Source organism: Butyricimonas sp. Marseille-P2440, assembly GCF_900091675.1.
Classification (GTDB): Bacteria; Bacteroidota; Bacteroidia; order Bacteroidales; family Marinifilaceae; genus Butyricimonas; species Butyricimonas synergistica.
The window spans coordinates 230687-1153432 of record NZ_LT594609.1 but is presented as its reverse complement, the minus strand read 5'-3'; the positions used below and the strand labels follow the sequence as shown (position 1 = coordinate 1153432).

At 44.6% G+C, this 922746-nt stretch carries 679 protein-coding genes, 10 tRNA genes, 5 pseudogenes and 1 riboswitch (1 of these 695 running past the window's edge); of the genes and pseudogenes, 343 read left to right on the top strand and 351 right to left on the bottom strand.

All coding sequences use genetic code 11. The features are described from left to right. Positions 1-181 precede the first annotated feature (181 nt). The 12 genes from clpB to BN8899_RS10365 form a co-directional block, all read right to left on the bottom strand. Complete coding sequence (gene clpB / locus BN8899_RS10420) at positions 182-2773, bottom strand: ATP-dependent chaperone ClpB (protein WP_018337579.1); 2592 nt, start codon at positions 2771-2773, stop codon at positions 182-184. A gap of 210 nt (positions 2774-2983) precedes the next feature. Continuing rightward, positions 2984-4057 carry an S-methyl-5-thioribose-1-phosphate isomerase gene (mtnA, locus tag BN8899_RS10415; RefSeq protein ID WP_065219330.1) on the bottom strand — a complete coding sequence of 358 codons (1074 nt, stop codon included), beginning with the start codon at positions 4055-4057 and terminating at the stop codon, positions 2984-2986. A gap of 75 nt (positions 4058-4132) precedes the next feature. Then, entirely contained in the window at positions 4133-4804 is a 672-nt protein-coding gene (locus BN8899_RS10410) for a hypothetical protein (RefSeq protein ID WP_065219329.1), read from the bottom strand. Positions 4805-4861: 57 nt separating this feature from the next. Continuing rightward, positions 4862-8056, bottom strand: coding sequence for a prolyl oligopeptidase family serine peptidase (locus tag BN8899_RS10405; protein WP_065219328.1), 3195 nt, complete (start codon positions 8054-8056; stop codon positions 4862-4864). Between the two features lies 1 nt (position 8057). Beyond that, a complete protein-coding gene (locus BN8899_RS10400) occupies positions 8058-10391 on the bottom strand; it encodes a DUF5117 and DUF5118 domain-containing protein (protein ID WP_065219327.1) in 2334 nt (777 codons plus the stop codon). A gap of 13 nt (positions 10392-10404) precedes the next feature. After that, positions 10405-12804 (bottom strand): zinc-dependent metalloprotease, encoded by a 2400-nt coding sequence (locus BN8899_RS10395; protein WP_187376844.1) that lies wholly within the window; start codon positions 12802-12804, stop codon positions 10405-10407. A gap of 1 nt (position 12805) precedes the next feature. Continuing rightward, positions 12806-13771: a hypothetical protein gene (locus BN8899_RS10390; protein ID WP_065219325.1), complete on the bottom strand. Its 966-nt coding sequence runs from the start codon at positions 13769-13771 to the stop codon at positions 12806-12808. Position 13772: 1 nt separating this feature from the next. After that, positions 13773-15236 carry a RagB/SusD family nutrient uptake outer membrane protein gene (locus tag BN8899_RS10385; protein WP_065219324.1) on the bottom strand — a complete coding sequence of 488 codons (1464 nt, stop codon included), beginning with the start codon at positions 15234-15236 and terminating at the stop codon, positions 13773-13775. Positions 15237-15246: 10 nt separating this feature from the next. Next, a complete protein-coding gene (locus tag BN8899_RS10380) occupies positions 15247-18828 on the bottom strand; it encodes a SusC/RagA family TonB-linked outer membrane protein (RefSeq protein ID WP_065219470.1) in 3582 nt (1193 codons plus the stop codon). A 62-nt stretch (positions 18829-18890) separates the two neighbouring features. Then, positions 18891-20060 carry a FecR family protein gene (locus BN8899_RS10375; RefSeq protein ID WP_065219323.1) on the bottom strand — a complete coding sequence of 390 codons (1170 nt, stop codon included), beginning with the start codon at positions 20058-20060 and terminating at the stop codon, positions 18891-18893. A 77-nt stretch (positions 20061-20137) separates the two neighbouring features. Further along, on the bottom strand, positions 20138-20713 hold the full coding sequence (locus BN8899_RS10370; protein WP_231932323.1) for an RNA polymerase sigma factor: 576 nt from the start codon (positions 20711-20713) through the stop codon (positions 20138-20140). A gap of 354 nt (positions 20714-21067) precedes the next feature. Further along, positions 21068-21152 (bottom strand) — tRNA-Leu (locus BN8899_RS10365). Between the two features lie 186 nt (positions 21153-21338). Here BN8899_RS10365 and BN8899_RS10360 point away from each other — a divergent pair. After that, complete coding sequence (locus BN8899_RS10360) at positions 21339-23747, top strand: TonB-dependent receptor (protein WP_065219321.1); 2409 nt, start codon at positions 21339-21341, stop codon at positions 23745-23747. Between the two features lie 25 nt (positions 23748-23772). Continuing rightward, positions 23773-24387, top strand: coding sequence for an HAD family hydrolase (locus BN8899_RS10355; RefSeq protein WP_018337602.1), 615 nt, complete (start codon positions 23773-23775; stop codon positions 24385-24387). Here BN8899_RS10355 and BN8899_RS10350 read toward each other — a convergent pair. Beyond that, complete coding sequence (locus tag BN8899_RS10350) at positions 24384-25739, bottom strand: MATE family efflux transporter (protein WP_065219320.1); 1356 nt, start codon at positions 25737-25739, stop codon at positions 24384-24386. The two genes, BN8899_RS10355 and BN8899_RS10350, sit on opposite strands and share 4 nt — an antisense overlap. Positions 25740-25938: 199 nt before the next feature. Here BN8899_RS10350 and BN8899_RS10345 point away from each other — a divergent pair, with 199 nt between their 5' ends. The 8 genes from BN8899_RS10345 to BN8899_RS10310 all read left to right on the top strand — a co-directional run bounded on the left by BN8899_RS10345 (position 25939) and on the right by BN8899_RS10310 (position 40270). Continuing rightward, positions 25939-26496 (top strand): RNA polymerase sigma factor, encoded by a 558-nt coding sequence (locus tag BN8899_RS10345; protein WP_018337604.1) that lies wholly within the window; start codon positions 25939-25941, stop codon positions 26494-26496. A 73-nt stretch (positions 26497-26569) separates the two neighbouring features. Next, positions 26570-27739, top strand: coding sequence for a FecR family protein (locus BN8899_RS10340; RefSeq protein ID WP_065219319.1), 1170 nt, complete (start codon positions 26570-26572; stop codon positions 27737-27739). 67 nt (positions 27740-27806) lie between these two features. Beyond that, positions 27807-30413, top strand: coding sequence for a zinc-dependent metalloprotease (locus tag BN8899_RS10335; protein ID WP_231932322.1), 2607 nt, complete (start codon positions 27807-27809; stop codon positions 30411-30413). A 31-nt stretch (positions 30414-30444) separates the two neighbouring features. Beyond that, positions 30445-33042 (top strand): zinc-dependent metalloprotease, encoded by a 2598-nt coding sequence (locus BN8899_RS10330; RefSeq protein ID WP_065219469.1) that lies wholly within the window; start codon positions 30445-30447, stop codon positions 33040-33042. A 73-nt stretch (positions 33043-33115) separates the two neighbouring features. After that, positions 33116-36481 (top strand): SusC/RagA family TonB-linked outer membrane protein, encoded by a 3366-nt coding sequence (locus tag BN8899_RS10325; protein WP_065219317.1) that lies wholly within the window; start codon positions 33116-33118, stop codon positions 36479-36481. A gap of 11 nt (positions 36482-36492) precedes the next feature. Then, a complete protein-coding gene (locus tag BN8899_RS10320; protein ID WP_065219316.1) occupies positions 36493-37962 on the top strand; it encodes a RagB/SusD family nutrient uptake outer membrane protein in 1470 nt (489 codons plus the stop codon). Between the two features lie 11 nt (positions 37963-37973). Beyond that, positions 37974-38666 carry a DUF4843 domain-containing protein gene (locus BN8899_RS10315; RefSeq protein WP_169503608.1) on the top strand — a complete coding sequence of 231 codons (693 nt, stop codon included), beginning with the start codon at positions 37974-37976 and terminating at the stop codon, positions 38664-38666. 20 nt (positions 38667-38686) lie between these two features. Next, positions 38687-40270 carry a PKD-like family lipoprotein gene (locus BN8899_RS10310; protein WP_187376843.1) on the top strand — a complete coding sequence of 528 codons (1584 nt, stop codon included), beginning with the start codon at positions 38687-38689 and terminating at the stop codon, positions 40268-40270. A gap of 141 nt (positions 40271-40411) precedes the next feature. Here the strand turns inward: BN8899_RS10310 and BN8899_RS10305 are convergent, their stop codons facing one another. Beyond that, positions 40412-40876, bottom strand: a complete 465-nt coding sequence (locus tag BN8899_RS10305) for a DUF2059 domain-containing protein (RefSeq protein ID WP_065219314.1) — start codon at positions 40874-40876, stop codon at positions 40412-40414. A gap of 87 nt (positions 40877-40963) precedes the next feature. Between BN8899_RS10305 and BN8899_RS10300 the strand changes: the two genes are divergently transcribed. Continuing rightward, positions 40964-42331: a S28 family serine protease gene (locus BN8899_RS10300; RefSeq protein WP_065219313.1), complete on the top strand. Its 1368-nt coding sequence runs from the start codon at positions 40964-40966 to the stop codon at positions 42329-42331. Here the strand turns inward: BN8899_RS10300 and BN8899_RS10295 are convergent. Further along, positions 42320-43543: a 3-deoxy-D-manno-octulosonic acid transferase gene (locus BN8899_RS10295; RefSeq protein WP_065219312.1), complete on the bottom strand. Its 1224-nt coding sequence runs from the start codon at positions 43541-43543 to the stop codon at positions 42320-42322. The two genes, BN8899_RS10300 and BN8899_RS10295, sit on opposite strands and share 12 nt — an antisense overlap. 243 nt (positions 43544-43786) lie before the next feature. Between BN8899_RS10295 and BN8899_RS10290 the strand changes: the two genes are divergently transcribed. The 4 genes from BN8899_RS10290 (at position 43787) to BN8899_RS10275 (ending at position 50765) form a co-directional block, all read left to right on the top strand. Beyond that, positions 43787-45004: a DUF4252 domain-containing protein gene (locus BN8899_RS10290; RefSeq protein ID WP_018337615.1), complete on the top strand. Its 1218-nt coding sequence runs from the start codon at positions 43787-43789 to the stop codon at positions 45002-45004. Between the two features lie 61 nt (positions 45005-45065). Next, positions 45066-46472, top strand: coding sequence for an efflux transporter outer membrane subunit (locus BN8899_RS10285; protein ID WP_018337616.1), 1407 nt, complete (start codon positions 45066-45068; stop codon positions 46470-46472). Positions 46473-46514: 42 nt separating this feature from the next. Continuing rightward, positions 46515-47609: an efflux RND transporter periplasmic adaptor subunit gene (locus tag BN8899_RS10280; protein WP_018337617.1), complete on the top strand. Its 1095-nt coding sequence runs from the start codon at positions 46515-46517 to the stop codon at positions 47607-47609. Positions 47610-47636: 27 nt separating this feature from the next. Further along, positions 47637-50765: an efflux RND transporter permease subunit gene (locus BN8899_RS10275; RefSeq protein ID WP_082986988.1), complete on the top strand. Its 3129-nt coding sequence runs from the start codon at positions 47637-47639 to the stop codon at positions 50763-50765. A 70-nt stretch (positions 50766-50835) separates the two neighbouring features. Here the strand turns inward: BN8899_RS10275 and BN8899_RS10270 are convergent, their stop codons facing one another. Then, positions 50836-52998 carry a S46 family peptidase gene (locus tag BN8899_RS10270; RefSeq protein WP_065219310.1) on the bottom strand — a complete coding sequence of 721 codons (2163 nt, stop codon included), beginning with the start codon at positions 52996-52998 and terminating at the stop codon, positions 50836-50838. A gap of 317 nt (positions 52999-53315) precedes the next feature. Between BN8899_RS10270 and BN8899_RS10265 the strand changes: the two genes are divergently transcribed. Next, complete coding sequence (locus tag BN8899_RS10265) at positions 53316-54638, top strand: ATP-binding protein (protein ID WP_065219309.1); 1323 nt, start codon at positions 53316-53318, stop codon at positions 54636-54638. Positions 54639-54747: 109 nt separating this feature from the next. On the opposite strand, the gene BN8899_RS10260 is transcribed toward BN8899_RS10265, so the two are convergent. From BN8899_RS10260 to BN8899_RS10195, 14 genes are all read right to left on the bottom strand, one after another. After that, positions 54748-55374 (bottom strand): DUF6266 family protein, encoded by a 627-nt coding sequence (locus tag BN8899_RS10260; protein ID WP_065219308.1) that lies wholly within the window; start codon positions 55372-55374, stop codon positions 54748-54750. Positions 55375-55438: 64 nt separating this feature from the next. Beyond that, positions 55439-56047, bottom strand: a complete 609-nt coding sequence (locus tag BN8899_RS10255) for an N-acetylmuramoyl-L-alanine amidase (RefSeq protein ID WP_065219307.1) — start codon at positions 56045-56047, stop codon at positions 55439-55441. Positions 56048-56057: 10 nt separating this feature from the next. After that, the gene (locus tag BN8899_RS10250; RefSeq protein ID WP_065219306.1) at positions 56058-56435 is read right to left on the bottom strand and encodes a 3TM-type holin; all 378 of its coding nucleotides are present in this window, start codon (positions 56433-56435) and stop codon (positions 56058-56060) included. Further along, a complete protein-coding gene (locus tag BN8899_RS10245; protein ID WP_065219305.1) occupies positions 56420-56704 on the bottom strand; it encodes a MerR family transcriptional regulator in 285 nt (94 codons plus the stop codon). The genes BN8899_RS10250 and BN8899_RS10245 overlap by 16 nt, the downstream gene beginning before the upstream one ends. A 182-nt stretch (positions 56705-56886) precedes the next feature. Then, the gene (locus BN8899_RS10240) at positions 56887-57402 is read right to left on the bottom strand and encodes a DUF6266 family protein (protein WP_065219304.1); all 516 of its coding nucleotides are present in this window, start codon (positions 57400-57402) and stop codon (positions 56887-56889) included. A 528-nt stretch (positions 57403-57930) separates the two neighbouring features. Continuing rightward, entirely contained in the window at positions 57931-59394 is a 1464-nt protein-coding gene (locus BN8899_RS10235) for an ATP-binding protein (RefSeq protein WP_065219468.1), read from the bottom strand. Between the two features lie 111 nt (positions 59395-59505). Further along, entirely contained in the window at positions 59506-59913 is a 408-nt protein-coding gene (locus BN8899_RS10230) for a LytR/AlgR family response regulator transcription factor (RefSeq protein ID WP_065219303.1), read from the bottom strand. Between the two features lie 113 nt (positions 59914-60026). Then, a complete protein-coding gene (locus tag BN8899_RS10225; RefSeq protein WP_065219302.1) occupies positions 60027-61169 on the bottom strand; it encodes a TlpA disulfide reductase family protein in 1143 nt (380 codons plus the stop codon). Between the two features lie 82 nt (positions 61170-61251). Then, positions 61252-62790 carry a DUF4998 domain-containing protein gene (locus BN8899_RS10220; protein ID WP_187376842.1) on the bottom strand — a complete coding sequence of 513 codons (1539 nt, stop codon included), beginning with the start codon at positions 62788-62790 and terminating at the stop codon, positions 61252-61254. Positions 62791-62799: 9 nt separating this feature from the next. Next, entirely contained in the window at positions 62800-64110 is a 1311-nt protein-coding gene (locus tag BN8899_RS10215) for a DUF4959 domain-containing protein (RefSeq protein ID WP_065219300.1), read from the bottom strand. 45 nt (positions 64111-64155) lie between these two features. Further along, positions 64156-66069 (bottom strand): RagB/SusD family nutrient uptake outer membrane protein, encoded by a 1914-nt coding sequence (locus BN8899_RS10210; protein ID WP_231932321.1) that lies wholly within the window; start codon positions 66067-66069, stop codon positions 64156-64158. Between the two features lie 14 nt (positions 66070-66083). Then, positions 66084-69527: a SusC/RagA family TonB-linked outer membrane protein gene (locus BN8899_RS10205; protein ID WP_065219299.1), complete on the bottom strand. Its 3444-nt coding sequence runs from the start codon at positions 69525-69527 to the stop codon at positions 66084-66086. Between the two features lie 92 nt (positions 69528-69619). After that, complete coding sequence (locus tag BN8899_RS10200; protein WP_065219298.1) at positions 69620-70849, bottom strand: FecR family protein; 1230 nt, start codon at positions 70847-70849, stop codon at positions 69620-69622. Positions 70850-71007: 158 nt separating this feature from the next. Next, positions 71008-71952 (bottom strand): Rpn family recombination-promoting nuclease/putative transposase, encoded by a 945-nt coding sequence (locus tag BN8899_RS10195; protein ID WP_065219297.1) that lies wholly within the window; start codon positions 71950-71952, stop codon positions 71008-71010. Positions 71953-72073: 121 nt separating this feature from the next. On the opposite strand from BN8899_RS10195, the gene BN8899_RS10190 reads away from it, so the two are divergent. From BN8899_RS10190 to BN8899_RS10160, 7 genes are all read left to right on the top strand, one after another. Beyond that, positions 72074-72607, top strand: coding sequence for an RNA polymerase sigma-70 factor (locus BN8899_RS10190; RefSeq protein ID WP_018337634.1), 534 nt, complete (start codon positions 72074-72076; stop codon positions 72605-72607). A gap of 79 nt (positions 72608-72686) precedes the next feature. Next, positions 72687-73142 carry a DUF1016 N-terminal domain-containing protein gene (locus tag BN8899_RS10185; protein ID WP_082986987.1) on the top strand — a complete coding sequence of 152 codons (456 nt, stop codon included), beginning with the start codon at positions 72687-72689 and terminating at the stop codon, positions 73140-73142. A 105-nt stretch (positions 73143-73247) separates the two neighbouring features. Continuing rightward, positions 73248-74282 (top strand): dual-specificity RNA methyltransferase RlmN, encoded by a 1035-nt coding sequence (gene rlmN, locus BN8899_RS10180; RefSeq protein WP_065219296.1) that lies wholly within the window; start codon positions 73248-73250, stop codon positions 74280-74282. 119 nt (positions 74283-74401) lie between these two features. Then, positions 74402-74965, top strand: a complete 564-nt coding sequence (locus BN8899_RS10175; RefSeq protein ID WP_065219295.1) for a lipocalin family protein — start codon at positions 74402-74404, stop codon at positions 74963-74965. 40 nt (positions 74966-75005) lie between these two features. Then, on the top strand, positions 75006-76355 hold the full coding sequence (gene rmuC / locus BN8899_RS10170) for a DNA recombination protein RmuC (RefSeq protein WP_082986986.1): 1350 nt from the start codon (positions 75006-75008) through the stop codon (positions 76353-76355). Between the two features lie 109 nt (positions 76356-76464). After that, positions 76465-77367 carry a sugar phosphate nucleotidyltransferase gene (locus BN8899_RS10165; RefSeq protein WP_065219294.1) on the top strand — a complete coding sequence of 301 codons (903 nt, stop codon included), beginning with the start codon at positions 76465-76467 and terminating at the stop codon, positions 77365-77367. Positions 77368-77407: 40 nt separating this feature from the next. Beyond that, entirely contained in the window at positions 77408-78490 is a 1083-nt protein-coding gene (locus tag BN8899_RS10160) for a phosphotransferase enzyme family protein (protein WP_065219293.1), read from the top strand. Between the two features lie 39 nt (positions 78491-78529). On the opposite strand, the gene BN8899_RS10155 is transcribed toward BN8899_RS10160, so the two are convergent. From BN8899_RS10155 to BN8899_RS10145, 3 genes are all read right to left on the bottom strand, one after another. Then, positions 78530-79015: a heavy-metal-associated domain-containing protein gene (locus tag BN8899_RS10155; RefSeq protein ID WP_051082714.1), complete on the bottom strand. Its 486-nt coding sequence runs from the start codon at positions 79013-79015 to the stop codon at positions 78530-78532. A 46-nt stretch (positions 79016-79061) separates the two neighbouring features. Further along, positions 79062-81347 (bottom strand): TonB-dependent receptor, encoded by a 2286-nt coding sequence (locus BN8899_RS10150; RefSeq protein WP_065219292.1) that lies wholly within the window; start codon positions 81345-81347, stop codon positions 79062-79064. A 119-nt stretch (positions 81348-81466) separates the two neighbouring features. Next, positions 81467-81892: a hypothetical protein gene (locus BN8899_RS10145; RefSeq protein WP_018337643.1), complete on the bottom strand. Its 426-nt coding sequence runs from the start codon at positions 81890-81892 to the stop codon at positions 81467-81469. Positions 81893-82063: 171 nt separating this feature from the next. Here BN8899_RS10145 and BN8899_RS10140 point away from each other — a divergent pair, with 171 nt between their 5' ends. The 3 genes from BN8899_RS10140 (at position 82064) to BN8899_RS10130 (ending at position 85616) form a co-directional block, all read left to right on the top strand. Next, positions 82064-83224 (top strand): TlpA disulfide reductase family protein, encoded by a 1161-nt coding sequence (locus tag BN8899_RS10140; RefSeq protein ID WP_018337644.1) that lies wholly within the window; start codon positions 82064-82066, stop codon positions 83222-83224. A gap of 23 nt (positions 83225-83247) precedes the next feature. Further along, complete coding sequence (locus BN8899_RS10135) at positions 83248-84009, top strand: UDP-2,3-diacylglucosamine diphosphatase (protein WP_018337645.1); 762 nt, start codon at positions 83248-83250, stop codon at positions 84007-84009. A 71-nt stretch (positions 84010-84080) separates the two neighbouring features. Next, entirely contained in the window at positions 84081-85616 is a 1536-nt protein-coding gene (locus BN8899_RS10130; RefSeq protein WP_065219291.1) for a YifB family Mg chelatase-like AAA ATPase, read from the top strand. Positions 85617-85699: 83 nt separating this feature from the next. Here BN8899_RS10130 and BN8899_RS10125 read toward each other — a convergent pair whose 3' ends face one another. The 10 genes from BN8899_RS10125 to BN8899_RS10080 form a co-directional block, all read right to left on the bottom strand. Then, positions 85700-86371 carry an inorganic pyrophosphatase gene (locus BN8899_RS10125; RefSeq protein ID WP_018337647.1) on the bottom strand — a complete coding sequence of 224 codons (672 nt, stop codon included), beginning with the start codon at positions 86369-86371 and terminating at the stop codon, positions 85700-85702. Positions 86372-86416: 45 nt separating this feature from the next. Then, positions 86417-86992 carry a D-sedoheptulose 7-phosphate isomerase gene (lpcA, locus tag BN8899_RS10120; protein ID WP_018337648.1) on the bottom strand — a complete coding sequence of 192 codons (576 nt, stop codon included), beginning with the start codon at positions 86990-86992 and terminating at the stop codon, positions 86417-86419. 23 nt (positions 86993-87015) lie between these two features. Next, on the bottom strand, positions 87016-87960 hold the full coding sequence (locus BN8899_RS10115) for a LysR substrate-binding domain-containing protein (RefSeq protein WP_065219290.1): 945 nt from the start codon (positions 87958-87960) through the stop codon (positions 87016-87018). A gap of 9 nt (positions 87961-87969) precedes the next feature. Further along, the gene (gene dnaJ, locus BN8899_RS10110; protein WP_065219289.1) at positions 87970-89112 is read right to left on the bottom strand and encodes a molecular chaperone DnaJ; all 1143 of its coding nucleotides are present in this window, start codon (positions 89110-89112) and stop codon (positions 87970-87972) included. Positions 89113-89129: 17 nt separating this feature from the next. Next, a complete protein-coding gene (locus BN8899_RS10105) occupies positions 89130-89690 on the bottom strand; it encodes a nucleotide exchange factor GrpE (RefSeq protein ID WP_065219288.1) in 561 nt (186 codons plus the stop codon). A gap of 172 nt (positions 89691-89862) precedes the next feature. Next, positions 89863-90558: a RadC family protein gene (gene radC / locus BN8899_RS10100; protein WP_018337652.1), complete on the bottom strand. Its 696-nt coding sequence runs from the start codon at positions 90556-90558 to the stop codon at positions 89863-89865. Between the two features lie 142 nt (positions 90559-90700). Continuing rightward, positions 90701-90952 (bottom strand): 30S ribosomal protein S20, encoded by a 252-nt coding sequence (gene rpsT / locus BN8899_RS10095; protein WP_018337653.1) that lies wholly within the window; start codon positions 90950-90952, stop codon positions 90701-90703. Between the two features lie 28 nt (positions 90953-90980). Further along, positions 90981-91052 (bottom strand) — tRNA-Glu (locus BN8899_RS10090). 24 nt (positions 91053-91076) lie between these two features. Continuing rightward, positions 91077-91148: transfer RNA gene (locus tag BN8899_RS10085), tRNA-Glu, on the bottom strand. A gap of 25 nt (positions 91149-91173) precedes the next feature. Continuing rightward, positions 91174-91248 (bottom strand) — tRNA-Glu (locus BN8899_RS10080). 271 nt (positions 91249-91519) lie between these two features. Here BN8899_RS10080 and rsmI point away from each other — a divergent pair. Beyond that, positions 91520-92215 (top strand): 16S rRNA (cytidine(1402)-2'-O)-methyltransferase, encoded by a 696-nt coding sequence (gene rsmI, locus BN8899_RS10075; protein ID WP_026207490.1) that lies wholly within the window; start codon positions 91520-91522, stop codon positions 92213-92215. Positions 92216-92284: 69 nt separating this feature from the next. Here the strand turns inward: rsmI and BN8899_RS20730 are convergent, their stop codons facing one another. From BN8899_RS20730 to eno, 3 genes are all read right to left on the bottom strand, one after another. Beyond that, positions 92285-92482: a hypothetical protein gene (locus BN8899_RS20730; protein ID WP_148375365.1), complete on the bottom strand. Its 198-nt coding sequence runs from the start codon at positions 92480-92482 to the stop codon at positions 92285-92287. A 363-nt stretch (positions 92483-92845) separates the two neighbouring features. Then, a complete protein-coding gene (locus tag BN8899_RS10070) occupies positions 92846-93499 on the bottom strand; it encodes an aquaporin (protein ID WP_065219287.1) in 654 nt (217 codons plus the stop codon). Between the two features lie 172 nt (positions 93500-93671). After that, complete coding sequence (eno, locus tag BN8899_RS10065; RefSeq protein ID WP_065219286.1) at positions 93672-94955, bottom strand: phosphopyruvate hydratase; 1284 nt, start codon at positions 94953-94955, stop codon at positions 93672-93674. Between the two features lie 384 nt (positions 94956-95339). Between eno and BN8899_RS10060 the strand changes: the two genes are divergently transcribed. Next, on the top strand, positions 95340-97814 hold the full coding sequence (locus BN8899_RS10060; RefSeq protein ID WP_065219285.1) for a TonB-dependent receptor: 2475 nt from the start codon (positions 95340-95342) through the stop codon (positions 97812-97814). A 66-nt stretch (positions 97815-97880) separates the two neighbouring features. Here BN8899_RS10060 and rplQ read toward each other — a convergent pair whose 3' ends face one another. The 55 genes from rplQ to BN8899_RS09795 form a co-directional block, all read right to left on the bottom strand. Continuing rightward, on the bottom strand, positions 97881-98411 hold the full coding sequence (gene rplQ / locus BN8899_RS10055) for a 50S ribosomal protein L17 (protein ID WP_026207493.1): 531 nt from the start codon (positions 98409-98411) through the stop codon (positions 97881-97883). Positions 98412-98416: 5 nt separating this feature from the next. Continuing rightward, positions 98417-99409, bottom strand: a complete 993-nt coding sequence (locus BN8899_RS10050) for a DNA-directed RNA polymerase subunit alpha (protein ID WP_018337659.1) — start codon at positions 99407-99409, stop codon at positions 98417-98419. Between the two features lie 16 nt (positions 99410-99425). Beyond that, positions 99426-100034: a 30S ribosomal protein S4 gene (rpsD, locus tag BN8899_RS10045; protein WP_065219284.1), complete on the bottom strand. Its 609-nt coding sequence runs from the start codon at positions 100032-100034 to the stop codon at positions 99426-99428. A gap of 36 nt (positions 100035-100070) precedes the next feature. Then, positions 100071-100460: a 30S ribosomal protein S11 gene (gene rpsK, locus BN8899_RS10040; protein ID WP_018337661.1), complete on the bottom strand. Its 390-nt coding sequence runs from the start codon at positions 100458-100460 to the stop codon at positions 100071-100073. An 18-nt stretch (positions 100461-100478) separates the two neighbouring features. Further along, a complete protein-coding gene (gene rpsM / locus BN8899_RS10035; RefSeq protein WP_018337662.1) occupies positions 100479-100856 on the bottom strand; it encodes a 30S ribosomal protein S13 in 378 nt (125 codons plus the stop codon). A 32-nt stretch (positions 100857-100888) separates the two neighbouring features. Next, positions 100889-101005: a 50S ribosomal protein L36 gene (gene rpmJ, locus BN8899_RS20400; RefSeq protein ID WP_018337663.1), complete on the bottom strand. Its 117-nt coding sequence runs from the start codon at positions 101003-101005 to the stop codon at positions 100889-100891. Between the two features lie 11 nt (positions 101006-101016). Further along, entirely contained in the window at positions 101017-101238 is a 222-nt protein-coding gene (gene infA / locus BN8899_RS10030) for a translation initiation factor IF-1 (protein ID WP_018337664.1), read from the bottom strand. A gap of 73 nt (positions 101239-101311) precedes the next feature. Continuing rightward, positions 101312-102088, bottom strand: coding sequence for a type I methionyl aminopeptidase (map, locus tag BN8899_RS10025; RefSeq protein ID WP_065219283.1), 777 nt, complete (start codon positions 102086-102088; stop codon positions 101312-101314). 24 nt (positions 102089-102112) lie between these two features. Next, a complete protein-coding gene (gene secY, locus BN8899_RS10020; protein WP_018337666.1) occupies positions 102113-103456 on the bottom strand; it encodes a preprotein translocase subunit SecY in 1344 nt (447 codons plus the stop codon). A gap of 101 nt (positions 103457-103557) precedes the next feature. Beyond that, positions 103558-104004: a 50S ribosomal protein L15 gene (gene rplO / locus BN8899_RS10015; protein ID WP_018337667.1), complete on the bottom strand. Its 447-nt coding sequence runs from the start codon at positions 104002-104004 to the stop codon at positions 103558-103560. A gap of 30 nt (positions 104005-104034) precedes the next feature. Continuing rightward, entirely contained in the window at positions 104035-104217 is a 183-nt protein-coding gene (gene rpmD / locus BN8899_RS10010) for a 50S ribosomal protein L30 (RefSeq protein WP_018337668.1), read from the bottom strand. A gap of 13 nt (positions 104218-104230) precedes the next feature. After that, positions 104231-104737 (bottom strand): 30S ribosomal protein S5, encoded by a 507-nt coding sequence (gene rpsE / locus BN8899_RS10005; RefSeq protein WP_018337669.1) that lies wholly within the window; start codon positions 104735-104737, stop codon positions 104231-104233. A gap of 12 nt (positions 104738-104749) precedes the next feature. Beyond that, positions 104750-105106: a 50S ribosomal protein L18 gene (gene rplR, locus BN8899_RS10000; RefSeq protein ID WP_018337670.1), complete on the bottom strand. Its 357-nt coding sequence runs from the start codon at positions 105104-105106 to the stop codon at positions 104750-104752. 22 nt (positions 105107-105128) lie between these two features. After that, positions 105129-105683, bottom strand: a complete 555-nt coding sequence (gene rplF / locus BN8899_RS09995; RefSeq protein ID WP_018337671.1) for a 50S ribosomal protein L6 — start codon at positions 105681-105683, stop codon at positions 105129-105131. A gap of 15 nt (positions 105684-105698) precedes the next feature. Continuing rightward, positions 105699-106094 (bottom strand): 30S ribosomal protein S8, encoded by a 396-nt coding sequence (gene rpsH / locus BN8899_RS09990; RefSeq protein ID WP_018337672.1) that lies wholly within the window; start codon positions 106092-106094, stop codon positions 105699-105701. Between the two features lie 20 nt (positions 106095-106114). Continuing rightward, a complete protein-coding gene (gene rpsN / locus BN8899_RS09985) occupies positions 106115-106384 on the bottom strand; it encodes a 30S ribosomal protein S14 (RefSeq protein ID WP_065219282.1) in 270 nt (89 codons plus the stop codon). An 11-nt stretch (positions 106385-106395) separates the two neighbouring features. Beyond that, the gene (gene rplE, locus BN8899_RS09980; RefSeq protein ID WP_018337674.1) at positions 106396-106944 is read right to left on the bottom strand and encodes a 50S ribosomal protein L5; all 549 of its coding nucleotides are present in this window, start codon (positions 106942-106944) and stop codon (positions 106396-106398) included. A gap of 117 nt (positions 106945-107061) precedes the next feature. Next, entirely contained in the window at positions 107062-107385 is a 324-nt protein-coding gene (gene rplX / locus BN8899_RS09975) for a 50S ribosomal protein L24 (protein WP_018337675.1), read from the bottom strand. Positions 107386-107480: 95 nt separating this feature from the next. Then, complete coding sequence (rplN, locus tag BN8899_RS09970) at positions 107481-107846, bottom strand: 50S ribosomal protein L14 (RefSeq protein ID WP_018337676.1); 366 nt, start codon at positions 107844-107846, stop codon at positions 107481-107483. A gap of 2 nt (positions 107847-107848) precedes the next feature. Then, positions 107849-108103: a 30S ribosomal protein S17 gene (gene rpsQ, locus BN8899_RS09965; RefSeq protein ID WP_018337677.1), complete on the bottom strand. Its 255-nt coding sequence runs from the start codon at positions 108101-108103 to the stop codon at positions 107849-107851. Positions 108104-108109: 6 nt separating this feature from the next. Continuing rightward, positions 108110-108304, bottom strand: a complete 195-nt coding sequence (gene rpmC, locus BN8899_RS09960) for a 50S ribosomal protein L29 (RefSeq protein ID WP_018337678.1) — start codon at positions 108302-108304, stop codon at positions 108110-108112. 43 nt (positions 108305-108347) lie between these two features. After that, positions 108348-108767, bottom strand: a complete 420-nt coding sequence (rplP, locus tag BN8899_RS09955) for a 50S ribosomal protein L16 (protein WP_018337679.1) — start codon at positions 108765-108767, stop codon at positions 108348-108350. A gap of 29 nt (positions 108768-108796) precedes the next feature. Beyond that, a complete protein-coding gene (gene rpsC / locus BN8899_RS09950; protein WP_018337680.1) occupies positions 108797-109522 on the bottom strand; it encodes a 30S ribosomal protein S3 in 726 nt (241 codons plus the stop codon). 4 nt (positions 109523-109526) lie between these two features. Further along, on the bottom strand, positions 109527-109946 hold the full coding sequence (gene rplV, locus BN8899_RS09945) for a 50S ribosomal protein L22 (protein ID WP_018337681.1): 420 nt from the start codon (positions 109944-109946) through the stop codon (positions 109527-109529). Between the two features lie 36 nt (positions 109947-109982). Further along, a complete protein-coding gene (gene rpsS, locus BN8899_RS09940) occupies positions 109983-110252 on the bottom strand; it encodes a 30S ribosomal protein S19 (protein ID WP_018337682.1) in 270 nt (89 codons plus the stop codon). A gap of 19 nt (positions 110253-110271) precedes the next feature. Further along, positions 110272-111096 (bottom strand): 50S ribosomal protein L2, encoded by an 825-nt coding sequence (rplB, locus tag BN8899_RS09935; protein ID WP_018337683.1) that lies wholly within the window; start codon positions 111094-111096, stop codon positions 110272-110274. Between the two features lie 5 nt (positions 111097-111101). After that, entirely contained in the window at positions 111102-111392 is a 291-nt protein-coding gene (rplW, locus tag BN8899_RS09930; protein ID WP_018337684.1) for a 50S ribosomal protein L23, read from the bottom strand. A 3-nt stretch (positions 111393-111395) separates the two neighbouring features. Beyond that, positions 111396-112037 carry a 50S ribosomal protein L4 gene (gene rplD / locus BN8899_RS09925; RefSeq protein ID WP_018337685.1) on the bottom strand — a complete coding sequence of 214 codons (642 nt, stop codon included), beginning with the start codon at positions 112035-112037 and terminating at the stop codon, positions 111396-111398. Continuing rightward, a complete protein-coding gene (gene rplC, locus BN8899_RS09920) occupies positions 112037-112654 on the bottom strand; it encodes a 50S ribosomal protein L3 (RefSeq protein WP_026207494.1) in 618 nt (205 codons plus the stop codon). The genes rplD and rplC overlap by 1 nt, the downstream gene beginning before the upstream one ends. A 66-nt stretch (positions 112655-112720) precedes the next feature. Beyond that, positions 112721-113026 (bottom strand): 30S ribosomal protein S10, encoded by a 306-nt coding sequence (gene rpsJ, locus BN8899_RS09915; RefSeq protein ID WP_009137840.1) that lies wholly within the window; start codon positions 113024-113026, stop codon positions 112721-112723. Between the two features lie 76 nt (positions 113027-113102). Next, the gene (fusA, locus tag BN8899_RS09910; RefSeq protein WP_026207495.1) at positions 113103-115205 is read right to left on the bottom strand and encodes an elongation factor G; all 2103 of its coding nucleotides are present in this window, start codon (positions 115203-115205) and stop codon (positions 113103-113105) included. A 19-nt stretch (positions 115206-115224) separates the two neighbouring features. Then, the gene (gene rpsG, locus BN8899_RS09905; protein ID WP_018337688.1) at positions 115225-115704 is read right to left on the bottom strand and encodes a 30S ribosomal protein S7; all 480 of its coding nucleotides are present in this window, start codon (positions 115702-115704) and stop codon (positions 115225-115227) included. 117 nt (positions 115705-115821) lie between these two features. Further along, on the bottom strand, positions 115822-116229 hold the full coding sequence (gene rpsL / locus BN8899_RS09900; RefSeq protein WP_018337689.1) for a 30S ribosomal protein S12: 408 nt from the start codon (positions 116227-116229) through the stop codon (positions 115822-115824). Positions 116230-116872: 643 nt separating this feature from the next. Further along, the gene (locus tag BN8899_RS09895; protein WP_187376841.1) at positions 116873-118426 is read right to left on the bottom strand and encodes a DUF4998 domain-containing protein; all 1554 of its coding nucleotides are present in this window, start codon (positions 118424-118426) and stop codon (positions 116873-116875) included. A gap of 10 nt (positions 118427-118436) precedes the next feature. Next, the gene (locus BN8899_RS09890) at positions 118437-119828 is read right to left on the bottom strand and encodes a DUF4959 domain-containing protein (RefSeq protein ID WP_065219280.1); all 1392 of its coding nucleotides are present in this window, start codon (positions 119826-119828) and stop codon (positions 118437-118439) included. Beyond that, entirely contained in the window at positions 119822-121762 is a 1941-nt protein-coding gene (locus tag BN8899_RS09885) for a RagB/SusD family nutrient uptake outer membrane protein (protein ID WP_065219279.1), read from the bottom strand. The genes BN8899_RS09890 and BN8899_RS09885 overlap by 7 nt, the downstream gene beginning before the upstream one ends. A gap of 11 nt (positions 121763-121773) precedes the next feature. Then, positions 121774-125277: a TonB-dependent receptor gene (locus tag BN8899_RS09880; protein WP_065219278.1), complete on the bottom strand. Its 3504-nt coding sequence runs from the start codon at positions 125275-125277 to the stop codon at positions 121774-121776. A 12-nt stretch (positions 125278-125289) separates the two neighbouring features. Further along, positions 125290-126429, bottom strand: coding sequence for a FecR family protein (locus tag BN8899_RS09875; protein WP_065219277.1), 1140 nt, complete (start codon positions 126427-126429; stop codon positions 125290-125292). 126 nt (positions 126430-126555) lie between these two features. Further along, positions 126556-127119, bottom strand: coding sequence for an RNA polymerase sigma factor (locus BN8899_RS09870; RefSeq protein WP_231932320.1), 564 nt, complete (start codon positions 127117-127119; stop codon positions 126556-126558). 220 nt (positions 127120-127339) lie between these two features. Continuing rightward, the gene (locus BN8899_RS09865; RefSeq protein WP_231932319.1) at positions 127340-129115 is read right to left on the bottom strand and encodes a PAS domain-containing sensor histidine kinase; all 1776 of its coding nucleotides are present in this window, start codon (positions 129113-129115) and stop codon (positions 127340-127342) included. Beyond that, positions 129096-130040 (bottom strand): hypothetical protein, encoded by a 945-nt coding sequence (locus BN8899_RS21130; RefSeq protein ID WP_231932318.1) that lies wholly within the window; start codon positions 130038-130040, stop codon positions 129096-129098. The genes BN8899_RS09865 and BN8899_RS21130 overlap by 20 nt, the downstream gene beginning before the upstream one ends. Before the next feature lie 175 nt (positions 130041-130215). Further along, complete coding sequence (locus tag BN8899_RS09860; protein ID WP_065219276.1) at positions 130216-130737, bottom strand: TlpA family protein disulfide reductase; 522 nt, start codon at positions 130735-130737, stop codon at positions 130216-130218. Positions 130738-130843: 106 nt separating this feature from the next. After that, positions 130844-132181 carry a TlpA family protein disulfide reductase gene (locus BN8899_RS20725; protein ID WP_065219275.1) on the bottom strand — a complete coding sequence of 446 codons (1338 nt, stop codon included), beginning with the start codon at positions 132179-132181 and terminating at the stop codon, positions 130844-130846. A 28-nt stretch (positions 132182-132209) separates the two neighbouring features. Beyond that, positions 132210-133298 (bottom strand): thioredoxin family protein, encoded by a 1089-nt coding sequence (locus BN8899_RS09850; RefSeq protein ID WP_065219274.1) that lies wholly within the window; start codon positions 133296-133298, stop codon positions 132210-132212. 85 nt (positions 133299-133383) lie between these two features. Next, positions 133384-133950, bottom strand: coding sequence for a DUF4843 domain-containing protein (locus BN8899_RS09845; RefSeq protein ID WP_065219273.1), 567 nt, complete (start codon positions 133948-133950; stop codon positions 133384-133386). 25 nt (positions 133951-133975) lie between these two features. Further along, complete coding sequence (locus tag BN8899_RS09840) at positions 133976-135394, bottom strand: RagB/SusD family nutrient uptake outer membrane protein (RefSeq protein ID WP_040371550.1); 1419 nt, start codon at positions 135392-135394, stop codon at positions 133976-133978. Positions 135395-135406: 12 nt separating this feature from the next. Continuing rightward, positions 135407-138694, bottom strand: a complete 3288-nt coding sequence (locus BN8899_RS09835; RefSeq protein ID WP_065219272.1) for a SusC/RagA family TonB-linked outer membrane protein — start codon at positions 138692-138694, stop codon at positions 135407-135409. A 152-nt stretch (positions 138695-138846) separates the two neighbouring features. After that, positions 138847-140025, bottom strand: coding sequence for a FecR domain-containing protein (locus tag BN8899_RS09830; RefSeq protein WP_018337704.1), 1179 nt, complete (start codon positions 140023-140025; stop codon positions 138847-138849). A gap of 80 nt (positions 140026-140105) precedes the next feature. Beyond that, on the bottom strand, positions 140106-140666 hold the full coding sequence (locus BN8899_RS09825) for an RNA polymerase sigma-70 factor (protein ID WP_018337705.1): 561 nt from the start codon (positions 140664-140666) through the stop codon (positions 140106-140108). Between the two features lie 169 nt (positions 140667-140835). Then, positions 140836-141942 carry a thioredoxin family protein gene (locus BN8899_RS09820; protein WP_148375361.1) on the bottom strand — a complete coding sequence of 369 codons (1107 nt, stop codon included), beginning with the start codon at positions 141940-141942 and terminating at the stop codon, positions 140836-140838. A 106-nt stretch (positions 141943-142048) separates the two neighbouring features. Then, entirely contained in the window at positions 142049-142594 is a 546-nt protein-coding gene (locus BN8899_RS09815) for a DUF4843 domain-containing protein (RefSeq protein ID WP_018337707.1), read from the bottom strand. 22 nt (positions 142595-142616) lie between these two features. Further along, the gene (locus BN8899_RS09810; protein WP_065219271.1) at positions 142617-144071 is read right to left on the bottom strand and encodes a RagB/SusD family nutrient uptake outer membrane protein; all 1455 of its coding nucleotides are present in this window, start codon (positions 144069-144071) and stop codon (positions 142617-142619) included. Positions 144072-144088: 17 nt separating this feature from the next. Next, positions 144089-147382 carry a SusC/RagA family TonB-linked outer membrane protein gene (locus BN8899_RS09805; protein ID WP_148375359.1) on the bottom strand — a complete coding sequence of 1098 codons (3294 nt, stop codon included), beginning with the start codon at positions 147380-147382 and terminating at the stop codon, positions 144089-144091. 228 nt (positions 147383-147610) lie between these two features. Further along, positions 147611-148774, bottom strand: coding sequence for a FecR family protein (locus tag BN8899_RS09800; RefSeq protein ID WP_065219270.1), 1164 nt, complete (start codon positions 148772-148774; stop codon positions 147611-147613). A 279-nt stretch (positions 148775-149053) separates the two neighbouring features. Next, positions 149054-149605, bottom strand: coding sequence for an RNA polymerase sigma factor (locus tag BN8899_RS09795; RefSeq protein ID WP_065219269.1), 552 nt, complete (start codon positions 149603-149605; stop codon positions 149054-149056). A 318-nt stretch (positions 149606-149923) separates the two neighbouring features. On the opposite strand from BN8899_RS09795, the gene BN8899_RS09790 reads away from it, so the two are divergent. The 10 genes from BN8899_RS09790 to BN8899_RS09745 all read left to right on the top strand — a co-directional run bounded on the left by BN8899_RS09790 (position 149924) and on the right by BN8899_RS09745 (position 160810). Further along, the gene (locus tag BN8899_RS09790) at positions 149924-151153 is read left to right on the top strand and encodes a sigma-54 interaction domain-containing protein (RefSeq protein ID WP_065219268.1); all 1230 of its coding nucleotides are present in this window, start codon (positions 149924-149926) and stop codon (positions 151151-151153) included. A 94-nt stretch (positions 151154-151247) separates the two neighbouring features. Continuing rightward, the gene (locus BN8899_RS09785; RefSeq protein WP_018337713.1) at positions 151248-151766 is read left to right on the top strand and encodes an LptE family protein; all 519 of its coding nucleotides are present in this window, start codon (positions 151248-151250) and stop codon (positions 151764-151766) included. Between the two features lie 3 nt (positions 151767-151769). Then, positions 151770-152480 carry a hypothetical protein gene (locus BN8899_RS09780; RefSeq protein ID WP_018337714.1) on the top strand — a complete coding sequence of 237 codons (711 nt, stop codon included), beginning with the start codon at positions 151770-151772 and terminating at the stop codon, positions 152478-152480. Position 152481: 1 nt separating this feature from the next. Further along, on the top strand, positions 152482-152838 hold the full coding sequence (gene secG, locus BN8899_RS09775) for a preprotein translocase subunit SecG (protein WP_018337715.1): 357 nt from the start codon (positions 152482-152484) through the stop codon (positions 152836-152838). Between the two features lie 149 nt (positions 152839-152987). Then, a complete protein-coding gene (gene groES / locus BN8899_RS09770; RefSeq protein ID WP_018337716.1) occupies positions 152988-153257 on the top strand; it encodes a co-chaperone GroES in 270 nt (89 codons plus the stop codon). Between the two features lie 22 nt (positions 153258-153279). Continuing rightward, positions 153280-154914 carry a chaperonin GroEL gene (groL, locus tag BN8899_RS09765; RefSeq protein ID WP_018337717.1) on the top strand — a complete coding sequence of 545 codons (1635 nt, stop codon included), beginning with the start codon at positions 153280-153282 and terminating at the stop codon, positions 154912-154914. A gap of 105 nt (positions 154915-155019) precedes the next feature. Continuing rightward, on the top strand, positions 155020-156714 hold the full coding sequence (locus tag BN8899_RS09760) for a Na/Pi cotransporter family protein (RefSeq protein ID WP_018337718.1): 1695 nt from the start codon (positions 155020-155022) through the stop codon (positions 156712-156714). 83 nt (positions 156715-156797) lie between these two features. After that, complete coding sequence (locus BN8899_RS09755) at positions 156798-158354, top strand: glycine--tRNA ligase (protein WP_018337719.1); 1557 nt, start codon at positions 156798-156800, stop codon at positions 158352-158354. Between the two features lie 133 nt (positions 158355-158487). Then, entirely contained in the window at positions 158488-159726 is a 1239-nt protein-coding gene (locus tag BN8899_RS09750) for a DcaP family trimeric outer membrane transporter (RefSeq protein ID WP_026207500.1), read from the top strand. A 154-nt stretch (positions 159727-159880) separates the two neighbouring features. After that, positions 159881-160810 (top strand): bifunctional riboflavin kinase/FAD synthetase, encoded by a 930-nt coding sequence (locus BN8899_RS09745; protein ID WP_018337721.1) that lies wholly within the window; start codon positions 159881-159883, stop codon positions 160808-160810. 17 nt (positions 160811-160827) lie between these two features. Here the strand turns inward: BN8899_RS09745 and BN8899_RS09740 are convergent, their stop codons facing one another. Both BN8899_RS09740 and BN8899_RS09735 read right to left on the bottom strand, forming a co-directional pair. Beyond that, entirely contained in the window at positions 160828-161427 is a 600-nt protein-coding gene (locus BN8899_RS09740) for a DJ-1/PfpI family protein (RefSeq protein ID WP_026207501.1), read from the bottom strand. 87 nt (positions 161428-161514) lie between these two features. Beyond that, on the bottom strand, positions 161515-161787 hold the full coding sequence (locus BN8899_RS09735) for a zinc ribbon domain-containing protein (protein ID WP_065219267.1): 273 nt from the start codon (positions 161785-161787) through the stop codon (positions 161515-161517). Between the two features lie 148 nt (positions 161788-161935). On the opposite strand from BN8899_RS09735, the gene BN8899_RS09730 reads away from it, so the two are divergent. Further along, positions 161936-162976, top strand: coding sequence for a linear amide C-N hydrolase (locus tag BN8899_RS09730; protein WP_065219266.1), 1041 nt, complete (start codon positions 161936-161938; stop codon positions 162974-162976). 38 nt (positions 162977-163014) lie between these two features. Here BN8899_RS09730 and BN8899_RS09725 read toward each other — a convergent pair whose 3' ends face one another. Then, entirely contained in the window at positions 163015-163734 is a 720-nt protein-coding gene (locus tag BN8899_RS09725; RefSeq protein ID WP_187376839.1) for an MBL fold metallo-hydrolase, read from the bottom strand. A gap of 87 nt (positions 163735-163821) precedes the next feature. After that, positions 163822-164784, bottom strand: a complete 963-nt coding sequence (locus BN8899_RS09720) for a hypothetical protein (RefSeq protein ID WP_065219264.1) — start codon at positions 164782-164784, stop codon at positions 163822-163824. A 640-nt stretch (positions 164785-165424) separates the two neighbouring features. Here BN8899_RS09720 and BN8899_RS09715 point away from each other — a divergent pair. Next, a complete protein-coding gene (locus BN8899_RS09715) occupies positions 165425-166873 on the top strand; it encodes a carbon starvation CstA family protein (RefSeq protein ID WP_065219263.1) in 1449 nt (482 codons plus the stop codon). 123 nt (positions 166874-166996) lie between these two features. On the opposite strand, the gene BN8899_RS09710 is transcribed toward BN8899_RS09715, so the two are convergent. From BN8899_RS09710 to BN8899_RS09685, 6 genes are all read right to left on the bottom strand, one after another. Beyond that, on the bottom strand, positions 166997-169291 hold the full coding sequence (locus BN8899_RS09710) for a thioredoxin domain-containing protein (protein WP_065219262.1): 2295 nt from the start codon (positions 169289-169291) through the stop codon (positions 166997-166999). A 24-nt stretch (positions 169292-169315) separates the two neighbouring features. Beyond that, on the bottom strand, positions 169316-170869 hold the full coding sequence (locus tag BN8899_RS09705; RefSeq protein ID WP_065219465.1) for a PKD-like family lipoprotein: 1554 nt from the start codon (positions 170867-170869) through the stop codon (positions 169316-169318). 11 nt (positions 170870-170880) lie between these two features. Further along, complete coding sequence (locus BN8899_RS09700; protein ID WP_026207502.1) at positions 170881-171648, bottom strand: DUF4843 domain-containing protein; 768 nt, start codon at positions 171646-171648, stop codon at positions 170881-170883. A gap of 9 nt (positions 171649-171657) precedes the next feature. Next, on the bottom strand, positions 171658-173103 hold the full coding sequence (locus tag BN8899_RS09695) for a RagB/SusD family nutrient uptake outer membrane protein (protein WP_231932317.1): 1446 nt from the start codon (positions 173101-173103) through the stop codon (positions 171658-171660). Positions 173104-173121: 18 nt separating this feature from the next. Then, positions 173122-176466: a SusC/RagA family TonB-linked outer membrane protein gene (locus BN8899_RS09690; RefSeq protein WP_231932316.1), complete on the bottom strand. Its 3345-nt coding sequence runs from the start codon at positions 176464-176466 to the stop codon at positions 173122-173124. Positions 176467-176555: 89 nt separating this feature from the next. Beyond that, positions 176556-177728: a FecR family protein gene (locus BN8899_RS09685; RefSeq protein ID WP_065219259.1), complete on the bottom strand. Its 1173-nt coding sequence runs from the start codon at positions 177726-177728 to the stop codon at positions 176556-176558. 109 nt (positions 177729-177837) lie between these two features. Between BN8899_RS09685 and BN8899_RS09680 the strand changes: the two genes are divergently transcribed. Continuing rightward, positions 177838-178389 (top strand): RNA polymerase sigma factor, encoded by a 552-nt coding sequence (locus tag BN8899_RS09680; RefSeq protein WP_065219258.1) that lies wholly within the window; start codon positions 177838-177840, stop codon positions 178387-178389. A gap of 86 nt (positions 178390-178475) precedes the next feature. Here the strand turns inward: BN8899_RS09680 and BN8899_RS09675 are convergent, their stop codons facing one another. The 11 genes from BN8899_RS09675 to BN8899_RS09625 all read right to left on the bottom strand — a co-directional run bounded on the left by BN8899_RS09675 (position 178476) and on the right by BN8899_RS09625 (position 194467). Then, positions 178476-178916, bottom strand: coding sequence for a sigma-70 family RNA polymerase sigma factor (locus tag BN8899_RS09675; RefSeq protein WP_065219257.1), 441 nt, complete (start codon positions 178914-178916; stop codon positions 178476-178478). Between the two features lie 126 nt (positions 178917-179042). Beyond that, entirely contained in the window at positions 179043-180707 is a 1665-nt protein-coding gene (locus BN8899_RS09670) for a PKD-like family lipoprotein (protein WP_148375357.1), read from the bottom strand. 50 nt (positions 180708-180757) lie between these two features. After that, on the bottom strand, positions 180758-181456 hold the full coding sequence (locus BN8899_RS09665) for a DUF4843 domain-containing protein (RefSeq protein ID WP_065219255.1): 699 nt from the start codon (positions 181454-181456) through the stop codon (positions 180758-180760). Positions 181457-181484: 28 nt separating this feature from the next. Next, positions 181485-182978 (bottom strand): RagB/SusD family nutrient uptake outer membrane protein, encoded by a 1494-nt coding sequence (locus BN8899_RS09660; RefSeq protein ID WP_065219254.1) that lies wholly within the window; start codon positions 182976-182978, stop codon positions 181485-181487. 11 nt (positions 182979-182989) lie between these two features. Continuing rightward, positions 182990-186337, bottom strand: coding sequence for a SusC/RagA family TonB-linked outer membrane protein (locus BN8899_RS09655; RefSeq protein ID WP_082986983.1), 3348 nt, complete (start codon positions 186335-186337; stop codon positions 182990-182992). A gap of 106 nt (positions 186338-186443) precedes the next feature. Continuing rightward, entirely contained in the window at positions 186444-187589 is a 1146-nt protein-coding gene (locus BN8899_RS09650; RefSeq protein ID WP_065219253.1) for a FecR family protein, read from the bottom strand. A gap of 114 nt (positions 187590-187703) precedes the next feature. Continuing rightward, the gene (locus tag BN8899_RS09645; RefSeq protein WP_065219252.1) at positions 187704-188261 is read right to left on the bottom strand and encodes an RNA polymerase sigma-70 factor; all 558 of its coding nucleotides are present in this window, start codon (positions 188259-188261) and stop codon (positions 187704-187706) included. 179 nt (positions 188262-188440) lie between these two features. Continuing rightward, positions 188441-189775, bottom strand: coding sequence for a MutS-related protein (locus BN8899_RS09640; RefSeq protein ID WP_065219251.1), 1335 nt, complete (start codon positions 189773-189775; stop codon positions 188441-188443). Next, positions 189772-191106, bottom strand: a complete 1335-nt coding sequence (locus BN8899_RS09635; protein WP_065219250.1) for a MutS-related protein — start codon at positions 191104-191106, stop codon at positions 189772-189774. The genes BN8899_RS09640 and BN8899_RS09635 overlap by 4 nt, the downstream gene beginning before the upstream one ends. 116 nt (positions 191107-191222) lie before the next feature. Continuing rightward, positions 191223-193529 (bottom strand): Gldg family protein, encoded by a 2307-nt coding sequence (locus tag BN8899_RS09630; RefSeq protein ID WP_065219249.1) that lies wholly within the window; start codon positions 193527-193529, stop codon positions 191223-191225. 11 nt (positions 193530-193540) lie between these two features. Then, on the bottom strand, positions 193541-194467 hold the full coding sequence (locus BN8899_RS09625) for an ABC transporter ATP-binding protein (RefSeq protein WP_065219463.1): 927 nt from the start codon (positions 194465-194467) through the stop codon (positions 193541-193543). A 349-nt stretch (positions 194468-194816) separates the two neighbouring features. On the opposite strand from BN8899_RS09625, the gene BN8899_RS09620 reads away from it, so the two are divergent. Beyond that, a complete protein-coding gene (locus BN8899_RS09620; RefSeq protein ID WP_065219462.1) occupies positions 194817-196073 on the top strand; it encodes a M23 family metallopeptidase in 1257 nt (418 codons plus the stop codon). A 5-nt stretch (positions 196074-196078) separates the two neighbouring features. Here BN8899_RS09620 and BN8899_RS09615 read toward each other — a convergent pair whose 3' ends face one another. After that, entirely contained in the window at positions 196079-197125 is a 1047-nt protein-coding gene (locus BN8899_RS09615) for a zinc finger-like domain-containing protein (protein WP_065219248.1), read from the bottom strand. A 125-nt stretch (positions 197126-197250) separates the two neighbouring features. Here BN8899_RS09615 and BN8899_RS09610 point away from each other — a divergent pair, with 125 nt between their 5' ends. Together BN8899_RS09610 and BN8899_RS09605 are read left to right on the top strand one after the other, a co-directional pair. After that, on the top strand, positions 197251-197805 hold the full coding sequence (locus BN8899_RS09610) for a chromate transporter (protein ID WP_065219247.1): 555 nt from the start codon (positions 197251-197253) through the stop codon (positions 197803-197805). A 12-nt stretch (positions 197806-197817) separates the two neighbouring features. Then, positions 197818-198354 (top strand): chromate transporter, encoded by a 537-nt coding sequence (locus BN8899_RS09605; protein ID WP_065219246.1) that lies wholly within the window; start codon positions 197818-197820, stop codon positions 198352-198354. A 63-nt stretch (positions 198355-198417) separates the two neighbouring features. Here BN8899_RS09605 and trxA read toward each other — a convergent pair whose 3' ends face one another. The 6 genes from trxA to purN all read right to left on the bottom strand — a co-directional run bounded on the left by trxA (position 198418) and on the right by purN (position 209628). Continuing rightward, complete coding sequence (trxA, locus tag BN8899_RS09600; protein ID WP_065219461.1) at positions 198418-198732, bottom strand: thioredoxin; 315 nt, start codon at positions 198730-198732, stop codon at positions 198418-198420. A gap of 87 nt (positions 198733-198819) precedes the next feature. Next, positions 198820-202482, bottom strand: a complete 3663-nt coding sequence (gene dnaE / locus BN8899_RS09595; protein WP_065219245.1) for a DNA polymerase III subunit alpha — start codon at positions 202480-202482, stop codon at positions 198820-198822. Positions 202483-202901: 419 nt separating this feature from the next. Then, positions 202902-204137, bottom strand: a complete 1236-nt coding sequence (locus BN8899_RS09590; protein ID WP_065219244.1) for an acyloxyacyl hydrolase — start codon at positions 204135-204137, stop codon at positions 202902-202904. A gap of 74 nt (positions 204138-204211) precedes the next feature. Beyond that, the gene (locus BN8899_RS09585; RefSeq protein WP_065219460.1) at positions 204212-205618 is read right to left on the bottom strand and encodes an MFS transporter; all 1407 of its coding nucleotides are present in this window, start codon (positions 205616-205618) and stop codon (positions 204212-204214) included. 169 nt (positions 205619-205787) lie between these two features. Then, a complete protein-coding gene (locus BN8899_RS09580) occupies positions 205788-209012 on the bottom strand; it encodes a S41 family peptidase (RefSeq protein ID WP_148375355.1) in 3225 nt (1074 codons plus the stop codon). Between the two features lie 46 nt (positions 209013-209058). Then, positions 209059-209628 carry a phosphoribosylglycinamide formyltransferase gene (gene purN / locus BN8899_RS09575; protein WP_065219243.1) on the bottom strand — a complete coding sequence of 190 codons (570 nt, stop codon included), beginning with the start codon at positions 209626-209628 and terminating at the stop codon, positions 209059-209061. A 171-nt stretch (positions 209629-209799) separates the two neighbouring features. On the opposite strand from purN, the gene BN8899_RS09570 reads away from it, so the two are divergent. Genes BN8899_RS09570 through rnc form a run of 3 tightly spaced genes read left to right on the top strand, consistent with a single transcriptional unit; the run spans position 209800 to position 212060 of the window. After that, the gene (locus tag BN8899_RS09570) at positions 209800-210036 is read left to right on the top strand and encodes an acyl carrier protein (RefSeq protein WP_018337766.1); all 237 of its coding nucleotides are present in this window, start codon (positions 209800-209802) and stop codon (positions 210034-210036) included. Between the two features lie 15 nt (positions 210037-210051). Further along, positions 210052-211296 carry a beta-ketoacyl-ACP synthase II gene (fabF, locus tag BN8899_RS09565; RefSeq protein WP_065219242.1) on the top strand — a complete coding sequence of 415 codons (1245 nt, stop codon included), beginning with the start codon at positions 210052-210054 and terminating at the stop codon, positions 211294-211296. Positions 211297-211319: 23 nt separating this feature from the next. After that, positions 211320-212060, top strand: a complete 741-nt coding sequence (gene rnc / locus BN8899_RS09560) for a ribonuclease III (RefSeq protein WP_065219241.1) — start codon at positions 211320-211322, stop codon at positions 212058-212060. On the opposite strand, the gene efp is transcribed toward rnc, so the two are convergent. The 6 genes and pseudogenes from efp to BN8899_RS09535 all read right to left on the bottom strand — a co-directional run bounded on the left by efp (position 212061) and on the right by BN8899_RS09535 (position 216652). Beyond that, on the bottom strand, positions 212061-212630 hold the full coding sequence (gene efp, locus BN8899_RS09555; protein WP_018337769.1) for an elongation factor P: 570 nt from the start codon (positions 212628-212630) through the stop codon (positions 212061-212063). Between the two features lie 107 nt (positions 212631-212737). Beyond that, the gene (locus BN8899_RS09550; RefSeq protein ID WP_065219240.1) at positions 212738-213622 is read right to left on the bottom strand and encodes a class I SAM-dependent methyltransferase; all 885 of its coding nucleotides are present in this window, start codon (positions 213620-213622) and stop codon (positions 212738-212740) included. Between the two features lie 13 nt (positions 213623-213635). Continuing rightward, a complete protein-coding gene (tsaB, locus tag BN8899_RS09545; RefSeq protein WP_065219239.1) occupies positions 213636-214322 on the bottom strand; it encodes a tRNA (adenosine(37)-N6)-threonylcarbamoyltransferase complex dimerization subunit type 1 TsaB in 687 nt (228 codons plus the stop codon). Between the two features lie 23 nt (positions 214323-214345). After that, positions 214346-214921 (bottom strand): L-threonylcarbamoyladenylate synthase, encoded by a 576-nt coding sequence (locus BN8899_RS09540; protein ID WP_065219238.1) that lies wholly within the window; start codon positions 214919-214921, stop codon positions 214346-214348. Between the two features lie 332 nt (positions 214922-215253). Further along, positions 215254-215522 (bottom strand): annotated as a pseudogene (locus BN8899_RS20390) (transposase); the annotation flags it as partial. A 233-nt stretch (positions 215523-215755) separates the two neighbouring features. After that, positions 215756-216652, bottom strand: a complete 897-nt coding sequence (locus BN8899_RS09535) for a diaminopimelate dehydrogenase (protein ID WP_065219237.1) — start codon at positions 216650-216652, stop codon at positions 215756-215758. A 368-nt stretch (positions 216653-217020) separates the two neighbouring features. Between BN8899_RS09535 and BN8899_RS09530 the strand changes: the two genes are divergently transcribed. The 13 genes from BN8899_RS09530 (at position 217021) to BN8899_RS09470 (ending at position 237025) form a co-directional block, all read left to right on the top strand. After that, complete coding sequence (locus tag BN8899_RS09530; RefSeq protein WP_065219236.1) at positions 217021-218502, top strand: S8 family peptidase; 1482 nt, start codon at positions 217021-217023, stop codon at positions 218500-218502. 462 nt (positions 218503-218964) lie between these two features. After that, positions 218965-220845 (top strand): methylmalonyl-CoA mutase small subunit, encoded by a 1881-nt coding sequence (gene mutA, locus BN8899_RS09525; RefSeq protein WP_065219235.1) that lies wholly within the window; start codon positions 218965-218967, stop codon positions 220843-220845. A 31-nt stretch (positions 220846-220876) separates the two neighbouring features. Beyond that, positions 220877-223033 (top strand): methylmalonyl-CoA mutase, encoded by a 2157-nt coding sequence (scpA, locus tag BN8899_RS09520; protein ID WP_018337785.1) that lies wholly within the window; start codon positions 220877-220879, stop codon positions 223031-223033. Between the two features lie 223 nt (positions 223034-223256). After that, complete coding sequence (locus BN8899_RS09515; RefSeq protein WP_065219234.1) at positions 223257-223826, top strand: RNA polymerase sigma-70 factor; 570 nt, start codon at positions 223257-223259, stop codon at positions 223824-223826. Positions 223827-223883: 57 nt separating this feature from the next. Next, positions 223884-225044, top strand: coding sequence for a FecR family protein (locus BN8899_RS09510; protein ID WP_065219233.1), 1161 nt, complete (start codon positions 223884-223886; stop codon positions 225042-225044). 113 nt (positions 225045-225157) lie between these two features. Beyond that, on the top strand, positions 225158-228649 hold the full coding sequence (locus BN8899_RS09505; RefSeq protein ID WP_065219232.1) for a TonB-dependent receptor: 3492 nt from the start codon (positions 225158-225160) through the stop codon (positions 228647-228649). A gap of 224 nt (positions 228650-228873) precedes the next feature. After that, a complete protein-coding gene (locus BN8899_RS09500) occupies positions 228874-230613 on the top strand; it encodes a RagB/SusD family nutrient uptake outer membrane protein (protein ID WP_231932313.1) in 1740 nt (579 codons plus the stop codon). Positions 230614-230644: 31 nt separating this feature from the next. Continuing rightward, entirely contained in the window at positions 230645-232012 is a 1368-nt protein-coding gene (locus BN8899_RS09495; RefSeq protein WP_065219231.1) for a DUF4959 domain-containing protein, read from the top strand. A gap of 16 nt (positions 232013-232028) precedes the next feature. Beyond that, positions 232029-233558, top strand: coding sequence for a DUF4998 domain-containing protein (locus BN8899_RS09490; protein ID WP_065219230.1), 1530 nt, complete (start codon positions 232029-232031; stop codon positions 233556-233558). 82 nt (positions 233559-233640) lie between these two features. After that, on the top strand, positions 233641-234159 hold the full coding sequence (locus tag BN8899_RS09485) for a hypothetical protein (protein WP_065219229.1): 519 nt from the start codon (positions 233641-233643) through the stop codon (positions 234157-234159). 47 nt (positions 234160-234206) lie between these two features. Further along, positions 234207-235370: a MalY/PatB family protein gene (locus BN8899_RS09480; protein WP_065219228.1), complete on the top strand. Its 1164-nt coding sequence runs from the start codon at positions 234207-234209 to the stop codon at positions 235368-235370. Positions 235371-235472: 102 nt separating this feature from the next. Then, positions 235473-236309, top strand: coding sequence for an ATP-binding protein (locus tag BN8899_RS09475; RefSeq protein ID WP_065219227.1), 837 nt, complete (start codon positions 235473-235475; stop codon positions 236307-236309). Positions 236310-236404: 95 nt separating this feature from the next. Continuing rightward, positions 236405-237025, top strand: a complete 621-nt coding sequence (locus BN8899_RS09470) for a trimeric intracellular cation channel family protein (RefSeq protein ID WP_018337796.1) — start codon at positions 236405-236407, stop codon at positions 237023-237025. A 77-nt stretch (positions 237026-237102) separates the two neighbouring features. Here the strand turns inward: BN8899_RS09470 and BN8899_RS09465 are convergent, their stop codons facing one another. The 7 genes from BN8899_RS09465 to BN8899_RS09435 all read right to left on the bottom strand — a co-directional run bounded on the left by BN8899_RS09465 (position 237103) and on the right by BN8899_RS09435 (position 247133). After that, positions 237103-237645 (bottom strand): hypothetical protein, encoded by a 543-nt coding sequence (locus BN8899_RS09465; RefSeq protein ID WP_065219226.1) that lies wholly within the window; start codon positions 237643-237645, stop codon positions 237103-237105. A 12-nt stretch (positions 237646-237657) separates the two neighbouring features. Further along, on the bottom strand, positions 237658-238314 hold the full coding sequence (locus tag BN8899_RS09460; RefSeq protein ID WP_065219225.1) for a hypothetical protein: 657 nt from the start codon (positions 238312-238314) through the stop codon (positions 237658-237660). A 26-nt stretch (positions 238315-238340) separates the two neighbouring features. After that, entirely contained in the window at positions 238341-239882 is a 1542-nt protein-coding gene (locus BN8899_RS09455; RefSeq protein ID WP_065219224.1) for a RagB/SusD family nutrient uptake outer membrane protein, read from the bottom strand. 6 nt (positions 239883-239888) lie between these two features. Next, positions 239889-243395 (bottom strand): SusC/RagA family TonB-linked outer membrane protein, encoded by a 3507-nt coding sequence (locus BN8899_RS09450; RefSeq protein ID WP_082986982.1) that lies wholly within the window; start codon positions 243393-243395, stop codon positions 239889-239891. Between the two features lie 165 nt (positions 243396-243560). Further along, entirely contained in the window at positions 243561-244727 is a 1167-nt protein-coding gene (locus BN8899_RS09445; RefSeq protein WP_065219222.1) for a FecR family protein, read from the bottom strand. Positions 244728-244798: 71 nt separating this feature from the next. Beyond that, positions 244799-245350, bottom strand: coding sequence for an RNA polymerase sigma-70 factor (locus BN8899_RS09440; RefSeq protein WP_169503616.1), 552 nt, complete (start codon positions 245348-245350; stop codon positions 244799-244801). A 418-nt stretch (positions 245351-245768) separates the two neighbouring features. After that, positions 245769-247133, bottom strand: a complete 1365-nt coding sequence (locus tag BN8899_RS09435; protein ID WP_082986981.1) for an MFS transporter — start codon at positions 247131-247133, stop codon at positions 245769-245771. Positions 247134-247284: 151 nt separating this feature from the next. On the opposite strand from BN8899_RS09435, the gene BN8899_RS09430 reads away from it, so the two are divergent. The 16 genes and pseudogenes from BN8899_RS09430 (at position 247285) to BN8899_RS09360 (ending at position 262767) form a co-directional block, all read left to right on the top strand. Beyond that, positions 247285-248427: an isochorismate synthase gene (locus BN8899_RS09430; RefSeq protein WP_026207527.1), complete on the top strand. Its 1143-nt coding sequence runs from the start codon at positions 247285-247287 to the stop codon at positions 248425-248427. Continuing rightward, the gene (gene menD, locus BN8899_RS09425) at positions 248408-250102 is read left to right on the top strand and encodes a 2-succinyl-5-enolpyruvyl-6-hydroxy-3-cyclohexene-1-carboxylic-acid synthase (protein WP_065219221.1); all 1695 of its coding nucleotides are present in this window, start codon (positions 248408-248410) and stop codon (positions 250100-250102) included. The genes BN8899_RS09430 and menD overlap by 20 nt, the downstream gene beginning before the upstream one ends. A gap of 31 nt (positions 250103-250133) precedes the next feature. Next, the gene (locus tag BN8899_RS09420) at positions 250134-250712 is read left to right on the top strand and encodes a DUF4840 domain-containing protein (protein ID WP_231932312.1); all 579 of its coding nucleotides are present in this window, start codon (positions 250134-250136) and stop codon (positions 250710-250712) included. Positions 250713-250725: 13 nt separating this feature from the next. Further along, a pseudogene (gene rhuM, locus BN8899_RS20385) lies at positions 250726-251111 on the top strand (RhuM family protein); the annotation flags it as partial. A gap of 123 nt (positions 251112-251234) precedes the next feature. After that, positions 251235-251510 (top strand): hypothetical protein, encoded by a 276-nt coding sequence (locus tag BN8899_RS09410; protein WP_065219219.1) that lies wholly within the window; start codon positions 251235-251237, stop codon positions 251508-251510. Positions 251511-251694: 184 nt separating this feature from the next. After that, positions 251695-252162: a CD225/dispanin family protein gene (locus tag BN8899_RS09405; RefSeq protein ID WP_065219218.1), complete on the top strand. Its 468-nt coding sequence runs from the start codon at positions 251695-251697 to the stop codon at positions 252160-252162. Continuing rightward, positions 252149-252526 (top strand): DUF2752 domain-containing protein, encoded by a 378-nt coding sequence (locus BN8899_RS21355; RefSeq protein ID WP_082986980.1) that lies wholly within the window; start codon positions 252149-252151, stop codon positions 252524-252526. The genes BN8899_RS09405 and BN8899_RS21355 overlap by 14 nt, the downstream gene beginning before the upstream one ends. Before the next feature lie 67 nt (positions 252527-252593). Further along, positions 252594-253415, top strand: coding sequence for a 1,4-dihydroxy-2-naphthoyl-CoA synthase (gene menB, locus BN8899_RS09400; protein ID WP_065219217.1), 822 nt, complete (start codon positions 252594-252596; stop codon positions 253413-253415). Positions 253416-253442: 27 nt separating this feature from the next. Further along, the gene (locus tag BN8899_RS09395) at positions 253443-254489 is read left to right on the top strand and encodes an o-succinylbenzoate synthase (protein ID WP_065219216.1); all 1047 of its coding nucleotides are present in this window, start codon (positions 253443-253445) and stop codon (positions 254487-254489) included. A gap of 3 nt (positions 254490-254492) precedes the next feature. Then, complete coding sequence (locus BN8899_RS09390; protein ID WP_065219215.1) at positions 254493-255524, top strand: AMP-binding protein; 1032 nt, start codon at positions 254493-254495, stop codon at positions 255522-255524. An 82-nt stretch (positions 255525-255606) separates the two neighbouring features. Then, positions 255607-256521 (top strand): glutaminase, encoded by a 915-nt coding sequence (locus BN8899_RS09385; protein WP_018337811.1) that lies wholly within the window; start codon positions 255607-255609, stop codon positions 256519-256521. A gap of 9 nt (positions 256522-256530) precedes the next feature. Beyond that, a complete protein-coding gene (locus BN8899_RS09380; RefSeq protein WP_065219214.1) occupies positions 256531-257769 on the top strand; it encodes a FimB/Mfa2 family fimbrial subunit in 1239 nt (412 codons plus the stop codon). A 101-nt stretch (positions 257770-257870) separates the two neighbouring features. Further along, entirely contained in the window at positions 257871-258587 is a 717-nt protein-coding gene (locus BN8899_RS09375; protein ID WP_018337813.1) for a YebC/PmpR family DNA-binding transcriptional regulator, read from the top strand. Positions 258588-258660: 73 nt separating this feature from the next. Continuing rightward, a tRNA-Lys gene (locus tag BN8899_RS09370) sits at positions 258661-258733 on the top strand. A 98-nt stretch (positions 258734-258831) separates the two neighbouring features. Beyond that, a complete protein-coding gene (locus BN8899_RS09365) occupies positions 258832-259410 on the top strand; it encodes a DUF4251 domain-containing protein (RefSeq protein WP_065219213.1) in 579 nt (192 codons plus the stop codon). A gap of 126 nt (positions 259411-259536) precedes the next feature. Continuing rightward, positions 259537-262767, top strand: a complete 3231-nt coding sequence (locus tag BN8899_RS09360) for a glycoside hydrolase family 2 TIM barrel-domain containing protein (protein WP_082986979.1) — start codon at positions 259537-259539, stop codon at positions 262765-262767. A gap of 68 nt (positions 262768-262835) precedes the next feature. Here BN8899_RS09360 and BN8899_RS09355 read toward each other — a convergent pair whose 3' ends face one another. The 7 genes from BN8899_RS09355 to BN8899_RS09325 all read right to left on the bottom strand — a co-directional run bounded on the left by BN8899_RS09355 (position 262836) and on the right by BN8899_RS09325 (position 274356). Next, positions 262836-264119 (bottom strand): thioredoxin domain-containing protein, encoded by a 1284-nt coding sequence (locus tag BN8899_RS09355; RefSeq protein ID WP_065219212.1) that lies wholly within the window; start codon positions 264117-264119, stop codon positions 262836-262838. A 4-nt stretch (positions 264120-264123) separates the two neighbouring features. Continuing rightward, positions 264124-265254, bottom strand: coding sequence for an aspartyl protease family protein (locus tag BN8899_RS09350; RefSeq protein WP_065219211.1), 1131 nt, complete (start codon positions 265252-265254; stop codon positions 264124-264126). A gap of 28 nt (positions 265255-265282) precedes the next feature. Then, positions 265283-266983 carry a S8 family serine peptidase gene (locus BN8899_RS09345; RefSeq protein ID WP_369800414.1) on the bottom strand — a complete coding sequence of 567 codons (1701 nt, stop codon included), beginning with the start codon at positions 266981-266983 and terminating at the stop codon, positions 265283-265285. A 25-nt stretch (positions 266984-267008) separates the two neighbouring features. After that, the gene (locus BN8899_RS09340) at positions 267009-267944 is read right to left on the bottom strand and encodes a hypothetical protein (RefSeq protein WP_065219209.1); all 936 of its coding nucleotides are present in this window, start codon (positions 267942-267944) and stop codon (positions 267009-267011) included. Positions 267945-267965: 21 nt separating this feature from the next. Further along, positions 267966-269468 carry a RagB/SusD family nutrient uptake outer membrane protein gene (locus BN8899_RS09335; RefSeq protein WP_065219208.1) on the bottom strand — a complete coding sequence of 501 codons (1503 nt, stop codon included), beginning with the start codon at positions 269466-269468 and terminating at the stop codon, positions 267966-267968. A 10-nt stretch (positions 269469-269478) separates the two neighbouring features. After that, positions 269479-273036 (bottom strand): SusC/RagA family TonB-linked outer membrane protein, encoded by a 3558-nt coding sequence (locus BN8899_RS09330; protein ID WP_231932311.1) that lies wholly within the window; start codon positions 273034-273036, stop codon positions 269479-269481. Positions 273037-273201: 165 nt separating this feature from the next. Further along, a complete protein-coding gene (locus BN8899_RS09325; RefSeq protein ID WP_065219207.1) occupies positions 273202-274356 on the bottom strand; it encodes a FecR family protein in 1155 nt (384 codons plus the stop codon). A gap of 109 nt (positions 274357-274465) precedes the next feature. Here BN8899_RS09325 and BN8899_RS09320 point away from each other — a divergent pair, with 109 nt between their 5' ends. After that, a complete protein-coding gene (locus BN8899_RS09320; RefSeq protein ID WP_065219206.1) occupies positions 274466-275008 on the top strand; it encodes an RNA polymerase sigma factor in 543 nt (180 codons plus the stop codon). 106 nt (positions 275009-275114) lie between these two features. Here the strand turns inward: BN8899_RS09320 and BN8899_RS09315 are convergent, their stop codons facing one another. The 38 genes from BN8899_RS09315 to BN8899_RS09130 all read right to left on the bottom strand — a co-directional run bounded on the left by BN8899_RS09315 (position 275115) and on the right by BN8899_RS09130 (position 337139). Further along, positions 275115-277427 (bottom strand): Gldg family protein, encoded by a 2313-nt coding sequence (locus BN8899_RS09315; protein WP_065219205.1) that lies wholly within the window; start codon positions 277425-277427, stop codon positions 275115-275117. Positions 277428-277433: 6 nt separating this feature from the next. Then, positions 277434-279758 carry an ABC transporter permease subunit gene (locus BN8899_RS09310; protein ID WP_065219204.1) on the bottom strand — a complete coding sequence of 775 codons (2325 nt, stop codon included), beginning with the start codon at positions 279756-279758 and terminating at the stop codon, positions 277434-277436. Positions 279759-279763: 5 nt separating this feature from the next. Further along, a complete protein-coding gene (locus tag BN8899_RS09305) occupies positions 279764-280702 on the bottom strand; it encodes an ABC transporter ATP-binding protein (protein ID WP_065219203.1) in 939 nt (312 codons plus the stop codon). A 110-nt stretch (positions 280703-280812) separates the two neighbouring features. Then, positions 280813-281940 carry a hypothetical protein gene (locus tag BN8899_RS09300; RefSeq protein ID WP_065219202.1) on the bottom strand — a complete coding sequence of 376 codons (1128 nt, stop codon included), beginning with the start codon at positions 281938-281940 and terminating at the stop codon, positions 280813-280815. 15 nt (positions 281941-281955) lie between these two features. Next, on the bottom strand, positions 281956-283554 hold the full coding sequence (locus BN8899_RS09295) for a RagB/SusD family nutrient uptake outer membrane protein (RefSeq protein ID WP_065219201.1): 1599 nt from the start codon (positions 283552-283554) through the stop codon (positions 281956-281958). An 11-nt stretch (positions 283555-283565) separates the two neighbouring features. After that, on the bottom strand, positions 283566-287201 hold the full coding sequence (locus BN8899_RS09290; protein ID WP_222860556.1) for a SusC/RagA family TonB-linked outer membrane protein: 3636 nt from the start codon (positions 287199-287201) through the stop codon (positions 283566-283568). Positions 287202-287324: 123 nt separating this feature from the next. Beyond that, positions 287325-288485: a FecR domain-containing protein gene (locus tag BN8899_RS09285; protein ID WP_222860555.1), complete on the bottom strand. Its 1161-nt coding sequence runs from the start codon at positions 288483-288485 to the stop codon at positions 287325-287327. 72 nt (positions 288486-288557) lie between these two features. Beyond that, positions 288558-289121: an RNA polymerase sigma factor gene (locus BN8899_RS09280; protein ID WP_065219198.1), complete on the bottom strand. Its 564-nt coding sequence runs from the start codon at positions 289119-289121 to the stop codon at positions 288558-288560. A gap of 140 nt (positions 289122-289261) precedes the next feature. Further along, on the bottom strand, positions 289262-291595 hold the full coding sequence (locus BN8899_RS09275) for a Gldg family protein (protein WP_065219197.1): 2334 nt from the start codon (positions 291593-291595) through the stop codon (positions 289262-289264). A gap of 13 nt (positions 291596-291608) precedes the next feature. Next, positions 291609-292535 (bottom strand): ABC transporter ATP-binding protein, encoded by a 927-nt coding sequence (locus BN8899_RS09270; RefSeq protein WP_065219196.1) that lies wholly within the window; start codon positions 292533-292535, stop codon positions 291609-291611. Positions 292536-292643: 108 nt separating this feature from the next. Next, positions 292644-293558, bottom strand: a complete 915-nt coding sequence (locus BN8899_RS09265; RefSeq protein WP_148375352.1) for a hypothetical protein — start codon at positions 293556-293558, stop codon at positions 292644-292646. Positions 293559-293586: 28 nt separating this feature from the next. Then, positions 293587-295074 carry a RagB/SusD family nutrient uptake outer membrane protein gene (locus BN8899_RS09260; protein ID WP_065219194.1) on the bottom strand — a complete coding sequence of 496 codons (1488 nt, stop codon included), beginning with the start codon at positions 295072-295074 and terminating at the stop codon, positions 293587-293589. A gap of 12 nt (positions 295075-295086) precedes the next feature. Then, entirely contained in the window at positions 295087-298626 is a 3540-nt protein-coding gene (locus BN8899_RS09255; protein ID WP_065219193.1) for a SusC/RagA family TonB-linked outer membrane protein, read from the bottom strand. 101 nt (positions 298627-298727) lie between these two features. Further along, entirely contained in the window at positions 298728-299903 is a 1176-nt protein-coding gene (locus BN8899_RS09250) for a FecR family protein (protein WP_065219192.1), read from the bottom strand. A gap of 87 nt (positions 299904-299990) precedes the next feature. After that, positions 299991-300566, bottom strand: a complete 576-nt coding sequence (locus BN8899_RS09245; protein ID WP_018337821.1) for an RNA polymerase sigma factor — start codon at positions 300564-300566, stop codon at positions 299991-299993. Positions 300567-300674: 108 nt separating this feature from the next. Then, the gene (locus BN8899_RS09240; RefSeq protein ID WP_231932310.1) at positions 300675-300956 is read right to left on the bottom strand and encodes an RNA polymerase sigma factor; all 282 of its coding nucleotides are present in this window, start codon (positions 300954-300956) and stop codon (positions 300675-300677) included. Positions 300957-301054: 98 nt separating this feature from the next. Then, entirely contained in the window at positions 301055-303691 is a 2637-nt protein-coding gene (locus BN8899_RS09235) for a zinc-dependent metalloprotease (protein ID WP_065219191.1), read from the bottom strand. Positions 303692-303801: 110 nt separating this feature from the next. Continuing rightward, positions 303802-304710, bottom strand: coding sequence for a hypothetical protein (locus BN8899_RS09230; protein WP_148375350.1), 909 nt, complete (start codon positions 304708-304710; stop codon positions 303802-303804). 24 nt (positions 304711-304734) lie between these two features. Then, positions 304735-306240 carry a RagB/SusD family nutrient uptake outer membrane protein gene (locus BN8899_RS09225; protein ID WP_065219453.1) on the bottom strand — a complete coding sequence of 502 codons (1506 nt, stop codon included), beginning with the start codon at positions 306238-306240 and terminating at the stop codon, positions 304735-304737. A 12-nt stretch (positions 306241-306252) separates the two neighbouring features. Then, positions 306253-309816, bottom strand: coding sequence for a SusC/RagA family TonB-linked outer membrane protein (locus BN8899_RS09220; RefSeq protein WP_231932309.1), 3564 nt, complete (start codon positions 309814-309816; stop codon positions 306253-306255). A gap of 165 nt (positions 309817-309981) precedes the next feature. Then, a complete protein-coding gene (locus BN8899_RS09215; RefSeq protein WP_065219189.1) occupies positions 309982-311151 on the bottom strand; it encodes a FecR domain-containing protein in 1170 nt (389 codons plus the stop codon). 138 nt (positions 311152-311289) lie between these two features. Then, positions 311290-311871 (bottom strand): sigma-70 family RNA polymerase sigma factor, encoded by a 582-nt coding sequence (locus BN8899_RS09210; RefSeq protein ID WP_018337828.1) that lies wholly within the window; start codon positions 311869-311871, stop codon positions 311290-311292. A 177-nt stretch (positions 311872-312048) separates the two neighbouring features. Beyond that, complete coding sequence (locus BN8899_RS09205) at positions 312049-313317, bottom strand: thioredoxin domain-containing protein (protein ID WP_065219188.1); 1269 nt, start codon at positions 313315-313317, stop codon at positions 312049-312051. A 14-nt stretch (positions 313318-313331) separates the two neighbouring features. Further along, positions 313332-314459: a retropepsin-like aspartic protease gene (locus BN8899_RS09200; RefSeq protein ID WP_065219187.1), complete on the bottom strand. Its 1128-nt coding sequence runs from the start codon at positions 314457-314459 to the stop codon at positions 313332-313334. Positions 314460-314462: 3 nt separating this feature from the next. Continuing rightward, positions 314463-316184 carry a S8 family serine peptidase gene (locus tag BN8899_RS09195; protein ID WP_065219451.1) on the bottom strand — a complete coding sequence of 574 codons (1722 nt, stop codon included), beginning with the start codon at positions 316182-316184 and terminating at the stop codon, positions 314463-314465. An 89-nt stretch (positions 316185-316273) separates the two neighbouring features. Continuing rightward, a complete protein-coding gene (locus BN8899_RS09190; protein WP_065219186.1) occupies positions 316274-317296 on the bottom strand; it encodes a redoxin domain-containing protein in 1023 nt (340 codons plus the stop codon). 1 nt (position 317297) lies between these two features. Next, on the bottom strand, positions 317298-318266 hold the full coding sequence (locus BN8899_RS09185) for a hypothetical protein (RefSeq protein WP_065219185.1): 969 nt from the start codon (positions 318264-318266) through the stop codon (positions 317298-317300). A gap of 11 nt (positions 318267-318277) precedes the next feature. Beyond that, complete coding sequence (locus BN8899_RS09180) at positions 318278-319816, bottom strand: RagB/SusD family nutrient uptake outer membrane protein (RefSeq protein WP_065219184.1); 1539 nt, start codon at positions 319814-319816, stop codon at positions 318278-318280. A gap of 12 nt (positions 319817-319828) precedes the next feature. Continuing rightward, positions 319829-323452 (bottom strand): SusC/RagA family TonB-linked outer membrane protein, encoded by a 3624-nt coding sequence (locus BN8899_RS09175; protein WP_082986978.1) that lies wholly within the window; start codon positions 323450-323452, stop codon positions 319829-319831. Positions 323453-323529: 77 nt separating this feature from the next. Further along, positions 323530-324696, bottom strand: coding sequence for a FecR family protein (locus BN8899_RS09170; RefSeq protein WP_082986977.1), 1167 nt, complete (start codon positions 324694-324696; stop codon positions 323530-323532). Between the two features lie 93 nt (positions 324697-324789). After that, positions 324790-325344, bottom strand: coding sequence for an RNA polymerase sigma factor (locus tag BN8899_RS09165; RefSeq protein WP_231932307.1), 555 nt, complete (start codon positions 325342-325344; stop codon positions 324790-324792). A 386-nt stretch (positions 325345-325730) separates the two neighbouring features. Beyond that, on the bottom strand, positions 325731-326228 hold the full coding sequence (locus BN8899_RS09160; protein ID WP_065219182.1) for a TlpA family protein disulfide reductase: 498 nt from the start codon (positions 326226-326228) through the stop codon (positions 325731-325733). 6 nt (positions 326229-326234) lie between these two features. After that, entirely contained in the window at positions 326235-328502 is a 2268-nt protein-coding gene (locus tag BN8899_RS09155) for a S9 family peptidase (RefSeq protein ID WP_082987008.1), read from the bottom strand. Between the two features lie 9 nt (positions 328503-328511). Further along, positions 328512-329627 carry a TlpA disulfide reductase family protein gene (locus BN8899_RS09150; protein ID WP_231932306.1) on the bottom strand — a complete coding sequence of 372 codons (1116 nt, stop codon included), beginning with the start codon at positions 329625-329627 and terminating at the stop codon, positions 328512-328514. Between the two features lie 15 nt (positions 329628-329642). Continuing rightward, positions 329643-330752, bottom strand: coding sequence for a putative zinc-binding metallopeptidase (locus BN8899_RS09145; RefSeq protein ID WP_231932305.1), 1110 nt, complete (start codon positions 330750-330752; stop codon positions 329643-329645). Between the two features lie 23 nt (positions 330753-330775). Beyond that, complete coding sequence (locus BN8899_RS09140; RefSeq protein ID WP_065219178.1) at positions 330776-332302, bottom strand: RagB/SusD family nutrient uptake outer membrane protein; 1527 nt, start codon at positions 332300-332302, stop codon at positions 330776-330778. A gap of 26 nt (positions 332303-332328) precedes the next feature. Beyond that, positions 332329-335820: a SusC/RagA family TonB-linked outer membrane protein gene (locus BN8899_RS09135; RefSeq protein WP_231932304.1), complete on the bottom strand. Its 3492-nt coding sequence runs from the start codon at positions 335818-335820 to the stop codon at positions 332329-332331. A gap of 293 nt (positions 335821-336113) precedes the next feature. Further along, on the bottom strand, positions 336114-337139 hold the full coding sequence (locus BN8899_RS09130; RefSeq protein WP_065219177.1) for a FecR family protein: 1026 nt from the start codon (positions 337137-337139) through the stop codon (positions 336114-336116). Between the two features lie 100 nt (positions 337140-337239). Between BN8899_RS09130 and BN8899_RS09125 the strand changes: the two genes are divergently transcribed. After that, complete coding sequence (locus BN8899_RS09125) at positions 337240-337779, top strand: RNA polymerase sigma factor (protein ID WP_148375348.1); 540 nt, start codon at positions 337240-337242, stop codon at positions 337777-337779. On the opposite strand, the gene BN8899_RS09120 is transcribed toward BN8899_RS09125, so the two are convergent. The 11 genes from BN8899_RS09120 to BN8899_RS09070 all read right to left on the bottom strand — a co-directional run bounded on the left by BN8899_RS09120 (position 337776) and on the right by BN8899_RS09070 (position 356544). Further along, positions 337776-340211 carry a hypothetical protein gene (locus BN8899_RS09120; protein ID WP_065219175.1) on the bottom strand — a complete coding sequence of 812 codons (2436 nt, stop codon included), beginning with the start codon at positions 340209-340211 and terminating at the stop codon, positions 337776-337778. The two genes, BN8899_RS09125 and BN8899_RS09120, sit on opposite strands and share 4 nt — an antisense overlap. 13 nt (positions 340212-340224) lie before the next feature. Then, positions 340225-341592 (bottom strand): DNA repair protein RadA, encoded by a 1368-nt coding sequence (gene radA, locus BN8899_RS09115; RefSeq protein WP_065219174.1) that lies wholly within the window; start codon positions 341590-341592, stop codon positions 340225-340227. Positions 341593-341628: 36 nt separating this feature from the next. Further along, entirely contained in the window at positions 341629-341991 is a 363-nt protein-coding gene (locus BN8899_RS09110) for a four helix bundle protein (protein ID WP_065219173.1), read from the bottom strand. Positions 341992-342018: 27 nt separating this feature from the next. Further along, on the bottom strand, positions 342019-344358 hold the full coding sequence (locus BN8899_RS09105; protein ID WP_065219172.1) for a transglycosylase domain-containing protein: 2340 nt from the start codon (positions 344356-344358) through the stop codon (positions 342019-342021). Positions 344359-344383: 25 nt separating this feature from the next. Next, positions 344384-345931, bottom strand: a complete 1548-nt coding sequence (locus BN8899_RS09100) for an ATP-binding protein (RefSeq protein ID WP_065219447.1) — start codon at positions 345929-345931, stop codon at positions 344384-344386. Positions 345932-346225: 294 nt separating this feature from the next. Beyond that, positions 346226-346633: a LytR/AlgR family response regulator transcription factor gene (locus BN8899_RS09095; protein WP_065219171.1), complete on the bottom strand. Its 408-nt coding sequence runs from the start codon at positions 346631-346633 to the stop codon at positions 346226-346228. A gap of 362 nt (positions 346634-346995) precedes the next feature. Next, positions 346996-348495, bottom strand: coding sequence for a DUF4998 domain-containing protein (locus BN8899_RS09090; protein WP_065219170.1), 1500 nt, complete (start codon positions 348493-348495; stop codon positions 346996-346998). Positions 348496-348498: 3 nt separating this feature from the next. After that, positions 348499-349809, bottom strand: a complete 1311-nt coding sequence (locus tag BN8899_RS09085) for a DUF4959 domain-containing protein (protein ID WP_065219169.1) — start codon at positions 349807-349809, stop codon at positions 348499-348501. Between the two features lie 30 nt (positions 349810-349839). Beyond that, positions 349840-351795 carry a RagB/SusD family nutrient uptake outer membrane protein gene (locus BN8899_RS09080; protein ID WP_082987006.1) on the bottom strand — a complete coding sequence of 652 codons (1956 nt, stop codon included), beginning with the start codon at positions 351793-351795 and terminating at the stop codon, positions 349840-349842. A 17-nt stretch (positions 351796-351812) separates the two neighbouring features. Then, complete coding sequence (locus BN8899_RS09075) at positions 351813-355316, bottom strand: TonB-dependent receptor (protein WP_082986976.1); 3504 nt, start codon at positions 355314-355316, stop codon at positions 351813-351815. Between the two features lie 67 nt (positions 355317-355383). Next, positions 355384-356544: a FecR family protein gene (locus BN8899_RS09070; protein WP_065219166.1), complete on the bottom strand. Its 1161-nt coding sequence runs from the start codon at positions 356542-356544 to the stop codon at positions 355384-355386. A 181-nt stretch (positions 356545-356725) separates the two neighbouring features. Here BN8899_RS09070 and BN8899_RS09065 point away from each other — a divergent pair, with 181 nt between their 5' ends. Beyond that, positions 356726-357268 carry a sigma-70 family RNA polymerase sigma factor gene (locus BN8899_RS09065; RefSeq protein WP_065219165.1) on the top strand — a complete coding sequence of 181 codons (543 nt, stop codon included), beginning with the start codon at positions 356726-356728 and terminating at the stop codon, positions 357266-357268. Positions 357269-357272: 4 nt separating this feature from the next. Here the strand turns inward: BN8899_RS09065 and BN8899_RS09060 are convergent, their stop codons facing one another. The 6 genes from BN8899_RS09060 to carA all read right to left on the bottom strand — a co-directional run bounded on the left by BN8899_RS09060 (position 357273) and on the right by carA (position 364436). Beyond that, on the bottom strand, positions 357273-357677 hold the full coding sequence (locus BN8899_RS09060) for a hypothetical protein (protein WP_065219164.1): 405 nt from the start codon (positions 357675-357677) through the stop codon (positions 357273-357275). 102 nt (positions 357678-357779) lie between these two features. Continuing rightward, the gene (locus BN8899_RS09055) at positions 357780-359090 is read right to left on the bottom strand and encodes an ATP-binding protein (RefSeq protein WP_065219446.1); all 1311 of its coding nucleotides are present in this window, start codon (positions 359088-359090) and stop codon (positions 357780-357782) included. A 249-nt stretch (positions 359091-359339) separates the two neighbouring features. Next, on the bottom strand, positions 359340-359585 hold the full coding sequence (locus BN8899_RS09050) for a hypothetical protein (RefSeq protein WP_065219163.1): 246 nt from the start codon (positions 359583-359585) through the stop codon (positions 359340-359342). Next, positions 359585-359992, bottom strand: coding sequence for a hypothetical protein (locus tag BN8899_RS09045; protein WP_148375345.1), 408 nt, complete (start codon positions 359990-359992; stop codon positions 359585-359587). The genes BN8899_RS09050 and BN8899_RS09045 overlap by 1 nt, the downstream gene beginning before the upstream one ends. 83 nt (positions 359993-360075) lie before the next feature. Further along, positions 360076-363285: a carbamoyl-phosphate synthase (glutamine-hydrolyzing) large subunit gene (gene carB / locus BN8899_RS09040; RefSeq protein ID WP_065219161.1), complete on the bottom strand. Its 3210-nt coding sequence runs from the start codon at positions 363283-363285 to the stop codon at positions 360076-360078. Between the two features lie 62 nt (positions 363286-363347). After that, a complete protein-coding gene (carA, locus tag BN8899_RS09035; protein ID WP_018337869.1) occupies positions 363348-364436 on the bottom strand; it encodes a glutamine-hydrolyzing carbamoyl-phosphate synthase small subunit in 1089 nt (362 codons plus the stop codon). A gap of 172 nt (positions 364437-364608) precedes the next feature. Between carA and BN8899_RS09030 the strand changes: the two genes are divergently transcribed. The 31 genes and pseudogenes from BN8899_RS09030 (at position 364609) to BN8899_RS08875 (ending at position 406128) form a co-directional block, all read left to right on the top strand. Continuing rightward, on the top strand, positions 364609-365088 hold the full coding sequence (locus BN8899_RS09030) for an arginine repressor (RefSeq protein ID WP_018337870.1): 480 nt from the start codon (positions 364609-364611) through the stop codon (positions 365086-365088). An 84-nt stretch (positions 365089-365172) separates the two neighbouring features. Next, positions 365173-366012 (top strand): pantoate--beta-alanine ligase, encoded by an 840-nt coding sequence (gene panC, locus BN8899_RS09025; protein WP_065219160.1) that lies wholly within the window; start codon positions 365173-365175, stop codon positions 366010-366012. Between the two features lie 24 nt (positions 366013-366036). Beyond that, positions 366037-366387, top strand: a complete 351-nt coding sequence (gene panD, locus BN8899_RS09020) for an aspartate 1-decarboxylase (protein WP_018337872.1) — start codon at positions 366037-366039, stop codon at positions 366385-366387. A gap of 6 nt (positions 366388-366393) precedes the next feature. Then, positions 366394-366882, top strand: a complete 489-nt coding sequence (gene rfaE2, locus BN8899_RS09015; protein ID WP_018337873.1) for a D-glycero-beta-D-manno-heptose 1-phosphate adenylyltransferase — start codon at positions 366394-366396, stop codon at positions 366880-366882. Between the two features lie 539 nt (positions 366883-367421). Beyond that, positions 367422-368903 carry a lipopolysaccharide biosynthesis protein gene (locus BN8899_RS09010; protein WP_065219159.1) on the top strand — a complete coding sequence of 494 codons (1482 nt, stop codon included), beginning with the start codon at positions 367422-367424 and terminating at the stop codon, positions 368901-368903. 64 nt (positions 368904-368967) lie between these two features. Continuing rightward, a complete protein-coding gene (gene dut / locus BN8899_RS09005) occupies positions 368968-369402 on the top strand; it encodes a dUTP diphosphatase (protein WP_018337875.1) in 435 nt (144 codons plus the stop codon). A 10-nt stretch (positions 369403-369412) separates the two neighbouring features. Beyond that, entirely contained in the window at positions 369413-371149 is a 1737-nt protein-coding gene (locus BN8899_RS09000) for a tetratricopeptide repeat protein (RefSeq protein ID WP_231932303.1), read from the top strand. Then, positions 371139-371993 carry a lipoprotein insertase outer membrane protein LolB1 gene (locus BN8899_RS08995; RefSeq protein ID WP_065219157.1) on the top strand — a complete coding sequence of 285 codons (855 nt, stop codon included), beginning with the start codon at positions 371139-371141 and terminating at the stop codon, positions 371991-371993. The genes BN8899_RS09000 and BN8899_RS08995 overlap by 11 nt, the downstream gene beginning before the upstream one ends. A gap of 2 nt (positions 371994-371995) precedes the next feature. Then, on the top strand, positions 371996-373183 hold the full coding sequence (locus BN8899_RS08990) for a murein hydrolase activator EnvC family protein (protein WP_018337878.1): 1188 nt from the start codon (positions 371996-371998) through the stop codon (positions 373181-373183). A gap of 165 nt (positions 373184-373348) precedes the next feature. Beyond that, positions 373349-373747 carry an ATP-binding protein gene (locus BN8899_RS08985; protein WP_065219156.1) on the top strand — a complete coding sequence of 133 codons (399 nt, stop codon included), beginning with the start codon at positions 373349-373351 and terminating at the stop codon, positions 373745-373747. Positions 373748-373756: 9 nt separating this feature from the next. After that, complete coding sequence (gene ybeY / locus BN8899_RS08980; protein WP_065219155.1) at positions 373757-374185, top strand: rRNA maturation RNase YbeY; 429 nt, start codon at positions 373757-373759, stop codon at positions 374183-374185. Between the two features lies 1 nt (position 374186). Further along, positions 374187-376070, top strand: coding sequence for a tRNA uridine-5-carboxymethylaminomethyl(34) synthesis enzyme MnmG (gene mnmG / locus BN8899_RS08975; RefSeq protein ID WP_065219154.1), 1884 nt, complete (start codon positions 374187-374189; stop codon positions 376068-376070). 119 nt (positions 376071-376189) lie between these two features. Next, positions 376190-377803: an adenine deaminase gene (ade, locus tag BN8899_RS08970; RefSeq protein WP_065219153.1), complete on the top strand. Its 1614-nt coding sequence runs from the start codon at positions 376190-376192 to the stop codon at positions 377801-377803. Between the two features lie 12 nt (positions 377804-377815). After that, complete coding sequence (gene uvrC, locus BN8899_RS08965; protein WP_018337883.1) at positions 377816-379615, top strand: excinuclease ABC subunit UvrC; 1800 nt, start codon at positions 377816-377818, stop codon at positions 379613-379615. A gap of 259 nt (positions 379616-379874) precedes the next feature. Continuing rightward, positions 379875-380432 carry an RNA polymerase sigma factor gene (locus BN8899_RS08960; protein WP_065219152.1) on the top strand — a complete coding sequence of 186 codons (558 nt, stop codon included), beginning with the start codon at positions 379875-379877 and terminating at the stop codon, positions 380430-380432. Positions 380433-380547: 115 nt separating this feature from the next. Beyond that, positions 380548-381705: a FecR family protein gene (locus BN8899_RS08955; protein ID WP_065219151.1), complete on the top strand. Its 1158-nt coding sequence runs from the start codon at positions 380548-380550 to the stop codon at positions 381703-381705. 129 nt (positions 381706-381834) lie between these two features. Further along, the gene (locus BN8899_RS20375) at positions 381835-382791 is read left to right on the top strand and encodes a TlpA family protein disulfide reductase (protein ID WP_082986974.1); all 957 of its coding nucleotides are present in this window, start codon (positions 381835-381837) and stop codon (positions 382789-382791) included. Between the two features lie 28 nt (positions 382792-382819). After that, complete coding sequence (locus tag BN8899_RS08945) at positions 382820-383959, top strand: TlpA family protein disulfide reductase (RefSeq protein ID WP_065219150.1); 1140 nt, start codon at positions 382820-382822, stop codon at positions 383957-383959. Between the two features lie 18 nt (positions 383960-383977). Further along, entirely contained in the window at positions 383978-384949 is a 972-nt protein-coding gene (locus tag BN8899_RS08940; protein WP_065219149.1) for a TlpA family protein disulfide reductase, read from the top strand. Next, positions 384949-387336 carry a S9 family peptidase gene (locus BN8899_RS08935; RefSeq protein WP_065219148.1) on the top strand — a complete coding sequence of 796 codons (2388 nt, stop codon included), beginning with the start codon at positions 384949-384951 and terminating at the stop codon, positions 387334-387336. The genes BN8899_RS08940 and BN8899_RS08935 overlap by 1 nt, the downstream gene beginning before the upstream one ends. Positions 387337-387432: 96 nt before the next feature. Then, a complete protein-coding gene (locus BN8899_RS08930; protein WP_065219147.1) occupies positions 387433-388971 on the top strand; it encodes a hypothetical protein in 1539 nt (512 codons plus the stop codon). A 318-nt stretch (positions 388972-389289) separates the two neighbouring features. Next, positions 389290-392997 (top strand): SusC/RagA family TonB-linked outer membrane protein, encoded by a 3708-nt coding sequence (locus tag BN8899_RS08925; protein WP_065219146.1) that lies wholly within the window; start codon positions 389290-389292, stop codon positions 392995-392997. 12 nt (positions 392998-393009) lie between these two features. Next, positions 393010-394626: a RagB/SusD family nutrient uptake outer membrane protein gene (locus tag BN8899_RS08920; RefSeq protein WP_187376831.1), complete on the top strand. Its 1617-nt coding sequence runs from the start codon at positions 393010-393012 to the stop codon at positions 394624-394626. Between the two features lies 1 nt (position 394627). Then, entirely contained in the window at positions 394628-395647 is a 1020-nt protein-coding gene (locus BN8899_RS08915; RefSeq protein WP_065219144.1) for a hypothetical protein, read from the top strand. A gap of 154 nt (positions 395648-395801) precedes the next feature. After that, on the top strand, positions 395802-397187 hold the full coding sequence (locus BN8899_RS08910) for a TolC family protein (protein ID WP_231932302.1): 1386 nt from the start codon (positions 395802-395804) through the stop codon (positions 397185-397187). A 31-nt stretch (positions 397188-397218) separates the two neighbouring features. Further along, on the top strand, positions 397219-398121 hold the full coding sequence (locus tag BN8899_RS08905) for an HlyD family secretion protein (protein ID WP_065219142.1): 903 nt from the start codon (positions 397219-397221) through the stop codon (positions 398119-398121). After that, a pseudogene (locus BN8899_RS21350) lies at positions 398118-399789 on the top strand (ATP-binding cassette domain-containing protein). Before BN8899_RS08905 ends, BN8899_RS21350 begins: the two are co-directional and overlap by 4 nt. Position 399790: 1 nt before the next feature. After that, positions 399791-400915 (top strand): ABC transporter permease, encoded by a 1125-nt coding sequence (locus tag BN8899_RS08890; RefSeq protein WP_082986972.1) that lies wholly within the window; start codon positions 399791-399793, stop codon positions 400913-400915. Beyond that, positions 400912-402336, top strand: a complete 1425-nt coding sequence (locus BN8899_RS08885) for an ABC transporter permease (protein ID WP_065219141.1) — start codon at positions 400912-400914, stop codon at positions 402334-402336. The genes BN8899_RS08890 and BN8899_RS08885 overlap by 4 nt, the downstream gene beginning before the upstream one ends. A 28-nt stretch (positions 402337-402364) precedes the next feature. Continuing rightward, on the top strand, positions 402365-405025 hold the full coding sequence (locus tag BN8899_RS08880; RefSeq protein ID WP_065219140.1) for a zinc-dependent metalloprotease: 2661 nt from the start codon (positions 402365-402367) through the stop codon (positions 405023-405025). A gap of 5 nt (positions 405026-405030) precedes the next feature. After that, positions 405031-406128, top strand: a complete 1098-nt coding sequence (locus tag BN8899_RS08875) for a thioredoxin family protein (RefSeq protein ID WP_187376829.1) — start codon at positions 405031-405033, stop codon at positions 406126-406128. A gap of 138 nt (positions 406129-406266) precedes the next feature. On the opposite strand, the gene BN8899_RS08870 is transcribed toward BN8899_RS08875, so the two are convergent. After that, on the bottom strand, positions 406267-407367 hold the full coding sequence (locus BN8899_RS08870; protein WP_065219138.1) for a bifunctional 3-deoxy-7-phosphoheptulonate synthase/chorismate mutase type II: 1101 nt from the start codon (positions 407365-407367) through the stop codon (positions 406267-406269). Positions 407368-407523: 156 nt separating this feature from the next. Between BN8899_RS08870 and BN8899_RS08865 the strand changes: the two genes are divergently transcribed. The 8 genes from BN8899_RS08865 (at position 407524) to BN8899_RS08835 (ending at position 415506) form a co-directional block, all read left to right on the top strand. Next, positions 407524-408645, top strand: a complete 1122-nt coding sequence (locus BN8899_RS08865) for an AAA family ATPase (protein ID WP_065219137.1) — start codon at positions 407524-407526, stop codon at positions 408643-408645. 45 nt (positions 408646-408690) lie between these two features. Further along, a complete protein-coding gene (gene polA / locus BN8899_RS08860) occupies positions 408691-411390 on the top strand; it encodes a DNA polymerase I (RefSeq protein ID WP_065219136.1) in 2700 nt (899 codons plus the stop codon). A gap of 26 nt (positions 411391-411416) precedes the next feature. After that, positions 411417-412196, top strand: a complete 780-nt coding sequence (locus BN8899_RS08855) for a DUF4271 domain-containing protein (protein ID WP_082986970.1) — start codon at positions 411417-411419, stop codon at positions 412194-412196. A 35-nt stretch (positions 412197-412231) separates the two neighbouring features. Further along, a complete protein-coding gene (locus tag BN8899_RS08850) occupies positions 412232-412996 on the top strand; it encodes a uroporphyrinogen-III synthase (protein WP_018337908.1) in 765 nt (254 codons plus the stop codon). Positions 412997-413049: 53 nt separating this feature from the next. Then, on the top strand, positions 413050-413475 hold the full coding sequence (gene rnpA / locus BN8899_RS08845; RefSeq protein ID WP_040371660.1) for a ribonuclease P protein component: 426 nt from the start codon (positions 413050-413052) through the stop codon (positions 413473-413475). Further along, a complete protein-coding gene (yidD, locus tag BN8899_RS20370; protein ID WP_071595984.1) occupies positions 413435-413656 on the top strand; it encodes a membrane protein insertion efficiency factor YidD in 222 nt (73 codons plus the stop codon). Before rnpA ends, yidD begins: the two co-directional genes overlap by 41 nt. Positions 413657-413716: 60 nt before the next feature. Further along, positions 413717-415366, top strand: a complete 1650-nt coding sequence (locus BN8899_RS08840) for a S41 family peptidase (RefSeq protein WP_065219135.1) — start codon at positions 413717-413719, stop codon at positions 415364-415366. A 69-nt stretch (positions 415367-415435) separates the two neighbouring features. Next, positions 415436-415506: transfer RNA gene (locus BN8899_RS08835), tRNA-Gln, on the top strand. 176 nt (positions 415507-415682) lie between these two features. On the opposite strand, the gene BN8899_RS08830 is transcribed toward BN8899_RS08835, so the two are convergent. The 13 genes from BN8899_RS08830 to BN8899_RS08770 form a co-directional block, all read right to left on the bottom strand. After that, entirely contained in the window at positions 415683-416318 is a 636-nt protein-coding gene (locus tag BN8899_RS08830; protein WP_148375339.1) for a formylglycine-generating enzyme family protein, read from the bottom strand. Between the two features lie 243 nt (positions 416319-416561). Further along, a complete protein-coding gene (locus tag BN8899_RS08825) occupies positions 416562-418502 on the bottom strand; it encodes an FG-GAP-like repeat-containing protein (protein WP_148375337.1) in 1941 nt (646 codons plus the stop codon). Positions 418503-418537: 35 nt separating this feature from the next. Then, entirely contained in the window at positions 418538-419647 is a 1110-nt protein-coding gene (locus BN8899_RS08820) for a TlpA family protein disulfide reductase (protein WP_065219132.1), read from the bottom strand. Positions 419648-419652: 5 nt separating this feature from the next. Then, entirely contained in the window at positions 419653-421236 is a 1584-nt protein-coding gene (locus BN8899_RS08815; RefSeq protein WP_065219131.1) for a PKD-like family lipoprotein, read from the bottom strand. 12 nt (positions 421237-421248) lie between these two features. After that, positions 421249-421944 (bottom strand): DUF4843 domain-containing protein, encoded by a 696-nt coding sequence (locus BN8899_RS08810; protein WP_187376827.1) that lies wholly within the window; start codon positions 421942-421944, stop codon positions 421249-421251. Positions 421945-421967: 23 nt separating this feature from the next. Next, complete coding sequence (locus BN8899_RS08805) at positions 421968-423446, bottom strand: RagB/SusD family nutrient uptake outer membrane protein (RefSeq protein WP_065219129.1); 1479 nt, start codon at positions 423444-423446, stop codon at positions 421968-421970. A gap of 19 nt (positions 423447-423465) precedes the next feature. After that, a complete protein-coding gene (locus BN8899_RS08800; protein WP_187376825.1) occupies positions 423466-426681 on the bottom strand; it encodes a SusC/RagA family TonB-linked outer membrane protein in 3216 nt (1071 codons plus the stop codon). Positions 426682-427033: 352 nt separating this feature from the next. Next, on the bottom strand, positions 427034-428161 hold the full coding sequence (locus BN8899_RS08795) for a FecR family protein (protein ID WP_065219128.1): 1128 nt from the start codon (positions 428159-428161) through the stop codon (positions 427034-427036). Between the two features lie 72 nt (positions 428162-428233). Next, a complete protein-coding gene (locus BN8899_RS08790; RefSeq protein WP_065219127.1) occupies positions 428234-428803 on the bottom strand; it encodes an RNA polymerase sigma factor in 570 nt (189 codons plus the stop codon). A 303-nt stretch (positions 428804-429106) separates the two neighbouring features. Beyond that, positions 429107-430291 (bottom strand): dicarboxylate/amino acid:cation symporter, encoded by a 1185-nt coding sequence (locus tag BN8899_RS08785; protein WP_065219126.1) that lies wholly within the window; start codon positions 430289-430291, stop codon positions 429107-429109. Positions 430292-430392: 101 nt separating this feature from the next. Continuing rightward, positions 430393-432027 (bottom strand): dipeptidyl-peptidase 3 family protein, encoded by a 1635-nt coding sequence (locus BN8899_RS08780; protein ID WP_065219125.1) that lies wholly within the window; start codon positions 432025-432027, stop codon positions 430393-430395. A 188-nt stretch (positions 432028-432215) separates the two neighbouring features. Then, complete coding sequence (locus tag BN8899_RS08775; RefSeq protein ID WP_065219124.1) at positions 432216-433040, bottom strand: outer membrane beta-barrel protein; 825 nt, start codon at positions 433038-433040, stop codon at positions 432216-432218. Positions 433041-433070: 30 nt separating this feature from the next. Then, the gene (locus tag BN8899_RS08770) at positions 433071-433595 is read right to left on the bottom strand and encodes a hypothetical protein (RefSeq protein WP_026207553.1); all 525 of its coding nucleotides are present in this window, start codon (positions 433593-433595) and stop codon (positions 433071-433073) included. Positions 433596-433666: 71 nt separating this feature from the next. Between BN8899_RS08770 and dusB the strand changes: the two genes are divergently transcribed. After that, positions 433667-434650 carry a tRNA dihydrouridine synthase DusB gene (dusB, locus tag BN8899_RS08765; protein WP_026207554.1) on the top strand — a complete coding sequence of 328 codons (984 nt, stop codon included), beginning with the start codon at positions 433667-433669 and terminating at the stop codon, positions 434648-434650. Here dusB and BN8899_RS08760 read toward each other — a convergent pair. Together BN8899_RS08760 and glpK are read right to left on the bottom strand one after the other, a co-directional pair. Beyond that, on the bottom strand, positions 434635-435369 hold the full coding sequence (locus BN8899_RS08760) for an MIP/aquaporin family protein (protein ID WP_018337916.1): 735 nt from the start codon (positions 435367-435369) through the stop codon (positions 434635-434637). The two genes, dusB and BN8899_RS08760, sit on opposite strands and share 16 nt — an antisense overlap. 111 nt (positions 435370-435480) lie before the next feature. Next, entirely contained in the window at positions 435481-436983 is a 1503-nt protein-coding gene (gene glpK, locus BN8899_RS08755; protein WP_065219123.1) for a glycerol kinase GlpK, read from the bottom strand. A 226-nt stretch (positions 436984-437209) separates the two neighbouring features. Here glpK and BN8899_RS08750 point away from each other — a divergent pair, with 226 nt between their 5' ends. Continuing rightward, a complete protein-coding gene (locus BN8899_RS08750) occupies positions 437210-437824 on the top strand; it encodes a nitroreductase family protein (protein WP_065219122.1) in 615 nt (204 codons plus the stop codon). A gap of 101 nt (positions 437825-437925) precedes the next feature. Here the strand turns inward: BN8899_RS08750 and gltX are convergent, their stop codons facing one another. The 8 genes from gltX to pyrH all read right to left on the bottom strand — a co-directional run bounded on the left by gltX (position 437926) and on the right by pyrH (position 445879). Next, positions 437926-439455, bottom strand: a complete 1530-nt coding sequence (gltX, locus tag BN8899_RS08745) for a glutamate--tRNA ligase (protein WP_065219121.1) — start codon at positions 439453-439455, stop codon at positions 437926-437928. A gap of 33 nt (positions 439456-439488) precedes the next feature. Beyond that, positions 439489-439785, bottom strand: coding sequence for a hypothetical protein (locus BN8899_RS08740; protein WP_018337922.1), 297 nt, complete (start codon positions 439783-439785; stop codon positions 439489-439491). Continuing rightward, positions 439785-439964, bottom strand: coding sequence for a hypothetical protein (locus BN8899_RS08735; protein WP_018337923.1), 180 nt, complete (start codon positions 439962-439964; stop codon positions 439785-439787). The genes BN8899_RS08740 and BN8899_RS08735 overlap by 1 nt, the downstream gene beginning before the upstream one ends. Beyond that, positions 439955-441097: a 1-acyl-sn-glycerol-3-phosphate acyltransferase gene (locus tag BN8899_RS08730; RefSeq protein WP_065219120.1), complete on the bottom strand. Its 1143-nt coding sequence runs from the start codon at positions 441095-441097 to the stop codon at positions 439955-439957. The genes BN8899_RS08735 and BN8899_RS08730 overlap by 10 nt, the downstream gene beginning before the upstream one ends. Before the next feature lie 198 nt (positions 441098-441295). Then, positions 441296-442492 carry a pyridoxal phosphate-dependent aminotransferase gene (locus BN8899_RS08725; protein WP_026207555.1) on the bottom strand — a complete coding sequence of 399 codons (1197 nt, stop codon included), beginning with the start codon at positions 442490-442492 and terminating at the stop codon, positions 441296-441298. Positions 442493-442550: 58 nt separating this feature from the next. Next, positions 442551-443249: a Crp/Fnr family transcriptional regulator gene (locus tag BN8899_RS08720; RefSeq protein WP_018337926.1), complete on the bottom strand. Its 699-nt coding sequence runs from the start codon at positions 443247-443249 to the stop codon at positions 442551-442553. 9 nt (positions 443250-443258) lie between these two features. Beyond that, positions 443259-445142, bottom strand: coding sequence for a 1-deoxy-D-xylulose-5-phosphate synthase (gene dxs, locus BN8899_RS08715; RefSeq protein WP_065219119.1), 1884 nt, complete (start codon positions 445140-445142; stop codon positions 443259-443261). A gap of 32 nt (positions 445143-445174) precedes the next feature. Next, positions 445175-445879, bottom strand: coding sequence for a UMP kinase (gene pyrH / locus BN8899_RS08710; protein WP_018337928.1), 705 nt, complete (start codon positions 445877-445879; stop codon positions 445175-445177). Positions 445880-446036: 157 nt separating this feature from the next. Here pyrH and BN8899_RS08705 point away from each other — a divergent pair, with 157 nt between their 5' ends. Then, positions 446037-446765, top strand: coding sequence for a glycosyltransferase (locus tag BN8899_RS08705; protein WP_026207557.1), 729 nt, complete (start codon positions 446037-446039; stop codon positions 446763-446765). Further along, complete coding sequence (locus tag BN8899_RS08700) at positions 446762-447373, top strand: lipid-A-disaccharide synthase N-terminal domain-containing protein (protein WP_018337930.1); 612 nt, start codon at positions 446762-446764, stop codon at positions 447371-447373. The genes BN8899_RS08705 and BN8899_RS08700 overlap by 4 nt, the downstream gene beginning before the upstream one ends. Here the strand turns inward: BN8899_RS08700 and BN8899_RS08695 are convergent. From BN8899_RS08695 to BN8899_RS08670, 5 genes are all read right to left on the bottom strand, one after another. After that, complete coding sequence (locus BN8899_RS08695; RefSeq protein WP_082986967.1) at positions 447323-448930, bottom strand: ArnT family glycosyltransferase; 1608 nt, start codon at positions 448928-448930, stop codon at positions 447323-447325. The two genes, BN8899_RS08700 and BN8899_RS08695, sit on opposite strands and share 51 nt — an antisense overlap. A 79-nt stretch (positions 448931-449009) precedes the next feature. Further along, the gene (locus BN8899_RS08685; protein WP_018337933.1) at positions 449010-450131 is read right to left on the bottom strand and encodes a nucleoside recognition domain-containing protein; all 1122 of its coding nucleotides are present in this window, start codon (positions 450129-450131) and stop codon (positions 449010-449012) included. Positions 450132-450169: 38 nt separating this feature from the next. Continuing rightward, positions 450170-451183: a porin gene (locus BN8899_RS08680; protein ID WP_065219116.1), complete on the bottom strand. Its 1014-nt coding sequence runs from the start codon at positions 451181-451183 to the stop codon at positions 450170-450172. Between the two features lie 100 nt (positions 451184-451283). Next, the gene (locus BN8899_RS08675; protein ID WP_065219115.1) at positions 451284-452003 is read right to left on the bottom strand and encodes a hypothetical protein; all 720 of its coding nucleotides are present in this window, start codon (positions 452001-452003) and stop codon (positions 451284-451286) included. Positions 452004-452007: 4 nt separating this feature from the next. Next, positions 452008-453489 (bottom strand): hypothetical protein, encoded by a 1482-nt coding sequence (locus tag BN8899_RS08670; RefSeq protein WP_065219114.1) that lies wholly within the window; start codon positions 453487-453489, stop codon positions 452008-452010. 175 nt (positions 453490-453664) lie between these two features. Here BN8899_RS08670 and BN8899_RS08665 point away from each other — a divergent pair, with 175 nt between their 5' ends. Beyond that, positions 453665-455314: an ArnT family glycosyltransferase gene (locus BN8899_RS08665; protein ID WP_065219113.1), complete on the top strand. Its 1650-nt coding sequence runs from the start codon at positions 453665-453667 to the stop codon at positions 455312-455314. A 5-nt stretch (positions 455315-455319) separates the two neighbouring features. On the opposite strand, the gene BN8899_RS08660 is transcribed toward BN8899_RS08665, so the two are convergent. The 6 genes from BN8899_RS08660 to BN8899_RS08635 form a co-directional block, all read right to left on the bottom strand. Continuing rightward, entirely contained in the window at positions 455320-455976 is a 657-nt protein-coding gene (locus BN8899_RS08660; RefSeq protein ID WP_065219112.1) for an HAD family hydrolase, read from the bottom strand. A 77-nt stretch (positions 455977-456053) separates the two neighbouring features. Next, the gene (gene tsf / locus BN8899_RS08655) at positions 456054-456872 is read right to left on the bottom strand and encodes a translation elongation factor Ts (RefSeq protein ID WP_065219111.1); all 819 of its coding nucleotides are present in this window, start codon (positions 456870-456872) and stop codon (positions 456054-456056) included. Positions 456873-456893: 21 nt separating this feature from the next. After that, positions 456894-457679, bottom strand: a complete 786-nt coding sequence (gene rpsB / locus BN8899_RS08650) for a 30S ribosomal protein S2 (protein WP_018337940.1) — start codon at positions 457677-457679, stop codon at positions 456894-456896. Positions 457680-457771: 92 nt separating this feature from the next. Then, the gene (gene rpsI, locus BN8899_RS08645) at positions 457772-458158 is read right to left on the bottom strand and encodes a 30S ribosomal protein S9 (RefSeq protein WP_018337941.1); all 387 of its coding nucleotides are present in this window, start codon (positions 458156-458158) and stop codon (positions 457772-457774) included. 6 nt (positions 458159-458164) lie between these two features. After that, positions 458165-458620: a 50S ribosomal protein L13 gene (gene rplM / locus BN8899_RS08640; protein WP_018337942.1), complete on the bottom strand. Its 456-nt coding sequence runs from the start codon at positions 458618-458620 to the stop codon at positions 458165-458167. 813 nt (positions 458621-459433) lie between these two features. Next, positions 459434-459883: a hypothetical protein gene (locus BN8899_RS08635; RefSeq protein ID WP_018337943.1), complete on the bottom strand. Its 450-nt coding sequence runs from the start codon at positions 459881-459883 to the stop codon at positions 459434-459436. 864 nt (positions 459884-460747) lie between these two features. Here BN8899_RS08635 and BN8899_RS08630 point away from each other — a divergent pair. After that, positions 460748-463459: a M1 aminopeptidase family protein gene (locus BN8899_RS08630; RefSeq protein WP_148375335.1), complete on the top strand. Its 2712-nt coding sequence runs from the start codon at positions 460748-460750 to the stop codon at positions 463457-463459. Positions 463460-463461: 2 nt separating this feature from the next. On the opposite strand, the gene BN8899_RS08625 is transcribed toward BN8899_RS08630, so the two are convergent. Then, complete coding sequence (locus tag BN8899_RS08625) at positions 463462-464268, bottom strand: DUF4249 family protein (RefSeq protein WP_082986966.1); 807 nt, start codon at positions 464266-464268, stop codon at positions 463462-463464. 6 nt (positions 464269-464274) lie between these two features. Continuing rightward, positions 464275-466515 (bottom strand): TonB-dependent receptor, encoded by a 2241-nt coding sequence (locus BN8899_RS08620; RefSeq protein ID WP_065219440.1) that lies wholly within the window; start codon positions 466513-466515, stop codon positions 464275-464277. 116 nt (positions 466516-466631) lie between these two features. Between BN8899_RS08620 and hemW the strand changes: the two genes are divergently transcribed. From hemW to BN8899_RS08585, 7 genes are all read left to right on the top strand, one after another. Further along, positions 466632-467753, top strand: a complete 1122-nt coding sequence (gene hemW, locus BN8899_RS08615) for a radical SAM family heme chaperone HemW (RefSeq protein WP_065219108.1) — start codon at positions 466632-466634, stop codon at positions 467751-467753. Positions 467754-467934: 181 nt separating this feature from the next. Next, positions 467935-468741, top strand: coding sequence for a KilA-N domain-containing protein (locus tag BN8899_RS08610; protein WP_065219439.1), 807 nt, complete (start codon positions 467935-467937; stop codon positions 468739-468741). Between the two features lie 28 nt (positions 468742-468769). Continuing rightward, a complete protein-coding gene (locus tag BN8899_RS08605) occupies positions 468770-469333 on the top strand; it encodes a hypothetical protein (protein WP_065219107.1) in 564 nt (187 codons plus the stop codon). Positions 469334-469427: 94 nt separating this feature from the next. Then, on the top strand, positions 469428-470165 hold the full coding sequence (locus tag BN8899_RS08600; RefSeq protein ID WP_065219106.1) for a MafI2 family immunity protein: 738 nt from the start codon (positions 469428-469430) through the stop codon (positions 470163-470165). Between the two features lie 239 nt (positions 470166-470404). Next, positions 470405-471850, top strand: a complete 1446-nt coding sequence (asnS, locus tag BN8899_RS08595; RefSeq protein ID WP_026207561.1) for an asparagine--tRNA ligase — start codon at positions 470405-470407, stop codon at positions 471848-471850. Between the two features lie 18 nt (positions 471851-471868). Then, positions 471869-473359: an RNA polymerase factor sigma-54 gene (gene rpoN, locus BN8899_RS08590; RefSeq protein WP_065219105.1), complete on the top strand. Its 1491-nt coding sequence runs from the start codon at positions 471869-471871 to the stop codon at positions 473357-473359. 14 nt (positions 473360-473373) lie between these two features. Further along, positions 473374-473979, top strand: coding sequence for a phosphatase PAP2 family protein (locus BN8899_RS08585; protein WP_026207562.1), 606 nt, complete (start codon positions 473374-473376; stop codon positions 473977-473979). Here the strand turns inward: BN8899_RS08585 and BN8899_RS08580 are convergent. Further along, complete coding sequence (locus BN8899_RS08580) at positions 473966-474415, bottom strand: SPOR domain-containing protein (RefSeq protein WP_065219104.1); 450 nt, start codon at positions 474413-474415, stop codon at positions 473966-473968. The two genes, BN8899_RS08585 and BN8899_RS08580, sit on opposite strands and share 14 nt — an antisense overlap. Before the next feature lie 10 nt (positions 474416-474425). Continuing rightward, a complete protein-coding gene (locus tag BN8899_RS08575; protein WP_065219103.1) occupies positions 474426-474830 on the bottom strand; it encodes an SPOR domain-containing protein in 405 nt (134 codons plus the stop codon). Between the two features lie 114 nt (positions 474831-474944). Between BN8899_RS08575 and BN8899_RS08570 the strand changes: the two genes are divergently transcribed. Continuing rightward, positions 474945-475748: a peptidylprolyl isomerase gene (locus tag BN8899_RS08570; protein WP_018337953.1), complete on the top strand. Its 804-nt coding sequence runs from the start codon at positions 474945-474947 to the stop codon at positions 475746-475748. A gap of 284 nt (positions 475749-476032) precedes the next feature. Beyond that, positions 476033-479257: a hypothetical protein gene (locus BN8899_RS08565; RefSeq protein ID WP_065219102.1), complete on the top strand. Its 3225-nt coding sequence runs from the start codon at positions 476033-476035 to the stop codon at positions 479255-479257. Between the two features lie 64 nt (positions 479258-479321). Here BN8899_RS08565 and BN8899_RS08560 read toward each other — a convergent pair whose 3' ends face one another. Continuing rightward, the gene (locus BN8899_RS08560; RefSeq protein ID WP_231932301.1) at positions 479322-480458 is read right to left on the bottom strand and encodes a hypothetical protein; all 1137 of its coding nucleotides are present in this window, start codon (positions 480456-480458) and stop codon (positions 479322-479324) included. Between the two features lie 104 nt (positions 480459-480562). On the opposite strand from BN8899_RS08560, the gene BN8899_RS08555 reads away from it, so the two are divergent. The 3 genes from BN8899_RS08555 (at position 480563) to BN8899_RS08545 (ending at position 487860) form a co-directional block, all read left to right on the top strand. Then, positions 480563-480961 (top strand): fibronectin type III domain-containing protein, encoded by a 399-nt coding sequence (locus BN8899_RS08555; protein ID WP_065219101.1) that lies wholly within the window; start codon positions 480563-480565, stop codon positions 480959-480961. Between the two features lie 238 nt (positions 480962-481199). After that, positions 481200-484430 carry a golvesin C-terminal-like domain-containing protein gene (locus tag BN8899_RS08550; protein WP_065219100.1) on the top strand — a complete coding sequence of 1077 codons (3231 nt, stop codon included), beginning with the start codon at positions 481200-481202 and terminating at the stop codon, positions 484428-484430. Positions 484431-484614: 184 nt separating this feature from the next. Further along, positions 484615-487860, top strand: a complete 3246-nt coding sequence (locus BN8899_RS08545) for a hypothetical protein (RefSeq protein WP_065219099.1) — start codon at positions 484615-484617, stop codon at positions 487858-487860. A gap of 53 nt (positions 487861-487913) precedes the next feature. Here BN8899_RS08545 and mutS read toward each other — a convergent pair whose 3' ends face one another. Further along, a complete protein-coding gene (gene mutS / locus BN8899_RS08540; protein WP_065219098.1) occupies positions 487914-490532 on the bottom strand; it encodes a DNA mismatch repair protein MutS in 2619 nt (872 codons plus the stop codon). Positions 490533-490750: 218 nt separating this feature from the next. On the opposite strand from mutS, the gene deoC reads away from it, so the two are divergent. After that, positions 490751-491644: a deoxyribose-phosphate aldolase gene (gene deoC / locus BN8899_RS08535; protein ID WP_065219097.1), complete on the top strand. Its 894-nt coding sequence runs from the start codon at positions 490751-490753 to the stop codon at positions 491642-491644. On the opposite strand, the gene BN8899_RS08530 is transcribed toward deoC, so the two are convergent. Then, on the bottom strand, positions 491641-492354 hold the full coding sequence (locus tag BN8899_RS08530) for an RDD family protein (protein ID WP_065219096.1): 714 nt from the start codon (positions 492352-492354) through the stop codon (positions 491641-491643). The two genes, deoC and BN8899_RS08530, sit on opposite strands and share 4 nt — an antisense overlap. 87 nt (positions 492355-492441) lie before the next feature. On the opposite strand from BN8899_RS08530, the gene BN8899_RS08525 reads away from it, so the two are divergent. The 6 genes from BN8899_RS08525 (at position 492442) to BN8899_RS08500 (ending at position 498442) form a co-directional block, all read left to right on the top strand. Continuing rightward, positions 492442-493401, top strand: coding sequence for a stage II sporulation protein M (locus BN8899_RS08525; RefSeq protein WP_018337958.1), 960 nt, complete (start codon positions 492442-492444; stop codon positions 493399-493401). Continuing rightward, positions 493388-494263 (top strand): hypothetical protein, encoded by an 876-nt coding sequence (locus BN8899_RS08520; protein ID WP_065219095.1) that lies wholly within the window; start codon positions 493388-493390, stop codon positions 494261-494263. Before BN8899_RS08525 ends, BN8899_RS08520 begins: the two co-directional genes overlap by 14 nt. After that, positions 494247-494972 carry a DUF4129 domain-containing protein gene (locus BN8899_RS08515; RefSeq protein WP_065219094.1) on the top strand — a complete coding sequence of 242 codons (726 nt, stop codon included), beginning with the start codon at positions 494247-494249 and terminating at the stop codon, positions 494970-494972. Before BN8899_RS08520 ends, BN8899_RS08515 begins: the two co-directional genes overlap by 17 nt. Further along, positions 494969-496129: a DUF4350 domain-containing protein gene (locus BN8899_RS08510; protein WP_065219093.1), complete on the top strand. Its 1161-nt coding sequence runs from the start codon at positions 494969-494971 to the stop codon at positions 496127-496129. Before BN8899_RS08515 ends, BN8899_RS08510 begins: the two co-directional genes overlap by 4 nt. Positions 496130-496133: 4 nt before the next feature. Further along, positions 496134-497111, top strand: coding sequence for an AAA family ATPase (locus tag BN8899_RS08505; protein ID WP_065219092.1), 978 nt, complete (start codon positions 496134-496136; stop codon positions 497109-497111). A 74-nt stretch (positions 497112-497185) separates the two neighbouring features. Beyond that, complete coding sequence (locus BN8899_RS08500) at positions 497186-498442, top strand: DUF58 domain-containing protein (RefSeq protein WP_231932300.1); 1257 nt, start codon at positions 497186-497188, stop codon at positions 498440-498442. Between the two features lie 13 nt (positions 498443-498455). Here BN8899_RS08500 and BN8899_RS08495 read toward each other — a convergent pair whose 3' ends face one another. The 4 genes from BN8899_RS08495 to BN8899_RS08480 form a co-directional block, all read right to left on the bottom strand. Next, positions 498456-500816, bottom strand: a complete 2361-nt coding sequence (locus BN8899_RS08495; RefSeq protein ID WP_065219090.1) for an efflux RND transporter permease subunit — start codon at positions 500814-500816, stop codon at positions 498456-498458. 49 nt (positions 500817-500865) lie between these two features. After that, a complete protein-coding gene (locus tag BN8899_RS08490; RefSeq protein WP_026207565.1) occupies positions 500866-501195 on the bottom strand; it encodes a nucleotide pyrophosphohydrolase in 330 nt (109 codons plus the stop codon). A 17-nt stretch (positions 501196-501212) separates the two neighbouring features. Continuing rightward, positions 501213-501665: a D-aminoacyl-tRNA deacylase gene (gene dtd, locus BN8899_RS08485; RefSeq protein WP_026207566.1), complete on the bottom strand. Its 453-nt coding sequence runs from the start codon at positions 501663-501665 to the stop codon at positions 501213-501215. Positions 501666-501753: 88 nt separating this feature from the next. Further along, the gene (locus tag BN8899_RS08480; protein ID WP_065219089.1) at positions 501754-502977 is read right to left on the bottom strand and encodes an aminotransferase-like domain-containing protein; all 1224 of its coding nucleotides are present in this window, start codon (positions 502975-502977) and stop codon (positions 501754-501756) included. 861 nt (positions 502978-503838) lie between these two features. Here BN8899_RS08480 and BN8899_RS08475 point away from each other — a divergent pair. From BN8899_RS08475 to BN8899_RS08455, 5 genes are all read left to right on the top strand, one after another. Beyond that, positions 503839-503910 (top strand) — tRNA-Arg (locus BN8899_RS08475). A 340-nt stretch (positions 503911-504250) separates the two neighbouring features. Continuing rightward, complete coding sequence (locus BN8899_RS08470) at positions 504251-505225, top strand: polyprenyl synthetase family protein (protein WP_065219088.1); 975 nt, start codon at positions 504251-504253, stop codon at positions 505223-505225. Positions 505226-505239: 14 nt separating this feature from the next. Continuing rightward, positions 505240-505686 (top strand): dCMP deaminase family protein, encoded by a 447-nt coding sequence (locus BN8899_RS08465; RefSeq protein ID WP_065219087.1) that lies wholly within the window; start codon positions 505240-505242, stop codon positions 505684-505686. Between the two features lie 11 nt (positions 505687-505697). Beyond that, entirely contained in the window at positions 505698-507293 is a 1596-nt protein-coding gene (locus tag BN8899_RS08460) for a S41 family peptidase (protein ID WP_065219086.1), read from the top strand. Positions 507294-507298: 5 nt separating this feature from the next. Then, positions 507299-508186 carry a DNA/RNA non-specific endonuclease gene (locus BN8899_RS08455; RefSeq protein WP_187376823.1) on the top strand — a complete coding sequence of 296 codons (888 nt, stop codon included), beginning with the start codon at positions 507299-507301 and terminating at the stop codon, positions 508184-508186. 11 nt (positions 508187-508197) lie between these two features. On the opposite strand, the pseudogene BN8899_RS08450 reads toward BN8899_RS08455, so the two are convergent. Next, a pseudogene (locus tag BN8899_RS08450) lies at positions 508198-508724 on the bottom strand (TlpA family protein disulfide reductase). Between the two features lie 16 nt (positions 508725-508740). Further along, a complete protein-coding gene (locus tag BN8899_RS20365) occupies positions 508741-508947 on the bottom strand; it encodes a hypothetical protein (protein ID WP_082986964.1) in 207 nt (68 codons plus the stop codon). Positions 508948-509087: 140 nt separating this feature from the next. Between BN8899_RS20365 and BN8899_RS08445 the strand changes: the two genes are divergently transcribed. After that, positions 509088-510062 (top strand): tRNA-dihydrouridine synthase family protein, encoded by a 975-nt coding sequence (locus tag BN8899_RS08445; protein ID WP_065219084.1) that lies wholly within the window; start codon positions 509088-509090, stop codon positions 510060-510062. A 6-nt stretch (positions 510063-510068) separates the two neighbouring features. Beyond that, positions 510069-510443: a YbaN family protein gene (locus tag BN8899_RS08440; RefSeq protein ID WP_065219083.1), complete on the top strand. Its 375-nt coding sequence runs from the start codon at positions 510069-510071 to the stop codon at positions 510441-510443. A gap of 131 nt (positions 510444-510574) precedes the next feature. Here the strand turns inward: BN8899_RS08440 and BN8899_RS08435 are convergent, their stop codons facing one another. Next, a complete protein-coding gene (locus BN8899_RS08435; RefSeq protein WP_231932299.1) occupies positions 510575-513352 on the bottom strand; it encodes an AAA domain-containing protein in 2778 nt (925 codons plus the stop codon). Between the two features lie 76 nt (positions 513353-513428). Then, positions 513429-516200, bottom strand: a complete 2772-nt coding sequence (leuS, locus tag BN8899_RS08430; protein ID WP_065219081.1) for a leucine--tRNA ligase — start codon at positions 516198-516200, stop codon at positions 513429-513431. A gap of 452 nt (positions 516201-516652) precedes the next feature. On the opposite strand from leuS, the gene BN8899_RS08425 reads away from it, so the two are divergent. The 7 genes from BN8899_RS08425 (at position 516653) to BN8899_RS08395 (ending at position 527456) form a co-directional block, all read left to right on the top strand. Beyond that, positions 516653-517660 (top strand): HmuY family protein, encoded by a 1008-nt coding sequence (locus BN8899_RS08425; RefSeq protein WP_018337986.1) that lies wholly within the window; start codon positions 516653-516655, stop codon positions 517658-517660. 75 nt (positions 517661-517735) lie between these two features. Next, the gene (locus BN8899_RS08420; protein ID WP_065219080.1) at positions 517736-519970 is read left to right on the top strand and encodes a TonB-dependent receptor; all 2235 of its coding nucleotides are present in this window, start codon (positions 517736-517738) and stop codon (positions 519968-519970) included. 17 nt (positions 519971-519987) lie between these two features. Next, positions 519988-524307 carry a cobaltochelatase subunit CobN gene (locus BN8899_RS08415; protein ID WP_065219079.1) on the top strand — a complete coding sequence of 1440 codons (4320 nt, stop codon included), beginning with the start codon at positions 519988-519990 and terminating at the stop codon, positions 524305-524307. 2 nt (positions 524308-524309) lie between these two features. Beyond that, positions 524310-525008, top strand: coding sequence for a hypothetical protein (locus tag BN8899_RS08410; RefSeq protein ID WP_065219078.1), 699 nt, complete (start codon positions 524310-524312; stop codon positions 525006-525008). Then, the gene (locus BN8899_RS08405; protein WP_065219077.1) at positions 525008-525610 is read left to right on the top strand and encodes a MotA/TolQ/ExbB proton channel family protein; all 603 of its coding nucleotides are present in this window, start codon (positions 525008-525010) and stop codon (positions 525608-525610) included. Before BN8899_RS08410 ends, BN8899_RS08405 begins: the two co-directional genes overlap by 1 nt. Further along, positions 525607-525930, top strand: coding sequence for a DUF2149 domain-containing protein (locus tag BN8899_RS08400; protein ID WP_065219076.1), 324 nt, complete (start codon positions 525607-525609; stop codon positions 525928-525930). Before BN8899_RS08405 ends, BN8899_RS08400 begins: the two co-directional genes overlap by 4 nt. A 53-nt stretch (positions 525931-525983) precedes the next feature. After that, the gene (locus BN8899_RS08395) at positions 525984-527456 is read left to right on the top strand and encodes a sodium:solute symporter (RefSeq protein WP_065219075.1); all 1473 of its coding nucleotides are present in this window, start codon (positions 525984-525986) and stop codon (positions 527454-527456) included. Here BN8899_RS08395 and BN8899_RS08390 read toward each other — a convergent pair. Together BN8899_RS08390 and BN8899_RS08385 are read right to left on the bottom strand one after the other, a co-directional pair. Beyond that, entirely contained in the window at positions 527453-528172 is a 720-nt protein-coding gene (locus BN8899_RS08390; protein WP_018338001.1) for a pirin family protein, read from the bottom strand. The two genes, BN8899_RS08395 and BN8899_RS08390, sit on opposite strands and share 4 nt — an antisense overlap. Before the next feature lie 113 nt (positions 528173-528285). Further along, positions 528286-529224 carry a ribose-phosphate pyrophosphokinase gene (locus BN8899_RS08385; protein WP_018338002.1) on the bottom strand — a complete coding sequence of 313 codons (939 nt, stop codon included), beginning with the start codon at positions 529222-529224 and terminating at the stop codon, positions 528286-528288. Positions 529225-529424: 200 nt separating this feature from the next. On the opposite strand from BN8899_RS08385, the gene BN8899_RS08380 reads away from it, so the two are divergent. After that, on the top strand, positions 529425-530798 hold the full coding sequence (locus tag BN8899_RS08380) for a dipeptidase (RefSeq protein WP_018338003.1): 1374 nt from the start codon (positions 529425-529427) through the stop codon (positions 530796-530798). Positions 530799-530931: 133 nt separating this feature from the next. Continuing rightward, positions 530932-531585, top strand: coding sequence for a porin family protein (locus tag BN8899_RS08375; RefSeq protein WP_018338004.1), 654 nt, complete (start codon positions 530932-530934; stop codon positions 531583-531585). Between the two features lie 20 nt (positions 531586-531605). Here the strand turns inward: BN8899_RS08375 and BN8899_RS08370 are convergent, their stop codons facing one another. Next, positions 531606-532520, bottom strand: coding sequence for a helix-turn-helix transcriptional regulator (locus BN8899_RS08370; RefSeq protein ID WP_065219074.1), 915 nt, complete (start codon positions 532518-532520; stop codon positions 531606-531608). Positions 532521-532964: 444 nt separating this feature from the next. Between BN8899_RS08370 and BN8899_RS08365 the strand changes: the two genes are divergently transcribed. The 8 genes from BN8899_RS08365 (at position 532965) to BN8899_RS08325 (ending at position 537419) form a co-directional block, all read left to right on the top strand. After that, on the top strand, positions 532965-533174 hold the full coding sequence (locus BN8899_RS08365) for a winged helix-turn-helix domain-containing protein (protein ID WP_065219073.1): 210 nt from the start codon (positions 532965-532967) through the stop codon (positions 533172-533174). 53 nt (positions 533175-533227) lie between these two features. Then, positions 533228-533575: a hypothetical protein gene (locus tag BN8899_RS08360; RefSeq protein WP_065219072.1), complete on the top strand. Its 348-nt coding sequence runs from the start codon at positions 533228-533230 to the stop codon at positions 533573-533575. Continuing rightward, positions 533572-533766 carry a hypothetical protein gene (locus tag BN8899_RS08355; RefSeq protein WP_065219071.1) on the top strand — a complete coding sequence of 65 codons (195 nt, stop codon included), beginning with the start codon at positions 533572-533574 and terminating at the stop codon, positions 533764-533766. Before BN8899_RS08360 ends, BN8899_RS08355 begins: the two co-directional genes overlap by 4 nt. 57 nt (positions 533767-533823) lie before the next feature. Beyond that, entirely contained in the window at positions 533824-534465 is a 642-nt protein-coding gene (locus BN8899_RS08350; protein WP_065219070.1) for a hypothetical protein, read from the top strand. A 413-nt stretch (positions 534466-534878) separates the two neighbouring features. Then, positions 534879-535169 (top strand): hypothetical protein, encoded by a 291-nt coding sequence (locus tag BN8899_RS20720; protein ID WP_148375331.1) that lies wholly within the window; start codon positions 534879-534881, stop codon positions 535167-535169. 122 nt (positions 535170-535291) lie between these two features. Then, positions 535292-536038, top strand: coding sequence for a hypothetical protein (locus BN8899_RS08335; RefSeq protein WP_065219067.1), 747 nt, complete (start codon positions 535292-535294; stop codon positions 536036-536038). A gap of 191 nt (positions 536039-536229) precedes the next feature. Next, positions 536230-536724 carry a hypothetical protein gene (locus BN8899_RS08330; protein WP_065219066.1) on the top strand — a complete coding sequence of 165 codons (495 nt, stop codon included), beginning with the start codon at positions 536230-536232 and terminating at the stop codon, positions 536722-536724. Continuing rightward, positions 536724-537419, top strand: a complete 696-nt coding sequence (locus BN8899_RS08325; protein ID WP_065219065.1) for a restriction endonuclease — start codon at positions 536724-536726, stop codon at positions 537417-537419. Before BN8899_RS08330 ends, BN8899_RS08325 begins: the two co-directional genes overlap by 1 nt. Positions 537420-537674: 255 nt before the next feature. Here the strand turns inward: BN8899_RS08325 and BN8899_RS08320 are convergent, their stop codons facing one another. The 8 genes from BN8899_RS08320 to rbfA form a co-directional block, all read right to left on the bottom strand. Beyond that, the gene (locus tag BN8899_RS08320) at positions 537675-539132 is read right to left on the bottom strand and encodes a COG3014 family protein (protein ID WP_082986963.1); all 1458 of its coding nucleotides are present in this window, start codon (positions 539130-539132) and stop codon (positions 537675-537677) included. Between the two features lie 54 nt (positions 539133-539186). Continuing rightward, the gene (locus tag BN8899_RS08315) at positions 539187-539783 is read right to left on the bottom strand and encodes a penicillin-binding protein activator LpoB (RefSeq protein WP_018338013.1); all 597 of its coding nucleotides are present in this window, start codon (positions 539781-539783) and stop codon (positions 539187-539189) included. A gap of 105 nt (positions 539784-539888) precedes the next feature. Continuing rightward, positions 539889-540749 (bottom strand): N-acetylmuramoyl-L-alanine amidase-like domain-containing protein, encoded by an 861-nt coding sequence (locus BN8899_RS08310; RefSeq protein ID WP_065219064.1) that lies wholly within the window; start codon positions 540747-540749, stop codon positions 539889-539891. A 78-nt stretch (positions 540750-540827) separates the two neighbouring features. Continuing rightward, positions 540828-541850, bottom strand: a complete 1023-nt coding sequence (pheS, locus tag BN8899_RS08305) for a phenylalanine--tRNA ligase subunit alpha (RefSeq protein ID WP_018338015.1) — start codon at positions 541848-541850, stop codon at positions 540828-540830. Between the two features lie 70 nt (positions 541851-541920). Continuing rightward, positions 541921-542328 (bottom strand): VanZ family protein, encoded by a 408-nt coding sequence (locus tag BN8899_RS08300; protein WP_065219063.1) that lies wholly within the window; start codon positions 542326-542328, stop codon positions 541921-541923. Beyond that, positions 542328-543143: a peptidylprolyl isomerase gene (locus BN8899_RS08295; protein ID WP_065219062.1), complete on the bottom strand. Its 816-nt coding sequence runs from the start codon at positions 543141-543143 to the stop codon at positions 542328-542330. The genes BN8899_RS08300 and BN8899_RS08295 overlap by 1 nt, the downstream gene beginning before the upstream one ends. A 10-nt stretch (positions 543144-543153) precedes the next feature. Further along, positions 543154-544362 carry an ABC transporter permease gene (locus BN8899_RS08290; RefSeq protein ID WP_065219061.1) on the bottom strand — a complete coding sequence of 403 codons (1209 nt, stop codon included), beginning with the start codon at positions 544360-544362 and terminating at the stop codon, positions 543154-543156. A gap of 11 nt (positions 544363-544373) precedes the next feature. Then, a complete protein-coding gene (gene rbfA / locus BN8899_RS08285; RefSeq protein WP_065219060.1) occupies positions 544374-544712 on the bottom strand; it encodes a 30S ribosome-binding factor RbfA in 339 nt (112 codons plus the stop codon). 91 nt (positions 544713-544803) lie between these two features. Here rbfA and BN8899_RS08280 point away from each other — a divergent pair. After that, positions 544804-544879 (top strand) — tRNA-Pro (locus BN8899_RS08280). Between the two features lie 104 nt (positions 544880-544983). Here BN8899_RS08280 and BN8899_RS08275 read toward each other — a convergent pair. Continuing rightward, positions 544984-546297: a hypothetical protein gene (locus BN8899_RS08275; RefSeq protein WP_065219059.1), complete on the bottom strand. Its 1314-nt coding sequence runs from the start codon at positions 546295-546297 to the stop codon at positions 544984-544986. Positions 546298-546457: 160 nt separating this feature from the next. Between BN8899_RS08275 and BN8899_RS08270 the strand changes: the two genes are divergently transcribed. Both BN8899_RS08270 and speA read left to right on the top strand, forming a co-directional pair. Continuing rightward, on the top strand, positions 546458-547921 hold the full coding sequence (locus BN8899_RS08270; protein WP_065219058.1) for a hypothetical protein: 1464 nt from the start codon (positions 546458-546460) through the stop codon (positions 547919-547921). Positions 547922-548048: 127 nt separating this feature from the next. Beyond that, positions 548049-549941, top strand: coding sequence for a biosynthetic arginine decarboxylase (speA, locus tag BN8899_RS08265; protein ID WP_018338021.1), 1893 nt, complete (start codon positions 548049-548051; stop codon positions 549939-549941). Between the two features lie 658 nt (positions 549942-550599). Here the strand turns inward: speA and dinB are convergent. From dinB to BN8899_RS08240, 5 genes are all read right to left on the bottom strand, one after another. Beyond that, complete coding sequence (dinB, locus tag BN8899_RS08260) at positions 550600-551676, bottom strand: DNA polymerase IV (protein WP_065219057.1); 1077 nt, start codon at positions 551674-551676, stop codon at positions 550600-550602. Between the two features lie 157 nt (positions 551677-551833). Beyond that, positions 551834-552856 carry a 1,9-bis(guanidino)-5-aza-nonane synthase gene (locus tag BN8899_RS08255; RefSeq protein ID WP_018338024.1) on the bottom strand — a complete coding sequence of 341 codons (1023 nt, stop codon included), beginning with the start codon at positions 552854-552856 and terminating at the stop codon, positions 551834-551836. Between the two features lie 74 nt (positions 552857-552930). After that, the gene (gene speB / locus BN8899_RS08250; protein ID WP_018338025.1) at positions 552931-553794 is read right to left on the bottom strand and encodes an agmatinase; all 864 of its coding nucleotides are present in this window, start codon (positions 553792-553794) and stop codon (positions 552931-552933) included. Positions 553795-553926: 132 nt separating this feature from the next. Next, a complete protein-coding gene (locus tag BN8899_RS08245; RefSeq protein ID WP_065219056.1) occupies positions 553927-555222 on the bottom strand; it encodes an amidohydrolase in 1296 nt (431 codons plus the stop codon). Between the two features lie 97 nt (positions 555223-555319). Further along, a complete protein-coding gene (locus tag BN8899_RS08240; RefSeq protein ID WP_018338027.1) occupies positions 555320-556447 on the bottom strand; it encodes a Fic family protein in 1128 nt (375 codons plus the stop codon). A 316-nt stretch (positions 556448-556763) separates the two neighbouring features. On the opposite strand from BN8899_RS08240, the gene BN8899_RS08235 reads away from it, so the two are divergent. From BN8899_RS08235 to BN8899_RS08185, 12 genes and pseudogenes are all read left to right on the top strand, one after another. Then, a complete protein-coding gene (locus tag BN8899_RS08235; RefSeq protein ID WP_065219055.1) occupies positions 556764-557930 on the top strand; it encodes a FecR family protein in 1167 nt (388 codons plus the stop codon). Positions 557931-558098: 168 nt separating this feature from the next. Further along, positions 558099-561578: a TonB-dependent receptor gene (locus tag BN8899_RS08230; RefSeq protein ID WP_065219054.1), complete on the top strand. Its 3480-nt coding sequence runs from the start codon at positions 558099-558101 to the stop codon at positions 561576-561578. An 18-nt stretch (positions 561579-561596) separates the two neighbouring features. Then, positions 561597-563540: a RagB/SusD family nutrient uptake outer membrane protein gene (locus tag BN8899_RS08225; protein ID WP_065219053.1), complete on the top strand. Its 1944-nt coding sequence runs from the start codon at positions 561597-561599 to the stop codon at positions 563538-563540. Between the two features lie 32 nt (positions 563541-563572). Beyond that, the gene (locus BN8899_RS08220; RefSeq protein WP_065219052.1) at positions 563573-564961 is read left to right on the top strand and encodes a DUF4959 domain-containing protein; all 1389 of its coding nucleotides are present in this window, start codon (positions 563573-563575) and stop codon (positions 564959-564961) included. Positions 564962-564977: 16 nt separating this feature from the next. Beyond that, positions 564978-566636, top strand: coding sequence for a DUF4998 domain-containing protein (locus BN8899_RS08215; RefSeq protein ID WP_065219051.1), 1659 nt, complete (start codon positions 564978-564980; stop codon positions 566634-566636). A 130-nt stretch (positions 566637-566766) separates the two neighbouring features. Then, positions 566767-567855, top strand: coding sequence for an AhpC/TSA family protein (locus tag BN8899_RS08210; protein ID WP_065219050.1), 1089 nt, complete (start codon positions 566767-566769; stop codon positions 567853-567855). A gap of 24 nt (positions 567856-567879) precedes the next feature. Continuing rightward, entirely contained in the window at positions 567880-568965 is a 1086-nt protein-coding gene (locus BN8899_RS08205) for a TlpA disulfide reductase family protein (RefSeq protein ID WP_065219049.1), read from the top strand. Positions 568966-569023: 58 nt separating this feature from the next. Beyond that, a complete protein-coding gene (locus BN8899_RS08200) occupies positions 569024-570724 on the top strand; it encodes a TldD/PmbA family protein (protein ID WP_082986961.1) in 1701 nt (566 codons plus the stop codon). Positions 570725-570754: 30 nt separating this feature from the next. Next, a complete protein-coding gene (locus BN8899_RS08195) occupies positions 570755-572425 on the top strand; it encodes a metallopeptidase TldD-related protein (protein ID WP_231932298.1) in 1671 nt (556 codons plus the stop codon). 142 nt (positions 572426-572567) lie between these two features. Then, positions 572568-572975, top strand: a complete 408-nt coding sequence (locus tag BN8899_RS08190) for a LytR/AlgR family response regulator transcription factor (RefSeq protein WP_065219046.1) — start codon at positions 572568-572570, stop codon at positions 572973-572975. 273 nt (positions 572976-573248) lie between these two features. After that, positions 573249-573372 (top strand): annotated as a pseudogene (locus tag BN8899_RS21125) (AAA family ATPase); the annotation flags it as partial. An 89-nt stretch (positions 573373-573461) separates the two neighbouring features. Beyond that, a complete protein-coding gene (locus BN8899_RS08185) occupies positions 573462-574001 on the top strand; it encodes an RNA polymerase sigma factor (protein ID WP_065219045.1) in 540 nt (179 codons plus the stop codon). A 31-nt stretch (positions 574002-574032) separates the two neighbouring features. On the opposite strand, the gene lepA is transcribed toward BN8899_RS08185, so the two are convergent. From lepA to BN8899_RS08170, 3 genes are all read right to left on the bottom strand, one after another. After that, positions 574033-575820 carry a translation elongation factor 4 gene (lepA, locus tag BN8899_RS08180; protein ID WP_018338038.1) on the bottom strand — a complete coding sequence of 596 codons (1788 nt, stop codon included), beginning with the start codon at positions 575818-575820 and terminating at the stop codon, positions 574033-574035. 204 nt (positions 575821-576024) lie between these two features. After that, on the bottom strand, positions 576025-577086 hold the full coding sequence (gene pstS, locus BN8899_RS08175) for a phosphate ABC transporter substrate-binding protein PstS (protein WP_026207574.1): 1062 nt from the start codon (positions 577084-577086) through the stop codon (positions 576025-576027). A gap of 140 nt (positions 577087-577226) precedes the next feature. Beyond that, the gene (locus tag BN8899_RS08170) at positions 577227-578417 is read right to left on the bottom strand and encodes a uracil-xanthine permease family protein (RefSeq protein WP_065219436.1); all 1191 of its coding nucleotides are present in this window, start codon (positions 578415-578417) and stop codon (positions 577227-577229) included. A gap of 99 nt (positions 578418-578516) precedes the next feature. On the opposite strand from BN8899_RS08170, the gene BN8899_RS08165 reads away from it, so the two are divergent. From BN8899_RS08165 to BN8899_RS08145, 5 genes are all read left to right on the top strand, one after another. Beyond that, positions 578517-579395: a YicC/YloC family endoribonuclease gene (locus BN8899_RS08165; RefSeq protein WP_018338041.1), complete on the top strand. Its 879-nt coding sequence runs from the start codon at positions 578517-578519 to the stop codon at positions 579393-579395. A gap of 75 nt (positions 579396-579470) precedes the next feature. Further along, positions 579471-579836 carry a four helix bundle protein gene (locus tag BN8899_RS08160; protein WP_065219044.1) on the top strand — a complete coding sequence of 122 codons (366 nt, stop codon included), beginning with the start codon at positions 579471-579473 and terminating at the stop codon, positions 579834-579836. A 41-nt stretch (positions 579837-579877) separates the two neighbouring features. Then, positions 579878-580438, top strand: coding sequence for a guanylate kinase (gene gmk, locus BN8899_RS08155; RefSeq protein WP_065219043.1), 561 nt, complete (start codon positions 579878-579880; stop codon positions 580436-580438). Further along, complete coding sequence (gene nadD / locus BN8899_RS08150) at positions 580435-581013, top strand: nicotinate (nicotinamide) nucleotide adenylyltransferase (RefSeq protein ID WP_065219042.1); 579 nt, start codon at positions 580435-580437, stop codon at positions 581011-581013. Before gmk ends, nadD begins: the two co-directional genes overlap by 4 nt. A gap of 159 nt (positions 581014-581172) precedes the next feature. After that, positions 581173-581361: riboswitch (cobalamin riboswitch) on the bottom strand. Between the two features lie 246 nt (positions 581362-581607). Next, a complete protein-coding gene (locus tag BN8899_RS08145; RefSeq protein ID WP_018338045.1) occupies positions 581608-582522 on the top strand; it encodes a YitT family protein in 915 nt (304 codons plus the stop codon). 54 nt (positions 582523-582576) lie between these two features. Here the strand turns inward: BN8899_RS08145 and BN8899_RS08140 are convergent, their stop codons facing one another. The 5 genes from BN8899_RS08140 to BN8899_RS08120 form a co-directional block, all read right to left on the bottom strand. Then, positions 582577-582873: a PG0541 family transporter-associated protein gene (locus BN8899_RS08140; RefSeq protein WP_018338046.1), complete on the bottom strand. Its 297-nt coding sequence runs from the start codon at positions 582871-582873 to the stop codon at positions 582577-582579. 76 nt (positions 582874-582949) lie between these two features. Continuing rightward, complete coding sequence (locus tag BN8899_RS08135) at positions 582950-586105, bottom strand: efflux RND transporter permease subunit (protein ID WP_018338047.1); 3156 nt, start codon at positions 586103-586105, stop codon at positions 582950-582952. A gap of 67 nt (positions 586106-586172) precedes the next feature. Further along, complete coding sequence (locus BN8899_RS08130) at positions 586173-587210, bottom strand: efflux RND transporter periplasmic adaptor subunit (RefSeq protein ID WP_026207576.1); 1038 nt, start codon at positions 587208-587210, stop codon at positions 586173-586175. Positions 587211-587246: 36 nt separating this feature from the next. Beyond that, the gene (locus tag BN8899_RS08125; protein WP_040371565.1) at positions 587247-588533 is read right to left on the bottom strand and encodes a TolC family protein; all 1287 of its coding nucleotides are present in this window, start codon (positions 588531-588533) and stop codon (positions 587247-587249) included. Positions 588534-588631: 98 nt separating this feature from the next. After that, positions 588632-589267 carry a TetR/AcrR family transcriptional regulator gene (locus BN8899_RS08120; protein ID WP_018338050.1) on the bottom strand — a complete coding sequence of 212 codons (636 nt, stop codon included), beginning with the start codon at positions 589265-589267 and terminating at the stop codon, positions 588632-588634. A 218-nt stretch (positions 589268-589485) separates the two neighbouring features. On the opposite strand from BN8899_RS08120, the gene dnaG reads away from it, so the two are divergent. Then, entirely contained in the window at positions 589486-591414 is a 1929-nt protein-coding gene (gene dnaG / locus BN8899_RS08115; RefSeq protein ID WP_018338051.1) for a DNA primase, read from the top strand. 411 nt (positions 591415-591825) lie between these two features. Here the strand turns inward: dnaG and BN8899_RS08110 are convergent, their stop codons facing one another. Then, a complete protein-coding gene (locus tag BN8899_RS08110; protein ID WP_065219041.1) occupies positions 591826-592530 on the bottom strand; it encodes a response regulator transcription factor in 705 nt (234 codons plus the stop codon). Between the two features lie 4 nt (positions 592531-592534). Beyond that, complete coding sequence (locus tag BN8899_RS08105; RefSeq protein WP_065219040.1) at positions 592535-593884, bottom strand: sensor histidine kinase; 1350 nt, start codon at positions 593882-593884, stop codon at positions 592535-592537. 234 nt (positions 593885-594118) lie between these two features. On the opposite strand from BN8899_RS08105, the gene BN8899_RS08100 reads away from it, so the two are divergent. From BN8899_RS08100 to BN8899_RS08085, 4 genes are read left to right on the top strand one after another with little or no spacing between them, the layout of a single operon-like run. Beyond that, the gene (locus tag BN8899_RS08100; RefSeq protein WP_065219039.1) at positions 594119-594502 is read left to right on the top strand and encodes a DUF1573 domain-containing protein; all 384 of its coding nucleotides are present in this window, start codon (positions 594119-594121) and stop codon (positions 594500-594502) included. Positions 594503-594513: 11 nt separating this feature from the next. After that, positions 594514-595176, top strand: coding sequence for a bacteriocin fulvocin C-related protein (locus BN8899_RS08095; protein WP_065219038.1), 663 nt, complete (start codon positions 594514-594516; stop codon positions 595174-595176). 57 nt (positions 595177-595233) lie between these two features. Then, on the top strand, positions 595234-596091 hold the full coding sequence (locus BN8899_RS08090; RefSeq protein WP_065219037.1) for a TlpA family protein disulfide reductase: 858 nt from the start codon (positions 595234-595236) through the stop codon (positions 596089-596091). Continuing rightward, a complete protein-coding gene (locus BN8899_RS08085) occupies positions 596078-597802 on the top strand; it encodes an O-antigen ligase family protein (RefSeq protein ID WP_065219036.1) in 1725 nt (574 codons plus the stop codon). Before BN8899_RS08090 ends, BN8899_RS08085 begins: the two co-directional genes overlap by 14 nt. A gap of 16 nt (positions 597803-597818) precedes the next feature. On the opposite strand, the gene BN8899_RS08080 is transcribed toward BN8899_RS08085, so the two are convergent. Next, positions 597819-599660, bottom strand: a complete 1842-nt coding sequence (locus tag BN8899_RS08080) for a hypothetical protein (protein WP_065219035.1) — start codon at positions 599658-599660, stop codon at positions 597819-597821. A gap of 207 nt (positions 599661-599867) precedes the next feature. Between BN8899_RS08080 and BN8899_RS08075 the strand changes: the two genes are divergently transcribed. From BN8899_RS08075 to BN8899_RS08060, 4 genes are all read left to right on the top strand, one after another. After that, a complete protein-coding gene (locus BN8899_RS08075) occupies positions 599868-600329 on the top strand; it encodes a hypothetical protein (RefSeq protein WP_018338061.1) in 462 nt (153 codons plus the stop codon). After that, positions 600326-600784, top strand: a complete 459-nt coding sequence (locus BN8899_RS08070) for a hypothetical protein (RefSeq protein WP_065219033.1) — start codon at positions 600326-600328, stop codon at positions 600782-600784. The genes BN8899_RS08075 and BN8899_RS08070 overlap by 4 nt, the downstream gene beginning before the upstream one ends. Positions 600785-600837: 53 nt before the next feature. Further along, positions 600838-601272: a YdbT family protein gene (locus BN8899_RS08065; protein WP_065219032.1), complete on the top strand. Its 435-nt coding sequence runs from the start codon at positions 600838-600840 to the stop codon at positions 601270-601272. 109 nt (positions 601273-601381) lie between these two features. Then, on the top strand, positions 601382-601771 hold the full coding sequence (locus BN8899_RS08060; RefSeq protein ID WP_065219031.1) for a hypothetical protein: 390 nt from the start codon (positions 601382-601384) through the stop codon (positions 601769-601771). Positions 601772-602078: 307 nt separating this feature from the next. Here the strand turns inward: BN8899_RS08060 and BN8899_RS08055 are convergent, their stop codons facing one another. From BN8899_RS08055 to BN8899_RS08015, 9 genes are all read right to left on the bottom strand, one after another. After that, positions 602079-602780, bottom strand: coding sequence for a hypothetical protein (locus tag BN8899_RS08055; protein WP_065219030.1), 702 nt, complete (start codon positions 602778-602780; stop codon positions 602079-602081). 13 nt (positions 602781-602793) lie between these two features. After that, the gene (locus BN8899_RS08050) at positions 602794-607533 is read right to left on the bottom strand and encodes an efflux RND transporter permease subunit (RefSeq protein WP_065219029.1); all 4740 of its coding nucleotides are present in this window, start codon (positions 607531-607533) and stop codon (positions 602794-602796) included. Next, positions 607530-610622, bottom strand: a complete 3093-nt coding sequence (locus tag BN8899_RS08045) for an efflux RND transporter permease subunit (protein WP_065219028.1) — start codon at positions 610620-610622, stop codon at positions 607530-607532. The genes BN8899_RS08050 and BN8899_RS08045 overlap by 4 nt, the downstream gene beginning before the upstream one ends. Positions 610623-610628: 6 nt before the next feature. After that, on the bottom strand, positions 610629-611693 hold the full coding sequence (locus tag BN8899_RS08040) for an efflux RND transporter periplasmic adaptor subunit (RefSeq protein ID WP_018338070.1): 1065 nt from the start codon (positions 611691-611693) through the stop codon (positions 610629-610631). A gap of 22 nt (positions 611694-611715) precedes the next feature. Next, positions 611716-613188: a TolC family protein gene (locus tag BN8899_RS08035; protein ID WP_065219027.1), complete on the bottom strand. Its 1473-nt coding sequence runs from the start codon at positions 613186-613188 to the stop codon at positions 611716-611718. Positions 613189-613203: 15 nt separating this feature from the next. After that, a complete protein-coding gene (locus BN8899_RS08030; RefSeq protein WP_148375327.1) occupies positions 613204-616596 on the bottom strand; it encodes a golvesin C-terminal-like domain-containing protein in 3393 nt (1130 codons plus the stop codon). Between the two features lie 20 nt (positions 616597-616616). After that, positions 616617-617546 (bottom strand): ABC transporter ATP-binding protein, encoded by a 930-nt coding sequence (locus BN8899_RS08025; protein ID WP_018338074.1) that lies wholly within the window; start codon positions 617544-617546, stop codon positions 616617-616619. A gap of 321 nt (positions 617547-617867) precedes the next feature. Continuing rightward, entirely contained in the window at positions 617868-618584 is a 717-nt protein-coding gene (recO, locus tag BN8899_RS08020) for a DNA repair protein RecO (protein WP_065219025.1), read from the bottom strand. Positions 618585-618594: 10 nt separating this feature from the next. Continuing rightward, positions 618595-619170, bottom strand: a complete 576-nt coding sequence (locus BN8899_RS08015; protein WP_065219024.1) for a non-canonical purine NTP diphosphatase — start codon at positions 619168-619170, stop codon at positions 618595-618597. Between the two features lie 179 nt (positions 619171-619349). Between BN8899_RS08015 and rsgA the strand changes: the two genes are divergently transcribed. Together rsgA and BN8899_RS08005 are read left to right on the top strand one after the other, a co-directional pair. Beyond that, positions 619350-620270, top strand: coding sequence for a ribosome small subunit-dependent GTPase A (gene rsgA / locus BN8899_RS08010; protein ID WP_018338077.1), 921 nt, complete (start codon positions 619350-619352; stop codon positions 620268-620270). Between the two features lie 114 nt (positions 620271-620384). Next, the gene (locus BN8899_RS08005; RefSeq protein WP_065219023.1) at positions 620385-620933 is read left to right on the top strand and encodes an RNA polymerase sigma factor; all 549 of its coding nucleotides are present in this window, start codon (positions 620385-620387) and stop codon (positions 620931-620933) included. A gap of 30 nt (positions 620934-620963) precedes the next feature. On the opposite strand, the gene BN8899_RS08000 is transcribed toward BN8899_RS08005, so the two are convergent. Next, on the bottom strand, positions 620964-621356 hold the full coding sequence (locus tag BN8899_RS08000) for an antitoxin HicB (protein ID WP_065219022.1): 393 nt from the start codon (positions 621354-621356) through the stop codon (positions 620964-620966). A 217-nt stretch (positions 621357-621573) separates the two neighbouring features. Between BN8899_RS08000 and BN8899_RS07995 the strand changes: the two genes are divergently transcribed. From BN8899_RS07995 to BN8899_RS07960, 8 genes are all read left to right on the top strand, one after another. Next, entirely contained in the window at positions 621574-622749 is a 1176-nt protein-coding gene (locus BN8899_RS07995) for a FecR family protein (protein ID WP_065219021.1), read from the top strand. 89 nt (positions 622750-622838) lie between these two features. After that, entirely contained in the window at positions 622839-626312 is a 3474-nt protein-coding gene (locus tag BN8899_RS07990; RefSeq protein ID WP_065219020.1) for a SusC/RagA family TonB-linked outer membrane protein, read from the top strand. 19 nt (positions 626313-626331) lie between these two features. Beyond that, positions 626332-628293: a RagB/SusD family nutrient uptake outer membrane protein gene (locus BN8899_RS07985; RefSeq protein WP_065219019.1), complete on the top strand. Its 1962-nt coding sequence runs from the start codon at positions 626332-626334 to the stop codon at positions 628291-628293. 28 nt (positions 628294-628321) lie between these two features. Then, entirely contained in the window at positions 628322-628876 is a 555-nt protein-coding gene (locus tag BN8899_RS07980; RefSeq protein ID WP_065219018.1) for a DUF4959 domain-containing protein, read from the top strand. Then, the gene (locus BN8899_RS07975; RefSeq protein ID WP_065219017.1) at positions 628873-629724 is read left to right on the top strand and encodes a hypothetical protein; all 852 of its coding nucleotides are present in this window, start codon (positions 628873-628875) and stop codon (positions 629722-629724) included. The genes BN8899_RS07980 and BN8899_RS07975 overlap by 4 nt, the downstream gene beginning before the upstream one ends. A 41-nt stretch (positions 629725-629765) precedes the next feature. Continuing rightward, positions 629766-631445 carry a DUF4998 domain-containing protein gene (locus BN8899_RS07970; protein WP_187376819.1) on the top strand — a complete coding sequence of 560 codons (1680 nt, stop codon included), beginning with the start codon at positions 629766-629768 and terminating at the stop codon, positions 631443-631445. A 318-nt stretch (positions 631446-631763) separates the two neighbouring features. Beyond that, positions 631764-632849, top strand: coding sequence for a TlpA disulfide reductase family protein (locus BN8899_RS07965; protein WP_231932297.1), 1086 nt, complete (start codon positions 631764-631766; stop codon positions 632847-632849). Positions 632850-632972: 123 nt separating this feature from the next. Then, complete coding sequence (locus BN8899_RS07960; protein WP_065219014.1) at positions 632973-633380, top strand: LytR/AlgR family response regulator transcription factor; 408 nt, start codon at positions 632973-632975, stop codon at positions 633378-633380. A gap of 36 nt (positions 633381-633416) precedes the next feature. Here the strand turns inward: BN8899_RS07960 and BN8899_RS21345 are convergent, their stop codons facing one another. Further along, on the bottom strand, positions 633417-633731 hold the full coding sequence (locus BN8899_RS21345; protein WP_369800413.1) for a KilA-N domain-containing protein: 315 nt from the start codon (positions 633729-633731) through the stop codon (positions 633417-633419). Between the two features lie 400 nt (positions 633732-634131). Here BN8899_RS21345 and BN8899_RS07950 point away from each other — a divergent pair, with 400 nt between their 5' ends. The 8 genes from BN8899_RS07950 (at position 634132) to kdsB (ending at position 641408) form a co-directional block, all read left to right on the top strand. Next, entirely contained in the window at positions 634132-635358 is a 1227-nt protein-coding gene (locus BN8899_RS07950) for an ATP-binding protein (protein WP_065219013.1), read from the top strand. Between the two features lie 79 nt (positions 635359-635437). Further along, positions 635438-635950, top strand: a complete 513-nt coding sequence (locus BN8899_RS07945; protein WP_065219012.1) for a YceD family protein — start codon at positions 635438-635440, stop codon at positions 635948-635950. A 16-nt stretch (positions 635951-635966) separates the two neighbouring features. Further along, positions 635967-636152, top strand: a complete 186-nt coding sequence (gene rpmF / locus BN8899_RS20360) for a 50S ribosomal protein L32 (protein WP_027201828.1) — start codon at positions 635967-635969, stop codon at positions 636150-636152. Between the two features lie 110 nt (positions 636153-636262). Next, the gene (locus BN8899_RS07940; RefSeq protein ID WP_065219011.1) at positions 636263-637258 is read left to right on the top strand and encodes a beta-ketoacyl-ACP synthase III; all 996 of its coding nucleotides are present in this window, start codon (positions 636263-636265) and stop codon (positions 637256-637258) included. Between the two features lie 148 nt (positions 637259-637406). After that, a complete protein-coding gene (locus BN8899_RS07935; protein WP_148375325.1) occupies positions 637407-637754 on the top strand; it encodes a bactofilin family protein in 348 nt (115 codons plus the stop codon). Positions 637755-637769: 15 nt separating this feature from the next. Further along, positions 637770-638123, top strand: a complete 354-nt coding sequence (locus BN8899_RS07930; RefSeq protein ID WP_065219009.1) for a bactofilin family protein — start codon at positions 637770-637772, stop codon at positions 638121-638123. An 8-nt stretch (positions 638124-638131) separates the two neighbouring features. Further along, complete coding sequence (locus tag BN8899_RS07925; RefSeq protein WP_187376818.1) at positions 638132-640651, top strand: M1 family metallopeptidase; 2520 nt, start codon at positions 638132-638134, stop codon at positions 640649-640651. 13 nt (positions 640652-640664) lie between these two features. After that, positions 640665-641408, top strand: coding sequence for a 3-deoxy-manno-octulosonate cytidylyltransferase (gene kdsB, locus BN8899_RS07920; protein WP_065219007.1), 744 nt, complete (start codon positions 640665-640667; stop codon positions 641406-641408). A 35-nt stretch (positions 641409-641443) separates the two neighbouring features. On the opposite strand, the gene frr is transcribed toward kdsB, so the two are convergent. Both frr and BN8899_RS07910 read right to left on the bottom strand, forming a co-directional pair. Further along, positions 641444-642007 (bottom strand): ribosome recycling factor, encoded by a 564-nt coding sequence (gene frr / locus BN8899_RS07915; protein WP_018338101.1) that lies wholly within the window; start codon positions 642005-642007, stop codon positions 641444-641446. Between the two features lie 66 nt (positions 642008-642073). Then, positions 642074-643330 carry an energy transducer TonB gene (locus BN8899_RS07910; protein ID WP_065219006.1) on the bottom strand — a complete coding sequence of 419 codons (1257 nt, stop codon included), beginning with the start codon at positions 643328-643330 and terminating at the stop codon, positions 642074-642076. A gap of 161 nt (positions 643331-643491) precedes the next feature. Here BN8899_RS07910 and BN8899_RS07905 point away from each other — a divergent pair, with 161 nt between their 5' ends. Continuing rightward, positions 643492-644733, top strand: coding sequence for a peptidase U32 family protein (locus BN8899_RS07905; protein WP_065219005.1), 1242 nt, complete (start codon positions 643492-643494; stop codon positions 644731-644733). Between the two features lie 37 nt (positions 644734-644770). On the opposite strand, the gene BN8899_RS07900 is transcribed toward BN8899_RS07905, so the two are convergent. The 3 genes from BN8899_RS07900 to BN8899_RS07890 form a co-directional block, all read right to left on the bottom strand. After that, on the bottom strand, positions 644771-645595 hold the full coding sequence (locus BN8899_RS07900; RefSeq protein WP_018338104.1) for an outer membrane beta-barrel protein: 825 nt from the start codon (positions 645593-645595) through the stop codon (positions 644771-644773). A gap of 12 nt (positions 645596-645607) precedes the next feature. Then, positions 645608-646972 (bottom strand): PCMD domain-containing protein, encoded by a 1365-nt coding sequence (locus BN8899_RS07895; RefSeq protein WP_065219004.1) that lies wholly within the window; start codon positions 646970-646972, stop codon positions 645608-645610. A gap of 97 nt (positions 646973-647069) precedes the next feature. Continuing rightward, positions 647070-649559, bottom strand: a complete 2490-nt coding sequence (locus tag BN8899_RS07890) for a YfhO family protein (RefSeq protein ID WP_065219003.1) — start codon at positions 649557-649559, stop codon at positions 647070-647072. A gap of 200 nt (positions 649560-649759) precedes the next feature. Between BN8899_RS07890 and BN8899_RS07885 the strand changes: the two genes are divergently transcribed. From BN8899_RS07885 to BN8899_RS07875, 3 genes are read left to right on the top strand one after another with little or no spacing between them, the layout of a single operon-like run. After that, a complete protein-coding gene (locus tag BN8899_RS07885; protein ID WP_187376816.1) occupies positions 649760-650575 on the top strand; it encodes a glycosyltransferase in 816 nt (271 codons plus the stop codon). Between the two features lie 3 nt (positions 650576-650578). After that, on the top strand, positions 650579-652732 hold the full coding sequence (locus BN8899_RS07880) for an oligosaccharide flippase family protein (protein ID WP_018338108.1): 2154 nt from the start codon (positions 650579-650581) through the stop codon (positions 652730-652732). Then, positions 652717-653499: a polysaccharide deacetylase family protein gene (locus BN8899_RS07875; RefSeq protein WP_222860554.1), complete on the top strand. Its 783-nt coding sequence runs from the start codon at positions 652717-652719 to the stop codon at positions 653497-653499. The genes BN8899_RS07880 and BN8899_RS07875 overlap by 16 nt, the downstream gene beginning before the upstream one ends. 10 nt (positions 653500-653509) lie before the next feature. On the opposite strand, the gene BN8899_RS07870 is transcribed toward BN8899_RS07875, so the two are convergent. The 25 genes from BN8899_RS07870 to ileS form a co-directional block, all read right to left on the bottom strand. After that, positions 653510-654691 carry a glycosyltransferase family 4 protein gene (locus tag BN8899_RS07870; protein WP_065219000.1) on the bottom strand — a complete coding sequence of 394 codons (1182 nt, stop codon included), beginning with the start codon at positions 654689-654691 and terminating at the stop codon, positions 653510-653512. Between the two features lie 28 nt (positions 654692-654719). Continuing rightward, positions 654720-655763 carry a hypothetical protein gene (locus tag BN8899_RS07865; protein WP_065218999.1) on the bottom strand — a complete coding sequence of 348 codons (1044 nt, stop codon included), beginning with the start codon at positions 655761-655763 and terminating at the stop codon, positions 654720-654722. 6 nt (positions 655764-655769) lie between these two features. Next, on the bottom strand, positions 655770-657038 hold the full coding sequence (locus BN8899_RS07860; protein ID WP_065218998.1) for a DNA cytosine methyltransferase: 1269 nt from the start codon (positions 657036-657038) through the stop codon (positions 655770-655772). Positions 657039-657098: 60 nt separating this feature from the next. Continuing rightward, a complete protein-coding gene (locus tag BN8899_RS07855; RefSeq protein WP_065218997.1) occupies positions 657099-658136 on the bottom strand; it encodes a glycosyltransferase family 2 protein in 1038 nt (345 codons plus the stop codon). A 10-nt stretch (positions 658137-658146) separates the two neighbouring features. After that, on the bottom strand, positions 658147-660075 hold the full coding sequence (gene asnB / locus BN8899_RS07850; RefSeq protein WP_065218996.1) for an asparagine synthase (glutamine-hydrolyzing): 1929 nt from the start codon (positions 660073-660075) through the stop codon (positions 658147-658149). Positions 660076-660310: 235 nt separating this feature from the next. Next, a complete protein-coding gene (locus BN8899_RS07845) occupies positions 660311-661324 on the bottom strand; it encodes a D-glucuronyl C5-epimerase family protein (RefSeq protein ID WP_082986958.1) in 1014 nt (337 codons plus the stop codon). Beyond that, positions 661321-662628 (bottom strand): glycosyltransferase family 4 protein, encoded by a 1308-nt coding sequence (locus BN8899_RS07840; RefSeq protein ID WP_065218995.1) that lies wholly within the window; start codon positions 662626-662628, stop codon positions 661321-661323. The genes BN8899_RS07845 and BN8899_RS07840 overlap by 4 nt, the downstream gene beginning before the upstream one ends. A 1-nt stretch (position 662629) precedes the next feature. Then, entirely contained in the window at positions 662630-663691 is a 1062-nt protein-coding gene (gene wecB / locus BN8899_RS07835; RefSeq protein WP_065218994.1) for a non-hydrolyzing UDP-N-acetylglucosamine 2-epimerase, read from the bottom strand. A gap of 10 nt (positions 663692-663701) precedes the next feature. Further along, positions 663702-664829 carry a DegT/DnrJ/EryC1/StrS family aminotransferase gene (locus BN8899_RS07830; RefSeq protein ID WP_065218993.1) on the bottom strand — a complete coding sequence of 376 codons (1128 nt, stop codon included), beginning with the start codon at positions 664827-664829 and terminating at the stop codon, positions 663702-663704. 19 nt (positions 664830-664848) lie between these two features. Further along, entirely contained in the window at positions 664849-665427 is a 579-nt protein-coding gene (locus tag BN8899_RS07825) for an acyltransferase (protein ID WP_065218992.1), read from the bottom strand. Between the two features lie 96 nt (positions 665428-665523). Continuing rightward, positions 665524-667665, bottom strand: coding sequence for a peptidylprolyl isomerase (locus tag BN8899_RS07820; protein ID WP_065218991.1), 2142 nt, complete (start codon positions 667663-667665; stop codon positions 665524-665526). Positions 667666-667776: 111 nt separating this feature from the next. Next, entirely contained in the window at positions 667777-670161 is a 2385-nt protein-coding gene (gene topA, locus BN8899_RS07815) for a type I DNA topoisomerase (RefSeq protein ID WP_065218990.1), read from the bottom strand. A gap of 194 nt (positions 670162-670355) precedes the next feature. Further along, positions 670356-672389, bottom strand: coding sequence for a thioredoxin family protein (locus BN8899_RS07810; RefSeq protein WP_231932296.1), 2034 nt, complete (start codon positions 672387-672389; stop codon positions 670356-670358). Positions 672390-672587: 198 nt separating this feature from the next. Further along, positions 672588-673934: a TlpA family protein disulfide reductase gene (locus tag BN8899_RS07805; RefSeq protein ID WP_065218989.1), complete on the bottom strand. Its 1347-nt coding sequence runs from the start codon at positions 673932-673934 to the stop codon at positions 672588-672590. Continuing rightward, the gene (locus BN8899_RS07800) at positions 673931-675154 is read right to left on the bottom strand and encodes a thioredoxin family protein (RefSeq protein WP_065218988.1); all 1224 of its coding nucleotides are present in this window, start codon (positions 675152-675154) and stop codon (positions 673931-673933) included. The genes BN8899_RS07805 and BN8899_RS07800 overlap by 4 nt, the downstream gene beginning before the upstream one ends. A 13-nt stretch (positions 675155-675167) precedes the next feature. Then, the gene (locus BN8899_RS07795) at positions 675168-676325 is read right to left on the bottom strand and encodes a thioredoxin family protein (RefSeq protein WP_065218987.1); all 1158 of its coding nucleotides are present in this window, start codon (positions 676323-676325) and stop codon (positions 675168-675170) included. 10 nt (positions 676326-676335) lie between these two features. Beyond that, the gene (locus tag BN8899_RS07790) at positions 676336-676989 is read right to left on the bottom strand and encodes an FISUMP domain-containing protein (protein WP_065218986.1); all 654 of its coding nucleotides are present in this window, start codon (positions 676987-676989) and stop codon (positions 676336-676338) included. Between the two features lie 17 nt (positions 676990-677006). Continuing rightward, on the bottom strand, positions 677007-677894 hold the full coding sequence (locus tag BN8899_RS07785) for a hypothetical protein (RefSeq protein ID WP_065218985.1): 888 nt from the start codon (positions 677892-677894) through the stop codon (positions 677007-677009). 6 nt (positions 677895-677900) lie between these two features. Next, positions 677901-679436 (bottom strand): RagB/SusD family nutrient uptake outer membrane protein, encoded by a 1536-nt coding sequence (locus BN8899_RS07780; protein ID WP_065218984.1) that lies wholly within the window; start codon positions 679434-679436, stop codon positions 677901-677903. Positions 679437-679448: 12 nt separating this feature from the next. Then, on the bottom strand, positions 679449-682853 hold the full coding sequence (locus BN8899_RS07775; RefSeq protein ID WP_187376814.1) for a SusC/RagA family TonB-linked outer membrane protein: 3405 nt from the start codon (positions 682851-682853) through the stop codon (positions 679449-679451). Between the two features lie 232 nt (positions 682854-683085). Beyond that, entirely contained in the window at positions 683086-684186 is a 1101-nt protein-coding gene (locus tag BN8899_RS07770) for a FecR family protein (protein ID WP_065218982.1), read from the bottom strand. 67 nt (positions 684187-684253) lie between these two features. Then, the gene (locus BN8899_RS07765; RefSeq protein ID WP_065218981.1) at positions 684254-684832 is read right to left on the bottom strand and encodes an RNA polymerase sigma factor; all 579 of its coding nucleotides are present in this window, start codon (positions 684830-684832) and stop codon (positions 684254-684256) included. 24 nt (positions 684833-684856) lie between these two features. After that, entirely contained in the window at positions 684857-685468 is a 612-nt protein-coding gene (locus BN8899_RS07760; protein ID WP_018338121.1) for a lipoprotein signal peptidase, read from the bottom strand. A gap of 44 nt (positions 685469-685512) precedes the next feature. Next, a complete protein-coding gene (locus BN8899_RS07755) occupies positions 685513-685893 on the bottom strand; it encodes a TraR/DksA family transcriptional regulator (protein WP_018338122.1) in 381 nt (126 codons plus the stop codon). Positions 685894-685988: 95 nt separating this feature from the next. Continuing rightward, positions 685989-689417, bottom strand: a complete 3429-nt coding sequence (ileS, locus tag BN8899_RS07750; protein WP_065218980.1) for an isoleucine--tRNA ligase — start codon at positions 689415-689417, stop codon at positions 685989-685991. Between the two features lie 571 nt (positions 689418-689988). Here ileS and BN8899_RS07745 point away from each other — a divergent pair. Then, complete coding sequence (locus BN8899_RS07745) at positions 689989-693420, top strand: golvesin C-terminal-like domain-containing protein (RefSeq protein ID WP_065218979.1); 3432 nt, start codon at positions 689989-689991, stop codon at positions 693418-693420. Between the two features lie 56 nt (positions 693421-693476). Continuing rightward, the gene (locus BN8899_RS07740; protein ID WP_065218978.1) at positions 693477-693950 is read left to right on the top strand and encodes a hypothetical protein; all 474 of its coding nucleotides are present in this window, start codon (positions 693477-693479) and stop codon (positions 693948-693950) included. Between the two features lie 108 nt (positions 693951-694058). On the opposite strand, the gene BN8899_RS07735 is transcribed toward BN8899_RS07740, so the two are convergent. The 5 genes from BN8899_RS07735 to BN8899_RS07715 form a co-directional block, all read right to left on the bottom strand. Continuing rightward, positions 694059-695441, bottom strand: a complete 1383-nt coding sequence (locus BN8899_RS07735) for a BACON domain-containing protein (RefSeq protein WP_065218977.1) — start codon at positions 695439-695441, stop codon at positions 694059-694061. 337 nt (positions 695442-695778) lie between these two features. After that, positions 695779-697491: a hypothetical protein gene (locus tag BN8899_RS07730; RefSeq protein ID WP_065218976.1), complete on the bottom strand. Its 1713-nt coding sequence runs from the start codon at positions 697489-697491 to the stop codon at positions 695779-695781. A gap of 11 nt (positions 697492-697502) precedes the next feature. Then, positions 697503-698231, bottom strand: coding sequence for a glycosyltransferase family 2 protein (locus tag BN8899_RS07725; RefSeq protein WP_065218975.1), 729 nt, complete (start codon positions 698229-698231; stop codon positions 697503-697505). 13 nt (positions 698232-698244) lie between these two features. Further along, positions 698245-699510, bottom strand: a complete 1266-nt coding sequence (locus tag BN8899_RS07720) for an aspartate kinase (RefSeq protein WP_065218974.1) — start codon at positions 699508-699510, stop codon at positions 698245-698247. Between the two features lie 135 nt (positions 699511-699645). After that, on the bottom strand, positions 699646-700527 hold the full coding sequence (locus tag BN8899_RS07715; protein ID WP_026207594.1) for an Rpn family recombination-promoting nuclease/putative transposase: 882 nt from the start codon (positions 700525-700527) through the stop codon (positions 699646-699648). 368 nt (positions 700528-700895) lie between these two features. Here BN8899_RS07715 and BN8899_RS07710 point away from each other — a divergent pair, with 368 nt between their 5' ends. From BN8899_RS07710 to BN8899_RS07675, 8 genes are all read left to right on the top strand, one after another. Continuing rightward, a complete protein-coding gene (locus tag BN8899_RS07710; protein WP_065218973.1) occupies positions 700896-702614 on the top strand; it encodes a fimbrillin family protein in 1719 nt (572 codons plus the stop codon). 135 nt (positions 702615-702749) lie between these two features. Continuing rightward, complete coding sequence (gene fbp / locus BN8899_RS07705) at positions 702750-703769, top strand: class 1 fructose-bisphosphatase (RefSeq protein WP_018338134.1); 1020 nt, start codon at positions 702750-702752, stop codon at positions 703767-703769. 78 nt (positions 703770-703847) lie between these two features. After that, positions 703848-705905 (top strand): acetate--CoA ligase family protein, encoded by a 2058-nt coding sequence (locus BN8899_RS07700; RefSeq protein WP_018338135.1) that lies wholly within the window; start codon positions 703848-703850, stop codon positions 705903-705905. Positions 705906-706009: 104 nt separating this feature from the next. After that, a complete protein-coding gene (locus BN8899_RS07695; protein WP_065218972.1) occupies positions 706010-706696 on the top strand; it encodes a hypothetical protein in 687 nt (228 codons plus the stop codon). A gap of 78 nt (positions 706697-706774) precedes the next feature. Then, the gene (locus tag BN8899_RS07690) at positions 706775-707410 is read left to right on the top strand and encodes a flavodoxin (RefSeq protein ID WP_018338137.1); all 636 of its coding nucleotides are present in this window, start codon (positions 706775-706777) and stop codon (positions 707408-707410) included. A gap of 128 nt (positions 707411-707538) precedes the next feature. Next, positions 707539-708120: a 30S ribosomal protein S16 gene (locus tag BN8899_RS07685; protein WP_065218971.1), complete on the top strand. Its 582-nt coding sequence runs from the start codon at positions 707539-707541 to the stop codon at positions 708118-708120. A 3-nt stretch (positions 708121-708123) separates the two neighbouring features. Then, positions 708124-708648, top strand: a complete 525-nt coding sequence (rimM, locus tag BN8899_RS07680) for a ribosome maturation factor RimM (RefSeq protein ID WP_018338139.1) — start codon at positions 708124-708126, stop codon at positions 708646-708648. A gap of 334 nt (positions 708649-708982) precedes the next feature. Then, entirely contained in the window at positions 708983-711544 is a 2562-nt protein-coding gene (locus tag BN8899_RS07675) for an adenosylcobalamin-dependent ribonucleoside-diphosphate reductase (protein WP_065218970.1), read from the top strand. A gap of 55 nt (positions 711545-711599) precedes the next feature. On the opposite strand, the gene rnr is transcribed toward BN8899_RS07675, so the two are convergent. The 3 genes from rnr to rnhA all read right to left on the bottom strand — a co-directional run bounded on the left by rnr (position 711600) and on the right by rnhA (position 715574). Beyond that, positions 711600-713882 carry a ribonuclease R gene (gene rnr / locus BN8899_RS07670; protein WP_065218969.1) on the bottom strand — a complete coding sequence of 761 codons (2283 nt, stop codon included), beginning with the start codon at positions 713880-713882 and terminating at the stop codon, positions 711600-711602. Between the two features lie 128 nt (positions 713883-714010). Next, on the bottom strand, positions 714011-714979 hold the full coding sequence (locus BN8899_RS07665) for an NAD-dependent epimerase/dehydratase family protein (protein WP_065218968.1): 969 nt from the start codon (positions 714977-714979) through the stop codon (positions 714011-714013). 109 nt (positions 714980-715088) lie between these two features. Next, complete coding sequence (gene rnhA / locus BN8899_RS07660; RefSeq protein ID WP_065218967.1) at positions 715089-715574, bottom strand: ribonuclease HI; 486 nt, start codon at positions 715572-715574, stop codon at positions 715089-715091. 186 nt (positions 715575-715760) lie between these two features. Here rnhA and BN8899_RS07655 point away from each other — a divergent pair, with 186 nt between their 5' ends. Beyond that, positions 715761-717659, top strand: a complete 1899-nt coding sequence (locus BN8899_RS07655) for a TlpA family protein disulfide reductase (RefSeq protein WP_169503634.1) — start codon at positions 715761-715763, stop codon at positions 717657-717659. Here BN8899_RS07655 and BN8899_RS07650 read toward each other — a convergent pair. Continuing rightward, complete coding sequence (locus BN8899_RS07650) at positions 717651-718094, bottom strand: N-acetyltransferase (RefSeq protein ID WP_065218966.1); 444 nt, start codon at positions 718092-718094, stop codon at positions 717651-717653. The genes BN8899_RS07655 and BN8899_RS07650 overlap by 9 nt on opposite strands. A 203-nt stretch (positions 718095-718297) precedes the next feature. Here BN8899_RS07650 and BN8899_RS07645 point away from each other — a divergent pair, with 203 nt between their 5' ends. Next, positions 718298-721048 (top strand): AlbA family DNA-binding domain-containing protein, encoded by a 2751-nt coding sequence (locus BN8899_RS07645; RefSeq protein ID WP_187376812.1) that lies wholly within the window; start codon positions 718298-718300, stop codon positions 721046-721048. Between the two features lie 72 nt (positions 721049-721120). Here BN8899_RS07645 and BN8899_RS07640 read toward each other — a convergent pair whose 3' ends face one another. Then, on the bottom strand, positions 721121-721630 hold the full coding sequence (locus BN8899_RS07640) for a sigma-70 family RNA polymerase sigma factor (protein ID WP_040371572.1): 510 nt from the start codon (positions 721628-721630) through the stop codon (positions 721121-721123). Between the two features lie 234 nt (positions 721631-721864). On the opposite strand from BN8899_RS07640, the gene BN8899_RS07635 reads away from it, so the two are divergent. The 11 genes from BN8899_RS07635 to BN8899_RS07585 all read left to right on the top strand — a co-directional run bounded on the left by BN8899_RS07635 (position 721865) and on the right by BN8899_RS07585 (position 740593). Further along, entirely contained in the window at positions 721865-723088 is a 1224-nt protein-coding gene (locus tag BN8899_RS07635; RefSeq protein ID WP_065218964.1) for a FecR family protein, read from the top strand. 87 nt (positions 723089-723175) lie between these two features. Next, positions 723176-726745, top strand: a complete 3570-nt coding sequence (locus BN8899_RS07630) for a SusC/RagA family TonB-linked outer membrane protein (RefSeq protein WP_231932295.1) — start codon at positions 723176-723178, stop codon at positions 726743-726745. A 5-nt stretch (positions 726746-726750) separates the two neighbouring features. After that, the gene (locus tag BN8899_RS07625) at positions 726751-728268 is read left to right on the top strand and encodes a RagB/SusD family nutrient uptake outer membrane protein (RefSeq protein WP_231932294.1); all 1518 of its coding nucleotides are present in this window, start codon (positions 726751-726753) and stop codon (positions 728266-728268) included. Between the two features lie 12 nt (positions 728269-728280). Then, positions 728281-728904, top strand: a complete 624-nt coding sequence (locus BN8899_RS07620; RefSeq protein WP_026207600.1) for a fasciclin domain-containing protein — start codon at positions 728281-728283, stop codon at positions 728902-728904. 11 nt (positions 728905-728915) lie between these two features. Continuing rightward, complete coding sequence (locus BN8899_RS07615; RefSeq protein ID WP_051082722.1) at positions 728916-729341, top strand: hypothetical protein; 426 nt, start codon at positions 728916-728918, stop codon at positions 729339-729341. A 489-nt stretch (positions 729342-729830) separates the two neighbouring features. After that, on the top strand, positions 729831-730409 hold the full coding sequence (locus BN8899_RS07610; protein ID WP_187376810.1) for an RNA polymerase sigma factor: 579 nt from the start codon (positions 729831-729833) through the stop codon (positions 730407-730409). A gap of 101 nt (positions 730410-730510) precedes the next feature. Continuing rightward, on the top strand, positions 730511-731689 hold the full coding sequence (locus BN8899_RS07605; RefSeq protein ID WP_065218962.1) for a FecR family protein: 1179 nt from the start codon (positions 730511-730513) through the stop codon (positions 731687-731689). 134 nt (positions 731690-731823) lie between these two features. Then, a complete protein-coding gene (locus BN8899_RS07600; protein WP_065218961.1) occupies positions 731824-735420 on the top strand; it encodes a SusC/RagA family TonB-linked outer membrane protein in 3597 nt (1198 codons plus the stop codon). 10 nt (positions 735421-735430) lie between these two features. Continuing rightward, positions 735431-737011 carry a RagB/SusD family nutrient uptake outer membrane protein gene (locus BN8899_RS07595; RefSeq protein WP_065218960.1) on the top strand — a complete coding sequence of 527 codons (1581 nt, stop codon included), beginning with the start codon at positions 735431-735433 and terminating at the stop codon, positions 737009-737011. Positions 737012-737028: 17 nt separating this feature from the next. Beyond that, positions 737029-737898 (top strand): hypothetical protein, encoded by an 870-nt coding sequence (locus tag BN8899_RS07590; protein ID WP_148375323.1) that lies wholly within the window; start codon positions 737029-737031, stop codon positions 737896-737898. Positions 737899-737962: 64 nt separating this feature from the next. Beyond that, a complete protein-coding gene (locus BN8899_RS07585; protein WP_065218958.1) occupies positions 737963-740593 on the top strand; it encodes a zinc-dependent metalloprotease in 2631 nt (876 codons plus the stop codon). A 101-nt stretch (positions 740594-740694) separates the two neighbouring features. On the opposite strand, the gene BN8899_RS07580 is transcribed toward BN8899_RS07585, so the two are convergent. Then, on the bottom strand, positions 740695-743805 hold the full coding sequence (locus BN8899_RS07580; protein ID WP_065218957.1) for a response regulator: 3111 nt from the start codon (positions 743803-743805) through the stop codon (positions 740695-740697). Positions 743806-744077: 272 nt separating this feature from the next. Here BN8899_RS07580 and BN8899_RS07575 point away from each other — a divergent pair, with 272 nt between their 5' ends. Both BN8899_RS07575 and BN8899_RS07570 read left to right on the top strand, forming a co-directional pair. Next, entirely contained in the window at positions 744078-746714 is a 2637-nt protein-coding gene (locus BN8899_RS07575) for a zinc-dependent metalloprotease (protein WP_065218956.1), read from the top strand. A gap of 303 nt (positions 746715-747017) precedes the next feature. Beyond that, entirely contained in the window at positions 747018-747266 is a 249-nt protein-coding gene (locus tag BN8899_RS07570; protein WP_065218955.1) for a hypothetical protein, read from the top strand. A 36-nt stretch (positions 747267-747302) separates the two neighbouring features. Here the strand turns inward: BN8899_RS07570 and BN8899_RS07565 are convergent. Beyond that, positions 747303-747377: transfer RNA gene (locus BN8899_RS07565), tRNA-Val, on the bottom strand. A 155-nt stretch (positions 747378-747532) separates the two neighbouring features. On the opposite strand from BN8899_RS07565, the gene BN8899_RS20715 reads away from it, so the two are divergent. The 3 genes from BN8899_RS20715 (at position 747533) to BN8899_RS07555 (ending at position 750448) form a co-directional block, all read left to right on the top strand. Next, the gene (locus BN8899_RS20715) at positions 747533-747706 is read left to right on the top strand and encodes an energy transducer TonB (protein ID WP_148375322.1); all 174 of its coding nucleotides are present in this window, start codon (positions 747533-747535) and stop codon (positions 747704-747706) included. A gap of 179 nt (positions 747707-747885) precedes the next feature. Beyond that, a complete protein-coding gene (locus BN8899_RS07560; protein WP_018338866.1) occupies positions 747886-748362 on the top strand; it encodes a Dps family protein in 477 nt (158 codons plus the stop codon). 154 nt (positions 748363-748516) lie between these two features. Then, entirely contained in the window at positions 748517-750448 is a 1932-nt protein-coding gene (locus tag BN8899_RS07555; protein ID WP_082986955.1) for a PAS domain-containing sensor histidine kinase, read from the top strand. Between the two features lie 298 nt (positions 750449-750746). Here the strand turns inward: BN8899_RS07555 and BN8899_RS07550 are convergent, their stop codons facing one another. Beyond that, on the bottom strand, positions 750747-751664 hold the full coding sequence (locus tag BN8899_RS07550; protein ID WP_065218954.1) for a DMT family transporter: 918 nt from the start codon (positions 751662-751664) through the stop codon (positions 750747-750749). Between the two features lie 120 nt (positions 751665-751784). Between BN8899_RS07550 and BN8899_RS07545 the strand changes: the two genes are divergently transcribed. The 28 genes from BN8899_RS07545 to BN8899_RS07410 all read left to right on the top strand — a co-directional run bounded on the left by BN8899_RS07545 (position 751785) and on the right by BN8899_RS07410 (position 796844). Next, positions 751785-752414, top strand: a complete 630-nt coding sequence (locus BN8899_RS07545; protein WP_065219431.1) for a class II aldolase/adducin family protein — start codon at positions 751785-751787, stop codon at positions 752412-752414. 33 nt (positions 752415-752447) lie between these two features. Further along, entirely contained in the window at positions 752448-753581 is a 1134-nt protein-coding gene (locus tag BN8899_RS07540) for a PDDEXK nuclease domain-containing protein (protein WP_065218953.1), read from the top strand. 49 nt (positions 753582-753630) lie between these two features. Beyond that, complete coding sequence (locus BN8899_RS07535) at positions 753631-754194, top strand: RNA polymerase sigma factor (RefSeq protein WP_065218952.1); 564 nt, start codon at positions 753631-753633, stop codon at positions 754192-754194. Between the two features lie 98 nt (positions 754195-754292). Beyond that, positions 754293-755447 carry a FecR family protein gene (locus BN8899_RS07530; protein WP_187376808.1) on the top strand — a complete coding sequence of 385 codons (1155 nt, stop codon included), beginning with the start codon at positions 754293-754295 and terminating at the stop codon, positions 755445-755447. 144 nt (positions 755448-755591) lie between these two features. Beyond that, the gene (locus tag BN8899_RS07525) at positions 755592-759089 is read left to right on the top strand and encodes a SusC/RagA family TonB-linked outer membrane protein (protein ID WP_065218950.1); all 3498 of its coding nucleotides are present in this window, start codon (positions 755592-755594) and stop codon (positions 759087-759089) included. 23 nt (positions 759090-759112) lie between these two features. Next, positions 759113-760564 carry a RagB/SusD family nutrient uptake outer membrane protein gene (locus BN8899_RS07520; protein WP_187376804.1) on the top strand — a complete coding sequence of 484 codons (1452 nt, stop codon included), beginning with the start codon at positions 759113-759115 and terminating at the stop codon, positions 760562-760564. 18 nt (positions 760565-760582) lie between these two features. Further along, on the top strand, positions 760583-761497 hold the full coding sequence (locus BN8899_RS07515; RefSeq protein ID WP_065218949.1) for a hypothetical protein: 915 nt from the start codon (positions 760583-760585) through the stop codon (positions 761495-761497). Between the two features lie 129 nt (positions 761498-761626). Then, a complete protein-coding gene (locus BN8899_RS07510; RefSeq protein ID WP_065218948.1) occupies positions 761627-762565 on the top strand; it encodes an ABC transporter ATP-binding protein in 939 nt (312 codons plus the stop codon). Positions 762566-762591: 26 nt separating this feature from the next. After that, positions 762592-764898: a Gldg family protein gene (locus BN8899_RS07505; RefSeq protein ID WP_065218947.1), complete on the top strand. Its 2307-nt coding sequence runs from the start codon at positions 762592-762594 to the stop codon at positions 764896-764898. A 49-nt stretch (positions 764899-764947) separates the two neighbouring features. Next, the gene (locus BN8899_RS07500) at positions 764948-766276 is read left to right on the top strand and encodes a MutS-related protein (RefSeq protein ID WP_065218946.1); all 1329 of its coding nucleotides are present in this window, start codon (positions 764948-764950) and stop codon (positions 766274-766276) included. Further along, a complete protein-coding gene (locus BN8899_RS07495) occupies positions 766273-767601 on the top strand; it encodes a MutS-related protein (protein ID WP_065218945.1) in 1329 nt (442 codons plus the stop codon). The genes BN8899_RS07500 and BN8899_RS07495 overlap by 4 nt, the downstream gene beginning before the upstream one ends. 138 nt (positions 767602-767739) lie before the next feature. Continuing rightward, entirely contained in the window at positions 767740-768303 is a 564-nt protein-coding gene (locus tag BN8899_RS07490) for an RNA polymerase sigma-70 factor (RefSeq protein ID WP_040371952.1), read from the top strand. Positions 768304-768400: 97 nt separating this feature from the next. Beyond that, complete coding sequence (locus tag BN8899_RS07485; RefSeq protein ID WP_231932292.1) at positions 768401-769561, top strand: FecR family protein; 1161 nt, start codon at positions 768401-768403, stop codon at positions 769559-769561. Positions 769562-769648: 87 nt separating this feature from the next. Next, positions 769649-773296, top strand: a complete 3648-nt coding sequence (locus BN8899_RS07480; RefSeq protein ID WP_065218943.1) for a SusC/RagA family TonB-linked outer membrane protein — start codon at positions 769649-769651, stop codon at positions 773294-773296. A gap of 10 nt (positions 773297-773306) precedes the next feature. Continuing rightward, positions 773307-774902 carry a RagB/SusD family nutrient uptake outer membrane protein gene (locus BN8899_RS07475; RefSeq protein ID WP_065218942.1) on the top strand — a complete coding sequence of 532 codons (1596 nt, stop codon included), beginning with the start codon at positions 773307-773309 and terminating at the stop codon, positions 774900-774902. Positions 774903-774904: 2 nt separating this feature from the next. Continuing rightward, entirely contained in the window at positions 774905-775801 is an 897-nt protein-coding gene (locus BN8899_RS07470) for a hypothetical protein (protein WP_065218941.1), read from the top strand. A gap of 124 nt (positions 775802-775925) precedes the next feature. After that, the gene (locus BN8899_RS07465; protein WP_018338895.1) at positions 775926-777023 is read left to right on the top strand and encodes a thioredoxin family protein; all 1098 of its coding nucleotides are present in this window, start codon (positions 775926-775928) and stop codon (positions 777021-777023) included. Positions 777024-777053: 30 nt separating this feature from the next. Then, on the top strand, positions 777054-779138 hold the full coding sequence (locus tag BN8899_RS07460; protein ID WP_065218940.1) for a thioredoxin family protein: 2085 nt from the start codon (positions 777054-777056) through the stop codon (positions 779136-779138). A 557-nt stretch (positions 779139-779695) separates the two neighbouring features. Further along, on the top strand, positions 779696-780928 hold the full coding sequence (locus BN8899_RS07455; RefSeq protein ID WP_231932291.1) for an alpha/beta hydrolase family protein: 1233 nt from the start codon (positions 779696-779698) through the stop codon (positions 780926-780928). Positions 780929-781407: 479 nt separating this feature from the next. Then, entirely contained in the window at positions 781408-783108 is a 1701-nt protein-coding gene (locus BN8899_RS07450) for a TldD/PmbA family protein (protein ID WP_065218938.1), read from the top strand. 85 nt (positions 783109-783193) lie between these two features. Next, positions 783194-784846, top strand: a complete 1653-nt coding sequence (locus BN8899_RS07445) for a metallopeptidase TldD-related protein (RefSeq protein WP_065218937.1) — start codon at positions 783194-783196, stop codon at positions 784844-784846. 157 nt (positions 784847-785003) lie between these two features. Then, positions 785004-786158 (top strand): AAA family ATPase, encoded by a 1155-nt coding sequence (locus tag BN8899_RS07440; RefSeq protein WP_065218936.1) that lies wholly within the window; start codon positions 785004-785006, stop codon positions 786156-786158. 210 nt (positions 786159-786368) lie between these two features. Beyond that, complete coding sequence (locus BN8899_RS07435; protein WP_065218935.1) at positions 786369-786914, top strand: RNA polymerase sigma-70 factor; 546 nt, start codon at positions 786369-786371, stop codon at positions 786912-786914. Positions 786915-787009: 95 nt separating this feature from the next. Next, a complete protein-coding gene (locus BN8899_RS07430) occupies positions 787010-788188 on the top strand; it encodes a FecR family protein (RefSeq protein WP_065218934.1) in 1179 nt (392 codons plus the stop codon). A gap of 107 nt (positions 788189-788295) precedes the next feature. Then, positions 788296-791823 (top strand): SusC/RagA family TonB-linked outer membrane protein, encoded by a 3528-nt coding sequence (locus BN8899_RS07425; protein ID WP_231932290.1) that lies wholly within the window; start codon positions 788296-788298, stop codon positions 791821-791823. 28 nt (positions 791824-791851) lie between these two features. Further along, on the top strand, positions 791852-793276 hold the full coding sequence (locus BN8899_RS07420) for a RagB/SusD family nutrient uptake outer membrane protein (protein ID WP_082986953.1): 1425 nt from the start codon (positions 791852-791854) through the stop codon (positions 793274-793276). 28 nt (positions 793277-793304) lie between these two features. Continuing rightward, positions 793305-794198, top strand: coding sequence for a zinc-binding metallopeptidase (locus BN8899_RS07415; protein WP_148375318.1), 894 nt, complete (start codon positions 793305-793307; stop codon positions 794196-794198). 24 nt (positions 794199-794222) lie between these two features. Further along, positions 794223-796844 (top strand): zinc-dependent metalloprotease, encoded by a 2622-nt coding sequence (locus tag BN8899_RS07410; RefSeq protein ID WP_065218930.1) that lies wholly within the window; start codon positions 794223-794225, stop codon positions 796842-796844. Positions 796845-796909: 65 nt separating this feature from the next. On the opposite strand, the gene BN8899_RS07405 is transcribed toward BN8899_RS07410, so the two are convergent. Next, positions 796910-797338, bottom strand: a complete 429-nt coding sequence (locus tag BN8899_RS07405; protein WP_148375316.1) for an Hsp20/alpha crystallin family protein — start codon at positions 797336-797338, stop codon at positions 796910-796912. 260 nt (positions 797339-797598) lie between these two features. Between BN8899_RS07405 and BN8899_RS07400 the strand changes: the two genes are divergently transcribed. From BN8899_RS07400 to BN8899_RS07345, 12 genes are all read left to right on the top strand, one after another. Next, a complete protein-coding gene (locus BN8899_RS07400) occupies positions 797599-798477 on the top strand; it encodes an energy transducer TonB (RefSeq protein ID WP_065218929.1) in 879 nt (292 codons plus the stop codon). A 126-nt stretch (positions 798478-798603) separates the two neighbouring features. Continuing rightward, on the top strand, positions 798604-799182 hold the full coding sequence (locus BN8899_RS07395) for a sigma-70 family RNA polymerase sigma factor (RefSeq protein WP_065218928.1): 579 nt from the start codon (positions 798604-798606) through the stop codon (positions 799180-799182). 151 nt (positions 799183-799333) lie between these two features. Then, positions 799334-800470 carry a FecR family protein gene (locus tag BN8899_RS07390; RefSeq protein WP_065218927.1) on the top strand — a complete coding sequence of 379 codons (1137 nt, stop codon included), beginning with the start codon at positions 799334-799336 and terminating at the stop codon, positions 800468-800470. A 157-nt stretch (positions 800471-800627) separates the two neighbouring features. Beyond that, complete coding sequence (locus BN8899_RS07385) at positions 800628-803987, top strand: SusC/RagA family TonB-linked outer membrane protein (protein ID WP_065218926.1); 3360 nt, start codon at positions 800628-800630, stop codon at positions 803985-803987. 11 nt (positions 803988-803998) lie between these two features. Further along, on the top strand, positions 803999-805474 hold the full coding sequence (locus tag BN8899_RS07380; RefSeq protein WP_065218925.1) for a RagB/SusD family nutrient uptake outer membrane protein: 1476 nt from the start codon (positions 803999-804001) through the stop codon (positions 805472-805474). Positions 805475-805489: 15 nt separating this feature from the next. Then, positions 805490-806179, top strand: a complete 690-nt coding sequence (locus BN8899_RS07375; protein WP_065218924.1) for a DUF4843 domain-containing protein — start codon at positions 805490-805492, stop codon at positions 806177-806179. Between the two features lie 43 nt (positions 806180-806222). After that, the gene (locus tag BN8899_RS07370; RefSeq protein WP_065218923.1) at positions 806223-807710 is read left to right on the top strand and encodes a PKD-like family lipoprotein; all 1488 of its coding nucleotides are present in this window, start codon (positions 806223-806225) and stop codon (positions 807708-807710) included. A 137-nt stretch (positions 807711-807847) separates the two neighbouring features. Beyond that, on the top strand, positions 807848-810469 hold the full coding sequence (locus BN8899_RS07365; RefSeq protein WP_065218922.1) for a zinc-dependent metalloprotease: 2622 nt from the start codon (positions 807848-807850) through the stop codon (positions 810467-810469). A gap of 11 nt (positions 810470-810480) precedes the next feature. Continuing rightward, on the top strand, positions 810481-813093 hold the full coding sequence (locus BN8899_RS07360) for a zinc-dependent metalloprotease (protein WP_082986952.1): 2613 nt from the start codon (positions 810481-810483) through the stop codon (positions 813091-813093). Between the two features lie 333 nt (positions 813094-813426). Beyond that, positions 813427-814338: a DnaJ C-terminal domain-containing protein gene (locus BN8899_RS07355; RefSeq protein ID WP_065218920.1), complete on the top strand. Its 912-nt coding sequence runs from the start codon at positions 813427-813429 to the stop codon at positions 814336-814338. Positions 814339-814350: 12 nt separating this feature from the next. Then, positions 814351-814662, top strand: coding sequence for a chaperone modulator CbpM (locus BN8899_RS07350; RefSeq protein ID WP_065218919.1), 312 nt, complete (start codon positions 814351-814353; stop codon positions 814660-814662). 122 nt (positions 814663-814784) lie between these two features. Then, positions 814785-815726, top strand: a complete 942-nt coding sequence (locus BN8899_RS07345) for an energy transducer TonB (RefSeq protein WP_065218918.1) — start codon at positions 814785-814787, stop codon at positions 815724-815726. Positions 815727-815776: 50 nt separating this feature from the next. On the opposite strand, the gene BN8899_RS07340 is transcribed toward BN8899_RS07345, so the two are convergent. Next, positions 815777-816676, bottom strand: a complete 900-nt coding sequence (locus tag BN8899_RS07340) for a tetratricopeptide repeat protein (protein WP_065218917.1) — start codon at positions 816674-816676, stop codon at positions 815777-815779. A gap of 206 nt (positions 816677-816882) precedes the next feature. On the opposite strand from BN8899_RS07340, the gene BN8899_RS07335 reads away from it, so the two are divergent. From BN8899_RS07335 to BN8899_RS07225, 23 genes are all read left to right on the top strand, one after another. After that, positions 816883-818097: a dicarboxylate/amino acid:cation symporter gene (locus BN8899_RS07335; protein ID WP_065218916.1), complete on the top strand. Its 1215-nt coding sequence runs from the start codon at positions 816883-816885 to the stop codon at positions 818095-818097. Positions 818098-818441: 344 nt separating this feature from the next. Continuing rightward, a complete protein-coding gene (locus tag BN8899_RS07330) occupies positions 818442-818987 on the top strand; it encodes an RNA polymerase sigma-70 factor (RefSeq protein WP_018338924.1) in 546 nt (181 codons plus the stop codon). 131 nt (positions 818988-819118) lie between these two features. Continuing rightward, positions 819119-820288 carry a FecR family protein gene (locus tag BN8899_RS07325; RefSeq protein ID WP_065218915.1) on the top strand — a complete coding sequence of 390 codons (1170 nt, stop codon included), beginning with the start codon at positions 819119-819121 and terminating at the stop codon, positions 820286-820288. A gap of 97 nt (positions 820289-820385) precedes the next feature. Beyond that, on the top strand, positions 820386-823862 hold the full coding sequence (locus BN8899_RS07320; RefSeq protein ID WP_065218914.1) for a SusC/RagA family TonB-linked outer membrane protein: 3477 nt from the start codon (positions 820386-820388) through the stop codon (positions 823860-823862). Between the two features lie 6 nt (positions 823863-823868). Beyond that, positions 823869-825437, top strand: a complete 1569-nt coding sequence (locus BN8899_RS07315) for a RagB/SusD family nutrient uptake outer membrane protein (protein ID WP_065218913.1) — start codon at positions 823869-823871, stop codon at positions 825435-825437. A gap of 12 nt (positions 825438-825449) precedes the next feature. Further along, positions 825450-826082 (top strand): fasciclin domain-containing protein, encoded by a 633-nt coding sequence (locus BN8899_RS07310; RefSeq protein WP_065218912.1) that lies wholly within the window; start codon positions 825450-825452, stop codon positions 826080-826082. 13 nt (positions 826083-826095) lie between these two features. Next, the gene (locus tag BN8899_RS07305; RefSeq protein ID WP_065218911.1) at positions 826096-826524 is read left to right on the top strand and encodes a hypothetical protein; all 429 of its coding nucleotides are present in this window, start codon (positions 826096-826098) and stop codon (positions 826522-826524) included. A gap of 82 nt (positions 826525-826606) precedes the next feature. Continuing rightward, entirely contained in the window at positions 826607-827890 is a 1284-nt protein-coding gene (locus tag BN8899_RS07300) for a thioredoxin fold domain-containing protein (protein ID WP_065218910.1), read from the top strand. A gap of 11 nt (positions 827891-827901) precedes the next feature. Continuing rightward, positions 827902-830544 carry a zinc-dependent metalloprotease gene (locus BN8899_RS07295; RefSeq protein ID WP_065218909.1) on the top strand — a complete coding sequence of 881 codons (2643 nt, stop codon included), beginning with the start codon at positions 827902-827904 and terminating at the stop codon, positions 830542-830544. Positions 830545-830797: 253 nt separating this feature from the next. After that, positions 830798-831397, top strand: coding sequence for a TetR/AcrR family transcriptional regulator (locus BN8899_RS07290; RefSeq protein ID WP_065218908.1), 600 nt, complete (start codon positions 830798-830800; stop codon positions 831395-831397). Next, positions 831394-831996, top strand: a complete 603-nt coding sequence (locus BN8899_RS07285; RefSeq protein WP_065218907.1) for a TetR/AcrR family transcriptional regulator — start codon at positions 831394-831396, stop codon at positions 831994-831996. Before BN8899_RS07290 ends, BN8899_RS07285 begins: the two co-directional genes overlap by 4 nt. A 75-nt stretch (positions 831997-832071) precedes the next feature. Next, entirely contained in the window at positions 832072-833514 is a 1443-nt protein-coding gene (locus BN8899_RS07280) for a TolC family protein (RefSeq protein ID WP_369800408.1), read from the top strand. Positions 833515-833586: 72 nt separating this feature from the next. Continuing rightward, positions 833587-834576, top strand: coding sequence for an HlyD family secretion protein (locus tag BN8899_RS07275; protein WP_065218906.1), 990 nt, complete (start codon positions 833587-833589; stop codon positions 834574-834576). 9 nt (positions 834577-834585) lie between these two features. Then, positions 834586-835758 carry an ABC transporter permease gene (locus BN8899_RS07270; protein ID WP_018338936.1) on the top strand — a complete coding sequence of 391 codons (1173 nt, stop codon included), beginning with the start codon at positions 834586-834588 and terminating at the stop codon, positions 835756-835758. An 84-nt stretch (positions 835759-835842) separates the two neighbouring features. Continuing rightward, the gene (locus BN8899_RS07265; protein ID WP_065218905.1) at positions 835843-837033 is read left to right on the top strand and encodes an ABC transporter permease; all 1191 of its coding nucleotides are present in this window, start codon (positions 835843-835845) and stop codon (positions 837031-837033) included. 42 nt (positions 837034-837075) lie between these two features. Further along, a complete protein-coding gene (locus BN8899_RS07260) occupies positions 837076-838143 on the top strand; it encodes an efflux RND transporter periplasmic adaptor subunit (protein ID WP_082986950.1) in 1068 nt (355 codons plus the stop codon). After that, a complete protein-coding gene (locus tag BN8899_RS07255; protein ID WP_065218904.1) occupies positions 838140-841271 on the top strand; it encodes an efflux RND transporter permease subunit in 3132 nt (1043 codons plus the stop codon). Before BN8899_RS07260 ends, BN8899_RS07255 begins: the two co-directional genes overlap by 4 nt. After that, positions 841268-842677 carry a TolC family protein gene (locus BN8899_RS07250; RefSeq protein WP_065218903.1) on the top strand — a complete coding sequence of 470 codons (1410 nt, stop codon included), beginning with the start codon at positions 841268-841270 and terminating at the stop codon, positions 842675-842677. Before BN8899_RS07255 ends, BN8899_RS07250 begins: the two co-directional genes overlap by 4 nt. A 274-nt stretch (positions 842678-842951) precedes the next feature. Beyond that, complete coding sequence (locus tag BN8899_RS07245; RefSeq protein ID WP_065218902.1) at positions 842952-846455, top strand: ABC transporter permease/M1 family aminopeptidase; 3504 nt, start codon at positions 842952-842954, stop codon at positions 846453-846455. Between the two features lie 184 nt (positions 846456-846639). Beyond that, a complete protein-coding gene (locus tag BN8899_RS07240; RefSeq protein ID WP_065218901.1) occupies positions 846640-850146 on the top strand; it encodes an ABC transporter permease in 3507 nt (1168 codons plus the stop codon). Between the two features lie 60 nt (positions 850147-850206). Further along, complete coding sequence (locus BN8899_RS07235) at positions 850207-851286, top strand: efflux RND transporter periplasmic adaptor subunit (protein WP_018338943.1); 1080 nt, start codon at positions 850207-850209, stop codon at positions 851284-851286. 68 nt (positions 851287-851354) lie between these two features. Continuing rightward, on the top strand, positions 851355-854501 hold the full coding sequence (locus BN8899_RS07230; protein ID WP_065218900.1) for an efflux RND transporter permease subunit: 3147 nt from the start codon (positions 851355-851357) through the stop codon (positions 854499-854501). Positions 854502-854514: 13 nt separating this feature from the next. After that, entirely contained in the window at positions 854515-855930 is a 1416-nt protein-coding gene (locus tag BN8899_RS07225) for a TolC family protein (RefSeq protein WP_026207757.1), read from the top strand. On the opposite strand, the gene BN8899_RS07220 is transcribed toward BN8899_RS07225, so the two are convergent. Continuing rightward, positions 855919-856134 carry a hypothetical protein gene (locus BN8899_RS07220; protein WP_065218899.1) on the bottom strand — a complete coding sequence of 72 codons (216 nt, stop codon included), beginning with the start codon at positions 856132-856134 and terminating at the stop codon, positions 855919-855921. The genes BN8899_RS07225 and BN8899_RS07220 overlap by 12 nt on opposite strands. On the opposite strand from BN8899_RS07220, the gene BN8899_RS07215 reads away from it, so the two are divergent. Continuing rightward, positions 856133-856849 (top strand): head GIN domain-containing protein, encoded by a 717-nt coding sequence (locus tag BN8899_RS07215; RefSeq protein ID WP_026207759.1) that lies wholly within the window; start codon positions 856133-856135, stop codon positions 856847-856849. The two genes, BN8899_RS07220 and BN8899_RS07215, sit on opposite strands and share 2 nt — an antisense overlap. Before the next feature lie 5 nt (positions 856850-856854). Here the strand turns inward: BN8899_RS07215 and BN8899_RS07210 are convergent, their stop codons facing one another. Then, positions 856855-858210: a S41 family peptidase gene (locus BN8899_RS07210; protein WP_018338947.1), complete on the bottom strand. Its 1356-nt coding sequence runs from the start codon at positions 858208-858210 to the stop codon at positions 856855-856857. 411 nt (positions 858211-858621) lie between these two features. Between BN8899_RS07210 and BN8899_RS07205 the strand changes: the two genes are divergently transcribed. From BN8899_RS07205 to BN8899_RS07170, 8 genes are all read left to right on the top strand, one after another. Next, entirely contained in the window at positions 858622-859314 is a 693-nt protein-coding gene (locus BN8899_RS07205; RefSeq protein ID WP_065218898.1) for a GNAT family N-acetyltransferase, read from the top strand. Between the two features lie 11 nt (positions 859315-859325). Beyond that, on the top strand, positions 859326-860510 hold the full coding sequence (locus BN8899_RS07200; RefSeq protein ID WP_065218897.1) for an argininosuccinate synthase: 1185 nt from the start codon (positions 859326-859328) through the stop codon (positions 860508-860510). Positions 860511-860525: 15 nt separating this feature from the next. Then, the gene (argC, locus tag BN8899_RS07195) at positions 860526-861482 is read left to right on the top strand and encodes an N-acetyl-gamma-glutamyl-phosphate reductase (RefSeq protein ID WP_065218896.1); all 957 of its coding nucleotides are present in this window, start codon (positions 860526-860528) and stop codon (positions 861480-861482) included. Between the two features lie 12 nt (positions 861483-861494). Beyond that, positions 861495-862607 carry an aspartate aminotransferase family protein gene (locus BN8899_RS07190; protein WP_082986949.1) on the top strand — a complete coding sequence of 371 codons (1113 nt, stop codon included), beginning with the start codon at positions 861495-861497 and terminating at the stop codon, positions 862605-862607. Then, positions 862604-863386 (top strand): acetylglutamate kinase, encoded by a 783-nt coding sequence (gene argB, locus BN8899_RS07185; protein WP_369800407.1) that lies wholly within the window; start codon positions 862604-862606, stop codon positions 863384-863386. The genes BN8899_RS07190 and argB overlap by 4 nt, the downstream gene beginning before the upstream one ends. Then, positions 863386-864465 (top strand): M20 family metallo-hydrolase, encoded by a 1080-nt coding sequence (locus tag BN8899_RS07180; RefSeq protein ID WP_065218893.1) that lies wholly within the window; start codon positions 863386-863388, stop codon positions 864463-864465. The genes argB and BN8899_RS07180 overlap by 1 nt, the downstream gene beginning before the upstream one ends. Continuing rightward, the gene (gene argH / locus BN8899_RS07175; RefSeq protein ID WP_065218892.1) at positions 864449-865786 is read left to right on the top strand and encodes an argininosuccinate lyase; all 1338 of its coding nucleotides are present in this window, start codon (positions 864449-864451) and stop codon (positions 865784-865786) included. The genes BN8899_RS07180 and argH overlap by 17 nt, the downstream gene beginning before the upstream one ends. 510 nt (positions 865787-866296) lie before the next feature. Next, positions 866297-867631 (top strand): sigma-54-dependent transcriptional regulator, encoded by a 1335-nt coding sequence (locus BN8899_RS07170; RefSeq protein WP_018338954.1) that lies wholly within the window; start codon positions 866297-866299, stop codon positions 867629-867631. Here BN8899_RS07170 and BN8899_RS07165 read toward each other — a convergent pair. The 10 genes from BN8899_RS07165 to BN8899_RS07120 all read right to left on the bottom strand — a co-directional run bounded on the left by BN8899_RS07165 (position 867610) and on the right by BN8899_RS07120 (position 876083). Continuing rightward, positions 867610-870114 (bottom strand): ATP-binding protein, encoded by a 2505-nt coding sequence (locus BN8899_RS07165; RefSeq protein WP_065218891.1) that lies wholly within the window; start codon positions 870112-870114, stop codon positions 867610-867612. The two genes, BN8899_RS07170 and BN8899_RS07165, sit on opposite strands and share 22 nt — an antisense overlap. A gap of 90 nt (positions 870115-870204) precedes the next feature. Further along, on the bottom strand, positions 870205-870924 hold the full coding sequence (locus tag BN8899_RS07160; protein ID WP_065218890.1) for a hypothetical protein: 720 nt from the start codon (positions 870922-870924) through the stop codon (positions 870205-870207). Positions 870925-870942: 18 nt separating this feature from the next. Continuing rightward, on the bottom strand, positions 870943-871563 hold the full coding sequence (locus tag BN8899_RS07155) for a hypothetical protein (RefSeq protein WP_065218889.1): 621 nt from the start codon (positions 871561-871563) through the stop codon (positions 870943-870945). 93 nt (positions 871564-871656) lie between these two features. Beyond that, a tRNA-Arg gene (locus BN8899_RS07150) sits at positions 871657-871728 on the bottom strand. Between the two features lie 85 nt (positions 871729-871813). After that, a complete protein-coding gene (locus BN8899_RS07145) occupies positions 871814-872278 on the bottom strand; it encodes an ExbD/TolR family protein (protein WP_065218888.1) in 465 nt (154 codons plus the stop codon). After that, positions 872278-872865, bottom strand: coding sequence for an ExbD/TolR family protein (locus BN8899_RS07140; RefSeq protein WP_065218887.1), 588 nt, complete (start codon positions 872863-872865; stop codon positions 872278-872280). Before BN8899_RS07140 ends, BN8899_RS07145 begins: the two co-directional genes overlap by 1 nt. After that, positions 872865-873311 carry a hypothetical protein gene (locus BN8899_RS07135; RefSeq protein WP_018338958.1) on the bottom strand — a complete coding sequence of 149 codons (447 nt, stop codon included), beginning with the start codon at positions 873309-873311 and terminating at the stop codon, positions 872865-872867. Before BN8899_RS07135 ends, BN8899_RS07140 begins: the two co-directional genes overlap by 1 nt. Before the next feature lie 2 nt (positions 873312-873313). Continuing rightward, positions 873314-874123: a MotA/TolQ/ExbB proton channel family protein gene (locus tag BN8899_RS07130; protein WP_026207764.1), complete on the bottom strand. Its 810-nt coding sequence runs from the start codon at positions 874121-874123 to the stop codon at positions 873314-873316. Positions 874124-874250: 127 nt separating this feature from the next. Further along, complete coding sequence (locus BN8899_RS07125) at positions 874251-875291, bottom strand: asparaginase (protein ID WP_065218886.1); 1041 nt, start codon at positions 875289-875291, stop codon at positions 874251-874253. A 3-nt stretch (positions 875292-875294) separates the two neighbouring features. After that, complete coding sequence (locus tag BN8899_RS07120; protein ID WP_018338961.1) at positions 875295-876083, bottom strand: TatD family hydrolase; 789 nt, start codon at positions 876081-876083, stop codon at positions 875295-875297. Positions 876084-876528: 445 nt separating this feature from the next. On the opposite strand from BN8899_RS07120, the gene BN8899_RS07115 reads away from it, so the two are divergent. The 17 genes from BN8899_RS07115 to BN8899_RS07035 all read left to right on the top strand — a co-directional run bounded on the left by BN8899_RS07115 (position 876529) and on the right by BN8899_RS07035 (position 910216). Further along, a complete protein-coding gene (locus BN8899_RS07115; RefSeq protein ID WP_018338962.1) occupies positions 876529-877065 on the top strand; it encodes an RNA polymerase sigma factor in 537 nt (178 codons plus the stop codon). Positions 877066-877438: 373 nt separating this feature from the next. Beyond that, entirely contained in the window at positions 877439-880798 is a 3360-nt protein-coding gene (locus BN8899_RS07110) for a SusC/RagA family TonB-linked outer membrane protein (protein WP_065219426.1), read from the top strand. A 20-nt stretch (positions 880799-880818) separates the two neighbouring features. Continuing rightward, positions 880819-882468: a RagB/SusD family nutrient uptake outer membrane protein gene (locus tag BN8899_RS07105; protein ID WP_026207765.1), complete on the top strand. Its 1650-nt coding sequence runs from the start codon at positions 880819-880821 to the stop codon at positions 882466-882468. A 19-nt stretch (positions 882469-882487) separates the two neighbouring features. Next, entirely contained in the window at positions 882488-883234 is a 747-nt protein-coding gene (locus BN8899_RS07100; protein ID WP_018338965.1) for a DUF4843 domain-containing protein, read from the top strand. 17 nt (positions 883235-883251) lie between these two features. Further along, complete coding sequence (locus BN8899_RS07095; protein ID WP_018338966.1) at positions 883252-884943, top strand: PKD-like family lipoprotein; 1692 nt, start codon at positions 883252-883254, stop codon at positions 884941-884943. Between the two features lie 279 nt (positions 884944-885222). Beyond that, positions 885223-886464 carry a FecR family protein gene (locus BN8899_RS07090; protein ID WP_065218885.1) on the top strand — a complete coding sequence of 414 codons (1242 nt, stop codon included), beginning with the start codon at positions 885223-885225 and terminating at the stop codon, positions 886462-886464. 148 nt (positions 886465-886612) lie between these two features. Further along, a complete protein-coding gene (locus BN8899_RS07085) occupies positions 886613-889960 on the top strand; it encodes a SusC/RagA family TonB-linked outer membrane protein (RefSeq protein ID WP_231932289.1) in 3348 nt (1115 codons plus the stop codon). 16 nt (positions 889961-889976) lie between these two features. Beyond that, positions 889977-891530 (top strand): RagB/SusD family nutrient uptake outer membrane protein, encoded by a 1554-nt coding sequence (locus tag BN8899_RS07080; protein WP_018338969.1) that lies wholly within the window; start codon positions 889977-889979, stop codon positions 891528-891530. A gap of 27 nt (positions 891531-891557) precedes the next feature. Continuing rightward, positions 891558-892322, top strand: a complete 765-nt coding sequence (locus tag BN8899_RS07075; RefSeq protein ID WP_018338970.1) for a DUF4843 domain-containing protein — start codon at positions 891558-891560, stop codon at positions 892320-892322. A gap of 17 nt (positions 892323-892339) precedes the next feature. Continuing rightward, positions 892340-894010, top strand: a complete 1671-nt coding sequence (locus BN8899_RS07070; RefSeq protein WP_018338971.1) for a PKD-like family lipoprotein — start codon at positions 892340-892342, stop codon at positions 894008-894010. 22 nt (positions 894011-894032) lie between these two features. Next, a complete protein-coding gene (locus BN8899_RS07065) occupies positions 894033-894953 on the top strand; it encodes an ABC transporter ATP-binding protein (protein ID WP_026207768.1) in 921 nt (306 codons plus the stop codon). 25 nt (positions 894954-894978) lie between these two features. Beyond that, a complete protein-coding gene (locus BN8899_RS07060; protein WP_018338973.1) occupies positions 894979-897342 on the top strand; it encodes a Gldg family protein in 2364 nt (787 codons plus the stop codon). A gap of 23 nt (positions 897343-897365) precedes the next feature. Continuing rightward, a complete protein-coding gene (locus BN8899_RS07055; RefSeq protein ID WP_018338974.1) occupies positions 897366-898286 on the top strand; it encodes an ABC transporter ATP-binding protein in 921 nt (306 codons plus the stop codon). 25 nt (positions 898287-898311) lie between these two features. Further along, positions 898312-900684 carry a Gldg family protein gene (locus BN8899_RS07050; protein ID WP_018338975.1) on the top strand — a complete coding sequence of 791 codons (2373 nt, stop codon included), beginning with the start codon at positions 898312-898314 and terminating at the stop codon, positions 900682-900684. Between the two features lie 151 nt (positions 900685-900835). Beyond that, complete coding sequence (locus tag BN8899_RS07045) at positions 900836-904162, top strand: golvesin C-terminal-like domain-containing protein (RefSeq protein WP_018338976.1); 3327 nt, start codon at positions 900836-900838, stop codon at positions 904160-904162. 36 nt (positions 904163-904198) lie between these two features. Continuing rightward, positions 904199-907510, top strand: coding sequence for a golvesin C-terminal-like domain-containing protein (locus BN8899_RS07040; RefSeq protein WP_065218884.1), 3312 nt, complete (start codon positions 904199-904201; stop codon positions 907508-907510). 27 nt (positions 907511-907537) lie between these two features. Continuing rightward, complete coding sequence (locus BN8899_RS07035; RefSeq protein ID WP_065218883.1) at positions 907538-910216, top strand: MutS-related protein; 2679 nt, start codon at positions 907538-907540, stop codon at positions 910214-910216. Between the two features lie 54 nt (positions 910217-910270). Here BN8899_RS07035 and BN8899_RS07030 read toward each other — a convergent pair whose 3' ends face one another. Further along, positions 910271-911566 carry an MATE family efflux transporter gene (locus BN8899_RS07030; RefSeq protein ID WP_231932288.1) on the bottom strand — a complete coding sequence of 432 codons (1296 nt, stop codon included), beginning with the start codon at positions 911564-911566 and terminating at the stop codon, positions 910271-910273. A 188-nt stretch (positions 911567-911754) separates the two neighbouring features. On the opposite strand from BN8899_RS07030, the gene BN8899_RS07025 reads away from it, so the two are divergent. The 8 genes from BN8899_RS07025 to BN8899_RS06990 form a co-directional block, all read left to right on the top strand. Beyond that, the gene (locus BN8899_RS07025; protein ID WP_082986946.1) at positions 911755-912327 is read left to right on the top strand and encodes an RNA polymerase sigma-70 factor; all 573 of its coding nucleotides are present in this window, start codon (positions 911755-911757) and stop codon (positions 912325-912327) included. A 79-nt stretch (positions 912328-912406) separates the two neighbouring features. Further along, entirely contained in the window at positions 912407-913585 is a 1179-nt protein-coding gene (locus BN8899_RS07020) for a FecR family protein (protein WP_065218881.1), read from the top strand. Positions 913586-913744: 159 nt separating this feature from the next. Next, positions 913745-917143: a SusC/RagA family TonB-linked outer membrane protein gene (locus BN8899_RS07015; RefSeq protein ID WP_065219424.1), complete on the top strand. Its 3399-nt coding sequence runs from the start codon at positions 913745-913747 to the stop codon at positions 917141-917143. Positions 917144-917160: 17 nt separating this feature from the next. After that, positions 917161-918687 (top strand): RagB/SusD family nutrient uptake outer membrane protein, encoded by a 1527-nt coding sequence (locus BN8899_RS07010; RefSeq protein WP_065218880.1) that lies wholly within the window; start codon positions 917161-917163, stop codon positions 918685-918687. A 15-nt stretch (positions 918688-918702) separates the two neighbouring features. Then, positions 918703-919407, top strand: a complete 705-nt coding sequence (locus BN8899_RS07005) for a DUF4843 domain-containing protein (protein WP_018338983.1) — start codon at positions 918703-918705, stop codon at positions 919405-919407. A gap of 16 nt (positions 919408-919423) precedes the next feature. Further along, positions 919424-921067, top strand: coding sequence for a PKD-like family lipoprotein (locus BN8899_RS07000; protein ID WP_026207772.1), 1644 nt, complete (start codon positions 919424-919426; stop codon positions 921065-921067). Positions 921068-921117: 50 nt separating this feature from the next. After that, positions 921118-922044, top strand: a complete 927-nt coding sequence (locus BN8899_RS06995; protein WP_018338985.1) for an ABC transporter ATP-binding protein — start codon at positions 921118-921120, stop codon at positions 922042-922044. A 10-nt stretch (positions 922045-922054) separates the two neighbouring features. Next, positions 922055-922746, top strand: the beginning of a protein-coding gene (locus BN8899_RS06990) for a Gldg family protein (RefSeq protein ID WP_065219423.1). The gene runs 1630 nt beyond the window's last position; 692 of the gene's 2322 nt are visible here — the first part of the coding sequence; it begins with the start codon at positions 922055-922057; its stop codon lies beyond the right edge, outside the window.

The following is a 922746-nucleotide window of genomic DNA, read 5'->3' as shown; positions in this document are numbered from 1 at the left end:
TATTTCAGATATGATTAACTATTACGGTTATTACGCTCAATCTACATGAATAGATATTAGCAAAATTACCTAGAATATCAGCCCAAACAAATGATTAACACCATTTTATTCGCCAACGATTCGAGCAAACAAAAGCCTGCAACCATCAGGCTACAGGCTTCTACATTACATGTATAATAATTTACTTGTTCTCGAAAACAATCTTATCATCCTTCACGTCCACCACGATACGGCTATCCCGGGATACTTCCTCCGCCAATATCTGCTTAGACAAATCATTCAGTAAAGTACGCTGGATCACCCGTTTCACGGGACGTGCACCAAATTGCGGGTCATACCCGGCTTCGGCAAGCCATTCCACCGCTTTATCAGTAATCTCAATTGCGATACCGTTGTTCCCCAACATCTTCTTGACACCATTGAATTGCAAGCGCACGATGTCCACGATCTCGGACTTCTTCAACGGTGCAAACATGATGATCTCGTCGATACGGTTCAGAAACTCGGGACGAATCGTCTGTTTCAACATCTCGTAAACTTCCAGATTCGTCTTCTCCAACACCTCATCCCGGTTATTCTCGTCGATACCTTTCAGTTTATCCTGAATAATATGCGCACCGATATTCGAGGTCATAATGATAATCGTGTTTTTGAAATCGACCACCCGACCTTTATTATCAGTCAAACGCCCGTCATCCAAGACTTGCAACAAAATATTGAACACGTCCGGATGCGCCTTCTCGATCTCGTCCAACAACACCACGGAATACGGTTTCCGCCGGACGGCTTCCGTCAACTGACCGCCCTCGTCGTATCCCACGTATCCCGGAGGCGCCCCGATCAATCGGGACACGGAATGCCGCTCCTGGTATTCGGACATATCGATACGAGTCATCAGCGATTCGTCATCAAACAGAAATTCCGCCAACGCCTTCGCCAACTCGGTCTTACCGACTCCCGTCGTTCCCAAGAAGATAAATGAACCGATCGGTCGCTTGGCATCCTGCAACCCGGCACGATTCCGCCGCACGGCGTCAGCCAAAGCCGTGATCGCCATTTCCTGACCGACCACCCGCTTGTGCAACTCGTCCTCCAAATGCAACAACTTCTGCCGCTCGCTCTGCATCATCCGGCTAACAGGAATCCCCGTCCACCGGGAAACCACGGCGGCAATATCATCCTCCGTCACCTCTTCCCGGATCAACGACTCCCCGTGCTTCATATCGGCAAGTTTCGCCTTCACCTCTTCAATCCGTTGCTCCGCTTGCTTAATTTTACCGTATCGCAACTCGGCGACCTTACCGTAATCTCCCTCGCGTTCAGCCCGGTCTGCCTCGAACCGGTATTGCTCGATCGCATCTTTGTTCTTCTGAATCTCGTCTATCAAAGAACGCTCGGATTCCCATTGGGCACGCAACTTCGTGCGCTCCTGGTTCAAATCAGCCAATTCTTTTTGTATCTCATCCAGTTTCTTACTTTTCCCTTCCCGCTTGATTGCCTCTTTCTCGATCTCCAACTGCTTGATCTTACGATCCAACTCGTCAATCTCTTCCGGCACGGAATTCATTTCCAACCGCAGACGGGCAGCAGCCTCGTCCACCAGGTCAATCGCTTTATCCGGCAAGAAACGATCGGAAATATACCTGTGTGACAACTCCACGGAAGCAATAATCGCATCATCCGTGATCCGCACCTTATGGTGATTCTCGTAACGTTCCTTCAAACCACGCATGATACTGATCGCACTCATCACGTCCGGCTCGTTAATCATCACCTTCTGGAACCGGCGTTCCAATGCCTTGTCCTGCTCGAAATACTTTTGGTACTCGTTCAAGGTCGTCGCACCGATAGCACGCAAATCCCCTCTTGCCAAAGCAGGTTTCAAGATATTCGCCGCATCCATTGCCCCGTCAGACTTCCCGGCTCCAACCAACGTGTGGATCTCATCGATAAACAAAATGATCTCCCCTTCCGAAGACAACACCTCGTTCACCACGGCTTTCAAACGTTCCTCGAACTCGCCCTTGTATTTCGCTCCTGCGATCAAGGCTCCCATATCCAAAGAATAAATATTCTTGGATGCCAAATTCGAGGGCACGTCCCCGTTCACGATACGTTGAGCCAATCCCTCGGCAATCGCTGTCTTACCCACACCCGGTTCCCCGATCAGTATCGGGTTATTCTTCGTCCTCCGTGACAATATCTGCAACACCCTACGGATTTCATCATCCCGTCCGATCACCGGGTCGAGTTTCCCGTTACGGGCTCGTTCATTCAAATTGATCGCATACCTCCCCAAAGCGTCATAATTATCCTCCGCCGATGGGGAATTTACCTTCGACCCCTTCCGCAACTCATTAATTGCTTCACGGGTTTCTTTCTCGGTCATTCCCGCATCTTTCAACATCGCAGATACCGGATCTTTCACCGACAACAATCCCAAAAGAATATGTTCTAATGAAACATACTGGTCTCCCATCTCTCCCGCCAGTTTCGTGGCTTTCTCCAACACCTTGTTCGCCTCATCGGACAAATAGGGAGAACCTCCCGACACCTTCGGGTAAGCATCCACGATACGATCCAATGCCGCGACAACATTCCGGCTATTAATACCCAATTTATTAAAAATAAAAGTGGTGATATTCTCGCCTTTCTCCATTATTCCCTTCAACAAGTGACCCGTCTCGATCGCCTGCTGACCTTTCTCCTGCGCCAGCTGCACTGCTGCCTGCACCGCCTCTTGCGACTTAATTGTATAATTATTCATGTTCATAGTCTCAATCACTCCTTTCTGTCTTGGAAATTACAAAGTATATACCGAAAGTTCCGTCCAAAAGTTTCACGATTGAAAAACGAAATAAACAATCACACTATCTTCCTGTTAAACAAGCAGGAAAAGACCTGCCGAGAACCCATTTCTCAAAAAGAAAAAATTCTCGGTGCATCTAATCGTCTGTCATTTTGTCTTTAAATATATAAATTATTATGTCAAAATGTCTTTCACTTTCCATTCCCGCAACGTTTCCTCAAACGGAGGATAAGCTACCCCCCTTTCCGTGATAATAGCCGTGATCAAATCGGCAGAAGTCACGTCGAAAGCCGGGTTATAAACGTTCACTCCTTCCGGTGCCATTCGCCGGGTATACCATTTTTCCGTTACCTCCTCGTGAGCCCGTTCCTCTATCTCGATTTGCTCTCCCGCAGGACATTCCAAATCAATCGTGGAAGTCGGTCCCAACACGTAAAACGGAATCCCGTAATATTTCGCCAACACCGCGACACCTGACGTCCCGATCTTATTTGCCGTATCCCCGTTAGCCGCCACCCGGTCACACCCCACCAGCACAGCTTGCACCCGCCCCTGTTTCATTACCGCCGATGCCATATTATCACAAATCAAAGTAACATCCACCCCCGCCTTTTGCAGTTCGAAAGCTGTCAGACGCGCTCCCTGTAACAAAGGACGAGTCTCGTCGGCGAAAACCGAGAAACCATACCCCCTCTCCTGCCCGAGATAAATCGGCGCTAACGCCGTCCCGTACTCGGACACCGCCAAATGTCCCGCATTGCAATGCGTGAGCAATCCCATTCCCGGTTTCAATAACGACAGCCCCCACTCTCCAATACGACGGCACGCTCCGGCATCTTCCGCACGAATAGCCTCAGCTTCCTCCCGTAACGCCTGTTTCCAAGCCGCCAGCCCCTCCCCTCTATGTCGCAACAACCGGGCTTCCATCCGATCTAACGCCATAAACAAATTCACTGCAGTGGGACGAGAAGAAGCCAAATATACTTTTATCTTCACGAACTCCTGATAGAAACTTTCGAAATCCATCTTCTCCACTCCCTGCATCAACACGGAAATTCCATAAGCAGCCGCCACCCCGATTGCCGGAGCCCCTCGCACCTTTAAAGAATAAATCGCTTCCCAAATCTCCTCCGCCGTCTTTAACGCCAAATATACTTCCTGATTCGGCAATTGCGTCTGATCCAAAATCACCAACGCCCCTTGCTCATAATCGGCACGAACAGTCACCATCGTAAACAAATTTCCCATAGTCAATCATTTTCCGCAATATTAATAAAAAATTACTTTTTCCTAAAAAGCAGAAACTAAAGAACCATATAATAACTACTCAGGGCTTACTTCACAACCATCACTCATAGGAAATTTTCGAGTAGAGGAAGCTTTTCTTTGATTAATGTAATCAAGTGCAAGTCCACAAAATTGAGCCTCAGACCATTCCTGCAAACCCGTCACTACATAATAAATATTAGTCTCATTTCTTTTAAAGGTAATATAAATATTATTCCCCAACTCAAAAATTTTATAGTCATTTGCTCCGGTCTTCTTCAATTTTGCCGGGAGCCAACTTATAACCTTTCCCCAATCCAAGATAAAAGTGCGTGGTATCCAAACAGAATCTTGTTTTTCCGCAGTAAATAATACCGTATCTCTCCCCATCCCCACAAACCATTTCTTTTCATCCGGTTGATACAAATTATTCATTAATTGCTTGGGAGAAGGATTCTCGTAAAATTTTTCTTGATTCAGCACATAATAAGGTATCTTTAAAACTGTATATGCATCTATATTTTCAAAAAAAGCGAAAGAACTTAATTTCGTCCTTTGAGCCGCACACGATGTCGTTTTCAAAGATTCATAAAAGTTCTTTAATTCCTGAATAACAGCCTCATCTCCACTCTTTAATGTGCCATCTGGCAAATGTTGTTGCGATTTAACATCAACATTTCTTACACAAGCAAATAACAAACTAATAAACAACAAATAACAACACTTCATTACACTCTACTTCATGAATAAAACAACATCCATTTGACTTGTTTATACACAAACATTTCACTTAACATTCCCTTCTTCCAAAAGATAACGGGTAAAATAATCCCGCTTTTTCTTCTCGAAATAAGTTTTGTAGTGTCCCTCATAATGATGACCTTGATTCGGAAGAACCAGTAAATCAAAATCTTTATTATTCAAGATCAAAGCATTCACCATTCTCATCGTATGTGCCGGATGTACATTTTGATCAACTTCTCCAGTTACTAGCAAAAGATGTCCTTTCAAATTTTTGGCTAAATCCTGATTCAAATCCACTTGAAAATGATTGTTATCCCCTATGCCTTGATAAGTTTCTCCCCATGTACGGTTATAAATCCGATTATCATGATTCCCCGAGGAAGCTACCGCCACCTTGTAGAAATCCGGATACGAGCAAATAGCCGCCACCGCCATCATACCTCCCCCAGAGTGGCCGTAAATTCCCACTCGGGTTGTGTCAATATAAGAAAAACGCTGTCCCAATTGCCGGATTCCACATACATCATCAGCTAACGGATAATCCCGCAGATTACCATACCCATATGTGGCATAAGCCTTATCCCGATAAGGAGAACCTCCTCGATGCCCCATACAAACCACAATAAACCCTCGTTGAGCCAATGCCGTGTTATTATAACGGTCAAATACCGTAAACTCCGTCCATACCGTTTCCGTGAAAGGACCCGGATATACTTGTGAAATAATCGGATACACTCTCGTTGAATCAAAATCAAACGGTTTCCACATAATACCGTAAAGATCAGTCTTCCCGTCTGCTGCTTTCACGGTAAATTGTTCTGGGAAACGCCAGCCATAATTCAACAATTTCGAAACATCCGGTTTTTCCAACATTGTCATCAACTTGCCATTCCTGTCTCGCACAGATACCTGCGGCACAGTATCTATACGGGAAAAATTATCCACAATCAAATCTCCTGTAGGACTGATAAACACATGATGTGCAGCATTCTCCGGAGTCAAGCAAGCCAAACGGGAACCATCAAAACCAACTTTATACAAATATGCGTAATTGGGATTTCGCCCGTTTTCTTTGCCATAACCGTACAAGAACATCTCTCGTTTCAAGGTATCGATTTTCGCCACTCTGCCGGCAGTCCAGTTACCGACGGTGATTGCATTCACTAATTCACCCTTCTCGTTATAATGATAATAATGTCCCCAACCGCTACGATCAGACCAAAGAATTATATCTCGTCCTCTATTCACCACATGACAACTAAACAATTCTTCGCTAATATAGGGCTTGCTTACTTCATGCAAAATCACGTTCACCTCTCCCGTTTTCACGTCTGCCGAACATAATTCAAACTCATCACGAATCCTTTTCTTACGGATAAAGAACACCCGATCCTCCACGTCCGGAGTTTTTAAAATCTGCAACAATTGTCCCGACCATTTCTCCACCGCGACCTTAATCAACTTTCCATCCTTAACTTGCCCCACGTACAAACTTTGTTTTCTTACCAAAGAATCTCCGGGTAATTCATATTTATACGAATGTACGGAAGGTCCTCCAAACGTACAAGTATACAACACGGCAAACTCTTTGACATTTCGGGAATCCTCCCGAGTAATATAAAAATCACCATTCTGTCCCATCCATTGCATATCCGCCACCACGTAATCCCAATTCTTTTCCCCGTCAAAAGTTAACTGCGTATCCTCCCCCGTCTTTCGATTCTTTATCCACAAATTATAATCACGCATGTGTACTTCATAACACGTATCCGGGGAATACCCGAAAGGACGCATAGAAAACTTTTTAGCAGATGTATAAGGGGTCAGTGTCCGCTTTTTGGCATCGTACAAATAATCCTTCCCATTCATACTCAGCACCGGCACAATATCATCATTTGTAAATTTCGGATTATAAAATATCATCCCGTGATTTTCCGCCACCCCCATTTTCTGCAAGCAACGGTCAATAACCTCAAAATCATACAAAACCCGCTTCCCACGCTTCCGGTCATAAGCATAATACTGTTTTTGCCCCTCGGCATTTTCTAACACATACCAAAACATTTCTTTCGCTGGATGAAAAAAAGGAATAATAGAAGTTCCCCCAACTTTCGTTTGTAATGCCGGTACATCATATTTTTCCCCTCCGTAAATCTCTTCAACATCTACAATAGATTCCAAAAAATTCGTAAGATTGGATTTTTCCCCTTTCAACAAGATCTTTTTAGCCAACTCATAAAACTGCGTTCCCTTCTCTCTCTCTACATTAGGAAACAACCCCATTCCTGCAAACAAAATCTGTTGGTTTTCCACCGTGAAATCTGGAACATATTCCGCTAACAAATTTCTTGTTTGTTCTTTATCACCACTTGCATGCACTTGATTTATTTCCATCATTCTCAAATAATCCCGCTTATTCGGAATATTCATCTCTGCGAGATAATGTTTATAAAATTCAAAATCAGACTCGCTCTTTTCATATTTCCAATCACGCAATTCCCATTCACTCATCCAGCGGCACAAATAGGCAATCCGATCGAAGACAACCTTCTCTCCATTTTGTTTTACAAAATCACGCCAATGCTCAAACAAATAGTGCATATTCGGATTATTCACCTCACACAATGTTTTATCGTCAAAAACAAACCAATTCTCCTTGCTGGCTCGTTCCTTGAATGATAACGATTCCAAATACATCGCAGTCAACCGTACAGCCTCAGTTCGTTCCAACAATCTTAATTTCAGACGGATATAATCACGCATAAACTTATTGGAATACTTCCCTGAAGAATACACCATATTCATCTGCACAACCTCATTATCGGGATCCATACCCAATCGGATATGCCGCATAAATTTATCTGCCGACATGCCTCCCACGAACTTGTACAACAGCTCTCCTTTAGCATTCAACAACAAGAAAGAAGGAAATGCCCCAACAAAATATTTTTCCATGTAGAGTTTATTTTCCTTTTCACTCATATTCATTTTCACATTTTCAAAAGTCGCATTAAAGAAATCAGCGACACTGTCCGTCTTAAATACCGTGGCTGCCATCTCTCGACAAGGTGGACAATATGTCGTATAACAATCCACGAAAATCAACTTATTGGATTGGGAAGCTCTTTCCAGAGCCTCCTCCAATGTAGTTTGTCCAAAATTTATCTCACGATTCTGCGCAATGCCCTGTAAGAAACAACAGCATAGGAAAACTATAAAGCAAATTCTTTTCATCATACTATTTTTTATCAAAATACTCTCTATTCAATTTCATTAAAATCAACCGATAGTTCTCTCTCGTCACCGGATCTTGATGTGTTTCGCTCAAACGCTTCACTTCTTGCGCCATCTTGATAAAATAAACATGCAACACATCTACGCCATACCTCCCCAACCCAAAAGAAATATGATTTTTAGCCATCTCCACAGCAAAATTAAAGACAAATCCGGCCTGCAACGCACGCTTGTAATCTGAAACGGGTTTCTCTGTATCATAATTTTCGAAAATTACTCGATCAACATAAGCCAACAACTCTTTCACCGTATATGCTTTCTTTTCTCCCGAAATCCTTTCCGATTCGATCAAGGCGATCATAGCTTCTTGATTATAAAATCGTTTGGCTAAAATAATCGCCATACCTTTCATCATATCATCCAAATTATAATTAGCCTCTTTATACCATCCCGGTTTATAAATCCAAGGACTCACTTGTTGAAACACATTTTCCTCCATGTAAGCAAGCACCTTAATTTGTTCCTCCCTGGACACGTATGAAACCGGAGATTCATTCAGGCCCCGGATAATGGTATGCTTCATGCTACCACCGACCAACTCCATCATCTGTTCCAAATAAGCCTGATATAATGCCAACGAACGAATAGAATAATCCGACAATCTTTTCCAAGTATCCTGTTTCCCCTGCAAACCATTCAACAATTTACCCAACTTAGGATAAATTTCCTGAATATTTCGGATTCCTGCCAGACTAGCCTCATACAAATCACTTGATAAATCATATTTCTGCTCGAAAGAAGAACTAACTTTTTCCTCCGGCATATAGAAACTGCTTTTCACAGAAGGCAATCGGTTTGAATTTCCGTAAGCATACTGCAAAGCTTCATAATCATACACCGATACCCGGGGAAACAAATTCTTCACGCTGATTTTATCCTCGGGTCTAGCCACATAATTAAAACGAAGAGCAGAAGAAACGGAAGCCGATAAACCGTATTTATTCAACCATTTTTCGGAACGAAGATCTGCCGGTTTAAACGCTAGTTTCCCAACTCCATTAGGCTGCATGCCCAACACCCGTGCAAACAAAGAGGCGAGCTGAGCCGTTACGATATCCTGACGCACGGAAACATCATACAAATCTTTCCGAATACGAGAATCCAACAAAGCACACTGCAGGAAATAAGTATCTAACAAACTCTTTGCGTTTTCATCCATCATATTCACGCGAGCACATAAAATTTCTCCCGTAACCGGATTCACGATCTTAGAATAATTATTATCATTATAAGCAGCTCCCCAACGGAATAAAATCGATCCATACACCAACGAAGCATCTGTGACATCGCTACTCAACCTGAAAACATTTTTCCAACCGGCTTTTTCGAATGCGACAGACCATTGTGCTAAAGCATTTTTAATACTTTCCACGAAAGGCTGGGGTACCAAGGGATCCACATACACACAAATCTGACGTTCCGGCTGAATAAGTACCCCCCGCCTTTGCTGTTTCAATTGTTCCCGGGATGCAGTTAATCGCCAACGTTGAATATATTGTTGTTTAGAAGCTGTATATTTCTCCGAATCGTAAAACATTCGGGATACCGTTTCAAAACCATAAGCAGGGTGACTTTCCCGCAATTCCATCTCCTTTTGTGGCAACAACTGCAACACCATCTCCAGTCTAAACGTGGAAGCAATATCACTCCCTACTCCATTCCTCGGGTTATTCTGGTAATCTGTTTGGGAACGGGCAACCAAAAACGCTACCCCTTGCTCGATAGCCCGCACTCCCTCTACACCGGAACGACTAGGATCAGGGTGATTTAACCAGGCATAACCGCTTACATTAAACAAATTTCCCCCGGCACTATTCAATTCATTCGTCAAATCAATAATCACATTCCCTTCTTTCTCCCCCTGCGCCACGATAGGATAAGTATAATCTACCGGTATTAAACCTGATTTCCGAAGAGCTTCCGCCATGTACACATCCAAGGAATCCGTCACCTCTACCGGTCGTAGACGGTACACTTGCAATGTATTATGGCATCCCACTCTAAAACGAATAACCCCGGAAGCCGGTGATATAAAAGAAGCATTTCCTGCCACGACCTGCGTTGTCACCAGCACATCCCGTCCCATCACTTCCCCGGGAATCTCCAGGTAATACTTATCCTTCAAATTATAAACTGTATAGAATCCTTCTATCGTCTTCAAGTCTTTTTGTTCACAAAATTGATTGTACGACATAGGAGTGTTGACAACCTGTCCCTTTGCAATGCCGGTAATCAACCAGGCAAATAAAAACAATATATATTTATTGAGTATTTTCATACTTGAATCAATTTTAATGTAATAAGGCACTATTTTCCCCTGTTTCCCATAAAATAATAAAATCGTACAAGGTCTTGTAATGAGCCGATGTCAATACATCCAATTTCGGCTGATTCAACGCCTCTTTCAGTCTGTTTTTTATTTTCACCACAGCAGTATTTACCGACAAATTCTTACCGCAATACAAATTAGCCTGATTTTCCACACTAATCACCAAATTTTGCAATAAAACCGATTGTAACATCTTTTCGTAACGAGATAATTGTTTTTCAAGAGGTCTCGTCTCAAAAAATGCGACATATAATTTATCCATGTACTCCCGAACGGACAATCCCTTCTCGTTCATTTCCTCTCCCTTGGCAAGGGAATTGTATTTCATCAACGCCTTGGCAACCAATGCTGCTATCGGCTCCTGTATATGCCTATTAAAATCAACCCCGGTCTTCTGCATCAACTTTTCCCGGTAAAGCCAATTCTGATCCGAAAAAACATACTCCTTTAAAAAGTCGAAAGCAGCTTCCTGTTTTTCCCTATCCACAAATTCCAATACTGCCATATCCTCGTTACGGTCCGGATTATTGGAATAGATACCACCCACGTATTTCAACACGTGATTCACGTAATTGTAATACTGGTTCAATACAGACATATAACGTTCTCTCAATGTAGCATAGTTTTTCCCTTCCGGAGTCCACTCTTCCAAATGATCCATAATAACCTTCAGGTTAGCCATTCCCAAGCGATTGGCATAAATAACATCATCCCCGGAATCTTCCGATTGGACTCGAGGATCCTGCAACGTCGTTTCCTCCATATAGCGGCATGTATAATCTTTTCGTTTTTCAGTGACCCATGATCTTAACCATTCCGTTTCTGCCTCCAGGCTTTTACACTCCGGGTAAAGACGATATCCCCATTCAATGGCAAAATCATCATACACACCTGTTTTCGGCAATAAATCCCGCAACTCCATACCGTCTCCCGCCTGAGCAATATAATTAAACCGCTGGTAATCCATAATAGATGCCCCCAATCCATGCCGCCGAACAAAAGATAAACTTCGCAAACTATCCACGGGATATACCGTACTTCCCACAAAATGATGGCGTAAACCCAAAGAATGTCCCACTTCATGCGTCAAAACAGTTGCAGCCAGCTCTCCCATCACTTCTTTATTAACAGGATATTCTCGAGCCCGAGGATCCACTACCCCGCACATCACGAAATACCACCGTTGCAACAAGCTCTGCACTGAATGAAAAATGGCAATATGCGCTGTAATCACCTCTCCGGAACGAGGATCCACCACCATCGGGCCATAAGCATTCGGGATCGGCGATGCCTTGTAAGATACCAACGGGTAACGCACGTCACCTTCATTATACTCCGGATCCTCTTCCAGTGTCGGCGCTAACTTTGCATAAATCGCATGCTTGAAACCGGCCTTTTCAAAAACGGGTTGCCATGCGTTTATCGCTTGAATAAAATAGGGGACCAGATAATCCGGAGTTGACCTATCAATATAAAACACGATAGGCTTTTGAGGTTCCACCAGTTCTCCCTGCTTATACTTTTCCATATCTTCCGGCTTCGGCTCCAGCCTCCAGCGGTTAGCAACCAACACCTTTCCCATTTTATCATCCCGTTCCAACATTCCATCTAATATAGTCGTGAAATAACCGACCCGCTCATCAAATAATCTCACGTCCATCGGTTTTTCCGGCAAAAGAAACCACGATGCGACCACTTCCCACGTTGTCAACGCGAAATCCCCGTCCTTCACTTTATCTGCCACCGAATAAGCACAACGGGAAACAAAATTCAAATTCTCGGGAAAAACTTGCGCCTCCAGTGGATAAGAGTACTGGGAAAGAAAATTTCCTAATTTCATAATACCTTTGGCACCTTTCAACAGGAAGAAATCCATATCCTTCATCCACAATTCAGTGATATCCACTAAGTAAGAATTACCATCCGTCGCTACAACAGGAAGAGCTACATCGACACCATCAAAAGTACTTTTAAGATAAGCATCATAACTAGAGCTTGCATCCCTCAGGTAATACACCCGAGGAGACACAATTTCTATAGTATTCCCATTTTTTCTAAAACGCATCAAACGCTCGAACACAGAGTCTCCCCCGTACCCGAAACGCATTTCCGGATCCCGTTCCACCCGTGCGCTTCCTTTCAATATGGTTATCGTAACTAAAATATCCCGTTCCAATTTATCTTCCGGAATAGACAGATAATAACGACTATCCTGTTCATATACCGTACAAAAACCACTTTTTTTCACCGCATCTTTCCGAATAACGCTATCCAACGGCAAATTAATATGCTGCCCTTGTGCATCAATGACATTTATTCCCCAAATGCATAACAGTGATATACATACAAACAAATATCTCATATTACTCGTATAATCCATTACCCACGGACTGCAAATCCATGTTATAATTCTCTATAAAATAATTCCGCACCATATCATAACGTTTCTTTAGCAACCCGTTCACATCTTTTGCAGGGTTCAAAATACCGTCAAAATTCTTTTCAGTATCATTATAGTTATCCGTGTACTGAGGAACCCTAGTCAAGAATTCCTCGGAATGGCCAATCATCATCAGAATAAAACTCTTCCAATCATTCGCGACACTAATACCATAACTGACCTGACGGGGAATACCCAATTTCCATAACTCAGGGCGTGTTTTTGAAGTAAGCTTACTCTCGTTGTAGTTTACAACCTCATCAAATTCTTTCGTGGGAACAGACAAACCCCGCCCCAAAATACTTTCTACAAATATCCGGTTAATCTTATCCCGAAATTTCAACGAGTCGTCAGCCGTCATCCGCATGGACGACTCATTGCCGCGACCCACACAAATGTTATCATAATTATACCATGCATCTACTTTTTTCCCTATTCCCTTCTGAGAAAACGGAACTGTTGAAAAATCCCATTTCATATACACGGAATCAATCTCGGAACAAAGAAAGATGGTCACAGGCAAGAATTTGGATAAAAATTCTTCAGAATAATGGGCGAACCACAAATCTTCAATTACCCCCAACTGATTGCCGATATAATTCTCATTCGCAAACGAAATTATATATCCAGCTTTCCCTCCTTCTCCCAATACACCATTCATCCAAGCAGAAGGCGTCCAATAAGTATCTTTCTCGGTAAATTTATACAATAAACAAGAACCATACTTCTCGTAATAAGAAACAATCACATCATCATAATCATGATCCCCTTGCGGCACAGAATAACTGGTTATTTCTCCCGAGGGCTTCAAATCATCCTCTGTATAACAAGCTGTCACAAACACCATTTGTAACAACAAAATGATATAAAAATATTTTTTTAAATTCATACTATCTCGGATTTTGTTCTAATTGATAATTTCTATCTATAGCATCTTTGGGAATAGGCAAAGCGTATAAAGGAGAATTGCTTTCCAACACGTATTCATGCGCGATCCCTTCGGCATCGATATAGCTATGACTGACAGAAAGACCTAATCGTTTAATGTCATACCACCGGAACCCTTCCTCTAAACACAGTTCCCGTTGACGTTCTTCCAAACAAAAAGCCAACAACTTATTGCCATCAGTAATATCTTCATTCACGTATGTACCCTCTACAAATCTTGTTTCCCGTAAATCATTCAAACATTTCAAAGCCTCGACACGATCCGTCTCATTCCCGGATTTCACAAAACGCCGGGTTAGTGCCTCCGCCCGGTTCAAATATGCCTCCGCCATCCGAATACCCCGGTCCGAACCATTAAACGTGTTCCAACCGACCTTATTGCCATAAACTTCCCCTGTTGAAATCTGGAAATAGGTCTTATAACGCAGGTCATTCTCGGCATCATACAACGTCATGAACTTATTGGAAACCGTCCAAGGCATAGCACCTGAATACCGATTGCTCCCGAAATAAATAGCATGCTTAAAGGTCGAAGCCGCACCATACGTCCATACCACCTCCGAACTTGCATCCGTATCATAAATACTTTTACCATTGGGAATATTACGTAAAAAAGTCAATAAGGGTCCCTTCTCAATTGCCAACCCTGCATATTTAATCGACTCATTCAGTGAAGTATCATCCCCTTTGTATAAATAAAACCGAGACAATAACACATACGCTGCCACAGGATTTACTCTATATACATTGCCTGGAAGATACTCTTCATTCTCTTTCAACATCGCGGCAGCCGCTAACAAATCCTTTTCAATTTGATCATACAAAGCTTTCAAGGAAGAACGCTTGGGGAAATCATCCGTTATCTCCATCGTTAACATCAAAGGCAATCCTAAAGCGATTTCGGGATTTACCCCTTCCCCGTTATAAGGTTGGCAGTAAATCATAGCTAACTTCATATAATAAAAAGAACGCAATAATAAAGCTTGGGCCTTCAATGCCGCTTTTTCTTGCTCATTACCGCTGATCTCTTCCACTTGATCGAGAATCACATTACACCCCATGATTTGTTTGTAATAAGCTTTCCAGCCATTCGCCTCATCCGGGAAAACCTCCACGCCATCGAACATTTCCGGGTTAAACGTAAACACGGGAGTGCCGTTTTCATGCACCGCCACATAATTATTATGTTTCAATCCATTACACTGGATCTCGTCAGTCAACAATAACAGATACGTATCATACGTTCCCAAAGTATAAGGATAGGCTTCGCTATACAACACCGCCCGCAAATCCTCAACCGTTGAAGGTATAATCTCGTCCTGGCTAGATTCCTTGAAGAAATCATGGCAAGAAATGGAAAGCAAACACAAGAATCCAATCCAACAACAACTAATATACTTCTTCATAATCCTTTGATTAAAAAGTTACACTTAAATTAAATGAATACGAACTCATCACGGGTTGCTGCCCTGTTGCGACTTCCGGATCCCGTCCTTTGAAATCTTTGCTGACAATCCGGAACGGATTCGACATACTGGCACTCATGCTAATTCCCTTGCAATACAAATGTTTGGTAAATTTTCCCGGCAAGAAATAACTAATCGACAAATTATTACATTTCAATGATGAAGCATTGACCACCCGCACATTGCTCTTGTTATACATTTCATACTCGTTACTGGTTTTTCCATCAGGCAGTGAAAAATTGACCACATTCTTATCCGGCAATCCCGGGAAACAGGCATCCGTATCACCCGGCCGCCAACGACCATTTAACTCGGACGACAAATTCTCGTACTCGGAAGGCAACGTTGTTGACTGATAAGCATCCGCTAAAAATTTCTTGCCCCCTAATTGCAAATAAAAATTCGTGGAAAGCGTGAATTGTTTATAACGGAACGACATGGACAAACCTCCCGTGAAATCCGGATCCAATTTACCGGCATATACCATGTAAGTGGTCGGATCGACAGAAGGGTCTTCCTCGCCATGTGTTTCCAGATTAATAATAGGATAACCGGTTTCTTGATCTATTCCCTCGCAATCAAACGCCCAAAATGCAGATACCGGATAACCGGACTTGGTATAAGAACCGGACACGGCAGTTTTCCACGTCAAATTTTGAACACCGACTTTTGTAATTTTATTATTATTCTGGGATGTATTAATTCCCACATTCCATGTAAAGTTTTTCGTACGTACCGGAACAAAACTTACACTCAAATCATAACCGGTATTTTTCATACTTCCCCCGTTCACCGGCATATTTTCCACACCATATTCTCTCGGCAAAATCAACGAAGTGATTATATCCTTCCCCTTTTTCACGTAATACTCGAAACCGACTTGTATTTTATTATTAAACAATGCCAAATCGACCCCGTAATTATAGGACATCGTTTTTTCCCAACGCAAATCCTCGTATGGCAAAGAAGTTATATTCAACAAATTTTCTCCCGTGTGGACATCTGTCACGTTGGCTGACGCCCCCGTGGGAATTTTCACGATCAAACTTGGGCTATAATTCGTGGCCATATTACGCTGATATCCGAAACTAAAACGTAAATTTAAATCCGACACGATATTCTGGTGACTAAACCAATGTTCGCGGGTTACATTCCAACGCACTCCCCCGGCCCATACCGGATTGAAATTCTCGTTGGCATATCTCCCGAAACGATTGGACGCATCCGTACGCACGCTGGCATTCACCACGTAACGACCGTCATAAGCATAATTTAATGTCAGATAAGCCCCCATTTGATTCGTGAGGCGATCTGTAATTCTACGGGTAAATTTGTTCAACAACTCGTTGGCCATACCATTCCCATTCACAGGATTTATCCGCTGAATAGGTACTTGCGCAAATGATTTTCCTCTATCTTTTAAATAACCGTAAGCAGTGGAAGAAAAACCGGTATTTTTCGTGCTGGAAAATTCTATACCTAACATGGTCGTCAACGCATGTACCTCATTAAATACCTTGTCAAACGAGATAGCATTACGCCAATTCCAGGTCAAAGCCTTCGTTTCCACCGAATTATATTCTCCCCCGACAGGAAGTGGAGAATTCTTGTAATCGGCATCGGTTGGTTTCACTGTTCCATAATCATACCAACGCATGGCAGCAATATAAGCCGTACGTTCCGTTGCCCAAGATTCCCCGATTACAGAAGATACATTCACGCTTCCCAACATCTGATATTTCAAATTACTCGTGATATCCACATTCAAGTTCAAATTCGTGTTTAAAGACAAGGTTTTATTCACGTTCCCCGTTTGATCTCGTTCATTAACTATATTATATAGATATCCGTTAGCCTGCTGGTAAAAAGCCAACTCTCCGTTATCCTTGTAAGCAGCTATAGCCCGGTTGGTTTTCCTCGCGTAACCATACGGATCTACAATATAAAATCCATTTGTTGTAACATAAGAACCGGATAACGTGAAAGAAGTTCTTACTCGTTCTTTCCAATTCACATCCACCCCGACATTCGCCCCGAAATTTTCCGAATCATTCCCGACAGCAGTACCCTTGTTCGAGCCATAAGAAAGAGAAGTATAAAAACGTACATCCTCACTTCCCCCGGAAACAGATAAAGAATGAGAATGACTAAAAGGTGTTCGGAACAGAATATCAAACCAATCTGTATTCTCGGTTTCCAACTGGGCCACTTCCTCTTCAAACTCATTCTTGGTCAATTCCTTTTTCAAATAACGATTCAACGCACCCGCATAACCTATCGTGTTATTAGTCCAATTCGCATTTAACCCACGTTCAAATATTTCCTTGGATACGGACACCCGTTCCTTGGAATTCATTAATTCCAATTTATCATAAGTCACCTGTTCGGCAACATTCAAATTCACGGAATAAGAAATTGTCGGCTTACCTGCTTTTCCTCGTTTTGTTTTAATCACGATAACCCCGTTAGCGGCACGCACCCCATAAATAGCCGTGGAAGAAGCATCCTTCAACACGGTGATACTCTCTATATCATTAGGATTCAACCAAGAAATAGAACTTCCCACAAAATTTCGGATGTAATCGAAATTATCCGAATTAATCTCCCCTAAATTATTAAAAGTCTGTGTATTAAATGGAAGCGGATCTTCCTGGATAATACCATCTACCACCCAAACCGGTTCCTGGCTTCCCAACAAAGTGGAAGTTCCCCGTACCCGGACCTTCTGACGAACACCGACCAGACCACTTTGATTCGTGATAACCACTCCCGGCAAACGTCCTTGCAATGCCTGTTCCAACGTATTTGTCCCGCTGAAATACAAATCTTCCGCCTTAATCGAAGAAATAGAACCGGCCATCCGCGATTTGTCAAATTCTTGATAACCGGTAACGACCACCTCTCCTAATTGCTCTGCCTCCTCTTTCATCACGATCGTGTATTCATTCCGGTCCTTTACCAAAGCGACATACTGCGTTTTCATTCCTATAAAACTGACAATTAGAGTGTCTACCGTATAGGGGACATTCAAAAAAAACTCTCCCTTGTCATTAGACACCGTACCAACGTAAGTTCCTTTCAAGACAATTGTCACTCCCGGCAATGGCAACTTTTTCTCATCCGTGATCAAACCTTTGACCGGACGGGATTTATTCTCCTTCTTATCATTCTCTTTGACCGTCACAAGCACAAATTCTCCATCTAACTTATAAACAAAACCACTCGCCGACAATACTCGATCCAACAAATCTCGCAACTCAATTTCTCCGAAATTAGCCTTCACATTGGCATGCTTATTTAACACATCACTGTTATACATCACCACAAAACCCGTTTGCTTGCGAATTTCTTGAAACAAGTCCTCGTAAGTTACACTCTCAAAATTCACGTTCATCTTATGTTGGGCAATTCCCTCCGAATGTACCCCTAACACAAAAACGAAAAGCATCATCGTAACGATTTTCATTTTAAAAAATGTTCTCAAAGGTTCTTTTTTCAACAAAAGTAACCTCCATTGTCGCTTTTTTTTCATACTTTTGATCATTAAATTTTACAACACTTTGCCCGAAGGTGCCGCTAACACCCGAGGGCTTTTTATTTCACACTATATAAACGAACTGTTTTATTCCTGATTTCATATCTTACTCCTGAAGCAAACTCCAAAAAATCTAACATAAACTTCAAAGAATTACTCCGTTTAACCGCTCCCGTGAAACGGATCTTCTTGATATCTTGGCTTTCGAAAAAGAAATCCACATCATACCATCGACTCAACTGCACAATTAATTCCTCCAAAGGCATTTCCACGAAATCAAACATTCCCATTCTCCAAGAAATAATAGGATCGACATTCACTTGTTGCTTTCTCAACTCCCATTCATTCCAGATTGACTGCCATCCTGGCAATAATAACTCCTCACCCTGACCAGCCTTCACTTGTACCTTGCCAGAAACCAACGTTACGGTCTTTAATATTTCATCCGCATAAGCCCTCACGTTAAAAGAAGTCCCCAACACCCGCGATTCCATTCCCCCGGAACGCACGATAAAAGGGCAAGCCGTATCCTTGGCAACCTCAAAATATCCCTCCCCCACGATCTCCACCTCTCGGGTTTCTCCCGTGAACCGTACCGGGAAACGCAAATCCGTGGCAGAATTCAACCATACCTTTGTCCCGTCCGATAAGGTCAACACGTATTCTCCTCCCCGAGGAACCCGTATCGTATTATATTCAACAGGCATTTCTTTTAATCGAGAATCGTCCTTATCCACGAAATACACACCTTCCCCGGAATATTGCCGTACACGCACATTCCCCTCCTCCAATTCAAAAGAAGAATCCCGGGATAAAGGAACCTCCTGGCCGTTTCCCAGCACTAAAGTCACACCGCGCTGACCGCCAATCACCTGATCAGCATCCAAGGATACCACTCCTTTTTCTTCACCTTGCCAAATATAAAACAAAGTAAATATCACGAGAATTGAAGCCGCAACAGTCCCCCTCCATACATGCAATCTCCATTGCCTCCTTTTTCGTTTTTCCGACAATTGCCGCATCATCTGGGACTTTGCAACTTCCATGTCAATTTTATCATACTTACCAACCCGACTCACTCTACAATACAAGTGAAACAACTCCCGGTAATAACACTCATGTTCCGGCGACTCCTGTCGCCACCGTGTCACGCAAGACCGTTGTTCCCGAGTTGCCTTACCGGTCCAAGTCTCGAATATTGCTTGATACACACTATCGCTAATTTCCATTGTAGAATCATTTTTTCTATAGAAAAACAAAATTCCCTTGCAAAAAGGGTGATTCAAAAACAATTTTTTTCAAGAAATCAGCAAAATATTTTTTCCCCGTACAATAACAAGATAAGAAAATCCCTTTTTTCCTCCAGCATTTCCCGCAACTCTTTCATTCCCTTACGCAAAGAAGTCTTTACGGTATTAACGGAAACACCCATACGTTCAGCAGCTTCCGCGTAAGAACAACCTTCACACACTACGTACACCACGACTTCTTTCATTCGTTGTGGTAATCGCTCTAACGCAGATCTCACCGTATTCACCGTACGTTCATCCAAATCCTCCACCTCTTCTTCCACGATATCATAACAATAGGCAGAAATATCCTCAGTCGGTATCCCTTTACGTCCCAATACATTAATACAAGCATTCTTGATTAATACAAACAAAAAAGTGGACAACGCCTTTTCGTGAACATTCAAAAAAAGTTCTCTCTCCCAAAATTTCACAAATTGTTCCTGCACCACATCCTCCGCCCAAGCTAAATCACACAAAAAAGAATCTGCAAATAAAACCAACGGACGATAATAACGGTCAAACAAAAATGCCATTCCCTTAGTATCCCCGGCTTTCAAATACTTTAATATGATCACATCCTCATTTCGCACGAACACATATAATTATACTGATACAAATATACGACGATTCAACTTTAAAAACAATTCCTTCCCCAACAGTTTAAACCCTAAAATATATTTTTCACACCTTAAATCGCCCCACTCTTGTATTCCCTGCCCCTTACACTATACTTTCTCTACCACATTATCTTTTCATCATCAACTCACAAACACATCAAAATCGACCGTCAGCGTTCATGATACGTCCATAATTGGTTCATGATACGTCCATGGGGTAGCGTAACAGTAGAATTGGGGTAAAGAAATGATCCCATATTAGCTACCCTTTAGCTACTTTAAAAATAAAAATCCCCTCAAAATCAAATGATCAAGAGGGGATTTTTGTACCCAGGGCGGGAATCGAACCCGCACGTCTTTAAGGGACACTGGATTTTGAGTCCAGCGCGTCTACCAATTCCGCCACCTAGGCTTGAAGACGGGACAAAAGTAGTGCTTTTCTTGCAATCTGCAAATAATTATAGCATTTTTTTTCGGGGAAAAGTCTTTTTTTTTCAACCAAGCGAGGAAGAAGAAATTACTTTCCATTGAAAATAGGGTAAGATATAGCATAAGTAGATGTATTTTAACTACATTCGCGATACCGATATTTAAACAGATGAAAACAGTAACTCGATTTACCCTTGCCCTATTATTCTTTTTCCCTTTTGTGACACTCGCGCAACAAAAAGGAGTCGTGAAAGGGCGTGTATTCGACAGTAAAAACAATGAACCGGTACCGTTTGCCAATGTGGTGATCTGGAAAACCACGATAGGGACGGCAACTGACGAGAACGGGTACTTTCGAATAGAGAACGTGCCGTTGGGATTCAACCGTCTAGAAGTAAGCAGTGTCGGGTACAACACGAAGTTATCGGAAGAGTTTATGGTCAACACGGCATCCGAACGCACAGTGGACGTGGGGTTAGAGGAAAACACCGTTGCCCTGGAACAAGTGACCGTAAAAGCCGACCCGTTTCGTAAAACGGCAGTCAGTCCGATGTCCTTACAACGCATAGGCATTGCCGAGATCGAGAAAAACCCCGGAGGGAACCGCGATATATCGAAAGTGCTGCAATCCATGCCGGGCGTACTTTCTTCCCCGGCATTCCGGAACGATTTTATCGTGCGGGGCGGCGGTCCCAGCGAAAACCGCTTTTACCTAGACGACGTGGAATTGCCGAATCTCAATCATTTTGCCACGCAAGGGTCTTCTGGAGGCGTGGTGAGCATCGTGAATGTCGATTTCGTGAAAGAAGTAAACTTTTATTCCGGAGCCTTTCCCGCGAACCGGGGCAACCTGATGAGTTCCCTGCTCGACTTCCGGCAAATATCGGGAAACCCGGACAAAATAAAAGTAAGGGGAACTTTCGGGGCTACCGATTTCGGGCTCTCGCTGGACGGTCCGCTTGCCCCGAAAACGACGTTTATCATGTCCGCCCGAAGGAGTTATCTCAAGTTTCTGTTCGATATGATCGGATTGCCTTTTCTTCCGGTGTACAACGACTTGCAATTCAAGACGGTAACCAATTTTTCGTCCAAGAGCGAATTGACGATACTGGGTATCGGGGCATACGACGTGAATAACCTCAATAAAAACATGGAAGACCCCGACGATGACCAAAAATATATGCTGAATTACTTGCCCGAGAGCGTGCAATGGAGTTATACCCTAGGGGCAACATACAAGTATTACGGGAAACGATGGAACCATCTTTTCGTGATTAGCCGGAGTACCCTGCAAAACGAGATAGAAAAATACAGTCGGAACGATAAGAGCCAACCCAAGTTGGTGGACTACACCTCGGGGGAAACGGAAAACAAGTTCCGTTTCGAGCACAACCGCCTGACCCGGAAAAACATAAAGCTAAATCTCGGAGCGGGCATAGAGTATGCCACGTACAAGAACAAGACACAACGGGAACTGTACACGGGAGGAACGCTGAACGACATCCGCTATAACCGGCATTTTGATTTCTTTAAATGGTCAGTATTCGGACAGGTCAGTAAAAGTTTTTTCCTGGAACGCCTCTCCTTGTCATTCGGCGCCCGGGTAGACGGGAATAGCTACACGTCGGGGATGAACAATCCGCTGAAACAATTCTCACCCCGTCTTTCCCTATCCTACTCGCTCACGCCGGAATGGTTTATCAATGCCAGCACGGGGCGTTATTACCAGTTACCATCCTACACGACCATGGGATATGCTGATGCCAACGGCGCACTCGTCAACAAACGCAACGGAATAAAATACATCGCCACGAACCAGTATGCCGCCGGGATAGAATACCGCCCCGGCAGCCGGACCCAGATCACGCTGGAAGGGTTCTACAAGACCTACGATAAATACCCCGTATCGTTACAAGACAGCATCGTGCTTGCCAACAAGGGCACGGATTATGTCGCTGTCGGGGATGAACCCGTCAAGTCGCTTGGCGAGGGACGGGCATACGGGATGGAATTGATGGTTCGCACGCAAGAGTTCTTCGGCATCGTGGCATCCGCCGCCTACACGTATTTCTATTCCGAGTTCAAGCAAATGGATCATAATTTACGCCCGACATCCGAGTATATCCCTAGCAGCTGGGATAACCGACATATCTTTTCTCTCACGGCAACCCGCAAACTGGGACTTTGGGATATCGGCATGAAATGGCGGTACACGAACGGGGCTCCCTTTACCCCCTACGACCGGGAAACGAGTTCCCTGATTGTCGCTTGGGAAGCTAAAAAGCAACCTTATCTCGACTATTCCCGTTTCAACAGTGAACGGGCATCCTCGTTCCACCAACTGGATATTCGGGTTGACCGGAGTTTTTATTTCAAGAAATGGTCGCTGATCCTGTATGCCGACATACAAAATATATACAACCATAAAACGAAAAGCCCCGATCGCCTTGTCCCGGAAGAGGATGCGGACGGAAATTACCGGGTAGACCCCGATCGTCCGGGGCATTACCTAATGCGGTATATTAAAAACGACACGGGGACGCTACTTCCCTCTGTCGGTATAATAATTGATTTTTAAAGCAAAACATAAATAGACGCCGATTATGAAAAATATTATTTTTGACCTGGGAGGAGTTGTTGTCGAGTGGAACGGGGAACGAGTAATCAACTCATTTGAAGGAGATCCCACGCTAATCATGTATATCAAAAGCAATGGATTTTTCAAAGATTACTGGACGGCTTTCGACAAAGGGATGCTCGAGCGGGAAGAACTCGTGAACAAAGTGGCTCTCCTCACGGGAATACCCGCCGAAGAATGTGACGCATTCGTGGAACACGTGAAACTCTCCCTGAAGCCCATTCCCGAAACGGAAGCGTTGATTAAGGAACTGTCGGCCAAAGGGTATAAATTATACTGTTTATCCAATATGTCTCTCGATTTTTACGATTATCTTAAAACGCGGGAAGTTTTCAAGTATTTCGACGGACAGGTTATTTCGGCAATCGAGCATATGGTGAAACCGGATCGGGAAATTTACGATCTAATACTTCAACGCTATCAGCTGAAGCCGAAAGAATCGTTGTTTATTGACGATCTTGAGGCGAATATCAAGGCGGCACAAGCACTCGGGATTAATACGGTACACTTCTCGGATAAGCAAAAAGGGAATAAGGAGGTAAAGGAAAGATTGGGGATTAAAGTTTCATTCCAACTTTAAACCCCAAACTTTTTTTGTTTTCGCAGGAAGTAATAGAAACGCCAGCATAGCATGGCTCCGGTCAGGGTCAGCCCGAGAGGGTAACCTACCCAAACGCCTTCAATGCCCCAATTTAAGACAAAACCACAGATATAGGAAACGGGCAAGGCAATCACGAAATACCCGATAAAGGAAATGACCGCCATGGAAGTTACGTCCGACACGCCTCGCAGGGCATTGGCAAAAATGATCTGCAAACTATCGCCGAATTGGTAGAAGACAAGAATCACCATCAGCACGGCAACCAAGTCCACGACTTCCCCGGAAGAAGTATAAACCAAGCCAATACGTTCCCTTACCAGTAAAAAGAAAATGGAAACACTTATCGCCAGCAATGCCAACAGGTGAACGCCTGCCGTGGTCGCTTGCCTGACACCCACGATATCTCCCCGCCCGTAAAAATTGCTCACCCGTATAGAAACGGCAGCCCCCACGCCATAATACACCATATATCCCAACGTAGAAATAGAAGCCACTACTTGGTGTGCAGCAAGGGGAATGGTTCCCAACCACCCGATCATTACCCCGCTGATGCTGAACAAAGCGGTTTCCATACCCATTTGCAACCCTACCATGACGCCCATCCGGTTCAACACTTTCAAATCGACGGAATTATAAGCCGTCCGACGGTACCCGACCCGATAACGACGGTACGACAAGCGCCGAAAAAAAAGAAAGGCGAAAGCAACGAACATAAATATCCGGGAAACCAACGTGGAAATTCCCGCACCCGTCACCCCGAGTGCCGGAAGCCCGAAAGCCCCGTATATCAGAACCGCATTCCCGATAATATTCAACACGTTGGCGGAAAGCATTATCCACATGGAAGTTTTCGTGTCCGTGATACCGTCGGCAAATTGCTTGAAACTATTGAACATCATCACGAACACCAGCGAACTCAATTGCAACAGGAAATAGGGACGTATCAGCGGCAACAATTCTTCCGGTTGCCCCATTTTATGCACGTTCAAATATAGAATACCCATAGCCACGGACAACACGATACCGATCAACAGGTTCGCCAACAAACTATTCCTTAGCAAACCTCCCACCCGGAATTTGTCCCCCCGCCCGAAAAACTGCCCGATCAACGGGGTTAACCCGTAAGAAAACCCCAACCCGAAAAGAATCGGGATATTAAACACGCTGTTCACGAATGAAGAAGCCGCCAAATCGGACGTATTGAAATGCCCCACCATGATATTATCCACCAAACCGACAACCACCACACCCAATTGCCCCAACACGATGGGGACCCCGATCCTGATCGTACCGGTGTAATGCTGTTTATATCTCGAAATCCAATTATTCATACTGTCCGTTTGAGAGCACAAAAATAGAGATATATCCCAAAATATTCTAACTTTGCCTTGAATGATTGTTCACGGGCGCTATTTGAGGCTCTAGCAAGTAATTTTGAAAAAAAATCGTAACCTACGTCACCCGCGGTGTTATATTATTTGTCTTACATTTAGGGGTGATACGTTAATAATTTGACTAAAAGACAAAAATATGGAAGAAGAGATTAACATACACTTATTCTCAACGGATGAATACGGCAAACAATTGTTTACCACATTTTATCCTCCCTTATGTCTTTTTGCCAACCGCATTTTGAATAATATTGACGAAGCGGAGGACATCGTTCAGAATGTGTTTATCACGTTATTGCAAAAAAACGCAAAAATAAACCGGGTGACATCGCTCAAAGCCTATCTTTACAGTTCGGTACATAACGCCTGTATAAATCACCTGAAACACCAGGCATACATTACCGAAAAAATGAAAGACTTCGAACAAGAGGTCTATGAAGAAAATAGTTACCTACTCCAACGCATCGAAAGCGAGATTATGGATGAAATCTTCCGGGCAATCGACCAGCTCCCGGAGGAATGCCGGAAAGTATTCAAATTAAGTTATATTGACGGCATGGAGGTTTGCAAAGTTGCCGAAACCCTGCACATATCCGAGAACACGGTTAAAACTCAACGCCTGAGAGCGCGCAAGTTCCTGAAAGAAAATCTAAAGGATTTATTCCCCGTGGCAGCTTTCATTTTCCACATTATTTGAAATATAAAAAATAATCCCCTTTGTCACCCGCGGTATTGATTCTTTTGTCTTAAAGATAAAAGACAATATCACCATGAGAAAAGAATCCGACATACAGAAAATTTCTGACCTCATCTTAAAAGATATAAGGCAGGAAATCACAGAAGAAGAAAAACTCTTTCTCGACAATTGGTTGAAGCAATCGGATAAAAACCAAGAATTATACCATCGTATGTACGATGAAAAATACATTCTCGAGCAATATCGCCTGAAGCAAACCATCGACACGAACAAGGCATGGAAACAGGTCGTTACCTCTTCCCGAAGACACTTTATAATCCGTTATTTCAAATATGCCGCCGCCATCCTTCTTTTGCTCGGGGCATTCTTTATTTACAAGTATGAAATAACAGGAGAATCCGAAGAAAAGAATACAGTTGTCGCCATGAACACGATTCAACCGGGGGAAGGCAAAGCGACTCTCATCGTGTCCAACCGGCAGGAAATACAACTACACAAGAATTGCCAACTTGAATTAAAAGACAATTCCGGGACAAAATACCGGAACGACTCGTCCACTCTATATTACCAAGCCGCAACACAAGCGGACACGATCGCACAAGCAGAAAGTATCCACACGCTCGTTATCGGCAGAGGGGGAGAATATAGCGTGAAACTGGCAGACGGGACAAAAGTACACCTGAATTCCGAATCCAAACTCAGGTATCCCGTGACCTTCCGCCAATCCGAACGCCGGGTATACCTGGAAGGAGAGGCTTATTTTGAAGTAAGCCGTGACGAGAAACACCCGTTTATCGTGGAAGGAAAAGATTTCGCGGTGCAGGTGCTCGGTACAAGTTTCAACGTGTCCAACTACAAGGATGACGACGTTTCGCGGGTCGTGTTGCTGGAAGGCAGCGTGGAAGTGAAAAAAGCAAACAAGAATTACAAACTGGAACCGGACGAGTCGCTTGAAATAGATGGGGATAATATCCGTATCAAGAAGATAAACGCCAACAATGCCATTTCATGGAAAAATGATAATTTTTATTTTTCCAACGAACGACTGGAAGTCGTCATGACGAAACTCGCCCGATGGTATGACGTGAATCTATTTTACACGAACCAATCTATTAAAGATTACCACTTTACCGGTTTTATACCTAAATACACCGATATCACGAAAGCATTCGATATTTTGGAATTAACCGCTGATATTAAATTCAAGGTGCAAGACCGGACAGTGGTCATCATGAGGATGTAACAATATAAACAAATCAATAAAAGGTGTGCGTACCAGACGCATGTATGTAAAACAAATAACATTTACTATGAAACACAAATTGTATGTACTCATTTGTATTTTATCCGTTACTCTTTTCTCGGATATTACCGCAGCTGAAAGAAAAAAGAAAAAAGACGAAGAAAAAACTTCCGCTAAAAAGGAAAATGCCTATGACAAACTCTTCGACAAAAAAAGCCATATAAAAGCAGAAGGACTTATTACCCTTCACAAAGTAGACGGAAAATTATATTTTGAATTTCCCCTCAATCTACTAAACAAGGATATGCTTATCGCTTCCACAATCACGGAAACGAGTGACAATGGAGACGGTTTAGTTGGTCAAAAACCGATGGATCCCATTCACGTGCAATTTACCCAAATAGACAGCACTATCCAATTGCGTCTAATTGACGGGCTCTCCATCACGACAAAAGAAGGCAATGACAACATTGAACGTGCGTTAGCTAAATCAAACATCGGTTCGATACTAGGGAATTACAAGGTTTTGGCTTACAACGCGGACAGTAGCGCTGTTGTATTTGAAACAACTGAATTTTTTGCAGGAGACAATAAGCAATTAGACGTAATCGACCCTTACGGGGCTAATACCTACGGGGGATACTTGAACCGTCAAAGTACCTTCCAATCTGATAAATCTTTCTTGGAAGGTATCAAAGCTTTTAAAGATAATGTCGCCATACGGAGCGTACTTTCTTACAAATGTACCATCATATACGGCAGATCTTACATAGAATACGAAAAACCACTAACCATCTTGGCAACACGCAGTATTATCTTGTTGCCGGAAACTCCGGCACGTCCCCGTATCGCAGACCCGCGTATCGGTATTTTCCCGACAGGAAAAATCAAATACACGAACAAAGACAATCGGGCAAAAGTGGTTTATTTCTCTAACAGATGGAAACTGGAACCATCAGATGAAACGACCTTCAAGGCTGGTAAACTCGTGGAGCCTAAAAAACCTATCGTGTTCTATATTGACAACAATTTCCCCGAAATGTGGAAAAAATACATCAGTATGGGTATCGAGGATTGGAATTTAGCTTTCGAAAAAATCGGGTTCAAAAATGCAGTTCAAACCCGTCCTTTCCCAACAGACGACCCGGAATTTGATCCTGACAATATCAAATATTCCTGCGTCCGTTACGCTCCGACACCTATGGCAAATGCCATGGGACCCTCTTGGACAGATCCGCGTTCGGGAGAAATTATCAATGCTTCAGTATATATTTACCATAATTTGATCAACCTACTTTACAGCTGGAGATTCATTCACACGGCAGCCGCAGACCCGGATGTGCGCGTAAAAATTTTACCGGAAAGCATCATGGGCGACGCTATCCGTTATGTAGCCCGTCATGAAGTGGGACACTGTTTGGGATTCATGCACAACATGGCAGCCTCAGACGCCTATCCCGTTGAAAAATTGAGAGATCCTGAATTCACTCAAGCTAACGGGACCACACCTTCCATCATGGACTACGCTCGTTTTAACTATGTAGCACAACCCGGTGACAAAGAAAAAGGTGTAAAATTAACTCCTCCTATTTTAGGAGCATACGACTACTATCTGGTAAAATGGAACTATTCCTATTTACCGGAAACAAAAACGGCCGAAGAAGAGTCTGAAATTTTAACCCGCTGGATCAGTGAAAAGGCAGGAGATCCCATCTACCGTTACGGGAAACAACAACTTTCACTTATTCTGGATCCGACATCCCTATCCGAAGCCCTGGGTGACGACGCCGTAAAAGCATCTGAATACGGTATCAAAAACTTGAAATACATTCTTTCAAACCTGAACACATGGTTTGATGCCAACGACAAGGACTACACGCACCGCGGGATGCTATACAATGAAATTTTGCAGCAATACGGTCGTTATTTGAACCACGTGTTCTTCAATATCGGGGGTATTTACCTGAATGAAAAATACGTGGGAGACCCTCGCCCGAGTTACCAGTCTGTGCCGAAAGAAAAACAAAAACAAGCACTAAAATTCTTGATGACACAAGCCAAAGAAATAGAATGGGTCGAAAACAAAGAATTGCTCAAGAACTTCCCGCTTATCGGAAGCCCGGCATACGACATTCAATCCTCTCTCGTAAGCCGGATCATTAACACGGGAAGTGACAGGATTCCATTGTGCGTCACCAAATCTACCCCGGAAGAAGCTTACACGACCAAGGAATATTTGAATGACGTGTATAATTACGTTTGGGAGAACACGCTTAAGAATAAATCATTGGCGGTTTCTGACAGGAAATTACAAATCGCATTCGTGGACGCCGTTGTAAACAAAGGGACAAGTACCCAATCAAAAAATTCCATCATGATAGGTATTACTGACAACTCCATTCAAATGCCCGATTACGTGCAACAAAAAAGCATCGAGGACTTCGGATATAACACTCAATATGCTTTTGAACGCCTGCAATCACCGGAAGAAGTAAGCGGCTTCGGCTTCTTGTTTAACGTCAATTTCAACAATGCACCTGAGCAATATCATGTTTATTACGGGATATTGATGAAAACGAAAGATTTACTTCAAAAGAATTACAATCATCCAAATATCGAGACCCGCAACCATTACAGATTACTGCTCCGTCAAATAGAAAAGGCTCTGAAATAAACAGATGTGGAACATTAAATCAAAAATGAAAATGAATAAAATAACCATACTTTTCTTTCTTTGTTTTCTAATTCCTGCCATAGGTTTACAAGCAGGCACAAAGAAAAAGAAGGACCAAAAGGAAAAGACCGAAACAAAAGCAAAAACGGAATACGATAAACTATTCGCGACCCCGGATTGCCAGACCGAGAAAGGGATGATCACCCTGCACAAAAAAGATGGGAAAATATATTTTGAATTTCCCCTCGCCCTCTTTGAACGAGAAATGCTACTTGGTTCAACAATCAAGGAAACGGCGAGCAATGACGAAGGACTTGTCGGTCAAAAACCTCACGACCCGTTGCATATCTACTTTACCAAAGGGGATTCCACGGTACAATTACGCTACGTGTTCAACTACTCGATAACAAACGCGGAAGACCAAAACATTCAAAATGCGATAGACGAATCAAACGTGGGAGCTATCATCGAAAACTTCGACATCAAGTGTTGGAACAACGACAAAACAGCCGTTGTATTTGACGTGACGGACTTCTTCGTGAGCGACCGATACGAAATTGACCCCTTCGACCCGTATAGCGCAAGTACCTATTACGGTTGGATGTTGCGTATCACAAAATTCAAAAAGGAACGTTCCTTCGTGGGGGACATCAAAGCATTTGATGACAACATCTCCATCAACAGCCACCTTTCGTTTACCATCACCATGCGAGCTTTAGGCATGTTTGAATACCAAACAGACAAACCTTTCACCGCGGAAGTAACCCGTTCTCTAGTATTGCTACCGGAAAAACCCATGCGTCCCCGTTTCAGCGATCCCCGCATTGGAGTCTTCTACACGGGAAAAATGAAATACGCGAATGACGACCATGGAGTAAAAGTCATTTATTATGCCAACCGTTGGAGACTGGAGCCAAAAGACACGGCAGCATTCAAGAGCGGAAAACTCGTGGAACCAATCAAACCGATAGTTTACTACATTGATCCCGAATTTCCGGAAATGTGGAAACAGAGCATCACCCAAGGTATCGAGGACTGGAATTTAGCTTTCGAGAAAATCGGGTTCAAGAATGCCGTACAAGTACGTCCGTTCCCGACTGATGACCCAGAATTTGACCCGAATAACATCAAATACTCTTGCGTCATTTACGCACCTAATATGGTAGAGAATGCCATGGGTCCCTCTTGGGTTGACCCAAGAAGCGGGGAAATCCTGAACGCTTCCGTGTACATGAACCACAACCTCGTTAGCCTACTATACAATTGGCGGATGGTACAAACGGCAGCCGTTGACCCGCGAGTACGCACCCTGAACTTGCCGGAAGACATCTTAAGCGATGCTATCCGCTATGTAAGCCGCCATGAAGTGGGGCACACCTTAGGGTTAATGCACAACATGGCAGCCTCGAACGCCTTCCCCACGGACTCTTTGCGCTCCGCATCTTTCACTCAAAAATACGGAACGACTCCCTCCATCATGGACTATGCCCGCTTCAATTACGTGGCACAACCGGGAGACCTGGAAAAAGGAGTAAAACTCACTCCTCCTATCCTTGGGCAATATGACTACTACGCTATCAACTGGATTTACTCCCCTATCCTCGAGGCAAAAACGGCTGAAGAAGAAATACCCGTCTTAGACCGTTGGATCAGTGAAAAAGCAGGGGATCCTATCTACCGTTACGGGAAGCAACAAATTTACATGCATTATGACCCCAGCGCCATGGAGGAAGATTTAGGAGATGACCCCATCAAATCAGCCACTTATGGTATTAAAAACTTGAAATACGTCGTTGCGAACATCGACAATTGGCTGGACAAAGACGACAAAGACTACTCGTTCAGGGATTATTTCTACTACACGACATTAAATCAATTGCAACTTTACCTGCGCCATGTAGACGTGCTAATCGGGGGAATTTACCTGAACGAAAGATATGTAGGCGACCCACGCCCATCTTACCAATCGGTACCTAAAGCGAAACAGAAAGAAGCCGTACAATTCTTGTTAAAAGCCCAAGAAGACATGGCATGGTTAGACAATGAAGCCTATTTCAAAAACATCTCCATCGTAGGCTCAATTGCCAACCACATGCAAGTCAACACCATGGCGAACTTAATCAACGGGACCAAACGGCTGGCGCTTTGCGCGGACAAATCAGACGATCCTTACACGGAAAAAGAGTATCTGCAAGACATCTATGATTACGTTTGGAAATCAACAATCAAAAGACGCAATTTGACCGAGGCAGAAATCGTGGCACAACGGGAATTCGTGAACAGCATGATCGCGAAATCCAACGTAGAAACAGGGCAACAGGCTGACCGCGTATCAGGATGGGGAATTGCAAATCAACCGTCCGTCGAGGAATGGCTGGCTATACAGATGTACCAAAAGTTCGGTTATAGATCACCCTTCGGACAACCGGAAGGGCAACAACCCGTTGCCGGTGTCGGCTTCCAACGCATGGTAAACGGTCACTTTTCAAGTATGGCTCCCACATTCTACTTCTTCCTCGAGAAATGCCAAACACTGCTCGAGCAAGCCAAGAACACGGGAGACGAAAACACACGCTCACACTATGCTTTAATGTTACAGACGATAAAAAAAGCACTAACAATAAAATAACCAATTCACGGGCAGGTGAAAGAAGCGAAACTCTTTCACCCGCCCACATCAAATAACCTAAAGCAATTTAATTATGAGGAAAAAAAAGTCGGTCTGCAAACTATTGTATGGAGGAAGCCTATTCCTTTTCCTGCAATTTTTCTTAGCAATTTCCACGTTAGGAAGTACGCTATACGCACAACAGAACAGAATTATTTCCGTAAACTTAAAACAAACCACATTATCGAACGTCCTCGAACATCTGACCAACGTCATGGGATGCAAGATTTTGTACAATCACGAACAAGTCAAATCCCAGCGTCAATTTGATTTAAAGATGCAAGAGAAGCCCTTGGAAGAGGTCATTAAAAAATGTCTCGAAAACACAAACCTAGTCTACAAGATTGTTGACGATGTATTTGTTATTACACCGAAATCAACCACATCAAAGGAAGACGAGAAAAAAGCCAAAGAAATCACCGGTGTCGTTGTCGATGTCAAGGGAGACTCCATACCGGGAGTAACCGTGACCATCAAGGGGACCACCATCGGAACCAGTACCGACGCCAACGGGTTATTCAAAATGACTATCCCCGCCAACCTAAAAGAAGTTTCTTTAGTATTTTCTTTCATCGGAATGGAATCGCAAGAGATAAAAATCGGACAAGAAACAAAATTCCGGATTGTCATGAAAGAAAAACAAGAAGACCTGGAAGAAGTTGTGGTAACAGGTATCTCCAAAATCAACCAGAAAAGCTTCTCCGGAAGTAGCGTCACCGTAAAACGCGAAGAGCTGCTCAAAGCATCCAAGAGCAACGTACTGACCGCCTTGGAAGCATTTGCCCCTTCCTTTAGAATCGAACGCGACAACCGATTCGGATCCGACCCGAACCACATGCCGGAAATGTACATCTCCGGACGTACCGGTATCGGCGTGAGAGATTTGGACAAGAACAATTTGAATTCCAATCCAAACCTGCCGACCTTTATCCTGGACGGTATCGAAGTAAGTGCGGAAAAAATATATGACATGGACCCGAACCGTATCGAGAGCATCACCATGCTGAAAGACGCCGCCGCCACCGCTATGTACGGTTCCCGCGCTTCCAACGGCGTGATCGTCGTTACGACTGTGGCTCCCCGTCCCGGTAAAATCAACGTGACCTACAACTTGCTCGGAACGGTATCCATGCCTTCATTAAAAGATTACAACATGATGAACGGCTCCGAACTTCTAGAAGCGGAACGCCTTACCGGTCTTTACGATGGTATTGGAGCCCCAATGGGTGAAGATGATTATTACGAACGGTTAGGATGGATCAAAGAGGGAGTAGAAACCGATTGGCTGGCACAACCGCTACGCAATGCCGTAAACCACAAGCATAGTTTACACCTGGACGGAGGTGCCGAAAATTTCCGTTTCGGCTTGGACTTCGGATACAACCAGAACAACGGTGTCATGAAAGATTCCTACCGCAAGAATGTCACCCTCGGCTTGAAATTAGATTATCGCATAGGCAGCATATTGCAGGTAGTGAACAACACGACTTACGAATGCATGAATTCCCAAGAGTCACCTTACGGCACATTCTCGGACTACACCTCCCAACGTCCTTATAACAGGTTAAAGGATGAATACGGGAACTACCTTCAAACATTACCCAACTCCGGAGGCTCTAGCAGCAAGAATCCACTTTACGAAGCTAGCTTAAAGAGTTACAACCGCTCCAATTACGAGGAGTTGAGCAACACGACGAGAGTCATGTGGTACATTGTCGACGGATTGAAAGCAGACGTTGCCTTGACCGCTACCAAAAAATGGGACAACGGCAAGCGTTTTATTGACCCGAAATCCCAATCAAGTGAAAACCTAAACTCAAGTAATGATTTCAACCAATTGCGGGGTAAATTAATGATGAACTCCGGAACCGATATCGATTGGCAATTCTCTGCCTCGCTGCAATACGTCAAAAACATCAAGAAGCACAGCATCAACGCCACGTTGCGCTACGACCTGATGACGGGTGAAAGAACCACTAGAAACGAAGAATACCGAGGATTCCCGTCCAGCGATTTGGATTCCCCGCATTACGCTTCCGAAATATCCAATAAACCCTCGTTCTATAGCGCCAAAGACCGTTCCATCGGTATCACGGCGACGGGGAACTACATGTACAATAACATCTATTTTGCCGACCTTTCCATACGTTGCGATGCCTCTTCCAAATTCGGCGAGAACAACCGGATGGCGCCTTTTGCCTCCATCGGTGCCGGTATCAACATCCACAACTACAATGGTGTACAGGATGCTTTCCCTTGGTTGACGGAGTTGCGCGTGCGTAGCAGTTACGGGCAAACAGGACAAAGTTCCGGATTCCAGGCTTCCATGTCAACCTCCATCTACCAGAACAACACGGATTATTGGTACAGTAGCGGTTATGGCGCCGTATTGTCAGCCATGGGAAATCCCGATTTGAAATGGCAAAAGGCAAATACCTGGAGCATCGGAGTGGATTTAAACTTGTTCCAAGATAAATTTTACCTCAAAGCAGAGTATTTCACCAAGACGACCGTGGATATGATTACCGACGTGACCATCCCCTCCTCTTCCGGTTTTACGACTTACTACGACAACCAAGGCAAGAATGAAAACAAAGAGCTCACCTTGGATTTCCGTAGCGTGCTACTCCGGAACGATAACTGGTACGTGAGCATCGCCGCCAACCTCTCCTCCCAGAAAGGAAAAATGAAGAAAATATCCGAATCCTTAAAGGCTTACAATGACTTGGTAGATGAATATTTATCCGATGCCACGAACAAAGCCGAATGGTCAAAACCGCTTAGCAAATATGAAGAAGGACAATCCTTAACCGCCATCTGGGGTATGCGCTCGTTGGGTATCGACCCGGCAAACGGGAAAGAGCTTTTCCTGAACCGCGACGGCAATATCAGTTATGATTGGACTGCCTTGAATACCCAAGTGATCGGTGATAAAGAACCGAAAGCCCGTGGGACCATTTCCTTGAACTTAAGCTACAAGGGACTCTCCCTCTATGCCGGATTCCGCTATGAGTTCGGCGGTGACGAATACAACCAGACTCTGGTGGACAAAGTGGAAGATGCCAACCTAAAATTCACGAATGCCGACAAACGGGTATTTACCGACCGCTGGCGCGAGGTAGGTCAGGTTGCACGTTTCAAAGCCTTGAAAGACACTTTCGATGACCCGACCCGCTCCACTTCTCGCTTCGTGCAAAAAAACAATTTCATGGAGCTCGCCTCTTTAGACATTGAATACGACTTCAGCAACCACGCTTGGATGAAAAAGACGTTCCTGTCCACCTTCCAAATCGGGGTCAGCATGGCTGATATCTGGCGTGTTTCCTCCATCAAACAGGAACGAGGACTTAACTATCCGTTTGCCAATCAGGTGAACTTCACTTTACGTTTAGGATTCTAAAACAATTGATTATGAAAAAATACATACTATTATTCACGATACTCACCGCCGGCATCCTCTCTTCTTGCAAAGATTGGTTGACCGTCTACCCTGACGATGAAATCGCATCCGGCGACTTATTCAAAGATGGCGAAGGATTCCGGACTGCATTGAACGGAATATACCAGCAACTTTCCGGCAAGGAGCTATACGGGCAGAACCTAACCTATGGCGTGGTGGAAGCGATGGGACAAATGTACGACAAAGCGTACTTGAATTCAGGTACTAACAACCCTGTATTCTATGCTTCAGACTTGGACTACAAGCGTTTCTCAACCACGATCAATAATGTTTGGTCAAAAATGTATAACTCCATTGCCAATTGCAACAACTTGATTCAAGAAATCGAGAAAGTGGATTCCAATATTTTCGAATACAAGAACCAAGAAAAAGTCATGATCACGGGAGAGGCATACGCATTGCGCGGCTTCATGCACTTTGACCTGTTGCGACTTTTCGCCCCCTCCGTGGCAGAGGATAACGGACAAAAATACATCCCGTACTCTTCCACTTATCCCTCCATCATGAGCGAACGGAAAAGCGTGCAGGAAGTTTTAGAACTCGTTGTGAAAGATCTGCTCACCGCACGCAAATTGGCCGCACAAGATACACTACCCGAAAATGTACGAGCAATTAACACGGAATATAATAGAATCGACAACGGTGGTTGGGGGGATGGTAATAGAGGCACCTTCTGGAGAATGCGGGGGACCCACATGAATTACCATAATATCACTGCACTTTTGGCAAGAGTGTACCTCTATGCCGGAAATCTTGAAAAGGCGCATGAATACGCCAGCGAAGTACTGGCATTCCCTGGCTCTAACTCTTGGACTCCCGCTTACAAGTATCCTTCCTCTTGGGAGTTCTCGGGAAACCGCAAAAGTAAAGGAGATATTCTACTTGCCTTCTTCAACGGGCAAGTAACAGATTATCACAACGACTTCTTCAACGATATTTCATACGGATTTTTGGCGATTCGCCACCATGATTTACTCTTCTCGGATAAAACCGACTACCGTTATTCACAAATGTCATCATCACCCAAAACAGGAATGCGGATATCCATAAAATATCAAAAGGAAGAGACTGAAAGCAACGAACGAGTGAACGGACCGTTAATCCCAGTCATGCGTATGGGAGAAATGGTCTACATCGTGAGCGAATACATGGCAAGGAAGGGCGATATCGAAGGCGCAAGCGATTTCATTCACACGAATTTACGCCAAAAGCGAGGCTGTATCAACCCGCTTCCCCCGGTTTCCGAGCTTAACGACTTCCTCACGGAAATGGCTCTTGATGCCCGTCGCGAATTGGTAGAGGAAGGGCAAATGTTCTTCATGTACAAACGCTTGAACACTCCTATTTGGGATGGAGAGAGAAATAAAATTAACATGGCAGGCAAATGGGTATGGGACATCCCGAGCAGTGAAAACCTTTAATTAATATGATTATGAAAAGAATATACCTGTATTTATTCATCTTTACCGGTATCCTGTTCACGGCTTGTGACAAAGAGGATACCACGATCTACGGCGGGAACACGCACTTGACCTTTAGTACGGATATCAGCACGGACAGCTTGGAAATATCTTTCTATTTCTACCCGGGAGAAGAAACATTGGAAATCCCCGTACCGCTTTCTTTACAAGGAATGCCCTTCATGGAAGATACTCCGGTCAAGTTAATCGTGGACACCGTCTCCACGGCAAAGGAGACCAATTACGCCTTGCCTAAAAATCCCGTGTTCCATGCCAACGTGGTAGCAGACACGCTTTGGATGGAACTCAAGAAAACAGACGAATTGGAAAGCAAAAGTTATACATTGGTGTTGACGCTGGAAGCAACGAGAGACTACCAATTGGGACCGAAAGCACTCCGTTACAACAAAACTATCTTCAGTGCCATCCCGACCCGTCCCGAATGGTGGAACAACACGATAACAAATGTCTATTTAGGAAAATACTCACGAAAAAAATTCGAACTATTCATGCAAGAAACCGGAGTAGGAGACATCACGGGTCTCTCCGCCAGCGAGATCCGAGCCTTGGCTTTAAAATTCAAACGCTATTTGAAAGCCCAGAATCCACCTATCTATGATGAAGATAATGAAGAAGATATGACTGTAACAGTTATCGGCGAGTAAAACAATAAAATTCAATGAATATGAAAAAAATATGTATATGGTTACTCGGCATATTCCCTTTTTTGTGGGGATGCTTCGAGGACGAGGGAAACTACAATTATAAAAAACTGAATACCATCACGGAAGATGGTGGCATGGAATGGAAGTACACGATCCATGAAGGGGACGGGCTAAAAATTGAACCCAAACTCCATTTCAAATACGATAGTGTAAACGTGAATTTAAAATACGAATGGCTCATCGGGGACACCATCATTGAATCAGAAATTTTAGATGTTCCGGTTTATCCCGGTCCTCTTGGATATAAAATATGCAATTTGAAAGTGACAGACTTGGATATTGATCTACCCTATTTCTTTCCTTTCGCCGTTGAAGTCTACGCTAAATACCAAACTTGCTGGTTGCTTCTTTCCGAAAAGGACGGGAAATCCAATCTTTCCCTGGTAAGAGAAAAGCACGAGGAAGGTGCTGACGGAAAAATCACCACGACCTACTTCGAAGAATTTGACGTCTACAAAAACGTAAACGGAAGAGAATTGGGAAGCGAACCGGTAAAATTAATCGAGCATTTCACTGGAAAAACAATGGGAAGCGAATTGGCTGAAGTATGGGTACTACAAAATGGAGAGAAAGGTACGGTTCTATTAAACGGAGCCTCTTTAAAGCATGAAAGTTACCTTGCCGAAGAGTTTATCGGGGATCAATTGCCGGCAAATTTCCGTATCAAAGACGCCATGTTTTTCTGCAACACACATTGGGTATTAAGCGAAGACGGGAAAATGTACAGTCGTTTAAGTGACGACCAAGCGCTTTTCCATGCTGGGCGTTTTGACCCGGAACCCGTGGGAGGAAAGAGGTATCATGTTAGCTTACTGCTCCCCTCTTGTTTCTACACGCTTTATGGCGGTCTTTTCTTTGAAAAAAATTCAAAACAATATATGTTTATCTACGATGGTCCATGGTATCCCGAAGAATCCGGTGAGATACGTCTCATCAATTGGAATAAATATGGAGACAATTTCACCCCCCTAAATGAAATGGGTGATCGGGAACCGATTTTTAGTGCCATCAGGGATTGCGGATATTATGCACCTGCCTATTATTACTGTATCCTGTTCGATGAAAGCGAACAGAAATTCTATCGCCAATATTTTGAATTTGAAGCTAATTATGGTTTCGGGGTCTATCCTGTATATGAAGAAACCGTATTTCCGGGTAATGTGCTCACCAAAGAGTCAGAAGTTGCTATAGGACGAATGACCCCCTACTTGTTTTTCACAGGAGGCGCTAATCAGGAGAAATTATATTGGCTAAGCACCGAATCGTCTGATCCGAATGAATTACCCAGAGAGTTTGAGTTCGATTTCAAGGGTGAGCGCATCACGTCTATCACCATCACTTCAGACGAAGACTTGGGCGATCGGCTCGGAGTAGCCACAGAACAAGGCAAGTTCTATATCTTTAAATTCGATAACGTTATTCTAACCTCCGGGAAAACCCAAGAACCTTTATACCAAATGCAAGGTAACCCGGGAAGTATCAAAGATGTCATTTACAAAGTAGCTGATGCCCAATCTTTCTGGGACGGAAAAGAAGGACGCTAAAATTCTTTGTACACGAATATTTTAATGTATTTCGGGCTGTCTAAAAGTAATAGACAGCCCTTTTCTGTTTATTTTAGAAAGTAATTCAAAAGTGGTTCGGAAAAACAAAATGCAGATCTGTACAACTTAGCACGAAGATAATTACATATACCCCTTCTCCTTCAACATACCCTGAATCTTCATTGCTATTTGCATCCCCCATTGCTGACCGACTTTCATGCTCTCGGTCATAATATTCGGTTGTGCGGCAGCCATTTTTTTACCCACGGGAGTTTCATAGAATTTGATAATTCCTTCCAGATCAGCCTTAGTCAAATGTTTCCAATAAATCGGTGCTAACATCCCGACTACATCATCCACGATATTTTTCATAATTTCCTCTTCCGCCGTTTTCCAGAATTCCTCGGGAACATTCGGCAATTGTTGCTTCATCATGGCGAACATCTGCGGGATAACCAGCTTGAAAGTAGCATCACCGCCAGAAACAACAATCATCTTTTTCAACGTTTCGACATACTCTTTTGAGGGTTGATCTTGAGGGGTTTTAGCTTCCGCAAAACTCAATAGACACAAGGAGAGCGCGAGTAATAATAAAATTCTTTTCATAGTCTTACAATTTTTAAATAGTGTAACAAAGGTATCTTTTTCACATAAAATTCATACCTTGCAAACTGAAAAATAAAGAACTGACCTATGAAATATGTATTTACACTTGTCGTATCCCTATTATTAGCCTGCGGGACGTTGTTGGCAAACGGTCCGTTATTACAAAAATTGCAACAGATCAAGGAAATATCCGACATTCGGGAATTGAAAGTTCCCCCGTATAGCGAATATTACGAGTTTTTGTACGAACAACCGGTAGACCACGGCAATCCCTCGAAAGGAACATTCAAACAACGGGTATTGCTCGGGCATCGCGACTTCAAGGCTCCGATGGTTGCCATCCTAGAAGGATATGGCATATATTCACCCATGCCGAGCGAATTATCACAATTATTCAACACGAACCAACTTACCATAGAGCATCGCTTTTTCAATAACAGCAAACCTGCCGGTGAAACACCCTGGGAATATTTAACATTGAAACAAGCCGCCACAGACCAACACGAGATCATCCAAACCCTGCGTCAAAAAGTATATCCCGACACGAGATGGATTTCCACCGGAATCAGCAAGGGAGGGCAAACCACGGTTTACCATCGTTATTTTTACCCGGAAGACGTGGAAGTCAGCGTGCCTTACGTTGCCCCGATCAACCTCGAAAAAGTAGATCCTCGCCTGGAAAAATTCCTCTCTAAACTCGGGGATACTCCCGAGAACAAACATCTGCTGGAAGGCGGTGGCAAAGAGATCAAATGGCAAATCTTTGATTTCCAAAAGAGATGTTTTGAAAACTTGGATAAACTCATGCCGTTCATGGAGCAATTAACTCGTAGCAAAGCATATTCATTCCGTAAAGTCGGTGACGCGGAACGGGCTCTGAAACTCACAATCCTAGAATTCCCGTTTGCATTCTGGCAATGGGGAAACAACATCAACGATATGCCCCAACTGGAAGAAGAGGACTATAACGAAATATTCAACTATCTAGTAAAAGTATCCCCTCCCGATTTCTTTGATGACAAATCCATTGAAAATTTACAAGCCTTCTATTATGCCGCACTGACCGAAACAGGTATGTACACCTATAATATCAAGCCGTTCAAAAAATTCTTCAAGGAAGAAAAAGAGAACGTGATCACGTTTGATTTCGCTATGCCCAAGGGGTACGAGAATACGCCTTTCAACACGAAGCAAATGCAGGATATAAACCATTGGTTGCAGACCAAGGCTGAAAATATGCTTTTCATCTACGGAGGAATTGACCCGTGGAGCGCAACAGCCGTGGACTTGAAAAAAAATAGCAAGTGTGTCAAATACGTGAAAGCAGACATGGACCACAAATGCCGGATCAAAAGCTTCGAGAATCTCACGCGAGACGCTATCTTGAAGACTTTGAAAGCATGGATCAAGGGTGTCGAAGTAGAAGAGGATGTTGAAGAAGTCCTATTCTACTAATAACTGACGCATAATCGCATCCGTGGCTCCCAACTGTTTATTGACAAACTTCAAAGCACTTTGCCCGGCTGCCTCAGCGATAGCCGGGCTATTTATTAACGAGTCGAGCAAGGAGGAGAACTGCTCTTTATCAGAAATAGAGAAAGCTCCCCCGCGGGCAATCAAATCTACCGCCTCTTTGAATTTGTGGTACTTGGGACCAAAGATCACCGGGATACCATAGATAGCGGCTTCCAACGTGTTGTGAATACCCTTTCCGAATCCCCCGCCGATGTAGGAAATCGAACCATAGCGGTATATGGACGACAATACCCCGATGGTATCTACCACGAGCACCTGACATTTCGTCACGTCGGCACTCTCGTCCGTGTAACGAGCCACAGGTTTGCGGCATTTACTCAAAATATCACGGATATGCCCTTCCCCGATCTCGTGGGGCACGATAATCCATTTATAATTCCCTTCCTGCTTGTTGATATAATCCATGATAATCTCCTCGTCCCCGGGCCAGGTACTCCCGCACACCACGGCACGGCGATCGTTACAGAATGCCTCCACCTTCTCGATTCGTTTAGCCGCATCCGCGATTTGCTTTACGCGGTCAAAACGGGTATCTCCCGTCTGTTGCACGTGGGTGATCCCGATAGACGAAAGTAATTTCACGGACTCTTCATCCTGCACGAAAAGCCGGGTAAAGAAGTGCAACATCCGGCGGTGCAATCCTCCCCATTTCTTGAAAAAAGGCTGCTCCCGGCGAAATATCGCGGAAATCAGGTAAGTAGGCACCTCACGCTCGTTCAACTCGTGAAGGTAATTGTACCAGTATTCGTACTTCACGAACACCGCGGCATCGGGATGCCACATCTTCACGAAACGGCGGGCATTCGCCGGAGTATCTGTCGGCAAGTAAAAAATATAATCCGCACCGGAATAATTCTTTCGAATCTCGTAGCCGGAAGGCGAGAAAAAAGTCAACAATACTTTCGTGTACGGTTCTTTTTCCTTCAACTTCTCGATCACCGGACGCCCTTGCTCGAACTCCCCGAGCGAAGCCGCGTGAAACCATACCAGCCGTCCTTTTCCCCGACCGGCAGCTTCCATCCGTTTCCATATACCTTTTCTGCCTTTCACCCATAAAGCCGCTTTCTCGTTAAACAGAGAAGCGACCCCGATAGCACAACGATATGCAACAATCCCGAAATTATATAACATTATTCTGTGATTTAATGATTTTAGATTCTGTGATTACCTAGATTCAAGATCACATGATTACAATCACTGAATCGCAAATCTCCGAATCACTGAATCATTTTCGCCGTCAAAGGTATAAAATTTCTTGCCCAATGGTATAGCTTTTGTAAATAACGTTAAGCCGGGAAGAAGGAATGAATTATTCTATTAAATTTACTGTCTGGAAAAAGTATGTGCTAGTATAACAATAAAACTTATCAGGTTATGAAGATCAAAAGTCTATTAACGTGTATGGCAATAAGCCTTGTCACTCTCCTTCCGCTGCAAGCGCAGGTGGGCAAGGAGATGAAAGCATTTCGCAACAAAGAAGGCATAACTGTAACGATGTTGACCCCGTCGCTTTACAAACTCTATAAACAAAGCGAACCGACTCTCGCGGCAGAAGAGGCTTTGAAGAAGATGAAAGAAATCAACGTGATGCAAGTCGACATAGAACGGGCGACCCCCAAAGTAGTCGAGGAAATCAACCAAAGACTATCTCCCGTCGTGGAGAACGAATCCAAATACACTCTCGTGCGCAGCCACCGCGGAATGTACGGGCAGGAGCGTCTGTACGTCACGCAGAACAACGAACAAATCACCTCTCTGGTATTATGGAGTGAAGAAAACGGCACGCTTTCCGTGATCGAGTTGAAAGGGGATATTGATCTGGATAATGTAGACGAGATAGCCTCGGCATTGAACGTGAAAGGACTCGACAGGCTGGCATACATAAATACCCCGGCGGAAGGAAGTTCTATCGCGGAGAGAATAGGCAACCCGATGGACTTCATCAAACGTATGGAGGAACGTTTCGGGATAAAGAGGGATTCCCTTTTCGGCGAAGATCCTTTCGGCTCTTTCCGGGAGCGACTTGACAAGATGGGCAGCATGGAAGACATGATGAAACGAGCCGAAGAGATGTTCCGCAGCATGGGTCCCCTCTTCGACGGGACAAAAGAGGACGGCATATCCGAATCCATTTCAAACGGTCTGGAAGTGATACGGGAAAACGGAAAAACCCGTATCAAGGTAAACGCTACCAACACGGAAATCGCTTATTTGATTGATGGAGTTGAAATCCCCACCGATAGCCTGAAAAACGGCTTCCCCGAGGAAATCGCCAACGTGATCATGGTAACCGAACCGGGTAACGCGAAAAAATCTTACGTGATTATTAACACGTTGAAAAAAGCCGGACAATTCATCAGCTATTCAAATGGTACATTGAAATACAAACACAAAAACCAAGAATTCACGGTGAATCCCGAGAAATTATCCGAACCGTCATTACTTGTCAACAACCGGCTCAAGAGGGCATTCAACGTCGACCCAATGCAAATCATTCAGATTCGCCCGGCAACGGACATCGAACGAAAAATACTGAATGCACCCTCCGCCCAAGTAGTTATCATCACGGACGAAATGAATTTCGGGTTCTAACATTTTTCCCGCGTTCTCGTATAGCAGTTAGTAGAAAATAGACTAACACAATTTATACGCTATGAGACTGGCTGCTATGACGAGGACGGGATGTATCCTGTCGTTTATCATTTTTACACTTATCACTTTGGCGGGGAAAGCTGCCCCGCCACAAGTCAACAAACCTTACAAAAGGACGAGCAACGCCCCCAACCTCCAACAGACTCTCCCCTCGAACGACGAGTGGTGGAAATTATTCAAAGATCCCATTCTTGACACCTTGATTGACAAAGCCGTTGTCAAAAACTACGATGTCCGTAATGCTATCCGCAAAATAGAAATGGCAAAAGCCAAATTACGGGTAGACCGAAGCCCTTATTACCCGACGATCTATTTCGCGGGCAGCTATGCTCCCGAAAAGAGCAGCCTCAGTGCCGACAAGAAAAATATAATCGAACGGGTGGGAAGTGCCACGGTGAATTTAAACTGGGAACTTGACGTTTTCGGTCGCATCCGTAAAGAAAGTTCCTCGCAGAAAGAATTTTATCTCGCCGCACAGGAAGACTACCGGGGTGTTATGGTATCGCTTGCCGCCCAACTATCCACGGCATATGTCAATCTCCGTTGTGCCCAAAAACAACTGGAAGTCACGCGAAGAAACATCGAATCCCAGAAACAAGTGATGGAACTCACGGAAACCAAGTTAAACGTGGGATTGGCTTCCCGGCTCGATGTGGCTCAGGCAAAAAGCCTCTACTTGCAAACGAAAGCATCCCTGCCGGGTATAGAGTCGACGATCGCGCAACAAATCAACCTGATCGGGGTATTGATCGGGGAGCACGCCGAACCCATCCGGGATTCTTTATTCAAAGATCACCCGCTTCCGGAGAACCCGAGAGCGGCTGCCGTCGGGATTCCCGCCAACCTGATCCGCCAACGCCCGGACGTACGTTCTGCCGAACGAACGATTGACGGGCTTGCCGAAGCCGTCGGGGCAAGCCGTGCCGACTGGTGGCCGAAATTCCTCGTGACCGGATATATCGGTTATGCCTCCGAAAACTTCGAGCATCTCACGGACAAAGAAAATATGATTTGGCAAATTGCCCCTTCCATCAAATGGACAATATTCAGCGGGCGTAATCTCGTGGAGTCCAAGAAATCCGCCCAACTGCAATTGGACGAAGAGATCAACTCGTATAACCAAACCTTGCTCACCGCCTTGCAGGAAGTGGACAATGCCCTCGTGACTTACAACAAATCACTATCGCAGATTTCCGCCTTAAACGACGCCTACCAGCAATCAAAGCTGACGTTGGACTTGGCGATAGAACAATATAAAAACGGCTTAACCAGCTACCAGAACGTGCTCACGTCACAACTGAGTTTATTGAATTACGAGAATTCGCTCGTGGAAGCCCGTGCCGCATCGCTTCGCTACCTGATAGAACTCTACCAGGCTTTGGGAGGAGGATGGCCCGTGGAGAATTGAAAATTGAAAATGGACTTTACGGATTTAAAACTTTAAGAACTTATGAACTTTAAGAACTTTATAAACTATTCTTTTGTTTTGGCTATCTTATTAGCAGGATGCGGGAAAACCAAGCAAAAGCAGGAGGCTCCGGAAGCACCTTCCGTGGAGGTGGCGCATCCCGGACTACGTACCGTAGTCTACACGTTCGAGTATCCCGGGTACATGGAGGCAGAGCAGACGGTCAACCTGGTTGCCCGCGTATCGGGGTATCTCGATTCCTACCATTTCACACCCGGACAACGAGTGCGGGAAGGACAGACTCTTTTCGTGATTGAACCCCAACCGTACAAGGACAAAGTCGCCCAAGCCGAGGCAAACGTGGAAAGTTGCAAATCCAAACTGGCATACGCCAAGGCATCTTACGAACGCATGAAAGAAGCGGTAAAAAACAAGGCAATCAGCGAGATTGACTATTTGCAAGCACAATCAGACTACGGAGAAGCCGTTGCCGCTTACGAGGATGCCCGGGCACAACTGAGTTCCGCGAATATCGACCTCTCCTATTGCACGGTGAAAGCGCCCTTCACGGGACGCATCTCCCGCAACATGATTGATGCCGGCAACATGGTCGGAACCGCCGCCGACAATTCGGCACTGGCAACTATATACAAGGACAACCAGATGTACCTCTATTTCAACATGGCTTACGCCGACTTCATGCAACTGCCCCAAGACAGTCCCTCGGCTTTGCCCGTCACGATACAAGACGTGAATAATCCCGAGAAAACGTGGATTGCTTCCCTCGATTACCGCTCGCCCAATGTAGACCTCAGCACGGGAACTATCACGGTACGGGCTATCGCCAGAAACCCGAACGGGGAATTACTGAGCGGGATGTACGTGAAAGTCGTCGTGCCTTACAAGAGTGTCCCTAAAGCGGTCGTCATTCCCGAAGCCTCCATCGGCACCAACCAGGGAGGACGCTACGTCTATCTCGTGACACCCGACAATACCGTGGAATTCCGCCAGGTAAAAGTCGGAGTCCTCACCCCCGACGGTATGCGGGAAATCATCAACGGCGCCACCACGGAAGACCGTTACGTGACCAAAGCCCTCATCAACATCCGCCCGGGAATGAAAATCAATCCATTTTAGATTTAATATTACTAAATCACAGAATCGATTATGTCCAAGTTTTTCATCAATCGCCCTATATTCGCAACCGTCCTTTCCATCCTTATCGTGGTGGCAGGAGTAATCTCGTTGAGATCATTGCCCGTGGAGCAATACCCCACGATCACGCCTCCCACGGTTGTCGTGGAAGCACAATACCCGGGAGCGAACGCTACCACCATTGCCCAAATGGTGGCTACCCCCATCGAGCAACAAGTCAACGGGGTAGAAGGAATGCTTTATATGTCGTCCACCTCATCCAGCGCGGGAGTGTACAAACTCACGGTGACCTTCGAGGTCGGCACGGATCTAGATATGGCTACCGTTCTGGTCGAGAATCGGGTAAACATAGCCCAAAGCGCACTCCCGCAGGAAGTCACTAAATTGGGTATTACCACCACGAAAGAATCTACCGACGTGGTCATGTTCCTTACCTTGACCTCCGACAATCCGAACTACGACGCCCTGTACCTCTCCAATTATGCCGAACTGAACTTGGTCAACGAGTTGAGCCGTATCAAAGGAGTAGGCAACGTCGGCTCATTCGGGGCGGGCAATTACAGTATGCGCATCTGGTTAGACCCCAACCTGCTTGCCATCCGGGACGTCAGCCCGGAAGAAATCATTACCGCCATCGAAAGCCAAAACATACAAGTGGCACCTGGTTCCGTCGGGGCTCCGCCTTTAGCGTCCCCCGTGGCATTTCAGTACACGCTGGAAACACAAGGATTGCTTGTCGATGAAGAAGAGTTCGGCAACATCATCATCAAAGCGCTTCCCGGCGGAAAATACCTCCGGGTAAAGGATGTTGCTACCGTGGAACTCGGCAGCCAAACATACAGTTCCAGTGCCACCTTGAAAGGAGGAGCCGTCGCCGCCATCGCCATCTACCAGCTCCCCGGAGCCAATGCAATCGACGTTTCCCAGCGAATCAAGACACGGGTAAACACCCTCTCCTCCTACCTCCCGGAAGGGGTACATCTAAACATCACGCTTGACACCACGGAGTTTATCCATGCCTCGGTCAAAGAAATATATAAAACCCTCGGCACAGCTTTTATTCTCGTGCTAATTGTTATATTACTATTCCTGCAAAACTGGCGAGCCATGCTGATCCCGTTGATCGCGATTCCCGTGTCACTGGTCGGGACATTCGCGTTCATGAACCTGCTCGGGTTCTCCATCAACACGCTTACCCTTTTCGGACTGGTACTCGCCATCGGGCTTGTAGTCGACGATGCCATCATCATTGTCGAGAATAGTTACCGGCTGATCGAAACCGGGAAATACGCTAATATGCGGGAAGCTGTCACGCAAGCCATGAAAGAAGTGTCGGGCGCCATCGTCGGCATAATCCTCGTCCTGCTCGCCGTGTTCATTCCCACCGCCTTTATCGGGGGAATCACCGGATCGCTTTACAAGCAGTTCGCCTTGACCATTGCCGCCTCTACCATCATCAGCGGATTCAACGCCCTGACATTAAGCCCGGCATTGTGCGCCTTGTTCTTGAAACCCGCCAAACCGACCCGTTTTTTCCTCTTCCGGGGATTCAACAAGTTCTTCGAGAAGACGACGAACGGGTACATGTGGGTCGTGAGGGGCTTTATCCGGAAATCTGTACTCACCTTGTTTGTCTTCATCGTTCTGTCGGTACTTGCCTTCCTGGGTTTCATGTACCGACCGACCACCTTTGTACCCAACGAAGACCAAGGATATTTCATTGTTTCCATGCAACTCCCCGACGGGGCTTCGCTCTCCCGCACGGAAGAGGCATCCGCTAAAGCCGGGGCAATATTGAACAGCATTGACGGTGTACAAACCTATATTACCATCAACGGCTTCTCCATGATGGACAACGCCCAGAGTTCCAATGCAGCCTCCATTTTCGTGATGCTTGAAAACTGGGATCAACGGAAAGCAAAAACTCTCGGTGTAGACGCCATCACCACCCGTTTCAATGAACTCGCCTACGCGGAAATTCCGGAAGCCCAAAGCTATGCCGTGTCGCCCCCACCCATACCGGGGTTGGGAGAAAGCAGCGGTTTCCAGCTGATGTTGGAAGACATCAATAACTACGGTTCGGCATCCCTGCAACAGGCAACAAACCACCTCGTCGATGCCGGCAACCAATCGACCGGGCTCGCCATGCTCCGCTCCACGTTCAGCGCCAGCGTACCCCAGTATTACCTGGACATCGACCGGGACAAAGTGGAACTCATGCAAATCCCTATCGGCAACGTGTTCAGCGCCCTGTCGGCATACATCGGCTCGATCTATGTCAACAATTTCGTGAAATACGGGCGCACCTTCCAGGTCAACCTCCAGGGATTGCCTTCCAGCCGGGAAGTGATCGACAATGTATTATTCCTTAACGTGAAGAATGCACAAGGCAACATGGTACCGTTTTCGGCATTTACCACTGTGGAACAACGCCTAGGAACGGAATTACTACCTAAATACAATACCTACGCGGCAGCCTCCATATCCGGATCAGCAGCCCCGGGATACAGTTCCGGTCAAGCCCTCGAAGCCATGGAGCAACTCGTCAAACAAGAGTTAGGCAACACGTTCGGGTACGAATGGACGGGACTATCTTACCAAGAAGAAAGTGCCGGCTCGACCACCTCTGTCATTTTTATCCTGGCAATCCTCGTGGCATTCCTGATTCTTGCCGCCCAGTATGAAAGTTGGACTTCCCCCTTTGCCGTCGTCATGGGATTGCCGATCGCTCTTCTCGGTGTCGTCATCGGCTGCCTGGTCATGAACCTGCCGATCAGTGTTTACACGCAAATCGGCATCATCTTGCTGATCGCCCTCACGGCAAAGAATGCCATCCTGATCGTCGAATTTGCCCGAGACTACCGGGCAGCAGGAAAACCCATCAGCGAAGCGGCTCTCGAGGCAGGACGGGTACGTCTACGCCCTATCCTCATGACCTCTTTTGCCTTTATCCTTGGGGTATTTCCCCTGATCATCTCTACTGGAGCCGGAGCCGCAAGCCGTATTTCCCTCGGCACCGCCGTCTTCTACGGGATGCTCATGACCTCACTCGTCGGTACCCTCTTCATGCCTAACTTCTATTACATCATGGAGTCCGTGCAAGAATGGTTTACCCGGAAAAAGAAAAAAAGTTCCTAAAAACACAAAGTCCATAAGATCAAACCCTGACCTTATGGACTTTATAAACTTTATGAACCTTACAGACCCATTAATACACGATCGTCATCTCATCGATCAGATTTTGTGCATTTGCCAGTTTGTCCACGATGAACAACATATAGCGGGTATCCAAGTTGATACATCTTTGCAGGTTTTCCTCGAAATCGATATCCCCGGACATAGCCTCAGAGTTACCATCGAAAGCGGTTCCGATCAACTCGCCATAAGCGTTGATTACCGGAGAACCGGAGTTACCACCTGTAATATCATTATTCGTGATAAAGTTTACGGAGATATTATCCGCACCGTAACGACCGAAATTCTTAGCGTAATACAAGTCTTTCAATTTCTGCGGTACTTCAAATTCAGTTCCTTTCGGACCTTCTTTCTCCATAACACCCGTCAACGTCGTGTAATAATCATAGAACACGGCATCTCTCGGTTTGTAACTCTTCACGTTACCGTAAGTCAAACGGATCGTTGAATTGGCATTCGGAGCCCACACCTTCTCGGGTTGCATCTCCATCAAACCTCTCACGAACAAGCGATCGCCTTTGGCAACTTTCGTGCGCATTTCTTCGGTCGCCCCTCCCAATTTCTGGTAAGTTTCGAACAAAGAACTACCCATGATATACCCGGGATCTTTCTCCAATTTCTTCATGTCAGGCTTTGCCAGGAAGGCATCAAAACGAGCCTGGTCAGTAAAGATAGATTTATCGGATACTTCCTTGGCATATTTCTCGTAATTACCTTTATATTTTTTGTTGATCATCTTGATCACTTCCGGATGCCATTCTTCAGCCACGTTATCACTGTACATTTTAAACATCACGGCAATCAAGTTTTTCTCCACATCCTTGTTGTAATCCTTGAAGAACTCCTGTGCATTCCCCTTGATGGCTTCCATCATGCGTTCCTTGATCATCTCGGGGGTCTTCTCGTCGTAATACGCTTTCAACGTGTTGCTTACGCGAACGGCAAACAAGGGGCTTTCCGCACCTTGAAGACCGGCTTCCTGCATATAGTTCATTGCCTCGTTGTACGGATGCATAGCCTCGTATCCTTCTTTGATCATCGTCAAAGCGTTGCCATATTTAGCTTTACGAGCCGGATCTGCATTTACCCAAGCGGTAAATTCACGCTCGATCTTCTCTTTCTCACCCATCGTGTTCAAGTTCTTCAAAGCGATATTCTGCTCGTGAGAATATTTCCAGTAGTTAGCACATTGTGCATGCTTGGAAGCGTATTGGATACGGGTCTTCGGATCGGCATTCATTCCTTCTTTCATCACGCGCAATTTCTCGGTACGCACTTTATAACGAATATCGTTCGTCACGTCCATCGTCTCCTTCAACCCGAAAGAAGTCAGGAAACGGTCGGTTGTTCCGGGGAATCCCATGATCATGGCGAAATCACCATCCTGCACACCCTTTGCAGAAACAGGCAAATGATGTTTCGGCTTCAACGGAACATTGTTCGGTGAATAAGGAGCAGGTTCTCCGTTCGGTGCGGTATAGATACGCATCATACAGAAGTCGGCAGTGTGGCGGGGCCATACCCAGTTGTCCGTGTCACCACCGAATTTACCCATGCTCTGTGGCGGAGCTCCCACCAAACGGACATCCTGGTAAATCTTGTACACCAACAAGAAGAACTGGTTGCCTTCGAACATATCAATAACTTGTGCTTGCAAATTAGTTCCTTTTACAGCCTCCGTAGAGAGTTGTTTTGAAATAACTGCAATAGCCTGAGCACGTTTTTCTTCTGTCATGTTGTCGTTCAACACGGCATTCACCTTGTCGGAAACATCCTCCATGCGTTGCAGGATGGAAGCCGTGATACCGGGATTCAACAACTCGTCTTTCATGTCATAAGCCCAAAAACCGTCAGACAAGTAATCATGCTCCAAAGTAGAGTGCTTTTGAATCACGCCAAAACCACAGTGATGGTTTGTCAACACCAAACCTTTGTCAGAGATGATCTCCCCTGAACAAAAATGCCGAAACGGACGTCCGGCGTTACCCAATCCCACGATAGCATCCTTCAACGACGCCTTGTTCACGGAATAGATATCTTCCGCTGTCAATTTACACCCTTGCGCCTGCATCTGTTCGATGTTCTTCCCAAGCAGGGACAGCAGCCACATACCTTCATCCGCCCGCACGATTGACGTTGAAAGTAAAGCAAATACAATAAATAAAACTTTCTTCATCTGTTTAAATTTCACGTTATATATAATTGAATTTATTCATTCCTTCACCACAAAACCACTCATTCACCGCCTACTTCCCAACGGCAAACGATCGCGAATATACAATTTAATTCATAGAAATATCACGTAACTTCCCATGATTTAATATTATTATAACATTCTCTTTCATTGGAAAGACAAGCACTTGGAGGGCAGAAATGAATATTACACATTCCATCGCATTACCTTGGATTTAATGCAAAAATTAATGAGTATTGCCTTGGATTTAATGCAAACATGTTGTATTTTTACCTTGGATTTAATGCAATAAACACGAAATGAGATATATTAAAAGAACCATAGACACCACTCTTGAAGAATGGAAAAATTCCACTCAAAGGAAGCCATTGCTTTTAAGAGGAGCCAGACAAGTAGGTAAATCCTCCACGGTCAGAGAACTATCAAAGAAATTTACTCATTTTGTAGAAGTCAATTTCGAGAGTGAAAAAGAAGTCAGAACTTTCTTTCAGGGCAATCTAAACCCCCAACAAATCTGTGACCGCCTTTCTCTTTACTACGAAACACCTATCATCCCCAGGGAAACATTACTTTTTTTGGACGAAATACAAAGTTGTAAGCCGGCTATAGAATCCCTGCGTTTTTTTTACGAAAAATACCCAGAACTACACGTCATTGCCGCTGGTTCATTATTGGAATTTGCACTAACCGATCTTTCTTCATTTGGGGTCGGGCGTATACGTTCAGCGTTCATATATCCTTTATCCTTCAACGAATATTTATCCGCCATAGGAATGGATATGCTTCTCGATGCCAAAAAGAAAGCAGACATCCAACACCCTCTGGATACGATTTTCCACCAAAAACTGAATGAACACTTGAAACAATTCCTTATTTTAGGAGGGATGCCCGAGGTAATCGCCACGTACGTGGAAACGAACAGCATGCTACAATGTATGCAAGTCATCGATGATCTTAGGATCTCTTTCCAAGATGACTTTGCTAAATATAAAGAAAACGTGCCCACCCTTCGTATCCGTGAAGTTTTCGATTCTATTGCTGAACAAACCGGGGGAAAATTTGTCTATTCCAAAGCCAGCCTGGAAAGTAATTACCGGCAAATCAAAGAAGCCGTCGATTTACTAACGATGGCAGGATTAGCGATCCCGGTGTATCGAACCTCGGCAAACGGCATTCCTGTAGGTGCAGGAATCAACTCCTCTTTCTTCAAATTATTCTTACTTGATACAGGTATGTTCCAACGAATGGTACACTTGGATACCGCACAACTACTCACGGCTGAGGATTGGGAGAACGTAAACAAAGGAGCTATCGCCGAACAATTTGCAGCCCTGGAATTACTAAAAGCCGCACCCGCATACCAAAAAAGCCAACTTTATTATTGGCAACGGGAAAGCAAAAACAGCCATGCCGAAGTAGACTACATTCTACAACAAGAGCAACATATCCTCCCACTCGAAATAAAATCCGGAACGAAAGGCAGTATGCACAGCCTCCATTTATTCATGGAAGAAAAACATCCTCCCTACGGAGTCCGTTCATCACTGGAAAACTTCGGGCAATACAACAACATCCGCCTTTGCCCGTTATACGCCTTGGGCGATAAATTCCATGCCGTATAACTAAAAATAATTCATACAATTGAAAGTTGAAAATTGAAAATGAAAAGGGATTCCGCCGCACAAAAGCGAAGCCCCGTGCGGCTGGAATCACTGAATCGGAAATCGTAAATCACAAAATCAGCAAGCTATCCGACGCCCTTTTCCCGTTTTTCTGCAGGGCAAAGCAATACACCTTCACCTTCGTGTTATCCCACTCGTCCGGGAGCGCGTAAGTAGTACTGCCACTTTCACCCCGGGGTCTCAACGCCACCAACCTTGCCCGTTCCCGTTCCGTTTCGTACAGCACCCCGTACACCAGGTCGTCAGCCAACGCGAACCCGTCCTCTTCTTCCTGCTCCGCTTGCTCGAAAAGAAACTTCTGGTTATCCTCGCTGTACGTCACGGTCACCTTCGGCGGGTTGAGCATTCCTGCCGCCACCAGCAATCGTTCAAAATTGACGCTCGCCTCGTTCTTCTCGTTCACCTCTATCGCTCCCATGTTCTCCGCCACGAACGCGTTCGACGTGGAACCCTTCCCGATACCGACAAACCCTTTCTGTATCACTGGCAAAAGACTCCGGGACAACTGCACCAGCACTTTCATCCTCGCCCGCTGCGCCAGGATCTCTGGCGTCGGGTTATCCTTCCTCGCGAACACTTTCGCTTTCGCGATGTTCTTGCATCTCGTGTAACACAACGTGATGTTACCTACTGATTTTCTCGCTTTCCCTAACAAATAAGAATTAAATTCTGCCATAAAATAATTGAAAATTGAAAGTTAAAAATTGAAAATTAAAATCACTGAATCATTGAATCGTAAATCACCTAATCCCGAAATCCTTAAAAGCTTCCTCCAGCGCGGGCCCCGGATCGACTTTCCGGTTCGTGACCGCGGAATGCCCCACGACATCGCGGATCGGGTAACACTCCTCCAGCACGCTACAAATCTTCACCAGGGCTTGCACCTGCGCCCTCGTGTAGCGGTGCCAGTAAGTCAGTTTTCCCCCCGACTCGTGCGCGAAGACATCTTCCGCCGGGACAACCCGACCACACTCGGCAACGAACATTCCTCCCGACAAGCGGAGCAACCCCAGGTTATCCAGCTCGATCCCGATAGAATAACGGTTCAAACCCGACCGTCCCGCGTACCAGCTACGCCCGGCGTGCCACGCTTCCGTGTCAAACGGCACCAGCTGGATGACCTCCCCGTCACGCCCCACCACCAGATGGGCGGAAGCACCCACGTCAGGGCGAGTCAGGTAAATCGCCGCCGCCTCGGCTCCCCACGCGGCGGTATAGTGCAGGACGATCATGTCCGGTCCCACCAGTTTCCGGGTATTCTTCGCGCAAACCAGATGGCGCACCCGGTCGCCCATCAAACGGTGGTTGACAATTGAAAATTGAGAATTGAAAATTGAAAATGAATCCATCTTTTAGTTTTTATCTTTTAGTTTTTAACTTAAAAATCGCTCCTGCGATTTTTTCTCCGCCCCGACCCACGACGTAACCGCCCAGGCCGATTTCCAGCAAGTCCCAGAAACGGGACGTTTCGTCCAGGATCGGCAGGCTCGTGAACGTTCCGACCAACACGATCACCGCGAACACCAACATCACCAGCGGCCGCCACGATCGCTGCAACCAACTTCCCTTCGCCTCCTCCACCAGCACCGCCGATTGCGCCTCCACCCGTGCCCGCTCCCATTCCGCGAACACCTGTAACAAATCCGCTTCCAGTTGCCGTTTCTCCCTCGCCGGGAGTGTCAGCCGGTTGACCACCTCGCCAACCGCCCTGACCACACCCTTTACTCCTTCCACCACCGGAATCCCGCTAGAATACTGTTCTTAACCTCTGCCTCGAAGTAAAACTTCTTGCGTCCCATACGCCGCACGGGTATCGCGAACAACTTCTCGTAACGGAGCAACGTTTTGGCGGAAATACCCATCGCCTTGCAAACCTCCTTCGTGGTCATCAACCTGTGCGACACGTTCGCCGCCGTCTCTATCGCCAATTTTACCTCCAACCGGAGCTCCTTCAGCTCCCGCTGCAACAGGATCATCTCTTCCCCTTTTTCGTTTTTGTTTGCCATAAATTAATTGAAAATTAAAAGTTGAAAATTAAATCACTGAATCGAGAATCACTGAATCTCTAAATCCTTACACCCGTAAATACTGGCTCGAGGAATACGCCTTTCCCTCCTTCTCCCGGAAAAAGCAGTACAGGTGTGCCGCCGTGCCCCGCTTTCTTTCCAACCGGAACACCGCTCTCCCGTCACCCCTCGCTGCCCCGCCGGTCCCGGCAAACACGGGCGTAAACGAGCGTAAACGAGCGATCGCCATATAGCACGACGATCATCAACGTATCGTTCTTTCGTGCCGGAGCCAACCCGGCATTTTCCTCCCACGTCAAGGTGACAACATCCCGGTCGTCCACCTCCCCCCGGAGATTATTCACCTCTTGCATCATCCCCACCGCCAACTGCAACCGTGAAAAATCCGCGATCTTCCCGTCCGGTTTAAAAACTTTCATGTTCAACTTCATGAAAAAATTGTAACCACTCGCCGACATACCCCCTGCCGCCACTCGCCACACTTCCCGCAAGGGCGTCGTCACCATGTGTCGATAGAAACGAATCGCCACCATGAACTGAGAACGGCAATCCATCTGCCCCGGCGTCTTCGCGTCCGAGTATTCCGCCGGGGTACTCCGTACCCGGGTATCCGGCCCGACTTGATAAAAGACCGTGTTCCCGATTTTTCCCGATATCAACTTATCTGCTTTAGCCATACTGATTAAATTGAAAATAATAACAAATAAACTTACTCTCTCGTTTCTCTTTCCTATCACTCTCGTTTCAAACACCTCCCCGAAGGTCTTTGAAAGGACTTTGTAAGGAGTTTAAAAGGACTTTGTTCCCTGTCTTCACCGGAACCACTCCCCGTCCTCTCCGGGAATTCTTCAGGTATCCCCAACCTCTTGTACCGTGTTTTTTAAAATTCTCATCATCTTTTATTTTTAAATCAACGATACAAAGATATACCCCCCGTCGCCCGCCACCAACTAAATGACACAGAGGGTCAAATAACTGTATAAACACCCCGAAAACTGACACAGGCGCCTACTGACACCTCACAACTCTCGTGCTGAAAGAAAATCTTTCATTATACTGAAAGAAAATCGCAAATTATTCATCAGTATACAGACGAATAATTTATCAATCAAATACCATTCGAATGTTGAAAAACGAGGGGAAGCTGAAACATTCACCATTTTCGGGAAGAGTCACCAGTTCCTCCTCTGTAAACATGCCCCCCTCTAAAATCTTGTCAACAAGTCCCTTCCTTTGTCCGTCAAGCGGTATTTTTGTTTGGGATGTTTAGGACTTTCAGGATAAAGTAACTCTACAAAACCTTCTGTAATAGCGGATTTCAGATATTCCTTTGTAAAATATCTGCGATTATTTAATTGCAGTTTCTCCATCATTTCTGCAACTGAATATGTACCATTCCCCATTATTGTAATCAAATTCTCTACTTGGGTGGTACTTGGGTGGTACTTGGGTGGTACTTGGGCGGTACTTGGGCGGTACTTGTCTTGTCCTGCCACAGTCCTAATATAGCGGAACACGACCCACACGAATCCACCATCTGCATGGAATTCCGGTTCTGAAATACCTACCCGTCGGCACTCGTCAATCATCAGCTTAATGCCTCGCCCCCAACTCTCCAAGACAGTACTCTTGTACAAAACATTAGCAATAATTGGATTATGGGGTTGTGAATCGTGCGTACTTAAAAGACGCTCTATTGACATGTCCACCGGAAACGCCCCGCTGTTTGTAATTTCTATTCTGTCATCATATATTGCTATGCTGACGGAACTTCCAAGATGATGGTAAAAGCGATGCGCATAAGCATTTATACAACACTCCCTCAATGCTTTATACGGAACACTTAATTCTTCTTCACGATATAAACCCTCTATTTTTCCCGAAAGAGACAAATGCTTGAAGAAAAATGCCATTGCCGCATCCAATAGCTCAAAGATGTTTCCTTGAACACGTTGGTTGTCCAAAAATTCTTCTTTAGTCGTTCCTTTGAAACGTGCCATTCGCAACAAACATTGGGGATAACCGTAAAATTTACGACCGAACAAAACAACCGACGCATTGTTCAGTTTTCCATTGTGCAGCAAATCCAATTTTTCAAGAATAGCAGGAATACTTTCCGCAATGGTAGTTTCGGGCAAACGCCCACCTCTGATTCCAGCGCGAACGGCTCCCATAATGGCGTTTTCATCAAGATCTTCAATTTGAAGTTCGGGATTGACCATTGATTCCCAACCATAGCTCCCTCCACGCTGCATCAGCAGAAGATTATATTGGTCTTGCAGCATAACAGATGTTACACTCTCTACCCGTTGATAAGCCCGTCCTTTATAGGCAAATGGACGCATATAGTGTTGTTCATCCACTGACAAGACAACAATATACTTATTGGTATTCGGTATGTCTATATACGACACATCAATAGTCACGAACGGCTCAATACGCCGTATAGCTTCGGCAATATCACGTTTGGTTTTGTCACTTACTTCCTGCCCGATAATCTTACCTTTATCGGTCACACCGAACAGCACAGAACCACCCTCCCCGTTAAGAAAAGCACAAAGCGTTTCCATTCCACGCTCCAACTGCCCGGTAGTTTCCTTGAACTCCACGTGTCCGTTTTCCTTTTCGGCTATCTGTTGTTTTACTATATCAAGATTGTCTATACACATATACATTACAAATCAATAATATAAATGCAAAGATAATGCTTTTTAAATGATCTTTCACCGGAGCCCGTCGATAAACTTATCCACGAGACCGGTGAATATTAAATTATAGGATTACTTCTCTCGCCCCGTTTTCGGGTACTCCCGGGAAGTATCCAGTATATTGAAACAAGCCAACACGTTTTTCCGGTAATGATCCCCGATCGGGAACCATTTCCCGACGGCACGCAAGGAGTTGCCCGCCCACGTGTCGACATAACGAAGGTTCAGGATAAATCCACGGTGGACTCGGGCAAAATGCGCATCCGGCAACTGCCGCTCCACGACTCCCAAACGACACGCCACGGTGATCCGGGATTTATCTTTAAAATAGAAATCGCTATAATTAGCCGACGCCTCGATCCAAACGATGTCGGAGTAAAAATATTTCTTGTAATACTCGTCCTGGCGAATAAACAAGCCGTCTGCCACCAAAGGTGACACGCTCAGAGGTGCGTCCACACCCGATAAATCTGTTTTCATAGACAATTAAAGTTATGCCTCATGAAATATTCACCGACGGGCGGAAAGTATAAACAAAAAGGGGAAAGCCGCCAAGCGACTTCCCCCCAGCACGCACCAATTGTAAAAGACTATTACTTTTTCTTGCTCTTTTTCAGCAATTTCGCCACCGTATCACGAAGTGCATCCTCGCGGAGCCCTTTCGCCACGATGCGGTTCTCGCCATCGACGAGATACGTCATGGGCACGTCGTGCACCATGTAAAGACGGGCTACCGGAGAGGCAAAGCCTTGCAAGTCCGATCCGTTCGTCCACACCATTCCGTCCAGACCGACGGCGTTGCGCCACTCTCCACGGTTCTCGTCAAGCGAGATGCTGACAATTTCCAACCCCAGCGGGCGGTATTGCAGGTAAAGTTTCACCAGGTCGGTGTTGTCCTCCCGGCAAACGGGGTTCGTCGAGAGCCAAAAGTACACCAACTTCAACTTGGCGGGCAAGTCGTGCAACGAGAACGTATTCCCGTCGGGTTTCTCCAGCGTGAAGTTCGGGGCGACCTCGCCAACGGCAAGTTTCCCGTACTGCTCCAAAGCGGCGGCGATCCGCTTGCCGGGGATCGTGGCACGTGCCGCCTCGCCCAGCAACTCGTACTTCGAGCGCAAGCCCTCTTCCGTTTCACCACTGATACCGAGGGCGATCACGTGTGCCGTGGCGTACTCGTCGGGGTGCGCCTTGATTAACTCGATGGTGGCGTTCACCGATGCCTCGTAAGCCTGGTCCACCCGGGCTTGCAAGGCGGCTACATCCGCCCCGGGCTGTCGTGCCTCTGCCGCCACCTTGGCTTGCTCCGACATGAACGACTGGCTGATGCGGGTGAAGCGGGTCAGCAACTCCTGTTGCTTGCCCCCTTGAATCATCGCCCCGGCATTGCTAACGTTTACCATGAAAGTAGCGTTCTCCAGGATCAGAGGGATTATCCCGTTCCCGCCAATCGGGGTGATGTAGGCCGCCATGGGACGCTCCACCTTGCCCGAGAAAACGAAAACGCCGTTCTTGACCACGGTCGAACCTAACGTGTCGGGCTTCTCCCCCTCGCTAGCGATTAACAAGAGCGTGCTGTCCGCCATTCCACTTGCCTTACCACTGATCCGGTAGCCTTCCTGGGCTTTACAAACGACCGAAAAAAGCAACACTAAACCGATTATTAATGAAATTTTTCCCATTATCTTATGGAATACTATTCCTATCAAGAAAAATAATAAAACTAACTTCTTCATCATTAGAAATTAAAATACCCCCCTCCCTTCCCGACTTTAACGGGGTCGGGAGGGGTATTTTCATCGTGCAATCGAGAAACGCCTACTATTTGAAAACCATGATGTCACCTAACATGATTCTGGAATTCACGCCGGACACTTGGTCATTAACCGTAATTTTGACATAACGCGCTTTGCGAGAACCTTCACGTACAGGAACAAGCACGCTCTCGCCGGAACCTTTACCAATCGTGTTTTCCTCCACGTATGACGCATCTTCCCACATCACCAGATCTGTCGATGTTTTCACCTGGACGGATGAAGTCATATAACCCGGTACTTCCATATCCCACCAATCATACACGGGTTGCGCAATCTTCACGCCGCGTATATCCATTTCTTCCTTCAGGTAAATAATCAAATCGTAAGCCCTTAACGTACCCACGTTTGTCGTTTCCCAGCGAGTTTCGGGATCATCATCCAACAAACGTTCCAAAGTTAAATCCCCGCGCTCATCGACTATCGAACACGTGATACTGTCTATTTCCATCCTGTCAACGTAGTCCAGATCCGGAAGAACCGACAGTCCGAAATCTGTCATAAAAGGAATAGAAGTTTTTTTAAAATAGTGTTTCCCATAGCGTTCAATCGTCACACCCCGGTATTCGTTTGCCAGGTTGAGTATCGCCACACTCTTCTCGAGTTCCTCCAGAACACTCTTGTCTGCCTCTTCCGTCTGCGTGGTCAGGTAACGATTCTTGCCGATAACGACTTTCTCCAAGCGGGGACAATAAAGCACATCTTCCAAGGAAGTTATATCGTAATCGAATTCCAAAACCCGTACTGTATCCACGAAATGATTCAGTTTCGCCAGTTCTTCATCCGTCACGTCCGAAAATCCATAACGCTCTTTGATAGCCACCACAAAATCCGTCGTGAAGGCCCTGTTTTTATTCACCGTAACAGAAGGAAAATCAATCTCATCCGGACAATTTTCCAGTAATCCCCGACGCAGAATAACGATAGAATCCGTCGGTACGTCACTCACGTCATCCAACACGTAAAACTGTCCCAAATCAGGATTTTCCGGATCCATAAAATCTTCTTTTCTCAATTTCACCGGTTTCACCTCTCCCCGTGTGTTTTTGTACTTCAATTGCACCTCCAGGATATTTTCATTCCACTGGTCCATACGGCACACTAGTTTGTTTCCCACTTGCCAAGATTTCGTGACAACATTGGTAAAGGTACGTACCACCTCATGGCTTTCCGTGTAAGGGCGCCCGTAAACCGTTTCCACCAAAGAATTCTCGCCGCTATCATCAATTGCCGTGATGTCGAAACGATACGTTCCGTCTGCCAAGCGATCAATTTTAAACGACGACTCGCTCGGCTCCAGCAAGGCAGAGTCCTTTTGCTCATTCAACGACCATACCACCTTGATATTCTTAACAGTTTCATCCGTCGCTCTATCCCATTTCACCGTCAGGGATTGCCACCCCGGGACCACCTTCGCATCGTAACATCTACCCACGTACCGGATTCTTCCCCCATCCGTGTATTCATCATAGGTATCTTCCAAGCTTTCGCTGCATCCTGCCAATGCCAAGGTTGCAATTAAAAACTTTACAAAATATTTTTTCATTCTCATAATTTAATCCTTTTTCACGTAAACTTCTAATTCATGCATGGAAACATAGTTATAAGGATTCGTGTTTCCAATCCCGTAGTATGAATCATAATACCAAAACGTTTTATTCACTTCTATTTTCAAATAACGATAAGTATCTTCCGAAGCACGAACTTTCACATCCATAAAAAGCGAATCCGCTGCCTGCAATTCTTTTTTCTCTTTTATTAATTTTTCCGCGTAATACCAACGCTCCTTCTCCGCGAGATTTTCACTTTGAGAATACTTCCCTATTTTCTCCCAAGTATCCTTATCCTTACTACCATAGATGGTTACCTCGCAAGGCAATTTACTCCCGTAATAAGCTCCCCAAATTCTTCCATCTCCGGTTGACCCTGCATTTATAACCCGATCCAAATTCTGCATCCCGTAAATCCGAACATACGCCGGGACTTTTTCCGTTCCCAAATCAACAAAGAACGGTTTATTCCACGCATCGGGACCAGCTAAAAACGTGTAAAATTCACGATGAACATACCCATCATACTTCGAATCAAATCGTTGCTCACCTTTCAATTCCCCATCAAAAAGATAAGAGATCCCCACTTTCCAAGCCTCATTGGTCACCACCGGCATTTGAGAGAAATCCCAAGATTCCCTCGGGACGGAAAATTTTACAGCCTCGTATGATTCTACATTTTCGAAAACCTGTTGTCCCACACGATGTCCTTTAAAATCATCCACGCGTATCACGACTGTATTTTTCGTCCTATCTTTTTGTTTTAAATCATAAGTCAACGTATCTCCTCCCCGGGCTATCGCGAAACTCTGCATCAAAATCGTATCCGGCTCACGCGTGAGGGGATTCGTGCCCAGGTAAAAAACATGCGCCATCCCGGTAACCACTTCCGGAGCCTCATACAATACCTGGAAACCGTTCCAGGAAGGTTCCACTTTCGCATTCGTGATAAAAATGTAAGGAGCACTATCTTGTGTGTCAAAGGTCAATTCCAACGCCTCGGATTCGTTCCGGGAACGGTCGAGGTAAGAAACTTTCACGGGGACACCTTTCCTGGATTCGTTAAAACCATCGAGCAAAAGGGAATCCCCGTTATAACTCCCTTTTTTCGTTACATGTTCGCCCTGGGCATTCGTGTAACTGGCCTTAATGGCATAAACGTCCCGTTCTCTCGGGAGCGTGTAATACATCATCGCACCTCCCGCCGTGGGCTTGAAAGTGATTCCTTTTTCCGGCATGATGTCAAAATTAACGTCATCATCCGAACAAGCCCACAGTCCTAACAATAGGAACAAAATATACGATATATTTCTCATAAACAGATTTATTATTTACCAAATTTAAATTCAAGGTTCGCAACGTTACCAACCGGGATTTTGCACCATGCCGGAAATCAGTATTTCCTCGGCTTTAATCGGGAACAAATAATCGCGCGGGGCGGTGAACTTGCATTTTCCAACCGGCAACTCGATAGGTCCCCCGTAACGGTTATAGAATTCCGTAGCCGTTTTACCCAAGACATTCCACCCTAATTGTGAGTGATTTAACTCGTCAACAGCCGTAAGCCAACGGCGCACGTTCCAAAACCGGTGTCCCTCGAACGCAAACTCGATGTTGATCTCCTGCCGGATGATCTGACGCATCCCTTCTTTGGTGTCCACCATCGACGGGTTTTTCCCGTAAGATTTCCAGGCTTGCACCACCTTCGGGATTCCCGCCCGTTCACGGACTTTATCCAAAGGATCGTACACCCGGTAATCGGGTTTCTCCAAATACTCGTTCCACGCCTCTGCCTGCATCAAATACACCTCAGCCAGACGAATCAGCGGACAAGTAAGCTCTGAAACATTGTAATCTTTTGTGCTATATTCCGAGAAAATATGTTTTTTCACCCAATATCCACTGATATTCTGGTAATCAATCGAGGTAAGAATATCGTAATTAGTACCCCATTTCTCTCCCTTGTAAGGCTGGATTTGCAAGGTATAATCCACTTGGTACGCGGGATTATCTATTCCCCGTTGCCAATAGCAACGGTCGGCACCAATACAAGCATAAAAACGGGGTTCCCGGCGCAAGTGCAACTGCAACACATCTTCATTCTGCGGCACCACATCTTTGTAAAGACCACTCGCTTCCCGCGCCATCTTGTAACGGTTGGCATAAGCCCATGTATTATCCTGATCTATGGGCAACCCATGTTCCGTGTAGTACATCTCCACCATCATCATCGAGGGAGAAACATTTCCAAAAACCTGCGAATTGTAATTCATTTCGTCATTTACCAACCGCGGCAATATAAACCAATACAACTCATTTTCCCATTTCCATTCCAACAAGAACTCCGGATTATCAAATGAAGAAAACATACTATGCTCAATGTCATATATTTTGTTCAACATTTCCGAACCTTTCGAGGAAGTTCCACCATAAAGTTCCCTCGCGATACATACGTCAGCCGCTTCATCAGCAGCCTCCGCCGCAATCCTCCATTTTTCCCGGTCGTACGTGGCGTTAAAAAGCGGCTCGCCATCTTTCCCTTTGAAATCAGAGTAAAACGCATTCCCGTTAAACATCGGTGAGGCAGCATAAAGCAACGCACGGGCTTTAAGGGCGTACGCCGATTCCTTACAGAAAGCATACAATTCATTTGTTTCGCGCATACTTCCTGCCGGCAAGTATTCAATGGCTTCATCCAACAAATCAACAATCTCCCGGAAACAGGTATCCACGTGCACACGAGGCAATTGGAGTGTCTTAATATCCGCATCCGCTGGTAAATTCCGAGGCACTAGCACGATGGGACCGTAACGACGTACCAATTCAAAATAGAGAAAAGCTTTTAGAGCTTTCACGTCAGCCTCCCACATCTTTTTCTCCAGTTCTCTCATGTTGTACACGTTATTGATATTATCAAGAAACGTGTTACAATCGCGAAGCACTACATAAATTTCTCCCCACGCATCCCCGTAAGGAGTTTGTGCCATCTGCAAACCTTCCGAAATTTTAAAACCGCGAACGTTTTTCTGATTTCTCATGTATTCGTTGATCACGAACTCATCGGCGCCGAAAAAAGACATATTGTAGCACACGTCTGGGAACAAGTTACCCAATGCTCCATAAAGTCCCAATCTCCACTTCTCCGCCCCCTTACGCTGCTCAAAGATGGATTCCACCGTCTGGATATCATTCTCCGGCACGGCATCCAAATAATCGCACCCGGAAAAAACAAGCGTAAACGCCAATAATATTATACAAAATAAATATTTCATCATTTATGTCTTTTTAGTTAGAAACTAATATTTACACCCAACGAGTAAGTCCGCTGGATCGGGTAATTAAACCCATCATCCCCGAGTTCCACGTCCCACACCTTAAAATTAGATATCAGGAAAGGGTTGTTCGTGCGCAAATAGAACTTCACGTTTTGCATTTTCAATTTATCCAGCACTTTCCGGGGCATATTGTAAGCCAATTCGATAGATGTACAACGCAAGAAACTACACTCCCGCATAAAATAGGTACTCCGACGTTCCTCCTTATTTGCCCCCCAGTTTTCATACGGGTTATGCGCGATAATCGACTGCGTGGACAAACGCGGCCAGAAAGGACGTTCGCTCACGTTGTCCTCCGTCCAATGGTCGTCCGCAATTGCCTTCAACATAGCCTTATCATTGACAAAAGGACTGATTTTATCCGGATTGATAAAGAACGAGCGTTTGCCCGACCCCTGGAACGCGAAACTAAATTCCCAGTTTTTATAATTGAAAAATCCACTAAATCCATAGATCACGCGGGGAGTCGTGGGGTAACCGATATAAACGGCATCGTTAACATCAATTTGCCCATCGTTGTTAATATCGCGGTAGCGGATATCACCGGGCATCACCTCGCCCTCCTGCCGGGGTGCGCTCTTGATTTCTGCCTCGTCATAAAACAGCCCATCGGCGATGTAACCGATTTGCTGGGAGATCTCCTTACCTTTCTTGCGTTGCCAATCGGGTTTATCGGTAGCTTCCTCGATCTTCTGGTAAATCGCCTTGCTGTACGTGTACGTGCCGTTCAAGATCATCCAGCAATCCGGGGAGAAAGCATGCTGGATTTTACCGGACAAATCGATTCCTCGTGAACGGGCACGCCCCACGTTGGAAAGCTGCAAAGCAGCCAGACCTGTTGTTAACGGCACATTGTAACGATAATCAAGGATATTATGCCTGATTTCCTGATAAATATCCGCATTCAATTCTACCAACCCATCAAAAAATTTTGTTTCTATACCCAAGTTCATCTGCTCGGCAATTTCCCATTTGATTTTTGTATTCGGATAAGACTGCACCACGTATTTTTCCATCTGAGTTTCTCCCTTGCGGGGATCCGTCACCCTCCCGCTACCTATCACTGGAAGATGAGCGAAACGCGGATTGGAAACGACACCATCATTCCCCACCTGTCCCCAGGAGAAGCGAAATTTCAGGAAAGATAGCCAACCGGAAGTATTATCCGCGAGGAACCGTTCCTTGGAAGCAATCCACGCTCCCCCGACAGCCGGGAAAAATCCCCACTGGTGATTCTTGGCAAAACGTTCGGATCCGTTATACCCGAAACTGGCTTCGACGAAATATTTATCCTTAAACCCATAAGAGCCGCGCATGGAAAGCCCCATATTACGATTCGGGATTCCATCCAACACGGAAGCGGTTTCCGATATGGTCGTTTCCTGCATATTGAACACGGCGGTCAAGCTGGTTTGATGTTCACCCCAAGCTGCCGTATGCAAACCGCGCACCTCGTACATCAGTTGAGTTTTCTGCTCTCGAGAACTATTTCTATCATCCTTGCTTAACGTCCTTTCCGCTTCATCTTCGTTAAGAAAAGTCAGTTCATGTTCGTTAAGCTCAAAATCATAATTTTTCAACCCATACATAAAAGGTTTCGTGCTGTAAGCGTTATTATAATATCCTATTTTATTCAAAGAAACGCTCGCCCGCAATTCCAAACCTTTCACTAAAGAGGAGAGGTTGTGAATATACTCGGCACGCGTTGTTGCTGAATAACGGTTTCTCTCTTTATATCCCTTGTGAAGAAGCATATAAGGATTAATTGTTTCTCGGGTTACCCCTCCAAAACGAAGATGCGGCCAACTTGTATTCTCGTCACCCGGGTAAGTAGGAGCAAAATCCACCGGGGAAGCGTTAAATGCCAGATAATAAGCTTCGGTCACGTCTTGAAACGGTCCATGATATTTATCCAAGTTTGCCGAAGCGTTGATTAACAAACGAATTCCGGCAGCCAGATCAATATTCAAGTTTGTACGGAAAGAAAATGTATTACTCTTGATATTCGTGTCAAACTGGTTCAATCGGTCTGTTTTCAACATACCCTCATCCCGGTTGTAATTAACAGAAGCAAAATATTGCACAAGACGGGAACCTCCCCGGATGTTCAACCCCATGTGATGGTTAATCGAATGGTCGTGGAACATTAGCTTGTACCAATCGTTCGCGGGATACACGAAAGAAGGATACCTCGGGTCGCCCGTGCGCTGGATACGTTCCACGCTATATTGCGGCACGGACAAAGGGTTACGTGTCAATAATGCCTGATTATACATCTTCATATAAGTGACAGGATCCACCACTTCGATCTTTCGTGTCGCTTCCGACAGGATAGCCTCGTAGCGCAGGGATGTATAAACACTCCCTTCTTCTCCTTTTTTCGTGGTCACCAAGATCACCCCGTTAGCACCCCGAGCCCCGTACATCGCTGTTGCAGAAGCGTCTTTCAACACGCTGAAACTCTCGATATCCTCCGTCGAAAGACGGGACAAATCCACTTTGGAAGATTCCACTCCATCGATCAAAATCAAAGGATCGATATTCGCATTCGTCTGGAAAGAAGTGATTCCCCGGATATAGAATTTCGTGTTCAACTCTTCCTCGGTCATCGCTCCCGGGATACCTCCCGTCTGCCAAGCAATCATTCCGGGTATTTTCCCCGCAAATTGAGTTGTCAAGTCACTACTTGACGATTTTAGCGCTTTCACATCAACCGTCGTAATTGCCGACACCACGCTCTCCTTTTTCTGTTCCCCGAAAGCCACAACAGTCACCTCTTCCAAGTTTTCCTCCGTGGGATTCAAACGAATGTTTAATTTTTCCTTTCCTTTAATGTCAACGGTTTCTGCCTTGTAACCGATAAACGAAACCCGCAACACATCGTCCGGTTTAGCCGCTATCGTGTACCTTCCATCCGCATCAGAAGCAACCCCCTGCGTCGTTCCCACAATTACGATTGTCGCCCCAGGAATCGGATTTCCCTTCTCGTCCACGATGCGACCGCTGACTTTAATTAAATTACTTTCTTGTTTCGGTCCAACAAGAATTTTACCATTCGCCTGTTGTGAAGCAATTAATCCTGTTCCTTCCAAACAAGCCTTTACCGCCTCGAGCACGGCGATGTTTTCCCGTTTTAAAGTGATCTTTTTCGTTTCTTTCATGACCACTTCTTCCCGAAAAGTCACTAAATTACCACCCAATCGATTAATCTCATGCAACGCCCGCAACACGCTGAAATCTTTAAAGTCAATTGAAATGGTTTTCTGGTTTGCCTGCTGCGCTAACAGCGAAACAGAACAAAGAAGTTGCACTGCCAAGAATAGTGAAAAAACACTAAACATCCTTCCGCACGTGCATAAAAGTCCCGAAAAGACTTTTGGTTTCGTCTTTTTTTTCATAGATTTGTGATATTAAATTTAACATTAGCCTTGTCTCTAAACAAGGTCTTCAAAGTGGAGCACCCGCGAAGTTGCTCCATTTTGTTTTTTAATTATAATTTATCCCTTACATAAACAACATTTCCCTCAATCTTAAATTCAGGTCCTCCAGTGAAGGTAAACGCATCCAGAATAGACTTCAGCGTTTCGTCCTTGCTAAAATAACCATTGAAAGTGTAATCCCTCTTTCCTTCGGCTTCATATATAAATTTCACGCCATACCAACGCTCGATCTGACGGGTTACGACTTCTATATTTTCTTTGTTAAACACGAACATTCCTTCTTTCCACGCGATAACGTTATCCAGATTCGCCTCCGACACGCTTAATTTTCCGGTTTGCTGATTCCAATCCACCTGCCTCCCGGGAGAAAGTATCACCTTGTCCGTGGTATCCGCCAATGACGCCACATCGACCTTTCCAGTGAAGAGCGTGGTAGTCACGTCGGACTCGTTCGTGTAAGCCTTGATATTAAAAGAAGTTCCCAACACTCGCGTGCGCACCCCGCTCGTTTGCACGATAAAAGGACGTACGGCATCCGGTGTCACCTCGAAGAAAGCTTCGCCTTCCAGCTTTACCACCCTCTCGTCCCTGCCGAAAAGAACCGGGAATTCCAATTCACTCTCGGAATTAAGCCAAACCCGGGTTCCGTCGCTCAGGACCAAAGAGTAGAAGCCCCCGGTTGTCGTGATGACCTTATTTATCTCCTGCTTATCGGGGACGAGCGAATCTGCCCGTTCCCGGTCGGAAGCGTAAACGAGCTTGTCCTCCCGTCCCATGACCACTGCCGTCCCTACACGCAAACTATCCTGTTCTATTTTAGTCATACCCACTTTTTCCCCGTCAGCTAAGACCAAAACCACTTTATCCTGTACCGTCGCCGAGGCAGGCAAGGTCTTGGCAATCTCCAGTTTTTTGGGGTACATTTCTACAGGGGCATCCTTCATGTACTTGAAAAGGAGCATACTCGCCAAGATTAAAACAGCCGCGGCGCTACCGCACCACAAGAAATAATGTTTTACCCGTTTTTGCCTGTTCCGCTTCGTCAACGAGCGTAATATATCGGACTGCAATTTCCCGTAATCCGTTTGACGATCGTATCCCGATTTTAAATCCAAATGTTCTTTCAGACTCTCGTCGGCAATAATCCTGTCATAAAGCGCCTGCCGCCCTTTACCCCCCTTTATCCAGACTTCAAACAATCGCTTCTCCTCCCCGGTAGCGATGCCGTATCTTACGCGTAAGATAATTCGTGCGATTTGATGACTCTGAAATTCTTTCATTATTTTATTATTTTTCCTAAAGACACCACTAATTACCGTTTGGTATTACACGAGAAGATAATTTTCTTGAAAATTTTCGTATTTCCTTGCCTCCCACACGAAAAAATAGGCTGCCAATATACTAATTGACAGCCTCTTGAATAAATTGAATTTCTTTTTTATAATTGCTCGATTTCTTCAGGAGAAAGACCTGTTGCCTGAACTATAACATCTAATGACAAACCTAATGATTTCATGTTATAAACAATTTGTCTTTTTTCTTCCATACGCCCCTCTAGGCGACCTTCCTCGCGACCCTCTTCCAAACCTTCTAAACGACCTTCCTCACGCCCCTCGAGACGCCCCTCTAAACGCCCCTCTGTCAATCCTTCTAACTTGGCAGTGCTTAACACATCATTCTGAATCATTATTGCATCCACATGACGATCATAAGCCGCACGCTCCGTTGCATCCATACTATAATAGATCAACTTCTGGCGAGCTTCCTGTAACCCTGGAGCCTGGGTATCCGGACGAATATGACCATTTTTAAGGTAATCTATCCACTCTTCAAGCGGGGTTACCGCTACCTTATCAAACTCGTTCACACGTATAAGGAAATACTCCGGGAAAATCTCTGCAGGAAGCCGTGGAACCAATGCATCTTTCTCTTTCATCGTCACCTGGAGAAAATCTCCCGTGTGAACTCCCACGAAAGAATTCTGCCCGTGATACAAGTAGTCGCTTCCTTTGCCAATATCAAAATAAAGAATACTAATCGAGTATATTTTTTTCACTTCCGAATAAATATGCCCCAACTCGATATGTTCCGTTATTGCCTTTGCCACCCCGTAAAGAATACGTTCAAGGAAATACAATTCTCTTGTAATCTGCACCTCGACAATAATAATCTCATCCTCGTCATTACGAGCTTTGATATCCACTCGGTTGAACTTATCATTCTCGTTCTGCTGGTTTCCTTCACTCTCCAGAATATCCAAGATATGAATATTCTTCCCTAGCAGCACTGTAAGCAAACCTTCCAGTACTCCAAAGTTAGCTTTATTCCGCAACAATCGCTTGATAGCCCAATCAAAACGGATGTATTTATCCTTGTAATTCATAGCATTGATCTATTCTATATCCACAAAGATACGAATTTTTTCTAAAAAATCATGGAGAAATACCTATATTTGCCATCAACTTATTCTTCCAATATTGTCGAATAAGTGAAAAGATTCAGGTATGCGTAATAACAAAAAGGGCACGGGCTATCATTTTGATCTGGGAAATTTTATCCGGGAGCACTTCGCATCTTTATGCGCAATCGCTTTTAAATTGACCGGTGATTCGGAAGTTGCAGAAGACATAGCCCAAGAGGTTATTATCAAATTTTGGGAGAACAGGAAGCAATATGAAAAAATGGAGTCTGTCGAAAATTACCTGTTCATCATGGCACGCAATGAATCCCTAAATTACCTCCGGGGAATTTCCCGCGAAAAAAAACGTTACGAGAAGGTAGAGTTTATCAACGAACGGGAAGATTCCTTGTGGGACACGATTATCGAGCAGGAAGCGAACTTATTGTTACTCGAAGCTATCGACACGTTGCCCCCGCAATGCAAACGCATCGTAGACCTTTCCCTCGCCGGAAACAGCACGAAAGAAATCGCAGCAGAACTGGGTATTGCCGTGAATACCGTCAAAGTATTGAAAAGCCGGGCGATTCATAAATTAAGGGAATATTTCTCCGAGAATGACGTGTGGATTGAGTTTTAAAATAAAATTCGCTAGAAAATTCTTTTATTGCTATTATTTTACTAGTTTAGCATATACAAATGTGAAGAGATTGACTAAAATGAACAAAATATCAAACAAACATAGTCATTACGAAAATTCTTTAGAAGCACAATTTGTTGAAGATATAAAACAAATCGTACAACAAGGCAGATACAAGACTTACACGGCTATTAATTCCGCAATGTTGGAAACTTATTGGAATATAGGCAAACGCATTGTGGAACAAGAACAAGAAGGCAAGGAACGAGCCAATTATGGAATTTATCTTTTGAAATTGTTATCCAAGGAACTCACTCATGAATTTGGTAAAGGATTCTCAAAAAGCTTGTTGTATTACTGTCGGCAGTTCTATATAGAGTTCTCTCCGGAGATTTTCCACACAGTGTGTGGAAAATTGACATGGTCTCATTGTAGACGATTAGTTAGCGTAACTGACATCAATGCTAGAAATTGGTATATGAAAGAAGCCATCAACTTATCTGCCTTCAGAAGAAGAACTAAGAATCGAAATTGAACGACAAAAAGAAATTTTCCAATTGCAGCAACAAGCAGAGGAAATTGAAAATATGGGAAAGGATTAGTCATCATCCCAACAAAGAATATCATAAGGAAAATAAACATGGAAAAGACAAATATACGGGCATACACGCAAAAAGAACTAGCGGAAATTCTGGTACAAAACGGGGAGAAGGCATTCCGGGCAAAGCAAATATGGCAATGGCTTTGGCAAAAAGGAGTTACCTGTTTCGACGACATGACGAATTTATCGAAGGAAACCCGGGAACGGCTAGCTTCACTTTTTATCTTACAAACAGGGACGATTACCCACAAACAAGAAAGCAGCGACGGAACGACCAAGCTAGGGTTTACCTTGCCGGACGGCAACCTGATTGAGGCAGTTCTGATTCCCAGCCGGGATAAGGCTACCGCTTGCGTGTCCTCACAAGTAGGATGTAAATTAAAATGTAGTTTCTGCGCCACGGGGGGATTAGGTTTTACCCGCAATCTCCTGCCTGAAGAAATATTCGACCAAGTGGTTGCCGTCAAGCGTCTGGCGGAAGAACGAGGCACCCCGCTTTCCAATATCGTATTCATGGGTATGGGAGAACCGCTATTGAATTACAACAACGTGATACAGGCTATCGAACGTATCACCGGGAATGACGGTTTGGGGATGTCGCCCTCACGCCTCACGTTATCCACTTCCGGCATCACGGAAGGCATCCGACGCCTTGCTGACGACGGAGTCCGATTCAATCTCGCCATCTCGCTACACTCCGCGATAAACGCTACCCGTGATAAACTGATGCCCATCAACAGGGCATACCCGTTACCGGAACTGGCAGAAGCGATCAAATATTTCGTCGGCAAAACGGGGATCCGCCCGACTTTTGAATATTTACTACTCAAAGGTGTAAATGATAGCCTTGACGACGCCAAAGTTTTGGCTTTATTCTGTCGGCAATTCCCCGTAAAAATCAACATTATCGAGTACAACGAGGTTGACAACGCCCCCTATCGCCACAGCCCCGACGCGAACAGGGATCAATTTGTCCGGTTCCTCGAGAGCAAAAATATCGTGGTTAACGTGCGACGCAGTAAAGGAAAAGATATTGACGCCGCCTGCGGACAATTGGCGAACAAAAACAAATAAGCAGTAAAACCTAAAGAATACTTTGTAAACTTTATGAACTTTATAAAGCTTATAAACTAACTTCAAGCCCTAGCTTCACGTATTACGAGCTACTAAACACCTTACTGTCAACTCGTACTATGAAAGCATTACTAGTAACGATATTGCTCGTCGGATGCAATATCATATCAGCAACAGCGCAATCCGACAGTGTAGTAAACAACCGGGCGACCGACTCTCTCGACTTGAAAAAGTACGCCGGCCTGTGGTATGAAATCGCACGTTTCGACCATCCTTTCGAGCGGGGATTGGTCGGGGTTACCACCAATTACGTCATCAAACCCAATGGCAACATCAAAGTCATCGGGTGTGGCTACCGGGATAGCCTCTCGGGTGAGAAAAAAGAGATTATCGGAAAAGTACACATCCCGGATACCACCCAACCCGGAATTTTAAGAGTCACTTTCTTCATGATCTTTAACACGGACTACCACATTCTGGAGGTCGAGAAAGATTATAGTGCCGCCTTGATCGGCAGTTCCGAACGCGACCACCTCTGGATCGTGAGCCGTACCCCGGCATTGCCGCCTAAAAAATTACAAGACCTTATACACCGGGCAAAAAGACGGGGCTACGACACGACAGCCTTGATTTTCGTCCCGCACGGGCAAAAACAAATTCAGAAAGAGTACACCAAACTCTGAGTTATTTTCCATATTTTTGAACCACTAAAGGTTCAGAAATATGGAATTATTCATGTACATCACCGGGGGATTACTCGTAATCCTCAACATCATATTACTCGTGCTACTCCTCCGAGCCCGGAAAACCACGGACTCCCGGGAAGCATTCACTTCCCTTGAACAAAGTATCTCCCGACAGGAGAAAGCCTTCCGGGAAGAATTTCGCTATAACCGGGATGCCGACGAGAAGCGCTCCCGGCAAGACAGGGAAGAACTTGCCGCATCGCTAAATAATTTCCGCACGGAACACCGGGAAGCCTTGAAAAATATCACGACACAAACCCACGCAGCCATTGAAGCCTTTCAAAAGAATTTCTCCGAAAGCATGGACGCTTCCAACCGCCTGCAACGAGAGAAACTCGGGGAACTGAGTACCCGCCAACAGGAACTCCTGCAAAACACGGAGAAACGCCTGGAAGAGATGAGGGCTACCGTCGACGAGAAACTGCAAAAGACGCTCCACGAACGTATCGGGCAATCATTCGAACTCGTGAGCAAGCAACTCGAAAACGTGCAAAAGGGATTAGGCGAGATGCAAACCCTCGCCCAGGACGTGGGAGGACTGAAACGAGTGCTCAGCAACGTAAAAATCCGAGGTACGATCGGGGAAGTACAACTCTCGATGCTCCTGGAACAACTCCTTGCCCCGGAACAATATGACACGAACGTCAAGACAAAAAGAGGTTCGGACAAACTGGTTGAGTTCGCCATCAAGCTACCAGGAAAAGACGAAGGCGAAAATTCCGTGTACCTCCCCATAGACGCCAAATTCCCGAAAGATATCTACGAGCAATTGCTGGAAGCCCACGAGAGCGGTGATCCAAAGCGCATCGAAATCGCCTCCCGCAATATCGAACAAACCATCCGGGGCATGGCGAAAGACATCCGGGACAAATACCTCGACCCACCCCACACCACGGATTTTGGCATCATGTTCCTTCCCTTTGAAAGCATTTACGGGGAAGTCATCCGCCGTTCCTCCCTGCTGGAACAATTGCAACAGGATTACCATGTCATCGTCACGGGACCGACCACCCTTGCCGCTATCCTCAACAGCCTGCAAATGGGATTCCGCACGCTTGCCATTCAAAAGCGAAGCAGCGAAGTATGGCGTATCCTGGGTGCCGTAAAAACCGAATTTGATAAATTCGGCGGGATGCTCGAAAAAGCCCAACAGAACCTCCAGAAAGCCAACAACCAACTCGAGGAAGTCATGGGCAAACGCACCCGTGCCATACAACGCCACCTCCGGTCGGTGGAAGCCTTGCCTCAAAATGAGTCCCAACTTCTGACCCCTGCCACGGAAGAGGACGAGGAAGCAATCACTCCTCCATCTCCACCGCAGGTATAACTTCACGGGGTATTGTATGTAAAAACTTTACCATAAACCCGGATTCTATGGTAAAGTTTTATTAGTTTTGTACGAAAGACAGAAAACAAAAGGATAAGATATAAACACCATGGAAACAAAGAAAAACAAAACCACCCTGCTCATCATGGCAGCGGGAATGGGTTCCCGGTTCGGTAGCCTGAAACAACTTGCACTGCTAGGTCCACACAAAAAAACATTATTACACTATTCCATCTACGATGCCGTGCACGCCGGATTCGACAAAATCGTGTTCATCATCCGCCGCAGTTTCGAGCGAGAATTCAAGGAAGCCGTGGGAAAATACGCGGAGAGCCTGGTGGAAACGGTGTACTGTTTCCAGGAAATGGATCGTTTGCCCGGCAATATGCCTCCCATCGAGCGGGAAAAACCGTGGGGGACGGCTCACGCCATCTGGTCGGCAAAAGACAGTATCAACGAGCCATTCATCGCCATCAATGCTGACGACTTCTACGGTCGGGACGCTTTCGTGAAAATGCATGATTTCGTGGCAAACAACCCGGACGAGAGATGTTTCAGCCTTGCCGGTTACCGCCTGGCAGCAACCCTGTCGGAAAACGGTACGGTATCCCGTGGAATATGCACCGTGGACAAGGACAATTTCCTGACCAGCATCACGGAGCGTACCAAAATCGGACGGGAAGGTTCCGCAATCAAGGACATGAACTCCGGCGTCACCCTCCACGAGGACGATGTGGTTTCCATGAACTTCTGGGGATTCACGCCCATGCTTTTCGGAGAAATCGAGAAACAGTTCGTCGATTTCTATCGAGCCAATAGCAACAACCCGAAAGCAGAGATATATATCCCGTTCGTGGTAGACGAGCTGATTAAACAACAAGCCGTGAAAGTAAAGGTATTGAACACCTCCGCCCAATGGTTCGGGGTTACCTACAAGGAAGACGCGGAGCTCGTGAACAATGCCCTGCAAAAATTCGACGGGGAGGGGCTGTACACGGACATGGGACAATAAAGACGGAAACAAAACGGGAAAACAACAAAAAAACAACGCCATGGAGAAACTAAAGAAGATCTACGACACATTCGTGGCCAGCGGTCAGTTCGTGTCTGCCACGCCTTACGGCTCCGGGCATATCAACGACACTTACCTGGTCAAGGTAGACGAAGACGTCGAGTACATCCTCCAAAAGATTAACGGCAATATCTTCAAGGATATACCGAAGCTGGTGCAAAACAAGGAACTAGTGTGCGGACACATCCGCAATCGCCTCATCCGCCAAAAGGTAAGCGATATCACCCGCAAATACATCACGTATTTCTACTCGGACAAGGGAAAAGCATACCACAAGGATTATGACGGCAATTACTGGACGCTCTCCTTGTTTATCAAGGGATCGAAAAGCTATGACGTAATACCCGACTCTCAGATTGCTTATCAGGTAGGTATCGGGTTCGGTGAATTCGAGAACCGTATTTCAGACTTTGACGCCAGATTGCTGACTGAAACAATTCCTTTGTTCCATAACGTACCCCGGCGTCAACGGGAATTAAAGGAAGCCCTGGCAAAAGCCAACCCGGAAAGAATCGAGGCAGGCAAGGAACTTTTGGAGTACTTGAAGAAATTCGACAAGGAAATGCTCGAACTGCAGCAATTAAAGGATGACGGAGTTCTCCCGCTTCGGGTGACTCATAACGACACGAAAGCAAACAACTTGTTGTTCGACCATAACGATCATCCCTTGTGCGTGATCGACCTGGACACCGTGATGCCGGGCATCGTGCATTACGATTTCGGGGATGCCATCCGTTCCGCGTGCAACACGGCAGGAGAAGAAACCCGTAACCTGAACGAGGTATCGTTCAACATAGCATACTTCGAGGCATTCACTGCCGGCTTCATGGAAAAAGCGAAACATCTCTTTACCTTGAAAGAGAAAAGGACGCTGGCACGAGGCTGTACCTTGATGACCTACCTGCAAGCGGTACGATTCCTCACGGATTATCTTGACGGCGACCACTATTACCCGGTCACCTACCCGGAGCACAACTTGCAACGGGCAAAAGTACAAGTCCACCTATTGCAAGACATGGAAAAACAATTTGACAAGATGAATCAATTCATCCTAGAACAATAAAAAAGGGGAGTTTTGAAGACTCCCCTTTTTAATTGCTATCTATTTCTTTTTATTCTTGCAACACTCGTCTTTATTCCCGGTTTTGGAACAGCAACTATCCCCGCATTTCCCTTCGCACTTGTGATCCTTTTTGTCCCCCTCACATTGGCTGCAATCACTTTTACATTCTTCTTTCACCCCTTCCCCGCAGCACTTCTTTTGCCCCTTGTCACATTTAATCATCTTCCCGTTCTTGTCGCACATTCCCAAAACCTTCACGTCATGCTTCTCGATAGCTGCTTTCAATTCCGGTAAAGAATTTTTATCCATACGGTAAGTAATCAACACCGTGGAATCCTTCATGTTCAATTTATAATCCTTAATCCCCTTCTCGAAAGGCATATTTTTGTCCAACTTCGCTTTGCAAGAGGGACAATGGATACCCAACTTCATAATAACCGTCGTGTCTTTCTTTGCTTGCGCATTCACGGTTAAACCCATCATAACGAACACTACCAGCGTAAATAAAATCTTCATTGTTTTCATATCTTCAATTATTAATTTATTCTAAACTTTAAATTTCAAACTCTACCTATCCCTTCCTATCCAACGCAAAACGCAAACCGATATAGAATTTACGTCCGTGAAGGGGTCCCCATACTTTAGACGAATCAAACGTGTTGCTCCAAGGATCGTGAGCATTCACGATCGGATTCTTTTGCGTGAAATCCCCTATATTTTCACATCCCGCGTAAACACTCCACAAACGGAAATATTTCGTCACCTGTGCATTCATGATTTGGAAAGAATCGAAGCGAGGTGCAATCTTGTACTCCCGCGCAATACCTCCCTGCTCGGGCAAACGACCGGAACCGTTGAACTGCGTGGTGAAATCGAATTGCCATTTCTTCAGGTTCGTGAAATACGACAGGTTCACCATCCCCTTGTAACGGCTAGTAAACGGAGTACGTTTCAACTCCCCATTTATCGTCGTTTTCACGTCGTTATAGCGGTATGCCACCGTAGCTTCCAAACGAGGGATTAACTCGTACTTCACCTCTGCCTGGTAGCAATTGGAATACGACTTCCCTTCCAGGTTATAGAAATTCACCCGATCGAATGCCGTCTCGTTATCCACCACAACCTGATCGTTAAACTTTGTGTGATAATAATCGAGATTAATATTCAACGTACGCCCGAACAAAGTGAACTTCCGGTTCACGTTCGCCCCGAAATTCCATGAATCTTCCATCTTCAACTCGTCCAGCAAATCAGGATGAGCAGCCAGTAACTTGCCTTCCACGTAAAAATTAGCGGCGGAAGCCAACAAATAACTATTCTCCGCAAGAATATTCGCCGTGCGCAATCCCCGCCCGAAAGTGGCTTTTATATTCGTGAACTCATCCGGTTTATACATGATATGAGCCCGGGGAGTCCAGATACTACCGAAAATATTGTGGTAGTCATAACGCAAGCCTGCCATCACGATAAACCGTTGATCCAGGAACTCTCCCGTGTACTGGAAAAATGCACCCGGAACACGTTCTTCACGTTTGAAACTGACATCCACGCCCGTGAGCCCGTCATCCCCGACCAACTGATCCCGGAAGTCCTCGTCATACTTATCGTAATTGAAACTAATACCCGCCGAGTACATCTGTCCCGGATTATTCCCGAATATGGACTGGTATATATAGTTCGCAAAGAAACTCTTCTGTCCGGCATTATATATTTTCCGCCCGTAATAGGAGTCCTGCGTGTGGTCCGTGTAATTCAACAGCAAAGCCATACTGGTGTTCTCGTATTGTGGCATCAAATAACCCACCTTCAAGAAACCCTCGTAACGACGTGTATCAATACCGATCTTGTAAAGCCCGTAAGCCGGATCGGGTGTCGCGTGTCCCCCGTGAGCAGTCTGTCCCCCGGTACGTTCCTCGTCAATAAATTTACCACCGAATTGCAAGTACCAGGAATCATCCTTGTACGCCCAGCGGTTCATCACATTGTACTGTGTTTTCTCGGGCATATCCAGAAAGCCGTCTTTGTTCCCGTCGTGCGGTTCTTCCATCCAGTCGCCGTGCAAGAGAAACATCGTGCTCCACTTGTCATTGAACCGGATACTGAAATTCGAGTTAAACTCGTACATCCCCTCGCTACTGGTAAACACGTTTGCCGACAGCAACTCCTCATCCCGGGGCTTCTTATAGTCCACGCTGATCTGCCCTGCCATCGACTCGTAACCATTGATGACCGAACCGGTACCTTTCGACACGGAAATCGCCGACATCCACGGACCGGGAATATAAGTCAACCCGTACAACGAAGACAGCCCCCTGAAATTAGGCATATTCTCCGTCATCATCTGCACATACTTTCCCGTCAACCCGAGCAACTGTATCTGCTTAGCCCCAGTCACCGCATCCGCATAAGAAACATCCACGGAAGCATTGGTTTCAAAACTCTCGCCCAAGTTACAACAAGCAGCCTTACACAATTCCTCTCCCGTGATTAATTGCTCAATCAACGGTCGATTCGTAGACATCACCGTACTTTGTTTCCGGGCTTCCACGTTTACCTCCTCCAACTGCGCCCCAGACTTCAACGTACAGGTAACATACTTATCCGTCGGCTTCACCAGAATGGTATCTGCTCGATAACCGATAAAACTGACTACCAGCTTCCCCACCTTCTCCCACTTCAGTTTAAACTCTCCATTTTCGTCTGTTACCGCACCTTTGGTCGTCCCCACCCAATACACGTTCGCCCCGGCAAGCGGTTCCTCGCCGTCGGCGGTTTCTTCCAGCACCCGACCTTTAATCGTTTGTGCCTGCAACCCGATGGAGGCAAACAAACAGATCACAATAAAAAGATTTCTCATACAATTACTTTCGCTCTATTTAAATTTCTATTCACTCGTCACACACTCCGGTCAAGCAAACACGCATGACCCGCCGAAAAGAACCCGCAGGGATACCTTTTCATCAAACAGAAATTAAATCAACAACGAAATGTACACAGCACCTCCAAGGGTGGAGAATTATCCGTGCACGAAGAGAAAAGATAAAAAGATTTGACAATAGATTCGATATCACCGGCAAAAACAGGAGTTACATCCACCGCCAGTACCATATCGTTAAACTGTATCTCTGAATAAGACGCCGCCCAGTCCCCGTAAACTTTATAATAGGTATGCTGCTGCTTCGCGTTATCACAATTTTTCTTGTGCATATGGTGACACGCCTGACAACAAGAACACCCGTGCATACAAGGGCACAAGACGTCAGCAGGAATAAACATCACGTGCGAGTAAGTTTCCTGGCAACGATGGCAGTAAACCTTACTTACATTCACCCCTATGGTCCCGAACAGGAACGTGAACAATAACAAAAGGGCAGGAATATTTATTTTTCGCTGTTTCATCATTTGCAAAAATAAAACTTTATTTGAATTCGAACACTCTAAAACAGCACATTAACAATTAATTAACGGTTTTTTTATTCAAATTCTTCCTCTATTGATGTAAAAAATCGAAAAAAAGTATTACTTTCGAATCTAATATTTAGATGTAGATTATTTATATCATTCCAACAAACTATGAGAAAAATACTATTACTTGGACTATTTGTAGTTCTTATCGTTGCTTGTGGTAAAGACACCAATGTCGAGATTACCGGATCCATCAAAGATGCGGGCAAGACGAAAGTATATCTGGAACAAATCGACGTGAGTTCCCGGAAAGTTATTGACTCAACAAAAATTAACAAGAATGGAGAATTCTCATTCGGGATTAATGTTGATCTGCCGACTTTTTATACACTTAAATTCGCGAACAACGAGCAGGTTACCATCATCGCCAGCCCGGACGAAAAGATCGAAGTGAGTGGAACGTACAACGATATAAAAAATAATTACTGGGTAGACGGGTCAGAAAATTCATTATGGATCAAGTTATTAAATTTCCAACTCGACCGCACGCTCACGTTAACCGATTCTCTAAGAAAGTCCTACCAGGCTCTCCCGCAAGAACCCGCTTACGACAAGCAACGGGAAGAATATGCCAAGGCATGGGAAGAAGCCATCAACAAACAGATCAACTTCACCCGGGACTTTATCATCAAACACGCCACCTCTCCGGCATCATATTACGCCCTGTATCAGAAGATCGACGGGAATATCGGCATCATGGACGAGATCGAGGATTTGCATTACTACAAAGTAGTTGCATCTTCACTCACCGCCCTTTACCCGGAATCGCAATACACGAAAGCGATCATGAACCACCTGAAAAAAATATCACAAGCGATCCAAAACCAGCACCTGGTTAACATGATTAACAACACGGAAGGATCACTACCGGACATCAAGCTTCCGAACGTGGAAGGCAAAGAGGTATCGTTGCTTTCTCTGAAAAACAAACTGGTCGTGTTAGACTTCGGGTTAATCACCGCAAAGGAAAGCCAGGTATACATCAAAGAGATGAAAGCCATCTATGACAAGTTCAAAAAACAAGGCGTGGAAATCTATATGGTCTGCCTGGACAAGAACCGGCTATTGTGGGAAGAAGTGATAAAACAAAACAAGATCGACTGGATTTGCGTATGGGATGAAGGAGGTTTGCAGAGCAGGGCTGCCGCAACCTGGAACGTGAAAGACATTCCCGCAAACTTCATCATCAACCAAAAGAAAGAGATTGTCGGCAAAAACTTGTATGGCGATCGTTTGGAAGATCGATTGAACACTTTATTGAAGAAATAATAAAATAGAACGGACATATCATCATGCAGGGCAAGAACGTTTATTTCCTCTCTGACGCACATTTAGGGGCTAAACTATTAAAGAACAACCGGGAAAGGGAGTTGATGCTTGTAGACTTTCTGCAAAAGATCAAACCCGACTGCTCGGAACTCTACCTGCTCGGTGATATGTTCGATTTTTGGTTTGAATACAAGCATGTGGTACCCAAAGGACACGTGCGTTTTTTGGCAGAACTCGCCAACTTTACCGACCACGGGATAAAAGTGCATTTTTTCACCGGCAACCATGACATTTGGGCTTTCGATTACCTAGAAAAAGAATGTGGGGTAATTCTGCACACGAAGATGTATGAAACCGGTATAAACGGAAAATCCTTTCTCATCGGGCACGGCGACGGGCTTAACCCCAAAGACAAAGGCTACCTTTTCCTAAGCAGAGTATTCCACAACCGTTTTCTACAAAAATGCTTCCGGTTCATCCATCCCGATTGGGGAATTGCGCTGGCAAACAGATGGTCTTCCCATTCCCGGCTGAAAGGCAACGGGAAGATCGAAGCCTCCGAATACCTCGGGGATGACAGGGAAGAAATCGTACTGTATTGCAAAAAGGTATTACAAGAACGGCATTTTGACTATTTCATCTTCGGGCACCGGCATCTCCCGATCGACCTCCAACTAGAAGTATCCAGCCATTATATCAACACGGGGGACTGGATCACGCATTTCACCTACGCCAAATTCGACGGCAACAAAGTATCGCTGGAAAAACTCGAGGATAAAAAATAACCTTCTTCCTTTGTTTTCGTCTAAAAAAATCTTAACTTAACTGCCTGTATGTAAAACCAAGATCGGTAGTTATGTTAGTCAAAATATTCGGGGGTGCCGTACACGGTATCAATGCTATTACCATCACGATAGAAGTAAATATTCTATGGGGAGCCAAATTTGTTATCGTCGGATTACCCGACAATGCAGTGAAAGAAAGCCAACAGCGCATAGACTCCGCACTCCGGGAAATCGGGCTGAAGATTCCGGGCAAAAGAGTTATCATCAACATGGCTCCCGCAGACGTGAAGAAAGAAGGTTCGGCTTACGATCTGCCAATAGGCATCGGAATCCTTGCGGCAAACGAACAACTTCCCAACGCCGACTTGGAACGCTATGTCATCATGGGAGAACTATCCCTCGACGGTAGCCTGCAAGCCGTGAAAGGCGTACTGCCAATAGCCATTCATGCCAAAAAAGAAGGATTCAAGGGAATTATCCTTCCCTGCCAAAATGCCAATGAAGCAGCTGTCGTCCAAGATTTCGAGGTATACGGCTTTCGGCATATCAGCGAAGTCATCGCATTTCTGAAAAAAGAGAAAACCTTCTCTCCCACAAAGTTCGACCGAACAGTCATGGAACAACAACCCGACAACGAACTGCTGGATTTCAAGGATGTCAAGGGACAGGAGAACGTGAAAAGAGCCATGGAAATCGCTGCCGCCGGCGGACACAACATGATTATGATCGGCTCGCCCGGCTCGGGGAAAACCATGCTTGCCCGAAGGCTCCCGACCATCCTGCCTCCGATGACAATCGAAGAAGCACTCGAAACAACCAAGATTCATTCCGTGGCAGGAAAGATACAGAACAACAATTCGTTAATCACTACCCGTCCATTCCGTTCTCCCCACCACACCATCTCCAACGTGGCACTCGTCGGCGGGGGGTCCTCTCCTCAACCCGGGGAGATCTCCCTGGCGCATAACGGAATTTTATTCATGGACGAACTGCCTGAATTTCAGAGGTCTGTCCTCGAAGTCCTCCGTCAGCCGCTGGAAGATCGGATGATCTCTATCAGTCGTTCCAAATTCAGCGTGGAATACCCGGCAAACATCATGCTAATCGCTTCCATGAATCCCTGCCCCTGCGGTTATTACACCCATCCGACCAAAGAATGTAACTGTCCGCCGGGAGCGGTACAAAAATACCTTTCCAGAATATCGGGTCCCCTACTCGACCGTATTGACATCCATATCGAAGTCGTTCCCGTCGAACTCGACAAGATAACCAGTACCGCAGAAAGTGAACCCAGTGCTGCCATTCGCTCCCGGGTAATCGCCGCCCGGGAAATTCAGACTGCACGCTTCCGCCACCATCAAGGCATCTACTGCAACGCCCAAATGACCTCGCCTCTGTTGAAAAAATACTGTTCTTTAGATGATAAATGCACAGCCCTGTTAAAAATTGCCATGCAACGCTTCGGTTTATCGGCAAGGGCTTACGACCGTATTATAAAATTATCCCGCACCATAGCTGACCTCGACCACAGCAAAGAAATCAAACCCGAATACATCGCAGAAGCCATTCAATACCGCAGCCTCGACCGGGAAGAATGGGGAGGATAAAGTAATTCAGTGATTTAATGATTGATGATTAGGTGATTATAGAATCACGGAATCATACAATCGTCAATCACGGAATCATTCATTTACACTCTACTCAAAATATCTTCCAGTCCCTGGAAGTGGTTCTTGTAGTCCTCCGCACTTCTACGGATGACCTCGTAGGCTTCTTCCTTATTATACACGTGGGTAATTTCCGTACGGCGTTCTTCGCCGGGAAGATCCTTGTAAGTCAGGAAATAGTGCCTTAAGCGATCGATCACCACGTGAGGTAACTCGGATATATCGTTGTAGATACTGTACGTTGCATCGTGCTTCAACACGGCGATAATCTTATCGTCCGCCTCATTCTTGTCCAGCATACGGAATCCCCCGATCGGACGCACCTCCGCAATAATATCCCCGTGGGATATCGTTTTTTCCGTCAACACACAAATATCCAGCGGGTCACCATCCCCATGAATATCCGCCCGTTGGGTCTGCTCCATACAATAATCTGCCACTAGATCCCCGCAATACGTCTGCGGTAAAAAACCGTACAATGCCGGAACCACGTTTGAATACTTCTGCGGACGGTCGATCTTGATATAGCCGCTCACCTTATCCAATTCATACTTCACCGTGTCCGTCGGCACCATCTCGATAAATGCGGTCACAACAGCAGGAGCATCCTCGCCGATATCTATCCCATGCCACGGGTGTGACTTGTACCTCAACCCCATCAACCGCGCAATAGGGTCATTAATTTTGTTTCCCATAACTATTTCGTTTTAAAACCATGTTATTATACACCTCAATAATATCTACTCTGCAAACAAATGCAGCTCGATTTGTTCTATCAAAATATGAATCACTTTAATATGAATCTCCTGTATCCGGTCGGAATACCCGTTCCATGGGACACAAATATTCACATCGCACAAGTTCTTCATCTGTCCCCCGTCTTTTCCCGTCAGACCGATCACTACCATTCCCCGCTCATGTGCGGCATTCACGGCATTCACCACGTTAGCAGAATTGCCGGACGTGCTGATCGCCAGCAAAACATCCCCGGCTTTCCCGTGTGCCTCCACGTAACGGGAGAACACGTGGTCGAAACCGAAATCATTCGCCACACAAGTCAGATGAGTGGGGTCAGAAATAGCCACAGCAGGCAATGCCGGGCGGTCTCCCCTGAAACGTCCGGTAAGTTCTTCCGCGAAATGCATGGCGTCACTCATGGAACCACCATTCCCGCAGCTAATCACTTTACCTCCGCTTTTCAGAACCCGGGATAATATCTCGGCTGCCAACCCAACCTGTTTCAACTTCTCGTCATCTGCTACAAAATCTGCCAACACCTGCTGCGCCTCTAAAAAACTTTTCTTGATACTATCCATTTTCTTAGGGTATTACGTTTATCTTATTTTTTCCATTCGACGATTCTTCCCCTCTCTTTCTTTAACATTCCCGGGGGAACAACCTGTTTAATATCCTCGCAAAGCAGGTTTATCAGCTTCTGCTTCGTGAAATAACGGGAATAGATCACGCTGACCTCCCGCAGCGGCTTATAGGTCGTGAACGAACGGACTTGCTTTTTCTTTTCTTCCGTCATGTACAACAATGCCAGCTCCGGGATCAAGGTAAAACCACCTTCCCGGTCTACGATCTTCATCAAAGTTTCCAGCGAATTGCTCTCGAAATCAAAAGGCAGATTCTTGTGTTGCGTATCATGCATCTCGCACAGGTTCACCACCTGGTCGCGGAAACAATGCCCGTCCCCCAGCATCCATATTTCGGGAGTTGCAATATCTTGTATTTCTACGTCCTTTTTCCTCAAAAGTTCATGACCGGGGTGAGCGTATATCATCATCTCCTCGTAAAAAATCGGACGCTCCACGATCTTCTCGTCATGGAAAGGAGTTACAAAAATCCCCGCATCCAACATGTCCCGCTTCAACCGCTGAATGATCTCTTCCGACACCAACTCCTCCACCTCCACCTTCACAGCGGGATAACGACGGATATAATCCCCTATAAAAATAGGCAACAAATAGGGTGCTAACGTGGGAATAATTCCGATCTTCAAAGAACCCGCGACCTCTAGCTTCTCCTCGTTTATAATTTCCTTCATCCTTTGTGTTGAAGCCAACACCGTCCGAGCCTGAGCGATCAGTTTAGCCCCGATATCCGTGGGCACTACCGGTTGCCGGCTCCTATCGAAAATGATTACACCGAGATCGTCTTCAAGTTTTTTGATTTGCATACTTAATGTCGGCTGTGTCACGAAACACTTGTCTGCGGCAGTAGCGAAATGCCTGTACTCGTCAACGGCTACGATATATTCCAGTTGTGTCAGTGTAATCATAAATTTGCATTAATCAAAAAAATCCTTCATCTTGGAAAAAATACTTTTCTTGTCATTATTTCCGGGCTTGAACCCCTCCGTGTCCTTCATCTTCTCCACCAGCTTCTTCGCGTCTTTTGACAAGTTCTTAGGTATCCATACATTTACTTTTGCCAGCAAATCGCCTTTCCCGTACCCGTTCACGTCCGGCAATCCTTTTCCGCGCAAACGCAATATCTTGCCCGGCTGAGTCCCCGGCTCAATCTTCACTTTCACCTTGCCCTCGATCGTCGGTATCTCTACCGTATCGCCCAGCACCGCTTCCGGATAACCGATAAACACGTTATAGAGCAAGTCATTGCCGTCCCTCACCAAGTCTGGGTGTTCCTCTTCCTCCACCAGCACGATCAAATCACCGTTCACGCCACCCCGCCGGGCAGCGTTACCTTTACCGCTCAACGACAATTGCATCCCTTCCGCTACCCCGGCAGGAATATTGATCGTGATGACTTCCTCTGCCATCAGCACGCCTTCTCCGTTACAAAAAGTACACTTCTCGTTGATAATCTTCCCTTCGCCCTCGCAAGTCGGGCAAGTCGATGTCGTCTGCATAGCTCCCAGTATCGTGTTCTGCACACGGGTCACCTGTCCCGAACCGTGACAGGTCGAACACGTGGAGAAAGACTTCCCGTCCTTCGCACCCGTGCCGTTACAATGTTGGCAAGCCACGTATTTTTTTACTTTGATCTTCTTCTCAACCCCGGCTGCGACCTCTTGCAAGTCCAACTTTACCTTCACTCGCAAATTAGTACCCCGGTTCACCCGGCGGGCTGTACGTCCCCCTCCGCCGAAGCCACTAAAACCTCCGAAGCCGCCAAAGATATCTCCAAAGTGAGAGAAGATATCATCCATGCTCATACCTCCGCCGAAACCGCCTTGCCCCGCTCCGCCCATTCCGGCGTGCCCAAACTGGTCGTAACGGCGTCTTTTATCGTCATTGCTCAACACGTCATACGCCTCGGCTGCTTCTTTGAATTTCTCCTCCGCCTCTTTATCGCCCGGGTTCTTGTCCGGGTGATACTTCAATGCCAATTTACGGTACGCTTTCTTTATTTCAGTAGCATCGGCATTTTTAGACACGCCCAACACTTCATAATAATCTCTCTTTTCCATTACCACGCCATCTTAAATTATTCGCCAACAACCACTTTCGCAAAACGCATCACCTTATCGTTCAAGTAATATCCTTTCTCGATACAATCCAACACTTTTCCTTTCAACTCGGGAGCCGGAGCCGGAATCGTCGTCACCGCCTCGTGAATATCCGTGTCAAAGTCTGCATTCTCCGTCTCGATCTCCTTTACCCCGTTTTGTGTCAGGAATGTCTTGAAATTCGCGTATATCAAATCAACCCCTTCTTTCAGGGCAGCCACATCCTTCGTCATACTTATACTTTTCAAAGCTCTCTCGAAGTTATCCACCACGGGCAAAATATTAGTCAGTATCTGCTCCCCGGCACTCTTCGTCAATTCCATTTTCTCCTTCAAAGTACGCTTCCGATAATTGTCGAACTCGGCAGACAACCGCAGATACTTGTCATTCATCTCTACCAGCTTCTGACCCAATTCTTCCAGCTGATTCCCCTCCTTTTTAGAAGATTTATCCTTGTGAGATTTTTCTTCCGCCTCTTTCTCAACATTCTGTGACTCTTCCAGTTCTTCCTCGCGAGTCTCTTTCTTCTCTTCTGACATATCGTATATATTTTTTATGAATAAACATTTTAAGCTACTTTTTCTAAGCAAAATCCCTGCCAACAATCAATATGCCACATTGACAAACAAAACGAATGTCAATGTGGCACAATATGCTGCCACAAAGATACAACAATTAAGTGATTTACACCCTCAATCCAAAATCTAAAATTCACAACGTTCCATGATCCGCAAAACTATAATACCGGTCAGGACATACAATAATATGGTCCAACAGGACAATATCCAACAGCTTTCCAGCTTCCTGCACCTTTTTCGTCAAAGCGACATCCTGTGAACTCGGGCGATTATTGCCGCTAGGGTGGTTGTGGGCGATGACGATAGAGCAGGCTTTGGATTCCAGCACTTTTCGGAACACCATCCGGATATCGATAATCGTGTTTTCCATGCCTCCCGAGAACAACCGCTCGCATGACTTGATCCGGCAAGCACTCGATAGCGTAATCACCCAAAACTCCTCATGATCCAGATCGCCGATCAGCGGTTGCAGGTAATCGTACAAATCCCGGCTCGTCGTCAGCACAGGCTCTTCCCGGGCAGCAGCCAAAGCCCGGCGGCGCCCGATCTCCACGGCAGCAATAATCGATGCGGCTTTTGCCATCCCCACGCCCTTGTAACGGTTCATGAAATCCGTCACAGACAAGCGAGCCAGCACGTTCAGGTCATTATTACAATCGGCAAGGATACGCCGGGCAAGATCGAGGGCGGATTCCCCACCACTTCCCGACCGCAACAGGATTGCCAGCAACTCATTTGTAGAAAGCGTGGCGACACCGTTCGCCAGCATTTTTTCCCGGGGCTTGTCATCTTCCGCCCACGAGGACATCGGGATATATTCTCCAGCCATAATCTTATCTTTATAGCCGGAAAAGTAAACAATTTTCAAGAATAAAAAAAATCTCGAGAATAAATTCTCAAGATTACCCGACACATAAAAACGAAGGTAATGAACCTAGGCTCATTACCTGAATATCTTATGTCTATTACAATTACAGCTTATTCACGTGCAAAGCTAACTTCGACTTCAAGTTGGCAGCCTTATTTTTGTGGATAATGTTTTTCTTCGCAAGCTTATCTAACATAGATGAAACTTTCGGTAACAAATCCGTGGCGGCTTCCTTCTCCGTCAATGCACGTAGCTTTCTAACAGCATTTCTAGCAGTCTTCGCATAGTAGCGATTATGCAATTTTCTTTTTTCAGTCTGCCGTATTCTTTTTTCTGATGATTGATGATTTGCCATCTCTACAAATTAATTTAATTCAACTTTGTAGTCCGTACGGGAATCGAACCCGTGTTACAAGAATGAAAATCTTGCGTCCTAACCCCTAGACGAACGGACCATTAAAAAAACACTACCTTCTCGGTAGTCCGTACGGGAATCGAACCCGTGTTACAAGAATGAAAATCTTGCGTCCTAACCCCTAGACGAACGGACCATCGTTAAATCGATTACTATTAGCTTGGTAGTCCGTACGGGAATCGAACCCGTGTTACAAGAATGAGAATCTTGCGTCCTAGCCCCTAGACGAACGGACCATGCTTTGCTTTAGCGGTTGCAAATATACGGCAAATTTCATTCCCACCAAAGAAATCACTATTTTTTTTTCACTAACACACGCTTTTAGCGACAATTACGCCTCCAAAACGCTGAAAATCACACTCAACACGAAAGCAACGCCCTATTCCTAAAAGAGAAATATCGTCAAATCATGAATAAAATCATAGATATATTCCTACCTTTGCGGATATTAAATTGTTGAAAATTGAAACCTCTCTTTCAATTTTCAACTCTCAATTTTCAATTACTATGGCAAAACTATATCTTATACCCACCCCGGTCGGGAATCTCGAAGACATCACGTTAAGAGCACTCCGTATATTAAAGGAAGTACCTCTCATTCTTGCCGAAGACACCCGCACGTCAGCGAAACTGCTCAAGCACTACGAGATCAGCACGCCGCTACTCTCACACCACAAGTTCAACGAACACCAGCAAGTAAACCGCATTGCCGAACGTATCACTCGGGGAGAAGACGTTGCGCTGATTAGTGACGCGGGCACTCCCGGCATATCTGACCCCGGTTTCCTGCTCGTCCGCACATGCGTGGAACAAGGTATAGAAACTGAATGCCTCCCGGGAGCCACGGCATTCGTGCCCGCCCTCGTCAACTCGGGGCTTCCCTGCGACCGTTTCTGCTTCGAGGGATTCCTGCCCCAGAAAAAAGGGCGCCAGAAAAAACTCATCTCGCTCGCCGAAGAAGACCGCTCCATGATTTTCTACGAGTCCCCCTTCCGCTTGGTTAAAGCCCTGGAACAAATGGCTGAATTTTTCGGGGAAAACCGCCGTGCTTGTGTCGCCCGCGAGATCAGCAAACTATTCGAGGATTTTCAACGCGGCACTCTGAAAGAACTCATCACCCACTTCACCGAAACCGGAGTTAAAGGCGAAATCGTCATCGTCGTGGAAGGCAAACCCAAGAAAGAAATGGAGGAAGAAGAATAAAATAAATCGCACGCAACCGCACAAGTAGTTATAAAGAAGAAACCGCCATGAAAATGTGTAGTTTCCTGATTACACCGGGATCTCCCGATAACACCTCAGGATTCCATTATAGGATTCGTCCCACAGGTACATACCGTTTCCGCCGCAGGTATTATAAGATTTACAGCGGGCATATTTCCCGACACGAGTCCATTCATGGTTGTGGAAGAGTCGGTACCGCTCGTTCCATACTCTCGTGAAAACCTCCCGGTAGATATTACCCTGCACGAACGAACGGTTAATATTCGAACAAGCGGAAATTAACCGTTTCTTGCAACCGACAATGTGTATGCAATTCTGAGAGAAGAAACTAAAAACTGAACCAAGCTAGTGGCACTTCGTGAGCGGGGAGAAAGCGGCAGCATAAGCTATGTTCTCCCGGAAGACTGGGATACAGCAAAAGTCCACGCCTATTGCTCCGCAACCACGAAGAATGGCAAGAGCGCTTCTGACTGCAGCAACCTCGTTACCACGTAATGATTCATGGGATAAGGGAAGATGATTTAGGGTTATACCTCTAAAAGGCATCTTGATTTGAGAAGTTTCTAGGGTTATAGCCCTAAAAACTTTTCTCGTTATATCTTCTTGATCTTATTTACATTTTTGGCATTCGAAATACTTCCATACCCCGGCAGCGCAGACAGCACCCAGGAAAGGAGCCACTATGAACAACCACAATTGGCTTAAAGCCTTGCCACCCTCGAATAATGCCGGAGCGATACTTCTCGCGGGGTTGACGGAAGTTCCCGTCACGGGGATACAAACAATATGGATCAGCACTAGTGCAAGACCGATAGCCAGCCCGGCAAACCCGGCGGGAGCAGTGGCACTCGTGGAGCCCAGCACAACCAAAATAAAAATAAAGGTAAAGACAAATTCTGCCACGAAAGCAGGTATCACGTTACCCTCCCCGTACATATTCGCACCCGTTCCTTCCAGCCCCATTCCGGAAGCAATCACGTAAAGAATAGCCGAGCCGATAAGAGCACCGATCACTTGAAACAACATATACATTCCCGCATCCTTCCCGCTCATTCGTCCAGCCAAAAGCACACCTAGCGTGATCGCCGGATTGATATGGCAGCCGGAGATACCACCAATCGTGTAAACCATTGCCAACACGGACAAACCGAATGCGAATGCAATCCCGAGGAAACCTATTTCACTTCCAGCAATTACCGCACTTCCACATCCCATAAGTACCAGAACCATCGTTCCGATCATTTCTGCTAAATACTTTTTCATAATTCTTACTATTTAGATAAATTGTACATTTAGATGACAAGTTTAAGCAAAATATCTTTCCCTTATTCACATCCGCCATTATTTTTCACTATACCGAATGACAAGTCAAGCGACAAAACAAGAAAAGGTGCCCTTCACTAGGGCACCTTCACTTTTCTTTATAACTCACTATTTACTTCGAGAATTTTCGACCGTGGAATTGAGCGTTATCCCCTAATTCCTCTTCGATACGAAGCAATTGATTGTATTTTGCCATACGATCGGAACGGCTCAAAGAACCCGTTTTAATCTGACCGGAATTCGTGGCAACAGCGATGTCGGCAATCGTCGCATCTTCCGTTTCACCGGAACGATGTGAAGTCACAGACGTGTAGCCTGCACGATGAGCCATATCGATGGCATCCAACGTCTCGGTTAAAGTTCCGATCTGGTTCACTTTAATCAAAATCGAGTTGGCACAGCCCATCTCAATACCTTTCTTCAAATACTGCACGTTGGTCACGAACAAATCGTCACCCACCAACTGGCAACGATCACCGATACGCTGGGTCAGCAATTGCCAGCCTTCCCAATCGTTCTCGCTCATTCCGTCCTCAATAGAATCGATCGGGTAGCGGGCAATCAGTTCCTCAAGATAAGCCACCTGTTCAGCCGAAGAACGTTTGGCACCTGTCGCACCCTCGAACTTAGAATAGTCGTAAATACCATCCTTGTAGAACTCGGAAGAAGCGCAATCCAAACCGATCATCACGTCCTCTCCTGCCTTGTAACCAGCAGCCTCAATAGCTTTTATGATAGACTCCAACGCATCTTCAGTTCCATTCAAAGCAGGAGCGAAACCACCCTCGTCGCCAACAGCGGTACTCAATCCCCGGTCATGAAGCACTTTCTTCAGACTGTGGAATACTTCAGCTCCCATACGCAATGCCTCACGGAAAGACTCTGCCCCCACGGGACGAATCATGAATTCCTGAAAAGCGATTGGAGCATCAGAATGCGATCCCCCGTTAATGATATTCATCATCGGCACCGGCAAAACTTTAGCATTCACTCCGCCGATGTAACGATACAATGGCATTTCCAACGCATTAGCGGCAGCCTTGGCACAAGCCAAAGAAACACCTAACAAAGCGTTCGCCCCCAAGTTACTCTTGGTCGGGGTGCCGTCGAGTTCAAGCAATACCCGGTCGATGCCGACTTGGTCGGTAACTTCCATACCCAGCAAGGCGTCGGCAATCACCGTGTTTACATTGTTCACGGCTTTAGTCACTCCCTTGCCTCCATATCTTTTTTTGTCTCCGTCACGCAATTCCAATGCCTCATGCTCTCCGGTGGATGCACCCGACGGCACAGCTGCACGTCCCATCGCTCCACATTCCAAAAGAACATCTACTTCTACTGTCGGATTTCCCCTGGAATCCAACACTTCTCTTCCGATAACTTCAGTAATATACATTCTCTTTTTACTTTAAAAAGTTGGTAAATAAATTGTTGTGACTAAGGTACGTAAAACAAACGGAAAAGTCACATGAATTCGTTTATAAAGTTTTTTAAAGTTTATAAACAAAACGAGCGGAGGCGATTCATTTTAGATTTTACCGATTCTGTGATTAAAGAATCACCTAATCGGCAATCATTAAATCACAGAATCGATAAACCTTTTCTCATTATATTTGTCTTATTGTACGAAGATTCGACTTTAGCCCATAAAGTTTGACAAGGTCAATTAAATTGTGAAGGCAGATATTAAATTACCGTAAACAAAGCACCTGTAAGGTCTATGGCTTTATAGACGGCTATCGGCTCTTCGATGGAATGTTCAAAATTGTGTATGAAGTGTATGAGTAAAATGAAAGATGCTATTTTAGTCATCTTCCTGATCTTGTTGAGTACCGCCGGATTCTCCCAATCCGGGCAAACGGGAAACATCAAGGGGAAGATCATCGACGCTAAAACAAAAGAAGCCCTAGAGTTTGTAAACGTTAGTATCCGGACAAAGGATAAAAAGACATTGGTCACGGGAACAGTGACCGACTCCACCGGAGTGTTCCACCTGAGCAGGATTAAAAACGGGACTTATATTCTCGTGGCGTCGTATATCGGGTATCGTACCCTGGAGAAAGAAATCACGATCTCGCCGAAAGAAAGAAACATCAACCTGAGGAATATTCCCATGGAGGAAGACTCCCAAGCGATCAATGAAGTGCAGGTCATCGGGCAACGGGCACAAATGAGGTTCGAGATCGACAAAAAGGTATTCGACGTGGCTTCCAATATCTCACAGGCAGGCGGTTCGGCAAGTGACATTCTCGGCAACATCCCTTCCGTGGAGGTGGATAACGAGGGGGAAATATCCCTACGGGGCAATTCCAGCGTGACGATTTGGATAAACGGGAAAGCATCAGGGCTAACGGCAGACAACCAAGCGCAAATACTAGAACAAATCCCCGCGGAAAGCATCGAACGAATAGAATTAATCACGAACCCCTCCGCCAAATTCAGTCCGGAAGGGACATCCGGCATCATCAACATTATTCTAAAAAAAGACCGGAAAGCAGGATATTACGGGGGTATCCAAACGGGGGCAGACACGCAGGGAGGCTACAACGCCAGCGCCAGTATAAATTACAATACTGGAAAAGTAGAAAGCTATCTAAACGCCGGATACCGGAAAAGAAAATCGGAAAGCGAGGATAACACCAATCGGATAAACACGGACGAAGCGGGGAATGCCGTTTCCTACCTGAATCAAAAAGGAAAAAGCGACCGTAACGGCGGATCGGTCTTTGCCCGAGCGGGAGTCACGTATCATTTTACCCAAGCCGACCGCTTGAGCCTGGAAGCATTCGTACATCTCGGAAACCGGAAATCAGACAACACGATTCGCTACGAAAGTGACGTTCCGAAATCTTTCACCACGAGCGAACGGCTGACACATTCAAAAAACACCTCGAACGGCAGTAACATCAATTTGGACTACAAGCACGAATTCTGCAAAACGAGTAACTTCACCGCCCGTTTTTCATGGGATTTGTGGGAATCCGACGGCACGGACACGTACAAGCAACATTCGTCCTACACGGGAAACCGAGAAACTTCTTCCTGGCAAAAGCAAAAAAGTGACAACCGTACCCAATCCTGGGAACTTCAAGCCGATTACGTGAACGAATTCACCGAAGACAGTAAAATAGAAGCAGGTTACAAAGGTTCGCTCAGCAACCGGAAGAGTCCCGTGGAAACCTATTCGGGCACGACAGAAGAAACAGCCGTCCTGGATGAACTATTATTCAATAAATATATCTATAACCAGAATATCCACGCCCTTTATGCCACCTACTCGACCAAACTAAACCAGTTCGGGATACAAGCCGGACTGCGAGGTGAATACACGGCAACAGAAACCAAATCACTGGGCTACGGGCAACGCCAAAGCGACGTAAAACCTTATAAAGACGATTACTTCAGCCTGTTCCCCAGCTTGTTCCTCTCGTACAGTCTTCCGGAAAACAACGAAGTGCAAGTAAACTATACTCGCCGTATTTCCCGTCCCCGGGGATGGCAGCTGAACCCGTTCGTGAACATGACGGACTCCCTCAACATCTCGTACGGAAACCCGTACCTCGATCCGGAATTCTCCAATTCCTTCGAGGTGAATTATATCAAGAACTGGGAGAAACACACGCTGTCGCTATCGGCATACTACCGGAACACGGACGATGTTATCCAGCGCATCCGGTACCGCGAGGGCGATGTCATGAAAAGCACTTCTGCCAATATCACCCGGTCGTCGTCCACTGGAGCCGAAATTGTAGCAAAGAACAAGTTTTTCAACTTCTTGGATATTACCACCACGATGAACCTGTATTACAATAAACTGGACGGATTCTCGTACACGCCGGAGGGGAGCAACACCCCGGTAACTGGCGAAAAGGATGACAACTTCTCGTGGAATGCCAAAATGATCGCGAATGCCATGCTTCCTTACGCGATTTCCTTACAAGCGACCGGTAACTACAACTCCCGGCGAATCATCGCCCAAGGACATCGTAAATCCAATTACAGCATAGATCTGGGAGCCCGGAAATCGTTCTTCAACCGGAAAGTCACTTTCAGCGTGAACGTGCAAGATATACTCAATTCCCGTAATTGGCACAGCGTCACCTCGGGCAGCGGATTCCGGCAAGACAGCGATAGCATGAGAAAAGGACAGGTATTCCGCTTCGCCCTAAGCTACAACTTCGGGAATATGAAAGCCACCCCCAAAAAACAACAACGCCAACAAAACGAAATGAATGGAATGGAGGAAGAGTTTTAGTTTACCATTCAGATATAAAAATAACCCCGGATTCTCTCCGGGGTTATTTTTATATCTGAACCTAAATTATTCAGCTTTCGGAGCTTCCTCCTCAGTCTTCGGCGCTTCTTCAACCGGAATCTCAGCTACCGGAGTTTCTGCAACCTCAGCCTTAGGAGCTTCTTCCTTCTTGGCAGAAGTAGATCTTCTACGACGAGAAGTTTTCTTCACTTCTTCTTTCTTCACTTCCGTGTAAGTCGTATTGTAATCAACTAACTCAATCATACACATTTCCGCATTATCACCCAAACGGTTACCTAATTTCAAAATACGGGTATAACCTCCTGGACGGTTAGCGATCTTCTCCGCGATATCACCGAACATCTCAGCAACAACCTCCTTACGACGAAGATAAGAGAACACGGTTCTTCTAGAGTGAGTCGTGTCGTTTTTGGCTTTAGTCAAAAGCGGCTCAACATAGACCTTTAGGGCCTTAGCCTTAGCTAGTGTCGTTTGGATTCTCTTGTGAAGAATCAAAGAACAAGCCATGTTAGAAAGCAACGCATGTCTGTGCGAGCTAGTTCTACCTAAATGGTTAATTTTCTTATTATGTCTCATCTTACTTATTCTTTGTCTAATTTATACTTGGCAACATCCATACCGAATTCGAGGCTATTGTTTTCCAAAAGGGCTTCCAACTCAGTCAAAGACTTCTTACCGAAGTTTCTAAACTTCAACAAGTCGTTCTTATTAAATTGAACAAGCTCTCCTAAAGTTTCCACTTCAGCTGACTTCAAACAATTAAGCGCACGTACGGAAAGATCCATGTCCACTAATTTAGTCTTCAGCAACTGACGCATATGCAATACCTCTTCATCGAACTCTTCGTTTCCATATTTATCCTCTGTCTCAAGAGTAATCTTCTCGTCAGAGAACAACATGAAGTGATGGATCAAAATTTTAGCCGCCTCTTTCAACGCATCTGTCGGGTTGATAGAACCGTCGGTTTCGATCTCGAACACCAAACGCTCATAGTCGGTCTTACCCTCCACACGGTAGTTCTCAATTTCGTATTTCACGTTCTTGATAGGCGTGTAAATAGCATCAATAGGAATTACCCCAACTTCCGCATCTGCAGGCATATTCTCTGAAGCAGGAACATAACCTCGCCCTTTTTGGATAGTCAATTCTATCTCGAGGGTAGTGGCTGTATCCATGTTACAGATTACCAACTCCGGATTCAAAACTTCAAAGCTCTTCAAGAACTGGTTCATATCACCGGCAGTAAACGTTTCTTGTCCAGAAACGACAACAGTCAGCTTCTCAAACTCCACGTCCTCCACTTTTCTTTTCAACCGAACCTGTTTCAAGTTCAGAATAATCTCAGTCACATCTTCGATGACCCCCGAGATCGTAGCGAACTCATGATCTACACCTTGAATTTTAATACCGGTAATCGCAAAGCCTTCCAAAGAAGACAACAAGATTCTGCGTAGTGGATTACCAATAGTGATGCCGTAACCTGGCTCCAACGGGCGGAATTCGAATTTACCGAATCTGTCCGTTGATTCAAGCATGATTACTTTGTCCGGTTTCTGGAAAGCTAATATTGCCATATATATTTTTATTTTACTACTTAGAATATAACTCTACGATTAACTGCTCTTTAATGTTCTCCGGGATATCTGATCTTTCCGGTACATTAAGTAGTTTTCCACTCATAGCAGAAGCATCCCACTCTAACCAAGAGTATCTGCTACTTCTACTGCCTCTCAGTGATTCGTTAATCACTTCCAAAGCTTTAGATTTCTCTCTCACGGCAACAACATCTCCCGGACGAACATGACATGACGGGATGTTACATACGTGACCGTTAATAGTGATATGTCTGTGAGATACATACTGACGAGCAGCTGCACGCGTAGGAGCAATACCTAAACGATAAACTACGTTGTCCAAACGACATTCCAGCAATTGAAGTAATACTTCACCGGTAACGCCTTTGCTGCTTTCAGCTTTCTCAAACAAGATACGGAATTGTCTTTCCAACAAACCGTAAGTATATTTGGCTTTTTGTTTTTCTTTCAACTGAGTTCCGTACTCGGAAATCTTCTTTCTACGGTGAGCTATTCCGTGTTGTCCAGGAGGATAGTTACGACGTTCTAACGCTTTATCCGGTCCAAAAATGGGCTCACCAAACTTTCTTGCTATCCTAGACTTAGGTCCTGTATATCTAGCCATTTCTATTTGATTTTAAAAATTACACCCAATATTTAATTATACTCTTCTCCGTTTCGGAGGACGACATCCATTGTGCGGAAGTGGCGTAACGTCAACGATCTCGGCAACTTCGATACCGCAAGCGTGGATTGCACGGATTGCAGACTCTCTACCGTTACCCGGTCCTTTAACATATACCTTAACTTTTCTCATTCCCAAATCGAAAGCAACTTTACCACAATCGGTAGCTGCGGTCTGGGCTGCATAAGGGGTGTTTTTCTTTGATCCTCTAAATCCCATCTTACCTGCTGATGACCAAGAGATAACTTGTCCGTTAGCGTTAGTCATAGAGACAATGATGTTATTAAAAGATGAATGAACGTGTGCTTGTCCCACGGCTTCTACTTTAACTAGCCGTTTCTTGTTAGATGTAGACTTCTTTGCCATAATTCAATCTCTTATCAATTATTTAGTTGCTTTCTTCTTGTTAGCAACAGTTTTCTTCTTACCCTTTCTCGTACGGGCATTGTTCTTCGTACTTTGTCCTCTTACGGGAAGACCAAGACGATGTCTGATTCCTCTGTAACAACCGATATCCATCAGCCGTTTGATGTTCATTTGAACGGATGTTCTCAATTCTCCTTCTACTTTGTACCCATCATTGATGACCTTACGTACAGCAGCTAATTGATCGTCATTCCAGTCCTTTACCTTAGTGTCAAAATCGATGCCAGCCTTTTCTAAAATGGTCCTGGCACTACTTCTACCTATACCGAAGATATAGGTCAGAGCTATTTCCCCTCTTTTGTTGGAGGGCAAATCTACACCAACGATTCTTGCCATAAAACTCTTTTACGTTTTTACTTAATTAATAATCAACCCTGACGTTGTTTAAATTTCGGGTTCTTCTTGCAAATGACGAATAAAACGCCCTTTCTTCTTACAATCTTGCAATCAGCACTACGCTTCTTGACAGATGCTCTTACTTTCATTGCTCTACAATTTAATTTTTATATCTGAATGTTATCCTACCTTTCGTGAGATCGTAAGGGGACATATCCACTCTCACTTTGTCTCCCGGAAGTATCTTTATATAGTGCATCCGCATCTTTCCTGAAATATGAGCCGTTATAATATGCCCGTTTTCCAATTCGACACGAAACATAGCATTCGACAATGCTTCCGTTATCACTCCATCTTGCTCTATTGAAGGCTGTTTCGCCATAATTCAATTTTAGATTTTACGATTTTAGATTTTAAACCAGGTATTCAACACTCTACAATTTACAATCTAAAATTTACAATTTACAATTACTGTCTTCTATATATTCAAATGTTGACAAAATATCAGCTTCTCCCTTCCTGATAGCTATCGTGTGCTCGAAATGTGCTGCCGGCAAATGATCTCTTGTCTTAATCGTCCAACCGTCAGCCATCTGGAACACGTTACGCGCTCCCATGTTTATCATAGGTTCGATGGCTATCACCATCCCTACTTTCAACTTACAACCTTGTCCCCGGCGACCGTAATTCGGGACCTGAGGCTCTTCATGCAAATTCTTTCCTACCCCGTGTCCTACCAATTCCCTCACGACGGAAAAACCATTCGCTTCAGCATAGGATTGTACGGCATAACCGATATCTCCTGTCCTCATTCCCGCTACTGCCTGTTCTATCCCTTTATACAAGCTATCTTTCGTCACTTGCAAAAGTTTTTTCACTTCCTCACTGATCTCCCCGACAGCAAACGTATAGGCGCTATCCCCGTAAAACCCGTTCTTCACGACCCCACAATCAACGGATACGACATCACCTTCCTCTAAACGACGAGAGGACGGAATTCCATGAACCACTTCGTCATTCACTGAAATGCAAAGTGTGTTCGGGAAACCTCCATACCCGAGAAATCCGGGAATGCCACCGTTGGAACGGATAAAATCTTCCGCTATCTTGTCCAACTCTAAAGTCGAAATACCCGGGCGAATGTGTTTGGACACCTCACCCAGAGTCTTTCCTACTAATCGGTTGCTTTCCCGTAATAACTCAACTTCCTCCTGTGTCTTTAAAAAAATCATGCCGCAAAAGTACAATATTTTTCTTTAATACGCAGCAGGTCCTCCAGGATTTTTACCTTTGATCCGCCCGGACTTCATCAACCCGTCATAGTGACGCATCAACAAGTGGGACTCGATTTGCTGTAATGTATCTAATACTACACCCACCAAAATCAACAAAGATGTACCTCCATAGAATTGGGCAAACTGATGGTTCACGCCGGATAATTGGGCGAAAGCCGGAAGGATTGCCACAAATCCCAAGAAAATAGATCCCGGAAGTGTGATTCTCGACATAATCGTATCAAGGAACTCCATCGTTTTTCTTCCCGGTTTTACCCCCGGAATGAATCCACCGTTCTTCTTCATATCCTCTGACATCTGCATCGGATTGACCGTGATAGCCGTGTAGAAATAAGTAAACGCGACAATCAACACAAAGAAGGTAAAGTTATACCAGAACCCGGTAAAATCGGAGAATGCCGCAGCGAACCAAGACAACCCCTCTGCATTGGAGAAGTTAATCAAGGATACCGGCAACAACATAATAGCCTGAGCGAAGATGATAGGCATAACCCCGGCAGCGTTTATCTTCAACGGAATGTATTGACGAACACCACCGTATTGTTTGTTACCCACGATTCTCTTGGCGTACTGTACAGGCACTTTACGCGTACCTTGAACAAGCAGAATGGAACCGCAAAATACCAGGAACAATATAATCAACTCGATCAAGAAAGCCACTAATCCTCCTCCTTGTTGAGTTACTCTAGAAGTTACTTCGGCAACAAAAGCGAACGGTAAACGAGCGATGATACCAATCATGATGATGATGGAAACACCATTACCGATTCCCTTGTCTGTAATTCTCTCTCCCAACCACAGGACAAACATAGATCCCGCTGCCATAATGACAATGGAAGGAAGTTGGAATTGCCAAAAACCAGTAGACACGAAAGCCTCTACAGGCACCTGAGCTTTTAAGTTTGTAAGATACGCTGAACCTTGTAATACCAGGATCACCAAAGTAAGGTACCGCGTGATTTGGTTGATCTTACGTCTACCGCTCTCGCCTTCTTTTTGTAAGCGCTGGAAATAAGGAACTGCAATTCCCAATAACTGCACCACGATGGAGGCGGAGATGTAAGGCATAATACCCAAAGCAAATACCGACGCGTTCGAGAACGCTCCCCCCGAGAACATATCCAACAAGCCTAAAACGCCGGTGGAAGTCTGGTCTTTCAAGGCCTGCAAGCCGTGAGGGTCGATACCAGGCAGTACGATCTCTGTTCCTAACCTGTAAACGAGAATAAGCCCAAGCGTAGTAAGAATCCTAGTCTTGAGCTCCTCTATTTTCCAAATGTTCTTTAATGTATCAAATAACTTCATAAGTTCTTTCTTTTAAGGCATTGATTTGGGTTTTTGTTAAAGTTGCTTCAAAAATAGTAATTCTATTTTAAAAACAACTTTAAACTCCCAAATTTTTAATCTTACAATTTAACTACCGTTCCGCCCGCAGCCTCGATAGCAGCTACAGCCTTAGCAGAGAAAGCATTAGCTTTCACCTCTAGCTTAGTAGTTAACGCTCCATCACCTAATACCTTAAGAAGATCGTTCTTAGACATTAATCCGGCTTGAATCAAAACGTCTCTGTCAATTACTGTAAGATTTTCTCTTTCAGCCAAATCCTGAAGCATCCCTACATTAATAGCTTTATAATCTACTCTATTTACATTTTTAAAGCCAAATTTCGGTACACGTCTCTGCAAAGGCATCTGTCCTCCCTCAAAACCGATCTTAGATTTAAAACCTGATCTTGATTTCGCACCTTTATGTCCTCTTGTAGAAGTACCTCCTTTTCCGGAACCTTGACCGCGACCAATTCTTTTCTCACTGTGAGTTGATCCGGCAGCCGGTTTTAAGCTACTTAAATCCATTGTATACTATCTTTAAAATAGGTTCGACAATTACTTTACATCCTCCACGCGTACCAAGTGTTTAATCTTGGCTACCATACCCATGATCTGGGGTGAAGTTTCGTGTTCAACACTACTGCTCACTTTCCCGAGGCCTAATGCGTTCAAAGTAGCAATCTGACGTTTGTCGCTGCCACATCTACTCTTTACCAGTGTAATTTTAATCTTTGCCATCGTTCTTTCAGTTTTAACCGTTAAACACTTTGTCAAGACTAATGCCTCTCTGTTGAGCTACCATGCGAGGATCTCTCAATAACTTCAAAGCTGCAAAAGTAGCTTTTACCAAGTTATGAGGGTTAGATGATCCTTTAGATTTTGCCAACACGTCTTTTATTCCGGCACTCTCCAATACGGCACGCATAGCACCTCCGGCTACCAGCCCGGTACCTGAAGAAGCGGGACGCATAAACACGGTTGCACCGCTATATTTAGCCTCTTGCTCGTGAGGAAGGGTTCCTTTCAAAACAGGCACTTTAATCAAATTCTTCTTCGCGGCTTCAACACCTTTTGAAATAGCAGTTGTCACCTCGTTAGCTTTACCTAACCCGTAACCTACCGTACCATTTTCGTCGCCTACCACCACGATTGCAGAGAAACTGAAGGTTCTACCTCCCTTGGTAACCTTAGTTACGCGGTTGATAGCCACCAATCTGTCTTTCAATTCCAAGTCTGCACTATTAATCTTCTGTTCCATGCTTGCCTACTTTTAAAAATTAAGACCACCGTTACGAGCTGCATCTGCTAATGCTTTCACTCTTCCGTGATACAAATACCCGTTTCTGTCAAACACAACAGAGTCGATCCCGGCTGCCTTTGCTTTTTCAGCAATCATCGCACCCAACAATTGAGCCTGTTCTGTTTTGTTGCCTTTTTTCTCAGCGATCTCTTTGCAAAGAGAGGTTGCTGCTACTAATGTCTTTCCGGCATTATCATCAATCAACTGAGCAGAGATTTGTTTGTTTGAACGGAATACAGACAAACGAGGTCTCTCAGCTGTTCCGAAGACTACTTTACGTATTCTTCTTTTTATTCTTATTCTTCTTTCTACCTTAGTTAAAGCCATAACATTACTTTTTTACAGGTGATTAAACTTTAGCTGATTTACCAGCCTTACGACGAAGAACTTCACCCACAAACTTAATACCTTTACCCTTGTAAGGCTCCGGCTTACGGAATGAACGGATCTTAGCCGCTACCTGACCGATAAGTTGTTTATCGCAACTTTCCAGCGTGATAATCGGGTTAGCACGTTTTTCATTGAGTACACTCACCTTCACTTCATTCGGTAATACCAGGAAGATTCCGTGTGAATAACCTAATCCCAATTCAAGAACCTGACCTTCAGCGTTAGCGCGGTAACCGACTCCGACCAACTCTTGTTTGATCGTGTAACCTTCAGAAACACCTACAACCATGTTATGAATCAAAGCACGATATAATCCGTGCATGGCTTTATGAGCTTTATCTTCTGACGGACGCTCAACGATTACGTGAGCTCCTTCCACTTTCACGATCATTTCTCCGTGTACGTCCTGAGAAAGTTCTCCCTTCGGACCCTTTACGACGACCGTGTTATTAGGATTTACAGTTACTGTAACCCCTTGTGGTATATCTATTGGTAATTTTCCTATTCGTGACATTTTCCGCCCTTTTTATTAATAAACATAGCACAATACTTCACCGCCAACATTCTTCTGGCGAGCTTCTTTATCAGACATTACGCCCAATGACGTTGACAAAATCGCGATACCCAATCCGTTCAACACGCGAGGCATATCCTCTACGTTTGTGTAACGTCTCAGACCCGGTTTTGAAACACGTGTCAATGTCCTAATGGCGGGAGCCTTAGTCTCGGGATGATATTTCAAAGCGATTTTGATATTGCTTCTGACACCATCTTGCTCAAATTTGTAATTCAGGATATATCCTTTTTCCTTTAAGATCTTGGTCATTTCCCGTTTCATTTTTGACCCGGGGATATCCACAACTTTATGACCTGCTTTCACTGCATTTCTAATGCGAGTAAGGAAATCTGCTATTGGATCTGTCATTTCTCTAATTTTTTTAAATATTACCAACTAGCCTTTTTAACTCCAGGTATAAGTCCCGCTGAAGCCATCTCGCGGAATTGAATTCTGCTTATACCAAATTGTCTCATGTACCCTCTCGGTCTTCCGGTCAGCTTGCATCTGTTGTGCAAACGAATGCGACTGGAGTTCTTAGGTAGAAGGCTCAGACCCACGTAGTCACCTTCCTCTTTTAATTTAGCTCGTTTCGCAGCGTACTTTTCTACCAATTTTGCACGCTTCACCTCACGGGCTTTCATTGATTCTTTTGCCATTTCGCTTTTTTTTAGTTCTTTTTAAATGGTAATCCAAATTCTCTTAGAAGAGCAAAAGCCTCTTCGTCGGTATTAGCCGAAGTTACAAAAGTGATATTCATACCCATGATCTTGTGGACAGAATCCAACACGATTTCCGGGAATATGATTTGCTCTTCTACTCCTAATGTGTAATTTCCTCTTCCGTCAAGCTTATTGTTAATTCCCTTGAAGTCGCGGATACGCGGAAGGGCGGAAACAATAAGTCTTTCTAAAAATTCATACATACGTTCTTTACGTAAAGTTACTCGCACGCCGATCGGCATTCCTTTACGCAATTTAAAATTAGAAACGTCCTTAGTTGATTTACAGGTAACGGGTTTCTGACCGGTGATGGTAGCGATCTCGTTTACCGAAAATTCAAGGATTTTCTTATCCTGGATGGATGATCCCACGCCCTGATTGATTACTATCTTCTCCAATCTGGGTGCTTGCATAACTGACTTGTATCCGAACTCTTTCATCAAAGTCGGTACAATTTCTTCGCTATACTTCTTTTTGTAATTTGGTACGTATTTCATTTATAATATTTGTTACTATGCCTCACGGCATATCATTTTCATTTTGCGGCTGCAAAACTACAAATTAAAATTATAAATTGCAAGTTGCTCTAAAACAACCTGCAATTTTATTTATTCTTACTTCAATTCCTGACCGGATTTCTTAGCGTATCTCACTAATTTTCCTTCTGCATTCCGGCGGCGTCCGATCTTGGTCGGCTTACCGGTTTGCGGGTCAACCACGTTCAAGTTAGAAATGTGGATAGGAGCCTCTTTCTTAACGATTCCTCCTTGCGGGTTAGCTGCATTGGGTTTGGTATGTTTGCTTACCAGGTTGATCCCTTCAACAATGGCTCTTTGCTTGTCCGGAATCATTTCAAGTACCTTTCCCTGCTTCCCTCTGTCTTCTCCTGCATTTACCTGAACTAAGTCACCTTTCTTTATATGAAACTTTTTGCTCATCGTATAAATTATTTATGATTCATGATTTACGATTTATGACTTCAAGACTTCCGATCATTATTCAATCTAAAATCTAAAATCATAAATCTAAAATCTTAAAGTACTTCGGGGGCTAAAGATACAATCTTGGTATAACCCTCACGAACTTCTCTGGCTACAGGCCCGAAGATACGAGTTCCTCTCATTTCTCCCGCGTTGTTCAACAACACACAAGCATTGTCATCAAAGCGGATATAAGATCCGTCCGGACGTCTGTACTCTTTGCTTACACGAACTACCACTGCCTTGCTAACGGTTCCTTTTTTGATATCCCCGTTCGGGATGGCGTTCTTCACGGTAACAACGATTTTATCGCCTACGCGTGCGTATCTTTTCTTGGTTCCACCAAGAACACGGATACAAAGCACTTCTCTAGCGCCGCTGTTATCGGCTACGGTCAATCTACTCTCTTGTTGTATCATGATTACTTAGCTCTTTCAATGATTTCAACTAATCTCCATCTCTTGGTCTTGCTCAAGGGACGAGTTTCCATAATTCTTACTGTATCCCCGATGTTACATTCGTTCTTCTCATCGTGGGCAGTGAACTTTTTGGTCTTGCTGACGAACTTCCCGTAAATCGGGTGCTTCTCCTTAAAGTGAACTGCAACCGTGATAGACTTGTCCATCTTGTTGCTTACCACAAGACCGGTACGCTCTTTTCTAAGATTTCTTTCCATTTTCTACTACTTGTTTAATTCACGCTTGCGTAACTCCGTCATCAATCTAGCGATATTTCTTCTTGTAGTCCGAATTAACATCGGGTTCTCAAGAGGAGAAACAGCATGGTTCATCTTCAACTTCGTCAAGGCAGATTTTTCTGTCCCGATCTTCTCTTTTATCTCTTCAGTGGTTAAATCCTTAATTTCTGATGTTTTCATTTCTCTTACATTTTTTCGTTTCGAAATTCAAAATAGTCTACGACTACTCAGCATAATCACGTCTAACCACAAACTTCGTAGCGATGGGCAACTTTTGAGCTGCTAAACGCAATGCCTCTTTAGCGATTGCGTACGGTACTCCATCTGCTTCGAAAAGAATACGTCCCGGAGTAACCGGAGCAACGAATCCTTCTGGAGATCCCTTACCCTTACCCATACGAACCTCAGCGGGTTTTTTAGTAATAGGTTTATCTGGAAATATACGAATCCATATCTGGCCCTGTCTTTGCATGTAACGGGTTACCGCGACACGGGCTGCTTCAATCTGGCGTTGTTCGATCCACATGTTCTCCAACGCCTTGATCCCGAAAGACCCGAATGCAAGTTCATGTCCTCTCTGGGCATTCCCTCTCATTCTCCCTTTCTGCGATCTTCTGTATTTAGTCCTTTTTGGCTGTAACATAGCTCTTGATCTATTTAAAAGTTAAAAGACTATTTTTTTCTCTTTTTAAACCCGCCTTTTTTGCCGGCATTGTTCGGACGGTTGTTCTCCTTCGGAGCGCTTACCAGTGCATTCGGAACCAATTCACGTTTACCGTAAACCTCTCCTTTGCAAATCCAAACCTTAATACCCAGCTGACCGTAGGTAGTCAAAGCCTCGGCCTGAGCGTAGTCTATATCAGCACGGAACGTGTGCAACGGAATTCTACCTTCCTTGTAGATTTCGGCTCTCGCCATTTCCGCACCGTTCAAACGACCGGAGATCAAAATCTTGACACCTTCCGCTCCCATTCTCATGGTTGAAGCGATAGCCATCTTGATAGCCCGACGGTAAGCTACACGACCTTCCAACTGACGAGCTATATTATTGCCTACGATCACAGCATCCAATTCAGGACGCTTGATCTCGAAGATATTAATTTGAACTTCCTTATCAGTGATCTTCTTCAACTCCTCCTTCAACTTGTCAACTTCCTGTCCGCCTTTACCAATGATAATACCCGGACGAGCGGTGTTGATGGTGATGGTAATGAGCTTCAAAGTTCTCTCGATAACAATTTTAGCGATTCCGGCTTTAGCGAGACGGGCGTTCAGATACTTTCTGATCTTGTAATCTTCCACCAACTTATCGCCATAGTTCTTGCCGCCAAACCAGTTAGAATCCCATCCTCTGATGATTCCTAATCTATTGCTTATTGGATTAACTTTCTGTCCCATGTAACTATTCTTTTGTAATGTTTTCAACAGCTGTCTTGCTTCCCAGCACGATCGTCACGTGATTTGAACGTTTACGAATCCGGTGTGCCCTTCCTTGCGGGGCCGGTCTAAGTCTTTTCAACATACCTGCACCGTCAACGAAAATCTCTTGCACGAACAAAGCGGCTTCGTCAACACGCTTCCCTTCGTTCTTCTGTTCCCAGTTTGCAATCGCTGAAAGCAACAGCTTTTCAACTTTACGAGCAGCTTCTTTAGGACAAAACTTAAGCATATCCAAAGCTTTCTGTACATCTACTCCGCGAACCAAGTCTGCTACTAATCTCATTTTTTGAGGAGATGTAGGACAATCGCGAAGAATTGCAAAAGCCTTCTCTTTTTTGGCTTCTTTATTCTGATTTGCTCTTAATCTTTTTCTTGCACCCATTTTAATACATCTTCTTTAGTTCAACCTTACCATGCATTATTTTTTCTTCTTATCAGCATGGCCTCTGAATGTACGCGTCGGCGCAAATTCTCCCAGTTTATGACCTACCATATTTTCAGTCACGAATACGGGGATAAATTTATTACCGTTGTGCACAGCGATAGTGTGCCCTACGAAGTCCGGAGAAATCATGGAGTGACGAGCCCAGGTCTTAACAACCGATTTCTTATTGGACTCATTCATTACCAATACTTTTTTCTCTAGCTTGAAATCTATAAAAGGGCCTTTTTTTAACGAACGACTCATAACATCAATAATTAATCAGTTATTTTTTCCTTCTTTCTATGATATACTTGCTAGAGTGCTTCTTCGGAGCTCTAGTCTTGTATCCTTTAGCCAACAAGCCTTTTCTTGAACGAGGATGTCCTCCTGAAGCACGGCCTTCACCACCACCCATCGGGTGATCAACCGGGTTCATCACGACACCTCTCACGCGAGGTCTGCGACCTAACCAGCGCGTACGACCGGCTTTACCTGAACGTTCCAATGCATGGTCGGAGTTAGACACCGTACCAACAGTGGCGCGACAAGCAGCCAACACCATACGAACTTCACCGGAAGGTAATTTGATAGAAACGTATTTACCGTCTCTTGCTACTAACTGAGCGGAAGAACCGGCACTACGAGCCATCACGGCTCCTTGTTGCGGTCTTAACTCGATGTTATGAATGATTGTACCTAGTGGGATTTCAGATAAGAACAAAGAATTACCTACTTCAGGAGCAACACCTGCACCACTTATCACGGTTTGATCAACTTGCAAGCCGTCCGGTGCCACGATGTAACGTTTCTCTCCATCTGCATACACTAATAGAGCAATTCTCGCCGTACGATTGGGATCGTACTCGATTGTTGCAACACGAGCCGGAACATTGTCCTTGTCACGTTTAAAATCTATTATTCTGTATCTTTGTTTATGACCACCACCTATATATCTCATTGTCATTTTACCGGTGTTATTACGTCCACCAGTTTTACTCTTTGGTCCTAACAATGATTTCTCAGGTCTATCTGTAGTCACCTGATCAAAGGTAATCGCTACCTTATGTCTCTGACCAGGAGTTACAGGATTTAATTTTCTTACAGCCATCTTAATTAAATATTGCTAAAAAAATCAATACTATCACCTTCTGCTAAGGTCACAATTGCTTTCTTGAATGAAGCGGTTCTCCCGGAAATAACACCAGCTTTCGTGTAACGAGATTTAGCATCTCCTTGGTACACCATAGTGTTCACGTTCTTCACGGTCACGCTGTACATTGCTTCAACTGCTCTCTTAATCTCTAATTTATTCGCCGCTTTGCTCACAACGAATGCTACTCTGTTCTGCTTGTCAGTCAATGCTGTCATTTTCTCTGACAAAATGGGCTTAAAAATTACTTGCATGTCTTACTCTTCATTAAGATTGAACATTTCATTCAGGCCCTGCACTGAACTTTCAACGAACACGAGATTCTTAGCTCTCATGATATTGTAAGTTGCAAGATCGCAAACTCTCATCACATCCACGTATTGCAAGTTACGAGCGGATAACAAAACGTTCTCGTTTATCTCGCTATTCGTAACCAACAGGATGTTCCGATCTCCTAATTTCAGGTTATTCAACAGCTGAATCATCTGTTTTGTCTTCGGTGCCTCAAAGTTGAGATCCTCAACAATCGTTACCGCATTTTCGGCAACTTTTACAGATAATGCTGATTTACGGGCCAATCTTTTCAGCTTCTTGTTCAACTTGAAGCTATAATCTCTTGGTACGGGTCCAAACACTCTACCACCTCCTCTGAACAGAGGATTCTTGATACCACCAGCACGGGCTCCACCGGTTCCTTTTTGCTTTTTCAGCTTGCGGGTACTACCGGAAATCTCATTTCTTTGTTTTGACTTGTGGGTTCCTTGGCGGTTGTTCGCTAAAAACTGCTTTACATCAAGATAGATAGCGTGTTCGTTAGGCTGAATCCCGAAGATAGCGTCATTTAACTCTATCTTCCTGCCTGTTTCTTGTCCGGCAATGTTTAATACACTTAACTCCATTACTTCTCGATAATTACGTATGAACCTTTAGCTCCGGGGATAGAACCCTTCACCAATAACAAATTATTCTCAGGAATCACCTTCAACACCTCCAAGTTCTGAACCGTTATTCTATCACCACCTGTTTGTCCACCCATGCGCATTCCTTTGAATACACGTGACGGTGTAGAACAAGCACCGATAGATCCCGGCTTTCTCTGGCGGTTGTGCTGACCGTGAGTAGCCTCTCCAACTCCAGCAAACCCGTGACGTTTCACAACGCCCTGGAATCCTTTTCCTTTGCTGGTTCCGACAACATCAACGTATTCTGTTCCCTCGAACAGTTTCACGTCAATTACATCTCCTAACTTGTACTCGACATCATACCCAGAAAACTCGACAAGTTTTCTTTTTGGAGTTGTGCCTGCCTTTTTAAAGTGTCCACTTAGCGGCTTCGTTGTGTTTTTCTCTTTTTTGTCATCAAACCCCAACTGAAGTGCTGTGTAACCGTCCTTCTCTACAGTTTTTACCTGGGTTACAACACATGGACCGGCCTCAATCACAGTGCATGGAATACTTTTTCCCTCGGCACTGAATACGGAAGTCATTCCGACTTTTTTTCCAATTAAACCTGGCATCTCTTTTTTTTCTTTTTAAAAATAGGTTTTCAATCTCTCTAATAACGACATAGGTTTTCGCCGTTATCAAACTTTAATCTCTACTTCAACACCACTCGGCAACTCTAGTTTCATCAAAGCATCAATTGTACCTGCAGTTGAACTGTAGATATCAATCAATCTTTTGAACGTGCATACCAAGAATTGCTCGCGGCTCTTTTTGTTCACGAACGTAGAGCGGTTCACAGTAAAAATTCCCTTGTGAGTCGGAAGCGGAATCGGTCCGCTTACCACTGCACCGGTAGCCTTCACTGTCTTTACAATCTTCTCTGCAGACTTGTCAACCAAGTTGTGATCGTAAGATTTCAACTTAATTCTGATTTTTTGGCTCATGTTTTTAATTATGATTTATGATTTAAGATTTACGATTCAAGATAAACGAGAATCGTAAATCGACAATCTAAAATTCTTACAATAATTCTACTCTACCGTTATTTTTTTCGATAACTTCCTTGGCAATTCCCTTCGGAACCTCTGCATAATGAGAGAACTCCATTGAAGAACTTGCACGACCGGATGACAACGTTCTCAAAACGGTCACGTAACCGAACTGCTCTGCAAGCGGCACTTTAGCCTCTATCACGCGAGCTCCGGCTCTAGACTCCATTCCTTCAACTTGTCCCCGGCGACGGTTCAAGTCACCGATAATATCACCCATGTACTCTTCGGGAGTTACCACCTCGAGTTTCATGATCGGCTCCAACAACACCGGTTTTGCCTTTTGAGCAGCTTCCTTGTAACCGATCTTGGCAGCCATTTCGAAAGACAACGCATCAGAGTCAACCGGGTGGAACGAACCGTCAAGCAAAGTGATCTTCAAACTTACGAGTTCATAACCAGCCAACACACCATTCACCATGGCATCCTTGAATCCTTTCTCTACTGACGGGATAAATTCCTTCGGGATATTACCACCTTTCACCTCGTTCACGAAAGTCAAGCCATCTTTTCCGTCCTCGGCGGGTTCCATTCTGAAAATAATATCAGCGAACTTACCACGACCTCCGGTTTGTTTCTTGAACACGTGACGGTGTTCAACAGAACCGGTGATAGCCTCTTTGTAAGCCACTTGAGGTGCACCTTGGTTACATTCAACCTTGAACTCGCGTCTCAGACGGTCAAGGATAATATCCAAGTGAAGCTCACCCATACCGCTGATTACAGTCTGACCTGAATCCTCGTCAGTTTTCACGCGGAAGGTCGGGTCTTCTTCGGCCAATTTAGCCAAAGCCATACCTAACTTATCCGTATCCTTCTGGGTAAGCGGTTCAACAGCGATACCAATCACGGGTTCCGGGAAGGTCATACTTTCCAGTACGATCTGGTTTTCCTCTGAACACAAGGTATCTCCGGTACGAATATCTTTGAATCCAACGCAAGCGCAAATATCTCCGGCTTCGATTACATCTTTAGCCTGTTGCTTGTTCGAGTGCATTTGGAACAAACGAGAAATACGTTCTTTCTTTTCAGTTCGCGGGTTGTAAACGTATGAACCCGACTCAATTTTACCGGAGTAAACACGAGTGTAGCACAAACGTCCCACGAACGGGTCGGTCGCGATCTTGAATGCCAACGCGGAAAGCGGAGCTTCCGGGTCAATCTCGAAAGTCACAGCCTCCTCGGTACGCGGTCTTTTACCAGCAGCAGCCGGAATATCCAGCGGGTGAGGTAAATAAGCGACAACAGCGTCCAACAAATTCTGAACACCCTTGTTCTTGAATGAAGAACCGCACATCACCGGACAGAAGTCCATAGCGATAACTGCTTTACGAACCACGGCTTTCAACTCCTCAACAGTAATTGAATCCGGATCCTCGAAGAAACGTTCCATTAAAGCCTCGTCCTGGACAGCAGCAGCCTCAACCAACTTCTCTCTCCATTCTTGAGCCTCAGCCAACAAATTAGCCGGGATTTCTTTAATCGTAGCGGTTTTCTCACCATTCTCCCACACGTAAGCCTTCATCTCGATCAGATCGATCACTCCCTCGAAACTCTCTTCAGCGCCGATAGGCAACTGCAACGGAATCGGGTTAGCTTTCAATTTCTCGCGAATTTCACGCACTGCCTTGAAAAAGTCAGCACCTGAACGGTCCATTTTGTTCACGAAAGCGATTCTCGGAACCCCGTACTTGTTTGCCTGACGCCAAACGGTTTCCGATTGTGCTTCCACTCCACCCACGGCACAGAACAATGCCACAGCACCGTCCAATACACGCAAGGAACGCTCTACCTCAACCGTGAAGTCAACGTGTCCCGGGGTGTCGATAATATTAATTTTATATTGCTGATCCTGATAATTCCAGAAACACGTGGTAGCGGCAGAAGTAATGGTGATACCTCTCTCCTGCTCCTGCACCATCCAGTCCATGGTAGCCGTACCATCGTGAGTTTCACCAATCTTGTGGTTCACTCCAGTGAAATACAGGATACGCTCTGTCGTTGTGGTTTTTCCGGCATCGATGTGAGCCATGATACCGATATTTCTTGTAAAATGTAAATCTCTTTTTGCCATCTTCTTTCTATCCCTTCAATTAAAATCTGAAATGTGCAAAAGCTCTGTTGGCTTCAGCCATACGGTGAATATCCTCTTTCTTTTTGAAAGCCGCTCCTTCTTCCTTGTATGCAGCCATGATCTCAGCAGCTAGTTTCTCTGCCATGTTTCTACCGCTTCTTTTGCGAGAGAACAGAATCATATTTTTCACGGAGAGGGCTCTTTTTCTCGTCGGGTTGATTTCCGTCGGCACTTGGAATGTAGCCCCACCTACACGACGACTCTTTACCTCAACTTGCGGAGTGATATTCTCCAAAGCTTGTTTCCAGATTTCCAACGCTGGTTTTTCTTCTTTCTTAGCTAATTTTTCATCTACAATATCAATTGCATCGTAGAAGATTCTAAACGCGATAGACTTCTTTCCGTCTACCATCAAATCATTAACGAACCGAGTCACTAATACATCGCTAAACTTCGGGTCCGGTAACAGGATTCTTTTCTTTGGTTTACTCTTTCTCATCTCTTCTAGTTTACGAATTTGTTCGTTCGCTGCCCTTTCCGGTCTTCAACGGTCTCACGACCATTTACTCAACTTTTCGGGAACAACCCATAAACAACTCCTGTTAATCACTAACTTTTACTTTTTACCTTTTGCCGGAGCAGGTGCTGCGCCTTTTTTCGGTCTCTTGGCACCATACTTGGAACGACTCTGTAAACGACCGTTTACACCAGCTGCATCCAATGTACCACGAACCAAGTGGTAACGAACTCCCGGAAGGTCTTTCACACGACCACCTCTGATCAAAACGATAGAGTGCTCTTGCAAGTTGTGTCCTTCTCCCGGAATGTAGGCATTCACCTCTTTTCCGTTGGTTAATCTAACTCTGGCAACCTTTCTCATTGCTGAGTTCGGTTTCTTCGGGGTAGTCGTGTACACACGAACGCAAACCCCGCGTCTTTGTGGGCAAGCATCCAAAGCCGGAGCTTTACTCTTGTCCTGGATTTTTGTTCTTCCTTTTCTTACTAACTGTTGAATAGTTGGCATACAAGTACTTTTAAATTAGTTACTTTTATTCAATTTGGCTCGCGAATGTACTAACTTTATACATCACCACCAAACATTTCTATCTTTTTTTTCAAAAAAAGCACAAGACAGTGAGATGGTTAGGCGTACTTACAAACAAATAAACTTATATTTTCCTTTCCTCTTCTCATCACTCTCTTTTCAAAAACCTTCCCGAAGGTCTTTGAAAAGACTTTAAAAGGAGTTTAAAAGGACTTTGTACCCTAACTTCATCGGAATTACACCCTGTATTCACAAGAAATTCACCCTCGCCACCCTCCATCAACCCAATATCGCAGCAACTGCCTCTCTACTTGATCTCGAAAAATCTAAAATCAACAAGCCATCTGCCACCAGCTGTGACGCTCAAAAGTACGATCACTCCCGATAAACCTGTTTTCATTGAAAATTAATTTATACTTCATAAAATACTTATCTACAAACGCTTCAAATGCTTTTATCAAATCAGGAAATATCTTCAACTAGAAATTAATAAAGTAACTTTTGAATAACAACACACAAAAAGAAGCCCGATGTAACACCAGACTTCTTTTCAAAACTATCAATAATATACGATTCAGCTTTACGACACTTCACTTCTTCGAAACCTCATTTACACTGCAAATTAATAAAGTCCTATTTCAGCAAAGCTTGTATTATAAAAACCATAATAAGTAGCTGTATTTACTTGCAATCTTAGATAACGAGCATCTTTTCCACCTAATACAAATGGAATTAAAGTAATTTCTCCACTACTATTACCCACATTATTTTCTTCAATATACGTTGCATTCTCCCAATTTACCTGGTCTTTAGATACATTAATTTTGATGGTAGAAGGTGCAATCATAATTTGATTATCTCCACCAGGATAAATCCTTTGCACAAATCTCAAACCAGTTAAATGACGAATTTGACCAATATCTAGAATCATTTCATAAGTAGTATATGAATTCAACTGTAACGGCTGCCAAAATGTGTTGACATCTCCATCCGTCAAATGATTCACGTTTGAATTATAATCATCCTTATCCTCGGGATACACAGAAAACACATGATCTTTTAAATCAATATATAAAAGATCCGGTTCTACAGTTTCTCCTTTCTCTATGATGTAGGAGGCCTTTTTTAAAGCTTGATAATGTCTATTGTATCGTTCAACTACTAAACCATTGAGTTCGTTCAATGTTTGTAATACAAATTGAGAGAAAGTCAAGGCAGTCCAATTCATATTATCATACGAAGCCGTTTCATCATAAAGTTTACTTTGGCCGTAAACTTCATCATTTGCAGCATTCTCATCCAATAAATATCGATTTTTACCCAAAACCAGTTTCTTCAAATTCGGAAAATTTAAAAGATCTTCCAAGCTTCCGAAATTCCAATCCAATTCCAACTCTTCAACTTCATTGACCCAATCTTCCGGAATATCTTCATCAAATCCATATTGACGCTTCAATTCTTGCTTCATATCAGCTTCAAATAATATTTTATGCTCCAAGACATACGGCTCGAATTCGATTACATCGTTACATCCGGGCAGAGAACCTGTTCTATACAACACCACGGGTTTTGAAGTATCCACATCATCGGGAACAACAAATCTTGTGAAACCTGCCATAACCAACCAATCTCCAAATTCCACGGATCCTTCCTCCCCATCTGTTTTAGTGTATTTTAAAATGGCACTTTTAAGATTCACATCCCAACCTGAAAAAGCTAAAATCACTCTATTTTTCACGAAAAAATGCCGTGATATCAAACGTGTAAAAGCCATCACCTCTTCGTGATATTCTGTATAAGGACGAGCATAAACGGTATTAACGATTGACTTATTTCCATCTTTATCTAATCCAAATACGGATATTTCGTAATTACCGTCTTCTTCCAGATTGGTAATATCATATTCTGTCACGTTCCTCTCTAACAAACATTCATTCGTTTGATCATCTTTAGTCCAAACGACTTTTATATCCTGCACATTAGGGTCTACATTATTTGTCCATTTTACCGTTAAACGCTTCCACCCCGGAGTCACAGACAAATTTGTGCATTGACCAAGATAGCGAATTTCTCCATCTCCCGCATACTTTTTATAAGTATCTTCCAAGTCTTCGCTACAACCTAATATAGTCGTCAAAATAAGAAACAACACTATCGTATATTTATTTCTTTCCATAGCTTCTAATTTAGTCGGTATAAATTTCCAATTCTTGCATAGCAACATATTCTAACCCATTTCGTTGATTAATATTTGCCGGATTCCACGGTAAATCAAATACATCATCAATTACTATTTTCAAATACCGATATCCCACTCCCTGCTCTGCATCAAAATCTATTGATAAATAAGCCGGATCACACTCTTCCATAGCAGCTTTATTAGCAAGACGGACGTAATTGTACATACCACCAGCCGCATTTCTACTCCAACGCAAAGATTGTGCTAACTTCGGAGATTCTTCAAAATCACCAATTTTCTCCCATGCTTTATTTTCCATATTATCATTACCATCATCCCTACACCCGTAAACGGTCACTTTACATGGCAGCATATTCTCGTAATATCCATACCAAATACCTGCGGTTTCTGCATTAGAATACACGGGAGCGGAAAAATCAGGTCCTTTACCACTCATATATCCAAGCATACAATATATTCTTAATTGAGCGGTCAATCTATTCTTTTTCATGTCAACGTACATTGGATGAGCGTTTTCACCTGCGGCATTGGGACCTGCCAAAAACGAATAAAAATGGGTACGGTCAGGCTCATCTTCATCCCACCAAGTCGTTCCTTTCGTGTCTCCGTCAAATAAATATTGCAAACCGACTTTATCTTTTTCGCTGGTTATAATATTATCACAAATAAATTCAAACTCTGAAGCATCCAACTTGGACGTAGTGATTGCATCTATATTTTCCCAAATACGCTCTTTTACCATATGACCTCGAAAATCTTCTGCACGAATGACTATATCATATTGCCCAGACTCTTGTTTGGGTTGGTAAACGATAAAATCTTCACCTTCATCCAAATTAAAACTACTAATCAAAATAGTATCCGGTTCATTCGTACGAGGATTGATTCCTAAATAAAACACGTGAGCCATCCCCTTTGTATCTTCCGGATTACGATATGCAACAGTAAATCCATTCCAACCGGATTTTACCTCTACATTATTAATAAACGCTATGGGGCCAGAATCTTTTGTCCCAAACATAATATTAATAGGATTGGATTCCACGCCATCTCGCCTACATAAGGTCACAACCGCAGGAATATTACTTTGTGCTTCATTGAAACCAATTAACACAATAGAATCACATATACTGCTAGCCGTACGAAGTATGTCACTTCCGAAGGCATCCTTGTAACGTACACAAATTCCCATTACGTCCGGATTAGCAGGAAGATTATAATGCATAATTGCACCTCCCGCTATCGATTTAAATGAAAATGCATCTTCCGAAATATCCGTTAAAAACGTTGATTCTTCGGAATCAGAACAAGCAGCAACAAATATGGCTACTAATAGCGCATAAATAATCTTTTTCATTTTGATCTCAATAATTACCATCCTAAATTCTGTTTACATTCTGACATCAACACTTCTTCACTCTGAATCGGGAAAAAATAATCCCGAGGAACATTAAACTTGCGTTTTGACCAAACAACTATCGGTCCCTCAAAATTATGGTAAAATGTTTCAGCGGTTGAACCTAATACATTCCATCCATACTGCGGCGTATTCAATTCTTCCGGAGCCGTCATCCAACGACGCAAATTCCAAAAACGGCGCCCTTCAAAAGCAAACTCTATATTCCATTCTTGTCGAATAATTTCTCGCATTCCTGATTTCGTGTTTACTTTATCTGGATTACGCGCATAATTTTTCCATGCTTCTTGAACATCTAAAATTCCTGCACGTTCTCTTATTTTATTCAATGGATCATATACCCGGTTATCTGGAGCATCCAGATATTCATTCCAAGCTTCAGAAGAAGCCAGATAGAGATCAGGAAGACGGAAGATAACTCCTCCCTTTTCTGTATTATCCCGACTAGTATAATAATAGAATGTAATATTTGATCGGAGATATTTTTTTATCCAATAACCGCTTAAATTTTGTGGGGTATTATTATCAATACGGGTAATTTTCGTACCATACAATTCCCCCTGATAAGCACGCACTTCTTGAGCCATGTATTTTTGTTCCTGACCACTTTTTTGCATTCTGTACCAAAGCGTACGATCGGCAGCAATATTTGCATAGAAACGAGGTTCCCGACGACGATGTAGACCAAGTATTTCAGTATTCAGGTTCAAAACATTTGCATATTTTTCATCAGATTCTCTACCCATTGAATACTTCGACACAACCCACTGTTTATCTTCATTAATTGGAACTCCATGTTCGGTATAAAACATTTCAACCATCTTCATACTTGCCCCCAAACAACCGGCAGAAGAAGGATCATGGCAATCTGCCCCTTCTCCTTCACCCGCAAAGAATGGAAGAATATACCCGTTCGGAACTCCAGCCGTATTACGTACATAAAAAATGGCCTCTGAATTTTTATAATCTGGTGCAATAGCTGCATCCTCAATATCCTTCATGATGTTTAGCAATTTAGTCGGACGATCTGAATTCCCGGTAACTAAAATCTTACCCGCATCCTCGCAAATCTTGATCGCTTCATCGGCTGCCTCTGCGGCTTTTCTCCATTTTTCTTTGTCATAATCAGGGAACAAACGTTCTCCATTTTTATTCAAAAAATCCGAAAACATGTCATTACCATTAAACAAAGGTGATGCTGCGTAAAGAAGAGTCATAGCTTTCAACGTTGCAGCGGACTCCTTGCTGTGATAAGTAATACGTGTCGATGGTTTATCCTTTAAATAAGGCAAATCCTCTATTGCCTCGTCACAAAGTTCCACAATGGCATTTACGACCTCGTCAATAGGTCTACGAGGTTGCTTCATTTCATCGATACTTACATTCGGATCTATATTCTCCGGAACCAAAATAATCGGACCATAACGGCGCATCAGTTCAAAATAGAAATGCGCTTTTAGAGCTTTTAACTCTGCTGTCCACAATTTCTTTTCTGAATCCTCCATATTATAGACACCACCAATCTTTTCAAAAAAGATATTGATGTAACGAATCGCTCCATACGCTTCATTTTTATGCCACATGACTCCGTACGGAGATTGGGCCATCTGTAAACCATCCCCAATAAATAATCCTCCGGGACCAACTTTTTGTCTACAATATTCCCCCGCAACAATTTCGTCCGCTCCAAGAAAAGCCGGATTATTCAAAAATTCTGCGATATGCGGCGTAAGCATAATATAACATGAACGGAACCAATGATAAGCATCTTCCTTTTTTTCAAAAATTGTTTCGATCGTCGTTATATCATTCTCTGGCACAACATCCAAATAGTCTCCACACCCCGGAAGAGAAACGGATAGGCTCAGTAATAAAATATACACTAGATTTTTCATCACTATCTCTATTAGAAATTAACATTCAATGCAACCGAGTAAGTTTTTTGAATTGGATAATTAAATCCATTCTCACCTAACTCCACATCCCATAATTTGAAATTCGTAATACAAAACGGATTATTACAACTCAATGTAAATTTGACATTTTTCAATCTCATCGCTTGAACCCATTTTTTAGGCAAATTATAGGCTAATGATAACGAAGTACACCGCAAAAATGTACATTCACGCATAAAATAAGTGCTCTTACGCACTTCTGCTCCACTATACCAATTCTCTTGAGGATTATGCTGGGCAATACCATACGTGGATAAACGAGGCCAGAAAGGTTGCCGGGCTTGATTATCTTCCGACCAATGGTCCTTATAAATCTCGGTCAACATCGCATGGTCATTTACAAAAGGAGAAATGCTTACAGGATTTATGAAAAAAGTTCTCTTCCCCGAACCTTGAAAAGCGAAATTTAATTCAAAATTCTTGTAATTTATAAAACCATTAAATCCATAAACAAAACGCGGCGTCTCCGGATAACCGATATAAGTTGCATCTTCCACGCTAATGACTCCATCATTGTTGATATCTCTATATTTTATATCACCGGGCAAAACATCACCATCTTGTCTTGGAGAATTATCAATTTCAGCTTGGTCTCGGAATAGTCCTTCTGCAATATACCCGATAGCCTGACTTATCTCATGACCGACATTACGCTGCCACTCGGGTTTACCATCAGCTTCTTCTATTTGCTTATATACCACTTTATTGTATGTAAACGTACTATTCAAAATAAACCAAAAATCATTACTAAATGAATGCTGGAGTTTTAATGATAGATCAGTTCCCCGTGAACGTGTTTTACCTATATTATCCAACGGATTGGCCTCTATACCCATATTGGCTGGAATTACAATACGATTTGAAATAATATTATGCCGTATTTCTTGATACAAATCGGCTTGCAATTCTACAATTCCTTTAAATAATTTCATTTCCAAGCCCAAATTAACCTGCTCCGCAATTTCCCATTGGATATCATCATTCCCGTAATTTGACACATATATTCGATTTATTCTTTCGGCATAATAAGCTTCTGGGTCTTGCCGATACGTCGCGACAGAGCCAATTTCAGGAATATAAACATACCTTGGGGTACTAATAATACCATCATTTCCCACCTTACCATACGAAAGTCTCATCTTTAAGAAAGGAATATATTTCAATGCATTTTCCATCCAAGGTTCACTGGAAATAACCCAAGCTCCACCCACGGCAGGGAAAAATCCCATGCGATTATGTTTGGCAAAACGTTCAGAACCATTATAGCCGAAACTTCCTTCAAGAAAATAGCGATCTTTGAATCCGTAACTTCCACGCATAGAAAATGTTAAATTCCGTTGTGGCATTCCATTCAAAACACTTGAAACCGGAGTGAAAGTACGCTCATACATTTGAAAAACTCCCGTAAGTGATGTCTGATGCTCCCCCCAAGCAGCCGTGTGCAATAAACGTCCCTCGTAAGTAACTCGTGTATCGGAAGTGTGTGATTCTGATCCAGCTTGCAATGTTCTAGTTGCAAAAGTATTGTTAACTTCGGCCAATTGGTGCTCGCCGGTTTCATCGTCATAATTAAGCAAACGATATTTATAGGGCGTTGTAGTGAACGGCGTAGAATAATAATTCGTTGTCACCAAAGAAACACTGGCTCGCAATTCTAAACCCTTTATCAAAGATGATAAATTTTGTATGTATTCTGCCCTATTTATAGTTGAAAGACGAGTCGTTTCCGTATATCCCCTTTGTAAAAGCATATAAGGATTAGTTTGCTCTGAAGCAGTTGTTCCAAAACGAAGATGAGGCCACCCGTAAGTTGCATCGCCAGGATAAGTAGGAGCAAAATCCGCAGGAGAAGCATTGAAAGCATATTGATAAGCAGCAACTTGACTATCAATAGGTCCATGATATTTATCCAACGTTGCAGACGAATTAATTAATAATTTAATACCCGCATTCAAATTGATATTCAAATTGGTTCGATAAGAAACTTGATTATTCGTGATATTACAATCAAATTCATTTAATCTATCCGTCTTCAACATCCCTTCATCTCTATTATAACCGATAGAAGCGTAATATTGTATAACTTTAGAACCTCCACGAAGATTAATTCCCACCCGATGGTTTATTGTTCTATTTTTAAATAAAATATTATACCAATCATTAGCAGGGTAAACCCATGACGGATATTTACCGGAAGCCGTACGATTAATATGTTCCACGCTATATTTGGGAGTAACCGATTCTGAACGAGCCAATAATGCTTGGTTATACTGTTTCATATAAGTAACAGGATCCACTACATCAATCTCTTTGGTCGGTTGAGAAACTACCATCTCATAACGGGTAGTAGTATACACACTTCCCTCTTCTCCTTTTTTCGTCGTAACAAGGATGACACCATTGGCTCCTCTAGCCCCATACATCGCTGTAGCAGATGCATCCTTTAGCACACTAAAACTTTCAATATCTTCGGGTGCAATACGTGCAAGGTCTAATTTTGAACTTTCTACTCCATCCAACAAGATTAATGGATCTGAGTTTGCATTACTCTGGAATGAAGTAATACCACGTATGTAAAACTTAGTATTCATCTCTTCCTCTGTTAAAGCGATAGGCAATCCACTTTGCTTCCAACCGATAACTCCAGCGATTTTTCCCACGAAAGCAGACGTAAGATCGTTACTAGAGGATTTTAAGTCCATCGCTTTTACCGTAGTGATAGAACCAACCACACTCTCTTTCTTTTGCTCACCGAATGCAACAACGGTCACCTCCTCAAGATTCTCCTCGGTGGGATTCAATTTGATATTGATCTTTGTTTTTCCTTTAACCTCCACAACCTCAGGCTTATAACCAATAAAAGACACCCGCAAGATATCATCAGGTTTCGTGGCAATTGAATAGCGTCCCTCTGCATCAGAGGCAACCCCCTGCGTCGTTCCCACGATTACGATTGTCGCCCCAGGAATCGAATTTCCTTTCTCGTCCACGATACGACCGCTGACTTTAAGCAAATTCACTTCCGGCTCCGCCTTCTGTTTTTTTACAACAACTGTCTGCCCCGTAATACTATACGTCAAGCCTTTGCCTTGCAACAATGAATCCATAGCCGTACGTAACGAAACCTCTTTCAGTGAAAGCGATACATCCTTCATGTGTTCCACATCTTGTGCGTTAAACACGAACTCGTATCCCGTCTGCTGTCGCAAACTCTCGATCACTTTCGCGAATGTCACGTGCTTCAGGTCAATGCTGACTTTGGGCGCAGATTGCCCCCATACACGGGTATTAGCACTGAATAAAAACCCGCTGACTAGAAAAATCGTTTGCAAAAGCAAAATAAATTTCCTGTTTGGGCTTGTCCCAAACCATTTTCGTCGATTTTTTTGCATAACTTTGTACTTGAATTTATTTAATGAATAATTCAGCCTTAAAAGCGAGAGATGTGCGCGCATCTTTTGCTTTTTTTATTGCTGCTGTCCTAGAATCACTTTCTTTCCATATATCTTGTATTTTATTTTTCCGGTTAATGCCACCTTATCCAACACCTCTTCAAGAGTTTTACTCCGCTCCACGTAAATATAATAACGATCGGTCTTTAAATTTTCCGCTTCATACTCGATCTCCATATCATACCAACGGGAAAGTTCGTTCATCATTTCCTCCAGGGTTACATCCTTAAACACAAATTCCCCGTTTTTCCATGCAAGCACCGACACCAGATCCGCTTCCCGCACGGTCAAGGTATTATCCTTCATCTCACATAGCTGACCGGGATTCAATACCAGTGAATCCGTGCCCACCGCCACGCTCACACGTCCCGTAACCAATGTCGTCGAAACATCATTTCCCCGGTAAGCCTTCACGTTGAATTCCGTCCCAAGTACTTTTACTGTTACCACTTCCGCCTCTACCAGAAAAGGACAACTCTCGTCACGGGCAACTTGAAAATATGCCTCACCGTGCAAGTACACCCTACGTTCATTTGTTTGAAATTCATCGGGGAAACGGATACTGGACTCAGAATTTAATATTACCCGCGTTCCATCAGCCAGTGTCAATTGATATTCCGCACCCCGGGGAACGATAACCTCACTATAAGCCAACTCTTTCTGGTCGGACTCCGTTGCCTGCTTTTGTCCCAATTGCTTTAATCCTTTGTCCTTCACCTCGAAACCCGGCACATCAAGAACAACATTCTTCCCCGCTTCCACGACATGAGTTGTCCCATCGGACAATACCAACCGGACTCCTTCCGTTTTAGCGACCTTAGTCACCGGCGGCACATCAGAAGTCACATCATTCATCAACAAACGAACGCCAAAGACAACTCCGACAAAAACAGCCGCTCCAGCAATCCATCCCGCCACACGGCGAGGCAGATGACGATGCTTCCGTGTCCGTTGCCATACTTTATGCCAAGCCTGCTCCATTTCCTCCCGGGACGGATCATCCACACTCGCACCTTTCTGATAGAAAGTAGCGGCATCCTCATAAAATCGCTCCCGCCGCTCATCCTCCTCTTTCCATGCCGTCACCTCCAGCTTTTCTTGCTCGGAGGCTTCGTCAAGAGCCATTCGTTTTATTTTCTTCCACTCGATTTCCATGATTTATCATTTGCTTTACATGTATAAGACGACTCTCGTTGAAACCGGGGGACAAAATTTATCCACTTTTTTCATTATAACATCATTACAAAACACAGATCATTCTCATCAAGGAGGAAAGATTCGTCAGCAAAAGAGAAGAACCAACAGTTTATAAGGCACGGATTCACGCAAATATTTGTACGCCCGTTTAATATAAGTATGGACAGATTCCTCCGAGATATTCAACTCTTGTGCGATTTCCCTGTAATTCATCTTTTTGAACACCTTCAATTCCAACACGTTCCTCTGTTGTTCCGGCAATCCTTGCATACATTGTCTTACCTGTTCCAATAACTCCTGATTGTCCTCGTACTCCACTGTACCGGAAAAAATTAAAGCTTCAGTCAATTTTTCTTTGTTAGAATCAATCACTCGCAGATGTTTTATATAATCAAGACAACCATGCTTCACGGATGAATAGAGATAACTTTTCAAACGGGTATCCGTGGGCAATGAAGATGCGGCAGACCACAGGGACACGAAGGTATCCTGCACCATATCCTCGGCTAAATTTTTGCTCATCAAATAAGCATAAGCCAACCGGTAGAGGCTAGGATAATATGTTTTAAAGATTACCTCGAAAACCTCGTGCGATTGATTTCTCAACCCATTAACCAAGTATTCATTCATGTCACCTATTTCACGCACAATATGCTTACTAAAGATGGGTCAAATGTAAATAAAATATTGATTTTTCATCTATTCTTGGATTACTTTTAACAAATAAGCAAGTACACCCCTTCATCTTTAAATCTATAAATTTTCCGTTGAAATACGGATAATCATTTAGTATATAGATAAAGAAAACTCATTATAAACTCGCTTCCCATTGAATCTGAATCGAATTTATATCGAATCTATTTTGAATTTATAGGCTTATATCACCGGGAGCCTCTTTCGGCAACGTGAACCAAAAGGTGGAACCTTCGCCTTCCACCGAGACCACACCAATCTCTCCTCCCAATCTTGTCACGATACTTTCACAGATAGAAAGCCCAAGTCCCGTACCCTGTTGAAAAGGATTCAATTTAACGAAACGTCCGAATACCTCTCTCGTCTTATCGGCAGGAATGCCACATCCCGTGTCTGTGACAAAGAAATAGATTTTCCCATCTTCCCGTTCCCTGTAACCGAAATGGATATATCCCTCGCAAGTGAATTTTATAGCATTGGTAATCAAATTATTCATCACCTGCATCAACCTATTGGCATCCGAGTAGATCACGCACTCGGGCATACGCTCGACGAACCCGATAGATATATCATCATTTTTCAATCGCAATCGGGCGGTTTGCCCCACCTCAGTCAACAACAAATTAAGGTTCACCCTAGAATAGATGAACTCAAACACACCCGCCTCAATCTTTGACAAATCGAGTATATCCCCGATAAGCTGCAATAACAAGGTATTGTTATTCTCTATGATCTGGACATATTCTCTTTTTTCATCCTCGTCTACCGTATCCGCCAACACGCTGGAGAATCCCACGATGGCATTCAACGGGGTTCGGATCTCGTGGCTCATGTTTGCCAGGAAAGCAGACTTCAAATGATTGGATATTTCAGCCTGCTCTTTCGCTTTCACAAGATCTTCTTCCAATTTTTTCCGGTCATTGATAATCAAAGAACCACCCACGAACATCGCCGGTCGACCGGCTTCATCCCGCTCTCCCACGATGACAAAACTTTCGAACCAAAAATAAACCGGATCTTCGATGGAAAAACAAGCCCTGTATTCTTCTTTCACCACGGCAACACGTCCCTCCAACAAATCATCATACGATTTTCGGATTCGTTCCCGGTCATCCGGGTGAACCCGCAAATAACCATTTTCCTCCGATATGACCTTCTGGTCAAAATTTTCGCCCAACGCCTTATCTTGAACATAAGTAATACTATATTCTACCGCATGTTTCCGGAGATCCCATGTCCAGGGGATCAAGCCAGTTGCATTCAACACCAAATCATACTTCCGGTTCAATCTTTCCAGTAATAGTTGATGCTCTCGAGAATCCAGCGAAGCCAAATATTCTTCCGTCCGGTCGATGAAAAATACATCCCACACGTCTTCCTCCGTGCAGGGAAATGTCAGCTTGTCGAAATATCGTATTTTCTTATCCTCTCCCGGTAAGACAAAAGAAGTCAAACGCCCGGATTCTTTATCCAGCATATAATCCAATAACTGATTATCCATATCAGCTTCCGAGAAACGCTTACCCACCACTTGTTCCCGTCTCGTCTTGAACACTTCCTCGAAAGTAGCATTCACGTCACGGAACATAAAATCAACCATACGCCCCTTCTCATCCTGCAACAATTGTTTCCTCACGTAAATGACGGGCATATTATCCACAAGCCGACGATATTGCGAGAGCAACTGGTACTCGCGAGTCTTTTGTTGTTGCCGTTGCAGCAAAAGATGAAAACGCATCAAGATCAAAGCTCCTAATATAATAATCACCGCGATAATAATCACGAAATAAATCTTATAACGCTGGAAAAAATCCGGGGGCATCTGGTAATACACGGCATCTTTAGGGAACAGCGCCGCATCCACGCCATGATGCTCCAAATGATGATAATTCAAATAAACCCGGGGATACCCGCCATTCTGTTCCGGAATATCACGGGCTGCCCTTGCCATCGAGAATTTTCTGAATAGTAGCGATCAAAGATTTTCCAAAATCCGAAGAAGAAATAAAATATCCTCCCGCAAAATTACCCGTGTCCATATCCATCTCGGACAACGTGAAAACAGGCGATTTCGAAAAACCATATATTATTCTCTGGATATTATCCCCCAAATAACTATTCTCACCTTGCTTACGTCCCAAAAACCAAGAGTAGTAAATAACACCCGCACGATTGTCATAAAGCATCAAGGAATTCAACAAGCTTTCCGTCGTGAGGTCAAGCGAACAAAGCTGATCCAATTGCAAAGAAGGAAAGTTTTCTTGCATTACTTGTATTACTTCTTGGCGAATCATCGTGCTAATATATCTCCCGTCCGAAATGAACACCACCTTATTCAAGCCTGGCAATAACTTCTGCATCAACTCAATATTCTCTTTCACATAAGAAGGCTGTTTCAATATCGTCAAATTATACGGGCGAATCATTTCTTCCGTGGGCACAAACTCCACTCCTTTCCCCAAATTACCGGCAAGCAAATCCTCCAACCGGGCTGGCATCGAGTCCCTTGAATAACAAACAATCGTAGGTATATCCTTCCACTCCTCATCAAATAACGCACGACATAACAACCATCCGGGATCCCCGATAAATACAACGACCTTCGGGGGTGTCGGGTATTTCTGTAACAAGCCCTCTCTTTTTACAGCAGCTTCCTCCAACGTCTTTACCATCGGCACCAACAACTCTTCCGCCAGTACATCGACTTCCTTCGAAGAAAAATTAGACAAGATTTCCTGGTAAAGATTATTCGTCCACGCCTCATCGAAATTTACCGAATTCAAAATCAGGATATAATCTTTCTCTCGTGTATTTTCCGCGAATCCGACAATACACCATAACATAAAGACAAACCATACCGATACTTTCCTCTTCATAAACAAATAATCCTACACGAAACTTCAAAGCTACGAAATAATCATTTACTTGTACCCAAATCAAATAAACTTTTTGAGTTTTTTTATTCTTTTCCCACCACTTAAAAATAAAAAGGAAATCCCTCTTGACTTGATGTAGTAAAGAGAGATTTCCCTATCTCAAACATTCCCGCTCTTATATTCCCTTCAATCCCTCTAAAATCTTTTCAAATTCAGGATGAGAAGGTTTCGGTAATTTCAAATTTAACACACGACCTTTCTTGTCCAACAATATCAACCGAGGGATAGCACCTACCCGAAAAGCAATCATGGATGACTCATCACCCCCGATCCACCATTGATACCCGCTCATCTTTCCCCACGCCAACTCATTCCGCCACCGTTGTACCTCAGTATCACAGGAAAGGCTCACGAACTCGATTTTCTTATCCTTATACTTCTCGGCTAATCCCTTCAAAGTAGGATATTCCTGTTTGCAGGGATAACACCACGACGCCCACACATCAATCACCACGTATTTTCCCTTGAACTGCTTCAAGGTCACTTCCCGGTTCGCGGTATCCCGGAAAACAAACTCGGGGACACGATCGCCCGCCTTCAATTCTGCCGTATCTCGTAATAGCACGGGTGTCGCCCTCATTTGCGTCCAACCCGCGAACGGGCACACCATCAAGAAAAATAACAACCATTTCTTCATAATCAAAAAACATTTTACCATAAATACGCTATGAATCAAATACCTTCTCCACCCCTTACAAAGGAGCAGAAAAGGTATGAAGCACGCACTAATTCACCAAAATATATCACAAACCATCCAACCCTTCCAGCACCTCCAATGTTTCCGAAGCCGAGGGACGTGACATATTAGCATCAACAAATTGACCTTCCCGATCAATCAACAAGAAGCGAGGGACACCATTACAACTAATTTCCTGCATATAATGCTTATCCTCTCCCATATGTAACTGGATTCCGCCCAACTTTCGCTCCCTCACGAATCTTTCCCACGTAGCCCGGTCTTTATCACAGGAAATACTCACGAAATAAATATTCCGTCCCTCCAAACGCTTTTCCAACTTCTTCAATGCTGGAAGTTCAGCATTACAGGGTCCACACCACGTAGCCCACAAGTCAACATACACGTATTTTCCTTTCAAGTCCGACAGGCTCACCTCTTTGCCATCTATATCTTTAAATGTAAACGGTACGGCGAGCTGCCCTTTCATTAATTTTCTATTCCTGTTGTATAAATCATCATAAACAGCCACGTGATCAGATTGATGCACCCACTGCCGGAATATAGAATCCATCTCCGCGGAACTCACCGCTCCCATCGCTTTCACGTAATCCATGACATTTCTATTGACAAGGTACTCCACCAACCGTCCATCCTCGTAATTCTTCGTCGCACGTCCCAACACGTTCATTACCACATCATAAAAATCTCCTGCCAGTTCATCAATCTTAGCCAACGCTGTCAATACCCGGTTGATCGACTCCCGGTACTCCGGGATTTTCCACGAGGTAGAATCTTCCGCAGCCGCCTCTAACAACTCGGCGTAAGTATCTTCCGGCAAGTTCATTTTTCCGTCCTTCACCTCCCCGTAAACAACGGCAGAAGCCAAATGATTGTTCCTAAAATACCTGATACGTTTCTTTTCTCTCTCCTTAAATGCCCGAGGCAAAGCGACTTCCCGCAGAGAATCCTCCCGCTCGGCAATCGCCTCCTGCAACTTCGCTCTGAATTGCTCATTCGGGATACGGTAATAATCGATAAAAAAGATTTGATGAAGAAATCGTTTATTCAAATAACGATTAATATCCGCACCTTTTCCCTCGAAATGCCATTCGTTCCATTTGAATCTCGCAGTCCAAGGTTTCCCCTCTTCCAACCAAACCGTGTATGGCAAATCCCCCACCCACAGGCGAGCGTACTCCCCTCCTTTCAAGGGAAGCCGAAAAGCCCCCACGCGTAACGAATCCTTTTGTACAAAATCCAAAGACATTCGCCCGTCTACCGTTTCTAGTTCCACTTTTCTTGCATCATCCGACGGGAACAATAACTCGAAAGTAGTTTCAGCATTCCTGTTACAAGCCCCAAGCAAAAGCGTCAAAGCAAATACAACCAGAATATTTTTCATTCCACCTATCATAACTCTACAATTCAAGTTACATTCTCTCGAGCATTCCGGTTCTGAAATTCCGCAAGGAAGCCTTAAGTTTCGAGTATTCCACCTGCTCTTCCATCTGTTGAGTCAACACCAACAGTTCTTTTTTCTGAACCTCATTCCACTTTTCTTTCAAATCCAAAATTGGCATGAAATACAAGTAAGCTATTTTTTCATCCGACAATTTCGGGAATATCTTTTTATACAGATCTAAAGTCTGATTTGTATTTGCAGTCTTAACTGCCTTGATCAATTCTATATAGTTATACAAATAATCTTGCCCGACCAATTGGTAAGAATCCAACATCTGTTTGATTTTCTCAACATCTTCCAGGGTCGCTTTCCTATTGCGTCCGCGAAGAATATCCTCCAATTGAATCTCGAACAAAGAGGCTAATTTCCGGTCTACTTTTTCTACACCCATTTTCTGACGAAACTGATCGATATGTTTCAATAAATAATTCACGTTACCGGAACCTATCGGGGATAAATCTATATTTTCATAAATAAACCAATAAGGTTCCATACATTTCTCTTCATCAGACAATGAAGCAATTACTTCTTGAGCCACATTTTTCGCCTTATCCCAATCGCAGGAAACAAGTAAAGCTTTAATATATCTTACAAGGAAATTCATATCCCGGTTCCCTGCCGCATATTCCTTTTCCAAGTTAGAAGCAGAATTTTCGTCAAATCCGGCTTCAATCTTTTTGATAAACTCCTCTCCGGTTACAGAAGCCCCGACTACCCGATGCAATAAACTCCCATCCGCCGTCAATACCAAAAAAGTGGGATAAGCTGACACCTGATATTTGCGAGCCATATTCAAGCCCTCGCCTTTTTCCATATCAACCTTAATACAAACAAACTTTTTGTTCATGTACTCTCCGACCTCCTTCAACGGCAATACTTTCTCTGACATCATCCGGCAAGGTCCACACCACACCGTATAACAATCCACGAAAACATATTTATCCTCAGCCTTCGCCTTTTCTAACGCCTTTTCTAATGTCAACTCTTGAAAATTCGTTTGTGCGAACATAGACGCCATCGCAAACATACAAACAAACAACAACACGAACTTTTTCATACAATTAATTTTTTGAAATTACGAACATATAATTTTCATGACCGACAAAATTGCCGGTCATGAAGAATATAAACATCAATTAAAATTACCAACTGACTTGAGTGAATTGCACGTAAGCATGAGTTCGTGCAGAGTTGCCTGCCGTGAGGTCTGAATTTACACCTAAAAGCTTAAAATCTTCTGATTCCACAAGTTTAAATTTCACGGCAAACGACTTGTATTGTCCCGCTATAGCTTGGTCATAAGTGACAATAATGGGGATTTCGGACTCCAATGAGTTAGCGGGTATTACCAGGTGTTTCTCCATTTCGGGGTCATCAAAAGCCACGTAATTTACCCCCGCAACAGCATCCTCCTTATAACTGATATCACAAGAATATGGTTCAATCTTTATCTTGCGGTCTACGTTTTTGGCTAAACCGGCAACGAGCACCTTGAAATAAAAAGTATCTCTTTTTTGTGTAGAACTGACAGTAAGAGGACTGCTATTATAAAACATATATACAGTATCAGGAGTTGTCATCGTGCCATAAATACTTTGGTTATAAGGCATATAAATATAATCATTGCCCAACGAATACACGCCGACTTCTTCCTTTGTACAAGCACCCAAAATCAATCCTATCGTCAATATAATAAACAATTTTTTCATAATTACCTAGTTTAATGATTAATTTCTAATATTCACTCGGGGGCAATGGCAATACATACTGTTCTTCCTCACAATCCAAAGATTCCGCACTTTGCCAAAGCATCCGTTTCACTGCAAAACGTTTATAAGTAAAGAAATTTTGTCCTTCAGCAATAAATTCCCGAAGATATTCCCATTTCACTATTTCGGACCGGGTTTCTTCCGTCATGGGTGTATACGTGAGATTTCGAGCCGTACAGAATTCCTCGTAAGCCTGATTAGCCTCGTCCAATGTTGCCAATTCCATCATGATAAAATACATTTCAGGCAACCGTACAATGGGCATATTCTTTACAGCAGAAGAACTTGGATACATTTCACTATACTTGGTTGTGATACGAACACTTTGCCTCATCTGATTGTAAGTCCAACTCCACTGATTTTTGAAACGCAAGTCACTTGTATTTCCCCCAAATAAATCATTTACGAAGGTATAATAGTTCATATTATAACATGTGATAGTAGAGGTTCCCGGATTAAAACCTGACCGTTGATAATCGAAATTATTTTGGTTCACCCCGCACAAATGCTCCGTGTAAAAAAGTTTATTCCCAACATTACCTTCGCTCGCTAAAGTAAACTTAGATGTCCCATCTTCATTTTTCGCATCCTTTACCATCCTCGCATAACGTAATGCCCCTTCTTTATCATTCATCCACAAACGGGCACGGGCTTGTAAACCCAATACCCCGTAATAGTTAAAATGGCTCCTCCGGTCAGTCCAATCTCCGGTATATTCAGAACTGCCATCCATCGAATACTTTATAACGGGATCTGATTCTAATAGAAGCTGTTCAGCCTCGTCCAAATCAGCAAATAAAAGTTTCATGTACTGCTCGAAAGTATAATACTGGTATCTTTTTATCGAGTTTTCAATTACATAAGGCAAATACTCTTTGCCTGCATCAATTTTTGAAGGCATAGGTCCCCACACGCGTATTAAATCTAAATGTAAAGAAGCTCGCATAGCTAATGCCTCTCCTTTCAACATGTTATAATACTCTTTACTCAACTTGTCTTTATTTTTATCACAACCTTCAATTAAAGGATTCAAGGTATTGATAATTTTATAAATACCCATAAAAGTTCCATCCAGTAATTTTCCGAATGTTTCATTGTCGATATTATACACGTGGTCAGCCAAAGAGGCATTTATACCCGTGCTTGTCCAAGTACATGCCAAACTTTCAACAAATCCACCTCCACCCAAAATACCATCGGGTTTATAAACATTGGCGGCTGCTAATATATAAGCCCCGTCCAAAACTTGAAGACATCCTTTCTCTGATTCGAACAAATTATCTGCAACAAGCGCTGTTTCAGGCACAACCGTAAGCCAATCGTTACATGCACTGCATCCAAGTGCTAATGTTGTACATAACATATAAATTCCTTTTCTTATCATGATATTCCCGGATTAGAATGAAACTGAAAGTGAAAAATTCGGGTTACGAGAGAATGGATAACTCGTTCCTCTTTCCCGTTTAATGGTTGAAATATAGAATATATCCGACAAGTTAGCTGTCAACGATAATCCTTTTACTCGCAACTTCTTACAAACTTCATTTGAAAAAGTGTAGGAAGCATTAATATTAGTACACTGGAAGATATTATCTTTCTGTACGAAAGCATCACACACGTTCGTGGTGGCATCTTCTCCAGTGGCAATTAATTTCTTGTAAGGTACGATATCGCCAGGTTTTTGCCATGTATCCGACAATACGCGTCTATCCTGATTCAGAATTAAGAAAGCATTTTCTGTTTTATTAGCTAATGTACCATTAAATTGTTTTGCACCCCAACGCACGGCGAAACCGACGGTCAACATGAAACCTTTCCAAGAAAGATTCGTTGAAATATTACTGTTTACCTTAGGCAAACGATTTCCCAAGTAAACCATATCTTCGCCACGTTGTCTGAAAGTTACTTCTCCATCTTTCGTCAAGAACAATCGTTTACCCGTTGCAGGGTCTACACCTACGGTGCGCAATCCGTAAATGGCGTCCATTGAATATCCCTCACGATAACGGTAGTATGCTTCTGCCGAGTACATACTCGTATTTGATTGTTTTAAATATTCTTTGTAACCATCTGATATTTTTTTGATTATATTTTTCGTGTGACTGAAAGATGCGATTACATTCCATGTAAATCCTCTATTGCTATTACGGAACAAATTCATGGTCATCCGAAGATCCCATCCCTTATTTTGGATAGTTCCTGAATTTGCCTTGGCAGTGTTAAATCCATGTGAAATAGGAATAAACATTTCAGCAACCGTATTTTTCGTCTGCTTATCATAATAAGAGAACTCGAATTCTAACCGGTCATTCCATGTATGCAATTCCACACCCAGATTCATCTGGTAAGTGTTTTGCCATTTCAGGGTTGTGTTCCCAAATTTATCCAGATAAGCCCCAAAATGAGATAAATAAGTAGCAGACTGATCCAATTTATAAACGGCCATAGCATCCTCCGGGCTAAATCCCATATTTCCGGAAACTCCGTAAGATGCTTTTACTTTCAACCATTGGATGAAAGGAATATGTTCAATAAAGAATTTTTCGTTACTAACCGTCCATCCTGCACCCACGGACCAGAATGAAGCCCAACGGCTCTCGCTACCAAACGAAGATGAACCATTCATGCTAAAATTTACATCAAAAAAATAACGCATATCATAGTAATAGTTCAATCCGGAAATCAATGCTATACGACGACTTGTTGCTTCACTTCCCGTGGGACGAGTTTCCGCTCCGTAGCCCATAGCCATAGACGGGAAGTCAATATTGTCACCGGAAAAACCTGTTGCTGCCCACGAAATTCTCTCTTCTTTTTGTTCTTCCATTTCTCCGGATGCGTTCACCGTCAACATGTGCTTCTCGTTGAACGTTTTGGCGTAATTCACACCCAATCGTGCATTCCATTGATTGCTCTCTGTTTCCGTTCGATTAAAACGTCCTTTTTGGTCAAGGTCTTTTCCCGCAAATTGTTTGTGTGAAGGAGGAGTAAAGTTATCACTTATATTAAACTTCCGAGATAATCCCAACAATCCGGACAAATAAAAACTCTCTGTGATATTATAACGTACTTGAGTGGACGTGCGAATATTCGTGTATCTCGTTTTATTCCAATTTCCGATATACTTATTGTAGGCGGGATTTTCTTTCGGATAACCGGAAGTGGAGAGAGGATGCGTGTAAGTCTCGTTGAGTTTTCCCTCTTCATCATACGGAGTCCAATATGGATTCATGCCAGCATAGTCAGAAAATGTTCCATAAGGGCTGTTTGCATTGTTATTCGTACCGATACTCAAATTCTCGGAAACCATGAGTTTTTTTGCTTGATAAGTTATCCCTAACGAACCGTTAAAATTAGAACGATCAGAACCTTTCATAACTCCGACGGTTTTGTCATACGATAAGTTAGCACTGAAACGCCATGCTTCGCTTCCACCCATGATATTCAAATTATGGGTCTGTCCCACACCTGTTCTTACAGGAAGAGAGAGCCAATCGTAATCCAAACCGTTGTCAACTTTTTCTTTCAGTCTTTGGTATTCCTCTTGCCAAAGTTCGTCATCCCAAGTTCCTAAACGGTATTCCAAATCCAATTTTTCCCGGGCATTCAGCAAATCATAAGTTGTCAAATCAGGAATTTCCAATTTAACTTGCCCGCGATAAGTCAATTGCAAAGCTCCTGCTTTTGGTACAAGCGTAGTGATAACCACAACTCCATTCGCACCTCGAGCTCCATACAACGAAGTCGCACTGGCATCCTTCAAAATCGTAATATTTTCAATATCTTCATTATTCAAGTCTTGAACTCGTTCCAAAGAAACCTCAAAGCCATCCAAAATAAATAAAGGCAAATTCAATTCTGCACGTGTTGCTAATTGTAAATCCTGTACGTTTGCAAAAGTTGAAGCTCCCCGTAATTGGATTTCCGGCAAGGCATTCGGATTAGAACCCGCTTTATTATCCTGCACGATATGGAAACTGGGATCCAAATTAGATATTGTCTGTAATAGATTCCTAGAAAAGTTTTGTTTAATATCTTCCTTTGAAATACTCGTCACCGCTCCCGTGAAACTCTCCTTCGGTTTATTAAAAATACCCGTGATAACAACCTCATCCACTTTTTGCACATCCTCCTTCATCACGATAATCAACGGCTTCATATCACTTTTCACTTGTACCTTCTGCTGTTGGAAACCCACGAAAGAAAATATCAACTCTAGACTATCCCGCTTCGGCAAATCGAAATCAAATTCACCTTTGGCATTTGAAACAAATCCCAGCGTTGTACCTTTCACTCGAATCGTCACTCCCGGCAGGATTTCCCCTTTCTCGTCTTTCACGATACCTTTCACGGTAATCTTTTTTAAGGTATCGGCAGCCACAACAGAAGTCCGTTGAATAATAATCGTGTGATTCACTAACTTATAGGTCAGATTTGTCCCTTTCAAACAAGCATTCAACACCTCTTTAATATCCACATCCTCGTAATGCAGATTCAGATGTTGCACGCCCTCCACGTGTCGATCCTCGTACAGGAACGTGTAATCCGTACTCTTTTCCAATAACCGGATAACAGACTCGAACGAAGCGTTCTCCACTTGCAGAGTCACCTTCGCCTCCTGACTATACACTCCGGCAGTCACTTGCATCGCCGATACCAATAATAACAGCATCACAAACTTCATAACTAACCATGTTTTTAACCACCTTCTTTTCGAAAGAAGATCCAAAATCCTAATTTTTTTCATACATTTGTACATTAGAGTAAAACAAATACCGGTTCATCCGGTAACGAGAGACGGGATAGTGCCAATATTCCGTCTTTCATTTTTTCAATTCATTTTTTGGTTATATATATCACATTGTCCTCAATATTAAATTTCACACTTCCTGTCACTTCCAACATCTCCACCAGCTTATTGAACCCGTCATAACGCCGCACGTTCCCGGAAAAACTGATCTCACGACACCAATCATCCACAAACACCACTTTCACGTCATACCACCTCTCCACGATGTTCATAATATCTTCCAAACGTTGTTTCCGAAACACGAAATTTCCGTCTTTCCAGGCCGTGTAAGGATACACGTCCACTTTTCCCTTACTAATTCCTTCCCCACAAATCACACCTTGATCTCCCGGAGTAAGCTCCACACTCTTTCCCTGTTTGGTGGTCAATAACACTTTACCCGACACCAGTGTCGTCAATTGCTGTTTCTCCTCCTTGTACGAGCGAGCATTAAACTGTGTGCCCAACACCTTGATCTCTCCTTCTTCCATCTCTACCACGAAAGGCATTCCCTCGTTTTTCTCTACCTCGAAATAAGCCTCTCCCGAGAGATAAACCCGTCGTTCCTCTCCCATGAATTTCACGGGATAACGCAATTGGGAAGCGGAATTCACGTAAACAACCGTACCATCCTGCAATTTCACTTTAAACTCTCCTCCTCTCGGGACTTTCAACGTATTATACGCCAACACCTCATTCTCCATACTCTTTCCCTGATAAGAAATACCCTCTCCGTCTTTCAAAATATCCACGCCATTCTCGTTTGTCAACGAATCTTGTAAATTTCCTCCCAAAAACAATCTCTCTCCCCCGGCTAATTCCAATTCTGCTTTTATCTCTCCCGGTTTTATTTCCACCACGTTCTCCACTTTCGCGACAACCGTTTTCTCCTTTTTCCCCAAAAAATGGAACGCCAATCCCACGCATAACAGCGGCAACATAATCCCTGCCGCATATCTCACGACTTTCACCATCGGGAACAATCGCCTTCCACCTGTCGCCTTATTCACCCGTTCCCAAGCAGCACGTTTATTTAATTTCCTAACCAACCCTCTCCGGCTGGAACGATCCTCCCCCGCACGCAACCGCTCGTACGCCTTCCGATTCTCCTCGCTCTCCCTGATCCAATTCTCCAAGCGCACTTTCTCCTCCGGGGTAATCTTCCCTTGCAGGTCACTCGTTATTAACCGGGGAATATCTTCTATATAATCGTCCAATTCTTTCATCTATTTTTATTTTTACATACCTATTACAACTCACACCCTCTCCGGGGTGAAAAGAAAAATAAAAAAAGTATGATTTTTTTTTATTGATTCAAGAAAACGACCAGCATACTTATACCCGCGATATTCTGTTTCAAGCGTTTATAAGCAATCTTTTTTTGTGTCTTTACCGTATTTTCCGACACACCCAGCAATCGTGCGATCTCTTCATTATCCTTTCCCTGCATAGCCAACACGAAAATCTCCCTACATTTGGGAGGCAACTCTTGTTCCGTCTGAGCCAAGATACGTTCCGTTTCTTCCTCGATCACGTAATTAATAAAACAAACTTGCGAATCCAATTCATTCACCATTCCGGCGGCATATTCATTTTTAATCCGCTCGTGTTTCAAATAATTTAAAGCATTATTCCGGCAAACCTGGTAAAGGAAAGACTTTAAATGAACCGTCGACGCAATACTTTCCCGGTTATTCCACAATGAAATAAAAGCCTCCTGCACGCAATCTTCACACACGGCTATATCTTCCACGAAACGATGAGTAAATAAACACAAGCTATCATAGAAAACATCAAAGATCTTCTGGTACACCTTCCGGTCACCAGACACTAACCCTTGTATTTCTATTGAAGCTTCTGACTTCATTCACACACCATTTAATTCATAACTCGAATATGGCAAAGGTAATAAAAAAACAAAAAGGACGATCTAAAAGTAAATAGACCATCCCTTTTTCATATATCATAACCCAAAATTATTTTCTTTCTCACGTCTTATTATCCGTGAGAAAAAGGTATAAAGCACGCACCAATTTTTATTTCTTTTTCATTTGATCCAACATAGAAATTCCCACGTTGGCAAAACTAGTCAATGAATGTTTCAATTGCGACATCTGCACCTGATCCGCCAATTGCTTTGTCAAAACCACCAACTCCTTTTTTTGATTCTTATCCCACTTATCCCCAAGCGTCGTGATCGGGTTAAAATATAAATAAGAAATCTTCTCATCTGACAATTTAGGATATATCTCTTGGCATAAGCGCAAAGTTTCATCCGTATTCTCTGTCATCATCGCTTTTATCAAGGCTATATACCCGTTCAAATGCTCCTGTCCCGTCAAGTGGTAAGATGCCAACAACTTCTCGGCATCCTCCACGTCAGCAAGAGTCGCATTACGATTCCGCCCGCGGAGAATATCTTCCAATTGCATTTCAAACAATCCCGCCACAGCGGCATCCACTTTCTCAACTCCCACGCCTTGCCGAAATTTCTCCACGTGCTTCAACAAATACACCATATTACCGGATCCCACGGGCGACAACTCTCTATTCTCGTAAATAAACCAATAAGGTTCCGAGCATTTCTCCTCGTCATCCAGCGAAACCAACACCTCCTGGGCTATCGTTTTAGCCTTTTCCACGTCACGAGCCTGAAGCAAAGCCTCGATATACATCATCAGGAAATCCATATTCCGGTTTCCGGCTATATACTTTGCATCCAAATTACTAGCAGAATTTTCATTAAGTCCCTCTTCCACCTTTTTCACGAACTCCTCCCCGGTACGGGTCCCCCCGATCACCCGGTGCAACAGACTCCCGTCCGTCTTCAACACCAGAAATGTCGGGTAAGACGTCACCCGAAACTTCTTCGCGATATCCCGTCCCTCGCCCTTCTCCATGTCAAACTTCACGCTCACGAACCGTTCGTTCATAAACTCACCCACATCCTTCAACGGCAAAATCTTCTCCGCCATCATCTTGCACGGTCCGCACCATGAAGTATAACAATCCACGAAAACATATTTATTTTCTGCCTTCGCCTTCTCCAAAGCCTTTTCCAACGTCAAATCCTGAAAATTCGTCTGCGCGAACACGGACACCACCACGAACATACAGGTGAACACCAATACTAACTTTTTCATATTCTAATCCCTTATTATTTGTAAACGACATCCCGTCAAGATATGTTGAACTTAAATAATAATTTGAAATTCAACACACCCTGACAAGATTCCAATAATCCTTTAATTAATTATTTTGTTGGCTAATAGTCACACGACCACGATACGGTGTCGTGTAATGCGCTTTCGTTGCAAGGCGAAAATCTTCCGACTCAACAAGCCGGAAATTCAATACCCTACTAAAATATTGTCCCGCTGAATTTGGGTCAAAAAGAACAATAATCGGGATATTCACCTCAACGGAATCCGCGGGTAAAACCATTAAATCTTTCACCCTAGGATCATCAAAAGCCACATAATTCACACCCGGCTCGGCATCCACGGCAGCATTTCCCTCTATCGTGTACTGTTCAAATTTTATAGGACGGTCTTCCCTGGAAACATTCCCTATCACTTTCACCCTGATATACGTTGTATCTATCCGTTTCGCGGACCAGGTATAAGTTTCGTTGCCAACAGATTTATTAAGGGTTATAATAGTATCCTGTGCATACAAACGTGTCCCCGCTTTTGTAAAAGATATATAGTTATCACCCCTATAAAACCCGGGCTTTTCCTCGGTACAGGCTATCACGAACAGACCTGCAAATAATACGATCAACAATGTTTTCATATCTTACTAACTTAAAACGACGTTAATTTTTCAATTCTTTTTCAGGTAATGGTAATACATATTGAGCCTCACCGCACTCGCTAAGTCCGTTCCAGTACATATTCGTTACTCCCAAACGCTTATATGTATAAAAATTCTGACCTTCTCCCATGAACTCCCTGATATATTCCAATTCAATTTTAGCCAAGCGGTCGCTCTCTGTCAAAGGCACGTATGTCATACCCCGTGCCTCACAATACTCTTCATAAACCACATTAGCTTCAGACAAAGAACCGTGCTCCATAATATTCAAATATATCTCAGACAAACGCATAATTGGAAAATTCATCATGGAAGAAGTTGTTGACGGATAAAAACCACGCCACTTCCTTAAAACATTCGCATTCATCCCCATCAATGTCCTTTCCCACGTCCACAGGAATCGATATCGTAGATCCCGTGAATTACCGCCAAATACTTGTTGGATAAACATGGAATAATTCATCGTGTAGAAAAAAACACTCGCCCGACCGCTAATCCACCCACCCAGATTATAATCATAGTTTTCCACGTTCACACCACACAAATGTTCACTATAAAAACTTCCGTCCGTCCAAGAATTAAGACCGTTTTCTTGCATAGGGAAATCATCTTCTTCATTCGCCAACCTGAATTTAGGAGATCCGTCTTCGTTCTCGGCTTCCTTAACCATACGGGCGTATTTCAACGCATTCTCGGTATCCCCCATCCATAAACGGGCCCGAGCCTGCAAGCCAAGAACACCATAGTAATTCAAGTGGCTTTTGCGACGGGGCCAAGTAGAATACGTGTCCTCCGTTCCATCCGGAGTTATCGTAATAATCGGATCAGAATTCCTCAACAACCTCTCTGCCTCGTTCAAATCTGCCAAAAGCAACTCCATATATCTTTCAAAAGTGATATATGTATAATATGCCGTACCATTTACCGTTACATAAGGCAAATATTCTTTCGAAGCGTCTATTTTAGAGGGCATTGGTCCCCAAAGGCGTATTAAATCCAAATGAGCACACGCCCTAATAGCCAAAGCCTCACCTTTCACCATGTTGTAGACGGTTGAATCCAATTGAAACCGGTTCTTATCCATTCCTTCCAACAATGGATTCAAATTCGAAACCACCTTATAAAGGGACATAAAGCAAGAATTAAGTTTAGACTTCACGGTCTCGCTTTGGTCATAAACATGATCTGCCAAATCATAAGCATCCGATCCTGATGTCACAGTCCACGTACACGCCAAGGATTCGACCAAGTCCGCCCCTCCCATATATCCCCCGGGAGTGTATAATTCATCTCTCAATATCAAGTAGACCCCGTTCAAAGCCTGTTGCACCCCTTCATTCGTCGTGAACAAATTCTCGGCAACAATTGTAGATTCAGGCTGAACCGTCAACCAATCATTACAGGCACTACAGCCTAACAGTAAAGCTATCCCTAATGTATATATTTTCCTTTTCATTTTTCTCGATTTTAAATTTAGAACGTGCAAGAAATAGAGAAATTCGGATTTCTCGAGAACGGATATGACGTACCTCTCTCCCGCTCTATCGTCGACAAATAAAATACATCTGCCAATTGAGCCGATACAGATAAAGACTGCATACCTAAATAACGCTTCACAAGCTCCCGAGGGAAATTATATCCGATGTTAAGGTTCGTACAACTAAACACGTTATCTTTATGTACAAACACGTCACATGGAAAAGTATAAGCATTACTTCTCTCCGACTGATCAACAATATATCCCTTGTACATTGCCCTATCACCCGGTTTTTGCCAAGCTTGGGTTAATACCCGACGGTCTACATTATATAACAACTCAAGATTCTCGCCCTTGGACAACAACGTGAAATTCTCCTGCTTACCACCCCATTTCACGCCAAAACCGACATTCAGATAGATCCCGTTCCAACTAAAAGACATATTGACATTCCCGTTTATTTTCGGTTGACGGTCACCCAAATACACCATATCATCCGAGGACTGATTAAATGTTGCCTCTCCGTCCTTGTTTACATACACACGCTGTCCTGTCGCGGGATTCACTCCTAATGAACGCAGCCCATAAATAGCATCCATAGAATGTCCTTCAATATAACGATAATATTGACTTGCCCCACTCATCGTTTTCACTTGATATTTTATCGTTTCTTTTAACCCTTCCGAAAGTTCCACGATTGTATTAATCTGTCTCGCAAATCTCCCCGTAACGCTCCAATTTATCTTTCGCGCATTATCACGAAGCAAATAAAGCGATACATTCAATTCATATCCTTCATTACGTATTTTCCCGATATTCCCGGAAATAGTTTCAAAACCATGTGATATAGGTAATAAAACATCCGAAACGGTATTATCCGTCAACTTATTATAGTAATTAAACGTGAAGCTCAAACGTTCTGAAAATAAACCGAGATCAATTCCCACGTTATGTTGATATGTATTTTGCCATTTCAAATCCGGATTGCCAAAAGCCGACATTTTCACGCCCAGACCGGACAAATACGTTTGATTTACATCTACCGAATACACGGTCATCGACTTTTCCGGGGAAAATCCCATATTTCCAGACACTCCGTATGAATAACGGAATTTCAAATTATTCAACCACCCGGAAAGCCCCCTCATGAAATCCTCATTCGTAACCGTCCAACCTGCGCCAATTGAATAGAACGGAGCCCAACGACTCTCTTCCCCGAAAGAAGAAGAACCATCCATGCGGCAAGACAAATCAACAAAATAACGCATATTATAGTAATAATTCACGGAACCGATAAAACTCAATCGCCGGGCGACCTCTTTATTCCCCGAGGTCCCCCAGTTAGCAGGATAACCTAACGACGTTGATAAATGATCGATATCATCATTTATAAAACCGGTTGCAGCCCAATTCACCTCTTCTCTCACATTCTCACTCATCTCTCCATTCAAATTCACCGTCAACATATGCTTATCCAGAAATGTCTTCGTGTAATCCACCCCTCCTTGAACCTGCCATTTATTCTCGACTCCTTCCCTACGGTCATAGCGTCCTTTATGCTTCATGTCTTCACCGGCATACGACTCATGGGAAGGCACCTTAAATGTATCGGCATTCTTTATATTACGACTCAATCCTAAAGAAATCCTCGCCCTAAAAGATTCGGTAAATTGATACCGTATCATAAAATTGTTACTGACATTCGTGTATTTCGTTTTATTCCAACACCCCAAACTTTGGTCATACATCGGATTCCGAATCCCGTCCTGCCTTAACGGGTGATAATACATGTATACAGACTTCCCTTCATCATCATAAGGATTCCAATAAGGATTCATCTGCACATAATTTGAAAATGCCCCGTAAGGACTATTTTCAGAATTGTTTGTCCCGACAGATAACATTTCACTAACATACCATTTATCGTGCGTATAATCCACTTTTAACGAACCGTTAAAATTCTTTCTATCAGAACCTTTCATGACACCCGTCACTACATTATAAGCCAAATTCGCCATGATACGCCACTCGTCATTTCCTCCCATAAAATTCAACGTATGCTGTTGTCCCACTCCCGTGCGGGTCGGCACTTTCTTCCAATCAAAATTTTCACCGCCATCTACCGCTACCTTCAACGCCTGATAAGCATCTTGAAGATAATCTTCATCCCAAACACCACTTGCACGTTCCAACTCCAACTTTTCTCTCGCATTCGTCAAATTATAAGTGGTTAAATCTGGTATTTCGACTTTCACTTCGCCCCGATAAGTAACCGTCAATTTCCCCGCTTTCGGGCGTATCGTCGTGATGACAACCACCCCATTCGCCCCGCGAGAACCATAAAGAGATGTTGCACTGGCGTCTTTCAACACGGTTATATTCTCAACCTCCTCCACGTTCAAGTCCATCATCCGTTCCAAAGAAATCTCGAAACCATCCAAAATGAATAGAGGAGTATTCAACTCGGCCCTAGATGTAGATTGCAAATCGCTAATATCAGACAACGTCGAAGCTCCGCGTAATTGAATCTCCGGCAAGGCATTCGGGTTCGACCCCTCCGCATTGTTTTGTATAATTCGCAGGGCAGGATCCAGATTTGATAAAGTTTGTAACAAATTCCTGGAAAATTTCGCTCGCAACTCTTCTTTTGACACCGCTGTCACCGCACCCGTGAAACTCTCCTTCGGCTTATTGAAAATACCCGTCACAACCACTTCATCCACCGTCTGCATATCCTCTTCCAGCACCACGGTCAACGGTTTCATCCCGTCTTTCACGCGTATATTCAGCCGCTTAAATCCCACGAAGGAGAATATCAATTCCAGGCTATCTCGTTTCGGCAAATCAAAATCAAATTCACCCCTGACATTCGTCACGAACCCCAACGTTGTCCCTTTCACACGAATAGTCACACCCGGCAATATTTCCCCGTTTTTATCTTTCACGATACCTTTCACCGTAATCTTGGCTATCGAATCCGTGCTTGCCGCAAGTACTGGCTGAATCACGATCGTGTTATCCACCAAACGATAAGTCAACCCCGAACCCTTCAGGCAAGCATCCAGAATCACCTTGATATCGGTTTCCGTGTACTTCAAATTCAAATTTTTGATCTGAGCCACCTGATGGTCACGATACAAAAACGTAAAATTCGTGGAATTTTCCAGTACATTCACGACATCACTAAAAGAAGCATTCTTCAAGCTAACCGTCACTTTAACCTCTTGGCTATACACCTTTGCCGACAAATGCAGCGTCGACACGAACAACAATAAAACTAAAAATTTCATGATTAAGCATGTTTTTCGCAACCTTTCGCGCAAAGAAAGGTCATGCGTTTGATTTTTTTTCATACATTTGTAAACGTTTAATGAAACAAATTCCGGTTCGTCCGGTTTCAAAAGGCGGGATACGGTCAATATCCCGTCTTTTCTATTTTTCTCCAATATATCATTTTAGTGTTCTATACCCCTATGACACTTCAAAAAGAGAAAGGAGGTATATCCCGGTATTATTTTTTATTTCTCCCGGATAAAAATATTATTCCCTTTAATCTCAAACTCCGTGTTTCCCGTCATTTCCAACATCTCCACGATCTTCGAGAAATCATCATAACGTCGCATTTTTCCAGTGAAAACTACTTCTTTTTGAGAAGCATTTTCCCAAAAAATATTCACGTTATACCAACGGGAAACAATTTTCATGATCTCTTCCAATCGTTGCTGTTTGAAGGCAAAAACACCCTCTTTCCACGCCGTGTACAAATAAGTATCCACTTCCCGTGTTTCCAACTCGCCCGACTGATCCAGCACGGCTTGTTCCCCCGGCTTCAACACGACAGATTCCTTCCCCGCAGAAAATACCACGGACCCGCTCACCAGGGTTGTCAGTATTTCATTTTCATCCTTGTACGCCCGCACGTCAAAACCGGTTCCCAACACCTTCACGGCAGAAGTTTTCAAATCCACGATAAACGGGTGTTCCTTATCCACCGTCACGTCGAAATAAGCCTCGCCTGACAAATACACCCGGCGATCTTCTCCGGCAAATTTCACGGGATAGCGCAATTCGGATTCGGAATTCAAGTACACCACCGTACCATCACTCAACGTGATAGAATATTCACCACCCCGGGGTACCCGCAATGTATGGTATTGAACTTCGGCAGTGGAAGTATCGCCCACGTAACTTAATCCCTCGTTGCGGATCACGATATTCGCCCCTTGTTGCAAAAGCAAGGAATCTTTAACCTTCGCCTCCAGAAACTTTGTTGTACCATCAGAAAATATCAGTTCCGCTTTCACCTCGCCATGCCGAATCACTTCCGCCACTTGAACCGATGGAATTTCCTCTTTTTGCCCGAACCAGATCATGATTGCCAACAAAGGAATCAATATCCCTGCCGCCACGGCAGACACCCGTCTTACGCGTTGCACCCGGGCATGACGTTTCCGTTTCCGAAGCACGCCCATGTATCCTTCCACGATATTTACTCGTGTCGCTTCCCGGCATTTACGTTCTATGTATTCGGCTCTCACGACCTCCTCGTAAAGACGTTCGTTTACCTCGTTCTCTTCCCGCCACGCCCGCAACCTAGCGCTTTCTTCCTCGTCCAACGTCCCGGCTATCGCTTTTGCCAAAAGTTCGGGTATAGTTCTGTATATCTTGTTATTCTTCATCATACGATTCACTTATACCCCTATGACACTTCAAAAAGAAAAAGGAGGTATGCCATTGGGAAAAAAGATCGAAATACTAAACTAAAAAAGATGCGAGAGGTGACTATTGGGCGACTATTGGGCGGCTATTAGGCGGCTTCACCCACTTATCGCCTACTGTTAGCCCACTCTTAACCCACGTTTTCACAAACAAAATGCTTATTTAACACTTGCAGAAAAAAACTCTTGGTTACATTTTTCCTTATATTCGAAAAAAAGAAAGTATCATCAACATACACGAGATCATATAGCGGAGAAAAAGAGAGTAAAGAGATTACCCAACCGCTCTTTCAGTATCCGGCGGGCATTTTGTTTTTGCTTTTTCACCGTTTCCACGGTAATCCCCAATTCATCGGCAATCTCTTTAGCGGAATACCCCTGTATTGCCCGGGAGAAAACATTCCGGCTACCCGGGGGCAATTCGCCAATCACGTGCATCACGATTCTGAAGGTTTCTTCCTTGATATACTCGTTCATCTCCGTTATGTCCATCTCTTCCGTGAAAGAACGAGTCGCATCATGGCGTATTTTTTCCGCCCGCAGATGATTAAAGCACCTAAAGCGTACCATTTGATAGAGATAAGCTGAAAGATTACCCACTTCCCGCAACCTCGCCCGGGTTTCCCAAACCTTCACGAAAACATCTTGTACAATATCTTCCGCAGCCTCTTCCCGGTCAACATATTTTATTGCAAATGAAATCAATGATGGATAATAATCAATAAACAGAGCCTGGAAAACATTCTCATCTCCCTCTATTAAACGACTAATATTTATAGGAGGTCCCTCTATCATAAAACCAACGTTTGTTGATATTTGAAAAATTAAATATTACACATTCTTACATTCCGGGTAAAATCTAATAATCAGCGTTTTATAATTCAACAAAAATTCAGCATTATGAAGAATCGAATTATTATTAAACGTTCAATTATAGCTACAAATATACAGAAATAATTTACATAACAGAAATTCGGTTTTCAAATTTATTCCCGCTTCTATGCTATTTTGTCAGTTAAATCTGCTAATTTTGCAGATAACAATTCACGGATGGGGATTCACGCCTTGCTATTCAGCAACGTAAATCACAAGTATTTAATTATTTAATGGAATATGGAGGATATCAGGAATATCAAACAACGTTTCGAGATTATAGGCAATGACCCTAAATTAAACCGGGCGATAGAAAAAGCGGTGCAAGTGGCTCCCACGGACTTCACGGTGTTGATTTCGGGCGAAAGCGGGGTCGGGAAAGAGATATTTCCCCGAATAATTCATAGTTACAGCACCCGCAAGCACGAACAATACATCGCGGTCAATTGCGGGGGAATCCCGGAAGGCACGATCGATTCCGAATTGTTCGGTCACGAGAAAGGTTCATTCACGGGAGCCTTGTCCGACCGAAAAGGATATTTCGAGGTGAGCAACGGGGGCACGATCTTTCTGGACGAGATCGGAGAATTACCCCTTTCCACGCAGGCAAAATTATTGCGAGTACTGGAAACCGGAGAATTTATCCGCGTAGGCTCTTCCAAAGTACAAAAAACAAACGTACGAGTGATTGCCGCCACGAATGTAGACCTCCCGGTAGCCGTGAAAAACGGGAAATTTCGGGAAGACCTGTATTATCGAATTAACACCATACCTATTTCTATCCCGCCTTTACGGGAACGGAAAGAAGATATTTCATTGTTATTCCGGAAATTCGCTGCCGATTTTGCCGAAAAATACCGGATGCCCCCGGTAAGACTGACAGAAGATGCAGTCCAAGTATTGGAAACCTACCGTTGGCCGGGTAACGTGCGGGAATTAAAGAATATCACGGAACAAATTTCTATTCTCGAACAGGAACGATCCGTAGATGCCCTGACGCTAAAAGGATACCTGCCGGCGCAGAACAACAGCCTGCCGGCATTAACATCAACTTCGGAGAACGACCATAGTTTTGCCAATGAACGGGAGATCCTGTACAAGATTCTTTTTGACATGAAAAAAGACATGAATGACTTGAAACACTTGGTTTATGACATCATGCAAAAAGATCACGTCGCCCCGGAAGCAGCCCCCCCGACCTCCATCGTGTTGCGTAATCTTTACGAAACACCCCAGTCAGAGTTCCTTGCCCCACAAGCACCCAAATCTTTCTCGGCAGAAAAGGAGAATCACATCGAGGACACGGAAGCCGTCATCGAGGAATCGTTATCTCTCGAAGAAAAGGAAAAAGAAATGATTATCAAAGCTCTTGAGAAAAATCACGGGAAGCGGAAACTGGCAGCACAGGACTTGGGTATATCGGAAAGGACACTGTACCGGAAATTGAAAGAATACGACATTGATAATTGAAAATACAGAATTGAAAATGAAAAAGATAGATTCAGCTAATTTTATTATCTTTGCCTAACGAGAAGTTGTTATACGAAATCTTTATAAAAATCAGATGATTAAAAGGATCTTACCTATATTATTACTAGCAGTATCGTTCAGCGGTTGCAAATTGGCAAGCGTGAGATACGCTTTTTCGGGAGTATCTTTGACGAACGGGGAAAAGACATTCTCCGTCGATTATTTCTCGAACAAAACGGCTTTCGCCCCCAACTTGGGCTCAGATTTCACGGAAGCATTGAAAGAATACTTGAGAAACCGCACCAGCTTGACAGAAGTAACAGACAATAACGGGGACATCCGGTTCGAGGGACAGATCACCGGATTCACGCAACGTCCGGTGGATATCCAACGAGATGAGGTAGCCGCCCAAAACCGGTTGACAATCACGATTCAAGTGAAGTACACGAACACAAAAGACGAAACGGGTAAATCGGATTTCAACAGTAGTTTCTCGCATTACGCGGACTATGGTATCGACGTGAATTACGACTCAGCCGAACCCGAACTAATCAAAACGATTACCGAGAAAATTATCGAGGACGTCTTTAACAAAGCACTTGTAAACTGGTAAGATTTGAACACAGAAGAATTAATCGATATTATACGCTCGGGACGCAACGAGGGCGAAAAGATTCGGAAAGTTGAATTACTGATCGAACAATACCCTTATTTCTCGACGGCACGTGTCGTGTACCTGAAAATGTTGCATGACACGGGGCATTCGGCATATCCCGATAAATTAAGACATAACACGATTTTTATTCCGGATCACAAACAATTCTACCGTTATCTGAATAATTTGTTATCACTGGATGCTCCCGGAGAAAACCAAGTTTACCAGCCGGAACAAGTCGCCATAGAACTTCTCGAAGACCGGGAAGAAGAAAAGAAGAACCGTTTGGCAACCCCGTATTACCAATTGGAAAACGAATTCCCGGACGAGAAAGAACTATCGCTGGATGAACTTGCCAGCGAATGGCTCTCTAACAAAAAGAAAAAAGAGCAACGCAAGGATTCTTTGATTGACAAATTTATCGAGACGGCACCCTCGATCTCGAAATTCTCGGAAGAACTCCCGGTTCCCCCGGAAATCACGGCAACAGACACAAACACGTCCATGGAATTTCTTTCAGAAACATTGGCTAAAATATATGTCAGACAGCAATTATATGACAAGGCGATCGCAACTTATCTGAAATTAAGTTTGAAATATCCGGAAAAAAGTATTTACTTCGCGAGTCAGATTGAAAAAATAAACGAGAAATTAAATAATAATACGAACTAATATGTACATAGTTGTTTCTATTTTGATTTTTATTGTTTGCGCTTTATTGATATTAATCGTATTAGTGCAAAACTCAAAAGGCGGTGGTTTATCTTCAACCTTTGCTTCTTCAAATCAAATCATGGGTGTGAGAAAAACAACCGATTTCCTGGAAAAAGCAACGTGGACATTAGCTGGTGCTATGCTTGTTTTATGTATCGTGGCAGCTATGGTGATCCCGAGAGGTCAACAGGGAGGAAAACAATCCGCGATTCAAGAACAATTGAACCAATCAGCCCCGACCCAAACGGTGCCGGACTTCGGTTCGCCGGTCAACACAACTCCCGCAAATGACAATAGCGGAGATACCCAAGAATAAAAATAAGATTTATTCCGATATAAAAATGTCAGTATGTCAGTCATACTGACATTTTTTTGTTTGGCACGAAATGTGTACTTGTCAATGACGTATTTGAATTTAAAAATAAAGATCAATTCAATTAATAATAAACTTTTAAATTAAGAATTATGGCACTTAAGACAGTTCTTAACAAAATTATTGTAGAGCCGGTAGAGGCAGAAACTAAAACCGCATCAGGCATTATCATCCCTGATTCTGCAAAAGAAAAACCACAAAAAGGGATCGTGGTAGCAACCGGAAAAGGAAAACATGACGAGCCGATGGAAATCAAAGTAGGCGATACTGTTTTATTCGGTAAATATTCAGGAACCGAGGTCAACATTGACGACAAGAAGTACTTGATCATGAATCAATCCGATATTCTGGTAGTATTGTAATAAATCTAAAATTGAAAAGGTTATGGCAAAAGAGATAAAATTTAATGTTGAAGCCCGCGACTTATTGAAAAAGGGTGTTGACGAGTTGGCTAACGCCGTGAAAGTGACACTTGGCCCCAAGGGACGCAACGTGGTAATCGAGAAAAAATTCGGAGCCCCGCACATCACGAAAGACGGTGTTTCCGTGGCAAAAGAAATCGAGTTATCTGACCCGTACGCAAACATCGGTGCCCAGATGGTAAAAGAAGTAGCTTCCAAGACAGGGGATGATGCCGGGGATGGAACCACGACAGCCACTATTTTGGCACAATCCATCATCAACGTGGGATTAAAGAACGTGACTGCCGGAGCTAACCCGATGGACTTGAAGAGAGGTATCGACAAAGCCGTTGCCGAGGTGGTTAAAAACTTGGAAAGCCAGAAAGAAGAAGTTGGAGAAAATTACGATAAGATCCGCCAAGTAGCACGAATCTCTGCTAACGGGGATGACAACATTGGTGCTTTGATTGCCGAGGCAATGGAAAAAGTAACCAAAGAAGGGGTTATCACGGTAGAGGAAGCCAAAGGAACGGAAACGGAAGTGAAAGTGGTTGAAGGTATGCAGTTCGACCGTGGATACATTTCCCCGTATTTCGTGACCGACACGGAAAAGATGAACGCAGAATTCGAGAAACCGTACATTTTGCTTTATGACAAGAAAGTTTCCACGATGAAGGAATTGCTGCCTGTTCTTGAGCCGATCGCACAAGCAGGACGTGCTTTGGTTATCATCGCCGAGGACGTGGAGAGCGAAGCATTGGCAACTTTAGTTGTAAACCGTTTAAGAGGTTCTTTGAAGATTGCGGCAGTAAAAGCCCCGGGATTCGGTGACCGCAGAAAAGAAATGCTGGAAGATATTGCCATCTTGACAGGTGGTGTTGTTATCTCCGAGGAAAAAGGCTTGAAGCTGGAAACCGCTACCTTGGATATGTTAGGTTGCGCAGACAAAGTGACCATCGACAAAGAAAACACGACAATCGTGAACGGTTGTGGCGCTAAAGAAGCTATCGCTGAACGTGTAAACCAAATCAAGAAATTGATCGAACACTCTACTTCAGACTACGATAAAGAGAAACTGCAAGAAAGATTGGCTAAATTAGCCGGTGGTGTTGCCGTTCTTTACGTGGGAGCCGCTTCAGAGATCGAAATGAAAGAGAAGAAAGACCGTATCGACGATGCCTTAAGCGCTACGCGTGCCGCAATCGAGGAAGGTATTATCCCCGGAGGTGGTGTTGCATACATCCGCGCTATCTCAGCTCTTGAAAAATTGAAAGGCGAGAACGAGGACGAAACCACGGGTATCGAGATCGTGAAACGCGCTATCGAAGAGCCGCTTCGCCAGATCGCTGCAAACGCCGGAGTAGAAGGTGCTGTTGTAGTAAACAAAGTGAAAGAAGGCAAGAAAGACTTCGGTTACAACGCACGTACCGGGGTTTACGAGAACTTGATGAAGACCGGGGTAATCGACCCGAAGAAGGTTGCCCGCGTGGCTTTGGAAAATGCCGCATCTATCGCCGGAATGTTCTTGACTACCGAATGCGTATTGGTTGAGGAGAAACAGGAGAATCCCGCTCCTGCCATGCCGCCGATGGGTGGAGGAATGCCGGGCATGATGTAATACCCTCGAAATTAAAATAAAAAAAAGCTCCCGCATGGGAGCTTTTTTTATTTAGATTGTTATACCTTTACCGTCGCAAATTCTATTTATTACAAATAACTATTTATGAATTACACGATTCTCGATTTCTTGCAATTGATCGGATCATTGGGTGTGTTCCTCTTTGGAATGAAGATGATGAGTGAGGCCTTGCAAAAGGTAGCGGGTAACAAAATGAGAACCATCCTCGCCGCAATGACATCCAATCGCGTGAAAGGTGTTATCACCGGTCTGCTAATCACCACGATTATTCAAAGTTCTTCAGCTACCACGGTAATGGTTGTCAGTTTCGTAAACGCCGGGCTGCTCGACTTGGTCGGCTCCATCGGGGTCATCATGGGTGCCAACGTGGGAACCACGTTCACGGCATGGTTGATCTCCATCCTCGGGTTCAAGGTAAGCATGGTCAGCCTGTCACTTCCCTTGATCGGTTTGAGTTTGCCGCTCCTGTTCTCGGCAAAGCGGATGCGCAAGAGCTGGGGTGAATTAATCATCGGATTCGGTCTTTTGTTTATCGGGTTGAACTTCTTGCAGGAGAATATGCCGAATATACACGAGAATCCGGCTATCCTGAATTTCCTGCACAATTACACGGACTTAGGGTACGGTTCCTATATTCTATTCATGCTGATCGGAACCGCCTTAACCATATTGATACAATCTTCTTCCGCCACAATGGCATTGACCCTCGTCATGTGTGCCAACGGATGGATCGGTTTTGATATTGCCGCATCCATGGTACTGGGAGAAAACATCGGAACCACCATCACGGCAAACCTTGCCGCCATGGTTGCCAACACGACAGCGAAAAGGGCTGCTTTCGCGCATTTCCTTTTCAACGTGTTCGGGGTGGTATGGGTACTTGCCATTTTCCCGTTATTCCTCGGGTGGGTGGCACAACTCAGTATCAGCCTGGGAATTGGTAACCCATTCACGGACACGGGGTCTGTTCCGGTTGCCTTATCATTATTCCACACGTGTTTTAACGTTGCCAATGTTTTCATCCTGATTTGGTTCACGAAAGTGATTGCCCGACTGGTGACCCGCATGATAAAATCGAAAGAATCAGCAGACGATGCCTTCACGCTGAAACACATTAAAATCGGTTTGTTATCAACACCGGATGCCTCTTTATTCCAGGCGAAACAAGAGATTTCACATTATGCCAAAAATACACTGGATATGTACCGGCAAGTAGTAGAGTGCCTGCATACGCCAACCAAAGAATTTGAAAAGAAATTCAACCGCATTGATAAACTGGAAGATGAAAGTGACGTGGTAGAAGTCGAGATCGCAGACTATTTGACCAAAGTATCCGAGTCAAAACTCTCCACGGAGAACTCCCAACGCGTGCGTGCCATGTTCAGAATTGTATCTGAAATTGAAAGTATCGCAGATTCCTCGTTGAACGTGGCAAAGGCTATCGGGCGCCGGAACGAACAGAATATTGAATTTCCTCCATTCATCGACGAGAAGCTACAACACATGATGGCTATCGTGGACGAGGCTATCGTGGTCATGTGTGCCAACCTGGCAATAGAATACAAAGAAGTCAAAGCCAAGAAAGCCTACGAGGTGGAACAGACCATCAATGATTACCGCACTATCCTGCAACAGGAGCATTTGACGGCTATCGAAGAGAAAAAATATGATTACGCGACAGGTATCATCTATAGCGACATTTTCTTCGAGTGCGAGAAAATCGGGGATTACGTTATCAATGTGACCGAAGCGATCAAAGAAATTGGAGTAAACAATTAATTTACGATTTCAGATTACAGATTTACGATTATATAACGCACAAACTGAATCTAAAATCATAAATCATAAATCATAAATTTAAAATGGGACAAGAGGATATTTTTAAAAAGCTGGTAGCGCACTGTAAAGAATACGGGTACGTGTTCCAGTCATCAGAGATATACGACGGATTGGCAGCCGTATATGATTATGGTCAATACGGGGTGGAACTGAAAAACAATATCAAAAAATACTGGTGGGATTCCATGGTACTCTTACACGAGAATGTCGTGGGGCTGGATTCCGCTATTTTCATGCACCCGACGATCTGGAAAGCATCCGGACACGTGGATGCTTTCAACGACCCGTTGATTGACAACAAGGACTCCAAGAAAAGATACCGTGCCGACGTGCTGATCGAAGACCATATCGCCAAATACGAGGAGAAAGTCGAGAAAGACGTGGCAAAGGCAAGGAAAAGATTCGGGGAGAAATTCGACGAAACGTTGTATCGTCAAACCAACCCTCAAGTACTGGAAACAATCCGGAAAAAAGAAGAACTCACGGCTAGAATGGCAAAAGCGTTGAACGATAACGACCTGACAGAATTGCGCCAGATCATCATCGACAACAAGATCGTTTGCCCGATCTCCGGGACTTGTAACTGGACGGAAGTACGCCAGTTCAACCTGATGTTCTCGACCGAGATGGGTTCCACTGCAGAAGGGGCAAGCAAGATTTATCTCCGCCCGGAAACAGCACAAGGCATTTTCGTGAACTTCTTGAACGTGCAAAAGACAGGACGGATGAAAGTTCCTTTCGGTATCGCCCAAATCGGTAAAGCATTCCGTAACGAGATCGTGGCACGCCAATTTATCTTCCGTATGCGCGAGTTCGAGCAAATGGAAATGCAATTCTTCGTACGCCCCGGTTCAGAACTGGACTGGTTCAAGAAATGGAAAGAGACCCGTATGAGTTGGCACCAGGCTCTCGGCTTCGGAAACGATCACTATCGTTTCCACGACCACGAGAAACTGGCTCACTACGCGAATGCCGCCACGGATATAGAGTACAAATTCCCGTTCGGTTTCAAAGAAGTGGAGGGTATCCACTCTCGTACAGACTTTGACTTGAAACGCCATCAAGAATTCTCCGGTAAAAAAATCCAATATTTTGACCCGGAACTAAACGAATCATACGTGCCTTACGTGATCGAAACGTCTATCGGTGTCGACCGTATGTTCCTGCAAATCCTTTCTGCCGCTTATCAGGAAGAAGAAATTGTGAAGGAAGACGGTTCAAAAGATTCCCGTGTCGTACTGAAATTACCGGCAGCGCTGGCTCCGATCAAATTAGCTGTTATGCCGCTAGTAAAAAAAGACGGGTTACCGGAAAAAGCAGAAGAGATCATGAAATTGCTAAGACTTGATTTCAGATGCCAATACGACGAGAAAGACTCTATCGGTAAACGCTACCGTCGCCAAGATGCCATCGGTACCCCGTTCTGTATCACCATTGACCACCAAACTTTGGAAGACAATGCCGTCACAATCCGTTACCGGGATACGATGGAACAGGAGCGTGTGGCTATCGACCAATTGTATGACATTCTGAAAAAGAAAACCGACTTGCGGGAAATTCTGAAAGAAGTCAAAATATAATGATTCCGTGATTTCCGATTTAGTGATTGGGTGATTCTTTAATCACTAAATCGGAAATCACGGAATTACTTTAACCTTTACTATCCCTTCCCGTATATAGTGTTACTAAATTAACCAACTAATTTGTAGCACTATGAAAAAATTGACATTGCTATTGTTGATTGCTATCTCTTGTGGATTCTACACGGGAGCACGAGCGCAAGTCAACGTGACTTCCGTGTCGGCAAAAAATGATGCGGATAACTTTTACAAAATGATGAAAGAAGCTTTTCCGCTATCCTTTAATGATCCCGCGTCCCCAAGATTCGTGTTTTTCAACAAGGATAAAAACTTCGTATTCGGTGTGGGAGGGTTTGTACAAGTGCAGGGGATTTACGATTTTAACGGGGTTCCCAATGACAATTACTTCGAAACAAATTCTATCGCCCTGAAAGGGCATCAATCCGGCGGACGTTACGGCATTGACGTGGGGCAATCCCGCCTATTCTTCAAATTGGTAGGCGATACCGACGTGGGCAGGCTCGTGACCTACATGGAAATGGAGTTCGAGGGATCGCAGAACACGCCTATCCTAAGACAGGCTTTTATTAAATTCCGGGGTTTCACGATCGGTAAAACGTGGAGTACATTCTGTGACATTTCTGCAGGACCTGCCACAATCGACGAGGAAGGACCGAGTAGCGAGGTGGCATTGCGCCAACCGCAAATCCGGTACACACGAGATTTCAACGAACACTGGCAAGCCTCTTTGGCGCTCGAGTACGTCGAACCTTCCTACACGGAAGGGGAGTTCACGGATTACATCCACCAGAGGATTCCGGACATTCCGCTCAACGTGAGATACAGCTTCAAGAACGGCAGCCATTTACAAGCCGGTGCGGTATTAAGAAACATGTATTACAAAGATGAGATCAAAGACAAAGATCAAATCGTGACAGGTTGGGGAGCCTCCCTTAGCGGTATCTGGCAATTCACGGAAAACACCTCTTTCTGTTTTCAAGGAGTCTGTGGTAAAGGAGTTGCCAACTACATTCAAGACATATCCGGAATAGGTCTTGACCTCGTTCCCTGCGCCACGGCAGAAGGAAAATTGAAAGCCTCCCGTGCATGGGGAGCCTATGGCGGATTTTCCCACAAATGGAATGAATCACTTTCTTCCAACATCATGTACAGTTATGCCCGGGTAGAAGACCGGCTCGGGATGCCAATCACCTCATATAAATACGCGCAATACGCCGCGGCTAACCTTTTCTGGGATTTCAGCGAATACGGTTCATGCGGTATCGAATACGTCTTCGGACGCCGCAACGATTTCAACAAAGATTACGGTAACGCCAATCGTATCAACACGATGATACAATATCGTTTCTAGTCTGAAAGTTACAATATTCATAAAGTCCATAAAGTCATTTTCTATTCTCGACTTTATGGACTTTATAACTTTATAGACCTATACACTTCACTGACTTTTTCATTTTATCGGTTATTTATATTACTTTCGCGTCAAACTATTCAATCCATCTGAAATGAAGGTTCACTACGGAGTCGAAGGTATTAATATCAAGAACCCGGTTGTTACTATCGGCAGTTTTGACGGGGTGCATTTAGGGCACGCTTGTGTCATTCAACATCTCAAAGAAAAAGCAGCCAATATCGGGGGTGAATCCGCAATTATCAGTTTCGAGCCACACCCGCGGGAGGTATTATATCCCATGGAAAAAAAGCCCGGAATCCTGACAACTCTGGAAGAAAAGATTGTTATTCTGGAACAATACGGAGTAGACCATTTAATCATCTTGAAATTCACGGTAGAATTTTCCCAACAACCTTACCAAGACTTCGTGAAGAATATTTTAGTGGATAGAATTCACATCAAGGGACTTGTGGTGGGATACGACCACCGGTTCGGGAAGAACCGTGCCGGAAACTTCGAGAGCCTGCAAGAGTTATCTCAAAAGTATGGTTTCTTTCTGGAACGGGAAGTTGTATTCGAGGAAAACGATGTGAATGTCAGTTCCACGAAAATACGAAATGCCCTGGCTGTCGGGGATGTCAACACAGTAAACCGTTTCTTGGGATATCCTTATTCCATCACCGGACAGGTGGTAGACGGACGTAAATTAGGTCGGGAAATCGGTTTCCCAACGGCTAATGTACAGATCTCGGATGAAAGGAAATTACTCCCCGCAATAGGAGTCTACGCCGTGGAAGTCCTGATCGGAGATCAAATATTTCATGGTATGCTAAACATCGGCATACGCCCGACGGTAAGCAAGGAAGGCATTGTATCCTGCGAAGTCCATATCTTTGACTTCAACCAGAACATCTACAATCAAACGATCTCGATAAAATTGATTGCCAGACTCCGGGGAGAACGAAAATTTGAAGATATTAGAGAACTCCGGGAACAACTGGAAAAAGACAAGGCAGAAGTCATCAAGTTATTTCAAAGATAAACTGCTACCCCAATCTTTTACATACTCGGCATCGCAACATCGTAACATCCCTGTTTATAGAAATTATACCATTCGGTAATCTTGCTCTCGGGTACAGCCCCCAAGGCAAGTATAACCTCCCGGGCAAATTCCAAAGCTGCAGTGCCGTTGGCAGTAACGATATTCTTATCCCTCACCGCGTGTTGCATAATATATTTCTCTTCTCCCTTGTACGCGTCACCCGCCCATTGCTTCAAGTCATTCAAATCGTTACCCGTGTGGCGGACATCATTCAAGACTCCCATGGTTCCTAAAAATCCGGCAGCATCACAGATAGCACCCAAGACTTTCCCCTTGTCCAAGGCAGCCCGTACCAAAGGCATCACTTGTCGAGCCTCTTCTTTCCGCCAAGACATTCCGCCAACCAAAACCACTCCTTCAAAGTCCGTCGGAGCCGACTCGATCGTGTAATCCGGCAGGGCGGTAAAGCCCCCTATGGATCGGACTCCGTCCTTCGTCAAAGAAACTGTTTTCACGGTATATTCTCCCTGTCCTAAAGCAACAATAAACGGAGCCAAATAAGCACCTTCCCAATCCGAGTACTTATCCAAAATAACAAACAATACAACTTTTTTCATCACACACGACTTTTTATATTTATATTCCAACATACAATTGACGATCCAATAATCCATGAATCATTGAATCGTCAATCGCTAAATCATCTAATTTTTCCACCGTTTCAGCGTCGGGAAATATTCTTTCATCCCGGCTCTAGCCTCTTCTTTCGTGAACGGGCGATCCGCATCTTTATTGAATTCATCCAAAAATTCAAGGTTATGTTCTATCATCTCGTCCATGGTATAGTTCCCGGTAAAAGCACCGTCTTGATAACAATAAGTACAATACTCGGTATTCAAGCTACCATCCTCGTTACTCCCGAGCTGGTCGTCTGTCATCATGGGCATACCGCAACTCTGGCAAATTTTATTCTTCATAACATTTGATATTTAGATTCTAACATGACAAATATATCGATTTTCCTCCAAACAAGGATTCGATTTTCGAATGAATAATCTTTGATTTTCATATTATTTCAAGAAACTTTTCAAACATCATTTTCGTTTAACAGAAAAAATAAAAGATATGAAGAAAACATTATTTACCGCAACATTATTATTGGCAGAAATGCTGGTATCAAATATCGAGGCATGTACCCGTGTGGTATATATCGGACAAAACGGCATGGTCGTAACCGGTAGAACCATGGACTGGAAAGAAAACCTAAAATCAAATATCTACGTATTCCCGAGAGGGATCGAGAGATCGGGAGCTGACCAAGGAAACACCATCCACTGGAAATCGAAATACGGAAGTGTCATCACTGCCGGGTATGACATCGGGACTTCCGACGGGATGAACGAAAAAGGATTGGTCGCCAATCTTCTGTACCTAGCAGAATCCGATTATTACCGCCCGAACGATACCCGCCCCGTGCTGGGAATCAGCATCTGGACACAATACGTGCTCGATAATTTTGCCACGGTGGACGAAGCCGTAAAGGAACTGCGCAAAGAAACCTTCCGTATCGATGCCCCGGATATGCCGAACGGAGCCAAATCCACGTTACATCTCGCCATATCGGATGCCACAGGCAATAGTGCCATTTTCGAATACATCAACGGCAATCTGATTATTCATGAAGGAAAAGATTACCAGGTGATGACGAACTCTCCCTCTTACGAACAACAGATCACGTTGAATAACTATTGGAAACAAATCGGCGGTTTGGTGATGCTGCCGGGTACCAACCGAGCCGCAGACCGATTCGTCAGGGCATCTTTTTATATCAATGCCATCCCGCAGACGGACAAACAACAAGAAGCCGTGGCTGGAGTATTTAGCGTTATTCGTAACGTATCGGTTCCCCTCGGCATATCAACCCCAGACCAACCGAACATCTCATCCACCCGCTGGAGAACCGTTTCCGACCAAAAGAACAAAGTCTATTTCTTTGAATCCACCATAACCCCAAACGTATTCTGGATTGACTTGAAAGGTCTGGATTTCACCGAAGGGGCTCCGGTAAAGAAATTAAACATGGCAAACGGAGAGATTTACGCGGGAAATGCAGCCAAGGATTTAGTCAATAGTCCCTCATTCAAGTTTTTATTTGAATATAATTAACAGGGGCTCCCCTGTTAATTTTTTTCACAAAAACAAATTTACTGCAATTGCCGGATACGAACATCAATCTTCGTGTTTTTCAAAGTATTTTGCAAATCCTCCACGTAAGTATTCCCGTAATGATAAGGATAAAACACCTTCGGGTTCACCATCCGGACGGCTTTATCAGCTTGAGCCACGGTCATCGTGTAAGGTTGATTTACCGGTAGAAAAGCGATTTCGATATCCTTTAATTTTTTTAGCTCGGGAATATCTTCCGTATCTCCCGCAACATACACTCTCGTTCCTCCTAAAGTCAGCACGTAACCGTTATCCCGGTCTTTCGGATGATACATTTCCCTTCCGGGCGTCGTGTTATAGGCAGGTACAGCCTCCACCTTCAACCAAGAAGTCACTTGCCTCTCGTCCCCATTCTTCATGACCTCACCCTTTCCCAATTTCTCTTGTGCAGAAGCATTGATCACGATTTTGGTATCTTTCTTTTCCACGTCGGCAATCGCTTTCGGGTCCAAATGATCGGCGTGCTCGTGAGTAATCAATATAACATCCGCCTTGGGCAACTTGCTATAATCCGCGTAATCGGACACCGGATCAATATAAACGATCTTTCCGTCGAACTCAAACATCAAACTACTATGCTTAATAAAAGTAATCTTCAACGTTTTCCCGTCTTTCGTCACGAATGAATCGGACTCGAATTTCTGTGCCATACCTGTCATCCCTGCAACCATTAAAAGAATCGTGATTATTGTTTTCATATCATTCAAGTTAGTTGTAAAACACTAACCCGTTTGCCGGATTTACGGCAACGGGACACTCAAAGTTATATATTATTTCTCAACGAATCACAACGAGGCTACTAATTCTCGCTGTCTTTTAAAAAAATGAATCCGTTGCAAATCACCGCTCTCGGATATTAACGTTGAAAATCTTTTCAACGAAAGAATCCAATTCTTCACGCTTTCGAAAGTCTTGTCGTCCAAAGAAGCTATCCCATTCAACGTGAAAGCCTTTATCAGACTGAGACTGCATTTTTGCGTGTGGATATACGTGTACGTCGTATCGAAATTGATATTGGAAATATAAAAATGTATCCTATTCCCGTTCTCGAACTTTCCCTTCGCCGCCAAGCGTTCCAGGTAATTCAACAGATGGAATAATTCCTCCTTCAATTCCTGTACGTCATCCCGGGAGATTAAATTGACACTGGCGAAATACTTGATATCGTTAATCAGGTAAATAAAAAGCATATTATCCAGTATATAGCAAGTATCTTTCACCCGGCGGGCTTCCACTACCAACGATTGTTGTATGCGCACCAAACGTTCTTCCGGCACGATCTCGTGCAAGGCTTTCACTGAATCCAGACCATCCCGCTGGGCTTTCCACTTGAACAAATAAAACCGCGAAAGAAATTTATAATTCTGGTAAAGAGGTTGCGGAAGAATATTTGCGGACGAGGCACACTCGGAATAAGTATCCGCATCAATACTCCGGAACACGTCCACGTAATTTTCCATCATCAGAAAATCGATTTCCAACGGGTTAAAAAATTCCGTCAACTTCAACTGGAAAGGTCTGCTTTTTTGGGATACGGATTCTAAAAGACCATCCACCGAAAAATTCATCTCTTTCGAGATCATTGCAGTTTCCAACAACGTGAAAGGCACATCTCCCCGTAGCCGACGATATATCGCTTCCTTGCCAATACACAATATATTTCCTAAAACATTCGCCAAATTTTCCTCTTGAGGTACCTTCGCACGTATGGCATTCAATAAGTTATCATGTAAAACTTCTTGTTTCATATCTTCCCTTGCCGTTATTTAATACTCCTGTAAACAATACTTTTTTGCCGATAACATACCCCCTTCGATTACCCGACAAGATACGATATTTTCAAAATAAACCAAAAAACATTTTACATATCATTATCCGATTTTATCACATCGCATTTTCTCGGTCACAACCGGATGATCGCGAAAATCACCGATTTCCAGTAAACATCGACCTAAAAAACTTTCATTTCAAAAAAAGAGGATTCGACGAATCAAGTAAAGATATATTTTCAAAAATAAAAACACACCCTTGATAATCCTTTTCTTTTAGAACGGACACGGGCAAAAATCCTCGCTCATTTCTATCGAAATTAAGAAATTGCACTATAAATTTGTTTCATAACAAATAGGTCACAAGACGAAAGAATTTACATAAATGATTATTAAGCATCACATCACCAATGGCCACATCCAATTCCACATCCAGAAGTAATCCGTAGAGCGGATTATTCATTATCGTGTCCCAGGCCAGGCGACCAGCTCTAGCACACCTCTACTACCTTCAAAGCCAGACTGGTCGCCATTTCTTTTTCACTATTTTTTTCATCCAAATTGAAAACAATTAAAACACATTTTTATAACTTTGTGTTCGTGCAAAAATTCCAAGTAAATGCTAACATTCATTATTTCTATCGGATTACTGGTCGTCGCTTATTTCACCTACGGGAAATTCGTTGAACGATTCTTCGGGGCATCGTCTAATATTGCCACCCCCGTCAAACGCCTCGCCGACGGCGTGGATTATCATGAGTTGAAGCCTTGGCGCATCTTCGTGATACAGTTTCTAAACATCGCGGGCTTGGGTCCGATCTTCGGGGCAATCCTGGGTGCCGCCTATGGTCCCATGGCATACGTGTGGATTGTTGTCGGTTGCATATTTATGGGTGCTACCCACGACTATTTCTCCGGGATGCTCTCCACCCGCCACGACGGGATAAGCTTGCCCGACATCGTGGGAAAATACCTGGGTAACGGGGTGCGCAAATTCATGACCTTCTTCACGGGCTTTCTGTTGCTTGCCGTGGGAGTTTCTTTCGTGAACGGTCCGGCGGAACTATTAGGCAGCCTGACCAAAATGAGCATGACCCCATGGTTATATATCATTTTCGCTTATTACATTCTAGCCACGTTACTACCCATCAACAAGATCATTGGTAAAATCTATCCGTTCATGGGGATGGCTTTAATTTTTATGGCATTAAGCGTGGGTTGCTATCTGATTTACGGAGGATTAAGCGGAGAACTCGTCATAGAAAATTTGACTTTCGACACCATGCGCAATATGCACGCCGACCCACAATACAATATCCTCTTTCCGATGCTGTTTATCGTGATCTCTTGTGGTGCCATTTCCGGCTTCCATGCCACACAGTCACCCATGATGGCACGCTGCATGGCAGACGAGAAATACGGGCGACCAATCTTCTACGGGGCAATGATCTGCGAGGGCATCGTTGCCATGATCTGGGCTACGGCAGCCATGGCATTCTTCGGCGGGGCAGAAGGACTTAACACGGCAGCCGAAGGAGGAGCTACCCCTGCTATCATCGTGAACCAAATATGCAACTCTTGGCTGGGACGTTTCGGGGCTATCATTGCCATCATCGGGGTTGTCGTTTGTCCGATCACCTCCGGCGACACGGCATTCCGCAGTATGCGGCTGATTATAGCAGACGCTCTAAAATTCAACCAGAAGCCCATCCGGAACCGCCTGATGGTATCCGTCCCTATCTTCGTGGTGGCTTACTTGCTCTGCAACGTGGATTTCTCCACTATCTGGAAATACGTGGGCATCGGCAATCAGGTACTGGCAACCATCACCCTGTGGACTGCCGCCACCTATCTGGCCAAGAAAGGCAAACCGCATTGGATGATGTCGCTTCCGGCAACCTTCCTAAGTGTTGTATGCGCGACCTATTTCATGATTGCCCCCTACAAGGTAGGTGGATTATTCATCAATCCCGCCATCAGCTACCCGGCAGGGATCGTGGTCGGAATAGGACTATTCATATTGTTTATGACAAAAATTGCAAAACACAAACAAACCGTCATTCGATAAAACTCTCCCATTTTATTTCACGGGCACAACAGCACAAAACAAGAGCGGGAAGTTCACGATAAAGCTGTGTAATAAAAGAAGCATAAATATCTCTCGTTTCGTGAACATCCCGGCTCTATAATTTTACCGCACAATCATCATGGATGCTTTCGGTTTACTCCCATGAACCAATTCTTCCAATTTATCCATCAATGCCTTACCTCGCAAGTTCGTTCCCACGATGTGCCCCTCTTTATCCAGCACCAGGATATGAGGAATACCTGCAAACTGGTACAATTTCATCACATCCTTTCCAGCCTGCGGGGCACAAACCTGTTCCCAGGGCATATTCTCCTCGGTCAAAGCTTTCCGCCAAGCAGCATCGCTTTTATCTATCGATACGCTAAAAAAGGCAACTCCTTTATCCGCATATTTAGCGTAAGCCTCTTTCAAGTGTGGAATCTCACCCCGGCAGGGACCGCACCACGAAGCCCAAAAATCCAATACCAGATATTTCCCCTTGAAATCCTGAGGTCCTAAATTCCTTTTCCCGTCGGGAGTCGGGTAAGAAAACTCGGGTGCCATCCCTCCCTGTTTCACGAGTTTTTGCTGTGCCAACGAAGCTTTAACCTCTTTCAACAAGGCACTATTCGGATACTTCTCTTCCGCTATAGCCATCACTTTTTGAACCGTCCCAGCATACTTCTCTCCTCTCAATCTCTCAATAATCACCAAAACCGCTTCCCGGTCGGCATACACCTCCGCCCAATGTTGCAAACGATCAAACATGTCACTATTGGCAATTCCACACAATTCCAGAGAAAACTGCTCCTTCACGGCATCGGTAAGTCCTTCCTGACGGTATATCGGACGAGAAAACGCTCCCATCAACTGCACATTTTGGTAGGTTTCCCAATTCAACTGACTCATCACCTCGTTGTTCTTTCCCCCACTAACATGAATATACATCGGACGGAGAATCTTATATTTAGCATTTCCGAAGCCAGGAAAATCAACGTTCACGTCTTCATCGCCAGCCCAAAAGCTGACCCGTTGACCTCCTTGGCATTCCAGCATATATACCCCCGGCTGTTCCACTTTCATCTTTAACTCGTAAGTCCCGTCCGGCTTAATCTCGCAAGAATCTATCGTTTGTTTAAAAAAGCCATCTTTCTTGATAACCCGGATCATATCTTCCCCGTCACGCAATGCCGCTACTTTTCCCTGAATTGTAATGGTAGGACGATAATTTTTGTCATTTTTCTCCGGGTGTCGCAATTTATCAGCAACTTTCATGTAGGAATTTTTCAAACCCGTCATCTCTTTGGCATTCGGCTTCCGGTCACAGGCATCCGCAAACCGATCCATCCATTTCGCCACCTCCTCACGCAAAGCCATATCTTTACAAGCAAAATTCACTCGTAATCCCCAGTTATACACGACGAAGTCGTTATTTTCCCCGGCTTCCAGACGTTCATTTCCCAATTGCACATATTTCGCCCAATCTCCCGCCTTCATGGCATAATTCATGCGGGCATTGCTAATAATCTGCTCTTTCCGGTCAATATCCTTTTTCATCAAATCCCGGACATACTTCTCGAATCCTTTCTCGTCAAACACCCCCGTTCCGTCTTCCTCTTTCCAATAACGACAAGCACCTCCGTCATACAATTGGAACAATTTCCGGTTCACCTCCTGCTCCCCGAACAGACTAATAAACTCCTTCCGATTCTTGTACACATATTTCGATACCCCGGCATCCACATCTTTCACGTACTTGCAGAACAAATCCCAATACTCCCGTTCCTTCAATTTCGCTTTATCCAAAGTCTCGAAATAATCCAGACAAACCTGTGCCGCTTTCGCCCCTTCCCCGGCAATGTCCAATACCTCCATGTACTCCTGTATAAAGCCGGGTTGGCGATTTCCATCGGCATATGCCTTATTCATCGGGGAATACCCTTTCCCCTCGATCGTCCGGGCAGCCTCCTTCAATAACATCTTCCAATCCGGCGCACCCACGATGCGGTGAGTCATATTACCATCACCATCCAGGAAAAGCAACGTCGGATACCCCGTCACCTCGTACCGCTTATTCAATACCTTCCCCTGCTCCGTTTCCATATTCATCTTCACATTAACAAAACGGGCATTAAAATACTCCCCAATCTCCGGCAACGTGAAAACCTCCTTTGCCAACATCTTGCAGGGCACGCACCATGCGGTATAACAATCCATAAAAATCGGCTTCCCCGTTTTCTTCGATTCGGCTAATGCCTCTTCCCAAGAACCCTCGAAAAAACGAATACCCGCACCCTCATCCGCACTCGCACCTGCCTGCACGGGCAAATTAACTGTCATTTGAGCCGAAGAACTCTTCACGCCAGCCAACAACATTCCAACAACACTTACAATTGTAAGTAAATAACAAAACTTCATATCCTCTATTATTTATAAATTAATTTATTTAATCTTCCATCCCATATCTTTCACTTTCCCGAAACCATAAAACGGCTTCTCGCTACTCTTATCCACGACTCCGTTAGAAGGATTAACTTTCAATTGGTATACCGTACCCTTTCCCTCCTTCTCGTTATAAGTAGCGATATACAACACTTCGCAAGCATTGGGCGGAGTATTTGCCATCATCTGTGCTCCCTGGTAATATTTTTGCAACCGCACACAAGTCACCACTTCCCCCTCCGGAGCTTCCCACACCGGATCTCCTGTCGTATTTGAAGATTTATAGTCGTACAGGTACACCCCGTCCCCGGCTGCATAATAAAATATCTCACCCTTGTATCCGGCTGTTACGGAAGACACTCCATCAAACAATCCTTTGCAATTTGCCATATCGTATTTTCCCACTCCAATCATATTCTGGGTCATAAAACTACAGAAATCAGCAACCAACAAGTAATAGTGCTCCCCCTCGTCCTTCATGACCATGTATTCATAATGATTCCACCCGTAATCACTCATAACCAATTCCAACCCCACGTTATTACAATCGAAAGCAATTCCCGAACTTTGCACGGGCAAACCAACAACCACGGTCTGATTTGACTTTATGCATTTAAAGTTCTGTTCCACCTGGTCGTACACGACACCGCTATACGCCGAACTCATGTTGGCACTCCAGTCAGCCAGCTTCCCGTATTCTCCCGTGCAAGGCACCCCGAAAAACAAATTTGTCCGGTTTGAACCGCTCGTCGAAAAATTCACCGTGTGCACCTTTCCGTCATTAATTACAAGTTCCCGTTTATTAAAGAAAGCCGTATAATGATCCGGAGCTTTCACGCCAGGGGCAGCCCAAAACATATCGCTGAAAGGATACAGGCAACTAAAAGTAGACGGGTCTACAGTAACCATGTCTTCATTCGTCACGACCACCACGCCTTCCGGCTTCGTCGATACGGAATACAACACCCGTACAGGCTTGCCGTCCAGCGGGACACCGTTAAAAGCCGAGTATATATCCACCCACGTCCGTTCCTTCGTCACGTTCGGGGCGATCAACTTATTAACAATCAAACCGACATCCGTCTTGCCATCCCTCTCGTACACCACCATCCATCCTTCACTCAAGGCAGCATTCACCTTCAGGTCGAACTTCATAAACTCCCTGGAATCCGTTTTCTTGTCCAACACGGTGAACACCAATTCCCAATCCTTCTCTTCCAGCTCTATCGGCAGCTTCAAAGCGATCCCTTCGGCTATCGTATCCCGTTCGGCAATCGGGGTTCCCATCCCTTGCTGGTAAACCACCCAATTAAATTCCAAATCCGGGAATCGCTCCTCCACACCGTTCACCAACTCCCCGTTATAATACACTTTCAAAGGAATATCCAACACATCCAGCCGGGCTATCGAGTAACTTGACTGCACCGCTCCTCCCGTCGAATCTATCACAATTTTGTCCAATTCCCGGTAATCGTAATTTCCCTTATCGTCGTAACACGCCCATAACGCACTACAAGCAACAACAATCAATACAATATATTTCAATACATTCATAATCTGCATTTTTAAAAAGTAATAGGTCCATTCTCATCCGACAACGGTCTATCCGGGTTATCCGGATTACTGTTATACTCCTCGACAGCAAGCCTGCATTTGGCTTGTAAATACTGGGCTTCAAAATAAGAGATTTCATTCGGTGGTGTCGGCGTCCCCTGGTAAATCACCCGGAGAATCACCTTCCCCGTCACCTTGATAATAAACTGGTATTTTTTGTGGCTATAAGTACCAAAGAAATTCTTCAACGGCATATACGTCACCGGATCTTCATTCCAATACTGTGGAATCTCCTCCCGGTCTTTGATATTCAACTTCAACGTTGCGTATTCCTTCGCCCCGGCTTGGAAAAATTCATTTTCCTTCAAGGCAAAAGAAAGAGAAAACGCTTTGTTCTTAAAATCCGCCGTGTTCTTCAAATATATCGGATAACTTCCCCCGGTCGACCCGGCTTTCAGCACGTAAGACGGCAACACATAGTGTTTCCCCTCCACCACCGAACCGGAATCCCCACCCACGGCGTGCAATTCAAACGTGCGATCCTCATCCGACGGTACTCCCGCCAATTTCACGTAGAACATCACGGAATCCAAATCCGTATCCAACGGGCGAAAAGCATAATTATACACCGTACTATCCAGCCTGCCGTTTATCGCGTCAGTCCCGAACCACAGGTTCAACGCCCGCGAGCTCTCGTCGTACATCAATTTATCGTCTTCCTCACAGGCACACAGCATAAAAGCTATCATCACCCCCAAATATATCATTTGTTTTTTCATAATTCCTCCTTATTTGTTACTTACCCAACCCGGATTCTGCAATTCAGCTTTCGGTAACGGCAACTTGTACAGTCCCATACCCACCATATCGGCATCGGTTCGCTTCATGGACTCCGCGTTCACCCGTTTGTAATAAAAGAAAAGTTGACCTTCTCCCACGACCTCTTTCCGGAACTCCGACAACAACGTGGCTCCAAAATCCGCCACGTCAGACTCTCCCAAATCGGCAACACCCCGGTGGCGGCGCACCTCATTCAACGCCCCCAGCGCATCCCCGGAAGTATAATGACGACATTCGGCAAGGATATAATACATCTCCGACAAACGAATCAACGGCATTTTATTCCGGTACCTCACAGACCATGCCGTAGTTCCGTCACCTTCCAGCTGGTCGTACTTCCTGGGATAACGCAACGTACTATTCAATCCCGTCCCCGTTTTGAACTGGTACAGGTACCGATAATCCTGCGCCAACCCGTAATAATCCAACAAGGTAGCTTCATCCATCGCGAAAAAAGAACTACTCCCGGAGAAATACTTCTCCGCCCGATTCCCCAGCGTCACCACGTTCAAGGCAAACAAATGCTCCGAGGAAAAAGAAACATCCGCCATATTCTCGTTCGTCAGGTTGGCTTGCTCCACCCACTCGAACTTACCGGACTCCACCACCTCGGAAGCACAACGTGCCGCATTCGTGTAATCCTTCTTGTAAAGATACACCCGAGCCATCAACCCCTTCACGGCATAATAATTCAAATGCACCTGCCGATTCAGCAAATACCCGTTATCATCCGTTTCCGTCACCACCTTCCCCGTGTACATCGGGTCATTCTTCAAGTACTCCGATGCCGTCGTCAAATCTTCCAGCACCTTGCCGATAACCTCCGCCACCGTCTTCTGCGGAAACACATCCGAAGTATAAGCCGTCACGTAAGGGATTGCCATCTTGTCCGGCTTCTCCGCGTAACTGGCTCCGAACACCCGCAACAAGTCAAAATGCAGGTATGCCCGCAATGCCAGAGCCTCACCCTTAATCACCTCGTAATTCACCCCCGTGAACTTCGACTGTTTCGCATCGATCTCCTCCAACAACTTATTGGCATTAGCAATCGCATTATACAAACCGCACCATATCGAGTCAATCCGAATCTCCGGCTTCGTGCTCTCGTATTTATACAACTTATCGTCGGCATACTCCGAAGGTTCGTAATCCCACTCCTGCGCCAACACGCCCAACATCCCGAAAGTCAACTCTTTCCCGTAAAGATACTCCTGTGTCATAATACTATAAACACCCGCCAACGCTTCCTTGAACCCACTCTCGGAAGAATACAAATCCTTATCCTTCACCTGTGACTTCGGTTCAACATCCAACCAACTGTTGCACGACGCAAACATCAGCACGACCAAGCTAAAACACAGGTATTTCCTGTAAAAATTCATTCTATATCTCATAATTCTGTCCTGTTATCGTTAAAAAGTTGCCTGCAAACCCAGAGAATAAGTCCGGGCGAAAGGATACTCCAACCCCCGTTCCGCTTTTACCGAAGACACCCGGAACACGTCCGTCATGTAAAATGACAGCTTCATCCGCTCCACATACTTCGTTATATGCACGTGCCTCAAATCATACGACACGTTCAGCGACGCCAGCGACAATTCGTTTTGACGCTCCACGAAACGATCGGTCGGTCGGGTCGTCGTCGGCGTATCGGAAATCCGTTTGAAGAAAGTAACATCCCCCGCTTTCTTCCACGTACCCGTGAATACTCGCCTATCCACGTTATACTGCACGTCCACGTTCTCCACCCGGTCAACCAATGTTTGATTGTAATAATCAGCTCCCAGCTTATAACTGAAAGAACAATTCAGTGCAATCCCCTTGTATTCCGCATTGAAGCCGAAATTACCCTGCAACTTCGGGTTGGACTCGCCACACACCACCTGATCGTTGATATTCCACTCGTAAGTCTTCCGCCCGTTTCGATCCAAGAACATTTCATTACCCGTTGCCGGATCGATACCCAGGGAACGCACCGCCCAGATGGCACTCGTGGACTGCCCCTCCTCAAAACGGGTATAAGGCTTCGAGGGATTCACTCCCTCATCATCCTGTGCCTCATTCGACTTTGTCAGCGCATCCGAAATCTTCACGATCTTATTTTTATTGGAAGACACCGAACCGAAAACCGTGAAATAAGAATCCGACTCGACATTATTATACAGCCGCCAGCTCAACGTGGCATCAAAACCCCGGTTTTGCACTTCGCCCAAATTCTCCTTAAACGTGTTGAACCCCGTGGAACCTGACAAATCAAAATCCACCAACAGATTATCCGTATTACTGATATAGTAATCGAAACGCAACGTCAATCCCTTCAGCAAACGGGCATCAAAACCGATATTAATATCCCTCGTTTGCTGCCACTTCAACTTGTCATTCGCCATTCCCATCAAGTAAGCCCCCACGATATTGTCATATTCCGCGTTCGTGAAATATCTATAAGTCGCCATCGCCTGGTAGGGATTGAAATTCTGGCTTCCAGTATACCCGATAGAAGCCCGCACCTTCAACTGATCTAACCACTCCTGCCCGCTCAGGAAACTCTCGTAATGCATATTCCAACCGATGCCGACAGACCAGAAACTTCCCCAACGATTGTCCGCCCCGTACACCGACGAACCGCTCAATCGATAAGAAAGATCCGCCAAATACCTGTTATCGTAAGAATAGTTCACAGCCCCGACAACCCCGATCTCACGGGTCGTGGCATCATCACCCGTCGGGACGCCGTTCTCCGCATATTGCTTGGCAAAAGCCACGTGATCCACCTTATCGTTCAGGAACCCCCATGCCTCCATCCCGTGGTAATCGTAACTATCCTGTTGCAAATTCCAGTTCAGATTGGCAAACAACAAATGCTTGTCCCACTGCTTGGAATAATTGAACGTGGCGTCGATCTTCAACGTCTTATTTGTCCCGTCCTTGATATAATAAGATCCTCGCTTAAAATAATTATCTCCCGTCCAATCGGCAAACTTCGTGTGATTCCCGGGGTAAAAATCTTCCCGGCTATCCTGCTTCTGCGAGTACCCGAAACGACCGATAAACTTCAAATCTTTGTACATCTGCCATTCCACGTAAAAATTGTCGGTAACCTCCGTGTATTTCGAGAAATTCTTTGTTCCCAAAGTAGCGTTATACAAAGGATTGTAATACACCGTAGCATCCCGCCAGTCCGCCAGCCGGAACTCACCCAGCACCCGTTTCAGATTCCCGTTCTCGTCACGGGGACTCCAGTACGGGTTCAACCTCGTGTACTCCGCAAAACTGCCGTAAGGAGAATCATTCGCTTTATTAAACGTAACGCTCAACACGTTTCGGAACAACAAACTTTTATAGCGGTATGACAACGTGATCGCTCCCGCCACATTCTCCCGGTCGGAACCTTTCATAACCCCGGCAACCTTGTTGTAAGACACATCCACCCCGTAACGCAAGTAATCATCTCCCCCTTCCAGATACAAGGAATGCTTGTGTCCCACGCCCGTCCGTAACGGCTTTGCCAGCCAATACGTGTTCACCCCGCGGGCAATCTCCTTTTGCAACTGATTATATTCCTCCAAGCGGAATTGGTCATCCTTCGGGTAATAAGCATCATAACGCCCGGCATCCCACTCCACCTGCAACTTCTCCGCTGCGTTACACAAATCATAACTACTCAAATCCGGTCCGGTAATATTCAGATCGCCGGAATAAGTCACCTTCAACATTCCTTTCTCCGGCTGAACCGTTTCGATAACCACCACCCCGTTTGCCGCACGGGAACCGTAAATAGCCTTTGCCGCCGCATCCTTCAAAAGTGTCACCGAAGCCACCCGGTTCATATCCAGGTCGAACACCTTCTCCACCGTCGCCTCGAAACCATCCAGGATAAAAAGAGGCTGGTTCGGGTTGGAAGCATAATCGCCTTTCACGTTCGGCAAGCTCGAAGCCCCGCGTATCTGCATATCCGGCATACGATTCGGGTCGGAACCGAAATCCACGCTCTCCGTCACGATAAACGAAGGGTCCATATTCTTCAAACTTTGCAGGATATTCTGATTTCCCAACCGTTTCAAATCCTCTCGCTTGAACGTCGTCGCCGCCCCCGTGAAACTCTCTGCCTTGCGAGTAAAGATACCGGTAACCACCACTTGTTCTATCTCCGTCACATCCGGCTCCAGCGTGATATTCAACTCCGCCTCCCCCTTATAAGTCACCTCTTTCGTCTGCATCCCCACGAATGAAAATACCAGAACGACATCCCCCTCCAACGATATGGGCAACTTATATTTTCCATCCGCATCCGTGGCACATCCCAACGTGGTACCCTTCACGACAACCGTTACCCCCGGCAACGGTTCTCCCTGTGCGTCTTTCACCACCCCGGTAACCACACGAGGCTCTACCCGTGTAATCTTCTCCTTCGTCTTCTTCTTGATAATATACACGCCATCCACTTTGGAGAACTCGAATCCCGTACCCTCCAGTATCTTGCCGAGAGCCACGTCAACCGAAACCTTCACCAAGTTCAATTCCTTGCATACCTGATCGCCCAAAAGTTGCCGGTTAAAAAGAATTTCCACCCCGGTCTGGTCTTTGAATTTGATTAAAACATGATTCAGACTTTCAGCTTTCGTGCTAAAGGTTACCAAACGTGTTGAATCCTCCGTCGCCGCACGAACCAGCGAAAAAGGAAACAACAAGAGTACCACCAACAACATTTTCCGTGAAAATACAGACTGAATATGCCTGTCAGGTGTCTTTTTTTTCATACATTTGTCTTATTAATTCGTTAATATTAATGAATCTGTGGAGAATGCTATCTAAAGTTTGCCGACTACAGGATACATTCTCTACTTTTTTACTTTCTCATCACTTTCACCGTGTCTTTCTCCACCACAAATTTCACCTCTACCCCTTCCTCGAAAAGACGCAACAACGTTTCGATCTTCCCGTAACGGCTTAACGTCCCCGAAAAGACCAAATCTTTCAACACTGGGTCAGCAAAGACAATCTTCACGTTGTACCACCTTTCCAGTTCCCGGGCAATCTCCTCCAACGTTTCGTTCTCGAAACAGAACTGCTTGTTCCTCCACGCGATCTCGTTATAAATCTTCACTTGTTTTATCTCCGGCTTCCCGGCTCCCTCCGTCAGGCTCAACTGATACCCCGGCTTCAACTTCAATTCCCCTATCCGGTCACTGCTGAACCCGATCACACCCTCCACCAACGTTGCCTTCAACTGCTTCTCGTCCCGGTAACGCTTAACATTAAACTCTGTCCCGTAAACCTTCACGTTCCCCAGATCCGTTTCCACGATAAAAGGTTTCCGGTCATCCTTTGTAACCGCAAAATAAGCCTCTCCCAACAGGAAAACACGCCGCTCCTCCCCGACAAACGCCGTCGGCACCTTCAATTGGGTTTCTGAATTTAACCAGACCATCGTGCCATCGCTCAACTCCACCTGGTACTCGCCGCCCCTAGGAATCATGATTGTATTGTACGTCACCTCCGATTTCTGAAGCCCGCTATATTTAATAACTCCCGCATTCTTCTGCACTTCGATCCCTTCCGCCTTATAGAACATCGTGTCCGCCAACATCTCCACGTCCACCTTCTTCCCGTCCCCCAAAAGAATAATTGCCTTATTCCCACCGGGGACCGATTCTTTATTCACACTAGCCAGCCTCTCTGCCTGCTTCTCTCCCTTGTTCAAAAACAAAATCCCCCAGCCAACAACCAACAGGAAAAACAAACAGGCTGCATAACGATACGCATGGCGAACCATTCTCTTCCGCCTCAACTCCCGTTCCTTCCGCACGTAATCATCAAACCCGGCTATCACCCTGGCTATATCCGTATCCATCTCGCACGTCGTTTCCTCTGCCGACCATACCCGCCGCACCCGCTCGTAATACTCCCGGTGCCTTTCGTCCCCCGCCAACCATTCCTGAAACACCGCCTCTTCCTCCGGCGACAACGTCCGCCGGACTTTCCGCAGCAAAATATCCCAACTAATATGATTTCTCTCCATAACTTTCAATTCTCAATCATTCGGTTTTGTCTATATTAACACGAGATTCGAAAATGGAGGACACGATTTTGAAAAAAAAATTATCTTTGTCAAAAATACTCGACCTCGAATGGATGAATTCATGAAAAAAGATGAACTGGGCTCCCGAATAAAAAAGCGGGATGTAAAGGCTTTTCATGAATTGTATAAAACCTCATTCCTCCCGTTGCAGCACTACGCCATGCGTTATCTTTACGACTGGAAAGAAGCCGAAGATATGGTACAGGAAGCTTTTCTCTCCTTATGGTCAAACCCGGAAAGGTACGATGAAAGGCAGCCCGTTTCGTATTACCTGCTCGGGATAGTGAAAAATAAATGCATGAATTACCTGAGAAACCTCGATATTCAATATAAACATCAAGACAAAATCATTGAAGCGATATTATTCTCAAACATCGAAGACCCCGAAATCGACGAAGACATTCACGAACGGTTGAATCACATTTTGAACTTACTGCCCGACAAACAACGGGAAGTAGTATTATTACACATTGTAGAAAAAAAGAAGATTCGGGAAATAGCGGAACAAATGGATATTGCCGAAACAACCGTGAAAACCCATTTCAAACGTGCCATGACGATCCTGAGGAATAATCTCAAATTCATTTTATTCGGAATATAAAACCTTCACCGGGAACGATACGTCAAAATCAACGTCCCCCTACACGAGAAAAACAAAGCCCAAAAACAATATGAGAACCTATCAGATTACTTGTTGAATTTCGATATAATATTCAATTCCCCCGCAATTTCTTTGTGGCTTTTTCCTTCCAGGCTTTTCGCATACACGTTCCGGCAGGCTTCGGGCAATTCTTCAAAAATCTCATTAATCAAAGCATATATCTCGGCTTTAATCATTTGATACACGAAAGAGTCCTCCGTTTCCTCCACTTCAAAGCCTTCCATTCGTTTCTCCTGTCTTTGCTTGTCCCGCAAAAAAGTCAAACAATGGTTACGCACCATCCGGTACAAGTACGTTTTTAATTGCAGTTCATTCTCAAACTCATCCACTCTCTCCCACAATTTAATAAAAACATCTTGCAGGAGATCGCACGCCAATTCCTCATCTCCCACGTAACGCATAGCGGAATACTTTAAAGCGGCAAAATATTGCTCATATACCTCTTTAAACGTTCTCGAATCCGCCAAACCTATTTTCCGCTCCGGAATGTATTTGCCATATGTTCATATAATTTTATTTCTTCAAACAAAAAAGCGGTGTCGTGTACGACACCGCCTAACATCACGTAAACACACTACTATAATCCCTTTAAATCAATAGTAATATAACGCGACAGCTCCCCCATCAAAATTTTTATTTACCCAATAATGTTTCTGTATCTCCCCGGGTTTCTGCGGATCGTCATACAACTTTAGAACCCTAAAATCCCCATTGTCAAAAATAGCTCCAAATACACGCCCGTTAAAATATCGTTGGGCTGCATTTTCCCCGTCGCCCCTCCAGGTTGTCGTGATAACAAAATCTTTCATATTCCCCTCTTCCGTGAATTCATGTATTTTTGAAATAGCGGTACCTTGCATACTCATCGAATACAAGGCATTACCAGCCCCGACATACATAAAGTCATTATAACGCTTATCCATCGCAATTTTCACGAGCCCGTGCCCTTGTTCTATTAACCTTGCCGCATCGGCAGGCAATTTCAAATTAGAAACAGCCGTATAACTTACCGAATGCTCTGCCGTATACAAAATCGTATTTATTCCGAATGTTTGTATATAAAAATCTGAACCATCCTTATAGATAATATAAATATTTTCATTCAGAAAACTCTCATGAAAAAGAATCGCATAGATCTCTTTATCAAAATCAGCAAGAGGTATAAAACCAGCAGGCAGATTAGCTATATTACTCGGACGAGATAAATCGTGAACCGCATAATAATCCAAACTTTGGTAATATCCGTCTGAAGCCGTGAGTGCAAGAAAACGTTTTCTTTCCTTTTCATAAATAATTGCTAAATTTCCTTTTGCAGTCACATATTTAGCATTAATCTCTTCAGAGCCTTTATCTGGCACATCATAAGGATCATCAAAAACCAATGGTTCAAGAATAAAGCGCCCCGTGTTCGGATTTCCCGCATCATAATTCACTCGCGTATATATTTTCCCTAATTCATCCAATACCAAAGAGAGGGCTCCGACACTTTCAAAATTAACCGGGACCAAATTAACCGGTTCTCCCACGAACTCATCTTTCATGGACACGATTCTTTTCATATCCTCAGAATTCACGGAAACGGATTTCCGCCAGTCCCGGTCTAAGATTTGCAAAGCATTATATCGATCATCAGGATTCGGAGCCAGTCCCGAAACGCGAGATACCTTCACGGGATTTTGTCCCAACTCTTCCCCGTCATTATAAAGAGGGTACACGTTTTCATGCGGGATATATTCCGTGACCGAGAAATTGGAATAAAGCCTTCCATCAAGCACCACGTTTTTCTTCTCCCAATAACGTTCTACAAAATCCATTTGGATGACGCCGTTACTTTTGCCCAGCACAACGATCCCGGTACTAAAAGGTCGACGTATTTCTACCAGAAAACCATAAATAGTGGCATTACCCGCATTTTTCCGGTAAATAAATAACTGCCCGTTTCCTTCTTCCGTGAATACATGCCGCAAATTTTGCTCCGTGGAAATCACTTTACCATCCATCCGCCACTCGTAAGCCAATTCATCATCCCCATCGTATTTCACCTCAAGGTCTAATTGCAATTCATCACCCGCAGTCACCTTGAATCGGGCACCTATTGCATTTTCGTGAAGATAAAACCTTTCTTGATCCTCTATATTTGTTATTATCACAGAATCAGGCAATACAATATCTTTATAATCCAAATTTGTTTTGTCATCCATGCAACCGGTTAATAAAATATAGCCTAAGAAGCATATCATTAAAATCTTATTTCTCATAACCTATCTTTTTGGTTCATTACAATACATATTTCTTAGTTCTATAAAAATCATCCTGTAATCGTAACAGACATTACACGCCCATCCGTTTCGAATCTGGGTGTTTTTTCCAACGCTCTTTTAAACATGATAGCATAAAATCTCTTTTCCGAAGGATCCAAAGTCCCGAAATCACGAATGCCTGTTTCTTTTACGAATTCATCATATTTCTCTTTAGAATAATCGCCCAAATAAGCCTTTGCGATATCATCAGTCCACCATTCGGGTTGCGAGAAAATATCCGACACCGTAATCTCTACAAACAAAGAATCTGCCATATAAACTTGAAAATCCGAACTAGGCACTAATTGTAATCTCAAGATTTTACTCCTTTCTTTTAATATAGCCTTCCGCTGTAATTTCACACGCATCGTGTCAACAAAATCCCCATCCGGTTGAAACGCTTGTTCTGTTTCCAAAATAAAACAATCTTCCGGGAGTGTCGTTTTTTCTTTATCCACGTTGACAGCAAAATGCAACGTTTCGGTCAAATTGTAGCCTCGGAATTCAACTGGCACGGAAATAATTTTTTCCATGGTATTATCACTCTCGTACGCAAAATTACACTCGATTTTATAGTAATCCTCACCGGCTTCATTCCCGAACATAAACTTGATAAACCTTTCGGGAATGAACATTTCCGGTTTCTCCTCTTGGCACCCGTAAAACGCCAAGCAACCTAGTAAAATAAGTAAAAATATGATTCGCATAATTATCTGCATTTATATTACACATCATTTACTGTACCCCGGCTTCCGTGTCAGGTACCGGCATAACTAATTTCCCATTATGAGCGACGGTTGTTCCATTCTCTCTTAACGGCAGGTTCAATCTCTTGTAGACGTAAACCATTTGTCCCTCGCATAAAAATTCCCTACGATATTCCTTGACCAGCGCCTCCATAAAAGCATCTTTATCCACGTCTACCTTCAGATTATAAACCGAATTATTCCGGGCATTCACTACTTTATTAAATATCTCGACAGCCAAAGCCCGGTCTTTATCAAAAACAGCTTCTGCCGCAATATAATAACATTCCGGGAATCGAAGTACCGGTTCCAAAGATTTTGCCGCGATCATGTTACTTTCGTTCCTTCCTTCCAAAGAAAATTTAGTTACCATATTTTTGGGTATCGCTTTCAAACGCACATCATTCGCGTTCTCCGAGAAAATTCCACTTTTGTCGTTCAGTACTAAAAGCCAATCTTTAGCTGAAGAACTAAAATAGTTCTCCGTCCAAGTCGACAAGTCTGAATTATAGGGAGCAAAAAGTATTTCCGAATGTAACCGGGGTTCTATCGTACTTAACTCCATAGGATCTCCGATATACCCAGGGGCGACAAACCGTAAATTCGTTCCTTTATCCACCACGTTTACCACCTCGTTTGCGTGTTCGAAAGCCTTATCATTGTCCCCGGCATACAAACATACACGGGCAAGCAATTGAGATATAGCAAAATAATTCAAGCGATTGGCACGATAGTTGAAAAACTCATCAACATTTAAAATTATCCCCGATCCGTTATCCAGTTTAACACGGGATGCGCTCAAATCACGAAAAGCCATTCCCCCGGGATATTGCGCATCCGTGTCAAAAGGTTTAATCCAGTCTTTGGCTTTCTCCAGATCCGCAATCAAATACTTCAAAATACTCTTCGTCGCCACCGGAGGATTGACGATAGACGGGTATTCTGTCACATAAGGAATAAAAGCAGACTCTCCGCCATTGTCTGCAATCGGAGCCTTAGCAAAGATACGCAACAATTCAAAATGCATCAGAGCCCGAATCGCATATGCCTCGGCAAGAATCATATTTTTAGTAACATCTCCATACTTGAATTTCACATCCCCGTCTTTTTCCAGCCCTTGAATCAAATTGTTCGCCTCTGCAATAACTTTATAACTAGCCAACCAAATAGAGGCTGCTATCGATCTCGCTTCATTCCTGCCATATTCAAAATTAGCCACGTCCAAATAGGAGCGATGTGTCTTCTCGTTCAAGCTATAACTGCGTCCCCAGGCTTCTACAACTCCCCAGGTTAATTCCTGCCCGTACAATTTTTTGTCGGACATATCAATATACAATCCGTTCAACGCAATGTAATACCCTTGTGCTTTTTCGAATAATGTCTCTTCGTATATATCCAGCTCCGGCTTTACATCCAACCATTTATCACATGACGAAAATATAAATGCCAGCAAGACAATATTTATTATATATCTTTTTTTCATGATCTATATCTTTAAAAACCTACATTTACTGAAAAACTATAACTTCTGGCAAACGGGTAAGACAAGCCCCTTTCCTGCTTGATTGATGATACACGGAATACATCGTTCATGTTAAAAGCAAATTTCACCCGGCTAAAACGAATCTTCTTGAGTATGTCTGCAGGTAATTCATAACCGACAGATAAAGACTGTAGAGTCAACGTGTTGTCATCTTGCACAAATCGGCTGGTAGGATTCGTCGGAACATTATACTGCTTCAAGCTCTTGAAGCCGGCTATATCACCTTGCTTTTTCCACCGGTCTGTAAACACCCTTTTATCCACATTATTTTCAATATCTGCATTCTCAATCTTTGTTTGCAGTGTTTGGTTATATTGTTGTCCCCCGTACGTATAAGTAAAATACACGTCTAACGTAACACCATACAGAAACAAATTTGAAGACAACGTACCATTCATCTTCGGTTCCGAATTCCCAATAGCAACATTCTCCGAAGCGAGCCATTCCGTACCATAACTCCCGTCTTTATAACGAAACATCTCATCTCCCGTTTGCGGATTTATCCCCAATGACCGCATCGCATAAATTGATGTCGTCGAAGCACCCTCTACATATTTCAACAAAGGCTTTTTGGCTTCACGAACATTGGCTCTATCCTGATACTTTTCCTCTATCTTTTGATTATACGACTTCAGGGACTCTGATATTTTCTTTATTTCATTTTTATTGGCTGCCACATTAGCCGTGAAATAAAGCTGTGCGTTAGGCTTGGCTAATGCTCTCACCCGCAAACTCATCTCGTAACCATTATTGGTAATCTCTCCAATATTATCCTTATAAGATAGGAATCCCGAAGACGAAGGAATGTACATATCAGCAATTAAATCCACTGTCCTGCGGAAATAATATGTCCCGGTAAACACTAAAAAACCATCCAGAATATTTATCGTGGTACCTATATCCGTTATCTTCGTTTTCTCCCATTTCAAGTTTTTATTTCCCATGGCTGTAATATTTCCTCCTAACCCAGTAGGATAAACAGATTCGCTATTAATCGAATATAAGGTGCGAGCCGTGTTAGCGGGGAAATTAGCTTTACCTGTAACGCCGTACGATCCTCTGATTTTCAACTCCGAAAGCCAATCTACCCCCTTCATAAAAGCATAATTATGAATATTCACCCCCAATCCCATCGACCAGAAAGGCGCAAAACGGGTTTCACTTCCAAAAGATGAATTCCCATCCATTCTCCACGTGGCATCCAACAAATAAATATTACGATATGTGTAATTTAAAGATACGATCGTTCCGAACAATCTCGTTTTTTGTTGAAAAGTAGTCGGAGCATTCGGAAATTCTCTTGCGAATTGCGGGTTGGCAAACCCTCCCGCGGGAATATCTCTCACGTACACGCTACGGCTCTCGTCGGAACTCTCTTTCACGTTTATACCGGCAAACAAATTTATACTATGATACCCGATCATATCGTTATAATACCCGAATACACTACCGTCTATTATTGTAGCAGTAGTATTACCAACGGTCATTTCGCCTTTATAAGATTTGTTGTAATATTGCCCGGCTTCGGGTGAAGTATAGGCATTAGAAGATCCCGTCGTATAAGTCAACGCAATAGAACCTTTGAAATAAATTTTATTCGTGAGGTAATATTGGATCGCAAAATTATCTATAAATTCTTTGCTTTTCGTTTTATCGAAACTACCTAGATAAGCGTCGTATAACGGATTACTTATCGCACCTTTTGACGTTGCCGTATTAATCATTTCAGCGACAGTCCCGTCTTCATCCAAATAAGAATAATAGGGGTTCATCGTCGTGTATTTGCTAAACGAACCGAAGGGGGATTCCTCCGAATTAACACCCGTGTACGTGGCACTATTTTTAAACAACAATTTTCCGATATTATATTGTAGCTCCAAACCCAATCCGAAGGTTTTTCTTTCAGAACCTTTCATCACCCCGTTATTTCCCTGATAATTTATATCGATTCCATAACGAAAACCGTTTGTTCCCCCCTCCATTCTTAAATAATGTTTGCTACTCGCAGTATTCCGAAGCGGCAAAGCCAGCCAGTCCGTATTATTTCCCCGTTCCAGCAATCTTAGTTTCGCATGATAATAAGCCAGTTGATAATACTCCTCGTCAAACAATCCGGCTTCTTTCTCCGCCTCCACTTTCTCTCGGGCATTCATTAAATTATAATCCCGCAAGTCAGGAACCTGTACATTCAGATTATACCCGTAATTAATCAATATTTGCCCATCCTTGGGAGTAACGGTTGTTATCACCACAACCCCGTTTGCGGCACGGGAACCGTATATTGCCGTGGCTGCCGCATCTTTCAACAGGGTGATCGATTCGATACGGTTGATATCCATATCATACACTTTATTGACACTCACTTCGAAACCGTCCAATATAAATGTCGGCAGGTTCGGGTTATTCTGCAACGCCGTTTTAGACACATTCACCTCATCCAACTCCGTCAACCCGATACCGGAATCCCCGCGAATGCTTATTTTCGGCATCACGTTCGGGTTAGAACCCATCTCGTTATTTACGGCAATCCGAAAAGAAGGATCCAACACCTGTATGGATTTCAAAACATTTGTCGGAGAAACCTTTTTTAATTCAGCGGCAGTCATCGTCTTCACGTTTCCCGTGTAAGACTGTCGGGAAAGATTGGCATATCCCGTCACGACAACATCTTCCAATGCGACCTCACTCTCTTTCATTACGACATTAATCGTGTCTTGACCGGTATATTTCACTTCCACGGTTTCCATTCCGATAAAAGAATATTCCAGAACAATTTGTTTTCCAAGAACAAAGCGAAAAGCATACCGTCCGTCTTTATCCGTTGCCGTACCCAATTTCATGCTTTTTATTTGTATCGTGACCCCGGGCAACGGAAATCCTCGTTCATCTTTTACCACACCTACCACCTTACCCTCCTTTACACTATCCCGGACTGCCTCGGCACGCCGCTTGAAAATGACAATATTGCCCATAAATTCATAAACCAAATCCGTTCCCTCGATACATTTATCCAACACGGTAACAATATCCGCTTTCTTTAAATCCATCGTTTTCAAACCGATCTGGGAAATATCCCGGTCATTATAAACAAAGTTGAATGACGTCTGTTGCTTTATCTGGGCAAAAACCTGAAGCACAGATGCATTCTTTACCGAGATATTCAACTCGACCTTCTCAACAATCGTGTCTGCCTTTAAAGTATTTATCCCCATAAACACAAAAAGAAATAACACAGACAGCATACGCCTTATCTTCCATGTATAAAAACACAAGCGTTTCATGTAGTCCTTTTTTTTCATAAAATTGTTTTTAGTTCATATTTAAATTACCATCTAAAAAAGCGATACAAACCCCTTGAGCCTAAATATTTTTAGCCTCTCCTACATTTGCTTTAATTATTCTTATCTATCTTTTATAAACAAGAATTTGTTTACCACCTATTTCAAAATACACTTTATTAGTCTTCTCTATTGATTGCAACACAGGAGTTATTTCTCCGTACTTCTCTATATCCAAGGTGAAACATTCCTGTTTAATCTCATTAGAAAGAAAAACAGGCTCCAGATTATACCACCTTGCCAAAACTTTCATAATAGACTCGAGCGTCTGATTAATAAATACAATACGTTCATATTTCCATGCTATAAAGGGATACGCATCGACATCCGAAACCTTCATTCCGCCGTCCGTAGTGATTCTTACCTGCTGGTTCGGTTTCAACCTGCACTTCGACTCCAAATAGGAAATTTCCACACTCCCTTTCACCAATGTCGTTGTAATTTCCTGTCCCTCGTAAGCATTAAAATCGAACTCCGTGCCCAATACTTGAATTTTCAGATCTCCCGATTTCACGGTAAAAGGACGTGTGCTATCTTTGGTTACAATAAAATAAGCATGACCTCTCAATTCGACCTCTCTCGAATCTCTTTCAAATTTTTGAGGTATGACCAACTCTGATTCCGCATCCATATGCACGATAGTTCCATCTTCAAGGCGAGCCACATACTCCCCTCCGCGAGGAACTTCTATCCGGTACACTTTATCTGAAAAATCCTCTTCCACTTCTTTCGGAAGAAAACGAATGGTATCAAGACGGTTCTCTAGCAATACCGTTTTCATCTCCTGCTGAAAAACCGTATCTTGCAAAATAACGATCTCCCCTCCTTCCGCAAGATGAATCACGGCTTTAGAACTAGCAGGCAACTCACTTGCCGTGTAAATCCTTGGTTTAGCAACATCCTCTCGTTCTAACCAATAAAACATAACAAACACGACAGGGAACAAAATAGCAGCCGCCCACCGAACACGCTTCATCATTCGTTCCCGACGCCTCGTGAACATGATCTTTTTCTCCAACAATTTCCATTGTTCTTCCCGTATTTTCCGATGTTTCGGATCCATCGCATTTCCTAAGAACTCACGGGAACCGATCTTATCAAAAAGTCGTTCATTGCGATCGGACTCTTTCCGCCACTGGTTCAACAAACGGGATTCCTCGTCATTTGTTCCGAATGTAAAATATTTCAACAATATTCGAGATATTCTATACATATTTGCTCTATTACAAATTCCGGTACACTATGTTCCAGATTTTATATTAAAGACTCCACTTATCATGGGAAGTGTTATATACTTAGAACACTTTTTTTGAAATATTCCCTAGCATCAAATATCAAAAGAGAGTAATATCATTAATATCAACAACTTCTCTAATCGTTCCCGAATATAATGATTAGCATTATTTTTATGTCGTTTGATAGTATTTATAGCGATATGCAGTTCATCTGCAATCTCTTGATGAGATTTTCCCTCCAAACTTAAACGGTACACCTTCTTGCAAGATTCCGGCAATTCCTCGAAAACTTCATTTATCATCGAAAAAACTTCGGCTTCTATAACGCGACTGACAAAATCTTCTTCAATCTCCTCGGGGACATATCCTTTCATACGTTTCTCCGCCCTCTTTCTATCCCGTATATAAGTCAAACAATTATTACGTACCCCCCGGTAGAGATAAACCTTAAATGTTTCTTCATTTTTAAATGACTCTCTCTTTTCCCACAATTTCAGGAAAAAATCCTGTAATAGATCAAGAGCAACATCCTCATCTTCCAAATAATGCATAGCGAAATACTTTAGAGCGGTAAAATATCGCTCGTAGCCCTTCTTAAACTGTTTGGCGTCGGATAAATCCACAACCTCCACTAACTCATTACTAAACATCTCTTAACTACAAAATAATCAAAACTCGCCATTACATAATCCTATTGTTCAAAAATAATGAAATATACACACACAACAACAACCGTTTCGGATTTTAACATTCCGAGGTCAGGCATAAACAAAAATATCCCGAACTTATAGAGTCCGGGATATTTATATATTTACCGATTCACAGAATATTACACGACTTCGCCCTTGATCGTTTCAATAATCTTCTCGTTATTGATAATAATCATACCATGCTTGTCGCTTGTGATTCCCGGCTCCAACTTGTAGGTATAAGTCGGCATCTTGCCTTTCATCACGGTCGGCAGATAAGCGAAAGTCACGTTATCACAACGCTTACCTAACTCCTGACCTACCTCGATAATATGCGTAGAAATCATGAAAGCACTATTACGTCTTTCCGCCAAAGCCTCGGTTACCGCCAAAGTTGCATCGAAAGCGTCTTTCACGTTCGTACCCTTGAACAACTCGTCGAAAATCACAATCAAATGCTTGTTACGACTCACCTCGATAGCCACGTTCTTCACGCGCAACACTTCTGCATAAAAGTGACTGTATCCCAAGTTTATATTATCAGGCACATTGATCGAAGTATACATACCATCTTGTATACGGAATTGCATAGTCTTCGCTGCAATCGGGAAACCCATGTGTCCCATGTAAACGGCAATACCGAAAGATTTCATCAAAGTAGACTTTCCTGCCATATTAGCCCCCGTCAAGAAGAATATATTTTTGGATTTCGTCACTTCCAAATCATTAGAAATTGCCCCATCAATACGGGGATGATGCAAACCCGTTGCTGCAACCAACACTTCGCCTTCATCAGCAGCCGTAGCAAAGCAGAAATTCTTCTCCTTGGCAACGCCCCCAACAACCACGTTCACGTCAATCCCTTGCAATAACTCGATAACCTCCTTGAATTGTTTATTCAGCAAGCAACGAAATACCCGGTCAAAAGAAATCAAGTTCGCCAACCCCGGATTATCCTGACGAGGGTGTGCCAACAATTTACCAATACGGGCATCCTTCAACAGCAAACGACCTCTCTCCACAACACCCTGGAAAGGATTACCGGCCACATCAATCGCCAACTTATCAAAATACTCGCGGGCTTTCTGGAAAAACTTGATCGACATCAAAATCCGATCACGGAGAATATTAAATTCCGGATCATTACTGATATAGTGCATTGACTTTGCTTTCAGAATCTGGAATATATTCCGGAATCCATGTTTGCTACTTGCCCCGGTAACATACTGCTCCACCACGTCAAATTCGTCTTTCCCGAACGGAAATCCGAAATCGTGATCCCGGAAATAACGGAAAACGGAAGACCGTTCATTAATAGCTTTAGCATTTGTTAACGGGTGAAGGAACATATTTTCCATCATGCGTTCCCCGCCGCGGGTAATTGTTCCCACGAACATACTATAAACGGAATTATTCTTGTACTTGCCTAACAAGTTCAAGTCGTCTAGTGTCTGTTTATCTGTCTCGAAACTCATGCCTCACCGTTTTTAATAATTTCAATAATCCGTTCATTATTCACGATCATCATACCATGGCGGTCATCCGTGATCCCCTGTGCCAACGTGTACGTGTAAATCGGTTTACTACCCTCCATCTTCGTGGGCAAATAAACGAAGTTAATGTTATCACACCGCTCTCTCAAAACTTCCCCCGCTTCGATAATATGCGTCGATATCATAAATATACAATTCCGTATGCCAGCAAAAGCCTCTGCCACCGCCACCGTTCCATCGTAAGCATCTTTCACATTCGTGCCACGGAACAACTCATCAAACACCACTATCAAATGTTGGGTCTGACGTACTTGTTGGGCCACTTTCTTCACACGCAACACCTCTGCATAGAAATGGCTATACCCCATGCTCAAGTTATCCGGCAAATTAATTGTCGTGAACATTCCGTTCTGCACGGAAAACTCCATAGCTTTAGCAGGAACGGGGAAACCCACATGTGCCAAAAAAATCGAGATACAAAAAGTTTTCATGAACGTTGATTTTCCAGCCATATTTGCCCCCGTCAAGAAAATCACGTTACTATTCTCATCCACCTCGATATCATTACCCACCGGATTCGTCAAGAATGGGTGAAAAACACCTTTCAATTTCAAAATGTTATGATCGTTCGGATAAGCTTTGGCAAAAACGAAACCTCGCTCTTTCGCCACCTTTGCCACGGCCATATAAACATCAAGCAGATAAACGTAATACAAAATCTTCATCATCTTATCCCGCTCCTCGAAACGGAACACCCGATCATAGAGCACCGCTTGCTCGTAAACAAGTTTTTTCTTCCCCTTCTCGGAAGTATACCAAGCCCACTTTTCATTGTCAAGCAAAGAGCGCAAGTTAGCTGTCAAATCGACAATAGTCTTGTTACCCGTGTCCGACTTGGATGCTTTCAAAAAAGCATCCAAGGTATTCAACAACTCGATACAACACACGATACCGTTATGCAATTGGGTATACTCCGTATCCGTTCCCACCAGATTTTTAAACTTACGCCCTAACGTATTATCTTGCGTCATCAATTGAGTACGGCGATCGGTATTTCCCAAATAAAATTCCATCGTGTCAAAAATTTCACTTCTGAAAGGGAACACCGCCTCCATATCCCGATAATAACGGATTACATCACTCCGTTCATTAATCTGGTCTGCATCTGACAATGGATAAAGGAACATCTCTTCCAAAATCTTCGCACCCCCGCGCGTCTGCGTGCGATTGAAGATTTCATAGACAGATTTGGTCCTATTATTCCCAAAAATCACCAGATCGTCCAAAGTTTGTTTATCTATTTTAAAACTCATACTATATCAATATTCCACATTTTCAAATTCTCTTATCTCTTTGATCTTAAATCTCCAATTTTCATCCCGTTCATAACACGAAATCCGAAATCGTAAATCTAAAATCGCAAATTACACTATCTTCCTTTTCTACGAACCCAAATCAAGATTCCGGCAACAGCCAATAGCAAAGGAATAATCACCATAAACGACCACTTGATAACCGCAGCACCCGTTTTTGCCACGTACACCTTATCATCCGGTAGCGGCGGGCGTCTCACGTCGATCGGCACCTCGTTATCAGACAGCCAGAAGAAACTTCCGGTAATCAACGTGTAATTGGAAGTACGTACCGTCGGCACTCTTCTTCCAAACTCGCCGTTACTGATACAATCCGCATCACCTGTCAAGATAATTTTCTGCTCTCTATCCCCAACTTTCCTAGACAACGCCACAACCGTAGAATAAATCTTTTCCACTTCACCGACAGCAGGATTCAAATGAATCGTATCATCAACAAAATCTGTCGTTTCCAACTCATTCCAAACGCCAATCGTATCTGTTTTGAACATGATGGTTTCCTTGTATCCCTTGTCCGCAATTTTTTCCAAACCGGCAACACTCGGGGTAGACATAGCCATTTTATATCTACGCATCGTTCCGAAATCATAAGCTATACTGTCTGCAGCCTCCTTCGTCGGGTAAGAAATAATCACGTCTGCCAGCAAATTCGTGTCCTGTTTAACCAAAACTCCGGTCGTCATCTCGTAACCGAATTTAGCAAAAAGCTTGTTCATCACCTCCCTACGTTTCGGTTCGCCCAAAATAAACAAGTTACCGCCACGGTCAATGTATTGCTGCAAATTAGCCTCTTGTTCCGGACTCAACCAGTCACGCATATCGGCAATCATCATGATATTGATATGTGCCGGAACCTGTTTCTCCAAATTCACCTCTTCCACGTCAAAACCTTGATTCAACAAAGAATAACGGAAAGCCTTATCATTCGCAAAAGCACTGTAATCACGATCTTTATTACCATAAAAACTACGTTCTCCATGTCCTTGCACGATACCTACCTTCGGAAGCTCCATCACCATACGCTTGAAAGCAGCCGTAATCTCTCGTTCACTCGGGAAACGTTGCATATCGTTGTATATACGCAACCAAGCTTTTTGTCCATTATCGCGTACAATCTGCCGCACAAAAGTATTACCTTCTCCCGACAAATCAATCTTCTCTCGGATCTTCTCCGGGGTCATAAATCTATTGGAATCCATTCCATATATCTTACAAACCTCTATCATCTTCTCGCGAAGCGTCTTATCCGGGAAACGCCTATCCAATTGCGGATTAGCTGTCGTGTCATAATAATACACGTATTTCAATTTCATATCCGGCTTGAAACGCAAGTATTGTTCGAAACGCTCCATATCCGGTTTCAGAAAATAATATGCTGCATACCAAGACGCACCCGGATCAAGAGCATTGATATACGTGGTAATCGTCATGCCGCCATCCAATTTCGCCACGATCTCTTGACTATTCTGGGTCAACGTGTTACTCTTCGTCGCAGTCGCATCATAATAAACTTTCATTTGCGGCATAGAAGTAACATACCCCAGTACACAAACCAAAAGAATCACACCTAGATTTCTTCCCAACGTGATCACGAAACGAATCTTTTGACGTACTGCATTCAAACGAATAATCGTCAATGCCAAGAACAAGCAAACCACGATTATGAAATACAGCAAATCTTCACTACAAATCAACCCGGCAATAAACTTACCGCTACGGCCTGACATAGCCAACCAATAAGTAACGTCCCGCACCAAATCATACTCTTGCCACCAACCGCCAACCATACTCAACATCATCAACACGGCAAACGTACCGATAGCAGCCACGATCTGGTATGAAGTCAAACTGGACATAAAGATACCGATTGCCGCATAAGCACAAATCAACAAATACAACCCCAACAACCCGGTAAACACCATTGGCCAATCAAAATCTTTAATAACACACCAACTGCAAAGCACAATCAGGAAAAGAATTCCAATCATGAAAAGCCCGTAAAGCATCATGGACAAAAACTTACCCACGATAATCTGGAAGTTGGTGATCGGTGAAGAATACAACAAACGGATAGAACCACTACTCAACTCCTTGCTGACCAAACTCATGGTCAAAAGAGGAATATAGAAATACAAATAATTTTGTATACTGGGGAAAATACCTCCCCAAGGGTTGGTAAAGACTCTCATTGAAGCTCCCGAAACGCTATATCCCATTTCCTGAGAACTTACCAATCCGGCGATATTATCGGCAAAAAGTATTCCAGCCTGCACGCCGAAAACAACCAATATCAACCATGCAACAGGAGAATAGAATAACATTTGCAATTCTGTTCTCGCAATATTATATATCATTTTAAACATAACCTGATTTTTTAATGTGCTTTTTTAGATAATTCTGCGAATATACTGTCCAAAGAACTCTTTTCTACCCGGATCTCTGACAAACGCCAACCTTTGTCGGCACTCTCTTTCACGATACGATCGATAACCTCTTGTGCTTCCTCGAAACGGATACGGAATTTCATGTTACCCAATTCTTCCACTCCCAACACACCTTCAATCTTAGCAAGTTCATCCGGGGCTGGAGGATCTACCATAGAAAGGAACAATGTATTCGGCACAATATAATTATCAAATTCATCAACAGAACCCATGAACACGAGCTTTCCTTCCTCGATCATCATGATATGATCGCAAGCAGCTTGTACCTCCGTCAATATATGAGTAGAAAGGATCACAGTACGTTCCGTAGCGATCTCCTTGATCAAATGCCGGATCTCCATGATCTGGTTCGGATCCAAACCATTCGTCGGCTCATCAAACACTACTAGATCAGGCTTGTGAACAATCGCCTGCGCAATACCAACACGTTGTTGGTAACCACCTGACAAATTCTTTATTAAACGCTTGCGGAAATGCGTGATTCCACACCGGCCCAATACCTCTTCCACAGCATTCTTCAGCTCGTGGTCAGGCACCCAACGCAATCTTGCGCAATGCAGTAAATACTCTTCCACCGTCAAATCTCCGTATAAAGGCGGCTTCTGCGGCAAGAAACCGATATGACGTTTAGCATCCACCGGGTGTTTCCGGGCATCAATTCCCCGAATAAAAACATTACCTTCCGTTTGTTTGATAACACCACTGATAATGTTCATCGTGGTCGACTTACCGGCACCGTTTGATCCCAGTAAACCATAAATTCCCCGAACAGGAATCTCGAAGCTGATGTCGCGTACCGCCCATTGAATGCTGTAGCGATGTGACAGGTGTTCGACTTTTACAATTGGCTCTTCCATAAATCTGTTATTAAAATTAATATGTTCATACAACAACACTTTTGCAAACTTTATAAATAGACGTTTCAAAATTGATTTAGTGTTATTCGAAAATCAATTTTATGAAAACTTTAAGATTTACATTTTCTCAAACAACTAGTAAATAAAACATTATCGTTTTCACGTCTAAATTCTCTTCACTTTACTTCAAAAACACTTTTTAATCTTCCATCATGCCAAAAATAGTAAAATACAAATCGAAGCAACAATAAAAAAGTAACTTTAATGTTTTGTTAACAACAACATTAAGAAAGTTTTCACAAAAATCACCTAACTTGCGAACCAGATTCGACGTGAACAAATGAATAACATGAAAAAGACAAAATGGATATGGATTTGGGCTGCAATAGGTCTTATGTTAGGGATTATCATCTTTTGGCCCAGCAACAAAGGAAACAAAGAAGCTATACTTGAAGCTAATGCGGTAGATGAAGTCGTGGACACGACAGAAATCCGGCAGGCGCATTACAAATACGGAATCCCCTCTGACAACTTCGAAATAGAAGAAGGTACCGTGGAGAAAAACCAAAACCTTTCCCTAATTCTTGCGAAATACAAGGTTTCCTCAGCCAAAATACATGAAATCACCCAACGTTGCAAAAATGTTTTCGACGTGAGAAACATCAAAAGCGGTCAGAACTATACCCTTTTCTTGGCAAAAGACAGTCTTCGAACCCCGGAATTCTTTATCTACGAGAAAAACGCTCTAGAGTACGTGGTTATTGACTTCAAGGAAACTTCAGAAGTTTACATGGGACAAAAAGATGTCGTGAAAAAAGAACACATGGCAAAAGTCGGCATCACCTCTTCTCTTTGGAACGCCATGGTTGAAGCCGGTACAGACCCGACCCTAGCGATTACCCTATCGGAAATATACGCTTGGTCTATCGACTTTTACGGCATAGCAAAGGGAGACTCCATCCGTGTACTTTATGAACAATCATATGTCGAAGACAAGCCCTTGCGTGATTTCAATATCAAAGCGGCAATCTTCACGAACGCCGGCAAAGACTTTTACGCCATACCCTTCGAGCAAAATGAAAAGTTCGCCTATTTTGACGAAGACGGCAACAGCTTACAAAAAGCATTCCTGAAAGCCCCGTTAAGATATTCCCGCATATCTTCCGGCTTCTCCAACAACCGTTACCATCCCGTCCTGAAAAAATACAGGGCACACCACGGCGTGGATTATGCTGCCCCGACAGGAACTCCCGTTCAAACCATCGGTGATGGCGTTGTCGTGAAAAAAGCTTACCAAGCCAATGGGGGCGGAAATTACGTGACCATCAAGCACAACAGTGTCTATTCCACCACTTATATGCACCTCTCCAAATTTGCCAAAGGGATTCAACCCGGCAAACGTGTAAAACAAGGAGAAACCATCGGGTACGTCGGAGCCACCGGGCTCGCTACTGGTCCGCACTTGGATTTCCGGGTATATAAAAATGGCACCCCCATCAATCCCCTGAAAATGAGCTCTCCTCCAAAAGAACCCATTTCACCCGAAAATATGCCTCGTTTTACACAAATAAAAGATTCTCTGGTGAATATCTTAAAACAAATTTAAATCCCCTAAAACCAGTACCAACAAACACCCTTGCCATCCGTTATCAAATAATGGCCGGTAAAAGAAATTTTTACCACCTTGGGGATAATATTAATACTCTTCAAGACATCCGCCACGCTACTGGGTGCCCCACAGAGATATACGCCACGTTCGCAACACAAGGCAACTCTTCCAAATAGATCGATGGAAGCGCTGATGATTTTCCCGAATTTACCTCTCGCTTCATTCACTCGCTCTTGATAATATTGTGAAGAACAAAGTGTCGAACCGTCATTTCCCACGATAATGTAATGCCCGGAATCATTCAAAGCGACAGATGAAATACCGCTCTTATTAATCATGACATTCAATTGGTTATACACGCCCTCTGGAGCGTATGCCGCCCAACAGTTGCCGTATATTACGCACCAATACGTGCCATTATCCGTAATCGTCACGTCTTTAATGGTTTGCTGTTCCTTGTTGATTTGGAAAAGTCTATCCAACAACGCTTGAGGTACACCTTGGGTCTGAAAACCATACCCGTCAAAAACAATGACTCCCGCTCCATTAGCAGAAAAGGCCCCCGTGCTGCACCTATTCAACTCTTTGATTTTATCCGTCAACGTGTTTAATCCCACGTGAGAAGTCGGATTATATTGATAATACTTTCCATAACAATTATTTTGATTCAAGAAGCCCTCCTCTCCCCTTAATTGCCCATTCATTACGTTCAACATCTGCTGCTGAGTTTCAGCCGAAAGCCCGTATGTTTCCGAAGCATTATTATTACCGGACGTATTTCGGGTATTCGATTTATTCGAGCCAGAACTAGACACAACCCCATGCCCGTTACAATCGGGACACGGATCCGAATGGGATACCCCGGCAGGCACCCATTTATGACATATCGGGCATTGCTTTTTACTATTATTCTGCCCGTAAGTTCCCACGTTATGCTGGAAGTAAATAATTCCCTTGCCATGGCACCTATAGCACTTTCGATCTTGCGCTGACAAGCAAACAAACGAAAAAGAAAAAATGACAAGTAACAAAATTCGCACGATTTTCATAGTACTCTTACAATTAAATATAAACTCATTCCTTTAAACAAAATTATTTACAATTCACCAAAAACACAAACGAAACCAATCAAAAAATTTATCATATCTTTGCGACTAATATTATAATACAAATTATGGCTTCATACTGGCAAATATTCATATCCTTTTTTAAAATCGGCTCCTTCACGTTAGGAGGAGGCTATGCCATGATCCCTCTGATCCAAAAAGAAGTCGTCGACAAAAAAGGATGGCTGAAAGAAAGCGAATTTGTCGAAATGCTCGCCATCGCCCAATCCGCTCCCGGACCGATAGCCCTCAACACGGCTATTTTCGTCGGTTACAAGGCTCGGGGAGTAAAAGGCGTCATTTTCTCCAGCCTCGGCACAATACTCCCTTCCTTCATCGTGATCTTGCTTATCGCCATAATATTTACCGACTTCAAAGACAACCCGGGAGTAGAGAGAGTATTCAAAGGCATCCGCCCCGCCGTGGTCGCCCTCATCGCCGCACCCCTCTACAAAATGGGGAAATCCGCCGGGATCACCCGCAAAACAGTCATCATCCCCACCCTTGCCGCCTTGATTGTTTGGCAAACCGGACTATCGCCAATATATATTATTATCGCCGCCATCTTGGGAGGTCTTGCAGTAGGCAGGATAAAGGAAAAAAGAACAAAAAACAAAAAGTAAAAAAACTGGAAAATGGAAAGCGTGGAATTATATATCAGCCTATTCATCACCTTCTTCAAAATCGGCTTGTTCGGTTTCGGCGGGGGCTATGCCATGCTGTCCCTGATACAACACGACATGGTGGAAACCCACCAGTGGATCAGTGTTGCCGACTTCACCGACATCGTCGCCATTTCCCAAAGTACCCCGGGACCCATCGCCTTCAACACCGCCACCTACATCGGCTACACGGCAACGGGAAGCGTCTGGGGTTCGGCAATCTGCACCTTCGCCGTCAGCCTGCCGTCATTGTTCATCATGATCACCATTTCCAAATTCTTTTTCATGTTCCGGGACAACAAATACGTCGATTGGGCAATGAAAGGACTGAAAACCACCGTCCTCGGACTGATCGGCGCCGCTGCCCTATTGCTCATGAACAAACAAAACTTCGCTGACTACAAAAGCTACATCATCTTTGCCATAGCCTTCATCGCCACCTTCAAATTCAAAATGGACCCCATCCTCATGATCATCCTGGCTGGAATCGCGGGATACATCCTCTATTAAAAACACACGAAATAAAAAAAACCGCCTTTCAGCGGTTTCATATCTTATCAAAACAACAAACTATTAAAGCAATTTATTGATCTTGTCTACCAACGTAGCCTTAGGCACTGCACCTACTTGCTTGTCTGCAACCTGACCACCCTTGAAGAAAAGAATTGTTGGGATGTTACGAATTCCATATTTAGCGGAAGCAGAACTTTCGTCCACGTTCACCTTAGCAACAACCACCTTGCCTTCGAACTCTTTAGAGATTTCCTCGATAATAGGCAACATCATCTTACATGGTCCACACCATTCTGCCCAAAAATCTACCAACACGGGAACTTCTGCTTTCAGCACAACTTCCTCGAAATTTGAATCATTAACTGCAATAGCCATACTTTTATCTTTAAAGTTTATAATAATTTTCATGCTAAAAGCGTTGGAGAATACTCGCGTAAAATCCAACGCTCCGACACGGCGAAATTAATTAATTTTCATTTTAATAGCATCATTATTCTCGAAATATTCGTACAATTCTCTCGAACGTCCTATCTTACAAGTCCTTGAAAACATCTTCACCCGATGTCCCGAGTTATCATACAAGACAAAATTCAACGGGAGATCACCCTGCTCGTTCACGAACTGGTTATGTAACTCTGTCACAATCTCGTGCGTCAACATTTCCACGTTCACCTGCAAAGTGATCGAACGGATCAGATTCTCGCTGATTACGCTCAGCAAGTCCATGCTCACCACGTTGAAAGCAAGCTCCCCCGCTCCTCCCCACTTCTTCGCCTGAACCTTGCCCTTGATGTAAACTGCCGTTTCCAAAATAAAATAATTTCTGAACTTGATAAAATCCTCCCCGAAGAAAGCCATCTCGAACGTCCCGGTAAAATCCTCGATGGTCAGGATACCGAAATCATTCCCTTTCTTCGTTTTCCCGATTCGCATATTCACGATAATACCCGCGATAGTCACCTCCCTATCCTTGAAAGGCGACAAATCCGTCAAACTATCCAGTGGCGTACAAATCGCGTTTATCTCCAACTTGTAAGAATCCAAGGGATGAGAAGTCAAGTAAATACCAATCAATTCTTTCTCCTTACGCGCCTTCTCCACGTCCGTCCACGGCTCGCACAGCGGAATCGTGGGCTTCTTCACGTCGTACTCGTCCATGCCCCCGAACAACGTCGCCTGCATCAACATACTGTCCTGCTGCTTCTTTTGCCCGAAATTCACCAGGTTTTCCAGGAAAGTCGTGTGCCCGTCCGGCATATGGAAATATTGCGACCTGTCCAGCCCGAAACTATCCAGTCCTCCGGCAGTCACCAAACTTTCCAGCGTCTTCTTGTTCACCGTCCTGTAATCCACCCGCTCGAAGAAATCAAACACATCCTTGAACGGTCCACCCTTCTCGCGTTCCTGCACGATCGAGTCGACAGCCGCCACGCCCACGCCCTTGATTGCCGCCATACCGAAACGGATATCCCCCTTCTGGTTCACGGTAAAGTCATTGTCCGACTCGTTCACGTCCGGCGCCAACACTTTCAACCCCATGCGCTTACACTCGTCCATAAACACCGTCACCTTCGTGATATCCGACAAGTTACAGCTCAAGTTGGCTGCCATAAATTCCGACGGGTAATGCGCCTTCAAGAATCCCGTTTGGTAAGCGATATAAGCGTAACAAACCGAGTGCGACTTGTTGAACGCGTAAGAGGCGAAAGCCTCCCAGTCCCCCCAAATCTTTTCCACCAGCGGATTCACTTCCTTGCCCATCTCCTTGCAGCCCTTCACGAACTCGGGATTATTATTACATCCATCAAGGAACTGGGCTTTCAAGGCATTCATCGTATCGATCTGCTTCTTACCCATCGCCTTACGCAACGTGTCGGACATACCCCGGGTAAAATTACCGAGGGCACGCGATTGCAACATCACCTGCTCCTGGTACACCGTGATACCATAGGTATCCTTCAAGTAAGGCTCCATCATCGGGTGGTCGTACACGATAGGCTCTTCCCCGTGTTTACGCTTGATAAAATCGGGAATATACTCCATAGGTCCCGGGCGATACAAGGCATTCATCGCCACCAAATCCTCAAAACGGTTCGGCTTCAATGCACGCAAGTGTTTCTTCATTCCCGGCGACTCAAACTGGAACAATCCGGTCGTATCACCCCGTGAAAACAAAGCGAACGTCTCCGGGTCTTCCAGCGAGATAGCATCGACATTCAACTCCTCGTGCTTGGACTTTCTGATATTATCCAGACACGTCTTTATAATAGAAAGGGTACGCAACCCTAAAAAGTCCATCTTGATCAACCCGATCGGCTCCACGAAATGCCCGTCGTACTGCGTGGTCATCAAACTCTCCCCCTCGGTCGGCATAATCGGGATATGATCTGTCAAGGGATCACGGCTAATCAGGATACCGCAAGCGTGTACCCCCGTCTGCCGTACCGATCCTTCCAGAATCTCCGCCAGATGAAGCGTCTTCGCCACCAGCGGGTTCGGGGAATCTTTCTCTTTCTCCAAATCCGGATTCTCCTTGTACGCCTTCTTCAACGTGATCTTGGGCACCTCCGGCACCATCTTCGCCAAACGGTTCGCCTCCGACAAATCAAGCTTCAACACACGTGCCACGTCCTTGATCGCCATCTTTGCCGCCATACTACCGAACGTAACGATATGCGAAACCTTGTCCTCCCCGTATTTCCGGGTTACCCACTCCAGTACCCTCTGCCGACCATCATCATCGAAATCCACGTCGATATCAGGCAATGAAATACGGTCGGGATTCAAGAAACGCTCGAACAGTAAATCATACTTCACCGGGTCGATATTCGTGATACCCAAACTGTACGCCACGGCACTTCCCGCCGCCGAACCACGTCCCGGTCCCACGATCACGCCCATATCACGAGCCGCCTGTATAAAGTCCTGCACGATCAGGAAGTACCCCGGGAAACCCATCGTCTTCATGATATGCAACTCGAAAATCAACCGCTCCATGATATCCGGCGGAATATCCTCGCCATACCGTTTTTTGGCTCCTTTCATCGCCAACTCCTTCAGGTAATCCGCTTCCAGCTTGATACGGTACAAGCGGTCGACGCCTCCCAACTTCTTCACTTTCTTCTCGGCTTCCTCCTGTGTCAGCACGACTTCACCCTTCTCGTTACGGGTAAACTCGTTGAACAAATCCTCTGCCGTGAAACGCTTCCGGTACTCCTCCTCCGTACCCAACTCGGGTGGAATCGGGAACACCGGCATCAAGGGGTCGGAATCCAGCTTGTATTCTTCCACCTTATCCACGATCTCCTGCGTGTTCTCCAACACTTGCGGGATGTCGCTAAACAAGGCTTGCATCTCCGCCGTGGTCTTGAACCACTCCTGACGGGTATATCTCATCCGGTTCGGATCGTCCAAATCCTTCCGGGTATTCAAACAAATCAACAAATCGTGCGCCTCGGCATCCTCCTCGTTCAGGAAATGCACGTCGTTCGTGGCTATCACCTTAATTCCTAATCTTTCGCCCATGCGCAAGATCTCAGCATTGCACTTCACCTGGTTCTCATACACCTCGGCTCTCTCCTTCGCCGCTTCCGCCGGGTGGCGCATCACCTCCAAATAATAATCCTCTCCTAACAAATTCTTGTACCACAAGGCCGCCTGATCCGCCCCCTCGATATCTCCCGCCATAATTTTTTGGCAGATTTCCCCACCCAGACAAGCCGAAGAAATAATCAAACCCTCGTGATATTTTTCCAAAAGAGCCTTATCGATACGCGGGCGATAATAATACCCGTCCACGAAAGCCGCAGAACACAACTTCACCAGATTCTTGTACCCTTGCAAATTCTTTGCCAGAATAATCAAATGCTCCCCCGAACGATCCACCGGCTTCTCCTTGTTATACAGCGATACCCGTGCCACGTAAGCCTCCACGCCCAGCACCGGCTTGATCCCTTTCTTCCGGCATAAATCGTAAAACAATTTTATCCCGAACATATTCCCGTGGTCGGTCAACGCTATCGCCGGCATACCGTCCGCGATAGCTTTATCTATTAATCCCGGCACACTTGCCGCACCGTCCAGAATGGAATATTGCGAGTGCACGTGAAAATGAGTAAATGGCATAAAAAACTCCTCTCAAAAAATTACAAAATCAATTCTCAACTCCGTGGAAATAAACGACAAAATATTCCCCACATCTCAAACATCACAAAAACAAATATAGCCGTTTTTACCTTAAAAAACAAAAGCCACACACATACATTTTTCATCATCCTGATGAAATCCGTGAGAGATAACGAGTAAGTCCCAATATAATACAGTATTAATCACGTATCAATTCCGGAGGAATACCGTATATAAACTTTTAGTTAAGCTATTAATTTCCTATAAGAACGCTATTTTAAATAGCGTTCATATAGCGTTGCTATAGGGTTCCTATAGCGTTCATGACGGAAGTCAACCGGAATTCATACCCTATTCATCCTTGATTCAGGGATGAATAGGGTAGTTCCTCATCGAGAAAACAGCATTAAATCAAGACGTTAAAAAACAATAGATTTGCCATTGAACCGGAAACCGACACCCAGCATCAAGAAATTAGGTTCGTGAAACTCCCGGAGGTTATATCCCACGTGAAGGAAAGCCGCCCGGGAAACAGCTATTTTCAGCGTGAACAACTGGTAGAACATATTCAAATCGCCCTTCCCGATCACGTTGGCTCCCATCCCGATTCCCACGGTGAAAAAAGGCATCACATACTCCACCCGCCCGGAAAGCCCCAGGGCAAACTGGTCACCAAGCGCAGGACGGAGGATTTGCGACTTGTCGATCTGCCCGTACACGTCGTACTCCGTGTATAAATTCGCTCCCCCGTCAAACGTACCATCCAGCGACACCCCCAGCCGAAGCCTGTGGTTGACGTTATACATCGGGGCAAAATTAAACCCGAATACCGGGTAAGATTCGGGAGAAGCGGAAAGCCCGTCCGCCGTCTTGATGCCCTGGCTATGCCACGAGCCGAAGAATACAAAATCATAACTGACATAGGGACGGAAGGGTTGGTACGCGGAAACACCCATTGTTTTCAACGGCTTCAGATCCTCCTGCCGGTAAAAATTGCACTCCAACCCGAAATTTCCACCGATCGTGTTCAAACCGGCGTTAGGAATCGTGGTGTTGCCGTTAGAAAAATGCGACACGGTGAGTCCCGTGGTCAGGCTTAACGCCGGGGAAAGTTTCCAGCGCAAGTAGAACTCGGCATTAATGTAGGCATTTACCCTCGAACCCATCATCTTATTATACGGGTTGTCGTAGGAATCATACGTTTTCCACCCCGTGGACAATCCCAAATTCCACTCGTAATAGAAAGACAGCCAAGGGGACAAACGAGCGATACGAGCTCCCTGAAACAAGTAAAACGCCACCGGGTTACCCAATAAACGAGGCTCGCCAAAGGTATAATACCCGAAACCCACTCCCTGGTAGACGTCCCCGTAGGCACGTTCGGCAGCACTTCCCTGACGATAGCGGAAAAAGTATTTCAAGTGAAAAGAGGAAGCCCCCTTAATCAATTTCCCCTCCGGGTTATCGCCTTGCAAAAAAGAACTCGTCTGAAAAATATATTCCGGACGTCCTTCAAATTTCAATCCATGAGTAAATTTACGCGAAGGCGGCTCCGTCAGGCTATCCCGTTCCTGCCCATCCACTCGCGAAACAGCCCCAACAAGCATTATTCCCAAAAAAACAACCGTTATCCAAATCCATCCCGTGTTATTCATGCGACAACTCCATTTATACCAATGCATTTTACAGGGGACAAAAGTATATAAAAAAGAAGCTAAAAACTACCCGGCTATCTGTTTTTCTTGGCATTACCCCGCAGTAATTCCGGCTCGGGCAGAGACACGCGACTAAAACTGACCACCGCGGCGACAAAGGCGAATATCCCGGCAAGGTAGAGCGAGGCGTATGTTCCGTTGACGGGAAACATGACAAACATTAATGCCACGAGGGACGCTCCCGTGGTTTGCCCCGTCAGACGAGCCATACCGAGCATACCGCTGGCGCCACCGCTTCGGTTTTGCGGGGCGGAGGAGATCAGGATACTGTTATTAGGCGTCTGGAATAAACCGAAGCCAGCACCACACATCATCATGAAGAAAGCGATCCCGACACCGGAAACTTTATCCGCCAACGTGGCAAGCAAGAACAAGCCGCACGCGAAGATCGACAAACCGATGCCCCCCAACAGTCCGGCGTGTACACGCTCGATCAGCTTTCCCGCCAAGGGTGCCGCCACCATGGTCGCCAAGGGCCAAGGGGTAAGCAGGAGCCCGGTAACGACTTCACTCTTTCCCAGCGTGTGCTGCAAGAAGAAAGGCAAGGACACCATTGCCAGCATCTGGGCGACGAACGAGCAAATGGAGGTTCCCACGGAAAGAGAAAATATCGGGATGCGCAACAAATCGACAGGCAACAACGGGTAGGTTTGTGACAACTGCCGCCGCACGAAGAAATAACCGATCACGAATACCGCCGCTATCATGAGGAACAATACTTTCCAGTTCATATCGTGGGTGAATCCCTCGATAGAGAAGATCAGCAACCCGAAGGTCAGCGCGTTCATGATACCGCTTCGCCAATCGAACGTGCGCCCCGTGACTTTCATCGGATTGGAGGGCAAAAACTTGCAGGATAGGATCAAAGCGGCTATCACGATCGGGATATTTATGGCAAACAGCCACTGCCAGGAAGCGACGGAAAGAATCCCGGCGGCAATCGTCGGTCCCCCGGCAGCGGAAACAGCAACGACCAAGGCGTTGATTCCCAATCCCCGTCCCAGGAAACGACGGGGATAGATAATCCGAATCAAAGTCGTGTTGACACTCGCCAAAGCTGCCGCCCCGAATCCCTGGAACACGCGGGCAACGGTCAATTGTGCCAAAGAAACAGAAAGGGCACACGCCAAGGAGGCCACGGAGAAGATCAACAACCCGACAATATACACCCGCTTGTATCCCCAAATATCTCCCAGCGATGACAACGAGAGCAAGGAAACAACAATAGCCAACTGATAGGCGTTCACGATCCAGATAGACATCGAGGGCGTGGCATTCAAATCCCCCGCGATGGAGGGCAACGCCACGTTAGCAATCGTTCCGTCCAACACGGATACCGTGATTCCCATGGCAATCGCCAAGATTGCCCAATACCGCCTCGGGACAGGAATACCATCCCACTCAACCTCTTTTGTTTCCATTTTCAATTTAGTTTCAGTTGCAAAATTACGAAATAAATCTGGGTTTGCGACAAATGCAGGACGAAGAAGAAACGCCAACAAATGAAACAACAGACCCGATAAATTTTGTAACATATAAAGAACAAAGGGTTGCCAAAAGATTTTTCAGACAGCCCTTTGTTTTTAGTTCCTACTTTTTTCCCCCGGACTTATCCGGGAAGGCGGGGATAGCCGGGATTTCTTTCCTCTCGGTTTTCAGCTTTTCGAGAATGATTTGAATTGCACGGTTCAATTGCTCGTCATCACCCATATATTCAAGGTGGGGATCGTTCTCCACGTCCACGTCGGGAGATACACCTCGACCTTCGATGATAAATTCGCTGCCGTCAGCGGCATACGGGGCGTACGAGGGGGTGACAATGGAACCGCCGTCCACGACACGGATGGAACCACTGTAACCGACAACACCTCCCCACGTGCGGCGTCCCACGATAGTTCCCAATTTGTTATACTTGAAACGATAGGGGAACAAGTCTCCGTCCGAGGCGGAATACTCATTCACGAGCAATACTTTCGGACCGAGGAAGGTGCCCACGGGATTTACTGATCCCTGAGTTTGGTTGGTATGCATGGTATAGAATGTCGGGGTACGCATCAGTCGCTCGGCAATCATCGGGGAAACGTTGCCACCCCCGTTGCCGCGGTCGTCGATAATCAACGCCTTTTTATTCAACTGCGGGTAATAGTGTTTCACGAACTCGTTCAACCCGTCGACGCCCATGTCCGGGATATGGATATAGCCGACCTCACCATTGGTTGCCTCGTTCACTTTACGGATGTTGGTTTGTACCCAATTATAATAGTATAACTTCGATTCGTCGGCAAGCGGGGTAACCAATACTTCCCGGGCGTCTTTCTCGACGGGGGCAGAGTTCACCCTCAAAGAAACGGTCTTGCCTGCCATATCGATCAACTCGGAGAACATATTGTCCACGTCTTTCAATGATTTCCCGTTAATAGCCAGAATATAATCACCTTCCTTCACTTCCACGCCCGGCATCGTGAGCGGCGAACGGGTTTCCTTATCCCAGTTTGCCCCTTCGATAATCTTAGTCACCTGGAAATAGCCGGATTTGTCCTTTTTGAATTTAGCTCCCAGGAGTCCCATCTTGATTCTCTCCGGGGCGGGAACACGACCGTTGATGGAATAAGCATGCCCCACGTTCAACTCGGCGATCATTTCACCGATAATATAAGTCAAGTCCGTGCGGTGGTTCACGTGAGGAACCAATACTTTATATTTTTCATACACATGATCCCAATCCACGCCGTGCATATTCTTGGCATAAAAGAAATCCCGCATTTGCCGCCAGCTTTCGTTGTATATCTGCATCCATTCCTGGTGGTAGTCGATCACTTTTTTCACGTCTTTTGTCGGCACGGGAGTTCCCACGCTGGCAGAAAAAACGGGTAAATCCATGACTTGAAAGGACGAACCGGAGAAGGCAATCGCCTTTTTGTAACCCGGGGAGAACTCGACGTACCCGCCCAAGTCGGATTCCCGCCTGCTGTCCATATCGAAATACATGGTGCGACCGCCCCGGTTGTAATATACCCGATGACCCAACATATGCACGTCGTTGTAATGATTGGAGGCAAGCACGGGTAATTCTATCAACCGGTTGTCGAGATTCGAGAAATCGTACACCAATGCCTCGGGCTCGGTCTTTTTATCTTTGGATTTTGCTTTCGTTTCCGTTTCCACGGGAACAACATCATTCTTTGGCGCGAAAAGTACCGGGGCGTCTTTTGCCAAAGGCAACACGTACACTTTATTCATGTCGTTGTACACGTGGTTCCATTCCGTGCGGCTGTAGGTGGGCGAGAAGGCACGTGCCGACACGAACACGAGATATTTGCCATCGTCACTGAAGTTAGGCGACGCAGAGCCGAACCAGCCGTCCGTAATCTGATGCTTTTCACCGCTTTCCGTGTTGTACACGATAATATTATCCATCGCGGCTTCCGGACGAACGTAAGTGATGTACTTGCTGTCCGGCGACCAGTTGTAAGAAGTCATGGAACGGATGCCCGATTGTTCCACTATTTTCCGGCTGCCGCATTCCACATCGGAGATATTTAAGGTATTCCCTTTCTCGCTCCACACGATTTTCCGGGAGTCGGGCGACCATTTGTAATTGAAGATATAGCTTTTCAATCCTTTTATCAGTTTCCGTTCCTTTCCGGTTACGGCATCCCGAAGGTAAATATTGAATTCGCCGTCTTTGTCGGACACGTAGCTGATGTATTTCCCGTCAGGCGACCAGCCTGCCTGCATATCGTTGGCATCCGACGAGTTCGTCAAGTTGTAGGTAATACCCGTCTTAGCCGGCAATGAAAAAATATCGCCATGCGCGGCAACTACCACACGTTCTCCTCCGGGAGAAGTCGCCACGGTGGTGATCTGACCGCTGACATCCGTCAACTTCGAACGGGAATATACCTGGTCATTATCAATACGGATGGTGATCTTGTTGTCCTTCCCGGTCTGCAAATCATGGGCATAGATATATCCGCCCTGTTCGTAAACAATCCGCTTATCCCCGATAGCCGGGAATTTTATATCATATTCCTTGTAAAAAGTCAATTGTTTGTCCTCTTTCGTGTCCACGTCATAAGCGTAAAGGTTCATCACGTCGCCCCGGTCGGAGATATAATATATAGTATTTCCGTCGGACGACCACATGGGGATAATGTCCTGACGCACGTTATCGGTAATCCGTTCCGATTTCTTCGTGGCAAAGTCAAATACCCGTATATCATCAGCCATTCCGCCCTGGTAACGCTTCCAGGCACGGAATTCCCGCATAATATAGTTATATGCCAACTTTTTCCCGTCGGGAGAATAGGAGGCAAAACCGCCATTTTTCAAGGGCAGTTCTTCTGACATACCTCCCTCCACGGGAACCGTGAACAATTGTCCCGTGAAATCATTGAAAGTATATCTCCGGGAACGATAAAGAACGTGTTTACTGTCCGGCGTCCAGCCGATGACGATATTATTCGGTCCCATCCGGTCACCCAAGTCATCCCGACCTAACGTGGCAGTGTAGGTCAATCGACGAGGTTCACCCCCTTCCACGGGAATCACGAATACTTCAGTATTACCGTCATATTGCCCCGTGAAAGCGATATATTTCCCGTCCGGCGAGATCCGGGGAAACATCTCGTATCCCACGTGGGACGTCAACCGACGTGCCGTGCCTCCTTCGGTGGACACGATATACAGATCGCCCGCGTATGAAAATACCAACTTGTCCCCCACGCTATGCGGGAACCTTAACAATCTCGCTTCCTGAGCTTGCAACAAGAAACTGAACAACAATAATCCTAGTAATACAGTAAACCTCCTCATAATAATTGAAAATTGAGAATTAAATCTGAAATCAAGGAAAAAATCATCAGATTTTTTCAAGAACTTCTTTTATCACCCGCGGGAAATGCTCGTATTCGAGAGCGTGTACTTTCTCCGCTAAAGTATCGGGAGTATCCCCCGGGATGATCGGGCATTTTGCCTGAAAGATCGTTGCCCCCTCGTCATAATGACCATTCACGTAATGGATCGTGATGCCACTTTCCTTTTCCCCTGCCGCAATAACCGCCTCGTGCACGTGCATCCCGTACATTCCTTTTCCCCCGTAAGAAGGCAAGAGCGCGGGATGAATATTGACAATATGGTTCGGGTAAGCCTCAAGAATCGCATCCGGCACCTTCCACATGAAACCCGCCAAAACAATAAAATCGATCTCTAAACGTTTCAACTCATTCAGCACCAGATCAGAATGATAAAATTCATCCCGATTAAACACAAAAGAAGGAACCCCCAATCGTTTTGCCCGTTCTAATACATACGCGTTTGACTTGTTACAAAACACGATTTTCACGACATTTTCGGTGTCGTTTTGGAAAAAATTAATGATATTTTCGGCGTTAGAACCTGATCCAGAGGCAAATATTGCAACTTTTTTCATCTTGTAATCTATTAAAAATCAACCGCATAAAGATAGTAAAGAGTTTATTCATGCCAAAAAATTTTCTAGGAAAAATAAATTCTCTAACTTTGCGCCCGAACTTAGAGAGTTATGACGTCTGTTATAGACGTTAGTGTGAATTTAAAAAATGTCTAATTAAAATTTAAAGTTATGTCTGACATTCAAAACAGAGTTAAAGCTATCATCGTTGATAAATTAGGAGTTGACGAATCAGAAGTTACACCGGGTGCAACTTTTACAAATGATTTAGGCGCTGACTCTTTGGATACAGTAGAGTTGATCATGGAATTGGAAAAAGAATTCAACATCACTATTCCGGACGATCAAGCAGAGAAAATCGCTACCGTAGGTGACGCGATTGCATACGTTGAAGCTAACGCTCAATAATTTAATATTCAATTTATGAACCTCAAACGAGTAGTAATAACTGGTCTTGGTACTATCAATCCCTTGGGGCATAATGTGCCCGAATTTTGGGAAAATCTGAAAGCTGGCGTCAGTGGCGCCGGTCCTATTACTCGTTTTGATGCATCTAAATTTCGCACGCAATTCGCTTGCGAAGTTAAAAACTACGAGCCCACGGAATACTTCGACAGGAAGGAAGTCCGTAAAATGGATCTTTACACGCAATTCGGGCTCATAGCCGCAAGAGAAGCGATAAAAGATTCAGGTCTTGATTTCTCCTTGGAGAATAAAAAAAGAATTGGAGTAATCTGGGGTGCGGGTATCGGTGGATTGGAAACATTCTACGAAGAGTGCAAATCATTTGCCACTGGAGATGGAACACCCAGATTCAACCCATTCTTTATCCCAAAGATGATCGCAAACATGGCCGGAGGTATGATCGCCATAGAACACGGGCTGAAAGGTCCTAACTACACGACAGTTTCCGCTTGTGCTTCATCTGCCCATTCTTTAGTAGATGCATTAAATCTTATTCGATTAGGAAAAGCAGACGTGATTATTGCCGGCGGTTCTGAAGCCGCAATAACCGTTCCAGGTGTTGGAGGTTTCAACGCCATGAAAGCTATCTCCACGCGCAATGATGATCCCAAAACTGCTTCCCGTCCATTCGATGCGGACAGAGATGGATTCGTGCTGGGAGAAGGTGGGGCTTCCTTAATCGTGGAAGAATACGAGCACGCCGTAAAGAGAGGTGCTAAGATCTATGCCGAGTTTGCCGGTGCCGGGATGAATTGTGACGCTTATCACATGACTGCTCCAGATCCCAACGGGGAAGGTGCAGGAGACGTTATGGCATCTGCATTGGAAGATGCGAATCTCACCCCGAAAGACGTTGATTATATCAATGTACACGGGACATCCACAGGATTAGGAGATATCGCAGAACCTAAGGCTATTCTCAATGCATTTGGAGAACAAGCCTACAACTTGAATATTAGTTCTACCAAATCCATGACAGGACATTTATTAGGTGCCGCCGGTGCCTTGGAAGCGATCGCTTGTGTTCTGGCTGTGAAAAACGACATTGTACCCCCTACCATCAATTTCAGCAACCTTGATCCGGAATTGGATTCTAAGCTGAATTTCACGTTCAACAAGGCTCAAGAGAAAAAAATCAATGTAGCCTTGAGCAACACGTTCGGTTTCGGAGGTCACAATGCCTGCGTAGTATTCAAAAAATAATCACTAACTAAAACCTTTGGAAAGTGATTAGTAAAATAATTCAATCCATAAAACTTTATCTTCATCGGAAAGAAAAGTTTTATGGATTGTCTATTACAGAATGGGGTTTCGTACCCGGCAATAAAGGCTTGTATACCCTAGCATTATTGCATAAATCGGCATCAAGATACACGAAAAGCGGAACCGTCCTGAATTATGAACGATTGGAATTCTTGGGGGATGCGGTTCTAGGGGCTATTGTTGCCGAAATTTTATACAAATTCTTCCCCAATAAAGACGAGGGGTTCATGACCCGCTTGCGTTCCAAGATCGTGAGCCGGGAATCATTGAACGCTATCGCTATTAAAATGGGTTTGAGCGAGGAAGTGATTGCCAAGTCGGACATTTCCAAAAACAAACACATTTACGGGGACGTGTTCGAGGCTTTCACGGGGGCTATTTACCTGGATCAAGGGTACGACAAGACGAAAGCATTTATCGAGAATTATATTTTCCCTCACTATGTCAACCTGGAAGATCTTGTTTATGTAGACAAGAATTACAAGAGCCGCCTTATCGAATGGGCCCAAAAACAAAAAGTTGACCTTAAAATCGACACGCTGGAGGGAAATGCCCGCCGCTCAAAATTCATTTGCACGATTACCATTGGTGAAGAAATCATGGCTCGCGGCTTAGGAGCATCCAAAAAAGAAGCGGAGCAAAACTCCGCTGAAAAGGTCATCCAAAAACTCCAAGCCGAAGCGAATGGAGAAATTGAAATCTAATTATTCTTTCACTCGTTCCACGTAAGAACCGTCTTCTGTCTTGATACGGATTTTCTCCCCGGTATTAATGAACAAAGGAACCATTACTCTTGCCCCGGTTTCAACTTCAGCTGCTTTCAACGCGGTAGAAGAAGCGGTATCACCTTTTAATCCCGGCTCGGTGTAGGTTACTTCCAAAACAACCGTCGGCAATAATTCTACATACAAAGGAGTTTCCGTGTCGGCATGTACAACCATTTCAACAGCATCACCTTCTTTCAGGAATTGCGGGGCATTGATCAAATCTTTAGAGATTGGAATTTGCTCATAAGATTCCGTGTGCATCATAATATAATCCTCTCCTTCCATGTACAAGAATTGATACGGGCGTCTTTCAATACGCACAACATCAATCTTCACTCCGGAAGTAAACGTATTCTCGATTGTCCGACCGGTTTTGATGTTCTGTAACTTAGTTCGCACGAAAGCAGGACCTTTACCGGGTTTCACGTGTTGAAACTGTACAATTCTGTATAGATCGTCTTTGAAAACGATACATAATCCATTTCTAAAATCAGCGGTAGTTGCCATCTATTTTATAATTTTTAGATTTAATATTTTCATTGAGGATGCAAAGATAAGAAAATCAGCACAACTCTGAAAATTTTAAATTTACAATTTGTGTCATACACCTTCTTTTATTTACGCCATAACCTATAATACACACCCAACGGCAACGATTTTCCGAAGGAATCGGTAAAATAAAGCTCGCCGAATTGTTCGCCGCTACACTCCCCAACCAATTGGCGAACGACGCTCCGGGCCAATAATGCAGACAAACCCATGGAATATAGATTCAACACTAAAAAGCTGTTCGTGGGTTCCAATAACTGCCCACAGAGGGTGATTAGTTCATTGATATTTTCTTCCAGTACCCATTTCTCGCCATTGGCACCGCGTCCATAAGCAGGAGGGTCAAGGATAATCCCGTTATATTTCTTCCCTCGCCGTACTTCCCGTTGCACGAACTTCAAGGCATCCTCCACGATCCAGCGGACACCGTCCAAGCCGGACGCTTCCATATTCTCTCTTGCCCAAGTCACGACTGGTTTAACCGAATCGACATGAGTGACATCCGCCCCGGCACTCTTTGCTGCCAAAGTGGCTCCTCCCGTGTAGGCGAATAAATTCAACACTTTTGCCTCCATCCCTATGCGTTTCACCTGGTCATATATAAAATTCCAATTCTCCGCCTGTTCCGGAAATACTCCCACGTGCTTGAAAGAAGTCAGCCCCAACCGCATTCGGATGCCCATATCCCCGTACCGGTAATTCACGAACCATTGTTGTGCCATCTTGGGCTTACAAACCCATTCGCCCCGGTCTTCGCTCCGCTTATCCTTTCTAAAATAAGCATCCGCCCGTTGTTGCCACTCGTCGTCAGAAAGCGATTTATTCCATATTGCCTGTGGTTCCGGTCGTGCAATCACGTAACGTCCGAAACGTTCCAGCTTCTCGAAAGCGCCACTATCAATTAACTCGTAATCCGTCCAATGCGACGGGGTCAGTAATTCTATTTCCATCAAACAAATTATTTTACAAAACTTTCCGTTTCGGCACGGTAGCCACGAAATCTTTCAAGTAAAAAGGCTCGAAATAAGCCACATTTTCAAAATCCGCCGCCTTGAATTTCTTCTCGGCAAGCATTATCATATTTGTGGCAGAAGTCGCCACACCCGAAATAAATTCGGCATTCGGGTGGCGAATAATATCTTTTACCTTATCGCTCCCATTCCCGAAGAAGAACATTTTGTGTCCTTCCAGCAAATCGGCAAACGCCCCCTCCTCGATCACCTCGGCATGGATATCCCACACGACAAGCCCTTCCCGATCGAAAACTGCCATGTACACTTCCATGCGACGAGCGTCAATCATGGGGCAATACAATCCCTCTTCGCCCCGTCTTCGAGCAACGGCATTCGCCAAAGCCTCCAAAGTACTCACGGCAATCAACGGTTTGCCCGCTCCGAAACAAATTCCCTTTGCCAGAGAAACCCCGATGCGCAATCCCGTGTACGACCCCGGTCCCATGCTCACGGCTACCGCATCCAGATCATTTGCCGTCAAGCCGTTCTCTTTCAGCAAATCATCCGCATACACGCCCAATAAAGTAGAATGATTGAATCCCTCGTCGTTTTCTTTCAACGCAATCACGTTACCCTCCCGGGCTATTGCCACGGAACAAACATCCGTCGATGTATCGATATTTAAAATTAAAGCCATAAAACAATTGAAAATTGAAATAACTACTTCCTGATGATTTGAATCTCGCCTCCGGCACCCAGCTTGATAATACTCGAGGGGGCGGGATTAGCGGTTTCATTCCTGCGGAAATCCACGACGTAATCGACAGCCGATTTCACGGTATCGCTGATCTCGGCAAAACACTTCGGGGAAGGTTCCCCGCTGATGTTGGCAGAAGTCGACACGATAGGTTTACGGAAACGGTAAAGCAACGCTTTCGTGAAAACCTCCGAGGTAATCCGGATACCGATTGTCCCGTCCGCCGCAATCAGATTCTTCGCCATATTCTTCGCCCCCGGGTAAATAATCGTCATCGGTTTATCGTTTACTTCCAGCAAATCGTAAGCGACATCAGGCACCTCCACGTAAGAAGCCAGTTTCCCAACATCATCCAGCAGCACGAGCATCGCTTTCGAGTCCTCCCGGCGCTTCAACTCGTACACTTTTCTCACCGCCTCCTCGTTCGTGGCATCACACCCGATGCCCCATATCGTGTCCGTCGGGTAAAGAATTACCCCACCATTTCTTAAAATTTCGCAAGCCTCGCAAACTTCTTCTTTCAATTTCTCATCATTCATGAAACCTGATTCTAGTATAGATGGAACGAAAGTACGAAGTTTATGGCAGAATCACAAATACAGGAAGAAAATAGAGGTTTCTCGCGAGAATAATAGTGATAACCTGTAAAAATCCATACTGAAAATAGTATTACTTCCGTGTGAATTCCGTATAAATTCCGTCATGAACGCTATAGAAACCCTATAAGAACCCTATATAAATAGCGTTCTTATAGTATAGCTATAACTTATAAATAATACTTTTACCGGAATTAATACGGAATTCACACAGGTGTAATACTTAATTTATGTAGTACTTCTATACATATCTGGTAGTTACACATTAGAAAATCAAATCCAAAGAACCATTCCATCGAGCATTTCCCCCTCTCGGAAAGCCACTGAAATGTCTTATGAATCAATACTCATTGGTTACGGCACACACGCAAGGGAGTGAAATCTGCAAAGAGATACCCGTGCAGGTTCCTAAAAGCACCTCTTTGATGAAGATTGCCCATGGGAGTAACATCCGGTTGGATTTGTTACGATGCTTATGGGATGTATCCTTAAGCATATACTTTTCTTATTGGATTGCAAATTCCTCGCAAAAATCGTCAGCCATACAATAAATCTCTGTAATTTTAGCCTCCAAGAACCTAGTGGTAATAAAAAAGTCATACTTTGTTTTGCAATCTAGACAATATGAATAAATTATTGAAATATACTGCCAAACAGGAAATGTTTTAAATTGAAACCCTACAGAAATCCTATTGCAATAGGGTTTCTGTAGGGTTCATGAAATAAGGTTCTATGATCAACCTTACAAAGCGTGTATGCTATGTTCGCGAGGCAGGGCTACACCAAACGTTTGATTAACTCCGTACGATCGCCGTGCAACATATCGATCACCGGAATCTCGATCAAGGAGTAGCATCCCGGTTGTTGCTTCATGGAAGCGCGGGCAGTAGCCACTAGAATCTGCCCCGTCAGTGCCGGGTTATTGATTTTCATATCGAATTCGAACAATTGATTTTGCGTCTTGCCGGACACGCCTTTGCGGGTAAGGTTCACGCCATGCCCCATATCTTTCAGGTTATCCACGCACTCTACCTGCATCACGTGTGTTTCGTCGTGCACGAAATAGGGATCGGCTTTGATGGTTTCCGCCACGGTCTTGAAGTCGTACCCATCCTCCAACTCGATATATACCATGCGGCGATGGATGCCCGTACCCACGGGAATCGTCATGGAAAGGGCGGCTTTCACTCCTTTCACGGCTTTCACGGCAACGGTATGCCCCATGCTCATGCCTGGTCCGAAGTTTGTATAGGTAATTCCTTTCGGGGCACAAGCCTCCAGGAGGGCACGTACCACGGAATCGCTTCCCGGGTCCCAACCGGCAGAAATAACGGCAACTTTCCCGTGTTTCCGTGCCACTTCACCCAAACGCCGGTGCAAACCGGTAATTTCCGTGTGAATATCAAAACTATCCACCGTATTGATCCCCATGGCTAAGATTCGAGAGGCATAAGCCTCCACGCTACGAGTGGGGGTACATAAGATTGCCACATCGACATCCTTGATTTGAGCAATATCCGACACGACTATATAGTCTTTCAACTCCGCCGGAACATTCGTCGCATCCCGGCGTACCACTCCTGCTACTTCAAAGTCGGGGGCTGTCACCAGTGCATCCAGCACGTAGTGACCGATATTGCCATACCCGACGATGGCTGCTCTAATTTTCTTCATTTGTTTTTTGCTTTTAAAATTAACGTCGCAAATTACGAAATAATATTTTTCCGACAAAAGACAAGCACATGGAATTCACCCGGTTGTTAAATATTCTACACCTGTTTTCCCGGATAAAAAAAATTCAACACCCACGCAAGGCTTTATCTCCCCTATACATTCTCTTGTACCAGGGCATTATTCTAATGCAAGAGGAAACACAAGGCAATCGATAAGAAAGTAGGGACTATATAAAAAATAGTTAATTCATAAAGTCATGATAGACCTTTTCAAGATTTTCCGGTATTCTAAATAAAATAAAGATACAATCCTTGTTTCATCAATGGACGATGTGTCGAGTGTGTTATATATAATTTCAAATAAATGGTATGAAGATCACAGTATTTATTTTAGCCGTACTTTTCTGTATGGCAGGAAGGGGTTCCGCTCAGGTTAATGGAGGTGCCGGTTCGACAATTTTCAAGGAGATAAAGAAGCCACCTCTGGATTGGGCGTTACTCTCGTTTTCAACGGATTCCGTGTACGGGATGGAAGTCAACCGGGCTTACGAGTTTTTAAAGAATAAACCGAAAAAAAGGAAAGTAATCGTGGCAGTCATTGATTCGGGAACGGACATAGACCACGAGGATTTGAAGGCGAATTTGTGGGTAAATCCGAACGAGATTCCCGGGAATGGCATAGACGATGACGGGAATGGTTACGTGGATGATATTCATGGCTGGAATTTCCTGGGCAAAAGCGACGGCACGGTGATCGGTCGAGGGATGGATGAGAGGAACCGGTATTTCATGCTGAATCGTGAACGTTACGATGAGTTATTCTCGAAAGAACGGAATAAACGGGAAGAAAAGGAATTGAGCCGGTTGCGTGATCTTTTTCAAACATCTGCCGTGGGAAAGAGATATCTTGAAGTGGAAAAGGCAAAAGAAGAAGGCAACGAAGCAGAGATTGCGAAAGCGGAAAAAATGTTCACGGATTTGTTCGGCCCCATGCAGGATCACCGACCGCAGATCGGGGATAATCTGGAAAAAGTGAATGATCGTTATTACGGGAACAATACCCTTTGGTCGGCTTCGTTGCATATCCGGGTACGGGATCACGGCACGCACGTCGCCGGGATCATCGGTGCCGAACGGGGAAAGGGCATCGGGATGGACGGGGTTGCCGACCACGTGGAGCTGATGATTGTACGGGCAATCCCGGATGGAGACGAGTATGACAAGGACGTGGCGAATGCCATTCGTTACGCGGTGGACAACGGGGCAAATATTATAAACATGAGTTTCTCGAAGTGGATGTCACCACGGGAGAAATGGGTACAGAAGGCGTTGGCATATGCCGAGAAGAAAGGTGTTCTGCTCGTTCGCGGGGCAGGGAATAGCAGAATCAACGTGGATAGTGTAATTCTTTACCCCCATCCTTATATCGGAAAAAGACGAATCAGTTCGTTTCTGATCGTCGGGGCATCCGATGCGCAAGGTAATCCGGCAAGTTTTTCAAATTTCGGACAGCAGCGTGTTGACGTGTTCGCCCCGGGGGATGCGATTAATTCCACGATTTCGGGGAACAAATACTCCCAACAAGGCGGAACCAGTATGGCATCGCCAATGGTGGCAGGAGTTGCGGCGATATTGATGGCATATTACCCGGAATTGTCAGCCGTTCAAGTGAAAGACATTATCATGCGGACTGCTGTCACCCGGAGAGGCGATACCGTGTCCCGGAGGTTGGGATATTCCATATACAGCGAGAGAGAACAAATTCCTTTCTCGTCACTCTGCATCGCCGGCGGAATAGTGAACGCTTATGAAGCCGTGAAACTGGCGGATCAGATGGTGAATAAAAAATAAAGCGAAGCGGAGAACTAAACTATCCCCTCCAACTCCCCCTTAACACAGGGGGAGTTGGAGGGGATAGTTTACCAAGCATTCAATCTAAAATCGCTCAATTCAAAATTGATTGAGGTTATTTTGAATTCCTGCAAAAATTCTTTAAATAAAAGCACTTGTTACTGGCAATTCTACCCGCATGGAAGAAGTTTTCTGCCAAAAAATCGAACTCTCGGAAGAAAAAATACCTACCTGACATAACCGGAAATTGGCTCCCGTCCGAAATCTCTTACCGGACACGATCTAAAATCTGAAATCATTAAATCTAAAATTAACCCTCCCTTCCAACTCTTAAAAAGACTTATAATGCGATCAATGGGGAGAAATAAAGAAGAATTTCTTTTTTTATTATACAAAAACACCTAATTTTGCTTTTCGTTTTTAATAACAAACAGTTACAGAATAAATACATAAAAATCTATTATGGCAGAGAATGTAAACGAAAAGCTTTTCAATGAATTTGCTCCCAACACGACACAAGAGTGGAAGGACAAAGTCATTGCAGACCTTAAAGGGGCTGACTTCGATAAAAAGCTGGTTTGGAGAACAAACGAGGGTTTCAACGTACAACCGATGTACCGGTTGGAAGACTTGAAAGACCTCAAGAACCTAGAGTGCTTCCCGGGAGAATATCCTTTCGTGAGAGGTAACAAGAAAGACAACAACGAATGGTTTGTACGCCAGGACATCGTGGTAGAGGATGTTGCCGAGGCGAATAAAAAAGCGTTGGATGTTCTGAACAAGGGTGTTGATTCACTCGGATTCGTACTTTCAAATTGCAAGAACTTCACGAAAGCCGATATGGCTGCCTTGTTGAAAGATATTTGTTTGGAATGTATCGAGATCAACTTTGTCGTTTGCTGCAACAAAGTGGCTATCCTGAATATGTTCAAGGAATATGTAAAAGAAAAAGGATTTAACCCCGAGAAAATCAAGGGAGGTATCAATATCGACCCGATCAGCAAGTTAGTCCTGGAAGGCAAATTCTGTGACCCGCACCCGTTCGATGTGGTAAAGGCTACCACGGAAAGCACCGCTGAACTGAAAAACTTCAAAACCATCGAAATAGGCGGATACATTTTCAACAATTCCGGAGCTTCTATCGTTCAGGAATTGGGATTCAGCCTAGCTGCCGGAGTAGAATACTTGGATAAACTGACCGATGCGGGAATGGACGTGAAGGACATCGCTCCCCGTATGCGTTTCCACTTCGCTACCGGTTCAAAATATTTCATGGAGATTGCCAAACTGAGAGCAGCACGTTACTTGTGGGCTCACATCGTGAAGGCTTACAATCCTTGCTGCGACTGTGTTTGCAAGATGAACATCCATGCAGAAACATCTGAATGGAACAAGACCGTATACGACCCGAACGTGAATATGCTCCGCACGCAAACGGAAACTATGTCAGCAACCCTCGGCGGTGTCGATTCATTCACGGTTCACCCGTATGACTATATCTACGAGTGCCATCCTTCCGAACTGGGAGAACGCGTGGCTCGTAACCAACAATTGTTATTGAAAGAAGAATCACACTTCAGCAAGATCGTTGACCCTGCCGGTGGTTCATATTATATCGAGGAATTGACCCAGTTCATCGCCGAGGCTGCATGGAAATTATTCCTGCAAGTACAAGAACAAGGCGGAATGGTGAAAGCTCTTGAATCCGGATTCGTTCAGGCAGCCGTGAAAGCTACCGCGCAGAAAAGAGACCAAGACATCGCCAACCGGAAAGAAAACTTCCTGGGTACGAACCAATTCCCGAACTTCAACGAGAAGATGGACAAGGCTCTTTGCGCTTGCATCCTCGAACCGGAAGACAAAACGGCTCCCGATGCAGTGGTTGAAACGCTGAAACCCTACCGCGGAACTCAAGCGTTCGAGGCTATGCGTATCCGCACGGATATGTTCACCAAAGAGAACGGACACCGTCCGGTGGTTTACATGTTCCCGATGGGTAATTTGGCTATGCGTAAAGCAAGAGCACAATTCGCTTGCAACTTCTTCGCTTGTGCCGGATTCCAAGTAATGGACAACAACGGATTCAAAACCGTGGAAGAAGGCGCTAAAGCCTGCATGGACAACAAAGCCGACATCGTGGTTATCTGTAGTTCCGACGATGAATACGCTACAATCGCACCAGAGGTATATGCCGCACTGAAAGACAAGGCAATCATCGTTGTTGCCGGTAACCCGGAATGCAGACCCCAACTGGAAGAAATTGGTATCAAGAATTACGTTCACGTGAAATGCAACGTGTTGGAAGACTTGAAAGCATACCAACAAAAATTGGGAATTAAATAATTTTAGATTGTCATAAATCATAAATTAGAAGATGAAACCAAATTTTAAAGATATAAATATCAAGTCAACAGAAAAAGCTACCCTTGCTGCCGCAGAATGGGAAAAGGCTAATCATATCGAAAAGAACTGGTTGACACCCGAGCTGATACCGGTAAAACCCGTGTACACGGCTGAAGATTTAAAAGGGATGGAACATTTGGATTATGTTGCCGGTATTCCCCCGTATTTACGCGGTCCTTATTCAGGAATGTACCCCATGCGCCCGTGGACAATACGCCAATACGCCGGATTCTCTACCGCTGAAGAGTCTAACGCATTCTACCGTCGTAACTTGGCTGCAGGACAGAAAGGTTTGTCCGTGGCATTCGACTTGGCTACCCACCGCGGATATGACTCCGATCACCCGCGTGTAATCGGTGACGTGGGTAAAGCCGGTGTGGCAGTGGACTCTATCATGGATATGAAGATTCTGTTCGATCAGATTCCGTTGGATAAAATGTCCGTGTCTATGACCATGAACGGTGCCGTACTTCCTATCCTGGCATTCTATATTGTTGCCGGGTTGGAACAAGGAGCCACCCTGGATCAATTGTCTGGAACAATCCAAAACGATATCTTGAAAGAATTTATGGTGCGTAATACTTATATTTACCCGCCGAAATTCTCCATGAAGATTATCGCTGACATTTTCGAGTACACTTCCAAGAATATGCCGAAGTTCAACTCTATCTCTATCTCCGGGTACCATATGCAAGAAGCAGGTGCAACCGCCGATATCGAGTTGGCTTACACGTTGGCTGACGGTTTGGAATACCTGCGTGCCGGAGTAAACGCCGGAATGGACATCGACGCTTTCGCACCTCGTTTGTCATTCTTCTGGGCTATCGGTATGAACCATTTCATGGAAATCGCCAAGATGAGAGCCGGACGTTTGTTGTGGGCAAAGATCGTAAAACAATTCAACCCGAAGAACCCGAAATCTTTGGCATTGCGTACGCACAGCCAGACTTCAGGATGGTCACTGACCGAGCAAGATCCGTTCAACAACGTGGGACGTACTTGTATCGAGGCAATGGGTGCCGCTTTGGGACACACGCAATCTTTGCATACCAACGCGCTGGATGAGGCTATCGCCCTTCCGACGGACTTCTCCGCCCGTATCGCCCGTAACACGCAGATCTATATCCAAGATGAAACTACTGTTTGCAAATCTATCGACCCGTGGGGAGGTTCTTACTACGTGGAGAGCCTGACTCAGGAACTGGTAGAGAAAGCATGGGCTCACATTCAAGAAGTGGAGAAACTGGGAGGTATGGCTGCCGCTATCGAATCCGGTATCCCGAAACTCCGTATCGAAGAGGCTGCCGCCCGCACGCAAGCCCGTATCGACAGTGGCACACAAACTATCGTGGGTACCAACAAGTATCGCTTGGAGAAAGAAGACCCGATCGATATCCTTGAGGTGGACAACACGGCAGTACGCGAGGCTCAGATCCGTCGTTTGCACGAGTTAAGAGCTAACCGTAACCAAGCCGAGGTTGACGCTGCATTGGCTGCCATCACCAAATGTGCTGAAACAGGAGAAGGCAACTTGCTTGAATTAGCCGTTGACGCAGCCAAAAAGAGAGCATCACTGGGAGAAATCTCAGACGCGTGTGAAAAAGTTGCCGGACGTTATAAAGCAGTTATCAGAACCGTGAGTGGAGTATATTCAAGCGTTGCCAAGGAAGACGAAGACTTCCAGAAGGCAAAACAACTGGCAGACCAGTTCGCAGAAATGACCGGACGCCGTCCGCGTATCATGATCGCCAAAATGGGTCAGGACGGACACGACCGCGGGGCTAAGGTAGTGGCCACGGGTTACGCCGACCTCGGCTTCGACGTGGATATGGGACCGTTGTTCCAAACCCCGGAAGAAACCGCTAAACAAGCCGTCGAGAACGACGTGCACGTTGTCGGGGTATCTTCTCTTGCAGCCGGGCACAAAACCCTTGTACCTGCCGTTATCGCGGAATTGAAGAAATTGGGACGCGAAGACATCCTCGTTTACGTGGGTGGTGTAATTCCTCACCAAGATTATCAATTCTTGTTCGACGCCGGTGCTATCGCCGTGTTCGGTCCCGGTACCAAAGTATCAAAGAGTGCTATCCAAGTGCTCGAGATCTTGATCGACTTGGCTAAGAAGTAATTCAAAGCTAATAAATAAAGAAACAAGGGTGTTCAATAGTTTTTGAACATCCTTGTTTCTTTATTTAGTCACCTTTCGACTTCTCCTTACTGAAAGTAGTTTTATTGCTTTAATAAAACAGATGCAAATAATTATTTTAAATTCAACTATTATTACAAATTCCTAGCGCAAAAATTTGCATCAAACTTGGAGTTCATTACATTTGTAGACACAAAAACGTTATATGAATCCATCTGAAGCGATATTAAATGCCTTTCAAAAGGACGAAAGCGGTGCCTTCCGTCTTCTTTTCGACCGGTACTATGATAATCTATTATTGTATTGTTATCATATACTAAACGACTTGGAGACAGCAGAAGATATTGTACAAGATTGTTTTTTCTGCCTGTGGAACAGCAAACGCCTCAACTCGTTCACGGGCGATCTGGATCGATTCATTTTCAAAATGGTGAAAAACCGTTCGCTTCTTTTCTTGAAAGAAAATAAAAAAAGATATGACGTTCATTCCTCCCTTGCACAGGAAGAAGAGGAATTACTCTATGATGCCCCCACAAGGGATCAGGAAGAAATCGAATTGTTGTACAACACGATAGACCGACTCCCCGATAAATGCCGGAAAGTATTTCTCATGGCATGCCTGAACGACAAAACTTACCAGGAGATTGCTAACGAGCTGGGAACAAGTATCAATACCGTGAAAACTCAGATGAAAACGGCTCTCAAGTTCCTACGTGAAAATCTCCAGGAAGAACTCTTCTTTACTCTTTTATTTTTTTTAACAGAAAAAGTTTGATTTTATATCACCCTCTTTTCCTATATTTTTAATATATAGGAAAAGACTGATAAAATCATGAAAGAGGATATTGACGAAATTATAGCTAACTATTTGAATAAAGAACCATTAACCGAAGAAGGGAAGCAGATGTTTGAGAAATGGAAACAAGCATCCGGGCAGAATAAGAAATTCGGGGAAGTCATACAAAAATTAGAACACCAAAAAAAGATTTTAGACAAGCATCAAAAACAAGAAGTCGTTTTCGAGAAAATTCAATACCAAGTTCTTCAAACAAGGAAAAGACGGCGATTTATCACATGGTCATCCTGTGCCGCCAGTATCATTCTGCTAATCGGCATCTTCAGCATCTCCCGGTGGGGGAACTCGAGCAAACAAGAGAAGGCTCTCGATCAAATATATATATCCGGATTATCTGTCACCAGACCATCCGCAGAACTAATTCTTCCCAACGGGCAAAAACGTTTGTTAGATTCCAAGAATACAACCGTCATTCTATCCGACAGCACGGGAGAAATCAGAACCAAGGAAAAAACATTGATCGTTGAATCGAACAAAATCAAGATACGGGAACCCGAATATTACACGATGAACGTGCCATTAGGAGCGGAATACAATCTGGTACTCTCGGACGGAACGAAAATATACCTAAATGCAGGAAGTTCCTTACGTTACCCGGATCAATTTACCGGGGAGAAGCGAGAAATATACTTAAGCGGCGAAGCTTATTTTGAGGTGGCACACGATTCTCTTCATCCTTTTATCGTGCAGGCAGAGGATGTGGCAATACGTGTACTGGGAACAACCTTCAACGTGAACGCCTATCCCGAGGGCGCATGGATTAAAACTACTTTGGTAGAAGGATGGGTGGAAACACAATGTGGGAATAATCATTTTATCATGAAGCCCGGGATGCAAGTAGCTTACAATAAAGCAACCCGGAAAGCGGAATACTTTCCAGTGAACACGAAACAGTTTACCTCATGGAAAGAAGGGTATTATGATTTCGAGGATATGCCATTAGGAGAATTGATGCAAATATTCACCCGATGGTATAATATCAATATTGAATTCTCGACCCCAGATGTGAAAGACATCAAGTTTAGCGGGCGGCTGAAACGGTACGACGATCTCCGTCCCCTGTTTAAAATGCTAGAATACACTCAAGACATCCGGTTTATCATGGGAAATGGCAAGATTGTAATACAAAAGAAATGAAAATAAAATAGGCTGAAGACTTGATCAATCTTCAACCTATTCTAATAAAAATACATTCCGTACTCCTTGCAAGAAACGAATGTATCTATGTCTAATAATTAATACACAAATCTATGAAAAAAAAACGAGAGTATGCGTTACCAAGAAGTTGGAATTCATCGCAAAAGATGTTAATCTTTAAATTTTTTCTCGGAATTTTGTTTTTCGGGACATATCTCCCGCTTCAAGTAAACGCACAAAATCAACAAAAAACAAAAGTAACTCTTGATATGAAAGACGTTACCCTGAACGAGATTATTGCAGAACTGAAAAAACAAACAAATTATGACTTTTTTTATAATAGTGAATTGGCAAAATCTAAAGGAAAAATCTCAATAAACGTGAAAGACAAAGAGGTTACACAACTCTTGGACGAGATTCTTCCTAAATTAGAATTGGAATACGCCATCCAACAAAACCTCATCTCGATTCGCGAGAGAAAAACAATCCAATTAATCAATGTAACCGGTAAAGTTACAGATGAAAAAGGCGATCCCATCGCCGGTGCCACCGTCATCATCCACGGTACCACCCAAGGTGTTGCGACAGATGCAGATGGACGATATTCGCTACCCGTTAAAGCAGACGACATTCTTCAAGTTTCCTTTATCGGGTATAAAACGGAAACTGTGCCCGTTAAAGGAAAAACAAAAGTAAATATCACATTGAATCCCACGGCTGAAAACATTGAAGAAGTAACCGTTGTTGCTTTCGGTACACAAAAGAAAGAGAGTGTTGTCGGTTCCATCACGACAGTGCGTCCTATGGACTTGAAGACCTCCAGCAGTGACCTCACCGCCGGATTTGTCGGGAAAATAGCGGGTGTCATCGGTTGGAAACAAAGCGGATTGCCAGTAGCTTTAACAGAAGAAGAGATGAATACTAAATTCTATATCCGCGGTGTTACGTCATTCCAATCTAAAGCAAATTATGACCCATTGATTCTATTAGACGGGGTGGAAGCCTCCAAATTAGATTTGGCACGTATCGCTCCTGAAGACATCGAAAGTTTCAGTGTGATGAAAGATGCTTCGGCAACGGCAATGTACGGGGCTCGAGGGGCTAACGGGGTCATACTGGTAACGACCAAAAAAGGAGAAGAAGGTAGCGTATACACGACTGCCCGCTACGAAATGGTTACCAGCATGCCAACCAAAGAAATAGAGGTCGTAAACCCTATTGACTATATGAGATACTACAATCAAGCCCTCATTAGTCGTTCCAATTCCGCAACCCCTAAATATAGCGTGGAACATATTAACCGCACAGCCTCTGGCAAATACCCGTCTTGGGTTTATCCCGCAAATGACTGGTACAAAACCATGTTTAAAAAACAAAACGTCAACCACTATGCAGGAGTTTCCATCCGAGGAGGTTCTAAAGTAATACAATATTACGCTTCCGTCAATTATAATTACGATCAAGGGATGTTAAAAACCGATCGTTTGAATCAATTCGATTGCAACATCTCGAATCACCAAATTGGTTTCCGAACAAATTTGAACATCAATTTACACGCAGGAATCAAGTTAATAATCAATTCGTCAACTACTTTGGACAAATACCATGGTCCGCTGGTAAACACACAAACCGTGTACTCTTATGCATTCAATGCCTCCCCCGTGGACTTCGCACCTCTCTACCCGGGAGATGAAACTTACGGCTGGCCCCATCTCCGGTTCGGGACTACCTCTGCCGGGACCAATGGAAGCGTAAATCCCTATGCCTTAGTACAACTAGGATACAACGAACGGACCCGCTACTCCACGATCAACAAAGCCGAATACATCCAAAACCTTTCATTTCTCGTGAAAGGCTTGGAATTACGCTTGAGTGCATCACTCGTTCAAAGCGGATTATATAATCAAGCATTCAAGACAACTCCTTATTTTTATTACTTGGGAAGTTATGACCAAGAAACAGGCAAGCACACTCTCGTTGAAGATGCACATAACAATCAATCTTCAAGGACACTGACGGCAACCGAAAAAGGAGCTTCCAGCGATACCCGCATCACTTACGAAGGTCGCCTCTACCATACCGCGGCTTGGGGAGATCACTCAACATCATTAACAGGGGTATTCCAAATGTACGAGCGCACGTTTAGTCCCGTTTCGGATGTACTGAACGGGCAACCACAACGTAATCTTAACTATTCTGCCCGTGCCTCATACGGGTACAAAGACCGTTATTTCATTGAAGCAAGCGGCTCATACAATGGCTCCGAGCGTTTCGCAAAAAACAATCGAATGGGATTCTTCCCCTCTATCGGAGGAGCCTGGGTTGCTTCCAGTGAAAAATGGATGCAACCGATCGCCAAAATAATCTCCTACTTAAAGTTCCGACTCTCCTACGGTCGGGTTGGTAATGACGGCATCATCAGTACTCCCCGTTACGTGTACCTCCCGCAACTGGGAACGATCAACTCTTCCGAATTTCGGGGAACAGTTGCGGCAAGTCAAGGAACTAAAGATCCGGTACCTTACCCACAAGATTTCTTCTACCGCAAAGCCATGGTTTCTTACGCCAATGAACAGATTCAATGGGAAGTAGCTGAAACAACAAACTTGGGTATCGAAACCAAATTTTTTAACGGGCTATTCGAACTTCAAGCTGACATATATCAAGAAATTCGCCACAATATCATCTCCCAACGCGTTATTATCCCCGCCACTATAGGTATCGAAGCTCCTCCACTAGACAACATCGGTTCAACCCGTTCACGAGGCTTTGATATCTCCAGTAAAATCCAACATTCATTCAGCAATGACTTTTGGATAATCTTAAACGGAACTTTAACATACAATAAAGTCACTTACAAGAACATAGAAGAAGCTATCAACACTCCGGATTGGCAACGCAAAGCCGGCAAAGAAATCAGCCAATCCATAGGATATATAGCCGAAGGACTTTTCCGCGATCAAGCAGAGATCGATAACTCTCCCCGCCAAGATGGAGACGTAATGCCCGGAGATATTAAATACCGCGATGTAAATGGAGACGGGACAATTTCTGTCGAAGATGCCGTCTTCATCGGCTACCCGGAAAACCCACGTTTAGTTTACGGATTCAGTGGTTTTATTAACTACAAGAATTGGGAATTCAATTTTTCATTCCAAGGTTCCGGGAAACGCTCATTCTTCATGAACCCGGTTGCCCTCAGCCCATTCTATCGCGACCACGCAATGCTAAAAGTTATTGCAGATGATCATTGGAGCGAAGACAACATGGCAAAAAAGACTTTCTGGCCCCGCCTTTCCACGTACTCAATTGCGCAACATAATCCAGAAGAAAACTGGTATAACCAAGAAAATACAGAAGTCCGTAAAAGTACATATTTTATGCGAGAATGTAAATTCCTTCGTTGTACCGCTTTATCATTAGCGTACAATTTACCGAAGAAATGGTTGAATAAAATCAATTTACAAAATGCGAAACTCTCGTTCACCACGAATAATCCATTTTGTTTCACGAATTTCAAGATCTGGGATGTCGAATTAGGTAATGACGGTTTTAACTACCCGATCCAGAAAACTTATTCCGTAAGCCTAAGTGTTAACTTTTAACCCTCAAAGAATATGATAACAAAAAAATATTTATTACGCCACCTAATATTTATATCATTCGTCTTTCTCGCCGGATGTGTAAATTACCTTGATGTCGTTCCGGAAAACGACGTGGAAACAATAGATACCGATTTTGAAAAAAAGAGAATGCTGAAGCATGGCTCAAATCCTGTTACGTAGCCCTAATCATCAATGAAGGAGAATCTACCAATGGTCCCGCCCGTTTGGGTGCCGATGAATTCTGCGGCGGCGAATATGCAAGAAGCAACACATACGGCAATCTAGACGCTCTATTTATCGGGGACGGGTTACAATCGGCACAAAACCCTTATTTTAACGTGTGGCACAAACAACAATACTTTGCAGCGATCCGTTATTGTAACATTTTTCTCGAAAAAATAGATGGAGTCTACAACATGAAGGATGACGAGAAAAGAGTATGGGCAGCCGAAGTTAAAGCTGTAAAAGCTTTTTACTATTTTGACTTGATGCGTCGTTACGGTCCGATCGTTTTAATGGATAAAAACATAGACCCGAATTCAAATTCAAGCGCCATGCAATTATCTCGCCGCCCGATAGACGAATGCGTGAACGCCATCGTGAAATTATGCGACGAAGCCATCACCGAATTACCATATATGAAAAATAAAGAGGAAACACACAAACTCTATTTCAACAAAGAGGCTGTCGCCACGCTAAAAGCTTTGACACTACTCTATGCCGCCTCCCCTCTATTTAACGGTAATATCATGCTAAAAGACTTCGTGAATAGAAACGGAGAACAATTATTCCCTGATTACGACAAAGAAAAATGGAGAAAAGCTGCCGAGGCATGCGACTCGGCGATACTAATTTGCGAAGAAGCCGGCAAGACATTGGTTAGCGGTTCCACCAAACGTCCCACGAAAATGCTCAACACGATGCTGGATATCGAACGCACGTGGATTGGCGACCAATACGACAGTGAAGAAGCAATACTTACTGTCAATAACTTTCGCGATAGACTCTCGTTCTACACGTTACTCTACACGAACCCAAGAAATTCACTATACTATGACCTGAACAGCCAAGGATGCCTAGGAGCACCGATCAAGATGGTAGAAATGTTTTACACGGAACACGGACTTCCCATTGAAGAAGACAAACAATGGCTTACCTCGAAGTATCTCATGAGCAAAGAAGCGGACGAACGTTACAAACATGTAGTCCCGATGGATCAAAATATATTGAACTTGCATCGCCGCCGAGAACCCCGATTTTATGCCATGATTGCCGCCGACCGCACCATTTGGTACCGGAAACACAAAAAGAATAACTCGGAAGTAGATTACCAGGACTTAACCGTCATGGCACGCCAAAAAGAAGTCATGGGGACAGAAACAAAACGCTATGATGAATCTTTACCGCAAAATATCACGGGTTACTGGATCAAAAAAGGGCTATCCTCGGAAACCCCCTTTGCCCAATATCACAACAGCCTAGGTACGGCAAGAATCGGATACATTTTCCGTTTAGCAGAACTCTATTTAGCCGCAGCCGAAGCCTGGAACGAATACCTGAACACCCCGGATAGTCGAGTCTATGATCCCTTGGACAAAGTACGCGAACGAGCAGGTATCCTCAAAGTACGAGATGCTTGGGGAATCTATGCGAAAAATCCGAATACAGTGTCCACGCAAGCCGGTATGCGTAAAATCATCCAACAAGAATGGAACATCGAGTTTGCGTTCGAAGGGCGTCGTTACTGGAATCTTCGCCGCTGGATGACCGCCCCGGAAGAATTAAACACTCCTCAATACGGATGGAATGTATTATCTTCAACGGAAGAAGGATTTTACTGCAACTTCGAGAAACCCATAATTGTATGGAAAAAACGCAAATTTGAAGCCCCCAAGGATTATTTTTTTCCTATACGTTCTGAAGAGATTCTAATATCCGGAGTAAAACAAAACCCTGGTTGGTAACATATTACAACTAAACAAAACTATTTTGATTATGAGAAATATAATATTCATATTTTTTATTTTAGGATTCTTGGCTTGTAGCAACGAGAACAACGAAGGCATAATAGCCAAGTTACCGGATGAAGCTTTTTCCTTCAAACCCATTGCCGGAGGCGCCATCATGCATTACACGCTTCCCGACGACCCGAGTATCGTTGGTATCTATGTCCGTTACAAAGATGCCTACGGCAACGACATACTGCGATCCGGCAGTAATCTCTGTGATTCATTGAAACTTATTGGTTTCAATGAATCGCAACAAGACATTCCGGCACAAGTCTCGTTCTATTACAATAACGATCAAGAATCACAACCCTTTGACGTAGCATTCAGCACCCGTGATTCCGGTCCAGTTTCTTTCCTGAAAAACTTAGAAGTTACTTCCAACTGGGGAGGATTTAGTTTAACTTACGACACCCCGGAAGAAACATCGGGCATGGCACACGTGTTTTACTTGGGCACCAACCCACAAACAAATAAACCGGACACCATATTAATAAATAGTTTTTTACTTCAAGAAACAAACGGGCAAGAATCGACAAATTTCAAGGTACAGCAAGACATCGAAGACCTCACCGTAATTGTTCGCACGGAAGACTTCCGCGGTTATATCGTCAACGAGAAAACATGGCCTAGCGTAAGATGCCTCCACTCGACCAAAATGTCCAAAGAAAATTTCACATTCTATTGTGATAACGCAATAGAAGACCCGGATGACAAACTAGGCATCCAATACCTGTTTGACGGTGACACGAAAGGATTAATATGTTGGGAATACGGCAACAAAGGCACTTGTTGCTCCTTCCTCGCCGGTCCGGATGCTGCGGGAGAAAACGCCCATCCCATGTACTTTGATTTAAAAACAAATCGGATTCTGGCATCACTAAGAATTTATAACTTGTTAAAAAACAGTGCGGGTCCCACTTGGCTAAAAGGAGGTTCTAAGAGTTTACTCTGCTTCCAGTATAATGAAAATGAATTACCACGCGAAGTAACCCTTTACGCACGAAAAGACGACGGGACAACTCCCGCATCTTATGAAGAAATAAACTCGCTCGAAGGCTGGGAGGAAGTCGGAACATTCAAACAGGACAAATACCTCTATAGTGAAGACAGATGGTGTGCCACTTGTTGGGGTACTTTAGGCAAGAAAGAATACCGTTCAAAAGAAGAACTAGAAATAGCAAAAGAAGAGTTTCTAGAGATCTCGATTCCGTTAACAGGTCAAGAAGAAGGATACCGCTACTTAAAAATGGTCATCAACGATGTTTTCAACCTGTACATGGACCCGGGTTCCAGTATATATGAAAATTATAACAATTACGTGCAATTCCACGAATTAGAAATTTACACGGACTAAGAATAAATCATTCATTATGGAAATAAAGAAACATATCACACTATTACTCGGCATGCTGGTATTACTTTCCGCGTGCGTGAAAGAGAGTCTAGAAGACACCTACAAAAAATACTCTGGTGACAGAGAAATACGATACATTGGCAAATGCACGGATATATTAGTTCAACCGGGCTGGAAACGCATCATCGTCACATGGAAAAACAACGTAGACCCGACCATCAAAAAAGTCAAAGTAACCTGGAAACTGGATGGAGCCAAAGACTCCGTGCTACTAGAACGTAACACAACGGAGTACAACATCCGTACACTAAACGGGAATCCCCTAGAAGACGGTAATTACGAAATATCCGTGCAAGGAGTAGATGCAAACAATAAAACTTCCATCGTGGATCCCGTGTTCGCACGTCCTTACACAGCTACTCACGAGGATATCATGGCATTCAACAGACTAATATCCAAAACCTATTTCGTGAAAGACCGCCTAATTCTCTATTTTCTCGAATGGCAAAATAGCATAAAAAAAGCTGTACTAAACTACACCAAAGAAGACGGTTCTGCGGGTAAATTGGAATTAACGAAAGATCTTATCAAACAAAAATATTACTTGTTAGAGGATAAAATAGATCCCACGAAACCACTTATTCTAGAACGCACGGGAGAATTACAAGATTGTTCTGACATCATTGAATTCGATCCGTACGAATTTTACTCGGACAAAATATACGAGGCTGATTTCCGCCAAGAAATGAAACGGCAATATGGTTACTCGGAAGAATTACCCGAAAATTGGGTGAATAACGTGGAAACACTTTACTTGGATTGGTCTATCAATTCATTTAATGACCTTTTAAACTTCCCCAACCTGAAAAAATTGGTACTGGGTAGCAGGCGCTACCTCCTAGAGGAAGCGGTTGACGACTCTCAGTATGGACAAAGTAAGGTTAGCGAAGTAGAAGCTTCAAACTTTGTTCTACAAAAATTACATGAATTAAATGGATTGACCGTGGAACGCTACAACAAACACTTCAATCAAATTCGCCCTGCCGAATTCATTGAAGATAAAGGTAACACGAATACAATACCTGATGTCGAATTCATTGATCTATCACAACTGACATTTACCGTGTATCCCAAAGATCCAGAAAATTTCTCTTCCGGGTTAGAACGTTTGACAGACAACGACCACACGACAAACTGGGATCCCCGTTACTCGAACGAATTCATCACGTACGAATTAACTCTCGACCTGCAAAAACAAAAAAACTTAAACGGACTCTGCTTCGTGCAAAAACAATACACGCGTGTAGGAGAAATTGCCATTGCACCGGAGTACATCAAAATCAAAGTATCCAATGACCGTATACACTGGGAAGACGCAACCTACGTGGAGGAAAACATTCTGGGAAAGAGTAACGGTGAAATCAATTTTATTCCTTTCTCGGAAAACGTGAAAAACTCAACATTTAAATACATACAAGTACAAATCAATGCTGGTTTTTACGCCAACACTTATTATTCCGGAGCTGCAGAAATCAGTCTTTACTAAAACATGAAAATTCTACCAAGAGTAAAAAAACTCTTGGTAGAATACAAATAACCCAAATTCACCCTCAACCAAATTTAAATCCATGAAACAGATTATTTTACTATTCGGAATTTTACTCTACATATCTCAACTTCACGCTCAACGTTTCGAAACAATACCTCTCGATGATTCCGGAGAATCTTTTGAAGTGAGAATCAAACATTTTAACAAACTTTTTGGTGATGAACTTAGTGCAGAAAAATTGGCTCCACTCTCAAAAAAAAGTACTAAAACCCAGCAACGCCTAGAAAAGAGAAATCAATATGTTCAAAAGCTATTGAACAAACAATTAAAACAAATTCTCAAACAAATAGGAGAAACCGAAGGTGGTGGTTTTTGGATTACATTTTATATTGACAAAACAGGAAAAGTGGTAACTGTCAAATTCATGCTATCTGCCACTACTTACACGAAAATTCCTACTAAGACATTAAAAGAATTGTACAATATTGCCATAAACGAGCAGTTCGATCCCTCTTGCTATAATTTCGATGACACGCACCTCTACTCTATTGACGGGTGTGACTTGATGAAACGGGCTGTCGAAAAAGAAAAGAAATAAATCAAAAAAGTTTTATAACTTGCTACCCGATAAAATCAAATAAAAGTATGTACAATTTTGACCAGATAATAGATCGCCGAAACACGGCTTGCGTGAAATACGATAACTTGAAAAACGTGTTCGGCAGCACGGATATTCTTCCCATGTGGGTAGCGGATATGGATTTCCAGGCAGCCCCGGAAATTCTGGAAGCAGTACGCCAATGTGGCGAAAAAGGTATTTTCGGATATACTTTCCGAACCGACGAGGCAAAACAGGCTTTTATTGATTGGGTAGCTCGCCGCCACAATTGGCAAGTGAAAAAAGAATGGATGTTGAATAGCCCAGGTATCGTGACGGCATTATCTCTTTCCGTGCGAGTGTACACCCAGAAAGGGGATAAAGTACTCATCTTCACTCCCGTTTACCCGCCATTCCATGCCGTGGTGAAAGACAACCAACGGGAACTCGTGTGTAGCCCTCTGAAAATAGAAAACGGACATTACCGCATCGACTGGAAAGATTTCGAGCAAAAATTGAAAGAAGGAGTAAAGCTGCTTATCATTAGCAACTCGCATAACCCGGTAGGTCGGGTATGGACGAAAGAAGAACTGACCCGCGTGGGAAATCTCTGTTTACAATACGGGGTAACCGTTCTCTCCGACGAGATACACTCCGACCTCGCCCTGTTCGGACACAAGCACACTGTTATGGCTGCCCTATCTCCCGAAATCGCTAATATCACCATAACGATGATGGCCCCCAGCAAGACATTTAACATTGCCGGGATGATGAACTCCGTCATCGTGATTTCCTCCCCGGAATTACGCTGCCAGTTCGAGAAGGAACTCTTGTGCCTGCACTTGGATCTGGGAAATATATTCGGGCATATCACCTTGGAGGCTGCCTACAAGCACGGGGATGCATGGCTGGACGAAATGCTCCGGTATCTTGAAAAGAATATCACCTACACGGAACAATTCCTGCAACGGGAACTTCCCCGGGTAAAGATGATCCCCCCGGAAGGCTCTTTCTTGCTCTGGCTGGATTTCCGGGATACCGGGTTGACACACGAACAGGTACGGGAAAAACTGCTTCATGAAGCGAAATTAGGACTCAACAGCGGAACTGATTTCGGCGAAGAGGGTGAAGGCTTTTTCCGCATGAACATCGGATGCCCGCTCGCCACCGTGCAAGAGGGACTCGAACGAATCAAGAAAGCATTCTCGTAGATTCATAAACTTTACAAACATTTTATCCGAATGTAATAATCATTACAAAATATCGTTCCCTTGTGTCGTATCTTTGCATCAGAAACCATAAAAAACAACAAGATGAAACGAACGATAATCAAGATAGACGAAGAAAAGTGTAACGGTTGCGGCTTATGCGTGCAAGGTTGTCACGAGGGAGCGTTGCAATTAATTGATGGCAAAGCCGTCATGATTAGCGACTTGTACTGCGACGGGCTGGGCGCATGTATTGGAGAATGCCCCGTCGGCGCCATAGAACTGGAAAAGAGAGAAGCAGAACCTTATAGCGAGGAAGCCGTCATGGAGCGAATTGCGCCCAAAGGAGAGCAAGTGATTCTAGCTCATTTGCGCCACCTGAAAGAACACGGAGAAATAGAATTGGTAAAACAAGGCGTAGACTACCTGAAACGCCATAATATAACCGTCAACCTGCAATCACTCCACCAAGAGAAAAAACTCGGGTGTGGTTGCCCCGGTTCCATGGCAAGGGAATTAAAACCTGTCACGAAAGCCGTCCCGGTCGCTTGTGCCGGAAATTCCGAACTCCGCCAATGGCCTGTACAACTACACTTGCTTAACCCGCAAGCCGGATATTTCCAAGGAGCAAACGTATTACTAGCTTCCGACTGTTCGGCTTTTGCCGCCGGAAATTTTCACGAACGTTTTCTAAAAGGAAAAATCCTGGCTATCGCCTGCCCGAAATTAGACCACAATACCGATTCATACGTGGATAAAATCCGTTCCATGATCGACGATGCCAAAATAGATACGCTTACGGTACTTATCATGGAAGTCCCCTGCTGTGGAGGACTTTTACAGATGGCTCTAAAAGCCAGAGAAATGGCTACACGCGACATTCCCATCAAACGGATCGTACTCTCCGTGGAGGGAGAAGTTAAAAGTGAAGACTGGATATAGATTTATACTCCTTTAATATGCTGTAAAACATCGGGAAACGAGTAGAACGGATACCCTTTATTATTATTTTTGCAGGCTCAAAAATAACAGGATATATGCATATTGATTTTACAACCATCATCGATTATATCGGAACTTTCGCTTTCGCAATCAGTGGTATCCGTCTTGCTTCCGCCAAACGTTTTGACTGGTTCGGGGCTTACGTCGTGGGGGCAGCCACTGCCATCGGGGGAGGAACCACCCGGGATTTACTATTAGGCGTCACCCCCTTCTGGATGCATCAACCGTCCTACCTCATTGTCACGGGACTAGCTCTCCTATTCGTCATCATATTCGGCAAATATGTCATTCGGCTAAATAATACCTTTTTCATCTTCGACGCCATCGGTCTCGGGCTATTCACCGTGGTAGGTATCGAAAAAAGCCTGCTTGCCGGATTCCCCATGTGGGTCGCCATCATCATGGGTATGACCACCGGTGCCGTCGGGGGAGTCATTCGCGACATCTTCATCAACGAGGTACCCCTTATCTTTCGGAAAGACATCTACGCCATCGCCTGCATCCTCGGTGGATTCATCTATTTCACCTGTGATGCCTTGGGCGTCGGGCACGTTTCCACGCAAATCGTCACTGCCGGAAGCGTTATCCTCGCCCGGATCGTAGCTGTAAAATACCATATCAGCCTCCCGGTACTGAAAGGGCACGAAGATAAATAATAGCATCCCCGATACATAAACCCGGTATCGTATTCCGAAAAATACAACACCGGGTAAACTTCAACAACACACGAACATTATTTCACGATAATCGTGAAACAATCATCTACATCCTTTGATCGTCCTTCATTCCAAAATGTCAACGAAATGAGATATTTTCCAACAGGGATATCATTCTCCAGAGGGACCTCAATCACCCCATTGCCTCGCACCGATACGCATTCCATTAATTTCGAGGGATCCCCGTTCGTGCTTGTCACCGATTTCACCTTCACCCATATCGGGATCGACCCTTCTACCCCTTCAATAGCACTACCCGTCCAAGGTTGATTATTCAACACCCGATAATAATCTTCTCCCGCACCGACAAGAGTTATTGGCTTCACACCAGGAAAAAACATTTCTATCTGTTCCGGTAAGAATCCCCATTCCAAATACTGTTGGTATTCCGGATTAGGTCCCCAGTAAGGTTCCGTCGTATCCAACTCTCTCCGGATCACCATGGAATCCAACCCATAACTGGCATATTCCGTACTCAAGAAACCGACATCAATTCCCTGACAACCAATCATCAACAAACAAAAAAACATTCCCCATATTCCTAATTTCATTCCTTCCATAGCGACTTTTTTTTAGATTTTACCAAATTCAAAACCATATCCCAAGGCATGTACCACCCCATTCGTGGGTTGAATATCCGGCGATGCAACTTCTATAAGCGCGTTCCTCGTGATCGACCACAATTGCAATGCCACCGGCCCCACATCCGGAACACCTGCCCAATCCGATTTTTCGCGGCATGCCCGAAGCCGATTCCCATCCAAAGCCATAAACTCCATTCCACCATCCTGTTCATCGTCAGAAATTCGATACATCTCGTTCCTGAAACCGATACTATCCTTCACGAACTTCCCTTTTACCACGCATCTCAAAATATAACTCCTGCAAAGATCAACAGGAATATCCCCTACTGTACGGTAAGTAGCACCCGGGATAGCATCTTTTTGCGATTGCAACAAAAATCGCAATATAGAATAAGAAGGCGGTGCCCAAAACGTCATTTCCGGCACACTCTCGTCATTTCCCTCGAATAAATCGACCAAACCTGCTCGTTCTATCATCTCCACCGTCAACTCCCAATTACCTTTATTCGACCTCAAGTAATCCATTATCGTCCCGTCAAAATAGGGATTGGAAACTCCCGTGTATATCACATCCTGCTTCGTGTCACACCCCACGAGGAACAGCAACACCCAACTATTCAATAATATATATCGTAACATCTTCATATTAAATCCTGAATTTCAAATTATTTTTACATCCTTCTAAACCAATAAACATTCTGCCGCATCAACGGGTTATTCGAGAAAGCACTGCTGCCAATACACATAAACAACGCTCCGTCCTTTATATCTTGCTCGCTAAGAGTTCTGAACTTCCCCTTCAACTCCGTGTTCACGTAACCGTTACGAATCACGTCAAAATAACGATGCCCTTCCAACAAAAGCTCTTTTTGCCTTTCCAAAAATACCGTGTAACGCAAATCCCCGTTATCCTCGGAACTATCGTAACTTTTCGCCCCGGCACGCCTCCGGATCTCGTTCAAATCAGCAATTGCACCTTCCGTATCGCCTAACCTTGCCCGGCACTCCGCCCTTAAAAGATAGATATCAGCCAATCGCCACCAAACCCTGTTTTGGTTCAACCCGCACATATATCCCATATCTTTATCAAACACGGCTTCCCTGTATTTATACACGTGTGCGCTACCACCAGCCTTCTCTGCCAATTCATCTACCTTATAAAAGTACGCCTCCTTACGTGAATCTCCATTCGCAAACCACTTGTTCACGGTTGCCACCTTTATTTTATATGCCCCATGCTTAATGCTTTCTTCATTTGCAAAAGGATTAAAAGGATAATTCATGTAAACTTCATAAGCAAGCAATTTCACCAACGCCATCATATCACTGGAGAAACTCAATTCATACTCAAACCCCCTATTTATCGTTTCATATATAGATTCCGGACTATTTTCCACCAATCCCCGGGTACAGACGGCTTCCGGGTTCGGTTCCAAAGAATAAACGCCGGAACCGATAATGCCGCTACAAGCTTTTTCTGCCTCTTCCCACAACACCTTCTCATTATAATCCTGATCCGAAGCAAAATACTTGCAACCGGCACGCCAGGCACAAAGATAAGCATACAATGCATTAGCCGCACCCTTGCCAGGGGTTGCCTTGTTCGCATAATTTTCCCCTTTCCAATTGGTCATCTTGTCAAATTCAGGAAGTATATCGACCGCTTCCCGAGCCAATTCGATGGCATAAGCAGCAACTTCATCCCACGGGGACTTAGCCGTTGGCTTAAAAATCACGTCATCTTTTACCAGCATACAATCCCCCCAACGTTGCACGAGGCGCAAATAAAACATCGCTTTAAAAAACAATGCCTGACCTTTGTAAATATTCCTCCGTTCACGGGACAAAGAAGCATCATCCACCCTGTTCAATATGGCATTAGCCTTGGCTATCCCTAAATAATAACCTTGCCAATGATTTGTATTATAATTCACAATCTCTTCCGAAGTATAATCATTCGTGCATCCCCCCGTTACCCAATCGGCAATTTCATCCACGTAAAAACCTTTTTGCTCCTGTACCAACGGATCATTCATAATACACGTCTGCCTTAATTCTTGTTCGACTCCGGCAATAGCCGATTCAAAATCTTGCGGGGTCGTCAAAGCATTGTTTAACGTCAACGAATTCTCCGGCAAAACATCCAATTGATCATCGCAACCAACCACGCACCAACCCAAAATCAGCAACAATACCACTATTCTCATAACCATTCCTCCTTAAAATTTAACGGTTAAACCTAACGTGAATTTCCGGGCAAGCGGGTAATTCCACCCGGGATCTACCCCATTCTCGATACTTACTGTTTCCGGGTCTATTCCGGAATAATTCGTCCATGTCCACAGATTCTCTCCCGTGAGAAACACTCTCATTTGAGAAATTCCCCAACGTTCCGTGATTCGCTCCGGCAAATTATAACCGACAGTCACGGTCTTCAATTTCAAATAATTCACTTTCTCCACTTGGCGGTCCAAAGGATAAGTTCCATACTGATATTTCCCCGCCAATTGATACAAGGGATATTCCGCACTATTATCTCCCGCTTTTTCCCAGAAAGAAACCTTGTTAAAATCCAACAACAAAGGATGATCATAATACTTGTTCGATGGATCCGTTACGAATATCAAAGAATTAATTCCCAATTGATTCACCATATGTCGCCCAATAGAATAATGCATCACGAGGTTCAAATCAAAATTTTTCCACACGAATTCATTCACGATACCTCCATTAGCTATGGGCAATGCGCTTTCCAAAGCAACGGGATCGGCATAATCAATTCTCCCGTCTCCATTCACGTCCACAAACTTATAATCCCCAACCGTGTAAAAATTTGATTTACTATAATCCGGGTACAAATAACAATTTTCTCCCCCGCTTGAGAACATGGTAGGCACATCCTCCTGTTGATTAATAAATCCCTGCGTCAAATACCCCCAAATACGATTCAACGGTTTCCCCACGACAAGCTGCGTGTTCAAATCCTTGCCCGTTTCAGATTTTTCAATCCGGTTCCAATTCCTCGCCCCGTTCACCGATACTTTCCAATAAAAATCTGAATTGCGTAAAATCTCGAACTTCACCAAAAGCTCCAAGCCCTCGTTCGAAATCGCCCCGGCATTTCGCCATTGGTGATAATAACCATTATAATCACCCACAAGAGGAACCCGAAACAATAATTTATCCGTGTAACGATAATAATAATCTAAAGTAATCCCCAGCCGACAATTAAACAAATCCAGATCCAAACCGAAATCATATTGGTCAGTTTCTTCCCACGAAAGATCATTATTATATAATCCTCCTGCAAGATTAGGCTCCAATACGGGATTTCCATATTCCGGGTACTTTCCCAACGACATCAACCCTAAAGCTAAATAAGCATCCTCAAATTGCTTTCCGGATTTACCCCAACTTGCACGCAATTTCCCGAAAGAAAGCCAACCGAAATTATCCCTAACAAAATCTTCCTCCGAGAACGTCCATCCGGCAGCCACGGAAGGGAAAGCCCCCCAGCGGCAATCCTTGCCAAAAACAGAACTCCCATCCCGCCGGTAACTGGCAGAAAAAAGATATTTCTTCTTGTAATTATATTCCATACGCCCAAAAAAGGAAATCAACTTTTTCTCTTCCATATTTGAACGATAATGCTGGAAAGCCACGGGAACCTGTTGTCCCCATCGGTCTACATAACCGAGCTCCGGCATACCCGAAGGCGCATAATAGATTTTATCGCTCGGGGAATTTTCGGCGCTTCCCCCGTTGTACTCCATCTGGTCATACTCGTAAGAAAAACCCGCCATAAAACTCAAGGAATGATGCTCTTTAAAAACCTTTTGATAAGAAACAAGGTCCTCGTTCAACACCATCAAATTAATACTTGTTTCCCCGATAGATTTAGAAAAACCGTCATCATCCAAATAGGAAGGTTGGAAATAATTCCGCCGATGGATAGAATAATCAGCAGCCAAAGATGCCGATACATTCAACCCGGGAATCACATCATAACCGACCTTAAAATTACTCCGCAAACGCACGCCCCGGTTCTTTTCTTTGGTTCCCCGCAACGCATCCAACGTGGCTTGCCATGATTGGGACCCCTCTCCCGGGTAAAGGGAACTCAACCAAAAAGGATCACCCGGCACGGCTTCTATTGATGGCGCTGTCCAACCCAATTCTTCCGTCTTCTCTCCCCTGTCACGAGTTAAAAGCGAGGCATTCATCCGCAAATCCACGTTCAGGCGATTTACCGGCGTCACGTTCAACGTGGTATTCAAATCCACCCGCCTGAATCCGGTCCCCACGAACACGCCCGACTCGTCATAAAATCCCAAACCTATGCCATAATTCATGTTTTCACCTCCGCCATAGGTTTGCACGTTCGCGTTCAACACTTTGCCCGTGCGAAAATAAGTGGGGAAAAAATTTGTCTGATTATTATAAAAAGAATTCAAACTATCTTGATAAATCAACGCGGCAGGTCCCCCCGGCTGCGCCGAAAAAAAATAATCGTAAATAGTTTCTTTATTCTCAAACGCCTCTTCATTAGAAACCGGGTACTTGTACATTTGTGTCAACGGATCATAATAAGCCTTTTTCGTGTTCGCGATAGCTAACAAACGGGCATTGCGTTCCGCCTTACCCACCGTAATCGTGGGTAGCTCCGGTACCCAACTCCAGCTATATGACACGTTAGCCGAAAAATTCGCTTTCATATTCTTCCGCCCCTTTTTTGTGGTCACGATAATCACCCCGTTCGCCGCACGCGAACCGTAAAGCGAAGCGGCGGAAGCGTCTTTTAACACCTGTATAGACTCTATCATGTCCGGGTTAATATCCGATAAAAGATTTGTTCCCGTCACCGGGGAATCAAAAGCATTCAAAGGCACCCCGTCAACCACCCAAAGCGGATCGGAAAAACGATTTTGCTGGGAAACATTAAAAGAATTATATCCCCGGATAACAATCGCCGTACCTCCGCCACCGGGAGAACCGGACATTTGGGTTATATCCAATCCGGCAACACGCCCTTGCAACAATCCGGCAATACTCGTCGAAGGAATCCCCTTCAATTCCTCCGCTTTCACCACGGAAATAGACCCCGTGGCTTCCCGCCTTGTCGTTGTTCCGTAAGCCACCACTACCGTTTCATCCAAAACCTGCACATCCTCCGCCATTACCACTAGAAGAGTATCTCTTGTTTCCCGCGTGAAATCCACCCTTTGCGGTTTATAACCCACGAACGTGAATTCCAGCGTTCCCTTGTCCACGGGCAACAGCAACGAGAAAAATCCCTTCGTGTTTGTCGCGGTACCTACAGCCGTTCCTCCCAATTTTACCGTCACCCCAGGCATCGGCACTTTCTTCTCGTCAATTACTTTGCCGACAATCCGGAACTCCTTTTTCTCTTCGGTGACGTTTCTCGACTTGATAATAACAACGTTATTCACGAGCGTGTAGGTCAAATTCGTTCCCCGTAATATTTGTTCCAGCACATCTTCCAGGGAAACCTCCCGAACATCGACATCAATCTCTTTTACCTTACGAATTTCGGAATTATCAATGTTATAAAAGAAACCGACATCCGTCTGCAACTTCAACGCCTGGATCACCTCCTCCAGGTCCACCCCTTTCATTTGCAGGGTAACTACCTTATTTTGGGAATGCAATTTCGCCGACACGTGTAGCGAAACAACAAACACAAAAACAAATAAAAATCTCGCCATAAGCCATAATTTTCGTAAACTATTCCTTCTGATGGGAACAGACCTCTGATTTTTTTTCATACATTTGTAATTAAATGAAACATATTGGGAACAATTCTTGCTAAACACTTGTTCCCAGTGGATTATCTAAAGCAGGAGTTGCTGCTAACAACTCCTGTTTCCAATTTATTCACACACCACGACAGTCCGTCCCTTCACGTTGAAATGCACATCACCCGCTTCCGCTATCACATCAAGCACTTCCTGCAAACTCGTTTGTCGTTTCATGATTCCGAAAAAACGTTTTTGCTTCAAACCCGGGTTTTGGTAAAAAATTTCCACATCAAACCACCGGGCTACTTTTCGCAAAATGGTTTCCAGATTATCATTCCGGGAAACAAAAAGCCCCTCTCTCCATGCCGTGTAAGGATAAACATCCACCTTGACGATTTCCGGCTTGTCCGTTTCTCGATTCAACAGGAACTGTTCCCCGGGAACAATTTTCTGGAATTCAACAGATACGGTATTTTTCACTCGTACCCCGACAGAGCCTTTTATCAAGGTCGTTTTGGAAATATCTTCATCCTCGTAAGCCATCACGTTGAATTCCGTTCCGAACACTTTCACCTCCTCACGCGACGTTTCCACCACAAAAGGACTCTCCCCTTGGGTCACTTCAAAATAAGCTTCTCCGGTCAATTGCACCCGCCTCTCGCCCTCTGAAAAAACGGTAGGATAACGCAAGCGGGATGCCGAATTCAAATGTATTTTCGTCCCATCCCCCAAAACAACCATATACTCCCCGGAAGCGGGAACCGCCAGTTCGTTATAAACACTCCCGCTTGTTGCAACAGAATCCGCATCATACCTCAACACTCCGTCTTCCACCCGAATCGCCACATGGTCTTTATTGATGGTTCTCGTTGCTAAAGTAGAATCCAGCACGACTCGCTCCCCATGGCTCAACTGTAAAGTAACCGCGGCATGACCTGGCATCGGTTGTGCTATCACGGGCACAAACATCTTCTTTTTTTCACTTGTCGCCCGGATAATCCACCCCACTGTCAATAAAATCAAAACACCGGCAGCAACACCGCTCCACCGTACCCAACCAATAAATCGTCCTGCCCTCCCTTTGCGTTTCACCTCTGACAAACATTTTTCAACATCCACGCGGGAACACTCCCTCGCCATGGTCTTCTCCTGTTGGCGGCAGAAACGTTCATAATACAACCTATGTTCCCCGCTTTCGGCATACCAAGTGTCAAATGCCTGTTGTTCCTCACCGGAAAGCAGTTCTCCCGTCATTTTCCGGTACAAAAGAGATACATTTATAAACTCCGATTCATTCATCTGTTTTATAATTTTGCACCTAAGACGTAAAAAATTAAAAACAGGGTGAACGAAAAAATTAAAAATATACCCTAAACAATTTCAAATATTGATTTACGCTTTATTTTCAACAAGATAAAAGATAAGAAAAAATGCAAGCGATCCCCGGACAAAGCCTCCCTCAAATCTTGGTACGCCTTTTTCATATGTGTTTTCACCGTGTTAACCGACAACCCGGTCACTTCCGCTATCCGGGGATAGCTCATCCCCTGGTAAACATTCATTTTCAATACATCCCGTCGCTGCTCCGGCAATTTTTCGATTTCCTCCTCCACCCGGCGAATCAATTCCTCCTGCTCCAACACATCAAAATCACCCGTGTAATAAGCTGCATCAAACAACTTCACATCCAAAGGATCCGTGATCTTCAATTTGCGCAAATAATCCACGCACCCGTTTTTCACGCAACTAAAAAGATAAGAACGAGTATACGCCACTTCATTAAAATCCTTCCGGGAAAAAAGCGCCAAAAAGACATCTTGTACCATATCCTCCGCCGTTTGCAAATCCCCCACGTAACTCTCGGCAAACAAGACAAGACGCTCATAATACTGTTCAAATAATATATCGAACTTACTTTTCACCTCGCACTCCCTTTTTATTTTGTTACCACGAACTACTTCTCTACGCAAATTCATTTCACGATTATCTCATCCGTGAGCAAGCAAACAAATTCTTCATTAAAACACCTTAAAGCTACAAAAATAATATATAAAAATGAGAAAGCAAAGACATACTCCAGACAATAAGAATTCATATATAAATCAAGTAGTAATAGTGTATTAATTCCGTTTCAATTCCGTGTAAAAACTTTTAGATAAGCTTTTATAATTCTATACGAACGCTATTATAAATAGCGTTCGTATAGGGTTCATATAGGGTTCCTATAGCGTTCATGACGGAATTCATACGGAACTGATACACTATTGCAACTTGATTCCACTGTATTGTCAACAGTACTTCCCCGTGACTTCTCACGGAATAACATATAAAAAAAAGAAATTAGAATTTATATTCTTCAGCGGAACCGATACTCTCGGCTATTTCCTTGATGATTCCTTTCTCGACATAAACCGGACGGGCATATTTCCTCACCACCGGACGGTAGTGTTCAAAGACCAGCGAAGCCGTGAAACAACAGATACCGGACAAAAGGATGATACTCTGCAACCCCACGAACTTCTCGACAGCCCCCAACGCCATACTCCCAACGGGAGCCATGCCCGTGAATGCCATCGCCATATAGCCCATCACCCGTCCCCGCTTATCTTCCCGCGACAAGGTTTGCAACAAAGTATTGATAGAAGCCACCACCGCGATAATCATAAACCCGACGGGCACGCACAACACGGCTGCCACCCACGGCACCGTCACGAAAGACATCGCTGCCAAACCGATCCCTAACAGGGCTCCGGAGAGCATCACCACTTTTCCCAAACCCAATACGCTTTTCCGTGCTGCCAAATATAAAGCCGCCATGAACGACCCGACACCCACGCACGAGAGTAACAACCCCAGCATCTCGCTCTCCCCGCCAAGGATGGTCTTCACGTAAGCCGGGATAAAAGTCATCAACGGCAGACCGAAAAAACTAATCGCACTCATCAGCAGTAACAGCGAACGAATAGGCATATCATGTACCACGTACAAATACCCGTCCCGCATATCTTCCCACACCCGCTGCTTCACGACCTTTTCCCGGTTAGGTTGTATCCTCATCATCAACAAGGCAATAATCACCGCAACATAACTGACACCATTCAACAGAAAGCATATCCCCTCGCCCAATAGACCGATCAGTACGCCCCCGACGGCGGGACCGATCAAACGGGAACCGTTAATCACGGCTGAATTTAAAGCGATAGCGTTACCCAAATTCTCCTTGGGTACCAAACTCGGGTAGAAGGATTGCCGGGTAGGATTGTCCAAGGCGTTGATTAACCCGATCATTAAGCTCAACGCCATGATATGCCATACCTCGATCCATCCTGTCAAGGTCAGCAAAGCCATCAATAAGGCTTGGATCATGGACAACGATTGCGTCACTACCAGCAGGCTACGCCGGTTAAAACGGTCGACGAAAACACTCATGTAAGGAGTGACAACCAGTATGGGAATCTGAGCCATAAAGGTCACCGTCGCCAACAGGAACACGGAACCCGTCAAGCGAAATACCAGCCAACTCATGGCGATCTGTTGCATCCACGTCCCGATGAGCGACACGCATTGCCCCCCGAAATAAAGTCTGAAATTGCGATTCTTCAACGACGAGAATACCCGCGAGAATGCCTGGGGATTATCCGGCAATAGCTCCCGGAGTCCACGCCAACCGCCCAAGAATTTATATCTACCGTCACTTTTGTCCATGCTATTTTTTTTACCGTGCCAACTTGTAACTTGCAACGTGGCGCAGCCACAACAACTTACAAAAGTAGTTAGTTTTTAACGGAATCATGAAGCATAGCGGAAGAATTTTAGTTACTTTCGCGTAAAGATTAGGGTACACACGTTTAACGCCATGACACAACAAACAGAAAACAGATTATCCGTGGCAGAGGCACAAGCCATTTGCCTGAGAAACAATATTCCCTTTTACACTTACCGACTGCCCGGTTCGCGTGAAGTCGTGTTCGGGGCACAGTTATCCAACGACACCCGCCTTTTCAAGGGGTTCGAGAAACACCGGGGTGAGAAAGGGTTTGTCATTACCCCCTTCAATCATGCGTCATGGAGCTTCCCTTTCTTTATACAGGCAGACCTGACGTTCACGGATTACCTCACGGACCGGGAAGCGATCGTCAATCTCCGGAACACGGTGTTCAATACGCCCGGGCGGATTTTCACCAAGCAAGACTGCGAGCATTTCGAGTACCTGGATGAATTGCAAACCCTGATCGCCACGCTGAAAAGAGAGGGGATGAGGAAGGCAGTGCTATCCCGCACGATCACCCTCCCGTGCGACTCGCTGCGGATAGCCCCCGTGTTGTTCGAGCAGATGAAGCAATACCACCATGCTTTTCTCTTTCTCGCCGCCATACCCGGCAGATGCGCGTGGATGGGGGCTTCCCCGGAAACTTTCTTGAAATACGACCGTAACGGCTTTTTCACCATGTCGCTGGCAGGCACGCAACCCGTGGCTACCGCACAGGACCCGCCGCAATGGGGCGAGAAGGACATAGAGGAACAACAGATCGTGACCGACTATATACAAAACACGCTAAAACAGTTCTTTACCCGCCATCTCGAAACGGAAGGACCGATCACGCTGCAAGCCGGCAACGTGTTCCACCTCTGCACTTTTTTCAGAAGCGACGAGCAACTTCCCGCCGACAAGATTGACGAACTGGTAGCACAATTGCACCCGACCCCCGCCGTTTGCGGCATTCCCAAGAAACGGGCGATGCAGGTCATTTCCGAGATCGAGAAACAAGAACGGGGCTATTACGCCGGGTACCTCGGTCCGCTGCAAGAATCGGGGGCATTCGACCTTTTCGTCAACCTGCGCACGATGGAAGTGTTCGACGACGCTTTGAAATTGTACGTGGGAGGCGGTATCACGCCCTTGTCCGACCCGGAAACCGAGTGGCAGGAAACTTGCCAGAAAGCTGACACGTTACTCAACCTGATACGCCAAATCAACTATGGAAAAACTACATTCTGATATAGAGAGTGTCCGCATTCTCGTGAGCCTGCTGATCCAAAAAGGGATTCGCGACGTCGTTCTATCGCCCGGTTCGCGCAATGCCCCCCTGCTGGTTTCAATCTCACGGGCAAGGCGTTTGCATCACCGTGTGATCGTGGATGAACGTTCCGCCGCATTCTTCGCTTTGGGCATGGCACAACAAAGCGGGGAGCCCGTGGCTCTCGTCTGCACGTCGGGCACTGCCCTCTTGAATTACGCTCCCGCCGTGGCAGAGGCTTACTATCAAGGTGTGCCGCTGATCGTCATTTCCGCCGACCGACCGACGGAGTGGATCGACCAGGATGACAGCCAAACAATACACCAACAGAATGCCCTTGCCCCTTTCGTGAAGGCTAGCTACCAATTGCCAACCGTGGTCACGAACGAGGAAGACCACTGGCACGCTAACCGCTTGGTGAACGAAGCCATCAACCTGTCACGCACCCCGCGCAAAGGACCCGTACACGTCAACATACCCTTGCGGGAACCCCTGTACGAATTCCACCACAAGGCTCTTCAGACGGAACGGGAGATTGACCCCACCCCCGCGGGAAACGTCATCCCGGGAGAAGTCTTGAATCAATTGAGGCAAGAATACTCATCGGCGACCAATGTGATGATTATCGCCGGATTCCAGGCTCCCGACCCGGCGTTGCAACAACGTATCGAGCAACTCGCCGGATTCTCCAACACGGTGGTTTTCACGGAAAGCATCTCCAACCTGACCACGCCTTGTTCTTTCTCGACCATCGACCGCATTATCTCGACGGTACGCCCGGTGGAAAGCAAGGCTTACGCTCCCGACCTGCTTATCACGTTCGGGGGAGCCATCGTTTCCCGCATGATAAAGGCATTTATCCGCAACCACCCGCCACGCGTACACTGGCATATCGACGAACGCACGAGCCCGCCGGACACCTACAAATCGATGACCCGCCACGTGCAAATGAGCGCCGGGGAGTTCTTCAAACAATTTTTAACGACGCCCTTCCCGTTAGTATCGGCTTCCGGGTATGCCTGGAAATGGTTGCAAAAAGCGGAAACTGCGGCAAGCAAACACGAGGCTTACGTGAACCGCATCCCGTGGTGCGACCTAAAGGCTTTTTCAATACTGATGCCCGCGATTCCCGCCGACAGCCGCCTGCAACTCGGCAACAGCACTCCCATCCGTTACGCCCAGCTTTTCCGCTATTCGCAGGTGTCCCGCTCGGATGCCAACCGCGGCACTAGCGGCATCGACGGATGTACTTCCACAGCTATCGGTGCGGCTTGCGCCTTCAACGGGATGACCACCCTCATCGTGGGGGACAACAGTTTTCTGTACGACTCGAACGCCCTTTGGATGAAGGGCATTCCTCCCCGCCTGCGGATCATCGTGATGCAGAACGGTGGCGGCGGCATCTTTCGCTTCCTCCCGGGACCTTCTGCCCTGCAAGAGGTGGAAAAGTTTTTCCAAACGCCGCACAAGGTGGATCTGAAACAACTCGCGAGTGTTTACAATTTCGATGTTTACAAGGTATCGGATGAGATGTCCTTGCAACAGGCGCTGGTTCAGTTCTTCCTTCCCTCGCAACGCCCGGCAATCCTCATCATCGAAACACCGGGGGACACGAGCGGCGAGATTTTGAAAGGATATTTCGAGGCTCTGAAATAAACTTGGCACTAAATTTATTTACTTTTAAACCATGAAAATAAAAACAAAATTAATTAGGATTAAGATTTTAAGCATTCTTTCTCTTATTATCCTTTTAGCAGGGTGCAATGATGATGAAAAAAAGATTAGCGGCAAGCAAATCCAACAAGCCTTGTTTGATATGAAAGGGACATACCACGGTTCTATCAAAGTGGCATTTTATCATGGTGCTGAAATTGTAAAGATTGATGATGCAAAAGCCTCGTCCCACGATTCGCTTTCATTCATGTTACCGCTCGCGCCCATTGCCGATATCATCAACGATAAAGAAATTGCCGCCACATTGAGCGAGGTTGAAGAAGTGGAAATTAAAGCCGAATACCAATTCTTACAAATTGACAACGAGGGATACTCCGTACATTTTGGGCTCATTCCGGAGAACATTGTCATTCCAGCTAATGGAACTACACCGGACATTACAATAGTCCTCTCCAATTCATTTGGCGGTGATTTTGAAAAAAACTCTAATTTTATCATGTTCAATATTTCACCCGTGGAGATTCGGGCAGGAGGTGTCAAACTCGACTCTTTCACACAACTTGTCTATCACTTCCGCGGAGAATATGAATAATCTATCAGTAAATATGAAAGAAGCAAACAACATCATACTCTATCAAGACGATAATGAAATAACTCGTGTATCCGTACGCTTTGCCGATGAAGATTTGTGGCTGACACAAAATCAGTTGGCAGAAATATATTGCACGACACAACAGAATATCAGCCAACATATAGATAATATTTACAAGGATGCGAACTTAGCATAGAGGAACTAACAAGAAATTCTTGTTAGTTCGACAGGAAGGTAATCGCCAAGTAAAACGTAACATCGACCATTATAATCTTGATATTATTATCGCTTTGGGATATCATCCACGTGACGGGAATACAAAAATGTTCTTCGCTACCACAAAACAAGTTACATTATGCCGTTCACGAGAATACAGCCGCAGAAATAATCTATCACCGGGAATTGCGACGACTAGGAAAAAGAGAACAATTTTTACGCTCGCAAAGATGAGAAAAATCATTTTATTTCTTATTTTTGAAAATTATATTGTATTTATTCAACACAATAATTTCAATATGAATTATGGATTACTATATTGCCAAAAATCACCAACAATCTAGTCTTTTCCCGATGGGAAACAAAAAGAAAGGATATTACAAAGACCACGCTCGTATGGCGACAAGGCATAGTACAGAAAACACAGGCGAAGAATGTACCATTTTCGTTCAGCAAAACAATATAAACCGGGGAGGCATACAAACCGTAACAACGGTTGCTGAAACAATTCTTCTCACTTTTCTCGACAACTTCGGTTTTTCTTTTTTGCATTGCTTTTCAGCACGTACCCGTACATCCTAACATTTGGATTCTTGATCACAGAAATTATTGTTTCCATTTGAATAATCATCTCCTACAAATACAAAAATAACAATTATTACCTATAATTAGAATACATCAAAGTCTATGCGAATCACACATTCAACAACTATGACCTTGAAGGAAATTATTTAAGCAACAAACAAATAAAATAAACACAAATATTATGGGAAACTATTTTTACCTAAACGAAAAAAATGAACAAAAAGGACCAGTTGCTCCTGAAGAATTAATAAACAATGGGGTGACACCAAATACCTTGGTATGGAAAAAAGGAATGCCCCTATGGGTTCCCGCCAAGACAGTAGAGGAATTAAAATCTTTTTTTCAAGAAAACGTTCCTCCGCCGCCCCCTCAGTTCTCTCCTACTCCAAAAACAAAACCGGAGAATTGGTTAGTATTAGCAATTCTATCAACTCTCTTTTGCTTCTTTCCATTCGGCATCGTATCAATCGTCTACGCTACAAAAGTTGACAGACTATGGAACGCAGGATTATATGAGGAATCAAAGAAAGCCTCGAAGAAAGCCCGATTGTTTTTACTCCTGTCTGCAGGAGGCTGGGTGATAATAGGTATTATCATTGCTTTAATTGCATTAATAGTCACGTTTTTCGACAACAGTGAAATCTACTAATCATTGGAAAATAGTGGGTATTTTGGGGAGTATCCTAGTTGGGGGAATACTTTTTTTCGTAAATCCCGAGTATGCCACACTAGCCCCGAAATGCCCTTTCCGATGGCTAACGGGATGGGATTGTCCAGCATGCGGAATACAAAGAGCTATCCATCAGATATTACACTTAAACTTTAGAGCGGCATTCGGGTATAATCCATTTCTCGTGGTATCACTGCCTTATCTCACGCTAGTTACCATCACCCATTGGTTCGACCCACACCAGCGATTGAAACGCATAAAGGCAACTTGCAGTCATCCTGTAACGGTTCGTATCTATCTGATTCTCTTACTTTCTTGGTGGATTGTACGCAATGCTATGTAGACTAATTTCCCTACATAGAAAAACTTCGTCAAAAATTATCTATCTTCGCAATAAAATTTAAATAAATATGTCAAAACGAAACTGGACAACAATCAAGGAGTACGAAGATATTAAATTTGAATTCTTCGAGGGTATTGCCAAGATTACGATCGATCGTCAAGAGGTGTATAACGCATTCCGACCACAGACAAATTTCGAGATGCTGGACGCCATGAATATCTGCCGCGAACGCAACGACATCGGCGTGGTGGTTCTCACGGGAGCAGGCGACAAGGCTTTCTGCTCGGGAGGTGACCAAAAAGTGAAAGGCGTGGGCGGATATATCGACGAGAATGGGGTACCCCGATTGAACGTGCTCGACCTGCACAAGGCTATCCGTTCTCTCCCGAAACCCGTGATCGCCATGGTCAACGGCTACGCCATAGGCGGCGGACACGTGCTGCACGTGGTATGCGACCTCACGATTGCTTCGGAGAACGCACGCTTCGGACAAACGGGACCGAAGGTGGGAAGTTTCGACGGGGGATTCGGTTCCTCCTATCTCGCCCGCCACGTGGGACAAAAGAAGGCACGGGAAATCTGGTTCCTCTGCCGCCAATACACGGCGAAGGAAGCCGAAGAGATGGGAATGGTAAACAAAGTGGTACTCTTCGACCAGCTGGAAGACGAAACGGTAGATTGGTGCAAAACGATCATGCAACGTAGCCCAATGGCTATCCGCATGATAAAACGGGCTTTGAACGCGGAACTTGACGGACAACACGGGTTAATGGAACTTGCCGGGGATGCCACATTGATGTATTATCTCATGGAGGAAGCGCAAGAAGGTAAAAATGCCTTTCTGGAGAAACGCGATCCCGATTTCCAGCAATTCCCGAAATTCCCGTAATCGTATTCGCTTCATGATGTTACAGACATGTTACAAGCAAAATACTCTAAATATATCTTGAGATTCAAACAACCCTCGGGTACTTCCCGGGGGGTTCTCACGGAGAAAGAAACTTGGTTTATCAAGGTTTGGGACTCGAAACAACCGGAAATCTTCGGGCTAGGGGAGTGTGCCGTGTTCCGGGGATTGGGAGCGGACGACCGACCGGGATACGAGGATAAACTGAAAGAAGTTTGCCTCCGCATCAACGAGATAGACCCGCCTTCTTTAAGCGAGTGGAGTTCTATCCGGTTCGGGGTGGAAACCGCCCTCGCGGATTTAGAAAACGGGGGAAAACGTTTGATTTTTCCTTCCACCTTCACGGAGGGAGGGGAAACCATCGAGATTAACGGTTTGATATGGATGGGCGACCGGGAAACCATGCGCCAACGGATTGTAGAGAAGCTGGATGCCGGATTTCACTGTATCAAATTAAAAATAGGGGCTATCGATTTCGAATCGGAATTGAACCTGTTGCACGCGATACGGTCGCAATTCAGCAAGGAGATGGTAGAACTCCGGGTAGATGCCAACGGGGCATTCTCCCCGGAAGAGGCTCCCCGGAAGCTGGAACAATTGGCTCGATATGATATTCATTCCATCGAACAGCCTATCCGTCAAGGGCAATGGCAGGCGATGTCACGCCTATGCAGGAATACCCCGATCCCGATAGCGTTGGACGAAGAATTGATCGGGATCAACGAGAGCCATCAAAAAATCGAAATGCTTGATACGATATGCCCGCAATATATCATCCTGAAGCCTTCCCTTGCCGGAGGTTTCGCCGGTTCGCAAGAATGGATAAACCTCTCCCGGGAAAGGAATATCGGCTGGTGGGTGACCTCCGCGCTGGAATCCAACATCGGGCTGAATGCTATCGCACAATGGACTTTTACCTTACATGCGTCTATGCCCCAGGGACTGGGCACCGGGCAATTGTACACGAATAATATTCCTTCGCCCCTGGAACAAACAGGCTCTACTATCCGGTATTGCCCTACAAGCAAATGGGAAACGGACTTGATTCAATTTTAAACCATGAAGATCAATATCAGAATCAACGGCACACGATACACGACGCTCGAATCGTTGCACGAGATCGACGACTCGCAGGTTGTTGATTTCCTGCGGGAATGGTATAATGCCGAAGAATATGTCATCGGGCACACGTCTGGCTCCACGGGAGCACCGAAAGAGATCCGGTTATTGAAAAAAGATATGCTGGCGTCCGCACGGATCACGAATGATTTCTTTCATATCGGGGCGGATTCCCGGTTGCTGTTATGCCTGTCCCCACGGTATATTGCCGGAAAGATGATGATCGTCCGTACCCTCTTGTCCGGAGCTGATTTACGCACGGTAAAAGTAAGTTCATCCCCATTAAAAGACACGGACGGGGAATTTGATCTCATGGCCATGGTGCCCATGCAAGTGGAAACTTCCCTGAGCACGCCGGAAACGGCTCAACGGTTTACCCGCGTGAAACAAGTAATCATCGGGGGTGCCGCTATTTCCGTCCGCATGGAAAAACAACTGCAAACAGTACCGACCGCCTGTTACTGCACTTACGGGATGACGGAAACAGTGTCGCACGTCGCGTTGAGGGATATTAACGGAAAGAGTAAATCTCCTTTCTATTTTGCCCTAGGAGATGTCCACTTCGAAACAGACGAGAGGGGTTGCCTCGTGATTCGGGCTCCGCATCTGCAACAACAAAGGTTCGTCACGAATGATATCGCCAGATTGATTGACGATACTCGTTTTGAATGGTTGGGACGCCATGATAACGTGATTAATTCCGGGGGAATCAAACTGTTCCCCGAAAGAATAGAGGCAAAAATTGCCCTTTTCGTGGAACAACGTTTCTTTATTATGCCCGAGGAAGATGCCCGCTTGGGACAACGAGCCGTCCTCGTCATTGAAGGCAGAGCATGGGACGAGGAACAGAAAAAGCAGTTGCTGGAACAACTGCGCCAAGAGTTGCACCCGTACGAGATACCTAAAAAGATTTACTTCCGGGAACATTTCATGGAAACTTACTCGGGAAAAATCATCCGGAAACTAATATAACAAAAACTTTTCTATCTTTGCCCGTGAAAAACATACAAATTAGGGCTACAAGCCGTAACTCAAAAACAAAGTTTTTGAACTCATGGATTACAAGGAAGTTATCGAAAACATATACAACGAGGTGAAACCTCTTTTCGGCAAAGGACAAGTCGCCGATTATATCCCGGCACTGGCTAATGTCAACCCGCGACAATTCGGCATCGCTATTGCCACTCTCGACGGGCAAATTATCGGGACGGGGGATTACCAAACGAAATTCTCCATTCAAAGTATTTCCAAGGTGTACACGTTGGCAATGGTGGTACGCCACATGGGAGGCGACTTGTGGCAATATGTAGGCAGGGAACCTTCCGGGACTCCATTCAATTCACTGGTTCAGCTTGAACATGAACACGGTATCCCGCGTAATCCTTTTATCAATGCCGGGGCTCTCGTGGTAACAGACAAACTGATGAATCTTTATCATAGACCCAAAGAAGCGATTATCCAATTTGTTCGGGGAATAGCGGGATCAGAGGATATTTATTTCGATAAGATAGTTGCCCAATCGGAATTGGAACACGCCAGCCGTAACCAAGCTTTGGGGCATTTCATGAAAAGTTTCGGGAACATCGACAATGACGTGGATTCGCTGATCGATGTATATTGTAATCAATGTAGTATCGCCATGACTTGTGAAGACCTTGCCAAGTCGTTCTTGTTCCTGGCAAACCATGGAATCAACCCGCATAATAACGAGAACATTTTGACCGTAAGCCGTTCCAAACGACTCAGTGCCTTGATGCTTACCTGCGGGTTCTACGATGAATCGGGTGATTTCGCTTTCCGCGTAGGGATGCCCGGCAAGAGCGGGGTCGGCGGCGGTGTCGTTGCCATCATTCCCGGCAAACTGAGTATCGCTGTTTGGAGCCCGGAATTGAACCAACACGGCAATTCTTACATGGGGATAGAAACTCTGGAAAGGTTCACCACGAACATCGGGATTTCTATTTTCTAATACTTATATATGAAAAGAATCATCTTTTTCGGGCTACTGTTGCTCTTTTCCTGTAACCAAGATGAAAAGGTCACGGGTAAAGAAACAGAACTCGTGTTTCAGAGTGAATTTAACACGTTGGATTTATTCGCCATAGACCGGGATAACCGTATTGTCCGTCACGAGCATTTCACTCAAGAGGATTTACATGATAACACGCTTCAAGCGAATCTTCCCCTGGGACGCTATCGTGTTGCTTATGTTGCCAATTGTCCTGATATAGATTTTAACACGGGAGAAACACTGGAAAATATTCTACTCCGCCTGCCCAAAAAAGGGGATACTTTCCAAGAAGCGAATGATATACGGACAGCCCTCCAAAGTGTCAGCATCTCGGAAAATAAGGATGCAACTTTCGTGATACACCTTGCCCAGCGAGTGGCTCGGTTACAAGTTACCCTGAATGACATTCCCGAAGATGTCAATCATTTGAATTTTGAACTATCATTCGTACCGTCTGCCATAAACTTCACGGGAACGAACACGAACACGTTCGGCACGATCACGAAGCCTTTCAACCGGGAAGCAGACCAAGCCAGTGTTGAACTCCTGACTTTTCCCACTAAAAAGGGGGAGGCTACCCTGTCCGTAACTTATACGGGGGATAAAGAAAAACGTAAAATCATCCCATTCTCGGAAAGTGTGGACACGAATCAAATCATCCGGATAGAAAGGAATTTTCCGGAACTGGAAGAAGGTGGTTTGCAAGGGAATGGGATTAACTTATTGCAAAATGGGGATTTCGAGATTTGGAGTGATCTTTCCAAAGAACCTGATGGTTGGCGTTTCTTCAAGGACGGACGGGATAGTTCAGCCGTAAAAGTAAACGAGGATAAAGTACATTCAGGAAAACAAGCCGTTTTTCTACAAGGTAAGACCTATTTATATCAAGATGTTGAGGTTAAAGCTCTTCAACGTTATGAAATTAAAATGTTCGTGAATGCCGCATCTTCCAATTTTTCATGGAAATATTATTGTTACTGGCGAAAAAGCAAAAGTACGGCACTTCCGGCTAAAGACAACGAACCCATTCAAGCACATAGCTATCAAAAACAGACCGATGGATGGTTTAACGTATTCAACGGCAAAACATTCACTGCCCCAGAAGGCGCAAAACTTTTACGGGTAGAAATCCGTACCTACGGTAAAGAAATCCTCTCGGGGGAAGGAATTTATATAGACGATTTTAGTGTAGAACTCGTCGAATGAGATACTTTCATGTCAGAAAATCATGGAATTCCTTTTTAGTTTTCAGTATAAAAACTAAATTCGCGTTCCAAATTGTATTATAAAATTATATTCACAATCATATGGGAAGAGCGTTCGAATACCGTAAAGCACGGAAGCTAAAGAGATGGGGCAACATGGCCCGCACGTTTACGAGAATAGGAAAAGAGATTGATATTGCCGTAAAAGCAGGAGGACCTGACCCAGCAAATAATACCCGTCTGCGTATCCTTATCCAAAACGCAAAAGCGGAAAATATGCCGAAAGAAAACGTGGAACGTGCCATCAAGCGTGCCGTTTCGAAAGATACTTCGGACTACAAGGAAATCGTGTACGAGGGATATGCACCCTTCGGTATTGCTGTCGTTGTTGAAACGGCTACCGATAATAACACGCGTACTGTTGCTAATGTGCGCCACTGTTTCTCTAAATACGGCGGCTCGCTTGGAACAACCGGTAGTTTGGATTTCTTGTTCGACCGGAAATGCGTTTTCAAAATCACCCGTCCCGAAAACTTCGATCTCGAAGAGTTCGAGTTGGAAATGATTGATTACGGTGCCGACGAAATCTTTGAAGACGACGAGAACCATGTAATTATTTATGGGGCATTCGAAGCATTCGGCGCTATTCAAAAATATTTGGAGGATAACCACTACGAAATGGTAAGTGGAGAGTTTGAACGTATCCCTCTTGATACAAAAGAATTAACCGAAGAACAAAGAGAAACTGTCGACAAATTACTGGAAAAATTGGAAGAAGATGATGACGTAACCAACGTTTATCACAACATTAAAGAGTAATTTTCTTGCAGATTAAAAAATATTGTTGCATATTTGCACCCGCAAAACGGTTAAAACCGCTTGCAACAAGGAAGACTTCGTAGCTCAGCTGGTAGAGCAATTGACTCTTAATCAATGGGTCGAGGGTTCGAGCCCCTCCGAGGTCACAGAAAATAAGCCACTTACGAAAGTAGGTGGTTTTCTTTTTGGGAGACAATAAACTTTCTTCTCTTTTCCCCGTAAAAATCATAAAATACACTATATTATGAGACACATCACTACATTATTCATGACGCTGGCACTCGTGCTAGGCACATTCGCATCTCTGACCGCACAGAATAGCATGACGGCTAAAGAGCAACGCAAACTAACCAGACAAGAACGTAAAATCGCTCAACAAAAAGAAAATGAACGATTGCACAAGGAGGCTATTCAAGCACTGGAGAATAATAATTTCGTACTGGAAGCCGATCGTTTGATCTTCAAAAGAGGCAGGTCGATAAGCGTAACTTCCATAAAGAATTTTATTTCCATGGCAAACAAAAAGGCTACCGTGCAAGTAAGTTTCGATACCCCTCGCCCTCTCCAAAACGGATTAGGCGGTTTCACGGTGGAAGGTAATGTTTCAGATGTCAAGATGAAACAAGACAAGAAGGGAAGCGTGATTTACAGTTTTTTTGTCCAGGGTGTGAGTATTTCCGCTTACGTTAGTATTTCACTTTCCCCCGGTTCAAATAGCGTTTCCGCAAGGATTTCGCCTTCCTTCAATTCAAACACCCTCACGATGAACGGGAAGCTATTGCAACAAGGGAAAGCCCGTATTTTCGAGGGAATCAAACGCTGATATTAATCACGTAAGTATAAAAACGGCGATAGCAACAATCTATCGCCGTTTTTTATTGCACAATAATAGATTTATTTAACAAAAATGTACTATCTTTAGGCTCGATAACCTCAAACCACACGAAAGATGAAAAGACTATTCTTTACAATTTTCTGTTATTTCATCTGCCTGACCGCCTATATGCAGGATAAACCGGAATGGCTGGACGAAACGATCCCATTTGTCGGGAAAGAATACCCGCGGACTCCATTTATGACATACGGGGATATGGACAAAGCCCGGGATAACGACTTCAAGGCATCGGCAGACTACAAGTCTTTGAACGGGAAATGGAAATTCCATTGGGTTACCTCCTACAAGAAACGCCCGATAAATTTTTACCGCACGGATTTTAATGACTCACAGTGGGATGAAATTGATGTTCCGGCAAACTGGGAAACCTGTGGCCACGGGATTGCACTATACACGAATCACCCGTATGAATTCTGTCCCCGCAACCCACAACCTCCACTCCTGCCAGAAGAAAACCCGGTAGGTTCATACCGCAAACAGATTGAAATACCGGAACAATGGAACGGGAAAGAGATATTCCTGCACATCGGGGCGGTGAAATCCGGCTGTTATCTTTACGTGAACGGTACAAAAGTGGGATATAGCGAGGACTCGAAAGATCCCGTGGAATACAATATCACCCGTTATCTGAGACCGGGTCAGAATCTGATTGCCCTTGAGGTATATCGCTGGTCGACGGGCAGTTACCTTGAATGCCAGGATTTTTGGCGTATCAGCGGCATCGAACGGGATGTTTATCTTTTTGCCCAATCGCCTGTCCATCTCCGGGATTTCTCCATCCAACAGGATCTGGATAGCACGTATTCCAAAGGACTTTTCGGACTCGATCTTTTCCTTGAAAATAAGAATCCAAAGCAAACGGGACAAATCACCGTGCATTATCAACTGGAAAGTCCAGCCGGGACACGGGTAGCAGAAGGACACAAAGCAATCAGCATTGATTCCGTCGCTCACGTCCGGTTTGATGCCACGCTTCCGCAAGTTGAAGCATGGACGGCGGAAACTCCCAATCTATACCAACTTTTTATCCGCATCGAACAACCGGGGAAACAAACCGAAATTATCCCCTTCCGGGTCGGTTTCCGCAAACTGGAAATCAAAGGGAATCAATTCCTCGTGAACGGACGTCCCGTGCTAATCAAGGGTGTCAATTACCATGAGCATAACGAATACACGGGACACGTGCTTAGTGAAGCTGATATGCGGAAAGATTTCAAAAACATGAAACGCCACAATATCAATGCCATCCGCTGTTGCCATTACCCTCAACAACGCCGTTTTTACGAACTGTGTGACGAGTACGGTTTTTACGTGTGCAACGAGGCGAATATAGAATCTCACGGCATGGGTTATGATCTTCGCAGAGGGCGCACGCTTGGCAACAATCCCCGATGGCTGAATGCCCATATGGATCGTACCATGAATATGTATGAAACGAGTAAAAATTATCCTTGCGTCACGTTCTGGTCGCTTGGTAACGAAGCCGGTAACGGGTATAACTTTTACATGACTTATAACTGGTTAAAAGCACAAGATACGACACGCCCGATACAATACGAGCGAGCCGGGCTCGAGTGGAACACGGATATTTATTGCCCCCAATACCCGGGAGCCGATGCCCTCGAGAAATGGGGAAACACACGAACAGACCGACCATATATCATGTCTGAATACGCTCATGCCATGGGTAACAGTACCGGAAATTTCATGGACTTGTGGGATGTGATTTACCGTTATCCCAACCTTCAGGGCGGATTTATCTGGGATTGGATTGACCAGGGCATCCTCGTGAAGGATGAGAACGGAATACCTTTCTGGGCTTACGGCGGGGACTTCGGGGAAAACGCTCCTTCCGACGGTAATTTCCTGTGTAACGGTCTTGTTGGTCCCGACCGGGAACCGCACCCGGAACTTGCAGAAGTAAAAAAAGCATATCAATACGTTTGGTTCCAACCTGTCGATATTAGTAAAGGGATCGTGAAAATCGAGAATCGACACGATTTCACGAACCTCGATCAATTCACGATAGAATACACGCTTATCGGAAACACGGAAACATTAAGCAGCGGTACACTTCCTTCACTAAACATCGCACCTGGCAAGAGCCGCCAAGTAACGATTCCGCTCAAAAATCTAAAGGTAAAGCCAGGGGTAGAGTATTTCCTGAACTTACACGTAAAAACCAAGAAATCCAGTCAATTTGCCCCCACCGGATTTATCGTGGCTTCCGAACAATTCCCAATTCCGGCAACGACACCGAAACCTGTTTACCAAGCCGCCCCGGACAAAGTACTCTCCATGGAAGAAAACGGACCGGAAATACGCATCTTCAACTCTACCATGGAATTCGTTTTCCACAAACAGAAAGGATACGTTACTTCCTACAAAGTGAACAACATACAGTATATCGCAGATGACTTCGGATTCCGACCTAATTTCTGGCGAGCTCCAACTGACAATGATTACGGGAACGGTATGCCCAACCGGATGCAGGCATGGAAACAAGCCAGCAAGAATTTCAAAATCGCGGGAATCAGGACTTCCGCTTCTACTGTAAACACGAACCTAACCGTCACGTACCGGTTACAGGAATGCAACACCCGCTACCACGTGTCCTACACGATCTATCCCTCCGGATACCTGAACGTGGCATGTCACCTGGAAGCCAATCCCAACGCTCCGGAAATACCCAGAATAGGTGCTAGGTTCCGCATGCCATCTGATTTGAACCAAATGGAATATTTCGGACGAGGACCCGAAGAGAATTATTGTGACCGCAATCACAGTACCCGTGTCGGACATTACAAGAGTACTGCCGAACAACAGTACGTACCCTACGTGCGACCGCAAGAAAACGGGCACAAGACCGACGCCCGCTGGTTAGCCCTAACAGACAAAACAGGTAAAGGATTGTTGTTCATTGCCGACTCCAATTTCATGGAATTCAATGTTTCCCGCAGTCGTATTGAAGATTTCGACGGGGAAGAATCCACACGCCCCTACCAGTGGCAGAACTTCACGAAAGATGAATCCCACGACCCATTAATGGCACAAAACCGTAAACCCAAACAAACCCACATCAATGACATCTATCCCCGCAATTTCGTGGAGATTTGCCTCGACCACCGGATGATGGGTGTCGCCGGAGATGATAGCTGGGGCTCCCGTCCTTATCCGCAATACACGCTACCAGCAAACCGGGACTACCATTGGAGTGTTATGGTTATCCCAATCAACAATAATACAGAAATTAGTAACCACACGGATTACCAATATTTGCCATAATAAAATCTGGAGAGTGTCTGAAAAATATTTTCAGGCACTCTCCAGATTTTAACAATTATAAAAACAGCTTACCTTTTATCCGGTAACAATTTTTCAAGAATAATTTGTTCAAAATTTTCCGGTTTAGCTCCAATCTCAATAATCGGTTTACCTCCCTTCGGGATGAAAAAGAATGTCGGTAAAGCAACCACGTCATACACTCTGCATAACTCTTTTTCAACATCTGCATTTACTTTATAAAAGATGATCTGATCTTTATATTTTTCTGCCAATTTTTCCATAAACGGCAGCATGCTCATACAAGGTCCACACCAAGAAGCCCAAAAATCAATAATAACCGGTTTATCTCCCTTTAGAACAAAGTCCTCTTCTTTCCTATAATCAAAAATATACTCTAAGAAATATTCACCCGTAATCGGATTTAATTTACCGGGGATTATTTTCACATTAGACTCCTTTGCAATCACCTCATCTTCAATCTTTTCCAAATCATATGGCTGAAAATACATTTTTTGACGACGAACATCAACAGACAAAATTCCCTCTTTCAATATTCCATTCCCGAAAACGGAATGTTTCAGACTTTTATTTTCAACAACAAGGACATTCTCGAAACTATTTTTGACAAATAGGCATTTGTCCGCAACTTTCACTCGATCCGCAGCAATAGGAGCCTTGTACCCGAAATTAATCATTACTTGTTGAGTGGACTTCTTTCCTCCAAAACGAGCAAAATCATCCGGAGACATAGCAATAGCACCATTGTACCATGCATCAAATAAAAGAGAATATTCTTCCCCGTCAATTACAACCGGACAAAACATATTACCCTGTATATCCATTTTCAAATCCACACGATAGTCCAATTTCATATAAGGCGGACGATAGGGAATAGAAGTCGTGATTTTTTGACGCCGACCATCAATTGTTATTGTCGCACTACGAAATATAGAAGCATTAATAACGCCTGCTACTCCTAATTCCCGAAGGTAAGGTTCATCTTTCAAAACCAAAGCATTAAGATCTGTTGTGAAAATATTATTCCCCAAAGATATTTTTGCTATTTTCACTTGTCCGATGATTTCCACTTGCTTATTTCGAAATGGGGTAACTTGATTTCCTTTTTCTATTTCTGAGTCGATTTTCAATTTTTCCATGTATTCCGGTAAAATAGCGTTGCTTCCAGAAAGATCCAGTACAAAATCAGCTTTCACGTTATTTACCAGCATCTCTAAAATAATCTTCCCGTCAACCGTTCGATAATCAAGCACTTCGCTCGAGGTATTCTTTGCTTGAGCAAATGCACTAAAACACAATGACATCAAAAAAATAAATGTATATACAGTTTTCATATTACTATTTTTTATAGGATATTACTTTTTTACCCTCTTTAGTCTGTATGGTCATTTTTATGGGACCATCTACTTTTAATTCTGGAATTCCTTTTGTTATACTTTCACAGAAATCATACTTCCTGGCACGTTTCCCGTTAATTTTTAACACCTTATCCCCAACGTCAAGTATTCCTTTCATTTTCTCCCACACGACCGATACGACCAAATCTCCGTCTTTTACACGTATATCAAAATCAGGATATTCACGAGATAGACTATTTATCTCTTCATTTGCTTCAAAATAAAAAAGTTTACGTGAATAATCAATTGTCACTTTTCCGTATTCCAATAATTTCGTCCCCAACAAGGTATAAGGCGCTTTCGAGGTTACCGTGGCGATTCCAGTAAAACGAGTTTTCCCAAAAGAAACGTCCGGCAATCCCACCCGATGAACTTCACTTTGTGCCGCCATTCCCCCTACACTAAGCCCCCCTTCACCATAACCGTCCACGACATTTTTCAGTATGCCAGCTGACAATAACTTCTCATAATCATCTATTTTCAATCCAAGAAATCCACTACTTCCCGTGTCAAAAAGAACTTTAATCATGTTCCCAGTACCAATCTTTAATCCAATAAGAGGCATCCTCCCTGAATCTACAAAAGGTTGTGATCTTCGTAAAGAAGCCTTAGCTTGTTTTTCCGCTGTTGTAACAGTTATTAATTTATTCTTCCCATCAATCTCCACAATCATACTAGCGAATAAGTCACTTCCAATCAGTCCGACAACACCAAAACAATCAAAAGAGAAATGACCTATTTCCAAAACAGGAACTTTCGCAAAATTAATTCCTTTATCAGGAGTCGCTAAACTTTCCAACAGCACAAGTGGGTAAGTCACATCTTTACTATTCGCATCTTTCACTTGAATGGATTGAAAAGGTGTTAACCCCATTTCCTTACATAATTCCGGAGACAGGGAGGTTTGGCCTCCCGTGTCAAAGATAAAGTTTCGAGAAGTCCCGTTCACGAACATCTCTATAATCATTTTCCCTCCCACCAACCGGTAAGGAATAACAGCTTTTCCCTGTTGTGCCCAGGTTTCGAGTATTACAAAGCTAAAGAGAATCGCAAATATTAATTTCTTCTTCATCACATTATGCCTTTAAATATACCTCTTATTATTTTACCCGTTTATCTGCCTCTACAAGAGCTTGATATGCATTCACGATACCTCCGCTCAAGCATAACTGATCAAAAAGGAATAAATCTTCGGCAATCTGATTTTTTATATCTCGATAATTTTTCTGTATTTCAACTCCTCTTCGTGAAGTCACTGTCTTTAATAATATATCTCGAATCTGACTTCCCGTTAATTGTGGATAATAAGTTTTTATCAAAGCCGCGATCCCTACGACCGTTGCAGCTGCTAAAATCGGACTGGAACCGGATTGATAAGTATCACCTAAATAAGTACTAAAAATATTCATTCCAGGAGCAAAAAGATCGATCCCTTCCACGCCATAATTAGAACCAATTGCCGGATTGCCCGATTTATCCGATGAACCGACAACCATCAAGTTTGTCAATTCTTTTTCCTTATCCATTCGGCGGTTCGGGTAAAAAATAACTTTTGACAAATCAAACGATAAATCCATAGTAGGAATAACAACTAACACGCCTTTACTTTCCGCATAACGAATTGCCTCAATAATCCATTGTTTTTGCTCTTTAGGATAAACCGTGTTCTGCACTTCCAAAAGAATGATGTCCGCTTGATGCTCCACCGCATAACGAATTGACAATGCAATATCTTTTAAGTATGGTTCACCCATTTTAGTTGCCACAACTAAATTCATAATCTGTGCTTCCTCTGCAATCGGGTTATTGCGTCCTTCGATTCCTCGCTTACCGGCAATGATACCGGCAGCCATCGTATTACTTTCCGAATTCAACGTAAGTAAAACATTATTACCATACACCCGATCATTTATATTCTTATAATCATCTCCCACGATTTCCTTACGCAAATCCATCCCCATTTCTTTCAAAAGAGGTTCATACGCTTTTTTTACTCGATCAGAATATCCATTTCCCACAAAGTAATCATAGGTCTTTTCCCATGCCTTTTCATCCTCTTGCCGTGCATCCATATCCATACCAATGAAAAACATTGCAATATTTCCCAAACTATCCTGAGGTCCTTTTCTATCCCAACAACTACTTAAATCTTCTACCGTGAAAGAAGTTTTATCGGGAAACCGTTCTTTCATTTCTTTATCAAATTTCTTGGCATAATCTCGAAGAACATTCCCAAAAATGAAACCATTATAACGAACCCCTAATTTAGACGAAGGCAAAACCACTTTTTGATAATATTCATATTCTTCCATATCAGCAGGAGGAGCCACGTTCGTTTTTTCTCCATTAATATATTTGAAATAATTCTTCCCATCAAAAATATAATGAGCATATTTATCCTTTAATCGCAAGAATTCCCGATCTCCTTCTACGGTTAGATTTTCCAGAACTTGCCCATCTTTATTTCCCAAGAAATTCCAACCATGCAAATCGTCTACATAGCCATTACCATCATTATCAATAGAATCATCTTTCTCTTTAGGATTTGTCCACACGTTATTTTTCAAAGCCTCATGTTCCAAATCAATACCTCCGCCAATAAGGGCTATAATGGGTTTCGCTTTTGTCTTTTTACCTTTCAAAAATTGATAGGCTTGATTAATTTCAGCACCATAAACTTGCTCTTTTTCCAGTGAATAGTTATACCAATCCAGATTCTTCTGCCCCCCGGTCTGTTCATTCGATTGGGCGCAAACGACCCTTACCGTGAGTAATAAACTCACTGCAATTAATAATTTCATTTTCATACTTGTGATTTTATACGATTTATTCAAACTTTGGTAAAATTGCAACTTGTGCAATATCCCATTTATAATTATTCTTAAGGTAATTTACTGTAAAATCATAATAACGGATAATTTTTGGGTACGTTTCCCGAGGATACATAACCAGAACAGAATCCCGATCATACCTAATAGCCAAATGCATATAGTTTATCAAATTCTCTTTGGGAGAAGTACTTGCTATATTTCTTAAAGCCCCGATGGTTACATATCCATTCGTACCGCTCATTTGTCCTGGGAATCCTCTCTTTTTATAATGATTTTCATTATTTTCTGTACCTGCTATCCATTCTACCTGAGTTTCATAATCAAAATCATTTTCAAACTCCACGGGAATCGCGATATTCCCTTTCTCTACGATTCTTCTCATTATCTCTTTTAAAATAGTACCTCGTTTTACTTTAAAATCCCAAGGAGTTTTCGGGCGAATAATTTGAGGATAAAACATTCCCGGCACATCACCTTCCAAACAAAATGCCCAAAAATCCATACCATCATATTTTGCCTGATTGGGCGAAGCCCCCCAAGGAGTGTCTGTATACATATGATAAGCCATTAATATGTATATCGGTAACACCCGGTCTGTTACCTCCGGGGGTAAAAAAGTAAAAATATGATTCTTCATAAAATTCGTGTAAAAAGCAGCTTGTTCATCATTCAAAGGAGAGCCTTTTACACCACTAGAGGAACCTGCATCCACCCAAGAACGATCAAAATCATCCTCTTTCAAATTTTTATATATCAAATACGTTTTATATTCCTCCGCTATTTCCTCCAAATCTTTATCCCACTCGTTATCACCTTCTGGAAATTCGTAACGAAGAGCCATCTCTAATGGACGAGAAGTTAAATCTTCTTCATGGCAGGAACTTAACAACGAGAAAACAAGCCCTGCAACCAATACATTTATAAGTTTCATAATAACATCATTAAAAATAAACTACTTGGGATTACCTAAGCGATTTTGTTCCAATCCGGGATTACGATCCATTACTTCTTTAGAAAGAGGCAGCGTATAAGCAGCATCCTCTTCTTCCATCGTGAACCACTGAGTCGCTATACCTTTTTCTTTCCATTCTCGAGTAAAACTCGGCATACCATAACGCCGTAAGTCAAACCAACGATGTCCCTCAAAACATAATTCCCGGCGACGTTCTTCCTTTATAAATTCAAGCAAATCCTGCCCGGTCAACCCTGTTTTTTCCACGTATTTATCTTCCGAAATCCTTTTTCTCCTCAAATCATTCATTGCTTTCAATGCAACATCCGGTTCAGTTTCGGCAGTTGCTTCGGCAAGAATCAAATAAGCCTCGGACAATCGTAACGAAAGAGCAAATTTATCCTCGGAAGGGACATTCTCCCCAATTAAGACACATTTACTAACAGCTAAATAACGTACAGGAGTATACCCGTATTCCGGCACAAGATAAAATTTCACGCGTAAATCCCCCTCGTCTTTATACGTCCGAACCAATTCATCCGAAGCATTTATAAATTTTCTATTGTACTGGCTACTTATACCTCTATCACCCGTCAAATAGAACGTAAACACAACGACATCATTTGTTTTTCCAAATGCCCAAATGGTTTCAGGATTATCGTAAGTTACATAATAAGGATAAGAAGCAGCCGACATACTTACATCAGAAAGAGTGCACAAATCGTATAACTCAAAATTCCAACCATTTATCACTTTTTTTGCATATTCTGCGGCTTTATCCAAATTATTCATGTACAAATAAACTCTGGATTTCAATAATTGAACTGCAGGTAAACTTATCCGATAATCCGGGCTAAATTGTTTTGCCGCAGAAACCTCCGCAAAACATCTTTCAGCGTTATCCAAATCTTTGATAATTTGTTCATACACTTCTCCCACTTTTTTACGTTTGTCATAACCGGAACTCAATGCGCTCGTTAGCTTCAAGGGTACGCCCAAAGCATCTTTATTATAAGTGTACGGTTCTCCAAATAAGTTCACCAATTGAAAATAGTAAAATGCCCTTAAAGCCAAAGCCTGGGCTTTTACATATGCTTTTTCTTCTTCTGTCCCGGAAACTTCATTGATATAATCAAGAGCTGCATTGGTTCCGAGTATCAAATTGTAAAAAGACTCCCAAACCTTCTTGTAATTTCCAGCATTTTTCATCGTTATCTGCATATCCGGATGCCAAGAAAAGAGTTGCATAAATGCTGCTTTCTGTTCAATCTTTGATTCCGGCCAAGCTACATCCTCGTCTGTAATCATCACGTCATCATCCAGTATATTATGAAATGCGAACAAAGAACCACTTGACGCAGAAGGATAAGCTGATCCTAAAAGCATCTCGTTTAACGAAGAAATCTTTTCCGGAATATATTCGTTTGGAGATTTCGGTTCTAAAAATTCAGAACAAGATGAAAACATCACGAATATGGTGAATAGAAACGTATTTATTTTCATATTTTTAAATTTAAAATCCAATACTAACACTAAATGAATAATTTCGAGGCATTATACTCTCGTTCAATTCTGGATCAAAACCATTAAAACGTTTGGAAGCGATGACAAAAAGATTACTAACTGAAGCATTGAAGGATAAGTTTGATAATCCAATCTTTTGAGAAATTTCCGGTCTCATTCTCCACCCCAAACTTAAATTACGACACCGAAGGAAAGAAGAACGAATTACCATAGCATCAGACTTTTCCCACATTTCAATCATATTCTCTCGTCCAGAAGGAACATCCACCATATAATTACCCCTAATTAATGCCGGAATATTCGTGTGTTTTTCATCTCCCGGTTTCATCCAACGTTTTTTCAAATCTTTAGAAACATTTTCGACCTCATCCGGTAAAGAAACTTTATTGCTAAAATTGGCATAAGGGGAAGCCAATCGTTTACGTCCTCCCAATATTAACGAAAACATGGAAGACAGTGTAAATGATTTATACCTCACATTCAAATTCACACCTCCCGTAAAATAAGGTTCAGTTGTTCCGGAATACACCAAAAAACTTGTTGGATCTCCATTATACGGTTTTTCTTCGGATGTTTCCAATAAATTAAATTGAGGTGTTCCATCTTCGTGACTCAATCCTGCAAAGCTATACGACCAAAACGCTCCTAGCGGATAACCTTTTTTCATGACCTTCATCGAATTTCCCGATAAGAATTCTCTTAAACCAGGCATATCTACCGGTTCCGATTCCGTGGTATTCCAGTTTTTAGAAGAATTTACACTCACGTTCAACGCAAAATCTTTCGTTTTTACCGGAACAAAATTCACAGTAATCTCTGCCCCCTTGTTATGAATAATCCCCCCGTTAATATCCATTGATCCCAAACCATTCTCGTAAGGGATTTCTTGACTCGTGATAGCATTAGAACGCCGGGTATAATACTCAAATACAACTGATACTTTTTTGAATAATTCCAAATCGACTCCTAAATTCCATGTTTTGGTACGTTCCCAAGATAAATTAGGATTAGGTATTCTACCTATCGTAGATTGATATTCGTTAAAAACATCGGCAACACCTCCTTGGTACAATGTTAAATCAGATCCGATGTTCGTTAAAACATTACCTTGAATACCGTAAGTAGCTTTTATATTCAATTGTGACAACCAATTCAAACGACTTCGCATAAAAGGTTCCTCTGTCACTCGCCATGCGATACCAAAGGAATATTCCGGATCAAATCTTTTATTTACATTTTGCCCGAAACGATTGGATGCCTCGTGACGAAAATTGGCATTCAACACGTAACGATCTGAGAAAGAATAAGCAAGCGTCGCGAACAATGAAAAAAAGTTATCTGTTTTACCGTAAATTTGAGCACTATTAGAATATAACTTATTAAATAATTCTCCAACACCACTCTGGGGCTTTGCACCAATGGGTTTAAAATCACTCCATGCCGTGGGTGAGACCAATGTATTACCTCTACTTTTTACGTATCCCCACAAGGTATTTGAATGATCATTATTAATCGTTGAACGGACTTCCGTTGCCAACATCACATTCAAACGATGTCTATCTTCAAATGTTTTTGAAACAAGCAATTGATTTTGAATATTATAAGTTTGTTGTATAGCATCAGAAGTAAATATATCCCCGCCAAAAGGAAGAAGAGCTGCCTTGAACCAAGGATTATCCGGATTAATACTCTCAAAATCATATCCTCTATACTCGTCTGCCACGGCAAAAGTTTCCTCCTCTCGGTATGCCTGACGATTCTGGTTGGAATATGTATAGCCTCCTGTGAATTGATATTTCAACCAATCGCAAAGATCCCATGACAATATTAAACTCAAAGCTAATCGACTATCTTTAACCTCAGAACCACTATATTCCAACTCATTCAAAATATTATATTTTAAAATTTCGGACTCGTTATTGTAGGCATATGAACTTCTTTTTAAATAGAATAATCGATCCCCGTCCTCATCAAAAGCCGGTAAAGCCCGACTTGTAGTTAACGCATACCCCAAAGGATTCACCCCGGGAGCATATCCTTTGTTTTTTGATACAGAACCATTAATCCCAAAATCCACCTTTATACGCCTTGGGAATTTTATCCCAACAGAAATACGAGAAGTTAAACGTTCTCCGCTATTTCCGATTTCCTGACCATTATTTTTATTGTACCCGACAGATACCAAGTAATTTACTTTATCTGTTCCTCCAGATACACTAATATTATGGTTATGATTTACCGTTGCCCGGGTCAACAAATCCAACCAGTCCGTATTCACTAACTCCAATCCGTTTTTACGCTGTAAATATTCCTCTTGGTTAATATCCCCATTAATATACATCTTCATCAACCCCTCGTAAGTACAAGCCTGTTTTATCGGTTCTTTGCTATACCTTGCTCCATAATTATAAGCTTCCTCTGCAAATTGTATTCTTTCTTGAGAATTCATATAATTAAACCGATCATACGTGGGTGCTGCCGTGAAAGAAATGCTCCCCGAATAATTAACAGACATACGTCCCTCTTTCCCTTTTTTCGTGGTAACGACAATTACGCCATTAGATGCACGGGAACCATAAACGGCTGTTGCAGAAGCATCTTTCAAAACAGTAATCGTTTCTATATCATTGGGATTCAACCAAGATATTTGATTCCCCAAAATATTTTTCAAATCGTCGGCAAGGTTCGTCATTAGATTTATAGAAATCGGGTCTTCTTGAATAATACCATCTACAACCCACAGAGGATCTTGGTTACCCAGTAAAGTCGATGTCCCCCGAATTTTAATCTTAGGACTCGTTCCTACTCTCGAACTTGAAGTAGTGATCATCATTCCCGCAACTTGCCCTTGCAACATTTGATCGATAGTTGAATAAGCAGGTATCATCACTTCATCAGCCTTCACAACGGTGTAGGAACCGACCATATCTTTCCGATTTACAGTTTGATACCCAGTACTTACCACCATGATCTCATCCATTTCATTCACGTTTTCTTTCAACAACACGTTAATCGTATCTTGTCCTGTATATTTCACTTCTTTGGTTTCCATTCCAATAAAAGAAAACACGATATACATGTTATCCATACTAGGCAAAGTCAATTGATACTTTCCCTTGCCATCTGTTGCCGTACCAATCGTGAGTCCTTTCACCACTACAGTCACCCCGGGAAGAGGTTGTTTTGCCCCATCAACAACCTGCCCTACAATTTTCCTAGTTTTTTTAGAATCCTGGTTTACAGCCTTTTGTTCCTTGATGATCACCAAATGATTCTCGATCAGATAAGTAAATCGACTTCCATTCAAGCATTGTTCCAGAATTTCCTCTATGGTTGCATCTTTCAAATCTACTGAAATAGCATTTGCTCGTTTCACGGCATCACTATCATACACGAAGGTATATTCACTATTTTGACGAATATACCGGAACACATCCACCAAGGAAGCATTTTTCATGGAAATGTCCATTCTTTTTTGTTGCGAGTACAACGTTGACGCATTCAAATGCATCGTACAAACCAATAGCAAAACAATCCACATTTTCATAATAACAAGCATTCTAGGTAATTTCCTTCGACAGAAATTACTGTTTCTCCATTTTTTTTTCATACTTTTGTTGATAATGTTAAACAATATTCTCCACTACCATGGAGTTTGATATTTAGCTAATAGTAAAAGCGGGATGTATGCCAGTACATACTGCTTTTATTTTTACTCTTCTACAATTACAGTTCGACCATTAATTTTAAATTTCACACGTCCGGTTTTTTCTATTTTTGATAATACTGTTGAGATATTATCATAACGCTCGATTTCCAAAGAGAAATGGGCATCTTTCGCCGATACATTTGCAAAAAATACATCTATATCGTACCAACGAGCCAATTTATTCATAATATCTCCTAATGAAGTTTCCGAAAAATAACATATCCCTTGAACCCAACGGACAATTTCTGTTGCATCTACCTCATGCACCGTCAGTTTATCCCCTTCCACCACCACCTGTTGATTTGGCGACATGATACGACTTTGTTTTCCATCCGATACATTCACTCGTCCTTCTACTAAAGTCGTTGTCGCATTTTTCTCATCAGGATAAGCCTCTACATTAAAAAACGTCCCCAGCACAGTTACCGAGATCTCCTTTGTTCTCACGATAAAAGGTTGTTTCTCATTTTTCGCCACCTTGAAGCAAACCTCGCCTTCCATTTGCACCTCCCTACTAGCACCATTAAATTGCACGGGATAAACGATCTTCGATTCCGAATTCATCCATACCCGCGTGCCGTCCGCCAACACCAACTCGTACTCCCCACCCCGGGGAACAATCAAGGTATTATATTTTACCGAAGTAGAAGCATTACCCGCATTTTTTGTTTCATATATCAACCCATTACCAGAAGTAATTGCTTTTGCTCCTTCCGACACGGCTATCGTATAGCAAGTCGAATCTGTGATATTTACCGAACGCCCATCATCCAATATCAATTTTGCTTTATATTCTTTAACCCGATTTCCCATGGATTGAGATAACTGCATGGATGCAGGTTCCCTTTCCCGAAATTGCAAAACTCCCACGACAAGACATACCCCGACAATCATCGCTGCCGCAGAATACCACCAGCGAATGGTATTTCTACGAGGTAATCTCCGCTGAAACGCTTTCCATTCTTCTTCCTTATTCAACTCTCCCCCTCGCCGAAGATCTCCTTTAAGCCGTTCTTCCACACGAACCATTTCCTCTTGATGTTTCTTGGACTCTTCCATCCACGCTTCCAATATACCCGCATCCTCTTCAGAAAGCATTCCTAAAACCTTTCTCGCTATCAGCCGGGCTATTTTATAACGTTTCTTCAATCGATTCATAGATCATTTCTTAAAATTTCCTTTATAACGACTGACTTTTACAAGTGGGTGAATAAAAACAGAAAAAAATTATACATTTGTATTCAAGAAAACATGAGTTGTGGATAAGATGTTGATAAACAACAATAGTTTTAAGTCCTTTTTCCAAGAATATTTTGAACCGGTATTTCAATTCGCACGAAAATACACGGAAGATGAAGCTATTTCCCGAGACATAGCCCAAGACTCTTTCATCAAATTATACGAAAGACGTGCAGACTTCGATGCCATGGAAAAAGCTAAATCCTTTGTCTACACAACGGCTCGTAACCTTTGCCTGGATTATCTAAAACATAAAAAGATCGAGCATCAATATGCTCAATCCGTCAAGATAGAAGGAGAAGAAACAGAAGAACAATTTTTCCTCGAGGAAGTCACCTACCAGGAAACCCTACGTATCCTACGTGCCGCCATTGACCAACTCCCCCCGCAAACACGGGAAGTGATCCTCGTCAGTCTTGACGGCAAGAATAACAACGAGATAGCCAAAACCCTCGGCATTTCCGTCAATACGGTGAAAACTTTAAAGAAAAACGCCTATAAATCCCTGCGGGAAATCCTTGGGGCACACTACCTGTTTGTATTGTTACTACTTTTTGAAAACTGCTCTTAGTCCTCTTAATACATTCCCGGCAAAAGAGAAAGCGACAGGTCACGCTTCCGGGCAAAAGCCGGGCGGCGTTATGACCTATCGCATTCATGCAACTGATGTTTATATTTTAAAAACGATTCCTTCGGATGCAAACAAAACACCCGATAGCAACAAGCAGCAATGGACCTCCCCATACCAGACACCAGCGAACCCACACGGCTCCTGCCTGTGAAATGGAAATAGAAGTATCCGTTTCGGGCAATCGGCTGAGTTTTAAGGGAGCCACGCCATCGGTGATCCATCCGCTAAGCATATCGTTCAACATGGCAGGGGAATGACTTCTGAATCCTTGCCGTCCTCCCGGCTGAAGTTCCCGGTTGTCAAGCCAATCGGCGTCTCCCGAGATAAATATCCGCTGTTCTTTTCCCCCGACCATTCGGGTCAAAGCCAATGCCGTGACATGAGTTCCCACCCGTTCGCCTCGCTTAGGATCAGCCTCGATAGGACCCAGAATCCAATCTACTTTACCGATCTTGTTCCAAGCATCCGGAAAAGTTTCCATAAAAGGAGTCACGGTATATCCCATGTTCTCGTTCCATTGCAGGGCTGCCACTCCATTCATCGCCACAACGATTTTTCCCCAAGAGAACTGCCGGGTATCGAAAAAGCGGGATGCCTTATCCGTGATATAGGTTTCTACCACATTCGCCAACTCGATATTAGGCTTTTGAGCCAAACATCCCGGCATCAATTCAACACCGAAACGCCCTAACAGGGGATGAGTCACGCCGTGACTTTCCGGCTCGACCATAAGAATCAAATTCCCACCCCCGGCGATATACTTATCCAACCGTTCCAACTCCTCTTCCGGGTAATTCATTTTAGGATCGGCAATCAATAAAACCTGCACGTCGTCCGGGACATCACGATCCAAGGTTACCTCTCGGGTATCCATTCCCTGATTTATCCAAGAATAACGGTTAAACACACTGGAAGCCACCCGTTCATATCCCCGGTTACTACCGTCCCAAATGGAACGTTCCCCGTGTCCGGCAACAACCCCGATAACGGGCATTCCACCCAACAGCCGTTTAAAAGCGACCATGTATTCTTTCTCTTCAGGCAGAGGGGGAATATCATCGTAAATACGCAACACGCTTCTCGTGCCGTCCTCCAGTTCAAAGAAACGCACGAAACGATAGTGTTCCGGGGCGAGATCAACCACCCGGTCGATCTCCTCCTTCGTCATAAAGATATTGAAATTTACCCGGCTCAGACGGGCAATTTCCCGTGCCGTTTCCTCAAAAGTCAGATTCGGCTTCATCCGCTGTATATTGTGAGGCAAATCCGTCGGGGCGTAATAATACACGTACTTGAACTCTATATCCGGCTTAAAACGGACATACTTATCAAAATCGGCTTTATCCCTCGTGACAGAAGCGGGCAATCCCATATTGCGATAGCGATCCATCAGATTCACGTAAGTCGTGATCGTCAATTTTCCTTTATCTTTCAACGCTTTCAGGATTGCCTGACTCTCCGGTGCTATCGTATTCGCCTCACTAGGGGTCACATCCCAATAAAAACGCAGCGAAGGCAATGACGTCAACCACCCGATCCCCACGACCATCACCAAAATTCCGAGGTAATAAGAACTTTGCCTCCACACGCTATAATGGAAATGGGACAGCCACAATTTCAGCATGGTAAAACCCACGAAAAGGGCAGTTATCCCTAGAAAATAGATCACGTTCTGACTCACGAGGAAACCTTTCAAAAAAGCATCCGTCCGTCCGGATAAGGAGAGCCACGAAGTAATATCCCGCACGCCATCCCAACTTTGCCCGTAATTTCCGATACGTTCCAACACGAAGAACACCACGAAAGAACCGATAGCTGCCACCACCGGGTAGCGGGTCAGGGAAGACATGAACAGACCGATAGCGGAATAAGTCGCCATCGTCAGTATCATTCCCAACAACATCACCAGTATCACCGGACAACTGAAATTTTCAATCGAAAAAAATCCGAAAACCACGAAAACCATCAACACGGCAATCAAGACGAACGAGTACACGATCATGGACAAAAACTTACCCGTGACAACCTGTACCGCACTTACCGGTGACGAATCCAGTAATTTAATCGAACCGTTGGCAATTTCCCGACTAATCAATCCCATGGTCAACAGGGGGAAATAAATGTACAGGTAACGCATCCCCGTTCCAAAAACTCCTATCCCCTGCCAATCACGGTTGAAAAACCAACGGGTCAATCCGGGCATCTTCATTCCTTCCGCTATTGCCTTCGTCACTTGGTCAAGCGTATCACAAAAAGAAATCGCACACTGTATTGAAAAAATGACCAAAATCAACCACGCAATCGGAGAATAGAACAGGGACTGAAGTTCCGCCTTCATTATATAATAAACTTGTTTCATAAAAATCTATTGTTTGTTACGACGATAATACAACATGAAACCCAATAACACCATGAGCAAAGGCAACAACCACACGTACAGGTAATAAATCCACTCCAGGTGTATATCCCGGTAATTTATTTTCGTATCGGCGACAAACCCGCGCTTGGGCACAATCGGCGATTCCCCGTAAACCAACCAACTCATACCCGTCATCGCCAACCCGAAAGAATTTGTATTGATACCGGGGTATTGGGTGGATAAGCCGATATTCGATAACCACTCGGCATCCCCTGCGACCATTACCCGTTGTTCCTTATTACCAACCATCCGCCTCAAACCGGCTACCGTCACGCGAGAGCCTTGCATCTCCCCCTTGGACACATCGGGTTTCAATTCTCCATCCATCAGATTCACTTTTTCCCGCTTTATCCAGCTATTGGAAGCCGAGGCAAACATCGGTAAAAATTCGAATCCCGTGTCACCGGACGCATCAGCCTCAATAGTTGTCGCCATTTTCAACGGCAACAGAATATGATCTTCCCTCCACGTCTTGAAATCCGGACTAATTTTGAAAGCATCGTCCTGCACTTCACACACGGCCACGTGGGGAAGCGTTTCGCTATCATCACCATGAGGCTCTACTAGATACCCTTCCGTAAAAGTAATTCCTAAAGGAGCCGCAATCTTATTCATGACTCTTTCATTCCCGACATCACCCAACAACAGAAGATTTCCTCCACCTGCAATATACCCGTGTATCCTCTCCAATTCTTCGTCGCTATAAGATTCCAAGGGATTAACGATAACCAACACCGAAGTATTCTCCGGCAACCGCCCTTCCCCGACAGACACTTCCTCCACCCGGAACCCCTGATTAATCAAAGACCCCCTGATATAATGCGTCTTAAACACCGCATCATATCCCGTCCTCAAGCGAGAGGTTATATCTTGAGATCCCCGTCCGGTCAGAAACACGACCAAAGGCAACTCCGTGCTCATTCCCTTGAACGCAGCAGAAATCTCCGCTTCCGAGGGTAACACCTGCATATCCTCGAACAAGCGTAACGGTCGTATTCCTTTTCCTGCGACTTCAATAATTTTAATTACAGGATAATCTTCTTTGGCCAAATCTATCGGGCAACGCCGGCTCACCTCTTCCGGGGACAAAAGTTTTTCTTTCTTCAATCCGTTTATCCGGCAAATAAATTTTGCCAAAGAATCTATCGGCATATCCTTACTCCCGTATGCACTTACAGCCTGACTCGGGAATCTCGTGTTCCCGTAATAATAAACGTATTCCAACTCCATCTCCGGATGGAAACGCATATATTGTTCAAAACGGGCTTTATCCGCATTTATCGATATCGGCATCATAAAAACACTATTTTTATGCAACACGTTCACGTAAGTAGTGACTTTCACTTTACCCTCGATATTATTCATCACCTTTTGGCTGACTTCCGAAAGCGTGTTCCGCTTATCCTCGGTCCCATCGGCATAAAACCTCATCTTCGGGCGGGAAGAAATATATCCCAATGCTAATACCAGCACGATGAGCGCCAAGTAAACGCCCCCCTGTTTCCAGTATGACCAAGTCAACTTTCTGAATCGCAATTTCAACCAAGTCAATGCAAGGCAAAAACAGATAATCAACAAATAATAGATCACATCAGCACTAGCAATAATTCCGGTCAAAAAACTCACGATACGGCTGCCGATAGAGAGCCAATACGTAATATCCCGCATAAAATCATACTCCTGCCACACGCTTCCCACCAGATTCAGAGCCGCAAGTACTCCCAGTGTTCCCACTGCCGCCACGATCGGATAGGTTGACAGAGAAGACATATAAAGCCCTATTGCCGAGTAAGTACACATCAATAAATACATTCCCAGCAACCCGGTGAAGATAGCCTTCATTTCCAAGTGTTCCACGGTAAAAATACCCAACACCACGGGAATAAACAATATCAGCACCATAAGCAGTGAAAAAATACACATAGACAGGTATTTTCCCAGCACCACCTGGAAAGTACTTACCGGCGAAGAATCCAGCAACTTTATACTGCCACTCCCCAGTTCCCTACTAATCAACCCCATCGTCAACAGGGGGAAAAAGAAATACAAGATTTCCAACACGGATGCATAAATCCCATCCTGATCGATATACAACTGCCGTGTCACGTGTCCGATCCAATCCCCCAGTTCCTGCGTGCGGACTAAAATATCAAATTTGTCATTAAAAGCTCCGAACACCATGATACCGAACACCACCAGCATTAACCATGCCAACGGCGAGAAAAAAAGCGTTTGTAATTCCGCTTTCGCTATATTCCAAGTAACTTTCATACACCTTACAGTTTACTTACCCGGCTTTTCCCGGACAATTGGGCAAATACCTCATCCAAAGATCCCCGTTCCAAATTAATTTCCGTCAACTTCCAGTCCCCAGCGACGGCAGCATGCACCACGTGATCCGCTATATCCGTCGCATCCGTGAAAAACAAGCGGTAACGCTTTTCCGTCAACTTCTCGACATGACTGATGGCAGGTATTGCCAATAAGGCATCTACCGCCGGAGCGGCATCCAGGGAAACAACCAGTGAATTGGGTTCGATGTAATTGTCAAACTCTTCTATACTACCCGAGAAAACACATTTTCCTTGCGTAATCATGATAATATCATCACAACTGACCTGCACTTCCGGCAAAATATGTGTGGACAGGATGACAGCCCGATCCGTGGCAATTTCTTTAATCAAATTACGGATTTCCACGATTTGTATCGGGTCTAACCCGTTCGTGGGTTCGTCAAAAACCACGACCTTCGGGTTATGGATGATCGCTTGGGCTATCCCAACCCGTTGCTGGTATCCCCCCGAAAGATTTCTCAATAGCCGACGGCTAAAATGCGAGATAGCACATCGTTCCTTGACAGACTCCACTGCATACTGCACTTTCTTGCCATCCATTCGCCGCAAGTGGGCACAAAAGTGTAAATATTCATCCACCGTCATGTCCGGATTCAAGGGCGGCTTCTGGGGTAAAAAACCGATATACTTTTTCGCCTCTATCGGGTTCTCCCGCAAATTAATCCCATTTATAAAGATATTACCGGAAGTTTGATTCAACACCCCACACATGATATTCATCGTAGTGGACTTTCCTGCCCCGTTAGCTCCTAACAATCCCAATACTCCCTGTTTCCGGATTTCAAAACTTAAATCCTGTACCGCCCATTGTGTCGTGTAACGGTGATACAATTTCTCCACTTTTACAATAGAATCTGACATTTTCAAATTACTTTATATTACATACAATACTAATTTCAAGCACACGAACAGAACAAGAGGAGAGGTATATATCATATCTCTACGATATACCCCTCTCCTCTATTAACACACTATATAGATTCTCTCACGCCGTCCACGTCAAAACCGGCTTCTTCCAATATTTTCCTCAACAAAATGAAACGTTCTATGACCAAGGGAAATTTGGCGTAAAGTTCTCTAAATTCTTCCACGGTATAAGTAAACACTGCGGACATATACGAGGCTAAATCTCCCTCTTTGGACGGCACCATATAATAACCTGTCAACTCAATTATTCCATGAGCCTCGGGACAATTAAGGTCATAATTCATTCTAACCTCTTCTTCATTTGCTTTCGAATCTTCATACGTTTCAACCCACCACGTTGCGGTGGAGTAAGCAGCTTCCTCTTCTGCAGTCAACTCTTCACCAGCTTCAATCATGGCGTCGTACTTTTCTTTTTCTTCTTTCCAGACTGGATACTCCTCATCATAAGTTTCAAGACAGTACATCGGATCTATCCACTTCTGAAATTCCGGGCATAACGTCCTTGAATGACCCGTGTATTGTATATTCCACGGGGTCGGAGTCAAATGTTTGAACTCGGCTTCTGCGATGGCATAGTATTCATCGAGCGAGTTCTCGATCTTGCTTGCGGAAGTCTGACTGATAAAATCTGCCAAATAAGTTCTCTTATCATCCGGATCCTCGCTAAAATTAGCCATAGAAATTCCCAGGTAATTAAATCCCCGGTACACGTTTCTATCATTATTAGAGATACGGTAGGTTTCCGTAATCATAATGGCAGGGATACTAATATTAGACTCCTTCGCGAAAGGCAACAAGGTGGCATCCAAAAAATCCAATAACGGCAATAGCTGTTTCTTGTTTTCCGGAGAACTCACATCCACGGGAGTCCAAATAACAGAACCCATGGAACCCGTCATGTCAAAACTCAAATTCAGTACCTCGTAATAATAAATGACATTCCCCACGGAATCCCGGCGTCCGCGATCTTCCCTGCCCAAGGTATCGTTGTAGAATATGCCGACTCCGAACTTTTTGTAGATATCATAAATCTTCTGATCCACGACATCCATGTTTTCCTTCTCAACGATCTCGAACCAATTCTTAATTCCGGTAGGAGTCAAAGTATCCTCGTCGGAACACGCCCCGAACAAGAATAACATCATAGTATATAATAATATCAATTTTTTCATTGTACGTTCCTTTTATTAATTTTTGGTGACACCACTCAAACGATCGAAATTAGACAACACGGGGTAACAATAATTAATCACGTCCTCCGGCACCGGCAACATCCAGCTTCCCTTGGTTGTATTATCGTATCCTTTCAGGATATAGCTTCCGGCAACCGTTGCCTCTGTCTGTGTAGCGGTATGCCACACGTGTTCCACGGAAATCGCTTGCGGGTGAACCGTATTCACGGCATAGCGACGTAAATCGAACCAACGGTGTCCCTCGAAACAAAGTTCCTTGTAGCGTTCCTGACGGATGAACTCGATCAACTCCCCTTTGGAAGTGGGGATCGCAGGGATCGTGTAATAACGGGTTTGCAAGAATTGTCGGATAGTTTCCGTTGCCCCGGCATCCCCGGTACAAGCCTGTGCCTCCGCTTTATTCAAAATGACTTCAGCATAACGGATAGAACCAATTTCATTCAAGTCTTGCCCGGAAATGACCGGAGAAACTTTCTCCCCGGTTATCGGGTCGGTTTCCGCCACCGCCGTTTGCAACAAAGGATGATACTTACGACAAACCAAATGCTCCACACCATAAGACCGGGTAAAAAATGCACTATATCGCACATCATTATCATCAAATAATTTTTCTAATTCATCCGACACGACATACGAATAGCAAGAAACTGTTGGAGTACTTCCAAGTAACCCTCCTGTTCCGGTATGTATAATATTCATACCGTAATTACCCTGAGCATAAATCACTTCGGGTTGCGCATCCGTCAAGAATGTAGTTCCACTCCCGGGCGTATAAGCGTTCACCATATCGTACAAGGCATAACCTTTCACGGCATCGGCAGCCTTCACAGCCAGATCGTATTGCTCCATGTAAAGATACACCCGGCTCAGCAGGGCATTGGCGGCTGCCACTGTCACGTGCACCTTGGAATCCACCACGGAACCTTTCTCCAAAAGCCCGATTGCCGAGTTCAGATCCTCGACAATTTGCTCGTACACCCGTCCCGAATTTGCTCTCCCGAATTTCGTGTCCTCTACTGCCGGGTTTAATTTCAGCGTCACGCTTGCCCCGTCATTCGGGTTTTGCTTGTCGTAGGCAGCCCCGTATAGGTTTGCCAACATAAAATAGTTCCATGCTCTCAAATAATAGCACTCGCCCGTCACCCGCAAGCGTTGAGCCTCTATTTCCTCGTCATCACTCACGTAATCCGGAGCCGCGATGAGGATAGAGTTAATCACGGATATACGCCTGTAAAACAACGCCCAATCCCTGTCAGCACGAGCCGTCCCGATACTATTTACAAAAGGGTTTTCCGCATACGTGAAGAAGCCGAACATTTGTAACCACGCTTGTAACTCAATTCCGGAAGTAACTCGAGAAGGTATAGGCATCTCTCGCGATTCGTCCGCCATCACGTGCAAATACAATAACGCACCATCAGAAGTAAGTTGATTTACATTCCGTTTCATATAGACTTCGCCTAACAACAATTCTTCAAGGTCATCCACGGACTCGACATACGAGGAATTTTGGGAGTACTCTTCCAAAAAGTTCCCGCAAGAGGAACACAAGAAAAATAACAGGACTACTGAATAATATAGGATTTTGTTCATCTCTTTTCTATTTAAAAACTAACATTCAAACTAACAGAATAGGTCGGACGCACGGAAATATTCACCAGATCACTCGTGCCGGATTGTTCCGGATTCTGTCCTTTCAACTTTTTATCGCAAATCGTGAACAGATTCGTCGCCGATAAAGAGATATAAGCATTCGACATACCACACTTCTTAATCCAGTTCTCGTCAAACACGTAACGGAAACTCAACGATTGCAACCGCAGGTAATCACCCCGCACCACACGCAAATCGGAATAATCATACAATTCATACTTGGAAGTATTCCGTGTCGCAGCAGGCGACCACGCCGCGTAGTTACGCCACCAGCCATAATCGGCATCCACGTCCGCGGTATTTCCTTGGGCAACCAACCCCGTACGGATACTCGGAATATTCGTATTTTTCTCGTCCCCGGGGTATCTCCAGCGGTTCACGAACTCTTTCCGCAAGTTATTATGAGGTGCCGGATTAATTGCCCCGTATTGTCCGGAGCAGAGCTTAAACAAGCGCACCTTGTTCCCGATGCTATACGTCAGGTTGAACGATAAACTGAAATTGCGATAAGCGAAGTAGTTGCTGATACCTCCCTGCAATTCGGGGACACGGGTACCCGATTCGCCTAACACTGCCATCCACACGTCCTTCTTATCCGTCTTCGCCATATCCGTATACTTCTCTGCCAATTCTTCTCTTTGGCTATCTTCCAAGCCCTTGAAAGTAGGTCTTCCCGTGTTGTCCAAACCGTTAAAACGATAAGAATAGAACGTGTTCAACGGCGTTCCGGCAACCTGAGCAGTACCATTCAACAGGTCAGTTACCGTGATTTCATCCTGCAACACATCATTATTTCGGTTGATCTTGTTATTAATCAACGTGTTCAACGTTTGTCCCAATTGCGGATCGATACGCCACACGAAACCTCTTTTCCCGTTGCTGGACAGAGCGTTGTTGATCGGGGTAAAATTCAATGCCAGTTCGACACCTTTATTTTCCACGCTACCGGCATTCACCACGTAACTGGTCAAACCGTTCTGGCTTGCCACCCTCTTCTCGAGGAAAGCATCTTTGGTCTTTTTATAGAAATAGGCAAATGACCCCGAGATCTTTCCATTCAAGAAACTAAAATCCACGCCCACGTTATACGAATGAGTCTTTTCCCACTTCAAGTTGGGATTCGGGAACTTATCCACCGTGGAAACAAATCCGCCCAAGGCATCGTCATAATCCCCTTTATTGATTATTAAACGGGACGGTTGCGTGTTGAGGATATTTCCCTGTAACCCGTAAGACAAACGCACGGCTAAATTCTCGATCCAAGACACGTTCTTCAAAACATCATTCGACACGTTCCAACGTCCGGATACCGACCACACGGGGAAAAACTTATCGTTGCTCCGACTTCCGAAAGCATTCGACCAATCCGCACGGGCATTCACGTTTATGATATAACGGTCGTCATAACCGTAAGTCAATGTCACTAACCCGGACATCATGTTTGTCAACTGATCCGTGTAGGTGGGGTAATTATTGATCAACCACATATAATACGTCTGATATTTCCCGAAATCCGAGGCATCGCGGCTCGTGATAGAGAAGGACGGGAATGTTTTACCCCGGTCTTTATAATATCCCCGCAGCTCTTGCGATTCCTTGTAATACTTGGTTGAAGAAAGTTCATAACCAGCCATCGCGTTCACGAAATGCTTGCCGGTTTCATCCAAGTATTTGCTATAATCCACCTGTGCACGCAACGTGTACGCATTACTGCGGGTATCCGTTTCCGTTAAAATTCCCCCGAAAGGACAAGAGGACAACATATCTTGGTTTCCCCGCATCACCGTCACTTTATTGGAATTTTCCCCGAACCAGAGTTCCTCTCTCGTGTTGCTGAACGAGTAAGAACCCGTCGCAATCAACTTCAGGTCTTTCGTGAAATTGTAACGCACTTGCCCGGTCAAATTCACGGTATGCTGGTCGATATCCCTGCTGGAATTATCCATCTCGTTCACGATATTAAACTTAGAATATTGATTCCCGTCCTTTTTGTAATACCACAATTCACCATCCTCCGCACGAAGCGGGATAGCCCGGCTCATGCTGTGGGCATAGCTCATCACGTTCAACTCGTCCGGGTTGTACTTCTTGTTTGTCACGCTACCGGTTACCCCGATTTGAGCCGTGAACTTATCGTACATAGCCGTGAGTTTCACGCTGGAAGAATAGCGTTCATTCTCTTCTCCTCTCACGTTTCCCCGCTCATCGGCATACCCGAAAGAAGCGTAATAACGTATATTTTCCGTCCCCCCGCTTATACTCAAAGAATGATTGTGAGAAAAGACATCTTTCGTCAAAATCTTCAACCAATCAGTATTCATCGTTTCGTACCTTTGAGCTTGCCGGGCAAACTCATCAAAACCGATGACTCCATCCTTATAATAATCCAAGTATGCCTTTTCATAACCGATCCAGTTGTCCGTACCGTTATAAATTCCGGAATAACGCACGCCCATCTCCATCAATTCTCTTGAAACATCCACCCGTTCTTTGGAATTCATCATGTAGAAACCCCTGTCAGAATAACGGGGGCGCTGGGTAAATGTCCCATCCATAGAATAGGTTACCGTGGGAGCACCCACTTTACCCACTTTGGTGGTGATCACGATCACGCCGTTTGCGGCTTTTGCACCGTAGAGAGCCGTTGCCGAGGCATCTTTCAACACGTCGATCCGCTCTATATCATTCGGGTTCAAGCCGGAAATAGCGTTTCCCAACACGTTCACGAAATCCAGATCATTCAATTGCGACGGATCCACGTTCACCGGGTCTTGCTGGATGATGCCATCCACCACCCAAAGCGGTTCCTGGCTTCCCAAAATAGTAGAAGTCCCGCGAATACGTAATTTAGGAGCGGCACCCACCTGTCCCGTGTTCTGCATAACCATCAATCCCGGGATACGCCCTTCCAGCATCATATCGATCCGGTTGGCTCCCGGCACATCAATATCTTCCATTCTCACGGTATTGACCGCACTGGTCAAATGACGCTTGTCAATTTGCTGGTAACCCGTCACGACAACTTCCTCCATCTGACTCACGTCCTCCTGCATCACCACGTTGATCGTGTCCTGTCCCGAGTATTTTATCTCTTGTGTTTTCATCCCGACAAAAGAGAATATCAAGGACAACTTTTCCATTTCCGGAAGTTTCAATACATACTTTCCCTCGCTATCCGTCGCCGTACCCAGCGACAATCCTTTGACACTAATGGTCACGCCCGGAAGGGGTTCTTTTTTATTGTCCGTCACCCGTCCCGCAATGCGAATTTCTTTCTTCTCCGGTTCCTTCGAGTTTTGAATAACAATCACATCACCTTTAAACGTGTACGACAAACCGGTATTTTTCAGGCACATAACCAATATATCCCGTACCATAGTTTGTTGCACATCCACAGAAATCTTCTGTACAGATTGTACATCTTCCGACTTGTAAATAAACATATAACCCGTCAGTTGTTCTATATTCTTAAACACCTGACTTAATGTTACGTCGGACATTTTTAGATCGATACGCGCTTCTTGCCCACGAATAGTCGCGTGACAAGTGCAAAATCCCAAAAGCATAAATAATGCAAGTGTCCTCATTTTTCTTAGCGTTTGTTGAATTTTTCGTTTTTTTCCCATAACTTTGTTTAGCTTATTATTAAATTAATACAATTGTTAGCTGAGGGGCTAACAGATAGGGGGATGTGAGGGCATCTCCTTATTTTATTGACTCACGTAAATTGTTTTCTCCGCATAAGTGAAACGAATTCCTTTCGTCGTCTGAAGATATTCCAATATGGTTTTCACTTCCGCGTACCGGTTGGAATGAAGATAGAAGCGGACATCTTTCAGTGAGGGCTGAGTGTACACCACTTTAAAATCATACCAACGGGATAACTGACGGAAAATATCTTCCAGACGTTCGTCGTTCGCGACTATTTTGCCTTCTCTCCAAGCGAGGGTTTCCCGGACATCGGCTTGTTTAGTCTCTAACTTTCCTGAAACTCGGTCAAATATCGATTGGCGTGAGGGCGTCAACGTGATATCCTTACCTACTTCCGGGAACTCCTGCCTGATCTTTCCCGTGACAAGAGTAGTAATAACCATACTCTCGTCGTCATAAGCTTTTATATTAAAACTTGTTCCCAATACCTGCAAGTCCATGGACTCCGTGTTCACGATAAAAGGAACACGGGCATCGTGTTCTACCTCGAAATAAGCCTCCCCGTTCAGGTAAACTTTTCGCTCACCACCCGAGAAAGTTTCAGGGTATTTCAAGGAACTTCCCGCGTTCAACCACACCCGGCTACCATCCGCCAAGACGAGGTTGAACTCACATCCCCGGGGTACAACAAGGGTATTGTACTCCACCTGTCCGGCTATCGAATCCGACTTTGCCACGTATTCCAATCTCCCGGAATCTGCCAATTGAATATCTACCTTTCGGGTAGAACGAATGATCTCCATGTTTCGAGGGGAAATCGGGATCTCTTTTCCATCAGCTAATTTCAGGATCGGCACGTTTGCCGGAGAAGCAGAAACAACAGCCAAACCGGAAGGTTCCGTCGACCGGTGTTGCCAATTCCAGACCGTCAACCCGGAAACCAGGATCACGGCAATCACCGCAGCGTATCTTATAAACCCTATCCGCAAGCGACGGCGGTGTACTCTGCCCACAACCTGTTTCCGAGCCTCACCGTCATCTATCGCATCCCACCGCCGTGCCCAGCGGATCAAGTGATATTGTTTCGCTCGCTCCTTAAAAATCCGTTGGGCATCCATATCCCCGGCAAGCCATTCGTCGAACTCCCGTTCTTCCGTTTCGCTTAACTCCCCCGAAAGATATTCCCGAATTCGTATTTCTTTTTCGTTTTGACCTATCATATCATGTTTATCCATTCATTTTACAAGACAAACACAGGAATCGAAAAATGGGTGAATAGATTTTGAAAGTTTTTATAAACTATTTCTTTCCAAGATGAAAAACAGTAAAAGAGAATCAGGGAATTGCTGGCGCAATTGTTTCAAACCACCGCTTAATAGTGTTTTTACAGTATTCACGGATACGCCTAACTCTTCAGCCGTTTCCTTGTATTTTTTTCCTTCAACGACAATAGATATTACCACCATCCGAGTCTTTTGCGGCAATCTCTCTATCGCTTGGCGAATAGCCTCGATCAATTCCGAAGAAACCGTCGTCGCCTCCTCTTCTATGGCATCATACTTCAGTAATTCCGCTTGTGCGAACTCTTTCTGGTCCCGGATTTTATTCAAACAAGCGTTTTTCACACTGCGGAACAAATAAGTGCTCAAAGCCTCGGGCGTCAACCGCCGATAAGCGCTATTCTTGATAAATTGGTAAAATACCTCCTGCACAATATCCTCCGGGAAACTGCAATCATCAAGCATCGAGCCGGAGAAAAGCACCAACGGTTTATAATAGCGTTGGAATAGCAATTCTCCGCCCTTATTCATATCTCTACGAAAGGCTGTTAATATTTCCGCATCAGAGGCACCCATTACATCCAATTTTCCATTTGTGCATTACAAATATAACAATATCGCACGACCAACCATCTTATCACAACAAAATTATTTATCTAAAAACGAAAGAGGCACCCGAAAACATCAGGCACCTCTTTACTAGCACACTACAAATCTCATTTCCCTCTTCTTCTGATAAGAAATATTAAACCAACCAATAACAAAAGACCAGGAAATACCCAAACTAATATCGTATTCCATGCTTTCACACCTTCTGGGGTAATATCAACCTTTCGATCTAATCCTGTCGGACGAGTGATGTCCACGGGCAACTCCCCGTAAGAAAGCCAACCAAACATAGCCATAATCATATCACCATTATTTGTTCTCATTCCTCCACGGACAGAAGTCAACTCCCCTATACTGCAACAATCTGCATCGCCCAAAACAATCACCCTTTGTTGCAGCCCGTGAATCATTCGTTCCAATCCCCACATCACGACATGTTGCCCGATTTTCTCCCCCGCATTCACGTTAGGCAGAGGCTTCTCATTCACGAAATCAACCGTTTCCACTTCATTCCAAGCCGTCGTATCCTGGGAAACCAATAAAGGTATCGTTTCAAAACCTTTATCCTCAACCACCTCAATAGCAGCGCTTCCGGGCATCACAACCCGATACAAGTTTTTAAACAACAAAGATTTTTCTTCAGCCACTTCTGTATTTGTGGTTATCAAAAGGCTGGGAGGGAAATCGCCCGCATCTCTTACATCCGGAAGCAGCTGCCGCAAATGTTCAACGGGCTGCACGAGCGTCCCGGGAACAAAACGCAATCCCAAACGCTCCAGCAAAGGCGCCAAATACTCGTTCGTCTTAGGCTTCCCCATGATGATCAAATTCTTGCCACTATCAATATAGCGATTCAATATCTCCAATTCCTGACTGGAAAAAGGTTCTGTCGGTTCGGGAACCACCAAAGCGGTCAAATCATTCAACTCCTCTTGAGCGGACAAATACACCTCCTGCACTTCAAATCCTTGATTAATTAACGAATGACGATACTGTTTTTCTGCCACCATAATCGAGTAATCTCTATTACGCACACCGGAAATCGAACGTGTTCCCCGGGCTGCAACAAAACCCACTTTCGGCAATTTCATCGCCAAACGTTTCATCGCCGCCGATATTTCCTGCTCGGATGGATACGGGGGCGTTTCCGGGAAAAAACGAACATAAACACGCTGCCCGTTTTCCCGCTCAAGCAAACATACCGTCCGATAGCCCTCTTCCGACAAATCCACTCGTTTGTCAATCTCGCTGGGAGTCAAAAAATAACCTCGCCGGGGCTGATTCATGGCTTTCAATGCGGCTTTCAAAGCTTCTTCCTCGTCCCTTCCGTGATGAAACTGACGATATGCCTCAGTTGTGTCCTCGTGGTAATAAAAAACAGTACTCACCTTCATTTCCGGTTTAAAACGGATATACGGTGAAAACATCTCTTCCACAGATTTCGCGTGTTTAGGATGCACCCGAAAACCGGGAGTCAAAAAATTAGAGTAAATCGTCAAATTCAATCCGCCATCCAACTCTTTCATAATTTCCTGGCTAGCCGGAGTCAACGTGTTGTCTTTCGTGGAAGTCGCGTCACAATAAAACTTCAACCAAGGCCTGGAACTGAAATAACCGACCACGACGACAATGGCAAATACCCCCAAGTATCTCCCCGCCTTTCCCAAAAAAGAACGACGCTCCCGGTTCAGCTGCAAACGCAGAATGGTAAACCAAATAAACATCCCCGTCAACATAATGAAATAAACGACATCATCACTACATATCAAACCGACCACAAAAGTCCTCGCACGTCCACCCAACGAGAGCCAGTAAGTAACATCCCGGATAAAAGAAAATTCCTGTCCAAAACTCGACACTTGTTCCAAGAAGAAAAGTAAAACAAACATACCGATAGCGGCCACAATCTGGTAAGTGGTCAATGACGACATGAACAATCCTATCGCCGTGTAAAGGCAAAGCAAAAGAAAAATTCCCAGTAATCCTGTCAGCACGGCTCCCCACTCGAAATGCTCAACCCGAGGACCCACGACAAGCACCATAATAAACAAAATGGCTGTCATCATCAAGATGTAAAACCACATTCCCAAGTATTTGCCTAACACGATTTGCCTACTGGAAATCGGGGAAGAAAACAACAATTTGATTGTACCGCGGCTGAATTCCTGCCCAATGACTCCCATCATCAGCAAAGGCATGAAAAGATAAAGCGTATCCATGACCGAACGCCATGTCCCGGCATTCGGGTGATAAAACAGCCTTTGAGATACTTTTATAAATGTTGTACCGGGAGCAAATTCCAACTGGTGAGCAAAATGTTCCAAAACATTAAACAAGTAATTACCACTGGACATAGTAAAAACAATCAACAACAACCAAGCCACCGGAGAATAAAAAAGATTCATTAATTCTAACCGGGCAATTTTATATATTACTCTCATAACTTCCTTGTATTTATTTCTTTACATTTGACAACTTTGCGAATATCTCCTCCAGCGAACTCTTTTCCGGTCGTATCTCAACCACCCCCCATCCTTGTTTCACGCTCTCGGATACCAACAATTTTATCGTTTCTTTATCCCCATCGTACCAAACCCGCGTATTATGGCCACCCAGACTTTCTGCCCGGCTTATCCCCGACAAATTTTTCAGTTCTTCCGGTAAAGGAGGATTATCAAAACAGACATACAGAGAATTCGGTTCGATATAATTGTCAAAATCATCTATACCCCCGGAAAATATCACCCTTCCCTGCTCAATCATCATGATGGATTGGCAAGTAGCCTGCACTTCCGACAGAATATGCGTGGAAAGCAACACCGTGCACTCTTCCGCGATATCTTTAATCAACCGTCTCACTTCCATAATCTGATTCGGGTCCAAGCCGTTAGTCGGTTCGTCAAGAATAACAAACTTGGGTTGGTGAATAATAGCTTGGGCTATCCCCACTCTTTGCTGGTAGCCTCCGGAAAGATTACGAATCAAACGACTCTTGAAATGCGTTATCCCACACCGCTCTTCCGCACGCTCTACCGCTTTCGGGATCTCCCGGGGAGGTATTAACCGCATTTCGGCACAAAAACGCAAATACTCGTCGACCGTGATATCCGTGTACAAAGGCGGCTTTTGTGGCAAAAAACCGATATTCTTTCTTGCTTCCACGGGATTCTCCAACGAATTAATCCCGGCTATATACACGTCCCCGCGAGTCTGCCGGATCACGCCGCAAATAATATTCATCGTGGTAGACTTCCCCGCCCCGTTGGACCCGAGCAACCCGACCACTCCCGTGTGATTAATCTCGAAACAAATGTCCTCCACCGCCCACTGAGTCGAGTAGCGATGATACAAATGTTCAACCTTTACAATAGGATTTTCCATACAATCGAATTTTATGATTAAAAAATTAAACATGCAAAGGAGCGGGAAAGAAGGTTCCCACGCACCAGAATCCCTTCTTTCCAAGTCAAGACACAACTCCTCTTGCTTCTATTCTATACTAGATATGATTTCCCCGATACGATTCAAGTCCACTCCTATCGCCTTGAACCCGTTAAGCACCAAGTCATATTTCTGGCGAATCAGACCATTCACGTCTTTTTTAGGATGCAACACACCAAAATATTCTTCTTCCATCCAATTATACGAACTGCCGGCAGGCTCGCTCACTAATACATCGTAAGGAGTATTGACAATCATCTTCACGTATTCACTCCAATCCACAGGCAATTCCCAGCCTCTCGGACCAAGAAATCCTCGTTGATAACATGTGTTCGGATCCACATACGTGTTGTAGTAGTTTTTAGAAACAGCCGCAAACTCGTCCCGGGAAACAAGCCCCACCTCGTTCACACGCGTTAAAATATAATCCAACAACTCTTCCGCTAACTTCCGTTTCTCCGAAGCAGATAATTGCCCGACTTGATCATTCCCGTAATTCACCGCTAAACAATCAAATCCATTAAATATCAATTTTTCGCGTAAGGACTGGCTATTATCCAAAGTAATACGTGAACATAATAGCAATTTCAACGGCATCACGTTTTTCAATAATTCTTTCGGGTAAAGATTAAAAAAAATCTTCTTTAATAATGTCAATTGTTCGCCCACGTAATCCTCATCCGCTTGTTCTATTATATGTCCATCTCCCAAATTTGCATTATTTTTTCTATATCCATACCATCCGGAACAGTTCCAATAAACATCCTTAGGTTCAAACCTATACAAGATATAAAAACCACACTCTTCATACCATTTCACGATCTCTTCATCATAATCATGATTTCCCTGTGGAAGTGTATAACGGAACTCGGGTTCTTCCGTTGCGGTCAAAGTTTCATCATCATTGGCACATCCAGCCAACAAACTCATCACCAATATCAAATACCATATTTTATACATCATCTTCATTATTTTAATCAATAACACATTTTCATGGATTCTGTTTCAGTTTCGGGTTCACCCGAATAATCTCTTCCGGAATCGGCAACACGTAAAGAGATGACCCTTGCGACAACGAAAACTCTTCCTTTTCGCTTTGCGTCCGAAGATACACGTGCTTCAATTCCGGCATTCCAAAACGACGCAAATCAAACCAACGATGATTATCCTCCCCGCACAACTCCCGCCTGCGCTCTGATTTATAAAACTCGAATAACTTCCCTGCATCCGTGATCTCTTTCGGCGAGTAAGCCACTTTCCGGGTATCCCAACGATGCTCCCGCAACAGGTTCAAATCACTCAACGCCTTCACCCGGTATTCGTCATCACCCGAGTCCATGAATTTGTGAATGTTCACCTCTGCCCGGTTCAAGTACATTTCTGCCACACGAATTCCACCACACCTATTAGGAGAACTCTTTACCATAGACCCTTTGAAAAATCCACTCACGTACAATACCCCCCTCATATCACGCTGCCTATAAAAAGAAAATCTTCCTCTCAAATCCCCCATACACACGGGATCTTTAGGATAATACTCATATAAATCAATCAGCTCATCGGAAGGGACAAATGTCGTTTCTGTGTAAAAATTCACGGAAGGCGTATAATAAGGACGTCCGAAAATAATTTCCTCTGGAGTGTCTACCGCATAAACACCAGAACTATAAAACATTACTTCGAAAGAAATATCAGAGAACGAAGAAAATGAAAGCAAATCCGATTGCACATTCAAGACCTCCTCCGCATAACGCAAAGCATCATCCCAACGCTCCATGTAAAGATACATACGGGACAGGAAAGCTTTAGCGGCCAAATGATTGATCCGGTTAAAATTATACTCTTTGGTGCTTTCTTCCAACAAGCGGTTCCCTTCCAGCAAATCATGCTCGATCAACTCGTACACCTTAGCGACAGACTCCCGGACAAACAATTCCGCGGTAATATCCATGCTTAATTTAAGAGGAACACCCAAATTCTCTTTCGGATCCCCGTAATTATACGGGAGGCCGAATAAATTTACCAGCTGCAAATAATAGTAAGCCCGCAACACGAGTGCTTCTCCCCGAATATGCTCCCGCAAATCCTCATCACCGGAAACTTTATCCAAATAATCCAATACCACATTACACCCGGCAATTTTTTTATAGTGTAAAGACCAAAAATTATCATCAAACCCACCACCCGATTCGGCAAACATATCCGTACGCCAGGAATACTGATAATACTTTTGTGAAATAATAGGTTCCGTTATACTATTCAACGGGAGAACAGTTCCCATATCATCCGTGAAAATATCCGTTATATTATACAGACACTCTTGGGAACTCCAATAAGCCTCCCCGATCAACAACTGTTCTATATCCGTAACAAGAGTCGGGCGGACCTCATCCTGACTGGACTCTTCCAGAAAATCGCTACAAGCGGTCAACCATAGCGACATCAATACAATTATACCCAAATTCAATTTCATCATCATTCACTTTTCTGGTTAAAAACTGATACTCACGTTCAAACTGACATCCCGGGACAACGGTTGCATCCCCGAAGCCACTTCCGGGTCGCGTCCCTCGAAATCCTTGCTCACGATCTGGAAAGGATTCGACAGCACGCAAGAAATACTCATATTTTGAATAAACTTTCCACCCCAATTCTCGGGGAACGTGTACGACAAGGATATATTACTGCACCGCAAATAAGAGGCATTCACCACGCGTACCGTCGAATAAGCCCATGCTTCATAAGGATAAAGACGCGTGCTCAAATCCGGGAACGGGAAAAAGACATTGCTATTATCCGGCAAAGGAATGGAAGGAATGACGGTTTTATCCCCCGGCTTTCTCCAACGTTTCTTCAATTGGGAAGAAACATTCTCGTACTCGCTCGGCAATCGGGTAAAATCAGAATAAGGTGAAGACAAAAACTTTTTGTTTCCCACGCTCAAATAAAAATTACTTGACAAAGTGAGCCGACGATAACGGAACGACATATTTATACCTCCCGTGAAATCCGGTTCTGTCTTTCCCGCGTAATCCATATACCGCGTGATATCCAATTCCGAGTCACCCTCTCCCCGGGCCGTAAAATCAAACTCCGGTCCCCCGTTCTCCTCGTTCAATCCCGTGAAACGGAATGCCCAGAAACTGGACACGGCATACCCCTTTTTGTTCAAGCTTCCTGAAGTGGCCTCTTCCCATTGCCCCGTGGGTTCCATGTCACAATTCACCTGATTGCGCACTTTTCCGGTATTCAAACCAACACTCCATACAAAATCTTTTGTCCGCACGGGCACAAAACTTACCGACAAATCCCATCCCGAATTTTTCATATCTCCCCCGTTTATCGTCATGCTGGATCTTCCATTCTCGTAAGGGACTTCCCGGCTTGTAATCAAATCCGTCGTTTTCTTATAGTAATAGTTGAACGAACCATTTACTTTTCCTCCCAACACGCTAAAACCAAGCCCCAGGTTAATTGTCCGTGTCTTCTCCCATTTCAAATTTGGCGTGGGATATTTAGAAATCGTCATGGAAAACTCCCCGGTTGAAGAATTCAATCGCTCCAACTTGGTTATCAAATTCGGGCTCACGCTTTCCGCCACGTTCCCTTGAAAACCGTAAGAACAGGTCAAACTTACGTCATTAAATACACGTTGTTGCTGCATCCAAGGCTCGCGAGTCAGGTTCCAACGGAAGCCGGCAGACCACACGGGCTGGAAACGCTCTTTTTCTGCCTGCCCGAAACGATTGGAACCGTCCATGCGAATCGTACCGGACAAAGCATAACGTTCGTCATAAGTATAACTCAAAGCACCGTAAAACGAAAGCGTACGAGTCAATCTATCCGTCAACACGGGAGATTGCACGGCTTTATCATTTGCTATCTTTCTATCTACTCCATACATTGCCGGCGGAGCCACGAATGTTTCCCCTCGATTAGGCATATAACCGTAATCCGTGGCAGCGTACCCTTTATACTTATTGCTGGACAACTCTTGCCCGACCATCGCAGAAAATACATGCTTGCCCAAAGAACGGACAAATTCCAACTGGTTACGCCAATTATAAGTGCGATTTCTCATCTCGGTTGCATCCAACACGCCCCCGTAAGGTAATTTCGAATTTTGAAATTCTCTATCGGTAACGCTATATGCTCCATATTCATACTCACGAATAGCGGCAATATAATTTGATTGATCCGTGAACCAACTTTTCCCGAACGAAGAAGTACTGCCATATCCTAACGAAGTCGTATAAGTCAATCCTTCCACCAACATCCATCTTAAATTGAAATTAAGATGAAGGGACGTCATCGAGTTTTCATTACCGGAACTCTCCAACTCTTTCAAAATATTATACCTGTATCCCCCCTTCGTGTAATAAAAAAGTTCCCCGTCCTTGTAACAAGGAATTACCCGGCTCGTGTTAATCGCATAACCAAAAGGATCCACGCCGTTGGCAAACGCTTTCGTGTCACTTGCGCTTCCCGCTAAACCAAGATTAATAATCAATTTTTCCCAAAATGAAGAACTCATGGACAGATTGGCCGTGTAATTCGTCTGTTCATTCCCCTTCGCCGTATTCAACGTGTTCGATACACCCAAGGAGGCACGATAGGTTGAACGGTTGTCCCCTCCCGATATACTTAAATTATGATTGTGTGAAAATGGCGTACGGTAAAGTATATCAAACCAATCCGTGTTAACAGCCTCCAACTCTTTCACCCCCCGGTTGAAATCATCAAATGATATTTCTCTCCTTTTATAGGCTAACATCAACCCGTTATACCCGATACTTTCATCCGCGATCAATGCTCCGCGCAGATACCCCTCGCGGGATAAATCGACACGTTCTTTCGAATTCATGATCTCCATTTTATTATAATTCAACCTTTCCCCAATCTTAATTCCACCATTATACGACAAAGACAAACGCCCTCGTTCACCCTTTTTCGTGGTAATAACGATCACCCCGTTCGCCGCCTTTGTTCCGTAAATGGCTGTCGACGCTGCATCTTTCAACACGGTAACATCCGCGATATCATGAGGATTCAACCAAGACACCGCACCCCCGATAAAATTCTTGATCATATCCATGTTATCGTTACTAATATCCGTCAAAACAGAACTCTCGAACGGTAACGGATCCTCTTGAATAATCCCGTCTACCACCCATACCGGTTCCGCATTCCCCAACAAAGTGGAAGTTCCCCGCACCCGGACTTTTTGCCTCGTCCCGGTTAAACCACTCGTGTTTAGCACCATCACGCCCGACAACATCCCTTGCAACATCTGTTCCAAGGTCGTTCCTCCGGTCATCACCAAGTTTTCCGCTTTCACTTTTTGGTAAGCCCCCACCATACTTTTTTCTTTCACGTCTTGATAACCCGTCACGATCACCTCATCGATCATTTTCGTATCCTCCTCCAGAACCACGTGCAGCGTATCTTGCGCACTATTTTCCGTGAAATGAAGGACTTTCGTTTTATACCCCACGAAAGAAAATTCCAACGACCCTTTTTGAATAGGCAACACCAACAGAAAGATACCCTTGACATTAGTGGCAGTACCCCAAGTCGTGCCCCCAACCTTCACCGTTACCCCCGGCATAGGCTCCTTCTTCTCGTCCACCACCTTCCCAACAATCGTAAATCCCTTCTTGTCTTCATCCTCACGCTGAATCAGCATAACTACCTCGTTGTCAAACAAACACGTGAAAGGAGTTCCCGCGAGTACCTCGCTCAATACATCGGCAACCTTTTTCCGGTGAACCTGCACATCTATCAGCGACATCTTCTCCAACTGGTTCGTGTTGTAAATAAAACGCAACCCCGTCTGCTTGTGAATCTCACTGAACAACTCGTAATAACTCACGTTTTTCAAATTCAAGCTAACGACCTGATCTTGTGCCACTCCATTGGCAAAAGTCGCAAACTCCAGAAAAACCACAAAAATGACACATAATCTCATGATCATCCAAAATTTTTTATGTGCCTTATCAAAAAAATGGCACATGATTTCTCTTTTTTTCATACATTTGTAATTGAACTATTAATACTTGATAGGTATGGGTTAAGGATACCTATCTATTGGGTTAACGTAAGTGATGAAAAGGGCTCAATCTATTTCATCACTTATTTTTTACTCACGGTCACCGTCCTTCCGTTTATAGAAAAACAGGCATTTGACGTCTTCTCCATAAAGAAAAACAAATCCTTGATATCCGCGTAACGCTGCATATTACAATCGAAGCGCAAATCCTTCAACCCCTCGTTCTGGAAAAACACCACTACATCATACCAACGTGCCACCTTCTCCATGATCGACTCCAAACGCTCGTTCGCGAACACGATATCTTGATTTTTCCATGCGATATACGGGTAAATATCCACTTTGCGAATCTCGCTCACCCCCGTTTCCATATTCACGACAGCCAAGTGATTCGGTTGTAACATACGTTCCTCGGACGAAACATTCGCTTTGAAACCGATAGTCCCCTCCACCAACACCGTTTCAATCTGTCGGGGATTATACGCGTTCACGTTAAATTCCGTCCCGTAAACCCGCACGCCATACTCCCCGGACTGTACAAGGAAAGGCTTTCCCTTATCCTTAGTCACGCTAAAATAGGCTTCCCCTTTCAACTTTACCTCCCGGCAATCCACACTAAAATTAACAGGATACTCCAATTCCGACTCAGCATCCAGCCATACCTTCGTCCCGTCGCTCAACGTCACGAAATATTCCCCCCCTCGCGGAACAATGATTTTATTATAAATCAACTCTACTTTTTCAGTTACTTCCGTTGCTAATGAATCATAACGAATCCCAGAATTGCTATCCACTTTCACGATCAAGCCATCCCGTTCCCGAATTTCTAAATGCGAAGAAGCCAATTCCACTCGTTCTCCGGATGACAAGACCAAAACAGCCTGTGAACGAACCGGCTTTATCTCCGCGGCAACCGCTCCCTGCGGTAACACGTTCGTTTTCTCCCTCGTGAATAAAATCCCGGCAAAGACAAGCAACAGGACGACGGATGCCACCGCACTATAATATAACCACGGATGCCGCTTCTTTTTCAAGGATGAGAAAATTACTTTCTTTGCCCGGTCTTCCCGAATCCGGACATTTTCCTGTGACCAACGTACTCGCAAGTAATCTTCCAATAACACGTCATAAGCCTCCCGGTTTTCCGGACATTTCTTAAGCCACTCGCTCACGTTTTCTTCTTCCGCCTCTTCCAATTCTCCATTAAAAAAGGCAACCAACCAATCCTCTATCTCCTGATCTAACTTTAGTTTTTTCATAAATCACCTCATTTTTCATACTTAGTACAAAAAAGAGGAGAAAAAAGTCTAGTGATTTTTCAAAAAAAATGAACTGAATTCAAAAATTTAACAATACCGGCAATAGAAAAGTAAAAAATCGGCAAATCCATCCCGTCCCATCCGCTCCCGAAGTTTACGTACGGATGTTCCCAATAAAGTTTTTACGGTCGATTCAGATATGCCATATCGTTCCGCCACCTCCCGGTATTTCATTCCCTCGACAAAAACGCAATTCAATATTTCCCGGCTACGAGGGGGTAAAAGATCTATCTCTGCCATCACCTTCGCCACCACCTGATCCCGGGAATCATCATATTCTTCAAATATACATTCAATTCTTTCCAACCCCACGAAACGGCTGAAAACATCCCGTTTCACCATCCGGTTATAACACCGATTACGCACCAATACCCGTAAAAACGAAGCAAGCGTATCCGGCTTCAATTCCCGGTGTATTTCCTGGTTCCATAACGCGATAAAAAACTCCTGAACAATATCCTCCGCCAGATCCAGATCATTCAAAAAAGTGTTTGCCCATGAAACCAAAGATTTATAATAAGCCTCAAACAGAAGCTTCATCCCTTTCTGGTCATGCGCATTCAACAAATCGCAAATCTGCCTGTTCATCACGGATCTCCCCATTGTCCTTTATGCTTTAATTACATACCATGCCTTAAATTGCACCACCTTTCCCACTTATTCCTCTTGCAAAGTTAAAAATTTTTCCTTATTCAATAACAGGCAACAATTTTAAATTATATGCATGAAAATAAACCAACAGAACCTATTTCTTAAACGATTCTTCAAATAGGCGATAGCTTCCCTTTTGCTCATTTTCACCGTTTGCACAGGCAAATCAAGCGATTCGGCAATCTCTTCATTCTTTTTTCCCCGTAAGTGTAACTCGAAAACCTCTCGGCAACGATCCGGTAATTCTTGTATAGCCAAATACATCTCCCGGTAAATTTCTTCCCGCATCAAATTATACTCCTTTTCTTTCTCTTCATTGGATTCCCGACAAATATAAAACATTCTGCAGAACAAACAAAATAGCAGACAGGCATCACACCACCTAGAAATAAAAGGGGCTGTATTGAACAGCCCCTTTTCACAAAACATTAAAACAACATCTATTTATTATTTTTCAACGTCTTATTGATCTTAGCAGCCAAAGCCTGATAATGGAGTCTGTCTTCTCCCGTGGAAGTAGCTAACTTACTATTAACCAACTTTTGAGCCTTAAATGCTAGGTCTATCAAATAAACCGTGGAATTGTCTATCGCCTTCGTGTCCACTTTTTGCAAGAAACCATACCCAGGAGCTCCGAATTCGTCCAATCTCAACTGTGAAGCGATGAACCCCGCACCATGCTCTTGCTCGATAGCCCGAAGCTGATCCTCGAAACGACCAACCAACCCGCTAGGATCAAGGTCATAAGCCAATATCTCGTCAAGACTCGGGGCATAAGCCGAGTTCAAGCCAAACAACCCGCCCGATTCTTTCTTGTCAGCCAAAGGAGCGATCACGAGATCCACGAGTGTACTTTGTAATAACTTATCACCGTCCGTCAACTTCTTACCTTTGATTGCGCTCTCGAAGGCACCGTTATACAAATCGTTCAAGAACTCTTTTACCGTATAAGGATTGGAAGCGATGTATGCGGAAAGAACAACGTTATCTTTCAATTTCGTCAAGTTTCCTGCCAATCTTGTTCTCAATACCGTAGTCATATCCACTCCCATCGGGAATTTCTTCAACAAAGGAGATTTGCTTAACCAATCTGCATTTCTGTACTCGTTCAGTAACCAAGCTAAAGAAGCCTTTTGTACATCCTTCGGAACCGCTACATAACGCTCCCCGGGAGTACCTTCCTTGATCTCCGTCAAATAAATACCACCCACGTTATAAGAAACATTCGTGATATACCGGAAATACTGGTTCGCGATCGACTTATACAGGTCTGCCCGGTGGCTATAATCCGCATCATCCTCGATCCATTGTTCCAAATTAGGCAAAATATACTTCAAATTCTTGATACCATAGGTACTTGCCTTGATCGGATCATCACCCAGGTCTTCCTCGATAGCACTCGGGTCATAGCGAGACAATATCTGTTGTCTTCCGTAACGGAATCTCGGATCACCGGCTTTCTCGTCTACCCAACTTTCCAGCGTAGCCTGCTCTTCCCATATATCCTTTGCTTGCGGGATAGGTTGATAGTTCCATTTAACCAGGAAATAATCATAAACACCCAAATCCGGGGGAGTCAACTTCACACCTTTATCTCCGGGTTGAGCCACGTAATTGAAACGGGCGTAATCCATGATACACGGCGTTGTCCCGTATTTCTGGGTAAATGATGCCGAACGCAAAGAATCAACCGGGTAAGAAGCGGATGCTGCCATATTATGCATGAACCCAAGCGTGTGACCGATCTCGTGAGCCACGACATAAATCATCGCCTCTTCCATCACATCTTGCGGCAATTTTTTTGTCCTTACCTTGGGATCGATTTGTGCAGTCTGAACAAAACGCCAGTTGTTTAGCAATTTAATCACATCGTTATAAATCAACACGGTAGCGTTCACGATCTCACCTGTCGTCGGGTCTATCCAAGACGGTCCCATTGCGTTTTCCGTCGTTGAGGGCAAATAACGGATACACGTGTACTTAATATTATCCGGGTCAAACTCGGGATCGTCTTTCGGGAAATCCCGTACCTGCATCACGTTCTTGAAACCGATTGCCTCGAAAGCCTTGTTCCATCTCAAGATAGCTTTCTTCACGGGGCTTTTCCACTCCGCCGGGAAAGCATCATCCACGTACCACACGATCGGTTTGACCGGTTCCACCAATTCACCCCGTTGATATGCAGCCATATCCTTGGGTTCCAACCGCCAACGATGAGCTAGCGAATATACCTGAATTCCATCCTCTCTCGTGGAAACGTGTTGCTTGGTTGTATTGAAAATACCCACGCGTGAATCCGAAATACGGGGACGCATTTTATCTTCCGGCAACAACACCAAAGAACGGGTCACTTTACCGGTTACGGGGACATCACTCAATAACGTGATGATCCAAAAACCAACCGACACCCGATATGACATATAAGATTTCACGACCAGGTTATCGTCGAAGCTCTTGATTTCATCCAAACCCGAAGCATCACTACGGAAATCACCTTTCACGGTAAGCATTCCCATGTTAGGCAAGAATGAGAAGTCTTTCACGTCCGTGGTAAACAAACTCGTTATATCGATCACCACGGCAGTTCGGTCGTTATTATAAGTCTCGATCTTGTATTTTCCCACGATGGCATCACTGAAACTCCGGTCAACAGCATTCTGCAAAGCCTCGTTACCGGGATCAACGGTTGCCGATGTCGTAATTTTCTTTAAATAAAGACAACTATCACCCATCACGAAACGCACGTGCAAAGGATTTTGCTGCTTGTAACCCACGGTTCCGCCAATCAGATCACTTGAAGTTTCGGTCAACGTAGAAGCCAACAACATCTCCCGTCCTAAGTATTTCAACGGAATTTCAAAATAAAGTTTCCCGTTCAACTTGTGCAACGTGATAAAATTACTTGTAGCCGTCACTTTCCCCGGCTTCTTCAGTAATTTGTCATACTCCGTCTGGGCGGGAGCCGTTTCCTTCTTCTCCACGGTCGCCTTTTTCTTCTTCCGGGAAGATGCCAAAGCCTCTTGGCTAACGGGTAGCACGAGTACGGCTACCAACAATATTAACATCCATCTTTTCATAAAATTCATTTTAAAATAAAATTCATATATAATTGAAAAACATACAATTCTCTCCTAAATGCCGGTAGTTATCCTACCGACATTTATTGTGAAATGAAAAAAACACATAATTAAAGTTCCGGACCTCGTGCTATTGCCTCCAAATCTACATGATACTTCTCTTTCATGTAATTGATGACTTCCAGGCGTTTCTTCACGACCAACGGGTAAGTAGCCAAAGAATTAGCAAGAAACTCCTCTTCCGTGTAACGCATTCCCAAGAAAACGTAAGTCAGGAAATTCAAAGTCGGATTTGTACTAGTAATATTATAAATACTTCCGAAATTATATGCATCCACATTTAAAGAGCCTAAAAACCCGCGCTTCACATAATAATCAGGATCGCTAGTATTCCATGAATTTATTGCTTTCACGTAATCAAATCCCTCATTAAAACTAGCTGGAATAACTATTCGCTCGCGATTAATTGCAGCCTCCAATAATTGCCTCATAATTCTTGTCCGATGCTCTCTCAATTTCTCCCATGTAGAGGGAAATTCTGTCAAGTTTTCCGTATAGATCGAGCTCGCCCAATAATCTAATCCGTCAGCAGAGTTAGTAACATTCGTTTTATCTATACCCCCTGAATAATTGAGTTTTTCTGTCCGGTAATTATCAATCAAAAAATAATATAAAGGCAAAACTGTACGAGTCAATTCTACAGGTAAATAATCAAATATATGCTCCTTCATAAATTTCACGTGAACGCTGGCTTTCTCATCCGTCAAAGATTCCCCGAAATAATTGGTTCCAGAGGAAACCGTCCAAGCTCGACTAAAATCCAAGGAAGAATACCCTTTGTAAATCAAATACACATCATGTTTTTCCTTGATTTCTTTCGCGATCTCATCCCATTCATTCGTACCTTGTGGGAATTCATAACGAAGTACGACTTCTGCTTCTCTCGGAATTATCGTGTCTTCATCGTTACACGAAGCCAGTAATCCCCAAGTCAATAATATTAATACGATATATCTCATAAATTCCATTTTTTACATCAGACATTATCTCGGGCTTGCCAACTTATTTTGTATCAAAGCCCTGTTTTGATTCATCACTACTTCAGGTATAGGCAATGTATAACCGGGATCCTTTTCCTGTAACACGTACTCAACCGGTCCTTTTCCATCATTCCACACGTGCTTGATAGATGGCATTCCATAACGACGCAAATCAAACCAACGATGAAACTCGAAACACAATTCCAATCGGCGTTCCTGCCTGATTTTGTCAACCAGCGCACTTCCTGTTAAACCTGACACTTCTACATCCGGAGCACCGGGAGTAAAACGTTTCTCCCGCAAATCGTTCAACGCCTTCAATGCTGTTGTTTCATCTCCATCCATTGCTGCCGCTTCCGCCAAATTCAAATAAGCTTCTGCCAAACGAAACGCTTGCGTGAATGCATTATTTTCTAGTAGGATTCCTGTCGAAGAAGAGGTTTTAATTTTACCGTGAGCTAAAAACACGTCCGGGAATCTATACGATTCTCTAAAAATATACCATTCTTTTCTCAAATCACCCTCCTTGAAACCATCGGTCAACTCCGCCGAAGCGTTAAAAATCTTTCGATAAGTGTACCCCGCTCCAACTGTTTCTAATGAATAGTAATTCGTAATATCCCCACCTTGACCAAATAACCATATCACATCGGATGATTCCCTAGTTATAAACGGGTAATAAGTTCTAGTTCCGGTCGACAATTCCAAGGTATTAAGGTCAATTAAAGCAAAATCCCAATCATCAATTACCTTTTTGGCATATTGGGCGGCTTCCTTCCAATTTTCCATGTAAAGATACACTCTTGATTTCAGCAATTGTACCATCGGCAAACTCGTACGTAAATCTGCTTTATGCTGCATATCTTTCGGCAAAGAGAGATAAAGCTCTTCCGCATCTCCTAAATCTTCCAGCACCTGCTTATAAACCTCTTCGACCGTGTTGCGGGCAATATCTTCTTGTTCCACCCCACTGTTCAATTTCAAGGGGATTCCAAGTGCTTTTGGGTTATGATTATAAGGTTCACCAAAGATATTCACCAAATTGAAAAAATAGAACCCCCTCAATGCGTATGCTTGTGCCTTCACCAGCGTTTTCTCGTTGTACGTGCCATCGACACCATCCACGTAGTCCAATGCCCCATTTGCCCCCAAAATCAATTTATACTGGGACTCCCACATACCTCTATACATCATGCTAACCTTCGCCGCCTCTTCAAACATATTCGGTTGCCACGAATAAATATACCTCACGCTATTCACTTTTGGCTCATTATAACTCGAAACTTCACCAGATGCCGACGTACAAGTGACATCATCATCCAACAACTGAAGTCCAGCACTTATTACCACCGAAGTTGAGGTCGGGCGGGGATAAGCGCTTCCCAGTAACATCTCATCCAAAGAAGTAACATCTTTTGGAATATACAAGGTATCGGATTTGGGCTCCAAAAAGTTATCACAGCCCATCAATCCAAGAATAACAATTATTAATAATAAATTCTTTTTCATCTGTTCATACATTTAAAATCCTATATTGATACCCAAAGAATAGGTCTGTGGAATCACGCTTTGTGTCGACAATTCCGGATCAAAACCGTCAAAACGCTTACTGGCGATCACGAACACGTTATTCACCGTGGCACTCAAGGCAAGTGTTTTGATTCCCACCTGTTTGCACAAATCCAATGGCATATTCCAAGTCAGGTTAATTCCACGACACCGCAGGAAAGAAGCATCCACGACCAAAACATCCGAATTTGCCCAAAACCAATACCAGTTTGTCGAATAATTATCCGGAGCTGTTATTCTCGGATCTGAAATTCCGCGAGTCAATGCCGGAATATTAGTTTTCAATTCATCTCCCGGCTGCTTCCAACGTTTCAATAAATCCCGGCTAAGATTTTGGTAAGAGTCAGGTACTTTTCCGGACATAAAAGAACTATACGGGCTCGGAAGACGCTTTTTGCCTCCCAGCAAAAGAGCAAAATCCGTATTCAATGTAAACCCTTTATAACGTATTCCGAGATTCAAACCTCCCGTGAAGTAAGGATCTTTCTGTCCCGACCAAACCATAAATTTTGTCGGGTCCATATTAGCATCCCGTTCCTCCTCTGGTACATCAAAATAATTAAATAGCGGGCGACCATCCTCCGGGCTTAACCCCTTAAACGAGAACGACCAAAAACTTCCCACGGGATACCCTTCCTTTTGTAACCTATCGGTAAATGCGGTAACCAGCTCTGTTGATTTGGGATTTTTCACCGTTGACTTTGCCTTATTCCAATTTTTAGATGAATTCAAACTGACACTTATAGCAAAATCTTTTGTCCGGACAGGAGTAAAAGCAACAGTAAACTCCATCCCCTTATTATCAATCATTCCCCCATTGAGATCTAATGAAGTTTTCCCGTATTCATAAGCCACATCCTGACTCACGATAGCATTTGACGAACGAGTATAATACTCTGCGGTTACATTAAAAATCTTGAAAAGTTCCAGATCAACGCCAAGATTCCACGAGGTCGTACGTTCCCAGGACAGATGGGGATTAGGAATGTCGTTAATAGACGAATAATATTGGTTATAAACGGCATCGACACCCTCCATCTTTAAAATCAAATCCATGGATTTATTCGAAAGAGCGTTCCCTTGAATACCGTAAGTCACACGAAAAGCCAAATTATTGATCCAATTGCTCGTTGACTCCATAAAAGACTCCTCGGTAACCCGCCATAACAAACCGAATGAATAAGTTGGGTCCAAACGTTTCTTTACATCTTGACCAAATCGGTTTGATATGTCATTACGAATATTGGCATTCAACACGTAGCGGTTTTTGTAAGAATAAGCCAACGTCCCAAACCACGAAAAATAATTATCCGTTTGGTCACTCTTACCCCAAGAAGGACGAAGTGTATTATATATATCTTCCAATGGTCCCAATGGCTTCGGGGTAGAATAAGGAGCATTAATCGGCACCAATTTATCCGCATCCGTGGGACGAGCCAATTTATAGCCTCGTTCAGGCATATATCCCCATACCATATTCTCAATTGTCATATTACGGTTAGAACGCACTTCCATCCCCAACATCACATTTATGCGATGATCCGTATTAAACGTCTTCGTGTATAATAATTTATTCTGCACGTTATAAGAAGCTTGCGTGATCTCGTTCGTGTACAAAGAACCGCCATAAGGCAGCATGGCAGCTTTAAATTCCGGATCCCCCGTACTTTTACTTCCATAATCATATCCTCTATAATTTTTAGCGATATAATATGTACGCTCCAACGCCTCAACTTCATTACTCTTGGTATAGCGGCTATATCCACCGGTAAACTGGTAAGTCAGACCACTAATAATCTCCCACTTGAAATCAACAGACGAAGCTATCGTAAAATTACGTACTTCAGAGCCACTGTTATCTCGTTCGTTAATAATATTATATCCTAGCGATTCCACGTTTCCGTTATAAGTGTAAGTTGTCCGGTTTTGGTAAAACAAAAGATCCCCACGCCCGTCATAAGCCGGAATTGCACGGCTAGTGGAAAGAGCATAATCCATGGGATTTACGCCAGGACCAAAACCGTTCGTGATCATCGACGTTCCGTTTGCGGTAACATCCAAAGTAATATTTTTCCGTAATTTCGTATTGAAAGCAATTCTCCCGGTATACATTTCTTTGTCATTACCAATCTCCTGACCGTTCTCTTTCGAATACCCAATAGACGCATTATAAGTAAACTTTTCAGACCCTCCAGAAACACTGACACTATGTTTATGGCTGAAAGCATTCCGGGTAAGCAATTTCAACCAATTCGTATTCACGCTTTCCAGCTCCTTTTTACGCTTCAGAAAATCCGCTTCCGTAATATCTCTCTCGAGAAACATCCGGTATAGTCCCTCGTAAACATTCATCTGTTTTATAGGCCTATACGTATAATAAGAACCTTCCTCTATCGTTTCGTCAGTAAACGCCACCCGTTCCTGGGAATTCATCAAATTGAAACGATCATACGTGGGGCGTGTTGTAAACGAAAAATTTCCCGTGTAATTTACGGTCATCCGATCAACTTTTCCCCGTTTCGTGGTAATTACAATCACCCCATTGGAAGCCTTCGACCCATAAATCGCCGTGGCAGACGCATCTTTCAACACCGTGATCGTTTCAACATCCTGCGGATTCAACCAAGCAATCTGATTCCCGATAATCGTGGACAAATCCTGCGTCATCACAGCCGTCGCATTCAACGTGATCGGATCTGACTGAATAATACCATCTACCACCCACAAAGGATCGGTATTCCCCAACAGAGTAGAGGCGCCTCGAATCTGAATTTTGGGACTCGTTCCCACGCGGCTGCTCGTGTTCATCACGATCATTCCTGCCATACGTCCCTGCAACATTTGATCCAGAGAATTATAATTCGGCATCATAATATCATCTCCCTTCATGGTATTATAAGACCCCACCATATCCCGGCGATTGATATTTTGATAACCGGTAACCACAACTTCTTCCATCGTGTTCAACTCCTCCTTCATCACCACGTTGATGGTGTCTTTCCCCTGATACTTCACCTCTACGGTTTCCATCCCGACAAAAGAGAAGACCAAAGAGAATTGTTCCAGATTAGGGATCTGAAGACGATACTTCCCGTCCTTATCCGTGGCGGTGCCTACCGTCAAGCCCTTCACCATCACTGTAACTCCCGGTAGCGGGGCTTTCTTCTCGTCGGTCACCAAACCGAAGATCTTCACGCTTTTCTGTTGGGCTACCGCAGTTCTTTTCACTAGCATCACCACATCCTTGTCATACTTGAAAGTAAGAGAAGAACCAGCAAGTACATCCGCCAAGACCTCTTTCACTTTCTTATTCTCGACATCCACGTCGACCGTGGAAATCTCTTGCATCTGTTCCGCATTGTACAAGAAACGCAACCCCGTCTGCTTATGAATAGCATCGAACAACTCGTACAAGCTAACTTTTGTTAATTTTAACGTCACATTCTGTTCCTGCCCCAAGCCTTCCGCAACAGCAGAGAACACGAAAAACACGATCAAAAAGACAGTTAATTTCATAATTTTCCAAATTTTTTCGCGCACTCGACCCAAAAAGAGGCACGACATTCTCTTTTTTTTCATACTTTTGTATAAGAATTTTTGTGTTAAACATGATAACCGCATCCCCCAAGATGTTGTTATCGGATTACTACAATCCGGAGAGTCGCCACAACTCTCCGTTTTTTATTTACCACTAACTACTACAGTTCTATCTTTCACGCTGAAACGTACATCCGAGGTATTCTCCAGGAAGAACAACAACTCCTGAATATCGGCATACCGCTGCATATTCCCGAAGAAGCGCAAGTCCTTGAGCGATTCATTCTGGAAGAACACGTTCACGTCATACCAACGTGCCGCCTTTTCCATGATCGACTCCAACCGCTCGTTCACGAACACCACATCCTGGTTCTTCCAGGCGATATAAGGATACACGTCAACATTATTCACTTCCGTTTTCCCGGTCACCTCATTCGCCACTCCCAGTTGACTCGGTTTCAACCGCACTTCCTCCGCGGTACGATTCGCCTTAAAACCGACCGAACCTTTCACCAGTACCGCCTGAATCTCGTTGTTCTTGTAAGTATTCAAGTTAAACTCCGTGCCGTACACTTTCAGCTGATACTCCCCGGAACGTACCAGAAAAGGCTTTTCCGTGTCTTTCTTCACGCTAAAATAAGCCTCCCCCTTCAAGCGTACTTCCCGCTTGTCGGAAGTAAACTTCACCGGGTACTCTAACTCCGAATCAGCATTCAACCACACTTCCGTGCCGTCTGCCAACGTCACGAAAAACTCTCCCCCTCTTGGCACGATAATCTTGTTATATATCACTTGATTTGCTACTCCCGCTTGTTCCGTATTGTACTCGATTCCCTTACCATCTTTCATCTTCACGACGGAACCATCCTGTTCCAAGATCGAGTCTTCATTGTCCGCCAAATCAATAACTTTACCGGAAGAAAGCACGAGCCTCGCTTGCGGGAATCCATGACGGATCACCTCATTGCGGGCGATCGACTTTTTTTCGGGCAAAGGTTTATTGACCAAATACATCCCGCCTATCGCCACAAGGATGGCTATCGAAGCCGCCACACCATACCACACCCGACGCACTTTTATCCTGCTTATTCGACGTGACACCAACTTCTTCCCTGTCATCGCATCCACCAATTGCTCCTTCCGTGCCCATCGGATGTGCAAGCAGTCCTTCACCAAACGCTCGAACTCCTCCCTGTTCGCGGGATCAGCATCCAGCCACCGCTCGACAGCAGCACCCTGCACGTCATCCAACTCCCCGTTGAAATAATCCAGCAGTAGTGTTTCCTTTTCCTGACCCATTAAATCTTTTTCCATAGTTCAACTTGTTTTCATGCATAATACCGGAAAACTTCAAAAAGGTCTAATGGATTTACAATTTTTTTTCAAATTATTTTTTATCGCCACACCAAAGCCTTACTTTTGCAAGCGGGTATTTCTACCCTATCAATAACACTATTCCCGACGACAATAGAAAAACAAAAAGCCCGAGAACAGCTCTTTATCCAACCGCTCTCTTAGCTTCTTCACGGAGTTACCCAGCAACGTTTTCACAGTGGAAACGGAGATCCCGTACCGCTCCGCCACTTCGCGATATTTCAAGCCTTCCAGAAAAACGCAATTCATTATTTCCCGGCTCCGCTCCGGCAATAATGCCATTTCTTCCAACACTCTCGACACGATCTGATCATGCCGTTCATTATACTCCTCGAAAGCCAAATTCACGTGATCCAACTCCAAAGCATTCCGAAAAACATCCCGTTTTTCTATCCGCTTGAAACAACGGTTACGCACAGACACGTAAAGAAAAGAAGCCAACGTCTCCGGCTTGAATTTCAGGTAAACCTTATCTTTCCAAATAGAAACGAATAAATCCTGCACCACGTCCTCCGCCAAATTCAAATCCCGTAAAAAGGTATCAGCCCAAACAACCAAAGGCTTATAGTATACATCAAATAGCATATCCATCCCCTTCTGGCTTTTGGAACACAACACGATACATATTTCCTGATCCTTATTTTTCCCGGAATTATCCACTCGCTTTATTTCTAATAATTAACAACTCTCTCATCTCAAATCCATATTTACAAAATTAGGAGAAATTATCATACCACCAAAAAAGGAATGCTTAAAAATCCGTTCAGGGACTTTTAAGCATTCCAAAAGAAGTGAAGCGCTTACTTCTCAATATAGATTCTAAGCTATCACGAGTGCTTATTTCAACAATTGCTCTTGTATAATCTTCTCGTACTTTGCAGGCTCTGCCCCGATTTCGATAATAGGCTTGCCATTCACGGGTAAAAAGAACAAGGTAGGCAACGCATTTATTTTGAATTTATTGCACAATTCTTTTTCCTTATCAGCATTTACCTTCAGGAATATCACCTGATCCTTGTATTTTTCCGCCAATTGCTCCATCACGGGCAACAATCTCATGCAAGGACCACACCACGAAGCCCAAAAATCAATCACAACCGGCTTGTCACCCTTGTACGTGAACTCGGTCCCGTTCTTATAATCATGGATATTCTCCCGGAAATAGATTCCCGTGATCTCGTTTAATTTCCCGGGTTCTATCACGATTTTTTTCTCCGCTACCTCATCCTTCACTTCCACCAAGTCAAAAGGCTGGAAATAAATTGTTTGTCGAGAAAAATCCACCGAAAGAATCCCGTATTCCAATATACCGGCTCCTACCACGGAACGCACGAGAGAACCATTCACGGGAATCACCGTTCCTTGAAAAGATTCCCGTACAAAATCACATCGTGACGCCACCTTTGTCTGGCTGGACACCGGAGTATTGCCATACCCGTTATACACCGATACCGCATTCCCGGGCTCTCCTTTCCAACGGGTAAAATCAGCCTCGTTCAATTCCACCAATCCCGGGTTCCAGGTATCCAGTATACAAGAAAAAGCCATGCCGTCTATTATTACCGGGCATTCCATCCCGACTCCTTGCAATAACTTGGCATTCGCACGATGATCCAATTTCATGTAAGCTGGACGATAAGGCAGTGACATCGTAATCTTTTTCCTGCGGGAATCGATGGTTAAAACGACACCCCGGAAAAGAGCTCCCCCCATGATACCGGCAACACCCAATTCCCGCAGATAAGGCTCATCTTCCAGCACAAAAGCTCCAAGTTCGTTAGCGAAAGCGCTATTCCCGAAAGAAACCGAATTAATCGACACCACTTTAGACGTCAGTATTTTTTTGAATTGGAATGTATCGTACGGAAGTTTTCCTTTGCTATCCGGGTCAACATTCAACTTCTCCACGTACTCCGGCAAAATAGCCGTCTGTCCCGCCAGATCTAACACGAAATCGGCATCCACGCCGTTCACGACACACGTTATAATGATTTTCCCGTCTACTACCCGGTAATCTCTCACCTCGGAAACATTATTCTTCGTCTGCGCCCATGACATCAAGGGCAGCAGCGCTACAAAAAGCCATACAAATAATTTACTTTTCATCTTTTGTTCTGATTTCAATAAACAATCACCTTCTCGCCCTTCCGGGTTAGAACCGTCAATTTTGTTTTCTTCTTCGCCTTCAATTCCGGGATTCCGTTGATGATACTCTCGCAAAAATCGTATTTCCCGATAGGCTTCCCGTTAATCTTAAGCACCTTGTCACCCATCTCCACCACGTCCTTCATCGCACCCCACACTGCCGCAACCACCAGATCACCATCCTTCACCTGCAACCTCACGTCATGGGGCTTCTCCGCGAGATCATTCTCCGGCTTGTATGGCTCGAAATAAAAGCGAGCCCGGGGATAATCTATCGTCACCCTGCCATAATCCAACAATTTTACGCCCAACAACGTGTAAGGCGGTGTAGCCGTTTCGGCTACCACGTTCCTGAATTTAGAGCCTGCCACGGACAACAAGGGAAAGTTTACCCGCCGGGAAACTCTCTCCGCAGACACTCCCCCCACGCTGATGGCTCCCACGCTACATCCCTCGGACAAAAGTTCATAAGCGGAACCGGACGACAAAGCCTCGAAATCGGATTCCTTCAATGAAAGGAATCTCGGGCACCCCGTGTCAAACAAGCAAACAATGTTATACCCGCTTCCCGCCTGAACCGAAATAATCGGCATTTTCGCTTGCACGAAGCGAGTCATTTTCCGAAGCGAGATAATCGATTCTTTCTCCGCGGTAGTGACAGTCACTGTCTTTTTCTCCCCATCGATAACCAAAATCAATTGGGCGAACAAATCGCTCCCGATCAACCCGTCAACAGGGAAACAAGCCAAAGGCGACGGTTCCGGCATTTTCATTGCCGCCACGCTCTTGAAACGGAACACATTATCGGGAGTCTCGATACTATCCACCCGCACGAGTGGATAAAATGACTTGCGCCCGTTCGCGTCTGTCACCTCTAACGAATCCGTTACCGCCAACCCGAACTCCCGGCAAAACTCGCCCTTCAAGGTTGTTCGGGATGCCCCCGTGTCGAAAATAAATGAACGAAGCGTTCCGTTCAGTTTCATCTCCACGACCATCTTACCCCCGATCATCCGGTAAGGCAATTCTGCCTTGTATTGCTGCGCGATCGCCGGGGAAGCGATCACGCAAAGCAAACACAAAATGATTATCTTATACCTCATGGTTTATTTACTCAATTTATCGGCAGCTTTCACGGCTTCCAAAGCATTCACAATACCACCGGAAAGGCACAATTGTTCAAAAAGATACAGGTCGACAGCTTTCTTCCCGCCTCTGGTAACATTCTTTTCCAGTTCCACGCCTTTCCGGGAAGTCACCGTTTGCAACAATATATCACGAATCTGGCTGCCCGTCAATTTCGGGTAATACGTTTTAATCAAAGCGACAACACCCGCTACCGTGGCTGAAGCCATCGGCACGCCATTCCCGTATTGATAAGTATCCCCCGTGCAAGTAGACAACATCTTTACCCCCGGAGCGTAAATATCCAGTTCTTTCGCCCCGAAATTTGAATTCTCGGAAGGTAACCCGTCTTTGTCGGACATTCCCACCGTCATCAAGTTGGTAAATTCTTTTCCGCCATCCATCCAGCGATTCGGGAAAAACGTATCCTCACTCAAGTCACGGGACATATCGTGCACGGGAACAATAACCAATGCCCCTTTCTGTTCGGCATAGCGAATCGCCTCGCTCATCCATTTCTTCTGCATCTCCGGGTAAAACGAGTTCTGTTGCGGCAACACCACGACAGAAGCCCCGTGATTCACGGCATAACGAATCGCCAAAGCCATATCTTTCAAATAAGGCTCTCCCGCCCCGGCTTCTACCACTAAGGTCATGATTTCCGCCTCGTCTGCGATCGGATTATTCCGTCCTTCCACACCCCGTTGTCCGGCAATCACACCTGCGATCATCGTCCCGATAGCGGCATCCGCCGTCAACAACACATTATTCCCGTATTTACTGTCGTTTATATCCAAATAATTATCCCCCACGATCGCCCGACGCCCGTCATTACCATATTGCTGAACAGCCCGGTCGTATTTCTTTTTCAAATCCGCAATATAACTTTCCTTTAGAAAAGCATCCCGGTTAGGTTCCCAAGCGTTATTCTTCACCATATTAGCCCTCATTTGCAATGCGGCGATAAATATTCCCCGGCTTGTAGAATCTTGAGCCGTTTTAGGAGCACACGCCTCCATCACATCTTCAATCGTGAATTCGGTCTTATCCGGGAAAGCCGCTCGTACCTCCCGGTCGAACATCCCCATGTAATATTGAGAATTATATCCTGAATTCACGGCACTATAAGCCTGCAATAAACGGGACTCACCCCGAACTACGGAATTATAGTAACGAAATTCCTCCATGTTTTCGGGAGCGGCACATTCTTTTCTCTCCCCGTTAATAATGGTATAATATTTATCCCCGTCTTTCAGGATATCCCCGTATTTATCTTTCAAGCGGAAGAACTCGCGTTCCCCCTCCCGGTTCACGAACGGCATCACCTGCCCATCCTTCCCCCCGATGAAATTCCAGCCGTTCACATCGTCCGTGTACCCATTTTTATCATTATCCTTCACGTCGGCTTTCTCTTTCGGGTTTTTCCAGATATTTGCCTTCAGAGCTTCGTGTTCCGTGTCAACACCCGTACCGATAAGTGCCACGATCGGTCTCGTCTTCGCTTTTTTTCCTTTCAAAAACTCGTATGCCTCGTTCACGCGAGCCCCATACACACCGTCTTTTTCAAAAGAACAGTTGTACCAGTCCCGATCCGACTGTTTCTGCTCTTCCACTTTCGCCTTTTGTTTCACCAGTTGAGCCTTTGCCGCACTACCAATAGCGACGAACACACTCATCATCAAAATTATAGAATACTTTTTCATCATTACAGTTTATTATTTTTACACAATACAAAACCCTGTTTCAATTGAAAATTGAAAATTCCCTAATCCCTCAATCTAAAATTTAAAATCTAAAATTGATCCATCTTTCTCGCTTTTTCTATTGCCTCTTTCACCTTATCACCCCGCAAGTCCCGGGCAATAATCTTCCCTTCTTTATCGATCAGAACGATAAAAGGAATCTGGTAAAAACCGTAAGCATCCTGAATGACATTCTGCTTGTTCCCTTTCGTGAATCCTTCCGGATTCCACAGAGTCACCCAAGGCAACTTATCCTCTTCCACCATTCTTCGCCAATCCTTTTCCCGGTTATCCATTGATATCGTGACAATCACCAGATCATCCCCTTTCAATTCATCATACTCCGACACTAACTTCTTTGCCTCCATCCGACATCCCCCACACCAGGATGCAGAGAAGTCCAACAACACGTATTTTCCTTTGAAATCACTCAAACTTACTTCTTTCCCGTCCAAATCCACGAAAGTAAAATTGTAAGCCTGCTGTCCCAAAGCAAACTTCTGACGGCGTGCTACTTCATCCACAAGATATTTCACGACTTGCGCTTCCCTCTCGTTTTCAGGAATCAGATCTAGTATCCGTTTGTAGGACTCGTAATCCAGTTCAAAAAATCCCTTGTTCTGGTACATTAACGAGACACGTACCACGGGATCTATCGCCAAATCCTTCTCCACCGCTTCCTGAATCACGGCTCGTCTGGAACCGGAATCCTTAAATCTAGCCATAACATCCATGTATTGCATATACAAATCAATCCCGTCGAACTCCATCGAACTCTCTTCCGGTCGGTCTTCATTCAGGAAACCTTTCAGTTTCAACGGGCTATCCGAGAGGATCATCATCTCCGTGTAACTTCCGAAATGAACGTTATACAAATCCTTCTTGATATGCACGGTTTTTGTCTTAAATTCTTCTCCACTTTTCACCGGACACTCGACAACTGTCTTTCCCGCCAAATCAGTCACCTTGATTGTCACCGGACGCAGCGTCCGCAGTTTCCCATGAAGGGAAAACTGCGCGGAAACGCTTAACGTCAATAACATAAATAAAGTAGATACCAATAATTTCATCATATTAATCTTCTTTCAAAGCTGCCATTCGAGTAATATCCCAATCATATTTATCTTTCATGTACTTCACCGTGAAATCATAGTACCGGATGATCAACGGATACTTGTCTTCCGGATACTTGATCAATACCGAATCACGGGTATAGCGCATACCCAATTTTAAATAACTCGCAAAATTGGTTTTGGCATCCATCGTCACATTTGTCTGGAGAGACGTGAAATCATAAGCAGTCTCAAGCATTCTCCCGGGATAACCGAGTTTCATATAATAATTCTCAGCATTCACCGAGATGCTGATTTTTTTAGAATAATCAAAAACCCCACCCGTCTGGAAATCTGCCGGAATCGCAATCTTGCCTTTCTCCACCATTTTAGCCAAAATATTTTGCAAAATAACGGTACGCCGCATCTTATACTCCCATGGAGTTTTCGGCAAATCATAAGGCTTATACGGTCTAATAATTATGCTCCCGTAATCCAAGTAAGCCAAATTTTCCTCCTTCGCACGGAAAGAAAACGCCCAATAATCCAACCCACCCCAAAAACAGAGCAAAGGAACGTATCCACCTGTAAAAGCTCCTACTTGACGAAGATCATCGACTAAATAAATATAATTAGGCAACACTCCCTTACACAATTCCGGTTTCAAGAAACCAAATACATGATTCTTGAAAAAATCGGTATAAAATATCGCATACTCGTCACTCAAAGGTTCCCCGTAATATTTTATCGTAAATGTCCCAGACCATGCTTGATTCAAATCCAATGTATCAAAAGCCGTGTATATTGGAATCGTTCCAAAAGCATTCGCTATTTCTTCCAAATCCTGGTCCCAAGGATTACTCCCTTGCGGAAATTCAAAACGACTGATACTGGAAGCATCCTCACTCCGGGGATACAATTTTTTTTCATCGTCACAAGCAACAAGCGTCGCCAGTAAAAATATCAAACTAAAAATATTCTTGTATTTCATCGTTCCTCGTTTTATTGTAATGTCTTCGTTGTTGTTAATTTATTCTGGTTCAATGCCGAATTGCGCTCCATCACGTCCGAAGGAATCGGCAAGGTATATGCGGCATCCCCCTCCTCGATCACATACTTACCCAAGTTAACCCCCAACTCTACCCAGCGATGCTCAAAACGAGGCATCCCGTAACGGCGCAGATCAAACCAACGTTGCCCCTCGAAACAGAATTCCCGGCGGCGTTCCTCCCGGATAAAACTCAACAAATCCTCACCGGAATAGTGAACCTCGTAATCCACATTCTCTGCGTATCGTTTCTCGCGCAAATCATTAATCATTTTCAGAGCTAACGTTTCGTCCGTATCGTACACAGCCTCGGCAAGAATCAGGTAAGCTTCCGACAAACGCAATGACATACCGAACTCCGTATTGAATTTCACCGCATTATTGTACTGCATGACACATTTGCTCCACGGGAGATAATGTCCCTCGGCAGGCTTAAGCTCTGAAGGTTTAGCACTTAAAGGTCCTCGCAACTCTTCCACGAGATACAACGTCTTCCGCAAATCCTCATCCTTATAACAAGCAATTAAATCCCGGGAAGCATTAACAAAATAGGCATACGTGATTCCATCTTCCATTTTGTCTTGCATTCCAATGATTCCCCTAAAATCTGCTGCATTCCCGTACACCCAAATGGTTTCCGGATTATCTAAAGTTACATAGCTAGGATAAGAAGCATCCTCCCCCACAACAATCGTAGTCTTCTTCTCGAATGACTTCAAATCATATAACTCGTATCCCCAGTCTTCGATCACCTTTTTTGCATATTTGGCAGCCCCCTCCATATCTTCCATGTGCAGGCACACGCGAGCGTGAAGCAACTGCACCGCGGGCAAGTTTATACGATAACCCGCTTTTTTCTGTTGTGTTGCCGGCAATGCAAGGAAATTTTCTTCTGCCGCATTCAAATCTTTAACAATCTGCTCGTACACTTTGGCAACTGATTCCCGTTTCTCCAAACTGTTTGACAAACCGCTCGCCAGTTTCAAGGGCACCCCGTCGGCATCTTTATTATGATTGTACGGTTCCCCGAAAAGATTTACCAAGTTAAAATAGAAGAACGCACGCAACGCATGAGCTTGGGCTGCCACGTAAGCCTTATCCTCGGCAGAGCCACTCACGTCATCCAGATAATCCAACGCGGCATTCGTTCCCAGGATATACTGGTAATACGTGCTCCACATCTTAACACTAGATTGCGCCGGATATAAATCAAACATCTGGGGATCCCACGAATAAACGTACTGTAAACCCTCGATACCCGAAGAAGAAGTCTGCAAAATACAATCTTCACTCATCTCGATATCATCATCCAGAGCATTGTGAAAAGTAAATAAACAAGTGGAATTAGCTAATGGATAAGCGTCCCCCAATAACATTTCGTTCAATGCACTAGCAGTCTTCGGCACGTATTCGCTGGGAGAATCCGGTTCCAGGAAACTGGAACACCCGCATAAACTCACGGCTAAAATTATATTGAATAATATCTTTTTCATATATCAAAGCATTTAAAAACCAACATTAATTCCAAAAGAATAAGTCTTCGGCATCACCCGATCCTGCATTTCCGGATCGAATCCGTTATATCGTTTGGAAGCGATGACAAACAGGTTATTCACGGATGCCGTTACCGTCAAATTATTTAACCCGATCTTCTTCGTCATCTCGTTATTCAATCTCCAACTCAAATTCAATCCCCGGCAACGCAGGAATGACCTCGGAACAGTTAATGCATCCGAATACGCATAAGCTTGCAGAAGATTATAACTACCACCTGTAGGCAATGTCATCATCCTGTCCTTTCCCCCGATCACGAATCCCGGGATACTTGTGAATGCCTCATCTCCCGGTTCCTTCCACCGCTTCAATAAATCCCTATTGAGATTTTTCTCTGCATTCGGCATATAGTACCCATCTTTCATATCGCTATACGGAGAACTCAATCGGGTAACACCTCCCAACAACAAAGAAAACGAAGTTCCCAACGTGAAAGAACGATAACGGATATTCAAATTCAATCCTCCCGTGAAATAGGGATCTTTCTGTCCCGAATATTTCAAGAAACTTGTCCTGTCCCCATTAAACTCCTCTTCCGACATAATTCGATTGAACGTCGGACGACCATTTTCAGGATTCAACCCGGCAAAATCAAACGACCACATACTTCCTAACGGGTATCCCTTTTTCAAAATCATGTCACTACGTCCACTTAAAAATGTGCCCACATCCACGACTTCTTTATCCACTTTTCCCCCGGAATTCCAGTTCTTGGAAGAGTTCACACTCATGTTGACACCAAAATTTTTCGTGTTTACCGGGGTGAACGAAACCGTGAACTCGATACCTTTGTTATAAATAACACCACCATTGACAGACATTGAAGGCTTCCCGTTTTCATAAGGAATATCCCTGGAAATAATTGCATTGGAACGGCGGATATAATAATCAATATTGGCATTCACCTTGCCGAAAAATTGCAAATCCAAACCGAAATTCCACGAATGCGTACGCTCCCAGGAAAGGTTCGGGTTTGGAATAGAATTGATAGACGAATAATACTCGTTAAACATACCCAATACTCCCTTTTGGTTCAGGATCAATTCCGGGCTGAGATTCGTCAGGGCATTTCCCTGAATACCCCACGTGGCTTTCAAATTCACGTTTGTCAACACCCGTTGAGTCTGCATAAACGCCTCCTCTGTCATCCGCCAGGATAACCCGAAAGAATAAGTAGGATCAAAACGTTTATTCGTGTTTTGCCCGAAACGGTTGGAAGCATCATTACGCACGTTGAAATTAAAAACATACCTGTTTTTCAACGAATAAGCTAACGTGGCAAAAACAGAAAAGAAATTATCCGTTTTCTCGCTTAAGGCACTTCTACCATTATATAAATCTTCAAACACCCCATAACCATCCATCACCGAACCGCCTCCCACGGGGACAAAATCCTCCGGTAAAGTGGGACGAACAACCAAATTACCCCGGTCGGGCACATACCCGTAACGCATGTTTTGGTCATTCTTGTTATTGGTAGAACGGGCTTCTATCGCCACCATGGCATTCAAACGGTGATCCTCGTTAAACGATTTAGAGAACATCAATTTATTCTGGACATTATACGAAGTCACCGTGGCGGCAGAACTGAACAAAGTTCCCCCGAACGGCAAAAGAGCCGCACTAAACCACGGGTTCTCGGCATCCACCGAACCGTAATCATATCCCCGGTATGCCTCTGCAATAGCAGTAGAACGCTCCAATGCCCACGACTGGCTATTCGTCGTGTTGTACGAATATCCCCCGGTAAACTGGTAAGTCAGCCAACTCAATATTTTCCATTGAAAATCGAAACTCAATTTCAAATTACCCGTGTTGACCTCCGAACCAGTGTTCTCCAGCTCATTCAGCACGTTATAACCGATAGACTCTACTTCTTTATTATATTTATAAGCAAGTCTTTTCCGGTAATAGGAATAATTTCCATCCTCATCAAAAGCCGCGATAGAACGGCTCGTCGTCAAAGCATAGTTCAAGGGATTGACACCGTTAAATCCTTTATTCGTACCGGTTGTTCCGTTTATCGTCAGGTTCATACGGACATTATTATGCAAGTTCAAGGTAACGGCTGCCCGTGCGGTCAGACGCTCAGCACTGTTCCCTTTCTCCTGTCCGTCATTCGAATTGTAACCCACGGAAAGAGCGTAATTCACCTTCTCCGATGCCCCGGTGACACTCACATTATGGCTGTGCCCGAAAGAAGTCCGGGTTAATAAATCCAACCAATCCGTGTTCACCGTTTCCAGGTAATTACGTGTCTTTATAAATTCATCCGATGTGATTTCCCCGTTCTGGAACATCTTCAAGGCTCCCTCGTAAGTTGTAATCTGTTTTACCGGTTCAAATTCATACCTCAATCCCGCCGCGAAAGCATCTTCGCTAAACTGGACACGCTCCTGCGAATTCATCAAATTGAAATTCTTGTATCTCGGACGAGGGGCGATCGAGAAATTACCGGCATAATTGATAGACATACGTCCCATTTTCCCCTTCTTCGTTGTGATAACAATCACACCATTGGAAGCCCGGGAACCGTATATCGCCGTGGCAGAAGCATCTTTCAGCACGGTGATCGTTTCAATATCATTCGGGTTCAACCAAGACACCTGATTACCGATAATCTCCCGCATATCCTGCGCCATATTGGAACTGGCATTAATGGAGATCGGGTCATCCTGAATAATCCCGTCTACCACCCAGATCGGATCTTGATTTCCCAATAATGTAGAAGTTCCGCGTATCTGAATTTTAGGAGTAGTACCCGCGCGGGCACTGGAACTCAATACCATCATACCCGGCACCTGCCCCTGTAACATCTGGTCGATCGTGGCATAAGCAGGCATCATGATATCTTCCGCTTTCACGGTCGTGTAGGAACCCACCATATCCCTGCGGTTCACGTTTTGATACCCGGTGCTTACCACGGTTACCTCGTCCATCTCGTTCACGGTTTCCTTCAACACCACGTTGATCGTGTCCTGTCCCGTGTATTTCACCTCTTTCGATTCCATCCCGATGAAAGAGAATATCAATGTCAGATCTTTCACCTCCGGCAACCTCAACACGTATTTTCCGTTCCGGTCTGTTGCCGTCCCGATCGTCAACCCTTTCACCATGACCGTTACGCCCGGCATGGGTTGTTTTTGCTCGTCGGTCACCTGTCCGGCAATCTTAATCTCCTTCTTTTGTTGAACCGTCGGGAGCTTACGAATCACGATCACCTGATCGACAATCTCGTAATCAAAACCGTTCCGGCGTAATACCAGATCCAGCACTTCTCTCAAGGTTACGTCCTTCAATTCTAGATTTTTCACTTTTGTATTCCCCAGAATCTCTTTCCGGTACACGAACTCGTAATCCGTGTTCTTCTTGAGATATTCCAACACGTTTTCCAGCATTTCATCATGAAACGCCACGTTCATTTTCTGCTCCTGCGCATATCCCATCGCACTCACTGTTCCGAACGTCAATAGCAGAATGAAAAACTTCAATGTCATAACTAACAGAATTTTTCGCAATCTTCCACCCGGAAGACTACACGTTGTACTCTTTTTTTTCATACATTTGTAAAGCATTACAGTTAAACATGCATCTGCGACCAACAGATGTTTTGTAGCAGGGGAATCGACCAAATTCCCCTTTTTTATTTATATCACTGGTATACAGTCACCGTTTGTCCCGATACCTTGAATTTCACCTCGCCCGTCCGTTCCAGAATATCCAGAATGGACTCGAAAGAAGCGTACCGGGGAATCTTTCCCTTGAAAGTAATCTCTTTCACCACTTGGTTCTGGTAAAAGATGTTGAAATCATACCAACGAGCCAATTTCGACATAATCTCCTCCAAGGATTTATCCTCCAACACGAACATCCCGTTTTTCCAACTCACGACATCCCCCGTGTTCACTTTCCGGGAGTACATTTCCTGTCCCCCGACCACAGATTGCATTCCGGGTACCAATTCCAGGCTCTTCCCCTCGGCATCCACTTTCACCTTTCCCTCCACCAATGTCGTGTAAACGTATCCCTCGTCGGGGTAAGCATCCACGTTAAACTCTGTTCCCAGCACTTCTACCACCTGGCTCTTTGTTTTCACCCGAAACGGGCGTGACGCATCTTTCGATACCTTGAAAAATCCCTCGCCTTCCAATTCTACCACTCGCTCCCGGCTCCCGAAAGCCACCGGATATTTTAATTTCGACTCCGCATTCAGCCATACTTGCGTGCCGTCTGCCAACACCAAATCGAACTCCGCCCCCTTGGGCACACTTAACGTATTGTAAGCCAATGCCCGTTTGTCAAGAGTATCTCCCGCCAGATAAGCCAACGTCGATTCTCCCGTCTTCGATACGGTCACCCCCTCTTCCTTAAACCCGGCAGCAACACTATCCAGCAACACGACCGAACCGTCATTCAACTTCAAGGTCGGGCGCTGCGCAGAAATCAAAGCAATAGAAGGTACAGTATCACGCTTCCCATCCCCTTCGCCCTTGAAGAAATAGAAACTACCGACAGCCAATAACACGACGGCGGCAGTCACGCTAATACGCAACACTCTTAACCGCCACCCGGCACGGCGTTCCCGGTCGATTCTTTTTTGCATGATATCCTTTGCCCGGGAAACATCTATCTCTTTGTATTTAGCGTATTCACCCGAAAAGAAATCACCTTTCTGCCAACGAAGGAACAGTTCTTCATTCTCGGGCGACTTCCCCTTCCACGCTTCCAACTCCCGCACCTCCTCGTCCGTGATCTGCCCGGCTCGCTGGCGAGCCAACAATTTCGCTATTCGGAATCCGATTCTATTATCACGCATCATATCGATTCTTTAAATTTACCCCTATAACGCAACCTCCCCAAAATGGGGTAATAAAAAAGGCATCTTTTTTCCAAAATAATTATAACTTGCTAATTACAAGGAAAGAAACAAAAAAGAAAATAGGTTCGGTTCCAACTTCTCCCGCAAGAACTCAAGGGCACTCGCCTTGTACTTTTTGACCGAACTATCGGATAATCCCAACTTTTCGGCAATCTCCACGTTTTTCAACCCCTCGATAAAACTCATCTCGAAAACGATTCTCGCTTTCTCCGGCAATTTTTCTATCGCATTATACAAAATCGTCTGCGCCTCCTGGTCTATCACCGAATTTTGAAAAAATGCCTCATTCTCCAATTGCGACACATAACGCTCCTTTGCCGAATTCTTCCGGTGGATACTGACAATTTCGTTTTTAATTGAAGTGTAAAGAAAAGATTTAAACGTATAAATCGAATCGAACTTATCCTTGCGTTTCCAAGCACTAAAAACGGCATTCTGCACGCAATCCTCGGCAAGAAATTCGTTCTCCTCCCCCAAATATTTCAAAGCATACAAAATCAATCCCGAGTATACTTCCCGGTAAAACGATTCTAATTTTCCTTTCCGAAAATCAATCCATATCTGCGTTTCCCAATTCACTCGTTGCATTTTACCATGCAATTATAAGGAAAAAATCACAAACTTCCTCTATTCCCAGTTTATTCCCTTGGGCTATGCGTCAAAAAACGCTTCCACCCGAGTTTATAAAACCTATAAAGTCCGTATTCCTACTCAAATCATATGTGAATTCGTTATCAATCGTGCATGACTTCCGTATGACTTCCGTATATAAAATTTTAGATAAACTATATGAACCCTATACGAACGCTATTATAAATAGCGTTCGTATAGGGTTCATATAGCGTTCGTATAGTGTTCATGACGGAATTCATGCAGAATTCATACGGAATTTATTCACGATTCATATTTGATTAGTATATATCTTCCCTCTGAATACCACGTGATAACGTGACATAAACTATCCTACGCAAGCGCTACAATCCTTTCAATGATTCCAAAATCTTCACGAATTCCGGATTCGAGGGACGGGGCATATTGATATTGACAATCTTACCCTCTTTATCCAACAACACGTAGCGGGGGATCGTGGTCACCTGATAAGCATGTATAAAAGAAATATCTTTTAAATTGATTATCAACTGAGTGCCCATCAATGGATTTTGTTTCAAAAACTGAATCCATACATCTTTGCTCGTATCAATCGAAATCCCGACAAAAGCGATTTTTTTCTTTTTAAACTTTTCCTGGATTTTCTCCATATAAGGCATATCCCCCTTGCAAGGAGCGCAATACGTCGCCCAGAAATCAATCAAAACATATTTACCTTTAAACTCTTTCAAGGAATGGATTTTCCCGTCCTTATCTTCATACTTAAAGTCGGGGGACTGATCCCCCACTTTAGCCTCACCTTCTCTCTCCGCAAAAGCGTGAAAAGAAAGTAATACACACAAGCACCATATAATAACTCTCATAACCTATTATTTTTTTACTTGATCAAATTCATTAATCTCAATATCATAAAAAGCGGAAGACTCGAAATCCCCCAGTAAATATTTGGCGAAATGCGAACGCAATTTACGTTCAAAATACCAGGAAGATACCCCATCATACGTGTGGCGCCCGCGTGGCAGCACAACCAATTCCACGTCCTTCCCGTGATTGATGAAAGCATCCGCCATGCGCACCGTGTGAGCCGGGTGGACATTCCCGTCCATGCAGCCGACCACCAGCATCAAGTGCCCTTTCAAGTTCTTCGCCAGCTCCATATTAGTGGGCAACGGCCCGTTCATCGCGTAATGGCTCTCGACATAAAATTGCGAGTAGATGTTATTATCGTGATTCCCCGCTGACGACACGCACGCCTTGTAAAAATCGGGATACGTGCAAATTGCCGCGGTGGACATCATTCCTCCTCCCGAGTGCCCGTACACGCCCACGCGGTTACCGTCGATGAATGCATGGCGAGCAATCAATTGCTCCAAACCGCATTTATCGTCTGCCAAAGCGTGATCGCGGATATTACTGTAACCGTACGTGTGATACGCTTTTCCCCGGAAAGGAAGCCCGCCCCGATGGTTGAAAGCAACAACAATAAAGCCGACTTGCGCCAACGCCTCGTTCGTGGAGGCAATCTCGAAGGATAGGGGGACGTTGTCCGTGTGGGGACCGGGATAAACGCAGGAGATAATCGGATAAGATTTGGTTGAATCGAAATCAAACGGCTTCCACATCACCCCGTACAGGTCCGTTTCCCCGTCTGCCGCCTTCACGGAAAAAGTTTCCGGCATTTTCCACCCTTTCGCGTAGAGATCATCCAGGTTTTGCCCGTACAAGTTCACGACCAGCTCCCCATTCCGGGTGTCCCTCACCTTAAATTGATAAGGAAGATCCGGACGCGAGTAAGCGTCGATGATATACCTCCGGCTCGGGGAGAACACCACGTTGTGAGTACCCTCTTCCGGCGTGAGCACTACCATTTTCCCTTTCCCGTCGATATTTGCCTTACAGATTTTAGCGTAACTGGGATTTCCCCCGGGAGTAACGCCATACGCTTGGAAATAGACGGTCCGGCTCTTATCGTCTATCCCCACGACTTTCCCGGCAGTCCAGTCACCGGAAGTGATGGTATTTTTCAAGTTACCCTCGCCGTCGTAATGGTAAAAGTGCCCGTACCCGGAACGCTCCGACCACCAGATGATGTCCTTGTAATCATTCAAGAAAAAGATCGATGCCAACTCGATGCCGAGGTAGGGGTCGCCTTCCTCGTGGATAATCACTTTCACCGCCCCTGTCGAGATATTCACCTCGCACACGTCCAGCATGGTATTTTGCCTGTTCCGACGCTCCAGGTAAAGCTTGTTCGCTTTCACGTTCGAGTGAAGTATTCTCATTTGCTGGTTTTTCCATCGATCGATATCCACGACTTTCTTCGTCTTCGTTGCCACGTCATACACGGTGACTTCGGTGTACGGCATCACGGAATCCCCCGCTAAAATCATCTGGGTACTTTGAGCCACCGGTCGCCCCTGCAAGAAATTTACATACGAAACCTCTCCCATCCCGCGATAATCCTGGCGGAAAAGGCAAAAATTTTGGCTATCCTCGAACCAGACGGGAGCCAAGGGCACCTCCTTGCCGGCAGGCCATCCCTCCGTGTGGCTGTAATTGGGGATTCCATCAAATGTCAATTGCACCACGGTCGAATCCTGCAAATCCCGGATATAAGCGTTATGGTCTTTACCGAAAACCAAATACCTGCCGTCAGGTGACATACCGGTATTATACGTCATGAGTTTTCGCGGCGTCCTGTCATACTGCATATTTTCATCCCGCGTGTGACTCAATTTTCGGGTTTTCCGGTTGTACTCGAAAGTCACGTTCCCGTCCTGCCAAACGAGTTTTTCCCCGCCTTTCTTGAAATAAATCTGCCAAAAACCGAGTTTTTTCGGGTTATATTTTCTCCCCGTGGCTTTTTCCATTTCCGCTGCCAAGTAAGCCGGATCCAGGAACTCCTCTACCTTTCGGGCTTTCAGATCCACGTAATAATACTTTTCCTCGCCCAAGCGGTCTTCCCGGAACCAAAAGTCATCACTCCCTTCCGTGAAAAATGGTACTACCTGGTCATAACCCCAAGACAAGACACTCAAATTCGATTTAGCTTTTTCCGCTTGTTCATAATTCGCCCTTTGGGCAAACAGCCCGCACGACAAACCGATACAAAACAAGCAAACAATAATTCTTTTCATACACATAATTTACTTTTGAAAAAATTTCATGATTTCTTTTTGCAGGGGTTCCAATTTAGCCCCTGCCGCAACAATACGATTACTTTCATCCATCAACACGAGATAAGGAATCCCATTAGTAATATTATACAATTGACACAAAGAATTCTCTCGGCTGAATCCCTCCAAATTAGACCCTTGTATCCATGTCATATTTTCTTCTTCTATCGCTTTCAGCCACCTTTCTTTGTTATCATCCATAGAAATCCCCACAATCTCCAGCCCCTGGTTGTGAAACTCCTCATAGAGCGCTTTCAATTGGGGAGTAAGTGCCCGGCAAGGGGCACACCACGAAGCCCAAAAATCAACGATTTTCATTTTAGCCTTGATCGAATACAATGTAAAAAAATTGCCCTCCGCGTCTTGCACCTTGAAGTCCGGGGCGGTATGACCTACCGCCAAAGCCTCCTTTTTCCGGATTTGTTCGTCTATCATTTTCCCCATGGAATTCTGTCGCAAGTCCTCTGGCAACAAGGCAAATCTTTTCTTCAATTCATCCAGAGAGAGTCTTTCCGCTCTTTCTGCCAAATCTTTCAAGGCAATATAAGAATCGGCATGCCGATTCAAAAAAGCCTCTTTCCGTTCTTGGGCATCTTGTTGCAGCGAATCCACGAACCCTTTTAATTCTTGAAAACGGTTGCTTTCAGGATTCTTGACAACAGCCACGTATTCATCCCGAACTTCAGCAATCGCTTTCGCCAAATTTATATCTATCGCCGAATATTCGTTGGCAAGCTTTTGCACATCACCACCTCCCGAGATTTTACCGGACCCCAAATTACGGGGATCCAGTTTTATCTCGTATTCTGCATTTTCCAAGTAAATCACGGTCTGCGCGAACAAACCTTCAACGACCAAGGTAGTTACCGTCAACGCGGGAACCTGTCCCTGCATTTCAAACTTCCCATTTTTCAACTCTGCTATAGATAGCGTATCACACATTTTCCCCTCGCAAGTGACGAGAAAAACCTTTCCCTCATCCACTCCTTCCACACTTCCCCGTATCTTATATTCCCTAGAGGAACATCCAATAACTCCCACTACAATCAAAAAAAGTGCGATAAAATTTATTCTTTTATGTTCCATACAAATCTCCTTCAACTATTGCTCCAATATTTCCGCATATTTCTGTAAATCGACCCCATAAGTTGTTTTCATGTATTCCACAACCAAATCATATTTGTCATTAATGATTTGATAACCTGCTCGATCTAATGGATCTTCCACGTCCACGGGGTAGAGTTCACGCACTTGAGCTTCCGTGTATCTCATTGCCACGCGAATCATGTTCAGGAAATCCTGCAAGGCACGATTTTCCACGGTTTCGGCAACAGGACCGGGATTTTTGTCAAATTCCATTCCATAACTAACACAAAGTATCCAAGGCATCCAGGTCGGAGCTCCAAAATCGGAAGTAATCTCCCTAAAATCTTCTCCCAATTGTGCCGCAATCCCCCGACGCTTGTAAGCATTAACCGGATCTTGCCCATATGTCTGAACCTGGCTATCATAGAAAAAATCCGGCATATTAGGATTCTCTTCCCGCCATTGTTCAAAAGATATGTAACGGATCCCGATTCTGGTTTCATAATCCGTCATTTCAGTAAACCCCGGGGCAACCTCGTACTCTCCCGTCATAAAACGTGTTTTTAAACTAGGATAACTAAACGCACACGCGACCCCGTGAATTTGCTGGGGAGTCAAACCTGCAGCTAACTCCTCGCTGGTAAAACTCAAACTCCAATAATCAAATCCGTCCTTCTTGAATTGAATATGCCTCTTTTGATATGTTTCAGAACGGGGATTCCCATCGTTGAGATCGTTTACCAAATACAAGTAAAAAGGCAACGACTTCCGGTCCTCGTCGCTCTTTTGATCCAAACTTCCCAACAACCACTCCTTCACGAGGTTCAAGTATACCTGTATATCCTCGTCGCTCGGAGTCGTGCATACGTAAATCGGGGCGTTATAAACCGGAGTCGTCCACATCCGGTTCAAATGCGTACTATCCACTTCTTTATAAATAATGTACATCCCCCAATCTTTCGCGATCTTCTCGATCTCTTTATCCCACGAGTTATCCCCCTGCGGGAATTCAAAACCAAGTAGATCCACTCTTTTCACGGTTCCCACACCGTCGTCCTCCGCGCATGAAGCCAGCCCAAACAAGGCAAGCAACAACACCCAATATATTTGTTTTATTCGCATCATATAAACTCGATTAATATTGTAAATCATTTCCTTTCCTCGTTTTGTACTAAACTCGGGTTGTACACGAAAGCTTCTTTCGGCAGCTGAAGTGTGAAACCGGGATCATTTTTTTCCAACACATACTCAGTTTCGTTCCCCAAACCATCCCGCCACACGTGCCTGATCTCTTCCATCCCGTAACGGCGCAGGTCAAACCAGCGGTGATTTTCGAAGCACAACTCTCTCCGTCTTTCTGCCCGGACGAAATCGACCAAGCCGTCTGCCTCGGCAATATCCGTTTCCTCGAAAGCCGCAGGAGCAAATCTTTTTACCCGCAATTTATCAAGCAAGGTTTGCGCCTTGATTTGGAATTCTCCTTTACCGGTTTCTTTATAAAGCATTGCCGCCGCTTCTGCCGCATTCAAATAAGCCTCCGTAACTTTAAAACCGATACCCCATTTCCCGGCACTCCAGGAAACCTCTATATCAAGCAGATCTGTCGATTTAAATTTACTAGTGGCTCTTTTAAACCTTGTTGGAGCATAATTTTCATAAATTGCCATTAAATAACGCTCTTTCCGCAAATCCGCCGGTACATAAGAATCTATCAAATCATCTGAAGCAACCATCGGGTAATAAGTCGTGTACCCCTTATCTCCGGAATGGTGTATCATTGTCATTGGCAAATCCAACACATCCCCCTGGTTCCCGAACAAGAATATGATTTCCGGATTATCCCAACGGTAATATTCCATATAAGGTGTCATCCAAAAAACAGGCTGAGGCACCCCATTCAAATCCTGCACATCGTAACTATACCCCGTACCGACTTTCTCACCGTATGCCAACGCCTGTTCCCAATTCTCCATGTACAGGTAAACACGAGAGAGAAGTAATTGTACGCAAGGCAAATTCATCCGGATCTTTTGTTTTTGCGTTCCCCATTCTTCATCCGGCAACGTTTTAAACAAGCGTTCCGCTTCCAATAAATCTTTCACGATTTGGTCGTAAACCTCTCCTACCGAATTCCTCGGCATCCCGTCTTCTCCCAAATCAGCAGTCAACTTCAACGGCACGCCAGGGGTATCCTTGCCGGCAAAGTAAGGTTTCCCGTACAAATTAATCAAATGGAAATAAAAATATCCCCGGAGCCCCAAGGCTTGTGCCATTACCCTGCTTTTTTCCTCTTCACTACCTTGCACATCATCGATATAATCCAAAACGGAATTACAACCGAGAATCTTTTTATACACTTCCCCATAGGTGTTATACCCGCTAAAATCATCTTTCATATACTTAGACCACGTGTAAGCCAAGCGGAGCTTATCCACTTTGCTTTCCTCGGTGCTACTCGATTGCCAATCCGGTAGGACTGCCACGTCGTCATCGAACACACCCAATACCCCGAACAATCTGCCATCACTGTATCCCGGTCCCATATACACTTCTCCCAGCAACAGCTCGTCCAACGATTTGACCAGTTTGGGCACATATTCGCTCTGAGATTTCGGTTCCAGAAAATCACTACATGATGCCACGATAAACATGGCTATCCATAATCCGTATTTCATTATTTTATTCATAAAAACCTCCTTAGTTAAAAACCGACAGTTACACCGACAGAGTACGTCTTGGGCTGCACGCTATCACCCAATTCCGGGTCGAAACCGTGGAATTTTTTGTCGGCAATCACGAACACGTTGTTCATCACCGCGTTCAATGACAAACTCTTCACTCCCATTCTCGTACACCACTTTTCATTCACATTCCAAGTCAAAGACATCTGTTGGCAACGGAAGAAATCGGCACTCACGACCCTAATATCCGATTGTCCCCACATATCATACACATTAAATCTTTCTTCGCTCCCAATCGTCAGCAGATTCTCGATACGACCGGAATAGACTCCCGGGATATTCGTGTGCTTCTCATCCCCGGGCTTTTTCCAACGCTTGAGCAACTCTTTACTCAGATTCACGCTGGATAACGGAATATTTCCACTCGCTGGATACGGGTTCGGCAATCTTTTTTTAGCCCCCAACAACAAAGAGAAATTCGCCCCGAAAGTCAAACCTTTCCAACGCAAGCGGGTTGTCAAACCTCCCGTGAAGTCAGGCTCATTCTTGCCCGAGTAAACCAGATTGTCCGTGTAAGCGGAAACATTTCTGAAAATAAGATCGTTGGTTTTCTCGTCTCTCACGTAATTTCCCTCCGCATCTTGCTCGTAAATCAAGTTGAATTCCGGGAGCCCGTTATCCGGGTTCACCCCTTTGAAATCGAACGACCAGAAACTGGATACCGCGTATCCCTCCTTCAATACCTTATCGGAAGAACCCGACAAATAATCCCTCATCGTGATTTCGCTAACGGAACGGGTTTTAGCCTTATTCCAGTTCTTGGATGAATTAAAACCGAGCGTCCATGCCCAGTCCTTGGTGCGAATAGGCGTGATGTTCAACGTGTACTCTACTCCAGAGTTATTAATACGCCCACCGTTGACTTCCGTCCCATCTCTACCGTATTCCAACGCAATAGGCTGGTTCACGATATTATTAGACCGCTTCGTGTAGTACTCGACGTTCATAGTGATCCATTGGACCAGTTGAACATCCAAACCGAAGTTCCAGGTCTTCGTGCGTTCCCAGCTCAAGTTGGGATTAGGAATGCGGGAAATAGTCGACATATAATCCCCGTAATAAGGCTTCGTCGTTCCCATGCTCAATATCAATTCCGGACTAATGGAATTTACCGCATTTCCCTGGATACCATAGGAGATTCTCATATTGAATTGATTCAATACATTAGAGATACGATTTAACCAAGGCTCCTGAGCCACGTTCCAAGAAACCCCGAAAGAATAGGTCGGATCAAAACGTTTATTCTGGTCTTGCCCGAAACGATTGGACGCATCATTACGCATACTGGCATTTAACACGTATCTGTTCTTGTAAGAGTAAACCAACGTGGCAAACAACGAGAATCTATTGTCTGTCATCGTACTGCGGCTCCACCCGGCACCATTGTAAAAATCATCCAGTACACCCCATCCGGTAACAGGAATATTACCGATAGGCTTCAACTCATCCAAAGGGGTCGGTTTCACGAGACTTTCGCCTCTTTCCTTCACGTATCCATATATTTTTTGCCCCCTGCTCGCTGTTTTCGCAGATGCCACTTCCGTACCTATCAACACGTTAATCCGATGGTCTTCATTAAACGATTTTTGGAAAGTAACCTTATTTTGCACATTCCAGCTCAACACATCCGAATGCCCGTTATATAACTCACCGCCGGACGGCAACATCGCGGCATTATATTTGTCCGAACCGAACGCCTCCGTGCCAAAATCATATCCCCTGTATTTCAAGGCAACGTAATGAGTTTGTTCTCCCGCGTAAGATTCCGATATGCCATTATTATTATTAATACCTCCCACGAATTCGTATTTCAACCAAGGCATAATGTCCCACGAAAGATTCAAATTTCCGCTTAACTGGGAACTTTTATTCTTGGAATAACTGTGATCCATCTCGTTCAATATATTGAAACCCAAAAACACGTGATTTTCGTTGTAACTGTATTTTCCCCTCAATTTCTCAAAATAACGGTTGCCCATATCGTCGTACGCCATGACGGAACGGCTGGTTGATGTCGCATACTCCATGGGATTGACCCCGGCGGAATATCCCCAAGTCTGGTTAACGCTACCGATCAAGCTTATATCCAAGTAAAACTTGGGATGTAATCTAACCCCGAGGTTAAGACGCCCGCTCAAATTTTTCGCGTCATTATTTTTCTCCACGCCCGACTGATCGCTGAATCCCAACGAAGCATTGTACACGATTTTCTCACTTCCCCCGGATATACTCACGTTGTGATTATGGCTAAAAGAGTTACGGGTCAGCAATTTAAACCAATTCGTGTTCGTTTTTTCCAATTTCTGTATGGCGATCTCTGCTTCATCTTTGGAGATTAGTTTATCATAGAACATGGTCATGATTCCTTCATACGTGCTCAAAGATGCCACAGGGGCGCTCTCGTACACGGCTCCCGCCTCGAAAGCTTCCCGGCTGAACTGAATCCGTTCCGCCGAATTCATCAAGTTGAACAACCCATAATGAGGACGAGCACGAAATGAAAAGGTTCCGCTGTAATTTACTGTCATCCGATCCGTTTGTCCTCTTTTCGTGGTAATCACGATCACGCCATTGGCAGCTTTAGAACCATAAATAGCAGTTGCAGAAGCATCTTTCAATACGGTAATCGTTTCAATATCCGCCGGATTCAACCAAGAAATCTGATTACCCAAGATGTTTTTCAAATCATCCACCATCATATCGTTCTGGTCCAAGGGGAGCGGGTCTGGTTGGATCACCCCGTCAACGACCCACAACGGGTCTTGGTTACCCAAAATGGTAGATGTCCCCCGGATACGGATTTTAGGACTTGTTCCCACGCGGGAACTCGTATTCATCACCATCATCCCAGCAACACGCCCCTGCAACATCTGGTCGATGGATGTGTACGCGGGCATCATGATATCTGATGCTTTCACCGTAACGGTAGAACCGACCACATCGCTCCTGCGCAATGTCTGGTAACCCGTCACAACGACTTCTTCCATCGCCTTTACATCCTCTTTCAGAATAACGTCTAAATTTGTTTTTCCCTTAATTTCAACAGTTTCCATTTTATATCCGATAAATGAAACCTGTAAAACGTCTTTCGGACCCGCAACAATTGAAAAAACACCCTCGCTATCGGAAGTTACTCCCTGGTTTGTACCGAGAAGCCGAATGGTTGCGCCAGGAAGAGAATGCCCTTTCTCGTCATAAACTCTACCGGAAATTTTCAGCAATCCCTCAGCAGTTTTTTTCCGTAAAATAATCACGATACGATTTTTCTCAAGGACATAGTCGTAAGGGCTACCCTTTAACAAAGTATCAAGTGCCTCCTCGACGGAAACATCTTTCACGATTAAAGAGAAAGAACGATTTTTATCGATCTTGTCATTACTCTGAAAACCATAATCCACTCTTGTTTGTCTGTTAATTTCTGTAAGAATCTTCTCCAAAGTGGTATCTTTCATTGAAATAGTCACTTTTTTCCGAATATCATCCAAAATAGAATTCATTGCCCCATACATACTCAACGGTATGGAACTAAGCGTTGTGAATATCAATAATACGCACAACACACTTTTTTTTAGCGATAAATGTACCGCCCTTGATTTTTTTTGCATAAATTTGTAGTACTAATTAGTTTAAATAGTAAATAATATTTACTGCATCAATGTCGCGATTGATAAAGGTCCAATTTTATGAAACCGCGATTTTGTTTTGAAGATTATCCCGCCTGGCGGGATATCTTTTTTATTCCCCATTACTTCTTTACAATGTAATGCCCCCTTTCTTTTATAAATTTACAATTTGCCATCAACTCGATAAATGAAATCACCTCCTCTATCGGTGTCTTCTTGTTCAGATTCATGGTAACCTCAATCATCGTAATGTCAGTTTGTGGTTCAAATTCAACCCCGTACCAGGCAGAAATATCTTCCAGTACAAGATTCAATTTTTTATCCTGATATTTAAACACACCATCCATCCATGCAGTAGCATAACGTGTATCCACCTGCCGAACATCGACATTCCCGGAAGCCGCATTATACGAAACCTGCTCGCCGGGAACAACTTTCACTTCTTCCCGACCGGGTGCCCGGAATCCGATTTTTCCCTCTACCAACACAGTTTCAACGGTATTTTCACAAGAGGTCTTTACATTAAATTGTGTCCCGTAAACTCGGATTCTAGAATTGGAAACACTTAGCTCGAATGGTTTTTCCGATTTAGTTACATCGAAATACGCTTCCCCGGACAATTCTACTTCCCGCTTGTCCCCGATGAACTCAACCGGGTATTTCAAGCGGCTTCCCGCGTTGAGCGTTACCCGAGTACCATCAGCAAGCGTAACATTATAAGTATATCCGGCAGGAATCACGAGCGTATTGTATTCTACTTTTTGAATATTCGATACAGAATCATACGTGATATGATTGTCCTCCACCCGAATATTTGATTCTTGAATCTTCATTTCAATTTTTTCCTCTTTCAAATTCACGCTATTTCCATTCGACAATATCAACGTCGGGACTGTCACATGGGAATCTATCTTTATCACCTTAGCCACTTCTACTGGCTCATGTTTGCTATCATCTTGCCAGAATAAAATGAATATTATTCCTATCAATCCCACTGCCGCAGCCGAACTCATTCCCCAAATCAATCGACGACGCAACCTCATTCCACGGATTCGACGATCAAAACGGAGCCCCGCCGCTTCAACCTCTTTGTCCGAGGGTATCCTTATCGTATCTAATAATTCATCAATCTCTTTTTCTGTCTTCATGATCTATGCTTTTACATATATATAAATCGAAACATGAAAAACTACCGTGAAAAAATCTTTTTCCAGAGAAAAAAACTATATTTGTAAAAACCAAAAGAATATGATGCCTCATTCAGACGAATCGGATGATGTACTTTTAAAATCGTTTAACCAACGAAATGCTCACGCATTCGGGGTTGTTTATCGTATGATATACAGGGAACTATATCTATACGCTACACGTCTATTCGAACCTCTGAACATACCTCCCGAAGATATTATTCAGGATGTCATGGTTGACATATGGCGACGGGATTCCGTTCAGTTCCCCACGCTGGCATACATTAAAACATTTTGTTTCATCGCCCTGAAAAATGCTTATAAAAATAAACTCAAACACTTGGGGCACCAACAGCGCTTTGAACTGGAATGCAGAGCAGAGTATGAATTTTCAGAAAATATAGAACGTGTGGAGCTATACAAAACCCTGTACGATTCCTTGCAAATCTTACCGGATGATTACGCCACGGTGATTCGTTTGTACCTGGAAGGCTGGAAACCGGAAGAGATTGCAACTAAATTAGGACTTGCCCTCCAAACCGTCTACAATAAACGCCGGGAAGCAGTTGTTATCCTACGCAAATACATGGTAGGACCTTAATTTCTTTTTCTTGTTGCTATTAAATGTATCTTCTCTCCTTTAGTTTTCAATTCTGCTGAAACCCATTTGCCCGTATCATCCGAGTGAGCGAAGGAACAGGTAAAAATCAATGGAGCTTTTCCCCTGGGCATATTCATTTTGGAAGAAGCCACCGGGAATCTCTTTATCTCATTCCAGTTTTTATCATATATGATGGCAAAATCGTCCCCTGAATATTTCAAATATTGTCCCTCTTCCAATATACAATCCAATGAGATCGTTGAGTAATTTGCAATTTCAAGAACGATATCCGATATTCTATCATTACTTCTTAAAATAAACTGTATCGGTTGGCGTTCATATCTATTATCGAATTCCCAACGAGATACAATAGGCTCTCCCGGTTGACGGGTAATATTCGCATGCTTGAAACGTTGCACATGAAATGGGAATAGTTCCCACGAGGAAGCAGAAGTTTCTGACAACGAGTACTCGTTTGCCACGTGCTCCATCTCCTTTTTTAACGCTACCGGGAATGCTCCGCTCAACCGAGCATTTTCCCATTCCCGAATAGCCCTTAACAGACGGTCGGCATTCCCGTTGGATTGTACTGCCCGGTTATTCGTTACCAACGTATAGCCGGCATCAAAAGCGGCACTACGAGCCAAGAGCCATTCCATATCCTCGATGCTCGTATTGGCATCGAATTTAAACCAACCAAGCATACAAGGAATCAGGTTACGGCGATAAAAATCCTGATTCATCAACCGATAATTCAATTGACTCTCCCGAAAGCCCGCATACCACGGCTCGCCCCAGTTCATACGGGTGAACGTGTGCCAATTATAATGCGTTGTCATACTGGCATCGTTGATATTATTCCGACGCTCAGGCAAGAGATGATCGTACCATTCTTTTATCATGAGGGATAAACCATACTGTCCCAAACCCGTAGACCAAGCACCTTCCAATCCATCAAAAGAAACTTGGTCAATGCCCGAATAATTAAATATTTCCGCAATATTCCGGGCGATCTCTTTCGTCAATTCTATATCTGTCAAAAACACTTTATACCCATGATCCAACAACTTACTGATGGTATCCCCTTTAGCATGAACCGATGCTTTCGTACCCCATGCCCCCCGTTGACAATTCAACAATTTCCAGGGGACTTCGTCACTCACTCGTTCGTAACGGATCAATTCTTCGCCCAGCATGACACCATGCAAATGATTATTTTCCATTTGATTGAAGAACATCGGATCAGAGATTTCAATTTCTGTTTGATTAGCCGTTACCCCTGTCGTCAAAATGGCACTACCCACTTTTGCCAAACGTTTGTCCGGTATTGGAGTCACGTAAGAATCATTGGTCGTCGTGAAATTAGAAAGCGTATGAATGCCTAATTTAATCCCTGCCAGCCCAGCTTTCTCCACACAACTTTTCAACCCATCCAACCCGTTTGGAAAATCCTTCGGGTTAAGCATAAAATTTCCCCAAGTAGAGAACGGTCCACCATGATATAAATATTTCAACCCGGTACGCTTGGTTAATTCTATCGCCTCCTCTATATTTTTCTCGTTGAAAGGATAAATAATATATGCTTGTGTCGCTTCTGGCGCACGTTTCATCCATACCCCATTTAACTCGGGATGAGGTAAATTCTCCGCTAACTCGATTTTTTCAATATAATCCAAGACTTTTCCCTCGGGACAACCGAACAAAACAATCTTACTTCCCTCCACACCTCCATCATTATATGCCGAGACGCTAAAATGAGAATGCCCCCACATGGGGATAAGACGTTCCTTATCCCGATTACGGCAATAGGCTTGTACTACGCTACCAAAATCCGTGCGTTTAGCAGCTTGTCCCCTATACAACACTTTCACGGAATCTGCCACATCCGCCAAAGAGGTCGTGGCAAAAATATCATACGAAGGATCCACATCGTCTTCCGTCGTAGGGTAACCGCCTATTGTTTTAGGATTCAATGCCTGCAAACCAATAGCATACGCACTATCCCGAACCACACCCACACATTCTCCTATCGTTTGGGAAATAGAAGTCGCATAAGGTCCCCATATCACCAAGTCGATGTCTTTTTCCGAACGGACTTCCCGGACTTCCAGTTTCACGTACATATCTACCGCTTCTATATGAATTTTCACGGAGGTTTTGTGCTTCGGATAAGTTAAGGAAAGGAGTGCATTCTCCTCGTCCCAAGCAGCAGATGAAGGGGTTTCGTATTCACCTTCCGCTCGAATCGCCAAAAGCGGAGAAACTTGATCTTTTGCAATATATTCCCGATGATTGACGTGATCGTACATAGAGGACACATACCCATCCTTATCAACCTGAAACCGAAAGGCATCCGTATCCAAAGTTACAACTGTCCGATTGCATGCACATAACAAAAACAGTACGACGATTAATAATTCGATTTTCTTCATTTGTATATGATTTTCAGTTCCCAAATAAATCCCTGCAAATATCTCCTACCCGAGAAACAAATTTTACTTTTATATGTGCCGGGGTTTTGACAAGTGCTTTTTTATTGCCAGCGGGAACAAATATTTGTTGGAATCCCAGTTTTTCGGCTTCCAGTACACGTTGCTCGATACGGCTGACGGCACGTATTTCACCCGAGAGCCCGACTTCCCCGGCAAATACTGTATCCGACGGTATCGGGGCATCGATATTCGAGGACAGTACAGCCATAACAACTCCCAAATCCAAAGCCGGGTCGCTGACCCGGATTCCTCCCGCTATATTCAAAAAAACATCTTTTGCTGCCAATCGGAAACCTACCCGCTTTTCAAGCACGGCAAGCAACATATTCAAGCGACGGGTATCAAAGCCCGTGGCAGACCTCTGGGGCGTCCCATAAGCAGCAGTACTTACCAATGCCTGCACTTCCAATAAAATTGTCCTGACGCCCTCCATTGTAGCCGCAACTGCCACTCCGCTCAAGTTCTGGTCATGAGTCGACAACAATAACTCGGACGGATTAGCCACTTGGCGCAAACCGGATTGCAACATTTCGTATATCCCGATCTCGGAGGTCGAACCGAAACGGTTCTTCATGGAACGCAGGATGCGATACATATGCTGTTGATCGCCTTCGAACTGTAACACGGTATCCACCATGTGTTCCAAAATCTTAGGACCGGCAAGCTGACCGTCTTTCGTGATATGACCGATTAATATCGTGGTGATCGTGTTTTCCTTGGAATAACGCAACAAGACATTCGTGCATTCCCGTATCTGAGAAAGGCTTCCCGGAATGGCATCCACCGCCTCAGTAGATAGAGTCTGGATAGAATCTATAATTAATAATTTCGGCTCAATCGCACGGGAATGTTCCAACACCGCTTCCAGTGAATTACCGGAAAGAAACAGGCAATCGTCATTCTCCGCACCCAAACGCTGCGCCCGCATCTTGATCTGGGACACACTTTCCTCTCCTGACACGTAGAGCACTTTCCCGTTATGGTTGTGCAGGGCGAATTGCAAAATAAGAGTGGATTTCCCGATTCCCGGTTCCCCACCCAGCAAGATCATAGATCCCGGAACGATTCCACCTCCCAACACCCGATTCAATTCACCGTCACCCGTATCCATCCGTTCGTCGGCGTTGGTTTTCACCTCGGATAGCCGCAAAGGCCGGGAAGAACTGTTCCCAATGATTGAAGCCGCCCGATTCCCCTTCACGGGAACCTCCACTTCCTCTACATAACTATTCCACTCTCCACAAGTAGCGCATTTTCCCACCCACTTTGACTCTTTCGCCCCACAATTCTGACAAACATAAACCGTCTTCGACTTCACCATAAAAATTGAAAATTGAAAATTGAAAATTGAAAATTATTAGTTTTCAAGATTCAACTTTGTTGTTTTTACTATACTAGCTGTAAGGCGAATTAATTCTCGACATTCTTCAATAATAGAATTAAATTCCGTTTCAGTTAAATATTCCGTTTCCCGCAATAAAAGAAGCCAATATTCCGTTTCATTAGCTTCTTTCAAAGCTATATTCACCTTATTAATAAAATCCGCTTTTGATTGTGCATGTTCACTCTCCCGAATCAAAGCCCCAATCGATGTTCCACTCCTAAGTAATTGCTTTGACAACACAAATTCCTTACGCTCCGCACATAAATACTTATACAAATTGACAATTCGTACTGCAAATCGAAAAGACTTCCCCGCAACGACATTTTCCTCTTTCATTTTCAATTTTCAACTTTCAATTTTCAATTAATCAAAGTATTCCTCGGAAGTATCTGTCTCTTCAACAACTCCATCTCCTTCCTCGTCGTCGCAATCGATAACCTTCGTGACCCCGTTAGGTCTTTCAAAATCCCGTTGGGGTACGGCAAGCGATTTATCAGCATACACTTTCTGCATAAACAATGCCCAAATCGGAAGTGCCATACTAGCCCCTTGACCATTCGCCAGATTCTGGAAATGGATAGAGCGGTCTTCAGCGCCTACCCACACTCCCCCGGCAAGATCGGGAGTGATCCCGATAAACCAACCGTCCGAGTGATTTTGTGTTGTACCTGTTTTTCCCCCGATCGGATTCATCAACTGATAACGGTAACGTAAACGGACACCCGTACCATCCTTTACAACACCCTTCAAGAGATTTGCCATCAGATAAGCTGTGTTCTCCGTGATAACTTCCCGGGATTCAGGATGAAATGTCGCTAACAAATTACCATATTTATCCTCTATCTTCGTCACCATTGTCGGGGAATTGTACACCCCTTTATTGGCATATACAGAGAAAGCGGAAACCATTTCTTTCACGGAAACCTCCGAAGAACCCAAAAATATAGCAGGCACGGGATCTATATAACTTGTAATACCCATCTTATGAGCCATCTGTACTACCGCCTCCGGGGTAAATTGTTTCAGCACCCAACCGGAAATATTATTCACCGAATTGGCTAATCCCCACTTCAAGGTCACCATCTCCCCTTCTCTCTTACTAGTAGAATTACGGGGAGTCCAAGTCGTCCCGTCCGGCAACACGAAAGTTTGTTGTACATTCAACACCTTATCGCACGGTCCCAAGCCCTCCTGCATTGCCAAAGTATAAAGAATCGGCTTTATCGTGGACCCGATCTGCCGTTTACCCGTGCTCACCATATCATACTGGAAATAGTGATAATTCGGACCTCCCACGTATGCCTTGATATGCCCCGTGGCAGGTTCCATTGCCATAAATCCGGCACGGAAAAACGACTTGTAATGTTTCAGAGAATCCAACGGGCTCATCATGGTATCCCGCACGCCATTCCACGTGAAAACGGACATGGCTACCGGTTTCCCGAACTCTCTCTTGATCTCGGCAAAACTCTTACCGGCTTTGTTCATGGAACGATAGCGTTCTGTGCGTCGAATGGAAGTGTTTAAAATCTCATTAACAACATCCTTCGACAAATCATTAGAAAAAGGCGGATTCGCTTTATGCCTTCTCTCCGCCATAAAAGCCGGCTGCAACGTTCCTCCCAGATGTTCGGTCATGGCTTCCTCCGCGTACTTTTGCATCCGGGAATCCAAAGTCGTGTAAATCTTCAACCCATCGGTATAAATATTATAACGAGAACCATCGGATTTTAGATTCTTATTACACCACCCGTAAAGCGGATCCTTTTCCCACGCGAGAGAATCAACCGCATACTGGTCTTTATTCCACTTGTAATTACTTCTTTCCGGCTTATTTGCTGTCAGGTATAAACGCATATATTCCCGGAAATAAGTAGCAATACCCTCTTTATGGTCTTCTTTATGGAAATCCAATCCCAAAGGCAAATTTTTCAAAGAATCAAACTCCGTTTCGGAAATCTTGTCATATTTCAACATCTGGCTCAACACCACGTTACGGCGTCCCAGCGTTTTATCCGGTCGGCGCACGGGATTAAATAAAGAAGGATTCTTCGCCATTCCCACCAACATTGCCGCCTGTTCTACCCGTAACGAATCGGGAGAAGTGGAAAAGTATATATTCGCGGCAGAATTGATGCCTACCGCCAAATTCAAAAAGTCGAACTTATTGAGATACATGGTGATAATTTCCTCTTTCGTGTAACTTTTCTCCAACTTCACGGCAATCACCCACTCCCGGAACTTACGCATCGCCAACTCCACGAAATTCTGGTTTGCCTCCCGGGGAAACAACATCTTTGCCAATTGCTGGGTAACCGTACTACCACCCCCGGCGGCAGCATCGCCTGTCACCATTCCTTTCGCCACACGAAACAATCCGCGTACGTCAATACCGCTATGGTCATAGAAACGCACGTCTTCCGTGGCAATCAAAGCATCGATCACACTTTGGGGAATATCCTTGTACTCCATATAGCGACGATTCTCGCTACCCTCGAAATACTTCCCGATGATTTTCCCGTCAGCAGAATACACCTCCGTGGCAAAATTGTTATTCGGGTTCTCCAGTTCTTCAAACGTCGGCATAAAACCTAACTTCCCGTCGGAAACCAAGTAAAAAAAGAAAAATATTCCTCCCACGAATATCACGAACAGCCCCCAAAAGATGGCAAAGTCTTTCCAGTATTTTTTTAATATCTGCATCCTGTTAAATATTTATTACCTATTTTCATTCCACTATCCACTTCCCGATATTTCGAGTTTTATTGTCAAAATTAATTCCTACCCGGAACAACTGCCGGGAATCAGCCTCGAACGGGCGAGCGTAATGCTTCTCCTCTATCTGACGCAGAGCCTCTTCCGCTGTTCCGTCCAACTTGAATTCCATCACGTAAATATAACGGTCTGTCTGCAACACCAAATCAACCCTTCCCTCCGACGTGTGATACTCGACTTTCACGTAAAAGCCCACCAAACGAAAAACAATGAAAAGTACATTCTGGTAATGTACTTCCAAATCCCGGATAATCTCGTAAGGCGTATCGGCAAAAAAACTCTGAAGCCTACACAAGAAAGCATCCGGCTTACCGGTTTCAATCTCTCGTGTAAACTGTTGTATTTCGAAAGGTGTTTCCACCTTGTTCACTCTCGTGTAAAACGGCATCAAAAACTTGACAAATCCCTCCTCCACTTCACGATTCGGGAACCCAAGAACATAATTTTCAAAGCGGGGGTCATAATCCTTAATCGTGAGATACCCGCTTTGATAAATCACGGGAATCGGGCTCTCGTCCGCGTAGATACTATTCAGTACCTCCGCGCTCGTTTCCTCCCGGGACATTTGTTCCAAATTATAATGGTTCTTCTGTAACAATTCCACCAAATAAGTCGGGGTTCCCGTTTCAAACCAGTAACTACCGAATTTCATCTTGTAAAAGGTGTTCAACACGCTAAAGGGATTATAAATTCCCTCGGAATTTTCCACGAAATGATACCCGTCATAAGACTCTTTCAACCGGGCGCATGCCCCCTCGTACGTCATTTTCTGGGCAGAAGCCAATTCGTGCAAATCAGCCTCGAAATAACGATGAATCTCTTCCCCCGTCATCCCACATATAGCAACATACCGGTTATCCATGGATATATCATTCAAATTATTGAGGTCACTGAACACGCTGACTTTCCCAAACTTGGTAACACCTGTTAATAAAGCGAACTTGATATCCCCGTCCATGGTTTTCAAAACCCCGTAAAACGGTTTCAACGTATTACGAAATTCCCGTTGCAACCCTTCGTTATGGATGGCCTGCAACATCGGCTTATCGTACTCGTCAACAAGAATTACCACCCGTTGTCCCGTCCGCTCGTGAGCCCGGCGAATAACCCCGGCGAATCGTAACGAAAACGACACCTCCGACGCTTCCCGCCCGTAAAGGTTCTCCCATCGGGTCAAGTTATCATTGAGAATATTGTCCAAGCCCTCGACAGAATCATACTTCTCGATATTCAAATCAAGATGCAGAATAGGATGTTGCAACCACTCTTTTTCCAACTCCTCCATGGCAAGACCATGAAACAGCTCACGTTTTCCTTGAAAATAAGCCTCAATCGTCGAGATAAGCAAACTTTTCCCGAACCGGCGCGGACGACTCAAAAAATAGTAACGCCCTGATTTTACCAGCCTATAAATCAACCTTGTTTTGTCCACGTAAAGATACCCGTCTTTCCGCAGGCTCTCAAAATTCTGAATACCGATAGGATATAACCCGTTGCTCATTTCTCTTGCATTTCTGCTACAAATGTACGAAAAAACAACTAATAATCTCACTCTCTCGTTTCCCATTCCTATCACTCTCTTTTCAAAAACCTTCCCGAAGGTCTTTGAAAGGAGTTTAAAAGGAATTTGAAAGGAATTTGTTCCCTGTCTTCACCGGGACTACTCCCCGTCTTCGCCGAAAATCCCCCTATCATAAATCCAAAATCATAAATCGTAAATCATAAATTGACAAGCCTTCCACCGGAGACCGCCGATAAACTTATCCACGAGACCGGTGAATATTAAATTACAAGATTACTCCTTGCGCCCCGTTTTCGGGTACTCCCGGGAAGTATCCAGTATATTGAAACAAGCCAACACGTTTTTCCGGTAATGATCCCCGATCGGAAACCATTTCCCGACGGCACGCAAGGAGTTGCCCGCCCACGTGTCGACATAACGAAGGTTCAAGATAAATCCACGGTGGACACGGGCAAAATACACGTCCGGCAATTGCCGTTCCACGACTCCCAAACGACACGCCACGGTGATCCGGGATTTATCTTTAAAATAGAAATCGCAATAATTAGCCGACGCCTCGATCCAAACGATGTCGGCGTAAAAATATTTCTTGTAATACTCGTCCTGGCGAATAAACAAGCCGTCTGCCACCAAAGGTGACACGCTCAAAGGTGCGTCCACACCCGATAAATCTGTTTTCATAGACAATTAAAATTATGCCTCATGAAATATTCACCGACGGGCGGAAACTATAAACAAAAGGGGGAGCCTACTTTTCTCAACTCCCCCAAGCACGCACCTGTTATAAATCACAAAATGAAACGATGTAAGTCTGAATCGATTGAAATACTTCTACAATTAACTAATATTCATACAATTAAAAGATTCAAATAGAGTGCGAAAAATTATTCCCTTTATAACCCTCTCTCGCCACCTTAGAGACTTATGCACATCAAAGAATATGCATTTAGTCAACAAAGTCACGGCTGCAGAAATTACAGTCGTGACTTTTATAAAAACGGCTCTTAAACTAACTATCCATAATCCAGATATTATATACTCAATTAAAATATACCTATTTCAGCCAAAGCCACTGTGAAATTTGAACCATATACTTGATCATAAACAACAAATTTCAAATATCTCCCACGTTGCAGTGATGGGAATTCAATAATTGAGATCTCTCCGGCAGTAGCTCCAATCGTATTCTCTTCGACATAAGTAATATTTTTCCAAGAAGCCTTATCATCAGAGATTTGTATCTTAATCATGGATGGTAATAACTTATTACTCATTTCATCATCTTCTGGATTAAAAATTTTCTGAACAATCTTTACCCCCCGTAAAGCATTATTCACTTTCATGTCCACAAGTATCTCATGCGTACGGGCACTAGGCAAATTTTCCGGTTGCCACCAATTATTAAGATTTCCATCAAAAAGACTTTCCAGACGAGAATTCCAAGCATCACCATCCTTGGGAATACAAGTAACATCCCAATCACTCGCATCCATGCAAATAATTTCAGGAAGAACAGGATTACCCATTTCTTGTATATAAGGTAACGTTATTTCAGGTAGGAAATGTTTATTATATCGTTCCACTTTCAAACCATATACCTCGTGTGCCACATTTAACGCAAAAAGACTTGCTTCTAACTCGTATAATCCACTAGCACTACCTGTTGAAGACAAATAAGCCTCTTGCAAATAACGATTTCTACCTAATCTTAATACCTCCAAATTCGGCAAATTCAAAATATCCTCAAATGAAGTTATCGTGTAATCAATCTCCAAAACATTCAACTCTTTCACGAAATTTTCATCAATCTCGGATTTTCCATATTTTTCCCGAATTAACCATTTAAAATCACTCGTGTACAGTTTCTCATGAGACAATTCATATGGATCAAACACTATTAAATCTTCACACCCTTCCACTCTCCCTTTCCGATTTAAAATTACCGGTTTGTTCGGATTTATATGATCTGGAAGCAAGTAATATTTACAAGCAATCAAATCGGCATTCAGTTCTAAAGTCCTTGCCTCATCTTCCCCTTCCACGTAATAACTCAATATTGCCGATTCCACCAAATCAGACCATCCTGAAAAGAAAAGTATTAAACGATCCTTCAAAAAATAATGTTTAGCAATCAAACGAGTAAAAGAAAGTATCGTTTCATGAGTTGAAGTGTAAGGACGACCGAGCAAGGGGGTTGCCAAAGAATGATTCCCCTCTTCATCAACGCCATACACTAAAACCTCATAATTACCCTCCTCAAGACCCGTAATATTATATTCTGTTTGGTCCGGTTCAAGTAACACGGAATCTTGAAATTCATCTTTTTTCCATTTCACTTTAATCTTATCTATAAGCAAATCAGGGGTGTTTTTCCATTTCACGATCAATCTTTTCCAACCGGGTGTAATAGTAACATCCGTGCATATTCCTACATACCGAATTGTTCCATCTCCCATGTAATCACTATAAGTGTCTTCCAAATCTTCACATGCAACAATTGTCAAAATTGAGAGAAGCAAACATAAATATTTCTTTATCATCATAACCTAATCTTTACTTGTATAAATTTCAACTTCATGAAGAGTTACATATTGCCCGGTATTCAAACCGAAGGGATAGCCTTCATAACAATTAAACAATTCATCTACAACTACTTTCACGTAACGATATGCTTCTCCCGTCGCTGGCAGATTCATCTCCACGCAACAAGGTTCCGCCTTTTCTATTTCTTCCGGTTCATTTAGTATACTAGAATACATGATTCCATAAGCTCGTGAGCACCATCTGGAAACCACCGTCATGTCTTTATCTTCTTCAAAAAAAGCCATTTTTTTCCAAGACGCTTCATTATTTTTATCATTTGACACATAAACAGACACTTTACATGGAAGCATATCCATCAACGTTCCATTTCTCCATATTTTATCTCCCCACGGGAATGTCTTTTGGACGTACAGTAGCGCATACAAATTAACCGAGGCTATCATCCGGGGCTCCTGTAAATCCAAAATAAATAATGGTACGCCAACAGCACCCGGACCTGCTAAATAAGTATTAAAAATTTGCTCCCCCGTATTCAAACAAATCAAGCCTTTAGTATCTCCATCAAACAAATACTCGTAGCCTAATTTAAGTTCAGGATTCTCCCGAGAAAGATTCTCTGGATCTTCAAACTTGAATTTCGAAGGTGCTAATTTTTCCGTGTTATACGCTTCCACTTTCTCCCAGATTTTTTGCTTCACCATATAACCTCGAAAATCCTCCGTGCGAATAACAACTTGATTTGTCTCCTCCGATTGCTTCAAAGCAAACGCCAAAGTATCAGATCCCTCGTTTATGGCAAAACTACTTAATAACAAGGTATCCGGTTGCTGCGTTTTCGGATCCTTCCCCACGTAAAACACATGCGCAATCCCCCTTGCTTTTTTAGGAGCATCATATGTTATCATAAAACCGTTCCACCCCGGCTTCACTTCCAAATGGTTAAAAAAAGCCACGGGTCCAGAATCTTCCGTGTCAAAAAAGACTTCCACAGGCTCCGATTCCACGTTATTACGATCACAAACGGTCACTATTGCCGGAACTCTTTTTCGAGCTTCGTTAAAACCTATCAACATTAACGAGTCACACGCGTAACTTCCCGTACGAAGTATCTCATTTCCCAAAGCATCTTGGTATCGCACTCGAATGGAAAGAACATCTTTATCCCGGGGTAACGTATAACGCATAATAGCCCCTCCTGCCATAGGTTGAAACGTAAAGTTTTCCCGGTCCACAGAAATATCAAAAAAATGATCTTCATGTTGGCACCTCCAAAATCCTACGATTAATAATAACATGAACAATATATTCTTCATAAAATTCTAAATTTTAAATTTCAGATTCACTTACCACCCCGGGTTCTGCACACAACTAGATATCAAAACCTCTTCGCTACCTATGGGGAAAAGATAATCCCGAGGAGCAACGAATTTACGCTTATCCCACACGACTACAGGTCCCTCGTAATTATTATAAAACTGTTGAGCCGTTTGTCCTAGAATATTCCACCCATATTGTGGACTATTTAGTTCGTCTGCAGCTTTCAACCAACGACGCAAATTCCAAAAACGACGTCCTTCAAACGCAAACTCAATATTCCATTCTCTCTGAATAATCTCTCGCATACCGGTCTGGCTTTTCACTTTATCCGGAATTTTAGAATAATTCAACCACGCAGTTTCCACATCCAGAATTCCCGCCCGCTCACGGACTGTATTCAACGGTTCATACACATGAGAATAATCCACAAGAGGTCCCTCGTATTCGTTCCACGCCTCCGCTTTCATTAAATAAAGTTCAGCCAAACGCATGATTATAATTCCTTCCTCCCGCATGAAAACATTCTCGTAATTATTATTTTCAACTTCCGAATAAGTTCCTTTTTTCATGTAATAGCCCGTCAAGTTCTGCGGAACAGAATTATTAATCATTGCAGCCTGCGACCCGTAACGTTCCCCACGATATGCTTTTACAATCATATCATCCGTAATTACTTTACCACGCTGCCAATGACAACGATCAGCTGCAATATGTGCATAAAAACGAGGTTCTCGCCGAAGATGCAATCCCAATACCGTATTGGTATTTAACGAAACAACATTTTTATATAACGGACTAGTTTCTTTTCCCAATTGATAACGCGAAGTATAATCCCACTGAATGTCAGCATCAATCGGAAGACCATGCTCGGTATAATACATTTCAACCATTTTCATACTCGGAGCGATACAACCTAACGCATCCCGATTATAATATTGAGTATCACTATTTTTCACGTAAGGCAATGTCCATTTACTCCAAATCGAATTTCTCAGGCTTGATGTATGAAGCATAAAAATCGCCTCCTTGTTCACGAAATTTTCTGCCAACGTAGAATTTTCGATATTAAACATCGTACCAAGCAATTTCGTTCCTTTATCCACACGCTCGTCTATCAACGATTTTCCCCCTTGCAAACAAATTACTATAGCACTGTCAGCAGCTTCCGCTGCCCGTTTCCATTTTTCCTTATCATAACTGGGGAATAATTGTTCTCCCTTTTTATTCGTGAAATTAGCAAACATCGAATTTCCATTAAAAAGCGGGGATGCCGCATATAGCAATACCTGAGCTTTTAACGTTGCCGCAGACTCCTTGTTGTGAAATGCCCAACGTCCTTGTGCTTTTTGTTCCATGTGCGGTAAATCACGAATAGCTTCGTCCAGCAAAGTGACCATTGCCTCGACACAAACATCTATCGGAGATCTAGGTTGTTGCATGATTGACGTTTCCGAATTGGCTGCAATATTTTCCGGGACAAGAATAATCGGACCATAATGACGCATTAATTCAAAATAGAAATGCGCTTTCAATGCTTTTATTTCGGCTGTCCATAATTTTCTCTCCCAATTTTCCAAATTGTATGTTCCTCCAATTTGTTCCAAAAAAATATTACAATAACGAATTCCCGCATAAAATACATCACTTTTCCAAACATTACCATACGGATATTGCGCCATTTGCAAACCATCCCCAATAAGCAAACCATTCCATTCTTGAGAAGAACCGTTTCTGATAAAGTATTGACGGGCATATTCTCCGGCAACAACCTCATCGGCTCCCGTGTAAGCGGGATTACCCGCAAAATTTGTCAATACATCCACCAAATAAAGATGGCACGCATCCAACCAGTCTTCTACTTTCTCCTTTTTCTCGAAAATAGTTTCTATCGTTTCGATATCGTTCTCTGGTACTGTATCCAAGTAATCACATCCCGATAAAAAAATAAGGAGGACAATAAATACACATATAAGATGTCTCATAATCAGCATATATTAAATTAAAAGCTAAAGTTCAACCCTATCGTATAAGTTTTTTGAATCGGATAATTAAATCCACTTTCCCCTAACTCCACATCCCATATCTTAAAATTAGAAATCAAGAAAGGATTATTAGCTCGAACAAAAAACTTCAAGTTTTGCAATCTCCATTTATTCATTAACGTCCTTGGCATATTGTAAGCCAATTCTAACGACGTACAACGTAAAAAACTACACTCGCGCATAAAATACGTGCTTTTTCGAACTTCTGCATTATTTTCGTTATACCAATCTTCTTGCGGATTATGCTGAACGATATTATACGTTGACAAACGCGGCCAAAAAGGTTTGTTCGTCATGTTATCTTCCGACCAATGATCTTTATAAATCGCTTTTAACATAGCATGATCCCCGTCAAAAGGAGATATTTCCTTAGGATTCATGAAAAAAGAACGTTTTCCTGAGCCTTGGAAAGCAAAACTAAATTCAAAATTTTTATAATTAACAAATCCTGAAAACCCATATATTAATCTTGGAGTTTCCGGGAACCCTATAAAAGTAGCATCATTAACGTCAATCTTTCCATCGTTATTAATATCTCTATACCGGATATCCCCGGGCATCACATCCCCACCTTGAACGGGAGAATTAGCAATCTCGGCTTCATCGCGAAACAATCCTTCGGCAATGTATCCTAATTGTTGCGAAAGTTCTTTACCGACTTTACGTTGCCAAGTTGGTTTATCTGTAGCTTCTTCTATTTCCTTGTAAATAGTTTTGTTATAAGTTAATGTTCCATTCAAGATCATCCACAAATCAGAATTAAAAGAATGTTGTATCTTACCAGAAAAATCAATACCGCGAGAGCGAGCTTTTCCGATATTATCCAACGGGGCATATTCCACTCCCACGGACGAAGGAATTGTAGTACGATAAGAAAGAATATTATGCCGTACCTCTTGATAAGCATCCATGGTAAATTCAAATATTCCCTTAAACCACTTGGTTTCCAATCCTAAATTCACTTGTTCCGCAATCTCCCATTGAATATTTTCATTTGCATAAGCTCTAATTCTCTGTCTATTAAACTGTCCCCCAAATGGTCGCGGACGTGCTGCTGCAGATGTTTCTATTTCTGGCATAAAGACAAACCGGGGCTCTGCAATAACACCATCATTTCCTACTTTTCCCCAGGATAAACGAAGTTTCAAAAATTCTAACCAACGGGAAGTTGACGTCATAAAGGGTTCACTCGATACGATCCAAGCTAAACCCATAGCAGGGAAAAATCCCATTCTATTCTTTTCCGCAAAACGTTCCGAACCATTATAACCAAAACTACTTTCAATAAAATAACGATCTTTATACCCGTAACTTCCTCTCATAGAAAATGTCAAATTTCTTTGAGGCATTCCTTCCAACACCTTTTCAATAGGGGTGTATGTTCTTTCCATTGCCTGAAATACAGCAGTTAATGAGGTTTGATGCTCTTTCCATGCTGCTGTATGTAATAATCGACCTTCATAAGTGACACGTGTATCCGTCGTGGATCCCGTTACCATGGGTTTCCCGAATTTATTCACAGCTATTTTCAACGTTCGCTGAGCAAAATCACTACTTAAATCCTGCAAAGTATGTTTTCCTGTTTCAAAATTATAACTGGCCAAAGCGTATTGAAAAGGTTCTGTCGTAAAACCCGTGGTATAATACCCTGTTTGAACCATAGCAATACTTGCCCTAAACTCAAGTCCTTTAATCAAAGAACCTAAATTTTGAATGTATTCTGCTTTATTAATCGTGGAATAACGAGTGCGCTCGAGATATCCTTGCTGTAATAGCATATAAGGATTCGTTTGCTTAGCAGCTGTTGTTCCAAAACGAAGATGAGGCCACCCATACCTATCATCACCGGGATAAAGTGGGGCAAAATCAACTGGAGAGGCATTAAATGCATAATAATAAGCCGTATTCATGCTTTCCAACGGACCATGGTATTTATCCAAGGTTGTGGACGTATTTACGACTAATTTTATACCAGCCTTTAAATCTATATTCAAATTAGCACGAAATGATGTTTGATTATTTTTTATATTACAATCAAAGTCATTCAATTTATCGGTTTTCAACATTCCTCTATCCAAATTATAATTTACCGAGGCGTAATACTGTATAACTTTGGATCCACCACGAATATTCAACCCCATGTGATGGTTCACATTATAATCTTTAAACATCATCTTATACCAATCATTCTGCGGATATAACCACGAAGGATATTTTCCGGAAGCCGTTCGGTTAATATATTCTTCTGTATATTTTGGAGTAGCTAACGAAGAACGCCCCACAAGCGCCTGATTATACATTCTCATGTAAATAATCGGATCTACCACATCTATTTCCCGTGTTGGCATTGAAAAAACAGATTCATAACGCACAGAAGCATAAACACTCCCCTCTTCACCTTTTTTCGTTGTCACCAAAATTACACCATTCGCTCCACGTGCACCATACATGGCTGTTGCCGAAGCATCTTTCATCACGCTAAAACTCTCAATATCCTCGGGAGCCAAACGAGCCAAATCTAGTTTCGATGTTTCCACACCATCCAAAAGAATCAAGGGATCAATATTAGCATTTGTCTGAAAAGAAGTAATTCCTCGAATATAAAATTTCGTATTCATCTCCTCTTCTGTTAAAGCACCCGGAATACCTCCCGTTTGCCAACCAATCACACCAGCAATTTTTCCGGCAAAACTAGAAGTCAAATCACTATTAGAAGATTTTAAATCCATGGGACGTACAGTTGTAATTGCCGACACAACACTCTCTTTCTTTTGTGTTCCAAATGCCACAACAGCAACCTCTTCCAAATTCTCTACCGACGGATTCAAAGTAACATCAATTCTTGTTTTTCCTTTAACAGGAACAATTTCGGTTTTATACCCAATAAAAGAAACTTGTAAAATATCATCCGGTTTCACCGAAATAGAATATTTCCCGTCAAAATCCGAAGAAACCCCTTTGGTCGTACCGTAAATCAACACCGTGGCTCCCGGAATAGTATTTCCGTTTTCATCCGTAACCTTACCGCTTACTTGGATTAATTTAACATTCTTACTCTCCTCCTGACGGACAATAGCGATATTATTTCCCGTGATCTTGTAAGTAAAACCGGTATCTTTCAACACGATTTTCAGAACCTCCTCCAACGTCATTTGCTTCACGCTAAGCGTAATAGGTTTCAATGGTTCTAACTGCGACTTCTCGTAAGCGAAATTTACCCCCGTTTGTTTTTGAATCTCCAACAACACCTCAATAATAGGGGCATCTTTTAATTCAAGTGTCACTTTTTTAGATAAGACTTCTTGAGCATTCACGCTCGTAACTCCCAATAGCAAGCAGACCCACAAGCATATCTTGCAAAAAGAACCGCCCCTATCGCGAAATAGTAAACTTTTTTTCATAACTTTGTTTTTAATATTTATCGAGTTAATTAACCGGTTCGTGATTTTCGAGATACACATCGAACCATTAATTCATTCCACAGGATGCACGTCAGCCAACGGGTATCCTGTTTTTTTACACATCACCTTACTTTCGAACGACGCTCACCTCCTTCCCGTTGATAACGAATTTAACATCAGCCACTGATTCTATCACGTCCAAAACCTCCCGAAGAGAGGAAGTACGTTTCACCGAGAACACGTATTCCCGCGTATCCGGGACCGTATTCCCACGCTCAAAATCAACATCATAATACAACTCAAGACTCCGGACTATTTGTTCTATCGTTTTCCCGTTGAAAAGAATATAACCATTCCGTTTTGCCCTGTATTCCGCCAAATTTACCTGAACCACTTTAACACCTCCCGCATCGTCGATAGAAGACAGTTCCCCGGGACGGAGTATCGTTTCTCCCGTGCCATCTTTAGGCATAATCCCGACACGTCCCTCGACCAGAACGGCTTCATCCGGCGCTTCTTCCCGGGCGAGGACGTTAAAAATAGTACCGTACACCTGCAATTTCATGCGCCCCGTGTTCACCGCAAAACGATTGGATGATTTGGTAACCTCGAAATAAGCCTCTCCCCGGAGAGCAACCTCCCTCACCGAGCAAGAGTCGAATTGCACAGGATAAGTCAACTCGCTGGAAGGTCCAAGCAACACGAAAGTCCCGTCGGACAAAACCAACTCGAAAGTCTTACCCCGCGGCACGATGATCGTGTGCCTCGGGATTTGCTTCTCCACACGGGCTGTATCCTCTTCCTGCCTGTTTTCACGTGCCGAATATTCCAACTTATTATCAGCGACTTGCCGGACCACGTCGGAATCCAATTGCTCGGTCGTAAACTTATCACCGCTCTCGGTGACAACGACCACCTCTGACAAGTGATTGCCGGGGTACGTCATTCCTATCGGCACTTTGCCCTCGTCATAGACATTTCCGGTATTATACCACCAGATTCCCACCGAGAATAACAAAATAACAGATGCTGCCACCGTCATCCGTTGCCACAATACACGCCGCTGTTTGCCTCGCTTACTCTTCAACATCTTCTTGTAAAGAACATCCAATTGTTCTTCTGAAAAAAATTCATTCCGAGTCGGGCTATTCGCATAATAATCCCGAGTCCGCCGATAAAACGCTTCATTCCGGGAATCTCTTTCACGCCATCGCTCCACCTCTTCGATGGTCTTCCGGTCGGCACACCCGTTGATATATGAAAATAATTTACTCCAATCTATCTGCATAAACAATGTCTTTTCTACAAAAAACGCTCATGCAAAAAAATGGGACCCTCTTATTCCAATATTTTTTTAAATTTTTTTCAACAATATATTTTTAACTCGCAACAAGTCCTAAATAAAAATTTAATCGCATATATTTGTCATGTGGTTATTACAAAAAAAGCAGAAATTTTAAACTCTGAATATGCCCGAGGAGAAATTTGAACATATCTTCAAATGCTACTATAGTGATATTTACAATTTTGTTTATCACTATATTATGGATCGAGATGACGCAGAAGATCTGGTTCAAGACGTGTTTATCGGCTTTTTCGAGAAATACAAGTCTATCCCGGAAGAGATCAACACGAAACAATACCTTCTGGCTATGTCTAAAAATCGTTGTATCAGCTTTCTACGACACAAGAACGTGATAGACCGCAACAACCTGAAGTATTTCGAATCGCTCATCTTCAGCACCACATCCGAATACGACACCACGTATGACGATTTATTCTCGAAACTAAATCTGGCAATGGACAACCTTTCCGACCTGCAAAAGCGAATCGTGGAAATGAAACTAGCCGGGAAAAGTTACGAGGAAATATCCGATGAATTAAACGTCACACATTCCCAAGTACACAAAAACATCAAAAAAGCATACTCGAAAATCCGTTCTTTCATCGATAAAAACCCGGATGAATCAAAATATCTTTTACTGCTTTACCTTTTCTTTCATCTTTTCTAATTCGTTACCCCTCCACCTCAATATGAATCTTCATGTCATTCACCTCGCAATCTTTAGAACGCAACTCGATAATCATTCCCGGATGAGTCCAAGTAGTCTGAAAATCATAATCTTTCAATTCCCCGGCTTTCAACGGGAATGAACGACGGAAACGAACGGAATTTCCCTCCCCGTTTTCCTTGATAACCAGTATCGCATCGCAATCCAATTTCCCGTCAAAACGCACACGTAACACTTTAGGTAACTCCATTTTCGTGTTATACTCGAAAGTCATTTCTTGCTGCCCGTTTACCGTGAAAGTCTTTTCTTCAATAACTTTAGACGTTTTCATCCAAATGAGCATACCCAAAGCGAATAATACCAGAACAGCACACAAGTAAAGTATTCCCCGTAATTTCTTATTTTTCATAAGCACTTGTTTTTATAATACCCCTTTTAAAAGAATAGGCTCCACAAAAATAAAGATTATTCATTACAGGTCACTCTATCAGACATGATTTTTATAAATACACTACATATCCTCTAAAGAAAATCCGCACAATCCAACCTTGTACTTTCCCCAATATTTAGTAAGTACCTCCGCTTTTCGGGACAAGGCATTCAGATCTATCTTTTGCGGATTACGTTTCACTTCAGCGACGATAGCAGTCTTCCGTAAATGATTCAAAGCAATTATATCTATCTCATTTTCTCCCTTTTTGTCCCAATAATTCCCAATATCTGTAATATCTTCTGTTTCTGACATTTTCTCCTGAAAATAACGTTCTAAGATCAAACCACTGAATTGTTCATAATTGTCTAAGATATATTCCTTCAGCAATTGGAATTTCTTCAATTCCAACATAGATTGGTTCGGATAGATAAAGCGGAACCAAAATAACATATAATTATCATTCAAAACCCATCGAACCTTTCGACTTTCGGGCTTCGAGAACATCGGTCTTTTCTTCTTGATCAATGAATATTCTTTTTCAAGATTGACCAGATAGGCTCCCGTACTCTTTTCAATAATAGAGTCTATCTCGCTTTGAGTCGTCTTACCGGAAGCTATCAACTGAAGAATAGAGAAATAAACTCCGTATTCCTTACCAAATTCTGCTACAAGTAAATCATGTCCTTCATCCAAAAAAGGCGAATCAGGGGAAATTACAACATCCAACATTTTATCTCGAGTCACAGCCCCGGCTTCCATAAGTAAAGTTACATATTTAGCCACTCCCCCTGTGATTAGGTAAAGTCCCAACAAATCTTCCGAAGTATAATCCGGGTTATAATCCGTTAGAATTTCTTTCAACGTCCCGGTCGGAAAAGGAGAAAGTACGATCTTTGATGTCAAGCGTCCAAACAGAGGTTCTTTATTGTTCTCGAATATTTTTTTCATCATAGAATAAATAGAACCACAAACAATAAAATTAATCTTTGCTTGTTCCTTATATCTATCCCAAAGATCTTGAATATCACTGAATATCGAGTGATTTACATTATCAAATTCTTGAAATTCATCTATAATCAACGTATAATGCTCCCGGGTCGCATAAATCATCAATTGCTCAAAGAGAGTTCGAAAATCTGTAATTGAACCAAAAATCTGCAAACCTAACGATCTTTCAACTTCTTCTTGAAATTGGCTGCACAACAGAGGTTCACTTTTACGAGAAACAAACAGATATAAAAAGCGACGCCCTTTCATCGCTTCTAAAAGCAATGAAGTCTTTCCAACGCGGCGACGTCCTATCATAACCGTAAAACAAGCCGTCTGGTTAGATTGTTCAAATGTCCGTTCAAGTATCTCTAACTCTGTCTTTCTACCATAGAATTTCATAGCATTTATTTTTGTAATGGATATTATAATAATGACCATTACAAAAATAAGTATAATTTGAATAAGTCGTTTTATTCCATCATTTTATTTTAATAAAAATCAAGCAAGCCATTGTCACATAAACAAATTGCCGGTTCAAAACAGCGTTTTTCCAAAAAATTGCTATTTTGAACCGGCAACTTATCTGACTTTCACTTTCCATTTATCACATATTTTTCAAGGAAAAACCTCTTATCTTTAGCTACCCCTTCACGACTGTTTATTATCTTGTTCACAAATTGTTTTATCCACAATAACATCACCTTGTTGAAGTAAATAATCTACCAAAAAATTATCCTCATCTAAATCTAAAAGAAAAAATATCGTATTTTCCCTAAAGCGAGTATAAATTGCAGCACCAAAAATATCATTATATTTCTTGAAATTCCACACGCATTTCAAACCTATATAATAGATATTTTCATCACTACCTTCTCCTATATAATAACCGATCACTATTTAGCGAATATTTGAATCCTGTTCGTAAACAGGAGATCTTTCTTATCCCATTTACCGACCTTACAAAATAGCTGGTTTGTCTGCTTCCATTCGAACTGTCGATTGTCAAACCCTTCCTGATCCAAATTTAACATGACATCGTCAGTCACATCCACTCCCCCTTTACAAGTACTCCGAATACTTTTAACTGTCGCCCAAGGACCAAGGATAATTCCCCACCAACCGAAAATAGATGAGATTAAATTATAGCGCCACTGATACTTTCTTATCGACTCTCCTTTTTTTACCAAAATAGCAGGTGAAAAAAAAGATAATGGCATGGCTAAAATAGAAACAGTGTATGGAAACATAAAAGTGTAATCATCAGGAATCTTTATCCGCCGTTTTACATATCCATCATCCAAATTTATATTATTAAAATCATTACCATTCTACAAATATAGAAATTCATTAAATAAAAATAACAGTTCAAGTCACTCTTAGTTTTCTAATACTCATCCCAGCTCTTGATAGCGATCTCGGTTGAGTCTACTTTACAGATCGCATAAATGAATGCACTTGCCAGACGGGCATTCGTGATTAGCGGGATATTGTAGTCCACTGCGGCACGACGGATTTTATACCCATTATCCAATTCCCGTTTCGTGTGATTCTTGGGGATATTAATCACCAAATCTATTTTCCGGTCATGCAAATACTCCATGATATTGGGTTCCTTGTCTTCATCGGGCCAATATAGGATATTCACATCGATGTTGTTCTCCTTGAAGAATTTTGCCGTTCCTTCCGTGGAATATATCGTGAAGCCCTTTTCGATTAACATCCGGGTGGAATTCAATAATTCCACTTTGGAACGCATGGGACCCGATGAAATCAGAATATTCTTTTTCGGAATCCGGTGCCCCACGGAAAGCATACTCTTCAATATCGCCTCGTAATAATTTTCCCCGATGCAACCCACTTCCCCGGTAGAAGCCATATCCACACCCAGCACGGGATCGGCTTTCAGCAGACGGGCAAACGAGAACTGCGAAGCCTTCACGCCCACGTAATCGAGGTCGAACACGGATTTGTTTAATGCCTCCACTTTTTCGCCCAACATGATCCGGGTTGCCATATCGATAAAGTTATATTTCAACACTTTCGACACGAAGGGGAAACTTCTCGAAGCCCGGAGATTACACTCGATCACCTTTATATCATTGTCTTTTGCCAAGAATTGCATATTGAAAGGACCGGAGATATTCAGTTCTTTCGCTATCAACCGGGCTATCTTCTTGATGCGACGAATCGTTTCTATGTATAATTTCTGCGCGGGGAACACGATTGTTGCATCCCCGGAATGCACCCCGGCAAACTCCACGTGCTCGCTGATCGCATAAGCTTTCACCTCTCCCTCCTGTGCCACGGCATCGATTTCAACCTCTTTCGCCTGTTCGATAAACTCAGACACCACCACGGGATGATCTTTCGACACCTCGGCTGCCAGTTCCAGAAAATGCAGCAACTCGTCTTTATTCGATACCACGTTCATAGCAGCACCCGAGAGCACATAAGAAGGACGAATTAATACCGGGAAGCCCACTTTATCCACGAAAGCGTATATATCCTCTATACTCGTCAATTCGCTCCATCGGGGCTGGTCGATACCCAACTCGTCACACATGGAAGAAAACTTCTGACGGTCTTCCGCCCGGTCGATCGATTCGGGAGAAGTTCCCAATATACTCACGTGCTGCCCGTGCAACCGCATTGCCAAGTTGTTCGGGATTTGCCCTCCCGTGGAAACAATCACTCCCTTCGGTTCTTCCAGTTCCACGATGTCCATCACCCGCTCGAAAGAGAGTTCATCGAAATACAAGCGATCGCAGGTATCATAATCCGTGCTCACCGTTTCGGGATTATAATTAATCATCACCGAGCGGTACCCCATTTTCCGTATCGTGTTCAAAGCACTTACCCCACACCAGTCAAACTCCACGCTACTGCCTATACGATACGCTCCCGAGCCAAGCACGATCACTGAGCGACCGTCATGCTCGTATTGCACATCATTTTCAGAACCGTTATACGTGATATACAGATAATTGGTCAAGGCAGGGTACTCTCCCGCCAGCGTATCGATCTGTTTCACCGAGGGAAGAATACCCAATTTTTTTCGGTATTCCCTTATCTTCAACATCTTCTCATGATGAGAAAGAGGAGTGTTTTTAATCGTCAACCGTGCAATCTGAAAATCAGAGAATCCGTATTGTTTTGCCACGCGCAACAAATCCGCACCAATCTCAATTTCACTATTCAATTTTGACAATTCTTCTTTCAGCAGGTGGATATTCTCCAGGCGTTGCAAGAACCAGTGATCGATTTTCGTCAAATCGTGAATCTTTTGCACGCTATACCCTTTGTCAAAAGCTCCCGCTATGGCGAATATTCTGGCATCTGTCGGGTTCACCAACTCCTCGTCTATATCTTTTGTTTTAAGCACATTACCCACGAAACCGTGCATTCCCTGCCCGATCATACGGATTCCTTTTTGAATAGCTTCCTCGAAAGTCCTGCCGATAGCCATAATTTCCCCGACGCTCTTCATCGAGGAACCGATCACTTTGGAAACCCCCTCGAACTTATTTAAATCCCAGCGGGGAATCTTGCATACCACGTAATCCAACGCCGGTTCAAAACAAGCCGTGGTTACTTTGGTCACCGAATTTTTAATCTCGTGTAACCCGTAACCCATTCCTAGTTTTGCCGCCACGAATGCCAACGGGTATCCCGTAGCTTTCGATGCCAAAGCACTGGAACGCGACAGACGAGCATTCACCTCTATCACCCGGTAATCCTCGGAATTTGGGTCTAGGGCGTATTGCACGTTACATTCTCCCACAATCCCTATATGCCGAATTATTTTGATCGCTATAGCCCTCAATTTGTGGTATTCACTATTACTTAATGTTTGCGAAGGAGCCACCACGATGCTTTCACCCGTGTGAATCCCCAGCGGGTCGAAATTCTCCATATTACAAACAGTAATACAATTGTCATATTTATCGCGAACTACCTCATACTCCACCTCTTTCCATCCTTTCAGTGATTCCTCCACGAGAACCTGTGGGGAATAGGAAAACGCACTGGAAGTTAACCTTTCCAATTCCTCTTTATCGGAACAGAAACCGGAACCCAAACCACCCAAAGTATAGGCAGCCCGAATAATCACGGGAAATCCCAATTTATCCACCGCCGCAAACGCTTCCTCCATATTATTCGCGGCAATACTCCTGGGTGTTCTTACATCAATCTCCGCTAATTTTCCCGCGAATATTTCCCTGTCTTCCGTGTCTATAATAGCTTGTACGGGCGTTCCCAATACCTGCACATTATATTTTTCCAGTACCCCGGATTTATACAATTCCACACCACAATTCAACGCCGTCTGTCCCCCGAAAGAAAGCAATATTCCATCCGGACGTTCTTTTTTAATCACCTCTTCTACAAACTCGGGAGTGACCGGCAAATAATAGATTTTATCCGCCACACCCTCGGAAGTCTGTACTGTAGCAATATTCGGGTTAATCAACACGCTATAAATACCCTCCTCCCGAAGGGCTTTTAATGCCTGTGAACCGGAATAATCAAACTCTCCGGCTTCCCCTATCTTCAACGCTCCCGATCCCAGAAGCAAAACTTTACTTATTTTCATTTTAGATTTATGATTTACAATTTATTAATTCAAAAATCACTGAATTAGTAATTTCTGCATTTTCAATTATTTTTATTCGATGATTTCATCGCAGTTATGAAATCGTCAAATAAAAACTCCGTGTCCACCGGACCACTGGACGCTTCCGGATGGAATTGTGCGGAGAAGAACGGCTTTTTCTTATGCCGAATCCCCTCGTTCGTACCGTCATTCACGTTCACGAAAAGCGGTTCCCAATCTGCCGGAAGCGTTTTCTCGTCAATCGCGAATCCATGATTTTGCGAAGTAATATAACAGCGGGTACCTCCCGGTTTCATCACCGGTTGATTATGGCTCCGGTGCCCGTATTTCAATTTATAAGTAGACGCACCCGCAGCTCTCGCCATTAATTGATTTCCGAGACAAATTCCCATGATCGGAGTATCTCCTTTCAGAGCCTTCCGTATATGCTCTATCGTTTCCTTGCACATTGCCGGATCGCCGGGTCCGTTGGAAAGAAAAAGCCCGTCATATTTCTCTTTCGTGAAATCATAATCCCAGGGCACACGTTTCACGGTCACGTCACGCTTTAGCAAACATCGCAGAATATTATTTTTCACCCCGCAATCCACCAACATCACTTTGTATTTACCGTTCCCGTACTCCATAATCTTTTTCGTGGAAACTTCCGCTACAATATTATCTTTATTCGGGTCATAAAAAGGCACATCTTCGCCATCGAACAGTATTTTTCCTGCCATTGCGCCGTTATCCCTTAATTTTTGAGTCAATGCCCGGGTATCTATACCAAAAAGCCCCGGAATCCGTTGTTCTTTCAACCAATCTCCGAGGCTTTTTTGTGAATTCCAATGACTGTACCGAGAGGAATAATCCGAAATCACCAATGCCTTGCAATGAATCTTGTCTGACTCGAAGAACTTGGAGATCCCGTCCCGCTCATCGTCGACCGGAACCCCGTAATTGCCGATCATCGGATAAGTAGGAACCAGTATCTGTCCCTTGTAAGAAGGATCTGTCAAACTTTCGGGATAACCCGTCATTGCCGTATAAAAAACAACTTCCCCGGACACCGATTTCTCGTAACCAAAGGAAGTTCCCTCGTAAACTGTCCCGTCTTCCAGTATCAGACGAGCTTTTTTTAATTTCTGCATATTTATTCTATCAGCTAAAGATTATATGTAAATACTGCGCAAAAATAGCACTAAAAATCGACACCACAAAGAATATTTATGTCATTAAATAAATAATTATGCAATAAATATATACGTCCATTGAAAATCAAACATTTTTGATTAGTTTTGTAGTGCGTAATACAAAACATTTATGAGAAATAAAACCAAACGCTTGTTATCTATCAGAAAGCTCATAGAGAACGAACAGATATGTTCTCAGGAAGAACTATTATTCAGATTGAAAGAATTGGGCGTAGAGGCAACACAGAGCACCTTATCGCGTGATCTCAAATTCATGAGAGTGGCAAAAATACCTCACAAGGATAAGGGTTACATATATATTATCCCGGATAGCATACAAAACGAACAGGCAGATGAAAAAACCTCTGCTATCGTCACGGACTCTATTTCAAGCATTGACTTTTCCGGCAATATAGCTGTTATGAAAACAGTCCCCGGGTATGCAAAAGCGGTGACGGTATTGATTGACAACGAAAATTATTTTGAAGTATTGGGAACTATCGGGGGAGACGATACTGTACTGATCGTCATGCGTGAAGGGGTAACCCACAAGGAACTATTGGACGCCCTTTCCTCTATACACCCTAATATTCACTCGTTATTTAAGTAATCATTTTGAATTTTCAACTTTCAATATGGTATTATCTCGAAAATAGTTTGTAAACTTGCACCCCGTATTTTCAAGATTATAATCATGAATATTATTACAAAGAAAGCGGAATTAACCACCACGATAGAGAAGCTGAAACAAGAAGGGAAGACGGTAGGTCTCGTACCTACAATGGGTGCACTTCACGAGGGACATATCTCTCTGGTAAAAGCATGTAAAAAAGAAAATGACGTGGTTGTCGTCAGCGTGTTTGTCAATCCCACGCAATTCAACGATAAAGAAGATCTTAAACGTTATCCGCGTACGCTGGATAAGGATGTCGCCCTACTGGAAAAAAACGGATGTGATTATGTATTCACACCCAGCGTCGAAGAAATGTATCCCGAGGAAGACACCCGGGTATTCAATTTCGGATATGTGGAAAGCGTTATGGAAGGCGCAAGGCGTCCGGGGCATTTCAATGGCGTGGGACAAATCGTGAGCAAACTGTTTGACATCGTTCAGCCACACCGAGCTTATTTCGGAATGAAAGATTTCCAGCAAATTGCCGTGATCAAAAATATGGTGAAACAATTGCACTATAACCTGGAAATCGTTCCGTGCCCTATCATCCGGGAAGCAGACGGTCTTGCCATGAGTTCTAGAAATACATTACTGGAACCGGAATACCGAAAAAATGCCCCGCATATCCATAAAGTTCTTCAAGAAGCCACAACGTTGACTTCCAAAATGAATGTGGAAGAAATAAAAAAATGGGTAACAGAAGAAATCAATAAAAATCCTTATCTTGAAGTCGAATATTTCGAGATTGTAGACGATACTGAATTGAAACCGATCCGGGATTGGAAAGAGAACAACGTGAAAATCGGTTGTATAGCGGTATATGCCGGGAAAATCCGACTAATTGATAATATTGTATTTTAAAACGTATATCAAACAAGCACAAAGATGTTTATAGAAGTAGTAAAATCTAAACTTCATAAAGTTACCGTTACTGAAGCCAACCTTCAGTACGTGGGTAGTATCACCATTGACGAAGCACTTCTCGAGGCAGCCAACATGATTGAAAACGAAAAAGTTCAAATCGTGAATATCAACAATGGTGAGAGATTCGAAACCTATATCATCAAAGGTGAAAGAAACTCGGGTATTATATGCTTAAACGGTCCGGCAGCTCGCAAATGCGCCGTGGGGGATGTGGTTATTATCATTTCTTACGCTTCTATGGATTTCGAAGAAGCAAAATCACACAAACCCGTACTAGTGTTTCCCGATACGGCTACAAACAAACTAATTTAATTTGCCATGGATTTTTTACCTAATATAGAGAAAAAAATAGCTTACACTCCGGAAGAAGCTTCTAGAACCATCAGTATGTGGAGATTTAAAAACGACAAAATCGTCTTCACGAACGGTTGTTTTGACATTCTACATAAAGGACACATCGAATACCTGGTAAAAGCTGCTTCCCTCGGGACTAAACTAATTATCGGTTTAAATACCGACAATTCGGTCAAAAGATTAAAAGGCGAATCCCGTCCCGTGAATGACGAGAAAGCCCGGGCTTTATTATTGGCTTCATTGGTTTTCGTCGATAAAGTTATCCTTTTCGATACAGATACACCCTACGACCTGATAAACATGGTACAACCGGACGTACTGGTAAAAGGAGGAGATTACAAACCAGAAGACATTGTCGGGTACGATATCGTGAAAGCTAAAGGAGGTGAAGTTGTTACCCTAGATTTCATTGAAGGCTATTCTACCACTTCGGTGATCGAGAAAATGAAGTAATTCGCTAAAATTTTCAATATAAACGAGCCATTTATCCATTGGATAAGTGGCTTTTTTTTATCTCTCCATTTTCAATTATTTGTTAGTATCCTCGTTAGTAACTGTGCATAAAAAAAGAACTAAAAAGAATAACTTCATTTGCATTTTTAAAAAAGAGAATCAAGTAACAATTGAAACCAGAAATCCAAGAATAGTTTTTCAAATTATTCCAATTCGTTTCTACAAAATACTAACACCAAAATCGGGTCTTTTCACAAATTACTTTCTCCGTCTTATTGTTACTAACAATTGTGGATAACTCAAAAATCATTTTGATTATCAATAGATAACTCAAATATAAATTGTGAGTAACTACAACACCAATGTTTAATAACAATAGAAACAAGGAAAATCCATTATTTTTATCCCGAGAACTCACAGCTTATAATAATATTCATATTTCTTTTTAAAAAAATAAAAGATAATATATATATGATGTAGTTGTTGAGAACTTGCTATTTTTGCCATGTCAATGAACTTGAAGCAAAAATAAAGAAAATATGAATCCTTTGAAAAAATTAATTGGGGAAACCGTGATTTATGGTTTTACGACGATACTTGGGCGATTTATCAATTGGTTGCTAGTACCACTGTATACTCGGGTACTTTCAACCGTAGATAATGGTATCTTCACGAATTTAATGGGATATGTTGCATTATTGGTTGTATTGTTAACTTATGGTACGGAAACTGGGTTCTTTCGTTTTGCTACCAAGGATAATAAGAATAAAGTATTTTCTACTTTGTTGACCTCTTTGGCTTCCACTTCAATTATATTTTTGGTACTTTGTTTCGCTTTTCTTCCTCAAATCGTTGATTTTTTGGAAGTAGGAAATCATCCACTTTACTTTATCCTTTTAGTTGTAACAATTGCAATAGATGTAATCAGTACATTACCTTTTGCGTTGTTGCGAATGGAAGGAAAAGCTATTCGTTTCGGTATCATTAAATTAGTGAATATATTGATTAACGTGGGATTGAACCTGTTCTTTTACTTGCTTTGCCCATTTTTGGAAAAGAAAGGAATCACGGTTCCTTTTTATCAGGCAGACGGGGGAGTCGTTTATATATTCGTTTCTTATCTGGTGGCTTCCATTGTCACGTTTTTAATGTTATTACCTTATATATTCCGGTTTAAATTCGTGTTTTCTTTCTCTTTGTTGAAGGATATTTTGAAGTATTCTTACCCGATATTGATTGTAAGTGTAGCTGGAATGATTAATTTACAGGGTGATAAAATTTTAATGCCTAAAATATTGGGAAGCGGGGATGAAGCTTTGGCGGTTACGGGGATATATGGAGCTAGCTATAAGTTAGCCTTAATCATGTATATTTTCACGCAAGGGTTCCGCTTTGCTTTCGAGCCTTTCTTTTTCAATTATGCCAAAAGTAATGATTCCAAAAAGATATATGAGGATGTATTGCTTTATTTTACCGGATTTGGGTTAATGATTTTCTTGGGAGTCATGTATTTCCTGGATGTTTTGAAATATTTTCTGGACGAAAAGTTTTTCGACGGATTGGTTATATTGCCGTGGGTATTGATGGCAAATTTGTTTCAAGGCATATATTACTCGCTTTCTTTATGGTATAAGTTGACAGACAAGACTATATATGGTGCTTACATGGCGATAATAGGATGCGTGATTACCGTGGCGGGAAACGTGATCTTTCTGCCTCGTATAGGATTTATGGCTTCTGCTTATTCCGTGTTTACTTGTTTCCTTGTTATGACAGTGCTTTCTTTCATTCTGGGAAGGCATTTCTATAAGATCAATTACGATATTCCAAAAATCATTTTTTACTTTGCTATTTGCCTTGTTTTCTATTTTGTAGGGCGTATGATAAAATTTGAGGGGAATTGGATAACTTGTTTGGCTCGTTTACCGTTATTTGTACTCTTTGTGTACATATTCGTGAGAAGAGAGATGAGTTTTTTACTGACAAAAGACTTTATATACAGGTTAATTCATAAAAAATAGCTATCTTAGCACGATTTATGAAATCATCCATTTGGATGACTAACTACCAAAGTATTAGATAGAAATGAAAATAAAGATTGTAAACAAATCGAAGCATGCACTTCCGGAATATAAGACAAGTTCATCGGCAGGTATGGATATTCGGGCAAATATCGATGCCCCGATTATGTTGAAGCCATTGGAAAGAAGACTTGTTCCAACGGGATTATTTATAGAACTGCCTGACGGTTACGAGGCACAAATGCGTCCGAGAAGCGGGTTGGCTTTAAATGAAGGAATTACTTTGTTGAATACACCGGGAACGATCGATGCCGATTACAGGGGAGAGATTGGTGTTATTCTTGTCAATTTGTCGCATGAAGTTACTCAAATCAATGATGGCGAGCGTATTTGCCAAATGGTAATCAATAAAGTAGAGCAAGCTGAATTGATAGAGGTGGAAACTTTAAATGAAACGGAAAGAGGAGGGGGAGGCTTCGGTCATACAGGTAAACAATAAACAATTTAGGATGACCAGATTAATTAAATCGTTATTTGTTATTCTGTTTCTTTTTTGCACGGTTCAAGTATTTGCAGATAAAAAGAAAGGGGTTGAACCTACTTTAGAAGGTGAAGCTAAAGTACAGTTCGATTATGCTTTCATGGAAGGTGTACGTTATAAAATACTGGGCGATTTGAAATCGGCTATTGCCTGTTTCGATCAGTGCATGAAAATTTATAACCGAAGTGCCGCAGTACGGTATGAAGTATCAAGTATACTTTCTTTAGGTGAGGAATTAAATGTTCCCCTTCAATTAATGCGGGAAGCCGTTCAGTTGGAACCCGATAATATTTGGTATAATTTATTGTTGGCTAATATTTTGCAAAAAAAATCGATGATAGAGGAAGCTTGCAAAATATATGACAACCTGATTGATATGCACCCGGAACGGGAAGATTTTTATATTATAGAAGTTGATCTTTATACTTCGGTAGAGAAGTGGGATAAAGCAATAGAGGTATTGAATAAATACGAGAAGCAATTCGGGATCAATGAACCGGCTGTAATAGAGAAAGCTAAATTGTATTCGAAGATAGGGGATGTCAAGAAGGCTTCTTCCGAGGTAATGAAATTAATCAAGAAGTATCCGGAGAACACGGATTATTTAGGATTATTGGCTGAATTGTATTTATCCCACAGCCAGGAGAAAAAAGGATTGCAACTTCTGGATAAAATAGTGAAAGACGATCCCGATAATGGTTTTGTAAGACTTTATTTGGCAGATTATTATCGAGTTAAAAATGACACGATAAATACTAGAAAATATATTCGTTCAGCTTTTTTGAATGATAATATTGATAACGGGTTGAAAGTTCAATATTTATTGAAATTACTCGTGAATCAAGATAATTCAAAGATGTCACCCGAACAAATTTATCCTTACGTTCAATTGTTGCTGGAAAAATACCCGAATGACCTCGGTGTAAGAACTTTGAATGCCGATTTTCTGAAACGGGAGAATAAATTAGAAGAGTGCAAAAAGGAATTGGAGTTTATTGTTTCCAGGGAAAAGAATAATTATTTGGTTTGGGAAGAATTGATGTTATTATCCAATCAGTTGGGGGATACGGCTGCTATGCGAAGGGAAGGATTGGAATGTTTGAATTATTTCCCGAACGAGGCTCTGCCTTACATGATGATAAGTTTACCTATGTTGGTCGAGGAAAATTATGCGGGTGCAAAAGGTTATTTGGTGAAAGGGCTTGAATTGGCACCGGAGAATTCTTTTATAAAATCGCAATTGTATGCTTATTTGGGTGAATGTTATTACAAGCAAGACAGTGTAGATATAGCGTTTTCCATGTTTGATAGTGCGATAGCTATCAATCCGAATGATATAATGACTTTGAATAATTATAGTTATTATCTTTCTTTACGGAATGAGCGTTTGGATTACGCGGAAAAAATGATTTCTGCGGCATTGAGTGCCGATCCGAATAATGCTACTTTTCTGGATACTTATGCCTGGGTACTTTTCAAGTTGAAGAATTATTCTTTGGCACGTTTTTATATGCGTTCTGCCATGGAGAATACAACTGAACCGAGTGGCGTGTTGTACGAGCATTACGGTGATATTCTTTATATGAACGGAGATAAGGAAGAAGCATTGAAAATGTGGAAGAAAGCATTGGAATTGGGTGATGATATTAGTGATGATTTAAAAAATAAAATAGAGAACGGTTTATCGGTAGAGCATGAGGAATAGTTTTATTTTTATTTTGGTTTTGGTCTTATTGGTGTCGTGTAAGTCCGTTAAAAAAGTAGTTGAAGTTAAAAGAGAATTGCCGAATATAACTGAAGCAAGATTGCTGAGGAATGTTTACTTTAACGAATTGGATTATAACACGATATATGCGAAGAAAATAGATTTGACCTTAAAGGAGAAGAAAAAATCTCATAGTCTGAAAGCGATTATGAGAATTCAAAGAGATAGCTTCATTTGGGTATCGGTTACTGCTCCCATGGGAATAGAAGTAGCACGTATTTTGTTGACACCTGATAGCGTGAAATTTATCAGCCCGAGAGATAAGAAATATTTTATTTCGGATTACAATTACTTTATCGATCGTTTTGATGTTGGTTTTACCTATGATTGCTTCCAGCGGATGCTGACGAATCGTTTTTTTGATTTTGAATCCTGTACCTCAGAAGTGGATAGAGGAAGACGATTCAAATTCGATAAGTCGGGTAATGACTATCTTTTGTACACGTTGGAAGAAAAGGCTTTAGGTAGGAAACTGAAAAAATTGTACAAGAAAAAGCGGAAAAATAAAGAGTTTTCCGTGATTTTACAAAAGATACATATTGACCCGGATTGTTTCAGACCTCGATTGGTTTCTATCGAAGACATGGATGAAAAGGTGGGTATGAGTGTTAAATACAAGAATATTAAAGATTTCGAGGGAAAATTGTTCCCGGAGAAGATAGTTTTTAATATCTTTACTGATGAAGATGAATGGGAAGTTCAACTGGATTTCAGTCGTCTGGAATTTGATGTAGAGGTGTCCCCTAATTTTAAAATATCGAGTAAATATCAAAGAATGTATTAGTAATGAATCTTTTTCGTGTCATATTAGTTCTATTTTTTTCTTGCACTCTCACGATTGCTTATTCGCAATCTATTGAGGCTATTAAAAAGAAGAACGAGAAGACGGAAAAGGAGATCGCTTATCTGAACAAGCTGTTGAATACAGCACGTAATGATCAATCGGCTACCGTTCAAAAAATCACGATCATCAATCAAAAGATCGTGAAGGGAAAGGAAATGATTCAATCTCTCACGAGTGAGATAAAATATATTGAGAAGAATATAGATGATAATGAGTCTGTTAAGTCGGGATTAGAGGCGAACCGGAAGCAAATGCTTGATTTTTACGCTAAAATGGTTTACGAGACTTGGAAGAAAAGAAATATTTCGGATAAATTGGTATATATCTTTTCTTCTTCCAGTTTTTCTCAAGCTTATGCGCGATACAAGTATTTTGAGCAGGTTCAGGATTATTCCAAGCGCCAGTTAAAACAGATACAGCAAACGAATGATTCTTTGACGAAGATTAATACCCAGTTGGCAAAATTGATAGCGCAAAAGAATTTGGCGCAGTCTAAAATATCGACTCAGAATAACGAGTTGATTAAAGAGCAGAACGAGGCAAATAAATACGTCGCTGAACTCAAGAAGAAAGAAAAAGAACTCGTTCGAAAATTGAACGCTGAAATAAAAAATCGGGAACGTTTTAAAAAAGAATTGGAGAAACTTATTGCAGCTCAAGCGAAAAAGTCAGGAAGTAAAAATTCTAACTATAAATTAACACCGGAAGAGAAACTTATTTCCGATGATTTCGCTAAAAATAAAGGGAAGTTGCCTTGGCCTGTCGAACAAGGGTTCGTTTCCGAGAAATTCGGGATTAACGTGCATCCGGTGTTCAAACAGGTGAAGTTGAATAATGCAGGTATTACTATTACTACATCGCGGAATGCTGATGTCAGAGCGGTATTTAAAGGTGTGGTAACGGAAATAATGTTTATCCCGGGAGATAATAATGTTGTTATTGTGCGCCATGGAAATTATCTTACGGTCTATTCAAATCTGGTGGAAATCTTCATAAAGAAGGGGGACACCGTGAATGTGAAACAGAAAATTGGTAAGTTGGCGAGTAGTGGAGAAAGTAGTACACTAAATTTTCAGGTATGGAAAGATAAGGATAATTTAGACCCGCAATTATGGTTGACGCCTTGGTAGATTATTTTATGTTGCTCGGGTTGATATTTAAAAATATTTTACCTACATTCGCTAGACTGTAAATTGTGGGACATTGTGGGTATATTTACGTATGTTAGTTTATAAATTAATGGAGTATTTGAAGTATGATCTTGTCTAACGTGTTAGATAATTATATTAGGAAGCATGGACAAACTAGAATTTTCAATTGCCTCGGAAATAGGCAATATCGTTAAAGTTGAGAATTTTATCGATTATTTTTCAGACGTTTATAATGTTGAACCGGATGTGTTCGGCAAGATTAGTTTATGCGTCATAGAAGCCGTGAATAATGCTATTCTTTACGGTAATAAATTGGATCCTTCGAAACACGTGAAATTCACGGTTTATGAGGAAGATAAGCGTTTGTTCGTGACGGTGAAGGACGAAGGTGAAGGTTTCAATTATTCATATATACCCGATCCCACCTTGCCGGATAATATCGAGAAAGATGCCGGGAGAGGGCTTTATTTGATGAAAACGCTTTCTGACGATTTGATTTTTGAAGACGAAGGATCTAAGGTGACCATGGTTTTCAATTTATGAATTGATTAAATGAGTGAGATTTTTTTTTTCAACGAGGGATGTGAATTCCCTGATTTTTTTTCAAAAGAGAGAGTGACTCAATGGCTTCAGCTTGTCGCTGAAGATTACGCGTTAAAGTTGGGTTCTATCTCTTTTATTTTTTGTGATGACGAATATATTCTGGATGTGAACCGGAAATATTTGAATCATGATTATTACACGGACGTAATTACCTTCGATTACAGGGAGGGTAAGGTACTTTCCGGTGATGTATTCATTAGTTTGGATACGGTTCAATCCAATGCTTTGGAATTCGGGACTACCTATGAAGAAGAATTGCATAGGGTGATAGTTCATTCCGTACTTCATTTAATTGGTTTTAAAGATAAATCCGATGAAGACGCGAAAGAAATGCGTTCCAATGAAAATCATTGCTTAGAATTGCTTAAAACACTTTGATATGTCACAATTATTACCGGAATATGATGTTATTGTAGTGGGAGCTGGTCATGCCGGTTGTGAGGCAGCTTGTGCGGCAGCTAATCTTGGATCTAAGACTTTGCTTATTACTCTGGATATGAATAAGATAGCTCAAATGTCTTGTAATCCGGCAATGGGGGGTATAGCTAAAGGACAGATTGTCAGAGAAATAGATGCTTTAGGAGGATATTCGGGTATAGTGACAGACAAGAGTACGATTCAATTTCGGATGCTGAATCTGTCAAAGGGACCTGCCATGTGGAGTCCCCGTGCGCAATGTGACCGTATGGTCTTTTCTTCCGAGTGGAGGGACACGGTGGAACATACCGACCGCCTTGATCTTTGGCAGGATGATGTTACCGAGCTGATTTTAGATAAAGATAGGGTAGTGGGGGTAAAGACTCGTCTGGGTGTTTCTTTTTCGGCACCCCGGGTGGTACTTACCAACGGAACTTTTTTGAACGGGCTGATGCATATCGGGCGGGTAAGTTTTTCCGGTGGTCGTATTTCCGAACCTGCTTCTCATGGTTTGTCCGAGCAATTGTTTGAGCGGGGTTTTACTGTGGGACGTATGAAAACGGGTACGCCGGTACGCATCGACGGTAGAAGCGTAGATTTTTCCAAATTAACCAGACAAGATGGAGATAATGATTTCCATAAATTCTCTTTTCTGAATTTCGCTTATACGAATTCACTTCAGAAAAGACCTTGCTATATTGCCTACACGAATAAAGTCGTTCATGATATTTTGCGGGAAGGTTTTGAAGACAGTCCTCTGTTCAACGGGACTATTAAAAGTATAGGACCCCGTTATTGCCCGAGTATAGAAACTAAACTGGATACTTTTTCAGACCGGGACAGTCATCATTTATTTTTGGAACCGGAAGGGGAGAGGACAACGGAATTTTACTTGAATGGTTTTTCTTCGTCTTTACCTTGGGATATACAGTTGCGTGCATTGCAACAAGTGGAAGGATTCGAGAATGTGAAAATATTCCGCCCCGGTTACGCGATAGAGTATGATTTTTTTCAACCGACACAATTGCATCCGACGCTTGAAACTAAATTGATAAAAGGACTTTATTTTGCGGGTCAGATAAACGGGACTACCGGGTACGAGGAAGCCGCTGCACAAGGTTTGATGGCTGGAATCAATGCGCATCTTTCTCTGCACGAGAATAAGGATTTTATACTGAATCGCGATCAAGCTTATATAGGAGTTTTGATTGACGATCTGGTGACGAAAGGAGTGGACGAACCTTATCGGATGTTTACTTCACGTGCCGAGTATCGTATTTTATTGCGACAAGATGACGCAGATGTAAGATTAACTCCTTTGGGATATTCTATTGGTTTGGTGAAAGAGAATCGTTATTCTATTTTTGAAGATAAGATTTTGAAACGGGATCGCTTGATTGATTTCGTGACTAATTTTAGTATTTCTCCAGAGGAAATAAATCCTACTCTGGAACTTTTTGCTTCTTCTCCGATCCGTCAAAAATTGAAATTGATTGATATTATTTCACGTCCTCAAATTACAATTCCTAAGATCGTGGAGTATATACCCTCACTGAAAGAATTTATTTTTGATAATTCGATTCGGGAAGAAATTGTAGAGGCGGCTGAAGTTTTAATAAAATATTCGGGATATATTGAACGTGAAAAATTGATAGCCGATAAATTGAATCGGCTGGAAAACTTGGTTATTGAGAATAAATTTAATTATATGGAGATAAATTCTCTGTCATACGAGGGGCGTCAAAAATTATCAAAGATTAATCCGAAAACTATTGGACAGGCTTCTCGTATTACAGGAGTGTCCCCTTCAGATATTAATGTTTTATTGATTTTAATGGGGAGATAATCGAATGTTTCACGTGGAACATTTCAAAATGGTGCGAAGGGCACCTTGTAATATAGTTACACCGAATCCTTGAAAAGGGATAAAAGAAAGAGTAAAAACACCACATAAATTACTATTATATGAAAGTAATAGAAGGAAATTTAGTTGACATTGATAATAGAGAATTTTATCCGTGTGCAATCACTATTTCTGAAGGGAAGATTATTTCGATAGAACGTAATTCAAATTCCTATGATCATTATATTTCCCCGGGATTTATAGATGCCCATGTTCATATAGAGAGTTCCATGTTGATGCCTTCTGAATTTTCCAAATTAGTTATCCCAAATGGGACAGTGGGAGTGGTGGCTGACCCACACGAGATAGCTAATGTTTTAGGTGTGGAAGGAATTGAAATGATGATAAAGAACGGGGAAGAAACTCCGTTAAATATTTTCTGGGGGATTCCTTCGTGCGTTCCGGCTACTTCATTAGATAAACCGGGTAATATTTTAACGGTGGAGGATACCGAAGCATTGGCAAAAACCGGTCGATTTACCATGCTTGCCGAAATGATGAATATCCCGGGAGTATTGAATAATGATTCGGAAGTTCTGGCAAAATTGGAAATGGCTAAAAAGTATTCTTTAAGAATAGACGGGCATGCTCCCGGAATGAAGGGAGATGCATTAAGTACATATATCGCGCATGGGATAGAAACAGATCATGAGTCTTCCGTTTTGGATGAAGCAGAAGAAAAGATTTCAAAAGGGATGCAAGTCATGATTCGAGAAGGAAGTGCGGCAAAGAATTACGAGGCATTGAAATCATTAATTGCTACCCGTACCGATAACGTGATGTTTTGCACGGATGATTCCCATGCTGACGATCTTTTAGAAAAAGGACATATCAATTATATCGTGAGAAAAGCAGTGGCAGATGGTTTCGGTATTTTTGATGTTTTACAGGTGGCTTGTATCAATCCGGTACATTTTTATCATTTGGACGTGGGAACCCTTCATGTCGGGGACAAAGCCGATTTTATTGTTTTGGAAGACCTGGAATCATTCGATGTTTATTCTACTTACATCAATGGGGAAGAAGTTTATCGGAAAGGAAGAGATTATAAATTACCCGCATCCCAAATAGAGGTTCTGAATTTATTTCATCATGATGAAATAAAGGATACGGATATTTGTACAGATGTACAAGGAGATATTTCTTGTATAAAAATAATCCCGGACAGTATTGTCACTGAAAAAAAAGTATTACATTTTGATCAGAAAAGCGAACACTTCCAGTCGGATATTTCTTCGGATATATTGAAAATAGTTTACGTGAATCGTTATTTTAATACGCCGCCTCAAGTTGGTTTTATATCCGGTATAGGAATAAAACGGGGGGCGTTTGCTTCTTCTATTTCCCACGATTCCCATAATATTATTGCGGTAGGTTGTACGGATACTGATATTATTGTTGCCATTAATGAAGTCATCAAATCCAAAGGTGGTTTAGTAGTCAATGATGGTCATAAACTATATACCTTGCCTCTGCCGGTAGGAGGAATTATGAGTGATCTGTCCGGAGAGGAAGTTGCCAATCGTTATACGCAATTGAATAAATTGCTTTTGGAGATGGGAACATCCTTAAATTCACCGTTTATGACACTTTCATTTATGGCTTTAGTTGTAATACCCACGCTGAAGATAGGCGAGAAAGGAATATTTGATGTCGAAAAATTTGGATTTGTATAGGAGTTTGAATCTATGACGGATGAATTGGGATTGAAAGAAAAGGTGAGTAAGTTACCTACTTCTCCGGGAGTGTATCAATATTTTGATGCAAATGGAGTTATTATTTATATAGGTAAAGCTAAAAATCTGAAAAATAGAGTTTCATCCTATTTCGTGAAGACAAACCAGTCTTCAAAGACCATGGTTTTAGTCAAAAAGATACGTGATTTAAAGTATATTGTTGTCAACACGGAGGAAGATGCTCTACTACTGGAAAATAACTTGATTAAAAAGTATAAGCCCCGGTATAATATCCTGTTGAAAGATGACAAAACTTACCCGTGGATTTGTATCACGAAAGAAGCTTTCCCTCGGGTATTCATTACTCGCAAGTTTATTCGGAATGGTTCGGAATATTTTGGTCCTTATACTTCTGCAAAATACGCTAACACGCTGATTTCCTTGATAAAAAGTTTGTATAAATTACGTACTTGTAATTTAAATCTCAATAAATCAGCAATATATGGTGAAAAATATAAAGTATGTCTTGAGTACCATATAGGAAATTGTCTTGGTCCTTGCGTGGGATACATGCCGGAAGAGGAATACATGGAGAATATAGTCCAGATTAGGAATATATTGAAGGGAAATATTTCTTCCGTGATCGATTTCATGTCTAAAAGAATGAAAGAATACGCTATTTCGCTTCAATTCGAGAAAGCTCAAGAGATGAAAGAGGCTATAGAAGCCTTAAAGTCACATCAGACAAAATCGACTATTGTTAGTTCTACTATGAATGATATTGATGTATTCTCGTACCTGGAAGATGAAAAGTATGCTTACGTGAATTATTTACGTATTGTTCACGGTGCGGTAAATCAAGTGCATACCATAGAATTGGAAAAGAAACTCGATGAATCGAAAGAATCCTTACTGTCTTTCGGTATTTTTGAAATCCGGCAACTCGTGAATAGCCAATCCAAGGAAATTTTAGTACCTTTTTATCCGGATGTCTTGATGAAAGGATTGAATTATGCTATTCCGCAGCGGGGGGAGAAGAAGCAATTGTTGGATTTGTCAGAGCGAAACGTGAAATTCTTTAAAATGGATCGGGAACGGCAAAGGGGATTGCGCCGACAGGATACCAAATTAGACCTGCTGAACACGATAAAAAATGAATTAAAATTACCCCGTTTACCGCATCGGATGGAATGTTTCGATAACTCTAATATACAAGGGACCAATCCAGTAGCTTCCTGCGTTGTCTTTATCGATGGGAAACCGGCAAAGCGGGAATACCGACGTTTCCACGTGAAAACTGTCATCGGGGCGAATGACTTTGCTTCTATGGAAGAGATTTTATACCGTAGATACCATCGGGTACTGGAAGAAGGTTTGGAGCTTCCCGATTTGATTGTTGTCGATGGAGGTAAAGGACAGTTGAGTTCTGCTGTTGCTACTTTGCAGAAACTGGATTTATTGGAACGGGTGCCTATTATCGGGTTGGCAAAACAGATGGAGGAAATCTATTACCCGGGTGATAAAGATCCTTATTTATTGGCAAAGACATCTGTTGCCTTGAAAACATTGATGCATATCCGGGATGAAGCCCATCGTTTCGGTATTACTTTTCACCGTAAATTGAGGGAAAAAAAGCAAACTGTCAGTGTATTGAGTGAAATAAAAGGTATAGGAGAAAAGACAGAAATAGCTTTATTACAAAATTTTAAAACGGTAAATGCTATTCAATCCGCTTCTCGTGAGGAATTGGCAAAAGTCATTGGAAATGCCAAAGCGAAGATCGTGCACGACCATTTCCATACCCTTGCCTGACCTTATTAACCTATCATTGACCAATCAAAAAGGTAGCATGAACCCTCGTTTACGTTTATGTTACGAAAATACTACGTTTATGCTACGTCCATGGGATAGGGAAAGGGTAGCTTAAGGGGGAGTCGTGGGTATATCTATCATTTCTTTTTTTTATTGAAAATTTTCGGAGATAATTTTTATATTTGCCAATACATTATACGTAAATTTTTCTATTAAAATTTAATATCTTGTTACATAGAGGAGTGTAATATTTGAATCTATGAGTGATGAATTATATACAGTAAAATGGTTGAATGAGAATTATCCTGTACATTTTGAAGTTTTGTACAAATCTATGTACAAACGACTGTATATTCTTGCACGAAATTTTTTGATGGATGAAGAACTTGCAGATGATGTAATCCAAGATGTGTTTATGGGATTATGGAATAAAGGGAAAAATATGCCTGGAGATATACCTTTGGAACGTTATCTGTTCACGTCAGTAAGAAATTTGTGTGTGGATCATCATCGGAAGTTGAACATTGTTGATAAATATCAAAAGCATCTTGTTGAATCTGAAGCTTTTGTTTATTTCCCGTATGAAGAGAAAGAGACGGAACGAGAAATAAAGGTGAAAAAACTTTTGTCCGAATTGCCTGATATGCAGAGACAGGTTTTGGAATTAAGCGTTATGGAGGGATTGAAGTATAAAGAAGTGGCGGAGCGTTTAAATATAGCGGAAGGAACCGTGCATACGCATATTAAAAGAGCGTATAAATATATTAAGACTCATCTGCTTTTTTTGCTGTTGTTTTTGTATGTGATATTCAAATAATGATTTTATGGAAAAAAGAGTGATTTTGTTGTACCCCGAAATAGAAATGAGTTCGTTCTTAGTATTAAGAGAACTAGATTAAATTGAATTCACACAAAAGAAGATGAGGAGACTTATGAGACAGATAGAGTGGGATATCATAGAGCGCAAGTTAGAAGGGCGGCTTTCTTCGGAAGAAGAAAGTTGTTTTAAGGCATGGTGTACGGCAAGCAAAGAGAATAGAGATTATTTCCATAAAGTTGAGAAGTTTTATCGTGAAAATGGCTTTGTCAAGGAGGTGACTGATAAAGATATAAATATTTCTTGGAATAAGTTTGTTACCCGGCAGAAGGGGAGTAAAAAAGGACGGAGACGTATTCTTTCTTATTGGTCTGTTGCAGGTGTTGCTGCTTGTTTATTGATTGGTGTTTTGATTTTTGTTTTGGGAAAAGAGGAGCATGTTGTTCCTTCCGGACAGATAGTGGCTATCCCTGCTGGAGGGAACAGGGCTATTTTGCAATTATCTACTGGGGAGTGCATAGAACTGGAAAATTATTCCAATGAATTGGAAGAGGCTTCAGCGAAAATAGTGAATACGGGTTCGTTATTGAGTTATGAGAAAAAGCAGGATACGTTGGTTCGGGAGGAAATTTTCAATAACGTGACGACTCCACGAGGAGGAGAGTATGGTATAACACTTGCGGACGGAACTAAAGTTTATTTGGGAGCACTTTCTAAGATAGAGTATCCGGTGACGTTCACGGGAAACAGGAGGGTGGTGAAGGCATCCGGGGAAGTGTATTTTGAAGTGGCCCGAGATACCGCTCGTCCCTTTATCGTTGAAATGAAAAATCAACAGATAGAGGTGTTGGGTACAACTTTCAACGTGAGAGATTACGAGGACGAAGTATTCGTGGAAACTACTTTGGTTTCCGGTAAGGTAAAAGTATCTACTGGGGATGAATCTTGTATATTGGCTCCTAATCAACAGAGCGTGTTGGATAAAAAGACAGGAAATATGGTGCAGAGGGACGTGGATGTGGCTGAATTTGTGGATTGGAAGAACGGGAAATTGAATATCCGGAATCAACGTTTGGAAGACATTTTGAACCGGTTGAGCAAATGGTATGACGTTTATATTTTTTACGTGAACGAGGAAGCGAAAGATGCACGATTTTATGCCAATATAGATCGTTATAGCGATATGAATGAGCTTTTGGATAAATTTGAAAAAACCGGTCAGGTGACGTTTAAAATCAAAGGAAACGTGATTAATGTTTCGACAGTAAAATAAGTAGGTGTTACATTTTTTGTTAAATTATTATTAAAACGGGGTGCGATTGTACCCCGTTTTACATTTTTTCCCGTTTTGCAATAAATGAATATTGAAGTCAAGGAATAAAATTTAATAACAAAATGATGTATGAAAAGAAATAGGATTTTTTTTACGGTATTGGTTCTATTGGGAACATTTGTAAGTGTGATGAATTTATCTGCGCAAGAGACAAACGGTGATAAAAAATTGTATGCCAAATCTTTTTTAAATAGGAAAGCTCCGCGTTTGGAAGTTGGAAAATGGTTGACCGACGTGCCGGATATGGAGGGTAAATTCGTGTTGATCGAGTTTTGGGGACCTTCTTGTGCTCCATGTAGGGCAAGTATTCCGACGTTGAACGAATTCAGTAAAAAATTCAAGGATAAACTTGTTGTCATCGGTATTTCCCCAAATAAAGAAGAGTCGGTACGGAAGATGAAAGAACCGGTGATTGAATATTATAGCGCGATAGACACTACAAAAGAGAAATTCATAAAATATTTTGAAGTGAAAGGTTATCCTCATGCCGTGTTGCTTAATAAACACGGATTTGTCTGTTGGGAAGGAAACCCGGTTCAAGAAGGGTATGAATTAACAGCCGAGGTCATCGAGAATCTGATAAAAAAATATAGCCGGGATAACGGGGGAGTGGAAAGAAAATGGGCAAAACCGTTTCTCGGGGAAAAGGCACCGGAATTGGATGTGAACCAGTGGTACCCGGAACAACCGGACACGAAGGGGAAATTTGTGTTGCGGGACTTTTTTGCTTTCCATTGCGGTCCTTGCCGGAAAGCGATTCCGAGATTGAACAGATGGCACAAGGAATTTGCGGATGACATGGTTATCATCGGTTGTTCACGGGATGATATCAGCCGGTTGAGAACCATAGAACCCAAGATAGAGTATTGTTTGGCGAATATCGGTCAGAAGGCCTGGACAGAGATGGAATTGCACGTCTATTCTTACGTGCAGTTGCTTGACCCGAAAGGAATCGTCCGTTGGGAAGGAGTCTGTGTGGATTTGACAGAAGAGAAAATCAAAGAGATCATCGCTAAATATAAATAAGGAACAAGATTTAATAACCAAGGAATATATGAAAAAAAGTAAGATTTTTCTGGTAGTATTTGCCCTGTTGGGAACGTTTTATCACGGGCAAGCACAAAATGTAAAAGAAGTTCAGGATAGTGTAGGTAGTGACGGTAAAGTTCGCAAGACGATCAAAATGGAGGTGAAGAGCATGGAAGATTTGCAGAATCTTTTCAAGGCTCTCGGGGGAGGAAACGTGAAAGTAACGAATACATCCGCGGGGAGTAAACAAGAAACAACCGCCACAAAAAATACCAGAGAGGGAGAAAGCAACGGGGATAAAAAATTGCATGCCAAGTCTTGGTTGAACCGGGAAGCTCTGCGTTTGGAAGTGGACAAGTGGTTGACCGAAGAGCCCGATACGGAAGGCAAATTCGTGTTAATTGATTTTTGGGGGCCTTCTTGCGGTCCATGTAGGGCAAATATCCCGACATTGAATGAAATCAGTAAGAGATTCAAGGATAAACTTGTCGTGATAGGTGTTGCCCCGAATACCGAGGAATTGGTGCGGAAGATGAAAGAACCGGTTATCGAGTATTATAGTGCGATAGACATAAGAGGAAAGAAATATATCCAGAAGTATTTTGAAGTGAAAGGTTATCCTCACGCGGTTTTGCTTGATACGCGGGGAATTGTCCGTTGGGAAGGCAATCCGGGGCAGAAGGGGTATGAATTGACGGCGGAGGTGATCGAGAACCTGATGAAGAAATACAACTACGAGAACGGTGGGATTGATAGAAGTATGGCTAAACCTCTTTTAGGGGAGAAAGCTCCGGAATTGGATGTCAACGAGTGGTACCCGAAAAAACCGAAGACGAAAGGCAAATTCGTGTTGCGGGACTTTTTCAGTTTCCATTGCGGTCCTTGCCGGAAAGCCATTCCGAAATTGAATAGGTGGAACAAAGAATTTGCTGATGATTTAGTAATCATAGGTTGTGCAAGAAACAGCATCAACCAATTGAGAACCATTGAACCCAAAATTGAATACTGTTTGGCGAATACGGGTGAAGCGATTTGGAAAACCATGGAATTGCACGTTCTTTCCTATGTACAGTTGGTTGATCCGAAAGGAATTGTTCGTTGGGAAGGACTTTGCGTGGATTTGACGACCGAGAAAATCAAGGAGATTATAGCTAAGTATAAATAATCAAATTCGGGAAAAGATATGAGAAAAGTATTGTTTATTGCTTGTGCGCTGTTTCTCGTGAATTTAGTGATGGCGCAAGAGAGTAACGGGGATAAAAAAATGTGGGCGAAATCGTATCTGAATCAAAAAGCCCCGGCCTTGGTGGTGGAAAAATGGTTGACGGATGAACCGGATACCCGCGGGAAATTCGTGTTGGTTGACTTTTGGGGACCTTCTTGTGCCCCTTGTCGCAAGGGTATTCCGGATTTGAACGAGTTCAGCAAGAAATTTAAGGATGATCTCGTGGTGATCGGTTTGGCAGGTCATGAGGAACGTGTCGTGAGAGCCATGAAAGAACCGGTCATCGAATATTACAGTGGTATTGACACGAAGAGGACGATGGCAAAGGAAATGAGTATAAGCGGTTTTCCTCACGCGATATTGATTGATCCGGAGGGTATCGTCCGCTGGGAGGGATTTCCTCTTTTGAAGGAGCATGAATTGACGGCGGAAGTGATCGCCGGTATTATCAAGAAGTATGGCAAAAAGGAAGCCGCAGTTCCGGAAAGAATACCGTTGCGCTTATACGCCAAATCAATTATCAATCAGCCAGCACCGGAATTCGTGGTTGAAGCATGGTTGAGTGAAAAGCCGGAGGATATGAAGGGCAAATTTGTTCTGCTTGATTTCTGGGCCACGAAATGCAATCCTTGCAAGAAATTGATCCCGGAACTGAACGAGTGGCACAAAAAATACCGGAAAGATCTGGTAATTATTGGAATTTCAAACGAGAAAGCAGAGAAAGTGAAAGCCATGAAGGAGCCTGTCATCGAGTATTATAATGCCATTGATACCCAGAAACGGATGTTCAATGAGTTACAGATCGGGGCTATTCCTCACGTACTTCTGATTGATCCGGAGGGAATTGTCCGTTGGGAGGGCTACCCGTTGGGAACGGAAAAATTGACAGAGGAGGTTTTGAAAAAAATTATGGAAGAATACCGTAAATAATGATGCGTTTGATAAAGAAATATTTGTGGCTTTTGCCCTGTTTCCTCGTGCTGACGGGAATGGGGCAAAAAGCGAATTACAGGCAGGCGGAGAAGTTTCTTCATCTGGAAAGTTTGGTCGGCACTACAAGTGTGATTCCTAATACATTGAAGGGATCAAGTAAATTCTGGTACAGGTATGAAACGAGGGACGGGGCGCGTTACTATTTGGTGGATCCCGTTGCCGGTTTGCAGCGGGAGTTGTTTGACCGTCAGGAATTGGCGGGGAAAATCAGTAGCGTGACCCATAAGCCGGGGAATTATAAAGATATAAAATTAACCGGTTTTTCTTTGGAAGAGAAGGAGAACGTGTTGTGTTTCAGTTCCGAGGGGGTGCAGTTCAAGTATGACCTCCGGAATGAGCAACTGAGTCAGGTGTTTCCCGATACCGTCACGAAGAAAAAGCAAACTCCCCTTCCGGTTAAAAAGTCGAAAATGAAGTGGGTGGGTAAATATTCGCCTGACAGCAGTTACGTGGTGTATGGCAGGAACCATAACCTTTACCTTGTATCGACAAAAGATTCCGCGGAAACTTGCCTGACGAAGGATGGATGCGAGAAATATTCCTACACGCCCAAAAGCAAGGATTCGGCGAAAATTACCGTCCCGGATATTACCTGGTTTGCCGATTCCCGTCATTTTTACGCGGAACGTACCGATAAGCGGAAGATCGGGGAGCTTTACCTGGTGAACACGACAGGGAAAGGACGCCCGACTTTGAACAGATACGACTATTCCATGCCGGGAGACGAGCATGTGGCGCAACAAGAGCTGCATCTTTTTGACGCTGCCGCGAAAAAAGAGGTGGATCTGGCTGTCGGGAAGTGGAAAGACCAGAAACTGACCGTGCACACCGTGGGGAGGCCTGTCGAGCGCCTCTATTTCGTGCGGAAAAAGAGGAGTTGCAACGAGATGGAACTGTGCCGGGTGTTTCCGGAAACGGGAGAGGTGAAAGTGTTGATCAACGAGGTGTGTGAACCCTATTTCAATGACCAGCTTTTCACATTCCATTTCCTGAATGACGGGGAGGAGATCCTGTGGTGGTCGGAACGCACGGGGCATGGACACTGGTACCGTTACGACGGGGAGGGCCGTTTGAAGAACGCCATGACCTCGGGAGGCTGGACTTCCGGCAAGATCGTGCGGATAGATACCGTGAAGCAACTCATTTATTTCGAGGCTTACGGGCAAGGAGAAGCGGGAGAGAGTCCTTATTACGCCCGGCTGAATAAAGCCCGTTTCGACGGACGGGGAGGGAGCAAGATATTGACCCCGGAACAGGCCACTCACAAGGTGACATTCTTATCGGGAGGGAAGTATTTCGTGGATAATTATTCCCGGGCAGACCTGGAACCGCGCAGTGTGGTGAGAAACACGGACGGGAAGGTCGTTGTAGAGCTCTGTTCGCCCGATTTAACCTTGCTTTACGAGACGGGGTGGCGTATGCCGGAACCATTCACGGTGAAGGCGGCAGACGGGGAGACGGATCTTTTCGGTTACATGTGGAAGCCCGTTGATTTCGATTCCACCCGGAATTATCCCATCATCTCCTATGTTTATCCCGGACCGCAAACCGAGGCAGTCCCTTTGGAGTTTTCCGTTTCCACGGGATTTAATAACGCAGCCCTTGCCCAGGTCGGTTTTATCGTCGTGACTTTCGGTCACCGGGGAGGAAGCCCTTTGCGCGACAGGTGGTACCATACATACGGGTACGGTAATTTGCGGGATTATCCGCTGGCGGATGACAAATGCGGTATAGAGCAACTGGCTCACCGGTATTCGTTTATAGATCCGTCGAGAGTCGGCATATTCGGCCATTCCGGCGGGGGATTCATGTCAACGGCGGCTCTTTGCACTTACCCGGATTTTTACACGGCGGCTGTTTCTTCTGCCGGGAACCATGATAACAATATTTATAATATCTGGTGGGGAGAGACGCATCACGGAATCAAAGAGGCGACCGGCAAAACCGCGAAAAAGAAGCCACAAGCGGCTGATACGACGAAAATGGCTAAAGAGAGCGCATGTTTTGAGAAACCCTATATTCCGACGAATATCGAGTTGGCGAAGCATTTGAAAGGGCACTTGCTCTTGGTTGCCGGGGACGCGGACAATAATGTCCATCCGGCGAATACACTCCGTATGGTGGATGCCCTGATTCGGGTCGGGAAAAATTTTGAGATGCTTGTTCTTCCCGGGCAAGGCCATGCTTACCGGGGGGAATCCTTGGAATTTTTCAGGCGCAAGATGTGGTTCCATTTTGCCAAACATCTGTTACATGATTATTCCATGGAGCAGTACACGGAGATCGACGAGTACATGCGCCTGACTTCTTTGCGCACGGAATAAAGATTTTGATAAAAAAAATGAGGACTATGTACCCCATTTAGAGATGTTTTTCGTTTTTAAAGAAAAAAAATTAATATAGCAACCTAAAACAATAACATGATGAAAAGAAATGTAGGAATTCTATGGGGTATATTCTTATCCATTTTTATTGCAGCTTGTACGGATGTATATAAGGAAGATGATTCAGACTTGTCGCAAGACGAGGAAGTCATTCCTCCCGGCGAAACATACACGCCGGAGCGGGCGCACACGTTAAATGTCGTGTATTATGTCCCGAATGACGTGGAGGACAATCCGGATTGGCACTACCGGTTGTCCGGAGTGACGTTGCATATCCAAAAATTCTTCCACGAATGTTTTATGCGCTACCGGGTGGACCGGAAATTCGGGCTGGAGTTGAATGACGTGAATCCGGCATTCGTGCGGATTCATTATATCAAGAGTGCACGGAACGTGTTCGACATGAAGGTGGCGAATATCGCGGATATGGCGAAAGAGGTGTTGGCGTATTTCGAGAAGAATGCGACGGAGAAGAAGAGCGACCATTATTTGGTGTGGATGCCGGAGTACACGGGGAGTTTTATCCAACACTATTATCCCTCCGAGCACGAGGGCATGGCATTTTGCGGGTGCGTGAATGACCGCTTCCGTATCAAATATTTTGAATCGGCACGTGCCCGTGCGACCTTCTTGTCGAAGTTGGGATACGTGTTGAAGGCTTTCGCCCAGGCTTGCTTTTTGCCGGAGAGCAATGCCGGGTCGGAGTCCGCGTTCTTGTCTTTGATGGGAGCCTTTGAACGTACGGGGGCTACTTCTACAAGTACGAATTATTCCCCGAATTATAATTGCCGGATGTATGCCGGGATACCGGGAAAATCCGGTGCCCGCCCGACTTTAGGGACCCCGGACAAGATTCGCCTGATGTTGTGGGATGTCCGTTATTTGATGGGGACGCAGTTGTTTAATGACCATTATTCTTACGAGCCGTTCGACGTGGATATCGAGGGGGTCGATATTCGTTCCAAGGTGTACCGTTCTTCGGTGGAGGCAGACACGGGAAGGGTCGTGGGGCCCTATTATACCACGGATACGATACGCGTTTCCTGTACTTTCCGGACGGATGCCGAATTGGATGGCGTCGTATTGCTTGATGACCCGTGGCAAAGTATGGGTAAGAGTGTAGGTCAGTTGGATACCTTAAATGACCGGAAAGCCACTTTCGAGTCGGGATTTGACGCGTATGGCGTGTATGCCAGTTCTTCTACCTTTGAGCAGCTCGGGGAGAACACGTATCGGGTGGAATTTGAATTCCCATTGGGAAATCATTTCAATATAAGCCGTTGGGATTGGACGACAAACGGTACGGGGACCGGATACGTACAGAATTTCGGGTATTGCCTGCATGAACTTCGTTTCCGTTTTGTCGGTAAGAACGGAATGGCTTACCCGCATGCTCCGGTTTCGATTAAAGGTCCCGCCGAATCCTTGGACGGGAAGGTAAAGCCGGGATTGCGCAACCGGTACCGTGTGTATCGCGATAAGGTGGGTTGGAAATTCTATTATTACGTGGATATCGCGGAGCGTTACGGTTATTGGGAAGGAGAGGATGAGGCTGTAGTAGAAGAGGAGGAGTAGGTCCATAAAGTCCATAAGGTCTATAAGGTCGTAAGGTCAGAATATTACAAAATTGTAAAGGATTGTAATGATAACCAGTAGATTGTAGAGTATTTGACTTTATGGACTTTCAGAACCGAAGGTTCGACTTTATGGACCTTATAAACTAGGAGGTGTGTTTTTTGACACACCTCTTTTTTTGTTGTATAATATTAGAAAAAAAAGTTGGGAATCGAGGAGAAAAAAAATAATTTTATGTACCCATAAATGCAATCGTTTACGTTTTGGTTATAAAAAGACAGAATAAATATCAATGTTTAATTAACCAAATACTGATTTATGGGAAAAAGGAATTTGTACTTTTTGTTTCGGGGAGACCCGAGACTGGTAAGATTAGTAAAGAAGATGAAATTGTTAGTCTTGTTTGTCATGCTATCGGCGAGTACGTTGTGGGCGAACGTTACGGCGCAGGAGATGAAATTGGATTTGCGGGTGGAACACAAATCTTTGGTAGAGGTAATCGATTTGCTTAAATTGAAATCAGGTTTTTCGTTTATCTACTCTGCCTCGGACGTGGAGAAAATCAGTGACATCTCGATGGATGTGCAGGGGAAGACGCTGCGCGAGATCCTGGATATGGCGTTGTCGGGGACGAATCTGATGTACACGATCGAGAACGAGTTGATCATTCTGAAGCGGATGACGATGATGCAACAAGTGAACAAGAGAACCGTGAAGGGAGTTGTATTAGGGACTTCTCCCAAGGACACGTTGCCCGGGGTATCGGTCGTGGTGAAGGGGAGTACGAAGGGGGTTACCACCGATGTACACGGGAAATTCACGATGGTCATTCCGGACGGGGATGACGTGGTCCTGGTGTTCTCGTTTGTCGGAAAGAAAAAGAAAGAGGTGAAATACACGGGACAGGAGATGATGCGGGTGGTGCTGGAAGATGAGGCGCAGGCCTTGGAGGAGGTGGTGATCAATGCCGGTTACCAGCAGATCGACAAGCGTAAATTGACAAGTGCGGTCACCACGTTGAAGATGGATGATATCATGACCCCGGGGATGAGCACGTTGGACCAGATGCTGGAGGGGCGTGTCCCCGGTATGATCTTCATGCAGAATTCCGGCCAGGTGGGGGCTTCTCCCCGTCTGCGCATCCGGGGAACCTCCACGGTGTTGGGTTCGCAGGAGCCGTTGTGGGTCATTGACGGTATCATTCAAGAGGATCCAGTCAATGTGGATCCCGCCCAGTTGAATGATTTAGATTTCGTGAACTTGTTGGGGAACGCCATTTCGGGCCTGAATCCCGAGGATATCGAACAGATTGACGTGTTGAAAGATGCTTCCGCCACGGCATTGTACGGAACCCGTGCGGCGAATGGCGTCATCGTGATTACCACGAAACAGGGTAAAGAGGGACCACCCCAGATCCGATACAGTCTGGGAGGTACTTTTTCACGGCGTCCCCGTTATTCGGACCGGGCGGTGAACGTGATGAATTCGGCGGAACGTGTGGCGTATTCCCGGGACGTGATCGAGAAGGGCGTGGGATACAAGAATCATTACCAGGATTGCTGGATCGGGTATGAAGAGGCTTACGAAAATTACCGGAACGGTTTGATGACGTTCGAGGAATACAATGATAAAGTTGCCTATTACGAGAGTTTGAATACCGATTGGTTTGATGTGATTTGCCGCGACGCATTTTCCCACAAACATACGCTTTCCGTGTCGGGAGGTTCGAAGAACATGAAATATTATGTGTCGGTGGGGTATAACCGGGAAAATGGCGTACTCCAGAAGGAAAAAGGCGACCGTTACACGGCAAACACGAACATCTCGCTGAATTACAACCGGTTTAACGTGCAATTCAAGTTAGGAGGAAATGTCCAAAAACAGGACCATACGCCCAATTCCGTGGGGTTGATGGATTACGCTTATAACGCGAGCCGTGCCGTTCCGGTTTTCAACGAGGACGGTTCCTATTTCTTTTACCCGCAAAAGGGTACGGGGAGTGACGTGAAGGTATGGTATAATATTTTGAATGAACGGGATCATTCGTATAATAAAATTGACCGGAATAGTTTGAATTTTTCCACCAGTATAAACTATAATATCTTCGAGAATTTAAAGTTGACGGGAACCTTTTCGTACGCGACAACCAACACGAAGGACGAAACTTACTGGGGAGAGGAAACGTTTTACGTGAAGTCGTTGAAAAAATTGTTTACTTCGAAAGATAACGAGAAGGATCTTGATGCGCATTTAGCATCATCGTATTATAAAAGTCAGACATTAATCCCTTATGGCGGGGAGTTGTCCCGGAACGAGACGAAAAACGAGAACTATATGGCCCGTTTGCAGGTGCAGTATAACCTTTACCTGGATGAAGCGCGTGACCATCTGATGACGTTCATGGGAGGTTGGGAGCTCTCTTCCTCGAATTACACGGGGTTGGATAAAACCTTCCGGAACTATCTGCCGGATCGGGGGATGTTAATCGGCAATTTCAACTCCGAGGAGTACGGGGAATACACGAAGTGGTACACGACCAATTCGAAGGCTTTAGGCGTGTTGAAAGACCAGAAGACCAACCGTATTTCAGCTTACGGGGCTTTTAACTACAGTTACCAGAACCGCTATATTTTCAATGCCAATATGCGCGTGGATTACTCGAATGCCTTCGGGGATCGAGCCCGGGATAAATTCTTACCGATCTGGTCCGCTTCGGGACGTTGGAATATCAAAGAAGATATTCTGAGTGATTCGTGGTGGGTGAACGAGTTGGCGTTAAAGTTGTCATACGGTTGGCAGGGAACGACCCACGCCTCCATGAATCCGGATTTGGTGATGACGCAAGGAGGTGCCAATCTGGCTTTCGGCGGGGATTTCGGGTCCTCGATCAAATCTTTCCCCAACCCGGACCTGGAGTGGGAGAAGACCAACAGCATCAACGCATCGATCGATTTCTCGTTATTCAAGAACAAGTTGAACGGTTCGTTGTCTTATTACTACAAGAAGACAAAAGATGCCTTTTTGACGAAAAAGGTGTCCGCGGTGAACGGGGTCTCTTCTTATATGGTGAACGAGGGGACGGTAGAGAACCAGGGATTGGAGGTTTCCTTGAATATCAACCCTGTCAATACGGCTGTCGGGGGGAACCGGAAGGGCTTCTCCTGGAGGATTGACCCGCAGTTGGGGCAAGTGGTGAATAAATTGTTGAACAAGGTGCTGGAAACGGATAAATATGACCCGATGCACGATGATTACGTGTACACGGATTACCTGAACGGAACCGCCCATATTTCGGGGAAACCGTTGAATTCGTTCTATTCTTACGAGTTTGCCGGCTTGAGCCCGGATGACGGACGCCCGACGTTTGCCCGCATCGGGGAGGAGTATTTCGAGCAGTACGTGGACATGAAGGACTCGGAAGTCTACACCACCGTGATGAAATACTCGGGTTGCCGGGTGCCTTACCTGCAAGGCGGTATCAATAATACATTCTCGTGGAACGGTTTCGTGTTGAATTTTAATCTGGCATACAGCATCGGGTCGAAAATACGCCTGTTGAAATTGTATAACCCGGAGGCAGCTACCATGGCCTATTCCCCGATTCAGAACATCCGGAAGGAGATGACAAAGCGTTGGCAACATCCGGGCGACGAAAAATACACGAATATCCCGGGAGTGTTGGGGAATACAGCTTATCAACAAACCTTGACCGACGTGTGGTGGAGCAGTGAGACCTACGATTTCGGGAAAAATATCTGGGAGATGTATAATTATGCGGATATCCGGGTGGTCAGTGGTAATTATTTGAAGTTGCAGAGCTTGAATTTGCGTTACGTGTTCCCGGATTCCGTGTGTAAGAAATTGAATCTGAGTTCGCTTTACGTGTCGTTGTCAGGGACGAATTTGTTTACCTGGAGTGCGAAAGAGCTGAAGGGACAAGACCCGACCTCGCAGTCCGGTTCGGCAGATAAAATTAGCGTGGGGGTCGCCCCGACGTATACTTTAAGTGTTAATCTCGCATTTTAAAACATGGAATATATGAAAAGATATAGCGTTGTAATATGGATCGGATTGCTCTTCTGGGGATTGACGGGATGCAGTGATTTCCTGGAGGAAGAGTCGAACGGGATAGCGTATGCCACGAATTGCAAGGCACTGGACGAATTGCTGGTGGGTAGCGGCTATATGGAGCACAAAGTGGTGAATAGTATGGAAAGCACTTTGGATCCCAAGGGGAAAAAGGGGAGTGTCTATTTCCCCTGGCTGCTCGTGATGGACGATGATGCCGAGGGATTTCTTGCCGGGGACTTTTCCGCAACTTCCCCTTACACGAAACTGTACGGGTATTACACGTGGCAGGCGGAGCCCAATAATGTAGAGAGTGTACTTTACACCGACCAGAACTGGAGCCGGCTGTACGAGCATATCGGCGTGGCGAATGTCGTGCTGGATAAGGTAGAGGAGTTTACGCACGACACGGAGTCGGCACGCAATGCCATCCGGGGACAGGCCCATTTCATCCGGGCGACAGATTATTATTTTTTAGTGAATTTTTACGCGAAGGCGTATGATCCGATCACGGCAGCTTCGGATTTGGGCGTACCGATCAAGACGACGCCTTACGTGGTGGACGAGAATTATGTCCGGGATCCGGTGGCAAGCGTGTACAACCTGATCGTGGATGATTTGAAAAAAGCGATTCACTATCTGGATGGATACGAGCCCACCACGAAACGGCGGGCGACAAAAGCTGCTGCGCAAGTATTCTTGAGCCGCGTGTATTGCTACATGGGGCAGTGGGATTCTGTACCTGCATTGTGCAACGCGGTGTTGAGTAATAACTTGAAATACTCGTTGAAGGATTTGAAAAAAGTGTACCCGATGGTTTCCACGTCGAAAGATACTTCGTGGATGGACACGAATTCCCCGGAGGTGATTTTTACCCAAGGCTCCAATAGTATCAACGGCGTGTTTGCGCTGATGAAGTCGAGTTCGGGTAGTGAGAAAAAATCCATGGCGGCATTCCGTATTTCGGATGATCTGGTAAACACGTTCAAGAAAAGAACGAATGAAGCGACGGGAGAAAAGGATTGCCGGCCGGATGTATTTTTCAAAACGGATGCTTTCCACTGTTATTATTTGCCGCGCAAGACGAAAGCGACTGCCGAGGGAGCAAAAAATCAGGAGTATCAGTTCGTTTCGGATGTTTTCACCCTTCGCGTATCGGAGGCATATTTAAATCTTGCCGAGGCTTATGCCATGACGGACCAGGAGGGGCTTGCCCGCGAGACCCTGGGCAAATTAATGGAGATGCGTATTCAGAATTTGCAGCCGATCACGGAGAGCGGGGAGGCACTGGTAAAATTGATACGCGAGGAGCGTCGCCGGGAGTTGTGTTTCGAGGGACACCGTTGGTTTGATTTGAGACGTTATGCCGTTTCCCCGAAATATCCGGAGTTGAAAAGCCTCCGGCACAAAACTTATGATTATTCTTACGCGGGGAACAGTGCCCCGGGAATTTATAACGGGTATTACCTGTTGCCCGAGTACCCGGACGGGGGCTGGGTGTTTAAAATCCCGACGGACGAGATCAAACAGACAGAGGGAGCCATTGTAGATAATAACCGAGAAGATTGTATGTTTTATGGAAACTAAAATGATGAAATTAAATATGATGATTGGCGGGTTGTTCCTGTTGCTTTTTTGTGCAGCCTGCGGTAATGACGAAGCGGAACCTTCGCGCATGGAGAAAGACTGGTACGTGATTGAATACGACCCGAATGCCGGAGAGGTGGACCAATTGATTTACGAGATATACAAAGAGACGGGATTCGCTATTTTTTATAGCGACACGTTGGGAACACAAACCCGTTACGACCAAGGGGGTAACCCGTATGTGTACTACGAGCTGTTCCGTCCCGGTTATCTTTTGAGCGAAGGGGAACGAGCTTCTACCATAACGTACACCATGGAGCGGGACGAGAAACGCTTGAAAGAGATGGTGGAACTGCTGAGGGATTACGCTTTTAAACCGTTTATGGCTCCCGGTAATTTCGGTCCCCAGTTTAAGGGACAGTTCGGTCCCCACGCTTTTATCATTTTGGATATCCTGGACAAAACGGTAAAGCATACCCCGGACACGTTGGTGAAGGATTTGGGAAATATCGGCTTGAGTACGAGATATATGATGACGAAAGAGAAGAAGGGTGTGAATAATGTTACTTATTTTTCTTTGGAGGAGATGACGGAAGAAGATAAGGTCGTGTACGGGTGGAATTTAAGTATGTACGTGCTGCAGGATTATTTAGGAAAATATTATACCGAGGAGTTTACGGCTTACCAGGATATCACGAAAGAGGCCCCGGAGCCGGATCCTAATCCGACTAAGGGTTATGAATGTTATGTTTTGGGGAAACCTTACAATATAAAGAATTACGTGATGGATATCACCAACCCGAGGAAATATGGCGTACTGACGTTTGGGCAAAATAATGGTTCTTCCATCTGGATGCCTTCCGTTTTGCAGGATCTTTCGAATTTTACCCGCATGATCTACACGAAGAGCGATGCCGAGATCCGGGAGGAACATGCCGATTACGAGATGGTTATCAGAAGATACGAGGCGTTGTTGAAGATTTTGAAAGACGCGGGACTGACGCATTTCATCAAAAAGTAATAGATCGATTTTTCATGTGTTTTTAAGGAAGGTGTGTCAACACACCTTCCTTTTTTTTGAAATAAATAGTAGGTCGTGTGTACCCGGTTTCGCGGAAGCGTTCGTTTTAATTTAAAATTAAGATCAGTATGTGTTCTGCTAACAATTGGAGTTTATGAGAAAGAGAGTATTTGCTTTTTTTTGTGTTATCATGTTACATGTTTCGCTTTGGGGACAGGAGACGAGGAGGCGGGAGCAACCGGAGCGGAGGATTACGATAGAGGAGTGTCAACAATGGGCGATGGATAATTATCCCGCCATCCGGCAGCATAGTTTGTTGGAACAGAGCCGGGAATACACGTTATCGAATATTTCGAGGGTGTATATGCCGGAATTCAGTTTTTCCGGAGTGGCATCATGGCAGTCGGAGAAGATGGAGCTGGATTTGAAGATGCCGGACCGGGTGAATGTCAGCGTGGATTTGAACGAGGTTGCCCAAAGGCAGGACCTTGATTTGCCGACGGTGAATGCACCGGTGGCGATCCCCCCGATGACGATACCCGTGAGCGACCGGGATCGTTATAGTGCATCATTATCGTTGAAACAGGCGTTGTGGACCGGGGGAAGGATGAAAGCGGGGAAAGAGATCGCTAACCGGGAGATTGATATGATGCATGCCGGGTTGGACGTCCAGTTATACGAGATCAAGGATCGGGTGAAACAGTTGTATTTCGGATTGTTGACCATCGAGGGAAGAGAGAAACAGTTGGACCGGGCGGATGAGATCCTGGACAGTTTGCGGGTACGTGCCGAGGTGGCTTTGAAAGAAGGGGTGATTTACGAAACGGATTTGGATGTGATTGACGTGGAACGTATTAAATACGAACAATCGCGGGTTGAATTGGAAGCCAAGCGGGAAGCTTGTTTGAACGTGTTGTCGACGTTGATCGGCCGCCCGTTGTCGAAAGAGACCGAATTACAGGTCCCGCTCGTGGAGGTGCCTGGGGGGAATGAAGAAGTGAAGCGACCGGAATTGAGCTATCTGGATAGTAAAATCAAACGGCTGGATGCCGATTTGAAGATGCAGAACGCAGAGATCATGCCTAAAATCGGTTTGTTCGCGATGGGTGGATACGGTAAGTCGGGATTGAATACGTTTGACAGTGATTTCAAGCCTTATTTTATTGGCGGGGTGATGGTCAGTTGGAATTTCGGAAAATTGAATACCCGGGGAAATGACCGGAAATTGATACAGGTACAGCAGGAGAGTGTGAGGAACCAGCGGGAGAGTTTTATTTTCAACACGAAGATGGAGGTATTGATGCAGGACTCGGAAATCAGGAAGTTGCAAGAGCTGTTGAAGAGTGACGAGGAGACTGTGCGTTTGCGGGAGAGTATCCGGAAAGCGTCGGAAGTGAAGTACGCGAATGGGGTGTACACGATCTCGGAGTTGATCGCAGATGTGAACCAGGCATTGATTGCCCGCCAAGAGAAGGTGTTGCGGGAGGTGGAATTGAAGATGATGGTATACACGAAGAGGCTTACGATAGGGGAATTTTGATTTATGATTTTTGATTTAATGATTGGAGAAGATGAAGAATAAGATTTTGAGTATAGCGGTTTTAGTGGCTTTGGGAGTTGGTTGCAAAAATAAAACGGAAGAGCGGGATGCCTCGGGAATGTTTGAAGTGAGGGAGGTCATCGTGTCGTCGGAGATGAGCGGGAGAGTGGAGCGTTTGGAGGTCATGGAAGGAGATTATATCGAGGCGGGTAAAGTGGTCGGCCTGATAGATACGATGCAGTTGCATTGGTTGAAAGTACAGGCGCAACAGGCGGTGAAAGCAGTGGACGAACGTATCCCGAATTTGGATAAGATGTTGGAAGTGTACCGTTTGAAGGTGAAAAAAGGGGAGAAAGAATTAAAGCGGGTGGAACGTTTGTTGGAAGGTAAAGCGGCTACCCAGAAACAGTATGATGACGTGAAAGCGATGGTGGACGAGGGACGTTCGGCATTGGCGGGCCAAACCCATCAGGCGGAGGTGATGATCGCGGGGGCAAAGGCAGAAAGCGAGGCCATTGCTTTGAAAGTGGACCAGATAAATGACCAGATCCAGCGTTGCATCATTGTAAACCCGATCGAGGGAACGGTATTGGCAAAGTACACGGAAGAGAAAGAGTTGGCAGCCCCGGTAAAGGCTTTGTATAAAATCGGGGATTTGAAAAATATGACGCTTCAGGTTTACCTGGAGGGTGGACGTGTCGGAGGATTAAAAGTGGGAGATCCGGTGCGGGTGTTTGCCCAGTTGGGGGGAGGAGAAGAACGGGAGTACCGGGGAAAAATCACTTGGATCGCCTCCGAGGCGGAGTTTGTGCCTAAAACGGTGCAGACCCAGGACGAACGGGACAATCTGGTGTACGCCGTGAAAATACACGTCGAGAACGACGGTTTTCTGCGGGTCGGAATGTATGCCGACGTGAAATTTTATACCCGATGAATCAGGCTATGATTTTGGCGGAAAACATCGGCATGACGTACCGGCAGGTATTGAAAGAGATTGTCGCCTTGAAGGAGATCTCGATCGAGGTGAAGGAGGGAGAAGTGTTCGGGCTGATCGGGCCTGACGGGGCAGGCAAAAGTACCTTGTTCCGGATATTGACAACGCTTCTTCTGCCCACCCGGGGAAGGGCTTTCGTGGGAGGATTCGACGTGATCGACCAGTATCGCGAGGTGCGGAATATCGTGGGATATATGCCGGGAAAGTTTTCCCTGTACCAAGATTTATCGGTGGAAGAGAACCTGCATTTTTTTGCCAACGTGTTCGACACGACGATACAGTCCAATTATGACCAGATAAAAGACATATACGAGCAATTGGCTCCTTTTAAAAATCGAAAAGCGGGCGCTTTGTCGGGAGGGATGAAGCAGAAACTGGGCTTGTGTTGTGCCTTGATTCATAAACCGAAGGTGTTGTTTTTGGATGAGCCGACAACGGGAGTTGATCCCGTTTCCCGGAAAGAGTTCTGGGATGTCCTGAAGCGGTTGGGCAAGGAGGGGATGTCCGTATTGGTGTCGACGCCTTACATGGATGAGGCCCGGTTGTGTGACCGGATCGGGCTGATTTTTCACGGGAAGCTGTTGGCCGTGGATACGCCGGAGCGGTTGATCCGGAAACACGATAAAAAATTGGTCGCTTTCCGGTCCCGGGATATGTATCGGTTATTGCGGGATATCCGGGAAGAACCGGGGGTTTATTCCTGTTTCACGTTCGGGGACTCGCTTCACACGACTTTCCGGGAGGGAGATTATCCCGTGGAACGGTTCGCGGTCTCCTTGCGGGAGGCGGGACATGTCGGGGTGGAGTGGAACGAAATCGAGGCGGGTATAGAAGATTATTTTATGATGTTGACAAACGATATTAGCGATGGAACGGGTCATTGAAGTAGAGCATTTGGAAAAAAAGTTCGGGAACTTCACGGCGGTAGACCATATCAGTTTTCACGTGGAGCGGGGAGAGATATTCGGATTCCTTGGGGCGAACGGGGCGGGAAAAACGACTGCCATGCGCATGTTGTGCGGGTTGAGCAAACCGACTTCGGGAACGGGACGGGTGGTCGGGTTCGATATCGCCCGGGAGTCGGAAAAGATAAAGAGGGGTATTGGTTACATGAGCCAGAAGTTTTCGTTGTACGAGAATTTGACGGTGCGGGAGAATATTCGCCTGTACGGGGGAATTTACGGGATGAGGCGTTCGGAGATCCGGGACAAAATGGACCGGGTGCTGGGAGATTTGGGCCTTCTGGAAGAGCGGAATACGCAGGTGCGTTTACTGCCGCAAGGGGTGAAGCAGCGTCTGGCGTTTTCGGTGGCGGCGTTTCATGAACCGCAAGTTGTATTTTTGGACGAGCCGACGGGTGGCGTGGATCCTGCCGTGCGCCGGATGTTTTGGGAGTTGATTTACCAGGCGGCAGCCGACGGGATAACCGTGTTTGTTACCACTCACTACATGGACGAGGCGGAGTATTGCGATCGGGTGTCCATCATGGTGGACGGGCGGATCGAGGCATTGGGCACGCCTGCTGCGTTGAAGCAACAATATGGCGTTCCCGGGATGCAGGAGGTTTTTTATTTACTGGCACGACGGGCCCAAAGAAAGGACGGATGAAATGAAGATAAGGACATTTATAGATCAGTTTTTTGCTTTTACGCGGAAGGAGTTTTATCATATCCTTCGCGACCGGAAGACACTATTGGTATTGGTGGTTTTGCCGATTTCGCAGTTGTTGATTTTTGGTTTCGCTTTGAATAGCAGTTTGACCGAGATGCCCACGGCGGTCCTGGATATGTCGAATGATAGGATGAGCCGTCAGATTGTGGCGGAGATAGATGCCAGTTCCACGTTTAAAGTGGTAGAGCACGTGAGTTCTATGGACGAGGTGGATGAATTGTTCAAAAGAGGGGACTTGTCGCAAGTGTTTGTGTTTATGCCCGGTTTCGAGAAAGAAATCAAGCGGACGGGAGTCGGGAACGTGCAGGTGATCATGGATGCCAGTTTACAGATTAACGCATCCACGCTGGAATCTTATATATTGGCGACATTATTGAATTACCAGCGGAAGATCAATGCCGGAAGGGAGTTGCCGATACAGATTATTCCGGAAATAAAGATGCGGTACAATCCTCGGTTGAACAGTGCTTTTCATTTTGTGCCGGGAGTCATTGGCATCGTGTTGATGCTCGTGTGCTCGATGATGGCATCCCTCGCGATCGTGAAGGAGAAAGAGTCCGGCACGATGGAAGTTTTACTGGTATCCCCCGTGCGACCGCCGGTGATTGTTTTGGCAAAATTAGTGCCCTACTTGCTGGTTGGCATGATTAATATCGTGGTGATTCTGCTCATATCGGTCACTGTGTTGAAAGTGCCGATAACGGGGAATATCTTTTTACTGTTTTTTATCGGCATTGTTTTTACCCTTTCCTCTTTGGCTTTGGGGATTATGGTGTCGGTGTTGACCAAAACACAACGGAGTGCCATCATCATTTCCATCGCGGGACTGATGCTTCCGGCAATCACGTTGTCCGGGTTTATTTTCCCGTTGGATTCTTTGTCTTTAGGAATGAAGGTGATCGTGCATCTCATGCCGGTAACGCTGTTTATTTCGGCAGCACGGAATATCATGATCAAAGGATTGGGGATGGATGCTGTCTACCCGGAATTGTTCGGGTTATTGGCGATAACGGTAGTTTTGATTGTCATTAGTATCAAATGTTTTAAAAATCGGTTGTCATGAGGATGTTGGGCTTTTTATTACAAAAAGAGTTTATTCTGATATTTCGGGATAAAACGATTTTGTTGATCTTGTTTTTGATCACGTCAATCCTTTTGTTTATTCTTCCTCCTGCCGCTAAAGTGAGGACATCCACGATTGCTTTGAGCGTGGTGGATCATGACCGCACGAGTACTTCCGCCAGTTTCTTGCGGAAGTTGACGAGCTCGAATCACTTTCGGATAGGGGCTTACGCGGATACCTACGAGGAGGGATTGAAGGTGTTGGAGAAGAATAAGACTTCCGGAATCCTGGAGATTCCGAAAGGTTTCGAGAAAAATGTCACGGGGCGTACCCAAGCGCCGATTATGCTGGAAATAGATGCCGTTAACGGTGTGACAGCGGGACTTTCTTCGTTTTATTTCTTGCAAGTGCTGGAGCGATATATATGGGAATACGTGGACGGATTCGGTTTTCAACCGGGTTTCAGGATCGAGTCGCAGGAAGAGATCATGGCCCGCATGGAAGCGGAGGCGCAAGCCGAAATGACGAAGCGGGCAAAAGAGAGCGCGGAATCAGAAACACGGTTGGCACGCTCTCGACAGCTGATGTCGTCACGGGCGGAAATGGAATCGCCATTGCAGGAATCGTTTGAGATTCAGCAGGCAAACCCATCTTCGGAGACGGCGAAGATGAATGAATGGGACAAAAGGGAAGAAATCACGGTATCCGAGTTGGCAATTGATGCGGGGAAGGCGGATGTGGAGATCCCACTGATAGAAAAACCGTCGGATCCGGAGTTTGAACAAATCCATGTGGCCGTGGATTACCGTTATAATCCGGATGGAGAATCCAGCCTGTACCAGATTCCTTCCCTGTTGGCTATTTTGGTTTGTATCATCGGGGCGGTATTGTCTGCATTGAATATTGTGACGGAAAAAGAGAACGGTACCATCGAGCAAATGAACGTGAGCCCGGTGAAACGAAGTGCTTTTATATTCTCGAAGATTATTCCTTCGTGGATTATCGGCATGGCGATTCTTACCCTCGGATTGATCATCGTGTGGGCCATGTACGGGATTGTTCCCCAGAGTAGTTACTGGTGTATTTACTTGGTTTCGTTCCTTTTCCTTGTGTCGATGGTCGGATTTGGCGTATTGATTTCCACGGCTTGCCGTAATCAACAGCAGGCGATGTTGCTCTGTTTTTTCTTTTTGTTGATTATTTGTTTGTTATGTGGCATGTGGACGCCGATTGACAGTATGCCGGGATGGGCGAGGGTGATCGCAGACATAAATCCGTTGCGCTATTATATCGAGGTGATGCGTCTGTTTTTTGCCTATGGCAGTGAGTTAAGGCATGTGTTGCCCCAGGTAGGAGCCTTGTGTGTTTTTATTGTTGTATTTAATAGTTGGGCGATTTGGAACTTCCGAAAAGCCAGATAGATAATTTTAATGTTTAAATGTTGTATGTATGAAAAAAAGTATTGTATTTCTACTGGTACCTTTGATTTTGTTCTCTTTTTATGGAGTGGCGTCGGGTGCCGGGCAATCAAAAAATGAACAGGAGAAGAAAAAGGGCAAGCAGGAGACGGTTTCTGCCAAAAAGACGTCCGACAAGCCGAAGGCAAAACCGGTAAGCAAGTATGATAAGTTGTTCAACACGAAGGAACATGTTGCCACGAAGGGAGGTTTCATGACCTTGCATAAGGTGGGCGATAAACTGTACATGGAGATCCCGTTGAAATACATGGGGCGCGAGATGTTGCTCGGGTCTACGGCATCGGAGTCCAGCAACCCGATGTTTTGCACGAACGGTTTCAAAACGAATACTCCCTGGCATATTAAATTTACTTTTGAAAAAGATACTACCGTGTATATGCGTAGTGTCAACGCGGCTCTGGATTTACAGGTGGACAAGGAGCGCGGGAAGTTATTGAAACAAAGGAATTTTATCGACCCGTTGCTGAAGGTTTATAAAGTGGAAGCGTTCAATAAAGACCGTTCTGCCGTGGTGATTAACGTGACCTCGTTGTTTACGGGGAGTGATTTCTCTCCGGTGAATCAAGGCGGGGGACAAATTACGATTAATGCATCGCCTTTGAAGGAGGGAACAAAATTGGATGAGATAAAAGCGTTTGAGGATAACGTGATGGTTTCCACGTGGTATGCTTACAATGTGACCGTCAAGAGAGGACGTTCGACGTTGGTGAATAATGCCCCGTTGTCGGTAAAAGCCACTCGTTCGTTGCTGTTGTTGCCGGAAAAGAAAATGCGTCCGAGATACCCTGATTTCAGGTTGGGTATATTCCAGACCGGGAAACATTGTATCACGGAGGTCGAGGACCAATTGCGCAATTATTCTCTCGTGAATCGTTGGAGATTAGAGCCTAAGGATCCGGAGCTTTACAAAAAAGGCAAGTTGGTGGAACCCGTGAAACCGATCGTGTGGTATGTTGACGATGCTTTCCCCGAGTCGTGGAAAGAACCGATCAAGAAAGCTGTTTTGCGCTGGAACCAGGCTTTCGAGAAGATCGGCTTTAAAAATGTCATGCAAGCACGCGAATTCCCGAAAAACGATCCGGATTTTGATCCCGATAATTTGAAATATTCTTGCATCCGGTATATTCCCTCGAATACACAGAATGCCATGGGCCCCTCTTGGGTTGACCCGACAACGGGGGAAATTATGACGGCTTCGGTGATTGTTTACAATGATATCGTGAAGTTGATCAATCATTGGCGTTTTGTTCAAACGGCACAGGTGGATCCTCGCGTGCGCGCTAAAAAGATGCCGAAGGATGTGATGGATGAGTCGATCACTTACGTGGTGACTCATGAAATCGGGCACACATTGGGATTGATGCATAACATGGGGGCTTCCAGCGCTTACCCGGTGGATTCCTTGCGTTCGGCAAGCTTTACCCGGAAGTATGGAACTACGCCTTCTATCATGGATTACGCTCGGTTTAATTATGTGGCACAACCCGGGGATAAAGGGGTGAAATTGACTCCTCCGGATTTGGGCTTGTATGATGAATTTGCCATCAAATGGCTGTACACGTATTTCCCCAAGGCAAAAAACTCGGAAGAGGAATTTGAAATATTGGAAAATTGGGTGGACGAGAAAGCCGGGGATCCGATTTATCGTTTCCGCAAGCAACAAATGTATTCAAGAATTGATCCTTCCGCGATAGAGGAAGATTTGGGTGATGATCCGATAAAAGCGGGTGAATACGGGATTAAAAATTTGAAATATATTCTGGGCCATTTGAATGAATGGATCAAGGATGATCCGGATGCCATGCACCGGAAAGCGTTGTATCAAAGTATTGTAAACCAGTATGCCCGTTACATGATGAACGTGGTTTATAATGTCGGAGGGGTTTATTTGACAGACGTGAAAGACGGTTCTCCGGAGAAGGGGGTAGAGCCGGTCCGTCGCGAAAAACAGCAGGCTTCCTTGAAATGGGTATTGAAACAGTTGAATGATTGTGATTGGTTGGATAATAAAGAGGTGACGGGAAAATTCGGTTTGGATATCGCATTTTCCGCACGACTTCAAAATTTAGCAATCATGGCTTTGCTTAAGGCGAGCCAAAACGTGGTGTTATCATCGCATATTTCAGAAAATCCGTACACGCTGGAAGCCTATTTCGATGATTTATATCATGGCGTATGGGAGAGTGCCATCACGAACCGCAAGGTAACCCAAGCCGACATCATCATGCAAAAAGGCATGTTGGCTTTCATGAAACAATTGTTGAAACCGTCCCCCGGTTTGGCCGGACTTTTAGGAGGAATCACGAGCGAGGCGGGTGTTCCTTCTCTGGATGAAATGGAACTGTACGGTTTGAATGAAATGGAACTGATCGGATCTGACGGGGAATACACTCGAAATGAAGAAGAGCGTGAAATCTTGAATAGCTTCGGGTTGGGATACGGTTACGGTTGGCAGCGTCCCGTGAATACCGAACTGATTGATGGCACGTTGGCTAATTATTGCGCTATCGGCATGAAATTGCGGACATTATTGCTCGAAAGAGCGATGAATGCCCCGGATGAGGTTTCAAAGCAGCATTATCAAGCCATGTTGTTTATGTTGATGCAAATGACGGAAGGAATAAAAATTTGATGAATATGAAGAATACGGTATTGTTATTTGTCGTGATGCTATTGTGCATCACGGCAAACGCCCAAGAAGGAGTTAAATTTGAAGAACTGACGTTTAAAGAGGCTTTGGCTAAAGCTAAAGCGGAGAATAAACTTGTTTTCATGGATTGCTACACTTCGTGGTGTGGTCCGTGTAAAAAGATGCTGAATACAGTTTTTGTCAAGAAAGAAGCCGGTGATTTTTTCAATTCCCGTTTCGTGAATGTGAAGTACGATATGGAAAAAGGGGAAGGGATCGAGTTGGCAAAGCAATTCAATATAAAAAAATTCCCTACATTTTTTATATTTCGTCCGGACGGCACGATTCAACACAAAATCGGCGGGGCGGGATCCTTAAATTCATTTTTGAGTTGGGTGGAAAGAGGCTTGAACGAGAAAACTTCTTTGGATTATCTGAATAAATTGTATGAAAAAGGACCGATGGATAAAAAGCAATTGTTAGATTATTATCGGACGCTTGCTTATGCCGGAGAAAATGAAAAAAGTAATACGGTATTGGGTGAATTGAAGGGGAAATTGGATACAAAGGATAGATTGCAACCTGAATATTGGTTTCTGTTGAAAGAACGCCCTTATGGCTCGGAAGAGTGCAATTTTGTTGTGTCAAATTATTCCAAATTGAAGGAAAATGTTGGTAAGGAAACCGTTGATGGATATTTGGAAAGCAGGTATCATAAGATTTTAGATCAAGTGATACAAAGAGAGGGGGGAAATAACGAGAAAACGATGAAAGAGTTTTTTGAGCGGATCACAAAAGAGTGGGCTTCGATGAAATGGGAGCCGGAGAAGAGATTGCAAAATAAAATGAAGCTGCTTCAAGCTTGTCTTGCCCAGGATTCCGAGAGTATTTATGCTTGCCTGGACTTCGGGTTGAATAAACAAGAAAACCCGAAGTGGAATTTTGACGTGTGGGTATTGTTATCAGCCTTGGATTTTGTCAATGCAAGTGGAGAGAAAGTTGATGTCCAAAAACTTTTTGCCTTAGAAGAGAGAGTGAGTGGATATTTCTCTTCTTCTGCAAACACGCGAAAAAGAGTTCAAGCCTATTTTGAAAAATTTAGGTAATCTGAAAAGGCTTTTCTGATCAATTTGTTATATGAATTAGAATGGGAGGTGTGTTTTGACACACCTCCTAGTCCATAATGTCCATAAAGTCGAACCTTCGGTTCTGAAAGTTTATAAAGTCAAACATCATACAAAATATTACTTCTCGTGACGGTTCATGATGTCTGTTTGGCGATCTATTGAAGCCTGGTGAATGGCTTTGAATACCCGTTCCACGAGTTCCACGGGGAGATTATTTTTGCGGGCTTCGTCTATGACTCGGGAAAGAATGTTTTCCCAGCGGTCGGGTTGGAGGATGGTAATGTTGTTTTGTTTTTTATAATGACCGATCTCTTCGATGATCTTCATTCGATGGGTCAGGGCTTCCAGGATGGAGTTGTCGAGGGTGTCGATTTTCTCCCGGAGTTCCTCGATAATTAAATGACTGGAGGAGTTGTTCGGGTGAGCATCCCGAATGATGAGTTGCTTTAAAATATCATTTAATTGCTGTGGCGTAATTTGCTGAGCGGCATCGCTTAGTGCGCAATCCGGTTGGATATGGGATTCGATGATTAACCCGTCGAAACCTAGATCCATGGCTTTTTGGGATATTTCCTGTATGTATTCCCGGTGCCCGCTAATGTGACTGGGGTCACAAAACAGGGGAAGTTGTTTGATGCGTCGCTTTAACTCGATGGGGATTTGCCATTGTGGTGTATTGCGATAGCGGTTGCTGTTGTAAGAAGAAAATCCCCGGTGTATAGCTCCTAATTTTTTTATCCCGCATATATAAAGGCGCTCGAAAGCTCCCACCCAAAGTTCGATGTCGGGGTTAACGGGATTCTTTACTAAAACAGGGATATTGACTCCCTTGAGAGCTTCGGCTATTTCTTGAACGACAAAAGGGTTGGCAGTGGAACGGGCTCCGATCCAGAGCATATCGATTCCTTGTTTCAAGGCAGCTTCCACGTGATGGGCATTGGCGACTTCCGTGGCGACTTTTAGTCCTAATGTCTTTTGAATGTACTGTAACCAAGGTAACCCTTTTTCGCCGACCCCCTCGAAGCAATTGGGACGGGTGCGGGGTTTCCAGATTCCGGCTCGCAGAACTTCTATACCGTTATTTTTGAGAAGAGTAGCCGTATTGAAAAGTTGTTCTTCACTTTCCGCACTGCAAGGTCCCGCGATGACTAGTGGGCGCTGTAATCGCGAGAAGAGGTTCCACTCCGAACAAGGTTGAATATCCAGTTGACAAGCCATTTTGATCTTTTTCTCTGTTTACGAGTCCAAAGGTATTCTTTTCTTTTAAAAGGAAGGAGAAAAACGGGATTTGTTTGATTGTAAAACTTGTTTTATATTTGCATTACGCATTTTGCATAACGCAAAATGCGTAATGCAAATATAAAACCAAAAACTATGGAGAATGTAAAGAATCCATTTTTAGTGACGGGTTACTTGTCCCCGGAATATTTTTGTGACCGGGAAAAAGAAACAGAGAGAATAATCTCGGCTATGGATAACAATCGGAATATTACGTTATTGTCGTTACGTAGGATGGGAAAAACCGGATTGATTAAGAATGTTTTTTACTATTTGAAAAAAGAACGCCCTTTTAGATTGCTTTATGTTGATATTATGGCAACAAACAATATGGCGGAACTGGTTCGGGAACTGGGGAATGCTGTGATTCGGGAAGAAAAGGAACGTTCTGCAAATTTTTTGAACAAGTTGATTACCTTTCTTTCTGGAATAAGGGCTAAAGTTGTATTTAATGATATTACAGGAATGCCGGAAATCGAGGTTGATTATCGGAAGCCCCAGGAGGCAGAAAAGGGATTAGCCGCCTTGTTTGATTATTTAGAATCTCAAAAAGTAAAATATGTTGTCGCGATAGATGAATTCCAGCAAATTGTTAATTACGCGGAAAAGAATGTCGAGGCATTATTGCGGAGTAATGTGCAGCAATTGACGAACGTGAATTTTATATTTTCAGGGAGTAATAAACATTTATTAATGTCCATGTTTAGTGATTATGGACGCCCTTTTTATCAAAGTAGCGATTTTATGTTTCTTGATCGGCTGGATCAAGAAGTTTATGCCGATTTTATTTTAAAACAATTTGTTCGGTTCCGGCGGACAATAGATAAGGAACTCGTTTTGGAAGTATTGTGGAATTACGATACGTACACGTTTTATACTCAATTCATGTTTAATCGTATTTTTGAAACAGGTGTGAACAATATTACCCGGGATTTGGTTGAGCACGTGAAGGAGAATATTATGCTGGAACGTGAGTATGTATATTATAATTATAGAAATCTGTTGACGGATAATCAATTTAACCTGCTGAGAGCTTTGGCGAAAGAAAATGGTTTCGAGAAATATATGTCGAAGGATTTCCTCGCGAAATATAAACTGGGGCAAGCCAGTTCGGTTCAACGATCAATAAAGGCTTTGCTGGATAAAGAAATGATTTACGAAGAAAAAGGGTGTTATAAAGTATATGATGTCTTTTTTTCAAAGTGGCTGTCGGTGTAAAAGAAAAAGTCTAACTTTGTAGGAATAATTTGAAAAGGAAAGATGATGACTAACGAGGAGAAAAAACTGTACTTGCTGGATGCTTACGCTTTGATTTACCGTTCGTATTATGCGTTTATCAATAATCCCCGGATCACGACCACGGGAATAAATACGTCGGCGACCTTTGGCTTTTTTAATTTTTTACTGGAGATCATAGAGTTGGAGAAGCCGTCGCATCTGGCTGTTGTTTTTGACCCGGAAGGTCCGACGTTCCGGCACGTGATGTTCCCGCAGTACAAGGCGCAACGTCCTCCTATGCCGGAGGATCTGAAGAAATCTATTCCTTATATCAAAAAGATTATCAAGGGGTTAGGAATTACTGCCATTACGGTAGATGGTTTCGAGGCGGATGACGTGGTGGGGACTTTGGCAAAGCGGGGAGAGAAAGAAGGTTTTCAAGTATATATGATTACCCCGGACAAGGATTACGCCCAACTGGTGAGCGATAAGGTGTTTATGTACAAACCGGGACGTGCCGGAAACAAGTCGGAGGTGTGGGGAATTCCGGAAGTGCTCGATCATTTCGGAATAGAGCGGGTGGAACAGGTAATCGATATACTTGGGTTGATGGGCGACACGGCGGATAACGTGCCAGGTTGTGCCGGGGTTGGACCGAAAAGTGCGGCAGCTTTGATTTATAAATACGGGAGTATTGAAGGAATATATCAACATATAGAGGATCTGAAGGGAAAGCAGAAAGAGCGTTTGCTGTGTTGTCAGAATACCGTGTTTTTGTCAAAAGAGTTGGTCACGATCAACACGGAAGTACCCACGGACGTGAATGTGGTTGATTTATCTTTGGGAGAGATAAAGGATGATGTATTGAAACCGCTTTTCGATGAATTGGAATTATTCTCTTTGGCGAAGCGGGTATTCGCGATAGAACATGACGAACAGGTGGTAGATACGATACATCCCGAAGAGGTGAATTATCAGGAATTGACCACCGAGGGAGAGCGACAAGAGTTGTTGGAGTCTTTGAAAAAAACTCCGGAATACGTGTTGAACGCTATTTTCGGGGATGGGACGATTTATAATTCTTACCCGGATTACCTGTGTTTCTCGGTAGCTTCCAATAGCGCTTGTTATTTTCGGCTTCCCGCGGCAAAAGGGGAGGCAGAACAGATTATACGGTTGTTTGCCCCCGTTTTTGAGGATGAGAAAAAAGTTCTGATTTCCAATGATGTGAAAGATGATATGATTTGGTTGAGAAGAGCGGGAATCGAGATAAAGAACCGGATTTTTGATATTAAGATCGCACACTACGTGTTGCAACCGGACAGTTCGCACGAATTAGAGCGGGTAGCGTTGGAGTTGTTGAATTATCGTTTGATAAAAGGGGATAATACTGAAAATCCACAACTGTCTTTATTCCCGGAAGAGGGGGGTAAAAAAGACAAGGATTACGCCGAGCGAACGGATATCCTTTTCCGTCTGAAAGGGAGGTTGGAAAGTGCTTTAATGGATGTCGGGCTCTATAAATTGTTTGAAGAGTTAGAAATGCCTCTTGTCGCGGTTTTGGCTGATATGGAGTACGAGGGGGTATCCATCGACAAAGAAGCGTTGAAAGCATTGTCGGAAGAGTTGAAAGGAAAGATCGCCGAGGAGGAAAAGATTATTTACGAGATCGCGGGGAAAGAATTTAATATCAGCTCCCCGAAACAGCTTGGGGAGATTTTGTTTGACCAAATGAATATTGACCCGGGAAATAAAAAGACAAAAACCGGGCAGTATAGCACTTCCGAGCAAGTACTCTCGAAACTGGAAGAAGCGCATCCTATTGTGGGGCATATCTTGAATTATCGAGGGTTGAAAAAATTGTTGACTACTTATGCCGAGGCTTTACCTACTTATATCGATTCGGGAACCGGAAAGATTCACACGCATTTCAATCAGGCGGAAGCTGCCACGGGGAGGTTGAGCAGTTTGAATCCGAATTTGCAGAATATCCCGATTCGGACGGAAGAAGGGCGGAATATCCGGAAGGCTTTTATCACGGGTGATCCGGACTATGGCTTTTTCTCTGCCGATTATTCCCAGGTGGAATTGAGGTTAATGGCTCATTTAAGCGGTGCACCCGGTTTGATTGATGCATTCCTGAACGGTGAGGACATACACGCGGAAACTGCTTCAAAAATATACCATGTGCCCTTGGATGAAGTCACTCCCGAGATGAGGAGAAGGGCGAAAACCGCTAATTTCGGGATTATCTATGGGATTTCAGCCTGGGGATTGGCGGAACGGTTGAAAATTTCCCGAAAAGAGGGTAAGGAACTGATCGACGGATATTTTAATTTATACCCGGGAGTGAAACGCTATATGGAGGAGTCCGTGGAAAAAGCCCGGAAACAGGGATACGTGGAAACCATCATGGGGCGCCGCCGTTATTTGAGGGATATCAATTCCAGGAATGCCGTGGTTCGGGGTGTAGCGGAAAGAAATGCCGTAAATGCCCCGATACAAGGCTCTGCCGCGGATATTATCAAGAAGGCGATGATTTGTATCCATCAAAAAATTAAAGAACGGGGGCTGCGTTCCAAGATGATTTTGCAGGTGCATGATGAGTTGAATTTTAAATGCCACCACGACGAGATCGAGGAACTGAAGCAGTTGGTCGAGGATTGCATGGAACACGTGGTGAGTTTGGCGGTACCCTTGACGGTCGGTACCGGGTACGGTAAAAACTGGTATGAGGCGCATTAAAAGGTGATTTATAGACGAGAGTAAATATGTTAGAGGAACAAGTTGTGGACAGTGTGGCGCAGGTGCGGGATTCGATTTGGTTCCCGGCTTCTTTGGTTGAAGAGGTTTCCCGGATGCCGTTACCGCCTTTGGATACCATCTCGGATTATGTTGGTTTGGTTGAGGGGACTCCCTTGAAGGGATGGGATATTCATTTTACTTCGGGGATTCTAATTTACATGGTGTTTTTTCTCGTGCTCGTGGCTTGGCTGCGTTTGCAGGGGCGGGGATTTTTGTCGTCGGTTTATTTTTATTTCTTTAGTCGGAAAAAAGATGCGGCAGTACTGTCGGAGGGGGCACGGCAAAATTATGCTTTTATATTTTTATCGATTTGCCTCTCTTTTTCGTCTTTGGCGATGGGGATTGCGTTTTTCACGAGTCTGTCTTTCGTTTTTTCAAACGCGTTATTTTATTTTCTGATTATATTCGGCTATCATATCGTGTACATGGGAGTGGTACGAATATTTGGCTGGACATTTAACAATCGGCATTGTGCTTCGGATGTTATATTAAATTTGCGGGTGAGTGGTATCGTGTTGGGGCTGTCGATTTCTCCCTTGGTATTGGCATTGTTCTTCGTAACGCCTTCTGCGGTAGGAATGTTGTTTCACGTGATTTTGACCTTGTTCGTTATTCTTTTGATTTTTAGATTTATAAGATTGATTAAAATATTATATGGTTACAAAGTTTCTATTTTATATATGATTTTGTACCTTTGTGGGCTCGAAATCGTACCGATACTTGTGTTATACAAATTGTTGGTATAGTTGAGAATGTTTGGTTAAATTTAAAACAGAAAATTTTGAAAATTAAGAAGATATTAGTTTCGCAGCCCAAGCCGACAACTGAAAAATCCCCGTATTTTGATCTGGCTGAAGAACTTGGATTGAAGTTAGAGTTCAAGTCATTTATTAAGGTAGAAGGCGTTACGGCAAAAGAATTCCGCCAAGAAAGAATTAATATATTGGATTTTACCGGGATTGTTTTCACGAGTCGTACTGCTATTGATCACTTCTTCCGTATTTGTACAGAAATGCGGGTAACAGTTCCCGATACAATGAAATATTTCTGTATATCAGAGGCAATAGCATTCTATTTGCAAAAATATATCGTCTATCGTAAACGGAAAATTTTCTATGGAGACAAGAAAGTAGAGGATATGACAAAAATCTTGTTGAAGCACAAAACCGAAAATTTCTTGGTTCCCGTTTCTGATGTTCACAAGGAAAATATTCCGGCATTAATGGACGAATTGCGCTTAAAATACACGAAAGTAGTATTTTATAGAACGGTGGCAAATGAAGTGGCAAAAGAAATTCCGGATTTGAAGGAATTTGATATTATCGCGTTTTACACGCCTGCCGGAATCAAGTCATTGTTCCAGAATTATCCGGACTTCAAGCAAGATACAACAATTATTGCAGCTTTTGGGGAAGCTACTGCCGAAGCTGCCGTCGAAGCCGGGTTAAGGCTTGATATAAAAGCCCCGACGGAGAAAGCTCCTTCTATGACCATGGCGTTAGAGCAGTTCATTAAAGCTTTTAATAAAGAGAATAAAGCAAAATAGAAAGGGATGGACATCAGACGATGTCCATTTTCTTTGTATGTTTGTATTCAGATATGGAAGAAACGATTGAATACACGTTTAGTAAAGAGGAACGCTTGTGTCGTAAAGGCAGTTTCGAGGAGTTGATAGCCTCGGGGCAAAGTTTCGTGAGCTACCCCCTGCGAGTGGTATTTCGTTTTTATCCAAGAGGAGAAAAAGATGCCCCGGCTCGTGTTGCGATAAGTGTTTCCAAGAAGCGTTTCAAGCGGGCGGTGAAACGCAACCGGGTGAAACGGTTGGTTCGGGAGGGGTACCGGTTGAACAAACATACTTTGTATACCGCTATTCCGGAAGATAAAACAATGGATATCTTGTTTATATACTTGCAAGATAATATCTTTGAATTTCAGAAAATAGAAAAAGCGATTACCGGTGCTATTAAAAAACTTATGGTCTATATTGAAAAAGATACTGGTGGGGATATTGCTGATTCCCATTAAATTTTATCAGCTTTGCATCTCCCCCTGGACGCCCCCGAGTTGCCGTTACACCCCGACGTGTTCGCAATATGCTGTGGAGGCGTTACGAAAGCATGGACCTATAAAAGGATTGTACTTGGCGATTAAACGGATATGTTCCTGCCACCCGTGGGGAGGTTCGGGATACGATCCGGTGCCTTGAAATTTGCTATTTTGTCGGATATGTACTATTTTCGCTAGATTTTGATATTAAAATAAGGTTATGAGAAAAAATACACGCATTATTATTTTCATCTCGGGAGTGTTATTATTAGCTTTCGGGGCGTTAAGTTTGAAGGAAGATGACAAGAGATTCCAGATAAGCAAAGGGTTGGATATTTTTGCTACGCTTTTTAGGGATGTAAATCTTTTTTACGTGGATGATGTCCAGCCGGAGAAGATGGTGAAAGACGGAATCGATGCCATGTTGAAAAAATTGGATCCTTACACGGAGTTTTATCCCGAATCCCGGATGGATGAATTCAAGATGATGACCACGGGAGAATATGCCGGAATCGGTTCGATCATCGGGGTAAAAGGGGATTACGTGGTGATTCGTGAGCCGTATCGGAACTCTCCTTCCAATAAAGCTGGGTTGTTGCCCGGTGATTTGATTTTAGAGATTGACGGGGAGAATATGAAAGGCAAGACCGTTGAATACGTGAGTTCCCGTTTGAAGGGGCAACCGGGTAAAGAGGTCGTGTTGAAAGTACAACGTATCGGGGAAGACAAGCCCATGGAGAAACGGGTATTGCGTGAAATAGTGCAAATGCCGAGTGTGCCTTATCATGGGATGTTGAATGATCAGACCGGATATATTTATTTTACCAGTTTCACGGACAAGTCTGCCGATGACATGCGAAAAGCGATTATGGAGTTGAAGAATAAAGGGGCACAATCATTGATACTTGATCTTCGTGGAAACGGTGGCGGATTGCTCGATCAGGCGGTTGAGATAGCCAGTTTCTTTTTGCCGAGAGGTTCTTTGATCGTGAGTACCAAGGGGAAGATGAAGCAATGGGATAAGGAATACAAGACAACTAAAAATCCGTTGTTGCCGGATATGAAGCTTACCGTGCTGATCGACCGTGCTTCTGCTTCTGCTGCCGAAATTTTATCCGGTGCTTTGCAGGATTATGACCGTGCCGTTGTTTTGGGAGAGCGTTCTTTCGGGAAAGGATTGGTTCAGACGACTCGTGATTTGGTGTACAACACGAAATTGAAGGTTACTACGGCAAAATATTATATCCCCAGCGGACGTTGTATCCAAGCCGTAGACTACACGCATCGCAACCCGGACGGGAGTGTGGGTGTGATACCCGATTCATTAATCAAACCGTTCAAGACGCAAGCCGGGCGTACTGTATATGACGGAGGAGGAATCACGCCGGACATCAAGATCGAACCGGAAAAATATGCACGGGTTTCCCAGGAATTGGTAATGCAGGATATGGTTTTTGATTTCGTGAATGAATACGCGGCAAAGCATTCCTCGTTGCCTTCTCCTTCTGAATTCATCTTGACAGATGAACTGTTCAACGAGTTCAAAGCATATTTGAAGACGAGGGAGTTCGAGTATGAAACGGCTACTCAGGCAATGTTGGATAAACTGGTAAAGACAGCAAAGGATGAGAAGTATTATGACCAGATATCCAAACAAGTGGAGCAATTAAAGAAGGATTTGGGACACTCCATCGATCGAGATTTGGACACGTTTAAAGACGAGATATCGGATATATTAGCGGACCAGTTTATGGAACGTTACTATATGCAGGATGGCGTGATAGAATATCATATCCGTAATGATAAGCATATCGCCAAAGCCTTGGAAGTTTTGGCTAACGACGAGGAATATCAAAAAATATTGAAGTAGACTGAAAAAATAGATAGTAGTTTTTTGAAATTCCAAAAAACTACTATCTTTGCACCGCAATAAAACAATTGCCCTATTGTGTAATGGTAGCACTACAGATTCTGGTTCTGTCTGTCTGGGTTCGAATCCTAGTGGGGCAACAAAGTAAAGAAACCTCTTGATGGAAAAGTCAAGAGGTTTCTTTATTTTGTAATTTTAAATTCTGGAATTAAAGAGGCTTTCCTGAAAAAAGGGAATCAATTTTACTTCTCGGGCTTTAAAGCCCGAGGGCAATATATTTTTCGCGATAGTTCCGTTTTCCATGATAGCAATAAAATTAAAGTGCTAGACGAAAACCAATACCATTGCTTGTGATACAAGCGCTGGCATAGGTCCGGAATTCTACACGACAATCCATATCCCCCCAAGCTCCTCCTCGTATGGTCCGGAAATGTCCGGAAGAAGGACCTTTTGGGGAGGTTTGTGCCTCGTTTGTATAATTACCGTACCAATCCTGGCACCATTCCCAGACATTTCCGTTCATATCATATAATCCCAACTCGTTTGGCGTGCGGTATCCTACAGGATGAGTCGTTTTGTTCGAATTTTTACCATACCAAGCGACACTGTCTACATCGTTGCTTCCGGAATAAATATATCCCTTGCTTTTTTTACCGCCACGTGCGGCGTATTCCCATTCTGCTTCCGTGGGTAAACGAAAATTCAAGCCTGTTAATGCGTTTAATTGCCGGATAAATTCCTGGCAATCATCCCAGCTGACATATTCTACTGGTAAATGTTCGCCTTTAAATTTAGCAGGATTCTTCCCGGTTACCGCTTGCCATTCTGCTTGCGTTACCTCGTATTTTCCGATATAATAATCCTGTGGTAAAGTTACCGTATGAGCTGGTTGTGCCTGATCGTAACCGTTATCTACACCCATTTGAAAGCTACCGCATTTCACTCGGACCATATTTTTTATTAATTTCTCTAATACCGCTTTTTGTGAAGGGGTTACTGATGATGCCCATCGTACGGTTCCTATTTTTTGCGAACAAAGGTCATTGTCCGATTTTTGTACACCTTTTGCCGAGATTTGTTGCGTTCCTGTATAGAGACAAAGGCAACACCATAAATAAATTAATCGTAATTTCATGTTTTTAGTATCAAATTAGATAATGAGTTGAATAATAATATATTTACTGATAGAATAGCTTTATAACTCCATGGGCAAGGTTACTTTTAAAGTTGCTTCAGCCTCTTCCAAAGGCAGGCAAGAGTCATCGCTGCAGGTTTGATAACTGATTTTAGCCTTAATCTCGAAGTCTCCTTGTAAATCTGGATCTACTTTGATTTCTTGAATAAAATAAAGCAGTTTTCCATCATAGATCTCATTTGCTCCATGCAATTTTACTGGTGGTAAAACCATATCTCCTGATTTTTCAAATCCTTTAGGTAGTTCAATCTTGATAGAAACCGGATATTGATTCGCATTTATTTTGTTGTCAGAGTACAGATGATACGTTCCGCTGGTTTGAAAACTGATGCGTAAATATAATTTTCCATCTTGGGGATATACTTGGCAGAAGTGCTTGACTGGAACATCTTTCCTCTGCCTTATTTCAGGTTTCTTTGCAGCCGGTTTATCATATAAAAATTCGCGGGCTTCTGCTTTCATAGGTATCGGTACGGCTTTTTGAGAGTTGTTTTCTCCAAGAAAGACAAACACGAATCCTCGGTGACGTAAGGTAAGGTATTTCCAATCATCTAATTTCCCAATTAAGTGCTTTTTATCGAACACTTTGTTATCTAATTTTTCTTGCAATTCATTTATATCCTTGTAATATTGCAATGATTCGCCGGTATCTTTTCCTGGTGAAGGGAGCCTCAAGTCACTTAACCATTGCCAATATATCTCTGTAGCCCCCTCGAAACTGTTTATGGTAGGGATAGAAAGACCCATGATAATATCTAGAATCCCATCGTGATTATAGTCCACCACTTGAATATGCGGAGAACAACCGGGTAATGCTTTGCTACCGTCCGGAACAAGAAAGAGCGGGCGAGCGTGCTCAAATCGTAAACCGTCATTCGTGTTTACTCCGCGAAGGAAATACACACCCAACTCTCCCGGTCTGGTATATTCATCCGTAGCGATGATATCCAATATGCCATCTCCATCCCAGTCAACAGGATTTAAATAACAATGGGTTGATCTAGAACAAGCGTTTACTGCATCTAGATCTTCACCAGTTGCAATTCGGATTCCGGGTTGTCGTCGAGTATGCAAGATAGTTCCATCCACGTGAAAAAGGAATTCCCGCCTACCGAATTTGGGTTCTTCCTTTGTACCTATGTTCAAAGCTACACGGTAACCACCGCTTCCTGCTACAAACAGATCTAGCAAACCATCGCCGTTGAAATCTGCTAGTCGAGCAGAGGAATAATTCCAGTATGCCCAAGATTCCGGCGACCAACAAGGTTCTTCTGTCGTAAATTGTTTACCGTTTTGATAACCAAGTTGCGGGATATGTCGCCCGGGTTCAAAACCTTGCTCTCCCCCTTTCCACCAAGTGATGACACCTGGATAATATTGTCCGGAAACAATATCCGGATACCCATCGCCGTTTACATCCACAATTTGTGGGTGTATCCCGATGCAACACCATTGATTATTGGAAATAATATTGCCATTTATGTCTGTAGCATAAAACCATTTGCCTGTAAATTTAGGTTTACGAGCTGATCCAATATTTAAAAATACTTTAATCCGCGATTCCCCTGTCAGAAATTCTCCGACCAATAAATCCGGTTTCCCGTCCCGATTCCAATCAAAAATAGTGGGATAGGCCAACCCGTGTTCTTCCGTACGGATCTCCCGCAGTGAACCGTCTACCTGAAAGGGTTGTTGCAACACGGGAGCTCCCGGGATGGGAGTAAAATAAAGTTCTTTCATTTTGGGAAAATTCGTTGTCCGAGAGTCCAATAAAGTACTGTCTGCCGGAAGCGGAAGTTTTAAATTAGGCAACTTTTGAGCCGATGAGGAATATATTCCCCATATATTTAAAACTGAAAATAAAATAATTACTTGAATGATACGATGTTTCATCATGTTATTAATTAATAAGAATTTATGTAGTTTTATACCATTTTTCACCTTGGATACTTTTGAGAATGATTCATCTTCGTTTATTAATTTTTCTTGTATTCTTCCAGTAATTTTTCCAAGCGTTTTATTTCTGTAGAATCCCCCTCTATTTGCACGTTTTTAAAAGCATCTTGGAGCATCCAAATACCATTTTTTTTACACTCACTTGCATACCTGATGAGCAACATTCCCTCTTTTTCATAGGCAGAATTACGATTTACCTCTATGTTTGATAGCACATGAAAGGCATCTATTCCGTTCTTAAGTATTCCGATTTCTGTGACATTGCTTTGGTAAATGTGTTCTGCAATCGTTTTTAAAATTTCAGCATATTCTCCGCAAGGAGTACGTCCCTTTTGCAGAACAGCATATTGTTTCTGTAATTCCGCAAAGTAGGATTCTGCTTGTTCGTTTTTTTTATTTTCTAACATACATATATAACGGAGAGCGGAATTATCCGGAGTATCTGGAAGCATTTCTAGTAAATAAAGTGCTTTGGCGTATTCCTGTCGGGTCATGTAATTTTTAACGTTCTCCATATTGGCTTGAATATTTTCTTCCGGAAGTACTTTTAAAGCCCAAATGGCTAAATCGATCAATCCTGCTGTCGTTGGATTCCAACCATTCCAGCGTCCCCGGATAATGCCGTATTCATCAATTAATATAACCGTAGGATGAGTTCCCCGAATAGATTCACAACAAGCATCTGCTGCTTTTCCTTTTACCATAGGATAGCTTATTCCCTTGCTTGTCCACCATTTTTCTGCTTCTTGTTCTTTCTTGAGCGATCTTTCATGCGCATCAACGCCAATAACTTGTACGTTGTTATACATCGCAGGATGGTGTTTTATTACTGAATCAATGTCACAAGAGAGTAAGCGACAGGCAGAACACCAAGTTGCCCAAAAATTCAACACAACAAACTGACCTTTTAGGTTTTTGCTATTCAGTTTATTATTGAAATGGAAATTTGGCATCACATGTCCGATTTGCTCATAGAACTGTGTTTGCCTGCTTTCTTCGCGTGTTAGATATCCCCTAATCCAGCTTGCCTGCCCGTATTTTAACATATAGCTATTTAAGGCATCGTAATTTTGTGATCTGAGGGGAATGAATATCAACACGCTAATACATAGTAGAAATATTTTTTTCATATCGTTCAATATCCTTTTATATTTATATCATAAATTCTATCAAATCCCTTGTATTCTTTCACTGAAATGACTCTTCCCGAAAAAGGATCCAATTCCATGCTGTACAGTTTTCCGCTTCCAGGAATTCCCCCGTAAGTGGTAACGACCATTTCAATGTTGGACATATAGTAGCCATTTCCAATGTTAGGTTTCAGAATTCTCAATAAAGTAATTTCATCTTCAAATTTAACCTCTTCGCCTGATTGTTTTCGCAACGGCTGTGGAGTAATTGTCTGACCTGCATCGGCTGTAAATTGATAAACACCGGAAGCGGTTGCGTAATAACACATATTGATGAAAGAGCTTCCGAATGCCCAGTTGATCACAGAACCACTTTGTACATCCAGGATGTGGGATAATGAATATTTATACTGAGGAACTTTAGCATTGCTTTCTGCTGCCGCATCGATTTCTGCTATAAAGTAATTGCCATTGTCCTCCTGCATTACAGCAAGGAAATGATTGGCTACACCACCTGCATCCATATAAAGCAATTCCGCTTGCATATCTGCAGGATTAAATGGAGAAGTTCCATTCCCTCCTTCTTCTGCATTAATTGAGAAAAAATGGTTGAAATTTGACATGCTCATATAAGAGAGTCCTACAAATCCCCGGGTTGCCCGATCAAAAAATAGCCCCCGCATCAAAGTCGTCTGTTCCGGCTGCCAGATATGTGGGTAAAAATCACACTGATAATCTTTGGCAGTGAATAAAGGGACTGTAAAGGAAGGACGGTTTGAGGCTTTTATAAAAATATCTCCTCCATCAATGACGTATAACTCATCTGAAATAAGTTGACAAAATTCAGGTTTTCCCTGGTTTAGATTCCCAACAAACAAGTCATTAAATTCTCCTGTTTTTTGCATCGTTTTCCCGTTAGTTACAACTGAACTTTGATCCGTCAAAACAATATTTACGATATAGTCTGGATAGGATTGCCCATTAGAACTATAATTTTGTAATATTTGGAGCCCTTTTCCAGTTATTTTTTCTCCCCCATTCGCTTCTGAATAATAATGAGGTAAAACCTGTTCTTTCAAGGTTGCCGAAGGAGCTGTCAATTGGAATTCTTTTGCCACAATAATACCGATATCTGTGGAAGTTTCATCCCCATGGAGTACAAGTGCTCCACAGAGACTAATTTGTTCCACTAAAGTCAGTTCCACCACGTTTGAATAGAAATGTCGACCGCTACTGATTTGCATGACATTCAATCGTAATTGGTAGGTGCCTTCCTGGGGAAACAATAATTCGTCTTTTTCGAAAACATAATCCAGTTCTTTGCCTTCTGCGATGGAAATATATTGTTTCCAACGTGCCCCGAGCGTATCACCCAAAACTTGCCAATGATAGGAGAGGTCATTTTCCGGAATAGTTGTTTCAATTTTTATATTATTGATTTGTAATCGCTCGTTGAAATGCTGATTATAACTTTCCTGCGGTAAAGAGATTTTTATTTCTTCAAGTTCATGGTAATCGTAATTTCCCTTGTCATCATAACAACTGCAAGTGAAAAATAATATATAGGCATACAAAAATATATTCTTCATTTTTCTCGAATTTTATTTAGAACGAAAATCAAAAACGATGACACTCTCATCCTCCGGGTGGTATTTAATTTGGTTATCGATACAGTACCGGTTTAATTTATAGATCATGACGGACGCTTCGTCGGAATCCCAATTGTTGCTTTTACTGCTGAACAGGTCATAGGCTCCATTTACGGAATAAATGATTTCCATTTTTTTATCGGAATAATATCCGATGTATCTTTCAGCCCGCCCATTCCACCAAGATGGTTTTGAGAGTATATTGGACATGATAATGGCTGTTTTCCAATATTCTTTTGTCAGCCCCAAATCAAAGATTTGAGATGCACAAATTTCAAAAGTTAGGGTGTCATTAGCTCGATTCAGATTATCTGTTTTTTGAATCTTGACTTGGACAACTCCCGAACCTTGTTGCCCCGGCAGTTTTGCCGATACAATTTCGTATACACTCCCCGGGTTATATTTACTTCCTCCTAAATCAGTGATTGTCAATTCTCGATCTGTGTCCGTAATAATTCCAGCCATAGAAACAGAAAGTTCAACAGTATATTCATTTATATTTGCCGGTTGGGTATAGAAAGAAAAAAGAATAGTGTCGTTAGCATTGGTAAAATATACCCGAGGTTTGGTTCCCCAAGTATCGATTTCACTTTTTGAACAGGCTGTCAGAAGTAGAATTCCTGTTAGAATAAATAATATATGTTTCATTTTCATCATTATTAATATTAGATTTATTCACGTCCGGCATTTGAAACTTCTAAATCTGGAATTTCCCACGTAAAAAACTCGATATTCGTCATATAGTAGTTAAAATCCATGTATGATTTTCGTTTATAATAGTACCATAATTGGCCTTCTCCTAGAAATTCCTTACAATATTCTTTACGAATCTCCTCTTCCTGATCACAATTTGATGGTAAACTATAACTGGATAATCCTCTATGTGAACGAACAGTTTCCAGATAATCTAACCCATTTCCCGTAGAGCATTCTGCGGCAATGTAATACATTTCTGAAAGCCTGATTAGCGGCAAACGCTCTTGGAAATAACGGGATGTCACCGAACTTTGGTAAAATTTGGATACAAACCAGTTGGTATTAAATGCTTTAAACCAATATTGATAACGCAGGTCACTTGAAATGCCTTCGTATATTTCCGAACGAGTTTGTGTGGTAATTTCCAAGCGTGTTTCGGAACTAAGACTTGTCGAAACTTCTCCGTTAAAAATATAACCGTCCATACATTTTTCAATATCTGTGATATTGAGTGCGAAGATATGTTCTGTTGCAAATGAACGGTCCTGATTACTATAGTTTGCATTATCAATATGCGTTAGGTTTTTTGTCAATACCCAAGGAAATTTGGTTTCCTGTTCGGAAATGATTTCTAATGCCGATTTCAGAGCGTTTGCCTGATCGCCTTTCCACATGTATACTCTTGCCATAGTCGCTATTGCGGCATAATAGTTGAAGTGGAAACGGCGGTTGTGCCAAGGTTCGATGTTATTGGCAGACAGATTGCTGCCGGAAGGTAAAGAGGCTAAGCAAGAGGCAGGAGTTGTTCCCAAGCGCATCGGATCTTCTGTCAATAGATTTTTGGCAGAATCCAAATCAGCCAGGATTAATTCGATAGTTTTCTCTTGCGTGTACACGGGGGTTACCAATGGCGTCAGTTCAGTTACATAAGGTATCGATTTTTTGTCTTTCCCAATATCCCAAGCATTGGCAAACAGGCGTAAAAGATCAAAGTGGAGGTAAGCTCTCAAACCGAGTGCTTCACCTTTGATTAGGCGGTAATTGTCACCGCTAAAAACATCTTGATTATTGTCAATGTTTTCTAATAACGAGTTGAGATTGGCAATTTGGGCATAAAGGTTAGTCCAAACGGCTTCTATTGTCGAAGAACAATAGCTAACTGCATATTGGTCGTCCAAATTGGCGTAAGAATAATCCCACCAGTAGGAATGATCGAAGTACATGTCTGGATAATAAGAAGCCATAATATCTAGAACATCAAATGTCAATGTGCGTCCATAAAGGGACTTGTCGCACAATTTGGCATATACCCCGGTGAGGGCTTCTCCGTATCCGTTTTCTGTTTGGAACATATCGTTCCGGTCTAACTGGGAAGTTGAGCTTACATCCAACCAATTTTCGCACGAAATCATGGTAAATAAAGAAATCGCCAATGCTATTTTTAGTATTTTCATATCATTATCATTTTATTGATTAAAATGTTGCTTGCAAAGAAAAAGAGAAATTCCGGGCAAAAGGATAAGAAGTTCCTCGTTCGATCTCTATGCTTGAAATACGCCAAAGTTCATTCATGTATAAAGAAAGTTTCAGCCGCTTCAACGCACATTTTTTCAACCATTGGGCTTCCTGAAATTCATACCCGAAATTGAGAGAAGAGATATAAAGTTCATTGTTTTTTTGTACAAAACGGGAAGTCGGTTTGGTATAGGACGTATTCGTGCTGGTCGTGATTTGGGTGACTTTATACGGGGCGATATCACCAACTTGCTGCCAAGCTTTTTGGATTCGTCGATCTAAGTTTTCTTTACCCGTTACGTTTTCTACTCGGGCGATCAAATTTGAATTATAAAGATCTCCACCTACTTTATAACTAGCAGAAATAGAAAAACTAAACCCTTTGTATCCGACATTTACCCCGATGTTTCCACTTAACTTGGGTTCTGAGTCTCCTATGACTACTTGATCCGCAGAACTCCAAGTATAACTACTTAAGCCATCTTTTGTTAGAAACATTTCTTGACCTGTAGTAGGACTAATGCCCAATGAACGTACGCCCCAAATAGCTGTCATAGAACAACCTTCATAATATAGTGTTGCTGGTTTAGTATATTTATTCAGGTATTTTTCCATGTTTTCAGAGGTTGATGGGTTACTATCAATGCCTTCATCAAGAGATGAATTTTGTTTTTCGTTACTGTTTTTGAAAATGTCGTAGATTTTCTTAATCTTGTTTTCATTGTGTAAAGCAGTCCATGAAACCGTTACGTACGCCTGCTTTTGGTCGTTACGCCAAGGTGTCAGCAATAGAGCTATTTCACAGCCTTTATTTTCAATTTTTCCGAGATTTTCTTTATAGGAGGAAAATCCCGCGGAAGGAGGAAGTGAAATATCTGATAGCAGATCATTAGTCTGTTGTATATAGTAGTCCGTTCGTAGTGTCAAGAAACGTCCTAGCGTGATATCCACTCCGATATTATAGTCCATGTTGCGTTGCCATTTTAATTTACTATTTGGTAAGGCGATCAACTGACCTCCGATTTTATCATCGTATATATAATCGTAATATTCATAGCGGGCCCGGGATGCGGCAGGATCGACATTTTGTGTTCCGGTATATCCCATAGAAGCCCGTAATTTAAATTCTTTGATCCACTTTTTGTCGGAAAGAAAATTTTCATAATGAAGATTCCAACCGACACCTAACGACCAGAAGGTTCCCCAACGATTATCGCTACCGTATACTGAAGATGCGCTTTTTCGAATCGAAGCATCAAACAAATAACGGTTTGCATAAGAATAATTTAATGCCCCGATAAAACCGATTTCTCGGGTCTTGCTGCTACTTCCTGAAGGTTTTCCATTTGTTTCATATTTCGTGGCAAAAGAAATATCATCCATATAATCATTACCGAATCCTTCAGCTGTTATTGTGGTGGCATTGTTACGGGATGTTTTCATATTATAAGTCAGATTTGCAAAAATCAAGTGATTATCAAATGATTTATTAAAATTCAACCCAGCTTGTAGGCTCATTGATTCCGAGAATCCATCTTTTTTCGTGTACTTTCCTTTCCGGTCGCTCAATCCGTTTTCATCGTAATGGGCGAACATAGTGTGACTCGCCGGATAAAATATTTCTCCGTTATCTTCTTCCCGAACGTACGAGAAACCGCCAACAGCCCGGAAATCTTTATTAATATTCCAATCTATGGAAAAGTTATCTTGTATCTCAGTGTAATAGGTGGTGTTTTTAGTATTCAGAGTAGCATTATATAAGGGGTTATACACCTCTTCATAACCATAATCATCGCTTTGACCGTAATGTACAGTAAATGTCTTATTCAAATTCCCTTCATTGTCTCGAGGTGCCCAATAAGGATTAAGTGACGTGTATTCCGAAAAAGAACCGTAAGGAGAATTTTTTGCCCAATTACGGGTAATCTCCATCGTGTTTCTGAAAATCAAATTGTTGTAGCTATAGGATAACATGGCATTCAGGTTCAACGTGTTCCGGTTGGATCCTTTCATCACGCCGGCTACTTGGTTGTACAACATGCCAAGTTGATAACGCATACGGGAATCACCTCCTTCCAAGGTTAGAGAATGTTTATGGCTGAATCCTGTACGAAGAGGTTGGGAAAGCCAGTAGGTATCGATTCCCCGTTGAATATCATCATAAACTTTTTTATATGCCTCTTCAGCGGTGATTATTCCGGGATAAGAACTCGGACCATACATGCCGATTTTCACTTCATAGGCCAATTTCTCGGCGGCATTCATCAAGTTATAGCTGGTCAGGTCCGGGGCTTCTAATCCGTAATCTCCGGAATAATGTACACGCAGTTCCCCTGTTTTGGGACGTATCGTTTCAATGACAACCACTCCACTTCCGGCCTTTGAACCATAGATCGCTTTAGCCGCCGCATCTTTTAGCAATGTAATACTAGCCACGCGATTCATATCAAGATCATAAACTTTCTCGATAGTCGTTTCAAAACCATCCAGGATAAATAAAGGTTGATTGGGGTTGTCCTTGTAGTTTCCTTGCAGGTTTGAGAACGATGTTTGTCCTCTTAATTGAACATTGGGAAGGCGGTTTGGGTCACTACCGAACTCTAAATTTTCCGAGATTTGAAAAGCCGGATCAAGATTCTTTAAACTCTTGATTAGATTTTGATTTCCGGCACGCATGAGTTCTTCACGTTTGAATGTCGTGGCAGATCCCGTGAAACTTTCAGCCCGGCGAGTGAACATACCTGTTACCACGACCTCTCCGATTTCCGTGATTGTTTCCGCCATTTGTACATGAATGATTTTACGACCGTTAACCGGGATTTCTTGACTGTCCATACCGATAAATGTGAAAATTAGGGTGACGTCATCCGGAATACCGGCTAACGTGTATTCACCATTAATATTTGTTGTTGTTCCTTTGGACGTGCCTTTTATGGTAATAGTAACTCCAACCAACGGTTCTTTCTTATCGTCGGTCACAACACCGGAAACCGTGAACCCTGGAATTTCTTTGTTCATCTGGCGTACAATAGCTACGCTGTTTCCCGTTATTTTATACGTGAATCCGGTGCCTTTTAATAGTGTGTCTAAAGCAATATTGATGGAAACATCTTTTAAAGATAATGTTTTAGGTGCCATCTTATCAATTTGGGAGTCTTCAAATATGAAGTTCATTCCACTTTGTTTGCGTAATTCATATATGATCGTCCGAACGGGAGTATTTTTGAAATTGATGCTGACTTTTTTTACTTGTTGTCCGGTTTGCGTTTGGCAAGAGGCGTCAAGCGTATTTATAGCAAGTATGATAATGCTATTCAAAAATACTATTGATAGGCGCAGAAATAAAGATTTATACCCTTGCGTTAGTTTTTTCCTGAAATTTCTCATAAATTTGTGACTAATATTATTATTCTATTCCGTTATTATGCGCTTTCCTAGAGCGTTTAACTTATCGGATAAGTTTAATTTATAATGGGGTTTTTTCAGATTTTGCGGAATGGAAATCCCCATTTTGTATTTTATCATGTTATCTTATTACATACCTCCTTTCTTCTTTGATTATATTGGCATTTAAAGTTTGTGCGATAGTAGCGAATATTTCTTCGATAGGAGATGTACGTTCAAAAAATGCCGTGAGTGTATGCGATAATAAATCGTGATTTTCGATATCGATCTTAACCCCGTACCAACGGGAAAGTTCGGATACGATATCTTGCAAATAATCTCGTTCGAACATAAATATTCCTTCTGTCCAAGCTATATATTTGGCTGTTGATACTGTTTCTTGCTTAATTTTACCGTCGGTATAGTTTATTACACACAATTCATTCGGAACCATCATCGTTTTTGTTCCTTGGTATTTGATGCCAATACTACCTTCCACCAGTACGGCTTGCAAGTTATTTTCGGGATATGCCTTGATATTAAATTTTGTCCCGTATACTTTAATTTCTGCATCATTCACCTTTACAACAAAGGGCGTTTTACTATGAGCGACGTTAAAATATGCTTCTCCTCGGATCGTTACTTGACGGATCGAATCTAAAAATTGAGAAGGAAATGAAATTTCGGAATCAGAATTCAGATACACGATGGTACTGTCGGGTAATGCTATGCGGCTTGTGTACATAGGAGGGACTTTATACGTGTTGAGGGATGCTGCGTGTGATAATGTGCCGTTTGCCATAACCGTGGCTATATCTATAGTTTGTTGTTTGATGGCGAATTTTGTCATATCCATTTTTTCTCCGGAACTGAAAATCAAAGTCGGTACGCTATCTTTGATCATGGTATGATAGGTTAGGGGTTGGTACTCATTCCGACTTCTGAAGTCTGTTTGTTTGAACATAAATATGCCTATTAGGATAATGGCTGCGGCAGTTGTTGAGATAACTGTTAAACGGCGGATAAATTTTTTTCGTTTGTAGAGATGGATTTGTTTTCTAAAACGTATAATACTTTGCTTTTTTTGTTCCGGTTCGATTGACATAAATTCTTTTGATAACAGATCTGCATCTGTTAGTAATTTTCGAGCGGTAGGATGTGCTTCAAACCATTTGATTAAATCATTTGGTTTGGTAAAATCTCCGGATAACACTCGTATTATATCTTGTGCGATTTGTAATTCGTGCTTTTCGTTTTCTAATTCATTCATACTTGTTCTGGTTGTTTTGTATCTTTATTATACTTGAACAACCGATTTTTCCACGGGAGAGCACGTAAAAAATTACAAGAAAAGTAAAAATAAATTTAGCATATCAGAAGAGATTTGTTTTTTTAAATGTTCTAAAGCCTGATCCTTACGTTTATAGACCGTACTAAGTGCAATATTCAGTTTTTCGGAAATTTCGGTTGATGAATAACCTTCGATATACATTTTTAGAATCGTGGAGTATTCTTGCGGTAAAATTTCGATGGACTGACTTAGATGGGCGATTACTTCGGAATTCACAACTTCTGATGATATTTCTTCCTCACTTAATTGTTTAACATGTTTTGTATAGGCTTCGATGTGGTGTTGGTGGGATGAATATCGTTTATATGAATTTTTTAGGCTTAAATAAATATATGATTTAAGATGTTCTATGGATTCAAAAGTTGTATTGGATTTGAGTAAACGAAGAAAAATATCCTGTATAACGTCATCCGGAGAAACGGTAGTATTGACGTATAGCTTAGAACAGAAACGGTATAAAGCATTATATAGGTTTACAAATATAAATTCAAAAGCGTGATTATTTCGTTGATTAAAGTCTTCAATAAGTCTTTTTGAATTTATGTCATAATTGTTTGCCATGCTTGAATAATTACCACGAAAACAAAGATATATAAATTATTTACAGGTAAATTGAATTATGGATAAAATTTTTTCAGGCTGATACCTGATGAAATTCCGGTGAAGATAGGGTGTAGGTCCGGTGAAGACAGGGAACAAAGTCCTTTCAAACTCCTTTTAAAGTCCTTTCAAAGACCTTTGGGAAGGTTTTTAAAACGAGAGCGATAGGAAAGGGAAAGGAGAGTGTGAACTTATAAGCTTTTGTTTTCAATTTAATTTGTGTGGTTAAAGCATGTAAGTTATTATTCATGTTGTGTGTGATGTCTAACTATTAGCCACTTCTGCTTTTGAAGGACGACGACTGGATGCTTTGGTCATAATGAGTGTCAGGGCGCCGTCACCCGTGATATTGCAAGCCGTGCCGAAACTATCCTGCAAGGCGAATATGGTGAGTAATAATGCCGTGCCCGCTTCATCGAATCCCAGTACGGAGATCACGATGCCGAGAGAGGCAATCACCGTGCCGCCAGGGACTCCGGGTGCGCCGATCGCGAAAATACCGAGTAGAAGAATAAAGAGAATCATCACGGTCAGTGAGGGTAACGTTCCGTATAGCATGAGCGACACGGTCATGACGAAAAATACTTCCGTCAGGATAGAGCCGCAGAGGTGAATGTTCGAGAACAAGGGAACGGCAAAGTCAATCACGTCGTCTTTCAGCACGGGACTTTTCTTGGCAGATTTCAGAGCCACGGCAAGCGTTGCGGCGGAGGACATGGTGCCGACCGCGGTGAGATAAGCTGGTCCGTAGTATTTTAACACCTGCCATGGGTTCTTTTTCGTGACCGCACCGGCAAGGGCGTATAGGAAAGATAACCAAACGAATTGCGACAGGATGACGATAGCCATAACCCCAAGGAAGATGGGTAGTTGTTTGGTGATCGCCCCCTCGTAACTTAATGCGCAAAAATTGGCGGCGATAAAGTAAGGCAGGATGGGGATTAGTATGCGGTTGATGAGGAGTAGTACCATCTTTTGAAAATTGTCGAGCAAGTTCTCGAAGATTTCCGATTTTGTCCATACCGTGGCTAGCCCGATCATGATGGCAAGCACGAGGGCGGTCATCACGCTAACCACGGGAGGAATGTCCAGGCGGAATACCAGGTCAGGCAGCTTTTGCAGGGTTTCTTTCACGGGTTCGATAGACAGGTGGGGGATAAGCGTGTAGCCCGTCACCATGGCAAAAAAAGCCGCCCCGATGGAAGAAAGGTATGCGATCACGAGTGCCAGCCCGAGCATTTTCGAGGCGTTATCCTTCATCTTGGCGATGGAATAGGAAACGAAACCGAGAATAATCAAGGGAACCATGAAAAAGATCAATTGCCCGAGAATGTATTTCACGGTGACGATGATATTCATAAACTCCTCGTTGGCGATGAGCCCGAGCAGTATACCGATGATCACGGCAAGGATCAATTTGGATATTGTGCTGGAAAATAGTCTTCTCATGTCTTTTTTTATGCTTATATCGTTCGGGGGCGGATTTGGTTACATGAAAAAATAAAGGATGCCTTGCGACATCCTTTATTCTGTAACTTTAAACTTCGGTATTAAAGTCCGAGAACTTCAACTCCTTGTTTGAAGAATATATCTTTCGGGATACCAGCCCCGGCAATACGGTCGAGGTCTTTTTGCAAGGTGGCGGGAATGACACCCTTTTCAGTAACGAGTTTTGTTGCCGTTTGGATGTCACCGTCGCCCTCGATTGTGATGTATTCCCCGGCGATAACTTCGATGTCTTTCTTCATTTTGTCGAAGTCAATCGTGTAGTATCCGGTCGTTTCGTCTTTCGTGATGGCTCCGCTTTCCATGAAGTGGTTGAATTGCAGCATATTTGCTTTACCGTGAGCGCTGGCAGCACCGAAACGTACAGAACGGAAGATGCCGGCGATAAAAGTCACGTAGTTTTCCATGAGGTCTTTATCTTTAAGAACCCCCCATTCCGCTAATTTCGTCACGCAGAATAACCCGAGGATATCTGCCTTGCCTTCCTCGATAGACGTGTAGTAGTTTTGCAGGGCGGAGCGTACGTCTTGTTTGTTTTTAAGCGTGTATTTTATTCCAAGACCGTGAGCAACCTCGTGGAACATCACGTTCTCGAAGAATGCGTCGAAATTGACATACTTTTGTTGTTCTGGGGTAATGACCAGTTTGGAAATCGGAACTACCATTTTGTCAAATTTTGCCTGCATGGAGTTTTTCAATTGCAGTTTGCGGCTTCCCTTGGCAGCGTGTACTCTCGGGTCGTTCGGCAGGTTGATGGCGATATTCTTGCTTCCGGCATTGCAGTCCCCGGCGTAATAAATCACGTCGTAAGCGTTCATGTCTGGGTTGGCATTGGCTTTTTCTTTCTTGTAAGCGGCAGGTACGGGCAGGTTTTCCTGTAATTTGGGCAAGTATTTAGCATATTCGGACAAGCGTTTGCTCCATTCTTTGTCTTTCACTAGGATTTGCCCGGAGTGTGCAGCCTTGTACCCGTAAAGTTGGTCTTCATAAGTTTCGATGGGACCTACCACGAAGTCCAGCGTGTTCGTTTGCATATCCATCCATGCCAGGTCGCTGGCGAGATAATCGTCGTCTAAGAGGGCTTGCGCTCTTAAAGACAGGTATTTCTTCAACCCTGGGTCTTCAGCCAGTTCCGCGGCTTGCTTCAATAACTCGGAAGCTTTGGCGACTTCTTGCGGGTATGCCTCGTGGAACGAGAGTACAACTAGGTTGCCCTTGTCATCCCGGCGGATGATGCTATACCAGTCCGTTTTGCGGGGATCTTTCAAAGCATCGAATTCCTCCCGTGTCATGTCTGTCGGGTAAAAGTTCGCCCCGAGCGGTTTCGCTCCAACCCCGTCAATAAAGGGTTTGTTCGCGTCCAATCGATCCCACGGTCCATAGTTGATCGAGAGGTATTTCAAGGCAGCCGAGTCTTGTGCGAATTTTTGCATCAACGCGGTCTTGTCGCCGTAAGCGTTTTGCCAGAAAATATCTTCCATGATGTGTGCTACCTCGATGAGGAGGGGAATCATTTTTTTCTCGTTTTCAGTCAGTTTGCTGACATCCGTTGTCAAGGGGAATTCGGCGTATTGGTCAGCGAGAGGCTGATAAGGGCTGGGCTGTTTGGTTTCTTTCTTTGCCTCTTTGCAAGAGAACAGTAGAATACTTAAAGATAAGAATAGGAATAGTTTTCTCATTTTTATAAAATTTGTGTTTGAGTATTTGAGGGACGAAAATATAAAAATGAGCGGACTATTCAAAATAAAGTCTGTAAAGTCACGATTTACGGTTATTCTTTCTGCACATTTCACTCGTAAGCTTGTTCCTTGAACTAGGAATTCGCTGGAGTTGAGTCCCGGCGAGGGGTATAGCTTGCTGTATGTGTTTAGAAGTTTATCCCGCACCCGATGACATAAGCGTGGAGATCGGGTGCCTTACCGGATTTCATCATTCGGGTGAGGGTATAACTGCCCCAGAGAGCGATTTTGTCATAACCTACCCGGACGATAACGTCGGCTTTTATCGGGTTCATGCTGTAATTACCGGCTTTTTTATAGCGGCGGCTTTCCCCATCTTCATTTTTATACACGACTTTGGTTTTCGTGTGTAGTCTTAAACCGCCCATGATTCCGGCACCTACGTATGCACGGCGATGTTGTTTGGCGGGGAATTGATACTCGCAGATGAGGGGAACCGTCAGGTAAAGGTTTTTCAGCGAACTTTTCTTTACACGTTCCATGCTCAACGGATGTATTGTCCCGTTTTCTCCCCGTTGGATGCTATTCTTGTGTTGGAAACGAAGGCGTTGGTATTCCAGTCCTACTCCGGTAACCAATCCGAAGTTGTTCAGTTTGCTCAAGCGCATGCTGTACTGGAACATATTGAATTGCATCACGAACGAATTCTTGCGTTGTAAATCCATGAATGGCGAGCCTCCCGGCATAACGTCGTAATCCCCGAAGTCAGCAAAGCCAAGGTTAAAACCGCTCCAGTGTCCTCTGAAACGGGGGTTCTGGCTACGCTGGTAGATAGCCTGGTGGATGGGATCGCTCAATACCTCGGTCTTCTTGACGTGAGCCTTTTCCTGTCCGTTCCGGAAATGTATTTCTTTGACCTTACGGTCGAGGGTATCGATGCTGCCCGTCCGGTAGTCCCGTGCCATGGCAGGAAAAGATAACAGTAGTGCAAGGGAAATGATGATACTTTTCATGGTGATTTATTTTTGTCGGTTGTGAGTGCTTTATTTTTCAGAACTATCGAGGAAGGCAATGGAATTGAAGAATTTATTTTTCTGAGGTTCCATTTCTTTCAGATCTTCGGTTTTAGCCCCGATGGAAACTTGATACATGCAATTATCTCTGAAAATAAACCTTTTAAAATAGGTCATTTCTTCAAGATCTTTTTTTATCGTGTAGCAGATTTCCCATATTTCAGTATTCTTTGACGGTAAACGCTTTTCACTGACCAGTTTGGCAGTCGGCATTGAAACCGATTCTTTCTTCATGGCTATATATAACTGGTTGAGCGTGTAGGCGTCGAGCGTACCTTTTTCCTTGGTGAGTTGGGTGCATACCACCCCGAAGACGCACGTGGCATTTTTCGTTTGGAATATCCACGAACGAATATTGTTCACGTCTTTTTTCACCCGCTCTCCCCGGCTTGGGAAAAGGAACGAGATTTGGTAGTCGCCTCTTATTTTTACCCATTCTTCTTTTTGTGGGGCGAATGCAAGTAACCCGATGAGAATAAATTTAAGTATAGACATATCCATCTTGTTTATTTCATGTGTTAAAGATAGAAATTATTATTTTTGTGGCAAAACTTATTTGATTGAAGATGATAGTCGGAGGAAAAGACGTAGGTGATCGACCGCTTATTTTAGCGCCGATGGAAGAGGTTACAAATCCCCCTTTCCGGAAATTTTGTAAACGATACGGGGCGGATTGGCTCTATTCGGAGTTCGTGTCAGCGGATGCACTGGTGCGTTCGATAAATAAGACTGTCAAGAAATTGACGATAGAAGAATCAGAACGTCCCGTGACGATACAGATATACGGTCGTTTTATTGATTCGATGGTGGAGGCGGCGAAGATTGTCGAGGAAGTGCAGCCGGATTTTATCGACATAAATTTCGGGTGTCCCGTGAAAAGAGTCGCGGCGAAAGGGGCAGGAGCCGGAATGCTTCGGGATGTGCCGTTGATGGTGGAGATGGCGAAGCAGATCGTGCAGGCGGTAAAGATTCCTGTCACGGCAAAGACCCGCTTGGGTTGGGATTGCGAGAATATTATTATCGACGATGTGGCGGAACGTTTGCAGGATGTGGGTATAAGTGCACTTGCGATTCACGGGCGTACCCGTTCGCAGATGTACACGGGTGAAGCGGATTGGGAACCGATTGCCCGTGTGAAGCAGAACCCGAGAATCAAGATTCCAATCATCGGGAACGGAGATATTGACTCGCCCGAGAAGGTAAAAGAGGCTTTCGAACGTTACGGTGTGGACGGGGTGATGATTGGGCGTGCTACTATCGGGAAGCCGTGGATATTCCGGCAGATCAAGCATTATTTACAGACGGGCGAGCACTTGCCCGAATTATCGATACACGAGCAAATCAAAGTCATCAAGGAGCAGATATTGTTGTCACAAGAGTGGCTGGATGAAGTGCGGGGTTTATTCCATATGCGCCGGCATATGGCTTGTATGTTCAAGGGATTGCCCCATTTCCGGGATTTACGGATTCAAATGCTTCAAGCCCCGACGATAGAAAAGTTGTGGGAAGTGTTCGAAAAAATAGAGGAGAGGTACTATACAACCATATAAATTATTGCTGCCACGAGCGATCCGGCTAGTGGTCCCAGGATGGGAATCCAGGCGTAATCCCATTGGCTGCTGCCTTTTCCCGGGATGGGGAGAATGGCATGCATGACACGGGGAGCGAAGTCCCTGGCAGGATTGATGGCATACCCGGTGACTCCACCCAGGGAAAGCCCGATAACCCACACGATGAAGGACACGGGGATAGCTCCTATCGAACCGAGCCCGATAGGAGTGGTGGTGTCGACATCGGCAATAAGTTCCGCCCCGGTGATGTAGAAGACGGAGAACATCAAGACGAAAGTGGCGATAAGCTCACCCCCGAAGTTGACGATGTTATGGCGAATTTCAGGAGCCGTGCAGAATACCCCGAGTTTTGTCCCAGGTTCTTCCGTGGCTTTGAAATGATCGTAGTAGATGATCCACACGAGGAATGCGCCGAGGGCGGCACCTAGCATTTGCGCGATCACGTAAGAAGGTACGCTTGCCCACGGGAATTTTTCCGCGATGGCAAAGCCTATAGTGATGGCAGGGTTCAGGTGAGCCCCGCTGTAAGGTCCGGCGATCACGACTCCCGTGAATACGGCAAGTGCCCATGCCGTGGTGATGGTGATCCAGCCTCCCTGGAATCCTTTGGTTTTTTTTAGCACGACGTTGGCTACTACGCCGTCACCCAAGAGAATCATTGTCATTGTTCCGAGTAGCTCTGCTATAAATGGGGACATAATGGATTTTAGGTTTTAAATTCTAGATTTATGGTTACGGTCACTCGGATCGACGGTTCTTTTGTGATTATCGATCCGGTGATTTGTTCTTGTTTATCTGGGAGAATAGCGTTATGCCAGTTCTTCCCAATTGCGGGCTCTCTCGACAGCCTTATGCCACATATGGAGTTGTTTGTCGACTTCTTCCTCCGTAGCCACGGGGGAGAATTCTTTGTTGGCATTCCATTGTTTGCGCAATTCTTCCGTGTCACGCCAGAACCCGGTTGCTAGCCCGGCAAGATAAGCTGCGCCGAGAGCCGTGGTTTCCAGTATTTGGGGACGGATGACATTCGTTCTGCAAATATCGCTTTGGAATTGCATCAGGAAATTGTTGGCGACAGCACCTCCGTCTACCCGTAATTCCAGGGATTGGCGTTGAGTATCGTGTTCCATGGCTTTCAGAATATCGTACACTTGAAATGCGATTCCTTCGAGGGTTGCCCGGGTGATATGTGCGGCTGTTGTCCCGCGGGTAAGCCCCAGGATGGCACCTCTGGCGTATTGATCCCAGTAGGGCGCACCCATTCCCGTGAGAGCGGGCACGAAATAAACACCCCCGTTGTCAGGTACGGACGTGGCGAGGGATTCGCTTTCCGAGGCGTTGTTGATGAGCTGTATCCCGTCCCGTAGCCATTGGATAGCGGCTCCGCCGACGAAGACACTGCCTTCCAGTGCGTAGGTAACGGAATCCCCGATTTTCCACGCTATCGTGCTCAACAGGTTGTTTTCGGATTTCACGACTTCCTTGCCGGTGTTCATTACCATGAAACATCCTGTCCCGTAAGTTGTTTTGGTCATCCCCGGTTCCAGGCAGAGTTGACCGAAGAGAGCGGCTTGTTGGTCACCGGCTATCCCGGAGATCGGAATTTTCGTGGAGAACAAGGTCGTCGATGTTTCCGAGTAGATCTCGCTACTGCTTTTTACTTTCGGGAGTATGGCTTCCGGAATGCCGAAAAGTTCCAATAACTCCTTGTCCCATTGCATGGTGTGAATATTGAACAACATCGTGCGGGAAGCGTTGCTGACGTCCGTCACGTGTACCCGCCCGTGCGTGAATTTCCACACGAGCCAGCTGTCCACGGTCCCGAAACACAGTTTTCCTTTTTCTGCCCGTTCACGTACACCCTCGACATTATCGAGAATCCATTTGATTTTCGTGGCGGAAAAGTAGGCATCAATCAATAGTCCTGTTTTCTCCTGGATCATGTCGGCATACTCGTTTTCCTTTAGTTCACGGCAAATGTCGGCAGTGCGGCGGTCTTGCCACACGATGGCGCGATAGACAGGCATGGAAGTTTCCCTGTCCCATATGATGGTCGTTTCACGTTGGTTCGTGATCCCGATACAAGCCACGTCCAATCCCGTGAGGTCGGCTTTGGCGATAACTTCTGCCGCCACGGAGGATTGCGTGTACCAGATTTCACTCGGATCGTGTTCTACCCAACCGGGGTGGGGAAAATGTTGTTCTATCGGTTTTTGCGACATGGCGAGGATGTTCCCGTCATGATTGAAAAGCACGGCTCGGGAGGAGGTTGTCCCTTGGTCTAGTGCAAGTATGTATTTTGCTGTCTTCATAGTAATGTAGTTATAGATTCTTTTACGTACTTTTTTTAATTCGGTTACATATATAAAAGGAACATTTGCAATTATTGCCTTGAGGCTAGTGATACGACTTGCCACTGAAAGTGTGTACTGAATTTTGGAAAAAACCGGAAAGTTTAACCGGGAGATTTTTTTTTCGTATATTCGAGGTCGCAAATTAAGCTTATGAAAACAATTATTGAAAAATAAATAAGAAAAAATGAAGAAATCGAATACCTTTTATATCTTACTTGCAGTAGTATTGGTGATTGTATTTTTAAAGACATCATGTATGGGAGATGCGAAACAACAAGATGACCCGGTCTTGAAGACTAAGGCGGTCTTAGAAAATATTGCCGCACGCAAGAGCGTTCGCAAGTATTTAAAGAAAGAAGTGGAGGAGGAAAAGATTACCGCTATGTTGAAGGCGGGCATGGCGGCTCCTTCCGGGATGGACAGACGCCCGTGGGAGTTTGTCGTGGTGACGGATCGGGCTGCGCTCGATTCTATGGCAGCCGGGTTGCCTTACGCCAAGATGTTAACGCAAGCGCCTATGGCTATCGTGGTATGCGGGGATTCCACCCGTTCCTCTTATTGGTACGTGGACTGTTCCGCCGTGACGCAGAATGTTCTGCTGGCAGCCGAAGCGTTAGGGTTAGGTGCAGTATGGACGGCGGCTTATCCTTACGAGGATCGTATCGGAATCGTGCGGAAATATACCAATATGCCGGAACAGATTGTCCCGCTTTGTATCATTCCTGTCGGTTATCCCGATGGTCCGCAGAAAGCGAAAGACAAATATGATGAAAGTAAGATTCATCGGAATAAGTTCTAAAATAACAACAAGCTAAAAACCATGATGCTAAAAAATTAAAAGTTGGAAAAGATCATATTGACCGTTTCCAACTTTTAATTTTTAGTTATTGTTTTATAGAGTTATCGCAATGTATCTATAATACGGTGAAGTCGTGTTAAAGTTTCTTCTTTGCCCAGAATTTCGATAATATCGAACAAATGGGGACCGTCGGCAGCCCCGATGATAGCCAGGCGGAACGGGCTCATGACTTTACCGAATCCGATTTCTTTTCCGGTAACCCACTCTCTCACGGCTTCTTCCGTGTTCGGCGAGGTGAAGTCTTCCACGTTTTCTAGTACGCCGACCAATTCCCGCATCAGGGCGGGCGTTTCTTCTTTCCAGAATTTCTTCACGCCCTTCTCGTCATAACTTTGCGGGGCTTTGTAGAAATATTGAGATGTATTGTATATGTCCGCCACGAAGTTTGCTCTTTCCTTTAGCAAGTGGCAAATCTTTTCCAATTTCCGGGTGTCATAAGCGATTCCGTCTTTTACCAGCAACTCGTTCAACAAGGCTGCCAGTTCCGCATCACTTCTTTCCACGAGGTACTTGTGGTTGAACCATTTTGCCTTGTCCGGGTTGAAGCGGGCGCCCGCTTTGTTCACGCGTTCCAGGGTAAATTGCTCGCATAGCTCAGGCAAGGAGAATATCTCTTGTTCTGTACCCGGGTTCCAGCCCAATAGAGCGAGCATATTGATAAAGGCATCAGGCAGATAGCCGTCTTCCTTGTAGCCGTGCCATTTCTCTCCACTCTCCGGATCCGTGAATTCCATGGGGAACACGGGGAAGCCCATTTTATTCCCGTCCCGTTTGCTGAGCTTGCCGTTGCCGACAGGTTTCAGGATCAGGGGCAAGTGCGCGAACTCCGGCATCGTGTCTTCCCAGCCGAAAGCCCGGTACAGGAGCACGTGCAACGGGAGGGACGGCAACCATTCTTCCCCGCGGATCACGTGGGAAATCTTCATCAGGTGGTCGTCCACGATGTTTGCCAAATGGTACGTGGGCATCCCGTCAGCCTTGAATAACACCTTGTCGTCCAGGAGCGAGGTGTTGAAATGTACATCCCCCCGGATGATATCGTGTAATAAAAGGTCTTCATTCTCCGGCATTTTGAAGCGAATCACGTAATTGGCGTTGCTGTCCAACAGGGCTTTTACCTCCTCGGCGCTCATCGTGAGCGAGTTCTTCATGTGTTTGCGGCTTGCCGCGTTGTACATGAATGTTTCTCCTTTTGCCTCGTGAGCGGCACGTTGCGCGTTCAATTCCTCGGCACTGTCGAAAGAATAATAGGCGTTGCCCGACTCCACGAGCTGGAGGGCGTATTGTTTGTAGAGCGGTTTGCGCTCGCTTTGGCGATAAGGTCCGTATTCTCCTCCTACCCCGACGCCCTCGTCTACGGTCAAGCCACACCATTTCAACGATTCGATGATGTACTCCTCGGCTCCCGGCACGTAGCGGGTCTGGTCCGTGTCCTCGATTCTTAAAAGGAAGTCGCCCCCGTTATGGCGGGCGAACAAGTAGTTGAAAAGAGCTGTTCTGACTCCTCCCAAGTGGAGGGCTCCCGTGGGACTGGGGGCAAATCTTACTCTGACTTTTCTATCGGAAATCATATCTTTAGTTTTTATAATGACTGGTTGATCTGTTTAGATCGCCTCTTCCTCGTCTTCTTTGAGCGGGTCTTCTTGTGATTTCTCTTCTTTTTCCCGTTCCAGGAGTTGGCTCAAGAGGCTTTTAGCGTAAGTGACTGCGTAGCGTTCGGCTTCTTTCTTGGAAGGAATGCCGCTCTTGATTTGTTCGGCATAGCTGAATGGGCTGTCGGGACCCTCCGTGAGAACGTAAAGGGTGAAATTACTGTGGCGGTCACGGCTTTTGCTTGTCAGCCCGAACCACATTTCTATTGACTTGTCCTCGAGATATATGTTGCGCTTGAACTTGTACATTATATATTATTTCTGGGAGGGGTCTTGAAATTCATTATTCCGACGGCAATAGCCAATGATGCCATGGCACCGATATTCACGTACACGGCAGTACGGTTACCTCCTTGAAAGAGGCTGAGCGTACTGGAAATCATGATAAGGAATGCTGTTAAAATCAGCAAGTATTTCGCTATTCGCATAAATGTCTTTCTAAAGCGTTTTTAACCGGGTTAGCGTAGATTTCGAGGAATATATTGTTCAATACTGAGCGATTGCCCTCGAGTTTATCCATTTTCTCTGTCATCACGCGGATGAAATTCTCCTTTTCTTTCTCGGTGTATTTGGAGGTAAACTTGTTCGTGCCGTGGAGCAAATCGTAGGCGATGTAGTTATTTTCCCACAACTTGAAGTTTCCCTGTATTCTGGAGTCGACGAAATTTGCCAGGTCGGCGATGCGGTCACCGTTATTATCCCGGGTGTCGATTTCCTCTAGTTCCCGGTCAATCGGGGGAGTGATGGCAAAATGTACCCGTCCCTTGTACCCGGACAAACCTTGTTGCATACTTCTCATGTCTGCGGCAGGTGTCTTGATATATTCGCCCACCGTTTTTTGATATAACTCGTCGGTCTTCAAATCATCACAAGGTTCCCACTCGTAGGAAATGGATACCGGAACAACCCGCAATTCCCGGAAGTTTTCCACGAAGTCTTTCGGGCCACTCATGCGGAACATTTTCAGCAGGCTGTGTTGCGTGCGGTCATCGCCGTTCTTGGTTCTTCCCTCTTTTTGCGCAATCCACACGGAATCCTGGTTCTCGAGGATAACATCGCGTAAGTAGTGGGAACGCAAATTAGCGCTGGTGATCATATCACGCACGGGAAGTCCCCGTTCGATGATAAAGCAGGCATCCAGTTTCACGAGATCCGTCACCCATTTGTTGATCAATAAGTTGCTTCCGATGGCAGCCTCGCAATAGTGGCATCCTTTTTCTGATAACAACACGTTGAGTATTGCTGAATCAAGGATAATATCGCGGTGGTTGGAAACGAACAAGTAACTTTTGCCCGGTTCGATGTATTCCAATCCCGTGGCAGTGACCCCGTCGGTAGTTCCCGCGATCAACCGCTTCATCGTGGGACCGAAGAAACGTTCTTGGAACTCTTTTCTCGTGGTAATACCTTCGAGTTGTTTTTGTATTTTATCTTTATCCACCCTTGTCATTTGGGAGAAAAGAGCCAAAAATTCTTCTGCTTGGCTTAGCCGCTCCACGGCGGCAGGAATCTCTTCCCCTATGTAGGGTCTGATACTATTAAATTGGGAATCCGATGTCATGTCGTAATTTTAAAATTAGAAATCACGTGGCAAATATAGATAAAATGTTTTATAAAAGTGTGTCTGCTAAGCTTATATTCGGTCTAAATGATTGAAAGTCCTTATTTCCCGTGAAATTATGGGCAAGAAAATAGGAGTAAAAATAGAAAAGACGACTTTCGAGAAGTCGTCTTTTTCTATATGAAGATAAAATTTCTTTTATTTTCTACCGGGATAAACTTCTAGGGCTTTTGCCAAAGTTTCCATGGCTCCCTTGAGATCTTCGATCTTTAACACGTAAGCAATTCTGACTTCATCCTTGCCCAAGCCCGGTGTAGAGTAGAATCCGCTTGCCGGGGCTACCATTACGGTTTGCTTGTTGTATTCGAAATCTTCGAGCAACCATTGCGCGAATTTATCGGCATCGTCAATGGGTAATTTTACCACGGCATAGAAAGCTCCTTTGGGTTTCGGGCAAATAACTCCCGGCATTTTGTTGAGGGCTTCTACCATAAAGTCACGTCTTTCGATGTATTCGTTATACACGCTCTCGAAATACTCGGCGGGGGTATCGAGGGATGCTTCAGCAACGATCTGACCGATAGCCGGGGCGCACAAGCGAGCCATTCCGAATTTCAAGGCAGCAGTCATCACTTCTTTGTTGCGGGTTACCAACGCACCCACGCGCAGGCCACACTCGCTGTATCTCTTGGAAACAGAGTCCAGTAAGATCACGTTTTGCTCGATGCCTTGCAATTGCATCGTGGAGAAGTGTTTGTATCCGTCGTAGCAGAATTCGCGATATACTTCGTCAGCGTACAAGTAAAGATCGTGTTTCTTCACGATCGTGGCGAGTTGCTCGAGTTCTTCCTTGGAATACAAGTATCCCGTCGGGTTGTTCGGGTTCACGATCACGATACCTTTCGTGCGGGGGGTAATTACCTTCTCGATCTCCTGAATTGCTGGTAAAGCAAAATTCGTTTCGATAGAAGAGGTTACCGTTTTTACTTTTACACCGCACATCAGGGCGAAAGCGTTGTAGTTAGCGTAGAACGGCTCGGGGATAATCACCTCGTCGCCCGGGTTCAACGTGGACATGAAAGCGATCGTGATAGCCTCTGAACCTCCAGTGGTAATCATGATATTCGTTTCGTCGATATTGATACCGATGTTCTGGTAATATTTAGCTAATTTTTTTCTGTAGGAAAGATTTCCGGCAGAATGGGTATATTCAATTACTTTCTCGTTACAATGTTTTAAAGCTTCGAGAGCGACATCCGGGGTTTGAATATCCGGTTGTCCAATGTTCAAGTGGTACACTTTAATCCCTCTTTCTTTCGCTTTGTCCGCGAACGGAACTAATTTGCGTATCGGCGAAGAAGGCATCGCCATTCCTTTTTCTGAGATCTGTGGCATAAGTTATTCGAGTTTAAATTTAAACGGCACAAATATAGACATATTGACTGATTTTAAATCAATCAGCCAATCTTTTTAATTTATCATGATCTAATAATTTTATTTTTCTTCCTTTAGCTTCAATCAATCCCTCATTCTTGAGGTCAGAGAGTAGGCGGATAAGGGTTTCCGTGGCGGTTCCCACGAAATTACTCAAGTCTTCGCGGGTGATATTCAGTTTCAACGTTCCGTCCTCTTCCACGCCAAAATCGGAGGCAATAAGCAAGAGTATTTCCGCCAATCGGGCTTTCACCGATTTTTGAGCGATATCACGGATATAATGGTTGGCATCACCCAATTCCTCGCAGGCAATTTGCATCATCTCGTAAGCGAATCCCGGGCTATGAGTAATCATGTGCATCAGCGAAGTATTGGGAATGTAACATAACACGCAATCGGAGAGAGTTTCTACCGAGGTGCAAGCCGGTTCGTTACGGATGACGGAGCGAAACCCGAAAATATCGCCTTCTTTTCCGAAGCGGATGATTTGCTCTTTCCCGGCGATTCCGGTCTGGAAGATTTTCACGATACCCGAGAAAAGAAAATAACATCCCTTGATGCGGGAACCCTCGTTGTATATGTATTCGCCTTTTTTGTAAAATTTAATCACGGTATCCGTGAACAAGGCTTTGATGTCCTGGTCGGGCACGTCTTTGAATGTCAGCTTGAACTTGCTGATACATTCCGTAATGTCAGGGATAAAAGCCTCTTCTTTCATATTTTCTATTTATATCGAACAAATAGTTTGGAATATCGATTCGCTGTCGTAACCACACTCCTTGTATAGCTGTTGTTGGGTGCCATGTTCCACGAAATGATCCGGTACGCCGAGGCGTACGACTTTTGCACAATAGCCGTGGTCAGACATGAATTCCAACACGGCGCTACCCAAACCACCCACGATAGTTCCGTCCTCTAAGGTAATGATTTTTTTGAATTTATGAAATACCGAATGAAGTAATTTTTCATCCAGCGGTTTGAGGAAACGCATATCGTAGAACGCTACCGAACGCCCTGTTCCCCTCTCGATGGCTTTAAGAGCCTCGTTCCCGATAGCCCCCAGCGAGAGAATGGCAACCTCCTCGCCTTCGATAAGGCAGCGTCCTTTCCCGATAGCCAATTCTTTGAACGGGGTACGCCATTCAATCATCGTGCCGTTGCCCCGCGGGTAGCGAATGGAAAATGGTCCTTGATCCGGGAGTTGAGCCGTGTACATCATGTCACGCAATTCCTCCTCGTTGAGGGGAGAGGCGATCGTCATGTTTGGGATACAACGGAAACTTGCCAGGTCAAAAACCCCGTGGTGTGTCGCCCCGTCAGCACCTACCAGTCCTCCCCGGTCAAGACAGAACACGACGTTGAGTTTTTGCAGGGCAACATCATGTATCACTTGATCGTATGCCCGTTGCATGAAAGAGGAGTAGATATTACAGAAAGGCACGTAGCCCTGAGCCGCCAACCCTGCCGAGAACGTCACGGCGTGCTGTTCCGCGATACCCACGTCAAAACAGCGGTCGGGCATTTCTTTCATCATGATATTCAACGAACAGCCCGAAGGCATTGCCGGGGTAATTCCCACGATCTTTGGGTTCGTGTGTGCCAATTCCAGTATCGTGTTGCCGAATACGTCTTGAAACTTCGGGGGCGTGTTGCCTTTATTCTCTTTGATAATCTCTCCGGTTTCCTTGTTGAATTTACCGGGGGCGTGCCAGGTGGTCTGGTCTATTTCGGCTTGCTTGAAGCCCTTGCCTTTCACCGTGATGCAATGCAATAGCTTGGGACCCTTGATGCCTTTCAAATCCCGGAGGACTTTAATCAGGTGGTTGACGTCATGCCCGTCCACGGGACCGAAGTACCGGAATCCTAGAGCCTCGAACAAGTTGCTTTGGCGCAACATCAACGATTTTACGCTGTTGTCTATTTTTTGGATAAAGTTACGGGCTCCCGGGCTGATTTTATTGATACGCCCGAGGATATGCCAGATATCTTCTTTTAATTTGTTATAGGTTTTGGAGGTCGTGATGTCGAGAAGGTACTCGTTCATCCCGCCCACGTTGGGGTCGATAGCCATGTTGTTGTCGTTGAGAATGACAAGCAGGTTGGCGTTATTCGTTCCCGCGTTGTTCAATCCCTCGAAAGCCAGTCCCCCGGTCATGGCTCCGTCGCCGATGATTGCCACGGATTGGCGGTCTTCCTCCCCGTTCATCTTTGCCGCTACTGCCATTCCAAGGGCCGCGGAAATAGAGGTGGAGGAGTGCCCCGTGCCGAACGCGTCGTATTTACTTTCGCTTCTTTTAGGGAAGCCGCTGAGTCCCTTGTATTGGCGGTTTGTACAGAAGCTATCCCGTCTTCCGGTAAGTATCTTGTGGGGGTAAGCCTGATGCCCCACGTCCCACACGATATTATCATAAGGCGTATCGAACACGTAGTGTAATGCCACGGTAAGTTCGACAACACCTAATCCTGCCCCAAAATGCCCGGGATGTTCCGAACACTCGTCGATGATTTTTTCGCGTAGTTCCCGGCATAGTTGGATAAGGTCATCCTCGGGTACTTGCTTTAAATCCTCGGGAGAATTTATTGTATCTAATATTCTTTTCTCTTCACTCATGATTCACCCTTGAAAAAAGCCTGAAAGGGAAATTAATACACGATCGTCCCAATATTCTCGCCTGAAATGACTTTTTTTAAGTTACCCGGTTGATCCATATTAAACACGATGATCGGTAAATGATTTTCTTTACACATGGTCGTGGCAGTCAAGTCCATGACCTTCAACCCCCGGTTATATATCTCGTCATACGTGATCTTGTCGAATTTCGTGGCAGTCGGGTCTTTTTCCGGGTCGGCAGTATAGATACCGTCCACGCGGGTTCCTTTGAACATGGCGTCCGCCTCGATCTCAATGGCACGCAGGCTGCTTGCCGTGTCGGTTGTGAAATAAGGATTACCAGTTCCGGCGCTCATGATGGTGACATAACCTTCTTTCAAATATTCCACGGCTTTTGCCTTCGAGTAGAATTCCCCGATTGGCTCCATGCGGATAGCCGTGAGTACTTTGTTCTTGCATCCCTCGTTGTCTAAAGCGGAGCTTAAAGCCAAACTGTTAATTACGGTTGCCAGCATCCCCATGCTGTCGCCTTTCACCCGGTCGAAGCCCTTGTTTGTTCCACTCAGTCCCCTGAAAATATTACCTCCGCCGATGACGATACCAACCTGGACGCCCATCTTCGCGATTTCATGTATTTGACGGGCATAACTTTCCAAACACGTGGTGTCTATGCCATATTTTTGCCCGCCCATCAAAGATTCTCCGCTGAGTTTTAACAAAATTCGGTTATATTGCATATCTTTGTCTGTTTAAATTTTATAACAAAAAACTTAGTTTTTAGTATATATATTTGTACTAGAAATACACGCCGCTCGTTAGCGTAAAACGTAACAACAAAACTAATGATTTTTGTTATAACTATAATTTAATTTGAGAATATAAATTTCACGGCAGATGAATAAAACCGCAAATTACGATCTAACTGTCATAGTTCCAGTGTATAATGAGGAAGGGAATATCCTAAGATTAGAGGAAGAGTTAGGTGAATTTTTAAAAACATCCAAGGTGTCTTCTTGTATATTGTTTGTAAACGATGGCTCGAAAGATGATAGCGAACGCCTCATGCGGGAGGTTTGCGCTCGTAATGAAGGTTTTTTCTTCTTGAATCTTGCCCAAAACGGGGGATTGAGTGCTGCTATGAAAGCGGGTATCGATAACTCTTTTTCCAAATGGGTCGGGTATATCGATGCCGATTTGCAAACGACACCCCAGGACTTCAATAGTTTATTGGAACATGCTGACGAGTACGAGCTGGTTATGGGTATCCGTACCGGGCGAAAAGATAGTTTCGTGAAAAATATGTCATCCCGTATCGCTAACGGCTTCCGCCGCATGATGACACATGATGGGGTAGAGGATACCGGGTGCCCGTTGAAAGTGTTGCGCACGGATTACGCGAAGCGGATTCCATTTTTTACGGGAATGCATCGTTTTCTGCCCGCGTTGATTCAATTGCAACATGCGCGAGTAAAACAAGTTCCCGTGCGTCATTTTCCCCGGATTGCCGGAAAATCAAAATACAACCTGGCAAATCGTCTGGTGGGTCCTTTCAAGGATTGTTTTGCTTACCGCTGGATGCGGAAACGTTATATTAACTATCAAGTTGCGGAAAACAACCTATGATTTACGTTATCGGATTCCTCGCCCAAGTGTTCTTTTCAGCCCGAATACTGTTGCAATGGATTTTATCCGAGCGGGCAAAGAAAGTAATCTCCCCGGCAATATTCTGGCAGTTGAGCATATTGGGGTCTTACCTGTTATTTGTTTACGGTTGGTTGAGGGACGATTTCGCAATCATCTTCGGGCAGATCATATCTTATTACATTTATATCTGGAACTTGAACAAAAAACATCAGTGGAAATGGTTGCCGCTGCTGTTGCGTGTGGTACTTCTGCTTACTCCTATTGCGGCAATCGTGTATATGCTTGAGGACGTGGGCGCCTTTGTCGACCAGTTCTTCCGCAACGAGAAAATACCCTTGTGGTTATTGATTTACGGTTCGATGGGACAGATTATCTTCACGTTGCGTTTTGTGTACCAGTGGATATATTCCAAGCGGAAAGACGAATCGTTGCTTCCGATCGGTTTTTGGATTATCAGCTTGTTCGGTTCTTTGATTATCGTTTCTTACGCTATCTATCGTCGGGATCCGGTTCTGATCCTAGGACAATCCACCGGGCTATTGGCTTACGGCAGGAACATCTATCTCTCCCGTAAGAGTAGTTGTTAAGTGACCCGATTGCGGGTACACTAAATAATATGTTCCAATTTTCTCGTGATGTACATTTTTAAGCCAATTGATGATATTCTCCGAGCGGGATACATCTTTTTCTTTTAAGAAAATCATACAGTCGCCCTGCTCGTAAGTCTTGAACAAAGAATTTTCATCGGAGATCTTTATAGCATCTTCATGCAAATAGACATCCATATTCTCTCCGCTACGGAAGCGATAATAGTAATAATGGTCGATATCCTCTTCCTCGCAAATTTCGTAAGCTTTTTCAGCCATTTCGGATAATCCGATACTTGGGTTGAATTTGGGTAAAGCGAAAGCCCCAGTGAATAGCATGCACAAAATTCCCAACGAAGTATAGTTAATCGCCTTGTATAATTTTTTCCGCAGCAAGAATACAAAAGCTAACAGGCAAAACATGAATAATAGTCCCAAGGCAATCGGAATGAATGTTGAATACGGGAACTCCATTTTGTTTCGGATGGCGAAAGCAACGATAGGGGCAAGCACGAGAGCGACTACCGGGATATACACCGTGAACGCTACCCATTTTTCTTTCATCTTGGGCAATAACAATATCGTCAGATAAGTAAAGAACGGGAATAACGGCAACATATAAATATCTAATTTCGCGCTAAACACGGATAACAATACGAAAGTGGAAGCGATGATCGTGAAGAAAAACTTTTCTTTATCCGTCGTGAGCAGCTTTTTACGGAGGGCAATAATGATGGTTGCCGCGTACAGGAGCGACCATGGGGCAACCGAATACCATATGGTAACCCCGTAATACCAGAATGCCTCCTTGTGGTGGAACGAATCGACAGCCCGGTTGACGGTTTGATTAAAGAGCAAGTTATTTAGGTAGGCAGTTCCGCCTTCCGCGAACACGCAGCCGAACCATATGGCACATAACCCGAGAAGAATGCCCCATTGCTTCCAGCCGAGATACAGCCCGAAGTGGCGGGCTTCCTTTTTCACGATCAAGAAAACGAGGATCGAAACCACGGGGACGATAAACCCGACCGGACCTTTTGAGAATATTGCCATAAAGATATAGAACGGCAGTAGAATGCTATCTATAGGGCGTCCTTTGTCGGAATATTCTTTGTAGAACGTGTATAACGCCAGTAGGATAAACATACACATCAGCATATCCATGCGCAGTACAAGCGCGGAACCGATATAAAGGGCACTCGTGTAGAGCATCAAAGTAGCACTCCAGCGCGAAGTACGGGAAGTTTCCTCCTCCACCCATTTATTCATGATGTGGATGGACACGAGAGCGGGGATAATGGAGAACAGGGAAAGTACAATCATGTGGTATTCGCCAAAGATCCATTTGCTCAGCATAATGAACCAAAAATACAAAGGAGGTTTATCCGCATAGGCTTCCCCTTGATGGTAAAACGCGAAAAGATGTCCGTCACGCAAGGCTTCATCCGCTATGCTCAAGTATTTTAATTCGTTATTTGGGGTAAAATCCCGAAATAATAACACGGGCAGAACTAGAATGAATAGCAAAAAATATGAATATGATTTTATATTTTTCATGATTGTTCGCTATAATTATGTGTGTTACGGAAAAATAAACGGAAAGGTTTTACAAAACCTTTCCGTTTATTTTGGAGTATTAAAATAGTTGGAATAACACGTAAATCCAATGGGCAACCACCCCGGCAACCAGACCGCCTATCGAGTGGGCGATGATGGCTTTGGAAGTTAGTTGGCGGAACCCGAGAGAATCCAACATGGCGGTATGGGTGCTTAAATAACCGCTCCAGCACATACCGATAGCGGTAAACACGGCAATGGCATTGCCATCGATCCAGCCTTGTGCGGCGAAATTCGGTACAAGCCCAAGGGCTGCGCCTACTGCCCCGAGAGCCGTGATCGGGAAAGCAACAAGGTGCGGGTCTTTAAAGCCAAACAGCCATTCAAAAAGAATATTTATCTTGCCGGCAAGGTAGGGAAGGAGTTCCGTTCCCTGGTAAGCAGCTCCGGTAAATCCTTCTGCTGAAGGTCCGAAAGTTAATATCATCACGAATGTGGATATAACCAACACTCCCGGTATAATAGCTATACCAATGTCAACCCCCGAGCGTCCTCCGTCAAGTAAGGCGTCTAAAATGCGTAAAAAAAGTGATTTATTCGAGTTGTCTTCATCTTCTTTGATCTCCACGACTTCTGTTACAGCGCATTCCTCCTTGAAATGAGGATGCGATTTCAGTGTAAAACGTTGCATTAATCGTGTGGATACGATACAACCGCAAAAAGCCCCGAACAACCCGATAAAAGGAGCGGAATAATATCCTTGACCGATCATGAAAACGATAACAAGTAATCCCATTCCAAAAGCTGTACCGAAATTGGTAAGAGATATTAATTGGTATTTTTTGAAATAACTACCGAAACGGTTATCCTTTGCCAGCGAAATGATAGCAGGGTTATCCGACAGGAAGGTCAACACCGCACCCAACGAAGCCGTACCCGGCAAGTTGAAAAGGGGCTTCATCAACGGGCGCAGAATCTTCTCCAAAAGCTTCACGACACCGAATTCCACGAATATACGTCCAAGGGCTCCCGTGATGACACAAATTCCCATTAAATAGAATACAGTATTTAACAGTAAATCATGAGCGGTATTCATGATTGTATTGAGCATATTCGGGATTCCCATGATGGAAGCGATGTAATAGAAAATTCCAACCACGATAATTAGGCATGGAATCCCGGTGGGTATAAATTTCTTCATGATGCTTTCTTCTTAAATTTTATGAGTGATACTTAGAGTTATTTTTTAATGAAATTTATTCTCCAGGTCAATCCTACACTGAGTTGCATGTCATCGGGTTGAAGGGTCCCCTCTGTATGATTATCTCCTGAATAATAGCTGTAATAAGCGTGCAGGCGGACATCTCGCGTGTGAGCGGGATACACTTCCACGCCACCGCCGATATTTGTTATTTTTGTTCCGGGCAACACGCACAAATCTCCCGCGCTTTTGTTTTTATTCGCGTCATGCGAAGCGTTGACCCGCAAGACCACGTGTTCCCCGATTTCTTGCGTTATACTTCCGATGATAGAAAAATCTTTGAACATATCCCCGTCCTTCACTTGTGAACCCGTGGAACGGAGCATAAAATCAACGTTGAAAACAGTCTTTCCTGATTTGAATTGGTTACCGAGAGCGAGGTAACCGATAAAATCGTGTGGTTGATATTCAATTAAATTCGCGGAATAAATCGTGTTCCAGCAACCGTGGCTCCCGTTCCAGGTGAAATTCAAAGCGTAAATATCCCGGCTGCCCTCGATTTGGAATGGCGATTGGCACAATTGCAACGTGAACATATCCTTTCCCCCGTCGAGGAGATAAGAAGCGCTCGCCCCGAATTGATAACAAGCGATATTGTTGCAAAACTCGGATAAAGTATAAATATCGATAGGGGCTAAATCGTACTCGTATCCGCCGATGTTAACGATTTGTTTTCCTGCGGAAAGAGTCCAGTTATTATTGACTGCGTAATTAAGATACACGTAATCAATGGAATTGAAAAAAGAACTTTCCGTGTTTGCTTTATTCAAACGTTGACGATAAGCGTAGGAAAATCCATCCCCGAACGTACCGTTTATTTTTAAATTGACCATGCTTCCCCGGAAGCCGTTATCGGAAGCCGAAGCGGAACCTAGGTTATGCAGGTAATCAACCCGGGCTTCTCCCGTCAGATTAAATCTGTTCTTTTCTTGCGCACACACACTCAATATGCCTGATACAGAGAGTAAAAAGAATGCAAATATTTTTCTCATAAACTAATTTGATTTTGAGCGGCAAAGATAAATTAACTTTCCCGTAAAAGCAATATTAGATTTTGAATTATATGCAGATTGCCACTATTTATCTAATAGATTATTTCTCGTTTCCTATCAAGTGTGATGGTCTATATGTTGAATTTATGCGGTGTTTTACTCCATTACAAAACGTTGCGAATATTTGCTGATCGGATAAATCTTCCGGGTAATTAACTTTAGGCATATCCACCTCTAGGTATTTGCCTATGTTATACAAAACTTGATACTCTTCAATGGTTGTTGGATCGAAAGTTTGAAATATGGGGACAATAAAAGACATGTGTGCGGTGCCTAATTTGTACCCGGAAATGATCTCTCGATCGTGGCTGATGACCTCCACTCTTGTTTCCGTGGGAGAAATAGAATCTAAATGAATTTGCAATCTCATGTTACAGTAGCGTCCCCTTTTCCCTGTTCGATACGTGAAAGATTCTAATACATGGCTTCCTCCTAAAACGAAATCATTTTCATTGCCTACTTTTTCAATGATATCCTCAGCGTAATGTGGATCAATATTTCCATAAGGAGTTCCTTTACCATATAATACCATGTCTCTGAATGTTCCTTTAAATTTTTTTGAAATGGATGTTCTCACGTGTGATAAGGAGTAGTTGAATGTGTAAGCAGTCGGGTTGGGTGTTTTTAACTCTTTTTTCCGGAGTTCCAGCATCCATTTGCTCGCCAATGTCCTGTTTATGGCTACTGTGATTAAGAATAATACGATAATGCTTGCTATTCCTATCATGAATATTTTTATACATTTAACGATGATTCTCATGATATCAATTATTTTCTTCTAAATTTTTGTTATATGCTTCTTCCCACATGGCAATCACATTATCTATTGTTTGATCATCTGCTTCTGGTCGGTTTAGTTCTCTGTAAATAGTTACTGTAACTTTTATGGAATTTCCGACTTGCTCGGGAGAAAGTGCTCCTTTGTCTTGTTTGGCGTGTTCAGAAAAGTTGGCAAGGGAGTAATATTGAAATCCTTTATGCCCGGGGCAAAAGCTATCGACTATTCCATGAATTGCAATCCCTAAGGCGTAAATGGCGTTTGGGTGATTTGTTTCTTTTTTCTCTAAGAACTTAAAAAGGTGTTCTGTTAAATGTTGTTTGAATCGATCTCTTGCAGCCTGTTCTGATAACGTTGCAGATGTTTTCATGGCATGGTAATATGCTTTGGAGGCGAATTGATTGCCTTCTAGTAAATTGTCGCAGTAGTCATTTGCATCAATAAGTATTTTTAGGTCGGTATCGTTTAACCGACATTGGGATTGTATTGCTTCAAGGATGCCGTGGTGTGTTTGGGGATTCCAGGAGCCATTGCCGCTTCCCGGTGTTGAACCCGAGTTAGAGCCTCCTCCTGATCCAGAACTAGAACCACCTTGATTTCCTATTGGCGTGATGATGTGATATTCTAATCGTGGAGCTCCTGGACAATTGCGAAAATCGTTAGCGCATTGATTCATGTAATTTATTAAAAGCGTTTCAAGTGAACCATTGATACCATTATAAAAAGTTAATATGATATTAATTCTTTCCATATCGACACAGATCTCAGGGGTGTTTGCTGTGTTGGATGTTGTTAGGGCTTGGTAGTTCCTTTTGAATATTTTACTTCGTTCTTCTAATCCTAGTGCGTAGGCATGCGTATCATCTGGTAAATAACCTCCAAGATCAATCCAATATTCGATTTCTACAGGATAATATTCTTTTGATATCGAATAAAATGAAGTTTCGTTTTCGATTTCAGTATTTGTTCTTGAAAAACATGTTTCTGCTATGCACAATTTCTCTGTAATTTCTAAACCTTGTTCTTTCCATCTTTTGAAAAATACAAGACAGCTTTTTTGTTGAATTGGTAGTGCGTTATATTTTTCAGAATCTATGAATAAGGGGGCTTTAATTTTAGCTTTCAGGTTAAAATTGTCATGAATTTCTTCATTAATTTGATAGATGATACATCCCTCTACAATATTTGTATTCGTGTTTCGGACGGGTATGGCGTAATGTATTCCAAATCCAAATCCTTGCCCGAAGATAGCGTGGTCGAATAGCAATTCTCTTGCGGGATGTGATAGCGTGAGGTTTAATTCTTCTATCCCTTGATCTCGTTCAATTATTTTAGAAATAAGAAATTTGCCTACGGGGTTAGAACCATTGTAATTTAATATTTTCTGATTTCCCCAATCGTCACCTTCCTCTTTTGCGCATGAAATCAAAATGCTAGTTAGCAGGATGCAAAAAAAGACTTTTTTCATAATTGTGTTTTCAATAATAGTGTTAGTGTTGCAAGTTTAGTGTAAAAAAGCGATTAAGCAAAATTTTATCAAATATTAAAATACGTTTCTCTTGATAATTTGAGTGAGATACAAGTAAAAATAATATTATTGTTTTAAATTTGCCACTTAATCGCAAGTGTAATTTAAAGAGGTTATGCAAAGAAATTATATACACTACCTGTTTATTCTTATTGTTTGTTGGTTCGCTTTCTTCGTGAATAACGGGGCTGTTTATGAGGATATTATGGAGTCGCGTAATTTGGTTACGGCTCACGAGATGATAGAATATGACAATTGGCTGGTGCCTACCATGAACGGGAAACTTCGTTTGGAAAAACCGCCTCTGCCTACTTGGGTGGCAGCCGGGATCGAGTATCTCCAACCTGACAATATCTCTTTGCAAAGGGCGGCAGCCGGAATAATGGCGACCCTCATGGCGTTCTTCCTTTATTTCTTCGCTTCGGCATTAACCAAGAACAGGTTGTTGGGATTGCTCTCCGCTTTGGTATTGGCGACAAGTTTCAATGTCGTTATGGCAGGTCGTGTAGCGACTTGGGATATTTATTGCCATAGCTTTATGCTGGGCGCTATATTCTTTTTCTACAAAGGGATTACCAGCCCGCGGACAGGCTGGGGTTCGTTTGTATGGGCGGGAATATTTCTCGGGTTATCCTTTCTGGGGAAAGGTCCGGTGGCGTTCTATGCCTTGTTACTATCATTCCTGATTAGTTATATCGCTGTGTTCCGTCCCTCCTTCAAGAGAAAAGGATTGCAGATCGTGGTGATGATTTTGATTTTTGCGGCGGTTAGCTTTTGGTGGTACTTGTATTTGTACGTATTCCACAAGGACATGACAACATACGTGTGGGCGAAAGAATCGACAGCTTGGATGGAGCGAAACGTTCGTCCGTGGTATTATTACTGGCAATTCTTCGCGGAATCCGGGATATGGTCGTTATTCCTGTTGACCGGGTTGGTAGGTTGGTTCTGGTTGAAACGAAAGGTGACCTTGAAAAAAGAATATACCTTTGCCGTGTTGTGGACGTTAGTGAGTTTAGTACTTCTCTCGTTCTTCCCGGAAAAGAAAACCCGTTACCTGTTGCCGTTGCTTATTCCAGCCGCTATGGTTGTGGCACACTACGTGGTGTATATCTTTGCTGCCACGAAGGAAAAGGCTCTTACCAAAAGTGATCGGGTAGTCTTCCGGATCAATGCGTTCCTTCCGGCTCTCATTGCTTTGGGAATGCCCGTGGCAATATACTTCCTGTTTTATACAAAAGGGCAAATCGGGCTGATGCTTCTGATTATTGTTTCCATACTTTTCCTTGTTGCGGCTTATTCTATTTTCGCGGGTGGGGTAAGGATGAAATCAATGAAAGTCTTTACAGGGATCGTGTTATTGATGATTCTCGTGGAAACCCTGCTTATGCCTCGTGTTGCCAATATGTTCAACAACACGGAGATCAAGAGCATCAGTGCCGTTAGGAAAATCGAAGAAGTGAATCATCTGCCCTTCTACTACCCGTCGGAAGAAGAATTGCGTATCGAGCTGGTGTACGAGGCTGGACGTCGCATTTTACCTTTGGATATAGCGAAGGATACCACTCTGTTGGATTCGCTTCCGATCGTCTTGGTTTCCGGCAAACCTGCGGCGGAAGTATTGCCTCCCGCGATGTTGGAACGGGTAAACCTTCACTTTATTGACGTTTACGACAACAACACCCGCCCGAAATCCGATAAGAAACGCTACTCCCCGAAATTCGTGCGCTACGTGACGATTTTAGAAAAGAAAGCGGATTATTGATTCTGTTATGATAGTAATGCTTGTTTTAATTCCTCCACAGAACTGATCATTAGTTCCGCTCCGGCTTCGATTAACTCCTCTTTGTCCCCGTAGCCGTATAAAACACCAATACTGTCTATTCCTACTTGTTTGGCTCCGTGAATGTCATGCTTGCGGTCGCCGACCATTACGACTTGGCTCAGGTCGTGAATGTCATTGCTTTCCAGCACGTGGCGGATAACTTCGTCTTTGTGCGACAGGGAGCCGTCGAGCCCGCTGCCCCCGACAAACTTGAAATAGGGGCTGAGGTGGAAGTAGTCGAGAATCTTTTCGGCATAATAGGCAGGTTTCCCGGTTGCCAGCATCACTTGCTTCCCCGCTGCATTCAATTCTTGCAAGAGGGATTCTATGCCCGGGTAAACGGCATTCTCGTATATACCAATGTCGGCAAATCTTTCCCGGTATTTCCGGATGCCTTCTTCTGCTTGTGCTTCATTGAAATGGCCAAACTCCATGAGTGATTCTTTCAAAGGGGGACCGACGAATTTGCGAAGTTGGTTCAAGTCGTCTACTTCAATCCCGAAATGTTTCAGGGCGTATTGAATCGATTTGGTGATTCCTTCCATGGAATCGGTGACGGTCCCGTCGAGGTCTAAAAGAATGTACTTGTAATCTTTCTGCATATTTTCGTGAGTATGAAAGGATAAAAAAACAGGCTTATCGCTAAGCCTGCTTTTTATGTTGACAGATTTGTCGTTTATTAAGCGTTCAACGTGTAACGTAAGAAGCCCGTGACGGTCAAATCTTTATCTGCACTTTGTAAGTACTGTTTCACGGTCATCTTGTTGTCCTGCTCGTAAGTTTGGTTCAACAAGGTAGACTCTTGGAAGAATTTGTTCAAGCGACCTTGAGCAATTTTTTCCAACATATTTTCCGGTTTGCCTTCTTCACGTGCTTTCTCACGACCGATTTCAAATTCGTGATCGATCACGTTCTGCGGAATCCCGTCTTTGTCTACGGCGATAGGAGCCATGGCAGCTACTTGCATCGCGATATTTTTCTTCACTTGGGCGTCAGCGGCTTTGTTGAAACCAACAACGGTTGCTAACATATTTCCCGGGTGAATATAAACCACGCAATCTTCTGCTTTCAAGCTTCCGTAGTAGCTCAATTCCAGTTTTTCGCCGATTACTCCGGTTTGTTCTGAAATTTGGTCGGCGATGCTTCTACCGTCCAATTGGATAGCTAATAATTCCTCCGTGGTGGCGGGCATATTGGCTAAAGCGGCGTCAAGGATGCGAGTGGTAAAACCGATGAATCCTTCGTTTTTGGCAACGAAGTCAGTTTCGCAATTTAATGAAACCATTACTGCGTTCTTACCGTCGGTCTTGGCTAAAACGCAACCTTCTTTTGCATCTCTGTCTGCACGTTTGCTGGCAACAATAAGACCTCTTTTGCGGATGATATCAACGGCTTTGTCGAAATCACCCTCGGCTTCTTGAAGAGCGTGTTTGCAGTCCATCATTCCGGCGTTTGTTGCTTTACGCAACTTCATCACGTCTGCTGCTTTTATTTCCATATTCTTTCGATTTCAATTAATTTATTCTTCAGTAGTAGCTTTTGCCTCTACTTCTGCTACTTCCTCTTGAATTTCTTCTTTTTCAGCGCCTTTCTTGTCGCCTTCTTTTTCTCTCTCGGCTTTTCTTTCGCTCAATCCTTCTTTAATAGCATCAGCTACGTTCCCGATAATCAAAGAGATAGAAGTTGAAGCGTCATCATTAGCCGGAATCACGAAGTCGATTCCTTCCGGGCTGGAGTTCGTGTCCACGATAGCGAACACGGGTATTCCAAGAGCGTTAGCTTCTTTTACCGCGATATATTCCTTCATCACGTCAACGACGAAAAGAGCGGCAGGAAGACGAGTCAGGTCAGCGATGCTGCCCAAGTTCTTTTCCAATTTTGCTCTTTGACGAGAGATCTGGAGTTTTTCCCGTTTTGAAAGGTGAGCGAAAGTACCGTCTTTTTCCATTTTGTCAATGGTGGTCATTTTCTTCACGGCTTTCCGGATGGTCGGGAAGTTGGTCAACATACCGCCCGGCCATCTTTCAGTCACGTACGGCATATTGATATTTGAAATTTTTTCAGCAACAATGTCCTTAGCCTGTTTCTTTGTTGCAACAAACAGAATTCTTCTGCCTGATTTAGCTATTTGTTTCAAGGCTGCACTTGCCTTGTCCAACATGATAGCGGTTTTGTTCAGGTCAATAATGTGGATATCATTACGCTCCATGAAAATATACGGAGCCATTTTCGGATTCCATTTACGGGTAAGGTGTCCAAAGTGACAACCTGCATTTAATAATTCGTCGAAATTCGTTTTTGACATTTGTGTCTTTTTTTAAGTTTACATTCTTAAATTTGCTCAATTGCCGGGTAGTTCTCGAGAGAAGTCCCGCCAATTTAGATACTAAACTCTGATTAACGTTTAGAGAATTGGAATCTCTTACGTGCGCCCGGACGTCCCGGTTTCTTACGCTCAACTTCGCGCGGGTCTCTGGTCATGAAGCCTGCCGCTCTCAATTTAGATTTGTCCTCGGCGTTGATTTTCACCAATGCTCTGGCGATACCTAAACGTAAAGCTTCAGCCTGTCCGTTAAAACCACCTCCAACAAGGTTTACTTTGATGTCATATTGTCCGGCAACGCCTAATAATTCAAGCGGTTGTTTTACAATAAATTGGAGGGTAGGCAACGTGAAATATTCTTCCAAGCTCTTTTTGTTGATTGTGATATTGCCTTTTCCTTCGTTAAGATAAACACGGGCTACCGCGCTTTTTCTTCTACCTACTGTATTTACTACTTCCATACCTTGTTATTTAAGTGTATTTATATCGATTACTTTCGGCTGTTGTGATTCATGTTTATGCTCCGGTCCCACGAACAGGTGCATATTTTTGAATACAGCTCGACCAAGGCGGTTCTTCGGAAGCATACCTCTCACGGCATGTTCAAGTATTCTCTCGGGGAAACGAACCATCTCTTGTGCGGGAGTTGAAGTTCTTTGTCCTCCGGGATACTGCGTGTGTCTACGATACACTTTGTCGGTTAATTTCTTTCCAGTGAAGACTACTTTCTCCACGTTGATAATGATTACATTGTCTCCGCAATCTACATGGGGAGTGTAACTGGGTTTGTACTTGCCTCTCAACAGTTTCGCAACTTTAGCGGCAAGACGTCCCACAACTTGATTCTCAGCGTCAATCACAATCCATTCTTTTTGGGCTGTGGCTTTGTTGACGTAAGTTGTTTTGTAACTAATCTGATCCACTTCTTTTTTAATTTATTATTAAACTTCTGTTTGTATTTTTTCGTGGTTACTCTCGCGTCCTTTCATCCGGTTAAAAACAACGAGGTTTATCGGGCAAACTATTAGTTTTCAACGGAATCAGAAGCATCACGGGGAGCATGGCTAAGGTATTCCTCGCGAATTTTCGAGCATTCCACTCCAAAATGAGGGGCAAAAGTACACAAAAATCTTTGAACTCCAAAACATTCCGTGAAAATTCGAGGGCGAAGTGGGGGCGGTGGCAAATGTTTTATGTTGAAAATTGTATGACGTTCTACCCGGTACCTATTTTAATTCGGTAACAATTGGGTATGAATTCCGGTTCACTACCGTTTATAATATTTTAGTTCAGCTTTATAAATACTATATGAACGCTATTTATAATAGGGTTCATATAGGGTTCGTATAGGGTTCATATAGCGTTCATAACGGAAGTGAACCGGAATTCATACGAAAATTATATTGTATTCCGGTAGGATTTCTTACTGTTTTGAGTTTTTATTGGAACTGTCATTGTTGTTTTATATATCCCAAGATGGGTTGAGCGGGTGACAATAAAAGAGGGAAAAATTAGCCCGTTGCTTTTTGGGAAGAAAGGTATCTTGGGTTCTCGGAGAGAGTGCGGTTGTTAATTGAATCTCTCTTTGGGGATGAATTTATTGCATTTCGTAGTATTTTCTATCCCAGGTTATTTGTAATAATGTTTGTAAAATAGTTTAAGATGATAAAAAAGGAATAAAATGGAGCTTATTCAATGAGCTCCATTTTGGTTATATGAATCAGTATATTATCATGTTAAAAATCAGTGAGATCAAGTAAGTCAATGGTAAATTTTCCTCCTCCAAGGGGTGAATTTGTTTGGTCATATACAATTAGATCTAGCTCGAAACTTATAGGAGGCATGTTTGGGTTGAAATTTAAAGTTATTTCTAGTATGATGCGTTCACCTATTTTGTGGGGAAAGCTCGAAAGGTGACCTGCATCGGGTATTGGAATATTGACAGATGCACCCAAAATATGGGCGATACCTTTTACGGAAGGAAATATAACTTCATGTGGGGCGATCATTTCTACGATAATGCTTGTGGATCCTCCTGGGTACGATACAATAGTATGTTCGTCAACTCCGTCAGGTGCAAAGACATAATCAAATGGAGGGATGTTGTCTATAGCCCAAGGTTGAAAGCTATAAGAAAATGTTCCAGTTAAAAGTAAAATGGAGAGTAAGGTAATGTATTTTTTCATAATGGTATTTTAATAAGAAACTAGATTCGTGATATTTGGGAGTTATGCTCGGATATAAATCTATGGGAGATTAAAGTGTGGAGGTTCGTTCATGATGTTTTTAATTAGTAAAAATTGACAGATGAAATAATACGAAAAAAACATAATTAATCAATGTAAAAAGAATAGTTTAATCAAGTTTTTTTATTTTTGAAGAAAATGTATTTTATGAATCTTTATAGGTTGAATATTGTTACAACGTATAGTTGTAAATTGTTGACAAGGAGTATTTTGTTCCGAATTTTCCTGTTCGTGTCATGTTGTTTTATTTTGTTTTTCCAATTGTATTACCAGAGTTCTTTGTTTGGTAGAAATATGTCGGGAATGTTTTCCTTGGATTCTTTTATTCCATTCATGAATTTTTATTTGTTGGTGCTTTTTCAAACAATTGCCATTATTTTCTTGTCTGTAAATGTTTTAAATAGGAAGAATGGATTAGATACTGCAGATACTTTTTATTGTCGTTCGGAAAGTAACACGGAATATGTTTGGGGGATGTGTCTAGGAATTATTCGTGCATTTCTTTTGACCGCAGTAGGTTTCGCGATTATTTCTGGCGTGATACAATCTTTTTTTAGTTTGACCCATTTAAATATATTGCTGTATATATTTTATTTGTTGTTGTTTTTCTTGCCTTCGTTGGTTTTTGCACTTGGTTTTTTCGTGTTTCTTTCTGTTCTGTTGCGGAATAGTATATTGACAGTGCTGTTATTTTTACTTTTAGGATTAGGGGTGTTTTGTATTGAAGGGACGAGATATGGTGTTTTCGATTTTTTAGCCCTTAAATTGCCTAACACATTTTCGGAGGTAATGGGTTTCCCGAATATGAGTGAATACGTTTTACAACGGGTGTGTTGGTTATTTCTGGGGTTAGGTTTTATTCATTTGACAACTATTTTTTTTGATCGTATTCCCAATAATCCGAAGAGAAAACGGAAAATCTTAGGGTCTATTTTGCTACTTGGCATTGGTGTTTTCACGGGAGCTGCCTTTTGTTTGATGCGTTGTAAAATTTCCTCGGAACGTCAACAATTTGCACGTGTGTACGATAAGTATTCGCGAATGGAGAATGTCACGATGCTTGAACAGAACATACAATACAAACAAGAAGGAATAAAGATGGATATCTTGACGAGTCTTTTCGTGCAAAATCAGACAGGGCAGGTTCTTGATAGTTTCATATTGTATTTGAACCCGGCACTTGAGGTTGTTTCGTTGAAGAGTGACGGTCGGGATGTTGCATTTGAGCGAGAGGGGCAAGTCATTCGAGTTCAAAAAAATCTTGCTCCCAATGATTCAATCGGTTTACAGTTAAAATACGGGGGAAAGATCAATGGAAATGTTTGTTATTTGGATGTTCCGGGTAAAGACATAGAGGATCCTGGGATGAACGGGCGATTCCCATTCTATTTCGGGAAGAATTATTATTTTCTGAATGCTGATTTTACTTTATTGATTCCTGAAGTTTTATGGTATCCGGTGGCACATCCGCCCGTGAATCCAAGTTCCCCGTATAGTGTGCCTAGAGATTATGTGCGTTTTACATTGGACGTGATTAATCCTGGAAATAGAACAGTTATATCACAAGGGGAGGAAACGCGGGGGGAAGATCATGTGTTATTTCGTAATTCTTCCAAGATGCAAGGGATTTCTCTTTGTATGGGGGATTATAAAACGACATCTATGACAGTGGATTCCGTAACTTATACATTGAACTTGTTTAAAAAGCATATTTCGATTTTAGATTGGTTTTCAAATATAGATTCTTGTTTTCTTGCCAGTTGTTTGAGGAATTATATGGATGAGAAGGAGAATGAATTAAACCGGGTTTACCCGTTTGAACGTTTGATTTTGACGGAGGTTCCCGTGTCATTTGCATCTTATATTAGGAATGGAAATGATAAAACAGAATTTGTACAACCAGAATTGGTGTTTTTGCCGGAAAAGGGGGTAGGAATAAGAGCAAAAAAAGGAAAATTGTCCAGCCGGGGATTTACAGCATTGTTGGATAAGTATTTTTTTGATTATCATTCTAAAGAGTTGGGGATGTTTGAGAATGTTTTTGGTTCTCTATGGAAAAAAGAAGTGAATTTCGCGTCGTATTTTTATAAGGAATATGATTACGATAATTATTTAACTCCCCATAATCCATACCGTCTTTCATCGCTATTCCTGCCTCATACTTTTATGGTGAGTGATGAATATCCATGTATGAATATTATTGCCCATTTGGCACTGAGAGGTAAGGGAATGGATGAGTTAAATGATTACGCTTATACCCGGGATGCTTTAAATTATTTATCGTCGAATAGTTTAAGTGATGCTTTAAGTGACAAGGGGCTTGCTGCTCCCGTGTTGTTCAAAATATTGGCATTGAAATCCAGGCAGTTTATAAATATGGCGTCAGCGGTTTGTGGTGTGCCTAATGATTCGGTAATCTCTTTTGTGGGGAGTTATATGGATAAACACAAGTTTGAAAATTGTTCTTTTTCGCATTTTTGCAAGCATTTTAATAGGCGTTTTCAGGTAGAATTAGCGGATTATTTAGAGCTTTGGTTTAATCAAAGAGGTTTGCCTAATTTGATTGTTCGGGATTGTTTTGTCCGGTTGATTAGAAGTTCGGGAGAGAGCGGTAGCGGCAATCCTTTGTATGTCCAGTTTAAAGTGTATAATGATAGTGATGTGGATGGAGTTGTTTCCGTGGAGGCTGTTAAAGGCAACGCCGCCAGTATGTTTATGATTTTTGCGGAGGCTGTTTCAAATGATCCAAATTTTTCTTTTAACCGGCATTACTATGTCAAGGCCGGAACGGGATTAGACGTGGCATTTGTTTTAACAGCCTCTACCCGGTTGGTCATAAACACAAATCTTTCAAACAATATCCCCGTATCATTGTCATTTCATGAGGATATGAATGCGGATGTCATGGATTATTCTGAATATATACATACTGTTAATAGGGAAGAGTTTTACGGGAACACCGATGAGGTTCTTGTCGATAATAGGGATACTAGTTTTAACATGATTCATCCTTATTGGCCGAAACTTAAGGATTTGTTTGTTGAGGATAATGGGAATTATCCCAAGTACAAAAGTGAGATCGTGGTGGTTCAACCGCCCAAGGCATGGGTGGAATATATTAGTTATGATGCGTACGGTGATGTCGTGAAAAGTGCTGTATGTTGTGAGGCTGGAAGCGGGGGATCTCGAATAGAGTGGTATGCAAGTATAGAGAAGGAGGGAACTTATGAATTGTTTGTTCATATCCCTAATATTGTTTTTATACAGGATGGTAAAGCTAGTGTGTCGGATCAGAGTCGTGTTATAGAACAAGAGTATTTGATTAGTTGTGAAAATGGTAAAGAAATTCGATTAGAAAAGAATATTGCTGGGCAAAAAGGATGGCTCTCTCTAGGGAAATATAATTATTCTTCTGGGCTACATCATATTTTCTTGACTAATAAGGGAAGATCAAAACAATCTATTGTTGGGGATGCCGTGAAATGGGTTTATAGGGAAGACAGGATTGCAAAGTAGTGTTATTGGAATTTTTCTCTTGGGATGAATTTATTGCATTTCGTGTAGCAGGTGAAGATGCCCATAGCCCCTTGTATGTTGCCGACGAGGGGGACGGGAGTCGTGATGCTCCCCTGGTTGGCGCTGTTTGCCTCGTAGAGGGAAATTTGATAATTGTAGCAGTCCTCAGTGATGCGCATCAAGGTGATGAATACCCCGTCGGCTTCCTCGATCTCCTGGCATCTGATTGTTTTTTCGATCGATGCGCCGGGGGAATAGCGGGATAAGTCGAGATAGGTGGTTTCTTTTTTCAATACCGGGTCGTCACGGTCGCTTTTCCGGGCTTGCATACTGAAAATATAGTAATTCTGCTTGGGGTTGCGGGAAGTTTGAAACGTGATTGTTGCAGAATTGTTTGTCCCGGAAACGGAATATGAGGCGATTTCGATGGCATCCGGGACTGCCGTTTTTGCCGTGATATGTTCGTTCTCGGGGGTAAGGATGCTCAGGAATAGAGAATCGATCCCGTAGTTTGCCAAGCGGGTCATGTGCTGGTAATTGCCTAGGAAGGAGAGGGTGCCGGGCACGGGTTCCAGGCGAATCACGGTGTCGGCTTTGATCGATACGTCCAGATCGACTGCGGCTCCCGGGTCGATGGTTTCGGTGAGGGGGAGTATTTTTGCCGCATTGAGTGTGTAAGATTCGTCTGGGATGCAGTAGCACTCGATGAAGTAACCGGAGATGGCTCCCATGTTCTTGATGGGGAGTTCTTCTTCGGGCATACAGGAGAATAAACTCGCGAGTATTAATATGGAGATCATCTTCCTCATACGTGCTTACCAGTTAATGCGCAGTGAAAGGTAAGGAATAAATGGTAACATTACCTTAGATTTCGGGATAATTTTTGTTAAGTTTTGGCTGGTTTCCGTTTGGAAGTAGACGAACGAGGGGTTCGACTGGTTGTACACGTTGTATGCCCCGATGCTCAGTTTGTAGAAAGTCTTCTTGCCGCTGAATTTGTAGTCCAAACTGGCGTCCAACCGGTGGTTGTCCGGTAATTTGTAATTATAGCGGTCTGTATAGACGGGGATCAGCACGGGATTCTCGCCCGTTTGGATTTCCGTGATGTTTTGGGCTACCACCATGCCTTTGGGGAAAGTGGTGTATACCCCGGAGGAAAATGTCCAAAGCGTGTTCAGCAGGAGTCGGGGGGAGATCTCGTACGACAGGTTCAGAACGACATTGTGCTTCACGTCGTACGGGGGATTGAACGATTTGCCGTTGTTGATTTCGGCAAACTTGCGCTTGGATTCCGATAGGGTGTAGTTTGCCCGCACGTATAGGGCGTGATGGTTTAGCGTGAGGTCGAATTCCATGCCCTTGGCGTAACCTTTGCCTTGTATCAGGTTGTCAGTCAAGGCGGAGTATTCGGTTTGGATGTCAGAAGCGAAGTCCTTCACGTGGCGCATATCCTTGTAGAATACCCCGGCGTAGAGGGAAAGGAGTTGCCCGATTTCTTGATTTATCCCGATGGAATACTGGTGGCAGGTAGCGGGTTTTGTGCCTTTTGCCAATGGGTACCAAATGTCGATGGGAGTTTTTACCGTGAAATAGGGATAAAGGCTAAGGTATTGGACGGTTTTCGCGTAGTCTGCCCATAAAGTGAGTTTGTTGAACGTGTAGCTGATTTTCGCCCGGGGGGAGAACGTGTGGGTGCGGGTGTCACCGCGATAATACTGGTAGTTTGCTCCGACATTTAGCATGAAGTTGTGGTTTAACTGGAGATTTATATCCAGGTAAATTTCATATAAATTGAAGTCCTTGTCTGAACTTTTTATTAGCAGGTCTTCCCTCTCGTTGGATTTGTTTGCCGTTTCGAAACGGGAATACTCGAATTTGCCGCCCGTGTTTATATTTATGTTATCGGAAAGCTTGCGGGCGTAGGATACTTGTCCCAGCAAGGCGTAATGGCGGTTGCCGCCTCCCATGGGGATGCTGCCGGATGCGTCGCCCTCGCTGTACGTGTTTTTGCTACCGAATTGGAAGTCCCATTGTTCCCGTGAAGTGGGGGTGTAGGATGCGTTTATGTTGCCGGAGAGCGTGTGCCAGTCGAACACGTATTGAATGTGGTCGCTGATTTTCATTTTCATGTGATCGATGGAGAAAAGACCGAATGCGGAGGCTTTCCACTTGTCCGAAAGGCGTGAATCTATACTCGCGGTAATATCACTGAAAGAGTACTCCGGCATATAGTTAGGGTTCCGGTTGTCCTTCATGGAACGATTGTATAGCTTAGATATGTGTTGCAGGTAGGAGGTGCGGGCGGAAACGGCAAAAGAAGTGTGGTTTTTCAGCAGGGGACCTTTGGCTTTGAGGGCGGAGGACACGAGTCCTATGGTGACTTCGCCCTCGTGTTTGTTCTTGTTGCCCGGGTCGGGACGCATATTGATGTAGGAGGAGAGGAAGCTGTTGTACCGGGCAGGGAATCCGCTCTTGAAGAGGGTGGAGTTGCCCAGGATGTAGGGGTCGAAAGTGGAAAGGATGCCGGTCAGGTGGTCGGGATAGGCGATGACCATGTTGTTAATCAGGAATCCGTTCTCGTTGCTGTTGCCCCCGCGAACGTAAATTCCCGAGTTCAGCGCGTTGGTAGTCACGATGCCAGGCATGGTGGCGAGGTATTTCAGAATGTCCTGTTCCCCTAGTATGGCTGGAATCCGTTCGATGTTTTTTATGGACGAGAGGACACGCCCGCTTGCCGGCAGAGCTCTGACGACGACTTCTTTCAGGTTGTTGTGTTTGTTCCGCAACGTGATGACGAAGGGAGCGTCGCTTTTTGTCAGCTTGTAAGTTTCACTTTTGTAGTTGATGTGTGAAAATTCCAGCGTGCAGGGGATGTCGCATTCCAGGCGGAAATACCCCAGCGAGTCGGTGGTGGTGCCGTTTTTGTTGTCCATGCAATAGATATTTACCCCGCTCACGGGTTCGCCCGAGTTGGCAATGACTTTCCCCATGACGATTGTCTGGGCGTCGAGGGAAACAGGAATAAATAGGAGCAGGATAACAAACCATTTCACCATACGTGCAACCATTGTGATTCTGAAACTTTACAAATGTAGTAAACAAATTAGTAGAATCATGGTCGGGGGTGTGAATAAATGTTGTTATTTTGCAGATTAACAGTAAAACTCATGTCATGGGAATATATGTACACGTACCTTTTTGCCGGAGTAAATGTTTTTATTGCGGCTTTTATTCGGTGGCTTCGTTGAAGCTGAAGGAGGCTTACCTGGGGGCAGTTGAGCGGGAAATAGCCTTGCGGGAGGGGTATCTGCCGGAGCGGCGGGTGAGTACGGTTTATTTCGGCGGGGGCACTCCCTCGTACTTGGAGCGGGGGGAGCTGCAGCGGATTGTCGATGCGCTGGAACGGCATTACGATATTTTGCCGGGGGCGGAACGGACGATCGAGTTGAACCCGGAGGATTTGACCCGGGAGCGTTTGGCGGGAATCCGGGATATGGGGTTCAATCGGTTGAGTGTTGGGGTACAGTCGTTTTCTGATGATCATTTAAAGCAAATTAACCGGACACACACGGGCAGGCAGGCGATGGAGGGGGTACGGTTGGCGGCAGATATGGGGTTTGACAATATCAGCGTGGATTTAATTATCGGTTTGCCGGGACAGACGGAGGGGGAGTTGCTGGAGGATATGACTGTTGTAAATCGTTTGCCTATAAAGCATTTATCGGTTTATATGTTGAGTATTGATTCAAATACGGTTTTTGAGGTGATGGTTCGGCTGGGGAAATTCAAGCTGGAGGATGAGGAGGTGATGGCACGACGTTATGGTGTAGTGTGTAAATATTTGAAGGAGATGGGTTTCGAACATTACGAGATCTCGAATTTTGCCCGTGAGGGGAAATACTCGTTTCACAATACTTCGTATTGGCAGCAAAAGCCTTATATCGGGTTCGGACCATCGGCTCACTCGTATGATTTGCATTCCCGGCAGTGGAATACGGCGAATTTGAAAACTTATATAGAGAGTTTAGGTGATGGTATATTGTCTTTTGAAAAAGAGGAGTTAACGGACGTGGATTTGTATAACGAATACGTGATGACGAATTTGCGGACGATGTGGGGGATCGATGTGCAGGAGGTAGAGAGGTTGTATGGCACGTATTGGAAAGCCGCTCGGGAGCGGGTGGAGAGTTATCTGCTGAGTGGGGATTTGTTGCGGGTAGGCGACCGCTTGAAAATCGGTGAAAAAGGCTGGATGATTTCCGACGCGATCATGAGCGATTTGTTTTTTGTTTGAATCTCATATTTGTTGTTATAATTCTTTATATTTGTGACATGATGAATTGAAAAGAACAAATAGAGAATAAATTTTATCAAAGAAAGGAGGTAATTATATATTAGCAATAATAATCGTAAGGTTTTGACGTACAGTCGAATAAAAAAGTGACTTTGTACACAAAATAAAGAGTCAAATGCATATGGCAAAGATAACAGTTCAAAATACCGAAGTCAATGTTATAAAGGTAGATGGTGAGGACTACATCTGCCTGACCGATATATTGCGTGCCAAAGACGGAGATTTTTTCATAACCGACTGGCTGCGCAATCGCAATACACTTGAATACATTGGTATTTGGGAAAAAGTATATAATCCCGATTTTAATTATGGCGAATTCGCCACAATTAGAAATCAGTCCGGACTAAACAGCTTCAAAATAAGCGTCAAGGAGTTTGTGGTTCGCACAAATGCGATAAGTGTGCAGGCGAAAGCCGGACGATACGGAGGCACATACGCTCACAAGGATATAGCCTTTGAGTTTGCCATGTGGATAAGTCCCGAATTCAAAATCTACATTGTCAAGGAGTTCCAGCGGCTTAAGACTGAGGAACAACACTTGTTGGGGTGGTCTGCCAAACGGGAACTGTCGAAAATCAACTACCGCATACACACCGATGCAATCAAACAGAATCTTATTCCGGCAGAGGTAACGCTCAAACAGGCGAGCATCATTTATGCCAATGAAGCCGATGTGCTGAATGTGGCGATGTTTGGCATGACAGCAAAACAATGGAGAGAAGCCAATCCCGACTTGAAAGGGAATATTCGGGACTATGCCACAATTAACGAATTAATCTGCCTGTCGAATATGGAAAACCTAAATGCTGTATTTATAGAACAGGGAATATCACAAGGTGAAAGGCTTATTAAACTAAACCAAATTGCTATTCATCAGATGAGTGTTTTGGAAAGTGACATCAATGGTGACAGGAAGTTACTGAAATAGTTATTTTAATCGTAAATTTCAATGTTGCGTGAAACAGCAAAAACGACATAGAGCATTTGAAAAGCCTGTCCTCAAACCATTATCATGGTCGGTTGCTTTATCTATTTTGGTTTATATTGCATGGGCATCGAATATAAACTGTAAAACCATATTTGAATTTAACCAGTGGTGGTTGATTATCGGCTCTGTAATAGGTTTTGCTGTTGGGATAATACGTTTGATTAAAGACAAAGAAATCCTTTGGAATTGGAAAGAATATTTCGGAGGTTTATACTATTCTGCTGTACACGCATGTTTCGGGTGTTTAATCGGTTTGTTTTTATTTGGGAGTGTTGAAATAATGAATTACTATATTCCGACAAGTCATTCATTTTGTAACGAAACAGCAACAATAACAGGCAAATATATCGGAGGAAACAGATCTATTGTTCATTATGTGACTTTTCATTTTGAAAACGAACAACTCGGAAAACAAAACCTTCAATCAGATTCTGATTTCTATAATCAAGCTACTCCTGGAGACAAATATATCTTCACCCTCCAAAACGGCTTCTTCAACATCCCCGTCATAAAAGACAAAAACAAACAATAAACATTCCTCTTATGAAAAAGTGGCAGAAAATAACCGGCATAATCGCATTGGCACTATTCCTCTTCATCTATCTTTGGCGAAAAGGAGGTAAGAAATGAAACTGACCGATAAACGATTTTGGAAATTTGAGGCAATGATGCTGCTATGCGGCTTGCTGGTATATTGTCCGACATTCTATAACCTTTTCTCTTTTTGTCTTGACTCACGAGGCGTCATCATACTCATATCGTTATTACCCGCACTCTGCCTTTATTATTCGATATGCGGCATTCCTACTTGGCTGTTGTATAAAGGCAATTCGTGGCTGAAACTTGCAGGATATTTATATTTGATTTCCTCGTTGTTGATAATAGTACCTCTGTTTATCTTCTTATATGATTGGAATCCGGAGACTGCAAATATGCGCCCCGAAGGACTGCCTCCGAGCGAAGGTAAATACATCACAAACAACGAACTTGTGACCATCATTACACTTGTTCATTCAATATTACCCATTATTTCAATATTGATTTCATCATACCTTTCCAAACGGTGGATTGTAAATGATAAAAACCATAAGAATATTATTGATTCGGCTCGCAGGGCAGTTAAAGGGAATGCGACCCCAAATGTCAGAGCGATTGCTATGAGCTATACTAACAATCAGCTTATATTGAAATGCTATCTTGATTTTCTTCCTACCGAACAAGACCGGGAGATGTTGAGCGATATGTCCGGAGAAATCATTTCCGATTTTTCATCAGATAAAATCCCAAAAGTAAAAGAGGAATGTATCTTCTCTGAACAACCATTATCCGAGCTGGATTGTCTTGATAATAGCAAAGAATTATGAAAACAGCACACCCACACAATTTCCCATTTGCGATATTCGCCCTACTAATATGAATTCGTACTTGTGTGATCTTGTAGCAATTATTGATTATGGCGAGTGCATTTTAGTGGGGCAGTTATGGCGGATGCGGTGAAGTTTGTTTTTGTTGAAAAATGACGAAAAACTATTCGGTTGAACTTGTAGTTAGAGATTTTGTGTATATTTGCATTTGAAAGTTTAATATTTAAATGTTTTTTTAGATGAAAACAAGTAGAATGTCAGTCAAAGAACTGTTGCAATCAACGGATTGCGGTAAAGAGGTTGAGGTTAAAGGATGGGTAAGAACCAAACGCGGTAATAAACAAGTAAATTTTATCGCGTTGAATGACGGCTCTACGATCAATAATATACAGGTGGTGGTTGATATGGAGAAGACTCCGGATGAGTTGATGAAGAAAGTGACGACGGGGGCGGCTATTCACGTGAAAGGTTTGCTTGTGGAAAGCACGGGAAGCGGGCAGGCTCACGAGATTCAGGCTTCGGAGGTTATCGTGTTGGGCGAGGCTGACCCGGACAAATACCCGATTCAACCGAAGAAGCATAGCCTGGAATTCTTGCGGGAGGTGGCGCACTTGCGTTTCCGCACGAATATTTTCGGGGCGGTTTTCCGTATTCGTCATGCGATGGCTTTCGCTATCCACAAGTATTTTAACGACCACGGGTTCTATTACCTGCACACGCCGTTAATTACGGCTTCCGATTGCGAGGGAGCGGGCGAGATGTTCCGGGTTACGACGTTGGACGCGGTGAATCCGCCTTTGCTGGAAGACGGGAGCGTTGATTTCAGGCAGGATTTTTTCGGGAAGTCGACGAACTTGACGGTGAGCGGTCAGCTGGAAGGTGAATTGGGAGCCATGTCCTTGGGACGTATTTATACTTTCGGACCTACTTTCCGCGCGGAGAATTCGAACACGACACGCCATTTGTCGGAATTCTGGATGGTTGAGCCGGAAGTGGCTTTCTATGATATTAATGATAACATGGATTTGGCGGAAGACTTCTTGAAATATTTGATCCGGTATGCCTTGGATAATTGCATGGATGATTTGCAGTTCCTGAGCAAGCGTTTGCAGGAGGAGGAGAAGGACAAGAAGGCGGAAGAGCGTTCCATGGAGTTGATAGAGAAGTTGCAATTCGTGTTGACCCATGATTTCGAGCGGGTGACTTACACGGAAGCGATCGATATTTTGATGAACAGCAAGCCGAATAAGAATGGCAAGTTCCAGTACCCGGTGACGGGTTGGGGCGTGGATTTGCAGAGCGAGCACGAGCGCTACCTGGTGGAGAAACACTTCAAGAAACCGGTGATCCTGACGGGGTACCCGAAGGAGATCAAGGCTTTCTATATGAAGCAGAACCCGGACGGGAAGACCGTGGCGGCGATGGATGTGCTTTTCCCGCAGATCGGAGAGATTATCGGAGGGTCGCAGCGTGAAGAGAATTACGATAAGCTGGTAACCCGTATGCAGGAAGTCGGGATTCCGGTGTCCAGCATGTGGTGGTATCTGGATACAAGACGTTTCGGTTCTGCCGAGCATAGCGGTTTCGGTTTGGGATTCGAGCGTTTGTTGTTGTTCGTGACCGGAATGGGGAATATCCGAGACGTGATTCCATTCCCGCGTGCGCCGAAGAATGCTGAATTTTAATTTTTAGATAGGATAAGGATGCTCAAGCAGAATTTACAACAGAAACTGGGATTGAAAATCAATCCGTTGCAGATCCAGCTGATAAAGCTGCTTGAGCTTCCCACGTACCAACTCGAGCAGAGGATAAAAGAGGAGTTGGAGTCGAATCCCCTCCTGGAGGAGGGCGAGGAGAAGCCCGAGCCGGAGGTTGATATCAAGGAGGACGGGGATGAGGTGGATTACGATGAGAATACGCCGGAAGAGGAGGAATATGAACACGCGGATGACGAGTTTTCGTTGGATGATTATATTAGCGACGAGGATGATATCCCAGATTACAGGTTGACGGCTTCGAACGCGTCTAAAGATGATGATGCGCGGGAGTTTATGCTTTCGGGAGGAATCTCGTTCCGGGAGAATCTCGTGGAACAGCTGGGGACGCAGCATTTGTGCGATTTGGATCGTAAGATTTGTGAGTACATTATCGGTAATATCGATGATGACGGTTATTTGCGCCGGGACGTGGAGAATATCGTGGATGACCTGGCTTTCGGTGCGGGGGTCGAGGTGGATGATGCGAAGGTGGAGTCGCTGTTGAAGGTGGTGCAACGCTTTGATCCTCCGGGAGTAGGGGCAAGGGATTTGCGCGAGTGCCTGTTGTTGCAGGTGAAGCGCCGTTTGACGGAAGCGTCTTCTCCCGCGTTGCAGAATGCCCGTGTGATCCTGGAAGATTATTTCGAGGAGTTTTCTAAAAAGCATTACGAGAAGATCTCGAAGCGAATGAAGATTTCGGACGAGGAGTTGAAGGTGGCGGTGGACGAGATTCTGAAATTGAACCCGAAGCCGGGAGGACAGATATCCGATTCGTCGGTTCCGGGGGCAGAGAAGATTATCCCGGATTTTAACCTGGATATCGTGGACGGGGAGTTGCAGCTTAGCTTGAACACGGGGGATGTGCCCGAGTTGCGCTTGAACAAGTCCTACGTGAATATGCTGGAGGATTACCAGAAGAATTCTAATTCACGGGAGAAGAAGGATGTAGTTTCTTTCGTGAAGTATAAATTGAGTTCTGCCCGTTCGTTTATCGATGCCGTGCAGCAGCGGAATAACACGTTGATGTTGACGATGACGGCTATCGTGCAATTTCAGAAACAATTCTTTATGACGGGGGACGAGAGCAAGTTGAAACCGATGATTTTGCGGGATATTGCCGATATCACGGGATTGGATGTTTCTACTATTTCTCGGGTTTCCAATTCAAAATATATTCAGACGTGGTTCGGGATTTATTCTTTGAAGCAATTCTTCTCGGGCAGTATGCCGACGAGTAGCGGGGAGGAAGTGAGCACGGGTGAGCTCAAGAATGTGCTGAAGGATATCGTGGAAAGTGAAGATAAGCGAAAACCGTTCACGGATGATGAATTGGTGGATTTGATGAAGGATAAAGGCTACCAGATTGCCCGGCGGACGATAGCGAAGTATCGCCAGTTGTTGGATATTCCGGTTGCCCGTCTTCGTCGTGAAGTTTAATATGATTTTTTGATATGAAATTATTTGCATGGAGTGTGTCGGTGCTCTTTCACCCGTTGTTGTTGCCGTTGTATATGTTGTTTGTTACGTTTAATTCCGATACTATTTTTTCAGGAATCCCGGATTACACGCAGAATATGTCTTATTTGTTGACATTACTGGGGGTGACATTGTTGCCGCTGGCGAGTCTTCCGTTGTTGAAATGGCTGGGACTGGTCGGTGATTATCAGTTGAGGCATAAACAAGATCGGGTTTTTCCGGTGCTTGCCACGGTGATAGGGGCTTTCCTGGTGTTTTACCTTTCCCGGAATTTGCCGTTCTCGAATATCGTGCGGGAGTTGTACTTGATTATGGTGATTCTGCTTTCCGGGTTCATGATCGTGACGATGCGCTGGAAGATGAGCATGCACATGACGGCGATCGGGGCGTTGTGCGCTTTTGTTTTTATCCTGGGGATGAAGTATTTCGGGGAGGTGATTAATTTGTTGCCCCTGCTGATCCTGATCGCGGGTGTGCTGGCATTCTCGAGGCTGTATCTGAAACGTCACACGCCGGCACAGATTTATGCCGGGTTTATTTACGGGGTGATCGTGGTCAGCCTGTTGTTTAATAAAGGGTAATCCAGATATCTTCTTGTTTTAGTTGGATAGCCAGTTCATTTCTTTTTTTTGTGGCTTCTTGTTTGTCGGGATTGTTCGCGATGCTTACCCGGTAACGTTGGTCTTTGGTGATGATCTGGGCATCGTTGTATCCCAGGGCTTTTAGCCGGGCAACGTCTTCCCGTGCCAGTTTTTCGTTGGGATGGCTTGCCACGATGATATGATAGCTTTTGGCGGGAGTCGCAGGTTTGACGGTCTGTGACACGCTGGGAGCCGTTTTAACTTCCGCAGTAGTTTCCCGTGTCGGGGTCTTGACAGGTGAAGTCGCCTCGGTGTTTGCCGGGGGGAGTTCTCGTTTTACATTTACGGTAGTCAGGTTGTTGGGACTCATTTTATCACGCTGGCAACCCGATAGGAATAGCAAAGCGATAAAAGACAGAAATGAAACGAATTTCATGGTTATTCAATTATTTGACAGGATGTATCCAAGCTTCTTCGTTACCGGGGATTTTGTGAAGTTTCCGAACTGCGGTGACGGCTTCCTGGTGGGTGGCATACCCTTCGTAAGCGACCAGGTACAGGTTTTCAAAATAGGGCATGACTAAAGCGTTTTTGTATCCCTCTTTCTGAAGTTTTTCACATAGGCGATCCGCGTTATTCTTGTATTCAAAACACCCGGCAATGAGGAAGTAGGCGGGAGCTGCCTTCACGGGCTCAACCTTTGGTTCTTCCTTGTTAACGTAAACGGTGTCTTTAACTATAATTGTTTCTTTTTGAACCGTTTGTACGGTTTCTTTTTTGACCGTTTTCTCCGCGCATGAGGAGAAAAGAGTGGCTAGAATAACAAGCGTGTGGAATAAATATGCTTTCATATCCAGTGATATTTGTAATTTATCATGCCAAGATACGAACAAATTTATTGTTAGTAAAGTATTTTCCTCTATTTTTGTGTTGAATGTAAGAATTTCTAATTAGCTATATCGGTTATGAATAAAATTATTGGCATTTTGTTGCTCTTGTTTGTTGCGGCGTCCTGTAAGGAGGAGGCGGAACCTATCGTGAAAATCTCGACGAATTACGGTGATATGCGAATCCGTTTGTACGAGGGAACTCCCAAGCACCGGGATAATTTCATGAAATTGGTTAAAGAGAATTTTTATGATAGCTTGTTGTTTCATCGGGTGATTGATCATTTTATGATTCAAGGCGGCGACCCGACTTCCAAGAATGCCGCCCCGGACGTGATGCTGGGAGAAGGTGATGTCGGCTACCGGGTGGATGCCGAGTTCCAATTGCCGAAATATTTTCACAAGAAGGGGGCTTTGGCTGCCGCCCGTGAAGGCGATCAGGTAAACCCGGAACGGGCTTCGAGCGGAGCTCAGTTTTATATTGTCCAGGGACGAGTGTATGAGCCGGAGGAATTGGCTACCGTGGTACAAAGTATTAATGGAAGACGTAAATTGGCGTTGTATAACAGCTTGAAAATGCAGTATGTAGATGAGTTTAACCGTTTGCAAGAGGCGAATGATACCGCCGGGATTACGGCATTGTCGGAGAAATTGACTCAGGCGTGTGACAGCCTATTCGTGAACGAGGAACTCGTGCTGACGGAAGAACAGAAAAAAGCCTACACGACGGTAGGGGGTACACCGCATCTGGACGGGCAATATACCGTTTTCGGCGAGGTGATCGAGGGATTGGACGTGCTGGATAAGATCGCCGCCGTGAACACGGGAAGGGCTGACCGCCCGGTGAAGGATGTGGTGATTTATAGTGTGAGGAAGGAGTAAGAGATTGTAAAGCCAATTTATTGGTTGCTATATTTGAACAAAGGATTGGGATATAACACTTAACTATATCCCGAGTTTAAAATTATCATTTGTACAAAATTGTGGATATTCCCATAAATAAAGCGCCCACTAAAAGTGTTTAACTTTTAAGGGGCGTTTCATTATATTCTAGCCTCTAATTTTTGTACACGAGAAATCTTTTCATTTTTAACAGTGTCATATATTGCATAACACTATTTTTTTATTTATACCTTTGTTTTGTACTAAAAATAAATCTTACAATCATGAAAACAACTGCTTTAAAAACAGCGATCTCTTACGAGAGTAAACTCGTGAGAAGGAATTGGTTATTTTACCTCTTTATCCTTGGGGTGTTGGGATACACGGTAGGTGTTTTGATCCCATGGGATACCAAGTACAACTTTCAATGGTCGAATGTTGCATTGGCGTCGTCCATTTTATCTCGTGGGGTTTATTTTTTGAATTTGTTTCAGTCGTTGATTGCTGTTTTTATTGTCTGTGATATCTATAGAAAACGTGAAAAAGCCGAAACCCGGGAGGTGCTTTTTACTCGACCTATCGGTAACGGACAATCTTTTTTGGGTGAATTCCTTGGTATTCTTGTCCCGTTTCTGGTTGTTGATGTTGTTTTTATGATTGCTTGCATGGTAATTAATATTGTCGTGCCTGATTCGCCAGTCAATCTTTGGGTGCCTCTTTTTTATCTTCTGGTGCGGGTATTGCCTGTGCTTATTTTTATTATCGGGTTCTCTTTATTTGTCACCAGGTTGGTCAAATTGCCTGTAATCTGTTGGTTTATATTGATTGCTTTCTTTTATTTTTCGTATGCGTTTTTGGTGGAGCCCCTGCACGGGATGCTGGATTTCCGGGGATGTTTGTTGCCCGACTCTTTTTCTTCGCTGGTGGGGTTCATGCACGTCGAGGATAACTTGCTCCAGCGAGGCGCTTTTTTATTGTTGGGGATTAGTTTTCTTTGTTTTTCTGTTCCTTTCGCGAGGAGATTGTCTAATGTCCCTGGCAGGAAGTTTTGTTATGTTGTTTCCGCTTCGTTGAGTTTGGTGTTTTCCTTGTGTTTGGGGTATATCTATGTCGAGAAGTACCAAACCCGCTTGAAAAATAGAATCTCGTACCGTGAAGCCTTTCTTGAATATAACGAGCATCCCACGGCACGAGTGATCGAACACGAGATCACGTATCGTCCCATGGGAAATAAATTCTCGGCAACGAGCTTGATGAAAGTGCAGAACCGGCGGAATGCGAAAATGGACAAGTTCCTGCTCTTTTTAAACCCGGGACTCGAGGTGATTAAAATCGAATCCAACGGGCAGGAGCTTCCCTTTCGTAGGGATCGCCAAGTAGTTATTATCGAGCGATCCCTGGCTCCCGGTGATACGGTCGAGCTGGAGATGGAATACGGGGGAGGCATTGACGAGGATATTTATCAGGTGAACATCGCTGACGAGGATTATTTTGCTCCCATCGTTTACACCTCTTACCATGAAAATTACGGGAAACGCACGGCTTTCGTGTCGAGTGGCTACACGCTGCTGGTGCCGGAAGTGATGTGGTACCCGATGGCGGTGGCACCCGTGGAGTTGGCATCCAAGGAGTTGAATTTCACGAGTTACACGCTCCGGGTGGAGAACCCGGGAGAAGAAATGACCGTTTTATCCCAGGGCGAGCCGAGGAAGGAAGGGGATGACGTCACGTTCGATAACGTGCAAAACCTGACCGGGTTAAGCCTTTGCATGGGCGAATTCCGGAAAAGAGCGGTGACGGTCGATTCCTTAACGGTAGAATTTTACGCTTACCCGGGTAATGATTTTTACATGAAGCATTTTGACGAGTGGAAAGCTTTGAGAGAAGGAGCTCCGGGGCGAGAGAGGAAGTTGAAGAAGATATTTGATAAATGTAAAAACCTCATTGAAGCGAACCAAATAAATCCTTATCCCTTTAAGTATTTTAAATTGATAGAGACTCCTCCGGCTTTTTTGCGGAAATTAGGGACTGGTGATAACGTGCAACCGGAAATTGTGTTTTTTGAGGAACGATTTGCCACAACCGACCATTATAAGCCAGATGTTGCTTCCGCGGATTATAGCGTGGCAGAAACGATGCTTTATGAAAATTTGCCTTATAACTTAAGGCAGATGCATATAGATCGTATTTTCATGGATTACACTTGTGGCGTGGTTTCCGATTGTTACAAAGGAATAAATTTTATATATAACCAGTCACCGGATAAAGAAGTGCTGTTTCGGAATATACGTCCAAGAGTCATAAATTATATTGCGGAAAAGGGATTGAAAGGATGTATTCTTGGAGGGTATAATGAGGAACACAATGTGGCTATTTCTTTAAAGGCGTTCGATTTGCTGGGTTATTTGACGACGATAACGACTTGGGATTCTTTGAATCGGTTTATGCGGGAATTTAACACACGAGCCCGTTTCCAGGAAATAGACTTTGATTTGTTTATAGATGAATTTGAACAGCGTTTCGGGCAGAATATCCGGACTTACATGGACGAGTGGTATACAAGCCGCAAGATCCCTTGGTTGTCGATAAAAAATCTCTCCTTTAAAACAACGGAAGAGTTGCAGGTCTTGGATTTCATGGTGGGCAATTTTAGTGAAACGGACGGTATCGTGTCTATTCTTACGCAGGGTTATACAGAAGGCGGGAAGGAGGGGATTAAAGACAGGCGGAGTTATTTGATTAAAGCCGGGGAATGCAAGCGTATTGTCGTGCATGAATACGGGGGTAACCTTATACTAACCACGAATTTTTCGGGGAATATGCCGAAAACATATTTACTTGATGATAGAAAGGTGCGATTATCGGGCGCAATTCCTGATGAGGGAGTCACTTTGCTTATGAGGGAGCAATTCTATCCTCCGGGAGAGATTATTGTTGACAACGAGGATGAAAATTTTCACTTGATAGATTCGGTGGGTAGCCGGAAACGATTGGTTGACTTGATTTCTAAAGAGAACGAGGAGGAAGGCACGTTTAGTTATAATCTAAAAGCTGACACGTGGGGTGTTCCTTTTTTGCCTTATGTATACAGTGGGAATATGCCTTATGGAGAGAGTATTCTTAGTGCTTTCATTAAAAAAGCCGGCACGGGGAAGTTCAAAGCGGAATGGGTGGCAAGCCTTCCGGAAGCGGGTAAATACGAGATATTTATCTATCGAACTTTTCGTGGAGCTGCTTTCGCTGAAGGAGAATACACGACCAATTACCCGGGAATGAAAAATTATTATACCGTCTATACCTCGGAAGGAGAAGAGGAAGTCATTTTGGAATTTGAAAAAGATGATCCCGAGTGGGTATCCTTGGGGGTATTTACTTTGTCGGCAGGGGAATCCCGTGTTGTCTTGGATGATCGCGGAACACCTGTCAGCGTGCAGGATAGTTATGGGCATTCGAGTGAGTGTGTCCCGTTAATTACTGCCGATGCCGTCAAATGGGTAAAGGTAAAGTGATGATAAATTTCATACAATAAAGAAGGTATCAAATGGATACCTTCTTTATTGTATGAACACACTATTACAGATTTAAATCTGCTTTATACAGCGTGATGCCTTCCTCGTTATACTCGCAGAAGTAAATCGAGTTACAATCATTTGATATAGTATAATAACCTAATTTATCCTCCGGATCTGGCAACTCGAACTTTTTGAGCGGGTTTAAATCCCAGTCAAACACGAATATTGCTTCTTTTTGTAGTTCTGCTTCTTTATCTTCTTTACTAAAATAACCTCCAACTTTGCACAGTATGTATTTAGCGTTAACCTTCATTGCCTGAATATTCAAGTTCATATCATTTGTTGTTGTAAATGACATTTCTTCCCTGGTGCGTTGAGGTGACGTGTATCTTTTTTCGTTTATGACGCTCCCACTGTTCAGATCGAACGTGTATAGTATGAATTGGTCGCTTACGGAAAAAACAGCTGTATTATTGTCTTTTGTTTCCACAAAGCCTTGGGCATAAGTCCATTTTATCAGGTCATTTGCAGCTATTTCCTTATCCTTTGCAGCTTTGACATCAAAACTATCATACTTTATTGTTTCATAGGAATTTGCTTTATTAGTATTAAATAGGGCAACCGATTTTTTATTGATCTCGTTTATTTTTTCTTTCTCGAATTCAAAAGGTGGACGTATTGTCGCAAGAACAGAGCCGTTGGGGAGCTTGGTCATTCGGGATACCCAAATGCTATCCGGGGCTGTTGTCACGGAAACTTTTCTGTTTTCCATGGGGATATTGTCTAGTATATCCTTTTTAGCGAAAGTTTTTATTGTGGTTCGACCTTCATGAAGCAGAATAGAATCTCCCGCTATCTTAAATCCCATTAGTCCATTTACTTCATTAGCTGCCGTTCCTCTCGATGCAATCACAGATAATAGCTTCCCGGTATTCAAGTCATAACAAGCACCGAAATCATCCTTCCCGTCTTCAACATACCACAATATAGAGCCATCAATCACGCAGATACCACTTTCAGAAATGTTATATTTATCAAAAGACTTAATTGCCAATTGATTTGAAGGTTTGATTTCCAATTTTTCAACAACAGGAAAATCAGTACTTATATCGGAGGTTGTTGATTTTTTGGTCGTATCGTTGCAGCTAAAAAAAGAGAAACCGATTAAAAACAATAGAAGTGGAGTTTTTGTCTTCATGATACAATAATTAAAATAATGATAATTATTTGCAAATATATAGCTATTTACGTAGTTTTGCAAAGGACATATTTAGATTTTTTATTTTCTAAACCAAGAGAACTATGAAAAAAAATAGAAAAAACGTCTTGAGGTCATTTTTGTTTGTCTGTTTGGGTCTGACTGTTGCAACAATTACATTTGCTGGTGTAATGATTATTAAAGCACCTAGCCATCCGGGGAAACCTCTGGTTGTTGAGATGTGGAGGACAGGATGTTTATTAAACTATCTGGCACCCCAAAATGATGGAGGGGAACCTGTGACAAACTACTATATAGAATATAGAGATCAATGGGAATTGGGATGGAAGTTCAGGGGATCGTCTAAGACACTTGAATATCGATTGGAAGGTATGAAGGAGGGCTCTATGGCACAATTCCGTGTTAATGCATCTAATTCAGCCGGGATGAGCGGAAGACCATCTAAGAGTTCCGGTTTTGTAGAATTTGTAAGTCCATTCTAATTGCCATAAAATGCTAATAAAAAAATCCCGAATAATTCAATGTAATGATTATTCGGGATTTTTCTTATCTTAGGGGTTAAGCCATGCTATACAAATGAAATATTCGAAAATTGGCGATTCTTATCCTAACTTCTAATTTTATACTCAAGAAATCTTTCCATTTTAACAGTATCATATATTGCGCAACACTATTTTTATTTATAGATTTGTTGTGTTACTAAAAATAAATCTTGCAATCATGGAAACAACAGCTTTAAAAGCAGCTATCTCTTACGAGAGCAAACTCGTGAGAAGAAGTTGGTTATTTTATCTCTTTATCCTCGGGGTACTGGGATACACAGTGGGTGTTTTGATCCCGTGGGATACCAATCATCTTGAATGGTGGGATGTTGCGTTCGCTTCATCTATTTCCTTGCGTGGAGTTTACTTTTTGAATTTGTTTCAATCGCTAATTGTCACTTTTCTTGTTTGTGATATCCAAAGAAAACAGAAAAAAGCCGAAACCCGGGAAGTGCTTTCCACGCGACCTATTGGCAACGGGCAATTCTCTCTCGGGGGATTTTTAGGTATTCTTATCCCGTTTCTGGTAATAGATGTTATTTTCATGATAGCTTGTATGGTTATCAATGTATTCGTGCCGGATTCGCCAGTAAACCTTTGGGTAAATCTTTTTTATCTCCTTACACGTACGCTGCCAACGCTTGTTTTTATCATCGGGTTATCTTTGCTTGTAAACAGGTTGGTCAGACTTCCTTTTATCAGTTGGATTATCTTGACAGGCTTTCTTTATTTCGCGTACAGTTATCTGGTAACACCTTTTTATGGTATGCTGGATTTCCGGGGAAGTTTGCTGACTGACTCTTTTTCCACGATGGTTGGGTTTGTGCATATCGAGGATTACCTGCTCCAGCGAGGTGCTTTTTTACTACTGGGGATTAGTTTTCTTTGTTTTGCCGCTCCTCTCACGAAAAGGTTACCCGGTACTCCCGGTCGGAAGCCTTATTTTGTTATTCCCGCTTCTCTGCTTCTCGTGTTTGCCTTGTGCCTGGGGTATGTTTATATTGAAAAGTTTCAAACTCGCTTGAAAAATAGAATCGCGTATCGTGAAGCCTTTCGTGAATACAATGAATATCCCACGTCACGCGTACTCACCCATGATGTCACATATAGACCGGAGGGAGATCAGTTCTCGGCAACAAGCCGGATGAAGATTCAGAACCAGAAAAAAGTAAAAATAGATCAGCTTTTACTCTTTCTGAACCCGGGACTCGAGATCAACAAGATTGAATCCAACGGACAAAACGTTTCCTTCCGCAGGGATCATCAGGTTGTTGTCATTGAGCGTTCCCTGGCTCCCGGCGAAATTATCAAGATGGAGATGGAATACGAGGGAGGTATTGACGAGGATATTTACCAGGTAAACATCGACGACGAGGAGTATTTCGCCCCCGTTGTTTATACTTCATACCATGAAAATTACGGAAAACGATCGGCTTTCGTGTCGGATAAATTCACGTTGCTTATACCGGAAGTGATGTGGTACCCGACGGCGGTTTTCCCGGTGGAATTGCAGGCGTCGAAAGAGGTTAATTTCACGGATTACACTCTTCGCGTGGAGAACCCGGGTGAAATGACCGTTTTGTCCCAGGGAGAACCCACGAGAGAAGGGAATGCGGTCACGTTCGATAACGTGCAAAACCTGACGGGGTTAAGTCTTTGCATGGGGAAATACGAGAAACGAGCGGTCACGGTTGATTCGCTGACGGTAGAGCTTTATACTTACCCGGGAAATGATTTCTACATGAAAGCTTTGGATGAATGGGAAGCCTTGAAAGAAGGAGCCGCGGGACGGGAGAAAAAATTAGCGAAAATATTCAATCGATGCAAAGACATCATCGAGGAGAATCAACTTGATCCATACCCTTTCAGGTATTTGAAACTGATTGAAACGCCTTCCTCCTTCTTACGCGGAAGTCGGTTTAGCGATAACGCTCAGCCGGAAATAGCGTTCTTCGAGGAACGGTTTTCCACAACAGGCTATCACAAACCCGGTGTTCTTCACGGAGCTCTTCCCGGCGGCATGAGCGTACAGGAATATATGTTGTATGACAAAATGCCCTATTACTTGGATTGTATGCACATCGGTCATATTTTCACGGGGTATAGTCGTAGTATTACGTCCGACAGGTACCAAGGTATAGACGTTATATTCAATCAAATGATGAACCCGGAAGTATCGATATCGTTGAATATACTGCCGGAAATGTTGGATTATATTACAGAGAGAGGATTAAAAGGAATCATCACAGAAGAATATAGCATTGAACAAGATGTTGCCATTTCTTTAAAAGTTTCTCATTTCCTGGGCTATCTGACAACGATTACTACATGGGACTCCCTAACCCGGTTTATGCAGGAATTTAACGCACGTGCCCGTTTCCGGGAAGTTGATTTCGATTCGTTTATCGATGAATTTGAACAGCGTTTCGGGCAGAACATCAAAGCTTACATGGATGATTGGTACACGAGCCACGAGATGCCCTGGTTGTCGATAAAAGATTTGTCTTATAAAGAAACAGAAGAGATGAAAATATTGGACTTCAAGGTCGGTAATTTCAGCGAAACCGACGGTATCGTTTCGATTATTACTTGGGGTAGTACGAAAATCGGAAAGGATAAGATCGAAAATATCCTAAGTTACCTGGTTAAACCCGGGGAATGTAAACGAATCGTTGTTCATGATGATGTGAGATATGGGCTGAAACTGAATACTAACTTCTCGGGGAATTTACCGAAACAAATTCCACTCAACAGCAGAGAACTTCTGTTTTCAGGTGTTGTACCCGACGAAGGAGTCACTTTGCTCGATAGAAATCAATTTTATCCCCCAGGGGAGATTATCGTTGACAATGAAGACGAAAATTTCCATTTGATTGATTCCGCCAACAATCGGAAACGATTGGCTGACCTATTCAAAAAAGAGGGTGGGGAAAGATATATTACCTATTATAATCCTAAAACTAACACATGGGGGCTTCCTATCTTAACACTTGTGTATAATGAATTCTACGGTGAATATATTCGTAGTGCTTTTGTGAAAGAATTTGGTTCTGGAAAGTTCAAGGCGGAATGGATGGCAAATCTCCCGGAAGCAGGTAAATACGAAATATTTGTTAATCGACCACATATTCTACTTACTAGCAATGGTGGAGTCTGTTTAACCGATTACCCGGGGATGAAGAATTACTATACAGTCTATACTCCGGAGGGAAAAGAGGAAGTCGTCCTGGAGGTTGAAAAAGGTGATCCTACTTGGGTGTCACTGGGTACATTTACCCTGTCGGCAGGAGAATCCCGTGTTGTGTTGGATGACCGGGGAGTTACTATCGAGGAGGAGAGCTATGGGCGTTCGATGAAGTATATTCAATTAGTCGTGGCGGATGCTGTTAAATGGGTTAAGGTGAGATAACTCTGAAGATTTAATATGATGAAATGAACCCTAAAAGTCAGACACTTTTAGGGTTCGTTTCATCATATCCTAGCCTCTAATTTTTGTACTCGAGAAATCTTTCCATTTTAACAGTGTCATATATTGCATAACACTATCTTTTTATTTATACCTTTGTTTTGTACTAAAAATAAATCTTACAATCATGAAAACAACAGCTTTAAAAACAGCGATCTCTTACGAAGGGAAGCTGGTAAGAAGAAATTGGTTGTTCTATTTCTTCATTCTCGGGGTATTGTGCATATTAGGTATTCTTGTCCCATGGGGACGGGATTGGATTTCGTGGGAGGACGTTGTATTCGCATCTTCAATGCCTTTACGTGGAATTTATTTTTTGAATCTATTTCAATCATTAATCGTCGCCTTTATTATCTGTGATGTCACAAGAAAGCAAAGGAAAGCAGAAACCCGGGAGGTGCTTTCTGCACGACCTATCGGCAACGGACAATCTCTCCTCGGGGAGTTTTTAGGTATTCTTATACCGTTTTTGGCAGTAGATGTGATTTTCATGATTGCCTGCGTGCTTATTAATATAGCCATTCCCGATTCGCCTGTTAATCTCTGGGTATATCTTTTTTATCTTCTCACACGCGTGTTGCCCTCGCTCGTTTTTGTCACCGGGTTGTCTTTGTTTGTAAACAGGTTGGTCAAAATTCCTTTTATCAGTTGGTCTATCCTGATTGGTTTTCTCTATTTCTCGTATAGTTTTTTGACAACACCTCTTCACGGGATGCTGGATTTTCGGGGAAGTTTGCAGACGGATGTTTTTTCCACCATGGTTGGGTTCACGGGTATAGGGGATTACTTGCTCCAGCGAGGCGTTTTTTTACTATTGGGGATCAGTTTGTTTTATTTCTCCGTTTCCCTTATGAAGAGGTTGCCCGAAGCCCCTCGTCGGAAACCTTATTTTATCGTTTCCGCCATTTTGCTTTTGGTGTTTTCCCTCGGGTTAGGATATATTTATATTAATAAGTTTCAAACCCGCTTGAATAACAGAAGCGCATATCGCGAAACGTTTCTTGCATACAACGAATACCCCACGGCACGTGTGCTCACGCATGACCTCGCGTATCGTCCCGGGGGAGATCAGTTCTCGGTAACAAGCCGAATGAGTATCCAAAACCAGAAAAAAGTGAAGATGGATCAGTTTTTACTCTTTCTAAACCCGGGGTTGAAGATTAACAAGATTGAATCCGACGGACAAAATGTTCCCTTTCGCAGGGAGCACCAGATCATTATTATCGAACGTCCCTTGGTTCCCGGCGAAACTATCGAATTAGCGATAGACTACGAGGGAGGCATTGACGAGGATGTTTACCAGATAAATGTTTCCGACGAGAATTTCTTCTCCTTCGACATTCCTTATTCATACCATGAAAATTATGGCAAACGCAGGGCTTTCGTTTCCGATGGATTCACGCTACTTGTACCGGAAGTGATGTGGTACCCGACGACAGTTCCTCCCGTCGAATTTCAAGCGTCTAAAGAGATTAATTTCACAAGTTACACCCTTCATGTTGAGAATCCGGGAGGAATGACCGTTTTATCGCAAGGAGAACCTGTGAAAGAAGGAGATAACGTTACATTCAATAATTTACAAGATTTGACCGAGTTGACTCTTTGCATGGGGAAATACGAGAAAAGAGCGATCACCATCGATTCTGTGGTCGTGGAGTTTTACACGTACCCGGGAAATGATTTCTACATGAAGTATTTCGATGAGTGGGAAGCGCTGAAAAAAGATAATCCAAACCGAGAGGAAAAGTTAACGGAAATATCGAAGCAATGCAAGGATGTTATCGAGGGGGGCAAGCCTAATCCTTACCCCTTTAAATATTTAAAATTGGTCGAAGTACCCGCATCCTTGTACCTTTCAGGCTCAAATTCATTCAGAGATAATGTTCAACCGGAAATAGCACTTTTCGGTGAAAGATTATACGAGGTTGAAACCACGCATCCCAGTACTTTTACCGGTCAGTCTGACAGAGGCATAAGCGTGCAAGATTTTCTGCTGAACTATAAGATTCCTTTCATTTTAGACCAGATAGGCGTAGGGCATATTTTCTCGGATTACAGTAGCAGCCTCACGTCTGACACGTATCAGGGCATAGACCAAATATTCAGGCAAATGATGAATCCAAAAGAAATTAGAGGTGGCGTGACTCCGAAAATGTTAAATCGTATTGCCGAGAAGGGATTAGAAGGAATTATCACGGAAAGATACAGCAGGGAACAAATCTCCCTTGTTTCTTTAAAGGTTTCTTATTTACTGGGCTATCTTACAACAATAACCACCTGGGATGCCCTAACCCGGTTCATGCAGGAATTTAATGCAAGTACTCGCTTCCGGGAAGTCAGCTTTGATTCGTTTATCGAGGGCTTCGAACAGCGTTTCGGGCAGAATATTAAATCTTACATGGACGAGTGGTACTCGGGACACCAGATTCCATTGTTAACGATAAAAGATCAAACCCGTAAAACGACAGAAGATACGCAAATTATTGAGTTCAAAGTGGGTAATTTGGGTGAGGCGGATGGTATTGTTTCGCTCATTACACGTGAAGGTCGAATCGGTGGCGCAACAATCTGCTACCGTCGAAGTTACCTGATTAAACCCGGGGAATGCAAGCGAATTATTATGCATGAGGATATAGAAAATGAGTTGCAATTGAGCACTAATTTTTCGGGATGTTTCCCAAGAAACATTTCATTCAATCATGGAGAATCACCATTATCGGGAGCCGTGCCTGCTGAAGGCATTACTTTACTTGAGAGAAATCAATTCTATCCCTCAGGAGAGATCGTTGTTGACAATAAGGACGAAAATTTCCATTTGATCGATTCGGCAGACAATCGAAAACGATTGACCGATCTGATCAAAAAAGAGGATGAGCGGGAATACATACACTTTGGTAATGTTAGAGCTAACGAGTGGAGTCTTGTTATAGCACAAGAATTTTGCGGTGATCATATTCGCAGTGCTTTTGTAAAAAAAGCCGGCACGGGAAAGTTCAAAGCGGAATGGGTGGCAAACCTTCCAGAAACGGGCAAATATGAGATATTTATCTATAGACCTCATCTTAGTGAAGTTGTTGAGGGTCAGATTTATGCAACGGATCACCCTGGGATGAAAAACTACTATACCGTTCATACTCCGGAAGGGAAAGAGGAAATTATCCTCGAAGTTCAAGAAGGAGATTGGTTGCCGGTCAAATTTACCCTACCGGAAGAAGAAGCCTGGGTATCATTGGGTAGATTTACTCTACCGGAAGGGGAATCCCGTGTCGTGTTGGATGACCGGGGAATAGCTCCCATTGAGGTTGAGAAATATCGTAGTACGTATTATCAAATGGTAGTCGCCGATGCTGTCAAATGGGTGAAAATAAAATAATTATTAAATAAAGAGCCCCCCTAATCTAGTTTTCAGGGGGCTTTTTATTCTTTTTAAATTCCTGTTATTTTTTTGATTTCATTCAATTTATTCAGCGCTTCGAGGGGCGTGAGGCTGTTGATGTCGAGTCCGGCGATTTCGTCACGGATTTGAAGCAACACGGGGTCTTCCAGTTGGAAGAAGCTCAATTGGATGCCTTCCCGTTCGTTCCCGATGTTTGCCACGTTTTTCTGAATGGAGCCGTTGGTGTTGCGGTCGTTTTCGAGTTGTTTCAATATTTCGGAGGAACGTTTGATGACGGATTGAGGCAATCCGGCCATTTTTCCTACCTGAATACCGAAAGAGTGGTTCGAGCCACCTTTTACCAGTTTGCGGAGGAATACTATTTTGTTGTTTATTTCTTTGACCGATACGTTGAAGTTTTTGATTTTCGGGAAAGAGCTTTCCATCTCGTTCAACTCGTGGTAGTGGGTGGCGAACAGTGTTTTTGCTCTGTTCTTGGGATTCTCGTGCAGGAATTCGACGATAGCCCAGGCGATGGATATACCGTCATACGTGGAAGTACCGCGTCCTAACTCGTCGAAGAGGACGAGGCTGCGGTCGGAGATGTTGTTCAATATGTTTGCCGCCTCGTTCATCTCGACCATGAAGGTGGATTCCCCGAGGGAAATATTGTCAGAGGCTCCTACACGGGTGAATATCTTGTCGATGTACCCGATCTTGGCAGACGTGGCAGGGACGAAACATCCGGCTTGTGCCATGATGACGATGAGTGCCGTTTGGCGCAGGAGGGCGGATTTACCCGCCATGTTGGGTCCGGTGATGATGATGATCTGCTGTTTTTCGTTGTCGAGGTAGAGGTCGTTGTCAATGTAATTCTCCCCGGGAGGCAGTTGTTTCTCGATCACGGGGTGGCGTCCCGCTTTGATGTCAATGACGAATGAGTCGTTGATTTCGGGGCGGTGGTAATTGTTGGTCACGGCGACGTTGGCAAACGAGATCAGCGTGTCGATTTGCGAGATGATCCGGGCATCAAGTTGGATGGGGCGGATGGAGGCGGTCGCTTTCGCCAGAAGTTCGTTGTAGATGTCGCTTTCCAGGGTTTGAATCCGTTCCTCGGCGCCTAATATTTTTTCCTCGTATTCTTTTAGTTCCGGGGTGATGTAGCGTTCTGCGTTGACGAGCGTTTGTTTGCGAATCCAGGTATCGGGGACTTTGTGCGTGTGGACTTTCGTGACCTCGATGTAGTACCCGAACACGTTGTTAAAGCTGATTTTCAAGGTGGGGATTCCGGTGTTTTCTATTTCCCGTTGCTGCATTTTCAGCAAGAGTTCTTTCCCGTGGGAAGAGATATTCCGCAATTCGTCCAGTTCGGCGTTTACTCCCTCGGCGATGATGTTGCCTTTGCTAATCAGGGCGGGGGCGTCTTCCCGGATTTCCCGTTCGATTGTCCGGTATAATTCCTCGCGGTCGTCGAGTTGGTCTACCCATTTGCGGAGGATGTCGTTGCCCGTGGCAAGTGCCTGTTCCCGTAAGGGTTTGATGGCTTGCAGGGCAACTTTCAATTGTACCATTTCCCGGGGGGAGATACGTCCTACGGCAATCTTGGAAGCGAGGCGTTCGAGGTCGCCAATCGTGCGAAGGATTTGTTCCAGCTCGATGCGTTCGTTCTCGTGGTTCACGAAGCATTCCACGATATCGAGGCGTTCATTGATTTCTGTCGGATTTTTCAAGGGCATACATAACCAGCGGCGCAGGGTACGACCTCCCATAGGGGTAATTGTCCTATCGATAATATCAGCCAGGGAGCATCCTCCCTCGTGGAGGGTATCGAGAATCTCGAGATTGCGAAGCGTGAAGCGGTCGAGTAGCACGCAGGTGGATTCGTCGATGCGGGAAATCGAGGTAATGTGCCCGACAAGTTCATGCTTGGTGGCATCGAGATAATAGAGTATTGCTCCGGCGGCAGATATGCCGCAATCCATTTTATCAATCCCGAATCCTTTCAGCGTGGTGACCTCGAAATGTTTTTTTAACCGGTCGGCAGAGGATTCCGTTTCAAAGAACCATTCTTCTATGGGGTAAGTGTAGTATTTAGACCCGAAGATTTCATTGAACCGGGCTTCCGAGCCTTTGGGGTAAAGCACTTCCTTGGGTTGGAAGCTGTTCAGTATTTTATCCATGGTTGCCGGGGAGCCTTCCGTGGCGAGAAATTCCCCGGTGGAAAGATCCAGGAGGGAGAGCCCGGCTTTGGTTTTCGTGAAATAGACGGCGGCGAGGAAGACGTTGTTTTTGTTGTCGATGGTGTTTTCGTTGTAGGAAACACCGGGGGTAACCAATTCGATCACGCCTCTTTTGACGATCTTTTTAGTTTTCTTGGGGTCTTCCAATTGTTCGCAAATGGCAACACGTTGTCCCGCACGCACGAGTTTCGGCAAGTAGTTGTCGATGGCATGATAAGGGAATCCGGCTAATTCTACATCTCCCGGTGAACCGTGGGAACGTTTAGTCAGGGTGATTCCCAGAATTTTGGCGGTCAGTATTGCATCTGCCCCGAAAGTTTCGTAAAAGTCTCCCATCCGGTATAGCAGGATGGCATCAGGGTATTTCGCTTTTGCCGAATAGTATTGTTGCATTAACGGGGTTGTTTGTTCTTCTGCTTTAGGTGCCATATGTTTTATTATCTTTAGCTTATATATTTTAGGTTGATTTCCGCCTCCCAAAATTAATTATTTTGCATGAGATTTGCTTTAAAACCTCACAAACATTGTGTAAATTTGCATTGGCTTAAGGGTAGACGAAGTTGTGTGAGGGTGATAACCTGGGGATGAATTTTTTCGTATGAAAAGAACAGGTATGGGGGAAAAGCCTAAGTAATAAATTAAAGTATATGGAGAATATATTGGAGACATTAGCGGTTTACGGGTATTCAAATTTGGAAGATCGTATTGAATTTGAGTTGGATGGCGTGATAGAGAAAGAGATCGCCCCGGCTTACTGTTACGAGAATTTCGAGTTATGCGTTTCCTGCATGGACTATACGACGTTGAAAGTAACTGATTCAGAGAAGTCCGTAGCTGCTTTTGTGGCAGAACTTTTAAAGAAAATCAAGAAGAATACGTTGCCGGACGTGGCTTCTGTTTGTGTTTTCCCTCGTTTCGCTCCAGTTGTGAAAAAAGGATTGGTTGGTACGCCTATCAAGACTACCGTGGTCGGGGCTTGTTTTCCGGCTGCCCAGACTTTTCTGGACGTGAAGCTGGCTGAATGCAAAGAAGCGATTGCTGCTGGTGCGGATGAGATCGACGTGGTGATTTCCGTGGGTGACGTGCTGGAACGCAATTATGAGCAAGTATATAATGAATTGGTTGCTATCCGTGAAGCGTGTGCCGGAGTCGTGATGAAGGTGATCCTCGAAACCGGGGAGTTGAAGACGATAGAAAGTATTTTTAATGCCTCCTTGATCGGAGCGTATGCCGGGGCGGATTTTATCAAGACCTCCACGGGTAAGGTGCCGATGAATGCTACTCCGGAGGCTGTTTACGTGATTTGCGAGGCATTGCGCCAATATCATGCGCAGACGGGTAAGATGGTCGGGATAAAGGTCGCCGGGGGAATCACGAAGGTGCAAAACGCTATCCGTTACCTGACGATCGTGAAACACGTGCTCGGGGAAGCATGGATCAGCCCGAAATATTTCAGAATTGGGACTTCACAATTATTGGAAGATGTTCTGAAAGAAATGAAGGTCGTGACGATGAACAATGCCAAGGATGGCAATCTTTAGTCATAGCCGTTTGCCAGGTGCGTGTAATCTTTTAAAATAGTCTTTACGAAATCGAGAGGTATCATGTTTGTTTCTATGCCTGTTACCTCTTTAATTTTTTTTGCCAAAGGGGCAAGCAACCCGTAATTCCTGTTTTTATTGACTTCCCGTAATACGTCTTTAATAATATTGATGTCCTTGTCGGAGAGGAGGGCGGCTTGCTGGAATACAACCTCGTATTCCTCTGGGGCGTCGAATTGGCTCATTTGTTTGAGGGTGACGCTTCTCTCGTGGCGGATGACGGTTGTGCCGGCTGACATATCGCCAAGGCGTTGAGAACGCTTGGAAATAACGATGGAAACGAGTGCCACGACTCCACTGGAAATCGAGATGTCTATTAAACGGAATATCCAGCGAAGCATACAATCCCAAAACGTAAGTTTTTTACCGTTTAATTTGACGACTTGAAGGCGCATGGTGTATTTACCGAGGCTACGCCCGTTGAAAGCGTACTCGCAGACCAAATGGTAAAACGATAACAAGATCACGAAAATAATTAAGGCTAGATTCATACTTGTGAATTTATTCACGATACTCAATGTCATGCCTCCAATGAAAAATAGTCCGAATAGGAATGCGAAATCAATGATTGTTGCTAAAACACGTTCGAGTACACCCGCGGGGGTGTAATTAATGGCAACGTTGTGAGCGGTATGGATAGAAATGTTCATAATTCGTAGAAATATTTTTACAAAAATATAGCTTTTCTCGTGAAATACACTAATTTTAGCACAGGAAAAATGCGTGGTAACAGGACTATGAAAGAGTCGAGGTTTGTAAACAAGAATAAGTCAAAATGGGCAGAGATGGAGAACGTGAGTCGCCAGAACACGGACACGCTCGCCTCGAATTACGTGATTTTGTCGGATGATCTTTCTTATGCCAAGACTTTTTTCCCGGGTAGCGAGGTGGAGAAGTATTTGAACCAGTTAATCTCTGTTTATCAGATTAATATATACGGGAAGGGACAGGTGTCAGAGAGAAAGGGCGTACTGGCATTCTGGGGGCATGAGTTTCCCCTGTTGCTTTACCGGGAACGACGGACGTTGTTGTTCGCTTTGCTTTTTTTCGTGTTTTCTGCATTGATTGGGGTGTTTTCCGCGGCTCATGATGAAACCTTTGTACGTTCTATTCTGGGAGACGCATACGTGGAAAGGACTATTCGTAATATTGAGGACGGGACTCCCATGGGGATTTACGCTTCCGGGGACGAACTGGATATGTTTGTGATGATTACGACGAATAATATAAGGGTTTCGTTTATCGCTTTTGTTTTCGGTATCCTTTTTTCCGCTGGAACGTTGTGGATGCTTTTCACGAACGGTTTGATGATCGGGGCTTTCCAGTATTTCTTTTTCCAGCATGGGTTGTTGTTGCACTCGGTGCTTTCGGTTTGGGCGCACGGGACTTTTGAGATTACTTCCATTATCATTGCTGGCGGGGCAGGATTGGTGATGGGGAATAGTTTCTTGTTCCCGGGTACTTACCGGCGGATGTATTCTTTCAAGGAGGGTGCTTTGCGGGGAATAAAGATTGTCACGGGATTGATTCCTTTTTTCGTGATTGCCGGATGGATAGAAAGTTTTATTACAAGATATGCCGATGCATACCCGTTCGTGGGGGCAGTGGCGATACTGCTTTCCTTGGGAGGAGTGGTCGGTTATTTTATAGTTTATCCTTATTATTTACATAAAAGCGAGTTGTATGGAAAAGATTAATTTGAGTGTAGAGCGTTCTTTTTCGGATTTGATAACAGCAACGATCAATCTTGTAAAACAGGAATTCGTGCCTTTTATTCGAGCCTTTGCGATAATCGGGTTCCCGGTTGTATTGTTGATGGTGTTTCTTATAAAAGATTTGCTGTTGGGATCGCTAGAGATGTCATATAATCCGCAAGAATACGGGGCGGATTCTTTTATGGAGATTGCGGGTAATTCAATTCTGACGGGATTTGCCTCTATGTTTATCGTGGCGTGGGTACAATTGTTTTCGATTTGTTATCTCCGGGTGTATTGGGATCATTACCGGGGTGGTATCGAAGAACGGATCACGGTGGGCGAGGTGTTTGGCATGATGGTGAAAAAATTCGGACTGTACTTGGGATGGACTTTTTTTTATTTCATTATCGTGGTGGTGGGGTGTTTTTTCCTTATCGTGCCGGGTATCTATTTCGGTGTTGCGTTGACTTTCGGGGTGTATCTGATTATTATTAAGGATAAGGGGCTGGGGGCGTTGATAACGGAAGCGATGGCGATGGCAAAGGGTAACTGGTGGAAGATTTTCGGGTATGCCCTGGTGTTGCAATTGTTGGTGGGTGTTGTTGCTTACGTGTTTAGTATTCCATACATGGCGGTGACGATGACGACGGCTTTCACGGGAGAGGCTCCGGGAGTTTACGAGTTGACATTTAGCTTGTTATTTGCTTATCTAGGGCAATACACGCTGTACACAATCTTGTTTCTCGGTATCGGAATGTTGTTTTTCTCCCGGTCGGAAGAAATGGAGCATACGACTTTATTGAGCCGGATAGAGGAATTGGGGACATCTCCCGAAAAGAGAACAGATGAGGCGATTGATTAAATATATTATTCTGTTTGCCTTGCTTTTTTGCCAGGGGACGATTCTGGTGGAAGGGAAGACCACGGGGATATTACTTCCGCGGGATTCTTCTTACGTGATGCGTTCCCCGGATGCTGATTTCCTGGAAAAATACAGGAAAGATGCTCATTTTGATTATGAACGGAATATGACGACCGCTCCCGGGTTGTGGGATTGGATCAAACGCTGGATTTTGGAGCGATTGCTTCGTGTCAAATGGTCTGATAAGTCTTCACAAGTGATGGATGGCGTGTTGTATGCCTTTGTGATTTTCTTCGTGCTGGGGCTGGTGTTTTTGATCGTGAAGCATCGAAAGAGCTTCGTGTTTAGGAAACGAGGGGAGGGACTTTTCGGAGAGGATGCCGTGGAATACAACGGAGAACAGGAGGGGGATGTTTTCTCGCGGATGTTACAGAAGGCGGAACAGGAAAAGGATTATACACTCGCTGTCAGAGTAAGTTATTCGGGACTACTTCAAGTTTTGGATAAAAAACAGCTGATTCGCTGGGAGGCTTCCAAGACAAACCGGGATTACGTGTACGAGATCCGGAATCCGGAATGGAGCCGTGCTTTCGAGGATTTGAGCCGTATCTTCGATTATGTTTCTTACGGGGATTTTCCGGTAGACGAGGCGGTGTACCGGAATATCAAGCAGTGTTTCGCAGATTTCAGAAAGGAGGTGGAGAAATGAAGCGCAGGCAGAATTTGTGGATCGTTTTTCTCGTGGTAGCGCTAATGGGTATTTACACGGTTTACGAGGTGAATCAGCCGCAACCGGTGGATTGGAGTATGAATTTTTCGGTTGATAAGAAAGGACCTTTCGGGACTTATATCATGAAGGATGCATTGCCTTATATGTTTCCGGGAGGGAAGGTGATCGTTTCGAGGGTTTCCCCGTGGGAGAGGTGGCGGTTGAAGGATAGCGATCTCCCCGAGGTGTATTTCTTCGTGAGTATGTATTTCAGGAATATGAACGAGGAGGCGCAATTGTTGCTGGATTACACGGGGGAAGGGAACACGCTTTTCCTTTCTGCCGAATATATACCGGATACTTTGCTGACCGTTGCGGGAGTGAAGGAAGTTCAGGATTCTCGGGGAGGGATGGATTATATCCGCGGATTTAATGAAAAAGCATATCCTTTCCGGACAAAACATAAGTATTTCAAGTTGGAAGATTCTTTTGCCGGAGAGGTATTGGGATACGTGGATTCGGTGAATATGCCGAATTTTATTCGGCTGCCATATGGTGAAGGAATGATTTATCTGCATGCGAATCCGATCGCTTTCACGAATCTTTATTTGCTGGATTCTTTAGTGGGGGATTATTACCAGAAGGCATTGTCATTCCTTCCTCCCGATTTGAATGTTGTTTGGGATGAATACATGAAAAACGAACGTAAGGGGCAAGCGACCCCTTTCCGGGTGCTTCTTCAGTATCCGGCGTTGAAGTGGGCGTATATCTTGTTGTTGTTAGGGGGAATTTTATACGTGTTGTTCCGTTCAAAACGGGAGCAGCGGTATATTCCGGTGATTCGCCCGCCGGAAAACAGGACGTTGGAGTTCGTGGGGGTGGTGAGTTCCTTGTATTACAAACACCGGGATCACGTGGCGATAGCTAATAAGCGGGTGGATTGTTTCCTGGAAGAAGTCCGTTATTATTATAAATTGCGGACGGATGAGTTGAACGAGGAGTTTATGGTATTGCTGTCGGAGCGTTCGGGCGTGTCGAAAGGAGAGGTGGAAAAGTTGGTAAAGTTGATTCTGTCGATTCGTGGGGCGGAACACGTGGATAAGGAGGAGTTACGAGAGTTAATGAAATATATAGAGTTGTTTAAAACTAAAAGATAGAAGCATGGAAGACCAGATAAATTTCGAGTCGAGAATTGACTTCACGAGTCTGCACGAGAAGGTAGCCCGGATGCGAGAGCAAATGGGCAAAGTGATTGTCGGGCAGCGGGAAGTGGCGGATTTGTTGCTTACGGCGATGTTGGCTGACGGACATATATTGATCGAGGGAGTACCCGGAATCGCGAAAACATTTATGGCAAAGGTGATGGCACGGTTGCTGGACGTGAGTTTCAGCCGGATACAGTTTACTCCGGATTTGATGCCAAGCGATATTCTGGGGACTTCGGTATTTATCCCGGCAACAGGACGTTTCGAGTACCGGAAGGGACCGATATTTTCCAATATCGTGTTGGTGGATGAGATCAACCGTGCTCCGGCAAAGACACAGGCGGCGCTGTTCGAGGTAATGGAGGAACGGCAGATCACGAATGACGGGACGGAGTACAAGATGGATTACCCGTTTGTCGTGGTGGGAACGCAGAACCCGATCGAACACGAGGGAACGTACCGTTTGCCGGAAGCCCAGTTAGATCGTTTCCTGTTCAAGATAAACGTGACTTACCCGTCCGTAGAGGAGGAGATCGAGGTGCTCGAGTTGCATGACCGGGGGGCGATTAAGGATTGGAATACGCTGGAACCCGTGTTGAGTGCGGATATGTTGAGGGAATTGCGGAAGTCGGTGTCCCAAGTGGTTGTCGACCCGAAGATCAAAACATTTATCGTGAATATTGTTTACGCTACGCGCAAGAGCGGGTGGTTGTACCTGGGGGCTTCCCCTCGGGCTTCGATTGCCTTGATGAACGGGGCGAAGGCGTTTGCGGCTATCCAAGGAAGGGATTTCGTGGTGCCGGATGACGTGTTACAGCTGGCAGCTCCCGTGTTGAGGCATCGGGTGCAATTGTCTTCCGAGAAGGAATTGGAGGGTGTGACGGTTGATCAAGTCGTGCAACAAATCGTGTCTAAAATAGAAGTACCAAGATAGTGCGAGGCTTTAAAGAAACATATCTGACCGGGCGGTTTTTCACCTGTTTATTGCTGGGCGTTTTCGCACTAGTGATGGTTTATATCATCCCCCCGCTATGGATATGGGTGACGGGAGCCTTGTGCGTGTTGGGCGTGATGTTGTTGTTAGAATTAATAACTCTTTATCGATACAAGCAAGGCTTTGAGGCATCCCGTGTCGTTGCGGACAAATTTTCCAACGGGGAGGATAATCCCGTTCGTGTGGTAATCCGAAACGGTTATCCTGTAGGGGTGCGTTGCCGCTTGATTGACGAAATTCCCGTGGAGTTTCAAAATCGGGATATTTCTTTTCATGTAAGCGTGTCCCCGGGAGAACAAAAAGAGATAAATTATACTTTGCGCCCGACTAAACGAGGTGCGTACGGGTTTGGCAAAGTACGTGCGTTTATATCTACCCGGTTGTCACTCGTGGAAAGGCGTTATTCTTTTGATCTGGAGCAAGAAGTCGCTGTTTATCCCTCGTTTATGATGATGCATCGCTACGAGTTGATGGCTTGCGGGAATTATCACCCGGAGAATGGGGCTATTCGTACCCGTGCGTTAGGAGGGAATATGGCATTCGAGCAGATAAAGCCTTACGTGGTGGGAGATGATCCCCGTACCGTAAACTGGAAAGCCACGGCGAAGCATAATCATTTGATGGTAAATACGTACACGGAGGAACGCTCTCAGCAGATTTATTGCCTCGTGGATAAGGGACGTACGATGCAATCGCCTTTTAATGGCATGACGATGCTCGACCACGCGATAAATACGGTGCTGACGTTGTCTAACGTGATCTTGAAGAAGGGTGACCGGGCAGGTTTGATCACTTTCTCGAATACTTCCCGAAATTGCGTGAAGGCAGATAACCGGATGGGACAGCTGAACAAGATTAGTGAATCCCTGTATCGGTTGGAAACACACTATCAGGAAGCGGATTTCGAGAAATTGTATGTTTCGGTTGTCCGGCAAATTCCTACCCGTAGTTTGTTGATCCTCTTTACCAATTTCGATACTGTGACCGGGATGAAACGCCATCTCCCTGCATTACGGCAGTTGGCTACCCGGCATTTGGTATTGGTCGTTTTATTTGAAAACTCGGAACTGAATAAGGCAATGGAACGCCCCGTACGTGGAGTCAAGGATGTTTATTTTGAAACGATCGCTGCCGGATTCGCCATGGAGAAACGGCAAATGGTGAGAGAGTTGAGCCAATTAGGCATTCGGGTGATCCTTTCCAAGCCGGAAGCCCTCACGGTAAATAGTATTAATAGTTACCTGGATTTGAAGGAGCGGAAGCTGATATGATGCCTCCGCTTTTTTATTTTTCTTTTACTTCCCCTTCTGCGAAAATATCGATTTTAGGTTCTTGGAATGTCTTGTTCGTGGTATGCTTGTCCAGCGTCAGCAAAAGCGACGGGAGGAGTATCAAGTTGGAGAGCATGGCGGCTAACAACGTGATTGATACCAGAATACCTAAAGCGACGGTTCCCCCGAAATCGGAAAGGGCGAAGATTCCGAAGCCAAAGAATAGGATGATAGCATTGTATATCATGCTTTGCCCGGCTTCTTTCAATGCCAATACAGCGGAAGAACGGATACTCCAGTTCGTTCCTTGCAACTCCTGGCGGTATTTTGCCAGATAGTGGATCGTTCCGTCCACCGAGATACCGAACGCGATACTGAATACCAGAATCGTGGACGCCTTGATCGGGATTCCGAAGTATCCCATGATGGCAGCCGTAATGATCTGTGGAATAATATTAGGAAGGAGAGCCACGAGTACCATACGTTTGCTCTTGAACATCCATGCCATGAATAGGGCGATCAGGAAGATTGCCAAGGCGAGCGAGGTAAACAGGTTGAATACAAGATATTGAGTACCTTTAAAGAAAATGATACTTGAACCTGTGACTTTCACCGTGTAGCGATCGCTAGGAAAATATTTTTCAACAATCTCGTAGAGTTTATTCTCTTTCTCCTGCATTTTTTTGGTGCCGATGTCTTTGATGCGGAAACTTAGTCGTGTTCGCTGGAGGGAGGAGTCAACAAATGAATTCGCTTGGTTGCCAAGTTCTCCCGTGGATTGCGAAGCATATTTCAGAATAAAGTTCTTCGTCATGTTGGTCGGGAGCTTGTAATAAGTCGGCTTGCCGTTATAAAATGCCTGGTTGGCAAATTTGATTACTTCCACGATAGAAATAGGCTTAGATATATCTTCATCTTTGGCTAGTTCCTTGGAGAGCTTGTCCAGCTTTTCAAGATTTGGCAGGTTTAAAACTTGCTTTGGTTTTTTGAAATCGACAGTAACCTCAAGGGGCATCAATCCGTCAAAGTTTTGTTCAAAGAAGGAGAGATCCTGACGAATGGGATCCGTTTCTTTCAAGTCATCTACCATGTAACCGGTAGACTTTATCATGGATATCCCTATCCCGCCCAAGATGACAACAATAATTGCAATAGCATACACGACATTCCGGCGATTGAGGATAAGCTGAATTACACGATCTATAGTGTTATTTACCAGTTTATTGTGTAGATGTTTGATTTGTTTGCTATCCGGATCGGGCATAAAGCTGAACCCGCAGGGAATCATGATGAGGCATACGAAGTAAACAAAGGCAATACCGATCGATGCCGTGATTCCAAATTCTACAAGGATTTGGCTGGAAGTCACGATAAACGTGGCAAACCCGGCAGCCGTGGTTAGATTACTCAAAAAGGAAGCATTTCCAATCCTTTGAATCATGCGTTGCAGTGCCTTGATTTTGTTACCGTGCCGATCGTATTCCGCGTGGAACTTATTAATCATGAACACCAGATTCGGTATACAGATCACGATTAACAAAGGCGGGAGCATAGCAGTCAACAAGGTAATCTTAATCCCTAGCATAGACATGACACCGACCGTCCAACTCACGCAGATCAACACGATCAGCAAACAGAAACCGATGATTCTGAAAGAACGGAAAAATAGATACAGTATGCACGTGGTAATCAACAGGGACAGGAAGATGAACATATACATTTCCCCCTTGATGTTTTCGGCATTGATTACTCGTATGTAGGGCATTCCCGAGTAATGCATCTGTATGTTGTATTTCGCCGAATAATTTTCCGTGATTTCTAATACTTCTTTGACTAAGCCAACCCGAGCGGGGGAATTCATCACCTCGGCAGAAACCGAAACCATCATCCCGTAGATGTCTTTCGATTTATTGAAAAGCGTCCCGTCGTAGAACGGTAAATTTTCAATGATATTGACTAGGCTATCCAGTTCTCGTTGGTCTTTGATTTGTTTCGGGAAGATGGAGTGGATCTCGAATTTTTTATTGACGGTATCTTTTTGCAAGTTATACGAATGCGTGATATCCACGAGGGCAATCACCCCGTGTAAGGTTTTCAAGCTGTCGCACATGGCAATCCAGTCGTTCAGCTTGTCCAATTGGTAGAAATCTTTGTCCTGGACGGCAAAAACCATAACGTTGCCTTCTTGTCCGAATTTCTCGTGGAAATCGACATAATCCAGGTAAGCACTATCCGTGGCAGGTAGTAGGTTGGCATATTCGTACGACATTTCCACCTTGGGAATTTGAATTCCCATGAAGATGGTTATGATTAAGATGCCTGTAATAAAGGCAATCCGGTTACGAAGAAGAATCCCTGCTATCTTAGTCCACATGATGTTTTTATTGTTTACGCATTTGTAGGCAAAAGTAGGATAAATGTGGTTAATCTTTTAAGAGTTTGGGATTTTTTTTGTGCCGATTAGCATCTCTTGCTGTTTTTTTTGCAAAATTATTGTTTATTGCCTCGTTCAAATCCACTCCCGTTTGGTTTGCCAAGCACACCAGTACCCACAACACGTCGCTCAACTCGTCGGCTAGGTTGTCTACTTCCCCTTCCTTGTAAGATTGTTCCCCGTACTTTCTCGCGATCACCCGGGCTAGTTCCCCGACTTCTTCCACGAGAATCGTCATATTTGTTAATTCGCTAAAATATCTGACTCCATGAGTCTTAATCCAAGCGTCTACTGCTGTTTGTAATTCTGCTATGTCCACGGTGTTGAATTTAGAATTTAAATTTTAGATTTGCTATCGATTATAATAGTTACAGGTCCGTCATTTATTAATTCGACTTTCATATCTGCTCCAAATTGTCCGGTTTGAACCTCTTTGTGGAGTTCTTTGTTTAAAGTAGATACGAATTTTTCGTATAAAGGAACAGAAATTGCAGGTGGTGCGGCATCAATATAAGAGGGGCGATTGCCTTTTTTTGTACGAGCCATTAGAGTAAATTGGCTAACAGCAAGAATTTCACCCTCGGTTTCTAGTATAGATTTGTTCATCACTCCATTCTCGTCATCGAAAATACGAAGGTTTACGATCTTGGAAGCTAGCCATGCAATATCTTCGTCCGTGTCATCAGCTTGAATGCCGACTAAAATGAGTAATCCGCTCTTGATAGATGAGAATATTTTTTGTTCAATTGTAACACTTGCCCGTGTGACTCTTTGAATAACGATTTTCATTTGAAATTTAGGTTTTAAAATTAGAGTGAAATATATAAACATTTTCGCTTATATACTCCACTCTAAATTTTAAATTTTAAATTCTAAATTATTTATGTCTTGCGTAAAGCTCTTTGATAGAATCGGCAAGTCTCTTGACACCTTCGATGTTCTTTTCTTCGCTCATGTAAGAGAAGTTGATACGCATGGTGTTTTTACCTTTACCGTTAACGAAGAACACGGTTCCGAGAACGAAAGCCACGTTTTTCTCGATAGCGATCTGGAACAACTCTTCTGCGTCGTATCCTTCCGGCAGGTTTAAGAACAGGAACAAACCACCTTCCGGACGAGTCCAAGTAACACCTTCTGGCATGTATTGTTCGAAAGCACCTAGCATCGCTTCCAGTTTCTTGCGATACATGTCAACGATCTTTTTCACGTTGGCGTCAAAGTAGTTCTTCTGGAAGAATTTCACGGTAATCTTCTGCAAGAAAGCGGAAGTACAAAGGTCAGTGCTTTGTTTTGCTTTCACGAAGTTGTCGATTACCATCGGGTGGGCCAATACCCAACCCATGCGGAATCCCGGCATGAAAATCTTGGAGAAAGTACCCAAGGTAATCACGTTGCCTTCGCCGTTATCGAGGTCGTATAACATACGTTGCGGTTTGCCCGAGAAACGTAATTCACGGTAAGGGCTGTCCTCGATAATCATGATTTCGTATTTCTTGGCGATATTCAAGATCTCGATTCTTCTTGCTTCTGGCATGGTCATACCGGCGGGATTCTGGAAGTCCGGGATCAAGTAAATGAATTTTGGTTTTTCACCTTTAGCCTTCATTTCAGCCAAAGTTTTTTCCAGTTCCACGGCACTCATACCCTGTTCATCTTGCGGGATACCTACACCCACGCCGCCGTAAGAGTTGAACGCACCGATAGCCCCCAAGTAAGAAGGTAATTCGCAAATATATTTGTCGCCGCGATTCAAGAAAATCTTACCCACCGTGTCCAAACCTTGTTGAGAAGAGGTGATGATCGTGATATTTTCCTTGGTCACGTAGCTTAAGCCTTGGTCGCGGTAACGTTGAGCCAGAATTTCCAATAATTCCGGAACACCTTCCGTTGAGCCGTATTGGCAAGCGGCAGCACCATCCGTGGCGATAACTTCCGCGCAAATCTCTTGCAATTGTTCCAGAGGGAAAGATTCTTTAGCGGGTAGTCCCCCGGCGAAAGAGATAATTTCCGGTTTTTGAGTTAACTTCAATAACTCCCTGATAGCAGAGCGCTTCATTCCTTTGGCGCTGTCTGATAAAATTTCTTTGTAGTCGCTAACCATGTTTATCTGTTTTAAAGTGAATATACGCTGTTATGTATTTGTGTTGCGAAGTTAATAATAAGTTTTTGAAATAAAATTTTTCATATCAATTTTTTAATAAAATCGATTGCAAAACTTTCAATTTTGATGTTTTAACGCCGTTTAAGTAATAATTTAATTTTTTGGACAAGTTGGATGGAGGGGATGTCTCCCCTCGACAATCTAGGGTTTTTATATTCTATTATTCGAGAATATAACAAAATAGTGTATTCTTTGATGAAATTACTCTGAAAATCAACCTAAAAGAAATATTTATTCATACCTTTGCCTAGGATGTAAATTAAATGTTAGGTGTATATGAGAAAATTATTATCCATTTTAGTAGCCGGAGTAATATTCGGGGCTTGTTCTAAAAGTATAATTACCCACAGGAAACAAAGCATATAAAAGATGTGTATCTTGAGATTTGGGAATGGATGAACGGGGAAAAGGAATATGATGAAAGATTTATGATTCCGGACGTGAAGTTTGTCCCGCAGGAGCCTTTGATGCAAATAAATTAGGAGTGTATGTGATAAAAGACTATTCTGACGTGTGCTCAAAGGGGTTACAGAATTAGAGGACTGATTTTTTCATGTGTCCTTGAATTTCGGAATAAACTTATTGTACTATGGATAGCAAATTTGACACGACGTTCTCGTTCGTTTGCCCGTGTGATATTTTCCTTGCAAATATGTAGCCGGGATTTATCAGAAGGGTTTTTCCAAGAGGCATTCTTTTATTAATTTCAAGAAAAGAGATGATTTGAATCTTTCCCATTTTGAAATGAAAATATTATTTGGAACTACCGTTTTTTTCGATTAATTTTGCCATTCCATAAGAGCCCCTGTAGTTCAACGGATAGAACGGAAGTTTCCTAAACTTTAAATGGCAGTTCGATTCTGCCCGGGGGTACACAACAAAGCCTCACTTTATTTCAAGAGTGGGGCTTTGTCGTGTAAATGGTTACTTGGATTCTGAATATTTGAATTATTCTTTTCTATCGTTATCTTTACTACCTGGTAATTTGTACCCGATTTGTTTTCTCTCTTTAAATTCCCGATCTTTCACTTGTGAATCTTAAGTAAGAAAGGTAATTACTAAGAAAGATCAAATAGGGTAGAGATACATTACACGAAATACGGGGAAAATTTAATCAAAATGGGTCTGAAAAAAGATATTTCTTCTTATTCATGGTGGGTTGTTACATGATTTTTTATACTTTAGCCGAACTAATTCGTAAAAAGTGAAAGACATGTATACACTAGATGAACTAAAAGAGATTATAAGAAAAGAGTTGGAGAAAAAAGAGTATATGCAAGAGCCATATTCATTGTTCGAGCCTATACTGTATATGCTTGAGGATGGCGGGAAACGGTTGCGACCGATGCTTACGCTGATGGCTTATAATCTTTACCGGGATGATGTCGAGAATGTGTTGAAGTCTGCTATTGGAATCGAGATCTTTCACAATTACACGCTTTTGCATGATGACGTGATGGATGATGCTGACTTGAGAAGAGGACGTCCGACGGTACACAAGAAATGGAATAGCAATGTGGCGATCTTGAGTGGTGATGCAGCCGCTATCACGGCTTACAAGAGTATCGAACATTGTGAGGATAAATATTTGCGTCGGGCGATTGATTTTTTCAACCAGGTAGCGATGGATGTGTGTAAAGGACAACAGTACGATATGGTATTCGAGACGAGGAATGACGTGACCGAGGAGGAATACATCCACATGATTTACTTGAAGACAGCCGTGTTGCTTGCCGGTAGTTTGCGTCACGGGGCATTGCTCGGCGGGGCTCCCGAACACGAGTACAACGCGTTGTATGATTTCGGGGGATCACTCGGGTTGGCTTTCCAATTGCAGGATGATTACCTCGACGTGTATGGAGAGGTTGCCGAATTCGGGAAAAATATAGGTGGGGATATCGTGTCAAACAAGAAAACCTATATGCTTATCAAGGCTTTGGAGTTGGCTGACCCGAAAACGAAAGAGGAATTGTGGGGATGGATCGAGAAGAAAGATTTCGACCACAAGGAGAAAGTGGAGGCTGTGACCCGTATATATGACCGTTTGGGAATAAAAGAAGTCGCTTTTGCGGCAATTGAGAAATATTTGGCAAAGAGCCGGGAGATTCTGGATAAGATAGAAGTTCCGGCGGAACGAAAAGTCGATTTCTACGAGATGCTGGGCAATATGGGAAATCGGAGAAAATAATAATGATGTGTTAAATGGAGAAATCTAAACAGCGATTATTAGACGAGCGTTATTTGAGAATGGCCCGGATATGGGCAGAAAATTCGTACTGCATAAGGCGTCAGGTGGGAGCCTTGATCGTGCGGGGCGATGCGATTATTTCGGATGGGTATAACGGAACTCCTTCCGGGTTCGAGAATATCTGTGAGGACGAGGATAATAAAACAAAACCTTACGTGCTGCACGCTGAGGCGAATGCCATCACGAAAGTGGCGAAATCGAATAACAGTAGTTTCGGGTCAACGTTGTACGTGACGGCTTCTCCTTGCATCGAGTGCTCTAAATTGATCATTCAAGCGGGCATCCGGCGAGTGGTGTACTCGGAACATTACAGGAGTACGGATGGGATCGAGTTGCTGCAAAAGGCAGGTATTGAAGTGGAGTATATTGAATTAGTGGATGATAAAGGGATAAAAGATTAAATTGAACGGTAATGAACAAGAGTAATTTAAGGGCATTATTGACACCGATCGTGTTGGCGCTTGCCATCGTGCTCGGGATGATGATAAACCGGTTTTTGCCGGATCGTACGCAAATGTCTGTGTCCGCGGGAGGCTACCCTCAAATGGGTAATAAATTAGACGTGATACTGGGAATGGTTCAACATTCGTATGTCGACACGGTAGATATGACAGAATTGATAGAGAACTCGATACCTGTCATTCTGAACGATCTGGATCCTCACACGATATATATTCCGGCGAAAGATATGCAGCGGGCGAACGAGGGAATTGTAGGTAATTTCGGGGGCGTGGGAGTACAATTCTACAAGTATCTGGACACGGTGACCGTGGTAAAAGTAGTTCCCGGCGGACCTTCGGAGAAGGCGGGCGTGAAGGATGGCGACCGGATTATCCGGGTCGGCGATTCTGTTGTCGCGGGAGTGAACATGGACACGAATCGGATCATGGCAATGATGAGAGGCGAGCTCGGTTCGAAGGTAGATTTAACTATCGTGAGAAGGGGGGAACCGCAACCGATCAAGAAAACCATTACCCGTGGCAGTATCCCCGTGAAAAGCGTGGATGTCGCTTACATGATAAATGACACGACGGGATATTTGAAGACCAATACTTTCGGTATGCTTACTTATATCGAATTTATGAATGCGCTGGAAACTTTGAAGCAGGCGGGAATGAAGAAGATTATTATCGACTTGCGGGAGAATGAAGGCGGAGTATTGGAAACGGCAATCAAGATGATTAACGAGTTTTTGGATGCCGACAAATTGATCCTGTACACTCAGGGAAAAGCTCGTGCCCGCATGGATTTCACTTCTAACGGTCAAGGACGTTACAAGGACATTCGGGTCGATGTGCTGATTAGCGAGTTCAGTGCTTCGGCGAGTGAGATTTTCGCGGGAGCGATACAAGATAATGACCGGGGATTGATTATCGGTCGCCGTTCATTCGGGAAAGGGTTGGTTCAAGAACAACGTATGTTGTCTGACGGTTCTGCCGTACGGTTGACCGTGGCTCGTTATTACACGCCTTCCGGTCGTTCTATCCAGAAACCGTATGACCAAGGAAAAGAGAAATATTATAATGATATATACAATCGTATGTTGCATGGCGAATTTTCCCAAAAAGATAGTATCACGTTTGACGAGAACTTGAAGTACCAGACTGTTGGCGGACGTACCGTGTATGGAGGCGGTGGAATCATGCCGGATATTTTCGTGCCGGCGGATACTGCCGGGGCTACCCGTTACCTGGCTGCGGTAACGAGAACTCAATTCCTGTATGATTACACCTTTGATTTCATGGACAAGCACCGGAACGAGATGACGGACTTGAAAGATTACAAAGCCATTCAGCGGTATTTGAAGAAATTTGACCTGGTGAACGACATGGCAAATTATGCCGCTCGCCGTGGTTTAAAACGGAATGACAAGGAGATCAAGGAATCTTACCAGATATTGAGAACACGGATAGAGGCTTTCATCGGTCGCCATGTATTGGACGACATCGGTTTTTACCCGATAATCGGTCAAATTGATAACACTTTGCAGGAAGCGATAAAACAATGACCGGAATGAACAGGATACACGGGAGGCTGATCGGTCTCCTGTTTCTATTTTTTACACTGGGCAGTCTTGCTCAAAATCGCTATATTCCCTCTGGCGAAGGGATGTTGGTTGAGTATTCCTATTATTGTTTAGGGTTTAACAAAGAACACAAACAAGCGAATTGGGTGTATTACGAGTTGGGAGCCAAGAATCTCACGGGTAAAGCAAGCCGGAAAGATAACTTCCGGGTCGATCCGAAATTAAGCCAGTGGAGTGCCACGCTTGCCGATTACAAGGGGAGCGGGTATGACCGGGGGCATCTATGCCCTGCCGCCGATATGTCGTTCAACGCGAAAGCGATGAGCGAAACTTTCTATATGTCGAATATGTCACCGCAGGTGCCGATGTTTAACCGGGGGATTTGGAAGAAGCTGGAAGAACACGTGCGGGAACGGGCTAAACGGGAAGTATTGCACGTGGTGACCGGACCCATTTTTAAAAGCAATAAAGGAAAAATAGGGAAAGGGGAAGTGACCGTTCCCGGGTATTATTACAAGCTGTTTTATTCCCCCTCAAAACAACAGATGATCGCTTACGTGTTGCCTAACGAGGAAAGTAAACGTTCATTGAATAGTTTTGCCGTACCCGTGTCGAAGGTGGAGAAAATGACAGGTATCGATTTTTTCCCGCAATTGCCGGATGATCTGGAAAAATTACTGGAAGCGGATACTCTCTCGCATTTGAAGCATATGCCGAAACAGCCGGGGAAATCCTATCCTCCCACCCGGAAGGAACAAATTATCGCCGTGGCGGGAGCTGTCATCTTGTTTTTACTCGTGTATTTTTTGATTAAGAAATTCGGGGGCAAGAAGAAAAAGAAAAAAGCCAAGAAACCCGTGAAGAAAAAGAAATAAGCCACGATGGCTTATTTCTTTTTCAATAAATTATCGATCACCTTGGTCATTTCTTCGAACTCTTTCGGCTCGTACAAGCGGGTAAGGAAAACGATTTTTCCCTCTTTGTCAATGATATAATATTGCGAGTTACGCCCGCACCTTGAGTGGCAAATGAATAAAAGGCTTTCCCTTCCGGATCGAGCAGAAGGGGATACGTGATCCCCGTTTCTTTGGCAAATTTCTCTACGACGTCTTTTGGCTCTTTAAGGTCAATGCCATATAGCACGAAATCCGGGTTGTCTTTATGCTTCAACCAGATGTCCTTTTCGATAAAAGGCATCTCCTTCCGACAGACACCGCACCAGCTGGCGGTGAATTGCAGCATGATGACTTTCCCTTTCAAATCTTTCAGTTGCTTTTTCGTGCCATTGGGGAAGATTAATTCAATGTCGGGAGCTTTATCTCCCACTTTCACGAGATATCCCCTGTCGTCCTCGGGGGCTTGAACCCAAGAACAAGTCATGAATAATAGTAATATCAGAGTCAAATGTTTCATATTGGATTGAATTGAATTAATATCGTTTCAGGCTTTTCGGGCTGCCGCTCCACGAGCAACCCAGACAATAGAGGGTTGTCGTATCGAATTCCTCTAAAGAATCATTCTCGTTGACCGGAACAACCACATAATCCGTGGTTACTTGCACGAGGCATTTATTACCTTGTGCGTCTTTCACGTGAAATCGGCGTATGCCGCATTGTGGACAGAGTAAAAATCGCATATTTTAAAATTTTAAGGTAAAATTACTGATTATTGTTGATAATTGTACGTGTGAGATAGGAAAAATGATCGGAATTATTCATTTTTTTTCGTATGCGGGGAGAAATACGGTATATTTGTTGTTTTAAAACATTTCCACCAATGAATATCGATATGGAAGAACAGAAGAAATACAAAATACATTTTGCACCCGTGCAAGGGCACACCGATTGGACGTACCGGAATCTGCACGAGAAACATTTTGGAGGCGTTGACGCTTATTACACCCCGTTCATCCGTGTGGAGAAAGGGGATAGTTTTCGTTCTCGGGATATGAAAGACTGCGATCCCGAGTTGAATAGCGTGCAGCGGTTGATCCCGCAAATCTTGGGAGGTGATCCGATGGAATTGGACGTTTGCTTGGAGATGCTGGGGGAGAGAGGATATACCGGGGTGGACGTTAACATGGGGTGTCCTTTCCCGATGATCGCGAGGAGAGGAAAAGGAGCGGGTGTATTACCTTATCCCGAACGGGTGCGGGAATTGATGGACGTGGTAAAAGAATACCCGGAAATCCGTTGTTCCGTGAAGATGCGTTTGGGATGGGAGAACCCGGAAGAATGTCTGGCATTGCTTCCCGTGTTGAATGAAACGCCCTTGGCAGCGATCATCTTGCACGCCCGTGTCGGAACACAGGAATACAAGGGAGAGGTAAATGTGGATGCCTTTGAGGCGTTCTACAATCAATGCAAGCATCCTTTGTTTTATAACGGAGATTTGTTGACCGTGGAAGATATTCAAAGTGTAACAACTCGTTTCCCTCGTTTGGAGGGAGTGATGGTCGGTCGGGGATTATTGGCGAACCCCGCGTTGGCGATGGAATACATTCAAGATAAGAAATTGACTTTGGGAGAAAGATTCCGGAAATTCAAATTGTTTCATGACGAATTGCTTGCCGCTTACGCCGAACGTTTGCAGGGAGAACATCAGCTCGTGATGAAGATGAAGACATTTTGGGAGTATTTTATGCCATTGACAGACCGGAAAATATTGAAGAAGGTTCACAAGAGTAATAAATTGTCCCAGTATAACGAGGCTCTCGTGCGGGCTTTCGTGGCGGGGCAAGATGAGGAATAATCCCGGATGAAGAAAACGATATATATCATACTAGGTTGTATTTCAGTGGTGTTAGGGGTCATTGGCATTTTCATACCCGGATTGCCGACAACGCCGTTTTTATTATTGAGTTCGTGGCTTTTCTATAATAGTTCCAAGCGTTTGCACGATGCCTTGCATCATTCGAAGTGGCTAGGGCCTTACATCCGGCGTTTTCAAGAGAAGAAAGGAGTAGGCTGGAAAACGAAAGCGGTTTCAATCATTTGTATGTGGACGATGATTAGTATCTCGGCTTTTGCGGTGCTCGAGAATCTCCACGTTCGGATATTATTAATGGCATTAGGGGTGATCGGGACGTGTTGCGTGTTGTTTGTTGTGCCGAATGCGAAAAGAGAAAAATAACCCTATAAAGAAGTGTTTTATTTAGTTTTAGAAAAATGTAAATAGTTGTTACATTTGCAATGGTATATTAAGAAATCGTTTTGTATCATCTTCTTTCCTTCAAAATATTGAATCCGTTGTTTTGGTTCAAATTAAGATATTCGTTTAAGCGCCGAGATTAATTTGTCTTTTTCTCCACTTTCCACTGTTGAGAACCGCAAAAGAGGGATTTCGTACAATGCGAGAATATGATTTTTTTTTATGTCCCGTTGATGTTGCTTTGTTTTTTCGTTATGAAACCGATAGCCATCTGTTTCTATCACTAATATTGGTTTTTTGCTCACGTGGTTAATAATAAGAAAATCTACGTGCGTACTATAATTAGCGGCATATATTTTTTCATCTTCGTTCAAGAGTGTGTTATCCTTGATAATATGTTGCAATGGGATATGGCATAATACACCCAAATGGTGAAACTCTTGGTGTTCCGTCAAAACTTTTTGTATGAGGGCAAAAGTGAGATTCTCAGAATCGAATTCTGATATTTTAGAATGCGTTTGGATGAATGCTAAACGTTGGCGAGTATATTGACTATACAAGTAATCGAAAATAGAATGTATTTTGCTTTCGGTAATAGTAAAGTTATTATATTCAATATAGGATAGTAATTCACTTATATTGCCATTTAGAGTTTGTTTGTTGCCTGAAACGACTAAACAAAAATGTTCTTTAGCTCTTGATATGGCGACATTTAATAGATTGGGGTTATCACTAAATTCAGTAATTTGGTCATCTACAATGCTCATAATAATAGTATCTTTTTCTCGTCCTTGAAATTTATGGACAGTAGCTGATTCAATCTCTGGCAATTGCCGAGATAATTCCTTGGCTTGAGCATTGTAGGGCGTAATAATACCAATGTCCGTTTGTTTGGGTAGGTGGGGTATTACTTCATTTTGTATTACGTCAATCTCTCGTTGGTTGTAATATTTGCGTGCATGATTACCTAGTACGGTTTTAATAGCGCACATCGTGTCGCATTCTCCGTTTTCTTCAGTCATAATGAGCAGAGAGCCTCCGTAAAATTTTTGATTACAAAAGTTGATGATACGTGGATGGCAACGATAATGCTCTCGCAGTAGCGTTTGAGGAGCATCGGGCAAAATGGAGCATATCGATTGTAAGAAGCTATTCTTGGTACAATTGTAACTGGAGGGTATGTCAAATTCTGAGGCAATGGCGTCAAGTTTCTTTTTATCCTCATTTGTCACCACGTTAGGCAGTTGTAAGGTGTCACCTACGATTACAACATTCTTGGCACATGTCAGTGTTAAGGCTCCTGTTTCGATGGAAACTTGTGAGGCTTCATCCATTATGAGATAATCGAATTCTGCTTGGTCGGATAAGCAAATGCGCGAAGAAAATGTAGTACTTAGTACTACGGGATATTGCGATTGTACGCTTTTGTAGTCTGTTCTTAAATTTGTAATAGAAGTAAATATTTTACGTTTTTCCTTGCTGTATTTTTCAAACAAAGTTGCCTTAAATAGTTGCATGGATATTTCAGTTAATTTGTTTGATTCGTTTTTGGCATCATATGTTTTTAGTTTGGTTTGTAAGGTTGTTATACGTCTGTTCAATTCCATAATCCTCTGTTGATAATATAAAGTTTGTAGTTCAGTGATAATAGGGGATAGATTCTGTTTATTGAATTCCGATTTTAACTTCAATCGATACTTTCCTATAAAATTCATCCACCACCATTTAAAATTTGTTAACCACTTTTTCCACCATCCTAAGGGAGCGATGCTATCGCTCTCTGCGTACGTTTGAAATTGTATCCATAAATTTAGTAAATGAGTGGAGGTTGTATATCGGGTGCTATTGAAAGATGTGGGGGTGAGTATTTGTTCTTGACTAAAATGTTTCCACTCCAATTCGACGGCTTGAAGTTCCTGTCGAGATTGTGCAAGTGCTTCTTGCATTATGAAAATTTGATCAAGATTTTTTAAAACTTCTTCCACTTCTTTTTGTTTCTGCGCTACCTCCTCTGTATTGAATGCCCAGTCTTGAAGTTCTTTGGGTATGGGTGGTTGATTGGCTATGAAATTCTCCTTGTTTATTTTTTTCCCTAATGGGGCCACGATAAAACCTAATCCTGTTTTATTTAGTTTATCGAGTACATTGATAGTGGCAGAATTGTTGTTGGAAACAACTAACACCGTTTTCCCTTTTTGTATGATATTGGCTACAATGTTGAGTATTGTTTGTGTTTTTCCTGTTCCTGGAGGACCTTGAATAATGCTTATCTGATGTTCAAAAGCGCGGAATACTGCTTGCCTTTGACTGGAATTGCATCCAAAAGGGAAGATAAGTTGACCACTTTTACTTTTGTAGAGCCCTTTTGGGGGATTTAAATAAGATGCGATAGCCTTACTATTGTCAATGAAATTAATGCCTTCGTAGAGCTTGGAAAGTAAGCCACGATCATCTTTTCCTTCTTCCTTGCCAAGAATGTTGGAAGATGCTACTGCTTTTAGATATTCAAATACATTGTTTGATTTTTTATCTGATAGGCATGAAGTTTGGGTGATTAATTCTTCGTTGATTAGGTATTGGGTATAATCATTGGTATGAATTACGTACCAATAGATCTTATTATTATGTTTGAAGGCAAATATTTTCTTTAGGTCATATACTCTATGATGGTGAATGAATATTTTAGTATGCTTAATGTCAATAAGCTTGGGACAAGTCAGCCACACAATTTTTTCATTGTTATATGTATATATTCGGGGAGAACCGTAGTACTTCACATAAAATAAACCAGTGTCATTGCGGTTGATTTCTTCTATCTGTGAAGTTTTGTTTTCTCCGTTAATCAGAATGAGGTTTTGAGTGGCGTCAATCATATTTTTTGTATGTGACATTTAATTATCTGTTGATTTGTATTAAAATCAACAGATAATTAATGAATGTATGTAACATTTTTCGTTAGAACAACTTTTATCCAATTACAATATTGACGATCTTCTTGGGGACGATAATCATTTTCTTGATCTCTTTCCCTTCCAGCCATTTGGTTGCGTCCGGGGCGGCTTTCACGGCGGTTTCTATCTCGGCGTTCGTGGCAGTTGCCGGCAGGGCAAGTTTGAAACGTACTTTGCCGTTGAAGGATACCGGGTACTCGAACTCGTCCTCCACGAGGAATTTCTCTTCCCATTGGGGGAACGATTCTTTCGTGATGCTTTGGGTATGTCCCAGCAGGCTCCACAATTCTTCCGCCATGTGCGGGGCAAAAGGAGCAAGTGCGATCACGAGCGGTTCGAGGATAGCCCGTTTGTTGCATTTCAAGGCGGTCAACTCGTTCGTGCAGATCATGAACGCGGGTACGGACGTGTTGAACGAGAAGTTCTCGATGTCGTATTCCACTTTCTTGATCGTTTTATGCAGTACTTTCAACTCTTCCTTGGTCGGGGCTTCATCGCTTACGCTGAAATCTTCGCCGACTTGGAACAAGCGCCAGAATTTACGCAGGAATTTGAATACCCCGTCGATACCTTGGGTATCCCACGGTTTGCTAAATTCCAGCGGTCCGAGGAACATCTCGTACAAGCGCAGCGTGTCGGCTCCGTATTCTTCGACGATCGTGTCGGGGTTCACCACGTTGAACATGGATTTGGACATCTTCTCGATCGCCCAGCCACAGATGTATTTCTCGTTTTCCAGGATAAATTCGGCATCGGCAAATTCCGGGCGCCAAGCTCGGAAAGCCTCCAGATCCAACACGTCGTTCTTGACAATGTTCACGTCCACGTGTAGTTCCGTGGTCTTGTATTGGTCTTTCAATCCCAGGGAAACAAAAGTATTCGTGCCTTGTATCCGGTACACGAAGTTTGAACGTCCCTGGATCATCCCCTGGTTGATCAGTTTCTTGAAAGGCTCTTCCTCGCTAGCCACGCCGATGTCATGAAGGAACATATTCCAAAAACGGGAATAGATCAAGTGACCGGTGGCGTGCTCGGAACCTCCCAGGTAGAGATCCACGTTCTGCCAATAGTTGCAAATATCCTTGTCCACCAACGCCTTGTCGTTGTGCGGGTCCATGTAACGCAAGAAGTACGCCGAGGAACCTGCAAAACCGGGCATCGTGTTCAATTCCAACGGGTAACCGTCCTCTGTCTTCCAGTTTTTAGCACGACCGAGAGGCGGTTCTCCCGTTTCGGTCGGCAAGTATTTGTCGATTTCCGGTAATTCCAACGGCAATTTTGACTCGTCGAGCATATAAGGCAGGTTATCCTTGTAGTACACCGGGAACGGTTCGCCCCAGTAACGCTGGCGGCTGAAAATGGCATCCCTCAGGCGGTAATTGATTTTGCTTTTCCCGATGCCTCTTTTTTCCACCTCTTGCGCGATATAGGCGATAGCCTCTTTTACTTCCATGCCGTTGATGATGCCGCTGTTAATTAGCTTGCCGACTTTCGCGTCATACGATCCTTCGGACATATCGTGTCCCTCCCCGTCGTCGATGACGGGAACGATCGGCAGGTTGAAATGTCGCGCGAAAGCGTAGTCGCGGCTGTCGTGTCCCGGTACTGCCATGATAGCCCCCGTTCCGTAACCGGACAGGACGTATTCACTGATCCATACCGGGATCGCTTCGTTCGTGAACGGGTTGATGGCGTATGATCCGGTAAACACTCCCGTTACTTTTTTCACTTCCGTCTGGCGTTCCCGTTCCGTGCGTTTGGACACGTAATCGAGGTATTCGGCAACGGCATCCGCTTGTTCCGCCATTGTCAACGGTTTCACGTAATCTGACTCGGGAGCCAGTACCATGAAAGAAACCCCGAAGATGGTATCCGGGCGGGTGGTGAAGATTTCCAGTTTCACGTCAGAGTCCTTCACGTCGAAAACGATGTCGGCTCCTTGCGAGCGACCGATCCAGTTGCGTTGCACGTCTTTCAGCGAGTCCGACCAGTTCAGTTGCTCCAGCCCGTCCAGCAATCTCTGGGCGTAAGCGGAAACCCGGAGCGACCATTGGCGCATTTTCTTTTGCACTACGGGATAGCCTCCCCGTTCGGACAGCCCGTCTTTCACCTCGTCATTGGCGAGTACAGTTCCCAGTTCCGGGCACCAGTTCACCATCGTGTCCGCCAAGTAAGCGATTCGGTAATTTAGTAATATCTCTTGTTGTTCCTTTTCAGATTTGGATTTCCACTCCTCTGCCGTGAAATGCAGTTCTTCGCCGCAAGCCACGTTCAGCCCTTCCGTGCCGGTCGTTTCAAATGCTTTTACCAGCTCGCCGATCGGCATCGCTTTTTGTTCGTCATTGCAGAAGAAGCTATTGAACATCTGAATGAAAGTCCATTGCGTCCACTTGTAATATCCCGGGTCGCAGGTACGGATTTCTCTGTCCCAATCGTACGAGAACCCGATCTTATCCATTTGCTCCCGGTAACGGTTGATGTTCCGCTCCGTCGTGATTGCGGGGTGTTGCCCCGTCTGTATGGCGTATTGTTCAGCCGGCAGGCCGTAGGCGTCGTATCCCATGGGATGCAACACGTTGAAACCTTTCAAATGCTTGTAGCGGGAATATATATCGGAAGCGATGTAGCCTAGCGGGTGTCCCACGTGTAGCCCTGCCCCGGAGGGATAAGGGAACATATCCAGCACGTAGTATTTGGGTTTGGAAGGATCCATTTCAACCCGGTAAGTTTTGTTCTCTTGCCAGTAGCTTTGCCACTTTTTCTCGACTTCCTTGAAATTGTATTCCATGTTATTCCTTATTTTAGTTCTCGTAATGAACGGCAAAGATATAAAAAAATTGCGCTATTTTATCATTCAAATAGATAGGCGAATTTTTCAGAGAGTATCATATCGTGATTAGGTGAAGTCTATAATCAATTACGGAATATTCCCGTTTTAATTCCGGTATATTAGTGTAAAATGAGCTATTGATATTTTGTAGATTCGCTGTAGCAACGCTGTATATGTACAGCGTTGCTACAGCGAATCTACAGGGAATCTACAGCGTTTCTCACGGAATTGAACCGGAAGTAAACCTTGATTGAAATGGTATTCTTGCTTGTTCTCGGTAGTACTTGGACGATACCCGATATAGATGACAGGAAGTACGTTTTTTCATCATTTTTAGGGATTGTATGGGGGTGATCGCCGTTCTAATTTTGTGGCGTTAAATAGTCTGTTAAACTAAAATTTTAAATATAATGAAAAAGATGAATCAGTTTATTGCGTGGGGGCTGATGGTTTGTGCGGTTTGTTTTACGGCTTGTTCTGATGATGACAATGGTGATTCCTGGGACGGAAATTCTGTTGTGGTGAATGCAGCTGCTTATGAGTCATGGACTTATTTTGATTTTGAAACGGGTATGTCGAAGACATTGAACGTGAAATCACAGGAAGGTGGAGTTGCCGGGATGTATGAGGGAGATTTGGTGATTCCCAGAGTGGGAACGACGGAGAACGTGAAAGTAATTATTTCAACGGTTTCTAAAGATACGGTGTTAATTTCCATGGATACGATAGAACTTGCTATGAGTGGTTCGTCCGCATCGAAATTTGTTTTTTCTGCGAAAGCGAAAGTGGAAGAAGGAAGTGCCCAGTGGGTGTTGACAGGAGCGCCGACAGAGATCGAAAGTGGGGGCGTTATATTGGAAAATGTGTCTTTTAGTGGGACGATAGGAAAAGAAGAAGGTACGCAAGCGGTGCTTACGGTTAGTTTTCAACCGAAAGGAATGCCTTTTGCCCTCTCCGGGACTTATACGGCAACGGTTGGGGACAATAAGACCTACGTGTTGGATGGTGATGAGATTTCTTTTGACTGGGATATTGCGTTCCACAAATATGATATTAAGACCAATGGCGGGGCTGCCGTGAAGTTGAACACGACGGATCTGGTTTCCGTGACTGCGGCTTCAATTACCGGGATGGATTTTACGGTTGACACGGACGACCATCAAGTAATGGTGGATATGTCGAAGATGCAACAGGGGTTCGTGGGATATCAATCCACGAAGTTGAACGAGGTGTTGTGTGGCTGGGTGACAGCTACACCCACGGGTTCAATGCCCCCGTATACTTACGAATTGAATCGTAATGTGTTCGTGGTGAAGACGGCTGATGGGGAATATGCCAAGATCAGATTCACGGATTATTCTAACGATGACGATAAGACGGTTTATGCGGCTTTTGATTACGAATTTCCTCTAAAATAATTTTTGTTCATGATTCATTAACCGTAAGGGAGAAGTTGATCTTCCCTTACGGTTTTTGCCGTAAAGTGGAAATAGATGAAAAACGGATTATTATTATTGTTTTTGATGTTTTGGTCGTTGCCGTGTTTGTTCGCGGACGAGAATGCAAATGAGGCTCCTTCCGTTGAAGTGAAGGGAGTCGTGACGGACGAGAAAGGCGAACCATTGGCGGGAGCCTCCGTGTGGGTGAAGGGGACTGTCGTGGGGGCGGGAACGAATGCAAAGGGGGAGTTTTCATTAAAATTATCCTCGAAGAAGAAATGTGTATTGCGGGTTAGTTTCATGGGGTACACCCCGCGGGAACAGGAGGTGACGCCGGGAGTGGACAGTTTGTTCCGCTTCACGTTGAAGCCGACGGATAATTCTTTGAATGAGGTGGTAATCACGGGAACCCGCACGATGAAGCCGTTGAAGGATGTGCCCGTGCTTACTCGTGTGATCTCGCGAGAGGATATCGCGCAGATCAATCCATTGGATTTTCAGAGTTTATTGGAATACGAGATGCCGGGATTGCAATTCGGGTTGGCGCACGGTTCGGGTTTGCCGGAATTGAAATTTCAAGGATCTGCGGGGGGGTACGTGTTGTTCTTGATGGACGGGGAACGTATCGCCGGGGAAGGTTCCAGTAATAATATCGATTATACTTTAATCGATATGGATAATGTGGAGCGGATTGAGGTGGTGAAAGGTCCGATGTCTACTTTGTACGGTTCGCAGGCGATGGGCGGGGTGGTGAATATTATCACGAAGGATGCCAATCGTCCTTTCACGGGGAATGTATCCGCCCGTTACGGCACGAACGACGAGAGCAAGTATTCTTTATCCCTGGGGACAAAGCAGGGGAGGTTCTCGTCATTGACGTCGTTTTCTTATCGTACACGGGATGCCTACGCGCTGAAGGATAAAGAGGGACAAGTGGCGTACACGCATTACGTGGATTCGCATGGGCAGGATTCCGTGGTTACGGATACTTCGTCAACGGGAATAACGAGCGTGAAGGGATTCGAGATCTGGCAGGTGAACCAGAAGTTGAGTTTCACGTTTAACGAGCAATTCCGGGTGTCGCTGAATGGTACTTATTATAATAATCACGTGCTTGAGTATAAGCAAGGTAAGGTGCAGGACGTGTTCTCTACCTATACTATTAACCCGCGGGTGTATTACGCTATCAGTGACGATCATATCTTGGATTTCTCGTACGTGACGGAGAATTACGAGAAGAAAGAAGATAATTCTAAAAGAGTGAAGAAGGTGTTCGGTGATTTGACGAATACCGTGCGGTTGAATTACACGGGGTATTTACACGAGAAACACACGTTGACCGCCGGTATCGAGGTGAACACGCAAAATTTGCAACATTACTGGTTTGATAATGGGTCGGGCAAGAAGTTCGATGCCCAGACGTACGTGATGTATTTGCAGGAAGATTTCAGGGTGAGCGATAAGTTCAGTATCCTGGCGGGAGTGCGTGGGGATTACCATTCAAAATATGATTTCCATGCCAGCCCGAAGATTTCCCTGATGTATAAGTTCGGGGTGTTGGCAGCCCGGGGTGGTTACGGGATGGGATTCCGTATACCCTCGTTGAAAGAGTTGTATAGCGAGTATGATATGGGGGGTAACGGTTGGTTTATGATTCTTGGTAACGAGGATTTGGAACCGGAAATCAGCCACCAGGGTACGTTATCCCTGGAGGTGACAAAGGGGATTTTTAACGGTTCCGTGTCGGGGTATTATACCCGGTATTTTGACGAAATCGCCTTGGGGACGGCTCCTGACGGGGAAAATCAACAGTATTATAATGCGGACGATGCGACACGGACGGGTGTGGACGTGATGGCGCAATTCCGTTTCAAGAACGGGTTGATGTTGAAAGGAGCTTACGCGTATATTGATGCGCATTCCGAGGTGGATGGTTATAACACAGCGAGCGACCGCCCGCATAGCGTGACGTTCACGGCGAATTACTCCAAGACGTTCGGGAAGGTCACTTTGTCGGCGGCGGTGAACGGGCGGTGGATGTCGTCGGTGGAAACGTGGTACAAGAATAGCGCGGGAGGTTACGTGCGGAATAAGTATGACGGTCGGACGTTCTGCACGTTGAATCTCGGGGCTCGTTTCCCGAGGGGAATACGTTTTACCGCGGGTGTTGACAACTTGTTTGATTTCAGGGATAAGAACGTGACGGCAGATCAGTCGGTGACCCCGCAACGGGGAATCGGAGTGATCGGGACGTTGTCCGTGAATTTGGCGGATGTATTTAAATTATAATCGATAAAAAAAGAAGACTGATGAAAAAGAAATGGCTTGCGTTAGGTTGTCTTTTGATCGTGATCTTGTTGGGTGTGTGGGGGTATAATACATGGTTCGGAACCACCAGGATCGCGTTCGTGAATTTCCAAACGATGACGATGGGAGGCATCGCGAAGGCGAATGACAACTCGTTTATTAAATTGCAGGAAGTTCCTGTGGAGGAATTGGGACGGTTGTCCGGTTTCGATATGGTGTTCGTGAACGGGATGGGGTTGCGCGTCGTGGAGGAGCAGCGGCAGCAGATACAAAGGGCAGCGGACAAGGGTGTTCCGGTGTACACGTCGATGGCAACGAACCCGGCGAATAATATATGCACGATCGATTCGGTCGATCAAGTGGCTATACGGGTTTACTTGGGTAGCGGGGGAAGACGGAATTACCGGAATATGTTGAATTATATCCGGAAGAATATCGACAGGAAGAAGATGTCGGTTGACGAACCGGAGGCACCGATCGAGAGGGCTTCGGATATCCTGTATCATGCTGATGTGGATAAGCCCGGGGATGAACTGGATTTCGTGTCTGTCGGGGAGTACGAGGGATATTTGAAAAGCAGGAAGTTGTACAAGGAGGGTGCGAAGAAGATCGTGGTGACGGGGCAGATGGCTGATGCCACGGGATTGATCGATACGTTGGAACGGGTGGGGTATAATGTTTACCCGATCCTGTCGCTCCGGCGTTTGCTTGATTTCGTGCGGGAGATCAGTCCGGATGCTATTATCAATATGGCGCACGGTCGGCTGGGCGATGGTATGGTGGACTATTTGAAGGAACGTGATATTTTGCTGTTTTCGCCACTGACTGTGAATGGTTTGGTGGAGGAATGGGAACGTGACCCGATGGGGATGTCCGGTGGTTTTATGTCCCAGAGTATCGTGACCCCGGAGATAGACGGGGCTATCCGCACGTCGGCTCTTTTTGCACAATATCAGGATGAGGAAGGGTTGCGGCATTCCTTCGCGGTGCCTTCCCGTCTGAAGACATACGTGGAGAATATACAAAGGACGCTCGCGCTGAAGGAGAAGCCGAATAGCGAGAAACGGGTGGTGATTTATTACTACAAGGGTCCGGGACAGAGCGCCATGAGCGCGGCGGGGATGGAAGTTGTGCCCTCGTTGTATAATCTGTTGAAGAAGATGAAGGAGGAGGGCTACCGGGTGGATGGCCTTCCGGCGAGTTCCAAGGAGTTGGAGAAGATCATTATGGCGGAAGGAGCCGTGTACGGGACTTACGCGGACGGCGCGGTAGATCGCTTTTTGAAGGAGAGCCACCCTTTGTTGGTGTCCAAGGAAGAGTACGAGAGTTGGGTGAAGCAGGGGTTGCGCCCGGAGAAGTATGCCGAGGTGGTTGCCGCTTTCGGGGAGTTCCCGGGGGAGTACATGAGCACTGCCGACGGTAAACTGGGAATATCCCGGATTCAATTCGGCAACGTGGTGATTATGCCGCAACCCGCGGCGGGCGGTGGTGACAATGCTTTCCAGATCGTGCACGGGACGGACGAGGCGCCTCCGCACGTTTATGTTGCCGCTTACTTGTGGATGCAGTACGGTTTCAAGGCGGATGCCATGATTCATTTCGGCACGCACGGGAGTTTGGAGTTTACGCCCAAGAAGCAGGCGGCGTTGTGCGATTTGGATTGGGCGGATCGACTGGTGGGCAGCGTACCTCACTTCTACATCTATTCCATTGGCGACGTGGGCGAGGGCATGATAGCCAAACGCCGGGGATACGGGGTGTTGCAGTCCTATTTGACTCCGCCGTTTATGGAGAGTAACGTGCGGGGTATTTACCGGAATCTGACGGAAAAGATAAAGATATATAACCAGAAGTTGTACCCGGAGAAGGGGGATACCAACCAGGAGGAGGTGGAGAAGGCTTCGCTGGCGGTGAAGGAGTTGGCGGTTTCGCTGGGAATGCACCGGGAGTTGGGGTTGGATAGCGTGTTGACGGTGCCTTACACGGAAGAGGAACTTTTGAAGATAGAGAATTTTGCCGACGAGTTGGCGGCAGAGAAGATCACCGGGCAGTTGTACACGATGGGTGTCCCTTACGAGGCAGCCCGGATTGAGTCGTCCGTCTACTCGATGGCGACAGACCCGATTGCTTACGGGTTGTACGGGTTGGATCGGTTGCGGGGAAAGGCGGATGCCGGGGTGTTGAAGCGGAAGACTATTTTTACCGATCGTTATTTAGACCCGGCGAAGAGGCTGGTGGAAAGATTGTTGAACGGCAGGGAGAAGGCGGATGATGATTTTATTTGCCGTGTGGCGGGAATCACGAGAGAAGAATTGGCTCAAGCCCGTGAGATAGACGCAGACCGGAATGCCCCGAAGGGGATGATGGCTATGATGATGGCTGCTGCCACGAAACAACCGGCGGTGAGGACGGAGCAGAAGGAAGAGGGGATGTCGGGTATGATGAAAAATATGATGAAGCAGATGGGGAAGGGCAAGACGCCCGAGGAGATGATGAAGATGGCGGAAAAGATGGGAATGCCTAAGGAAGCGATCGAGAAGGTAAAAGCCTCGATGACGAAGTCGGGAGAGGAGAAGACGGATATGGGTGCGATGATGAAAGCGATGATGGGGAAGAAATCGAAAGAGTACTCGAAAGAAGAGGTGAATAAGGCTTTGGCGATCATGGAAGTGGAACGGACATTGAAAAACGTGACGAATTATAAGCGGGCATTACAGGAGAGTCCTGCCGCTGAGTTGCAGTCGTTGATCCATTCGCTGAATGGCGGATACACGGCTCCTTCGCCGGGAGGTGATCCTATCGTGAACCCGAATACGTTGCCGACGGGACGTAATCTTTTTGCCATTAACGCGGAGGAAACTCCGACGGAATCTGCCTGGGAGAAGGGGATGCAGTTGGCAAAGAGCACGATCGAGATGTACCGGAAGCGGCATGACGGGGAGTACCCGAAGAAGGTGAGTTACACGCTTTGGTCTGGTGAGTTTATCGAAACGGGAGGAGCCACGATTGCCCAAGTGCTGTATATGCTCGGGGTGGAGCCTGTGCGGGATGCTTTCGGGCGGGTGAGCGATTTGAAATTGATTCCTTCCGAGGAATTGGGACGCCCCCGTATCGATGCTATCGTGCAGACTTCCGGTCAGTTGCGTGATATTGCCGCTTCCCGCCTTTTCCTTGTGAACCGGGCGGTGGAGATGGCTGCTGCTGCTAAAGACGACAAGTACGAGAATCAGGTGGCAGCCGGTGTGCTGGAAGCGGAAAAGACATTGATTGATAAGGGTATTTCGCCGAAGGATGCCCGGGAGATTTCGACATTCCGGGTGTTCGGGGGTGCGAATGGCGGTTACGGGACGGGTATCACGGGGATGGTGGATGCCGGCGACCGCTGGGAGGACGAGTCGGAGATTGCTGCGACTTACCTGAATAACATGGGCGCATATTACGGTAGCGAGAAGAATTGGGAGAAGTTCCAGCAGTTTGCTTTCGAGGCGGCGCTGACCCGTACGGACGTGGTGGTTCAGCCCCGGCAGAGCAACACGTGGGGGGCGTTGAGCCTGGATCACGTGTTCGAGTTTATGGGCGGATTGAACCTGACGGTGCGGAACGTGACGGGGAAAGACCCGGATGCTTATCTCAGTGACTATCGCAACCGGAATAATAATAGGATGCAGGAGGTGAAGGAGGCTATTGGCGTGGAGTCGAGAACCACGATTTTCAATCCCTCTTATATTAAAGAGAAGATGAAGGGGGAGGTTACTTCTGCCGCCGGGTTTGCCGAGATCGTGCGTAATACTTACGGGTGGAACGTGATGAAACCTTCGGTGATCGACAACGAGATGTGGGATGAGATTTATAACGTGTACGTGAAGGATAAATTTAACCTTGGGGTACAGGATTTCTTTGAAAAACAGAGTCCCGCTGCCTTGCAGGAGATGACGGCGGTGATGATGGAAACTGCACGAAAGGGGATGTGGAAGGCGACCGACCAGCAATTGGCTGATTTGTCGAAGTTGCACACCGACTTGATTAAGAAATATAAACCGGCGTGTTCCGGGTTCGTTTGTGACAATGCCAAATTGCGTGATTTTATTGCTTCCAAGGCGACTCCCGAAGCGGCGAAAGAGTACCGGAATAGTATTCAGGAGGTGCGGGAAGTGGCAACGGATCAATCCCAAGGAGTGGTGATGAAGAAAGACGAGATTACCTCGGAAACACGGAAACGCACGAACGAGGTGAACACGCCGTGGGTTGTGGCAGGGGTGATTGTCGTATTGGTAGGTTTGGCTGTTCTGATGCGGAAAAGACGTAAAAGCAGGATGTAATCATGGATACGATCGTTTGGATTCTGATTTTATTGACGGCATTTAATTTTTTGTTGAAACAGACTTTCTGGAAACCGGTAGCGATGTGTGTCGCTACCGGTATAGCCGCCGTTTTCGTGTTGCTGACGTGGCATTATGCTATTGAACAGTCGAAGACGCAGATCGCGGATTGGTTGTCCAATAACCAGTTGATGTTGGATACCTCCGTGATTTTAACGCTCGAGTTGTCTTTGCAGATGGCTTTTTGCCTGTTGTCGGTTCACGTGGCGAATTTTTCCCCGGTGAAAAGGCGTATGATGTGGGCTTACCGGGTGTTATACTGGTTCCCGGGGGTCTTGATACTGCCGGTTTTGTTTTTCGGGTTGACGCAGTCGATATTTACTTTTCCAGGGGTGTCGTTTGAGTTGATCGCCTGGTTGTTTGCCGCTTTTGTCGCGGTGCTTATTCCATTGGGACGCTGGTTGATCAAATGCTTGTTGCCGGAGTCGGAGTTGCGACTGGAATTATTTTTCCTGACCAATGTTTTGGCGGCTGTTTTGGGGATTATTGCTACCGTGAACGGGCGTACTGCCGTGGACGGGACGACACGGGTGGATTGGTCGGCATTGTCCGGGTGCGTCGGACTTTTCGTGGCGGGAGCTATCGTGGGATGGATGGTGTATGTAATGAAAAGAAAACTAACTTTTAAATTGAGAAGATAATGAATGCGATTTCTGATATTATGTTTTGGATTTCAACAGGGTTGTTGGTACCTGTTATCGTGTTGTTGATTTTGTTGTTTTTCCGCTCACTCCTACTGGTGGGGAGTTTTTTCGGGCAATATGTTTCTATCCGTAAGACGGACAAGCTAATCCGGGAGCAAATGGAAACGTTGCACGTGGATAATATTGATAGTTTCGGGACGAAGTTGCCGGAAAAGAGCAATTCTTTGGTGGTGATGTTTATGAAACGGATATTGGCGGAACAGGGAAACAAGGCTCAGGTGCAACGGTTGCTGGCTAATTTCGAGATCGCTGCCGACAAGGATTTGGCGACTTCCAAGACCTTGACGAAGTTGGGGCCTATTCTTGGGTTGATGGGAACTTTGATCCCGATGGGTCCGGCGCTGGTAGGGTTGTCGACGGGGGATATTGCCTCTATGGCTTACAATATGCAGGTGGCTTTTGCCACGACGGTGATCGGGTTGGTGGCGGGTGCGATCGGTTTTCTGACGCAACAGGTGAAGCAACGTTGGTATTTGCAGGACATGACGAATTTGGAGTGCCTGGTAGAGGTGTTGAATGAAAAAAACGAGAGGAAATGAAACGGAATTTGTTGAAAAAGGAAGAGGATAATGACCCGATCAGTGCGGTGTCGAATCTTTTCGACGTGGCGATGGTGTTTGCCGTGGCATTGATGGTGGCGCTGGTGACGCGGTATAACATGACGGAGATGCTTTCGACGGAGGATTTCACGATGGTGAAGAATCCGGGGAAGGAGAATATGGAGATTATCACGAAAGAGGGAGAAAAGATCAATCGTTATACACCGTCGGAAAATCAGGAGCAATCGGGGAAGAGGGGAAAGAAAGTGGGTATTGCTTATGAACTTGAAAATGGCGAAATTATTTATGTTCCGGAATAGAAACGGAGCGTAAAGTATGCTATATTTGTCGTGGATTTTAAAAACAAGTGTCTGTGTCCACGAGTGTAGTTTTAATGGTATTGCTGGCTTATTTCCTGTTGTTGATCCTGGTTGGCTTCGTGACAACCAGAAAAGCGAATGGTGAAATGTTTTTTACCGCGAACCGAAATTCGCCCTGGTATCTGGTGGCTTTCGGGATGATCGGTACTACGCTTTCCGGGGTGACTTTTATATCCATCCCCGGGGAGGTCGGCAATACTCACTGGACGTATTTGGCGCTGGTGGCGGGAAATTGCGTGGGGTATATCGTGATCGCGCTGGTGCTTTTGCCGTTGTATTACAAGCAGAATCTGGTTTCCATTTATTCATGGCTGGGTTCCCGTTTCGGGGAGAAAGCCCGGTTGACGGGTTCTTTTTTCTTTATCGTGTCGCAGTTGGTGGGGGCTTCGTTCCGTTTGTTTTTGGTGGTGGGCGTGTTGCAGTTGGCTTTTTTTGATGCCGTGGGGGTTCCTTTTCCCGTGACGGTGTTTGTCACGATTGCTTTCGTGTGGATTTATACCGTGCGGGGAGGTATCAAGACGATCGTGTGGACGGATGCTTTGCAGACGGTATGTATCCTGATATCCGTGGGGCTGACGATTGCCGTGGTGAATGAAGCGTTGGATTTCAATTTTTCTTCGGCAGTGGCGGCGGTGAAGGAGAGCCCTCTCTCCCGGATGTTCGATTTTGACTGGCGTTCCGGGCAAAACACGGTGAAACAGTTCTTGGCGGGAATCGCGATAACCGTGAGCTTGAACGGTCTGGATCAGAATATGATGCAAAAGAACTTGACTTGCCGTTCGCTGCGGGATTGCAAGACGAATATGTTTACTTTTTCGTTTTTCTTTCTGGTGACCAATGTGCTGTTTCTTATGCTGGGGGCTTTGTTGTATATATATGCCGAACGGGAAGGTATCGTGTTGCCCGGGAAGTCGGATGACGTGTTCCCGTTCCTGTCGTTGAATTATTTCGGAACGACGGCGGGGATATTCTTTTTGCTGGGGATCACGGCGGCGGCTTATTCATCTGTCGATTCTTCGTTGACTTCGTTGACGACTTCTTTTTGCATCGACTTTTTGAAGGTTGATCCCCGGAATAAGCGGGATAAGCGGAAACGCATGGGGGTGCATTTGGTGTTCTCTTTGTTGATGGTTTTTGTCGTGGTGCTTTTCCGGGAGTTGAATAATTCCAGTGTGATTTCGGCTCTTTTTAAAGCCGTGGGGTACACGTATGGTCCGTTGCTGGGGCTTTTTACTTTTGGTCTGACGACCCGTTACCAAGTGCGGGAGAAATATATTCCTCTCGTGTGCTTGCTTTCCCCGGTGGTGGCATACGTGATTAATTGTTATTCGGAGGAACTTCTTTTCGGTTACAGGTTCGGTTTCGAGATTCTGTTGTTTAACGGGGCGCTTTGCTATCTCGGGTTATTGTTTATCCGGGAAAGACGTCAAATGAATCGAGAGAAGTCTGTAGGGGGTATTTATTAATGGTATGGTGGAACTTCAATGAATAGTACTCTTGATTTTTCGGTGGCTCTAAATTCAACTTCTTCCGTGTCGTACACGCCGACTCCGTCCCGGCGTTTGAGTTCCAAGTCTTTTATCGTGATCCCCCCCTCGATGATGAAGATATAAACACCCAGGCTATCTTTTGATTTCATTTTGTAGCTTTGAAGCACGTTTTTATCCAGATCACCAATGGAGAACCAGGCTTGCTGGTAAATCCATAATCCTTTGCCGTTTCCGGGGTAAGGGGATACAATCTCACTGATTTCGTTACGTTGCACGAGATCGGAAATCACGGCATTCTCGTAACGGGGCGGGACATTCTTTTTGTTCGGGAATACCCATATCTGCAAAAATTCGGTAGGACGGTCGTCATTCCGGTTATATTCACTATGCATGATGCCTGTTCCGGCACTCATGACTTGGATTTCACCTTCCTGGATAGTATCCTTATGCCCGAGACTATCTTGGTGTTCCAGGTCGCCTTTTAGCGGAATGGAGATTACTTCCATGTTCTGGTGCGGGTGTAAGTCGAATCCCGTGCCTCCGTCGATTCGGTCATCATTGAGAACCCGTAAGGCACCGAAATTAATACGTTGCGGGTTGTAGTAGTCCGCGAAACTGAATGTATGATGGGTCTTTAGCCACCCGTGGTCGAAGAATCCCCGGCTCTCTGCTTTATGTAATATTGTTTTCATAACCTTTCATTTTTGATATATAAATGTTATACGAGAGATTTTAAGAAAGGTTATAAAAATAAAAATGGCGCATGATTTTCGTGCGCCATTTTATATTATCTTATGCAATAAAATTACATGAGGAAGTGATCGCTGATTGATTTGTGCTCGTAGATGTTGCGAATGGTATCGGCGAACATTGGGGCAACGGGTAACACCTTGATTTTTGAGCATTCTTGTTTTTGCGGAATGGAATCCGTGAAGATTACTTCCGTTAGTTTTGATTTCTCGATGTTCTCGTATGCTTTTCCTGAAAGTACGGCATGGGTGGCGACTGCACGCACGCTGGCAGCTCCTCTTTCGGCAAGCATGTCGGCAGCCTTACAGATTGTACCCGCGGTGTCAATCATGTCATCCACGATGATGATGTTTTTGCCTTCAACGTCCCCGATTACTTTCATGTCGGCAACTTCGTTGGCTCTGATGCGGGTTTTGTGACAGATGATCAAGCCTGAATCGAAGTATTTTGCCCATGAATTAGCTCGTTTGGCACCGCCGATGTCAGGAGAGGCTATGGCGAAATCTCTTAATCCTAATGATTTGATGTAAGGGATTAATATCGTGGAGCCGTAAAGGTGGTCTACCGGGACATCGAAGAATCCTTGAATCTGGTCGGCGTGCAAGTCCATCGTGATGATACGGTCTACACCGGCAGCTTGCAACATGTTAGCAACAAGTTTAGCCCCGATAGCAACACGCGGTTTGTCTTTCCGGTCTTGACGGGCGAACCCAAAGTAAGGGATTACAGCAATTACCTTGTAAGCAGATGCTCTTTTGGCAGCATCGATCATCAGGAGTAATTCCATGAGGTTATCACTGGGCGGGAAGGTGGATTGCACGATAAACACATGTTCCCCTCTCACCGTTTCGTCGAAAGAGGTGACGAATTCTCCGTCACTAAATCTCGTAAACGTTTTTTTACCGAGTTCAAGCCCTAGAGAACTAGCGATGCTTGCAGCGATGTAATGGCTGTTTTCTCCGGCAAAAACTTTAATTTCGGGCAAATTTGACATATCTAATTGATTAGTTGAAACACCCCGCAAAAGTAGGAAATTAATCTTAGATAGAGAATTGAATATTGAAAAATATTTAATGGAAATGTAACAGGTGGCGGGCGATTTTGTGCCGATGGTTTGATCCGTTCGTTTGAAAGTATTATATTTACACGGCGAAAGAGTGTTTATTATTTATTAATCAATATATATTCAAGTAAATGGAACAAATCAAAAAGTACGTGGAAGAGAATAAGGAACGTTTCTTGAACGAGTTGTTCGAGTTGATCCGTATTCCTTCAATTTCTTCATTGTCAGAGCACAAACCGGATATGTATCGTTGCGCCGAGCAATGGACCAAGATCATGTTAGCCGCCGGGGCAGATCGAGCTGAAGTGTATGAAACAGATGGAAATCCTGTGGCATACGGGGAAAAGATCATTGATCCCGCTCTCCCGACGGTATTGGTTTACGGGCATATGGACGTGATGCCGGTTGACCCGATCGACTTGTGGAACACGAAGCCTTTTGAGCCGGTTGTGAAAGACGGTAAGATCTGGGCTCGTGGTGCTGACGATGATAAAGGACAAGCTTTCATGCACGCCAAGGCTTTCGAGTATCTTGTGAAGTCCGGGAAGTTGAATTGCAATGTGAAGTTTATGATCGAGGGGGAGGAAGAGATCGGTTCTCCGAATTTGCCGAAGTTCTGCAAGGAACATAAAGATATGTTGAAGGCTGACGTGATCTTGGTTTCCGATACCAGCATGATTGCGCCGGATGTGCCTTCTATCACGACAGGATTGAGAGGTTTGGCGTATTGGCAGGTGGAAGTGACCGGACCGAACGCTGATTTGCATTCCGGTATTTTCGGTGGAGCGGTGGCAAATCCGATTAACGTGTTGTGCAAGATGATTGCCGAAATGCAGGACGAGAAGGGGCATATCACGATCCCCGGTTTTTATGATGACGTGTTAGAAGTGACTGCCGAAGAACGTGCGAAAATGGCGAAAGCTCCTTTCAACTTGGAAAATTACAAGAAGTCGTTGGATATTAAAGAGGTGAAAGGCGAAGAAGGATTCACCACGAACGAGCGCACGGGTATTCGTCCGACGTTTGACGTTTGTGGAATCTGGGGCGGTTACACCGGAGAAGGTGCAAAAACCGTGTTGCCCTCGAAGGCGTATGCCAAGATCAGCTGTCGCCTGGTTCCGAACCAGAAACACGAGAAGATCGCTAAATTATTTAAAGAATACTTCGAGTCTATCGCTCCCGATTACGTGAAAGTGAAAGTAGATTACTTGCACGGGGGACCTTCTTACGTGTGCCCGATTGATCTTCCGGCTTACAAGGCTGCAGAAAAAGCATACGAGGAAGTGTACGGTAAACAACCCGTTCCGGTACGTTCCGGTGGAAGTATTCCAATCATTGCCACTTTCGAGGAAGTGTTGGGTATCAAATCCGTGTTGATGGGCTTCGGGTTAGGTGCTGACGCTATCCATTCGCCGAACGAGAATTACCCGTTGGAACAATTCTTCAACGGAATCACGACGATCCCGTTGTTCTACAAGTATTTCGGGGAGATTATGAAGAAATAAGAAATAGCCTGAAATTAGGTGTGAACCGTCCGAATTTTGTCGGACGGTTTTTTTAATTATAAAAATGGTATTTCAATATTTTGAAAAGAATCTTTAATAACGTATATTTATAGCAATAAAAATATTGTCGTGTATGTTTAAGAAAATGTTATTGTTAGCGGTGTTCTGTGTAGGAGGGATGGCATCCCTTAAGGCGCAGCAAAATTGGGGTATCCGGGGTGGATTGAATATGTCCACGCTTGATATGACGGAAGCTGTTTTCGTGGGAGGAAACAGCAACAAGTACAAAGAGGGCTTCCGGATTGGGTTTGTCGGGAACGTGGAGAACAAGAGAATGTTTTCGATACAGCCGGGATTGTATCTTTCGATGATTGGATCAAGATTTAAAGGGGAAATAAAAGGGGTGAAGACGACTGAGTCTGACCGATTATTCTATTTTCAGTTGCCGGTGTTGGGAAGCCTTAATTTTAAAATGAAGTCTGCCGGGAAGAAATGGCATCTGTATGCAGGTCCTTATGTGGCTTATTCTATAGGAGGTAAGGCGAAGTTTAAGGAGAAAGGTGCGAACGTGAAGGTGAGCCTGTTCACGGAAGGAGAAGACGGGGAACAGGGTACTCTAAAGAAATTTGATTGGGGGCTTACTTTCGGCACTGGTGTTACTATTAAAAGATTATTTGTGGGATTGTACTACGATTTAGGGATGATCAATATCGCGAACAAGAAGATTCTGGAAGGAGTTACTGCAAAAAATAGAAATTTCTCGTTGAATTTTGGGGTGAATTTTTAGCATTGATTTTGTCTTGTTGGTTAAGAATTGCGTAGTAGGGCTTGTTTGTATATTTCATTAATTCTTTCTTTGAGATTTAGTGGTTGAATAACTCGTAGAGATCGGCTTCTGGAAAGAAGTTCCATGACAAAATCGTTAGTGATGCGTAAGCGGAGGGTAATGGAAAATTCCTCGGAAGTGTCTTTGATGATTTGTTGCGAGTGGTGAAAAGGTTTGGTTTTGATATATTGACCGTCGAGAGAGTCAAATGATAGGGTTATGTTTTCGACGGGGAATTTCTCGTCGTTGATAATCCCGAAAGAATCCCGGAACGAGAGGTCGATGTTGATGTCGTTATTTCTTTTGAAAGTACGTGCGGTTATATTTAAGTTTGAGATGTAGTTTAAGCTGAATGTTTTAAAGATATTCGAACCGGATTCTTTCCCGATTAGATACCAGCGTCCCCGGCATTCTTTTACCGCGTATGGCTCCACTTCACGAGAGGTCATCAATTGTTCTCTAAATTTGTAGTAATTGAAGGTGATAACCCGCTTTTCTTTCATTGCTTGCACGAGAGGGTAAAGATGTTGGGTTCCGGAAGGATGATGGTGTTCCGGGAATACATATCGGGAGAGCCCGTTGTCCGCGTTCAAGGAGTTCAGGATCTCGAAAGATTCTAGAAAACGAGCAATTCCTTCCGGATCGTTTGCCTCGTCGTTATCGGGGATGTAGTATCCTTTCCTCCGGTTATCCCATTCTATGGCAAAACCAAGTTTGTCGCGTATTTCTTTTAAATCCCGTTTCAGGGTGCGAGTGGAGAAAGAGGTTGCTTCCGAGTCATGCAGAACGAGTTGTCGTGACACGTGCTGGATTAATTCTTTACTCGAGATGTAAGGATGTTCCTGTACTTTTCGGATGATATACAAGTATCGTCTAGTGTAATCGCTTTTTGCCATAATATGTCGTGTAAATCGGTTTAAAGATAATATTTTTTCGAGTGCGTGCCATACTCTGTCCCTGTTATCGTTTTTCTTTGTCCCGGATTAAAGTTCTTGCAACAACCCACGAACGTTGTTTAATTCGTGATAAAATTGTAAATTTGTTGCATCACTGGCATGAAAATGTCATGTGGTGGACATATTTCATATTGAAGCGTTTTGTTTGATTCTTGGTAAAGAAAGTCTGGTAAATTTTCAAATGCTGCAAGAACACAAACGAATGACGTTCATGCTTGCCGTATATGTACTTCATATATACCGGTTAAGCGTGGGTTGTTGTTTATTTGTAGCATTGGTTTACCAGAGCCACTTTACCGGATAAGCATACAGTTCCCACGCTTTTTTCGTGTATGAATTTTCCGTGTCGGGGACAGGCGGAGGTAATTTAAAAGTGAATAAGTTATGAAGTTACATGAAGCTATCGAGAAAGTTTTGAAAGATGAAAATCACCCAATGACGGCGGCTGAGATTACGAAGAAAATTAATAAACAAGGATTATACGCACGTGGGGATAAACAACCGCTTCCTGCTGGTCAGGTTTCGGCGAGAGTTAAAAAATACACGCATTTGTTCGAGATGAAAGATGAGTGCATTTGCTTATTTTGTTGTTAATTATGATGTTATATGGCTTTTGAAAGCATGATTGAAAATGAGAAATAATTGATATGGGAAAATATGTTATAGCGGTATTGATTGGGTTACTGATTGCCTTTATATATGGGGTGAATGAAACGATGATAAAAAAGAAAAGAGATAAGAAGCCTAAGTACGGAAAGGTATCCCTTCCCTATGAATATAGGGATAAAAGTTTGTCAGATTATGGAATAAAAATTCCCAAGGGAAAACTTTACACAGGAATATCAGTCGATGGCAATGATCCATATGATATAGAGGCTGCTATTGAGGATTTACAGAAGCAGATAAAAGAGTTGCAAAGTAAAAAGAAAAGTACTCGAAAACAATTACGTGAATTAAAGGAACAAGCTGAATTGGAAAAATATTTGGGATTATGATTACAGCGATTTGTATTATTGGTTTAGCGCTATTGATATTGGGTGCAGCAGCATCTAAACAACCAGAATTGATGACTCACGAGGAAATGGTTAAGAAGAATGAAGAAAGAGCTAACCGAGTAACTGGATGTTTGTTTTCTGTTATAGCCCTTCTCATGTTATTAGGGATTATAATATCTTTTTTTGATTAACAGGGGATATTTCTGGTAGAAATAGAGTAAAATAATAATAATTAAATAGGATATCGTATGGCAATAACAATTAATAATTTATTAAAAGAGGTAGGATTGAATCCTGCAAATTTGAAACGAGTGAAATGGGGTGAAAAATTTGCTTGTCAAGAAATAGGAATTTATATCGTTTCGACTTGTTGCGATTCGTCAAGAAATGAGAATCTTTATTCATCAGCCCCGATAGATGATAAGATGTTGGCTTTTTGGTTGAATAAAGTACCCGGCATGAAATTGGATGGTAATCGACCAAGCGTGCAAGAATTAAAACAACGCCTTGCCGATTTCTGGTTGCCGGAAGAGAATATCGTTTATATAGGGCAAACGGAGAACTCCTTGGCTAAACGGGTGGGTCAATATTATATGACTGAATTGGGTGATGCGAAGCCTCATGCGGGAGGGCATTGGCTTAAAACGCTGAAAATATTGAATGATTTGTGGGTATATTATTTGCCTTGCCCTTCCCCGAAAGAAGTAGAAGAAAAGCTTTTGGATTGTTTTTGGAGATTATCATCACAAAAAGAATCACCGAGTTTGTTGAATGAAAATCTCCTTCTTTGTTTTTCGAAAGAGAATTTAGTCCTTCCTTTTGCAAATTTGGAATTGACGAGAGGTAAGAGGAAGAAACACGGTATAACAGGTTCTACATTGAAATCATGATCACGGAACGTTTTACAGGAGAGGAGATATTAGAAGAGTTAAAGAGAGAAGAAAAAGAGGTCGTGACCTACTTTTTTAGGAATCAGAAAAAGATTATCCGATTTTTTTGCCATCGGACAATCTTTCCCGTGATGGTTTCTTTGGATTATCGTTCAAAAGGAGGTAATCAGTATTTGATCTTTTTGGAGTGTAAAGAAAGGCGATAGAGGAATGATCTTGGACATTTGCTTTATCATGTCGTTTGTATATATAATAATGGAGGTGTTTGTGCGGCTATTTTGGATACGGATTTTGATGGAGATGATAACCGGGTAAATCTAGATATTTTCTCGGCACACGTATTCTCTCGTTATCGTACACGTTTTTTGAAGGATGACAATATTTCGAATAAAGAGTTAATAAGAAGTTTTTTTATGCGGAATATAGGTATGGTTTGGCAGGAGGGGATAGCGGAAAATTATGTGGAAGGAAGTATTCAAGATGGGGTATTATTCGGGATTCAGCAAGAGAATATTTGTTTGATTAAAACATTTGTGACTTTTGAAATGCTATTTGAAAGTCAAAAAGAATTGAAAGGAGAGTTGTTGGAAAATTATCTTGATATGAAGACTACAATCGTGGATAAACAAGTTCAAAAAGAAAAAGTAACAGCTCCGGATGCGTTGGAAAAATATATCGAACGGTTAAAACGTATGGCAAAATGAATCAGGATTAAGTTATAAAGTTGTAATGTAATTAACGATTTGTAATTCTACAAGTTTTTGCAAGTGTGAAATATCTAAATGGCATAATGTTCGGAAAAATAGGTATATAAAATTGGAATGATATGGAAATAAAAGTGTGTTTTAATACAAAAGGAAGGTCGCAGAGAATGTCTGAGGCAATACAGATTGCAGAGAAATTGAAAGGACATCAAGAAGGTACTTTTATGATGGTAAGTTGTAAAGAATTTTCCAAAGAAGTTCAAGATCTATTGCAATTAGTAAAGTCGTGGAGTCGTACTGAAGTTGAGATTAATGGAAGAAAAATTAATGGAGAAGATTTTTGGTTAGCTTGGGAAGCTCTTTTGTGTAAAAGAAGTTGTAGAGGAACTTGTAAATTAGTTCAAGGTGATAACTGGTGGCAAGAGATAGTAAAGGCTTTGGGATTGAAGGGTGAGATTCCTGTGTATGATAGCGAGCTTGCTCCAGAATGTTGGTTTAAGCGCTGGGGAAGTGAAGCGTTGCTTGATATTTCAGAAAATGATTTTCGTATAGATGGAGATAAATTGGTAGAGGCGTATAAAAACAAATTTCAAATAATTGGTGTTGTGTGTCCGAAATACAAGGAGAGTTCTTATCTTGAGGAGATTAGAAAAATAGATAAAAATAGAGTATTTCAGTACAAGTACCAAAAGCCATATTGGGAAGAAGATAGTGAATTAGGATATAGTTTTACTCCTGGAGAAGAACTTTTTGATCAATTGGAAGAGAAACAAAGGGAAAGAATGCAAGAACTCGTGGTGTTAATTGCGGATGAGGTTGAAAAAAGATTGTTAAATGTATTAGAGAAATACAATATTAAAAATCGCTAAATCAGAGGAGAGAAGAGGAAAACAAAAATTAGTTTTATCGCTCATCGTTATAACTGCTTGTGTTGGTTTTGGCATATTTTTAGTTGTTTGGAATTTCTCGAGAGCTAATATTAGAGAAATATAATTTAGAAAATTGTAATCCTAAAGTGATTAGGTAACAAAGGGAAGAAATGGTTAAAAGGTTATGAGTTATGAAATTTAAATCTATCGAAGAATTAAAAAAAGAAGGGTTTATTGGTTTCGTGTCAATAAATGAGTTATGGAGAGATGCTTCTTGTATCTCGAGAGAGAAAGGTATTTATTTCGTGTTGTACGTGAATGACGGGATGCCGATTTTCTTGGAGAAGGGGTGCGGGGGATTGTTCAAGGGGAAAAATCCGAATGTTTCATTACGTGAATTACGAGAGAATTGGGTTGTTGATACTCCCGTGATTTATATTGGAAAGGCGGGAGGAAAAACATCCTTGGCAACCTTGTATAGGCGTTTGTCGCAGTACTTGAAGTTTGGGCAAGGGGAAAATGTTGGTCATTGGGGAGGTCGATACATTTGGCAAATAGAGAATGCTGGTGATTTGTTAATATGTTGGAAACCGGTAGAGGATCCGGAAGAAATGGAACGAGAATTGATACAATCATTTAAAAAAGAATATTCTGGTAAACGACCTTTTGCTAATTTGAGAGATTAATGAAACCGAGAGAATACGAATTGTTTGTTGGCGATTATTTTCGCCAACAAGGATATGAAATTGAAATAACTCCGGAAACGGGAGATTGGGGAGTAGATATTTTTGCACGGAAGAGTAATGAAAAAATTGCTATTCAAGTAAAAAATTATGGAGGGGGAACGAGAAAGATCAATCGACAAATGGTGATGGAGTTATGCGGTGCAAAAGAATATTTTGATTGCACGAGGGCGATAATGGTGACAAGTGGTGATGTGATGGATGATGCTGTAATGGTTGCACGAAAATTGGAAATTGATATTATTTATTTGGACGGGAAGGGAAATGAATCTGTTTCACGACAGAGGGATGTAGATGTTAATTCACAAGGACTTGATTTTGATACGATTTGGAGTAAATATATTATTCCTTTGGCAGGCAAAACGTTGAAGCGGGAAAATGGGAACGAAAATCAAATACTTGAAGTAGATTGGGGTGAAGTGAAAAGAATTACGTCTAATGGGAAAATAGGAAAAATTAAGATTGAGATTTTTAAGTATGCGGTAAATAAGATATTGAAGGAAGGTTTTGTAACGAGAGATGATATTAATCAAAATTACGCGGGGCGGGCTTCTTCCGGGGTGGTTTTAATCTTGTCGCAGGTTCCTTTTTTCGAGTTGATGAAGTGTCCGATGGGATTGCAGATGGTAAAATTGTGAAAATCTTTAGACATTTGTTTTGCGTGCAGGACAAAAAGTAAATTTGCGGCTTTGTCCTGCGCATCAGGGTATATTTCTGCTGTTTTAGGGTGAGGAGATGGAATAAAGTAGACTTATAGCCGAGTTAAAGCCGACAGGGGGCGGCTTTATTCATGTTGAGAAATAAGGATAGACCTCGTGTGCGGAATGAATACAGAAGGATTTAAAAGGGGGGAAAATGTTTTGTACTTTTGGAACAGGGGTGCGTGGACAAGGTTAGAATTGGCGGGAGTCCATCGTTTGGAACACGTGAAAGCGGGTTTTCCTGCCACCGCCTTCGATGGAGATTTGATCCGTGTTGCGGGAACCGTTGCGAGTGGTAAATTGCAGGGAAATGTTGTTTATTCCGGCATTGAGAGGGACACGAGTGTAAGAAATGGAATAGGGGAGTGTTTGCCAGTTGCGGGTATCTGCTTTTTCTGTCAGGGAATTGGCAATGCCGACGGCGAACCCGAGCCATTCGTTTTGTTTTCGGGCGGTGTACTCGATTCCTTTTTTGGCGGCTACACGCAAGAGGGAAGTAGAAAATTCACGCACCATGCGATCTCGCAAAGTCTTGAGAGCAATCTCGTTGATGTTCTCTGCAATTTCCAGGGGATAGGTTTTTGCGTCGAGCACGAGCGAGCCGTTGGCATACAAGGGCGGACGTTCCATGTACTTTGGGAAAGCGACTCTCAGCATTTGCAGGTTGGCAATGCTTTGTCGTTCGGCATCCGAGTAACGGGAATCAAAAAAGAAAGGGAATGCAAATCCGAATTCGTCATTGTGGAAGACGATTGCCCCGTCGCCTCTTTTTTGTTTGGCGAAATTGATGCTCCATTCCGCTTTCACGGGCCCCATTCCGTTTAGCCAGAAGAAAACAAGTTGCCCGTTTGCCGGGGGTGGGGTATGCTTGTAAGTAGTGTTAAATTCTTTCTCGTATTGCTTTAATTCTGCCGTGAATCCGCAGTTATAGGCGGAACGCATCAGATCTTGTTTCAATTGTTCCGGGGCTTGCACTCCGAAGTTTTTCGCGTAATCGGATTGATAGACCTCGTAAGCGTTACGATATGCAATGAATGCGTTGTTGGCGTCCCCGGAGGCATCGTAGATCAATCCCATCAGTAAATGGGCGAAAGCGTCCCGTTGATAGCGGTTCTTGTGGTCGGGATATTTGTCATTCAGTTGATACAGTTTGATGTTTATTTTCCTGACTTCCACCAAAGCCCCTTCCATGTCGTTCAAGTCAAGGTAATTCAATGCTTTATAAAAATTGATCATGATTACCTCGAAATCTTCCGGGTGATACGGACGTGCTTCCGGGTTCGTGATTAAGGCGACTGCTTCCGAACCGAGATTGCGATGTTGCTCATCAATTAGATTCTCGGCAGTTTCAAAATACTGGTTGCTATTTTGGGGGTGTCCCAGCATGAATTCCACGTATCCTTTGTTGAGATAGTAGAGAATCCGGTTTTTCCCGGTAGCTTGTTTTTTGTCTTTATCCAGTAGTTTGTTTGCTTTTTCAAAATTCCCGGCAGTCACGGCTGATTGAAATTCGGCGGTACGTTGGTACCAGGTGGCACATCCGGAAAAGAGGAAGAGAACGATAATGAACCCGAAGAGTTTGTAAGGTTCATAAAGCTTGTGAATCCTTGCGGCATTTCTGCTAAAATATGAATGATGAACGTGTATCATGTAGCGTTGGATTACTTTATAAACTTTATGAACCTTATAAACTTTACAAACTAATTAGAATACTTTATCCGTGATTTGTTTCTTTATTTTCTTGTCCCCCATCCAGACAACTTCATTCGTTTCGATGTTAGTAAGTTGCAAATCAATTTGGTAGGTGACTACTTTTTGTTTCTTGTACGAATCCACGATGCTGTTGATTGTACCTTGCAGGATAAAGTCTGCTCCTAGTTCCTTACCCCATTTCTTGGTGGTTTCGGGGGAAGCGTAATCCTGTTGTTCTGCACGTTCTTTTCGTAGTTCGTTACGTTTCTCTCCTGCTACGACCAAACGGATATTTCCATCACGGATGACAGCTTTCTCGACATCCTTGATAAAAGTTTCAGAATTAATGTGTTCATGGCTCTTGTTCTCCACTAGCCCGACCACGATTACCGGGCGTTTTTCGTTCGCTTTTAAATAGCGGGGAATCCAGGCTGAGGTCAATAAGTCCCCGATCATTTCTTCTGACACGAGGCGTGAATCGCTATCGTTCCAGCGTCCACTCAAATCAATAGTTTCGCTCGGGTCTAAACGGGCAATTTTCCGGCTCCCGCATCCGTTCAGTATCGCGAAGGTTAACACGACGAGTGTTCCGATAAATACTTTTCTCATATTCTTTCGATTTTAGGTTTATATTCAAATTCCACGATATATATCAAATTTCATAACAATAATTTGACCAAATATACGTATTAGCGCTTCTTAAGGATGTTAATTTCATTTAAAATTGACAGGACGTGCAATTATTATGCCTGAATGGGAGCGAATGCCCTGCAAATATTCTGGTAAAGTGTTTTCCGTGATGACCACTTTTCGGGCGGAAAGAGAGGCGTGGAGCAGATGAATTTGTCCTTCTTGTTCGATAGCTATTCCCACATGAGCGGTATCCAGTCCCTTTTTATCCGTTGTGATAAGGATAATGTCTCCCGGTCGGATTTGTCCGGTTGCGGAGGAAACTTGATCTTTGGGTATATAGTAATATTTCCGGTTATTGATATTGTTTTCAATGCGGACGATCTTTTCGACAAGGGTGGAATCCTGTTTTAATACAGGATATTTTTGCCAATTACGGGAAATGAAACCAACTTTATTAGGGAAAGGTATGCCTTCGTTCTCCCGGGTAACATCTTTCAGCATATCTGCTTGGCTCATTTCATATAACCAATCGGTAGAGTAATGAAGGCGTGCCGTGTAGTCGGTGATTTCACCGTTTCGATAACGTATTCTTTGTAAATTTTTCAAGAATGTTTCTGTTTGTTGCGGATCGTATTTTTCCAACAAAGCTAATGCAAGTACATTATCCACGAAAGTCACGCAATCGAGTTCCTGTAGGTTTACGACAAGTTGTTCTTTCGGGTTGATTTCCAACGTGCCTCCCTTGTATGGCGTATTGATAAAGAATTGCCCGATAGCTACAATCCGTTCGTTCAAGGGAAATTTGTATAATCCCTTTTCCGAGGCGTACTCGAAGAATCGGGTGAGAATGGCTTTATCTTCCGGGGATATAGATGATTGAGCCTTACATCCCGGGAATATAGAGGGAAGGATAACCAGGAACAAGAGAAGTGTTTTTTTCATAACAAATGTTTTCGAGTGAATAAAAAATGAGGAGCCGCGTAAACGGCATCCTCATCTCTCTTGTGTTGTGTTTATATATTATTTGCCTGCGGCCGAAAATTGTTCAAGGAAGCGGATGTCGTTCTCGAAGAAAAGGCGTATGTCTTTGATGCCATATTTCAACATCGCGATACGCTCGATTCCCATTCCCAGCGCGAACCCGGTATATTTTTCTTTGTCTATACCATTTAGTTCGAGTACGTTGGGGTCAACCATTCCACAACCTAAAATTTCTAACCAACCCGTGCCTTTGCACACGTTGCAGCCTTTCCCGTGGCATAACGTACAGGATACGTCCATTTCTGCCGACGGTTCGGTGAACGGGAAAAACGAGGGACGCAGACGAATTTGCGTGTCAGCCCCGAATAGTTCCTTTGCAAAGTAAGTGAGAGTCTGTTTCAAGTCGGCGAAAGAAACATTTTCGTCGATATAAAGTGCCTCGATCTGGTGGAAAATACAGTGTGCCCGAGCCGAGATAGCCTCGTTACGGAATACCCGTCCTGGGGTAACAAGACGAATGGGAGGCTGGTGTGTTTCCATGTCGCGAACCTGCACGGATGAGGTGTGCGTGTGGAGTACCAGATCAGGGTTCTTCTGGATGAAGAACGTGTCCTGCATATCGCGAGCCGGATGTTCCTCCGGGAAGTTCAATGCAGAGAAATTGTGCCAGTCGTCTTCGATTTCGGGTCCTTCGGACACGGTAAAACCAAGTCTGTTGAAGATAGATATGATTTCGTTTTTAACGATAGACAGAGGGTGGCGAGTCCCGAGTTTCATGGGGTCACCCGGCATGGTCATATCCAGCCCGCTGAGCCCTTCTTCCGCGTTACTCAACATCTCTTTCAACTCGTTTACTTTCTCTAATGCCGTATTTTTCAACACGTTCAACTCCTGTCCCACGGCTTTCTTTTGCTCAACCGGGACGCTTTTGAAATCATCAAACAGAGCGGCGATAGAACCTTTCTTGCTTAAATGCTTGATTCTAAATTGCTCTACTTCATCCAGCGTTGTGGCTTGGAAGTTTGCTATTTCATCACGGAGTTGTTTTATCTTATCTAACATCTTCTCAAAAATTTGAAATCCTTGGAGGGCAAAGTTAATAAAAAAGTCTTACACATTCTTGCTATCGTGATTAATTCTTTTTCCAGAAACGAGTAATCAGTTTGTCTTTGTACTTTTTTGCAGTGGGGTATAGCAAACAGCCTGCCACTCCCCCGAGTATATCGGCAATCAAATCCCACCACTCGGCACCCCGGTGAAAACACGAGTATTGCAATATTTCGATCAGTCCGCCATACACGAAACTGAACCCGATGGCGATCGGGTAGCAAGCCCGTGGGGACAAATTGGTTTGGTAGCGTAATTCGCTGCATAGAAAGATCGACATGATAAAGAACATTCCGAAATGAACTACTTTATCCAGGTGGGGAATATTGAGTTTCGGGTCGGGAATGGAGCTCGACGGAATGGCACACAGGAAGAAAATGATTCCTGCCCATATCAGTGTTCGCGATAATAGAATGTATTTGCGTGCGATCATTATTCAATTACTTTTACTTTGATTATTCTTACGTCTTTTACCGGACGGTTCTTTTTATCCGTCTGTAAGGCGGCGATTTTGTCGAGCACGTCGAAACCTTCGATCAGTTCTCCAAACACCGTGTACTCGCCATCCAGGTCATGAGCGCCGCCCGCTGTCGTGTAAGCTTGTTTTTTCGCTTCGTCCATGAAGAGTTTGTCGGTATTCTTGTCCCAGTCCCGGGCGATGTCCTCTTTGATCTTGTTGGCTATTTTCCGAAATTCCGGGACATTCTTCTGGGCTTTCAAGGAATCTAGGATTGCTTTTTTCTCCGGGGTATAGTATTTATTCTGTATCGCTCGTTTGATAGGGGAGTTAACCGATTTCTCGATATATTCCAGTTCTTGGAGCGGGTATTTTCTGCCGACAGTAAAATAGAACTGCGAGATGTCTGATTTCTTGAGCGGATTCGTTTCGTCCGGTTGCCGGGGTGCTGCCAGGGCTCCTTTCTTGTGATAATGATGCGGTTTGATTTCCGCATCTATCGTGATTTCTCTGCCGTAACCCAGTTCTTGTCCGGGGACGGCATTCCGGCTGTCCTCCGAACCTCCTTGTATGATGAAGTTTTTAATCACCCGGTAGAATAATGTTCCGTCATATTGACCGGATTTTGCCAGTTCGATAAAGTTATCCCGGTGAATCGGCGTGTCGTTGTATAATTTAGCCTTAAGATTCCCCATGTTAGTTTCTATCAGCACAATGCGCTCTTCTTCCTGTCCTTTGCCGGGGAAAGTGAAAAGGGTGAGAATGAACGAGAATATCAGAAGTTTATACATATATTGTTGTTTATGATTTGACGATTTTGTTGACAAGGAATTTTACGGGGAAGTGCGAGGCGATAAAACCAATAGCAATCACCGTGACCATGATGGTCAAGATGTCCGAAGTGACAACTTTCACGGGATAGGCGCTAATGATGTAGCTTCCATTCCCGAGGGTGATGAATCCGTAATATTCTTGCAACAGGCAGAGTGCCGTTCCGGCAATCAGCCCGATAAGAGCCCCTATGCCCGTGATCAAGTTGCCCTCGAGTTTGAAGATGGAAATGATTTTTTCTTTTGTCATCCCGAGGGCTTGGTAGATTCCTATATCTTCTTTTTTGTCGATAATCAACATGGAAACAGATCCTACAATATTGAAGGAAGCAATCAATAAAATAAACAACAAGATCAGGAATACCGCCAACTTTTCCGATTTCATCATGGCGTAAAACGAACGGTTGAGATCGTATTTGTCAAGTACTTTATACTTGGTTCCGACCTGGGAGGCGAGTGTAGCTTTGAAGGACGCGAGGTCGTCCGGGTTTTGCAGTTTGATCTCTATTTTGGATATCTCTCCCGGAACCCCGAACAATTTTCTTGCGGTTTCGATACCCGTGATCACGTATTTCCCGTCAATATCTTGTTGTGCCGAGAATATCCCGATCGGGTATATCCGTTGGTTGTTCAACGCTGACATGGATGCCGACGAGGCTGTTTTATCGGGATAATAGAAGGTCATCGGGTTCTGTACGCCAAGACGGGTTTTTAGAGCGGCGGCAATGCCATACCCGAGTACCACGGTCGGTTTGTCACCCTCTTGCAAAGCGTATTTCCCGCTGACGATTGTGGGTTCGATGCCCACGTGCCGGGCGTAATCTTCGTCCACGCCTTTCACGACCACGGGAACGAGCTTGTCCCCGAACTTAACCAGTGAATTTTCTTCCACGACGGCGTCGAAAGAAGCGATGCCGGGTGTCTTTTTCAATTGTTCCAGCAACGCGGAATCCGTGGTAATAAATTTCCCTTGTACCGGAGAAATGGTCACGTCCGGGGTGAAACTGTCCGTGACCGTTGTAAGTAACGTGTCGATGCCGTTGAACACGGAAAGCACGACAATCAATGCTGTCGTGCCTATCATAACTCCCACCATGCTGATGATGGAAATAATGTTTATGGCATTCTGCTTCTTTTTCGAGAACAGGTACCTCCGGGCAATGAATATCGACAGGTTCATCGTGAACGGGGCTATTGCTTCAACAAGGAATCAATCTTGTCGATGTAATCCAGGCTATCATCCACGAAAAATCGCAATTCCGGGATGATACGGGTTTGTTTTCCGATCTTTTTCCCGAGAATAAAACGGATGTTTTTGTTCTTTTCGTCCAAGATGCCTAATACTTTTTCCGTGAGCTCCGACGGGAATATGCTCAAGTATACCCGGGCATATGACATATCTGCGCTAACTCTCACTGCTGTAACGGAAAGCATCGCACCTCCGGTGTATTCTTTACACTCTTTTTGAAACATTTCGCTTAAATCCCGTTGTATTAAACGCCCTACTTTATTTTGTCTTATCGAGTCCATAGCAAGAAAAAAAATTATTCAATAAAAAATTTCCACAAATATAGTGATTATAATTGATACTTTTATTATCTTTGCCCTCGCAAAACGGAAACGAGATGTAGCGCAGTTGGTAGCGCGCCACGTTCGGGACGTGGAGGCCGCTGGTTCAAGTCCAGTCATCTCGACCATATAAAAAGAACGCTTGGAAAGCGTTCTTTTTTGTTTTATTCTTGTTTTGTTGCTTTTGCTTTACCCGAAAACGGGTCCTTATAGACCAGGAGGAGTGTTTTTATTAAATAGAGAATTTTATGTCAAAACAATTTGTCATATTTATTGCAGGGACTACAAAAAAAACATCCGATCCACTCATTGCAACAACAATTCCAACCACATCACCGTTAATCCAAGATGACTCCGTTGACGTAAGGACTAAAGTTCCACTATCACCTTGTTCTAAAGAAGGTCTTCTGGTAATATCTGAAAAATAGCAACGTGCAACATGCACATTACATCCATTAATATCAATATTACACTCGGGATCTTGCACTCTGGCAGGATATTTTGAACCTCTCATTAACACCTCGATTTTCATACCATCCTCTATAGAAAATACCATTGCAGGATTATGAGCCTTAGGAATGTAATATCCCGGCGAAAAACGACAGAACGCACAATCGATTGAAGAGCGATAAATAAAATGGGGATAAGCGAAAGGAGAATCAATAGCTTCTAGTATATAAGGAGATATCCAGATGTCTTTATTAAAATTATTGAAATTATGTGCAGCAGTAACAAAGCCATAAACAAATTCTGCATCAAACGAATTTCGAGCATAAGCACAGAATCCCATCCGTCCAACATTCATATTATATGATGTCGGGTCATCCGGATTATATAATCCATAATTTACAAAAAATCGATTTCCACATCTTACATTTTCTGGAATAAATGCTGCGATTTCCCGACTGTTTTGCGAGGTTAGCCTCGGTCTATTTCTTTCGACATGATCATATTCTTCTGTAGATTTAAGCACAAGCATTGGCGAATCCATTACTTCTGCTTTAAAGCGTGCAATCGTTTCTTCTTTTGCTTGCCCATTGAACAAAACGTATAATTTATTGTGGCGGATCAATGTTGACTCGATATTCCATTTTTCAAACAAGGAAGAACATGACAATTTTTTTTGAAGCCTTAAAAGTTCATTGTAAGAATAAGTACATGGTTCGAAAGTGATGTCGTCGGAAGCGATCTGGCATAATTCGATAAATTCACTCTTTACCCGAGATGAAGTATCTGTCAAAAAAACAATTATTCGGGGTGAATTTTGCTGATCCGTATAATATCCCCCGTAATATTCAGGATAGACCTGTTCTTCTAACGATTTTCTAAAAGCTTCCTTTCCTTCTTGCGTTTCTTGTTCCAATGGAACATCACTGCCAACTCGGAAACAATACTTGATTTTAAAAGCAGAGGCACTTACTTCTGGATACTTCTTGTACGCCGGAATCCATGATTCTATGTTCGAATGCTCTTTGTCTCTCGTGTAATCATCTTTGCAGGAAACAATCCAAATACATAAACAGATTAAAACAATTCTTGCTTTCATGGCTCATTTTTTTAAGTAACTTCTCAAAGAAAATTTCACTCTTTTGCAAATCTACGAAAAAAATCAAAGAAATGTACATTCGTTGAAATTTCTCTTCATTCGAGGCTCAATTGAAAAATAATACGTACATTGCATAACGATTTTAGGATGTAGATTCGTTATGATTGATATTCAAGTAAAGCTGCATGATAAGTACTCTGTGGAGATGAAGGTGGGGTACGTGGTGGATCGCAACCGGAAGGAGAACGAGTTCAGGATGAACACGTGGTTTTTCGTGCCACATAGTCTTGGTATTAGTGCGTCGACTTACTCGAAAGATGATTTCTACAAAGATGTGCGTTCCAACGTGCGGTTGATAACTCCGATTTACTCGTTGGAAGAAATTGCCGAGGGGGAGTGGACGCCTTTCGTGTTTTTGGAGGATGCTTTCCTGCATTTCGTGGAAGAACGCACGAGGGAAGCGCTCGAAACTTACGAGTACCAGATCAAGATGTTTACCTCCATATTTAAAAGTGCCTTGCGGGGGAAGGTGAACGAGGCAATTCATCACGAGGTAGAGGGGAGCGAACGGGAGCTTCAGGTGGAGCATTACGTGACTTGTGTTCGGGTTATAGCCCGGCGTTACCGGGAATTAAAAAAAATCATTAATGTCACGGGGCTGCCTAAAGAGGCGGCGAACTATTTTTCTTTCGGGGATGAGTATCTCTCGAATCTGATAGAGTTTCATACTTTCCGCTTGTTGGACGGGTTGAAGGAGTTCGATCCAAAATGCTACAAGCTGGAAAAGAAAAGATTGTTGGAGTTGATACACGGGGAAATCGGCTACAAGCAGAAAAACGGCTATCTCGTGGCGGAAAAGGACAGTAAAGATCAGAATCGAGCAGTGATCTATCGGCGGGGTATTCTGAAAAAATATGCGGAGAGCGATCTTTTCTTGAAAGCATCCAAGAAACGGGACGGGGTACTGGTTGAACAAATATATTATAGTATGGCTGCCGGGTTGTCGATGATATTTGCCACGGTAATCGCTTTCTCCTTCCAGAAAAAATACGGTAACTTTACGATGCCTTTGTTCGTGGCTTTAGTCGTGAGTTATATGCTGAAAGACCGCATCAAAGAATTGATGCGATTCTACTTTGCACACCGTTTGGGAAAGAATTATTTTGACCGGAAAATAAAAGTCAGCATGGGCGACAAGGTTGTCGGGCAGATCAAGGACGGCGTGGACTTTATCTCGGAAAATAAAGTGCCGGAGGAGATCATCAGCCGGCGGGCACGTACCGACTTGTTGGCGGCAGACAACCGGAACTCGAGCGAGCGGATCATCCTGTACCGGAAATGGGTGCAGTTAAACGCGGAGATTCTGGACGAGTATGGGCAGTATGACATTGCGGGGATAAACGAGATTATTCGTTTCGACCTGGGGAGTTTTGCCCGGAAGATGGACGAACCTGCTTATGAATTGTATGTCCCGGAAGGGGAGGCAGACCACGCCTCGATCAAGGGGGAGAAAATCTATTACGTCAATTTTTTGATTCAACTCCAGCACGAGGGGAATGTCGAGTACCGGCGTTTTCGTTTAATGATAACCCGTGACGGGATACGGGAAATCCAAAAATTATAGAGAAGATACTAAAAGTTAAATAATTTAGAGGGTTAGGTTCGGACTATCCTGCGTAAAAGTGCGTTATTTTTGAAAATATATTGTAGCTTTGCGGGACAATCAATCTTAAAGATCTTATAGAACAGAAATGAGAAAATGGAGCATTGACGATTCAGCAGAACTGTACAACATTAACGGTTGGGGGCTGAACTATTTTTCGATTAACGAGAAAGGACACGTGACGGTAACGCCGAAGGTGGGAGGACCCAGGATAGACATCAAAGAATTGATGGAAGAGCTTCAGGTGAGGGATGTGTCCGCTCCCGTGTTGTTGCGGTTTCCGGATATTCTGGATAACCGGATCGAGAAAATCTCAAGTTGTTTCCAGGCAGCTGCCACGGAATATGGTTATACAGGGAAGAACTTTATTATCTACCCGATCAAGGTGAACCAGATGCGTCCGGTTGTGGAGGAGATTGTAAGTCATGGTACAAAGTATAATATCGGGTTGGAGGCAGGCTCCAAGCCGGAATTGCACGCTGTCCTGTCCATCGACATTGACGACGATGCCATGATTATCTGTAACGGATACAAGGACGAGAACTATATCGAGTTGGCATTGCTGGCACAGAAGATGGGAAGGAACATTTACCTCGTGGTAGAGAAGTTGAACGAGTTGAGGAATATAGCGACTATATCCAAGCGTTTGAAAATTCGCCCGAATATCGGTATCCGGATCAAGCTGGCAAGTTCCGGCAGTGGTAAATGGGAAGAATCGGGAGGCGACGTGAGCAAGTTCGGCTTGAACTCGAGCGAATTGCTGGAAGCACTCGAGGTGCTCGAGAAAAATAAGATGACGGATTGCCTGCAATTGATACATTTCCATATCGGCAGCCAGGTAACAAATATCCGCCGTATCAAAACGGCATTGAAAGAAGCCTCCCAGTTCTACGTGCAATTGAAAGGGATGGGCTATAATGTACACTTCGTCGACATCGGCGGAGGACTGGGGGTCGATTACGACGGTACCCGTTCCGCCACGAGTGGTAACAGCATGAACTACTCGATTCAGGAGTACGTGAATGATGCAGTTTCCGCATTAGTGGATGCCTGCGAGAAAAACGAGCTAGAACAACCGAATATCATCACCGAATCGGGGCGTTCCTTGACGGCACACCATTCCGTGTTGATTTTCGAGGCATTGGCAAGTACCAGTTTGCCGGCTTTCGACGAGAACGAGGAAATCGCGGAAGATGCCCACGAGTTGGTGAAAGAGTTGTACGACCTTTGGGAAAACCTCAATCAGCCCCGTTTGATCGAAACGTGGCATGATGCCATGCAGATCCGCGAGGATGCACTGGGGTTGTTCAATCTCGGGTTGATCGATTTGTATACCCGAGCACAGGTTGAGCGCTTGTTCTGGTCGGTAGCACGTGACGTGTACGACATGGCGGTGAACACGAAGCACTCGCCGGATGAGTTAAGAAAGATTTCCAAGTTATTACCCGATAAATATTTCTGTAATTTCTCGTTATTCCAGTCGTTGCCCGATTCTTGGGCGATTGACCAGATATTCCCGATTATCCCGGTTTCCCGCTTGAACGAACAACCGACCAAATCGGCAACTTTGCAGGATATTACCTGTGATTCCGACGGGAAGATTGATAATTTTATCTCTACGCGTAACTTCTCCTACCACCTTCCGGTACACGAGCTGAACGGGAAAGAACCTTATTATTTCGGGGTATTCCTCGTGGGGGCTTATCAGGAGATTCTAGGAGATTTGCACAATCTGTTTGGCGACACGAATGCCGTTCATATCAAAGTGAAAGGCGACGAGTACGTGATAGACAAGGTGATAGAGGGTGAAACCGTGGCAGACGTGTTGGAATACGTGCAGTTTATGCCGAAGAAAATGGCACGTACCGTTGAGGTATGGGTGACCAGTTCCGTGAAGAAAGGAATTATTTCTGCGGAAGAAGGTCGCGAGTTTTTGTCAAATTACCGTTCTGGACTGTATGGATATACCTATTTGGAATAAGCAGAATAAAATCTACTAGATATTGAAAGGGCGTGTCAATGACTTCAATGGAGTTTTGACACGTCTCTTTTTTTTGTAAAAATCCTCACGATTAAATGTTAATGTAAATATTTTCACACAGAAAATCAATGTGTTATATGGCGACATGAATTTAACACTATTAAAAGTCCCGCAAACGTTTGTAGGTAAAGAAAGATTTTATAGCTTAGCAACGGTGAAAGAAAAAAGCCTCGTGCTGTCACAGCAGGAGGCAACCAATAACAAATTTATGAAAAAAAATCGAAGTCTCTTTTGAAATCCGATACAAAGGTATCGGCTTTTCTTTATATATGAAAATTCTTTCCGTTAAATTTCCATTATATAGATTAATCATTGAAATCTACACATGTAAACGTATTATCGATGTAAAGGTTTCAAGATTGTCTGCAAAATTTTAATGAACTCTGAAAATAAAAATGGTCCGCGCTGTCTCAGCGGGGACCCAAAATACCAATAACAAATTTATGAAAAAAAATCGAAGTCTCTCTTTTTGAATTCCGATACAAATGTATCGGTTTTACATCGTAACCAAGTTACTTTTCTATTAAGTTCCGGTTACACTATGTTTTAATTCAAATTGTATGCCTATATACGTCAATATAACGTAAAGGTTTCCTAATTAATCAAAATCAAACTTTAATTGTAAAGGAGAAGTGTCTGCGATCTCTTCATAAGGATTTGAAACTGAAAGACCTATGAGGCGAATCCTAAACTGTGTTAATTCTAAGTCTTTCAAAAGTTTTTTTGCCAGGGGGAGTATTTCTTTTAATGTAAACAGTTCGTGTGCCACACTGGCACTGCGTGTTTTTTGAGTAAAATCATGGAATTTGATTTTTAGCGTGAGAGTATGTCCCTTGAAATTAGACTTTTCCAGCCGATGGATGAGTTCCGTTGCCACGTGATACAGCTCGATAATGACGGCGATATAATTCGTCAGGTCGTTCTCGAAAGTACTTTCACAACCCACGGACTTGCGGATTCTCTCGGGGCAGACGATTCTTGGGTCTATGCCGTTGGCGAAATCGTAGTACAGGCTTCCGGCTTTCCCGAAATTGCGGGTAAGAAAAGTCAACGTGCATTTCTTCAAGTCGGCACCCGTGTGTATCCCGAGAGAATGCATCTTGCGGGCGGTTACCTTGCCGATTCCCCAGAATGCCTCGATCGGTAGTTTGGCGATAAAGGCGGGCGCCCGGTCGGGATGTATCGTGTAAAGTCCGTCCGGTTTCTTGTAATCGGAAGCTATTTTCGCCAGGAATTTATTGTAAGACACCCCGGCGGAGGCAATAAGCCCCAGTTTCTCCTTTATCTCTTTTTTTATTGCGCGGGCGATATCCACGGCGAGTGAAATCCCTTTTTTGTTCTCCGTGACGTCCAGAAATGCCTCGTCCAAGGCAAGAGGTTCTATGACATCCGTGTATTCCCGGAAAATCTCGTGTATTTGCTCGGAAACCGTTTTATAATGCTCCATGTGGGAAGAGGCGAATATCAAGTCCGGGCACAATTGCTTGGCTTTCATGGACGACATGGCAGAGCGTACGCCATAACGGCGAGCCTCGTAACTTGCAGCCGCTACAACCCCTCTCTTCTCCGCTCTTCCCACGGCAAGGGGCTTTCCCCGGTATTCCGGATGATCTCGTTGCTCGATGGAAGCGTAAAAGGCGTCCATGTCAATGTGAATGATTTTCCTGTTTTCCATCTCCCTTTTTCAAGAAGTAAATATAGAAATTTTCCGGGAGAATAGAAAGGAAGCGGGGAAGGATGATGAGGAATTTATCCCCGCGGAAGTGTAGAAGTTTTCCGCAAGCGGGAGTTTATAAAATGAAGAAAGGGACAGCAAAGTCCCTTTCGTTCTCTTATTTTTGGAATAATTTGTTCCAGTTCTTGTATTCTCTCTCTTTCCAAGGTCCGTTGTGGTAAACGTAGCTGGCGATAGCGGGAATAACGGTCGTTCCTTCGGCGTAAACCATTTGTTCGTAGGTAACGTCTACTTTACCCCATGAACAAGCTTCTTTCAAAGTTGAAGAGGAGCATGCACCGTCGCGAACGTCAGCCACGGTGATTTGGATGGCGTATTTGTGCATGGGCACGTCAAAACCTAAGATTTCGGCACAGACTACGGTGTCTTGAGCGAAGTTTTTCGGGGTTCCGCCACCGACCATGAATAATCCGGTGGTTCCTGCCTTGATTTTGATTTGGGTCAATTCGACGAAGTCTTTCACGGAGTCGATAGACACGTGTTTGTCGGGGTGTTCCCATTGGTGTTTACCGATACCGAATCCTGCGCTACAATCAGAGAATGCCGGACAGAAGATGGGTACCCCGCATTCATAGCAAGTTTGGATTAAGCTGTCTTTTTTCACGGCGTGTCCCTCGTGTAGCCATTTCCCGATCTCCCATATAAATTCACGTGATGAATAAGGACGGGGTTCCAAGTTGTTGGCGATCTCGTAAGTAGTGTGGTCGCAAGCTTGCAATTCCTCCTCGTCGATGAACGTATCGTAAATACGGTCAATGTAAAGTTCTCTCAATTGCATGTCAGGCACGTCTTGGTGTCCTTTGTAGTGTTTGAAGCCAAGAGCCTCGAACAGGTCCATGTCAATGATAGAAGCACCCGTGGATACTACCACGTCGATCATCTTGTTACGAACCATATCCACGTAAACCTGCATACATCCGGCAGCACTGGTACTCCCGGCAATGGTAAGAATATTCGTACACTCTTTCTCGCCAACCATTTTCATCAGAATATCAGTTGCTCTGGCTGTATCGCGAGAGGTGAAGGACATATCGCGCATCGCGTCGATCAATTGGGTTGAGTCATACGACTTGATGTCGATGTGTTTGATAGTGTCTTTTAATAAATCTTTCTTTTCCATTTTATTTATTTAAAAATATAAGGTACAATTATGAGGACCTTATTGACTCAATTTCTTGATTATGTGATTTCTGATCATTGGTTTTGATATTTCATGCTCAATATCTGGTAGATCAGTTTGCTTGCCAGGAAGTCGGATGACTTGTTGACGTCGTTGGGGCAAAGTTCTACCACATCCAGACCGATGATGTTATGACGTTCGTTAATCAGTTTGAGGAAGTTCAGTACCTCTCTGTAATACAATCCGTCCGGTTCCGGGGTTCCGGTTGCGGGCACGATAGCCGGGTCGAAAACGTCCAGATCGATGGTAATATACACGTTGTCGTGTAATTTCTGGGATACCATGTACATCCAGTTGTTCCCCTCCTTGGCGTCATGCAAGTCGTGAGCGTAAAAGATACGGTCGGGCATGATATTTTCTTTTTCCTCGATGGCTGAACTTCTGATACCCACCTGTGCGACAGTCGCTACTTCTTTGGCACGAGCCATCACGCAAGCGTGATTGTGGGTAGAACCCTCGTACTCGCTACGCATATCGGAGTGAGCGTCCAGTTGCAGGACAGAAAATTTGTCATAGTGTTTGGCGAAAGCCCGGAATACTCCGATGCTGACTGAATGCTCTCCGCCCAGTATCACGGGGAATTTTTTATCTGTCAGGATTTTATCAACCTGTTTTTCAACTTCTTGGGACATGGCTTCCGGGGAGGAGGCTTCCGTCACCGGGTCTAGTGTCGCTATGCCGCGGGTGTAAACCTCGGAATCCGTTTCGATATCGTAGAGTTCCATGTTAGCCGATGCTTCAAGGATCGCATCGGGACCTTTGTCCGCTCCCTTCAACCACGTGCTTGTTCCGTCATAAGGTACAGGCAATACTACAATCTCGGCACTTTCGTATGCCGTAAACTCATCCTCGAGTCCTCCATAATTTTTCTTTTCCATATCTAATTGGGTTTATAGTGTTTATAAACTCCTTTCTTTATAAAAAGGTCTGCAAAACTAACGAATATAATTGAGAATTGAAAATTGAAAATTGAAAATGAAAAATTAATCTGTTATTTCGATTTGTGGCTGTCAGACAGTGGTTTCGGAGATGCGTCGCATGGCATTCATGGTTTCTTCTTTGTCGATGTTCATAACTTCCCGGTTGAGCATGATCCATTTCCCGTTGACCATCGAGGAACGGATGTTCTTGCTGTTTGCCGCGTACACGATGGCGGAGTACTCGTCGTACATCGGAATCATGTTGCTGGCGTCGGCATGAACCACGATCAGGTCCGCCCGTTTGCCCGGTTCGAGGGAGCCGGTCAGGTGGTTTAACCCTAGAGCTTTTGCCCCGTTGATGGTGCTCATCCGCAAGGCGGTTTTCGCGGAGACTGCCTCCGGGTTGTAATGTACTCCTTTGGGGAGTAGGGCGGCGAAACGCGTTTCTTCCACCATGTCCAGCGTGTTGTTGCTTGCCGTGCCGTCCGTCCCGATGCCCACGTTTATTCCGGCTTTCAGGTAGGCGTCCGTGTCGGCAATCCCGCTGGCAAGTTTTAGGTTGCTTTTTGGGCAATGTGCGATGGACGTTCCCGTGCGGGCGTATAATTCGATGTCATTCGGGTTGAGCCAGACGGAATGGGCGGCAATTACGTTCCGGTCGAGCAGACCGATCGAGTAGAGGTATGCTGCCGGGGATAAGCCTGTCCGCGTGGTGATGTCCTCCACTTCTTGGCGGGTTTCCGCCACGTGGATGTGAAGAGGTATGTTGTATTTTTCCGTGATGTCTTTTGCTTTTCTCAGGGTTTGTTTCGAGCAGGTGTACGGTGAATGGGCACAGACGGTCGGGTGTATCAGCTCGTGCCCGTACCATTGTTGCACGAGGGATTCGCAACGGGCGATCCCCTCGTCAAGCGTGCGGAAGCTGGGCGTGGGAAAGTCGATGAGCGATTCGCCGACAACGGCACGTATCCCGGCTTTCCGGGCTTCCACGGCGATGATGTCCTCGAAGAAGTACATGTCGTTGAAACAGGTGGTGCCCGATTTGATCATCTCGATGAATGCCAGCCGGGTGGCTATGACGACATTCTCCGGCGTCACCATGCGGGCTTCTGCCGGGAAGATGTGGTCGTTCAGCCACGTGTGGAGGGGTAGGTCGTCGGCGTACCCGCGTAGCATGGTCATGGGGACGTGCGTGTGCGTGTTCACGAACCCGGGCATCACGATCATGCCTTCTGCGTCGAAGTACTCGGCATCAGGCATCTCGATTTTACCGGGGCGAATCTCTTTGATGCAATTTTTTTCTATTAGGATAGAACCGTTTTTAATTATCTCCATCTCCTCGTTCATGGTGAGGATTCGGGCGTTGAATATGATGGTGTTTGACATGGCGTTTGTATTGATTATCAATTTTTTTGTTCAATTTGTGAGTGATTTGCGGGAATGGATGATAAGTGGTTATATACAGGGATTCATGTTGCGCTGTTTATGAGTTGAATATGTCAACATATTTTTTTAATATATAAATCCGTCCTCTTTTGCTTCCTGTCACTTCAGATAGAATACCGACTTCTTCCAGGTTTCTAATTAGTTTGTAAGCGGATGCGGTACTGATGTCTGCAATTTCTGCAATCCAATTGGCACTTGCAATAGGTCGTTTGTACAATTCGGTTACGACTTTTAATGCGTTTGCAGATCGGCTTCCCAAGGATTTGATTTTTTCTTCGTATTCCTTTTGCAGGCATAAAATATTTTCAAAAGTTTTGACTCCGTTATCTGCTGTTTCAATTACTCCGGTCAAAAAGAATCGAAACCAACTAGTAATGTCATTTTCTGTACGTGCCCGCATTAAATTTGTGTAATAGGAATTCCGATGCTTTTCCAGGTAATCAGATAGGTATAGGATTGGGCGTTTTAGAATACCTTTACTTACTAAATAGAGGGTTATCATTAATCGTCCAGTTCTTCCGTTCCCGTCTAAAAAAGGGTGAATAGTTTCAAATTGGTAATGGATTAAAGCAATTTTCAATAATTCAGGAATCAATAATTTGTCGTTGTGTACAAACTCATCAATATCATTCATTAGATCTGGAATGGACGTATGCACGGGTGGAACGAATATCGCATCATTGATTGATGCACCACCGATCCAATTCTGACTTTTTCTAAATTCTCCGGGTTGTTTATGTTCTCCTCGCACTCCACTAAGTAATACTTTATGAACATTCCGTATCAATCTGGAAGAAAAAGGAAGTTCTTCCAGCATTTTAATCGCCTCATTCATCGCATTGATGTAATTATGGACTTCCATCCAATCATTTCTTTTGTCTAAAGGGACATCTTCTTTCGCAAGAAGAGCTTCTTCCATGTTTGTTTGTGTTCCTTCTATTTTAGATGATTGTGTCGCTTCTTTCATTACATGCATACTGATGAATAAATCAATATTGGGGATATGTTCCGAATACATATCTAGTCGTCCAAGCATCCTATCTGCTTTGCTTAGAAGAGTGATAATTTCCATGTTATCTAATATCCAAGCTTTATTTATAAAGTTCGGTTGGAAACTTTTGTAGTAACCTTGGTTTATTTTTATACCCGATTTAAAGTTTTTCATTAGATTTTATTTTAGGATTTCACGCAAATATAGAATAAAGAATTTCTTATTTTAGTTTTTGCCCTAAAAATAAAATAAGGAAATTTCTTATTTTAGTTTTTGCCCTAAAAGTAAAATAAGGGTGGTTGTTATTTTAAAAAATCCCTCGAAATTGAAATAGGTTAATTTCTTTGGATGTGAAAAGATGTGTATTTTGAACTGTTTTATCGCTTTAATTGCTAAAACATGTTAAACATTAAAAGTTTCAGGTAAAAATGGGGAGGGAAAATTGTTTTGTAATAAAACTGCGATTAAAAATGGATTTATCGAGAGTATTATGAAGAAATTTAATGATAAGGAGAGAGAAGATTTAGAGATTGCCCAAAAGGCGGTGGAGCGGGTGGAGGCGATGAAAAAGGAGATGCTTTTGCGGGAAATGGTATTTACCGGGGAAGAGGGGATGGAACAGAGCGGAACGGGTGTCGTGGAGCGGATGGTGGAGGATGTGCACCGGGTGGCACGGATGGACAGGAAAGCGGCAGCGGCCGGATTGCAATCGAGATTGCGGGAGATGGAGCGGAGAAAACGGGCATCTCGTCGTTGGCTGTATGTGGGGAGTTCCGTGGCGGCAGCGGTAGTGTTGTTTTTTATGGTGACGATGATGTTGCCTGAAAAAGAGCGGGTGATGGAGAAGGCTCCCGTGCTCGTGAACGTGGCGGAGATAAAAGTGCCGACGTTAATCACGACCGGGGAGGATGATGCGATTGTCGCGTTGGACACGCTGGAGGTGAAGCAAGGAAATGACGTGTATGTCGTGGGAGAAGAGAGTCAGACTGGAACAGTCGAGGAGAATGAGCCGGAGGAAAAGCCGGTCCGGAATGTCCGCATCGTGATTCCAGCCGGATTCACGTATAGCGTGCAACTGGCGGATGGTTCCACGGTGGTGTTGAATGCCGGCAGTGAATTGCGGTTCCCGGAAGAGTTTCGGGATTCTGTCCGGGAAGTTGAGATGAAAGGTGAAGGGTATTTTAATGTAAAAAAGTCGGATATTCCTTTTATCGTGCAAGCCGGGGAAACGCAAGTGAAGGTTTATGGTACGCGCTTCAATCTGTTTTATCGCAAGGAACTGGCGCTTTCCGAGGCTGTGCTCGTGGAGGGCAGTATCGGGATGATGGCGGGAGGCAAGGAGGTGAGAATCGTGCCGAACGAGCGGGTGTACTACACGATGAAGGATAGCGTGGTGCGGACGGAGAAGGTGGATCCCGCGGATTATATCGCTTGGATGGAAAATAGCTTTAAATATAACGGCGTGCGGTTGGATAAGATTGTTTTCGATATATCTCAATGGTACGGGGTGGAGATACGGCTTGCCCCGGAACTGGAGAGCCGGACTTGTACGTTGGAATTTGACAAGTCCTCTACTATCGATTGGGTGATAAAAGCCCTTGGGTTGATTATTGATAAGAACATTAAACAAGAAGGAGGTGCCTACTATATAAATTGATTTCATTCAACGAAAAAAAGAGAATCCGCTTAGAGTAGATTCCCTTTTAAAAACACTACCGGAAGGTTTGATTTCTCAGGTCAGGTGCCTTCGGTCGTGTCAAAGCTAAACGTTAGTAACAACGTTTATGTCTAATATTCTTACAAATGTATGGAAAAAAATAAAGTAATGAACAAAATTAGGGGTAATAAAGTTATTATCGGTGTGCTTATCATGTTTATGCCGATACTGTGGGGTCCCGTGAGATCAGTTGCCGCCGTGTCATCGAGTGGCGTGAACGTGCAACAAAAGGACGGGAAAAAAGTCACGTTAAATATTGTAGACAGGAATTTGACTTACATATTGTCTGAGATCAAGCAACAGACAGGATTCGCGTACGGGTTTAAAGATAGCCGGAATGCAGTTCAAAACGAACGTTTCTCCATCAACGTGCATAACGTGAGCGTTGATTCCGCTTTGACGGTATTGTTAAAGAATTCTCGATACACTTACCAGATCGAGGGGAATTTGATTTTGATACTGACAAGACAGGATAAAATCCAACAGGTAGACAAGAATGACCTGATTACCGTGAAAGGCCGGGTGGTAGACGAGAAAGGGAATCCCGTTGCCGGTGCGACAGTTGTAATTCACGGGACAACGCGAGGGGTAGCTTCCGACGCAGAGGGACAATACAGCATTGATGCCAGACCGGACGACGTGTTGCGGGTTTCCTTTATCGGTTACAAGACGGAAACCGTTGACATCAAGGGAAAAACAAGATTGAACGTCCGCTTGAATCCCACGGAGGAGAACTTGGAAGAGGTGCAGGTCGTGGCGTTCGGGGCCCAGAAGAAGGAGAGCGTGGTGTCGGCCATCACCACCATCCGCCCGATGGACTTGAAATCATCCAGTTCCGACCTTACCTCCCAGTTGACCGGTAAGATTGCCGGTATCATCGGTTGGCAGACGGGTGGTCTGCCGGGAGCCTTGACGGAAGAGGAGATGAACACGAAGTTCTATATCCGGGGTATCAGCTCCTCTAACGGGGTATCTGAGCCGCTTGTGCTGATTGATGGGGTGGAATCTTCCCGTTTGGACCTGGCACGTATGGCTCCGGAGGACATCGAGAGTTTCTCCGTGTTGAAAGACGCTTCCGCCACGGCGATGTACGGTGCCCGCGGGGCGAACGGGGTCATCCTCGTGACCACGAAAAAAGGACAAGAAGGTAGCGTCTACACCACGGTGCGTTACGAAACCGTGTGGTCCATGCCGACCGACAATATTGATGTCGTGGACCCGAAAACTTACATGCGCATGTACAACCAGGCGTTGTTGGCACGGAATCCGAACGCGACTCCGGCTTATACCTTGGAGCGGATCGAACGCACGGGGAATCCCAACTATCCCTCTTACGTTTACCCGGCAAACGATTGGTACGATATCATGTTCCGGAATTTCTCGGTTAACCATCGTGCCGGTATCAATGCCCGGGGAGGATCGAGCGTGGTGCAATACTATGCTTCCGTGAATTATAATTACGATTCCGGTATATTGAAGACCGACCGATTGAACCAGTTCGATGTGAATATCAAGAACTCCACGATATCTTCCCGGGTGAACTTGAACGTGAACCTGAGTGCCGGGATCCAATTGTTGTGGAACAACTCCTTCTCTTTGGATAAATATCATGGTCCGATGACGGATGCCGCGTCGGTGTACGCTGCTGCCTTTACGGCTTCACCCGTGGATTTTGCGGCAATATACCCGGCAGACAAAGCTACCAACTGGCCTCACTTGAGGTTCGGTAGTATAAAGACTTCCAGTGGGCATGCTACCAATCCTTATGCCGACGTGCAAACGGGTTACATTGAGCGTGGGCGTTATTCCGTGACCAGCCGTATGGAATACCTCCACAATCTCTCCTCGTTAATCAAGGGGTTGGAATTGCGGGCAAGCGTGTCGCTCACGAAACAGGGATACGACCAGACCGCCTATGGAACCAGACCTTATTATTACTATTTGGACCCGGAGATCAATTACGATTTTGAAACGGGCGAACACACCTTGCAAAAAGTGCAAGACGGGATACGTACCCTATCTGTTCCCGGTGATATGGCGTACGCGACAAGCAGCACGCAGTGGGTCTACGAGGGACGTTTGTTGCATACCGCCGCGTGGGATGACCACCAGACATCGTTGACGGCTGTCCTCCAGGCGATACAGTCGAACGGAGCCCCCGCTTCCTCTCTTTTTAGCGGCATCGAGCATCGCAACGTGAGTTTCTCCATGCGCGGGAGTTACGGGTTCAAGGACCGTTATTTTGTCGAGGGTAGTTTCGGGTATAACGGTTCTGAGCGTTTCGCCAAGAGCAACCGGATGGGCTTCTTCCCGGCAGTGGGTGCGGCATGGGTTGTGAGTAAGGAAGGCTTCATGCAGGGTATTAGCAGGGAACTCTCGTTCCTCAAACTCCGGGCTTCCTGGGGAAAGGTCGGGAATGACGGGATTATCAAAGAACCCCGTTTCGTGTATATGCCTCAGATTGAAAAAGCCCAAGCTATATTTTCGGGATATTACCCGGATGCCGGAATGCCATCTGAATTTGTTCGTTACCAGATCCAGAACTACGGAGACCCGGGAATCGAGTGGGAGGTTTCCGAGCAAATCAACCTTGGGGTGGAAACCCGTTTTTTCAAGGATTTTTTGGAGTTGAATGCTGATTTTTACCAGGAAATCCGCCATAATATCATCGCGAACCGGACAGTGATTCCGGCGAACATGGGCGTGGAATTGCCCCCGCTGGATAATATCGGGAAAGTGCGTTCCCGGGGAGTCGATTTGTCCGCCAAGGTGCAGCATGCTTTCTCCCCGGATTGCTGGATCATCCTGAACGGGACGTTCACCTACAGCAAAGCGGTCTACAAGGAGCTGGAGGAGGCAGTCGACAAACCGGCTTGGCAGTTGTTCAAGGGACACGATATTTCGCAGCAAATCGGCTATATCGCCGAGGGGTTGTTCTGTGACGAGGCGGAAATCATGAACTCCCCGCAGGCGAACACGGGAATCATGCCCGGGGATATCCGCTACCGGGACGTGGACAAGAATGGCGTGATCGACACGCGGGATGCGGTGCATATCGGTTACCCGCAAACACCCCGCATCGTTTACGGGTTCAGCGGTTTCATCAATTACAAGAATTGGGAGTTTAACTTTGCTTTCCAGGGCTCCGGGCATCGCAGTTTCTTTATCAACCCGGTGAAAATCTCGCCTTTCGTGAACGGCAACGCCATGTTGAAAGCGATTTACGAGGACCACTGGACGGAGGAAAACATGTCGAACCGGCCTTTCTGGCCCCGGCTTTCCGTGTCGAGTATCGCGACGTATAACCAACAGGAGAATTGGAATAACGTGAATAGTTCGGAAACCCGGAAATCCACCTATTTCATGCGGGAATGTTCGTTCTTGCGCTGTACTTCGCTGGAGTTGGCATACAACCTGCCGGAAAGCGTGAGGAAAAAGCTCCGGATGCAAAATCTGAAGTTCTTCGTGCGGGCAAACAATCCTTTCTTGATTTCCAATTTCGATTTGTGGGATGTGGAGTTGGGTGAGAGTGGTTTCAACTACCCGATACAGAAGACCTATGCCGTTGGCGTAAACATTAGTTTCTAATCTATAATCCAGTATAAAATGAAAAAGCGATTATTATTCATATTGTTGATGCCCGCTCTCCTCTTCTCGGCATGCGATGACTTTTTGGATATCGTGCCGGAGAAGGACATGACGACCTTAAACTCGATTTTTGAAACGCGGACACAGGCTGAGGATTGGCTGAGAAGTTGCTACGTCTTCTTGCAGGAGCCGATACCTCTTTTCTCCCGGAATCCCGCTTTTGCCGCCACGGACGAACTGGTTACGGGCGACTATTTAGGCACGAGCCTGGAAGGACTGAACATCCGTTCCGGGTTGCAGAATTCCCTGAACCCTTACGGGGATATCTGGTCCAAGAAGAAAGCTCAGGGGGGAAAGCTGGTAGGGCGTACCGATTTTTACACGGGAATCAATCTCTGTAACGTGTTTATTGAGAAAATCGATCAGGTATATAACATGGAGGATTGGGAGAAACGTGACTGGAAAGCCGAGGTCAAGGCGTTGAAGGCGTACATGTATTTCGAATTGATTCGCCATTACGGGCCGATTATCCTTGTTCCGCGAAATATCGATCCGAACGTGGACGTATCGGAGATGCGGATTCCCCGCAGCCACGTGGACACGTGTTTCGCCGCCGTGGTGCAATTGTGCGATGAGGCGGCAAAAGATCTTCGCCCCTTTAATCAAAAGGAGAGCCCGCGGAGGACCTTCTTCTGCAAGGAAGCGGCGTTGGCGTTGAAAGCTCGGGCGTTGCTTTACCAGGCTTCCGACCTCTTTAACGGGAATCCCGATTATGCCAATTTCAAGAACCGGCTCGGGGAACCGCTTTTCAGCACGGAAAAAGACCCTGAAAAATGGCGGCGGGCTGCCGAAGCTGCCGAGGCGGCCATCCAGGTTTGCCTGGAAAACGGGAAATCCTTGGTTCAAAACCAGGCGGGCGCCACGGAATTGCAATCCTACATGAAGAATGTTGAACAATCCACGGCAACGTTCAACTACTTGAACGATGAAGTGTTACTGATGATCAAAAAACACCCGAATCTTGATGATTGGGCTAAGTTTGTGATGCCTGACATTACCACGGATCCGTATCATAGTTTGACGGGAACCACCGTGAGCCCCAGTCTGAAAATGGTGGAGATGTTCTACACGGAGAACGGTTTGCCGATTGACCAGGATCCGGCTTATAGCGGCAATCCTTACGGGCAGACGATGGAAACCGACCCCAGGTACATGGACGTGGTGATGCTGAACGTGAACATTCCCGTGCTGCATACCCGCCGGGAACCGCGTTTCTACGCCTCTATCGCGGCGGACCGTTGCTACTGGCGTTTGGGAACCACGACGAAGGACAATCATGAGGTAAGGGCTTACCGGGGAGAAACTTTCGGCTTGAAAGAGAATCGGATTGACCCGAACGAGCCCCAGAACCTGAGTGGCTACTGGGTAAAGAAATGGTCGAGTTCCAAAGCTTCGTTATTCAATTATGATAAAGATTACTTTGCCTTGGGCGACGACCCGTTCCCCGTCATCCGGATGGCGGAACTCTACCTGATTGCCGCCGAGGCGTGGAACGAGTATTTGAGTGCCCCGAACGATAAGGTCTACGATAACATCGATGAAGTGCGCCTGCGTGCCGGGATCCCGGGTGTGGAGGAGGCTTGGGCATCGGCAAAAGACAGGAACAAGGTGGCGACGAAAGTCGGCATGCGCGATATTATCCGCCAGGAATGGAACATCGAGTTCATGTTCGAGGGCCATCGTTTCTGGAACGTGCGCCGCTGGAAAATCGCCCATGTCGAGCTGAACGAAACGTTGTTCGGTTGGAATGTCACGGGTGACGACTACGATAGTTTCTACAACAACGGCCGGCCTGTCGAGGTGTATTCCAAGAATCGTTTCGTGGCTCCCCGGGATTATTTCTTCCCCATCCGGAGCGAAGAAACCCAAATATCCGGTTGTGTACAGAATGTAGGATGGTAAAATAAATCGTAAATTATAAATCAGAAATAATCATGAGAAAGATATTATTCATTATAGGAATGTTGGTCGGTTTTGTCGCCTGTAATGACGATGAAGTTTCGTTCGATGTCCCTGTCGAGTTTCGGAAAGATTTGGAATTCAAGCCTATCCCCGGAGGGGCTGTGATGAAATACTATTTGCGGGAAAACAGCGGGGTGTTCCGCGTGCGTGTTTCCTACAAGGATGCCTATGGGTTGGATCTCGCGAAGGAGGGCAGCTACCTCTCGGATTCGATGGTGTTGCTCGGCTTTACCGAGGCACGGCAGAACGTGCCGGCGTTCGTGACGTTCTTGGATAATGACATGAAAGCCTCCGAGCCGCTGGAAGTGGCGTTCAATACCTTGCCTTCCACGGCTTACAGTATCTTTGACAACTTGACGGTCGATGCCTTCTGGAATGGTTTTTCGGTCGGTTATTCTTTGCGAGAGAACATGAAGGGGATGGCGCATATCTTTTACATCGGGACCAACCCGTTGACCCACCAGCCGGATTCCATCCTGATGTTGAGCACGCCCATCGTGAAAGGGGGCGACACGTTGAATTTCGAGTTGAAACAAAACGTGGGCGAGTCTGTCCGGGTGGTTGTGCGCACGGAGGATTCCCGGGGCTACCGGGTGAAACAGGAGATTTACGAGGTACCTTGCTTGATTATGGATACCCTGACTCCTGCCGACTTCGATTTCCGTTTCACGGGAAACATCGTGACGAACGAGGAGTATCAATTGGGTGAACGATACTTGTTTGATGGGGATAAAAACGGGGACAAATACCGTAAAAATCTTTTGGAGAATAGGTACACGTTCCGATACTCCACGTTTATGGCGGGACCCAATGCTTTTAACGAACGTTTTATCCTGGATTTGAGGGAGCCTAAAGTACCGGCATCGGTAAATCTCTATGCTTTCCTGAATTTCCATACGCTATGGCCTTTCGCGAGTGACTACGAGCAATTGGTCAAATATCCGGATGATCTGATCGAATTTTGGCAGGGAAACTACCGGGGAAAATTGCCCTGTAAGGTCAAGCTCTACGGAACGAACGCGGACCCCGAAAGCGTGAATTTGTCCTCCTGCAAGCTGTTGTACGAGTTGGATAACGGGGATTCTTTCGCGACGTGGCAAACCTCTTGGGCGGCAAGGACGGATGAACAGGACGGAACCTACAGAACGGAAAATTGGCTTGACGTCACGGACGACGAGTATGCGCTCGCGGATCCTGTCGTGTTGAAAATGCTGTGCAATTACTCGGGCGAGAAATACCGCTATCTGATCTTTGTCGTGGAAGACACCTATCACGGGGGATCCTACGGCTATGGAGATGATGGCAACCGACGGAAATATATCTCTTTCAACGAACTGGAAGTATGTGTAAAAGCAGAATAACAAAAATAGACGAACAATGAAAAAATTGATACATATAGCATGGCTACTGATACTTCTCGGAGTGGTAAGTTGCGAAAGTCTTGAAGATACGTATGACGAGTACGCCGGGGATGGGATGGTCCGCTACGTGGGGAAATGCGAGAACCTGCAAGTGTCTCCCGGGTGGTATCGCTTCAAGGTGAAATGGAAAGGCAACATGGATGATGCGATCTATAAAGTGAAACTGACTTACAAGGGGGAAGACGAGGCGGAGCCGACCGTGTTGCTCCTGGACCCGCAGGACATCCTCGAGAACGAGAGCCTGATCGATTCCATCTACATCGAGAATCTCAAGAACACGGTTTACGCGGTGACCCTGAGCAACGTGACGGAAGATGGCATGGAATCCATCGTGGAGATGACGTACGCCCGTCCCTACACGGAAGCGCATGAAGATTTACGCACGTTCAGCCGGGGAATCTTGAACTTTTATCGCCTGGGGGACAAGTTGGCGGTGTTCCTGGATAAAGATAACGAGGATATTTTGAAAATGGAGTTGAAATTCACGGATACCCGGGGCGTTCAACATCCTTGGAATATGAAAGAAAAAATGCAGTCGGCAAAAGAGATTGAACAATGGTTAAGAATCCTTGATTACGCGTTCTTGTTGCCGGAGGAGGAGGGTGTGGAGATTGATTTCAACCAACCGATTTTCGTGGAGCGGAAAGGCTTTTTGCAGGGATGCATTGATACGCTCTCTTTCACCCCGGATACCCTGTCGATGGATGAAGAAGTGTGGTCCGGCGGCTTTACCCGTTACCTGACCCATAGATTCGGTCCGGACTATACCCGGGAGGACATCGAATCCGTGCGTGAAATCGAGTTGGATTATGATATGCCGACCATAAAGGATTTGCTTTATTTCCCGAATCTGGAGAAGGTGATCCTGGGCAAGAACCGTTATATCGACCCGAAATTCAAGAATTTTACCACCCCGAGCTATACGGACCAGTATGCCGGTTATTTGACCTTGCAGTTTTTGAAAGACATGCGCCCGGGGTTTGTCGTGGAGCGTTACAACGGGCATTATTTTAATGATGACCGGCTCCGGAGTTATTTGTTAGGGGTCTTCCAGAAAATCGACGAGGATTTGATCACGGAAAAGAAGAGCGAAAACATGAACGAGATACCCGGGATACAGCCTTTGGACACGACGGGATGGATCGTGACCTGTTCCGATACTACGCGCAATGGTTACAAGATTAACGGGGCGGCTTATATGCTGGACGGTGACAAGAATACCAGCTTCCAGCCGACCTACGCGTTGTCGCCTTCCGTGGTGGAAGTGGAGTTCGACATGCTGGAACCGCGGCTGGTGAAAGGATTCAAGGTCGTGCAACCGGTTGCCCCGGCGGGCATGACGGCGGGAAGCATGGGAGATTACCAGAAGTACCTCGTGAACGCCATACGGGTAGAGTTCTCGGATGACGGGGTGAACTGGCATAACGCCACGTACGAGAACGGGGGAATCACGATAGGGAATGCTCCCGAGGAAATCTCGTTCATCGAGATCCCGGAGAAATTGCAACGGGAGGTGCGGTATATCCGTTTGTCTATGTCGAACAAAGAGGTGGCTGTCGCCGACGGGGGACTTCCTTTGTATTCTTTGCGTTTGGCGGATTTTATCCCTTATTAGTAGCGTATACTTGATTCGTTGTTTCACAGGCCGGTAGCTTTCCGGCTCCGGTCTGTGATTTTTTTTCGAGAAAGCCGGAATCGGTCTTCCCGATACTTCGTGTGTACTGTATAAATAATAGAAAATGAAGATGAAACAATTGATTTTATTACTGGTAATATTGTGGAGCGGATTCACCCTTTCCGCCCAGGAGGGTTTCAAGATAACGGGAAACTTGGGAGGTACTCTCGGGGGAAAATTGATCCTGGTGGGAACCGGGCAACAGGGAAATGTCGGCTTGGGCGAAACCTTGATGGAGAACGGGAGTTTCCGCTTCGAGGGGAAGGTGGACGGAATGATGCCGGCTTACATACTGACAGAGCAACAGCAACTCGTTGTTACCCTGATGCTGGAAAACACGGATTATGCCATCGTGGCGGGGGAAAGCGGGATTGAAGTCCGGGGAGGCGGAGAGGCACAGGCGGTGTTGAGCCAGTATGATGCCGTGAACCGGGTTGTCCTCCGGGAAAAAATGAAAATGGAGCAGGAGATGCAGGCGGCTTACGCCTCGCAAAATCAGATGAAGTTGCAGGCTTTGCAGCAACAGTTCGCCAAGGTGATGGAGGAGACGGGAAAACAGCAGGCAGCCTTGTTCGCTGCCCACAAGGATTCCCCCGTGACGGCTTTCGTGATTGCTTCAAGTATGGGGCAGATGGATTACGCTTCCTTGCGACCGCTCTACGACGGGTTGGGCGAAACGGCAAAGAACAGTCCCTTCGGGCAGGCAATCGCCCGGCAACTTGAAGTGTTCAAGCAAGTGGAAGTGGGGGCGGTGGCTCCGGATTTCCAGGGAACGACGATCGAGGGGGAGACGGTTTCCCTGCACGGGATAAACGCGAAGTTGAAACTCGTGGACTTCTGGGCATCCTGGTGCAAACCGTGCCGGGAGGAGATGCCCGACGTGGCGAAGCTGTACAAGAAATATCACGACAAAGGCTTGGAAATCGTCGGCGTTTCTCTCGACGAGAAAAAGGAGGAATGGGTAAAGGCTTCCCGGGACGATAAAATCACTTGGGTGAACCTTTCCGACCTTTTGGGAGGACGTTCCCCGATAGCAGCCCTTTACGTGGTTCGCGCGATTCCGCAGACATTCCTCTTGGACGGGGAAAACCGCATCATCGCCAAAGGCTTGCACAAGAAAGATCTGGAGAAGAAAATCGCCGAGATACTGGGAGAATAGCGTGTAAAATTTAAAGGATAAGATATGAAAAAAAGTATATTGTTTTTAGTTTGTTTGTTGGCGGGTATGTCGCTTTGCCGGGCTCAGGGGAGTTTCCGGGTAAGCGGTAAGGTCAGCGGGGTGCCGGACGGGACCTTGCTCCTCGTGCGGAACGACGGGGTGGCGCTCGACACGGTGGCGACCACCTCGCTGAAGAACGGGGCGTTTTCGTTCGAGGGAGAAGCGGACGCTCCCTTCGGTGCCATGCTGGTGACTGCCGACGGTTCGCTGAACTTTTCCATGATCGTGGAAATGACCAACGTGATGGTGAACGTGACCCCTAACGGGGCGTTGATCCAGGGCGGGGAACAGCAACAGCTTTTTGCCGCCTATAACCGGGTCGGTCAGCGGTTCATCGCCGAGCAGGCATCCATCTCGGCGGAAGCCCGACAGCCGGGGGCAGATACGGATGCCTTGCAAATTCGGGTTGATCATGCTTACAAGGCTTTCGTGGACCGGACGCTGGAATTGGTCAAGGCGAATCCCGATGCCTACGCCACGGCGTATGTCATTGCCCTCGGGGTTCAAAACGAAACGGAGGAGAGCCTGCAAGCCAAGTATGAACTCTTGGGCAAGAATGCCCGGAACAGCGTTCCCGGCAAGGGAATTGCTGCCGCCCTCGATCGCTTTGGCGCTTTGGCGGTCGGTCAGGTTGCCCCGAACTTTACCGTGAAGCGGATGAACGGCGACGCCTTGACGCTGTACGATGTCCCGGCGAAAATCAAGTTGCTGGTGTTTTGGGCGTCTTGGGATGCCGCCAGCAGGCGGGAGAACCCGGACCTGATTAAAATCTACCAGCAGTTCCGCCCGAGGAATTTCGAGATTATCAGCGTTTCTCTTGATGACAACCGTTTTGCCTGGGACCGTGCCGTCGAGCAGGACGGGCTGGTCTGGAGCAACGGTAGCGACCTCCTGGGGACAAATTCTCCCGTTGCCAAGCTCTACATGGTCGGCAGCACGCTGCCTTACACCATCCTCCTCGACGGTGAATACAGGATTGTCGCCAAGGGACTGCTCGGCAAGGAGCTCCGCAAGGCGATCTCCGATCTTGTCAAAAGCACCAAGAAATAACTCTTGTTTGTGTATGACTTTTAGGATTGTTTTATTAAACAGATTAAATGAATTATAGATGAAAAGAATGAAATTGTTTTTTATCACTTGTCTTCTGCTGCTGGTATTCATCCCGGGAGTTTTCGCGCAACAAGACGATAAGTTGTTGCGTTTGTTGAAGGACGAGTTGAATAAGGAAATGCAAGAATTGCAAAAACAAGAAACCCCTCCTTATCACATGAATTTTAGGGTGATGGATAACCGGGTCGTGAGTATTGCCGCTGATTTTGGTGTTTTGCAAGGGACGGTGGAACGCCACACCCGCACGTTGGTGCCGCAGATTCGCGTGGGTAGCCGGGAGCTGGATAACTTCAAATACAACCCGATGGGATCGCCCCAGACGACGCGGACTTCCTCCTCGGTGGCATTTCTGCCGGTAGAGGGGGATGATTGCGAGGAGGCCATTTGCCAGGCGATCTGGGCGGAGGTGTTGAGCCGTTACGACTTTGCCGTGCAGTCCTACCAGCAGGTGAAGACCAAAAGCTCGGTTTCGGTTGCGGACGAGGACAAGGCACCTTGTTTTTCCGAGTCACCGGTGGAGAAATATTACGAGGCGCCGATTCCTGCCGGGAAGCAGGCTATTGATAAAGAAGCTTGGGAAAATAGGTTGAGGGAAGTTTCCGCCGCCTTCAAGGCGTGTCCCGAATTGCTGGCAGGTTCCGCGAGCATCACATTCGAGGTGTTGAGAACCTATTTCGTCAACACGGAAGGAAGTGAAGTCGTGCAGAACCGCATGTGTGCCCGGGTGATGCTGGGAGCCACCATAAAAGCGGATGACGGGATGGAATTGTCCTTGAACATGGATTATTTCGCTTACGACTTGAACGACTTTCCCGGGAACGACCGGATGGTGGCGGATGCCAAGAACATGGTCGAACGCTTGAAAGCGTTGAAAGAGGCGCCGGTGGCAGATCCTTATACCGGCCCGGCATTACTTTCCGGTCCCGCCAGCGGCGTGTTTTTTCATGAAATCTTCGGGCATCGTATCGAGGGTATCCGTTTGAAAGGGGGTGGGGAAACCTTCAAGAAGATGGTCGGGCAGGCTGTGTTGCCGACGGATTTCCAGGTATATTGCGATCCCACGATGCGCGAGTATCACGGCACCCAGATGAATGGTTATTATTTGTATGACGACGAGGGGGTAAAAGCCCGCCGGGTAGACGTTGTCAAGGACGGCGTGTTGAAAGAGTTCCTGATGAGCCGCGTGCCCCTGGACGGGTTCCCGGGCAGTAACGGGCACGGGCGTACTTCCGGAGGCGGCGACCCGGTATCCCGCCAGTCCAACCTGGTGATTGAAACCACCTCTCCTCGCACGGAGGCGGAATTGCGCCAGATGTTGATCGAGGAAGCGAAACGCCAGGGGAAGGAATACGGGTACTATTTCAAGAATGTGACAAGCGGTTTCACCTTCACGGGAGAGGACGGTTCCTTGAACTCGTTCAACGTGACGCCGCTGGAAGTGTATCGAATTTACGTGGACGGTCGCCCGGACCAACTGGTGAGAGGCGTGGATTTGATCGGGACTCCCTTGTCCATGTTCTCCAACATCAAGGCGGCAGGCGACACGCCCAGCACGTTCACCGGGCAATGCGGCGCCGAGTCGGGTTGGGTGCCGGTTACGGCAAATTCCCCGATGATCTTTTGCACGAAGATTGAAACGCAACGCAGGCAAAAATCTACCGATTTGCCGCCGGTTTTGCCTGCCCCGGACGCGGAATAAACAAACACAAGGAATCAGATAAATATAATCATGAAAAAGAAAATGGTAATGCGATATTATATATTCATTTTTTTAGTTATCCTGTTTGCGTCCCCTGTTGTCGCCCAGAGCGAGAGTGACGAGATAATTTTCAAGGCAATGCAGGATGAAATGAAACGAACCCGGGAACAACTCGTGTTGCCGGGCATGACGAAACCCTTTTACGTGGCGTACTCGGTGGCACGCTCCCGGCAAGTTGACGTTGCTGGCGTGCTCGGCGGGATTGTCAATTCCAACGTGACCGGCTGGGCTACCGTTTGCACGGCACAATTGTTGTTGGGGGATTACCAGCACACGAACGATACCCGCTACGTGGGGGCGGCTCCCGATATGAGTAGTGCCTCGGAATTGAATTACAACACGCTACGCCGTAGTTTCTGGTTGCTCTCGGACAGGGCTTACAAGTTCGCCTTGCAAGAGGATGCCGCCAAGAAAGCGTATTTGAAGACGAACCTCCAGGCTCCTGAAATTGCCGCTTTGCCCGAGTTGACGAAAGCGGAGCCGATAAAAAAAATCGTGGAGCGTAAGAAACCGTTCGATTTTGACCAGGCGCGATGGGAGAAGATTGTTAGCGAGGTGTCCGCCATCTTCAAGGAATACAAGGATATTTACAATTCTTCCGTCACCGTTACCGGAAGTGAAATCGATTTTTACAAGCAGACGAGCGAGGGGGTTATTTTAAAGCAACCCACGTCCTATATCTCGTTCTACGCGACGGGGTACGTGCTGACTGACGACGGGGTGAAGATCAGTGATTCCTATTCGCTGATGGCTGCCACCCCCCAGGATCTTCCCTCGCTGGAAGAGTTGAAGAAAGGGGTACGTGCCTTTGCGGAGGATTTGTTGAAATTGAAAACCGTTCCCGTGATCGATGAGTACTATTCCGGTCCCGTGTTGTTCGAGGGGGCGGCGAGTTCTTCCATATTCGTGAGCACTTTGTTGAACCAGAGCGGCCTGTTTGCCCTGCGTGCCCCGTTGGGACAAAAAGAGCAACCCCGGACACTGGAAAACCGTGTCGGCCGCAAGATCCTGGATACCCGTCTGACCGTGAAGAATTATAGCACGTTGGAAAAATACAACGGGGTCGACTTGCTGGGCGCCTACGAGGTGGATGCAGAAGGGGTTGTCCCGGCGAAAGAGATGACGCTGGTCGAGAACGGTATCTTGAAGACGTTTTTGAACGGGCGTGTTCCCACCTTGAAGGCTCCCGGGTCCACGGGCAGCTCCCGGTTCTTGACAACGGGGTCGAATGTCGTTTACGTGACGGCACCCGGAACCATCCACATCCAGGTGGAGGACGGCATGAAACAGGAGAAGATGAAAAAAGCCTTGATTAAAGCTGCCAAGGAAGAGGGACTGGATTACGCCTACATCGTGCGCGATTTCGGGGGGTTGTCCGCCCACGTCTACAAGGTTGACGTGAAAGACGGTAGCGAAACACAGGTGCGCTTCGGTAAGGTTTCCGGCATCAATCTTTCCAAGATGAAACGCGTGTTGCAGATCTCCAGCAAGGAAAACATTGCGAACTATATCTTGCACCGCCAGACATTGTCGTCCTTGATTTACCCGGCATCCGTACTGATTGAAGATATTGAAATCAATGAATCGAAACCGGGCAAGGAAAAGAAAATGGCATTGACTTACCCCTTGCAACGCCAATAAGGCAAAACAGGCAAGAACGTGTTTTTTTTGATAACGTGTTCCCCGAAAGTCCTTTCTCTATTTCCGGGGGCACGTTAATTTTATGTTTTTTATAGTTTCCGCCCGTCGGTGAATATTTCATGAGGCATAACTTTAATTGTCTATGAAAACAGATTTATCGGGTGTGGACGCACCTTTGAGGGTGTCACCGCTGGTGGCAGACGGCTTGTTTATTCGCCAGGACGAGTATTACAAGAAATATTTTTACGCCGACATCGTTTGGATCGAGGCATCGGCTAATTATTGCGATTTCTATTTTAAAGATAAATCCCGGATCACCGTGGCGTGTCGTTTGGGAGTTGTGGAGCGGCAGTTGCCGGACGCGTATTTTGCCCGTGTCCACCGTGGATTTATCCTGAACTTACGTTATGTCGACACGTGGGCGGGCAACTCCTTGCGTGCCGTCGGGAAATGGTTCCCGATCGGGGACCATTACCGGAAAAACGTGTTGGCTTGTTTCAATATACTGGATACTTCCCGGGAGTACCCGAAAACGGGGCGCGAGGAGTAATCCTGTAATTTAATATTCACCGGTCTCGTGGATAAGTTTATCGGCGGGCTCCGGTGGAAGGCTTGTCAATTTATGATTTACGATGTATGACTTTGGATTTATGATAGGGAGATTCCCGGTGAAGACGGGGAGTAGTTCCGGTGAAGACAGGGAACAAATTCCTTTCAAACTCGTTTTAAACTCGTTTCAAAGACCTTCGGGAAGGTTTTTGAAACGAGGGTGATAGGAATGGGAAACGAGAGAGTGAGATTATTAGTCGTTTTTTTGTACCTTTATCATTTCGGATCACGGTTAGTAGATGTTTATAATCCTTTTAGTTTGCTCAACGCTTTTTTCCATGTCCATTCAGGATTACTGTTTCCGTAGTGGCACGCAGTCTTGTTTGATTCGTTTGTTGACTTCGTTCTTGAGCAGTATTTATTTTGAAACATTTTTCTTTGTGATTTTTTTTATAACTTTGAGGAGAAAAATATTAAAGTGGCGTGTATGGAGTTTCGTCGGAATGATGATGAACTTGCGGTTTTGCTAGCACGTTTTAATCGACGTGATATGTCGGCTTTTGCGTCCGTGTATATGGAATATTTCATGGAACTTCATGTTTACGCGAGGCGTCTTTATGCGGGTACTTCGGTAGAACCGGAAGATGTGGTGCAGGATGTGTTTTGTAATCTTTGGGAGCGGGCGGATATTACGTTTGACAGTTTCTTGAAAATCAAGGCGTTTTTGTTTGTTGCGCTCAAAAATGGATTCAAAAATTATATCAGCCATCTTGATGTGGAACGGAGGTACAAAAATGTAGTGGAATTGGATGGCGGTTTTTCGGAAGATGTAGTGGAAAGTGAGCTGGGAGCTTTTCTGTTGGAATATGTCGAGCGAATGCCTGATCCCGGGGGGAAGGTGATGCGGCTCTATTTAAACGGGTACGAGGCAGAAGAGATCGCCGATAGGTTGCGTATGAGTATTCGCACCGTGTATAACACGAAATCTCGGGCTATCGGAATGTTAAAAAGATGGTTGAAAAAATAGGAGCTGTGTCGCAACACAGCTCCTATTTTCTTTAATCCAGTTTCAGTACGGCGAGGAATGCTTTCTGCGGAACCTCAACATTACCGATTTGTTTCATTCGCTTCTTACCCTTTTTCTGTTTTTCCAACAATTTACGTTTACGGGAAATATCACCTCCGTAACATTTTGCCGTCACATCTTTACGAACCGCCTTGATGGTTTCGCGGGAGATGATCTTCGCCCCGATGGCTGCCTGTATAGCGATGTCGAATTGCTGGCGGGGGATCAGTTCTTTCAATTTCTCGCAAATGCGCTTCCCGAAGGAGTAGGCGTTGTCGAAATGGATGAGGGCGGACAAGGCGTCTACCGATTCGCCGTTGAGCAGAATATCCAGTTTCACGAGGTTTGCCCGGCGGTAGCCGATCTGGAAATAGTCGAAAGAGGCGTACCCTTTCGTGATGCTTTTCAATTTATCGTAAAAGTCGAAAACGATCTCGGCAAGAGGCATCTCGTAATTCAACTCGATCCGGTTTCCTGTCAGGTAATGTTGTTTTATCAGTACCCCTCGTTTCCCGAGACAGAGTGTCATAATCAGTCCGATATAGTCTGTGGGAGTGATGATTTGCGCCTTGATGTAAGGTTCCTCGATATAATCCAACACGGTGGGCGACGGCATATCCGAGGGGTTATGCATCTCGAAAGATTCGCCTTTCGTGGTGTGGGCGATGTACATTACGTTGGGAACCGTGGTGATGACGTTCATGTCGAACTCGCGGTCGAGGCGTTCCTGCACGATTTCCATGTGCAGCATTCCCAGGAATCCGCAACGGAACCCGAAACCTAGGGCTGCGGAGGATTCCGGTTCGAAGGTCAACGAGGCATCGTTCAATTGCAATTTCTCAATGGAAGCGCGTAAGTCCTCGTAGTCTTCGGAATCAATGGGGTAAATTCCGGCAAAGACCATGGGTTTCACCTCTTTGAATCCCTCTATGGCGGCTTCGCATGGACGGCTGATTTGGGTGATGGTATCACCGACCTTCACTTCGGAAGAAGTTTTGATTCCCGAGATAATATATCCCACGTCCCCGGTACGCAATTCGTTGCGAGGCTCTTGTTCCAATCGTAGTACCCCGATTTCGTCGGCATCATACTCTTTGCCCGTGCTGACGAATTTTACTTTATCGCCTTTTTTGAGGCTGCCGTTCATGATGCGGCAATAGGTGATAATTCCCCGGAAAGAGTTAAATTCCGAGTCAAAGACCAAAGCTTGCAGAGGTGCATCCGGATCACCTGTCGGGGCTGGAATCCGTTCAACCACGGCTTCAAGTATCTTGTCGACCCCTAAGCCCGTTTTCCCGCTCGCCTCGATGATATCTTCTCGGTCGCAACCGATCAATTCTTCAATTTGGTCTTTTACCTCTTCGGGCATGGCGTTCGGCATATCCATTTTATTGAGGACAGGAATAATCTCCAGGTTATTATCGATAGCCAAGTAAAGGTTCGAGATCGTCTGGGCTTGTATTCCTTGCGTGGCATCCACGATCAGAAGGGCTCCCTCGCAGGCGGCGATCGAACGTGAAACCTCGTACGAGAAGTCCACGTGTCCCGGGGTATCAATTAAGTTCAGTACGTATTTTTCGCCGTTATAATTGTAATCCATCTGTATCGCGTGGCTCTTGATGGTAATCCCCCGCTCCCGTTCCAAGTCCATGTCGTCAAGCACCTGTGCTTGCAGGTCTTTCCCCACGACGGTACCCGTCGTTTCCAGCAAACGGTCGGCAAGAGTACTCTTGCCGTGGTCAATATGCGCGATAATACAGAAATTCCTAATGTTCTTCATCTACGATTTTTTAGATTTAGGATGCAAAGATAATGAATTTCCGGTTCAAAATATAATCGGAAATAGCAACTTCGGGATGTTTTGTATTAAAATATAAGGTGAAGATAAATGAGATGTTGAATAAATTAAGTACACGATGACATAAAGAGAGCATCCTGGGCGGGATGCTCTTTGGTATATGCTTTATCTTGATAAACTCAAGTCCTATTTTAAAATAGGATTCCCGTTATAGGTAACTGACCTCAGTAATGCTTTGGCATTTTTTACGGCTTTGGCGGGAAGCGGGGAGTAATTTACTTTCGTGGTCAGGGTTTGAGCCTCTGAATCTAACATCCAATTTAAAAGCTTTAGCGTTTCCTCTGCTTGTGCTTGGCTTCTGTCTGCATAGGCTTGTTCCTTGTACAGGAGAATCCAGGTAAAACAGCTAATCGGGTATGCATCCGGAGCTGAGGAATTAGTGATCATCGTGCGAGTGTCGGCAGGGATATCTCCTTTGGCGGCAGCGGAAATGCTTTCCGTGTTCGGGGTAATGAATTTGCCGGCTGCATTTTTCATTTGCGCGAATTGAATTTTCATGGCGAAAGCATACTCGGAACCCACGTAACCGATGGAACCTTCCGTTTGGCTGATGACTCCGGCAACTCCCGGATTACCTTTGGCTGCCATTCCTACCGACCATTTCAATGATTTTCCAGTTCCCATCTTCTCTGCCCATTCCGGGCTTATTTTAGTCATGTAGTCGCTGAACACGAAAGTGGTACCACTACCATCAGAACGATACACGGGACTCATGTCTTTGTCTGGTAAATTCACGCCGGGATTGATAGCGGCAATGCGACTGTCGTTCCATTTCGTGATTTTGCCCAGGTAAATGTCAGCCACGATTTCTCCTGTTAATTTCAAGTTATCTACTCCCGGCAGGTTGTAAGCCAGTACCACGGCTCCCATGCAGGTCGGGATGTGAACGACTGCCGCGGGCATTTCGCTCATTTCTTTGTCGGAAAGATAAGCGTCCGATCCCCCGAAATCCACGATTTTGTCTTTTAAGCTACGGATGCCGCCGCCGCTACCGATACCCCCGTAAGTAATGGAGTTTCCGGTTTTATCCTGGTAAGTCTTGAAAGCCAAGTTGTAGAATGGGAGCGGGAAGGTTGCCCCGGCACCTGAGATTGATACTTTTTTGGCGGGAACGTTTTCCCCGTTGTTTGCGTTGCTGCTGAAAATAACAGCCAGCATAAGAATTGTTGTTAGAAATAAGTTTTTCATTTTCTATTCATTTAAGTAATCTGTTTTTCCTTCTCTTTTGCAACCGCAAGTTCCGCTGATATTGTGAACCTTTTGTTACAGCATGAAGACTTAATTGTTAAGTTAAGCCCGGGACAGAAAAATGAATAGAATAACGTGTTTTACTTCATGCTTTCTTGTGGCAACACGAGGTTTAGAATGACTCCTAGCAAAGCGGCAAGCCCGATTCCCGACATGGAGAAATTTCCCCATTCAAATGCAGCACCGCCAATACCGAAGGTGAGAATCAGGGAAACGATAATCATGTTCCTGGTCTTCGAGAGATCCACTTTATTCTGGATCAGGTTACTCATGCCCAGAGAGGCGATAGTACCGAAAAGAAGTAGCATGATGCCTCCCAGCACGGAAGCCGGGATAGATTTCAACAGGGCACTTACTTTGCCGAAGATGGAGAAAATGATACCTGTCACGGCAGCAATCCGGATGACGGCAGGATTGGTTACTTTCGTTAGCGAAACGGCTCCCGTTACTTCCGAGTAGGTCGTTACCGGGGGACCTCCGATGAGTCCGGCAAATACGCAGGCGATACCGTCGCCTAGTAAAGTGCGGTGTAATCCGGGATTTTTAATAAAATCTTTACCGGTGACGCTGTTCACGGCGTAGACATCCCCGATATGTTCGATCACGGGAGCGATAGCCACGGGTAGCATATAAATGATTGCCTCCCAGGAAAACTTTGGGGTGACCAATTGCGGCATGGCGAACCAGGCGGCTTCTTTTATCGGTTTCGTGTCGATATCGTAAAAGAAGAGTGCCACGAGATACCCCACGATAATCCCGCAGAAAATGGGGATTAGCTTCAACAGCCCTTTTCCTTTCAAGGATACGACGACAGCGGTGACGAGGGCAACTAGGGCAAGCACCCAATTCTCGCTAGCCATCTTTACCCCGGAACCAGCCAAAGACAGACCGATCAGGATAATCACCGGACCAATCACGATAGGAGGGAATAGTTTTTTGATAAAATCCGTTCCGCGTAGTTTAACAAGTAGGCTCATAATCCCGTAGACGGCGCCGACGGCGACCATTCCCGATAGGGCTCCCGCCATACCGTACAATTCACTGGCTTTGATGATGGGGGCGATGAAGGCAAAACTACTGCCGAGGAAGATCGGCACGATACCTTTCGTGACAAGATGGAATATCAATGTCCCGATTCCTGCCGTGAGGAGAGCGGTAGACGGGTCGAGTCCGACAAGCAGGGGAACAAGAACTGTTGAACCGAAGGCTACGAAAAGAAATTGTGCGCCGACAACTCCTTTCTGGAAGGTAGAAAGACGATTTGCATCCATAATGTTGTGTTTAAAACCCAACAAAGGTAAATATTCGACGGAGGATTTCAAAAAAAGCCTTACTTTTGTGGTTAAATGTTTGTATAAAAACAAGAGCATATGATAAAATCAATGACCGGTTTCGGTAAAGCAACCGTGGACTACGGAACAAAGAAAGTAATAGTAGAAGTAAAAAGTCTGAATTCAAAGCAGTTGGATATCAATCTCAGAACCCCGAGTCTTTACAAGGAGAAGGATATAGAGATTCGGAACATGATAAAAAATGTACTGGAACGCGGGAAGGTGGATATGTACATCTATTTTGATAACGCGGAAGACGAGAAAGATGTTGCGGTGAACCAGTCGGTTGTGAAACAATATTACAAACAGATGCTCGAGGTTTCTTCCTCCCTGGGAATTGAAATCGATAAAGGCGAGTTATTGCAAACCGTGATGCGATTCCCGGATACCATGCAAGTAAAAATGGACGAGTTGGACGAGGAGGCTTGGAACGCATTGAAGAGCGCTATCGAGAAAGCTTTGGCTGACGTCGATCAATTCCGTATTCAGGAAGGAAAAGTGTTGATTGCCGATATATTGAAACGTGTCGATTTGATAAAAAGCTTGTCTGCTGAAGTGCCGCAATTCGAGAAACAACGGGTGGTGACCATCAAGCAACGCTTGCAGGATAAAATGAAAGAGTGGTGCGAAATCAAGAATATCGACGAGAATAGATTGGAACAGGAGATCATCTATTATTTGGAGAAACTTGACATCACGGAAGAAAAAGTACGTCTAGCCAATCATTGTAAATATTTCATCGAAACCGTTGAGCAAGAAGAAGCCCCCGGTCGTAAGCTTGGTTTTATCGCCCAAGAAATCGGTCGTGAAATCAACACCATGGGTTCCAAAGCCAATGACCACGACATCCAAAAACTCGTAGTCCGCATGAAAGACGAGTTGGAAAAGATAAAAGAACAAAGCCTTAACGTTTTATGAGTTTATAAAGTTCATAAGGTTCATAAAGTCCATAAGGTCTATAAGGTCCATAATGTCCGTAAAGTCCGTGAGGTCATGAAAATAGAGAGATTTGAAGATATTCTTGCTTGGCAAAAGGCGAAGGAGGTAACAAAGAAAATATACATATTGTTGGCTCAAACAAAGGATTATGGCTTTAAAGACCAAATACAACGGGCTGCTGTTTCTGTTATGAATAATGTTGCAGAAGGTTTTGAACGTCGTTCGGATAAAGAATTTAAGCATTTTCTTTTTGTCGCTAAAGGATCTTGTGGAGAGGTACGTTCCATGTTGATATTGGCCAAAGAATTGGATTATATAAAAAGTGATATTTGTGATGATTTGATTTTGGAAACCGAGAAAATTTCCAAGATGCTATCGAATTTTATAAAAGTATTGGATGAATCAAAAAGGACCTTATAGACCTTATGGACTTTATGGACCTTATAGACCTATAATTGATTATGAAAGACGTTATTATTTTTTCAGCCCCCAGTGGATCGGGGAAAAGTACCATTGTAAATTATTTGCTTTCCTTGGATTTGGGGTTGGAGTTTTCGATTTCAGCCACGTGCAGGGCTCCGAGAGGAGAGGAACAACACGGGAAGGAATATTATTTCTTTTCAACGGATGAATTCAGACAACGGATTGGGAAGGATGATTTTTTGGAATGGGAGGAAGTGTATCCGGGATGCTATTACGGGACATTGAAAAGCGAATTGGAACGGATATGGAAAGCCGGGCACGCCGTGGTATTTGACGTGGATGTTGTCGGGGGAGTGAATATCAAGAAAATATTCGGGGATCAAGCTCTTTCTATTTTCGTGAAAGCCCCTTCCGTGGAAGTTTTGCGCCAGCGGTTAGTAGGGCGAGGAACGGATTCCATGGAAAAAATAGAACAGCGGGTGGCAAAGGCGGAATATGAAATGACTTTTGCCGATAAATTCGATGTGGTTATTGTAAATGACGATCTGGAAACGGCATTGGCAGAGGCAGAAAAAGCGGTAAGGGGTTTCTTGAAATGAAAACGGCACTTTTCTTCGGATCGTTCAACCCGATTCATAACGGGCACGTGGGCATAGCCCGCTATTTGCTGGAGAATAGGCTATGCGATGAAGTGTGGTTTGTAGTCAGCCCTTGCAATCCTTTCAAAGTAGACCGTTTCCTGTTGCCTGAGGCGGAGCGATTGCAAATTGTCGAGGCGGCTATCGGGCATGACTCCCGGATGAAGGCTTGTGACGTCGAGTTTACCATGCCAAAACCTTCTTACACGGTAGATACATTGCGTTTCCTGCTCGATAAACATCCCGGTCGGGAATTTGTTCTAGTCATGGGTGCGGACAATGTGGCGGCTTTCCCGAGGTGGAAAGATTATCATTGGATTGTCATGAATTGTCCTATTTTCGTGTATCCCCGTTCCGGAGAATCTTTCCCGGTACAATTACCCCGGGGAATGAGCGTGATTGACGCCCCCCTGTTTCCTTTGTCCGCGACGGAAGTAAGAGAAATGATATTGCGGGGTGAAAATATTTCTGCCCTGGTTCCCGCGGAGGCAGTACCTTTGGTCAAACAATTCTATGGAAAAGGGAATAAAAAATAAGTGAGCCTGTAAATTCGATGTAAAACAAGTTGGCAGAGATATTTTATATCTGAATTACGTGCTCACTCATTCACAGAACAATGCTTGTTGGAAAATTGGGGTAGAGGAAAATCGCGCTCCCACGATAAACATCTTGCCAGCTTCAATTCCCGAAAGCTACATAAACAGTTACGTCTTGGCAGGTTTTCTGACTTGCTTCCTTTTCGTCGCCTTCCCATCCATGTACAGACAGTGGCAGTAGAGACTAAAGTTACGAAGCTTACAGCTGCGGGCACAGTTCCCGACTCTCACGGGATTCCCTTGTAATGTTACGACTAACATTAACGCTCCAATACAGTTACAAACGTAGGGAAAATAATTGATAATTGAAAATGAAGAATTGAAAAATTATTTTGGCGAGGGCATTTTGAATTTTTGGATAAATATGAGATGTGTTGTATAATTATGCGTGCGAATGAATTTGTATATTATTGATAGTGATATATTTATAATAAAACCACGAGCGATGAAAACGTTGTAAAAAGTCGAAAACAAGTTGTACTTTTGTGCCGCGAAAGAGTGCGATTAATAAGTCGAATAATAAATAAATTTAGTATGGGATTTGTAACTAAGGAGAAATTATTCTCTAAGGATTTCTTTATCACCTATGCTTGGTTGCTTGGTGGTTGTTTTGTGTTTGCCGTGGGTGCCGTGATGTTTGCAGAACCTTACGGGTTTGCACCGGGAGGTACTTATGGTTTGTCAATGGTGTTTCATCACCTGTGGGGGTGGAGAACGGAGGCGACAGCCCTTTGTATGGACATCCCGTTATTGTTGTTGGGTATTTATTTCTTGGGAGCGAAATTCGGTATCAAGACGGTGATTTGTACCTTTGCGATACCTGGATTTATGTGGTTAATTCACCAGACTTACGGGTTTGATGCTTTGCTCGAACCGGGCATAACGGAACGTGCGATGCTTAAAGAACCGTTGTTGTCTTCTATTTTCGGGGGTATCGTTTACGGTATCGGTATCGGTATGATCTTCAAATCCCGGGCTACTTCCGGGGGGTCGGACATCATCGCCATGATCTTGAACAAGTACACGCACATCTCTTTAGGAACCTTGGTGATTATCGTGGATTGCACGATCACGTTGACCACCGTGGTTGCTTTCGGGGATTGGAAATTGCCGATGTACTCTTGGATTATAGTCTTTATCGAGGGTAAAGTGATCGACTTGATCGTGGAAGGAGCTTCCGTGCACAAGACCTTGATGATCGTGACCAAAGAGGTCGATACCGTCAAGAATATCATTTTGAACGATATCAACCGGGGTGCCACCATATTGCCCGCTGTCGGTGCTTATAAAGGAGAAACTCGTGAGATTGTTTACACGATCCTCACTCGCCGTGAAATGATGATCTTGCGCCATCGCATTCGTGAGATCGATCCGGATGCGTTTATCAACGTTATTGATTCCCGGGAAATTCTCGGAAGAGGATTCAAGTCATTGAAAAATGACGAATAGAATATTTGAAAAGAATATCTGTTAAGCAAAAAAAAAGAGCCGAAAGGCTCTTTTTTAATACATCCCCGTGATGTCCCAGACGAAGGCCCGGATACCGTTTTCCTTGTTCACCTCGTCAAGATTCTTGACGTATTTCAGGATCAGGGGAACCATTTCTTCTTCAACGATAGTCAATGTAGCGGAGTTCATTTCCGGCCAGGTGTGTGTACCCATTCTCGGTTCTCCGTCGATAGTTCCGGCACCATTGACAAGTGGCCATTGCGTGAAGCCCCGTATTTGCAATTGATCGAGAATGTAAGCAACACGTTCTGTCAAGGCTTGGTTATATGTGATAAATACTGCTTTTTTCATATTTCTTTTTTGATTTTAGAAGTTAGATTCACGATTAAAGTATAACTGAAATCGTGAATCTAGCATCATAAATTATTTATTTTTTCTTCGGAAGGTCTCTTTCCGCATCGAAATCACTCATGAATTTGAACTGTTTCCTGAGGTTTTTCTGTTTATCGCGGCTTCCGCTCTTGTCCATGGCAGCGTAAACGGCGGGTACGATAATCATCGTGATAATGGTAGAGAATATCATACCTCCGATAACGGCGATACCCATCGGGCGCCATGTTTCAGAACCTTCACCCACGCTCAATGCCATAGGCACCATACCCAGGATGGTTGTCAATGAGGTCATCAACACCGGACGCAAACGAGAACGACAGGCTTGAGCGATAGCGTCGTACAAGCGGATTCCCCGTTCACGCATCAAGTTGATAAAGTCGATCAACACGATACCGTTCTTCGTCACGATACCCACCAACATGATAGCACCCAAGGCGGCAACGATACTCATCGTCGTGTTCGTCAGCAACAATGCCAGAATCACACCGGTGAACGCGAACGGAATGGCCAACATGATGATAAACGGCATCTTGAATGACTCGAACTGTGCAGCCATCACGATGTAAACCAACATCAACGACAGCAATAACAACATGATCAAAGAACCGAACGACTCCTGTTGGTCTTCGTAGCTACCCCCGATATACAAGCTCACGTCTTGCGGTACGTCTTCCAACTTATCAAGCATGGATTGAGCGGCGGTTGCGATATCTCCCAAGGCAATACCTGCCGCCGGGGTGATAGACACTTTCAGGATACGTTGTTTACTCTTACGCTCGATGTTTGGCGGAGAGAAAAATTCCTCGATTTCCCCGAGTTCTTTCAGGCGTACCTTTTGTCCTTTGGCATCAACGATAATGATGTTCTCGATCTCCGATAGGGTAGAACGGTATTTCTCGTCGAAACGCACGATAATATCATATTCTTCACCGTTCTCTTTGAACTTGCTGTTCCGGTACCCGTAGATGCGGTTACGCAAGTAAGAGCCCACTTCGGAAGTCGTTAACCCGTGGCGGGCCAATTTATTCTGGTCCAATATCACGCGGAGCTCGGATTTATCCTCGTCCCGGCTGATCTTGATATCCTCGGCTCCGGGGATAGTACGGGCTTGTGTGGCTATCGTGTGTGCCAGATTTGTCGTTGTGTTGAAGTCGTGTCCCATGATCTCTATATCCACCGTGTTGCCACCCATGGAGCCACCGCTCGACGTGGTTACCGTGTATTGCAGGATGTCCGGGAATTGCTTCAAGATACCGCGCACCTGGTCGGCAATCTCGAATACGCTGCGTTTACGGTCTTTCAAGTCTACCGTTCTCAAACGCATATTCAAGATATTATTACCCGTGCTGTTCATCATGGAAGCGAAAGAAGCCTCTTCTTCACTACCGTATGAAAGGTTAATCAACGTGATTTCGGGTATGCTATTGCGGATCACGGAGTCAATATCCAGAGCCACTTGTTTTGTAACCTCAACACGTTGACCGGATTGCATCTTTGCGTACACGTTCAGATAGTTCTGGTCATTCTGGGGCATAAAGTCCGTCTTGACCATCTTGAACAGGAACAAAGAAGCGAAGAACAAAGCGAACATGGATAAGATGGTCACTGTCTTGTGAACAAGTACCCAACGAATCAGACGTTCGTAAACGTTATCCAGTTTTTCCAGCATCCGGGATACGAAATTGTAGAAACTGAATTTGTTGCTATCCGTCTTTTCCTGAATCTTCATCAATTGAGAACAAAGCATCGGGGTCAGCGAGATAGCTGTTACCGTAGAAGTACATACCGTGATACAAACGATCCAACCCAATTGCTTGAACAAGATACCGGTCATACCGCTTACCAACGTCAACGGGAAGAACACGGCAACTGTTACCAGCGTGGTCACGATTACGGACAACCACACCTCGTTCGTTCCGTACTTGGCAGCTTCCCGCGGGCGGCTACCCCGGTCGATATGTTTCGTGATGTTCTCCAGTACCACGATAGCATCGTCCACCACCATACCGATGGCGATAGAGAGGGAGGACAGCGAGATGATATTCAACGATTCTCCTGTCGCGAACAAATAGATAAAAGCAACGATCAAAGAGATCGGGATCGTCAGTGCGATAATGAAAGTCGCTCTCCAGCGTCCGAGGAACAAGAACACGATCAACACCACGAAGATCAACGCGTACATCAACGAGTCCTGCAAGTTATTGATAGACTTGATGATGAAGTCCGAGTTGTCCGAGATGATCTGGAATTTGATATCCGACGGCAACTCTTTCATAGTCTTTTCGATCTCCTGTTTGGCTTGTTTTGCCACAGCCACGGCGTTAGCATCGGTTTGTTTGGTTACCATCAAAACGCCACCTTTGCCCCTGTTGATCGATTGTTCCAGGGTAATATCCTTCAACGTGTCGCGGATGTTAGCCACGTCACGCAGGTAAATGATCTTGTTGTTCTGCGTGCCCAGTACAATATTCTTGATCTGGTCGCTTTCCTCGAATTCACCTTCCACGCGCAACGTGTAGTCCATGTCACCCATCTTCACGTTACCGGAAGAAATATCTTTATTCTCTGCGAGAATCTTGTTACCGATTTGCTCGAGCGTCAGATTGTAAGCGTCCAGTTTATTCGGGTCCAGATCCACGTAAACCACACGTTCCGGGGCTCCGGCTACGATAACGGAAGCAACCCCGTCCACGCGGTTCAAGCGGGTAATCAGTTTATCGTCCAAAATCTTGTCGATACCGGGATAAGACTCCTCGGCGGTAACGGCATAAATCAAGATAGGCATCATCGACGTGTTGAAACGCATGATCGTCGGTCGGTCGATATCGTCCGGCAGTTTTGACATAGATTTATCCACTGCATCCCGCACGTCATTCGATGCTTCGTCAAGATTCACCTCCCACTCGAACTCCAGTGAAATAACAGATAAGTTATCATAGGAGGTAGAGGTCATTTCCTTCAGGTCATCCACGGAGTTCAACTGGTCCTCGAGGATTTTCGTTACGTTCTCTTCAATATCCGCGGCGTTAGCTCCGGGATAGGTAGCCATAACCGTGATGTAAGGCGGATCCATTTTAGGATACTGGTCTACCGGCAATTGTATATAGGAGGCAATACCCAATACCATAATGGCAAGGAAAACCATCAAGGTCGAAATGGGTTTATTGACCGCTGTATTGTATATACTCATATTTCTAATTTTAAATTTTAGATTTTAAATTTTAGATTGCGGGAAATACATCCATGATCTAAATTATTTATTTCGAGATGGAAAGCGGGGATCCGTCAACCAATCTGCCTTGTCCGACAACGACCAATTCGTCGCCCTCGTGAATTTCATCACTGATTAATTCTACTTGATCCTCGAAACGTCTGCCGAGTTTCACAGCCACACGTTTTGCCTTGCCGTCTTTATTCAGGAACACGTAGCGGTCATTCGAACCTTGTAGTTTCAACACGGCGATAGCCGGTGCCACCATGGTTTCCGTGTTACCGATAAAGAAGTCGATCGTTCCGTACATACCCGGTCTTAAAGCCTCGTCCTTGTTCGGGATTTTGATCTCCACGGTGAACGTTCTGGAAGCGGGATCGATTGCCGGGTAAACAATGCTTACCGTACCCTCGAATACCTGGTCGGGATAGATGTTGCTCTTCAGTTGGATCTTCGTCCCGGGCTTCACGGTCAGGTAATATTGCTCGGACAAGTTCACGTATGCCTTCATGGGGTTGATCTTCTCGATCGCGATGATAGAAGGTTTGGTCGCACCCCCGAAAGCCGCACCCGTGTAAAGCTCTTTGTTCTCGAAATATTTCCCGGTCACGATGCCGTCAAAAGGAGCTTCCATCCGCGTGTTCTCTTTCAAGAAATCCACGTTCGATTTTGCCACCTCGTATTGGGTCACGGCTGCATCATAAGCCTGCTTGGAAATACTTCCCGTTTTGTTCAACTGAACGGCACGGTTGTATTCCGTTTCCAGGTTCTGCAATTGAACTTCTGCCTGATGCAATTGGGTTTTATCCATTTCCACGAGCAACTGGCCTTTCTTGATCCGGTCACCCACTTCCACGTATATATTCTCGATTCTTCCCGTGGCAGCCGGGGCGTAGAACACTTGTTTGTCGGCTTCCAGGTTGGCGGCGTAGTCCAAGGTCTTGGCTATATCCGTTTTTTTCATTTTCAATACTTTCACGGGAATAGCTTCTTCGACGTCAGTTTGTGACGCTTTGTCTTTGTTACCGGAGCACCCGGCAAGCATAGCTAGTGCTATTGTCGATAGAATAAGATTCTTTACCATTGTATTTCTTTTTTGTTTTATTATTCAAAGTTGTTTTTATCGCGGAAGTTGGTTATACAATTTTTCCAGGCTTACTTGTGCTTGCAATAGCGTGAGAACTGCCTCCGTGTAGTTCGTTTCGGCTTGCAGGTAATTGTTGTTTGCCTGGGTCAGGTCCAAACTGGAAACGGCTCCCAGCTCGTATTTTCTCTGGTAGTTCTGCAACACCCGCGTGGCGACGTCGATATTCTCTTTTTGCAAACTGTAATTCTCCATGGCGTTCTTCAAGTTGAATTTCAATTGCTCGTCCTGCACGTTCAGCTGGTCTTCCAGTAAATCCTTTTGCAAGTAAGTTTGTTCCAGCGTGATTTTTGCCTGTTTCACTTTGGAATCACGTTGCATGCCCGAGAAGACCGGGATACTCATCGTCAAGCCGGCAGTGTGTTTGGGGCTCATGTCTAGTGCCGGTTTCAAAATCTTGTAGTTGAAATTGTATGAACCGGAAATCGTGGGAGCGTAACTCCACTTCTCGATGCCCAGCAACTTCTTGTTCAACTCAGATTGCGTGTTGATTAATTGATAATTCACGTTATTATTGATATCGAATTTTTCCAAGTACAATCGGCTTGATTTGTCATTCTCGAGGAACACGTCCAATCCGTCCGAGAGCTTTACCGGGGCTCCGGCTTCCAGCCCGAGTTGAAGGCGCAGCAAGTTGTAGTTTACCGCTACCGTCCTCTCCATCGACAGCAGGCTGTTTTTCAGTTGTCCCACGTTAATGCGGATCTGGTCCACATCGGTGATTTCAACCGTTCCGGCCTTATACATATTATCCGTGTGTTTGTAGATCTCGTTCATGTTCTCCAGGTTCTGGCGCAAAATCTCTTGCATCCGTTCGGTCACGAGTATCGTGTAATACGAGTTATAGATATTCTCGATGATATCCAGTTCCGAGGATTCCACCTGTTGTTCGGACAGGCGCACGGCGATCTTGCTGGTTTGCATCCCCAGGATCCACGACCCGCTGAACAGCAATTGTTGCAAACCGACTCCCACGTTGGATTGGTCTTTCATTTTAATCGTTTGCCCGCCGAAATCCATCTTGTACCCGAAATTCGTGGTGTAGGTCAACGTACCGTTGATCTGTGGCAATCCTTGTGATACGGATTCCCTTACCTTCTGGCGGTACGCTTCGATGTTCATCCGCGAGGACTGTAGTTCTTTATTGTGCTTGATAGCAAACTCTACTGCTTGTTGCAGCGAGATCGTTTGCGGGGCTTCTTGGGCGTGAAGCATCCAAGGCACGATAAGCATTAGTAGGAAGAGTGTCATTCCTTTTTTCATAGATTATAGATTTTAATTATTTATATTTTCCGGGAAATTCTCACGCGTTTTTTCTCTCGGTACAAATCTTATACCAAAAAAATCCTCAAAGGGTAAAATTATTCATCTTTCACTTGTTTAGAATTATTTTTTAATCGTTCATACTCTTTTATGCCTTTTTCAGTGGATATCGCGTAGACAAAATTGGTAAAAATCGTCGTGATGATTACCCGCAGGGGATACTCTATTTGTCCGACGATGTTCGGGTCTCTCAAGAAATGCAGTTGCTTGCTCAGCAAGTACAATTGCAGCTCTTTATCTATATCCTCCCTGAAATATTTTTGTTTGATGCCGTTTTCCAGCCATTTCACCAGGAAATCTTTCGTGACAGCCTCTTCCGCCTCGGCAATCTTTTGGTATACCGCCGGGTGGTATTTCTTCATGTCGAAATAATTGGCGGGTAACCGGCTTCCCAGGTCGCTGACCATGAAGTCCCTGATTCGTCCCACGATCTCGATGGGATTCAGCCCTTCCAGTTCTTTCGTGTCCGAGGCAACCATCCTCACTCGTCTTCTGTATAGCATCACTTGCTCCACCACGTCGTCTTTATTGGCGAATTGTTGATAGAGCGTTTTTTTCGAAATTTTCAAATGATTCGCTATATCATCCATGGAGGTGCTTCTCAGCCCGTATCTTAAGAAAAGATCCGAGATGTCCGCTAAAAGCTCCTCGTTTTGATGTATGTTCTCGTCCATAGGCGATTAATTTTAAACAGTTCGTACGTGGAAACGAAATGAATACAGAACGTTTCCGCAGGCAAAAGTATACAAATATCGTTCCACTAATACTACGCTCGTGTTAAATTATTGTTAAATCACTTGATTGGCGCAACTTTTCATGCATTTTAGCATGAATAGACAATTTTCAATTTTCAATTCTCCATTTTCAATTCCATAATGCCTATCTTTGTCGTATGATTGATCAGGCTACAATACAGAAAATTTTTGATGCAGCGGATATATACGAGGTAGTTTCCGATTTCGTGAGTTTGAAGAAGCGGGGAGTGAACTATTTAGGCTTATGTCCGTTCCACAACGAGAAGACCGGTTCGTTCACCGTCTCCCCGGCAAAAGGCATTTACAAGTGCTTCGGTTGCGGGAAGGGCGGCAATGCCGTGAATTTCATCATGGAACACGAGCAGATGTCTTACGTCGAGGCATTGAAATATCTTGCCGAGAAATATCATATTCCCATCGAGGAGAAAGAACTCACCCCGGAGCAACGGCGGGAGCAGACGGAACGGGAAAGTATGCTCATTGTTTCCGCCTACGCCAACGAGTACTTTCAGTACCAGCTCTGGAACACCGACGAGGGGCGCTCCGTCGGCCTGGGGTACCTTCGCCAGCGGGGGATCAGTGACGAGATGATCCGCAAGTTCGGCTTGGGTTACAATCCCGAGGCGTGGGGCGCTTTCACCAAGGCGGCACAGGAAAAGGGCTACAAGCAGGAATTCCTCGTGAAAACGGGGCTCTCCATCGAGAACGAGCGGGGACTTTTCGACCGTTTCCGAGCCCGCGTGATGTTTCCCGTGCAGGACCTTGCCGGGAAGGTTATCGCTTTCGGCGGGCGTACCATGACTGCCGACAAAAAGATCTCGAAATACCTCAACTCCCCGGAGTCCGAGATATACCACAAGAGCAAAACGCTTTATGGTATCTACTTCGCGAAGAAGTCGATCGTGCAGCAAGACCGCTGTATCCTCGTGGAGGGATACACCGATGTTATCTCCTTTCATGCCAAGGGTATCGAGAACGTGGTGGCGTCTTCCGGTACCTCCCTTACCATCGAGCAAATCCGCCTGATCCGCCGCCTGACCCCCAACGTCACGATCATCTATGATGGGGATGCCGCCGGTATCAAAGCTTCTCTCCGCGGGATAGACCTCGTGCTGGAAGAAGGGTTGAACGTGCGGGTATTGTTGTTGCCGGACGGGGAAGACCCCGATTCGTTCGCTCGAAGCCACACCACGCGAGATTTGGCGGACTTTATCGCGAACAACGAAACCGACTTTATCAACTTCAAAACCAAATTGTTGTTAGGTACTGCCGGTGACGATCCCGTGGAGCGTGCCCGCTTGATCACCGACATCGTGCGAAGTATCGCCAAGATACCCGACAATATCGTCCGCTCCGTCTACGTGCGGGAAACCGCCCACCAGCTGGACGTGGAGGAACGTGTACTTTATACCGAGATTGCCAAGGTGCGCCTGAAAAACGAGGAACAAACCTCCAAGCATCCGACTGCCGTCGTTCCCGAGATTTCCGTTGCAACTCCAGCGCGGGGAGCCACTCCCTGCGACCTGGAAGAGAGCGTGCTGATCCGCTATATGCTGTTGTTCGGCAACAACGAGTTGTACGAGGAAGAACGCAACGGTTTCATGCGTAGTGTTTCCGTGGGTGAATTCATCGTCCGTGAACTGGCAGAGGACGATCTCGAACTCTTAAACCCGATTTTCCGTGCCATCCAGACCGAGTACCAGCAGCAATATGAGTCGCCTTCCTTTATCCCGGCACGCCATTTCATTGCCCACCCGGATATCAAGATCAGTACCGTCGCCGCCAATATCCTGAGCGAGCCCTACGAGTTGAGCAAGATCTGGTACAAGATGGATAATTACGTCGAAACCGAGCAAATGAAACTCGCCGAACTTCTCCCGAAAATCCTGGATAATTACAAGATGCGAAGAGTGGAGATGCTTTCGCGGGAGATTGACAATCGCATCCTCGAGTCGCAAAATAACCCCGATCCCCGGCAGATTATCGACCTTCTCAAGCGCAAAAACACGATCAACGCCATTCGCCGTAAACTGAACGAGAAACTCGGGCGCACCGGTATTCATTAAATCAGTACATTATAGCATTTGATAAGTTCGTGGGGTTTAGGTGGCATGCGACCTGTTGTTCATGGTGATTTCCATGAGTAGACGGTGGGAAGTCCTGTCTGAATATGGCATTATTTCCGTGTGAATTCCGGTTCACTTCCGTCATGAACGCTATAGGAACCCTATATGAACCCTATACGAACGCTATATATAATAGCGTTCATAAAGGATTTATATAGGGCTATTAAAATATGATAAACGGAAGTAGACCGGAATTCATACCCTATTGATATTTTATTAGGATAGGTTTTCGGCAGGACATCACACTGTTCTCGGCATGAAGTGTTGGGAAACGGCGATAATGACGAGAAGATGTTGTTGAAATAATCCATTTAAAGATGGTCTATGGGGGAGAGTTGGAAACAGGGGATGTCACTGTTCGGAGTGGAGGAGGATGTATCCCCCGTTTTGAGCTTTGATTTGTAGCGAGGGGTCGGTTTCGAGGGCTTTGCGTACCCGGCTGGCGTATTTTTTCAGTTCGGAATCCTTGCCGAGCGAGGCTTTTCCCCAGATGCCCTGGATGAGATAATCGCGGGCGGCGATTTCGTCGTTTTGGGCGCAAAGCAATTGCAGGAAGCGGGCGTCGGTCGGTGGCAGTTGAGTCTGTTTTTCCCCGATAATCAATACGCGGGAGGCGCTGTTGTAGGAGGTCACGGGCGAAAGCCGGTAGGAGTGTGGTTGTTTTATCTCTTTGGTGATGCGGTCGCGAAGGTTGTTGAGGTGGCGTGCCAGTAATTCGGCGTCTTTGTCTTTGCTGAAAAATTCGTCGGCTCCTGCGTCCAGTGCGTCTATCTCGTGTTCCCGGTCGCCGTGCGAGGTGTAGATGATCACGTGTGTCTCGGGGTCTTTTGCCCGCACGAGGTGGGTGAGTTCCACCCCGTTGACCTCGGGTAGGTCAAGGTCTAGAAGTAGAATGTTCGGTCGTTCCCGACGGTAGGCACTCCAGGCGGCTTTCCCGTCGGGAACGATTTCGACGGAGTAGCCGTGCAGTTCGAGTATTTTTTGCACGAGTTCGGCGGTTCGTTTGTTATCCTCGGCGTAGAGTACACGGGTATGGCTTTTCGGTTGGCGTTCCATGGGGTTAGTATTTTTGTCTTTTGGTTGTTCTAGGTAGGGTGATGGTGAAGGTTGTACCGTTGCCGGGAGTGCTGTCGACGTTGATTTTACCCCCGTGGGCGATGATGATTTGGCGGGATTGGTAGAGTCCCAGCCCGTGTCCTTTGGTTTTCTTGTCGCCCTGGTGCTGTGCCCTGTGGTAGCGCTCGAAGACGTGGCGTAATGCCCGGGGAGGAATCCCTTGACCGTTGTCTTTTATGGTTATTCCTACGTGTTTGTCGTTCGGGGCAGTACAGGTGATGTCTATTTCCGCTTCTTCGCCCGAGTACTTGAGCGAGTTGTCGATGAGGTTCTGGAACACGGCTTGCAGGAAGTCCGGGTCGCCGGAGATCATTGGGTCGGGGGTGTTGAAATGGAGGCGAATGTGGAACGATTTGTCCGGCGGAGTGTTCCAACGGTCGGGGGCGGTGACCGTTTCGAGCATCTCTTGCAAGTTGAACGTTTTCGGGGTTAGCACGATGCCGTGGGCATCGGTGGACCGGAGTAGCATCCGGTTGATGGAGTGTAGCATGTTGTTCAGTTCCTGCCGGTTTTTTTCCGCCTGTTCGATTTGTTCCTCTTTAGAGAGGTGCGGCAACAGGTAGCACAGGTATTTTTGGTTTTCCACGGGATGCTTCAAGTCATGGACGATGCTGTCGATGTATTCTTTTTGGTTTTCCCGTTGCCGTTTCTCGTCGTGGTAATTCATGTAGAGGCGAATAACGCAGAATGCTAGCAAGAGGGTAATGAAGAGGGTCGTGGCGATTTGTAGGAAAGTTGCAGAGGAGAGATGAGTTAATGGATAGTTGTACGTGGCGTATAATATGTCACGAGTAAGGTACCCTAGCGTGTCGCGATACTCGGGATGGGCGGGGAGTGATTGCACGATATTTGGGTAAGATTCTTTGATGTTTCCTGCGCTGTCTGTGAGGGTGAATTGCAGGGAGGCTATTCGTATTTGGGTGGAATCGTTTTTTGTTTTGAGGTAATTGTAAAAGTTTTTTAATGTCCAGCGTTTAGTGTCTCGGATGTCATAGCAGGCTGTTTCCGCTAAAGCGTATGTATCTTCTTTCGGGGGTAATGTGTATGTGGAGTAGTTGCTGTCAATGGAAAATTTTAATTCATGGATGTCCGCATTGAAACTGTACGTGTTATTTTCGTTGGCAGATTGTAAGTGAAACACGTGAATGGTGTTTGTGATGTTATTGTTTAGGGTGTGTTGATACTGTGCTTTTTGGTGTTGATAGAGTTGGTGCAAATGGATCGTTTGATTGTATAGCAACAAACCAATAATGGTATAAACAATATATAGTATTGACTTCGATTTGTTTTCCATAAGTTTATTTTTTGCAAAGGTATGCAACTCGCAACCTATTCGCAACCTTTTTTTTCTTTTTCGCGGGAGAAAAGTTAGATCTTTATACTGAAAATAATTGTTAAGAGTGGAAGCTATTACTTGTGATGTGAAATGATAATAATAATTTTAAAAAAAGGAAGGAGGTGCGATTAAACGAAGTATTAAATGTGAAAATATTTTTGATTTAATGTGTAAAGAATTAATATTTGAAAAATGAAACAGATTTGTATTGTAATATTAAGTTTTTTGATGCTGCTTCCTGGGGGCTATGCTCAGGAAAATGGTAAAAAAGCGGTAATTACTTTCGAAAAGCAAAAGCATGATTTTGGAGAGATAAAGGAGGGTAAAAAATACACGGTAGAATTCAAGATACAGAATACAGGGGATGCGCCTCTTATTCTTACTAAAATAGATGTATCGTGTAATTGTATAGCCATAGATTATCCCCAAGAACCTATTAAACCGGGAGAAAATGCGGTAATTAAGGTTACATTGGATGCTAATAAGAAAGTAGGTCGAATTATTAAAAGTATTTATGTAAATAGTAATGCTAAAAATCGTTTAGAGGTTATTCGTATTTTTGCATTTATTAAATGAGAATTGAAGTTATGAAAACATTTATTTTTTTGTTCGCAGTGTTGGTGAGTTTGGGTTTATGTTCTTGCCAAGAACCGTTAATGTATAGTTGTGACGAAGAGTTGAATGATTGGGTGATTGATAATATGGAAGATATTCAACTTTTAAGCCGGAGTGAATGGAAAAAGCTAGAAATGGAATATCAAATTCCTGCTTATAGAGCTTTTACTTCCAAACAAAAACAAGATTTCTGGATTGAAAAATTAGAGGAGGTACTGGAATTGGATTGGAACCAGAAAGAAAAAGATCATTTGAAAGTATTATGTGACTATGTCAAAGCAAATCAATATGTATTTGAATTAGACATTGATGAAGATGAGACAGACTTTATCGAATTTGACAAATTCCAGTATGAATGGATATGCTATGCCCAAGAGGAATTGAAATGGGAAAAGAGTGTGATTGCCGCTATTATTACCAATGGTTACAAAGTGAAGAATAAAGAAGGAGAATTGGATCTCCCGATTGAAAGTTTGGCTGTAATTAAAAGATCTTCGGAAATTTCTTGTTCTTGTAGTACGCGTAGTGATTGGTGCCAGTCTGGATTTTGTGAAACGATTATGGCATGCAATAAACGCGATGGATGTGGAACTTTGATGCGGTATACCTGTGATGGGTTGTGTTCTGGATTTTAAAATGAGATATGTACGGTGATATTATCACCGTACATGTATAGAATAAAATAATTAGTTATGAAGAAAGAAATTAAAATACTCGTGTTAACGGGGGGCATTTATTTATTGACGGAGGCTCTGACTTTTTCTTTGAGAGGAATTGATTTTAGCCTCAGTGCGATAGTAGGTTTTTTGGTGTATTTTGTTTTGACATTTTTTTGGTTCAGAAAATTTTCCTGGATACGGTTCAGGAAGTTGTTGCCGGTGGCTTTGAGTGGCTATTATTGCTTGTATGTTATAAACTTTGCTAACGACGGAATACCATCTTATTTAATCCCGGGATATTTGGATGAATGTATTCGTTTATTAGGTATTCTGTCGGGAGCTTTTTTGGTAAAGGGGAATAGGGTTAGCCGTGTTTTTATTGTGGTACTTGCATTGTTATTGCTGTGTAATATACCTTATTTATATGACGGTTATCGGAGGTATCTTTCCTATGGAACATTCTCGGGCAGGATGGATATTCCATTATCGGGACCTCTTTTGCTGGAGAATGAAACGGATACGCTCGTGATAGGTGAAAATGCGGGAAAGATATACGTGTTAGATTGTTGGAATACTCGTTGCGGGTATTGTATTCGTGAATTTCCCGAGTATCAGAAGTTTTTTGATAAATTCAAGGAGAATGACAGGGTTGAATTTTATGCGTTGAATGTGCACGAGAAAGAGATCGCACGTCATATTTATCTTTTGCCAAGCCAACATGGTTGCCAGGTTCCGGTGCGTGTGGTGCGTGACTCGGAAATGATGAAACGGTATGGTGTTGTTGGTGTTCCTACTTATCTTGTCATTTCTCCCGAGGGGCGTATCGTTTATCTCGGTGATGGTGGCGGGGCAGAGCGATTCTTGAAAGGGTTGTTACATGAAAATGAATAAGAAAAGATTCTGCATACAATTAATTGTTTGGATAGTTAGTGTGTCTACGCTTTTCTTGCGTTCCTCTTTATTTGTGGAAGAAGAGAATTCTCCCCAGCAATATGCATTTGTGTTGACGACGATTGTTGGGTGTCTTGTGTTTTCATTTCTGTCTTTAAAAAAGTTGTATTGTAGCATTTGTGTTGCATGGGGAGAGTTTTTTGTGTTGCTATCGGGTATTTATTTTTTTGTTCATATTTATTTTTTTGATAAAGTTCCGATAGGTTTTCTCGTGTTTTTATATGCTCTTTTTTGTTTGTATATTTTACTTCAAACTAATAAATGTTTGACTCCTTTCTCGAGAATTGCTTGGATTGTGAGTGTTTCGACTTTCGGACAGGCATTATTGGGAATATATCAATATTTTTTTACGGGGAAATCATTGCCTGTTGCGGGATACTTTGATAATCCGGCTGGTTTTGGGGCGACACTTGTTTGTGGTGTGTTTTTTACGCTCTACTTGATGCAATTGCGAAGATGCAGGCTAAAAATTATTGCTTGCATTTTACTTGTATTTCTCTTGTTCGCTTTAATACTTTCCGGCTCGAGGGCTAGTTATCTAGCATGTATAGGGGGAGTTGTTTATTTTTATTGGAATTCGTTTACATGTAAGTTACGAGGATTGAATAGATATAGTCGGCTGATTTTTATTTTTTTGTGTATATGCGTTATAGCCGGATTGTATTTCGTGAAGAAGGATTCTGCTGACGGGCGTTTGTTTATTTGGAGATGCACGTGGGATTTATTTAAAGAAAGACCGTATTTTGGATATGGGGAGCATGGCTTTACTGCTCAATATATGTTTTCTCAAGCGAATTATTTCAAAGGGCATGAAAATGGACACTTCGAGTTCCTTGCTGATAATGTGAATAATCCATTTAACGAGTATTTGCGTTTGTTGATTCAACGCGGTTTGTTGGGGGTGTTATTTACAGGTTTAGTTGTTTTTTGGTATTGGAAAAATAGTAAATGTTTTTTGAATTCCCGAAATAGAATACTTTTTTCATTATTGCTGGCTTTAGGAATTAATTCTTTTTTCTCGTACCCATTTCGTTATGTGTATGTGTGGTTGTGTTTGGTGATTATTGGAGCTTATATGGAACAAGGAAAAATTCTTGTTTGTTGTAGATTGAGATATTCTTATTTGTTTGTGGTAAATGTATTGATTGGTTTATTTTCAGTTTATTATTTATCTAAAAATATTTATGGAGAAGTGAAATGGAAACAGTTAGTTGCGAAAAATCAATTGAAAAAGAGTGACGCTTGCATTATACAATATGAAAAATTGTACGATATCTTGTATGGGAATCCTTATTTTCATTATAATTATGCCGTGGTACTCTTTGAATTGGAACACTATCAGGAGAGTAAACAAGAATTGAAGGTTTGTCAAGCGTTTCTTAATGATATGGATACTCAATTGTTATCGGCGGATATAAATATCCAAATGGGATACGATAATGATGGTGAAAACGATTTGGTTATCGCGAGTTATATGTGTCCGAACCGTTTTATGCCGATTTATAAATTAATGCTTTTATCGGAAAAGCGAGGTTATAAAGAGAAAGCGTATGAATACGCTAGAATTATAGCAGAGAAGCCGGTTAAGGTGCCTTCTTTTACGGTTACGCAAATCAAATCCCATGCATTAAAAAGGATTAGAGAAAAATAGACGTTGTTATTTTTATTTACCAAAATCGAATCTCTCCATTCTCGTATGTGAATATCCGTTCCTCGATGCCTGTGGTGTGGTTGTGGAGCCAAAGTAGGGCTCCTCGTGGAACGTTGTTGTATTCGAGAATGTAATCCGTGGCGATTTGTCGTCCGAGGGATTTCCAACCGTTTAAGTCGTGATAGAAAAGTTCATAATCATCTCCCGGGTAGATTCCGTTTCCGTCGCTTTGTGGTAAACAAATGATTTTTGATACGTGGGTTGGAGTGTTGAAATCAATAATCATTTGTTTATCGTGGTCGAGTGATGCGTAAGTTAGGGGATTGTTGTCGAAAGCTAAAGAATCCTTTGGAGTATCTGTTTGTGCTTTTAGTGTTTTCCCTTGGCTATCAAGGAAAGATAATTCTGCTATATATATAAAGCAAGGGGATGAGATGCGCCAATATCTGAATTTTTTGTCTGTTTCGATTTGCCCTCGGGCGTGGGTGATGTAGAGAGGAGAAAGTGTTGAAAGTAGGGTGTCTGAAATTTGAAAGTCATTGCTGTTAGAAGCCTCGATGATAATATTTTTTGAATTTTGGTTATAGAAATACAAGTCTTTGGTGAACGGGTATTTTCTTTTGATTATTATTTTTTGCCGTTGATTGGTGTCTGGAATTAAATATTTCGTTTCACCTTTTAGGGTGAACACGAATGGATAGTTGAGGGTGGACATTTTTTTTCCGCGGTAGTAGACAGGCAAGTACACAAGGTTTTTGCCGATGTTTTTAAATTTGATTTTGGATTCTTGAAATTTTTCGATGGCAACGGGGAGCCAAGAGAGATTGTTAAACACGCATAAATAAGCATGAAATGGTTGTTTGGAGGATTGTTCTGCGGGGAGGACGGTTGCATCCGAGGTGTGCATGTATTGGTCGCTGACATCTTTGAAAAAGGGATTCAAGAAGAAGTCTGGAATATATTCTCCTTTTTCGGAGAGGGGAATTTTGTTACGTGAATAGGTTTTTCGATAAATTTTAGTTGCTTTACGGTCGGTGGTGCCTCGTACTTCTGTGTTTTTAGATTCGGGAGAGAGCATTGTAATCCAATAGTGGTAGCCGTTTCGATTGGCATAGTGCGGGATACAGTCGATTGCGCAAGGAAGACTTGGTAGGTGGTAACTGAGATTTTCTTTTAGCGCACTATGGTAGCAGTCCAAATATATATTTTGGTGAAATATTTCGTGTACGAGTTGTCTGCTGGCGTTGTTCAAGGATAGGGAGGGAAAGGAGTAGGCGGATAATTTTGTTACAAGGTGTTTGGTGTCGTCTTGGCATTTGACGAGTTGCAAGTCATCATCGGAAATGAGTACGGAATCTATCCATAAATCCAGTCGTTCGTTCTCGAAGCGGTAGGGTAGGATGTATTCCAAGAAAAGGTCGAATGGAATGTCTTTGAGCCACGGGTATTTGTATAAACGCTCGAAGGATGCGTCAACGTGGCGGATGAGAAAATCTGCTTTGACGTGTTCCACATCTTCTTCTTTGTGGGAAACTTGGCGTATTTGGTCGATTTGGCTTAGCGAGATGTCAAGGGCTTTCTTTGCGAAATAGGAAGTCGTGTCGTCTGCATCTATTTTTGCCCGGTATTCGTTGATGAGGTTGCCTTGTAGCGTGTAGTGCCCCGGCATGTTGGCGATGAGGAACTCGGCGGCTTGCAGTTTTAGCGAGTCTGCGGGGTTTCGGGAGTAATGGTCAAGGACTTTCTCGAGTTCACCCCTGTTGTCGCCCGCTAGTTTCAGGGCTGTTTCTAACGCCTCGTTTCGGGTTTGGCAGGAGAAGAGGGCGATCAGGATGATACAGGTGTATATTCGTTTCATGGCATAAATCGTTTTACCGCGAAGTAAACAATTTCGGGGACATCATCCGCGTGAAAAGGTTGCGAATAGGTTGCGAGTTGCATTTATTTTCGGAAGAGCAACTCGCAACCTTTTTTTTCTTTTATTCGAGGGAAAAGTTATATTTTTACAAGCAGGAGCGAAAGGGCTTGATGTTTATGCCCGTATTTATAAAGATAAACCTGAATTATGAAAGTATATCGTCGTTCTTTTTGGAAAACATGTACATTTAAATATGGTCTTTTGCCAAGTTATATATTTCTTTTGTTGTTAGGCGGGTATTTGCTTTATGACGTGGAAATGTCGTTGGTGGTATGGCTTTATTTCGTAACTATTTATATTGTCGGGGGTGTGGGGATTGTTATACGGTGTTTTTATCTCATTTTGGCGGATGATAAATTAGTTGTGAAGAACAGATTTTTCCCTTTTTGGAGGGAAGGGTTTTATTATTGTAGTATAAAAAAAGTGTATATAGAACAGGCTGGTGTTATAGGTGTTTGTTATATTCAAGTGATTGTTCGAGAAAGTAAAAGGCACAATAGGAAGTATATTCTTGATTTCGTTGATCCTAAGGATTATAGCCAATTGGTACCGATGCTTGAAGAAAAAGGAGTGAATGTTGAAACTAAAAATCTTGTTCATTTGTTATGAAAGTGTATCGTCAATCTTTTTGGAAAACTGCTTTCGGACTTCCCGCTGTTATAGGATTTGTATATTTAATATTATTAGTTATTCCGTCAGGTATTGCAGAAGGTCTTTCGTGTTTGGAAATGGTGAAAATAGTATTTATAGCCTATTCATTTCCTTTTTGTATGGTTTTGTTTTTAGAATTCTATGTTATTTTACTTGATGATGTTTTGTTCGTGAAAAATACTATTTTCCCATTTCGTGAAAAGAAGGTGTATTTCAAGGATATAAAGAGAATAAATATTGTTGATCATGGAGGAAATGCAATACCTTATATGCAGATAATAACAGGTAAAACAAAACTGGTTTGGCGTTATTATTTGGATCGTGTAGGGCGTAAGGATTTGTCGGAATTGGTAGCATCTTTAAGAGAAAATGGTATTGAAGTTGATGTGGTTGGTATGGATGTGTACTCGTGAGGTTGGCGTGTACATTTATGAATGAAAGTTTAAGACCGTAATTTAATGACAATATGAAGATATTTCGTTGCTCTTTTAGGAAATCTGATGCTATATTTGAGGTGAAAGTTTTTGCAATACTTTTTACTTTATTGGGTATTCCTACTTTTTTTAGTGTTGAATTTAATGTTCCCGGTTTTTTATTTTTGGTTATATTTTTGTCGTGTATCGTACACATATTAATATCCCGATTTTTCTATATTATTTTGACAAATAATGAGTTGATAATAAAAAATGGGATTTATCCGTTTTGGAAGAAAGAAATTCGATATGTGGATATTGTAAAAGTGAGAATAAAATGGTACCAGGGATATCCATACATGAGGGTGTTTACTAAAAAGAACTCTAGATTATTCTGGCAATACACGCTTGCCCTTGTCGATACCGGGGATTACTTCACTTTAATTGATGCCATTAAAGCAGAAGGAGTGACGGTTGAAGTCGAATAGGTTGCGAGTGGATATTTATTTGTTTTTTTGAGAGGAATGGTTATATTTGGTATCATAAATGGGAGAAATGTCTTTTCCAAGAAGGATGTTGGCATGGAAAAGAAGTGAAATGAACGGTATGATTTATTTAGAATGTAGAAATGATATGTATTTGATGAATAGAAAATTGTTATTTATTACTATGATCGTTTTCCTTTGTGGCTGTGGAACGAAAGAGTCGCAAGACTTGATCTTGATGGTGCAGGAAGTGAAAACTGATGGACAACAAGTAAGAAAGTATCTTGATAAGGAAATTTATTTGGATGTAGATGTTCAAGTTCTTTCTTCGAGCATAGATACATTAAGTAGGTCAGCTGACGAAAATGATGAATTTAATAAAATGAAGGCTGTGCTATACCGGTTTTATAGTCATGTAAAAACAATAGATGGCAAAAATATTTGTTCGTTGAAAGATGCGCGTGAAATTAATATTTCAGAGAATCTTTTTTCAATATTATAAAAAAATCTGAAAGCTGGTAACGATTGGGTAGAGAGATGTAAAGAAGAAGGGAAAGAGGTAGTTGTGATGGAGGTTACAGATGAGTATTTAAATTCTTTATTGAAATAAAATTGCAATTCTCACGATCGTGTATATGATATTAAAAATGTATTATTGGCTTCTTGGCAAAGATATTGCTGAAAGGAATGTTATATTTTTGCAATATAGAAATAGCTGTTTCCGAAATGGCTGTTTCGGAACTGGTGGTTTCTGATGTAATCCATGGCAGATATGTAATAAAAAATGCCACATTTAGTGGCATTTTTTATTATATGAATTTCTCCCGGTGACGGGTGTTGTTCAGTCCGATGATGATAAAGAGGGTTGAGGCGATCAACATGTTTACCCGGCAATGGAAAACGGCGTTGAAGAATATCTGCGGGTTCTTGTCAACGGGAACATCGTAGGGGTTCAGGAAGATGTTCCATTGGCTGACACCGAGGCTGTTGTCCATCATGTAAAGGATGAGCCCGATGATGATGATGACCACGGAGGTCCCGTTGCCGTTCTTGATGGTGGTGCTCAGCATGAAGGAGAGCGTGCCGATAAAGAGGGCGGGAACCATTGCCTGAAGGGTCAGGTTCATCGGGGGGATGGACACGATGGCGAGGTCGGTGAGCACTGCCAGGACGAACGTGATGACAAAGCAGAGAATGTACGAGATCAGAAGACGGAACAACCATACTTTGTAGCTATAGTTGGGGATACCGAAGATGATCTCGACAATTTTGGCATCCTGGTCGTTTTGCAGCCCGAAACACATCGGGTAGAAGACAAGCAGGATACTCGGCAGCATCAGCATTTTGTAGGCGGTGGCTTGCGTGATTTCGTCGTCACCCAACAGGTACACCACCACGGTGATGATAAAGAACACGAGGGCACTCAACATGAAGTACAGGAATTTGTTCCCGAAGATGATCTTGATGTTGTATTGTACCAGTTTCTGTATCGCTATCCAAAATTGAACCATAATAGGGGTCGGTTTATTGTGTTATAATTTGTTCCTTGTTCTCTATCTTGACGGTTCTCAACAGCCACAAGTAAGAGTCTTCCAGGGCGGGGAGTATCCGTTCGGCGTTCTCGGCGGGCTTTTGCTCGCTGAGGCAGCGTACTTTGATGATGTCGCCCTGGCGGATGTGGTGAACGATAAGCAGGTCGGAGGGGAGTTTGGCAAAATCCCGTACCGGCACTTCGAAAGTCCACGTGACGTCCTTGGCGATATTTGCCATGTCGGAGGGGGTACCGTGGTATTTCAGTTCACCTTTGTTGATAACGCCCACTTGGTTACAAGAGCTGGCAATATCCTCGATAATGTGGGTGGAGAAGATCACGATCCGGTTGCGTGACAATTCCACGAGCAGGTTACGGAAGCGGATTCTTTCCCGCGGGTCAAGACCGGCAGTAGGTTCGTCTACCACGAGGATTCGGGGTAGGTTGAGCAACGTTTGGGCGATACCGATACGTTGTTTCATACCGCCGGAGAAGCCCCCGATTTTCTTGTCTTTGTTCTCGTACATGTGGACGGCGGAAAGCACCTCGGCAATCCGGTTCTGGCGTACCCGTTTATTGTAGATACCTTTCAGCAGAGCTTGGTACTCCAAAAATTCCCATGCCGTGAGGTTCTCGTAAGTGCCGAATTCCTGTGGCAGGTAACCGATCAAGCCTTGCAATTCTTCCCGCTTCTTCTGGGTGTCGATGCCATTGATAAAGATTTTACCGTAGCTTTGCTCGAAAACGCCACAGATGATACGCATCAGCGTGGTTTTACCCGCCCCGTTGGGACCGAGCAGCCCGAACATTCCGGTACGGATGTCCATGGAAACGGAACTCAACGCCTTGAACGGTTTCTTCTTCACGCCGATGAACGGGGCTTTGGAAGCCATCCGGAAGATGGTTTTCTTCAGCATCCGGAAACGGCCGTCGATCAGGTCGATATTGATATTCTCCTTGTTGATCTTGCTGGACAGGTAGCGTGCCGCGATACCGATATACCAGAACATCCCGAGGAAAATGGCTCCCCCGCTGTTGTCGAATTTCTTGTTCGACCAAACCAATATGGTTACAGGTCCAGCGTAGTAGACCGTTATAGCGACAATACGCAATACCTTAGCCGCGATAGCCCACCCGCGGTTTTCGCAGAAATCACGGATGATGTTTATGACGCCCAAGGTCATCATCCACGAGATAAAGGCAAAGATAACTGCCCACAGGAATAGTACTTGGTAGCTGAACGTGAAGTAATACATGAAGCCAAGGATGGGGACTGACCATATCAAGGGTTGCAGGTCTTTCCATTCCCTGTACAGTTCTTTCAAGCCTAAGCGTTCCCTGATTTTAAGCCCGGAAGTCCATTCCCGCTCGAAACGGGAGGGACGACCGTATATCTTCACGAGGTTACTTATCTTGATTTCCAGTTCTTCGTCGGCAGGAATGATATTGCTTTGCGCCCGGCGGAAACTATCCTCCAGGAACCACGTGATTCCCGGAACCAGGATAACACTCAGGATGAGATAAAGTATCCGGTCGAGTACCGTGTATGTCCAGAAGTAGACACAGGTAAGCGCCACGACGGTTAAAACGATTTGTATCACCTTCATCATCCAGCTTTGAGTACGCAGGCGGGCGAGTGCGTCTTCCATACCCGAGTAGAGGGTAGGGATAATGACCAGTGTCAGCAGGGTACTCATGGTGAGTCCGCCGATCACGGTGATAGCGAACGGGGCTCCCAGTCCGGACACGTATTCGCCCGTGCCAAGAGCCAACGGGACCATGGCAACGATAGTCGTGATTGCCGTGATCAGGATCGGTCGCAGGCGGGATAAGCCGGCGGTGATAATAGCCCTTTGTTTCCGGTTGCCCGTGCGGCGTAACAATGAGGTATAATCGATAAGGATAATACTGTTGTTTACCACGATACCGATCAGGATAATAAACCCGACAAAGACGTTGGCATTCATCAACGGGTTGCTTGTGAATAGCAGGGCAAGCAAGGAGCCGATTGCTGCCAGCGGAATGGTGAACATCAGCACGATGGGGGCAGTCACCGATTCAAACACGGAGGCAAGAATCATGTAGATAAGAACGAATGCCGCGAGGATAAGGAAGGTGAAATCATCCATTTCGTTTTCCTCGTGGATGACCTGTACGGCTATACCGGCAGGGACATCCAGACCTTGCACCAGTTCGTCAATTTCTTCCCGTGCCGCCTCGAGCATCGGTTTCGATTCGTTGATGTCCGAGTTGAAGGCGTAATAGAGATTAACTTCTTTCTCCTGGTTGATGCGGGTGATGTTCCCCTTGTCCCGTCCGAGGCTGATGCGGCTGAAATTACGCAATTCTACCAAGCCCTGTTTGCTGTTTGTGACTTGCATATTACGCAAGTCTTCGAGTGTACGGGTTTGGGTCGTTTTGTCCTTTTCGTCATAAGTGGCATCGCGGATGATGATATCGTATTCTTCATCTCCCGCTTTGTATTTTGTTTCGGTTTTACTTTCCGGTCCGAAATTACGTAGTTCGCTGCTCACGTTGTTAGGGGTAACTTCGTTTACACCCATCAAGTATTGATCGAAGAACATCTTTGCCACGGAACTTCCAGCTTGTGCGCTGACACTGGAATAGGAAATATTGTCGAGGTCTTCAAACTGGTACTTGAGGTATTCGGCAAAGTTGGTCATTGCCTCGAAATCCTGTCCCTTGATAACCACTCGCTCGCTTTGGCTCCCGATTCCCATCATGCGGAGCAATGAGGCGTTGCCGAGCATATTTCCGCCGCCGGCACCTCTCTCGGCACTTTCGGTTGCCTCGAGGCTGATCTGGGTGATATTTACTTTATTGGCAAGTTTCAGGACTTCGTCCTTGAGCTGCGGAATGGACTTTTTGTTGATTTTTTCAAAGTCATCTTTCAACCGGATGGTAAGGCGGCTATCTTCCTCCTCGCGGACGTTGGACGTGAAATACTCGATTTCGGGAACCTCTTTCAATTCGTCTTCAAACAGGCGAATCATATCGTCTATTCTCTGTAACGTGTATCCCGTCGGGGGAGTAATATATACCTCGAACGTGTTCGTGTGAATTTCCCGGAGGGTATTTAAGGTTAACGAAGTGGATAATACCACCGTAACCAGAAGTACAATGAGCGAGGCGATGATAACTTGTGCCGGGCGGCGAAGTGACATTTTCAATATAGCCACGTAGATCTGTACGAGGCGGTTGTGTAATGACAACTTGCTGAAGTTAACGTCATCCGGTTTTCTTTTTAAAATAGCGTTTATTGCCATCGGGATTAATAACAGAGCCACGACGAGTGATATCGTCAGAGTGGAAATGATAGATACCCCGATGTGTTCCCCGATGAGTTTTATCTCGTAGTGTTCGGCAAAAAGAAAGGGAAGGAATACCATGATGGTCGTTATCGTGGCGGCAAGGACGGCTTTCCATACTTCCGTGGTGCCTCGCACGCAGGCTTCATCCGTGGGCATGCCCGAGGCTTTCAGCCGATAGATGTTCTCCATCACGACAATCGAGTTGTCTAGCAGCATTCCCACGGCAAGTGCGATACCGGTGAGGGTAAGCGTGTTGATCGTGATACCGAAAAGGTAGAAGAAGTAGAATGATGAGAACACGGAAATCGGTATGGCGAAAGCGACGATAGATACTATATGTATCTTGCGCAGGAACAGGAACAGAACGAAGATTGCCAGAAAAGCTCCCGATATGGCGAGATCAACGATCTCGTCAATATTTTGGCTCATGATTTCTGCCTGGTCTTCCTGAATGTCAATGCTGATGCCTTTGGATGCAATCTCTCCGTTCAGACGGTCGATTTCAGCCCGTACTTTTTTGGACAGTTCGATCACGTTGGTCAATGGCGATTTGTAAAGCTGGCAGGTAACGACTTCTTTCCCGTTTACACGTGAATAGGAATCTTCCTCCTTTACGCCGAAATGAATATCCGCGATGTCTTTTAACTGGATGGGACCCTCGGCTACAACAATGCTTCCCAGGTCTTCGGTGGCAAGGTATTCGGCAGTCACGTTGACAAAATAACGCTTGTTGTCGTTGTACACGGAACCGGCGAACTGTTTCTCTGCCAGGTTGGCGGATATTTTGCTCCCGATCGAGGAGGGCGTGAGATTCAACGCTTTGCACCTTTCCAGGTCGATGATGATCTCGATACTTTTCTGGCGACCACCGGAAATACGAGCCTCCGCCACGCCGTCAATGGTTTCGAGATAAGGCAAAATATCCTTGTCCACGATGTTGCGGACGTAGTCCACGTCGTCTTCCCCGAGGATTTGCAACTGCATGAAATTGTCGGTTGCCGAACTTGTAGAGGCTTTGCTTACCGTGCAGGTGAATTCTTCGGGTATGTTCTGGGAGATACTTTTTATCTTTTGTTCCAGTTGCAGGAAAGCGTATTTCAGGTCGACGTCCTGTTTCATCGAAATCCTGATACTTACTCCTGACGAACGGATGTAAGTTTCTATTTTTTCCACCCCGTTGAGCGAACTGATAGCTCCTTCTACCGGTATGGCGACATGATTTTCAACGTAGGTGGGATCGAGTTCAATGTTCGAGCGCGTACTGATGCTTACCCCCAACATCGGCAGTTCGGCGTTGGGGAATATTTCCATGGGGAGATGCTTCTGGGAGAAGATTCCCATAAGAACCAGCCCGAGGAATAACATCGAGATGAGAACTCTTCTTTTTATAATGGTCTTCATGACTTCTTTCTATCAATAATGTAATACACGCACGGAATAACGATCAAGGTCATAATAGTAGAGGTCAAAAGCCCCCCGATCACCGCGAGTGCCATGGGAGAACGGAGCGAGGCTCCTTCGCCGAACCCGAAACACATGGGAAGCAATGCCAGTATGGTGGTGGCACTGGTCATGATGATCGGGCGCACTCGGTGTTGGGCTGCCATCTTGATGGATTCTTCCAGCGGGTGACCTTCCGCTTTCAGGCGGTTGATTGCATCCACGAGTATAATAGAGCTATTCACGGCAATACCGGCAAGCATAATGATTCCGATAAATGCCATCATGTTGAGCGTTTGTCCCGTGAGGAGGAATGCCCACACGCAGCCTACTCCCGCCAACGGGATGGTCAGCAGGATGGTGAACGGGTGGCGCAGGGATTCAAATTGTGCTGCCATCACCATGTAAACCAACAGGATGGACAGGAATAACGCGAAACCTAGTCCTCCGAAGGATTCCTGTCTTTTCTCTTCTTCCCCGGTGATCTTTGCCGTGTATTTTGCCGGGAATTCGACTTCAGCCAGTTTTGCACGCACGGCAGGTGTGATATGGCTCAAGGTGTACTCTTTCTCTATCATAGCCGTGATCATTCCGGTACGGCTTTGATTTACCCGGTTAATTTCCCGGGGTGCGGAGGTGATCTCGATGTCGGCTATTTCACCGAGGCGGTATTTCTTCTCTCCTTGTATGATTTCAATCTGTTCGATTTCGGCAAGGGAAACCTCGGGAACTTTGATACTGATGTCTATCGTTTCTCCCTTGTTCTCGTAAGTTCCGGCATCTTTACCATTCAGTTTATCACTTATCTGGGTAGTGACATCGGAGAGGTTAATGCCGTAAATACCGCTTTTCAGACGGTCGATTTTAACATTTACCTCGGGTGCGCCTTGCTCCATGGAGGTTTTAATGTCATAGATTCCGGGGATGCCCGAGATTTTTTCTTTAATGGACGAGCATAGTTGGTTCAACTCGCTTAATTCTTCTCCCTTGACTTCGATCACGAGGGGAGCCCCTTCCGTGCCGAGTATGCTCTGGAGGGCGGATTCTCCTTTTTCGTAGGAGATTTCAACACCTTCAGGGAGTTGATAATTTTCGTTTATGTTCGTGATGAAATAATCGGCATCCAGTTTAGAGTCTTTCTTGATCTTCACGGTAACTTGTGCCTGGTTGTCATTTTCCAGTTTTCCGCCACTATTGCTTTCTAGGTTGGAAGGACCGACTTGGGTGTAAATCCATTCGATGTCTTCCCCGCCTAAGGTGCGTGCGGCTTCTTCTATGGTTGCCACGGCATTGTCCGTGCTTTTAAGCCGGGTGCCCGGTTCCATGGTGATTAGTACCGAGAAGTCTTTGGATTCGGCTTTTGGCATAAACTCCATCCCGATAAATGGAAGCATCATGTAAGATATTACCATTAAAATCAAGGCGGCTATTATAATGGCGTATTTTACTTTCAATACCCGTCCCACGAAGTTGCCGAAGCCTTTTATCGTGATGGCATGGCTTTTCACGCTGTCTTTTTTGCGCAAGAATTTTGATACCAGCATGGGAATGAATAAAATGGAAACGAAAAGCGAAGAGAGTAGCGAGAAGCTGACCGTCCATGCCTGTTCCTTGAATAATTCGCCCGCTGCTCCCTGCAAGTAGACGATTGGGAGGAAAACCACGATGGTTGTCAACGTGGAGGCTGTGATAGCCCCGGCAACCTCCGATGTCCCGCGTACTGCCGCTTCCGTCGGCGAGAGATGGTTCTCTTCCATGTTTCGGAAAATGTTTTCCATGACCACGATGGCGTTATCCACGAGCATTCCCGCTCCCAGCGCGAGTCCTCCCAGTGTCATGATGTTTATGGACAGCCCGTTGAAATACATCAGGTTGAACGTGGCAATAATGGAAATCGGGATGGAAACACTCACGATAAGAGTCATGTTCACCCGTCGCAGGAATAGATAAAGGATAATCACGGCAAGCAGGATACCCATTAATGCCGAATCTTTTACCTCGTTGATGGAACTTCCGATGAAGTCACCCTGGTTGCTGATCACGTGAAATTCGTATCCCGGCAGACTCTTTTGGAAATCATCGAGTTTCGTGATCAGGTTATCGACTGCGTCGACGGTATTGTATTTGTTTTCCTTGTAAATGCTGATGCCTAGGCAACGTTCCCCGTTGTAACGGGCGATATTTTCGGGCTCCTGGTTACGAATGCTTACCGTGGCAACGTCTTTCAGGTAGATGGGCGCTTTCGGTTTGCTTGATCCAGTGGTGGATTGCGTGGAGGAACTGCCGGAAGATGAGGTCGTGTTTTCCTTGAAAGCGACGATGATGTTTTCGATGTCTTCGATACTGTTGATGAGGTTAACCCCTTTCACCGTGTATTGAATGTCGTTGTCCGTGATGGTTCCCCCGGACACGTTCTGGTTCAACGAGGTGATTTGAGAGGCAATCCCGTCAGCCGTTAGTCCGAAGGCTTCCAGCATATAAGCATCCGTGGATATTTCTACAATCGCTTTTTCCTGTCCGCTCAGTTGTATGTCGGCGATACCGTCCACGCGCACAAGCTCGTTCCGCATATAGTTCTCGGCAATTTTGCGCAATTCGTTCATGTCCTTGATCTCGTTGTGCGAGAGGGCAATGGTCATGATCGGGCTGGCGTTGGCATCGTAACGGGTGACGTTCACCTCGTCGATATTATCTCTTTGGGATAACGAGGAGAGCGCACGTTGTAAGTCCAAGAAGGCTGCGTCCATATCCTGGTCCCAACCGTATTCGACCGTGATCTTGGAGTAACCTACCCTGCTGATGCTGTACACGCTTTGCACGCCTTGTTGCCGTGCCGCCGTGGATTCGACGTCTTGCGCGACGAGTTTTTCAACTTCTTCCGGTGGTCTTTGCCCGCTTTTTACTTCCACGTAAAGGGCGGGATTCTTCAGGTCGGGGAAAAGGTCTGTCCCTAGTTTATTATAGGATATCGTACCCAGTAAGCATACCGCCAGCGTGAGCATTAGCACGCTCACCGGGTATTTTACTGCAAATTTGGTGATACTGTTCATCTCGTTTTATTTCATGATTTTTACTTTGCCTCTGTTTCTCAAGAATTCGTGTCCTTTGACCACGATCTTGTCCCCTTCGTTCAAGCCTTCCACGACCTCGATGTAGCGGTCGTCGCTGATGCCTGTCGTGATGTATTTCTCCATGGCACGATTTTGTTCCACCGTGAACACGTTGCGTGCTCCCCGGCGGGCGTTGACGATGTCCTTGGGAATAAACAGTACGGAGTCTTTTTGCAAAGTAATAATCTCACCTTTGGCGAACATTCCGGGACGTAATTTCAGCTCCGGGTTGGTTATGGTGATGTATCCGGAGAATGTACGGGTTTCCTCGTTGATAGCCGGGGATAATTGCGATACGATTCCGGATAGGGTATCTGATTTTATATTGTAGTTTGTCACGAGTACTTTTTGTCCGACTTTCACTTTCTCGATGGCGTTTTCCGGGAGAGCGATTTCCATGTACATCTGGCTGTAGTCCATCAAGCCGACCATGGTTTCCCCGGAAGCAACATCAACTCCCGGCGTGAAGTACGGGAGGGAAACGATCACGCCCTTGAACGGGGCTCTAATATTCATTTTCTCCAGTTCCGTGTTCGCGGTTTCTATCGCGGCTTGTGCTTGGATATAACTGCTTTCGGCGTTTAACACGTCTTTTTCGGTTGCTCCTCCTTTATCGTACACGGCTTTTTGTCCTTCCCATTCTTTTTTTGCAATGTCGACTTGCATTTTTTTGGTTTGCATCGATACGCCGTTCTCGTGTTCTTTATTGTTCAACTTAATGATAACAGTTCCCGCCTCGACAACATCACCCAATTTGTAGGGACGTTGGGTCTTGGGGTTCGTCTGTAGTTCATATTTCCCGATGATCTCTGATTTTAGTTCCACGGTTTTACTGGCTTTTGCCGTTCCCGTGGTGGTGGTCAATTCCCTGATATTGCGTCGACCGACTTCCGATAGCCAGACCGGAGTTGTCGTTTCGGAAGAAGAACTCGAGCGTTGTTCGTTACAGGCGTTTAGAGAAAAAGCGAGTAAAATGAACCCGATATATTTTATTGATTTATTTGTAGCCATAGTCGTTATATTTTTGATGTTTTTATTTTAGCAAATCCACGGGTAAATAAGAGGTATTGGTTTTAAAATCCCACAAGGTTTGGATTTTCAAATCCAGTAATCTTAGTTTATAAGATATAATAGCATCCGTGAGAGCGTTTTTGGCATCGGTGAGCTGTGTTTGTTGATTTTTTAATTCCATTCCCGACAGAGAACCGCTCCGGTATTTTTCCACATTAATATCGTATGTCCTTTCCGCGTTTTTAACTGTTTGGCGGGCAATCTCGATTTGTCTTAAAAGTTTAGGCAGTTCCCGGCATAATTGGCGAATATCAAGAGTGATGGATTTTCTTTCTTCTTCGTTACTGATTTCTGTGCTTTCATTGGCTAGTTCCGTGCTTCGTATGTTTGCTTTGCGGGCACCCCAGTCGAAGATGGGAACCGTCAACGTGACCCCGACAGTTTCGTTGTCGTCAGGTTTTGAAAAAGCACCCTTAAATTTACCGCCTTGTCCCACTAGTCCTATTCTGGCCGAGATGCTACCTTTAAATTTATTATTATCCTTGGCTTCAATCAAGTTGAATATACCTTCTTCAATAGCAATTTGTTGATTCCGGATCTCTAGTCTTTGGTCTAGTGCGTATTTTACAGCTAAGTTCGGATCAATGTTAACAGTTTCGATCTGAATATCAGGCAATATGCTTATATCTATATCTAATGGTAAACCCAAGGTTTGTTTGAATTGGTCTTTCGTGTTTTCGTAGGACATTTCCGTATCTGCTAGAGAATTCTCGTTGGATGCGAGAGTAACTTCTGCTTGAAATAATTCTTCTTGAGGGATAAGTCCTTGTCCGACTTTATTTTTGACCATTTCATAAGTTTCTTTTTGACTTTGGAAGGCATCCCGGGCAGTGACAAGACGTTGATATGCCTGGTAAACGCCATAAAATGCGGCGGTTACATTTTTTTCAATATTCAATCGCGCTAAAGCATACTGGATTTTCGCTTTTTCCAAGTTGAATTCCAATGTTTTCAATCGGATTTTCGTCTTGTTGTACGTGAATATCGGTTGTTCCAGTTGGAGGCTAAGATTGTTCGTGAAAGACGTACTTTTATTCCCGAAGGATTGATTATCGTTGTCTTGCCAATTGAAAGAATTACTAAGTGATATCGTTCCATCTGTCCATTTTATAGGCTGGGAAATTCTAAAATCCCCCCCGGAACTCATCGATTTTTGCGTGTACCATTTTGTGTTATAATCATCAAAAGAGGTACTTCTCGTGTATTGAAATGGATTTAGATTCAGGCTGAATTGCGACTTTAACGATGCTTTCTGCTGGATGAGGGCGAGTTCGCTCTGTTGTAGGCTCATTTTGCTTTGGATGATAGATGGGCTCTGTTGATAAGCGATCTCCAAAGCCTTTTCCAGCGTCAAAATCTCTTGAGCGGACGTTGTTCCCGAGAGAATTAGCAAGATCCCGGAAATGATCAACGATAATGACGTACGTGTTTTCATAAACTGTTATTGTTGTTATTTGTTATTACTCGTGTAAACCCATTTTATAGCGTCGGCAATGATGAATTGGCGAGGTTCCGAGCCTTTGTCGCTTAGGGTCACTTTCGTATCTCCCTTGGAGAAATAGAAACTGCCCAGGGATACCCATCCGCTGGGGCTTCTGCCTCCTGTTTCGATGGATACTTCCTCTTCGCCGTCATCGTGTTTTACAATATAATATTGGTATTTTTTGGGTTGTTCGCCTTGCCTCCACATCATCCTGTCCATGTTCGCCGAATTGTAGACGAAAACTTCGTAGAAACCGGGGATTTGAATTTGCGTGTTCCATTCCGCCTGGTTGTTTCCACTTCCCGATTTCTTGTACATGGCGCTATTGATGTAGTCCCCGTAGTAATTTGTTCCGACTGTGGCAGTCCATTTGCTTGGGGGTGACCAGAAATTCAAGTTTTTATATTTATCCTCGTCTTCCTTTTTAAATAAGGACTGCAAGGTATTCTTTTGGTTCGATTCGATGACACGGAATCCCTTGTCCTCGTTATCCACGATGATTTCTTTCGGGTTGAAGGCGAAGGCAGCAGAACTACCCTCGAAAATCCCGGTAGTCGTGTCGGTAGTCGTGGTCGTAACCTTTGGGAAATTGTACATGATGTCGCTCGGTAGATTCTGGGCGATATTCGTGTTGATTGTCAGGTTGCTCGGGCGGTCGTCACAAAGTATTTTAATTTGTTTGTAGCTCCTTGCCCCGATCACGAAGTTCTTGGGCGGGTTGGCTTTCATCTGGGCGGCACGTCCTCTGCCTCCTCCTCCTCTGGGACCCCCTCGGAAACCACCTTGCTCGACATTGACGGAGATAATCCCGTCCACGTTCGTCGGGTTGTAGACTTGGAAATGTACCATGTATTTCGTGTACTCGTCTATGGTTACCTCGTCCGCGTCGATTCGTTTCACGATGAATAGAGGTGTCGTGTTTATCGTGTACCAGCTGGGGATGAAGTCCATCAGGTTGAAATGGAATTTACGGATAAACTCGTTGTTCAGGCGGGTGAAGTTGACCTCCTGGAATTTGTATTTTTTCGAAAAGTCGGACATGAATTTCGTGAAATCTTCCGATGAAATCCGGGAAGTAATGTAATTCCGCAGGTACAACCCTTTCAATTTCATCATTTCGTAGAAGACTTCCGTGGAAAGCGAGTTGTCCAGTACGGCTTGTTCAAAACTCTTCCCGTTCAGGTATGCCGAGGCTCTCTGGCTGTCGCCCATGCCCGAGAACATCCGCCACCATCTCCGCATGGGATTCGACTCTTCCTGTTTCAACATGGTGTTTATCACGATGTCTATGATCGGGAAGTCCTGCGAATAGATAGAATTCGCGTAATTGAAGTACATGGACGAAATATCGTATTTGTTCAGTTTGGAAGTACCCGACCATCCACTGGTAAACATATTGACGAAGGAATTGCCTTCTTCCTGGTAAGTTTCTTCAGATTGGAATACACTGCGTATAAAATCCCGGATGGTGTTCATTTCAAAGTCAACATCTTCCGTCATGCCTCCCCGCGGGTCGTTGCGGGACCATTCTTTCATTCTTTTTATGGATGCCTTGAAATCACTGCGCGGTAGAGTGGCGGCAAGCTCCGGCAAAAACACGATTTCCGGTTGCAACTGTTCGCTGTTGCCTTTCCAGTTCCGCACGTACCCGGCATAGGAAACGGGTGTTTCCGCCAGCACGAATTTGGAGAACGGGTATTTGCGTCCCTTGCGCATCTCGTACTCTGTCTTTATATCCAAAAGGAAATCTGCCAGCGTGTCTGATACGTTTGGAAATTCTTTCGAGAAATAGTCGTGCCCTTTAAAGTTATATAATTCGATTTGCACGGAATCAACCGTGATGCTTTTCTTCTCGTAATCCCCGATTGCCAAGCTGATTCCCAGTAACGGGTCTACATTGGCGAACGAGGTAGTATCGCCTGTTTGCGAGAAAGTCCCTTGGGAAAGAACAGTACGTTCCTCCGGGTTGTACACTTTCAGCGAGAAGGAGGCAAAATTCTTCCTTATATTATAGGGTGCCTCCGGGTTCACGGGAGGGAATGTCGTCGGGTACCAGAGGCACTCCGGCGTCAGCAAGGTGAATTTGTCGAGCACGTAAGCGTAGTTTTTACCGAAACGAAGAATACTATTCCCGTTTTGTGTGTCATAATATTCTTCGTCCGTGATATCCAGGTAACAAATATTTTCGTCTATCGTGCCTTTGTAGCTGATTTGAAACTCGGCTATTTCATACGGGCGAAGTTTGTAATCTGCCACGATCACCTGGGCGTCCCGTTCGAACGAAACGTCTTCGCCTTTGCTTGTCAACTTCTCGACTTTCAGCGACGGGTTCAGGTACAACAACACCGTGTTGATCGTTTTGTGATTCCGGTTCTGCACGGTCAACTCAGCCGTGACCATAATTTCTTTGCTGTTTTGAGAATACGTGATATTCTCGTTCAGCAGGTTGACCTTGTCCGAGGTATTGTACTTTTGGTATTTCTCGGAATACAAGTGTCTTTGGTTGTCGATGTGGTGGTACGTGGAATAATAAAGGTATCCGCATCCCAATCCCACGATGGTGATTATGCACCCGACCCCGTTGAGCAAAATGTTCTTCCTGGGGTGCAGGGGAAGGCGGTTGACCATGGCTATCGTGAAAGAAAGCAATCCCATCCCCACGAACAGGAACGTGAAACGCTGCGTGAGATAAGGAGTCAGGTTCGTGTGCCCGAGAACTTCCGAGAACATATTCGGCACGGTAAGCGCGAAAAAGTCAAAAGTGCCTTGTTCCACGCCTCCCAGGTACAGGAGTGTGCCCCCGATGAATCCCAACATGATGATAAATGTCACAGCCTGGTTGCGCACAAGACTCATGAGCACGAAGGACAGACCGAGAATAAATACCAGTGACGGGATGGATAAGGTGAGCAAGTAGAAAATATAAGGGAAAAAGGCGAATGGAGAATCACTCGCGAAGACGTGTATAAAACCAGCGATGACTAACGCAATAATGTTTAGCGACACGAATACCCGGATAATCCCCCACGTCTTCCCGACGATATAGTCCGCGTTGCTCATCGGGCGCACGTAGATCACTTCCGCCGTGTCGAGTTTCTGGTCTCTTTTCAGGAAACTGCCCGCCAGGAATATGGCTATGATGGACTGGGCAATATTGAAAAGATAGATGTTGACAAACGGGATCGACGAGGGCATGGCGATCATGCTCCACCTGTACCAGCCGAAAATGTTCGATTGCAGGCTGATTTGGAAGAAGACAATGATTAAAAGGGATAAAACGGCAAAGATCCGGAATAACCAGCTCCGGCGCAATAGTTTGGTTTCGTATCTTGATATAGTGCTAATATTGTGAATATTCATCGCTGATTTTAGCTATAAGTTTACTTGAACAATTCATTTTCTTGGATAGCTTCCACCTGCATATTCATCTTGTCTTTCAGCAGGTAGTCCATGTAGTAAACGTAGGCGTGTTCAAGATTCGGTTCGATGGCTTTGTGCGAGTATTCCTCGATGTTTTCAGCCACGACCTGAATCTCTAGTCCTCCGTCTGTCGGGATGGTCGAGATAATCGGGTATTTCTCCTTGATGTCCTCGTATTCTTGGTCGGTCACGAAAATTTCCCACACTTTTCCTCTTGCCAAGTCGATCATCTCGTCGGGCGAACCCTCGAATTTCAACTCGCCCCGGTTCAGGAGAGCCAATTTCTTACAAGTACTGGAAATATCTCCCACGATATGGGTGGAAAGGATGATGATGGAATCCTTGTCGCTGATATCCGAGAGGATGTTCCGGAACCGGATTCTTTCCTCCGGGTCAAGACCTGTCGTCGGCTCGTCGACAATGATTACTTTCGGGTTACCGATAATTGCTTGTGCAATCCCCAACCGTCTTTTCATACCCCCGGACAATTTGTTTGCCCAGCGGTCGCGTACTTCAAACAATCCAACTTTGCGTAGCATTTCGTCTACCACTTCGCCGCGGTGTTGTTTGCCTTTGATTCCGGCAAGGCCTGCCCCGTAATCCAGGAATTCCCATGTCTTCAACTTCTCGAAGAAGCGGAAGTCCTGCGGGAGATAGCCCAGCATGGAGCGAATCGCCTTCCTGTCTTTCGCGATGTCATAGTCGTCAAAAAAGATTGTCCCGGATGTGCTGCTCTGCAAAAGCGTCATGATTCGCATCAGGGTGGTTTTTCCTGCTCCATTCGGTCCCAACAGACCAAACATTCCCGGTTCGATTTCAAGATTCAAATCTTTTAAGGCTTTTTTACCTCCCGGGTAAACTTTGTTTAGATTTACAATTTTGATACGCATAACATTGGTATTTTAGGTTGGTATAAATCTATGCATAATAAGTAGGAATGTATGTTAATAAAATGTGAAATATGAATGTCCGAATAAGACCTGTTTTGCTTAAAAAGGTTTATTTTTTTAACAAAATATTAACAAAACCCGCCCGGTATGCCTTCTTTTGTGTTATTTTGGATAAAAGTATTGCCCATGGGCATTCAGGGGAAGTATTAAATTTTTCATATAAGGCTATTTATTTGTTTTCGTGAATATATGCAACAACGGTTTGTTAGCAAGTTATTTAAGTAAAAAAGGCAGGAATGTCGATGAATACGGGAATTTTGTCTACGAGAATATTTCCCGGATCACCCGGATGCTTTTCGTGTTGAAATCTAAGTTCAGGTGGAAACCGAGAAAGAGCAGGGCAATGTCGAGAAGAATTTTTCGGCTTTGTTGGTTGAGGGGGATGTTTTTGAGGGAATCCAGCGGGGTGGTGCAAAGTTCGTGTATGATCTTGGCGGAATGTGGTCCCGTGCAGTAGTTCTCGGGCGTACTCGTGGGATAGAAACATCCGTCGTTGATGTTGAAAACGTGGTCTGGGCGATAAGAATCGTTGTCGATGCCAAAACCCATCAGTTTGCTAAGCCGGAAGAGGAACAGCAGGTTGAAGTTGGCAATATCTTCCCGTGAAGTATTGAGGTATTCCACGGAGTACCTGATGTATTCGAACAATGCTTCGTTCGGGTCGGAATGCCGCAGCGTGAGGTCGAGGATTTCACCCCACAGCAGGGCGATGTTCATCTTGTACACGTCGAAATAAATGGAGGACGTGTTCACGAGGGAAGATACGCTTTTCAATTTGTGAAGCCCGCCTCGCTCGTTGGGGTAATATTCGATCTCGACGATCTGCATACATTGCACGGCGTGGTTGTTCTTCCGCTTGAAAAGCGCCATGGGGGTGATAAATTGCATATACCCCCGTTCTGCCGAGTAGGCGTGCATGATTTGTTGCTGCTCGGAGTAAGGAAGGCTTTTCAATATGACCGCTTTGACCGTTTGCATGGGGTGGGGTTTACCGCTCGTTCAGGAACTGGCATAATCTCTGCACGGCTCTCCCCCGGTGGCTGATCTCGTTCTTGGCGTGCGGGGGCATCTCCGCGAAACTCTCCATGAACCCGTCGGGACGGAATATCGGGTCATAGCCGAATCCCTCGTGCCCGTGTTTTTCGGTGAGGATTTCCCCGTCGACGATGCCCTCGAAAAGGTATTCCCGGTTGTCGAGGATAAGGGCGATCACCGTCCGGAACCGGGCTTTGCGGTTCGCCGTACCTTCCATCTCCCGGAGTACCTTGCGCATATTCGCTTCCGAGTCATGGGCGGTGCCGGCGTAGCGTGCCGAGTAGACGCCGGGAGCATTCCCGAGAGCCTCTATTTCCAGACCCGTGTCGTCGGCAAAACAATCAAGCCCGTATTTGTCGTGGATATACCTGGCTTTTTGCAAGGCGTTTCCTTCCAGTGTATCTTGTTCTTCCGGGATATCCTCGTGGCATTGAATGTCTTTCAGGGAAACGATCTCGTGCCGGGAGCCCAGCATCTCCCGAATTTCTTCCAGCTTGTGCGTGTTGTTGGTCGCGAAAACTAATTTCATCTTTGTCTAAAATTCGTGTACGGCAAAATTAGCGAAATAGATGGTCTTTGCAAATTTCTCCGCTAACGGATACACCGGACTCACGTTAAATTAGATATATTTGCAGTCTGATAACGTGTTCCGGGTATGTTCGTTACGGGATATCTGGAAGCAAGTTTTAAACTGTAAATTGAAAACGAATGAAAGGGATTGTCTTCAAGTCTACCGGAAGCTGGTATTCCGTGCGGGTAGAATCGGGTGAGATACTGGAATGTCGGATGAAAGGAAAGTTCAGGATGAAGGGAATCAAGACCACGAATCCTGTTGCGGTGGGTGATGTCGTGGAAGTAGTGGTGAATCCCGATGGAGCCGTGATTAGCCGGATAGAGGATCGGAAGAATTACATCATCCGCAAATCGACCAACCTGTCGAAAGAGGCGCATATTATAGCGGCGAATGTCGACCAGGCGATGCTAGTGGTGACGGTGAATCATCCCGTGACGTCTACCGTCTTTATCGATCGTTTTCTAGCCTCGGTGGAGGCGTACCGGATTCCTGCTGTGCTCGTGTTCAACAAGATTGATTTGTACGGCGAGGACGATCTGATGATGTTGGGAGCCTTGACGCGAGTGTACATGGAGGCGGGATACGAGTGTTTGCATGTTTCTTCGCTGACGGGAGAGGGTATGGAAGATGTGGTGGCGGCGTTGAAAGATAAAGTGACCGTCTTTTCCGGTCTGTCGGGCGTGGGGAAATCCTCGTTAATCAACCGGGTGGAACCGGGATTGCAACTGAAAGTGGCGGAGATTTCGGAATCCCACGACACGGGGAAGCACACGACGACTTTCGCGGAGATGTTCCCGTTGAGTTTCGGGGGCTATATCGTGGATACACCCGGTATCCGCGCGTTCGGGGTGATCCACATGGAGAAAGCGGAAATATCCCATTATTTCCCGGAGATATTCAAGCGGGCGGGAGATTGCCGTTTTTATAACTGTACCCATATCCACGAGCCGGGATGTGCCGTCATTCAAGCCGTGGAGGACGGGGAGATCAGCGAGAGCCGTTATTTCAGCTACGTGAGTATGTTCGAGGAAGGGGAGGAGAAATACCGAAAATAGTATCATTCGTTTGGCGTGGAATACATTTTATGAACCGTATTACTATAAAATTGGAAGCTTTTATTTAACTTTGAAAGGTCAATAATTTATACACGCGTGTGAGTTTTTTAATTTATGCAGGTTGATGATAAGTTGATATGTCGTTTTTTGGGCGAACACGATCACCGGGGGATGGAGGTCTTGTTTGAATATTATTATCGACCGTTGGTGCTGTGGGCGGATACGTTTTTGTGTGACATCCCTGCCGCGGAGGACGTGGTACAGGATTTTCTCGTGGATTTCTGGGAGAAACGGGCTTACGAGAGGATCACGTCGGGTAGTCTTCGGGGATACCTTTTCGCGGCAGTGAGGAACAGGGCGTTGAAGCTGTTGGAAAAGAGGGATGTCTTGCGGGAGTCGGACAGGGTATTGCCCGTGCTGGCGGACGAGAGCGACGCGGGTTGGCTTACGGAGGAGATATTGCAGGCTGTCGAGGAGGAGATCGAGAAATTGCCCCCGCGCATGAGGGAGGTTTTGAGGGCGGTGTATATAGACGGGTTGAGTTACCGGGAAACGGCTGAAAAATTTGTTATTTCTATTGCCACGGTTAAAACACTTCTGGTGAACGCGTTAAAACGGCTGCGGAAGATATTTTCCGGTTTTTCCCGGTTTGATAGTCTATAAAAATTTATAAAGTTGAATGCGTTAAAACGACTAAAGTAAGCTGATCGAGGATAACTCTTTCGTCAAAGCTTTTATCCCTTGTTGTATCTTTTCTAACTGTTGTTTGCGAGGTTTATGTACTCCGGCTGCATAGTGCCATAATTGGCGTTCGTTTATTCCAGTTATTCGGCTTAATGCGGCTTTCGTGAAAATACTACTATAGTAATTGATAAAAGTTGCCGCATCTATTTTGAAATTCAACTCGAATTCTCCAGAAAGAATATCAATCGGATTTGGGTTGTCTTCAAGATATAACTCGATAGCTTCACGGGTATTATTTCCGATCTCAGCCATGTTATTGCCTACTATTATGATCGGTGCGCCTTCTATATATGCGCTCAAGTTCTTTCCTGCATGTTCGACAATTACTTCTACCGTTTTCATGTAGCATCGTTATTACGTTTTTTACTGATTTATAGCTCATGGCGTCTCAGGCTTGATTACGATACAAATATAGTAAAAATATGAATATAATTCAAAGATTTGTTCGTGTTTTTACTATGATTTATAAAGAAGTTATTTTTTCCGATTTTTTTTTCTGATTTGAATCAACCGTTTTGTCATTTTTCTGGTCTATGGGGTAAGAAATTGATATGATAGAATGGAAAGAGAATATCAAATTACCGAATCCGAGCTGTTGGATTTTTTTAATGGCAAACTTTCTGCCGCGGAAGAGAAGGAAATTCTGGAATGGAAGGAGGCTTGCGACGAGAATCGTGAGGTGTTTGATGCCGCGCGTAGGGAGAATTTCGTGATGCGGCAGGTTGTGCGGGCACAGTTGATCAAGGGGGAGTACTCTTCGATACGGGGGCGTATCGGTGGGACGAGACGCCGGTCGTTCAAGTTGTGGCACGGGGTGGCGGCTGCCGTGGTGGTTGCGGTGGTGTCGTCGGTGGTGTTATGGCAGGATGATGCAGTTGACAAGAGTAGAACGATGGCTTCTATCGGTTCGCCCGCCCGCAAGGCTATACTGGAGATGGCAAATGGTGGGCAGCATTACTTGGGCGGTCGCGAGATCGAGTTCAAGGAGCGGGATGGAGCACAAGTGGCGATCAGCAGCGGTAAGGTCGTGTACGATAAAAAATTGGAGGAGAACGCGGGGGAAGAAAAAGAGGATGTGCTGGTTTATGACAGGATCACGATCCCCCGGGGGGCCGGGTTGTACCGGATATCGCTGAATGACGGTAGCGTGGTGTGGCTAAATTCGGACAGTCGGTTGGAATACCCGGAAAAGTTCGCGAGGGGCGAACGGAGGGTGCGTGTTACGGGAGAGGCGTTTTTCGAGGTGGCTCGGGATACGGCGCGTCCGTTTGTCGTGGAAACGGTGCGGCAGGCGGTGACGGTGCTGGGTACGAAGTTTAACGTGTCGGCTTACCCGTCAGAGCCGGAGTTGACGACGCTTGCCTCCGGGAAGGTGAAGGTAGTCCCTGTCCACGGGACGGAGGCAGTGGTGCTTTCCCCGGGGGAACAGTCTGTTTTAGGCGTTGGTGTCGATAGCTTGCGAGTATGCCAGGTAAACGTGAGTGACGTGGTGGCGTGGAAAGATGGGATGATCAGTATCGAGAATATGGCATTGAGCGAAGTCCTGAAAGTCGTTTCGCGTGCTTACGACGTGGATTTCGAGACGGGGAGTTTGCCCGGGGAAGACATTATCCTGCGGGGAAGTATTTCGAGTGACGAGACGCTGGAGGTGTTTCTTGCCGTGTTGAGTAAAGTGGCAGATGTTAAATTTAAAATGAATGCCGATGGGAAAATAGAAGTTCAGAAACTAGAGTAAAAAAGAGAGAGAATTCAAGGAATTCTCCCGCTTACGTGTGTAACGTCTGTTGGTAGCAGACGATATCTTATTAATTCAAAAACAAATGTATGAAAAAAAAATCTAATCACGCCATTTTTCGGGTGGGAATTCGGAAATGGAGCAAGATTGTTTTAGCAAATTTTATTTTGATGTTGTTGTCGTGCGCTGTCGTGTACGCGCAAAATGATTCTTCGCGGCAACAGAAGATTACAGCCAAGTACCGTAACAATACCATCTTGGAAGTACTTGAGGATTTGAAAGTGAAGACTGGATATACTTTTGTGCACAAGCAAAATGATATATCCGATGAGATCAAAATTACAGAAACTTTCACGAATGCAACGTTGGATGAGGTGTTGAAAAAGGTGCTTGTGGCTCACGGGTATGATTATTCGATCGAGAGCAAGGTGATCGTGGTGAAGAAAAAAATGAAAGTAGAGCAAACCCCGGAAGTGAATCTGCTGAAAGTCAGCGGTCGCATCGTGGACGAGAAAGGTAATCCCGTGGCCGGGGCGACCATCGTGATCGTGGGAACGACGCAAGGGGTGGCTTCCGACGCGGAAGGGCATTATGCTATTGCCGCCAAGTCGGACGACGTGTTGCGGGTATCTTTCATTGGGTATGAAACGAAAGTGGTTGAAATCAAGGGGAAGGACAAGTTGAATGTCCGCTTGAATCCCACCGAGGAGAACCTCGAAGAGGTGACCGTTGTGGCATTCGGCGAGCAAAAGAAAGAGAGCGTGGTTTCATCCATTACCACCGTTCGCCCGATGGACTTGAAGTCGTCCAGCAGCGACCTGACTTCCAGTTTTGCCGGGAAAATAGCCGGTATCATCGGTTGGCAGACGGGAGGAGCCCCGGGTGCGTTGACCGAGGAGGAGATGAACACGAAATTCTACATCCGCGGTATCAGTTCATCCAACGGGGTGTCCGAGCCTTTGGTGTTGATCGACGGGGTGGAATCTTCCCGTTTGGATTTGGCGCGTATGGCACCGGAGGACATCGAGAGTTTCTCCGTGTTGAAAGACGCTTCCGCCACGGCGATGTACGGTGCCCGCGGGGCGAACGGGGTAATCCTCGTGACCACGAAAAAGGGTGAAGCCGGGAGCGTGTACACCTCCGTGCGCTACGAGGCGGTGGCTTCCATGCCGACGGATAAAATTGAGGTGGTGGACCCGAAAACGTACATGTTGATGTACAACGAGGCGTTGATGACGCGTAACCCGGATGCGACACCGGTGTATTCTTTGACGAAAATCGAGCGCACGGGCGATCCCAACTATCCTGCCTGGCTTTATCCCGCCAACGACTGGTACAAGATTTTGTTCAAGGATATGTCGATCAACCACCGCGTGGGAGTGAACGTGCGAGGGGGCTCCGAGCTGGTGCAATATTACGCTTCCGTGAATTACGTGAACGACGAGGGTATGTTGAAAACCGACAAGTTGAACCAGTTCGACGTGAATATCAAGAACTCCACGCTCTCTTCCCGTTTGAACCTGAACGTGAACCTGAATGCCGGTATCCGTTTGTTGGCGAACACCTCTTTCTCCGTGGATAAATATCATGGCCCTTATTCTAACGTGCAACAAGCTTATGCGATGGCGTTTAACGCTTCTCCCGTGAATTTCGCTCCCACTTACCCGGGGGATAAAGAGAACGGATGGCCGCATATCCGATTCGGGAATGTGGTTGGTGGGCCTGCTAGTGGTGTTATTAACCCTTATGCTGCATTACAAGCCGGGTATATAGAACGGGGACGTTTTTCTTTGACTTCGCGGCTAGAATATATACATAATTTATCTTCTCTGCTGAAAGGCTTGGAGTTACGTGCCAGCGTGGCATACTCAACTTCTAATTATAATAGTGAAGCTTATCAAACAGTTCCTTTTTATTACGCTTGTGATCCAGAAAGTGGTGGGTATGATTTTGAAACGAGAGAACATTTTTTGACGAATGTTAATTCTCAGCCGGGACGTAGGACTTTAGAGAGTGAAGGGGGAGATCGAACTGTTTCTTCACAGTGGGTATATGAAGGACGCTTGCTACACACGGCGGCTTGGGGAGATCATCAAACCTCGTTGACAGCGGTGTTTCAAGCTCAGCAGGCAAGCCATTCTCCGGTCCTTGATTTGTATGATGGTATCGAGAATCGTAATTTAAGTTTCTCCATGCGCGGTAGTTACGGTTATCTGGACCGTTATTTCGTGGAAGCCAGCTTCGGGTACAATGGTTCCGAACGTTTCACGAAAAACAACCGCATGGGCTTTTTCCCGTCCGTGGGTGGGGCTTGGATCGTGTCGAAAGAAAATTTCTTGCAGGGAGCGAGCAACGTGGTTTCCTTCCTGAAATTGCGGGGATCTTACGGAAAAGTGGGGAATGACGGGATCATAGCAACACCGCGCTTCGTCTATATGCCGCAAATTGGTAAGACAAGTGTAAACGGGGGAACTTATCCTGAGGTTGGAAATGAAGACACGTTTTATCGGAAACAAATTCAAAATTATGGGGACCCAGACGTGAAATGGGAGGTTTCCGAACAGGTGAACTTGGGTTTGGAATCTCGTTTTTTCAAGGATGTGCTGGAATTGAATGTCGATATTTATCAAGAGATCCGTCATAATATTATAGGTAATAGAACTGTGATTCCTGCTAATATGGGGATCGAATTGCCTCCATTGGATAACATGGGTAAAGTGCGTTCACGAGGCTTGGATTTGTCTGCGAAAGTGCAACACGCTTTTTCTCCTGATTTTTGGGTCATCTTGAACGGAACCTTCACGTATAACAAGGCGGTTTACAAGGAGTTGGAAGAGGCAACCGACAAACCCCGGTGGCAATGGAAGTGCGGCCACGAGATTTCGCAACAGGTGGGCTACATCGCCGAGGGCTTGTTCCACGACCAGGCGGAGATCGATAACTCCCCCTTGCAATCCACGGTTCAACCGGGAGATATTCGTTATCGTGATATTAATGGAGATGGTGTTATCGATGCGGAAGATGCAGTGCATATCGGGTTCCCGGAAACACCGAGAATCGTGTACGGTTTCAGTGGTTTTGTCAATTATAAAAATTGGGAATTCAATTTTGCCTTCCAAGGTTCTGGTAACCGGGGATTCTTTATCGATCCGACGGCTTTGTCGCCCTTTGTGAACGATCATGCTATGTTGAAAGAAATATACGATAGCCATTGGACGGAAAAGAGCATGAGCGCCCGTCCTTTCTGGCCGCGTCTCTCGACCCAGAGTATTACGGTTAATAACCCCCAAGAAGATAGGCATAGTATTAATAATAGTGATCGCAAGTCGACCTATTTTATGCGTGAATGTTCTTTCTTGCGTTGCACGTCATTGGAACTGGCTTATAATTTGCCATTGAACTTACGCACGAAACTTCGCATGCAAAACGTGAAATTTTTCGTTCGGGCGAACAATCCGTTCATGTTCAGTAATTTCAAGTTGTGGGATGTGGAATTGGGAGAGAACGGGTTCAATTACCCGATACAGAAAACTTATGCCGTAGGGGTGAATATTAGTTTCTAATTTAATATAATATAGTGATATGAAACGATTATTGTATTTTTTAATACCGCTGTTCTTTTTTTCCGCTTGTGACAGTTGGTTGGATATCGTTCCGGAGGAAGATATGACAACATTGGATACGGAATTTGAAACGCGTAATGAAGCAGAGAATTGGTTGCGGAGTTGTTATATGTTTTTGCAGACTCCTGTACCATCGATTGCGCATAACGAGGCATTTTTGGGTGCAGATGAATTTGTCGTGAGCGATAACGTGTACGATATACTTGGACCTAATCAAAAACCGTATTTCGTGGGTTTGATGATTGCTAATGGCATGCAGAATTCATTGGAGCCATATAATGATCGGTGGTTGAAAAAGGAGGCGTCACAACAAGGACAGTTAGAGGGAAGATCTGATTTTTACACGGCGATAAATATGTGTAACATTTTTATAAATAAAATAGATCAAGTGTATAATTTGGAGGCAGCTGGAAAACGCGAGCGGAAAGGTGAAGTTATGGCGTTGAAAGCGTATTACTATTTTGAACTGGTGCGTCGTTATGGGCCGATTATTTTAGTGCCAGAAAATATTGATCCGAACGTGAATATACAGGCAATGAAAGTTCCGCGTAGCCACGTGGATACTTGTTTTAACGCGATCGTTAAACTGTGTGATGATGCGGCGGCAATACTTTCTCCGTTTAATCAAAAAGAGACCAGTCGGAGAGCTTATTTTTGTAAAGAGGCTGCTTTAGCTTTAAAAGCCCGTGCGTTGGCATACCAGGCTTCTGATCTATTTAACGGAAATCCTGATTACCGGGATTTTAGAAATAAAAATGGAGAACCTTTGTTTAGTGCAACCAAAGATCAGGAGAAATGGCGTCGGGCTGCTCAAGCAGCTAAAGAGGCTATTGACGTCTGTTTAGATAATGGTAAGAGGTTGGTAAAAGGTAAATCTGGAACATCGAAATTGTTGGCGGATATGAAAAATATCGAGGGAGCGACGACTACGTTTGGTTTTGCGAGTGAAGAGGCTTTATTAATGGTTAAGCCTTATGGATCGCGTGGAGAATTTTTTGAACGGACATTGCCTCGGACGAAAACGGGGGAAAGTTTTTTGCAGGGAACTTGCATCAGTCCAAGTATGAAAATGGTGGAGATGTTTTACACGGACAATGGATTGCCTATAGACCAGGATCCGACCTATGGAGCGGGAAATCCCTATCAATTAGTGAAAGTGAGGGATCCTAAATATACCAATGTGGTAATGATGGATGTGGATATTCCTTATTTGCATACGCGTCGGGAACCGCGGTTCTACGCTGATATTGCGGCAGATCGCACGTGTTGGCAATTGGGGTTAACAACTGAACAACTTTATAAAGTTGAAGTATACCAGGGAGAAGAGTTCGGATTGAAAGAAAATCGGTTGAATTCATTGGTCCCTCAAAATAGAACAGGTTACTTTTTGAAAAAATGGATATATTCGAATTGTGCACTCCATAATTATAGCTCGGATTTGTCCTCTTTAGGGGTTAGACCTTTCCCGGCGATTCGAATGGCAGAGTTGTATTTGTTGGCTGCCGAAGCGTATAACGAAATAGACGAGAGGAAAGTAGCTTGTGAATACTTGAATGAGGTACGTGCTCGTGCGGGGATTCCGGATGTAGAAGATTCTTGGGCTATGGCAAAAGATAAAAATAAAGTGAAAACTCAATCGGGTTTGCGTGAGATTATTCGCCAGGAGTGGAATATTGAATTTGCGTTCGAGGGAATGCGTTTTTGGAATTTGCGCCGTTGGAAAACAGCTCACGTGGAATTGAATAACAAATTACGTGGTTGGGTGGTTACTGGTGCTGATGCCAATAGTTTCTATAATAATGGCAAAGGACCGGTGATAGTAAGTAGTAAAAATAAATTTGTGGCACCACGGGATTATTTCTGGCCAATACAAAGCGATGAAACGATGACGTCTGGTTGCGTGCAAAATTTGGGATGGTAAATAGATTTGTAATTTTAGATTTGATAATATGAAAAATACGTTGTTAATAGTATTGGTACTATGTGTTTTTTCCGCTTGCAAGGATGATGACGGGGTAAACTTCGACGTACCCGTGGAGTTCCGGAAAGTGGAGTTTCACGCGGTATCTGGAGGTGCCTTGATGAGGTACTATGTCGAGAACCCAGACGTGTATGGTGTGCGTGTTCGTTATCGGGATGCGTGGGGGGAATTGCGAACTCGGGAGGGGTCTTACTTGGGGGATTCTCTATTGTTGACTGGTTTTACCGAGGCGCGGCAAAATGTACCCGCGCAAGTTTCTTTCTTTAATCGCTCCATGGCTGAATCTGAATCTGTTGAAATGACGTTCAACACGGAAAAATCTGCTACCGTGGCGTTGTTTGATGATTTGAAAATACGAGAATTTTGGGGCGGATTCTCCGTGTCTTATCTGGCTCCGGAGAATACATCCGGAATGGTACACGTGTTCTACATGGGTAAAGACCCGTGGACGGGTAAACCGGATACAATTTTGATGTCTAGTACCCCGATAAAGGCAGGGGGGATACGCTCAATTTCGAGATGAAACAAGTGATGGATGCCACGGATGTAATAGTACGTACGGATGATTTTGAAGGGAAACGTGTGAAACTTCACGTGGAAAAGGGTTTACCTTGTCTTTCGATGGATACTTTGAAATATAGTAATGATTTTCTTTTTGAATTCGGGGGAACAACAGTCACGAATCTTGAATATGGATTGGGAGCCGACTATTTGTTTGATGGAGATAAGTATGGATTAAATTATCGCAGAAATAGATTGGCGGGAGAAAGGTACAAGTATAACACTTACGTGGTTGGTCCTCACGCTTTTTATAACAAGGAAGAGGGTGATAAAAACCGTTTTATTTTGGATTTAAAACAGGAGAGGGTTCCGGCTGGGGTCTTTATCTATGCTTTTTTGAATTATAGAACTTCTTGGCCTTATTCAAATGATAGAGGTTTTAGCGAGGGACCAGAATTCTTGCAAGATGTGTGGAAAGGATACTATATTTCGCGTCTTCCAGCGAAAGCTAAGCTGTACGGAACGAATAGTATGAATCCTCAGTCAGTGGATTTAGCTTCGTGTACACTTCTTTCGGAACTTGATGATGATATAGATGGTGTTTTTACTTCTTGGGCTGCACGGTCTGATTGTAATAATCTTGAAATAGATGACGATTGGATGAAAGGTGACGAGGAAGAATTGCTGGCGACAGAACCGGTGGTTCTACGAATGTTATGTAACTATGAGGAGGGAAGAAAATTCCGTTATTTGATTCTTGTAGTCACAGATACTTATAATTCAACGAGTCGCTTGGCTTCTATGAAAGAGGTGAACAGTCGCGAGTTCGTGACATTCAATGAAATGGAAGTGTGTGTAAAAGCAGAGTAAATTAAAGAATGTTGAAAATGATGAAGTGCAAATTATACTATATGGCGTTTTTATTCGCAGCTTTCTGCATGGTGGGTTGCGAGGATTTGGAAGACACGTATGATGAATTTAGTGGTGACGGGGTGATTCGTTACACGGGTAAATGTTCGAATTTGAGTGTAGAACCTGGATGGGAACGGTTGCGTGTTTCCTGGAAAGGTAATATGGATCCTAATATCGAGAAAGTGAAAATCGCTTATCAATCTGAACTTGACACCGAACCGGAAGTGAAATACGTTACTCCGAAAAATGCGGTGGAAACCGATTTGATGGATACTATTTCTTTGGTGGGGTTACGGGATGCTGTTTATTCCGTGAAAGTGAGCAACGTGGCTACCGATGGAACGGAATCTCTCGTGGAAACCCAGTACGGTCGTCCTTATACGGAAAGTCACGAGGATTTACGTTCTTTTACTCGTGGTATCGTTAATTTTTATCCGGTGAACGATAAGTTAGTAGTGATCCTGGATGGAATGAATTCTAATTTGAAAGAGATGAAATTGGAATACTGGGGGACTGATGGTAAAATTCATCCTTGGAATATACTTGAGTATATGGATCGTGCCATAGACGATTTGGATGATGTCATGTTTATGCTGCCGGATGATGACAATAATGTACCTGAAGAAGTGGGGATTGATTTCTCTAAACCACTGGTTGTGAATCGTAAGGGATTGCTTGCCGGGTGTGTTGATACGATCCGCTTTACTCCTGAACCGTTATCATTGGAAGAGCAAGTTTGGTCTTCCGGTTTTGTTAATGTGATGACGCATAAGTACGGGATGGATTGGAAAAGCGAGGTGGATAAGGTAACGGATATTGAACTGGATTACAATTTATCAACTTTTCAAGATCTATTTTATTTCCCGAACCTAAAGAACGTTTTTTTGGGTAAAAATCGTTATATGAAATCTGGACACTTGGAAAATTTGAGTACAACTGATCCTTACTTGGCGTTAACAACATTGTATTACTTGAGCAGGACGCGTGGCGTGAAAGTGGAATGTTACAACGATCATTATCTTTTCACGAAGAATATGTATGGCGACTCGTATATTCGATTATTGTCGTCAGAGTATTATGATTGGGAAAATGATGTTGAGTTTGAGGCAAAAATCGATACAGAGTGGCTGACCAGGAATAGAAGCCAGGAAAACTTGAATGACATGCCGCAAATTGTACCCTTGGATACGAAAGATTGGGTATTAACTTGTTCGGATACGACGTATAATGGAAATAAACCCAATGGAGTGAGTGCGATGTTGGATAATGATCCGGCTACTGTTTTTGAACCGGGATCAGATTTTGAACTTTTCACGGTTACAGTGAATATCGACATGAAAAAAGCGCAATCTTTGCACGGGTTTAAGTTTGTGCAGGCTGATATGGGGACGACGGATAAAACAGCTATCAAAAAAGATTTGCAATATTTGCTATCTTCTTTGAAAATAGAGGCTTCTGCGAATGGTTGGAGTTGGGAACAAGTCACATTTGATGAGGGAGGAGTTTCTGTGGGGAATGCTATAGGTGAGATCACGTTTATAGAAATACCGAGAGAAAAGCGAAGGGATGTACAATATATTCGATTAACAATAAACACCAATGTGGTTGGTACAACGACAAGTGGGGTGCCTATATACAGTTTGCGTATTGGTGACTTGATACCTTACATCTATCAATAATATTCACTATTGCTTGGATTTCCTCGCTGAAGCGGGGAAATCCAATTCTATTCTTCTCTTTTTCTGCTAAAATTAGAATAGGAATTAAATAACATGGTTGATGTCCTGTTTCGTTTCTTGAAGTATCTCCGAGGATTATACTTGATCGTTTGGGGGTACAAGAATCGGAACATGTGATGATTTTTCCCAAGATAGAATGAAGTCATTTTGCTTGGCGGGAACAATTGCTTTGTCGTCAAAAATCTTCGGGGAAAGGCGCTGGAAAAGAAAATCGCCGAGTTGCTGGGGAAATGAATTTATTAATAATTTAATGATAAAATGATGAGAAAGATTTCATTAATAATCGGTTTAGCGTTGCTTTCCTCGGTCGCTTGTCACGCGCAGGAAGGCTATCAGATCAGTGGTAAGGTGAGCGGGATGGCGGACGGTACGCTCCTGCTAATCGCTAACGAGGGGGAGAAGCCCGACACGTTGGGTGTGATAGAGGTCAAAAACGGTGTTTTCGTATTCACGGGCAAGGTATCGCGCCCCGCGGCGGCTTACCTCACCCCGGCTAACGGGGAGGGGATGATCCCTCTGATCCTGGAGAACGCCAATTTCATGGTGAACGTGAGTGGTGCCGGCGCGTTGATACAGGGTGGCAAGCAACAGGAATTGCTCTCCCGCTTCACCCGGATCAGCCAGTCGTTCATGGCTGAGCAGGCGAAAGTGGCGGCAGAGGCACGACAGCCCGGGGCGAACGTCCAATCCTTGCAAGCCCGGGTGGACCAGGCTTACGAGGCGTCGGTGAACGCCACGCTGGATTTGATCAAGGCGAACCCCGACGAGTACGCCACGGCGCACGTGATCGCTCTCGGCATCGGCAGTGAAACGGAAGAGGGCTTGCGCTCGAAGTATGAACTGTTGGGCGAGGCGGCACGTGCCACGGTTCCCGGCAAGCGGATCGCCGCCGCTTTGGAGCAGTACGGGAAACTCGCCGTCGGCGAGGTTGCCCCGAACTTCACGCTCGCCAAGCCGGATGGCAACACGTTTAGCCTGCACGACGTTCCCGCGAAATGGAAACTGGTGCATTTCTGGGCGGCACGGGTGGAAAGTTCCCGGCGGGACAACGCCGACCTGGTGAAGCTTTACCTGCAATACCGCCCGCGCGGTCTGGAGATCGTCAGCGTGGCGCTGGACGACAACCACGCCATGTGGAAGCAAGCCGTCGGGCTTGACGGCATGATCTGGACGAACGGCTCCGACCTCAAGGGCATGGATTCCGGGATCGCCCGCCTTTACCTGGTAAACGACCTTCCCGCCTATTTCCTGCTCGACGCCGAGAATCGCGTCGTTGCCCGGGGAATGGCACTTTCCACCCTTCGCGATAAACTGGCGGAGTTGACGAGGAAGAGAAAGAAATAAAAATAGTTTTTTTATAATTGGTGCGTGCGTGGGAGGGAGTTCGCTTTATACATGCGGCTCCCCCCTTTTTTTATAGTTTCCGCCCGTCGGTGAATATTTCATGAGGCATAACTTTAATTGTCTATGAAAACAGATTTATCGGGTGTGGACGCGCCTTTGAGAGTGTCACCGCTGGTGGCAGACGGCTTGTTTATTCGCCAGGACGAGTATTACAAGAAATATTTTTACGCCGACATCGTTTGGATCGAGGCGTCGGCTAATTATAGCGATTTCTATTTAAAAGATAAATCCCGGATCACCGTGGCGTGCCGTTTGGGAGTCGTGGAGCGGCAATTGCCGGACGCGTATTTTGCCCGTGTACACCGTGGATTTATCCTGAACCTACGTTATGTCGACACGTGGGCGGGGAACTCCTTGCGAGCCCACGGGAAATGGTTCCCGATCGGGGATCATTACCGGAAAAACGTGTTGGCTTGTCTTAATATACTGGATACTTCCCGGGAGTACCCGAAAACGGGGCGAGAGGAGTAATCTTATAATTTATATTCACCGGTCTCGTGGATAAGTTTATCGGCGGGCTCCGGTGGAAGACTTGACAATTCGTGATTTACGATTTGTGATTTTGGATTTATGATAGGGGAATTTCCGGTGAAGACGGGGAACAAAGTACTGGTTCTGAAATTCCTCTATCAGGTAGAGTTTAAAAGGCACACTGATTGCAGAACCAAACTCAAAAGCAATATCTTTATGAGCGTACGTTCCACCATAACATCCTTTTTTTACAACAATGCCAATAGCGTTTGTGCGTTCAATCCATTCTGAAGCACTGAGTACAAAAGAAGGTAACCCTGCACTTTTCCTAAAGTGGTCAAATTCGACCACTTTAAAATCAGGATTGTGAATTATTTCCCAAGTTCCAAGAAATTCAATAGTATAACAGAAATTCAATAGTATAACGATTCCTAATCCAGTTCTTGATTATATCTGCCGACCGACTGTCTCCCTCTTTGGCAGAAGCCATATCTGTAAGAGAAATTCCAAATGTGACACAGGGTGTTCCCGTGATTTATGAGAGAGGGATTCCTGGTGAAGACGGGGAGTAGTCCCGGTGAAGACAGGGAACAAATTCCTTTCAAACTCGTTTTAAACTCGTTTTAAACTCGTTTCAAAGACCTTCGGGAACGTTTTTGAAAAGAGGGTGATAGGCATGGGAAACGAGAGAGAGAGATTATTAGTTGTTTTTTCGTACATTTGTACTGATAACGTTAAAAGAATTTGTAGCATGAAATACCCGATAGGCATCCAGAGTTTTGACCGGATTATCGAAGACGGTTACGTTTACGTGGATAAAACGGCAATGATTTACTCGCTCGTGAAGGAAGGAAAAATCTATTTCTTGAGCCGTCCCCGCCGTTTCGGGAAGAGTCTCTTGGTATCGACGTTGAAGAACTATTTCTTGGGGCGGAAGGAGCTTTTCAAGGGGTTGGCGATCGACCGTCTGGAAAAAGACTGGTTGGAATACCCGGTGTTTCATCTCGATTTTAACGGGAGCAATTTCCGGGAGGAGGGCACGCTGGAGAAGGTGATCGAGGGGCATATTTCCGCCTGGGAAAAAGAGTATGATTTGCCCTCGAAGCGAGAGTGGGGGATTGGTTGGCGCTTTATTCAATTATTGCGTCAGGTTCACGAACGAACCGGGCGGCGGGTGGTGTTCTTGGTGGATGATTACGATAAGCCGCTTTTGGAGGTACGCGATTCAAAACTGGAGACGGTAGTGGATGGCAACAAGATGCAGTTGGAAACACGGGTCCGCAACGAGTTGAGAGGTTTCTATTCGGCATTGAAGGCGGCGGACGAACACTTGCATTTTGTTTTCCTGGCGGGTTTGACCCAAGACTTGCAAAAAGGGGAATACGGAGGTTTTAATCATCCGGAAGACATCAGCATGAATCATCGTTACGAGGCGCTTTGCGGGATAACCCAAGAAGAACTGGATACTTATTTTGCTGACCCGATCAGTTGTACGGGAGAACAGCATGATATTGATGCAGAAGCGGTAAAGCGGGTGTTGAAACGGCAATATGGCGGTTATCATTTTGGGGATGATTTAGTGGAAGTTTACAACCCGTGTAGTTTGTTACGAGCATTAGACGCGAAGTCAACCCGTGATTGTTGGTTTCAGTCTGATATGTCTACTTATCTTCTTCAACAGTTAAACCGCACGCGGAGCAACTTGAATGAATTGGCGGGAAGGCATTATAACTCTTTGGATTTTATGTATCCCGACGTGAATGCACCGAAATTGTTAAGCACGCTTTACCAATGGGGATTCTTGACGATCAAGGGGTATAACATGCGTCGCAACACGTTTTTGCTTGATTTCCCGAATGACGAGGTGAAAAACGGTTTCCTTGCCATGGTGGCCTCGGATTACTTGAAGCCGCGATCGAGTGTAAGCAACTGGGTGCAGGACACGGGAACCGTGGACGACTGGAAGGTGATAGAGTAAGCACGGAGAAAAAAAACTGACAGGATGTGGTACTATATATTATTTTTTTGTACATTTGCGCCGTTTTACTTCAAGAGTTGTGGACAGATTGAAAGAATATAAGATAGCCCACAGAGGCTTAGGAGAAGGCGTTCACTCTTTCGAGTTTGTCATGGATGACGATTTTTTCGATTGCTTTGAAGCGACAAAGGGAACGAAAGGGAAAGTAAACGCGAGAGTGGAGATCGTGAAATCATCCCTTCTGATGGAAGTTCGGATGAAGATCGATGGAGTAGTGAAGGCTATTTGCGATCGCTGCTTGGAAGAGATGGATTTACCGGTTAGCGGGGAACTTAACTTGTATGCGAAGTACGGGGAAAGGGAAGAGGGGAATGATGATGATTTTATAGTCTTGGCACAAGACGAGGATTATCTGGATTTGAGCGAGCCGCTGTACGAGATATACATGTTGAATTATCCGCTTCGAGTGGTTCACCCGGAGGGAGAATGCAACGAGGAGATGGAACGGGTCCTTGAGGACTTGACGATAGAAGAGAATGAGAAGATTGATCCCCGTTGGGATGAATTGAAGAAATTAATTAATAATAACTAAATAAAACTAGAGAGAAATGGCACATCCTAAACACCGAATCTCTAAACAGAGAAGGAATAAGAGAAGAACTCACGATAAGGCAACTGTTCCTGCAATAGCAAAGTGTTCAAATTGTGGTGCTGCAGTACAGTATCATACCGTATGCCCGGAATGCGGGTATTACAGGGGTAAATTGGCTATTGAGAAAGCAGTCGTTGCATAATATTGATGCAATGATGAATTGCCGTGAATAATACAGAGCCCCCTGTAATCCAGGGGGCTATGATTGTATACGGGTAGTTGACCTCAATTTAATTTGAAAAGATATTTTTTATGGAAAGGCCAAGAGCGGTAATCACGGGGGTAGGCGCATTTTATCCCGATTACATTTTAGACAACGAGGAATTGAGCCGGATGGTGGATACCACGGACGAGTGGATTATGACGCGGATCGGAATCAAGGAACGGCGTATATTACGGGATACGAATAAAGGTAGTGCTTACCTCGGAGCCAAGGCGGTGGAAGACCTGTTTCGCAAGACCGGGTTGAAACCGGAAGAAGTTGACCTCTTGATCTGCTGTACCGTGACGGCAGATATGCATTTCCCGGCGAACGGGAACGTTATTTCCGACATGGTGGGAATCAAGAATGCTTTTAGTTTTGATTTGAATGCCGGATGTTCCGGATTTTTATACGGGTTGACGACAGCCACGCAATACGTGGAAAGCGGGCGTTACAAGAAGGTCGTTGTCGTGGGAGCCGAGAAGATGTCGGCAATCACGGATTATACCGACCGGGCAACCTGCCCGATTTTCGGGGATGCTGCAGCTGCGATCCTCCTCGAGCCGACGCACGAGGACGTGGGTGTGATCGACCATATCCTTCGGTCTGACGGCATGGGACGGGTGCACTTGCATATGAAAGCGGGTGGTTCGTTGAAACCGCCTTCCATCGAAACCGTTACAGCAAGAGAGCATTATATTTATCAGGAAGGACAGCCCGTGTTCAAGCATGCCGTGTCGAACATGGCGGACGTTTCTGTCGAGATCATGAAACGCAATAATCTCACGTCGGAAGATGTCGCTTGGTTGGTGCCACATCAGGCAAACCTGCGTATCATCAAGGCTACCGGCGAGAGAATGGGGCTGCCTGCTTCTAAGGTGATGGTAAATATCCATAAGTACGGTAACACGACATCTGCGACAATCCCGTTGTGCCTGTACGAGTGGGAAGACCAGTTGAAAAAAGGAGATAATTTAATTCTCGCTGCCTTCGGTGCCGGGTTCACGTGGGGAGCCATTTACGTGAAGTGGGGTTATACTAAATAGTCCATAAGGTCTTAACGTTTATAAGGTCCATAAGGTCGATTTTTTTTTGACTTTATGGACTTTATGATTTTATAGGCCTTGTGAGCTAAAAAAGATTTTCAACTTTCAATTTCTTGTTGTATATTTGGTCGTTTATTACTTAACTAAGATGGGAAAAAGTGTGAATCCGGATTGTCCGGGAAGTAAACAAACTGTAGTTTTGGAAGATTCCGTGGTCGGGGGAGATATAAACCTACCCGGGGATTTATGCTTGTTCGGTAAGATTTTAGGTAATATTACTGCCGGGGGACGGGTAGAGGTAAGGCAAGGTGCTCTCGTGACGGGTCACGTGTGTTGCCGAGAGTTATACGTCGAGGGGGTAGTGGAAGGAAACGTGGAAACTCGTTCTTTAATAATCGGGGAAAATGCCGCATTGAAGGGGAAGGTGGAAACGGGGAAGTTGCGGGTGGAAGGGGAGATATACGAAATAAAATGGTTACGTCTGGTAAGAAAATAAAGTAAATGCAAGATCATGGGAAAAGAAGTACAACAACAAGTTGCGATTAACCTATTAAGTGAAGGGACTCAGATTACCGGAGATCTTCATGCGTCGAACGATATTCGGGTAGACGGTAGTATCAAGGGAAAGATAAACACGACGGGGCGGTTGATTATCGGGCAGATGGCAAAAGTAGAGGGAGAGGTGACTTCGCCGAGCGTGGATATCCTGGGTACGATGGAGGGAACGATCGTGTCGACGGGTTCCGTGTCGTTGAGAGCAAAAGCCGTGTTCACGGGAACGATCAAGGCGGCTTATATCGCTATCGAGTCGGGGGCTATTTTTAATGGTGAATGCCATATCGAACGAGATGTCAAACAGAAATAAATAACAACGTGGTGTGTCGTGTATCCATAGTCGTGTCTTTGCTGCTATCGCTGGTTGCTTGTAATAAGGTCCAGGATAAAGTAGAAAAGGGGGTTTCCCTCGAATTGGCGAAAGAACGTAAATCCAATATCGGAGGCGTATCCTATCGGCTATACTTTTCTATTCCCAGGGAAAAGAATGAGGCTATCATGGCAGAATCGGAGATCTTCTTTGAATTATCGGAATTGGCTCCGGTAGTTCTGGATTTCAAGGAGGAAGAGGGCAAGGTGTTGTCCGTGACTTCCGGGGGTAAGAAAGTGCCTTACACGTTTAAGAATGAACACATCATTATTCAACCGGAGTATCTGAAAGAGGGGCGGAACGAGTTGTCAATCCAATTTATCGCGGGTGAGTCGTCGCTAAACAGGAGCGAGGATATGATGTATACCTTGCTGGTGCCGGATCGTTGCCGGACGTTGATGCCTTGTTTTGACCAACCGGATATAAAAGCACGTTTTAAATTGACGCTTAAAATACCTGCCGGGTGGAAAGCGATCGGGAACGGGGAATCTATCCGGGTAGAATACTTCAATGATTACCAGCTTTGCGAGTTCGGGGAAACAAAACCTTTGAGCACCTATCTGTTCGCTTTTGCCGTGGGACGATTCTCGTACACGGAGCGGTTCGTGGGAAAGCGCTGGATCGGGATTTACCACCGGGAAACGGATACGGCAAAGATCAATGCCAGTATTCCCGAAATCGTAAGACAGGTGAGCCATTCGCTGGAATGGATGGAGCGTTACACGGGGATCGAATATCCTTTCGATAACTATAACGTGGTGGCGATTCCCGCTTTTCAATACGGGGGAATGGAACACCCGGGAGCCACGTTCTACAAGTCATCTTCTCTTTTCCTCGACCGGAATGCCGATTTGTCGGCACAGGTGAAACGGAGCGAGTTGATCGCCCATGAAACCGCACATATGTGGTTCGGCGATTACGTCACGATGAAGTGGTTTAATGACGTGTGGCTCAAGGAAGTGTTTGCCGGGTTTATGGCAGATAAGATTATAGCGCAGTTATACCCTGAAGTAAACCATCGCTTGAATTTCTTTTTGAATCATTATGAACCCGCTTTGCGGACAGACCGTACGAAAGGGACTCACCCAATCATGCAGGAATTGAATAATTTGAAAGATGCGGGGACATTATACGGGGATATTATTTATCACAAGGCTCCTATCGTGATGCGTATGCTGGAAGAGGAAATTTCCGAATTCCAGTTGCAGATGGGATTGCGGAGATACTTACGGCGTTGGGCGTATTCCAACGCGGATTGGGATGATTTAATCAAGTTGTTGGGAAATTCTACCGGGAAGGATTTGCAGGCTTGGAATGAAATTTGGATCAAGGAGAGCGGTGCGCCCGTGATCGAATTCGGCAAGGAAGCCGTTTCCATGATAGACCCGAGCGGTAAGAAACGGGTTTGGCCTCAATCGGTATCCGTGTGTTGGATGACTTCTTTCGGCGAATTGCGTCGCCAACCGATATTCTTGAAAGATACATTAACCGGATTCCGGAATAACAGAGTGGTTTTGCCGGATTGTGACGTGCTGGGATACGGGTGTTTCCTGCCGACGGAATTTGGCATCCAATTTCTTGGTAAAGAGTTGAGCCAGATAGACCATGCGCTTTACCGGGCGGTTGCCTGGCAGTTGCTGTACGAGGGCGTGTTAAACAAGAAGGTGAAGGGCGAGTTTTTCCTGAAACTTTGCATGAAGCACTTGCCTCACGAAAAGAATAATCTGGTGGTAAATCGCACGCTGAGTTTCTTGAGGACGGTTTACACGACTTACCTGGACGAGGGAAGCCGTCAATTGTTGCAAGAGGAATTGGAACGTTTTTGCGTGAATATGCTCGACCACGATGCGGGAAATAAGAAATCTTATTTCAATACTTTATTGGCTATTTATTCTTCACCCAAGGTCGGTGAATTTATCAAAGACATACTGGGAGGAGAGAGGACGTTGCAAGACTTGACGATCAATGACAATGATAAATTGAATATCGCGTTTAACCTTGTTTTGCGGGATTCCAATATTTACGAGGTGATGAATATGTATATCATGAATTCCGTTAAGAATAAGGATTTGCAGAATCGTTTCGCTTACGTGTTACCCTCGGTATCCGGTAATAAGCAGGTCAGGGACAGCGTGTTCAATGCCTTGTTAAAAAACGAGAACCGAATAAACGAAGTGTGGGTGGAAGAATGTTTGCGTTGGTTGAATCATCCGCGGCGGAGAATGGACGCCGAGGAGTATATACCCCGGATGTTGGATAAATTGAAAGAGATTCAGGAAACGGGAGATATATTCTTCCCGTCGGCATGGTTGAACGCCGGGCTTTCCGGGCATACCGGGAAGAATGCTTATTCCGCTGTTAACACTTTCTTGGAAAAGCACCCGAATTATCCGCAGAATTTGAAATTAAAAATATTATCCAATTCAGATCATTTACGACGTCTTCATTCAGAAGAGCATGAACGCTAAATGTTTATAGGTTATGACACTTCAAAAAAATTCATTGATATTAATTCCAGCTCGTTACGCTTCTACCCGTTTCCCGGGAAAACCGTTGGTGGAGATTGCCGGAAAGCCGATGATACAGCATGTTTATGAAAAAGCGGCAGTAGTTTCTGACCATGTTTACGTGGCGACGGATGATGTCCGGATTTATGATGCCGTTGAGTCATTCGGGGGACGTGCGGTGATGACTTCCACGGAGCATCGTAGCGGTACCGACCGTTGTTACGAGGCGTACGAGAAGGTGTGTAAGGTTTTGAATCGTGAATTCGAAGTCGTGGTCAACGTGCAGGGCGATGAGCCTTTTATTATCCCACAACAGATTGAGTCCTTAATCTCCTGCTTTGAAGAGCCGACAATACAAATCGCCACGTTGGCAAAGCCTTTCGAGAAGAACGATGATATTTTTGACCCGAACAAGGTGAAAGTCGTGTTTTCCGCGAGAAACACGGCGCTTTATTTTAGCCGCAATCCGATTCCTTATTGCCGGGGCGCGGAACGTGACGGATGGCTTGCCCGGACTCCCTACTACAAACACGTCGGGATGTATGCCTATCGTCCGCAGATTTTAAAAGCGGTGACTTCTATCCCCCAAGGAATACTGGAACAGGCAGAGTCGTTGGAACAATTGCGTTGGTTGGAGAATGGTTACACGATTGCCGTGAGCATCACGGATCACGAATCGATAGGGATTGATACTCCGGAAGATCTTCAAAAGTTATAAAGGATGTGTCCAAACACATCCTTTAGTTTATAAGGTTAGATTGTCATGATATCTTTTTCTTTTTTGGCGAGATATTCCTCGATTTTCTTACCGTATTCGTCGGTCATCTTTTGAGCCACGGCTTCAGCATCTTTGGACATATCCTCGGGGAGCCCGTCTTTCACCATTTTCTTCACCTGCTCGATCACATCCCGGCGGGCGTTACGAACACTTACTTTAGCTGTTTCGGCTTCTCCCTTACTTTGTTTCACGAGGTCACGTCTGCGTTCCTCTGTGAGAGCCGGGATATTGATACGGATCATTTCTCCGTTATTATCGGGATTAAGTCCGAGGTTAGCATTCATGATTGCTTTCTCAATGGGGGCTATCATGCTTTTTTCCCAAGGTTGAACGGCAATCGTTCTAGGGTCGGGAGCCGATATATTGGCGACTTGTGATAACGGGGTTGGACTACCATAATAGTCAACTAGCACGTCTTGTAAGATTTTCGGGTTGGCTCTTCCCGCTCTGATTTTACTAAGTTCGGATTCCAAGTGATTCAGAGCAGATTCCATTCTCTCTTTTGCCTCGTCGAGATAAAATTGTACTTCCTCGTTCATATAATTTTTAGTTTGATTTAATATTCACATAACGAACCAAACAAAGGTATAAAAAAATCTGCATTTTTACTCTATCCTGCGCCAGGTTTCCTTTACCTGCACGTTTTTCAAGGTGCCGTTTGCCAATTTCAGATTGGCTTCCCCCGAGAGTACCAGAATCTGGTTATTCGCCTCGAATTGGTATATGGCGGAATACTCTATGATATCTTTTACTTTCACGTTTTGCGATGATTCGGAAAGCTGTTGCCCTGTCGTGATCCTGTATGTTCCTTTTGTCCCCTCGGAGGTCATGAAAGAGAAGTCATCGTAATATTCCTTTTGTATCGGGTGTTTGACTTCAACACCGTTTTCGGATATTTTTTCCCATTTCCCGGCGAGCGGGTTGGCGATAATGGTACGGAACAGTTTACCCGGACTGAAGATACATTCCTCGACATATTTACGGAATTTCTTTAGTCCGAGATAGTCCCTGATCTTGATTTCCCGAATTACTTTATTGTCTTGGAAACGGGGGGTAATGTTCACGTAATCCTTGATAAAGTTCTCGGTTGGTAGGCTATCAATAAGTTTAATCTGCTCGTCCCATTCTTCCTTGTAATACTTCAAGATCATGTTTTTATCTTCTGCCGGAAGAGAGAGGGAAGGCATCACGATGCTCAGCATAATTTCCGCGGATTGTTGTTGCTCTCGGGCGGAGGCTATAATTCCTTTATAAGCGGCTTTGTCCGAGCCGTAGCGTTTCTTCAGGTAAAGGCGATACATCTCGGCAGAAGACGATGCTACGGTATCCGTGTCCTGTTTTAATTTTTCTTCATTTTCGGAAAGTGCTTTTAAATACCTGTCAAAGGTACGTCTTTCAATAGCAGGGGCTGCACTTTTTAAAGCGAAGTAAACGGGTACGGTGTAATATACCCGAACGGGAGTATTATTTTGTCTGCCGGGATACCATTTCGGCATGGAAGTGATGACTTCTTTTGCCTCGTTATCCAGTTCGGGGGATACGCCCCGGATGATTTTTACCTCGTTGACCGTTCCGTCTTTCTCGATGATGAAACGAACATATACTTTCCCCTCGATGCCTTTTACTTTTGCTTCTTCCGGGTATTGCACGTGACTGTATATCCAGGAATTCAAGTTACCAGGAAAAATCGGCATTTCTTCAACGAACATATATACTTTTTCATTCTCCGTGCTGTCTTTGGTTTGTTCGGAATGATGTTGCGCGGTACTTGGGGAATTTCCAGCCAAGAGGAAAATGCTCACGAGTAATACCTGTAACTTGGTGACAAGTTGTCGGTTAAGGGTGTATAGCTTGAATATCATGGTTCGTGTCTTTGCGTGATAGATTTCATTCTTTTATTACAGCTAAATATAGAATGAAATTTTGGTATTTGCAATGAAATGAAGAGTTTTGTAAATTTTAAAATCTAAAAAAGGTGTTTTTTCGATGAAGCGGATTACTTTTGTATCATTAAAATAATGATATGACAAGGAAAGATTTTGAGGTGATGGCTCCGGTTGGTTCTTACGAATCGTTGGAGGCAGCATTACAGGCAGGGGCGGATTCCGTCTACTTTGGTGTCGAGGGATTGAATATGCGTTCCCGCTCGTCTGCGAATTTCACGTTGGATGATTTGCGAAATATCGTGGAGCGTTGTAAAGAGAGAGGGGTGAAGACTTATCTCACGGTGAACACGATCATATATAACAACGAGTTGGATAAAATGCATCGAATTATCGATTGCGTGAAGGAGGCGGGGCTGACGGCAATTATTGCGTCGGATATCGCGGCGATTCTGTATGCCCGTTCTATCGGGGTGGAGGTGCATATCAGCACGCAATGTAATATTACGAATTACGAGGCTGTAAAATTTTATGCTCAGTTTGCCGACGTGGTTGTATTGGCTCGAGAGTTGGATATGGATCAAGTGATGACTATTCATCGTCAGATCGTGCAGAATGATTTGAGAGGTCCCAAGGGGAATTTAATCCAGATCGAGATGTTCGCTCATGGAGCTTTGTGTATGGCTGTTTCCGGGAAATGTTATCTAAGCCTTCACGAGATGAATGCTTCTGCCAACCGGGGGGCTTGTTACCAGATCTGCCGGCGTTCCTACACCGTGAAAGATACGGAAAGTGATATCGAGTTGGAAGTGGATGGTAAATATATCATGTCCCCGAAAGACTTATGCACGATCGGTTTCGTTAATAAGATGATCGATGCGGGAGTGCGGGTTTTCAAAATCGAAGGACGTGCCCGTTCTGCCGAATACGTGAAGACGGTCTGCGAGTGTTATAGTGAGGCTTTGCAGGCATACGTGGATGGGAATTATGATGCGAAGAAGATTGCCGATTGGAAAGAACGGTTGGCTTCGGTGTTTAATCGGGGCTTTTGGGATGGTTATTATCTTGGGCAGCGTTTGGGAGAGTGGAGCGAGGTGTATGGTTCAAAGGCTACCAAGAAAAAGGTATGTATCGGTAAAGTCACGAATTATTTCACGAAATTGCAGGTTGGGGAGTTTAAATTGGAATCGTATGATTTAAAGGTTGGTGACGAGGTGATGATCATAGGTCCGAACACGGGAGTAGTCCAAATGATTGTTCCGGAACTTCGGCTCGAACAGGATCCCGTGGGACAGGTCGAGAAAGGTGCCGTGTTTTCTATGCCTTGTGAAACCAAGTTACGGCGATCGGATAAGTTGTATAAATTGGTAGATAATTTCTAATAAAGAAGGCTGCAATTTTGCAGCCTTTTCTTTTATATCACTTGAATGGATTCAATTTTGGTGGTTTGATATTGAATAAATTGTAACTCAATACCAGCGTTCCTCTCATGTGCAACATTTTGTAATCAAAATATTGATTGCTGGGTTTAAATATATCTTTGAATCCGCAACTGAATCGCAGACCTAACTCAATACGGGGAAATAACTGGCGTTCGTACCCGACGATCATACCCATATCCCAACTGTCTAAGATGTTACTAAAATTAATATGTAAAGGATTACCTGGATCGATAGAGCCATTGTAGACTTTGTCATCGGTCATCATGTAACCTTTGGTTACAGTATTGCGAAACTTAGCATTAATGATCCATGCCCCGTAAAGACCTGCCAAAATACGATCTTTTTGATTTTTGAATGTGTATTTAAAATAAAGAGGGACTTCCAACATCGTGAAATCCATTGACATCTCGGCAGACCCACAGAAACGGGAAATAACATTGTTTTTATCGTCATGGAATCGTTGATTGTCAATACGTGCATCTGCATCGATCGAAACTTTTTTGTAAGTGACCTCGGCTCCCAATGTCCATTTACTTGTTACGGGGAAGGTTAGTTTTGCACCCAACGATGGCGAAAGTTTAGGATAGGGATTAAATACATCCGGTACATTGCTGAACGGGAATGGTATAGCCCCGCCGATGTCTGTTCCCAACTGAACTCCAAGAGCAAATCGATATTCTACCTGTTCATCGGAGATTGTATCTGCCGAAGTTGTTTTGGTAGACTTTAATTGATTTCTATCTCGGGCAACAGTATTTAAAGTACAAAATAATGGTACAAATAGAAGGTATATTAGTTTCATTTTTTTCTCGGGTTAAAAGTTCACAACAACGTTATCAACGGTTAAGGTACTACCTTTAGCTCCAATAAACAGATCTCCTTGCCTACTGGAAGTCATTACGATAGATATATGTGTTGGTTCCAGATCTTTGTACTTGTTATCATAGATAATTGGGATTGTATGGTTGTTCCAATTACGTAAAGCTGTATTGGCTCCGTCAAAAATCATCTCTCCCTTGCCTAAAACCTTAAGTCCTTCGACGGGATCCCCGTGATATTCGAGGTTTCCGTTACCTTCCCATCGAAGTAATTCAACCCATATACGTCCTTGATCAGTTCCTGCAAGATCTTTTATCTTATAAGAATTTTGTCCTATTTTTTCTGATTGTTGGAATTTTACTCCCGCTTCATATTTGGCATCAACAGAAATAGATTTTGGACGCATGATGAATGGTATCCCGAAATAGGTCATTAACGGGGGATTGCTCAAAGCGGAAATGTTCATTTTGAAGTATCCCGTGAATATTGTTCCGGCTGTTATTAACTCTCCGATACCCAAGCCACTTAAGTTTTGAATACCTGTTTGAAGTTGAGCTGCATACCCGTTTTGATAAGGAACCGGAGTGGTACCTTGTACAAAAGAATTGTTAGCTGTTGCCCATCCTAGTCCTATGCCGGGAGTCGGGTCTATGTTTATTTTGGAAGTACCGACATTAATCCACGATTCGAAATTAGAATTTTCAATTGTCGGAACAACTTGTATATTCCAAACCCGTTCATCTTGATTGTCTTCTGCAATCAACGTGATTTGTTTTTTGTCATTGGGACCCGAGAATATGAAAGGAGATTCTGCTGAACCGATTTTTACTTTCCCGTTACGAGTTATTTCGGCTTCAATCGTAACCGGCCAATCAAAATCAACTTTGAAATTAATACGGATATTGTTATCATGTATAGTTACTCCCACTTCCTCTTCCGTATAATTCGTGATATGGAAATTTGTAATATCAGCGTTGTTTTTGTCTTTTAATATAATTTGCCCTAAATGAGGAACCCCGCTTTCCGAAATGAGATAGAAGGTTTGAGGAGTGTATACATCATTGAATGTAATCTCTTTAAGGTTTAAAGGAGTTTCATCCACGCTAATGACATCATCTGTCGTGGACGAAAATTTCATATTTGCTTTTATCGTAAACGGGAACAATTTCCTGCCATAATCCAAGGGGATCGTCACCACGTTATTATTAATTGTAATGCCTTCTTTGTCTAATATAACGCCTTCCGTCTGGTCTATTATTGTAAAAGAGGCAATTCTAGCATCATCACTTAACTTGCTTACTTTCTCGCAAGAACTCAATATTCCTAGTGCTAGTAAAAGAATCCCGTAATATTTTCTCATACATATTAAATTTTCGTAATACTCAGCAATTTCTATGCCATCTGTCTAAATACGAAACCGAAGTCAATAAGGTTATTTGAGGTGTAATTTTAACACCTCAAAAGATTTTTCTGTCACTCTTTTTCTTTATGTAACGCGTGATATAGAATACAATCCCACTTAGTAAAGCCAATAAAAGAAGACTTGAACTAATGGCAGAAACTCGGGCTCCCAGGTAATAAGACTCCGGTTTGAACTCGAACGTGATCGTGTGTTCTCCCGCGGGAACAATCATGGCTCGTAAGATATAATCAGCCCTAAGGAGATCTGTTTTATTGCCGTCGACATAAACATTCCAGCCTTTGGGGTAATATACCTCACTGAACACGGCTAGTTGTTCGTTTGCTGTCGAAGTCTTGTATTCCAATTTGTTTGGGGCGTACGAGGTCAATTGAATCGTGGCATTCTCGTCGAAGTTGAAACCTTTATCCTGAATGACAGATTCAAAATCTTTACTGATAACGGCAGTTTCTTTCGGGTCTATTTGTTTCAAACCGAGTAATTCTTCGTCCGGTGTTTCCACGAATTCATAATCTTTGACGAACCAGGCATTCCCGTAGGCATATTTATTATTGACAGGAGCGGCATTAGCTTGAACGATAAGATATTTCGTGTTCAGCATATTCAACACCTTTTGCTTGGAAAGACTTTCTTCCAAAGCTGAAAGGGTCGGGGAACTTTCCAGTGTTTGCCCGATGCTTTGCATCTCGGGATAGATGAAATATTCGATGATATCCTGGTAACGTTGCAATTTGGCAGCACTATATCCCCCGATGGTTTTGTGGTGATAGCTGGTGTGCGAATCATTAAACGTGTTTACCGCTAAATCCAGTACCCGGTAATTCGGGTCTTTGTCGGCAAGAATCGCTTTGTCTACCGGGCGAGGCTGATATTGATTATTGAATTCCCGTTTTTGCACGAAATGGTCGTTATTGAGGTAACGTTTATCCACCGTCCACATATCGGCAAGAATCAATAAGCCCATGGCAATTGCCACGTGAGTACTTTTGATTTTCTGCATCACCCATGCCCAGATAGCGACACCTGCCAACAGGATGAATACCAAAGAACGGAAAGCATCGGAACGAAGCAGGGATTCCCGGTCTTGGGGTAAATATTGTCGTATCCAGTCCGGGTATTGACTATCCGCAGGAGAGATGAAACTACCGGCTAATCCGGGTAATATGGCGAATAAAGCGCAGATTCCTCCCGTGATTCCGATAGAAATTTTCAATCCTTTGATCAGTGTTTTCTTCTCGAATTCCCCGTTAAGAATCTTGTTCAACGTGTATATACCCAGCAAAGGAATTGTCAATTGCAGGACCACGAGCATCATGGACGGTACGCGGAATTTGTTGTATAGCGGGATATAGTCATAGAAGAAACTCGACAAGAACATGAAATTCCGTCCCCATCCCAAGAACAAAGCCAGTAAAGAAATCCCCACGATCCACCATTTCATGGGTCCCTTGATTAATACAAGTCCCAACACGAAAAGGAAAATTGCTATAGCTCCCATGTACATCGGTCCGGCGGTAAATGCCTGATTACCCCAGTACAGAGGCAATTGTTTGACAATTTGGTCGCTATTGGAAGCTCCTTGGCTTTTCAAAAATTTATAAGTTTCCGATTCCTTGCTTAATGCTCCCGCCGAAGCTCCGCCCTTGAAGTTCGGTATCAACAGGTTAAGCGTTTCGTCGATCCCGTAACTCCAAGCCGTGGCGTATTCCTTATCCAGCCCGCCTTTGCTTTGGTTCGTCTGATTCAAGGTCAATTCAGATCCTCCCCGCATGGTGTATTTCCCGTACTCCCACGTGGGCCACAGGTGATTCACGTTCGTTGCACCTGCCAGAATGACAGCGACAACAAGTAATGTTGCTGTCTTGAAAAAAGCAGGCAATGTTTTTTCCTTTACAGCCTTATACAATTGTGCAATCCCGTAGAACAGAATGATAAAAGCCAGATAATACGTGATCTGCGGGTGATTTGCCATAATCTCAAAGGCAAGCGTTATCCCGAAGAATACCGCACCCAGTAATCTATTCTTTCGGAAGGCATAGACCACGGAAGCCAAAACCATGGGCATTATGGCTATTGCTACCATTTTCGCGTTATGCCCCACTTGGAGTATCTGGAAATTGTATGAGCAGAAGCCAAAAGCGAGAGCCCCCACTACGGATAACCATGGGTTTACCCCGAAAGCCAATAGTAACAGGTAAAAACTAACAAGTCCTAGGATCAAATAACTTGCAGGACGAGGGCCCACGAAAATATTGTCATATAGGTTTTTTAAATAATTCCCTTTATACTCGGTCGAGATCATAGTGGTTGGCATACCACTGAACATGGAGTTTGTCCACAGAGGTTCTTCTCCTGTTTGTTCCCGGAATTGGATAATTTCATTAGCCGCTCCCCGCCATGAGGAAATATCCGATTGCATGACGATTTTCCCCTCGAATAAAGCCGGGAAATAAGCGTAGGCAATGACGATAAATAGGATAAAAGCTACAAGATAAGGATAGAACGATTTGAGCTTCGGCATCTTCATGTTTTTGTATTTTAGTGTATTCGATTTTCCGCAAAAGTAAAAAATATAATTATCAAAATGGAGGAATGTATTTAAAAATTGTGGGGAATAACTAAGTCTGAATGCTATCAGCAATAATAAAAAAGAGTATCTTTGCCTCAAATCCTAAACGATGATTAATAATAATGGAATTTCAACATTTTGTAATTACGCAATTTAATTTGAAATACTTTCCGCAAGTGACCTATGATTATGATCGTTGGCTCGCGTGGACTATCAATCGTGTAGGTTTTTTCAAGCAATATTGTTTTCCTTCCATGGTGGGGCAGAGTACGAATCATTTCACGTGGTTACTTTATCTTGATATCGATACTCCCCAATCGGTAAGAGATATGTTACCCGATGTAACGCGCTATCCGCATATTCATTATATTTATATTGATGGATATCCTCAATTTGATGAGCGTTACGTGAAGGATGTGCAAGAAATGTGTCCCCCGGGGACAGAATGGGTGGTAACCTCTCGTTTGGATAACGATGATAGTATGCATCAAGATGCTATTCGTACAATACAGGAACATGTAAAATTGCGGGATGAATTTATGGTATCGCTTTGTTCTGGTTACGTGTATGATCATAATACAAAACATTTGTCTCATTATTATTATCCGGATTGCCCGTTTATCAGTTTAGTCGAAAATATAGGTCAGAAAAAAAATATCAAGGGGATTTTTTATCGATTGCACAGAGAATGGTCTTGTTTGCGTTTCCATTTATTTAAAGCTTTAAGAGAAAAATCCGAAAGCGTGGTTTTTGTTCCCGGTCAGGTGTTATGGATGCAAGTTTTTCACGAGGGTAATGTGAGTAATAGTTTTTATCGGGGAGTTCCCGTGTTAGGTAAACGTGATTTGACGCCTTTCGGTTTATCGTTGGAGAGTATACCTTTGGGTATTGGTAGTTTTAGGCATTACCGTAATTATGTATTTTGGAAAACATATTTCAGGGTACTCTTTTATCGTTTGCTAAAAAAGTCATAGAAAATGTTCGGAGATATAAAACAAACCATGAAGCATACCATCGTGTATGGCATTGGAAACTTTGCTTCCAAGCTGGTCGGTTTTATTTTAATTCCGTTGTATACAGACCAAACATTCTTTTCAACCGCGGATTATGGAATGTTGAGTCTTTTGGATGTTACTTCCCAGATTTTGATTGCAGCCATGGGATTGGCTTTCTATGCTGGTCTGGTACGGTGGTACTGGGATAAAGAATATGCCGAACGTCAGAAAAGTTTATTTTTCACGATCATGGTGATGACCACGATTGCTGCCGTGGGTATGGGGATGATCGTTTGGGGATTCAAGGATTCGGTAGAGGCTCTATTGCTGGCTGGTGAAGAGATGGCATCCTTTGATCAGTTGCCATACGTGTTTCACTTGTTGCTGGTGTATTCTGTTCTATCCGCGATAGTTGCTCCTGTATTGGATTTGTTGCGATTGAAAAGTCGTTCGGTGCAATTCTCGGTCGTGAATATATTGAAATTAGCCGTTACATTGGGAGTTACCGTGTATTTTGTGGTGGGTTTGAAAAGAGGGATTGCCGGAGTATATGAAGCCCAAGTAATTGGTATTATATCCCAGTTGCTTCTTTTGTCGCCCTTTATTATAAAGAACTCATCTTTTAAACTGGAATTTGCGGCTATCAAGCAAATTCTTTCGTATAGCTATCCGTTAATGTTCCCCGCTATCGTGGGCGGTTTGTTGACAGCGTTCGATAAATATATGCTGAATTATATGAAAGGAGTGGATGATGTCGCCTTTTATGCTTTTGGTTACAAGATCGGTAATACATTAAAAATATTTGTTATCGCTTCCGTTCAGCTGGCATTGACTCCTTTGATGATGAAAAAAATAAACGATCCGAATAACCGGCGTTTCTATTCGAAAATATTTACTTATCTTTCTTTCGGGGGTATGTATTGTGTTTTGGGATTAAGCTTGTTGTCCCGGGAGGTTATCGCTTTGGTGGCGTCTAATCCTGCTTATTATGTTTCCGTGTACGTTGTTCCTTTTATTACTTTCGGAATATTTTTCGGGATGTTGCGGGATACTTCAGTGATCGGTTTGCAAATCACGAAACGTACAAAAATCATCAGTTCGTCGATAATTTTGATCACGTTCATCAATTTAGGGTTAAATCTACTTTTAATCCCTGCTTTGGGAATGTACGGGGCTGCATTGGCAACATTGATAGCGCAAATACTTTCTTGGATTATTCCCTATTATTTCGCGCAAAAGGCTTATCCGATCCCTTACGAGTTAGGTAAATTAGGTAAAGTCATCGTGGTGGGTATATTTATCTACCTCTTAGGTATGTTGACAATGCCTTTGAATATATGGATAGCGTTTGTGATAAAAATCGGGTTATTGATTGCTTATCCTTTCATACTCTTCGCGTGGAAATTTTACGATGATGTGGAACTTCAAAGCATTTTTGGAATGTGGGATAGTTGGAAATTGATGTTTAGTTATTATTGGGCTTCCTTGAGATCAATGCCTCGGAAGACAATTAATTTAGGGAAAACATCGTTAGCAATTCGATTGACAAAAGAATTTAAGAAACGGAAAGCGAAATTCTTATATTTAATACCTCACAAAACGATAGCGATAGCACTTTTGGAGAAAGATAAATACCGGAATGATTTTGCGGCTTATTACGAGACGGTGAAAGGTAAAAATTCTGTGAAGTATTTCCATCAGCAAGCTTATAAAAAAGGAGCGGAGTTTCGGGTAATTGATCCGGCTTTATTCGAGGATGATATTTTTGAAGTGAATACCTCTTTGGAAACAAGGCAGGGAAAAGACATAAAACAAGAATATCTTCAACGAGGAAATATTACCCGGGGGGAGGGAATGGAAGTTTACGGTGTATTTATGGAAGATAAATTGGTCGGGTATATCCGGACATTACATTTGGGCGATACTATTTTCATAAATAATATACTGGGACATGGGGCTTACTTGAAAGCGGGGATTATGTATTTCTTGCTTTTGGAAGTTTTGCAAGTTTATTTTGATCGGAACGATTTGAAATATATTATTTACGATTCCTATTGGGGGAATTCCCGGGGCTTGGCTCTTTTTAAGAAGCGTTTTCATTTTGAACCTACTAAAGTGAAATGGATAAACCGATGAAGGGGTGGAAAAGAATATATCACAAGCTGTTTCGACAGAAAGACCGGATGAGCGAGTACGAAGACTTGTTAAAGTTGGCTTTGGCGAAAGGCTATCGGGTTATGTCATTGCTTGAGTGGGTACAGCAGGCTTACCCGGAGGATCATGTACTTTTGCTTCGTCATGATGTAGATATTGATGCTTGCGGAGCGGAACGGATGTTTGAAGTGGAGCGGCGTCTACAAGTTCATGCATCCTACTATTTCCGGCATTTGACAATGAAACCAGCCCTGATAAAGCGTATCTTGCATGAGGGCTTTGAGGTGGGTTTGCATTACGAAACGTTAGCCTTAGAAATGAAACGTTTACGGTTGACTGATAAAAAAGAAATATCACCCGAAATCCTGTGTTTTTGCCGGCAACAATTGGCAAAAGAGATTCAGGATTTTAGAATGGCTTTCGGTTCCATGACCTCTCTTTGTTCTCACGGTGCAGCTTGGAATAGAAAATTAGGAACACCGAATTATATTTTAGTGGACGAGTCTTTTAAAAAGGATTATAATATCCTTTTTGAGGCTTATGATGAATCATTGCGAGAAAGGATCACGACGTATATATCAGATACTTCGGTTACCGACAATTCCGCCTGGCGATATGGTAAATCTCCAGGCGAGGCTATCGAGCAAGGTGATTCCGTTATTCTGTTATTGACTCACCCCGAACACTGGAATCATCATTTCTTCTCGAATGTTCGTAAACTTTGGTTGTCTTTTCGCGATCGCAATTAAGAAAAGGGCATTAATATATCGCGTTCAACGCGTTGCCCGCCTCAACCGAGTTGTATTTCTCCAATACGGCTTTCTTCCCGTTTTCTCCCATGTGTTTTCGTTCTTCCGGGTGTTGATAAAGATAGATGATCTTTTCTATAAGATCTTCCACGTCCTCATTCCGGAATACCATACCGGCTCCGGTTTCTTCAATTAATTCCAATTGGGGGGTACAATCTGACACCAGTACGGGAGTTTCAAACAACATATATTGGTAAACCTTATTGGCAATACCGGAATCGTGTTGCGGATTTTTAATCAAGGGGGATAGCCCGATAGCGGATTGACGGGCGAAAGCGGGGAATTCGGACAAGTCTTTCCACTTGTAATAGATAATCTGTTCTCTAATCCGGGGATCTTCCATATAGCTTTTAAATAATTCCCGATCACCCTTGTCAATGGGACCGATAAGTAGCAATTTGATGTCGGGATAATTGGGAGTAAGATTCTTTAGTGCTTCAAAACAAGAGATTAATCCGCGACGCACCCCGATTGCCCCGAAATAGAACATGATAAAATCTTGTTTTGGAATGGTTATCGAAAGAGGGTCATATTGTAAAAGTTCTTCCACGTCCGGAACATTGGGATAAATAACAAAACGTTTTTTTGCCAGTGAAGAGTATTTTTGTTTTAATTCTTCTTGGAAACTATGGCATAGCACCACGATATTGTCAGCGTATTCCAGATATTTCTTTTCAAGTTTTTCCCAACGTTTGGGTACCACGAGAAGACTTTTAGGGAATGTCGTTGCCCACGTGTAGGATTGTATTGCTGCCGGAAAATTTTCGTGCAAATCGAGCGTGATCGGGAGGTGATATTTGCGATTTCCCATGTACACGGGTTTTGCCATGTACAAGTCATGTGTATGTAAAGCTTCTACTCGTGTGGCGGCAATAAAATGGCGAACTTGTTTTTGCCATATCCAATTATATAGCGGGAAACGATTTACGATGCCGAATAGAATTTCTCTTTGTCGGTTTGACATTTTAAAACGTCTGATCTTTATGTTTCCGATATTTCCCGATAGTCCGATATTTAATAGATCAGGACAAAGTACATGTATTTCGTGCCCGTGGCTCTCGAGTATTTTTATTTCGTTTAAAACCCGTTGATCTTTCGTGATTTCCTTATCTAAAATGACACCGATTCTCATACCTTACTTTTTTTACTTCCGTGAAATTTTATTTGAATGATTGGATATAATCTGTTAATGGAAAATGGGTTATTGTTTTAGCATTTTTTGCCACTAGTTCACTCCAGTTTTTAAATGTATTTTCAGGAGTAATATCCATCTCCCAATATTCACTTAATTCCTCGATATCATAATCTGAGAGGAGATTTTTAATTTTTGGTAATGAATTACATAGTGTAAATATGATTTTGGGTACAACATAATTTTTTCCTGCAAATTCAATTGTTTTTTGCCCACCGGCAGTAAAAAGATCTCGAGTATTGGGTACAACAACACCTTCTACGGAAGCTAACCATAAATTCATTCGATTGTATTTATTACTCGAACTGCTAAAAATCTCGGGAAATAAGCACATGGCTTTATTTTTAATATCTTGCTTCTCTTCAGGAGAAACAGAACTCCATAGTCGAACAATGATATTGGATTTCTTGCTGATTCCAGATTCAGCCCACCAAGTAGTTTCTCCCGGTTTTAATTGTTTCCTATAATAGTCTAGAATAGTTTTGATCGGATTATCTTGTTTTCTTAATTGGTCATATGGGATTTTTATCTTGTCAAAAAAAGTCTCTCCTTTAGGGATATTCATATTGATAAGATAACGTGGAGAATGAGTGACAACTACTTCTGACAAACAATCTTCGTATGGTTTACACATGAAATCAACGGGATTGCATATTTTTCCAAAAAGCATATAAATACGTTCAATTCCTTTTACTCTTGTTCCTTCTGCGACACTACTGCCAATTGATTTCCAATGATTGGATTTGGTCGTTTTCACTTCCACTCCATAATAGTTATAGGCAATGATATCTGGAAAGCTTTGTCCTCCGATCAATTGAATCGTATTTTCGAATGGAGTTCCTAAAGCACAATCTTGTAAAATGTCTCTCGTTTCTTTTTCTATATCTGAACTGGAATACTTGAGGTAATTCTTTATATTTGAAGTGGCAGTAGTTTTTAATGTCGTTACCATTTTGTTAAGTAAGGACTCAAATTCTTTTTTGTGAGGTTCCGTGTTAGTTGATATGACCATAACTATTTATATAAAATAAAGAGACCAAATATCTTCAATTCGTTTCGCAATATGATACGCTAATAAAGGAGGAACGGCATTTCCTATAACTTTATAGGCGGCGGAAGGACTTACAATAAAGCTTTTTTTTCTTGTCGTGTCGGGTATTACAAATTCATATTCCAGTGGAAAAGTTTGTATCATGGCACATTCTCTCGGTGTTAATCTTCTTTCTTCCAGTCCTTTTAATAACTCGTTTTCTATTATACCCCCGTGTTCTTTCGAGAGGCGTCGGTATTCAATATTTCCGTGATGTTCGGATCGTATCGTTGGACCTATTTTCTCCAGAGAAATCTCTTTTTGTCCTTGGCAATGGGCTCCCATATATTTAGCTTTCGAGAAATACTTTTGAGATTCATCTTTACTCGACTGAGGTTCTTCGAGTATTGAGAAAATGTCTTTTAAAACAACAGGAGGTTTGAGATTTTTGTCCGATGAGTTAAATGCATGGGTCGGCTTAGGATAAGGATTATATTGATCGGGTATTGTTAGAGAACAAAGTGCTTCTAAAGCTTTTGGTTTCAGTGCTGATTTTTTTATTCCGATAAAAATGACCCTTTCTCTTGATTGTGGTACACCATAATCTGCCGCATGGAGTACTTTAGGAGGAAGTACAATATAACCACTTCCGTCAGCAGTTGAGAAATCTTTTTGTATAATATCTTTGACATCACTGAAGTTGGTAAGACCTTTGACATTCTCTGCTATAAATATCTTGGGTTTAGTTATATCAATAACTTCTTTCATCCAAAAGTAAAGTTTACCTCTAGTTTCTTCGGATGCAATATCTCCGTTTATTATTTTCCCATTATGATCTTTGCGAGATTTAAATCCTTGTCTTTTGCCTGCCACACTGAAATCTTGGCAAGGGAAACCTCCTGTAACAATATCTATATTTTCAGGAAATATAATTTCTCCATTACGGTGTCTTTTTACAAGATCTACAATACTGTTTCTGTGGTATATATCTGGGGAATATCCTAATTTCTGAAAGTGGTGACTCCAGGTGTTGTATGCTTCAATTAAAATATCATTGGCGAAGACCATTTTGAATCTGGTTTGTTTTAGTCGTACTAGGTCTTCATTAATAAAACTGTCAATGAAATGTTCATTTTCCGGAACGGATTTCCGGAAAACAGAGAACCCTCCTTCAAAACCTAAATCCATACCTCCACAACCGGAAAATAATGAAAGGATATTAATGTCTTTATTTATGTTTGCTTTTTTTGGTTTCATTTTATAATGAAATTATGCCGTTTATTTTGTATGTTGGTAAAGGTATAAAATATTTCGAGTTCACTTTTTATTCCCGTAATAATTTTTTGAAAAGCCCTTTACCTCTTTACCGAACAGGGCATTCCATCCTCCCCACAACAACCCGAATCCATAAGCGAATACTTGGATTAGCAATGTGATAATGGATAGGATAGCGACGGTTACATTGCGATATTTCCACAGGGATTGGAGGAAAGCGAAAAGGCAAACGGCGAGCAACCCGTAGTCGATAATATTCCAAAGGAAATGGACGGGTGGATACGTTTGACCGGTGAAAATAGTAATAATTTCCAACGAGAATAATCCCGAGATAAGTATAGCCGGCAGTAAATGCACCAGTTTTAGCGTGTGTGGGTGGCGGCGGGATAGGTTGACGCGGGCGACTCCCCAGTTGAATATCTGGCGGAAAAACTTCGGGATACTTGTCCGGCGTTTGTGGTAAACGTAGGCATCCGGGATAAGCCCGACCTTGAATCCGGCGTTATATATACGCATTGAATAATCCATGTCTTGCCCGTGGCGAAGGCCTCCCATGTCCCCGATCGTTTCGTGCACTTCGCGAGAGATGCCCATGTTGAAACTTCGGGGATAAAACCGCCCGACGTGCTTTTTGTTTCCCCGGGTACCCCCGGTTCCTATGAACGAAGTCATGGAATAATTGATCGCTTTCAGCAGAGGTGAGAACGAGGGATGGCACGTGTCCGGTCCCCCGAATGCATCATAATGATGCTCGTTTTGTGCCTTTTCTATTTCTTGCAGCCAACATGGGGGAAACATACAATCCGAGTCCACGAACACGAAATAATCTCCTCTAGCCTCCCGCATCCCGTGATTTCGTGCCGCCCCCGGGCCTTGGTTCTGTTGGTAAACGGCACGAATTTGCAATCCGCTTCCCGAGCGGTACTGTTCGATAAATTCCCGGAAACCGTCTTTTGAACCGTCATCCACGAATAGAAATTCAAAAACTTCCCGGTCGCCCTCCATTTTTTCGGCGCTGTCGAGAAGTTCTTTTACTTCCTCCAATCGGTTATACACGGCTATGATGATAGAATATTTCATACGTTCTTCTTTAATAGTAAGCTTCTATATTGTCTTCCACCCGTTTATAGATAAATTGTTGTTCCCAGATAGCCAGCCCGAGGATAATCCAGATAAAATTGTAATGCCACCGGAGTTTCGGGTGTGCCGGGTAATCGAGGATATACCGGATATAATCGTAATTGAAGATTCCCTGTTTTTCGATGTATTCTTTTGTCAGAATCTTCTCGGCGGTGTCCTTCAAATCCTTTTTGAACTGGAGGTACGGGTTCACCGTGAATCCCCATTTCTTTTTAGTGATGATCTTGGGAGGCAAGTAGGGTTTCATGGCTTCCCGGAACAGGTATTTCGTTTGGTTGTTTTTGATTTTAAGTTCCACGGGCAGCGAGAAACCAAAATCCACCAGATCCCGGTCGAGGAAAGGCACCCGTTCTTCCACGGAGTGAGCCATGGACATCCGGTCGTCCGTGAGCAGGTAATCGTTCACCATCTTGGATTGAAATTCGGTATACAGTACTTGGTTCAAGGCGTTTTCGTCTTTCACATCGTTGAAAATCTTGTCAAATTCCCGGTGAACTTTGACTTGTTCGATATGGTTTTGTTGTAAAAACTTCTCCGAGTATATGTTTTTATAGAATGGCATGTCGTAGTCCCACACGTTGCGGAGAATCAAGTAAAAGCGTTCTGCGTTGCCAATCGAGAGAAGCATCTGTATTCCCCGGCGGTATTCGTCGTAGCGCAAAGACTTGGAATTATTCTGTAACTTGAAGATAAAATCCGACTTCCAGCGCCCGATACGTTGCATCCATTGCGGCATATGGCGGTGCCATTGGTTGAACGGGTAAACAAACTTGTGAATGTCGTACCCGGCAAATAGTTCGTCCCCTCCCAGTCCCCCGAGTACCACTTTTACCGTGGGATGAACGAATGCCGACATATTGAATCCCTGCAACAGGTTGATTTTTGGTTCTTCCGCGTGCCAGATGACTTGCGGCATTTGCTGCATCGGGTTCATCGAGAGGCTTAGCGTGTGGTGGTTCGTGTGGAAATGATCCGCTATCTGTTGGGCATCGGGGAATTCATCCGTGGGTTCGTTGAATCCCAGGGTGAACGTGTTGATTTCGGGAACCCCGAGTTCGTGCATCTTCTGCACGATCGCGGAGGAGTCCAACCCGCCCGAGAGATATACTCCCACGGGAACATCGCTCACCAGTTGGCGTTTCACGGCTTGTTTGATTAAAGCGTTCATCCGTTCTTTCGCCTCCTCCTCGGTGATGGAACGGTCGACATCGACGGATAACTGCCAGTAGCGTTTCACCGTGAACAACCCGTTCTCGAACACGGCATAATGAGCCGGGGGAACACGTTTGATCCCCTCGAACAAGGTTTCATTGCCTTGCGTGTAGCGCAAGTTCAGGTGAAGATGCAAGGCTTTCAAGTTCAGTTGCCGTTCGTACTTGGGATGGAGGATGATGGATTTCTGTTCCGAACCGAATACTAGCACCCCGTCTTTCAGAAAATAATGGAGCGGTTTCACCCCGAAATGGTCTCGGGCGAGGACAAGGCGTTCGTTCTTCATGTCCAGCAGGGCAAAGGCGAAAATACCGTTCAGCTTGTTGAAAAACCCCATTCCGTGTTCCTCGTAAAGGTGTACCAGCACTTCCGTGTCGGTTGCCGTGTAAAACACGTGTCCCTTGTTCTTCAATTCATCCCGAATCTCCCCGTAATTGTATATTTCCCCGTTAAAAATGACGCAAACCGTTTTATCCTCGTTGAATATGGGCTGGTTGCCGCAAGTCGTCACGTCGATGATCGACAGGCGCCTGTGACCGAGGGTAAAATCCCGGTGGGTATAAATAGCCTGATCGTCCGGACCGCGGTGTTTTATGGCGGTCAGCATTTCCGACATCAATTCTTGGTTATCCTTGTTTCGTTCAAATATCCCGGCTATCCCGCACATCTTGTATTCTCATTTATATTGTTTTTTTACAAAAGTAGCACAAAAAAGATAGATACGGAATATCTCTGCTTATTTTCTGGTTGGGCTATCCCTACTTGACCCCAAGTACTAATCATGAACCAATCATGAACGTAGCATAAACGTAAATTTGCGTTCATGATTGGTTCATGATTGGTTTATGGTTGGTTTATGGGGTAGGGCAAGGGGGATCTAATCATGGCAAAGGGCGGAAGAACTATAGCCTGTTTAGCTTTTTCAGTGCCTTGAATTTGTGACGGTACATTTTTAGAATGTTGCGGATGTTATCGTAACGGCGGAATTTCTCGCTGTACGTGTGAAATTCTTCTTTGCCGGTGATTTGGTGGAGCACTTGCAACTGGTGGCGTACCAGCCGTAGATAACCGATTGTACAGGGATCGTCCTGCGGGTAGCCGGGAAGGTCGCAACGGTTGAAACGGGACCAGTAGCCCATGTCGAATTTTGGGAGTTGGCGGATGAGTCCTTCCACGCCTTCGTTGAACAGGTGAAGGGCGAGGGCATGCCCGTCGGGATTCACTTCTTTCGGTACGGCACGGATGTAGTCGTACAGACCGAAAAGCGAAAAGATATGTCCGTCCAGTACCCGTGTCGGGCAGGTAGCCGTGTATTCCTCGTAGAATGTTTCGCCGATCGCCCGATCCACGGAAACGCCTCCTTCGGATATGTCTTTCGTAAAAGGGACGAGGGCTAGGGTTGCTGTTTGCAGGTATTTAGGGTTCCGGGTTATTTGCCATGCCCGCAGGAGAAGGGAGATTGCCCGGCTTTGGGTAAATGCCGATTTCCATGGGGTGGTTACTTTGTATTCCGGTTTGGCGGTTTCAGTCAGCCAGTAGCAACCCAGTTCGGGGGATTCTTCCCGTTGTTGCATGAACCAGTCGGCGAACCGGAGGAAGTAGGCTTTCTTTTCCGGGTCGTGTGTCTTCAGCCAACTATGGAACACGGCGAGGGCGTATTGCCCGATGGTGATCGGGTAGTAATAATACCCTTTCCCGTCCACGACGTCGATGTACGAGTGCACGAGGGGGATGCCCGCTTCGTCGAATTGGAAGGGATGGTTTCCTCCCCGCGTGTTGATCTTGTCTTCTTCGAAGAGGAAATAATAGTAGGTCAATTCCGTGTTCCGGTTGTCCGTGCAGGTTGCCAGATGTTTGTTCTCGTTGAAGTCGGTCAACAGTCTTTTCCCGAAAAAGAGGGCATTTTTGAGTTTCATAGCGTTGTTTTTTTAGCGTGAAGGGTGAGCACGTGATCCATGAAGCGAGCCAAATCCCCGGTGATGGCTTCCCGCGAGTAGCGGGAACTGTTCGTGAAAGGGTAGGCTGGCGTTTGGGTTTGCCATGCTGCGTGGAGTTTTCGCAATATATTTTTAGCACCTTCCGTGTCGTTGTAGCCGATCATTTCCCCGCATTGGCATTCGTCAATGATGTGGCGGGCTTCCCCCTCGGGGTTACCGATAGCCAGTATGGGGCGTTGTGCCCCGATATACTCGAATAGTTTGCCCGTGAGGATGCCTTTGTTGTTGGGTACGTTGTCGATGACGAGCAACAGGGCGTCGGACGAGTTGATATGGCGGATGGACTCGTCGTGGGGGAGGTAGGAAATGTATTCCGTGTCGGCGGTCAAGCCGTTTTCCTCGATGAGTTGCCGGAGTTCGGGGCAGGTGTTCCCGATGAATTTCAAGTGGAAACGGATGCCTTCTTCCCGCAAAGCCCGGAGTGCCGGAAGCAAGGGTGTCGGGATCCGGGTAACGGAAAGTACGCCCGTGTAGGTGATCATGGGACAAGTGTTGCGCGGGAGCGGGGCAGGTCGGTTGTCGTAGCCGTTGAAGACGAGGCAAGTGTTTTGCGGGTGGTCGCATTTACTTTCGAGCAGGTGCAGGATGTCTTTACTGATCGAGGTGATGCCGTTGGCGGCGTTCAGCGCGTCGTGCTCCAGGCGGCGGTCTTTGCGTTCGGCGAAAGCGGTTCTTTTCAGGTTTTGATTGTAGACCACTTCTTTCCACGGGTCACGATAATCGGCGATCCACGGTTTCCCGCTTTTGCGTGCGAGGGCTTGACCGATGAGTTGCAACGAGTGGGGAGGGGATGAAGTCAGAATGAGGTCGATGTTTTCCGACCGGATGATTTTCATTCCTTCCCGTACGGCGTACCGTTTCCAGCCGACCCGTGCGTCGGGGATAAACAGGTTCAGCCGTATCCATTTGGAGAGGCGGGTGACGAGATTCGGGCTTTTTTCCGACAGGATGTAGGTACCGATCTTGTCGTCCTGTTTTTTCCCGGAGATCAGTTTGAAAAGGGCAAAAGGCTCGAACGTTTTCGTTTTATATACCTTTAACCCGGCAGGTATTTCTTTTTCCAACGAGGGGTCCTGGGCGGGATACTCGCCTTTCCGGACGGTCAGGATCACGGGTTCCCAACCGTATTTGGGCAGGTATTTCGCGAAGTTCAACACCCGTTGCACGCCGGGTCCCCCGCTGGGAGGCCAATAGTAGGTAATAATCAGAACTTTTTTCATCATCTTATGCCTCGATTAACGTGTCGACAATTACTTTGGCAGCGTGCCCGTCGCCGTATAGTGGGGTGGAGAAATCCGGGAGAGGTTGTTCCCGGTAGGCTCGGGTGATTTTGTCAAACGAGCTTCCCGCCAGGGTGTTGTACCCGTGGTCGACGAGTTCCGTCCATTCCGTTTCCTCGCGGAGCGTGATGCAATATTTCCGGAAGAAGAAGGCTTCTTTCTGCAAGCCCCCGCTGTCGGTCATGACGAGGGAACATTTATCCAGCAAGTATATCATTTCGAGATAACCGACGGGGTCGATGAAACGGATGGGGGAATGTTGTACATTGTAGCCCAGTGTTTCCAATTTTGCCCGGGTACGCGGGTGAAGCGGAAGGATGACATCCTGTTCCCGGGAGATGGTTTCCAACGCCCGGATGATCTCCGACAGGCACTCGGGGCGATCCGTGTTCTCGGCACGGTGCAGGGTGGCAAGGACGAAATCCTGGTTCAATTCGATTCGCGGCGGGCGGCTGTATTGCCGGTAGAAAAGGGCGGCATCCAGCATGACATCTCCCGACGGTACGATGCGGGAAGGAAAATGCCCGAAACCTTCGTTGTTCAGGTTGCGGATTGCTGTTTCCGTCGGGCAGAAAAGAATATCGGAGATGCGGTCTGTCAGGATGCGGTTGATTTCTTCCGGCATATCCATGTTGAAGGAACGCAGCCCGGCTTCCACGTGTGCCACCCGGATGTGTAACTTCTTTGCAGCCAATGCTCCGGCGAGCGTGGAGTTCGTGTCCCCGTAGACAAGTACCCAATCCGGTTTCCGGTCAAGGAGTACTTTTTCAATCTCCTCGAGCATCTTCCCGGTCATGGCGCCGTGGCTGAGGCTGTTGATGTTGAGGTTGTAACCGGGGGCGGGAATTCGCATTTCCTCGAAGAACAGGTCACTCATGTTCGGGTCGAAGTGTTGTCCCGTGTGTATGATGGTTTCGTTGATATTAGCGTGTTTGCCGAATTCCCGGCTGACCACGGCTGCTTTCACGAATTGGGGTCTTGCCCCGACAATGGTGATAATGTTCATGAGGCGAATGTTATGAGTTAAAGAATGCTTTTATTTGTCGGATGATATATTCTTGGTCTTCTGCTTTCATCTCGGTGTGAATCGGAAGGGACAGGACTTCCTCGCTTAATTGTTCCGACACGGGATACGAGCCTTTGCCTTGACCTTCTATGGCGTATGCCGGTTGAAGGTGGAGGGGGATCGGGTAGTATATCATCGTGGGGATACCTTCGGCTTGCAGGAAGGTTTTCAGTTCATCCCGCCGGTGGTTGCCGACACGGATGGTGTATTGATGGAAAACGTGCGTGCTGTTGGCGGCACGTTCAGGAAGGAGGATGCCCTTGACGCCGGCAAGTTCCCGGTCGTATCTGTCCGCTACCCGGTTGCGGGCAGCGGTGTACTCGTGGAGGTAGCGTAGTTTCACGTCGAGGATGGCGGCTTGCAAGGTATCCAGGCGGGAGTTGCAACCCACGATGTCGTGGTGGTACTTGATTGCCTGCCCGTGGTTGGCTATCATGCGGGCACGCTCTGCCAGCCGTGCGTCGTGGATGAATAAGGCCCCGCCGTCACCGTAGCATCCGAGGTTTTTGGAAGGGAAGAATGAAGTTGTCCCGATGTCCCCGATGCATCCTGCCTTCTGCGTGTGCCCGTCGCTGAAGGTGTAGTCCGCCCCGATGGCTTGTGCGGTGTCCTCGACCACGAAAAGGTTGTGCCGCCGGGCAATTTCCATCAACGGTTCCATGTCGGCACATTGCCCGTACAGGTGAACGGGCACGATGGCTCTCGTGCGGGGAGTGATTTTTTCCTCTATCCGGGAAACGTCTATCGTGAAACGGCCGGCAACGCAGTCGACAAACACGGGTTTCAGGTGCAATAGGGCGATCACCTCTGCCGTCGCCACGTAAGTGTGGACGGGGACGATCACTTCATCGCCCGGTTGCAGGCCCAGTGCCATCAAGGCGATTTGCAGGGCATCTGTCCCGTTGGCGCAGGTCACGGTGTGTTCCACCCCGTTGTATTCGGCGAGGTGTCGTGCGAACGATTTGACTTGTGGTCCGTTGATGAATGCCGCGGAGTCAAGGACTTCCTGTATGGCGTGGTTTATTTCTTCCCGGATACGCTCGTATTGCCCGTGAAGGTCTACCATGGCTATGTTCATGATGGTATATTTTTTGACGCTATTCTGTTATTTTTTCCACGATACCGTTTTGCAAGCGATACCGTTGTTTACTCTCGGGACATTCGGCGATGCCGTTTTTGTCGAAATGCAGCCTGTGCCCGTATTCACTCATCCATCCTAGCTGGCGAGCGGGATTGCCGACAAGCAAGGCGTAGGCGGGGACGGTTTTCGTCACGACAGCCCCGGCTCCGATGAAGGCGTAAGCCCCGATGTCGTGCCCGCAGACGATGGTTGCGTTTGCCCCGATCGTGGCTCCTTTGCCCACGTGAGTCCGGGCATATTGGCTTTTTCGGTTGACGGCGCTTCGCGGGTTGGTCACGTTCGTGAACACGCAGGAGGGACCTAGAAACACGTCATCGTCACAAGTCACGCCCGTGTAGACCGACACGTTGTTTTGTACCTTCACTTGATTGCCCAGGATGACGTCGGGAGAGATTACCACGTTCTGTCCGATATTGCAGTTTTCCCCGATGCGGCAATTACTCATGATGTGTGAGAAATGCCATATTTTACTCCCTTTTCCTATGATTGCCCCCTCGTCTATGATGGCTGTTTCGTGCGCGAAATATTCTTCCATATCGTATTTGTTTTTCAAAACAAAAATAGCGTTTTTTTTGACAAAAGAAAACCGCCCGAGCCTTCGAGCGGTTTACTTGTTTTGCGGTTTTGGTTATTAGTAAAATTTATATCTGGAATCGATGACGCCTGCTTTTTTGATTAGGGCAGGGAGAGCCTGATAATAAATTTTAGTCATGTTAGTTTGTTGCAGAGAATTCTTTGCGGCTGCAATTTGTTCGGGAGTAACCGTTTCTGCCGTTTTGGAATTCACTACTACCACGTATACGCCTTGATTGCCGATGATCGGTTTAGAGATTTGGTTCTCCTTCATCAAGATAACTTCAGAGATTAACTTGGGTTCGATTCCTGCTCCGGGGATCTGGAATGAACTGAAGCTAACGTCCGTGGCATCCATCACTTGTGCGTTTGCTTTTTGAGCAACGGAGAGCAGACTCTCGCTTCCTGCAATAGCACTTTCCAATTCTTTAGAGATGATCTCGCCTTTTTTCTTGCGGATCAATTCGGTACGAATCATGGGTGCCACGCTGTTTAACGGGGCGATGCCTTCTTCCTGAACGTTGGTTAATACTGCAACTGTGAATTTGTCACCTGTCTCGAAGATCGGTGATTTTTCTTTATCCGTTAATACATACCCCGGTTTGTCTGCCAAATAAGCCTGACGGATGATTTCTCGGGCACTTTCGATTCCGGGAATTGTTGCGTCGTTTTTGCTCAAGTTGGCAATACGCTTCGTTTGGTTGTTAGCGGTAACCGCTGCATCAAAGTCAGCAAGCGTGCTGATGTTGTTAGCGAATGTACGCGCATCGTTGTAGATTTTATTGATCGTCTGTTGCGACGGGGTAATTTCCTTGGCAATGATTCCGACTAATACTTTTTCTACCGGAGTAGTTCTGTCCGTTACCTGAAGAACATGGAAACCGTAGTTCGTTCTCGTGATCTTTACCTCATTTTTCTTGGCGATGAACGCTGAATCACTGAATGTAGGGATCATCATTTCTTGAGTGAACCATCCTAAATCTCCACCATTGACAGCTGAATTTTGGTCAGCAGAGTATTTTCGTGCAAGTTCGTCAAAGTCGCTACCTTTGCGGATCAATCCGGCAAGGCTGTCTGCCAATTTCTTGGCTTGGCTTACTTCCATGGTGTTTGTCGGGATCAAGATGTGGCGGGCTTTCACAGAGTCAGGGATTACTTTGCGATCGGCAACACGTGCGATATTGTAAGCGTTGTCCTGCAGGTAAGGTCCATACACGTCATTACTTTTCTCCGTGAAAAGGAATGCATCTAACTCTTCATTTCCAATTTCACCTTTTTTGTAATATTTGGATGGCATTTTTTTCTCAGAGGAAAGATTTGCGAATTCAATCACGTTGGCTGCTTCCGCGAATTCAGGCATGGATTCTTTCACCCATTCTTCCGTTTCTTTGATATCTTCAGCTGAAGCGGTGATATCGAAGTTCACGTAAGCGATTTGTCTGGACTCGTTTTGCTCGAACAGGTATTTGTGCGAGTTGTAATATTCTTTGATCTCGTTGTTTGTTACCTTTACGGCTGAGTCGCTTACCGTGTTGTAGCTTTTTGAAATAAAGCTGATGTCAACGGTAGTTAAAGCGTTTTGCGCGTATTCTTTGGCAATCTCGTCCGGGGTGAACATACCTTTCATCAACAAAGAATTGTATTTCTCTTGTTTGCGGGCTGCTTCCACTTGTTCTTCCATGCTCAGCCAATATTGTTTGCTTGCTTGGGCTTGCATATTGTCCGCGGGAGCGTTCAAAATAGCCTGGATATTTTGTCTGGCAAGATCTTTATCGAAAACACCGGTTTGGGGATTGGTGAATAATTGTTTGATGTTGGGGTGCATATTTTCCCCTAACGTGAAATCGAATAATTCATCACCACTCACGGCGATACCGAGTTCCTCGTATTCTTTTTGCATGATGTTTTCGGAAACGATCTGATTCCATGTGTTCTCGCGAATCATGCGTTGTTGCTCTTCTGTCAGGGAAGGCAATTGGTTCATCGATTTGATCGTTTCTTCATTCTGTGCTACTTTATCCTGAAAATCCTGAATACTGATGGATTCCCCGCCAATTTCTCCAACTTTGTTTTTGGAACGATTGAGAAGGCTGGCTCCTGAACTAAGCGCGTCTCCAACAATGAAAGCCACAAGGGCTAATCCAATCACGATACTAACTAGTATTCCGCCGCGATTTCTAATTTTTTGTAATGTTGCCATTTATATTAAAATTTTATATTTATCACACGAATAATCTATTTTTCGAGGGTACGAATATATAAAATGGATTGGTTTTATGCAAATAAATTTTATTCCCTTCCATATATTGCCTTACTCACTTTTTTTATTCTGTTTCTTTGTTGTCGTTTTTTTAGTTTTTTCTGTCGTTTTTGCCGCAGTCTTTTTGGTCGTTTTCTTGGCTGTTTTCTTTTTAGAGTCGTTACCTTTCTCTATGATAGCCATAGTTTCCTCGTAAGTCAGTGCGGCAGCCTCCTGTCCTTTCGGGATTTTATAGTTTTCTTTGTTAAAAGAAATATAAGGTCCAAAACGTCCGTTAAGGATTTGGGCTCCATTCTCGAATTCTTTGATTTTCCGGTTTTTCTCGATCTCCCGTTTTTCGTTAATGCGTTCGATAGCGGTTTCCAAAGTGATCGTACCCGGTTCGTCAACTCCTTTTTTCAAGGAAACGAAAAGTTGGTTGTGCTTGATGTACGGACCGAAACGCCCGATGCCCACGCTAACGGGTTTGTCCTCGAATTCTCCCAGCAGGCGGGGGAATTTGAATAGTTCCAAAGCTTCTTCCAGCGTGATGGTTTCCATCAGTTGTCCCTTGAGCAACCCGGCATACCGGACGTTTTCGCCTTCGCCGATTTGTGCCATAGGTCCGAAGCGTCCTATGCGGACACTGACTTTTTCACCTGTCTGAGGTTCGATCCCAAGTTCACGTTCACCTCTATTACGTTCAGATTCTTTTAGGGTTTTCTCCACGTTCGTGTGGAAAGGTTCGTAAAAGGTCCCGATCATGGATTGCCATTCTACTTCTCCTTCCGCGATGTGGTCGAGGGCATCCTCGGCGTTAGCGGTGAAGTTGTAGTCCATGATGTTATTGAAATGTTGGGATAAAAAGTCGGTAACGACCATCCCGATGTCCGAGGGGAAAAGTTTTTTCTTCTCGGTCCCGAAGGTCTTCTTGATTTTTTTTATCTTGATATTTTGTCCTTTCAAATCGATCTGATCCAAATCCCGCTCGACCCCGTCCCTGCTTTCCCGGAGGATATATCCCCTGTTCTGGATGGTGGTGATGGTGGGAGCGTAAGTCGAAGGACGCCCGATACCCAGGTTTTCCATTTTCTTCACGAGGCTCGCTTCCGTGTAGCGGGGAGGATGTGACGTGTATTGTTCTTGTGCCTGGATGAGCGAACGTTGCAGTTGGTCGCCTTTGCGGATGGCGGGCAACAAGGCAGCTTCGTCGTCGTCTTTCTCGTCGTCAAACGATTCCATGTATACTTTCAGGAACCCGTCAAAGATGATCACTTCTCCCTCGGCTTCAAACGTGTATTTCTCCCCGGAAATGGTGATCGTTACGGTTGTCTTTTCCAGTTCTGCATCTGCCATTTGGGAAGCTAACGTCCGTTTGCGGATCAGGGCATAAAGCTGTTGTTCGTTGCGGTCGCCTTCAATGGTTTCTTTGTCCATGTAGGTCGGGCGAATTGCCTCGTGGGCTTCTTGCGCACCTTTGGTTTTGGTCGCGTAGTTTCTCGGCTTGGAGTATTTTTCCCCGAGCGTGTTGCAGATAACTGCTTTCGCTGCCCCGATAGCCAGTTGCGACAAGTTCACGGAGTCCGTTCTCATGTAAGTGATCGATCCCTGTTCGTAGAGCTTTTGCGCTACTGCCATGGTTTGGGATACCGAGAAGCCCAGTTTTCGGGATGCTTCCTGTTGTAACGTGGAGGTTGTGAAAGGCGGTGCCGGTTTGCGGCTAGCCGGTTTCGTTTCCACGTCGTTCACCGTGAAGGATGCGTCTTTACAAGCTTCAAGGAATGCGAGTGTTTCTTCCTGCGAGGAGAAACGTTCGGATAATTCCGCTTTTAAAGGTACGGTGTTGCCGTTGGCATCTTGCGTTTCAAACGAGCCGATGACTTTATAATACTTTTGTTCCACGAAGTGGTTGATCTCCCTTTCTCTCTCCACGATGAGTCTTACTGCCACGGACTGAACCCGTCCGGCGGAGAGGGATGGTTTCACCTTTTTCCAAAGTACCGGGGAAACCTCGAACCCGACCAACCGGTCGAGCACCCGGCGAGCCTGTTGGGCATCTACCAGATTTTTGTCAATATCCCGCGGGTTGTTGATGGCGTGCAGGATGGCATCTTTGGTGATCTCGTGGAAAACGATTCGTTTCGTGTTTTCTTTTTTCAGTCCCAGCACCTCAAACAAGTGCCAGGCGATAGCTTCTCCCTCGCGGTCTTCATCGGAAGCCAACCACACGGTTTTCGCTTCCTTGGCAAGTTGCTTCAACTCTTTTACAACCGCTTTTTTGTCAGGAGATATTTCGTATTTGGGTTGGAAATTATGCTCTATATCTATCCCTAAGTCTTTTTTTTCAAGATCCCGGATATGCCCGAAACTGGACTTAACAACATAATCTTTTCCTAAAAAACGTTCAATAGTCTTGGCTTTAGCCGGTGACTCGACAATTACTAAATTTTCAATCATACACGATTCTCTTTTACTTTTCGCTTCATCCTGAAGCAGAGTTATCGCTTTTTCAAGCAGTTCGTCCTAAAATTAGGGTGCAAACTTACGTAAAACAATTGAAAATGAAAAACGGTTGACAATTATAAATGAAAAAGAAGGCGTGAAAACGCCCTCTTTTTCATGGTGATATATTGATATAAATTGTTTTTGGATTATTCTTGAAGATATTTGTCCGCGATTTTTTTCCAGCGGGCCTTTTGAGCATCGGTGCCACCCCGGTCGGTTAATTGCACCAAGTAATAGTTTAACAAACGTTTGTCAGCTTTTACTTTTGGCATCTCTCTCTCGCAGGTTGCCAGAAAACGGTCTACATTGCCCTCCTTTACCGCTCTGCCGATGGCAACAAGCCCGAGTAATGATTTCTCGTTGCTTAGTTTCAAGCTTTTCACTTCTTTGGTGATCTCGTCAAATCGGGAGGCATTGATAGTCTGCCCTTTGGTGGCGAGGATTTCCATGAGTTGTTTTTGTAAGTCTTGGCTTAGCCGCTGGTCAATGGTCTCTTGCCCTTGTGCTTTATTGAATTTGTCCCGGTTGGCTAACAAGTATTTTTCAGCTTCCGAACCTTTGGGGCTAAATTCTTTTTTTTCAAAGAGAAACCAGTAGTCGGGAGATACTTTTTCTTCGTCACTTAGCGTGTTGAACAATTCATTCGCGATCTCTTTTGCGGAAGGATCATAAAGGACCAGTAACGTTTGGGCGTATGAAGCTAGGAACGCTTTGTCCCGGTTACCTTCTTTGTATTTGGCGATCGATACGCCGAGGGCTTTCGTGTTGTCGAATGATTCTTCTACTCGCTTGATAAATTGTTCTTCTTCACCGCCACCCACGATTTTATGGCGGATATTGCCGTCAGGTGTCACGATAACGAATGTCGGGTATGCCCGGACTCCGAACCTCTTTCCTAATTCCGGACCTTCCCCTTTTTCCATGTCATATTTCACGCAAATGAAGTTCTTGTTCAAGAAATCGCCGATTTTTTCTTTCACGAATACTTTCTTTGCCATGTACTGGCAGGGACCACACCAGCTGGTGTAACAGTCTATGAAGATATTTTTTCTTTGCTGTTTCGCTTTCGCTAAGGCTTGTTCAAAAGTCAAGTCTTGGAAATACACGCCCGTGTGTGCGGCAATCTTCAATTCTTCAAAAGTACGTTCTAGGTATTCTTTTTCTCTTTCGGAAGTGGCGTTTGCGATGAATTTATCTCCTAAAGCAGCCATTCGTCCCAATTGTTCTTTTGTCGCTTTGGATTTGACTGTGTGAAGAGCAGAAGTTATTGATAAAATGTCGTCGTTTGTATTTTCTTGAGAAACTAAGGAAATGACTTTCTCCGCATTCCCGTTCAAAGTTGCTTCGATCAGTTCTACTTTGTTGGTTAGCCGATCTTGTTTTTCTAATCCGAGGTTGGGTAGTTCTTGGCGGATTTGGGTCAATTGGGCAAGAGGTTCTTTTGCTCCCCGGCGCATACAATTATTGATGGTTCTGTTATAATTATTATATAGGTATGCGTCCACTTTTTCTTTACCGACATTTTTTCTGAAACGGGCAACGTTATCCACGACAAATTTGAAGTTAGCGGAACCGTAGCCGTCATTCTCGATGATCGACCAGTATTCTTTCTGCAATTTGTCCTTGTCTTTTAAAACTGCATCCAGTTCTTCGGTTACTTTTGCACTTTTCTCCTTCTCGTAAGCATTAAGTAAGGCAATCTGGTAAGCTATTAATTGTTTCTTACTCATTTTCCCTTTCTCGTGTAGTTTGTTCAAGTAATCCAAAGAAGTTTTTTCATTCAATCCTTTCTCGACACGGGAAATGAAATCTTCCACTTCTCCGCCGCCGACAATCTTGTGCTGTACGCTTCCGTCTGGGCGAATAATAAGGAAAGTCGGGTAGGCTTTAACCTCGAATCTTTTTGCCAATGCCGGTCCTTCGCCTTTTTCCATGTCAAATTTCACGCATATAAATTTCGGGTTAAAATATTCGCCGGCTTTTTCTTGCGTGAAAACTTTTTCACTCATGTATTTACAAGGTCCGCACCAGCTGGTGTAACCATCCATGAATATAAGCTTGTTTTCTGCTTTGGCTTTTACCAAGGCTTCGTCAAACGAGAGATGTTCGAAATTTACTCCCTGTCCGAAAATAGTCAGGTTAAGTATTAATAAAGTAATAATTGAGATAAGGCTCTTCATGATTTGAATAATAAATTTTGATAAATTGTAATACAAGATAGTAAGTAAAAACAAGGAAGGTGCATTCAAAAGTATCTATTAACAAATCTTTAACAAGATTCAAATGCTTGCCAAGAAGAGACTACTTTTTTTCATGCAAAAAGAGAGGCGTTTAAACCTCTCTTTCTGATTGTTTTTGTCAAAAAATATTCAAGCTAACTAAAGCCCTTCTAAAGCATCAAGGAACTTAACGGTTTCCGGGTCTGAAGGACGGCTCATTTTAGGGTTAATAATTTTACCTTCCCGGTCGATTAGAATGAAATGCGGGATGGCTGTAACCATATAGGCGTCCATGAAAGAATCAAATGCCCCGGCGTATAAATGGATGCCTTCCAATTTTTCTTCTTTCACCATCTTTTCCCAGGCGCTTTTGTCTTGATCGCAAGAAACACTGATGAAACAGATATTTTTCCCGGCGTATCTCTCTTCCAGTTTTTTCAAGGCGGGTTGTTCGCGACGGCAGGGACCGCACCAGGTAGCCCAATTGTCAATGTAGACATATTTCCCCGCGAAATCAGATAAGTGAACCTCTTTCCCGTCAATATCTTTGTACGTGAAGGAAGGTGAGGGTTCTCCCGGGGCAATGCGGCGCCATTTGTCACATAACGCGTTGAAGGCGGCAAGCTTTTTGGGATCGTTTACCTTTGCCTTGTAAATGGGTGCTAATTCTTGCAAGGAATGAATGCCATTACGTGATATGTATTCGGAGATGATGCAGTCCACGATGAATTCCGCTACGGCAGGATTTTTAAAATGTCGGTTCACGTAATTCAATTGTTCTTTGATATATTGGAAATCCTCAAATTCCGGCATATTGTTGATGGCAAGGTAAGATACCATCTTTTTCATGTATTCCTGGTAAACACCCATGCCCAACATATCTTCGTCTTCGGTGAAAACCTCGGCAAGTTTGTCGAAATAAGCCTGGTCTAATTTGTATTCAAAATTCTCGATGGCATAAAGATGCGCGGAACGGTATTCGAGTAGATAGCTGAAAACGCTATATTTCAATCTCTTTTTTTCTAAGTTGTTGAAATATTCATCGAAATCCTGCGATTCCAGATTTTTATACAACTTCTCCAGTTGTTTATCCAGGGAGGCGGCGAATTCCGTTTCATTTAATTTGTAATCGGGAGTGAAACTGAAATCCGTGTGATTCAAATACTGGTTCTTTTTAGCTCCATCTCCGGTAAATGTCGGTATCGCGTTTCTACCCTCTATTTTGACAGAAAGGTCAAAACTTTTCCCCGGTTCCAGATATAATATGACATGTCTTTGTCCGAAAAACATGGCCCCGTAAGCCGGTTCGAATTTTTCCATCAACGTGAATGTGGTGGAATTTGCCGGGTCTAAAGATTGTTTGTAAATCGAATCTTTCGTCATCAATACCGCTTCCGGATAAGTTTGGTTGTCCTCGACATGAAATTTTACACTTGTTTGAGAGGTCTTGTTACAAGACACGAGAGCTATGAAAGCCATAGCCAAGATAATGAATTTGCTTGTCATAGTGATGGGATGCTGTTTAATCTTTCTTTATTTTGTTTTTCTATTAATTGAGCTTTTTGAGCGTATTCGGCAGCTTTATTGAGGTCGCCTAATTTCTCGTGACCTTTGGCAAGTACGCCGTAACAGTTGGTTACGATCCAGTCATTTCCTACCTCGTTGGCTATTTGTGCTTGATAGAGATATTTCATGCAGCGTTGGAGCAATTGATTGTCCGTGGTATTGTCAACGACATATTCCATCCATCTTTTGGTCCAATCCAAGGACTCCACGAGATGATGTTCGCCCAGGTATATCAAGCGATAGGCCAGCTCTTCGATATCCCCGTTTAAATAACTTTCTTCAATTCGCACGTAAGCTAATTCTTCCGGGAAACGTTTCACGGGATGATTTAGAGTTACCTTCAACCTCTCAAGTTGTTTCTTCAATTCGGCAATTGTGTCCTGATTCTGTGTTTTGAAACCGGTTTTGATGATATCATTAATCTGGTAATACGCATTGATGGATAAAGTCCACTCTAGATCGTGACGATCAAATCCTCGTTGTCCGAATGCGCTTAAATTTTGGAGGACAAACTGATACTCTTCCGTGTCGGGATGACGCACGTATTCTGCGGCCAACTCCCATATTTGTGGATTCAGTAAACTGTCAACGGGGAATTGTTTCACGTAGCTCCGTTTTACTTCGGCGTATTTCTTTTCTTCCCCGGATTTTAACAGCATATCCAGATAGCTCATCACAAAATCATAATCCTTTTTTCCGTTTAAGTATTCTTTTTCTAAGGTTTGCCATGTTTTCCCGGCCAATCCGTTTTGGATGGCTTCAAGGATTTCCTTGGTGGGATAGGCTCCCACGATGCGTTGCATGACAGACCCGTCGGGACGGATTAATAATAACGTCGGGAACGCTGTGATTTGGTCCCGGTATTTGCGGGCAAATGCTAATCCGGCATCTTTTTCCACGTCATATTTCACGCTGACAAAATTCTTGTTGATATATTTGCCCACTTCTTTTTGAGTGAAAACCTCGGCTGCTAATTTTTTACAAGGTCCACACCAACTGGTATAACAATCTACAAAAATAGGCTTGCGTTGTTTTTGGGCTTGTTTCACCACTTCTTCCCAGGGCTTATTGTCCAGGAAAAGAATACCTTTTCCCGCCTCTTGCGCACACAACACAACAGAGGCCATCAGCCATACGCTTAATAGTAAAAGTTTTTTCATCAAATAGAATGTTTTAATTTTTAATTGAATCTTTATTTATGCTTTTTAGTTTTTGATTGGCGATCGTGATCACTTCATCGAAGCCGTCTTGCACCCAACTTGCTTTTGAACTGATTCCTTTCAAATATTCGGCGTACTCGATACACTCTTTCAGACGACACTCGTTATCTGAATTTTTGACCAGAAATTTCAACATATCCGTTACGAACAAATCGCGTTCCGTGAATCCGCATTCGACAAGTATGCGGAATCTTTCGTACAGTTGATTCACGTCTTTCTTGAGCTTGCTCTCGGAAAGAGAGAGTTCCGCGAGGGATTCGGCAAATCCCTTTACCGGTTGTTTCAATAACATGCGCAGGTAGTCAATGCGTTCTTGAAACATGGCAAGAGAATCCTCGCTATATGTTTTATTGGAAACCAAAAAAATGGAATTCACGGCAAATCCCATCTCTTTGCTTAATTGGGCTTCCAATTGATAACGATGAATCAATCCTCTACGCTCCAGATCATCGAGATGCTCGACCACGAAACGGAATTCAGGACTAAGGGGGGCTTTTACCACGAGTTTGCCGGTAATATCCCAGATGTCTTTGTTCAGCAAACTGTCTATCGGGAATCGGGCGGCGTATTCGCGGGCTACTTTTGCGTACTCTTTTCGTTCGGCGGCAAGTTCCAGTAAATTCAAGTACTTTTGGACAAAATCCCATTCCCGGTTGCCGGTCTCGTACTCTTTTCTTGAATTGTAAATGGTATTCCCTTGCAATCCCATGTCAATTGCAGCGATCAACTTGTCCGCAGAACGCGTGCCCGCAACTTTATGTATGATTTCGCCTTGAGGTGTCAGTATGAGCATGGTAGGGAAAACTGTAATCTCTTTCTCGTACAAATTCCAGATCGTTAATCCTTCGCCTTTTTCCACGTCATATTTGGCATTGACGAAATGTTTGTTTAAATATTTCCCCATTTTTTTCTGGGGAAATATTTCTGTCGCTAATTGTTTACAAGGACCGCACCAGCTCGTATAGCAATCTACAAAAATCAACTTGTTTTCTCGTTGTGCCCGTTGCAGGACCTCTTGCCACGGACGATTGTCCATGAATCGGGTACCGCTTTGGGCGAACGTCATGAGTGAGAAAAACAAAATGGATATAATGATATAACTTTTCTTCATACTTGTGTTTTTATTTTGCGTCACGGACCAAGCGCACGCTTAGCCCTTTGGCTGTTAACATGGAAAAACGCCGAATGTCGGAGCGGTTGTAAGTGATCATGCGGGTCCAAGCGTAACCGGGATCCTGGTCTTTTAGAGTAGAACTCCAGTAGATTCCGTCTACCATGAAGTTGCGGACACCCGTTCCTCCGGTGGTGTAATAATACCCGCTGCAGTTTAACCCGAGTCCGCTACCCGTGTGATCCTGCATCATCAATTGACCCGTGAAACCACCTCGCCATTCTTCCGCGTCGCACTCTTGTTGGGTCATTCCTAAACTGCGTTCCAAGGCTTTCCATTCTTCGTCGGTCGGTAAACGCCATTCATCAACGGCTAATGATTTTGCTCCTTCAAACGAATACAGGTAACCGTATTTCGGGAACTCTTTTTCCGTGATGTTTTCATAGAGAAAATAAGTACCTTCCTCGGTTTGGGTTCTCATGTTTTCACACAACCAATCCAATTTGCCGTAGCGTACCCAATGATAAGTAACACCATCCCGGGGATCAACCCATGTCCCCTCTTTTTCCGGGTGAATGACGGGAACTTCGTTGTCGTCTTTGTCATCCGAGCAGGCGTATCCCAGTGTGCATACCAACGATAATATTAAAATCATGTATTTCATAATCGTGTTTTTTTGAATTAATAAACAGTAATCCCGTGTTTTTCGAATATTTTCACCAAAGCCTCTTTTTTCTGGTGCACGATAGGATATTTCTCTTTGTCGTATTTCTCGTTAAATTCTTCTTTTGTTAGGGCGAAGACTTCCATCACGTATGCCAGTAGGTCATTTTGTTTGTAATAAAATGTGCGGTTCCAATCATATCTAAAGGTTTCTAAGAATCCGACCTCTAATGGCGTATCCTCGTAATCCGGGTATTCTCCGTACAAATCTTGGGAATACTGGTAAAAGGATTCGTATTCTTTATCATCAATTTGGGTGTAATTCTTTGTCATGATGACAGCGATAACGGCTCTTTTATAAGATTTTTGGGCTACTTTATCCAATTGATAATAATTGTTATAAGCCACTAAAGTTGCATTATAACCGGCATAAGCGACTCTTTCTTCCTCGGGTTCATAATCATCACTCCACCTAGATGCTTCCTGTACAAAAAATTGGTCTACCATGAAAAATGCGTAAGGATAGAATGCGGGGGAGAGGCAAGCTAAAATCTCTTCTTTTGCGAATTTTGCGGCCAACTCTTTATCTTGCATATTTTTCAGATAAGTATGCCGCAGTAAAATGTCCTCGCCGCTTCCGGTCACTTGGTATTTCAAGTCAAGAACCACGCACTCGGGTTCCGAACTGCCGGGGGTAATGCGAGGGCGGTAGTATAAAGAGTCATTAAAAATGAGATAACATTTCGTTTTATCAAAGAAATCCCGTCGTAGACTCATCTCTTCCTCCGTGGAGAAATCGGGCATATCAAACATGTTGCGGTCTGCATGGGACGGTGAAACATTCTCGTCATCGGAACAACGCCAGAATAAGCATGCGAGAATTAAAAGTAAAATAGTGTATTTCATGTCTTATTATTTTATCTGTTTGTATTCACGTTCATTTCTCGGGTTATCAGGCATACCGTAATTGGCCTCTAATTCTGCATCCGGAATCGGCAACACCCATGCCCCGTCATGCGGTTTTAAGGTATAGACTCTGCAAAGGGAAATCTCGTAATCATAAGTGACGGGATTTTGCGAGTACAAGGCGTAAGTGTTGGTCAGCGTCTTTTCTTCGGGATACAGTTCGTTCACCATATAACGGCGTAAATCAAACCAACGGTGTCCTTCAAAGCATAACTCGCGACGACGTTCCAACCGAATGGCTTCAACCAAGGCTTTTCCTGTCAGGGAGTGCTCTTTCTCGTAATTGGCAAGACGGTTTTGTCTTAATGTGTTGTATGCGTTTTGAGCTTCCGCCGTGTATTCGCCTCCAAGACAAGCTGCCGCTTCTGCCAGGTTTAGATAGGCTTCCGAAGTGCGTAGTACAAAATTGTCCGATACTTCACGGCTGTTATATTCCGCGGGGGCTTTGATATATTTGTATATTCCTTCCTTGGCATCCCCCAGAAAGAATTGTTTGCGCAAATCATTTTGTGTGTATTGCTTCATGAGGTCATCCGATACGGAGAAATTGCCGGCTTTTTGACTCAAATTGTATCCGATATAGTTGCCGCCCATCGTGAAAATCAATTCCGGGGATTTCTGGGTTAAAAATACATCTCCCGTGAAGCCGTTCAAATCGGTCAGATTCGGTTGTTCCTCGATACAAGCTTTTGCCCATTTAAGTGCTTCGCTATAATTTTGCATGTATAGGTACACGCGGCTTAACATCAGGCATGTGGCTGCATGGCTTGCCCGGGTAACCGTTTTGCGCGGCATACCTTTTAAATAAGACTCTGCTTGCAGCAAATCTTCAAGCACCTGTTCGTAGGTTTTCTCTACCGTGGCACGGGTATAAATCTTGTCCTCGATATATTCGGTTAATTTTAATGGTACTGCCAAATCTGTTTTTGTCGTTGCAGAGGAGTAGGGCTTCCCGTACAAGTTCGCTAAAATGAAATAGTAGGCACCGCGCAAGAAATGGGCTTCTCCTTTAATTCGGGTTACATTTTGCTCGTCGTTGGTCGTGACAACTGTTTGCTTGTCAATTTGTGATAAAACCGTATTGGCAATATTGATATGTTTGTATAAGTTATTCCAATCCTGGTTTTCGGTCCAGCTAACAGTTCCCTCGTGATCGAGATTTACTTCCCGTTGCCACGTGTAGAACCCGTAAAACATTTTTAGATTGTCTTTTCCGTACCAGTTGTCATACTCTCCTGTGGTGCGTACTTCTGTTTCGTCTGCCATAAAGTGGATATACGGGAAATAAGACTCTTTTGCAATATAAGCATAATTGTAAGTCTTGTTACATTTCATGTATCCGGAGCCGAGAAGCAATTCGTCTAAATCTGTGTATGATTGTACATACGCTTGATCGTGAGAATATTCGGTCAGGAAGCTGTTGCAAGCAAGACAAGTGCAACACAAAATCCCGATAATAGAAGAAAATTTATATCTTTTCATGTGTCTTGTGATTTAAAATGAAACATACAGCCCGAAAGAAAATGTAGGACGTTCGGACAACTGGATCGCAGTAAATCCGCCTTGTGTCGGGGTCTGGCCTTTCAATTTGGAAGAACAGAATATGAACGGATTATTCGAGGACAGCGATAATTCCAGACGTTGTAATTTCCATTTTGATATCAGCTCCTTCGGGAATGAATAAGTCAAAGTCATGGTAGTACATTTTAAATAGTCGGCGCTCACAACCCGGATGTTGCTGTAATTATACATGTTCCATGCCGATCCGCCGAATGAAGGCAATAAATCGTTGCGAGAGGACCAGTGAGTATCGTATGCGTTAGTACCTCCATTGATAATTACCGGTATATTGGTGTACATTTCGTCTCCCGGGCGTTGCCAACGGTCAAGGAAATCTCGGTTCACGTTTTTATCCGGGCTGAAATCTTGATTGTCGAATAATTTGAACAAACGGGTTTTTGCTCCTAAACTGTAAGCCAATGTCATGTTCAACCTGAAATTTTTGTAAGTAAGTGTGTTATTAATGCTACCGGACAATTTGGGCTCGCGGGAACCGGAAGCTTCCAGTATCGTTGTGAATACATCGTGTTTGCTTTTGCCGTATAGGCGTTCCGGGTTCTCTTTATAATCATAGAATAGGGGACCTCCGTCCAGGGGGCTTAATCCTTTAAAACGATACGAGAAGAAGGTATTTACCGGGTTCCCTTTGGTGATGACCGAACCGTCAAGGAAATTGTCAACATTGAATTGGTCTGTCGAAGGTTTTGTTTCTACCCGGTTAAACGTTTTGGAGATGGAGGTAGAGAGCGACCAGCGGAAATGGTCTGTTTGCACGGGGACACCCGTTAACGATACATTGTATCCTCGGTTTAAAACTTCCCCGCTATTTACCGTGTAAGTATCTATCCCGTTTACCCCAGAAATCTTTTTTGCCAGGAAGGCATCTTTCGTTTTTTTGTGATAGAAGTCTGAACTGACCATCAAACGGTGGTTTAGGATGGAGAATTCAATACCTGCGTTTAATGAGCTGGTGCGCTCCCATTTTAGATTTGGGTTCGGATATATGGATACTTCCGAGAGCAATTCATGATAATATTCGTCCATCGGTAGTTTCTTGATAATCATTTCCGGGGACTGTCCGTCTTGCATGTTTCCTTGATAACCGTAGGAGAATTTCAAGTGTAGGAAGTCGAAGAAATCAGTAACTTGGAATTGTTCCAACGGGTTGTAAGACAAGGAGGCTGACCATACGGGTAATAATTTGTCATTACTTTGTGAGCCGAAACGATTCGAACCGTCATAACGGGCATTGGCATTCAAGGTGATCCAGTTTTGGTAAGAATACGAGATGCTTGCGTAGGCTGCCACGAGGTTTGTCAGGTTATCCGTCAATTTTGGGCGGTTGTTCAATAACCAGCTGTCAAATTTCGGGTAAGCGCCTTTGTTGAAAGTGGCAAATTGCATTCCCCGGTCGGGATAATAACCGCGGTTCGTGATGTCCGTACCTACATATTTGGAAGAATTGGCCTCGAAACCGAACGATGCGTTGATGTTATGTTGCTCGTCCAGACCGAAATATTTATTCGCATCGAGTTGTAAACGAACCGTGTAACTCTCGTTTCTTGTCGTTTGTTGTTGTAACTCGCCTCCGGCAGGTAATTCACTCTCTTCTGCATCGACCTCTTCGCCGAACTCGCTATGCCGTAGTTCGGCTACGTGGAAAGTTTCGGCTCCCCAATAGGATGTGATATCGGTATTGTTAACGGTATAAGCGAAAATACCATTGATCTTCAACCAAGAAAGTGGACTATACAACAAGTTCGTTTGGAACGTTAAGCCTGACCCCTCTTGAGTACAACCACTATTTTCTAACTCATTTAAAATGTTGAATTTGTAATCCCCGTTCTTTAGATAATAGTACAAAGTCCCGTCATCATTCCGTATAGGAATGGCACGGCTGGTATTGTAAGCGTAGTCAATAGGCGCCAATTCATTTTGGTAATATTTCCGGCTACTTTTGTTTCCGTCAATTCCCAGTGAGAGTGAAAAGCGGTCGGAGAAATGGATATCCAAATTCAATTTTGCCGTGTAACGGTCATTACGGTTGGCTTTGATGACATCGTTATCGTCCGTGTAGCCGATGGAAGCGTAGTAACGGATGAGATCCGAACCGCCGGATAGGCTGATGGTGTGTTGTGAGGAGAATGCGTCTTCTCCTAATACGGCAAACCAATCGGTGTTCATGGACTCTAATTTGGATACTTGATTGACAAACTCGTCATACGATATTTGTTTGGCGTACAATTGGGAGTATAAATACTCGTATCCGACCAAACTCACGCCGCCTGAAAAATTGTAATTGCTGTTCAATAGGTCGCGGGAGAATTGTACTCGTTCCTTGGAATTCATTACGTCAATGTGCCGATCGCTGTAACGGGGACGGAATTTCAATGTTCCTGTCATGTTGTAGGAAACCATGGGGGCGCCGATATGTCCTCGTTTGGTAGTGATCACGATTACGCCATTGGCGGCTTTCGTTCCGTAAAGAGCGGTTGCTGCGGCATCTTTTAAGACGTCAATACGTTCGATGTCTTGCGGGTTTAACCCGGAAATAGCATTACCGATACGGTTGATGTAATCGGGATTATTCAACTCCTCGGGAGATATGTTTACCGGGTCTTGTTGCACGATACCGTCAATCACCCAAAGCGGTTCCCGGTTCCCGATTAAGGTCGAGGTCCCGCGGATACGTAGTTTTGGGGCTACGCCGATTTCTCCCGAGTTGGTCATGGAAACCAAATCCGGGATTTGGCCTTCCAGCATCTGGTCGATGGAGGTAACACCCGGGCGCATAATGTCTGCCGCCTTTACGGAGGTGATGGCACTCGTGTTTTTGCGTTTGTCTACGACCTGATAACCCGTGATAACCACTTCCTCGATGGTTTTGGAATCTTCTTCGAGGGTAACTTGTATCACCTTACCGGGTATGGCGACGACCTCTTTCGTTTTCATTCCCACGAATGAGAAAACAAGGATGAGGTTCTCTTGATTTTTCACGTTCAAAGAGAAATTGCCTTGTGCGTCAGAGGAAACACCGATAGAGGTTCCCTTGATAACGATAGTCACGCCCGGTAGTGGGGCCCCTTGTGCATCTTTCACCATGCCGGTTAGCTTTACAGTTGTTTCTTTTTTGTCAGTGGCTTTGCTGATAACAAAAGTGCCGTTAACCTCTTTGCAAACGAGCGAGGTTTTGCTCAATAATTGAGAGAGCACATCTTTTAGTTCTTTCTCGACGAAATTGGTATTCTCGCATTTGATTTGTTTCGTGTAATCAGCATCATATAGGATGCGGACTCCGGTTTGGTTCTTTAATTGCAATAGGACCGTGTAAAGATTCATGTCCTTTACGTTTAGCGTAACTTTCTGCGAGAAAATTTCTGAATAAGAACAAAATAACATTAAAATCAATAGTGAAAACTGCATTTTTGGAAGAAAAATTTTCATCCAATGTGGCCTCCTCCACATGTTAAATGGATTTTTTTTCATAATTTCGAGAACTAATTGGTTATAATATTAATTAGACTAGAGAAGTCCCCTCTTCGGCGCCAACCAGAACGGGACTTTTCTTCGTTTATCTTGATTTTCTTACGTTTATAGTGTGTCCATAAATGTCAAATTTAATACCTGTACCTGTTTCAAAAACTTCTAAGAAAGATTTTATATCCGAGTATTTCTCGATAGTTCCGGAAAAATGTCTGTTTTTTAAGTCTTCAGACTCGAAACCGATATTTACATCGTACCATCTGGATAAGGTGTGCATGATATCTTCCAGTCTTTCATCTTCGAAGCAGAGTAAATTATCTTTCCACGCCGTGTATATGCGAGTGTCTACTCTGGTAACAGAAATACTGTCGTCCAGCGAGTTGTAAACTAGATGTTGAGAAGGTGTTAGTGATACAGAATCTCCGTTTTCTGCCTTGAACCAGACTTCCCCTGTTACGAGAGTGATTTCCACAACCGAATTCTTGTAATCGGTCGTGCAGAACTCCGTGCCGAGTACCGTGACTTCTCCTTTATCCAGTTTCACGATAAAAGGAGATTCCGGGTTTTGGGTAACATCAAAATAGGCCTCTCCTTTGCAATATACCGTTCGGTTGTTCGTGTTAAATCGTGTGGGAAAACGCAATTCCGATTCGGAATTTAACCAAACGTGCGTTCCGTCTGACAAGGTTAAATTATATTCACCCCCTCGGGGCACGCTTAACGTGTGGTATTGAGTTCCCGCCTGTGACGGGGCAATAGTGTTATTGAATACACTTAATCCCGACGAATCAATCTTGAGTTTGCTATCTTTTATTTGAATCTCTTGCGTCGTTTCCCGAATATCCCAACTCGTCCCATCCGACAGGGTTAAAACTGCTTTCTTGTAACCGGGTTCTATTCTCGAGATAGCCTTCTTCTCGGGAGTTTCAGGAATGAATAAAATCGAGAGCGAAAATAATAGCATGATACTTGCCGCAATACTCCAACGTGTTATTATTTGGCGACGACGATATTTCCGTTCCTTCAACTTCCGGAAAGCTTTATTAGCATCATACTTCAAGGTTTGCTTGGATTGATGGGTAAGTGTATCCCAATCCTTGTATTTCTCTTTTGGTTGTCTGACATCCCCAAGCAAAATTTTCTTGAGTAACTTTCTCGATATGTCGTCTATTTCATTCCAGTGTGCCATGATAGTTTTTTTACTATTGCTAGAACACCGGAAGTATAAAAACGGGTAACAAAAATTTCAAGAAAAATCAAAATAAATTCGGGAACGATGCCACGAGTAGGATACTCCAGCATTCGCCAAGTTCTTCTCGTATCGTTGCATAGGCTCTCTTTTTTTGCATTTTGATGGCGTTCTCCGACACCTGTAAGGTTTCGGCAATTTCTTTTACTTTCATTCCCTCCATGCTCATTTTCATGATTTCCTGTTGTTGAGGAGAGAGTTGGGTAAGGATCATTCTGAACTTGTGTAAAATTTCTTCTTCAATAGCTGAATTGATAGCCTCCTCCTCGGTGGGTTCTTCTCCTGCAGACAGTAAATCTTGGCGTAATTTATTGGTGCGAGCCTGATCCCGTATCAAGTTCAACGTGCGGGTATAGACCGCCTGGTAAAGCCATCCTGTGAGGCTTCTGATATTTGAAAATGTCACAGGAGAATCCCATAATTTAATAAAGCACTCCTGCACAATATCTTCCACGCTTACTTCATCTTGAATCATCCGGGAAGCGTAATGACATAAAGCCGGGTAGTAACTTCGGTATAATTTTTTCCAGGCAATCTCCTTTTTTGCGTTTATATTCGATATGAATCTGGATTCATCATCGTGCATTGAAAAATGGTTTAAGAGTTTAAATTACTTCTTCGTTGCGAAAAACTTGCGGTGGAAAAGCAATAACATAAGTACGCCTACCGTGATATAAGAGTCAGCCAGATTAAATACTGGGCGGAAGAACACGAAAAATTTGTTTCCCCAGAAGGGAATCCAATCCGGCAGGAATCCCTCGTAAAGCGGGAAATAAAGCATATCGACCACTTTCCCGTGCAGGAATGACGAGTAGCCTCCTCCTTGGGGGAATAGTGTTGCGACTTGGGAATAGCTGTCATTGAATATCATCCCGTAGAACATACTGTCGATGATGTTCCCGACGGCACCGCAGAAGATGAGCCCGAAAGAGAGAATCACTCCGGTCGGGGCTTTCTGCTTAATCAAGTGTCTTAGGTACCAGGCAATGCCGACAACGGCAACTAGCCGGAATACGCTCAAAACGGTTTTACCCCATTTGCCGCCCCCGAGTTCCATCCCGAAAGCCATTCCGTTATTCTCGATAAAGTGGATTTTGAACCAATCCCCGAAGACACTGAATTCATCCCCGATCATCATGTGCGTCTTGATCCAGATCTTCACTACCTGGTCGATAACTAGAAGGGCGATGATAAAAATAATTAGCTTTTTCCCCGTGCTCATTCTTGTAATATATTAAAATAGCGGCTCTTAATCGCTTGTGGCGATTAAGAGTCTTGTCCCATTTTCGCGTCCATGCTCAACGTGGCGTGGGGCACGGCGCGTAATCTTTCTTTTGAAATCAATTTCCCGGTTACCCGGCAAATCCCGTATGTTTTATTTTCGATTCTAACTAATGCGGCTTCCAAGTGGGCGATGAATTTTGCTTGCCTTTGGGCTAAACGTCCAGCTTCCTCTTTCGAGAGAACGGATGCACCCTCTTCCAAAACTTTGAAGGTTGGGGATGTATCGGCAATGTCATTTCCGTCACTTCCAGAGATTGAAGCTTTCAATACTTCATAGTCCCTTTTCGCCTTTTCGAGTTTTTCAAGAATCAATTCTTTGAACTCCTGCAACTCTTCATCCGAATATCTTGTCTTCTCTGACATAGTTGTAAAGTTTTTGTCTAAGTTAATAAAAAAATCCGTATTGCAACATCCTTGTCGCTAAAATATCCACTTTTACTTGTTAAAGCCCTAGGAAGTTACATTCTTTGGATTTTTATGAAAGTGTGAATATCGTCGATTTCGATGAGCTGTACATCTTCGTCGGCTTTATCTACCAACGTAACGTTCTCTGCCAGAACCTGGCTGGCAATGTATTCCTTGAAGTTCTCCACGGCATCGTTGATGTCTTTGTGTTTGCCGATTTGAAGGTCAATTTTGTTCGTCACGTTAAAATTACTCTCTTTTCTTAAATTTTGAATCCGGTTGATCAGTTCTCTGGCGATACCTTCCTCGCGCAATTCTTTCGTGATGTTGATATCCAGAGCCACGGTGAGGCGACCCTCGTTTGCCACTAGCCATCCCGGGATATCCTCAGAAAGGATTTCCACGTCGTTCAATGTCAATTCCAGATTTTCCGTACCTACCTGCAAGGAATAAGTTCCTTGTTTTTCAAAATTATAGATGTCGCTCTGGTCCATTTCTGCCACGAGAGCGGATATTTGTTTCATGTACTTACCGTATTTCGGACCTAAGGTCTTGAAGTTCGGTTTGATCTTCTTAATTAATATTCCGGCGGTATCGGTAATGTATTCGATCTCTTTCACGTTTACCTCCGAGAGAATGATGCTCTTCACTGCATCCAGCTGGGCGGTCATCTCCTCGTTCAGAATCGGGATCAACAGTTTGCATAGCGGTTGGCGTACTCGGATTTGTACTTTCCGCCTTAACCCGAGAACCATGGAGGATATTTGTTGAGCCATATCCATCCGTTCTTCCAGTTGCTTGTCGATCATGGTGTCGTTAGCCACGGGGAAGTCCACGAGGTGAACGCTTGTCGTGTAGCGTCCGGTGACGTTGTTCAAATCCCGGAACAGGCGGTCCATGTAGAACGGGGCGATCGGTGACGACAAGATCGACACGGTTTCCAGGCAGGTATATAGAGTCTGGTATGCCGATAATTTATCAGCGGTCTGCTCTCCACCCCAGTAACGTTTCCGGGAAAGGCGCACGTACCAGTTCGACAGGTTCTCGATCACGAAATTCTGTATAGCCCGTCCGGCTCTGGTCGGTTCGTAACTTTCGTAAGCCTCGGTCACTTCCTTGATCAAGCTGTTGAGCAAAGAAAGTATCCAGCGGTCGATTTCCGGTCTTTCGTTGAACGGAACTTCCGCTTCGGCGTAGGTGAAGTTATCGATGTTGGCGTACAAGGCAAAGAAGCTGTACGTGTTGTATAAAGTCCCGAAGAATTTGCGTTTCACTTCTTCCACCCCGGCGATGTCGAATTTCAGGTTATCCCACGGTTGTGAGTTGGTAATCATGTACCAGCGCAAGGGATCGGAACCTTGTTTCTCGATCGTGTCGAAAGGATCGACCGCGTTGCCCAAGCGTTTCGACATCTTGTTGCCTTTGGCATCCAGTACCAACCCGTTGGAGATGATGTTTTTGAACGCCACGGAATCGAACACCATAGTGGCGATAGCGTGAAGCGTGAAGAACCATCCGCGGGTCTGGTCAACGCCCTCGGCAATAAAATCAGCAGGGAATTTTATATGATTGTCAATCAATTCTTTGTTCTCGAACGGGTAGTGCACTTGCGCGTATGGCATGGCTCCCGAGTCGAACCAAACGTCAATCAGGTCTTTCTCGCGGTACATCGGCTGTCCCGTGGCGGATACCAGTATGATATCATCCACGTAAGGACGGTGCAAATCGATCTTGTCGTAATTCTCTTTCGAGTAATCACCTATCTTGAAGTCCTTGAACGGGCTTTCTTTCATGACTCCCGCTTGGATTGCTTTCTCGATTTCTTCCGCTAGTTCCTTTACCGAACCGATACATTTTTTCTCGGTTCCGTCCTCGCTGACCCATATCGGGAGCGGGGTTCCCCAGTAACGGGAACGGGAAAGATTCCAGTCCACGAGGTTTTCAAGCCATTTGCCGAAGCGTCCTTCACCCGTGCTTGCGGGTTTCCAATTAATCGTTTTGTTCAACTCTATCATCCGGTCGCGTACAGCCGTGGTCTTGATAAACCAAGAATCCAGCGGGTAATACAATACCGGTTTGTCGGTACGCCAGCAATGCGGGTAGTTATGCTCGTGTTTCTCAACTTTGAACGCTTTATTTTCCCGTTTCAACAGGATACTTAAATCGATATCCAGAGTCGGGGCATCATCCGATAACTCCGGGTCGTATGCGTTCTTCACGAAACGTCCGGCGAATTCCGCGTATAGTTCGATGTCCACGTTGTTTTTCAAGAAATCGGCGTCGATCTCGCTCGGCAGGAACAAACGTCCCTGTTTGTCAACCATCGGTTGTTTGTTGCCTTCCTTGTCGATCAACATCAGGGGAGCGATACCCGCCACTTTAGCCACCCGGTCGTCGTCCGCACCGAATGTCGGGGCGATATGCACGATCCCGGTTCCGTCTTCCGTGCTCACGTAGTCACCCAAGATCACGCGGAAAGCGTCACCCATCGGTTTCATCCACGGCAGTAATTGCTCGTAGCGCATACCTTCCAAGTCTGTTCCCTTGTATTCGGCAACCACTTCGTAAGGGATCAATTTATCGCCTTCTTTGTAATCGCCCAGCGCGATGTCTTCGGCTTTCTTGTTAAAGTAAGCACTGAAACGGTCTTTCGCCATGATAACGGTTACCGGGCGGAAAGTATAAGGATTGTAAGTTTTAACTTCTAAATACGTGATGGTTGGTCCCACAGCCAACGCCGTGTTGGACGGCAATGTCCACGGGGTCGTCGTCCAAGCCGTGAAATATACCTCGTTGCCGTGGGCGAACAGTTTTTCCGACTTCTCGTCCCGGATTACTTTAAATTGAGCCACGCACGTCGTGTCTTTCACGTCCCGGTAACATCCCGGTTGATTCAACTCGTGTGTACTCAAACCAGTTCCCGCCGCCGGGGAATAGGGTTGTATCGTGTATCCCTTGTAAAGGAATCCTTTCTCGTATAATTGTTTCAACAAGTACCACAGGGTTTCTATATACCGGTTGTCATAGGTGATATATGGGTCTTCCATGTTCACCCAATAGCCCATCTTGTCGGTCAAGTCCTCCCATTCGCGGGTGAACTTCATCACGTCCGCGCGGCATTCTTTGTTATAGTCGGCTACCGATATGGTTTTCCCGATATTTTCTTTCGTGATGCCGAGTTTCTTTTCCACTCCCAATTCAACCGGAAGCCCGTGAGTATCCCATCCGGCTTTCCGTTCAACGAGAAATCCTTGTAACGTTTTGTATCTGCAAATAATATCTTTAATCGTCCGTGCCATTACGTGGTGAATACCCGGCATACCGTTTGCCGAAGGGGGACCTTCGAAAAAGACAAACGAGGGATGCCCCTCTCTAATTTTCAAGCTCTCCTCGAATGTGTGTTGAGCTTTCCACTCTTTCAGGACGTCTTTGTTTACCTGAGAGAGATCCAAACCTTTGTACTCTTGGAATTTTTTGTCCATCGTGACTCCTAACTTTTAAGATATTATTATTGCACGTTTAAAAAATCAAGTTGCAAATATACCATTTTATTTAGAAAGTAGAAATAGTGATGGGAATAGGGGGGCTTTTTTTATGGTTCACATGATGTTTTGTTGTAATGACCTGGAATACAATAATAAATCCGGTATTACTTGGGTATTAATTCCGGATGACTTCCGTCATGAACGCTATAGGAACGCTATATGAACCCTATATGAACGCTATTATAAATAGCGTTCATATAGGGTATTAAAAGGATTATTATAATTTTTTATTCCCTATTGAACCGGAAGTACTACGGAATTGATAACGAATTTGTACGTGTATGGGGTTAGTCTTCCCTCTTAGTCGGGTTGTTTATGCTAGTTTATAGATTTATTCGCCAATAATGCTTATTAGACAGCCCCTATGTTCCAGGGGGTGCAACGAAAGTATTGCCAGTATAAATAGGGATTACATGGCACAAATAATTTGTAATAAATAATATTATTTTGTTTTTTTTGTATCTTGTAATTGATATTTTTTGTAAATTTAGCACAAAATATATGCGTTATGGACTACTTTACCTTTTTCACGATCGCTCGTTACGAGCTTAAGCTTTTATGGCGAAGCTGGTTGTTTTATATTTTACTATTTCTTTCCTTATCATGGAATATTTTGATACAACTGTTACTTCAAGCCGATATCGTCATCCCGGAATGGTACGCGGTGGCCCTGCCCTCCTCGTTACCCTTCTTGAACGCCTACTTGTTCAATATCACTCAATCGTTCATGGTGATATTCATCGTGACAGAGTGGTTCCGGCAGGAAAAGACCTTGAATACGCGAGAATCCACGCGTGTGCGGCCATTCGGGAACACCGCGTACATCCTGGGGAAAAGCCTGGGGATATGGGGCGCGCTCACGATAGCGAATCTCCTGTCCGTCCTGGCGGGACTTTATATCAACCTGTTCGCGTCGTCGTCTCCCGTGGACGTGGCGGCTTACATCTTTTACTGGCTCACGTTAACTTTTCCATCTCTGGTTTTCATGTTAGGTTTATCGGTTTTCATGGCGCGATGGCTCAAAAATCAAATATTCTCCCTTCTCTTGTTATTAATTGGCACGGGTTTTATCGTGTTCTTTAAACCACCATATTTATTGGATTACCTGGCAAGGGATATTCCCAACATGTTCTCAGAATTCACCGGGCATGTTTACCTCCTTCCTTATCTGGCGCACCGTGTTATCTACCTCTTGTCCGGGATGGGGCTACTTGTCGCGTCGATATCACTATATCCCAGGATACCCAACATGGTTTACAAGTACCGCCCGTTACGAACCGGGGGTTACATGGTTCTCGCCGGGATAATCCTGGCTACCGGGTATTATCTCTACCGGCAGCGAGATGATCAATTCCGGAGAAAACTGGTCAACATCACTCGATGCTTTCAAAGAACCCCGAAAACCTGGTTAACCACCCAAGATATCACGTTAAAACAAACCGGGAACAAGCTGGAAGCGCGCGCGAGGTTCACCGTGAAAAATTACCACGAGACAACGTTGGACTCCGTTATCCTGTACTTGAACCCCGGCCTGGAAGTGGGCTATATTCGAGATCACGCCGGCACGTTGCCTTACACGAGAGAGGAACAAGTCATCACCTTAACTCGTTCCTTGCTCCCGGGGGATTCGCTGACCCTTGATATGGCGTACCAGGGAAAGATAGACGAACGCACGTGTTACTTGGACATCCCGGGGCAAACGTATAACGATAACACCTGGGAAGTCGGCATGTTCTGTTTCGGGAAAAGGCACGCCTTCGTGGGGGAAGAGATTACCTTGCTGCTCCCCGAGTGCTTGTGGTATCCCGTCACGGAACCTCCCGTGGTGCCGTCGCAACCTACCTTCACCCGCCAGAATTTCACCCGTTTTAGCTTGAACGTGATCGGTTCCGGGGACCGACAGGTGATCTCGCAAGGGAAGGTTTCCAGGAAAGGCGACACGACGCGTTTCGAGAATAAAGAGTACCTGGCCGGGATTAGCCTTTGTAGCGGGAAGTACACGAGAGACACGCTCGCGCTAGACACGCTTCTCCTGGAAGTTTACTTTTACAAGGGAAGAGATATTTTTACCGGCGTGTTCTCTCACCTCACCCGCGACGATCTTTCACGAATCGTGAAAGGGATGAAAGGGGAGATCGAGGAACTTACCGGCATCCCGTATCCCGGCAAGAAACTTGCGCTCGTGGAGGTGCCCGTGTCATTCACCTCTTATTACAGGCAGTGGCAAGGGAGAAGTGACCACGTGCAACCGGAAATGGTGTTCCTCCCGGAAAGGGGGACTACCATGCCGGAATTCACGTCACCCACGACAAGATCTGGTGCCCAACGCAGGAAGTGGTATCAAAAAGAGGGGAGATATCGCAATCCTCCGTCACAGCTAGAAACTTGGCAGCTGGAAGATTTTATTCGCCGGTTGTTCATGAGGGAGATTTTCGAGCCCCGGGAACTCTCTCCCTGGAAAGTTGCCACGAGGGGGAAGAAAGTCTCCGGTGGAAGAAGTAAAATGGACATGGGCGATGATGTTCTAGGGGAGGAGGCAAAATCTGTTATTCCCAACAAGTACAAGTTGCACTCCCTTTTTTTCACGAGCAAGACGAACGTGTTCTCCGGCGAGTACCCCGTGGCGTCATCGTTATTCAACGCCCTTAATGATTTGCCTGTAACAGACATGAACTATTATTACAGATATACAAGCGGACGAGAATCTCTATACACGGGAGAATTGCACGCGCTCGATTACCTTGACGGGCATAGCCTTCAAGACGCGATCGAGAATGACACGCTCTCGCCCGTGTTGATGGATAATATCCTTAAAGTTAAATTTTTGCACTTGAGAGACTGGATCTTGGCACGAACGTCGTTTGAGAAATTCCGTCATTTCATGCGAGGCTTCTCGAGGCGGCACGAGTACGCGCCCGTGTCGCTCGAGAGATTCACGGGAGAGTTAAAAGATTCCCTTGGCGTTGATTGCGCGCCATACCTCGCGTCCTGGTATTCCGGCAGGGCGACTTGTCACGTTATCGCACGGGACCTGGGAGCCGACAAGGTTGAAACCGGGGATTATTCCGGGTACAGGACCCGAGGAAAGTTTTATAACCCGAGCGACACGGAGGCACTGGTAACTTTTAGCACTAGAGGCGGTGGGCGTTACAGCCACACGTTTGTCATCCCTCCCGGGGAAGCGATAGAAATCAGGAAACTTCAACTTGGAAAACCCAGGTTCATATACGTGTATTTCCACGTCTCGAGAAATAGACCGATGTATCTCTTCAAGTCACTATACGACCCGGAAAGTTTGCTTGGTGGGCTCATAATAAACTACTTGCCATCCGATATTGAAACCACCGTGAATGATTCCACCTCTGGCTTATTCAAGCTGTCCCCGGGCGAGTTCCGTCCCGTGCCTGATGAAATTATTGTTGACAATGAAGACAAGAATTTCAGGTTGATTCAACCTGAAAAAGACAAGTTAGCCGCGTACCATGCCCAGAAAAACAGGAACAAAGACAAGTACGGTGATGATATGTCGTTATTCATCTCTCCCTACTATTGGACACTAAGGCATGACGTGAGGGCGCATGGGGATTACATCCGGGGAGCCTATTATAAAGAAAGGGGAAACGGGCGATTCGGTGCGGAGTGGACGGTAACTATACCCAAGTCAGGAAACTATGAAGTGTTCGTGTACAATGCTAGTACACAAGCTGCGCTTAGAGGACAACCTATACCGTATCAATATTTCACGGTTTACTATCAAGGTGGAAAAAAGAAAGTGGCATTTCCTCTAAAAAAAGGCTGGGACTGGGTTTCTATCGGTACTTACCCTTTCACGAGAGGGGGAAAGTTTAAGGTTACCCTTGATGATAGAGGAAGCGAGCATGCGGTTGAGATTTTTGCGGATGCGATCAAGTGGGTACGTGTCGAGAATGACCTGGAATAGAGATAACAACAATTCATGAATATCTTGATTACTTGACTACAAAAAAAACAAAATCTATGAAAAAATTATTATTACTGGTGTTTGTCTGCTTCACGGGAATCGTGGGGCGAAGCCAGACAGAAGTAGACCTCGTTATTGGAGAACCCGTAACCTCAAAGGTCCCGTACACTTTAACACTTTCGTTAAATACAAGAGCTTCTATAATTGTTGCCGATGCGAACGATGCCTCTTGTATTTATAACAAATCTACATCGGCGCGAACTGAATTCGTAATAGAATTTCACATTACAGGATCATTTCAAATTATTATAACCTCATCTGAGGGCTATCGCTCCCACGTTGTCCTTTGGTTTGTTGAGCGGTACATGTTTGGTGAAAAAGAGGGATTAACAATCACGTTAGAGCAAGCATACGATGATTTTGCTTTCGCTCCTTTACCCATCCCGATACATCCTTTCGAAACTCCCGTTCAACTCGCTACCTTGCCTTGTAAAGAAGCGATCCCAAGCAAAATTTACAAGTTGTCGTGAGCTTTTTTGACAAGGAATGATTTTAAAAAGATAACTAACAGGTATTCATGAATTGAAGTTTGCTGTTAACAAGCATCTTTGTGTTGCTTGTTAACAGCAAAAAGTCGTTTAATACGTGATTTTCCAGGTCATCGTGTTTTGGTCATCTTTAATTTTTTTCTCGGAGCGGTTCTGAATTTCGTACTTGTAACCCATTTCAGGGCGTTCGGGATCCATCAATTTGTTGCCAACTACGATATCGTAATCTACTTGCATGGCCGTGAATGCTTCTGTTAATGTAATTTCGGTCAGGTAATTATCTTTGTCGAATTTGTAACTTAGCGGGCATTCCGAGTTCTCCGGGTATACCACGTATTTGTACGTCTTGTGAATAATTTCACCCGGAGTGGTATATGGGTCAATCCTGTCGGCGGAAATGTCGTATCCCGCTTCATAAGGAATGATTTCCGGCAGGTATTTTCCCATGTGCCCTAATCGGCCTAAATGAAAGAGTGTGCTTGTTTCGTCGTTATCGTCCCAGCCAATATAGCCCATGATGTCAATTTGCCCGTTGTTGGGATAGCGGTTGGGGTAGCATTTTGCCGGGTCTAAAACGAAAGTTTGGGAATCCTGGTGATCGTACTCGTCCGTGTATTCGAGTTTTGTCCAGTAGCCATCCTCGTAATAGAAATCATTTTTGCAATCTTCTTCAAGTCTGTCTTCTTGAGCCAAGTAGTTTTCCGGAGTGTATTTGTAGCGTGTGCATTCCACGTATTTTTTGTAATAATCGTCATAGTATTCTACGCTTTTCGCGTAGCCTTGTTCGTTGAGCCGGACCACGTACTCGTCATCACCCGAGCCATCGGGGTAATACGTGAGTTCTTTTATGGTGATCTCTCCAACAATATGGTAGTCCGCGGTTAATATTTCTGAAGTTTTTTCCCAGTTTTGGCTGTGCTTGGGGTATTTTGTTTCGATGCGAGCCACCCGTCCTTGTTCGTCATAGCTGAATGTTCTCGTGCAATTTTCGTAGTCTATGCTCTCTGAAGCGTCGCAGTAAAGTCTGGCGTTGCATTTCTCTTCGTAGGTGATTTGCTTGATTTTCTTTACTACTGTGCCGTCTTCTTTGGTACCCTTTTGCTCCACGATAATCGTGATGACGGTTTCGCCGCTCCGGATGATGATTTTTGCTGTTCGACTGCTGCCCGTCAGGTTTTCTTGCAGCGTTAGGGTCAAGGTGTACTCCCCGGCTTCGCCGCTGTATTGGCTAAGGGTGAGCCAATCGACGTTGCTGCTCCCGGCACGTGAGGTGGTGGCATCTTCCACGGTTGCGGTCCACGAGGTGGTTGCCGTGAATTTGATGTCTTCGTTGTTGGTTTCGTCAGCGTAGATCGTTTGTTCTGTAGAGGTTCCATCCGCCAGGATAATGGAGTCGTCCTGGGTGTCATTCTCTTTTTCACAGGCGGCAAATGCTATGGCCGTCAAGCAAATCGTGAAGAATTTTAGTTTCATTTTTCCACTATTTGGGCTTCCCAGTCCCACGAAGGCCTTAAATTTTATTACACGTAGAAGCGTGGAACTGCAATGCCACATCTTTGAATGAAGGTCGTAGGAAACCGTTGTGTACAGATGTAATAATAGCAGCCCACGCTATAGCGTGAAACCACTATGCTATCCTCGTACACGGCTGAAAATTTCCTACGTTCTCATTCGCAAGGGATAAGCATAACGCTTCTTTTTTTCTAATATTTTTGGAAAGAGTTGCCTCCATCCAAATGCAAAAATACAAAAAAGATGCGTTACTTGCTTCTTTTGTTGTTGTTTATTCAGCGCTTTTAAACGCTTGCCTTTATTTCCCCGGGGGATTTACCGGTTCCGGGAAGAATTGGAAGACGAGTGTCGGGAGTTGTTTTTGCGTGTTTTGCCCGATTTGGATGAGCGGTTTGAAACGGTTGGGATATTTTTGCACCATGGGATAGACGGTGACGTACCCGTGCCGGAACCATCGGTCGATGATGACGTGTGAAACGTTCTTGTCCTCGAAATTCTTTAAAAGGTCTTCGGGAGTGGCGTATTGTGGGAAGCTTGTTGACTTCCTTCCTCCCGAGAACAGGTAGAATAAATCCGGTTTCCGGCAGGCAATGCGGGCGGTGTCCGGTAAATTTTTCTTACACCAATTGATAGCGTATATGTATTCCACGAAAGCGGCGTCTGCAATTTTTTCATTCCACACTTTGTACGTGGCAAAATTTTGTTGCGGTTTTAAAGCTTTGGCGTACTGCGGGAATAGGAAAAAGAGCACGATGAGGAGGGTTCCCCCGGCGGGAAGCCATTGTACCGTTTTAGATTGGGGTAGTTTTCTCGTGAGCAGGCGTAATGCTTCCTGGCATCCGTTCAGGCACAGGAAGATGAGCAAGGGGATGATGCCTATGAAGTAACGATGCCCGGCGTATTGTTCCGGCCAGACCATCAATACTGCCATCGTGATGCCGATATACAGGAAAAGAAGAAGTTTCAACTGAGGCAATGCGATTAAGCCCAAGAGTATGAGGATGACGATACACGTTCCTTTGACAAGGTCTTTAGTTGTAACTTTTTGGTCGAATGCGGGTTCATCGGAAATGACAGCCGTGGGAATCCATTTCCCGACGTAACCGGTTAGATTATGCTGGATACGTTCCGTCCAGTCGGAGAAGGTTTCCATGGTTTGTCCTTTGGGTTTCTTTTTGAAGTCTTTGAGGTAATCGCTTTGGGTAACCCCGATACTTTTATTGCGCAGATCCCAGGCGGTTTTTGCCCCGGCAAAAGAGGCAACGATGATACATAAGGTGATCAAGTTGGTGATGAAGGTTCGTTTGTTGGCGTGAATGGTTTGAAGGTCGAGGTTTGCCCGCTTGCTTTTGAGCCACGCGAGAGCCTTCTGTCCGCAGGTAATCAGCATATAGAGTATGACCGCTAGAATGATGGAGGTCCCCATAGTACGTACAAAGTAGATGTAATTGAGCCCGATAACGATGCCTGTAAAATAGAGTATCTGGCGGCGGGAACGGTCTTTGCCGAAGAGGCGATCCGTGTTGAGCAGGCTGATCAAGTAAAGCACTCCCAGCGAGAGGAACGTGAACAACATTTCGCTCATCACGATGGTCGAGTAGCGTAAAAGGGCTTGCTGCATACAGCACAGGAGGCAGGTCAACAAGGCTAACAGGAGGTTGCCCGAGATTCTTTTGGCCAGGAAAAAAAGAAGCAGGATGGATAGCCCGAAAAGTACCCCATTGGCTATTTTCAATGCCGTGTAGGATTTGAAAAGGAAGAGGATGAAAGCCGTGAATAACGGATAGCCCGGGGGAAAATGGGAATGGGGGCTTTCCTCGAGGAACATGATATTCGTGTAGCCTTTCCCCGATGCAATGGCTTTGCCCAAGGCGTAGTAGTGTACGTTGTCGCCGTTGAGGTCCGGTTTGAAATCAAAAATGCTTATGTAGTTGACCACGAACGTGCAAATGATAATTGCCAGACAGAAATATATTAAAGTTTTAGGTTGTATATTTTTAAATATGCTCATGATGAAAATATTTATTCAAGTGAACGTTTATTTGCAAATCGTATTCTGACCAGTACCCAAATGGCGATAAGCCCGTCTTTCCAGTTGATTTTCTTGCCTTCCTCGATGCTGCGGGGATAGTAGCGGATGGGTAGTTCCGTGATCTTGTAACCCCGGCGACAGACTTTTGCCGTGATCTCGGGACAAAATTCAAACCCGGTGGATTGTAACGGGATTGACCGGAGCAGTTCGGTGTCGAACATCTTGTAACAAGTTGGCTCATCTGTCAAGTGTTGTCGGTAGAGTATATTAGTGACAAACGAGAGCAATCTGCCCCCGAAGTAGAAACTTTGGTAAGAGTGTTTGTTTGCCTTGTTCAGGAAGCGGGAGCCGTAGATGACTTTCCCGTCATGCTTTATCATCCATTCCAGCAACGGGTTATAATCTTCCGGGTCATACTCGAGGTCCGCATCTTGAATGATTGTCCAGTCGCCTGTGATCATTTGGATGCCAGCACGTATTGCCGCACCTTTTCCCTGGTTGTGGGGTTGTTTGTGATAGATGGCGTTGCAATCTGGGTAGGTGCGAGTGAAACGTTGTATTTCTTCTTCCGTGTTGTCTTTTGAACAGTCGTTGACGATAACGAGTTCTTTGCGGATACCGTGGACGAGGCGGGTATAGTATACTTTTTCGAGTAAGGTGAATATGGTATTTGCCTCGTTGTATGCGGGTATGATGATCGAAAGGGTTTGTTGTCTCATGTTCAAGGATGATTTAGTTTTTAGCGTGATTCCTCAACACGAATTGGGCGGTTGTCCGGCTACGTTGTTCAACGAGGGACGGGCGGTTGCCTATTATTTCTTGAATGGCGTCTTCCGTGTAATGGCGTATGGTTATTAATTTCACATCTTGATTATAACGAACTTCAAATTCTTCTTGCAGTTGTTGTAAAAAATCGTTGAAGACGGCTTGGTTGCAGTCGATGCAAAACGAGAAGCTGATAGCCGAGTTCTGCATCAAGTTCAGTTTCAATTTGTATTGTGCCAGAACGGCGAAGATGTGGCTTAATTTTTCTTCTGCGATGAAAGAGAAATCCCTAGGCGTGAGTGTTAGCAAGCATTGATTTTCTTTGTTGATATAGATGGGAGGTAATTTTAGTTGCTCGTCAATCTCCTCGATGATTGTTCCCTCGGATTCCGGGTGCAGGAAGGATTTCACGTACAGGGGAATTTGTTTGTTTTGTATGGGCTTTATGGTTTTGGGGTGAATGACTTTTGCCCCGAAGTGCGATAACTCGATGGCTTCTTTGTATGACATTTTACGAATCACCTGCGCTTTATCGTATTCTTTCGGGTCGGCGTTCATCACACCCGGCACGTCTTTCCAAATAGTGACGTTTTTCGCATTCAAGAGGTTGGCTAGCAATGCCGCCGTGTAATCGGAACCCTCGCGCCCGAGCGTGGTGGTTTGATTAGTACGGGTTCCGGCGATGAATCCTTGCGTGACGTAGGTGGCTGTATTTTTAAAATTGAAAACCTCTTCGCACAATAGCCCGGAAAGTTCAAGGTCTATGTTGGCATTCCGGTAATTTTGGTCGGTTTTCAGGTATTTACGTATGTCGATGAATTGATTTCTGATCCCTTCCATTTGCAGGTAATCGGAAATGATTGTGGTCGAGAGTAATTCCCCGAAACAGATGATGCGGTCGTACTCGTAATCATAGCAGAGGGAGGATTCGCTGTTCAGGATATTTTCCAGGGAAGTGAATAATTCGTCCAAGTCTTTGTAAACCGGATCATTTAAAGGGAACAGGGTGTTGACAATGTTCAGGTGGAAAGTTTTTAACTCTTCCAGGATCGTCTTTGTTTTGCTATCCTGATGGAAATAGGCGTTGCATAATGTTTCTAGTAAATTGGTGGTTTTTCCCATGGCAGAAACGACCACGATAAGTTGTTCTTGTTCATCATGAACAATGGAGGAAAGATTTCTTATTCCCTCGGCATCCTTCACGGACGCCCCCCCGAACTTGAATACCTTCATGTAATTTCGTGTTTTTAAGATTACGAAACAAAGGTAGAAAATTAAATTCAAATTAATACGGGATGCAGGGGAAAGACCGTGAATGGGTAGATTGGATGGGGTATTTATGAAGATGCAGTTGATCGGTTTATTCCTTTATATTTTCTTTATTTCGTCGATAGGTAGGCCGGTACATTCTGCAATAAGTTCAAGGGAGAGCCCTTTTTCCAGTAATTTTCTGGCTGTTTCTTTTTTCTCTTGCTGTATGCCTTCCTTGATGCCTTCCTTGATGCCTTCGTCTCTGCCCTCTTCGTGGGCTGTCGTGAGAACATCCCATTGGATACGGATGTTGTCCATGTGGCGTTCGTAAGCCCGGCGTTCTTGTTCACTCATGTTTGCCACGTTCAATCGTTGCCTGGCTGCTTGTAATCCTTTTGCGGTTGTTTTTTCGTCGATGATCCCGGATTTTAGAAAACGCATCCATTCGTCAAGTGGAGTTTTGGCTTTATCGTTGAACTCGTTAACCCGAAGAACATAGTATTCCGGGAAAATGTCTCCGGCATTCTCCCGGACAAAGGTGTTGCGCTGTTTCGTGGACAGGCGTAGTGTGTCTCCCGTGTGCAAGCCTTTAAAGTTGGTAATGCCCCTGTATATATAGTCGTTACCTTGTCCCAAGTCGAAATAGACGATGTTGACAGAATATACTTTTCGTACTTCCGAGTAAAGATTCCCCTCGTGAATATATTCGGTAATGGCTTTTGATACGCCATATAGCATACGTTGGAAATAATATAGTTCACGGGTGTTTTGTACTTCGATAATGATCAATTCTTTTTTGTTATTTTCCGCTAAAACATCAACCCGGTTGAATTTATCTGATTCGTCTTCTTTATTGCCTTCGCTTTCCAAGATACGATGAATTTTAATGTCGTCTTGCAAGAGTTCGCTGAGGAATCCTTCCAAAACCACGAAATTTGCTTTATCTCTCAATAAGCGTTTCATTGCCCAGTCGAATCGGATAATATTATGTAGTGCCATGGCTTATAATGTTGATTGTAAATGCAAATGTACGAAAAAAAGTGATAGATGTGTCTGTGGATGTTTTTAGAAAAAAGTGTAGGTATGATTTTTTGTGGAGAAAGCTTTAAATTTTTGGTAATTTGGATTTTATTTTATAAATTTAGATGGCAATAAATGAACGTTTTTTCGGCATTTGATTTGGCATGAAGTAAGGTGTGAAGTTTTAAGAATGGCGTTTGTGTAGAGTGTTTGTTTTCAGAAGATAAGGTGAAAGTAAAGATATTCAATGTGAACTCATTTTCTTCATGTTTAGAGCTATCAAAAAACGTTGGTTTAATGATACTTGAGCTAGAAGAATTACTAACTGATATTTAAAATGATCGCTTATGAGGACACTTGTTTTTATTTTGTTGGCAACTGTTTTGTTGAGTTGCATTCGAAATGTTTCGGAAGAAAATGTTGATGAGCAAAAAATTCGTTTTCGTTCTAATATTCAAAAGTTGAAGTCCGGCAATTTATCTAGGGTGGATGGATTTAACGATGGGGATAAGGTGATCCTTTATATTGCCGAACGGGAAAATGCAGAAGAAGTGGAGGCACCGGCACCGGGGGATTATTGCGAAATGACGTATACAAATGATGGTTCTTTGGTCTTTAAAGAGGGGGAGGAGCGAAATTATCCCGATATGCCGGTAGACGTGTACGGGTATTATTGGACGGGGCAGCATACGGAACCGACTGGTTTGTCCTCAATGGCTGTTCACGTGGAAACGGATCAGAGTGGAGGGGTGGATGGTTCTGATTTTTTGTATGTTCGGGCGGCGGAGGGATTCGCAAAAAATGCAGAACCTATAAATTTGGAGTTTGAGCATTTGTTTTCCAAAATCGTGTTGAATATCACGACTGAAACACCTAGTACGATTGATTTGGAACGGTTGGGAAACGTGAAATTGCATAATGTTGTTACTGCCGGGACGCTTGACCTAGGATCGGGCGAGTCGATTGGTGGTGATGTGAAAGACGAGGTCGTGATGCCAAATGTTGCAAATTCGGTTGCGATTGTTTTGCCGCAAGAAATCGAGGCTGGCAAGAAATTGTTTTCATTTCAGGTCGGGGATATAGAGGAACCGTTTGAGGTGAACGTTTCTTCCAATGGTTTCGAGAAAGGGAAAGAATACACGTATAATGTGGAAGTGAATAAATACCCGGGTATGGGACCTGTTGATATGCAATTTTCGTTGTCCGTGAAAGAATGGGAGGCGGGAAATGTTAATGATGTGGTGATTGAAAAAGGTGAGGAGGTGGAAGTTATGTTGGTGGATGTTGCCCAGGGGGTAAATATTAATAAGGCGGAGCTTTATCTGTTCGTGGGAGACGTGAAGCGGGAATTGAAAAACATTGTGGTGGTTGATAATAAGATGAAGTTTGTTTTCCCTCGTTTAGTAGAAGGTGGAAGTTTGCAGTTGGAAAAAGCGATTTTTTACACGGATAACGAAGAGTCTTTTGAATATTATTTCGAGGATAAGGTGTTGCTGGGGAATAATTATGATCAAATTGCTTTGCCCGCACCGAAGGTGGGGGATGCTTGGGCAGGGGGAACGATATTTTTGGTGGGGAAAGTGACGGGGTATGATAAAGTAAAGGGTGAGTTTAAAACAGATGAAAAAGGAATTAATATTTATCGGGGGAGAGTGGTGGCTAATAAAACATTGGGACAATTGTCATGGGGAGACGTGCGTTCTAAAGGACGTACAGTAATTGTTGGTGCAAAGGATACTATTAATGGTGCGGTCAATATGGAAATAGTAAAAGCTTTTGTTGAAGATAAAGGGGAAAGTTGGAGCCTTTATCCAAGTTTTCAGGCTTGTTTGGATTTGGGAAAAGGATGGTATTATCCTGCGATAAAAGAAATAGAAACTATAAAGAAATATAGAGTAGATATAAATGTGAATATTGCAAATAAGTCAGGTGATTTAATAAGTGATGAGTTGGTGTATGGAAGTTCAACAGAGCGAGGAACAAGTCGTGTAACAGATTATAGAGGTACTGGTGAATTTATAGATAAAGATTCTCCTGCTGAAGTTCGTGCAGTCCGAGCCTATTGATTGATTTTATGCCGTGATTTCGAAAGATATTTGTTATTTTGCCGTACGGATGAGTGTCTTTCGGAATTTAAGTTCGCAAACCTTTTAAATTACAGATTATAAGTCTATATTTGCAAAAAATTAAAACACAGAATCATGACTACGCATAAAGTTACAACTCTAAATCAATTTATTATTGAACGGCAGGCCGAGATTCCCGGTGCCACGGGAGAGTTCTCGAGGCTTTTACATCATATAGGTATTGCTGCGAAGAAAGTTCACAGAGAGGTGAATAAAGCCGGTTTGGTAGATATTCTTGGAAAGGTGGGGACGATTAATGTGCAAGGGGAAGACCAGCAAAAATTGGATGTTTACGCGGATAATACATTCATGGATGAGTTGAGGGCGAGTGGAGAATGTTGCGGGGTGGCTACTGAGGAAAATCAAGATATTGTGGTTTTCGAGGAGGGGTTGTGCCGTGATGCCAAATATGTTATATGCATGGACCCGTTAGACGGTTCGTCGAATATCGACGTGAATGTGTCCGTGGGGACTATTTTCTCTATTTATAAACGAGTTTCACCGGTAGGGGAACCGTTGTCCATGGAGGATTTTTTCCAACCGGGGACACAACAAGTGGCTGCTGGATACGTGATTTACGGTTCGTCGACCATGTTGGTGTACACTTCCGGTAACGGGGTGAATGGTTTCACGTTGGACACGTCTATCGGTGAGTTCTGTTTGTCGCATCCGAACATGCAGACTCCGGAGTCAGGAAAGATATATTCAATCAACGAGGGAAACTACGTGAATTTCCCTGTTGGCGTGAAGAAATTTATTAAATATTGCCAGGAAAAGGATGAGGCAACCAAGCGTCCGTTTACTTCCCGTTATATCGGTTCGCTGGTAGCCGATTTCCACCGGAATATGTTGAAGGGCGGCGTGTTCTTGTACCCGCAGACCAGTTCGCACCCGACCGGGAAGTTGAGATTGTTGTACGAGTGTAACCCGATGGCGTTTATTGCCGAGCAGTCAGGAGGTTTGGCTACGGACGGGGAGAAACGAATCTTGGAGATTGTGCCGGAGGCGTTGCATCAGCGAGTGCCACTCTATACAGGCTCGAAGAAGATGGTGCAGAAGGTGCAAGAATTTCTGGCTTTCTTCAATAATATCTAAGAAATAGAAAATTCAAATGGATGATGGCAGCAGCGATCATCCATTTGAAATTAAAAGAGAAATAAAATTTATACTATAATGATAACGAAACAGTTAATTGAACCTAAAAGTATCGTGGTTGTAGGTGGCTCGGATGATATCCACAAGCCGGGCGGAACCGTGTTAAGAAATTTGCAAGATGGTAATTTCAAGGGAGAGCTTTACGTGGTGAACCCTAAGATGGATGTGGTGCAAGGTATCAAGTCTTATCGTGACGTGAAAGACCTTCCTGAAGTGGATTGCGCTATCTTGGCAATTGCCGCTAAATTTTGCCCTGCAGCCGTGGAGGTTCTTGCTAAACAAAAAAACACTAGAGCGTTTATTATTTTGTCTGCCGGTTTCCACGAGGAGAATGAAGAGGGAGCCAAGTTGGAACGCCAGATTGTAGATACGATTAATTCCGTGGGTGGCGCATTGATCGGACCGAACTGTATCGGGGTGTTGACAAACCATTATAGTGGGGTATTTACCAGTCCGATCCCGGAATTGAACCCTCAAGGGGTAGATTTGATTTCCGGTTCCGGGGCAACAGCCTTGTTTATCATGGACTCCGGAATGCAGAAAGGTATCAAGTTTAATAGTATGTATTCCGTGGGTAACTCAGCCCAGTTGGGTGTCGAGGAAGTGTTGGAATACATGGACGAATCGTTTGACCCGAAGACCAGTTCCCGCGTGAAATTGTTGTACGTGGAGAGCATCGATAAACCGGAGAAGTTGTTGAAGCATGCGTCGTCGTTGATTCGTAAAGGTTGCCGCATCGCGGCAGTTAAGTCGGGAGGTTCCGCTGCCGGAAGCCGTGCCGCTTCTTCGCACACGGGGGCTTTGGCTAGCTCGGATGTTGCCGTGGAGGCTTTGTTCCGTAAAGCCGGAATCGTGCGTTGTAACGGACGCGACGAGTTGATGACGGTTGCCGGAATCTTTATGCATCCCGAGATGAAGGGCAAGAATATGGCAGTCGTGACTCACGCGGGAGGTCCTGCCGTGATGTTGACCGATGCGCTTTCTAATGGTGGGATGGATGTGCCGCATATCGAGGGAGAGAAGGCAAAAGAGTTGTTGTCTAAATTGTTCGGGGGATCGTCTGTCGGTAATCCGATTGATTTCCTTGCCACGGGTACCGCGGAACAATTAGGTTTAATCTTGGATGCTTGTGACCGTGATTTCGATAATATTGACGGGATGGCGGTAATCTTCGGGAGCCCGGGTTTGTTCCCTGTATTTGACGTGTACAACGTGCTTGACGAGAAGATGAAGACGAGCAAGAAGCCGATATTCCCGATATTCCCTTCGTCCAAGATCGTGAAGGACGAGATTGCCGATTTCGTATCCAAGGGACGGGTTTATTTCCCGGATGAGGTGTTGTTCGGAAATGCCCTTTGCAAGATATATAAGACTCCCGCTCCTCAACCGGAACATTTCGATATGCCGGATATGGACGTGAAGAAGATCCGTGAGGTGGTGGATAACGCTCAAAACGGTTATTTGTCGCCGGAAGAGATTCATGCTTTGCTGGATGCGGCTGGAGTTGCCAGAGCGAAAGAAGGTGTTTCCGACAACGAGGAGGAAATCGTGAAGATGGCAAAAGAGATCGGGTTCCCGCTGGTAATGAAAGTGGTAGGGCCGATTCACAAGTCGGATGTCGGTGGTGTTGTGATGAACGTGAATGACGAGGAAACCGTGCGTCGTGAGTTTAAACGGATGATGCAGATCAAAGATACCTACGCTATCATGTTGGCTCAACAATTGAGTGGTACGCAAGTGTTTATCGGTGCGAAACGTGATGATAAGTTCGGGCATATGGTACTTTGCGGGCTTGGTGGTATCTTCATCGAGGTGTTGAAGGACGTGAAAGCCGGTTTAGCCCCGATGTCTAAGAACGAGGCTCATAGTTTGATCAAGGAATTGAAATCTTACAAGATTATTCAAGGTGTACGCGGACAGGAGCCCGTGAACGAGGATAAGTTCGCCGAGGCTGTGATGCGGATTTCTGCACTGGTGAAAGTAGCGCCGGAAATTTTCGAGATGGACTTGAACCCGCTGTTAGGTAATAAAGACAACGTGGTTGCCGTGGATGCACGTATCCGCATTGAAAAATAGAATTTTTTGTTGAGGCTGTGTTTTCGACACAGCCTCAATCAAATAATATGGATTGCTTCCCGGGAGAGAGCGTGTGCATCCGGTGGAGTGGAAAATAATGTATGATGAAAAAGAATGATTTTATTGTTCTGGGGTGTGTGATTTTGATTCTGCTCCCTTTTTTCGTGTCTGAAAGCGTTTATTCTTTTTACAAGACGTTTAATGCTGAGCATGGTATGATTATGAGTTTCCTGAAGTTCGGTATTTTATCGACTTTCGGGGAATGTATCGGGTTGCGGATTAGTGCAGGCGTGTATAACCGCAAGGGCTTCGGGGTGATACCAAGGGCTATCGTGTGGGGAATCCTTGGTATGGGAATCAGCATGGCGATGACGATATTCGCTAACGGGGTTCCGGCTTTCTTGAAAACGATGGGCATGGAAAATGCGATGACCGTGATGGGAGAAGCATTATCCTGGCAAAAGGTTTTCGTGGCGTTCTGTATCTCGGTGGGTATGAATACAATTTTTGCTCCCGTGTTTATGACCTTACATAAGATCACGGATACCCATATATTGAGCCACGGGGGAACGTTAGCCGGTTTCTTCACGCCGATACAGATGGGCGAGATCATGGCAAACCTGAATTGGCGGGTGCAATGGAATTTCGTGTTCAAGAAGACGATACCTTTCTTCTGGTATCCGGCGCACACGATCACTTTCCTGTTACCGGGAGATATGCGCGTGTTGTTCGCTGCCTTGCTGGGGGTTGCCCTAGGGATATTGTTGGCTATTGCCACGCATAAGAAATAGAGCAGGGTATAACTTTGTGAGTGTTTCCGTCGTATAGTTTATAGTTGATAAATGTATAATCACTAGAAACTATATTTTATGGATAAAGTTACAGGAAAAGGCAAAAAGAACGTCAAGGAGCAAGAAGAACCGTTGCGTTTGACTGCAGACCTCGAAGGGAATTATCTTTTAGATGAACGAACGAGCGAGATGAAATGGTTGGGGATTTTTTATTCTCCGGCGGGAGGCAATGTCCATCGGGTGGCTAAGTTGTTGAAGAAAAAGCTTGGTGCCAATAAAGTCGATATGTTTTGCGTGAATGATGTTCCCGCGGGAAAATTGTTGGATTACAAGAATCTAATTCTAGTTTGTTCTTCTTTGGGACGAAGTACTTGGGAACGGGAACAGCGTGACAAATGGGCAAAGTTTTTCCCGCAAATGCGTAAAATTTCTTTGAAGGATCGCTTCGTGGCACTTGTCGGGCTGGGAGATCATATCACGTATCCCAAGAATTTCGTGGATGGCATGGGATACATGGCAGAACTCGTGAGTGGGCTTGGTGCGACTCTCGTGGGTAAAACTCCGACAGACGGCTACGAGTACGAGGATTCGACAGCCGTGGTGGATGATTTGTTTGTCGGTCTGCCTTTGGACGAGGATTTCGAGTCGGAAAAAACGGATGCCCGTATCGACAAATGGCTGGATATGGTGTTGCCGGAATTTGAAAAAGTGTAGGGAAAAGACATGGCTTTTAGCTTAAACGTGAAGAATTTTCAATTTTCAATTTTCAGTTTTCAATTAAATAACTATCTTTGCGACGCCTATCGAGAATAGGTAGTAATTAATAAGTTAAAAGTTAAAGAATGGCAACTAAAATTAGATTAGCAAGACACGGACGTAAAGGAAGTCCGTTCTACCATGTAGTGGTAGCAGATAGTAGAGCTCCGCGTGACGGAAAGTACATCGAGAGAATCGGTTCTTACAACCCGATGACTAACCCGGCTACAATTGATTTGAATTTCGAGAGAGCGTTGCATTGGTTAATGACGGGTGCACAACCTACCGATACCACGAAGAGAATTCTTTCTTACGAGGGTGTACTTTTGAAGAAGCACTTGTTGGAAGGAGTAAAGAAAGGCGCATTTGATATGGCTGCTGCCGATACGAAATTCGAGGCTTGGAAGAAAGAAAAGATCGCTAAGATTCAAGCTAAGATCGCTCGTTTGGCTAATGAGTCAGAAAGTGAGTATAAGGCACGTCTTGAGGCAGAAGCTAAAGTAAAAGAGGCTAAAGCTGAAGTTGTAGCCAAGAAGCAAGCTGAAATTGCAGCAGCAAAAGCTGAGGCAGAAGCAGCTGCAAGAGCAGAAGTAGAAGCTGCCGCTACGGAGGCAGTTGCAGCAGAAGAGGCTCCGGAAGCTCCGGCAGAAACTCCAGCAGCAGAATAATTTATGGTCAAGAGAGAAGATTGTATAAAGATCGGCGAGATCGGTAAGACTCATAATTTACAGGGTGCGTTAATCGTTTATACGGATAATGATCTTCTTGAACAATACATGGACGAACCGGTATTCATTCTTTTGGAAGGAGCACCGGTTCCCTTTTATATCGCGGAGGATGGTGTAACGGATAGAAACCATTCTTCTTATATTGTCAAATTCGATTTTGTTGACACGAAAGAACAAGCGGATCGTCTGGTGGGATGCGATTTGTTGATGGATAAATATCTGCTTGAAGAGGACGAGATGCCTTTGGAACTCTCCGACTTGATCGGGTATTCTGTGATAGACGAACCGACAGGTGAACAAGGGGAGATCGTGCAGGTAAATAACTATTCAGGAAATGTTGTTCTTTCTATCCGTATCTTCTCGAAGGAAATTCTTCTTCCGGTATCCGATGAATACGTGATGGACATACTTCATGACGAGAAATTGATGCATGTAAATATTCCCGAAGAAATCAAGGAACTTTATTAAACTTTTTTAGGAATACAAGCGTAAAAATTGGTGATTTTTTTATCATCTTCGTGTATTCGTGCTACTTTCCAGATCGTTCGGATTGTACTAAAACTTCAATTTTTATTAAAGCAAAATTTTCATCGAAATTAATTTGTATTTTAGACTAATTTTATATTTGGGAAATTTTCTAAGAAAAATGAAATTGGCAATTGTATTGTAATCAGCATAATAACTGTTTGTTTTGGGAAACTATCATAGATTGTTAGTAAAAATATTTTTCTAAGAAGTTTTTTTTCCATAGTTTTGTTCTGTTGGAAAAGGGACTAAGGAATAAATTTATTATATACGCTAAATGGAACAAACTACAAAAAAAGTGGAAAAACAGAAACAAGCTGTGAACCAAAAGAAAGTGTACACGCAAGAAGAGGCTTATAGCAGTTCTCTTGATTATTTCAAGGGTGACGAGCTGGCTGCACGTGTTTGGGTGAGCAAGTATGCTTTAAAAGACTCTTACGGGAATATTTTCGAGTTGAACCCGAATGATATGCACCGTCGTTTAGCTTCAGAGATTGCACGCATCGAGAAAACTTACGCCAACCCGATGAGTGAGGAGGAAATCTTTGAAGTTCTACGTGACTTTAAATATATCGTGCCGCAGGGAGGTCCGATGACTGGAATCGGTAACGATTATCAAATTGCTTCGTTGTCCAACTGTTTCGTGATCGGTCATGACGGTCCTTCTGATTCTTACGGGGGAGTGATGAAGATTGATCAGGAGCAAGTGCAATTAATGAAGCGAAGAGGCGGGGTGGGACATGACCTGTCACACATTCGCCCGAAAGGATCGCCGGTAAAGAATTCCGCTTTGACGTCAACGGGTATCGTTCCTTTCATGGAGCGTTATTCCAATTCCACGCGGGAAGTAGCCCAGGATGGGCGTCGGGGAGCCTTGATGTTGAGCGTGTCTATCAATCATCCGGATTCCGAGAGCTTTATCGATGCCAAGATGACAGAAGGTAAAGTAACTGGGGCAAATATTTCGGTGAAGATTGATGACGAATTCATGAAAGCCGTTATCGATGAACGTGATTATATACAGAAATACCCGGTTTATTCCGATGAGCCGAAGAACGTGAAACAGATCAGTGCCGTGAAGTTGTGGAACAAGATTGTGTATAACGCTTGGAAATCCGCTGAACCGGGAATCTTGTTCTGGGACACGATTATCCGGGAAAGTATTCCGGATTGTTATGCTGATTTGGGATACAGAACGGTGTCAACCAATCCTTGTGGAGAGATCCCCTTGTGTCCTTATGATTCTTGTCGTTTATTGGCTGTGAATTTGTATTCATACGTGGTGAATCCTTTCACGAAAGAGGCTTATTTTGATTACGATTTGTTCAAAAAGCACGTGGGTATCGCTCAACGGTTGATGGATGATATCATTGATCTGGAGCTTGAGAAGATTGACGCTATTTTGGAAAAAATTGGTTCGGACCCAGAGGACAACGAAGTGAAAGGTGTTGAAATTCGTTTGTGGGAGAAGATCAAGACAAAAGCAAGAGAAGGACGCCGTACCGGGGTTGGTATCACGGCAGAAGGTGATATGTTGGCAGCTTTGGGATTGCGTTACGGTAGTGACGAAGCGGTTGATTTCTCCGTGGATATTCACAAACAATTGGCTCTTGCCGCTTACGGTTCTTCTGTCAAGATGGCTAAGGAACGCGGGGCATTCAAGATTTTTGATGCCAAGAGAGAGGAAAACAATCCGTTTATCGCTCGTTTGAGAGAGGCTGATCCGGAAATGTATAAGGATATGGTAAAATACGGGCGCCGTAATATCGCTTGTCTGACGATAGCTCCCACGGGAACTACCAGTTTGATGACGCAGACAACTTCCGGAATCGAGCCTGTTTTCTTGCCGGTTTACAAGAGAAGAAGAAAGGTAAACCCGAATGATAAGAACGTGCATGTTGATTTTGTCGATGAAACGGGTGATGCTTACGAGGAATTTGTGGTGTTCCATCACAAGTTTGCTATTTGGATGGAGAAAAACGGTTATGCCGTACACGAGCGCTACACGAACGAGGAAATCGATGCGATGGTGGCTAAATCTCCTTACTACAAGGCTACGTCAAATGATATCGATTGGATTGCCAAAGTACGTATGCAGGGGCGTGTGCAGAAATGGGTAGACCATTCTATCAGTGTTACCGTGAATCTTCCGGCAGACGTGAGCGAGGAATTGGTCGGTCAGCTCTATATTGAGGCTTGGAAGAGCGGTTGTAAAGGGTGTACCGTTTATCGTGACGGGTCGCGTGCCGGAGTGCTCGTTTCCAATAAAGATAAAAAGAATGATGGGGCAATGCCGGCTAAACGTCCGAGAGAATTGGATGCCGAGATTGTACGCTTCCAGAATAACAAGGAGAAATGGATTGCTTTCATCGGTCTTTATGATGGCAGACCTTACGAGATCTTTACTGGTATTGCGGATGACGAGGAAGGTATCATGTTGCCGAAAGCCGTGACAGACGGTAAAATCGTGAAGAACATCGATGAGGAAGGTAATAGCCGTTATGACTTCCAGTTCTCCAACAAGAGAGGTTTCAAAACGACAGTGGAAGGTTTGTCTTACAAGTTCAACAAAGAGTATTGGAATTATGCTAAGTTGATTTCCGGTGTCTTGCGTTACGGAATGCCGATCAACCAGATCGTGGATTTAGTAGCAGCCATGGAATTTGACAACGAGAACATCAATACGTGGAAGAATGGTGTGGAGAGAGCTTTGAGAAAATTCATCCCCGATGGAACCGAGGCTACGGGTTCCGTGTGCGAGAATTGTGGCTCTAAATCTGTTATTTACCAAGAAGGTTGTTTGATCTGTAAAGTTTGCGGGTCATCCAAGTGCGGTTGATATTCTGATATATAGAATCATAAAAAAGGGAGTTTTTTTAACTCCCTTTTTTTATTTATTTCTTTTTACGTCTTTCTTTGTTGCCTTTTCGACCGGAGGCAGAATCACCTCGGCGACCCCGGCGGAGTTTTCGTTCTGGTTTCTCTCGGCGGCTGGCAGATGCTTTGGGAGCAGCTGCGGGTGCCGTGTTATTGCTTTCACTTCCCACGAGTGAAAAGTCCAGTTGCCGGGCGACAAGATTTGCCTTGGCTACTTTCACGAGGACTTGATCGCCGAGTTGGTATATCTTCCGGTGATGGCGTCCCACGATGCAGTAGTTTTCCTCGTCAAATTCGTAATAATCTCCTTCCAGTTCGGTGATGGAAACAAGTCCCTCGCACTTGGTGTCGTTCAGTTCCACGTAGAAACCCCATTGCGTGACACCGGAAATAGTTCCCATGAAATTCTGACCCAATTTATCGCTCATGAACTCTACCTGTTTGTATTTGATAGAGGCTCTTTCCGCATTGGATGCCACTTGTTCCATGTCAGAACAATGTTTACACATTTCCTCGTATTTTTCTGCATTGGCAGAGCGCCCCCCGTCGATATAACGTTGTAACAATCGGTGGGTCATCACATCCGGGTATCGCCGGATGGGAGAGGTGAAGTGGGAATAATAGTCGAAAGCCAAACCGTAGTGTCCCACGTTTACTGTCGAGTAGACGGCTTTTGCCATGGTACGGATGGCTAATGTTTCGATCATATTCTGTTCCGGACGGTCTTGCACGTCTTCCATCAATTTGTTCATGGAAGAGGACAATTGCCGGGGAGAAGTTGTCCGAATCCGGTATCCGAATTTCGCTATAAAACGGCTGAAGTCCTCTAGTTTCTCGCTATTGGGTTGATCGTGGATACGGTACACGAAAGTTTTTGCTTTCTGTCCTTCTTTGATCTTGCCGATTCTCTCGGCGACTTTTTTGTTAGCAAGTAACATGAACTCCTCGATAAGCTTGTTGGCTTCTTTCGAGCGTTTGAAATATACTCCGGTGGGTTTTCCCTTCTCGTCGATGTCGAAACGTACTTCTATACGGTCGAATGCGATAGCGCCGTTTTGGAAACGGGCATCACGTAATTTCTGTGCCAGATTGTTCAGTACCAGTATTTCGGATTTGAAATCACCGTCTTCGCCCTCTATCATTGCTTGAGCCTCCTCGTAGGTGAAACGTCTGTCCGATTTGATAATCGTTCGCCCGAACCATTGTTTCATGACTTCGGCGTTTTCGTTCAACTCGAAGACTGCCGAGAAACAGAGTTTCTCTTCGTTCGGGCGCAGGGAACATAACCCGTTTGACAGGTGTTCCGGCAACATGGGGATCGTGCGATCCACGAGGTAAACCGAGGTTGCCCGACTGTATGCCTCTTTATCCAGTGTCGAATCGGGAGTCACGTAAAAGCTGACATCCGCTATATGCACGCCGACCTCGTAATTTCCGTTTTTCAGTTTTTGGATGGAAAGGGCATCATCGAAGTCCTTGGCATCCTTCGGGTCAATCGTGAAGGTCGTGATGTCCCGGAAATCCCTTCTGTTTTTGATTTCTTCGGCAGGGATGGTGTCTTTTATCTTTTGTGCGGCTTTCTCCACGCTGGCGGGGAATTGCACCGGAAGTTCAAATTCTGCCATGATGGCGTTCATCTCGGTATCGTTATCTCCTGGAGTACCCAGTACTTCCAGTACTTTCCCTACCGGGTTCTTTTGATTTTCAGGCCATTCGGTAATCTTGACAATGGCTTTTTCACCATCTTTTGCGCCGTTCAACTCGTTCAGCGGGATAAAAATATCATAGGGTAGTTGTTTGCCTGTCGGAACGAGAAAGGCGTACTGTTTAGAGCATTGGATAATCCCCACGAACGTTTCTTTTTTGCGTTCCAGTATCTCGACAACTTCTCCTTCCGGTCGGCGTTTGGAACTGCGGGCATATAACAGCACTTTTACTTTATCCCCGTTTAAAGCGTGTTTCAACCCGACCTGCGGGATAAACACGTCTTCCTTGCATTCGTCAGAAACCAAGTAAGCCGTACCTTTGGCCGTGAGGTCGATGATGCCTGTGACGTAAATGGTGCTTATTTTCAGCTTGAATTGTCCGGTCGACTCTTCCGTGAGCATATTATCGTTTTTCATCTCGTGGAGAACGGTCATGATCAGCTGTTTGGCATTCATGTTCTTAATTCTCAGTTGTTGAGCCAATTGCTTATAATTAAAGCATTGGGTTGGGTTCATGGAGAATATATCGTATAGCAATCGGTGTAATTCTTTTTTACCGATATCTCGTGTTGTTTTCTTTTCCTTCTTTGACATAGTCTATTCGTAATTAAGCTACTAATGTAGTATATAATTTTTGTTTTTCGTAAAGATGGCTTTAAAAACTAAAAATAAAAGCTGCCCGCGAGTGACGGGCAGCTTCAAAATATTATAGAAGGACTTGATTATTTTACCAAGCCTTTGTCGAATTTCTCTTTCACTTTTACCAACATATCATTGGTCATGCTGGTAAGGTCGTATTTCGGAGCCCAGCCCCATTCCTTGCGTGCGCAAGTGTCGTCCATGCTGTTAGGCCAGCTGTTGGCGATAGCTTGTTTTACCGGGTCGATTTGGTAATCCATTTTGAAGTCCGGGATATGCTTGCGGATTTCTGCGGCAATTTGTTCTGGCTCGAAACTCATGGACGCAATGTTAAAGCTGTTCCGGTGTTTCAGTTTGCTTGGGTCGGCTTCCATCAATTGAACCACAGCGTGCAGGGCATCCGGAATGTACATCATATCCATGTAGGTTCCTGCTTCCACGTTACAAGTGAATGAACCTTTGCGGATAGCATCGTAGTAGATTTCTACGGCGTAATCCGTGGTACCTCCTCCGGGGAGAGTCACGTATGAGATCAATCCAGGGAAACGTACACTCCGCGTGTCTACCCCGAAGCGGTGGAAATAATAATCACTCAAAAGTTCTCCGGTCACCTTGCAAACACCATAGATTGTGGTATTTGAACGTTGCAGCGTGTCTTGCGGGGTTTTGTCTTTCGGGGTATCGTTACCGAAGGCTCCGATAGAACTCGGCGTGAACACGGCGCAATTGTTATCTTTAGCGATGTACAGCGAATTGGTTAATGCCCCGATGTTGATGTCCCATGCCAATTTCGGGTTCTTTTCTCCCGTGGCGGACAATAAGGCAACCAAGTTGAAGATGGTGTCGATATTGTATTTTTTCACGATGGCGCTGAAACCCTCTCCGTCAAGGGCGTTCAACTCCTCGAAAGGACCTGCTTCTGCCAATGCTTTACATTTTTCAGCACTGATATCGGCTGCCACTACATTGTTATCTCCATAGATAGATCTCAAATAGGGAACCAGTTCGGAACCGATTTGTCCCCCTGCACCAACGATTAATATTTTCTTCATCTCGATAGTTTTTTATGACGAACGATGTTACTTTTCTATATTAGATTGTAGCGCGAAAATAGTTATTTTAAAACGTTAGCGACTAACAAAAGAGAATTTTTTTTGCCTTTTAACTGAAAATTTGTTCGTCGGAACGACCTTCTGCTTCATAATATTCATCTACCTGTAAGTTAGAAGCTTTGTAGGCGGCTACGGCGAGTTGATCGCAACGCTCGTTCTCGGGTATGCTGGCGTGTCCTTTTATCCAGACGAACTTCACGTTATGCTTGCGGTAAACGACTAGAAATTTTTGCCACAAGTCGGGATTCTTTTTGTTTTTGAACCTTGTTTTTTCCCAACCGAATACCCATCCTTTCTCGACGGCATCGACCACGTATTTCGAGTCGGAGTAGACCGTGACGTTGCTTCCTGGGAAACGCAGGGCGTTCAGCCCGATGATAACGGCAAGCAATTCCATACGGTTGTTGGTCGTGAGCCGGAATCCTTCCGACAATTCTTTCCGGTGTGGTCCCGCCATGAGCACGACCCCGTATCCCCCGGGTCCTGGATTCCCGCTAGCTGCACCGTCCGTGTATATTGTAATTTCTTGTGGCATATAAAATATTTGAGGGTGTAAAAATAAATATTTACTTTGATATTTTTCCTCTATTGTTGTGTAAGATCATTTATTTCGGCAGATAGCAAATATTTCTTGTGATTTGTTAATAATATAATTATATTTATCACGATAAAAAGGACGGCTTTTGTGTTTGAGTGGGATTCATGTTTTAAATCAATGAATATGATAAAAAGATTTCTTGTATTGATTGTTTGCGTGTTTGTCGGTTTGTTCATGGCTTGCCGGACGGGCGTGCATGTGATAGATTACCCGGCGTTTCAGGTAAAGAATACTTCCAGCCTGGAGATCACCCGGTTGGAGAGGAACGATACCGTGACCGTCGTGTATGCCGAGGTTTATCAGGAACCCGGAAGTTGGATTCGGGTAGCTTCAAGTATGTATATTCAGGCAGAAGGACAGAAATACCTGATTCGAGGGGCGGATGGGTTGAAATTGGATGAAGTTTTTTGGATGCCCGATTCCGGGAAGTATGCTTTTAAATTGTTTTTTCCCCCGCTATCAAGAAGGGTGAGCATGGTAGATATTATTGAGGACCGGATGAACGTGAGGGGATGGCATATTTGGGGACTTAGCCTGAATCCCGGGATAGAGATCGCCCCGTCGGCAATTCGGTGCGAGATGGCTGCACGGGACTGGCAAAAAGCGAATGTTTTGCCCCCGGCAGAATTGAAAATGGGGAAAACGAAGGTGAAAGTGATCTTGTGTGGTTACCATGAATTGATGGACGGGCGAGAGGTTAGCCTTAGCGTTAGCGACCTATTCGGCGGGAGGGGTGAGTTTTCCAAAAGCATAGATGGCAACCACAGTTGTACTTTTGAATTTGATCAGTATGCCACGGGTGGGGTGTACGTGGATAATGCCCTTTTTCATTTGATGTTTTTCTCCGCTCCCGGTGATGACGTGGAGGTGTACGTGGATTTGCAAGAAGCAACCCGGCGGGCATCCCGTTACCAGAAAGATCGGATGAAAGCCTATCCTTTGGCTTATATCGTCGGGAATAGTGAATATACCTCGTTGAATAATGATTTGCAAGGGCAGAATACGACTATCGAGTTTTTTCCGGAATCTTTTTACTCGGAAATTTTGGGGATGAATGCTGACGAGTACACGAATCACGTGATGAAATATTATCGGGCAGCTTTGGATAGTCTGGTAAATGATGCGACTTTACCGGAGGGGGTGAAGCAATACATGAAAGTCAATTTGAGAAGTCGGGCGGCAATCCTGATTTGTAGTGGAGAAGGTTATTTAGAGCAGGCGCATCGTCGTGCGAACCATATTGATTGGAACCAACGGGTAATAGATTTTAAGGCTCCGGCATTCACGGATAAACACTTTGCGATATTGGAAGAGTTGGAGTTGAATCATTCGGATATGCTGTATTCCGAGAATTTCCCCTATTGCTTCAAGTGCGTTGCTTACCGTGTGACTTCGCTCGAGCGGTTGGAACAGTTGTTGGGAGTTGATAAAGGTTTTTTGATAGATTACTTTAAATTGCGAGGGATATATGACCAGCTGGAAAACCTGAATTCCTTGACGGCAGAACAGCAGGAAAATCTGGCTTCCGTTGATCCTTATTATGCCCAGGCTTTCGAGCAAATGAGAAAAAAGATCGAAGCTGACGTGATCGAAAGCATGGTCAAAGTGGGTGACCGAATCCGGGAAACTCCTCGGGTAGCGGACGAGAAGTTGATTGACGCTATCGCTGCCCGTTACAAGGGGAAAGTCGTGCTTATCGATTTTTGGGCCACGTGGTGCGCACCTTGTCGGGAGTCCATTGCCCGGTTCGAGCCTAGGAAGAAACAATTCGAAAATGACCGGGTGGTTTTCGTTTACATTACCGGGGAGCATGCCCCGAAAACGAAATGGTTGGAGATGATCGGGGATATACAAGGCGAACACTATCGATTGGACGGGAAACAATGGAATTATGTTTGTCGACAATTCAAGATTGACGGCATCCCTTCTTACATGGTCGTGGACAAGAAGGGAAAAGTTCAATTGAGAAATGATTTCCGGGATATAGGAATCGAAACGGGATTGCGTCAAGTGCTAGACTGAAAGAGCCTCTTGATATACCATGACGTATTCTTTGTGTCCGGTGTCTTCGTCTGTTTGTTCTCGGGAGATTTTGAAACCTTGACGTAGATAGAACGAGAAGGCTCGCGTGTTCTCTAGATAGACTTTCAATTCCAATTTTGTTCTTAGCTTTTTAGCGTGTGCCATCAGGGCTTGACCTATGCCTTGTCCATGGTAATCCGGGGCTACAAATATACCGGCGATGTAATCTTCCGAGAGGGTGAGGAATCCTGCGATATTTCCGGTTGTGTCATCCGTGTAGACGTATGTTTCATTTTGAGGTAGGTATATATCACGTACGTCTTTAACGAGGTTTTCCCAGTAAGCAAGTGGGATAAAGTGATGACCGACGCTCGATGCTTCCAGCCATACACGGATGATGGCGTCTTCATCTTCTTGACGAAATTTTCTAATCATGTTTCAATTTATTTATACAGGGTAAATGTAGTAAAAATAATATGAATACATTTTCTTGTGTTTTTATAGCGATAAGAATATATTTTCAAAAAAAAGTTCTTTCTTTGTATAGTCATTATTCGAGAGGGGGAAGATTACATGTGGATTTTTTTTACGATGGGGACTTTATTCCCCGGGAATGTGCTTGTTTAAATGTATTTACAATGGTAAACTGTAACATAAAGGATAAGTCAATAGATTTCGTGTCTTTTGAACAATTATTCGAGGAAATTCGTTTCACGGAGGATGAAGCGTTCGTTTTTGAGAAATACACTTGTGATTATGACTTTACTTCTGTCGAGAAGCAAGGACCGGAGTGGATTTTTTCTTTGTTGAATGTTGTTAGGGCGGAATTGGCAGGGGACGAGATCGTGATAGAGGACTATCGTCACTTGAACGGCGTGTTTATTCGTATTCTGGAATGGCTGATCGAGGGATCCACTTACTTGAAATGTTACGAGGGGGTCAAGTTGAATGATTCCCGGATGCTCGTGGAACGCTATTTGGATGAAGCTATCGCGGCGAGAGAGGCGATTCGCCTGATCGACACGGAAGGCGATGGAGATTATGTGACCGAGAAGTTGCAGAAACAGACGCTATCCGGCTATTTGTTCAAGAAGTCATTGGTATGGATTACCTTATCGACTATCGTGCGCTTTAGTCCCAGGTTATACCTTCTCCCGGCAGAGGGATTTGTCCTTTTGGTGTATCACACGTTGAATAAGAACTTCCCGAGAGTCACGGAGAGTTTGAACGAGCGGGTGGCTTTAATTCGGGTGCAGGATGATATCTTGAGTTTCGAGGGAAGGACGGAAGATCAGATCCTTGATGCGCTTTGGATTCTGGGCGCAAAGCTTCTGTCGGGAGTTCCCGTGCAGGAAGAATTGGCAAGCCTGCGTTCCATGTTCTTCAGATATTTGTATATTTTGCGGGGTAAGAAAGACGAGTTGTTCCGCAAGAATGCTTTCAATTCACTTTTGTTCTACCAGAAGAACCCGGTATTTGCGTGGGAAGATTTGTTGAAGTTTTCAATCGACGAGTTGGTTGCAGTGATCGAGTTGAAATCGGTAGAGGCGTTGAGGAATTGTCAGGGACGGATGTTTGATGGAAGGGGGCAATTGTTGGTGGACAACAAGGCGATAACCATATCGTCAGCTACTTCCATGAAATTCGATGCCGTGATGGAAATTGACGGGCTTGCCTTGAAGGTCGGGAGTAACCGGAGGAAGTTGAATTTCGAGGGAGAATTTGCGGAAGTGACGAAGACGTGGAGAGGCGTGTTTGCTGACTTCTCGGATGACTTGAAGAAGAATATACTGAAAAGGAAACGCCCGCCCGAGGGTGCGGTGGTGAATATCAGGATAAAATTAATATATAACCAGAACCCGACATTGATGTTCGTTTCTATCGTGGACGACCAGTACGAGGGGGATGGGGTGCTCCACGTGAGTCATATTACCCGGGCAAAGTTGGATACCCTCGAGGGTATTTTCCAACCTGGCGATCTGTTGATGGCGAGCGTGGTCGAGTCGACGGAGGAGAAACTTCAATTCTCGATCTGGGAGGAATTGAATCGTTCGGCTGTCGCTCGTTTGCAAGTCGGTGACCCGTGTAACGCATTGTTCTTGTACGAGAAGAACGAGATGCGGATTTGGCTTGCCGAGAATGGGTACATGGTCTATACCGGGGTTTCGGGAGAGATGAATTTACGGGAGAATGATTGTTATTCGTTGGTACTGACAGAAGTTCCCACCCGGGGACGAATAAAAGGAGAGGTCGTGCAACCCTCTGCCGAGGCGTTTGACCGTCATGATGCGGTAGCGAATCTGGTGAACGAGTATTTGGAGGATTGCAAACGTTTTAGGGAAGGTGAAGTACAGGCTAATTTCAACACGGGTAAAATAGAACGCTCTATCGATATTTCGGAAGGATACGTGAAGGAGTTGATTCGCCTGTTGCAATATTACGTGACACGTGACATTAGCCTGGACAATCTCAACCTGCTTTACTTTATCCGTTTGCTCGCCCATATATTGAGTAACAATCGTTTAAAGACGTATTACGATTGCTTGATAAATTATTTGATTATAAGATATGAATTTGTAGAGGGAGGGAACTTGGTGAATATCGATTGTGATCTTCTGGAACGGGATTTCCATCATTTCCCCGCCTTGCAACGGCAATGGACGGTGATCAAGATGCTTGCGGCGTGCAAAGATCGTTCCCGGGAGGACGATTTGGTCCGTTATTCCCATTCGGACGACGGGGATATTGCGAATGTCGCTAGATATCTATTGGAAAAAGAATTGCCCGGACGTATGGTTGGAAATTCCCGACTGATACATGACGAGCTTCTGGCTTTACTGTCTTTCAAGGGATATGTGCAGGAACCCGAAGAAGAACTGACGTTTGGAGATCGGGGTGTCGATCGAGAGTTCGAGCCGTCAATCGTTTATTCGGCAGGTGCCAAGAGTGCTGACGTGGAAAGGCAGATCGACGCAGTGATGCGTGCGATATGCGGTTTTCTGAACGGTCAAGGCGGTGTAATATACATCGGGGTGGATGATGACGGGCAACCTGTTGGGGTACAAGACGATTTGGATTACTTGTATTGTACTCCGGACAAGTATGAATTGTTCCTTCACAAGAGAATTATAGAAGCATTCGGCACTGATGTTGATAGCGTGATTGTGATCCGGAGTAAGGAAATAGGTAATGATTTGGTTTTTGCCGTGTCAGTGCCTCCATATCACCAGGTCGTCAAGTACGATTCTATCGTTTGGGAAAGACTGGATGATGTGTTGGTCGAGATGCAGGAGGAAGATGTGAAAGCGTTGAAAGAACTGCGGAAAGTGGCAGGATCGAGAGTGTCGGCTCGTGAGCCCTTATTCCCAGAGGATGAAGGATATCATTAAAAAAGTTTCAGAATTGGGATATGAAAGGGGTAGTCTTGGCTGCCCTTTTCTGTTTGTTGCTGTCGGACTGAACTACTCTATCTCGTAGTTACCGGAATTGAAATATTCCCGGAGTTTACGGATGGCGGCGTATTTTAATGTTTTTATCGTGTTCACGGAGATACCCATGGTTTGTGCGATCTCTTTATTCTCGTAACCGGACAATACAAGGCGCATGATACGAGCGCTTTGGAGTGGTAACGTCTTGATTGCGTTAATTAAAGCTTGGTTTGTGTCTTCCGCTATCAACAGGTTTAGAACTTGAGGGTCTTCTTGTTCCTCAATTTCTAGTTTGGAATACCTTTGGTTTTCCCGTTGTAATCCTCTCAAGTAATTCAAGGATTCATTTTTTACCATGGTATAAAGAAAGTTGTTTATAGTGTTGATTTCTTGCTGTTTATGCTGGTTTTCCCAAAATTTGATAATGACTTCCTGCGCGATGTCTTTAGCAACTTCCGAGGAACCGACAAAACGAACGGCAACGGCACACAAAGCAGCATAGTGTTCTTTTATGAATGTTTCTAATTCATCGTTTTTCCTCATCTTAATAATCGTTCGTTTTTTAATATTCAAAAATAGCTTTATTGCTTTTTCATATTCATTATTAATTTATTATAAAAGCCAAATTGCGGCTATATACTAGTATTCTCGAATTGTTTTAAACGAAGGTAAAATAATATCACGTTGCAAGTTTAAAAATAATTTTTGAATTTTTCTTGTTTTCATTCATCCCGTCTCTCTTTTTGTGGTGTCTATATAGAAACAAGTGGAAAAATAATGACATACAATAAAGCACAGATACTGGCACAAATAATCATTCGGGTAAAGTTGGGTGCGGCTTCCGAGGAAGAAAGGGAAGTCTTGGGGGCATGGCTGGACGAGTGTGAAGAAAATCGCCAGTTGTATAAAAATATTATTCGTTGGAAATGTATCGGGGAACGCTTGAGGTTGGAGGATGAAATCAACCAGACTACTGATTTCAAACGGGTACACCGAGTCGTTTCGAGGCGTTTGGCGTACAAGAATTCGGGACAAAAGCGATGGGTTCGAGTGGCATGGACTTCCGGCGTTGCGGCTGTATGTCTATATGGGATGTTCTTTATTTGGAATTTAATGCGGCAACCGGATATGCCGTTAGTCTCAAGTGAACAACGGAAAGTGCGAGAAACGGAAATATCTCCAAAACAGGGAAAAGTGATGCTGGTACTTGAAGACGGTCGGCAAATCGGTTTGGAACGTGATGCTTCCGATAGTATAAAATTGGCACAAATAACGATTGTTGAGACTGGAAAAAGTTTGCAGTACAGGCCGATTGTGGATTCCATTTCCCCCTCGCAAGAGGTGATTCATAAAATATACACGACAATCGGGGGCGACTATTTACTAGTATTAAGTGACGGAACACGGGTTTGGTTGAATGCCGAGACTGAATTGGAATATCCCGCGCAATTCGTGGGGAAAGAAAGGAAGGTAAAATTGACAGGAGAGGCTTATTTTGAAGTGATGCCCGATGCGGAAAGACCGTTTGTTGTGGAAACGGGCAATATGCAGACTCGTGTCCTTGGGACCTCTTTTAATATAAACGCTTACACGAACGAAGGAGCTATTTACACCACCTTGTTGTCCGGTAAGGTTGAGGTCAGTTTGGCGGATTGTATGGTGGACGTGGCTCCCGTGGTATTGGAACCGGGAATGCAATCTTACTGGAAGCGAGGTGCTAGTGATTTTGAGTTGAGAGAAGTGGACTTGGATAACGTGATCGCTTGGCGCTATGGCGTTTTCGTGTTTAATGAGGATTGCCTTGACGTGGTGACCCGGGTTCTGTCTCGGTGGTATGGCGTGCGATTCGTGGAGGACGGTGGTGGTATAGGACGTCATACTTTTAGCGGGAAAATAAGTAAGGATGAAAAATTGGAATCCATTTTGAAGATATTGACCTTGGCGGGAGGTCCTGAATTTAAACGAGAGGGGGATATAGTACATGTAATTGAGAGAAAATAAGAAACCGGGAACGCATTGCAGGCGTTCCCGGTGATATCATCCTTGTTGATAGCAAGGAACGTGTTTAATTAAAAACAAAACAAAGCTATGAAAAAAAACTACAAGACAAAAAAGTTTTGTAGACTTTCGATCAAATGTAGTATGTTGTTATGCAGTATTTTGATACTGGGAATAGCATCTACATTTACGGGTTCGGTAGTCTACGGGCAAAAAGCGGTTCAGCGATTTCCTTTGAAACTCGAAAGCGTAAGCGTCTTGGATGCACTTCGGGAAATAAACCGTTTGAGTGGTAACTCGGTCATTTTCAAGAAAGAGGAAGTCGAAAAGGAGACCAAACGAGTCACCGTGGATTTGAAAGACGTAATCACGCTGGAAGCTGTCAGGGCTTGTCTGGCGGGAACTAAGTTATCATGCACGGAGAGTGACGGCAAAGTGGTAGTTATCCCGGAAAAGGAGCAGAAAGCGAAGATTGTGTCGGGAATTATATCCGATGCCTTGGGACAGCCTTTGCCGGGAGCTACGGTTGTCGTGAAGGGAACGGCGTCTAGAATCGGTACTAGTGCGAACGTGAACGGGGAGTACCAGATTGTGGTCCCCGCGGGCACGAGTGTCCTAGTCTATTCTTTTATTGGTTACAAATCGAAAGAAGTCGATATCAAAGAACAGACGAAAATCAACGTGACGCTGGAGGAGGATGTGAAGAACGTAGACGAAGTCGTGGTGGTAGCCTACGGGACGCAGAATAAGCGGGACGTACTCGGGGCGATGTCCACGGTGAATGCTGATGACATCAAGGATATTCCCTCTCCGTCACTTGCTAATCTTTTGCAAGGACGGGTTGCCGGGATGAGTGTTATCAACATGACGGGAGCTCCCGGGGGCGGAGGTACTTCCATTTCCATTCGTGGGTTCAATAGTTTGTCGGTAGAGGCAGCACAACGATTCAGCAACCCGCTGTGGGTAATTGACGGGGTTCCTATGTATAGTTTTACCTCTCCGGTCAGCGGTTTGAATACTTTGGCGGAAATTGATCCCAAGGACATCGAGTCCGTGCAAGTGTTGAAAGATGCGGCGTCTGCATCAATTTACGGGTCGCGTGCGGCAAATGGGGTGATTTTGGTGACGACTAAAAAAGGACGTTTCAATCAAAAGGCGAAGGTGAGCGTAAATGTGTCACAGACTTGGATATTTAACCCCTCTTTGCCGGATCTTATGGGAGGAAACCGGGAGCGTTATCACCGCATGGAAGCCTTGAGAAATTACCAGGAAGCCGGTTTTAGTGATGAGCAAAACCGTTACGTGTACGTGGGATCATATAAAGAGGCTTATTTGCGGGACATCATGTATGATTATTTTTGGGGTAAGGGAAATGGTGCGGGAGTTCCCCTGTATCAAGATAGCTTGAATAAATTTTACAACAATTCCACGAACCTTTTTGATTATTATTTCCGTACGGCACGGGTGACGGATGCGAGCCTGCAATTGACCGGGGGGGCGGAACGTGTGACTTATAACTTCGGTTTGGGCTACTATTCGGAAACGGGAGTGTTGAAAGGTACAGGATTCAATCGTATGAAGTTGATTTCGAATATCACCGTGAAACCGATGGATAAGATGGATGCTAATTTGCGTTTTTACTTGGCGTATACGGATCGTAGCCGTTCTTCCGAGGAGATGAACACGTATTCGTTTAACACGGGAACCGACTTGGAGCAAATACCTAAAGAGTTGTTGGTGACTTCAACGCTTTATCCGGGTGAGGGTACACCTGCTTTTGACGAGGCTACCAAGCGTTTCCGGGGCACCAAGGAGAAAAACGATTCCTATCGTGCAAGAGCTAGTTTCGACGCCAGTTATGAGTTTATCAAAGGTTTGTCTTTTAAAACGTCTGTTGCGTTGGATTATTCTCAGCAAAACGTGAATATCTTTTTGCCTTCAAACTTGAACGATTACAACGAATCGTATTCTAGCGGGCAGATTGAACGTTATATGATGCTGTTGAATGAAAATATGTTCACTTACAAGCGTTCTTTTGCTGAAAATCATAACGTGGATTTTCTGGTGGGATTGTCCTTGCAATCGGATGAAACGAATAAAGTCGGGGGGTATGGTTACAAGGCTCCCAGTGATTTGATTCATTATGTGCCTTGGTACGGGGGAGCATACGATGTGACAAGCGATCGTCAGTTGAAGGAATTCTTGTCAAAACGGGAAAAAAGCACGATGGTTGGTGTATTCGGTCGTTTGAATTATAATTATATGCAGAAATATTTGCTTTCCTTCAGTTTGAGGCGTGACGGAAGTTCCAAGTTTGGTGAGGATGTGCGTTGGGCAACTTTCCCTGCTTATGCTGTCGGTTATGCTTTTTCCGAAGAACCGTTTATGGATTGGGCTGAAAATGTGTTGGATTATGCGAAAATCCGGCTTAGTTACGGGAAATCGGGAAAACAATTTTCCCAGCCTTATATCGCTTTAGGATTGTTGGAACCCGCGGCATCGTTCCTTGGTAATCCGACCGTCAACCCGGAGTGGAATGAAGGATTGTTCAATCCCACGTTGACGTGGGAGGAAACAGATCAGTATGATTTCGGATTGGATCTCGATTTATTTAATTATAGGTTGAACGTGGTGCTGGATTATTACTATCGTTATACCGATAAATTGTTGTACAATGTGACTTTGCCGGGGAACTATTCGGGATATATTAAACAGTGGCAGAACGCTTATGCGATTTCCAACGAGGGGATCGAGTTGCAAATCAAGTGGGATATTTTACGTCGGGACAACCTGAAATGGGACATGACTTTCAATATAGCTCGTAACTGGAATCGCTTGGAAAAGAGTCTTAACGGGGTGGATTTCCAGACGTACGGGGATGCCGGTTATTTTGACAGTAACGTGAGTGTTATTGGCAAGCCGCTAAATGGTCTTTACGTGTATAAAGATAAAGGGTATTATAATAGCGATGAGGAGGTGCCTTATATTTACGAGGACGGGCGTAAGATTTATTTACGCGGTGATAGTTATCGTCAATATTATCGCGCGGGTGATAGGATTTTGATGGATATGGATGGTAATGGTTCGGTGGCAACTTCATGGCCTTTGCTGGAAGATAGGGTATATGCGGGTTCGCCTCTGCCGAAAGCTAGTGGCGGTATTATTTCGACGTTAAACTGGAAGGGTTTTGACGTGAATATGTTGTTTTCTTACGTGCTTGGTCGTCATATCTTGAATGCCGGGAAAGGTGCTTCCGTGGGAACGAGTTTGGGATTGACATTGGATGATTTGACCAAGCCTGTTTTTGCTGATCTGGATAAAGTTACTTTCTGGCAGAAACCGGGAGACAAGGCTGATTTCCCCATGAATCGCTTGGAATCCGGGTTGGGTAACTTCACGACGATACTCAGTTCTAACGTGGAGAATGTGAGTTACTTGAAATTGAAAACTTTGACAATCGGGTACACTTTGCCCCAAAAATGGACAAGATGTGCCGGAATGGAAAGTGCGCGGGTATTTATTTCCGGGGAGAATTTGTTTACGATTACCAATTACACGGGACCTGACCCAGAATCTGTTGACGTGGTTACCGGTGTGGATAATTTTGGCAATTACCCGCTTAGTACGCGTGTCACGTTAGGTTTAACCCTTAATTTCTGATGTTTATGAAAAGGAATATATTACTGCTTGTACTTCTTGCGGCGATCGTTTTTGGCTGTGAGGATTTTTTGACCGAAGAGCCTGAAATTGCGGTAACTAACAATAATTTTTGGAAAAACGAGAAGGATGTCGAGAGTGCCGTGTACGGGTTGCATTCGGTGTTTCGCACGGTGTTTGGTGATGTGGTTGTGTTGTACAGGGATAGAGGATTGCCTTGCGATTATTTGAATGCGGTATGGAAATATCCTTCCGAAAATCAACCCAGCTACATGTGGAACGCCAGTAATCCGGCGATTTCATGGGCAAATGAATACAAAGTGATAGCTCAAGCGAATCTGGTGATAGATAATATTGACAGGGCAAATTTACCGAAAGAGAGACATAATTATTATCTTGGGCAGGCTTATTGTATTCGAGCTTATACTTATTTCTATATATTGAGAGCGTGGGGAGATGCTCCTCTCGTGAAAGAATCGGTGGACGTGGGTGAAAAAGCCCGCACCTCGTGGCAGGAATTGGCTGATTTTGCTATTAAGGATTTGAAATCGGCTGCGGAAATGTTACCGAAGGCTAGGGATTTGTATGATGCCAATAAAGTGAAAGTGACCAGTAAACAAGTGCCATCCAGAGGTACTGCTCACGCTATATTGGCACATTTGTACGCGTGGAAAGCGGCATTGAATAACGAGCCGGAATTGAACACGTTGAGTATAGCCGAGGCGGATTCTGTGATTAAGCATGGTGGTTATGTTTTGGCAAAGAACCCGAAGGAGGTTTGTGACGTGGTGATGTTGGGAAATAGTGACGAGGGGATTTTCGAGGTAGATTATCAAAATACGCCGGGTGATTTGAAAACTTCGGGATCTTTCATCGCCGGGGCTTGTCAGAAATGGCCGATACAGCCTTTGACGACTCCTGCTACACGGCGTTCAATCATGCGTATCAATAACACTACGGTTATGGAAATGTACAAGGACAAGTCGGACGAACGGCGGGATGAATATTTTTACAAGTTGGACTCTATGGCAGGTGTGGCAACATCGGTGACTCAAGGAGCCGCTTATATCAGCAAGTGGCGGGGCGTGGTGCTTAATGTGGGGGGATCTAGTGATGGAACCTTGAAGTCGTACGAGGATAACGAGATTTTAATTCGTTTGGCGGATATCATCCTGCTTCGTGCCGAGGTGAAAGCCAAGACAGGTGATACTCCTGGGGCTATTGCCGATTTGAACACGATTCGTGACCGGGCGGGAGCTCCCTTGTATTCCAGTGCCGAGGGTGATTTGCAGGAGGCAATTGCCAAGGAACGGGATAAGGAGTTATTTCTGGAAACGGGTATTCGTTATTACGACATCATCCGGAACGGTACTTTCCGGGAAAAACTAAGGGGTAAATACAAGACTCTGACCGAGCAGGACGTGGCGGAGGGTGCTTGCTATCTGCCCGTGGGGAACGGTGCCTTCACGAACAATACCCTGATGCGGCAAACAATATACTGGAAACGGAATGGATATGCTTATTAAAAATGCAAGATTATGAAACTACGATATTTAATGATTCTATTTATATTCAGCTTTGGTGCGTGTGATAATGATTATTTCCACGATACCGGACTGGCAAACGGGCGGCACGACTGCACCGTGTGGGAATACCTGCATAAAGATTCCTATAACTGGGATTCGACCATTTTGGTTATCGAGCGTGCGGGACTGGTGGATTTGTTTGACGGGAAAGACCCGGCGTATCCGGAGATCACGTTTTTCGGTCCGACGAACTTCTCTATCATGCAATTTATGTATAAAACTGTGGATAGCAATGACGAGATGCTGTACAACCGGATAGAGGACATCCCTGCGGATATGTGCCGGAAAATGATTCTGTGTCACGTCCTTCCCAAGAAAATGATGAAGGAGGAATTCGATTATGAAGTGAAGGGAACCCTCGAGGGTGGAACCTATATCAATGCTATATCTGGCACGAAGTTACGTGTATTTCGGGCGAAATCCTCTTACATGGGTATTGCAGACATCGGGGCGGAATCCTTGGGGTTACATGCGTTGGAGACCGGTTTCCTCGTGGGAATCGCTTCTGCCGACATTGAAATGAACAACGGGGTCGTACACTCCTTGAGTTACACGTATCAATTTTCAGAACTTTAATAATTTCCAGGATGAAAAATATATGTAGAATAATAATATTATTGGCTTTCGTGAGCGTGTCGGCAATCTGTTGTCAGGATATCACGGTCGGTTATCTGATGACAACCAATGCTGCTTATACGCCGGATTCGTTGGTAGTGAAAGCCGTGTTAGACCCGGAAGACGATGCGCACCAGATCAAATTCGAGATCCCTTGGCAATCGACTTCTATCGAGGGAGTGCAGGGAACTTTCCCCATGGTCTATTCCATTAAGAGTATCACTTGTGATAACGGGCACCCGGAAGCGGCTTCGCAATTCACGGTGGCTCGCAAGGGCGTGATCGAGTTGCCGTGGAACCACACGGTGCCTCCTGGTCGTTATGTGATCTCGTTGGAAGTTTCTAACGAGGGATATACCCGTCTACTGGATTCCGTCTTCACTGTTATTGTGAAATAGAATATCGGAAGTGCTTTTTCAATAGGGAGCCAGAAAAGTCTAGAGAGCTTTTGGCTCCCTATTTGTATAATAGGGGCATTGTTTCTGCTCTTTCTGATGACGATTCGACGAGCATTCAGGGAGTATATGGGGAAGTCTTACTACATATTTGAATTTTAACTGAATATATCTGGTATGAAACATATATTAATTCATATTCAAATTGTAATAAAAACCTATATTTTTTCTTTTCTAATAGAGGATGAATAGGAGATGAATGGGAGTTGAATAGGAGTTGATAACAGGTAACTCTAACTAATATATGTCAGATATATCCGTTACGGGATAGACTTCTCTCGGAATAGGGTGAATGCTGGGTAGCATAACGAGATTAGGGATAATTTTCTCGGTAACGGGAAAAGAATTGTTGGAACAGTTGTTAATTTGCAATGGTTGTTTTGTGAACCTGCTTTTTTTCTTTAGTTTTGCCTGTGAGATATAGTGTTTGTCGTGAAAAATAAAAAGCAAATAGTAGGTTCGATTGATTTATTGAGTAGATTCAATGAGCGGGATATAGCGGCTTTCGGTGAGATTTACTCTTTGTTTTATGATGATCTGTTTTATTACGCTTTGAAGTTGTACGGGAACACGAACGTGGAGCCACAGGATGTCGTGCATGATACGTTCTTGAAGTTGTGGCAGTTTCCTAGGACTAGGTTTGAAAGTTTGGCGGGGTTGAAAGCTTATCTTTTCGTGGCACTGAGGAACGAGTTTAACCAGTGCGTGAGGCATAATTACTACGTGGAAGAATATAAAAAGCATGAATTGCAGACGAGGGCGTTTGAATTTGATGTTTTGGAAAGCGAGTTGAGGGGGAATTGCGAGTATATGTTGGGATTGTTGCCTCAAGAATGTGCCGAGGTGCTTCGCCTTTTCTTCGAGGGGTTGAACACGGAAGAAATCGCCTTGAAGCTCGGGAAGACCAAGCAGGTCGTTTATAAAAGGAAACATGAAGCTATTTCTATCTTGAAAAAGAAAATATCCAAGGAGGATATTTTTGTTCTGATGTTCTTTTTGGGTTGTCTTTAGGGATGTTTCCACCATTCGTTTGATTTTTTTGAAAAAAAACTTGAGAAAGTCGGATAAAATTTCGAGTTCATGCATCTTATTATTAAAATGGAGAAAATAAGATGGAAGAATTAGATAAAAGTCGTTACGAAAGGATTCATGAAATTGTAGAAGAGGTGCTGGAAGCGATGAAGGACAAACGGGATATGGCATCCTGTGAGAAGTTGCTTGATTTCTTGCAGGATGACGCCCCGGATCGTGAGTTCTTGGAAAGGATGGCTTCCGGGGAATTATTTATGCGGTACCATGAAAAGCGGGCGGCGAGAGATAAACGCCAGGATGTACAAAGGCTCGTGGAGAGTTTGAAAGACTGGAAAAGGAAAAAGGAAAATACCCGGAGGTGGCTCAAGCGAATTTCCACGGTGGCAGCCGCGGTTGTCGTTTTGGGCTTTTGTGTTTGGCAATTTATGGACGATGGGAGGGATCGTTCTGTCAAAATAGAACAACCCGGGCAGCACGGGAGGCCCGTGTTGGTTTTGAATAACGGTTTGAAACTGGAATTGCAGGAAGCGGGTAACGAGTTGCCCGGCGGGCGGCACGGGATAGAGAAAGTGACTCGTGAGCGGTTGGTCTATCGCGGGGCGGTCGGGGCGAATGAGGAAGTGGAATACAACACGCTGATCGTGCCGGCAGGGTATAGTTATAGCGTGGAGCTTGCCGACGGTTCGGTGGTGACGTTGAACGCCGGGAGCCGGTTGAAGTATCCCGTTGCCGGGATTAGCGGGAAGCGGGAAGTGGAACTGGACGGGGAGGCTTATTTCAAGGTCGCCAAGTCGGTCCATCCTTTTATCGTTAAAATGGGGGATGCGTTCGTGAAGGTTTACGGGACGGAGTTTAACGCGAGTAAAGATTTGGAGGGGGATATCGAGGTGGTGCTCGTGGAGGGGAGTGTCGGTTTCCACGCGGAAGCGGGCAAGGAGGTGATGATGGAGCCGAACCAGAAGTGCGATTACAATCCCGCGGGTGGAGAGGTACGCGTGAGTAACGTGGACGTGCGGGGGTATGTTGCCTGGATGAATAATGAGTTCAATTACGAGCGGGTGTCGCTGGATTATTTCTTGAAAAAGATCGCGGTTTGGTACGGCGTGCAGTTTAAATATGACAAGGCGAAATTGGAGCCGATCGAGTTTTACGTGTCGACAAAACGGGATGTGCCTTTGTCCGACCTGATTTTGCTGATAGAGAAAAGTACAAGCCTGAATTTTATTCGGGAATCAGATAAAGTGTTTATAATTAAATGATAGTAGCTATGGGATGAAAGGTGGTTCATGAAAAAATAAGAAGCATCCGGGGGATACTTCCTATAATCGTATCGCGTGTATAAAGATTGGCGTCGCTATACATAGATACATGTTAAAAACTAATCAACTAAATTATGGAAAAAAAATTACATCACAAAAGAAGTGTATTAAAAAAAGGAATCAGTTTAATGTTTTTACTGGTTTCGACATTTTTGATCGTTCCTGGGTTTGCCGCTGATCACGAGGGAATGCAGCAACAGGTAAGAGAAAAAAGGGTTACAATCAATAAAAAGGATGTTTCGGTCAAGGAAATTCTGGAAGAGATTAAACAACAGACCGGTTTTGATTTCGTGGTTAACGCTGGTTTTATCGCGGATTTGGGTAAAAGGACGTTGAACGTGAAAGAGGTCACGGTTGATGAAGCGTTGCTCGTGTTGCTCCGGGGCACGAAGTACGCTTACGAGATCGTGAATAACCGTATCACGTTTGTTTTGAAGTCGGGGGAAGATGCTGTCGGTAAGGTGAAGATGGTCAAGGTGAAAGGGCAGGTTTGGGACGAGTTTAAAAAGCCGTTACCGGGTGTCACTGTCACTTTGAAAGGAACTTCAACCGGTGTGGCGAGTGATGTGGAAGGGACGTTTGAAATAAATGTAAATCAAAAGGATACGGTTGTGCTGGTTTTTTCTTTCGTGGGTATGAAAACGAGGGAGATCGCCTGGAGGGGGGAGGAGATGTTGAACGTGGTGTTGGTTGAGGATGTGCAAGCCATGGACGAGGTGGTCGTGACAGGGTATCAGACTTTGAAGAAGTCTGATATGGCGGGGTCTTCCAGCGTGGTGTCGGCGAAGGATTTGATGTTCACGGCGACAAATTCGTTGGAGCAGGCTTTGCAGGGGAAGATCGCGGGAATGGTGATTCAGAACACGAACGGGTTGATAGGTACGCGCCAAAAGGTGAGAGTTCGGGGTACCTCCACGTTGTTAGGCAGCCAGGAACCCGTGTGGGTAGTAGATGGTATTATTCAAGAAGATCCGCTTCCTTTTAAAACAGAAGATTTTAAATTGTTCGGTCAGGATAACATGGATAATTTCGAGATGATGAGAAATTTCGTGGGGAGTGCCATTTCCTGGCTTAATCCCTCGGATATAAAAGATATTACCGTGTTGAAAGATGCTTCGGCGACAGCCATATACGGGGTGAAGGCCGCGAATGGCGTGATCGTGATTACCACGAAACGGGGAGAAGCCGGTAGGGTGAGCGTTACTTATTCCGGTAATTTTTCCATCGGTTCGAAACTGACCTATGATAAGATGGAATTGATGAATTCCAAAGAGCGGATAGATGTTTCCCGGGAGATTTATGAAAACGGGTATCCCGCTCTCGCTTCGAAGATTCCTTCCGTGGGCTTTTCGGGGATAATGAAAAGGTATTTAGAGGATAAAATTTCTTATGATGAGTTTAATGCCGGCGTGAAGAAATTGGAAACGATGAATACGGATTGGTTTGATATTCTTTATGAAAATCCGTTTAGCCATAGTCATAATATCAGCCTGTCCGGGGGTGGCGACAAGACCACGTATTACGCCAGTTTCGGAATCACGGGAAATAATGGAACGGCCAAGGGTAACGATTCCGAGTCTTATAACGGTAGGGTGAATGTTACCACGATTTTTAAAGAGAAATTCCATTTGTCGGGAAGTTTGTCCGGTAGTGTCACGAAAACGAACGCGTTTAACCAGATTGACCCGTATAAATACGCTTCCAGGACGAGCCGGGCGATCCCTTGCTATAATGAAGACGGTTCTTTAGCATTTTACAAAGAGAGAAACGGTTATGATTACAATATACTGCACGAGTTATCGCAATCGGGTAACAAAAATCGTTCAACGAATTTGAATTTTAGTTTGTTCGGAGGATGGGATATCCTGTCCGGGCTGAAGTACGAACTGACTTTTTCTTACGGAACTTCCTCTACGCACGGGGAAACCTGGGCGACCGAGTTGTCTAACGCTATGGCGGAGATCCGGGGATACGAGTTCGGGATGTATACCCCGGAAGACAGCCAGTATAAAAAATCGCGGTTACCTCAAGGTGGAGAGTTGTCTTTGATGGAATCGAGGATGGAAACATGGACTGTCCGGAATTCGCTTTCTTACGTGGGGCACGCGGATAAGCATTTGTATACCGTGTTGATCGGGCAGGAAGCCCGCAAGACAAGCAACGAGGGGTATAATGAAACGGTGTGGGGATATATTCCCAGCCGGGGTAAGTCTATCGTGACACCTCCCGTGGAGATAGAGGATGCTTATAGTACCAATAAGACAGCCAACCCGTTGTTTGATCAGATGAACCAGAAAATCACGGATAATACAGCGACTTACGTGTCTTATTATGGGACGTTGACTTATTCTTATGACGAACGTTATATCTTTAACGCGAGTATCCGTGGGGATGCCTCCAATAAGTTCGGGCAGGATAAAAGCGCTCGTTTCCAGCCGGTATGGTCTGTCGGTGTGCGTTGGAATTTAGGGCGAGAGCATTTTATGGAAGGGCAAAGGTTGCTTAACGAGATGAGTTTCCGGGCTTCTTATGGTTTTCAAGGAAATGTATGTGAGGCGTCCGGTCCGGATTTGATAGCCGGAATCCCCTCGGACGGTGGTGTTTGGGGACCGACGGGTGAATATTATTTGACTACTTCGCGGTTGCCCAATCCCCGGTTGAAATGGGAAAAGAACAGAAGTGTAAATTTGGGTGTCGATTTCACTTTATTGAATAATCATGTGTCGGGTACTTTCGAGTATTATTACAAGAGGGGGAAAGATATTGTCGTGCGGAGAGCCGTGCCTCATGCAAACGGGGTGACATCCATGTATATGAACGGTGGAACCATGGAAAACAAGGGTTGGGAGTTGACGATGAATTTCGTTCCTTTGCGTTTGGACGAGTTCGTGTGGAATTTGAGTTTGAATACTTCCAAGAATTATAACAAGATTACTTCCAAATTGGAGGAGAATACGACTTGGACGAATGCGGCCAGTGGCGGGTTGAGCCGGGACGGTTATCCGGTTTCTGCATTTTGGGCTTTTGCTTTTGACGGGCTTTCCCCGGTAGACGGTTCGCCTTTGTTTGATTTTTTTGACGCGGAGGAGAACCCGAAAGTGAAGACGGATGCCACGACTTACATGAAGTACATGGGGAAGCTTGACCCGGATTTCACGGCAGGGCTTAGTACTTCTTTCCGGTATAAATCGTTAGCGTTGTCTGCTTCTTTCAATTTGCAATTAGGCGGGAAGAAATTCCTGGCACCGGCATTTGATGCCGGAATACAGAATGATATTCCCAGTGATTATAATAATTTGCCTAAAGAGTTGGTTAAACGTTGGCGGAAACCGGGAGACGAAGTATACACGAATATTCCTTCACTCCCGTACGCGGATAAGGGACGGATAAAAGCTCCTGATGGTAAATTTTTATACCCGCATGAAATTTATAATTATTGTGACGAGCGGGTGGTGGATGCCTGGTTCCTGAAATGTAATAATATTTCTCTTTCCTATACCTTTCCTGAAAAGTGGATAAAAGGTTTTGTCCAGAGTATAGGGTTGTCATTCAGCGTGACGAACCCGTTCCAGTTTGTCAGTAACGATTTCAAGGGGCGTGATCCTGAGGTTGCCACGGGAAGTCAGCCGATGGCAAGGAATTATAATTTGAACGTGAGTGTTAGTTTTTAAAAAATGGATTATGAGACGATTAATTTCACGATACAGTATATTGCTCGTGTTTTGTGTATTGACCGGGTGTAATGATTTCTTGGAAGAAACCAGTCAGAGCGAGGTGCGTCCTTCCACGGTAGAGGAGTTGTACCAGGTGATGCTGGGAGAGGCTTACCCGAGAATGACGAGTTTGAATGGCGATATTATAATGCCTTATCTGGAGTTGCTCACGGACAACATGCAATTTAATGATGTGGTTAGTGGGAACGAAGCGGTATTGAACCTGGTAGAAAAGTTCAGGCCTATTTTCTCGTGGAAAAAAGAGATGTATGAAGAGTGTGCCTTAGTGAACGGAATGGGGACCTGGGATCTTTATTATAGCCGGATTTGCGGGTGTAATGTGGTGCTCGATTATCTTGATCGGGTGAGTGGGGATGTGGAGAAAAAGTATGATATGAGAGGACAAGTACTTGTATTACGCGGGTGGTGGTATCTTCAGCTGGTAAATCTTTACGGGTTGCCTTACAACGAGGGTGATCCCGCGAAGAATCCCGGGGTTCCTTTGAAACTTTCGATGGAAGTGACCGGTGAGCTTTTTCCCCGGAATTCCGTGGCAGAGGTGTACGGACAAATAGAGAAAGATTTGCTTGAAGGAACGGCATTGTTAAAAAAGTATGGCACGGAAACTTCAGCGTGGAAAATGAGTTATCTGGCAGGGATGTCTTTGTTGTCCCGGATGTATTTGTATATGGAGAATTGGGATAAAGCTATTGTTTACGCGGATTCGGTCTTGGAGGTTCGTTCCGGTCTATGTGATTTTTCCAAGTTTGACGATGTCGAGAATGCTGTTAGCGGGAATATAGATAAAACTTACAGTGGCGTGTATAACTCGAGTGTCAGTAATGAAATTATTTGGATGTATGGCAATTCCAAAGAAAATACACTTTATACAAGTATGACTTCCGGTTCGCTAGATCCGGCTTTATATGCCATATCGGATGAGTTGGTGGATTGTTTTGAAAAATTGAATAACCCGGGGAATGATTCGAAAGTGGATGCCGGAGATTTAAGACGATGCTACGAGATCGTTTCCGGATATTACTATGATAGCCAAAGAGTAAAACATTACTATCCCTATTGGGTGACGAAGCAGGGGAGGGCTAATGGCATTTATTCGTATAGTTGTTCTGCCAAGGGATTGCGTACCGCGGAGCTTTATTTGAATAGGGCGGAGGCGTATATCCAGAAATACCGTAGGGAAGGGAGTGCCGGTTTCCGTGAGAGAGCTTTGACTGATTTGAATAGGTTGCGGGAGTCCCGTTTTGATACCCGGCACGTGGCTTATGTGCCCGTGGAAAGTCGTACGGATATTGACGTGAGCACTGCCGATAAATTATATGATTTCTGTTTGCTCGAGCGTCGTCGGGAGTTGATGTTTGAAGACCATCGTTGGTTTGATTTGCGCCGCACGGGAATGCCCCGGTTGGAGCATAAAGTAGGTAGTCCGGCGACGACTTACGTGCTGGAAGTTGCAAGTCCGCATTATGTTCTGCCGATACCGGAGGCGGTAATGAAGGATAACGCCAGGTTGGAACAAAATAAGTATTAATAATTTAAGATTACGTGATGAAAAGAATATTATTATGTAGTTCGATTTGCCTTTGTTTGATGGCAATGATTGCTTGTCACGACGAGAGTGCTTTGACCCCGACAGAGCAACCCGAGATGGGATATGTTCTTCCGCAAGGGAATCATGATTTTGACAAACGTATCGTGGCATGGCAGGAAAAAGCGAATTTTTTTATTTTATACAAATTTGCCGATAAAGATATCCGCTGGCAGTATAATACTTGGCTGGATGAGGAGGAAATTACCTATACGTTTGCAGATACGAATTATATTAACAAACAGCTTGATTTGATAGAGTCCAAGTTCCTGAATTTTTATTCTTTAGATATTTTGCGGGAAGGGATGCCTTTGAAACTTATGTTGTTAGGGCAATTGGATGATTACTCTTCTTATGTCCACAAGCATAATATTTACGTGAATTTTGACGGGTTCGCGATGGCTTGGGGAGATAATTCTATCGACAATATGACGGCTGCGCAACGCAACGCGTTTAAAACGGACGTGAATCAGGCTTTCGTGAAAAGGTTAATGGATAATGGTCTATTGCAGGTACCGGAAGCTTTCTCGAAAGTATCTGTTTATAATTCTGTATCTTACTCCCGGGATAAGATGTATGGTTTGGGCTTTTTGGCATTGAATCAATCCCGGGATGCGATCAGGGATTTTAATAAATACGTGGAGGTGATTCTTTCTAATCCTAAAAGTTTTCTGGAGTCCCCTTCTACGAATACATTTACTCATGAAGGGATATTGACGGATGCAAAAGACGTGAACGGGTTGATTCGGTTGAAGTATGAAGCGGTAGTCGAGTATTTTAATAGCCTCGGGATCGATATTCAAGGCATAGGGGATGCCGTGGAGAAATAGATCGCGATAGGCGTTAGAAAAATAAAGTGTGTGAAAATAAATAGTAAATCTTAGAAAGAAATGTATGAAAAAAAGGTTCGTATTTTTTGTAATGGCTCTGTTCGTTAGTGTTTCTTTGATGACTGTGGAAGCAGCTGAAAAAAAGAAAAAGGAAAAGAACAAGGATACCACGGAACGGCAAGAGAAAAGTAAGTATGAAAAGCTGTTCGCGGATAAAAACCACGAGTGTGCGCGAGGTAATTTTATCACGTTGCACAAGGTGAAGGGGAAATTGTATTTTGAATTGCCTTTGAAATACATGGGACGGGAAATGTTGATAGCCGCTACAGTCAAAAAGACCACGAATCCTTCCTTGAGTACCGTGGGGATGAAAATGCGGGATCCTTTGCACGTGCGGTTCGTATTAAGGGATAGCCTGGTATTTCTTCAGAAGGTGAACGCTTCCGTGGAGTGTGACCCGGGAGATTTGACGATGCAGGCAGCCCGGGATTTAAATTATTCCGATTCGGATTTCAAGAAAATGACGGTGGAAGCGTATAATGCGGATAGTTCTGCCGTAGTGTTCGAGATGACAAAAATGTTTTTGGGAGAAGAAAAAGCATTTTCTCCCGTGTCGGAAGGTTCGGGGTTGGTAAATGTAAATTCTACTTTGAAGCCGGAGTTGTGTTCGTTGGGGGATTTGAAGGCTTTTGAGGATAATGTGTCTATTGATGCAGACTTGTCGTATACTTACCGGATGAATGTTTTTTTCTTCGTGTTGGGGGAAGGAGAGGTAACTACGAAAGTAACGCATAGCGTGTTGTTGTTGCCGGAACAGAAGATGAAACCTCGTATTTCTGACGGGCGTATCGGGATTTTCTTGACTGGCAAGCAATTGTTGACGAATCAAGAAGATGGTATCAAAACTTATACTTTAGCGAATCGTTGGCGGTTGGAGCCCAAGGATATGAAGGCTTGGGAAAGAGGTGAACTGGTGGAACCCGTGAAGCCGATCGTTTATTACCTGGATTCCTTGTTCCCGGAGAAGTGGAAAGCCCCCATTAAAGAGGGCGTGTTACGTTGGAATGCTGCGTTTGAGAAGATAGGTTTTAAAAACGCTGTTCGTATCTACGATTTCCCGAAAAATGATCCTTCGTTTGATGCCGATAATTTGAAATTTTCGTGTATCCGTTATTTGCCGGTAGCGACAGCTAATGCCATGGGTCCCTCGTGGGTGGATCCGAGCACGGGTGAAATCGTGAACGCTTCGGTGATCGTGTGGAGTGATGTGGTGCAAATGGCTAATTATTGGCGTTTTGTACAGACTTCTCAAATCGATCCCCGGGTACGCGGTCGAAAGTTGCCGAATGATGTTCTCGGGGAAACGATGGCTTATATCGTGGCTCACGAGGTCGGTCATACTTTGGGGTTGATGCACAATATGGCTGCTTCCGCGGCTTTCCCCGTGGATTCGTTGCGCTCTGTTGCTTTTACCCAAAAGTACGGGACAACTCCTTCGATCATGGATTACGCGCGATTTAATTACGTGGCTCAACCTTCTGACGGAGAGGTGAAATTGACACCTCCGGATTTGGGAGTATATGATTATTACGCGATTAAATGGTTGTATTCTCCGATTAGCGGGAATAAGTCGGTAGAGGAAGAAGCTGAAATTTTACAGCGGTGGATAGACGAAAAAGTGGGAGATCCCCTCTATCGCTATGGCGTACAGCAGATATTCAGTCGTTATGACCCGAGTTCGTTGGAAGAGGATTTAGGGGATGATCCGGTGAAAGCGGGAACTTACGGAATTAAAAATCTGAAATACATCATCGGACATTTGAATGATTGGATCAAGGATGATCCGGATGCTTCCCATCGTTATGCTTTGTACGAGAATATCGTGGTGCAGTACTATCGTTATCTTTTGAACGCGATTTACAATGTAGGGGGTATTTATCTTAATCAAGCGAAAGACGGGACTCCAGCAATCCGTTATCAATCTGTGCCGAAGAATGTACAGAGAAATTCTATGAATTGGGTCATCCGGCAGTTGCGGAACAGTGATTGGTTGGATGCCGAGGAGAATATCAGCAAGTACAAGTTGATGACGAAATCTTCAGCGTTAGTACAGAATGCCGTGATGAAGTCCTTGTTGTCCATGGCTCCACGTGTAACCTTGTCTTCCCATGTTGCTAAAGATGCTTATTCTATGAGGGATTACTTCGAGGACTTGTACGGCAATGTATTTGAGTCAACCATTAATGGTCGTAAACTTACAAGTGGAGACAAAATTATGCAACGGGCTTTGATGGCTACCGCGAAAAGCGTGTTGGTGCCGAAGGAGGGAGGCGGATTATTTTTGAATGGTTTGGCTGTTGATTTAAATCCCTTTGCTCCGTCCGTGGAGGAAATTTGTGCTTTTGGTTTGGATGAGTCGGGATTAGTGAAGGCTAATTATGAGCAATTGAAAAAATTTGAAGACACGTATGGTAGCGGGATTATTGCGTCCCAGGTAAAATTCCAGGAGGTGGATCCCGGGTATAATTTCATGCGGCCTGTTGCCGTAGACGGGATAGATGAATCTGCGGCTTATTATACGGCAATAATACACAAGGTGGAAAAAATGGTGCAAAGTCGTTTGAATACGGCTCATAAAGAAGATCAAGCGCATTATCAGTCTATTTTATTGTTGATTAAATCTATTAAGAAATGAGATAATAGCGACATTAAAGTATCGGGTATATTTTTTGAGGGAGCCTGAAAAGCTTGGAGTGCTTTTCGGCTCCCTCTTTGATAAAGGGCATATAAATGTGTTTACACCAGCGTGAAACTTGAGTTTAGCGCTGTTTTAAGTTCCTGCATCAGCTTGTTTGCGTTTAGTGGTTTGGAAACATAGCTGTTGAAGCCGTTTTTCATGATCCGTTCCTTGTCTGAAGCGAAAGCATATGCCGTGACGGCGATAATAGGTACTGTGGTAGAGAATTTCCGGATTTCTTGTGTTGCCTCGTAACCATCCATGTTAGGCATATTGATATCCATGATGATGATTTGAGGTTGATGTTGTTTATATAGTTCAACAGCTTCTTTTCCGTCCCATGCGTGGATGATTTTGTATGTTGAACCAAGTATCGACTTGAACAGCAGATAATTGCTTTCGTTATCTTCCGCAACCAGAATCGCAATGTCTTTCTGTTTTATGTTTTCTTTCTGTATTTCGATAGCTCCAGGCTTTTTTTTCTCGATAGTGGCGGTCAGGTACGGGATGGAGAACCAGAAAGTGCTGCCTTTGCCTTCACCTTGGGATTCTACGCCGATACGACCAGACATTTTTTCAACGATACTTTTGCAAATGGAAAGCCCGAGCCCGGTTCCTTGGGCGAAATCGTTTAATTTGGTGAAACGTTCAAAAATTCGTTTTTGTCCCTCTTGTGATATACCTAATCCGGTGTCTCGTACGAAGAAACGGATTTCATCCTCTTGCAATTCATAACCGAAAGTGATACATCCTTTGGGAGTGAACTTGCAGGCATTTGTCAGTAAGTTAATCAATACCTGGGATAAGCGATTGGGCTCTGTTTGAATGTAACAATCAGTTGCCCCGAGAGTGAAGTTCAATGTTACTCCCGGTTGGACGCGTAGGCGTACTGTATTCTCCACGGAACGAATTAACTCGTTCAGATCAGTGGATTGATAATTAAAATCAAGTGTGTTCGATTCGACTTTAGCCAAATCAAGCACGTCATTAATCAATTGCAGTAATAATTGGTTGTTATTCTCGATGATTCCTATAAATTGTTGTTTCTGATCTTCGTCCTCTGTAGTGGTCAACAGGTTCGAGAAACCTACGATAGCATTCAGCGGAGTGCGTATTTCGTGGCTCATGTTGGCGAGGAATGCAGATTTCAGGCGATCGGATTCTTTCGCTTTTTCCCTTGCCGATACAAGAGCCTGTTCCTGTTTCTTACGTTCGGTAATCAATAGTAATGAGCCGATAAGAGTGGTGGGTTGTCCGGTAGAATCACATTGGGATACCGCCGCATTGATTTCCAGCCAATCGATGTGTTCTTTCCCGGCTTTTTGGGAAACAATACGGAATTCCGCCTTGGTGTATTGTAATTTGCCGTTTAAAAAGTTGACGTGTATCTGCTTAATGCGGTCTACGTCATCCGGATGTATTCTCTGGAAGTATTCGCTTTCCTCGATTATGTGTATCGAGTGGGTCGAACCGTCTACTTTGGTAAAGTTCATGTGGCTTAGCACACGTTGTACTTCACAGGCAATTTTATGATTTTTCAAATCCCAACGCCATGGTATAATACGTGCCACGCTCAATGTCATATCCAATTTCTTGGCTGATTCCCTTAAATCGTTTTCCGCTTTGCTCCGGCTTGTGACATCTATCCCGAAAAAATCGATCACGTTTTTTTCGGCGGATTGGCAAATGATGAATTCATAAAAAGTATTGGTCTGTTTGAAGTAATGAGTGAATGTGACAGAACGCTCCTTTTTGAAAACAGTTTCGATGAAAGGTGAAATATAATCGATAGGAAAAAGTGGTTTTTGTTGATTCCCGTCTGTGTTCTGATCGGTTAAAGCATGAAATGATTCGTTCGTGGAGTGGTAAGTTACGTGCGTTACGTGTCCGTTTTTATCGAGATCGACAACGGCTTGCGCGTAACAGATTGGCATATTGCGCACTAGTATGTTGTGAGCCCTGAAAAGGGCGAGTTTCTTGCGTTGAAATAATGAATTCAGTACAGCCACGATTATCAATGCGACAAGAATAATGGCGCATATGATGATCTGCCAGCTGTATTGTTGCCACAAGGTTTTCGGTTTATTGATAAACTTTGTTCCCGCGGGACACCTTTCGATGGAGAGATGGTCTTGGCTTAGTTGTGTGTAATTGACAATGGGGTAGGATTTCGTGGAATAGATAAAGGGAATGTTGCGCATGGAACTTCCTTCCAACATTTTGACAACGAGAGTTGTCAGAGCTTCTTGTGTTTGTTCTCTGGCGGGGAAATAGCCTCCCAAAACACCGTCTTGGAGGTAGGCACTTCGTAGGGCAAAAACAGGATGAGGGGATGCGGATATCATACGTGTATCACCGGAAATGAGCATTGGGAACCCGTGAACATTTTTGCGTTCGTAGAACCAAGTCGAGAAAAGTAATCCAATAGTCAGATCCCGGCTGACCAGGTAATCCTGAAAGTGATCGGCGTTTTGATTATTACCGACAAGCCACTCGTATTCGAGGGTAGGGTATTTTGCCAGAATATACGAGTGAACAAGTTTGTCCAGGTAACGGTTCGTGTAAAGTTCGTCTGCAATGAAGACGATTTTTTTTATTTGGGGTTGTATCTGTACCATCATGTCTATGGTTTCTTTATACATATTTGGTACTTCGATGAACGTGAAATTGTATTGCTGTCTGATTTGGGATAATGGAGTTAATTTGCCGTCCAATATATTTAAAGAACCACCTGTAAAATAGTATTCGGTTGATGCGAATGAATCTTCGTTGCCGATTAGTATCATCGGGATGTCGCCCCATTCCTGTTTGATTCGATCTCTTAAAGTAAAAGCCATGTTGCCGATCAGTACGAGGTAAGTAGGTTTTTTGCTTTCAAAACGGGTAAAAATACCATCCTCCATCTGTTTGAATAGTTTATCATTACGGATGAACGTACCGTTCATGTGAACGATTTCGGCAGATACTCCTGCGGTCTGGGCTGTTTGCATCGTGATTGGGGTGATCAATTCTTGGCTCCAGGGAGCCCCTTCGTTATAAGAATTGATAATAAGTAGGCGTTGCTGCTCTTCCGCTTGAGTTGTTTTGGGGATAAGGGCAGACGTAAAAACCAAGTATGTGATTAACACAATCACACACTTGAAAAAAGAATGGTATTTTCTGTGTATCATTATGGTAATATATTTTCTTCGCTTGCAAAATTGTATAGAGTTTCTATCCTCGTAATATGGCTACAAAAATATTTAAATTTGGTACTATAATCAAAAAAGTAGGGTCTATTTTTAATGGGGGAGATTGCCTCCTGGTTTCATCGAGGGGTGTTTTTAATTTAAGAGAAATATAACACAATAAAGCGAGGATGTGTTTTATGTATTTTATATATTTACAGTCCCTTAGTTTTAGAATAATTAAAATAGATTATTAACATTTAGAAATCTGTTGTATGAAAAAAGGATTAGTATTGTTACTTGTGTCACTATTCTTGCTCCCGTGTACGGAACCCTTGTACGCCTGGGGTAAGAAGAAAAAGAAGAAAGCAAAAACTGAACAACAAGACTCTACCACTAAAAAAGTAGAATCGAAATACGAGAAGTTGTTCAAGGGAAAACAACACGAGGAATTTCGCGGAAACTTTATCACGGTTCATCGGGTTGGCGATAAAATTTATTTCGAGTACCCGTTAAAATATATGGGACGGGATGTTTTAATTGCTTCCACTCCTTCCGCTACGAGTGATCCTTCCACGGTAAACGTGGGCTATAAGTCCTCAGATCCTTTGCACGTTCGTTTTAAATTGCAAGATAGCACTATCTTTATGAACGAGTGCGCTACTTATACCACTTTTGATCAAACAAAAGAAATGCAAGAGGCCGCGGCTTTGAATTTCATGGATGTTCGTAAATTAAAATTCAAACTGGAGGCTTACAATAAAGATAGCACTGCGGTTGTATTTGAGGTGGGAAAGATATTCTCCGATCCTTCAATGAATCCTATCGGGGGATATTTTATGGGTATGTTGCCTATTAGCGGAAAGTTGAAGAGTGAGCTTTCTTCCTCGGGAAAGATAAAATCTTTTGATGATAATATCTCGATAGAGTCTCAGGAAGTGTATAATTGTACCGCTAGTTTCCTCTTCTTCTCTTTTAATTTAGGGGATGTTTCCGTTAATACCGTGAAAACCGTGTTGTTGTTGCCGGAAGAAAAAATGAAGCCGAGAATTTCTGATCCCCGTATCGGGATTTTCTTGACCGGGAAACAAAATATTTCTCCCAGGGAAGGATCTAAATATTATTCATTTGCCAATCGTTGGCGTTTGGAACCGAAAGATGTTCAAGCCTGGGAGCGGGGTGAACTTGTTGAACCGGTAAAACCGATCGTGTTCTACCTGGACAATACTTTCCCGGAAAACTGGAAACCTGCTTTGCGGGAGGGAGTTTTAGACTGGAACAAGGCTTTCGAGAAGATTGGTTTCAAGAACACGGTTCAAGTTAAAGATTTCCCGACGGATGACCCGAACTTTGACCCGGATAACTTGAAATATTCTTGCATCCGCTATTGTCCTGCCGGGGTGGCTAATGCCATGGGACCGAGTTGGGTAGACCCGACAACGGGCGAAATCGTGAACGCTTCCGTGATCGTGTATAATGATATCGTGAAGTTGGTATCTCAGTGGCGTTTTGTTCAAACCGCGCAGGTTGACGAATCCATGCGCCAGAAAGAGATGCCACAAGAGGCTTTGCACGAGTCTTTGGTTTACGTGATGGCTCACGAGGTAGGGCACACGCTGGGCTTGATGCACAATATGGCGTCTTCTCATGCTTACCCGGTAGATTCGTTACGTTCCGCTTCTTTCACGCGTAAATACGGGACAACACCTTCTATCATGGACTACGCTCGTTACAATTACGTGGCACAGCCCGGTGATAAAGGATTGAAATTGACCCCTCCCGATCTTGGTGTTTACGATTATTACGCGATTAAATGGTTGTACTCCCCGATCGCCGGCAATAAAAGCGTGAAAGAGGAATCAAAGATTGTCGAGCAATGGATTGACGAGAAAGTTGGCGACCCGATGTATCGCTATGGTCAACAACAAGTTGCAAGCATGTATGACCCGAGCGCGTTGACCGAAGACTTGGGGGATGATCCTATCAAGGCTAGTAATTACGGTATCAAGAATTTGAAATACATTCTGCCAAACGTGAATAATTGGATTTCAGATGATGATTTCTCTGAATACCGATTGGAATTGTATTCTCAAATATTGAACCAGTACTACCGGTATATTTCAAACGTCCTGTGCCAGGTGGGTGGAGTTTACCTGAATCCTGTAAAAGAAGGGACCCCGGTAGAGCGTTACCAGCCGGTATCCCGTGATGTTCAACGGGCTTCCATGCGTTGGACTATCAAGCAATTAAGAGATAGCGACTGGTTGAATGACAAAGCTTTGGATCAAAAAATATTCGCCCCGAAATATTCCACGCTCTTGCAGGGTGTTGTGGCTAAAGCATTATTTACTATTGCGCCGAGGGTTACATTGACGGCTCATTTGTCAAAAAATCCTTACACGGTTAAGGATTACTATGATGATTTGTATGCTGGAATTTGGGAACCGACAATTCAAGGTAAGAAATTGACGGATGGCGATAAATTAATGCAAAGACTTTGCGTGGCTCAAGGGGCTGACGTTGTAGGAAAAGCTATTGCCCCGAAGAAAGGAATCACTGGCTTTGGCGATATGATTCCTGCAATTGAACTTTCCATAGATGAGGTGATTGAGTCGGGTATGGATAAAACTGGCGACGTGCGTCGTTACCGGGATCAGTTGAAAGCTTTCGAGGCTGAATACGGTCAAGGTCTGGTGGCATGCCAGATTGCAACATACAATGTCTTCGGTGCGGATCCTTACGGGTGGCAGAGAGCCGTGAAAGTTGATACCATTGACGAATCTCTGGGATACAATGTAGATATGTTGAATCGGATTCAAAAATTGATAGAGAGTAGACTTGCTGGTGCGAATGCAGCAGATAGAGCTCATTATCAATCAATTTTGCTTCAAATAAAAGCATTAAGTAAATAAGATATTATTTTCTCTACAAGGAGAGCGTGCCAGTCTATGGCACGCTCTTTTTGTTGTCCCGCACTAAGTTTTCAATGAAGTTGGTGAACGATCTTATTTTTCACCTTGAAATAATACTTCTCGTAAAATATGATAGATCATTGAAAGAAAGTTTTTTAACTTTTTTTATATTTGTCAGCGAAAAGTGTGCTCGAATATGAATACTGGCAAAGCGGAATTAATTGCGGGTATCAGAAACCGTAGAAACAATTTCGTTTTGTATTATCGGATTCACAAGAAAAAGCCATTGCCAGCGCTACCAACATGATTGCAAGTGATATTGAGGACTTCCTGATCAAGGAATTCCCGTTGGAAGGTACCGTTATTCCCATGGACTACGAGGTAAAGAAAGACAAGCTGGTGAAGTGTTACATTGACTTAGGTTCAGACCATGGCGTTAAGAAAGGAGATTATTTCTCTATTTTAACTCCCAGCGTAAGAGCCGGTCGCACGACGTACAGCGAGGAAGAACTTCAAATTCTCCAAGAAGGAGTGTTGTGGTGGAAAAATTGAGAAATAAAAAAGAGGCTCATTTTTGAACCTCTTGGGTGGGCGCTGAGGGATTCGAACCCCCGACCCTCTGGGTGTAAACCAGATGCTCTGAACCAGCTGAGCTAAGCGCCCGTGTTGCTTGAATGCGGATGCAAATGTAGTGCATTTTTTGAATACTGCAAAAGATCGGTGATTTTTTTTTGAAAAAAATAGAAATAATTGAGGAGGGGATAAATTGTTTATGTCCGTTTTTTTGATATGCTTGTTGTAATAATTTAAGCGAGAGGATGAAAAGGGAATATTTAAGCCATACCATTATAGAGTTAACCTCGTTACAACTGCTGTATGCCGAGGCGCTCCGGATCGTGAAAGGGATACCCCGCTGGAAATCCGGTGAATTCAGGGGTGAAAAAACACGGGTGTCCTACACGATACCTGTAAATTTCAAGTTGAAGAAATAGGTTCGTGAGAATATTTTTATAAAATAAACATCAATTATTATGTGTATTATATTGAAAATAAGAGATAATAATTACAATATATAAGATTATAAAAACAATCGATTTGATTTATAATATTATCTTCTTTACATTTGTAACAGAAAAACAGAAAGAAAGTATAATAATAAAAATCAATAGATATGAAAACGAAAAATTTAATCGGACTAGAAGTAGAGAAATCACAAGAGATCGTGAATCATTTGAATGATTTGTTGGCTAACTACCAATTGTATTATCAGAACGTGAGAGGATTCCACTGGAACGTGAAAGGACGCGGGTTCTTCCAGTTGCACGCCAAATTTGAAGAGTATTACAACGACGCTATCGAGAAAATAGACGAGATTGCTGAACGCGTGCTTACGTTGGAGGGAACCCCGTTACACTCGTATTCGGCTTACATGAAAATATCCGAAATCAAGGAGGTAACGGGGCTTTCCAACGGGTTGGAATGCGTGAAGCAAATCATGGATAGCCTGGTGATTTTAATCCGGAAGGAGAGAGAAATTTTGGCACTTGCAGCCGAGGCTGGCGATGACGGGACTCAGGATATGCTGAATCCTTATATCACCGCACAGGAAAAGACTTTGTGGATGCTACGAGCATTTTTAAGTGAATAAGTTTAAGTTTGAATTTGTAACCGCGCGAGCTACCGGAATTTCCGGTAGCTTTTTTGCTATATAGAATAAAACATCCTTTCGGGGTTGTTAGCCAATAAAGGTGATATTTTAATTACTATATTTGTATCCATAATAAATCTAGATCATCGTGAATATGTGGGAATATATCGTTATTGGAGTTATGGTTTTAGCAAATCTGGCGTTTTTCTTGTATTATAAACGCAAGGTGTCAAAAATGCATGAAGATGTTGTTGAAATGATGCCGGAGAAGATCATCAGTTCTGTTCCGGATATGATTTTCATGGTTGATGGACAGTTGGATATACAAAAAATATATAATGCCGATTCATCGAAACTATCCTTGTCCGCGGAGGCATTGATCGGAAGGAACTTGAAGGATTGTGTCGATCCGGAATGTATGGAGAACGTGTCGGCGAACATACGGGAAGCTCTGGCGACCGGGAAAGTACGCGAGTCGGAGTACACGATAACGATGAATGGCAAAAAGGTGTTTTACGAGGGGCGTTACAAGCGGGTGCAGGATAACCTTGTGGCTTGCTTTGAACGCGATATCACGCGGCGGAAAAAGACGGAAACGGAAATAAAGCAGAACGAACGCCTGGTGAACGCCGTCTTGGATAACATGCCGATGCCGTTGATTATTAAAGATATTGACGACGATTTGAAATACGTGTTCTGGAATAAGCAGTGTGAACTCTTGGGAGGGTACACGCGGGAAGAGATTATCGGCAAGAATGATATTGAGATATACGGGGAAGAACGGGGGCGTTATTACCGGGAGGTAGATCGCGGGATCATAGAGAATGGCGGCTCCTACCGGGAACAGGAGGAGTACTTGACTCCCGACGGGGTGAAGTACGTTTCAATCGTGAATAAAAACGTCGTTTCGAATGATGTTCACCATTGGTTGTTGGCTACCCGTTGGGATATTTCCGATTTGATACATGTTCATGACCAGTTGCAGGAGGCGAACCGGAATTTAAGGAGGATACAAGAAGTCAATCAGTTGATACTAGATCACTCGAATAGCGGGTTGGTGTACGTGAACACGGATTATATCGTGGAATGGGAGAATCTGGCAAAATACTCCACGCATCCGTTAGCGGGCAAATACAAGCAAGGGGTGTGTTGTTACCGGAACGTGATGGGGCGGGAGGAACCTTGCCCCGGTTGCGTGATGCGGGAAGCCATGTTTTCCGGCAAGGTTGAGGTTAAGGAATTGGAGTTGGAGGGCGATGTTGTCGTCGAAGTGGTGGCGACGCCCGTCTCCGGCGTGAAAGGCGGGAAACCCCGGGGAGTGGTGTTGAAATACGAGGATGTGACCGAGAGGCGTCGTGTCGCGAAAGAGTGGTTGCGGGCGAAGGAGGCGGCAGAGGCTTCCGATAAATTGAAATCAATGTTCCTCTCGAACATGAGCCACGAGATCCGCACGCCCTTGAATGCCATCGTGGGATTCAGCGAGTTGCTGACGCAAACGGAGGAACCGGGGGAGAGGGAAGAATATATCGCTATCATCCAACGAAATAACGAGTTGTTGCTACAATTGATCAATGATATTTTGGATTTGTCGAAGATCGAGGCGGGAACGCTGGAATTTGTTTACACGACGGAGGATATGAACGAGTTGTTGCACAGCCTTGAGCTGAGCAGCCGCCAGAAGATCGTTGATAACCCGGATGTCGAGATCGCTTTTACTTCTCGGCTGGACGAATGCGTCATCTACACGGAGAAGAATAGGGTATTGCAAGTGTTATCCAATTTCATGAGCAACGCCCTGAAGTTCACGACTCGCGGGCACGTGTATTTCGGGTACGAGCGGAGGGGGGATGAGCTACGTTTCTTTGTTTCCGACACGGGACGAGGCATTCCGGCAGACAAGCAATCCGATATTTTCAAGCGTTTTATCAAGCTGGACAGTTTCACGAGCGGGACGGGGTTAGGGTTGGCGATATGCCAGACCATCGTGAACAAACTGGGAGGAGCCATCGGCGTGGAATCTGGGGAAGGGCAAGGGAGTACCTTCTGGTTCACGTTGCCTCTGAAACCGGGGGATAACGTACAATAACACGAAGTACAAGTTAAGGGGTAATCCTATACATAACCCGAGTGAATTCAACTTCATTCGGGGATGAGTACCGGTGCAGTTCCGTGTATAAAGCTTTTAATATACTATAGGTTCGCTGTAGATTCGCTGTTCTAATACAGGGAATCTACAGCGAACCTACAGCGAATCTACAGCGTTGTATACGGTAATGTACCGGAATTACACCCCGAGTATTTTGGAAGTCATGGGTGCCTTCCCCTTGTTTAGGGTTGATATAATCCATAGATTTCACGGGTAAATCTACTAGAAAACAGAACCTTTAGGCTTGTTTTTCGAGGTCGGCACGGGATTTACTCTGTGTCACGAGGTAGACGCCGAAAAAAACGAGGGCGGCGGCAACGGGTTTTTCCCACGTGAAGACGTCTTGCCCGATGAGGATTGCCACGAGCGAGGCGATGATGGGTTGGGCGTTGTTGTACATGCTGACCGTGGTTGGGCGAATACGTTTCAGGGCGATGGGGACGAGCAAGTAGGCGACCCCGGTTGCCATGATGACGATATAAAAAAGGCGCAACAGGGCGTTTAGGTCGAGTACCGGTGTCGTGAATATTTTGGATTCACTGAGTTTGTCGAATCCGAGGGGGAAGGCGATGAGGGTGGCGAAGAAGAACATCCATTTCATGAGGGTGACTGGGGAATAGCGTTGCGAGATAGTACGGGTGATGATGAGGTAGGTGGCGTAGGTCACGATGTTCACGATGCAAAAGAGGTTGCCAAGCATATTATGGGGACCGCCACCCGCGGGGGAGGATTGCAGAATTAACAACAATGCCCCGCATGCCCCGATAAAGACCCCAGTTGCTTTTTTGCCCGTGATGGGTTCTTTCAGGAATACGGCAGCCATGAGCATCACGATGACGGGTGTCATGGCGGCGATGAGGGAGATGTTGACGGGAGAGGTGTATTGCAGGGCGACTGCGAATGACAGTTGTGCCCCGATAAGCCCGAAAAGGGCGGCGAAGAATAGTATTGCCAAGTCTTTGACACTTATTTTTTCCCGGGGAATAAACAGGGAGATACACCAGAAAATGACGGTGGCACTCGACATCCTGACCAGTGTCAGGGCAAACGGGTTAATCCACTCGGGAACGAGCGTTTTAGCGATAGGCGTGTTCAGCCCGAAGATAACGTTGGTCATCAGTATTGCGATGTGTCCTTGCCATTTTTCTCTGGTCATTGTGAATCGGAATTAGGTGTCAGGTACAAAAGTAGGGCTAAAATCAGAGATATGTTTCGGGATTTTATTAATTTTGAAAATTAATACTGAATGTGGATTTGTATTTGTTCGGGATTCGATATGATGATAGAAAATAAAATCGGATATTTTATAAATCAGGCATCCCGTTATGCGGGGGTTGGATTGATGCTTTGCAGTAGCGGGAATTTGTCTTGGCGGATCGGGGAGAAGGCTCTCGTTTCGGGGACGGGGACGTGGTTGTCCGCTTTGACGGAAGGCAAGGTTGCTTTGTGTGATGTTGCGACAGGAGTGCCGGAGAATGGCGTGCGACCTTCCATGGAGAGTGTTTTTCACCTCGGGGTTATGCGGGAGCGGGCGGACGTGAACGTGGTGTTGCATTTCCAGTCGGAGTACGCTACCGTGGTGGCTTGTATGAAGGAGAAACCGAAGAATTTCAACGTGACGCTGGAAGTGCCTTATCACGTGGGGGAGATCGCTGTGATTCCTTATTATTGTCCGGGTTCGCCGGAATTGGCACAAGCGGTTATCGAGGCGATGCGGGATCACGATGCCGTGTTGATGAGCAATCACGGGCAGGTGGTGTGCGGGAAGGATTTTGATGATGTGTTGCAGCGTGCCCTGTTTTTCGAGATGGCTTGCCGGATTATCGTGCAAAGTGGGGGAGCTTATGATGTACTTGGAGAGAAGGATGTGGAGGATTTGAAAAGATTACGTTTTAATTCTCGATAATTATTTGCATCTTTGTTTTCAAATATCAAGAATATGAGCAACCTGCAGATGTATACAGAATCCGTAAAAATCATCAAGGAAGCGATATTACGGAGTCAATATCGTGCCGTGGCTTCTGTAAATAAAGAGCAGTTGTCATTGTATTATGGAATTGGCTGCTATGTGTCGAAGAATTCCCGTGAAGGGTTTTGGGGTAAAGGCGCAATAGAAGCTATCAGTCAACAGTTGCAGAAAGAATTGCCTGGACTTCGTGGTTTCTCTGTTGCTAATATTAAATTTATGCGTCAGTTTTATGAAACCTGGTGCGATGATTTGAAATCGCTAACCGTGGTTAGCGGAATAGGAGAAGACAATTCGCTAACCGCGGTTAGCGAAATTGACACCCAACTGTTAGTTTCCCGTGAAAGGCTTGAGAAAGAGGATTTTGAACTTACATCGTTTTTGTCATTAGGCTTTACACATCATATGATTATTGTTCGTAAAACGACATCACTTGCAGAACGCCTGTTCTATATTCGACAATCTGTTATAAACAAATGGAGCAAAGAAGTTTTGGCTGCAAGAATTGAAGATGGTTTATTTCATCATCAAGGTGAGATTGCTCATAATTTCATTCAAACGATACCTGATGCCCGACAATCATTAAAAGCTATAAGTATGTTCAAGGATGAATATCTTTTGGACTTTATCAATGTTGAAGAACTTGCCGAACGGGATAAAGAAGATATAGATGAACGGGTAGTAGAGCAAGAAATTATACATAACATAAAGAAGTTTATTCTTACTTTCGGGCGTGATTTTGCATTTGTCGGCAATCAATATAAGTTAGAAGTTTTCGGAATAGAGCATTTCCCCGATTTAATATTTTTCAATCGTGAGTTGAATGCATTGGTCGTGATCGAATTGAAAAAAGGTGCGTTCAAATCCGCTTATTTAGGGCAATTGTGTACCTACTTGCGTCTTGTGGATGATCAAATGCGTAAACCTCATGAAAATCCGTCTATCGGATTAGTACTGTGTAAGAGTGCTGACAAGAAGTATGTGGAATACGTAATTCAAGACTATAATAAACCTTTGGGTGTTGCTACCTATAAGACCTCAGATGATATGCCTGAGAAATTAAAACGAGCTTTACCTGATATTGAGGAATTGAAGAAATTGTTATAAGAGAAGTATTAAAATGACAGGATTTTTAGTTAGAATTGGCTGATGTAATATGGAGCATTTTATTGAAAACGTGAACAAGAAACGGGAGGGGGCATGGAGTGAGTTGTACAGGAGGTTTTATCCTGCTCTTTGTAACTATGCTTTGAAGATCGTGAGGGATGCGGATGTGGCGGAGGATGTTGTTCAGGATTGTTTCATTAAAATATGGGATTCATATATTCAGTTTGAAGATGTGCCGTCATTGACGGCTTATTTGTTCCGTGCGGTGTACACCCGCTCACTGAATCTGGTGAGGGATCTGGGATATGCCCAAGGGTTGCACGAGAAATGGGGAGAAAAGATGCTGGAGGAACAGGAGGAGATGGATCCGGTGATCGAGATTGCGGTGGAAGAGGATGTCGTGAATAAGTTTTATGCTATTATAGATGAATTGTCCGGGCAACAGCGGGAAGTGGTGTTGATGAGTATGGATGGTGCGAAGGTGAAGGAGATCGCGGAGAAGTTGCATATCAGCGAGAATTCCGTTAAAACTCAAAAAAAGAGGGCTTATGCTTATGTACGTGAGCGTTTGGGGGAAGGACTCGGGGCGATACTTTTCTTGTTATTCTCGTGAAAACTATTTTTTTTCTTTCAAGATATCATTTCCTTGAAAAATTTTGTCACCCGTTTTTTTAAGTCATGTGTTCTTTAATTGAGAAGAAACATGAAATAATGAAAGACTGGAAAAATATAGCGAGTCGATCCAAGCGGGTTACGGATTATCTGAAAGGACTTTTTTTAGAAGAAGAAAGTCCCGAAAGTACGTTCACGGGTGATCCGATGGAGGAACGGATTGTCGAACGACTTTCCCGGGCGGATTATTTGCGACAGAAACGGGAGGAGCAAAAGCGTTTTAATGCTGATTTGGCTTTCGGGAAGTTGAAGAGGCGTAATCGCCGCCGGGTGATGATTCGTGTAAGTTCCGTGGCGGCTTCCGCGGCAATTCTTTTAGGGGTGATCTGGCTGTTTCAGATGGAGCCGGAGTCCGTGAAGAATGTACCTTTGACGAAAAAGGTGATTGTTCCCGGGGAACGGAAAGCTGTGCTCGTGTTGAATGACGGGCGGGAACTTGATCTGAAAGAAACACGAGCCACGAGAATAGAAACCGCGGAAGGAGTGATTCATATCGATTCGGTCGGGGTGATTCGTAGCGAGGAAAGCGGGGAGGGAGTTGCCGAGGATAGTTATAATAAATTGATTATTCCACGGGGAGGCGAGTATCATCTGGTTTTGTCGGACGGGACGAACGTGTGGTTGAATTCCGAGACGGAGTTGCGTTTCCCGATTCATTTCAAGGGAGATACCCGGCAGGTGTATTTGAAGGGGGAGGCTTATTTCGATGTAAAAACGAACTCGGGCAAGCCTTTTATTGTCAGTACGGCCGCGGGGGATGTGAAAGTACTGGGTACGGCATTTGACGTGGAGGTGTACGACACGACGAGAATCGTGGCAACGTTGGAAAGAGGGGCAATCAGTTACGTGCATGAATCACAGCCGGAAATTGTGTTGCGTCCCGGGGAGCAATTGGCTTATAAGCTAGGGAATGACCAACCTCGCGTGAGTAAGGTGAACACGAGATTGTACACGGCTTGGAAAGATCATCTTTTCTGTTTCGAAGAGCAGCGATTGTCGGAAATCATGACGATTTTGGCTCGCTGGTATGATTTGAAAGTGCGATTCATGTCGGAAGAACTGAAAAGCGTGGAGTTGTCCGGAACCTTGGATAAGTACGCGGACGTGAGCCAGTTATTGAGATTTTTTGAGTTAGGAACGAACGTGAAATTTGAAATAGAAGGTAATGTAGTGACAGTGAAAAAAGCAAAATAAAAAGGGATCGATACAGAGCGACCAAACCTTGAATCGAAACCCTTTTATCTAAGTGTTAAACTTATAAAATCAAACAAAGTTATGAAAAAAAATCCACCTAAAGTGTGGGTACGACCACATTGTGTCAGAAAAATTTCTAAAGTGATGAAATTGACTCTATTTTTTTTGTTGTTTTTCTTTGTATCGGCTAGTGCCTTTACTCAGAAAGTGAATATCTCGGTGAAGTCAGATATGAGTTTGAACGAGGTATTGAAGCAGTTGAAAGATCAGTCGGGAATTCGTATCCTGTACGATGCGGGTAAAACAAAACAGGTGCAGTGCCGCGAGATGAAGATTTCGGATATGGAGATTGCCGAGGCTTTGAAACAGATATTAAAAGACACTCGTTTCGAATTTTTTGAAGAGGGTGGCGTATATATCGTTCGGGAAATCGCCGTACAACAGGCTAAGGTGGTTCGTATTGTCGGGAGAGTGACCGATGAGAAGAAACAGCCTCTGGCGGGTGTTACCGTGCAATTGAAGGGATTCACGATAGGTACGGCAACGAGTGGAGATGGAAATTATCGACTTTCGATTCCGAATGCCCCGGAAAAGTTTTCTTTACTTTTCTCTTTTATCGGAATGGAAACGCAAGAAATTGCATACACGGGAAAAGACACGATCAACGTGGTGATGAAGGAAGACGTTGAGACGTTGGACGATGTTGTCGTGACCGGGTACATGAATGTTAATAAGGGTAGTTACGTGGGAGCTGTGACATCGGTAAATGTGGATGATATTAAGGTGGCGGGCGTGACTTCTATTGATCAGATGTTGCAAGGAGTTGTTCCCGGGATGACGGTTCGAATGAGTACGGGACAGGTCGGTGCAAATCCGAAAATCAGGGTAAGGGGAACTTCTACTTTGTTGGGAAATCAAGAACCGATTTGGGTTGTTGATGGAGTGATTCAACGCGATCCGATCGCTATGCAGGAAGATTTATCCGGGGATATAGAGGATATGCGTACGATTGTAGCTAATGCTATTTCTTGGTTAAATCCTAATGATATTGAGACGCTGACGGTATTGAAGGATGCTTCTGCCACGGCTATTTACGGATCGAATGCTGCTAACGGGGTGATCGTGATCACGACGAAAAGGGCTCAATCGGGGAGGACTTCTGTTTCGTATAGCGGTACGTTGACCGTTGGGCAGAAGCCTCATTACGGGTTGTATGATCGGATGAATTCACAGGAACGGATGCAGTTGTCTCAAGAGATCTATGAAGAGCGGGTCTCTTTCCCCTCATCCATCTTGCCCATCGGGTACGAGGGGTTGGTGACGAAGTTGAATAGCAAAGAAATTACCGAGAGTGAGATGTTGGAAGAGTTCCGTCGGTTGGAACGGGTGAATACGGATTGGTTTGATATTTTATTCCGAAATTCAGTGAGCCATACGCATTCGTTGAGCGTGACCGGGGGATCGGATAAGGTCTCTAATCGAACTTCAATTAATATTTCCGAAACGATAGGGGAAGCTATCGGGAATGAAATGGCTAATTTTTCGGTGAGTTCGAACACGACGGTGAGGTTTACTCCCACTTTCCGCACGAGTTTTATGCTTAACGGGAGTTACCGGACCACGGATGGTTTTACTTATAACGTGAACCCGTTTAATTATGCTTATAATACTTCTCGGGTGATCCCCGCGTATAATGAGGACGGGACCTACTTTTATCATGAGAAAATGGGAACTGTGAGTACGGTCGAGAGATTGAAAAGCGTGTACAATTATAATATTATTAATGAACGGGAAAACACGGGAAACAAGAATAATTCGAAGAAATTGTCCGCAACTTTGGATTTAAATTGGGAGTTGCTGCCGGGCTTACAATATCAGGGAGTGTTCTCTTACGATTTGTCTTCTTCCAATATCAAGAGTTGGGCAACGGAGAATTCTTTCTATATCACCCAAACGAGAGGTTATGAGTACGGGACTGTGTTGGCTAATAGTGCGGAAGAAAAGGCTTCCCGTTTACCGTGGGGCGGTTTGTTATACACGGAGGAGACTTCCGTGCGGACGTATACATTCCGGAACAGTTTCGTGTATGACAAGACATTGAACGATGTGCATCGTTTTACTTTGCAGCTGGGAATTGAGGCAACTTCTGCCAAAACAACGGGGACGAATAATAAGACTTTTGGCTATTTGAAGTTCCGGGGAGAAGGATTTGCGAATGTGCCTCTTACTTATACGCCGGTCGGACAAACAGCTTCGGATAATGATCTTTATGAGGATATGAGGACAAACCGTAAGGTGGTGAATAGGGAGAATAATTCTTTGAGCGAATATTTTGCGGGTATTTACTCGTATGATAATCGTTACGTGTTGAATTTTAATGCCCGTTTGGATGCTTCTAACCGCTTCGGGCAGGATCCGGATAAAAAGTTCCGTCCGACTTGGTCTGCCGGTTTAAAGTGGAGAGTGGGGAACGAGCATTTTGCAGCGGGATGGAATTGGATTGACGGGCTTGACCTTTCGGCTTCGTACGGTTACCAGGGAATGGCGGTGGAAACCGTGTCTCCTTATTTGATTGCTTCGGATGGAGGTTTCCATAATCAGTATAAACAATATACTTTAAAAATTAGGAACTTGCCTTATGATAATTTGGGCTGGGAGAAGACGAAAACCTGGAATTTCGGTGTGGATTTGTCTTTCTTGAGGGGACGTTTGAATTTAGTGGCTAATATGTTCAAGAAGGATAGCGATGTGTTGTCATCCCGGGATGTACCGGCGGAGAATGGTATGCTTAATTCCGTGATTTTCGGTTCAAAGATGGAGAATAAGGGGTATGATTTAACCGTGAATGTGGTTCCTGTCCGGAATAAAGATTTTACTTGGCAGTTTTCAATAAATACGGCTGTCACGAAAAATAAACAGACGAATAATGAGCGGGTGAATACATTGGATGATTTTTTGAACGGGACGTGTATTGTGAACGGGGAGTCGTATTCAAGTTTTTATTCTTTGGAGTTTGACGGGCTTGACCCGGAAGATGGGACACCCCTGTTTAAGAATTTGGATTTGGACACGGATGATTTTATGAATTATTTGGTTTATAGCGGTAAGGATGAACCGGATTTTAGTGGAGGGCTTTCAACCTCGTTCCGTTATAAGAATTTTCGGTTGCAAGCGAATTTTTCCATGCAATTTGGAGGGCAGGGACGTATTCCGGATTTGTATAACCCAGCCAATGGCCAAAAAGGGCTTCCTTCTCCGGAATTAAATGCTTCGCGGAAATTGTTGAATCGTTGGAGAAATCCCGGGGATGAAACTATTTATCCCTCTTTGCCGGGACGAGGCAGGACAGATGGATTGTTACTACCGGGGTCAGGAACTTATAAAACTCCTTACCAAATGTATAATTTGGCGGATATCCGAGTAGCCGATACGGATTTTATTCGTTGCACGCAGTTGTCGTTGAATTATCAATTCGGAGAGAAGGTTTTACGAGCCGTGCATGCTAATAGTTTGAGTTTAGGGATAAGCATGTCAAATCCGTTTATGATTGTGTTCGATAAGAAATGGGAAGGGATTGATCCGGAAACGGGCGGATGGCCGACCCGGCGTACGATGTCGTTATCATTGAGTGTGGCGTTCTGATGTTAAAATTTAAAATAGAAGAGATGAATATAAAAGATATATTTAAATGGATGATTCTTGCGGCATGGACTTTGTCGTGGAGCGGTTGTTCTGATTTTTTGAATGAAGAGTCGCAAGATGAGGTTATTCCTAAGACAGTTTCCGATTTTAGCGAATTGTTGATGGGGAGCGGTTACCCTGATGCGTCTAGTTATGTGGGTGCGATTTGTGCCCAGTTGGATGACGATAAAGAGATGAACTGGTTGGCACAGGAGTTATCGGGAAATGTTTTGGGAAGTACGGAGGCTGAAGCATGGTATCCTGTGTTTACTTGGCAGCCGGACATGTTCCGACGGAATGAAGGTGTCGTGTTGGCTTCCACGGAATATTACCAGTTTTACGAGAGAATCAAGGGGTGTAATGCCGTGTTGGATTATATCGGAGATGCCATCGGCACGGAAGCCGAGCGTGAAAAAGTGAAGGCCGAGGCTTTGGCATTGAGGGCTTACTATTATTTCTGGTTGGTGAATCTGTATGGTGAACCTTACAATTACAATAAGACGGCATTGGGTGTACCCTTGAAGCTGGTTTCCGCTGTAGACGAGGAAATCGGTGGCCCCCGGGAAACCGTGGAAAAGGTGTATGAACGAATTTTGGAAGATTTGAATGCTTCTGCACGTTTGTTCGAGAAATATGAGGTCGTGATCGGGAATTATCGAATCAATCTTCCAGCCGTGAAGGTCTTGTTGTCCCGCGTGTATCTGTACATGGAGCAATGGGATGATGCGGCACAAGCTGCCACGGAGGCGATTCGCTTAGGCAAGGGGTTGAGTGACCTGACCTCTTTGGAAGACAGTGAATTCGGGGGGATGAACAGTTATACGATGACGGAAACTTTATGGATCTTTGGAGCTAGTATCGCTAATTTCAGTAATGCTTTTACCTTCAGCTCCGACTTGTTGAGTTTATACACGGCTAATGATAAGAGAATGGGAATGTACATTACCGAGGATTATACTTGGGATGGAACGATTTTGAGAGGCTATATTTTCAATAAATGTGGAGCCACGAATGAACCGGGACAGTGCCTGCGTTTGTCGGAGGCTTATTTGAACCGTGCCGAGGCTTATGCCCAGATGCCGGACAAGAGGACGGAAGCATTGTCCGATTTGAATGAACTTCGGAGTAAACGTATTGTGGGATATGTCGATGTCAATATCACGAATCCCGAAGCGTTATTGGATACGATCCGTAAAGAACGGCGTCTGGAGCTTTGTTTCGAAGGGCATCGTTGGTTTGACTTGCGGCGTTACGGTATGCCGGAGATCAAGCATGTGTATCAGGAGAGTGAGACCGCCCCGAAGATGGTGTACACGTTGAAAGAACAGGATCGGATGTACACGCTTCCGATCCCACCGAGCGTGATGGAAAAAAACAGCCAATTGGTGCAGAACGTTTCTGATAGTGAACCTTTAAGACAAGGAGTTGTGGAATAATCATTAAAAAAGAGAATTATGCGAAAGATATTTGTTTTTGTGCTTGTCGCTTTAAGCACGTGGACGGCTTGCTCGGATGATAAGGATTTAGGACCGGATATTCCATTTGTAGGAAGTTATCAATTGCCACAGGGAAAATCTTCAGCGGATGACCGTATCGTGGAGCTTTTCAACACGTATGGTTCGTATTTCTTGTACGAGTACACGCAGAAGGATTTTAACTGGACTCAAGTGAGTGTGGGTGGTAGTGCCAATTATTCGTACGGGACTATATTGGGAGACCCTGCTTATGCCGGGGATTGGTTGGATGTAATGGAACGAATCTGGTTGGATTTTTATCCTAAAGATTTTTTGGTAGAAAATTTACCTTACCGGATACTGATGGCGGATTCAATTAAACAGACCTATACGTACGAGAGACCGGCGACTTACTATAAAGTTTATTTGACCACGAATACGTTGGTTATCGCAGGATTGAATAAGGATATTGTTTCACTATCGGGAGCGGCGGAGAAATCTTTTAAAAATGTGTTGCAGCAGGAGTTCCTGAAGCATTTGATTAATTCCGGGGCACTCGTGGCTCCAGATGAATTTTATTATGTGAGTGATTATTCCAAAAAGGCTACAGCCGGGGTAGAGGCTAGAACAAGAGGATTTGTCCCGAGTATAGATATGGAAGAGTCTTACGGATCCGTGTATGATTGGTGTACTTACATTGTTTATGGAACAACGGAGTTGTCAAGGACGGATGATTTGAGGCATTATCTGATGAATATGATTAGTCACGCGGAGACGGAATCCGATTCTTGGGGGACTTACCTGACTTATCCGTTGGTGAAAAAGAAGCATGATATATTGAAGAAGTATTTCCTGGAGGAATATGGTATTGATTTCCAAAAGATAGGGAATGCTAATGCAAAGTATTCGGAGTAAGTAAATCAGTATATTAATAATGACAGAACTTTTTTATGCTATCGCTTTTTAGCGATAGCATAGGATCGGTCTGTGTTTAAAAAGAGGTGTTTTAGTTCGTTGTATGAAATAATTTAATGAAATTGTTGTATGGAAAATTCGATTGTAAAAGTAGAGCATTTGTCTCATCGTTACAGTGTTCAATGGGCTATCCGGGATATTGATTTCGAAATCAATCAGCGGGGTATCATGGGACTCTTGGGCTCCAACGGGGCGGGAAAATCAACCACGATGAATATTATATGCGGGGTGTTGAAACAAACGGAAGGAAATGTGTTTATCGGTGGGGTTAATTTGCGGGAGAATCCGGTGGAAGCGAAAAAGAATGTCGGCTTTCTTCCCCAAAAAGCACCCCTGCATTTGGACTTTACGGTGGATGAGTATCTGACGTATTGTGCCGATCTCCACATGGTGGATAAGAAACGTGTTAAAGCAGCCGTGGATGAGGCGAAGGCACGTTGTGGCATCACCCATTTCAGTAAACGGGTGTTGCGGAATCTTTCCGGGGGATACCAGCAGCGGGTGGGCATCGCGCAAGCGATCGTGCATAACCCGAAGTTTGTCGTGTTGGACGAGCCGACCAATGGCTTGGATCCGAATCAGATCGTGGAGGTGCGCCATTTAATCAAAGAGATTGCCGAAGAGCGTTCCGTGTTGCTTTCCACCCATATTCTTTCCGAGGTACAGGCGACTTGCCGGGATATCAAGATGATCGAGAACGGGCAGATGATTTTCTCGGGTACCATCGAGGAATTTGATAATTATATCCAGCCGAATACCCTGTTGGTGGAGTTGGATACGCCCCCGATGGAATACGATCTGATGTTGCCGGGAATCTCTCGGGTAGAAACTTTATCGGGAAAACGCTTCCGTTTGCAGTATGACGGAGATCAGGACACGGCGAAGCGGGTTGCCGAACAATGTGTCACCCGGGGATGGGGATTAATCGAGTTGGTCATTGAGAGAAGTTCGTTGGATGCGGTATTTGCCCAATTATCAAAAAATGCCGCCAAAGGGAAAAGGAAATAGTATGTAAATTTATTTGACAGAATATTATGAGACAAATATATAAAATAGCAAAAGCAGAATTAGCCACGTTGTTTTATTCTCCGGTAGCGTGGTTTATTTTAGTCGTGTTTTCTTTTCAGGTAGGAATGACTTTTGTCGAGTTGATCGGGGAGCAGGCACAGGCGAACACATTGGGATATAGCTGGGGTTGGCTGACAGCCAACCTGCTGGGGGGAATGAGAGGTTTGTTCACGGGAGTGCAGCAATATCTTTATCTGTATATGCCCTTGTTGACCATGTCTTTGATGAGCCGGGAGTATAGCAGCGGTTCGATTAAATTGTTGTATGCTTCGCCGGTGACTTCCACGCAGATTATTTTGGGTAAGTTCCTTTCCATGATGCTCTACGGGTTAGTGTTGTTGGGAGTGTTGATTGTTATGGTATTGTTTGCCGGGTGTGTTATTGATCATTTCGCTTTCGGCGAGGCTTTGTCCGGACTGTTGGGGTTGTACTTGTTGTTGTGCGCTTACGCGGCTATCGGTTTGTTCGTGTCTTCGCTGACTTCTTATCAGGTGGTAGCCGGCATCGGGACTCTGGTGATTTTGGCTGCTTTGAATTACGCGAATCAGGTGGGGCAAAGTTACGACTTCGTGCGGGATATCACTTATTGGCTTTGTATTTCCGGTCGTTCGGGAGAAATGATCGCGGGATTGATTTGTAGCGAGGATGTGATTTATTTCATTACCGTGTCGGCAATGTTCTTGGCATTGACGATTCTGAGATTGAATTCTACCCGCCAGTATGCTCCCAAGGGAGTGATGTGGGGCAAATACCTGGGGGTGATAGCGGGTACCTGTATGGTCGGGTATATCACCTCCCGTCCGGCAATGATGTGTTTCTACGATACGACGGAAACCAAACGGATGACGTTGACACCCAAGAGCCAGGAAATCATGAACAAGTTGGAAGACGGAATGACGATCACGACTTTTGTGAATTACCTCGACCGGGATGCTTATTTCGGAATACCCGAGATGGTGAATCAAGATAAGGAGCGTTTCAAGCAATATCTGCGTTTCAAACCGGATATCAAGATGAAATATGTTTATTATTATGACACGGTGACGAATAATCCCTGGTTAATGAATCGTTACCCGGGTAAAACCATCCATGAAATCGCAAAAGAAGAAGCCGAGAAAAAAGGGTGGAATCTCAAGAAGCTCTTGACGCCGGAGCAGATCAAGAAAGTAATTGATTTGGAACCGGAAGGAAATGTTTTCGTGCGCTTGGTGGAACGCAAAAACGGGCAGAAAGCTTTCTTGCGCTTGTTCAATGATATGGAAAAATTCCCGAGTGAAGCTGAAATAGGAGTGACCTTCAAACGTTTCGTGATGGAAATGCCGAAAGTCGGATTTCTTACCGGACACGGGGAGCCTTCTATTACGGGGGAGTTGAAGAGAGATTACCTGTTGTTTGCCGGTGCGAAAACATTCCGCCATTCGTTGCTGAATCAGGGATTCGACACGGAAGAGGTGTCTATTTCGGGTAATTCGGATATCCCCGGGTATATAAATATATTGGTTATTTCCGATATGAACAAGGCTTTGACCCCGGAAGAGATGGCTAAATTGAACAGATATATCGAGCGGGGAGGTAATTTGCTGATAGCGGCAGGAGCCGGGAAGCAGGATATCATGAACCCGATTGTCGAGCCGTTGGGTGTTCGTTTCTTGCCGGGAGTTTTGGTGCAGAAGAAGGTGGATATCCTTCCTAATTCAATGATGTTGACCGCTGTGCCCGAGACGGTAAAAGAACTTTCCTATCACTATGAGTTCATGTGGTTGGTACGTAAATTTAAAGTGAATATGAAAGATGCCGTGGGTTTGGACTACACGACGGACAGGGGCTTTACGGTGCGGGAATTGTTGCGTACGGATTCTACCGGGTGTTGGAATGAGATGGAGACGCGTGATTTCGTGAATGACACGGTGGTGTTGAATCCGGCAGCCGGAGAGGTGGAACGGATGTATCCGACAGCATTGGCTTTGTCCCGTAAGATAGGCGATCGGGAGCAGCGTATTATGATTTTGGGCAATGGCAGTTGTATCAGTAATGACGGCGTTGCCGGGGAGAGAGGTGTGGCTGTTGCGAACTATCCGTTGGTGACCGGAACATTCCATTGGTTCTCTTATGGCGAGGCTCCTTTAGACGTGCGTCGTCCGGGCGGGTCAGATGATAAGATCCATTTAAGTCGTCCGGATATGCCGTACGTGAAGGCTGCTTTCATGGTCGTGGTGCCCGTGCTGTTGCTTTTGTGGGGCGTGGTGCTGTGGATCCGTAGAAAGAGAAATTAACCGGGTAATCGTGGTGTGCTTTTCAAAATTATAGAATAAATTGAAATAAATGGGATTTCGAATAGATAAACAGACTCTGAATGATTTGGCAATATTGAGTGCCGGGTCAAACAAATCGGTGTACGAGATCTTCAACAGGACGCATACCCGGGGTGGGGCTAAATTGCTGGAAGAAATGTTCCAGCAGCCCCTATCGGAGTGCGACTTGATTGCCAACAGGAGTGCGGCGATCCATTATTATATGGAGTGTGGTATGGAATTTCCGTTCAGGGCAGCCATTTTCGATGCTATCGAGTTCTACTTGGACAACACGGATACGCGTAGCCAGTTGATGAGCCAGAACAATACGTTGGAATGGAAAATGAAAAATCTCATGGGAGCCGATACGGGATATACCTGGATACAAAACGGGATCTTGGGATGCCTCGAATTGCTGAATACCTTGAATGATTTTCTGAATAAAACCGGCAACACGAGCAGTAAAGATGTGGCAGAGGTAAATCTGAACCTGAGAAACTTGTTGAACAATGAAAAATGGTCTTGGTACCTGGATAAGAAAAAAATAAATTACGAACAGGCTGTCGTTTACGACCGGGTATTCCGTTTCGAGGAGCGGGAGAATTTCCGGAAAGTACTTTATTACGTTTACTTGATGGACGTTTATATTGCTGTGGCACAGGTAGCCAAAGAACGCGGGTTTGCTTTTGCGTCCGTGTGTCCCGGTGAATGTAATGTGTTGAAGATGAAAGGAGTTTTCCATCCGTTTTTAAAGCAGCCGATAGGCAACACGATAGAGGTGGACGAGAATAGTAATATTATTTTTCTCACGGGGGCGAATATGGCGGGGAAGTCCACGTTTATGAAAGCTTTTTCCATCGCGATATTCTTGGCTCATGTCGGTTTTCCGGTTCCGGCGGAATCGATGGAATTTTCCGTGCGCAACGGGATGTTCACGACAATTAATTTGCCCGATAACCTGAGCATGGGATATAGCCATTTTTACGCTGAAGTATTGCGTTTGAAAAAAGTGGCGATGCAACTGCAACAGACAAAGAACCTTGTGATCGTGTTCGACGAGCTTTTCCGGGGTACGAATGTAAAAGACGCTTACGATGCCACGCTTGCCGTGACGGAAGCTTTCGCGGGAGTCCCCAATTGTTTGTTTTTGATATCCACGCATATTATCGAGATCGGCTTGGTATTGAAAGAGCGGTGTAAGAATATCCGTTTTGTGTACCTCCCGACTAAGATGGAAGGGAGTCAACCGGTTTATACTTACCGGCTGACAGAGGGTATCACGAATGACCGGCATGGAATGATCATCATCAACAACGAGAAAATAATCGATATTATAAACGGGGAAGGAGGAGTGCAATGAGTTTTGAAACCGACAAACAGACCTTGGACGACCTGAATATTTTGGGTAAGTATAGCGGCAATTCCGTTTATAGCTTGTATAGCGGTTTGGTTACCCGCGGGGCAGAACGATTGATGGACCAGATGTTTACTCATCCCTTGACCGATGCGGATGAAATAAACCGGAGAACGGCGATTTTCCGTTATTTTAAAGAGCATGATCTCGAATATCCCGGCGATCCCGAGGGATTGGAGGAGATCGACCAATATATCGGAAGTGCCGGGCGTACGGCTTGGTTCGTCAATTTGTTATCGTTGTGCAAAATGAAGGCGTTAGAGATGATTAGCAAAGACGAGCATTTTGCTATCTGGCGCACGCGAATGGAAACAACCCTTGATTTCCTGCGGGAAGGGAGGGGGTATTTGGCTCGAGTGAGTGAGAATATCACCGGGAATCCGTTGGAGGAACGTGTCCGTTGGGGCTTGGACTTGCTGGATAACAAGGCTTTTACCCGTTTGTTGGAAGATACGACACGCCCCTTGACGTTCGGTCGGATGTTTGCCATCGACCGTCTGCTGCGGGGTGAATGGCTCAAACCCTTGCAGGAATTACTCGCCCTTTTCGTTGAAATAGATTTATATACTGTGGTCGGGCGTGTGGCTCGCGAGAATGATTTTTGTTTCGCGGAAGCCATGAAAGACGGGGAGGTGTCTATGGAGGTAAAAGGTTTGCATCATCCTTGTATCCGGAAGGCTGTTTCCAATGATCTTACTATTACCAGGCAAAAGAATATTTTCTTTCTCACGGGAGCGAATATGGCGGGGAAGTCCACGTTGATGAAGTCTTTCGGTATCGCGGTGTATATGGCACACATGGGATTTCCCGTTGCTGCCGGTAGCATGCGCTTCACCGTGCAGGACGGGATGTACACTTCTATCAACGTGCCCGATAACATCAACATGGGATATAGTCATTTTTACGCTGAAGTGCTTCGGGTGAAGAAAGTGGCTATCGAGGTGAGTCTTTCCAAGCGGCTGGTCGTGATCTTTGACGAACTCTTCAAGGGCACGAATGTCAAGGATGCTTATGATGCCACGTATGCTGTGACGTCAGCTTTGGCAAAGCGTCATGCTTGTTCTTTTATGATCTCGACACATATTATCGAAGTCGGTCATGAGTTGGGAAAAAATTGTGATAACGCGACGTTCGCTTACCTGCCCACGGTGATGAACGGAAGCGTGCCGACTTACACGTATAAGTTGGAGCCAGGCATAACCAATGATAAACATGGGATGATTATCATTAATAATGAACGGATTGTCGAACTTATTCGGGAAGTAAAATAGAAGAAATATTTCGGATAATTGTAATTACCTCATGGACTTATTAATCAGTCGATGAGGTAATTTGTTTTATGGCTAATCCCGGGTACGGTTGCTTTTCTCGAATATATCATTTACTTTTGTTGGGATAATAGTATGTACATGGAAGATAAGGAAACCCATATTTTAGTCCGTTTGCAAAATCGTGACCGGGAAGCGTTTCGGTTTCTTTATGAGCGGTATTTCTCTAAAATGGTCTTGTTTGCCGAAAGTTACTTGTATGACGAGGAGGAGGCGAAAGACTTGGTACAGGATTTATTCTTTTATATCTGGGATCACGCGAAGACCTTGCAGGTCGTGACCTCTTTGAAAGCATATCTTTACACCTCTTTGCGGAATCGTTGCTTGAACGTGTTGCGTGACCGTAAAATTCGGGATGAACACAACGATAAGTTGTTTGAGGCGCAGTTGTTTTCCGGAACAGAAGATGTGGTGATAGACGAAGAGGTACAACAACGATTGCAAGAGGCGTTGAACTCTTTGCCGGATCGGTGCAAGGAGATTATTATGTTGAAAGTGGTGGAAGGGAAAAAGAACCGGGAGATAGCCGAGCAATTGGATATTGCCGAAACCACGGTAAAAACACAAGTGCAACGTGCATACCGGATGTTGCGTGAAAAATTGGTGCCGATTCTCTTGTTGATAGAATGGTTACAACAAGGTTAATGTATTTGTACGGGTAAAAACTTTTCGTTAAAATCATTTTTTTTGTACTCCGTTTTTTGTTCCGGTGTGTCTTAGGTATGTAATTGTGATGAGAACTATGACAGACAGGATGCATATAAATTGGGACATTATTGTACGACGGATATTGAATGAATCCTCGGAAGATGAGAACAAGCTGGTTGATGATTGGCTCGCGGAGGATGAAGCGAACCGGGAATATTATCGGAAAGCGAAACATTACTTTGACGTATACTACACGGGAGAGGAAACCCGGGAGGTAGATTCGGAGGGAGCGTGGGATGAATTCGTTGCTTATACCGGAAAATCTTCCCGCAAACTTTTATGGAAGAAAGTCGTCGGATACGCGGCAGCCGTGATTATACTCTTGGGAGTGGGATTCACGTATTGGATGTCGGATAACCGAGTGGAACAGCCGAAGACGGTAGCCGTGAACCAATCCTTGAAGCCGGGTACGATGAAAGCGTTTTTGATATTTAATTCAGGAGAGCATATTGCGTTGACCGATTCGTCCGTGTTGGAACAAGTGGTTGAGGAGTACAAGCAAAAAATGGTAGCTTCTCAAGGTCAAGGTATGCTGCTGGAAAAGGAAGAATATAATACACTTATTATTCCAAGAGGAGGTGAGTACAATTTAGTATTGGCAGATGGGACAAGTGTAAAACTAAATGCCGATTCAAAATTGAGTTTTCCGGATAAATTCATCGGGAAAGAACGAAGAGTACGACTGGAGGGGGAGGCTTTGTTTCATGTGGCAAAAGACACAGAGCATCCTTTTATCGTGGAAACGGAAAATGGAAAGATCGAGGTTTTGGGAACGGTGTTTAACGTGAATGCGTATCCTGACGAAGAGTTCGTGCAAACCACGCTGGTAGAGGGGAAGGTGGCATTTCAAGGTGCGGGAATGCTTGATGCTCTGGTGATTACCCCCGGCGAACAGGTAACTTACGATAAAGAAACCCGGGAAGCGGATGTCGCGAAAGTAGACACGGAAATATACACGGCATGGGCTGAAGGAAAATGGATTATCGAGGGGGAGAGATTGGAAAATATCATGAAACAGCTGGCTCGTTGGTATGATGTAAAAGTTTTTTACCAAAACCCGCAAGTAAAGGATTTGGTCTTCACGGGTGACTTGGAGAAATATAATAACTGCGAAGTTGTATTGGATATTATATCCATGACAACAAATGTAGCTTTTGAGATAAAGGATAAAACAATAACCGTAAAAATGAAATAAATGAAAAACCGGCAGGCGTTGGAAGCACCTTCCGGTTGTAAATGTGTTAATCTTTAGTATCAATCTTAACATTAACAAGACAAATGTATGAAAAAAAATCGAAACGAGGGTTACCCCGCTAAGTGGGTATGTCTAAAAAAAATGTTTTTAGTGATGAAATTGACGTGCTTTTTTACATTGCTCTTACTATTGCAAGTATCGGCAGCAAGTTATTCGCAAAAGCGAGTGAATTTGGATGTGGAGGGGGTAAGTATGTTGGACGTGATCCGGGAATTACGCCAGCAGACGGGCTATAAATTCTTTTTTAACCATAACGAGTTAGAAAAGGTGAAAGATGTTTCCGCGAAGTTTGAGAATGAGGAATTGGAGAAAGTATTGGATGTGATTCTCGGGAAGGTAAATTTGGCTTACCGTATAGAACAAGGTGTGATTATTATTGTGCCGGGCAAAGGAAATGACGAGAAAAAGGAAGTCATACGTATCGTGGGTAAGGTGACGGATGAGAAAAAGTTGCCGCTTCCCGGGGTGACCGTTATCGTGAAAGGTCTGACATTGGGGACTGCCACCGATGTTAAGGGGCATTTTTCATTAACTTTACCGAAAACCGAGAATGTATCGTTGCTTTTTTCATTTGTCGGGATGGAAACGCAAGAAGTGAAGTACATGGGACAGGATACGCTTCGTGTCGTTATGAAAGAATCTGCGGAACAATTGGATGAGGTGGTTGTGCGGACCGGGTATCAGAATATTGACAAGCGCAAGTTGACAAGTGCCGTGCAAACCATCAAGATGGATGACATCAAGGTAGAGGGTGTGAATACCATTGACCAGATGTTGGAAGGACGCATCCCGGGTATGATTTTCATGCAGAATTCAGGCCAAGTAGGTGCCGCTCCGAAATTGAGAATACGGGGAACCTCGACGGTATTGGGTAATCGGGAGCCATTGTGGGTGTTGGACGGGGTCGTTTTGACCGATCCGGTGAATGTGGATCCGGCACAAATCAATGACTTGGATTTCGTGAATCTGTTGGGAAATGCCATTTCGGGATTGAATCCTAACGATATAGAGCAGATTGATGTATTGAAAGATGCTTCAGCGACGGCTCTTTATGGTGCGAAAGCGGGTAATGGGGTGATTGTAATCACGACAAAAAAAGGAAAGGCAGGTCCTCCCAGTGTCACTTACTCTGGGACGGGTTCTTTTACCCGGCGTCCGCATTATAGCGATCGGGCGATTTATCTGATGAACTCCAAAGAGAGAGTGGATGTTTCCCGGGAGTTGGTAGAACGGGGGGTGTATTATAACAACGTGGATAGTTGGGTAGGCTACGAGGCTGTGGTACAAGATTATTACAATGGAGTGATTGATTACAAGGAATATAGCCGGTTGGTTGCGTACTACGAGACCTTGAACACGGACTGGTTCGATATTGTTTGTCAGGATGTATTTTCACATAGCCACACGCTGAGCCTGTCCGGCGGTTCTGCCAATCTCCGTTATTATGCTTCTCTCGGTATGAGTGATGAGAATGGTGCGATAAAAGGCGAGAGTAACAAACGCTATTCGACGACTTTGAACCTGACGGCTAATTACGAGCGTTTCTCGGCACGTTTCCAGCTTCAGGGGAATGTATCGAAACGCGATTACAATCCTTCGGAACTGGGGGTATTGAATTATGCCTATAATATGAGCCGTGCCGTTCCGGCTTTTAATCCCGATGGCTCCCGCTATTTTTACCAACGGATAAGCAGCACGACGCCAGTGTATGATTTCAACGTGTTGAACGAAATGGATAATTCCGGGGATAAGACCAAGGGTAATGCGATTAACATGCAGGCGCATGTCGGTTACAATCTTATCGATGGATTGAAACTGGAGGGAACTCTTTCTTATGCGGTGAGCAACACGAACCAAGAAATCTATTTCACGGAAGACACCTATTACGTGCATCAACTGCGTGCCGACCAGTCGGAGCGGAATGACTTGTGTCCTGTCGGAGGAGAATTGCGCAAGAGCGAGGTGCGTAGTACGAACTGGATGGCCCGTGTGCAGGCGAATTACACGAGAAACATCGGGCACGAGGGAAAGCATAACGTGAATGGTTCTGCCGGATTGGAGTTGAATTCTCAAAGATATGACGGCTTTAATATCACGCGGCGGGGGTATCATAGAGATCGTGGTAAACTGTTCTCTGCGGTTCCCCAGGCTTACACGGGATATTATAACCAGTTTATGGCAAGTGCGAATGCCTTGGGGGTAATCACGGAAAACTTGACAAATTCGGTAGCGTGGTATGCTATGGCGGGGTATGATTACGACAACCGTTACATGGTGAACCTGCATATTCGGGGCGAAGGTTCCAATTTGTTTGGGTCACGGGCGAACGACCGCATGATGCCGATTTGGGCCTTGTCCGGTCGTTGGAACATGAAACAGGATATCTTGAAATCTGTTGATTGGGTGAATGACATGGCACTAAGAGGGTCTTTCGGCTACCAGGGAAATATGTTGAGCAACCAGACCCCGAACATGATTATCAAGCAAGGGGTTGATTATACCGGAAAATACGGGGAATACAATTCGAAAGTGGCCTATTACCCGAATCCTGATTTAAGATGGGAGAAGACGGCATCCACGAACCTGACCTTGGATTTCTCGCTTTTGAAAAATAAAATCAACGGTTCGTTCTCCTGGTATTACAAGAAAACGCGGGATGCCTTCCTGACCAAGACGATCTCCGAGATCAACGGGACCAAACAATACGTAGTAAATAGTGGAACGCTCGTGAACAAGGGTATCGAGGTGAGCTTGAATTTTACCCCGATCAACCGTGCTGGGTTGGATGGCGGGAAGCGGGGATTTGTTTGGCGTATCGATCCCCAGTTGGGACAAGTGTTGAACGAGCTGGTGAACAAGGCGATAAATAACCGGAATAACGTCTTGCGGGACGAAATCGAGTATACCGACATGCTAAAAGGCGACGTGGATATAGCGGGTGAGCCATTGAATACATTCTATTCATACCGCTTTAAAGGCTTGAGCCCAGTAGACGGTTCCCCTATTTTTTACGGGACGGAAGATGAATTGCAAGAAGAGCTGGGTAAAAAATACAACAACATGGAACGGGAAGATGTCTTTTTGGAAGTGATGGAGCGATCCGGGCGGCGCGAGCCTTACTTGCAGGGAGGTATCTCGAATTATTTTGGGTACAGGAACTTCGGTTTATCGTTTAACCTGACTTATAGCTTGGGTAATAAAATCCGTTTGTTGAAATTGTGTACCGAGTACGGGACAACCAATCCCAACCCGTCAAGTAACTTGCGTCGGGAGTTTGTGAATCGTTGGAGAAAACCGGGTGACGAGAATTATACCAATATCCCCGGGTTGAATACCGTGGCGGGAGCTCACTCCAATCCATGGTGGAGTAGTGGTCCGAATATGACACACCGTATTGCGTCTAATATTTACGAGATGTACGATAATTCGGATATCCGGGTGGTAAGCGGAAATTATTTGCGTTTGTCGTCGCTTTCTTTCCGTTACAACGTGGATGAACGGTTCTGCAAGAAACTGGGACTCAAGTCCGCTTATATCAATCTGACGGGGACAAACTTGTTCACGATAGCCAATAAGAAATTGCGCGGACAAGATCCTACCCAGTCCGGATCGTCCCCGAACGTGAATCTTTCGGTGCGTCCGACTTACTCATGTAATCTTAATATCACTTTCTAAAATTTGAGCGATGAAAAAAGGAGTTTTAATTTATATATTATTCAGTGTACTGGCTTTTGGGCTTGGTGCTTGTGGTGATTTCTTGGAGGAATTTTCGCAGAACCAGCGTTACGCGACCACTGCACAGGATTTGGACGAGTTGCTTCGTGGCGAATGTTTCATGCAAACGCCGAATATCAGCTCCAATACTCAGGAGACGATGGGCTTTAGTAGTGGGCTTGGCATGAATTACCCGTGGCTGCACGTGATGGATGATGACGCGGAAGAAGTCGTGGTGGGAGGATTGCCTTCTACTTCAAATTACCCGCGTAACGTGCTCGGTTCTTTTTACCATTGGGCTTCCGACCCCTTTGTGACGCTGGAGAATGCCCAGTACAGAGATAACGATTGGGAACGGTTTTACAAGAGTATAGGGGTGTTGAACTCCATCATTTACATGGCGGACGAATTCCGTTCAAAAGAAGAGGACCTCGAATTGTTGAACCGGGTGGAAGGTGAAGCGCGTTTCTTGCGGGCAGGTTATTACTTCCTGCTGGTGAATATTTACGGGATGCCTTATAATAAAGTCACCGCGTCCCGGGATGCCGGCGTGCCCTTGAAGGTCACGGAACACATCGAGGATAAATATTTTAGCCGTAGTTCGGTGGAAGCGGTGTACGTGCAGATTGTCAAGGATCTTGAGCGTGCTGTCGTTTGTTTGAAAGGGATTACGCCTTCTTCGACATTACGGGTCGGGGAAGTCGCTGCCAACGCTCTGCTGTCAAGAGTGTATCTCTACATGGAAAAATACGAGGAATGTATTGCCGCGGCCGACGAGGTCATGGCGGGGACGTATTCGGTGATGGATTTAAACGGTTGGACTGCCGGGCAAAACGTGATTTCCTGGACATCCCCCGAAACCATTTTCACGCAAGGGGGGAATGCCGTGGCTGGAACATTCTTGAATTACTCGACGGCCTGGGTACTGCAAAATGGAAATTACGTGCAACAAAATCAGTCGCTTTCCTACCAGGTGTCCGAGGATTTGTTGGCTTGTTATGCCGATGGGGATTTGCGTAGAACCGCTTTCTTCAAAAACTCTTTGCACGCGTTTATTCCCGATAAATACAAGACTTGGACGAATTATAACGATGAAGATGAAATCGGGGCGGATTTCTTGATTCGTTTGCCGGAAGTGATCTTGAACAAGGCGGAGGCTTTGGCGATGTTGACCCGGGACGGGGACGCGAAAACCGAGTTGGAAAAGTTGCGTTCCAAACGCTTCGCTGCAGCTCCCGCGGTGACGGAAACGGGGGGAGCGTTGATCGATTTCATCCGTGAAGAACGCCGCCGGGAACTTTGTTTCGAGGGGCATCGTTGGTTTGACCTGCGTCGCTATGCCGTCAACAGCATACGTCCTCTTCCGGATAATTTCACGATTCGTCACCGGAATAATGCTTACGAAGCAAATTCTCAGACTTGGTACGAGGACGGTTACTACGAGTTGAATGCTTACGCGAAAGACCGTGCGGCTTGGATAATCCCGATCCCGAACTATGCCATCGAATTTAACCGGGGAGAACTTCAGAACGAGATCCGCCCGAATAGAGAACTTCAAAGAAATTGATTATGAGAAAGAATAGATTCCTTTATATGTTATTCTTGTCCGTGCTGTTCATTGCGTGTGACAAGGAAGATGATTTGACGCCTTCCAACTTGGGCAAAGATTGGTTCACGATTGAGGATTCGGATGATCCGGTGGACGGGGCGATTTATCAATTTTACGTGGAAACGGGAATTCCCGTCTTCTATAACGATACGATCGGGCAAGAAACCCGTGTCGACAACTGGGGAAATTCCTATACACACTACGAGGTATTGCAATTCGGCGCATCGGCCCTGGGGGGAACGGCAACGCCAAACCCGTTTTACGCGTATGAGTTGTGTCCCAAGGAGTATGTCGTTGACGGGCTTGAATTTTTGCGGAAAGAAATCGTGCCGCTGTTGCCCGGGAGCATAAAAATTCGCAGTATCCTGTTCTTGAAATCTTTAGCATCCTATAATACGACAATAAGTAATGAGGCATTCAAGGGATTGAACACCGTGTTGATCTCCCGTGTCCCCGAGTTGAAAAATATGAGTGGGGCGGAACGGTTGAGCATGAAAAGTGCGGTACTGAATGCGCTTCTTGCTACGCCGGTTGCTGCTTATACCGAGGAACTGGCCGCATTTTACCAGACGACTCGCGGTTGCTACGCGCAGGCTGATTTGTATGGTTGTGCCGGTTGGTATTTTTATAATCGGTACGGCTTCTCCGATCCGCGGGCTGTCGGGTTCTTGAAAGATCCGAATCCTTATGATTATGGTAACATGCCCACGGAAACCCAGGATGTCGGCATGTATATAAGTGCGATATTTGCCTCCACGCCGGAAGAGTTTGAAGCGACTTACGGGGCGTTTGACGCCGTGATGACGAAGTATAGGATCATCGTGTCGGTATTGAGGGAAATAGGAGTGTCAATATAGATTTTTGATTTATTTACAGCGTGTTGCTGTTGCGGGAAGAGATCCGGGTACTCTTCCCGCGGGCGACACGTGTCCATGACAACGGAAAAGAATGTTTTGTATTGTATAATTTAAATCGACTGAAATGAAGAAAATCTTATTAATTTACGTGGGAATCCTGTGTTCTGTGCTGGCTTTCGGGCAGACGAATTTCAGGAAATTGACCTTGAATGAAGCGTGCGAGAGGGCGAAAGCGGAAGGGAAAATGGTTTTTGTGGACCTTTACACGTCCTGGTGCGGTCCTTGCAAAATGATGGCTGCCGATGTTTTCCCGAATGTGCAGCTGGGCGAGTTTATGAACGAGCGTTTCGTGTGCGTGAAGTATGACACGGGTGCGGAGGATGACGGCAAGGCACTTGCCCAAAAATTCAACGTTCAGGCATACCCGACATTCCTGCTGCTAAACACGGACCAGGGTTTGGAGAATCAAATCGTTGGTGCCACGCTCGATCCATTGGAATTCAAAAAAATGGTGACGGAGGCGATGTCTGCTTCGCTTGCCAACTTGGGAAAGCAATACGCGGGAGGCAACAGGGAAGCTTCCTTCCTGAACCATTATTTGCAGGAGCTCTTGAAAGCCCAGATGATGACGGAGGCACAGGAAGTGCGCGCGGAGTTGTTCAAGGCGCTTCCGGATGCCGGGAAATCGGACAGGCAATACTGGTATATTTACGATAATGAACAACTCTCCCCCGTGGGCTCGGAAGCGATGGATTTCCTGTTCGCGCATTTCGACCAATTCCGCGAAAGCATGGGCGAAGAAAAACTGCTGGAAAGAATTTCGGTGGCTTTTGAGATGAAATTGAGAGATATGCTCCGCGGTCGGGAAAAGATGGACGGGTTGGATAAACTGGTGAAGCAAATGAAGCCGCATCATTTTAATTCCCGCTCGCGTCTTGACGTTTACGTCGCCTTGGCACAGGCACTGCGTGCCGCTTGGGCGGATAAGGAGAACGAGAAAAAAGTAGAGAAACTACTCGTGTTGTGTGAGAAAGAATTTCCGAAAATAGAAGGCAAAAACTTGGTGTGGTTTTATTTCCCCGTGACCATCTATCTCGCGAATGTCGGGACGGAAGAGCAGCGTCAGCGGGTGTTGAAAATACACGAGTACACTTACGAGCACACCGACCACAACCCCTTGCGGGCGGGACTGAGGAATATGCTTGCAGAAACTAAAAAATAGAAATAGAATTAATATTATAAAAAGAAAGAGATGAAAAGAGTATTATCGGTATTTGTGGGACTATTGTGTTCCCTGGCGCTTTTCGCCCAAACGAATTTCCAGGAATTGTCTTTAGAGAAAGCCCGGGAGAAAGCGAAAGCGGAAAATAAACCTGTGTTCTTGGATTGCTACACGTCGTGGTGCGGTCCCTGTAGAATGATGGCGAACGAGGTCTTCACGCAGGAGGCTGCCGGTGACTATTTCAACAAGAACTTCGTCTGCGTGAAGACAGACATGGAGAAAGGCGAAGGTCCGGTCATAGGCAAACAGTATGGGGTCGACGCGTATCCCACCTTCTTGATTATCAATCCCGATGGCAAATTAATGCATAAAATCGTCGGGGCAATGTCGCTCAAGGAGTTGATCGAGAATGTCGAGTGCGGCCTGCAAGCGAACAGCATTGCCGAGTACGAGGCGTCATACCAGGCGGGGAAATTGGATCTGGCGGAACAAATGGCGTACTGGAGATTGCTCTCCATTTCCGGCGAGGTGGTGAAGGCTCAAACCGTGGGCGACGAGCTTTGGGGAAAGCTTTCAGAGAAAGACAAACTAAACTCCACTTATTGGCCATTGTTACGCTCGAGGGCACAATCCGTGGATGGCGAGGAGATGAAGTTCGTTTGCGCCAACCGGGATTATTTCGAGAAAGAAGTGGGGACGGAAGAGGTCGGCAAGTTGATTTACAATTCCTTCATAACAGAATTGAACATGATGATTGTCTACCAGTTGCCCGCCAAGAAGTACGAGAAAATCCCGGCCATTAAAAACTTGCTTGAAAACAACGATGTTCCCCGCAAAGAAGCTCTTTTGAAAATGGCCGAATTGGCTGAAGCCCGGAAAAATTACGACGAGAAAGGTTACCTGGACATCCTTGAGGCCAATTTGAACGTGTGGGAGGATTCGGAAAAAAGAACGATATTCGAGGCTGCGAAATTGTTCATCTCGCTTGCCAATGGCAAAGAACAGACAAGAAGACTCGGGGAGATCGCTTTACGGGCTCAGGAAGCCGTGAAAGACGAGGTGGTTAAAGAAGGAATTATGAAAATCGGGTTAACATCCAAGAGAATGTCGGGAGATGACGGCGTGTATTGGGAAGATCTGCCATCACTGAAAGATGTCTTGGAACGTAGTTCTCTCGAGGGCAGGTGTGTGTGCCTGTATTTCCACAATGATGGTCAAACCTCTCGGCTCATAAATGAAAAATTATTCTCCCGGAAAGACGTGGGAGATTACCTGAACAGGCTCTTTATAAACTATAAGATTCACGTCGGGGAAGGCGAAGGTCCGAAACTTGCCAGGAGGTACGGCGTCGTCGTGCCCAACGTGGTTGTCGTGCTCGATAAAGACGGGGATGTACGCCACCGGATGACGAATCTCATGCAAGGTGATTTCGTTAAGCAGATGAACGAAACTTTCGATGATAATAAAGCCGTTGGGGTGCTTGAGATGAGGTATAACATGGGAGATCGCTCACCTGAATTCATGGTGAAATATTTGACGGCGTTGGGCAAAATATCTAGCCCGAGAACTTCGCTGGTAGCCGTGGAATTATTCGCCGCGCTTGACGACGAGCAGAGGGTTTCTCCCGAATTCTGGGTGTTGTATCACCCTCGATTCTCTATGATCACTTCGGATATGAAGAATTATTTGTTCTCGAATATTCAGGAATTTCGCGAGAAATTGGGTGCCGAGAAAGTGGACGAGCTGGTAACCTACCAGATTAATTCGGACCTGAATCAAGTCCTTTATAACGCAAAGGCGAGAACTTCTGTCGAGGATGTAGATAGGATGATACAATTCATCAAGCAGAATAAGTTGCAGGATGCCGGACAATTGATCGGTTTGGCAAATATTGTCAAGTTATTCAAGAATAAAGTTTGTAGCGTTAAGGACTACAAGAAAGCGAGCAAGGGCATGAAGGCGGAAGGGATCCCCTTTGCGGATTTATATGCGAATATCCTCGCGATGGAGCCGGGGAGAACGGAAGAGTGGAACGCGTGGGGAAAAGAGATTGTGGATTCTCTTACAGATCCTCAATATATAGAGTGGTATAAAAAATTTCTTAACTTGAAATAGAAATCGCTTTCCTTCAATTTAATGTCGTGAATAACATATCCGGAGGGTGTCAAAACACACCCTCGGGTCTATAAGGTTGAAAAGTCCATAAAGTCGTAAGGTCGGAATCTTACAAATGTTATAGATGATCGCATTGATAATCAATAATCTGTATAATTTTTTGACTTTATAAACTTTCAGAACCGAAGGTTCGACTTTATGGACCTTATGGACCAGGAGGTGTGTTTTGACACACCTCCTTTTTTGTGTTTATAAAATTAGCCTAGCTTGCACGTGATCGGGATTTGGAGAAAATCCCATGTGAACCTAGGGAAATAAGGAGGTAATCCTAAATTAATTTCGGTACAATTTCGGATCAACTTCGGTGCAAAGACCTTCGGGAGCGTTTTTGACACGTGAGTGAAGCATGAGTAAAATGAGAGGAACTCCTTATTCTCCCCTTAAAAGATTGGGTTTTGTGCGTAATTTCATTATTTTTAGCACGAATTTCGGGTTTACTCGTGAGGGAGATAGACTCGGGAATAAGTTGTGTTATATAGTATTTTTACTGTTTGAAAATGATGAAAACTGTTTATATTTTATTGCTTGGAGGTGTATTCTTGGGAAATCCGTTTACTGCTTTTTCTCAGGTAAAAGCTTTAAAAACGTGGTTGGGAAAAGAGGCGGATGCCCGGAAACCATTGGATAAACTGGCTATTTACGAGAAGGCGTTGACCCGGGAGAACGCAAAGGAAATGGCGGATTTATTATTCGAGGAGAAGTTGAAAGAGATCAAGGCGACTTACAAGCGAATGTGGGGATTGAAGTGTTTCAAGCGGGAAGCCTTGCAGATGCCTTTCGATTGCAAATTATTCGGCGAGAAACCGGAAGACGGCAGAAGTCTTTATATTTCTATGCATGGCGGGGGAAATGCCCCGGAAGCTTTGAACACGCAACAATGGAAAAACCAAATCCAATTGTACCAACCGGAGGAGGGCGTTTACGTGGCACCCCGGGCACCCTGGGATGACTGGAATATGTGGTTCAAACCGGGTTTGGATGAGTTTTTTGACGCGTTGATACAGACGGCAGTGGTGATGATGGACGTGAACCCGGATAAGGTATATTTGTTGGGATATTCGGCTGGTGGTGACGGCGTGTGGCGTATGGCACCCCGCATGGCAGACCGTTGGGCGGCGGCCTCCATGATGGCGGGACATCCGGGAGAGGCTTCCCAGGTGAATTTGAGGAACGTTCCTTTCATGATCTGGATGGGCGAGAACGATGCCGCTTATGACCGCAATAAACTGGCAGCAGTGAAAGGTTTGGTGATGGATTCGTTACACGCGGCTGACCCGGACGGGTATATTCACGAAACCCATATCGTGAAAGGAAAAGGACACTGGATGGATCAGGAAGACCGTGTTGCCATTCCCTGGATGGCAAAGTTCCGTCGCAATCCCTACCCGACGAAAGTGGTATGGAGGCAGGAGGAGGTGGTGATGCCTTCTCTCTATTGGTTAAGCGTTGACCCGAAGGAGGCAAAGCACGGGATGGTGGCAATAGTGGAAAAAGAGGGAAATACTTTCACGATATTGAAAAACGATTACAAGCGGTTGACAATCCGGTTGAATGACGAATTGATCGACCTCGAGCAACCCGTGAAAATATTTTACAACGGGAATCAGATATTTAACGGTAAGGTGAAAAGAACATTGAAAAACATCGCTCGTTCTATTGACGAAAGAGCGGATAAGCGTATGATTTTTAGTGCCGAACTGACAGTCGTTGATAACGAGAAGGTAGAATAAGAATATTTTTATAGGATGTATTGTTTGTGACATAGAATTTTCGTTTATTGAGTGAAAAGTCATCATTATGTTATTATCTTTTTGTTAGAGAAATAAAGGTTTATCTAATAATGATGAAGTGGTGTAAACGATAGAATTAAGAAAACTTTTGTCAACAAATGTTTTGAATTTATCTGTTGTTGACTTATCGAACTTTGAGAGTGACGATTTGCCAAGAGTTTTGAAACGATTTGTTTCAAGTAGGATTATAATTTCGAGAGTTTTGACGTGTATTGTTGGTTGCGTTTAAGATTGCATCTTGTTATTTATCGAAATGTTAAAAATGAATTGTTCTAGGTATATACTAAAAAGATAAAGAATTAACAAAGAATTAATGTAGAATCCTTTTGAATAACAAAATGAGAAGTTTAAATTTGCTGTTACAAAAATAGTGCGTGTTCTTCAAAGAACTTTTAAGGAAATGATTAAAACAATTAAAGATGAAAAAATTAGGATTAATTATTATTAGTTGCGTCCTTTCGCTGTTTGCCGTCCAAAAGACGTATGCACAAGCGCAGGATAAGTTGTTGCAGCTATTGAAAGAAGAGTTGGCAGCCGATATGCAAGAGCTGCAAAAACAGGAGAATCCTCCTTACCACATGAATTTCCGTGTCATGGATGATCGCACGGTGAGTATCTCCAGTGCTTTCGGGGCTACTATGCGTTCACAGGAACAACACGTGCGTTCTTTAGTACCGCAAATACGTGTAGGGGATGTAAACTTGGATAACTTTAAATATAACGCCATGGGTGCAGAACCAGACCGGAATGGGAATTACCGGATGGCTTACCTGGGATTGGATGACGAGAACGGGTTGGATGCAACTCGCCAGGCTATCTGGTACGAGGTAATTCAACGTTATAATTTCGCCGTGGAAGCTTACCAGCAAGCAAAGACTCAAAGCAAAGTAAGTGTTGCCGACGAGGATAAGGCGCCTTCTTTCTCCGAAGCCCCGGTAGAGAAATATTACGAGGCTCCGATCCCCGCTGAAAAACAAGCGATTGATAAAGAAGCTTGGGAAAAGAAATTAAATGAAGTTTCTGCCGCGTTCAAGAGTGAGCCTTTGTTGCAATCGGGAGATGCCAGCTTGAATTTCCGCGTGTTACGGACTTATTTCGTGAACACGGAAGGTACGGAAGTGGTGCAAAACCGCACGTATGCCCGCATCATTATCAGTGCTTCCATGAAAGCCGATGATGGTATGGAGTTACCGTTGAATATGTCTTATTTTGCTTACGAGTTGAAAGATCTTCCGGGTACGGACGTGATGATCGCGGACGCAAAGAAGATGATCGAACGGTTGAGAGTGTTACGGACAGCCCCGGTGGTTGATCCTTATACGGGTCCGGCTTTGTTGTCAGGTCCTGCAAGTGGTGTTTTCTTCCATGAAATCTTTGGTCACCGTATCGAGGGGCACCGTTTGAAATCAGGTGGACAGACTTTCAAAAAGATGGTGGGCGAGTATGTATTGCCGAAGGAATTCCAAGTATATTGTGACCCGACCTTGCGTAGCTATGCAGGTGAAGAGTTGAACGGATTCTATTTATATGACGACCAAGGTATGAAAGCCCGCCGCGTGGATGTGGTGAAAGACGGTATCTTGAGAGAGTTTTTGATGAGCCGCGTGCCTTTGGATGGGTTCCCTAGCACGAACGGACACGCCCGTACTTCCGGTGGTGGTGATCCTGTATCGCGTCAGTCTAATCTGGTAGTGGAAACAATAGCCCCGAAAACGGAAGCCGAATTGCGCCAGATGCTGATCGAAGAGGCTAAAAAACAAGGGAAAGATTATGGTTATTATTTCAAAGAAGTAACGAGCGGTTTCACGTTGACCGGAGAAGGCGGTAGCTTGAACTCCTTTAACGTGACCCCGTTGGAAGTATTTCGGGTATATGTTGACGGACGCCCCGATGAGTTGGTTCGCGGAGTGGATTTGATCGGTACCCCGCTATCCATGTTCTCTAACATTGTATGTGGTGGCGATACCCCGAGCGTATTCACGGGTGAGTGTGGAGCGGAATCCGGTTGGGTGCCTGTTACGGCAAGTTCCCCGATGATCCTAGTGAACAAGATAGAGACGCAACGTCGCCAGAAATCAATGGATTTGCCTCCTATTTTGCCGGCACCGGGAAATAATTGAAAGTGGAGAATTGAAAATTGAAAATGATGATTTGCGAGAGAGGGGGAGTGTGTCGTAAATCTAAAATTTAAAATCTAAAATTGAAATGAAATATATATTATCGATATTATTGTTTTTCCTGCTTGTTGCGCCGCTTGCCGCGCAAAATGACCAGGATCGGGTGATTTTCAAAGCTATGCAGGATGAGATGCAACGGAACAAGGAACAGTTGGTGTTGCCGGGGATGCAAAAACCTTATTATCTTTCTTATACTTTAGGTCGTTACCGTAGTTTTGAAGTTCGTGCTTCTTTGGGAGGTATAGTGAATGCTTATGAGACTCCTTGGAATTCCCAGGGTGCGGTGCAAATGTTTTTGGGTAATGATGACCATAACAGTGATTTTATTTACGGGTTTGCGGCTGCACAATTGCCAATGCCGGCAAATGTCGATTATGACGTTATGCGCAGAAATTATTGGATGGGATCGGATATCATGTATAAATGGTCTTTACAGGCAGCTAACGCGAAAGAGTCTTATTTGAAAGCTAACCCGAGAAAGCCGGAAGAGGCAGATTTGAAAGATCGTCAACGGGTTGAGCCTGTTACCCGGATCGAGAATGCGAAGAATGCTTACTCGGTGGATCTTCCTGCGTTGGAGAATGTGGCAAAAGAGTTGTCCGCGATGTTTAAGGAATACAAGGATATATTTAATTCTTCCGTGGTGATTAACGGTTCGGATATCGAGATTTACAAGATGACGACGGATGGCGTGGTTTTGAAAGAACCGATGAGATATACTAATTTGTATGCTTCTGCTTATGTCGTTACGGAGGATGGTATTCGTATCGATGATACTTACTCTGTCCTGGTGGCTTGCCCGGGGGATTTGCCCTCGATGGAGGATTTGAAAAAGGGAGTGAAGGCATTTGCCGAGAATTTGATTAAATTGAAGAATGCTCCGGTCATCACGGAATATTATGGGGGACCGGTTTTATTTGAAGGTGGGGCTTGTTCAACCGTTTTCATGTCTAATTTGTTGAAGAAAGGGGCTCTTTTCGCTTATCGTAAGCCCGACACGGATCAAGTGCAGGCAATGAAAACTTTGAATGACCGCATGGGAATGAAGATTGTAGATTCTCGTTTGACAATCAAGAATTATTCTTCTTTGGATAAGTATAACGGAACTTCTTTGTTAGGGGCTTACACGATTGACGCGGAAGGTGTTGTCCCGCCAAAAGAGGTGACTTTAGTTGAAAACGGTATTTTCAAGGGTATGTTGAACGGAAACGTTCCGGCTGTGAAAGCTCCCGAATCAACCGGTAGTTTGCGCTTCTCCCTGTCTTCTCGGAACGGTGCTTTTAATTTGGCTCCCGGAACAATACATATCAAAGCAGACAAGGGAACCAAGCCGGAGAAGATGAAGAGTGCTTTGATTAAAGCTGCCAAAGAGGAAGGTTTGAAATATGCTTATATTGTACGCAGTCTTGCCGGAAAGGCTTCTCGTATCTATCGGGTAGATTTGAAAGACGGAAGTGAGACTCAAGTGCGTTTCGGGGATGTAACCGGATTCACGTTACCTAACTTGAAACGTATGTTAGGAATTTCCAGCAAGGAAAATGTAAGTAACTATATTTTTAATGGTGAAGTGTTGTCTTCTATGATTTATCCCTCTTCTATTTTAGTGGAGAACATCGAAATCAACAAGTCTGACGTGAAGAAAGACAAAGAACAAGTATTGACTTTCCCGTTGCAGAAATAGTCATTACATAAGATATTTAGAACACAGGATATTGGCTCGCCGTGAAGCGAGCCAATTTTTTATGGTCTATCGTGAGAATGATTTTTATTTGAACAGGGGCGATTATTTGATTTGCAATTATTATATTTGCAATAATTGAAAATTAGATAATCTGATAATGAAAGCAAAGATCAGGAATCCATTTGTGATTAGCGGGTATGTTTCTGCTGAATATTTTTGTGACCGGGAGGTTGAGAGCGATGAACTTACACGGGCTTTTTTTAATGAACGCAATATGGTAATTGTGTCTCCACGGCGTATGGGTAAGACCGGGCTGATAGAACATTGTTTTCATTATAAACGAACACAAGAAGAGTTCCACACGTTTTTTATCGATATTTATGCTACTGGTACATTAAAAGAGTTTGTGTTTGCTTTTGGCAAACATATTTTTGAAACGCTCAAGCCTAAGGGAAAGAAATTTGTCGAGCAATTCTTTACCATTATAAGTTCATTGCGTCCGGCGTTTAAGTTGGATACGGTAAGCGGTCAGCCTGTTTTTGATATAGGGATTGGAGATATCAGACAACCGGAGTTGTCTCTTGAAGAGATTTTCAGGTATTTGGAAAAAGCGGATAAACGTTGTATCGTGGCTATTGACGAATTCCAGCAAATCGCTAAATATCCGGAAAGGAATGTAGAAGCCATGTTGCGTACCTATATTCAGAAGTGTAAAAATGCTAATTTTATATTTTCCGGTAGCCAACGACACATGATGCAGAATATGTTTTTTTCAGCATCGCGACCGTTTTACCAGAGTGCGTCTCTTCTAAATCTTGAAGCAATAACGCTGGAACGTTACAAGGCATTTGTTCATTATCATTTTAACAAAGCGGGTAAAAAGATCTCCGACGAATGTATAGAACGGGTATATGGCTTGTTGGAAGGTCACACCTGGTATATGCAGGTATTGTTCAATCGTTTTTACGAGCAATTGGAGCGAGGTGAAGATATGACAATAGCACTTGCCGATCAGTTATTGCACTCTACGGTAGAGTCAAACAAGACCGTTTACCAGAGTATGGTGACTATGTTGTCTGAAAGACAAAAAGAGGTATTATTTGCTATGGCTAAAGAAGGTAAAGCCACAGAAATAACTTCAACGGAATTTATCAAGAAACATGGCTTACATTCCCCGAGTTCCGTGCAATCAGCGGTAAAACAATTGCTTGAGAAAGAATTTGTGACCAAGGAAGGTGTATTCTATTATGTTAATGATCGTTTCTTTGGACTTTGGTTAGCAGAAGCTTACGGAACGGGATATAGTCTTTAGCTTCTATGTTTTTAGCACAAAGATGCTTTTACTTGTTTGATGATATATTCTAGTAACTTATTGTTATTTATGGTCGGATGTGAGGGAATTTCGGGGATGGGAGAGATTTTTTATCGTGGATACTTGCGATTGGTGAGAAAAGTTGTAGTTTTGTGTTAAGAAGGTATAGAAACGTATATGCGTTAGTCCGGGATGTAAAGTAATAGGATCATGGCGGAATCAGTAAATAGAAAGATTCAGGAGTACAGGTTCGAGCAAATTTTTAAAGAGTTCTCGAAGCCGATGTTTCTCTACGCCTTGAGTTTTGTGACAGCGGAAGAGGAAGCGGAAGATGTGGTGCAGGAAGTGTTTGTGAATTTCTGGAAGGACAAAACATACCAGAAAGTCCGGGATGAGGTCATGAAGACTTATTTATTTCGTTCGGTAAAGAATAATTGCCTGAATCGATTGAAGAAAAAAGATGTGCAGCGCGATCGGTTGGATTTGCTTCGGGAAGAGGTGGTAGAGGAAGAGATGATGAAGTTGAATGACGCGTTGATTCAAGAAGTGGAAAGCGAAATAGACCGGCTGCCGGAACAGACCCGGGAAATTATTAGAGGCGTGTTTTTTCGAGGGATGAAATACCAGGAGGTGGCGGATTTGTTGGGAATTTCTATAAATACTGTGAAAACGTTATTGAAAAACGGGATAAAGCATTTGCGGGAGCGTTTTGCCGAACGAATGGATTTGTTTCTTATTATAATGCTGATTAAGTGATATTTGTGTTTTTGGCGTAATTTTTTTTGTATTTTTCTTTTTTTTGATTCACCCGATTTTCTTTTTTGTTGTCTATACGGGAAAGAAAATAAATCATGGAATCGTGGAATGAATTAGATGAGTGGATTGCCCGGTACAGGCAAGGGGAACTTTCAGAGCGAGATAAGTGTAATTTGCTCCGGTGGCTGGAAGCTTCGCCCGTGCATGAAAAACAGTTTCGGGAGAGGCTACAGATGGAGGTGCGTGTGGATGCTGTCGGAAGATGGAATAAGTTGGACCGTATGCAGGAAAATGTATGGAAGCGTATAACTCCGGTGCTGGAAAGTCGCGGGCGAAGATTGTACGCGTGGGTGAGTGGTGCTGCCGCCACAATTGCTGTACTGGTTGGGTTGTTTTTCGTGTGGCAGGGACAACGGGTGGATAAAGGTAAAGGGGATACGTTTGCGAGTGTGCTACAAGTGGAAGCCGGATCTGCTAAAGCGATTCTTGTGACTTCTACCGGGGAGAGGGTAGAGTTGAAGGATGGGGTGAATCGACAGGTGGCGGATATTTCCGGTGTGGGGGTGATTCAAGATTCGATCGGGGGAGTGCGTTTCGAGGATAAAGGGATGCCCGGGGAGGGACGATGCGAGAATAACACAATTGTTGTTCCTCGAAAAGGAGAGTATTTTGTAGTGTTGAGTGATGGCACGAAAGTTTGGCTCAATTCGGATTCACGTTTGGAATTTCCGAATCGTTTCCTCGGAGATTCCCGTGAAGTGAAGTTGGAAGGCGAGGCTTATTTCGAGGTGGTAGCAAATTCCGGTAAACCGTTTTACGTGCATGTGGGAGGTGCGAAAGTTCGTGTTCTGGGTACGGCATTTAACGTGATGGCTTACGGGGAAGAGGAACTTACGGAAGTAGCCCTGTTGCGTGGGAAAGTGTGTTTGGATACGGAAAAGGGGGCTTGTATGCTGGAACCGGGCGAGATAGTTTCTTTGGATAGGGAGAGTGGAAAAACGATACTTCGGAAGGGGGATGTACAGTCGATTGTTGATTGGAAAACCGGTAAATTCAATTTCGAGGATATGCCTTTGAAGGAGTTGACCGTGAAATTGTCCCGCTGGTATGGCGTGGCTTTCGTTTTTGGGGATGAGGAGGCAGAGAAATTGCGTTTCTCCGGGGCGGTGACCAAGTACAGGAGTTTGGATTACGTGCTGGGGATGATAGCGAAGACGACAAACGTGGAGTTTGCGGAGAAGGAGGGGAATGTCGTGATTCGCGTGAAAAGATGAAACTTGTTGAATATTAATAATAAACCTATTTTGCAAATAGTATGGAAAAAAGGCGAACAAAGTGGTTTTTCTCGCAAGGTTTTGAACCACGAAAATTATTAAGAGTAATGAAACTAAGCGTAATTTTATTGTTGGCAAGCATGCATCTGGCGGTTGCTGGTGCTAAGGCCCAGGCGAAGATCACGGTTGAGGCAAAGACCGTGACTTATTTGGAGTTGTTTAAACAGATTAAACAACAGACCGGGTTTACTGTCGTGTATAGTAACAATGAACTGGATAAGTCGAAAATCGTGGAAGCGGGATTCGTGGAAACGGATTTGAAGGTGGTATTGGGTAAGATTTTACAAGGGACTCGTTTGACTTACGAGATGATGGATGAGTTTATTGTGTTGAAGCTAGCCCCGGAGGAAAAGAAAAAATCGTTGAAAATCGTGGGGCTGGTGACTGATGCGGATAAATTGCCTCTTCCCGGGGTGACGGTGATGGCAAAGGACTTGAAATTGGGCACGACGACGGATCATAACGGTTTTTACTCGTTGTTTTTGACGAAGGCGGATGATGTTGTTCTGGTGTTTTCGTTTATGGGAATGAAGACCGTGGAGGTGAAGTACACGGGGCAGGATTCGATTAACGTGGTGCTAGAGGAGGATGTCAAGGCTCTGGATGACGTGGTGATTACCGGTTACGGGACCACGGCGAAGGGTAATTACACGGGAGCCGCTACCACGGTGAAAGTGGCGGATATTATGATGGCGGGAGCTTCTTCTATCGACCAGATGTTGCAGGGGGTGGTGCCGGGAATGTTGGTGCAGTCGGGAACCGGTATGGTGGGTTCTTCTCCCAAGATTCGCGTAAGGGGTACTTCTTCTTTGTTGGGAAGCCAAGAGCCTGTATGGGTGGTTGACGGAGTGGTGCAACGGGATCCCCAGCCGTTTAACTCAGAGGATAACACGAAGTTCTCGGTGGACGCGGATGATATTTCGCAGTTGGCGGGTAATGCCATTTCATGGTTGAATCCCAATGATATTGAAACGATCACGGTTTTGAAGGATGCTTCCGCCACGGCTATTTACGGTTCGGAGGCTGCCAATGGGGTTATCGTGATCACGACGAAGAAGGCAAATGCGGGTAAGGTGTCGGTATCGTACAGCGGGGATTTCTCTATCGGGCAAAGGCCACGTTACGGGTTGTATGACCGGATGAATTCCCAGGAAATGATGGAGTTTTCCAAGCAGATGTACGAGGATCGGGTGGTTTACCCGAGTACAATTCTGGAGATCGGTTACGCAGGATTGTTGAAATCTTACCTGGACAAGAAGATCTCGAAGGAGCAGTTTGACGCGCAGTACAAGAAAATGGCTTCTGAAAATACGGATTGGTTTGATTTGTTGTTCCGCAATTCGTTTAGCCATAAACATAGTTTGAGTATTAGCGGCGGTTCGGAGAAAATCCAGAACAGGACGTCGTTGGGGTACACGGACGAGAAAGGTGAGGCTCGCGGGAACAACGTGGCGTTGTTCACGGCAACTTCCAACACGACGGTGAATTTGATCGACAGTAAGTTGATGGTGAATTTGTTGTTGAAGGGTACCTGGCGGAAAGCGGAGGGCTTCGCTTACGACGTGGATCCTTTCAAGTATGCTTATAACACAAGTCGCGTGATTCCGATGTATAACGAGGATGGAAGTTTGTATTATCATGAAAAGTGGGCGACAACGGGGAGTAGCACGGTGATCCGTAACAAGTATAATTATTTGTATAACATCCAGAACGAGTTGGATAACACGGGAAGCGAGAACAACACGAAGAGTTGGGGCGCTACCTTGGATTTAAAGTGGAAAATATTGCCGGGGTTGGAATACCAAGGGTTGGTGTCTTATTCTTCCTCGTCGGCTGACGTGAAGAAGTTTGCGACGGAACGTTCTTTTTACGCCTCAACCCTTCGGGGGTATGACTTTGAGGCTTACGAGAGTTCTGCCAACGAGTTTGGGTTTACCCGTTTGCCTTTCGGTGGCTTGCTGGAAACCGGGTTGACGGATATAACCTCGGTCACGGTGCGGAATGCTTTGGTGTATGACCGGATGTTCAAGGATGTGCACCGGATGACGTTGCAGTTGGGTATCGAAACGAACTCTTCCAAGACGAGAGGTTCTACCGCCAAGCGTTACGGTTATTTGAGGGACCGGGGCGAGACTTTCGTGAATTTGCCGATGACGTACAAAGATTTGTATAGTTCGGGAAATGACCCGATAGATAATGATTTGGCGCAAGGAGAGGCGACTGTGTTGAATAAGATTGATAACAAGTTGAGCGAGTATATTTCAGCCGTGTACGCTTATGATAACCGTTACGTGTTGAATGTCAGTGCCCGTGTGGATGCTTCCAACCGTTTCGGCCAGGACAAGAACAAGCGTTTCGAGCCCACGTGGTCCGTGGGGGCGAAGTGGAGAGTGGCTTCCGAGAGGTTTGCGAAAGAGTTGTGGTGGTTGAATAATTTGGATTTGATTGCTTCTTACGGTTACCAGGGGAATGCGGTGGAATCGGTTTCTCCTTACCTGATCGCGGAACAAGGGGGCGTGAATGAATATTATAATGATTATCTGTTGAATATAAAATCTTTGCCCTATTCTGATTTGGGTTGGGAGAAGACGAAGACGTATAATTTCGGCGTGGATGCCGCTTTCCTAGAGGGGCGTTTGAATTTCACGGTGAATTACTTCAAGAAAGTGAGTGATGTACTTTCTTCCCGTAATCTCCCGCGGGAAAACGGCGTCGAGAAAGCCATCGTGGACGGGGGTGAGATGACGAACACGGGTTACGATTTCGTGATTAATGTGATCCCGGTACGCACGAAAGATTTCACTTGGCAATTGTCGTTGAACACTGCCGTGACGAAAAACAAGGTGAATAAGAATCAACGGGTGAACACGTTGAACGATTACTTGGATGGCAGTGCCGTGGTGAACGGGGAGGCTTTTTCAACTTTCTATTCTTTCAAGTATGCCGGGTTGAACGACGAGGACGGAACGCCTACATTTGAATATATGGATATCGAGAACGGGGAAAGTCCGAGGGATTATTTGGTGAAGTCTGGTAAGTTTACTCCCGATTTTTCAGGCGGTTTGAACATGATGTTCAAGTACCGGAACTGGTCGTTGTACGCGTTGTTCAACGTGCAATGGGGAGGTCATGCCCGTTTGCCGAAGTTGTACGACACGGATAGTAATTACGGGATTCCGACGCCGGAGCAGAATGTGTCCCGGGATTTAGCCAAACGTTGGCGGAAACCGGGTGATAAGACCGATATTCCGTCCATCCCGACAAGTAGCGCCTATATCGATCTCCCGACGACAGCCTCGGTAGCGGGTTCGGAAAGGCGGTTGTATGACATGTATAATAATTCCGATTTGCGGGTGGCTAACACGGACTTTATCCGTTGCCGTTCGTTGTCGCTGTCTTATGATTTCGAACAGAAGTGGTTATCTCGTATCGGGGCGCAACGCTTGTTGCTCAAGGCGAGCATGACGAATCCGTTCATGTGGGTTTCTGACAGCAAATGGAACGGGTTGGATCCGGAGACGGGAGATTGGCCCACGAGAAGGGTTACTTCATTGTCTTTACAAGTGATGTTTTAAGAAGTAAGTTGAACATATTAAAAATGATATGATGAAAAAGTTACAATTCATAATATGCTTGATAGGATTGCTTGGTGCGGGGGCTTGTTCCGATTATCTGGATAAAGAGTCCTCGGATGAGGTGATCGTGAAGACGGTTTCCGATTATAGCGAATTGCTTTTGGGTGCCGGTTACCCGTCGCCGTCGAAGTCTATCTATAATACGCTCTATTTGCTGGATGATGATTTCATGTTGAATGAAAGGAATCTTGAAGATGATGAAGATTACACGGGGGCGGTGAATATTTTTCCGTTTTTCACGTGGCAACCGGATATGTGGGAACGCCAGGAGGTGGACAAGAGTAATTATGACGAAACGTATTCCTCCACTTACGAGCGGATTAAAGGAGTGAATGCCGTGTTGGACGGGATTGACGAAGCGATAGGTGATGCGGAAGAGCGGGATCAAGTGAAGGCGGAGGCTTTGGCATTGAGAGGGTATTATTATTTCATGCTGGTGAATCTTTACGGGGAACCTTACGGTTATAACAAGAGCGCATTGGGCGTGCCTTTGAAGTTGACTGCCGATATGGAAACGAACGGGAAAGCCCGGAGTACGGTGGAAGAGGTGTACGGGCAGATCGTGAAGGATTTGTCGGAATCGTCTGCATTGTTTGAAAAATACGCTAAACGGCGGGGAAGTTTTCGGGTAAATTTACCGACGGTGAATATTCTTTTATCCCGTGTTTATTTGCACATGGAGGCTTGGAAAGAGGCTGTCGCTGCTGCCACGAAGGCGATAGAGAGCGGTAACTTGTTGACGAATTACGTGAATCTGCCGACAAGCACGATTTGCATTGCCAATTATAATTATTCGGAAGTGGAGTGGGTGTATGGTGATGGGAATACGCCAACTCGCAATCTGGGTGCGGTGGTTGTATCTACGGGCTTACGTGAAAAGTTGGAGGCTAATCCGAATGATACCCGTCGGGCGCTTTGGTTTGATGGCAATTGGAATATTTGTAAAAAACGTATAAGTTACCCGAGTGGTACCCCGAGAATGCCGACGAATTCTATCCGGATGTCGGAAGCTTATTTAAACCGTGCGGAAGCTCTCGTACAGGACAAGCAAATTGGCTTAGCTTGGGATGATTTGAAGCATTTACGGGAGAATCGCTACCGGGATTATGATGAAGCGGAAATTACGGATGCTGGTGAGTTGTTGGAGGAGATTCGGGAAGAGCGTCGTTTGGAGTTTTGTTTCGACGAGGTGCGTTGGTTTGATTTGCGTCGTTACGGGATGCCCTCGATTTCTCATCAATATAAAGTAAGAGCATCTGCGTCTTGGCAAACTTATGTATTACAGGAAAAAGATCCTCTGTACACGTTGCCTATCCCGAATGAGGTGATGAACGAGAACCCGGCATTACAGCAAAATGAGTCGGCAAAACAGCCAGTACGGCAAGGAAGATAAAAAGAGTGGAATTTTAAATGTTGCGATCATGAAAATAAGAATATATGCACTTCTGTTTGCTTTCGTGTTTTTAGGAGCTTGCGCGGAGGATAAAGAAATCGGGAAAATTCAAGTGCCCGGAATGGATTACACGTTGCCCCAAGGTGGAGATGCTGCTGCGGATGAGCGTGTGATGGAGTTGCTCAAGACGTATGACAGTTATTTCGTGTATGATTTTTCTGAAAAAGATTTCGAGTGGACGCAGATAGGTGGAAGTTTGGGGGATGATGTATATCGCTTTGATCCGATAGAACCTTCTAAAGTGAGCACGTTGCTTGATTTGTTACAGACCACGTGGTTGGATTTCTATGACAAGGATTTTTTGAAGAAAGCGATGCCGATACGCGTGTTTTTGGCTGGAAATGTACAATTACGAGTTGAAGAATGGAGTTGGATAACTTGGGAATACGAGTACACGTGGAAAGATATTCCCGCCCGTTATTTGGATAACCAGATTGCTGTAGGATACATGGGCAAAACGGTAGCGGAGATGTCCGGATGGGCAAAACGGGAGTATAAGTCTTATCTTCAAGCCACTTTCTTGGAATACTGTTTGTCTTCTGGCTTGATCACTATCCCTGAGGAATTTTACGCCTTGAGTGATTATACGGGAAATTTGTTTTGGGAAAGTTCAGAAGTGGCGAGAGAAGCTGGGTTCGTTTATAATCCGGCGGATGATATCGAGTGGAGTACCGAATATGATTTAAGTCGGTTTGAAGATGCCACGGCTTATCTGGCTTCTCTGGTGTATCGCACGACCGAGGAGTGGGCGGCAGATTTGGAGTACCCGTTGATTCGGAAAAAGTATGATATACTGGTGAATTGGTTGGAAAAACAATATGGAATAGATGTTTGTAAAATAGGTAATACTGTTTATGAATAATGTTGTATGTATAAAATGTATTGTATGAAAAGATGGATTGTGTGTTTTTTGCTTGGGGCATTTTTAATGCTTTTCGCTCATGAGGTTACTGCCGGGGAGAGGAAAAAGAAAGAGAAAGAAGAGCTCTCTGCCCCCAAGGAAACGAAATACGAGAAGTTGATGAAAAAGGCGGGACGGGAATCTGTCACGGGAGATTTCCTTTCCTTGCATAAAATCGAGGGAAAACTTTACGTGGAACTCCCGTTAAAGTATTGCGGGCGTGATCTGTTGATTGCTTCCACGACGGCGGAATCCAGCAATTCCATGTTAGCCATGGTCGGGTACAAGATGAATGACCCGTTGCACGTTAAATTTGTCAAGATGGATAGCACGATCGTGCTCCAGATGGTCAATTCCACGATGGAGAGCGATAAGGAACTGGGATTGGCGATCCAACGTAATTATCTGAATTCGTTTTATAAAAAGTATCCGGTGGCAGCCTATAATAATGATTCGACATCGGTAGTCTTCGACATGACGGAAATGTTCATCGGGGATGAGGAAGCGTTGAAGCCGGTGGAGAGCAATTATAGTATTCTCGGGATAAATTCCCGTTTGAAACCGGGATTCGGAATGTTGAATAAAATTAAAGCTTTCAGTGACAATGTCACTATCGAGTCGTACATGACGTATGATTATAGCATCACCTTTTTTGGAGAGGAACTTGGGTCAGGTGCGTTGACAACAAAACTCGTGCGCACGATATTGCTGTTACCGGAAGAACAGATGAAACCGAGAATTGCAGATTCTCGTATTGGGATATTCCTTACTGGCAAAGAGAATATCACGATGGCAAAAGATGGAATTGAAAGTTACGCTTTAGCCAACCGTTGGCGTTTGGAGCCGAAGGACATGAAAGCGTGGGAACGCGGGGAACTGGTGGAACCGGTGAAGCCGATCGTGTGGTATATTGATGACGCTTTCCCTGAGTCGTGGAAAGAACCGTTGAAGCAATCGGTTTTGATTTGGAATAAGGCGTTTGAAAAGATTGGTTTTAAAAATGTTATGATTGCCCGTGATTTCCCGAAAGATGATCCGGATTTTGACCCGGACAACTTGAAGTACTCGTGCATCCGCTATGTCCCGATTTCCGTAGAGAATGCTATGGGACCGTCTTGGGTGGACCCGAGGACCGGAGAGATTATCAACGCCACTGTATTGGTTTATAATGATGTGATTAAATTGATCAATAGTTGGCGTTTCGTGCAAACGGCGCAGATTGACCCGAGAGTGCGAGGGAAAAAGTTGCCTCAGGAGGTAGTGGATGAATCGCTGGCCTACGTGTTTGCCCACGAGATTGGTCACACGTTAGGCTTGATGCATAACATGGCAGCTTCTAGTGCGTATCCGGTAGATTCGTTACGTTCTGCCACTTTCACGCAGAAATACGGAACGACGCCTTCTATCATGGATTATGCCCGTTTCAATTATGTGGCCCAACCAGGTGATGAGGGAGTACGCGTATCGCCTCCGGATATGGGCGTGTATGACGAGTACGCCATAAAATGGTTGTATTCCCCGATCCCGGGTAATAAGTCCGTGCAGGAAGAGGCTAAAATATTGGAAAGTTGGGTGGATGAAAAAGCCGGTGACCCGATCTTCCGTTACGGGAAACAGCAAGTGTATTCCCGTTATGACCCGAGTGCGCTTGAAGAAGATTTAGGGGATGATGCTTGCAAAGCAGGTGATTACGGTATCAAGAACTTGAAATACATCTTGAAGAACTTGAATACATGGATCAAGGACGACGAATCGACAGCCCATCGCCAGGCATTGTATGCCGATCTTTGCAACCAATATGCCCGTTATTTGATGAATGCTTTGGCAAACGTGGGAGGTATTTATTTGACGGAAGTAAAAGACGGTACCCCTGGCGATCGTTGGAAAGCCGTGCCGAAAGAAGTGCAACAAAAATCGTTGAAATGGGTGATTAAACAACTGCGCAAAAGCGATTGGTTGGATGAGAAGGAGGTGATCGACAAATTCCCGCTGTCGGTAAATAAATCTCTTGTTTTGAAAACAGTCGTGGGGAAAAAGTTGTTCCAGCTGAATAATGGCGTGTTGCTGTCTGCTCATGTCAGTGCTCGACCTTATACGTCAGAGGAATATTACAATGACCTTTTCTCCGGTGTTTGGGAACCGACGATCCAAGGGCGTAAATTGACAGTAGGCGATAAATTATTGCAAAGATTGGCGGTGCAAGAGGTGATCACTTCTGCCGGAAAAATCATGAAAAAGAGTGGGGGTAAGTCTTTGCAGACATTGGGTATGATTTATGCACCTTCCGTGGATGAAATCGCCCTTCGGGGGGTGGATGCCACCGGTTGGATTAACGAACATTTGCCTGAATTGAGAGCACTTGAGGAAGAATATGGCAAAGGGTATGTAGCAGCTTGTATGCAGAAAAAACATCAATTCGGGGATACGGGTGATTATGGTTGGCAGAAAGAAGTGAACGTGGGAGCGATAGACGAATCTGCTGCTTATTGTGCTGCCATGTTAAAGAAAATAGAGCAGTTGGTAAAAACGAAGGTGTCGACAGCAAACGCTAGCGATAAAATTCATTACCAGTCTATTCTGTTAATGATTGAGGCACAGAAGAAATAGGATATGTCATATATAAAAAAATCCGGTCAAATTGTTTGACCGGATTTTTTATGCTTACCTTGATTTTATTTGATCTCTATTGTTCTCTGTTCTTTTTTAATCTCTTCTAGAGATATTTTCGGCAGATCGATGGTCAATACCCCATTATCTACTCCAGCCGCAATTTTTTCCTTGTCGACGTCGTCGGGCAGAATCATAGTTTGTTGGAATTTAGAGTACGAGAATTCACGACGCAGATAGCGTTGTTCTTTCTTTTCCTCCGTGTTGTCAACTTTCTTTTCCATGGTGATGACCAAATTGTTGTCTTCGTCTATGCGAACGTTAAAATCTTCTTTCGTCATTCCCGGGGCAGCCACTTCCACTTTATAATCTTTTTCCGATTCAATCACGTTGATTGCTGGTGCAGTTGCGTTTGCTTTCGTCATCCACTCGTTATCAAAGAAATCATTAAAGATACTTGGTAACCAATTTTGAGTTCTTCTTACAGGCATCATAATTTAAGTCTCCTATCTTTAAGTTTAACATTCAATCTTTTTTTTCGGACTTCGGTTCTTTTATGAACCGCTGTTCGATAATGGATAGTGCAAAGCTTGTGCCAATGCGGTTTGTGGACTTTTTGTCATGGTTATTATGTCAAATTTTCATTTTTGGAGATTCTCGAGTGACAAATATTTTTCGATTTCAGGTACATTTTTGTGATAATAGTTGTAGCTTTATGGCTGTTTAAATAGGTATATACTTAATAAATATATTTATGCATAGATTGAATAAAACTTACAATTGGGCTAGAACAATATTTGTTTTGGCGTGTGTCGTTAGTTTGGGATGGATATCTCCCGTAATGGCTCATGGAATGGAGGTTCGTCAGGCTGACGGAGATACTACCGTGTATGTAGTTGCTGATGTTCAACCGGAATTTAATGGGAACTTGAATCAATGGCTCGGGGAAAATATCATGTACCCGGAGGAAGCTCAACAGGAACGTATAGAGGGTAAGGTGTTCGTGACCTTCGTGGTAGAGAAAGATGGTGCTGTTTCACAGGTTAGAGTGGTGCGTTCGGCACATCCGATTCTGGATGCCGAGGCTTTGCGGGTAATTCAAAATATGCCAAAATGGAAACCTGCCACTATGGGCGGACAACCCGTACGTTTCTCCAAAACTTTGCCGATCACGTTTAAATTGGCTCCCGAGGAATTGACTTACGAGATGTATTTAAAAAATTTGGAAGAAGAAGCCAAAATGTTGAAACAAGGCGAGCAATTGTCGCCGGAAGACCAGGCTGCCCGGGTAGAGGCTTTCAAAAAGCAATTGGGCGATGATGCCACGCTTTATAGAATGTTATTGGAAAAGAGCCAGGATATAAAGAAAGGGATCGATAGTTTGGTAAAAGCTCAAACCAAAGTATTGAAACTGAAGAAAAACGACGTCAAAGAATTGACCAAAATATACGAGAACGAGATTGATGCGAAAATCAAATTGATCGAGAGTCTGGGAACGAATGATTTTGTTAGCAAGTTTGTTGCTTCCGAGATCAAGATGAGACAATTCGAGATGGATAAAATGTTGCAGATAAAAGATTTATTGAAAGATCGTTTCAAAGATTATTTCGAGAATTATATTTTGCCACAGTAAAGTAATTGTGTGGTATCCTATTTTGGGGTTGTTCAGAAAATCTTTTTTTGAACAACCCTAAATTGTATTAGATAATTAATGATATATGATTAATTTTATTATCTTTGAGGTAGTAAAGGGATAACTATGGGTTTGTCGGATACGGATATTTTAGACTTCATTCGGAAAGATAAAGCAGCTGGAATACAACAATTATTTGTCCGGTATTATCGTCCGTTGGTGTTATTCGCCGATGAATTTCTGAAAAATCGTTTGGAGGCAGAAGATATAGTGCAGGAGTTGTTTGTGAAACTATGGGAAGATGACTATTTAATCCGGGTAACAGATGTGTCTTTAGCTTCTTACCTTTATTCAGCCGTGAGAAATAGGGCGATTTCTTGTCTTCAAAAAAAGGATATATTACGTGGTAGCAAAGAATTGGAAGGAATGGATATTTCCGAGGAAATGGTTGTGGATATTGACGAGGAACGGATGGAGATGGTGATGCGGGAGGTTGAACGTTTGCCGGATAGAACTCGTCAGGTTGTGGAATGTGTGATGTTGAGAGGATTGAAATACAAGGAGGCGGCAGAAGAATTGTGTATTTCGATCAATACGGTGAAGTTTTTGTTAAAAGAGGGGACGAAGCGTTTGCGGGAAAAATTTGCTTCCGTGAGATCGGATATCCTTTTTCTTTTCTTGCGTAGAGTTCAACGTCGAGAATGAATTATCGACATTGCTGACTTGCGTGTTAAGATACTTGTAATACAAATTTAGAGGATTGTTCAAGGATCGGATTATTATTTATGAAAAAAAATAGAAAATCACCTACCCGTTTTTTTGATTTTTGAGTCTTACTGGTAAAAACAGGATAATAATGAAGTTACCGGAAGAGATACATGAACTAATTCTAGCCAAGTTGGCAGGGGAAATTGACTCGGAAGAAGAGGCAAGATTACATGCTTGGTTGGAAGAGAACGAGTGGAATCAGGGAGCGTATCAGGAATTCTGTTCCTTGTGGTATGCGGGTAAATGGGGTGCATTGCGGGATAGTGTGAATCGGGATAGTGGATGGGAAAAAGTGTTGCGTCGTCGTCGGTATAAATATCGTAATATGTGGTCTCGGGTGGCAGTGGCGGCTGTTGTTGTGTTCGTGATAGGTTTTGTCGGGTGGAATTGGTCGAAAGACGAGAAAGTACAAGTTACGGAGCATATATCGGTATGGAAAAATGCTGACATAAAATTAATACTTTCCTCGGGGGAGGAGGTCAATTTGAAGATGGTGGGCAAAGGTGAGATTAATGATGAAGGGATGGTTATTCGTTCCGATTCGGCTTATTTGGACTATACCGGGCAGACAGGAATTGTTATGGGATACAACGAGCTGATTGTTCCGAAATGTGGTGAATATCGTTTGCGTTTGCCGGACGGGAGTTCCGTGGTGTTGAATGCCGAGTCCAAGTTGCGTTTCCCGTTGAATTTCACGGGAGAGAAGCGGGAGGTTTTTCTTGACGGGGAGGCTTGTTTCGAGATCGTGAAGGATTCTTTGAGACCGTTTGTTGTTCATACGGCTAAAACAGACGTGCGGGTGTTGGGTACTTTGTTCAACGTGTCTGCTTATCCGGAAGAGGTGCGTACGGAAATAACACTGGTGAATGGTGCTGTCCAAGTGAATGCGGCAGATTATCAGGAACGTTTGAAGCCCAATCAACAATTCGTGTTGGATAATAATACTTTGCAGGCTCGAGTGCGAGAGGTGGATGCAAGAACTTATATCGCATGGACGGATGGGTTGTTCCGTTTTGATGCAATGCCTTTGGAACAATTGATGTCGAGATTGAGCCGTTGGTTCGATGTTTCTTATGAATTCAAGGATGAAACCTTGAAAAAGATACGCTTCACGGGTGGCTTCCGGAAATACGATGATATAAACGACATCATGAAAATGATTGGGGAAATTACGAATGTGTCATTTAAAATGGTTGATAATAAGGTTGTAATAGATAAAAAATAGAAAATGAAAATCGGGTAACGCTTGCAACATTACCCGATATTATCTCCCTCGGCAAAAGGGAGTGTGATTTATAAAACTTAAAAACAAATGTATGAAAAAAAGTCGAAAGTATCGACCTGTCATTCTTAAAAGCAGGTGGAATAAAATTTGTACGATTATGAAATTGACATTGTTTATGTGTTGTTTTTTCGTGCTTGCCTCTTTTGGAAATAGTTTATCCCAACAGAGGGTGAGCATGAGTTTGGGTAAAACTACGATCAAGGAAGCCTTGACGGAATTCCAGCGGGTAACGAATATGATTGTGATTTATAGCGATGATAATTTCGAGGTGACTCGAGAAGTGGTAGCTAATTTCAAAGATGTGGAATTAAATGTGTTTTTGAAGACATTGTTGAAGGGAAGCGGGATGACGTATAAGTTGATGGAAGATTATATTTTAATCATGCCGTCTAAAGTTACTGTTGCGGATTCGTTGAATCAATTGAAGAAGCACGTCATTCGAGGAGTAGTGAAGGATAATAAGGGAGAAACCATGCCGGGTGTTACGGTTTTGATTAAAGGGACTCAAGTCGGTGTTGCCACGGATGCTGACGGTAAATTTGAATTGACGATCACGGATTCGAGTAATCTTGTACTCGTGTTCTCGTTTATCGGGATGAAAACGGCAGAAGTCAAATATACCGGGCAGAAGTCCATGAACGTGATGATGCAGGAAGACGTGGGCGAGCTGGAAGACGTGGTCGTGACGGGGTATGCCAACGTGAAGAAGTCTAGTTTTACAGGGAACTCTATCCGGGTAAGCCGGGACCAGTTGATGAATGTGTCGAATCGGAACGTGATAGATGCATTGCAGGTCTTTGACCCATCGTTGCGTCTTATGAAGAATAATATCATGGGATCGGACCCGAATACTTTACCGGAATTTTACGTGCGAGGACAATCAGGCATTGGTGTGAAAGAATTGGACAAGGAAGTGTCGCAGACTTCCTTGCAGAATAACCCGAATGCCCCGATTTTTATCATGGATGGTTTTGAGGTGAGCGTGGAGAAGATTTATGATTTTGACATGAATCGGGTTGCTAGTATGACGATATTGAAGGATGCGGCAGCAACGGCAATTTATGGATCTCGTGCGGCAAACGGGGTGATTGTGATCGAAACAATCGCACCGGAACCTGGGCGCTTGAAAGTGGCGTATAATTTTACGGCAACGGTGACTGCCCCGGATTTGTCCGATTATAATTTGATGAACGCGCGAGAGAAACTGGAAGCGGAAATTGCGGCCGGATTTTTTACCCCGGAAGCGGGTGCATCTTCTTCTATGCGGAATGCGTTGGAGAGGGAAAGATTGTTGAAACAAAGTCGTGTAGACCGCGGTGTCAACACTTATTGGTTGTCACAACCTTTGCAGACCGAATTTAATCATAAGCACAGTTTGTATATCGACGGGGGGGCTCAAGATGTTCGCGTTGGAATAGATTTGCGCTATGACGCTCAAGGCGGTGTTATGAAAGGCTCTTCTCGAGATAAAATCGGGGCGGGATTTTACGTGGATTACCGGATGAAAAAGTTACAAATCAAGAATTACGTGACTTTTAACCAAGTAAAGGCAAATATATCCCCTTATGGTAATTTTCAGGATTACGCTGAGAAGTTACCTTATGATCTGTACAAAAATGAAAACGGCGACTACGTGAGATTGTTGCAACAAGAGTACGGGAACGGATGGCATGGTAGCCCTGGGGATTTGGAAAATCCTTTGTACGAGGCTAAAGTGTTGTCGAATTTTAGCCGGAATGGTTACCAGGAGTATGCCGATGAATTGAGTTTAAATTGGTATGTCACGGACCGTTTGCAATTTAAAGGGCAATTTAAAATATTACAATACAATTCAAATTCGAAGGATTTTATCGATCCCTTGTCCGGTAAATACGCCGTGAATATGGCTCTTCCCGGGGAATTGACGATTGCCGAAGCGAAACGCACGCAGGTGAGTTCGAATATTTTCGTCAATTACGTGACTTCTATTGGGAAACACCAGGTGAATAGTTCTTTGGGAATCAACACAGTAGAAAATATTGCTAGAAATACGACCAGTTATTATAAAGGCTTCCCTTCCGGTCATTTGAATTCCCCTGAGTATGCAGCAGAATCCCCCAAAAAGCCAAGATTTTCGGATAATCATACTCGATTGTTCGGGGCTTTTTTCTCGATGAATTACACGTATAACGATATTTACCTTTTTGATGGATCGTGTCGTTTAGACGGTTCTTCCGAGTTCGGAGCAGACAAAAAATACGCCCCTTTCTGGTCGGTTGGTGCGGGAATAAATATCCATAATTATGATTTTATGCAGGAGCATTCGATTCTTAGCCAGTTGAAACTGAGGGCTACTTATGGCTCCACGGGTAAAACCAATTTCCCTCAATATGCGGCAAAAAACAGTTATGATTTGTTGTCAGATTGGTATGAAACCGGAAGTGGGGTAATTATTACTCAATACGGGAATAATAATTTGACCTGGGAAGTAACTAATACAATTGATCTAGGTATAGACTTAGGCTTTTTGCGGGATAGGTTCACGATGAAGTTTGCTTGGTATAATAAGCTGTCGAAAGATCTGATTACAACCGTTACCGTGCCGACGTCGACCGGATTCTCTTCTTACATGGATAACATGGGGGAGGTAAGAAATCGGGGGGTTGAGTTAGATGTTCGTGCGGAGTTGGTGAAACGAAATGATTTGTTGGTGATTTTTTGGGGAAATATGGCACACAATAAGAATCGCATTATGAAAATATCCGAGTCTTTGAAAGCTTATAACGAGCGCGTGAATGAAGAATTTGCTAAATATGAACAGCAAGGATTGAAAAACCAACAAGATGAAAAATACGCTAAACCCGTGTTGCAATATGTTGAAGGTGGTTCTTTAACTTCTATTTTCGGGATGCGTTCGCTGGGAATAAACCCGTCCGACGGAGAGGAAATCTTTTTAAAGAGCAATGGTAATATTAGTTACACATGGAAGCCTCAGGATCAGCAAATTATTGGGAATACCGAGCCTAAGGCGCAAGGGGCGTTTGGGTTGAACGTGCAATATCGCAAATTGTCCATGTTTGCCAGTTTCATGTATGAATTCGGGGGGGACGAGTACAACCAGACTTTGGTGACCAAGGTTGAGGGGGTAGACCTGAAAAATAAAAATGCGGATCGACGGGTATTGAAAGACCGTTGGCAGAATCCGGGAGATAAGGTAAAGTTCAAAAAAATTCAAGAGAACAATGTAATGACTCGTCCGACATCAAGATTTGTTCAGAAATACAATAACCTTAAGTTCAATTCGTTGACTGTCGCTTATGATTTTGATCCGGTTTTGTTGCAAAAGATTGGTTTGAGTACTTTACGTGCGCAGTTCAGTATGAAAGATGTTTTGAATATTTCCAGTGTAAAACAGGAGAGAGGGTTAGCTTATCCTTTTGCCCGGACGTTTGATTTTAGTTTGAATCTAAGTTTTTAAACATATAGATTATGAGAAGATATAGATATATAGGAACGATGGTACTGGCTATGATGATGTTTACTTCTTGTAACCAGTGGTTGGATATAGATCCGAAAGACAAAATCGTGGATGAAAATCTATTTAGCGATTACCGGGGATTTCGCAATTCGTTAAATGGAATATATCAAGAAATGGCCTCTCCTGCGCTCTACGGGAGGGAATTGAGTTGGGGCATGACGAGTGCCTTGGGGCAGGATTATGCTGCCAACGAATCCGGAGTCGTGTATCAGGAGGTGCAAAAATACAATTACGAGAATGCTTCTGTAAAGAGCGTTATTGCCAATATTTGGGCAAAATCTTATAACATTATCGCGAATTGTAATAAATTAATCGAAGAAATAGAAAAACAAGATTCTTCCTTTTTCCCGTTAGGTGCGGCCGAAAAGGACTTGATTCTTGGCGAGGCTCTTGCTGTACGGGCAATGTTACATTTTGACATACTGCGATTGTTTGCCCCGGCGCCGATAACGGGTGATGGGGGCGAATATATTCCTTACCGGAAAACTTACACTGTGATGCACGAGTCAAAAGTAACCAATGAAATCGCTTTGAAAAATATCACGGAAGATTTGCTGCGTGCGAAGGATTTGGTGGCTAAAAATGATACGATCTTGAATCGGAGTATGTTATTGACCAATAACGATAATCGTTTTATTAACGGTTATTCTGCAGAGGGAGGTTTATTCTTTTGCTCCAGAGGCGTGCGTCTTAATTATGTGGCTATAACCGGATTACTTGCGCGGGTATATCTGTATGCTAATGATAGAGTGAATGCACAAAAATACGCGGAGATTATTTATAAAAATTATGCACCCAAGACTGGTGAAAATCGCCCGTGGGGATTTACTTCTTCCGGGAGTGTCTATCCATCCGGAAAGCCGGAAAGTTCCGTGAAACTGATTGATGATTTACTATTTGCCTTGTATGATGATCGGTTGGCAAGTAAAGTGGAAGAGTATAAAACAGAATATGCTACTTCGTTATATTTAAACGACATAAAAGATTTGTTTACCAGGGAATTGGATTTGGACGATTATCGAATGAACCTCATCGAGAGTAGCAGCAACAAAGAAACAATTGTAAAATGGAATGATATTGGTTCCACGCAAACAGCTAACCAACGGCAGTATCAATTTATCCCTATGCTTCGTTTGAGCGAGATATATTATATTTTAAGTGAGTGTTATGCCGCAAATGGATTTCCGGCAGAAGCAGAGGAAGTATTAAAAGAAGTACGGTTTGCCCGGGATGCAAAACGGGTGGTAACGGGAGCGCCGTCCGAGGAGTTTACGAAAGCATTGATTTGGGAAGGACGCAAGGAATTTTTGACAGAAGGTCAAACTTTCTTTATGTTTAAACGACTGAACCGACCGATTACGCTAGGTGCTAGTACGATTACTGCTGATTTTGTATTGCCGCGACCGGATTCGGAAGATATTTATTAATGTAAAAATGAAGTTATGAAATGTATTATATATTTAGTATTGTTTGTTCTATGCTTTTCTGCATGTGAAAAGCAGGAAATAAAACCTTACGGGCAGAAGCACTATATACAATTTACGAATTTGTACACGGATACGGTGAATTTCTCCTTTTTCTTTTCGGTAGAAGATGTGGTCGCTATCCCCTTGGAGGTGAAATTAGTGGGTGATATATTATTGAATGATACTCCTATCCGCTTGCAGGTGAATCAGGAAGAAAGTACGGCTTCTGCTGCGCTATATGAACTTCCGGAAACATTGTTTTTTTCCAAGGGGCAAACGAAAGATACGATTTCTGTCCGCGTGAAACGAAGTGGTATTGTTGCTGGAGATCAGAATATCTATGCATTGGTATTGGATATCGTGAATGGAGATCAGTTATTAGTTGGTGAAACGAATTATTCTCGGCGAGTGATCAAAATATCGAATATCGAGGGAGAACCGGGTTGGTGGGACAGCGATGTAAAAAAAGCATTGGGAACCTTCACGTTGAAAAAATTCAATAAATTCAAAGAAGTGACTCAGGTCGGAGATCTCACCGGTTGGACGTGGAATGCCAAACGTATTATTGCCCTGCAATTCAAAAACTATTTGCGACAATATGAGCCGGATTACACAGATGAGGATGGTTCTATCATGTGGAAAAATCTTCCGGTATTAGGTTCGTAACCGGGTAATGAAAATGATGTATTAATTGTAAAAGAATATATCCATGAAGATAAATGCAATAATATTATTCCTTTGTAGTCTATTCTTGTATGCTTGTTACGAGGATAAAGGAGATTACGATTATGCCCCGATTGATGAGGTAACAATAAACTTTGATTTGACATCGTATGGTGTGGCAATCGGAGAGGAGATAGAGATTAAACCGACGTTGGAATTTAAAAATCCAGAGGATTCGGTAAATTTCAGTTATGAATGGTTGGTTAGCGGTAAACTTTATGCTACAACACGCGACTTGAAATATACCGGGGAAGAATTGGGCTCAAATTTCACGATGTTCACGGTAATTAATAACCGGACAAAGGTTCGCACGATAAAAGAAATTCTTATACAAGTATCTTCTCCTTACAATATATCGGGGGCTCCGGGTTGGTTTATATTGTCGGATGAAGAGGGGAAATCCGTGTTGCACATGGTTTCCTCCAAATATATTGACGGAGCTTATCAATATGTTGCTCGCCGGGATATTTATAACGGTGGAGGCGAAGAATTGGGACGGGAACCGGTGAAGTTAATTTATCATGCTCCTTATTATAGTTACCCGGAATTGTTGGTTGTACAGCGAGGTGGGCAAAAATCCGTGGAGTTGAATATAAATTCCATGACTCGCGTTATTCGAAATGATGAAGAATTCTTTAACGGGCAACCCCCGGTTGATTTCGTCCCTCAGGATGCCTATTACGGGATGTGGGCGGATATTTTATTGGGAGAAGATGGGAATTTGTACTCCCGCCCTATCGCGGAATATGAGAAATTGCATCAGGATCCTTTCAACAATAATCCAATGCTAATAGATCCGAAAAAAGAATCGCGAATCAAGGCTTTGGGAATCGCTCCGGCTTTCGCGAATGAAGTTGTCGTGTATGATGAGTTGAACAATCGTTTGCTATGTATCGGAACGGATTTCAGGTATGGTGGTGATATACAAGAGATGCCGACGGCTACTTACCCGGAAGAATACACTCCGTTGAATGATATGGGAAATAAAGAATTGATATACTTGGGCGTGGGCGATCCGATGAATTTTAACATGATCGTGAAAGATCCTTCCGACGGTAAATACTATTTCCAACGCTTTATGTTACAGTATATGGCTCACAACAACACTTTTATGTTATATGCATGGAACGCTCATAAGGAATTGGGATGCGCGAGTTATTTTACCTCTCGGACTCAGATCGTGATATTCCGGGATGGAAATTATATCTTCTTCACGGGTGGAGCCGCGAATAACGAATTGTATCGTCATGATACCCGTACTAACGTCACCGTTTTGGTAAAAAGCTTTGAAGATACGTCTATCCAATTACTTCGATTGCCTAATGTAATGGCCGGAGAATCTGCCCTAGGAGTGGTGTTTACCAATGGAGATGTGGTTTCGTTAAATATGTCTTCAGCTAATATTAACGCTAATGTCTACGAGGAATTGTTCCGTCATAATTTCGGAAAAGTCGTGGATGTTGTGGCTAAATAAAATATTTTTTCAAGGTTTATAAAGTCCGTGCCTTTGGGGACGGCTTTATAAGCCTTTATTAAAGAGAATAGGGCATGCAAATGCCGCTAATGGGGATACTATTGTAAGAATGTTCTATTAAATAATCACTTATTTGTATGAAAAACAGTATTTTATTAATCTTGCTTCTATCTGTGCTGCCTTTCATGGGTGAAGCTAAAAGCAAGAAAAAGAAACAAGTGCCGGAGGTAAAAAAAGAAACGGCTTATCAGAAATTTTTTAAAGGCAAAAAGTGTGAAACCCGGCAGGGATTATTCACACTTCATAAAATGGATGGGAAAATCTATTTCGAACTCCCGGTGAATTTATTGGGACGGGATATGTTATTGGGTTCTACCGTAAGCGAGATCACGGATAATCAGTTTGCTAACGTGGGAGAGAAACCTTTTGCGCCCCAGCACGTGATATTTACGAAAGTGGATTCCACCATAAATCTATGTCTGGTAAATACGGACTACGTGTCGGAAGATGCACGGATTGCCGAACGTATACGGATTAGTAAGCAACCGGCTATTCTTGCCAGATTTCCTATCAAAGTGTATTCGGAAGACAGTACTGCAATAGTTGTGGACATGACGGATTTCCTGTTGGAAGACAGGGAACAGATGAACCCGTTCTCCCCGTATGCTATTGCCTTGGGACAAAGGAAGGTAGAGAAAGAATTCAAAAAGAATAATTCCTTTATCGGGGAAATCAAGGCATTCGGGGATAACGTGAGTGTACGTTCTTCTTTGAGTTATTTGGTCAGTTTACGGGATCAGCAATACTATTATTTATACAAGGTACCCTTTACGGCGGTTATGACTCGCAGTTTCGTGTTATTGCCCGAGAAAGAGCAGGCTATGCGTCCTCGGGTAGCCGATCCTCGGATAAATATATTTTTCCAGTATCAATCGGAATTCACGAGTGAGCCCCGTGGGATGAATCCTTTGGTTTATGCCAATCGTTGGCGGGTAGAACCGAGCGATGAGGCTGCTTACCGGAGGGGTGAACTTGTCGAACCCAAAAAACCTATTGTGTTTTACGTGGATAACGCGTTCCCCGAGAGTTGGAGAAAATACATCAAAGCGGGTGTGGAAGAGTGGAATGCTGCTTTTGAACGGATCGGCTTTAAGAATGTTGTACGGGCCGTCGATTTCCCAACAGATGATCCAGAATTTGATCCGGATAATTTGAAATATTCTTGCGTACGTTACTCTCCTTCTTGGGTGGCTAACGCCATGGGACCTTCTTGGACAGATCCTAGAACCGGCGAGATCGTGAATGCTTCGGTATACGTGTATCATAACTTGTTGCAACTTGTGCAGAATTGGCGATTCGTTCAGACTGCCCAAGCGGATCCGGATGTGCGAACGATAACGATGCCCGAGGAACTGGCTGGGGAATGTATCCGTTACGTGATAGCTCACGAGGTTGGGCATTGTCTCGGATTTATGCATAATATGTCAGCCTCGGCGGCAATACCTGTTGACTCTTTGCGTTCCCCCTCGTTTACAAAAGAACATGGAACAACTTATTCGATTATGGATTATGCCCGGAACAATTATGTCGCTCAACCCGGAGACAAGGAACGGGGAGTGAAATTGACGCCACCCCATTTAGGTGTCTATGATTATTTCTCCGTGAAATGGCTCTATTCCCCTTTGTTGGATGCTAAAACTTCGAAAGAGGAAGTTCCTATTTTGGATCGTTGGATCAGTGAGAAATCGGGAGATCCGGTTTATCGCTACGGGAAACAGCAGTTTATGTGGCGTATTGATCCGAGTTGCTACGAGGAGGATCTCGGGGATGATGCGATACAAGCTGCAACATACGGGGTGAAAAATTTGAAATATATTCTCGGCAATTTGAATCCGTGGCTCGGTGGCGAGGATCGGGATTATGCGTTCCGCAAACAGATGTATAACGAGATTTTATACCAGTATCTGCGATACATGAACCACGTGATGGCTAATATCGGGGGAATATACCTGTACGAGCGATATGATGGAGATCAGGTGCCTGGCTATGCGTCAGTGCCGAAGGAAAAGCAAAAACGGGCAACTCGTTTTATCTTGCAGCAATTGAAAGATATGTCTTGGTTGGATGATGAAGAATTGTTAAAAGGATTTGAATTGAGAAGTAATATTTCAACAACCCTCGAGGATCAAGTATTTAAAGGATTAATGGGGTGTTTGCGGGTAATCGGAATATCTGCCGAGAAAGCGGGAAAAGACGCTTATACTCGGGCTGAATTTTTGAATGATGTGACAGATTTCGTGTGGCAGCCGACTCGTCAGAACAAATCTTTGACAAACGTGGAAAAAAAATTGCAAATACGCCTCTTGTCACATTTGATCACGACTGCCGGGATCGCCAATAAAACCATGAACGGCGGAACTTTGGGAATCGCTTCGGAAGAGCGGATGATTGAGATCCCGGAGTGTATAAAAGCACAAAGTCGTGCAACGTATGGTGTACTCCCGGAAGAGATCATGGGGGTCTTCTCGAATCGTTCCGTGGAACATCAGGCTCGACATGAGATGACGCCGGCAGAAGTCATGGGCTTCGGGTTTTACGTGACCATTAATGATGTCAGGGAACCGATGGATCATATTTATTACGAGAAGTTGAAACAAGCTCAATCTTTGATAAAACAAAAAGCGGCTACCGGGAATGAGGATACGCGAAGACACTATCGCTTACTGCTTTATAAGATCGGACAGGCGTTGAATAATTAATACAAAGAGATATGATGAAAAGTTTGATCTATATATTATTGTTGTTACTACTTGTTGGTGCGGGGAGACAAGAGGCTTGGGCAAGAAAAAAGAAAAAGCATCTAGCGGCGGGAACTGTAAAAGTAGAACAATCGCCTTATCAAAAATTATTTCAAGGTAAGAACGTGAGTACCTCGAAAGGATTGATGACCGTACACACGATGGGTGGCAAAGCTTACGTGGAATTTCCTTTACATTTGTTGGGAAAGGATTTATTGTACACGACGTCAATTCGGGACATCAGTGATAATGGGGAAGGCATCGTGGGACAGTTCGGTGATAACGGGTGTGTTTTCCGCTTCACGAAAGAGGATTCGTTAATTTGTGCCCGCTTGGTGATAGTTGATGAACCGGTAAACAATAGTGGAGAAATAACACTATCTGCTGCGATTGAAAAATCAAAGATGCCGGGAATTTTCTCGAGTTTTAAAATCGAGGCTTACACCCCGGACAGTACTGCCGTGGTGATCGAGATGTCGAAATTTTTTATTGAGCATATTGCTTATGCCAGCCCATTTCCCGGGATGGCAGGTAATTCCATGTTAGGTTTCGTGCACCGGGAGCACAAGATTGATTTGACACAATCTCGTTTCCGGGAGATAACAGCCACTTCTGCTACCGTGCAGGCAACTTGTGATTTGCGTTACAAAGTGGACTACTATATGCTTGGAAACCTGAATCGGAGAGATGTTTCCGTGAATTTGACTGTGAATAAAATGTTATCCGTTTTGCCGGAAAAACCGATGCCTATTCGTTTTGCTGATCCTCGGATAGGAGTCGCTTTCGAGCAAAAGTCCGGCATCCCGGGTAAGTTCGAGGGGATGAAATCCTTGTATTATACTCGTAGATGGCGTCTGGAACCGGTCGACAGTGTAGCATATGCTCGTGGCGAGATGGTAGAACCGCTAAAACCGATTGTTCTCTACATGGATACATTGATTCCGGCAGCATGGCGTCCGTACGTGAAGGCAGGAGCTGAGGCGTGGAATGTTGCTTTCGAGAAAATCGGGTTTAAAAATGTGATACGGGTGAAGGAATTTCCGAAAAATAACCCTAAATTTGATGCGAATGACATTACCAACTCCGTGATCCGCTTCTCTCCATCTTGGATGTACGATTTCCAAAATTCTATTGTAACAGATCCTCGGACTGGCGAAATATTGAATGCTTCTATATACATTCATCACAATGCGTTAGGAGTATTGCAACGGGAAAGAATTTTGGCTACAATGGCATCCGATCCCTCCGTGCGGCGTTCGCAATTCACGGATGAACAGCTAGGGCGTTTGATCCATGCGAATATCATGCAATACATGGGATTGAACTTGGGATTTTTGCCTAATTTCGCGGCTTCCCAGGCATATCCTGTTGATTCTCTACGTTCTGCTTCATTCACTCGGAAATACGGCTTGGCAGCTTCCGTGATGGATCATCTGAGATATAATTTTGTCGCGCAACCAGAGGATGTAGAGAAAGGAGTTTTATTAGATCCGACCGTATTAGGACCTTACGACTATTATGTCGTTCGTTGGTTGTATCAACCGATAGCTGGAGTAAAATCTCCACAGCAGGAAAAGGAAGTATTAGATCGTTGGATTGATGAGAAATCGGGAGATCCTCGTTATCGTTACTCCCTTATGCAATACCCGATGTTTGCTTTCGATCCTTCCGTGGCGGCTGGAGATTTGGGAGATGATCCAGTGAAAGCCATGGAATATTACAAGAAAAATTTGAAACGTTATGCCGAAAATTTCTATGATTGGTACATGGAAGATGATAGGGATTTATTCTATCGTGCGTTGCTGTTAGGGCGTATCGGATTTTTGTATAGTGGCAAATTGGGAAATGTAATTAATTATATCGGCGGGATATACATGAATGACGTGAAAGTGGGGGACGGGAAGCCTGTTTACCAAGTAGTTCCGAGGGAAAAGCAAAAAGAAATCGTGAAATATGTTATTGAACAGACCAAGGATATTGATTGGCTGTATAATGCTACTATTTCGGAAAAATTTCAAATAGGAACGGATATACGTGTCACGCGATCGGCGATCATCGGGTCGTTGTTAGGGAGAATCAGTCGGTTGGCGGTATGCGTGGAACGCGATCCGGATGCTTATTCACCGGAGGAATTGGTGGATGACGTGTACCGGGAGATATGGAAAGGTACCATAGCCGGACGGCAATTGACCCAGGAGGAGATTATGCTACAGCAGGGCTTGCTGGGGTCGATAGCTGCAACTTCCCAAGCTGGAGCGCCTGCGGGAACATTCGAAACGGCTAAAACGATCGGTATTACGACCGTGAACAAGAGTCCGGAAGAAATAATGGCATTTTTGAAAGATGCCGGTTTGTGGGGATACGAACTATATAACGACAAGCTGGAAAGTATAGAAAAGCTAGGCTTCTTCCCTATGTGGCCGGGGATAAAGGCAAATTGTTATTCCAGTGCGGCATTGTTCTATGATATGCTTTTACGGACACGTAATCTTATCAGGGGGGCTATCGGGAATGCCCGGGGGGAAACGAAAAAGCATTATGAATTCATGCTTTATAAAATTGATAAAATGTTGATAAATAAATAGTGTTTTAGATTTAGATCCGGTGGGTGTGTCAAAACACGCCCACGAGTCCATAAGGTCAAAAATGTCCATAAAGTCGTAAGGTCGAAACATTACAAAATTAGGAATGATTATATTGATAACCAATAATTTGTACAATGCCTGACTTTATAAACTTTCAGAACCGAAGGTTCGACTTTATGGACATTATGGACTAGGAGGTGTGTTTTGACACACCTCCCTCTTGTTTGCCACTTTGTCAGTTTCCCGTGTAACTATGCGTCAGTTCGGGACGTATATTACAAGTTGGTACATAGTTTGTATTAACATATTATAGAATGTATAAATTATAAAAGTATGGCCTATATAGATTACTATAAGATTTTAGGGGTTGATAAAAGTGCTTCGCAGGATGATATCAAGAAGGCTTTTAAAAAGTTGGCCAGAAAGTATCACCCGGACTTGAACCCGAATGACCCGAATGCCAAGCAACGCTTTCAGGAGATAAACGAGGCAAACGAAGTATTGGGCGATCCGGAAAAGCGGAAAAAATATGACCAATACGGGGAACACTGGAAACATGCCGATGAATTTGAAGCCCAGAAACAGCGTCAGCAACAAGGTGGAGGTTTCGCTGGAGGCGGCGGTCAATACTGGTCGTCGGGAGGCGGATTCTCCGGGATGGGGGATGAGGGCGAATTTTCAGACTTCTTTGAATCCCTGTTCGGTTCTCGTCGGGGCGGAGGACGTTCCGCTGGATTCCGGGGACAGGACTATAATGCAGAATTACACTTATCGTTCCACGATGCGGCGAAGACGCATAAGCAAGTGTTATCGGTAAACGGTAAAAATATACGGATCACCGTTCCGGCAGGAGTGGCTGACGGACAGACCATCAAGTTGAAAGAACAAGGCGCTCCCGGTGTGAATGGCGGACCCAACGGGGATTTGTATATCACTTTCGTGATTGCGGAAGACCCGGTATTCAAGCGATTGGGAAATGACCTGTACGTGACGGCTCCTTTGGATCTCTACACGGCAATTCTCGGTGGCGAACAAATGGTCGACACGATGGACGGTAAAGTAAAATTGAAAGTAAAACCCGGAACACAAAATGGTGCTAAAGTACGATTGAGGGGTAAAGGTTTTCCCGTGTACAAGGAAGAAGGCAAATTCGGCGATCTGATCGTGACTTATTCCGTGCAGATTCCGACCAACCTGACGGAGAAACAGAAAGCCTTGTTTAAGGAATTACAAAGTCTTAATTAAAACATGTCAGTTATGCAAGCAGATTTGATAATAGTCAGGGAATATTGCCAGAAAAGCCACGTCGATCCGTCATTTATCGTTTCTTTGGAAGAAGACGGTTTGATTGACATTCAGGTTGTCGACGGGGAGCGTTATTTATCTATTTCCCAATTACGGGATCTGGAGCGTTTTGTACACTGGCATGAAGATTTATCCGTGAACATCGAGGGCATCGGAGTCATCCACGAGCTGATGGGACGTATGCACGATATGCAGCGGGAACTCGACCAATTACGTCGGGAACTCCGGATATTTCATACCGGTTACCCTTCAGAAGAGTATTGAGAGATTTGAAATATAAAAAGTGAAAAAGCAAAGGGAATTTCGAGGAAGGCTCTTTGCTTTTTCACTTTTTAATTATATATTTACCAATAATTTCAGGTATGTGTAATTTCAATTGAAATACGATGACTACAACCCGTTATTTAATAAATATTGCAAGTGCCGTTCTTTTGTTTTTTTTGAACGCATCGGTAGCTGCCGCTTCAGTCAAAGATTCGCTCTCGTATGAAAATTATTGCAAAATGTTGGAGCGGGAAGTCCGTATTCCCGTGTCCGAAATCCCGAATGACGAGGGGATGGAGTTTTTGCAGGAACGAATCAAGGCAATGAAAAAGGAGTACAAGAGCGACAAGCAGGCGTACGCTTCGATGGTGGAGCAACTTCGGGTACATATCAGGCAGGAGTCCTATGACGAGGCGAGAAGAGTAATGGTGATCGCGAAATTGACAAATACTTGTATCGACGAGTTGGAAGCCGTGTGCTATTATTTTAATAGTGAAAAATTGAAGTTGATGAAGGAACTTGGTCCGAAGAATTTTATTTATAATTATTTGGTGGCTTACCCGAAATTTGCCCACTTGAAGATTTTGCAAGAGGCAAAAATGCGGGAATACATGAACGAGAACGACCGTCGTCGGCATTTCTTGAAGAATGTAATGCCTTGTGTGTTGTCTTACGGGCAGGTGGCTGACGAGGAGATGCTGAAAGATTGTTTTTACATGCAAATGCCGGTGTTCGCCCAGGGAAACGTGAAAGAATGGATAGCTCAAAATGTAAGGTATCCCTCGGAAGCAATAAAGATGGGTGTCACCGGGAAAGTTCTTGTGCGTTTTGTGGTTGAAAAGGATGGTTCGGTTGTAAACGTGGAAGTTGTAAAAGGATGTCATCCTCTTCTCGATAAAGAAGCGATACGGGTTGTTCGGAATTTCCCGAAATACATCCCCGCCTGGTGTCCGATTAAAAAATGCGGCTTCCCTATAACTTACACGGTGCCGGTCGGTTTTAAATTTTCGTCACCACCCCCTACTCCTGATGCATTCCCTGCGTTTGGCGAAGGCTTGCATTGAATTTAGGAGGGGCATAAGGTTCGTGGAGTTAATTGTGAGATACCTCCGTCTTATTTTTGTGATTTTTTCCGTTTCTCGATTTCTTCCAAATATTCTTTTGCTTCTTCCTTTCCTGCGGCGAGGGCTTCGCGAAGCATTGTTTCTGCTTCTTCGTCATTTTGTTCGAGAATATTACCTTCAAAATACAGTATGCCGAGTTGAAGTGCGGCGTCACTATTCCCGTAGAGAACAGAGGCAAATAAGTTCTCCTCGATGAGAGATGGATAACTCCCGTCTTTTAAGTGATGGCATCCGCAATCAAAATAATAGTCAGCTGCGGTGTCACGATCGTCCAGTGTTTTTTTCATTATTTTTTCAACTTTCCCCAGGAGAATTTTGGCTTCTTCGTGTCCTTGTGCGGCGGCTGATTTTGCCCATCGTTTTGCTTGTTGGAATGTTGCATCGATGTCTTTTGGTGTTGTTTCATATACTTCGTCATAATAATACATTTCTGCGACATTGAATTGTCCCTCGGCATCTCCGGTTTCCGCTGCTTTGAGATACCAAAAGAATGCTTTTTCAACATCCTCGGGGATTCCCCATCCTGTATAGTTTAAATTACCCAGGTGTATTTGGGCTGGAGCGTGGCCCTGTTCTGCTGCGCGGGTCAAGTAAGCTATTCCACGCTCGAAATTTTTGTTTCGGATGTCTTCTAATCCCGCCTCCGTGAGTTCTTCGTTTGACAAATCACGGGTATCGCTTTTCTCCTCTTCGCCTTGTAAATTTGTCAATACATCCTCTCCTGTTTGCGCTTGTTGTGGCGTGTTAGAAGAGTATAAGTATAAAAATAATGCGATACCGCATCCTAAAATTCCCCATGAAAGATATTTAACGGTCTTGTTTTTTGTGATTACTCCGATTAATATTCCAATCAAAATAGTAATAATAATGACCAAAATGCAAATTGTCATGGCGTTTCTTGTTTTTTTATAGTTTATTATTTTGCTGTCGGAATAGTTTGATTCATTCCGACTATTCATTCCCAAAATTACAAAAAAATGAAAAGAATAAACTTTTTTGTTTACATTTTCGTTTAGAACGTATAATTGGTGTACTCGAGAACGAGGATACCGGTTAAGATTGTAAATAGATTATTTTATTGATAAACGTTAAGTGTATGAAAAAGATAAAAGTGGGGCTATTGCCTAAGATTATCGTGGCGATTATTTTAGGTATAGTATGCGGGCTTTTCTTCCCCGATTGGCTGGTAAGAATATTTTTGACCGTAAATGGTCTGTTCAGTAATTTTTTGGGATTCATCATTCCTCTGTTGATCTTGGGATTGGTTGCACCCGGTATTGCGGATCTCGGCAAGGGAGCCGGGCGCCTGTTGTTAATCACGGCTTTATTGGCTTACGGCTTTACCCTTTTCTCGGGATTTTTCACTTATTTCGCCTGTGAGTTGAGTTACCCGTGGTTGCTTGGTGACGCTGGGGCATTACACCCGATAGAGGCTTCTGCGGCAGTACCGTTGGCACCTTATTTCACGGTGATGATGCCTCCCTTGATGGACGTGATGACTTCCCTCGTGTTGGCATTTACCCTCGGTCTGGGTATGTCCGTGATAAACGGCGCAACCTTGAAAGGGGCGATGGAAGATTTCAAGGATATTATCAACAAGGTGATCGTCACCGTGATAATTCCGTTGTTGCCTCTTTACATTTTCGGTATATTCCTGAACATCTCCGGTTCCGGTCAGGTATCCGGCGTGTTGGGCGTGTTCGTGAAAATCATCGTGGTCATTTTCTTCCTGACAATCGTGCTGTTGTTCATTCAGTTCTTTATTGCCGGGTTCGTGTCGAAGAAGAACCCGCTCCGCCTGTTCCGCAATATGTTGCCCGCGTACATGACGGCGTTGGGGACGCAGTCGTCAGCAGCCACGATTCCCGTCACTCTTGAGCAGACGATCAAGAACGGCGTGAACCGGGAATTGGCAGCATTCGTTATTCCGCTTTGCGCAACGATACATCTCTCGGGCAGCACCATGAAAATCGTGGCTTGTGCTATGGCAATCATGCTGATGTCGGGGATGCCGATCTCCTTCGGGATGATGGCTGGCTTTATCTTTATGCTGGGTATCGCTATGGTTGCCGCCCCGGGAGTACCGGGCGGGGCGATTATGGCAGCGTTGGGATTATTGCAATCCATGCTCGGCTTCGATGAAACGGCGCAGGGATTGATGATCGCGTTGTATATCGCTATGGATAGTTTCGGTACGGCTTGTAACGTCACGGGTGACGGTGCGATCGCTGTTATCATGGATCGTATTAACCGTGACAGCAAACACACGGGTACCTGCGAGGAACTGGAAGAGGTTGCGATCATCGAGTAGTTATAGGGTAAACAAGAAGAATACCTATATTAATTTAATATTACCAGGGGTGTAATCCCGTATCACTCCCGTGTATAATACTTTAATTAAGCTATAGATATCCTGTATGAACGCTATTCTAAATAGGGTTCGTATAGGGTTCATATAGGGTTCCTATAGCGTTCATGACGGAATTGAACCGGAATTGATACGGGTATAATATTGAATTATGTCGGGAATTGGGTATTTCAACACCGGGTAAACCTATTGATGGGGTAGGATGTGAATGTGTTTGATGTTTTATTCGTTTTCGATTGACTTTTCGAGAGATAATATCTATATTTGCTCGCTTTAAAGAGGTGCGTATGCGTGAGAACTCGAAAAAAGATATTGATTTTGAACGGGTATTCAAGGAGAATTATTCCAAGCTTTATTGCCATGCGCTGAGTTTTTTTAATGACTCGGAGGTGGCGAGGGATATGGTGCATGATGCTTTCGAGATTCTTTGGAGTCGTTACGATCAATTGGAATTGAGCACGCCGATTACTCCGTTGTTATATACTCTTGTGCGGAATAATTGCATGAATTATTTGCGGCGTTCTAAATCGCGGGAGCGGTTTGTTGCGGATGCGTTGTGGACGATGGAGGAGGCCATGGAGGACGAGGATTTGGAGCGTGAGGAGTTGATGTTTCAGTTGCGGGAGTCGATCGAGTTGCTGCCGGAACAGGTGAAGGCGGTGTTCAAGATGTGTTTTCTTGACGGGAAGAAATACCGGGAGGTGGCTGATGAACTCGGGATTTCGATTAACACGGTGAAGGCTCACGTGAAAAAGGCTTTGCGCTTGTTGCGGGAGAAGTTCTCGGGGGAACAGTTGCTTTTGTATGTGGCTTTCGTGAAATGTCGCCATTAATACCACTTTTTGAAATCGCTTGAATCATAGTTAGTTGTGAAAATGTTGCAGAATAAATGAAAAAAAAGTGTTTTTTTCGTTACCCTGTTTGTACCCTTTCGTGTGTATTATATAGGAACAAATGTATAACTATGGATTTAGAGAAATACACGGATGAAGATATAGAGTTTGCCCTGCAATTGATTACTTGCCCGGGACAGCTGGATCGAGCCGGGGTGGAGGCGTGGTTGAAGGATGAGGCGCACCGGGAGTTGGTGAAGGAGTTGTGCGTGTTGCGGGAAGGCGGTTTTTCCCTGGAGGAGCAAACGGACGTGGAGAAGGAGTGGCGGGTCTTTATCGGGCGGCACGCGATGAGGCGGAAACGGTTGCCAGGGTATTGGATTTCGATAGCGGCTTCTGTTGCCGCGGTGTTGCTGGTCGGGTTCGCGTGGATGTACTTTTACTGGTCGGATTCGCCGGGGAAAGCCGTGAAGAGGACTTTGGCCAAAGGTAGGGTATCGGAGGTCACGATTGTCACGGACGAGGGGGCGCGGGAGATTACTGCCGCCGGGTTGTTGCAATTGGACGAGAACGCGCGGGAGCAGAACGTGTTTTCGGATTCCATTCACGGGATGAGTTATTTGAACGTGAAGGCGGATAGCGGTTTGCAAAAGAGGTATCACACGTTGCGGGTGGCCCGGGGAGGGGAGTATTTTGTGCAGTTAGCGGACGGGACGAAGGTGTGGCTGAATGCGGAGTCGGAGTTGCGCTATCCCGTGGTGTTCGAGAAGGATTCGAGGCGGGTGGAGTTGTTGAAGGGGGAAGCTTATTTCGAGGTGAGCCGGGACGAGAACCGTCCTTTCACGGTTGTGACGGATAAGTTGGTCACTCGCGTGTTAGGGACGGAGTTTAACGTGCGGGATTATCCAGGCAAGCCGCTGGATGTTACGCTAGTGCAGGGAAGCGTGTTGGTGAGGGAGAATCGGGAGGATGCGGAAGAGATACTTTTGGAGCCGGGCGAGAATGCCTCGTGGCGTGAAACGGGGACGTTGGTCGTGGAGAAGGTGGACGTGAGGAGTTACGTGGCGTGGAGGGATGGCTTCTTCTTTTACAATGATGCCCGGTTGGAAGATATGTTGGATGAACTGGGGCGTTGGTATGATTTTTCCGTGTTTTACGAGAATCCGAGCGTGAAGGATATGCGGTTTAAATTTTGGGTGAACCGGGAGGAACCGCCGGAAAAGTTGGTGGAACGGTTGAGGGAGCTGGGGATTCTAGAGGTCCGGTGGAACGGAAAGAGCCTTGTTGTTTCAGTAAAATAATTTTAATGGAATATAAGAAAAAGGGGATAGTTGGCGCTATCCCTTGTAAACCTATGCGGTTTTAAAAATAAATTGTTAAATTATTAATTACAAATGTATGGAAAAAAAGCGACATTCATCCCATTCTGACGGGGAAATGCGAAGAAATCGGATTGGAATACGTTTTTGCTTGTTGTTTTGCCTCTTGTGTATGACACTGGGGGTGTTCGGGCAGCAGAAAAAATTGAGTTTCAATTGGACGGAAACCCCGTTGCTTGAGGTGTTGAATACCTTGGAAAAATCGGACGTGTATAAGTTCATGTTTAACAATGAGAGTTTGCGACCTTACAAGGTGACGGCTAGCGTGAAGGAACAGACGGTGCTCCAGATTTTGGATAAGGTTTTGGCGGAATTACCGTTCACCTACAAGGAAGATGGTGTTTTTATTTTGATCCGCCGCAAGGAAGGCGGACAGGAGAAAGAGCGGGGTAATCTGGTTGTGAAAGGTAAGGTGTTGGATGAAAAAGGATTGCCTTTGCCGGGAGTGACTGTCCGTTTGGATAGCACGACGATCGGTACGTCGACGGCTGTTGACGGGACCTTTAATTTGCCGGTCCCGAAGAAGAACGGGCAGTTGGTGTTCTCTTTCGTGGGATGTGACACGAAAAAGGTGGTGTTCTCTGCCGGTCAGGAGCTGGTGGTGACGTTGAAGGAGAGCGCTTCCGAGTTGGACGAGGTGGTGGTCCGCGCGTACGGTACGCAGAACAAGCGGGAGATGATCAGTGCTATCTCTACGGTAAATGCCGAGGAGATGAAGGAGCTTCCGTCTGCCAGTATTACCAGTATGTTGCAGGGGCGTCTGGCGGGGTTGAATGTGATTCAGCAATCGGGTGCACCGGGTAGTGCGGCAGTGGTGTCGGTGCGCGGTTTCAACTCTTTGCTGGTGGACGGAGCGAGTGACGGGCAGCCGTTGTGGGTGGTAGACGGGGTGCCGATGCACTCTTTCGTTTCCCCGGTGACGGGTACGAACACGCTTGCCGATTTGGATCCCAGTATGATCGAGTCGGTGCAGGTGTTGAAGGATGCTGCCGCCGCTTCCATTTACGGTAGCCGTGCCGGTAACGGGGTGATCCTGATTACCACCAAGAAAGGAAAAGAGGGAAAAGCCAAATTCGCGGCAAATGTTTCTTATTCGTTGTCCCAGTTGATGGCGTGGCCCTTGCAGACGGGGGGACGGATGGAGAGATGGTTGGATTTGAATCACGCGCGTCACCAGATAGAGAGTTATTGGTCAAGCAAGAAAGGGGCTTATTGTTACCCGGGTTCATACGAGGACGTTTACCATAATTCGAGTGCTTGGAGCGGTACGTACGATAAGTTCTGGGGAAACGGTAAAAATGACGTGGGTACGGATTACCAGTTGCAGGATAGTTTGGATCCTTTTTACAATAACGAACGGAACTGGTGGAAACAGATATTCCGCACGGGAAAAGTGGTGGACGCGAATATCCAGGCTTCCGGCGGTTCGGATAAATTCCAGTATATGGTCGGCGCGGGCTTGTACGACGAGACGGGTATCATGATCAACAGTGTTTACAAGAGAGCCAATATGCGCGTGAACCTGAATGCCAATTTGACGGATAAACTGCACGCGGATGCCCGTGTGTATCTCTCGTACGTGGACCGTTCAATGAATAAAAGCGTGAATAATTACGATGGTATGGAAGTCGCTCCGGATAAGCAGCCGACCTACATGGGGGGAAGTAAGGAGTTGGAGGATGAATGGTTGCAGAGAATGAAGTACGTGAAGGATCGCACGGACGATTATCGTGCCATGGCGAGTATGTTCCTGGAATGGGAGTTGTTGAAAGGTCTGTCACTCTCTGCTTCGGGGAGCGTGGATTATGCCCAGGCGAATCTGAATATGTTTTACCCGAGTAATTTGGATGAAGAGTATCACCGTAATCATTCGACGGGTTCCGTGAACCGGGTGGTGTCGATTATGACGGAGGAGTTGTTGCATTATTCCAAGAGTTTTAACGAGACGCATAATTTTGACCTTTTGCTGGGTATAAATGCCAACAAGGAGCAGAATTTCGGTATGAGCGGTGCCGGTATGGGTGGGCCTTCCGATTACACGTATTATTTTAACCCGAGCTGGGTGAAACCGGTGATCGACGTGGGTAAGGATGGTTACCATAATTATATTTCCAATACCACGTACGCGTCGGATTTCACGGAAAAGGTGATGGTGAGTTATTTCGGACGTATCGGGTATAACTACAAGCAACGTTATCTGGCAGAGTTTACCTTCCGTCGAGACGGGAGTTCCACTTTCGGTGAAGGTAACCGTTGGGCGAATTTCCCATCCGTGGCTGTCGGTTGGGCGTTCTCGGAGGAACCTTTTATCAAACGATTTACCGAGGGGTGGTTGAACTGGGGTAAGATCCGGGGGAGTTACGGGACCTCGGGGCAGACGTTTACCAAGGCGTACTTGGCTTACGGTTTGATTGGTGTGGATTCGTATAATTCTTTTATGGGGAATTTCGGAACGACACCCAGTTCCCCGATTGCTCGCGATTTGACGTGGGAGAAGACGGAACAATATGACTTGGGATTGGATTTGGATATGTTTGATTATCGCTTGAACGTGAAGTTGGACTATTATTACAAGTACACGAGTTCATTGATTTACCAGGTACCCCTGCCGGCGGCATTGTATTTGCATTCCAGTCGCACGGAGAATGCCATGGAGGTGTCGAATGAGGGTATCGAGTTGGAGTTGACTGCCGATATTTTGCGGGAAGGACCGGTGAGCTGGCGTTCCAAGTTGAATCTTTCCAGAAACTGGAACCGTTTCGAGAAGTCGTATTCCGGTAAAGATTTGGGCGGTTTGGTGATTGGTCGTCCGTTGAGTATGATGCTGGTGACGAAAAATGAAGGATTTTATGAAAAAGAGGAGGATTTCGATATTTACTACAAGGAAAACGGTCAAAGAACTTATATACTTGGGACGTTGGTGTCGGATGGTTATTTGAATAGCGGTTTGATGGGGTTCTATAAATTCGCGGATTTTAATCATGATGGCCGTGTCGATCAATATTATGCCGGTTCGCCGCTTCCCGTGGCTTATGGCGGTTGGGTGAACGAGGTGATCTGGAAGAATTTTGATTTGAACGTGTTGTTTAATTTTTCGTTCGGTCGGAAAATGATCAACGGGCGCAATATTTCATTGAGCAAGAAAGGACCGAAATTCGTGGATTACAAGGATTTGCATTATTGGACCGAACCGGGATGCAAGGCAAATTTGCCGCGCTTGGGAGAGTCTGTAGCGGTCTTTTTTGATACGAATATAGAGACGGTGCACTCGATGTCGTTGAAACAGATTACATTGGGATATAATATGCCTAACGAGTTAATCAAAAAAGTTGGTTTCTCGGGAGCCCGTGTTTTCGTTACGGCGGAGAATTTGTTCTACTTGAGTAATTATTCGGGGGATAATCCTGAAGTGGTGGATCTGTATTCTGGACATGATAGCGGGACATCTTATCCGTTACCTCGCAAGTGGACGTTTGGTTTAACGTTAAATTTTTAGTTGAAGATGAAAAAGTATATATACATCATATTGTTGCCCGTGTTGTTCATCGTGAACGGATGTTCGGATTGGATAAACGTGGTTCCCGAGAACTCGGTGACATACGAGAGTTATTTCAAGTCGGAAAAGGACGCGCAAGCTTTGTTGTTCTCGTTGGAGGTTAAGGTGCGGACGTTATTCTCTCCTTTTGCCTCGTACACGGAATTGAATAAATCGAGAAATCTTGACGAGAGTTATTTGCCGATGATGCTCTCTAATTTTGAGCGTTATTACGAGACGATAGCTTCGGCGGATATTATTATAGACAATGCTTTCCGTTTTCCCTTGGAGGAAGAGGTCATTAAACCTTACGTGTTGCAGGCTTATTTCGCGAAGGCGGCTGCTTATTTCGCTTTGGCTACCGATTTCGGGGAAGCCCCGATTATCAAAGACGGTCGTACTTACAAGAAATATGGCAAAAGTTCCGTGAGCGAAGTATTGGATGAGGCGGAAAAATGGGCGTTGAAAGCGATGGAATTGCCTAATTACGAGAATCTGAAGTTGGGCGATCTAACCCTTTGCAAGCAGTATGCTAGTAAAGGTGCCGTTACCGCCTTGTTAGCTCATATTTATGCCTGGAGAGCCGGCGTGGAAGGTAAAACCGAATACTGGGAGAAAGCCGAGGATTTGTGTTCGCAAATCATCGAGAACAAGGTGGGGAATTACGCGCTGGAAGAGAATCCGGTACAATTGTGTCTGTCCGGTTTGCACAAAGATAGCAAGGAGAGTATCTGGGAATATTATCGCGAGTTGGAGGAACAAGGGTCTGTTTTTTATTACCAGGGAGTGAAGGAGTCGGTTGGTTTCCCGATTATCGTGACCAAGGATCCGACAACCGAACCGGATTATTATTTGACCAAGGAACAAGTGAGAGAGTTGTATGACGTGGAGGACGGTCGTCGGGAGGCTTATTTCTGGGCAACGGATGCGGACTCGATATTCGTGAAGAAGATAGGTGACGAAACGATAGTGGATACGGAACGGGGAACAGAGGGTGAAGTGACCGCGCGTTGGGGGAACCAGGAACTTAAATGGGCTTTCCCTGCTAAATACCGTTACCCGTGTTACAAGTATTACAGTTGGAGTTCCACGCCCATTTGGTCGGGTATGGACCAGAACGTGTCGAGGTATCGTTTGGCAGAGATTATCCTGCTCCGTGCGGAGTGCCGGGTGCGTCAGGGGAAAGACAATGCCAAGGATGATTTGAACGCCGTTCGTCAGCGGGCATACGCGGGAAGTAATTTCGCTTACCAGTACCCGAATGCCGATGACGTGGAGAAAGGGTTGGACAAAGATTTGCAATTGGCGATTTTCCGGGAAAGGGAGAAAGAGTTGTTGATGGAAGGCCACCGTTATTATGACGCACGTCGGAACGGGGTGGAATACGTGCAACGATTCTTTAAGATTTATTCTTACTTGTCGCCGCAGGATATTGAGGAAGGTGCTCTTTATCAAGGAATCGTGGCAACAGCTTTTAGTGATAACGATCTGTTGCGGCAAAACGTGTATTGGAACAAGAGAACACAAAACCAGTAATTAGGGGAAAAGATGAAAAAAGCATATTTGATAATAGTAACCGCATTATTGCTACTTTCTATCGGTTGCACGAAAGACAATTTCATTAGTACGGGCAACAGCAAGGGACGTTTTGACGGGAATACTTTAGAGTATCTGGAGGCACATTCCTACGATTGGGACTCGACGGCAATCATGATTCGTCACGCGGGAGAAGATATGGTGAAGTTGTTCGAGGGAAAGGATGAAAAACATCCGGAAATAACTTTTTTCGGGATGACCAATCACTCGATACGGCGTTATTTGTTGCAAAATGACATCAAGCAAGTGAGGGATTTGGACGCGGAGTGGTGTAAATCCATCTTGTTGCAACATGTGGTGGACGGGAAGCATTTCAGGACAGATTTCCCTATCGGGGAACCGGGAGATTTCGGTTCTATCGGAACGGGAGGTATCACGCTTCCTACTTTGGGAGGCACGGAACTTTGGGTGCGTACTTGGGTAGATGAAAAAGGTGGAATTGTAGAGAATGGAGCGAGACCGATTTTCGTGTATTTCAAAAAAGCGAGCCGGGAGTTTGATATTTCTTCCGGTGATATGGAACAGGACAATGGAGTGGTACATGCACTCGAGTATTGGTTTACACTTGGTCAAGAAGAAAAATAAAAATGGATAGTTTATGAAACATATAATATTGTGGGCTGCTGTATTGATGCTTGCCGTTTGTGCTTGCCACGAAACGACCGTGGGATATTTGAACGTGGAGAATGCCTCGTATGACCCGGACACGTCGATTATTCGCAAGAATCCGATTTGGGATTTGGATTCTTTTCGGATGAAAGACAATTCATATTGGGTAACCTTGGGCTTGCAAGGATACGAGGGTACGCAACCGATTTATTTTCAATTGGAGTCTGTGACTTCAAGCCTGGGAGAGGAGGCCGCGGCTATATTCAAAAAGGAATTGGTGGTGAAGGGTGGTGGCGTTATGATGTATCCTTTGGAGAATAACGCTCGACCGGGATTTTATACCGTGTCGCTTCGCTTGTCGAATGACGGGTATAGTCGGGTGATAGAGAATGTTTATACTTTTGAGGTAATCGAGTAATATTGTGTTTTAGTGCTTTAGCTAAAGGAGTCGCTGTAAAACTGCGACTCCTTTAAGTTAAAGTCGTCAAATAATCAAGTATATGTGGAAATTATTTATATTGTTTTCGGTGTTCGTGGCGAACGTTGTCATGAATGACGTGAAGGCTCAGGGGGTGGCTTTTTACAAGGGCAAGTTCGAGAAAGCCGAGGCGGAGGCCCGGGAAGGCAAATTGCCGACGTTGTTGTATTTCCGTTTGAAAGACGCGGAACCTTGTACACTGCTGGAAAAAGGTGTGCTCGCGAACGATACGTTAGGCGCCTTGTATAACAAACGCTTTATGAATATACAGGTGGAAGCCGATAAGAAGAACACGGCATTGATTCAAAAATACCGGGTGACGGAAGTGCCGCTGGTGATCTGGTTGAATGAAACCGGCAAGGAGGCTTACCGGATCGTGGGGGATATCCCGAAAGAGGTATTCGAGCATATCGGGCGGGTGATGTTGCACGAGAGTCCCTCGTTAGAAGATTTGTTCGGCGCGGTGACAGCCAGCGATTATTCTTTGGAGTCCATGCAGACGGCTTTGCTGGAGGCTTTGTCTTTTCTGCCGGTATTGCAGGGAGAAACGTTGGATAGTTGGACGGGGGAGGTGAAGGCTCTGTTGCAGAGGTACGTGAGTGATAAAGATATGGGCGACATGGTGAACGCGAAGGATTTCAAGATATTGACGTCTTATTTGGATGAGGCGAAGTTGTTTGACCCGATATTCGAGTTTGTTTTGGAAAATTACGACCGTTTTTCGGAAATCATTTCAGAAGAGGAAGTTGCCGGCTTTTTGGTGGATCGGAACATGGAGCTTATCGGGCGCCTGACGTATTCCGGCAACGAGGCTTACATGGAAGCCGTGGAGCGCGTTGGCGGCGATCTAGCCCGGGCGTATGCCACGGTGAAGAGTTTCGTGGGCATGGATACCGTGATGCGTTACCAGGCGGATGCGGATTACTGGCTTCACGGGAAGAAGGATCAGGATGCTTACGTGGATGTTAAAAACGAGTACTTTAAAGTGTTGGGGGATAAATTGAGATGGAAGGATTTGTACAACGCGGTTATTGATTTGGGAAAGGCGACAGGCAAGAAATTCACGGAAAAGACTTTTAAGGTGTGCATGGCTTGGATAGACGTGATCGGGGCGCAACAGGATCTTGATGCCGGGATGAAGTTGTGGGTTCCCATGACGAAAGGGGATTGTTTCCTTGCCGCGGGCGACAGGGAAAACGCTAAAGCTTGCTATAATCAAGCCTATATTATCAGTATGCAGTCGAAAAATGCGGAGTTGCAAGCATTTTTGAAACAGAAGGTCGCTTCCTTGAATGGAGGAAATTAAAAGTTGCGGGTATGAGAGGAAATGTGAACAGGTGGTTGTTGTTCGGGATGCTGTTTTTGTGTGTACTGAACGCTTCGGATGTTTATGCTTGGGGTAAAAAGAAGAAGAATGCGAAGACGGAAACTGTGGCTCCGGAGAAGTCTAAATACGAGGTATTCCTTGAAGCGGAAGGGTTGCGGTCGGTAAAGGGATGGTTTATCACGGTGCATAGGCTTGGGGGTAAGATTTATTTCGAGTACCCGTTGAAATACATGGGGTGGGATTTGTTGATAGCCAACACGGCTGCCGCCACGAGTGAGCCGTTGCTCGTGAACGTGGGGTACAAGGTGAAGACTCCGATGCACGTGCGGTTTGTGCTGGAGGATAGCACGGTTTTCATGTGCGAACGGAATACTTACGTGACTTACGGGGAGGGAGAGAAGCATCTGGAGAAGGCGGCAGAGAATAGCTTTATGGATGTCAAGCAGCAGAAGATGAAGGTGGTGACTTACAACACGGACCGTTCTGCTGTTGTGTTCGAGGTGACGGAGTTTTTCACGGAGAAGAATACCCGGTTGTCGCCGATAGGGGGGTATTTTGAAGGATTGCCGCTCGTGGGAGAGTTGAAGAAGAATTTGTCGTCTATCGGTGCGATCAAGGCTTTTGACGATAATGTTTCTATCGAGATGAAGGAAACGTATGCTTGTGCGTTGAAGTATGGAGAAACGTTTATCGGGCTGGGGGATGTGACGGTGAATTCGGTGAAAAGCGTGCTGTTGTTGCCCGAAAAGAAGATGAAGCCGAGAATCTCGGATCCCCGGGTCGGGGTGTTCTTGACGGGGAAGCAGGAGATGTCTTCCGAGAGGGGGGCGAAGTATTATTCTTACGCGAACCGTTGGCGTTTGGAGCCTCGCAACATGGAGGCATGGGAGCGGGGTGAACTGGTGGAGCCGAAAAAGCCGATCGTGTATTATCTGGACAACACGTTCCCCGAGGCTTGGAAGAAGCCGTTGAAGGAGGGGGTGTTGCGCTGGAATAAGGCGTTTGAGCAGATCGGTTTCAAGAATGCCGTCCGTGTGCGTGATTTTCCGTTGGATGACCCGGAGTTTGACCCAGATAATTTGAAGTATTCTTGTATCCGGTATTGTCCCGTGGGGATAGAGAATGCCATGGGACCTTCGTGGGTGGATCCTGCCACGGGGGAAATCGTGAATGCTTCGGTGATTATTTATAATGATGCGGTGAAGTTGGCAACGCAATGGATGTTTGTGCAGACGGCACAAGTGGATGATTCGGTTCGGTCGGGAGTGTTGTCGGGCAAGCGTTTGGAGGAGGCTTTGGCTTACCTGGTGGCTCATGAGATAGGGCACACGCTGGGACTGATGCACAACATGAAGGCTTCGCATGCCTTCCCGGTGGATTCGTTGCGTTCTGCAAGTTTTACGCGAAAGTACGGGACGACGCCCTCGATCATGGATTACGCTCGTTTTAATTACGTGGCGCAACCCGGGGATGAAGGGGTGAAGTTGACTCCGCCGGAGATAGGGGTTTATGACGAGTATGTCATCAAATGGCTGTATTCCCCGGTGGCGGGAAAGAAGACTGTGGAGGAGGAGGCTGAGGTCGTGCGGGAGTGGGTGGACGAGAAGGCTGGCGACCCGATGTACCGCTACGGGCAGCAGCAGATATTGGCGGTTTATGACCCGGGAGCTTTGTCGGAAGATTTGGGAGATGACCCGATAAAAGCCGGTGATTACGGGATTAAGAATTTGAAGTATATCCTGCCTAACGTGAACACGTGGGTGGGGAATGACGAGTTTTCGGAGTACCGGATGGATTTGTATTTCCAGATCGTGAACCAGTATTTCGGTTATATCGCTAACGTGTTGCATCAGGTGGGAGGTGTTGATTTGCAAACGGTGAAGGAGGGTGTCGCGGATGAGCGTTACCGGTCATTGCCCCGGGAGGTGCAACGGAATTCGATGTTGTGGGCTATCCGGGAATTGCAAGGGAGCGGTTGGTTGGACGAGCAGGAGTTGAGCAAGAAGAGGTTGTCGCTGAAGTATTCGTCGTTGTTGAGAGGGGTGGCAGGCAGGATGCTGTTCGGGCGTGCGCCTTTCGTGACGTTCTCTTCTCATTTGACAGAGAAGCCTTACACGGTGAAAGATTATTACGATGATATTTACACGGGTATTTGGGTTGCTGTTGCCCGGGGAGGAAAGTTGACGGAAGGGGAGAAGGCTTTGCAGCGGTTGTGCGTGTCGATGAATTTGGAGAAGGCGAGAGGTGTGATGCGTCAGGATGGCAGGGCGTTGACCGGGGCGACGGAAAGTGGCATGATGACGATGAGCGTGGATGAAGTTATCGAGTCCGGTCTGGACGGGAGTGGTTTCGTGCGGCGTTTCCGGGAGCGTTTGGTCGAGTTCGAGAGGGAGTACGGGTCGGAATTCGTGACGGAGAGGTTGCTGTTGCATAACGCTATCGGTGTAGACCCTTACGGTTGGCAAAAGAGGGTGAACGTGGAGCCGATAGACGAGTCGTTCGCATATATTATGGATATGTTCGATAAGATACGGAAGTTGATCGAGGGGCGGTTGAGAACGGCGAATCCTTCGGATCGGGCACATTATCAATCCATTTTGTATCAAATAAAATCATTGCATAGAATGGAATAACCAGTTATATAATCATTTTTAGCTATGTATGCCTTTTGTTTACCTTCTTTTCAAATGAAGGGGAAACAAAAGGCATTTATTTCTACCAGATCTTTTGTAGGTTTACCCCTGCTTATTAAATAAGATGGTGTTCTACCATGTTTTGTAGGTGACAAAATCTTTTGATGTCGGTAACTGTTTATGCACTTTTAACGTACGATAGTTATATTTCGGTTTTTATCTCTATCTTTGCGAGAGAATAACAAATGGTTTTATGGCTGAACTTCGGGATGAAATAGTAAAGAAGTCGTTTCTCCAGTTTTTGAACCGGGGGTATAAAGCCACGTCTTTGAAGGATTTGGAACAGGCTACGGGGTTGACGAAGGGGGCGTTCTATTATTATTTTAAGGATAAGCAGGAGATACTGGAAGCGGGTATCGAGCGTTATTTCAGTGTGATGCGGGAAGAGACGGACGAGGATGTGGAGCGGGTGGCGTCGTTGCGGGAGTATATCGATCTGGTGATCCGGAACAAGGAGGAAGGAGCCGATTTGTCGCAGAAATTATTCGGGTGTTTTGTTTTGGAAGTGTTGTTTTTCCAGCTGGTGTTGGAGGTGGCACCGTTGTTTCCCGATTTCAGGGAACGGATTTACACGTTGTCGAAGATGCGGTTGACTCGTTGGGAACACGTGATTCTGAAGGCGAAGCAGAGCGGGGAGATACGGGAAACGTTGGATACCTCGGCGCTTGCCCGTAATCTGATATCGGTGTCGAGCAGTATGTTGAACATTGAGTTTGACGACCCGAATTTCCAGTACATTTTTTCCGATATGCGGATGCAGTTTGAACAGTATTATATGTTGATAAAGAAATGAGCGGAACAAGGGATACTATCATCGAGAAGTCGTTTTTGTTGTTCCTGAAAAAGGGATATAAGGCGGTTACGCTCACGGATTTGGAAAAAGCCGTGGGGATGACGAAAGGTACCTTTTATTATCATTTCCTGAACAAGGAGGAAGTGTTGAAGGAGGGCGTCACGAGGTATTACCGGATGTTGAATTGCCGGAGGGCGGAGGAGATCAGCCGGGTACATTCCTTGCGGGAGTTTATCGACTTGACGATTCATAATTTGATGGAGATCGAGAATTACGGGGCGAAGCGGTTCGATAGTGATATTCCGGAGATTTTGTGCTTGTCGTTGATGGTGGAGGTGATCTCGCTTTATCCGGAGTTCAAGCAGATGGTGGGAAACACGAAGGCTTCGTGGATGTCGAAGTTGGAAGGGGTGATTTTGGAGGCGAAGAGAAATAAAGAGATTCGGGATGATGTGGATACGTCTATTTTGGCAAAGAATTTGCTGAATATTAGCATTGGGTTGATTAATTACGTGGTCATGCATCAAGATATTGCTTACGCTTTATCTTCCGTGCGTTACCAGTACGAGCAACTTTATTCGCTCGTGAAAGTGCACTAAGATTTGTATAGAGAAACATACCGAAAAGTATAAAAATAGAGAGGATTGAAAAAGGAAAATAAAAACGATAAGGTAATGAAAATGTTTACAGTATGTAAATCGGGAATAGGTTGGAGTGTTGTTTTTCTGTGTTTTACGTTGTCCGTGAATGCACAAAAAGCGTTGAGCCTGGAGGATTGCCGACGTTTGGCGATAGAGAATAACAAGAAACTGAAAATTGCAGACGAGGAGGTGAAGGCAAGCGAGGCTCAAAAAGCCGAGGCGTTCACGAAGTATTTGCCGGGTATTGATGCTATGGGGGTGTACTTGCGTAATCAAAAAGAAATTAATCTTTTGTCGGAGAATGCGTATTTGCCCGTGGGATCTTTTGGAGCGGATGGAAAGTTTACACCAGATTTGAAAGTTGGAACGGATGGAAAGCCTCTTGTTGTAAATGGTCAATATGTTCCGGATAAAGTTGCCCTTCTGCCGAAGGAGGCGATGACGGTGGATGCCAGGAATGTCGGGGTGGTGCAGGTGGGGTTGACGCAACCGGTGTACATGGGGGGAAAGATTCGTGCCTATAATCAGATAGCCGGGTTGTCGGAGCAGTTGGCAAAGAGCAAGCGCTCGGGGGAAGTGCAGAACGTGATCCTCGCAACGGACGAGGCTTACTGGCAGATTGTTTCATTGGTGAACCGGAAGAAGTTGGCGGACAAGTATGTGGAGACGTTGCAGAAGTTCGTGAAGGACGTGGAGTTGATGCACACGACGGGAGTGGCGACGAAGGCGGACGTGCTTTCCGTGCGGGTGAAGTTGAACGAGGGGGAGATGGTGCAGACGAAGGTGGACAACGGGTTGAGTTTGTCCCGGATGTTGCTGAACCAGATTTGCGGGTTGCCGACGGATACGATTGTGACGTTGAAGGAAGAAATGACCGACACGGAGGTGGAGGAGGTGCCCGAGGAGACGCTTGACCAAGTGTATAGCCGTCGCCCGGAGGTGGCGAGCCTGCAACTGGCTGCGGATATATACAAGAAAAAGGAAAAGTTGGCTTTGTCCGAGTATTTGCCTACCGTGGCATTGACGGCTAATTATATGAGTATGACGCCCTCTTTCTTTGATGGGATCAGTACCAAGTTCGAGGGGATGTGGAGCGTGGGCGTGGGGATAAAAGCCCCGGTTTTCCACTGGGGGGCTTCCCGCAAGAGCCTGCGGAACGCGAAGGCTCAGACGAATGCCATGAATTACAGGTTGGAGGAGGCGAAGGAGCAGATCGAGTTGCAGGTGCATCAAGCGGAGTTTAAGATGAAAGAGGTGGCGAAGAAGCTGGCGATGGCGGAGAAGAATTTGGAACGTGCGGAGGAGAACTTGAAGTTTGCCGATCTAGGTTTTCGGGAGGGGACGATTCCCGTGTTGAACGTGCTGGAAGCACAGACAGCTTGGTTGTCGGCAAATTCGGAATTGATAGACACGCGGATCGAGGCGAGGTTGTGTAAGGTTTATCTGGAAAAAGCATATGGAATTTTAGATTTGTGATTTAGTGATTTTAGATTGAGAAATTCGGAGATTGGATGATTGATGGTATAGTGATTATTATATAAAAAGGTTATGAAAGAGGAAAAGAAGGTTAGCGGAAAGGTATTGATGTTTACGGGGATTGTCGTCATCGTATTTTTGGTGGCTGTTTTTGGATTTATATTTTGGGAGCCGGTGCCGGAGGTGATACAAGGGGAAGCGGAGGCTACGGAAGTGCGGATTTCCGGTAAGGTGCCGGGAAGAATAGAGAAGTTCCTCGTGAACGAGGGGGATCGGGTGAAGAGAGGCGACACGGTTGCCATTTTGGACAGCCCGGAAGTGATGGCGAAGTATAATCAGGCTCAGGCGGCGGAAGAGGCGGCTCAGGCTCTAAGTAATAAGGCTCAGAAGGGTGCGCGGGAGGAACAGAAGACGATGGCTTTCCAGACGTGGAAAAAAGCTCAGGCGGCACTTGATGTTGCCAAGAAATCGTACGAGCGGGTGCAGAAGTTGTACGAGGGCGAGGTGATGTCCGCGCAGAAGCGGGATGAGGCTGAGGCAAATTATAAAGCGATGCTGGCGACCGAGCAGGCGGCAAAAGCCCAGTACGAAATGGCTCGTAACGGGGCGGAGAAAGAGGACAAAGAGGCTGCCGAGGCTCAAGTGAGCCGGGCTAAAGGGGCGGTGGAAGAAGTGAGTTCTTATATCAAGGAAACTTTTTTGATCTCGCCGATAGACGGGGAGATTTCGGAACGTTACCCGAAGGTGGGCGAGTTGGTTGGGACGGGTTCCCCGGTGATGAATGTGCTGGACTTGGAGGATATGTGGGTTGTGTTTAACGTGAGGGAGGATTTGTTGGGAGATTTGAAGATGGGGACGGAGTTCAAGGGGTATATCCCGGCATTGGGGAATAAGGAGGTATCCTTGAAGGTGACTTACCTGAAGAATATGGGTACTTATGCCGCTTGGAGGGCGACGAAGACGACCGGACAATATGACGTGAAGACTTTCGAGGTGAAGGCGGTGCCGATGGAGAAGGTGGAAGGGCTAAGACCGGGGATGAGTGTTCTGAAGAAAATTTAAAATTAATATATGCGTGAAAATATAAAAGCGGTGGGGGCGCTGATGAAGCGGGAGATTCGGATGCTGGCGGGGCGGCGGATTTACTGGTTCGTGATGGTATTTGCCCCGCTGTTCTGTTTCTTGTTTTTCATGGATTTGTTGAAAGATGGGCTGCCGAAGAAGTTGCCCGTGGCGGTGGTGGACGAGGATAACACGACGACTTCCCGTTCGCTGGTACGTTCGTTGAATGCCTTTGCCCAAACGGATGTGGTGATGCGGACGGCGAATTTCAGCGAGGCGAGGGAGGCTTTGCAGCGGGGTGAGGTGTATGGGATATTTTATATTCCGGCAGATTTTCGGAGGGATGCCTCGACGGGGAGTGAACCCGTGCTGTCGTTCTACACGAATGATACTTATTTTTTAGCGGGGTCGTTGTTATACAAGGATATGCGTATGCAGGCGAATTTGGCGAACGGGGCGGTGCAGCAGACATTGCTGTTGGCGAGGGGGGAGAACCAACCCGTGTTGGCGGCGAAGCTGATGCCGGTGGTGTTGGATACTCACCCGTTGAATAACCCGTGGTTGAGTTACTCTATTTATCTGGCGAATTTTTTGTTACCCGCTTTCTTGTGTATGTTCGTGATGTTCACCACGGTGTACAGTATCAGCGATGAGATCAAGCGGAAGACTTCGAAGGAATGGTTGCGTGTCGGCAATAATTCTATTGTTGTGGCATTATTGGGAAAATTGGCTCCGCAGGCGATTGTTTTCACTGCGATGGGAATGTTGTACCTTTCCTTGCTTTACGGGTACGCGCATTTCCCGTTGAATAGTGGTTTCTTCCCGATGTTCTTGGCGATGGTGCTGATGATCCTTTCTTCGCAGTGTTTTGCGTTGTTCGTGACGGGAATTAGCCGGCGAAGTAGGATCGCATTGAGTGTATGTGCTTTGTGGGGAGTGTTGTCGTTTTCGATTTGCGGTTTCACGTATCCGGTGCGCTCGATGCCGGAGTTGGCACAGATTGCCTCGAACCTGTTCCAGATGCGTCATTATTTTTTGATATACGTGGATCAGGCGTTGAATGGTATCCCGCTGATTTATTCGTGGTTGAATTATGCGGCATTGATCGTTTTCCTGTTTTTGCCTCTGTTTATTTTGCCGAAGCTGAAGCAGGATTTGTTGGAGTTTAAATATTTGCCGTAAACCGCTTGCGGTTTACGGGTTGCAGGTTTCAAGTTGAATTTGTCTGCGGCAAGTTGCAGGTTGGAATTTAAAATCTAAAATGAGATGATGTTTTTTTGGACTGACATATATTACGTTTTCAAGCGGGAGTTTTATTCGGTATTCCGGGATCATGCCGTGTTGACTTTCTTTTTGGCGTTGACGTTGGCTTATCCGGTCGTGTACACGTTTATTTACAGCAACGAGGTGGCACATGAGGTGCCGGTTGCCGTGGTCGATCACTCCCAATCGTCGGCGAGCCGAGAGTTTGTACGGAACTGGGATGCGACGGCGAGCGTGGATGTGGTAGCCCGTTGTGCGGATATGGAGGAGGCGAAGATGCTGATGTACAAGAAGGATATTTACGGGATTCTGGAGATCCCGGAGAATTTTAGCCGAAATATTGCTCTGGGGGAGCAGGCGCACGTGTCGTTGTTCTGTGATATGGGTGCATTGCTGAATTACAAGGCTTTGCTGATGGCGGGAACGGACGTGGCGTTGCAGATGAGTAAAGATATACAGATTCGGGGTATGGAGTATGCCACGAAGATCACGGAGGAAATTAAGGCGTCGCCCGTGAAGATTCAAGACGTGAAAATGTTTAACCCGCAGGGTGGTTTTACTTCTTTTCTTATCCCGGCGGTATTGATTCTGGTGATTCAGCAGTCGTTGTTGTTGGGCGTGGGGACGATAGCCGGAACCGAACGGGATAGGCGGCGCAAGGGAAGCCGGTTACCCGTGGGGTGTCATTTCTGTCGCCCGGCACGGGTGGTGTTGGGTAAGGCGTTCGCTTATCTGCCTATTTATTTTGTGATGGGGTATTGGGTATTCTTTATCGTGCCCCGGTTGTTCGGGATGACGCAGATCGGGGAGCGGGGGGAGTTGATGCTGTTTTTGTTCCCGTTTTTGCTGGCGTGTGCGTTTTTCGCGATAGCGATGTCGTTCTTGAGCCGGGAGCGGGAGATGCCGTTTTTGATATTCGTGTTCACGTCGGTACCGTTGATGTTTATATCGGGAATATCGTGGCCGAAGTCGGCTATTCCCGAGTATTGGGTGTGGTTCAGCAAGTTGTTCCCCTCGTCGTACGGGATTGATGGTTTCGTGAAGATGAATAACACGGGAGCCACGTTGTCGGAGGTGTTGCCGGAGTTTTGGGGATTGTGGATTTTAGCGCTGGTATATTTCATTGTGGCATGTTTGTTGTATAAAATAGAGTATAGAAAGCTGAAAAATAAAAAAGATTTAGTAATTTCGTAACATGGACTAAAGAAGACTGAATCTGAATATTTAAATGAAAAGATGATGAAAGGTGTAGTGCTTCCTTTACTAGGAATAGTTATGTTATTGTGTGCTTGCGGGAGTAATAAATCCGGACAAGAGCGTACGAGGGCGACGGTGAAAGCTGATACGGTAAAAGATTATCAGGGAGAGTTGTCTATTATTTACCCCGGCAAGGTGAAGGCGGCTTCGGAGGTGAAGTTGGCTTTCCGGGTGGCGGGACCGATCAAGGAGGTGCTGCCGGAAGTGGGGGCTTTCGTGAAGAAAGGTCAGTTGTTGGCTCGGATAGACCCGAGGGATTACGAGATACAGTTGTCGGCGACAGAGGCGGAGTACAAGCAGGTGAAAGAGGAAGCCGGACGGGTGATCGAGTTGTATCGGCGGGGAAGCGTTCCGGTGAATGACTACGATAAGGCGGTGTCGGGAATTAATCAGATTACGGCGAAGTATAACGCGCATAAAAATGCGTTGGAGGATACGCGGTTGACGGCTCCTTTTGACGGGTACGTGCAGAATAAATATTACGATGCGCATGAAACGGTGGCAGCAGGTTATCCGGTGGTATCGATGATTAACAGTCATTATTTTGACGTGGAGATTGATATTCCGTCGAGTGATTTCGTGCGGCAGGATCAGTTTAAGGAGTTTTCCTGTACGATAGACGTGTTTCCGGGGAAAGTGTTCCCGCTGGAATTGATAGAGATTACACGGAAGGCGAATCTGAATCAGTTGTACCGGATGCGGTTGCGTTTAAGACCGGTGGAGGGATTGGATATAGCGGCGGGAATGAGTGTGAACGTGACGATAGATTATAATCCTAACATGGATGCCTTGGTGGTTATGCCGCTGTCGGCTATTTTCGAGGATAACGGGCAGGCTTCCGTGTGGGTGTACAATCCGGAGAGACGGGTAGTGGGAAAACGTCCCGTGCATCTGAATAAATTGTTGAGGACGGGAGAGGTGATTGTTTCCGAGGGACTGGCTCCCGGGGAGATTGTGGTGTCGGCGGGTGTGCATAGCTTGAAGGAGGGGATGGAAGTCGAGTTGTTGAAGCCGGTATCGAAGACGAACGTGGGAGGGTTGTTATGAATCTCGCGGAATATGCTTTGAATAATAAGGCACTGGTGAAGTTTTTCATCGCAGTGCTGGTGATCGGGGGTGTTTTTGCTTTCATTTCGATGAGTAAGTTGGAAGACCCGGAAATCAAGGTAAAACAGGCTATGGTGGTGACTGTCTACCCGGGAGCTTCCGCCCATCAAGTGGAGCTGGAAGTGACAGACGTGTTGGAGAAGTCGATCCGTTCGATGGGGGCTATCGGTAGCATCGAGTCGAAGTCGATGGCGGATTTGTCTATGATTACGGTGGAGTTGGAGAGTACGGTGGGACCGGATGAGTTGGAACAGAAATGGGATATTTTGCGGCGTAAGGTGACGAATGCGCAAGCGCAGTTGCCGGACGGGGTGCGTGCTTCCGTGGTGATGGATGATTTCGGGGATGTGTATGGGATGTTTTATGCGATAACGACGGATGGTATCGGTGACGAGGAATTATTGGATTATGCCCAATTGGTGAAGCGGGAATTGCAGGAGGTGGAAGGTGTACGGCGGGTGGAGATATACGGGAATAGGACGGCGTGTATCAATATAGAGGTGTTGCAGGATAAAATGGCAAACCTGGGGGTACACCCGATGGAGATATTGTCCACGTTGAATAGCCAGAACAAGACGGTGTATCCCGGTTATTTTAATAGCGGCGACCAGCGTTTGCGGGTAGCGATCAATGATAGCTATCAGTCTGTCGAGGATATAAGGAATCTGATTATACAGGGACACGAGAACGATCAATTACGCTTGCGGGATATTGCCAGCGTGACGGAAGGATACGAGGAACCTTCCCGCAACGAGATGCGCTATGACGGGAAGCGGGCTTTCGGGCTTGCCGTGTCGATGGAGAAGGGGGGAAATATCGTGAGCCTCGGCAAGAAGGTCGATGAGGAGTTGCAGCAATTGAAAGAATCTCGGATTCCGACGGGGGTGGAGTTTCACAAGGTGTTTTTCCAACCGGACAGGGTAAATGACGCGATCGGGGTGTTTATGGTGAATTTGATAGAATCGGTGATTATCGTGATTCTGGTGTTGATGCTGACGATGGGATTCCGTAGCGGAGTGATTATCGGCACGGGGCTGGTGATTATCGTGTTGGGGTCTTTCGTGGTGCTCTACTTGTTTGACGGTACGTTGCAACGGGTTTCGTTAGGGTCTTTGATCGTGGCGATGGGGATGCTGGTGGATAATGCTATCGTGATTGTCGACGGGATTCTTGTTGATTTGGAACGAGGGGTGAAGCGTCCGGCGGCGCTGACGAATATAGCGAAAAAGACGGCAATGCCTTTGTTGGGAGCCACGGTGATCGCGATACTGGCGTTTTTCCCGATATTTATTTCCCCGGATACGACAGGGGAATACGTGCGGGATTTGTTTATCGTGTTGGCGGTGTCGTTGTTGTTGAGCTGGGTATTGGCGTTGACGCATATACCGATCCATGCGGATCACTCGTTGAAGGTGAAACGGAAGAAGGAGGGCGAGAATTTGTATGACAGTAAGATTTACCGTCTGTTCCGGCAATTCCTTACTTTTATGCTTTGGCACAAGTCGATGGCAATCGGGGTGGTCGTGATATTATTGGCGGTAACGGCTTTTCTGTACCGGTATATTCCGCAGGGGTTCTTCCCGGATTTAAGTTACACGCAGTTGTATATAGAATTCAAGATGCCCGAGGGCACGAGAGTGGAACGGGTGGAATCCGATCTAGCGGAGATTGAGGAATATCTGATGGAGCGTCCGGAAATTACACACGTGACGACGAGTATAGGGGGAACGCCTGCCCGTTATAATCTGGTACGGTCGATTGCCGAACCGTCGATGAGTTACGGGGAGTTGATTGTGGATTACACGACCCCGGAGGCGTTGAAGGAAACGATGGACGAGCTTCAGGATTATCTGACGGCAAACTATCCGGATGCTTACGTGCGGATGAAGCGTTATAACTTGATGTACAAGAAGTATCCTATCGAGTTGATGTTCACGGGACCCGATCCGGCGGTGTTGAAAGACTTGACGGAACAGGCGGAACAGATCATGCGGGATGAGTCCGCCGTGATGCTGGTGACGAATGACTGGGAACCGATGACGCCGACGTTGATGGTGAATTATTACCAGCCTATTGCCCGGGCGATCGGTTTGTCCCGTTCGGACGTGGGATTGTCGATGCTTTCTGCCACGGACGGGATGCCTCTCGGTTCGTATTACGAGGGGGTACACGCGAAACCGATTTATTTGAAGAGTTTGGATAGTAAGGGCGAGCAAGTGGAAGCCCTGGATAATATACCCGTGTGGAGTATGTTGCCGTCGACGGCTGCCTTGAACGAGGAAACGTTGAAAGGTCTGTTGATGGGAACCACGTCTGGCGAGGATTTGTTGTCACAAACTATCGGGTCGATCCCGTTGAACCAAGCGACACGGGGCATCACGATGAAGTGGGAAGACCCGGTAGTGCGTCGTTATAACGGGCAGCGTGCGATGAGGGCACAATGTAACAATGCTCCGGGATACACGGCGGAGAGTGCCCGGTCGTTGTTGCTGCCGAAGATCAATGAGATCGTTTTGCCGGAGGGATATGCTATGCAGTGGCTGGGAGAACATAAAGCGAGCGGGGATTCCATGCGTTATTTATTTGCCAATATTCCGTTGGCGGTGATCTTGATGATAGCGATACTGATTATGTTGTTCAAGGATTTTAAGAAGCCGATTATTATATTCTGTTGTTTGCCTTTGGCGGCAATCGGAATTGTGTTGGGGATGTTGATTAGTGGGAAAGAATTTGGCTTCGTGGCGATTGTCGGTGCCTTGGGGTTAATCGGCATGATGATAAAGAACGGGGTGGTGTTGTTGGACGAGATCGGTTTGCAGATCGCTTCCGGCAAGAGCCAGACGGAGGCTTTACTCGATTCGTCGTCTTCGCGTTTCCGCCCGGTGATGATGGCATCGTTGACAACGATTTTGGGTATGTTGCCGTTGCTGGGAGATGATATGTTCGGATCGATGGCGGTCACGATCATGAGCGGTTTGCTGGTCGGGACGGTAATCACGCTGGTGTTTATTCCCGTGTTGTATGCGGTATTTTTTAAGGAGAAAAAAGTAATAGGTAAAGAGTCATGAAATATATACTGGTTATATTATTGTCGTGTGCTTGCACTTCACTTTTCGGGCAGGTACAGCTGAATTTGGAGAAGTGCAGGGAAATGGCGCTGGAAAGCAGCAAGAAGATGGCAATTGCCGCGAAGCAAGGAGAGAAGGCGGAAGCGGACTGGAAGTCGTATCGGGCGAATTTCTTGCCTAAAATATCGGCGACGGGGTTGTACGCGTATATGCAGAAGAAGACTTCGTTCACGATAGACGGGGGATATTTGCCGACTTTCGTACCCCAATTGGACGGGACGTTGAAACCGAATTTGCTATTGAATCCGTTGACGAAAGAACCTTTGATCGGACCGGATGGGAACCCGATATTTAATCAGTATGCTTTTATGCCGGACATTGATTTGGAGTTAGGATTGCGGGGGGCGTATTCGGCGGGATTGATGTTGGAGCAGCCTATTTACATGGGTGGAAAGGTGCGTTCCGCTTACCGGATGGCATCTATCGGCAAGGAGATGGCGGAGATTAACGAGGAATACAGCCGTGCCGAAGTGATTATCGAGGCGGACGAGGCGTATTGGCAGTATCTGCGAGTGGTGGAGCTGGTTGCTTCTGCCGGGAAATATAAGGCGGTTGTATCCGAATTGGTGCGTAATTTGACGGATGCTTTTGAAACGGGAATGGCTTCCCGCAATGATTTGTTGAAGGCGCAGGTACGTCTGAACGAGGCGGAGTTGATGTTACAAAAGGCAGAGAACGGAAGGGCATTGGCAAGTATGAATCTTTGCCGGGTGATCGGCATAGACCTTCATGCAGCGGTCATGGTAAGCGATTCTTTGCAGGAAAACGTGACTCCCGGTATATTGGATAATAGCGGGGGATTGGAACGGCGTCCCGAGTATAACTTGTTGGAGAAAGAGGTGGAATTGAAGGGTAGGGAAGTGGCACTGACTCGTTCGGACTTTTTGCCGGAGTTAGGGGTTTCTGCATCGTACGGTTTTCATGGCGGTATTTCTTTGAACGGGAAGTCCACGGATGTTTCTTCTTTCACGGCAATGGCATCGTTGAAGATACCTTTGTACAATTGGGGTGAAGGTCGGGGTAAGATCAAGGCTATGAAGGCTGAACAGGAGATGAGCCGATTGAAGATGGAGGAAATGACCCAACTGATGTTGCTCGAAATAGCCCGTGCCCGTTATAATATCGAGGATGCCTGTACCCGGGTAACTTTGACCCGTAAGTCGTTGTGCCAGGCGGAAGAAAACTTGACCGTGAGCAAGAACCAGTATGAGGTGGGCATGGAAACGATCACGAACTATTTGGAAGCCCAAGCCCAATGGCAAAAGGCGTGGAGCGATTGGATCGATGCCAAAGCGGAGTTGCGTTTGAGCGAAACGAAGTATCTGAAGGCGACGGGCAGATTGTAACTGAGGGGTGTCAAAAGTCTATTTTCTTCTAAAATTCCTCCGTCAGCTATGCTGCCTCCTCCTCTATAAACAGAGGAGGAGCTGGTGGTCCTTGCCAAAGATAGTAAGTATTTCAGCTCTTCCCCTGTTTTCACCGGGATGTTTGCGAGTATCACTAATCTTACATCTTGAAGTATTAATAGAATTATTTTTTGCATTTGGTTGGTTTTATTCGTAATATTGCAAAGATGGACGTGTGTTGTTGAATACTCGAAATCTTTTAAATCGTCGCCATATGGATATTCATAATCTGAAGGTTATTGCTACTAACCATTCGAGGTTGTTGTTGCGTAGCTGGTTGTTTCGTTTGTTCTTTTTGTTTTTATTTGGTATAGTGTTCTTTTTTCAAGCGATAGAACAAGGTAATCTATTTCAGGAGCAGACGAGGGGATTGACGATGTTGCCTTCCTTTTTTCCATACGTGAATGCTTATTTGTTCACGGTTTTGCAGACTATTCCGTTGATCTTTTTGGCGGGGATGTTTTTGGTGAAGAAGAAAAACATGGATACGATGGATGCCGTTTATTCTCGTCCGGAAAGTAATGCCGAATACGTGTGGGGAATGTTCTGGGGTTTCTTCAACGTGTTTGTTGTGATGGCGGTTTGTTCTTTGTGTTTGGGGTTGTTGCTGCATCTTTTTGCTTCCCGGAATCCGTTGGAGGTATGGATATATTTATTCTATCTGGTCACGATGATTGTGCCGGCGTTGGTTTTTATGTTGGGGCTTTCTTTTTTTATTCATGTCAGGGTACGTAGTCAGGGTATAGGAGTGATAATTCTTTTGGGAATTGTTGTTCTGTTAGTCTGGGGTGGACGAGGACTTTTAGACCCATTGGGGTTACGTTTGCCGAACGTGTTTTCCTCTGTCACGGGACACCCGAATCTTGGTGCTTATCTGTTGCAGCGGTTATGCTGGTTGTTTGTCGGGTTGGGATTGGTGGAATTGTCGGTATTGTGTTTTAAACGGCTTGTAAATTATCCGTTGAATCGGAAGAAGGTGGCAAGGCTTGCTGTCTGTTTTTTGTTACTGGGAGTCTTGGCGGGTGGAACTTTTTATTTCCGGCAGGTGGAGAAGAAGGTTTTACGGAACAAGTATATAGAAGTATATAACAAGTATGCCAAAGATCCGAAAGGTAGCGTGGTAGCGCATCAGATTGATTTCAAACAAGAGGGGAAACGTATTGTGGTAACAAGTGATCTCGTGATACAGAATAAAGGAACGGAATTGTTGGACGAGATAGTGGTTTATTTGAATCCTGCGTTGACGGTTCGTGTTGTTAAGGAAAAGGATACGGATTTGTTATTCGAGCGAGAGGAACAGGTGCTGAGGGTGAAGAGGGCGTTGGAACCGGGAAAGACCTTGGAGTTTCTCATCGAGTACGAGGGGAAGATCGACCCGGAAGTTTGCTATCTGGATGTCCCGGATGATATTCTATACAACGAGGATTTGAACGCCTATTCGATCTGTCGTTATGGGAAGCAATATGCATTTCTGGATGATCATTTCACGTTACTGGTGCCCGAGTGTTTGTGGTACCCGATGACTGTGCCTCCGGTGAATCCGGCGATGCCGTATGATATTCCGAAGGATTTTACAACCTATACGTTGCGGGTGTCCGGACGGGGTGATAGAGAGGTCGTTTCGCAGGGAGAACGATCGGCGGAAGGAGATAATGTTGTTTTTCGTCACAATCATCCGTTACATGGAATTTCGCTTTGCATGGGAGAATTTGAGAAACGGGCAATCGAGGTGGATTCTACTCGTTACGAACTCTATTTACTCAAGGGGCATGGTGCTTTATTGAATGGCTTGGAAGCGGTGCAGGATACGTTGCCGGTATTGATTCGGGATTGGCGGGAGGTTATGGAGTATAAATCCGGAAGGAAATACCCGTATTCCTATTTTTTGCTTGTCGAAACCCCGATCACTTTTGCAAGTTTCTACCGGAATAACCGGGGTGGAAGTGAGTTCGTGCAGCCCGGGATGGCTTTTCTGCCGGAGCGGGGAATGAGTGTTTTTCCAGACGTGGAGATTGTTAGAGATTATAAGCATTACCCGAGAGATTCCAAAATGTACATGGAGGAGAGATCTGAGAAAGAGAGATGCGCTGGTCTGTTGGAAAGTTGCATTGTCCTATTATTTGAAGATGAAGAGCGATTCCCGCGTGGATTTGATGTTTTGGAGAGGTTTGTTGTTTATAATTTCGGTGGTTCAAATTACAGGAATTTCTATTATCGGGACAAGAACCCGTATAATGTGTATCCCATGTTTTTAAATTATACGATTTCTTTCCAGTCAGATCAATTTCCGGTGATGGAGGTCGTGTTGATAGATTTGCTAAAGGGCTTTGAATCTTTGGATAGGCGTAACGAGGATATTTTGGAATATCTGAAAACACATAGTCTGGAAAGTGCCGTTCAAAATGCCAGGTTGACACCTTATTTTGTAGATCGGTTGTTGAAGGCGAAGTCTGATGAATTGCAAAAGCGAATGGCAGTGGATGGGGGCAGGCAGGAAGATGCGATAACTTTCTTGAAAGAATATCTAGCTCAGAATACATTTCGACGGGTTCGATTTTGTGATTTTGATACTTGTTTTAGTCGACAAGTAGGAGGCGGATGGTCACATCTTCTCGCGGATTGGTATTCGGTGGATCATTTGCCGGCTTTTTGGGTGAAGGATTTTGAAGTGGCGAATGTGGGAAAAGAGCCTAAGGAAATGACGATGGAGGAGTTTATGGAACGGGTTGAACTGATGAAACAGGGTGAGCAGGTTATACTTCCTGGTTATGGAGGGCGGGTGCACGTTCGGGCAACGGTTTATAATGATAGTGATGTGGATGGAGTTGTGTCAATCCGGACTGGAAAGGCTTCTTTCGATTTAGAAACGAAAAAAAGAGTGGATAGAATAAGAAGGAACACGAAGATAAGTAACTATCTGGTGAAAGCAAGGAGAGGGGTGGAGATCTCTTTCACGAGTGATGATATAGCGAATATGACAATATTGGATATGGATCTTTCACCTTTTCTTCCGCGAGAAATTCCTTTTCGAACGAGGCATGGCGAAAACGATCGCTACACGTTGGATACGGTTCAATTCACGAGAGAACTTGATCGTTCCTATTTTCTGCCGGCTCCCGGAGAAATTATTATAGATAATGAGGATGAAGGCTTCCGTCTGAATGCGCCGGAGAAGAAAGGTTCATTTTTACGTCGTCTTTTTAATAAAGAACCCGAGAGAAAAATGGTCAGTTTTATGATTGAAGCCGACAAGGGTGAGAAAGTTACTCCCGGATGTGCTATACAGGAGTGGGCTTACGGGTTACCTTTACGTAGTTTCGTGTATATGGAACAGGGAGGGAAGGCAAGTATGGAATGGAAAACATCTATTGAACAATCGGGAGAATATGACTTGTACGCCTATTTGCCGGAAGCATTGGATGTAGCCCGGCGGGAAAAAACGAAAAGGGGCGGGATGGCATTGAGTGGTGCGATAAATGTTACGGTATCTTCTGTCGAGTTGAATAATAGACCGGAGATAAAACAATATTACACGATTTATAATGATGGAACGGGGCAGGAAGTTGTCGGGACGATAACGAATCCCCGCGGATGGATTTTGTTGGGACGTTTTCGGCTTGTTGCCGGGGAATGTAGAGTAGTATTGGATGACCGGGGTGAACCGGAACAGATTCTTTTGGGTGATGCTATCAAATGGGTGCGGGTGAAGGATAAATAATATGATATTTTGATTGTGCGGGGATCTCTTTTGTAAGGAGATTCCCGGAGTTTTTGAATGGATAGGGTGTCGTGATTGACGAAGAAAGGTGCTCTCTTTCTTGTAATTATATTTTATTCTTCTTATCATTGTGAAAATGTGTGCGATACTTCTTACTAAATAGAAACTCTTAAATGCTGTTGTGATGAATCTTCATAATTTGAAAACAGTAGCCACTTACAACGCAAGATTATTATTACGTAGTTGGTTATTCCGTATCTTTTTCTTATTGACATTTTGTTGTATTGTCCTGTATCAGATATTTATTCAGTCGAATCTCTATCTGGCGCAGAATAGCGGGTTAATCACGCTATCGTCGTTTTTCCCGTACATGAATGCCTATTTGTTTGCGGGGTTACAAGTGATTCCTTTAATATTTCTCGCGGGAATGTTTCTGACGAGGGAAAGGAGGGTAGACTCGATGGATGCGATTTATTATCGTCCGGAGAGCAATGCCGAATATATACTGGGAATGGCTGGTGGTTTCGCGGGGGTGTTTATCATCATGGCGGTTGTTTCTTTATTCCTTAGTTTCTTGCTGCACTTGTTTGCGAGTGACTCTCCGCTGAATATCGGGATTTATTTGTTCTATCTGGTCACGTTGATCATTCCGGCATTGATCTTTATGCTTGGTTATTCTTTCTTTATCCATACTTGGGTGCGTAATCAGGCGTTGAGTATCTTGATATTATTGGTTTCCGTCGGTTTTATTATCTTTTATGTCGGGGATGCGGCACAAGGAGTGTTCGATCTTTTCGGGCATAGTTTGCCGAATGCATTCTCCGGGGTAACGGGGCATCCCGATATGATGGGGTATCTTTTGCAACGATTCAGTTGGCTGCTTGTCGGTTTGGGTTTCCTGGGATTCTCGGTGGTTTTATTTAAGCGGCTTTCCAATCGTCCGGTGAACCGAATGCGTGTGATGGGTATTTCTGTTGTTTGTATGGTTGCGGGAGTTTTGGCGGGAGGCATTGTTTATTCTTTCCACGGCAAGGAAGTTTCCATGAGAAAGGTCTACGCGGAAACTTACAACAAATACAATGATGTACCGAAAGCGAGCGTAATTAAACACGATATAAGTTTTGAACAGCAAGGCGATAATATGAGTGCAAAGAGTACTCTCGTGCTTCGGAATCGGACTCGGGAAACATTGCCCGAGATTATCCTTTACTTGAACCCGGCGTTGGAAGTTCTCGCGATCAAAGGGGAGGTGGAGTTGCCTTTCGAGCGAGAGCGGCAAGTGGTCCGAGTTCAGCGGGAATTGCAACCAGACCAAGAAATCATCTTGGAGATGGAGTACCGGGGAGGGATAGACGAACGGCTGTGTTACTTGGACGTCCCGGATGAAATGGTGTTCGGGCAGGAGGAGAATGCTTACCTGAAATGTCGATACGGGAAAAAGTTTATGTTCCTGACCAACAATTATACTTTTCTGACGCCGGAGTGCCTGTGGTACCCGATGGCTTTACCTCCCGTGAATCCGGCTCATTCTTATGATATATCTTCCGATTTCACGTTCTACTCGTTGCGTGTGCTGAACCCGGGAGAGAGGATGGTGATCGCTCAGGGGGAGCAAGAAATAACGCATGACGGGCTTTGTTTCACGAATGCTCTTCCTTTACATGGACTTTCTCTTTGTATTGGGGATTATAAAAAGAGAGGAATAACAGTGGATTCCGTGCGCTACGAGCTTTATCTTTTTAAAGGACATGACGATATTTTGAGAGGCTTGGAAGAGTTGTCGGATTCGATACCTGCCTTGATTCGGGAAATACGGGGAGGAGTAGAGGAAAGAATGTTCCATACCTATCCGTATACTAGCTTCAAGGTCGTGGAAACTCCTATCACGTTAGCCAGTTTCTTCCGTCAAGAGAAAGGGGCGAGCGAGTTTGTTCAGCCCGAGATGGTCTTTTTGCCAGAGCGGGGAATAGGGGTTTGGTCTGATTATAAAGTAACGTTTGCGACGCACATGAAAATGATGGCTCAATATAGTAGCGGTATGGATATTTCTGTAACGGAAAGGCTGCATATGAGCGTGTTTAGCAGTGTAATTTCTTTACTGACAAATGCCACGACCTCGAAATTTAATCGTAGCCAGTTCCTTATGCGTTGGTTCGGACCTTCCGCTATCAAGAATGTGGCGGGAGAGGGATACTCGACCCGTAATAGTTTGTATTATGCGGCTCCTTTGTTTTATGATTATTCCCTTCGTTTCCGGTCGGATGATAACCCGGTGATTAATGCGGTGTTGTTGAATGTACTAAAAACCCGTGTGCGGAATTATTCCAGGATGCTAGTAACCGAGCGTGTTCAGAATTACCTGGCTTCCCATAGTCTTGAAGAGGCTTTTTATGATCGGGAGTTAGACCCTGTCGTGTTTCATCATATATTGGGGATGAAAACCGGGGAATTAGTCCGGTGGTTGAGTCTGGACGACATCACGGAGGAACAAGTCATACAGTTTTTGAACGAATATGCTGCGGCTCATCGTTTTCAAGAGATTGATTTCAATTCGTTTGATGAGGCATTCATGCGAAGTATCGGTGTAAGCTGGAAAGATATTTTACCGTTTTGGTATACCAGCAAGCGTTTGCCGGAGTTTTTGATAAGAGAGTTTAAAGTGGATGTTGTGAAAATGGATAAAGAAAAGGAGCTGGGGCAAAGTCAATCCATATCTATTGGTGGAGGAGGGAGTGTATTTTTTGCCGGAAGAGGAAGTGAGGGTTCGCAAGTTCGTGTTTCTGTTTTTAACGATAGTGATGTCGACGGGATTATATCCATCGAGGCACGTGCTTTGAAGATGCCTCCCGGTGGTTTTAATATGAGTCCGCGGGGACAGCGGGCGAGTGAGTCTGTGGTTACTCGCAACTATCTGGTGAAGGCGAATAGCGGGAAAGAGATCGTGACTTTTTTTGACGAGGGCAGGGTTTCTTTGCATACAAACTTATCGGTGAATATCCCGCTGGGGTTGGATGCCAGAATACAGGGATCCGTCGATCAAAAACCGAATACTTACGTGAAAGATATTGATCGTTCCGATTTCTTTGCCGCGGAGAATGGAATTGTGGTAGACAACGAGGACGAGGGCTTTCGTATTGTACAGTCTTCTCCCAGAAAGCGCTTGCGTGATTGGTTCGGCAAGGAAAAGAAAAGCAAATATAACGTTCAAGGGTTCTCACTACAGTTGATGGACGGGGTGGAGGTATTGCCGGGCTATGTTCAAGGTGAATCTGCCTACGGGTTGTCCAAGCGTACCCATGCTTTCATGATGCAGGGTGGGGGTGCGAGCATGGAATGGGTGACGCCGATAGAACGGGAAGGAGAATATGACCTGTATGCTTATCTTCCGTTGAAGGTGAATACCTTTAAAGTGGATAAAGAACAATCGGGAAAAATGATGGGCAGTTTTACGATTATGAGCAGCTTTTCTACCGATATGAAAGGGGAAGAATTTAAACAATATTACACGTTGGTGAATGGTGGGGAGAAACAAGAGATTGTCGGGGAATGCGACGGAATGGTCGGTTGGACATTTTTGGGACGTTTCCGGCTTACCCCGGGAGAGTGCAAAGTGGTACTGACAGACCGGGGAGAACCCGATCAAGTGCTCTTGGGAGATGCCGTGCGGTGGGAATATGTTGCCAATAAATGATTTTATAGAAACTTTAACACGGGCTTTTGAGTATATATAGTCGATTAAAAAGACATATATATGAACAAGACAGTGTTTTCAGTATTGAAATGGACTTTCGTTCCGGGGCTTTTATTGCTCGCCTTTTCCTGTCGCAGGGCTACGCCCGGTTTGGATATCGCGCAATTGGTGAAGACGGCGGAGGTGCAGAAGTATGAAGGGGAGTGCAGTACGACTTACCCGGGGAAGATAAAAGCGGCTTCCGACGTGCAGTTGGCTTTCCGGGTGGCGGGACCTATTCTACGTTTTAACGCTGAGGTGGGAGAGTATGTGCGGAAGGGACAAGTGTTAGCGGAAATAGACCCTCGGGACTACAAGTTGCAGTATGACGCCACGAAGGCAGAATACGAGCAGGTGACGGGTGAATCGGATCGGGTGATCGAGTTGTATCACCGGAACAGTGTCCCGGTAAATGATTACGACAAGGCGGTAGCGGCGAAGCAACGGATAGCGGCATTGTATCACGCCCATCTGAATGCCTTGAACGACACGAAGCTAAAGGCTCCGTTCGACGGGTACGTTCAAAAGAAATTCTTTGACGCCCACGAGATCGTCAACACGGGAACCCCCGTGCTGTCCATGATTAACAACGATTACTATGAGGTAAATATCGACATTCCTTCCAGCGATTTCATTCGTCGGGAGAGTTTCGAGGAATTCTATTGCGAGGCGGATGTTTACCCGGGAGTAAAAATACCGTTGGAGTTGTTGGATATGACACAACAAGCGAATTACAATCAATTATTCAGGATACGTTTCCGGATGAAACCGGAGTCCGACTTGAGTTTGGCGGCAGGGATGAGCGTTAGCGTGACGATTCGCTTCTCCCCCGGACAAGAGGGGCTTGCCATTGTTCCCATTTCTTCCCTTTTCCAGAAAGAAGCTCAATCATACGTGTGGGTCTATGACACTGCGAAAGAGGTCGTGAACCCGCATCCCGTTCAAGTCGTGGAACTTCACAAGGACGGGCAGGTCATCGTCGAATCCGATCTTTCGGATGGGGCGGTGATTGTTTCGGCAGGAACCAACAGTCTTAAAGACGGGCAAAAGGTACGGCGATTGACGCCTGTGTCTTCTTCTAATGTAGGGAAGCTGCTTTAATTTTAGATAATAGAGAACTTGCAACCTGCAACCTGATAACTTGCAACGTTGCGCAGCAACAAGATATTATGAATTTTACGGAATATGCATTAAAGAATAGGGCTTTTGTCTACTTCTTTGTTTTCGTCTTGGTCGTGGGGGGAATATACTCGTTTTTCACGATGAGTAAGTTGGAAGACCCGGCGATTACCGTGAAGCAGGCTATGGTGGTGACGGCTTATCCGGGGGCTTCTGCCTATCAGGTGGAGTTGGAAGTGACGGACGTGCTCGAGAAAGCGATTCGTTCCATGGGCGATCTGGACCACGTGTCCTCTCGTTCGATGGACGACGTGTCGGAGATTATGGTGGAGTTGAGTAGTACGGTACCGTTAGCGGAGTTGCAGCAGAAGTGGGATATTTTACGAAGAAAAGTGATGGGTGTACAATCCCAACTCCCGGATGGAGCCCAACCCTCCATTGTTATGGATGATTTTGGCGACGTGTATGGTATGTTCTATGCCATGACGTCCGACGGTTTCGATTATCAAGAGATGTCCGACTACGCCGAGTTGGTGCGGCGTTCCGTTCTGGACATCGACGGGGTGAGCAGCGTGGACGTGTACGGCGAACGGCAGGCGTGTATCAACGTCGAGTTCCTCGAAGACAAGATGGCAAACATGGGTGTCCATCCCGCCGAGATCATTATGACCCTCAACGGGCAGAACAAGACAGTGTATTCCGGTTACTTCGACAGCGGGGAGAAGCGGGTACGCGTGAATGTGAACGGCGCCTACAAGGCGATCGACGATATACGGAATCTTCTTATCAAGGGGCACGAGCAGGATCAGATACGGCTCTCCGATGTGGCTCAGATCACGAAAGGATACGTGGAACCCCAGCGGGAAGGTTTGTTGTATGACACCTTGCCGGCAATAGCCATTTCCATCGCTATGGAAACCGGGGGGAATATTCTCGAGTTGGGTAAAAAGGTTGATGGTAAACTGGCAGAACTCAAGCAAGAGATCATCCCGGCGGGGATAGATTTCCAGAAAGTATTCTTCCAGCCCGCGAGAGTGCGGAGTGCTATTAATGTCTTTATGGTCAACTTGATCGAGTCCGTGGTGATCGTGATCCTAGTCGTGATGCTTTTCATGGGCTTTCGGAGCGGTTACATCATCGGGGCGGGGCTGGTGATTGTCGTCTTGGGCTCGTTGCTCGTGTTGTACATGATGCACGGCACCTTGCAGCGCGTATCACTCGCTTCCTTTATCGTGGCAATGGGAATGCTCGTCGATAATGCCATCGTGATTACGGACGGGATACTCGTCGATTTGAAGAAGGGTATTCCGAAACCTGCGGCGTTAGTCAATATCACGAAGAAAACGGCGTGGCCTCTGCTCGGGGCGACAACGATAGGTATTCTCACCTTCCTGCCGATATTCCTTTCCCCGGACACGACGGGGGAATATGTCCGCGACCTGTTTATCGTGCTGGCTGTTTCCCTGTGGTTGAGCTGGATACTGGCACTCGCTTTTGTGCCGATTCAGGCAGACCGGGGCTTGCAGGTAAAACCGGGCGAGGTGGAGGACGAGCAGAAGATGTACGGTACCCGGATGTACCGGGCGTTCCGTTCCACCCTGAGTTTTTCCGTACGCCATCGGTTTGCGGTACTTGGCGGCGTGATCCTTGTACTGGCGGTCAGCGTGTATCTGTTCCGCTTCATACAGCAGGGCTTCTTCCCTGATTTGAGTTACAATCAATTATACATAGAATACAAGATGCCTTACGGCACGAACCCGCAAACGGTGAAGCGTGACTTGACGTCTATCCAAGATTACCTCTCGAGTCGCCCGGAGATTACTGCAGTGACGACGAGTCTCGGCGGAACTCCGTCCCGTTACAATCTGGTGCGGACGGTTGCCGAACCCGCCCTCAGCTACGGGGAATTGATCGTGGATTTCACGTCGCCTGAGGCGTTGAAGACAAATCTTGACACGTTGCAACGCTACCTCTCCGAGCATTACCCGGAGGCATACGTGCGCATGAAACAATACAACCTCATGTATATGGATTACCCCGTGCAGTTTATGATTACGGGTCCCGACCCGGCAGTGTTGAAGCGGCTTTGCGCCCAGGTGGAGGAGATGATGAGGGAGGACTCGACCACGGTGCTGGTGACGAACAACTGGGGACCTACCACCCCCGTGCTCAACGTGGACTACTATCAGCCGATAGCCCGGGTGGCGAACCTCTCCCGGGAAGATGTGGGGTTAGCGTTGCTGGCGACCACGGACGGTCTGCCCGTGGGTTCGTACTACGAGGGGGAACACGATTTGCCCATTTATATCAAGAGTGTCGGGAAAGACCGGCAACGTCCCGGTCGGCTAAACAATGTGCCGGTATGGAGCCTTGTCCCCTCGACGAATATGCTCAGTCTCGAAACGGTGAAGGAATTGATGGCAGGGATGATCTCGCCCGACGAGTTGATGACGGCAGTGGCGGGTTCCACGCCGCTCAACCAAGCGACCAATGGCATCACTGCCTCGTGGGAGGTTCCCGTGGTACGCCGTTACAACGGGCAGCGTTCCATCTCCGCGGAGTGTAACAATGCCCCGGGCTACACGGCGAATGACGTGCGTAACAGTCTTCTCCCCAAGATTGAACAACTGAACATCCCGCCGGGGTATTCCACGGAATGGCAGGGAGAATACCTTGCCAGCACGCAATCTAAGCAATACTTGTTCAAGAACGTGCCTATCGGCATCGTCCTCGTGCTCGCTATCTTGATAGCCCTCTTTAAGGATTTCCGCCGCCCGTTGATGATCCTTCTTTGTTTGCCGCTTGCCATCACTGGGGTCGTCCTCGGGATGTTATTGGCGGGCAAAGAGTTCGGATTCGTGGCTATCGTGGGTGCGCTCGGGCTAGTCGGCATGATGATCAAGAATGGGGTCGTGCTGGTCGATGAAGTCGACATCCAGATCCGCTCGGGGAAAGACAGGGCGCTTGCCTTGCTCGACGCTTCCTCTTCTCGTCTGCGTCCGGTTTTCTTGGCGTCGATGACCACGATACTCGGGATGATCCCCTTGGTTAACGACGATATGTTTGGTTCGCTAGCGGTGACTATCATGGGGGGATTGTTTGTCGGCACGGTGGTGACGCTCGTCATCCTACCTGTGTTGTATTCCCTTTTTGTCGGGATAAAAATGGAACGGTCTTCTGGTAATCATGTAAATTAAAAAGCACAGTATCATGAAATATTGTATTATCATATGCATTCTTTTAGCGATGTACCAGCCCTCCCGGGCGCAACAGAGGTTGAATCTGCAACAGTGCCGGGCGATGGCTCTCGATTACAGCAAGCAGCTTGCTATCGCCGACCGGCAGAAGGAGCAGGCCGTGTGGATGAAGAAGGAGTACCGGGCGAATTACTATCCCCGCCTGTCTGCTTCGGGTATGTATTTTTATAACCAAAAAAAGCAGGAGTATAAACTGTCTGGGGGATACCTCCCGACTTACGTGCCGGATGCGGCGGGAAAGCTGCAACCGAACGTGATCGTGGGTGCCGATGGCAAGCCGGTCACGGGTGTCAATGGAACGCCTCTTTTCCACGAGTACGCTTTTCTCCCTGATATCCCGATCACGCTTTCGCTAAGGGGCGTATACATGGCGGGGGTACAACTGCAACAGCCGATCTTCATGGGCGGCAAGGTGCGGGCGGCACATCAGGCGGCGAAGTTCGGCGAGGAACTGGCGGACGAGAATGTCCGCCTCAACCGTTCGGAAGTGCTGGTGGAGCTGGAACAGGCTTACTGGCAATACGTCCGTGTGCAAGAGTTGGTCACGGTTGCCGAGAAGTACAAGGAAGTCACGAGTGAGCTGGTGAAGAATCTTGAAGATGCCCGTGCGGCGGGAATGGCTCCGTTGAATGACGTGTTGAAAGCACAGGTGAAGTATAACGATGCTTTGTTGCAATTACAACAAGCACGGCACGGTCAGACGTTGGCGGGGATGAACCTCTGCCGTTTGATCGGGTTGGAATTGAATACTCCCCTCGAATTAACCGATTCCCTCTCGGGCACTCTCTCGCCTGGCATCTTGTCCCTGCCCGTCGATCTCGCTCAGCGTCCCGATTACAATATGCTTGATAAGCAGGTGGAGATGAAGCGCAAGGAGGTCAACGTCACCCGTTCCGACTTCTTGCCTCAAGTAGGAGTCACAGCGGGGTATAGCTACGGGGGCGGGTTGAAACTCAACGGCGATGATTCCCATTCAGCCTCGTTCAGTGCCATGGCATCCGTCGAAATACCGATTTTTAACTGGGGAGAAGGGCGCAACAAGATACGGGTGGCAAAGGCAGAGGAGGAAATCTCCCGTCTGAACAAGGAGAAATTGGCGGAGATGATGCAACTGGAAATTTCTGGTAACCGCTTTAAGCTGACCGATGCCCAAACTCGGGTAAATCTTACCCGTTCGGCTTTGGCGCAGGCAGAGGAAAACTTGAAGGTTTCCCGTGACCAGTATGACGTCGGCATGGAAACTTTGACAAATCTCCTTGAAGCACAAGTACAATGGCAGCAAGCATGGAGCGACTGGGTCGATGCCAAAGCCGCTCTGCGGCTCAGCGAGGCGGAATATTTGAAATCAATCGGGAAACTAAACAATTGAAAATATTCCAGCTCCTCCTCTGTTTATAGAGGGGGTGGCACGGAGTGCCGGAGGAGTTCTTGCTATGATATTTAAAAACTCCCTCCCGGCTCCGCTGTACTCCCTCCATAAACAGAGGGAGAGCTGGATTACCAAACAGTTTTTAGTTCTTGCAAAGAAACTCATTTTCAATTCTCCATTTTCAATTATATAAACTAACACCATGAAAAACTTATTCCTATTATTAGCGTTATTGATTGTCGGGACTGCTGTGGCGCAGGTCAAGCGAATCAAGGGTACGGGCTACCTTCTGGTACAAGCACGGGATGCCAGCAAGCCTTTCACGAAGATTTCCGTGCAACAGGGTATCACCTTGTATTTGAAGCAAGGCAAGGAATTCGGGATCACGATAGAGGCGGATGACAATATCATCTCTCACGTGAAAACGGAGATAAAGAACGGGCAATTGAACGTTTTTCTCGACCCGAATGTGATTATCCGTAGTTTCACGGCGATGAACGTGTCCGTGGCAACTCCCGAGATCACCGGCCTTGATGTTTCATCGGCAGCACGCTTGATCGGTAGTTCTCCCTTGCGGGTGGACAAACTGGAACTCTCGGCTTCCGGTACGGCTGTCGTGAAGTTGGAAGTGGAAGGTAAGGAACTAGACGTGGAAGCCTCCAATGCGGCTAAACTGGAATTGAAAGGTGCCGTCGATCGTCTGGAACTCGAGATGTCTTCTTCTGCCACGTTGAAAGCATGGGATTTACGTGCTGCCGACTGCGAGGCGGAAATCAGCAATGCTGCCAAAGCAGAAGTGTACGTTTCCGGCACCCTCGGAGTCCAGTTATCCTCGGCCGGATTGCTCGTGTACGACGGTAACCCCCGTATCACGAAACAAGACGTTAGCGGTCGGGGAGCCCTTGCCAAGAAAAAGTGAAATGATTACTTTCCTTCCTCTTGATTTTCAAATAATACCACTGAATTGGCTTTCACACGCTCGGGGATGATCTGGCGGTATTTACTCGTGGACATACTTCTTGCGGGCATCGTTGCTTCTATTTTCCCGGGGATCATCTCGAGAACGACGGCGAGCAGTGGTTCCTTAGGATCGCCGAGGCTTTCCCGGTGGGGGAATGTTTCTGCTACAGGGATTTCGGGCACAATGCCGTTCCGCACGGATCTGCCCTCGCTATTCGTGTAAAGCAGGGAGATTAAAGATATATTCCATCCTTGCAAGTCGTTCTCGGGAGGAGTGAAGGTGATGCCTCCCATGTTTTTTCCGACGGTGGTTTCACCGATAACATGGACTTCCATGTAAGGTGACAGGGCGCTGATGAGCAGCTCGGAAGCTGATGCTGTCACCTTGCTGGTAATGACCCACAAGCGGGGCAGGTTGAGGCGGGCATCAGTAGGCACCGTTTTGTCGAAACGTTCTTCCATCATTTCCGGTGTATCCGCGTATTTCTTCTGGTAGGCGTCGTTCCACCTTTTGTGTATCAGTATTTCTTCGCTTTCCACTACTTCCTCCGGGGCGATTAGTGAGCATAAGCGCTTGACGGCGAGCATATACCCGCCCGTGTTGTAACGCAGGTCGAGGATAAGTTCCTCTATTCCTTGTTCTTTCAGTTTTTGGAACACGTCGTTTAATTGAAGTAACGAGGTTGCGTTCCGGTACACGAAATTGGAGTATGCCACGTAACCGACTTTTCGTTCGTCGTGAGTGATGACTCCGTATTCAAGGATGGGATTGATCGTGAAATTTTGTGCGGTCAGTTCGAGGGTTTTGTAAGGTTCCGACATTTCATCTTCGGACAGACCGATGGATAATGTGTTGTTGTAATAAAGGTCGGTATAATTTTCCGTGGTGATCTTTTTCCCGTTCATGCGGGTGATGATGTCACCGCGTTTTAGTCCTGCCTTTGCCGCTGGGGAATTGGAATACACGAAGTTAACCTCGGCAATGATGTATCCCCCGTCTTCCCAGAAGTTAAGGTTATACCCGAACCCGTTCTCGTTGCCACTGGCATCCGCAATTTCGCCCAGTCCCTGTGATTTCGTGATATGCGACCACGGGTCACCAGCGTATTTCATGTTGGCAAAGTAAGTCGCGGGGTCAAGGTCTGCCTCTATATTTTTGTCCTTGACCTCATCAGCCCAGAAATACTGGTCGGTCATCTTGTCCTTCGTGAACGTGTTGATACGCGTGTACGTGCCCGTGTAGGGCGAGGGCTTGACTGACGTGTCCTCGCAACTTGCGAGGAAGCCGATAAGTATCAAAAAGAAACAAATCCTGTACATAGTTTGTTGTTACAAATTACAAACCACAATATTACGGAATTTTTGTGAATTTCCATGCATGAGAAAAAGAGAAAGATGATCCATTTGGGATTTTAAATTTTAGATTTTAAATTTTAGATTTTAAATTCCAACCGTACAAGGCTATCGCTTATTCTGTGATTATATGATTTTCAATTATAATGCATAATTATTCGTCATAAGCCTTGGTTTGTATTTTCCCGTTTCTTGTGCGTTGTATTAAGTATTTGGAATGCAATAAAATGCGATATATTGTAAAGTTGCATATAAAAAAATAAGATAAATATTTGCTTCTACTAAATATTAATGCATATATTTGCAAAATCAAAGAATAAATATGCATATAGCGAAAACAAAAAATGATTTGAATGATTTAGATTAAATTGTACGAAAATGAAGATTGAAGTTTTAGTTGCGTCCGAGAAGCATCTGTCATACGTGACAGCGATAAATGACGCGATTGACAACGCCGCAAAGGCGCGTGGAACAGGTATAGCAAGGAGAACCAACGAGTACATCACCGGGAAAATCCGTGACGGTAAGGCGATCATCGCCCTAAACCGGGAGGAGTTCGTGGGATTCTGTTATATCGAATCGTGGGGACACCAGAAATTCGTGGCTAATTCCGGGTTGATCGTCGTGCCGGCGTACCGGGGATTGGGAGTGGCAAAGAGAATCAAGAAAGCCGCTTTCGATTTGTCGCGAAGGCGATTCCCGCGGGCGAAGTTATTCGGGCTGACCACGGGCGAGCAGGTGATGAGAATCAATACTTCATTGGGATACGTGCCCGTCACTTTCGCCAAGTTGACCGACGACGAGGAGTTCTGGGCGGGTTGCAAGTCGTGCGTGAATTACGACATCTTGCAACGGACGAATATGACCAAATGCCTGTGCACCGGGATGATCTACGACCCGGAAGCACAAAACCGTTCTGGGGAAGTGCCGGGCGAAAGAGCGGGAAGTCTACCCGGACGGATTATCAAACGGTTGCGTCGCGTGGTAAGCGTGATGTTAGCCGCTTTCAAGGCTCCCGGGAATCACCCCGGCGGGAAACAGGAGTACGGGGGTGTTGTTTGTCGTTTGTAAATAACAGGAAAATGAAAAAAGTAGTTTTAGCATATAGCGGGGGGCTGGATACCTCCTATTGTGTAAAATACCTGAGCGACGAGTTGGGGCTCGAGGTGTACACGGCACTAGCCAACACGGGTGGTTTTTCGCCCGGGGAGCTGGCAGCGATAGAAGAGAAAGCGTATGCCCTCGGGGCAACGCGGCATGTGACGCTGGACGTGACGGGCGAGTATTACGAGCGGTGTATCCGTTACATGGTGTACGGCAATGTCATGCGTAACAAGACGTATCCCGTTTCCGTGAGTTCCGAGCGGACGTTCCAAGCACTGGCGATCGTCCGTTACGCCAAAGAGATCGGTGCCGGCGCATTGGCTCACGGGAGTACAGGGGCAGGAAACGACCAAGTGCGTTTTGATCTTTGTTTCTCCGTGTTTGCGCCGGAGATGGAGATTATCACGCCGACTCGTGACCTGCGGTTGAGCCGGGAGGACGAGATCGCTTACTTGAAAGCGAAGGGCGTGGAACGGGACTGGACGAAGCTGGCTTACTCCATAAACAAGGGACTTTGGGGAACTTCCGTCGGAGGGCGGGAAACCTTGACATCCGACCAGCCGTTGCCGGAAGAGGCTTATCCCTCGCCCTTGCAGCGGGAAGGGAAAGAAGAACTGATCCTCGCTTTCGAGCGGGGCGAGTTGAGTGCGGTGAACGGGACGGTGTATGCCGACAAGGTGGACGCCATACGTGCCGTGGAGGCGTTAGCCGCCCCGTGGGCGATCGGGCGGGACACGCACGTGGGTGACACGATCGTGGGAATCAAGGGACGCGTGTGCTTCGAGGCAGCCGCCTCACTGGTGATTATCAAGGCGCACGAGTTGTTGGAAAAACACACGTTGACGAAGTGGCAGATTTACTGGAAAGAACAGCTGGGAAACTGGTATGGAATGTTCCTCCACGAGGCGATGCATGGGGAATCGGTGATGCGGGATATTGAGGCATTTCTCGAACATTCGCAGCGTAACGTGTCGGGCGAGGTGCGGGTACTGATGCGCCCTTACCATTTCGACCTGCTGGGATGTAGTTCTCCATATGACTTGATGAATGCCTCGTTTGCCAGATACGGCGAAGAAAATAATGCGTGGACGGCAGAGGACGTGAAGGGGTTCACTCGAATACTCTCGATACCGCAGAGGATACACGGGGCAATGGAGAATTGAAAATTAATCAAGTGTATGATAAAAGTTGGAATAGCGGGTGCTGCCGGATATACGGCGGGGGAGTTGATACGGATTCTCGTGAATCATCCTGCCGTGGAGTTGCGGTACTTGCAGAGTGAATCGCACGGGGGAGAGCCGGTGGGACGGGTACACCGGGATTTGGCGTACTCGGGGCTGGTGTTCTCGGGTTTGGATTTTGACGATATGGACGTGCTTTTCTTGTGTATGGGACACGGGATGTCTGCCCGTTTTCTCGTGGAAAACCGGATACCGTCTTTTGTGCGGGTGATCGATTTAAGTAATGATTTCCGCTTGCGGATATCGGCGGGTGATTTCGTGTACGGGTTGCCGGAGTTGAACCGGGAAAGAATAGCCCGGGCAAGAAATGTGGCAAACCCGGGGTGTTTTGCCACGGCAATAGAACTAGGCTTGTTGCCGTTGGCGAAGAGCGGTTTGTTGCCGGAGCGGATTACGGTCTTCGGTGTAACCGGTTCGACGGGAGCCGGGCAGCGACCAACGGAGGAAACGCATTACAGCAACCGGGCTCAGAACCTGTCCGTGTACAAGGTTTTTACCCACCAGCATTTGAGAGAAGTGCGGGAAGCTTTGCAGGCGGCGGGGGGAACGGCGGATATTGCTTTCGTGCCGATGCGGGGATGTCATACGCGGGGAATTATCGTGAATAGCGTGTTCCAGTGCGATGTCCCGTTAGGGAAGCTGAATGCCTTGTACCGTGAATACTACGAGAGCCACCCGTTCGTGACGGTGAGTGGCGAACCCGTGGCGATGAAACCCGTGGTGAACACGAACCATTGTTTTATCCACCTTGTGAAAGAAAATGATAATGTGCTGGTGACTTCGGTGATTGACAACTTGGTGAAAGGGGCTTCCGGGCAGGCAGTGCAGAATATGAACCTGATGTTCGGGTTGGATGAGGCGGAGGGATTGCACTTGAAGGCAAATTACTTTTAATACTTGCAGGATATGTTTGATGTATATGATTTAATGAATATAGAGCCTGTCCGGGCGGAGGGAATGTACTTCTGGGACAGGGAAGGCAACAAGTACCTGGACCTTTACGGGGGGCATGCCGTGATATCTATCGGTCACACGCATCCTCGTTACGTGGAGGGGATCTCGGGGCAATTGAGAAAGATCGGGTTTTACTCCAATTCCGTGCAGAATCCTTTACAGGAGGAATTGGAAGAAAAGTTAAAGAATCTTTCGGGGTGTACGGATTATAATTTGTTCCTGTGTAATAGCGGGGCGGAGGCAAACGAGAATGCCTTGAAACTAGCCTCGTTCGTGACGGGACGGTCGAAGGTACTTGCCATGCGGCGGTCATTCCACGGTCGGACAAGCGGGGCGGTGGCAGTGACGGATAACCCCGCTATACAGGCGTCTTGGAATGCGGGACACCCGGTGGCATTTATCCCGTTGAATGACGTGGAGGCTCTCGGTCGGGAATTGTCCGGCGGGGAGTATGCTGCCGTGATCGTGGAGGGCATACAGGGTGTGGGAGGAATCCGGGTGGCAGAGCCGGGCTTTTTGCAGACTGCTCGTGAATATTGTGATCATCACGGGACGTTGCTTATCCTTGACGAGATACAATCCGGCTACGGGCGGAGCGGGCGTTTTTTTGCCCATCAGTATGCGGGGATAAAACCCGATATGATTACCATGGCAAAGGGTATGGGAAATGGTTTTCCCGTGGCTGGAGTACTTATTCGTGAAACGATAGAGGCGAAGAAAGGAATGTTAGGTACTACGTTTGGGGGAAATCATTTGGCGTGTGCGGCGGCTATCGCCGTTTTGGACGTGATAGAAGATGAAAAGCTGATCGAGAATGCTGTTGTGATCGGGGAGTATTTGCTTGATAAAATAAAAGGATTGCCCGGGGTAATCGAAGTACGGGGGAAGGGGCTGATGATCGGGGTGGATATGGATATTCCGCACGTGATATTCCGTCGCCGCTTGCTGGCAAATTACCAGATTGTTACCGGGTATAGCGGGAAAAATACGCTCCGGCTGTTACCTCCGCTATGTATGGGAAAGGAAGAAGCGGATTATTTCGTGGAAAGACTTACATACAATTGAAAATGAAACGCTGTGTAATAAAAATAGGCGGGGTGCTTCTGGAAGATGGAGAACAACTTGAACGGTTGTGCCGGAAATTTGCGGCAATAAAGACGCCTTTCGTGCTCGTTCACGGGGGAGGCGTGTTTGCCGGACAGCTGGCGAAGCAATTGGGAATTCCTTGCCGAATGGTTGACGGACGGCGGGTGACGGACGACAATATGCTGCGGGTGACGGTGATGGCATATGCTGGGTGGGTAAACAAGATTCTTGTAGCCCGGTTGCAATCGTTCGGGGTGAATGCTTGCGGGTTGTCGGGATGCGACATGGATATGGTGAGAGCGGAACGGAGAGTGCAGGAGGGATTGGAATGGGGGCACGTGGGAGATGTGGCACGTGTGAATACCGGGATGTTGGAGGCTCTGCTCGACCAGGATATTGTTCCGGTACTCTCGCCGATCACGTGTGACGGGCAGGGAGGCTTGCTGAATTCTAACGCGGACGGGATTGCTGCTGCGGTGGCAAAAGCATTGGCACGCCTCGGGGAGGTAGAATTGATTTATTGTTTTGACAAACGGGGTGTGTTGGCAGACGTGAACGATGACAAAACCGTGATCCCCGGCTTGACACCAGTAATGTACAAGGCTTTACGCCGGGAGAAACTGATACACGAGGGTATGATTCCTAAACTGGATTACGCTTTCAGTACGATACAGGCGGGTGTGAAATCCGTGCGGTTGCTGCATCCCGATGAATTGGATAATCCCGTGGCTGGAACCCGGATAACAGGAGAAGAATAATGGATGCGAAAGGAGCAATAGAACTGTTGAAACAGATCATATCCATCCCCTCGTTCAGCGGGGAGGAGGGACAGGTAGCGGATGTCATTGCCGGAGTGCTGCAAAGATATAGGTTCGACGTGCATCGTCAAGGTAATAACGTGTGGAGTCGTTCACGAGAATTCGATGCGGCGAAGCCCACGTTATTACTAGATGCACACTTGGACACGGTGCGACCGAACGGGGCATGGACAACTGACCCGTTTGCCCCGACGGTGCAGGACGGGAAATTATTCGGTCTGGGAAGTAACGACACGGGTGGAAGCATCGTGGCGATGCTGGCGGCTTTTATCAGCCTGAACGAAACCCCACAGGCTTACAATCTCGTGTACTTGGGGTCGGCAGAGGAAGAGAACACGGGAGCGGGGGGAATACAAAGCGTATTTCCGGAGCTGGGAAAGATTGATTTTGCTCTCGTGGGAGAACCTACCGGGATGCGTCCGGCGGTTGCCGAGAAAGGGCTTATGGTGCTGGACTGTCATGCCAGAGGGGTGACGGGACACGCCGCTAGGGAGGAAGGCGTGAATGCTATTTATGAGGCATTGGAAGATATAGAATGGTTCCGCACCTACCGTTTCGAGCGGGAGTCGGAACTGTTGGGAGCGGTAAAGATGAGCGTTACGGGGATTGAAGCGGGTACCGTGCACAACGTGGTGCCAGCCGTTTGCCGTTTCATGGTGGATATACGGGTAAATGAACTTTACACGAACTTACAAATACTTGATACCATCCGTCGCCACGTGAAATGCGAGGTGTCCCCCCGCTCTATCTCTCTCAACTCATCTTCGGTGTCGTTGGAACATCCGCTCATGCGACGTTGTCGGCAACTAGGGTTGGAACCTTATGGTTCTCCCACGACTTCAAACCAGGCGGTTCTCCCTTGTCCTTCTTTGAAAATAGGTCCGGGAGATAGCGCCCGTTCACATACGGCAAATGAATATATCCGTTTGGACGAAATCGAGAAAGGCGTGGAAACGTTTATTCGATTATTAAACGGGGGAATAATTGAAAATCAAAAATATCATGCGACTTTGGGATAAAGGATACGATATAGATGCTTTTACCGAATCATTCACGATCGGGAAAGACCGGGAATTAGATGTGATGTTGGCAAAAGCCGACGTCACGGGAAGTTTGGCACATTTGGAGATGCTGCACGCTATCGGGTTGGTGAGCGATGAAGAACACGGGCAATTGCGGGTGGCGTTAGTGAGCATTTACGAGCAAGTGGAAAGGGGAGAGTTCGTCATCGAGGAAGGAATCGAGGATGTGCACTCGCAGGTCGAGTTGATGCTGGTGAGGGAATGCGGTGATGCGGGAAAGAAGATTCACACGGGACGTTCTCGGAACGATCAGGTGTTGCTCGATTTGAAGTTATTTTCCCGGGAAGCTCTTTTCGAGATTCTTGAAAACATGAAACGTTTGTTCATGTTGCTGATACAGCGAGCGGGGGAAAGCCGGGATATACTATTGCCGGGGTACACTCATTTGCAGGTAGCGATGCCTTCGTCGTTCGGGTTATGGTTCAGTGCCTATGCCGAATCGCTGGCAGATGATCTGTTAATGTTGAAAGCAGGGTACGACATGGTGAATTCCAACCCGCTCGGTTCGGGGGCAGGTTACGGTTCGTCAATTGCCTTGAATCGCGGAATGACGACCAGGTTACTCGGATTCCCCGATTTGGCGTATAACGTGGTGTACGCCCAGATGCAACGGGGAAAAATGGAAAAGAACGTGCTGTTCGGGTTAGCAACGGTGGCGACTACTTTAGGACGATTGGCTGCCGACGTTTGTTTGTTCGCTTGCGGGAACTTTGGTTTCGTGCACCTGCCGGACAAATACACGACCGGTTCGAGTATCATGCCCCACAAGAAAAATCCGGATATATTCGAGTTAATTCGGGCGAAATGCAACCGCTTGCAGGCATTGCCCACCCAGATGGCGATGATTTGCGGGAATCTCACTTCCGGCTATTTTCGGGATATGCAATTGACAAAAGAATTGTATTTATCCGCTTTCGGGGAACTGAACGATTGCCTTTTCATGGCTCATCTCGTGTTGAAAGATATGGAACTCAAGCGGGATATACTTGATGATCCCTGCTACGGGTACATCTTCTCCGTGGAGGACGTGAACGGGATGGTGATAGCGGGAGTGCCTTTCCGGGAAGCCTACCGGGTGATCGGGGAACGGGTGCAACGAGGTGAGTATCATGCAGGGGTACGGGAAATACACCACACGCACGAGGGAAGCATCGGGAATCTTTGCCTGCATGAGATAACGGATAAGTTCAACCGGAGAATGACTGTGTGGGACATTTCTGCTGTGCGGGAAGCTGAAAAAAGATTGTTGACATTGTAGTTTTTTTCTACACTTTTTCCACACTATTCCCCATGAAGTACGTTTCACGGGGAATAATGTTTTATATAATGTACTGATAATAATGTATTTATATTGATACAAATCCATTCTCTTCTTCATGGCATACAATTCTCTATTATATAGGTAAAGGATTGAATGATAAAAAAGGAGGAATTATGGTAACGTACATATTTTTCATCGTAATGGCTGTTTCGGGGCTTTTATTGCCGCACTTTTTAGGTGATCCCGAACATAAAGCAGAACACTGATAGCTGGTTGCGTAAAGCAATTCTAAATACAACGACTAAGAGGGAATGGACGTGCGTCAAAGCCCGTCTGTTCGGAAGACAGGAGCTTTGTTCATAAGTAGGAGAATAGGAGAGAGAGAATTGCATTTGTTTAAAAAATGGTGTATCCGGGAGGATATACCATTTTCTTTTTCCTAAATAGCGTTAAAAACTTTTTTCTTTAGGCGATTAGGATTATTTTCGTGTGTAAAATAATCGACATATGGCAAAAATCTTAGTGGTAGACGATGATACGACTTTCTGTATCATGTTGAAGAACTGGTTAGGGAAAAGAGGATTTGAAGTGGAGAATGCGTTCTCGTACAAAGAAGCGGTGAAAAAACTAGACAAGGAAACATTTGACCTTGTGCTCACGGATTTGCGTTTGCCCGATAAGGATGGGATTGATTTGCTTCGGTTGATTAAAGAGAAAACCCCGGTGACACAGGTCTTGTTGATGACCGGGTACGCGGATATTCAGACTGCCGTAACGGCAATGAAACTGGGGGCATTCGATTATGTTGCCAAACCCGTTATTCCGGATGAAATTCTGAAGAAATTGCAGGAAGCGTTGAAGCTGGAAGTGGAGCCTGCTGCCAAGCCGGTTCCGGCGAAAGCCAAATCGACGACTTTCTCCTATATAAAAGGGGTAAGCGAGAGTGCCAGCCAGCAATACGAGTATATTCATCTGGTAGGACCTACCATGATGACCGTTTTGATTAACGGGGAAAGCGGTACGGGTAAGGAATATATCGCCCGTCTGATACATAACACGAGTGCCCGGAAAGACGGACCTTTCGTGGCAGTGGATTGCGGGGCTATCCCTCGCGATATTGCGACGAGTGAGCTTTTCGGACACGTGAAAGGTGCTTTCACGGGTGCGACTACCGATAAGCAAGGGTATTTCGTGACGGCTTCCGGGGGTACAATTTTCCTTGACGAGATCGGTAACTTGCCCTATGACGTGCAGGTACAATTGTTGCGTGCCTTGGAGGAACGGAAGGTTCACCCCGTGGGGAGTAGTGCGGATGTGCCTTTTGACGTGCGCATCATTTCTGCTACAAACGAGAATCTGAAAGAGGCTGTTGCCGACGGGCGTTTTCGGGAAGATTTATACCATCGCCTGAACGAATTTTCCATCTATGCCTTGCCTCTGCGGGAACGGAAAGATGATATTATGGTATTTGCCAATCATTTCCTCGATAAAGCAAACGAAGAGTTGGGCAAACAAGTAGCGGGCTTTGACGACGAGGTGATGCGGATATTTAATACTTACGCCTGGCCGGGAAACCTTCGGGAGTTAAGAAATATCGTGAAACGGGCGACATTGCTTTCCCAGGGAAAACTGATCTCGAAGATGTGCTTGCCCCCGGAGTTATCGCAAAAGCCCGTTGAACAGGAAAAGCCGATGGGTACTCGCCGGGAAATGGAGATCGAATTGATTAAGGATGCCCTCCAAAAATGCCGGAACAACAAAAGCGAGGCAGCCCGAATGTTGCAGATCGACCGCAAGACTCTTTATAATAAGCTGAAGAGTTACGGGTTGGAGGATTTGTAGTCCATAAAGTCCCAACTCCCAAGTAACTGTATTACTTCATTGCCCGTCTGCACGACTTTGCTCACGGTTTCTGCCACTTCAGCCTCTTCCGTTTGTTCCATATCCATTCTTTCAAGGAAAAGCAACAGGGGGATAACCTGTTGTATGGATAATTGGCGGAACATCGGGAGCATCTTGTGGGCGAGTTTCTTGACCTGTTCTATCTCATGCCGTTGCACGTGTTCTTCCAGTGTTTTGAAATTTTGGACGCAATCTGCGATAAACGACTGTATGATTTGATTCGCCGCAACCTTGTCATTATCGGCGAAGACCATAATCATACTTAAATCAAAAGGCGTATTCGTGTCGTGAGATTCTCCTTTCGCGGGAGTGATCTTAATGTCACATCCCAGTAACTCGTTCACTCGGGCGTAAAGCTGATCCGGCGTGAACGGCTTGTTCAGGTAAGCGGAAAAGCCTGCATCGAGATAGGCTTGTTCCTGCATATCGGCACGTGCCGATAAGGCTATGACGGGAAGGTGCTTTATCTTCTCCGAGTCAGATTGCCTGATTTGTTTCACCAGCTCGAAGCCGTCCATCCCGGGCATCTGAATGTCTGACAGGACGAGATCATAATCCCCCTTTTCGAGAAGGGACAATGCCTCTAGGGGGTGGGGGCAGGTATCGCTGTTGATACCCGCTTTATGCAGAAATTCCGAGTTGACGGTGAGTTGTAATTCGTCGTCGTCCACGAGGAATGCCTTCATGCCCTCGTGCATGACAGGAGTATCGGTCGCCGCCTGCACGGGAGTGACCTCCTGCGAGGGAGCTTTCACCAGAGGCAGTTTCACGGTAAAAGTACTGCCTGCCCCTTTCTTGCTGGTGAGGGTTAATTCCCCTCCCAATAGCTTCACCAGTTGCAACGTGATGGTGAGTCCCAGCCCCGTGCCTTCCGCCCCGTTGTTATGTTGTGGCGTCAATCGTGTAAATTCCTTGAAAATCAGTTCCTGTTCTTCTTCCGTCATGCCGGGTCCCGAGTCTTTAATCACGATCATAAGTTGCCCGTCTTTTCCACTTGGGCTGAAGGCGGAGAGGGAAACTTTTCCCTTTTGGGTATATTTGATCGCGTTGGAAAGAATATTCACCACGATTTGGCGTATTTTCATCGGGTCGCCCGAGAAATGGCCGTTCAGGGCATTACTGATATCACTCCTTAGTTCCAGTCCTTTTTCCGCGGCTAAAGGTAGGAAGCTATCGGCAGTTTCTTGCAAAAGGCGACCGGGATCGTATGCCACGGTATTAATTTCCATCTTGTTGGCTTCCAGTTTGGAGAAATCCAGCAGGTCGTTCGCCAAGTGTAAAATATGTTCGGCAGACCCCTTCATGTTCCGGAGGAAATAATATTGGCGCTCTTCCAGCGGGGTATTGCTTAACAATTCAATGTACCCGATGATAGAACTCAAGGGCGATTTGATGTCGTGCGTGACAGTAAGCATCAACTTTTCCCGGTTATGGAGCAAACGTTCCGTGTAAGCGTTGGCGGCTTCCAATTCCCTTCTATATCGTTGGCTTTGACTGATATCGTTGATAATGAGGACAACAAAAAAGACCACGAGGAGGCAGGCAATGATGGCAACCCACGAGAGCGTGTGGGTAAGTTGATTGCTTGTCGCTTGTTGCTGTTCCAGACGAATCTGCGTGTTTACAATTTCTTCCTTCTCGAGAGCCTTCAAGATACGTTTTAAACGTTCCGTGATCTTTTGCCCGCTTTGGATAACGATTTGCTCTTGTTTGGAAATTCTGGCATCGATCTCCTCTTTCTGCTGTTGGTATTGGCTCCACGAGTCTCGGATAACATTCATGAGAGTATCCGTGTCATTGGACATCCCGAGCGTGTCGATAAAGTAATGATAGGTCGTGTCTACCCTTAAAATGGAATCCCTTTTGGTACGTATCCCGAACCATCCTTTCTTTTCTTTAATGGTGATGCTGCTGTCTACCGTGGTCACCATCCGTGGGCGGATGTCGGGCACTTTACTGATGGAGTCCTTCAGCCCCTCGATCTTTTCGACGGTCTTGTTATAGAAATCTTCGGGGATAGAGTATTTTTTAATGTAGAGTAGGTTTTTCAAGTTTTGAATCCGATCTGTCAGCAGGGCGTGGATCGTATCTATTCGTCTGTTTTGTTCTTCACTCACAGACAAGTATTTCAAGGTATCCATGTTGTGCCGGATGCCTTGAATGAGTCGCATATACGTGTTGAGGTTTTTCTCCGAACCGGTTTGCGAGAAAGAGAGCCCGGTGTTCTCCGCCTCGTACAGTTTTGCCAGCGTATTCCCAATGATGAATAATTTCTGCTGCATGACAATTTCATCATTCTTCTTTTCCGTGAGGGTTATCGTTTGGTTGTAAATGAAAACAATGGCAATAACACCTAAAAGGAGTATCAGCATATACCCCGTTATCAGTTTGAACTTGGTAAATTTGAATGGTCTTTTCTGCATGGCTATCAGTTTGTACAAAGGTATAAAATCTCCCCTATGCCACACCGGTATAGGGGAGATTTATTTCAATGAAGCAACCGGAATGTAAATCTATTTCGGGATTAAGCCATTAGCTTTATTGACGGAATCTAAGTGTTGTTGTAGATAATCGGGATTGTTTCTGCAGCGGGCTTCAAAAGCTTGCATTTCGTCATATCGAACTTTGCATGCTAATAGATAGTTGCAAAAGTCTTCCTCACTCATCTTAAACCCGAGGAAAGTGTAATATGTCGTTTTTTCTTCAGTGCAGACCATAAAGTGGGGTAATTTGTAAATATCTAATAGTTTAATTTCTTTGACTTCCCCTGTTTCAATTTTCTGTAGAAGCCAACCTAAGCTTTTGTTGAAATAAGTAATACCATTTAAGTCCGTGGTGAGTCTCCAGTGTTTCCCGTCTTTTACGGCTTCACACATTAGAGCAACTTTGCCTTCTTTGGTACCTACATACCATATTTTATTTTTTGAAAGAGACAGACTTTTATGTAATGCTTCGGGACTGGGGTTTGAGTAAAAGATGGAGTCGTTATATGTCATATAAGGAATGGAAGAAATGGCAAGAGAGTTGAGTTCTTTGCTATTTGTAAATTCTCTTGCAGCATTGCTTTTTCCTCGTGAAATTGAAGCTTTAAATAGCAATTGTTCCTTGATGGAATTAAGAACAGTTTCTTCTTCTTGAGTTAAAGCTGTACCTATTGGGGGAGATGGGTTGATTGTAATACTTTTATCACTACAGGCGATTAAAAGTAGAAAGATGTAAAGATGATGTTTCATAGTGTATTGTTTTAAAATTTACATGTATATGTTTATATCGTCGGCTGATGAATAAGCAGGAATATCGCGCGAAGCGTTTCCTGATTCGAACCATGGATCCGAGTAGTAGACTCGCAAAACCTTATTCCCATACAAGTCTGTTGCTTGTTCAACGCCATGAATTACAATGCTATGTATAGAACTTCCTTTTATGATGCCATAAGCGGGTAAATAGTCCATAGCGTTATAGGATGATTTGCTAAAATACGAACAAACAGTTGAACTGATTTTAAAAATTCTATTGGTTTCTTTTTGTATAAAAATGGGATAATCAGAAATTTTGACTCCGTTGTTAGTAACGCAGTGATTGAGACATTCTCCGTTATAATGTAAAAAGTCGCAACAATTAACATTTGTCACATTCTTTAAATACTTTGTCGCATAAATTGTTGCGTAATGGCACTGTGGTTGTTTAGCTAACATCTGCATACATGCGTAAACACACCAAGTTCCTGTTAATTGTTTCGTATGTTGATAATTTGCGTGAGTACTTCCCCACATTTTATTCCAATCTATATCATACCCCTTAGCTACTCTCCATAAGCAAAGGCAGATGGAAAGAATGGAAATCGAGATAATTATAAATTTAATTTTTTTCATATAGTTATAATTTGCAATTTACGCAAATTAAAAAAAATATGAGAGAAATACAAGAGTTAATAAAAAAGAGTATCAATTCGATACTCTTTTTCGTGATCCCCACGGGACTCGAACCCATATCAAAGGAACCGGAATCCTTCATTCTATCCATTGAACTAGGGGACCATATTTATCGGGTACAAAGCTAATCAATTTTTTAAAAAAAAGGGAGCATTTGCCCCCTTTTTTTTAAATTATAATTGCTAAAGCATTATACTTTTTTCCGGGTGGCGTAACTGATACGGAGAGAATTTGCTTTACGCAATTCTTGTTTCACGTCGGTTACAATACCCATTTTGGTAAATTGATCAACTTTCAGGTTGTTGGTGATCATGTTACGATCTTCCTCTTTACGAGCTTCTTGCTCTGCGACAACGAAAGCACTGATTTCACTAACGTTGGAAAGTTTGTCATTCAGCTGGATACGCGGTTCGCTACCGTATATACCCACGTACTGGTCTTTCGGTTTTCCGATATAGATATTACTAACTAGGGATTTCTTTTCCAGTTTAGTAAACTGTCTAGCCTCGGGCATACCGTTGTTGACCATAAGTGTTACTTCACGCATCGTGGTACTTACCATGAAGAAGAATAACAACATGAAAACGATGTCAGGTAGAGATGCTGTTGATATGGCAGGCACATCTTTCGAGCCTCCTTTTCTGAATTTAGCCATTATTTCTTTCCTCCTTTCTGTCCTACGTTCTTGGGTTCAGCTTCTGAGATTGCGGTAGGAATATACTTTCTTACTGCATCCATCTGCTCTTCCGTGAGTTCACTGTATTTCTTTCCCCATTGCTCCATGGCCTTCATATCTCTTACTTCATTATAAGCGGCTGTCAATTCGTCTTGAACTGCTATATACATTTTGTAAGATGTACCCCGGTCACTTTGCAACGAAACGATACCATTCGAGATCTCCACTTGCCCAAAGAAAGGAAGTTCTTTGAGATGTTTGCTCGGGAGATCGGATCGATTATCCTTGTTCAGGATAAATTCGATAGCCTTTTCCTTCAACTGGGAAATATCCATCAGTTCCGAGTTTACCGCCAACTGGTCGTCCTTGTTCACCATTACCTGTAAAACGTTACGTTTGGCAACGGGAGGAATTTGTACCATGTCTTCAGGCGGCATGGGCGGTAAACGTCTGAACAAACCGGAATCGACGTCCATTGTTGTTGATACCAAGAAGAAGATCAACAACAAGAATGCGATGTCCGCCGTTGAAGTGGCATTAATTTCCGGTGTCTTTTTTCTTGCCATTATCTTACTCGTCTAATGATTTCCGTTACGATGATAGCCAATACAGCTCCGATCCCGAGGAAATACATGGTAAATAACATGGTATCGGCGAATTTCAAGGTACCTTCCACGTTATCCGGACCGTCATACCCGGGCAGTTTCATGATTGTTCCGTCAGACAAGGAGTAAGCTATCAAAACTAATAAACATATTCCAACAATGGCGATCAATGTTTTCAGCGCTTGTTTCGGGTTGGAGAATAATTTGACAACCGGGAAAGCAATGGCCGCGATAGCAGTGAGCGCCAGCAGTATATAAGCCCACCATATCAGTTCGTCAGTGTATACAGGCGATGGATATTGGGAATTCGGAAGTTCTCCCCCGAAGACAAATAACCCAATTAACACGACTGTAATGGCGAACATTACAATGGTCAGGATATTTAATAACTTGGTTACTTTAAGCATGATTAGTGTTTTTGGTTGTATTTCACAAGAATATCTAACAAGGTTACGGATGCGTCTTCCATATCGTTCACGATACTTTCAACTTTTGCAACACAGTAGTTGTAGAATACTTGAAGGATCATGGCAACGATCAAACCGGCAACCGTCGTGATCAATGCAACTTTGATACCTCCCGCAACCAATGACGGTTGGATATCACCTGCAGCCTGGATCTTATCGAAGGCGTCGATCATACCGATAACTGTTCCCAAGAATCCTAACATAGGAGCCAAAGCGATGAACAAGGCGATCCAAGACATCCCTTTCTCCAAAAGTCCCATCTGAACGGATCCGTAAGATACAACTGATTTCTCAACCATTTCGATACCTTGGTCATAACGGGACAATCCTTGATAGAAGATGCTTGCGATAGGACCTCTACTCGTGCGGCATACTTCTTTCGCTGCCTCAACTCCGCCGTTTTCCAGTGCGTCCTCAACGCTGGCAATTAATTTTTTCGTGTTTGTAGCAGCCAAGTTCAAGTAGATAACTCTCTCGATTGAGATGGCAAGACCGAAGATCAAAGCCAAGATAACGAAGCTCATGAACATGGCACCACCTTCGATGAATTTCTGTTTGATAACAGCGTGCAGGGAGGTACTTTCGATCTCTCCTTCATCTTCAAGAATGGTCGGGTCTGTGGTTGTCTCTTCGTCTTGATAAGTTTCGGTGGTCTCGGTCTGAGTCATTTCATCCTCTTGAGCCATTAGCGTAGATGATGCTCCAATAGAAAGCATTCCTAAAACTGCTATTAGTGCAAATAATTTTCTCATGATCAATTTAACTGATTTTTAGTTTATTAATAATTAAATTTTAACTCTATATTTTGTTTTAAGCTGTTATTTATTTCCATTTGCACCACCTTGAGTCCAAATCGGGCACCAAGGTATAAAAAAAATGTTAAAAGCCAATATATTTGGGAGATATTTCTCCTTTCAAGGCGTTATTTAAATATTTTTTTATTTCGTTAGGGTCTTTATATTTGCCCAGCACGTACATCATTTTACACGCTGCCGCTTCGGTCGTGATATCATGCCCGCTGATAACCCCGGCGTTAAGTAGTTCTCTACTTGTTTCATACTTACCCATTTCCACGCTGCCGCCCTGGCATTGGGTCACGTTGTATATGAAAATACCCTTGGATAAGGCTTCCTTCACTTTGTTAAGAAAAACTTTATTCGTGGGGGCGTTCCCCGACCCGTAAGTTTCCAGGATGATACCTTTTAATCCCGGTATTCCCGTCACGGCGTCTATTACTTCCGGGCGCATACCCGGGAATATTTTCAATATGGCAATATTCGTGTCCACGTCGCAAAACGCCTCGACGGGATTAACCCTCGGGGTGTAATCGATTGCGCTATAATCGTAATGAATATGAATCCCAATACTAGCCAACGGGGGATAGTTGTAAGACTGGAATGCGTCGAAGCTTTCGGCGTTAATCTTGGTCGTCCTGTTCCCCCGGAATAGTTTCGATCCGAACAGGATGCTCACTTCGGGCACGATCGCCTGCTCGTTGTCGTAAGCCGCGGCAATCTCGATGGCGGCGATCAGGTTCTCTTTCCCGTCCGTGCGAATTTTCCCGATAGGCAATTGCGAACCGGTGAAAACAACCGGTTTCGTCAGGTTGTTCAACATGAAACTCAGAGCCGAAGCCGAGTAAGCCATGGTATCAGTCCCGTGCAGGATCACGAATCCCCGGTAATCGTCATAGTTCTTCAGGATGATCTGGCACAAGTCTTTCCACAACTGTGGTTGCAAATCCGACGAGTCGATGATTTCCGGTAACGTGTAGCTATCGATCGTGAACCCGAATTCTTTGATTTCGGGAACTTCACAAGCTATCTGGTCGAAATTGAACGGGCATAATGCTCCGGTTTCGGGATCGTTCACCATTCCGATGGTTCCGCCAGTATATATGATCAACACGGGTTTCGTCATAAATCAATTTTTTTCTTTCACACTTTTACTATGCAAATTAAATAAATTCCGTGCATTATTCGTTGTTATTTCCTGCACTTTTTTTGTGTCAATACCTCCAATTTCAGCAATTTTAGCAGCTATGCACGGAATATAACTACTTTCGTTCCGTTTTCCCCGGAAGGGAACGGGAGCGAGATAGGGGGCATCTGTCTCGAGGACAAGATGTTCTGTTCCTATTTTTTGCACGACTTCCGCCATGGAGGATTTCTTGAAGGTAACGACTCCCCCGATGCCTAACAGGAACCCGAGGTCGATAGCCCGCCGGGCGTCTTCCTCGTTGCCGGGAAAACAGTGGAGGATGCCTTTCATGTTGTAATGCTGCCTTTTCAACACGGCGAAGATTTCGGGAAGGGATTCCCTGGAATGGATGACCACGGGGAGGTCCATTTCCCGGGCGATATGCAATTGCCGCTCGAAAACGGCGATTTGCTCTTTATAATATGTCTTGTCCCAGTAGAGGTCGATCCCGCATTCCCCGATACCATATATAGGTATTTGCCCGAGCAGTTTCTCGAACGCCTTCATCTCTTCCCGGTAAGCGGCGTTGACCGAGGTCGGGTGGACTCCTAGCAAGGGGAACAAGTTGTTCGGGTATCGTTCGGCAAGAGCCAGCATGGATTGTCTAGTGGACTGGTCGATGTCCGGTAAAATAATATACCGCACATCGGCTTCAAAAGCCCGCTGCACGGCATCGTCCCGATCGTTGTCAAATTCTTCCGCGTAAATGTGCGAATGCGTATCTATGTACATACTATCTTTATCTTACGCGGCAAATATAATGATAAAAAGCGAGAATCAGCACGGGGTAACACGAGAACTATCCTATTCACGCTCATCACCTGAATGAATAAAGTAATACTTCCGTGTGAATTCCGGTGGAATAGTGTTAAAAAGATTGTTCATAAGCTTTAGTTATCCTTTATAAACGCTATTAATAATAGGGTTCGTATAGCGTTCGTATAGGGTTCGTATAGCGTTCATGACGGAATTAAACCGGAATTAATACGGGAATGTAATTGTATTGATACGAGTTATAGGTTTGATTAGTAGACGATTTGACCGTGTCGTGATGAAAAAGGCGAATCGTTTCGTGTATCTTGAAATATAAATTTTGTTCCTGATTTTTTTTGTAAAGTAATTTATTTAGTCGATTTTTTATAATTTTGTATTCAAATCATCCCGAAAAATAGCTGGAATGGGGTTATCTATCGAAAAAATCAGACAGGGTGACGAGCAGGCTTTCAGAGAGTTGTTCGATGCGTATTATCAGGCTTTGTGCGTGTTTGCCGCCACTTACCTGAGGGATGATACTTTGGCGGCGGATATCGTGCAGGAGTGCTTCGTGAAGTTTTGGCGTCGTCGAGCCGATTTGGATGATGCCTTTAATATAAAGTCTTTCCTTTACGCGATGGTGCGTAATCACTGCTTGAATTATATTCGGGATAACAAACTGATCCGGGAGGATTTATCCGTGGTGATGTCGGAGGAGTTTTACACGGAGACTTTAATCGAGGAGGAGGCATACAGGATGTTTTACGAGGCGGTGGATGCCCTTCCCGCGCAGACACGCCAAGTGATACAGTTGGCTCTGGACGGTCTGAAAAATTCCGAGATTGCGGAACGGCTGGGGGTAGCTGAGAGTTCCGTACACACGTTGAAAAAACTTGCTTACAAGAAGCTGCGCGTGGCGTTGAAGGAGTATTATTATCTGGTATTTGTATTTCTTTGTTGATTTTCTTTAAAAATTAAATCATTGTAAATCTGAAAGTTTTGTTTCGTTTGGAAAAATAAATGAAATAAAATAGATTTTGGGTTCCCCATGAAAATGGTTTTTTGTGTTATATAATTAGTGATGGGGCGGCTTTTTCAATAATGTGATGAGGTGAAGAATTTTAGAGTTAAATTATAAAGTAAAAAGAAAATGGATTAAATTTTAAAATTAAACACGGCAGATAAAGAGAGCAGGAAATGCCGGTAACATTTCCTGCCAGAATTATCCCCGTTAGGTCAGAGATAATTTATTAACGCATTTAGAAAACAAATTTATGGAAAAAAAGTCGATGTTCCCACGAGGTAATCTCGGGAAGTTTAAAAAGTTGTGGCTTATGATGAAGTGTACACTATTATTTGTTTTGTTGGGAATCACGAGCGTGAACGCATCCGTGTATTCCCAGGTTGGGCAACAAATTTCTATCTCGATGAAAGATTCTTATTTGAAGGATGTATTGTGGGAGATAGAGCGTCAGACAACTTTCGTGTTCATGTATAACCAGGAGGATTTGGATAAAGCCGGGAAGGTTAGCGTGAATGTCAAGGCCGCAGAAATTGAGAAAATCTTGAGAGAGTGTTTGAAAGGGACGGGTTTGACTTACGTGATCGAGGATGCCGTGATCGTGTTGAAACCCATGAAGGAGGAGAAGAAGAAAGAAATCCGTATCGCCGGTCGGGTGACGGACGAGGCAAAACAACCTTTGCCAGGGGTGACGGTACGTGTTAAGGGAGTGAATCTCGGAACTGCCACGAATGCCGAGGGACGCTACTCGCTGGCGTTGCCTGAAATGAAAGAGGTAGTGTTGGTTTACACGTTCGTGGGCATGGTGACCCAAGAGGTGAAGTACACGGGCAAGGACACGATCAACGTGGTGATGAAGGAGGATAAGGTGAAGATGGACGAGGTGGTGGTGACCGGGTACATGAACGTGCGCAAGGAGAGTTTCACGGGAAATGCCACGACGGTGAGCAAGGATCAGTTGCTGAAGACGAATAACAAGAACGTGATTGCCGCCTTGCAGGCCTTTGATCCTTCTTTCCGCATCAAGGAGAACAAGTTGTTCGGTTCAGACCCGAACTCGTTGCCCGAGTTTACAATTCGTGGAGAGGGAAGTATCGGGATGAACCGCGGTTTGGATATGGAGCAAGCCCGACGTTCACAGCGGACGAATTTGAAAGACAACCCGAATCTGCCTATATTCATTTTGGATGGTTTCGAGGTATCCGTGCAGAAGATTTACGATATGGATATGAACCGTATCGAGAGCATGACGATTTTGAAAGATGCGGCAGCGACGGCAATGTACGGTTCTCGTGCAGCGAACGGCGTGGTGGTTGTGACCACGGTAGCCCCGAAGCCGGGTGAGTTGCGGGTGACTTATAATTTCAATGCCGGGGCGGAATTCCCCGATTTGTCGGATTACAATTTGTGTAACGCGTGGGAGAAGGTGGAAGTGGAACGGTTGTCAGGAAAATATATTGCATCGGATGGTGACCTGGGGATGCAGTTGATCAAAGATATCGCTTACAATGATTTGGTGAATGAAGTGCGGAGAGGTGTGGAAACCGATTGGTTGGCACAGCCGTTGCAGAACGTGTTCAATCACACGCACAGTTTGAATGTTTCCGGTGGTGTGGAGAGTATCCGTTACAGCTTGGACTTGAATTACGGTACCCATAATGGGGCAATGATCGATTCTTACCGCGATAACATGGGCGTAGGTCTGAATTTGGATTACCGGAATAAGTCGTGGTTGCAAGTGATGAATTCTGTTTCTTTTAACGTGACGAGAGCATCGGATTCCCCTTATGGTACATTCAGTTTGTACACGCAATTGCAACCCTATTGGGCGCCGTATTCGAATGACGGGGAGTTGTTGGAAACGTTGAAAGACGGGAAAACGGTCAATCCGTTGTATCGTGCTCGGAAATTAGGCAGTTATACCGGAAAAATGAGATTGAATGATTTGACGAATAATTTCAGTATCAATATTTATTTCACGGAAGCCTTTTCTTTTAAGGGGCAGCTTTCCATGACACGTTCCGATTCCGAAACGGAAAGTTTTAAGGATCCGAAAGACCCTTCTTACAAGACAACTTCCACGCGTGAAAGAGGTTCATTGTCGATGTCTTCCGATAAATCGTTTACCTGGAACACGAACGCGATGTTCTATTTCAACAAGTCCATAGGGGGGCATTTCATTAATGCCACTGCCGGATTGAATATCCAAGAATCGCACAATAAGACGACTTTATTGGAGTATCAGGGATTCCAATTGAGCAACTTGCATTCGCCGACTTATGCTGCGGAGCAAACCCGCAAAGCAAGTGTGTCCACGGATAAGAGTCGTTTGATCGGTATATTGGCATCTGCCAACTATTCATACGATAATATCTATTTGTTCGATGTTTCTTTCCGTATGGATGGTTCTTCTAAATTTGGTAAAGACAAGCGTTTCGCACCTTTCTGGTCGTTCGGAGCTGGAGTGAACGTGCATAATTATTCGTGGTTAAAAGACCATTGGTTGGTCAGCACCTTGCGTGTGCGGGGAACATATGGTGTAACCGGTAACGTGAATTTTCCGGCATACGCTGCTATCTCCACTTACCAGACTTCTGACAAATGGTATTACAATACTCCTTCGAACACGTTGATAGCCTTGGGTAACCCGAAGTTGACTTGGGAGAAAACGTACACAGTGGATGCCGGTTTCAATTTGGGGCTTCTGCATGACCGTTATGTCATCGAGGGAAATTATTACCGGAAAGAGACGAAAAATCAGTTGGAACAATTGTCAGTCAGAACCTCTTCCGGATTTTCAAGTTACTACACGAATGCGGGTTCGATCCTGAACGAGGGGTACGAGTTCAAATTGAATGCCACGGTATTCCAAAATCGGGATTGGACGGTGGCGGTGAATGCTACTTTGGCTGCCAATAAAAATAAAATTACAAAGTTAGGACAAGAAGCAGAGAGATACAATCAAACCATCCAAGATTTCCACAATGGGAAAAGGCTAGAAGATGAGGCGGATTTGAGTGATGAGGATAAAGAGGCTCGTGGTGAGTTGTTCTATATCCCGTTGACCCAGTATTACGTGGGAGCATCGACGACGGCTATTTATGCCGTGCCTTCTTATGGGATTGATCCTTCTAACGGCAAGGAGTTGTTCCGCAAGAGAAACGGTCGGAGCACTTACGTGTGGGATGCAGCCGACGAGGTGGTAGTCGGGGATAAGAGCCCGGATGCACAAGGTTCTTTCGGTATCAATATCGCTTGGAAAGGATTTTACGTGAACACGACGTTCTTGTATCAATGGGGGGCGCAGGACTACAATGAAACACTCAAAAATAAGGTGGAAGAGGCTGATATCGATGGTAGCAACGTGGATCGACGCGTGTTGACGCAACGCTGGAAAAAGCCGGGAGATGTGGCTCCGTTCTTTGATTTGGCAAGAAGGGAGAAGACGCAACCGACTTCCCGTTTTGTGCAGGACAATAATTACTTGGCGTTTAGCGGCCTTTCTTGCGGATATGACTTCAGCCAAGAAAAGATACGTAAATATCGCTTGACTTCGCTGGGATTGCGATTTAACATGAATGATGTATGTCGTTGGTCGTCCATCAAGCAAGAGAGAGGAACAAGTTATCCTTATGCTAAAAATTACAGTTTCACGCTGACACTTGGTTTTTAAATTATTTAATGATTTAGGATATGAAAATATTTTTACAAATGATGCTTTTATTGTCCTTGCTGTCATTCAGTTCATGTAAGGATTGGTTGGATTTGCAACCGGAAGGACAGGCAACGAGTGACGACTTGTTTGCCACGGGCGACGGGTATCGTTCCGTCTTGGCGGGGATTTATCAGGCGATGGCGTCGAAGAACTTGTATGGTGTAGAGTTGCAGTTCGGGTTGGTGGATTGTATTTCGAGACAATATACGTGGAGTTGGAAATATAACATAGGAGGAGAATCTGATAACGTGTACAAGATTGCCCGGGAATACAATTATTATCACACGGACGTACGTTCCATGATTGATGCCATCTGGAAAGACGGTTTCAACGTGGTTGCCAACGCAAATAACTTGATTTTGAATCTGGAAAATGTTTCTTCAGATTTATTTGCGGGAGGTGAGCCGGAGCGGAAGATGATCTTGGGAGAGGCTTATGCTTGCCGGGCGTTGATGCACTTTGACTTGTTGCGTCTGTTTGCTCCCGCCCCCATACATGATGAGGGGGAACAACGTGTACCTTACGTGGAGGATTATCCTAATATTCAGCCGAACGGGATCGGCGTGAAGCCATTCTTGGAGAAGGTGATCCGGGATTTGAAAACGGCACGGGAATTGACGATGGAGTTTGATACTACAGCTTTGGGAATGAGTATGAGCGCATCCGGTAAATCCCGTTTTTACGGTGAGTTGGAGTACGGAATGGAGGGATACCAGAAAGAGGCAACGGTGGATGGCTTTTACCAGGGAAGAGGTTACCGTTTGAGTTACTATGCGATTACGGCTTTGTTAGCAAGGGTATATCAATATGCGGATATGCAAGAGGATGCCTTCCGCATGGCAAAGGAGGTTTTGGAATTCAAGGCGACGGGTCCCGGAGGAAGTTCGTACGATATGTTTTCCCGGGATGATTTTAACGGTATCCGTAGAAGTAATTACGAGGAAAAAACCGATTTGAAGAATGTGTCCGGCTTGATCTTTGCTATCTATAACGAAGAGGCGTATAATGATTACGGCTTGAGCAGCTTCTTCAGAAAGAAAGCGGACGGGAATAATCAAGGTAACTGGTTAATGCTTGATTTAGATAACCAGAATATTTTTCAACGACCGGACGGAACGATGGATGAGTCAAACGTGGATATTCGCTCCAGTTATTTGCTTTACAAGCCGGACGACCGGAATATATGGGGGAATTACAAGATATCCGCCAAGTGGTATTGCAGTGAAGATGCAAGTATCCGACGGGCAAATGTTCAGATATTGCCGGTGATCCGGGCGACGGAGATGCGTTATATCATGGCAGAGTACTACGCCAAGAAACAACAATTTGGAGAGGCTTATGATATATTGAATAATATTCGTCGGGATCGTTCGGATTGGGCAGAAGTGCAGGGACCGGATGGTGGATACCCGGATTGGGTGACGATGGAGGATTTGCCTGTCGCTTCGGATTATGCGACCTTCCAGCGGGATTTGATTCGCGATGCTCAACGGGAGTGGATTTCCGAGGGGCAATTATTCTACTTGTACAAACGTTTGGGGGCCAAGATATCTTTGAAGCCGGATGAAGTGCGTGAATTGAATAAATCGGAGTATATGTTGCCCGTGCCGGATAACCAAAATATGTAATCGTTAAAATTGAAAGAGTATGAAAAGAATATTATTGTTCGCTATTTGTGCTGTCGTATTCGGGGCTTGTTCCGAGCAGGATATTGAGCCGTTCGGTGATCGTCATGAAATTTATTTCTATAAGTTCTTCATGGACGAGAGGGAACCGGGTACGTCAAAGGCCGATTCCACGGATGTGACTTTCTTTTTTGCCAAGCCGACGGATGACCACGTGATGGCAGATGTGGTAGTGGCATTGGCAGGAAGACCTTTGACGAAGGATCTTCATTTCGGGTTGAAAGTGGTGGATGAGATGACCACAGCAAAGCCGGATGAATATGTTTTGGATGATGTTTACACGTTTCGTGCCCGCGAGATTCCAGAGGGGGACAAGTTGATTTTGGATACGATACAGATTCGCATGAACCGGAGTGCCCGTTTGAATGAATTGCCGGAGGGGCTTCGTCTGACTGTGGAGATCGTGCCGACGGAAGAGTTGTATGTCGGTCAATACGAGAGATCCCGAGCCGTGATTCACTTGACGAAGGATGCCGTGAAACCGGTATGGTGGACGGGTGAAGTTACCGCCGGATTGTTGGGGAATTATTCGTCGTTGAAGTATAAATTGTTCTTGGAGAATGTGCCGGGAGCTTATGAATTAGATGGCGAGATGATCCAAAATTATCCGGATGAGGCGTTCAAACTGACGAAGTTGTTCAAGCAATATCTGGCAGAGAATCCGACTTGGGATGAGGAGCATTATGAATGGATGAAAGTGGAAATTTAATTGATAAACGAGAATGTATGATGAAAAATATAAAACTATATTTTGTATTGTTCATGTTCGGTTGGTTGACCGGATGTTTTGAAGATGAGGGAAACTACACCTATTCAGAGTTAAATCCCCCGATCTGGGTACAAGAATTTAATGAAATATCCCCCAAGAATATATATGGTTATGCGGGTGATGGTGAGGTGATGAAATTTTTAGGTAGCAGCATGTTCCGCTGGGAAGGCGATTCTGCCGCCCGTGCCGCAGAGGTGCGTTACGAGTGGAAAATCGGGGATGTGGTAATTGGTGAAGAATTGGATTTTGAGATACCTACGGATGAATTGGTGGAGAAGATCGGTATGAAACGTTATAGTAACAGCCAAGGAGAGTGGGGAACGTTTAACGTGATCGAGAAAAAGACCGGGGTTGTTTTCCCCGCCCGTCTTTACGTGTGGATTTACCCGAGATTTGCGGTGAATGATTGGTTTATCTTGTCCGAGAATGGCGGGAACTCTAAGGTTTCGGTTATTCGCCGGCGAGTCGTTTCGGAAGCTGGGGAAAAGGTTTGGGGCTACGAGCTGAACGATAATGTCTACAAGCAGATTAACGGGCATGAGGTGCCGGGTAAACCGCTTGATTTGGTGATGGAGACTTCGCGTGACGTGAGTCCCAGTGGCGCTTGCGTGATTCTTACCGATCAAGTGGCCTACGAGGTGAATACCCAGAACATGGAGAAGGTGAGCGAGGTGAAAGATCAATTTTTGGATGGTACGCCTGAGAATTTCAATATTGCCATTATGAAAGAGAAAGCCCCGCAAAGCCCGAGTTTCGGGGAGGGGGCGGCTTCTTTTGTTGCCACGAAAGATGGGCGGTTGTTTACCCGAATGAGATCCGCAAATTATTTGAGCGGGAAGTATCTCTCGGAACCTTATTATATTGATGCGAAGGGATATAGAATTACGAAGATCGGACATTCGTTATATGGAGGGATGATACCCTGCTATGACGAAAAGAACAGAAGGGTTGTGATGGCGACTACTTGGAGGGTAGATGTTAATGAAAGTGGGGAAATGGGAGAAGGTACCTCTGTTTACAAGACACGGGTAATTCCGATCAAAGAGGATTATGCGGTGGAAGTAGCTGGATTCCCGGAAGGGACGGAAGTCCTTTATCTTTCCGCAAAAAATCATATCAGTTGGGGATATGGTGGAACGACAGGACTTTTTACGATTTATTATAACGATCCCACGAGATCTACTGAAAACACGTTTGTTGGTGATTTTTCGTATGATAATAGGAATAGTGCATTGACATATATGGGGTTTGAGCGTTGGTTCCGTTTGCCCGTGAAATTGGATGCCTCTTCGGTTTTTCTTGTCAGTGCATCGCAACGTGACATTAGTGCAGAAGTTAATGCCGCAAAATATAGAGATTTTTATACTGTGGGCAATAAATTGTATTACATACAGCGCAATACGGGTTATTATGATAAAAGCGTGCGGTTTTTAGAGTTCAATGCTGAATTTTCTTCTAAAATTACGTCCTTGGCTTATGCCTATGCCAATTTGGATCAATTGTGGGTAGGTTGTGAAGACGGAAATATTTTTGCTTATGATATAACCAATATAGCCTCTCCGCGGTTGCTCTTTAAAAAGAATGTGGGTGGCAAGGTCGTTTCCATGAAGCAGATCGGCTGGCATACGAGTTTTGAAGACTGGTATTGATGGTCATGATTTTAGGGTGATGAAGATGGTGTAGAGTTTATTGTTTCTAAAAGTTGCAGTCAGGTAATGGGGTGTAAAAGCTTTTGTTGCCTGACTGTGTTTTAATATTGTTTTTTGTAAGTATTGTAGTTATTTTCTTTAGGATTTAAATTGTTGGTAGCCTGATTATTTTGTGTTTTTGAAAAAATAATTGAAAAAAATGGATTTCCCGTTCCCCATGGATATGGATTTTCGTGTTATAGGAGTAAAAGAACGATTTTATAGACAATAAATTTATCTATGATGACGAGAAGAAAAGATGACAAGATGAATGATTCCAGTAAAAACGGGATGTGGCGGGACGGCACTCCTTTTCAAGTGGCGGAGTGGATTGCAGCTTTTCTGGCGGGGGAGTTGGCGGAGGAGGAAGAAAGAAAATTGGCTGAATGGAGAGATCGTTCCGATAAAAACAGGCGATTGTATGAACGTGTGCTGGATGAGGAGAACCGGAAGGCGAAGAAGGAGCGTTTTGCTTCTTTTGATAAGGATGCCGGGTGGGAAGGTTACAAGAGGAAATTGAGCCGTGAAAGAAGGTATATCAACGTGTGGGTACGAGTTGCCCGTTACGCGGCGGTGTTGCTGATTCCCTTGTGTGTGGTATTGTATTTCTGGAAGGAATGGAACGGGGACAAGGACGGTTTGCCGGTAATGGCGAGCCACGTGATAGAACCGGGTGGTTCGAGGGCCTCGTTGACGTTGTCGACCGGTGACGTGGTTGATTTGGCAACAATTTCCGGGAATATCCGGGGTGACGAGGGTATGATCGTGCGGAATAGCGGTAGTTTGCTTTCTTACCGGGACACGACGGGGATGGTGCCGACGGATAGCTTGGTATATAACGTGGTGACGGTGCCGAAAGGCGGGGAGTACCGGTTAGTGTTGAGTGACGGGACGCTAGTGTACTTGAACTCGATGACCCGGATTCGTTATCCCGTGCAGTTCTGCGGGGATTCCCGGGAGGTGGAACTGGAGGGAGAGGCTTATTTCGAGGTGGCGCGGAACGAGGCTAAGCCGTTTGTCGTGAAGACGGCGTGTTACGACGTGACGGTTTTGGGGACGCGGTTTAATGTTTTCGCGTATCGTAACGAGATCGAGTCGAGTACGACGTTGGCGCAGGGTGCCGTGGCTGTGTCGGGGAAAGGAATTGACGGTTCGAGGAGGTTGAAGGTCGATGAGCGGTTGGTTTTGGATAAAACGACAGGGAAGGTGTGCGTGGAGAAGGTGGATAGTCGTTACTACACGGCGTGGAAAGACGGTAAGTTCCGATTCCGTGATGTGCGCTTGGAGGACATCATGCGGATGGTCGAGCGTTGGTATGATGTGACGGTTGAGTATGACGGCGAGGAGGTGAAAGATTTGCGGTTCGGGTTTAACATGAGCCGCCACGAGACGATCGAGCCGTTGTTGCGAATTTTCGAGTTGAATGGTAAAGTAAAAATAGATAGAATCGGTAAAGTTTTAAAAGTTAAATGCGGTAGATAAGAAAAGCAGGAAATGCCGGTAACATTTCCTGTCCGAATTACCTCCGCTTAGGTAGAGATAATTATTAATGCATTAAAGTGACAAATTTATGGAAAAAAAATCGATGTTTCCGCGAGGTAATCTCGGGAAGTTTAAAAAGTTGTGGCTTATGATGAAGTGTACCCTATTATTTGTTTTGTTGGGGATCACGAGCGTGAACGCATCCGTGTATTCCCAGGCTGGGCAACAAATTTCTATCTCGATGAAAGATTCTTATTTGAAGGATGTTTTGTGGGAGATCGAGCGGCAGACTACTTTCGTGTTCATGTATAACCAGGAGGATTTGGATAAAGCCGGGAAGGTTAGCGTGAATGTCAAGGCCGCAGAAATTGAGAAAATCTTGAGAGAGTGTTTGAAAGGGACGGGTTTGACTTACGTGATCGAGGATGCCGTGATCGTGTTGAAACCCGTGAAGGAGGAAGAGAAGAAGAAAGAAATCCGTATTGCCGGTCGGGTGACGGACGAGGCAAAACAACCTTTGCCGGGGGTAACGGTACGTGTCAAGGGCGTGAATCTCGGAACTGCCACGAATGCCGAGGGACGCTACTCGCTGGCGTTGCCGGAAATGAAAGAGGTAGTGTTGGTTTACACGTTCGTGGGCATGGTTACCCAAGAGGTGAAATACACGGGCAAGGACACGATCAACGTGGTGATGAAGGAGGATAAGGTGAAGATGGACGAGGTGGTGGTGACCGGGTACATGAACGTGCGCAAGGAGAGTTTCACGGGAAATGTGACCACGGTGACGAAAGACCAGTTGATGAAGACGAACAACAAGAACGTGATTGCCGCATTGCAGGTATTCGATCCTTCTTTCCGCCTCAAGGAGAATAATATCTGGGGTTCGGACCCGAACGCCTTGCCGGAGTTCAATATCCGGGGAGAATCGTCTATCGAGATCAACAAGGGGTTGGAAGCTGAGAGAAACCGGCGTACCCAGCGGACGAATTTGAAAGATAACCCGAATTTGCCGATATTTATTCTGGACGGATTCCAGGTGGACGTGCAGAAGATTTACGATATGGATATGAACCGTATCGAGAGCATGACGATTTTGAAAGATGCGGCAGCGACGGCAATGTACGGTTCGCAGGCGGCTAACGGCGTGGTAGTCGTGACCACGGTAGCCCCAAAGCCGGGAGAGATGCGCATCACGTATAACCTTAGCGGAGGTGCGGATTTTCCGGATTTGTCGGATTACAATCTTTGTAACGCGAAGGAGATGCTGGAAGTGGAACGGTTGTCTGGGGAATATACTCCCAATGAAAACAATTCACAATCCTATTGTGACCAGCAATATCATGCCCGATTGAACAATATTTTGCGGGGGGTGGATACGGATTGGTTGTCCAAGCCGCTGCGCAATGTGTTCAACCACACGCATAGCTTGAATATCCAAGGGGGAGAAGAGAGTATCCGTTATAGCTTGGATTTGAGTTACGACAGTAACAACGGAGTGATGAAAGGTTCCCACCGCAGAAGGATAGGTGCCGGCTTGACCTTGGATTACCGACCGAAAAAGTGGTTGCAAATGTTGAATTCCATCACGTATAACCGGACGCAATCGGAAAATTCACCCTACGGGGATTTTTCCCAATACACGACGTTAAAACCTTACGTAGAATTGTACGATGAGAATGGTGAAATGTTGAAAGAAGTTTCTGTCGGGAGCTATAGTGCGACGAATCCGTTGTATAACGTGCATTATTTGAACAGTTTCGATGGACGGGGATCCAATGATGACATCACGAACAATTTTAATGTGAATATGTATTTTTTGGACGGTTTCCAATTCAAGGGTTCTTTTAGCATTCGGAAACAGACAGGAAAAACGACATCGTTTGTTGATCCCCGAGAAAGCTCTTTCGGCGGGACCGGTGATGAGCATAAGGGAAGATTAAGTATTTCCAACAGCAGTGGTTGGAGCTGGAGTGGTAAGGCGATGTTCTATTACAACAACACGTTCTCCGAGCACCATTTCTTGAATGTGACTTTCGGTGTGGATTTGAGCGAGGATAAGAGCGAGTCGTCTTCTTATTCGTTCACGGGATTCGGGTTGAGTAATGCTTATTCCCCGATTTATGCGGCAAGGCAAGAGGATAAAACCAGTGTTTCGTCCAGTAAAAACCGGAAAATAGGGATCTTGGGTGCGGTCAATTATTCGTTTAAGGATATCTATCTGTTGGACGGTTCTTTCCGTTTCGATGCTTCTTCCAAGTTCGGGAAAGACAAGCAGTGGGCTCCCTTCTGGTCTTTTGGAGTCGGCATCAATTTTCATAATTATGCTTTCATGAAGGACAGTTGGTTGGTTTCCACGTTGAAATTGAGAGGTTCTTACGGTAGTACCGGTAACGTGAGCTTCCCGGCGAGTATGGCAACCACGACGTATAAAGTCGATACCGATGCCTGGTATTTCACGGGACCTTCTGCCGGATTGTTGGCGTTGGGAAACCCGAAGTTGACTTGGGAAAAGACCAATACTTTGGACCTTGGTTTAAACATGGGATTCTTGAATGACTTAGTTTCGTTGAACTTCGCATATTATTGCAAGAAGACCACGGATTTGATTGATAATATCAACGTGCGCAAATCTTCTGGTTTTACCTCTTACAGCGTGAATGCCGGCGGAATTAAGAACGAGGGTATCGAATTAGGTTTGAATGCCACGCTTTTCCGTAATAAGGACTGGATGGTATCTGTTAGCGGTACATTAGGACATAACAAGAATGTGATCACGGAATTGGGCGAAGACGTGCAGGCATACAATGCGGCGATATTGAAAGAGTGGGAGAATTTTAAAAATGGTCAAGGTAATAAAGAATATGCGGATCTTTTGACTCGTCCAGTCATTTTGTATTACAAAGGTGCCTCCAAATCAGCTCTTTATGCGGTTCGTTCGGAAGGGATCGACCCGGCAAACGGACGAGAGCGGTTTATCAAGAAAAACGGAATGTCGACCTACACGTGGGATGCCAACGACCAAGTGGTTGTGGGAGATAAAAACCCGGATGCACAAGGGTCTTTGGGATTGAACGTGAGTTGGAAAGGTTTTTATATGAACGCTTCGTTCATGTATCAATGGGGTGCCCAAGCATACAACGAGACCTTGTTGAACAAGGTGGAGAATGCGCATATTTACAAAGATAACGTGGATAAACGCGTGTTGACGCAGCGGTGGGTGAAACCGGGTGATCGTACTCCTTTCTATGACATGGGAAAAAATACGGAAACCCAGGTGACCTCCCGGTTCGTGCAGGACTATAACTATTTTAATCTTAGCGGACTCTCTTTGGGATACGATTTCAATCGGGCTTTGATCTCGAAATATCGTCTGAACACGTTGTCCGTTCGTTTTAATATGAACGATGTGTTCCGGTTGTCGACGGTGAAAGAGGAGCGGGGTACGAGTTATCCCTTTTCACGGAATTATAGTTTTACGGTTAGTATAGGAATTTGATAAAAAAAGCAGTGATATGAAAATATATAGTAGAATATTAGCCATTGTATTCCTGTTGTCGTTCACGGCTTGCGAGAGCTGGTTGGATGTGCAGCAAGAGGGAGAATTTGAGTCGGAGCATTTGTTTGCTGAAGGAGAAGGATACAGAGCCGTGTTGAACGGTTTGTATAAATCCATGGGGGCTCCTAATTTGTATGGTCGGGAGTTGTCGTTTGAGATGCTGGATTGTATGTCCCAACAATATGATTTGAGTGATGATCAGGTGAATAGTAATGATGCGTATAGAGATTTTCAGGGATTCAGGTATTTGAACAATACGACTCGGGATATGATTAACCAAGTGTGGTTGTCTGCTTTCAAGGTGATTGCCAATGCAAATGATTTGATTCAGAATATAGAGCAGGCTTCTGCCGACCAATTTCGGCAAGGCGAGTTGGAGAGAAGTCTGATCATGGGAGAGGCGTATGCCTGTCGGGCGTTGATGCACTTCGATATGCTGCGTTTGTTTGCTCCGGCACCCGTGAATGATGACCAACAGACTTATGTGCCTTATGTTGAAACTTACCCGAATATCTTGGCAACGAGCATACAGGTGACTCCGTTCTTGGAGAAGGTGATTGACGATTTGAAACGTGCCAAAGAGTTGGTTGCCGTGTATGATACCACAGAAGCGGGGAAAGAAGCCAATGCGACAGCGTCGGCACGGACCTCTTTGCCCTCAGGTGCGGATTACGAGGACTTCTTTTACGGACGGGCTTATCGATTGAATTATTATGCAATTGTTGCCTTGCAGGCACGTGTGTATCAATATGCAAACCGTCTTGACGAGGCTTTTGCCTGTGCCAAGGAGGTGGTGGAGGCTGGAACACAAAATGGGGGTAAGGCTTTTTTTACAGATAATTTTAACGGATTGACTTCCGTTGTCGGTGATCCCGATGATCCTAATGGTATTGCAACCTTTGATGCCCGTGGTGATTATAAGTCGAAATCAAGCGTGCTTTTTGCTGCTTATAATAAAAGAGCGTATGAAGATGCCGGTTTAGGAACTTATTTCAGACCGAAAGCCCCAGAGGGAGGTGGAGGAGCTCGTAATGTTTATTTCGTGGTACGGCGTGAGGAGTTATTCAAGAGTCGCGGTGTTGACGAATGGGAAACGGATATTCGTTCCAAAAACCTGATTTTTTATGCTCAAGGTGTGTATATGATTTCGGGTAAGTGGTATGTTCCTTCAAGAAATCCTGAAGAGAGCGAGCATTTGAGGATGTCCCCGGTATTGCGTTTGACAGAGATGCGCTACATTATGGCTGAGTATTATGCCAAGAAAGGAAATTTCGAAGAGGCATACTCTATCTTGAATGACATCCGGGAGAAGCGCGGTTTGGCGAATGTGTTGACCCAGCGAAACAGCTTTGCGGAATTCGTGACGGATTTGGTGGAGGATGCGCGTCGGGAGTGGATTTCGGAAGGGCAGTTGTTCTACTTGTACAAGCGATTGGATGCTCCTTTTGAGCAGAACCGGAAATTGACAAAAAGCGAGGCTTGCTTGCCTTTGCCAGCGGATCAGAAATAAATCAGTTGAACTCGATAAAGAAATGTTATGAAAAGAGGTATATATATATTATTCGTTACGTTTGTGTTGTTAGCCGCTGCTTGTAGCAAGGATGAGATCAACATTTTTAGCGGGAAACATCAAATTTATTTCGATAAATTTTACATGAATGCCCTAGCTCCGGGAACCGAGCAGGCAGATACGACTCAAGCATCCTTCTTTTATTATCCGGATGGGACGAAATCGATACAGGTGAAATTGGCGGTGCAGTTGTCCGGAACGATGTTGGATTCGGATTTGCATTTTGGATTGAAGGCCATAGAGGAAGCTTCTACTGCCCAACCGGGGGAATACACGTTGGAGGAGCAATATACTTTTCATGCCCGTCCCGTGGCAGAGGGTGATAAGGAAATCCGGGATACAATCACGGTGACGTTGAACAAATCGGATCGTTTGGTGTCGTTGGGCGAAGAGGGCATCCGCTTGGTAGTGGAGCTTGTCCCGAATGAAACGGTGGACCTCGGGCAATATGAACGTCGGCGTGCCGTGATCGTGTGGACGAACGTGGAGGGAATTCCCGAGTGGTGGGATTACGAGGTGCGGTATGCCCTATTGGGCGAGTATTCTTACGAGAAGTATAAATTGTTCTTGGAGGTAGTAGAAGAGGCTAACGATTTCAATGGCGAGCTGATCAAAGAGAATCCGGCAAAAGCGATTGATATGGTCAACCAGTTCAAAAAGTGGTTGAATGAACATTTAGATGATCCGGTTGATGGAGAAAAATACCAACGTATATTGAATTCATTGGTTTAATGCTAAAATGAAAGAGTATGAGAAATAGTATAATATTCTTAGGAATCTTCATGTTGGGCTTTTTAACAGGCTGTTTTGATGATGAAGGAAATTATGATTATAAAAAAGTCAATGAACCGAATTGGAAGGAAAATACAATTCAAATGACCGCACGTGCGGGAGAGATAACGAAGTTTAGAGGAAGTCCCTATTTTTCGTGGAGTGTGGATTCTTTACAACGGGCATCGGAAGTGACTTACGAGTGGAAGTTGGAAAACGAGGTGTTGAGTCATGAGGTGGATTTTGAGATGCCGACTAACGAGCTTATTGGGCGGATCGGTTTGGTGAAGATTGAGTCAAAACCTCGAAGTGGTACATTTTCGATCATTGAAAAAAATACCGGAGTTACTTTTGTATTGCCGATATCTGTGACTTTTACACCTACAAATGCTTCGGCAGATTGGTTTGTGTTATCGGAAAACGGGGGAAATTCCAAACTTTCTTTCATCAAGCGTGTTGCGGATGCCGGCATTTGGAGTTACGAGTTGAGAGAAAATGTTTATGCAGAGACGAACGGTGAAGAGCTTGTCGGGACTCCCCAATTTATGAATTATGCTAGTGGGGCCACGCATATCGGGACGATGGGGACGATTACGGTGGTCACTTCTTCCGGGATGTACGAGATTAATTGTGAGAATTTCATGAAGGTGGGAAATTTGGAAGAGGTGCCGTGTGCCGGAAATATCACGGCTCGATATGATGTAAAAGGAACCGACTACGGTTTACAGACTTTTGTGAAAGATGCGGATGGGTTGTTGTATCGCCGGATGATGAGTAAGAATAATTTGATGGGGGCATTTGGTCGGGAACCGATGGTTTTGGACGCCAAGGGATATAGTATTTCACATATTGGTCATTCTTCAACATGGTTTGATCCCATACCGTGTTATGACGCTTTGAATAGACGGGTGGTTACAATCTTATTCACGAAGAGTGGAGCGTTGAAATTTGAGGAATGGTTTCCCGGTTCTGGAATGGGAAGTTGGGTTGAAGATGGCGAGCAATTTCAGATAGCCAATTTGGTATCGACAAAATCAACGGCAAGTATGGAGATTGATGGATGTGCTGAGGTTTGGAATATGCCGGAAGGAACGAAACCTTTGTATCTCTGGTATGTAAAGGAGGCGGGGCATCCTTTTATGGGAGGGAATTATCCGGTTCTTGGGATGATTTACAATGATGTTTCCGGTAAGACTTGGTGGACAGAGTTTGCCACGAATGCGAATACCGGACAGGTGGAAAACAGAAGTGACAATAGACTCATGGAGTTTCCTGCGGGAAATTTGCAAGAAGGAACTCTTTTCTTGACCAGAATAGGATCAAACTATGGAGCACAAAAGCAAGATTACGTATTATATAATAAGGGAAATGAGATCCGTTATATCGATCGTGCTTTGGGATATAGAGATCAGCCATTCATTACATTGGAAGATCCGAATGATCGAGTGACGTATATGGCTTGGGGGGCATACGAGTCCTATGGCAGATTGTTTGTGGGTACGGAAAAAGGAAATTTTATCGTGTATAGTACACCGTATGGTGAACCTTTGACAGTTAATCCTAAAGTGATTAAGATATTGAATGTAGGGGGTAAGGTGGTTTCTTTAAAAGAGTTGAATAATGATACACAAATTATAGATCAGTATTAAAGTAGGATATAAATCATATTGTATGTCAGAATCAATAGTAAAAATAGATCATTTGTCCCATCGTTACAGCGTGCAGTGGGCGATACGGGATATAGATTTTGAAATAACAAAAAATGGTATTTACGGGTTACTCGGCTCCAATGGAGCCGGGAAATCCACGACGATGAATATCATGTGCGGGGTGTTGAAGCAGACGGAGGGGGACGTTTACATCAAGGGGATCAGCGTGAGCAAGAACCCGGTGGAGGCGAAGCGGCATATCGGATTTTTGCCTCAGGTGCCGCCTTTGCACCCGGACTTGACGGTGGAGGAGTACCTGGAGTATTGCGCCGAGTTGCGTCATGTGCCGACCCGCGAGGTGAAGTCTGCCATCGGGGAAGCGATGGAGCGTTGCGGTATCACCCATTTCGCCAAACGGGTGCTTCATAACCTGTCGGGCGGTTACCAGCAGCGTGTGGGGATTGCCCAGGCGATTATCCACAAGCCGGACCTGGTGGTGTTCGACGAGCCGACGAACGGTTTGGACCCGAACCAGATCGTAGAGGTGCGCCACTTGATCAAGGACATTGCCCGGGAGCGGACGGTAATTCTCTCGACGCATATCCTGACGGAGGTGCAGGCGACTTGCGATTATATCCGGATGATCGAGCAAGGGTCATTGGTGTTCTCGGGTACGGTGCATGAATTCGACAACTATATCCAGCCGAGTACGTTGCTGGTGTCGCTGGCGGCGGTCCCCCCGGTGGAAGATATTCAAGCCCTTCCGGGCGTGGTACGGGTGGACGAGTTGGGAGGTCCCCGTTTCCGGATTCATTTCTCGGACGCGCGGGAGGTGATGAACCGGATCGTGGAGGCAAGTTTCACCCGAGGTTGGCAGTTGACGGAATTGCAACAGGAGAAGAGTTCTTTGGATACGATTTTTGCGGAGTTGTCCAGAAAGTAAGGTTAATTTTATATTCAGAATAGAGATGAAGATTATATTCAAGATAGCAAAAACGGAATTGCGGGACTTGTTTTACTCCCCGATCGCATGGTTGATTTTAATCATATTCACGTTCCAAACGGGGATGTTGTTTGCCGATTCGATTTCGCATATCGTGGCGACCCAAAGCAAGGGGTATAGCGGTTTGTACCGGACCTTGGGGATTTATGGCGGAGAGAGAGGTTTGTTCGTGGCGGTACAATCCTATTTGTATCTTTATATCCCGTTGTTGACGATGAGTTTGATGAGCCGGGAGTTGGGGAGTGGTTCTATCAAGTTGTTGTATTCCTCGCCGGTCACGAATGTTCAGATTATTTTGGGAAAATATTTCGCCATGCTGGCTTACGGGTTGGTGTTGACGGGCGTGTTGTTGGTTTACTCCATTTACGGGATGTGCACGATCGAGAACGTGGATACGCCTATTATTCTGACGGGTCTTCTCGGTTGTTACCTGTTGTTGTGTGCTTACGTGGCGGTAGGTTTGTTTGTGTCGAGCCTGACGCCTTACCAGATCGTGGCTGCCGTGGGCACGCTGGCGATTCTTGCCGTGTTTACTTACGTGAAGGGGATGTGGCAGGCGGTGCCTTTCCTTCGGGAAATCACTTACTGGTTTGGGATGACGGGACGGTCGGATAATTTCATGAACGGGATGATTTGCAGTGAGGACGTGCTTTACTTCGTGGTGGTGGTGCTTTTGTTCTTGTTGATGACGATCATTCGTTTGCAGAGCAGGCGGCAGAAGGTGCCTTTCCTGACCTTAGTCGGTAAATACGTGGGCGTCTGGGGTGTCGCCGTGGTGTTGGCTTTCGTTTCTTCCCGTCCGGTATTTAAAGGGTATTATGATGCCACGTACACGAAGATGAATACGTTGACACCTAATAGCCAAGAGATTATCAAGCAATTGAAAGGCGGTTTGACGATTACGACTTACGTGAACATCCTTGACGTGAATAATTGGGTGGGTTTCCCCGAAAATTATAACGAAGATGTACGTCTTTTCGAACAATACACCCGTTTCAAGCCGGAAATCAAGATGAAATACGTGCTCTATTATGACACGGTGAAAAACGACCAGCTTGAACAGGCATACCCGGGAATGACTTACGAGGAGAAGGCCAGGAAAGTGATTGAACGGCAGAAGTTGAATCCGCGGAAAATTTTAACGCCGGAAAAAATTCGGAAACGTATTGATCTGAGAACAACGGAGGGGAATCGTACGGTGCGTTTACTGGAACGCGAATCGGGAGAGAAAACTTTCTTGCGACTTTATAACGATGCCTCGATCCATCCCACGGAATCGGAAATTTCGGCAGCATTAAAGCGTTTGGTGATGACGGATTTGCCGACGATCGGCTTCCTAACCGGTCACGGGGAGCGTGAAACGGACCGCCCGGGAGATCGGAATTATTGTATGTTCACGCACTTGCCTATGTTGCGGCAGGCGCTGGTGAACCAAGGTTTCGATTATCAGGACGTGACGTTGGACCGGGAGATACCGGAGGATATTAGTATTTTGGTTATTGCTGAGATGCGAGAACCCATGACGGAGGCGGAGAGGGTGTATTTTGACAAATACGTTGCCCGCGGGGGAAATCTCGTGATTATCGGGGAACCGGGGCGCCAGGAGGTAATGAATCCGATACTTGATCCGTTCGGGGTGAAATTAGTGGATGGTTTCCTGATCCAGCCGGAAGAGGAGAGTGAACCGCAAGAGTTGAAAGCGGATAATATGGACCTCGGACCTTTTGCCGGATTCACGGCTCCGAAGCAGCCGATTGATTTGATTCGTACGCAACCGACCAAGGGGGCTCAAAAATTGTCCTACTATTTTTCTTATATGATACCTAATTACGTTGCGGCGATGCCCACGGCTGCCGGTTTGGAGTACACGACGGACAAGGGATTTGAGGTTATCCCGTTGTTCATGTCGGACTCTACTTGCTGGAACGAGTTGGAATACACGGATATCGTGGATAAGGACATCGTGTATAACCCGGCTGCCGGGGAGGTACAGAAATCGTATCCGTTGGCTTTGGCGTTATCCCGTAAAGTGGGTGACCGGGATCAGAAGATTGTTGTTCTTGGGGATGCGGATTGCTTGAGTGACGGTGAGTTGACTCGTAGTAGACAGCCGTTGTGGACCGCTAATTACACGATTATTCAAGCCAGCTTCTTCTGGCTGTCGGATTACAAGGTGCCGATCGACATTAGACGCCCGAGTCCTATTGACCGAAGAGTAGACGTGAGTACATCCGGAGCAGAAGTGTTGAATTATGCCTTGATAGGCGGTTTCCCGGGATTATTGTTTATTCTTTATATGTTCATTTGGTTGAGAAGAAGGGGTAGGTAAAATTTGTAAATTAATCATATTGTATGTCAGAATCAATAGTAAAAATAGAACATTTATCCCATCGTTACAGCGTGCAGTGGGCGATACGGGATATAGATTTTGAAATCACCAAGAACGGTATTTACGGGTTACTCGGCTCCAATGGAGCCGGGAAATCCACGACGATGAATATCATGTGCGGGGTGTTGAAGCAGACAGAAGGGGACGTTTACATCAAGGGGATCAGCGTGAGCAAGAACCCGGTGGAGGCGAAGCGGCATATCGGATTCTTGCCTCAGGTGCCGCCTTTGCACCCGGACTTGACGGTGGAGGAGTACCTGGAGTATTGTGCCGAGTTGCGTCATGTGCCGACCCGCGAGGTGAAGTCAGCCATCGGGGAAGCGATGGAGCGTTGTGGTATCACTCATTTCGCCAAGCGGGTACTTCATAACCTGTCTGGCGGTTACCAGCAACGGGTGGGGATTGCCCAGGCGATCATTCACAAACCGGACCTGGTGGTGTTCGACGAGCCGACGAACGGTTTGGACCCGAACCAGATCGTAGAGGTGCGCCACTTGATCAAGGACATTGCCCGGGAGCGGACGGTAATTCTCTCGACGCATATCCTGACGGAGGTGCAGGCGACTTGCGACTATATCCGGATGATCGAGCAAGGGTCATTGGTGTTCTCGGGTACGGTGCATGAATTCGACAACTATATCCAGCCGAGCACGTTGCTGGTGTCGCTGGCGGCGGTCCCCCCGGTGGAAGATATTCAAGCCCTTCCGGGCGTGGTACGGGTGGACGAGTTGGGAGGTCCCCGTTTCCGGATTCATTTCTCGGACGCGCGGGAGGTGATGAACCGGATCGTGGAGGCAAGTTTCACCCGAGGTTGGCAGTTGACGGAATTGCAGCAGGAGAAGAGTTCTTTGGATACGATTTTTGCGGAATTGTCCAGAAAGTAAGGTTAATTTTTTATTTAGAGTAGAGATGAAGATTATATTCAAGATAGCAAAAACGGAATTGCGGGATTTGTTTTATTCCCCAATAGCCTGGTTGATTTTAATCATATTCACGTTCCAGACCGGAATGTTATTTTCCGGTATGATTTCGCAAATAGTAGGTTTCCAAGCCATGGGGGGAGGAGGAGGAGAAGGAAATTTGACGTTGGGGATTTTTGGCGGTCAACGGGGTTTGTGTGTGGCGGTACAATCCTACCTGTATCTTTATATCCCGTTGCTGACGATGGGAGTGATGAGCCGGGAGTTGGGGAGTGGTTCCATCAAGTTGTTGTATTCCTCTCCGGTGACGAATGCCCAGATTATTTTTGGGAAATATCTCGCTATGATGATCTACGGGTTGGTATTGATGGGCGTGTTGCTCGTTTACGGTATTTACGGCATGTTCACGATAGAGGGGGCAGATGTGCCGGTTATCCTGACGGCTATCCTCGGTTGTTACCTGTTGTTGTGCGCTTACGTGGCGGTGGGTGTGTTCATGTCGAGCCTGACTTCTTACCAGATCGTGGCTGCCGTGGGCACGCTGGCGGTACTTGCCGTGTTGACTTACGTGAAAGGTTTGTGGCAAACGGTGCCTTTCGTTCGGGAAATCACCTACTGGTTCGGTATTACGGGACGGTCGGATAATTTTATGAACGGTCTGATTTGCAGCGAGGATGTGCTTTATTTCGTGGTAGTGGTGCTTTTGTTCCTGTTGATGACGGTCATTCGTTTGCAGGGCAGACGGCAGAAGGTGGGTTTCTTGACCTCGGTCGGTAAATACGTGGGCGTGTGGGGAATTGCCGTGGTATTGGCTTTCGTTTCTTCCCGCCCGGTATTCAAGTGCTATTATGATGCGACCCACACGAAGAAGAATACGCTGACGCCGAACAGCCAGGCTATCATCGAGCAATTGAAAGGCGGTTTGACGATCACCACTTACGCGAATATCCTTGATGCGAACGGCTGGGTGGCTTATCCCGCGAATTATAATTCGGATATGCTTCTTTTCGAGCAATATACCCGCTTCAAGCCGGAGATCAAGATGAAATACGTGCTCTATTATGACACGGTGAAGAACGATTATCTCGAAAGGGCTTACCCGGGAATGAGTTACAAGGAAAAAGCAGAAAAGGTGATCGAGGAGAATAAATTGAACCCGAAGAAGGTTTTGTCGCCGGAAGAGATCCGGAAGATTGTTGATTTGAGAACGACGGAGGGAAATCGCACGGTGCGTTTGTTGGAACGGGAATCGGGAGAGAAGACTTTCTTGAGATTTTATGATGACCATATACGTGTGCCTTACGAACCGGAGATCTCTGCCGCGTTGAAACGTTTGGTGATGAAGGAATTGCCCACAATCGGGTTCCTTACCGGTCACGGTGAGCGTGAGACGAATCGTCCCGGCGATCGGAATTATTGTATGTTTACCCATTTGCCCACGTTGCGCCCGGCGTTGGTGAATCAAGGATTTGATTACAAGGAGGTGACATTGGAGAAGGAGATTCCCGCGGACATCAATATTTTGGTTATCGCCGAGATGCGAGAGCCCATGACGGAGGCGGAGAAGGTCAATTTTGACAAGTATGTTGCCCGCGGGGGGAACTTGATGATTGTCGGGGAACCGGGTCGTCAGGGGGTGATGAGCCCGGTGCTTGACCCGTTCGGGGTGCGCCTGGTGGATGGTTTCCTGATCCAGCCGGAAAAGAAGAAAAGCCCGGAAGAGGAGAAGCGCAATAACCGGAACCTCGGTCCGTTTGCCGGTTTCGTGGCACCGAAGTTGCCGATAGATGTGCTTATTTCACAACCGACCTTGGAGGCAGAGGCGTTGTCGTACCCTTTTGGTGATTTGAAGCCTCGCGGTTTCGTGGTGGCGATGCCTACGGCTGCCGGTTTGGAGTACTCGACGGATAAGGGCTTTGAAGTGATCCCGTTGCTCATGTCGGATTCGACCTGTTGGAACGAGGTGGAGCACACGGATATCGTGGATCAAGAGATCGTGTGTAATCCTGCCGCCGGAGAGGTGCAGAAGTCTTACCCGCTGGCGTTGGCGTTATCCCGTAAAGTAGGTGACCGGGAGCAAAAAATTGTGATTCTCGGTGATGCCGATTGCTTGAGCGACGGGGAACTGACCCGTAACCGGAGTCCTTACATGGCGGCTAATTACGGGATCGTTCAGGGAAGTTTCTTCTGGATGTCGGATGGCGAGGTGCCGATTGACGTGAGACGCCCAAAGGCACGGGACGGAAGGGTAAACGTGGGAGATACCGGGGTCGAGATCCTGAATTATGCCTTGATGGGCGGTTTCCCGGGATTGCTATTTATTATTTATATGTTGATCTGGTTGAGGAGAAGAGGTAGGTAGTATTGTTTTTTGTGTTTTTTGAAAGTTACGGTCAGGTAGTGGGGAAGGTTGCTCGCTGTCTGACCGTGCTTTTTTAGGGGAAGTTTTGAGAGATGAAAGTTTATAATTGTAATGTAAACTACTTAATGTTAAATATTTAAATTTTAAGTAGATGAATGCACGTGACTTTTTACATGTAGTTTTTCACGAAGCGAAGTTGCAAAGCCGTAGTTGGTTGTTTCGACTCTTCGTGTTGTTTTCTTTGGTCTTTATTGTATGTTGTCACGTGTACTGGCAGGGGCAGAATTGTGAACATTGGCGGATGGTAGCTTTTCCTTGCTCCTTGCCCTTGATGAACGCTTATCTTTTTAGCTTGATACAGGGGTTATTTCTGTCGCTGATGGTTGCCGGTTTGCCTTCTCGGATGTTGAGCCGGGGGGAGATGGAGGCAATACACGTTCGACTGGTATCTAACGTCACATTCTTTTTGGGTAGTTTGGCGGGGATTGGGTTATTGTTTCTTTGCTTGAATATGGTGGTGATTGTGGCGACGGTGTTCCTTGTTCACATGACGAGCTTGGCGGAGTATTCTTTCGGTTACTATTTGTTTTATTTATTGACATTGAACATACCCGCATGGGTGATCGTGGCGGGTTTCGGGACTTGGACCAGTTTTTACACGGGGTCGCGGATACTTTCTATCTTTTTGTCGGTGGCATGGTGGTTGGGGTGTTTGTTCTGGTTGCCTTACCATTTTCATGGTACGCTGGATTATTTAGGTAGCGGAATCCCTAATTTGTTTTCAAATTTGGTCGGTCACGTGAACTTGCGGTTGTACTTGTTGCAGCGTGCGGGTTGGTTGCTGATGGGGGGAGGATTGCTGTTCCTTTGCGTGCGTCGAATGATGCGGCTTCCGAATGTTGACATGGTGAAACGACGTTTGGGGGGTGTCGGTTTGTTGCTCGTGGCTGCAGGGGGCTTTAGCCTTTGCCTGGTGGAGCTTGATTACTTTCATAGTCGTTCAATGCGGCGTGGTCTTCGAGAAAGTTTCGAGCGTTATTGGTCGCCTTTCACTTGTCGGGTGGAGAGTCATGATATCGAGTTGGAACAGCGGGGAGGGGTGTTGCATTCATGTAGTGATATGCGGGTTTATAACCCGAACAGCGAGAGTCTTGAACGGCTTGTCTTTTTTCTTAACCCGGGATTGCAGGTGGCGGGGGTGAGTGATGGGAATGAGGAATTGCCGTTTCAACGGGAGGGACACGTGTTGGTGGTGGAGCGTGAACTTGGTTCCGGGGACACGCTTTCCCTTCGGGTGAAGTACTCGGGCGAGGTGGATGACGTTTGTTGCGACTTGCACTTGCCTGATGATGAATTTGAAGATGTTTTTCACGGGGACTTATTTTTCCCGACGGGGAGGCGAGGTGCTTTCGTGGGAGATGATTTACTTTTGTTGACACCGGCGAGCATGTGGTACCCGGTGGCGTTTCCCCCGGTGAATCCGCTGTTACCGTTGGCAACTGCTCGTGATTTTACCCGATTTCATCTTCTCGTGAAGGGAGAATGGCAGTGCGAATTGTTTTCTCAGGGAGTTCGTTTGAAAGATAAATCGGGAGTGTCCTTTACTTGCGAGAACGCATTGAGCGGAATTTCTCTTTACGGAGGGAACTTGAAACGATTCACTCTTGCGGCGGGAGAGGTATATAATTTGCAATTTGGTTTGACAGAGTGGGGGAAAAACTTCTCTCGTCGTTTGCCTTGCTTGCAACAGGATAGTGTCGTTTCGTTTTTAAATCATACGGAGGAGAATTTGAAGACGATCCCGGAGCGGGCGTGGTATAACCAGGAGGAGCCCAACTTGTCTTTTTTTGAAGTACCGATTTCTTTTTATTTGTCAAGCCATTCGGGTAAACAAGAGGCGGGGATGGTGGAACCGGGGATGGTGTTTTTTCATGAGCGTGGTTTTGATATGGATTTAGTAGAAACAGCAAACCTTCAGATGATTGAAAATGATGGTGAATTGAAAAGTTTTACTTGGATGTTATATAATGTGTTATTTGCTTGGGGAAGTTATAGAGCTGTATGTCATCCTTTATTGGGATATGGGAAACAATATCCGTGGATAAATGAAAGTATGGGGAAGAGCTTGTGGCGGGTGGACCGGAACCGGGTGTATTCAGCCAAGGATCCGTTAGCCGGGAAGATGTTCGAGTATTTGCAGGACGAGGAGAAAATGTTGCCGATGGGATTGGGTAACGTGGTCGTGGCAGATTTATGGCGTTTGCACGAGAGATACGATTGCTTGTTGGGGAGGAATTTAAAGGATGTTTTAAAGGAAGTTTGTTTCGGGCATCAAGAGAAAAACGAGATATTCGAGTTGAAGATGCAGGATTTTTGGCTTCGTTTGGGACTGTATGTCCCGGCAAAGGAGCTGGAGTTGGCATTGGACAGCTTGTCCTGTCGCGAGGGTGAGGTTTCTTACGAGGCACTTTCCCGGGAATGGAGCAGACGATGGAATGTTGATTTTTTGGCACTCGTGGAAGAATGGGAAGCGGCGACACACGCCCAGTTTTATCGGACGAGCGGTATGGTGCGGTATCTTGATAAAGAAACGGGGATTCAGGTGGCGGAGGGAATGGTGCTGAATGCGGGAAGGTGTGGCGGGGTGGTTACGCTGGCAACGGGTGAAATGTTTACTCGAAGGGATATCGAAGTTTTTAATTGTTACCTTGCCCCGGGGGAGGTGAAGAAATTCAGAATCGTGGTTCAAGAAGAGGATTACGAGGATGAAAAGGTGTGGAAAACGATGTCGAAAGATATATTCCCGTTGTATTTTGGCGTGTCAGCCAATCGTCCGGTCATGGCGGATTTTGTTTCTTCCGAGCGGGATTTGAGTGCTTACGATGGAAAAGCGGGGTGCACTTGGGAGGATTCTACCCCGGAGGAGTTTTGGGCGGGGATACCGCGAAACGAGGTCGTGGTAGACGATTCTGATGCCGGTTTCGAACTGGTGGAGGGAAATTTAAACTGGTTGCAACGCAGGTTGCAGAAAAGAACGAGACCCTTGGAATTTCTCTCGGAAGTACGTCAGTGGACGCCTTATCTTAACGCGAGAGCCCAAGGGGATTCGATTCGCTGCTACCATAAAATCAATGGCGGTAGCGGTAGGTCGACGGCAACGTGGCGGGTGACTTTACCGGAGGCGGGGCGCTACCGGGTGATGGGATTGGCGCACAAGAGTGCCAACAATTCTATCGGTGGGGTACCTCTTGGTATCGTTTATTATTACACGGTGCGTGGAGGTGAGTGGGAAAAAAACGTGGAAGTTCCTATGGATTTGCATTTCCCGAGCAAGTGGGGTGGAAGTGGTTGGGTTGATATTGGGGAATTTGATTTCCCGGCGGGTGAGGCGAGCGTGACGTTGTCTGACAGGGAGGCTCAGGGACGGGAAGAGGTGACGATCGTGGCGGATGCGGTGAAGTGGGTGAGGTTGGAGTGAAAGTTCGTAATTGTAATAGTTAAAAAATAAATGCTTATGAAAAATTTGCAGGAAATAATGTGTATCGCCGGGTACGAGATGAAGTTGCAGTGGCGGAGTTGGGTGTTCCGGTTGTTCGTGTTGGTGTCGCTGGTAGGTATCGTGGCGTGTCACGTGTACTGGCAGGGGGACGGGAATTGCACGAGCTGGAAAGCGGTGGCGTTGCCTTGCTCGATGCCGTTGATGAACGCTTACCTGTGGGGAGTGGTGCAGTCACTGTTTTTAGTGGTGATGATGTCCGGTGTGCCGGGTCGGGTGAACCGGCAGGGGGCGGCGGAGGCGATACAGGTGCGCCCGTTTCATAACGATTCATATTACCGGGGAGTGGTTGCCGGGAATTTCTTGCTGTTTTTGCTGTTGAACGTGGTTGTTATTTTGTTCACGATCTTGCTGGTGAACCTGACGAGCCTGGCTCCCGTTGGTTGGAAATATTACCTGTTTTACTTGTTGACGTTGAATATCCCGGCGTGGGTGTTCGTGGCGGGTTTGACACTGTGGTTGGGTGGCGTGGCACGTTCCCGTTGGCTGGCGATAGCGATTCCCGTGATCTGGTGGTTGGGTTGTATTTTCTGGTTGCCTTACCGGTTGCACGGTACGCTGGATTACCTTGCCAGCGGGGTGCCCAATTTGTTCTCGGGCGTGGTGGGTCACTTGAACCCGGGGCGTTACGTCTTGCACCGGTTGGCGTACTTGCTGGCGGGAGCGGGGTTGTTGGCGTGGAGCGCTAACTTGATGAGGCGGCTCCCGAACAGCCCGGGGAGGCGTAAGGGGCACGTGTCGGTCGGTTTGTTGCTGGTGGTGGCGGGGGTGTCGTGCGGGGGAATGCTGGAATATAGTTATTACCGGGATCGTCAGAGCCGGGAGTTGTGGCGGGAGAGTTTCGCCCGGAATTGGGATGAACATACTTGCCGGGTGAGCCGTCACGCGATCACGGTGGAGCAATCCGGGAGCACGTTGGAGATGCAGAGCGATATGACGGTACGTAACCCGGGACGGGAACCGTTGGAGCGGGTAGTCCTTTTCCTGAACCCGGGATTGGGAGTGACGGGAGTGAGCGCGGGGGACGGGGAACAGAAGTACAGGCGGGAGGGGCAGGTGTTGTTGATCGACCGGGTGCTGGAGGCGGGGGATTCCTTGCGGCTGCGAGTGAATTACTCGGGGCGTATCGATGATCGTTTTTGCGACTTGCACTTGCGGGACTCGGCTTACGAGGACGCTTTCTATCACGATCGCTTTTACGCGACGGGCAGGCGGGGAGCCTTCGTGGAGGATGATTTGCTGGTGTTGACACCGGCAAGCGTGTGGTATCCCGTGGCTATTCCCCCCGTGAACCCGTTGATGCCTATGGCGACGGGGAGGGATTTCACCCGTTTCCGCCTGGAGGTGCTTCATCCCCGGCAGCGGGAGGTGATCTCGCAGGGTGTGCCCGAGAAAGGGGATGACCGGGTGGTTTTCGAGAACCGGAAGACGTTGCACGGGATCTCCTTGTGCGGTTCTAACGAGCGGCGTTACGATATACCGACGGATTTGTCCGTGAACCTGGAATTGAACTCGCCGAGTTGGGGGAAGGTGTTCGAGGAGAGGTTCTCGACCATGAGCCGGGAGGATTTTATTGCCACGTGGACGTTGACTTCCCGGCCCGGTTGGTATGGTCTATGGGAAGACTGTTTGTCTAAAAATTGGTATAACCCGGAAAATCCTTACCTGTATTTGTTTGAGGTGCCCGTGTCGTTCCGTTTGGATAGCCATACCGGAAAAACCGAGGGAGGGTTAGTGGAACCGGGAATGATTTTCTTGCGGGAACGAGGGTTTGATATGGATATCGCTTCTATAATGAATGACAAGGAAATGTGGCGTGAGGATACTTTGTTTGGAGTAACTAATGTTTTATATGCTAATATATTAACTTCTCCCCGAACGTTGTCCGATAGTCATCCTTTATTTGGAATTGGCAAGAATAACTCGGGGAATATGGAAAATTCGATAAAGAATGACCATAACGGGGAATCTTTGGACGAGGACCAGAGGGTGTGGGTGTATTCATCCAAATATCCCTTTATGGGTAAAATATGGAATGATTTCTTTGTCGGGGATTGGGAGAAGTCGCTTGGGGTGCCTGACGTGTTGGGTATTGCGCCTGTTAAAAAGCAAAGTGATTTTTTCGTCGGGCACTCTTTTCTCGAGCTATTGGCGAATAACGAGAATTTTGAATTACGGGAAAAGTTGAGTGATCTATGGAATCGTCTGACATTGAAAATTCCCAAAGATAGCCTGCGGCAAGGTTTGGAGCGTTTGTACGCTCGTGGTGACGGGGAGGTGGATTATGATTCCTTGATGCAGGAGTGGACGAGACGTTGGGACACGGATGTGGAGGGAATCATCGCGGATTGGCTTACCACGAGGCACGAGCAATATTTCAAAGTGAAGGATGCCGTATCTTATTTTGACAAGGCTTCAAGACGCTATAAATGCGAGGGGAAAATCATGAATGCAGGAAGGGAAGGTGGCGTGGTGTCTATCGAATACGGTTCTTTTAATAGAATGCAATGTAGTAATTGTTACTTGAATCCCGGGGAAGCAAAGGCTTTCACGTTAGTGACAAACCAACCGGTCGTGACGATCAATGCTATTTTGGCGGCTAATCGTCCGGCATCATTCAATTTCCGGAGGGAAAGTGTTGACGGTTTGTCAACACCCTGGGAGTTCGGGGAAGAGTGGCGCACGATACCCGTGTCGGAGTTCATGGAAGGGGAAAACCCGAATGAGATTATCGTGGATGACTCGGGTTCGGGTTTCTGTTTGCGGGAAGGTTCTCGCTCGTGGCTTCAAGTGTGGCGGGAAACATCGCCTCCGCTTGTTGTTAATACTGAGATCGGTGACGTGGATGGGCGTTGGAAACGGGTGATAGACATTAACGCGTGTGGGGATTCGATACGTGGTTATCATTACATCCGTGGCGGCAAGGGTAAAACGTCCGCCACGTGGCGGTTGAATATCCCGGAGGCGGGACGCTATCGAGTGATGGCTAAGGTGTACAAGGCATTCACGAGGATGTGGCGCATTGACGAGAAAATTCCTGCTGGAGTTATTTATTATTACACGCTTTCTTTCGGGGGGCAACAGCAGGAGGTGGAAGTGAATTTGGATGGGGAATTGCTGGGGCAAGATAAAAAATCGTGTTGGGCTTCTCTCGGGGAGTTCGATTTCCCGGCGGGAGAGGCAAGCGTGACGCTTTCGGATAAGGAGATTCGCGGTCGAAATGAAATCGCTATCGTGGCGGATGCGGTGAAATGGGTAAAGTTGGAATAAGGAATTAATGGATTAAAGCATGAATCTATGGCGTTTATAACAGACCAGCAGACATTAAACGATCTCGGTATTTTCGGGAGAGTGGGCAGATCCTCGGTGTATGATTTGTTTAAGGCGAAGACCCGGGGAGGGGCTGCCGTGTTGAGGGAGATGTTCAATTACCCGTTAGAGAGTGCCCGGGAAATCAATCGGCGCGGTGCCGTGATTCGCTATTTGCAGGAACGGGAGATCGAGTTCCCGTTTATGGCAGAGTGGTTTAATGCTTTCGAGTATTATTTGAGCAACCGGGACCAGCGTACCCGCTTGACGGTGGAGGGGAACACCCTGGGGCATCGGATGCGTGAACTTTCGGGACGGGAGAGGGAATACTCCCTGTTGCAGAAGGGGGTGCTTGCCGGAATCCGTATCGTGAAGGGGGCAGAGCTGTTGTTGCAGTCGATGGCAAAGGTGGGGGTGCCCGAGGAGTACCGGGAGAGGTATGAACAGATAACTGAGATGTTGCGGGACTCGAATTTGTCGTGGGCGTTGTCGTTGAAGAATCCCAAGAAATTGCCGTATGCCCGGATGGCCGATTATGACTTTCGCTTTCGGTTCGAAGGGAATGAGCGGTGCAAGAGATTGCTTAGTTGCCTGTACGAGCTGGACGTTTACATCGCTGTTGCCGGGGTGGCACGGAAGCGGGGATTGGTTTTCGGGCGAGCCTTGGAGCCGGAGGCGAACGTGTTTCACGCGGAGGGGATGTATCATCCTTTGCTCTCGGGAGCCGTGGCGAATACTCTGCACGCGGACGGGAACAGCAATGTCATTTTCCTGACGGGAGCCAATATGGCGGGAAAGTCGACCTTGATGAAGGCTTTTTCCATCACCCTGTTTTTGGCGCACATGGGATTCCCGTTGCCGGTGTCGCGGATGGAGTTCAGCGTCCGGAACGGGATGTACACGACCATTAACTTGCCGGATGATTTGGATATGGGATACAGCCATTTCTATGCCGAGGTGCTGCGGGTGCGCAGAGTGGCGGAGCGGGTTCGGCAGGTGGGGAATATGGCGGTTGTCTTCGACGAACTGTTCCGGGGTACGAATGTCAAGGATGCTTATGATGCGACACTTGCCGTCACGGAGGCTTTTGCCACGAGAAAGGATTGTCTGTTTTTGATTTCCACGCATATTATTGAAGTCGGGGAGGTGTTACGGGAGAGGTGTGATAATGTGCATTTCACGTATCTCCCGACCGTGAAGGAAGGCGGAAAATTGATTTACCCTTACACCTTGGAGTCTGGAATTTCGGATGACCGGTACGGGATGGCGATTATAAACCGGGAAGGAATCGTGGAGATGTTGGGAAGTCAGCGGGAGAAGGTGGAAACTCAGGGGGACTTTGAGGTGGATACGCAGACTTTGGCGGACTTGCATATCCTTGGGAAATTTAAAGAGCGGTCAGTTTTCAATCTCTTCAATCACACGTGTACCCGTGGAGGCGAGCAGCTTTTGGACCGGATGTTTCAACACCCCTTGACGGACGCGGATGCCATCAACGAGCGGTCGGGAATGTTCGAGTTTTTCAAGGAGAGAGAGGTGGCGTTCCCGTTTACCAGGGAGTTGGTGGACCGGGTGGAACGTTATTTGGGTATCCGGGTTCCTGCCACGCGAGGAATGGCGTATTGGAAAGTCTATAGCTTGAGGTTTTTCCGCCGTGTGTCGAAAGAGAAAAAATATGATGTGATTTGCGCGGGAGTGATGGAGGCGTTGGAACTGTTGCGCGAGTGTGCCGTGTTCAACGCCTCGTTGGGGAATGCGGGCGAGGATTCGGTTTATGGCAGAGTGATGCGGGAGATGCGGGATATACTGGAAAACAAGTTACAGATCCCATTGTTCGTGGAGCGGGAAAAGCGGGAGTTCTCCGTGTTCGAGATGGCCCGTTACGATTATTTGTTGCGCCATGTTTGCCGGGATGAGTTGTGGCGTTTGCTGGAGATGATTTACGAGACGGATGTCTATATCGCCGTGGCGGCTGTGGCGAAAAAGATGGGGTTTGTGCGAGCCATGGCAATTGCCCGGGGAAACGGGGAAAATCGGATAGACCTGAGAGGTTTTTCTCACCCGTTGATGCCGGGGGCAGTAGGTAATTCCATCCGGATAGACCGGGAGCACAACGTGTTGTTCCTGACCGGGGCGAATATGGCGGGAAAATCGACGCTCATGAAGGCTTTCGGCATAGCCCTTTACTTGGCGCACATGGGTTTCCCCGTGGCAGCGGCAGCAATGGAATTCACGGTGCACGACGGGTTGTATACTTCAATTAACATGTCGGACCACTTGAACATGGGGTATAGTCATTTTTATGCCGAGGTGGCACGGGTGAAGCGTGTCGCCGAAGAGGTCTGTTCCGGGAAGCATTTGGCGGTCGTCTTCGACGAATTGTTCAAGGGCACGAATGTTAAGGACGCTTACGATGCGACTGTGGCGGTGATGTCGGCTTTCGGGGGTAGCCGGAATTGTTCTTACATGGTTTCCACGCATATCACCGAGGCGGGGTCCGCGCTGGCGGAAAAAAGTGAACACTTCCGGTTCATGTATTTACCGACCGTGATGAAGGGGAAGGTCCCCACTTATACTTACCGCTTGACAGAGGGCATATCGAGTGACAGGCACGGGATGATGATGGTCGCTAACGAGCGGATCGTGGAGATCATAACGGGAAAATGAATGTGACGTGATAGATGCAGTTCACGTAATCCGCATTGTTTTAACCTCCTTTTTTCACGAAACCCTGATTTCGTGAGGCCGGAAAAGTTTCTTCTGCACGATGTGGTAAGCGATGAGGACAGCCATACCCGTGACGATCCACGAGATGGGATAGATGGCCATTAGGGCTTGGAAGCTGGGTAAGAGAGGACAGATGACGTAGACCCAGAATAGGCGCAACACGCAGGTGCCGAATACCGTGAGTATGGCAGGGAGCATGGAATATCCCAGTCCCCGGAGGGCTGCTCCGGCTATCTCGTAGGAACAGGCGATGCTTTGTGTCAACAGGACAATTTCCATGCGGATGGCTGCAAACCGGAATACCTCGGGACTGGAGGTAAAGATGCCGATAGAGAATTCTTTTTGCCAAACGAAGAGCCCGTTCAGAAGGGCACAGGAGATGACGCTCAGTAACATCGTCTGGCGGAATACTTTCTTGCAACGTTCAATTTGCCCGGCCCCGTAGTTCTGGCTGATGAAGGTGACTGCCGCTTGGCTGAAGGCGTTGACGACGAAGTAGCAATAATACTCGTAGGTGAGGGCGGCGGCAGAACCGGCGATGGCATTTGAACCGAAGCGGTTGATGGCTGCCTGAATGAAGACGTTGGCGATGGAGAATACCATGCCTTGCACCCCGGCGGGAATGCCGATTTGAAGCATTTTTCGTAATTCGGGGCGGGATATTTTAATGTGTTTGACTTCCAGGCGGAAGGGTTCTCTCTCGTGTAAAAGTATGTAGATGATCATGCCGGCGCAAAATATGTTGGACACGACGGTAGCGATGGCGACCCCGGCTACACTCATTTTGAAGACGATGACTAATAGTAAGTTTAATGCCGTGTTGATCAATCCAGCTATGACGAGGCAATAGAGAGGTCGTTTCGTGTCACCCATGCTGCGAAGGATGGCGGCCCCGAAGTTATAGATCATGAAGAAAGGCATTCCCAGAAAATAGATGCGGAGGTATAGGACTGCCAGGTCGAGCACGTCATCGGGGGTGTCCATCATTTCGAGAATGGGGCGGGCGGTGAACAATCCGATTGCGAGTAATAGTATGCCACTTGTCAGCGTGACCACGAAAACGGTATGTATGGCATTCTTGATGCCGCGTTGATTTTTTTGCCCGATATAATTCGCTATGACGACGCTCGCTCCGACGGATATTCCCACGAATAGGTTAATCATCAGGCTGATGACCGAACCGTTGCTTCCTACTGCAGCCAGAGCTTGGCTACTGGCAAATTTACCCACGACTGCCACGTCTACCGAGTTAAACAATTGTTGTAATATACTGCTCGCTGCCAGTGGCAAGGCGAAGAGTAAGATTTTGTTTAACAGGCTGCCATGCAGCATATCCATGCGCACCGTTTCACGTGATGATTGATCCATTGTTTTTTGATGAATTTTTCGAGATGCAAAAATACGGTAAACAATTTGTTTTTGTAAGAGGGTGGGCTTTGTTTATTTATTAAGAATGGTATATATTTGTCGAAAATCTTATGGGTGTGAGAATGAATGATTCAGAACAGGATATTATTCAACGTATCAACGTGAAAGATGAGAAGGCTTTCCATGATTTGTTCATGAGGTTTAGAAGTTATCTTGTATTGTTTGCCATGCGGCGTGTCGGACAATTGGAGGTAGCGGAGGATATTGTGCAGGAGGTGTTTATCACGGTGTGGGAAAGTAAAAAAGTTTATAATTCTTACCAGGGTTTTAAGGCGTATTTGTATGATCTGGTGCAAAATCGGTGTTTGAATTATTTGAAACATAAGACGGTTGAAGAAAAGTATGTTTCTTACGTGAAAGTCACGGAGGAGGAGGTCGAGGGGGAATATGATTTGATGCAGGAAGAGATTTACCGGGAATTGTATCTCGCTGTTCGGGAATTGCCAGAAAAGTGCAGAGGTGTTTTTGAATTACATCTGGAAGGGAAGAAAAATGATGAAATTGCCGAAATATTGGGAATTTCGGTTCTTACCGTGAAATCACATAAACAAAATGCTATCCATTTTTTGAAGGAGAGAATAGGGAATCTGTTCCTGTTGTACTGGTATGTACATGAAATTTGATTTTTTTTGAAAAATAATCGAATTTCATTTGCTACTTTTTCCTACCCTTGTTGTATATGGTGTAAAATGAAGATACGACATGGAGTTATACAACGAAAATATCGCCCGATTAATACAACGTTCCTTACTGGGTGAACTTTCAGGAGAAGAACAGCAGGAGTTAGAGGCGTGGCTGAAGGATTCGGTGGAGCATGGTGTTCTTTTTAATAAGATTAAAAAGGAAATGCGTGTTTCTGTTGAGAGTCCGGTGTTCTGTTCGCTGAATGACGAGGTTGCTTGGGCGAAATTTAAAACAATAACGAGGAAAAGAAAAAGACAAGTGGTTATTTGGCATATGTTGAAGTTTGTTGCGGTTATTGCGGTTCCATTAATAATTTCGGTATTTTGGTATTTGGGACAAAGGGACAATGTCGTCAAGTTGGCTTCTCGGTCTAGCGAAACCATTGTTCCGGGCGAGAGCAAGGCAGTGCTGGTTGCCGCAGATGGGAAGATTCACGAGTTGAACGGGAAACAGGAACAACAGGTGATAGAGGTAGGGGAAGGTGTTTTGGTTAAGCATGGTGGAAGTAATTTGGTGTATGATTCTGTGGTTGCGGCAGGGCATGAAAATATATTAGATATGAATACGTTGAGGATTCCGAGAGGAGGAGAGTTTCAATTAACTTTGTCGGACGGAACGGTTATTTATTTAAATTCGGCAACAAAACTGAAATATCCCGTGGCGTTTAATGGTAAAGAGAGAAAAGTGTATTTATCGGGAGAAGCTTATTTTGAGGTGGCAAAAGATGTTGAACGACCGTTTTACGTGGTGACGGATGAGTTGGAGATCCGGGTCTACGGGACGGAGTTTAATGTGGATACACGTGGAAAGGGAGGCGTGCGAACTGTGTTGGTTAACGGTAAGATTGGAGCTCGTGACCGACGGGGGAAATATGAAGTGGTAATGAAACCGGGAGAGTTGGCTACACTGGATCGGAGAACCGGAGAGATTGTCTTGCGGGAGGTGGATGTACGTCAATATGTGGCTTGGAAAGACGGGTATTTTGCTTTCGAGAACGAAACATTGGAGCAAATTATGAGTACGCTGTCTTTATGGTATAACGTGGATGTTTTTTTCCAAGCTGAATCTGTAAAAAAAATGATTTTTACCGGCTATATGAAACGATATAGCGAGATAGACGAGATTTTGAGAGCAATCACGGATGTCGTGGGAGTGCAATTTTCTATAAATGACCGAACGATTGTTGTATCGAAATAAAAACGGAAGGTGTTGAAGTCCTCCCGTTGATTCTACCCCATAGGCCCTTGTTGGAGTTGGGCTTTGGGAATGTTGAACTGTTTAATTTACAAATGTATGAAAAAAAATCGATTATGCTATCGATTGAGTCGAGAGCATGTGAAAAAAAAATGGATGATTATGAGATTGTGTTTCTTGTTAATTTGCGGTTTTACCTTTTCTCTTTCCGCTAATTCCTTGGCACAACAGGAAAGAGTAACGTTAAATCTGACGAATGTTACGGTAAAAGTATTGCTGGATGAAATTCAGAGACAAACCAAACTGTGTTTTATCTTTAATCCGCTACAGACGGATCAATTGGGGAAATTATCGTTACAAGTAAAGAATGAAACGGTAGAGGAAGTTTTAAGACGTGTTTTGAAAGATACGGATTTAACTTTCAAGTTTCGTGATGAGCTTATAATAATCACGAGGAAGGGGGAAAAAGATGACGAGAAGAAAGAGAAAACAATTGTAGCTCAGGGAATAGTGAAGGATACGAAAGGGATTCCTTTGCCGGGAGTAACGGTGATGATTAAAGGAACCTCGCTAGGTGTTGTTACTGATGTCAAGGGGGCATTTAAAATAGCATTGCCTCAAGATACTGTAACCCTCGTTTTTACTTTCGTGGGAATGAAAACCCAAAGTGTGAAGCTGAAAGCCGGCGAAGAGCGCAAAGATTTGAATATCGTGATGGAGGATGATGAGCAGAAGATCGATGAGGTGGTGGTTACCGGATACATGAATATCAAGAAGTCCAGTTTCACGGGGAGCGCTACTCACGTGAAAAAAGAGGATATCATGAAAGTGGGGGCTTCAAACGTGATTGATATTTTGCAGGTGTTCGATCCTTCTTTGCGTGTGATGAGGAATAACGATATGGGGTCGGACCCCAATACGTTGCCGGAATTTTATGTACGAGGTCGTTCAGGAATTTCTAATGTAAGAGAGTTGGATGTGTTGGAAGCGGAAGATGTGTCAAAGTATGCTTTAACCAATAATCCGAATACGCCGATTTTTATATTGGATGGTTTCGAGGTTTCCGTGCAGAAGATTTATGACATGGATCTTAACCGTATTAAGGATATCACAATTCTAAAAGATGCTGCTGCCACGGCTATGTACGGTTCCCGCGCTTCTAACGGAGTGATTGTGATCGAAACGGTGGCTCCAAAACCGGGCGAATTGACAGTGAATTACAATGGTAATTTAGAGATTACGGCTCCTGATTTGAGCAGTTATAACTTGATGAATGCTAAAGATAAATTAGCGGCAGAAGTTGCTGCCGGTTTATTTGAACCGGAAAATGCAATTTCTTATGAAAGTAGTTGGGATAGTTGGTGGAGAAGTGCTTACAGTGCTTATATCAAAAAGTTGAATTACGTGTTACAAGGAAAGGATACCTATTGGTTGTCACAACCATTGCAGACGCAGTTCAATCATAAACACAGTGTGTACGTGGAGGGAGGGGCTGAGAATATTCGTTTTGGAGTGGAGTTGCGTTACGATAATCAAAACGGTGTTATGAAGGAATCTTATCGCGATCGTATTGGTGCCGGATTGACATTGGATTATCGTTGGAAGGGGTTGCAAGTGAAAAATCAAGTGAACTACAACGTGATGAAGAACGAGAATTCTCCTTATGGTTCTTTTTCCGATTATTCCCGTAAACAACCTTATGCTTATTGGTTGAATGACGATGGTTCATGGGTGGAATTGATTTCTAACGGGGCAACTTCTGTTAAGAATCCGTTATATGAAGCCAAGCAGGGAAATTTCAGCAAGAACGGATATAAGGAGTGGACGAATAATTTGTCTGTCAATTGGTTCTTTAATGATCATTGGATGGTTAAAGCCCAAGTGGCGGTTACTTTAAATGACGCTTGGACGGAAAATTTTACATCTCCAACTTCGGGTACTTATACTGAACGGGGGCAGTTATTCAGTAAGGGTGAATTGACAAAAACCGAAACGAAAACTAATAGTTGGGATGGGAATGCATTTCTTTCTTACAATCGTTCGATAGGAATACATAATATAAACTTCTCTGCCGGTACAAATATTAAATCAACGAGTACGAAGTATATTTATTCTCATTATCGTGGTTTTCCGGATGCGGACCATCATTCCGAGGCATACGCTTACGAGATCGTGAAGAAGCCCACGATGTCGGATAATGAAACGCGTTTGTTAGGAGGATTTGCGATTTTGAACTATAGTTTGAATGATATCTATTTGTTTGATGCTTCTTATCGTTTTGACGGTTCTTCCGAGTTCGGTACAGATCGTAAATATGCTCCTTTCTGGTCATTGGGAGCGGGATTGAACATTCACAATTATCAGTATATGCAAAAGTACGGCTGGTTGAATAATCTGAAAGTTTCTGCCAGCGTGGGAGAAACCGGTAAATCAAATTTCCAGCCTTATGTAGCTCGTAATACGTTGAACGCGATGTTGGATGACTGGTATCCAACCGGAATCGGAGCTTCTTTGGTGGCGATGGGAAATGAAAACCTGACGTGGGAAAAATTGTTGACGTGGAATTTCCGTGCGGATATCGGGTTGTTCAATCGGGTGATGATAAAGTTTGATTATTATATCAAGAATACGAAAGATTTGGTGACAGAAGTTTCTTTGCCGCTTTCTTCCGGGTTCTCGGTCTACACGGATAACATTGGGGAAGTCGAGAACAAGGGATTCGAGGTGGATGTGAATTGGCGCGTGTATTCTACGAAGGATTGGGATGTTTCTCTTTTCGGAAACTTGGCGCATAACAAGAATAAATTGAAATCTATTTCCGAAACATTGAAACGATATAATGAGCGGATTGATGAATTTTATGCCGGGTACAAAGAGATTGCGGAAGGTTCGAAAATGCAAACGATCATGAGTACCATAAAGAAAAACGAACCGTATATGAAGCCTTATATGAAGTATGAGGAGGGAAATTCGCTGACGGCAATCTATGGAATGAAATCTATCGGTATAAACCCGGCGGACGGACAGGAAATCTACGTAAAACGTGATGGAACTTTGACTTATGATTGGTCATCTGTTGAACAACAAAAAGTGGGGGATTCAGAGCCTTGGGCGCAAGGTGCTTTCGGTGTTAATTTGCGTTGGCGAAATTTCACTATGTACACGACGTTCCTGTATGAATGGGGTGGAGATGCTTATAATAGTACTTTGATCAGTAACGTGGAGAATGTGGATTTGAACGCTTATAACGCTGATTACCGGGTGGTGTTGGATAGATGGCAGGAGCCGGGTGATGTGAGTCCGTTAAAGGCGTTGAAGGATCGGTATAATGTGACTCGTCCGACATCTCGTTTCGTGCAGAAAAATAATTTCGTGAACTTCAATTCCTTGTCTTTGAGTTATGACTTTAATCGCGAGTTAATCCGTCGTGTGGGACTGAGTACATTGAAATTGCAATTTAACATGAAGGATATCGACACGTGGTCGACCATCAAGCAAGAGATGGGGTTGTCTTATCCGTTTGCCCGGACGTTTACATTTACGTTGAATGCTAGTTTCTAACTAAAACAAAGAGAGAAATGAAAAAGTTAATATATCTGTTATTATTATTGCCTCTAGGTTTCTTCAATTCGTGTGATGAGTTCCTGGATGTATCTTCCAAGCAGGAGATGCTGCAAGATGAAACTTTTGAATCGCAAAATGGTGTTCATATGTACGTGAACGGGGTTTATCGTTTGTTGTCTGAAACTTCATTATATGGACGGGAGTTAACATGGGGGTTAGTGAGTGTGTTGGGGAATAATTATAATTCTACGTCTTCAAGCTATTTGGGTACGAACTATTATAATGCTTCTAGATATACGTGGGAGTATTCTGGAGTACAAAAACTTATGACGAATATTTGGGCTAAAGGATACAATGTGATTGCTAATTGTAATAATATCATACAAGAGATTTCCAAGAAAGACACTTCTTTTTTTGAATTTGGAAGTATGGAGAAGAATATGATTTTAGGTGAGATGTATGGCATTCGTGCTATGGTGCATTTTGACTTATTGCGTTTGTTCGCTCCGGCTCCGGTGACGAAACCGACAGGGTTAGCAATGCCTTATGTAACTACTTATCCGGATCATCAGCCTGAACACAAGAGTGTGAATGATGTGCTTGCAAGTATTATTGCCGATATGGAGAAAGCAAAAGGGATTTTGGCCCCGGTGGATACTATTTTTTGTTTGAGTTGGAACCAAAGTACTTCCGGACGGATCTACCAGTCGAGCTCGTATTCATCCGCTCCGCCTAATGATTTTGTAAGTTATCGGGGAATGCGGATGAATTATATGGCGGCTACGGGATTGTTGGCACGTATGTATCTTTATAAAGGGGATTATGACAAGGCTTATGAACGTGCGCTGGAAGCACTGGAATTTGTTGATGCCGGGTGGTATAGTTGGACAAGTAGTAGTTATCAATATTCATCTAATGCGGCTAGCCAATATCCTAAACGTTTTGACGAGTTATTACTTTGTTTTTCCAATAACAATAGCTATGATAACTGGGAAGCTTATACGACGGGTTCTTATGCCAAATGTTTTGTGATGAATGCTAATTACTTGGCATCTCTGTTTAAGGGAGATGAGGATGATTATCGTTTGCGCGGTATGTATGGAACAAACGGTGTGACCGGTCGGTACAACAATAATAAGCGTTGGTTGGTATGGGAACGCCCGCAATCCACTTCATCTTCGGTGTCTGCCTCTGTGAGTGATCAAGGTCCGCTATTGCCGTTATTGCGTTTTTCTGAATTGTATCACATTCAATTGGAATGTATGTTGCTGCACCGTAATGAACGACGTGAAGCCATTGAATTGCTGAATACCATGCGTGCAAAGCGAGGGTGTAAGTTGAAGATTGAACAAGAGACGACAAAAGAGGTATTGCTTGAAATCTTGTATAACGATATTATTCGAGAAACCTTGACAGAAGGGCAAACCTTTTTTATGTTCAAACGATTGAATCGGGATATTTATAACGGAGCTACTAATATAGAGATGAAACCTGAAAATTGGTATGCACCGCTTCCTGATGGCGAAACTTCATATTTATAATAAAATAAAAGTGTTATGAGAAAGTATTTGATTTATATTTTATTTTTATCGTTTTCGTGGAGCGTGAGCGGGTGTTCCGAAGATGATATTAAGTTATATAGCGACAAGGATTATATCCTGTTCACGAAATATATTCAAGATTCCACCAGTTTCTCTTTTCTTGCTTATCCTAACGTGGAACAAGCAGAGTATAAGTTGGAAGTAAAGTTGATAGGACTTCCCTCAGACAAGGATCGGGAATACAAGATTTCCGTGATGAAGGATTATACTGATACTCCGGATGGTACTTATATATTACCGGAAAAGTTTGTGATGGAAGCCGGTCAAGTGGTGGATACTTGTGTGATTGTTTTTAAAAAGACACCGGAACTCTCTAGCGTAGCCCGTCGTTTGACGTTGTGTCTGGAAGAAACTGAAGATTTTGCTTTAGGGCAAGCAGATCGTTTAGTGGCAATTATCAACGTGTCGAATATTATATTTAAACCGGATTGGTGGAACTCTACCGTGGAAAAAACTTGGTTGGGTAAGTATTCTGATATGAAGTACGAGTTATTTATCAAGATAAATGACGGAAAAGTAAACGTGAATGTTAATGATGCCAACGAGATTCGAACCTGTACACTGAAACTGAAAAACTACTTGAAGCAGATGGCGGAGAATGATCAGACCGTGTACGAGAAGGATGGTACCGAGATGAAGGTCGCTTATATTGGAGGTTAATTTTAAATAGGAAGATATGAAAAAGATAACGAAGTATATGCTATTATGTCTGATCGTCTTTGCGTTCGGGGCATGTTATGAAGATAAGGGTCATTATGATCATATTTATTCGAACATTGAAAAACTTAATTGTTATTCGAAACAGAATGTGTCTACGGTGACGTTGGGAGATACGGTAAAAATTTTCCCCACGATTACATGGGTGAATCCGGAAGTTGATACATTAGCTTATGATTATTTTTATGTTTTTAGTGGAGATACAATTTGTAGAGAACGGAATCTGATAATTGTTCCCGATGAAGTTGGTGCTCACATCGGTTACTTGATAGCGCAAGAACGTGCCACGAAACTGATGACAATGGTGAGCGTGAGTTATACCGTGAATTCACGTTTCAAGACCGGTTGGTTGATCTTGTCTGAAAAGGAGGGAAGGACGGCTTTGTCAATGCTTATTCAAACCCGAAATTATTATAATCTGGATGAAGGAGATGAGGGGTACGTGGATTACGAGAATGGTGATATCACGGAAAGTGGAGAGGTGTATGGCGGAGGGTATTTGTGTTCTTGGGAAGATGGTATCGATCTTTATCAAGAATTGCACCCGGATAGTCCGTTGGGTAGTAAACCGGTTTCCGTGGATATGGGTTGGGTCGGTTACAGTAATGATTACGCTGAGATCGTGGTAATCCAAGAGAATGGTGATAATTGGGTGTTGAATGCAAATGATTTTTCTAAATATTATGCTTTTAATGAAGATTTCGGTTCCGGGGTTGCCAGAGCTTTTGAACCGGTTCAGTTTATCGATGCGCTGACTTCTCACTATATGGTCGGGAAAGACGGATCTATTTATTGGAGAAAAATCGATGCATCAACAATGGATTCAAGACAATGCCGTTGGGAGAATCTGCTTTATTTCGGTAATAATGGGAAAATCACGAAAATATTTGATACATGGATCTATAAATTGGGAGCGATGCTGGTATATGATGAAACAAATAAAGCTATTATACCGGTTACTACGGTTGCACAAACTAGTGAATCTGCAGCGGCTCGTCTTTTGGATATAACTTATGGAGAAACGATACCGGATGGCTTTGTACTACTAGGGAATACCGGCGAGTATACTCCGGTTTATGTGGCTAGTATAGGATCATCCAGTGATTACAATTCATCGACACTATTTATGCTGTTGAAAAAGGGAGATAAACTTTATTCACAACAGTGCTATGCTTACGTGGATTATTATTCCGGTGTTTTTAAGATTTCTAAAATGCAGGCACCCGTAGAATTCCCAGCTGATGGTAAAGTGAATGAAAATTCAATTTACATGAAATGTAAATACGATAGTGATTATATGTTTGTGGCAGAAGGTAGCAGGTTGTATTTCTATGAAATGAGTATTCCGGAACGAGGTTTGAGATTGTTCAAGGATTTTGGTTCTAGGATTACAAGTGTTACTGAAAATCCGGCGAGTTGGATGATAGGTGTGGCGTTGGAAAATGGAGAGTTCCACTTGTTGGGTACGTACGATCGTTTCTTTACAGGAGAAGGTTTGGGAGAGCAAGCGACTTATCACGTGACAAAAGGTTTGGGTAAAATTACGGATGTCGTTTGGAAACCTAGTAGTTATGTCGGTTGGGCTTTCGGTTTCAATTACTAGTATTTGGAAAATGTATTGTGTGTGAAATTTAAATATGTGAATTAAGATTTATGGAAAAACCAATTGTAAAAATTGAAAATGTTTCTCATCGGTATAGTGTACAATGGGCAATACGGGATATTAATTTTGAAATACCTACCCGGGGAATTTATGGATTGCTGGGTTCAAACGGTGCGGGGAAGTCAACATTGATGAATATTCTTTGTGGCGTGTTGAGACAGACTGAAGGAGATATTTTTATAAAGGGAATAAATACAAAAGAAAATTCCGTTGCGGCGAAGCGTTTGATAGGTTTTTTACCTCAGAAACCTCCTTTGCATATGGACTTGACGATAGAGGAGTTCCTTTATCATTGCGCGGGAATTCGACTTATGCCTGATAGCGAGATTCCGGGAGCGGTGGAAAATGCTTTAACTGAGTGTGGGTTATTGCATTTCCGGAATCGCTTGATTCGTAATCTTTCGGGTGGTTACCAACAACGGGTGGGTATCGCTCAAGCAATTATTCATAGTCCCGAGTTGATTGTATTTGATGAACCTACAAATGGTTTGGATCCGAATCAAATTCTTGAAATCCGCAATCTGATAAAAAAGATTGCGGAGAACAGAACTGTAATTCTTTCAACCCATATGCTTACCGAAGTGCAAGCGATATGTAATCATATTCTTATGGTGGAAGAAGGTCATATGGTGTTCTCGGGTAGTGTGGATGAGTTTGACAATTATATTACCCCGAACACCGTATTCGTATCTTTACTTGATGCTCCGGCCCCGGAAGTGTTGATTGAAGTTCCCGGGGTAACAAGAGTGGAAGAGTTGGGGGGAACGAAGTTCCGGTTGATAGCCTCGGACGTGAATGATGTTATCGAACAAATGGTGGAATATAGTTATAAAAATGCTTGGCGCTTGAACGAGATACGCGTAGAGAAAAGTTCGCTTAATGCCATTTTTGCAGAATTGTCTAAAAAATCAAAGTAAAGGAAGAAATATGAAAGCTATAAAAAGAATTGCCCTGACGGAATTGCAGACTATGTTTTATTCACCTATAGCATGGTTCATCTTGATTATTTTCACGTTTCAGGCCAGCATGACGTTTGTGAATGCGTTTGAGGGGTATGTCGTTTCTCAAGAATTGGGACGTTACGTTTATAATGTGACCATGGGGACTTTTACCAGTCCTTGGCGTGGGGGATTGTTTCCCGAAATTCAAGGGTATTTATACTTGTATATACCTTTATTGACCATGGGTATCATGAGTCGGGAGTTGAGTAGTGGATCAATCAAGTTGCTTTACTCGTCACCAGTGACGAATTTTCAGATTGTTATCGGGAAATTTATTTCAATAATGATTTATGCGCTTGTGATGATTGCGGTACTTGGTCTGTTCGTTATTTATGGTGTATGTTTCGTGCATGAATTTGATTTACCTCCGGTATTGGCAGGGTTGCTAGGGCTTTACCTGTTGATTTGTGCGTATGGAGCTATCGGGCTTTTCATGTCATCCTTGACCTCTTATCAGGTGGTTGCAGCGATGGGTACCTTTGCGGTATTTGCCGTGTTGAATTACGTGGGTGGTATGTGGCAGGATATCGCTTTTGTGCGGGATATCACGTATTGGTTGTCAATTCGAGGGCGTTCAGGTGAATTTATCAACGGTTTGCTTTGTAGCGAAGATGTAAT

Bases quoted from the DNA above. Each gene is read 5' to 3' on its own strand.
- BN8899_RS10190 (WP_018337634.1), top strand. From the start codon at position 72,074: ATGCGTAATAACAAAAAGGGCACGGGCTATCATTTTGATCTGGGAAAT.
- BN8899_RS09095 (WP_065219171.1), bottom strand. From the start codon at position 346,633: ATGAAAACAGATTTATCGGGTGTGGACGCACCTTTGAGCGTGTCACCT.
- BN8899_RS07365 (WP_065218922.1), top strand. From the start codon at position 807,848: ATGAAAAACAGTATTTTATTAATCTTGCTTCTATCTGTGCTGCCTTTC.
- BN8899_RS08190 (WP_065219046.1), top strand. From the start codon at position 572,568: ATGAAAACAGATTTATCGGGTGTGGACGCACCTTTGAGGGTGTCACCG.
- BN8899_RS09510 (WP_065219233.1), top strand. From the start codon at position 223,884: ATGAAAGAGGATATTGACGAAATTATAGCTAACTATTTGAATAAAGAA.
- BN8899_RS07690 (WP_018338137.1), top strand. From the start codon at position 706,775: ATGGATAAAGTTACAGGAAAAGGCAAAAAGAACGTCAAGGAGCAAGAA.
- BN8899_RS07960 (WP_065219014.1), top strand. From the start codon at position 632,973: ATGAAAACAGATTTATCGGGTGTGGACGCGCCTTTGAGAGTGTCACCG.
- BN8899_RS09630 (WP_065219249.1), bottom strand. From the start codon at position 193,529: ATGTTTAAAATGATATATAATATTGCGAGAACAGAATTGCAAATGTTA.
- wecB (WP_065218994.1), bottom strand. From the start codon at position 663,691: ATGAACATTATCACCATTGTCGGGGCAAGACCCCAATTCGTGAAAGCA.
- BN8899_RS08240 (WP_018338027.1), bottom strand. From the start codon at position 556,447: ATGAAAAACTTTAAATCGGGTATAAAAATAAACCAAGGTTACTACAAA.
- BN8899_RS07390 (WP_065218927.1), top strand. From the start codon at position 799,334: ATGAAGTTACCGGAAGAGATACATGAACTAATTCTAGCCAAGTTGGCA.
- BN8899_RS08505 (WP_065219092.1), top strand. From the start codon at position 496,134: ATGGAAGACCAGATAAATTTCGAGTCGAGAATTGACTTCACGAGTCTG.
- BN8899_RS10255 (WP_065219307.1), bottom strand. From the start codon at position 56,047: ATGGATTCATTTTCAATTTTCAATTCTCAATTTTCAATTGTCAACCAC.
- BN8899_RS07625 (WP_231932294.1), top strand. From the start codon at position 726,751: ATGAAAAGGAATATATTACTGCTTGTACTTCTTGCGGCGATCGTTTTT.
- BN8899_RS08815 (WP_065219131.1), bottom strand. From the start codon at position 421,236: ATGAAGAATATATTTTTGTATGCCTATATATTATTTTTCACTTGCAGT.
- BN8899_RS07775 (WP_187376814.1), bottom strand. From the start codon at position 682,853: ATGAATCTTTACACGGTCCTATTGCAATTAAAGAACCAAACCGGAGTC.
- BN8899_RS08080 (WP_065219035.1), bottom strand. From the start codon at position 599,660: ATGAAACGAATATACACCTGTATCATCCTGATCGCCCTCTTCTCCTGC.
- BN8899_RS08425 (WP_018337986.1), top strand. From the start codon at position 516,653: ATGAAAAAGATGAATCAGTTTATTGCGTGGGGGCTGATGGTTTGTGCG.
- radA (WP_065219174.1), bottom strand. From the start codon at position 341,592: ATGGTGAAGTCGAAGACGGTTTATGTTTGTCAGAATTGTGGGGCGAAA.
- BN8899_RS08470 (WP_065219088.1), top strand. From the start codon at position 504,251: ATGTATACACTAGATGAACTAAAAGAGATTATAAGAAAAGAGTTGGAG.
- BN8899_RS09475 (WP_065219227.1), top strand. From the start codon at position 235,473: ATGAAACGAACGATAATCAAGATAGACGAAGAAAAGTGTAACGGTTGC.
- BN8899_RS08795 (WP_065219128.1), bottom strand. From the start codon at position 428,161: ATGAATGAATTAGAAAACGAAAAGCACGAATTACAAATCGCACAAGAT.
- BN8899_RS10240 (WP_065219304.1), bottom strand. From the start codon at position 57,402: ATGGCTAAAGCAGATAAGTTGATATCGGGAAAAATCGGGAACACGGTC.
- BN8899_RS09120 (WP_065219175.1), bottom strand. From the start codon at position 340,211: ATGAAGAAAATCGAATTATTAATCGTCGTACTGTTTTTGTTATGTGCA.
- rplO (WP_018337667.1), bottom strand. From the start codon at position 104,004: ATGGATTTAAGTAGCTTAAAACCGGCTGCCGGATCAACTCACAGTGAG.
- BN8899_RS09325 (WP_065219207.1), bottom strand. From the start codon at position 274,356: ATGAATCGATTGAAGAAACGTTATAAAATAGCCCGGCTGATAGCGAGA.
- BN8899_RS10160 (WP_065219293.1), top strand. From the start codon at position 77,408: ATGGAGAAACTAAAGAAGATCTACGACACATTCGTGGCCAGCGGTCAG.
- BN8899_RS07695 (WP_065218972.1), top strand. From the start codon at position 706,010: ATGAAAAAGAATGATTTTATTGTTCTGGGGTGTGTGATTTTGATTCTG.
- rimM (WP_018338139.1), top strand. From the start codon at position 708,124: ATGGTCAAGAGAGAAGATTGTATAAAGATCGGCGAGATCGGTAAGACT.
- BN8899_RS07755 (WP_018338122.1), bottom strand. From the start codon at position 685,893: ATGTCAGAGAAGACAAGATATTCGGATGAAGAGTTGCAGGAGTTCAAA.
- BN8899_RS07110 (WP_065219426.1), top strand. From the start codon at position 877,439: ATGATGAAGTGTACACTATTATTTGTTTTGTTGGGAATCACGAGCGTG.
- BN8899_RS09805 (WP_148375359.1), bottom strand. From the start codon at position 147,382: ATGAAATTTTTAGTTTTATTGTTGTTCGTGTCGACGCTGCATTTGTCG.
- BN8899_RS07200 (WP_065218897.1), top strand. From the start codon at position 859,326: ATGAAAAAAGTAGTTTTAGCATATAGCGGGGGGCTGGATACCTCCTAT.
- BN8899_RS08170 (WP_065219436.1), bottom strand. From the start codon at position 578,417: ATGGATGCAAATCGTCTTTCTACCTTCCAGAAAGGAGTTGTCGGCGCA.
- BN8899_RS08635 (WP_018337943.1), bottom strand. From the start codon at position 459,883: ATGAAAAAATACATTACCTTACTCTCCATTTTACTTTTAACTGGAACA.
- BN8899_RS10150 (WP_065219292.1), bottom strand. From the start codon at position 81,347: ATGAGAAATCTTTTTATTGTGATCTGTTTGTTTGCCTCCATCGGGTTG.
- BN8899_RS09540 (WP_065219238.1), bottom strand. From the start codon at position 214,921: ATGAATGATGAGAAATTGAAAGAAGAAGTTTGCGAGGCTTGCGAAATT.
- asnB (WP_065218996.1), bottom strand. From the start codon at position 660,075: ATGTGCGGGATAGCCGGGATATTTGAACGAAACAAGGATAACCAAGAA.
- BN8899_RS09720 (WP_065219264.1), bottom strand. From the start codon at position 164,784: ATGAAACAAGAAGTTTTACATGATAACTTATTGAATGCCATACGTGCG.
- BN8899_RS07010 (WP_065218880.1), top strand. From the start codon at position 917,161: ATGAAAAAGTTAATATATCTGTTATTATTATTGCCTCTAGGTTTCTTC.
- BN8899_RS07410 (WP_065218930.1), top strand. From the start codon at position 794,223: ATGAAAAGATGGATTGTGTGTTTTTTGCTTGGGGCATTTTTAATGCTT.
- BN8899_RS09825 (WP_018337705.1), bottom strand. From the start codon at position 140,666: ATGAAGTCAGAAGCTTCAATAGAAATACAAGGGTTAGTGTCTGGTGAC.
- BN8899_RS07820 (WP_065218991.1), bottom strand. From the start codon at position 667,665: ATGGCAACATTACAAAAAATTAGAAATCGCGGCGGAATACTAGTTAGT.
- BN8899_RS09230 (WP_148375350.1), bottom strand. From the start codon at position 304,710: ATGAGATATATCGTATTAATATTATTGACTTGGGGATTACTGGCTTCG.
- rsgA (WP_018338077.1), top strand. From the start codon at position 619,350: ATGAAAGGGATTGTCTTCAAGTCTACCGGAAGCTGGTATTCCGTGCGG.
- BN8899_RS07265 (WP_065218905.1), top strand. From the start codon at position 835,843: ATGATGTTTTTTTGGACTGACATATATTACGTTTTCAAGCGGGAGTTT.
- BN8899_RS08140 (WP_018338046.1), bottom strand. From the start codon at position 582,873: ATGAAAAAAGCAGTATTTATCACATATAACCAAGCCTTGACAGAACGT.
- BN8899_RS07025 (WP_082986946.1), top strand. From the start codon at position 911,755: ATGGGTGTGAGAATGAATGATTCAGAACAGGATATTATTCAACGTATC.
- BN8899_RS09470 (WP_018337796.1), top strand. From the start codon at position 236,405: ATGCATATTGATTTTACAACCATCATCGATTATATCGGAACTTTCGCT.
- rpmD (WP_018337668.1), bottom strand. From the start codon at position 104,217: ATGGCAAAGATTAAAATTACACTGGTAAAGAGTAGATGTGGCAGCGAC.
- BN8899_RS07080 (WP_018338969.1), top strand. From the start codon at position 889,977: ATGAAAATATATAGTAGAATATTAGCCATTGTATTCCTGTTGTCGTTC.
- BN8899_RS09175 (WP_082986978.1), bottom strand. From the start codon at position 323,452: ATGCTTTACAAATGTATGAAAAAAAAGAGTACAACGTGTAGTCTTCCG.
- radC (WP_018337652.1), bottom strand. From the start codon at position 90,558: ATGGCTGGAGAATATATCCCGATGTCCTCGTGGGCGGAAGATGACAAG.
- BN8899_RS09895 (WP_187376841.1), bottom strand. From the start codon at position 118,426: ATGGAAAGAAATAAATATACGATAGTGTTGTTTCTTATTTTGACGACT.
- BN8899_RS07475 (WP_065218942.1), top strand. From the start codon at position 773,307: ATGAAAAAAGGAGTTTTAATTTATATATTATTCAGTGTACTGGCTTTT.
- BN8899_RS08055 (WP_065219030.1), bottom strand. From the start codon at position 602,780: ATGGTTCAATTTTGGATAGCGATACAGAAACTGGTACAATACAACATC.
- BN8899_RS07275 (WP_065218906.1), top strand. From the start codon at position 833,587: ATGAAAGAGGAAAAGAAGGTTAGCGGAAAGGTATTGATGTTTACGGGG.
- BN8899_RS09135 (WP_231932304.1), bottom strand. From the start codon at position 335,820: ATGAAAGATACCACTTTGGAGAAGATTCTTACAGAAATTAACAGACAA.
- BN8899_RS08555 (WP_065219101.1), top strand. From the start codon at position 480,563: ATGAAAAAAAATAGAAAAAACGTCTTGAGGTCATTTTTGTTTGTCTGT.
- BN8899_RS10270 (WP_065219310.1), bottom strand. From the start codon at position 52,998: ATGAAGAAAGTTTTATTTATTGTATTTGCTTTACTTTCAACGTCAATC.
- BN8899_RS09875 (WP_065219277.1), bottom strand. From the start codon at position 126,429: ATGGAAATCGAGTGGAAGAAAATAAAACGAATGGCTCTTGACGAAGCC.
- BN8899_RS09220 (WP_231932309.1), bottom strand. From the start codon at position 309,816: ATGAAATTAACTGTCTTTTTGATCGTGTTTTTCGTGTTCTCTGCTGTT.
- BN8899_RS08445 (WP_065219084.1), top strand. From the start codon at position 509,088: ATGAATATCGATATGGAAGAACAGAAGAAATACAAAATACATTTTGCA.
- rpsB (WP_018337940.1), bottom strand. From the start codon at position 457,679: ATGTCAAAAACGAATTTCGACGAATTATTAAATGCAGGTTGTCACTTT.
- BN8899_RS09030 (WP_018337870.1), top strand. From the start codon at position 364,609: ATGAGAAATAAAACCAAACGCTTGTTATCTATCAGAAAGCTCATAGAG.
- leuS (WP_065219081.1), bottom strand. From the start codon at position 516,200: ATGGAATACAATTTCAAGGAAGTCGAGAAAAAGTGGCAAAGCTACTGG.
- rpsG (WP_018337688.1), bottom strand. From the start codon at position 115,704: ATGAGAAAGAGTAAACCAAAGAAAAGAATCCTGTTACCGGACCCGAAG.
- BN8899_RS07060 (WP_018338973.1), top strand. From the start codon at position 894,979: ATGAAGATTATATTCAAGATAGCAAAAACGGAATTGCGGGACTTGTTT.
- BN8899_RS10220 (WP_187376842.1), bottom strand. From the start codon at position 62,790: ATGAAAAAATATTTTGTAAAGTTTTTAATTGCAACCTTGGCATTGGCA.
- BN8899_RS09850 (WP_065219274.1), bottom strand. From the start codon at position 133,298: ATGAAAAAGTTCGTGTTGTTGTTTGTTTGTATGTTTGCGATGGCGTCT.
- BN8899_RS07005 (WP_018338983.1), top strand. From the start codon at position 918,703: ATGAGAAAGTATTTGATTTATATTTTATTTTTATCGTTTTCGTGGAGC.
- BN8899_RS09330 (WP_231932311.1), bottom strand. From the start codon at position 273,036: ATGAAAATGTGGATTGTTTTGCTATTGGTTTGTACGATGCATTTGAAT.
- polA (WP_065219136.1), top strand. From the start codon at position 408,691: ATGACTAACGAGGAGAAAAAACTGTACTTGCTGGATGCTTACGCTTTG.
- efp (WP_018337769.1), bottom strand. From the start codon at position 212,630: ATGGCAACTACCGCTGATTTTAGAAATGGATTATGTATCGTTTTCAAA.
- BN8899_RS09180 (WP_065219184.1), bottom strand. From the start codon at position 319,816: ATGAAAAAGATATTATTCAATATAATTTTAGCCGTGAGTTTATGCGGG.
- BN8899_RS09480 (WP_065219228.1), top strand. From the start codon at position 234,207: ATGTACAATTTTGACCAGATAATAGATCGCCGAAACACGGCTTGCGTG.
- BN8899_RS08820 (WP_065219132.1), bottom strand. From the start codon at position 419,647: ATGAAAAAAATATTTCTACTATGTATTAGCGTGTTGATATTCATTCCC.
- BN8899_RS07930 (WP_065219009.1), top strand. From the start codon at position 637,770: ATGGGAAAAGAAGTACAACAACAAGTTGCGATTAACCTATTAAGTGAA.
- BN8899_RS08565 (WP_065219102.1), top strand. From the start codon at position 476,033: ATGAAAACAACTGCTTTAAAAACAGCGATCTCTTACGAGAGTAAACTC.
- BN8899_RS09790 (WP_065219268.1), top strand. From the start codon at position 149,924: ATGGAGGATATCAGGAATATCAAACAACGTTTCGAGATTATAGGCAAT.
- BN8899_RS08110 (WP_065219041.1), bottom strand. From the start codon at position 592,530: ATGGAACGCCAACCGAAAAGCCATACCCGTGTACTCTACGCCGAGGAT.
- BN8899_RS09880 (WP_065219278.1), bottom strand. From the start codon at position 125,277: ATGCGCGCACATCTCTCGCTTTTAAGGCTGAATTATTCATTAAATAAA.
- BN8899_RS07190 (WP_082986949.1), top strand. From the start codon at position 861,495: ATGTTTGATGTATATGATTTAATGAATATAGAGCCTGTCCGGGCGGAG.
- rmuC (WP_082986986.1), top strand. From the start codon at position 75,006: ATGGAATTATTCATGTACATCACCGGGGGATTACTCGTAATCCTCAAC.
- BN8899_RS09365 (WP_065219213.1), top strand. From the start codon at position 258,832: ATGAGACACATCACTACATTATTCATGACGCTGGCACTCGTGCTAGGC.
- BN8899_RS07860 (WP_065218998.1), bottom strand. From the start codon at position 657,038: ATGAAACCAAAAAAAGCAAACATAAATAAAGACATTAATATCCTTTCA.
- BN8899_RS08440 (WP_065219083.1), top strand. From the start codon at position 510,069: ATGAAGAAAACGATATATATCATACTAGGTTGTATTTCAGTGGTGTTA.
- BN8899_RS07710 (WP_065218973.1), top strand. From the start codon at position 700,896: ATGAGGACACTTGTTTTTATTTTGTTGGCAACTGTTTTGTTGAGTTGC.
- BN8899_RS07535 (WP_065218952.1), top strand. From the start codon at position 753,631: ATGGAGCATTTTATTGAAAACGTGAACAAGAAACGGGAGGGGGCATGG.
- BN8899_RS08840 (WP_065219135.1), top strand. From the start codon at position 413,717: ATGAGAAAAAATACACGCATTATTATTTTCATCTCGGGAGTGTTATTA.
- BN8899_RS08705 (WP_026207557.1), top strand. From the start codon at position 446,037: ATGAATAAAACCGCAAATTACGATCTAACTGTCATAGTTCCAGTGTAT.
- BN8899_RS09740 (WP_026207501.1), bottom strand. From the start codon at position 161,427: ATGAAAAAAGTTGTATTGTTTGTTATTTTGGATAAGTACTCGGATTGG.
- BN8899_RS07245 (WP_065218902.1), top strand. From the start codon at position 842,952: ATGGATATTCATAATCTGAAGGTTATTGCTACTAACCATTCGAGGTTG.
- BN8899_RS07655 (WP_169503634.1), top strand. From the start codon at position 715,761: ATGATAAAAAGATTTCTTGTATTGATTGTTTGCGTGTTTGTCGGTTTG.
- BN8899_RS07465 (WP_018338895.1), top strand. From the start codon at position 775,926: ATGAAGAAAATCTTATTAATTTACGTGGGAATCCTGTGTTCTGTGCTG.
- BN8899_RS07340 (WP_065218917.1), bottom strand. From the start codon at position 816,676: ATGACAATTTGCATTTTGGTCATTATTATTACTATTTTGATTGGAATA.
- BN8899_RS08865 (WP_065219137.1), top strand. From the start codon at position 407,524: ATGGAGAATGTAAAGAATCCATTTTTAGTGACGGGTTACTTGTCCCCG.
- BN8899_RS07160 (WP_065218890.1), bottom strand. From the start codon at position 870,924: ATGAAACATCATCTTTACATCTTTCTACTTTTAATCGCCTGTAGTGAT.
- BN8899_RS09755 (WP_018337719.1), top strand. From the start codon at position 156,798: ATGGGACAAGAGGATATTTTTAAAAAGCTGGTAGCGCACTGTAAAGAA.
- BN8899_RS09380 (WP_065219214.1), top strand. From the start codon at position 256,531: ATGAAAAGAATCATCTTTTTCGGGCTACTGTTGCTCTTTTCCTGTAAC.
- BN8899_RS08560 (WP_231932301.1), bottom strand. From the start codon at position 480,458: ATGAAGACAAAAACTCCACTTCTATTGTTTTTAATCGGTTTCTCTTTT.
- BN8899_RS09420 (WP_231932312.1), top strand. From the start codon at position 250,134: ATGAAAATAAAAACAAAATTAATTAGGATTAAGATTTTAAGCATTCTT.
- BN8899_RS07015 (WP_065219424.1), top strand. From the start codon at position 913,745: ATGAGATTGTGTTTCTTGTTAATTTGCGGTTTTACCTTTTCTCTTTCC.
- BN8899_RS07100 (WP_018338965.1), top strand. From the start codon at position 882,488: ATGAAAAGAATATTATTGTTCGCTATTTGTGCTGTCGTATTCGGGGCT.
- BN8899_RS07630 (WP_231932295.1), top strand. From the start codon at position 723,176: ATGAAAAAAAACTACAAGACAAAAAAGTTTTGTAGACTTTCGATCAAA.
- BN8899_RS08435 (WP_231932299.1), bottom strand. From the start codon at position 513,352: ATGTCACATACAAAAAATATGATTGACGCCACTCAAAACCTCATTCTG.
- BN8899_RS10380 (WP_065219470.1), bottom strand. From the start codon at position 18,828: ATGAAAAAAAAGCGACAATGGAGGTTACTTTTGTTGAAAAAAGAACCT.
- BN8899_RS10125 (WP_018337647.1), bottom strand. From the start codon at position 86,371: ATGGGAAACAAAATTAATGACCCTATTGCGCGGTTGATGGGGTTGAGG.
- BN8899_RS07075 (WP_018338970.1), top strand. From the start codon at position 891,558: ATGAAAAGAGGTATATATATATTATTCGTTACGTTTGTGTTGTTAGCC.
- BN8899_RS07405 (WP_148375316.1), bottom strand. From the start codon at position 797,338: ATGATGCCTGTAAGAAGAACTCAAAATTGGTTACCAAGTATCTTTAAT.
- BN8899_RS08740 (WP_018337922.1), bottom strand. From the start codon at position 439,785: ATGTACAAGTTCAAGCGCAACATATATCTCGAGGACAAGTCAATAGAA.
- BN8899_RS10265 (WP_065219309.1), top strand. From the start codon at position 53,316: ATGAGATATATTAAAAGAACCATAGACACCACTCTTGAAGAATGGAAA.
- BN8899_RS08225 (WP_065219053.1), top strand. From the start codon at position 561,597: ATGAAAAAGCGATTATTATTCATATTGTTGATGCCCGCTCTCCTCTTC.
- BN8899_RS09275 (WP_065219197.1), bottom strand. From the start codon at position 291,595: ATGAGAGTAATATATAAAATTGCCCGGTTAGAATTAATGAATCTTTTT.
- BN8899_RS08985 (WP_065219156.1), top strand. From the start codon at position 373,349: ATGGACAAACTAGAATTTTCAATTGCCTCGGAAATAGGCAATATCGTT.
- rplW (WP_018337684.1), bottom strand. From the start codon at position 111,392: ATGCAAGTAATTTTTAAGCCCATTTTGTCAGAGAAAATGACAGCATTG.
- BN8899_RS07990 (WP_065219020.1), top strand. From the start codon at position 622,839: ATGAAAAAAAAATCTAATCACGCCATTTTTCGGGTGGGAATTCGGAAA.
- BN8899_RS09150 (WP_231932306.1), bottom strand. From the start codon at position 329,627: ATGGAACATAAAAGAATAAATTTTATCGCACTTTTTTTGATTGTAGTG.
- BN8899_RS07810 (WP_231932296.1), bottom strand. From the start codon at position 672,389: ATGAAGAGCCTTATCTCAATTATTACTTTATTAATACTTAACCTGACT.
- BN8899_RS07640 (WP_040371572.1), bottom strand. From the start codon at position 721,630: ATGAGGAAAAACGATGAATTAGAAACATTCATAAAAGAACACTATGCT.
- BN8899_RS08520 (WP_065219095.1), top strand. From the start codon at position 493,388: ATGGAAAAGATTAATTTGAGTGTAGAGCGTTCTTTTTCGGATTTGATA.
- BN8899_RS07330 (WP_018338924.1), top strand. From the start codon at position 818,442: ATGCGTGAGAACTCGAAAAAAGATATTGATTTTGAACGGGTATTCAAG.
- BN8899_RS07735 (WP_065218977.1), bottom strand. From the start codon at position 695,441: ATGAAACTAAAATTCTTCACGATTTGCTTGACGGCCATAGCATTTGCC.
- rpmC (WP_018337678.1), bottom strand. From the start codon at position 108,304: ATGAAAACATCAGAAATTAAGGATTTAACCACTGAAGAGATAAAAGAG.
- BN8899_RS09335 (WP_065219208.1), bottom strand. From the start codon at position 269,468: ATGAAAATAAATACGTTTCTATTCACCATATTCGTGATGTTTTCATCT.
- BN8899_RS08050 (WP_065219029.1), bottom strand. From the start codon at position 607,533: ATGAAGACCATTATAAAAAGAAGAGTTCTCATCTCGATGTTATTCCTC.
- BN8899_RS07965 (WP_231932297.1), top strand. From the start codon at position 631,764: ATGATGAGAAAGATTTCATTAATAATCGGTTTAGCGTTGCTTTCCTCG.
- BN8899_RS07620 (WP_026207600.1), top strand. From the start codon at position 728,281: ATGAAACTACGATATTTAATGATTCTATTTATATTCAGCTTTGGTGCG.
- BN8899_RS07595 (WP_065218960.1), top strand. From the start codon at position 735,431: ATGAGACGATTAATTTCACGATACAGTATATTGCTCGTGTTTTGTGTA.
- BN8899_RS08310 (WP_065219064.1), bottom strand. From the start codon at position 540,749: ATGAAAAAAACACTTCTCTTGTTCCTGGTTATCCTTCCCTCTATATTC.
- BN8899_RS07555 (WP_082986955.1), top strand. From the start codon at position 748,517: ATGTGGGAATATATCGTTATTGGAGTTATGGTTTTAGCAAATCTGGCG.
- BN8899_RS07790 (WP_065218986.1), bottom strand. From the start codon at position 676,989: ATGAAATACATGATTTTAATATTATCGTTGGTATGCACACTGGGATAC.
- BN8899_RS07345 (WP_065218918.1), top strand. From the start codon at position 814,785: ATGACTACAACCCGTTATTTAATAAATATTGCAAGTGCCGTTCTTTTG.
- BN8899_RS08770 (WP_026207553.1), bottom strand. From the start codon at position 433,595: ATGTCTATACTTAAATTTATTCTCATCGGGTTACTTGCATTCGCCCCA.
- BN8899_RS08870 (WP_065219138.1), bottom strand. From the start codon at position 407,367: ATGGCTTGTCAACTGGATATTCAACCTTGTTCGGAGTGGAACCTCTTC.
- BN8899_RS09815 (WP_018337707.1), bottom strand. From the start codon at position 142,594: ATGAAAACATTGTTGATCGTATTATTTGCAGGTCTGTTCGTGATAGCC.
- recO (WP_065219025.1), bottom strand. From the start codon at position 618,584: ATGCAAACGGTCAAAGCGGTCATATTGAAAAGCCTTCCTTACTCCGAG.
- BN8899_RS09260 (WP_065219194.1), bottom strand. From the start codon at position 295,074: ATGATGATGAAATTGAATTTGGGTATAATTGTATTGATGTCGCTATGG.
- BN8899_RS07935 (WP_148375325.1), top strand. From the start codon at position 637,407: ATGGGAAAAAGTGTGAATCCGGATTGTCCGGGAAGTAAACAAACTGTA.
- BN8899_RS09750 (WP_026207500.1), top strand. From the start codon at position 158,488: ATGAAAAAATTGACATTGCTATTGTTGATTGCTATCTCTTGTGGATTC.
- BN8899_RS09655 (WP_082986983.1), bottom strand. From the start codon at position 186,337: ATGAAAAAAAAGGACTACATGAAACGCTTGTGTTTTTATACATGGAAG.
- BN8899_RS09705 (WP_065219465.1), bottom strand. From the start codon at position 170,869: ATGAATGTATTGAAATATATTGTATTGATTGTTGTTGCTTGTAGTGCG.
- BN8899_RS10060 (WP_065219285.1), top strand. From the start codon at position 95,340: ATGAGTAAAATGAAAGATGCTATTTTAGTCATCTTCCTGATCTTGTTG.
- BN8899_RS07145 (WP_065218888.1), bottom strand. From the start codon at position 872,278: ATGGCTAAATTCAGAAAAGGAGGCTCGAAAGATGTGCCTGCCATATCA.
- BN8899_RS08685 (WP_018337933.1), bottom strand. From the start codon at position 450,131: ATGAAGAAATTTATACCCACCGGGATTCCATGCCTAATTATCGTGGTT.
- BN8899_RS08025 (WP_018338074.1), bottom strand. From the start codon at position 617,546: ATGCGTATCAAAATTGTAAATCTAAACAAAGTTTACCCGGGAGGTAAA.
- BN8899_RS08360 (WP_065219072.1), top strand. From the start codon at position 533,228: ATGGGAAAATATGTTATAGCGGTATTGATTGGGTTACTGATTGCCTTT.
- rfaE2 (WP_018337873.1), top strand. From the start codon at position 366,394: ATGGATTTTTTACCTAATATAGAGAAAAAAATAGCTTACACTCCGGAA.
- BN8899_RS07020 (WP_065218881.1), top strand. From the start codon at position 912,407: ATGGAGTTATACAACGAAAATATCGCCCGATTAATACAACGTTCCTTA.
- BN8899_RS10195 (WP_065219297.1), bottom strand. From the start codon at position 71,952: ATGAATTACAAGGATAAATACATCCGTTTTGATTGGGCTATCAAGCGA.
- BN8899_RS07135 (WP_018338958.1), bottom strand. From the start codon at position 873,311: ATGCTTAAAGTAACCAAGTTATTAAATATCCTGACCATTGTAATGTTC.
- BN8899_RS09405 (WP_065219218.1), top strand. From the start codon at position 251,695: ATGGGAAACTATTTTTACCTAAACGAAAAAAATGAACAAAAAGGACCA.
- gltX (WP_065219121.1), bottom strand. From the start codon at position 439,455: ATGATTTCCGATAGAAAAGTCAGAGTAAGATTTGCCCCCAGTCCCACG.
- nadD (WP_065219042.1), top strand. From the start codon at position 580,435: ATGAAAACGGCACTTTTCTTCGGATCGTTCAACCCGATTCATAACGGG.
- deoC (WP_065219097.1), top strand. From the start codon at position 490,751: ATGGAGAATATATTGGAGACATTAGCGGTTTACGGGTATTCAAATTTG.
- BN8899_RS07635 (WP_065218964.1), top strand. From the start codon at position 721,865: ATGACATACAATAAAGCACAGATACTGGCACAAATAATCATTCGGGTA.
- BN8899_RS09435 (WP_082986981.1), bottom strand. From the start codon at position 247,133: ATGGACAAAAGTGACGGTAGATATAAATTCTTGGGCGGTTGGCGTGGA.
- BN8899_RS08955 (WP_065219151.1), top strand. From the start codon at position 380,548: ATGAGACAGATAGAGTGGGATATCATAGAGCGCAAGTTAGAAGGGCGG.
- rpsN (WP_065219282.1), bottom strand. From the start codon at position 106,384: ATGGCAAAAGAATCAATGAAAGCCCGTGAGGTGAAGCGTGCAAAATTG.
- BN8899_RS08495 (WP_065219090.1), bottom strand. From the start codon at position 500,816: ATGTGGACTAAGATAGCAGGGATTCTTCTTCGTAACCGGATTGCCTTT.
- BN8899_RS07070 (WP_018338971.1), top strand. From the start codon at position 892,340: ATGAGAAATAGTATAATATTCTTAGGAATCTTCATGTTGGGCTTTTTA.
- BN8899_RS09090 (WP_065219170.1), bottom strand. From the start codon at position 348,495: ATGATGATAAAGAAATATTTATGTTTGCTTCTCTCAATTTTGACAATT.
- BN8899_RS07425 (WP_231932290.1), top strand. From the start codon at position 788,296: ATGAAACTAAGCGTAATTTTATTGTTGGCAAGCATGCATCTGGCGGTT.
- BN8899_RS09355 (WP_065219212.1), bottom strand. From the start codon at position 264,119: ATGAAAACTGTATATACATTTATTTTTTTGATGTCATTGTGTTTTAGT.
- BN8899_RS07230 (WP_065218900.1), top strand. From the start codon at position 851,355: ATGAATTTTACGGAATATGCATTAAAGAATAGGGCTTTTGTCTACTTC.
- BN8899_RS10320 (WP_065219316.1), top strand. From the start codon at position 36,493: ATGAAAAAATACATACTATTATTCACGATACTCACCGCCGGCATCCTC.
- BN8899_RS09165 (WP_231932307.1), bottom strand. From the start codon at position 325,344: ATGCAACGAGTGAATTGGGAAACGCAGATATGGATTGATTTTCGGAAA.
- BN8899_RS08270 (WP_065219058.1), top strand. From the start codon at position 546,458: ATGATTGATATTCAAGTAAAGCTGCATGATAAGTACTCTGTGGAGATG.
- BN8899_RS07550 (WP_065218954.1), bottom strand. From the start codon at position 751,664: ATGACCAGAGAAAAATGGCAAGGACACATCGCAATACTGATGACCAAC.
- argH (WP_065218892.1), top strand. From the start codon at position 864,449: ATGCGACTTTGGGATAAAGGATACGATATAGATGCTTTTACCGAATCA.
- BN8899_RS10335 (WP_231932322.1), top strand. From the start codon at position 27,807: ATGAAACACAAATTGTATGTACTCATTTGTATTTTATCCGTTACTCTT.
- BN8899_RS08940 (WP_065219149.1), top strand. From the start codon at position 383,978: ATGAGAAAAGTATTGTTTATTGCTTGTGCGCTGTTTCTCGTGAATTTA.
- BN8899_RS08790 (WP_065219127.1), bottom strand. From the start codon at position 428,803: ATGGCAAACAATTATGACATAAATTCAAAAAGACTTATTGAAGACTTT.
- BN8899_RS10345 (WP_018337604.1), top strand. From the start codon at position 25,939: ATGGAAGAAGAGATTAACATACACTTATTCTCAACGGATGAATACGGC.
- rplD (WP_018337685.1), bottom strand. From the start codon at position 112,037: ATGGAGTTAAGTGTATTAAACATTGCCGGACAAGAAACAGGCAGGAAG.
- BN8899_RS07205 (WP_065218898.1), top strand. From the start codon at position 858,622: ATGAAGATTGAAGTTTTAGTTGCGTCCGAGAAGCATCTGTCATACGTG.
- BN8899_RS07260 (WP_082986950.1), top strand. From the start codon at position 837,076: ATGATGAAAGGTGTAGTGCTTCCTTTACTAGGAATAGTTATGTTATTG.
- BN8899_RS07865 (WP_065218999.1), bottom strand. From the start codon at position 655,763: ATGGTCATATCAACTAACACGGAACCTCACAAAAAAGAATTTGAGTCC.
- BN8899_RS09320 (WP_065219206.1), top strand. From the start codon at position 274,466: ATGTTGATAAACAACAATAGTTTTAAGTCCTTTTTCCAAGAATATTTT.
- rpsL (WP_018337689.1), bottom strand. From the start codon at position 116,229: ATGCCAACTATTCAACAGTTAGTAAGAAAAGGAAGAACAAAAATCCAG.
- BN8899_RS07600 (WP_065218961.1), top strand. From the start codon at position 731,824: ATGGAAAAAAAATTACATCACAAAAGAAGTGTATTAAAAAAAGGAATC.
- panC (WP_065219160.1), top strand. From the start codon at position 365,173: ATGAATATTATTACAAAGAAAGCGGAATTAACCACCACGATAGAGAAG.
- BN8899_RS08145 (WP_018338045.1), top strand. From the start codon at position 581,608: ATGGGATTTGTAACTAAGGAGAAATTATTCTCTAAGGATTTCTTTATC.
- BN8899_RS08990 (WP_018337878.1), top strand. From the start codon at position 371,996: ATGAATCTTTTTCGTGTCATATTAGTTCTATTTTTTTCTTGCACTCTC.
- BN8899_RS09170 (WP_082986977.1), bottom strand. From the start codon at position 324,696: ATGATGCGTGATAATAGAATCGGATTCCGAATAGCGAAATTGTTGGCT.
- BN8899_RS08995 (WP_065219157.1), top strand. From the start codon at position 371,139: ATGAGGAATAGTTTTATTTTTATTTTGGTTTTGGTCTTATTGGTGTCG.
- BN8899_RS07895 (WP_065219004.1), bottom strand. From the start codon at position 646,972: ATGAGAAAATATTACGGGATTCTTTTACTAGCACTAGGAATATTGAGT.
- BN8899_RS09270 (WP_065219196.1), bottom strand. From the start codon at position 292,535: ATGGAAAATCCTATTGTAAAGGTTGAACATTTGTATCATCGCTACTCG.
- BN8899_RS07435 (WP_065218935.1), top strand. From the start codon at position 786,369: ATGGCGGAATCAGTAAATAGAAAGATTCAGGAGTACAGGTTCGAGCAA.
- BN8899_RS09665 (WP_065219255.1), bottom strand. From the start codon at position 181,456: ATGCGAATCATATTTTTACTTATTTTACTAGGTTGCTTGGCGTTTTAC.
- BN8899_RS08800 (WP_187376825.1), bottom strand. From the start codon at position 426,681: ATGAACTTCATATTTGAAGACTCCCAAATTGATAAGATGGCACCTAAA.
- BN8899_RS07770 (WP_065218982.1), bottom strand. From the start codon at position 684,186: ATGGCACACTGGAATGAAATAGACGACATATCGAGAAAGTTACTCAAG.
- BN8899_RS09460 (WP_065219225.1), bottom strand. From the start codon at position 238,314: ATGAAGATGTTACGATATATATTATTGAATAGTTGGGTGTTGCTGTTC.
- BN8899_RS08335 (WP_065219067.1), top strand. From the start codon at position 535,292: ATGGAAATAAAAGTGTGTTTTAATACAAAAGGAAGGTCGCAGAGAATG.
- BN8899_RS07050 (WP_018338975.1), top strand. From the start codon at position 898,312: ATGAAGATTATATTCAAGATAGCAAAAACGGAATTGCGGGATTTGTTT.
- BN8899_RS09690 (WP_231932316.1), bottom strand. From the start codon at position 176,466: ATGAAAAAAAAGACACCTGACAGGCATATTCAGTCTGTATTTTCACGG.
- topA (WP_065218990.1), bottom strand. From the start codon at position 670,161: ATGATTGAAAATTTAGTAATTGTCGAGTCACCGGCTAAAGCCAAGACT.
- rpsI (WP_018337941.1), bottom strand. From the start codon at position 458,158: ATGGAAGTAGTAAATACAGTAGGTAGAAGAAAAAGCGCGGTAGCCCGT.
- BN8899_RS09070 (WP_065219166.1), bottom strand. From the start codon at position 356,544: ATGCAGATAGATTGGAGTAAATTATTTTCATATATCAACGGGTGTGCC.
- BN8899_RS10105 (WP_065219288.1), bottom strand. From the start codon at position 89,690: ATGTCAGAAGAGAAGAAAGAGACTCGCGAGGAAGAACTGGAAGAGTCA.
- BN8899_RS09580 (WP_148375355.1), bottom strand. From the start codon at position 209,012: ATGAGGAGGTTTACTGTATTACTAGGATTATTGTTGTTCAGTTTCTTG.
- BN8899_RS08375 (WP_018338004.1), top strand. From the start codon at position 530,932: ATGTTTAAGAAAATGTTATTGTTAGCGGTGTTCTGTGTAGGAGGGATG.
- BN8899_RS07250 (WP_065218903.1), top strand. From the start codon at position 841,268: ATGAAATATATACTGGTTATATTATTGTCGTGTGCTTGCACTTCACTT.
- BN8899_RS07335 (WP_065218916.1), top strand. From the start codon at position 816,883: ATGAAAAAGATAAAAGTGGGGCTATTGCCTAAGATTATCGTGGCGATT.
- ade (WP_065219153.1), top strand. From the start codon at position 376,190: ATGAAAGTAATAGAAGGAAATTTAGTTGACATTGATAATAGAGAATTT.
- BN8899_RS08120 (WP_018338050.1), bottom strand. From the start codon at position 589,267: ATGGACGAGAACATACATCAAAACGAGGAGCTTTTAGCGGACATCTCG.
- BN8899_RS08460 (WP_065219086.1), top strand. From the start codon at position 505,698: ATGAACAAGAGTAATTTAAGGGCATTATTGACACCGATCGTGTTGGCG.
- BN8899_RS10165 (WP_065219294.1), top strand. From the start codon at position 76,465: ATGGAAACAAAGAAAAACAAAACCACCCTGCTCATCATGGCAGCGGGA.
- BN8899_RS07870 (WP_065219000.1), bottom strand. From the start codon at position 654,691: ATGAGAATCGGTGTCATTTTAGATAAGGAAATCACGAAAGATCAACGG.
- BN8899_RS09495 (WP_065219231.1), top strand. From the start codon at position 230,645: ATGAGAAATATAATATTCATATTTTTTATTTTAGGATTCTTGGCTTGT.
- BN8899_RS09650 (WP_065219253.1), bottom strand. From the start codon at position 187,589: ATGTATAGAATATCTCGAATATTGTTGAAATATTTTACATTCGGAACA.
- BN8899_RS08065 (WP_065219032.1), top strand. From the start codon at position 600,838: ATGAAGATATTTCGTTGCTCTTTTAGGAAATCTGATGCTATATTTGAG.
- BN8899_RS08660 (WP_065219112.1), bottom strand. From the start codon at position 455,976: ATGCAGAAAGATTACAAGTACATTCTTTTAGACCTCGACGGGACCGTC.
- BN8899_RS08045 (WP_065219028.1), bottom strand. From the start codon at position 610,622: ATGAACAGTATCACCAAATTTGCAGTAAAATACCCGGTGAGCGTGCTA.
- BN8899_RS08070 (WP_065219033.1), top strand. From the start codon at position 600,326: ATGAAAGTGTATCGTCAATCTTTTTGGAAAACTGCTTTCGGACTTCCC.
- tsaB (WP_065219239.1), bottom strand. From the start codon at position 214,322: ATGGCTTTAATTTTAAATATCGATACATCGACGGATGTTTGTTCCGTG.
- BN8899_RS07240 (WP_065218901.1), top strand. From the start codon at position 846,640: ATGAATCTTCATAATTTGAAAACAGTAGCCACTTACAACGCAAGATTA.
- BN8899_RS09515 (WP_065219234.1), top strand. From the start codon at position 223,257: ATGAATCCATCTGAAGCGATATTAAATGCCTTTCAAAAGGACGAAAGC.
- BN8899_RS08695 (WP_082986967.1), bottom strand. From the start codon at position 448,930: ATGAAAAATATAAAATCATATTCATATTTTTTGCTATTCATTCTAGTT.
- BN8899_RS07515 (WP_065218949.1), top strand. From the start codon at position 760,583: ATGCGAAAGATATTTGTTTTTGTGCTTGTCGCTTTAAGCACGTGGACG.
- BN8899_RS08775 (WP_065219124.1), bottom strand. From the start codon at position 433,040: ATGAAAAGTATCATCATTTCCCTTGCACTACTGTTATCTTTTCCTGCC.
- BN8899_RS07800 (WP_065218988.1), bottom strand. From the start codon at position 675,154: ATGAAAAAACTTTTACTATTAAGCGTATGGCTGATGGCCTCTGTTGTG.
- BN8899_RS08005 (WP_065219023.1), top strand. From the start codon at position 620,385: ATGCAGGTTGATGATAAGTTGATATGTCGTTTTTTGGGCGAACACGAT.
- BN8899_RS08680 (WP_065219116.1), bottom strand. From the start codon at position 451,183: ATGAGAAAAATATTTGCATTCTTTTTACTCTCTGTATCAGGCATATTG.
- BN8899_RS09190 (WP_065219186.1), bottom strand. From the start codon at position 317,296: ATGATGAAATTATTGGTATCTACTTTATTTATGTTATTGACGTTAAGC.
- BN8899_RS08725 (WP_026207555.1), bottom strand. From the start codon at position 442,492: ATGCCACAGATCTCAGAAAAAGGAATGGCGATGCCTTCTTCGCCGATA.
- BN8899_RS09680 (WP_065219258.1), top strand. From the start codon at position 177,838: ATGGATGAATTCATGAAAAAAGATGAACTGGGCTCCCGAATAAAAAAG.
- BN8899_RS10210 (WP_231932321.1), bottom strand. From the start codon at position 66,069: ATGATGAAATATTTATTTTGTATAATATTATTGGCGTTTACGCTTGTT.
- BN8899_RS08420 (WP_065219080.1), top strand. From the start codon at position 517,736: ATGAAAAACGGATTATTATTATTGTTTTTGATGTTTTGGTCGTTGCCG.
- BN8899_RS09055 (WP_065219446.1), bottom strand. From the start codon at position 359,090: ATGAAATTCTATGGTAGAAAGACAGAGTTAGAGATACTTGAACGGACA.
- BN8899_RS07560 (WP_018338866.1), top strand. From the start codon at position 747,886: ATGAAAACGAAAAATTTAATCGGACTAGAAGTAGAGAAATCACAAGAG.
- BN8899_RS07725 (WP_065218975.1), bottom strand. From the start codon at position 698,231: ATGAGACAACAAACCCTTTCGATCATCATACCCGCATACAACGAGGCA.
- BN8899_RS10360 (WP_065219321.1), top strand. From the start codon at position 21,339: ATGAAAACAGTAACTCGATTTACCCTTGCCCTATTATTCTTTTTCCCT.
- BN8899_RS09185 (WP_065219185.1), bottom strand. From the start codon at position 318,266: ATGAAATACAAGAATATTTTTAGTTTGATATTTTTACTGGCGACGCTT.
- BN8899_RS09395 (WP_065219216.1), top strand. From the start codon at position 253,443: ATGTTACAAGCAAAATACTCTAAATATATCTTGAGATTCAAACAACCC.
- BN8899_RS09455 (WP_065219224.1), bottom strand. From the start codon at position 239,882: ATGGTTATGAGAATAGTGGTATTGTTGCTGATTTTGGGTTGGTGCGTG.
- BN8899_RS09350 (WP_065219211.1), bottom strand. From the start codon at position 265,254: ATGAAGAAGAAATTAATATTTGCGATTCTCTTTAGCTTTGTAATACTC.
- BN8899_RS07105 (WP_026207765.1), top strand. From the start codon at position 880,819: ATGAAAATATTTTTACAAATGATGCTTTTATTGTCCTTGCTGTCATTC.
- BN8899_RS09725 (WP_187376839.1), bottom strand. From the start codon at position 163,734: ATGAAAACAATAATCACGATTCTTTTAATGGTTGCAGGGATGACAGGT.
- BN8899_RS09200 (WP_065219187.1), bottom strand. From the start codon at position 314,459: ATGAGGTATAAGATAATCATTTTGTGTTTGCTTTGCGTGATCGCTTCC.
- BN8899_RS09810 (WP_065219271.1), bottom strand. From the start codon at position 144,071: ATGAAAAGGAAAATATATACATTAGGGATAGCTTTACTGTTAGGCTGT.
- rplV (WP_018337681.1), bottom strand. From the start codon at position 109,946: ATGGGTGCAAGAAAAAGATTAAGAGCAAATCAGAATAAAGAAGCCAAA.
- lepA (WP_018338038.1), bottom strand. From the start codon at position 575,820: ATGAAGAACATTAGGAATTTCTGTATTATCGCGCATATTGACCACGGC.
- BN8899_RS08730 (WP_065219120.1), bottom strand. From the start codon at position 441,097: ATGACATCGGATTCCCAATTTAATAGTATCAGACCCTACATAGGGGAA.
- BN8899_RS08830 (WP_148375339.1), bottom strand. From the start codon at position 416,318: ATGGTCCGAGTGAAATGCGGTAGCTTTCAAATGGGTGTAGATAACGGT.
- rpsK (WP_018337661.1), bottom strand. From the start codon at position 100,460: ATGGCAAAGAAGTCTACATCTAACAAGAAACGGCTAGTTAAAGTAGAA.
- BN8899_RS07845 (WP_082986958.1), bottom strand. From the start codon at position 661,324: ATGAAACTCAAAAATGCCCTCTTTTTCGGGAAAAGACTGTTGACCGAC.
- BN8899_RS08230 (WP_065219054.1), top strand. From the start codon at position 558,099: ATGAACAAAATTAGGGGTAATAAAGTTATTATCGGTGTGCTTATCATG.
- BN8899_RS09890 (WP_065219280.1), bottom strand. From the start codon at position 119,828: ATGGTAATTATTGAGATCAAAATGAAAAAGATTATTTATGCGCTATTA.
- mutA (WP_065219235.1), top strand. From the start codon at position 218,965: ATGGCAGAGAATGTAAACGAAAAGCTTTTCAATGAATTTGCTCCCAAC.
- BN8899_RS09310 (WP_065219204.1), bottom strand. From the start codon at position 279,758: ATGAAAGTTACTTGGAATATAGCGAAAGCGGAATTACAAACGCTTTTT.
- BN8899_RS07760 (WP_018338121.1), bottom strand. From the start codon at position 685,468: ATGAGCACGGGGAAAAAGCTAATTATTTTTATCATCGCCCTTCTAGTT.
- BN8899_RS07415 (WP_148375318.1), top strand. From the start codon at position 793,305: ATGAAAATAAGAATATATGCACTTCTGTTTGCTTTCGTGTTTTTAGGA.
- BN8899_RS10290 (WP_018337615.1), top strand. From the start codon at position 43,787: ATGAAGATCAAAAGTCTATTAACGTGTATGGCAATAAGCCTTGTCACT.
- BN8899_RS08300 (WP_065219063.1), bottom strand. From the start codon at position 542,328: ATGATCGCACGCAAATACATTCTATTATCGCGAACACTGATATGGGCA.
- BN8899_RS07950 (WP_065219013.1), top strand. From the start codon at position 634,132: ATGAAATACCCGATAGGCATCCAGAGTTTTGACCGGATTATCGAAGAC.
- BN8899_RS10405 (WP_065219328.1), bottom strand. From the start codon at position 8,056: ATGATGAAAAGAATTTGCTTTATAGTTTTCCTATGCTGTTGTTTCTTA.
- BN8899_RS07645 (WP_187376812.1), top strand. From the start codon at position 718,298: ATGGTAAACTGTAACATAAAGGATAAGTCAATAGATTTCGTGTCTTTT.
- BN8899_RS07290 (WP_065218908.1), top strand. From the start codon at position 830,798: ATGGCTGAACTTCGGGATGAAATAGTAAAGAAGTCGTTTCTCCAGTTT.
- BN8899_RS09010 (WP_065219159.1), top strand. From the start codon at position 367,422: ATGAATCCTTTGAAAAAATTAATTGGGGAAACCGTGATTTATGGTTTT.
- argC (WP_065218896.1), top strand. From the start codon at position 860,526: ATGATAAAAGTTGGAATAGCGGGTGCTGCCGGATATACGGCGGGGGAG.
- BN8899_RS08385 (WP_018338002.1), bottom strand. From the start codon at position 529,224: ATGTCAAATTTGCCCGAAATTAAAGTTTTTGCCGGAGAAAACAGCCAT.
- BN8899_RS08295 (WP_065219062.1), bottom strand. From the start codon at position 543,143: ATGTATAAACTTCTGATATTCTCGTTCATTCTCACCCTTTTCACTTTC.
- BN8899_RS09795 (WP_065219269.1), bottom strand. From the start codon at position 149,605: ATGATAGAGGGACCTCCTATAAATATTAGTCGTTTAATAGAGGGAGAT.
- BN8899_RS07505 (WP_065218947.1), top strand. From the start codon at position 762,592: ATGAGACAAATATATAAAATAGCAAAAGCAGAATTAGCCACGTTGTTT.
- BN8899_RS09605 (WP_065219246.1), top strand. From the start codon at position 197,818: ATGGAAAGCGTGGAATTATATATCAGCCTATTCATCACCTTCTTCAAA.
- BN8899_RS08105 (WP_065219040.1), bottom strand. From the start codon at position 593,884: ATGGAAAACAAATCGAAGTCAATACTATATATTGTTTATACCATTATT.
- BN8899_RS10070 (WP_065219287.1), bottom strand. From the start codon at position 93,499: ATGAAAAAGTATTTAGCAGAAATGATCGGAACGATGGTTCTGGTACTT.
- BN8899_RS09345 (WP_369800414.1), bottom strand. From the start codon at position 266,983: ATGAAATTATTAATTGCAGTGAGTTTATTACTCACGGTAAGGGTCGTT.
- BN8899_RS08210 (WP_065219050.1), top strand. From the start codon at position 566,767: ATGAAACAATTGATTTTATTACTGGTAATATTGTGGAGCGGATTCACC.
- BN8899_RS08090 (WP_065219037.1), top strand. From the start codon at position 595,234: ATGAAGAAAGAAATTAAAATACTCGTGTTAACGGGGGGCATTTATTTA.
- BN8899_RS08905 (WP_065219142.1), top strand. From the start codon at position 397,219: ATGAAGAATAAGATTTTGAGTATAGCGGTTTTAGTGGCTTTGGGAGTT.
- BN8899_RS09285 (WP_222860555.1), bottom strand. From the start codon at position 288,485: ATGATAGGTCAAAACGAAAAAGAAATACGAATTCGGGAATATCTTTCG.
- BN8899_RS07045 (WP_018338976.1), top strand. From the start codon at position 900,836: ATGAATGCACGTGACTTTTTACATGTAGTTTTTCACGAAGCGAAGTTG.
- BN8899_RS08525 (WP_018337958.1), top strand. From the start codon at position 492,442: ATGAAAGAGTCGAGGTTTGTAAACAAGAATAAGTCAAAATGGGCAGAG.
- BN8899_RS08125 (WP_040371565.1), bottom strand. From the start codon at position 588,533: ATGAAAAAAGGAATGACACTCTTCCTACTAATGCTTATCGTGCCTTGG.
- BN8899_RS08570 (WP_018337953.1), top strand. From the start codon at position 474,945: ATGAATAAAATTATTGGCATTTTGTTGCTCTTGTTTGTTGCGGCGTCC.
- BN8899_RS10175 (WP_065219295.1), top strand. From the start codon at position 74,402: ATGAAAGCATTACTAGTAACGATATTGCTCGTCGGATGCAATATCATA.
- BN8899_RS10285 (WP_018337616.1), top strand. From the start codon at position 45,066: ATGAGACTGGCTGCTATGACGAGGACGGGATGTATCCTGTCGTTTATC.
- rpsH (WP_018337672.1), bottom strand. From the start codon at position 106,094: ATGACAGATCCAATAGCAGATTTCCTTACTCGCATTAGAAATGCAGTG.
- rplC (WP_026207494.1), bottom strand. From the start codon at position 112,654: ATGCCAGGTTTAATTGGAAAAAAAGTCGGAATGACTTCCGTATTCAGT.
- BN8899_RS09550 (WP_065219240.1), bottom strand. From the start codon at position 213,622: ATGGAAATAGAATTACTGACCCCGTCGCATTGGACGGATTACGAGTTA.
- BN8899_RS09450 (WP_082986982.1), bottom strand. From the start codon at position 243,395: ATGGCGAGATTTTTATTTGTTTTTGTGTTTGTTGTTTCGCTACACGTG.
- BN8899_RS08035 (WP_065219027.1), bottom strand. From the start codon at position 613,188: ATGAAAACACGTACGTCATTATCGTTGATCATTTCCGGGATCTTGCTA.
- BN8899_RS08465 (WP_065219087.1), top strand. From the start codon at position 505,240: ATGGAGAAATCTAAACAGCGATTATTAGACGAGCGTTATTTGAGAATG.
- BN8899_RS07580 (WP_065218957.1), bottom strand. From the start codon at position 743,805: ATGATACACAGAAAATACCATTCTTTTTTCAAGTGTGTGATTGTGTTA.
- dtd (WP_026207566.1), bottom strand. From the start codon at position 501,665: ATGAAAATCGTTATTCAAAGAGTCACACGGGCAAGTGTTACAATTGAA.
- infA (WP_018337664.1), bottom strand. From the start codon at position 101,238: ATGGCGAAACAGCCTTCAATAGAGCAAGATGGAGTGATAACGGAAGCA.
- BN8899_RS08785 (WP_065219126.1), bottom strand. From the start codon at position 430,291: ATGAGAAGACTATTTTCCAGCACAATATCCAAATTGATCCTTGCCGTG.
- eno (WP_065219286.1), bottom strand. From the start codon at position 94,955: ATGTATATTACTGAAGTTATCGGAAGAGAAGTGTTGGATTCCAGGGGA.
- groES (WP_018337716.1), top strand. From the start codon at position 152,988: ATGGCACTTAAGACAGTTCTTAACAAAATTATTGTAGAGCCGGTAGAG.
- BN8899_RS09845 (WP_065219273.1), bottom strand. From the start codon at position 133,950: ATGAAAAAATTGTTTATTATATTGACGATAGGATTGATTTTGGGTGCT.
- carA (WP_018337869.1), bottom strand. From the start codon at position 364,436: ATGCAGAAATTAAAAAAAGCTCGTCTGATACTGGAAGACGGGACAGTT.
- BN8899_RS08750 (WP_065219122.1), top strand. From the start codon at position 437,210: ATGAAGAAATCGAATACCTTTTATATCTTACTTGCAGTAGTATTGGTG.
- rlmN (WP_065219296.1), top strand. From the start codon at position 73,248: ATGGAAAAGACAAATATACGGGCATACACGCAAAAAGAACTAGCGGAA.
- BN8899_RS07470 (WP_065218941.1), top strand. From the start codon at position 774,905: ATGAGAAAGAATAGATTCCTTTATATGTTATTCTTGTCCGTGCTGTTC.
- BN8899_RS07510 (WP_065218948.1), top strand. From the start codon at position 761,627: ATGGAAAATTCGATTGTAAAAGTAGAGCATTTGTCTCATCGTTACAGT.
- BN8899_RS10225 (WP_065219302.1), bottom strand. From the start codon at position 61,169: ATGATGAAGAAGTTAGTTTTATTATTTTTCTTGATAGGAATAGTATTC.
- BN8899_RS08205 (WP_065219049.1), top strand. From the start codon at position 567,880: ATGAAAAAAAGTATATTGTTTTTAGTTTGTTTGTTGGCGGGTATGTCG.
- BN8899_RS07035 (WP_065218883.1), top strand. From the start codon at position 907,538: ATGGCGTTTATAACAGACCAGCAGACATTAAACGATCTCGGTATTTTC.
- BN8899_RS09700 (WP_026207502.1), bottom strand. From the start codon at position 171,648: ATGAAAAAACAAATGATATATTTGGGGGTGATGATAGCTTTTATGCTG.
- BN8899_RS08530 (WP_065219096.1), bottom strand. From the start codon at position 492,354: ATGAACATTTCTATCCATACCGCTCACAACGTTGCCATTAATTACACC.
- mtnA (WP_065219330.1), bottom strand. From the start codon at position 4,057: ATGGGAAATTTGTTTACGATGGTGACTGTTCGTGCCGATTATGAGCAA.
- BN8899_RS07910 (WP_065219006.1), bottom strand. From the start codon at position 643,330: ATGATATTCAAGCTATACACCCTTAACCGACAACTTGTCACCAAGTTA.
- BN8899_RS09535 (WP_065219237.1), bottom strand. From the start codon at position 216,652: ATGAAGAAAATTAGAGCAGCCATCGTCGGGTATGGCAATATCGGTCAC.
- BN8899_RS07590 (WP_148375323.1), top strand. From the start codon at position 737,029: ATGAAAAGAATATTATTATGTAGTTCGATTTGCCTTTGTTTGATGGCA.
- BN8899_RS09100 (WP_065219447.1), bottom strand. From the start codon at position 345,931: ATGAGCAACGGGTTATATCCTATCGGTATTCAGAATTTTGAGAGCCTG.
- BN8899_RS08735 (WP_018337923.1), bottom strand. From the start codon at position 439,964: ATGCGAATAGCGAAATACTTGCTGATTTTAACAGCATTCCTTATCATG.
- BN8899_RS07115 (WP_018338962.1), top strand. From the start codon at position 876,529: ATGGGGTTATCTATCGAAAAAATCAGACAGGGTGACGAGCAGGCTTTC.
- BN8899_RS09240 (WP_231932310.1), bottom strand. From the start codon at position 300,956: ATGTTTTATATTTGTCGGGAATCCAATGAAGAGAAAGAAAAGGAGTAT.
- pheS (WP_018338015.1), bottom strand. From the start codon at position 541,850: ATGTTAGATAAGATAAAACAACTCCGTGATGAAATAGCAAACTTCCAA.
- BN8899_RS08910 (WP_231932302.1), top strand. From the start codon at position 395,802: ATGAGAAAGAGAGTATTTGCTTTTTTTTGTGTTATCATGTTACATGTT.
- lpcA (WP_018337648.1), bottom strand. From the start codon at position 86,992: ATGGATAGTATCAAGAAAAGTTTTTTAGAGGCGCAGCAGGTGTTGGCA.
- BN8899_RS09695 (WP_231932317.1), bottom strand. From the start codon at position 173,103: ATGAGATATAGAATGAATTTTTACAGGAAATACCTGTGTTTTAGCTTG.
- fbp (WP_018338134.1), top strand. From the start codon at position 702,750: ATGACTACGCATAAAGTTACAACTCTAAATCAATTTATTATTGAACGG.
- BN8899_RS08700 (WP_018337930.1), top strand. From the start codon at position 446,762: ATGATTTACGTTATCGGATTCCTCGCCCAAGTGTTCTTTTCAGCCCGA.
- BN8899_RS09065 (WP_065219165.1), top strand. From the start codon at position 356,726: ATGCCCGAGGAGAAATTTGAACATATCTTCAAATGCTACTATAGTGAT.
- BN8899_RS09235 (WP_065219191.1), bottom strand. From the start codon at position 303,691: ATGAAAAGATGGATGTTAATATTGTTGGTAGCCGTACTCGTGCTACCC.
- BN8899_RS08165 (WP_018338041.1), top strand. From the start codon at position 578,517: ATGATAAAATCAATGACCGGTTTCGGTAAAGCAACCGTGGACTACGGA.
- BN8899_RS08720 (WP_018337926.1), bottom strand. From the start codon at position 443,249: ATGAAAGAAGAGGCTTTTATCCCTGACATTACGGAATGTATCAGCAAG.
- BN8899_RS08610 (WP_065219439.1), top strand. From the start codon at position 467,935: ATGGCAAAGATAACAGTTCAAAATACCGAAGTCAATGTTATAAAGGTA.
- BN8899_RS08810 (WP_187376827.1), bottom strand. From the start codon at position 421,944: ATGAAACATATATTATTTATTCTAACAGGAATTCTACTTCTGACAGCC.
- BN8899_RS07355 (WP_065218920.1), top strand. From the start codon at position 813,427: ATGGCCTATATAGATTACTATAAGATTTTAGGGGTTGATAAAAGTGCT.
- BN8899_RS08185 (WP_065219045.1), top strand. From the start codon at position 573,462: ATGGAGTTTCGTCGGAATGATGATGAACTTGCGGTTTTGCTAGCACGT.
- BN8899_RS08780 (WP_065219125.1), bottom strand. From the start codon at position 432,027: ATGAGAAAACTATTCCTATTCTTATCTTTAAGTATTCTACTGTTCTCT.
- BN8899_RS08060 (WP_065219031.1), top strand. From the start codon at position 601,382: ATGAACGGTATGATTTATTTAGAATGTAGAAATGATATGTATTTGATG.
- BN8899_RS09250 (WP_065219192.1), bottom strand. From the start codon at position 299,903: ATGAAAAAACTAAAGTTAGATCAGGAGATAGAGGATTGGTTGGTTGCC.
- BN8899_RS09430 (WP_026207527.1), top strand. From the start codon at position 247,285: ATGACACAACAAACAGAAAACAGATTATCCGTGGCAGAGGCACAAGCC.
- rplE (WP_018337674.1), bottom strand. From the start codon at position 106,944: ATGAAATACGTACCAAATTACAAAAAGAAGTATAGCGAAGAAATTGTA.
- fabF (WP_065219242.1), top strand. From the start codon at position 210,052: ATGAACCTCAAACGAGTAGTAATAACTGGTCTTGGTACTATCAATCCC.
- BN8899_RS08670 (WP_065219114.1), bottom strand. From the start codon at position 453,489: ATGAAAAAAGTCTTTTTTTGCATCCTGCTAACTAGCATTTTGATTTCA.
- BN8899_RS08500 (WP_231932300.1), top strand. From the start codon at position 497,186: ATGGTTTATATCATCCCCCCGCTATGGATATGGGTGACGGGAGCCTTG.
- BN8899_RS08215 (WP_065219051.1), top strand. From the start codon at position 564,978: ATGAAAAAATTGATACATATAGCATGGCTACTGATACTTCTCGGAGTG.
- BN8899_RS09205 (WP_065219188.1), bottom strand. From the start codon at position 313,317: ATGAAAAGTAAATTATTTGTATGGCTTTTTGTAGCGCTGCTGCCCTTG.
- BN8899_RS09585 (WP_065219460.1), bottom strand. From the start codon at position 205,618: ATGGAAACAAAAGAGGTTGAGTGGGATGGTATTCCTGTCCCGAGGCGG.
- BN8899_RS07830 (WP_065218993.1), bottom strand. From the start codon at position 664,829: ATGAACATAGCCATGGTAGACCTTCACGGGCAATACGAGCGTATCCGG.
- BN8899_RS07225 (WP_026207757.1), top strand. From the start codon at position 854,515: ATGAAATATTGTATTATCATATGCATTCTTTTAGCGATGTACCAGCCC.
- BN8899_RS07675 (WP_065218970.1), top strand. From the start codon at position 708,983: ATGGAACAAACTACAAAAAAAGTGGAAAAACAGAAACAAGCTGTGAAC.
- BN8899_RS07040 (WP_065218884.1), top strand. From the start codon at position 904,199: ATGAAAAATTTGCAGGAAATAATGTGTATCGCCGGGTACGAGATGAAG.
- BN8899_RS08630 (WP_148375335.1), top strand. From the start codon at position 460,748: ATGAGTGAATACGTTTTACAACGGGTGTGTTGGTTATTTCTGGGGTTA.
- BN8899_RS07795 (WP_065218987.1), bottom strand. From the start codon at position 676,325: ATGAAGAAAAGTTATATCATTATATCCATTTTGTTTTTCTCACTCATG.
- asnS (WP_026207561.1), top strand. From the start codon at position 470,405: ATGAAAACAAGTAGAATGTCAGTCAAAGAACTGTTGCAATCAACGGAT.
- BN8899_RS09885 (WP_065219279.1), bottom strand. From the start codon at position 121,762: ATGAAAAATCTAGTGTATATTTTATTACTGAGCCTATCCGTTTCTCTT.
- BN8899_RS07320 (WP_065218914.1), top strand. From the start codon at position 820,386: ATGGAAAAAAAGCGACATTCATCCCATTCTGACGGGGAAATGCGAAGA.
- rpoN (WP_065219105.1), top strand. From the start codon at position 471,869: ATGCTCAAGCAGAATTTACAACAGAAACTGGGATTGAAAATCAATCCG.
- BN8899_RS10145 (WP_018337643.1), bottom strand. From the start codon at position 81,892: ATGATGAAACAGCGAAAAATAAATATTCCTGCCCTTTTGTTATTGTTC.
- speB (WP_018338025.1), bottom strand. From the start codon at position 553,794: ATGGAAAAGAAAAATTATGGAGGACTCGAGGATGAGTTTACGGCATAC.
- BN8899_RS09360 (WP_082986979.1), top strand. From the start codon at position 259,537: ATGAAAAGACTATTCTTTACAATTTTCTGTTATTTCATCTGCCTGACC.
- BN8899_RS08930 (WP_065219147.1), top strand. From the start codon at position 387,433: ATGATGAAAAGAAATGTAGGAATTCTATGGGGTATATTCTTATCCATT.
- BN8899_RS08365 (WP_065219073.1), top strand. From the start codon at position 532,965: ATGAAGTTACATGAAGCTATCGAGAAAGTTTTGAAAGATGAAAATCAC.
- BN8899_RS08760 (WP_018337916.1), bottom strand. From the start codon at position 435,369: ATGTCCCCATTTATAGCAGAGCTACTCGGAACAATGACAATGATTCTC.
- BN8899_RS10235 (WP_065219468.1), bottom strand. From the start codon at position 59,394: ATGTGTATAGACAATCTTGATATAGTAAAACAACAGATAGCCGAAAAG.
- BN8899_RS07430 (WP_065218934.1), top strand. From the start codon at position 787,010: ATGGAATCGTGGAATGAATTAGATGAGTGGATTGCCCGGTACAGGCAA.
- BN8899_RS10395 (WP_187376844.1), bottom strand. From the start codon at position 12,804: ATGAGATATTTGTTTGTATGTATATCACTGTTATGCATTTGGGGAATA.
- rplN (WP_018337676.1), bottom strand. From the start codon at position 107,846: ATGATACAACAAGAGAGTAGATTGACCGTAGCCGATAACAGCGGCGCT.
- BN8899_RS10325 (WP_065219317.1), top strand. From the start codon at position 33,116: ATGAGGAAAAAAAAGTCGGTCTGCAAACTATTGTATGGAGGAAGCCTA.
- rpsD (WP_065219284.1), bottom strand. From the start codon at position 100,034: ATGGCTAGATATACAGGACCTAAGTCTAGGATAGCAAGAAAGTTTGGT.
- BN8899_RS08350 (WP_065219070.1), top strand. From the start codon at position 533,824: ATGGCAATAACAATTAATAATTTATTAAAAGAGGTAGGATTGAATCCT.
- BN8899_RS08890 (WP_082986972.1), top strand. From the start codon at position 399,791: ATGAAGATAAGGACATTTATAGATCAGTTTTTTGCTTTTACGCGGAAG.
- BN8899_RS07460 (WP_065218940.1), top strand. From the start codon at position 777,054: ATGAAAAGAGTATTATCGGTATTTGTGGGACTATTGTGTTCCCTGGCG.
- BN8899_RS07395 (WP_065218928.1), top strand. From the start codon at position 798,604: ATGGGTTTGTCGGATACGGATATTTTAGACTTCATTCGGAAAGATAAA.
- BN8899_RS07585 (WP_065218958.1), top strand. From the start codon at position 737,963: ATGAAAAAAAGGTTCGTATTTTTTGTAATGGCTCTGTTCGTTAGTGTT.
- fusA (WP_026207495.1), bottom strand. From the start codon at position 115,205: ATGGCAAAAAGAGATTTACATTTTACAAGAAATATCGGTATCATGGCT.
- BN8899_RS08235 (WP_065219055.1), top strand. From the start codon at position 556,764: ATGAAGAAATTTAATGATAAGGAGAGAGAAGATTTAGAGATTGCCCAA.
- BN8899_RS10300 (WP_065219313.1), top strand. From the start codon at position 40,964: ATGAAATATGTATTTACACTTGTCGTATCCCTATTATTAGCCTGCGGG.
- BN8899_RS07000 (WP_026207772.1), top strand. From the start codon at position 919,424: ATGAAAAAGATAACGAAGTATATGCTATTATGTCTGATCGTCTTTGCG.
- BN8899_RS07650 (WP_065218966.1), bottom strand. From the start codon at position 718,094: ATGATTAGAAAATTTCGTCAAGAAGATGAAGACGCCATCATCCGTGTA.
- groL (WP_018337717.1), top strand. From the start codon at position 153,280: ATGGCAAAAGAGATAAAATTTAATGTTGAAGCCCGCGACTTATTGAAA.
- BN8899_RS08200 (WP_082986961.1), top strand. From the start codon at position 569,024: ATGAAAAGAATGAAATTGTTTTTTATCACTTGTCTTCTGCTGCTGGTA.
- BN8899_RS07210 (WP_018338947.1), bottom strand. From the start codon at position 858,210: ATGTACAGGATTTGTTTCTTTTTGATACTTATCGGCTTCCTCGCAAGT.
- BN8899_RS08355 (WP_065219071.1), top strand. From the start codon at position 533,572: ATGATTACAGCGATTTGTATTATTGGTTTAGCGCTATTGATATTGGGT.
- BN8899_RS09225 (WP_065219453.1), bottom strand. From the start codon at position 306,240: ATGAAAAAGAATTTATTATTAATAATTGTTATTCTTGGATTGATGGGC.
- rplQ (WP_026207493.1), bottom strand. From the start codon at position 98,411: ATGAGACATAATAAGAAAATTAACCATTTAGGTAGAACTAGCTCGCAC.
- BN8899_RS07420 (WP_082986953.1), top strand. From the start codon at position 791,852: ATGATGAAAAAGTTACAATTCATAATATGCTTGATAGGATTGCTTGGT.
- rplR (WP_018337670.1), bottom strand. From the start codon at position 105,106: ATGGCTTTAACTAAGGTAGAAAGAAGAATAAGAATAAAAAGAAGAATA.
- BN8899_RS08315 (WP_018338013.1), bottom strand. From the start codon at position 539,783: ATGAGAAAAGTATTTATCGGAACACTCGTCGTGTTAACCTTCGCGATA.
- BN8899_RS07385 (WP_065218926.1), top strand. From the start codon at position 800,628: ATGAAATTGACATTGTTTATGTGTTGTTTTTTCGTGCTTGCCTCTTTT.
- speA (WP_018338021.1), top strand. From the start codon at position 548,049: ATGAGAAAATGGAGCATTGACGATTCAGCAGAACTGTACAACATTAAC.
- BN8899_RS08515 (WP_065219094.1), top strand. From the start codon at position 494,247: ATGAGGCGATTGATTAAATATATTATTCTGTTTGCCTTGCTTTTTTGC.
- rbfA (WP_065219060.1), bottom strand. From the start codon at position 544,712: ATGGACTCGATAAGACAAAATAAAGTAGGGCGTTTAATACAACGGGAT.
- BN8899_RS20715 (WP_148375322.1), top strand. From the start codon at position 747,533: ATGAAAAGGGAATATTTAAGCCATACCATTATAGAGTTAACCTCGTTA.
- mnmG (WP_065219154.1), top strand. From the start codon at position 374,187: ATGTCACAATTATTACCGGAATATGATGTTATTGTAGTGGGAGCTGGT.
- BN8899_RS07490 (WP_040371952.1), top strand. From the start codon at position 767,740: ATGGAAGATAAGGAAACCCATATTTTAGTCCGTTTGCAAAATCGTGAC.
- BN8899_RS07400 (WP_065218929.1), top strand. From the start codon at position 797,599: ATGCATAGATTGAATAAAACTTACAATTGGGCTAGAACAATATTTGTT.
- BN8899_RS07570 (WP_065218955.1), top strand. From the start codon at position 747,018: ATGATTGCAAGTGATATTGAGGACTTCCTGATCAAGGAATTCCCGTTG.
- BN8899_RS07360 (WP_082986952.1), top strand. From the start codon at position 810,481: ATGATGAAAAGTTTGATCTATATATTATTGTTGTTACTACTTGTTGGT.
- BN8899_RS07325 (WP_065218915.1), top strand. From the start codon at position 819,119: ATGGATTTAGAGAAATACACGGATGAAGATATAGAGTTTGCCCTGCAA.
- BN8899_RS07485 (WP_231932292.1), top strand. From the start codon at position 768,401: ATGACAGACAGGATGCATATAAATTGGGACATTATTGTACGACGGATA.
- BN8899_RS09105 (WP_065219172.1), bottom strand. From the start codon at position 344,358: ATGCAGATATTAAAAAAATACTGGAAAGACTTTGCCATCTTTTGGGGG.
- ybeY (WP_065219155.1), top strand. From the start codon at position 373,757: ATGAGTGAGATTTTTTTTTTCAACGAGGGATGTGAATTCCCTGATTTT.
- BN8899_RS09570 (WP_018337766.1), top strand. From the start codon at position 209,800: ATGTCTGACATTCAAAACAGAGTTAAAGCTATCATCGTTGATAAATTA.
- BN8899_RS07715 (WP_026207594.1), bottom strand. From the start codon at position 700,527: ATGGCACTACATAATATTATCCGATTCGACTGGGCAATGAAACGCTTA.
- BN8899_RS07545 (WP_065219431.1), top strand. From the start codon at position 751,785: ATGATGATAGAAAATAAAATCGGATATTTTATAAATCAGGCATCCCGT.
- BN8899_RS07825 (WP_065218992.1), bottom strand. From the start codon at position 665,427: ATGGAAGAATATTTCGCGCACGAAACAGCCATCATAGACGAGGGGGCA.
- BN8899_RS09710 (WP_065219262.1), bottom strand. From the start codon at position 169,291: ATGAAGTTTTGTTATTTACTTACAATTGTAAGTGTTGTTGGAATGTTG.
- BN8899_RS07375 (WP_065218924.1), top strand. From the start codon at position 805,490: ATGAAATGTATTATATATTTAGTATTGTTTGTTCTATGCTTTTCTGCA.
- hemW (WP_065219108.1), top strand. From the start codon at position 466,632: ATGGGAATATATGTACACGTACCTTTTTGCCGGAGTAAATGTTTTTAT.
- BN8899_RS07125 (WP_065218886.1), bottom strand. From the start codon at position 875,291: ATGACGAAACCCGTGTTGATCATATATACTGGCGGAACCATCGGAATG.
- BN8899_RS09465 (WP_065219226.1), bottom strand. From the start codon at position 237,645: ATGGAAGGAATGAAATTAGGAATATGGGGAATGTTTTTTTGTTTGTTG.
- BN8899_RS09300 (WP_065219202.1), bottom strand. From the start codon at position 281,940: ATGAAAAAATTGATATTATTATATACTATGATGTTATTCTTGTTCGGG.
- BN8899_RS08325 (WP_065219065.1), top strand. From the start codon at position 536,724: ATGAAACCGAGAGAATACGAATTGTTTGTTGGCGATTATTTTCGCCAA.
- clpB (WP_018337579.1), bottom strand. From the start codon at position 2,773: ATGAACATGAATAATTATACAATTAAGTCGCAAGAGGCGGTGCAGGCA.
- BN8899_RS09715 (WP_065219263.1), top strand. From the start codon at position 165,425: ATGCTAACATTCATTATTTCTATCGGATTACTGGTCGTCGCTTATTTC.
- BN8899_RS07295 (WP_065218909.1), top strand. From the start codon at position 827,902: ATGAGAGGAAATGTGAACAGGTGGTTGTTGTTCGGGATGCTGTTTTTG.
- BN8899_RS10200 (WP_065219298.1), bottom strand. From the start codon at position 70,849: ATGAAAGAATTTCAGAGTCATCAAATCGCACGAATTATCTTACGCGTA.
- menB (WP_065219217.1), top strand. From the start codon at position 252,594: ATGTCAAAACGAAACTGGACAACAATCAAGGAGTACGAAGATATTAAA.
- BN8899_RS08620 (WP_065219440.1), bottom strand. From the start codon at position 466,515: ATGGTGAAATGGTTTGTTATCCTGCTCCTATTTATTCCTGTTTCCCTC.
- map (WP_065219283.1), bottom strand. From the start codon at position 102,088: ATGATTTTTTTAAAGACACAGGAGGAAGTTGAGTTATTACGGGAAAGC.
- BN8899_RS07155 (WP_065218889.1), bottom strand. From the start codon at position 871,563: ATGAAAAAAATTAAATTTATAATTATCTCGATTTCCATTCTTTCCATC.
- BN8899_RS06995 (WP_018338985.1), top strand. From the start codon at position 921,118: ATGGAAAAACCAATTGTAAAAATTGAAAATGTTTCTCATCGGTATAGT.
- BN8899_RS20720 (WP_148375331.1), top strand. From the start codon at position 534,879: ATGCGGAATATAGGTATGGTTTGGCAGGAGGGGATAGCGGAAAATTAT.
- BN8899_RS10245 (WP_065219305.1), bottom strand. From the start codon at position 56,704: ATGGCAAACAAAAACGAAAAAGGGGAAGAGATGATCCTGTTGCAGCGG.
- BN8899_RS08600 (WP_065219106.1), top strand. From the start codon at position 469,428: ATGAAACTGACCGATAAACGATTTTGGAAATTTGAGGCAATGATGCTG.
- BN8899_RS10390 (WP_065219325.1), bottom strand. From the start codon at position 13,771: ATGAATTTAAAAAAATATTTTTATATCATTTTGTTGTTACAAATGGTG.
- BN8899_RS09410 (WP_065219219.1), top strand. From the start codon at position 251,235: ATGGATTACTATATTGCCAAAAATCACCAACAATCTAGTCTTTTCCCG.
- BN8899_RS08220 (WP_065219052.1), top strand. From the start codon at position 563,573: ATGAGAAAGATATTATTCATTATAGGAATGTTGGTCGGTTTTGTCGCC.
- rplB (WP_018337683.1), bottom strand. From the start codon at position 111,096: ATGGCTGTAAGAAAATTAAATCCTGTAACTCCTGGTCAGAGACATAAG.
- BN8899_RS08935 (WP_065219148.1), top strand. From the start codon at position 384,949: ATGATGCGTTTGATAAAGAAATATTTGTGGCTTTTGCCCTGTTTCCTC.
- BN8899_RS07780 (WP_065218984.1), bottom strand. From the start codon at position 679,436: ATGAAAAGATATAAATTTTCTTCTATTATCGGGATTTTGTGTTGCACT.
- BN8899_RS07495 (WP_065218945.1), top strand. From the start codon at position 766,273: ATGAGTTTTGAAACCGACAAACAGACCTTGGACGACCTGAATATTTTG.
- BN8899_RS07300 (WP_065218910.1), top strand. From the start codon at position 826,607: ATGTGGAAATTATTTATATTGTTTTCGGTGTTCGTGGCGAACGTTGTC.
- rpsS (WP_018337682.1), bottom strand. From the start codon at position 110,252: ATGAGTCGTTCGTTAAAAAAAGGCCCTTTTATAGATTTCAAGCTAGAG.
- BN8899_RS10230 (WP_065219303.1), bottom strand. From the start codon at position 59,913: ATGAAAACAGATTTATCGGGTGTGGACGCACCTCTGAGCGTGTCACCT.
- BN8899_RS08095 (WP_065219038.1), top strand. From the start codon at position 594,514: ATGAAAACATTTATTTTTTTGTTCGCAGTGTTGGTGAGTTTGGGTTTA.
- BN8899_RS08015 (WP_065219024.1), bottom strand. From the start codon at position 619,170: ATGAAATTAGTTTTCGCGACCAACAACACGCACAAGCTGGAAGAAATT.
- BN8899_RS07875 (WP_222860554.1), top strand. From the start codon at position 652,717: ATGGATAAACCGATGAAGGGGTGGAAAAGAATATATCACAAGCTGTTT.
- BN8899_RS09340 (WP_065219209.1), bottom strand. From the start codon at position 267,944: ATGAAACTTATAAATGTATTGGTTGCAGGGCTTGTTTTCTCGTTGTTA.
- BN8899_RS07840 (WP_065218995.1), bottom strand. From the start codon at position 662,628: ATGATGAAAAAAGTTCTGATTATTACCTACTATTGGCCTCCCAGCGGG.
- BN8899_RS10330 (WP_065219469.1), top strand. From the start codon at position 30,445: ATGAATAAAATAACCATACTTTTCTTTCTTTGTTTTCTAATTCCTGCC.
- secG (WP_018337715.1), top strand. From the start codon at position 152,482: ATGTACATAGTTGTTTCTATTTTGATTTTTATTGTTTGCGCTTTATTG.
- BN8899_RS07520 (WP_187376804.1), top strand. From the start codon at position 759,113: ATGAATATAAAAGATATATTTAAATGGATGATTCTTGCGGCATGGACT.
- BN8899_RS10050 (WP_018337659.1), bottom strand. From the start codon at position 99,409: ATGGCAATATTAGCTTTCCAGAAACCGGACAAAGTAATCATGCTTGAA.
- rpmF (WP_027201828.1), top strand. From the start codon at position 635,967: ATGGCACATCCTAAACACCGAATCTCTAAACAGAGAAGGAATAAGAGA.
- BN8899_RS07235 (WP_018338943.1), top strand. From the start codon at position 850,207: ATGAACAAGACAGTGTTTTCAGTATTGAAATGGACTTTCGTTCCGGGG.
- BN8899_RS07065 (WP_026207768.1), top strand. From the start codon at position 894,033: ATGTCAGAATCAATAGTAAAAATAGATCATTTGTCCCATCGTTACAGC.
- BN8899_RS10315 (WP_169503608.1), top strand. From the start codon at position 37,974: ATGAAAAGAATATACCTGTATTTATTCATCTTTACCGGTATCCTGTTC.
- BN8899_RS09625 (WP_065219463.1), bottom strand. From the start codon at position 194,467: ATGGAAGAGCCAATTGTAAAAGTCGAACACCTGTCACATCGCTACAGC.
- BN8899_RS08410 (WP_065219078.1), top strand. From the start codon at position 524,310: ATGGATACGATCGTTTGGATTCTGATTTTATTGACGGCATTTAATTTT.
- BN8899_RS09860 (WP_065219276.1), bottom strand. From the start codon at position 130,737: ATGAAGAAATGGTTGTTATTTTTCTTGATGGTGTGCCCGTTCGCGGGT.
- BN8899_RS07085 (WP_231932289.1), top strand. From the start codon at position 886,613: ATGATGAAGTGTACCCTATTATTTGTTTTGTTGGGGATCACGAGCGTG.
- BN8899_RS20365 (WP_082986964.1), bottom strand. From the start codon at position 508,947: ATGCGATTTTTACTCTGTCCACAATGCGGCATACGCCGATTTCACGTG.
- glpK (WP_065219123.1), bottom strand. From the start codon at position 436,983: ATGAAGACAGCAAAATACATACTTGCACTAGACCAAGGGACAACCTCC.
- BN8899_RS09745 (WP_018337721.1), top strand. From the start codon at position 159,881: ATGAAGGTTCACTACGGAGTCGAAGGTATTAATATCAAGAACCCGGTT.
- BN8899_RS08075 (WP_018338061.1), top strand. From the start codon at position 599,868: ATGAAAGTATATCGTCGTTCTTTTTGGAAAACATGTACATTTAAATAT.
- BN8899_RS08030 (WP_148375327.1), bottom strand. From the start codon at position 616,596: ATGAATATTCACAATATTAGCACTATATCAAGATACGAAACCAAACTA.
- BN8899_RS08855 (WP_082986970.1), top strand. From the start codon at position 411,417: ATGTTAGAGGAACAAGTTGTGGACAGTGTGGCGCAGGTGCGGGATTCG.
- BN8899_RS20375 (WP_082986974.1), top strand. From the start codon at position 381,835: ATGAAAAGAAATAGGATTTTTTTTACGGTATTGGTTCTATTGGGAACA.
- BN8899_RS07900 (WP_018338104.1), bottom strand. From the start codon at position 645,595: ATGAAACTAATATACCTTCTATTTGTACCATTATTTTGTACTTTAAAT.
- BN8899_RS09785 (WP_018337713.1), top strand. From the start codon at position 151,248: ATGATTAAAAGGATCTTACCTATATTATTACTAGCAGTATCGTTCAGC.
- BN8899_RS08675 (WP_065219115.1), bottom strand. From the start codon at position 452,003: ATGAGAATCATCGTTAAATGTATAAAAATATTCATGATAGGAATAGCA.
- BN8899_RS09125 (WP_148375348.1), top strand. From the start codon at position 337,240: ATGATGCCTCATTCAGACGAATCGGATGATGTACTTTTAAAATCGTTT.
- BN8899_RS09730 (WP_065219266.1), top strand. From the start codon at position 161,936: ATGAAGAAAACATTATTTACCGCAACATTATTATTGGCAGAAATGCTG.
- BN8899_RS08665 (WP_065219113.1), top strand. From the start codon at position 453,665: ATGCAAAGAAATTATATACACTACCTGTTTATTCTTATTGTTTGTTGG.
- BN8899_RS09835 (WP_065219272.1), bottom strand. From the start codon at position 138,694: ATGAAGTTTGTGATGCTGTTATTATTGGTATCGGCGATGCAAGTGACT.
- scpA (WP_018337785.1), top strand. From the start codon at position 220,877: ATGAAACCAAATTTTAAAGATATAAATATCAAGTCAACAGAAAAAGCT.
- BN8899_RS07140 (WP_065218887.1), bottom strand. From the start codon at position 872,865: ATGGCAAGAAAAAAGACACCGGAAATTAATGCCACTTCAACGGCGGAC.
- BN8899_RS09280 (WP_065219198.1), bottom strand. From the start codon at position 289,121: ATGGGTGCCTCTGATGCGGAAATATTAACAGCCTTTCGTAGAGATATG.
- rnr (WP_065218969.1), bottom strand. From the start codon at position 713,882: ATGTCAAAGAAGGAAAAGAAAACAACACGAGATATCGGTAAAAAAGAA.
- pstS (WP_026207574.1), bottom strand. From the start codon at position 577,086: ATGAAAAACTTATTTCTAACAACAATTCTTATGCTGGCTGTTATTTTC.
- tsf (WP_065219111.1), bottom strand. From the start codon at position 456,872: ATGGAAATAAAAGCAGCAGACGTGATGAAGTTGCGTAAAGCAACAAAC.
- BN8899_RS08160 (WP_065219044.1), top strand. From the start codon at position 579,471: ATGAAAATAGAGAGATTTGAAGATATTCTTGCTTGGCAAAAGGCGAAG.
- BN8899_RS07370 (WP_065218923.1), top strand. From the start codon at position 806,223: ATGAAGATAAATGCAATAATATTATTCCTTTGTAGTCTATTCTTGTAT.
- BN8899_RS07315 (WP_065218913.1), top strand. From the start codon at position 823,869: ATGAAAAAGTATATATACATCATATTGTTGCCCGTGTTGTTCATCGTG.
- BN8899_RS10260 (WP_065219308.1), bottom strand. From the start codon at position 55,374: ATGGCAGAATTTAATTCTTATTTGTTAGGGAAAGCGAGAAAATCAGTA.
- BN8899_RS09670 (WP_148375357.1), bottom strand. From the start codon at position 180,707: ATGAGAAATAAGATTTTAATGATATGCTTCTTAGGCTATATTTTATTA.
- BN8899_RS09640 (WP_065219251.1), bottom strand. From the start codon at position 189,775: ATGAGTTTCGAGACAGATAAACAGACACTAGACGACTTGAACTTGTTA.
- BN8899_RS10130 (WP_065219291.1), top strand. From the start codon at position 84,081: ATGTTAGTCAAAATATTCGGGGGTGCCGTACACGGTATCAATGCTATT.
- BN8899_RS08875 (WP_187376829.1), top strand. From the start codon at position 405,031: ATGAAGAATACGGTATTGTTATTTGTCGTGATGCTATTGTGCATCACG.
- BN8899_RS07450 (WP_065218938.1), top strand. From the start codon at position 781,408: ATGAAAAAATTAGGATTAATTATTATTAGTTGCGTCCTTTCGCTGTTT.
- BN8899_RS09830 (WP_018337704.1), bottom strand. From the start codon at position 140,025: ATGAAAGAATTGGACGATTATATAGAAGATATTCCCCGGTTAATAACG.
- BN8899_RS09295 (WP_065219201.1), bottom strand. From the start codon at position 283,554: ATGAACAAAATCCTATATTATTCAGTAGTCCTGTTATTTTTCTTGTGT.
- BN8899_RS09505 (WP_065219232.1), top strand. From the start codon at position 225,158: ATGAAAAAAAAACGAGAGTATGCGTTACCAAGAAGTTGGAATTCATCG.
- BN8899_RS08880 (WP_065219140.1), top strand. From the start codon at position 402,365: ATGAAAAAAAGTATTGTATTTCTACTGGTACCTTTGATTTTGTTCTCT.
- BN8899_RS10135 (WP_018337645.1), top strand. From the start codon at position 83,248: ATGCAGGGCAAGAACGTTTATTTCCTCTCTGACGCACATTTAGGGGCT.
- BN8899_RS07305 (WP_065218911.1), top strand. From the start codon at position 826,096: ATGAAACATATAATATTGTGGGCTGCTGTATTGATGCTTGCCGTTTGT.
- BN8899_RS08275 (WP_065219059.1), bottom strand. From the start codon at position 546,297: ATGAAAGCAAGAATTGTTTTAATCTGTTTATGTATTTGGATTGTTTCC.
- BN8899_RS07350 (WP_065218919.1), top strand. From the start codon at position 814,351: ATGCAAGCAGATTTGATAATAGTCAGGGAATATTGCCAGAAAAGCCAC.
- BN8899_RS07530 (WP_187376808.1), top strand. From the start codon at position 754,293: ATGAAAGACTGGAAAAATATAGCGAGTCGATCCAAGCGGGTTACGGAT.
- BN8899_RS10280 (WP_018337617.1), top strand. From the start codon at position 46,515: ATGAACTTTAAGAACTTTATAAACTATTCTTTTGTTTTGGCTATCTTA.
- BN8899_RS07615 (WP_051082722.1), top strand. From the start codon at position 728,916: ATGAAAAATATATGTAGAATAATAATATTATTGGCTTTCGTGAGCGTG.
- BN8899_RS10305 (WP_065219314.1), bottom strand. From the start codon at position 40,876: ATGAAAAGAATTTTATTATTACTCGCGCTCTCCTTGTGTCTATTGAGT.
- BN8899_RS08100 (WP_065219039.1), top strand. From the start codon at position 594,119: ATGAAACAGATTTGTATTGTAATATTAAGTTTTTTGATGCTGCTTCCT.
- secY (WP_018337666.1), bottom strand. From the start codon at position 103,456: ATGAAGTTATTTGATACATTAAAGAACATTTGGAAAATAGAGGAGCTC.
- BN8899_RS09635 (WP_065219250.1), bottom strand. From the start codon at position 191,106: ATGAGTTTTAAAATAGATAAACAAACTTTGGACGATCTGGTGATTTTT.
- BN8899_RS10205 (WP_065219299.1), bottom strand. From the start codon at position 69,527: ATGAAAAAAAAGACGAAACCAAAAGTCTTTTCGGGACTTTTATGCACG.
- BN8899_RS07165 (WP_065218891.1), bottom strand. From the start codon at position 870,114: ATGCAGAAAAGACCATTCAAATTTACCAAGTTCAAACTGATAACGGGG.
- BN8899_RS07665 (WP_065218968.1), bottom strand. From the start codon at position 714,979: ATGAAGAAAATATTAATCGTTGGTGCAGGGGGACAAATCGGTTCCGAA.
- BN8899_RS20725 (WP_065219275.1), bottom strand. From the start codon at position 132,181: ATGAAAAATATTCTGGTTGTATTTGCTTTGACGCTTTTGCTTGGGGCT.
- BN8899_RS09375 (WP_018337813.1), top strand. From the start codon at position 257,871: ATGGGAAGAGCGTTCGAATACCGTAAAGCACGGAAGCTAAAGAGATGG.
- BN8899_RS07980 (WP_065219018.1), top strand. From the start codon at position 628,322: ATGAAAAATACGTTGTTAATAGTATTGGTACTATGTGTTTTTTCCGCT.
- BN8899_RS09615 (WP_065219248.1), bottom strand. From the start codon at position 197,125: ATGAAAATCGTGCGAATTTTGTTACTTGTCATTTTTTCTTTTTCGTTT.
- BN8899_RS08580 (WP_065219104.1), bottom strand. From the start codon at position 474,415: ATGAAATTCGTTTCATTTCTGTCTTTTATCGCTTTGCTATTCCTATCG.
- BN8899_RS09195 (WP_065219451.1), bottom strand. From the start codon at position 316,184: ATGAAAAAGTATTCTATAATTTTGATGATGAGTGTGTTCGTCGCTATT.
- BN8899_RS10295 (WP_065219312.1), bottom strand. From the start codon at position 43,543: ATGTTATATAATTTCGGGATTGTTGCATATCGTTGTGCTATCGGGGTC.
- BN8899_RS08480 (WP_065219089.1), bottom strand. From the start codon at position 502,977: ATGGTTAGCGACTACAAAGAAATTTTATCAGACAGCGCCAAAGGAATG.
- BN8899_RS07170 (WP_018338954.1), top strand. From the start codon at position 866,297: ATGGCAAAAATCTTAGTGGTAGACGATGATACGACTTTCTGTATCATG.
- BN8899_RS08370 (WP_065219074.1), bottom strand. From the start codon at position 532,520: ATGGCAAAAAGCGATTACACTAGACGATACTTGTATATCATCCGAAAA.
- BN8899_RS07880 (WP_018338108.1), top strand. From the start codon at position 650,579: ATGTTCGGAGATATAAAACAAACCATGAAGCATACCATCGTGTATGGC.
- gmk (WP_065219043.1), top strand. From the start codon at position 579,878: ATGAAAGACGTTATTATTTTTTCAGCCCCCAGTGGATCGGGGAAAAGT.
- BN8899_RS07975 (WP_065219017.1), top strand. From the start codon at position 628,873: ATGAAACAAGTGATGGATGCCACGGATGTAATAGTACGTACGGATGAT.
- BN8899_RS10215 (WP_065219300.1), bottom strand. From the start codon at position 64,110: ATGAGAAATATATCGTATATTTTGTTCCTATTGTTAGGACTGTGGGCT.
- BN8899_RS09060 (WP_065219164.1), bottom strand. From the start codon at position 357,677: ATGAAAAATAAGAAATTACGGGGAATACTTTACTTGTGTGCTGTTCTG.
- BN8899_RS08885 (WP_065219141.1), top strand. From the start codon at position 400,912: ATGAGGATGTTGGGCTTTTTATTACAAAAAGAGTTTATTCTGATATTT.
- BN8899_RS07855 (WP_065218997.1), bottom strand. From the start codon at position 658,136: ATGAAATATTCTATCATCATAGCCGTGTATAACCGATTGGAGGAAGTA.
- BN8899_RS09000 (WP_231932303.1), top strand. From the start codon at position 369,413: ATGACCAGATTAATTAAATCGTTATTTGTTATTCTGTTTCTTTTTTGC.
- BN8899_RS08245 (WP_065219056.1), bottom strand. From the start codon at position 555,222: ATGTCAAACACCATCATATTCAACGCCCGAATCCTCACCATGAACGAG.
- BN8899_RS07445 (WP_065218937.1), top strand. From the start codon at position 783,194: ATGAAATATATATTATCGATATTATTGTTTTTCCTGCTTGTTGCGCCG.
- BN8899_RS08575 (WP_065219103.1), bottom strand. From the start codon at position 474,830: ATGAAAGCATATTTATTCCACACGCTTGTTATTCTAGCCACTCTTTTC.
- BN8899_RS09315 (WP_065219205.1), bottom strand. From the start codon at position 277,427: ATGAAACAAGTTTATTATATAATGAAGGCGGAACTTCAGTCCCTGTTC.
- BN8899_RS09660 (WP_065219254.1), bottom strand. From the start codon at position 182,978: ATGAAAAAAAGATATATAATAAATATTGTCTTGCTGGCATTTATATTT.
- BN8899_RS07090 (WP_065218885.1), top strand. From the start codon at position 885,223: ATGATGACGAGAAGAAAAGATGACAAGATGAATGATTCCAGTAAAAAC.
- BN8899_RS09645 (WP_065219252.1), bottom strand. From the start codon at position 188,261: ATGTTTAGTAATGAGTTAGTGGAGGTTGTGGATTTATCCGACGCCAAA.
- BN8899_RS10355 (WP_018337602.1), top strand. From the start codon at position 23,773: ATGAAAAATATTATTTTTGACCTGGGAGGAGTTGTTGTCGAGTGGAAC.
- pyrH (WP_018337928.1), bottom strand. From the start codon at position 445,879: ATGCAATATAACCGAATTTTGTTAAAACTCAGCGGAGAATCTTTGATG.
- dusB (WP_026207554.1), top strand. From the start codon at position 433,667: ATGATAGTCGGAGGAAAAGACGTAGGTGATCGACCGCTTATTTTAGCG.
- BN8899_RS08255 (WP_018338024.1), bottom strand. From the start codon at position 552,856: ATGGAAAAGAAAGATTTATTAAAAGACACTATCAAACACATCGACATC.
- BN8899_RS09620 (WP_065219462.1), top strand. From the start codon at position 194,817: ATGAAAAAGACAAAATGGATATGGATTTGGGCTGCAATAGGTCTTATG.
- rpsC (WP_018337680.1), bottom strand. From the start codon at position 109,522: ATGGGACAGAAAGTTAATCCAATAAGCAATAGATTAGGAATCATCAGA.
- BN8899_RS09215 (WP_065219189.1), bottom strand. From the start codon at position 311,151: ATGGAAAAAGATTTAATGGGTCAGGAAAAGGAAACACTACTGCTGGAT.
- BN8899_RS07220 (WP_065218899.1), bottom strand. From the start codon at position 856,134: ATGGTGTTAGTTTATATAATTGAAAATGGAGAATTGAAAATGAGTTTC.
- rplX (WP_018337675.1), bottom strand. From the start codon at position 107,385: ATGAGCAAAAAGTTTCATATAAAGAAAGGTGACTTAGTTCAGGTAAAT.
- BN8899_RS07995 (WP_065219021.1), top strand. From the start codon at position 621,574: ATGGAAAGAGAATATCAAATTACCGAATCCGAGCTGTTGGATTTTTTT.
- BN8899_RS09160 (WP_065219182.1), bottom strand. From the start codon at position 326,228: ATGAGAGTTATTATATGGTGCTTGTGTGTATTACTTTCTTTTCACGCT.
- rpsQ (WP_018337677.1), bottom strand. From the start codon at position 108,103: ATGGAAAGAAATCTTAGAAAAGAGCGTACCGGTCTTGTGGTAAGCAAC.
- BN8899_RS08915 (WP_065219144.1), top strand. From the start codon at position 394,628: ATGATGAAATTAAATATGATGATTGGCGGGTTGTTCCTGTTGCTTTTT.
- BN8899_RS09245 (WP_018337821.1), bottom strand. From the start codon at position 300,566: ATGGGGAGATCCGTGATGAACAGGCAGATTTGCGATTTGTTGAATGCG.
- BN8899_RS08085 (WP_065219036.1), top strand. From the start codon at position 596,078: ATGAAAATGAATAAGAAAAGATTCTGCATACAATTAATTGTTTGGATA.
- BN8899_RS10340 (WP_065219319.1), top strand. From the start codon at position 26,570: ATGAGAAAAGAATCCGACATACAGAAAATTTCTGACCTCATCTTAAAA.
- BN8899_RS09820 (WP_148375361.1), bottom strand. From the start codon at position 141,942: ATGAAAAAGTTAGTATTGGTGTTCACCTGTATGTTCGTGGTGGTGTCC.
- BN8899_RS07215 (WP_026207759.1), top strand. From the start codon at position 856,133: ATGAAAAACTTATTCCTATTATTAGCGTTATTGATTGTCGGGACTGCT.
- BN8899_RS08960 (WP_065219152.1), top strand. From the start codon at position 379,875: ATGAGTGATGAATTATATACAGTAAAATGGTTGAATGAGAATTATCCT.
- BN8899_RS08330 (WP_065219066.1), top strand. From the start codon at position 536,230: ATGAAATTTAAATCTATCGAAGAATTAAAAAAAGAAGGGTTTATTGGT.
- rplF (WP_018337671.1), bottom strand. From the start codon at position 105,683: ATGTCACGAATAGGAAAATTACCAATAGATATACCACAAGGGGTTACA.
- BN8899_RS07380 (WP_065218925.1), top strand. From the start codon at position 803,999: ATGAGAAGATATAGATATATAGGAACGATGGTACTGGCTATGATGATG.
- BN8899_RS10115 (WP_065219290.1), bottom strand. From the start codon at position 87,960: ATGATTACACTGACACAACTGGAATATATCGTAGCCGTTGACGAGTAC.
- BN8899_RS10310 (WP_187376843.1), top strand. From the start codon at position 38,687: ATGAAAAAAATATGTATATGGTTACTCGGCATATTCCCTTTTTTGTGG.
- BN8899_RS10155 (WP_051082714.1), bottom strand. From the start codon at position 79,015: ATGAAAACAATGAAGATTTTATTTACGCTGGTAGTGTTCGTTATGATG.
- BN8899_RS07970 (WP_187376819.1), top strand. From the start codon at position 629,766: ATGGCGTTTTTATTCGCAGCTTTCTGCATGGTGGGTTGCGAGGATTTG.
- ileS (WP_065218980.1), bottom strand. From the start codon at position 689,417: ATGGACAAAAAATTCCAAGAGTACAAAGGTTTGGATCTCTCTCAGGTA.
- BN8899_RS07985 (WP_065219019.1), top strand. From the start codon at position 626,332: ATGAAACGATTATTGTATTTTTTAATACCGCTGTTCTTTTTTTCCGCT.
- BN8899_RS10185 (WP_082986987.1), top strand. From the start codon at position 72,687: ATGAACAAAATATCAAACAAACATAGTCATTACGAAAATTCTTTAGAA.
- BN8899_RS08925 (WP_065219146.1), top strand. From the start codon at position 389,290: ATGGGAAAAAGGAATTTGTACTTTTTGTTTCGGGGAGACCCGAGACTG.
- BN8899_RS08805 (WP_065219129.1), bottom strand. From the start codon at position 423,446: ATGAAAATACTAAAAATAGCATTGGCGATTTCTTTATTTACCATGATT.
- rpsE (WP_018337669.1), bottom strand. From the start codon at position 104,737: ATGGAACAGAAGATTAATAGTGCAGACTTGGAATTGAAAGACAGATTG.
- BN8899_RS10140 (WP_018337644.1), top strand. From the start codon at position 82,064: ATGAGAAAAATACTATTACTTGGACTATTTGTAGTTCTTATCGTTGCT.
- BN8899_RS09685 (WP_065219259.1), bottom strand. From the start codon at position 177,728: ATGGAGAGAAATCATATTAGTTGGGATATTTTGCTGCGGAAAGTCCGG.
- BN8899_RS08455 (WP_187376823.1), top strand. From the start codon at position 507,299: ATGAACAGGATACACGGGAGGCTGATCGGTCTCCTGTTTCTATTTTTT.
- BN8899_RS07280 (WP_369800408.1), top strand. From the start codon at position 832,072: ATGAAAATGTTTACAGTATGTAAATCGGGAATAGGTTGGAGTGTTGTT.
- trxA (WP_065219461.1), bottom strand. From the start codon at position 198,732: ATGGCTATTGCAGTTAATGATTCAAATTTCGAGGAAGTTGTGCTGAAA.
- kdsB (WP_065219007.1), top strand. From the start codon at position 640,665: ATGACACTTCAAAAAAATTCATTGATATTAATTCCAGCTCGTTACGCT.
- BN8899_RS09075 (WP_082986976.1), bottom strand. From the start codon at position 355,316: ATGTGTATCTCGAAAATCACGAACCGGTTAATTAACTCGATAAATATT.
- BN8899_RS07255 (WP_065218904.1), top strand. From the start codon at position 838,140: ATGAATCTCGCGGAATATGCTTTGAATAATAAGGCACTGGTGAAGTTT.
- BN8899_RS07720 (WP_065218974.1), bottom strand. From the start codon at position 699,510: ATGAAGGTATTCAAGTTCGGGGGGGCGTCCGTGAAGGATGCCGAGGGA.
- BN8899_RS09390 (WP_065219215.1), top strand. From the start codon at position 254,493: ATGAAGATCAATATCAGAATCAACGGCACACGATACACGACGCTCGAA.
- BN8899_RS09305 (WP_065219203.1), bottom strand. From the start codon at position 280,702: ATGTCAGATTCTATTGTAAAAGTGGAGAAATTGTATCACCGTTACACG.
- mutS (WP_065219098.1), bottom strand. From the start codon at position 490,532: ATGGCACCTAAAGCAGAAGAACAAACAACCCCGTTAATGCAACAATAC.
- BN8899_RS09130 (WP_065219177.1), bottom strand. From the start codon at position 337,139: ATGAAGACAGAAAAAGAGATTGATGAATTATTAGATACGATAAGGATA.
- BN8899_RS09110 (WP_065219173.1), bottom strand. From the start codon at position 341,991: ATGAAAGAGGAAAATGTCGTTGCGGGGAAGTCTTTTCGATTTGCAGTA.
- rnpA (WP_040371660.1), top strand. From the start codon at position 413,050: ATGGAAGAAACGATTGAATACACGTTTAGTAAAGAGGAACGCTTGTGT.
- BN8899_RS08320 (WP_082986963.1), bottom strand. From the start codon at position 539,132: ATGATACACGTTCATCATTCATATTTTAGCAGAAATGCCGCAAGGATT.
- BN8899_RS08405 (WP_065219077.1), top strand. From the start codon at position 525,008: ATGAATGCGATTTCTGATATTATGTTTTGGATTTCAACAGGGTTGTTG.
- BN8899_RS07685 (WP_065218971.1), top strand. From the start codon at position 707,539: ATGGCAACTAAAATTAGATTAGCAAGACACGGACGTAAAGGAAGTCCG.
- BN8899_RS08550 (WP_065219100.1), top strand. From the start codon at position 481,200: ATGGAAACAACAGCTTTAAAAGCAGCTATCTCTTACGAGAGCAAACTC.
- BN8899_RS07700 (WP_018338135.1), top strand. From the start codon at position 703,848: ATGATAACGAAACAGTTAATTGAACCTAAAAGTATCGTGGTTGTAGGT.
- BN8899_RS08130 (WP_026207576.1), bottom strand. From the start codon at position 587,210: ATGGTAAAGAATCTTATTCTATCGACAATAGCACTAGCTATGCTTGCC.
- BN8899_RS09385 (WP_018337811.1), top strand. From the start codon at position 255,607: ATGGATTACAAGGAAGTTATCGAAAACATATACAACGAGGTGAAACCT.
- dnaE (WP_065219245.1), bottom strand. From the start codon at position 202,482: ATGCCATTTACTCATTTTCACGTGCACTCGCAATATTCCATTCTGGAC.
- BN8899_RS07605 (WP_065218962.1), top strand. From the start codon at position 730,511: ATGGAAGAATTAGATAAAAGTCGTTACGAAAGGATTCATGAAATTGTA.
- BN8899_RS07745 (WP_065218979.1), top strand. From the start codon at position 689,989: ATGGACTACTTTACCTTTTTCACGATCGCTCGTTACGAGCTTAAGCTT.
- BN8899_RS08400 (WP_065219076.1), top strand. From the start codon at position 525,607: ATGAAACGGAATTTGTTGAAAAAGGAAGAGGATAATGACCCGATCAGT.
- uvrC (WP_018337883.1), top strand. From the start codon at position 377,816: ATGACGGATGAATTGGGATTGAAAGAAAAGGTGAGTAAGTTACCTACT.
- menD (WP_065219221.1), top strand. From the start codon at position 248,408: ATGGAAAAACTACATTCTGATATAGAGAGTGTCCGCATTCTCGTGAGC.
- BN8899_RS08585 (WP_026207562.1), top strand. From the start codon at position 473,374: ATGAAATTATTTGCATGGAGTGTGTCGGTGCTCTTTCACCCGTTGTTG.
- BN8899_RS08000 (WP_065219022.1), bottom strand. From the start codon at position 621,356: ATGAAAACGGTAGAAGTAATTGTCGAACATGCAGGAAAGAACTTGAGC.
- BN8899_RS07940 (WP_065219011.1), top strand. From the start codon at position 636,263: ATGGAAAGGCCAAGAGCGGTAATCACGGGGGTAGGCGCATTTTATCCC.
- BN8899_RS07180 (WP_065218893.1), top strand. From the start codon at position 863,386: ATGGATGCGAAAGGAGCAATAGAACTGTTGAAACAGATCATATCCATC.
- BN8899_RS08510 (WP_065219093.1), top strand. From the start codon at position 494,969: ATGAAGCGCAGGCAGAATTTGTGGATCGTTTTTCTCGTGGTAGCGCTA.
- dut (WP_018337875.1), top strand. From the start codon at position 368,968: ATGAAAATAAAGATTGTAAACAAATCGAAGCATGCACTTCCGGAATAT.
- BN8899_RS07455 (WP_231932291.1), top strand. From the start codon at position 779,696: ATGATGAAAACTGTTTATATTTTATTGCTTGGAGGTGTATTCTTGGGA.
- BN8899_RS09800 (WP_065219270.1), bottom strand. From the start codon at position 148,774: ATGATGAAGAATAACAAGATATACAGAACTATACCCGAACTTTTGGCA.
- BN8899_RS09265 (WP_148375352.1), bottom strand. From the start codon at position 293,558: ATGATGTATAAAATATGGTATTTGATATTGGTGATGAGTTTGTTGGCT.
- BN8899_RS07540 (WP_065218953.1), top strand. From the start codon at position 752,448: ATGAGCAACCTGCAGATGTATACAGAATCCGTAAAAATCATCAAGGAA.
- BN8899_RS07055 (WP_018338974.1), top strand. From the start codon at position 897,366: ATGTCAGAATCAATAGTAAAAATAGAACATTTATCCCATCGTTACAGC.
- BN8899_RS09610 (WP_065219247.1), top strand. From the start codon at position 197,251: ATGGCTTCATACTGGCAAATATTCATATCCTTTTTTAAAATCGGCTCC.
- BN8899_RS07500 (WP_065218946.1), top strand. From the start codon at position 764,948: ATGGGATTTCGAATAGATAAACAGACTCTGAATGATTTGGCAATATTG.
- rpsM (WP_018337662.1), bottom strand. From the start codon at position 100,856: ATGGCAAGAATCGTTGGTGTAGATTTGCCCTCCAACAAAAGAGGGGAA.
- BN8899_RS10410 (WP_065219329.1), bottom strand. From the start codon at position 4,804: ATGAAGTGTTGTTATTTGTTGTTTATTAGTTTGTTATTTGCTTGTGTA.
- BN8899_RS08625 (WP_082986966.1), bottom strand. From the start codon at position 464,268: ATGAGGAAGATGATCTCCATATTAATACTCGCGAGTTTATTCTCCTGT.
- BN8899_RS07740 (WP_065218978.1), top strand. From the start codon at position 693,477: ATGAAAAAATTATTATTACTGGTGTTTGTCTGCTTCACGGGAATCGTG.
- BN8899_RS07285 (WP_065218907.1), top strand. From the start codon at position 831,394: ATGAGCGGAACAAGGGATACTATCATCGAGAAGTCGTTTTTGTTGTTC.
- BN8899_RS09445 (WP_065219222.1), bottom strand. From the start codon at position 244,727: ATGAATGAATCGGAGTTTATAAATGTATCTCTTTTGTACCGGAAAATG.
- BN8899_RS07310 (WP_065218912.1), top strand. From the start codon at position 825,450: ATGAAAAAAGCATATTTGATAATAGTAACCGCATTATTGCTACTTTCT.
- BN8899_RS07270 (WP_018338936.1), top strand. From the start codon at position 834,586: ATGCGTGAAAATATAAAAGCGGTGGGGGCGCTGATGAAGCGGGAGATT.
- BN8899_RS09080 (WP_082987006.1), bottom strand. From the start codon at position 351,795: ATGAGACATCTTATATGTGTATTTATTGTCCTCCTTATTTTTTTATCG.
- BN8899_RS10400 (WP_065219327.1), bottom strand. From the start codon at position 10,391: ATGAAAATACTCAATAAATATATATTGTTTTTATTTGCCTGGTTGATT.
- BN8899_RS07805 (WP_065218989.1), bottom strand. From the start codon at position 673,934: ATGACAAGCAAATTCATTATCTTGGCTATGGCTTTCATAGCTCTCGTG.
- BN8899_RS09590 (WP_065219244.1), bottom strand. From the start codon at position 204,137: ATGAATAACACGGGATGGATTTGGATAACGGTTGTTTTTTTGGGAATA.
- BN8899_RS09145 (WP_231932305.1), bottom strand. From the start codon at position 330,752: ATGATGCGAATAAAACAAATATATTGGGTGTTGTTGCTTGCCTTGTTT.
- BN8899_RS09490 (WP_065219230.1), top strand. From the start codon at position 232,029: ATGGAAATAAAGAAACATATCACACTATTACTCGGCATGCTGGTATTA.
- dnaG (WP_018338051.1), top strand. From the start codon at position 589,486: ATGATTGATCAGGCTACAATACAGAAAATTTTTGATGCAGCGGATATA.
- BN8899_RS09485 (WP_065219229.1), top strand. From the start codon at position 233,641: ATGAAACAGATTATTTTACTATTCGGAATTTTACTCTACATATCTCAA.
- dinB (WP_065219057.1), bottom strand. From the start codon at position 551,676: ATGGAAAACAGGAAAATCATTCACATTGACATGGACGCCTTTTACGCT.
- frr (WP_018338101.1), bottom strand. From the start codon at position 642,007: ATGAACGAGGAAGTACAATTTTATCTCGACGAGGCAAAAGAGAGAATG.
- BN8899_RS10375 (WP_065219323.1), bottom strand. From the start codon at position 20,060: ATGGAAATTAGCGATAGTGTGTATCAAGCAATATTCGAGACTTGGACC.
- dnaJ (WP_065219289.1), bottom strand. From the start codon at position 89,112: ATGGAAAAGAGAGATTATTATGAAGTGTTGGGCGTGTCTAAAAATGCC.
- carB (WP_065219161.1), bottom strand. From the start codon at position 363,285: ATGAAAATAAGTAAAGTTTTGCTTCTGGGATCGGGAGCGTTGAAGATA.
- BN8899_RS07890 (WP_065219003.1), bottom strand. From the start codon at position 649,559: ATGAAGATGCCGAAGCTCAAATCGTTCTATCCTTATCTTGTAGCTTTT.
- rpmJ (WP_018337663.1), bottom strand. From the start codon at position 101,005: ATGAAAGTAAGAGCATCTGTCAAGAAGCGTAGTGCTGATTGCAAGATT.
- rpsT (WP_018337653.1), bottom strand. From the start codon at position 90,952: ATGGCAAATCATCAATCATCAGAAAAAAGAATACGGCAGACTGAAAAA.
- BN8899_RS07785 (WP_065218985.1), bottom strand. From the start codon at position 677,894: ATGAAATACACTATTTTACTTTTAATTCTCGCATGCTTATTCTGGCGT.
- BN8899_RS10385 (WP_065219324.1), bottom strand. From the start codon at position 15,236: ATGAAGAAGTATATTAGTTGTTGTTGGATTGGATTCTTGTGTTTGCTT.
- BN8899_RS09865 (WP_231932319.1), bottom strand. From the start codon at position 129,115: ATGGCAAGGGCAGCCCGTGATATTCCGGAACAGAATGGCGGGTATCCC.
- BN8899_RS07575 (WP_065218956.1), top strand. From the start codon at position 744,078: ATGAAAAAAGGATTAGTATTGTTACTTGTGTCACTATTCTTGCTCCCG.
- BN8899_RS08380 (WP_018338003.1), top strand. From the start codon at position 529,425: ATGGAACAAATCAAAAAGTACGTGGAAGAGAATAAGGAACGTTTCTTG.
- BN8899_RS07730 (WP_065218976.1), bottom strand. From the start codon at position 697,491: ATGAGCATATTTAAAAATATACAACCTAAAACTTTAATATATTTCTGT.
- BN8899_RS08545 (WP_065219099.1), top strand. From the start codon at position 484,615: ATGAAAACAACAGCTTTAAAAACAGCGATCTCTTACGAAGGGAAGCTG.
- BN8899_RS07525 (WP_065218950.1), top strand. From the start codon at position 755,592: ATGAAATTGACTCTATTTTTTTTGTTGTTTTTCTTTGTATCGGCTAGT.
- BN8899_RS08195 (WP_231932298.1), top strand. From the start codon at position 570,755: ATGAAAAAGAAAATGGTAATGCGATATTATATATTCATTTTTTTAGTT.
- BN8899_RS08135 (WP_018338047.1), bottom strand. From the start codon at position 586,105: ATGAGTATATACAATACAGCGGTCAATAAACCCATTTCGACCTTGATG.
- dxs (WP_065219119.1), bottom strand. From the start codon at position 445,142: ATGAGTGAAGAGAAAAGAATATTAGATACAATAAATTCTCCCGAGGAT.
- BN8899_RS08390 (WP_018338001.1), bottom strand. From the start codon at position 528,172: ATGAAAACAATATTACATAAAGCAGAGAGCCGGGGATTCTTCGACCAC.
- BN8899_RS09155 (WP_082987008.1), bottom strand. From the start codon at position 328,502: ATGAAAAGAATTATTGTTTGCTTGTTTTGTATCGGTTTGTCGTGCGGG.
- BN8899_RS09140 (WP_065219178.1), bottom strand. From the start codon at position 332,302: ATGAAATACGGATTATGGATAGCCATGTTTATCGTGGCATCATGTAGT.
- rpsJ (WP_009137840.1), bottom strand. From the start codon at position 113,026: ATGAGCCAAAAAATCAGAATTAAGTTGAAATCTTACGATCACAACTTG.
- rsmI (WP_026207490.1), top strand. From the start codon at position 91,520: ATGGCAAAACTATATCTTATACCCACCCCGGTCGGGAATCTCGAAGAC.
- BN8899_RS09760 (WP_018337718.1), top strand. From the start codon at position 155,020: ATGAATTACACGATTCTCGATTTCTTGCAATTGATCGGATCATTGGGT.
- BN8899_RS07095 (WP_018338966.1), top strand. From the start codon at position 883,252: ATGATGAAAAATATAAAACTATATTTTGTATTGTTCATGTTCGGTTGG.
- BN8899_RS09735 (WP_065219267.1), bottom strand. From the start codon at position 161,787: ATGAAGAATAAAATTTGCCAGAGTTGCGGTATGCCCATGATGACAGAC.
- BN8899_RS07440 (WP_065218936.1), top strand. From the start codon at position 785,004: ATGAAAGCAAAGATCAGGAATCCATTTGTGATTAGCGGGTATGTTTCT.
- BN8899_RS07130 (WP_026207764.1), bottom strand. From the start codon at position 874,123: ATGAGAAAATTATTTGCACTAATAGCAGTTTTAGGAATGCTTTCTATT.
- BN8899_RS10350 (WP_065219320.1), bottom strand. From the start codon at position 25,739: ATGAATAATTGGATTTCGAGATATAAACAGCATTACACCGGTACGATC.
- BN8899_RS08040 (WP_018338070.1), bottom strand. From the start codon at position 611,693: ATGGCTACAAATAAATCAATAAAATATATCGGGTTCATTTTACTCGCT.
- BN8899_RS07480 (WP_065218943.1), top strand. From the start codon at position 769,649: ATGAAAAAAAATCGAAACGAGGGTTACCCCGCTAAGTGGGTATGTCTA.
- BN8899_RS08945 (WP_065219150.1), top strand. From the start codon at position 382,820: ATGAAAAAAAGTAAGATTTTTCTGGTAGTATTTGCCCTGTTGGGAACG.
- BN8899_RS21130 (WP_231932318.1), bottom strand. From the start codon at position 130,040: ATGAAGAGGAAAGTATCGGTATGGTTTGTCTTTATGTTATGGTGTATT.
- BN8899_RS07120 (WP_018338961.1), bottom strand. From the start codon at position 876,083: ATGTACATAGATACGCATTCGCACATTTACGCGGAAGAATTTGACAAC.
- BN8899_RS09840 (WP_040371550.1), bottom strand. From the start codon at position 135,394: ATGATAAGAAAAGGAATTTATATGTTATGTACAACATTAGCACTTGGA.
- BN8899_RS09530 (WP_065219236.1), top strand. From the start codon at position 217,021: ATGAAGATCACAGTATTTATTTTAGCCGTACTTTTCTGTATGGCAGGA.
- rplP (WP_018337679.1), bottom strand. From the start codon at position 108,767: ATGTTACAGCCAAAAAGGACTAAATACAGAAGATCGCAGAAAGGGAGA.
- BN8899_RS09290 (WP_222860556.1), bottom strand. From the start codon at position 287,201: ATGAGGACACTTGCATTATTTATGCTTTTGGGATTTTGCACTTGTCAC.
- BN8899_RS09085 (WP_065219169.1), bottom strand. From the start codon at position 349,809: ATGAAGAATATATTGTTCATGTTATTATTAATCGTAGGATTTTGGAGG.
- rnhA (WP_065218967.1), bottom strand. From the start codon at position 715,574: ATGCCACAAGAAATTACAATATACACGGACGGTGCAGCTAGCGGGAAT.
- BN8899_RS09255 (WP_065219193.1), bottom strand. From the start codon at position 298,626: ATGAAAAAAAGAGAAATCATGTGCCATTTTTTTGATAAGGCACATAAA.
- panD (WP_018337872.1), top strand. From the start codon at position 366,037: ATGTTTATAGAAGTAGTAAAATCTAAACTTCATAAAGTTACCGTTACT.
- BN8899_RS07905 (WP_065219005.1), top strand. From the start codon at position 643,492: ATGACAAGGAAAGATTTTGAGGTGATGGCTCCGGTTGGTTCTTACGAA.
- purN (WP_065219243.1), bottom strand. From the start codon at position 209,628: ATGAAAAAAGTTGCAATATTTGCCTCTGGATCAGGTTCTAACGCCGAA.
- BN8899_RS08920 (WP_187376831.1), top strand. From the start codon at position 393,010: ATGAAAAGATATAGCGTTGTAATATGGATCGGATTGCTCTTCTGGGGA.
- BN8899_RS08290 (WP_065219061.1), bottom strand. From the start codon at position 544,362: ATGAACCTGTCGATATTCATTGCCCGGAGGTACCTGTTCTCGAAAAAG.
- BN8899_RS07765 (WP_065218981.1), bottom strand. From the start codon at position 684,832: ATGCACGATGATGAATCCAGATTCATATCGAATATAAACGCAAAAAAG.